We start from the raw sequence: 922746 nt of genomic DNA on the forward strand, positions 1-922746 counted from the left end.
GCGGCCGTCCGGGCCGCCGTGGTGACCGCCTTCCTGCGGGGCAGCCGCGTCGGCTCATCGCCCTCCTCCGGCGCCTCTCCCAGCTGGACGAGCTCCTGGGGGATCAGGACCACGACCGTGGTCCCCCCGTACGGTGAGGACTTGAGCACGACCTGGATCCCGTGGCGCCCGGCCAGGCGGCTGACCACGAACAGTCCCAGGCGCGCGGTGCCGGTGATGCGGAACTCCGGCGGGTCCGCGATGCGCTCGTTGGCGGACTCCAGGTCCTCCGGCTTCATGCCGAGCCCGCGGTCCTCGATCTCGACCACGTAGCCGTTGGCCACCAGCTGCCCGCGGACCTCGACGGTGGTGTAGGGCGGGGAGAAGGAGGCCGCGTTCTCGATCAGCTCGGCCAGCAGGTGGATGACGTCACCCACGGCGCGGCCCAGCAGCACGACGTCGCCCATCGGCATGAGCGTCACCCGGGTGTAGTCCTCCACCTCGGCCAGCGCGCCGCGTACGACGTCGACCATCGGCACTGAGCGGCGCCAGACACGGGCCGGGGAGGAGCCGGACAGCACGATGAGGTTCTCGGCGTTGCGCCGCATCCGGATGGCCAGGTGGTCGAGCCGGAAGAGCTCCTTCAGCTCCTCGGGGTCGGTCTCGCGCCGCTCCATCACGTCGAGCACGGTCAGCTGCCGGTGCACCAGGCCCTGGGTCCTGCGGGCCAGGCTGAGCAGGATGTCGCGGATGCTGCGCCGCAGCTCGGCCTGCTCGGCGGCGACGCTGACCGCTGTGCGCTGCACGGTGTTGAACGCCTGGCCGACCTGCCCGATCTCGTCCTCACCGAAGTCCAGCGACGGGGCCTCACGCGCCAGGTCCACCTCCTCGCCGTGCCCGATCCGCTCCACCAGGCGGGGCAGCCGCTCGTCGGACAGCTCGTGCGCGGCGTCACGCAGCTTCTTCAGCTGCGCCAGCAGTTGCCTCGTGGTGGTGACGGACAGGACGATGGAGGCCACGACGGCGACCAGGCCGAGTCCGCCCGCCAGGAGCAGCCGGAGCAGGACCCCGACGGCGCCGGGAATGGCCCTGGCCACCAGCCGGTCGCCGCCGTCGGCGATGACCTTCTCCAGGCCCGCGCGGGCCGGTTCGGCCGCGGCCCGCCACTCGGCGCCGGTCACGGGCGGCGGCAGGCCCGTGTCGACCTGCTGGATGAGCCGCTGTTCCAGCGCGCGCAGCTGCGTGACGGACTTGGACTTGAGCCACGCGTCGTATTCGGCCTTGTCCTCGGCGGGGAGCTGGCGGACGGCCTGTTCCAGGTTGAAACGGGAGATGCCGGCGATCTGCACGAAGTCGGTGTGTTCGGTGGCGGTGAAGGCGCCTCTGGCCAGGGCCCCGGCGACGAGCGAGTCCTCGCGGGCCAGGTACTCGCTCGACCGGCTCACCAGCAGGACCGTGCGGGCATCCTTGGCGATCTCCTTGTCGTCGAGCGAGGCCACACCGTCGAACATGCGGTAGAGGGCGTCGATGATGTCGTTGTAGGAGCCGGCCGCCGCGCGGCGATCCGGCCGCCCGCCGTCGATCGCCTTCCTGACGTTCTCCAGGTCGGCCAGGCTGCGGTACGCCTCGCCCAGACGCTGGGTCAGCAAGGCGTCGGCGGCCAGTTCGACGGTGGAACTGGTGGCGGACTCGATGAACTCGGCGCGAGCGGCCGTGGTCTTCGAGCGCTGCTCGCGTACGGCCCGGTCGGGCATCCGTGTGCCGGAGCCGAGGGCGACCAACGTGAGGCGTCGCTCGCGTTGCAGCTCGGCCAGCAACCGTTCGGCCGGCTGCACCGCTCCGCTGTCGACCGTGGTGGCACCGACCAGGTTCACACCTTCGCGCAGCGTCACCCAGGCGGCGAATCCCCACAGTGCGACCAGCGACACCAGTAGGGCAGTCACTTTTGTCCGCACGCTAGAGCTACGGAAGCGCATATGAAGCCATCCTGCAGGAATTATTGCGTAAAGCCCGGAGTCAGAGCATTGTTGAGCTTCTTGAATGCCCGAGCACGCGGCATACCTTAGCAACGCCGCAAAGCGTACTCAAGCCAGCGCAATCAGTGAAAATGCTGATATGCCCTTATTGTCCTATCAAATTCACTTTGCTGCCCAGATGGAGTGCGGCCAGGACGGCGGCCCTTACCACGGCAATAGGACTGTAAAGGTCCTTGTCATGCCACAGAGGCGGATAGTCTGGCCTGTTGTTCGCGTGGAGCAGGTAGGCGTGCCCTCGAGAAGCGGCTTGCTCGTAGCCGATGTTCCTGGCCGAACCGGGAAGCAGGAGCGCCTGGACGGCGTAGGCGGTCTCCTCGATCGTGCTTTCCCAGCGGCCCCATGAGCCGTCGCTCCGCTGGGTGGCCAGGAGCCAGTCACGCGCCCTGGCCACCGGCCGGGCCCGATCTCGCCCGCCGTACTCGCTCAGGGCCAGTACACAGCTCAGCGTCGCGTAATAAGGGGAGGCGTGCCAGCGGTCGTCCCAGCTCCCGTCGGGCTGCTGACGCTCGGCCAGTAGCGCGCCCAGGCGTGCCATGACCGGCCGATAGGAGACCGCCCGCTCGGGCCGGGCCGTCGTGTACGCCCCGAACGCGTCGAGCACGTGCGCGTTGACGCTGATGGAGAAGCCGTCCTCGCCCGGCCAGGTGCAGAAATGCGCTCCCGTGTCGAACGCCATCAGGATCTCCGGGTCGTACGGCATGCCGAGCCGGGCCAGCGCGTGCAGCGCAACCGACGTCGTGTCGGCGTCGGCCGGCAGCCCCGGACCGGCGGGCGTGCCCGAGGGGCCCATCGCCGCCCTGAGGTCGGCCACCATCTCCGGCGGCACCTCGACCGGGACGCCCGCCCTGGCCAGATAGCTCAGCACCCAGCCGCGCTCGAAGACCGTGATGGGCAGCCCCACCGGGACCGGGCCACCGTAGCGGGTCGCCACGGCCTCCAGGTGGGATCGGGCCTGGGTGGCGTCCAGAAGCGCGCCACCCGGCCGGTCGGGGGCGTGCCGCAGGACGCTGCCGAGCCAGGCGGCGGTGGCGGCGGGCGAGGCGCCGATCGTGCCGATCGCCGTCGGACGCACCGCGCGGGCGCCGCCCGCGTCAGGACCGGCCACCTCCAGTGCGTGCAGCAGCTTCTGCGGCAACTCCGCGCCCGACGCGACCGCCTGCCTGATGCGCTCGACGCGCGAGTAGTCCATCCCCGACGGCAACGGCAGGGGTTCGCCGGGGTGATGGGCGTTGATGAGAGTGATCAGGAACGGGACGATCAGCTCCACGGCCGGCATGTCCGGCACCTCGACGGCGTGCGACAGCCAGCCGCGCAGCACGTCGAGCCCCTTGCGCGCGGCCTGGCCGAGGCGTTCCTCGCTCGGCGGGGTCTCGCGTCGTGAACCGTTGTCCGGGCGTTCGGCCTGTGCGCTGAACAGCGCCTCCGTGGCGCTCAGCGTGGGAACGAGGCCGTAGCCGTCGGGTGCCCCCCACGAGCCGTCGGCCCGCTGCGTGGCCAGCAGATAGTCGATCCGCTCCCGGTGGCCGGTGAGCCAGGGGGCCAGCGTGACCAGGCGTCCTGTCTCGTAGATCGACGCGGAGACCTGCCCCCACGGTCTGGCCATCAGCGTGGCGACCAGCTCGTCGGCTTCGCGGGCATAGTTCACAGCTCACCCCAGTAATCGGACATGCCGTAGAAGCCGGTATTGAAGGTCAGCTGTCGCTCCAGGTAGTACGCGGCGCGCGGGCCGGTCGCTCGCAGTGGCCGGATCAGTTCGGCGGCCCGGGCGGCGATCCCGGCCATGCGTTCGCTCACGTCGGCAGGTCTGATGCCCAGCGTGAGCGCGTTCGCGTCGCCCCAGCGGGCCTCCCTGCCGGCCGTCGCCAGGTCGTTGAGCAGCCGTAGGTAGCGCTGTACCTCTTCGCCGGCCCGGCTGGCCGGTTCGAGCGGTTCGCCGGTGGAGATCCAGTGCGACAGGTTGACGAAGGACGAGCCGGTGCCGGCCGCGTTGTCCAGGTACTCCTCCAGGCCGGGCCGGGCTCCGGTGGCGCGCCAGTCCCACTCCTTGGCCATCGCGGTCAGCATCCGCGCGAGCTGGTCGTGCCAGGCGGCGTCGGCCGGTTCGTCTCGGTGGCCCTCGCGGGATCCGCTGGCCGGTTCGTCTCGGTGGCCGTCGCGGGATCCGCCGGCCGGTTCGTTCTGGCGGCCGTCGCCGGATCCGTTGGCGGGTTCATCGCGGAAACCGTCACGGGATCCGTCGCGTCGCCGACCGGCTTCGTCGGGATCGTCTGGGAAGCCGTACCGGAGGCCGTCGCGGAGGTCGGCGAGGAAGCGGGTGATCGGGCTCAGGGGCGTGGCGCCGCCGGCCACGTCCAGGCAGTCGCCGACCAGGGCGGTGACCTCCGCGCGTGATTCGGCGATGTGGTCGATGCGCAGGTCGACGGCGAACACCCACAGCGCCGCCCGGCTGACCGCCCGGAGCTCGGCGGTGCCGGCCCAGGGCGAGCCGAAGGCACTGACGAGCCCGAGGGAGTGGAAGAAGCCCGCGTCGAACGGCCGGGCCGGGAAGAGCTCGCCGTACCGCCGGGCATGACGGGACAGGTCGCGGGCGCACTCCACGGCCAGCGCGCACGTTCTGCCCAGCTCGGCGCCAGTCGGTGGGTCAGCCGGAGGGTCGGTCGCGGAGCCCGTTCGGAAGCCGGCGCCCGTCTGGACGCCCGTGGGGGAGTGTGTCATCGGCGGCCGACCGGCACGAGCGTCATCGACAGGCCGGTGGCCGGCCGCAGCGTGGAGGCCGGCCGGGGGGTGACCGGTCCGCTGTCGTCCAGCACCGGCCGGTATTTGCTGAGAACCCCCGCCACCAGCAGCAGCGCTTCCATCATGAACAGGTGCGGCCCCAGGCAGACGTGCGGCCCGGCGGCGAAGGGGAAGTAGGCGTAGCGGTGCCGCCTGCCCCCGCCATGAGCCTGATCAGCGGGCGCGAACCGTTCGGGCAGGAAGTCGAGCGGCCGCTCCCACCAGTCCGCCAGCCGATGGGTCAGGAACGGGCTGAGCACGACGGTGCTTCCCGCCTCGATCCTGATTCCGTCGATGACGTCGTCCGCGCGGGCCGTACGCGGCAGGATCCAGCCCGGCGGGTAGAGCCGCAGCAACTCCTCCAGGAACATCCGCAGGTACGTGAGCCGCGGCAGGTGGTCCGTGGTGACCGGCCCGGCGCCGACGACCCGCTCGACCTCCTCGTACACCTTCGCCGCCACCTCCGGATGGGCGTCGAGCACCGGCCACACCCAGGTCAGCGCGGTTGCGGAGGTCTCGGTGGCGGCCCCGTGGATGGCCACCAGGTCGTCGCGGATCCGCCGGTCGCCGTCGGCGCCCACGTCGCCGTGGCGGGCCCGGCACAACGCCGAGACGACGTCGCCGTCCTCCTGCGCCTGCGTCCGCGCGTGGCGGATCGTCGGATACACGACGTCGTCGATGGTCCTGATGGCCCGCTTGAACGCCCGGTCACCGGGCAGCGGGAATCCCTGGGGCACGAACGGCAGCAGCAGCCGAATGGACCTGGAGGTGACGCCGGTGTCATAGGCGGGCGCCAGCCGGTCGACGTCCGCCGCGGGGAGCTTGGCGCCGAGCAGCAGTCGCACGATGGTCGGGTGGACGATGGCCGACACGCTCTCGGCGATGTCGAACGGCCGCCCGGGGACCATGACGGTCTCGATCAGCTCGGTCATGATCCCGGCCATCCGCCCGGCCAGCGCGTCGACGTACTTGGCGGTGAACAGGGGCTGCAGGATCGCCCTGCTGTCGGCCCAGGTGGGGCCGTCGGACAGGATGCCGTTGCCGATGAGCGGGGCGAGCGGGTCCCAGAACATGCCTTCGCGCAGGTAGTTGGACTGGTTGCGGCGCAGTACATGCTGGACGTGGTCGGGGTGGGTCACCAGGTAAGGGCGGAACGGGCCCATGTTCAGCCGGACGAGCTCGCCACGGGCCCGGTCGCTCGCCTCCTCGAAGGCGCGGACGGGGGTGCGCGCGTGCCTGGCCAATGAGCGGAGGAAGGGCACGGTCCTGGCTGCCCGGCCTGGGGCGCTGGCTGACACGTGCTCCTCCATCGCCCCGTCCCACATGACGGACATTCCTGACAAAAGTAAGTTGTCGCGTGGAGTATCACATGATCGTCAGGGAAGATTCAAGATCGTAGTCAGGTAGGAGCTCCCGGTGAGTTGTGGCCGGTTCCCGTGGTCAGGGACGGGAGGCTTCGTCCAGAAGGCGTAGTTCGTCGCCGGTCAGCGTGAGCGCGGCCGCCGTGAGGAGCGGCTGAAGCTGCCTGACATCGCGGGCGCTGGAGATCGGCGCGGTGATCGTGGGCTGGGCGGCGAGCCAGGCCAGCGCCACCGCCGCCGGCTCGACGTCGTGCTCGGCGGCCACCTTGGTCAGGGCCTCGATCGTCCGCCGCCCGTGCTCCGTCTCCAGGTATTTGGCCGCCTGTCCCGCGCGCGGGCTGTCGACCGTGACCCCCGGGGCGTACTTGCCGGTCAGGAAGCCGCGGGCCAGCGAGGAGTAGGGAGTGCTGGACAGCCCCTCCGCGGCCACGACGTCGCGCAGCCCGCCCTCGTAGTCGCGCTCCATCAAGCTGTACTGCTGCTGCAGCGCGACATACCTCGGCAGACCCTCGTCGTCGGCCACCCGCAGCGCCTCCGCCAGCCGCTCGGCGCCGTAGTTGGAGGCGCCGATGTGACGGATCTTGCCCTCCGTGATCAGCTGCCCGAACGTGGCCAGCGTGTCGGCCAGCGGGGTGTCCTTGTCGTCGACATGCGCCCAGTAGAGGTCGATCCGGTCGGTACGCAGCCGACGCAGTGAGTCCTCGACGGCCGTACGGATGGTCGCGGGCGCCAGGCCCTTCACGCCCTCCAGCATGCCGACCTTGGTGGCCACCACGATCGAGTCGCGGTTGCCGCGCTCCGCCATCCACTCACCGATGATCGTCTCGGAGGTGGACTCGCCGGTGGCCCAGTAGGGGTAGACGTCGGCCGTGTCGATGAAGTTGCCGCCGCCCTCGATGTACGCGTCGAGCACCTCGAAGGACGCCGCCCGGTCGGCGGTCCAGCCGAAGACGTTGGTGCCCAGGCATATCGGGAACACGGACAGGTCCGTGGTGGCGATTGATCTCATTTCGTGAACCTCATCTGGCTATTATCCGCGCATCGAAATGGGAGGTTTCGATGGCACCCCGGTTACGCGGCTGCCTGGTCGTCGGCGGCCTTCTCACGCTGGGGGCGGTGGCCGTACTGCTCCCTCGTGGTGGCGAGCCCGCCCCCCGGCCGGCTCCGTCGAGCGGCGCGCGGGCGGCCGAGGCGGTCGAAGTCGTCGAGGAGAAGCGGCTCGACGAGCGCAGGATGGAGCTGACGATCAGGTCGCCGGCGCTGGCCGCCACCACGAAGGTCCGGCTGCTGCTGCCCTCGGGATGGGAGTCGCGGCGCGACTGGCCGGTGCTCTGGCTGCTGCACGGCGGCCTCGACGACTACGCCTCGTGGACCGCCAAGACCGACGTCGACGCGCTCACCCGGAACTCCGGGCTGATGGTCGTCATGCCCGACGGCGGCAAGTGCGGCAGTTACTCCGACTGGTGGAACGGCGGCCGCGGCCTCCTTCAGCGGAGCCGTGCACATCCTCGAACCCGGCGTGCCGCAGGCCGTCATGGCGGGCACCACGATCGGCTGCTTCGGCACCGACTGGAAGCGCCTCTGGGGGGATCCGGCCGCGCAGCGCTCCGTCTGGCGCGCCCACAACCCCTACGACCAGGCCGGGAAGCTCAAGGGGGTCGAGCTGTACGTGGCCGCGGGCGCGGGCGACCTGGTCGAGGACCTCGCCAACCGGGCCGCACGGGCGTTCGCGGGGCGGCTGGAGCGGCTGGGTGTGCCCGTACGGACGCACTTCTATCGCGGCGGGCACAACTACGACTCCTGGCAGCGGGAGCTGTACCGGGCCTACCCGATGCTCAGCCGGGCCATCGGCGCCCAGTGAGGATGTCGTCGACTTCCGTGCCCTTACCAGGGGCTACAGGGTGACGCTAGGGTGCGGCTGTGGAGGTCGGTGACGCGCGGACGCGCATTCTGGACGCGGCGGAGGAGCTGTTCGCCGGTGGCGGTTACGAGGCCACACCGACCGCGGTCATCGCCAGGCTGGCCGCGGTGCCCAAGGGGCTGATCTTCCATTACTTCCCGCGCAAGATCGACGTCCTGGTGGCGCTCATCGACGAGCGCACGCTGGTCGAGGAGGGGCACGAGGTCGACGCGGTGCCCGGCGACCCGGCGGGCACGCTGTCGCGGCTGGCCCGCAGGCTGCCGCTGCGCGCCTCGCCGGCGATGCGCCGCATCCTGTTCCGCGAGGCCGACACGCACGGCTCGGTCAAGGAGCGGCTCGGCCGGCTCAACGGCGAGCTGATCAGCCGGGCCAGGTTCGCGCTGGAGCTGGCGCTGCCGGGCGCCCGGGGCGACGCGGCCCGGCTGGAGGTGGCGGCGGCCACATTCGCGGCCGTACTCCTCTACCAGGAGAACCTCTGCCAGCTAACCGGCCACCAGATCGACCCCGACGCGGTCGCGGAACTCATCGCCCACTCGCTCGTCTGACAGCTCGTCGAGGGCCGTCTTCAGGTGGGAGAGCAGCCCCCACACGTCGTCCATCCGCTCGGGGCAGGCCACCACGCCGAAGTCGAGCATGCCGTCGTAGGAGAAGCAGGTGATGTTCACGCCGCCGCTCATGTCGGTCAGCACCGACAGCGGGTAGTACGACAGGACCCGTCCCCCGCACAGGTACAACGGGAACTGCGGACCGGGCACGTTGCTGATGATCAGGTTGATCGGCGGGAACGTCACCGAGGCCAGCCGGAAGATCGCCGGAGTCGCCAGGCTGGTGATGGGCGCGGGCAGCAGCGAGCACAGCTCGTTCACCCAGGCGGGGGGCGCCAGGGCGAAGCGCCGTTTGGCCGCGCTCATGGTGGCGCCGACGGCTCGCAGGCGTCGCACCGGGTCGGCGACGTTCGTGGGCATCGGGGCGATCATGGCGGAGATCTGGTTGCCCACCGTCTCCCCGGCGCCGGCCGTACGGACCGCGACGGGGACCGCGACGACCAGCGGCTCGTCGGGCAGCGCGTTCCGCTCCTCCAGCCACGACCGCAGCGCCGACGTGCACAGGGCCATGACGATGTCGTTGACGCTCATCCCGTTGGCCTTGGCCACGCTCTTGACGTCCTTGAGCGAGACCGACCCGAACGACAGATGGCGCAGCCCGCTGATCGGCCCGTTGAACGGTGTGCGCGGGACGGTCAGGCCGGGCAGCTCGGGGCGCCGCGTGTCGTCGCCGGCGACGAACCTGGCCGCCCTGGCGATCAGCCGCGAGCCGGGAAGGGCGGAGGCCAGGGGGATCGCGTCGAGGTCACCGGCGGCCTTGACCGCCGAACGCATGGCGCGCATGGGGTGGGTCGCGGTCTTTACGGCGGCGGCGGCCAGCATGCCCACCAGACCGGGCGCCTGCCCTTCGGGGACCAGGTCCAGCGCCTTACCCGGCGTCTGGTCCGTCTTATGTGGTGTTTGGTCCGTCTGGCCCGCCTGGTGCGGTGTCCGGCCTGACCGGCAGCCGGGCGGCAGCGGGTCGCGGGCGTCGGGGGAGAGGTCGAGCAGGGTGGCGAGCGTCTCCGCGCCGGAGACGCCGTCGATGGCCGCGTGGTGCACCTTGGTGTAGACGGCGGCCAAGCCGTCGGCCAGCCCGTTGATCAGGTGCATCTCCCACAACGGATGGGCCCGGTCGAGCCGCCGGGCGTGGATCGCCGCCACCGTCTCGGCCAGCTGCCGCTCGCCGCCGGGCGCGCTCAGGGTCGTCTCGAACAGGTGGTTGCCGATGTCGAACTCGGTGTCGGGCACCCAGTAGGGCCGGTCCAGCCCGAACGGCACCTCCGCCAGCCGCAGGCTCAGCGCCGGCGACAGGTGCAGCCGCTCCAGCAGCAGGGCCGCGAGGTTGTCGCGGGTGACACGGCCCTCGGCGGGGTCGAGGATCGCCAGGCCCGCCACGTTGGCGGCGGTGGTCGCGGATTCGACGTTGAGGAACTGGGCGTCGAGTGCGGTGAGCTGGCGCATCTGCTCTCCCTTTCTCACGGAATCTGGCCACCATCACATGCGAGGATTGCCGCGACGTTTCCGCGAGAGTCTTCCAGATGAATTCGGATGCGCTGTCCCATCATTTAGTAAATGCGCAGCTCACCCCCGATCGGTGACAATTCCCTATCCGTGGACAACGGAAACAGGGTGCCGCACGACAGCGTCGAAGTGATATCCGAACGGGTGGTGCGGCGTCGTGAGCGGCTGCGTCTCGCCCGCCTCGTCGGTCGCCCTCGCCATCAGCTCGTACGGCCCCGGCCGCCGGGGCGTCCAGCCGATGTGCCACGGCAACCAGGCGCTGACCAGGTGGGGGCCGTGGTGCGCGGCCCGCTGCCAGCTCAGTCCGCCGTCGACGCTGACCTCGACCCGGATGATCCGCCCCCGCCCCGACCACGACCTGCCGCGCAGGATGTACGGCCGGCCGACCGTCAGGCGCGCATTCCACGCCAGCTCGAAAGCGCTCTTCACCGGCTGGGTGGTCACGTCGCGGTAAAAGACGGTGTTCCACGGGGAAGTGAGCTCCCGGGTCGCCACCTCGATATCACCCAGCCATTTGATCGACGCTATTCCCACCCAGCCCGGCACCACCAGGCGTACCGGAAATCCGTGGTCGGGCGGGAGCGGCCGGCCGTTCATCTCGTACGCGACGAGCACGTCGGCCATGGCCTTGTCGACCGGGAGCGGCCGGCGTACGTGCCCGTGGTCCTCGAACGGCGCGTCGAGACCGCTCGGCAGCAGGTCCACGGCATCGGGCCGCAGTCCCGCGTGCCGGAGCAGGTAGCTGAGCGGCACCCCGCGCCATCGCGCCACCCCGATGGCGCCCAGCCCCCACTGCGCGCCCGGGGCCGGGTTGTGCTGCTGCGCCGCGTAGAGTCGCCGGCCGTTCCCGGCACACTCGATCGCGACGTCGATGGTGCGTGACGGCATGGCGCGAAGCTGGTCGTAGTCGTACTCGCCCGGACATCGCAGCCCGGGCCCGTGGAGCCGCAGCCGCCAGGTCGTGGGGTCGATGCTGGGCGTGTACGTATGATTTCGCACGAAAAATCGGTCTATTGGGGTGTGGTATCCCTGCCCGGCCATGGCTTCCCACCGCATCTCGGCGCTGCCGTCGTGCACGGTGAACAGGTGGGCCGGCAGCGGTTTGACGATCGTCGCCAGAGCTTGCTCCATGGGCGCTACCTCCACAGCATGTATTTCCTACAGGGAAACCATTTAATCGCCGTGGCGGAGTCAGTGCCAGGCCGCATGGCCGCCGGTAGCTCGGCCCGGCCGGTGGCCGTGTGGGAGGGGTCAGGCGTCGTGTTGGGCGGTGGCCGTGTGGGAGGGGTCAGGTGTCGTGTTGGGCGGTGGCCGTGTGGGAGGGGTCAGGTGTCGCGCTGGGTGGTGGCCATGCGGGAGGCGACGAGCGCGGCGGCCAGCGCCACTGCTGCGGCCAGGGCGAGGCTGACGCGCAGCCCGTACTCGAAGCCGGCCGGAGCGGAGATCAGGGCGCCGAAGACGGCCACGGCCAGGGCTCCGCCGATCTGGCGGCTGGTGTTGAACACGCCGCCGGCGGTGCCGGTCCGGTGGGCGGGCACGTGCTCCAGCAGCAGGGCGGTGGTCGGGGGCATCACCAGCGGACCCGCCAGCCCGACCGGGATCAGCAGCAGCGCCGTCACCCACACCGGCACCGACCCCGGCACCAGGGCCAGCGCCACGGACCCGGCCGCGATCAACGCCAGCCCCGCCATGATCGGCACGCGCGGGCCGGTGCGCTCCGCGATCCGCGCGGCGAACGGGGTCAGGCAGGCGCTGAGCAGCATCATCGGCAGGAACGCGATCCCGGCGGCGAGCGCGGACAGGCCGTGCTGCTGCTGGAAGTACAGGCTGAACAGGAACGGCAGCCCATAGAAGCCGACCATGAACGCGAACCCGATCCCGGTGGCGATCACCACCGTCGCGGAGCGGAACAACTCCAGCGGCACCATCGGATGGGCCACCTTGGCCTGCGCGGTCACGAACGCGGCCAACGCCACCACCGCCACGCCGAGCGCCACGAGCACCCGAGGCGCGGTGAACCCGGCCGCCCCGGCCTCGATCGCCCCGTAGGTCAGCCCGCCCATGGCCAGGATCCCGGTGACCTGCCCGATCCAGTCGAACGGTGCCGGACGGGTCGGAGAATGCGGGGCGCGGGCCAGGAGCAGCAGCGTGAGTACGCCGACCGGCAGATTGATCCAGAAGATCATCCGCCAGGAGACCAGGCTCAGCAAGCCGCCCAGCACGGGCCCCGCCGCCGCCGCGACGGCGCCGCCCATCGCCCACACCCCCACCGCGCGGGCCCGGCGGGCCGGGTCGGGGAAGGCGTGGCGGACCAGCGCCATCGAGGTCGGCATGGTGACCGCCGCGCCGATGCCCTGCGCCACGCGCGCGGCCACCAGCGCCGGCAGCGAGGGAGCCAGCCCGCAGGCCATCGAGGCGATCACGAACAGCACCAGTCCGCCCGCGAACGCGCGCCGGGCACCGATCCGATCCGACAGGGCGCCGGCCGACAGCAGCAGAGCGGCGAACATCAGGGTGTAGCCGTCCACGACCCACTGCAATCCGATGATGCCGCCACCGAGCGCGTCACGGATCGAGGGCAGCGCGACGTTCACGATCGTCGCGTCCAGAGTGATCACGAAGAACCCCAGGACGGCGGCGGCCAGCGTCGCCACCGAATGCCGCTCCGTGGCGTGCGCGCCCACGGTTGGCGACCGGCCTGGAGAGGCGTGCGCTTGCGCGCCAACGCTTGGCGACCGGCGCGGGGAGGCGTGTGCTTGCGCGTCCGTGGTCGGCGACCGGCGCGGTGAAGCGAAGAAAGGCATGACTGTACGTGGTCCTCAATGGAAGGGGGTGGATGCCGGGCTCTGTGGCCCGACCGCTCATCCACACAACCACGTACCCCTTCTGACCTGGGAGTCCTAGCTGTAAGGGGTACGGGTGGGGACCCCTTGACACGACGGCGGCCTACGCTGGAGAGGTGCCAGCCGACACTGTTCGCGAGGACATCCGCAACTTCCTCACCAGCCGTCGCGCCCGCCTCACCCCGGCGGAAACCGGGCTGCCCGACATCGGCGGACGGCGCCGCGTCAGCGGCCTGCGGCGATCCGAGGTGGCCCAACTCGCCGCCATCAGCGTCGAGTACTACACCCGCCTGGAGCGCGGCAACGTCCACGGTGTCTCGGCCGACATCCTCGACAGTCTCGCGGCCGCCCTCCGCCTCGATGAAGTCGAACGCGCCCACCTGGCCGCCCTCGTCCGCGCCGCCAACGCTCCCCAACGCGCCGCCAACGCCCTCCACCGCGCCGCCAACTCTCCCCACCGCGCCACCGACCGCGACGGCGGAGCCTCACATGTCCGCCCCAGCCTCCAGCAGCTTCTCGACGCCATGACCGGCGCCGCAGCCTTCGTCCGCAACGCCCACCTCGACGTCCTCGCCACCAACCGGCTCGCCCGCGCCCTGTACCGCGAGGCCCTGGGCGCCGGAGAGCAGCCGCCGCTGGACGCCGGAGAGCAGCCGCCGAACCTGGCCCGCTTCGTCTTCCGGGACCCCCGCGCCCGTCGCTTCTACCGCGATTGGGCGGGCATCGCCCACGACGCCGTCGGCAGCCTGCGCGTCGAAGCCGCCCGCGCCCCCACCAACGCCGACCTCGCCGACCTCATCGACGAACTCACCACTCACAGCGCGGAATTCGCCAGCCGCTGGGACGCCCATGACGTCGAGTACTACCGCAGCGGACGACAGCGCTTCCACCACCCCGATGTCGGCGACCTCGACCTCGACTACGACGCCCTGGCAATCCCCGCCGACCCCGGCCTGACCATCGTCACCTACACCCTCGCCCCCAACGCCCCCCACGCCGCCGCCTTCGCCCGGCTCCAGGGATCCGTTGAATCGGGCTGAAGTGGGTTGGTGGGTCTTTGCCCGGTTCCGGGGATCCGTTGGGTCGGGTTGAAGCGGGTTGGTGGGTCTTTACCTGGCTCCAGGAACCCGCCGAACCGGGCTGAAGCGGATTGGCGAAGACGCATGGTGGTGTCCGAGAGCGAATAAGCGGACACGGGAGACAAGGAAGGTGAACCGGGCCGGGTTCGGCGCTGGGCAGGGGGCGGCGTCGAACCTGACACCGTCGATCAGCTCTTGTCGCTCATCTCATGTTGCCCGACTCTTGTCGTGCAGCTCTTGTCGTGCAGCTCTTGTCGCGCAGCTCATGTTGCCCGGCTCTTTTCGCCTTTCACAGCGCGGTGCCAGTCTCCTTGGCCAGCCTCTGCAGGAGGCGGTCCTGGAACGCCTCGTCGTGGACGGCGTGGTGCGGCTGCAGCCGACGACGGTGGTACCAGTAGCCGCCGGTGGTCAGAGCCTGCGGTTCGTCGCTGGAGGCGAGCCATTCCTGGGTCTGGTGGCCGAGCTCGAGATCGTCCGGTGCGCTCGGTCCGCCCATCCTCGTCGGCACCCAGCCCGGATCCACGGCGTTGCTCAGCACCCCGGGACGCAGGCGAGCTACGGCGGCCGCGAGCGTGGTGACGAACAGCTTGCTGTCGGAGTACGAGCCGGTGCTCTGGCCTCGCCAGTCGACTTCGGTGAGCGACGGGCGCCCGTCGAAATGCGAGCTGCTGCTCAGGTACACCAGGCGGCGCGGCCCACGCACCAGGGCCGTGAGCAGATACGGTGCGATGATGTTGACCGGCATGACCGCCGGTCCACTCCACACGCCGGCGTTGTGGATGACCGCGTCGAGCGGCTCCGCCTCGTTCAGCTCCGCTGCGATGCGCCGTACGGCATCACGCTCGGTGAAGTCGCCCACCACTAGGTGTGCCCCACGGTCGACCAGCGCATCGAGGCCCGCCGCACGCTCCCGGTTGCGGGCGTGCACCACCACGTCGTGTCCCGCGGACAACAACGCATCCGCCGCGGCACGCCCAAGACCGTCCGCGGAACCGGTCACCAGGATCCGGCTCAAGAGTTCACCACCTGCTTTCGTCTTGGCGCTCAACCTGAGAAGACCTGCTTCGCGGTCGTGATCGCCGTCATGGCCTTCGGCCAGCCGGCGTAGAAGGCGAGGTGGGTGATCGCCTCGATGAGCTCGGTCTCGGTGACGCCGTTCTCCTTGGCGCGCCCGAGGTGGAAGCGGAGCTGATCGGCGTCGCCGCCGGCGACGAGGGCGGCGACAGTGATCAGGCTGCGGTCGCGGGCGGCCAGCTCCGTACGATTCCAGACGTCCTCGAACAGGACGTCGTCCGTGAGCTCGGCGAGCTTCGGCGCGAAATCACCGATCATGCGGCGTCCACCGCCGATTTGTCGGGGTTGCTCGGTCATCGAAGATCCTTTCGCTGGGCGTCCTTCGGCCCTGTGGCGCGGCGGCCGCTGCGGAACCGAGACCGGAATCCCGGAACCCGGACCGGGACCGGGACCGGAATCCCGGAACCCGGACCGGGACCGGGACCGGGACCCCGGAACCCGAACCGGGACCGGGACCGGGACCGGGACCCCGGAACCCGAACCGGGACCGGGACCGGGACCGGGACCCCGGAACCCGAACCGGGACCGGGACCGGGACCGGGACCGGGACCCCGGAACCCGAACCGGGACCGCGACCGGGACCGGGACCCCGGGACCGGAACCAGAGTCCGGACCGGAACCCGGACCCAGATCCCGGACCGGGACCCCGGAACCCAGAGCCCGGAACCGAGACCCGGACCCAGATCCTGGACCGGGACCCCGGAACCCAGAGCCCGGAACCAGAGTCCGGAACCCGGACCCAGAGCCAGGGACCGAGACCCGGAACCGGAACCGGGGTCGGGTCGGGATCGCTGGTGTACATCGGTGCTGCTGCGGCCGGAGTGGGAAGAAAGACGGGTTTACCTGGTCAGTGGCGGCGGGCGTGGTTGTATTGCTCGTCGGTGACCGGCTCGTTCCAGGTGGTTTCGGTGCTGCCGTCGCCCGCGCCTTCCCACATGGCGAGGTGCTCCATGAAGCGGTCGGGGGTGGCGCCGTGCCAGTGCTCCTCGTTCGGGGGGCAGCGCACGGTCTGGCCGGGATGGGCTTCGAAGACGGTGCCGTCGCGAGTGCCGATCAGCGCGACGCCGGACACGACGTGCAGGGTTTGGCCCAGTACGTGGGAGTGCCAGTGGGTACGGGCGCCCGGGGAGAAACGGACCATGTTGGCACGCATCCGGGAGGGCTCCTGGCCCGCGTAGATCACGTCGAACCAGACGTCGCCGGTGAACCAGTCCGCAGGAGCCTTGGTGGTGGCCTGCTGTTTGACGAATTCCATGGTGTCTCTCTCAGACGTACGAGGTTATGAGATATGTCAGGTGTGGGCGGGGCCGGTGCCCAGCTCGCGGGCGACGTCGACCTGCGCGAGGAGTTCCTTGCCCTTGGTCTCGAAGGCTGCCGGACTACCTTGCGGTCATCCGTTTCGCCCACCCCAGGCGGCCTGTACGCAGGGTTGTGGCCCCCTCCTGCCTCCGCCCCAGATGCCGACAGACGAGATCCACACCATCCAGGTAACCGGCTTTACGCCCAGGCAAACAGGTTCTGTCGAAGGGCGTATCGGCAGTACACCTCTCCCGCCTGGCGCCGGTGCCCGCAGGTCGGCCGCCAGGCGAACGTGGCCGCCTGGGGTCGGCGGGCCGGGCGCCTGCCGAGGTCAACGGAGTGGCGGCAAGTTTTGGGCATGGCATGGGGCCTCGACATCTCGACCTTCACGGGTGGACTCCTAGCGTGGATTTCAGGTACGGAGCAAGGGGGCCGCGATGTTCATCCAGGTCATTCAGGGACAGGCCGGGGACGTCGGCGAGATGCGGGCGGCGTTGGACCGATGGCACGCCGAGCTCGCGCCAGGGGTGGACGGCTGGCTCGGCACGACCGCCGGCGTGACGGACGACGGCATGTTCGTGAACACGGCGCGTTTCGAGTCGCGGGAGGCGGCGCGGCGCAACAGCGAGCGGCCCGAGCAGGGTCAGTGGTGGGCCGAGACCCAGAAACTCTTCAGCGGCGAGGTCACCTTCCACGACTGCTCCGAGGTGTACACGTACATGAAGGGCGGGTCAGATGCGGCGGGATTCGTCCAGGTGATGCAGGGACGGATCCGGGACCCGCGGCGGATGCGGGAGATCACCGCCCAGAGCGAGCGGGGCCTGGCCGCGTTCCGGCCCGACCTCATCGGCGGGTTCGCCGCGCTGCACGGGGACGGCGGATACACCGAGGTCGCGTACTTCACCTCTGAGCAGGCGGCCAGGGAAGGCGAGGGCAAGGAGCTCCCGGTCGAGATGCGGGAGCTCTTCGAGCAGTGGAAGGACCTGTTCGAGGGCGAGCCCATCTACTTCGATCTGCGCGACCCGTGGCTGTATTCGCCGTTGCTGATCCTATAGTCAGGTATCAGCAGTCCGGGCGTTTCCGCCCGGAAGGTCCGTAACGATGTCACCAGTGCGTTGGGGCTTGGTGTCTTGTTGACGGTCTCTCGTTTCCTTCCGCTGCTGCGGGATCGCGCCACCTGCCCGCCCACCCGCGGCCTCACGGTGGCGGGTGGTGGTGCGGGTCTTCTGGTCGGCTCCACGAGGGTTCGGCGCTGGCGCGCCCTGGTCTCCGGCCACTCCGGTACCAGTGGTGCAGTCCGCCGCGAGGGCGGCGAGGTTGCGGGCCGCGTTCTCGTCCCGGTCGAGGACGACAAGGCGACGCCCAGACGCGGACAAGGCGGTTTCCAGGTGCTGGACCCCGAAGCGGGCCAGTCGGTCGCGGTGCTCCACCACGATCACCTCGACCTTCGGGTCGGACAGGACGCGATGCAGCTTGCGCCGACGACCGTTCATCCCGGACCCGATCTCCTTGACGACCTCACCCACCGCGAGGCCAAGGAGGTTCGCGCCCTCAACGACACGGGCCGTCTGCCGGTCGAGGTCCGGCTTCTGCTCGGCCGACGACACCCGGCAGTACGCGACCACCCGGCCCCGCGCCGCGGCAGGCGCGTCGTCAACGAGCCAGGTACCGGACGGAGCCTGGCGGGCGGGGACCGGCATCGTGCCGTTCTTCACTCACCGCCAGGCGGTCTGGTAGCTGACGCCCTGTTGACGCGCCCACTCTGAAAGCTTCGCGCTCTGAGTATATATGACTACAGAAAGCTACGGACGATTATGCTTCACGGAGCAGATGCCAACCCCCTCAGACCGCCTGAGATTCCCGCAGGCGGGGCTGATGGGCTCTTGCGCGGTCCCCTCCGGGTCCGCCCGTTCATGGCCGCTCTCGCGGTCTGCTCTTCGGGTCTGCTCTCACGGTTCGCCGTTCAGGGCTGCTCTCCGGGTCCGCCGTTCGGGGACGCTGATGGGCGGGGTTGAGCTCAGGGTGAATGATCGGGTGCTCGGTTGGGGACGAGGGAGTCGAAGGCCTCGCCGGTGTTGAGGTGCTGGATGAGGGACTCCAAGCCCTGCCGGTCTCCGTTGGCTCGGAGCCAGCGGTCTACTTGGCAGGCGGCCTTGGCATACGTGTTCGTATCCTTGCTGGCCGTACTCAGCCACTCGTCCAAGGAGACCGGCAGCGGCGCCGTCGGTAAGACCAGACAGCGGTCGCCGGTTGTTCGCGGGGCGAGGTAGCGGGGGTCGTCGGAGACGACTACGGCGAGGCCCTCGTCGAACCATTGCGGGACCTCCGCCCCGGAGGTGAGGCGGGTGTGGAGCTCGACGTGGGACATCTCGTGTGAAGCGATCACCGCGTCGAGGCCGCGGGGTGACAGCATCACTGAGCGGTTCAGAACGGCGATGCCACGCTCCTTGTGGCCGCCGATGTGCTGGTAGCACTCCTCGGTGGCGCAGATGAGCAGGCTGGGTGAGCTCTTTCTGCCGCCGTAGAAGGTCTCGACTCTCTTCGTGGCGGCGCCGACAGTCTGGCTGACTTGTGATCGTTGCTGCGGCGATAGGTCGCGCTCGATGTAGACGCCGGGGCGGAGCTCCGTCAGGCCGTAGCAGCCGGGGCACGTCGTGGCAGCCAAGGAGGGGTAGGCCACCACCACGCCGGCGACGGTGGCGACGAGCAGCACGGCCAGCGCTGCGAGAGCCCGGGTCCAGATCTTGCGGGCTCTCGATCGCTTGGGCGCCGGTGGCATGATCGCCGTCCTTTCGTGGGGTGGAGGTGGGATTACTTTCGCGTAATCCGTTGGGGGCCACATCCACCTGTGGGTGGTCATTCTCGGGGATGACATGCAGGGCGTTGGTCGTGGCGGCATGTTGGTCGAGGGAATCGTCTTCACGGGTAAGCGGGGTGGGCTCGGGTGTGATGAGTTGTAGGGTGGCGGGCTCTTCGGGGGGAGGGCTCGGGCGGTGGCCGGAGGTCGGGGCGTCGCGATCGGTGGTGGGGCCGATGTGGGACGGCGGTTTATACGTGCCGGGCTCGTCAATGACCTGCGGATCCGTCTGGTGCCCGTGTCTCTGAGGGAAGGGGCCGGATTGTTCGAGATCGGGAGCGAGCAGGTCCGGCCGCACCGGAATCGGGTGCTGGAGTCTCCGTTCGCCACACACCGAGGTTCGAGGTGGCGAAGAATTCGCGTGGCGCGGCGGCTCAGGGGGTGTCTTAAGAGATCACCGCGCCTGAGCCCGTTTCGCGCGGGCGATTGGGCGATGGCTGCGCCCGCTGGCCGAGGAAGGCGAGCGGGCGACGGCCGCTCCTACCGGCCGAGGAAGGCGAGCAGGCGCTCCAGCGGCCAGGTGTTGATGACGTCATCCGTGGTCAGCCAGGCGCGCTGGGCGATCCCGATGCCGAACCGCTGGTTGGCCAGGTGGGGGATGGCGTGTGAATCGCTGTCGATCGAGAACTTCACCCCGTGGTGCTTGGCCAGGCGGACCAGGTCCGCGGGCAGGTCCGAGCGGTCGGGGAAGGAGTCGATCTCCATGGCCGTCCCGGTGCGGCCGGCCGCGCGGAAGACGGCGTCCCAGTCGGCGTCCACCTGCGGGCGCTTGCCGATCTTGCGAGTGGTCGGGTGGCCGATGATGTCCACGTACGGGTTTTCGCAGGCGGCGATGAAGCGGCGGGTCATCTCGTCGCGGGACATGCCGAAGTGCGAGTGGACCGAGGCCACGCACACGTCGAATTCGCGGAGGATCTCGCCGGGCCAGTCGACGGAGCCGTCGGGGGCGATGTTGAGCTCGGTGCCGTGCAGGAGCCGCATGTCGGGATATTTCTGTTGCAGCTCCACGACCTGCTGCCGCTGCTCCAGCGCCTTGTCCAGGGTCATCCGCTGCATGGCCAGGTCGGGGGCGTGGTCGGTGATGGCGTAGTAGAGGTAGCCGCGGGCGTGTCCCGCCGCCACCATGTCGGCCAGCGAGGCGATGCCGTCCGTCAGGTTGGTGTGCGTGTGCAGGTCGCCCTTGAGGTCGGGGAGCTGGACGAGGTCCGGCAGCTCGTGGCGGAGCGCGGCCTTCACCTCGCCGCCGTCCTCGCGCATGGGCGGGGGTACGAACTGCATGCCGAGCGCGGCGTAGATGTCTTCCTCGGTCGCCGAGGCGATCACCGTCTCACCCTCGAACAGTCCGTATTCGGAGAGTTTCCAGCCCTTCTTCACTGCCATCTCCCGGATGGCGACGTTGTGCTCCTTCGAGCCGGTGAAGTATTGCATCGCCGCGCCCCACGACTGGGCGGGCACCACGCGCAGGTCCACTTGAAGGCCCGACGTCGTGCGGATCGACGTCTTCTTGTCGCCCGCCGCGATGATCTCCGCTACATAGGGCTGGGCGCGGAAGTCCTCCATGATGGACTCGGGCGCCACCGCCAGGATGTCGATGTCGCCGATCGTGTCCTTCATCCGCCGTAGTGACCCGGCGTAGGCGATCCGCTCGGCCTTCAGCGAGGCCATCACCTGCTCGGCCAGGGACATGGCCACGCCGATGTGCACCCGGCGACCCGACTGCTCCAGCTGCTCGATGCCCTTGAGGAGGTTGGCGAGGGTCTTGGGGCCGAGCCCCTTGACGCCGTCGAGCCGCCCGGCGGTGATCGCCTCGCCGAGGGCCACGGGCGAGTCGATGCCGTAGTCCTCGAACAGCATGATCGCCGTCTTCGGCCCCAGTGTCGGCACGCGGGTCAGCCGCCGCACCCCCTCGGGCACCCGCCCGCGCAGGTCGTCGAGCTGGCGGAAGCTCCCGCGCTGCAGGAACTCCTCCATCTTCTTGGCGATCGCCTCGCCCACGCCCGGCACACCGCGCACGTCTGCCACCGAGATGTCCTCGGGGAACCCGGCGATCGCCTTGGCGGCCTTCTGGTAGCTCCGCACCCGGAACGCGTCGCCACCGGTCAGCGCGAACAGCTCCGCGTATTCGGAGAGCGCCGCCGCCGCATCATCGTTAGCCCTAGCCATGGAGCCAGCTTAGGGATCCCCTCCGACAAACGGCGAAGGCGATGCGCACGACGGCGGCGCGGGGCTACATGCGCACTTCGCGCGGCCGGTAAGGCTCCGCGAGGGAGGCCAGGTCCTTGTCAGAAAGCGACACGCTCACCGCCGCGAGCGCGTCGTCCACGTGGCCCGGCTTGGTGGCGCCCACGATGGGGGCCGTGACGGTCGGCTGCTGGAGCACCCAGGCCAGGGCGATCTGGGCGGCCGGCAGCTCGTGCTCGCGCGCGACCTCCGCCACCCGGTCAAGGATGAGCCGGTCGTTGTCGGGGTCGTAGAGGGCGTCGATGCGCGCGTCGGAGCCGGCCCTGGTCGTCGACTGGGCCGCGCCCGCGCGGGCCAGCATGCCGCGCGCCAGCGGGCTCCACGGGATCACGCCCACGCCCTGGTCCGCGCAGAGCGGGAGCATCTCCCGCTCCTCCTCCCGGTAGAGCAGGTTGTAGTGGTTCTGCATGGACACGAATCTGGTCCAGCCGTTCTCCCGCGCCACGTGCTGCGCCTTGGCGAACTGCCATGCCCACATCGACGAGGCCCCGATGTAGCGGACCTTGCCCGCCTTGACCACGTCGTGCAGTGCCTCCATGGTCTCCTCGACGGGCGTCTCGTCGTCCCACCGGTGGATCTGGTAGAGGTCCACGTAGTCGGTGCCCAGCCGGCGCAGCGAGGCGTCGATCGCGTCGAAGATGTGCTTGCGCGAAAGGCCCCGGTCGTTGCCTCCCTTGCCCATCGGGAAATAGACCTTGGTGGCCAGTACGTAGTCCTCGCGCCTGGGGAAGATCTTGCGCAGCAGGTTTCCGGTCACGACCTCGCTCTCGCCGGCGCTGTAAACGTCAGCCGTGTCGAAGAAGGTGACCCCACCGTCGGCTGCCCGGCGGACGAGCGGTTCGGCCTGGTCCTCGGGCAGCGCCCACTCCTGCCTGGCCGGATCCCCGAAACTCATCATGCCGAGGCAGATGCGCGAGACCCGCAGGCCGGTGTCACCAAGTCGTCTGTAATCCATAGCCGCAACCCTATGACCACGTAACGCGGCCTAAGTCAGGCGGGTGCGGGCAGAAAGTTCTGCTCGAAGCCGACATTGCGCTTTACAGAACGCGGTACATCGGGTCGATTGGAGAGGGACAACGGACGGTTCGGTGCTCGTGACGCTGCGCGACGGGGGACAAGTGAATGGATTAGGAAGCGAGCCGGCTCCCCGGCTGCGCCTTCTCGGCGACATTCCTTCGTCTCCCCTGGACATGGCCTGGCTGACCCTGATGGCGGGACTCCTCACCGTGACGGTTCCGGTGCAGGGAGGGCTCGCCGGCTCCGGGCTCTCACCGGTGGCCTCGGTGGCCTTGCTCCTCCTGCTGGCCGTCCACGCCCGGTTCGTGCTGGGGACCCTGGCGGGTAAGGCCGGGGGGTGGTGGCTGGTCGGCGTGCAGGCCTGGCTGACGTACGTGCCGCTGGCCCTGTTCGGGGCGGCATGGACGCCGATGTGCGGGCTGCTGGCCGGCGCGCTGCTGGTGGTGGCCGGGCGCATCAGGTCGGCCACGCTGGTGGCGCTGGCCGTGTGCTGCGGGCCGGTCCTGCTCGCGGCCCCCCACGAAGGGCTCGCCGACCGTGGGTGGGCGCTGGCCGCCCCGGTGCTCGGCCTGATGGAGTACGCCCTGGTGAGCCTGGCCGCGCGGGCGCAGTGGCTGGCCTCCGCCAGGACCGACGCCATCCGTACGACCGTGGCGCTCGAACGCCGCCGCTTCAGCAGGGATCTGCACGACCTGGTGGGCCACCGGCTCACCGCCCTGGTCCTGAAGACGCAGCTCATCGATCGGCTGGTGGACGAGGAGAACGAGAAGGCCAAGCTGGAGGTCGGCGAGACCCTCGAACTGCTGCGCACCCTGGCGGGGGACGTACGGGCCGTCGCCCATGGCGGGCGGCGCTCCTCGCTGGAGGTGGAGATGAGCTCGGCCCGCGCCCTGCTGGAGTCGGTGGGAGTGCGGTGCCAGATCCGGGTGGCGTGCCCCGACCTGCCCGGTGACGTCGCCGACGCGCTCACGCACGCCCTGCGCGAAGGCGTGACCAACGTGCTGCGCCACGCGGAGGCGCGGCAATGCGCCATCCAGCTGCTCGAACGCGACGAACTGGTCCGGCTGTCGATCAAGAACGACGGCGTCCACCCGGTACGCAGGGCGGGAGAGTCCGGCCAAGGGCTGATGAACCTGACCGAGCGAATGGCCGACGTGGGCGGCTGGCTGGAGATCACCGCGGTCCGCAGCGGGCAATTCACCTTCTCGGTATATGTGCCCCAGATAAACAAACGTGTGAAATTCACAAATGCCTATGAGGTAAGCACACCTCGGTAATGTCGTGTGTTACTAGACGCCTTGTCCGCGCGTTGCCATTCTCTTATTGACAACGCATGGGAGGTCGCACCGGATGGACCAGTATGAGCTGTACTGCCTCGCGGACGGTCGTTTCTACGACACCCTCGAGCACAGCGCCGCCGAGGACGCCGACTTTCCCATCGCGCACCGGCCGGTCCCCGAAGGATGGCTGCACGAGGCGACGGAGACCTGGTGCTATTACGCGCCGGGCGGAGTGGCGCCCCTGCCCTCCCAGGGCTGGAAGATTCATGTCTCGGCCCGTGTGGACGACGCCGAACGGGCCTTGGCGGCCGTCTGGGACTATTGCCTGCCCCGCGGGATCGCGTTCAAGTTCCTGCGCGGCCTGCCGGTCCTGGTCATGCTCAATTCCAAGGCCGCGTCCAGGGCGTCGAGCGGCAAACTGGTCACCATTTATCCCAGGGACGAGAGCCAGCTCGAACTCGTTCTCAAAGAGCTGCACGAACTCCTGCACGACGTACGCGGCCCGTACATCCTGAGCGACCTGCGCTACGGCGAGGGGCCGCTGTTCGTCCGTTACGGCGGCTTCGCCGAGCGGCACTGCCTGTCCGGGGGCGAGCGGGTGCTGGCCGTCGAGGACGGCGGGGGACGGCTCGTGCCCGACGTGCGGGGCGCGACGTTCTCGGTGCCGCCCTGGACGACGCTGCCCGAGTTCCTTGAGCCTCATCTCGCCGCGCGCAACGCCGTGACCACGACCGGCCTGCCGTACGAGATCGAGAACGTGCTGCACTTCTCCAACGGCGGCGGTGTCTACCTCGCCCGCGACCAGCGAACCGGTGACCGGGTCGTGCTGAAGGAGGCCAGGCCGTACGCCGGGCTCGACAACGCGGGACGGGACGCGGTGGCGCGGCTGACGCACGAGCGCGACATACTGAGCCGCCTGGCCGGGCTGTCCGCGGCGCCGGAGCTGCTCGGCTACTTCACCCTCGGTGAGCATCACTTCCTGGTGCAGGAGTTCGTCGACGGGACCACGCTGCAACGCCGCCTGGTGCACAGATATCCGCTGACCCGCGCGACGTGCACGCCGGACGACCTCGCCGGCTACACCGACTGGGCCCTCGACACCCTGGACCGGGTGGACCGGGCGCTGGCGTCGCTGCACGAGCGCGGCGTGGTCTTCGGTGATCTGCATCCCGACAACATCCTGCTGACCGAGAGCGGCCGGGTCGTGCTCATCGACTACGAGGTGGCCACGCTCGCCGAGGAGGACGGCCGCGCCGCGCTGGCCCACCCCGCGTACGCGGCGCCGCCCGACCGGCGGGGCACCGACGTCGACAGGTACGCGATGGCCTGCCTGCGGCTCGGGCTGTTCGCCCCGCAGTGCACCATCATGCTGCCGTTGCACCGGGCCAAGGTCGCGCACCTCGGCGAGATCGTGGCGGACACCTTCACCCGCGAGATCGCGCCGGCCGTGTCCACGATCGCGGGCGATGACCGCGACGAGGGCGAGATGCGCGCCCTGCCGATGCCCGGCAGCGCCACCTGGCCTGAGCTGCGCGCCGCGATGTGCCGGGCCATCCGGACATCCGCGACACCCGGCCGCGACGACCGGCTTTTCCCCGGCGACGTGGCCCAGTTCCAGCCGGGCGGTGGCCTGAATCTCGCCTACGGCGCCGCCGGCGTCCTGTACGCCCTGGCCGCGACCGGAGCCGGCCGCTTCCCCGAGTATGAGAGCTGGCTGCTCGCGCGGGCCAAGCGCCCGGTGTCCGGCTCCGGCCTCGGCTTCTACGACGGCCTGCACGGCATCGCCTACACCCTCGACCTGCTCGGCCACCGGCAGGACGCGCTCGACGTGGTCGAGATCAGCCTGCGCGAGAAGTGGGACGGCCTGGAATCGGCCCTCTTCTCCGGTCTGTCCGGCATCGGGCTGAACCTCTTCCACCTGGGTGAGCCCGAACTGGAGCGCAGCGCGCTGCGAGCGGTCGACATCTGCGCGGACCGGCTCGGCGGCGCCGACGACGTCCCCGAGCTGAGCGGCGGCACGAATCCGCGGGCCGGGCTCATGTACGGCTCCTGCGGCCCCGCCCTGCTGTTCCTGCACGCCTACGAGCGCACCGGTGACTCGGCGCTGCTCGACCTGGCCGCCGTCGCGCTCCGGCAGGACCTGCGCCGCTGCCGCGCGGCCGAGGACGGCTCACTCCAGGTGAACCAGGGCTGGCGGCTGCTGCCGTACCTGGACGAGGGGTCCGTCGGGATCGGCCTGGTGCTCGCCCGCTACCTGGCGCACCGGGAGGACACGGAGTTCGCCACCGCGCTGCGTGATCTGCGGCTGGTCGCGCGCTCGGGGTTCTTCGTCCAGCCGGGGCTGTTCACCGGACGCGCGGGCATCGTCGCCGCGCTCGGCTGCGGCCTCGACGGTCCTTCTGAGGCTCAGATCAAGGGTCTGCGCTGGCACGCGTTGCCCTACGGCGGAGGCCTGGCCTTCCCCGGTGACCAGCTGCTGCGCCTCTCCATGGATTTCGCGACCGGAACGGCAGGCGTCCTGTTCGCCCTCGGCACAGTGATGGGCGAACAGCCGGGACGCCTGCCCTTCCTCGAGGCCGCCGCCGACCGGCGGCCTGTCTCCAACCAGTCCCAGAAGGAGGTGTAAACCATGGTACTTCTCGACCTGCAGGGTCTCGAGACCCCGGCCGGCAGCGATGTCGCCAGTGGCGGCAGCACTCTGACCGCTCTGACGTGTCAGTCAGGCCACCCGAGCAACCTCAGTGTCGCACTTTGTCACTGACACATTTGCGCCGATCCCCGCGCCGCTTATGGCGGCGCGGGGATTGGTATCTGAGATTTGTCCCTTACGCCATGTGAAGGAGACGGTCGTGCGGGCCGGAGACCGGCTGGTGATGGACGCGGTACGGCGAAGCGGCCCATGGCCCGCCGTCCTCGCGGTCACGGCGATCGGGGGCGCGGCCGCCGAGCTGGCACTGCCCTACGCGGTCGGCCGTACCGTCGACGGCTTCGTCTCCGCCCGGCCCGAGACCGCGTCCTGGCTGGCGGCCTGCGCGGTGATCGTGGCCGGGATCATGCTCTGCGAGAGCGCCGGGGTCTGGGCACGCGGCGCGAGCAGCGCGTACGCGGCCGCCCGGCTGCGCCTGTCGGTGCTGCGTCACGTCCTGGGCGTCGGCCCCGCCGCGACCCGCCGTTTCCCCGAAGGCGAGCTGGTCACCCGCGCCGGCCTGAACACCGAGGAGACCGGCCGCGCGCCCGAGTCCGTGACCGGCGCGCTGGCGCTGCTCGTCCCCACGCTCGGCGCCCTGGTGGCGCTCACGCTCATCGACCCCGTGCTGACCGCGACGCTGGTCGCCGGGATCGCGCTCATCCTGCTCGTCCTGCGGGCCTTCCTCCGGGCCACGACCACGATCGCGGGCGGCTACCAGGAGGTACAGGGCGAGATCGCCGCCCGGCTGGTGGACGCGCTCGGCGGCGCCCGGACGATCGCCGCCGCCGGGACCGCCGACCGCGAGACGCGCCGGGTCCTTCTGCCCATGGACCGGCTGCGGGCCCATGGCATGGCACTGTGGCGGGCGAACGCCTCGGCCGGCGTCCAGGCGGGCCTCGTCGTGCCGCTGGTGGAGGTGGCCGTACTCGCCGTGGGCGGACTCCGGCTGGCCGCCGGCGAGCTCACGATCGGCGAACTGTACGCGGCGGCGCGGTACGCGGTCCTGGGCGCGGCACTGAGCACCGCGCTCGGCCACATCGGCGGCCTGGCCAGGGCACGCGCGGCGGCCGAACGCGTCGCCGAGGTCCTCGGCCTGCCTACCACCCGCTACGGCACCCGCCTCCTCCCGGCCACCCACGCGGAGCCCGCCATCCACGCGGAGCCCGCCACCCACCCGCTGGCCGGCACCTCGGGACCACCTGACGGGCTCGGCAGCGTGGAGTTCCGGGGGGTCACGATGCCCGGTCTGGCCGTGGACGAGCTGGTGATCGCCGGTGGGTCGGCCACGGCCGTGGTGGGGCGTTCGGGATCCGGCAAGTCGCTGCTCGCCGCGCTGGCGGCGCGGCTGGCTGACCCTGCCGGGGGAACGGTGCTGCTCGACGGCGTACCGCTGCCGGAGCTGGACCGCGCCGAGCTGAGACGGGCCATCGGGTACGCCTTCGAACGCCCGGTCCTGGTCGGCGACACCGTCGGCGCGGCCATCGGGCTCGGTGCGGACGACCAAGGGATCGTACCCTCGGCGGCGACGGCGGCGTGCGCCGACGGGTTCATCCGCCGCCTGCCCGGCGGTTACGCGACTCCCATGGCCGACACCCCGCTCTCCGGCGGCGAACGGCAGCGGATCGGCCTGGCCAGGGCGTTCGCGCAAGGAGAGCGCCTCCTGGTGCTCGACGACGCCACCTCCAGCCTCGACACCGTCACCGAACGCCAGGTCGGCAACGCCCTCACCGCCGATCCCCGAGGACGGACCCGGCTCATCGTGGCCCATCGGCTCACCACGGCCTCCCGCGCCGACCGGGTCGTCTGGCTGGAGGACGGCAGGGTGCTGGGCCACGCGCCGCACCACGAACTGTGGGCGGACCCGCGATACCGGGCGGTCTTCCAGGACCCCCACGGGTCCCAGGCACTCGAAGGGTCCGCCGGACGCGGGGGGTCCGACGGACCCGAGGTGCCTGGGCCTGAGAGGCGGTCCGAGAGGCTCGCGGACTCTGAGGGACGACGCGGGGATTCCGAGAGGCTCGCGGGATCTCGGGGAGACGTCTCATGAAGTCGCTGCTCTGGCAGGCGTTGCGGCGGCGGCCGTACGCGCTGGTGCGTCTCTGTCTGTGGTCGGTGCTGGAGGCGGCGCCCGCGTTCCTCATCGGGCACGCCGTCGCCCGCGCGATCGAGGACGGCTTCGCGGTGGGCCGCCCCGCCCTTGGGCTGGTCTGGCTGGCGGCGCTCGGCTGTGCGTGGCTGGTCGCCGCGGTCGCCGCCCGCCAGATCATTCTCGCCGTGGCGGCGGTCGCGGAGCCGTTCCGGGACGACCTGCTCGCTCACGTGGTCGGCGGAGCCATGCGCCGGGCCGCCCGATCAGTGACGGCCCGCCCGGACACCGCCGCCGTCACCCGGGCCGGTCTCCAGGTGGAGCTGGCCAGGGACGCCTTCGCGGCGGTGGTCACCACCGTGCGCGGGTTCGCGTTCACCGTGGTCAGTGTCGTGCTGGGGCTGCTCACGCTGGCTCCGCGGGCGGCGGTGCTGGTGCTGCCGCCGTTCGTCGCCGGGCTGGGGCTGTTCCTGGTGTCCCTGCCGGCTCTGGCGTGGCGGCAGCGGGCGTTCCTGATGGCCGACGAACTGCTCGCCGAGTCGATGACCGGCATGGCCGGCGGGCTGCGCGACATCGTGGCCTGCGGGGCGGAGGACCGCGTGGGCGCGGCGCTGGCCGACCGGGTCGAGGCGCAGGCGTCGGCGGCGCGCGCGCTGGCCCGCGTGACCGCCGCGCGCACGATCGCGCTCGCCGTCGGCGCCTGGCTGCCCGTGGTGCTCCTCCTGACCGGTACGCCCTGGCTGCTCAGCGACGGCCTGGGCGCGGGGGTCGTCGTGGGCGCCCTGGCCTACGTCACCCAGTCGCTGGCCCCCGCCCTGAACGGCCTCGTCCACGGCCTCGGCGTCAGCGGCGTCAGCCTCGTGGCCACCCTCCGCCGCATCACCACCTCCGGCCTCCCAGCGCCGATCCCGCCTGCGGCCCTGGGATCGACCCCCACAGCCGGCTCAGCGCGGTCGTCTGAGGCTCCCACGGCTGGGCCGGGGCGGGCGCCCGCGGGCGGCGTGCGGTTGAGGGGAGTCACGTTCGCGTACGGGCCGCACTCCGAGGCGGTGATCGACGGTCTCGATCTCGACATCCCCGAGGGCGACCACCTGGCGGTCGTCGGCCCGAGCGGCGCCGGCAAGTCCACCCTGGCGGCCCTGGTCAGCGGTCTTCTCCGGCCGGACGCGGGTGACGTCCGGATCGGCGGGGTGCCCGCCGCCGACGTGCCCCCCGCCGCGCGGGTGCTGATCCCCCAGGAGGCGTACGTCTTCCGCGGCTCGCCGCACGAGAACCTCACGTACCTGAGCGACGCGCCACCCCACCAGGTCGAGGCCGCCGTCGCCGCGCTCGGCGCGACCGGCCTGCTGGCGGACATGGAGCCGGAGCTCGACCCCGGCGCCCTGTCCGCCGGGCAGCGTCAGCTGATCGCCCTTGTACGCGCCTACCTGGCCCCGGCCCGTCTGGTCATCCTGGACGAGGCCACCTGCCATCTCGACCCCGTGGCCGAGGCGCGGGTGGAGGTCGCGTTCGCGGAACGGGGTGGCACGCTGATCGTCGTCGCCCACCGCCTCACCTCGGCCACGCGCGCCCGCCGCATCCTGCTCATGGACGCCGGCCAGGCCGTGGTCGGCACGCATGACGAGCTGGTACGCCTCTCACCCACCTACGCCGACCTGGCCGGCCACTGGCAACCGGAGCCCGTGTCATGAAATATCCGGACGCAGAGCGTCTGTCCCTCGTCGAAGAGCTGCACGGCCACCTCGTCACCGACCCCTACCGCCGGCTGGAGGACGCCGCCCATCCGGCCACCGTCGGCTGGCAGGCCGAGCAGGACCGGCTCTGGCGGCACCACGCCGCCGGCCTGCCCCTCCGCGAGCACTTCCAGAAGCGCCTGACCGAGCTCAGCGTCACCGGGATGACCACCCCGCCGGTATGGCGCGGCGACCGGCGCTTCCACCTGTCCCAGTCCGCGGGCCAGGAGCACCCGGTGCTGTACTGCGATGACCGGGCCGTCCTCGATCCCATGGAGCTCGACGCCACCGGTCTCACCACGCTGGACGACTGGCAGCCCGACTGGGAGGGGCGGCTGCTGGCGTACCAGCTGTCGAGGAGCGGGGACGAGCGGGCGGACCTGTACGTCATGGACGTCGCCACCGGCGAGATCGTCGACGGCCCGATCGGCGGCTGCCGCTACTCGCCGGTCGCCTGGCTGCCCGGTGGCAGGGAGTTCTTCTACGTCCGCTTCCACCAGGGCGTACACCTGCACAGGCGAGACGGCGGCGACGTCCAGGTGTTCACGCGGGGCGCGCTCTCGTACGGCCTGCAGATCAGCGCGGACGGTCGCCGGCTGGTGATCTCGGCGGGCACCCCCGCCCGGAACGACCTCTACCTCGCCGACCTGTCCGCGGGCCCGCCCGAGCAGCTCGATCTGAAGGTGATCCAGGAAGGGGTGGCGGCGCGCGCCGCGGCGGCGATGGGGCCGGACGGCCGGCTGTACATCCTCACCGACCAGGACGCGCCCCGGCGCCGCCTTTGCGTCGCCGATCCGGCCACCCCCGCCGCGTGGGAGGAGCTCGTACCCGAGGACCCCGCGGCCGTTCTCGGCACGTTCACGCTGCTCGACGGCGGCCGGCTGCTGATCGCCAGGACCCGCCACGCGGTCGGCGAGCTGGCGGTCCACGACGCCGCCACGGGCGAGCGCACCGGTACCGTCCCGCTGCCCGGCAGCGGCTCCATCGCCTCGCTGACGTCGCGTCCCGGCGGCGGCCACGAGGCGTGGTTCGTCTACACGGACGCGGTCACCCCGGCGGAGGTCTGGCGCCACGACGCCCGTGAGGGAACGACGACCCGCTGGTCACCGGCCGTGAGCGGCGCGGCGGTGGCGGCCTCGCGGGTGGAGAGTCACCAGCTCGAGTACGTCTCCGCCGACGGGACCCGGGTGCGCATGGTGGTCGTGGCGGGCCCGCACCCCGGCGGCCCCCGTCCGACGATTCTGACCGGTTACGGCGGGTTCGGGATGTCGCTCACTCCTGGGTACGCGGCCGACTCCCTGGCCTGGGTCGAGGCCGGCGGCGTACTGGCCGTGGCCAACCTGCGCGGCGGCGGGGAGGAAGGCGAGGCGTGGCACCGCGACGGCATGCTGGACCGCAAGCAGAACGTCTTCCAGGACTTCACCGCCGCCGCCGAGAAGCTGATCGCCGACGGGTGGACGACCCCCGGTCAGCTGGCGGTCTGGGGCGAGTCGAACGGCGGCCTGCTCGTGGGGGCGGCGATGACGCGGCGGCCGGAGCTGTTCGCCGCCGTCGTGTGTTCCGCGGGGCTCCTGGACATGGTGCGGTACGAGCGGTCGGGGCTCGGGGCGGCCTGGACCGGTGAGTACGGCTCCGCGGACCTTCCCGAGCAGCTGGGCTGGCTGCTCGGCTATTCGCCCTACCACCACGTACACCAGGGGATCGACTACCCGGCGACGCTGTTCACGGTCTCCGGCGCCGACTCGCGGGTGGATCCGATGCACGCGCGCAAGATGTGCGCGGCCCTGCAGTGGGCGACGGCGGGAGAGCGGCCGATCCTGCTGCGCCACGAGCGCGACGTCGGCCACGGGGCCAGGGCGGTCAGCAGATCGATCGCTCTGGCCGCCGACGTGCTCGCCTTCGCCGCCGCCCACACCGGGCTCTAGGTCGCCGGTCCCAAGCGGGCGGGGTCAGATCCAGCCGGACTCACGGGCGATGCGGATCGCGTCGATCCGGCTGCGCGCCCCCAGCTTCGCCGTACTCCGGTGGAGGTAATTTCGGACCGTTCCTTCCGCGAGGAACAGCGACGCGGCGATCTCCGACACCGTGGCCCCTTCGGCCGCGGCCCCGATCACGTCCAGCTCCCGCTCCGTCAGCGGCGCGTCCGGCGGGCTCATCGCGGCGATCGCCAGCTCGGAGTCGATGACCCGCTCCCCGGCGGCCACCCTTCGGATGGCGTCCCCGAGCCGGCCGGGCGGCGCGTCCTTGGCCATGAACCCCCGCACGTGCACGTCCAGGGCCCGCTTCAGCAGCCCGGGAGTGCCGACGCCGGTGAGGATGAGCACGCCGCACTCCGGCAGCTTCTCGTGCAGCTCACCGGCGGCCTCCAGCCCGTCCTTGCCGGGCAGCGCGACGTCGAGTACGGCGACGTCGGGCCGGACCGTCTGGGCGACGTGGAGGATGCGATCACCCCGGTCGACCTCCGCGACGATCTCGATATCCTCCTCATAGGCCAGCAATGCCACGATCGCTCCTCGCACCAGATGCATGTCTTCAGCGAGCAAGGTTCGGATCACTGTTGTCCTCACGGTCAGCCAGCAAGCCTGTGAGTCACAAGTCTGACGTATCCGGCATCACCTGCAAAGCGGTCGGCGGCGTACCAAGCGGCCGCTAGGGGCCGTTACAGGGGGAACCGTGGCGTGATCATCGTCACGCCGGGCACGCTGCCGATCGAGGAAAGGGCCTTGCCCGCGTCGGCGAGCCCGATGGTCCGGGTGACGAGCTGGTCGGGGTGCAGGATCCCGGCCCTGATCATCTCCATCATCGGCGCGTAGTCGTGCGCGGCCATGCCGTGGCTGCCGAGCAGCCGCAGCTCGTGCCCGATCACCCGGTCCATCGGCACCGGGGTAGCCGCGCCGGGCAGCAGCCCGACCTGTACGTGCCGGCCGCGGCGGCGCAGGCTCTCGACGGAGGCCACGCAGGTCTGCGGGCTGCCCAGCGCGTCGATCGACAGGTGCGCCCCGCCCCTGGTCAGCTCCCTGACCTGGGCGCCCGCGTCACCGGCCGAGCCGTCGACGAAGTGCGTGGCGCCCGCCTGCTCGGCGAGCTGGAGCGCGTCGGTGTTGATGTCGACGGCCACCACCCGCGCCCCGGCCGCGGTGGCGATCATGATGGCGGACAGGCCGACCCCGCCACAGCCGTGCACGGCCACCCACTCGCCCGGCCGCACGGCCCCCACCTGCGTGATGGCGCGGAAGGCGGTGGCGAATCGGCAGCCGAGCCCGGCGGCCGTCACGTAGGCCATCTCCTCGGGGACCGGGATCAGGTTCACGTCGGCGTGGTCGATCGCCACGTATTCGGCGTAGGAGCCCCAGTGGGTGAAGCCGGGCTGGGTCTGCCGCTCGCACACCTGCTGCTGGCCGGCGGCGCAGGCCGTACAGGATCCGCAGGCGCACACGAACGGGACGGTGATCCTGGCGCCGGGCAGCCAGTCGCGCACCTCGGAGCCGACCGCCTCCACGACGCCCGCCAGCTCGTGCCCCGGCACGTGGGGCAGGACGCGGATGTCGGGGTCGTGGCCCTGCCAGCCGTGCCAGTCGCTGCGGCACAGGCCCGTCGCCTCGACCCTGATCACCGCCCCGTGTGGCGCCGGCGAGGGGTCGGGCAACTCGCGCAGGTCGAGCTCCCCACCGAACAGGTCAAACGCAACGGCTCGCATCTCATGAGCTTAGGGTCAACTGCCGCAGCTTGCGCAAGGCTTGGTGCGAGGGTGAACCTGGTTCGGCCGTGTAGATGACGAGGCGCAGGTCCTCGCGGTCCGGCACGGCCAGGACCTGGCAGGTCACGTCGATGACGCCGAGGTCCGGGAGGGCGAGGCGCTTGGTGTTCTCCCGGCGGACCTCCACCTCGTGCCTGGCCCAGATTTCGGCGAACTCGGGGCTCAACGCGAGCAGCTCCGCGACCAGCGCCTGGATGGCCGGATCGTCCGGGTAGCGACCCGCCGCGACGCGGAGGTCGGCTACGGAGCCGCGGGCGAAGCGGCCTTTCTCCTCGTCCGCGAAGTACCCGCCGATGTCGGAGGAGCGGAACACCCAGCGGATGACGTTGAGGTCGTCGGGGGACCGTGAGTCGAGATCGCCCATGATCACGCCGGCGAGCCGGTTCCAGGCGAGGATGTCGTACTTGGCGTCGACCACATAGGCGGGCACCTCCTCCAGGAAGGAGATGAGGTGCAGGATGGCCTCGGGGACATCGGCCCTGATGCGCGGCGTCTCCAGCGCCTGGCCGGCCAGGTTGAACAGGTGGCCGCGCTCGTCCTGGCTGAGCATGAGCGCCCTGGCCAGGGCGTTGAGCACCTGGCGCGACGGATGGGGCCCGCGGCCCTGCTCCAGCCGGATGTAGTAGTCGATCGACATGCCCGCGAGCTGCGCGACCTCCTGCCTGCGCAGGCCCGGCGTGCGCCGGCGCCCGACCTCGGGCAGTCCCACGTCGTGGGGCGTGACGCGGTCGCGCCTGCTGCGGAGGAACTCGGCGAGTTTGTTGCGGTCCATCCCTCTATCTTCTGGCAGATCGTGGCCTCCTGGGTGGTACCGCCGATCCCAGCCTAAGGAGGTCTCTCACGCTGCGGCCCGATCCGCGCGAGCGTTGAGCCATGACGACAACTGCCCTCATCACAGGTGCCAACAAGGGAATCGGTTTCGAGATCGCGCGGCTGCTCGGCGAGCGCGGCGTCACCGCCATCGTGGGGGCGCGCGACGAGGAGCGCGGCCGGGCCGCCGCCGAGCGGATCGGCCAGCCGTACGTGCGGCTCGACGTGACCGACGCCGACAGCGTGCAGGCCGCCGCCAAGTGGATCGAGCAGGAGTACGGCAAGCTCGACATCCTGGTGAACAACGCGGGGGTCATGGTCTGGGCGGAGGACCCGAGCCCCAGTGCGACCAGCGCCGACGAGCTCAGGCAGGTGTACGAGACCAACGTGTTCGGCGTGGTCACCGTGACCAACGCGATGCTGCCCCTGCTGCGCCGGGCCGAGGCGGCCAGGATCGTGAACATGTCGAGCGAGCTCGGCTCCCTGTCCATGGTGATGGACCAGGACGGCCGCCTCTGGGAGCGCAACTTCCTGACCTACAACTCCTCCAAGAGCGCGCTCAACATGATCACCGTCTCCTACGCCAAGGAGCTCTGGGACACCTCGATCAAGGTGAACGCCGTAACCCCGGGTTACTGCGCCACCGACCTCAACGGGCACTCCGGCCACCGCACCCCCGAGCAGGGCGCGACGATCGCCGTACGGATGGCCACCCTCGACGCCGACGGCCCGACCGGCGCCTTCCTGGACGAAGACGGCCCGCTGACTTGGTGAGGTGTGGAAGGGATATGTCCGGACAGTAAGGAGGCTATGGGACAAGATTTGGACAAAGAGCGGTTTTCCGAAGCGGAGTACACCCGCTTCGGAGAGCGTCTCCACGAGCAGCTCGGCGTGCTGCGCGAGCTGCTCGACAGGCCGGGCTTCGGCGAGGGGCCGACGACCATCGGCGCGGAGCTGGAGTTGTTCCTCATCGACGAGGCGGGCCGCCCGCTGCCGCGCAACGCCGAGGTGCGCGACGCGCTCGGCGACCCCCGCGTGGTCCTGGAGCTCGGCCGTTTCAACCTGGAGGTCAACCTGACTCCGCTGCCGCTGGAGGGGCGGCCGTTCGAGCAGCTGGGCGCGGAGGTGCAGGAGACCCTGACGAGCGTGGACCGGGCGGTCGAGGACGGCGGCGCGGTGCCCATCGGCATCCTGCCCACCTTGAGTGCCGGCGACTTCACCAAGGAGGCGATGAGCGACCAGAACCGTTACCGGGCGATGAGCCGGGGGCTGCGGCGGCTGCGGCTGGAGCCGTTCCTGGTCAAGATCGACGACCTGGAGCTGGCGGTCGAGGACGTCATCCTGGAGAGCGCCAACACCTCGTGGCAGGTGCACATCCGCACCCCGCCGGACCGGTTCGCCCGGTTGTTCAACGCGGCGCAGCTGGCCACCGGGCCGGTGCTGGCGGCCTGCGGCAACTCGCCGTTCTTCCTCGGCAGGCAGCTACGGGAGGAGACCAGGATCGCGTTGATGGAGGAGGCGGCCGACGACCGGGACCTGGAACGGCGCTATCGGAAGGACGGCCGGGTCACGTTCGGGTCTGATTGGGTGCGCGAGGGGGCTTACGAGCTGTTCGAGCGGTACGTACGGGACTACGACCCGGTCCTGCCCGACATGACGGACAACCCCGACCCGCTGGACGTGCCCGAGCTGCGGCTGCACCAGGGCACGATCTGGCACTGGAACCGGCCCGTCTACGACCCGTCCGGCGGCGGCCACCTGCGGATCGAGATGCGTGCCCTGCCCGCGGGGCCGTCCTGCGCGGACATGGCGGCCAACAGCGCGTTCCTCATCGGGCTGACGATGTCGCAGGCGGAGCGGGATCTCACCGAGTACGCGTTCGCCGAGGCGTACCAGAACTTCTACCGGGCCGCCATGCACGGGCTCGACGCCAAGCTGTCCTGGCCCGGCCGGGCCGGCGACTTCGCGGCCGCCGACCTGGTGCTCGAGCTGCTGCCCGAGGCCAGGGAGGGGCTGCTCGCGGCCGGGGTCACGCCGTCGGACGCCGACGGCGCGCTCGACGTCATCAGGCAGCGGACCCGGCTGCGCCGTACCGGAGCGGCGTGGCAGCGCGAAACGCTGGCCGAGTTCGGTGGCGACGCGGAGCGGCTGGTACGGCGCTATCACGAGCTCGCCCTTTCCGGTCAGCCCGTACATACCTGGAGTTAGCCGAACTTTCGCGGCCGCTGATCCGTCGAATACACGAGACATCGACGGAAAAGCGAGGGAAGTATGGCTGCACCGGGGATGGTTCCGATCGACAAGACGCCCTTCACCTTACGCAGGGCGACTGGCACCTTGGCCGAGGGGGCGGCCAAGCTGGCCAGCGGCATCGGCGCCGTCTCCGTGGAGGCGGTGCTGACCCACGCAAACCGGACCGGCGTGCGCAAGGGGGCGACGGGGGCGCTGGGCTCGATGAACCCCAAACCGGTCGACTGGTACGCCTTCGACACCAAGGACGAGGACACGACCGACTGGTACCCGCAGGGCCTGACCTGCGGCGAGGACTCCGGCTCCGCTGGGGTCCCGGTGTTCGTGGCCAGCTGGTACTTCAAGCCGTCGCCGCCCGTCGTCGAACGCGGGATCAGGGTGACCTTCTTCAGCCCGCAGACGCTGAAGTACCAGCACGCGCTGCTCGTCGAGGCCAAGCCCGACGGGTCGTACGGGGCGATCAACATCCACGCGGGCGGCGTGGCCTGGTACGGCGACCTGCTCTACGTGGCCGACACGACCAAGGGGCTGCGCGTCTTCGACCTCAACCACCTGCTCGACCTGCGTACCGCCCAGAACGACCTGGGCGATCCGACGCGCATCGGCCGCCAGGGCGGCAAGTACCACGCGTTCGGCTACCGCTACGTCATCCCGCAGAGCGACTCCTGGCGCCTCGCCACGGCCGGCGCCCTCTTCTCGTTCGCCTCCATCGACCGCAGCACCACCCCGCACGCCCTCGTCTGCGGCGAGTACCACGAGAACGACGCCAACGGCCGCGTGGCCCGCTGGGACCTGGAGCTCAGCGGCGGCGTGCCCAGGGACGCCTACGTCATGGGCCTGCCGAAGATCCAGGGCGCGCTCTCCAGCGGCGGCAAGTGGTACATGAGCCAGGCCGCCGACGGCAACACCAACGGCAAGCTGCACGTCAGCACCGAGGGCACGCTCGTCACCCGCCCCTACCCCATCGGGCCGGAGGACCTGACCGTGCAGGGCGGCAGACTGTGGAGCGTCACCGAGTTCAGGAACAAGCGGGTGATCTTCGCGGTCGGTCTGTGAGGTGCCGTCAATCGCCGAGGTGCTGGTACAGCAGCTCGCGGTAGTGGCGGTCGAAGTCGTCGTAGCGGGTGCGCAGCCGGGGGCCCGGCCAGTCGCTGGGCAGCAGTTCCTCGGGCAGCAGCGGGTCGGCCAGCAGGTGGCGCACCACCGCCGCCGACACCAGGAACCCCTCGGTCAGGCCCTCGGCCCGGTCGAGCGCGCTCTCCAGCCGGCGCGCCTCGCCCGCCCAGCCGTCGAGGTCCCACAGCAGCGGCGTGGGGTCGTCGCGCGGGCGGCCGTCGATCAGCGTGCACTGCGCGGTGACGCTCTCGGGCCAGTGCCGCAGCAGGTTGGCCGGGCGCAGCCAGGTGCCCTCACGGAGCTCGGCCAGGCGTAGCGCGGTCATCGTGTGACGGAAGGCGGCCCGGTCGGCCGGGGCGCGGCGCTCGGCCGTCACGACCGCGATCTCCCAGGTGCCGTCCCACGGTCTGGTGTGCGGGTCGCGGCTCTCGTCCTGCCTGCCCTGACGCTCGATGAGGCGGTCGGACAGCGTGTAGCGGCCGCTGGACTGGACCAGGTCGCCCGCCGCCACCATGCGTGACAGCGCCACCCGCACGGTCCCCTCGGCGATGCCGAACAGCGCGCCGATGCGCACCAGGTGGCGGGCGGCCAGCCTGGGCGGATGGCTGCCGAGCAGCGCGCTCAGCACAGCCGACCTCGCACTGAGATTGTTACGCTCTTCCATCGCGTGTCGAGTATATGTAATGTCCGGGGTATGGGGCGCTATCTCATCGAATCGTTCGACGGCAGCGACCGTTACGCGACCGAGCGCTATCAGGGCGCGACGGGGCGTAACTGGTGGAGCTGCGATCCGACGCTGCAACTGCTCATGCGGCGCCACCTGGGCGACGGCTTCGCCTGGGCCACGCCGTACCTGGACAAGCTGGGCGCGCTGATGGGCGGCACGGTGGCCGAGTGCGCGGAGGAGACCGATCGGCACCCGCCGCGGCTGGAGAAGTACGACAAGTGGGGCAGGGACGTCAGCGAGGTCGTGATGCCGCCCTCCTTCCACACGGCCAGGAACGCCCTCATGGCCAACAACTTCACCTCACCCGCGTTCGCCGACGAGGCCCGGGCGAACGGCGCGAATCCCGCCGCGCTCGCCGCCGCCTGGACGTACCTGCTCGACCAGGCCGACATCGGGATGGGCTGCGCGCTCGGCACGGGCGGGGACATGGTGGTCTCGCTGGCCGAGCGGCACGCGCCTGAGGATGTACGGGACCGGGTGCGGGCGATCTTCGCCAATGGCTTCTATTCCGGCGAGGCCGCTCAGATGTTCACGGAGCGGACCGGCGGCTCCGACCTGGCCGCCCTGGAGGCCACGGCGGTGCCGGACGGCGACTCCTGGCTGTTGTCCGGGTTCAAGTGGTTCGCCTCGAACGCCAACGGTTCCGCCTTCGTCGTGCTCGCCCGGCTTCCCGAGGGTGACGTGGCGCCGTTCCTGGTGCTGTGGGAGCGCCGTGACGGTTCACGCAACGGGGTGCGGATCAGGCGGCTGAAGGACAAGCTCGGCACCCGGTCCGTTGCGTCGGCCGAGGTGGAGCTCGTCGACGCGGAGGCGTTCCTGCTGGCCGGGAGCGGTTCCGGCTCGGGGCTCGGCACGATGATGAAGCTCACCAACGCCTCCCGGCTCGGCGTGGCGATGATGGGTGCCGGCGTGGCCAGGCGCGCTCTGGTCGAGTCGCTCTGCTACGCGCGCTCTCGCGAGGCGTTCGGCCGGCCGCTCATCGAGCAGCCGTTGATGCGCCGCAAGCTGGCCGAGTTGATCGTCGAGGTCGAGGCGGCCCAGGCGCTCGTCTTCGATGGCCTCGTCGGGCCGAGGCTGCGCATCGCGCCCGCTTTGATCAAGCTGCGGGCGGCCCGGCTCGGTGTCACGGCGGCCAGTGACGCGATCGAGGTGCACGGCGGCAACGGCTACATCGAGCAGTGGCCGGTGGCCAGGTTGCTGCGCGACGCCCAGGTCAACCCGATCTGGGAGGGCGGCGACAACATCCTGTGCCTGGATGTGCGGCGGGCGATGCTGCGCGAGAACGCCCACGAGCCCTTCCTCGACCGGCTCGTCTCCGTCGTCGACCAGGCTTCGTCCGTCGATCCGGCTTTGCCCGTCGATCCGGAGACCGCGGCTCTCGTCCGCGGCCGGATCGAGGACCTCCGGAAGGCGATCACCGCCTGGTCCTCCCTGGACCCCGTCGCGGCGGAGGCGCGGCTGTTCGCGCTGGCCACGTACATGGCGGACGTCTACGCGGCGGCGCTGCTGCTGGAGCAGGCGGCCTGGGAGGCGCGGGAGCTGGGCACCGACCGCAAGGCACTGGTGGCCCGGCTCTATGCCGACGCGCACCTCGTCGATCACGGTCCGTTGCGGGGGATCGACCGTCCGGCAGAGGGCTTGGACCGCTTCGACGATCTTCTCGCGGGCGCTCTCACACTCTGATGGGGACAGGGCCTTCGGTGCCCTGTTCCGCCGCTGTTCCAGCCCACGAGGTGAGTACTCGGGCGGATCGCCATGCTGCCCACATCTCGGAGGTTGAAATGCGCGACACTCGGAAGGTCCAAACTGCTGTTCTCGGGTTACCCGGCTCGCACCAGCCGATCATGATGCCGTTCGAGCGGGTCGACGCCGAATTGCTTCGGCGGAAGTACAGCGCGAAGCGGTTCTTCTGCGGAGAGTGGCTGGGCGGCTGCGGTAAGGAGCTGTACACGCGCATCGGTCCGGTGCGGGTGCCGCACTTCGCCCACCACCCGGAGAGCAGTGATGGGCCCGTGAACTGCCGACGGTCTAGCACTGACGAGCAAAGCGCCGACCATCTGTACATCCGGCAGGAGCTCACCGACTGGTTGAGGCGGTGTGGCCACCAAATCAAGGCGGTGCACCTGGAGGGCTCGGTCCCCCGGGAGGGAGGCTCATGCACCGGTATGACGATCGAAACGGCCAAGGGCGGTCTGATCGCCGTTGCGCTCCGCAATGACCTGCGCGAAGACTCGAACGGCAAATGGCCTCAGCGGGATGCCCAACTCCGGCGATCACACAGGAGCGTCGAGTGGCTTTTCGCTCCGTCGGTTCCCATGGTCCGGCACATGACCAAGCGCCAGGGGCATGCGTTCGTTGTCGGCTGTGAAACCGACGGGCTCCGGCGCATCGTCAAAATCGGAACGAAGGTCGGCGGCAAGATCCCGCTGTGGGCGAATCTCCAGGACTGCACGATTGACGAACGCGGGCGCGTCCGGACTCCGCACCTGGCCGAGCTTCCTCGGAACCGAACGACGCAGGCTCCCTACCGGCCATCGACGGCCGAGCCAGCGAACACAAGGGCCGCGTCAATCGAGAAGCCAAAGCAGGGGGCAGCGGTGCCTCATCCCCTTGCCGCGGTCGGATTCGCTGTGCACGAGGAGTCGCTCACCCTCATTCCCCGTTCGGGAAGGACGATGACACATCGCGAGATCGATGCCGATATCGCGTGTACGGACTTCGTTCTACCCACGACATCGGTCCGCGTGATCATCGCGGAAGCGGACTCGGCGCCACTCATCGGTCGCTCTCACATAGTCGCTGGTCCTGCACTCTTGTCCGCAACGTCCCCCATGGGATCCGCCGAGATCGTGTGGAAGCTCCAGGTACAAGACCTTGTCCTCATTCCTGCCGACGACGCGGATCAGGTGGATGAGGAATCGAAGGAACCTGCCCAGACCAATCCGGATGCATGGGCAAGGACGCAGGCCATTCTGGCGACGCTGGAGTACGCAGAGACGCAGCGGGATGCCGATACCTGGGCCGGCCTGTACGAGGAGGTCGAAGCCCTTATGGAGCGGTTGGGCGCGACGGAGCGGAGCGAGGCGGACCAACGGCTCAATCGACAGCGGAACATCGTCCGAGAGGCCGAGATTGAACGGGAGCGCAGCAGCGAGCCGGCCAAGATGCGCTCCGGCAAGCCCCCGAAAGCGATCCCATTGCCAGCGCCCACATCGGCCCGTTCCAGACCGCGAGCGTCCAAGGCGGCCCACGTGGACAGAAACCAGGTGGCCATCCTTTTCGGCATGATCGAGCAAGCGGTCTCGCAGAGAAAGCTCCGAGAAGCCAGGGAGGTGTGCCAGGCGTTGGAGCGATTCCTGGACGGGCTGCCGCCAGCTGAGTATCAAGAGGAGCTCGACCGGCTCACCAAGCGCAAACGACGACTCGGTTTGCGCTAAATCGGGAGAGGCGAGCCAGGGGTTTCCGAAAGGCTGTTAGGGACCTCGATCAACCAGCCTGACCGCGCAGAAGAAGGTCCCACAGATGTACGGCCTGCGCGGTCCGTACCCGCTCCGTTTCGTGAACTACAACGCCGCCGTCGTGAGAAGACTCCAGACGGCGGATGAACATCAGCCCGCCCGCCTCGCAGAGCTCAAACTGAACGTTCCCGCAACAGCAGGTGTGGCGGCGTACGCGCACCCTGGCAGTACGCGAAGTGGGAAGATCCCACTCGATTTGCTTGTGGATAGCACCGAGCGGCGCGAGATGCACCCCGTGAAATTCCAACGGAATCAACATGTCAGCCCTTCATGGTTGCGGCGGCATGGTTGTCCGGGATGGTGACGCACCCCGTGGCCATGCCGCCGCGTCGCACGACGCCGGTCCCTCCCGAACGGCTTCGTGCGAGGTCATCGGATGGAAGGCGCGACGGCGGGGATGCCCCCGGAGCGGTCTACGCCGCCGCGCCGTTCACGGAGTCGGCCGCCCGACCTCGGCGAGCACTCGCTCGACCCGGTCCGCCGCCGCGAGGACGTCATCCACCGGGCTGATCGGCGCGCGCCAGGGGAACCAGTACCAGAGCGCACCGTCGGTATCCGGCGCGGTCAGCACGCTCTCGGTGAGGACAGGCGCGGCTACGTTGATGATGGTGATGCTCAGGGGGCGGCCCTCGACCTTGCGCAGCCGTACCTGGAAGCGGCGCGTCTCCAGCTCCGCCGCGAGGTTCAACAGCGCCTGGTGGGCGGCGTCCTGGTCAACCAGCTCTCGGCTCATGCGGCTGACCGTATGGCGCCGGTCAGGGCTCGAACCCAACCAGCGGTTGGGGGTCGCTCCTAAGCGATGACGCGCGCCCGGACCGCCAGATCCAGCAGTGGGGCCGATGGACGACGTTGCTTCTCGATCATCTCGGTGATGGCCCGCTTGGCGACCGGACTGAACACGATCGTCTCCGTCGAATGCTGCTCCGACAGCCTCAGGCAGGCCAGCGCCTCATCCGGCGCGCGATGGTAGAGCTGGCCACGCGCCAGGTCGATGAGGTGCTGGGCGCGGCGGTTCGACGACGGAATCGTGGAGATCGCCATGGCCTTCGCCCGGTCGATCGCCGCAGCCGAGCGTCCCGTCTCGACCTCGATGGCGACGGCATAGATTCCAACGTTCGCCTCGCCGAACATCGTCAGTGGGTTGTGGTGGACAGGGCCCAGCGTGGACGCTGCCTCGCAGGCGAGATCCCAGTGCCGCCATGCGTTCCCCGTCTGGCGGTTCTTCGCGTGTGCGATCGCGGTGAACAACTGCAACGAACCCCATGCCGACAGCGCCGCCTCGGACTCCGTAGGCTGCAGATAATCGGCAGCGGCCGTGGCAACCTCACCGGCCTCGTCGGCCTGCCCACGCCCGAGCGCCGCCATGGCGGAGGTCCATGCCGAGATCGCGATGAGCACCGGATCGTCTGTCTCCTCCGCGGCCACCATCGCCCGATCGGCGGCGCGGGCCGCTAGCTCGGGCTCGCCCACGCAGTAGAGGAACCGCTGGGCCAGCTGGAACACTTCGGCCAGGATCGCCCACGTAGCGGGCCGCTCGTACGGCTGCGCCGTACGGTGCAGGTTGAGCGCGTCGCGCAGCAGATCGGGGGCGACGACCCCCAGCGCCGTGTACGGCCGAACCGACCGGTGCCACGCCGACCACGCCATGTCCAGCCGGCGGCGCATCCGCCCAGTCTCCACCGCGAGGTCAGCCACGGGCTGGGCCGGGAAGATCGGTGTCGAGAGCACGTGCCGAATGGCCGGCACGGCCTCATGCCTGACCCTGCCGCCGTCGACGAGCCGACACGTGAAGCCGTCCAGGCGCCCTTCGACGATGAGCCCCAGATCGCGGACACCCAGCACCTTGGCGAGACTCACCAGCGTGGACAGCTTGTCGAGCCGCTGCTCGCCGCGCTCTACCTGACGGAGCCATTCTTCGGTTCGCCCGCAGAGCTCGGCACAGGCTCGCAGCCCCAGCCCCCGGCGGAGTCGAAGCGCACGGACTCGCCGACCGATACGCCGGTCCACCTCGCCTTGATCTTCGTTCTGCGTCACCATGGCACGACCTCAGGACCCGGACGTAGGGTTCGCGTGGGACCACAGTAGCTTCCCCGTCGGTTATCGGATAATGACGGTGAGTTATTTCTCCAGGCAGGAGTGCGGCTGAACATGGCGGTTCTCTACGTGATCGCATGCGGCGGCCGCCCTGCGGCCCAACTCCCCGACTTCGTCCAGCACGCCCAAGCCGAGGGCTGGACCGTCTGCGTGATCACAACGCCCTCCGGGGCCAAGTTCACCGACAGCACCCGCCTCGCCGAGCTCACCGGCTTTCCCATCCGCAGCGACTACAAGCGTCCTGACGAGCCTGACGTCCTCCCGCCCGCCGACGCGATCGCGGTGGCCCCCGCCACGTTCAACACGATCAACAAATGGGCCCAGGGCATCAGCGACACCCTGGGGCTCGGCCTCCTCAACGAAGCCCTCGGCCTCGGCCTCCCGCTCATCGCCGTCCCCTGGCCCAACGTCGCCCTCGCCCGCCACCCAGCCTTCGCCAACAGCGTGGCGATGCTTCGCGAGTGGGGGGTAAAGGTGATCCTCGATATGGAGAGCCTTCCGGCCCCCGACTCCGGAGAGCCCGGAGCGGCGACCTTCCCCTGGGAAGAACTGCGCAAAGAGGTTGGGATGTTGCGTCCTGCACATTCGGAGTGAGGGCGCTACGCGCGTCAGGGTGGATCTGGCGTGTGATGGACGACAAGGGTCTGTACCTGTTCGCCCGATCGACGACACCGCTCGGTGACCTCCAACGTGACCAAGGCGCAGTGGCTGGCCCTCTGTCCGCTCCTACCTCAACGCGCGCCCGATCTATAGCCAGCTCGACATCCCCCGCCGCATCGCCCAACCTGGGCAGCCACGACCTCGGGGTCGCGCGCGCGGCAGCCGAGCTGTATCGAGCCAAACGGTTCCCGCTGCTCGTCTTCTCTGGAGCCACCAGTCCCACCACCGCGGCCCGCTTCCCTCGTGGTGAGGCAGTCCATTATCGCGAGTACGCGCTCGAATCCGGCGTACCCGACAAGAGCGTCCTCCTGGAGCCGAACGCGACCAACACCGGGCAGAACATCAGCCTGTCCCGGGAAGTGCTGGCGGACGCCGGAGTCCAGCCCAGTTCGGTCCTGCTGATCTCCAAGCCGTACATGGAGCGTCGGTCCTACGCCACCGCACGAAAGGTTTGGCCCGAGATCGAGGTGGTGTGCGCCGCCGAGTCGCTGGAGCTGGACGACTACGTCAGTTCGATCGGCGACCCGAAATTGGTCATCGACATGCTCGTCGGCGACCTCCAGCGCGTGATCGAGTATCCGAAGCTCGGCTACGCCATCGAGCAGTCCGTCCCAGGAAAGGTCCATGACGCCTACCAGGCTCTTCTCCGCGCCGGATTCGACAGCAGGCTCCTATCGTCTTGACCTCCCGTACGGCGCGGTGTGCGCGATCCACCAGCCCAACCTCTTCCCCCGGCTCTCGACCTTGGCCAGGTTGTTCACTGCGGACTACTGGATCGTCCTGGACGACGTGCAGTTCGCCCGCAGGGATTACCAGCACCGTGCGCGCCTCGCCTCGCTCGACGACTCGGGACAGACACAGTGGCTTTCCATCGCTACGCATCTGCCGCACGGCCGCTCCACTACCATCCGCGGAGCGCGTCTGGCCGATCCCGTCCGTTGCCGACGCCGTGTCGCCCAGCGTCTTGCCGACCACTATCGGCACGGTGCTCACTGGGCGGCGTTCAAGAGGCACCTCGAACCCGTACTCGCCGAGTTCGAGAGAACCGACCGACTGGTCGACGTGACGGAGGTATCCACACGCTTGCTGTTGGACGAGGTGGGGTGGCCGGGGCAAATCCTGCATAGTAGCGATCTGTTCGCGCGGGGTGCGAGGTCGCAGAGACTGGCCGACCTCGCTTGGCTGACCGGTGCGACGACCTATCTCTGCGGTACCGGGGGAATGCGTTATCTGGATCCGGCTGTGTTCCGCGTCCATTCGATCGACGTCCTCTCCTTTCAGACTCCCAGATCGGGCATCTGGGCATCCGCTCGAGAAGTGAGCGCCGTGCATGCTCTGATGCTCGTCGGGCCGTGTGCTATGAGGCGGGAACTGAAGATTCTGCGCGGACGAGTTCTGAGGGAGGATCCGTGACCTGGCTTAAGCGCAGACAAGTTCCTGCTTGCTTCCGGATTCGGCCGACCCGTGCCGCCGGTCCCTCTGCGGGACAAGGTGAAGGGCCGGCCGAGCCTGGTCGGGCGGGTAGTGGCCGTCGCACAACGAAGACATCGTCGTCAGGGCCGAGTCGGCGGGACGTCTCCTGCCCACCCACCCACTGAGGTCCAGGCAGGCCAGGCCGGTCTCGTTGCACCGGTGATTCACATTCCGGACGATGTCCTCGTCGGCCTGCACCAGCTGGGCGATCATCGGTACGCAGTTCCGGCGAACCTATGCGGTCACAGCATTAGTAGAGAGCGCGAATGGGCATCTCAACCGCCAGTGATCGTCCTGGCCCTCGTAGCGGCCGTACTTGCCCCTTTAGTCCGAACCGGACACTCTGGCCGTCAACGCTCTTTACCGATGCCTTGCCAGGCCGGTTCCATTCTCTACGGAGAGCGACTGTCCGCATGAATACCTCACCGCATTCAATCGCATCGAGATCAAGTCTTACTTGAAGCGAAAGATCTTGTTACGTTCACGGCCGGACTGTCCTTCAAGAACGTGGAGGAGAAATGGCGCATCCTTCGACTGGATTAGCGGACGCGATGGTCAAGCGGATAATACTGCTGGCCATCGCGGCCCTACTACTGCCGTTATCGACGTTCACCCTGGCGAGTGCCCCCGCCGCTGCATCTCCCACCCGGAGCGAGACCGTGGCGCTGGCCGTTGAGCGGCAACCGAAGATCCACCGCCCGACACTGGAGAGGCTGAAGCGAGAGGCAGCACGCAAGGGAATCTCCCTGGAGCAGGCCGTAGACGCCTACATCGCAGAGAAGGCGAAGATCGACCCCTCGGCGACCGCGAACCGGCCGGATGGTCCGGTGGATATCCCCGACGTCGCCATCGACGACCTCTCCGCGGCCCACATCGAGGTACTGAAGGGTATGGCGCAGGCCCAAGGTGTCAGCTTCAGCGAAGCCATCGAGCGCCACGGGTCATGGCCAGCGACCAAGCAGAAGGTGTTGCAAATCCAGCAGGCGTTCAAGAGCGAAGTCGCCGGTGGCGAGCGCTCCGAAGACGGTTCAACCGTCTGGCTCGGCTTCAAGGGGCAGATTCCAGCGGAGGCAGTGGAGATGGCGAAAGCCCTGCCTGTACGCGTAGAACTGCAGGGACGTCTGGGCTACACCGAGACCGAATTGAACGAGACGAAGAAACGCATCCATCAGACATTGAAGAGCGACCCCAGCATCGCCAGCGTGGCCAGCTACTATGACGCGAGGACTGGCACCGTACACAGCCTCGTGGTCCCCGCGCCAGCGGCCCAAGCTTCCGTTCAGGGTGACACCGTTAGATCGACGGCGTCTTCCCTGGTGCGCAATCCCGCCATCAAAGTGGCGGTGCAGATCGTGAATGGGCCAATAGCATCCACCTTCGCCGACCCCTACATCCGAGGCGGAGGCAACCTGGGAGACTGCACCTCCAACTTCAACGTGGTAGCGACCTGGGACTACGAAACGCGGCGTCACGCCACGGCCGGACACTGTGCCAACGGCGCATCGACGAAGACGTACTGCAACTATCCGGTCGACGGCGGCAATTGCACCACGATCAGCTTGACGAACGAGTGCTGGATAGCCTGTCAGTACGGTGATGCCTCGCTGTACACGCGCGGAAGCCTCACACTCACCCGCACCTTCTACTACAACGCCACATCCAAGGCGTATGTGGACGCCGAGGATCCCGTCCAGTGGGTCGGCGACGCCATCTGCAAGTGGGGAAAGACCACCGGCAGCTCCTGCGGGACCGTGAAGAGAACCAACTGGGCGAACGACAACTCCGACAATCTATTCGTCACCAACATGCCTGCCGGAACCAAGTGCGCGGGCGGCGACAGCGGCGGTCCAGCCTTCACCGGAGGTCCCGCAACAGGCTCCTTCACCGCCTACGGCATCGTCGTAGGCGAGGGCGTACTAGAGGGGCAATCTGGCTTCTATTGCTCGTTCAGCCATGTCTCCGTATACCGCGACGCCTTCGGCTACCGGATTTGGAACCGAGAATAAGGTCCAAGGCGTAACGTCAAGGATTGGGCCGCGCCCTTCCCGAGCGGCCCATTCCTTCCGCGAAGGGTTGTCTCCGTGCGACGACTACGTGGGATTGTCGCAGTAGTGGGTACGGCGTTGAGCTTGGCCGCGTGCACCTCCGGCACGAACCATGCTCCCACCTCCCAGCCCAGCCCCGTTGCGCCCTGTCCCTCTGACAACATCTGCTACTCCGTCGTCGGCACCGACCCGGCCATCGTGGTGTATGGGGGTAGGGCTTACTCCGACTTGATGCCGGCGACCGCCCGTCTCGAGTGGATAGAAGACGAGTCGTGTCTGGTCCTACAGCGGCTATCCACTCCTGGCAACCCGGACAGGACGCAGATTCCCGTATGGCCGGAGGGCACCAGCCCGCTCCGCGCATCAGACGGCAGACGAGGCATCACCCTTCCCCGTGTTGGCCAGGTCTTGGAGGGCGCTGTGATCGACGTGGCAGGGTCGGATTACCCGATGGGACACAAGCCGCTTAACCCCAAACGTTCCGCCCTCACCCAAATACCCGGGGCTTGCACCGCGCATGACGGGTACTTCGTCATCGACCCCCCGAGATGAATTCCGCAAGGAGGCTCAACCCGCCAAGAGCGAACTGAGCCGGCCCTCCCGGTTGGCGTAGACCTATCGAACCGACTGGACGAAGCCCGGCGCCATGCCGGCCTCCTCATCGCCAGGTTGAAGGGCCTGAGCGTCCTGCCATCAGCGAAAACTATGGTGGCTCTCTCAGGACTCAAATGACCCACGAGCGCGGGAGAGGCACGCTCGCGTAACTCCCGCCCACTGGTCGAGATGTTCGCTAACGCCGGATGTCCGCGCTCCCTCACGGGGCATACCGGGTGAAGGCGATCCTTCGTGAGGTAGGGGGCCAGTCGGTCGCCGGAGATCAGGGCGGCCAGACGGGGGAACTGGGCGGGATCCATGCGTATTTGCTTACACTACGTCACTGTGCGTAGTATAAATTTCGAAAGCCCCGGTGCCCTTGGGACGTGAGTCCTGAAGCCCGGGGCATAGCTCTTTCTCGACCCGAACCGGGCGGTCTGTCTGCCTGCCTGGCTGGGACGCTGGCGTGACCCTCGCTGCCGTACGCTCGCGATGCGCCGACCTCAAGACGCTCGACAACCACGTCGGTGAGGACGGCGTCGGGATGGGCTGCGCGCTCGGCACGGGCGGGGACATGGTGGTCTCGCTGGCCGAGCGGCACGCGCCTGAGGATGTACGGGACCGGGTGCGGGCGATCTTCGCCAATGGCTTCTATTCGGGCGAGGCCGCTCAGATGTTCACGGAGCGGACCGGTGGCTCCGACCTGGCCGCCCTGGAGGCCACGGCGGTGCCGGACGGCGACTCCTGGCTGTTGTCCGGGTTCAAGTGGTTCGCCTCGAACGCCAACGGTTCCGCCTTTTGTGACCGCGCAGGAGCAGGCCCCACAGATGCACGGCCTGCGCGGTCCGCACCCGCTCCGTCTCGTGAACCACGACGTCGTCCTGAGAAGACCGCAGACGGCGAATGAACATCAGCCCGCCCGCCTCGCAGAACTCAAACTGAACGTTCCCGGAACAGCAAGTGTGGTGGCGGGTCCCCGCCACCTTCAGCACGATCAACAAATGGGCCCAGGGCATCAGCGACAACACCCTGGGGCTCGGCCTCCCCAACGAAGCGCTCGGCCTCGGCCTCCCGCTAATCGCTGTCCCCTGGGAAGAACTGCGCAAAGAGTTTGGGATGTTGCGTCCTGCGCATCCGGAGTGACGGCGCTACGCGCGTTGGCGGCCGAGCTCATTTCTCGGTCCCTCGAAGACCTTCGTGGATCGATGGGTGCGACGGTGTCCAGCCCAGTTCCCGCGTGGCTTTGGCGTGCGAGACCCGCATGGAGGTGTCGGCCATCAGGCAGGCGAGGTAAGGGGCGCTCAGTCTCAGCAGCCAGCGGGGCATCGCCTTGGGCCGTGGCGTGTGGTGCGCGGCGGCGACGGTTGCGGCGAACTGCCCCCAGGTGATCGGGGTGTCGTCGACGACGTTGTACGCCTGGCCTGACCGGCCGCGTTCCAGCGCGGCCACGGTGGCGCCGGCGGCGTCGGCGACGTGGATCCAGGACGTGCTTCCGCTGTCGCCTGCCGGGAGGATCGGGAGGTGCTTGCGCATGAGGTCGGCGAAGGTGTCGCTGAAGGCGTGCGGGCCGTAGAACATGCCGTATCGCAAGGCGATTCCGTCGGCCTTCAGGACTTGTTCCTCGGTGGAGCGGCAGCCTTCGACGACCGGATCGCCATAGGTTCCCCGCGGCTGCCCGAAGGGGTCCTCCTCGGTGAGTTCGCGATCACCGTGGTCGAGGTAACCGTATCCGGTGATCAGCGACTGGGTGACGAACCGTCCGGCACCGACCACCTGAGCGGCTTCCAGCAAATGCGTGGTGCCGATGGAGCGCAGCGCGTTGGTGGGGTCATCAGTGCGCAACCGGGGTGATGCGCCGCGCAGTGCGGTCGCCTGGTGCATGACGGCGTCCGCGGATATCCCGTCGACGGCCCTCAGGAGTTGTTCGCGGTTCATGACGTCGGCCACGATCGACTCGCCACCGAGGACCTTCACCCGATCTCGGTTGCCGGGATCGCGGATGATCGCGACTACGTGATGGCCGGCATCGGTCAGGGCGGGAACGAGCTGACGCCCGATCGCTCCGGTGGCTCCGGCCAGGAGGACTCTCACGACTTGCTCCTGCGGATGCGTACAAATATGGCGATCAGGGCGAGGAGGGCGAACAGCGCGAGACTCGGGACATCGCTGCTGTGGCCGCCGATGTGCCGGTCGATGTAGTGCGACAGGGTGTGCAGGCCGGCTGCGACGGCGAACCCCGCCAGCGCGGCGACCAGACCGTCCCGCCAGATCAGGGCGAAGATCAGCGCGGCCCCGATGCCGATCTGAAACGCGCCGGCATCGTGGGTCAGGTGTTCGTTGTACGGGTGGTAGTTGACGAAGGCGATGAACGACTCCGGGGCGAAGAACGCCCACAGGCCGGGGGCCAGCATGCTGGCCGAGCAGGTCAGCGTCAATGCGACGACCCACGGCCGGCGTCTGGCGATCATGTCGTGATCCTCACGTATTACTGGACAGGAACCTGGAGGTCGCGGAACGGGCCGATCTTGACCTTGAGGGTGTCGGCGGTATCAGGCAGGGCGAAGAGGTTCCAGAACTCGCGGGTCTGGCCGGGTGCGAACTTCTCGGTGCTGATGCGGACGCCGGAGACATCGGTGCACGCGCAGTAGTAGTCCATGCCGTTGTCGGTCGGGACTTCCAGGCGGCCGGGCCGGTACTGGCGGCGGGCGGCCATGTCGGTCAGCAGGACGTTGCTCGCGGCCTGGTATTTGTAGGCCTCCCAGTCCTGGGCGTGGTGGAGGTCGTTGAACCAGGTCTCAGCCGATCCCGCATTGGTGATCTTGTAGGTGAGCAGGCCGAGACCGCCGGGCAGCCGGCGCAGGCCCGCGATCTCCATGGTGATGGGCTGGCCGTCCGCCTTGGTGGTGCCGGTCAGGCCGGTCGCGCCGGGAGAGGTGGTGGCCGCCGGTTCCTGGGCGGAGGGCTGGGGTTTGGGGAAGGTGACGGTGACGCGGCGGTTGCGGCGTTTGCCCTCATCGCTGTCGTTGTCGTACAGCGGGCGGCGCGAGCCGTATCCCTTGGCCTGGAAGCGGACCCCGCTCCGGGTCAGCCGCGCCGTCAGGGCGCGTTGTACGGCCTGGGCGCGGCGTAGTGACAGGGGGTCGTTGATGGCGTTGTCGCCGGTGGAGTCGGCGTGGCCCGCCACGGTCACCACAGCGGCGGGGGAGGCGTCAATGAGCTTGGCCGTGCGGGCCATGATCGATTTGGCTTGAGTGGTGAGGGTGGCCTTGTTCACCGCGAACAGTACGTCGGAGGAGAGGTTGACCTGCAGGTCCTTGCCGTCGTCGGCGGTCTCCTCGGATTTGTCGAGGGATTCGGAGGGGAGGATGAGGCGGCGGGTGACCTGGGTGACGGGTTCGGCGTCGGGGTCGGGGAAGTCGCCGGTCGGTGCTTGGTCGCTGATGGGCACGTTGAGCATCGGCGGGGCCACGGGGGTGACGACGGTGGTCGAGGCGGGGTTGCCCGATGGTGCGGGCAGTACCGCGTAAACGGTGATCGACTGGCCAGGTTTGATGAAGTAGCCGAGGCCGTCGCGCTTCTGGTCGGTACAGAGGCAGGGGGAGCCGGCGGGTTTGTACGGCAGGATCCAGGTGCGGGCCTGCGCGTCGAGGACGCCGATGCCGGAGGCCCACTTCATTTCGCCTAAGGGGCGGGTGCGGTCGCCCATGTCGGCGGCCCAGGGCAGGTTCTCTTCTGTGCCGGTGTTGGACAGGCGGATCTGGGCGACGAGGTGCTTGGCCTTGACGCGGTTGAGGCCGACGACCTCGACCTTGAGGTCCGGGGTCTCGGTGCCGCTGGTTTCGGCCAGGGCTGGTTGGATGGCTTGACTGGACGCTGTGGCGGTGGCGGGCGGCGCGCTGGTGGGCGGGGAGCTCGGCGGAGGCGTGCTCGTGGTGGGTGGAGGTGCCGTTTCCTTCGTCGGCAGTACTCCGCACCCGGCCGCTGCCAGCGTGAGTACGGCGCTCAAGGCCAAGATCCGGCTAGGCATGGGCGAGATTGTGTCATGGTCGAAATGGCAGGGCTTGATCATGATCCTCGGCTGTGGTCGATGGAGCCGATCGCGAGCTCGCCGGGCTCGCTCGGCTTCAGGCGTCGGGAATCCAGTTGCCGTGGAAGCCGAGCGGGACCCGCACGGGCAGGTGGACACGGGCCACTGGCGGTCCTGTGAAGTCCTGGGCCGAAAGGATCACCAGGTCGGAGGCGCCCCGCTCGGGATCGGCGACGTAGGCCATCAGGTAGCCGTCGTCCTCCTCGCCGCCACCGGACGGGTTGGCGACGAACGCCGCTTCCCCGACGGCGGCCTCGCGTGCGAAACCGTGCACCTCCGTCATGCCACGCCGCAGGTCGTGCTTGACGAGCGCGTTGGTGAACGCCCCGTCGGGGTGCGGGCCGTCGAGCGTGAACGGTACGCCGTACACCGGGCTGACCGCGGAATAGCCGTAGCGGTGCGGGCGCGAGGCGAACGCGTCGTTCACGCGGGGAAAGTCCTGAGCCCGGTCGTCGATGCGGCGCTGATCCACCCTGCCGCTCACCGGATCGATGGTCCAGCGGTCGAGCGTGGGCGCGATCGCGCCCGGATCGGCGACGTCGACCGGCCCTTCTGACCTGATCAGGTCGACCGTGATCGTGGAGCCGTCATCGTAGGCGTTGAGTACGTGGCTGACATAGAAGGACTCGACCGGCAGCCAGCGAATGTCACCGCCGGTCCGGGGCAGCACGCCGACACGCGCCTGGTGCTCGGGATCCCACTGGAACAGCATCTTCGTCATGCTGAACGTCAGCGGGATGTCGAACACGAGGACGTAGTTCTCCGACAGCGCGAAGTCGTGCAGGAACGGGGTGTCGCCGGACAGCGGGATGTCCGTCACCCGGGTCACCGTGCCGGCGGGGTCGGTGACGATGTACTGCGCGAACGGCCGCCCGATCACATAGGCCAGGGAGTGCAGGTCGCCGGTGCGCGGGTCCACCTTGGAGTGCGCGTTGGCGCTGGAGCCCTCCGGTGTGGCGGCCATCGGGCACGCTCCGATCGTGTCCAGCTCGTAGCCGAGCTCATGAGGCAGCCCGCCGGCCTCGACGAGGGCGAGCGTGCGGCCGGCGTGACCGATCACGTGGACGTTCGGGGACGGAGGCAGGAACGCGGGCGGCTCCTCCCCGCGCCGCAGCCGGTCCAGGGCGTCGGCGACCTCTGTCGAGCGGACCCAGCGATTGCGGTACCACTCGGCGCGGCCGTCCCGGATGCGGACGCCGTGCACCATGCCGGCGCCGAAGGCGTAGAAGTGGGTGGCGGGATCCTCCACGCCCAGCGGGTTGGGCCCCATCCGGAGGTAGCGGCCCTCCAGGTCTGCGGGCAGGCAGCCGGTCACGGGCAGGTCGTAGGTGGTGACCTCCTCCTTGACCGGGGCGAAGTGGCCTTCGAAGTAGCGCCTGCGTCGGTCTTCGGTGGTGTTCTGCACAGTCCTCTTCCTCCACTGGTACGGCGTACGACCGGAACGGTACCCTGTGCATAGGTGGTGACCAGCGGTTCAGCGAGCAGTAATCGATCCTGTGCTAGGACACGACTCCTCGCTTTCGCCGCCTCCACCAGGCGGGTGATGGCGTCCTTCGCAAGGGGACAGCCATAGCCTCTGTACTAGGACAGCGGCCTTCCGGCATGAGGAGACGATCGACCATGGACCGGTCCGGCACCGCGCCGCCGTACCTGCGGATCGTCCGTGAGATCAAGCGGCGCGTGGAGGCCGGCGAGCTGCGGGCCGGCGACCGCGTTCCCTCCACCAGGCAGGTCGCCGAGCAGTGGGGGGTGGCCCGTGCGACCGCCGCCAAGGCGCTGGACACGCTGCGGCAGGAGGGAGTGGTGGTGGCCATCTCCCGCGTCGGCACCGTTGTGGCGGAGCCCGCGCCCGGCTCGTTCCCGCCCCCCAGGGCGCCGAGTGCCCCGAAACGGAAGGAACGGCAACAGCCCGCCCACGACGGCAAGCGGGAGCGGATGGTCCGTACAGCTATCGCCATCGCGGACGCCCAGGGGTTCGACGCGGTGTCCATCCGCGGCGTCGCGACCGCGCTCGGCATCCCCACCATGTCGCTGTACGGGCTCGTGCGCGGCAAGGAGGAGCTGGCCGCGCTCATGGCCGACGCCGCGTTCGGCGAGCTGGAGCTTCCGGCGATGCCCCCGGCGAGCTGGCGGGCGCGGCTGGAACTCGCGGCCCGCCTGCAGTGGCGACTCTACCTGCGGCACCCCTGGCTGCCTCGGCTCGTCTCGCTCACCCACCCGCAGCCCACGCCCAACATGCTCAGATACGGGGACTGGGGGATGGGCGTGGTGCGCGAGCTGGGGATCGATCCGGATACCGGCAGGTTCGTGTGGTGGGCGGTGACCAACTACGTCCGGGGGACGGCCGCGAACCTGGAGCCGCAGGCCGAATCGGAGCGGCACACGGGCTTGTCCGCCGGGGAGTGGTACTCCGCCCACATGCCGAGGTTCCATGCCGGCCTGCCCTCCAGCGGCCTCCCCACGCGCGTGGCGCCCGCGGGTGATCAGTCGGCTTTCGACCTGGCCGGGTTCTTCGAGAACGGCCTGCAGCTCCTGCTGGACGGGGTCGCCGTGCTGATCGGCCGGCAGCGCCTGCCGTAGGAACGCGCTGGGCTACTCGGCGAGCGCGTCAAGCGCAGGTCTTCTCCGGCGGGCTGCAGAAGGTGATCTCGGGGTAGCTCGCTGAAGACTTGTTCAACAGGGGTTGAGGCTTGCCGCGCAGGTGCTTGTCGAAGAAGGCCGTGACGTACCTGCGGGTGATGTCCATGGCGCGGGCGCCGCGTATGTCGGCGCCCACGTCGATGCCGACCTGGTCGACCAGTACGCCCAGGTCGGTGAAGGACAGGTGTACCGCTCCGTCCATCAGCAGCCAGCGCTTCCAGCCGGTCAGTCCCGTCCAGACCTTCTCCCACGAGGCGGCCTCACCCTTGCCCGGCGCGTAGGTCGCGGGCTTGCCCAGGAAGAGGAATGGCCGGGACAGCCCGGACGCGGGGACCGGGCTCTCCACGGTTCCGTCGACGTCGATGCCGGCGCGCAGCCGGGAGTCCTCCAGCAGGGCCGTGACGGCGCTCGCGCCGCCGGCCGACTGACCGGCCATGGCGATCTTCGACGTATCGATCAGGCCGGCGCCTTTCCACTTCGGGTGCTTGCCGGTCAGCTGGTCGAGCACGAAGGACACGTCCGCGGCCCGGCTCTTCTCCAGCTTCACCCACCAGCCAGGCCCCTTGGCGATCTCGCAGGTGACACAGGTGGTGACCCGTCCGTCCGGGAAGGTCGTGGCGACGTTCTCGTAGGTGTGGTCGATGGCCGCCACCACGTACCCCCGGCTCGCCAGTTCCTCGGCGAGACCCGTGAGCTCGCTGCGGGGCTTGCTGTGCCCGGGAGAGAGCACCACGAGGGGCAGGCTGTGCCCGCGCCCGGCGGGACGGGCGTCGGTGAAGGCGTTGGTGCGCGTCTTGCTCAGTGTGTCGGACGGGACGGTGGTGATCTTTCCGTCCTTGAGCAGCAGCTCGGACTCCTTCGCCGTCATGTACTGCGCTCGCTTGCGGCCCGGCGATTTGGCCGGGTACCACAGCGAGACCATGAGCTCGCGGTACTTGACGGTGGGAACCCAGGGGTCGGGGCGCGAGGTGTCCTTCAGGTACAGGGATGTGGTGCCGACCGGCCGGGAGCCGGTCGGCGCGGGCAGGAATGGCGTGACCGTCTGGGACGCCGCGGCCGGCAGGGCCTGGACGAGTCCGGTGGCGGCCAGGACGGTGACGAGCCCGGTGATGATGGCCAGCCGGCCACGGCGCCGGGGTTCGCGCGGCTCGCCAAGGCCGTCGTCCGGCGTGGCCCGGTTCGGGGAGTCGATCATGCGGATGGACTATACCCTGAGGATATATTCGCGGTGCATAAAGGAGCGAATCTGCATGGAGTGCATGGATGTCAGGGCTTTTGGATGTCAGGGCTTTGGCGGATGAAGCCGGTCGGCCGCCGCGCGGTGGGCTAGCCGGCCCGGTCGGCGGCGGTCAGGATGGCGCCCAGCTGCACCGCGACCATCCTCCGCGGCTCGATCGGCGGGCCGGGGGAGTCGGTCTCGGCCTGTTCGTACCATGGGTCGAAGCATTCGGCGAGCAGGTGACGTTGGCGCCGGATGGCCGGTGTGACGTTGCCGGCGGCCAGTTCGGCGTCCAGCATGCGGAGGAACACCCCCACCAGGCGCAGCCGCAGCATGTGCGTTGTCTGACGGTGGGAGTATTCTTCGGCGACCGTGGCCGGCCGATCGAGCTCAGGCAGAGTCTCCTCTTCGAGGTCGGCGATCTTGCGGAAGGTCTCCAGCGTGCTTTCGGTCGAGCCGCGGAACGGCGAGCGCACCGTCAGGTCGCCGGCGACGGCGTGCATGCCCGCCTGCAGCGTCTCGATCAGCTCCCGTCGCGCCGCCGCCGCTTCGGTGGCCACCTCCAGGTAGGTGCGGTTGGTCACGCTCCGGTCGGCCACCCGCTGGTCGGTCCACGAGGGCACTTCGGTGATCAGGTGGAGCGCGCCGAACCTGGCGGCGTAGTCGGCGCTGCTGCCGCCGGCGCCGAAGGCCGCGCCCACCCGCGCCCCGTCCGGCGTCAGGAAGACGGCGGGCGCGATCGGTTCGGCGCCGGGTAGTTCCGGCTCGCCGTGGTGCAGGGGAAGGCCCTGCGTGCCGGGCAGGCCCGCCAGCCGTTCGGCCAGGACGGCGTCACGGCGGTTGAGGTAGAAGAACGCGCCCTGGTACTCGGCGTTGTGCAGGGAGCAGACCAGCGATGGGCGTACCTCGTCCATCAGGCGCATGAGCGCGGCCGTCTCCGGCAGCGGCCGGTCGAAACGGTAGTCACCGCTGACGAGCGGGAAGGTCCACTCGACCTGGTCGGACAGGTCGGGGCGGTAGAAGTGCTCGGCGTAGGCGCGGCGGTCGCCCGGTTTGCCGTACCAGCCCTCGTTCAGCCGGGCACCGTCCGGGTCGGCGCAGGCGACGAGGTGCCAGCGGTGGCCCAGCCGCAGCTCTGGGTCCTGGCACAGCAGCCTGACCAGCGTGAGGACGGTCAGCGCGCCGACCGGCTCGTTGGGGTGCGGCCCGGCGATGACCACCGCGTCCGCCGGCCCCGTGCCGATGGTGAGGGCGTGCAGCGGCTCGCCGAGCCGTGAGGCGCCGATGCGGCGCAGCCGTATCAGGTCGGGATGGGCGGCGGCGAGCTCCTCCAGCTCGGCCCGCAGTGCGTCGACGGTGGGGAACGCCGTGTAGCCGGGAACCCGGCTCGTGTACTCCGCAACATTCATAATGAGATTACGGTAATAATAGGATTATGAGAATGACAAGGGCGGAGGCCAAAGAACGCAACCGGCGGGCCCTGCTGGCGGCCGCGCACCGGATCGTCGCCAGAGACGGTCACCGGGCCAAGCTGGAGGAGATCGCCGAACAGGCCGGGCTGACCACCGGCGCCGTCTATTCGCTGTTCGGCAGCAAGAACGGCCTGCTGATCGCCCTGGTCACCGACTACCTCGGCCCGCGCTACGACGGCGTCGAACAGGCCGTCACCCTCGGCCTTGACCTGGTCGAGGCGGTGGAGGTCTTCGCCCGCCACTACCACCGCCTGTGCGCGGAGCCGGATGCCCTGCGCGACCTGTCGTTCGAGATCAGCCTGCAGGACCTGGCACTACGCGACCCCGAGCTGCGGCCCAAGCTCGCCGCCTCCGTACGGGAGCACGAACAACGCCTGGCCGCCCTGCTGACCGGTAGACCGCACGACGGGGCGGCCCTCACCGCTCAGCAGGCGCGCCGCCTGGCCACGGCGCTGCGCGCCCTGCTGGTCGGCCTCAGCCAAGGCGTCATTCTCGGCCTGACCCCCACGGCCCCGGAACAGTACTTCGCCGACACGGCCCGCGCCCTGGTCGCCGGCGACGTGCTCGGGCCGCCCTGACCTGCTCGACCGCTGGTGAGAATAAAGTCCAGATACGGGTAGTCGTATGCCGCAGGCGATCGGCGCTGGCGTGACCTCCGGTGCCGCCGTACGCTCACGTTCCGGCGACCACCCAGCACGGAGGCAGCCATGACCGTACGCATGGAGCGAGAAGGCCAGGTCACGACCGTAATACTGAGCAGGCCGGAGGTCCGCAACGCGGTCGACCGCAAGACCGCCGACGCGTTGGTGGACGCCTTCAGGGCGTTCGAGGAGTCCGACGCCGCGGTGGCCGTGCTGTGGGGCGAAGGCGGCACGTTCTGCTCGGGCGCCGACCTGAAGACACTCGACAACCACGTCGGTGAGGAGGGCGACGGGCCGATGGGCCCGACCAGGATGCGCCTGTCCAAGCCGGTCGTCGCCGCCGTCGCCGGGCACGCCGTCGCGGGCGGGCTGGAGCTGGCGCTCTGGTGCGACCTGCGGGTGGCCGAGGAGGACGCGGTGTTCGGGGTGTTCTGCCGCCGTTTCGGCGTGCCGCTCATCGACGGCGGCACCGTGCGGCTCCCGCGGCTCATCGGCGCCTCACGGGCCATGGACCTGATCCTCACCGGCCGTCCGGTCGGCGCCCGCGAGGCGTACGAGATGGGCCTGGCCAACCGCGTCGTCCCCACCGGCATGGCCAGGCGCCAGGCGGAGGAGCTGGCCCGCGAGATCGCCGGCTTCCCGCAGACCTGCCTGCGCGGCGACCGGCTGTCGGCGCTGGAGCAGGACGGGCTGCCCGAGCGGGAGGCGATACGGAACGAGCTGCGCCACGGGCTGGTGTCCCTGCCCGACGCTGTCGGCGGCGCGGCCCGCTTCGCCGCGGGCGCGGGCCGCCACGGCACCTTCTAGCGACTGCGCTCGTCGTCCGGCAGCACCGCTGCGAGGGAGTAGTCCATGCGCGGTTCCGCTCGGGCCGCCACCGCAACGTTGGCGATGGTGTTCTCGACCTGCTCGCGGGTGCGGGGCTCAAAACTCATGTGCTCGGCCACCTGTGGGTCGCCATAGATGGCCAGGAGGGCCTCGACGTCAGCAGCGGTGAACTCGCGGAGGCTGAGCCGGAAAGATGTGATCGCTACCGGGTACATGCCTGGTGGCCGCAGGGCTCTACCTGAGGTTTCGGCGGAGCTCGATCAACATGAAATCTGCCGTTGACGAGTCAGGCCTAGGCTGTGACGACCCGACTACGTGCCACCCCCACCGCTCATACATGGCGTGCGCCGGAGCGTCCGGGTGGGATGCCAGCGTCGCGTACGGCTCCGCGCGATCGGCCAGTAACTCGCTCAGCAGCCGCTTACCGACTCCGTTGCCTCGATACTCCTTCCGAAGGATCAGCTCGATGACGGCCAGTTTCGGTACGGCAACCACCCCGTCCGGAACCGGAGTCGTCGCGCTGCCCCACCAGCGGCCCGACTCCATGGTGAAGCCGAAGCAGAACCCGGCGAGACTCAGCCCGTCCTCTGCCGACACCAGCTCAAACCCAGGCCGTTGCGCCTGGGCGATCGTGCGCTCCGTGAACAGGGCCCGGGTGTATGGAGGGTGCGAGTTGTACGGCGGCTCGGAGTAGATCGTCTCGTATGTATCGGCGTATACCTCGCCCAGGACAGCGTCCGCCGCAGCAGCGCCTGTCCTATGGTGGAACTCGATGCTCATGCTCAAATGCCCTCCTCGGGCGGTTTCGGCAGGGCTAGCAGCTCTCGGTACGTCTCTACCGCTGGCCGCGTCCGGGCGTCCAGCCTGTCCGGTACGGTCCTCAACACCAAAGTGGCGCTGAAACGGGTGAACATCGTGTGCTGATCAGCGGGAATCTCGGTGACCGCATCTCGGGCCATGTCGAGGCCCGTACGGACATCACCCTTGGTCACCTGTGCCATCGCTTGATAGAGCTTCACCTGTGCTATCGCGCGGACGTCGGATGGCGGATACGCCTCGAGCGCTTCTCGCTGTGCCTGTGCCGCATCGGCGTCGTTCGTATAGGTGGCAACGAACGAACGTGTGTGTAGCATCCGTGTCACCGGCCACCCGAAGGCAGAACCCGTATCACTGGATACTGCGTCCGGGAGCCGCTCGAAGATTGCCCTCTGCCTGTTCAGTGACTCACGGGCTCCTGCCACATCACCGACCATCGCGCGAACCTGCGCCTGCGCGGTCAGTGCCTCAGCTACTCCCGCGCACGGCAGGCCGCCCGCGACATCGATTGCCTCCTCGGCGCGGCCCAGCAGGATCGTCGCCGGCCGCTTCTCATAGAGGCCGTGCGTGCTCTCCCACCCTCGGCATAGTGCTGCCAGTTGCGGGTCACCGCTCTTCTCCGCTGAGTGCCGGGCCGTGTTCCACCAGTGCCGAGACTCTCGGCTCTGTCCAGCGAGCCCGAGGGCGCGGGCCAGCAGGAACTGCATCTGGGCGTTCACCCGCGCCCATCCTGCCGGGTTGTCTCCTGCGGATCGCGAGACTCTTTGCAGATCCAGTACGTCGAGCGACAGATCGGAGATCACGTCGATCGGCTGCGTTTTCAGAGAGTGAGCATACTCCCAGACGATCTCTTCCCACTCTTCTAGGCGGCTTGATCCCATGTCACGGTCGATCAGGTTTCGCAAATTGCCGAGTTCTTCCACCGGCAGAACCACTGCCACCCCGAGCCTTGCGACGGCTGCGAGGAGTTGGCGACGAACCTTATCCATGTCTTCAGCATGCCCGATGTCCGATTCGTCGGAAACCTCGGCCATTTGGCCAACTGAAACGACCAAATCGCGGAGCGCGATCAGGAACCCCTTGGCGTCGTAGTGCTCATCCAGGCGCTTGGTCGCGTCGGCTGAAGGGAATTTGTCGCCGCGCTCATAGGCGTAGATATTGTTCAGGTCCACAAGGGTCGTTTTTGCGACGTCCGAAACGTTACGCTTTTCTCGCAGAAGCCGCATCCCGAAGCCCAGAAGGTGGGCGGGTGACACGCTCGGGTCCAGGTTCTTCAGGGGTCTCGGCATCTCGACTCCGTTTTGGCCAATTGGTCAGTTTGGAATGACCAATTCCTGAGTCTTCTACAACTCTGTGCGACTCATCATGATGGCACTACCGCATGGCGACTGCGCGTAATCGTGGAACGTTCGGGCCGCCCCCTACTACTTGGACCAGGGACATAATGATTGTCGGTAATGCGTCGATAGCCGGGTACAACACCACCGTCTCCTTTAACGCAGGGAGGCTCACCAGCGGCCGTTTCTACGGGTCGGTCAAGGACGGAGCGAAGAACGGCTACAGCGCTGATCGCGATCGAGGCCGATGTGGAACGCTGGCGGTGATAGCCGAGATAACCGGATAGCCCCGGTTCGATGATCGTGGCGTGGCACTTCCCCACGAACAGCGCATTGGCGTTAGCGCAGGGCGTCATGTGCTGCGGGTGCCACGCCCCGTGCGGTACAGCGCGGCTGCCCACCCTTCGCCGCCATGCCGCACGTCCCGGCGCGGGCCGGGGCCTTAGCGACGTCCCGGCCCGCGCCTCCACGACCACGACGGCGGCCACCAGGCCCACCGCCCCAACCGCATGATCACCAGAAGGGCCTGCCCTCATGTACTGGACCCCACTCGCTACGGGCGGCGCACGCGGCAGAAAGGTGGATGACCTGGAATGGGTGCTCACCCGTCGCACCCGGCTTCGACATCGACCTCCACAACGGCCGACCAGCCGTCATCGGCGGCGGCATGCTGCGTCTAAAGCCCAAGTCATGAGCACCGCAACCATCCCGGTGCACCGCCAGGCTCTACCGCGTACGGTGACGCCGACACCGTGATCTCGTGATGGAAGGCACACATTCATGACGTGGCTCATGCTCGACCACCCCGCCTGGGATCATAACGCGCAGCTCTCTGCGGTTCGCGCTGTACGTACCACCGCAGGCACCTGGTTGGTCACCACCCCCGCCACCCCCTCCGCGGTCCGGCTGGCGGGGTCCGGCACCGCGCCGATCTTCGACGCCTACGACCCCGCCATGCTCCGGGACGCGGCCCTGCCCCAAGGGCTGCGTTCGGCGCTGCACCAGCTCGGACCGGTACGGCGGCTGCGTGAGGCGAGTCTGTGGGACGCCCTGGCCACGGCGATCATCCGGCAGGTGATCCGCGCCCGCCAGGCTCGCGTCATGCACCACGCCTTCCGCCACGCGGTCGGCGACCCGGCTGGCCCTACACGCCTGCTGCCCACGCCTGAGCAGGTGCTGGCCTTGTCCGAGGAGGACTTCACCCGGCTTGGCATGGCCTTCAAACGCCGCCCCCTGCAAGCCGCCGCCACCGCCTACCTTGCCCACCCCGAGTGGGCGCAGCTCGCTCCTGACGTCCTGATCAAAGAGCTGCAGAGCGTGTCGCGGATCGGGCCGTGGACCGCGGCCGCGGCGGTCGCCGACCACACCGGCGACTTCTCCTTCTACCCGCACGCCGATCTGGCCGTCCGCACATGGGCGGTCCTCGCCGATCCGGCCACCGACTGGCCCGCCGATGAGAACCACTTCGGGGCGCGCTGGCGGGACATGGCCGGACCGCACCTGTCCGCCTTGACCGTGCTCATCCTCGCCTGGGGAGACCACCATGCCCACCACCCAGCCACATCTGATCAAGGGAGCCCACAGCACCACTGACCCGCTCGACCTGCTGCTCATCAACGCGCCTCTGCGCGACTACAGCCAGCGCCCCCGCGTCAACGACTACACCCTGCCCGTGCTGGGCATGGCCTACATCGCCACCTACGCCACCAGCCGCGGCTACAACGTCGCCGTCCTGGATGCCGAAGCCGCCGGCCTGCCCATCGCCGACACCATCGACCTGATCAACCAGGCCGCACCGCGCTGGGCCGGATTCAATCTCCTGGCCCCCACCTACGAGATCAGCGCCGCCATCGCCGCGGCCATCGATCCCGCGATCCGCGTCATGGTCGGCGGCCACCACGCCAAGGCCATGCCCACCACCGTCCTGGCCGACCCGCGCCTGGCCCGCTGTGACGCCCTGGTCCTCGGCGAGGCCGAAACGCGCGTCGTCGAACTCCTGGCCGATCATCGCAGCCGCGCCACCCTGCCCGGCGTCATGTGGATCGACCCCGTCCTGGGCACGCCCGTCAGCGGAGGCGCCCCAGGCAGCGGCCACCACCTGGCCCCCGACATCAACGCACTGCCGTTCATCGACCGCGGCTTCCTGGCCCAAGACCCCTACACGGCGGGTGACGGCCGCATCGAGGCGAACATGGTCGGCGCCCGCGGCTGCCCCTACGACTGCTCCTTCTGCGGCGCCGCCGTCTCGGCCAACCCCGACATCACCATCCGCGTCCGCGACCCGCGCAACATCCTTGCCGAAATGCGCCAACTCCACGACAACGCTGGTGTGACGGCGTTCCGGTTCGTCGACGACCTGTTCCTCGGCGCCCACCGCGTCATCGAACAGATGACCAGCGCCTTCCATGCCGACCGGGTGGGCGAATGGGCGTGCTGGGACGCCACCGGCCGCATCAATGTTCTGCACCGTCTGTCCAACACGATGCTCGATCGGCTCGCCGAGTGCGGGCTGCGGGAGGTGGCGCTGGGAGTGGAGTCCGGCAGCCAACGCATCCTCACCTACGTCGACAAACGCATCAGCCCCGCCATGGTGCTGGAGGTGGTGCGGCGCCTGACCGAGCGCGGTATCCGGGTCAAGGGCTACTTCATTCTCGGCTTCCCCACCGAGACCCGGCCCGAGTTGCAGGCCACCGTCGAACTGATCCACCGCCTGTGGGGGCTCACCGCCGCCATGCCGGGAACGTTCCGCGCCTCGGTGTTCCAGTTCCGCCCGTACCCAGGCACGCCCGAGTGGGCGCGGCTCATGGCCACTGGCCGCTACACCGCCGACCAGCTGCTCGACTACGCGCCCGTCGACCTCGGGGGCGACGACGAAGCGATACGTGGCCGCGACGAGTTCAACTTCTCCTCCGGCCTGCAGTTCGGTGAGACGCCCGAGGATGAGATCCATCGGCACCTCGCCGATCTCGCCCGCGAACAGCACGCCCGCAACCACCCGATCGGGGGCCGCTGATGCCCGGCCTGTTCATCACCGTCGACGGGCCCGGCGGCGCCGGCAAGTCGACCCTGCTGCCACTGCTGGGCGCCGCCTTCGAGGCGGCAAGCCACATCGTGCATCTCACCCGTGAGCCGTCTGACGGGCTGCTCGGCCGTACCGCCCGCCAGCGGACCGCCGACTTCCACGGCAACGCCCTCGCCTGCCTGGTGGCTGCCGACCGCTTCCACCACCTGGCCGAGGAGATCGAGCCTGCCCTGGCGCGAGGCCAGATCGTCCTGTGCGACCGGTACGTGCCGTCCTCCTACGTGCTGCAGGTCCTCGACGGCGTCCCCCTGGACTACGTCCGCCACCTCAACGTCCCAGCCCGGCGCCCCGACGTAGCAGTCATCCTCACCGCCGCACCCCACATGCTGGAAGCGCGGCTGCGAGAGCGCGGAGCGCACTCCCGGTTCGAGCACGACGGCTCCAGCGGCCCCGAGGTGCACCTGTACGAGGAACTGCGCGGCGTGTTCGCCGACGACGGCTTTCCGACGTTCGAAGTGGACACCGGGGAGTTTCCACCGCAAGCCGCCGTCCAAGCCATCTCCTGGCACGTTGGTGCGCTACTGTCACGCACCCAAGAGGTGTAGCCGACAGCAAGGGTATGGCCATGAAACAGCGGTACCAGGTGACCGTCGACGTCCACGTCATCCTCGAGCGCGGCAGCGACATTCTGCTGTGCCTGCGTGATGGCACCGGATACCGCGACGGCTGGTTCTGCCTACCCTCCGGCCACCTGGAAGATGGCGAAACCATCATCGACTGCGCCATCCGTGAGGTCCGGGAGGAGGTCGCGGTCACCATCGACCGACGCGACCTCCGGCCGGCCACCGTCGTCCATCACCTGTCCCCCGAAGGGCAGCCCCGGCTCGGCGTGTTCTTCTCCGCCTCCCGCTGGTACGGCGAACCGGTGAACGCCGAACCCGCCAAGTGCGCCGACCTCCTCTGGGCGCCGGTGAAGCAGCTGCCCGACAACACGGTGCCCTACACCACAGCGGGCATCAGCCTCTACCTGGACGGCGTCGGGACCGGTCTGCACGGCTGGCCCGAACTCGCCCCTGCTCACTGAAGCGCCGTCTTGATGACTCCTGATTGAGAGCCTCGACGTCCCATCCGCGCGGTCGCTACCCCAGCACGGGGAAGTTCGCGCGGATCACGCCCTGCGGGTCGCGGGCCCGCTTGAGGTCGCGCAGCCGGGCCAGCGTGCTCGCGGGGAAGGCGGATGCGGCGCTTTCGCCCTGAGTCAGCATCGTGTACGTCTTACGTCCGCTCGTGTGCGGCACGAGCGCCTTCGTCAGGTCGGTGACGCGCTCGGCGGTGTCCGGCGTCGGCCGGCCGAACATGTAGACCGAGTACGGCTCGGCCAGGTGCCCCACGGCGCCGCCACCCTCGGCGGGCCGGGCCAGCGCCCCGCCCAGGTGCCGGACCTGCACGCTGATCAGCGGGTCGATCGGGGTGTCGAGCAGCACGTCCGCCACGCCTTCCAGCCCCGTGAGCAGCTCGAACCGGCCCGATCCCGGGCTGGGGTCCGTGGGCTCGGCGCAGATCGACCCCAGCTCGGCCACTGGCGTCGGCCGCCGGGTGTCGCTGATCAGCCCGCCGATCCGGTCGAAGCGGTGCAACAGGGCGCCGGGGTGCTCGCCGAGGAAGGTGACGTCGACGGCGACGTACCCCACCGGAGCGCCGGGGAACTTCAGCAGGTCGAACCAGAGCGTCAGCTCCTCCGGCGCCTCGGCGGTGGTCTCGGCGAAGGCGTCGAACACCTCCCGAGCCCGCTCGACCGGCCACATCATCCGCCCGCCGAACAGCTCAGGGGCCGGGTTCAGGTCGAACTCCAGCGAGGTGACCAAGGCGAAGTCGCCGCCACCACCCCGCAACCCCCAGAACAGCTCCGGATCCGACTCCGCCGTCACCCTGACGCGGTCCCCGGCGGCGTCGACCGCCTCGAAGGCCCGCACACTGTCGGCCGCGAAGCCGTACTTGCGCCCGAACCAGCTCAAACCACCCCCGAGCGTGTAGCCGGTCACGCTCACCACCGGCGAGCTGCCCGCCAGGCCCGTGAGGCCGAGCGGGCCCGCGGCCGCCAGCACCTCGCCCCACTTCACGCCCGCGCCGACCCGCGCGACACCGTCCTCGACGCTCACGCCGCCCAAGTGCGCGGTCTTGAGCAGGATCGTCCCGTCGGTGTCGCCGGAGGCGCCGTGGCCGCTCGGCTGGGCGGTGACCGCCAGGCCGTTGAGCCGCGCGTAGCTCACCACGGCGGCCACGTCGTCGGCGTCGGCCGCCTCGACCACCGCGCGCACCGGCTGGTCCACCGCCAGGTTCCAGGGCTTGCGGGCCTCGTCGAAGCCCGCGTCGCCGGGGAGCAGAAGGTTGCCGTTCACTTTGATGTCATTCATGGGACCAAGTGTGCGTTTTACCATTTGAGGGGGATTTGGGGTTGACTTGGGGTTTGTGGAAGTCCGTCTGTTCGGCCGGCTTGAGGTCGACTCCGCCGATGGTGTTCGGCTCGATCTCGGCACGCGAAAGCAGCGGGCCGTGCTCGCCGTGCTGGCCCTCTCACCGGGGCGGGTGGTGCCGCTCGACCGGCTGATCGAGGAGCTGTGGGCCGGGGAGGCGCCGGCCAAGGCGACGGCGACCCTCCAGGCGTACGTCTCCCACCTGCGCCGGGTGCTGGAACCCGGCAGGAAGCCGCGCACGCCGCCCCGGCTGCTGCTCACCCGCGAACCCGGCTACCTGCTCGACATCGCGCCGGGACAGGTCGACGCGGGCCGCTTCACCGCGCTGGCCGAGGACGGGCGGCGGGTGCTGCGGGGCGGCAGGTACGCCGAGGCGCTGGAGGTGCTCGACCGGGGGCTCGGGCTGTGGCGGGGTGAGCTGCTGGGGGAGTTCGCCGACCTGGAGTTCGCGCGGCGGGCCGTACACCGGCTGGAGGAGCTGCGGCTGGGAGCGGCCGAGGACCGGTTCGAGGCGCGGCTGGCGCTCGGCGAGGCCGGGCTGCCGGATCTGGAGGCGCTGGTCGAGGCCCATCCCTACCGGGAGCGGGCGTGGGCGCTGCTGGTGCTGGCGCTCTACCGGGCGGGCCGGCAGGCGGACGCGCTCGGGGCGCTGCGCAGGGTACGGTCGCTGCTGGACGGCGAGCTGGGCATCGAGCCGGGGCCGGAGCTGAAGCGGCTGGAGCAGGCGGTGTTCGACCAGTCGCCCGACCTGATGACCCTTACCGCACCCGGCCTCACCGCCCCGACCGCCTTCACCACGCCGACCGCCTTCACCGCCCAGACCGCCTTCACCACTCACACCTCCGCTCGAAGCGGTGCGTCGGCGGACGACTCGGTCAGCGGTCGAGGCACGGCCGGTCAGCGGTTGATCGCGCGGGACGGTCAGCTGCACCTGGTCGAGGAACTGCTGGCCGAGGCCCGCCGGGGAAGGGGCGGCCTGCTGCTGGTGACCGGCGAGGCGGGCATCGGCAAGACGAGCCTGGCGCGCGCCGCCGCCGAGGTGGCCGCCGCGCGCGGCTTCCAGACGGCCTGGGGACGCTGCCTGGACGGCGAGACGGCCCCGCCCTTCTGGCCCTGGACCCAGGCCGGGCTGATCCCCGCGCAACCGCAGGCCGAGCTGTTCGACCTGTACGACGGCGTGGTGTCGCGGCTGCGCGGCGGCCCGCGCCTGCTGGTGCTGGAGGACGTGCACTGGGCCGACGTCTCGTCGCTGCGGCTGCTCGGCCACGTCGCCGGTGAGCTCGCCCGTACGTCCACACTCGTCCTGGTCACGCTCAGGCCCGAGCCGGGCGACCACCCCGAGCAACTGCGCGAGACGCTGGGCGCGCTGGCGCGGGAGAGCCACCGGATGCCGCTGGCCCCGTTCGACGCCGGTGAGGTGCTCGACTACCTGCGCCTGCGCCACGTGGACGCGGATCCGGTGGCCATGCTCGACCGCTCGGGCGGCAACCCGTTCTACCTGACCGAGCTGCTCCTGCTGCCGGAGAGCGAGCGGGACCTGGTCCCGGCAGGTGCCCGCGACGTCATCGACCGGCGGCTCGCCCGGCTGCCCGCCGCCACGCAGGACCTGCTCAGAGCGGCCGCCGTGGCCGGCCGCGAGGTGACCGTCGACCTGCTGGCCGCGCTCACCGAGCGGCCGGTCGAGGAGGTCATGACCCTCGCCGAGCCCGCCCTCGCCATCGGCCTGCTGACCGAGGACGCGCGGCCCGCCGACTACCGGTTCTCGCACGCCCTGGTACGCCAGGCGCTGGACGCGGGCCTCACCCAGCTGGCCAGAGCCCGGCTGCACCTGAGGGCCGGTACGTACCTGGAGACCCTGCCCGGCGCCGACCCCGCCCAGCTCGCCGGCCACTTCGCCGCGGCCGCGAAGCTGGGCGGCGCGGACCGGGCGGCGGCCTACGCCGTCGCTGCGGCCCGGGAGGCGGTGGCCCGGCACGGCTACACCGAGTCGGTCACCTTCTGGGAGCTGGCGGTCGCGCACCTGCCGCCCGGCGACTCGGCCGACCGCTGCCACCTGCTGACCGAGCTCGGCCAGGCCCGGCGTACCGTGGGCGACGCCGACGGCGCCATGCGCGACCTGACGGAGGCGATCGCGGCGGCCAAGCGGCTCGGCGACCGCGACGCGCTCGTGACGGCGGTTTCGGCGTTCGGCGCGCTGTCGGTGTGGAACTGGCGGCCGTACGGCGTGGTGGATGAGCAGATGGTGTCGGTCCTGGAGGACCTGTTGGCGGGACCGCTCGACGACCACGCCAGGGCCACGCTGCTGGGCACGCTCGGCGTCGAGCTCCACTACGGCCCCCGCCGCGCCGAGGGCGAGCTGCTCGCCGCGGACGCCGTGGAGCTGGCCCGCGCGCTGGGCGACCCGGCGCTCCTGGCCAGGACGCTGAACAACTATCTGATCGCCGGGTTCGTCCTGGGGAACAACCCCGCCCGGCTGCGCGCCGCCGACGAGATGCTGGCCATTGCCGGGCTGACCAGGGAGGCCCGGCTGGTGGCCGGCGGCCTGCGGATGTCCTGCCTGCTCCGCGCGGGAGATCTGGCCGAGTGGGAGCGCGAGCTCGCCCGCTGCGAGCGGGTCCTGGAGGAGGTACGCCGACCCGAGCTGGAAGCCATGGTCCGGGTCGCGCAGACGGGCGGACACACCCTGCACGGCCGCTGGGCCGAGGCGGAGGCGCTGGTCGCCGACTTCCCCGACCTCAAGTACGGTGCCAGCCCGTGGGGCGCGGAGGCCCGCCGACTGGCCACGCTCTACACGTGCAGACGCGGCCAGGGCCGGGTGGCCGAGATAGTCGACGACCTCATCGCCGCGAGCGACCTTCCGCAGATGACCCCGATGCGGCCGCTCGCCATCCTCGCCGCCCTCGACGTGGGCAAGGAGGAACTGGCCAGGGCGCTGATCTCACGCTGGGGCACGGAGCTGCGGGACGACTGGTCGGGGGGTTTCCTGTTCCCGATCTGGGGCCTCATCGCCGCCCGGCTCGGCACACCGGACCCGGAGGAGCTGTACGAGCGGCTGCTGCCCGTGGCCGACCAGCTCATCGTCATGGGCATGGGCAGCGGCGCCTGGGGCTCGATCCGCGACGTCCTCGCGGCGCTGGCCGTACGCCTGGGCCGAACCGAGGAGGCGGAGGAGCACCGGCGGGCGGCGATCGACACGCACCGGCGGCTCGGCCTGGCCCATTGGGAGGCGCGGAGCCGAAGCTGATCTGTCGGAGGTGCCACGTATCGTGACCCTCATGCCAGAAATCGAGGTCGCGGGGCGTGAAGTCCGCATCACCAACCCTGACAAGGTGGTGTTCCCCGCCAGCGGACACACCAAGCTCGACCTGATCCGCTACTACCAGGCGGTCGGCGAGGGCGCGCTGCGCGGCGTCCGCGGGCGGCCGATGGTGCTCAAGCGGTTCGTGCACGGGATCGAGGAGGAGGCGTTCTTCCAGAAGCGCGCGCCCGCCAAGCGGCCCGACTGGATCCAGGTGGCCGAGCTCCGCTACCGCTCCGGGCGCAGCGCCGAGGAGGTCGTCGCGACCGAGACGGCCCACATCGTGTGGGCGGTCAACCTCGGGTGCGTCGACCTCAACCCGCACCCTGTGCTGGCCGCCGACCTGGCCCACCCCGACGAGCTGCGCATCGACCTCGATCCGGTGCCGGGCGTGCGATGGGGCGACGTGCTGCGCACGGCGCAGGTCTCCCGCGAGGTGCTGGCCGACCACGGGCTGACCGCCTGGCCGAAGACGTCGGGATCACGGGGCTTTCATGTGTACGCCCGCATCGAGCCGCGCTGGACCTTCGCCGAGGTGCGCCGGGCGGCCGAGGCGGTGGCCCGGGAGGTCGAGCGGCGCGCCCCCGAGGTGGCCACCAGCCGGTGGTGGAAGGAGCAGCGGCACGGCGTGTTCGTCGACTACAACCAGAACGCCTATGACCGTACGGTCGCCTCCGCCTACTCGGTCAGACCGGTCGCCGATGCCCGCGTCTCCACGCCGCTGACCTGGGACGAGGTGCCGGGCTGCCGGCCGGGTGACCACACGATCGACACGGTCCCCAAGAGGTTCGCCGAGCTGGGCGACCCGTGGGCGGACATGGACCTGCACGCCGGCGGCCTGGAGTCGCTGCTGGAGCTGGCCGAGTCACAGGGGCCCGCTCCCGAGCGGGAGGACCTTCCCGTCGTCGAGATCGCCAGGGCGCAGCACAAGGATGAGGCGCTGGCCGGGTTCGAGCGGTGGAAGGCCAGGCACTCCGAGGTGGCCGGCCATCTCCAGCCCGCCGACGTGCTGGTTGACGGCATGCGGGGGCGCAGCAGCGTGTGGTACCGCATCCGGGTCAACCTCCAGCACGTCCCGGAGGCCGAGCGGCCCGCCCAGGAGCCGCTGGAGGTCGATTACGACCCCTGGACCTGAGGCTGGGGGCCCTCGGACTCGCGGTGGGTCGGGCGAGGCCGGTCAGGTGCGGGTCGGGCGCTCGTAGCCGTCGTCGCCGCCGTAGACGTGCGCGTTCGGGTCGAGGTCCGGCTGGGTGGCCGGGCTGGTCGGCGAGGCGGTGTGCTCGATGGCGAAGTCGTCCGACGGCTCGGGCGGTTCGGGGAAGAGGTGGTCGTGCCAGGTGATCCGCCCCAGTGGCGTGGCGTCCGTGGTGTGCCAGCCGGCCCGCTGGGCAGCCCACCTGCCGCCGGGATAGCGCACCGGCAGCAGCAGGCGGCGCAGCCTCTTGGCCTGCAACCAGGGTCTGACCACCGCGTCCATGCCGATCACCTCGGGCCCGCCATATTCGATGACGCCCCGCTCGGGACCGGCGGCGACCAGGTCGGTCAGATACACGGCGACCTCGGAGCGGTCCACGGACTGCCAGGGGAGCGTGCGGTCCACTGGGATCGCGGGGCAGGCAGCGGCCAGCTCCCGGAGCAGCTGGTCGAGGTGCTGGTGGAAGGTGGTGCAGCGCAGGATCGTCCAGCCGATCCCGCTCTCCCTGATCAGCCGCTCGGCTTCGAGCTTGTCCACGAGATACCCGGTCGCGGCCTGGTCGACGCCGACGATCGAGGTGAACACCAAATGCGGCACCCCGGCTTCCTTGGCCGCGTCGAGCAGCACCGTGGTGCCCGCGACGTCGACGGAGCCGGCCCGGTGGGATTTGCGGGCGAAGGTGGCGAGATGGATGATCGCGTCGACGCCCCGCACGGCGCTGTACACGCCTTTGCCCGAGGTCAGGTCACCCCATACCCATTCGACGTCCCGGCCTGAGTGCGCCTCGCGGCTCAACGCCCGCACCGTATGACCCGTCCTGAGGAGTGTGGGCACCACGGCCTTGCCCAGCGTGCCGGTTGCCCCCGTGACCAGAATGTGCATTCCCCGCCCCTACCCGCAGCCTGGGAATTCTCCCGAAATGACAACGAAATTCAGCGCATGCTTGGTCAAAGGGTCTGTCTACTTCGGTCGGGGGCAGGTCGGCGGTAAGGACCGGATCCAGCGGTTCGGCCACTAGCCGACTAGCCGACTAGTCGGCGGCTCGGCGCTTGGCCAGGTGCTCCTCGATCCGCTCGGTGCCCCACCAGCCGGTCGCCAGCACGATCCGGTAGCGGCGGGCGATCGTCTGGCCGCGCGCCAGCTCGAACTCCTGGTGGAAGGCCCATGAGGGGTTGACGGCGGCGAACGGGCCACTGCGCACGAACCAGTGCGACTCCGGCCCCGGATCCGGTACGAAGATCAGCGTGGACGACCGGTCCACCTCGTCGTGCCGCCCCTGGAAGGCCAGCCAGCGGGCCCGCTGCCCCATCATCTCCTCGCCGCCCATCCCGTCGGGGCCGAGCACCTCGCCGCCGGTGAACGAGCGCGGGCCGCGCCAGAACAGGCCGCTGTATCCGGCGAGCGGGCGGCCGTGCGTGGTCGGGCTGCCGAACCGCAGCGGCTCCTCACGCAGGCCGGTGAGGGTCGTGTGCCAGACCAGCTCCCAGGAGCCGTTGGCCGGATCGACCGCCTCGACGGTGAGCTCGCGCCGCTCCTCCACCCAGGGCTCGCCGCGCGAGCTGCGCCAGGTCAGCTGCCCCGACAGGCCGTCTTCGCGTACGTCGAGGCTGTCGTGGCGCATCGTGCCGTTGTTGTCCAGGTCGATGTAGCGCTTCTCCTCGCGGACGAAGGTGCCGCCGCCCCAGAAGTTCTGGCCGGACACGTGCGAGGCGGTCAGCTGCAGGCCCTTGTGCCAGCGGTGGTCGTGCGGCCGGTAGGAGGTCACCACGTCACCGGCCAGCGTACGCATCGGGTGGATGTACGGCTTGGGCGCCTCGAACGGCTGCGGGTCGGGCTCGTGGACGTAGCGCATCAGCTCCACGCCGTGTGCCTCGAAGACGATCGCGCTCATGAGGGGCTCCATCCGGGGGTGTCGCCGTGCAGGCTGCGGTAGAAGGGATCGCCGGGGCCCACCTCGCCCGCGTGTACCGTACCGCCGGTCAGCGCCGCCTTGTACATGGCGGTGATCAGCTCCAGCGACCGGCGTCCGTCCCGCCCGCTGGCCCGGGGCCGCCGGCCCGCGCGCAGGTCCGCCACCAGGGCCCGCAGCTGCTTCAGGTGGGAGGTGGGCTCGTCCTCGGCGGGCGGCCAGTCGATCGGGCCGGCGTGCTCGGCCGGGGTGCAGGTCCAGTCGTCGTTGGCGTAGCCGTACAGGTGGGTCAGCTCCAGCGTGGCGTCGGCGAGGTCGACGCGTATGTGGCTGACCTGCCGCGGCGACAGCACGCTGTTGACCACCGTGGCCAGGGCGCCGGACTCGAAGCGGACCAGCGCGGTCGTGACGTCGTCGGTCTCGACGTCGCGCGCCAGCCTGGCGGCCATGGCGCGTACCTCGCTCCACTCGCCCAGCAGCTCCAGCAGCAGGTCGAGCTGGTGGATGCCGTGGCCCATCGCGGGGCCGCCGCCCTCGGTCTCCCAGCGCCCGCGCCACGGCACCGCGTAGTAGGCGTCGTCGCGGTACCAGGTGGTCTGGCAGTGGGCGACGTACGGCGTGCCGAGCGCGCCCTTCTCGATCAGCCGCCGCAGGTGCTGCGCGCCGGAGCCGAACCGCTGCTGGAACACGATCGCCGCGTACGGGCCGCCCTCCTGCTCGGCCGCGACCATGGCGTCGTACTCGGCCAGCGACAGGCACGGCGGTTTCTCGCACCACACCCACGCGCCCGCCCGCAGCGCGGCGGCCACCTGGGCGGCGTGCAGGGAGGGCGGGCTGCAGACGTCGACCAGGTCGGGGCGTACCTCGGCGAGCATGCCTTCGAGGTCGTCCGAGGCGTACGGCACGCCGAAGCGGTCGGCGAACGCCTGGGCCAGCTCGGCGGTCGCGTCCACGACGGCGACCACCTCGATGTCGTCAGACAGCTCCTGGAAGGCGGGCATGTGCGCGAAGCTCGCGATGGCGCCGCCGCCGACGATGGCGACGCGCAGGGGGGACGGCACGGGCGACCTCCTTGGGAGACCTTTGGAAAGCGCTTACCGGAGCACGTTATGGCCCACGGGCAGTTCTGGGCAAGGGCTACGGCGTGGCGGCGCACGCTCTGGCGATTCCGTTCGCGGCCGTCAGCAGGGGCTCGACCAGCCGGGGGAGCTCGCGGGCGCGCCTGGAGGACAGCACCATGCCGAGCGCGGCGATGGCCCGGCCGTCGACGAGGACCGGGGCCGCGGCCGAGCAGGAGCCGAGTGTCATCTCCTCGTACGTCAGCGCGTACCCCTGGGCGCGTACGGTGGCCAGCTCGCGCGCCAGCCGCCCCGGCTCGGTGATCGTGTGCGGGGTCGGCCGTTCGAGCACGCGGTCCAGGTACGACCGGACGAACCACTCGGGCTCGTAGGCGAGCAGGGCCTTGCCGACGCCCGTCGGATGCATGGGCAGTCGCCCGCCCGTCCTGGACACGATCGGCACGGCCCGCCGCCCGGCCACCTTGTCCACGTACAGCACCTCCAGACCGTCACGGACGGCCAGGTGCACGTTCTCGCCGGTGCTCGCGAACAGCTCCTGCAGCCACGGATGGGCCAGGTCCTGGAGCTTGGCGGGCGCGAGCTGGCCGAGCTCCCACAGCCGCAGCCCGATGCGGAGCCGGCCGTCGGGCGCGCGGCTCAGCGCCTGCCACTCCTCCAGCTCGCCGACCAGCCGGTGCACCGTGCTCAGTGGCACGCCGCTGCGCCTGGCCAGATCGGTCAGCGTGAGCTGCGGGTGCCCGGAGTCGAACGCGCCCAGGATGGCGAGCACCTTGGACGTCACCGTGCGCCCCTGGGATCCGCCTGACATACCGTAAATCCTGCACAATTCTTCCGCTCAGTGGAAGAGGCGGCTCGAACAATCGACCGCCTAAGCAGGATGCTTCCCCCATGCGCACTCAGGTAGGGATCATCGGGGCGGGGCCCGCCGGTCTGCTGCTGTCCCACCTGCTCCACCTGCGCGGCATCTCCTCCGTGGTGCTGGAGAAGCGCGGTCGCGCGTACGTGGAGCGCCGCGTGCGCGCCGGCGTACTGGAGCAGGGGACGGTGGACACGCTGGTCGAGGCGGGCGTCGGCGGGCGGCTGCTGCGCGAGGGCCTGCCACACCGGGGCATCGAGCTCAGGTACGGCGGGCAGGGCCACCGCATCGCCTTCGAGAAGCTGGTGCCCGGCCGGTCCATCACCGTGTACGGCCAGCAGGAGGTGGTCAAGGACCTGATCGCCGCCAGGCTGGAGGCGGGCGGTGACGTACGGTTCGAGATCGAGGACGTGGCCGTGCATTCGCTGGAGGCCGAGCCGTACGTGACGTTCGGCGGCGAGCGGCTCGACTGCGACGTGATCGCCGGTTGCGACGGCTTCCACGGCGTGTCCAGGCCGTCCATCCCGCCGGGCGTTCTGCGGCTGTTCGAGCGGGACTATCCCTTCGCCTGGCTCGGCATCCTGGCCCGGGTGGCGCCCTCGTCCGAGGAGCTCATCTACGCCAGGACCGAACGCGGCTTCGCGTTGCACAGCATGCGCTCGCCCACGGTCAGCCGCTTCTACCTGCAGGTCCCGCCCGACGCCATCGTGGCGGAATGGCCGGACGAGCGGATCTGGGCCGAGCTGAAGGCGCGGCTGGAGACCGTACCCGGCTTCGTCCTGGAGACCGGCGAGATCTTCGAGAAGGGCGTCACGCCGATGCGGGCCTTCGTCGCCGAGCCCATGCAGTACGGCCGCCTCTACCTCGCCGGCGACGCCGCCCACATCGTGCCGCCCACCGGCGCGAAGGGGCTGAACCTCGCCGTGGCCGACGTACGCGTCCTGACCGAGGCGCTGGACCGGTTCTTCTCCACCGGCTCGGCCGACCTGCTCGACGCCTACTCCGAGTCCTGCCTGAAGCGGGTCTGGCGGGCCCAGCACTTCTCCTGGTGGATGACGACCCTGCTGCACACGTTCGACTCCGACGACGACTACGGGCGGCGGCTGCAGCTGTCCTACCTGGACTACGTGACCTCCTCCGAGGCGGCCGCCACGACGCTGGCGGAGAACTACGTGGGGCTTCCATGATCAACTTTGAAGGGCGGCCATGACCCATCCTCCTTACCTGAGCCCCGGCTACCGCAGCACGATCCTGCGCGCGCCCGCGCGGCCACCGGTGGCGTTCAGGAGCGATCCCGACGCGATCGAGCTGACCGGCCCGGTCTTCGGCCACGACGAGGTCGGCGCGCTCGACTCCGACCTGACCAGGCAGCACGACGGGGAGCCGCTCGGCGAGCGCATCTCCGTCACGGGCCGCATCCTGGACTCCGCCGGAAAACCGGTCCGCGGCACGCTGGTGGAGCTCTGGCAGGCCAACGCCGCCGGCCGCTACGCCCACGAACTCGACCAGCACCCCGCCCCCCTCGACCCGAACTTCACCGGTGCCGGCCGCTGCCTCACCGACGAGGACGGCCGGTACCGATTCGTCACGATCAAGCCCGGCGCCTATCCCTGGCGCAACCACCACAACGCGTGGCGGCCGGCGCACCTGCACTTCTCCGTGTTCGGGCGGGCCTTCACCGAGCGGCTCGTCACGCAGATGTACTTCCCCGGCGACCCGCTGATGCCCTTCGACCCGATCCTCCAGTCGATCCCCGACGAACCGGCCAGGCAGCGGCTCGTCTCGGCCTTCTCCATGGAGCTGACGGAACCCGAATGGTCGCTGGGCTACTCCTTCGACATCGTGCTGGGCCGAACCCCGATGGAGTCCGCATGAACCTCACGCCCTCCCAGACCGTGGGGCCGTTCTTCAGCCACGCGCTGCCGTACCCGCACGACTGGGAGCTGGTGCCTCCCGGGCACACGGGGGCGATCATGCTGACCGGCCGCGTCCTGGACGGCGCCGGTGAGCCGGTGCCGGACGCGCTGCTGGAACTCTGGCTGGGGCGCACCGGCGACCGCGGCGCGCTGCTGCGGGGGGACGGGGAGGTGTCCGGCTTCGGGCGTTGCGCTACGGCTCCGGATGGTTCGTTTAGGTTCTGTACGGTACGGCCTGAGGGGGCTTATCTGTCGCTGCAGGTGTTCGCGCGGGGGTTGCTGCGGTCGTTGCTGACCCGCGTCTACCTGGAGGATCTGCCTGATCCACTGCTGGACGGCTTGGAGCCGGAACGGCGGGGGACACTGATCGCGACGGGGTCGGGGGACCGGTACCGGTTCGACGTGCGGCTCCAGGGGGATGGGGAGACGGTGTTCCTTGACTTCTGACGGGACTGCTGGCGGACCCTTTGGCGGTGCCGCTGCCGCTTCTGGCGGGGCCTCCGGCGGGGCTGCTGCGGACAGCGGGCTGCTGGCGCCGGTGCGGGCGGGCACTCGGGTGGAGGCGGTGACCTCGGATGCGGTCTGGCTGCGCGCCATGCTGGACGCCGAGGCGGCGCTGGCCCGTGCGCAGGGGCGCGCTGGGTTTATCCCCGGCGCGGCGGCCGCGCTGATCGACCGGGTGGCCTCGGAGTTCACCGCCGACCTGCCGGACCTGGCTCAGCGCGCCCGGCAAGCCGCCAACCCCGTCGTCCCGCTGGTCGCCGACCTGCGAAAAGCCGTCGGCGCCAGAGGTGTGGCCGAGTTCGTCCACCGGGGGGCCACCAGCCAGGACATCTGTGACACGGCCGCGATGCTGGTCGCCGCGCGTGCCGTCGGCCTGATCGTGGCGGATCTGGACGCGGCCATGGACGTGCTCGCCGGGCTGGCGGAGCGGCATCGCGACACCCTGATGGCGGCTCGCACGCTGGGCCAGCAGGCGGTGCCGACGACGTTCGGGCTGAAGGCCGCGGGCTGGCTGACCGGCCTCCTGCGCGCCCGCGACCGCCTGGCCGCGCTACGCCTGCCCGCCCAGCTCGGCGGCGCGGCCGGCACCCTGGCCGCCCTCATCGAAACCGCCCACACCGCCTCCGCAGAACCTGGTGGTGGCGAGAGGGGGCAGGCGCGGGTGCTTCGGCTGGTCGAGCTGTACGCCGAGGAGCTCGGGCTGGTCGCTCCGCTGGCGCCGTGGCATGCCGAGCGGTCCGTGGTCGGCGAGCTGGGCGCGGCCCTGGCCGGTACGGCGGGCGCGCTCGGCAAGGTGGCGACCGATGTGATCCTCATGGCCCAGACCGAGGTCGGCGAGGTGGCCGAGTCGTCCCGGGGCGACTCCTCGGCCATGCCGCAGAAGCGCAATCCGGCCCTGTCGGTGCTGATCCGGTCGGCGGCGCTTCAGGTGCCCGCGTACGCCCAACTGCTGGGACCGGCGGGGGAGCACGAGCGGGCGGCGGGCGCCTGGCAGGCGGAGTGGTCGCCGCTGCGCGAATGCCTTCGCCTGACCGGCGGCGCCGCGGAGACGGCGGCCGAGTTGGTCGCCGGGCTTCAGGTGTTCCCGGACAGGATGCGGGACAACGCCTGCCTGACCGGCGGGCGCATCGTGTCGGAACGGCTCGCGGTCCACCTCGGCCGCGACGCCCTCGACGAGGCGCTGAGCCGTCCGGGCCCGCTGGAGGGACCGGAGGAACTGCTCGACCCCGAGGGCTACCTGGGTGCCGCGCCGGAACTCGTCGATCGCCTCCTGGCCGACTACCGCGAGCGTCGCGTCCCCTCCGACTACCGCAAGCGCAGCGTGCCGGGTGAACACCGCGAGCGCCGCGTCCCGGACGACTACCGGAAGTGATCGTAGGCATGAAGCTGTATCACCGCGTGGACGGGCCCGCCGGAGCGCCGTTGCTGGTTCTCGGGCCGTCGCTCGGCACCACGCTCGACATCTGGCAGCCGCAGCTGGGCGCGCTCACCCGGTCGTGGCGGGTGCTCCGGTACGACCTGCCGGGCCACGGCGGCTCGGCCCCCGCCGCCTCCGGCCTGACGATCGACGACATGGCGCGGGCCGTACTGGACCTGGTGAACGACGTGGAGGACACGGGGGACGGAGAGTTCGCGGTCGGCGGCATCTCCCTCGGCGGCGCCATCGCCACCACGATCGCCGCGGGACAGCGCGACAGGGTCCGGAGCCTGGTGCTGTGCTGTACGTCGGCGCGGTTCGGGGAGCCGAACCCGTGGCTGGAGCGGGCGGCGCTGGTACGTGCCTCCGGTGTGGCCCAGCTCGGCCCGGCACTGGCGGGCCGCTGGTTCACCGCCGGCTACGACGGCCGCTGGGTGACGGACATGCTGGAAGGCGTGGACGCCGAGTCGTACGCGGCCTGCTGCGAGGCCATCGCCTCCTGCGACCTGACTGGACGCCTGCCCGCCATCACCGCCCCCACCCTGATCGTCGCCGGGGCCGACGACCCGGCCACCCCGCTCGACCAGGCGATCACGCTGGCCCAGGGCATCCCGGGGGCGCTGCTGCGCGTGGTGCCCGGCGCGGCCCACCTGGCGAGTGTGGAGCGGGCCGACACCGTCACGTCCGCGATCGTCGGCCATCTGGGCGGCGACTCCGGTCACGCGGCCGGGATGCGTACCAGGCGTGAGGTGCTCGGCGACGCCCACGTTGACCGGGCGGTCGCCGCCACCACCGGCTTCACCCGCGACTTCCAGCACCTCATCACCCGCTACGCCTGGGACGAGATCTGGAACCGGCCGGGCCTCGACCGCCGTACCCGCAGCTGTGTCACCCTGACCGCGCTGGTCGCCCGCGGCCACCTGGACGAGCTGGCCATGCACGTGCGCGCGGCCCTGCGCAACGGCCTGACCCCCGACGAGATCGGCGAGGTGCTTCTGCAGACGGCGATCTACTGCGGGGTCCCGGCCGCCAACGCCGCCTTCGCCGTCGCCCAGCGCGTCCTGACAGAAGACTGATCCAACGAGCGGACCGGGCATGCGTCAAGGCAAGCCACGCCCGTGCTTGATGTCCTGGCTGCAACGGATTTGCAACGTCGGTTGGCAGCATCTTGAGCGGATTGTTCGGCTCAAGGAAGGGACCGATCTCATGCCCAAACTGACCCCGGAGCAGGCCGACCGGATCGTGGCCGGCTGGCGGAGCGGTACGCAGCTCGTCGAAGGATGGGACAACCCGGCTGGCCCGCTGTTCGCCAGCGGTGAGTACGCGGAAGCGGACATCACCCTCGAATCCATCCTCGCCGCGTCGGGCTGCAACCCGCCTCCCCCTCCGCTCACCGAGGGCGGCTGCGGCACCGCGTGCAGCGCCTCCGCCGGGCGCTTGTGCTGCTGACCTGACATGGGGGAATACACCGTAAGCGACACCGTGCTGGACCGCCTGCTCGAACCTTCACTGGAGCGACTGGCGGCCCGGCTCGGGTCCGTCGCGGGCCTGGCGGAAACGGAGCGCCGGGCCGTACACGCGGGCGCCGCCACGGCGCTGCTGAACACCGTGCGCATGAGGACCAACCGGGTCCTGCTCCTGGAGCTGAACGCGGCCAGGATCACCGGCAGGCTCACGGGCGCCGACCCGGAGGCCAGATGGCGGGATTGGGAGTCCCAGGCGGCCAACCCGGAGTTCTGGGAGTCGCTGGGCGGCCACTACCCGACCCTGCTCCCACGCCTGCGACGGCTGATCGGCCACAGGTGTGCGGCGGCGATGAGCCTGGCCTGCCGCTTCGCCGCCGACCGCCCGCTGCTCACGACCCTGCTCCGGCCGCTCGAGGGGGGCGAGCCGGGGGAGCTGGTGAGCGTCGAGTTCGGCGCGGGCGACAGCCACCGCGGCGGGCAGAGCGTGGCGATCCTGACCTGCGCGGCGGGCAAGGTCGTCTACAAGCCGCGATCCGTCGCCGTGGACCTGGCCGCGGCGCGGCTGCTGAGCCGGTTGCTGGCCGACGAGCCCGCCGACACCCGGATCAGGGTCCCCGACGTGGTGAGCGGCGACGGCTACGGCTGGGCCGAGCACGTCGCCCATAGGTACTGCGCCGACGACGAGGAGACGCGCTGCTTCTACCGCAACCTCGGGCACTGGCTGGCCGTGATGCGGCTGATCGGCGGCACCGACCTGCACGCCGAGAACCTGATCGCCGCAGGACCGATCCCGACCGTCGTGGACTGCGAGACGCTGTTCACGCCCCAGCCGCCGACGCGCGTCTCCGGCTACGGGCTCGCGGCGGATCGGGCGGGGGCGCTGATCGGCGGTTCGGTGCTGGGCACCGGGCTGCTGCCGGGCCGGGGGCTGGCGCTCGGCTGGCGCGGCGTCGACATGTCCGCCATCGGCTCACTGCCCGGCCAGCAGCCGGTCACGGAGCTGCCGGTCATCCTCGGCGTCGGCACCGACGAGGCGCGGATCGGCCTCGCGCCCGTGCGCGTCCCGCTCTCGCTCAACCACCCGAGCCCGGAACCCGTGCTGAGCAAGCACTGGGACCTGGTGGTCGACGGGTTCACCCGGCTGACCAGGCGGCTCAGGAAGCTCGACGAGGGCGGGGAGCTGGCGGGGTGGCTCGGGGAGTTCGCCGACCTGCCGATCCGGGTCGTACTCAGGTCCACCGAGAGCTACGCCGAGTTGCAGCGGATGCTCTGGCACCCGCACTCGTTGCACGACGAGCCCGCTGCCCGGCGGCGCGCGGCGGACCTGCTGGCCAGGCAGGCGGCCAACGCGCCCGGCCGGCCGGACGACCCCGAGGTGATCGAGGCGGAGGTCGAGGAGCTGCTGGACGGCGACGTGCCGTTCTTCGCCACGACGCCGCGTCGCGGCCGGCTCACCGGGCCGCGCGGCACCCAGTGGGGTCCCGCCCAGGACCTGATCGCCGGGACGCTGGGCCGGTGGCGGTCGGCCGACCTCGCCCTGGAGCACCAGGTGATCCAGTCCGCCCTGGTCAGCGCGTACCTGAACGAGGGCGGCGTACCCGACCAGCGGCGCCTGCTCCCTGCCGTCCTGAGCACCGGCGACCTGGACCGCAGGCGGCGGACGCTGGCGGCCGACATCATGCGATCGCTGTCCGACGCCGCCGTACGCGCCGAGGACGGCACCGTCACCTGGATCGCGCCGGTGCTCAACCCGACCGGTTGGGCGGTGCTGCCGCTCGGTCTCGACATGTACGGCGGCGCGGCGGGCATCGCCGTGCTGCTGGCGGGCTACCTGCGTGAGATGGAGGCGGGACGGGCCGACCCGATGCCGGACGTCGGGCAACTGCTGGCCGACGTGCTGCGTACCGTGCGGATGGCGGAGGAGCAGTGGGCCAAGGACCGGGCCGAGATCAAGACGCGACGGCCCGCGCCCGCCGGCGGCTACCTCGGGCTCGCCTCGCGGATCTGGGGCTGGCTGCTGCTGGTACGCCTCGGCGTGATCGAGCCGGCCGAGGCGTTCTCACGGTCGGCCGACCTCGTCCGCGAGCTGCCCGCCGCGCTGGACTCCGACCCGTCACTCGACCTGGTACGCGGCATGGCGGGTGCGGTGGTGCCCCTGCTGCGGCTGCACGAGAGCGCGGGCGACGCCGACGCGGGGGACCTGGCCAGGACGATCGGCCGCAAGCTGGTGTCGGCGGCACAGGTACGCGGCGACACCGCGTGCTGGACGATCGACGGCTTCCCCGACGGCATCGGCGGCCTGGCCCACGGGGCGACCGGCATCGGCTGGGCGCTGTCCCGGCTGGCGGCGGCCACCGGCGACACCGACTGCGCGAGCGTCGCCGAGGCCGCCTTCGCCTACGAGGAGACCCTGTACGTCCCCGAGACCGGCAGCTGGCGCGACCTGCGCGGCCCGGACCAGATCGGGGCCGCGTGGTGCCACGGATCGGTGGGGATCGCGGTCGTGGCGGCCGACCAGCTCATGGAGGGCCGCGGCGACCCGGAGCGGCTGCGCGACCTGCTGCGGCGCGCGGCGCAGGCCAGCCAGGCCGACGGCATCGGCTGGAACCACACCCTGTGCCACGGCGACTTCGGGGCCTGGGAGGTGCTGGACCTCGCCGTCACCGCGGGGCTCGGCGCGGGCGGACTGGACCACCCCCGGCTGGAGGCCCACATACTCGGCAGCGTCGAGGAGCATGGGCCGGTCAGTGGGTTCGCCAGGGACGCGTTCGTTCCGGGGTTGATGCCGGGGCTCGGCGGAGTCGCGTACCAGTTGCTCCGCATGCATCCAGAATGCCCGCTGCCCTCGGTGCTCCTGCCCGACCCCGGCCCGGTCTCCAGCACGGTTTACAGCACAGTGAAGCCGTCTTGAGCGCGTCCGCCGATGCCCATGAGATGGTGTCGCCTTACTGGCAACTCGACGACGCGGGCGACATGGGGTTCTGGCGGATGTGCCGGCGGCTGCCGGCCACCAGCCGGGCGGTGCTCGCGATCGTGGCGCGGGCGGCGCCCCGGCAGGCCGTCACGGTCGTGCTGCTCCAGGTCGTGTCGGGAGCCGCCACGGCCTTCGGCCTGCTGGCCACCACGGGGGCGCTGGAACGGCTGCTCGCCACCGGCCCCACCGTGGAGGTGGTGGCGGCCGCGCTGCCCATGATCCTCCTCGTCGGCGGGGCGTACCTGCTGCGGGGGGCGGTCGAGACGGCCATCGCGGCCGCCTACGCCCGGCTGACGCCCGCGGTGCGCCGGATGGCGGAGGGGGAGCTGTTCGCGGCCGGGCTCCGCGTCGAGCTGGCCGCCTACGACGACGCCGGCTTCTACGACCGGATGCAGCGGGCTCGGGACCGGGGCCTGTTCCACCTCGCGCGGGCCGTGGACAACCTGGTCGACCTCGTCGGCGCGGCCCTGGCGTTCGCCGCCGCGTTCACCGGGCTGGCCGTCCTGCACGCCGCGCTGCTCCCGGTGCTGGTGCTGGGTGTGGTCCCGTCGGCCTGGACGGTGCAGCGCTCGGCCCGGCTGGCGTACGCGCACATGACCCGCACGGTCACCCTGAACCGCCGGGTCCAAATGATCACCGAGCTGGGCACGCAGCGCGAGCCTGCCCCGGAGATCCGCGCCTGCCAGGCCGAGGAGTTTTTGCTGCGGGAGTACGCCGAGGTCGCCGACCCGCTGCGCGACCAGGAGGTACGGGTGAAGGCCGGCCAGGTACGCGTCGGCACCGTCGGCCGGGCGCTCACCGGGCTCATGTCCGCCATCACGTTCACCGTGCTCGGCCTGCTCCTGCAGGCGGGCTGGATCCCGCTGGCGGTGGCCGGCGGCGCGGTGATAGCCGTGCGCACCGCGAACGCCGCGCTCAGCCGGCTGGTCCACTCGGCACACCAGCTGCTGGAGCAGGGCATGTACGTGGCGGACTACCAGGAGTTCGTCGACGACGCCGCCTCCAGGAGCCGCGCGGCGGCCACCCGCACCCGCATGGCGCCGGCCGCGCCGGAGGTGATCACGCTGAGCGGCGTCGAGTTCGGCTACCCGGGCGGGGCCCGCGAGGCGCTGCGCGGCATCGACCTCACCGTCCGCACCGGTCAGACCATCGCCCTCGTCGGCGAGAACGGCTCCGGAAAGACCACACTCGCCAAGATCATCGCGGGCCTGTACGAGCCCACCAACGGGCAGGTGAGCTGGGACGGCGTGGACATCCGCGAGATGGACCCGCACAGCGTCGGCGACCGGATCATGATGGTGCTCCAGGACCCGATCCGATGGCCGCACACCGCCCGCGCCAACGTCCGAGCCGGCCGCCACGACCGCGACGACCCCGGCGACCTGGCGCTGCGCGCCGCCGCCGAGCTGGCGGGCGCCGACACCGTCGTGGCCGGCCTGCCCAACGGCTGGCAGACGCTGCTCTCGAAGTACTTCCGCGGCGGCCAGGAACTGTCGGGCGGTCAGTGGCAGCGGCTGGCCGTCGCCCGCGGCGTCTTCCGCGACGCGCCCGTACTGATCTGGGACGAGCCGACGGCGCCGCTGGACGCCAAGGCCGAGTTCGCCGTGTACGAGTCGCTGCGCCGCCTCGCCACCGGCCGGATCGTCATCCTGATCACGCACCGGCTGGCCAGCGTACGCAACTCCGACCGGATCTACCTCCTGCACGAGGGCGCGCTGGCGGAGCAGGGCACGCACGACGAACTGATCGCCCGATCCGGGCGATACGCGGAGCTGTACGAGTTGCAGGCCCGCATGTACGCCGACGAGCTCCCCCTCAGCGGCTCCGGCCGTTGAGCACCGGCCTGGTGTCGCGGTGGCCGAGCAGGTCGGCGGCGCGGCGGCGGTAGACCAGCTGGGTCGGGACGGGCGTGGCGGCGTACAGGGCCTCCCTCGTCACCTCGTCGGCGAACTCGTACCCGCTGCCCGTCACCACGAGCAGGCCCACCCTCAGCGCGCGCTCACACAGCTCGGCGGCTACCTGCGGCGGCATACCGAGCAACTCGCCGGCCAGCGCGGGCTCGAAGGCGCCCCGGAACACCGAGGCGGCCCGCAGCAGCCGCTCCACCAGCGAGCCGGTCCGGTGAACCCGCTCGAGCACCGCCGCGCCCAGCCCCGCCGCCACCCTGTGCTCACCCGCCGCCAGGCCGCGCAGCAGCTCGACGACATACAGCGGGTGACCACGCGTACGCCGGAAGACCTCGTCCGCCCACCTGCCCTGACCGCTCCGCGCGGCCAGCCGCGCGACCGCCCGCGCGGGCAGCGGCCCCAGCTCCAGCCGGACGGCAGAGCGCCCGAGCGCCTCCAGCGCCGCCGCGCCCTCCCCTGAACGCGCCGTCGCGACGACCAGCAGGCGCGCGCCGGAGACCCGGCGGGCCAGGTAGTGGACGAGCTCGACGGTCGCCGTCCCGGCCAGATGCAGGTCCTCCAGCACCAGCAGGACCGGCTCCCTGGCCGCCAGGGCACGCAGGAACCCGGCCACCGCCTCGTACGACGATCTCCGCCCGGCCTCCCCGACCGCATCGTGGCGGCCCTGCCGCAGCGTCGGCGCGGCCTCCGGGATCAGCCTGGCCAGCGCCTCCGCCCCATCACCCACCATGTCGCGGAGCACGGGTCCGGCGAGACGGGTGGCCGGTGGCGTCAACGCGTCGGTGAACGGCTGGAGGAAGAGCGAACGCTCGCTCTCGTGGCACCGCGCCCGCAGGACGGTCCCGCCGGTGGTCCGCGCGACCCGTGCCGCCTCCTCGGCCAGCCGGGACTTGCCGATGCCCGCCACACCCACGATCAGCAGCGCACCGGTCCGCCCCGTTACGGCCGCCGCCCAGGACCGGGCGATCCCGGCCACCTCCTCCGCCCGCCCCGGAAGAGCGGCCTCCTCCGCCTCCGCCCGCGCCGCCAGCGCGGCGGCGCCCTCGTTCACTGCTCCGGCCTTCACGGCGCCCGTCGGGGGAGCGGCCCCGTCGTGCACGGCGCCGCCCTTCACGGCCCCGGCGTTCATGGCTCCGGCTTTTGTGGCTCCCGTCGGGGGAGCGGCCCCCTCCTTCGCGGCTCCGGCCTTCACGGCGCCGCCCAGGGGAGCGGGCGGCTGCTCGCGCAGGACCGCCAGGTGCATGGCCCGCGTCTCGGCCGCCGGATCCGTGCCCAGCTCGGCCGCCAGGAGGTCGCGCAGCCGTTCGTAGGTCAGTAACGCCCGCGCGGGCTCGCCCGCCTCGGTGTGCGCCCGCATCAGCAGCCGGTGTGCGGCCTCGTCGAACGGGTCCGCGGCCACCGCCGCCTCAGCCGCCCGCCGCGCCCGCCCCGGCTCGGCGATGCGCAACGCCGCTGTCGCCGCCGCGTGGAGCGTCCGCCTGAGCAGCCCGGCCGCCTCACCACGGGCCGGCGCCGCCCAAGGAGCGTCGTTGTCCCCATCCAGTACGGCCCCGCCGTCGAGCAGGTCGATCGCCGCCGTCGCCGCGGCGACGGCCACGGCCGGCTCGTCCTTCGCCAGCCTGCTCTCCGCCTCCGCGGTCAGCGCGGCGGCCTCGTCCAGATCCACGCTCACCGCCGGCGGCGCGCCCAGCCGGTAGCCCCGCCTGCCGCCCGTGACCGCCTCAGCGCCGAGCGTCCTGCGCAGCCTGCTCACCAGCGTGGCGACGTTCTCCACCGGCCGTTTGGGCGGGCAATCGCCCCATAACACCTCCACGACGCGGTCAGTGGGCACGGCGTGGCCGCGCTCCACCGCCAGCAGCTTCAGCAGCGTCCCGGCCCGGCCGCCGACCGTCTCGCGCATACCGTCCTTCTCGACCGCGAACGAGCCCACCAGCCGGATCAGCACCCTGCTCTCGCGGCCGCCTGTCCTGTCGATCATGTTCATCCGCCGCCTCCCCGAGCCCCTCACCTTGAGGCGTGACATCGAGGGACAGGGATGTTCCATGGGGCGGGGGTCGGCTCAGCCGACGCGTATCCCGGTCACTGATGGCGACCAAGCTCTGACCGCGCACCGGCGACGTGCCGTCATGGCGCACCGGCAATGTGCCGTCACCGGGCACCGGCAACGCGCGTGTGGTCACCGCGTACCGGCAACGCGCGTGTGGTCACCGCATACCGGCAACGCGCGTGTGGTCACCGCGTACCGGCAACGCGCGTGTGGTCATCACGCACTGGCGACGCGAGGTGCCGTTACCGCTTACCGGCGGTGCGACGTGCGGTGAGTCTCGCGTGGGCGATCGCGGTGGCGGCTTCGACCGTCGTGACGCGTGCACGATCGGCCCGCTCGAAGACGTCGGCGACGATCTGGCCCACGCGTTCGACTCGCGCGGTCGAGCGGGCGTCGTCGTGCCCGAGGAGCTGTCCTTCCAGGTACACCAGTCCACCGGCGTTGGCGAGGAAGTCCGGTGCGTACAGGATTCCCCTTCGGGCGAGCGCGTCGGCGAGGCCGGGTTCGGCGAGTACGTTGTTCGCGCCCCCGGCGATGACACGGCACCGCAACCGCGGCAGCGTCTCACCCGCCACCACCTCGCCGAGAGCGCAGGGGGCGAACACGTCGCAGGAGGCCGAGAGGATGTCCTGTGGTGACATGGCTCGCGCGCCGTACCGTTCGGCCACGTCGCGGGCACGCCCATCGACGAGGTCGGCGATCAGCACCTCGGCCGACTCCGCGCGCAGGAGCCGCGCGAGGTGGGATCCGACGTTTCCTGCTCCCTGTACGGCCACGGTCGCGCCCGCGAGATCGCCGGAGCCTGCGGAGGCGCGCAGCCCGGCCCGGATCGATGCGAGAACTCCGAGCGCCGTGTAGGGGGAGGGGTCGCCTTTGTCGCAGACGGGTGACGTTTCGCGGCCGATGACCTCGATGTCCGCCTGCACTGTCCCGACGTCGTTCACTGGGATGAACCGGCCGCCCAGCGTGGCGATGAACCTGCCGTGGGCGCGCAGGAGGGCTTCGGACTTGTCGCGTAGCGGATCTCCGATGACGATCCCGGCACCGCCACCAAGGTCGAGCCCGGCGGCCGCGGCTTTGAGCGTCATAGCCCGGGCCAGGCGCAGGCCGTCGGCCATCGCCGCCTCTTCGCTCCTGTACGGGCACATCCGCACCCCACCCAGCGAGGGCCCGAGCGTCGTGTCGTGAATGACGATGATCGAACGCAGCCCGGTGACCGGGTCATTTCCCACCACGACCTGCTCGAAGCGGTCGAACAGCTCGGAACCGGTACGAGATCCCACTGCCGCGAACTTCGCTTCCATGTTTCTCCTGCCTGGATATGGGCGCTCCGCTCTCGAAGAGCACGAAGGCACGGTGGGACCCCGTCGATGGGACGCCATCCGTTCCTGCCGTACGCCGAGACGTCATGCGGGACAGCGTCTTGAATTCCCTGTAGTTCCCTGAAGGAATCAGGCAACTCGGACAGGCGTGGCCTGGCCTGGGCCGCCCCAGTGCTTGGCGAGCATGAGCACGGGGGTGGCTTTGGCGTGGTGGAAGCCGGTCCGGTGGTGAGAATTCCTGGCATGCCCTGTCCGGTACGGCTGGTGCCGTCCCGGCTTGGGTGCATGGCCCGCCGGACGCTGTCCACCGCTGGTGGGCGGTGGGGCGGGCACCGTGCGCCGGTCGGGCACACGGCTGGAGGTCATCGGGTTGTTTCGTGGGTTGGCCGGGGTGCGGGTGGGCCGTTTCGGGGTGGGGCGGTTTTTGGCTCTGTCGCGTGCTGCCGGTCGGGGGTGCAGGTCTGCTCGTGTGCGGCGGGCGCGGCGGGCCGCCCGGGTGGGTTTGCGAGTGCGGCGGGCGCGGGCGACGTTGCCTTCCACGATGGCGTGGATGGTGCGCGCCCCGGTGGAACGGTGGGTGCGGGTAGCGTGTTGGCCGAGCAGGCCGCGTGCGAGGATCCGCTCGGCCGCTGCCCAGTCCCGATCACAGGACAGGCCGCAGGCCGGGCAGTAAGCCCACCTCCAGCCCCGCTCGCCGAGCCGGTCGGGGGCCGGGCAGTGCTGGAGCACCGACGTGCCGTCCCCGCACCGGGGGCAGTATCGGCTCGTGCCGCGGGCCGAGATGGTGACCACGGCGATGGCGCTCTTGGCGGCCAGATGCCGGATCGCTTCGACGATCTGCCCGCGTACCTGCCCCGACAGGCGCGTGTTCGCGCTGCCTCGGCGTCCGCGTGCTTCCAGGGTGGTCAGGTCTTCCAGGTAGATGACCGTCGTCCCGGCGGCCTCGGCCTGGTCGACTGCCCAGCGGGCGGCTGACCAGGCCAGCGCCTTGTTCAGGTTGCGGATGCGGGCGCACAGCCGCTCATGTTCGACCCCGAGGACCTGGCAGGCCGCGTTCAACGCGGCGTAGCGGGTATCGGCGCCAGTCATGCCGGCCAGGAGTCGTTGCTGGTGCTTTATCTTGGCGGCCAGGTGCTCACGCTCGGCCCGCAGCCGGTGCAGCTTGGCCGACACACCGCTCGCATCGTAGAGCAGCGGCTGCGCATCGCCGATCACCCGGCTGCCGGAGATCACCCGCCCATCGGCCACAAGACGTCCCACCACACCGGTCAGCAGCCCGTTGAGGCCCCAGTCGAAGCCGCACCCGACCCGATGCCCGGTCGCGGGTGCGAAGCCGATCGGGATCTGGAACGGCAGATCGACGCGCACCCGGCCCTTGGTCACCCGCAAGGTGGGGGCGCACAACCTTGCCTCCGGCGGCACGGTCGGCGGCAAGACGACAGGCAGCACATGCCAGGCCCAGTCCCTGGTGGACGCGGGCGATTCGACCAGGGGAAGCCGCACCCGCAGCCGGGCGCCGTCATCGCCGGTGCGCTCCAGGGTGAGCAGTTGCCGGTCGGCCGCCGCCAGCACCACCTGCGCCGCAACGTTCGGCGGCTCCTCCAGTTCGGTCAGATCGGCCGGGAACACCTCATGCTCGTCGCGATAGACACGGATCTGCCGGGTCCGGTTCCGGATGTCGGCCGCCGACACCCCGTCCGGCAGCAGCGCGCGCAACGCGTCCCATTCGGCATCGGTGCGCGCACCCGGGTCGTGCGGCCAGGTGGTCACGATCGCCGCCGCCACGCGGCGCCGGTGCAGCGCCAGCCGCAACAGGCGGGCGGCCTGCTCCTGCGCGCACCGCAACACCCGATCACAGACGTACACGCCCGGCTCCGGGCCCACACCCCAGCCCAGCCGCCGAACAGCCATCCAGCCCTTCGACGGCAACACCCGCCCATCCAACCCCACCCCGCCGGCCAGCCCATCCAGATCAGCCGGATTCCACCGGACCGCCACCAAGCAGCCGGCCAGATCCCGCACCAGAGCGGTCAACCAAGCCACCCGCCGCGCCAGCAGCGCCTGAGGGACCACCTCGCCCGTTTTCTCCACCATGGCGGCGTGGGCGGTGCACGGGGCGGTCGCGGTGAGCTTACTCACGCACCACCCCCGTCAGGTGATGGGTTCCCAGGCGGCATCGACGCGTCTGCAGTCCACCCTGCAGTCCACCCTGCGGTCCAACCTGCACCCTGCCCACCCCAGCTCTACGATGTGTGACTGTAACGCTACCAAGGGTTGGCATCTTTGGGTAGAACATGTGAGCGATATGCATCCGCCGGATACCAACACCGGCCCCCTCGCCTCATCGCGCCAATGTCGGCACGCGCGATCAGGCCATACGCCAAAGAAGCACCTACGAGCACCGCGCCACCATCCGCACCGAGATCCGCCGCTCACCCGCTGGCCCACCTCGTCCAGCCCGTGCACGCACCGCCGGGCCCGACAGTGCGGCGAGCCGGAAGATGACGGTCACGGCCCACCCTCGGGCGTCCAAGCGAAGCCCGCCCCCGCCTTCGCCCCTAAGGTTTGGCCGGAAACCCCACACTCGCCGCCGCCTCCGAAGACGAGACCGAATCCGTGCCCCAGACCACGTTCCACCGGCACAACACGGACTACGAGCCCATAGCAGAACCTGAGTTCTCATAGCGAATATGAGGAACGGTTCATACCCTCGACTCCGTACGAGAGCTCAGCGGCGGACGGACCGGGCAGGTCGTTCTCGCCTTCGTCGGCACCCTCGCCGGCACGAGCCTCACCCGGCGGCTACGCGGCTTCCGTCCCGGCCATCCGGGAGCGCGGTTGCGTGTGCGCACGGCGACCAGCGAGGGCGTCAGCGACCTCGTCCGCCGCGGCGAAGCGGTGCTCGGCCTGCGCTACGACGAGGACAACCACCCGGACATCATCTCGACGAAGACGTACGACGAGGAACTCGTGGCTGTAGCCGCCCCCGACCACCCGCTTGTGGCCGGACAACACCCGGATACCGCCCCCGATCACCCGCTTGTGGCCGAGCGACGCCTGGATCGCCACCACCCGCTCACGGCCGGGCACCGGCTGGATCGCCGTCGACTGGCCGAGCACCCCTGGATCACCTTTCCGCCGCGCCCCGGCGAAGCCCGTCGGCCCTACGCCGACGCGCTGGAACGGCTGCTGGGCAGAGACGCGCTCAGCATGACGGAGATCGTGCCGATCGACAGCCTGACGGCCCAGATCAAGATGGTCGAAGCCGGATTCGGCCTGGCCCTCCTGCCGCGCAGCGGAGTCGAGGACGAGGTCAACTCGGGGCGGATCCGCGTCCTGGACATCGCGGAGGCCGCCTTCTCGATCCCGGTCGCGCTCATCCAGCGACGCCACGGCTTTCTGAGCGGCGCCGCCAAAGCCCTCCGGGACCTGCTCCTGGAGGGCGATCAGAGCGACAGCGGCACGGGGTGAATCTCGTCGGCGGGGTGGCCCGACCGCTGGTGAATCCGTTGTACGGCCTCCGCGCTCGGTGCGTCGGACAGGCAGTAGATGACGCCTTCCTCGGGGTCCGCCCACGCCTGCACGAAGGACACTCCCTCGTCGGCCTGTATCGCGAGGTCGGCCTCGTGCGCTTCGCGGAACTGCTCGTCAGTGATACCCACCATGTCGTGGTGGACGTCCATGAACCTCGTCATGGCTTCCTCCTGTAGACATCTGTCGCCGCAGACATGCTGTAGACACCCGGCGCACGTCTTTCTCAGCCTAGATCCGACATAAGTCATCAATCACCCCAACATTCCTCAAATGGCACGTCGGGGAACACCCGCCTTTCCCGGCATATGATCATTCAACGGCCTTATGATCATTTCGACTGTTCCCGATCTCGCGAGGAGTCCACCGTGACCGAAAAGTCGGACTTGTGGGCAAATGGCATCGACACCACCCGGCCCAGCATCGCCAGGGCCTATGACGTCGTGCTCAACGGCAAGGACAACTTCGAGGTCGACCGCGCGTTCGTCGCCGAGATCGTGAAAGTCGTCCCCGAGATCTACGACGTGGCCACGTACAACAGGGAGATCCTCGGCCGGGGCGTGCGCTTTCTCGTCGAGCGCGGCATCACGCAATTCATCGATCTCGGCTCCGGCCTGCCGACGGTGGAGAACACGCATCACGTGGCGCAACGGGCCAACCCGGACGCGCACGTGGTCTATGTCGACAACGACCCGATGGTGCTGGCCCACGGCCGGGCGATCCTGGCCGAGAACGACCGGACCGGGGTGGTCACGTCCGACCTGCGTGAGCCGAAGTCGATCCTGGCCGATGAGACGGTCCAGCGGCTCATCGACCTGGACCAGCCGGTAGGCGTGATGCTGGTCGGCATCCTGCACCACCTGCACGACAGTGAGGACCCGAAGGGCATCGTCGAGGAGTACATGGCGGCGGTCCCGTCCGGCAGCTACGTCTTCATCACCCATTTCTGCTCCGCCACCCAGGACGCGCGTGACGCGGAGAAGAAGTTCCTCGCGCTGCTCGGCACCGGCCGCTTCCGGACTCCCGAGGAGATCACCTCGTTCTTCGACGGGTACGACCTGGTCGAGCCCAGCGTCGTCCCGCTGCCCCTGTGGCGTCCCGAGGACACCGTCCCCGAGGAGCCCAGTGTCGGCCAGCGCCTCATGTACGGCGGCATCGCCAGGAAGCCCTGACCCGCTCGCACTGGTGGAGTCAAGGGTCTCGCCCCGCCGTCCCCCACTCTCCGCCCCCGGCGCCTCGCCGATCGTGAGCGGCGCGCCGACGCGGGGCCGACTTGTCAGCGCGATGGCCATGGTAGGCTCGTGCGAGTTGCAGTTCTGGTACCCAAATGAACTTTGTGTGCGCCTGACGGACGTAGCCCTCAGGCGCATTTTGTTTGCCGGTCATTTCCGGATGGGTCATTTCGGCGACGTGGGGCCCGTGACCTGCGGGTTCCGTCTACTGCGCCTATCCAAAGGAGATCGACATGGCGACTGGCACCGTGAAGTGGTTCAACTCTGAAAAGGGCTTCGGCTTCATCGAGCAGGACGGCGGCGGCGCCGACGTCTTCGCCCACTACTCCAACATCGCTGCCCAGGGCTTCCGTGAGCTGCACGAGGGCCAGAAGGTCAGCTTCGACATCACGCAGGGCCAGAAGGGCCCCCAGGCCGAGAACATCGTTCCCGCCTGACGCTGGTCACGCACGGCGAGCCGGGGTTCGCACCTGAAGAGGTGCGGGCCCCGGCTCGTCGCATTGCGGGCCTGTGTCATGAGCTCGCGCCCCAGCCATCCGTTCTCCCGTGCCCCGCAGAGGGTCTCCATCTCCAGGGACTTCAGTGGCGACGGGCGATCGTCTTTCGCCCCCGGGGGTCCCTCCCTGGGAGTTGAGTCGTGACGGGCGGTCGTTTCCGTGTCTCCACAGGGGGTGTCCCTGTCCAGGACCTCAGCGGCGACGGGTGGCAGTCTTCCATTCCCCAGAGTCCCGCCCAGGGACCTCAGCCGTGACGGGCGGTCGTCCTCCGTGCCCCCGCAAGGGGCCTTCCTGCCCTGGGACCTCAACTGTGACGGGCGGTCGTCCTCCATGCCCCCGCAAGGGGCTCTCCCTGCCCAGGGACCTCAGCCACCACGGTCCGTCACGGAGGTTGAGACGGTCGTGTGACGAACCACCCCGAGAGGCCGCCGCACCAGAGCCGCTCCCGCTGCCCGGTGGCGTGAGACGCGGCGGCGGCGCTGCCCCGTCTGAAAGTCGGCTGTTGGCCACGTCGATGCCGGTCGGTGGACAAGGCGGGGTTCGCGCTACTGTCCGGGCTGAGCATCGATGATCACGGAAGTGTAGTCTGCCCGCCTCGGATCATGATCTACAGGAGGCGACGCGTGCACGCCACTCAATGGTCACGTCAGGAGTTCGTCGAGTTGAAGGTCGATGGCCCGGGCATGGTTGTTGAGGACCTGCACCTCGACCGCTGCTCGTTCGTCATGTGCGACCTGGGGGCGGATGATTCGGCACTCAGGCGGGTCGTCCGCAATGTCACAGTCTCCCGGTGCGTCTTCAACGGATGTGACGTGAAGGGCGTCTACTTCGACGAGGTCACGGTCAGTAACCTCAAGATCCGCGGTTGGGGCAGGCTCTTCGGGTGCGTGCTCCGCCATGTCACGCTCAGCGGCCAGGTCCCCGGGACGCTCAGCGTCTTCCCGCCCGGCGGGTGGTGGGACGCCGAGTGCCGGGCCCGGCTGGATGAGGCGATCGCGGACGCGTACCAGGAAGTCGATTGGGCGCTTGACATCTCCGGCGCCGAGTTCCTCGATGTCGATCTCCGCCATTTGCCTGGCCATCTCGTCAGGCGGGATCCGGAGACGCAGTTCCTGCTGCGGAAGGAGACGCTCGACGGCCTGGACCTGGGGCACTTCGGCCCGCACGCGCGGGGTTTCCTGGCGGCGCTGGCTGACAGCCCGTTCGACTCGATGGTGGCGGTCGCGCCCAAGCGGTCGGCGTGGTACCCGAACATTTTCGAGGATCTGGAGGAGCTGCGGAAGCTGGGCCTTGCCGAGTAGCGGCCCCAGCGCTCTCAAAGGTCAACCATTCCGCCGCCGCTGTCTGCGGGCCCCTTCGGAGTTGTGTTGCGCGATGGTACGGATGTTGACCGAGTGCCCGGAGAGGTGCTGACCGATAAATAGCTTCGCCAGCGCCAGCGCCAGCGCCACCGCCAGCGCCAGCGCCAGCGCCACCGCCAGCGCCAGCGCCAGCGCCACCGCCACCGCCAGCGCCAGCGCCAGCGCCACCGCCACCGCCAGCGCCGGCGCCAGCGCCGTGTCGCGTCCGCGGCGGGGATCGTGGACAGTCGAGGACTTCTACATGGCGGCATACACACTCAGCCATGCGATTGTTTATAAGTTACCGACGAAACCGATTAATCGCCAAAAGTGGCTTATGGGGGAGATTGCCCAAAAATGGGAATTGCTGCCGCTGGGGGGAAATTGTGCATTACGGCAGGCCCTTTATTGTGATAAGGCTAATCGGTGCAGTGTCGCTTTGGTGATGATCCTCTGTCTATGAACGTTCTTGTGACTACAGGGCTGGGCTCGCGTTATCTTGTCACGGCGGATACTTCCGCGGATCAGTGGTTCAAGATCGGCGAGGGATGTCGGCTGATGAAAAGCAAGCGCGTCTGGCAGGCCATGAGAAACTTTGCGGACAAGGCACTGCTCAACCTTCCCGTCACCGCTCTTCTCGGAATGGCGGTCCCCGGATTGGGGGTCGCGGTCTCGATTGTCGAGGATCAGGCCCATACTGCCGTTGTCGTGGCCTTATTGATCTGCGCGATGCTCGCCGGCCTTTCCATCTGGCTGAGGCATACGAGCGATGGCGGCTACAAGGAGGTCGCCGCCCGATTGGCGCGCACACTCTCCGGCGGCGGCCTTCCCGTCATCCTCGCCCTTGGCCGGTTGTGCAGTAAGGACAATCGCGGTGAGGCCGACCCCGCGGCCGATTTTCTCATCCATCAGATCGTCACCGCGGCCAGGCGTACCTGCAGCCATGCCAAGCAGCCGAGCTTGACGAAGGCCGCTTACTATAAGTTCGAGCCTGATGGGTATCTTCATCTTAAGAACGCGCTCTGGGGGTCCGGATCTCCGCGCCGCACATTGGGCGTCGATGGCGATCACGACAAAGATCTCCTGCAATTCGCATTGAACCCGATGCGGGTCAAGCGCGTAGATGATATTAGCCGGGAGGATTGCTTTCTCGATGTCCTGGAGATGGGCACCCCCGGCTACAGGAGCTGTATCGCCAGCTCCGTCGGTGTCAAGGAAGCTGGTCTCCAGGAAGGGCTGCTGGTGGTGGTCTCGCCCGAGGCAAAGGCATTCGAAGATTCGGACGTGGAGGCGCTCAGACTGCTCGGCGGAGCTCTAGCCGCAGGTCTGGCGCATGTTCATGGTCTGTGAGACTTTGATGGCAGCGGCATCGAAGGAGCAACCAATGATCGGAAGGGGCCCAAATGGAAAGTAAACCTACTGCCAGTGACGATGTCATCGAAAGGGCCGAACGGGTCGCGGACGAGAAGCTGGACGCGGACGAGTATTACACGGAGGTCGAACGACGTGCCGTCCTGCTGGTGGAGAAGGAGGTCAAGAGGAGCCGCGCGAAACTCCGGCTTCGCTGGCGCCCGGCCGGAGCTTGATCGAGGTAATGCGAACACGCATGAAGGTCGCCGGATATGACTACGCTGCGCAGGCGGTTGCGGGTCGCACCATTGAGGTCGGCTCGCCTTAGCCCGAGCCGACGACCACACAGACGAGCGAGGGAACCTTCAACGGTGAAGGCTGCCTCGTGTCACGTCACCGCCGTTCGCAGGCGGCGGGCCGCACCTGGATCGCGCGAATCCTTTCGACATCGAGCTTCATGGAGCGATCAAAGGTATAGATACCGTTCTGCTCCTGGAACACATCGGTGAGCTGCGTGTAGCAATAGCCGAACATGTCCGGATTATCGAGCAATGTGCCGACGAGGCCGCCGAACCGTACGTAGAACTCTTCCTCGCCGGTCGGACGAACTCCATACCCCCACGACCCGTCGAGCGCATCAGCTCCCGCGACCCACCAGATGCCGCCGAACTCACTGACGAAATACGGCTGCCCCCGATAGGCGGCGGACATCGGGCCATCCGGGCTGGTGTTCATGAACGGCCGCCCGGAGGCGAGGCCGGCGTGGTTCGCGGCGAAGACCGCCGGATCCTGCTCATAGTCGTGCGAGTCCACGACATCGGTCTCCGCGACGCGGTGCGCGTAACCCGACACGTCCAGGACGGGACGCGTCGGGTCGGCGAGCTTCGTCGCCAGCCACATCGCCCGTGTCACGTCGTCGAGCTGGGTGATCCGGTCCGTCAGTATCTGTGAGGTCTCGTTCAGCGGGCACCAGCCGACGATCGACGGATGGCTCAGGTCGCGGCGCACGGCTTCGAGCCACTGCGTCACCATCGACGCCGTCGGCCGCTGATTCTCCCCGGCCGGTCCGGAAGTGTCGACCCCCCAGTCGCCGAACTCTCCCCAGACCAGATAGCCCAGCCGATCCGCATGGTAGAGGTATCGCTCCTCGAACACCTTCTGGTGCAGCCGGGCCCCGTTGAAACCCGCGGCGATGCCCAGCTCGATGTCGTGGGCGAGCGCGCGGTCGCTCGGGGCCGTCATCAGCGACCGCGGCCAGTACCCCTGGTCGAGTACGAGCCGCTGGAACACCGGTCGGCCGTTGAGCAGTAACCGGTTGCCGTCGATCGAGACCGAGCGCAGCCCCGCGTACGATCTGACCTCGTCGACCACGACCCCGGCCGCGTCGAGGATCTGGACGCCCAGCCCGTACAGGTGCGGATCGGTCGGAGACCACGTCCTGACCGCGCCTTCCGGCAGCCGCAGGGTGAGCCTGGGGGAGAGGTCGAGATCGGCGCGCACCTCCGCCTCGGCCAGGACGGCGCCCGCCGGACCGTTCGTGTCGTGATCGTAGGTCTCGGTGAGCCGGAGCCGGACGCGATGGCCGGGCCGGTTGGCCGGCAGCAGGACGGTGACGTCGAAGCCGGCCGACGCCAGCTGGGGCACGACCCGCACCTCGCGGGCGTGCACGTCGCCGACCGGCTCCAGCCACACCGTCTGCCAGATCCCCGTCGTCCTGGTGTAGAGGCAGCCCGCGTTGGCGTACTCCCTCGACTGCTTGCCGCGCGCCTGCAGACTGTGGCGGCTGTCGCGGGCCCGGACCACGATCACGGCGTCCTCGCCCGGCGCGGCCACGCCGGTGAGATCGGCCGTGAACGGGGTGAAACCACCCCGATGCCGGACGACCTCGTGCCCGTTTACCCAGACGGTCGCGTCATGGTCGACGGCGCCGAAGTGCAGCAGTACGGTGCGACCGGCCCATGCCTCGGGAACGCGGACCGTCCGCCGGTACCAGACCGCCTCCATGAAGTCGACGTTCGCGACACCGGACAGCTCGCTCTCCGGGGCGAAGGGCACGGTGATCCGGCCCGACAGCTCACGTTCGACCAGCCCGCGTTCGAGGCCGGAGTCGCCGGCGTCGATCTCGAACTGCCACTCGCCGTTCAGGTTCAGCCAGTCCGTACGCACCAGGGCGGGCCGAGGGTATTCCGGGCGGGGAATGGGCGAGTGCATCGGCGATCCGGGCCTTTCTGAAGATCGGTTTTCGCCCAGCTCCTACCGCATATTCGGCTGGCCCGCAACCCGTTGACCCTCGAGGTAAACGCCATGTATACCTGGGCCATACCTGATGCATCCTCCAAGCGCCGACGAGGTGGAGATGTCATGGCAGTAATCAGCAGGCGGACCTTTCTCGCAGGCAGTGCCGCCGCGCTGGGTACCACCACCCTGGCGGCCTGCGGCAATCCCACGACCTTGCCCGAATCCATGCAGGTGGTCCGCGCCGGTAACGGTGGCCCGAGCCGGGGCGGCATCCTGTACTTCGGTCTCTCCACGGACCCGGCCAACCTCGACCCGCATCTCAGCACCGGCAGCGCCTCCGACTACCTGCGCCAACTCGCCTACAACGGGCTGGTGCAGTACAACGGCGCCGGAGAGATCGTCGGGGACCTCGCGACCGAGTTCGGCTGGGCCGACGAGCTGACCTACAAGGTCAAGCTCCGCTCAGGAGTCACCTTCCACGACGGCTCCCCGATGACGGCCGAGGACGTGGTCTTCTCCTTCCGCCGCATGATGGACAAGGAGACCGCGGCGGCATCGGGTCCGCTGCTCACACAGGTCACCTCCGTCGAGGCGCCCGACGCCACGACCGTGACCTTCACCCTGAAGCAGCCCGACGTGGCCTTCCCCTTCGCGCTGGCCGCGCCCACCACCAACATCGTCTCCAAGAAGTGGATCGAGGCGGGGGCGAACACCAAGACGCAGGTCATGGGCACCGGCCCGTTCCGGTTCGTGGAGCGCATCCCCGGAGTGAGCACCACCTTCGTCCGGTTCGAGCACTACTTCGAGTCCGGCCTCCCGTACCTCAACGGCATCGTCTTCCAGCCGATGAGCGACGACTACGCCCGCGTGATGGCCCTGCGCACGGCGACCGTGGACATGATCGACTATGTCCCGGCCACCCACGTCGGCGTCATCTCCGAGAACCCCCGGCTGCGCTTCGCCTCGGACAAGACCTTCGGTTTCGGCTTCGTCGGGTTCGTGACCAGCAGGAAGCCCTTCGACGACGTGCGGGTCCGCAAGGCGATCGCCATGTCGATCAACCGGCAGTCGGTCCTGGACACCGCGCTGCTCGGGCACGGCAGGCCGATGGACGGCGCCCTGATGTCGGAGACGTTCGCTCCGTACGCGCGCGGACTCGACGGCACCATCCCGTACGACCCTGAACAGGCCAGGTTCCTGCTGAAACAGGCCGGGCAGGAGGGCCTGACCCTGCCGGTGGTCACCACCAGCTCGTACTCGGTCATCGCCCGGCCCGCCCAGGCGATGCTGCCGGGCCTGCGCGCGGCCGGCCTGAACGTGAACCTCACGCAGCAGGAATGGCTGACCTTCCGGGCCAGCGTGACCGACAAGGTCTTCCCCGTCCACTCCTGGGGGACGGCGCCGAAGTTCGGCGACCCCGCGTCGCTGGGCGACTTCATCGGCAGTACGGGCACCTTCGCCAAGTACCTCGACTTCGCCGACGACAAGATCGACGAGCTGCTCGCCCAGGGACGAAAGACCTCGGAACAGAGCCTGCGCGACGAGATCTACCTCGACATCGAGAAGCGGGCGCTGGAGCTGGTTCCGATGACCTACACCGTCCGCCGCGAGCAGGGCGAGGCTCACTACACCTACGTCAAGGGTTACGAGCACCCGCCGAAGGGCGCCTGGACCGCCACGGCCCTGCGCCGGACCTGGATGGAGAAGACGGCGTGAGGCGATTCCTGGCCAAGCGGTTCGCGCAGGCGATCCTGCAGTTGCTCCTCGTCGGCACCATCGTCTTCTTCCTGGTACGCCTCATCCCGGGCGATCCCGCCAAGGCGGTGCTGGGCGAGGCGGCCACCGAGCAGCAGATCGCCCAGACGCGGCTGGCGATGCACCTCGACGAACCCTTCTTCGGGCAGTTCATCGGCTTCTGGGCGCGGCTGTTCCAGGGCGATCTCGGCACCTCGCTGATCAGCGGGCGCCCGGTGATGCAGGACCTGCCCTCCCGCATCGGCAACTCGCTGGAACTGGTCCTGATCGCGCTGGCCGTCTCCCTGGTGGTCGGCATCGTCCTGGGCCGGATGGCCGCCACCCGCGCCGACAAGCCGGCCGACCACGTGCTGGTCGCCGGGTCCATCTTCGGCATCTCCCTGCCCGTCTTCGTGGTCGGCACCCTGCTGTTGCTGGTGTTCGCCATCCTCATTCCGATCCTGCCGCCGGCGCGCTTCGCCTCACCGTTCGAAGATCCCCTCACGCACCTGCACATCCTCATCCTGCCGGTGGTCACGCTGACGGCGGCCTCGTGCGCCGTGGTCACCCGGATGACCAGGGCGTCCATGCTGGAGACCCTCAACGCCGACTACGTCCGTACGGCCCGCGCCAAAGGGCTGGTGGAGAAACGCGTCATCAACCGGCACGCCCTGCGTACGGCGATGCTGTCCGTGGTCTCCGTGACGACGGTGGAGCTGACGACGCTGATCGGCAGCACGGTCCTGGTGGAGACCATCTTCGGCTGGCCGGGGATGAGCTCCCTGCTCATGAACGCCGTGGGGCAGCGCGACTACCCCGTCATCCAGGCCGTCGTCCTCGCCGCGGCCACCATCGTCATCCTGGTCAACCTGGTCGGAGACCTGGTCGTCAGGGCACTCGACCCCCGGGCGGAGGACAACTGATCATGGCCACTGTGCTGTCAGGCGCACCGGCGATCACGAGCGCCGACAGGAAGACCTTCCTGCGGCGGCTGCTGGCCAACCGCAGGACGTCCGTCGCGGGCGCCTTCCTGCTGCTGGTCGCGCTCGTCGCGGTGTTCGCCCCGTTCCTTGCCCCGTACGATTACCGCGACATCGTCGGCAAGCCGCTGACCTCCGGCGCGGCGCTGGGCATCGACGACTTCGGCCGCGACGTGCTGTCCCGCCTGCTGATCGGGCTGCGGGTCTCCCTCGGGGTGGCGCTGTCGGCGGTCCTGGTGGCGGCGGTCATCGGCGTCGCGCTCGGACTGGTGGCCGGGTACGTCGGCCGCTGGGTCTCGACGATCATCATGCGCGGCATCGACGTCCTGCTGAGCTTCCCCCCGATCGTGCTGGCCATCGCGGTGGTGGCGATCCTGGGGCCGGCCCTGGTGAACGTCGTCCTGGTGATCGGCGTCCTGTACATCCCGAGATTCACCAGGATCGTGTACACCCAGGTGCTGTCCATCAGGAACCTGGAGTACGTCGAAGCCTCAAAGATCATGGGCGCCAAACCGGCCGGCATCCTGGCCGGGACGATCCTGCCGAACGTGGCCGCGCCCATCATCGTCCAGCTCAGCCTGTCGGTCAGCTTCGCCATCCAGATGGAGGCCGGCCTGAGCTTCCTCGGCCTCGGCGCGCAGCCGCCCCTGCCCTCGCTGGGCACGATGGTCGGCTCGGGCCGCGACTTCCTGGAGGTCCAGCCGACGCTGCTGATCTACCCGTCCGTGCTCATCATCCTCGTCGTCCTCGCCCTCAACGTCTTCGGGGACGGCCTGCGTGACCTGCTCGACCCGCGCCGCCGTGGCACCAGCTGAGACGTGGCACCAACCGAAAGGAACCACCACATGACCCTCCCTTCCACCCACAGGCTCGGTGAGCTCTCCTGGACCCAGGTCAAGGAGCTGGCGGAACGGGACCCGATCATCCTGCTGCCGATCGGCGCCGTCGAGCAGCACGGCCCGCACCTGCCCATCCACGAGGACTCCATCGTGGCCGAATGGGTCGCCGACAAGCTGGCGGCGGAGAACGGGTGCTATGTCGCCCCGGCCCTCCACTACGGGCACTCCGGCACCTTCCGCGGCTACGCCGGCAACCTCTCCCTGAGTCAGGCGACCCTGCGCAACGTCACGTACGAGATCATCGAGGCGCTGGTCCAGTCCGGATTCCGGCGCATCATCATCGTGGACAACAACGGCGGCAACGTCGGGCCCGTCACCGGCGCCGCCCTCGACGCGCGCCGCGACCTTGGCGTGCTGATCGGGCACCTGTACCCGTGGCAGCTCGGCTACGCGCTCATGCGCGACGTGTACGAGGACGCCACCACGGCGTACGGACACGGCGCCGAGCCCGAGCACTCCGCGATGCTCGCGATGTTCCCCGAGCAGGTGCGCAGTGAGCTGGCCGCCCCGGGAGGGCTGGCGTCCGGCAGCGGCTGGACGCCGACGAGCTACCTGGAGACGGCGATCCCCGGTCAGACCGTACGCGGGACCGTCTTCTGGGACTTCTCCGAGGTGAGCGAGACCGGATGCACCGGCGACGTGAGCCTCGGCGACGCCAAGATCGGCGAGATCTGGATCGAGCGGGTCATCGGTTTCTGCTCCGCCTACATCCAGGAGTACGACCGCAACACCAAGGCCGAGTAGCCCTGCATGAGCGTTTGGGGAGACACATGACAACCGACACGATCCTCTCGGTCGAGCAGCTCTCGGTGGATTTCCAGATCGCGGGCGAATGGACCGCCGCGGTGAAAGACGTCAGCTTCTCGGTCGCCAAGGGCGAGGTGGTGGCGCTGGTCGGGGAGTCCGGCTCGGGCAAGTCCGTCAGCTCGATGTCGGTGCTCGGGCTGCTGGCGCCGAACGCGCGGCGCCGCGGGAGCATCCGGTTCGGCGACACCGAGCTGATCGGCCTCGGCGAGGAGCCGCTGCGCGCCATCCGGGGCAAGCGGATCGCGATGATCTTTCAGGAGCCGATGACCGCGCTGAACCCCGTCTACACCATCGGCGAGCAGATCATCGAGGCGATCCTGTGCCACGAGCGCCTGCCCGTCGCCGAGGCCCGGTCGCGGACCCTGGAACTGCTGCGCAAGGTCGGCATCCCGGAGCCGGAGTCGCGGATCGACAGCTACCCGCACCAGCTGTCCGGCGGTCAGCGGCAGCGCGCGATGATCGCCATGGCGATCTGCGGCTCGCCGGAGGTCATCATCGCCGACGAGCCGACCACCGCCCTCGACGTCACCGTGCAGGCGGAGATCCTGGAGCTCCTGCGCCGTCTGCAGAAGGACCTCGGCTCGGCGGTCATCGTCATCACCCACGACATGGGAGTGGTCGCCGACCTGGCCGACCGGGTCGTGGTGATGAAGCAGGGCGAGGTCGTGGAGGAGGCACCCGTCGCCCGGCTGTTCGCCGACCCCCGCCACGAGTACACCCGCAAGCTGCTGGCCGCGGTGCCCCGGCGCGGGCAGGCGGAATCGGCCCGCGCCACGGCCGAGCCCGCCGATGGCATGACGCTGCGGGTCACCGATCTCGAGGTCGAGTACCCCGGACGGCTCGGCCGCAAGGGCTTCAAAGCGGTGCACGGCGTCAGCTTCGCCATCGAGAAGGGGAAGGTCCTCGGTCTCGTGGGGGAGTCCGGCTCGGGCAAGTCCACGATCGGCCGGGCGATCGTCGGGCTGGCGCGGGCCTCGGCGGGCGCGATCGAGATCTGCGGGCGCGAGGTGACAGGGCTCAAAGCCGGGCAATTGCGCGACTTCCGCCGGACGTACTCGATGGTCTTCCAGGATCCGGGCTCCTCGCTCGACCCGCGCCGGTCGATCGGCGACTCGATCGCGGCACCGATGATCATCAATCGGTACGCCGGTCGCGCCGCCGTACGCGAGCGGGTGCTGGACCTGCTGGAGCAGGTGGAGCTGCCCAAGAGCTGGGCCGACCGGTTCCCGCACGAGCTGTCGGGCGGTCAGCGGCAGCGCGTCGGGATCGCCCGCGCGCTGGCGCTGGAGCCCGAGTTGCTCATCGCCGACGAGCCCACCTCGGCGCTGGATGTGTCGGTGCAGGCCACCGTGCTGCGGTTGTTCCAGGAGTTGCAGGACCGGCTCGGCTTCTCCTGCCTGTTCATCAGCCACGACCTCGGGGTCGTCGAACTGCTCGCGCACGATGTCGCCGTCCTGCAACACGGGCGGCTGGTCGAGCACGGGCCGGCTCGCGAGGTGCTGAACCAGCCGCGGACCGACTACACCAAGCGGCTCGTCGCGGCGGCGCCGGTGCCCGATCCCGCCGAGCAGGCCGAGCGCCGCGAGCTGTGGCGGGCCATGGCGAAGTGATCGAGCTGTCTATCGGGTGTTCACTTCAGGCGGGAGACCACCGACTCGTCGGGGCGCAGATGGTTGCGCAGCGTACGTTCGGCGGCCTCGAAGTCGTGCTCGGTCAGCGCCGCGAGCAGGGCGCGGTGCTCCGGGCCGATGACCGCCAGCCGGTTGGGCCGCAGCGAGATCGCGCTGACCCCGATCCGCTGGTGGCGCGGCTGGAGGCTGGTGAACAGGTCGGTCAGGACGGTGTTGCCCGTCGCCTTCACAAACGAATAGTGGAAGAAGAAATCCATCTTCGCGTGCTCGGCGATCGCGTCGCGGTCGCCGGCCCGGCACCGCGCCAGCGTCGAGGGCTCCTCCATCAGGTCCAGGTGCGCGGACAGGCCCGTCGGGATGTCGGTCTTCGTCTCGCACAGGATCCGGAAACCGTGGATCTCGAGCACCTGCCGCATCTCGTAGGTCTCGAACAGCTCGCCGGCCGTCACGCTCCGCACCTGGGCGCCTCGCCTGGGCTGCAGGTCGATGTACTTCTCGGCCGCCAGACGGTGGAACGCCTCCCGGACGGGAGTCCGCGACACGCCGGCCTCGTCGCAGACCAGCTTCTCCTCCAGGAAGGAACCCTCAGGAAACCGGCCGCCGAGGATCGCCTCCCTCGTCCACCGGTAAGCACGCTCACCGGCCGTCGTCGCCGGGACCCTGTCCGGTTCCCAATCCATGCCACCCCCCACGTTCATGTGTATACACAGCGTATACCAATTTCCGTTAGGAGTATCCATTGCAGGACCAGCAAGACCGGAGATATGCCGCCTGGCTGTCCGGTCCGAGCTTCGCCGCGGCCGAGATCGTGGCGGACCTGGGTTACGGGGCGGTGGTCCTCGACATCGAACACGGCTCGTTCGATCTGGCCGATCTGGAACGCTATATCCCGTTCCTGCGTGCTCTCGACCTGGAGGTGCTGGCCAAGGTCCTGGGACCGGAGCGGGGCCCGATCCAGCAGGCCCTCGACTTCGGCGCCACCGCCGTCGTCGTGCCCCACATCGAGGGTGTCGCGCACGCGGCCGCCATCTGCGGGTTCGGTAAGTTCCCGCCGCTGGGCGACCGGAGTTTCGCGGGCGGCCGTACGACCCGCTATGGCGGCTTCGACGACGAGTGGACCGCCCGGCAGGACCGCGAGACCCGCGTCTACCCCATGATCGAGGACGCCGGTGCCCTGGAGCAGATCGCCGACATCCTCGCGCTCCCCACGGTCGACGGCGTCTTCGTCGGCCCCAGTGACCTGTCGCTGCGCCGGGAGCGCGGCGCCTACAGCCGGTCGGAAGGCGACTTCGCCGACCTCAAGATCGTGGCGGACGCGGCCCGCGCCGCCGGCAAGCCCTGGGTGCTGCCCGCGTGGTCGGCGCAGGAGAAGGCGTTCGCGCTGGAGAACGGCGCCGACCAACTCGTCCTGACCATGGAGCACGGCGCCATCATGGCCGGTTTCCGGGCCGCTCTCGACCAGACCCGCGAACTCACCCGCAATCGTTAGGAGACACAGCATGCTCGTCACCGTCGGCCAGTTCGGCGCCACCACCGACAAGCCCGCCAACCTCGAAGCGGCCACCGCACTGATCGAGCAGGCGGCGGCCCAGGGCTCCCAGCTCATCGTCCTGCCGGAGAACGCCATGTACTCCAACTCGGACGTCACGGCCGACATCGTCTCGGAGACCGAACCCCTTGACGGCCCCTTCGCGACCACGATCGGCGCGCTGGCGAAGAAGCACGGCATCGCCGTCGTCGCCGGCATGACCGAGGCGCCGACCGGAGGGTCCGGCAAGCCGAGCAACACCGTGATCGCCGTGGACTCCGGTGGCGACCTCGTGGGTGTCTACCGCAAGGTCCACCTCTATGACGCCTTCGGCTACCGCGAGTCCGACCGGGTCCAGGCGCACAAGCCCGAGCCGCTGATCTTCACCCTGGGCGATCTGACCTTCGGCGTCATGACCTGCTACGACCTCCGCTTCCCCGAGATGGCCCGGTTCCTGGTCGACGCCGGGGCCGAGGCGCTCGTCGTACCCGCCGCGTGGGTCGCCGGGCCCGCCAAGGAGGACCACTGGATCACGCTGGCCCGCGCCCGCGCGATCGAGAACACCGCCTACGTCATCGCCTGCGGGCAGACCGGCTCGAACTACACCGGCCACAGCTCCGTCGTGGACCCGATGGGCCAGATAGCGGCCTCGGCGGGCGAGGCTCCGGGAGTGGCGTCCGCGGTCATCGGCGCGGAGCGGGTCAAGACCGTACGCGCCAAGAACCCCAGCCTCACCAACCGCCGCTTCGAGGTCGTCCCCGCCTGAGGACCGGCACCCGAGGACCGGCACTTGAGGGACAGCGCCTGAGGACGCCGCCCGCCGTGACGGACGCCGCCCGCCCTGACGGACGTCTCCCGCCGTGACGGACGGTGTCCGTCACGGCGTCTTCGAGCCGGGCTCGTGCCGGCCGGCGTCCGCCGTGGCGGGTGCCTCGGGGCTGCGCAGCCCCGAGGCGGCGACGGCGATGAGGGCGCAGAGCCCGAGCATGGTCGCCCAAACACCGTGGTACGCGACGGTCGAGCCGAGGCGATCCCCCGACAGCACCAGTACGAGCGCGGAGACGCCGATGACCGCCCCACAGGCGCGCGAGGTGACGGACATGGCGGTGCCGGTGGCCAGCCGGGCGGGCGGAATCTCGGCGACGGCGGCACCGCTGAGCGCGTTGACCAGCACGGCGATGCCCATCCCGGTGGTGACGACCGCGGGCAGGATCACCGTGAGGTACGCCTGATCGCCCCCGGCCGCGACCGCCAGGTAGCCGGTGGCGAGCGAGAGCAGCACCACCCCGCCCAACGCCAGCCTGCGGTGCCCGGTCTTCGCCGCCAGCCGACCGGTGAGCGGCGCGGTGAGGACCTGCACGACCGCGCCCGGAGTGACGGCGAGCCCCGCCTGGGCCTCGGAGTACCCCCAGATCTTGGTCAGGAACAGGATGTTGGCCAGCGGAAGGGCGAACATCACCAGCCCGAGCAGGAACATCGCGAGGTTGGCCCGCTGGGTGCCCCGTGCCCGGAGGATCTTCAGGTCCACGATGGGAGCGGGATGCGAACGCGCCCGCCGGACGAAGACCACGCCGACGAGGACACCGGCGACGAGGGCCAGGATCGTACCCGGGCTGCCCGGCCCCCACGCGTCGCTCTGCACGATGGCCAGCGAAGGCAGGCCGATGGCCGCCACCAGCAGAAGCAGGCCGAGGATGTCCGGCATCCGTGACGGGGCGGACGGCGGCGTCCGCGCCAGTGTCCGCCACGCGCCGAACAGCACGACCAGCCCGACCGGCAGGTGGAGGAAGAACACCGTGCGCCAGTCCCAGACGGCGACCAGAAAGCCGCCGAGCGACGGCCCGGATGCGGTCGCCACCGACTGCGTCGCGCTCCACAGACCGATCGCCGTGCCCCGCCGTTCCGGCGGGTAGTACGGCAGGATCAGCGCGAGCGTCAGCGGAGTGATCACGCCACCGCCCACGCCCTGCACCACTCTGGCCGCGATCAGGATGCCGGCCGAGGGAGCGACCGCGCACAGGGCCGCGCCGACCACGAACACCGTCAGCCCGGCGAGGAACACCCGCCGATAGCCGAACCGGTCGGCCAGGCCGCCCGCCGGCAGCAGCGCCGCCGTGAAGGTGATCGCGTAGCCGTTGAACACCCACGACAGTTCGGGCAGCCCGCTGCTCGGGAAGCTCCGGAGCATGTCGGGGAACGCGATGTTCGCCAGCTGTACGTCGATCGCACCGAGGAAGGCGCTCCCGCACAGCACCGCCAGCGGGAGCACGCGAGATCCGCGCACCTCAGCTCGACGCCGCGCCGAACCGCTCCCGGAGTTCGACCTTTCGGATCTTGCCGGTGAGGGTCCGTGGCATCGCCTCGACGAGTTCGAGGCGCTCGGGCCAGAACCAGCTGTTCACGCCGGCATCCTCCAGGTGGGTTCGCAGGTCCTCCAGCGTGGGCGGCTCACCCGCCGGCGTCACGACGGCGCACACCAGCTCGACCAGCTTCGGGTCCGGGATGCCGATGAGCGCGATGTCGCGGACGGCGGGGTGCCGGCCGAGCAGTGCCTCGATGTCGCTGACCGGCAGCTTGAGACACATGTTCGCGATGATGACGTCCTTGGTCCGGCCGGAGATGCGCACGCCGCCGTAGCCGTCGTCGCGGGCCAGGTCGCCGGTGTCGAACCAGCCGTCCGGCGTGACCGATTTGGCGTAGATCTCGTCGCGCCGGTAGTAGCCGAGGCATTGGGCCGCGCCGCGTACCTGCAACGCGCCGATCTCGCCGGCCGGGACCGGCTGATTCTCCTCGTCGACGATGCGCGCCTCCATGCCGGCCACGACGGTGCCGTCGCTCTCGCCCGCCCGCTCCGGCGGGTCTTCGGGCCGGGTCATGGTGACGCCGCCGTTCTCGGTCATGCCCCACAGCGCGTACACCCGTACTCCGAGGATCTCGCTCACCTGCTCCACCAGGTGCGGCGGGACGGGCGCCGAGCCGGACACGAAGATCCGCAGACTGGGGATCTGCCGCGGGTTGGCCTTCTGCTCCTCGCTGATCTCCCGGGCGAAGGGCGGCGTGCCGTAATACATCGTGACGCCGTGCTCGGCCATGAGGTCGAGGTAGACGCCGGGGTTCCAGAGGTCGGCCGTGACGGCGGTGCCGCCCAGCATCAACGCCTGCAGGTACGTCATCACCAGGCCCACATAGTGCATGGAGGTCTGCGCCGTCATGATGACCAGGCTGTCGTCCAGGCCGTACGCGTCCCCGTAGCCGCGGATGGCGGCATGCAGGGTGTTCTGGCTGTGCAGCGCGCCTTTGGGCTCTCCGGTCGTCCCCGAGGTGAACAGGATGAGGAACGGATCGTCCGGACCCAGCGCGCGCCCGGCCAGCTCCGCTGGATCACCGGGTTCCGGGTCGAGGAGGTGTTCTTCGAACCCGATGGACCCGGGCGGGCCCTCGCCGCCGAGGATGACCACGTGCTCCAGGGTCGGGATCTCGCTCGCGAGCGTCATCGCGGTCTCGGCCGTGGGCAGGTCGCCGAGCTGGTTCACGGTGATGAAGAGGCGTGCCTCGGTCAGCCGGATCATGAAGTCGAGCTCGCGATGCCGGTAGATGGGGAACTGCGGCGCGATACGCGCGCCGACCTTGATACAGGCCAGCGTCAGCGGCAGCATCTCGCGGCGGTTGGGTAACTGGACGGCGATGTAGTCTCCCGGCCGTACGCCCAGCCGGATCAGGCCGTGGGCGATCCGGTCGGTCAGCCGGTCGAGCTCGGCGTAGCTGACGACGTCGGTTTGGCCATCGGCGACGCGCCGACTGATGAGTGCTGGCTTGTCGGGAAATTCCGTCACATGATGGCGAAGGTCATCCAGGAAAGTCGCGCTTCGCCACCAACCGTTGCGCCGATATTCCTCATGTGTGTCCGTCACGCTCGCCCGCCTTCCAGTGATCTGCCCGAAATTCAAAGTACGGCATTTACCGCAATTCATCGCCTACGGTTTATCCTCCGTCCCCCGGAGGGGGTATCCCTCCAAAAGGACCCCAGCCACCACGGACCGACTTCTTCCACTCCCCCGGAGGGGGTATCTCCCAAGGGACCCCAGCCACCATGGACCGTCACAGGAACCGCGACGGTCATGGTCACAAGGCAGGGGTGACGAGGTAGAACAGCGCCGGAAGATGGACCGCCACCCCCTCGTACACCTCCGCGCACACAGCCACCCCAGGCCGGGCGAACGTCCCGGGCGGCGGTTCCGCCACCCGGATGACCGAGTGGCGGGCGTCCAGGAGCCTGGCCGCCACCGAGATGTCGCCGACGAGGGCGGACCCCGGGCTGATCCACCGGTTGCGGCTGATCTTCATGCCGTTGCCCGCCGCCAGGTCGGCCAGCAGGCCGTCGCGGCCGACGAGCCGGTGGTAGTAGTCGTTCGGGTTGATGATCATCGCGTGCGGGGTGGCACCCGACTGCTCGACCTCGTCGCAGGCCGTCAGGACTCCGGTGACGTAGTCGGTGTCGTAGGGGAGCCGGGCGATCTCCGGGTGGTCGAGCAGGGCGTTGGTCAGGGCCAGGTTCTCGGCGGTGGCGAGCCGTACCAGTAATCGGTAGTCGAGGAAGGTGGCCAGCGCGTCCGGGTCGTCGGCCAGCCCGTCGGGGATCTGCACCCACGCCCGGATCGGGTGCACCCCCGCCTCGCCCATGCCGAACCTGAAGGCCGCCTCGCGGCGGACGTCGGAGCCGCGCACCGCCTTCTGCTCTTCCGGTGTGGGCCGGGACTCCGTCCAGAACCGGGCGATGTCGTCGGTGGGGCGGACCTTGAGCAGGTTGCGTACGGTCAGGCGTGGTCTGTCCTTGGTCGGCTCGTGTGCCTCGGTGATGGTGTAGTCGAAGGTCACCTCGGCGCGGCCGGGGTCGGCCGCGAACGCCCGCGCGAACGCCTGGCCCGGAGATTGCTTCACGGTGGTGGGGGCTGGGGCGGTGTCCGTTGACATGGGGCCTCCCGGTCAGAAGTCGTGCTGGATGAGCCGCTGGTAGAAGGGCAGATGGTGGTCGTAGAAGGCCCTCAGGGCGGAGTGGTTGTCGACGGTGTCCGGGTAGGTGTTGCGGCGGTCCTCGAAGCCGGCGCTGCCGATCGCGTCGAGATGCCACCGTCGGGTCCGCCGCCACTCGGGCCGCTCTCCGGAGTCCCAGGTGAGCGCGTGCGCGAGAAACGGCAGACCGGCGTACGCGCAGAAGACCTCGGCCACCTTCGCCGGCTCCGCGACCAGTCGCTCCGTGCGGATGACGAGCGGCCTGCGCCCGGTCGCCGACCAGGCCAGCTCGAACAGCCGGTACAGCCGTTCGTAGCCGATCTCCGCGCGGGTCACCGCCGGTTTGATCGCGTAGTGCGAGCTGATGGTCGGCTTGGGATCGCGGACGATGAAGGTGTGGACGATCCCGGAGAGCTCCTCGGGATGGTCGAAGAGGTAGCCGTAGTCGTAGTCGAGCACCTCCTTGACGAACACCGGCCGCACGCGGGCCAGCTCCCTGAGGCCGATGAGGAGCTCCTTTTCCGATCGGGCCATGGCGTGGCGGTCTGGGAGCGGCACCGCGCCCTCCTCGGTCAGGGCGAGGAACGGCTCGTGCAGCACGGTCACGTCGCCGCGCTCGATCATCATGCGCAGGAACGCCGTCGAGGCCGAGCGGGAGTGCGCCCACATGACGATCAGCGGGTTCACCCGGACCACCAGGCCGGGACGCGGTCCCAGCGGTGCCGGCGGAGCTCCTGGAGCAGCGCGTCGTCGAGCGGCCGGCCGTCGCTGACCGAGAAGTTCGCCCGTACGTGGGCGGGTTTGCGCATGCCCGGGATCACCGTGCTGACCGCCGGGTGGTTGAGGATGAACCGCAGGGCGAGCTCGGGCAGCGAGGTGCCCTCGGGGAGGGCCGCCTTGAGGCGCTCGGCCCGCTCGACGCTCGGCCCGAGGTTCTCCGCGCAGAAGTACGTGCTGCGCCAGTCCTCCTCCGGCCAGGTGCTGTCGGCGCTCAGCGTGCCGGTGAGGGTGCCTTCGTCGAACGGTACGCGGGCGATGATCCCGATGCCGTCGCGCAGCGCGCGGTCGAACAGCTCGTCCTCGGGCGCCTGGTCGAAGATGTTGTAGATCACCTGGATGACGTCGATGAGGCCGGTGTCGAGCGCGGCGAAGCAGTTGGCCGGTTCCCACCGGTTGACGCTGATGCCGACCGCGTCGATGACCCCCTCACGCTTGAGGTCGGTGATCGCCTCCTGCCAGCGTTCGTCGGCCGCCCACCGGTCCTCCCAGGTGTGGAACTGCATCAGGTCGATGCGCGACACCCCGAGGTTGTCCAGGCTGCGATGGGTGTACTCCCTGATGTGGTCGGCGGGGTAGGCGTCGTCGAGGGTGTCGTCCGGTCCCGGCGGCCATTCGCGGTTCTTCGGGGGGATCTTCGTGGCGACGTACAGCTTCCGGTCGGGATGGCGGCGCAGCAGCGCGCCGAGCATCTGCTCGCTGACGCCTCGGCCGTACACCCAGGCCGTGTCGAAGAAGTCGCAGCCCAGCGCCACGGCCTCGTCGAGGCAGCGCGGGGCGACGTCGTAGTCCCACCCGGTGAAGTTGCCAGGGCCGCCGCCGATGCCCCACATGCCGTATCCGACCTCGCTGACCGCCCAGCCGAGGTTCCCCATCTTGCGGTGTCGCATCCTAGCCTCTCTGTCGCGTGGTGATCAGCGGGCGTCCCTTCACCGCGCGGCCGTCCCCGCTCCCGCTCGCCAGCCGGGCGTGGTACGCGGTGATCGAGCCGTCCAGGCCGCCGTCGTCGAGCTGCCGGCGCTGCTCCAGCCGGCGGCATTCGTCCTTGCGGAACAGCGCGGGATTGTCGGTCAGCAGGCCGGCGAAGGCCCGCTTCAACCCGTCCTCGCCCGTGCCCTCCGGAGCGGGCAGGAGGGACGCGAGCGCGGCCAGCTCGCGATCGGCGGTGGCCCGGCCCGCCTCGCGGACCAGCGTCACGAAGTCCCCGCACGGGATCGGCGCGATGACCGCGCCGGCGCGCGGCAGGACGTCGTCGAAGCTGACGCTCTCCGGACGGAAGACGTGCAGCGTACGGCCCCAGGCGCCGTCGTCGCACACCGCCGCCGCCACGCGGGCCGCCACATAGTCGACCGGGGTGTAGTCGGAGCGCGTGGCGACCTCGGGCATGACGCCCAGCCGCAGGAAGGCCGACAGCAGCAGATGGGTGAAGGCCACCGGATTCGGATATCCGTTGTCGGCGGCCGGCATCACCTCGCCGAGCCGCAGAATGGTGACCAGCGCGCCCCGGCGCCGGGCCTCGGCGAGGTAGCGTTCGGCGATCCACTTGGACCGGCCGTATCCGCCGGTGGGCGTCCTGGCGAGGGAAGGTTCGTAGTCCTCCGGCAGGCGGTCGTCGTGCCGGAGGGCCTCGTCCTGGAGCGCCCCGAGCGTCGAGACATAGTGCATCGGCACGGGCCGGTAGGCCATCGCGAGCCGTACGAGCTCGATGGTGCCGCGCACGTTGACCTGACGATGGGCGCGATAGTCGAACAGGAAGTTCACCAGCGCGCCGTTGTGGAGCACCAGGTCACACGTGCGTGCCAGGTGCTCCCAGGTCCGGGCGGTCAGCCCGAGGCCCGGTAACGCCAGGTCGCCCGCGTACCCCTCCAGCCGGTCGGCGAACCGCGGCTCCCACAGCCCCCGCTCCAGGAGCGCCCCGACGACCCGCGCGGTCGCGCCGGTGTCGTCGGCGGCCCGCGCGAGGCAGCGAACCCGCAGGTCCGTACGGGCCAGCAGCTCATGGACCAGGCGGCTGCCGACGAAGCCGGTCGCCCCGGTGACCAGCACGGTCCGCAGCCTGCCCGACCGGTCGGCGGGCCGGATGGGCTCGCCCTCCGGCACCGTCGAGTCGTGGGCCATGAGCACGGACTCGTCCTCGATGGCCACGCCGTCGCGCCGCCGGGCCTCGATCAGGGGCGTCAGCTCGTTCGCGGTCGGGTGGTCGTACAGATCCTTGACGTCGACCCGCACACCGCACTCCGCGGTGATCATGTGCACGACGGACAGGGCCTGGATGGAGTCGCCGCCCGCCTCCGCGAAGTGCGCGTCGCCCGTCAGGCCGGGCCGGCCTAGCGCCGAGCGCAGCGCCCGCAGGACCTGGTCGGCCAGGTTCGTGGTCGGCGCGCTCTCGGCCAGCCGGGCGGTGTCCTCGGCCAGCCTGCCGTCGAGGACCGCCTGGAGCCGCCCCCGGTCGACCTTGCCGTTGTCGTTCAGCGGCATCTCCGGCAGCAGGAAGAAGTAGCGGGGCATGCTGGTCCTGGGCAGGGTGCGGCGCAGGTGCTCACCGAGCGCGGCCTCGGTGAGACCGGTGCCGGAGGCGAACAGCGCCAGCGCCTTCGTCCCGCGCTGCTCGGCCACCAGGACCTCCGCCTGCCGGACCCCCGGGCAACTCTCGGCGGCCACCTCGATCTCGCCCAGCTCGATCCGGACGCCGCGGATCTTGACCTGGAAGTCCTTGCGACCGGAGAAGAACAACCGGCCCTCGTGGTCCAGATGACCGAGATCGCCGGTGAGGTAGAGCCGGGGGCCGGGGATGACCTCCGGGAACGGGTTGGGGACGAACGCCTTGGCGGTGGCCGCCGCATCACCCAAGTACCCCTCGCCGAGGCACTCGCCGCCGATGGCCAGCTCGCCGGTGGTGCCGGGCGGCACCGGCCGCAGGTCGTCGTCGACCACCACGGCATAGCAGTTGTCGATCGGGCGGCCCAGCGGAATCGTGTCCCCGTCCGCCTCGGACACGGGATGGAAGACCATCCCGATGGACGCCTCCGTCGGCCCATAACCGTTGGTCACCCGCAGGCCCGGGAGCAGCGCCATCAGCCGGTGCACCGCGCGCGGGTTGACCGCCTCGCTGCCGACGACGAGCCGCCGCAGCGACGACAGCTTCCGGAGCGCCTGCTCGTCGCTGTCCACGATGGCCACCAGCGCGTTGAAGACGCTGGAGACGAAGTCCGCGGTCGTGATGCCGTACGCGGCGATCAGGTCGATGGTGTGCCGCAGGTTGAGGAACTCCTCCTGTACGGGCAGCACGGTGTGACCGCCCGTGGTCAGCGGCCAGAACAGCTGCCAGAGCGAGGAGTCGGAGGTGTGCCTGCTGTTCTGCAGGACGACGTCCGCGCCCGTCGCGGCGAAGTAGCGCGTCATGAAGCGAAACCGGTTGGTCAGCCCCGCGTGCCGGTTCATCGCGCACTTCGGCGTGCCCGTGGTGCCCGAGGTGAAATAGCCGTAGATCAGATCATCGGGGCCCACGGGCACCGCCGGGCGCCGGGGCGACGGGACGATCCGGTCGACCTCGACGGTGACCGCGCGGTGCCGTAACTCCCGTGGCAGCGCGTCCGCGGTGGCGCACAGGATCGGCCCGCCCGGCAGCACCCCGAAGGTGCCGCGGATCCGGTCCTCCGGCCACGAGGGGTCCAGTGGTACGAACGCCGCGCCCAGCTTCATCAGCGCCAGATAGGTGATGGGCAGTTCCAGGGAGTTGACCAGCAGGACCGCGACCACGTCGCCCTTGCCCACGCCGTGCCCGGTCAGTGTGGCCGCCAGGCCGTTCACCAGCTCGTCCAGTCGCCGATAGGTGAGCATCCGGCCCTCGAACGACACCGCCGGGCGCTCGGGATGGCGGTCGGTCTGCTCCTCGATCAGCGCGGAGATCGGGCGGAACCCCCCGAAGTCGACCGCTCGGCCGGCGAAGCTCTGGGATTCGATCGATAACTGGGAAGGGGCTGCTTGCTGCCCCTGGGACCCTTCCTGGTCGTTGCCGGTCGGCTGTCCGGTCATTTCCACCTCTCCGTTAGGAATGCCGCCTTACTCGTAGGCGTTCCATGCCGTTCCAGATGAGTGCGTTCCGGTGAGAGGTGGTCGTACGCGCCGTCCAGCGGGGTGCGCGTCGCCGCCGCGGCGGCGATCCGGCCGACGGCGGGCGCGGTCTGCACGCCGTAACCGCCGAGCGCGGCCAGCCAGACGAAGCCCGGCGCGTCCGGGGCCTCGCCGACCACGGGCGTGTCGTCCGCCACCACGCTGCGCAGGCCGGCCCACGCGTGCCGGACGCTGCGGATCTCCAACGTGGTGGCCCGCTGTAATCGCTCCACGCCGATCGCGACGTCGAGGTCGTCGGGACGGACGTCACCGGGCGGCATCGGGGTCGCGTCGGCGGGTGAGACGAGCAGGCGTCCCGACTCGGGCTTGAAGTAGAAGGTGTCCGCCACGTCGGTCACCATCGGCCACCGGGCCGAGCTGAGGCTTTGGGGCAGACCGACGCCTTGAGGCAGATCGATGTCTTCGGGCAGGCCCACGTCTTCGGGCAGGTCGGTGAGGAAGGCGGTGCGCCGTAGCGGTCGCAGGCCGATGGACCGGATCCCGGCGAGCCCGGCCACCTCGTCCGCCCACGCCCCGGCCGCGTTGACCACGATCGGCGCGGCGAACTCGCCCGCGTCGGCCGCCGCGTGCCAGAGCCCGTCCCGCCAGGACAGGCTCCGCACCCGCGCCGACGTGATCACCTGGCCGCCGCGCGCCCGAATGCCGCGGAGAAAGCCCTGGTGGAGCGCGTCAACGTCGATGTCCATGGCCCCTGGTTTCAGCATGGCGCGGCTGTACCAGCCGGACCGCACGATCGGGCAGAGCCGGTGTACCTCGTCGTGGTCGATCTCACGGACCGGGGTCGGGGCCGACAGCCCGTCGGCCAGCATCTCGGCGAACTGCTCCTCCGCGCCCACGGGACACAGCGTCAGCACGCCGCGCGGGGCCAGCAGCGGACCGTCCGCGAAACCGGGCGGTGGCGTGGTGAGGAACGACCGGCTCGCCGTGGTGAGCGCTCGTACGGCCGGGTTGCCGAAGTACTCGGAGAAGAGCGCGGCCGACCGTCCGGTCGCGTGGTAGCCGGGAGCGTGCTCCATCTCCAGCAGCGTCACGGTGCCGAACTCGGCGAGGAAGTATCCCGCGCTCGCGCCGGCCACCCCGCCGCCCACGATGAGAAAATTTCTCACGCTCGTAACCGATCATATTTCGGGCCGCACCCGCAATATTTTCTGGGCTTCCTAACTTCTGGTATAGAACCGGCGGGAATATAAGCGTCCTGAAGCGTCTTCGGAAAATGGCAGGTCAGAAAATTAGGACCGATGCTGGGCGGAGAGCTGGCCTGTCCGAAACCGGCTCTGACTTAATGATGATAAACAGGTCAAAAAGGCATCATGTCGCCTTTTTGTATATATGGCCGTCTTTAATGTGATTTAGAGGCGCCCATGATCAGGGGTCATGGACGGAGCCCGAGCAGGCCCACGGCGTTGTCCTTGAGGATCATCGGACGGACCTCGGGCTTGATGTCGAGCTTGGCGAAGTCGGCCAGCCAGCGGTCGGGGGTGATCACCGGGTAGTCGGAGCCGAAGAGCGCCTTCTCCTTGAGCAGCGTGTTCGCGTAGTGGACGAGTTGCGGGGGGAAGTACTTCGGCGACCATCCGGACAGATCGATGTAGACGTACGGCTTGTGCGTGGCCATCGCGAGCGCCTCGTCCTGCCAGGGGAAAGACGGGTGGGCCAGGATGATCCGCAGCTCGGGGAAGTCCACGGCGACGTCGTCGACCAGCATCGGATTGCCGTACTTCAGCCGGATCCCGCCCCCGCCCGGCACTCGCGCGCCGATGCCGGTCTGCCCGGTGTGGAACAGCGCGGGCACCCCGAGCTCCTCGATGACCTCATAGAGGGGGTAGGCCATCGGGTCGTTCGGCGCGAAGCCCTGGATGCTGGGGTGGAACTTGAAGCCGCGCACGCCGTACTCCTCGACGAGTCTGCGCGCCTCACGGGCGCCCGCCCGCCCCTTCCACGGGTCCACGCTGCCGAACGGGATCAGCACGTCGGCGTGCTCGGCGCAGCTCGCCGCCACCTCCTCGTTGGAGATGCGCGGGTGACCTGTGGCGTGCTCGGCGTCCACGGTGAACACGACCGCGGCCATCTTCCGCTCGCGGTAGTAGGCGGCGATCTCGGGGATGCTCGGCCGCGCGTGCCCCTTGAAGTACTCCGCCGACGCGCCGAACAGCTCCGGACTCAGCGAGCCGTGGCCGTCCTTGGACACCTCGGCGTGCGTGTGGACGTCGATCGCGACGAGCTCGTCGACGTTCATGCCGGGCGTCCGGAGGTTCCCGGGTCCTCGTACCGGGAGTCGGTACGACCGGCGACGGCTGATTTCCCTGTGAGATTCACCGCTCGAACGTAAGGCGCTTCCGTGACCATGGTCAAGTTTCTGCCGAACGAATCCAATCAGGAGGGTGTGGGCGTCGGTGCGTCGCAGTGCCGGGGTGAGCGCGTCGAGGACGAACAAGCTGAGGGCCCCGTTCACACCGAAGCCTCCGCGGGCGTGACCGCGGAGGCTTCGGTGGTGCGGGGAGTGGCTCTTGGGTTCTCAGGGAGCGGGGACCTCGCGGACCAGCCCGAGCTGGAAGACGAACGGCTCGGCGCGCTCCGCGGTCTGCGTCTCGAAGTAGACCGGCGCGACCGCCGCGTGAACGGGGGCGGCCTGGAGGGAGGCGGGCACGCACGAGCGTGCCGCGGCGGCATGGGCGGGTATGGCCGTGAGTGCGGGGGCGCCGGTGGCAAGCGGCGCCGCGAGGGCCAGTGATGACGCCGCGAGGGAGGGGATGCGCATCGGCTTCCTTTCGATCAGGAGTGGACCCTCTGCACCGATGCCCATCAGCTAAAACTACCTAACGTAACTGTACGACTACAGGACGCTACCGGTTGGGCATGATCAGCCGGTCGAGTAGGTAGGTGTCCCGGGGACTACCTACGTAGTCGAAATAGGTAGTCGTATGGGGATTTCTCACCTCTCGTCATCGCGAGGTGTGAGGGAGGCTTGTGGCCAAAGTACCCCGCCGAAAGTGAGGATCGAGGCTGCGAGCCATGTACAAGCATCAGCCCTCCAAGTCCACCCCCCCTCGTTCCCGACCGCGAGGCGAAGTCTTTCGTCACCTACTGCTTGGAGCAGGGATGGGGTCTGCGTCGCAAGGGGATGGTGCACATGAGCGACACAGGTTCGCGGCCAGGGTCGAGAACGACTGTTCAGCCGACACGCGGCGGGTCGCCTCATGGAGGCTCCCGCACCAGCTCGGCTCGGTGCCCAAGGCACGCCACCTGACACGTGCGCTGCTGTCCCAATGGGGCTTCGACGGCCAGGGTGAGGTCGCCGAACTGCTGGTCAGCGAGTTGGTCACCAACGCGTTGAAATACGTGAAAGGGACCGTCGATCTCAGCCTCTCCGCTGAGGACGGGTTGCTGCGCTTCGAGGTCGAGGACACGAATCCCGAACTGCCTCAGGTGCGTACGCCCCGCCCGGACGAGGAGAGGGGGCACGGTCTGAACCTGGTCGACACACTGTCGTGTTGCTGGGGAAGCATCCGTACCCATCGGGGAAAGGTCGTCTGGTGCGAACTGCCTGTCGGCGCGCCCCAGTGCTGAAACCCGGGCCCACTCGCCCACGATCCGGAAAGGTTACGAGAGAGAGTCCATGCGCCAGATCCGTGTCCGCAAAAGTCCTATCCGCACCAGAGATGATCGGCCAGATCTGCGGACGCCATCAGGACGGAGGTTGCCATACTGAATAAACGATCATTACGGAACCCCCTGAACAGAGGGACGCCGGAGCCGATCGGGTCACCGCTGAGATCGGTCCCGGCGTCCCGCCTTGCCTCTGAGAACATCTACTCGTCGTCGGCCCGCTCGATCGCGTACGTGATCGTCCGCTTCAGCCCGAGCCGCGCCCCTTGGCGGAAGGCCGCCGCGAACGCCCGCCCGCCCAGTTCCTCGTGGGCGCGGGCCATGCACTGCTCGTGGCCCCGTACGTGGGGAAACAGCCGGGTCGGTGAGGCTCCCATCGCCCGCCACAGCGGATGCGCGGTGCCGAGTATCGTGGCCGCCCGTTCGTATCGGCCCTGCGCGCAGGCCGTCCAGGCCAGCACCTCCAGGCATTGCGTGAGGCCCCACCGGTCGTTGAGCGTGTTCCGCAGCTCGGCCGCCTCCTTCATCAGGGCTTCGGTCCTGCGCCAGTCGCCCTGGTTCCACGCGGCCATGCCCAGGGCGAACAGCGCGTACCCGCGCGACAGCTGGGCGCCCCGGGCGTCCGACAGCGCGAGGAACCAGTCGCCCAGGGTGATGCTGAGCTCCGGGGCCTCGGCCGCGCCGTAGGCGGCGGCGTAGAACCGGTTGATGGCGGCGGCGTCGACGTCCCCACCGGCCAGGTGCCCGGCGCGGGCCTCCTCCAGGAGCGCGAGACCTCGCCGGGGCTCTCCCGCCGAGAAGGCGGCGATGCCCGAGACCTGGGTGGCGAACGCGAGAGCGGACTCGTCACCCAGCCGCCGGGCCAGGACCTGGCATTCCTCAAGCTGCGGCAGGGCCGTCTTCAGGTCGCCCTGATGGAGGGCGAGCAGGCTGTCGACCCACAGGGAGTCGGCCCGGGCGGAGTTCGCCTCCGGTACGAGCCGCAGGCCACGATCCAGCCAGTGCCGGCCCTCGGTGAGAGAGCCGGCGATGATCCAGAAGACCCACAGCGCCGAGGCGATCTCCAACCCCACGGACGCCTCGCCCGCCCGGCCGAAGCACAGGTCGAGCGCGACGCGCAGATTGGGCAGCTCACGCTGCAGGGCCCTGAACCCCTCGGGCTGGTGAGGAGAGAGCCGATCCAACCGGTGCCGCTCGACCTCACCCCGGTAATGCTCGACGTATCGCCGGCCCAGCGCTCTCGCCTCAGCCGGGGACAACTCCTCACGGCCGTACGAGCGGATGCTGTCGAGCATGCGGTAGTACACCCCGGTATCGCGCTCAGTCGCGATGAGCACGGACTTGTCCACCAAGCCGGCGACCAGATCGACGACATCCTCCTTGTCGATCTTCTCGCCCGGACAGATCGCCTCCGCGGCCTCCAGCTCGACGCCGCCGGCGAACATCGACAGCCTGCTCCACAGCCGCTGCTCGGCCGGCGAGCACAGCCCGAAACTCCAGTCCAGGGTGGCGCGCAGTGACCGGTGCCGGGGCAGGGCGGAACGGGCGCCTTCGACCGGCGCCTCGAAGTGCTCGTCCAGCTCACGCAGCAACTGCTCCACAGGCGTCGTGCGCAGCCGCACCGCGGCCAGCTCGATCGCCAGGGGGATCCCCTCCAGGCGCTGTGACAGCCGGGCCACCGTCTCGGCGTTGGCCGCGTCGACCGTGAACCCGGGGTGTGCCCGCGCCGCGCGCTCGGCGAACAGGCGGACCGCGTCGTGGCGGGCGATGTCGCGTACCGCCTCGCCGGGATCCGATGTCGTCAGCGGCGGTACGTACAGCACCTGCTCGCCGTAGACGCCGAGCGCCTGGCGGCTGGTCGCCAGGATCCGCAGCCGCGGGGCGCCGCGCAGCATGCGGTCCACCAGCAGGGCGCACTCCTCCAGCAGGTGCTCGCAGTTGTCCAGCACCAGGAGCATCCGCCGGTCGGCCAGATAGTCCACCAGCGTGGTCATGGAGCAGGGACCCTGTTCGCGCAGCCCCAGCGCGGCGGCCACGGCCGACTCCAGCAGGTCGGCATCCTCGAGAGTGGCCAGCTCGACCAGCTCGGCTCCGTGCGCGAACGCCCCGCGCAGGGCCTCGGCCGCCTGCACGGCCAGCCGGGTCTTGCCGACTCCGCCGGTGCCCGTCAGGGTCAGCAACCGGGTATGGCCCAACATTCGCCGCACCGCGGACATCTCATGCCTGCGCCCGACGATGCCGGGTCCCTCTACCCGCCGACGTTCCGGAGAACCGGTCACCTCCGCGTCCATCCTGCCCTGTGGCGCCGCTGTAATCGCGCCATCACTAACCACCAGGCTATGTCCACAACATTACGCTGTGCACCGGGAAAACGGTCTGGGCATAACCTAGGTAGTTGAGGGCCCGGATCCGGCACGGTGGTGACCTGCTTGGCCGGGCCGACACGAGGGCGCGTCATGGCAACGGGGGAGCCCCGGCGGCAGCGGAGCGGGTGGCTGCCGGCCGAGGTGACGAGTTTCGTGGGACGTCGGCACGAGGTGGCCGAGGTCAAAACGCTGCTGTCCGCGTCCCGGACGGTGACCCTGATCGGCGTGGGCGGGGTGGGCAAGACCCGGCTGGCCCTGCGCGTGGGGCTCGAGGTGCGGCGGGCGTTCCGCGACGGCGTGTGGCTGGTCGAGCTCGCCTCCCTGGAGGATCCGGAACTGCTGGCCCAGGTCGTGGCCGAGGCCCTGGAGATTCGCGACCACACCGTCTGCCCGCCTCTGCAGGTGCTCGTCGGCCACCTGCGCGACAAGCAGACGCTGATGATCCTGGACAACTGCGAGCACCTGGTCAACGAGTGCGCCGTGGTGGCCGACATGCTCCTGCGGGCCGCCCCTGAGCTGCGGATCCTGGCCACCAGCAGGCAGACGCTGGGCATCAGCGGCGAGCAGATGCTGCCTGTGCCGACGCTTCCACTGCCGGACTCCGACCGCCCGGGAATGTCCGCTGAGGCGCTCATGCAGTGTGACGGGGTGCGGCTGTTCACCGAGCGGGCCCGGGCCGTCCTGCCGACGTTCGCCGTCACTGAGGACAACCGGGACCTCGTGCTGCGGATCTGCCGCCGGCTGGACGGGCTGCCGCTCGCGATCGAGCTGGCGGCCGTGCGGCTGCGGGCGCTGTCGCTCCAGCAGCTTCACGACCGGCTGGACGACCGGTTCCGACTACTCACCGCAGGCTCGCGGGCGACGCTGCCGCGCCATCAGACGCTGCGCGCGATGATCGACTGGAGCTACGGCCTCTGTTCGGAGCAGGAACAACTGATGTGGGAGCGCGCGTCGGTGTTCGCCGGCACGCTGGACCTGGAGGCGGCGGAGGCGGTCTGCTCCGGCGACGGCATCAGCCGCGACGAGGTCATCGACCTGGTGATGGGCCTGGTCGACAAGTCCGTCTTCCTCCGGGAGGAGCATGGCCGGGGAGTGAGATACCGGCTCCTCGACACCATCCGCCAGTACGGCCGCGAGCGGCTCACCGCCTCGGGCCAGGAACCCGCGCTGCAACGGCGACACCGCGCCTACTACCGGGCACTGGCGGCGCGGGCCCACGCGCAGTTGTTCGGTCCCTCGCAGGTGGCCTGGTTCGACCGGCTGCAGCTCGAACACGCCAACCTCCGCACCGCCATCGACAGCTTCTACGGCGACCCGGCGGAGGCCGGCGCCGGCCTGGGTATGGCCGCCGACCTGCTCTACCACTGGATCACCAGTTACTACCTCGGCGAGGGCCGGCGCTGGCTGGACCGAGGGCTGGCCCTGGAAACCGAGCCGAGCGAGGTACGCGCCAGGGCGCTGTGGGCCAACAGCTGGCTGGCCATCATCCAGGCCGACATCACCACCGCCGCGGCCATGCTGGAGGAGAGCAGGGTCCTGGGGGAGCGGCTGGGTGATGAGCTGGTCCGCGGGTACGTCGCGCTCTACTCCGGCATGATCGCCATGTACCGCGGCGACACCGAAACGGCCATCGGGCTGTACGAGGAGGCCGTGGCACACCACCGGAACACCGAGAACCCCGTGGGCCTGGCCCTGGCCCTCATCCGGCTGTCCCTCGCGCACTCCTACCTGGGTGACTCCTCGCAGGCCATCGCCCTGGGCGACGACTGCCTGGCCGTGTGCGACGCCTATGGGGAGGGGTGGCACAAGGCGTACACGATGATGGCGCTCGGCGTGGAGGTGTGGCGGCAGGGAGACCTCCGCCGCGCGACCGAACTCGAGAAGGAGAGCCTGGTCTTCAACCGTTCGCTCGACGATCCGCTGGGCGTCGGGGTCAACCTCGAGGTGCTGGCCTGGATCGCCGAGACGGAGCAGCACTACGAGCGGGCCGCCCGGCTGCTGGGCATCCTGGAGACGGTCTGGAGCTCGATCGGCGCGGCATTGTCCGGATTCGGGCACCTGGTCCGCTACCACGACGAATGCGAGAGTCGCACGCGCGCGGCCCTGGGGGACGCGACCTTCGACGCCGAGTTCAAGCGGGGTGCCCGGCTCTCCTACGACGAGGCGCTCGGCTACGCGCTCCAGGAAGAGCCGCCCCAGGGCGAGAAGGCGGCGAAGGCGGAGCCGGCGCGGCTCACCCGCCGCGAGACGGAGATCGCCCAGCTGGTCGCCCAGGGGATGACCAACAAGCAGATCGCCGCCGCGCTGGTGATCGCCCCGCGCACCGCCGAGGGGCATATCGAGCACATCCTGAACAAGCTCGGCTTCAACTCACGCGCCCAGATCGCCGTGTGGGTCGGCGAGCGGGCCCGAGCCGCGGGCGGGGAGCCTCCCGATTCGCATGACTGACCTACGGGGCTATTTCGCGAGGGCGCGCAGGAGCTTGGGTTTGGCGGCCTTCTTCCAGATCGGCGCGAGGGCGCGGTACGCCTCGGCGGCCTCGTGGCGTTCCTCGGCGAGCAGCAGGCCGAGGGTGAAGGTGTCGGCCGCCGACAGGTTCGCCCTGGTGGCGAGCTGGGTGAGCTGTTGCTGGGCGACCAGCGCGTCCTGGCGGCGGCCGAAGGCGTCCTGCAGTCGTTCGCCATGCTTGGCGAGCCTCGCGGCGGGCTTGCCGAGCACGTCGGAGGCGGCTTCGGCGGTGTAGCGGGCGCGTTTGGCCGCCTTACGGGTGGCGTGCAGGGCCTGGTCACGCTCCGCGCCCAGCGGCAGGCGCTCGGCCTTGGCGTATTTGGCCAGGACCTTGCGCCAGCTCCTGGCCACCAGGGCCGCGGGCCGGCGGTTCGCCTTACCGAGGAAGGGCGGGTCGGCGATGAGATCGTCGACGGCGGCCAGGAGGGCGAAGTAACGCGGTGTCCGCAGCGTCTTCTTGAGTGCCCGCCTGGCCTTGTGCTCGCGCGCGGCCAGCACGGCAGGCCATTCCGCCTCCCGGGGGCCGCCGGCGGGCTGGTCGGCGAGGCGGCGGGCGAACCGGCCGGTGAGCACTTCGAGATCGCGCACCGTGCCCAGCTCGGCGGCCAGCCACTTCAGCTCCGCGTCGAGCGGGCCGATCCGGTCGCCGTCCAGCAGCAGCGCGTGGGTGCGCAGGAGGCTGCGGATGCGCCGCAGGGCCACGCGCATGGCGTGCACCGAGTCGTCGTCGTGGTCGGCCAGGCGTACCAGCGGGTCGTTGGCGAGCAACTGCTCGCGTTGGCGCCGCACGTACGCGATCAGGACCGCTCTGGCGCTCCGGCCGTCCTTGCGGTCGCCTTCCGGGGGCAGGTCGGCGCCCAGTACGCGCGCCAGCTTGGAGCCGGACGGAGACGGCGCCAGCCCGGCGTCACGCAGCCTGCTCTCGACGGCGTCGAGTACGCCCATCGGGCCGTCGACCAGCTCGACCTCGATCTCGCGCCACGAGACGGGCGGCCGGTCGGCGTTCTGGCGGCGGCCCTCCACCACGTCGTCGCTGACCTCGGCCAGCACCCGGCCCTCCTGGTCGCGCAGCTTGCGTGTCGTGCGGGTGGTCCGCAGGGTGGCGACCGGGACGAGGTCGCGCCCACGCAGATGGGCGGCGACGAGGTCGGTCAGCCGGGCGGGCACCTGATGCACACCGGCACCCAGCGGCGCGTGCACCTCCCGCTTGGCACCCTTGGCCACCGGCAACTTGAGATGCCACCCGGCGTCCTGGCCGCCCCGGCGGCGGCGCAGGGTGATGCCGTGGGCGGCGAGCGTCAGGGCCGGAGTGTCGACGTAGTCGGCCACCAGCCGCCACGTCTCCGGCTCGTCCACCGTGACCTTGCCGTCCGGGCCGGTGAAGTCCTCGATCGCGATCTCGGCGGGGCCTTTTACATCGTACTTGCGTTCGATCTCCACAACGTTTCCTCAACTCTCCGAAACACCCACTACCCCGGCGAGTCCCACAAAACGTGCAAGAAGCCCCTTCCTCGGGCCTCATCCACGACGGACCGTCTTGTTCCACTCCTCCGGATCTCTCCGCTGGGATCTCCGTCGTGACGGGCCGTCTTCTGCCGTTCGCTCTGAGGGGATCCTTCGCCTTGGGCGTCTGTCGTGACGGACCGTCTTGTTCCGCTCCTCCGGCTCCCTCCACGGGGACCTCTGTGGCGACGGACCGTCTTCTTACGCTGCCGGAGGAGGATCCCCCGATCGGGCCCCGGCCGCGAGGGACCGCCTTCTTCTCTCCCCCGCAGGGGGTCTCTCCAGAAGGACCCCAGCCGCCACGGACCGTCACTGGGACCGAGGCGGTCGCGTGACGTCGCACCAAGGGGTTTGGTGAAAAACCATTTGAACGAGTGAGTACTCGCTCATTAGGATCGTCCGCATGACGAAGAGGCGAAGGGTGCCGGCCATGGCGCCAGAAGAGCGTCGGGCCACACTCATCGCTGCCACGCTGCCCCTGCTGCGCGAGTTCGGCACCGCGGTTAGCACTCGCCAGATCGCCGAGGCCGCCGGCGTGGCCGAGGGGACGATCTTCGGGGTCTTCCCCGACAAGGCCTCGCTGGTGCGGGCGGCGCTGATGAGCGCGTTCGACCCGAAGCCGGCGGTGGCCGCGCTGACCGGCATCGGCACGACGACCGAGCTGCGCGCGCGGCTGCGCGAGGCGGTCACGATGCTGCGGGCCGGAATGAACGCCAACGCCAACCTCATCGCCCGGCCCAAGGAGCTGATGGTCGACGACGTCGAGTTCCGCGAGCGGATGCTGGACAGCCGGCGTCAGATACTGGGCGCGGTCACCGCTCTGCTCGAGCCCGACCGCGACCGGCTGCGCCGCTCTCCCGAGGCCACGGCACAGCTGCTCCTCATGTTGGTCGCGGTGAGCGCGCATCGCGGTTTCGGCCATGGCGGCGAGTTCGGCGACATGGACGACGCGGAGATCGTCTCCGTTCTGCTCGACGGGCTGCTTCTGCGGCCTTCCCCCACTCCTTCGACAGAAAGCACTTCTTGATGCTGCTCCGTCTCTTGCGGGCACAGCTCAGGCCGTACGGGAAAGAGATCACGCTCGTCGTCCTCTTCCAGTTCGTGCAGACGCTGGCCACGCTCTATCTCCCCACCCTCAACGCCGACATCATCGACAACGGCGTCGTCAAGGGTGACACCGGATACATCGCACGCGTCGGGCTGGTGATGCTCGGGGTGACGCTCATCCAGATCATCTGCTCGGTCGTGGCCGTCTACTACGGCGCCCAGACCTCGATGGCCCTGGGCCGGGACTTACGAGCCGCGATCTTCCACCGGGTCCAGGACTTCTCCGCCCAGGAGGTCAACCGGTTCGGCCCGCCGTCCCTGATCACCCGGACCACCAACGATGTGCAGCAGATCCAGCTGCTCGTGCTGATGACGTTCACGATGATGGTGGCGGCGCCGATCATGTGCGTCGGCGGGATCGTGCTGGCGCTGCGCCACGACGTGGCGCTGTCGTCGCTGCTGCTCATCGTGCTGCCCGTGCTGCTCGTCATCGTCGGCGTGATCGTGATGCGCATGCGTCCGCTCTTCCGCACGATGCAGGAGCGCATCGACCGGATCAACCAGGTGCTGCGCGAGCAGATCACCGGCATCCGGGTCATCAGGGCCTTCGTCCGCGACCGGCACGAGCGTGAGCGGTTCGCGGTGGCCAACGACCAGCTGACCGACGTGTCGCTGCGGGTCGGGCGGCTGATGGCGCTGATGTTCCCCACGGTCATGCTGGTGGTGAACGTGTCGAGCGTCGCCGTGGTGTGGTTCGGCGGCCATCGCATCGCCGACGGGAGCATGCAGGTGGGCGCGCTGACCGCGGTCATCTCCTACCTGATGCAGATCCTCATGTCGGTGATGATGGCGATGTTCATGTTCATGATGATCCCTCGGGCCGAGGTCTGCGCCGAGCGCATCGAGGAGGTCCTCGACACCGAGCCGACCGTCCACCCGCCGGCGACCCCCGTCGCCTCGGAGAGCCATCTCGGTGAGCTGGAGCTGCGGTCGGTGGACTTCCGCTATCCGGGCGCCGACGAGCCGGTGCTGTGCGACGTGAGCTTCGCGGCGCGGCCGGGCCGTACCACCGCGATCATCGGAAGTACGGGCAGCGGCAAGACGACGCTGCTCAACCTCATCCCGCGCCTGTTCGACGCGACCGCCGGCGAGGTGCTGGTCGACGGCGTCAGCGTACGAGACCTCGACCCGGCCGTGCTCTCCCGGGCGGTCGGCCTGGTCCCGCAGTCGCCGTACCTCTTCTCCGGCACGATCGCCTCCAACCTGCGCTACGGCAGGCCGGACGCGACCGACGAGGAGCTGTGGCAGGCCCTCGACGTGGCGCAGGCCCGCGAGTTCGTCGAGGCGATGCCCGAGGGCCTGGACGAGCCGATCGCCCAGGGCGGCACGAACGTCTCCGGCGGCCAGCGCCAACGCCTGGCCATCGCCAGGACGCTGGTGCACCGGCCCGAGATCTACCTGTTCGACGACTCCTTCTCCGCCCTGGACTACGCCACCGACGCCCGGCTGCGCGCCGCGCTGGCCGAGGAGATCACCGACGCCACGATCGTCATCGTGGCCCAGCGGGTCAACACGATCCGCGACGCCGACCGCATCCTCGTGCTCGACGACGGCCGCGTGGTCGGCAGCGGCGACCACGCCGAGCTGATGGAGACCTGCCCGACCTATCGGGAGATCGTGCTGTCTCAGCTCACCGAACAGGAGGCCGCGGCATGACCGAACTCATCGACTCGCACAGCACCTTGGTCATGCGACCGAGCGTTGTGCGACCGAGCGTTGTGCGATCAAGCGTTGTGCGATCAAGCGTTATGCGATCAAGCGTTGTGCGATCAAGCGTTATGCGATCAAGGAAGGAGGGTTCATGACCACCCCGACGCCCGCGCGCCGCCCCGCGCCCGCTTTCGGGCCGGGCCGGATGATGTCCGGGCCGGCCGAGAAGGCGCACGACTTCGGCGGTTCGTTCCGCCGCCTGCTGCGGCTGCTGCACCCCGAGCGCGCGATGCTGGCCGTCATCCTGGCTTTAGGCGCGGTCAGCGTGGCGCTGACCGTGACGGGTCCCAAGATCCTCGGCCACGCCACGGACCTGATCTTCTCGGGCATCATCGGCGCCCAGCTGCCCGCCGGGATCACCAAGGAGCAGGCCGTCGCGGGGCTGCGCGCCAGGGGCCAGGGCACATTCGCCGACATGGTGTCGGCGATGAGCGTGGTGCCCGGCCAGGGCATCGACTTCACCGCGCTGGCCCAGGTGCTGAGCTGGGTGCTGGCGCTCTACCTGGTGGCGGCGCTGCTCGGGATCGTGCAGTTCCGGCTGACCACGATCGTCGTGCAGCGGGCGGCGTCCCGGCTGCGTGGGCAGATCGAGGCCAAGCTGGCACGGCTGCCGCTGAGCTACTTCGACGGCCAGCCGCGCGGCGAGATCCTCAGCCGCGCCACCAACGACACCGACAACATCGCGCAGACGCTGCAGCAGACGATGAGCCAGCTCATCTCGTCGGTGCTGACGGTCGTGGGCGTGCTGGTGATGATGTTCTGGATCTCGCCGATCCTGGCGATCATCGCGCTGGTCACGGTGCCGCTGTCGGTCTACGTCACCACGGTCATCGGAAAGCGGTCGCAGCCGCAGTTCATCAAGCAGTGGTCCTCGACGGGCAAGCTCAACGGCCACATCGAGGAGATGTTCGGGGGGCACACGCTGGTCAAGGTGTTCGGCAGGCAGAAGGAGGTCGCCGAGACCTTCGACGAGCACAACCAGGCCCTGTTCAACTCCAGCTTCCGGGCCCAGTTCATCTCCGGGCTCATCCAGCCGGCGATGATGTTCATCGGCAACCTCAACTACGTGCTGGTCGCCGTGGTGGGCGGGTTCAACGTGGCCTCGGGCTCGATCTCGCTGGGCAACGTGCAGGCCTTCATCCAATACTCCAGGCAGTTCAGCCAGCCGCTGACCCAGGTGGCCGGCATGGCGACCCTGGTGCAATCGGGTGTCGCCTCGGCCGAGCGGGTCTTCGAGCTGCTGGATGCTCCGGAGCAGTCCGCGGAGCCCGCCAAGCCCGCGCGGCCCGAGCAGGTCAGGGGCCGTGTGGCGTTCGAGAACGTGTCCTTCCGCTACGATCCGGACCGGCCGCTGATCGAGAACCTGTCGCTCACCGTCGAACCCGGCCAGACCGTGGCCATCGTCGGCCCCACGGGAGCGGGCAAGACGACGCTGGTCAACCTCATCATGCGCTTCTACGAGGTGACCGGCGGCCGTATCACGCTCGACGGCGTCGACATCGCGGAGATGTCCAGGGAAGAGCTGCGCGCCAACATGGGCATGGTGCTGCAGGACACCTGGCTGTTCGGCGGCACGATCGCGGAGAACATCGGCTACGGGGCGGAAGGCGCCACGCGCGAGCGGATCGAGGCCGCCGCGGAGGCCGCCCACGTCGACCGCATCGCGCACACGCTGCCCGACGGCTACGACACGGTGATCGACGAGGAGGGCGCGACGGTCAGCGCCGGCGAGACCCAGCTGATCACGATCGCCCGCGCGTTCCTGTCCGAGCCGGCGATCCTGATCCTGGACGAGGCCACCAGCTCGGTCGACACCCGGACCGAGGTGCTCATCCAGCGGGCGATGAGCTCGCTGCGCGAAGGGCGTACCAGCTTCGTGATCGCCCACCGGCTGTCCACGATCCGCGACGCCAGCCTGATCCTGGTCATGGAGAACGGGCGGATCGTCGAACAGGGCACGCACGAGTCGCTGCTGGCCGCGGACGGCGCCTACGCCCGCCTGTACCTGGCCCAGTTCGGCCGGGCGGTCGCGGAGGTGGACTAGCCGTCGAGGACCGGCGACTCCTGTGTGGTGCTTGGTGATCGATGCCGGGTGCCTGATGATGTTCGGGAGTCGCCGGATCTTGACGGGAGCCACGCATGCGGATCGGTGTCGTCTTTCCTCAGACCGAGCTCGGCGCCGACGTGGGCGCCGTACGGGCCTACGGACAGCGGGTCGAGGAGCTCGGGTTCCGGCATGTGCTGGCCTATGACCACGTCGTAGGCGCCGATCCGGCGGTCCACCAGGGCTGGGGCGGCCCCTACGACGTTCGGACCACCTTCCACGAGCCCATGGTCCTGTTCGGCTACCTCGCCGCGCTGACCTCGCTGGAGCTCGTCACGGGCATCATCATCCTGCCCCAGCGGCAGACCGCCCTGGTGGCCAAGCAGGCCGCGGAGGTCGACCTGCTCACCAGCGGCCGGTTCCGGCTGGGCGTGGGACTGGGCTGGAACCAGGTGGAGTACGAAGCCCTCGGCCAGGACTTCAGCACCCGAGGCAAGCGCATCGACGAGCAGGTCGCGTTGCTGCGCCGGTTGTGGACCGAGCCGTCGCTCACCTTCGAGGGCACCTTCGACCGGGTGACCGGCGCGGGGCTGGCGCCCCTGCCCGTGCAGCGGCCGATCCCCGTCTGGTTCGGCGCGCAGTCGCCTCCGGCGTACCGCCGCGCCGGACGCCTGGCCGACGGGTGGTTCCCGCAGATGTCCCCGGGACCGAAGCTCGACGAGGCCAAGGCCATGGTCGCGGAGGCCGCCACACAGGCGGGCCGCGACCCCGCCACGCTCGGCATGGAAGGCCGGGTCAGCTGGACGGGCGACGCGGAGGAACTACGCGAGGCCGCCCGGCAGTGGCAGGAGTCCGGAGCCACTCATGTCGCCATCAACACCATGCGGGCGGGACTTCGCTCGGTCGACGAGCACCTCGCCGCACTGGAGGCGGCCGCCGACGCGCTCGAGGTCCGGAAGGCCGATTAGCCCGGGTCCGCCCGCTCCCACACTCTCGTGCCTCCTCCCACTATTCAGCGTTGCTACATACCAGTAGTCGGTGCTACTTTGTACCGGTAGTAATCAACGCTAAGTAGTTGCGAGGTGCGGCTATGGCCCCGATGAACGACACCCGATCGAACCGGATGGTTGAGCGGCTGCTGGGCGAGCGCCACTCCCTGCCGCTGTCCATCGTGCTCCACCTCGTCCCCGGAGTTTTGATCGTCGCCGTCTAGCTGCTCGTCACCGGACCGCTCGTCAAAGCCGTCGGCTATCCGCCGTTCCTGGGCTGGGCGCTAGCCATGTGCGTGGCTCTGGCGCCGGTCCAGCTCGGCCTGCTGCTGTGGCTGGGCCGCCGGCGCAACGGCCGATTATCGCTGCGCGGAGTGGTGGGCTACCTGGACAAGCCGATGCCACGCGGGAAGCTGGTCGCCATCGTCGCCGCCTTGATCGCGCAGATGGTGGTGCTGTCGTTCGCGTTGATACCGGTGGACAACTTCATCTACCAGTGGCTGTTCACGTGGGTCCCATTCGAAGGCGCCGGTAGCGTCACCGGATACTTCACCGGGTACTCACGCACCGCCGTCATCGTCTCGCTGGCGTCGTGCATTCCGCTGACCGGACTGGCGTTCCCGGTCATCGAAGAGCTCTACTTCCGCGGCTTCCTGATGCCCCGCCTCTCCTGGCTGGGCAGATGGACACCGTTGGTCAACGCCGCTCTGTTCTCGCTGTACCACTTCTGGGCGCCCTGGGGGGTTCTGTCCAGAGTGGTCTTCATGCTCCCGGGGGTTTGGCTCGTCTGGCGCAAGAAGGATCTGCGGCTGTCGATCGGGATGCACCCCGGCACCACTTTGCTCACGTCGACGGGCGGTGTCATCGCCCTGCTGCTGAACCTCGTACCGTTTTGACCTCCTCCCCGGCCTGAGGGCCGGGGGTTCTCCCGTCGCGTCGCGGTTAAGCGGCGTGCGGGGGTTGACGCTTCGCAGACCGGGTGAGCCTGAGGTCTCCACGTCCTGACACCGCAAGCCCTGCGGCGTTGTTGATGTTGATCGCGGCGTTGGTGTCGGCATGGCCGACCCACCCGCACACGGGATTAACGCAGGCCAACACGGTGCCGTTGCGGCTGGCCGGGTCGCGGTGCCCGCACCGGTGGCAGGTCTGTGAGGTACCCGGCGCGGGAACCTTCACGACCTGCCCGCCCCGCTCAGCGCTCTTGTATGCGAGCAGGGTGACGGTCCGGCCCCACGCCTGGCCGCTGATCGACCGGTTGCGGCCCGCTTTTTGGGCGACGTTCTTGCCAGGGGCCTCGACCGTGCCCTTGGCGGATTTGGCCATGTTGAGGATGGCGGGTTTCTCCACCTTGATCACAGCGAAGGTGTCGGCGAGTTCGGTGGTGGTCTGGTGCTGCCAGTCGACGGCTCCGCGCTTGGCTTTCGCGCGGAGCCGGGCGATCTGGTCGTAGGTGCGCTGTTCGCGTCCCGAGGGGCGGGTCTTCTTGGGCCGGGCCGCGCGCTGACGGGCCGACTTCTTCTCCAGGCGGCGTAGGTGTCCGGCCTCGCGGTCGGTGAGCCAGGGGCCGTGCTCGCGCATGGTCCCATCGGACAGGGCCAACGCGACCGTGATGCCCCGGTCGATCCCGACCTGCCCGCCCTGGTGCGGGGCAGCGGGTTGGACCAGAGTTTCGGTGCGGAACACGATGCTCCACCCGAACGCGTCCTTGACCAGGCGGGCTCTGGTCACCTTCCCCGCGGGGGAGGTCTTTCCGACGCCGGGCAGGTCTTTGGTCCACTGGAACCGGGCCCGGCCCACCATCGGGAGGGTGAGCTGTCCCCACGTGGCCGACAGGCGGACGATCCGCATGTTGCGGACCTGCGGCACGTCGACCGCCAATCGAGGCCGGTTCTTCTTGGACTTGAAGGTGGGCCGCTTGGCAGGGTGGTCGGGGTTGAAGAAGTTCTCCCACGCCTGCCGATTACGTTTTCAGGACGGCCTGGGCGGCCTGGGCGGGCAGGGCCGCCAGGAACGGAAAATCCGTGCGGGCTTGGCGGATCGCCTGATCGGCCTGGGCCAGGGTCGGCTTTCTGCCGGGGAAATGCGTCCAGTAGGCGTGCAGGCAGTTCCCTATGGTGATCGCGGCGGACGCCTGCTCGTCCAGGAGCGCGGACTGGTCGCAGGTCAGCTCCAGGCGGGCTTTATGCCCGCGCTGCCGTTTGACCAACTCCCGCCCGCTCAGGGGTTATGGCCGAATACAGCGACATAAGGACCGGCAGACACTGTGTTTTCCTGCTGCACGCTCACTTGGTTTTCGTGACCAAATTCCGGCACCGGGTGTTCACCGACACCCATCTGACCCGCATGGAAGAGATCATGCGGGACGTGTGCGCGGACTTCGAAACCGGACTGGCCGAGTTCAACGGCGAAGACAACCACGTCCACCTGCTGGTCACCTTCCCGCCCAAGGTCGCCCTGTCCAAGCTGGTCAACTCACTGAAGGGGGTGGCGTCCCGGCGGATGCGCCAAGAGTTCCCCGACCTGGCCGCCCACTACTACCGAGCCAACAAGCTGTGGTCCGGCTCGTACTTCGCGGGGAGCGTGGGGGGCGCTCCGTTGTCGATCGTGCGCCAGTACATCGAGCAGCAAAACCGCCCGGTCTGACCACGACAACGCCGGTCCGCCCGGCGGCGAAACGGCTGTTCCTGCCCCGCTACGCGGGAGAGTCCGCTTCACCCCCGGGCCTGAAGGCCGGAGCACTACGGACAAATCCGGTAGCGCCCGGACCGGGCGAGGGGCGGTCAGGGTGCTCCGCCGGGAGGCGGACGGCCACTCCCCGGACTTCGGCGATCCGCCCATCCGCATGCTCCCGCAGGAGCACTCGTGGATCAGGTCCTCGTTCCACCGGTCGGCCGGCATCGGCCCGGCGTACGGATGGAACGCGATCGTGGATGTCCCAGCGGTTGGCGACTCACCGCGGACGGGTGTCGCCGCGCGGCGTGCGCGCCTACGTCGTCCGGCCCGGCGGCGGCCAGCGTGCGACTCCTTGCGGGCGCCTGAACTCCTAGGCGATCAGCGTCAAGTCCGCGATCGAGTCTCCTGCGTGACCGGCAGCTCTCTTGCGTGACCCGCAACTCTCTTGGGTGACCGGCAACTCTCTTGCGTGACCAGCAACGCGATGTCAGCAGTGGTGCTGACGCCAGCCGTGATCAACCCGGAGTGACAAGAAGCCCCAGACTCTCGGCCATGTGCCGCGAGCTGGGGCTGTAATCCCCGTTTGATCAGGTCGGACCTGATGAAACAGGAGTGTGGTGGACGATACTGGGATTGAACCAGTGACCTCTTCCGTGTCAGGGAAGCGCTCTCCCGCTGAGCTAATCGTCCTTATCGAGTTACTTGAACTCCGAGCGGAAGACGGGATTCGAACCCGCGACCCTCACCTTGGCAAGGTGATGCTCTACCACTGAGCCACTTCCGCGTGTTGCCACACTTAACTTTAGCGGACCCGGGAGGGTCCGCTGTCCAGCTGACCGAGGTGGAGACGGGATTTGAACCCGTGTAGACGGCTTTGCAGGCCGCTGCCTCGCCTCTCGGCCACTCCACCAGGAGATTGAACTCCGAGCGGAAGACGGGATTCGAACCCGCGACCCTCACCTTGGCAAGGTGATGCTCTACCACTGAGCCACTTCCGCGTGTTTCCGGTGATGACCGGCCACGGGAAAACCATATCGCCTTCGGGGAGTGCCCGTGTGCGGTGAGCGGGTGTGGGGGCGAGATTCAGCGGGTCACGTGACGGGTGGAGTTTGGTGGGTTGAGCTCTGGTGGTTATGTGGTGGGAGGAGTTCGGCGAGTCGCATGGGCGGGTGAGGGCCGGTGGGCTACGCGGGCGGGTGGGGTTCGGTGGGTCACGTGGATGGGTGGGGTTCGGTGGGTCACGCGGACGTCCTTGGCCATGACGAACATGACGCGGTGGCCGAACTGGATCTGGTGGTAGCGGTCCTTGCCCGTGACGGTGACGTGGTTGGCCGGGTTGAAGGAGTTCGTCGCGTGGTAGGAGCCGGGCAGCGTGAGGCCGAGCGAGTAGTACTGGCCGGGGTGCATGACGTAGCCGAGCGGGGTTGAGAGCTGGTAGGCGACGGCACCGCGGTAGGCGGACTTTTCGGGGTATGCGCGGCCGTACACCTTGACGTGTTCTCTGCGGGGGGTGACGAGCGGGCCTCGCGCCGGGATCGCGGTGGGGGCGGTGGCGGGGTTGTAGAACCACGCCTTGCTGCCCAGGTACCAGATGGCCGTCCAGTCGCCCTTCCGGGCCGCCACCGCGTACCGCTGGCCGGTCGAGGCGCGGGCGCTGTGGTCGTAGACGCTGTACGTGCTGGGCTTGCCGACGCGTTTGCCGATGTCGTCCACGAGGGGGGCGTCCTCGCGCGGCTCTGTTCGCAGAAAGACCGCTGAGGCGCCGTGCGGGGGGCAGGGCCCGGTGGTTTTTGCTGATTTGGTGGTTTTGGCGGATTTACCCGGCGCGGTGGGCTTGGTGGACTTGGCAGGTTCCGTGGGCTTGGACGACTTGGCTGGTTCGGTGGGGTTAGCAGGCGCTGCGGGCTCGGTGTCCTCGGCGTCCTGGGTGTCCCCGGTGGTCTCGGTGGGGGTGGTGGGCTTGGCGGTGCAGCCGGTGAAATGCGGTTGGTTGGTGCCATACGTGGGGCGGATGATGATCGACGTGCCCTTCTTGGCCTTTCTGAGTGGGCTGCCCATCAGGTCGAAATAGTGTGCCCAGTCCCAGTACGGTCCCGGGTCCTCGTGCATGGACGGGAGCGTTTCGGGGCTCGGGCCCGGGACGTTGTCGTGGCCGAGGATGTGGGCGCGGTCGAGGGGGATGTGGTGTTTGGCGGCCAGATATTTCACCAGTTTGGCTGACGAACGGTACATCGCCTCCGTGTACCAGGTGCCGCCGCTGGCCAGGTAGCCCTCGTGTTCGATGCCGATCGAGCGGGAGTTGATATCCCAGTTGCCCGCATGCCAGGCGATGTCCTTTGTGCGTACATGCTGGGCGACATGTCCGTCGCTGGAGCGGATCGTGTAGTGCCAGCTCACGTATTCCGGGTCGTTCACCATCGACGGGACGCCTGCGTAGGTGCCCTCGGTGTCGTGGATCACGATGTAGTCGATGCGTCTCGGCTCGTTCAGGGTGTCGTGGTTGCCGTAGTCGCCCTTGCCGGTGCGTTTGTAGGCGGCGGGCATCCACTCGCAGGCCAGCGAGGCGGGGCATTCGACGTCCGCCGCGTTTGTGTGTGGGTTTGTCTGCGGGGCCGAGAGTGTTGGATGGCTGGTGTCGGTTCCGGGTTTCGGCGGTTGGTCTTCTGGCGCCGCAGGTTGTGCCTGATGGGCCACAGGTTGTGCCACGTGGGGCTGGGGTTGTGCCACGTCGGTCGTGGCCGGGGTCAGGGCCGGGGCCGGGGCTGGTGTCGAGGTCGGGGCCGGGGTCGGCGTCGGGGTTAGGAATGGGGCTGGGAGCGGGAGTGGGGGCGGGTAGTTGGCGTCGGTGATTTCGGATGACGCCGAGGAGCCTCCAGCTGTCTTCGGTGGGCGGAGGGAGGGGATGGCCGTCAGTCGTACGGACTGGCCGTCGTCGGTGCGGTGGGCGGCGCCCGCGCGGATCACCGCGAACACCTCGTCGGCGAAGGCGCGGGCCGCGTTCGGGTCGTGCGCGCCCGAGTAGCGGGCGACCGCGTCGTACCAGTCGGCGGGGTTCGCGCTGGAGCGTCGCTGGTAGGACGCCAGCAGGGCGGCACCGCCACGGATGTTGGCGGCGGGATCGGCGCGCAGCCGCGCGGGCGCCAGCCCGGTGAGGCGCTCCGCGAGCCGCAGCGTCGCCTCCCGCGCGGCGGACACCCCGTCATGCACGCTTCCAGGTATGCCCGACGCCTCCACAAGGTGCCTGCCTCCAGGCTTGGCCAGCGCGTCCATGAGGTGGCTGTCTCCAGGCGCGCCCGGCGTGTCTACGAGGTGGCTGCTTCCAGGCTCTGCCGGTGCGTCCACGAGGTGGGTGTCTCCAGCTACGGCAGGCGGATTCATGACCTGCCTGCCGCCACTTTTGGCCGGTGTGTCCACGAGGTGCATGGGGCCGTAGCCGCCGGCCACGCTGGGTGCTCCGCTGTTCGCGTTCCATCTGGACTCCAGGTACGACACGCCCAGCAGCACGCTCTCCGGCACCCCGAACTCCCGCGCCGCCGCCGTGAAGTCGCCCTGGCGGCTCACGTCAGCCCGATGCCCCACGCCGCCCATGTCCGGCAGGTCCGGTAGCTCGGGCAGTCCGGGCATGGCGACGGTGGACGCGGTGAGACCGACGACGACCCACAGCAACATGAGGACCCCCACACGGCGAAACAGAACGCGACGGTGAAAACACCGAGCGTAACCATGTCGCCGAAAGAGATGGGTCAGGCGGGGCGGATGACGCGGACGAGGTCTGCGAGGTCGGCGGCGAATTCCGCGTCAAGGTCGGCCGGCGCGTCGAGGTAGGGCATCAGTCGCTGATGGGCAGGGAAGTCGCCCCGGGCCCGGCGTGACCGGACGTCATGACCGGCCGCCGAGAAGCGCCCGTTCGCCTCGGACGTCGCGAAGCCGAGCACGAACGTACTGACCATGCGCTCGATCCGCGGCACCTCGGCGTCGGGCACCCCCGCGTCGATCAGTGCCTGGTAGATCCAGTCCACCACCCGCACCGCGTCGGGCGTGACCGAAGGCCGGGCGAACAGCAGCGGGAAGACGCTGGGATGCTCCCGGGCCAGCCTCCTGGTGGCCCAGGCGAACGCGCTCAGCCGCTGGTCCCACGACTCTCCAGGCAGGCCCTCCGGGAGGGTCGTGAGCAGGCGCCCGACGAGCCCGTCCAGCAACTCATCCTTGTTGCGGAAATATCCGTAAAGGGCCATGGGCGTCAGGCCGATGCGTTCGGCGACCGCTCGCATGGTCAGGGCGTCGAGTCCGCGTTCGTCGGCGATCGCGAGGGCGGCGTCGAGGATCTCCGGTTGCCGCTCGGTCTTGAGTTTCCGCACCGTCTCAGTCTACGGTGTAGAGCAGTCTACAAGGTAGACCGGGAAGGGGTGGGAGGCATGCTCAAGGCGACGGGACTCGTCAAGCGCTTCAATGAGGTGGCCGCGCTGGACGGTTTCTGCCTGGAGGTGGTGCCGGGAGAGGTCGCGGGGCTGGTCGGGCACAACGGCGCCGGCAAGACGACCTTCTTCGAGATCGCCTCGGGTCTCATCACTCCCGAGTCGGGAAATGTGGTGATCGACGGCCAAGTGGGTGTCGCGCCGCAGCAGCTCGCGCTCTACCCGAGCGTCACCGTCCGCGAGACCCTGCGTTTCTTCGGCGGCCTGGCCGGGCTCCGCCGCCAGGCGCTCAAGCAGGCCATCGACCGGATCGCCGAGGAGATGCTGCTGACGAACGAGCTGGACCGGCGGGTGAGCGTCCTGTCCGGCGGTCAGCAGCGCCGCACCCAGGCCGCCACCGCGCTGGTCGCCGACCCCGCCGTCCTGCTGCTCGACGAGCCGACCGTGGGCGCCGACCCCGAGACGCGAGCCGCCCTTCTCGCGGCCGTCCGCCGCCGGGCCGAGAACGGCGCCACGGTCGTGTACGCCACCCACTACCTGCCCGAACTGACCGAGTTGGCCGCCACGATCGCGGTCGCCAAGAGCGGCAGGGTGATCGCCAGAGGCACCGGCGAGGAGTTGCTCAAGGGCCTGCCGGGTGAGGTGCGGGTGGTTCTCGACAACGACGAGGAGCTGGCCGTCACCACGGCCGACCCGACGGCGACGCTCGCCGAGTTGCTGCGTGGCCTGGACCGGCCGGTACGCGGCATCGACATCCGGCAGCCGTCGCTCGATGACCTCTACAAGGAGTTGTCCCATGTCGCGTGATGCGGGGACCGTGATGGTTTCCCGGGTGTTTGGTCACACGACCGTCTTGATCTTTGTGACGGGCCGTCGTGGCTGAGGTCCCCGGGGAGAAGCCCCCCTTCGGGGGGCAGGTGCTTGAGGTCTCGGGGGAGGGATGGCCTTTCGGGGGGATGGTGATTGAGGTTTCGGGGGAGGGAACCCCCCTTCGGGGGAGGGGCGAAAACGGTCCGGGGAGGCGAAGGCGGCCCGTCGTGGCTGGGGTCCATCGGGGGGAAGGGCGAAAACGGTCCGTTGTGGCAGGGGTTTGTCTGGCGATTCCCCCTTCGGGGAGAGGAAAGAACGGAGTCGGCCCATGTCGCGTGACTCGCTCCATCGCATCGCGGTGCTGGTCGGGCACAACGTGCTGCTGCGCAGGCGCGACCCCGCTCACCTGGTCAGCTACCTGGTGATGCCGATGGTGCTCATGCTGGTCTTCAAGTCCATGCTCGGCCGGCCCGCGCAGGTGGTGACCGGGCTGCTGGTGATGTTCTCGGTGCTGTCCATGGCCGATGTGGCGACCGCCGTGCTGACCGAGCGCGTCTGGCACACCTGGGACCGGATCAGGGCGACTCGGGCGCGCATGCCTGAGCTGATCATCGGCAAGACCCTGCCGGTCTTCGCCATTCTGGCCGTCCAGCAGGTCGTTCTGCTGGTCTACGGCGTCTTCGCGGTGGGCATGCGGCCCACGGGGCCGCTCTGGCCGCTCGGGCTGGCCGTCGCCGCGTGGTGCTTCGCCCTCCTCGGTGTGGGTACGGCGCTCGCCGCGGTGGTACGGAGCCATGGCGAGCTCAGCACGCTCTGCAACATCGGCGCCCTGTCGGTCAGCGCGCTGGGCGGGGCGCTGGTGCCGTACGCGCTGATGCCGTCATGGGCGCAGACCATCGCGCCCGCCTCCCCGGGCTACTGGGCGACGACCATGCTGCAGGCCGCCGTGCGCGGTGACGTGGCCGCCACGGTGGGTCCCGCGGCCGTCCTCATCGCCCTCGGTGCGGCGGCCGGAGCCTTCGCCTGCCGCCGTCTCGGTAAGGGATGGGGTCGGTCGGCCGTGCTTTAGCTAATATCCTGCCCGATTTCGGGCAGAATATTAGCGTGTCGCATCCCAGCTGCGTAGTGTCCTCGTCTGTGTCCCTGGCACGGCATCCCTACGAAGACCTCGTCGCCCACCTCGTCAGGACCAGTGGTCTGGGTCCCGGTGAGGCGGCGCGCGTGGTGGCCGACGTGCTGTCGTACTTCTCCGAGCCGGTCGAGGACTTCGTACGGCGGCGTCACGGGGAGCTGAAGTCTCGCGGTCTGACCAACGACGAGATCTTCCCCAGGGTCGCCGCGGAACTGCGCGGGCGCCGGGTGGTGCCGCCGGAGCTGTCGCTCCGGCAACTGCGCAGGATCGTGTACGGATAAAAGCGGACAAAAGCTAAGAAAAGCTCCAAAAGCAGAGGAGAGCGTCGTATGTGCGGAATCGTGGCCTATGTCGGGTCGAAGGATGCGGCGCCCATCCTGCTGGAGGGGCTGCAACGGCTGGAGTACCGAGGCTATGACTCGGCCGGCGTCGTCGTGTCCAACAAGGGGCTCAAGGTACGCAAGGTCAAAGGCCGGGTCGCCGACCTGGCGAAGGTCGTACCCCCCAGGTTCAAGGGCGCCCTCGGCATCGGTCACACGCGGTGGGCCACGCACGGCGTGCCCAGCGACGTCAACGCGCACCCGCACCTGTCGTCCGACGAGCGGATCGCGGTCGTGCACAACGGCATCATCGAGAACGCCGACGAACTGCGCGCCAAGCTGACCGCCGACGGAGCGGAGTTCGTCTCCGAGACCGACACCGAGGTGCTCGCGCACCTGATCGCCCGCACGGTCGAGGAGACCGACACGCTGGAGGAGGCCGTACGCAAGGCGCTCAAGAGCATCGTCGGCACGTACGGCATCGCGGTCGTCGACAGTGAGCGCCCCGGCGAGGTGGTCGTGGCCCGCAACGGCAGCCCGATCGTGCTCGGCATCGGCGAGAAGGAGATGTTCGCCGCCTCCGACGTGGCCGCGCTCGTCCGCTACACCCGCCAGGTCGTGCACCTGGAGGACGGCGAGCTGGCCGTGCTCAAGGCCGACGGGTTCCACACCTTCGCCAGCGACGCGCGCGAGACCGCCAAGGAGCCGCTGACCGTCGACTGGGACGCTGGGCACTACGACACCGGCGGCTACGAGCACTACCTGCTCAAGGAGATCTCCGAGCAGCCCGACACGGTCTCGCGCACCATGAGCGGCCGCCTCGACGAGCGCTTCCACATCGCGCACCTGGGCGGCCTGAACATGGACGCCCGCGAGACCCGCTCCTTCCGCCGGGTGAAGATCATCGGCTGCGGCTCGGCCTACTACTCCGGCCAGATCGGCGCGCAGCTCATCGAGGAGCTGGCCCGTATCCCGGCCGACGCCGAGCCGGCCAGCGAGTTCCGCTACCGCAACCCGGTCGTCGACCCCGACACGCTCTACGTCGCGATCAGCCAGTCGGGCGAGACCTACGACACGCTCGCGGCCGTACAGGAGCTCAAGCGCAAGGGTGGCCGGGTCATCGGCATCGTCAACGCGGTCGGCAGCGCCATCGCCCGCGAGGTCGACGGCGGCGTCTACCTGCACGCCGGGCCCGAGGTCTCGGTCGCCTCGACCAAGGCGTTCACCTCGACGTCGCTGGCGTTCGCGCTGCTCGCGCTGCACTTCGGCCGGGTGCACGACCTCTCGCCCGCCGACGGCCGCCGCGTCTGCGAGGGCCTGCGCAGGCTGCCCGGCCAGATCGAGGAGATCCTGACGCAGGGCGACAAGATCGCCGAGCTGGCGAAGAAGTACGCGAACTACCCGAGCATGATGTTCGTCGGCCGGGTCCGCGGTTATCCCGTGGCCCGCGAAGGCGCGCAGAAGCTCAAGGAGATCTCGTACGTCCACGCCGAGGCCTATCCGGCCAGCGAGCTCAAGCACGGGCCGCTCGCCCTCATCGGCCCGGAGATGCCGACGGTGGCGATCGTCCCCGACGACGAACTGCTCGACAAGAACCTCACCACCCTCGGCGAGATCCGCGCCCGCGGCGGCAAGGTGCTCATGGTGGGCCACCGCGAGCCCGACGCCAAGCTGGCCGACGACGTCATCGTGGTGCCGAAGAACGAGATCGAGCTGGACCCGATCCTGCTCACGATCCCGCTGCAGCTGCTGGCCTACCACGCCGCCGTGGCGCTCGAGCGCGATGTGGATAAGCCACGCAATTTGGCTAAGAGCGTTACAGTCGAGTAACTGCTACGACACGGCGGCCACAATAGGCACATAGCCCGTGATAAGCGGACCGGCAGGACTTAAGATCGAAACTGTGCCCGAGTTTCATGGTCAGACGCCAAATCTCGCACGAATGTACGATTACATGCTCGGCGGCACAGACAACTACGCCGTCGACCGCGAGGCGATCGACCGGCTTGCGGCGCTGATCCCGCAAGCCGTCCTGCTGGCGCGTGCCAACCGGGCCTTCCTCCAGCGCGCGGTCCGCCACCTGGCGGACGCGGGCGTGCGCCAGTTCCTCGATCTGGGCAGCGGGCTGCCGACCCAGGGCAACGTGCACGAGGTGGCGCCGGAGGCGAAAGTCGTCTACGTCGATCGCGACCCGGTCGTCGCCACCCACGCCAGGGCGCTGCTGGAGGAGGCGGGCCGGGCCGTCTTCGTCCAGGCCGATCTGCTCGACCCCGACGAGGTGCTGGCGCAGGCGGCCCGCTTCCTGGACCTGAACGAGCCGGTGGGCGTGCTGCTGGTCTCGATCCTGCACTTCATCCCGGACGCCCGCGACCCGGGCAAGATGGTGACCAGGCTGCGCGAGGCGGTGGCGCCCGGCAGCTACCTGGTGCTCACCCACGCGACCTCGCGGGGACGGTTCGACGAGGGCGCCACGCCGCTCCACCGGCCCACCTCGGCCGGGGCCGGTACCGACCGGACTCCAAGGGAGATTCGGGCGTTCTTCGGGGACTTCGAGCTGGTCGAGCCGGGCCTGGTGCACGCCCCCGACTGGCGTCCCGACCGGCCCAGGCTGGTCAGCGAGCCCTCGCTGCCGTCGTACCTGCTCGTCGGTGTGGGCGAGAAAACTTCATAGTTCTTCCCGACTTTTCGTGATCCCTCATAATGACGACCCAGATGTGTAACAGTGCGTTAAGCGTCAGTGACCTGGGGTAGTTATGGGGTGCGAGGGGGGGACGCCATGCGCCGACGGGGGTTCTTCGCGCTCGGCCTGGCGGTGGCGGCCTGCGCGACAGGATGTGGCACGGAGGGGAGTCTCGGCGGACGCGCCGTCAACGCGGCCGGCCTCTCGGGCCGGTTCGCGATCGTCCCCGGCGCCGGGCGCTGGGCCCGGGTCGCCAAGGCGCTCGTCAAAACCGCCCGCGACGCCGGTTTCCCGGTCTCCGGCACGCCGCCCGTCACCCGGATCACCGTCACCGGGCTGCCCGCGCTGGCCGCGACCGAGCTCAACAACGGGCTGTCGCTGCTCGACACCGCCACGCCGCTGGCCCGGCTCACCGGCCAGATCGAGGTGGTGGTGGTGCCCGCCCACTCCAAGTTCGCCACCTTCGACCAGTTCGGCGCGCAACTGGTCGCCCACCCCGACCGCACGCCGCTGACGGGCGGACCGCAGGGCGAGCCCGACCACCTGCTGTTCGGGCTGATCGCCAAGGGTCTTGGCGCCGACACCCGGCAGGTCGACTACACCGGTTTTCCCGGCAGCGAGGAGGCCGCGGCCGCGCTCCTCGGCGGCAAGGCCGCCGCGGCGACCGGCACGCTCGCGGACTGGCGCCACGCCATCGGCAAGGGCCAGGTCAGGGTGCTGGCCGTCTCCAGCGCGCGCCGGGTGGACGGCGTCGACGCGCCGAGCCTGCTGGAGTGCGGCGTGCGGGTCGACTTCGCCGACTGGTGCGCGGCCGTGGGGCCCGAGGAGATGTCCGACGACGGCAAGGCCGTCGCCATCCGGCTCTGCGACGAGGTCACGGAGTCCGCCGCCTGGCGGGCGGCCTGCCGGGCGGAGGGATGGACCTCGATCCCGCTCAGCGGCGACGACTTCGAACAGTGGCTGGCCTCGGAGATCGGCAGGACCAGGGCCGTGCTCCGCGATCTCGGCATGCTCGATACCGCTGACACAACATGCTGGGGTAGTTGCGCCAAGGGCCACTAGATGTAGGATTCTGCTCGTCGCTGGTTCGCCCCTCGGGGCGGAGCAAAAGGGAACCCGGTGCGATTCCGGGGCTGCCCCGCAGCGGTGAGCGGGAACGACCGCCGTCACGAGCACTGGGCATTTCCGGGAAGCGACGGCCAGTAGGAATTATCGACCATGCCCGCGAGCCCGAAGACCTGCCGGTGACGTTGGGGGAGCCAGCCGGCTCCGCCCATCGAAGTGTCCATGGCCTCGAGGGAGGGCCGGGGGCGTCGGCGGCCATGGAGTCCAGGGCCGCCGTGCTCTCACGCGCCCTCACGGGGATGAGCTCGCGAGGAGAGAGCACGTGACGCAGATCATTGAGGCCGATCACCAGCCGGCCACGGTCGATCGGCAGCCGACCACCGTCGACAGGCGGCTGGCGATCGAGGAGGCCGCCGCACGAGTGATCACCGATCCGGCCAACTCCCGGATCGCCGCCCGGCTCCTGGCCGAGGAGATCGCCGACGAGGCGGCCGGGCACGGCGTGCGGACCTTCTCCGAGTCCATCGCCGCCAGCCACGCCGCCGGGCTGCTCCAGGACTCGCTCGCCGCCTTCGTCGGCGCGCACGCCGCCGAGCTCGACGCGCTCGTCTCCGGCGAGGCGGACGACCGCTTCGAGTATTTCGGCTTGCGTACGGTCTACGACCGCTACCTGCTGCGGCACCCGCAGTCGCGGACGGTGCTCGAACGGCCGCAGCACTTCCTGCTCCGCGTGGCCTGCGGGCTGTCGGAGACGGTCGCCGAGGCCGCCGAGCTGTACGGTCTCATGTCCACGCTGTCGTACCTGCCGAGCTCGCCGACGCTGTTCAACTCCGGTTCGCGCCGCCCGCAGCTGTCGTCGTGCTTCCTGCTCGACTCGCCGCGTGACGAGCTGGAGTCGATCTACGACCGCTACGGGCAGGTGGCCAGGCTGTCGAAGTACGCCGGGGGCATCGGCATCGCTTGGACCCGGGTGCGCTCGCGCGGATCCCTCATCAAGGGCACCAACGGGCACTCCAACGGCATCGTGCCCTGGCTGCGTACGCTCGACTCCTCCGTCGCCGCCGTCAACCAGGGCGGGCGCCGCAAGGGCGCGGCCTGCGTCTACCTGGAGACCTGGCACGCCGACGTCGAGGAGTTCCTGGAACTGCGCGACAACACCGGCGAGGAGGCCCGGCGTACGCACAACCTCAACCTGGCCAACTGGGTGCCGGACGAGTTCATGCGGCGGGTGGAGGCCGACGAGGTCTGGTCGCTGTTCGACCCCAAGGAGGTCCCCGACCTCACCGACCTGTACGGGGAGGCGTTCACCCGCGCCTACCGCGCCTACGAGGCCGACGGCCGCTACACCCGGCAGCTGCCCGCCCGGACCCTCTACGGCCGGATGATGCGCACCCTCGCCCAGACCGGCAACGGCTGGATGACGTTCAAGGACGCCGCCAACCGCACCTCCAACCAGACGGCCCGGCCCGAGAACGTCATCCACCTGTCCAACCTGTGCACCGAGATCCTCGAGGTCACCAGCGACGGCGAGACGGCGGTGTGCAACCTCGGCTCGATCAACCTCGCCGCCCACCTGACCGGCGAGGGCGTCGACTGGGCCCGGCTGCGCACGACCGTCCGTACGGCGGTGCGCTTCCTGGACCGGACCATCGACCTGGGCTTCTACCCGACCGCCGAGGCGGAGGCGGCCAACAAGCGCTGGCGGCCGATCGGGCTCGGCGTGATGGGCCTGGCCGACGTCTTCTTCGCGCTCCGGCTGCCGTTCGACTCGCCCGAGGCGCTGGGGCTGTCGACCCGCGTCGCCGAGGAGATCGCCCTGGCCGCCTACGACACCTCCGCCGACCTGGCCGTCGAGCGCGGCCGGCATCCGTCGTACGAGGAGACCAGGGCGGCCGGCGGCGTCCTGCACCCCGACCACTACGACGCCGCCGCGTCGCCGCGCTGGGCCGAGCTGCACGCGAAGATCGCCACGACCGGGCTGCGCAACTCGCTGATGGTCGCCATCGCCCCGACCGCGACCATCGCCTCCATCGCCGGGTGCTACGAGTGCATCGAGCCGCAGGTGTCCAACGTGTTCAAGCGCGAGACGCTGTCGGGGGAGTTCCTCCAGGTCAACCGCTACCTGGTGGCCGACCTCCAGGCTCGCGGGCTGTGGACGCAGCGGATGCGTGACGACATCAAGCGGGCGGACGGCTCGGTCCAGGACATCGCGGGCATCCCCGATGACCTCAAGACCTTGTACCGCACGGCCTGGGAGCTGCCGCAGAAGGCGCTCATCGACCTGGCCGCGGCCCGTCAGCCGTACATCGACCAGTCGCAGTCGCTCAACCTGTTCATGGCCAGCCCGACGATCGGCAAGCTGTCGTCGATGTACGCCTATGCCTGGAAGCAAGGCCTGAAGACCACCTACTACCTGCGCTCGCGCCCGGCCACCCGGATCGCCCAGACGACGATCGCCCAGAGCACGATCGCGCTCGACGCCGTCGCCTGCTCCCTGGAGAACCCGGAAACCTGCGAAGCCTGCCAGTAGTAGCCCCCTCGAACGGAGACCCCCAAATGCTGCTCGACCCCGGCATGGACCTGACCCTGCGTCCCATGCGTTACCCGGACTTCTATGAGCGCTATCGCGCCGCGATCCGCAACACCTGGACCGTCGAGGAGGTGGACCTGCACTCCGACCTCGCCGACCTGGCCAGGATGACGCCGCAGGAGCGCCACCTGATCAACCGGCTGGTCGCCTTCTTCGCCACCGGCGACTCCATCGTGGCCAACAACCTCGTGCTCAACCTCTATCAGCACGTCAACGCCCCCGAAGCGCGCCTGTACCTCAGCAGGCAGCTGTTCGAGGAGGCCGTGCACGTGCAGTTCTACCTGACGCTGCTCGACACGTACCTGCCTGACCTGGAGGAACGGGTCAAGGCGTTCGCCGCCGTCGAGCACATTCCGTCCATCAGGGACAAGGCGGAGTTCTGCTTCCGGTGGATCGACTCGATCAACGGCCTGCGGCGGCTGGAGAACGCGGACGAGCGGCGGCAGTTCCTGCTCAACCTGATCTGCTTCGCCGCCTGCATCGAAGGGCTCTTCTTCTACGGAGCGTTCGCCTACGTATACTGGTTCCGGTCTCGGGGCCTGCTCGGCGGGCTGGCCACCGGCACCAACTGGGTGTTCCGCGACGAGTCCATGCACATGGAGTTCGCCTTCAGCGTCGTCGACACCGTGCGGGCCGAGGAGCCCGAGCTGTTCGACGACAAGCTGGGGGAGCAGGTCACCCGCATGATCGAGGAGGCCGTCGCCGCCGAGTTGGCCTTCGCCCGCGATCTGTGCGGCGACGGCATGCCCGGCATGAGCGTCGAGCAGATGCGCGACTACCTTCAATATGTCGCCGACCAGCGGCTGGCTCGGCTCGGGCTGCCGCAGAGATACGGCACGGCCAACCCGTTCGGGTTCATGGAGCTGCAGGACGTCCAGGAACTCGCCAACTTCTTCGAACGGCGTGTCTCCGCATACCAAGTGGCTGTTGAGGGCAATGTGACATTTGACGAGACCTTTTAGGACATTGGGGGCATGACGTGCAGTCGCCGACCGACTGGCTCATTCTCGCCATCTCGGTGGCGGGCGCCATTCTCGTGGTGGAGGTGGTCAGGAGGCTGCTGGTCAGGGCGGGCCGCAAGTGGGCGCTCGCCCGGCACCTGGTGGAGCACTGCACCTGGGCGGCGTTCTCGGTAGGGGTCGTGGTGGCGACCAACCTGGTGTTCTCGCCGGGGATGATCGGCGAGAGCGTCCGCCAACGCGAGCTCGGCGGCACGATCGACCGCGTGCTCGGCCTGGTCACCATCGCCTGCGTCACCTGGCTGATCGTCCAGGCCAGCTATGCCCTCACGGACGTCGTCCTGGACCGGCTGGTGCTCGTCCAGGGGGAGCGCAATCGCCGGGCACGGCGGATCATGACCCAGATCGGGCTGGTCCGCCGCGTCGCCGCCGTGACCATCGTCGTGCTGGCGATCGGCACCATGCTCTTCTCCTTCCCGCAGGTCCGTGCCCTGGGCGCCGGGCTGCTCGCCTCGGCGGGCATCGCCGGCGCCATCGTCGGTATCGCCGCCCAGCCGACCATCGGCAACATGCTGGCCGGGCTCCAGCTCGCCTTCAGCGACGCGCTCCGCCTCGACGACGTGGTCGTGGTCAACGACGAGTGGGGCAGGATCGAGGAGCTCACGCTCACCTATGTGGTGGTACGCCTGTGGGACGAGCGGCGTCTGGTCCTGCCCGTGTCCTACTTCACCCAGAATCCGTTCGAGAACTGGACCAGGCACGGCAGCCAGGTCCTCGCCGTGGTGTTCCTGCGCGTCGACTGGTCGATACCGATCCCCAAGCTGCGCGAAGAGCTCTACCGGTTCATCCAGGAGAGCCCGCTGTGGGATCAGAAGGACTGGACGCTCCAGGTCACCGACGTGCTGCCGAACGGGCTGGTCGAGCTGCGGGCGCTGATGAGCGCCGCCGACTCGCCCTCCGCCTGGGACCTCAAGTGCGACGTACGCGAACATCTCGTGACCTACATCAGGGAGAACTTCCCCGAGTCCCTGCCCCGCTTCCGCATCGAGACCCCTGAGACGCGCGCCGGGGTGCCATGGGCCAGCGCCAAGCCGGCCTGACGTTCACCGCCGGTTGGCCAGCAGCACTCCGGCGCCGCCGACCAGCAGGCCCGCGACCGCCAGCGGATGCAGGGACTGCCCGACGAGGAGCCAGGCCATCACCGCGGTGACCGACGGGGTGAGGAAGAACATCGTGCTCACCCGGCTCGCGGGCGCGTTCTTCAGCATGGTGTTGAGCAGCAGGAACGCGCCGATCGAGTTGACCAGCACCAGCCAGCCCACGGCGCCGGAGAAGGCGCCCCAGTCCGTCACCCGAGGCGTCTCGAACACCAGCGAGGCCAGCCCCACCAGCGGCGCGCCGACCAGGAACTGCGTCGCGGTGCCCGTCCGCACGTCCATGTCCGCGGCGAACCGCTTCTGGTAGATCGTGCCCAGGCTCAACCCCAGCAGCCCGACCACGCAGAACGCCACCCCGGCCAGGGAGAAGCTCAACCGGTCCGCCACCGCCAGCCCCACTCCGGCCGCGCCGAGCCCGAAGCCCACCCACTGGCGCGGGCTGATCCGCTCGCCCAGTAGCCGTCCTGCCACCAGCGCGATCACCACCGGGTTGAGACCCTGGACCAATGCCACGACCGCGGCGGGCACATGCAGGCCGATCGCGGAGTAGAACGCGCCGAACTGCACCGCCTGGACCAGGATCCCGGAGACCACCACGTGCGCCAGTCGCCGGCCGCGCGGCCACGGGGCCCGTACGGCCAGCGCGAACGCGCCGAGCGACAGCCCCGCCAGCGCGAACCTGGCGAACGTCAGCAGCAACGGCGGCGCCGACTCCACGCCGATCACCCCCGCGATGAAGGCGCTGCTCCACATCACCACGAACAGGGACGGCATGAGGGCCGGCGCCTTGCTCCTGGCCTCCATAACACTGACCGCCACGGCCCCGCCCTTCATAACCCCTTAGTCCGGTTATGTCACTGTTCCGCGCCCTCGCATAACCTGTCAACCTGGTTACTATGTAGGTGTGACGAGCTTCACCTTCATCAGCGGCAATCTGGGGCTCGACCTGGCGGGCACCCTGCAACACCGCCGGGCCGACCGGCGCGACCTGCTGCGCGAGCCGGCGGACCTGGCGCGGTGGACGGTCGAGGCGGGCATTCTCGACGTGCCGCCGGCGGTCGGGGCCGACGATCTCGTGGCGGGGAAGACGTTGCGGGAGGCCATCTACCGGCTGGCGGTGGGGGACGCCGTTGACCGGCTCGGCGGGGCTATGGCCGCGGACGATCGGCTGCTGGTCAACCGGGTCGCCGCCGGGCCGCCGGCGTCCGTGCTGCTGAACGACGCCGGGCGGGTCGAGAGTTCGGGGGATCTCGCCGCCGCCCTCTCCACGGTCGCCAGGGAGGCGGTCCAGCTGCTCGGCGGGCCGCGGGCTGTACAGATCAAGGAATGCGGGGGAGAGGTGTGCACCCGCCTGTACGTCGACACCTCGCGCGGGTCGTCGCGGCGCTGGTGCGACATGCACGAGTGCGGCAACCGCGCCAAGGCGGCGGGCTTCCGCGCCCGGCAGCGGGCGTGACCCGTGCGGCCGGTCAGTGGCGTCTGAGGGCGCCACGCGGTGACGGTGGCCACTGTGAGCACCGCCCCGAGCCCGGCCCCGCGCAGAACCCCGTCGGTCGTTGCGAGCCCTCCCTACTTTTCGTGCCGCCGGCCCACCATCTCGTTGATCCAGATGGGTGCGAACGGAGACGTGCAGCCTGGGGAAGTGGGGTAGTCCTTGAGTACCGCAAGACGCTCACCGATGTCGATCGCACGGGCGCGGTGCTCGGCGTGCTCGATCCCGATCTGCGCCAGGCAGGCGTTCATCGCCCACTGCAGGCGATCCGGGGCGTCTTTCATCTCTGCCTCGATGATGTCGAGCAGTCCCGCGAGGTCGAGTCCCCCGGGTTGCTTCGCCACGCGTTCGGCGGTCAGCGCCCAGCCGGCGCTCGCGGCCGCCGGGTCCGGATCGTCGGACCAGGCCAGGCGCAGCTCTTCGGCGTGCGGGTTCTTCTTCACCACGTAGTTCACGAGCCAGTCGTGCACCTTGGGTGTGCGCGCCTTGCGCAACATGCCGTCCAGTTCGTCACGCTCGAACGCTTTCGGGCGGCAGATCAGGATCGCCAGCAGTTTCGCTGCGGTGTCATCCGTCTCCCAGAGCCGGCGCGCGAGTTCCTGCTGCGTCTTCAGCCGCTTGGCGAGCGCGCGCAGTTTGCCGAGATTCACACCGTGATCGTCACCGTGCCTCCCGTTCACCTCGCGCGCCTTCGGGTCCTCCAACCCGGCCAGCTCGGCCATCACCTCGCCCAGCGTCGTCTCGGCCACCTCAGCCTCCTGTCGGTCACGTGCGAGATTCAGCCTAGACGCGGAACCTGTCGAACCTGCTGAGATGTCAGGACACGTCTGTGGTTTGTGGTGAGGCTGTGTTCTGAGGGGGTGTGGGCGGCGGGATGGAGACCCATTCCACGGGACAGCAGCAGAACCTGCGACGCTTCCGCTTTCTCGACCTGCGAACCCACGACGGTGAGATCCTGGCCGCGCTGAGTTCCAGCGACTGGACCTGGTACTGAGCAGGCGACCGCACGACTGAAGCCGAGCTCGCGGTCCGGTCCGCTTTTCGGGATCCTGTCTACGGTGAACCATTCGAGGCTCGACGGAGAGTCACTCACGTCACCTCTCGTTCCTGTGGGAAAGGCGGTCACGTGACGCAGCTTGTCGTCGAAGGCCATGACACATCGGTGACCCTCGATCCAGGGCGTTCATACCGGTTAGGCCGTGATCCGGGGTCGGACGTGGTCATCGACGCCGATCACGTCTCGCGTACGCATGCCATGCTGCGCTTCGAGGGCGGTCAGTGGATCCTGGAGGACTCGGGCAGCAGCAACGGCACGTATGTGAGCGGCCACCGCGTCCAGCGGGTCATCGTCGGTCCCGGAACCAGGATCGGCCTCGGGCACCCGTCGGAGGGCGGGCTCGTCAGCTTCCGTACCGTCGCCGAAGACGGAGGCGGCGCGCCCGAGATCCAGCCGACGCCCACGGTCCGCTTCCCGCACAGCGGGCAGTGGCGTGCGCCGGCCGCCGTCAGGAGTCTCGACGGCGCGCGGGTCGTACGCATCGGCCGGGCGCCCGAGAACGATGTGGTGGTCAGCGATCTGCGGGTGTCGCGCCGGCACGCCGAGCTCCGGATCGCCGGCGGCGTCCACGAGATCGTCGACGTGGGGAGCCGTTTCGGAACGTACGTCAACGGCCGGCACGTGCAGCGGGCCCGCGTCTCCCCGGACGATCTCATCGGCATCGGGACCTCGACGTTCCAGCTCGTGGGCGACACGCTCATGGAGTACGCCGACACCGGCGAGGTCTGCCTCCAGGCACACGGACTCACTGTCACCGTCGGGGACGGCAAGGTGCTCCTGGACCATGTGTCGTTTCCGGTCGGCGAGAAGTGCCTGCTGGCGATCATCGGCCCCAGCGGCTCGGGCAAGTCCACCCTGCTGCGCGCGCTCACCGGGCTGCGCCCCGCCGACCAGGGCGTGGTCACGTACGACGGGCGCGATCTCTACCGCGACTACGCCGAGCTGCGCTCACGGATCGGCCTCGTGCCGCAGGACGACATCCTGCACAGCCAGCTCACCGTGCGCCGTGCCCTCATCTACGCCGCGGAGTTACGCTTCCCCGACGACACCAGGCAGCACGAGCGGAAGGCGCGGGTCGACGAGGTCCTCCAGCAGCTCGGGCTGGAAAATCGGAAGAACAACCGCATCTCCTCGCTGTCCGGCGGCCAGCGCAAGCGGGTCAGCGTCGCCCTGGAGTTGCTGACCAAGCCGTCTTTGCTGTTCCTCGACGAGCCGACCTCCGGCCTGGACCCGGGGCTGGACAAGTCGGTGATGCAGATGCTGCGGGGTCTGGCCGACGACGGCCGTACCGTCGCCGTGGTCACCCACAGCGTCGCCAATCTGGACATCTGTGACCGGCTTCTGGTGATGGCGCCGGGCGGGAAGATCGCCTACTTCGGTCCGCCCGAGGAGGCGCTGCCGTTCCTCGGCTTCACCGACTGGGCCGACGTCTTCCTGGCCTTCGACGACGCGACCAAGGACTGGGCCGGCAAGTACGCGCGGTCGTCGCAGCATCAGACGTACATCTCGGCCGACATGATCGAGCCGGTTTCGACGGGACGTCCCGTACAGCGAGAGATCCCGCCGAAACCGCAGAGCTGGCCCGAGCAGCTCAGTACGCTGGTGCGCCGCTACTGCCGCGGCATCGTGGCGGACCGGCTGTTCCTCGGCATCACCATCGCCCTGCCGATCGTGATGGGCCTGCTGGCCCGCGTCGTCCCGACCGGTGACCTGATGGGCCGGCCGAACAGCAACGGCAACGCGGCGAACCTGCTGCTGATCCTGTGCATCGGCGGCTGTCTCACCGGCGCCGCGAACTCGGTGCGCGAACTGGTCAAGGAACGCGCCATCTATCAACGAGAACGGGCGGTCGGGCTGTCCAGATCGGCCTACCTCTGCTCCAAGCTGCTCGTGCTCGGCCTGATCACTGTGACACAGGGCGTCGTGCTGACCTACGTGGCGATGGTGAATGTCGCGACGTACGACAAGGGAGTGTTCACCGCGCCGATGATCGAGCTCTCGCTCGCCGTCGCGCTGTTGTCGTTCACCGCGATGACCGTGGGCCTGCTCATCTCCGCGCTGGCCAAGACCAGCGAGATGACCATGCCGCTGCTCGTGCTCGTCACCCTGATCCAGCTGGTCTTCTGCGGGGCGCTGGTGCACCTGGACGGCAAGCCGGTGATGGAGCAGATCTCCTGGCTCGTACCGGCTCGCTGGGCGCTGGCCGCGCTGGCGGGCACGCTCGACGTGGGGCAGCTCATCCCGCACATCCAGGATCCACCGGACCCCCTGTGGAGCCAGGACTTCGGCACCTGGTTCCTGGACATGAGCGTCCTGGCCATCCTCGCGGTCGTCTGCGCTTTCCTGGTCGCCCGCATGCTGCGCCGCCATGAGCCGGCGGTGATGCGCGGCAAGTGACCCCCGCGCCCGTCAGCGGCGCTTGAGGCGCCACGCGGTGACGGCGGCCACGACGAGCGCCGCGATCCCGACGACGAGCAGGTCCGGCAGTACGTCCTGGGCGGCCGCGGCGAGGTCCTCCAGCCCGGCTTCCCAGGATTCGGGGATCGGCAGGGCCAGCCCGCGGGTGCCGTCGGAGAGCAGGAACAGCACCCCGAGCCCGCCGAAGACCAGCCCCGACAACAGCGAGGTGGTGTGCACCCGCAGCCTTCCCAGCCGCAGTCCGCGGCCGCGCAGCCAGCGCCGGCCGCCGAGGTCGTAGCGCTGCCACAGGCCCGCGAGCAGGAACAACGGGGCCGCCATACCCGCCGCGTAGACGGCCAGCAGCACCGCTCCGCGCAGCCCGTCGCCGGAGGCCGCCGCGACCGTGAGCACCGCCCCCAGCACCGGCCCCGCGCAGAACCCCGCCAGCCCGGACACCGCCCCCAGAACCAGCACGGCTCCGGCCGAATCACCTCGAACATGCCCCTTCAACCGCTCCAGCGGCCCGATCGTCCAGCCCTGACCGGCCACCTGCAGCACGCCCAGCCCGATCAGCGCCCATCCCGCGACCGTGACCAGGAGCTCCTGATGGCCGTAGAACAGGCGGCTGACCTGCGCCGACCCCATCCCCAGCGGCACCAGCACGGCGCACAGCCCCACGTAGAACAGCAGGGTGCGGCCGGCCAATTGGCGGCGGCCAGGGAACGCGTAGGCGAAGAACGCCGGGATCAGCAGCGCCCCACACGGGCTGACCAGCGAGAACAGGCCGCCCAGGAACGCGGCGGCATAGCCGACGCCGCTCATCCGCCGCGGCGGGCCTTCTCGATCGCCTTCTCGAACGCGGCCACCGGCTGGGCGCCGAACAGCACCTCACCGTTGATCAGGAACGCGGGCGTGCCGGGCAGGCCGAGCTCGGTCGCGAAGCCGAGGTCGCCGTCCACGACCCGGCGTACGGACTCGTCACGGCGGTCGGCGTCGAACCTGGCCAGGTCGAGCCCGATCTTGGCGGCCACGGAGCGCAGGTCGGCGTCGGAGAGCCGGGGTCGCTCGCCCGCGTACAGGGAGTCGTGGAACTCCCAGAACCGGCCCTGCCGGGACGCGGCGCGGGCGGCGAGGGCGGCGCGTACGGAGTCGCGTCCCCTGATCGGGTAGTCGCGCCAGAACATCCGCACGATGCCGGTGTCGAGGTAGCGGCTCTTCAGCACGGGCTCTATTCGCTGGGCGAAGCGGCGGCAGTTGGGACATTTGAAGTCGCCGAACTCGACGATCGTGACCGGTGCCTGCGCCGAGCCCTTGGACAGGTTCGGGTCGACGGGTGGCGGGGTCGGCCCTTCCCAGACCTGCACCGAACTCGTCGGGGTGGGCGTGGCGGTCGCTTCGGGCCCGCCGGTGGGAGCCGCCGGAGTGGGTGAACCGCCTGTGCTCGCGCTCGGGCTCGTGCTCGGGTCCGTGCCCGTGCTCGCGTGCGCGCTCGCGTTCGCGGAATCACGCGAGCTCGCGGCCGCCGGGACGGCTCGTCCGGCGGGCTCGCCCTGGTTCGTCAGCGCGGCGACCGCCAGCACGGCCACTACGGCGGCGCCGGTCAGTGCGCCGAGCAGCACCCGGCGGCGCGGGGCCGGGGATTCCTTGGTCACCTTCCGCATCATCCCAGCCCGCCGCCACCCACACCGCTGGTTCCTCCGACAGCTCAAGGTCCCCCACGGCTCAAAGCCTCCTACAGCTCAAGCACCTTCATGTCGAAGATCGGCCGTACCTCCACCTCGTTGAAGGCCGCGTCGGGCACCTTCGCGGCCAGCTCCACCGCCCGCTCCATGCTGTCGCACTCGATCAGGTAGAACCCGGCCAAATGCTCCTTCACCTCGGCGAACGGCCCATCGCTCGTCATCGTCCTGCCCTCGCGTACCGCGACCCGCTTGGCCGTCGACACATCGGCCAGCCCCTCCGAAACGATCAGCTCTCCGGACGCGGCCAGCTCCTCGGTGAAGGACATGTGGCCGCGCCCGAAGTTCATGCGCTGTTCGTCGTTCAGCGTCTCCCAGACCGCCCTGCTCGTCGGGTTGCTGTAGATCAGGATGAGGTACTTCACCGGTGGCCTCCATGTGGTCGCGTCCCGCGTCGGTACCCAATATGTCGAAGCTGTCCGCGCGGCCTCGACATCCCCGGCGGAAAATACGTGGCATCTGTCGCGATCACCCGGCTACCGTGGACAGCGTCCACCACGACAGGAAGGCAGCGCAGTGACCTACGCGAAGTTGCTCGAACTGCTTCCTGAGCTCCTGGGTCCGGATTCCGGGTGATCCCTCGCAAAGAGACGACGCCGCCCGGAAGCCTTCCGAGGCGGCTTTTTTCATCTCACGGACGACGGCCCACGGAACAAAGGGTCGCGGGCATCGGTCTGGCCGACGGGAATGGCGCCCCCCGGCTGGATACAGCCCCAGCCCTGGGCTCGGCCCACGCCAGCCGAGCCCGGGGCTAACAAGCCGCTCTGGCCCAACTGGCAGAGGCGCCGCCTTCAGGAGGCGGAGGTTCAGGGTTCGAATCCCTGGAGCGGCACACAGAAGAGGGTGAACTTTTCGCGGATGGTCGCGCCCTTGCCGTGATCCATGTGCTCGGCGAGGCGATCAGCCACATGCGTGCTCGGCGGACGTCAGCATCGCGTCGATGCCGGGTTCACCCGGACCTCGCGGCCGGGTAGGGGCGGCGAGCCGGCTGACCTGGAGCCCGGCCGCGGTCCACGCCTGGAAGCCGCCGATCACGTCGGTGGCGTTCGCCAGCCCGATCTGCCTGAGGGACGAGGCGGCGAGGCTGGAGGAGTATCCCTCGTCGCACAGGATGATCCAGCGGATGTTCGCCGAGGTGGCCTCTGGGATCCGCGCGTCGCAGCGCGGATCGAGCCGCCACTCCAGATGGTTGCGTTCGATCACGATGGCGCCGGGCACCTCGCCGCCGCTGCGACGCTGGAATTCTGGCCGGGTGTCCACGATGAAGCCTGCGCCACGGCCTGCGGCGGCGCAGGCCTCGGTAGGCGGTAGGCGGTGCAGCCCGGCACGTGCCCGAGCCAGTAGCGTGTCGATGCTCACGAGACTCCAGGGGTGGGATCTGGCGGAGACGGACGGGGATCGAACCCGCCGCTCCGAACTGCTCGGCGCCGTTGCTATTGAAGACCGACAGGGCCACCGGGCGCCCAGACGCCTCCGCTCATGATCTTAGCCCCGCGAGGGCGTGACCCTCGACGCTCATCGGGAGCAGCCCTGGGAGTCCCTCCGACGTGGGGTTCCCGGCGCCCTCAGCGCGGGCGGTCGTCCGTACGTGCCGGAGGCGTCGCCGAGCCGTGATGGGCCTGACAGATCCGCAGGTCGTCGCTGATGCGCCGGGTGACGCCTCGCGCGTCGAGGTGTTCGAGGAGGGAGAGGGCGACACGGCGGCTGGTCGCCAGGGCGAGCCGCACGTCCCTGACGGTGAACGGCGAGGCGAACCGCGCCAGCATGTCGGTGGCCCGGTCCAGCGCATCGGGCAGGAGCACGACGTTCTTCCCGATCGATGTCAGCGTGCCGAAGCGGATCGCCGCCGCCAGGGCCTTGCCAGTGAGGCCGAGCTCGGCGAGCCGCTCGGGTGTCGGGGCGTCGAACGGATGCTCGCCGAGGTGGGCGGTCAGTTCGGCCACCGCCTTGACGACGGGCGCGGGCAAAGTGCCGCCGGCCGACACCACGCGGCCCGACCGGAGCGCCAGGGGCGGCGCGACAAGCGCTTCCGCGAGCCTGCGGTCCGGCAATCCGAGCACCTGCGCGGCGGCCTCCAGCGTGATCCCTGGATCGAGCGGGGGCCGGCGCGCGACGTGGTCGGCGAGGCGGCGCCGCAGGGCCGACCAGTGCTCGGGGTCGGCGAACCAGTCACCGGTCACAGGCTCGCCGATCGGCGGGCAGCCCATCGCGGCCAGCTCGGCCCCTGACAGCACACCATGCCAGCGCAACAGGGCGACGAAGTCGGGCAGGTCGGCCTCGCCGAGCTCGGCGGCCCGCGCGGCGGCGGCCCCCCGGCGCCGCAGCGGAGCCGGGCGCACGTCCAGCACGTGTACTCCGGCGATGATCTCGCGCCGTCCCGGTTCGCGGAGCAAGGCGCGATCGCCTGTCCTGAGCGGCAGGGCCCGGTCGAACGTGAGCCGGGCCGTGCCGGCCCCCAGCGCCCGGACGCGGACAGGCACGGCCGCCGATCCGACATGCAGGGTGGCCGCACCGCGTAGGCCCGAGTCCGGTGCCAGCCGGACGTCGGCGACCTTGGTCCGCAGCCAGGCGTCAGGCGTTACCAGCGCCATGCCGCGGGACAGGGCCGCACGGTCGACGCCGCGGAGGTTCACGGCGACCCGCGCGGTCGCGTGGACCACGTCCGTTTCCTGGTTGAGCGTCTGCAGCCCTCGGACTCTGACCCGGTGGCCGTCGACTTCCAGTTCGTCGCCGGTGCGGAGACTCCCCTGAGTGAGCGTGCCGGTGACGACGGTCCCCGCACCCTTGACGGTGAACACCCGGTCGATCCACAGCCGGACCGCTCCCTCGACGTCCGGGCTGGGAAGCCCGGCGACGAGCTCGGCCAAAGCCCCCTCCAGTTCGGGAAGGCCCGCGCCGGTCAGCCCGCTCACTGTCACGATCTCGGCCCCCGCCAGCCCGGTGCCGTCGAGGCGCTCCCGTGCCTGCCGTACCGCGGGCATCGGGTCGGCCAGGTCGCAGCGGGTGACGACGACGAGGCCGTGCCGCACGCCAAGGGCGTCGAGCGCGGCCAGGTGCTCGGTGGACTGAGCCTGCCAGCCACCGTCGGCAGCGACGACGAACATCACCGCCAGGACCGGCCCTACCCCGGCCAGCATGTTGGTCACGAACCGCTCATGCCCTGGTACATCGACGAACGCGATCCGCTCACCCCCGGGCAGCGTCCTCCAGGCGAACCCGAGGTCGATCGTCATGCCGCGGCGCCGTTCCTCCGCCCAGCGGTCGGGCTCCATCCCTGTCAGTGCCCTGACCAGCGTCGACTTCCCATGGTCGATGTGGCCGGCGGTGGCGATCACATACACGCGCGCTCCACGGCCGTGGCGATGATCTCATCCTGGCCGGGGTCGACCGCGCGCAGGTCGAGGATCAGCCGCCCGCCGGTGACCCGGCCCACCACAGGGGGAGCGCCCGTGCGCAGCCGCACGGCGAGTTTCCCGTCCACGGCGATGCCCGCGCTGGGCAGTTCCACTCCCGGAGCGCCACCACCGCCGACCCTGGCGACGGTCTCGACCACTTCCGCGCGGTCGCCCAGGCGCGCGGCCAGCCGCCGCGCGCGCTCGGCGAGCTCTTCGGCAGGTACGTGCAGCGCGACCTGCACCGGCGGGCGCGGGCCGCACAGCGTGGCCTCCAACGCGGCGAGGGTGAGCTTGTCCACCCGCAGCGCCCGGGCGAGGGGGTGGCGGCGCAGCCGGTCCACCAGCGCCGCGTCGCCCAGCAGGAGACCCGCCTGGGGGCCGCCCAGCAGCTTGTCGCCGCTGGCGGTGACCAACGCGGCTCCCGCGCGCAGGGTGCCGGCGGCGTCCGGCTCGCCGGGCAGCAGCGGCTCCGCTCGCAGGAGTCCCGAGCCGATGTCGGCGACCACCGGCGGGCCTGCCATGGCCAGCTCCGCGACGGACACCTCGGAAGTGAAGCCCTCGATGCGGAAGTTGGAAGGGTGCACCTTGAGGATGAAGCCGGTCTCCGGACCGCAGGCGTCCAGATAGTCCCGCAGGGACGTCCGGTTGGTGGCGCCGACCTCGCGTAACCTGGCGCCGGTCGACTGGAGGAGCTCTGGGATGCGAAAGCCGTCACCGATCTCCACGAGCTCGCCGCGGCTGATGACGATCTCCTTGCCCTGGGCCAGGGCGGTCGCGGTCAGTACGAGCGCCGCCGCGTTGTTGTTGACCACATGGACCGCCGCCGCCTCCGGGACCTCCGCCGCCAGCGCCGCCAGCGCCGTACGGCCCCGTCGCGCCCGCACGCCCTCGGCCAGGTCGAACTCCACGTCGGCGTAGTCGGCGGCGGCTTCGATCGCCGCCAGTGCGGCACGGGACAGCGGCGCCCGGCCCAGGTTGGTGTGCACGATCACGCCGGTGGCGTTGATGACAGAGCCGATGCCGCTGGCCGTTCGCGGCAGTAGGGACAGCGCCGCCTCAACCGCCTCGTCCGGCTTGAGGCCGCCCACGCGAACACGCTGCTGCGCCGTCCGCACCGCGGCCCTTACCAACTCGCGGCCGAGTGCTTCCTGGGCGGCGACGAGCCGCGGGTCGGACAACATGCTGTCGGTTCGCGGCACGCGACTGCGTAGATCCACTGACGGCTTCCCCCGCTGCTCGATGAGCGGAGGCGGACGGGAATCGAACCCGCCGCGCTGAGATCCTCAACGCCACTGGTTTTGAAGACCAGGAGGGCCACCAGGCACCTATACGCCACCAAAGGTGATCATAGTTGCATGACAGAGTTCAGACTGACGCAGTACGGCACCGGCGGCGGCTGCAGCTGCAAGATACCCCCCAACGAGCTGGAGACGCTGGTGGCCGGGCTCGCCCGCACCCGCTCCAGCGGATCTCCGGCCGGGGACTTACTCGTGGGAATCGACCACGGGGACGACGCGGCCGTGGTCCAGGTGCCGGGCGACGCGTACGCCATGGTGGCGACGACCGACTTCTTCCCCCCAGTCGTTGACGACGCCTACGACTTCGGCCGGATCGCCGCCACCAACGCGCTGTCCGATATATATGCCGTTGGTGGCGAGCCGGTCATGGCGCTCAACCTGCTCGGCTGGCCGCGCGGGGTGTTGCCCCTCGAACTGGCTCGCGAGGTGCTGCGCGGCGGCTTCGCCGTCACTCAGGCCGCCGACTGCCATCTCGCAGGAGGTCACAGCATCGATGACCCGCACCCCAAGTACGGCCTCGCCGTCACCGGCCGCGCCCACCCCGACCGCCTGCTGCGCGTGGACGCCGGCGCGCCGGGTGTCCCGCTCACCCTCACGAAGCCGCTCGGCGTGGGCGTGCTGAACACCCGGCACAAGGCCACCGGTGAGGTGTTCGCCGAGGCGATCGTCGTGATGACGACGCTCAACCGTGACGCCGCCCGCGCGGCCGTGGCGTCGGGGGTGCGCTGTGCCACCGACGTCACCGGCTTCGGTCTGCTTGGCCACCTGTACAAGCTCGCCCGAGCGAGCGGGGTTACCGCCGTCATCGACAGCGCCGCGATACCGTACGTCGCGGGCGCCCGTGAGGCCGTCCGTGATGGATACGTCAGCGGCGGCTCCCGCAGGAACCTGGACTGGGTGGCGCCTCACTGCGACTTCGATGACGTTCCAGAAGACGAACGCCTGCTGCTGGCCGATGCACAGACCTCGGGTGGGCTGCTCGTCGCCGGCGAGATCCCGGGCCACCCGATCATCGGCGAGCTCGTCCCCCGCGCTGAGTCGGTGCTGATCGTGAAATAGATCAGTCCCCCTGGGGCGTGGACTTGTGCGGTGCCATCGCCGCCGCCGAGTGAGGTGTGGCGTCGTCAGGACGATGCCGAACGGGCCAGTGGCGTCCCGGCCAGCTGGCCGCGGCCTCGCTGGCCGCCTCGACGGCAGTCGTCCGAGGCATGCACACCGAGACAGGATCAGTCCCAGGTGGGGAGGAAGTGCTCAGGGTAGCGGGCGCCGAAGCCGCCTGTCGGCAGGATCTGGTGGATGCCGCCGCCTTCCGATCGGCTTCGACCAGGCCCGAGCTGGGACCTGGAGACGATAGCCAGGTCCCAGCGCCGACTTGACGAAGTTTCTGATGCCCGCGGGACAGAGTATCGACCCTGCAATTGTTCCGGGTCTTCTGTGTGTCCCTGGAGCGGCACGCGGATGCCCTTCTACCGAGGACGATTCACCGGTAGCCGGCGGCGACGATGTTGGCCTGGACCGCGTTCTCGGTGGCGTCCGACGGATAGCCGGAGGTCATCACGCCCTCGTAGAAGGTGCCGGCCGCGCCGTGGCTGTTGTCGCCGCCGATCCCGAGGATGATGGCCCCCTCCTTCTTCATCGGGTTGTAACCCGCGACATTGGGCCGTGGCCCGTTGTAGAAGGTCGACACGCCGCCCGACTGCGCGTTGCCGCCCCGGATCGACCAGTGGTTCGGCTCGCCCTTGATGATGGCCGTCAGGTAGCGGTGGCTGATGCTCGGGTCGTTGGCGTTGTACTTCTGGTTCACCCCGGAGAACAGGCCGTTCTCGAGGTCGGCCATGATCCAGGGGCCGTTGCCGGCGCCGTAGCCCCAGACCTTGATGTTCCCGAAGTAGATGGCCTCCATGGTGCCGTTGCCGTTGTCGCGGCTGTTGGTCTCGGCGTTGCCGTAGTCGAAGCAGCAGCCGCCGTTGTAGTGCGTGCCGTCGAAGATGGCGTACATCCCCTCGGGCTGATCTCCCTTGGCGATGCCGTTGGTGGTGTTGTTGCGGTATCCGACGCCGGGATCCACGTAGACACCGTACGCTTTGCCGCCGTAGACCGTGGTCGGTGCCTTGGTGGCGTTCGCGAGGTTGTCGTACCCGCCAGGAGCCGGGCCGGGGAATCCGCCTGGGGGCGCCTGGGTGAGGCGGTTGTTACGACCCGACTGGTCGTAAATGATGGTGATGAGGCAGGTCGTGCCGGCGCAGAACGAATCCTGTGCCGCGGCGTTGGCGCCGCCGCCCGCGCTCAGCACTCCGATGTCCCGGGTGGTGTTGTCGGAGGCGCGGCGCACCTGGTAGAGCGGGCCGTTGTAGGAGGCGTACAGGGCACGGGTCGTGCTGTGCGCCGCCACGCACGGCGTGCCGCCCGTGGCGTAGATGTCGCACGGCTGATTCGACGACGGTGGCGGCGTGACCGGGGGAGTGGGGGTGGAGACGTCGCCGGTGCAGGTGACGCCGTTCAGGGCGAAGCTCGACGGCACCGGGTTGGAGCCGTTCCAGCTGCCGTTGAACCCGAAGCCGGTGCTGCCGCCGCTGGGGATGGTGCCGTTGTAGTCCACGTTGGCTACGGTGACCTGTGCGCCGGACTGGGTGTAGGAGCCGTTCCACAGCTGGGTGATGGCCTGCCCGGCGGGGAACGTCCAGGTCAGTTTCCAGCCGTTGATGGGATCACCGAGATTGGTGACGCTGACGTTCGCGCCGAAGCCTCCGGACCACTGGTTGGTCACCGTGTAGGCGACCTGGCATCCCGCCGCGGCCGCTGATGCGACGCGCGCCGCGGCCATACCGACACCGGCTGTCGACAGCGCGACGACGGCGGCAGCCGAGATCGCCACTCGGCGGCGTAAAGAGCTGACCTGTCGCATGGTTGCTTACTTTCCGTGAGATGTGACGTTCTCTGTGCGGGCAGGGCTTTCCGCTCGCGAACACGCCGGCCGATCGTGATCGACCGGCGTCGCTACGGGGCTGTGCAGGTGGCGGTGGGAGTGGCCGCGGTGCCGTTGGCGGTGAAGCCGAAGGTGGTGGACGCGCCAGCGGCGATGGAGCCGTTGTAGGCGGCGTTGCGGACCGTCACGGCGGAGCCGGAGCCGCTCTGCGTGCCGTTCCACAGGCTGCTGATGCTCTGCCCGCCAGGCCACGTCCACGTCACGGTCCAGCCGTCGACCGGTGCGTTGCCCGCCCGGACCGTCACCGTCGACTGGAAGCCGCCCTCCCAGCTGTTGACCGTCTCGACCGTGGCCGAACACGCACCCGGAACGGGGGTCGGCGTGGGAGTCGGCGTCGGTGTCGGCCCGCTCTGGAACTGGGTGAAGAACTTCCACACCTCCGCCGGAACCCAGGTCCTGGAGCCGCTGTCGCCGCCGGCCCCGTCCTGCGGCGCGGCGATGTGACCTTCGTCGAACGCGGCCCATACGACCGGATGCCCGGCCGAGCAACCCGAGTAGGTCGTGACTCTGTGCGTCAGGCTGCCTTGCGCCGGCTCGGGCGGGTTCTGGGCGGTGCAGTCGTTGTTCCTGACGAACCGGTCACGAAGAGATCGTCCGCCGGAGATGTTGAGCACGTTGTCCCTGATGCCGTGGATCCCCATGTAGGCGATGGGCTGGGTGCCGCCGACGCAGCCGCTGAGCTGGCCGCCGGACTGGACCGCGACCGCGCGGAAGACGTTCGCCCGGGAGCACGCGATCGCGTACGACATGGCGCCGCCGTAGCTGAAACCCGTCGCGAACAGCTGCGTGGTGTCGACGCAGAGAGCTCCCTCGACCTGCCTGACCACGTCGTCGACGAAGGTCAGGTCTTCACCGTTGGAATTGCCCCAGCCGTTGTTGAAGCCCTGAGGCGCGACGAAGATCGTGCTGTTGTTCGCCAGGCGCTGCAGGCCGTAGTAGGCCCAGACATCCCGTTGTACGGTCTGGCCCGTGGCGACGTCGGTGGCGGTGCCGCCCAGCCAGTGGAGCCCGAAGATCAGCCGGTAGGGGTGGTTCATGTCGTAGTTGTCGGGGATCTTGAGAATGTAACTGCGATTCTTGCCGCTGGTCTGGATCGAACGCGTACCGCTCGCCAGCCCTGGTGCCTTGCCACATCCCGTGGAGGGCGCCAGGGCGCTGACCGTGTCCGTGGTGGTCGTGCTGAGGCTGGCGCTCAGTGCCGGGCCACCTGCGGCCACCAGAACGGCGAGTACCACGACCGCTAAGGCGGCCACTAAGGGTCTATGTCTTGACATCGTGAAACTCCCTCTGCCGACCCGATATCGGCGTACGTCGATGGGAGGAACGGTCGCGAGGGTGCGGGCGTCGGCGGTCGGTACGCCGCACCACACCTCAGCCCGCTCGCTGGTGTCGAAGTTTGCCGCTGGCGGTGGCGAACGCGGTCGTGCTGGGCTTGCGTTATCGGTAACACAAGCTCTAGAGATTTCCCGGAGCATGTCAAGGACCAGCCGTGCTGGTCGCTGATGGAGCCGCGCGAAAGGACTGCCGCCCATCAAGGCGCAAATGGTGCGGGTGCTGGGATATAGCTCCTTTCGCCGGTCGGGGATGAGTCGCCGTACACCAGCCCGGCGTTGATGAAACGTTCATCACCGCTGTCGGTGGCAGGGCCACCGCGAACGCGCAGTGTCGCGGCAGCCTCTCCATAAGGCGAGAGGACGGCGGTCACGAGGGGAGTGGCGAAACTTTCGGATTAACCTTGACATGTTTCGGATCGGTTTCCACACTGAGTCCCCGAACGGGCTGCCTTCTGCCGAGGTCGGTGGCGGACGGCAGGAGCGCAGCCCGTGACGCGGTCCAGGCGGCAGGCCGCGTGCTGGTTCGCGCGTATTTCTGAACCCTCTCTCGCATCCCCTAGCGGAGGCTCAGACATGAGTGAAAAGCACAAACTCGCATCGGGCGCCCGAGCGCTGCTCGCCGGCGCAATCGGCGTACTCACCGCACTGGCTGTCACCACTCCCGCAGGCGCCGCCGCGGGAACATTGGGCGCGGCGGCGGCGCAAAGCGGGCGCTATTTCGGCGCCGCGGTGGCGGCCGGTCATCTCGGCGAGTCGGCGTATGTGACGACGTGGGACAGAGAGTTCAACGCAGTCACCCCCGAGAACGAGATGAAGTGGGGCCCCATCGAACCCTCCCGCGGCTCGTTCAACTGGGGCCCGGCCGACCAGATCGCCAACCACGCCATGAGCAAAGGCATGAAGATCCGCGGCCACACCCTGGTCTGGCACTCTCAACTGCCCGGGTGGGTGAACGGCAACATGTCGGCCGGCGACCTGCGCTCGGCGATGATCAACCACATCAACCAGGTGATGGGCCACTACAAGGGCAAGATCTACGCCTGGGACGTGGTCAACGAGGCCTTCGCCGACGGTGGCGCGGTCGGGACGCTGCGCAACTCGGTGTTCACCCAGAAGCTCGGCAACGGCTTCATCGAAGAGGCATTCCGCGCCGCACGCGCCGCGGACCCCAACGTCAAGCTCTGCTACAACGACTACAACATCGACGACGCCAACGCCAGCAAGACCCGCGGCGTCTACAACATGGTTCGCGACTTCAAAGCCCGCGGCGTGCCCATCGACTGCGTGGGCCTGCAGTCGCACTTCGGGAACCCGCCCGCCAACTACCGGCAGAACATCGCCCAGTTCGCCGCGCTCGGCGTGGACGTGCAGATCACCGAACTGGACATCGGCGGCTCCGGCTCGGCCCAGGCCGACGCCTACCGCCGTGTCACCCAGGCCTGCATGGCGGTTTCCCGCTGCACCGGCATCACCGTCTGGGGCGTCACCGACAAATACTCATGGCGCAGCGGCGACACACCCCTGCTCTTCGACGGCAACTACAACAAGAAACCCGCCTACAACGCCGTCCTGAACATCCTCAACGGCGGCTCCACCCCGCCTCCCATGGGCGGCGGCACGATCCGTAGCTGACCAACCCTCCGAGAGCCGGTTCGCGGAAACCCGCGCGGACCGGCTCCCTCCGTCATCCCTTGACGGAGGCGGCCGGCACCTACAACGTGAAGGCCCTCGACATCTTTGGGGGTTACCGGTCACATGCCACCGAAGGACACTCCTCCAGGCCGATCCGCGAGCATCTGGGATGTCGCCCGGGTGGCCGGCGTCTCCCAGCAGACCGTCTCCCGCGTCATCAACGACAAGACCCGCGTGAGCGAGTCGACCCGTGCCAAGGTGATGCGGGTCATCGCCGAGCTCGGCTACCGGCCCAACCGGTTCGCCCGTACGCTGGCCGGCGGCCCGGTGAGCTGGGTCACCGTGCTCACCTCGGACACCGCCCTGTTCGGCGCCGCCGCCACGCTGCGCGGCATGGAGGAGGCGGCCAGGGCGGCCGGCTTCTCGATGGGCATCAGCGTGCTGGAACCGGGCGCGAGCAACGACATCGCTCTGCGCCTCAACGGCCCCCAGGAGCCCGTCATGGTGATCGCCTACGACGGCCCCGGCGTGTGCGCGCTACGCGCACTGCCGCCGGACGTGCTGGTGACAGCCGCGGTTGAACGCCCCGACAACGGCTCGGGCGACGACTCATGGCAGGTCTGGTTGGATGACCGCGCCGCGGCGGCGCACGCGACGCGCCACCTGCTGAGCCTGGGGCACAAGACCGTCCACTACATGGCCATCCCCTCCTCCACCAGTGCGCTTTCGCAGCGGACCCGTGGCTGGCAGGACGCGCTGCGGGCGAGCGGACGACCTCTGCCCGAGCCCCTGCAGGCCGGCTGGACTCCCCGTTCCGGATACCTCGCGGTGCGCTCCGTGCTGGCGGACCACTCGGTGACCGCCATCCTGTGCGGCAACGACGACATTGCCCTGGGCGTCATGCGGGCCGCGCGCGAGGCCGGCCGGGATATCCCCGGCGACCTCAGCGTTGTCGGCTTCGACGACAGCCCGGCGTCGGCCTACCTCCACCCCTCGCTCACCACCGTACGGCTCGACTTCGAGGGTCTCGGCCGCGCGTGTTTCGGCCTGCTGCTGCGCAGGCTGCAGCGGGAAGCCGCCCTGTCCCTTCCGACCTGGAACGAGCCGGAGCTGATCGCGCGGGAGAGCAGCGGCCCGCCGCCGGCCTGACGCTCACCTGCGAGCAGGCGGCCGCCCCGCTGCCCCGGAGGCCAGGCTTCAGCTCAAGCGTGGGGGAGGGGCGGTGCTGTCGCGGACGACGAGCTCGGTGGCGAGTTCGATGCGGCTGTGTGACAGCGGCTCGCCATGGGCGAGCTTCAGCACCATCGAGGTGGCCGCGGCGGCCATCTGCCTGAGGGGCTGGCGGATGGTGGTCAGCGGCGGGATGGCCCACCGTACCGAAGGCATGTCGTCGAAGCCGATCACGCTGAGATCGTCCGGAACGCGCAGGCCGAGCTGATGCGCCGCGTGATAGACGCCGATGGCCTGACCGTCGTTCGTGGCGAAGATCGCGGTCGGCCGGTCGGGCAGGCGCAACAGGCGTTGCGCCGCTGCCAGACCGCCCTCGATGAAAAAGTCCCCACGGGCGACCAACCGCTGGTCGACAGGCACACCGGCCATGTCCAGGGCGGTGCGGTAGCCGTCGAGACGGGCCCGGCTGGACAGCGCGGAGTCCGGCCCGGTGATGATGGCGATGCGGCGATGCCCGAGCTCTAAGAGATGCCGGGTGGCCGAAAGCCCGCCGTTCCAGTTGCCCGCACCGATCGACGGGATGTTCTTGCCGGGAGCGTCGGCCGGATCCAGCAGGACCAGCGGGATCTCGCGGCGGGTGAGCTGTTCGTGCTGGGCCTCCGTCAGACCGGAGAACACGGCGATCACTCCGCTCGGACGGCGTCGCAGCACGCCCTCCACCCAGGCGTCTCCAGCGGTGTGGTCGCGGCGGAGGCCCGATATCGCCACCATGAGCTCGTGCTCACGCGCCACCTCCGCCACGCCGTTGGTGATCTCGACGGGATAGTCGCCCTCCAACGCGTGGAAGACCAGCTCCACCACGGCCATCGAGGTGGACCGGCGGCGCTGCCGCCGGTAGCCGTGCTGGCGGATGAGCTTTTCCACGGCGGCGCGGGTTTCGGACGACACCGCGGATCGGCCGTTCACTACCTTGGAGACCGTCGCGGTGGAGACTCCGGCCAGCTCGGCGAGCTGGGCGATGGTGAGGGGAGACGACTCCGTGGTCATGGCCGCAGTCTAGCTACGCAGGGCCGACAGGCGGCTTGCCGCGTCTCGCAAGATCAAGACCTCCGTGCCCTTCAGAGTCGTCTCTCCCGTGTCACGCCATCAGCGCTGCAGTGTCAGCAGACCCGGCCGGTAGGGCAGGAGACCGTAGTCGCCGCCGGAGTTGGGGTTGCGTCCCTGGTAGAGCAATCGCAGATTGCAGGGATCGACGGTCATGGTCTGATCGGCGCTGGTGCGGATCAGTTCGCCGTGGCTGATGTCGTTGGTCCAGGTGGCGCCGCTGTTGGCCTTGCCGGCGAAGGGATTGCCCTCGGTCGCGGCCTGCGGTGTCCACGTACCGCTCAGGCTGGTGGCCGTGAACGAGCGGAAGTAGCGGCCCTGCGAGCCGATCGCCTCGACGAGCATGAGGTATCGGTTCTGGCCCTGGAGCTGGTAGACCTGAACGGCTTCGAACAGGTTGTTCGTGGTGTCGCTCATCACCACCGTCGATGTGGTGCCGAAACTGCCCGGGAAGTTCCCGATGGGCATACTGGCGCGGTAGATCTTGCCGTTGTCCCCGGCGAAGAACAGATACATGTTCGTACTGTCACCGATGAGTGTCTGGTCGATGGGTCCTGTGCTGGAGCCGGAGATGCTGCCGGAGAAGAGCACCTGCTGCGCTGACCAGCCGTTCGGGTTGGTGGGGTCGCTGGAGGTCCGGTAGGAGAAGGCGGTCCCACCCCACTGGTAGGCGAGCACCCAGATGTTCTTCGGGGCGAAGTAGAGAAGCGTCGGCGCGACAGTCGAAGAAGACATCGTGTTCTGGCCTGCCGAGGCCATGTCGGACCAGTTGGTGAAGAGGCCGAAGTTCATCGAACCCCACCTCGTCCCCGTGTCGTGCGTCGTCGCGTAGACGAGATGCCTGCCGTTGTAAGGGGCGACGGTGAAGTCCTTGAGCGAGACCCACCCCGACTTCGGGCTGGCCAGCTGGCCCGTCGATGTCCAGCGGTACGTCGACGGAAGATCGCACGTACCGGGGTTGCCGCCGCCTACTGGGACGAGTTGCCATTGTTGGTTGTTGCCGCCCCAGTCGTCGTATTGGACGATATTGGCGCCGTCGGTGGTGGAGGCGCCCTGTACTTCGAGGGCTTTGTTGCTGTGGCGCGAGATGAGCCTCACGTAGCCGTCCGAGCTGTCGGCGAGTTTCCATTGCTGGTTGGTGCCGTTGCCGTCGGTCCATTGGACGATGGAGCCGCCGTTGGCGGTGGAGAAGTTGTAGACGTCCAGGACTTTGCCGGAGTGGCGGGACTTGAGGCGGTAGTAGCCGCCGCCGGAGTCGATGAACTGCCATTGCTGCTGGTTGCCGTTGTTACGGGTCCACTGGGTGATGCGGCCGCCGTCGGCGGTGGACTGGTTGTAGACGTCCAAGGCCTTGCCGCTGTTGCGGTTGACCAGGACGTACCAGGCGTTGGGGTCGACGGTTGCCGCGTCGGCGGACTGACCGGCGACGAGCAGGCCCGCCAGTAAGGTGGCCACCGTCGTGAGGACGGCCAAGATTCTCATTTTCACGATGTGCTCCGATTTATCCGGCTCGGACGGTTGCACGTATCAGGCGTTGGTGTCGATCGGCCCCGGGTTGGGAGAGCCGCCGTTGAGGAGTCAGGGGGTGGTGAGATCGAAGCGGCGCACGGTCACCGCGCCGCCGAGAGCCTGGGTGGCGTAGTTGAAGATCCCGAAGCGGTAACCCATGAAGAACTGCCAGGCGTTGTTCAAGGTGAAGGCCGGGCCCAGGTTCACGAAGTTGCTGCCGTCGGTGCTGTAGGAGAAGCGGGCCTGCCTGCCCGAACCCGGCCGGACGTCCGCGTTGACCCGCAACCAGAGCCGGCCGCCCGAGATGTTGGCACTCGCCGCCTCGGTACCGGTGCCGGTGGTCTGCCACGAACTGTTCATGGTCAGCCCGTTCGTCATCACGACCCGGTTGACGCCGCTGTCGCGTTTGACACCGATCCAGGCCGACTGGTCGCGCAGCATGGCCAGCCCGGAACGGTCGCCGTTGGCCATCTGCGAGTAGTCGAGCTCGATCGTCGCCGTGGACGACGGGCCCTGGATGCGGTGGGTCAGCGTGTTGCGGGCGTTGTAGAGATCGCCTGTGACGGTCGCGGTCTGCAGACGCAGACCGTTGCCGGTGGAGAAGCGGCTGGTGTCGGGGTTGTGGTTCCACTCCCAGCGGTGGCCCAGGGTGCCCGAGGTGAAGGTGTCGGGACCGATCATGGAGGCCACGGTCCGGCTTGTCGGAATATTCGGCTTCGGGTAGTTGACGCCCCAGCCGCCGTTGACGGTCTGCACGATCGGCCAGTCATCGGTCCAGGTGATCGGCGCGAGCGCCGGGACCCGGCCACCGGGGTAGGCGTCGACGAACGACATGTAGTACCAGGCGCCGTTCTGGGTCTGGACGAGCCCGCCTTGGTGGGGGACGCCGCCGCCGGAGATGGGGCCGGGCATGTTGAGCAGGACCTGCCGCATCTCGTACGGGCCCCACGGCGACGTGGAGCGCAGCACGTACTGGCCGTTGGCCGGGCGGGTCAGCCAGATGTAGTAGTAGCCGTTCCGCTTGTAGAAGCGGGAGCCCTCCAGGGTGCCGATGCCGCTCGGGGTCTGGAACACCTGCTGGGCACGCACCTGGCTGAGCCCGTCGGCCGAGAGCTGGGCGACGCTGATGGTGCCATTGCCGTAGGCGACGTACATGGTGTCATTGGTGTCGACCAGCAGGCCGGCGTCGTAGTAGCAGTTGTTGATCTGCGAGCGCTTGGTCCACGTGCCGTCGACGGCTGAGGCGGTGTAGACGTAGGTCCGGTTGAACTCGACGCAGCCGATCCAGTAGTAGGTGCTGTTGCGGGGCCGGTAGTTCAGGGCCGAGGCCCAGATGCCCTTCACGTACGCCCGGCCGCCGTTGAGGTCGTAGGCGCCCGAGCCGAAGTCGAGCCTCGGGACCGAATGGCCGGCGTACTCCCAGTCGACCAGGTTGTAGGAGCGCAGGATCGGTGCGCCCGGTGAGTAGTGCATCGTCGAGGCCGAGTAGTAGTAGGCGTCGCCGACCCGGATGATGTCGCCGTCGGCGAAGTCCTGCCAGACGACCGGGTTGGTGTAGTTGCCGGCCAGATTCGGGTTGCCGCCGTCGACCAGGACGTACCCCGCGTCGGGGCCGGCCGTCGCCGCTGGCGCCTGGGCCGTGAGGAACACGCCCGCGAGCAGCAGAGACGAGAGCGCCGCGAGCACGCGCCTCACAGGAGCCGCCCAAGGTTGTCGTTCGAGCCGTTGTCGTCGGCGAGCACGACCTGCGCGTCCTGAGAGGTGCCGGCCTGGCCGCCGTCGGCGGGGCGAATGTTCTGGTTGCTGGGGGCAGGCCCGCCACCCCCCTGACCACTGGTGTTCCAGTAGACGACGTAGTTGTGGTTATGGGCGTCGTAGAACGGCTCCAGCCGCACAGATGCCCCGTTGGCGGTGGCGGTGAAGTTCAGTGATGAGGTGCTGGTCCGGGTGATCGATGAGATGGTCAGAGTCGGGGCCGACGACAGGTTGGTGTTGCCGTAGTCGCCCGACAACACGACCGGGCCGTAGGTGACGGCTCGCATGGTGGGGTTGTCGTTGGCGGCCTTCATGACCAGCCGCATGGGCAGCCGTACGGTCACGGTGTCGCCCGACGTCCACGAGCGGGTCAGGTCGGCGTAGGTGCCCGGAGTCGTGGTGACGGCCTGCTGAACCCCGTTGACGCTGATCGTCGCGCCCTGGGTCCAGGCCGGGATGCGGACGCGCATCGTCCACGATCCGCTCACATCGCCGGTGACCTGAAGGGACGTCGTGTCGCTGACCGGGTACGAGGTCGTCTGGGTGACCGCGATGCCGCGTTGGCTCCAGTTGAGCGTGGAAGGCACGAACAGGTTCACGAACAGTGTGGTGCCGTTGTGGAAGTAGATCGAGTCCATCAGCTTGGTGTTGGTCTCGATGCCGGTGCCCTGACAACACCAGAAGGAGTTGTAGTCCGTGCTCCACGTGCCGCCGCCCCAGGCCGGGCCGACGCCCCGGCGCCCGCCCGGGTTGAGCGGGGTGAAATAGGTGACGTGCCCGCGTGCGTCGACCGGGTTCTGCTGCCCGATCAGATGATTGAGCAGGGCGTTCTCGTAGTAGTCGAAGTAGGCGGCCCGGGCCGGCGACAGCAGCCACAGCTCCCGGGTCAGCTTGAGCATGTTGTAGGTGTTGCACGCCTCGCCGGTGTCTCTGGTCAGATGGGCGGCGATCGCGTTCGGGGCGCGGAAGTGCTCGGCCTGGCTGTTGGAGCCGTTCGCGTACGTGTGCGCTCCGACAGTGATGGACCAGGCGTTGGCGGCGATGTCGCGGTAGCGGGTGGTGCCCGTCGCCTTGTACTCGCGGGCCGCCCCGATCCACTTGGGCACCTGGGTGTTGGCGTGCAACCCGTTGAGCTGGTCCTGGTTCGCGGCCAGCGGGTTGAACACGGCCGCGTGGTCGAACCGCTGGGCCGTGGTCAGCCAGCGGGAGTCGCCGGTCATCTGGTACAGGTCCGTGAGCACGGCGTTCATGCCGCCGAACTCGGTGCCGAGCATGGCCTGCGTCTGGCCTGCGCTGAGCCGCGACGTGCGGGTGTCCACCCATCCGGCCAGTGCCAGCAGCACGGACCGGGCCTGGGTGTTGCCGATCAGCCGCCACACGTCCAGCAGCCCCGCCAGGGTCTTGTGGACGCAGTAGTAGGGCACGTTGCCGTTGGTGAGCGTGCGGTTCTCCAGGGCGGTGATGTCGGACTCGGGGAAGCCGGACAGATAGCCGCTGGTGAACCCGGCGGCGCCGTTGTTGGCCTGGCATCTGGCCAGTTCGGCGACCATGCGCTCGGCCTTGTCCCGGCAGGTGGTGTCGCCGAGCACGGCGTAGGCCTGCGCCCACGCCGTCAGGAAATGGCCCTGCATGTGGGACCGGAACGGGAAGCTGGGCGCGTCCCAGCCTCCGTTGGCCGCCGCGCCGTTGGTGGACAGGCGGTGGTTGGTCCGGAAGACGTACAGCAGCCGGTCGACATCGACGAAGCGCAGGTAGCTCAGCGTGCGATTCTGATTGTCCAGCCAGCGGCCGGAGGTCAGCCGGACCTGGCCGAGGTCGAACTCGTAGGCGGAGACGCCGATGTCGGATCTGGCCCAGGGGAGTGCGGCCAGAGCGGGGGACGTGCCGATTACCTGGCCGGCGGCCGAGAGCGCGACGGTCGCGCCTGCGGCTTGAAAGAGCCGGCGACGGCTCAAGGGCATGAGGAGCTCCTTGGATGTCAGCGGTGAAGACGGCGGCCACAGATTTGTTAGCGCTAACATTGAGTCTTGCTCACCAGTGAGTGCGTTGTCGCGGAGTACATCCGACGGTCCGGCCCGCGTCAACGAGGGGCGCCCCTCGCCGACTCGGGCGTTGGCACGGGAACGTCTTCCCGCCTGGAGCTTCGCCTCCGGGGAGATCGAGCCGCATTGCCCGTGCATGTGAAAGTTTCATAGAAGTTACCCGTTGGCAACGGGTAACTTGCGCCGCCTTCGGGGTTAACTTGCCGTCTCCGGCATGGCCACGCCGGCTCATCCTCGGCCCAGCTGAGTTACCAGCGCATCGCGGTGGTCGGCGGGCCCGCATTTCCGCTCTTCGGTGAGGTCCTGCCGTATCACCAGGGGCGATATGCCGGGCATGGCGCTGGACTCAACCGTCAATCATTGTCCTCTTCCGCACAGCTATTTGATCTTAATTAAGTTTCTTCCATATGAACGGTTGACGAGTCGCAGTCATGGACTTACCTTCCTGCATGAGATTTCTATGGGAGCGCTCCCATAGTCCGGCAGAACCGGCGCCGGCCGGGCCAACGGGACCGGAAGTGCGCGGACTCAGCAATAGCCAAGAGGAGGAGACATGGCGCAAGGGCGGAATGAGTCTGTCAGCGGCGAGCGAGGATCGCTGAGCCGGAGAAGCGTCCTGGCGACGATGGGGGCTCTGCCGGTCCTCACCGTCGCGGCCTCGGCGGCCGCGGCCGCGACGGCCGCCGCCGCCGTGATCATCGATCCGTCGGCACGACGGCAGACGATCCGAGGCTTCGGCGGCATGACCCACACGGCCTGGATCGGCGACCTCACGGCTGCCCAGCGGGACACGGCGTTCGGCACCGGCGAGGGCCGGCTGGGATTCTCCGTGCTGAGGATCCCCGTCCCCGAGAACCAGGCGGACTGGAGCCGCGACCTGGCGACGGCGAGGCGCGCGATCGAACTCGGGGCGACCGTCATCGCGTCCCCCTGGAATCCCCCCGCCCGCATGGTCGAGACCTTCGTCCGTGGCAGTCAGACCAACGCGAGACGCCTCAGATACGACATGTACGGCGCCTATGCCCAGCACCTGAACGACTTCACCGCGTTCATGCGGAACAACGGGGTGAACCTGTACGGCATATCAGTGCAGAACGAGCCCGACTACGCGCATGATTGGACGTGGTGGACCCCCACCGAAATGGTGCGGTTCTTACGGGAGAACGCCGGCTCGATCAGCTCCAGGGTCATCGCGCCCGAGTCCTTCCAGTACGTGAAGAACATGTCGGACCCGATCCTCAACGACCCCACGGCGCTCGCCAACGTGGACATCGTCGGGGCGCACCTCTACGGCACCTCGTTCGCGAACTTCCCCTATCCCCTCTTCAAGCAGAAGGGCGCGGGCAAAGAACTCTGGATGACCGAGGTCTACTACCCCAACAGCACCGATTCGGCGGACCTCTGGCCCCAGGCACTCGATGTGGGGGAGCACATCCACCGCGCCATGGTGAACGCCGAGTTCCAGGCGTACATCTGGTGGTATATCCGGCGCAGCTACGGACCCATGCGGGAAGACGGCCAGCTCAGCAAGCGCGGCGCTAACATAGCGCATTTCGCCAGGTTCGTCCGCCCCGGATACGTGCGGATCGAGGCGACGGCGAACCCGGTGTCGAATGTGTACGTCTCGGCGTACCAGGGCGGTGGCTCCACGGTCATCGTCGCCATCAACAAGGGGACCTCCGCGGTGAGCCAGCAGTTCACCCTGGCGAACGGCACCGCGTCCAGAGTCTCGTCCTGGCTGACCGACGCGAGCAGGAACGTCGCACCTCAGGGTACGACCGGCGTGTCGAACGGTTCGTTCACCGTCACGCTTCCCGCTCGAAGTGTGCTGACCTTCGTGACCGCGTGACCCGGGCTGACGCGGTCAGGGACGCGGCGAGGCGGTGGACGGCGGTGATGACGCGGGGCTCAGGCGTCGCCGCGTGGCCGAGGAGCAGCCCGGGGCGTTCGACCGGTTCCTGAGCGTGCGCGGACAAGGGCTGGACGTCCACGCCATACGCCGCGGCCCGGGAGGCCGCCTCTCTGCCATCGATGTCTTCGGGCAGCCAGCCGACGACGTGCAGGCCCGCATGGGCGGGCGTCACCGACAGGACGCCGTCGAGCTCTTGACGCGCCGCCCGGACGAGGGCCGCCCCGCGTTCCGCGTACAGGGCACGCATCCGCCGGACATGCCGGGCGAAGTGCCCGTCTTCGATGAAGTCGGTGAGGGCGGCCTGCTCCAGCGCGGGGACGTGCGCGGCCGCGAAACGTTGCCCGGCCGTGAAGGCGTCCACCAGTGACGCGCCCGGAATGATCGAGGTCTGCGAGGAGAGCGGACTGGCGGCCTGGCTCGTTCGCCGCTGGCGATGGGTTTGCTCACCGGCAAGTTCACCGCCGAGTCGCGGCTGCCCGCCGACGACGTACGGGCCAGCGGGCACTCTTGGGTGAGAACGCGGCGGCCCTTGAGCGTGGCCCGCTGGCCCCGGCACAGATGGGGGAAATCGCCGCATTGCTGGCTCGCTGATCCGGAGAAGCCGATACTCGGCGATCACCCGCGGGTAAAAGGAGCTTCATGAGAAGACATGCTCTCCGACCGGTGGTCCTCGCCCTCGCCCTGACCGCCGTCGGCGGCACCGCCGCCTCTCCCGCCAACGCCGCACCGGCCGCCGAGCCCGCCAAGAAGTCCGCAGCCCTCGGCCGCACCACCCTGGGCGGTGCCGACCCCAGTGTCATCCGGGTCGGCAACCTCTATGTCGCGGCCAAGTCGGTGAACGGCGGCGTCGCCGTACGGACGGCGACCACTCTCGAGGGCATCGCCGCCGCGCCCCCGCGCCAGGTGTGGAAGGACACCGGCAACCTCGGTGAGGTGTGGGCGCCCGAGATCGTGCACCACAACGGCGAATACCACATCTACTTCTCGGCGGGCCGCAGCGCCGCCCACCGGATGTACCACATCAGCTCCGCCACCGCCGACTCCGGCTATTCCGCCGCGACGAAGGTCGCGCTGCCCGGCGACAAGTGGGCCATCGACGGCGCGCCGTTCACCTTCAACGGCCAGCGCTGGTTCGTGTGGTCCGGCTGGGCGGGCGACACCAACGTCGAGCAGAACCTCTACATAGCCCGGATGAGCGGCCCGGCCACGGCCACCGGCGGCCGTTACATCATCTCCCAGCCGCGCGAACCGTGGGAGCGGGTCGTCGGCAACCCGTTCATCAACGAGGCCCCCGAGCCGATCCTCGACCCGAACGGGCAGCTGCACATCGTGTACTCCGCGAACGGCAGTTGGAGCAGCAAGTACTGCCTCGCCGATCTGCGGCTGCGCTCCGGTGGTGACCCGACGAACGTGTGGGACTGGTACAAGAGCAACGGTTGCCTGTTCGGCTCGTACGCGGCGTACATGATGGACGGCTGGACCCCGACGCTGCACGTGGACGGCCCGGGCCACCACACGTTCGTGCTGGAGCGCGGCGACATCGCCACCAGCCCGCCGTCCGGCAACCGGTTCCCGACCATGTACCACGCTGTCGCCAAGGGCACGCCGTACGAGTGGTCCAACCGGTACTGGTACACCGGCACGGCCGTCTGGTGGAGCAAGACCACCTACCGGCGGGCGAACGTGCCCGGCCCCAACACTGACATCGGGTACAGCCTCAAGTTCTTCGAATGACACATGTCCGCCGAATGCCCCCATGCTGACCTGGTCAAATGTGCTCCGGCTGTGGATTGCTGGAGAACATGGAATCAGCAAGCGGAGCAACCCGTTCATGACCACCGGCATGGACCACGATCTTCGTGTCGTGCTGCTCGGCCCGCTCCAGGTATGGCGGGGCACGACCTGGATCGAGCTGAGCTCGAATCGGCTGCGGACCCTGCTGGCCGTCCTGGCCCTGTCCGCGGGTGAAACCGTCTCCATGGAACAGCTGGCCTTCGCGATGTGGACCAGCGATCTGCCGGCCAACCAGCGGCGCACCATACAGACCTACATCGCCCGCCTGCGTCACGAGCTTGGATCAGAGGTCATCCGAACGGTGACGGCGGGCTATCGGCTGGAGGCGGAGTCCGACCAGGTCGATGTCCTGCGGTTCCGCCGGCTGCTGAACAAGGCGGCGCTCTCGCAGGGCACCATGGCGGAGCGGCGAACACTGGGCGAGGCGCTCGCCCTGTGGCGGGGCGAGCCCTTCGACGGACTCGCTTCCCGGACATTGCGCGGACCCCGAGCTTCCCGCCTGCTGGAGCTTCGCCTATCGGCCGTGGAGAGATGGATCGACCTGGGCCTGGCGGAGGGACGCCACGACGAGATGGTCGCGGAGGTTCAGGAGTTGGCGGCCTGTCATCCGCTGCGCGAGTCGCTGTGGGCACGGCTGTTTCTCACGCTGGACCGCTGCGGCAGGCAAGCTGAGGCGCTCACCCTGTACGAGCAGCTCAGATCCCGCCTCATCGAGTGCCTGGGCGCTGATCCCTCCCCGGAATTGCAGGGCATCCACCTGGCCCTTCTGGAAGGAGATACGCGGCAGATCGCGCCGATCGCGCCCCGTCAGTTGCCACCTGCCCTGGCGGAGTTCACCGGCCGTGACGACGCGCTGCAGGACCTGGACCGGCTGCTCGGCGAGGGCACGAGGATCTGTGTCATCACCGGCATGCCCGGCGTGGGCAAGACATCCCTGGCCTTGCGATGGGCGCATCAAGCCGCCGAACAGTTCTACGACGGCCAGCTCTACCTCGACCTGCACGGCTTCGGGCCCTCCGACCTGCCGGTGACCCCCGAGGATGCCCTACTGGTTCTTCTCGAGGCCCTAGGCGTGGCCCGGAACCGAGTCCCCGAGAACCTGGAGGCCAGGGCAGGGCTCTACCGTACGAAAATGGCGGGCAAACGCATGCTGATGATCCTCGACAACGCCCGCGACGCCGAGCAGGTGCGCCGGCTGTTGCCGAGCGGCACCAAGTGCGTGACCCTGATCACCAGCCGCCGAGGGCTGAGCGGCCTCGTCACCACCGAAGGAGCCGCGCAGCTCACCCTTGACGTGCTCGCGCACGATGCGGCCCGAGACCTGCTGACGCGCCGTTTGGGCCGGGAGCGGGTCGAGGCCGACCCGGAAGCGACCGCCGAAATCATCCGGCTGTGCGCGGGACTCCCTCTTGCCCTGGCCATAGCGGCGGGCCGAGCGGCGGAAGCACCCTCCTTCCCGCTCGGCCCCCTTGCCGACAACCTTCGCCGCGTCCGGCACGACATCAGCGCGCTCGCCAGCCGAGACACTGTGACAGACCTGCGTACCGTACTGTCTCGCTCCTACGACATCCTGCCCACGGACGCGGCGCGCCTGTTCCGGCTCCTGGCCCTCCATCCCGGGCCTGACATCACTGCCGCCGCGGTCGCCGGCCTGGCGGCTGTCGACCCATCGAAGGCGGGCGAACTGCTCGACTGCCTGCTCGACGCCCATCTGATAGCGGAGATCGCGCCCGGCAGGTTCGCCCTCCACGACTTGCTCCGCACGTACGCCCAAGAGCTGGCCCACGACGCCGACGCCTCGACCCTTCGGCAGGCGGGACGGCCCACACCCGGACGGATCACCCCTTCCCGGGGTGATCCAGGGTGATCCAGGGATGATCCGGCCGATGTGCTGCTCGCCGCGGATCTTCGGGTGGCGGCGAGCGTCGGCGCGCTCGTTCAGTCCGACGTGATGGTGACGGCCTTCTGGGCGCGTGCCCGGGCGGAGCCGTTGCACTGGGTCGAGGTTCCGGTGAAGATCAGGTCAGTCGAGCAGCCCTCGTCGTCGGTGACGACCACGGTGACCTGGTACGTGCCGGGCGCGGGGAAGCTGTGCGCAGGCCGCGGCCCTCCGTCCTTGAGGACGGTCCCGTCGCCGAAGGTCCAGTCGTAGCGGACGACGTGGCCGTCCCGATCCGATGAGCTCGAGGCGTCGAAGCGGGCCTCGAGCCCGGTCGTCTCACCGACGGACAGCGCCGCTTGAGGGCCTTGGTTCGGCAGCACGGCGATCGACTGGAACGCGGGCCGCTTGCCTCCGGTTTCGACCGGAGGGCCGAGCTCCTCCAGCTCGCCGTCCGCTTTGATGCGGAATGCCGAGACGTCGTTGGAGTCGAGGTTCGACACGTACAGCCACTGGCCGTTCGGCGTGGGCGCCAGCGCCACTGGGCTGTCGCCCGCAGTGACGTCTGCGATGTGGTCAAGGGAGCCGTTTTTGAGGATGGTGTAGGCCAACACCAGCTTGCTTCCGCTTTCAATCAGCCCGCCGTTCGTCACGTACAGGTTGCGACCGTTGGGAGTCACTGCGGCCGCGATCGTGGCGGACTTGATCGGCATGTCGGGCGTGGGGAACGGCGAGTCGGGCACCGACGTCAGACCGCCGTCCGAGCCGACGCTGAAGGCGAACACCTCGTGCGAGGCCGAGCACGGCACGAACAGGAACCTGCCGTCGGGCGTGAGGGCCATCGCGCCGCCCGCCGCGCCGATCGGCGTCGTGCCGAGCCGCGTGAGCGTGCCGTTCCCCTCGACCCTGAATCTGACCAGCACATCCGGTACGGTGTCCGCCACCGGGTCGCCGGTGGTCACGAACAGGAACTCGCCGTCGGGGGTCATGGCTATTCCCCGGGGATTTTCGCCCAGGACCGGGACGGATGTTCCGGGCGTCGTGAGCCTGCCGCCGCTCCCGATACGGAACATTGTCACCACCGCGGCGCTGCGGCTGATGACGTACAACCGCTGCCCGTCAGGGGACACGACCGCGTCGTCGGGGTCCTCAGGGGTGGAGGTGGACGGCTGCAAGGCGGTGAGGCCACCATCGGCGCCGACGTGGTACGTCGTGATGGTGCCGGCGTCGCCGTTGGCGACATAGACCGTGCGCGCATCGGGTGAGATCACGATTCCACGGGGAGCCGCGTCGGTCCCCGTCCGCTCGGCATCCGCCGTCAAGCCGCCGTCCTGCTGGATCGCGAACCTCGTGATGTCGTTGGACAGGATGTTCGTGACGTACACGGAGCGCGGGGTCGGCTCCTCGTGCGAGACGGTGGGCGTCATGGCCAGTGGCAGCCCGATCAGGGCCGACAGCAGGCCTAACTTCGTAAGCACGGCAAGAGTTCCTCTCGGTAAAGGGAAGGAAAATCTATGCCGCCGCACATTCAAATCTGCTTCACCGCTCCTCCGACTTCGGGGGCCGCGGGCGCCTCCCTTACGTTCATCGGTGAACCGGTCAGCGCGTACATGCCCAGCAGCGGAGAGGTCGAGGCGATTCTGAAGCTCCTCGGGTAAGCGCTCGTCGAGTCGAAGCTCAGAGCTCGGACGGGTCGACGGTGGAGCCTCGCCGGAACGCGGCGGCGAACCCGTCCTCTCCCAGCGCGGCTCGCACCTTCGTGGTGATGCGGTCGACGTCGCGGCGTTCGGCGGGCGGAAGAGGTGCCCCCAGCGACTCACGCGCCGCGGCCGCCGCGCCGAGCAGGGTCGCGGCGTTCGTGTGCTCCCCGCCGGCGGCGTACGCGCCGGCCATTCCTTCCATGGCCAGGGCGACCGCACGTGCGTCGCCGGTCTCGTGCGCGACCGCCAGACCGTCACGGTGGAGGGTGAGCGCGGCCGCGGCATCGCCGCGTTGTTCGACGGTGAAGCCCAGCTCGGCGAGGATCAGCGCCGAGCGGAAGGTGGGATCCACCTTCATGTACCGCTCGCTCAGGCCGCGTAACAGCCCCTCGGCGAGCGTGAAGTCGCCCGTACGCCGTGCCACGAGCGCCAATCCCAGCTCGGCGTGCAGTTCTCCGGACACATAGCCATGCGCGACGGCGCAGCGATGAGCGCGCTCGTGCAATTCCCTGGCCCGCGGATGGTCACCGGTGAGCAGTGCGATTCGGCCGAGGCCGATCAGGCGGTCGGCGACGCTGGGCCACAACGCCAGTTCTTCGGCCAGCCGCAGACCGTCACCCTGCAGTTCGGCCGCGCGCCGGTAATCGCCCTTGATTTCCGCCAGGGCGGCCAGCGGATGGATGGTCTGCAGCTGTCCCCATCGGTCGCCGAATTCGCGGAACAATTCCTGGCTCTCGCGACCGAACTCGTCGGCCGCCTTCAGGTTTCCCCGAAGCACGGCATGGCCTGCCCGGATGGCCAGCGCCGCGGCGACTCCCCAGCGATCGTGCAGAGAGCGGAACGCCGCCAACGCCTGTTTCGTCCACGCCTCGCTCTCAGCCAGGTCTCTTCCCGGCGCGTACTGCACGAGGCCCCGCAGCCAGGCGGCGAGCGCCCGCGATGCCGGGTCGTCGATGCTCTCTTCTGGTACGAACGGCGCGTTGTCGCCGACGCCGGTCAGGAACGCGAAGGCGGCATGCCAGATCAGCGCCCTCGTCCGGAGCCCGGCCGGCCCCTCGTCCGCGATCGACAGGGCCTTGTCCAGCGACATCCTCGCCTCGGCGTAGCGGCCGCGCAGCAACCAATACCACGCCTGCGCGTTGACCAGCCGAAGCGCGTACTCGGCCGAGGAGGTGTCGATCGCGTGTTCCAGCGCGGCCCGCAGATTGGCGGTCTCGGCGTCCAGACGTTCCAGCCGGCGCCGCTGTCGATGGTCACGCAGGTGGGGTTCGGCCTGCTCGGCGAACACGGTGTAGTAGCGCAGATGCCGTTGTCTGACGCTGTGCCTTTCCCCGGCCTCGGCCAGACGTTCGAGACTGTAGGCGGCCACCGATTCCAGCATGCGGCAGCGGGTACCCGGGATGACGAGCGACGCGTCCACCAGGCCGGCCAGCGCCTCGAGCACGTCCGCCGAGTCCACCCCGTCCCCGGCGCACACCTCCTCGGCGGCTCGCAGCACGCAGCCGTCGGCGTGGACGGCGAGCCGGCGCAGCACCGTCCGTTCGACCACGGTCAACAGCTCCCAGCTCCAGTCGATCATCATCCGGAGGGTCCGCTGCTGCGGCGGCGCGCACCGGTGACCAGTGCTCAGGAGCTGGAAACGGTCGTCGAGCCGGCGAGCCAGTTCGCCTACGTCCAGGACCCGAAGTCGCGTGGCGGCGAGCTCGAGAGCCAGCGGCAGTCCGTCGAGCCGCCGGCAGATCTCCGCCACTGCCTCGCGAGTGCCGTCATCGACGGCGAACGAGGGGACGGCCGCGGCCGCCCGCTCCACGAAGAGCTCCATGGCACTGTCCTGGTCGAGCGGCGGCACCTGCCACAGCACCTCACCCGCCAGGCCGATCGACCGCCTGCTGGTCGCCAGGATCCGCAGCTCGGGTGCGGCCTTGAGCAGCGACTCCGCGACCTCGGTCACCGGCCCGATCAGGTGCTCGCAACTGTCCAGGACGAGTAAGGCGTGCCTGCCGCGCAGCGCGTCGGCGAGCCGTTGCGCGGCGCGGGCGGGTACGGAGCAGGCGTCGTCCCTGATGCCGAGCGCGACGAGCATGGCCTCGGCCGGTTCCTCGGTGCACGCCGCCAGTTCGACCAGCCAGACACCGTCCTGGAACTCATCGGCCACCCGGCGCATCAGCTCCAGCGCCAGACGGCTCTTGCCGACCCCGCCCGGTCCCGTAAGAGTGACCAGCCGGGCGGTCCGGAGCCGCGACGCGACCTCGGCCAGTGCGCCATCCCGGCCGATCAGTCCTGTGAGCGTGGCGGGAATCTCGGGCCGCTGCCCCCGCACGGCCGCCACCGGGTCCGGCCGCAGGATCTCGTAGTAGGCGGCGGTGAGTTCAGGGGCGGGATCCACGCCGAGCTCATCGGCCAGCCGCCGGCGCAGGTCGTGGTAGGCCATCAGCGCCTCCTGCTGCCGTCCCGCCCGTGCCAGCGCGCGCAGGTAGACCGCATGAAGCCGCTCCCGTAACGGGTGCAGAGCCACGAGGTCGCTCAATTCGCTCGCCAGAAGACCGGTATCACCGGCCGCCTCACCTGCCTCCAGACGGGCCTCGGCCTGGGCCTCCAGAGCGACCAGCCGGAGCTCCTCCAATCGCTGGCGGGGCAGCTGGACGTATTCCGCGTCACGCACCTCATCGAACGCCGAGCCCCGCCACAGTGCCAGCGCGTCGGCGAACAGAGCAGCCCGATCCGCAGTCTCCTTGGCCTCCGTCGCTCGCGCGAGCAACGCGGTGAACCGGACCATGTCGACCGCGTCGGGCCCGGCCCGCAACGCGTACCCCTGTCCGAGCGATTCCACCAGCCGGCCGCTCCCGGGCTCAGCCCGATCCAGGAGCCGCCTCAAGCGGGAGATCTTCGTGTATAACGCGGCAGTGGGGTTGCTGGGCAGCTCATCTCCCCACACGTCCTCGATCAGCCGGTCATTCGGAACCGACCGGCCTTCGCGAACCAGCAACGCGACCAGCAGCGATCGGATCTTCGGCTCACGCAGCTCGACCCGACTGCCATCAGCCGCCCACACTTCCAGCGGACCCAAGATCCCGAAGCGCACAATTCCAGGGTAATGCGCGGATCGCTCGCCCCGGCCCCTGCCGACAGTGGATGTTCCGGTCAGCAGATGGTCAGGGTCGTGCGCCACACCTCGTCCAGGGCCATCTGGATCGCGCCGGTGAGCACGGTGCCCTCGGCCAGCTCCGACAGCTCCACGCTCGGCGGGGCGAGGGTCAGGTCTTCGAGGTGCCGGGCGATCGCGTCCAGCAGGACCGCGCCGGCCCGGGCGATGCCACCACCGATCACGATCACATGCGGGGACAGTACAAGGATCACGGGCGCGATCGCCTCGGCGAAGACGGCGGCGATCCGGTCGACGACCTCGGCGGCGATCGGGTCGCCCCCGGCGGCGGCCGCGAAGACGGCGGCCGCGTCCGTCGCACGGGCGAGCCTGGACTCCGGATGCTCGGCGGCGCGGCGGCGGGCGAGATTGACGATCGCCTCGGCACCGATCGCGCGCTCCAGCGGCCCACGACCGTCCCCGGCCGCGTCGGGAAGGTCCGCGTCGGGACAGTTACCGACAGGACGGATGAAGCCGATCTCACCGGCCTGGCCCGCGCCCCGATGCAGCCGCCCGTCGATGACGACACCGGCCCCGAGTCGCTCGCCCCACTGAACCGCGAGCAGGGTGCCCGCGCCGGTGCGCTGGTGGGCGGCCGCCAGCGCGGCCAGGTTCGCGTCGTTCTCCACCGTGACCGCGCACCTGAAACGAGCCCGCAGGCGGCCGGCGAGGTCGATCTCCGACCAGCCCGGCACACTCGGGACGAACAGCACCCGGCCGGTGGTCTCTTCGACGATGCCGGGCGTGGCCGCGGTGACCGCCGTGATCTGTTCGGCGGCCAGGCCGGCTGTCGCCAGCGCTTCATCCGTCGCCTCGTCGACCGCTTCGAGCAGGTGCCGAGCGCTGCGCCGGCCGACCGTCCGGCGGATCACCGCGAGGCGCTCACCGGCCAGGTCGGCGATCCCCGCCGTCACGGTGTGCGGGCCGACGTCCAGGCCGAGCACGGGTGCCGCCCGGCCGTTCAGGGAGAACCGCGTCGCCGGTCTGCCCACAGTGGCCGGCCGTGGCGCGTGCTGCCGCAGCCAGCCGGCGGCCAGCAGATCCTCCACGGCCTGGGCGACCGTCGGGCGGGTGAGCTCGGTCAACTGGCTGAGTTCGGCCAGGCGTACGGGCTCGGGCGCGCGCCGTCGGACCGCGTCGAGCACCGCGGCCCGGTTCATCCTCCGCAGCACGGGTGTGCCCGCCGGCCGCTCCTCCGTCATCCGCGCCCCTTGCCGTCCGGTTCGTGAATATCCGTCGTGGGATCTTGACCTCTGGTCGCCTGCGGCTGAGTATATTTCGCAAAGACGTTACGAAAAGTCTTTACATAACTCTTTCTATAGTAGGCCCCTTAGTCGCCCCCCTCGGAGGTGGCCGCCCGATGACCCGTTCCGGCGAACCCCACAGCCCCTTACCGCGCCGATGGCGTCGGCACCTGACGGCACTCGCCGTCCTGATCACGATGCTCGCCGCTTCGTTCGTCTCCCCACCCAGCGCGGTGGCCGACTCGCCTCCACAGTCGGCGTCCGCCGTGTTCGGCGGCCCAGCGGCGCAGGCCCTGGAGCGGTTGATCGGGACGTCGCGCGCCAAGCAGGTCACTCTGCGCACGATCGCCAAGGGCACGGGCCGAGACCGGTTCCAGGTGTACGCCGCCGACGGCCGCCTCGTCGTCGCCGGCACGACGCCCGCGGTTCAGCTGACCGGCTTCGGCTACTACCTGCGCCAGGTGGCCCACGCCGACATCGCGATCAACGGCTCCCAGGTCGACCTGCCCGAGCACCTCCCGTTGCCCGCGGCACCCATCGCCAGAGACTCCTCGGTGGATCACCGCTTCGCCCTCAACGACACCAACCAGGGTTATGCGGGCGCGTATCTGAGCTGGCCGGAATGGCAGCGGCGGATCGATGTCCTCGCGCTGCACGGCATCAACGAGGTGCTCGTCTACGAGGGTCAGGAGGCGGTCTACCAGCGTACGTTCATGAAATTCGGCTACACCGACCAGCAGATGCGCGCGTGGATCCCGCAGCCGGGCCACCAGTCCTGGTGGTTGCTGCAGAACATGTGCTGCACCGACAGCCCGATCTCCCAGCGACTCATCGACCAACGGGTCGAACTCGGCCGCAAGATGGCCGACCACCTGCGTTCCCTAGGGATGGTCCCGGTGCTGCCCGGCTACTTCGGCACCGTGCCGACCGACTTCAAGGCCCACAACCCGGGAGCCAACACGGTCCCGCAGGGCACCTGGAACCAGCTCGAACGCCCCCACTGGCTCGACCCGACAAGCTCGCTCTTCACGCGCGTCGCGGCCACGTTCTACCAGGTGCAGACCGAACTGTTCGGTAACAGCACGATGTACAAGATGGACCTGCTGCACGAGGGCGGCACGGCCGGAACGGTCAACGTCGCACAGGCGTCACAAGCGGTACAGCGGGCATTGAACACCGCCCACCCCAAGGCGCTCTGGACGATCCTGGGATGGCAGAGCAACCCGCTGCCCGCGACGCTTCAGGCCATCGACCGGACCAAGATGTTCATCGTCGACGGCATCAGCGAGGAACCCGGCATCACCGACCGGGACAAGGACTTTCTCGGCACCGGGTACGCGTTCGGCACCATCTGGAACTTCGGCGGGCACTTCAACCTCGGTGCCCGGCTGACGCTGTGGAACCAGAAGTTCCACGCCTGGCGCGACAAGCCCGGTACGGCGATGAACGGCATCGCGCTGATGCCGGAGGCCATCGACAACAACCCGGCCGCGGTCGCGTTCTTCGCCGACCTGCCGTGGCAGGACAGCCCGGTCGACATGCGGCAGTGGTTCGCCGACTACGCCACCGCGCGGTACGGCGGCGAGGATCCGCACGCCAAGGCGGCCTGGCAGATCCTCCTCGACACCGTCTACAGCTGGCCCGCCGGCGCCGACTCCCGGCACGTCACCGGCCTGTACGACGACGAGCCCGGCCTGGCGAACACCGGCTACCCGCTGCAGTACGACATCGCCGCCTTCGACAAGGCGCTCGACGAGCTGCTCCAGATCGACAAGAGCCTGCGCGGCTCCGGCGCCTACCGCTACGACCTGGTCGACGTCGCGCGGCAGGTGCTGGCCAACCACAGCCGGCTGCAACTCCCCAAGATCCGCGCCGCCTACCGTGCCAAGGATCTCGACCGCTTCGAGCGCCTCACCGGCCAGTGGATGGACCAGATGCGGCAGATGGACCGGCTGCTCGGCACCGACGAGAACTTCCTGCTCGGGGTGTGGCAGAAGGAAGCCCGCAGACTCGCCGCCACTCCGGCCGAGGCGGCGACCCTCGACTACAACCTCAAGTCGCTGGTCACGCTCTGGTCCGCCGACGCCCGTCTGCAGGACTACGCCCGCAGGGAGATGAACGGTCTGGTCGGGCAGTACTACGCCAAGCGCTGGCAGATGTTCTTCGACGGCCTGAAGACCGCGCTGCGCTCGGGCAAGGATTACCCCGAGAAGATCGACTGGATGGCCGTCGCCAAGGACTGGGCCAAGGCCGGCACCCAGCTCGCCTCCGAGCCACGCGGTGACGCCTACGCCGAGGCGAGCAGGGTGGCCGCGGTGCCCGACGGCGCGGTGACCATCGGGGTCGACCGCAAGGGCGTCAAGCCGGGTGAGACCGTACAGGTCACCGCCGTGTTCACCAACGACAACGCCCTGCGGCCCACCGGCCAGGCGACGCTCAAGCTCGACGCCCCTGATGGATACCAGGTGCGGGAGACCTCTCCGACCAGCGCCGACCACGTCGCCCCGCGCGACAAGCTCACCGTGACGTGGACGGTGACCGTTCCCGCCGACGCGGCCCCGGGCGGCACGCCGGCACTGGACGTCACCGCCTCCTGGCGATCTGACGAGCTCGCCCAGCAGGACCGGGCCTCGACCCGCCTGCTGATCGCCGGAACCGCGCCCGCGTCGTACAAGACGATGAGCAACACCCCGGCCGAGTTCGCCCCCACCAGCGACGGGATCGCGATAGCCGCGAGCGGCGCGGACCTTTGGAAGGAGACCAACGAGCTGGCCACCGCCTACCGCGCGGACGCACTGGCCGATGGGCAGCAGCTCGTCAGCACGGTGCTGCGACAGGACGGCGCGTCGGATTGGACCCGGTCCGGGCTGGTGGTGAGCGATGATCTGGCCTCCTCCGGGTCCACCGGCTACGCCAACATCGCCGTCACTCCCGGTCACGGCTGCGTGTTCAGCTGGGACTCCGACGGCAATGGGCAGCTCGACACGTACACCGAAGTGGGTGGGTTCACCCCGCCCGTACGCGTGCGCGTCGGAAAGTCCGGCGACCGGCTCACCGGCTCGTGCAGCGGCGACGGCAAGAACTGGTCGGTGATCGGGTCGGCCCGCGTCCCGGGCACCGGTGCCACGCTCGACGCCGGCCTGTTCGTCAGCGCGGCCAACCGAGACACCGGCCAGCAGGCGGTCGCCGTGCTGACCGATCCCGCGCCGACCCCGTCGACCGCCCGCGACGGCGCGGGGGACACGCTGCAGAGCCTCCGCAAACCGGTCACGGCGCTGAGCTGGGAGGCGAACCGGGGCCCCGAGTACGTGAACGACGGCAACCGGGCCAACTCGCCGTACTTCGCCAGCCAGATGACCTGGGACACCACCTGGTGGAAGGTCGACCTGGGGACGGTCAACGACATCTCACGCGTCAACGTGCGCAACTATGTCGGAGGCGGGCGCTACTACGAGTACCGGCTGGAAGGCAGCCTCGACGGCGTCACCTGGTACACCCTCGGCGGCCGTCGCGGCCCCAAGGCCGCGACCGACGCCGGAGACACGATGACCACCGAGGCGAAGGCCCGGTACGTCCGGGTGGTCGGCACTCACAACACCGCCAACCTGTCCTTCCACCTCACCGAGGTCAGCGTGTACGGCACGCCGGCGCAGTAGGAGCCGTGAGCGTGGGCGTTTCCCGGCCCTGATCACGAGGGCGGGGACGCCCACGCGAACGGCATCGGACCGGCGCGCTGTCCGGATCCGGCCATGTCTCGATTCGGGCCGGTCGCGTTGGCGGTACTGAGGCGTGCGGTCCACGCCCCGGACGGAGGATGACCCGGCCGAGCTGATGCGGGCCGGTGTGCGTACGCGCATCGGCCCGCATGACCCGTCTGGCCGCCGGTGGCGCCCGCGGATGGACGCCGCTCATGCTGTCCCTGGTGACCTTGGTGATGCCGTCGCTCTGGCCGTACGACGTTCTGCGCGCGCCTCCGTAACTTTCTGTACGCGCCTCCGTAACTTTCTGCGAGGGAATAGGGGGCGGTACCGGGAGCCAGGGGGCGCACGGGGACGCTCCGGAAAGAGGGTGCTCAGTGCCCAGAATGACGTGGCTTCGGGGACCGCTGCTGACCGGCGTGCTGGTGGTGACCAGCCTGGTGACCGCCACACCGGCGCACGCCGACTTCATCAGCGCCAATTCGACGCTCCAGAACGACGGCATCGTACCGATGATCAAGGTGTTCCAGAAGCTGGATCACGGCTGCTGGGGCGAAGGCGCCTCGCCGCCGGACAAGGTCGACCCGGGCCAGAAGGTGAGCTGGCGCGCCGAGTCGTGTGACCTGTCGATCGCCACGGGGACCGAGGGCGAGGTCTGGTATCGCCCGTACGGCTCGCCGGACGACGTCATCTACCGCTTCTACTGGGACGTCCCGACATTCGGCACGAACACCGCTGAGAACACCGGATTGCCCGGTTGCACCCACAGCCAGAGCGGCCCCGGGGACGGCAACAACGTCTACATCGACTTCACCGTGGCCTGCGACGCCTCCACGAGCGATCACATCCCCGACATCTGGAAGCTGCACCCGGTCCTCATGGATCCCGACGGGGACGGGCAGAACAAGCAGGAGATCGACCTCAACGCGATGGGCGCGTCCGTCGGTCAGAAGGACATCTTCGTCCAGTTCGACTGGATGCAGGACAGCACCCACAACGAGCGGTTCAGCGCCGCCGCCTTGCGACAGATCATCTCCACGTACGCCGCCAACGGCTACTTCCTGCACATCGACGCCGGCCCGCAGAGCCCGCTCGACAGCACCACCGCAGCGACCTGGGGCACTCTGAGCAGGGCGAGAGCGGTCCCGTACCAGAACCAGATCGGCACCATGTCGGGCACCACCTACAACTGGACGTCCTTCGACGCGGTCAAGAACGCCGCCTTCCCCGCGACCGGACGTTCGGAGATCTTCCGGTACGCGCTCGCGGCCAACCTGATCGGGCCCGCCGAAGTCCGGGGCGTCACCCGGGGCGGGGACACGGACGTCATCACCAGCCTGAACAGCTTCTCGAACAACACCGACAACGAGGTCACCGTCTTCATGCACGAATTCGGCCACTCCCTCGGCCTCGGTCACGGCGGTGACAGCAAGAACAACTTCAAGCCGAACTACTTCAGCGTGATGAACTACCTCTTCGACTTCGAGGCGATCATCAAGAACGGCGTGAAGACCTGGGACTACTCCCACGGCGGCCAGGACCCGCTGAACGAGGCACTCCCGCCGGGTCTGGAGGAGTCCGCCGGCCTGGGCGTGAAGGGCGACGGGTACGTGAGCTCGCACTTCTGCCCGGCCAAGGTCGTCGCGGGCGTCACAGTCCCGGCCGCCCGCATCCCCGTACCTGACGCGGGCAAAGGCATCGACTGGGACTGCGACGGTGTCGTCGCGGCCGCCGGGACCAGGGTGAGCGCCGACATCAACCTCAGCGACAACGAGCCGGCCGACACCCGCAACACGCTCACCGACCACGACGACTGGACGGCCCTCGACATCACCCGCGGCGACATCGGCCGCTACGACCAGCCCGCCATCGAACCGCCGATCGTGACGGAGGTGGACGACCTGCCACCCGCCAACTCCGATGTGCTGCCCGTCGACACCACGGCCCCGGTCACCACCGCCGTGGCCGTCCCCGAGCCGAACGCGGCGGGCTGGAACAACACCGACGTCACCGTCACCCTCACGCCGACCGACGACATCTCCGGCGTCGCCCGCACCGAGTACAGCGTGGACGATGGCCCCTGGACCGTCTACACCAGCCCGATCGTCCTGTCGACCGACGCCGTCCACACCGTCAAGTACCGCTCCACGGATCGCGCCCTCAACATCGAGGAGGACAAGTCCCTGACGGTCAAGCTCGACAAGACCCCGCCGACCGTCACCTACACCGGCGCCAAGGAGACCTACGGCATCCTCGAAACCGTCGACATCACCTGCACCGCCGCGGACAACCTCTCCGGCGTCGCCACCACCACCTGCCAGGACATCTCCGGCCCCGCGTACGACTTCGACCCGGCGGGCAACACCTTCTCGGCCACCGCCACCGATGTCGCGGGCAACCTCGGCCAGGCGTCTTCGGTCACCTTCAAGCTGGTCGTCACCTATGACGACCTGTGCACGCTGTCCAGGCGCTTCGTCACCAGGCCGGGCGGGGGCCCCGCCATAGCCATGTGCGCCGTCCTCGCCGCCGCCGAGCGCGCCGAGGACCTGGGCAACGCCACGGCCAAGGCCGCGGCCATCAACGCCTATGTCGCGCAGGTGAACGCCGCTGTCATCAGCCGCGCCCTCACCCCGGCCCGAGCCGCCATCCTCAAGAAGCTGGCGGCCGCCCTGTAGCCACGCCCCGGAGTGGGCAGGCTATCGGCTGACGCGGTGGGCCATCGGACGCCCGGTGGCCCACTCGCGTGCGGTCTCGGGCCCCCTACCTTGAGCCGTTCTCCCTGTGAAGCGGCTGGAGCGAGACGGCTGGGCGAATCGATCGCCCGCTAGGGGCTCTTCTGCCCTCGGTCGAATGCCCCTGTGTGGTTCATGATCGTGGTGACGAGGGTGGCTGTCGCGATGAAGGTACCCCCGCTCCATCCAAGGGCTCCGGCCATCGGCAACCCGTTCTCTCTCGCCACGATGAAGGCGATGAGCGCGATCACCAGCGAGAGAAGCATGTCGATGGTTAAGCAGAGCGCGATGCGCAGGGTGATGCTCACTTCTTTCTCATTTCGGTCCGATGGATCGAGATCGGAGAAAGCGTGCGGCGCTCGGTCGACCTCGGCGACGTCAATGCCCGGACAGGTAGGCCGGGAACTGCCCCTTTCGTCTGTTGATCTAGTGGCAGGCTCAGGCTGGCGTCGGGACGGATCGCCGTTCCGGCGGTGCTCGTCCATCGCCGCCCTAGATTATGGCGGTTCGCGAGCTGCCGCGCAGATGCAGATGCATGTGCATATATGGATTTTCCCCTGCGGGATGACAATCCTCCACCGGCGCGGCTTCTCGGGAGAAATTGCCAATGCGTTTAGGTCTCATAGAAGCACATAATCCACAGAACGTTAATATGTGACTACGTAAAGTATCTGCACGTGCAGGCTGGCCGCTGGGCTGGGTCGGCGGCCAGCCCCCGTACGCCACGCCGCAGGCGACGTCGGTGAGATGCTCCGCACGAGTCGTCGTCATGGCGGAAGACTGACTCCGACACTTGCTCGTGGCTTCCGTAGGTGAATTCCTGCCGTCAGGAGCGCGCCGGTGGGTGCTGGTCGTGACGGCCGTGGCATCGGAGTCGCGCTGTTGGCGGCGCTCCCGGGTCTCCCGCCCCAGGCCAATGTGCGGGTGTCGAACACCGGGCGGGCCATGGCCGGTCGCGGTGGCCGCGCCAACAGCGGGGCGTCGGGGAAGGCGCCGCAGGGTCGGATCCAGGTGGACTGGACGGGGGAGGCCGAGGCGTCCAAGAGCGGCGAGGCCAACTCCGGAGTCGAGCTCGACTGACCTGGTGACCGTCACAGCGTCGGGGCCGCTCTCGTGCGGTCAAGCGCGAGGGCGGCCCCATGTCCGGGGGTGCTCGTCGTGGCCGCTACTTCTTGAAGGCGTCCTTGACCTTCTTGCCGGCGTCCTTGACTTTCTCGCCGGCCTGTCTGAGGCCCCCTTCGGCCTGTTCTGTACGCCCTTCGGCCCGCAGGTCCTCGTCGTCGGTGGCCTTTCCCAGGGTCTCCTTCGCCCGGCCCTTGAGCTCCCGCGCCTTGTTGCGGATCTTGTCATCGGCGCCCATGTCCATGCCTTCCTCGTCGGTTCCCGGAAACTCCCACTTTCCGAACAGGCCGACCAGAAACATGGGGACCGGTCAGGCGAGGCCCCGCCCCGGGTTAGTTGACGCAGTCCTGCTTGTGGAGCCCCAGCGCCATCTCGTACACCTTGCCCTTGTTGAGGAGGAAGGAATAGTAAGCATGCGCCTTGCCGGGGATGTCGACGTACGGGTAGCCGCTGGCGGCCGTCTTCAGCTTGGGATAGGCCTTCTTGATCTGCCGGTACGTGGAGCCCAGTCCGATGCCCTCAGGGGTCTTGGCGCCCTTGGGCGCGAAGATGACCGCGACGCCGTGCTTCTTGGAGATGAAGAGGCCGACGGAGTCGCTGCCTACCGGGTGAGCCTTCAGGCTCCAACCGGTGCAGGTGGGGGAGGCACCGGCCCCGTCGGCGGGCGTGATCTTGCCGGTGGCCTTGGCCGTCTTGGTGCTCATCCCCAGCGTGATGCCCCCATATCCGGAAGGGCCGAAGGCGGCGGGCGCGGTCGCGGCGTGCGCCGCTGGTGCGAGGCCGCCCAGGACCAGCCCTGCGGCCACGGTCACGCCCAATGTCGTGCCCAATACGGTACGGGTCATCGTGTGTGTCGTCATGCACGGTTGGATGCCCGAACGGGGAGTGAAGTTCGCACGCGGCGAGACTCTGACAGCTGCTCCGGGGATCTTCGGACGATGCGGGTGAATTAGGCGACACTGGGACCGAAGACAGCACGGTCGACGCCACCACCCCGCTCCACCCCCTTCCGCCAACAAGGGACGACATGCCGACCACGAGATCGTCATCAGGAACGGACAGTCGCCGGCTCAACGGCCCCATTCTCGTCACCGGTGGCAGCGGCCACGTCGGCTCGCACCTGGTCAGCCGGCTGCTGCTCGACGGTCACCGCGTGCGCGCCACGGTCCGCTCGCCCGCCCGCGAAACCAGCCTCCGCGAGGCGGTGGCCGCGGCCGGCGCCGATCCAGGGGATCGGCTCGACGTCTGCCACGCCGATCTGTCCGCCGACGACGGTTGGGCCGCGGCCACGGCGGGCTGCGCCTATGTTCACCACGTCGCATCGCCGCTGCCCGCCCGTCAGCCGAAGCACGACGACGAGCTGATCGTCCCGGCCAGGGACGGAGCGCTGCGCGTGCTGCGGGCCGCCCGCGACGCCGGGGTGGCGCGGGTGGTGATGACCTCGTCCTTCACCGCGGTGGGATACAGCCGTAAGGCGAGCGACGAGTACGACGAGCGCGACTGGACCGACCCCGCCGACGACAACACGGCCTACACCAGGTCGAAGACGATCGCGGAGCGCGCGGCCTGGGACTTCGTGCGGACCGAGGCCGATGACCTCGAACTGGCCGTGATCAACCCCACCGGGATCTTCGGCCCACTGCTCGGCCCGCACCTGTCGATCTCCACCATGCTGGTCAAGACGATGCTCGACGGGGACATGCCGGTCGCGCCCCGCGTCTTCTTCGGCGTGGTGGACGTGCGGGACGTCGTGGACCTGCACGTGCGGGCCATGACCCACCCCGCGGCGGCCGGCCAGCGGTTCCTGGCCAGCAGCGGCGAGATGATCAGCTTCCTGCGGACCGCCCGGATCCTGAGCGACCATCTGGGCGAGCTCGCGGCCAAGGTGCCGAAGCTGGAGCTCCCCGACGAGCAGGTCAGGGCCGCGGCACGGACGAATCCCGAGTTACGGGCGATGGTCGGCCAGTTGGGCCGCATCCCGGTCGTCCACGCGGACAAGGCTCGTGACGTCCTCGGCTGGCAGCCGCGCGCCCCGGAGGCCGCCATCGCCGAGACCGCGGACAGCCTCATCCGCCTCGGCCTGGTGGCGGGCTGATCCCCGGCCACCAGCCGTTCGGCGAGGTTCGGCGACCGATCGAGATCATGAACCCGAGGGCGGGGTGTGCGCAAAATAGCAGAGCGCTCGCTCTGTAATGGTGTATCGTCGTTTCCGGCGCTGTGAGGTGTGCGGCAGCCTTTCGCCAGGCCGATACTCACCCGATCCGATCTTCCGCGGATCTTTGAGGAATTAGTTCTGGGTCGAAAGTCAGGAGTTTTGATGCTGGCCGGTCTCTCCCGGTCTTGCTCCCTGGCTTTGTCGGAAGCTCACTGCGGGTTGATCGGACAAGACGAGAAGTTCGCTCTGGCAGCTTCGCCGCAGCATGCTCCTGTCCCCGGCGGAGGTTATCCGGCCTTTGGGTCGCGGTCGCATCAAAGGCGCCGAGGCCGAGATTTGATTAGCGCCCATTGAGCACTGCTTCATGGGCCAATGGGATATTCACAATCGACGACCCAAGCGCGATCTAGGAGCGTGAGCATGGCGCCGGAATCGATACCACCCAAGGCTCTGGAAGACAACTGGCCGGGGCTGGAGGCGGAACGAGACGGCGTCACCTACAACGAAAAGGCGATCAGGGAAAGTGCCAAAGCGCTGAGAGAGGCGCTGGGGCGCTTCGTCGGCGAAGGCGGCAGCGCCAAGGGGAGCAGCCTGGCCGCCGGCCAGGGCTCCATCGATGATCTGACCAAGTACGCCGCGCTCGAGGAACTGAGGACCCAGCTGCAGAGCGTTGCCCGGTGGGAGGGCGGTCGCACCTTCGCCAAGATGCTGGAGACCTGCCACCAGGAGTTCACCACGATCTATCGAGAGGTCCAGAAGAACTTCGATATCGCGATTGCGCTGCTCGACGCCGGCGCGGGCAAATACAAGGACGTCAGCGACGCGAACACGGACGGAGCCTAGCCACCCATGGTCCAGAAGACCGACAAGAAGACACACTGGCTCAAGCCCTCCCGCGGCGAGGATTGGACAATCGATAACGACGACCGCAGATTTGAGGAGGTCAGGGACTTCATCAAGGGCATCAGCGTCAAGGAGATTCAGGATGCCGGCGCCTCCTACGTCGACGCGTGTTCGGTCGTCGCCAACGCCCAATGGGTGCTCGGGCAGGAAGCCGAGGCTCTCGCCAAGGTCTGGGAAGGCAAGGCCTCCGTAACGGCACAGCGGGCCCTGAGAACTCTTTACCTAGCGCTCGGAGAACTCTCTGACAAACTGCTGGCGATGGGCCGCCCGCTCGAGACCCTGGCCGGAGTGGTACGCCAACACCAGGAGTCCATCGACGGCGAACTTTCGGAGGCGGAGCGCGAAACCTCGAATTTCGGCCTCAGGCGCGATGGTCACGGCGACCTCGTTTTTAACGGAGTCCTGCAGTCGGGCAAGCATGGCGTGGATTTAACCTGGAAGAATCTGGGCAAGCTTGGTGGACTGCAGCTGGAGGCGTTCAGCAAGGACCTCGAGGCGATCTACAGCACCCTTCCCAAGACGGTGGAGATGGAACTGCCCGCCATCGCCTATCCGGTGGCGCCGCATGAGAAGCCCGAAACGGTCGACTACAGATTCGGCGAGAGGCCGTCCGGCGGAGCCTCCGACCGCTCCCCCTTCCATATGAGCCCCACTGACACTGACCGCTCAGGCGGCGGCCCCGCGTTACCCGCCGGTGTGGACTCTTCCGCACCGCATGGCGAGCGCGCCCACTTCCCTGGTGATCCCGAGGACCGGAGCAAGGACCTCGGCCAAGGGCCGGACAGCCCATCGTCCGGCGCCGTCCCGGGCGGCACGAACGCACCCCGTTGGCCCGTCCTCGACGCGAACGGCAACGACGCATCGCCTGGCGACCCCACCCGCGGCTCGAACGATCCCACGAGCGATCGGCCCACCGACCCGCATACCAAGCTGGCAGACTTCCAGCGCCCCATCGACTCGGACAGCGGCCCGATCCAGTCCACCCCCAAGGGCCCGAACCACTCCGCGGCCACGGGCCCCGGCAATCCCGGCACCGGCATGGGCGGCGGATCGGGAGCCCCGGCGCCGATCAACGGTATTCGGGCCACCACCACGAACGGGACGAGCTCCTCCTTCATGCCGATGAGAGGGATGGGCGGTGCGAGCGGCCAGGAGGAGAAGGAACGCGAATCCGCCACCTGGCTCCACGAGGACGACGACGTCTGGGGCGGCGACATGGACGGTGTGGTCGACGACAGAATCGGCTGATCGCCTGCCAAGCGCCACAGCAAGGCCCGTGTCGTGTGTCCTATCGCCATCACCAGCTGAGAACATGCCGCGTATGACGGTCGGCGACGACCGCGTGGGGTTCGCCGTCGTCGCCGTTGCTCCGCGGTTATCGGTAGGCGCTGGCCTGGAGGGTGTAGAGGTCGGCGTACAGGCCGTCCAGGGACATGAGGGTGTCGTGAGTGCCCTGCTCGGTCACCTTGCCGTGCTCCAGGACATAGATGCGGTCGGCGTAGCGGACGCTGGCCAGCCGGTGGGTGATGAGCAGGACGGTGCGGCCGTCGGAGTGGTTACGGATGCGTTCGAACAGGGCGTGCTCGGCGCGGGCGTCGAGGGCGGCGGTCGGCTCGTCGCAGATGAGCAACGCCGCGTCGCGGTGGAAGCCCCGGGCCACCGCGATGCGCTGCCACTGGCCGCCGGACAGCTCGTGGCCGTCCTTGAAGCGCCGGTCGAGCAGCGTGCGATAGCCGTGGGGGAGGTCGCCGATGACCACGTCGGCCCCGGCCACCTCGGCGGCTGAGTGCAGGGCCGCCTCGCCCTTGTCGGTGCCCATGGTGATGTTGTAGCGGGCCGTGAGCGGCCAGCGGGTGTGGTCCTGTGCGATGACCGCGGTGCGCAGCCGGAGATCGTCGGGGTTGATGTCTTTCAGGTCGGTCTCGTCCCAGGAGACGGTGCCGCTGTCGGGTTCGTAGAGGCCGGAGAGGATCTTGGCGAGGGTGGTCTTGCCCGAGCCGTTCTCGCCGACGAAGGCGACGATCTCGCCGCGCTTGATCTCGATGGACACCTCGCGGAGCGCGGGCTCGTCGGCGCCCGGATAGGTGAAGGACACCTTGTCGGCGACGATGCACTGGAAGGACTCGGGCGCCGCGAGCGGGCGGGGGCCGGGCAGGCGGCGTTCGGCGTCGGCGCAGAACTCCAGGAAGTCGGTGAAGTAGAGGCCCTGCTCGTAAAGGCGGTTGGTGGCGTACATGAGGCTGCTCAGGGATTGCTGACCGGATCTGATCGCCAGGACGGCGGTGCCCGCTACGGCGAGCGGGATCGCGGCGAGAGCCAGCAGGATGCCGAGCGCGACGTAGACCACGCCGCTGCCCAGGCCGCCGAAGGCCTCGCCCACGAGCCGGGCCACCGTCTGCCGTCTGGCCAGCAGCAGGAGCACCTCCTGCTCGGCCTTGGCCACCGCGTCGTACATGCGCAGCAGGAAGCCGCGCATCGTGAACGAGCGGACCTCGGCGGCGGCCTCGCGCTCGGCCAGCAGTTCGGCGATGATCCACTTGCGGCGGCGGGCCGGGATGAGGGAGTACATCGTCGTGTAGCGCATCCGCGCGCTGCGGACCGCGGCCCAGGCGTCGGGCACCACCGCCAGCAGGAGCAGTGGCAGCAGCACCGGGTGGAGGACGCCGAGCACCCCGGCCACGGCCGCGAGGCCGACCACGGCCGTCACCACGTCGATGGCCGAGGACACCACCGAGTCGGCCACCGCCACGCCCCGCATGTTGGCGCGTTCGAGGGAGTCGTGGAAGTCGGGGTCGTCGTAGGCGACCAGATCGACGCGGCTGGTCAGGCCGTAGAGCCGCTCCTCGGTGTGCCGGGAGATCTGGGGAGTGAGGCGGGACTCCGCCCAGCCCGCGCCCGCCTGCATGGCGGTGCGCAGGGCGGCGGCGGTGGCGACCAGGGCGAGGCTGGGCAGCGCGGCCATCACGCGGTCGGGGGTGGGACCCTGGCTGAACAGGGCGGCGAGCACGCCGGTCGTGGCCAGCAGCCCGAAGGCGGTGAACACCCCGCCGAGCAGGTTGAGCGCGACGGTGGCCAGGGTGTCGCGCGGGTTGGCTCCCCAGGCCATGCGCAGCGCCTGGCGCACGAGGGAGGGGAGCCGGCGGGCGATGGTCAGGAAGCTGACTTCCGCCATCTTGTCGGTGTGGGCGTGCCAATCGGCGATGGAGATCTCGCCGAGTTCGAGAGGCTCATCAGACATACGCTCAGTGTGCACTCGGGCACCGACAGTTTCATCAGGTCGTCTGCTCCGCGCTCGCCGCGGGTGCTCGGCGCCGTTCCGTACCACCTGTTCGTCCGCTGTCCGGCCGATCCTGTGACGCCTCGGTGAAGACGTAGACATAGGGGTGGTGCGGCCGTACCGAACCGTCGGCGGCGGCCCGCGCCAGGGCGAGCGCGCCGTCGGCGGAGTTGCCTCGCGGCGGTTCGAAGCGAGCCTCGGGAAGTTGCGTACGGACGGTGCTCTGGAAGGGCTCCATCAGCAGGTCCGCGGCGTCGAACAGCCGGCCGCCCCAGGAGAAGACCGGGTCGAGCCCGGACGCGGCGGCCAGCGCGGTCTGGCCGAGCTGCCGGCCGGCCTCGGTCCAGATCCGCCGGGCCACCGGGTCCCCGTCACGGGCCGCCTCGCCGACGGCCGGTGCGAACGAGGCGAAGTGGTGGGCCGCCGACCCCGCCGCGTACACCAGCGTCACCAGCTCCGAGGGGGGTCCGAAGTGAGCCGTCAGGCGCTCCAGAAGCGCGGGCGACCCGCCGGCCCGGCCGTCATGCGCGCGCAGAGCGGCGTGCAGGCCGCGCATCCCGATCCAGGCGCCGCCGCCGTGGTCGCCGAGCAGGTATCCCCACCCGTCGGACTGGTTCCAGACGCCGTCCAGGTCGGTGCCGAGGGTGATGACGCCGGTGCCCGCGGCGACGACGACGCCGGGCCGGAACCCGAGCGCGCCGACGTGCGTGGTCACCATGTCACCGGTGACCACGAGCGCGCCCAGGCCGAACCGCCCGCGCAGGGCGTGCCAGAGCGTGCCCGGATCCGGGACCAGACCGGGCAGGCCGGTCGTGCCGATCGCCATGCCGGCGAACCGGTCGATCTCCCGGCCGCCCACGGCGTTCTGGACGACCCGGATGATCCGCGCCGCGAGCCGATCGAGGTCGACCCTGCCCTGCACGCGCGGCACCGGGGACGTGTCGTCCCCGGACACGATCGACCCGCCCACCTCGATCCGCACCCTGATCCCGCCACCGCCGACGTCCACGCCCGCCAGGTTCAGCTGCCGCCCGTCAGCGCCGACGTCCACGCCCGCCAGATGAGCCTGGCGCCCGTCAGCGCCGAGGTCCACGCTTGCCAGTCCGCCACCGCCGGCGTTCACGCCTCCCAGGCTCATCCGGCGTCCGCCAGCGCGGCGACGGCCGCACGGACGCCCGGATGCCGCTCCAGCGCGGTCCGCGCCCGCTCGGCCGAGCAGCCGGTGAGCAGCCGTACGAGCGCCTCCGGGATGTCGCCGTCCGCCTCGGCCAGGACCGCGCGGCAGCGCGCCTCCTCCTCGCCCGTCGCCTCGACGAGCAGGCTCACCGCGCGCTCGCCGAGCTTGGCGTTGGTGGCCACCAGCCCGACCATGAGGTTGCCGTACGTCCGGCCCGCCTTGATCATGAGAGCCGTCGAGAACGAGTTGAGTATCACCTTCGTCGCCGTACCGGCCTTGAGCCGGGTGGAGCCGGTCAGCGCCTCCGGCCCGGTGGCGGCGACGACGTTGATCTTGGCCAGCTCGCGGAGCGGAGCGTCCGGGTTGCAGGTGACCAGCACCGTGAGGGCGCCGGCGGCGCGGGCCGCGCGCAGCGCGCCGGCCACGTACGGGGTCGACCCGGACGCCGTGATCCCGATCGCCACACTGGCCTCGTCGAGGACGGCGGCGTCGGCGGCGCCCAGCGCCTCGGCGTCCTCCTGGTCGACGGAGGAGTCGGTGACGGCGGCGAGCCCGCCGGCGAAGTGGGCGGTGAACAGGCCGCGCGCCGCCCCGAAGGTCGGCGTGATCTCCGTGGCGTCCAGCACTGCCAGCCGTCCCGAGGCGCCGGCGCCGAAGTAGTGCACGGTTCCGCCCCGGTTCAGCCGGAGATGTGCTTCGTCCACCGCGCGGGCGAGCTGGTCGCCGGCCGCGCCGACGGCCTCGACCGCCCGGGCGTCCTCCTCTCGCAGCAGGCGGAGGACCTCACGGGACTCCAGGGTGTCGATGTCGGCGGTGCGCGGGTTCCGGCGCTCGGTCGGAGGTACCACCTGGGGCATCGTTCTCCTCATCGATCGTGTTCGTAAATTTGGGTAAGTGAGTGGGCCTGGTCCGCGTAGGCGGTGAACAGCCGGCGTGACTCCGTGGCGAGGTCGCCCAGGTCCCGCGGCGGCGCCGCCGGGCCCTCTCGCAGGAAGAGCTCGGCCCGGTCACGGAGCCGCTCTTCCAGGTCAGCGTCGGGTCCGGCGCCGGGCGTGGCGAGCGCGTCGTTGAGGCCACGCGCCCACAGCTCCCAGCGGTCGCGGTAATAACCGCCGACGAGCCCGCTCCAGTGCCGCCCCGCGTAGTCGTCGAGCAGCGGGCTGGAGGAGGTGCCCCAGACCGTGATGATGCGGCGGGCGTTGTCCCGCAGGACGTCGCGTTCGGCCGGGTCGGCCGCCCATGACAGGGCCTTGGACTCCCAGCGCTGGAAGGTGTACTCGGGGCGAGCGGCCAGCATCCGGTCCAGGTCATCGAAGACGCGCAGGAACCGGTCGACATGGGGCCGGCTGGCCGTACCGAGCGCGGCCGACCGCTCCACGGCGTCGAGGTAGTAGCGGTCGGCGACCCTGACCATGAACGCGATGCCCACCTCGACGAGGTCGTGCCCCAGCGGACCGGTCACCAGGTCGTGATCGTGCTCGGCCACCTCGATCATCCGTTCCCAGGCCGAGGCCAGCTCCGCCGGGTCGTACCAGAGGGTGCCGGTGACGTTGGCGCGCGCCTCGGTCATCCCCGCGTAGGAGGGTTTGGCGGTGAGGACGCCGTTGAACTGCGCGGGGTAGATCCGCAGGCCCCGGGTGTCGTAGACGGTGTTCAGGAGGCCGCGCCAGGCGGTACGCAGCGCGGCCGCGCTCCTGTCGTAGCGCTGGGCGACGAAGGCGTCGAGCCAGGCGTCGAGGTCGGTGACCCGGTTCCAGATCTGGTCGGTCACCAGCTCGAAGAAGACGGGATTGTTGCGGGTGGCCTCCATGGACAGGCCAAGGCCCGTGGGCGGGTTCGGCGCCGCCAGGGCGGTGTCGATCGCGGCCGGCACCCCTCGCAGGTCGGCGACCGGATCGGTGCGGCCGCCGAAGTTGAGCAGCGCGCACCAGAGCCAGGGCTTGCCGGAGAACTCCTCGAATCGCTCCCACAGCGGGTCGTACTCCGCCCACAGGTCCGCGACGAGCATCCGGTCGTTCGGGATCGCGTCGAGGAAGGCGGTGACGCGGTCCTCGGTCCAGAAGTCCCGCTGGTAGGAGAAGGGCCAGGCCTGCATGAGCCAGACCGCGTCCGGATCGGCGGCCCGCAGCCCGGCCAGCGTCGCCGTCGCCACGGCCCCGGGGAAGGAGGGGTCGGCGTCGACCGGGATCATCTCGATGAACGGATCGGCCGCGTACAGGTGATCGGTGCCGAAGAGCTTGATCTGGGCGCGGGCGATCTCGGTGCTCAGCCGCTCGTAGAGCGGGTCGGCCGGGTCGAGGACCCAGGTCTCGAACCCCTGCCAGTCGCGGCGCGCGGCCTTCGACGTCGAGGCGATCTGGTGCGGGACGTGTCCGGTGAAGGCCGGGAGGACGGGTGTCATGCCGAAGGCGCGCTCGCGGTCGAGGATGCGCGCCCCGAGCTCGCGATGACCGTCGATCCAGGACGCGGGGAGCGGGCCGGCGAAGCCGTCCATACACCCCATGAACTGGAACGGAAGGTAGCCTGGCCCGCCAAGGAAGCCACGGATGGTGTGATCGTCGAGACCGAGGAGGGAGTAGGCGTCGTGCAGCGCGGCCTCATGGCCGGTGATGGCGAGCGGCATGGTGATGCCGTGCAGCGCCATCCAGTCGATCTCGCGCTCCCAGTCGGCCCAGTCCCAGTACGGCATGGTGTAGCTGAACGTACAGAAGTTGAAGTAGTAGCCGTCCTGGACCCGCGCCGAGCCCTGCCGGGGCGGGCTGTCCGCGAGGGACGTCAGCCGCAACGGCAGCACGGTGTCCCAGCCCACGGACAGCTCGCAGCATTCACGCAGATAGTGATGGAGGGCGACCGAGGCGCTCACGCCGTCCGTCGCGGCGACGGTGAGCGCTCCGTCCCTCGCCTCGTACTCATAACCACGCCCCGCGCCTTCGCGCGTGACGAAGCGGATCGACTCGGCCACCGGCCCGAGAACGCGGTGGGCGAGACCGCTGACGGTGTCCGCCCACGGCGGGGGCTGCTCGTCGTCACCGGATGACATCGCAGGTCACACCCCTCGACGAATTAGTTCCGTACGGTCCATAATTATTATGCTAGCGTACCCGCAAGTCGAGACCAGGGAGAGGTCATGGAGCAGGTGGTCGCCGTTGGCACGCAGTTCATGCGTGAGGTCAACGCGGGTGCCATCCTGCGGCGGCTGCGGACCGAGACCAGCATGAGCGTGTCCGCGCTGGCCAAGGCGGTCGGGCTTTCGCGGCAGGCGGTCACCCGTTCGCTCAACGCGCTGGCCGCGGAGGGGCTCGTCGAGTTCGGCTCCCTCGATCGCGACTCCAGCAGGGCCGGACGGCCCGCGCAGCTCGTCCGCTTCCGGGCGGAGGCGGGCTACGTGCTCGGCCTCTCGATCAGCCCGCAGGAGCTGCGGATCGCGGTCTCAGACCTGGCCGGTACGGTCGCCGCCTCCGACGCGGTGCAACTCTGCGGCGGTTCCCATGGTCAGCAGGTGGTGGAGACACTGCTGCCCGCGGTGGCGCGCACGCTGGAGGCGGCGGGCATCACGACCGGCGACCTCTGGTTCGCCTCGGTGGGCACGCCCGGCATAGTCGACCCGGCGACCGGGACCATCCGGCTCATCCCGAGCATGCCCGGCCTGACTGGCGACCTCCTTCATCGCCGGATGAAGGAGGTCCTCGGCTGCCCGGTCTACCTGGACAACGACGTCAAGCTGGCCACCCAGGGCGAGCGGTGGCGGGATTCGGAACGCCGCGAGGACTCGCTGGTGATGGTTCACTGGGGCGAACGCGTCGGCGCCGGCATCGTGCTCAACGGCGAGCTCTACCGCGGTGCCTCCAACGACGCCGGCGACGTCGGCTTTCTCGACCTGTTCGCGGCCACGCCTCCCGAGCCCCGCCATCCGCACGGCCTCGGCCCGTTCGAGGACTGGGTCGGCGGCGAGGAGATCGTCCGGCTGGCGAAGGCGGCGGCCGAACGTGACGGCGACGCCGCCTTCCGCGCCCGGCTCGACGCGGCGGGGGAGCGGGCGTTCGACGCCGTGCTGGACGCCGTCGTGGACGGCATACCCTCGGCCCTGGACGCGCTCGACGTGGTCGCCCGCCGCTTCGCCAAAGGCGTCGCGGCGATCCGGGCGATCCTCGACCCGCGGCTCGTGGTCATCGGCGGGCCGCTGGCCAGATGCGGCGAGACACTGCTCGCCGCGGTCCGGCGGCACCTGGCCGAGCAGCCCCTGGACCAGCCGGCCCTGGAGGTCTCGACCCTCCAGGACGACGCCGTCGTCCACGGGGCCCTGCGTCACTCGCTGGAGGAGATCGAGCGAACCAGGTTCGACCTGGTGAGAAGCGGCCGCCAGGAGGTCCGTTGAAGAACCGACTCGGAGTTTGGCGACTCGGAGTTTTGGCGACTCAGAGATAGGCGAAAGGTCATGCACATGGCAACACCAGGTCGGTGGCAGGCGCTCGTGGCGCTCGGCACCGCGGCGACACTCACCCTGACGGCCTGCGCGAGCACCGGCGGCAGCGGGGCCCCGGCCGGGGACGCGGCGAAGAAGATCGACGTATCGACGACCATCCCCAACGACCCGGTCACGCTGACCCTGGCCTACAGCAACGATCCCCCCACCCAGACCCTCATCGACGGCTTCAGGAAGAAGCACCCGAACGTCACCATCAAGCCCCAGATGACGCCGTTCAGCGACTACGTCAAGTCCATCAAGCTGTCGATGTCGGGCGACGCGGCGCCGGACATCGCCCAGTACAACCCGGGTGCGATGAACTCCCTGGTCCCGGCCGGCCTCATCCTGGACCTGGGTCCGTGGAACAAGGCGTACGGGTGGACCGGTAAGTTCCCGCCCTCCAGCCTCGAGATCCTCAGCTCCGACAAGGCGGCCAAGCAGTTCGGCACCGGCGGCCTGTACGCGGTGCCGGGCGGGCTGTCCGTGGTCGGCGTCTACTACAACAAGAAGATGGTCAAGGAGGCACCGAAGACGCTGGCCGAGTTCGAGGCCGCGATGCAGAAGGTGAAGGACTCCGGCCAGACCCCGCTGAGCCTCGGCGCGCTCGCGGTCGGCGGCTTCCACCTGTGGAACGCGCTGCTCAACGTCACGGGCGACGTCGACGCCTACCGGGGCTGGGTCTACGGCAAGCCGGGCGCGACGATCAAGACCGACGCCGCGAAGAAGGCCACCGAGACGATGATCGACTGGTCGAAGAAGGGCTTCTTCCCCGCCGGCGCGAGCGCAACGGCGGACCCCGACGCGCTGGCGAACTTCTCCAAGGGCAAGAGCGCGTTCCTGGTGACCGGCAACTGGGGCGCCACCGCCGTGGAGAAGGAGCTGGGCGACGACGCCGGCTTCTTCCTCATGCCCACGCCGTCGGGCGAGCCGGCCAAGGTCGCCTCGGGGGCGAGCGTCGCCTACGCCATCTCGGCCAAGACGAAGTACCCGAACGTCGCCGCGGCGTTCCTCGACTACCTGAGCTCGCCGGAGGCGGCGAAGATCGAGTTCGACGGCGGGTTCATGCCGGTCGACACCAAGACCGAGGTCGGCGCCCAGGGGCTGCGTGGCGAGATCGCGGCCGCCTTCGCGCCGGTGGCGCAGGCCAACGGGATTGTCCCCTTCCCCGACTACGCCTCTCCCGGCATGATCGACAAGCTGACCCCCGGCATCCAGGGGCTCATCAGCGGCAAGATGACCGCGGACGACTTCCTGAGCTCCCTGCAGGAGTCGTGGGACGGACACCATGGCTCGTGATGTGAGCACGTCCATCTCCCCGCCGCGGGCCACCTCGGCCCGCGGCGGGGAGCGGGTGGCCGTCAGCGGGCGGGCCCGCCCGCGCCGGCGCGGCGGACGGGCGCGCGGCTGGCTGTACGTGCTGCCCGCCCTCGCCGCCTACCTGGGGTTCGCCATCTGGCCGGCGCTGAACACGGTGCGCCTGTCGTTGCTGAACTGGGACGGCATCCTGCCCGCGACCTTCGCCGGCCTGGACAACTACATCAAGATATTTCGGGATTCGGCGCTGTATGAGGCCATCCTGCACAGCCTCATCCTGATCGTCTTCTTCTCGTTCATCCCCATCGGTGTCGGGCTGTTCATGACGGCCCTGCTGATGGGCAAGGTGCGCCGGGGGATGACGTTCTTCCGGACCGTGTTCTTCCTGCCCCAGGTGCTGCCGCTGGTGGCCGTCGGCATCACCTGGCGCTGGCTCTACAGCGAGTCCGGCGTCGTCAACCAGGTCCTCGACCTGGTGGGGCTGGGGGCGATCACCCGCGCCTGGCTGGGCGACTACGGCCTGGCGCTGGTCGCGCTCGGGCTCATCGGGAGCTGGGTGATGAGCGGGCTGTGCATGATGCTCTTCCTGGCCGGCGCGCAGAAGATCGACCCGTCCCTGTACGAGGCGGCCACGCTCGACGGCGCGAGCGCCTACCGGCAGTTCCTGCACGTCACCCTGCCGGGGGTGCGCAAGGAGATCACGATCGCCGGCGTCATCACCACGATCGCCGCGCTGGCCAGCTTCGACCTCGTCTTCACCACGACGAACGGCGGCCCGGCGGGGCAGACCAACGTGCCCGGCCTGCTGGTCTACCGACTGGCCTTCAACGAGGGCGACATCGGCGGTGCCAGCGCGCTGGCCGTCGTGCTGACCGTGATCGTGCTCGCCGTCGTCGGTGCCGTCCGATACTTCACCAGGGATGAGAGTTGAGCATGCGCGGCAGTGTCGGTATCGGGATCGGTGTCCGGTACGGAGTGCTCGTCCTGATGGCGGCCATGATCCTGGTGCCGTTCGTCGGCATCATCCTGGCCGCCCTGCATCCCCCGGGATCGCAGCTCAGTGGGCTGAGCATCCCTGACCGGTGGTCGTGGGAGAACTTCGCCCTGGCCTGGGAACGGGGCCATTTCACCGTCCTCATGCGCTCCAGCCTGCTGATCGCGGTCTTCGTGGTGCCGATCGCGGTGGTGTTCGCCACGCTCGCCGGCTATGGGCTGACGGTCCTCAAGGTGTGGGGCAACCGGGCGCTGTCGTTCGGGTTCGTGCTGGGGCTCACGCTGCCGATCGAGGTCATCGTGGTGGCCCTCTACTTCAACCTGCGCGAGGTCGGTCTCACCAACTCCTACGTCGGCATCATCCTGGCCGAGGTGGCGCTGTTCATGCCCTTCGGCGTGTACTGGATGCAGACGCACTTCTCCAACATCCCCGACGAACTCGTCGAGGCGGCCCGCATCGACGGCGCCCGGGACTTCATCGTGCTGGCGCGGGTGCTGCTGCCCATCTCGTGGCCGCAGATCACCACGCTGTCGGTCCTGTACTTCATGTGGTCGTGGAACCAGTTCATGCTGGTCCTGGTCATGATGCAGGACCCGGATCGGCGTACCGCGCCGGGCGGCCTGGGGCTCTTCGTCGGCCAGTACACCACCGACATCCCGCTGCTGGCGGCGGCCTGCCTGATCGTCGTCGCGCCGATCGTCATCATGTACCTCATCTTCCAGCGCAGCTTCGTCAACGGCATCACCCAGGGCGCCATCAAGGGCTGACCAGGATCGCCCTGCCGCCGCCCGTGTTCGAGCACCGGGCGGCTCTTGGCGTTTCCGTACGCGCACGTCCCGGCTCATTTTAAATCAGTCGCTTGACTTAACGTTGTGACCCCGGTTAACTGACCACGAACCGAAGGAGGTTCTCGCGGAGGGCACCTCCACCACCCGTTGAGGCACAGGAGGGACTCTCGATGAAAGTGCGCGTGGACGAGGACAAATGCTGCGGCGCGGGCACGTGCGTGATGCTCGCGCCGGAGGTGTTCGATCAGCGGGAAGAAGACGGGATCGTGATCCTGCTCGACGCCGAACCGGCCGAGCAGCTGCACACCACGGTCCGCGAAGCCGCCAGCATGTGCCCGGCGCTCGCGATCGAGCTGAGCGGGAACGCGTGAGCGCTCCCTCCAGCGTTCTGGTGGTCGGCGCCTCGGCCGCCGGGCTCGCCACCGCGGAGGCGTTGCGGCGCAAGGGCTACCAGGGCGGTCTGACCGTCCTCGGCGCGGAGCCGCACCTGCCCTACGATCGGCCGCCCCTGTCCAAGCAGGTCCTCTCCGGCGCCTGGGACCCCGAACGGGCTCAGCTACGACCGCGGACCGCTCTGGACGGCCTGGACGCCGAGTTCGTCCTCGCCGATCCGGCCGTCGGCCTGGACGTGACCGCACGCACCGTGCACACCGCGGCCGGACGGGCCCTGCGGGCCGACGCCATCGTGGTGGCCACGGGACTGCGCGCCCGGACCCTGCCCGGGCAGGCGGATCTGACCGGCGTCCACGTACTGCGCACTCTGGACGACGCGCTGGCCCTGCGCGCGGATCTGCTGACCGCCTCGCGGCTCGTGGTCGTGGGGGAGGGCGTGCTCGGCGCCGAGATCGCCGCCACCGCGCGCGGTCTGGGCCTCGAGGTCACCATGGCCGGCCCCCTGGCGGCGCCGCTGGCCGGCCAGATCGGGCCCTCGGTCGCGGGACTGCTCGCCGAACTGCACACCGAGCGCGGCGTCCGCCTGCGGCTCGGTGCCGGCGTCGACCGGCTCACCGGCCAGGACGGCAAGGTCACGGGCGTGCGCCTGGTCACCGGCGAAGTGGTGCCGGCCGACGTGGTCGTAGTGGCGATCGGGTCCGACCCGGCGACCGGCTGGCTGGCCGACAGCGGCCTGCGGGTGGACAACGGACTGGTGTGCGACTCGCGCTGCCGCGCGGCCGAGGGCATCTACGCGGTCGGCGACGTGGCCCGCTGGCAGCACGACAGGTTCGGCACCCTGCTGCGGCTGGAGAACCGGACCAACGCCACCGAACAGGCCGGCGCCGTCGCGGCCGGCATCCTCGGCGACGACCAGCCCTACTGCCCGGTGCCCTACTTCTGGACCGACCAGTTCGACACCAAGATCCAGGTCCATGGCGTGCTGCCCGCCGACGCCGAGGTGACCGTGGTGGAAGGCGAGCGTTCGGCCCGCCGGTTCGTCGCGCTCTACCGCAGCGAGGGCAGGGTCACCGGCGTACTCGGCTGGAACATGCCCAAGCAGACCCGCCTGCGCCGGCAAGAGGTCGTCGACGCGCTCCCCGCCTTCGTCTCCACCCTCTGACCTTTCCTTGGAGAACCTGATGACCAGCACGTTGGACACCCCGGACTACCCGATGACGAGGGCGGCCGGCTGCCCGTTCGATCCGCCCCCGGCGCTGCGGGAGAAGCAGAAGGAAGGCCCGCTCACCAAGGTCCGCCTGTGGGACGGCAGCACGCCGTGGCTGGTGACCCGTTACGCCGACCAGCGGGCGCTGCTGGCCGACCCGAGGGTCAGCGCCGACGCCTACCAGCCCGGCTATCCGAGCCCGACCGCCCTCGTCGGCTCGGGATCGCCCATCAGCTTCATCATGATGGACGACCCCGAGCATGCCCGGCTGCGTCGGATGGTAACGGCGCCGTTCACCATCAAGCGGGTGGAGGCGATGCGGCCGGCCGTACAGAAGATCGTGGACGATCTGATCGACGACCTGCTGGCCGGGCCGAAGCCGGTCGACCTCGTGGAGGCGTTCGCGCTGCCGGTCCCGTCCCTGGTGATCTGCGAACTGCTCGGCGTACCGTACGCCGACCACGACTTCTTCCAGGACAACAGCAAGACCATCATCAACCGGGACGCCGACCCCGAGCAGCGGGCGGCCGCCCTCGGCCGGCTGGCCGGCTACCTGGACACGCTGCTGGGCGAGAAGCTCGCCAGCCCCGGCGACGACCTGCTGTCCGGGCTGACCGAGCGGGTCAAGAGCGGGGAGCTGTCCCAGCGGGACGCGGCCGGGATCGGGGTGCTGCTGCTGATCGCCGGGCACGAGACGACCGCGAACATGATCGCGCTGGGCACGCTCGCCCTCCTGGAACACCCCGACCAGCTGGCCCTCCTGCGCGACACGGCGGATCAGAAGCTGGTCACCTCGGCGGTGGAGGAGCTGCTGCGCTACCTGCACATCACGCACAACGGGCGGCGCCGGGCGGTGCTGGCCGACATCGAGATCGCCGGGCAGGTCATCCGCGCCGGCGAGGGGCTGATCATGGCCAACGACATCGGCAACCGCGACCCCGACGCCTTCCCCGACCCCGACCGGCTGGACCTCCAGCGCGACGCCCGCCACCACGTGGCCTTCGGCTTCGGCGTACACCAGTGCCTGGGCCAGCCGCTGGCCCGCATGGAGCTGCAGGTCGTCTACAGCACCCTCTATCGGCGCATCCCCACCCTGCGGCTGGCCACGGACCTGGACCAGATCCCGTTCAAGCACGACGGGTCCGTGTACGGGGTCTACGAACTCCCCGTGACCTGGTGACCTTCCCCCACAACGACGATCAAGAGGATCCCATGAAGGTCATCATCGACCAGGACAAGTGCGTCGCCTCCGGGCAGTGTGTGGTCGCCGCGGCGGAGGTGTTCGACCAGCGCGACGAGGACGGCATCGTGGTGCTGCTCAACCCGGACCCGCCGGCGGACCAGGCCGCCGACGTCAGGCATGCCGCGGTGGTCTGCCCGGCGCTGGCCATCCACATCGAGGACTGACACCCGCACCGGCTACCGCGAGCGGCCGGCCCGAACGCTGGATCGGCCGCCGTGGTGCCTGTGGTTCGCTGTTACGCGCTTGGCGCGCGGCTGGGTAGGAGTGGCTCCCACCAGGGGCGATTGTCGCGATACCAGGCGACGGTCTCCGCCAGGCCGGTGTCGAAATCCTTGCGCGGCCGGTAGCCCAGCTCGGTGCGGGCCTTGGCGCAGTCGACCGAGTAGCGGAGGTCGTGGCCCTTACGGTCTTCTACGTAGGAGACCTGGTCCCAGTCGGCGTCACAGGCTTTGAGGAGCAGGCCGGTGAGCTCCCTGTTGGTGAGCTCCGTGCCGCCGCCGATGTTGTAGATCTCGCCGGGACTGCCTCCGGAACGGACCAGTTCGATGCCCCGCACATGGTCGTCGATGTGCAGCCAGTCGCGGGTGTTGCCCCCGTCGCCGTACAGCGGCACCCGCCGGCCGTCGAGCAGGTTGGTGATGAACAGGGGAATGATCTTCTCTGGGAAGTGATGGTGGCCGTAGTTGTTGGAGCAACGGGTCACCCGTACGTCGAGACCGTGGGTGCGGTGATAGGCCAGGGCGAGCAGGTCGGAGGCCGCCTTCGAGGCGGAGTACGGGGAACTGGGCCGCAGCGCGTCGCTCTCGAGCGAGGAGCCCTCCGTGACCGAGCCGTAGACCTCGTCGGTGGAGACGTGCACGAAAGTCCTGAGCCCACTGCGGACCGCCGCGTCGAGCAGGGTCTGGGTGCCGGTCACATTGGTGCGCACGAACTCGGCGGCGCCCATGATGGACCGGTCGACATGCGACTCGGCCGCGAAGTGGACCACCTGGTCGTGGCGGGCGACGAGCTGGTCGACGAGTCCGGTGTCGCATATGTCGCCCTGGACGAAGGTGAACCTCTCGCTCGTACGGACCTGCTCGAGATTCGCTGGATTGCCGGCGTAGGTGAGCTTGTCGAGAACGGTGATCTCCGCGTCCCCGTCGGCCTCGCCGAGCAGGGTGCGCACGTAGTGGGAGCCGATGAAGCCGGCGCCGCCCGTCACCAGGATCCTCATCGGGTGATCTCCTTGGGTCACGATCTGTCTTTCGCCGTGGAAATCATATCGCCGGTAAACCGGGCGCAACCGTTTAGTGGCCGATATAGGGGGGCGCGGGAGGATGGCTAGGGGGTGAACGAGGGTCGTCTTGGAGTCCATTCCGATGTGCAGCGGTGTGATGCTCGGTGCACGAATATCGACTCCGGCTACCGGTTTTCCCTGACGAAGGGTATTTCGTGAAAGGCATAATTCTGGCCGGCGGGCACGGGACCCGGTTGTATCCTATTACGCTCGCGGTCTCGAAACAGCTCCTGCCGGTGAACGACAAGCCGATGATCTATTATCCCTTGTCCGTGCTCATGCTGGCGAATATCAGAGAGATCCTGGTGATCTCCACCCCGGAGGACCTGCCGAACCTGGCACGCCTGCTGCGGGACGGCTCCCACCTCGGGCTCGACATCAGCTACGCCCGCCAGGACGAGCCCGTCGGCCTGGCCGACGCCTTCATTCTCGGCGCCGACCATATCGGCGACGATTCCGTGGCGCTCGTGCTCGGCGACAACATCTTCCACGGAAATTCGTTCTACGACATCCTCCAGGAGAACACCGCAGACGTTGACGGCTGCGTGTTGTTCGGCCATCCGGTCAGCGATCCCGAGCGCTACGCCATCGCCGAGAGGGACGCGCTCGGCGGGCTCGTCTCCATCGAGGAGAAACCCGCGCACCCGCGTTCCAACTGCGCCGTCGTCGGCCTTTATCTCTACGACAACGACGTCATCGACATCGCCAAGAACGTCCAGCCGTCCGCTCGCGGAGAGCTCGAGATCACCGATGTCAACCGGGTGTATCTCGACCGGGGCAAGGCGAAGTTCGTCGAACTCGGCCGCGGGTTCGCCTGGCTCGACGCGGGCACGCCCGACTCCATCCTGCAGGCCAGCCAGTACGTTCACATGCTCGAAGCCCGGCAGGGCGTACGCATCGCCTGCATCGAGGAGATCGCGCTGCGGATGGGCTACATCGACGCCGAGCAGTGCCACCGCCTCGGCGCGGAGCTCCTGCCCTCCAGCTACGGCAGGTACGTCTGCGCCCTCGCCACCGAGTTCCGCCATGCCCGTCAACCGGCCGGCTCATTCTCCTAAAACCCCTAGAGATCGCCGATGGCCGGCCACTCCCGGCCACGATCACCGGAGGTACCCGACATGACCATCCCCTCCGCCGCCTCACCCCCGCCCGGCCGTGGACCCGTGGAGGTCGCGCTCGAAGGCGGCCCCGCCGATGTCCCGCGAACGCTCCGCGTCATGCACGACGTGGTCTCGGATGGAAAGATAAAGATTCCACGCAATGGCGGGTACGAGCATTTCGAACGGGTCGGCGCATCGCCGGAGTCCGGCGATGCGCCGCTGTTTCGGTGGACCACGCGGACCAAAGTGGCTGAATGAACCGGCCCAAGGCGCACAGCGCCTTACCGCGGTTCGGGGAGCACCGCGCCTTCTACGGGCTCAGGGTGCACAACGCCTCTCACGGATTCGGGGCGCACGGCGCCTTTCCGAGAGGCCGGTCTCACAGCGCTTTTCGCAGGCCCGGTCCGATGTCGGTCGAGCCGGAATTCTCCCGTTCCTCGACGAAGACGGCCACCCCGTCGAGCAGGCGGCGGAGACTGAACCAGAGCCATTCGTCGATGTGGGCTATTTCCTCCTGTCTCTCCAGCAGGCTCGACAGCATGGGGAACTGCCCGGATTCGAGGATCTCCGACAGCATCGGCATCTTGGCGGCGCGCCACTGCCGCGTGGTGACGCCGGTGCGCCGTTCAGCCTCCCATTCGCTGACGCGAAGCAGGGCGGCGCCTTGTACCTGAGCGCTCACGGCGATGGTCACCCAATGCATCATCACCGGATCGAGGCCGAGGCCGTCCAAGGCGCCCATGGCCCGCTCGAGGTCGGCCAGAATGTTCGGCCCGAGCGGAGGTTGCGGGGTGGCGATGACCTGCAGCACCCATGGGTGGCGCGAATAGAGTCTCCATTCGCGCAGCGCGGACAGTTCGAGCCGGGCGCGCCAGTCGTCCGGAACGGGCGTCAAATTCTTGTCTTCGCCGTGTACGCGATCGACCATCAATTCGATCAAGGCGTCCTTGCTCGACACGTATCGGTAGAGAGACATCGTGCCGACGCCCAGGTCCGCCGCCACCCGGCGCATGGACAGCGTCTCCAGGCCTTCGGTGTCGGCGATCTCGATGCCGGTGCCCACGATGCGTTCGAGAGTGAGCCCTTCGCGAGGCTCCCGCGGGATCGGCTCGGGCTTGGTGGGCTTGTCGACTTCCATGACCGGTTCCGCGGGGGGACCTTCGGCGAGTGGTCCTTCGGAACAGGGCAGGGCACGTGCCGCCACACGCGCTCTGTACGCCCGACCCTGGCACGACCGCGAGCAGTATCGCGGACGTCGCCCCCGAGGTGCGGCATACAACGGTCTGCCGCATTGTGCGCAGGTGAGCATCTGGCCTCACAGATTTTGTCACGCGCATATTGATATGTAGTGAAATTATATCACACGAAGTCGTGATGAAACTGATCGGCGCGTGTGATGAAATGCCCCCGGCTGCCACCAAAATTGCGTGATATATACCCGCTGGTGTCTCTTTGTCGGAATTTATTCCTCGATAAGGATCTTGAAGCCGGTCGAAGGCAAGTCTGAGTACGTCGTATGCACGCGTACACGCTATCCGAGGAGTGTGGGATGGAAACGGCTTCGACGACCGCTGGACGACGGGAGTGGGTGGGACTGGCGGTTCTGGTCCTCCCCGTCCTGCTGATCTCCATCACCGTCACGGTCCTCTACTTCGCGCTGCCGTTCCTCAGCGCGGAGCTCAAGCCGAGCGGGCCCGAACTGCTCTGGATCGTCGACATCTATGCCTTCTGGCTGGCGGGCCTGCTGCTCGTCATGGGCACGCTCGGCGACAGGATCGGCCGCCGGCGCCTGCTGCTCCTCGGCGCCGCCGTCTTCGGCGTCACCTCCGCCGTGGCCGCCTACGCGCCCAGCGCCGAGATGCTCATCGTCCTGCGCGCCCTGCAAGGGGCGGCGGCCGCCACGCTCATGCCGTCCACCCTGGCCTTGATCCGCAACATGTTCCACGATCCGCGCCAGCGCCGGCTGGCCGTGGCGATCTGGGCGGCCGGGTTCTCCGGAGGCAGCGTGCTCGGCCCGATCGTGGGCGGGTGGATGCTGGAGAGATTCTGGTGGGGCTCGGTGTTCCTGATCAACGTGCCGATCATGGCCCTGCTGCTGGTGCTCGGTCCTATCCTGCTGCCGGAGTATCGCGATCCGGGGGCGGGCCGGCTCGACGTGTTGAGCACCGTGCTGTCGCTGGTGGCCGTGCTCCCGGTCGTCTACGGGGTGAAGGACATCGCCGAGCAGGGGCTGACCCCGACGGCCGCGCTGGCCATGGTCCTGGGCCTGGCGGCCGGCGCCTCGTTCATCTGGCGGCAGCGCGCGCTGGCCGACCCGATGCTCGACCTGCGCCTGTTCGCGAACCGGGCCTTCGGCATCTCACTGATCACGAGCACGCTCGCGATCTTCGCCCTCATGGGACTGTTCTACTTCATCGCCCAGTACCTGCAACTGGTGCTGGGGCTGCGCCCGTTCGTCGCGGGGATACTGACGCTGCCCGCCGCGGGGATGGCCCTCGTCGGATCGATGCTGGCCGTGGCGGTGGTGCGATGGCTCCGACCCGGATTCGTCATCGGCGGCGGCATGTTCGTCGCCGGTCTGGGGTTCGCGGTGCTCTCGCAGCTCGAAGGCGAGCCGGGTGTGCAGACACTCGTGATCGGACTGGGCCTGCTGGGCCTGGGCCTGGGCGCCGTACAGGCGGTGGCCTCCGACCTGGTGATCGCGGTGGCGCCGCCGGAGCGGGCCGGCTCGGCGTCGGCGGTGCTGGAGGCCGGCACCGAGTTCGGCGCCGCGCTCGGCGTCGCCGTCCTGGGCAGCCTGGGGTTGTTGATCTACCGCTGGACGTTCGAGGTGCCTGTCGACCTTGCCGGTGAGGCCGCCCAGACGGCGCGTGAGACGCTCGGCGGGGCGGTCCAGGTGGCCGCCCAGTTGTCGGGCCCCGGGCAGGAGGCCCTTCTCCAGGCGGCGCGTACGGCCTTCACCGAGGGCATGCGGGTGGCCGCGCTGTCGGGCACGGCCATCCTGGTGGCCACGGCGATCCTGGCCACGATCCAGCTCCGGCGGGTGTCCATCGAGGAGAAGAGCCCCGATCGGGCGATATGAGGATCCGCGATGGGAGGGTCAGCGGAGTTCGACGTAGGAGAACTGTGAGGGCAGGTCTCTCCTGCCACGTACGTTGAGCTTGCGGTAGATCCGGGTCAGATGCTGCTCGACGGTGCTGATCGTGATGTAGATCTTCCGGGAGATCTCCCGGTTGGTGTAGCCCAGCGCGGCGAGTGAGGCGACCCGCTGTTCGGCGTCGCTCAGCAGGCCCATGCTCTCCGGGGTCTCCGCCTCCTGCTCGGCCGGATCGTCCTGCCGCACCGCCCAGCGCAGCGGCTCGGCCTGGCACTCGTCGGCGACCCGGTCGGCCCAATATCCGATCATCCTGGCCTTGTGGAGTTCGCCGATCTCGTTGAAGGCGTGGGTCAGATCGACGAGCGCGTACGCCATCTCCAGCCGGTCTCCCGCGTCCTGGAGCATGTCCACGGCCTCCCTGAGCAGGGCCGGGCGCTTCTTGAGGTCACCGATGGCGGCCAGCAGCCGCAGCGTGGCCCCTCTCGCCCTGAGCGAGTCGCCGCCAGGCAGATCATAGGGTTCCTGGAGGAAGGCTCTCGCCTGGTTCAGCTGGCCCATCTGCAGGTGCGCGGCGGCCGCGCCCTGGCGCCAGGGCACCAGCACGGGAGTGTCGAGGTTCCAGGCCCGCATCAGTCTCCCGCAGCTCAGGAAGTCGCTGAGCGCCGCGTGCGACAGGCCCGTCGCCAGGTGGAAATGGGCCCGTGCCTGGAGATAGTGCAGCCCGAACCGGGTCTGGTAGATCGCGGTGGGTACGGGATGCTTGAGAAGGCGCGCCGCGACGTCGAACTTCCCCATTTCGGTGTTGACCCGGATCAAGGCGGCCAGCGGCAGGGCGATATGAATCCCCAGGCTCCGGCGCGGTAGTACATCCAACGCTATAGAGGCATATTTAACGGCTATCGCTAGATCTCCGTGGCGAATGGCGATGTGCGCCCGGACGCCGGCCAGCACGGCGCGCCAGGTGGGGGAGCGCCGTTGGACGGCTTCTTCGAACAGGACATCACAGAGTGGTGCCGCCCGATCCGCCTGATCGGAGTAGAGCAATGTGAAAAGAGAGGACTCTACGGCTTCAAGGTTCGACTCGTCCAGTGTGGTGGACTGGAGGACGCGTTCGGCGGTATCGATCTTTTGCTCATTCTCCTCCGTTCGCAAGAAGCGTGACAATAGGGCGGCCCCCTGAAGGGGAGATACGCCGGGTGCCCCCGGCTTGGGGGTGCCGGAAGAGGCGTCCGCCACCTCGAGGAGAAGCGAGGGAAAGGCGGTGGACAACCACTGATGAGTGACTTCCAGCCGCATGGGCGTGTCTTTTTCGCCCGATTCGGCGGCCTGGACGTTCAGCCGCCGGAGCACCTCTCCGGCTTCTTCAAGTCGTCCGTGCCACAGGAAGAACCTCAGCAGCATGCGAAGGTCGTCGAAGCCGAGGCCGCCCTCTCGCGCGATCGACATCAGATGGTCGAGATGCTGGGTGGTGGCCGCGGGGTTGATCAGCCACTCCGCCCGCGCGAGCGAGGCCCGCAGGGACGCTCGGCGCGCGTCGTCGTGACAGAAGGCGATCGCCAGCTTGAGGCATTGGATCGCGAACTCGTGCTCGTCGTTGAGCAGCGTCTGATCGGCGGCTTCACGCAGCTCCACCGTGGCCCATGGCTCCGGGCAGTCGGAGGCGTGGATGAGGTGCTCGGCGACCGCGGTGCTCGCCGCTCCCTCCATGTGGAGCAGCCGGGCGGCGCGCCGGTGCATCTCCCTGCGCTCTTCGGCGTCGAGGTCGTCGAGAACGGCGGAGCGGGTCTCAGGATGGCAGAAGCGCTGTCCATCGGTGATTCCGACGGCGGCGAGATGGTTAAGGGTCTGCTGGACGGTCGCCGGCGGAAGTTCGATTAGTTCGGGCAGTAGATTGGGAAAGGCTCCCTCCCCGAGTACGGCGAGGCCGCGAGCGGTGCGCAGCGAGGTCGGGTCGGTGCGATGGAGCAGGGCGCGCACCGATCTGGAGAAGGCATCGCCGATGACCAGCGAATTGGATTCGCCGGACTCGTGTAAATAGTCCTCGACCAACGCCTCGACAAGTAAGGGGTTGCCGCCGCCGGCCGCATGGAAATCAGGACCGAGTTTCTCCGCCGTGTCCTGGTCCATGGATTTGCAGAGCATCTTCGTGACGCCTTCCTGGGAAAGCGTGCCCAATCTCATGTGCTGACAGTGCGGGTGGCGCATGAGGTCCACCTCGATGAGCTGATCCATGCCCTGCGGGTTTTCTGTCGCGGTCACCACGACGAATACGTTCGCATTGTTGAGACGCTGTACGAAATTGAGCAGGAGTTGCCACGACAATGCGTCCGAATATTCGACGTCGTCGACGGTGATGAGCACCGGCGCACTCGTGGAGAGCTCCAGGACTATCGACCACAGCCCCTGGATGGTGTGCAGCCAGTCGGGATTGTGCGCCGAGGTTTCGATGGATTTCGCGCTGAAGGCCGCCTCCTCGATCAGCCGGGCCGCCTCCGAGGCGTGCTCGATCGGCAGTGCCGCGCTGTGAAAGCTCTGGCTGGCCATCCCGAGCGGCAGGTTGCGGTCGGCCCGTGAGCAGGTGGCGCTCAGCCAGGTGACGCCGCCCGCGGCGGCGCGCTGGCTGAAGGTGTAGGCGAGTTCGGTCTTGCCGACTCCTGTGGGTCCGGTGATCACCATGACCCGTCCCTTGCCTTGTAGGCAATCGGTGAGCAGGTTGTCCAGCTCCGTGATTTCGTGGTCACGCTCGATGAGGGTCATCGTGATTCCTGTTCGTCCCCTAACGCGGTATGAGGGATCATGCCCCGTCCCGATCCTTGCACAGACCCTTGAGAATCATTCTCCTACGGCCGCCACGGCCCTTGTCAATACATTTGGACAAGCCTGGGAGTGGCGGTGGATTTCATCACATTGCGTCTCGGCTATTTCATCATTTCGTCACGGTGGGCCTGCGGTTTCGGGTAGGGACGCCGAGGTCGGCTACCCGATGTGGACTATCGAAACCCCTCGATGGCCCTTAGTTGGCGGATGAATCTAGGGGTCTCCTTGTGCGCACGGCGGGTCCGAATGAGTTATTCTCCTGTTCATCACAAAGAGGGCCGGCCGAATGTGGGCGGCCACCGAGGGATTTCACGGCCCGGTGCAGCGTGCGGTGAATGTTCGGTGGATATAAAGTCCACGGCTTTTCTTGATTTACGCCAGCCCGAAAAACGAGCCGAGAAAGGGATTGCTGTGAGTGACGCGGTAAACACCGGTGAAGCCTGGATCCGGCGTTACCACCCTTCGCCCGAGGCGTCGTCCGTACTCGTCTGCCTGCCGCACGCCGGCGGCTCGGCCAGCTTCTATTTCCCGGTCTCGCGGATGACGCCGGCCTCGATGGAGGTCCTGGCGGTCCAGTTCCCCGGCAGGCAGGACAGGCGCGGTGAGCCGTGCGTCGAGAGCATCGGGGAACTGGCCGACCGCGTCGTGGAGACGCTGCGGCCGTGGACCGGTACGCCCGTGGGGCTGTTCGGGCACAGCATGGGCGCGACCGTCGCCTTCGAGGTGGCTCGCAGGCTCGAACGGGAGGGTACGTATCCTCTGGCGCTGTTCGCGTCGGGGAGACCGGCACCGTCAGCGCTGCGCCCCGGCTTCTCCGGGCGGCGCTCGGACGAATGGCTCCTGGGGGAGCTACGAGGTCTGGGCGGCACCGACGCGCAGGTGCTCGGCGACGACGAGTTCGTGCGGGCGATAATGCCGGCGCTCAGAGGCGACTACCGGGCGGTGGACACCTATCGCTACCTGCCCGGGCCGCCGCTGTCCTGTCCCGTCTTCGCTCTCAGAGGCGAGGACGATCCCAAGGTCGACCACGATGAGGCCCGGGCATGGGGCGACCACACCACGGCCGGATTCGAGCTGCGTACGTTCGCCGGTGACCACTTCTATCTCGCGGAGCACGCGGCGGAGGTCATCGCCCTTGTCGTCGACCGGATGAACGCCGCGCTGAACGCGACCCGAGCGGCGCGCTGAAACGCGCCCACCGCACGAGCGACGCGCTGAACCGCGCGCCCTGAGCGGGATGTTGAACCGCGCGGCCCGAGCGGGCGGCGAACGAGGCCCGCGCGGGCCGCAGAGGGCCCGTAAGCCCTGTGGTGCGAGCAGAGCCCTACGAATAGTCGTAGAAGCCGCGTCCGGCCTTCCTGCCCAGCAGACCACCCTCCACCATGCGCAGCAGAACCGGCGGCGGCGAGTAGCTCGGCTCCTTGAACTCGGCGTACAACGCGTCGGCGATGGAGGCCACCGTGTCGAGCCCGATCAGGTCGGCCAGGCTCAGCGGGCCCATCGGATGGGAGCACCCCAGCACCATGCCCCGGTCGACGACCTCCGCGGTGGCGAACCCGGACTCCACCATCCTCATGGCCGCGAGGAGATAGGGGATCAGCAGGGCGTTCACCACGAATCCCGCACGATCCGCAGAGTGAATCACCTGCTTGCCGAGCGTTCCGGTGACGAACGCCTCGGCGCGGGTCTTGGTCTGATCCGTCGTGAGGAGCGACCCGGTCAGCTCCACCAGCGCCAGCGCGGGAACGGGGTTGAAGAAATGGACGCCGATGACCTGGCCGGGCCGGCCGGTCGCGCGCGCGAGCCTGATGATCGGAATGGACGACGTGTTCGACGCCAGGATGGCGTCGGGGGATTCCACGATCTTGTCCAGCGCGCCGAACAGGTCGAGCTTGGTCGACTCCGTCTCGGGGACGGTCTCGAAGACGATCTGCCGATCGCCGAGATCGTTGAGATCCGCGGTGAAGACGACGCGGCCCACCGCCGCGTCCCGCTCCTCCTCGGTGATCGTCCCCTTGCGCAGGCCGCGGTCGAGCGACCTGACCAGGCGCCGCCGGCTGTGGGCCACGGACGCCTCCGTGGAGACCGCCACTCGCACGTCGAGGCCCGCGCGGGCGCACACGTCGGCGAGGCCGGAGCCCATCACCCCGCATCCCACGATGCCGATCCTGTCGAACTGGGCCATCTCGCCTCCCGTGATGCTCTGGTCGTCAAGCTCGGTCGTTGAAGCTCTGGTCGTTGAAGCTCTGGTCGTCAAAGCTCTGGTGGTTCAAGCTCCGGTCGTCCAGCGGAGCAGGCAGGCGCCTACCGACATGCCGCCGCCGAAACCGGCGAGCAGGACGAGGTCGTCCTGTTTGAGGATTCCCGCCCGATTCGCCTCGTCGAGCGCGACGGCCACGGAGGCGCTGCCCAGGTTGCCGTACCTCTCCAGAGTGCGCGGGGTGTGCGAGCCGGTGAGGCCGCAGCGCTCGACCAGCTCCGTCACCAGGCGGCCGTTCGCCTGATGGGGTACGAACGTGTCGATCTCGTCCAGCCCGAACCCGGCGCGGTCCACCAGGCTCTTCATCGCGGGCGGCACGTGCTCCAGCACGAACTCCGTCACCGCGCGGCCGTCCATTCTGAAGTAGTGCTCGCCGTCCGCGACGGTCTGGGGCGAGGCCGGATGCCTGCTGCCGCCCGCCTTGATGCCGATGAGCCGGTGATCGGCACCGTGGCTGGACAGCTCGAAGTCGATGAACCCCGAGCGCTCGGGCACCGCGCCGACGACGGCGACGCCGGACCCGTCGCCGAACAGCACGGAGGTGCGGCGGTCGGTGAAGTCGAGCTGCCTGCTGTACAGGTCGGCACCGATGACCAGGGCGTAGGTGTCCGGGCGGCGCGCGATGAGGCTGTCGGCGATGGCGAGCGCGTACACGAATCCGCTGCAGACGACGTTGATGTCGAAGCAGGCGGCGGCACGCGCGCCCAGCGCGTCCTGCACGAGGTAAGACGTCGGAGGCTGGGGGAAGTCGCCGGTGGAGGTCGCCACGATGATGTAGCCGATACGGCCCACGTCGATGTCGGCGCGCCGCAGCGCGTCCAGGCTGGCCTGTACGGCGAGGTCCGAGGTCGCCTCGTGCGCGGCGGCGTGCCGGCGGAACCCGATCTGCGTCTTGCGCAGGATCCACTCCGCGTCGACGCCCACCCGCGCCGCCAGGTCCTCGTTGGCGACCTCGTCCCCGGGGAGATACGAACCGGTCGCCAGGATCCCGGTAGTGTGTCCGGCCACTGTCAGCTCCGCCTTCTCCTGGAAGCCACGCCTACGCCAGCGCCGCGGGGGCGGCGTCCGCCAGGTCGCGCAGCGGATTGATCCGCTGCTCGCCGATCTCGGCGCGCCGCGCGGGGTCGGTGACGCCCAGTCCGGGCTCGGGCGCCATGCACAGCACGCCGACCTTGCCGATGTGGGCGTTGGTCTGCACCAGCCGGGTGGCCTCCGCGACCTCGTCCAGCGGATAGACCGTCGACAGGGTCGGCGCCACCATCCCGAGGTCGAACAGCCGCACGCACTCCCGCACCTCCTGCAGGTTCGCCGCATGGCTGCCGATGATGCGCTTGAGGTGCATCCAGAGATACCGGTTGTCGTAGTGGTGCTGGAATCCGGTGCTGGAGCCGCAGGTGACGACCGAGCCGCCCCGGCGGGTCACGAACACCGAGGTGGCGAACGTCGCCCTGCCCACGTAGTCCATGACGATGTGCGGGTCCTCGCCGACCGCCGCGCGGATGGCCGCTCCCAGGCGCTTGCCCAGCGCTATCGCCTGTTCGGGCGTGCTGTCGATGTCGTCGGTCATCCCGATGTCGTTGCGGTTGATGATGACGTCGCAGCCGAGACTTCTCAGGATCCGGGCCTTCGAGTCCGAGCCGACGACGCCCACGGGGATGCCGCCGCCGTTCTTCACCATCTGCACGGCGTACGCGCCCAGGCCGCCGGCCGCGCCCCAGATCAGGACGATGTCGCCCTGTTTCATCCGGGCGCCCCGGGCGCTGACCAGCATGCGATAGACCGTGCCCGCGCACAGCGTGACGCAGGCGGCCTCCTCCCAGGTCAGGTGCGCCGGCTTGGGCGCCAGCTGACTGGCCCGCGCCAGGGTGTAGTGCGCCAGCCCGCCGAAGTTGGTCTCGAATCCCCAGACCCGCTGCTCGGCGCCGAGCATGCCGTCGTCGTGCGTCGCCGCTTCCTGGTCGTCGGCCTGGATCGGACTGATGACGACGTGGTCGCCGACGCGCCAGCGACGCACGCCCGCGCCGACCGCGACGATGACCCCGGCTCCGTCGGAACCCAGCACGTGGTACGGCTGGTCGTGCCGCGCCGCGAACCCGCCCGCCCGGCCGAAGCGCTTGAGGAAGCCGAACGTCGGTAGCGGCTCGAAGGTCGCCGACCAGACGGTGTTGTAGTTGATCGAGCTGGCCATCACCGCCACCACGACCTCGTCGGGCGCGAGCTCCGGCATGGGCACCAGGCCGACGCGCAGCGATTTGCGCACGTCCTTGTCCTCCATACCAGCGAACATCTCGGTGTCCTCGACCCGGAGGTAAGAAGCCGGATACTCCTTCGGCAACGCGATCTTCGCCAGGTCGCCGGGCGCGGCTCCGCCCAGCAGGGCCTCGGCCATGGGATCCATGTCACTCCTCTTGATGTGGGGGTAAGCCGGTCACAGCGGGATGTTGCCGTGACGGCCTCGTGTCGCCGAGGCCGCCGCGAGCGCCATGGCGAGCTTGGGCCGGGTCTGCGCGGGGTCGATCACCTCGTCGACGACGCCCAGCGCCACGGCGCGGGCGACACCTCCCGCGACGAGGGTGTGCTCGGCGACGAGCCGCTGCCGCAGCTCCGCGCGCTCATCGTCGTGGGCGGCGGCCAGGCGCTTGCGGTGCAGGATGCCCACCGCCGCCTCCGCGCTCATCACCGCGATCTTCGCCTCCGGCCAGGCGAACACCGCGGACGCGCCGAGCGAGCGGGAGTTCATGGCGATGTACGCCCCGCCGTACGACTGGCGCGTGACCAGCGTGACGCGGGGGACCGCCGCCTCGGCGAAGGCGTGCAGCAGCTTGGCGCCCCGCCTGACCACGCCACCCCATTCCTGGGTGACGCCGGGCAGGTAACCGGGAACGTCGACGAGCACGATCAGCGGAATGCCGAACGCGTTGCACATGCGGACGAACCGCGAGGCCTTCTCGGCGCTCAGCGAGTCGAGGCAGCCGCCCATGCGCAGGGGATTGTTGGCGATCACGCCGACGCTCCCGCCGGTCAGGCGGCCGAGGCCGACGACGACGTTGGGGGCCCAGCGCGGCTGGAGCTCCATGAAGGGGGTGCCCTCGTCGAGGATCTCGCGTACCAGCGGGCGCACGTCATAGGCCCGCCGCGCCCGCTCCGGCAGCAGAGAGCGCAGGTCCTTCCCGGCCGTGGCGAGGTGGGGTTCGACGCGGGCGCGATGGGCCAGCAGCAGGGTCACCTGGCGCGTGGCCTCGTACGCGTCGCTCTCGGAGTCGACCACGATGTGCGCCACGCCCGACTTGCGGCTGTGCGTCTCGGCGCCGCCCAGTGACTCCATGTCGATCTGCTCACCGGTGACGGACCGCACGACGTCGGGGCCGGTCACGAACATCCGGCCGGCCCTGGACATGATCACCACGTCGGTGAGCGCGGGACCGTAGGCGGCGGCTCCGGCGGCCGGGCCGAGGATGACCGAGATCTGCGGCACGCGCCCGGAGGCACGGGTCATCGCGGCGAACATCCGCCCGACACCGTCCATCGACTCCACGCCGTCCGCCAGCCGGGCACCGCCGGAGTGCCACAGGCCGATCACCGGGCAGCCTTCGAGCAGCGCAGCGTCGATGGCCGACACGATCTTGTCGCAGCCCGCGGCGCCGAGCGCGCCGCCCATGTTGGCCGGGTCGGTGCAGAAGGTGATCACCTTGTGGCCCGCGATGCGGCCACTGGCCGCGGACACGCCGCTGGCGTCAGGGTCATGCAGGGGCACTACCGAGTCGGCGTCGAGCAGCCGGGCCAGCCGTACGGCCGGCGCACGCTGATCGAGCGGGAAGTGTTCCTGCGTGATCGGTGTGGCGGTCAACGCCGTCTCCCGTTCTCATGCAGGGTTGAATTTATTGTTTCCCGCATGTTTCCTACCTCCAGCGCCAACGCTGAGGACTTTTCTGATGGATTCCAGCAGACTGCTGAAAATAGGCTTATCTACGCGCTATCTCCACACAACCCTTACCAGTCCCCCTAAGCGCCCTGTAGCGTTGCTGAGCGAGGGCGAACGGCGTCGTCCCGGGGCTGATCCGCGGCGATGTTTCGTGGGCGAAGCCACCACAGCTGCGATCATGTCCGCACGTCAGGCCCGATGCCGATCCGCATACGGGTTGTCCGGCTGACGGCGCAGGCCCTGCGGAGTGGGAACGTTCCGAGAAATAATGACTTTATCTCATATTGCGCCATAGTTGCCGCTAGGGGGGCCGGTAGGGGTTGTTCCGCGCGTCTTCGACAGCCAATCATGGTGCCGTCATTTCGACGTACGGCCAGATTTCCTATGGCTGAAAGGCATGCGCATGGAGATAGCCGAGCTTGGCGTGGAGAAAGCTTTCCTGATCACTCCGGACGTCCACTCCGACCACCGGGGAGTTTTCCTCGAAGTGTTCAGCCAGCCGGCGTTCGAGCGGGCGGTGGGCCATCGGTTGTCGGTCGCGCAGCTCAACTGCTCGCTGTCCCGGCGCGGGACCATCCGCGGCATGCACGCCATCGCGCTGCCGGGTCAGGCCCGTTATGTCAGCTGTGCGCAGGGGGGCATCGTCGACATCGTGCTCGACATCCGCGTCGGCTCGCCCACGTACGGCGAGCACGTCGCGGTCGAGCTGACCGCCGCGAACCGGCACGCCCTGTACCTGGCGGAAGGGCTGGCGCACGGGTTCGCGCCGCTGACCGACGAGGCGACCGTCGTGTACATGTGCTCCAGCACCTGGTCGCCGGGCTCCGAGGTCATCATCAACTCGCTCGACCCGGAACTCGGGCTGCCCTGGCCCACTGAGCCCGAGCCCGTGCGCTCCGACAAGGACGCGGCGGCGCCCTCCCTGCGCGAGGCCGCCGAGCGCGGGCTGCTGCCCACCATGGCCGAGTGCCGGGCGTTGTACGCCGAACTCGACGATCTCACGCTCACGAGGTGACGGCATGATCCCACTGTTCCGGGTGGCGATGTCTCCCGAGGCGCCGGCGATGGCCGCCCAGGTCATCGGCAGCGGCATGATCGGCCAGGGCGCCAAGGTCCAGGAGTTCGAGCGGGCGATCGCCGGGCGGATCGGCCGGGACGAGGTGGTCACGGTCAACAGCGCCACGGCGGGCCTGCACCTCGCCCTGCACATGGTCGCCCGCGAGGATGCCGACGACGGCGGCGAGGTGCTGTCCACGCCGTTGACCATGGAGGCCACCAACTGGGCGATCATGGCCAACCGGCTGCGCGTCAAGTGGGTGGACGTCGACCCGGCCACCCTCAACGTCGATCTGGACGACCTGGCCCGCAAGATCTCGCCGAAGACACGGGCGATCATGATCGTCCACTTCGGCGGCTACCCCCTCGACCTCGACCGGCTCCGCGAGATCCTCGACCAGGCCGAGGCCAGATTCGGCGTCCGCCCGCCGGTGATCGAGGACTGCGCGCACGCGTGGGGCGCGACCTACCGCGGCGCGCCCATCGGCAGCCATGGCAACCTGTGCGTGTTCAGCTTCCAGGCCATCAAGCATCTGACCTGCGGTGACGGGGGCGCTCTCGTCCTGCCGAGCGAGGAGCTGCGCCGGCGCGCCGAGCGGCTGCGCTGGTTCGGCATCGACCGTACGGCCGACCGGCTGCGCAACCCGCCGGACGTCACGGAGTGGGGCTTCAAGTTCCACATGAACGACATCAACGCCTCCATCGGCCTGGCCAATCTGGCGTGGGCGGAGGAGGTGGTGGCCCGGCACCGTGCCAACGCCGCCTTCTACGACAGGGAGCTGGCCGGTGTCCCCGGCGTCGAGCTGACCGAACGGGCCGCCGACCGCCAGTCCTCCTTCTGGATCTACCCGATGAAGGTGGAGGACCGCGAGGGCTTCATGAAGCGCATGGACGAGGCCGGGATCATGGTCAGCAACGTGCACGAGCGCAACGACCTGCACACCGTCATGCGCCCGTACGCGTCGCTGCTGCCCGGCCTTGACCACGTGGCGCCGCGCGTGGTGTGCGTGCCCGTCGGCTGGTGGGTCACCGAGGAGCAGCGCGCGCACATCGCGGACACCGTCAGGCGGGGCTGGTGAGCGCGCCCGCCGCCGTACACAACGCAGGGCGGGCGACGAAGGGCACGGTGCCGTTCGGAGAGCACCGGACCTGGTACCGGATCACCGGCGAGCCGGGCGGCGCGGGCCGTCCGGCCGTCGTTGTCCTGCACGGCGGCCCGGGCAGCACGCACGACTATCTGGTCGGCCTGGCCGTCCTCGCCCAGCACGGCTGGCCCGTCGTGCACTACGACCAGCTCGGCAACGGCGGCTCCACCCATCTGCCCGACAAGGGGGCGGAATTCTGGACACCGCAGCTGTTCCTCGACGAGCTGGACAACCTGCTGTGCCGGCTCGGTGTGCGCGACGACTACGTGCTGGTCGGACAGTCGTGGGGCGGCATGCTGGCCGCCCTGCACGCCTCGGCCGGACCGGAGGGCCTGCGCGGCCTGGTGATCGCCGACGCCCCCGCCTCCTACCGGCTCTGGCTGAGTGAGATGCGGGTGCTGCGCGACCGGCTGCCCGACGGCGTCGACGAGACGCTGCGCCGGCACGAGGCCGCGGGCACGACCGACTCCCAGGAGTACTTCGACGCGATGATGGTCTTCTACAACCGGCACGTCTGCACCCTGGACCCCTGGCCGCGTGAGTTCGTCGCCACGTTCATGGAGATCTACAACGACCCGACGGTCTACTACGCGATGAACGGCCCCAGCGAGTTCCACGTGATCGGCTCGCTGCGCGACTGGGGCGTGGAGGACCGCGTCGCGGACATCCAGGTGCCCACGCTGCTCATCTCCGGGCGGCACGACGAGGCCACCCCCGCCACCGTGCGACCGTACTTCGATCTCATCCCCGACGTGCGGTGGGAGGTCTTCGAGGAGTCCAGCCACACGCCGCACCTGGAGGAGCCCGAACGGTTCACCCAGGTGCTGATCGATTTCCTGAAGGGCCTGGGTGAGTGAAGTGGACATGCGGACCGCGATCGTCTTCCCCGGGATGGGACCCACCCGGTTCACCGACGTCGACGCGTTCATGCTCGGCGACCCCGTCGCGCGGCGGCTGGTCGCGCGCGCCGACGAGGTGCTGGGCTACTCGCTGGCCGACCGCTTCCGCGACTCCGAGGACGACTACTCGGAGGCGGCCCAGGTGGCGTTCCTGGTGAACAGCCTGGCCCTGGCCGAATGGGCCGAGCGGACGCTGGACATCGCCCCGCACGTGTGCGCGGGCCCGAGCTTCGGCGGCAAGGCGGCCGCCGCCTACTCGGGCGCGCTGTCCTTCCCCGACGCCGTGCGCATGACCGCCGAGCTGGCCCGCTGTACGGCGGACTACTTCGCGCACGAGCACCGCGACCTCGTCACCTGCTCCTTCGTCCGCGTTCCCGAGGACAAGCTGAGCGAGCTGGTGGCCGAACTGCGTGAGCAGGGGGAATGGCACGACGTCTCCTGCTACATCGACCACGACTTCTACATGGTCTCGCTGCGGGAGCGGCGGGCGGCGTGGCTGGAAGGCAGGATCCGGGCGCTCGGCGGGCTGCCGCTGTACAGGATGCGGCCGCCCATGCACGCGGCCGTGCTGGAGCCGCTGCGCAAGAGGGCCGAGGAGGAGGTGTTCGGCGCTCTGCGCTTCACCGACCCGCGGCTGCCGGTCGTCGACGATCACGACGGGACGCTGCTGACCGGCGCGGCGGGCGTGCGGGCCATGGTGCTCGACGGCTTCGTCCGGCCGCTGCGCTGGCCCGAGGTGGTGGCCACGCTGCGGCGGCTCAATGTCACGAAGGTCGTCGTCAGTGGCCAGGACGCCATGTTCGGCCGGGTGCCCGTCACCACGCGGAGCTTCACCGTGGTTCCGGTGAACCCGAGGATGGCGGTGCTGCCGCGGCCGTCGGTCCCATCGGCCTGACGAGGCCCCGTGGACCTCGTCAGGCGCCGGTCGATCAGGCGGGCGGCCGGTCGGGCGGCGGTCGGTCAGGTCGCGGGAATCCCGGACAGGACTTTCCAGAGTGTGCCCGGAGTCGCGAACGTCTCCTTCGTCAGCGCCTCGTCCCTGAATCGCACGCCGTACGTCTCCTCGAGTGCGGCCAGCAGCTCGACGATGCCGAGTGAATCGAGGCCGAGACCGGGGAGATCGGCATTTTCGGCGAGCTTGTCATCAGGCGGCAGAAACGGCAGAAGTGGCCGCAGGAGTTCTTCGAATCGGGCATCCCACATGACGGCTGATTTCCTTTCTCCGGTTATCGCTAAAGAGCTCACGGCGCCGACGTTATCCGGCGGCAAGGCGAATGTCCATAATGGGTGGTTCAGATGAGCGCAGATTATTCGCGACCCCTCTACGCGCATTTCCTGCGCGGCCTCGGCATGGCGCCAGAGCGGCCGGCCTTCCGGGCCGGGCCGGACACGGCGAGTTACGCCGAGCTCCATCGGTCGGCTCTGCGCTGGGCCGGCGCGCTGCTGCGGGCCGCGCCCCGCCCGCTCGGTGCCGTAGGGGTTCTGGCCGACAAAGGGGGCACGGCCTACGCCGGCCTGCTCGCCGGCCTGTACGCGGGCGCGGCGGTGGTGCCGCTCCAGCCCGACTTCCCGGCCGCCAGAACCCGCCAGATGATCGAGGCCGCCGGGGTGTCGGCGCTGATCGTCGATGACCGCGGCCAGAAGCGGGCGGCCGAGCTCCGCGCCCAGGGGGTGGACGTGCTCGTCCTCACCCCCGACGCGCTCGGCGGCGGGCGGGCGTTGGCCGCGCCGCGGCCGGTCGACCCCGCCGACACCGCGTACGTGCTGTTCACCTCGGGGTCGACGGGCCGTCCCAAGGGGGTGCCTATCACCCACGGGAACACCGCGCACTACTTCGAGCTGCTGGCCGGACGCTACGACTTCACCCCTGACGACGTGTTCTCGCAGACCTTCGACCTGACCTTCGACTGCGCGATGTTCGACCTGTTCTGCGCCTGGGCGGCCGGCGGGACCGCGGTGGCCGTGCCGCCGCACGCGTACGGCGACCTGCCCCGATACCTGGCCGAGCAGGGGATCACCGTGTGGTTCTCCACCCCCAGCGCGATCTCCCTGGTGCGCAGGACGGGCGGGCTCGGCGCGGGCGCGATGCCAACCCTGCGCTGGAGCTTCTTCGCCGGAGAGGCGCTGAAGAGCGCGGACGCCGCCGACTGGCAGCGGGCCGCGAGCGCCTCCACCGTGGAGAACCTCTACGGGCCGACCGAGCTGACGATCACGATCACCGGCCACCGCTGGTCGGAGGAGACCTCGCCCGGCCGCTGCGTCAACGGCCTGTCCCCGATCGGCACGGTGCATCCCGGCCACGGCCACCTCCTGGTGGACGAGGACGGCCGGACCGTCCGCGACGAGGGGGAGCTGTGGATCACCGGGCCGCAGCTGACTCCGGGATACCTCGATCCGGCCGACGACAAGGGCCGATTCGTCGAGCGGGACGGCCGCACCTGGTACAACACCGGCGACCGCGTCCGGGTCGCCGACAACGGCGAACTCGTCTACCTCGGCAGAGCCGACGCCCAGATCCAGGTGCACGGCTGGCGGGTCGAGCTGGCCGAGATCGACCACGCCGTGCGCGGCGTCGCCGGAGTGGCGGACGCGGTCACCGTGAGTGCCGAGAAGGACGGCACCGCCGTGCCCGTCGTGTTCTACACCGGCATTCGGCTACCCCCTACCGATTTCACCGCCCGGCTCGTCGAGACGCTGCCGGCCGGTCTCATTCCGCGCCACTATCGGTATCTCGACGAGCTGCCGCTGAATCCCAACAGAAAAGTCGACAGAGCGGGCCTGCGGGAGCTGGCGGCGGGCCTGGTGGGTAAACGTGAGCGGGTCGCGGAAGAGGGGAGGGGCGCTTTAGGGGGGCGGTAGGGGTCTATTGGAAATCAGGGTTCGGGATAACTTTTCAGTGATTTGCTTTTTCATTGATCGACATTCCTGGAAATTCCTTTTCCCACCTGGGCGGGAGGACGATATTGGACGGGACGCGGTTTCTTCGATCGGGCCTCATCCACGATCTGCTCGATGAGGCCATGGACGCGAGACCTGAGGGCGACGCGGTCCGCGACGCGCGCGGCGCGTGGAGCTACCAGCGGGTCGGCGAGCTCAGCCACGCCGTCGCCCGCCGGCTGGCGGCCAGTGGCGTGGGCCCGGGGGACCGGGTCATCGTCCAGCTGGCCAACCGGCGGGAGACGGTGCCCATCGTCTACGGCCTCTCGCGGCTCGGTGCCGTCTTCGTGCCGCTGCACCCCGAGATGAAGGCCTTCCACCTCCGCTCCGTCCTTCAGGACGCGGAGCCCACGCTGGTCATCGGTGGCGGTGAGGCCATGCGCGAGGTCGCCACCATGCCGGTGCGCGACATCGACGACTTCTGGCCCGAGGTCGAGGAGCTGGCGGGGCAGCTTGCCGCGCAGGGGCCGACTACGCGTGAGCACTCGGCCGCGCGTGAGCCGGTCAAGGTCCTGCCCTCGGACGTCGCCATCTTGATCTACACCTCGGGCAGCACCGCCGCGCCAAAGGGAGTGATCTGCCCGCACGCGCAGGTCACCTTCGCCGCCTCGGCGATCAACGCGGTGCTCGGCTACGGGCCGGACGACGTGGTCTTCTGCCGGCTGCCCATGTCCTTCGACTACGGCCTCTACCAGATCTTCCTCGCCGCGCTCGGCGGCGCCGAGCTGGTCCTGGCCGAGGACGGATCCGACCTGATGCTGCTCGGCCAGATCAGCGACGCCGGCGCGACCGTCGTACCCGTCGTCCCGTCCCTGGGCGGCATGATCGCGACCCTGGCCCGGCGGGCGACCGGCTCGGTGTCGAAGGTGCGGATGTTCACCAACACCGGGGCCGCGCTGCCGGAGGCGACCATCCGGAGCCTGCGCGCCTGCGCCCCCGGAGCCCGGGTGGTGCGCATGTACGGCATCACCGAGTGCAAACGCGTCACGATCATGGAGCCCGAGCTCGACCGGGACCGGCCCGGCGCGGTCGGCCGCCCGCTGCCCGGCACCCGGGTGGACATCCTCGACGGCGCGGGCCGCCCGCTGCCAGCCGGGGAGACCGGGGAGATCGTGGTCGCCGGTCCCAACGTGATGGCCGGTTACTGGCGCGACCCCGAGCTCACCGCTCGCGCCTACCGCCGCGACCCGGTCACCGGCGAGGTCCGTCTGCACACCGGCGACTACGGCCGGCTCGACAAGGACGGCTACCTGTACTTCGAAGGCCGCAGAGACGACATGTTCAAACGCCGGGGCACCCGGATGAGCACGACCGAGATCGAGGCGGCCGCCATGGACGTCCCCGGTGTCCGCGCGGCCGTGGTGCTGCCCCCGGCCGACGGCCGTGACCTCGTGGTCTTCGTCGAGGCCGATCTGACGCCCAGCAGCGTGCTCAACGCGCTGAAACAGCGGCTCGAACCCGCGAAGGTGCCGGCCGCCTGTCATGTCCTGCCCCGCTTCCCGCTGACGCTCAACGGCAAGAACGAGCGCAAACAGCTGGCCCTGCTGCTCGACGGAGGTCACGCGTGAACTGGTACGCCGAGCTCGCCGCTCGCTACGGCTCCCCGCTGTACGTCTACGACCTGGACCGCGTCGCCACCGCGCAGAAGGACCTGCGTCAGGCCCTGCCCGGCGGGTTCTCGCTGTTCTACTCCTTCAAGGCCAACCCGCACCCGGAGATCGCCCGAGCGCTCCGCGACGGCGGCGCGCTCGCCGAGATCAGCTCGACCGGCGAGCTGAACGCGGCGTTCGCCGCGGGCTTCGACGGCTCCGAGGTGCTCCTGACCGGACCGGGCAAGACCACCGAGGAACTGGAGGTCGCCGTCGACGGCGGCGTCCGCCTGTTCTCCGTCGAGTCGCCCACCGACCTGTGGCATGTCGGGCAGGTCGCCTCCCGCCGTGGCGTGCTCGTGGACTGCCTGCTGCGCGTCAACAGCGCCGAGCCCGGCGCCGCCACCAGCATCCGGATGACCGGTGCGCCCTCCCAGTTCGGCTTCGACGAGGAGACGATCCCCGCGCTGATGCCGGAGCTCCGGGCGGTGCCCGGCACGCGGCTGGCGGGGGCGCACCTGTTCTCCCTGAGCAACTCCAAGGACGAGGAGAGCCTGGTCGCCGAGTTCGACCACACCATCTCGGTGGCCGCGCGCCTGGAGCGGGAGACGGGCCTGCCGATCCGCCTGCTGGACATCGGCGGCGGATTCGCCGCGCCGTACCTCACCGGGGGAGAGCGGCCCGTGTACGGCGGCCTGCGCGCCGGGCTGGAGACCGTCCTCGACGCGAAGTTCGCCGGCTGGCGGGCGGGCACGCCCCAGATCGCCTGCGAGTCCGGCCGCTACCTGGCCGGCGACTGCGGAACGCTGGTCTGCACCGTGGTCAACGTCAAGGAGAGCCGCGGCCGCAGATTCGTCATCCTGGACGCCGGCATCAACACCCTCGGCGGCATGTCCGGCCTGGGCAGGCTCCTGCCGGTCTCGGTGGAGCTCAACGGCGCCACCCACGACGGCGAACGGTCGCCCGCGACCCTGGTCGGCCCGCTCTGCACCCCCGGCGACATCCTCGCCAGGAACGTCTCGCTGCCCCCGCTGGCACCCGGCGACGTCGTGACCATCCCCAACGCGGGCGCCTACGGCATGACCGCGAGCCTCGTGATGTTCCTGGGCCACCCGGCGCCCATCGAGGTCGTCGCGCACGGCCACCAAGTGGTGTCCGTCTCCCGGATCGAATTCAACCGCAAGTACGAGTGACACCCCCCGGATCGACCTCAACCGCAAGTCCATATGACATGAGTGAGCGGAGTGTGTGTCTTGAGCGAGCAGCGTCGCTTCCTCGCCGACCTGGTGCACGACCTGACCGTCGAGGTCCTGCGGACCGTGCTCCCAGACGCCCCCGACGCGGTGGATCCCCAGCGCGGCTTCAGGGAACTGGGACTCGACTCGCTGGCCGCCGTCGAGCTGCACGACCGCCTGGCCCAGGCGGTCGGCGCCGAACTGCCGGTAACGATCGCCTTCGACCACCCCACCCCCGAGGCGGTCGTCGAGTACCTGTTCACCGAGGTGCTCGGGCTGGCTGAAGCGGAGACGGCCGACATCGATCCGATCGCCGCCGGGGCACGGGCGGACGAGCCCCTCGCCATCATCGGCGTCGGCTGCCGCTATCCGGGCGGGATCACCACTCCCGAAGAGCTGTGGCGGCTCGTCGCCGAGAGCGGGGAGACCCTGACCGGGTTCCCCGTCGACCGGGGCTGGGACCTCGACCGGCTGTTCGACGACGACCCGGACGCGCCCAACGCCACCTATGTCCGCTCGGGCCACTTCCTGCACGACGCCGGTGAGTTCGACGCCGACTTCTTCGGCATCAACCCGCGTGAGGCCGTCGCCATGGATCCCCAGCAGCGGCTGGTGCTCGAAGCCTCCTGGGAGGCGTTCGAGCGGGCGGGCATCGACCCGCGCTCGCTGCGCGGCAGCCAGGCCGGCGTGTTCATCGGCGCCGAGCCGCAGGACTACGGCCCCCGGCTGGACAAGGCGCCGGAAGAGGTCGAGGGCTATCTCGTGACGGGCAACGCCCCGAGCGTGGTGTCCGGCCGGATCGCCTACGCCCTCGGTCTCGAAGGGCCCACGCTCACCGTCGACACCGCCTGCTCCGCCTCCCTGGTCGCCCTGCACCTGGCCTGTCAGGCACTGCGCAACGGCGAGACCGACCTGGCGCTGGCCGGTGGCGTGACCGTGATGTCCACTCCCGGCACCTACACCGCGTTCAGCCGGCAGCGGGTGCTCGCCGCGGACGGCCGGTGCAAGGCGTTCGCCGCCTCCGCCGACGGCACCGGCTTCTCCGAGGGCGTCGGCATCCTCGCGATCGAGCGGCTGTCGGACGCGCGCCGCCGGGGCCACCCCGTGCTCGCGGTCATCCGGGGCTCGGCGATCAACCAGGACGGCGCGAGCAGCGGTCTAACCGCGCCGAACGGTCCTTCCCAGGAACGCGTGATCCGGCGGGCGCTGGGCAACGCGGGCCTGTCTCCGGCCGACGTCGACGTGGTCGAGGCGCACGGCACCGGCACCAAGCTGGGCGACCCGATCGAGGCGCACGCCCTGATGGCCACGTACGGCCGCGACCGGGGCGAACGCGGGCCGCTGCGCATCGGCTCCCTCAAGTCGAACATCGGGCACACCCAGGCGGCGGCCGGCGTCGCCGGTGTGATCAAGATGGCCATGGCCATGCGCCACGAGACGCTGCCGCGCACCCTGCACGTGGACGAGCCGTCGCCGTACGTCAACTGGTCCCTCGGCGAGGTCGAACTGCTCACCGAGAGCCGGCCCTGGCCCGCGGGCGATGCCCCGCGGCGAGCCGGCGTCTCCTCCTTCGGCGTCAGCGGTACCAACGCGCACCTGATCCTGGAGGAGCCGCCCGCAGCAGCCACCACGGATGGGGACGGCGGTCCGCCCCCGGCCGTCGTCCCCCTGGTGTTGTCGGGCAAGGCGCCCGAGGCGCTGCGCGCGCAGGCCGCCCGGCTGGCGGCCCATCTGGCGGATCACGAGGACCTTCGCCCGGTCGACGTCGCCCACTCGCTGGTGACCTCGCGCTCGACCTGGCAGCACCGCGCGGTGGTCGCCGCCGGTGACCGAACCGGCCTGCTCGCCGGGCTGACCGCGCTGTCCGAAGGCGAGCCCGCCGCCGAGGCGACCGAGGGCGAGGCCACCGCGGAGCGCCGCGTCGTCTTCATCTTCCCCGGCCAGGGCTCGCAGTGGGCCGGCATGGCGGTGGACCTCCTGGACACCTCGCCGGTCTTCGCCCGGAGCATGGCGGAGTGCGCGGCGGAGATCGAGACCCACGTCGACTGGCGGCTGCACGACGTGCTGCGCGGCGAGCCGGGCGCGCCCTCGCTGGACCGGCTCGAGGTCGTCCAGCCGGTGCTGTTCGCGGTGATGGTGTCGGTGGCCGCCCTGTGGGAGTCGCTGGGCGTGCGGCCCGCCGCCGTCGTCGGCCACTCCCAGGGCGAGGTCGCCGCCGCGTACGTGGCCGGCGGGCTGTCCCTGGCCGACGCCGTACGCGTGATCGTGCTGCGCAGCCGCCTGTTCGCCGAGCGCCTGGTGGGCAAGGGCGCCATCGCGGCCATCGCCGCGGCGGCCGGTGAGGTGGAGGAACGGCTGGCCCGCTGGGACGGGCGGCTGTCCATCGGGGCGAAGAACGGCCCCTCGTCGTGCACCGCGGTGGGCGACGAGCAGGCGCTCGCCGAGCTCGTCGCCGAGTACGAGGCCGACGGCGTCCGCGCCCGCCTCCTGGCCAGCACCGTGGCCTCCCACTGCGACCAGGTCGACCCGCTGCGCGAGGAGCTGACCCGGCTACTCGAAACGGTGTCCCCGACCCCGGGAGAGGTGCCGTTCCACTCCACCGTCACGGGGCGACTCCTGGACACCGGCGAGCTGACCGCCGACTACTGGTTCCACAACGCCCGCCAGCCGATCGAGTTCCAGGCCGTGATCGAGGAACTGCTCGCCGGGGGACACGACGCGTTCCTTGAGATGAGCGCCCATCCGGTGCTCGTGATGAGCGTGCAGGACACGATCGACGAGGCCGGGGCCGACGCGTTCGGCGGCGGCACCCTGCGCCGTGGGGAAGGCGATCTGCGCCGCGCGCTGACCTCGGTCGCGGAGGCGTACGTGCGTGGCGTGGCCGTCGACTGGGACGCCCTCCTCCCCGGCGCGAACCTGGTCGAGCTGCCCACGTACGCCTTCCAGCACCGCCACTACTGGCTGGAGACCCGCACGTCGGCCGGCGACGTCGCCTCGGCGGGGCTGACCGACGCCGGCCACCCGCTGCTGGGCGCGGCCGTGACGCTCGCCGAATCCGGTGGCGCCCTCCTGACCGGTCGCCTCTCGGTCCAGCTGCACCCCTGGCTGGCCGACCACGCGGCCGCGGGCACGCCGCTCCTGCCCGGCACCGCCTTCGTCGAGCTCGCCATCCGGGCGGGCGACCAGGTCGGCTGCGGCCTGCTGGAGGAGCTGACGCTGGAGGCCCCGCTGGTCGTACCCGAGCGCGGCGGGGTGTGGCTGCAGGTGTCCGTCGGAGCGCCCGAGGACGCGGGACGACGCGGTGTCACCGTGCACTCACGGGCGGAGGACGCACCGGCCGACGCGCCGTGGATCCGCCACGCGAGCGGGTACGTCGCCCCCGATGACGCCCCCGAGGTCTTCGACCTGGCCCAGTGGCCGCCGGAGGGAGCGACGCCCGCTGATCTCGACGGCCTCTATGATCGGCTGGCCGACGCCGGCTACGGCTACGGCCCGCTGTTCCAAGGGCTGAAGGCGGCGTGGCTGCGCGGTGACGAGGTGTTCGCCGAGGTCAGGCTGCCCGAGCAGGCGACCCGCGACGCCGAGCTGTACGGCCTGCACCCGGCGCTGCTCGACGCGGCGCTGCACGCGGGGTCGCTGCTGGACCCCGCCGACGACCGCTTGAGCCTGCCCTTCGCCTGGACCGGCGTGTCCCTGCGCGCCACGGGCGCGGCATCCGTGCGGGTCCGGCTGTCGCCGACAGGCCCCGACACCCTGTCGCTGTGGCTGGCCGACGCCTCGGGCGCGCCCGTCGCCACGGTGGGCTCGCTGGTCTCACGGGCGGCCTCGGCGCAGCAGCTCTCCGCCGCCTCGGTGGCCCATGGCGATTCGCTGTTCCGCGTCGAGTGGACGGCGGCGCCCGCCGCCCAGCCGACGCCGGCTCCGGCCGGGGGCGCCGCGGTGCTCGGGCCGGACCCGTACGGCCTGCGCCGGGCGGGCGTCGCGAGTGCCGAGTACGCGGACCTGGCGGCGCTGACCGCGTCGGATCCGCTCCCTGACACCATGTTCGTGAGCTTCCGGTCGGACAGCGTGAGCTTCTCGCCGGACGGCTCCGAACCGTTCGTGAGCGTCGGGACGGACGGCTCCGCACCGGGAGAAGTGGTGGGTGGCGCGCGGTCGGCCACGCACCGGGCGCTGGGGCTCGTACAGGCCTGGCTGGCCGACGATCGGCTGAGCTCGGCGCGGCTCGTCGTGGTGACCCATGGCGCGGTGGCGGCCGGGCCCGACGCGGAGGTACGGGACCTGGCGAGCGCCCCGGTCTGGGGCCTGCTGCGGTCCGCGCAGTCGGAGCACCCCGGCCGGTTCGTGCTCCTGGACCTCGACGACTCCGACGTGCCGGTGCCCGCCGTGCTCGCGGCGCTCTCTGAGCCGCAGCTGGCCGTGCGATCCGGCGAGGTGCTGGTGCCCAGGCTGGCCCGCGCGGCCACCAAGGACACGCTGGCTCTGCCCGTGGGCGTCGCGGAATGGCGCCTGGACGCGGCGGTCAAGGGCAGCCTGGACGGCCTGTCCCTGGTTCCGTGCCCGGAGGCGGCCCGCCCGCTGGGGCCGGACGAGGTACGGGTGTCGGTGCGGGCGGCCGGTCTCAACTTCCGCGACCTGGTCGTCACCCTCGGCATGGTGCCCGAACACGGCGAGCCCATCGGTGGCGAGGTCGCGGGCGTGGTGCTGGAGGCCGGGTCGGCGGTGGCCGATCTGGCGCCCGGTGATCGGGTGCTGGGGCTGCTGGACGGGGCCTTCGGTCCCGTGGGTGTGACTGATCGGCGGTTGCTGGCGCCGATGCCCGCTGGTTGGTCGTTCGCGGAGGCGGCGTCGGTGCCGGTGGCGTTCCTGACGGCCTTCTACGGCCTGGTCGATCTGGCCGACCTTAAAACGGGGGACCGGGTGCTGGTGCACGCGGCCGCCGGTGGGGTCGGCATGGCGGCGGTACAGCTCGCCCGGTCGTTCGGCGCGGAGGTGTTCGGTACGGCGAGCCCCGCCAAGTGGGCGTCGACCACCCTGGACGACGCGCATGTGGCCTCCTCGCGGACGTTGGAGTTCGCGCAGAAGTTCGGCCAGGTCGACGTGGTGCTCAACTCGCTGGCCGGGGAGTTCACCGACGCGTCCCTGGACATGGTGGCCGCGGGCGGCCGGTTCCTGGAGATCGGCAAGACCGACCTGCGCGAACCCGGCCAGGTCGCCGACGCTCACCCCGGCCTGCGTTACCTCCCCTACTCCCTGATGGAGGCCGGTCCCGACCGCCTGGGCGAGCTGCTGGCCGAGGTGATGGCCCTGTTCGAGCGGGGCGCGCTGGAGCTGCCGCCGGTCCGGGTCTGGGACGTGCGGCGGGCCGGCGAGGCGCTGCGGTTCATGTCGCTCGCCCGGCACACCGGCAAGATCGTGCTGTCGATGCCGCCCACGTTCGGCGGCGGCGGGACGGTGCTGGTCACCGGTGGCACGGGCGGCCTGGGCGCGCTGGTGGCGCGCCATCTTGTCTCGGTGCACGGCGTACAGGATCTGCTGCTCGTGAGCAGGTCCGGGATCTCGGCCGCCGGAGCGCCGGAACTGCTGGAAGAGCTGTCCGGGGCGGGCGCGCGGGTGCGCGTCGTGGCCTGCGACGTGGCGGATCGGGCCGCCCTGGCCGAGGTGCTGGCCGGGATACAGACCCCGCTGCGCGGGGTGGTGCACACCGCCGGAGTGCTGGACGACGGCGTGGTGGCCGCGCTGACGCCGGAGCGCGTGGACGCGGTGCTGCGGCCCAAGGTCGACGGGGCGTGGAACCTGCACGAGCTGACAAAGGAACTCGACGTGTCGGCGTTCGTGCTGTTCTCCTCCGCGGCCGGTGTCCTGGGCGATGCCGGGCAGGGCAACTACGCGGCGGCGAACGTGTTCATGGACGCGCTGGCCGCGCACCGGCGTGCGCACGGCCTCGCCGCCGTATCGCTGGCCTGGGGCTTCTGGGAACAGCGGAGCAACATGAGCGCCCATCTGCGGGACGCCGACATAGCGCGGATGGAGCGGTCGGGCGCCCGCGGCCTGTCCTCCGAGGACGGGCTGGCGCTCTTCGACGCCGCTCTGACGGTGGACGAGGCCCTGCTGGCGCCGATCCGCCTCGACCTCGCCGCGATGCGCCGCGACCCCGCCGGGGTCCAGCCGATGCTGCGCGGCCTGGTCCACGCGCCCGCGCATCGGGGCGTCGCGGCGGGCGCCGTACCCGGCGGTGTCGCCTCCGCGCTGGAGCAGCAGCTGGCCGGGCTGCCCGAGAGCGACCGCGACCAGGTGCTGGTCTCTCTGATCCGGGCGCAGGCCGCCACTGTGCTCGGCCATGCCGACGTCGGCTCGGTGGACGCCGGCCGGGCGTTCAAGGAGCTCGGCTTCGACTCGCTGACCGCCATCGAGCTGCGCAACCGGCTCAACGCCGCCACCGGGCTGCGGCTGCCCGCGACGCTGGTCTTCGACTATCCGACGCCCGCCGCGCTCGCCCAGCACATCAAGGGCAGGCTGCTCGGCGCGGCGGCCCCCGTCGCGCCGGTCGCCACCCCCGCCGCCTCGCTCGACGACGATCCGATCGTCATCGTCGGGATGGGCTGCCGCTATCCCGGCGGCGTCGACTCGCCGGAGGCGCTGTGGCGCATGCTCGCCGAAGGCCGGGACGCGATGTCGGAGTTCCCCGCCGACCGCGGCTGGGACCTGGAGCGGCTCTACGACCCCGGCACCGAGAGCGCCGGCAGTAGCTATGTGCGGGTGGGCGGCTTCGTGTACGAGGCCGGGGACTTCGACGCGGCCTTCTTCGGCATCTCGCCGCGTGAGGCCCTGGCCACCGACCCGCAGCAGCGGCTGCTGCTCGAAGCCGCCTGGGAGACCCTCGAACGCGCGGGCATCGACCCCGGCGACCTCAGGGGCAGCTCGACGGGCGTGTTCGTCGGCGCCTCCGCCACCGGCTACGGCACCGGACCCGGACCCCTGCCCGAGGAGGTGGAGGGATACCTGATCACCGGCAACTCCAGCTCGGTGATGTCCGGCCGCGTCGCCTACGCGCTCGGCCTGGAAGGTCCGGCCGTCACCTTGGACACGGCGTGCTCGTCGTCCCTGGTCGCGCTCCATCTGGCCTGCGAGTCGCTGCGCCGCGGCGAGAGCACGCTCGCGCTCGCCGGTGGTGTGACCGTGCTGTCCACGCCGGAGATCTTCGTGGAGTTCAGCAGGCAGCGGGGTCTGGCGCGGGACGGGCGGTGCAAGGCGTTCGCGGAGGCGGCGGATGGCACGGCGTTCGCCGAGGGCGTGGGCCTGCTGCTGCTGGAACGGCTGTCGGACGCGCGTCGCAACGGCCACCAGGTGATGGCGGTCGTGCGCGGGAGCGCGGTCAACCAGGACGGCGCCAGCAACGGGCTCACCGCGCCGAACGGGCCGTCCCAGCAGCGGGTGATCCGCCAGGCGGTGGCCAACGCCGGGCTCGGCCTGGCCGACATCGACGCGGTCGAGGCCCACGGCACCGGCACCACGCTCGGGGACCCGATCGAGGCGCAGGCGCTGCTGGCCACGTACGGACAAGACCGTCCGGAGGATCGGCCGCTGTGGCTGGGCACGGTCAAGTCCAACATCGGGCACACCCAGTGCGCGGCCGGCGTCGCCGGTGTGATCAAGATGGTCCTGGCGATGCGGCACGGCGTACTGCCGAAGACGCTGCACGTCGACGCTCCCTCCTCGCACGTTGACTGGTCGGCGGGCGCGGTGTCGCTGGTGACCGAGGCGACCCCCTGGCAGGACCGCGACGGGCGGCCACGCCGGGCGGGCGTGTCGTCGTTCGGCATCAGCGGGACCAACGCGCACGTGGTGATCGAGGGCGTTCCGGCCGAGGAGCCGGTCCCCGCCGACGTGCCGGTCGCCGACGTACCGGTGCCAGTGGTGGTCTCCGCGCGTGGCGCGGACGCGCTGCGGGCGCAGGCGGAGCGGCTGCGGGACTTCGTGGCGGCCTCCGAGGACGTGGGCCCCGCGCAGCTGGGGTACTCGCTGGTCAGAACGCGGTCGCTGCTGAACCATCGGGCCGTCGTCGTGGCGGCCGATCGGGCGCAGCTGGTGGCGGGTCTGGCGCGGGTCGCCGAAGGGGCCGAGCCGGTCGACGTCGTCAGCGGTCCCGGGGACACGGAGGGCGCCGGGGTGGGCTACATGTTCACCGGCCAGGGGAGCCAGCGGGTGGGGATGGGCCTGGAGTTGACCAGGGCGTTCCCCACGTTCAAGGAGCACCTGGAGGCGGTCGCGGCGGGCTTGGACCGCCACCTGGACGTGCCCCTGACCGAGGTGATGTGGGGCAGGCCGGAGCTCCTGGACCAGACGCAGTACGCCCAGACCGGGCTGTTCGCCGTGGAAGTGGCCCTCTATCGGCTCCTGGAGTCGTGGGGGATGGCGCCGGACTACCTGATGGGCCACTCGGTGGGCGAGCTCGCGGCGGCGCACGTCGCGGGCGTGCTGTCCCTGGAGGACGCGTGCGCGCTCGTGGCGGCGCGGGGCCGGCTGATGCAGAGCCTCCCGCAGGGCGGGGCGATGCTCGCGGTCGCGGCGGGAGAGGGGACGGTCGCCAAGCTGCTGGCCGAGCTCTCCGACGTGGCGGGCCAGGTGGAGGTCGCCTCGGTGAACGGACCGGCCTCGATCGTGGTCTCGGGCGACGAGCCCGCGGTGGAGCGGGTGGCGGCGGAGTGCGGCCGGCGCGGGCTGAGGTGCCGGCGGCTGCGGGTCAGCGACGCGTTCCACTCCCATCGCATGGAGCCGATCCTCGGCGCCTTCGGCGAGGTGGCCGCCGGACTGGAGTACCAGGACGCGGCCATCCCGGTGGTGTCGAACCTGACTGGTGAGCCGGTGTCACGGTTCTCGGCCGAGTACTGGGTGCGGCACGTGCGGGAGCCGGTACGGTTCGCCGACGGCGTCGCCTTCCTGCGCGAGCGGGGCGTACGGACCCTCCTGGAGCTGGGTCCCGACGCGGTGCTGTCGGGGCTGGTCCAGGAAGGCGCCTCGGAGCGGGAAGCCGCGCCGGTGGCGGTGCCGCTGCTGCGGCGAGACCGGGACGAGGCCGGGCAACTGGTCACGGCCGTCGGCCGGGCGTACGCACGCGGCGCGGAGGTGGATTGGGACATCTTCTTCGCCGGAGCCCGGCGAGTGGATCTGCCCACCTACGCCTTCCAGCGCCGGCACTACTGGCTGAAGCTCGCCCACCACGGCGGCGATCCCGCCTCGCTCGGGCTCGAGGCCGCGGCTCACCCGCTGCTGGGTGCCGCGGTCGAGCTGCCCGACACCGGTGGGACGCTGTACACCGGCAGGCTCTCGCTCGCCGCCCACCCCTGGCTGGCCGATCACCGGATCCTCGGCACCGTGCTGGTCCCGGGCACGGCCTTCGTCGAGCTCGCCGTCGCGGCCGGCCACCAGGCCGGGTGCGACCTCGTCGAAGAGCTGACCCTGGAGGCTCCCCTCGTGCTGGGGGAGCGGGACGCCGTCACGATCGAGGTGATCGTCTCCGGAGCGGACGACTCGGGCCGCCGTACGGTGACCGTCTATTCGCGGGCCACCACGGGCGAACGGCCCTGGACCCGGCACGCGACCGGGACGCTCGCCGTCGCGGACCAACGCCCCTCCTTCGACCTGGCCGAATGGCCGCCGCCCGGCGCCACGCCCATCGACGTCGGCGACCTCTACGCGCGGCTGGCCGTCGAGGGCACCGAATACGGGCCCGCCTTCCGAGGGCTGCGCGCGGCCTGGCGGCGCGACGGCGCGGTGTTCGCCGACATTGAGCTGCCCGACGGCGTGGTGGCGGACGCGGGCAGCTTCGGCCTGCATCCCGCGCTGTTTGACGCCGTGCTGCACGCCATCGGGCTGGCGACCGAGGATTCCCGGGACGGCAGGGCGATGGCGCCCGGGGATCCTCGGATCGGCACGATCGCGGTGGCCGGGGATCCGCAGGGCCGCTCGGCGACGGTGGCCGAGCGTTCTGGGGTCGAGCGTCCTGGGGTTGAGCTGCCCTTCAGCTGGACCGACGTCAGCCTGTACGCGACCGGCGCCACCGCCGCCCGCGTCCAGGTGTCCGCAGACGGCTCGGGCGCGCCGCTGCTGACCGTGGCGGACGCGACGGGCGCGCCGCTGGCCGGCGTGGGCTCGCTGGCCATGCGGCCCGTCTCCGGCGCCGGGTTCGGCGCCGGTCGGAGCGGGGCGGGCGCCTCGCCGTACCAGGTGAAGTGGACGCGAGTGGCCGTCGGCGGCTCGCGCGGCGACTGGGCGGTGCTCGGCGCCGACGACGGCGAGCTGCTCACGGGCCTGCGCGCCGCAGGACTCTCCGCGCGCGCCGTCCCGGACCTGGACGCGCTGGCCGCACTGAGCCCGCCGCCGACGGCGGTGCTGGTCTCGGCTGGGTACGAGCCCGCAGGGCTGGTCTCCGCAGGACACGAACCCGAGTCGGTGGGTGTGATCCCCACGGGACGCGAGCCCGCTTCGGCGGATCCCTCGGCGGACGCGCGCGAGCTGACCGGCCGCACGCTCGGCCTGCTGCAGGGCTGGCTGGCCGATGAGCGCTTCGGCGGAGCCAGGCTGGTGCTGGTGACCGGCGACTCGGTGCGGACCGGGGCCGACGACGACACCCCCGATCTGGCCCACGCCCCCGTCTGGGGTCTGGTACGCGCCGCGCAGGCCGAGAACCCCGATCGGTTCCTCCTCGTCGACGTGGACGGCACGGCGGCCTCCTACCGGGCGCTGCCCACCGTACCGACCGGTCAGGAGCCCGAGCTGGCCCTTCGCGACGGCGACGCCCTCGCGCCACGCCTGACCAGGATCGGTGAGGACGGCCTGCTGAAGCCGCCGCCCGGTGCGGGCTCCTGGCATCTGGAGATCACCGAGCCGGGGACGATCGACGCCCTGGCGGCGACCGTCTGCGACGCGGCCCGGCGGCCGTTGGAGGAGTTCGAGGTACGCGTGTCCATGCGGGCCTGCGGGCTCAACTTCCGTGACGTCCTGATGGCCCTCGGCATGTACCCGGGCGAGGCGTCCATCGGCGGCGAAGGCGCCGGCGTGGTCGTCGAGGTCGGCTCCGGCGTCACCCGGTTCGCTCCCGGCGACAGGGTGTTCGGGCTGTTCGAGGGTGGTTTCGGGCCCTATACGGTGACCGATCACCGGATGGTGGTGCACATGCCGGACGGCTGGTCCTTCGTGGACGCGGCCGCCGTGCCGGCCGTGTTCGCGACCGCCTACTACGGGCTGGTCGATCTGGCCGACCTTAAAACGGGTGACCGGGTGCTGGTGCACGCGGCCGCCGGTGGGGTCGGTATGGCGGCGGTGCAACTCGCGCGGTGGCTGGGCGCGGAGGTGTTCGGTACGGCGAGTCCCGGCAAGTGGGCGTCGCTGCCGCTGGATGGGGAGCATGTGGCCTCGTCGCGGACGGTGGAGTTCGCGGAGAAGTTCGGCCAGGTCGACGTGGTGCTCAACTCGCTCGCGGGTGAGTTCACCGATGCCTCGCTGGGCATGCTGGCTCCCGGTGGCCGGTTCGTGGAGATGGGCAAGACCGACATCCGGGACGCGGAGACGATCGCGCCCGGCGTCCGCTACGCGCCCTTCGACCTCTCCGACGCCGGGCCGGACCGGACCCAGGAGATCCTGACCGAGCTGGTGAAGCTGTTCGAGGAAGGCACCTTCGCACCCCTCCCGACCCGCGTCTGGGACGTGCGACGCGCGCCCGAGGCGTTCCGGTATATGGCGCAGGCCCGGCACACCGGCAAGATCGTGCTGACCGTGCCCGCGCCGATCGGCGGCGCCGGCACTGGCACCGGTGCCGGCACCGGCACCGGCACTGTGCTCGTCACCGGCGGCACAGGCGGGCTCGGCGCGCTGGTGGCCCGGCATCTGGTGGCCGCGCACGGCGTACGCGACCTGCTGCTGGTCGGCCGCAGAGGGCTCGACGCCCCGGGCGCCGACCGGCTGCGCACGGAGCTCACCGAGCAGGGGGCCCGCGTCGAGGTCGCGGCGTGCGACGTCGCCGACCGCGACGCACTCGCGGCACTGCTCGCGGGCCGCCCGCTGACCGCGGTCGTGCACACGGCGGGCGTCGTGGCCGACGGCGTCATCGGCTCGCTCACGCCCGCCCAGGTGGACACGGTCTGGCGGCCAAAGGCAGACGCCGCCTGGCATCTTCACCAACTCACGAAAAATCTGGACCTGTCGGCGTTCGTGCTCTTCTCCTCCTCGGCCGGCACGCTCGACGCCGCCGGGCAGGGCAACTACGCGGCGGCCAACGCCTTCCTCGACGCGCTGGCCGCGAACCGCAGGGCGGCCGGCCTGCCGGGGCTCTCGCTGGCCTGGGGCATGTGGGCGCCGGAGGTGGGCGGGATGACCGCCCAGCTCGGCGAGGCCGATCTGCGCCGGCTGCGTCACTCGGGCCTGCTGCCGCTGTCGGCCGAGGCGGGGCTGGCGCTGTTCGAGGAGTCGCTCGCGCTCGACGAGGCCGCGCTGGTGCCGATCCGGCTGGATCTCGCGGCCATGCGGTCGCGGGAGGAAGGGCCGCCGCCGATGCTCCGTGGCCTGGTCACCGCCCCTGTCGGGCGGGCGCCCGCCACGGCCTCGGTCACGGCTCCTTCCGCCACGCCCGTCTCGTTGACGGACCGGCTGACGCCGCTGTCCAGGGCGGCGCGTGACCGCCTGCTGCTGAGCCTGGTACGCACCCACGTCGCCGCCGTGCTCGGCCACGACAGCGAGGACCCGGTCGATCCGGTGCGGGGGTTCAAGGAGCTGGGGTTCGACTCGCTGACCGCGGTCGAGCTGCGCAACCGGCTGAGCGCGGCGGCGGACGTACGCCTGCCCGCCACGCTCGTCTTCGACTACCCGACGCCGGAAGCCGTGGCCGCCTTCATCAAGACCGAGCTGCTCGGCGACGACGAAACGGCCGCCGAACCGCTGGAGGCCGAGCTGGCCGAGCTCGAACAGGCGCTGGACCGGCTCATGCCGGATCCCGACGGGCACGCGCGGATCACCGCCCGGCTCAAGGCGCTCACGGCGAAGTGGGCCGAGGCGCACGGCCGGCCGGAGGACCCGGCGCTCGAATCGGCCAGCGCCGAAGAACTTTTCACCATTCTCGACAAAGAATTCTGATGCCATGTCATGGATGCCGATAAAGAGCCCCATTTTCCGCCCTGAGTACCGTTCATGCCACCGAACCATCCCTGAAGAGGATGGCCCGGATGGCCCTCCAGGCCGATGCGCGGAATATGAATCGGTGATTAACATCCGTTCTATGAGCAGACCTGCGGACAATCCAAGGAGCGAAGAAGACGACATCGTGCGGTTGAATTCCGTACGACAGACGTACACCACCAGGAAGGGCAGCTTCGAGGCGCTGAGCGGCGTCACGATCGGCTGCCGGAAACGGGCGCTCACCGCGGTCATCGGGCCGTCGCGGTCCGGCAAGAGCACGCTGCTGCGCTGCGCGTCGGGGCTGGAGCGGCCGGCGTCAGGGTCGGTGCTCCTCGACGGCGAGGAGCTGACCGACCTCGACGACGCGTCGCTGACCAGGCTGCGGCGTGACCGGCTCGGCTTCGTCTTCCAAGGGTCCAACCTGCTGCCCGCGCTCAACGTGGCGGAGAACATCGCGCTGCCCGGTTACCTGGCCGGCCGGAGCGTCGACACCGTCCTGCTGGACCGGGTGATCGCGCAGATCGGCCTGACCGACCACCTGCACGACCTGCCGCACCGGCTGTCCTTCGCCGAGCAGCAGCGGGTGGCGGTCGCGCGGGCCCTGGTCGGCCGGGCGCCGGTGATCTTCGCCGACGAGCCCACCTGCGCGCAGGACAACGAGGGCGTCGGCCAGGTGCTCGGCCTGCTGCGCGAAGCGGCGCGGGCGGGACAGACAGTGGTGGTGGCCACGCACGACTCGCGGATCGCGGCCTACGCCGACCACGTCTTCTTCATGGCCGGCGGCCGGGTCGTGGAGGAGCTGGAGCTCCCGCCCAGCAAGGCGGCGGCGGAGCGGATGGCCCACCTGGCGATGTGGGACCGGGGAGAGCCGTCCTGATGTGGCGCCTGGCCCTGCGCACTCTGTCCCACCGCAGGGGCGCGTTCTCGGCGGTGCTCGCCACAGTCTTCGCCGCCACCGCCATCGTGGCGGCCTGCGCGGGGCTGATGGCGGCGGGGATCCAGGCCGCCTTCCCGCCCGAGCGGCTGGCCGGCGCCGCGGTGGTGGTCGCGGGCGACCCGTCCTACCGGCTGCCGGACGCCGACCCCCGTGATGACGACGTCGAATGGGCGAGCCTGTCCGAGACCGTACGCCTGAGCCGGTCCCTGCTGGAGACCGTGCGGGCGGTGCCCGGCGTCGCCGACGTCATCGGTGACGTCTCCATTCCCGTCACCATGCTCGGCGGGCACGCGCTCCGGGCGACGGGGCACGAATGGACCTCAGCGGGGCTGCTGCCGTACGAGCTGCGGTCCGGCACCGCGCCCGCGACGGCCGGAGACGTCGTGCTGGACGCGGCGCTCGCCACGCGATCGGGCGGCCACGTGGGCGACCGGATCCAGGTCGTTGCCCGCGGCGCCGTCGCGAGCTTCCGGGTGACCGGTGTGGCCGCCCCGGCGGCGGGACGTACGGCCACGGCGGCCGCGATGTTCTTCACGCCCTACGACGCGCGGTGGCTGTCCGGCCATCCGGACTCGGTGGACGCGATAGCCGTGATCCCCGTGCCCGGGACGGGCGAGCAGGCGCTCGCCGACCGGGTGCGCGCCACCCTGCGCGGCCAGTCCGCGGTGACGCTCACCGGGGACGACCGCGGGCTCGCCGAGTTCGCGCAGGCGCGCGCCGGCCGCGAGAACCTGATCACGATCGCCGGCCTGATCGGCGGCACGACGCTCCTGGTCGGCATGCTCGTCCTGGTCAGCACCATGAAACTCCTGGTCGAGCACCGGGCGCCGGAGCTGACGCTGCTGCAGGCGATGGGCACGCCGCCGCGCCGCGTCCGCCTGATGATGCTCGGCGAGGTCACGACGATCGCGGTGGTCGCCACGGCGGCGGGCACGGTGCTCGGCGGCAACCTCGGCGGTCAGTTGTTCGGGCACCTGGTGCGCGACGGGGTCGTACCGGCGGCCATGCGGTTCGACCCGGGCTGGCTCCCGGCCGCGGTCGCGGCCGTGGTGTGCCTGTGCACCGGGCTGGCGGCCGCCTTCTTCCCGATCTGGCGGGCCGCGCGACCTCGCCCCGCCACGGCGCTCAGCTCGGTGCCGCAGGACCACGGGCTCGACCGGGCACGCGCGGCGCTCGCCCTGATCTGCCTCGGCGTGGTGGGCACGACGATCTGCTCGGCCATGGTGATGATCCGCTCGGCCGCGGTGAGCGTCGCCTGCCTGGCCGCGATCGTGGTGATCCTCGGCGTGGCCGTGGTGGCCTCCAGGATGACCAAGGCGATGAGCGGGCTGGTCGGCCGGGCCGTACGCGCGCGGCCCAGGACGATCGGCCGCCTCGCCCTGCTCAACAGCTGCGCCCGGCCGTTCGGCATGGCCACCGCGATCCTGCCCATCATGCTCGCGACCGGCATCAGCACCGCGAACATCTATCTGCAGATGACGCAGGCCGACCAGGTCCGGCAGGTCCGCCTGGAGGACCTGCGGGCCGACCACGTGATCACCGGCGGCCTCGGTCCCGGCCTGCTCGGCCGCGTCCGGACCGTCCCAGGGGTCATGGCCGCGTCGGAGCTGGCGACCAGCAGCGGGTTCGTCGAGAGCCCGTACGACCCGTCGCAGAGCGAACACGGCTGGCCGCTCCTGGGCCTCACGGCGGACGGCGCGGCGGGGGTCACGGACATCTCCCTCACGGCGGGCACGCTCACCGGGCTGCGTGGCGACTCCGTCGCGCTCACCCGGCAGCACGCCCGCGAGCTCGGCAAGGGGATCGGCGACGCGATCACCCTGCGGCTGGGCGACGGCGCCAAGGTGGACCTGAGGGTGGTCGCGCTGCTCGCGGACCGGCCCGGCGGCGAGATGATCCTCATGCCCGCCACGCTGCTCGCCGCCCACACCACCGCCGGCTCGCCGACCCAGATCCTGGTCCGGGCGGCGCCAGGCGGTGACGCCCGGAAACTGCGCGCCGACCTCGTCGAGGCGACGGGCCGCCTGCCCACGCTGCGGGTCAGCGACGGCATCGGGCCGTCCACGACCGCCGTCGAGCAGGGGCGGACCCGGGCCTGGATCAACTATCTGTTCACCGGAGTGATCATCATCTTCGCCGGCATCTCGGTGATCAGCGCCCAGGCGATGGGAGCCGGCTCGCGGCGCAGGGAGTTCCGTCTGCAGCGCCTGATCGGGTTCACCCGTGGCCAGATCCTGCGCATGGTGGGGATCGAGGCCGTGGTGGTCGCCATGGTCGGCGTCGTGCTCGGCACGACGGCGGTCGCGCCCATCCTGATTCCGTTCGCCATGGCGGTCAACGGCTCACCGATGCCCCCGGGGCCGGCCTGGGTCTATCTGGCCGTGATCTGCTCCGCCACGCTGTCCGCCCTGGTGGCGACGCTGTCCCCCGTCTGGGCGATCATCCGGCCGCGCACAGGGGAGCGTGAGGGGTCCCCTAGGGGTCGGGCGGTCATCCGCGCATAGGTAGCGTCCCATTCGACGCGATAAATAATTTGGAGGAATTGTTCATGCGTGTTCTGTTCACTCAACACGCGGCAAACGCGCACCTCTTTCTCATGGTCCCCATCGCCTGGGCGATGAAAGCCGCGGGCCACGAAGTAATCGTCGCCGGCCAGCCGGACATCGTCGACGCCATTACCCGGACCGGCTTGACCGCTTTATCGGTCGGCGGAAAGTCCGATGTGGCCGAGCGGCTGCTGGAGACACCACTTGACCGGCAGATATACGGCTCCGGATACGACATCGCGGAGGAGCGCCCCGAGGTGCTCACCTACGAGTACGTCCGCGACTGCCTGGACGCCTTCTGCTCCCCGATGGCCCTGGACTTCATCACCGACGAGTCCATGTACGCCGACCTGGTCGCCTTCTGCCGGAGCTGGCAGCCCGACCTGGTGGTCTGGGACTCCATCACCTTCCCGGGCCCCGTGGCCGCCCGGGCCTGCGGCGCGGCGCAGGTACGGACCACCTTCGGCCGCGACCACTGGGCGCGGATGCGCTCGTTGTTCCTCCGGCTGCGCGCGGAGCGGCCGGACGATCCGCGTGAGGACCCCGTGGTCGAGTGGATCACGGCGAAGCTGACCGCGTACGGCTGCGACTTCGACGAGGAGGTGATCCTCGGCCAGGCCACGGTCGACTCCATGCCGGCCTGGCTGCGCTTCCCCGGCGAGGAAGACCACCTGCGCGTCCGTTTCATCCCCTACAACGGCCCCTCGACCATCCCGGCCTGGCTCAGGGAGCCACCGTCCCGGAGGCGCGTCTGCTTCACCCTAGGGGTGTCCGGCAGGGAGGTCTGGGGTGGGCGCGGCAGCGTCGGGGCCGCCGAGCTGTTCGAGGCCGTGGCCGACCTGGACGTCGAGGTGGTCGCGACCCTGAAGGAGAACCAGCTGGACGGCGCGAAGGTCCCGGCGAACGTCCGCATCGTGGACTTCGTCCCGCTCAACTCCCTGCTGCCCGGCTGCTCGGCCATCGTCCACCACGGCGGCACGGGGACCACCTGCACGGCCATCACCCAGGGCGTGCCCCAGCTCATCGTCCCCGCCCAGCTCTACGACGAGACGGGCATGGCCCTTCAGATAGCCCAGCAGGGAGCGGGCCTGGTCATCGAGCCCGACCAGCTCTCGGCGCGGACGCTGCGCGACGGGCTGGTGCGGCTGCTGGACGACGAAGGGTTCCGGCGGAACGCGATCCGGATCCAGCAGGACATGGCGAAGACGCCGACCCCCGCCGACGGCGTACGTGATCTAGAAGAGCTGGTCGCCCGTCACCAGGCGGCTTCCCCGACCCGGAGATGAGCCGTGGACAACGAGACCAGGCTGCTGGAATACCTCAGGCGGGCCACCGCCGACCTGCGGGAGACCCGCCGCCGGCTGCGGCAGGCCGAGGACCGGGACGCCGAGCCCATCGCGATCGTCGGGATGAGCTGCCGCTTTCCCGGCGACGCCGGCACGCCCGAGGAGCTGTGGCGGCTGCTGGTCGCCGGGACCGACGCGATCTCGCCGTTCCCCACCGACCGAGGCTGGGACGTCGACCTCTATGACCCGGATCCGGACAGTCCCGGCAAGAGCCTGACGAGTTCCGGCGGCTTCCTCCACGAAGCGGCGGAGTTCGACCCGCACTTCTTCGGGATCAGCCCGCGCGAGGCCCTGGCGATGGATCCGCAGCAGCGGCTGCTGCTGGAGACCGCGTGGGAGGCGTTCGAGGGCGCGGGCATCGATCCGGCCTCGGCCCGGGGCAGCTCCACGGGCGTCTTCGCCGGGGTCATCTACCACGACTACGGCTCCAGGGTCCGCGCCGTGCCCGCCGACCTCGGCGGCTACATCGGCAACGGAAGCGACGGCAGCATCGCCTCCGGCCGGGTCTCCTACCTGATGGGCCTGGAGGGCCCGGCGATCACCGTGGACACGGCCTGCTCGTCCTCCCTGGTGGCGCTGCACCTCGCGGCCCAGGCCCTGCGCCAGGACGAATGCGCCATGGCGCTGGCCGGCGGCGTCACGGTGATGTCGACCCCGAGCACGTTCGTGGAGTTCAGCAGGCAGCGCGGGCTGTCGCCGGACGGCCGGTGCAAGGCGTTCTCGGCGGCGGCCGACGGGACGGGCTGGGGCGAGGGCGCGGGCATGCTCCTGCTGGAGCGCCTGTCGGACGCCACCCGCAACGGCCACCAGGTGCTGGCCGTGATCCGCGGCAGCGCGATCAACCAGGACGGCGCCAGCAGCGGGCTGACCGTGCCCAACGGTCCGTCCCAGCAGCGGGTGATCGCCAGGGCGCTGGCCGCCGCGGGCCTGACGTCCGCCGAGGTCGACGTGGTCGAGGCGCACGGCACCGGTACGACCCTGGGCGACCCCATCGAGGCGCGCGCCCTGTTCGCCGCCTACGGTCAGGGCCGCCCGGCGGACAGACCCCTCTACCTGGGCTCGATCAAGTCGAACATCGGCCACACCCAGGCCGCCGCCGGCGTGGCCGGGGTGATCAAGATGGTGCTCGCGATGCGGCACGGCACCCTGCCCAAGACTCTGTACGCCGACGAGCCATCGCCGAACGTGGACTGGTCGTCCGGCAGCATCGCCCTGCTCACCGAGAACCTCCCCTGGGACACGGCGGAGGACACCCCGCGCCGCGCGGCCATCTCCTCGTTCGGCGTCAGCGGCACCAACGCGCACGTCATCATCGAGCAACACCCGCACGCCGAGACCCCCCGCGACGAGACAGCCGGCCCCGTGGTGCCCTGGCTGGTCACGGCCAAGAGCGAGCAGGCGCTACGGGCCCAGGCCGGGCGACTGGCCGCCCGCGTCGAGCAGGACCCCGGGCTGTCGCCGGTCGACGTCGGTCACTCCCTGGTCAGCTCGCGCGCCGCCCTCCCGTACCGCGCGGCGGTGATCGGCGACGACCGTGACACCCTCCTGCCGGGCCTGCGCGCCGTCGCGGACGCGGTCCCAGCCCCGAACGTCGTGTACGGCACGGCGACCGCCTCGCCCCGGGCGGCCTTCGTCTTCCCCGGCCAGGCCGTCCTGTCGAAGGACATGATCCTCGGGCTGCTCGACGCCGCGCCGCCGTTCGCCGCCCGCATGGCGGAGTGCGCGGACGCGCTCGAGAAGTTCGTGGACTGGAAGCTGATGGACGTCCTGCGCGGCGAGTCGCCCGCGTGGCCGCTCGACCGGATGGACGTGATCCAGCCCGCGGCATGGGCGGTCATGGTCTCGCTGGCGCACCTGTGGCGCTCCTACGGCGTCGAGCCCGAGGCCGTCGTGGGGCACTCCCAGGGCGAGATCGCCGCCGCCTGCGTGGCGGGAGCGCTGTCCCTCGAAGACGCGGCCAAGGTCGTGGCCCTCCGCAGCCGGGCCATCACCGAGGACCTGTCCGGCCGCGGCGGCATGCTGGCCGTCTCGCTCCCGCCCGCCGAGGCGCTCGACCGGCTCGCCCCCTGGGCGGAGCGCCTGTCGATAGCGGCGGTGAACAGCCCGACCGCGGTCGTGGTCGCCGGCGACTCGGCGGCACTGAACGAACTGCTCGATCTCCTGAAGGCCGAGGACGTCAGAGCCAAGATGATCCCGGTCGACTATCCCTCGCACACGGCCTACGCCGAGCCGCTGCGCGACCGGCTGCTGGCCGACCTGGCTGGGATCGTCCCCTGGACGGCCGAAGTGGCGTTCTGCTCCACGGTGACCGGCGAGCCGCTCGACACCGAGGAACTGGACGCCGCCTACTGGTACACCAACCTGCGCCACCCGGTGCGCTTCGAGCAGGCGGTCCAGAGCCTGGTCCAGCAGGGCTACGGAATGTTCGTCGAGGTCAGCCCGCACCCGACGCTGACCGCCGCGGTCCAGGAGACGGCCGAGGCCGCGGGCGCCACCGTGGTGGCGATCGGCTCGCTGCGCCGCGACGAGGACCCGGCGGCCAGGTTCGTCACCTCGGTCGCGGAGTCCTGCGCGCACGGCGCGCCGGTCGACTGGACGCCGCTGTTCGCCTCGGCCGACGCCCGCAAGGTGGACCTGCCCACGTACGCCTTCCAGCGCGAACGCTACTGGCTGGAGGCCGGCGACTCGGCCGACGTCGAGCACGCGGGCCTGACCGCGGCCGACCACCCCTTCCTCGGCGGGACGCTGTCCCTCGCCGACTCCGACGAAGTCGTCCTCACCGGCCGGCTGTCGCTGCGCTCGCACCCCTGGCTGGCCGGTCACACCGTGTCCGGCACGGTGCTGTTCCCCGGAGCGGCCTTCGCCGAGCTGGCCGTCAGCGCGGGCCGCCAGGTCGGCTGCGCCCTGCTGGAGGAGCTGGTCCTGGAGGCGCCGCTGGCGCTGCCCGCACAGGCCGCCGTCGTGGTGCAGGTACGGATCGACGCGCCGGACGAGACCGGGCGACGGCCGCTGACGCTGCACGCGCGCCCCGAGGACGACATGGACTGGACCCGGCACGCGACCGGCGTCGTTTCGGCCGCCCGTCCAGCCGCGGACTTCGACCTGTCCGCCTGGCCGCCGCCGGGCGCCGAGGCCGTCGACGTGACCGATGTCTACGACCGCCTCGCCGAGCGCGGTCTGGACTACGACGGGCCGTTCCGCGGGCTCCAGGCCGCGTGGCGGCTCGGGGACGAGGTGTTCGCCGAGGTCACTCTGCCGCAGCGGGAGGCTGGGGCGTTCGGCCTGCATCCCGCGCTGCTCGACGCCGCGCTGCACGCGGAGTCGCTGCTGGACGGCGCCGCCGCGGGGGTGAGCCTGCCGTTCACCTGGTCCGGCCTGTCGCTGTACGCCGAAGGCGCGTCCACGTTGCGGGTCCGCCTGACCCCGTCGGGTTCGGACGAGCTCTCGCTGCGGCTGGCGGACCCCTCGGGAGCCCCGGTGGCCGCGGTGGAGTCGCTGCTGTCCCGGCCGCTCGCGTCGTCGGCGCCGGATCCGCGCCGCGAGTCGCTGTTCCGCGTCGGCTGGATCGCCTCGCCGTACACCGGCGATTCGGCGCCGACGCCGGCGCCGTCGCCGAGCCGCTGCGCCGTGGTCGACGCGAGCGGGCTCCCCGCCATGCCAGAAGCGGGCGCGAGCGGGCTGGGTTCTGGGCTCGCCGCCGCCCTGGGCGCCCCCGTCTATCCCGATCTGGCCGCCTTGCCGTCGGCTCCCGAGCTGGTGTTCGTCACCTTCTCGGGCGGCGCAGACGTGCGGGAGGCGATCCATCGGGCCCTGGCCACCGTACGGTCCTGGCTGGCCGACGACCGGTTCGAGGAGTCCACGTTCGTCCTGGTCACCAGGGGAGCGGTCGCCCTGGACAGCGAGGACGTGACCGACCTGGCCGCCGCCGCGGTGCTCGGCCTGATGCGGTCCGCGCAGTCGGAGCACCCCGGCCGGTTCGTGGCGCTGGATCTCGACGACTCCGACGTGCCGGTGCCGGTCGTGCTCGCGGCGCTCTCTGAGCCGCAGCTGGCCGTGCGATCCGGCGAGGTGCTGGTGCCCAGGCTGGCGCGGGCCACGACCGGCGAGGCGCTGCTGCCGCCCTTGGGCGGCGAGCCGTGGCGGCTCGAAGCCACCGGCGCGGGCACACTGGACGGCCTGGCGCTGGTCCCGTGCCCCGAGGCGGCCCGCCCGCTGGGACCGGGCGAGGTACGGCTGTCGATACGGGCGGCCGGGATGAACTTCCGCGATGTCGTCGTGGCGCTGGGCATGGTCCCGGAGCGCGACGTCCCGATCGGCGGCGAGGTCGCCGGTGTGGTGCTGGAGGTGGGCTCGGCGGTGGCCGATCTGGCGCCCGGTGATCGGGTGCTGGGGCTGCTCGATGGCGCGTACGGTCCCGTGGGAGTGACGGATCGGCGGTTGCTGGCTCCCATGCCCGCCGGTTGGTCGTTCGCGGAGGCCGCTTCGGTGCCGGCGGCGTTCCTGACGGCCTTCTACGGCCTGGTGGACGTGGCCGGGGTGCGGGCCGGTGATCGGGTGCTGGTGCACGCGGCCGCCGGTGGGGTCGGCATGGCCGCCGTACAGGTGGCTCGCTGGCTCGGCGCGGAGGTGTTCGGTACGGCGAGTCCTGGCAAGTGGGCATCGCTGCCGCTGGACGAAGCGCATGTCGCCTCGTCGCGGACGCCGGCGTTCGCGGAGAAGTTCGGCCAGGTGGACGTGGTGCTCAACTCGCTGGCCGGGGAGTTCATCGACGCCTCACTGGACATGTTGCCGGTCGGCGGCCGGTTCGTGGAGATGGGCAAGACCGACATCCGGGACGCGGAGACGATCACCCCCGGAGTCCGTTACACCGCCTTCGACCTGATCGACACGGGGCCGGACCGTCTGGGCGAGATGCTGGCCGAGGTCCTGGGCCTGTTCGAGGAGGGCGTGTTCCAGCGGTCTCCCATCCAGGTGTGGGACGTGCGGCGGGCGCGGGAGGCGTTCCGGTTCATGTCGCAGGCCCGGCATGTCGGGAAGGTCGTACTCACGCTGCCGGTCCCGTTCGACCGCGACGGCACCGTGCTGGTGACCGGAGGCACCGGGATGATCGGCGGGCTGGTGGCCCGGCACCTGGTGGCCGAGCACGGCGTACGCGATCTGGTGCTCGTGGGACGCAGAGGCATCGAGGCCCCCGGCGCGGAGGAACTGCGCGCCGACCTCGCGGCCTCGGGGGCGCGGGCCGAGATCGTGGCGTGCGACGTCGCCGACCGTACGGCGCTGGCCGGGCTCCTGGACCGCCTGCGCGCGGAACACCGGCTGTCCGCCGTGGTGCACGCGGCCGGCGCGCTGGACGACGGCATGGTGGAGTCGCTCACGGCCGAGCAGGTCGACGCGGTGGTGGGCGCCAAGGCGGAGGCGGCCTGGCAGCTGCACCAGCTGACCGAGGGTCTGGATCTGTCGGCGTTCGTGCTGTTCTCCTCGGCGGCGGGCGTACTGGGTGAGGCCGGGCAGGGCAACTACGCGGCGGCGAACGCGTTCCTGGACGCGCTGGCCGCCCACCGGCGGGCGCACGGTCTCGCCGCGATGTCGCTGGCCTGGGGCTTCTGGGAGCAACGCAGCGGCATGACCGCGCACCTCGACGACACCGCCATGAGCGGCATGGCACGGTCCGGCTTCGTCCAGATCCCCTCCGCCGACGGGCTGGCGTTGTTCGACGCGGCGCGGACGGTGGACGAGCCCGTGCTGCTGCCGATCCGGCTGGACCTCGCCGCGCTGCGGTCGGGCGCCACCCCGCCGCCGGCGCTGCTTCGCGGCCTGATCCGCGACCAGACCCGCTCCCACGTACGGCGGGCCGCCCAGCCCGGCGTCACGACGCTGAAACACCGGCTCGACGGCCTGCCCGAGGAGGAACGCAAGGCCGAGCTCGTACGGCTCGTCCGCGCCGAGGCGGCCGGCGTGCTCGGGCACCCGAGCCCCGACTCGGTGCTACCCGACCGGGCCTTCAAGGAGCTGGGCTTCGACTCGCTGACCGGCGTCGAGCTGCGCAACCGGCTCAGCGCCGCCACCGGCCTGCGCCTGCCCAGCACCCTCGTCTTCGACCACCCCACGCCGAACGCCCTCGCGGACCGGGTGGGAGAGGCGTTCCGCCCGGCCGCGCAGGACTCCGCCGCCGCCGTACTCGGCGAGGTCGACCGGCTGGAAGCCGCGCTCACCACGGTGACGGCGACCGACGACCGGCCCGCGATCACCGCCCGGCTGCGGTCACTGGTCCGCAAATGGAACGACCTGCAAGGCGAGGCGCCCGAGTCCGAACAGGACGGCTCCGAGCAGTACGAGTCGGCCACGGACGACGAGCTCTTCACAATCCTCGACAACGCGCTTGGCTCCTCGCGACGGAGGTCTGAGTCTGATGGCGAATGACGGCAAGCTCCGCGAATACCTGAGGCTGGCGACCGCCGAACTCCAGTCGGTCCATCGCCGGATGGACGAGATGGAGGCCCGGCGGCACGAGCCCATCGCGATCGTGGCCATGAGCTGCCGCCTGCCCGGCGGAGTCAACGATCCCGAACAGCTCTGGCGCCTGGTCGCCGAAGGCAAGGACGCGATGTCGGAGTTCCCCGCCGACCGCAGCTGGGACCTGGAGCGGCTCTACGACCCCGACCCCGAACGCGCCGGTACGTGCTATGTCCGCACCGGTGGCTTCCTGACGGACGCGGGCGACTTCGACGCGGGCTTCTTCGGGATGAGCCCGCGAGAGGCGCTGGCCACGGATCCGCAGCAGCGGCTCCTGCTGGAGACCTCATGGGAACTGCTCGAACAGGCCGGCCTAGACCCCGCGAAGCTGCGGGGCAGTGAGACGGGCGTCTTCGTCGGCGCCGCCTCCACCGGCTACGGCGTCGGCCCGGCCGGATTCCCCGACGGGGTCGAGGGCCATCTGCTGACCGGCGGCTCCACGGCCGTGATGTCCGGCCGCATCGCGTACGTCCTCGGCCTGGAGGGTCCGGCCGTCACCTTGGACACGGCGTGCTCGTCGTCCCTGGTCGCGCTGCATCTGGCCTGCGAGTCGCTGCGCAGGGGCGAGTGCGCCCTGGCCATCAGCGGCGGCGCCACCATCATCTTCACGCCGGAGATCTTCGTGGAGTTCAGCAGACAGCGGGGTCTGGCGCGGGACGGGCGCTGCAAGGCGTTCGCGGAGGCGGCGGATGGCACGGCCTTTGCCGAGGGTGTGGGCCTGATCTTGCTGGAGCGGCTGTCGGACGCGCGCCGTCACGGTCATCGGGTGCTGGCGGTCGTGCGGGGGAGCGCGGTCAACCAGGACGGTGCGAGCAACGGGCTCACGGCGCCGAACGGACCGTCCCAGCAGCGGGTGATCCGCCAGGCGCTGGTCGACGCCGAGCTGTCTCCCGCCGACGTGGACGCCGTGGAAGCCCACGGCACCGGTACGACCCTGGGCGATCCGATCGAGGCGCAGGCGCTGCTGGCCACATACGGCAAGGACCGTCCGGAGGATCGGCCGCTGTGGCTGGGCACGGTCAAGTCCAACATCGGGCACACCCAGGCCGCCGCCGGCGTCGCCGGTGTGATCAAGATGGTCATGGCGATGCGGCACGGCGTACTGCCCAGAACCCTGCACGTCGACACCCCCTCCTCGCACGTGGACTGGTCGGCCGGGAACGTCCGGCTGCTGACCGAGCCGATCCCCTGGCCCGGCGGCGAGCGCCCGCGCCGGGCGGGCGTGTCGTCGTTCGGCATCAGCGGGACCAACGCCCATGTCGTCCTGGAAGCGGTCGAGGCGTCGCACGAAGAGCCGGCGGCACCGGCGGCTCTGCCGGCCGTGCCGCTGCCGATCTCCGGAAGGAGCGCGGCCGGGTTGCGCGCTCAGGCGGAGCGGCTGAGGTCCTACCTGGAGGAGCGGGAAGATGCTGCTCTGCCGGACGTGGCCTACTCGCTGGCGACGGCGCGGGCGGCTCTGGAGCATCGTGCCGTGGTGACCGCCTCGGACCGCGCCGGGCTGCTGGCGGGTCTGTCGCAGGTGGCCGACGGCGTGGTGAGCGGCGGGAAGCTGGCGTTCCTGTTCACCGGACAGGGGAGCCAGCGCGTGGGGATGGGGCGCGAGCTGGTGGCGGCCTATCCGGTGTTCGCCGAGCACCTGGCGGCGGTGTGCGCGCGGCTGGATCCGCTGCTGGAGCGTCCGCTGACGGAGGTGATGTGGGAGCGGCCGGAACTGCTGGACCAGACGGGGTACACCCAGGCCGCCCTGTTCGCGGTGGAGGTGGCGCTCTATCGGCTGGTCGAGTCGTGGGGCGTCGTACCCGACTTCCTGCTCGGGCACTCGATCGGGGAGGTGGCGGCCGCGCACGCGGCGGGGGTGCTGTCGCTGGATGACGCGTGCGCCCTCGTGGCGGCCCGGGGCCGGTTGATGCAGGCGTTGCCGACCGGCGGGGCGATGGTCGCGGTCCAGGCCGGAGAAGAGGAGACCAGGCGGATCCTCGCGGAGGCCGCAGAAGAGGACGCCGGGCAAGAGGGCGCAGGGCGGGTCCTTGTGGGCGTCTCGGAGGCGGGCGCCGGTGGAGTGGTGATCGCGGCGATCAACGGGCCGGCCTCGGTGGTCCTGTCCGGTGACGAGGAGGCGGTGCTGCGGGTCGCGGGCCGGTTCGCCAAGTCCCGCCGGTTGCCGGTCAGCCACGCCTTCCACTCGCCCCGGATGGAGCCGATGCTGGCCGCCTTCCGTGAGGTGGCCGAGAGCCTGTCGTACGGGAGCGCGTCGGTCCCGGTCGTGTCGAACGTGACCGGCGCGCCGGTGCGGGAGTTCACGGCCGAGTATTGGGTGCGCCATGTCCGCGAAGCGGTACGGTTCGCCGACGGCGTCGCCTTTCTCCATGCCCAGGACGTACGGACCTTCGTCGAGCTGGGCCCCGACGGGGTGCTGTCGGGGATGGGGCAGGAGTGTGTGCCCGAGCCGCAGGACGGGCGCGGCCCGGTGTTCGTACCGGCGCTGCGTCGCGGCCGGGACGAGGCCGAGCAGGTGGTGACGGCGGTCGGGCAGGCGCACGCCGGTGGCGCGACGGTGGACTGGGAACGGTTCTTCGCCGGGACCGGCGCCCGCCGGGTGGATCTGCCCACGTACGCCTTCCAGCACCGGCGCTACTGGCTGAACCCCGCGCAGTCGAGCGGTGACCCCTCGTCCATCGGGCTGGACGCCCCGGACCATCCGCTGCTGGGTGCCGGGGTCGAGCTGCCCGACTCGGGCGGATTCCTGTTCACCGCCCGGCTCTCCCTCGCCTCGCACCCCTGGCTCGCCGATCACGTGGTCGGCGAGGCGGCCGTGTTCCCCGGCACCGGCTTGGTGGAACTCGCCATCAGGGCGGCCGACCAGGTCGGCTGCGGGAAGGTCGAGGAGCTGACCCTGGAGCGGCCGCTGCTCGTGCCGGGACACGGCAGTGTCCGGCTGCAGATCGTGGTGAGCGATCCGGACGACTCGGGCACGCGGACGATCACGATGTACTCACAGACCGACGACGCCCCCTGGGACAGACACGCCACCGGCGCCCTCGCCCCGGCCTCCTCGGGCTCCCCGGCCGCCGCGTTCGAGACGAGTCCGTGGCCGCCGGCCGATGCCCAGCAGGTCGAGGTGGACGGGCTCTACGAGCGGCTCGCCGATCTGGGGCTTCCCTACGGGCCGACCTTCCGTGGGCTGCGGGCTGCCTGGATCCGTGGCGAGGAGGTCTTCGCCGAGATCGAGCTGCCCGAGCACGCGGCGGCGGACGCGGCCCGTTTCGGTCTGCATCCCGCGCTCCTTGACGCCGCGCTGCACGCCTTCGGGTTCAGCCCCGCCTCGGCCGAGCACACCGCGTTGCCGTTCACGTGGGCCGACGTGGAACTGCACGCCGCCGGGGCGTCGAGCCTGCGCGTACGGGTGACCCCGATGGGAGAGGACTCCTTCCGTCTGGAGGCGGCCGACCCGCTCGGTCAGCCGGTGGTGTCGATCGGCTCGCTGGTCCTGCGCCAGATCACCCTCGACACGCTCTCCGGTCCACGGCCCGGCGCGGAACGCTCGCTGTACCGCCTGGACTGGACGCCGATCCCGGCCGAGCCGGTGTCTCTGGCCCGGTGCTGGACCATCGGCGGCGGTGAGATCGCCAGCAACGAGGCATACGACGACCTGGCCGCGCTGCTCCGGGCCATCGACTCGGGAGAGGACCCACCTGAGCTGGTCATCGTGAACCCCGACGTCATGAACTGGGCCGACGCCACCGCGGCCATCGCGACCGACGCCGCTACAGTCGATGCCACGGCCGCAGCGGTCCGCTCGGCGGTTCATCGCGCGCTCGACCTGGTGCGGACCTGGATCGCCGACCCGCGCCTCGCCGAATCGCGGCTTCTCTTCGTGACCAGGAAGGCGGTCGCTCCCGACAGCGGGCGCGACCTCGCGGGCGCAGCGGTGTGGGGCCTGGTCCGGTCCGCGCAGGCTGAGAACCCCGGCCAGTTCGTCCTCCTGGACCTCGACGACCGCAACGACCGCACCTACGACCGCGGCCGCGACGGCCGTGACGACCTCAGCGACCACGCCGCCACCGGCCTGATCGCCGCCGCGGCCCTCAGCGGCGAGCCGCAGCTCGTCCTGCGAGAGGGCACCCTGCTCGCGGCCCGGCTCACCCCCGCGCCCGACCCCGGCCTCACACCGCCGGCCGACGGCGCCACTTGGCGGCTGGACAGCCGGGCCAAGGGCACGCTGGACGGCTTGGCCTTCGTCGACGCGCCCGAGGCCGTCGCGCCCCTGCGGCCCGGAGAGATCAGGATCGCCGTACGCGCGGCCGGCATGAACTTCCGCGACGTCCTCAACGCCCTCAGCATGTACCCGGGCGAGAGCGGCGCGATGGGGCTGGAGGGCGCCGGCGTCGTCGTCGAGGTCGGCTCCGGCGTCACCGGGTTCGCTCCCGGAGACAAAGTGTTCGGGTTGTTCGACGGCGGTGCGTTCGGCCCGCTGATGGTCACGGATCACCGGCAGGTGGCGCCGATGCCCGCCGGTTGGTCGTTCGCGGAGGCGGCGTCGGTGCCGGTGGCGTTCCTGACGGCCTTCTACGGCCTGGTCGATCTGGCCGACCTTAAAACGGGGGACCGGGTGCTGGTGCACGCGGCCGCCGGTGGGGTCGGCATGGCGGCGGTACAGCTCGCCCGGTCGTTCGGCGCGGAGGTGTTCGGTACGGCGAGCCCCGCCAAGTGGGCGTCGACCACCCTGGACGACGCGCATGTGGCCTCCTCGCGGACGTTGGAGTTCGCGCAGAAGTTCGGCCAGGTGGACGTGGTGCTCAACTCGCTGGCCGGGGAGTTCATCGACGCCTCCCTCGGCATGCTGTCCGCGGGTGGCCGGTTCGTGGAGATGGGCAAGACCGACATCCGGGACACGGAGACGATCACCCCCGGCGTCCGCTACACGCCGTTCGACCTCGTCGAGGCCGGCCCCGAGCGGACCGGTCAGATGCTGCGCGAGATTCTGCGCCTGTTCGAGCAGGGTGAGATCCAGCCGCTCCCCATGAGGGCCTGGGACCTCAGGCGCGCCCCCGAGGCGTTCCGGTACATGTCGCAGGCCCGCCATATCGGGAAGGTCGTGCTGACGGTCCCGGCTCCCCTCGATCCCGAGGGGACCGTGCTGGTGACCGGTGGCACCGGCGCGCTCGGCAGGCTCGTCGCCCGTCATCTCGTCGCTCGGCACGGCGTACGCGATCTGCTGCTGACCAGCCGTCGCGGCGCCGCCGTCGAGGGTGCCGAGAAGCTCCGCGCCGAGCTCGCGGAGCTCGGCGCGCGGGTCGAGATCGCGGCCTGCGACGTCGCCGACCGCGACGCGCTCGCGGAGCTGCTCGCGGGCCGTCCGCTCACGGCCGTGGTGCACGCCGCGGGCGTCCTGGACGACGGACCGATCACCGCGCTCTCCCCAGAGCGGATGGACGGCGTGCTGCGGCCCAAGGCGGACGCGGCGCTCAACCTGCACGAGCTGACGCACGACCTCGACCTGTCGGCCTTCGTCATGTTCTCCTCGGCCGCCGGGACGATGGGCAGCGCGGGACAGGGCAACTACGCGGCCGCCAACGCGTTCCTGGACGCGCTGGCCCACCGGCGGCGGGTGCGGGGGCTCCCGGCGACCTCGCTGGCCTGGGGTCCGTGGACCGGCGGCGGAGGCATGCTCGACACCCTCGCCGAGGCGGAGGTCGGTCGGATGGCCCGCGAGGGCATCGTCCCGTTCACGCCGGAGACGGGCCTGGCGCTGTTCGACACCACCCTGCTCCGGCCCGAGGCGGCGCTGGTGCCGATTCGCCTGGACGTCAAGGCGCTGGGCGCGCGCGGCGACTCCCTGCCGCCGCTGCTCAGCGAGCTGGTACGCGCCCGCCCGCGCCGCGCCGCCTCGGCGGACCGCGGCTCCGGCGCCGGTCTGCAGGCCAGACTGGCCGGGCTTCCGGAACCGGAGCGGCGGCGGATCCTGCTCGACCTGGTGCTCGACCAGGTCACCGCCGTCCTCGGGCACGCCTCCGCCGAAGAGGTGGACCCGCACCGGCCGTTCGACGAGCTGGGGTTCGACTCGCTGACCGCGGTCGAGCTGCGCAACCGGCTGAACGCCGCCGTCGATCGGCGGCTGCCGAGCACGCTGGCGTTCGACCACGCCTCGCCGATCGCGCTGGCGGAGTACCTGCTCACGGAGATCGCGCCCGACGACCGGCCCACGGGCGAGCGGGCGCTGGAGGAACTCGACCGGCTGGGACGCCTGCTCGGCGCGCTCACGCCCGACGAGGAGACACGGTCGACGGTCACCGCCCGGCTGCGCGGACTGCTGGCGCAATGGCGCGGCGAACAGGCGGACACCGGCCAGACCGTGGAGTCGGCGAGCGCCGACGAGCTGTTCGCGTTGATCGACAAGGGGCTCTGAAACTTCCGGAAGGTGACGTGACGTGGCGGACGAGCAGAAGCTCCTCGACTACCTCCGGCGGGTGACCGCCGATCTCCAGCAGGCCAGGGAACGGCTCCGCGAGGCCGAGGCCCGCGAACACGAGCCGATCGCGGTGGTCGCCATGAGCTGCCGCTTCCCCGGGGACGTGCGCGACCCCGAGGGGCTCTGGCAGCTAGTGGCGGACGGCCGTGACGGTGTGTCGTTGTTCCCCGACGACCGGGGCTGGCAGCTGTCCACCCTGTACGACCCGGACCTGACCCGTCCGGGCACCACGTACACGCGCGAGGGCGGGTTCCTGCACGACGCCGCCGATTTCGACGCCGGATTCTTCGGCATCTCGCCCCGGGAGGCGCTGGCCGCCGACCCGCAGCAGCGCCTGATGCTGGAGGTGGCGCTGGAGGCGTTCGAGCGAGGCGGCATCGACCCGCGCTCGCTGAAGGGCAGCCAGGTGGGCGTCTTCGTCGGCGCCTTCGCCGACGGGTACGGAGGCAGCCTCGGCGCACCCGCGGAAGGAGCGGAGGGGCACCTGCTGACGGGCAACTCCACCGCGGTGATCTCGGGCCGGATCTCGTACGTGTTCGGGCTCAAGGGCCCCGCGGCCACCATCGACACGGCCTGCTCCTCGTCGCTGGTGGCGCTGCACTGGGCGTGCGAGTCGCTGCGGAGCGGAGAGAGCACGCTCGCGCTGGCCGGTGGCGTCACCGTCATGCCCACCCCCGACATCTTCGTGGAGTTCAGCCGCCAGCGCGGCCTGGCGCCCGACGGGCGGTGCAAGGCCTTCTCCGACGACGCCGACGGCACCGGCTGGGGCGAGGGCGCCGGTCTGCTGCTGCTGGAGCGATTGTCCGACGCGCGCCGCAACGGCCATCCGGTGCTCGCGGTCGTCCGCGGCTCTGCGATCAACCAGGACGGTGCCAGCAACGGCCTGTCCGCCCCGAACGGGGTGTCCCAGCGGCGGGTCATCCGCCGCGCGCTGGCCGACGCCGGAGTCGCAGCGGCCGACGTGGACCTCGTCGAGGCGCATGGCACCGGCACCACGCTGGGCGATCCCATCGAGGCGCAGGCGTTGCTGGCCACCTACGGCGCCGACCGCCCGGCCGACCGGCCGCTCTGGCTGGGGTCGATCAAGTCCAACATCGGCCACACCCAGTCCGCCGCCGGGGTCGCCGGGGTGATCAAGGCGGTGCTGGCCATGCGGGCGGGCCTGCTGCCTAAGACGTTGCACGTGTCCGAGCCCTCGTCCCACGTGGACTGGTCCGCGGGGAACGTCCGGCTGCTGACCGAAGCCGTCGACTGGCCGGACAGCGGCGGGCCCCGGCGCGCGGGGGTGTCCGCGTTCGGCGTCAGCGGCACCAACGCGCACGTGATCCTCGAACAGGCCCCGGCAGACGACCTCGCACCGACCGACCCCGCGTCTCCGGCGGATGCGACGGCGACAACGGATGCGACGGCGACAGCGGGTGCGACGGCGACAGCGGGTGCGACGGCGACAGCGGGTGCGACGGCGACAGCGGGTGCGACGGCGACAGCGGGTGCGACGGCGGCAACGGGCGCGGTCGCGTGGACGGTGTCGGCCAAGAGCGCGGCCGCCCTGCGTGCCCAGCTCGACCGGCTCGGCGCCCACGTGGCGCGCCACCCCGGCCAGTCGGCCGCCGACATCGGCTTCTCCCTGGCCACCACCCGTACGGCCTACCGGCATCGCGCCGTGGCAGTGGGCCGGGACCGTGCGGAACTGCTGGCCGCCGTCCGCGCACTCGCCGCGGGCGAACAGGTCCCCGCCGGAGTCGGCGGGCTGGCCGGAGCGCCGGGCAAGACGGTGTTCGTCTTCCCCGGCCAGGGCTCGCAGTGGACGGGCATGGCCACCGAGCTGCTGGACGAGTCGCCGGTCTTCGCCGAGCATTTCGCCGCCTGTGAGCGCGCGCTCCAGCCGTTCGTGGACTGGTCGCCGGCCCAGGTGCTGCGCGGCGAGCCGGGCACGCCGCCGCTGGAGCGGGTGGACGTGGTCCAGCCGCTGCTCTGGGCGGTCATGGTGGCGCTGGCCGGGCTGTGGCGCTCGTACGGCGTGGGTCCCGACGCGGTGATCGGTCACTCCCAGGGCGAGATCGCCGCCGCCACGGTGGCGGGCGGCCTGTCGCTGGAGGACGGCGCCCGTGTGGTCGCCCTGCGCAGCCAGGCCATCGGCGCCGTGCTCGCGGGCCGCGGCGGCATGGCCTCCGTCGGGCTGCCGGTCGAGGAGCTGACCGAGCGCCTTGCCCGGCGACCGGGTGAGTACTCCCTGGCCGCGGTCAACGGCGCGCGCTCGGCCGTGGTCTCCGGGGCGCCCGGCGCGCTCGGCGACCTGGTCGCGGAGCTCACCGCCGAGGGGATCCGGGCCAAGCTGATACCGGTCGACTACGCCTCACACTCCGCCCAGGTCGACGAGCTGCGCGAACGCCTGCTGCGCGATCTCGCGCCGATCACCCCGAAAACCGGCGACGTGCCGATGATGTCGACGGTGACTGGTGACTGGATCGACACCGCCGGGCTCGACGCCGCGTACTGGCACGCCAATTTGCGGCAGACCGTACGGTTCGACGCGGCCGTCCACGCGCTGGTCGGGCAGGGTCACGCGGTCTTCGTCGAGTCCAGCCCGCACCCGGTGCTCACCATGGGCATCCAGGAGACCCTCGACGCCCTCGGCCGGGACGCCGTGGTCATCGGCACGCTCCGCCGTGAGCAGGGCGGGCAGGTCCGTATGCTCACCTCACTCGCCGACCTGCACGTACGCGGCGTCGGCGTGGACTGGACCGCGCTCTACCCCGGCGCCCGCCGGGTGGACCTGCCGACCTACGCCTTCCAGCGGGAGCGCTACTGGCTGGAGTCCGCGCCCGCGGTCGCCGCGCCCGCCGACCCGCTCGACGGGCGGTTCTGGGAAGCGGTGGACCGGGGGGAGGTGCCGCGGTTCGCCGAGGTGGACCCGGCCGCCCTGGACGAGGTGCTGCCGGCGTTGTCCGCGTGGCGACGCCGGCTGCGGCAGGAGGCGACGCTGGACTCCTGGCGCTACCAGGTCGCCTGGCGGCCGGTACGGGAGGCGGCCGACGCGACGCTGACCGGAGCCTGGATCGTCGCCCTGCCGGACACCGACGGCGTCGACGCCGCCTCGATCGTCAACGGGCTGGCCAAGGCGGGCGCCCAGGTGGTGCCGATCCAGGTGCGGGACCACGACCGGGACGCGCTCGGGCGTACCCTGCGCGACGCGCTCCCCGACGAGCCGGTCACCGGCGTGCTGTCCCTGCTGGCACTCGACGACCGCCCCCACCCGGCCCACCCCGTCCTGTCGCGCGGCTCGGTCATGACCGTCACGCTGGTGCAGGCGCTCGGAGACGCGGAGATCTCCGCGCCGCTGTGGGCGCTCACCTCGGGCGCGGTGGCCGTGGAGCGCGCGGCCGAAGTCCGGTCCCCCACCCAGGCGGTGGCGTGGGGCATCGGCACGGTCCTCGCACTGGACCATCCCGACACCTGGGGCGGACTGATCGACGTGCCCGCCGAACTGGACGAACGTGGCGTCGCCCGCCTCTGCGGCGCACTGTCCGGGCTGGACAGCGAGGATCAGCTGGCGGTACGGGCGGCGGGCGTCTTCGCCCGGCGGATGGAGCGCGCGCCGCTCGGCGAGGCGGCACCCGAGACCCCCTGGCGGCCGCACGGCACCGTGCTCATCACCGGCGGCACCGGCGGCGTCGGCGCCAACCTCGCCCGCCGCCTGGCGGCCCGAGGCGCCGAGCACCTCGCGCTGATCAGCCGCCGCGGCCCGGCCGCCCCCGGCGTCGCCGAGCTGGAGGCCGAGCTGACGGCGCTCGGCGCCAAGGTCACCGTCACCGCCTGCGACGTCGGCGACCGCGACGGGCTGCGCCGCGTGCTCGACTCCCTGCCCGGCGGGCACCCGCTGACCGCGATCGTGCACGCGGCCGGGGTCGTGGGCGACGACGTGCCGCTCGCCGACAGCACGCTCGCGGAGTTCGCGGAGACGGTCGAAGGCAAGATCGCCGGAGGGTTGCTCCTCGACGAGCTGTCGGCCGGCCACCCGGTGGAGCGATTCGTGCTGTTCTCCTCGGGTTCGGCGGTGTGGGGCCAGGCGGGACAGGCCGCGTACGCGGGAGCCAACGCGTTCCTGGACGCGCTGGCCCACACGCGGCGCGCCCGCGGGCTCCCGGCCACTTCGGTCGCCTGGGGCGCCTGGGGCGGCGGCGGCATGGTGGACGAGGAGGTCGGCGCGCGGCTGCGCCGGCTCGGCGTCCGCGTCATGGAGCCCGACGCGGCGGTGAGCGCCCTGGAGCAGGTCCTCGACCACGACGAGTCCCATCGCGTGGTGGCCGACATCGACTGGAGCCGGTTCGCCTCCGTGTTCACCCTCGCCAGGCCGCGGCCGCTGCTCCGCGCGCTGCCCGACGTACAGGCGATCCTGGCCGCCGACGGCGAAGCGGCCGGTCAGGACGCGCACGACCCGTCGCTCGCGGCGGAGCTGGCCGGGCTGCCGGCCGAGCAGCGGGTCGAGCGGCTGCGCGACCTGGTGCGGGCGCACGCCGCGCGGGCGCTGGGTCACTCCGGGGCCGACTCGATCGCCCCCGACCAGAACTTCCTGGAGGCCGGGTTCGACTCACTCACCTCGGTCGAGCTGCGCAACAGCCTCGCCGCGGCCACCGGGCTGCGCATGCCCGCCACCGTGGTCTTCGACCACCCCAGCCCCGCCGCCCTGGCCCGGCACCTGTCGGAGGAGTTCGGCGGTACGCGGACCGGCGATCCGCACGCGGGCGACAGCCTCAGCGCGTTGTTCGGCGAGGCGGCCCGCACCGGCAAGACACATCAGGGCCTGGCCGTGCTGCGGGCCGTGGCCGACCTGCGCCCCTCCTTCGACTCGCCCGACGAGCTCGGTGAGATCCCGCCGCCGCTCAAGCTGGCGACCGGTCCCGCCGAGCCCGCGCTGTTCTGTTTCAGTACGCCCATGGCGCTGGGGGGAGCCGCCCAGTTCGCCCGGCTCGCGGCGAACTTCCAGGGGGTGCGCGACCTGCTCGCCCTGCCCGTCCTTGGCTTCGCCCCCGAGGAGAGTCTCCCCGGTACGGCCGACGCCGCGGTGCGCATGTGGGCGCACAGCGTGCTCAACGCGGCGGGCGGCAAGCCCTTCGCCCTCCTCGGCTACTGCGCCGGCGGGATCTTCGCGCACGCCGCGGCCACCTATCTGGAGGGCATCGGCGTCCACCCGGCCGGGCTGATCCTGCTCGACACCTTCATGCCGGAGGACAAGGTGATCGACGACCTCGGGACGCAGATGGTCGAGGGCATGTTCGACAGGGAAGACGCGTTCGGGCCCTTCACCAACTCCCGCCTGTCGGCGATGGGCCGCTACTACAAGTTGTTCCGCGAATGCGAGCTGGGTGAGGTGGCGGCGCCCATCCTCTTCCTCCATCCGGACACGCCGCTGTCGCAGTCCCCCTCGGGGGACTGGCGCGCCACCTGGCACACCGAGCACACCGAGCGGGAGGTGAAGGGCGACCACTTCACGATGCTGGAGGACCAGGCTCCGTCCATGGCGCACGCCATCGAAACCTGGCTCTCCTGATCGGGCTACGTGGCCGGTAGCTCGCTGTACGGGTTGACTCCGTCGTACTGGATCTCCAGGTGACGCGGGCCGCGCAGGGTGGAGCTCGGGCGGTAGGGCGGCGGGTCGGTGACCAGGCTGGGGTTCACCAGCCGCCGCGCGAGCTCGCGCAGCGCGATCTGGGCTTCCAGCCGCGCCAGCGGAGCGCCGAAGCAGTGGTGGACGCCGCCGCCGAAGCCCAGGTGCTGGATGTAGGGACGGTCGGGGTCGAAATGGTCGGGGTCGCGCAGGTGCGCGGGGTCGCGGCTGCCCGAGGCGAGCGCGAGGATGATGTGGGCGCCCTTGGGGATGGTGACACCCGCGATGGGGATGTCGTCGAGGGCGACCCGGTTGGGCAGGAAGTGCACCGGCGGCTCGTAGCGCAGCAGCTCCTCGATGGTGTGGATGGCCAGGTCCGGCTCCTTGCGCAGCCGTTCGAGCAGCCACGGGTTGCGCAGCATGGTGAGCATGCCGTTGGTGATGAGGTTGACCGTGGTCTCGTGGCCGGCGATCAGCAACAGCGTGCCGGTCGCGATCACCTCGTGCCGCGACATCGTCCCGTCGGGGCCCTCGTCGGTGATCAGCCCGGACAGGAGGTTGTCGCCCGGGTTCTCGCGGTGGGCGTCGATCAGCCCGGCCAGGTACTCGCCCAGCGTGCGCAGCACGGCCTTGCGTCTCTCCATCCGCTCCGCCAGATCCTCCTCACCGGGGCCGAGGACCTCTATGAGCTCGTCCGCCCAGTGGTGGAAGCGGGGTTCGTCCTCCAGCGGCACGCCGAGCAGGCGGCAGATCACCGTGACCGGGAACGGGTAGGCGAAGTCGTCGACGATGTCGGCCTGTTCCCGGTCCCCGAGGCCGTCGATCAACTCCGTCACGATCTGGAGCAGCTCGCCGCGCAGGCTGTCGACCTTGCGCGGCGAATGCGGCGGCCCGAAATGACGCATCGCCAGCCGCCGGAGCCGGTCGTGCTCGGGCGGATCGGTGGAGATGAAGGAGGGCAGCTGCCCCGCGGTGGAGCTGACCCGCGGATCGTGCAGCAGCGCCACGATCTCCTCGTACGTGCTGACGACGTAGCTGCCGTCCTCCTGCCGCGCGACAGGCGTCTTGCGCAGCTCGGCGTACAGCGGATACGGGTCGGCCCGGTTGGAGTACTGGAGAATCTGCTGGTAGCTGCTTGCCGGCTCCACGAAGTGCCTCCCTGGACGCGTGGGTTCGAGATGGTCTTACCGCTGGGGGCGTACGAGCGTGGCGCGGCGTTCGCCCGGATCGTGGCCGGTCACCACCACGGTCGCTCCTTCGGCGGGCTTGATCCGCTCCGGCACCTGGGCCGGAACGGGCCGTGATCCGTCGAGCCGGTCGACCGTGTGGAAGTCAGGGGGGAACGGCGCGGCCTGCTCGATCAGGCGCCGGTAGAAGTCCAGCCACATCCCGTGGTCGAAGGTGACCGCGGCGGTGATCCTGCCCCGGTAGCCGTAGACGGCGACGAACCGCCGCTCGGCCAGCGAGCCCTGCGCGATCATGAGCTCGTCGGCGAAGCTCGGCACGCCGACCGACTTGATGTTGACGCCGAACTGGTTGGACCAGAAGACCGGCAGCGACAGATGCGGCCAGCGATGAGCCTGGTCGCTGATCATGTTGTGGGCCGCGACCTCGGCTTGGGCGACGGCGTTGCCCCAATGCTCCAGCGCGAGGAACTGGTAGTGGAAGACCGGGTGCGGGAAGCGGGCCACGTCACCGGCGACGAACACGTTGTCGGTGACCACGCCGTTGACGTCGAAGGCCCGGCAGCCCGCGTCGGTGGCGATCCCCCACACCCCGCACGCCAGCCCGGACCCTTCCAGCCATTCGATGTTGCGGACCGCGCCGAGCGCGACCACCGCCACGTCGGCCTCCACGGTGCTGCCGTCGGACAGCCGGGCACCGCGCAGCCGCCCGTCCGCGTCCCCTTCCAGGGCCGCCACCGTGACCTCGCAGCGCAGGTCCACACCGGCCGCGCGCTGCATGTCCGCCGCGACCGCGCCGATCACGTTGCCCAGCGCGCCGCGCAGCGGAACGGGCCCGTGTTCGACGAGGGTCACCGGCAGGCCCATCTCACGGCAGACCGACGCCACCTCCGACCCGGTGAATCCGCCCCCGATGACCAGCACCCTCTTGACGCCGGTGGCCACCCGCTCCCGCAGGCGCCTGGCCTCGTCGAGCGTGCGCAGGACGTACACGCCGTCGAGCGCGGCCTCCGGCTCCTTCGGCCACGGCCGGGCCCGCGCGCCGGTGGCGATCAGGACCTTGTCGAAGCCGATCTCCCCGCCGTCGGCGAGCCGTACCTTCTGCGCGGACAGGTCCAGCCCGGTCGCCCGGGTCTCCGGCAGCCAGTTGACCTCGACCTCGCGCAGCTGGGGGAGCAGGGTGCGCTCGGCGGGCACCTTGCCCATCAGGACCTGCTTGGACAGCGGTGGCCGGTCGTACGGCTGGTGCGGCTCGTCCCCGATCAGGGTCAGCGAGCCCGTGAAGCCGTCTCTGCGCAGCACCCCGGCGGCCCGCGCGCCGGCCAGGGAGGCGCCGACGATGACGATGCGGCCCTGGCGCTTGAACGCCTCGCCGTCGCCCGTGGGGGAGGGGCCCAGCTCCGGCCGCATGGTTCTGTGCTGGGTGGTCATCCGGTCGAGGTGAATGGCCTGGACCGGGCAGGCCGCCGCCGCCCGCAGCACATGTTCGCGCTGGTCGTCGTCCGGGCCGGTGTCGTACATGAGCGCTTCCTGGCCGGGCATCGAGAACACGTCCGGCGCCAGGAAGACGCACTGCCCATAGCCCTGGCAGCGCGTGAGATCAACGACAACTCGCACAGTAAACTCCCCGTCGGGCCGGGCGGCCGCCTGCCGCCGAGCCGCCCTCTCCACGACCTACCCGACGCCACGTAGCTGATATGGCGGCAAAAAGTCATTTGTTGGGCAGGTTGGCGGAGATCATCCGGGAGTGGGCGGCGATCAGGAAGCAGCCCACGATCAGTACCCAGACCGGGAAGATGACCTCCGACCAGGCGACGCTGCTGACGACAAGGAGGAGCACCAGCCCGACGACATAGCCGAGCCAGGACAGCCACCGCGGGAAGAGGCCGAGACGCGTCGCGATGGTCGTGGTCGTCAGGGTGAACACCGCGGCCATGCGCGGCGCGTACTCGGTCATCAGGACCAGGGTGAGATGGCGCCCGTAGGGCCAGAAGGCGATGGGCTGGGACGGGTCCCGGATCGTGTCGATCGTGGCCAGAAAGGCGTCCGCCGCCGCGCCGAAGACGAAGAGCATGGCCACGAACAGCAGGCCGGCGCCGAGGAAGACGGTCGTGAAGAACCGGTCCTCCCGCGCCCCGATGGAATCCCGTACGGCGCCCATGAACCACAGGAAGAAGATCCCCCCGAACGGCAGCAGGATCAGCGCCACCCGCAGGGCGTGATGGCCGGCGGTGTCGGCGAGATAGGCGGCCTCGCTGATCGGATGCGCGGGCAGCGCCCTGCGCACCAGGATCATGGTGCCGCCCAGCGGCAGGGCGGCGAGGATCCCCGCGGCTCCCGCGGCGCGCGGCGTCCGCAACGCCTTCGCCGGCGGTCCGCCAATGCCCTGCATGGAGCCCTTCCTCCCACGACACAACGCCTGTATGACGCTAAGTGTCCAGTGGATACGCTCGGTAATCATCGTGCGTGGTACGAAGCGGGCGCGTCGCGATGGTTAGGTGTGTCCTGTGACCCATGATCGTGATTCCGAGATCGCCGATGTGCTCCGTACGATGGCCGAGAAGATCGCGGCCGGAGCGCCCGCGGGATGGCGGCGGGCCGAGCTGCAGGGGTTCGCGACAGGTCCGGACGGGTCCGGCCATCGCGGGCTGCGGGTCGAGCCGGGCGAGGCGGATGACATCGACCTGCACGAGGAGATGTGCGAGATCTACACCTTGGCCGGGGCGAGCGGCGACCACCTCGCCATCGAGCTGGTGGTCGAGGCCAAGGGCCGGTTCGAAGCGGTGGTCAGCGAGTCGCTGGACCGCGTGGATCACGGCGAGCACGGCTTCCTGTACGTGCTCGATCGGGGCGTGCTGCCGCCCGAGCCCGCAGAGTTCCAGCGGGGCCGGCCGGACGCCGCTCCGGCGGGAGATCCGAAGGAGGCCGTCGCGCTGCTCGGCGCGTACTTACGCGAGCGTGACCGGGTCCTGGGCGGTCCTGGCACGGACAAGTACGCCCCGCCCCCCGCGCTCCCCGAAGCGCGCCGCGCCTGGCTGGAGGCCCAGCTCCGGGTCCGGTACGGCGTGACGCTCCCCGAGGACCTGCGCGCCCTTTACGCGCTGGTCGACGGCGACGGCGGTGAGGGCCTCCTGGACCGGCATCCGTGGTTCGGCCTCGAACTGCTGGAGGACCAGAGCCGCCCGGAGAACCGCTGGTGGGCGGCCGGCCGTAGTTGGAGCCACCAGCAGTTCATCACCGGCGTGGGCCCCTCGCTGGCGATGCGGCGGGCGTCGGACCACCCGTGCTGGATCCCGTTCGCCACCAGCACCGGGGGCGACTTCCTGGCGGTGGACCTGGCGCCCGGCCCGGACGGGCGGCCGGGCCAGGTCATCCGCATGGGCACGCACCACGACGAAGGCCCGGTCTATGTCGCCGACTCCGTGACCAGCCTGCTGCGGCGGCACGTCACCGCCTTGCAGGCCGGCGCCTACGCGGTCGAGAACGGCGAGTTGTGGATCGATCTCGGTGACATGAAGGAGCCGAACCGGCACGCCCACGAGCAGACCCGTTCACTGACGGTCGCCGGTCCCGACGCGGCCACCATCCGGGGCTGGGAGCCGCGGATCCAGCGCCTGTCGGTGCTGAACGCCCCCTGGGTCGACTTCGGGCCGGTGCGCGGGGCGCCGGTGCTGTGGCAGGTGAAGGTGGACAACTGCCCGGGCGCGGACCTGACCCCGCTGCGCGACACTCCGGTGGAACTGCTCGACCTGGCCATGGACGGGATCGACCTGGCGCCTCTGGCCGGCCACGCCACGCTGCGGTCGCTGACCCTGCGCACCGAGCGGCCCGTGGACCTGACGCCGCTGCTGTCCTGCCCTCGGTTGTACGCGCTGGACCTGTCCCGCGCCGCCGTCAGCGACTTCGGCGTGCTGAGCGAGCTGAAGGGCCTGCTCTACCTCAACCTGCGCCGGGGGCAGTGGGCGGAGCTGCTGGAGCGGGGCGCTCTCCCGGCGGGGCTGGCGGCGGCCGGGCTCGCCGCCGAGCCGCGCCGGGAGAAGACCTGGTGGTGGTCGGTCGACCGGGCCTACCACGCCCCGGAACCGTCGCTGAAGACGGCGGTCAGATGGGCGGGCGACCTGGCCGGGGAGGCGGTGGACGTACGGGTCTTCACGGGCCGCTTCCCCCGGCGGCGGCGCTGAGACTCGCGCGGGTCAGCCTCGGGTGGAGATCAGCCGCAGGGCGAGGTCGTGCTGCTCCTGTGACGGCGGCCGGGTCCAGGTGATGCCGGGGCGTCGCTCGGTGAGCATCCGCGCCAGGGCGGCGGACATGACGTCCACGGGCTGGGCGTGCGGCATGTGCGGGCGAAGCTCCTGGTAATCGGCGAGCACCCGGCTGTAGTCGTACATCAGTGTGTTGGTGAAGCGGCTCTGCTCGCCGTCGGCGCGCTCGAGCCCCGCGACGAACTCGGGCTCCGGCTCCTCGATCACCGCCTTGTAGACGTCGAGGCGGTTGCGGATCTCGCCGGGCGAGGCGTGGCTGTGCGCTTCGTCGTACATTCTCCGTACATGCGCCGGCACCTCGGTGAGCACCGTGAGCATGCCGTAGCCGGCGTCCTCGTTCCCATAGCCGCCGACGCCCCCGTCGACGCCCTGTGCGTGCGTGGCCATGCCTATCTCGCGGGTGAAGTCGTACTTGTCCAGGCCGTCGACGGGCTCCTCGATCCACTCGTCGTCGATGTAGAGCACACCGTCGATCTCCGCCTCCGCGGCGCGGCCGATCAGGTGCCGTACGGCGCCCGCCGGATCCGCGAGCGCCCCCGGGCCCATCGCGGCGAACTGCTCGGTGAGGAGGAACAGCGAGACCATCATCTGCGGGTTGTAGACGTGCAGCGCCCCCGCCTCCCGGTGCGGGAAGACGGTCCGCTCCTCGTCATAGGCCTCCAGCCCGGCCATGAACGCCCGCTCCTGCTCCTCGGTGAGGACGAGCTCCCAGGCCCACGTACGCTCGACGTGGAACTTGTAGAAGTCCTCACCCCTGAGCGGGTCGCGGAACTTCCACCACAGCGCGACGCCGACGATCAGCGCGACGATCACGCCCAGTGCGATCAACATCTAGATCCCCCACTTCCTGACATTTCCCGTTTCCTGGTGTCAAGCACAGAGCGGGAAGCCTAGCGGTGAGGGTCGGCCGGAGCACCGGAAACGATCAAATGCGGGGCCTAGACCCGGATCACCCGGATGCCGGCGTCCGAGAACCCGGCGGTCAGCTCCGGCGCGGCCGTGGAGTCCGTCACCAGGACGTTGATCCTGCTCAGCGGGCAGACCAGGGCGAACGCCCGGCGGCCCAGCTTCGAACCTTCTGCCACCACGATCACCTGGCGGGCCTTGGTGGCCATCAGCCGGTTGACGGCCGCCTCGCCCTCGCCATGGGCGCTGGCGCCGTGCTTGACGTCGAGCGCGTCGACGCCCAGCACCACCACGTCGAGCGCGACGTCGGCCAGCATGCCCGTCGCCACCGGGCCCACCAGCTCGTACGACTCGGCGCGCGCGGAGCCGCCCGTGGTGACCACGTGCAGATGCGGCCGCACGGCCAGCTCGTGGGCGATGTTCAAGGCGTTGGTCACCACGGTGAACGCCGGGCCGCGGCGGCCGGAGGGCGGGTCGGGGCGGTTGGCCAGCACCCTGGCCACCTCCGTCGTCGTGGTGCCGCCGTTGAGCCCGACCGTCGCCCCCACCGGCACCAGGGCGGCCGCCGCGGCGGCGATGCGCTGGTTGTCCGGCGCGTGCTGGGCCACCTTGTAGCGCTGCGGCAGGTCGTAGGAGACGCTGTGCGCGATGACGCCGCCCCTGGTCCTGGTCAGCAACTGCTGGTCGGCGAGTTCGTCGAAGTCGCGCCTGATCGTGGCCGCGGACACGCCGAGCTTGCGCGCCGTCTCCGACACGTTCAGGCGGCCGGCCTCGGCGACGAGCTCTAACAGCATGTTCCAGCGTTCGTACCGGTTCACCGTCTAATCATGCCCGAAACCCGGCTGAAGCTCTTATCTGTCGGTTTTATGGGAAAATACTCGCCAAATGCTACGGACATCCACAGTCGTGCTCCCCGTGTCCCCGCTGGGTCCGGAGAACCCGCTGCCGCCGCTGCGCACGCTCCCCGATCCGCGTGGCGGGCTGAAGACGGCCGCCGCCGACGCCGAGATGGCGGCCCAGCTGGCTTACGGGCACGCCGAATCGCTCCTGCCGTACACCTTCCAGGACGGCTACGGCCGCGAGCGGGAGGAGCGGGAGCTGAAGACGGCGGTGCTGGAGAACGAGCTGCTGCGCGCGGAGTTCCTGCTGGAGTACGGTGGGCGGCTGCGCTCGCTGGTGCACCTGCCGACCGGGCGCGAGCTCCTGCACAAGCCGCCCCACCTGCAGCTGGCCAACCTCGGGCTGCGCAACGCGTGGTTCGCCGGGGGAGTGGAGTGGAATCTCGGCACCTTCGGGCACACCGCGCTGGCCTGCGCGCCCGTCCACGCCGTCCGGGTGGCGGGGCCCGACGGGGTGCCGGTGCTGCGGATGTACGAGTGGGAACGGATGCGGCGGCTGGTCTACCAGCTCGATGTCCACCTGCCGCCGGGGTCCCCGGTGCTCCTCGTACACGTCCGGATTTATAACCCTTCAGCGGTGGATGCCCCGGTCTACTGGTGGTCGAACGCGGCGGTGCCGCAGACGCCGGGCAGCCGGGTGCTGGCGCCGGCGCGGCAGGCGTACCACTTCTCCTATGACGGGATGCTGCGCCGGGTGCCCGTGCCGCGCTGGCACGAGGCCGACCAGTCCTACCCGGCCCGCAACGAGCAGGCCGCCGACTTCTTCTACGAACTGCTGCGCGGCGAACGCCGCTGGATCGCCGCCCTCGACGCGGACGGTGGCGGGCTCGCGCAGGTCTCCACCGACCTGCTGCGCGGCCGCAAGCACTTCCGCTGGGGCACCGGCGCGGCGGGCCGCAACTGGCAGGACTGGCTGTCCGGCCCCGACCGGCCGTACCTGGAGATCCAGGCGGGCCTGACCCGCACCCAGCTTGAGCACGTACGCCTGCCCGCCCGCTCCGCCCTGTCCTGGACCGAGGCGTACGGCCTGCTCCAGGCCGACCCCACGCGATCCCACGGCCCCTGGCACGAGGCGCTCGGCCACGTGAGCCGGGCCGTGGACCGGCTGATCTCCCGCGACCGGCTCCAGGCGGCGCACGAGCAGGCCGCAGGGCTGGCCGCGGCGGTGCCCATGGAGGTCCTGCACGTCGGCAGCGGCTGGGGCGCGCTGGAGCGCCGGGCCCTGGCCAAGCGGCGCAGCCGGGTGCTCAACCTGCCGGGCACGCCGTTCGCCGACTGGACGATCGGCCGCGACCAGCAGTCGTGGCTCGCCCTGGTGCGCAAAGGCTCGATCCCCACACCCGCCCCCGCCCTGCCGCCGTCCTCCTACACCGTCGGCCCCGAGTGGCGCGCGCTGCTGGAGAAGTCGGTGGAGGAGTCGGGCGGCACCTGGTTCACCCTGCTCCACCTGGGCGTGAACCTCTATCACGACGGCGACCACGACGGCGCCCGGGCCGCATGGGAACGCTCCCTGGCCTGCGCCGAGAACGCGTGGGCCCTGCGCAACCTGGCCGTCCTCGCCCCGTCGCGCGCCGCCGACCTGTACGAGCGGGCGCACGCGCTGTCGCCGCGGCTGCGCCCTCTCACCATCGAGACCCTCGTCGCCCTGCTCGCCGCTGACCGCCCGGACGCGGCCCTGGTCCTGATCGACAAGCTCGGCCCCAAGGACCGCTGGCACGGCCGGATCCGCCTCCTGGAATGCCGCGCGGCCCTGGACGCGGGCGATGTCGGGCGCGCCGGGCGGGTGCTGGAGACGGGACTGGTGGTGGACGACCTGCGGGAGGGGGAGGACACGCTGGACGAGCTGTGGTGGGACTACCACGAACGGCTCAATCCGACGGGGCGGGCGCGGGTGCGGGCGGAGAATCCGCTGCCCTGCCGGTATGACTACAGCGTCAAGCAGTATTAGGGGCGAGTACCCGGCGCACCGCGCCACGCAGCCACTGGTGAGCCCCGTCGGCGGTGTGGCGCGGGTGCCAGGCCATGCCGATCGTCAGTGGTGGCAGCGGCAGCGGGATGTCCAGCAGGCGCAGTCCCAGTGCGTGCGCCGCGTCGCTGAGTGGTGAAGGGGGCTCGCCCGGCAGAGCGGCCGGCACCAGGCAGACCATGTCGCCGACCGCGGCCAGCGCCATCGCCGCCAGATGTCCGGGCAGGACGGCGCTGACCCGCCGGCTGAGCCCTTGCTCGGCCAAGGCCGCGTCCAGCGGGCCGGTGAAGCGTCCCCGGCGGCTGACCGCCACGTGCTCGGCCGCGGCCAGCCTGGCGGGCGTCAGGGTCGCTTCGGTGAGCGGGTGCCCGGCCCTGACGCCGGCCGCCATCCGCAGCGTGACCAGCTCTTCGACCCGGGTCTCCGGGTCGACGTGGTCGATGGCCCCGATCTCCAGATCGGTCCGGCCTTCGCGCAGCGCGGGGCCCGCCTCCCACTCCTCGGCCAGCACCCGCAGCGAGACGCCCGGCGCCTGGCGCCGGGCCAGCCCGAGCAGTCCCGGTGCCAGTGCCGCGCCGACCAGGTCCGAGGCCTGGACGGTGAAGGTGCGCCGCAGCGCGGCGAGGTCGATCCCGCCGCTCGGGGTGAGCAATGCCTCCAGCCGCCGCACCACCGCGGCGGCCTCGTCCCGCAGCGCCTCGGCGCGGGGTGTGGGCACCATCGCCTGTCCTGCCCGCACCAGCAGCGGGTCCTGGAGCACCCGGCGCAGCCGGGCCAGGGTGCGGCTCATCGCCGCGGGGGAGGTGCGCAGCCGCGCGGCGGCACGGGTGACGCTCTGCTCGGTCAGCAGGGCGTCGAGGGCGATGGCGAGGTTGGCGTCGAGGTTCGGGACTGGGCTGCTCACCGGCATGATTCCGTTTCTGGCAATGATTGGTTGCTGAAGTTCCCATTGTGGCAATGGGGGTCGGTTCCGCACGATCAAGGGGCTGTACCGATCCGACACAGACCGCGAGGTTATTCATGATCGTCATTACCGCCCCCACCGGGAACATCGGCCGCCGGCTGCTGTCGCTGCTGGTCGAGGCCGCGCCCGCACGCGGAGAGGAGCTGCGCGTCGTGGTCCGCGACCCTGCCCGGCTGCCCGAGGCCGTGCGCGGACGGGTCGAGGTGGTCACCGGCTCGCACGGCGACGCCGCGACCGTCGAGCGCGCCTTCTCCGGGGCCGACGCCGTCTTCTGGCTGGTGCCGCCGGACGCCTCGGTCACGCCCGACGAGGCGTACAGCGGCTTCACCCGCCCGGCCGCGCGGGCGTTCGCCGCCCACGGCGTCGGCCATGTCGTCGGCGTCTCGGCGCTCGGCCGCGGCACCCCGCAGGCCGCCCGGGCCGGGCTGGTCACCGCCTCCCTGGCCATGGACGACCTGATCGCCGGCTCCGGCGTCGCCTACCGCGCCCTGGCCAGCCCGTCCTTCTTCGAGAACCTGCTTGAGGAGGCCGACTCGATCCGCGAGCACGGCGTCTTCACCGACACCGCCGCCGCGGACCGCCCGGCCCCGCTGGTGGCCGTCGCCGACATCGCCGCGACGGCGGCCGGGCTGCTGCTGGACCGCTCCTGGACCGGCGTCGGCAGTGTTCCCGTGCTCGGCCCGCAGGACCTGTCGCCCGACGATCTGGCCCGCATCATGACCGAGGAGCTGGGCCGTCCGGTCCGCTACCAGCGCCAGTCGCTCGACGAGCTGCGGTCCACCATGCTCGGCTACGGCCTCAACGAGGCGTTCGTCGAGGGCATGGTCGACATGAAGCGCGCCAAGGACCAGGGCCTGGACTCGGGCGTCGACCGCTCGCCGCAGGCGGGCCCGGCCACCGGATTCGCGCACTGGTGCGCGCGGACTCTCAAGCCCGCCGTCCTCGCCACACCGGAGGCGGTCGATGCCGCGAGCACGACGAGCGGCGGCCGGTGAGGGTGGTCAGCGGTCGACGATCTCGTTCTTGCCGATGACCACGATCCCGCCTCTGGTCAGCGCGAAGCGGGTGCGGTCGTGGTCCAGGTCGAAGCCGATCCGCGCCCCGTCGGGGATCACCACGTTCTTGTCGATGATCGCCTTGCGGACGATCGCGCCCCTGCCGACCTTGACGTTCTCCATCAGCACCGAGTCCTCGACCAGCGAGTGCGAGTGCAGCACGACCCTGGGCGACAGGATCGACCGGTTCGCCGTGCCGCCGGACACGATCACGCCGGGTGACACGAGCGAGTCGAGCGCCCGGCCCACCCGGTCGCCGTCGTTGTGCACGAACTTGGCCGGCGGCAGCGGGTCGTGGCCGGTGTGGATCGGCCACTTGTCGTTGTAGAGGTTGAAGATCGGGTGCGCCGAGATGAGGTCCATGTGCGCCTCGTAGTAGGCGTCGAGCGTGCCCACGTCGCGCCAGTAGCCGCGGTCACGCTCGCTCGAACCCGGCACCACGTTGTTCGCGAAGTCGTAGACGTCCGCGCCGCCGGACTTGACGAGCATCGGGATGATGTTCCCGCCCAGGTCGTGCTTGCTCGTGGGGTCGAGGGCGTCCTCCCGCAGCGCGTCGATCATCGCCTGGGTCTTGAACACGTAGTTGCCCATCGAGGCGTACACCTCGTCGGGAGAGTCGGCGAGCCCTACCGCGTCCTTCGGCTTCTCCCGGAAGGCGACGATCCGCCGCCCCTGCGGATCGGTCTCGATGACGCCGAACTGGTCGGCCAGCGACAGCGGCTGCCGGATCGCCGCCACCGTCACGTCCGCGCCGGAGTCCTCGTGCTGCTCGACCATCTGCCGCGGGTCCATACGGTAGATGTGGTCGGCGCCGAACACGATCACGTGCTCGGGCATCTCGTCGTAGATCAGGTTCAGGTTCTGGAACAGCGCGTCGGCCGAGCCGGAGAACCACCGCGGGCCGAGCCGCTGCTGGGCGGGAACCGGGGTCACGTAGTTGCCGAGCATCGCCGTCAGCCGCCACGTACGCGAGATGTGGCGGTCGAGACTGTGATTCTTGTACTGGGTCAGTACGACGATCTGCAGGTATCCGCCGTTGGCGAGGTTGGACAGCACGAAGTCGATGAGCCGATACATTCCGCCGAACGGAACGGCCGGTTTGGCGCGATCCGCCGTGAGCGGCATGAGCCGCTTTCCCTCTCCACCTGCCAGTACGACCGCAAGAACCCTCCTGGACCTCATATCCGTGACGCTACCCTCAAAATGCCGATCTATCGACGAAACGCCCACCGAACGTAGTTCGTGCCTGGGGCTCACGGAAGATGGCGTCCGACCGGCCGCCGCCACGCTGGGCCCGGCGGCCCGAGGGATCGTAAGGTCGTGTCATGCGCGTTGATCTGCTCACCCGGGAGTACCCGCCGGATGTGTACGGCGGTGCCGGGGTGCACATGGAATATCTGGCCAGAGAGCTGCGGCGGCTGGCCGACGTCCGGGTGCGGTGTTTCGGGGCCGCACGCGACGAGCCGGGCGTCTCCGCCTACCCGGTGCCCGCCGGGCTCGCGGACGCCAACGCGGCCCTGCAGGTGCTCGGGGTGGATCTGGAGATGGCCGCCGCGTGCGCGGGCGCCGGGGTGGTCCACTCCCACACCTGGTACGCGAACTTCGCCGGGCACGTCGCCAAGATGCTGCACGGCATCCCGCACGTCGTCACCACCCACAGCCTGGAGCCGCTGCGGCCGTGGAAGGCCGAGCAGCTGGGCGGCGGCTACACCGTCTCCTCCTGGGCGGAGCGGACCGCCCTGGCGAGTGCCGACGCGGTCATCGCGGTCTCGGAGGGGATGCGGCGCGACGTACTCCTCGCCTATCCCGAGATCCCGCACGAGCGGGTGAGCGTCATCCACAACGGCATCGACACCGCCCAATACGCCCCCGACCGGGGCGACGACGTGCTGAAGAAGCACGGCGTCGACCCGGCGCGGCCGTACGTCATCTTCGTCGGGCGCATCACCCGGCAGAAGGGGCTGGTCCACCTCCTGCACGCGGCGCGGAGCTTCGACACCGGCGCGCAGATCGTGCTCTGCGCGGGCGCGCCCGACACGCCGGAGATCGAGGCCGAGGTGACGAGCCTGGTGCGGGAGCTCGGCCGGGAGCGCGACGGGGTGATCTGGATCTCCGAGATGCTGCCCAAGCCGGAGGTGATTCAGCTGCTCACGCACGCGTCGGTGTTCGTGTGCCCGTCGGTGTACGAGCCGATGGGGATCGTGAACCTGGAGGCGATGGCCTGCGAGACGGCCGTGGTGGCGACGGCGACCGGCGGCATTCCCGAGGTGGTGGCCGGCGGGGAGACTGGGCTGCTGGTGCCGATCGACCAGGGGATCGATGGGACGCCGCACGATCCGGAGCGGTTCGCCGCCGATTTCGCCGAGCGGGTCAACGCGCTGCTGGGGGATCCGGCGCGGGCCGCGGCGATGGGGGTGGCCGGGCGGGCCAGGGCCGTCGAGCACTTCTCGTGGGAACGCATCGCGCACCGGACCATGGAGCTCTACACCTCACTTACCTAAGGCGAGCCGGTGCGCCAGAGCATGGCGCGGGTCAGGTCCTTCTCGGGGCTGGAGGAGCCGGCCGCGTAGACCTCGCTCGTGCCGGGGCGCTGGGCCAGGGCGTCGATCGTGCCGTCCACGGTCTGCGACGTCCAGCGGTCGCGGCTGAAGTGCAGCAGCCGCGACCCCGTCGAGTCGAGCACCCACATCCCGTCCCGGCCGTCCGGCTCGGCCTGGGTGAACGTCGGCCCCGGCGCGCCCCACCGGCACCGCCACTCGCCGCCGTCCCAGTGCAGGGCGACCGGGCGGGAGCGCTCCAGCGGCTCGTTGTCCTTGGTGAACTCGCCCGGCACCAGCCAGGACACCCCGCCGACCACCCACACGTCGGCCGGGCCGAGCACCACGACGTCGTTGAGCCGGACGCGCGGGGACTCCGCCTTGTCCGGCGGCCCGAGCGCGGGCAGGTCGACCCGCTGCCACGCCTCGCCGTCCCAGCGGGCGGCCGGTCCCTGGTCGATCAGCGGACCGCTGACCGTCCACACGTCGCCGCCGCGCTTGCCTCCGCCGCTGTTCCCCGAACCGCCGCCGCTCCCGCTGCCGCCGCCCACCGCGCCGGCCGGGGCCGGGAGGTCGTGGTGCTGCCAGGTGGAGCCGGTCCACCACAGCGCCGACGTGCCGCTGACCGCCCATGCGCCGCGCGCCGCGGTGCCGCCCGCGCCGAAGGTGTCGCCGAGCCGGCCGGTGAGCCGCCGCGCCGCCCACGTGTCGTTCTGGAACGCGCCGACCAGCCCGGTTCTGCCGTCCGCCAGGCCGAACACCCACGCGTCGGCGGCCGAGGTCGCGCTGAGCGCGGTCACCTGAACGCTCGGCAGCGGGTACGACGTCCACCCCTTGCCGTCCCATCGCCGCAGGCCCGCGAAGGCCGTCTCCACGGACTCGGCCGTCAGGCGCTGGGTGAGATGGGTGGCCCAGACGGCGCCGTCGCGGCCCACGGCGAGGTCGTGCAGCTTGCCGTACCCCTCGTCGGTGGACACGACGCGCCAGCCGGAGGCGGCCTTCGTGGCGCGGATGTCGTCGGTGGCCGCCGGTGGCTGGGCGCAGGCGGCGGGCTTGGCGGGGAGCGCGGGCCGCCCGCCCCCGGGCACCGGCACCGGCGAGATCGACGTGCTGGGAGCCGAGGTGGTCGGGGTCGCCGTGCCGGGGCGCGTGGTGGTGGCGGCGCCCGTGCCCGGGGCCGTGGTCACCATCGGCGGGGTGGAGGTGCAGGCGGCGACCGCCAGCACCGCCAGGCCCGCCGTACAGGCGCGTGCGACTCGGCTCACCCAGCCCGCCCCCTTCGCGTGACCCACTGCTTTTCGCAGGCCTCCTGCTTTTCGCAGGCCTCCTGCTTTTCGCAGGCCTCCTGCTTTTCGCAGGCATCGTGATTTTCGCAGGATAGGTCAGTCCGGGCCGCCGCGCCCCTTACGGAATCGGTTACGTTCGCGATATGTGATGCAAGATCACGTTATGCACGTGGTGCGCCTTGTTGTCGCCGCGGAAGTCGACTTCGTACGTGTGCGTCCCGACGTGAATGGCGATCGCGCCCGAGGAGAAGAACCCGCCGGCGAACGACTTGTTGCTCACCACGCTCACCGCGGAGATCTTGCTGTAGGGGATGCTGGTGATCGCGATCCGCTTGCCGACGAACGACTTGTCCTGCACGATGACCCGCCGATCGGTCAGCCCGAGGAACCCCGTCCCGGCGCCGATGGCGTCGTACACCGCGATGATCTGCTCGCCCGGCATCAGCCCGCTCTCTATCTGCTTGAGCTGTTCTTTCCTGTCATAGGGGATGTCAGCCATGTCTGGGCAACGAACAGGGCGAGCGGCGGCGTTCCGCGGGCGCCGATTGGGTCTTGTAGCCGGTGGGGTTCTGGATCACCCTGAACGCACAGGAGGCCTGACATGTCGCATCCACTCGGAGTAAGCCGCCCAGATCTCGACGTCACAGACCTTCCGACACCGGAAGAGGTGTTCAAGGTCTCCAGGATCGGCCCGAAAGAGCTGGTCAAGTACGCGATCGGGCCCAGCCTGATCGCCCTCGGCATCTCGATAGGAAGCGGCGAGTGGTTGCTCGGGCCGCTGAACGTGGGGCAGTACGGCTTCGTCGGCGTCGGCTGGGTGATTCTGGTCTCCGCCCTGCTCCAGACCTTCTACAACGTCGAGTGCTCCCGCTACGTCATCGCGACCGGAGAGACCCCGGTGGTCGGCTGGGGCCGGGTGCCGCCGGGCTGGAAGCTGTGGGTCCCGCTGTCCGTACTCGTGGTGATCTTCGCCTTCATCGCGGGCGGGTGGGCCGCCTCGGCCGGCCAGGGCGTCTACGCGCTCGTCCACGGCGTGGTCGCACCCGCGGACGCCGAGGAGCCGCGGCTGTGGGCCATCGCGCTGCTGGTGCTGGTCTTCCTGATCACCGCGCTCGCCAAGCGGATCAGCCGGGCGCTGGAGCTGGCCAACTGGGTGATGGTCGGCGCCATCCTCGTCGCGCTGCTCGCCGTCGACCTGCTCATCGTGCCGTGGAGCCAGTGGTGGGAGGGCATCCGCGGCTTCATCACCCCGGCCGCGCCGCCCGCGGGCATCACCGCGACCCAGCTCGGCGGCCTGGCCGGCTTCACCGCCCTGGCCTCCGGCCTGAACTGGTACGTGATGGGCCACTACCGCGACAAGGGTTACGGCATGGGCTATCGCGCCGGGTTCCTGTCAGGGATGCGGGGCGAGCGGCGTGAGATCCTGGCCAGCGGCGTCACCTTCCCCGACGACGACGTCAACCGGGGGCTGTGGCGCAGGTGGTACCGGCTTTTGCTCACCGACATGTGGGGCGTCTTCTTCGTCGGCGCCATCCTCGGCATGCTGCTGCCGACGCTGCTCATGTCGCAGGCGGTCACCCTGTCGGGCCGGAAGCCGACGCGGGCCGACGTGCCGACGTTCGTGGCCGGGGTGCTCGGCGACGAGTACGGCCGGGCGTTGTTCTACGTGGCGCTGGTGCTGGGGGTGCTGATCCTGTTCTCCACCCAGCTGGGCATCTTCGAGGCCATGGTCCGGGTGACCACGGACGCGGCGCACGCCACCAGCCCCCGGCTGCGCGGGCTGATCGAGGGCGACCCGCGCCGCTTCTACTACCCGTTCATGATCGTGCTGTTAGTGATCATCTCGGTCATCATCCACTTCTCGCTGCCGGTCGGGCTGGTGGAGTGGTCGGCCAACATGTCCAACCTGGGCGCGCTCATCTACCCGTTCCTGCTGATGTACCTGAACAGCAGGCTGCCCCGCCCCGCCCGCCCCCGGCCGTGGCACTACGTGATCCTGGTCCTGAACTTCCTGTTCTTCGGCTTCTTCTTCGTCAACTTCATCGCCGACTTCATCGGCGATCCGCTCGTCACGTTCTAGTTCCAGGGCGGCTACCCCTTCAGGCAGTCGAGGATCCTCGGCTCGTGGTGGATCGGGAAGTTCGTGGAGTTGGCGATGAAGCAGAGCTTGTTGGCCTCGGCGTGCAGCTCCAGGGCCTTGGCGTGCAGGCTCGGCGTGGTGATCATGACCGTGGGGCGCAGGGTGACCTCGGAGAAGCGGCCGCCGCCGGTGCCGGCGTCCACGACCATGGTGCCCTCCGGCTCGTCGAGGTAGGAGGTCACGACGATGCCGTTGACCGAGCACAGGTGGAGATACCACAGCATGTGGCACTGCGACAGCGACGCCACCAGCAGTTCCTCCGGGTTCCAGCGGGCCGGGTCGCCGCGGAAACCGGGGTCGGCCGAGCCGGGCAGGGCGGGTTTGCCCTCGGCCGCCACCTCGTGGTCGCGGTTGTAGGACCGGTAACCGGAGGTGCCCTCACCGAGGTTGCCGGTCCAGGTGACGGTGACGCGGTAGTGGTGTTCGCTGCTCATGGGTCCATCTTCGATCATGCGGGTCCCAGGCGGACCGTCCGCCCCGCCGTATCCGAAGGGCGCGGCGGCGGTGCGCCGCGTCCGGACGGGTGCGGCGGACCGTCCGCCCCGCCGTACGACAGTCCGGCCGGGGCGGGCTCAGCGGTCAGCCGGTGATGGGGTCGAGGACGACGATCGGGATCTTCCGGTCGGTCTTCTGCTGGTAGTTGTCGTAGTCGGGCCAGGTGGCGGCCATCAGCCGCCACAGTTCGGGCCGTTCCTCGTCGGTGGCCGTGCGGGCGCGGGCCTTGAACTTCTCGGCCTTCACCTGCACCCCGACCTCGGGATTGGCCTGAAGGTTCTTGTACCACTCGGGATGGTCGGGATCGCCGCCCTTGGAAGCGACGACGACGCAGACGCCTCCGTGCTTCTGGTAGATGAGCGGCGTCGTGTACGACTTGCCGGACTTACGGCCCTTGGTGGTGAGAAGGAGGGTCGTGGTGTTGTTCCAGTCGTGTCCCTCGGCGCCGTCGGTCTCCTGATAGCGCTGGACGTGTTCCTTGCCATAGAGCATGCCTGCCGCCTACCCCCTGTCGCCGTAACCGCACCGTTACCGGACGGGGTCTGTACGAAATGTTGACACGCCTGACAGACTGCCTTTCTGTAAGCGCTTACACAGCTGCGGGTGGAAGCGCTTACACAAAGAAGGAGCGGCCTGGATGGACGTGACGATCTACGAGGTGGCGCGGCGCGCGGGCGTGTCGATCGCGACCGTGTCGCGCACGCTGCGGGGCACGGGGCCGGTCGCGCCCAAGACGCGCGAGAAGGTGCTGAAGGCGGTCGAGGAGCTCCGCTTCACGCCCAGCCGCCTCGGCGTCAGCCTGGCCGAGGGCCGCCACGCCGCCAACGGCATCGTCTTCCCCAACCTCGCGGGCCCGTACTACACCGAGGTGCTGCTCGGCTACGAGGAGGTGGCCTCCGAGCTGGGCCGGTCGGTGGTGATCCTGTCCACCAAGGGCCGTAGCCGGGTGCACGACCTGGTCAAGGATCTCGCGGGGCGGGTGGACGGGCTGATGGTCTTCGGCCACACGGTTCCGGACGACCTGGTCGCCGAGCTGGTCCGGATGCGGATGCCGCTCGTGTTCGTCTCCCGCGAGCCGCTGGCCGGGGCCGACACGCTGCGCAGCGAGAACACCGCCTCGGCCCGCGCGCTGGCCGAGCACCTGCTGGGACACGGCTACCGGCGCTTCGCCTTCCTCGGCGCGCCGATCGCGACGGGTGACGACGTGGACGAACGCTGGCAGGGGGTCAGGTCCGTCCTCGGCACCGCGATCGAGGCGGTGCCGACGGAGCACTACACCGTCGAGTGCGGCTACCAGGCCGCCCTGGCCCTGCTGCGCGCTCCGGCGCGGCCCGAGGCGATCGTCTGCTCCGACGACGAGGTGGCGCTGGGCGCCCTGCTCGCCGCCGAGGAGCTCGGGCTGGCCGTACCCGACGAGCTGGCCGTGACCGGGTGGGACGACATCATGGCCGCCCGCCACGCCCGCCCGGCGCTGACCACCATCCGCCAGCCGATGCGCGAGCTGGGCGCGCGCGCCGCGCGGGCGCTCGACGAGCTGATCACCGGCGCCCGCGACACCCCGAACCACCTCGTCCTGACCACCGAGCTGGTGCTGCGCGCCAGTTGCGGTCACCACCCCCAGGAGGAACCCAAGTGAACCCCTCGCCCCGGCGCTCCGCCGCCGGTCTGCTCACTCTCGCGATACTGATCACCGGCTGCGGGCGCGGTGCCGGCCAGGCGCCCGAGAAGGCGCAGGACGTCAAGACCGGCGCGGTGGCCGGCGAGATCACCGTCTGGGGGATCGGCGAGGAGGGCAAGGCGCTCGGCGCGTTCGCCAAGGACTTCGAGAGCGCCAACCCGGGCGTCAAGGTGAACGTGACGCCGATGGGCTGGGACGTCGCCCACGACAAGATCACCTCGGCCATCGCGGGCAGCGCCACCCCCGACATCAGCATGATCGGCTCCACCTGGGCGGGTGAGCTGTCCAAGACCGGCGTGCTGGACCCCACACCCGGCAACCTCATCGACAAGGCCGCGTTCTTCCCCGGCGCCTGGCAGACCGTGGACGTGAACGGCACCGCGTACGGGGTTCCGTGGTACGTCGAGACCCGCGTCCTGTACTACCGCACGGACCAGGCTGAGAAGGCGGGCGTCAAGCCGCCGGCCACCTGGGCCGAGCTCAAGACGTTCGCCAAGGCGCTGAAGGAGAAGGGCGGCGCCAAGAAGGGCTTCAACCAGGGCTACAACGAGGGCTCCTGGCAGGAGCTGGTGCCGCTGATCTGGCAGGCCGGCGGCGAGATCGTCAAGGACGGCAAGTACACCTTCGACACCCCCGAGGCGGTGACCGCGCTCAAGCAGTACGCCTCGCTCTTCCAGGAGAAGCTGGCCCCGAACGACACCGCCAAGGGCGCCTTCCCGCAGAACTTCATCAAGGGCGAGGTCGGCGGCTTCTTCTCGGGCCCCTGGATGGTCGGCGTGCTGAACAACGACGGCGGCGCGGACTTCGAGGACAAGTTCGACGTCGCGCCCTATCCGAAGGGCCCGGTCTCGGCGACCAGCTTCGTCGGCGGCTCCGATCTGGTGGTCTTCAAGCAGGCCAAGAACCGCGACGCCTCCTGGAAGTTCATCCAGTGGCTCACCGACCCCAAGGTGCAGGCCAAGTGGTACACCACGGTGAAGGCGCTGCCCAGTGTCCAGTCGGCCTGGCAGGAGCCGGAGCTGGCCTCGGACAAGCAGCTCGCGGTCTTCGGCGAGCAGCTCAAGGACGCCAAGACGCCGCCGCCGTACCCGACCTGGGAGCAGGTGGCGAAGGTGTTCGAGACCGAGCTGGAGAAGCTGGCGCTCGGTAAGCAGACGCCGGAGCAGACGGCCAAGGCCATCCAGGCGCAGGCCGACACGATCGGCACCGGCCTGTAGTGATGGTCCTCCTTCGCAGGGGCGGGCTCGGCTGGGTGTTCGTGCTGCCGTTCGTGCTCATGTTCGTGGTGTTCTACCTCGGGCCGCTGCTGGCCGGGTTGGGCATGAGCTTCACCGACATGCGCAGCACGGACGTCACCGACCCGCTGGCCGTCGACCCGGTCGGCGTCGAGAACTACATCAGGCTGGCCGGCGACGAGGCGATGCGCGAGGCGGCGCTGAACACCGCGATCTTCGTGATCACCGGGCTGCCGCTGACCATCGGGCTCGGCCTGGCCGCCGCCGTGGCGCTGAACTCCGGCATCTCCCGGCTGCCCGCCGCCTTCTTCCGGCTCGGCTACTACCTGCCGCACATCACCAGCATCATCGGCGTCGCGGTCGCGTGGAAGTTCCTGCTGGAGCCGGAGGCGGGACTGGTCAACCGGCTGCTGGGGCTGGTCGGCCTCCAGGGGGCCGCCTGGCTGCAGGACCAGGCCACCGCGCTGCCGTCGATCATCGTGATGACGGCCTGGCGGAGCTTCGGGTTCGACATGGTGGTCTTCCTCGCGGCGCTGCAGGGGATCCCCCGGGAGCTGTACGAGGCGGCGGAGGTGGACGGGGCCGGGCGGTGGAAGCGGTTCAGGTCGGTCACGCTGCCGCAGCTGCGGCCGGTGATCCTGTTCTGCACCGTCTACAGCTCGACCGGGTTCCTGCAGTTCCTGGAGGAGCCGCTGATCATGACCGGCGGCGGGCCGCTGAACTCCACGCTGTCGGCGTCGCTGGCCATCTTCAAGCAGTTCGGCGTGGGCAACTACGGCTACGCGGGGGCCGCCGCGACCGTGCTGTTCACGGTGATCATCGCGCTGGCCGTACTCCAGCTCAGGATCGGGAGGGCGCGGTGAGGCGGACCCGCAGGCAGAACCTGATCACCTATCTCGGCCTGAGCGTCGGGCTGCTGCTGGTCGTCGGACCGTTCCTGTGGGCGGGGCTCAGCTCGTTCAAGCCGGAGCCGGAGATCCGGCGCGACCCGCCGACGTTCTGGCCCGAGACGTTCACGCTGGACAACTACTCCGAGCTCCTGCAGCGGGTGCACATCGGGCAGGCGTTCGCCAACAGTGTGTTCGTCGCGCTGGTCATCGTCGCCGGCAACCTGCTCTTCTCCTCGATGGTCGGCTACGGGTTCGCCAAGATGCGCTTCCGTGGCAGGGACGCCGTCTTCGGGCTGGTGCTGGTGCAGATGGCGGTGCCGGCGATCGTGCTGATGATCCCGCAGTTCGTGCTGATCGCCAGGCTCGGCATGGTCAACACCTTCCTCGGCATCATCCTGCCGGGTCTGATCACGCCGCTGGGCGTGTTCATGATGCGGCAGTTCATCGCGGAGCTGCCCGACGAGCTCATCCACGCGGCGCGGGTGGACGGGGCGGGGGAGTTCCGGATCTTCTTCAGGATCGTGCTGCCGCTCTGCAAGCCCGCGATGGCCACGCTGGGCCTGATCACCTTTCTCGGATCATGGAACAACTTCCTCTGGCCGGCCGTGGTGGCGCAGTCGGAGGACGTCTACACGCTGCCCGTGGCCCTGAACATCCTCAACAGCCACGAGAGCAGCCACTACAACCTGCTCATCGCCGGGGCGATGATCGTGGTCGCGCCGATCCTCGTCCTGTTCGTCTTCCTGCAGCGCTTCTTCATCCAGGGCATCGCCACGTCCGGCCTCAAGTAGAGGAGCACCCCCATGCGCAAGACAGCCGTGATCGCCGGCCTGCTGGTGCTGGCCGCCGCTGTGCCCAGCCCGGCCAGCGCTTCATCGGGAAATAGCACGTTATTTCAGTACGCAAAGGACACGTGGCGGTCGATGGCAGCCATGGTCGACCCCGCCACCGGCATCCCGTCGGACAAGGTCACCGGCGACCTGAAGACCCGGGCCAAGGTCACCTCGCCCACCAACATCGGCACCTACCTGTGGAGCACGCTCGTCGCCCGCGACCTGCGCCTCATCGCCCCCGGCGAGGCCACGGCCCGCGTCGGCAAGGTGCTCGACGCGCTGGAGCGGATGGACCGCGACACCCCGACCGGCCAGTACTACAACTGGTACGACCCGGCGACCCTCCAGCTCGTCCACACCTGGCCCGACAACGGCGACCCGGTGCGGCTGTTCGCCTCCAGCGTGGACAACAGCTGGCTGGCCACGGCCCTGATGATGGTCCGCAACGCCGTGCCCCGCCACTCCGCGCGGGCCACGAAGCTGGTCACCTCCATGAACTTCGCCTCCTACTACGACCCGGCCGCCCGCCCCGACGCGGGCACCGGGCTGATCCGCGGCGGCTTCTGGCCGGAGAAGCCCGAGGGCTGCTCGGTGGAGAGCGACTACGCGGGCACCGGCACCAAGGTCTGGTCCACCTGCCACCACTACGGCGCGCCCGCCGAAACGCGAATCGCCCAGTACGTGGGCATCGCGCTCGGCCAGATCCCGCGCGAGAGCTACTTCGGCCCCTACCGGACCTTCCCCGACAACGGCTGCGACTTCGGCTGGCAGGACCAGAAGCCGGTCGGGGCGTGGAAGACGTACCTGGGCGTCAACGTCTGGGAGGGCACGTACGGCTACCGCGGCATGCGGTTCGTCCCGAACTGGGGCGGCTCGATGTTCGAGGCGCTGATGCCGGACCTGGTCGTGCCCGAGGCGAAGTGGGCGCCCCGGAGCTGGGGCCGCAACCACCCGGTGTTCGTGAAGGCGCAGATCGAGCACGGCCTGCGCGAGGCGAAGTACGGCTACTGGGGCTTCTCGCCGTCCAACGACCCGCGCGGCGGCTACCGCGAGTACGGCGTGGACGCGCTCGGCATGGACACCCCCGGTTACACCTCCGACGAGGAGCGCACCAGCACCGATCCCGGGTACGAGGGCTGCCGCCCGGCCCAGCCGGAACCTGCCGCCTACGGCGAGGGAGTCGTCACTCCGCACGCCAGTTTCCTGGCTCTGCCGTACGCGCGGGCCCAGGCGATGGATAACCTGGCCAAGATCCGCAAGAACTTCGACGCCTACGGGCCCGGCGGTTTCTACGACTCCGTCGCGGTCCGCTCGGGCGCCGTGTCGAAGTGGTACCTCGCGCTCGACCAGGGCATGGTCATGGCCGCCCTGGGCAACGTGCTCACCGGCGGCGACCTGCACCGTTACTTCGGTGGCGCGGGCGTCGAGGCGAAACTCCGGCCGGTGATGGAAATCGAGGAGTGGGCCGTTCAGGGGGTCCCTCCCACCAACTGAACCCTCCAACAGATCGGGGAATCCCAGATGAGTACGGCTGATGCCGCGCACCGTGACTGGCGAGAACGCATCCACCAGGCGTCGGGCCAGGCGGTTCCGGCCGCCGAGCTGAGCCTTCCGGCGCCGGCCGGGCTGCGGGCCGCCCCCGGCGTGGGCCATGTGACGCTGACGTGGGAGCCCGTGCCGGAGGCGATCGGCTACCTGGTGCACAGGGACGGCGTCGCGGTGTCGCAGCCCGACGTGGACGTGGCCGCCGTGCCCGCCTGCCGCTATGTCGACACGGGGCACGGCGCGGCGTCGTACACGGTCGCGGCCGTCGCCTCCATGGAGACCGTCGGGCCCGTCTCGGCGGCGGTCCCGGCGGCTCCGCTGGCGGGCGGTCCGGCGGCGGTCAGCGTGCGGGTCGACGCCGCCGCCGTGGCGCGCGACCTGCCCCGGCCGTGGCGGTACATGATCGGCTCCGAGCACCTGTCGTACCTGCTGAGCAAGGACGAGACGGGCGGCCGGCCCATCGGCGCGGAGCTCACCGAGGCGCTGCGCGTCGTGCGCGAGGAGTTCGGGGTCGAGACCGTCCGCGCCCACGCCATCTTCGGCGACGACCTCGGGGTCTACAAGGAGGTCGACGGCCAGGCGGTCTACGACTTCGGCAAGGTCGACGAGGTCTACGACACGATCATGGCGCTCGGCCTGCGGCCGATCGTCGAACTCGGCTACATGCCGCGTGACCTGGCCGCCGACCCGTCCAAAACGGTGTTCGGCTATGAGGCGATCATCTCCCCGCCCAAGGACTTCGAGGCGTGGAGCGACCTGGTCAGAGCACTGGTCGAGCATCTGGTCGACAGGTACGGGATCCAGGAGCTCATCGAGAACTGGGCCTTCGAGGTGTGGAACGAGGCCAACCTCGCCGTCTTCTGGACGGGCACGCCCGAGGAGTACTTCCTGCTCTACGACGTCAGCGCCGCCGCCGTGAAGAACGTGCACCCGTCGCTGCGGGTCGGCGGGCCCGCCTCGGCGGCCAACGGCTGGGTGGAGGAACTGCTGGCGCACGTCGCCGAATCGGGCGCGGAGCTCGACTTCATCTCCACCCACACCTACGGCAACGCCCCGCTCGACTGGCGCCCGGCCCTGGCCAGGTACGGCATGCCGGACACCCCCGTCTGGTGGACCGAGTGGGGCCCCACCCCGACCCACTTCCACGGCATCGGGGACGGGCCGTTCGGGGCCACGTTCCTGCTGCACGGCATGAAGTCGGCGGCCGGCCGGCTGGCCGCAGTGTCGCACTGGGTGGCCTCGGACCACTTCGAGGAGCTGGGGCGGCCGCCACGGCTCTTCCACGGCGGCTTCGGCCTGCTGACGGTCGGCAACCTGCGCAAGCCCCGCTTCCACGCGCTCACGCTGGCCACCCGCCTGGGCGATGAGGAACTGGCGACCGTGGTCGAAGGTGACGCCGGCGGGGTCGAGGTCTGGGCGGCGCGGCACGCGGACGGGCGCGTCGGGGTGCTGGCCTGGAACGGCACGCTCAACCAGGCGCAGGCCGACGGGGCCCCGGAGCTGTCGCGCGCGGTCTCCTTGACGGTCGCGGGCCTCGACGGGGACTACACGCTCACCCACCACCGCATCGACGAGTGGCACTCCAACATCGGGGCGGTCTGGCGGGCGATGGGCGATGGCGACTGGCCCCAAGAACACCAGTGGGACAAGCTGCGCTCGGACAACACCCTGGACGAGCTGACCCCGGCGGCCCTGGTCACGGCGGAGGGCGGTGTGGTGATGGTGGACTTCAACCTGCCGATGCCGGGCGTGTCGTTCGTCGAACTGACCCCGCGCTGACGCACCTGACGCCTGCACACCTTGACGCCCGCACGCCCTGACGCCTGTACGTCTGGCGCCCGCACGTCCGGCGTGCGTACCTCTGGCCCCTGTGCCGCTGTCGTCGGACGGGGTCAGAGGTAGGGGCGGGTGACCGTGACCAGGTCGGCGGCGGCGTCGCGAGTGCCGACGTAGACGGCCGTCTCGGGGGTGCGCTCCCGCACGTCACGGTCGCGGATCGCGAACACGGCGGGCGCCGCCCCCACGTCGCCGTAGCGGGAGGTGACGGCGGCGTCGATCGCCCGGCGCGCGTCGGCCACCACGTCACGCGAGGTGTGCCCGGTCCCGGAGGCGGCCAGGTAGCCGAGCAGCGCCGCGAACCTGGGCTCACCCTCGGCCGCGGGCCGCTGCCGGGGCAGCACCGGGCGGTCGAGCCAGAACACCTTGCCCGAAAGGAACGCGGCGTAGCTCACGTCGTCATGGTCCAGCGTCCGCGCCGTCTCTGCCAGCAACTCCCCGAACTCGGCCAGGTCCGCCTGCGGCGGCAGGTCCGTGGTGACGAACAGGGGCACGATCAGCGAGTCCAGCATGTGGGTATCCCTCCGTGAGGAGCCTCATCGTAGGGTGTGCCACCGACAATCCCGCGTGACACCACAGCCGTGTCGCCGGAAGAAGACAGCGCCGGCGCCGGAACATCGCGCCCGAAGACCGCCCCGGCACTTACTCGCCCAGGTTCGCGGCCAGCAGGTCGAGCAGCGGCTGCCGCCGTACGCACCGCTCCAGCGCGAAGGAGTCGGCCAGCTCCACCACCTCGTCGTCGGACAACCCCCTGAACAGTTCGGCGTACTCGGGCAGCATCGCCTGCGCGATGAGGATGTGCCGGATCAGGTCGTCGGCCTGGTAACGCGCCCCCCACGGATAGGGAGCCCAGCCGGGCGCCTCGGTGTCGAGCAGCGTGTGCAGCGGCGCCAGGACGTCGGCCGACTCCTCCATGGTGGAGCCCCACCGGTCCGCGCCGAGCCGCCGCTTCTTGGCGATGAACGCCCCGAACCTGTCGAGGTACGGTCCCTCCGCGTGGACCAGCCCCTGCAGCCCCACGTCCTTGTACGTCCACAGCGACCAACCGGCCCCGTGCTCGTCGTAGATGTCGAGCTGGTCGCGCAGGATCCGGTAGCGCTGCTCGTCGATCTCGGGGTGACCGGTGTAGACGGGCCCGAACTCACCCACCCACAGCGGTGTCCCCGTCGCGCGCTGGAACCGGGACCGCTTCTGGAAGGTCCGCTCCAGCTCGCCCCGGTCGCACCACTCACCGCGGGTGTAGCCGGGGTACGGCCCGCCGTGCGCGAACCCGGCCAGGGCGTAGTCGTGGCAGACGAAGACCGTGTTCCCGTACACCTCGCGGAAGATCGAGAAGTCCGTGGCGTAGGTGTTGCCGTCGAGGAACAGCACGTGCCCCGGATCGGCGGCGCGCACCGCCTTGACCAGCCGGTCGTAGAACGGCCCGATCACCTTGCCGCTCGGATCGCCGGGCTCGTTGGCCGGGTTGTACCCGGCCACCCAGGGGTGCTCGCGGTAGCGGTCGGCGATGGCCTCCCACAGGTGGATGGCCCGGTCCTGGAAGTGGCGATGGTTCCAGAACGCGGCGACGTGGGTGGGATTGTCGGAGTGCCAGTGCTGGTTCTGGGCGCCGGGCAGGGCGTGCAGGCCGATGACGCTGTACACGCCGTACGAGCCGAGCAGGTCGACCACGCGGTCGAGGTGGCGGAAGCCGTGCTCGATGACCTCGAGGGGCCGCTGGTCGGACTCCAGATGGCGGTAGTTGACCGGGATACGCACGCAGTTCACCCCCAGCCCGGCCAGCAGCGCCGCGTCCTGTTCGGTGAAGAACGAGGTCAGCAGCCGCTCGAAGAACAGCTCCGCCCGATCCTCGCCCAGCACCCCTTGTACGGCCTCGCGCATCGCCGTCTCGTTGGCGGGGTAGCCGGTGATGAAGTTCTCCATGTTCAGCCAGCCTCCGAGCCCCACCCCGCGTAGCCGTACCGGAGTGGAGTCGGCGGTGACGAGCCGGCTTCCGGAAACCTGCAGCATGTTCACCCTTTCGTGGCACCAGCGGTAAGGCCACCGATCAGGTGGCGTTCGGCGATGGCGTAGAACCCGAGCGCGGGCACCATGGCCAGGACGAGGTAGGCGAGGATCCGGGCGGTGTCGGTGCTGTACTGGCCCTGGAACTGCTGGATGCCCAGCGGCAGCGTCCATCCGGACTCGTCGCTGAAGACGACCAGCGGCAGCATGAAGTTGTTCCAGCTCCCGACGATCGCCAGGACGGAGACGGTGGCCAGCGCGGGCCGGGCCATCGGCAGCAGGATGCGCCAGAAGAAGCCGAAGGCCGAGCAGCCGTCGATGGTGGCCGCCTCCTCGATCTCGCCGGGGATGCTCCTGAAGAAGCCGCGCAGGATGAGGATCGTCAGCGGCAGCCCGAAGGCGGCCTGCGTGAGGATCACGCCGAGCGGGCTGTCGAGCAGGCCGAACGTACGCAGCAGCACGAAGATCGGCAGGATCGCCACCGCGAACGGGAACATCAGCCCCATCGTGAACAGCGTGAACAGCACCTCCCTGCCCCGGAAGGCGAACCTGGCGAAGACGAAGGCGGCCAGCGCCGACAGCGCGACGACGAGCACGGTCGAGGCCAGCGCGATGAAGGTGCTGTTCCACAGCTGTCGCCAGAACGAGCCCTCGGTGAGCACGTCGGTGTAGTTGGACGGGACCCACGGGTCGGGCAGGCCGAACGGGTTGACCGAAAGCTGGGCGGTGCTCTTGAAACCGCCGAGCAGCGCGTAGATCACCGGGATGAGGATGAACGCGCCGACGATCCACGCGATCACGTGCAGGGGCAGCGTCTGGCGTCTCATCGGCGGTCTCCCATCCTGGTGGTGGCGCCCTCGAGGTCGCGGCGCATCACGAAGCGCTGGTAGGCGAGGGCGAAGACGAGGCTGAGGGCGAACATCACCACGCTGATCGCGCTGGCGTAGCCGACCTGGGACCGCTTGAACCCGAACTCCAGCATCGTGACGGCCATCGTCTCCGAGGAGTGCGAGGGCCCGCCCTGGGTGAGGATCCAGACCAGGTCGAACAGCTGGATCGTGTAGATGACCGACAGGAACACGCTGATCCTGATCGTCGGCCCCAGCAGCGGCAGCGTGACGTGCCAGAACACCCGCCACGGAGTGCCGCCGTCGATCTGGGCGGCCTCGATCAGCTCGTCGGGGATGTTCTGCCGCCCGGCCAGATAGATCATCATGTGGAAGCCGAAGTACTTCCACGTCATGACCAGGAAGAGCGACAGCATCACGGTGTCGGGGTCGGCGAGCCAGTCGGAGTTCAGCCCGACCAGGCCCAGGATCCGGTTGGCCACCCCCGCGTCCGGCGACAGGATCAGGGAGAACAGCACACCGGTGATCACTTCGGAGAGCACGTACGGCGCGAAGAACACCAGCCTGTACAGTGTCCGCCCGCGGATGCGCTGGTTGAGCAGCATGGCGATGCCCAGCGAGATGGGCAGCTGTATCACGACGGACAGGACGACGAGGACCACCAGGTGCCAGACGTCGTCCCGGAAGACCTCCGTGCCGAACAACCGGGTGAAGTTGTCCAGCCCGATGAAGTTCGTCGGCAGCCCGCCGAAGCCGTTCCACTTGAAGGCGCTGGCGTAGAAGGCGATGAGGATCGGCGCCACGACGAGCAGCAGGAACAGCACCAGCGCGGGCAGCACGAACAGCGCGATCGTCACCCAGCCGCGCCGCCGCCCCCGTGAGGGGGAGGCGGGGGCCGGGAGCGCGGGCGCCTCGGGCCCCCGGGTCAGCGTCGTCATTCGCTCTTGGCCACTTCCGTGATGGCGTCGACGACCTGCTGGGGTGTCTTGGTTCCCGCGATGAGCTGCGCGACGCTGTCGTTGACCTCCTGGCCGACCGCGGGCGGGTACGCCTGGTCGAGGAAGAGCTGGAAGCCGGTGGCGGAGGCCAGCGACTGGGCCACCACCTTCAGGTTGGCGTCCTTGACCGCGCTCTCCTCGCCCTTCAGCACGGGAAGCACCCCGCCGGACTCGACGGCCTTGGCGTGATTGCCCTTCTCGGTCATGAACTTCACGAACTCCACCGCCTCCGCGGGCGCGTCGGCGCCCACCGCGATGCCACCGCCGCCGCCGAACGCCTCGGTGATCGCGCCCTTGCCGCCGTCGACCGTGGGGAAGGGGAAGAAGCCCAGGTTGTCGCCGAGCCCCTTGCCCGACGACGCCTGGACGCTCGGCGCCCACTGGCCCATCAGCTCCATCGCGGCCTTGCCGTTGGACATGGTCGCGGCCTGGCCGTCAGGAGTGCCGTAGCCGGCCCCGAGGAAGCCCTTCTGGAACGGCTGCAGGTCGACCAGCGCCTTGAGCTGCTGTCCGGCGGCGACGAAGTCGGGCTTGGTGAAGTCGTGGTCCACCCCGGCCTGCTGCAGAGCGGGCAGCCCGCCGATGCGCATGGCCAGGTAGGCCCAGTAGTAGTGGCCGGGCCACTTCTCCTTGCCGGCCAGCGCGATCGGGGTGGTCCCCGCCGCCTTCAGCTTCTTGACGGCCTCCAGGAGCTGTGTCCACGTGGCGGGCGGCGCCGTGATGCCCGCCTTGGCGAAGAGCTGCTTGTTGTACCAGAAGCCGACCATCCCGATGTCGGTCGGCAGCGCGTACGTCTTGCCGTCGAACTGGTAGGCCGCCAGCGACGCCTTGGTGAAGCCGTCCACGACGGGAGCGACATCGGAGCTGATGTCCTTGACCAGGCCCGCGTCGATCTGTTGCTTCAGGACGCCGCCGCCCCACGTGGCGAACAGGTCGGGCGCCTTGCCCGACTGCGTGAGCGTGGTGATCTTGGCCTTGTAGGCGTCGTTCTCCAGGACGGTGAGCTTCACGGTGACGTTGGGATGCGCGGCCTCGAACTCCTTGGCCCGGGTCGCCCAGATCGTCTTCATCGGCTCGGAGGTTGACAAGTGCCACCACTCGAGCGTCACTTTCGCGGCCGAGGCCGGCTTGCCACTCTGCGCGGGCTCCGCGGTCCCGCCACCGCCGCAGCCGGCGAGGAGTAAGGCCGTGGCGACCAGTACGAGACTGCGCCTCATAGGGGTTCCCTTCTCCGCTGCTGAAAGTTTCGTAAATTCCCCCGATAATTTCGTTTCCCGGAGCATAAGTAGCCTGTCTGTAATGCGTCAATAGCCATCGTGGAGGTGATCCCGACTCAGGACCGAAAGTTTCGGTTAGACTCCGGCTCATGCCAGCGAAGAGGCGGGTGACGATCGCCCTGATAGCCGAGGAGGCCGGGGTCTCGATCCCCACGGTGTCCAAGGTCATCAACGGCCGTCCCGAAGTGGCGCCGGAGACTCGCCACCGCGTCGAACGGCTCCTGCACGAGCACGGCTACCAGCGGCGCACCAGCCAGGACGACACGCCCTCGGGCCTGGTGGACCTGGTGTTCGCCGAGATCGAGTCGCCGTGGGCGATGGAGATCGTCCGCGGCGCCGAGTCCGCGGCCCGCGACGCGGGGGCGAGCGTCGTCATGTCGGTCCTGCACACCCACGCGGGTCCCGGCAGAGACTGGCTGGACCGGCTGGCCTCGCGGCGGACCGACGGCGTGGTCGTCGTGGCCTCCAAACTCTCGACCGGGGTCCAGGCGCAGCTGAGCGCCCGTTCACTGCCGTTCGTGGTGGTCGACCCGGAGGGCGAGCCGGCGCCGGGCGTGGTCTCGGTGGGCGCCACCAACTGGCACGGTGGCCTGGCGGCCACCCGCCACCTGCTGGAGCTGGGCCACCGCAGGGTCGGCATGATCAGCGGGCCGGGCGACATGCTCTGCAGCCAGGCGCGCATCGACGGCTACCGGGCGGCGCTGGAGACCGCGGGCGTCGAGGTGGACCCCACGCTGATCCGCAGAGGCACCTTCCTGGTCGAGTCCGGCCACGACCAGGGTCATGCCCTGCTCTCCCTGCCCGACCCGCCGACGGCGATCTTCGCGGGCAGTGACCTCATGGCCTTCGGCGTCTTCGAGGCGGCCCGCCAGCGCGGCCTGCGCGTACCCGAAGATCTGAGCGTCGTCGGCTTCGACGACCTGCCCCTGTCGAAGTCGGCCTGGCCTCCGCTCACCACGGTCCGCCAGCCACTGCAGGAGATGGCCGCCCTGGCGACGCGCACGGTCCTGGCGATGAAGCGCGGGGAGGCCCCCGAGAGCCGCCGGGTGGAGCTGGCCACGGACCTCATCGTCCGCGAGAGCACGGCGGCACTGGTCAAGCACGAGGCTTGAGAGCCCAGGCCGCCGCGGTTCGTTCGTCCGTGGCGGCCTGGACAGCGTTGTCAGGTCGCGAGCTGGCTTCCGTAGGCCCGCGCGACGAGCTCGGCCACCGCGCTGTGCGCGCCGAGCGGCTCGGCGTGACCGGCGCGGACCGCCGTGGCGGCCTGCTCGACCACCTCCGCCGGCGCCTCGTGGCCGATCAGGCAGGGAGCGATGGCCAGGCGCGTGGCGCCGGCGGCCCGCAGCCGTTCGGCCGCCACCGGCACGCCCGGATCGCTGTCGAGGGAGGCGGCGACCACGGGGAGCGTGAGGCGCGAGGCGAGCAGCACCGCGGTCGCCTGGACGGCGTGCACGGCCCGCTCGCCGCCGACCGTGCCGAGGATGATGGCGTCGACGGGGCTGGAGACGTTCAGCAGCCGGACCCGGTCGGCCCTGGCCAGCCCGCGCTCGGCCAGCCTGATGTGCAGCGCCTCGGCCAGCAGCGGGTGCGGGCCGAGCGCCTCGGTCACGACCGCGTTCGACCCGGCCGCCGCGACGGCCTTGCCGATCTCGGCCAGGACGATCGGATCGTCCCAGGTCAGCAGCGGCACCACGATCGACTCGCGCCCCGAGGGGAGCGAATCGGCGAGATCGGTAACGCTGGTGAGGCGTACCTCGATCTGAGGGTTGTCGACGCGTACCACGGCCGCGATCTCCTCTGCCACGCCCGTGGTGCTGCCCGGCACCGCGAGGACGAGGACAGGGGCGTCCGGCGGCAGGGACGTGGGCACGGGACGGCGGTGTCGACCGCCGCCCGGCCGGGGGGAACGTTCACGTACAGGCAGGCTCACAGGCGCGCAGTTTATGCCTATAAAGGGACCCGTGTTCTGCGAAATGGCAGCGATTCAATCACAACGCTGGCTGTGTGACCGAGATCACATCGTGATAGCCACAAAGCTTGACTTATCTGGATAAAACGGCAGGCTCAACAGCAACTAGAAACGCGTTCTAAAGCGACAGTCACGCACCGTCCCCCTAAGGACCGGGTAATGAAGCCGTTCTATGTCCGCGAGTTGAGCGTGTACCCAGTCGGCCGCCGGCGGGTCTGGCTCCTGGCGATAGCCGTGCTGGCGAGCCTGGTGGCCAATTTCGAGACGACGATCGCCACGATCCTGCCGTTGCTGCTGGACGACCTGAAGATGTCCCTGACGGTCTACGGGCAGATCGCCGCCGTCTCGGTGCTGGTGGGAGGGTTGTCGGCCGGGTTCGGCGGCATCCTGTCCGACCGGTGGGGCCGGGTCACGATCCTCGTGCCCACGCTGACCGTCACCGCGGCCTGCAACTTCCTGCTGGCCACCGTGGACTCGGTCGGCGAGCTGTTCGCGGTGCGCTGCCTGATGCTGTTCATCGAGGGCGCGGGCATCACGATCACCGCCTCGCTCGTCCGCGACTTCTCGCCGCGCCTGGGCCGCGCCCAGGCGTTCGCGTTCTGGACCTGGGGGCCGGTCGGCGCCTCCTTCCTCGCCTCGTTCATCGCCGGCTTCACGCTGCCGATGTTCGGCAACGCCTGGCAGTCGCAGGCGATCATCATGGGCGTCGTCTCGCTGATCCTGTGCGGGGTCATCATCTGGCAGATCGCCGAGCCGTCGGCGGCCCTGCGGGCCCAGATCATGCGGCAGGAAGAGGCGGTGGCCTCCGAGGAGAAGATCGACCCGGGCAAGGTGAAGGAGTTGTTCCGGCATCCGCACCTCTGGGCCCACGTGCTCGGCAACACCGGCTGGCAGGTGCTCTACTGGACCTTCGCGATCTTCGGCCAGACGATCCTGGCCGACTCGTTCCGGATGGAGACCGCCGAGGCCAACCGCGTCGTCGCCCTGGGCATCCTGCTCAACGCGCTGGCCGTCATCGTGATCGGCCGGATCTCCGACCGGTTGGAGCTGCGCAAGCCGTTCACGGCCGTGGGCATCGTGCTGACGGTCGCGACGCTCGCCTACTTCATCAGCCTCATCGGCACGGGCGCCACGGTCGGCACGGTCACCCTGGTCTACGCGATCCTGTTCCTGGTCCTGGGCGTCGCCTACGTCCCCTGGATGGCGAACTTCTCCGAGGACGCCGAAGACGTCGACTCCCGGCTCCAGGGCGCGGCACTGGGCCTCTGGGGCATGGTGGTCCGGGTCATGATCGTGGCCCTGCTGGTGATCTCACCGATGGTGGTGAAGGCCGGCGGCGGGTGGGGATCCTGGCTGTGGGTGGCGCTGGCCGGCCAGGTGGTCTTCCTGCTCTCGATCGCCGCCTTCAAGGGCTCCTGGCGCCGCCCCCGCGCCGGCGAGTCACCGAAGGTCACGGCCTGACACCACCAGCCACAGGTACGGCACCGGCAACGCGAACAGCCAGAACCGGTGCGCCTCGTCCCAATGGCCGAACCCGCACGTCGGCGGCCACAGCCTGACCTCCGGCGGCAGCAGGATCGTGCCCAGCACCAGAACGAGCTGCACGACCACGGCGGCCATGGCGGCCTGCCGTCCGGCGGCGTACCGGACGGCGGTCGCCGCGGCCGCCAGCCCGATCCCCAGGCAGACACCGACCTCGATCAGCATGTCCCCGACGGGGAACAGGGTCTCCTCGGGCAGCCTCGACAGCACGTAGGCGAAGGCGCCCAGCCAGACGGCGACGGCGACGCCGCCGGCGAGCAGGCACCGCTGAGCTTGCCGTAACCGGTGCGGCACCGGCTCCGGACCGCCGGACATGGCGTCGACCAGCGCGAAGGCGGCGGCGGAGCCGAGGAGCGTGCCGGCGATCCGCAGCAGAATGAGCCCCATGGCGCTGCCGAGCGGCTGCCCGAAGTCGGCCAGCGTGACCAGCCCCGCGGTGAAGAGGGTGACCACCACCAGCGGGGACCAGTCGATGGCGCGGACCAGCGGCCGCAGGAGCAGGAGCGGCACAGCGAGCCGCGCCGTCTTCGGCACGATTGTCGGCGAGGTCGTCGGCGGGCTTGTCAGCGTGGTTGCCGGTGAGGTCGTCGCCGGGCTTGTCGGCGCGGTGCCAGGCGCGGGCGTGGGCGCGGTTCTTTGCGCGGTCATCGGCATGGGGTCCCTTGCGGCTTGGTGATCGGGTAGCGCTGGGGCAGTCCGAGCAGGGCGAGCGCCTGCTCGACGGTGGTGGCGGGGCGCATGAGCGTGTCCCAGTTGGTCCAGACGCGTTCCCGGGCATCGGGGGACTGAAGCAGGAGCTTGGCGTATCCGACCTCGCTGTCCCCGTAGCCGACGCCGGAGCGCATGGCCGTGCGCCCGTCCATGTTCAGGCTTTCCTGAGGGAGCACGATCGCCGAGGCTTGCCCCATCAGCCAGAGGGCGACGACCATGCGGGCCTGGCCACGCGCGTCGCACGCGGTGTTGAAGTCGCCGACGATGTCGAGCGCGACGCCCTGCGCCAGCAGCTTGCGCTGGTCGTACGCGCCCCACGCCATGGGCGCTATGGCGACGCGGTCTTCCACCGTGTACCACCAGGTCGAGGTGTACTGCTTCACCGGGGGAACGCGATCGCGCGCGCCCGGCGGCACGGCGCGGACCATGGGCGCGATCACTCCGGCCCACAGCGGGATCCACGACGCGTAGTCCGACAGAGCGCAGTAGCGCACTCCCTCACGCCGCTCGCACCGGTAGGCGCCCCGGCCGAAGTACTGCTCCCGCACGCGCGCGTCGACGTCGTCAATGGTCAGCGTCCTTCCGGTCGGGAAGAGGGCCACGGGCCGTACCGCCGCCGCGGTGGCCCCCGCAGGCACCGCGACGGCCAGCGCGACCACGGCCGCGACGAGCGCGACCGGCCGGCGCCCGTGCCGCAGCAGCGCGACCAGGCCCGCCAGCGCGGCCAGGGCCAGGACGTAGACCAGGTGGGGGCCGGTAGGCCGGTCGGGCCAGTCCATCCAGTGCGTCTGCATCACCGGCAGCCACCAGGTGCCGGGGTTGGTGTTGAAGAAGATCAGCAACCCCAGCCCGGCCACGACCACCGGCCCCGCGATCAGCCAGGGGACCCATCGGCCCACGGTCACGCCGAGGGTGGCGGCCAGCGCGCCGACGCCGAGCGCGGTCAGCGGCTCGAACACGTCCAGCCGCCCGCCGGCGGGCCCGCTCAGCGCCCGTACCAGCAGGTAGCCGCCGACGACCAGCGCCTGTCCCACCACGGCGACCACGACGGCCGCGAAGAGCACCGCCCTGGTACGCACCTCGGCCCGCCCCGGCAGACCCGCGAGAAGCTCCGGCATCCGATGCCGTCCGTCGCGCGACACGGCCAGGCTCGCCACCACGAGCAGCGCCCCCGCCAGGCAGGCGGCGATCCCGGTGGCGTGGACCGGATCGACAGTGAGGTCCGGCTGCTGGTCCCAGCTGAGGTGCAGCTGCACGGCCAGCACCAGCGCGGCCATGCCCCACACCAGCGGGTGGCTGGCCATCCTGCGCAGCTCGACCCGGAACAGCTGCCCGGTCATGTGGCGACTCCCGTCAGCGGATCGCTGTCCGGTCATCTGGCCGCTCCGGTCGGCGGATGGCTGGTCGATCGTGTCGCCGATTCGGTCAGTGGTCGGTCGCTCGGTCATGCCGCCTCCTCGATCAGCAGCAGATAGCCGTCCTCCACACCTGGATCGGTGGGTTCGGCCCCGGGCGGGCGGTCGCCGAGCGTGCGGTAGCGGCCGTCGGCGGTGCGCCAGAACAGCCGCGACTCCGTCGGCGGCCGGTCCGACAACCACACCTGCCCGGCCGCGGTGGCGGCCAGCCCGCCCGGGGTTCCGTCGAAGACGACGCGGCCGCGGGCCATGGTGACCACGCGCTCGCAGAGCGCCGCGACGTCCTCCGTCTGGTGGGTGGAAAGGAGCACTGTACGGCTCTCGCCGAGCCGGGAGACGAGCGCCCTGAACAGCATCCGCTGCTCCGGGTCCAGGCCCACGGTCGGCTCGTCCAGGATCAGCAGTTCCGGCTCGCCCAGCAAAGCCTGGGCCAGGGCCAGCCGCTGACGCATGCCGCCGGACAGTTTGCGGACCTTCGTCCTGGCCTGGTCGGTGAGGTCGACCTCGGCCAGCACCCGCCGTACCTCGCTGTGGCGGTGCCGCCTGTCGGTCAGCTCCTTGAGTATCGCCACGTAGTCGACCAGGTCGAACGCGGTGAAGTGCGGGTAGTGGCCGGGGTCCTGCGGCAGGTAGCCGAGCCTGCGCCGCAGCGCGGTGCGCTGGCTCGCCTGCGCGGGGTCCAGGCCGAACGCGTCGACGTGGCCGCCGTCGTAGGAGAGCGTGGTGGCCAGGCAGCGAAGCAGCGTGGTCTTGCCCGCGCCGTTCGGCCCGAGCAGCCCGGTCACGCCGGGCCCGACGGACAAGGTCAGCCCGTCGAGCACGTGCTTGCGGCCGTACTTCTTGGTCAGGTCACGGATATGGAGCATCAGGCGGTCACCTTGGAGTAGAGACGTAGGGACATCAGCAGGGCCGCGCAGCCGTACCCGATCTGCGCGGCGAGCCCGAAGGGGGCGAGCAGGTCACCGGTGGCGCCGCCGACGGCGGCCACCCCCAGGAGCCAGAGGCCGCCCGTCGTGAGCGCGGACACCGGCACCGGCAGCCGCGACGACAGCAGGAGGCAGCAGGACGTCATAGCGAGCGACGGCAGCAGCCACGCGGCGCTCAGCCATGCGGGGGCGGGCAGCAGTGGCGACGCCACGGCGGCCAGCACCACGGCCACGGCCAGCGTGCCGGTGGCCCTGATCAGCAGCAGGCGCGCCCCCGACAGCGGGGTCGCGGCCAGCGACTCGTGCACCGGATCCACCCGAGGCCCGTAGGCGAGGGCGATCCCGGCCAGCGGCAGTATCGGCGCGACGGCCAGGAACAGCGGCAGGAACGTGTCCGACTTCCTGGCCGCGAGCACCGCGAACGTCAGCGCCGCGACCACCGCGGCGACCCACGCCCCGTTCATCGTCGGCGTGGCGGTCAGCAGCCTGGCCACGTGCTGGGGAACGCCGCACAACCCCAGCAGCCGCTCCATCGGCGACGGGCGCGGGCTGAGCACCTCGGCCTCCAGCCGCTGCCAGGAGTCGCGCAGCCAGTCCTCCTCGTACGGCACCGCCGCCCGGCAGTCCGGGCAGCCGCCGAGGTGCGCGTCCACCGACATGGCCTGGGCGGGATCGAGCCCGCCTGACCGGTAGGCGTCCATGAGATCGTCGGTGATGTGCCAGCTCATGCGAGTTCCTCCCTGAGCCGAGCCCGCGCGCGCATCGCCCGGGTCTTGATGGTTCCTTCCGGGACGCCGAGCAGCCGGGAGGCATCCTTGACGGTCAGCCCGTCGAGAACGGTCGCCTGGATGACCGCGCGCAGCTCCGGCGAGAGGCGGTTGAGGGCGGCGCCGAGGTCCCCGTGCTCGAGGCCGAGGAGCGCGACGTCCTCGGCCGACGCGATGGCGTGCTCTTCGACGGCCCGCTCGTCGAGGGCTCGGCCGTCGACCGGCTCACCGCCGAACCGGTGCGGGCCGAACCGGTGGGAGCCGCGGCCGCGCAGGGCCGAGACGAGGCGGCGTAACGCGATCGTCCACAGCCAGCCTGCGGCGTTGCCCCCGTCGAAGCGGGCCGCCGCCTTCCACACCGCGAGGAAGGTGTCCTGCAAGGCGTCGTCGACCACGTCGGGGTCGGCGCAGCGGCGGGCCAGCCGGGTTCTGAGCCAGGGGGCGTGCCGGCGGTGGAGCAGGCGCAGCGCCGTGACGCTCTCCGCGGCGATCGCGGCGATCAACTCGGCGTCCGTGCTTTCGGAGCCGACGTCCGGGGGCTCGCGCCGGCTGAGGTGGAACCGTTTCACACCTCAGCTATCGCACATGAGCGCCCGGACGGTTCTCAACGGGCCGAGATCACCTCAACTCGCCGGAATCACTCAGCAGGCCGGAATCACTCAGCAGGCCGGAATCACTCAACGGGGCAAGATCACCTCAACGGGGCGAGATCACCCCAGCGGGCGGGATCACCTCAACGGGCGGGATCACCCCAGCGGGCCGGGATCCCTCAGCGGGTCGGCGTCACGATGGACTGCGGGTTCCCCGGGGCGTAGACGGTGATGCCCTGGGGGAGTGACTTGAGCTTGTCGATCTCGGCGCAGGCCGGGCACTTGTCGTAGCCCTCCTGCCGGGCCTGGTTCGCGGCCGACTCGGCCTTGGCCTGGGCCACCCGGGCCTGGGCCTCGGAGACGGCGGCGTTGGCGGCCAGCGATCTGTCCACTGCCTGCTGCACCTCGGCCGGCAGCGTCACCTTGGCCAGGGTGAACCGCAGGCCGGTGAAGAACTCGCCGCCCAGCGCCTGGGGCAGGTCCTGGGCCAGGGTGGCGTTGATGGCGTTCTGGACCCTGGTGATGTTCGTGTTGCTGCTCTGGGCCTTGGTGTCGGCGCCCTGGTCCTTGAGCGCCGTGTTCACCAACAGGGAGCACGAGGGGACGAGTTCGGCGCAGCGCATGTTGCCCAGCTGTCCGCGTAGCGCGTTGTCCACCACGGGGCGGACGGCCTGGCCGAAGAACGCCGACCAGCCGTCGTCGCCGTCCCAGGCGGCCAGCGACTCGTCGTTCTGCGCGCGGTACGTGCGCGTGCCGTACTTGTCGTCGAATCTCTTCAGCGCGTCGTGGTCGAGGTTGAGCGTGAAGTACAGGGTGCCCTCGATGCCCAGGTTCACGCCGTCGCTGCTCGGCACCGTCACCACGTCCACGCCGAGCGTGGTGGCGCGCTTGGCGTCGGCGGTGATCGTGTAGAAGCGCTGCTGCGCGGGATAGGGGTGGACGGAGGACCACATGCCCGTCCAGGTCAGGCCGGAGCCCGGGTCGATGACCTGGCGTACCTGGTTGTCGTCGAACCAGCCGCCGTCGCGGACGACGGCGACCTCGCCGCCTTCGGTGCTCTCCAGACCGCCGATCGCCCCGATGACGGTGGGGATGGCGAGCAGCGCGGCGAGGACCAGGATGATCGACAGAGTGATGCGCACGGAGACCTCCCGCGCGGGCGGCGGTGGCAGCCACCGCCCGCGCATTTCGCGGCAGGACTTGCGGAGGGTACGGCCGATCACGTGGACGGTGTCCGGCCGAGGATGGGACGCTCAGGTCCCGTCATGAGACGTCGCTGAAGCCGGCGGGCTCAGGCTCGTTGCGGGATGTCGCCGGGGTCGGCGGCGGGGTCGGCGGTGATGTCCAGGTCGCGGGTCTCCGGCGCGATGGCCAGGCCGACGGCCGTGACGGCCAGCGCGGCCACCACGTAGAGGGAGACCGCCGTCGTGGTGCCGTACGCGGCGAACAGCTTCAGCGCGATGATCGGAGCCAGCGCGCCCCCGACGATCCCGGCGACCTGGTATCCCATGGACGCGCCGCTGTAGCGCAGCCTGGTGCTGAACAGCTCGGCGATGAAGGCGGCCTGCGGGCCGTACATCGCCGCGTGGGTGATGAGCGCGACGATCGCGGCCAGGGCGATCAGCGGGAACGACTTGGTGTCGAGCAGCGGGAAGAAGACGAACACCCAGACCGCGGCGCCGATGACGCCCGCGAAGTAGACGGGCCGCCTGCCGACCCGGTCCGACAGCGCGCCGAACAGCGGGATCAGCGCCAGTTGCAGCGCCGACCCGATCAGCACCGCGTTCAGCCCCACCGAGCGCTCCAGCTTCAGCGGGCCGGTGATGTAGACCAGGATGTAGGCGGTGAAGGTGTAGAAGGCCACGTCCACGCCGATGCGCGCGGTGAAGGCCGACAGCAACGCGCGCGGGTGCGTACGCAGCACCTCCAGCAGCGGCATCTTCGCCTTGGCGCCCTGCTGGGCCAGCTGCGCGAACAGCGGCGACTCCGTGACCTTCAGCCGGACCCAGAGCCCGACGAGCACCAGCACGCCCGACAGCAGGAACGGCACCCGCCAGCCCCACGACAGGAACGCCGCGTCCGACAGCGTGAAGGACAGGATCGCCAGCGTCCCGGTGGCCAGCACGTATCCGGCGGGCACGCCCACCTGCGGCCAGCTGGCGTTGAAGCCGCGACGGCGGTCGTCGCCGTGCTCCAGCGACATGATGACCGCGCCGCCCCACTCGCCGCCCAGGCCCAGCCCCTGTATGAACCTGAGTGTGGCCAGCAGGACCGGCGCGAGCGCGCCGACGCTGTCGTAGCCGGGCAGCACGCCGATGAGGAACGTCGAGACGCCCATCACCAGCAGCGTCACGACCAGCACGGTCTTGCGGCCCGCGCGGTCGCCGAAGTGGCCGAACACGATCCCGCCCAGCGGCCGGGCCACGAACGCGACCGCGTTGGTCGTCAGGGCCAGCAGGGTCGCGTTGAGCGGGTCGAAGGTGGGAAAGAACAGCTTGCCGAAGACCAGCGTCGCCGCGGTGGTGTAGAGGAAGAAGTCGTACCACTCCAAAGAGGTGCCGATCAGGCTGGCGAGGATCACCCGCCGGGTCTGCCGCGTGGAGCCTGTCATCATCGCTCCTTCGATCAGGGGGTTCTTATCAACATAAGGATCGTTGAACAATTCGACAAGAGGTTTGTTGGATGATTCCCTGTTGACTGTGGATGACGCGGCGGACAGCCCCCTTGCGGATCTCGAACATGACCGGTCCAGGCTGGGCCGCAGCAGCACGGCCGAGCGGGTGGCCGACATCCTGCGCGACCGTGTCACCGAGGGCTTCTTCGAGCCAGGTCAGCGCCTGTCCGAGGAGGCCATCGCGGACGCGCTCGGCGTGTCGCGCAACACGCTGCGCGAGGCGTTCCGGCTGCTCGGCCACGAGGGGCTGCTGGACCACCGGCTCAACAGGGGCGTGTTCGTCCGGATCCTGTCGGCCGAGGACGTCGCGGACCTCTACCGCGTACGCCGGGTGATCGAGGGCGCGGCCGTCCGGCGCCGCCCGAGCGGCCAGGAGCTGGCCGTGATCAGGGAGGCCGTGGCCGACGCCGAGCGGGCCGCCGCCGACGACGACTGGCGCGGCGTGGGCACCGCCAACATCCGCTTCCACCAGGCGCTGGTGACGCTCAACCAGAGCCCCCGGCTCGACGAGGCCATGCGCCAGCTCCTGGCCGAGCTGCGGCTGGTCTTCCACGTCATGAAGAACCCGCGCGCCTTCCACGAGCCGTTCGTCACCCGCAACCGCAAGCTCCTCGAGCTCCTCGAAGCCGACCGGCCGGACGAGGCCGCCGCCTTCCTCGACGCCTACCTCGACGACGCCGAGCAACTGCTCGTGCGCGCCTACGAGCCCAACCGGTGAAAGCGCCGAGCGCGCCCAACCGGTAGCGTTCGGGCATGGCCAGGACGTTCACCCTCGACGAGGCGCGCTCGCTCATGCCCTCGATCATCGACGAAGCCGGCGTGCTGATCGCCGCCCGCGCCGACCTGGCCGAGATCGCCTTCGACCGCGAGAGCGCCGGCGGGTCCGCGCTGGGCGGCATCCCCGAGATGAAGGCGATCGAGGCGCGCATCGAGGAGATCCTGAGCACCTGGACCGGGCAGGGCATCGAGGTGAAGGGGATCGCGCCGGTCCTCATCGACTTTCCCGCCGTGCTCGACGGGGTGTCCGTACGCCTGTGCTGGATCGAGGGCGAGACCGAGCTGACCTGGTATCACCGCACGGACCTGGGCTTCCCGGGCCGCCGCCCGCTGCGCTGACCACCTGTCCTGGCGGGCACATGAATGTGTCTCACCTGTGATCAACCCGTTTCACTCCGCCGCTATCTAACCGGACGAGTGAAGGGAACACCACCATGAGGCACACCTCAGCGGCCGCCGCGCTCCTCGCGTCGGCGGTCATCGGCGGGCTGGGGATCACTCCCCCCGCCGCGCACGCCCAAGCAGGCCCTTCCCAGGTCCGGGCGGCCTGGATCAAGACCTGCACCGACAAGAAGACCGAGACCACCTACCCCTGCGGCCACTGGCAGCTGATCACGCGTGACGGCGGGAAGCTCACCGTCAAGGACGCCGCCGCCGCCGAGATCGACGGCAAGGGCAGGAAGCTCGACGACGCCGGCGTGTTCGCCATCAGCGGCGACGGCCGCGTGATCGCCTACGAGCGGGCCGGCGACCACCGCATCGTCGTACGGCAGGTGGCGGGCGGACCGGTCAAGGTGCTGGCCGCGTCCCTGGTGCCCAAGCGGTACGGGACGAGCCCGCTCAGCCTGTACCTGTCGCCCCAGGGGGACAAGCTGCTGGTCGACTCCACCGACGACAAGGAGCGCGTCCCCGCCAAGGTGGTCACGATCGCCACCGGCAAGATCGTCGAACTGCCCGCCAAGGACTCGATGAGCGGCTTCAGCGGCGATGGGGGCGAGGTGCTGGCCCAGCGCTTCAGGCGCGACAACACCTCCACGCTGATCGCGTACCGGGCCGACGGCACCTCGATCAAGCGCACGCCGTCGCAGGTCGTGGCGAACTCCGCCATGACCGCACTGGCCGCGGACGGCAAGACCGTCGCGGTGATCATCTCGGGGGACGAGGAAGCCAAGAAGGCCCCTCGGCTGCGGATCTACGACCTGGAGACCGGGGACCTCTCCGCGGGCGTGGATCTGGCGCTGAAGCCGGCACAGACGCCGTACCTCGCCCAGTGGACCGCGGACGGGCGGCTCATGGTGCACGTGCAGACAGGCGACGAAGGCTCGACGGCGGTGGTACGGGAGTTCACCGTCGACACGCAGACCGGCGCCGCCACGCAGACGGACAAGTACTCGATCAGCAAGACCAGGTACGCCTTCAGAGTGGCAGGGGAGTGACACCATGAAGATCAGGATCGCCGTGGCGATCGCGGCAGGGCTGGCCGCCCTGGTGACCGCGCCTCAGGCCGCCCAGGCCATGCCGCACGACCACCACGACGGCATCCGCTACGCCTCGGTCAAGGGCTGCACGGTCAAGGGCGAGCAGCGGCCGTGCGGGGGGTGGCGGCTGGTGATGCACAGCGGGGAGAAGGGCTCCCTGCCCGACGCCGAGACCATCGCCCGCGAGGCGAACGGCAAGTCGTCGCACACCCAGGTCGCGCCCATCGCCGTCAGCGGCAATGGTCAGCGCGTCGCGTACTTCGACAAGTCCGGGCGGCTGGCCGTACGGACCATGGGGGGCGGGGTGAAGGTCTTCGCCAAGGACGCGCTGCCGCGCGTGGCCCAGTACGACGTGACGTTCCAGCTCTCCGACGACGGCGGCCGGCTCGCGGCCGTGTTCGGCACCAACAAGGCGGTGAAGACGCGGATCTTCGACACGGGCACCGGCGCCCTGCTCGGCTCGACGCCCGGCGCGCAGACGCTGCTCGGCTTCAGCGCCGACGGCGGCGAGCTGCTGACCGAGGTCTCCGCCGACGAGTCGGTCACGGACCTGATCGCCTACAGCGAGTCCGGCGAGCAGCTGTACCGGGCCACGCCGCCGCAGATCGTCGCCTCGAACGCCCCGTCGGCCCTCGCGGCCGACGGCCGGACGACCGCGAACGTCGTCATGGGCGGCGCCAAGTCCCAGCTCGTCCTGTACGACATGCAGAGCGACCAGGTCATCGCCAAGCGGAAGGTCAAGCTGCCGGCCGGCGAGCTCAACATGATCGACTGGACCGGCGACCGGCAGGTGACGCTGCACCTCGTGCAGTACCCCGACGGCAAGGCGAACAAGATGACGATCGTCCAGATCGACACCGAAACCGGGGCCGTCAAGGTCCGGGACCACTACTCGCTCCTGAAGGACAGCTACGTCTTCGCGGCCTGCGGCGGCTGAGCTCTCCTCAGGTTAGACGCGGCACGGCGGGGCTGGGGGAGCCCTGCCGTTTCCGTGTCCGCAGGGCTGGGGGAGCCCCGCCGTTTCGGTGTTCGCGGGCATACGCTGCTGGCGTGGCGGTTCACTCGACCAAAGCGATGGCGGCCCGGGCCGTGGATCTGTGCGTCGCGCTGCTGCACGAGGAGCCGTCGGCGGAGTCGGTCGCGCGGGTGCTGCGCGACCACGGCGAAACCGGCGACCTGGACCTGGGCGAGGCAGACCTGGCGGCGATGCGGGCCGCGGCGGAGCGGCTGGTCGCCGTCTTCGCCGCGGCCGGTCCCGATCTGGCGGCCGCCCGGCTGAACGATCTTCTGGCGACGGCCGCGCGGGCGCCCCGCCTGACGAACCACGGGGACACGACTCCGTGGCACCTGCACGTGGACGGCGACGACTACGCGCCGTGGGGGGAGTGGTTCCTGGCCTCCTCGGCCCTGGCGCTGGCCGTCCTGCTGGCCGATCACCAGCGCATGCCGGGCGGGCTGTGCGCCTCGGCCACCTGCCGCCGGCCGTACCTGGACCTGGGGGGCGGCAGCCCGCGGCGCTACTGCAGCACGCGGTGCGCCACCCGCGAACGCGTCGCCGCCCATCGCGGCCGCACCTGATCGTCTCAGCGGCAACCGGTCCGGCAGTAAACGGCCCGGCAGTAAACGGCCCGGCAGCAAATGGCACAAACGGGCAGTGAGGTAACAGGCGTGACGGGCGGGGATACCCGATACTGGACCCGTGGGGATCGGCGGCCTGCGTGGCCGCCCCGGTCTGTACGGGCTGCGTGCCGTACAGACCGGGCGGGTGGGACGACGAGCCGCGCGCCCGGCCGTCACAGGCCGGGCGCAGCCGGTCTGCGCACCTAATCGAATGAATGTTTGAACGATCGCCTACACTTGATGCCATGACGGCTGTTTTCCAAGCTTCTCTGCTCGGAGCCGACGAGCTCGTCGGCTCGGCGATCCGCCGGACGCCTCTGGAGCGCGGGGCGTGGATCGACTTCGGGCCCGGCTGGCTGGCGGAGGCCGACGCGCTGTTCTCCCGGCTGTGCGAGGTGGTGCCGTGGCGGGCCGAACGGCGCCGGATGTACGACAAAGTCGTCGACGTGCCGCGGCTGCTCGCTTTCTACGACGAGGACGAGCCACTGCCCGACCCGGCGCTCGACGACGCCCTGCGCGCGCTCAACGAGCGCTACGCCGAGGAGCTCGGGGAGCCGTTCCGCACGGCCGGGCTCTGCTTCTACCGCGACGGCCGCGACAGCGTGGCCTGGCACGGCGACACCCTGGGCAGGGGCGGCAGCGAGGACACCATGGTCGCGATCATCTCGGTCGGCGCCCCGCGCCCGCTGCTGCTGCGCCCCCGGGGCGGCGGCGCGTCGATCCGGCACGATCTGGGGCACGGCGACCTCATCGTGATGGGCGGCAGCTGCCAGCGCACGTGGGAGCACGCCATCCCCAAGACCACCCGCCCCACCGGGCCGCGCATCAGCATCCAGTTCAGGCCGCGCGGCGTGCGCTGAGGACGAAGCCCCGTGACGAGGCGCGCGTCCGCTGAGTACGAGCCCCGTGACGTGGCGAACCGGTTAGCCGGCGCCGCCTGAAACTTTCATCCGCCTGCCGCCCATCGGAGCGATAGGCGGCGCTAATCGCTGCCCGAATCTCCCTCGGCTATTGACGCGCCCCGCGCGCAAATTTACGTTCGCGGGTACTTACCCGGTTCAGTTCGGGGCGACAGACGGTCGAACCTCCGCCGACGGCGGCGGGGTAAGGAGAGCGAGATGCGCGAAGGGGCGCGGATCCTGATTCCGCTCCTGGCGACGGCCCTGGCCGCCGCCGCATGTACCGGCGGCGGCGCCACGCCGACCGCTCCGAACTCCCAGCCGGCGAGCGCGCCCGCCGCGAACCCCGGCAATCCAGGCTCGCTGCCCCGCAACCAGACTCTCTACACGACGGGCACCCAGTGGGGGCCACCGGCCAACTTCAACCCGATCCGCGAATGGGACTCCGCGGTCGGCACCAAAGGGCTGGTCTACGAGACGCTGTTCCACTACGACCCCAACGCCGCCAAGCTGACCCCGTGGCTGGCCGAGAGCGGCGGCTGGACGAGCGACACGGTGTACGAGGCGAAGATCCGCACCGGCATCACGTGGGCGGACGGCCAGCCGATGACCGCCAAGGACGTCGTGTTCTCCTACGAGCTGGGCAAGATGAAGACGGTCCCGTTCCACAACGTCTGGGACTGGCTCAAGAGCGTCGAGGCGCCCGACGCCCAGACGGTCCGCTTCACCTTCGCCAAGGCCAACTACCAGGAGTGGGACTACAACCTCTACAACCGCGTCGTCGTGCCCGAGCACATCTGGCGCGGCCGTTCGGAAGAAGACGTGCTCAACGGGGTCAACGACGATCCGGTCGGCACCGGGGCGTACAAGTTCCAGAGCCACGACCAGGACCGGGTGGTCCTGGTCAAGCGGGACGACTGGTGGGGCAGGACGGCGCTCAAGATGGATCCCAAGCCGAAGTACATCGTCGACGTCGCCACCCCCAGCAACGAGGTCGCCTTGGGCATGCTGCTCCAGAAGGGCATGGACCTCAGCAACAACTTCCTGCCCGGCGTGGCCAACCTGGTCAAAGGCAACTTCGGCATCACCTCCTTCTACGACCAGCCGCCGTACATGCTGTCGGCCAACACCGCCTGGCTGGTGCCCAACACCACGAAGAAGCCGATGGACGACCCCGCCTTCCGCAAGGCGCTGGCCGCCTCCGTCGACACCAAGAAGATCGTCGAGGGCGTCTACGGCAACCTGGTCAAGGCGGCCGGCCCGACGGGGCTGCTGCCGCAGTGGGACCAGTACGTCGACCAGGGCGCGGTGAGCCAGGGCGGCTTCTCCTTCGACCTGGCCAAGGCCAAGAAGACGCTGGCCGACGCCGGATACAAGGACCGCGACGGTGACGGCCTGGTCGAGGGCAAGGACGGCGGCAAGATCGACCTGACCATCATCGTGCCCTCCGGCTGGACCGACTGGATGGAGGCGGCCCGGGTCATCGCCGGCAGCGCCAAGGCGGCCGGCATCAACGTCGAGCCCGACTTCCCCGACTACAACGCGCTGGTCGCCAAGCGCGGCAAGGGCGACTTCGACCTGCTGCTCAACAACGAGCGCGGCCTGTCCAACAGCCCGTGGACGTACTACGACTACATGTTCCAGCTGCCCATCCAGAAGACGCAGAACACCGTCAACTTCGGCCGCTATGAGAACAAGGCGGCCTGGGCCCTGGTGCAGCGACTGGACCAGGTCAAGACCGACGACGTGGCGGAAATGAAGTCGCTGACCGGGCAGCTGCAGAAGATCCATCTGGCCGAGCTGCCGATCATCCCCCTCTGGTACAACGGCCTGTGGGCCCAGTCCAGCGTGAGCGTGTGGAAGAACTGGCCGTCCGCGGCGCAGGGCGCGCCCAAGACGGCGCCCGCCATGTGGCGCAACTGGCTCGAACTCGGCGGTTTCGAGACGCTCACCCAGCTCCAGCCCGCCGCCTCCTGACCCTCGCGCCCTCTCCTCCCGCGCTCCTGCGGGGAGGGGGCCTACTGGGAGACCTCACGTGCGCCAATACTTCGGCCGGAAACTCCTGATCTACGGGCTGACCTTCGTCGTCGCCGTCACCGTCAACTGGATGATCCCGCGCTTCATGCCCGGCGACCCCGTGTCCAGCATGGTCGCCAGGGCCAACCTGACGCAGCCCGAGGCCGTCGAGACGATGCGGGCCTACTACACCGATCTGTTCGGCTTCGACCAGCCGCTGTGGCGGCAGTACCTCAACTTCTGGGCGGCGCTGCTGCACGGCGACTTCGGCATCAGCATCTGGGTGTTCCCGACCCCGGTCAGGACCGTGATCCTGAACGCGGTGCCGTACACCCTCGGGCTGATGATCCCCGCCATCCTGCTGAGCTGGGTGGTCGGGAACCGGTTCGGCGCGTTCGCGGCGCGGCGCAAGCTGCTCGACAACACGCTCCTGCCGATCGGGTACGTGCTGACGGCCACGCCGTACATGTGGCTGGCGGTGATCCTGGCCTGGGCGCTGGGCGTCATCGCCGGGCTGTTCCCGGTGGCCGGGGGCTACAGCTTCTCGCTCCAGCCCAGCTGGTCGGCGACGTTCCTGCTGGACCTGCTGCACCACTGGGCGCTGCCGTTCCTGTCGCTGTTCCTCGTCGCGCTCGGCGGCTGGGCGATCGGCATGCGAAATATGATCATTTATGAGCTTGAATCGGACTACGCGAACTATCTGGCCGCGCTCGGCGCGCCCGCCCGGCTGATCCGGCGCTACGCCTTCAGGAACGCCGTGCTCCCGCAGGTCACCGGGCTGGCGCTGCAGCTGGGCGTGCTGGTGGCCGGGGCGCTGGTGACCGAGATCGTCTTCTCCTATCCGGGGCTGGGCAGCCTGATACTCAAGGCGATCCAGAACCAGGACTTCTTCCTGCTGCAGGGCGCCTTCATGTTCATCGTGATCGGCGTGCTGGTGGCCAACTTCGTCATCGACATCGTCTACGTCGTGATCGATCCCAGGACCAGAGCGGGAATGGCGGGTGCCCAGGCATGACGACCCTCTCGGAACCGTCCGAGTCGTACGACGCGCCGCCAGTGCGCGTCGTACGGCGGGAGGCGCTGTACTTCGCCGTACGCAACGGCAAGCTGATGGCCGGGAGCGGCCTGGTGCTGCTCCTGCTGCTCCTCGGCCTGTTCGGCCCGGTGCTCCTGGCCACGGGGGAGCCCAACGAGTACGTGGCCGGGCCGATGCTGCCGCCCTCATCGGAGCACTGGTTCGGCACCACGACGTTCGGCCAGGACGTCTTCACCCAGTTCGTCCACGGCCTGCGCACCACCTTCGCCGCCGGGGCGCTCGGCGGCGGCATCGCCGCGGTCATCGCGATGGTGATCGGCTTCACCGCCGGCTACCGGGGCGGGATCGTGGACGAGATCCTCACCATGGTGACCAACGTCGTGCTGGTCATCCCGGCGCTGGCCGTGCTGCTCATCATCAACGCCTACCTCGGCATCCGCAGCGTCGGCGTCCAGGCGCTGTTCATCGGGCTGACGTCGTGGCCGTGGGCGGCGCGGGCGATCAGGGCGCAGACGTTCTCGCTGCGTACCCGCGACTTCGTGGACCTGGCCAGGCTGAGCGGTGTGAGCGGCAGGAGGATCATCGCGAGGGAGATCGCGCCCAACATGAGCTCCTACCTGTTCATGACGTTCATCCTGCTGTTCGGCGGCGCGATCCTCATCGCCTCCTCGCTCGACTTCATCGGCCTCGGCCCGACGCAGGGCATCTCGCTCGGGCTCATGCTGCAGAACGCCACCCAGTGGAGCGCGCTCCAGCTGGGCCTGTGGTGGTGGTTCGTCCCGCCGGGCGCGGCCATCACGGCGATCGTGGGCGCCCTGTACGTCGCCAACGTCGGCCTCGACGAGGTCTTCAACCCGAAGCTGAGGGCCACATGAGCCTGCGCGTTGAGGACCTGAGGGTGTACTACCGCACCCTCGAAGGCGAGGTGAAGGCACTCGACGGGGTCTCGTTCGCGATGGGCGACGGCGAGATCCTCGGCCTGACGGGCGAGTCGGGGTGCGGCAAGACCACCCTGGGCAAGAGCCTGATCCGCATGGACGGCCGGATGCGCCACGCCGGCGGCACGGTCGAGCTCGACGGCCGCGAGCTGCCCATCTCCGATGACCGGCGGATGAACGACTTCCGCTTCCACGAGGTCTCGCTCATCCCGCAGTACTCGATGAGCGCGCTGAACCCCACTCGCAAGATCGGCAAGATGGTGACCGAACTGCTCAGGTCACGCGGCGCCACCCTCGACCCCAAGGAGCTGAACAGCCGCCTCGACCTCGTCGGCCTGCCGCGCGAGGTGCTCGGCCGCTATCCCATCGAGCTGTCCGGCGGCATGAAGCAGCGCATGGTGATGGTCATCTCGACGCTGCTCGACCCGTCGCTGCTCATCGCCGACGAGGTCACCTCCGCTCTGGACGTCTCCACGCAGAAGGCGGTCGCCAGGGCCCTGCTCGGCTTCCGCGACGGCGGCTACGTCAAGAGCATGATCTTCATCACCCACGACCTCGCGCTCACCGCCCGCCTCGCCGACACGATCATGGTGATGTACGCCGGCAAACTGGCCGAGAAGGCACCCGCCGAGCAGGTCATCAAGGCGGCGCGCCACCCGTACACCCGGCTGCTGATCAACTCGCTGCCCGAGGTCGGCGTCCGGCACGACGACCGGCGGCTGACCGGCATCGCCGGCGGCCCGCCGTCGCTGCTCGACCCGCCGAAGGGCTGCCGCTTCCGCGACCGGTGCCCGCTGGCCGGCGAGGAGTGCCTGGCGGAGCCGCCCGCCGTGGAGATCGAGCCGGACCACTTCGTCGCGTGCTGGAAGGCCTGATGCTGAGACTCGACAACGTCACCAAGGTCTACAAGGTAGGGACGTTCGGCGGAAAGACCGTCACGGCCGTCGACAGGGTGAGCTTCGACGTCCGGCCGGGCGAGGTCGTCTCCCTGATCGGGGAGAGCGGCAGCGGCAAGAGCACCATCGGCCGGATGATCCTCGGCCTGACCCCGGTCACCAGCGGCTCGATCACCGTCGACGGCGTCCCGGTCAAGCCCGGCAAGGACTACTACCGGGGCGTCCAGGGCGTCTTCCAGGACCCGTTCAGCTGCTACAACCCGGTGTTCAAGGCCGACCGCGTGTTCCGCATGATCAAGGAGACGTACTACCCGTCGGTCCCCGAGCCCGAGTGGGCCGAGCGGGTGCGCGCGGCTGTCCAGGACGTGCGGCTCAACCCCGGCGAGGTGCTCGGCAAGTACCCCCACCAGCTCAGCGGCGGCCAGCTCCAGCGACTGCTGATCGCCAGAGCGCTGCTGCTCGACCTCAAGCTGCTGATCGCCGACGAGATCACCAGCATGCTCGACGCCTCGACCCGCATCGACGTGCTGAACCTGCTGGCCGACCTCAAGACCCGCGGCCTGGCCGTCCTGTACGTCACCCACGACCTGTCGCTGGGCAACTACCTGGCCGAGCGCACCGTGGTGCTGCGGCGCGGCACGGTCGTCGAGATGGGCCCGACCGGCGCGGTCTTCGGCGATCCCCTGCACCCCTACACGCGCGAGCTCATCGCCGCGGTGCCCAGGCTGCACGCCCCCTGGGAGGACGCCCCGCCCACCGGCACCTGCCGCTACCACGAGACAGGCGGGGCGGCCGATCAGGAGCACTTCGTGGCCTGCGCGTGCGGGGAGCTCGCGTGACTACTTCTCCGGCCGCAGCACCGAATACAACAGCTGGTCGTGCCAGCTCCCGCCGCGCCACTGGGCCCGGCGGATCACGCCTTCACGTTCGAACCCGGCGTTGGCCAGCGCGCCCTGCTCGGCGAGGTTGGTGACATCGGTGATGGCCTCGATCCGTTCGGCCCGGGTGTGGTCGAACAGGTACGTCACCAGCTCGCGGTGCGCCCGGCTGCCGACGCCCTTGCCGCGGTGGCGCGGGAAGATCACGATGGACAGCGACCAGCACCAGGAGGTGTGCCGCGGACCCCAGATCCGCTGGAACCAGTGCATCCACCCGGCAACCTCGCCACGGGCATCAATGGTGAAATAGCCGCCCTCGGGGCTCAGCAGCCCGCTCGCCGCGAACTCCTCGCGCATCATGTGCAGGGTGCGATGGCCGAACCACTGCTGCTCGCCGGTCCCCTTCGGGCTGCTCAGATTCTCCTCGAACACATCCAGGTCCGCCGCACGGACCGGGCGCAGGCTCACGTTCACTCGGATTCCCTTCCTCAGCTGCACAGAGCCGTACAGGATAGGGCAGCGCGCCGCCGAGTGATCACGGAGGGTGGCCTCAGGACAGCAGCGAGCGCTAGAAAGTCCTGGATCTCCGCAGTGCGGGAGGCCGCCCGTCGGGATCGACCGCCAGGCGGTAGAGCGGCGTGGCGAGCAACCCGCGCACCCGGGGCAGCTCGGGGTAGGAATGCGGCCGCAGCCGCCCCGGCGGCCGCGGCCCCTTCCGGCCGCCCGCGTGCCAGGCTTCGAGCCGCGCCGCCGCGTCGGCGAAGGCGTCGAACGCGGCCACGGGATCGCACAGCTCGTCGCGAGCCGCGCCGTCCTCCGGTAGATCCAGATGCTCGCCCATCAGCGCCAGGCGCAGCTCGCGGGCGAACCGCCGGGCGCCGTGCGGCTCGCGCGGATCCTCCCGCTCATCGAGTACGGCACAGCTCAGCTCCGAGTCGTAGCTCCAGGAGCGCAGGTTGACGTTGTCGGAGCCGACCGAGGCCCACACGTCGTCGACCACGCAGACCTTGGCGTGCACGTAGACGGGGGTGCCCTCATGGTTCTCCAGGTCGTACAGGGCGACCCGGTCGCCGCCCGCCCGCAGCAGCCGGTTCAGCGCGTGGACCCGGCCGATCAGGCTCGCGGGCCCGGCCAGCCACCCGTCCTGGTCGGGATGGCGGGGCACCACGATGACCATCCGCAGACCGGGCTCGCGTTCCAGCGCCTCGGCGAACGGCTCGATCACATCCGTGGACCACAGATACTGATCTTCCAGGTAGACCAGCGAACGGGCCCGGCCGAGCACCTTCTGGTAGGCGTGCGCCACGCTCCGCTCGCCCTCCGGCGCGAACGGGTAGCCGCTACGCCTGGCGGGATAGGTGCGCAGGATCTGTACGGTGTGCGTGCCCGCAGGGGGCGGCGGCGGCCCCGGCTCGGGCAGCGGAGGAACATCGTCCATCCTGGCGAAATGGTCGCGCAGCCGCCTGATCGGATCCCTGGTCTCCGGCGCCGGGTCCTCCCACCGCTCGCAGAACACCTTCTCCACCTCCGCCACCGCCGGGCCGTGGATGGCGACCTGGACGTCGTGCCACGGGGGCCGCCGGCCGTACTCGCCGGGCATCGGGCACGCCTGCGGATCACCGAGGTGGTCGGCGTCGTCCCGGCGGCTGTGACACAGGTCGATGCCGCCGAGGAAGGCCACGTCGGCGACCGGATCGCCGTCATGACGCAGGATGACGAACTTCTGGTGGTGCGAGCCGCCCGGCTTGGTCCGCGTGTCGAGGACGGCCTGCCCGCCCGCGGCCTCGATCGCCTCGCCCAGGTGCCGGTTCTCGGCCGAGCTGAAGCGTAACCGGTCCAGGTGCGAACGCCATATGAGCCCCCTGACCAGCGCACCTTTGTGCGCGGCGGCGGCCATCGCGTCACCCACGGAGGGCCCGTTCTCGGTGAGCCGCTCGTCGGGATCGCCGCGCCAGTCGGCGAACAGGAGTAAGTCGTCCTCGCGCAGCGCCTCGACGCAGGCCTTCAGCTCGGCGAAGTAGGTCGCGCCGTGGATCAGCGGGCGTACGTCGTTACCCGTCGACCAGGCGTCGAGCCTGGACGCCGGGTTTCCTCTTTCCTGGTCCGTGAGGAACCAGTCCTGGATCCGCATCCGCTCCCGGCTACCCGGGCGGAGGGCCTCCATGCGTGGCCCCGGCGGTTTCGAACAGCAGGTGCTCCCCACCGGGACGGCAGACGAGCTGCAGCCCGACCGGCAGGCCGCGCACCGTTCCGGCCGGGACACTCAGCGCCGGAAAACCGACCACGTTCCACATGCTCGTCAGGGCGAGCAGCGCGGCTCGCACGGCGACGGACCCGCCGTCCAGCTCGGTCGCCCGCTGACCGAGCGCGACGGGCTCGCCGTCCGGCTCGACCGTGCGCTGGCCGAGCAACGGCGCGGTGAGCGGTACGGTCGGCAGCGCGAGCACGTCATGCCGCTCGAACAGCGCGCCGACGCTCTCGGTGAGCCGTGGGCGGGCCCGCATGGCCCGCACATACCGCCAGCCCGGCATCTCGGCGGCGCCGCGCACGCGTTCGAGCAGTTCGGGGTCGAACAGCTCGGGCGCCTCGGCCAGCCGGTCGGCGTGTACGGCCGCCGCCTCGCTGCTCTGGATGGCGATGTAGGTCTCGCGTAGCTCGTCCACGTCCTTGGCAGGGAACGCGACCTCCTCCAGCGGTCCGGTGCCCGTTTCCACGGCCCGGCGTACCGTACGGGCCACCTGGGGGTCGCAGGCGAACAGCCCGGTGGGATCGAGCCAGGCGACCCGCGCCGGACGGCCGTCGTCCTTTGGGGCTCCGGCAGGGACGAGGGACCGGTAGGCGATCAGGCAGTCCTCCTCGTGGCCCGCGAGAAGGCCGACGGTGTCGAAGCTCTGCGCCAGAGGGAAGACGCCGTCGACCGGGATCGCCCCGTACGCGGGCTTGAAACCGGCGACCCCGCATAAGGCCGCCGGAATGCGGACCGAGCCACCGGTGTCGGTGCCGAGGGCCAGCGGGACCATACCCGCCGCCACGGCGACCGCGCTGCCGCCGCTGGAGCCGCCCGACATGCGCGCGGGTTCCCACGGATTGCGCGACGGGCCGGCGGCGGAACGATCGCCCGTGGGGCCGTACGCGAACTCGTGGGTGTTGGTCTTGCCGATGACGACGGCCCCGGCCTGGCGCAGGCGGGTCACGCAGGCGGCGTCGGCGACCGCGACGTGACCGGCGAAGTGCCGCGAGCCCATGGTCGCGGGCAGCCCGGCGACCATGATGAGGTCCTTCACGCCGACCGGCACACCGTGCAGCGGCCCCCGGTTGACGCCCCCGGCCAGCTCCTCGTCCGCGCGCCGCGCCGCGGCCCGCGCACCGGCGGCGTCCACGGTGATGAACGCGTTGAGCAGCGGGTCGGCCTCGGCGATGGCGTCGAGCGCCAACTGGACCAGCGCCGTGGAGGTGGTCCGGCCGTCGCGCAGGTCCCGTGCGAGGCCAGCGATCGTACGCCCGGTGAAGGGGCCAGAGGGTGTCGGCATAGGACCTCACCGTAGAGGTATTCCGCTCGTCATCCTGGTCGTGGTGGGCGCCTGCGCGGTGACCATCTTCGCCTCCAGTACGGAGAGCGGAGGGCCCGCGCAGGTTTCCACACCTTCTCGATGACACCGACGTGGGATCCCCAAGGGGACTCAACTTGAACCCTGTTCTCGCCAGGTACGTCCGCGAACACGCAGGTCAAGGTTAGAACGGGATTGGCACCCACGGCCAGGGCCACGCGGCCCGGCTACGCCGGTCACTCCTTGTTCGTGCACGTGGTGCCCTGGCTCGGTGACAGGGACCGGCCACGCTTGACGCTCCCACTCCTGCCCGGCACCATGACCGAGAACGGTTCGCCAAGTTTCTCGCAACGGAGGCATCATGCGCGCTCAGTTCCTCGGCAAGGACCCGGAGTCTCAGGAGGGGCAGTCCCCGACCCTCTTCGCCACCGACCGCACCGACCGGGTGACGTACATCGCCCAAGGCTGGAAGGTCACCGACCCCCAGGCGCTCGCGGATGTCGGGGACGTGCCCGACCACGAGACCCTGATCGAGATCCCGGAGGACGTGCTCAAGATGTACGCCCGCCGCTACCTGGAGCAGGAGGGTCAGCACTGAGCCGCATGATCGAACCCGGCCCTGAGTTCGGCCGGCTCTTCCGTAGCTTCGAGCACACCGCCTTCCGGCTGGAGACGCGCGACCTCTACAAGTCCGCCAACGAGGCCACAGCGCTCGAACAGTTCGCGGCCGGTGAGCCTGTGGACATGGGCTGGTTCCAGAGCTGGCTGTCCATGATCGAGGAGGCCACCGCGGAAGGGCGGCTGTTCACCCGCGTCCGTGTGGTCACCATGCCGCTCACGACCTACAGCCGCTTCGGCATCCACTGCTCGGGCTACACCAACAAGGTCGGTGAGGTCACTCGATACCTCGCGCGTCACGACGCGGCTGGCCTGCCGGACTATGACTACTGGTTGTTCGATTCGCGCAAGCTGGTGCGGATGCACTTCGACAGCGATGAGAACTTCCTGGGCGGCGAACTGATCGAGGACCCCGCCGAGATCGTGCAGCACAACTACTGGCGAGATGCGGCCTGGCACCGCGCCGTACGACGGGACGACTTTGCCACCGAAGCGAACGACCGGCATCACCAGCGTTCACGAAGCACGTGATGCGCTCGGCAAGCGACTCCGCGAGCTCCGCACCGCCGCAGGACTGAGCGGGCGGGCACTCGCGGAGTCGTTGTCGTGGCCGCCCTCGAAGGTCAGCAAGCTGGAGAACGGCAAGCAGACGCCGACCGACGACGACATCCGGGACTGGACGCGAGCGACCAACAGCGAGGGCGAGATGGAAGGGTTGCTCGCCTCCCTGCATACGCTTGAGGTGCAGCACGCCGAGTGGCAACGCCAGCTGCGTGTCGGCTTGAAACCGCACCAACAAGAGGTCGCGGACATCAATGCCAAGACGCGGCTATTCCGGGCGTTCGAGTCCACCTTCATCCCCGGCTTGCTCCAGACTGCCGAGTACGCCCGTTACCGCTTCGCGCAGAGCATCACGGTCTTCAAGGTTCGCAACGACATTGACGAAGCGGTCGCCGCGCGGGTGCAGCGCCAAGGCATCCTGTACAGGGCCGACAAGCGCTTCCACTTCGTGCTGACCGAAGCGGCCCTGCGCTACCGGCTGTGCCCACCCGAGATCATGCTCGGGCAGCTTGACCGCCTCGTCTCGCTGTCAGCCCTGCCCAACGTGAAGCTCGGCATCATCGGGTTCGAGACGGCTTACGTTGTCGCACCTGCTCACGGCTTCTGGTTGCTGGACAACGACCGCGTGATGGTCGAGACCTTCTCGGCCGAGCTGAACCTTGCCCAGCCGCAGGAAATCGCGCTGTACGGCGGCATCTTCGAGAGCCTGGCCGGAGTCGCCAGCTATGGCCGCAGTGCGCGGGCGATCATCAACCGAGTTATTGACGATCTTGCTACTGAACCCTCGGAAGATGGCGACTGATTTCCGGGCCATTCACTCGTCTGAGGCGTTTCGAGAAATGCCAAGAAACTTTCTATTCACTGCGGCTTTTCCTTCCTACTCTGCCGGTAGGGACGCCGAACAGCGTCCATCCGTAAGGGACTTGGGAGTAGTCAGTGGCGACCCGCGTTGCCCTGCTGAGCAGGGATCAGATCGACAAGCTTCCCGACCGTGCCCGCGAGGTCGTGGAGTACCGCAAGAGCGGTCTTAGCCTGAACCACATTCAGGGGTGTCCGCTGGACTGCGCGTACTGCATCCGGCACACCTACGGCCTGTGGGACCAGCGTGTACCGCGGGCGCTCATGTCCGACGCCCAGGCCGTTGAGGAGCTGGTGACTCATCGATACTTCCAGCCGCACGTGACCCCGGTGCAGGTGTTCAACCGGGCGACCGACCCGTTCCTCCCGGTCGTCAGGCCGCACACCCTCGCCGTGCTGGAAGACCTGGACGAGCGCGAGCTGACCAACCACGTCCTGGTCATCACCAGGCACCAGATGAAGCCCGAGGACATCGAGCGGCTGAACCAGCTCAAGCACATCAAGCTGACGCTGCTGTTCACCTACAGCGGCATCGACAACAAGGACGTGGAACCGTACCCGTCATCCGTGGCGGCTGACTCCCTGAAGCTCATGAGCAGGCCGGCACGGCGCCGGTATCGCACAGTTCTCTACTGGCGTCCGCTGGTGCCGGGCCTCAACGACTCACCCGAGCACCTGGAGGCGGCCTACCGGCTGGCTCAGCACGCCGACGCTACGGTGTTCACCGGTCTGTTCTACCGCGACGAGATCGCGGACTACTACAAGGCCAACGGCCTGCCAGAGCCGTACGAGGACACCGCCCGCCGCAAGATCGTGCCCGAGACGCTGGAACAGCGGGTACTGGCCAGGTTCGACGCCGCGACGCCGTTGTTCCGCAAGACCAGTTGCGCGGTTGCCTACGCGCATGGCCTGCCGGACTACAACGGGCACATCGGCATCCCGGAGCTGTGCGACATCTGCCCGCTGAGTCAGCTCGAACTCTGCCGGAACGCGCACACGCAACCGTCACCCGAGCGGTTGCGAGAGGTCGCGGAGCGCCTGCCCGAGGCGCGTGGTCTTGTGGTCGTGGACATCACCGAGCGGGCGGCCGTGGTGTCCGGCCTGGAGACCGAGCAGCCGCGCTACTACCTGCAACACGCCCTCGGCTTCCAGGTTCACGACGTGCGCCACCCGCACCGTGAACGTCGGCACGGCCGTGCCGACATCGGCTGGAAGGGCGAGAAGCAAGATGACTGACTGGACGAGCCTGAGCTTCGTGGTCGTGGATGTCGAGGGCAACGGCCAGCAGCCGCCCGACCTGGTGGAGCTGGCCGCCGTGCCCGTGGTCGGCGGGGTCATCGGGGAGCCGCTGAGCTGGCTGGTGAAGCCGGACGCGCCCATCAAGCATTTCGCCACCCGCATCCACGGCCTGACCAACAAGGACGTGGCCGACTGCCCGTCCTTCGAGGACATCTCCGGCAACGTGCTCGCCGCCCTGGACACTGACGCCCTCGTGGCGCACAACGCGCACGTTGACCTCGGCGTGCTGAGCCGCAAGCTCACCGGCTGGGAGTCGCCCGAGGTGTTCGACACGCTGAAGTTGGCGCGGCGGTTGGTGCCGGGCCTCGGCAGCTACCGGCTCGGCAACTTGGTCGAGGCGTACAGCCTGGCCGAAGGACTGCCCGACGACCTCAGCCCGCACCGCGCGACGTATGACGCGCTGGTCGCCGCGCGCCTGTTCGTATTGCTCGCCACCAAGGCCGCGAGCCTGGAAGACCTGCGTGGCCAACCTCCCAAGGAGGCCGGTGAAGATGCTCTCTTCTAGCGGCAGGCGCATCGGCTTCGGCTCGATGCAGCTCACCGGCCCTGGTCACTGGGCCGCGCCCGACGACCCGGAACAGGCCATGCAGGTGCTCCGCGATGCAGTCGACGCGGGCGTGACGCACATCGACGCCGCCGACGCCTACGGCCCGTTCACCGCCGAGAAGTACATTCGCAAGGCGTTGCATCCGTACCCGGACGGCTTGGTCATCGCCACCAAGGGCGGTCTCACTCGCCAAGGTCCCAACCGGTGGGCATCGTGTGGCGGCCGGAGTACCTGCATCAGTGCGTTGAGATGAGTCTCCGGCGGCTCCAGGTCGAACGGATCGACCTGTTCTACCTGCACCGCATCGACCCCGCCGTTCCGCTGGAAGACCAGCTCGGTGTGCTGCGGGACATGCAGTACGCGGGGAGGATCGGCCGTATCGGACTGTCCAAGGTGACCCTCGAACAGCTCCGTACGGCCAGCGAGCTAGTTGACGTCGCGGCCGTGCAGAACAAGTACAACATCACCGACCGGGCATCAGAAGACGTGCTCCGGCACTGCGAGATGACTGGCATCTCCTTCGTGCCGTACGCGCCTCTCGCAGCCGGAGCGCTTACCACGTCCGATGCTCTGGGCCAGATCGCTCAGGACTACGGCGCGACAGCCGCCCAGCTCGCGCTTGCCTGGCTCCTGCATCGGTCCCTGGCCATCACGCCGATCCCCGGCACCAGCAGCGCTCGTCTTCACGAGAATCTGGCGGCCGAACAGGTCACCCTCACCCGCGAAGACATGGCCATCATCGAGTCGGCGGCAACCACGGGGGAGCAAGCCGAGAGGGGGCGAGGATGAGCCTCAGGCCCTTCTCCGACCACCAGCGCGGGTTGTTCGTCAGCGTTGACGGGCCGAGCGGTGCCGGGAAGTCCACGATCGTCCAGCACCTCGCGCAACTCTTGGTGGCTGCTGGCGAAGAGGTTCACGTCACCGCCGAACCTAGCAGTGGCCCCATCGGCGCACTGTGCCGTGAGCTGACCGAGACGACCACTGGTCACGCCCTCGCCTGCTTGTACGCGGCCGACCGCTATCACCATCTTGAGGCGGAAGTCCGGCCCAACACCGAGGCCGGCCGCGTCGTGCTCAGCGACAGGTACATCCCGTCAGGTCTGGTGATGCAGCGGTTCGACGGCGTTGATCCTGCCTTCCTCTGGCACCTCAACGCCGAAGCTGACCGGCCCGACCTCGCCGTCATCCTGGAAGCCGACCCTGAGGTCATCTCGGAACGGCTCCAGGAACGCGGGCCGCACAATCGCTTCCAGATCAGCCCCGGCAGCAGCCACGCCGAGACGCACTTCTATCGGCAGGCCACCGAGCGGTTGATTCAGGCGGGCTTCGACGTGCTGAGGGTGGACGTGAACAAGCGGCCTCCCGAGCAGTCCGCGGCGCTGATCCGCGACCGGCTGTTGACCTTCTTCGCTTCGGCTGCTGGATGAGCGGGCATGGTCGAGACGATCACGGAAAACGACATCGGTAGCGAGGTCGAAGCGCTCCACCGGCTCGCCACCGTGGTCATGAACGAGCACACCAACGACAACGGCCTGTGCGCCGTGTGCGGTTGTGCTTTCTCCTGCGCGCGAGCAGTGCTCGCAGAGCACAACCTCGCGCTGCTGTAACGCCTTTCAAGCTGGCAGGACCGGCGATGCCTGGACGCCTGGTGAGGTACGAGCCCATCGCCGGTCCTGCCCTCCACGGTACTCGGAGACAGACCATGAAGCCCTTGATCTACGGCTATTTGCGCGCACCTGACGAGACACCCGACGACGAGCTTGACCGCTTGGTTTCGGAGCTTCAGCGCTACGCCGAGACTGAAGGCTTCTGCTACGCCACGACGTTCTTTGAGTACCAGGAAGGCTCGCGCTCAGCGTTCGAGGAGCTGGTTGCCGAACTCAAGCGCGCCGAAGCACGGCATGTCGTCGTACCGTCTATGGATCACCTGTCAGGCCACCGGCTCCTGTGCGGACAGATGATCGCGCGCCTGGCGGCGGACGCCAGCGCCCATGTCCTGACACCAGGCAGCGCGTAGTGGATCGGCGCGACTTAAGGCGGTAGCCGTTACGGGCTTCGCCCGCCTCCTCGCCCCTGAGCTATCAGAGGCGAAGACCGACGAACCGAAGATCGAAATCCGTTCCCGGCCCGGCAGGGGTCGGAGACGACCCACTGGCGCACAACGCGCCAACCTGGAACTGGTGCGGCTCACGGACGCCATACGGCACCCGCACGGCCCACTTCCCGCCGATACGACGAACCCCGGACCCAACCGGGACCCGGGTTCAAACGTGACCGCTTTGGTGTGGCCGACGGGACTTGAACCCGTTTTCACCAAATTCACAATTTGGTCCCTCGTCCGCTTCGGGATCGGCCACAGTGCCTTCGGCCGGATTCGAACCGGCGACCTCCTGCTCCGCAAGCAGGCGCGCTCTCCACTGCGCCACGAAGGCCCGGTAGCGGGTGTGGGGATCGAACCCACCTGGGGCGGCTTATGAAACCGCCGGGCACACCAGCACCCTCACCCGCCATCGGGAACTAAAAAACCGCCCAGACCGTGTGGTCCTGGGCGGCGGCTCGCTGACGGTGACGTCAGTGACGAAGACCCCAGGGCATACGGCCATGGCGGACCATATGACCGTGGCGCATCGCGTTGCTGCTGAGGTTCTTCATGTCGAGAAGCATGCCGGACGGATCATCGCCGGGCAACGCATTTATTCACTGAGCCGGTGCGTCGGCCCACGCCCGGCAACGGCCCGCAGGCGCGGCGCCCGCTCGATGGACCTCAGACGCGCAGCAGGCGCAGGCAGAGCCGCTTGAGGGTCTCGCGCAACTCGTCGTCGCCCAGGTGGGTGAGGCGGCGGATCGCCGGACCCAGGTCGTTGGCCATGAAGTACGCCGCCTGCTCGTCCACTGTCGGCTGGTCGCCGAACAGCAGGTGGAGGCCGCGTTCGGCCTGATCGTCGAGGGTGCGCCTGATCCGGTCGTGGCGGCGCAGGCCCGGATCGGTGTGGCTCAGCGGCGCGATCGCGCGGTTGGCGATGACCTGGTCGACGAACCCGTCGACCAGATACTCCATCCGGGCCCGCTTGCCGCGGATCGTCTCGGCCGTGTCCAGCATCGCGTCGAACGCGGCGATGCTGACGTCGAGGAGCGCTTCCAGGATCTCGATCTTGGTGCGGAAGTAGTAGTAGACGTTGGCCTTCGTCACGCCCATCGAGTCCGCGATCAGCTGCAACGACGTCGCGTCGAATCCGTGCTCGACGAACAGCCGCCGGGCGGTGTCGAGGATCGCCCGCCTGGTCTTCTCCGCCTGCTCGGCTCGGGTCGGCGACATGCGGCGATGGTAGCCCACCGGTTGACGGCCGCGCCGCGCCGTGTTGTTATTTCATTAGCCGATCGGCTAATGAAATGGATGATGGGAGGGGAGCCGTGACAGAGACCGTTCTGGTGACGGGCGGGACCGGATTCGTCGCCGGCTGGTGCGTCGCCGAGCTGCTGCGGCGCGGCTATGACGTGCGCGTCACCGTACGCAGCCAGGAGAGGAAGGCCACCGTCTCCGACGCGGGCGGCCGGGTGGGCGTCTTCGTCGCCGACCTGATGTCGGATGCCGGATGGGACGCGGCGGTGGCGGGATGCGACTACGTGCTGCACGTGGCCTCGCCGCTGGGCGGAGGCGACTCCACGGATCCGGACGAGTTGATCGTGCCCGCACGTGACGGCGCGCTCCGGGTCCTGAAGGCCGCCACCAATGCGTGGTGATGACCTCCTCGTGCGCCGCCGCCACCCCGCCGCGCGACCGCGAGGGCGGCGTCTTCGACGAAACCGTCTGGACCGATGTCGAAGGCGCGCGGCTCAACGCCTACCGGAAGTCCAAGGTGGTCTCCGAGCGTGCCGCCTGGCGGTTCATGGCGGACTACGACGGGCCCACCACGTTGACGACGGTATTGCCGGGCGCGGTGTTCGGCCCGGTGCTGTCGGCGGACAACCTGGGGTCCGTGCAGGTGATCGGGCGTCTCGTGGAGGGGCGCATGCCCGGCGTTCCGCGTCTGGGGTTCAACATCGTGGATGTCCGTGATCTGGCTGATCTGCACCTGCGCGCGATGACCTCGGCGCAGGCGGCCGGACAGCGGTTCATCGCGATCGGTGAGTTCATGTGGCTGTACGACGTCGCGAAGGAGCTTCGCGCGAAGCTCGGCCCGGCGGCCGGCAAGGTGCCCACCCGAGTGCTGCCGGACTTCCTCTTCCGGTTGATCTCGCTTTTCGACCCCGGGGTACGGGCGGTGCTGCCGAACCTGGGGCGGAAATACCTCCACACCTCGGAAAAGGCTCAGCGCCTGCTGGCGTGGCGCCCACGACCTGCCGCCACGACCGTCGTCGACTGCGCCCAGAGCCTGCTGGCCGCACATTGACCTGCCCGCACGGCAGCGCCTATCTCTCCGGCGGGGTCGGCTGCAGGTACACCGCCGACGCGATCGAGACCCGTCGCCTGATCCGCTCTTCGGTCTCCGCCAGCGCCTTCGCGGCCCCGTCCACGTCGCCCGACGGATGCATCGTCACCCGGGCGGCCACCAGCAGGTCCTCCGGCCCCAGGTGCAGGGTCCGCACCTGGGTGAACGCCTGGATGGACGGGTCGTCGTCCAGGACGTTCTCGATGGCGTCCTGAACGGCGGGCGTGGCCGCCTCGCCGATGATCATGCTCTTGGTCTCCCTGGCCAGGGTCACCGCCACCGCGACCAGCAGCAGCCCGATGGCGATCGAGCCGAGGCCGTCGAAGGCGGAGTTGCCGGTGAGCACCGTCAGCCCGACGCCGACGAGCGCGAACACCAGCCCGGCCAGCGCCGCCGTGTCCTCCAGCAGCACCACCGGCAGCTCGGGCGCCTTCGCGTCGCGGATGAACCCGGCCCACGACCGGCCATCACGCACCCGGTTGGAATTGCGTACGGCGGTACGCAGCGAGAGCGACTCCATGATGATCGCCGCCACCAGAACCCCGACCGCCCACGGCCAGCTCTCCAGCGGATGCGGATGGGCGATCTTCTCGTACCCCTCGTACAGGGCGAACAGCCCGCCCCCGAAGAACAGCACGAGCGACACCAGGAAGCCGTAGAAGTAACGCTCGCGCCCATAGCCGAAAGGGTGGTCGGCGCTCGGCTCCCGCTTGGCCCGCCGCCGGCCGAGCATGAGCAAGCCCTGGTTGCCCGTGTCGGCGATGGAATGGATGCCCTCGGCGAGCATCGCCGAGGAGCCGGTGAAGAAGAAGGCCACGAACTTGGTGGCCGCGACTCCCACATTGGCGGCGAGCGCCGCGAGAGTCGCCTGATGTGATCCGTCGCCGCTCATGCGGCCCTCTCTACCCAGGTGGCGGCAATCTTGACATCCCGCGCTCCACGACCCTGCGGCCGCTGGCGGACAATATGGACGAACCTCCCCCGTACACCAGCGACAGGAGTGCGTGCCGATGCCGGAAGCGCCGCCGCAGGTCGTGATCATCGGAGGCGGCCTCGGCGGCCTGTGCGCGGCCCATGGGCTGCGCGCCACCGGGATCGAGGTGGCGCTCTATGAGCGCGACCCCTCGCTGGACCGCCGTCCACAGGGCTACCGCATCCACCTGGACTCCCGTGGGGCGGGCGCGCTGCACGAGTGCCTGCCGCCCCGCCTGTACGAGCTGTTCGTCGCCACGGCCGGGCTGCCCAGCAGCCGGGTCACGATCGTGGACGAGCGGCTGCGGGAGCTGCACGCCGTCCAGTTCGACGGTGTGTCGGCGGGGGAGGACCCCAAGACGTTCAACGCCGCGGTCGACCGGATGACGCTGCGCCAGGTCCTCCTGGCGGGGCTGGACGACGTGGTCCGCTTCGGCGCCGAGTTCACCCACTACGAACACGAGGGCGAACGGGTACGCGCCTGGTTCGCCGACGGCACCAGCGCGGTCGGCGACCTGCTGGTGGGTGCCGACGGCGTCGGCTCCCGGGTGCGCGGCCAGTACCTGCCGCACCTGGAGATCAGGGACCTGGGCACCAGGTGCGTCTACGGCAGGACGCGGCTGGACGATCGCGTGGCCGAGCTGCTACCGCCCCGGCTGGCCGACGGTTTCATGTCGGTGCGGTCGAGACGCGCCGGCATGGCGCTCGGCCTGGTACGACTGCGCGAGGATCCGGCCGAGGCGGCCGCGAGGCTCTGGCCCGGCCTGAGCCTGAGCTGGGCGGGTGACTATGTGATGTGGGCGCTGGCCGTACCCTCGGCCGGGTTGCCCGGCACCGACGCTGAACTGTCGGCGGCGGGTGGCCCCCGCCTGCACGAGCTGGTGCGGGGGCGGATCACCGCCTGGCATCCAGACCTGGTGGCGCTCGTCGCGGCCGCCGAGGTGGACCAGACCTTCTACGTTCCCATCAGGAGCTCCACGCCCATCGAAGCCTGGGAGCCGACGAACGTCACGCTCCTGGGCGACGCCGTCCACGCGATGAGCCCGGCCCAGGGCTCGGGGGCCAACTGCGCGCTGCTGGACGCCGCGCTGCTGTGCCGAGAGTTGTCTCGCGCGGTGACCGCGGGCGAGCCGCTGACCGGCGCGATCGGCGACTACGAGCGGCGGATGATCGAGTACGGCTTCGCCGCGGTCCGTGCCTCGGAGGCGGCGGCCGCGGGGTCCGGCGGCGGCCTGCTGAGCAGGATGTTCGGCTGGCTCGGGCGATTGTCGCGCTGAAAGGCGAATGTCGCGCTGAAAAGGGAGCGGACGCCACGAACAAGGGGCGAAGTGTCGGTCATATCCGTTACGGTCGCTTGGCATGATCATCAGTGGCAGCACGATCGTGCTGGCCGGGCGGTTCAGCCGGGTTTCGAAGGACGAGGCCAAGCACGGTCTGGAGCTGTTGGGCGCGAAGGTGACCGCGTCGGTCTCGGCGAAGACGGACATGGTCTTCGCCGGGGAGAAGTCGGGCGCCAAGGCGGGTCCGGCGGCGGTGCGCGGCGTTCCGATCTACGACGAGGACGCGCTGCTGGCCGTGCTGGACGGCCGGGAGCCCGGCACCCGGCCGCCGTCCCCGTCGTTCACCGGCGTACCGGACGAGCGGATGGGACCGGGCGAGGCCCTAGACATCCTCAAGAACGCCGACTGGTCCGCGTTCTCTCCGGAGCGCGACACCGTACCGCTGCGGGACGCCCTCCACGCCCTGGAACGCGCCCACGGCGTGACCGACGCGCATCGCCTCGCGACCGCCCGCCTCCGCGACGCGGGTGCCGCGCTGCGCCACTCCGACGTGCACCACGGCCAGTTGACCGGCCACGCACTGAGCCCGGACGGCCGCCACCTCGCGGTCGGTGGCTGGATCGGCGAAGACTACGACCGAGGCGGGGTCCTGCAGATCTTCGAGGTCGCCACCGGCCGCTGCGTCCACGCGATCGACGGCATCGCAGGCGGCATCGGCTTCGAGAACTACAGCCGCAGCCTCCAATGGTCGGCGGACGGCAGGCGGATCGCGCTGGAGTACAACACCAACGCGACCGGCGTGTGGGACCCGTTCGGCACCGCCCGGGAGCCGATCGCCGACGCCTTCTTCCTCGGCTCCGGCAGGCCGTTGGGCATGGCCTTCGCCCCCGAGGGCAGGCGCGCGTTCGTCTACGGAGGCGAGTCGGACTTCCTGCGCAACGTCATCGTGGCGATGCACGAGGGCTCGGTCGCCGGGCCGCCGGACGCCCACCCGGAGGGAACGGAGCCGATCGAGTTCAGCGCACCGTCGCGCGAAACCTGGAGCGACGAGCCCGAGTTCATCCTCGGCAGGGCGTTCTGGTCGCGCGACGGGTCCCGGGTCTACGGAGAGGCGGGGGACGCGTACGCGGCGATCTCACTCGACGTGGAGAAGCGGCAGGTCTCCTGGACTCTGGACCTGGAAGAGGATCAGGACGCGCCGCCGCCCGAGTGGAGCCTGGACGAACGGCTCCTGGCCTACCAGCGCGGCGGAAAGCTCGTCATCGCCGACGCGCTGACGGGCGAGACGACGGCGGAGCTCGCCGGCTATCCGGGCGCCGACGTCCTGTGCTGGGGGCCGGGTGGCCGGTTGGCGGTGGTGGACCCGGCGGGTGGGACCGTCGGGATCATCGAAGGGACGACCGGCGAGCACCGGTACGACCTGGACGTCCAGGCGGCCACCTCCAACCCGCGCGGCTGGGACGCCCGGTCGTGGGCCTGGTCGCCGGACGGCGAGCGGGCCGCCTGCGTCACCGCCGAGGGGCGGATCGAGATCTGGTCGCTCGGTGAATCCCCCGAACGGCTGCGTGTCCTGGACGGCGTCCGGCTCGGCCAGTGGGAGCACGGCTTCGGCCTGGAATGGCCCGCCGACGACATGCTGATCGCGATCGGCGCGCACGCGGTGCGGTTCCTGCGCCCCGAGACCGGCGAGATCATGGCCGACCACCCCTTCCACCACGCCCCGGCCGCCCGTCGCCCGCTCTTCCTGGCCGGTCGTGACCTCGGCGACCGGCTCCGGCTCGACCCGACGTTCGCGCTGGACGAGGACACCTGGGCGGTGGCGTTCGAGGACGGCACGGTCATCGCGCCTCCCGGCCGGGACGACGATCTCGACGGCCGGCTCTGCTGGAGCGTCGCCCGCCGCTTCGCCTGGCCGTTCCGCTGGGGCGAGCGGAACGTCTTCTCCGACCCGGCCCGCGCGGGATTGGGGGCGGTCTCGCCGGAGACCGAGCGGCTGCTGACGCCGTTTCGGGGGCGTGGCAGTACGGCGAAGGCGACGGGGACATGGCCGCCGCCCGACACCGCCACCGTCACCGATCTGATCACGGTGGTCATGGGCACGCTCGTCGACCTGACCGATGAGGAGTCGTACGTCCAGGGGGAGTGGATCGTCGACACGTACCAGCAGGTCGCGATGATCCACGCCCGGCGGGGCGAGGCCGCCGAAGCCCGTGACCTGGCCCTCGCGATGCCGGAGCACCGGCGACGTCACGGACACCTCGCGCGGATCGCGCTCGCGCTCGGCGCGGCCGGTTTCGCCGCCGAAGCCGCCGCCGTCTTCCCCTACGCCGCCTTTCCCTACGCCCACGACGAGCTCGCGGATGCGAGGGACGCGGCGGACCTGGCGGCGATCGCCGGGGCCTGCGCGGTCCTGGGGCGGCAGGAGCGCTCCGAGCTGTGGTTCGCCGCCGCGCGGGAGGCCGCCGACGCCGACCGCTCGAACTGGGACGTTCGTCTGCCGCTGGTCTGGGCGCTCACCGAGTGCGGCCGGGAGCAGGAGGCCCGTGTCGTGCTGGACGAGGGCGCCGGCACGCCGGGGGGCCGGTACCACGGTGTGCCCTGGCTGGTCTGCCTGCTCAGGCGAGGCGAGACCGAGCTGGTACGCGAGCTGATCGGGGAGCGCAGCGAGCCGGAGGACCCGAACAAGCGGCACGAATATGGCGTGCGCTGGTTCGACGATTGGAGGGCGGCCCGCGCGCTCATGGTCAACGGGCAGCCGGATCTGCTCCGGCTATGGGGCGACATCAACCGGTGTTGGGTATCGGACCATCTGCCGATGGCCGAACGGATCGCGGCCGAGGGCAGGCCCGCCGGCCCGACCGACGACCAGTTGACCGATCTCGCCGCCGAGCACGCAGGGCTCGCGAAACTCCCCAAGGCGGCGAAACGCCGCGAGTCCGCACATGTGGCCCGGCAGGCTGCGGAGTACGGCCACATCAGCGCCGCGCTCGACCTGCTGCCCGGGACAGGCGAGGCCGACAACTATGGGCTGGACAGCAACACGCGTACCTGGGTTGCCTTCAGCGCTCTGCGAACCATCGCGATCGGCGTGGACGTGGACGTGTGGTGACCGGGCGCACCGGCGGGCGCCCGCCCTCGGCCGATCGTGCGGCCGGGAGACGTCACAGCTTGCGGACGTTGAGGGCGCGGAACTGGAAGCTGTCCTGCTGCCCTTCCTCGATGTCGAACTCCACGACATCGCCCTGTTGGAGCTCCCGGAAGCCATCGCCGACGACCTCGCTGAAGTGCGCGAAAGCGTCACCACGCCCGGCGGGGAGGTCGGCGGAGGAGATCGCCCCCCAGCCTTTCTCGGCCTTCCAGAACTTCACCGTGCCACGAGCCATGGTCCCAGTGTGGCAGCGGAAGGACGGCCCGCCTACCAGGTATCACGTCATGAAGCCGCATCAGGGGCTCACCGGCGTATCTGTGGTGGCCGCCCGCCGCAGGAGGCGTTCCAGGCTGTTGAGGGCCTGATCGGTGTCGGTGCCGGCGCGCCGGGAGATCGCGATGTCGACCATCGGCAGCAGCGGCAACCCCTGCTGCTCTGCTGGGCGCACAGCCCCCGCCGGGACATTGCCCACGAGTAGCGCGCCGACGCCGATTCCGGCGGCGATGGCCGCCTGTACGGCATGCACGCTGGTGCTCTGGAAGGCGATCCGCCATCGGCGCCCGTGCCGGCTGAGCGCGTCCAGGACGGGCTGGCGCCATTGGCAGGGAAGCGAGAACAGCACCAGCGGCAGCGGGTCGGCGAGCAGATCGAAGACCGGCGCGCAGGCCCAGGTCAGCGGGACCTGACGCTGCCAGCGCACGGACGCTTCGGGCATGACCGACGGACCCCCGAACGCCAGGTCAAGGCGGCCCCGGTCGGCGAGCTTACGCAGGGGCGCCGCCGAGCCGACGATCACCTCGAGGTCGACACGCGGATGGAGTACGGCGAAGTCGGCCAGGGCCGCGGGAAAGGTGGTGATCGCCAGATCCTCGAGCAGCCCGATCGTGCGCCTGCCCGACGGTGTTGAGTGAGGCCCGGCGATCGAGGAGCGGGCCTCGTCGTGCAGGGCCAGCATGCGTTCGGCGTAGGCGAGGAGCGTCTCACCCGCGGGCGTGAGCCGGGCACCCTGCGGATCCCTGATGAGGATGCGCTCGCCGGCGGTCTGCTCCAGGCGCTGGATCCGCTGGCTCACGGCGGGCTGACTCACCCGCAGCGCCGCCGCGGCTCGCGTGATGCTCCCGGCACGTACGGTCGCCGCGAACGAGCGCAGATCAGCCATGTGGAAGTCCTTCTCCATAAGCCTTCATTATGTCTCCCACATCGATATCGCCATTCTCAATAAAGGGAGCCGCTCCTAGGCTGGTCGCATGGCTACCGGCTACTACCACGTGGACGTCTTCTCCGATCGCCCCTTCACCGGCAACAGCCTCGCCGTCTTCGTCGACCCTCCGCCGCTCGGCGAGAGCCAGATGGCGAGGCTGACGCAGGAGCTCCGGCACTTCGAGACGATCTTCGTTCGGACCACCGATGCGCCGGATGTCGTCCACGCGCGGGTCTTCGACCTGATGGGGGAGCTCGACTTCGCCGGGCATCCGGTGCTGGGCGCGGCGGCCGTACTCCACGAACGCGCAGGGGTCGCGTACGGAGAGGAGCGGCACTGGAGTTTCACGCTTGGTGCCAGGCACGTCGACGTCACCACGCGCGGCGACACCGCCGGCCAGGTCTCGGCCCTGCTGGATCAGGGACGCCCCGAACTCCTACCGCCGACAGTCCCTCGGGATCCGGTCGCCGCGGCGCTGGGCCTCACCGCCGCCGACCTCGACGACACCTTGCCGCCGGAGGTCGTCTCCACGGGCCTGCGCTATCTCGTCGTACCGGTGCGCGACGCTGACGTGCTCGCCCGAGCCCGCATCACGCACCCGGACTTCGAGGGCTTCCTCGGCGGGTACGGCGCGCAGTACGTCTACGTCCTCGACGCCCGCGCCATCGAGGGCCGGCACTGGAACAACGACGGCGTGCTCGAAGACGTCGCGACCGGCAGCGCGGCCGGCTGCGTGGCCGCCTACCTGATGCGGCACGGCCGGGCCCGCGATGGCCAGGAACTGTCGCTGGCGCAGGGCCGCTTCACCGGCCGGCCCAGCAGGATCGCCATCACCGCCTACGGCAGGCCCGACGCCGTGGAACGGGTCACCGTCGGGGGAGGAGTGTCGATGGTCGCCACCGGCACCCTGCGCGCGCTCCCCGAGACGTCGTGAACAGCAGGCGTTTCACTCCCTGGTGGACTGGAGGGCACGCTTTCGGTCAGGGCTTGATCGGGTAGCCGGCCTGGAAGGCGAGTCTGCTGTCGGCGTCGTTCGCGACCCGGGTGATGAGCTCGTCCAGGTCCATGAACACCTGCCACGCCGGCCGCCCGCTCGCGGCGGCGAGCCGGTCGACGATGAGCTGCTCGAGGTCCACCACTCGTTTCGCCTTCCAGATCTTGTCGGCGAGGCTGACGAGATGGTCCTCGAGGTTCGCATCGGATGCGGTCCATGAGGCGTGGGTACGGGCGAAGCGAGCAAGTCGTTCTTCGACACCGTGGGCACGGAGAAGCTCGTAGCCATCGGGCTCGTGGACCGAGCCCGGTCCGGACAGCTCTTCGAGATGCAGGATCTTGCCGATGTCGTGTGACGCGGCACCGAACAGGACGGCTTCCCGGTCGATTCGCACCGTGGCGTGCTGCGCGTCGAGCCAATCGACAATCTCGCAGGCCACGTCGTGAACCGCTCGCAAATGCGCCGCGAGGCGCGGCGGAGCGTCCAGAGATTCCAGAAGAGCGGCGACCCGGGAAGGGAGAGGGCGAAGAGGCGGGTCGCTGGGATCGGTGAGCGCGTGGATCAGGGATGCCAGCACGAACGGCATGTTACGTGCCTGCCCCCCACACCCCGCCCGGACGACCGCGTCGCGTCCGCCTTTCGGTTCGCCACTGAGCTGGCCGCCTTCACCTGAGGTGCGGGCCGCGATCGAGTGATGACCACCCACTGGGGGCAACAGAAAGCCCCAGACTCTCGGCATCCGCCGTGAGCTGGGGCTATGACAGGTCAGACCTGATCTGTGGTGGACGATACTGGGATTGAACCAGTGACCCCTTCCGTGTCAGGGAAGTGCTCTCCCGCTGAGCTAATCGTCCTTGGAGGTGGAGACGGGATTTGAACCCGTGTGGACGGCTTTGCAGGCCGCTGCCTCGCCTCTCGGCCACTCCACCGAGTCGCCCATCCGAGCGGAAGACGGGATTCGAACCCGCGACCCTCACCTTGGCAAGGTGATGCTCTACCACTGAGCCACTTCCGCGTTGCCCCATAACTCTAGCGGGTTTTCCGACCGGATGCTCACTTGCGGAGCTGGCGGGCCACGCTCCGTTCCGTCGCGGGCAGGCTGAGGAAGATCTCCAGGATGCGGGTGAGGCGGTGCACCTCGATGCGGTGGAAGGCCGGGCCGTCGCTCCTGGCCAGGAGCAGGGTGAGGGCCAGCGGCGGGAGCGGGGCGTGGATGACGTGCAGGCCGTCGTCGAGCGTGAGGGCCATCGGGCGAGACGGTACGTCCTTCGGCAGCGTCACCTGCTGCGGCGCGCGCCAGCTGGCGTAGATGACGCCGCGCTCGGCGGCGGTGGCGGCCCAGTCGGCGCTGAACAGCACTGGCAGTGAGTCGACGAGGGTGGTCAGCGCCCTGTCGCCCGCCGTGGTGATGTATTTGAGGATCTCCAGCTCCGGGTAGGTGCCCGGGGCCTCTCGGGTGGTCCAGATGCCTTCGACCGCCACGTCGGCGACGCTCTGCAGGCTCTTGAGCAGGGTCTGCTTGGGGGTGCCGTCGGGGCAGAAGACCGTGATGTCGTCGACGGCGCGGCCGGCGCCCCTGTCGAGAACGGTGAACTGGGTGATGTCGGCGCCGACCGTGCCGAGGACCCGGGTGATCTGTGCCAGCGAACCCGGCCGGTCGGGCAATGCGATGCGTACTCGCAGAAGCATCCGTCCCCTCCCCACTAGATGCCACTTGACAGCCTATCCGCGAATACCCGTCGCGGCCTGACCTGCGCTACAACTGACTGAGTGAAGATTGGACCGATAGGGGTGTGGCCGCCGGTCGTGCTGGCGCCGATGGCGGGCATCACCAACGCGGCGTTCAGGGTGCTCTGCCGCGAGCAGGGCGCCGGGTTGTTCGTGTGCGAGATGATCACCACGCGGGCGCTGGTGGAGCGCAACCCCAAGACGTTCAGGATGATCAGGTTCGCGGAGTCGGAGCGGCCCAGGAGCATCCAGCTGTACGGCGTCGACCCCGACACCGTGGGGCGCGCGGCCAAGATGATCGCCGAAGAGGACCTGGCCGACCACATCGACCTGAACTTCGGCTGCCCCGTGCCCAAGGTCACCCGGCGCGGCGGCGGCTCCGCGCTGCCGTACAAGAGGAATCTGCTGCGGCGGATCCTGCGCGAGGCGGTGGCGAACGCCGGCCCGCTGCCCGTCACGATGAAGATGCGCAAGGGCATCGACGACGATCACCTCACCTACCTCGACGCCGGCCGGATCGCCGTCGAGGAGGGGGTCGCGGCGATCGCCCTGCACGCGCGTACGGCCAAGCAGCACTACGGCGGGGTGGCCGACTGGGACGCGATCGCCAGGCTGAAGGAGGCCGTGCCGGAGGTTCCGGTGCTGGGCAACGGCGACATCTGGTGCGCTGATGACGCGCTGCGCATGGTGGCGGAGACCGGCTGCGACGGGGTGGTCGTCGGGCGCGGGTGCCTGGGGCGGCCGTGGCTGTTCAGGGATCTGGAGAACGCGTTCAACGGCGGTCCGGAGCGGGTACGGCCGAGCCTCGGCGAGGTGGCCGGGATGATGGCCAGGCACGCCGAGGGGCTCACCGAGTGCTTCGACATCGAGCGTTACGCGATCGCCGACTTCCGCAAGCATGTCGGCTGGTATCTGAAGGGGTTCACGGTCGGCGGCGAGCTGCGGCGCGAGCTGGCCACCGCCGAGACGCTCGACGGGCTGCGTGAGGGGCTGGCCAAGCTGGAGCACGACCAGCCGTGGCCGCCCAACACCGACACCCCGCGCGGGAAGTCGGGCGAGCGCGGCAAGGTGCTGCTGCCGGACGGCTGGCTGGACGACCCATGGGATTGTGTCGTGCCTTCGGACGCTGAATCGGATATATCCGGCGGCTGAGCTGCATATCTAGTGCGGGCCGGCCGCCTCCGTGCCGCAGGGGCCGCCGCCCGTGGCGGGCTGGAGCTGGACCGGGTCGCCCGACATCGTGAGCGTCGGGTAGTAGGCGGAGATGCGTTCGGCCGAGCGGCCCGCGTAATGGCAGATGAAGCTGCGCCTGAACCGGTCGGCCGTGCTGTTCGGCTCGGAGCCGTGGACCAGGCTGCCGTTGAAGAACAGCACGTCGCCCGGATCCATGTCCACCGGCACCCGCTCCAGGCCCGGCGGCGGCGGGACGTACTCCTTGGTGAAGGAGATGTCGTTGTCGGCCTCCTCAGGACAGAACAGGTCCATCAGGTGCGTGCCGGGCACCACCTCCAGGCCGCCGTTGGCCCGGTCGACGCGGTCCAGCGCGACCCAGGCGGCCACACACGTGCCCGGCTCGACCCGCAAGTAGAAGTTGTCCTGATGCAGCGCCTGCCCGCGTGCGCCGGGCGGCTTGAAGTAGAACATGCTCTGGGCTGCTATCGGCTCCTCCCCGAGCAGGTCGCGGAGCACGGCGGCGATCCGGGCGTCGAGGAGGTACCGTAGCGCGACGTCGTTCACCTGGTGAGGGTGCATGACGCGCGGGTAGTCGCGCAGGATGTCGTACGGTTGGCCGGGGTCCTGCGGCTTGGGGGAGAAGTGACCCGGGATCGGGCCCCGGGCGTGCAGCGCCATGAACTCCTCCCGCAGCTCTGCCACCTCGTCCGCGGCCAGAAGACCGGGCACCAGGACGAACCCTCGATCATGGAAATCTGTCAGCCTCATACCTTCACGCTAAGGAGCCGGACCGGTGAACGGTATGCCTGTGACCGCTGAGGAGATGTCTGTTCCTGCTGCGGAGCTGACGATCGTGGGTCACTTCGACAACCGGCCCGGCTACGCCACGCGGCGCGTCAGCGGCTCACCGAGCTGGCTGCTCATGTGGACCCAGGACGGGGCGGGACTGGTCGAGCAGGCGGGAGTTTCGTTCACGGCCGGGCCGGGGGATCTGGTGGTGCTCGGGGCCGACGCCGCGCAGCACTACCGGGTCGCGCCGGGGGCGGAACGGTGGCGCTTCTGGTGGGCGCACTTCCAGCCGCGCCCGGCCTGGCTGGGCTGGCTCGCCGAGCACGCCCGGGCCCCGGGCTGCCACCTGGTCGAAGGCGTGCCCGAGCCGACCCGCGCCCAGATCGACGAGGCATTCGGCCGCGCCGCCAGAAACGCCCGCTGGCTCCCGCCCGCCGCCCGGTCCCTGGGTGAGCACGGGCCGACTGCCCGCCCCGCGTCCGCCGGCCGTCCCGCACAGGCGCCCGGTGACCGCCCCGCCCTCGCGTCCGCTGACCGTCCCGCGCCCATTGCTCGCCCCCCGCGCGAGTACGCGCCCGCCGTCGCCGTCTCCGGGCCCGCCCGGGAGCTGGTGCTGAACGCGGTCGAGGAGGTGATCGTGCTGGCCACTGCCTCCGCGCGGCCGGTCGGCGACGCCCGGCGTGCCGAGGAGCCCGGTGACGCGCGGGTCCACCGGGCGCTGGCCCTCATCGCCGCCGAACCGGGCGCGCCCCATTCGGTCGCCTCCCTGGCCAGGGCCGTCGCCCTGTCGCCTTCCCGGTTCGCGCACCTGTTCACGACCGAGACGGGCCACCCGCCCATGCGGGCCGTACGGAGCGCGCGGATCCGGCACGCGGCCCGGCTGCTGGAGGTGACGGACATGGACGTCGGCCAGGTCGCGGCGGCGTCGGGCTTCGTCAGCCCGTTCCACTTCAGCCGGGCCTTCAGCCACGAGTACGGCATGCCGCCCCGCGACTTCCGCTCCCGTCTCCGCCGGACGACTACCCAGTGATCAGCGCAGCGGCGTCAGCGGGGCGTCGGAGGTGAACAGTTCGCTGTCCAGGTGGTCGGCGGCGTAGTCGATGGCGCCCGTCACCACGCATTCGTCCCCCAGCGTCGACGCGCGTACCTCCGGCATCCGCATGCAGGCCCGCTCCAGCCGCTCCCGCAGCGGCGCCAGCAGGACGTCGGCCGAGCGGGAGAAGCCGCCGCCCAGCACCACCATCTGCGGGTCCAGCACCAGCACCATGGCCGCCGTCCCCACCGCGAGGTCGTCCACGTAGCGGTCGACCGCGGCCAGGGCGACGGGGTGGCCGTCGCGGGCCGCCGCCAGCGTGTAGCCCGCCGCGTCCTCGGGCGCGGTGCCCTCGGGCACGACCTCGCAGCCGTTGAGGTGGTCGGGGGCGTCGTACCAGCGGGCCTCCGGCAGCATGACGATCTCGCCGGCGGCGGCGCCGAAGCCCCGGTGCACCTTGCCGTCGATGATGAGGCCGGTGCCCATGCGCCGTCCGACGTGCAGGAACACCACGTCCCGAGCGCCCTGCGCGGCGCCCCTGCGGGCTTCGGCGAGTGCGGCCAGGCGGCTGTCGTTCTCGATCAGCACCTGGCACGGGAACATCTCGCGCAGCTTGGCCGCCAGGTCGAGGCCCGTCCAGGCGGGGATCGCGGCCGAGAACGCGATGCGGCCCTCCGGCGTGAGCACGCCCGTGGTGCCGACGGCCACCGTCCACAGGTCCGCGGCCGACCTGCCGCTGAGCGCCAGGCAGCCGGAGACCGCGCGGTCTATGGCGGCCAGGCGCTCCTCAAGGGGCGCGTCCGGCAGGACGGGCTGCCGGGTCTCGGCCAGGATCTCGCCGTCGAGGTCGGACAGCGCGGCCCGTACGTTGTGCCCGCCTATGTCCACGCCGACCAGGCAGCCGCTGTCGGCGCGGAACCGGTAACGGCGGGCCGGGCGGCCCATCGTGCCCGGCGAAGGCGGCACCTCCTCCACCCAGCCCAGCTCCATGAGCTCGTCGGCGACCTCCTTCATGGAGGGCCGCGACAGCCCCGTCCGCTCGGCCAGCGCCGAGAGGGTGAGCGGTCCGGCGCCGCGCAGCGCCCGTATCGCGGTCAGCGAGTTGAGCTGCCTGAGCCGGGACAGGTCGCCGCCGCGCAGGTCCGCCATCGCCGCCCCTAACGTAGGTTTCCTCTGTAACTCGTCATTATGCCAGCGTTCGCTTCTGCTTAAGCACCGCCACTTATGCGCAGAATCGGGCATTGACCCTTCCGAACCCCTGGTGCTACTAATGAAGCGCTCCTTCGTAAGTAGATCAACAGGAATTGAGGGTCTGATGTCGTTCGCAGACGTGGGCGAGGTCGTCCATCAGCCAGGGCAGGCCCGGGTCTTCGAGCACGGGTGGCAGTCGTGGAGCCCGACCGGCGCCTACCGCCTCGGCGAGACTCCGCCCAGACCCGCGGACGACAACATCCAGATCCTCTGCTACCGCCCGGAGACGCCAGTGCCCGCCGGGGTGTTTCAGGGTGAGGGGCTGCTCGCGATCGACCCCGGCGGCGGCGCGCCGCTGGAGCTGTGGTCCGCGCCGAGCCCCGTGGAGGTGCCCTCCATCCGGGCGCGCGAGGAGGGCGGGCGGCTGATCGTGAGCGCGAACGGGCCCGTACGCCACCTGACAGGCGTGTCGCTGGAAACCTGGGCAGCGGGCATGGCCGAGGGGTACGCGCCCCGGACATTCCCGGCTGTGCCTCCTATGTGGTGCACCTGGTACGGCTACTGGGGCAAGGTCACCGAGCAAGACGTCCTGGACAACCTCCGCCTGTCGGAGCGGCACGGGCTGGGCGCCGACATGTTCCTCGTCGACGACGGGTACGAGGCCGAGATCGGCGACTGGCTGGACCCGCGCCCCGGCTTCGGCTCGCTGCGAAAAGTGGCGGAAACCCTGGGGGAGGCGGGCAGGCGTACGGGCGTCTGGACCGCCCCCTTCCTGGTCGGCCACAACAGCCGGATCTTCCGCGAGCATCCCGACTGGCTGGTCGGCGGCGCCCACGCGGGCCGCATGTGGGACCAGGACCTGGCGGTGCTCGACGTGACCCACCCGGATGCCGCCGCCCACCTGGTCGAGGTGTTCAGGACCTTCGCCGCGTACGGCATCACCCACTTCAAGCTCGACTTCATCTACGCCGGGGCGCTGGCGGGCGGCAGGCACGAGGACCTCGACCCGATCGCCGCCTACCGGCGCGGGCTGGAGCTGATCCGCGAGGGCGCCGGCCCGGACGCCACCCTGCACGGCTGCGGCGCGCCCATGCTGCCCAGCCTCGGCCTGGTCGACATCATGCGGGTCAGCCCGGACATCGCGCCCACGCTGCACCCGAAGTCGGGCGACATCAGCCAGCCGTCCCAGCTGGGCGCCCGGCTGACCGGCGCGGCCCGCGAGTTCCTGCACGCCCGCTGGTGGGTGAACGACCCCGACTGCATCATCCTGCGCCCCGAGGTGGAGGCCAGGCAGGAGTGGGCGGCCCACATCGAGGCGACCGGCGGCCTGCGCGGCTCCAGCGACCCGATCGCGGCGCTCGACGACTGGGGCCTGGAGACGACCCGGCGCCTGATGATCCCCACCACGACGGAGCCGTCGTGAGGAGGAGGCGCGACTGGCACGCCTACCTGTTCATCGGCCCGAGCCTGCTGGGCGTGCTCGCCTTCCTACTGCTGCCGATGGTCATCGTCTTCGTGCTGAGCTTCTTCCACTGGGAGCTCCTGTCGCCCCCGACCTTCGCCGGACTGGACAACTACCGCCGCCTGGCCGGGGACGGAGACTCCTGGCACTCCCTCGGGATCACCGTCGTCTACGTGCTGCTCTGCATCCCCCTGCAGACGGTCCTGGCGCTGGTGCTGGCCCTGCTGCTCAACCAGCGGATCAAGGGCGTCAAGGTGTTCCGTTCGCTGTTCGTGGTGCCGTGGATGGCCACCCCGATCGTCATGGGCCTGGTCTGGAACTGGATCTTCGACCCGCGTGACGGCGCGATCAACAGCGCCCTGGCCCTGATCGGCGTTACCGGCCCCGACTGGCTGTCGGACGCCACCTGGGCCCTGCCCGCCATCGCGCTGGTCAACGTCTGGCAGTACTCCGGCTACAACATGCTGTTCTTCCTGGCCGGGCTGCAGGGCATCCCGAGGGAGCTCTACGACGCGGCCGCCACCGATGGCGCCACCCCGCGCCAGCGGTTCTGGCGGGTGACGCTGCCGCTGCTCAACCCCACGATGTTCTTCGTCATGGTGACGAACCTGATCGGCGCGTTCCAGGTCTTCGACACCGTCTTCGTGATGACCAACGGCGGGCCCAGCCAGAGCACCGAGGTCATCAACTTCAAGATCTTCGACACCGCGTTCAGGGAGTTCGACTTCGGCTACGCCTCGACGCTGTCGATGCTGCTCTTCGCGGTCATCCTGGCCGTGACGCTGGTGCAGGTCAGGTTCTTCGGCAAGCGCACCACCTACGACATGAGCTGAAGGACGACATGACCAAGCGCATCCTGCTCTACGCCACGCTCAGCCTGGGCGCCTTCGTCGCCGTCTTCCCCTATCTGCTCGTGGTGCTGACCGCCTTCAAGACCCAGGGCCAGCTCAACTCGACCGAGCCGTGGGTGCCCGGCCTGCCGCCCACCACCGCCAACCTGACCAAGCTCCTCGGGGGTGAGTTCCCGCGCTACCTGCTCAACACGGTGGTGATGACCGCGCTGCTCACGCTGGGGCAGCTGGTGTTCACCACGTTCGCCGCCTACGCGTTCGCGCGGCTGCGCTTTCGCGGGCGCGAGGTGCTCTTCTGGCTGTACGTGGCCACGATGATGGTGCCCAGCGCCGTCACGATGATCCCGCTGTTCCTGATCATGCGGGAGCTCGGCCTGGTCAACACGTGGTACGGCCTGCTCGCGCCGTACATTCTGGGCACGCCGTACGGGATCTTCCTGATGCGGCAGTTCTTCCGCGGTCTGCCCGCCGGGCTCGAAGAGGCGGCGCGGATCGACGGGGCGGGCCCGCTGAAGATCCTCACCCGCATCCTGCTGCCGCTCTGCCGCCCGGCGATCGGCACGCTGACGATCATCACGGTGATCTCGTCGTGGAACAGCTTCCTCTGGCCGCTGATCATCACCAGCGGTGACGACACCAAGGTCATGACGGTCGCCCTCGCCACTCTCAACGTCGGCATCGGCGTGGACTACAACCTGATCATGGCCGGCGGTCTGATCGCGCTGGTGCCGATGATCGCGATCTTCATCTTCTTCCAGAAGTACATCGTCCGGTCGGTGGTCCTCACCGGCCTGAAGTGAGAGTCGGTGACCCCCACCGACCTCAAGTAAGAGAGGTCATATGCGATCCCCCCGCATACGCGAGCTCCGCCATGCCGTGACACTGCTGGCCGCCGCCACACTCACCCTGACCGCCTGCGGCTCAGGCGGTGGCGGTGACACGGGCGGAGACGGCAAGGTCACCTTGACCTACCGGCTCTGGGACGACCAGCAGAAGGTCGGCTACGACAAGGTCATGGCGGCCTTCGAGAAGGCCAACCCCAACATCGACGTCAAGATCGAGCTGCTGCCCTACGACGCGTACTGGACCAAGCTCACCGCCGACGCGGTGGCCGGCACGGCGCCGGACGTGTTCTGGATGACGCCGTCGCAGTTCCCCGAGTTCGTCACCAAGGGCGTCCTGGCCGACATGTCGTCCCTCAAGCTCGATGCCACGAAATTTCATCCAACGGTGGTCGGGACGTTTACCTACCAGGACAAGCTGTATGGGGTGCCCAAGGACTGGGGCATCGTCGGCCTGCTCTACAACAAGGATCTGTTCAAGAAGGCCGGTGTCGAGATGCCGGCCAGCCTCACCTGGAAGCCCGACGGCTCCGGCACGTTCCTGGAGATCGCCCGCAAGCTGACCGTGGACGAGGCCGGCAAGCACCCCGAGGACCCCGGCTTCGACCCGGCCAAGGTCAAGACCTACGGCTTCGCGTCCTGGAACCACTACCAGACCCAGTGGATGAACTGGGTCAACTCCAACGGCGGCAAGCTGCTCGACAAACCGTTCGGCAAGTACACCTTCAACGACGACGCCTCCGTGCAGGCCCTGCGGTTCGGCGTCGACCTGGTGAACAAGTACCACGTCTCGCCGCCCGCGACCCAGACGAACCCGCCGACCGGCAAGGTCACCGACATGTTCAAGGCGGGCGAGGTGGCGATGTTCCCCGCCAACAACGCGCTGCTGCCCTACGTCGCGCCGGAGGCGAAGTTCGAGATGGGCGTCGCGCTCATGCCCGAGGGACCGGCCGGCCGCGCGGTCAACCTCAACGGCCTGTCGGAGGCCGTGTACGCCAAGAGCAAGCACCCCCAGGAGGCCATGAAGCTGGCCGCCTACCTCGGCAGCGAGGAGCCGCAGAAACTGATGGCCGCCGACGGCTACATCCTCCCCGCGCTCAACGGCCTCACCCAGGGCTACGTCGACTACTGGCAGAAGAAGAAGATCGACGTCTCCCCGTTCGTTGAGGAGTCGAAGGGCACCACGTTCCCGCTGCCCGTCACCACCGGGTTCACCGGCTTCGAGACCAAGCTCAACCAGATCTTCAACGAGATGTACCTCGGCAAGCTCGACCCCAAGCAGGCCGCCGACCAGGCCGTCACGGAAGGGAACGCGACCGTCAAATGATCAGCCGGCGCTCACTCCTCGCTGGGGGCGCCGGACTGGGACTGACCGCCGCACTGGGTGCCTCACCCGTGCGCGCGGCGGCCCGCCGTGCCCCGATCTCCGACCCCTTCCAGCTCGGCGTCGCCTCCGGCGAGCCGGCCCCCGACGGCGTGGTCCTGTGGACGCGCCTCGCCATGGACCCCGTCGCCCTCGACGGGCTCGGCGGCATGCCGTCGCGGCCCGTACCGGTCGAATGGCAGCTCGCCAAGGACGAGAACTTCCGCCACGTCGTACGGCGCGGCGCCGACCTCGCCCGGCCCGAGGCGGCCCACAGCGTCCACGTCGAGCTCGACGGCCTCAACCCCGGCACCGAGTACTTCTACCGCTTCAAGGCGGCAGGCGAGATCTCCCAGGTCGGCCGCACCCTGACCAGCCCCGCCCGCGGCACGCGCAGCCGGGCGCTCAACCTGTCGTTCACCTCCTGCGCCGACTACCAGACCGGCTGGTTCACCCCGTACCGGAGGATGGCCGAGGACCAGCCCGACCTGATCGCCTTCCTCGGCGACTACATCTACGAGTACGGCGACTACAAGTACCCGGTGCGCGACCAGGCCGGGGGAGAGTGCTTCGACCTGGCCGGATACCGGCTCAGGCACGCCCAGCACAAGGCCGACCCGGAGTCTCAGCTGGCCCACGCCATCGCGCCCTGGGTGGTGGTGTGGGACGACCACGACATCGAGAACGCCTGGGCCGGTGACGTGCCCGAGCAGCCCGACCCGCCTTTCCTCGCCCGCCGGGCGGCCGCCTTCCAGGCGTACTACGAGAACATGCCGCTGCGCCGCGCCCAGAAGCCGGACGGGGCGGCGCTCAAGCTGTATCGGAGCATCCGCTGGGGTGCGATCGCCAACCTGCACCTGTTAGACACTCGCCAATATCGCGACATCTACCCCTGCACCGGCAAGAGCGGCACCGTCGGCGCCGACTGCCTGGAGCGCTTCGCCCCCAACCGCACCATTCTCGGCGCCGCCCAGGAATCCTGGCTCGACGGCGAGCTGCGCGGCTCGAAGGCCACCTGGGACCTGCTCGGCCAGCAGGTCTTCTTCATGGAGATGGACTGGACCAACGGCGAGGGCAAGGGCTACTCCAACGAGGGCTGGGACGGCTACGTCGCCTCCCGCAACCGCCTGGCCGCCGCCATCGACGACTACAAGCGCAACGGCGTCGTGCTCACCGGCGACGTGCACTCCCACTGGGCGGGCGAGATCAAGCGCGACTACCAGGACCCCGCCTCCAAGTCGGTCGCCGTCGAGCTCGTCACCACCTCGGTCACCAGCGCCGGCAACGGCCTGGACGAGTACCCGAACACGCAGGTCCTGCTCAACGAGAACCCGCACGTCAAGTTCTTCAACGGCCGCCGCGGCTACGTGCGGGCCAAGCTCACCGAGCGGGAGATGAAGGTCGACTTCCGCTCGCTGTCCCGCGTCACCGAGCCCTACGCCCCCGCCTACACCTCCGGCTCCTTCGTCATCGAGCCCGGCGACCCGGCGCTCCACCCAGCCTGACGGGACCCCCATGCGCACAACCACGGCCGCCCTCGCGGCGGCCCTCATCGCCCTGCCCTTCGTCCCGTTACCGGGCAACGCCGACGCCGCCCCGCAAGGGCCGCCGATGGGCTGGAGCAGCCGTACGCTCGGCTGCTCGGTCTCTGAGGCGTCCGTACGGCAGGCGGCCGACGCCCTGGCCGCGCTCGCCCCGGCCGGCTACCGCTACGTCATCCTGGACGACTGCTGGCTGGCCGCCCAGCGTACGGGCGGCGCCCTGGCCCCCGACGCCACTCGCTTCCCCTCCGGTGTCAAAGCGCTGGCCGACTACCTGCACGGCAAGGGGCTCAAGCTCGGCCTGAGCCTGTCGGCGGGCACCAAGGCGTGCTCCGGCGGCGGCGCCGGCTCCTACAAGAGTGAGGCCGCCGACGCCGAGCAGGTCAAGGGCTGGGGCGCCGACTACGTCAAGTACGACTGGTGCAACGTCCCCGCCGCCGACTTCCCCGGCCAGAACGTCCAGCAGATCGCCCAGACCCTCTACCCGCGCATGCGCCAGGCGCTCGGCGACGCGATCGAGTTCGCCATGAACAACGAGGACGGCAGCACCGTGCCGTGGCTGTGGGGCAAGGAGGCGAAGGCCACCACCTGGCGGACCAACGTCTACAACAAGCCCCTGCCCGACAGCTACGCGACCATGGTCGACGTCTGGGAGACCAACCAGCTCAGGGTCCAGTACGCGGGCCCGGGCAGCTGGGCGGACCCCGACCTGCTCCAGGCGGGCCGGGGCGGCATGACCGACGCCGAGTACCGCACCCAGGTCGGCCTCTGGGCCGTCGGCGCCGCCCCGCTCATCCTCCAGGCCGACCCGGCCAAGGCGCCGCCGGCGATCGTCGCCAACCCCAAGGTGATCGCCGTTGACCAGGACGCGCTGGGCGTGCCGGGCCGGTTGGTGACCTCCGACGGCTGGTACCACGTGCTGTCCAAGCCCCTGGCGAACGGGGATCAGGCGATCCTGCTGTTCAACGAGAGCGACCGGGCGGTGACGATCTCCACCAGGCTCAAGCCCGCCCGCTACCGCGTCGAGGAGCTGTGGACCGGCGCGGTCACGACCACGGAGGGCGGCCTGGCTGCCCAGGTGCCCGCCCACGGGTCGGTGCTCTACCGGGTGAGCCAGAGCCGGGAGAAAGCCCCGCCCGCTGTGCTGGTGGAGGTGGACCCGGGGCTCCTGGGCGACGATCACCCGTCCGTGCTGGAGCCGGGCAAGGAGCGGGAGGTCGTCACCAGGGTCACCAACACCGGGGCTACGGACCGGCTGCGCGACGTCGAGGTGGCGCTGGCCGTACCTGAGGGGTGGCGGGCCAGGGCGCGCACGGCCACCAGGACCGCGCGGCTGGACGGCGGCGAGAGCTTCACCGTGAAGTGGGCGGTCACGGCGCCCGCCGGAGCCGAGCTCAAGGACTATGAGATCACGGCCACCGCCGCCAAGGCCGCGGCCACCGCCGTCGTCAAGGTCGCGCGGGCGCCCGGCTCCGGCCGGACGTACCTGAGCGACCTGCCCTGGACCCGCGTCGCCAACTACTTCGGCCCGGTCGAGAAGGACACCAGCAACGGCGAGAAGGCCGCCGGAGACGGCAAGCCGATCACCATCGAAGGGGTCACGTACGCCAAGGGGCTCGGTACTCACGCGCCCGCCGACATCGAGTTCTACACCGCCGGTCGCTGCTCGACGGTCGAGTTCCAGGCCGGGATCGACGACGAGGTGGGCCAGGGGGGCTCGGCCGACCTCGAAGTCTGGGCCGACGGCGGCCGGGTCGCCCACTCGGGCATCGTCACCGGCGCGCAACCCGCCAGGAAGGTCACCGCGTCCGTGAAGGGCGCCACCTACGTCCGGCTGGTCGCGACCAACGGCGGCGACAACGCGACGTCGGACCACGCCGACTTCGCCGACGCCTCCATCACCTGCCAGTAGAAAGAGAGCTCATGATCGTTCCCAAGCCCGTCCGGTACGAGATCCGGCAGGGGCGGTTCGTCCTCGATCGGGACACCTCGGTGACGGCGTCGCCGCCGCTGGGCGAGGTCGCCTCCTGGTTGCGGGGCGAGCTGAGCCCGGTCGTCGGCGGGGAGCTGCTGCCGGGGCCGGGCTCGGGAACGATCACGCTCGGGCTCCGCGACGATCTGCCGCCCGAGGCGTACCGGCTGAGTGTGGCGGGCGACGGCGTGGTGATCGAGGGCGGCGGCCCGGCGGGGGTGTTCTACGGCGCGCAGAGCCTGCGGCAGCTGCTCCCGCCCGCCGCGTTCAGGAAGGCGTCGGCGGGCGGGCCGCTGGTGCTGCCGGCCGTCCTGATCGAGGACGAGCCGAGGTTCGGGTGGCGCGGCTGCATCCTGGACGTCGCCCGGCATTTCATGGTCAAGCAGGATGTGCTGCGCTTCATCGACCTGATGGCCATGCACAAGCTCAACGTGCTGCACCTGCACCTCACCGACGACCAGGGCTGGCGCGTCGAGATCAAGCGCTACCCCCGGCTGACCGAGGTCGGCGCCTGGCGCAAGGAGAGCCAGACCGGCTGGAACGGCGCTATGGACGGCCGCCCGCACGGCGGCTACTACACCCAGGACGACATCCGGGAGATCGTGGCCTACGCGGCGCTCCGGCACGTCACCGTCGTGCCGGAGATCGACCTGCCGGGCCACACCCAGGCCGCCATCGCCGCCTACCCCGAGCTGGGCAACCTCGACACCCCGCTGGAGGTGCGCACCACCTGGGGCGTCGGGGTGAACGTGCTGAACGTCGAGGAGAGCACGATCGCCTTCTTCCAGAACGTCTTCGACGAGGTGCTGGAGCTGTTCCCCAGCCCGTACGTGTGCGTCGGCGGCGACGAGTGCCGCAAGGACCAGTGGCGCGACAGCCCCGCCGCGCGGCGCCGCATCCGCGAGCTCGGGCTGCGGGACGAGGAGGAGTTGCAGAGCTGGTTCATCCGCCGCTTCGACGACTACCTGGCCGAGCGCGGCCGCCGGCTGGTGGGCTGGGACGAGATCCTGGAAGGCGGTCTCGCGCCGGGCGCCGTGGTGGCCTCCTGGCGTGGCGACCTGGGGGCGGTGTCGGCGGCCCGCGCCGGGCACGACGTGATCACCTGCCCCAACACCTCCGTCTACTTCGACTACCGGCAGGGGCCGGGGGAGGACGAGCCGGTGCCGTTCGGGACCGTGCTGACGCTGGAGGAGGTGTATGCCTTCGACCCGATTCCGGAGGAGTTGCGCGACGATTCGGCCGGGGCGCGGGTCCTTGGGTCGCAGTGCGGCCTGTGGAGCGAGCTGATCGACTCCAACCGGCACATGGACTACATGGCCTACCCGAGGGTGGCGGCCTTCGCGGAGACGGTGTGGAGCCCGCCCGCCCGGGACCTGGCCGACTTCCGCGTACGGCTGGCGGCCCATCTGCCACGGTTGGCCGCGATCGGGGTGGAGTACCGGCCGGAGTCGGGGCCGCTGCCCTGGCAGACCCGGCCCGGCGTCCCCGGTCGCCCGGAGGACCGCGCGCGGTGGCAGGCCAAGATCGACGCCTGGACCAGCAACCTGCGCCGCTAGAGCAGTTAGAGCTCCACCGGTCCGCCGCTGCGCCAGTAGACGTTGTCGCGTCTCGACAGCAGGTCCTCGTCCACCAGATAGCGGCGCAGCGCCGCGTAGTCGTCGTGGAAGGCCCGCAGCACCACGTTCACGTCCTTCTCCGAATAGCGCACACCCGGCTCGAACACCCGTGAGATGTAACGCAGCACCACGAGCTTCTTGTCGCGTTTCGTGGGCATGCTCGTCAGCCGCCCGTCCACCAGGAACGTCCGGAGCAGCCGCTCCTCGGCGCCGACCTCGTCAGAGGGCTCGGCGGCCCGTGCCCGGAGCAGCTCGCGGAACTTCTCCGGCGCCGCTCGCCATGCGCCGTCCTCGCCCCGCACGGCCAGCCCACCGGAGGCCAGCCGGGCGAGGACCTTCGGCGACAGCCCGTCGGTGACACCGAGCACCAGAGAGGCGAACGTCCGGAGCGTGTCGTCCTGGGCGAGCAGACCGAGCACGCGCCTGTTCTCTTCATCGCTCATTCGGATATTTTGTCCCATGATCGCCCGGTAAACGCCTGCGGTGGGACTTCCAGCAAATGTCCCGATCTTGAGACATTGTCATGACCTTATGACGAACTTATCTGTCGGAGACTGAAGGAACGCGCGTGTGCCGGAGCGCCCTTGCCAGTCCGCTCCGGCACACGGCTTTATCACAATCTGTTTATCTCACAGTCTGTTGAGACCCTGTACGTGCACCACCGCGCGGCCCTCCTCGTCGGAGGCGGCCAGGTCGATCTGCGCGTCGATGCCCCAGTCACCGTCACCCGCCGGGTCCTTGACGGTCTGGCGCACCTTCCACAGCCCGCTCTCCTCCTCGATGCGCAGCAGCGCGGGACCCCGCGCGTCGGCGTCGGTGAAGATCTCCTCGTGCTCGGCGTAGTAGGCGTCGAGCGCCGCGCCCCAGTCGACGTCGGGCGCCAGCTCCGCCAGCTCGTCCTCCTTCTCGATGGCGCAGAGCTCGACCAGGCGGAACATCGCGTTGCGCACCAGCACCCGGAACGCCCGCGTGTTGGCGGTGACCGGCCGGACCTTGGCCTCCAGCTGCTCCTGGCGCTCCAGCGCCTCCTCCGGGTTGGCCAGCTGCTCCCACTCGTCGATCAGCGACGAGTCGACCTGCCTGACCAGCTCGCCCAGCCACTCGATCAGGTCGATCAGGTCCTCGGTCTTGAGGTGCTCGGGGACCGTGCGCGACAGCGTCCGGTAGGCGTCGGCCAGGTAGCGCAGCACCGTGCCCTCCGACCTGGCCAGTTCGTAGAACTGGATGTAGTCGGCGAACGTCATCGCCCGCTCGTACATGTCGCGCACCACGCTCTTCGGGCTGACCGTGTAGTCGCCCACCCACGGATGCCCGCGCCGGTAGGTCTCATAGGCCCCGAGCAGCAGATCGTCCAGCGGCATCGGGTACATGACCTCGGCCAGCTGCTCCATCCGCTCCTCGTACTCGATGCCGTCGGCCTTCATCTGCGCGACCGCCTCGCCCCTGGCCTTCTTCAGCTGGGCCGACAGGATCTGGCGCGGGTCGTCGAGGATGGACTCCACGATCGACACCATGTCGAGGGCGTAGCTCGGCGACTCGTGGCCGAGCAGGTCGAAGGCGGCCAGCGCGAAGGTGGACAGCGCCTGGTTGAGCGCGAAGTCCTCCTGCAGCTCGATCGTCAGCCGGGCCCGCCGGCCCTGCTCGTCGGGCTCGCTGAGCTGCTCCACGATGCCGCCCGCGAGCAGCGAGCGGTAGATGGCGATCGACTGGCTGATGTGCCGCCGCTGCCACTTACGGTCCTCGTGGTTGTCGGTGAGCAGGTGCTTCATCGCCTGGAAGCAGTCGCCGGGCCGGTTGATGACCGCGAGCAGCATGGCGTTGGTGACCTTGAACCGGGAGTTGAGCGGCTCCGGCTCGGCGGTCTGCAGCTTCTCGAAGGTCTCCTCGCTCCAGCCGACGAACCCCTCCGGCGGCTTCTTGCGGGCGTAACCGCGCCGCCGCTTCGGGTCGTCGCCGATCTTCGCCAGCGCCTTGGCGTTCTCGATGTCGTGCTCGGGCGCCTGGCAGGCGACGTAGCCGATGGTGTCGAAGCCGGCCCGCCCGGCCCGGCCGGCGATCTGGTGGAACTCGCGGGCGCGCAGCCGGCGCACCTTGTTGCCGTCGTACTTGGACAGCGCGGTGAACAGCACGGTCCGGATCGGCACGTTGACGCCGACGCCAAGGGTGTCGGTGCCGCAGATGACCTTCAGCAGACCGGCCTGAGCCAGCCGCTCCACCAGCCGCCGGTATTTGGGCAGCATCCCGGCGTGGTGGACACCGATGCCGTGGCGTACGAGGCGGGACAGGGCCCGGCCGAACCGGGTGGTGAAGCGGAAGCCGCCGATCAGCGTCGCGATGGCCTCCTTCTCGGCCTTCGTCGACATGTTGATCGACATCAGCGACTGCGCCCGCTCCATGGCGGCGGCCTGGGTGAAGTGCACGACGTAGACCGGCGCCTGCCCGGTGCTGAGCATCTCCTCCAGCGTCTCGTGCAGGGGCGTCATCCGATAGGAGTAGATCAGCGGCACCGGCCGCTCGGTGTGCTTGACGACCGAGGTGGGCCGGCCGGTGCGCCGGGTCAGGTCGCGCTCGAACATCGAGACATCGCCGAGGGTGGCCGACATCAGGACGAACTGGACGTTCGGCAGCTCCAGCAGCGGCACCTGCCACGCCCAGCCCCGGTCGGGCTCGGCGTAGAAGTGGAACTCGTCCATGACGACCTGGCCGATGTCGGCCGCCGCGCCGTCGCGCAGCGCGACGTTGGCCAGGATCTCGGCCGTGCAGCAGATGATCGGGGCGCCCGGGTTGACGCTGGCGTCGCCGGTCATCATGCCGACGTTCTCGGTGCCGAAAATGGAGACCAGGTCGAAGAACTTCTCCGACACCAGCGCCTTGATGGGCGCGGTGTAGAAGGTGCGTACGTCCCTGGTCAGCGCGGCGAAGTGGGCGCCCGCCGCGACCAGGCTCTTGCCGGAGCCCGTCGGGGTGGACAGGATCACGTTGCTCCCGGAGACGACCTCGATGAGCGCCTCCTCCTGGGCGGGATAGAGCGTGAGCCCCCGTTCGGAGTTCCAGGAGACGAACGCGTCGAAAATGGCGTCCGGGTCGGCGTCGATCTCTTCTGGCAGGCGGTCAACGAGAAGGCTCACACCCTCTATCCTGCCGAAGTTTGCCGAATGCTCGAACCCGAGCCGGCGAGATGGCGCCCGATCCCCGTGACTCAGGGGAGTTCGAGCTGGTAGAGGATGGTGTCGATCCATCGCCCGTGCTTGAAACCGACCGACTTCAGCCGGCCCGCCTCCGCGAATCCGAACGCCGCGTGCAGCTTCAGCGAGGCCACGTCACCGCCGTCGGCGATCACCGCGATCATCTGCCGGGCGCCGGTCTCGCCGGCGCGGGCGATGAGCTCGCCGAGCAGCAGCCGTCCCAGCCCGCGCCCGGTCGCTCCCGGCGAGAGGTAGATCGTGTCCTCCACGGTGTGCCGGTAGGCGGGCTTGGGACGGTAACGCCCGCAATAGGCGAAGCCCAGCACCCTGCCGTCCTTCTCCTTGACGTCCTCCTCCTTGACGTCCTCCTCCTTGGCCACCAGGAACGGCAGGCCCGCCTCGGCGATGGCCGCCGCCTTCAACCGCCACGCCTCGATGTCGAGGGGCGTCTCGTCGAAGGTCGCCACCGACTCCGTCACATAGTGTGCGTAGATCTCGGCGACGGCGGGCAGGTCGGTCTCTGACACAGGCTGGATGAGCGTCATAGGACTGCATTCTTAGACGATTCGCGTGACCATCATGTTTCCGTATTCTCACGCGCGCGTCACACACGGGCCTTCGGGCCGGTGAGCAGCAGGCCGCCCAGGATCGCCAGGGCCGCCAGGAACGGCGTGTTGCCGGGCGCGAACCCCGCCACGGTCAGCGCCAGCAGCCCGCCGCCGACCAGCCCCGCCGACGTGAGCGCGCCGCGCCAGGTGGCCTTCCCGTACGGCAGCGCGGGCGGCTCCTCGAACCGGGAGAAGCCCTTCAGCAGCGGCCACATCACCAGGCAGAGCATCCCGAACCAGATCGGCCACCCGGCGAACCACGCCAGACCGCCCGGCGCCGGCGTGTCGATGCCGAGACCGACGACGACCACGCCGGTGACCGCGAACAGCGCCGGCATGTGCCACAGATAGGCGGTCATGATGCGCGGCCCGGCCCAGGCGAGCAGCTTCTCGGTCCGCAGCCGCAGGATCCACGGCCGCAGCAGCGTGGCCAGCCCGATCTGGCCGATCGAGACGGCCAGCATGGCCAGCGTGGGCGGGGCCATGTTCGACACCTCGGCGCCGGGCAGGCCGATCATGCTGCCCGGGTACGGGCCGAACGCCACGAGCAGCGCCGCGGCCCCGAAGCCGCCGATCGCCATCAGGCCGGGGCGGGTCAGCCGTCCCTCGGCGTACCGGAAACCGAGCTGGTGCACCGCCAGCCAGACGAAGACGATGTTGAGGTAGCCCAGCGCGTCGACCCCCGTCGAGAACCGCAGCACGTCCGTCAGCACCGCCCCGGCCGCCAGCACTGCGGGGACGCGCAGGCCGTACCTTTCGTGCAGGCTCATCATGTACGGCGTGGCCGTGACCGCGATCAGATAGACGGCCAGGAACCACAGGAGCTGCCCGGTCAGCTGCGCGCCCACCTGCAGCGGCTGCGCGGGCACGCCCAGCGTGAGCAGCAACTGGGGGAGCGGGATCCAGACCGCGGCCAGCGGCAGGAGCGGCCAGGCCAGCCGGCGCAGCCGGGTGGCCAGCCACTGCGGCGCGCCGTGCGCCGCCCGGCCGAAGCTGATCGCGTTGGCGGCGCCGCCCGCGAAGAACACCAGCGGCATCACCTGGCTGATCCAGGTCACCACCCAGACGCCCGGAGTCGCCAGGGCGTTGCCGGTGGTCAGGCGGGTGCCGTCGAAGGCGAGCACCGGGATCGTCCAGTGCTGCAGCACCACGAGCGCCATGCCGAACACCCGCAGCAGGTCGATGAACGGGTCCCTGACCGTCGCCCGCGCCGCCGGGGCGGGGCGGACCGGTGCGGCGGCCTCGGGCAGGGCCGCCGGATGGTCGAGCAACGCGGTCATGGGGGCCTCGTTTCGTGGTGGACGTTCATCGCGAACCTTGAGGCCTCAAGACTTCCGTCGCGGGCGGCCCGGCACAGTGCCGTGAGCCGCCCTCTTGCCGGAAGATCGCACCACCATGGAAGGTAGGGCAGGCCCTACCGCCATATACCTGCGCACAGGGTCGATCCGGGCGTGGCACAGTCATACCGTGAACGCCATGCGCTCCCTCATGAGACGTGTCCTCCTGGACACGCGCTACACGCTGGTCGGCTTCCCCACGGCCGTCATCGCCTTCGTGCTGCTGGTCGTGGGCATGGCCGCCGGTGTGGGCACGGCGGTCGTCTGGATCGGCGTGCCCCTTCTCGCGGGGACGCTCATGATCGCCCGGGGGTTCGCGGACGCGGAGCGCGGCTGGCTCTCCGACGTGCTCAAGCGCCCTCCGGTGCGCCCCCGCTACAAGCCCGCGCCGGCGGGCGCGGGCCGGTTCCGCCGGATGGTGAACCCGATGACCAGCGGGCAGTCATGGCTCGACCTGCTGCACGGGATCATCAACTTTCCCCTCGCCATCGTGTCGTTCGTGCTGACCGTGGTCTTCTGGGCGGTGCCGATCGTCGGGCTGAGCTACCCCCTGTGGGGCGTCATCACCTCGCGCATCCCCGGCAACGAAGAGCTGCCCCAGCTGCTCGGGTTCGAGCAGAACTACTGGGTCAACTCGGCCTTCTACGTCGTGCTCGGCCTGCTCGGCCTGCTCATCCTGCCGTTCATGGTGCGCGCCGCCGCGCTGCTGCGCGCCGGGGTCGGCCGGGCGTTGCTGACCGGGGTCGCCGAGCTGCAGGAGCGCATCGACGACCTGGCCGAGGGCCGGGCCGCGGCGGTCTCCGCCGAGGCCAACGCGCTGCGCAAGCTGGAGCGCGACATCCACGACGGCCCGCAGCAGCGGCTGGTCTCGCTGGCCATGGAGCTGTCCAGGGCGCAGCGGCAGATGCAGCGGGACCCCGAGGCCGCGCAGGCCACGATCAGCTCGGCCATCACCGCCACCCGCGAGACGCTCGACGAGCTGCGCGCCCTGTCACGCGGCATCGCGCCGCCCATCCTGTCCGACCGCGGCCTCGCCCCGGCCCTGGCCGCCTTAGCCGGGCGCTGCACCATCCCGGTCGACCTCGACGTGCAGACCGTCCGCCGCTACCAGGCCTCCGTCGAGAACGCCATCTACTACGTCGTCGCCGAGACACTCACGAACGTCGCCAAGCACAGCCGCGCCACCGTCTGCACGATCCAGCTCGTCCACATCGGTGACATTCTCATGCTCACCATCGGGGATGATGGGGTCGGCGGCGCGCACGTCGCCAAGGGACATGGTCTCGCCGGTCTGGCCGACCGGCTCCGCGCGGTCGACGGGGAGCTGGCCGTGCAATCACCGGACGGCGGGCCGACGGTGATCGTGGCGGAGGTTCCGTGCGGGTAGTCGTGGCCGATGACGCGGTTCTGATCAGGGAGGGCCTGGTCAGGTTGTTGGAGGAGTTCGGTTGCGAGGTGGTCGCGACGGCGGGTGACGGCGACGGCCTCGTCAAGGCGGTGGCCGAGCACCGGCCGGACGTGTCCGTGGTCGACGTGCGGATGCCGCCGTCGTTCACCGACGAGGGGCTCAGGGCCGCCGTGGAGGCGCGCCGCCGGGTTCCGGGGGCGCCGGTGCTGATCCTCTCGCAGTACGTCGAGGTCTCCTACGCCGACGACCTGCTGGCCGATGCCCGGGGCGCGGTGGGCTACCTGCTGAAGGACCGGGTCGTGGACGTGGACGAGTTCATGGAGGGCCTGCGGCGGGTCGCCGCCGGCGGGACCGTGTTCGATCCTCAGGTGGTGTCCCAATTGATGGTGCGCAGGCGCAGGGACGACCCGTTGGCGCAGCTGACGCCGCGGGAGCGGGAAGTGCTCGGGCTGATGGCCGAAGGCAAGTCCAATCCGGCCATCGGCCGGCAGCTGGTCATCAGCGACGGGGCCGTGGAGAAGCACATCAGGAGCATTTTCAGCAAGCTCGGGCTTTACGCCGACGACAGCGATCAGCATCGGCGCGTGCTGGCCGTCCTCGCCTATCTGCGGTCCTGACACACGCGGTACGTCGAGGCGGGTCCTGACAGGCTGTACGTCCAGGCGGGCGCTGACGTACCCGGTACGTCCAGGGCGCCGGCCGGTCCGCGCGGCGTTCCGCGCGGACCTGGCCGCCCGGTCGTCAGCCGAGCGCGTCGACCAGCTTCTTGCGCTGCTGGGCGCCCAGGCCGCCGAGGCGGCGCTTCTCGTCGACGCCGGCCTCCTCCATGAGCGCGGTGGCCTTGGCCGGGCCGACGCCCTTGACGGCGCGCAGGGCCTGCGACACCTTGATCTTCTTGGCGATGTCGTCGTCGCGCTCCAGCAGCTGCGCGAAGGTCAGCTCACCGGCCTTGACCTTGCCCAGCAGGGCGGTGCGGGCCGCGCGTGCCTCGGCGGCCTTCTCCAGAGCCGCCTTGCGCTGCTCGGGGGTGAGAGTCGGAAGTGCCATCTCGGTTCTCCTAGGGGAGTTTGGGGTCGGGGATTCCTGTAACCCGTAGTGCAGTGGCTAATCATGGCGGATACCAGCGGTTCGTGTTGCGAAAAGCGCCCGCTCAGCGTGTGCGCCACGCCGAAACGGCCGTCTCGGCGCCCGCCACCTCCCGCGCGAGCGTGCCTCCGCTGACGCCCATGCCGCCGACCACGAGGTTCTCCTCACCGTAGCCCGCCCACCGGGCGACATCGCCTTCGCGGCCCGCGAAACAGTCTCTGACCAGGTCATAGAGGTCTCCGGCGGGATTTCGCCGGGTCGGCGGAGCCGCAGGTCGGCGTGCGGTGCCGCCTCTCCCGGGATGCCTTCTCGGCAAGATCACAGCTCGGCTGGGTGGTTTCCGCCCTTGCGCGTGGTATCCGTCACATTCGGCGTTCGGGCGTGTCGCGCGGGGCTCGAACGGTTCGGCAACGCTCCGGCGGAGCCGGGTTGTTGCAGGTCAGGGGGCATGCGCGCGTACCATGTCGGAATGGAGGTGCTCTTCGGGGGAAGGGGCAGGATGCTGAATCAAGGCATCCCCGCGCTTCACGGGGCCGTGCTCTTTTCGCCGGTGCCCTGTTCGCCGGCGCTCGATCAGCCGGTCTCTATCACGTGCTGCCGCGCCAGGATTCGACGCCGGAGACGGTGAGGAACATGTCGAACACCGACTCCATGGCGCCGACCAGCGGACCCTGCCAGCCCAGGGCCGAGGGGGCGATCACGGGCGGCCGTTCGTGGCGGATCGTCATCAGGCCGCGGCCGAACGACTCCATGAGGGTGGGCAGGGCCCGGTCGTACAGGTCGACGCCCAGGCCGGACAGGGTCACGACCGCCGGATCGTGCGCGTTCACCAGTGCCGCCAGTCCCCGGCCCAGCGCCTGCGCGTTCGTCCTGACCGCGCGCAACGCCGCCCCGCCGTCGCCCGTGTGGTCGTGCGGGCTCGGAACCTGGCCGCCGCCCGTACCACCACTGGTGCCGCCGCCTCTGGTGCGGCCGTCCGCGGCCTCGTCCGTCACGTCGCCCGCTTCGGCGCCTGCGTCGGCGGTGGCGAGGATGCGGCGGGCGTCGTCGCGGCCCTGGCCGCCGCCGTACGCCAGGCCCATGTGGCGCAGGAGCGCGTTCGCCCCCACTTCCAGCCCCCAGCAGCCGTGCGCGCCGCACATGCAGGGCGCGTCGCCGCCCGTGAGCGGCATGTGCCCGAACTCCGCGCCCATCCCGCCGGCCCCTTCCAGCGGGCGCCCATCCACCACGAGCACGCCGCCGAGGTCGAAGTCCACGTGGATGTGCAGCCCCACCCCGATCCCGCGCAAACGTCCCCGCCGCGCCTCCGCCAAGGCCGCGAAGGCCGTGTCGTTGCCCACCCGCGGCCCACCACCCGGCACCGCGGCGCCGAGACCGAGCAGCGCGGGTACATCCACCGAGCGCCAGCGCAGGTGTGCCACGTCCACCAGACCGCCGTCGCGCACCGGCCCGGCCACCGCGACGCCCACCCCGACCACCCGGGACCCGAGGCGTCCGAGCTGCGCGCGCAGCACCTCACCGAGCGGCCCCAGGGCCCCCTCGGGCGTGCCGTCGTGGCGCCGTACGTCCAGGACGGAGACGCGTCCGCCCAGCTCGCAGGCGGCGACCTCCCACGAGTCCTCCCGAAGGTCCACGGCCAGCGCCAGCGGCCCCTCGGGATGCGGGCCCGGCACCTGCGTGGGGCGCCCTCTGCCGTGCGCCGCGGACGGCTCCTCGTGCAGCAGCCGGTCGTCGGCCAGGCCGCTGACCAGCACCGAGGCGGTGCCTCGGGCCAGCGCCAGGTCCTGGGTCAGACGGGAGCGGGTGCGCGTCGCGCCGCAGTCGTGCACGGCCCGCAGCAGCCGCACCCGGTTGTACGCGCGCAGACCGGCGCTGGTCGTTGCCCCATTCATCACCATTGTCGAAGCCTCATCCGGGTTATTATGCTCTAGCCGTGAACAAAAGTGACGCCAAGCGCGCCCGTATCGCAGTCTTCTCCTTCTTCTTTCTCAGTGGGTTCGTGATGGGCCTGTGGGCGGCGGGGTTGCCGTCGCTCAACGACCGCCTGGATCTCGGACCGGCCCGGCTCGGCAGCGTCCTGCTGCTGGTCTCGGGTGGCGCGCTGGTGTCGATGCTGGTGGCGGGGCCGCTGGTGGACAAGTGGTCGAGCAGGGTCGTCTGCTGGGTCGGCGGCCCGCTGTCGGCGGCCGTCCTGCTCGGCCCCGCCTTGGCCCCCTCCTACCCGGCGCTGGCCGTTCTCGCCGTGGTGCTCGGCATCGGCCTGGGGGTGGCCGAGGTGGCCATGAACTCCCACTCGGTCGAGGTCGAACGTGTCTACGGCCGGCCGATCATCTCGGCCTTCCACGGCACGTGGAGTCTGGGCGGCGCCGTCGGTGGCGCGCTGACCGCCGGGGCGCTGAAGCTCGGCGTGGACCCGCAGGCGCTGCTGGTCGGGGCGGCGATCGTGGTGCCGATCCTGTACGTTCCGGCGGCGCGGATGCTGCTGCCGGACCCGCCCCAGCACGTCACCCGCGACGAGAGCGTGGCCGAGAGCAGCCCGCTTCGCTGGGGGCTGGTGGCCCTGCTGGGCCTGGCCGCGTTCGCCGGGCACCTGAGCGAGGGCGCCGCCATCGACTGGGCCGCCCTGCACGCCCGCTGGGTGCTGCACACCGATCCGGCCGCCGCGCCGATCGCCTACACGATCTTCGCGGTGGCCATGACGACGGTCCGGCTGCTGGGCGACCCGATCCGGGCCCGCCTCGGCTCCGTGCGCACGATCCAGCTCGCCGGCGTGCTCGCCACCTGCGGGTACGCGCTCGTCCTCGTCGCCCCGCTCACCGCCGACGCGCTCCAGGTGGTGTGCGCGTGGTCCGGCTGGGCGCTCGTCGGCGTCGGGCTGGCCACCGTCGTACCGGTGATCTTCAGCGCGGTGGGCGCGGCGGGCAACCGGGTCGGCCGCGCGCTGGCGCTGGTGACGGCCTTCGGCTACAGCGGGCTGCTGGTGGGGCCCGCGCTGCTCGGCTATCTCGCGGAGTCCTGGACGTTGCGGTTCGCGCTGATCGTCCCGGCGTTGCTGGCCGCCGCGGTCGCCCTCTCGGGCGCCCCGGCCATCCGCGCCCTGAGCCGCGTCCCCGTCCCGGTCCCGGCCGACTCGCGCTGACCTGATCCGGTACGAGCTTCCCTATCCGGTACGAGCTTCCCGGGACCAGGCCCCACCCCCAGCCGGAGCCCCCGCCCCCGTCCCGGTCTCACCCCGCTACGAGCGCCGCCTGGCTCCGCCCGGAGCCAGGCGGCGTTCCGTGACCTCGTGTTATGTGATCGTGACTTGACCCCATACGTAACGTGCATGTTTCATGTCCCACACGCCGTAAACGTTTACAGAAATTTACGGATTCGTTCCATGCGCATGGAGGGACAGCCTTGGCCGACGGACCCACGATCACCACGATCGCCGAGCGCGCGGGCGTCTCCATCGCCTCGGTCTCGCGGGTGCTGAACGGCCTGCCGACCAGGCAGGAGACCGTGCGCAAGGTGATGGCCGCCGCCGACGAGCTCGGCTACGTGCGCAACGCCGTGGCCAGGTCGCTCAAGTCGCGCCGCACGCACCAGGTCGCCTTCGCCATGGCCGACATCGGCAACCCGGCCTACCTGGCCATGCTGCGCGAGATCCAGCCCGTGCTCAAGGCGGCGGGCTACCGGCTGGTCCTGCACTCGACCGACGCCGTCGCCGCCGACGAGATCGACGTGCTGCACAGCCTCGGCGAGCGCTACGTCGACGGGCTGATCATGAGCCCGCTGCGCGTCACCGAGGCGCACCTGCGGATGCTCGCCGCCGCCCGGGCGCCCGTCGTGATCATCGGCTCGGTGCCCGACGGGACGCCGGTCGACAACGTACGCGCGGACTCGCGCACCGGCGTCAGGCTCGCCATCGACCACCTGCACATGCTCGGCCGCCGCCGGATCGGCATGGTCAACGGCCCGCTCGACACCGTGCCGGGAGCCGCCCGCGGCGCCGCGTACCGGGAGGCGCTGGCGGCGGTCGGCCTGCCGTACGAGGAGAAGCTGGTGGAGATCGGCGACTTCTACCGCGAGGAGGGCCGCCGCGCGGTGGCGACGCTGCTGCGGCGGGCGCCCGACATCGACGCGCTGATGTGCGCCAACGACCTGATCGCGCTGGGCGCGCTCGACGTGCTGCGCGCGGCGGGCAAGCAGGTGCCGCAGGACGTCGCGGTGGTCGGCATGGACGACACCGACCTGGCCGCCGCCTCCTGGCCGTCGCTCACCAGCGTCTCGCTGGGCTCGGCCGAACGTGGTAAGGCCGCCGCCGAGCTGCTGCTCGACCGGCTGCAGAACGGCGATCGCGAGCCCCGCCTGGTCACCGTCCTGCCCCGCCTGGCGGTTCGCGCGTCCACCGCAGGCGAGGCGTCCGAGGGAGGAAGGTCTTCATGACGGCGACCGCGACCAGGCCCCCGCAGACGCGGCGCAGGCGACCCAGCGGCCTCTCGCGGCAGACCCGCGAGATGTGGGTGCTGATGCTGCCCGCGCTGGTGCCGGTCCTGCTGTTCAGCGTGGGCCCGCTGCTCTACGGCATCGGCCTGGCCTTCACCGACGCGGAGTCCGGCCGCAACCACGTCACCAGCTTCGTCGGCCTGGAGAACTTCGGCACGCTGCTGGCCGACGAGGACTTCTGGGCGTCGATCAGGATCGGCCTGGTCTGGGCCGTGTCGGTGACCGTGCTGCAGTTCCTGGCCTCCCTCGGGCTGGCGCTGCTGCTCAACCAGAAGCTGTGGTTCAGGGGACTGGCCCGGGTGCTGGCCGTGGTGCCGTGGGCGATGCCGCCCGTGGTCATCGGCCTGATGTGGCGGCTGGTCTACCACCCCGACGCCGGGATCGTGAACACCACGTTCGGCACCGACATCAACTGGCTCGCCGACTTCTCCTGGGCCCTGCCCGCCATCATCGTCATGGGCGTCTGGAGCGGCATGCCGCAGACCACGGTCGTCCTCCTGGCCGGTCTGCAGGGCATCCCCAAAGAGCTCTACGAGGCCGGCGAGGTCGACGGGGCGGCCACCTGGCGGAAGTTCTGGAGCATCACGCTGCCGCAGCTGCGGCCCGTGATCGTCACCATCACCTCGCTCGACTTCGTGTGGAACGTCAACCAGTTCACCCTCGTCTACGTGCTGACGCAGGGCGGGCCTGGCGGGCGGACCAGGCTGCCGATGCTGTTCGCCTACGAGGAGGCGTTCCGCTACGGCTTCTTCGGCTACGCGGCGACCATGGGCGTCACCATCGTGATCGTCGTGCTGGTCCTGCTCGGCTTCTATCTCTGGCGGCAGATGCGGGAGGCGTCATGAAGAGGATCCCGCAGTACGCGGCACTGCTGGCCTACATGGTCTTTCTGGCGTTCCCGCTGGTGTGGCTGCTGTCCACGGCGCTCAAGACGCCGCAGGAGATGGCCAACCTGCACCCGACGTGGATCCCGGACCGGCCGACGCTGGCCAACTTCAGCGACGCCTTCGGTGAGCAGGACCTGGTGGGAGCGGGGCTGCGCAGCCTGATCGTGGCCCTGTCCAGCTCCGTGCTGACGGTCGCCGTCTCGCTGCCCGCCTCCTACGCGCTGGCCCGCTACAAGGGCGTGCTCAAGCGGGTGGCGCTCGGGTGGGTGCTGGTCAGCCAGGTCTTCCCGTTCATCCTGATCATCATCCCGCTGTTCATGGTGCTCAAGCAGCTCGACCTGGTGAACACGCTGTTCGGCCTGGTGGTCGTGCACGTGACGTTCACGCTGCCGTTCGCGCTGTGGATGCTCCAGGGGTACGTGCGCTCCGTACCTCGCGAGCTGGAGGAGGCCGCGGCCATGGACGGCGCGACCCGCCTGCGCTCGATCGTCAGCATCGTCGCGCCGCTGCTCGCGCCGGGCGTGGTGGCGACGCTGCTGTTCTCGTTCATCTCCTCGTGGAACGAGTTCCTGTTCGCGCTCGTGGTCCTCAAGGACCCCGATGTGATGACGCTGCCGCTGACGCTGGTGAGGTTCACCGGCCCTGAGGGAGTGTCGAGGCTCGGCCCGCTGGCCGCGGCGTCGCTCATGGCGACGATCCCGAGCCTGATCTTTTTCGCAATCATCCAGCGACGGCTGAGGTCCGGCCTGATGGCCGGCGCTGTGAAGGGCTAGGAGGCTCTTATGCGTATCAAATCCGCGTTGGCGGCGGCGGCGATCGTCGCGCTGGCCGCCGGGTGCGGTGGGGGCGGTGGCGACGCCGGCTCCGGCGAGTCCGCCAAGCCCGGGGAGCCGGTCAAGCTCAACTTCCTCAGCCTCGCCTGGCAGAAGGAGTCGGTCGCGGCCAACAAGCAGCTCGTCAACGAGTGGAACAAGGCCAACCCGACCATCCAGGTCACCTACGTCCAGGGCAGCTGGGACAACGTCAACGACCAGCTCGTCACCTCCTTCGAGGGCGGCGACCCGCCGGACGTCATCCACGACGACTCCCCGGCCCTGTCGGGCTTCGCCTCCAAGGGCTACCTGCTCAACATCAAGGACAAGGTGCCCGCCGACCTCAAGAGCGACATCCCGCAGCCCGCCTGGGACACCGTCACCTTCGACGACGGCAAGGGCAACCAGGGCGTGTACGGCGTGCCGTTCCTGCAGGAGTCGCAGGTCATCATCGCCAACAAGAAGCTGCTCGACGGCGCCGGCGTGCGCATCCCCACCCCCGACAACCCGTGGACGTGGGACGAGTTCGCCGAGATCAGCAAGAAGCTCACCAAGAGCGGCTCCTTCGGCGTGGCCTGGCCCATGAAGTCGCCGGTCAACAAGACGCTGAACCTGGCGCTCAACTTCGGCGGCACCTTCTTCCAGACCACCGACGGCAAGACGACCGTCAAGGTGGGCCCGGAGGAGAAGCAGGTCCTCCAGCGCATCCACGACCAGCTCTACAAGGACAAGTCCGCCGACACCTCTGCGCTCGGCATGGGCACCGCCGACCCGCTGCCCGGCTTCTTCGCCGGCAAGTACGCGATGCTGCCGGTCGGCGTCTACCTGCGCCAGCAGGTCGTCGAGCAGGCCCCCAAGGGCTTCGACTGGGTCACCCTCCCGCCGCTGAAGGGCACCAGCAGCGACCAGGGCGCGGTCTCGCAGACCCTCTCCGTCGCCGCCGACAGCAAGCACGCGGAGGAGTCGCTGAAGTTCATCTCCTTCTTCCTCAACGGCACCAACCAGGCCAAGCTCGCCAAGGGCGACTGGCTGCTGCCCACCTCCGCCAAGGCCGCCGCCGACCCGGCGATGACCACCAAGGAGAACGGCTGGGACGTGGCCACGGCCTCCGCCAAGAACCTCGTCGTGGCGCCGTTCCTCAAGGTCAACGGGTTCGACGAGTGGAAGAGCAAGGTCGCGACGCCGGTCCTGCAGCAGTACTTCGCCAACAAGATCTCGATCGACGACGCGGCGGCGAAGCTGGTGGCGGACGGCAACAAGGTGCTGGAGCGGTACCAGCGGTGACTTATCGGGACAGGGCCCGGGGGTGTCTGCTCGGCCTGGCGGCCGGTGACGCCCTCGGGGCGCCCGCGGAGAACCTCACACCGGCGGAGATCCGCCGGCGGTGGGGCCGGCTCACCGAGATCGAGGGCGGGGGCACGGACGACACCGAGTACGCGATCTTCGCCTCCTCGCTGCTGGTACGCCACGGGCACGCGCTGACCTCGGCCGATGTGGCCCACGCCTACCGTACGGAGATCATTCCCCGGGTGACCGGGCCGATGCGCGGCGCCGGGTTCTCCGAGCTCGGCACCGTCGAGGCGCTCAGGCGCGGGCTGGAGCCGCCGCTGACCGGGCTCGTCCATCAGCACGGCTGGTCGGACGGGCTGGCGATGCGGGCGGCGCCGTACGGCGTGTTCTGCCCCGGAGATCCGGCGGAGGCCGCCCGGCTCGTCGAGGAGGACGGGCGGGTCAGCCAGTCGGGTGAAGGCGTGCTGGGCGGCCGGGCCGTCGCCGGGGCGGTGGCCGCCGCGATGACCGGGGCGGCGCCGCAGGAGGTGGTGGCCGCCGCGCTGTCGGTGATCCCCGCGGACTCGTGGACGGCCCGCGACATCGTCCGGGCGCGCGACGTGATCGTCGCGAGCGACGCCGTCTTCGCGCGGGACTTGGCCTTCGGGCGGGACTCGGACGGGCGGGACTCGGCCTTTGGGCGGGACACGGACGCTTTGGGTGGCGACGAGCTGTCGGTCGTCGAAGCGCTTCACCAAGCCGTGGTGGTCCAGCACTACCCCTGGACCGACGTGGCGCCCGAAGCCGTGGCGCTCGCCCTCGCCGCCTACCTGGCGGGCGGCGGCGATGTCGAGGCGACCATCACCTTCGGGGTGAGTCTCGGCCGCGACGCCGACACCATCGGCGCCATCGCCGGTGCCATCGCGGGTGCCGGGCAGGGGCGGGACGGCGTACCGGAACGCTGGGCGAGCAGGATAGGTCCCGTGACGGGCAAATGCCTGCCCGTCGTGGCCGGCAGGCACGTGCTGGACGTCGCCGACGAACTGGCGGAAGGACTGTAGGAACTCATGTCGGGGGACAGGATCGCGGGAGCCTTCGTCGGGCTCGCCGTGGGAGACGCCGTGGGCTGGCCCGCCACCAGGCACCGGTCGGCGCTGCACGCGCCATGGAGCAGGCGGCTGCTGCGCGAGCTCGACACGTTCGCGGAGGAGCACCGGGTGACCACGTTGCCGGTGCCGTTCGCGCTGAACCAGCCCGTGGCGCCGCTGGCCGTCGGCCCGTCCGACGACGCCGAATGGCTGGCCTGGACGGTGCGTACCATCGACCGGCCGCGCGCCGAGGCGTTCGGCGAGCTGGTGGGCCGCGAGGACATCCGGGCGCGCATCTCGGTGGCCACCGCGCTCGGCAACCTGGCCAAGGGCGTCGAGCCCCCGGCCAGCGGCCACGACAATCCACACCATTTCGACGACGCCGCCGCCGTCAGGGCCGTCGCCTTCGGCGCGCTCGGCCGTGACCCGGCCGAGGACGCCCAGGTGACCAACGCCGGTGACGGGCTGCTCGGAGCCCTGGCCATGGCGGCCGCGGTGGCCGAGGCGGTGGCGACGGGCTCGGCCACCGCGGCGGCCGGGGCGGCGCTGGCCGTACTGCCGCCTGACAGCGCTATCGGGCACAACGCCCGGCTGGCGCTGGAGGTGGCGCGGAAGGCGGGCGACGCGTTCGCCGCCGTACCCGCGCTCGACGCCGCGCTGCTCGACCACGTCTACAGCTACGGCGTGGGCGCCGCGCAGACGGTGCCCGTGGCGCTGGCGCTGGCCGAGGTGGCGGGCGGCGCCCTGAGCGCGGCCGTACCCGCCGCCGCGTGCCTGGCCACGCTGGCCGACTCGGCGCCCGCGCTCACCGGGGCGCTCACCGGAGCGTGCGGCGGGCTCGACGCGATCCCGGAGGGGTGGACCGCGTCGGCGCGCACACTGGCAGGCTGCTGTCTGCCGGAACTGGCAGGAAAAGATCTCATCGAACTCTTGGAGGAACTCGCATGACGCCGCTTGAGGACAGGGCGACCGGCTGCGTGGCGGGGGCGGCGGTCGGTGACGCGCTGGGCGGCGCCACCGAGGGCTGGACTCCCGAACAGATCACCACCAGGTACGGCGGGCACGTGGAGGGCATCGTGCCCCCGTACAACGAGGATTGGCGCAACGCCCGGCCCATCGCCCCCTATCACAAAGGCGACGGCCACATCACTGACGACACCCTCATGACGCACGCGCTCATCCGCGTCTATGAGAAGGTCGCCGGTCACCTCGGGGCGTACTCGATGGCCGAGCACTTCGTACCCGAGCTCATGGGCGAGCGGCGGTGGATCCCCGAGCTGGAGGCCGAGGCGCTGCCGCTCCAGCGGATCTTCCTGGCCGAGAAGTGGATCGTCGCCCGGCTGCACTACGGCCACGTGGACCCGCGCGAGGCCGGTGTCGGCAACATCGTCAACTGCGGCGCGGCCATGTACGTGGCGCCGGTCGGCATCGTCAACGCCGCCGACCCCGACGCCGCCTACGCCGAGGCCATCGACCTGACCGGCGCCCACCAGTCGAGCTACGGCCGGGAGGCGGCCGGCGTCATGGCGGCGGCCGTCGCCGAGGCCATGCGGCCCGGCGCGACCTTCGACTCCGTGGTGGCCACCTGCCTGCGGCTGGCCAAGGACGGCACCAGAGCCGCCATCGAGGCGGTCTGCGAGGCGGCCTCCGGGCTCGGTCACTGGGACGGGTCGTTCGAGACGCTGCGGGCGGCCATGCGGCCGTTCGACACGGTCGCCGACACCTACCGCGACCAGGGCCTCGGCGCGCGGCGGCCGAGCCGGGTGCACAGCATCGAGGAGCTGCCGCTGGCGCTGGGCTTCCTCGTGGTGGCCAAGGGCGACTACCGCGACACCGTGCTCGGCGGCGTCAACTACGGCCGCGACGCCGACTCGATCGCGTCCATGGGCGGTGCCATCGCCGGCGCCCTGGGCGGGCTCGGCTCGATCCCGGCCGAATGGGTCTCGCAGGTGGCCGAGGCGAGCCGTACCGACCTGGAGGCGCCCGGCCGGGCGATAGCCGAGGTCGCCCGCCGGGTGCACGCCGACGACGCGGCCCGCCGCCGCGCCGTCGAATCCGCCTTCGCCGCCCTCGACAGCCAATGATCCGCCTGACCTGGGTGCAGCCTGAGGACCTGGTGGGCCATGAGCTGCGGCAGGCCGCCGAGGACGGTAGGGACGTGCGTGACATCGCCGAGCGGTGGCACGCGGCGGGCGGCCATGACGCCCCGCCGCGCGCCGGGGCCTCCGAGCCCGGCGCGCTCAGGCTGCGGCCGCTCGCCGAGGACCTGCTGGACGAGCTGGCCGCCATCCCGTCGCCGCTCGACTCCGACGAGCCGTCCGACCTGCCCGCCATCATCGCCGCCTGCCCGAACTGGCCCGTGCCCACTGCTCCTCGGGAGGGGGAGCGGGTCTCGCAGGTGGATCCGGCCCGTGTGCTGGGGGCCTGGCAGGGCAGGGCGGCCGGTTGCGTGCTCGGCAAGCCGGTCGAGAAGATCCCCCGCGCGGGCATCAGGGAGATCGCCGAGGCCACCGGCAACTGGCCCATCACCGGCTGGTTCACCGCCAAGGGCCTGCCCGTCGACATCGCTGAACGCTGGCCGTGGAACCGGCGCAGCGCCGTCAACTCGCTGGCCGAGAACATCGACGGCGTCCCCGAGGACGACGACCTGAACTACCCGCTGCTCGCCCTGTCCGTCCTGGAACGGCACGGCCGCGGCTTCACCACCGACGACGTGGCCAAGCTGTGGCTCGACGAGCTGCCCGCCGGCCGAACCTTCACGGCCGAACGCGTCGCCTACCGCAACCTGCTGGCCGGGGTCGAGGTGCCGGAGACGGCGACGTACCGCAACCCGTTCCGCGAGTGGATCGGCGCGCTGATCAGGACCGACGTGTACGGGTGGGTCAATCCCGGCGATCCGGCCACCGCGGCCGAGTACGCCTGGCGCGACGCCCGCCTCACCCACACCGCGAACGGGATCTACGGCGCCATGTTCGCCGCCGCCATGTGCGCGAGCTCCCTGGTCGCCTCCTCCGCCGCCGAGGTGGTCGAGGCCGGGCTGTCCGTCGTCCCGCCGCGATCACGGCTTTACCAGGCGGTACGGCAGGCGGCCGAGGACGCCGCGCAGGAGAGTGACTTCGAGCGGGTCGTCGACCGGTTGCACGAGCGGCACGGCACCCTGCACTGGGTGCACACGATCAACAACGCCGCCCTGGTCGCCGCCACGCTGATCCACGGCCGGGGCGACTTCACCGCCACCATCGCCGGAGCGGTCGCCGGCGGCTGGGACACCGACTCGGCGGGCGCCACTGCCGGGTCCGTCGCGGGCGCGCTGAACGGCGGGGTTCCGGTGCGGTGGAGGATGCGCGACACCCTGGCAAGTAGCCTGACCGGCTTCGATGGGGTGGGGCTGGGCGATTTGGCGCGCCGTACACAGGAGATGATGAGGGCATGATCTCGGTCTTCGGCAGCGCGAACATGGATCTCGTCGCCTACGTGTCCCAGGCCCCCAAGCGGGGCGAGACGGTCACCGGGCGCGGATTCCGTACCATCCCCGGCGGCAAGGGCGCCAACCAGGCCATCGCGGCGGCCCGCGCGGGCGCCGTGGTCGCGTTCCTGGGTGCGGTGGGCGACGACGGCTTCGGCTCCGAGATGCGCGCCACCCTGGCCGCGGCCGGCGTGGAGGTCGCCCAGCTGCGGCAGGTGCCCGGTCCGAGCGGCATCGCGCACATCGTGGTCGACGACGAAGGCGGCAACTCGATCATCGTGGTGCCCGGCGCCAACGGCACCGTCACCGGGCCCACCGAGGACGACGTCGCGGTGATCGCCGGTTCCCGGGCGCTGCTGCTCCAGCTGGAGCTGCCCATGGACGCGGTGGTCGCCGCCGCCCAGGCCGGGCAGGTGTCGGACGTACCGGTGATCCTCACCCCCGCGCCCGCCCAGCCGCTGCCGGACGCGCTGCTCGACGCCGTCACGCTGATCGTGCCGAACGAACACGAGGCCGCCGACATCACCGGCGCCGACTCCGCCGAGGCGGCGTTGGAGGCGCTGCTCGCGCGGGTTCCGGAGGCCGTCATCACGCTGGGTTCCGAGGGGGCGCTGTACGGCTCGCGATCGGGCGAGCGGCTGCGCGTACCCGCCCTGAAGGTGAAGGCGGTGGACACCACGGCGGCGGGCGACACCTTCGTCGGCGCGCTCGCGGTCGCCCGCGCCGAGGGCCTTCCCGCCGCCCCCGCCCTCCGCTTCGCCTCGGTGGCGGCGGCGCTGTCGGTGCAGCGCGAGGGCGCGAGCACGTCGATGCCCACCCGCGCGGAGATCGACGACTCGCTCGCCTGATGCCGGAAGCGGTCCTGGCGGCCGTTTCGCGGTCATTGTCTTGGTGGTGGCGGGGCCAGTATTTGGGCCATTATCCAGAGCACGACGAAGGCTAGCGTCTGCAAGGACCAAGCCACCCAGAGCCACGGTTCTGTCTGTACGTTCTGAACGGGGAAGTGGAACAGAACTGACACGAGCTCGACGAAAATGACAAGGGAGAGGCCCAGCGCGTCCAGTCCTAAGGTGAGGTACATGATGCCGCCTACCAGGGCTATGACCGCGACGATGACAGCGGCGATCCATGGGTTGGGGGCAACCCACAGGAACGGTTCACCCCAGAAGTCGGCAGGCAGTTGTGGGATAGCCGACCGAATCAGCCAAAGGGTGACGGCCGCGTACGGCAGGGACACAAGCGCGGGGAAGCCGAACTCCTCGACTAAGACATCCCATAGGAAGCCGAAGCTCATCCCTACGTCCTACCCGTGGGTCCGGGAGTGGACGCTGCTGGTCGCCTCTAGGGTGTGATGCCCCCTGCGCTGCTCGGTAACACTGCGCCGGTCAGCGTGACTGCGCGGCCGGTGCTCGGCGAACAGGCACAGGCGACGTGATCAGGTGGCCTTGCCGCGGGCGATGTAGAGGTTCATGCCGACGAAGTCGAGGGTGACGTTGTACGGCTTGAAGAAGCAATGGGCGAAGTGCCCCGTCGAGTCGATGCCCGTTCCGAAGGGCCAGGGCACGTTGACCTGCGCGCCCGGGTTCGTCTCGCAGTAGACGTTCTTGGCGACGGCGTTCCCGAGGCGGATCTCCTTCGGGTAACAGGGGTAGGTGACGGCCGGGTGGCTGTGGGCGAACGTCTCGAGCGGGCGGTCGTGGTCGGTGCGAATCCCAAGCCGCTCGGCCGTTGCCCCGGGCATGCCCGCGGTCGTCTCGCCGATTCCGCCGATGGTCACGCCCACCACCCGCGGGCCGGAGCCGGTGGCGCCGGTGATGCTGCCCACGCTGAGGACGTCGTGGTCACGGACCAGCCACAGCGGCAGAGGCTCGGCGCCCGCTCGTTCGGCGGCGGCGCGTGCCTTGCCGGCCGTCTCGGGGGTCCGGGCGCGGACGATCAGCTCCCGGCCCGCATAGTCGAAGGTCGTCAGCAGGTGGTAGAAGACCCACGTACCGATCAGGCCGTCGTCGTCAGTGTCGACGTCTCCGCCCGACTCCCGCTCCGACCAGCCGACGGGGACGTTGCGCAGTTCGAGGTCGCCCAGCTTGAAGGAGTCCAGCACCCCGTAGTGCACCCAGATGGAGATGCCTTCGAAATCGGTCTTCTCGCTGACGACGGGGGTCAGCCCGGCCTCCTTGGCCACCGAGGCGCGCACGTTCAGGTTCGGGGCGCCGGTGTAGAACACGAAGCGCTTCAGCGGCCCGCCGTTGAGCGAGACCTCCACCAGCGGTGAGGGGTCCGTCTGCTCGATCCGCATCCGCCCGATGCCGCCGTGGACCTGGTACGGCTCGCCTTCGACCGCCGCGAACCACTTGGCGTAGCCGTCCTCGCCGGCCGCCTGCCAGCACGGCACGGAGAGCGCGAACTTGTCCTGCCGGATGTAGCAGTCGCCCAGGTAGGAGTTGGTCTCCTTGTCGTCCGGCGCCAGCTTGAGCGCCATCTTGAGGTATTTCTCGGCCTCGGGGAACCGGTTGGACAGCAGCCCGACAAGGCCGCGCTGGCGGGCCGCGCGCAGGTTCACGGGATCCTGCTTCAGGATCTCCTCGTACGCCCGGCCGGCCTGCTCGAACTTCCCGGACTTGAACAGCGCGTCGGCGTCCCCGATGTCGGCCAACGCCGTGCCCGTCCCACCGAGCAGCGGCGTGGCCGCGGCGGCACCGGCCAGCACGGCGGCGCCCCGGAACAGCGAACGCCGGTCCCATTTCCCGTCATCAGCCATGTCAACGTCTCCTCGTGATCGGCTTCGTCGGTCAACGCGTCCACTGTCAGGCCGCCGCGTCCCCGCCGCGTCCGCGCCGTGTCATGGTCGCGTCACGAATTCGGGCTGAGGCCGTCGACCATCAAGCCGATGGTGAAGTCGAAGCGGTCATGGGGCGATGCCGCCGGCTGCGAATTCCGACTATCGCGCGGGATGGCGCTGCCACTCGGCGGGCAGCGGGCGCCACTCGGCAAGTGGCAGGTGGCTGAGGTCCCAGGGTGGCATACATCCGATCTCCCGCCCACATAAATCCAGCTCGTCCTCAGTCGTGCAGGGCTGCGCTTGACTCACATCCGATGTTTCCCCTACGTTACCGGGCAAATCGATGTTGCGAAAGATTTCGCAACTCACTCCCTTCGCTTGAGGTATGGAGTGCCGCATGCCCTCCCCCCGCCGTTCGCTCGCCGCCCTCGCGCTCACCGGCCTCATCGCCGCCACGTCGGCCTGCGGATCCTCCGCCGCCGCCGGCGACGAGTCGCTGGAGGTCTGGAACCGGGCCTCGCCCGCGTCCGCCGAGGTGACCAAGAAGGTGCTGGCCGCGTTCACCGCCAAGACCGGGATCAAGACCAAGTACGTGCCGGTCCTCGACAACTGGGACGGCAAGGTGCAGGAGGCCGTCGCCGCGCGCAACCTGCCCGACATCATCATCAACGACTCGGGCATGCTCGGCACGAACGTCAGCCAGGGGCTGATCGGCCCGGTGGACCGCGCCCAGATCGCGGGCCAGGGCGAGCTGCACGAACGCGCGTGGGAGCAGGCCAAGGGGTACGACGGCAAGTACTACGCGGTGCCGTACACCGTGCAGACCGTCGCCACGCTCATCAGGAAGGACTGGCGGGAGAAGGTCGGCGCCGAGGTGCCGAAGACGTGGGCGGATCTGGTCGCCCTGGCCAAGGCCTTCCAGGAGAAGGACCCGGACGGCAACGGCAAGGCCGACACGTACGGGATGGTCGTCCCGGCCTCCACCGAGCGCGGGTACGCGTCCTGGTGGGCCTCCACCTACATCTGGCAGGGCGGCGGGGACTTCCTGACCGAGTCGGGCGGCAAGTTCACGCCCGCCATCGACCAGCCGAAGTCCGTCGAGGCCGTCAAGTGGCTGCGGAACCTCTTCTGCAAGGACAAGCTGGTCATCCCCGGGGCGCTCACCCTGATCACCAAGGACGCCCACCCGTTCTTCGAGACCGGCAAGGCCGGCATCTACCTGACCGGGCCGTACCTGTTCGGCCGGTTCGACAAGAGTCTGGGCAAGGACAAGTACGAGGCGATCCCCTCGCCGGCCGGTCCCGCCGGGACGGCCTCGATGGCCGAGGGCGAGAACATCTACCTGATGGCCGGCTCCAAGCTGGGGGACCAGCAGAAGAAGCTGGCCGAGTACCTCATCTCCGCCGAGGCGCAGAAGATCGGCATGGCGGGCAACTCCGACGGCGCGATCGTCAAGCTGCCGGTGAACAAGAGCGTGGACGTGCTCGCCGAACGCAAGGACGACCGCTGGGCGACCATCAAGGAGGTCTACGAGAAGGACGGCAAGTACTTCCCGAACGTGCCGAACTGGCTGCCGTTCCGTCAGCGCTCGGCCGAGACGCTCAACAAGATCTTCGCTGACTGCGGCACCGACGTGCAGGCGTCGCTGACCGAGCTGGCCGGGGCCTTCAAGACCGAGCTGGCCGCGCAGAAGGTCGGCTGATGACGCTCACCACGGAGCGCGCGGTCGTCGCCCCGGCGAAGCGTACGGGGCCGGCGCGAAGGCGGAGCAACGTCCTGGTGCCGTGGCTCTTCCTGGCACCGGCGCTGATCCTCTTCCTCTATTTCAAGTACATCCCGATGGCCGAGGGTATGTGGCTGAGCCTGTTCAAGGTGCAGCCGTTCCTGGGCAACGAGTGGCTGGGGCTGGAGAACTACCGCCGGGTCTTCGCTGAGGAGGCCTTCCGCGACGCCACCTCGCACACCCTGCTCTACGCGGCCGGCCAGACCGTGGGCTCGATCCTGGTCGGGTTCCTGCTCGCGCTGCTGCTGGAGGGCAAGGCCAAGACGCTGTGGTTCGTCCGTACGGCGGCCTTCCTGCCGGTGGTCACGGCGACCGCGGTGGTGGCGGAGGTGTGGCGGCTGCTGTACTTCCCCGGCGCGGAGGGCATGCTCAACACCCTGCTCGGCTGGTTCGGCAGCGACACGCAGAAGTTCCTCGACGACCCGAACGGCGCGCTGGGCTGGGTGATCCTCGTCGGGATCTGGAAGGGCGCGCCGTACGACATGATGATCATCATCGCCGGGCTGGCGGGGATCGACCGGCAGCTCTACCAGGCGGCCGCCATCGACGGCGCGGGCCTGTTCCAGCGGATCAGGTACGTCACGATCCCCGCGCTCCGGCCGGTCGTGACGATCCTCATCATCCTGGCCAGCGTCCGCAGCCTGCGCGTGTTCACCGAGATCTACGTGCTCACCGGCGGCGGCCCAGCGGGCGCCACCGACGTGATCATGACCCGGATCTTCGCCACCGGCTTCCGGACCGGGGACATGGGCTTCGCCACCGCCGCCTCGGTGGTGCTGTTCCTGGCGACGCTGCTGCTCACGGCCGCGGTCACGCTCTACCGCAGGCGGAAGGAGCTCAATGTTTGAGACCACGCTCGGCTGGGCCTGGGGCCGCAAGCACCCGGTGGCGTCCGTGGCCCGGATCCTGATCTACGCCCTTGTGCTCGTCGTCTTCTGCGGGCCGCTGTTGGCGATCTTCACCGGGGCGTTCGACCGGAGCAGCGACCCCAGCCGGATGTCGTTGTTCCCGTCGAATCCGACGCTGGTGAACTTTCAGGTGGCGGCCGATCAGGGCCTGTGGCGGTTCTTCCTGAACTCGCTGGTCATCACCGGCGGCGGACTGCTGCTGCAGGTGACGGTGAGCGTTTTCGCCGGGTACGCGCTGGCCAGAAAGAAGTTTCGCGGGCAGGCGTTCGTACTGGTGGCCATCCTGGCCACGATGATGATCTCCGACGAGGTCATCGCGATCCCGCTGGCGCTGGTGCTGAACGATCTGCCGCTGCTGGGCGTCTCGCTCAGAGGCTCGCTGCTGGGCATGATCGTGCCGCTGGGCGGGTGGGGATTCTCCATCTTCGTGATCAGCGAGTTCATGAAGGAGATCCCGGGCGAGCTGGAGGAGGCCGCGCGCGTCGACGGCGCCGGTGAGCTCCGGATCTTTCTGCAGGTCATCCTGCCGCTGTGCCGTCCGGCGCTGGGCGTGATCACGATCTTCGGCTTCACCATGGTGTGGGACCAGTACCTGCTGCCGCTGATCGTGGCCGAGACGCCCGACAACTACCCGATCGGGGTGGGGCTGTCGATGTTGCGGACCAACCCGGAGATCGGCCCCGGCCCGCTGCTCGCCGGCGCGCTCGTGGCCATGCTGCCCAGCCTGGTCGTCTACCTGGCCTTCCAACGTACGTTCCTGTCCGGCCTGGTGGCCGGCGCGGTGAAGGGATAGCTCATGACCTACGATCTCAGCCGGCGCGCGCTGCTGGCGGCCGGCGGCGTGCTCGCGGCGACCGGCATCACGGGGATGACGGGGATGCCGTCCGCCCACGCCGACTCGTGGCGCTCGACGCTCGCGTACCGCAAGCACGGCAGGCTCGTCTACACCGAGGACGCCGACCGCAACCGCGTCCCGGACTTCAGCCACGCCGGCTACCACAACGGCGAGCGCCCGCCGCCGCGCCTGCGGGTGGTCAAGACGATCAGGCCGGTCGAGGGCGACAACACCGCCCACATCCAGGCCGCGCTGGACGAGATCGCGGCGCTGCCCGAGCACCGGCGCGGGGCGCTGCTGCTCCTGCCGGGCCGCTACCCGGTGTCCGGGACGATCTACGTACGCTCCAGCAGGACCGTGCTGCGCGGCTCCGGGGACGGCGAGGACCCGGCGGAGAACACGGTCATCATGGCCACCGCCGCGGGTCCGGCGGACCGCACGGTGATCGTGGCGGGCGGCGAGGGACCGGTGAACTGGTCGGCCTGGCGGGGTGAGGTGCCGGGCACGCGTACCGACATCGTGTCCGACTTCGTCCAGGTGGGCGCGCGTACGTTCGAGGTCGCCGACGCCCGCGCGCTGCGGCCCGGCGACAACGTCATCGTCTTCCACCCCTGCTCGGAAGGATGGCTGAAGGCCATCGACTACGGCGGGCACGACACCGGGCGGCCGTGGTACGTGGATGAGGAGCCCATCCTCTACAACCGCTACATCACCGACGTCACCGGCAACCGGGTGACCATCGACGCCCCGGTCTTGAACCACCTGAACCGGTCGCTGTCGCAGTCGTACCTCTACAAGACCGACCGGGCAGGCGTGGTCACCGAGGTCGGCGTCGAGCGGCTGCGGGTGGACGTCGAGTTCGCCGGCGACCCCTTCGCGGAGAAGTCGGCGGTGCAGAACGCCATCCGGATCTTCCGGGCCGAGGACGCCTGGATCCGCGACTGCACGGCGCTGCGGTTCTGGCAGGTCGGCATGGAGGCGTGGGAGGCCACCCGCGTCACGGTCGACAACTGCCGGGCGCTGGAGCCGACCGGCTCGACCTCGGCGGGCGGGAACCGCTACAACTTCTGTGCTCACCCGTTCGCGCAGCTCGTCCTCTTCAAGGACTGCCACGCCACGAAGGCCAGGCACTCCTTCATCTGCAACGGCGCCGCCTCGAACTCGGGGATCGTCTTCCTGCGCGGGACCTCCGAGGAGACCTACAACACCAGCGAGGGCCATCGGCGCTGGAACACCGGCCTGCTCTACGACGGCCATCGTGAGGTGAACCCGCACCGCACACTGACGCTCGGCCTGTACAACCGGGGCTGGTGGGGGACCTCGCACGGCTGGTCGGCGGCCCATTCCGTGGCGTGGGGGTGTGACATGTCGGGCACCCAGATCGTCGTGCAGAAGCCGCCCACCGCGCAGAACTACGTCGTCGGCGCCAGGAACGCCGTGGTGAACGCCGACGGCCCGTTCGCGCAGCCGATCGGCCACGTCGAGGGCGTCGGCGAGTCGGCCCTGCAGATCCCGTCGCTGTACACGGCGCAGCTCCACGAACGAGGTTTCCGCGAGGTCTAGAACCGCGCCCGGATCTCCTTCGGGCTGTTGGAACGGAGCTCGGTGGGCAGGTGGAGGTGATGAATGAAGACCTGCCTGATGCGGTGAACCGGGACGGTGGCGAGAGCGACGTGGTGGCGGAGCGGTCAGGGGCCGACACCCCGAAGGCGCCCCGCCCCGTACCCGCCGATTGGCCCGACACTGACACGAACCCCGCGATCCCCACCCCCGAGATCACCGCCCCCGAGACTGAGGCCGAGGCCACAGTTGACGCCGAAAGGCGTGCCGAAACCGGCGAGGAGGCGGGCGACGGCGGCGAAAAGGAGGTGCGGCCCGAAGCGGGTCCCACCGGCTGACGGTAGCCGGGGCCCGCACATCCTTCAGCGCACCGGGCGAGGCAGGCGGATGGTGAGGATCCGGCTGGTGACGCCGCTGTCCACCAGTCGCCCGTCCGCCCCGAACTCGCCCAGCCCGAAGTCGTTGTCATTGGCGACCACGAGCGTCCGCGGGTCGAGCAGGGCGATGCCCTCGACCTTGCCGGGCAGGGTGGGGGCGGCCTCGGACAGGTCGGCGACGAGCGACTTGGCCGGAACCTTGACATCCCCCAGGTCGGCCAGCGCCTCCAGTGACGGCGCGGTGGCCGGGTCGTCGTACCGTCCGCCCAGCAGGTTCGTGGCCTTGGCCAGGTCGATCTGGTAGATCCGGGCGACGTTGTCGGTCCGCTCGTCCACCAGCAGCCGGCGACCGCCCACGTACGCCAGGCCGGAGACCTTCATTTCGCTCTGGTCGCCGTTCACCTTGGGGTCGAAGGTCGTGACGTCCTCGAAGCGGTAGGCGTACTCTCCGGTCACCCGCGCCGCGCGGATGCTGAACGTGAGGATCCGGCCGACGCGGGAGGATTTGCCGGTCTTCTTGTCCGGATTGGCCAGCGGGCTCTGCACCGCGAGGTACAAGGTGTCGCCGTCGATCGCCAGCCCTTCGAACCCGCGGTTCTGCTGGCGGGAGGCGAGGATGGCGGGCAGCGTCTCCTTGACCGGGTAGTCGGCGCCGGTGAGGTTGAGCCCCTTGGGGACGTACCGGGCCAGCACCCGCCCCCGCTCGGAGACGTGCAGCAGCGACGGCCCGTACTCGTCGACCAGCCAGAAGTCGCCGCGCGGGGTCCGCACCAGGTCCTCGGTGTCCACCCCGCTCGGGTTGTACGGCAGCGCGGTCTGGCCGTCCCAGGTGTAGGGCACCTCGTCGTGGCCCGCCTGGTTGCTGAGCCCGGTGATCGGCTTGCCGGAGGTGCCGACCAGGGGGACGTACTTCTTGATCTCGACGCCGAACCGGGTGGCCACCCGCACGATCGCGGGGGCGAACTCCGGGATGGGGAACGTGCGCCGCTTGTCCGCGCCCACCTGCCCGTTGGGGCCGCGGTCGGTGACCATCCAGTAGTCCCCGCGCCGCTCGGCCGGGAACAGTCCGCTGCCGACCCCGCCCAGCTTGACCTCGCGATCATCGGCGATGGACCGCTGCAGGTCCTTGAGGGGTACGGGCGGGATGCTCACGTCCTTGACCACCACGGGCCGGGGCGCGGCCTCGGCCGAGGAGGGAGCGACGGTCGTGGTGACGACGAGCGCCAGACCCACGAGTACGGGACGGAACATGGCACGGCCTTTCACACCGGCGAATACGAGCGTCCTGACCCTAATGACGTCAAACGTCCAATTGTTGAAGCGCCGATGAACAGGCCCACCCGAAGTAGGCTCATTCCGTCCGCAGTGCTTCGGCGATGGTCAGCGTGGCGGCCGAGCGCGCGGGCAGGAACGCGCCCAGCATGGCGATCGCCACCCCCGCCACCACCAACGCGGCCAGCGCCGTGCCCCGCCAGACATCGAGGAGGAACCCGGGCGCGGTGAGCCCCACGGCGTCGAGCATGGCCAGCACGATGACTCGGTGCGAGAACACGCCGACGGGGATCGCGAGCAGGCCGCCGACGGCGCCCAGGGCCGCCATGGACGTCACCATCATGAGCGTCACCTGGCGCGGCGTCATGCCGATCGACTTCAGCATGGCGAGGTCGCGGCGGCGCTCGCGGGTGTTGAGCACCACGGTGTTGAACACGCCCAGTGTCGCCACCGTGCCCAGCAGCAGGGTGAAGATCGAGGCCGCGCTGATGACGGCCACGCTGTCCGCGTCCACCCGCGACTTCGTGATCGGGTACAGGCCCGGCTCGGCCGCCTTCACCGCGGCGTTGAACCGCTCGACGTCGCCGCCCGGGGCGAGCCGGACCTCGTACTGGGTGGGTTTGCCGTTCGGGTCGAGCGCGGTCAGCGTGGGCCAGCTCGCGATGACCAGGTCGTTCGCGGCGTCCATGACCTCGCCCACGATCGTGGCCTGAGTACGTACGCCGGAGAGCTCAAGTGTGAGCCGGTCGCCGACCCGGAGCCCGAACCGCTGGAGGAACGCCGAAGGGGCGGCGACCTCGTTCGGCCCGGCGATGTAGCGCCCCGCCACGACCACGTCGCCCCTGGTCGTGGCGTCGCCACGGAGGAACTGGGCCTTGATCCGGTTCGTCCGGCCCGGCAGCTGGACGTCGATCCAGGCGTCGGCGGTCACATACCGTACGCCGGGCTGGGCGCGCAGCAGCGCCTCGATGCCGGCGTCGTCCAGCTTGGGCCTGGTCTGGTCGGGGCGTCCGACGTGGACAACGGTGTGGACATGGCCGACGCGCTGGGCCGTGTCCCCGTAGGCGGCCATCGTCTGGAACAGGCCGGTGGCCAGCGTCACCGTCGCCACACCGAGCACGATCGCGGCCAGCGTCATCGCCGACCGGCCCGGGCGGGCGAACGGCAGCCCCAGGCCCAGGCTGACCGAGCGGGGCAGCCGCGTGCCCGACAGCACCCGCTGGATCGCCTGCCCGCGTCCCGGCCGAGGCGCGCCGCCCGCGCGGATCGTCTGGGCGGCGGACAGCTGGTACGCCCGCGAAGCGGGGATGAGCGCGGCCAGCACCACCACGGCCGGTACGCCGATCAGCGTCGCCCCGTACACCCAGAGGCCGACACTCAGGCCGATGGTCGACCCGAGGCCCGCGAACACCCGGTCGAGCAGCGGCTGTGAGACCAGCGCACCGAGCACGGTCCCGATCAGGCAACCGGCGAACCCCGGCAGCAGCACCATGGTCAGATACACGGCCACGACCTGAGCGGGCGTGAACCCCAGCGACTTGAGCACCCCGATGTGCCGCTGCCCGGCGACCACCGCGCCGCTGATGACGTTCCCCACGATGAGGATCGCCACCAGCAGCCCCAGGAGGCCGAAACCCATCAGGAACGGCAGGTAGGCGGAGGCCACGCGCGAGACGTCCTGCTTGACCGCCAGGTACGACCGCAGGTCGAGCACCCCGGACGACGGCAGCCCTGAGGTGGCCACGCGCAGGTCGCCCTCTGTCTCGGCCCGGGTGAACCGGTAGAGCATCTGGCTTGTGGTGGGGTTCATGGCCCGCATCTGCGCGGGCGTGACCCAGGCTTCGGACGTCCGGCTGACGCTGGAGGCGAGGCCGACAATGGTGAAGTTCGTCCCCTCTTGGGTTTGCACGGTGGTGCCGACCAGATCGCTGAAGAACGGCTCGACCGGGCGATTCACCACGATCTCTCCGGGTTTGACGGCCCAGCGGCCGGTCCAGAGGTCGACCCGGTCCACGGGGCCTCGGGGATCGGCCCGCCCCACCAGGGTGAGAGGGCCGGGCGGCAGGCTCTGCCGGGTGTCGGCGACGGTGAGCACCGTCTGGCCGAACGGACCGGCTGCGGCCTCGACCCCGGGGCTCTGCGCGGACCGGACGAGCCGGTCGTCGGGGACCACGGCCCGGTCGAACGTGGCCACGACGTGCGCGCCGCGCTGCTCGGCGAACGTCCGGTCGAAGGGACCCGACGAGGCGTCGAGCAGGCCGAGCGCGACCACGATCGCCACGGTGGAGCACATGACGACCACGGCCAGGATCCCGCTCTGCGTGCGGCGCCGCCGTACCGCCGCCAGAGCGAGGTGCCAGACCACACTCATGCGGTCCCCTCCAGGCTGCGCTCGCCGGTCACCCTGCCGTCGGCGAGTTCGACCACCCGTCCCACGCACCGCTCGGCCAGCCGCTCGTCGTGGGTGACCAGCAGCAGCGTCTGGCCGATCTGGTGGAGGTCGAGCAGCAGGTCCATCACCTGCTCTCCGGAGTGGCTGTCCAGCGCCCCGGTCGGCTCGTCGGCCAGCAGCACGGCCGGGCGGTTCATGAGGGCGCGGGCGACGGCGACGCGCTGCCGTTCGCCGCCGCTCAGCACGGTGGGGTACATGGTGGCGCGGTCGGCGAGGCCGAGTTCGTCCAGCAGCTGGAGCGCGCGCCGGCGGGCATGGGTGGCGGGCGTGCCGGTCAGCTGGGCGGCCAGCGCCACGTTGTCGAGCGCGGACAGGTCGTCGAGCAGGTTGAAGAACTGGAAGATCATGCCGATCCTGCGCCGCCTGAACAGCGCCAGCCCCGTCTCGTCCAGCTCTGACAGCTCCTCGCCGTGGACGGTGACCGTTCCGGAAGTGGGCCGGTCCAGCCCGGCGATCATGTTGAGCAGCGTCGACTTCCCGCACCCCGACGGCCCCATCACCGCGACCGCCTCGCCGGCCCGGATCTCCAGCGAGACGCCGTCGAGCGCCGCCGTCTCGCCGTAGTGCCTGCGTACTTCGTCAAGTCGTACGACGATCTCGCCTCCGGTTGCCATGAGGGGAGGCTACAAACGGCGCGGGAGGCCGGGCATCCTTCCCCGGATGTAGTCCGGCCGCGATGTCATCCCGTGGATGTAGTGCGGATCTTCGCGCTGTTTGCCAGGGTGGAACGGTGGGTGAAGTCTGGACGTACGGGATGTTCGTCGCCCTGCTGGGAGCCGTGCTGTGGCTGAGTGTCCTGCTGGCGCGGTCCCGTCGGCGGCACCGTGCGGCGATCGAGGAGCGCGGCGGCCTTCTGGAGCGGGAGAGCGGCCGGGCCGCCAGGGTGGCGGTCGACGCCGAGCGGGCCAGGATCGCCAGGGAGCTGCACGACATCGTCAGCCACAACGTGAGCCTCATGGTCGTCCAGGCCAGTGCCGCGCGCGAGGTGCTGACCAGCGAGCCGGAGGAGTGCGCGGCGGCGCTCGAAGCGGTCGAGAACGCCGGTCGTTCCGCCATGTCGGAGCTGCGGCACATGCTGGGCCTGCTCGCGCCGTCGCCGGACGGCTCGGACGACGCCGCGGATCTGACGCCGTCGCCCAGCCTGAGCGGCCTGAACACGCTGGTCGACCGCTTCGCCTTCGCCGGCCTGCCGGTGGAGGCGCGAATCCTGGGCGAGCCCCGGCCGCTGCCGCCGGGCATCGACGCGACGCTCTACCGGATCATCCAGGAGGCGCTGACCAACGCGCTCAAGCATGCCGAGGCGGACACGAAGGCCGAGGTGACGGTCCGTTACGCCGACAATCACGTACGCGTGGAGGTGCTCAACACCGGCCCCAGCGTGCTCACCACCGACCAGCCCGTTCAGCCTGGTAAGCGTGCTCAGCCCGACCACGCGCACGCGAGGAAGCGCGATGACGGAGCCGGGCGCGGTCTGCTGGGGTTGCGTGAACGTGTCGCCGTATATGGCGGGGACCTGGACGCCCGGCGCCGCCTCGGCGGCGGTTACCGCGTCCGCGCCCGCGTCCCGCTGAACTCCTTGCCCGATGGCGACCGGTTCCGCCCGCTCCCGGCAGGCGCGGACAGCTGATGACCTCGCCTCGCGTGCTGATCGTCGACGACCAGGCACTCATACGCTCAGGCTTCCGGCTGATCCTCAGCACCCGCGGCATCGACGTGGTGGGGGAGGCGGCCGACGGCGTGGAAGCGGTGACGGCCGCGCGAGAGCTGCGGCCGGATGTCGTGCTCATGGACATCCGCATGCCGGCCATGGACGGGCTGGCGGCGGCCAGACAGGTCCTGGCACAGGATCCGGCCTGCAGGGTGCTCATGCTGACCACGTTCGACCTCGACCGCTACGTGTACGCCGCGCTGGCCCTGGGGGCGAGTGGTTTCCTGCTGAAGGACGTCACACCCGAGCACCTGGCCAACGCCGTGCGGCTGGTCGGCACCGGTGACGCCCTGCTCGCGCCGTCGATCACCCGGCGGCTCGTCGAGCGCTTCGCCCGCCCCGACCGCGCCGCTTCACCGGGCGTGCACGCCGACCTGGCCGGCCTGACCGCGCGCGAGGTCGAGGTGCTGACGCTGGTGGGGCGCGGGCTGTCCAACGCCGAGCTGGCCGGGGCGCTGACGTTGAGCGAGGCCACGGTGAAGACCCATGTCGCCCGCATCTTCACCAAGCTCGGCCTGCGCGACCGTGCCCAGGCCGTGGTCATCGCGTACGAGACCGGGCTCGTCAGCGCGGGCGAGGGCATCTAGCCCGCTCAGCTCCGGCTGGAGCTGAGCTACATAGACGGACAAAAGTCAAGGTTAGCCACGAAGATCGTCAAATGCTATACAGGGGGAGATCGTCGGAAGCGCCGGACGGAGAGGAAGTTTCGTTGAACAATCTGCTTGCTCTGGAACCCCGTGAAGCAGGAACGAACGTGCTGGAGCCGACCGTCGGCTTCCTGAAGACCGTCAGGGCGCAGGCGGGCGACAGCACCTGGCCGGGCGACAGCACCTGGCCGAGTGACAGCACCTGGCCGTAGGCGGCTGACGGCACCTGGCCCGCTGTCGGGGCCGTGCTGAATTTCCTGGAGAAAGAGGTCCGGCATGCTCTTCTGGCGTGATGGCATCAATGTCTGAGGTGTCAGCGAGGGACTCCGAGGCCATTGAGAGAATCGTCGACGAGCATGTCCGGACCGGCCATCGCATCAGCCTTGGTCCGACGTGGTTGACGGTTTATCCCGATGGTGTTCAGCTGTTCGAACATGGCTGGAAACTGCATGTCTCCTCTCGTTCGGCAACCTATTTGGAGCTGGTCGAGAAGCTTGTCCCCCTGCTCCTGGCCGAGGGCTGCGTGTTCAAGCTCGCACGCTCGCACCAGGTCCTCGACCGGCTGAACAACGGATACAGTGCCCCGGCGAGCGTCGGGAAGGCGTTCACGATCTACCCGGACCAGCGGCGTGTCCGTGAGCTGGGCCTGGAGCTGGCCGAACTCCTGCGTGGCCATCTGGGGCCGCGAGTGCTCAGCGATCGGCGGGTGGATCAGGACTCTCCGGTGTATTACCGATATGGCCCGTTCAAGAAGGTCGACGAGGGGGGACGGTTCGCCGCTCGGATCGACGGGCCCGGCGGGGAAGAGTTCGAGGGGCGCGCCGGCCTGCGCTACGAGCAGCCGGACTGGGCCGTCGATCCGTTCACCGGCCTGCGCCCGGGTGAAGAGCTGGGGGAGCCGGCGGTTCTCGGCCACCACTACCGGGTTGTCGCGGGAATCTTCGAATCCGCGCGTGGCAACGTCTATCGGGCTGTCGATCAGCGTGATGGGACGAGCGTCGTCATCAAGCAGGCTCGTGCTCTGGTGGCCGAGACCGCGGCCTCGGGCGACATCCGCATGCGGCTGCGCAACGAACGCCGTGTCCTGCAGGCACTCGAGGATTGCCCTGGTGTCCCGCGATTTCTGGATCACTTCCGGCATGGCCAGGACGAGTTCCTGGTGATGTCCGACGCCGGCCCGGTCGATCTCGCTGAGGACATCGCCCAGAACGGTCCGTATCCGATCGACGCGCATCCTGGCGCCGGAGAACGGCGTTGCCTCGAAACGCTCGGCAGGCGACTCGCCCAGATCCTCGTCGATCTTCATGCGCGCGGCGTCGTCATGCGCGACCTCGCGCCGAAGAACGTGGTGATCGACGGTGACCGGGTCAGCGTCGTCGACTTCGGTGTGGCCTGCTACGACGGCCTGCATCTGCCTGGAGGGACGTATGGCTACGCGCCGGCGCGGCAGCGGCGCGACGAGCCGCCACAAGACACCGACGACCTGCACGCCCTCGCCATGACGCTGTTGTTCGCGACGTGGCACATGCGGCCGGACACGCTGGGGGACGACTCCTCCGATCTGCCCCGCGAGCACGCGCTCCAGGCCATCCGGTCCGCCTGTGGTGAGGAGCCGACCGGAATGATGGGCATCATCGCGGACCTGCTCGGCGACGAGCACGCCGCCCGAGCCGCACTGCGGCGGCTCGCGGCGGGGGAGATCTCGATCCGGCGCGAGCCGCGCGACCGCCGAGGTGCCGAAGACCGCCAGGAGGATCGTTTCGGTCCTCGCATCGGTGACGCGATCGGGGACATGCTGCGCGATGCCTACCGGGCATCTCTGACCTCGGACGCCGCCCCGGTCCTCCAGATCGTGGAACACGACGACGGCCTGGTGAAGTCCCTTCCCGTCGCGCCCTGGATCGCGCCGATCGAGCAGTGGCCGGACGAGGAACGCCAAGCATTGGATCTGCTCAAAGGCAAGGTCCTGGATATCGGCGCCGGCGGAGGACGAGCCGCGCGCGCGTTGCTCGACCGAGGCCACGCCGTCACCGCGCTCGACACCTCCCCGGGGGCGCTCGAGGTGTGCGGGCAGCAAGGGATACGGTCAGTCGTTCTCGGCACGGTTGACGAACACGCCGCGACCGGGGCGCGTTACGACAGCTTCCTGCTCCTGGGTGCCAACCTGGGCCTGCTGGAAAGCCGCGAGCGGGCACCGCGGTTCCTGCGGGCTCTGGCCGCGATGGCCGCACCCGGTGCCGTGATCGTCGGGCGAGGCAGCAACACGACCGATTCCGACGACCCGCTGCGCCTGCCCTACAACGAACGGAACCTGCGGGCAGGCCGCATCGCCGGACAGCGCACCATGCGGATCCGCTATCGCGACGTGGCGACACCCTGGTTCGATTACCTGTGCCTGGCACCACGCGAGCTCGCCGAGCTCGCCTCCGGCACCGGCTGGGAACTTACCGACACCACATATGACATGAACTCGACGGTCGACTACCTCGCCATCCTCCGCCGAGAGAGCTGACCGCCTTCCCGTACAGCGCTCGCCGGGTCAGACGGCGTTGCGATACAGCAACGCCAGCGTCTGTTCCAGCTCCGTCTGCAGGATGCGGCTCGCTGCCTCCCCGTCTTCCAGCCGGATGGCGTCCACCAGCGCGGCATGCGCGTCGTCGCCGGGATTGGGCTCGGTCTCCCGCAGGCCGAGCAGCTCCACCACGTCCACCAGCCGGCCCCGCAGCGCCGGGGCGAACTCGGCGAACAGGTCGTCGAGCACCGGGTTGCGCGCCGCCGCCACGACCGCCGCGTGCAGGGCGATGTCCGCGTCCACGAACCCCGCGTCGTCGCTCCCGGCCGCCGCCCGTCGCGCCTGCAGGGCCGCCTCCAGTGCGGCGAGGTCCTCGTCGGTACGGCGGGTCGCGGCCAGGCGGGCGGCCTGGGTCTCGACCATCATCCGCACCTCGTAAACGTCGGTGATCGCGGCCCGGCGCAGGCGGGTGGGCCAGTCGGCGGCCGGTTCGGTGGCGATGACGAACACGCCGCTGCCCTGGCGGGCCTGCACCAGCCCGGCGCCCGCCAGCGCGCGCAGCGCCTCGCGGACGGTGGAGCGGCCCACACCGAGGGTCTTGGCCAGGGCGTTCTCGCCGGGGAGCCGGGTGCCGACCGGCCAGTGGCCGCCGGTGATCTGCTCGCGCAGGTGCTCGGTGGCCTGTTCGACCAGCGGGCTGGGACGGAGGGTGCCGAGCGGCATCGCGGATGAACCTCTCAGGTTGTCTGAGGACCTGTGTTGTGGTTAGTGTACCCGGCATGACGTCACGTGGTCTCCTTCTCGGCCGCCGCGGCGGGGCCTGAATCGACCGGCACCCCGCCGCGGTGGCTCCGCAGTGCCGGTCGAACCCCCTGAGAACGACCGGAAGGAAACCCCGTGCACGACTGGAACCGGCAACGCCCCAGCGCCATGCCGTACCACCGCTACCAGCCCGCCCACCGGCGCGTCGAGGTGCCGCTGACCGAGCGCGGCTGGCCCGCGCGGCGCATCGAACAGGCGCCGCTCTGGGTGCCCGTGGACCTGCGCGACGGCAACCAGGCGCTGGCCGAGCCGATGGACCCGGCGCGCAAGCGGCGGATGTTCGAGCTGCTGGTGGCCATGGGCTTCAAGGAGATCGAGGTCGGCTACCCGTCGGCCAGCCAGACGGACTTCGACTTCGTCCGCGACCTGGCCGTGAAGGGGGCGGTGCCGGAGGACGTGACGATCGTCGTGTTCACGGCCGCCAGGCGCGACCTGATCGAGCGGACCTTCGCCTCCGTCGAGGGGCTGCCGCGCGTCGTCGTCCACCTCTACACGGCGACCGCTCCCGTCTGGCGCGACGTGGTGCTCGGCCACGACAGGCAGGCGTTGCGCGCCCTCATCAAGGACGCGGCCGGGCACGTCGCCCGCCTGGCCGACGCCCGTCCCGGGCCGCCGATCAGGTACGAGTTCTCGCCCGAGGTGTTCAACCTCACCGAGCCCGACTACGTGCTGGAGGTGTGCGACGACCTGACGGCCCTGTGGGAGGCGAGCCCGGACCGCCCGGTCATCCACAACCTGCCCGCCACGGTCGAGACCGCCACCCCGAACGTCTACGCCGACCAGATCGAGTACATGCACCGCCATCTGGCCCGCCGCGACTCGGTGATCCTCTCGGTGCACCCGCACAACGACCGCGGCACCGGCGTCGCCTGCGCGGAGCTGGCGCTGCTGGCCGGGGCGCAGCGGGTCGAGGGCTGCCTGTTCGGCAACGGCGAGCGCACCGGCAACGTCGACCTGGTCACGCTCGCGCTCAACCTGCACTCGCAGGGCGTGGACCCGATGCTGGACCTGTCCGACATCGACGCCATCCGCCGTACGGTCGAGCACTGCAACCGGCTGCCCGTCCCCGACCGCCACCCGTACGCCGGAGACCTGGTCTACACCGCCTTCTCCGGCACCCACCAGGACGCCATCGGCAAGGGCCTGGCCCACCACGCCAAACGGGCCGCCGAGCTGGGCGTGCCCGTGGAGCAGGCGCCCTGGGAGGTGCCGTACCTGCCGATCGATCCCGCCGACGTGGGCCGCGACTACCAGGCCGTGATCCGCGTCAACAGCCAGTCGGGCAAGGGCGGCATCGCCTACCTGCTCAGCACCCACCAGGGCCTCGACCTGCCGCGACGGCTGCAGATCGACTTCTCGGCGGTCGTCCAGCGGGCCACGGACGGCAGCGGGGCGGAGATGACGGCCGAGGAGCTGTGGCGGCTCTTCCAGGCCGCCTACCTGGAACCGGCGGACGACGGGCCGTACGCGCTCGCCGACTGGAGCACCGCCGAGACCGGGCCGGGAGTTCACGAGTTCACCGGCACCCGGCGTGATGGCGGCGGCGAGCTGCGGGGAACCGGCAACGGCCCGCTGTCGGCGCTGGCCGGGGCGCTGGGCGGGGTCGACATCCTCCACTACGCGCAGCACGCCACCGGGCCGGGCCAGGACAGCCAGTCCGTCGCGTACGTGGAGGCGCGGGTGGGGGAGACGGTCCGGTGGGGAGCGGGCCGCGACACTTCGGTGCTGACCGCCTCCGTCCGCGCCCTGGTCGCCGCCGTCAATCGAGCGGTCGTCAACCGAGCGGCCTCAGTCGCCTAGGCCACGCGGCGCGGCTTGGGGACCAGGTTCAGGGTCGGGGAGAACCGTCCGTCGCACCCCGGCACCGCGGTCACGTGCGCGGAGACCTCGGTCTCGCTCTGGACCCTGATGCTCGCGATGTAGAACGGCGTGAGCAATGTCTGCGGCCGCCTGCGACCGAGGCTCAGGTAGCCGAAACGGAACCACTGCGGCGTCAGCCGGGTGTCCTCCATACCGGCGAAGGAGTCGGCCACCCGGGCGGCGACCTCCCGCGCCGCCTGGATCGGCGTCCGTACCCCGGGCTCCGCGACCGTCGCGCCGCCCCCGTCACCGGCGAAGCGGCGGGTCGACACGCTCAGCGACGTCACGCCGCCGCTCGCGCCCAGCTCCACGGTGGACGACGCCCGGCCGTACACCGGAAGATCACGTACGTAATGCCGGAACGAGCCGAGCGCCCGGCACAGGCTGGGCTCGGCCCAGCGCTCCCCGGTGGCCGTCTTGACCCGCCAGAGGCGCTCGAACGCCAACTCGTCCTCAGCCGGTACGAGGGACGGCAGCCCGATCCGATCCCCGGCGGCGCGCAGCATGCCGGTCAGCTCCGCGTCACCGGGATCGTTCTCGAAGAGGTCCTCGGACGGCGGCAGGTCGAGATGGACGGTCATCGAGCCCGACGCGTGGAACCCCACGGCCCGCAACCGGCCCGGCATCCACACCGTGGTCCGATCCTGGTGGGTCACCGTCTCCAGGGAGATGCCGTCGCGCGGGCCGGCGACGGCCAGGACGAGCTCCTCCAGGCGGCGCTGGACCGCGCTCGGCTCGGGCACGGCGAGCCCCAGCACCCTGACCGTGGCGGGCACCTCCCCGGCCATCGAGGCCAGCTCTTCGGCGAGATCGTCGGCGTATGGGAAAGCGGGCATGAAGGCTCCTCGACTCCGGCCGTTCTGATCAGCCCAGGACCTGCGGGGCTGAGGTCACCGCGGCAGAACCTCAATGATCAGTACGCCGGAGCACGAGCCGCGTCAGGACGGAACCTAGGGATGTCCCTAGTCCGGGAGCGAGCCCGTCAGGAGGACAGGTGGCGGGCGCAGTCGTCGCGGTAGCGCTGCACCAGGTCGCGGATCCGCTCCGGGTCGGCGAGGACGGCGCGTGACACCGACGGCACGACCGCCTGCCGTACCGGACCGAACAGCCGGGCCAGGTCGGCCGGAGCGGCGCCCTGCGCGCCCAGGCCCGGCGCCAGGATGGGGCCGTTGAGTTGCTCCAGTGGGTGCTCCAGCGACGGGAGGGTGGCGCCGATCACGACGCCGACCGGGCCCAGCGGGGCGCGGCCCGCGTTCGCCGCCGCGGCGCCCGCGAAGATCTCGCCCGCGACCGCCGTCTGCAGCGCCACGGCCTCCGGGTTGGAGGTGCGCGCCAGGACGAAGACGCCGGCGTCGTTGGCGATGGCCGACGTGATCGCGCCCTCCAGCGAACCGAACCCGAGGTAGGGGCTGAGCGTCACGGCGTCGACCGCGAGCGGGCTGCCCCGGTCGAGGTAGGCCTCGGCGTAGGCGGCCATCGTGCTGCCGATGTCGCCCCGCTTGACGTCGAGGATCACCACCGTGCCCGCCTCACGCAGGTCGGCGATGACGCTCTCCAGCACGGCGATGCCCCGGCTGCCCCAGCGCTCGTAGAACGCGGACTGCGGCTTGACCACCGCCGCCACGTCGCCGATCGCGTCGACCACCGTACGGCTGAACCGCTCCAGCCCGGCCGGGGAGTCGTCGAGCCCCCACGCGTCGAGCAGCGCCGGGCTGGGGTCGATGCCTACGCAGAGTGGGCCGTACTTGTCGAGCCTGGACCGCAACCGTGTCCCGAACGACTCATTCACCACTGGACTCCCCTCGCGACGTACGCAGACTAACGGCGCTGGTCTGATGCGGGAAAGGTTTTCGACCATGGCGGTATGGGCCGCCTCTTCTCGCCTCCAGTCTTCCAGAGTTCGCCTCCGGGGTAGATCAGCTGACATGTACGAGATCGCCCACCGCACGCTGACGCTGCGCACCGAGCCGCTACGCGAGGTCGTCGTCACGATCGGGCTGCCGATCGAGGAGCCGACGGGGGAGTGGTCGTGCCCTTACCGGATCGACGGGCTCGCCGGGTGGGAGCACGATCGCAAGGTCACCGGCGTCGACTCGCTCCAGGCGCTCGAACTCGCCATGACCATGGTGCGGGCCGCGCTCGCCGGCTCGCACGAGGCCAAGGAAGGGTTGCTGAGCTGGGACGAGGAGCCCCCCGACGGACGCGAGCACACGGTGTACGTCCGGTGGGAGAAGGAACACGACGTCGCCTATATCGCGATGAAGCACGAAATAGTGCCAGGAGAGGCGGTACGGCAGACCCTGTCGGAGGATGTCGTGCTCGACTACGCGGAGTCGGGAGAGCTGCTCGGCGTGGAACTCCTCAACGCGACCACGACGATGCCGTCAGAGATGCGCCTCTGAGTGGTCAGGCGGCATGGGTGGAGCCGCGTATGACGAGTTCGGTGGCGAGCTCGACGTGGCGGGAATCGATTTTCTCGCCCGCTGCCAGGCGCAGCGCGGTGCGCAGGGCGACGGCGCCCATCTCGCGCAGCGGCTGGCGTACGGTGGTCAGCTGCGGCGAGGTCATCGTCGCGATCTCGGTGTCGTCGAAGCCGACGACGCTGAGGTCTTCGGGGATCCGCAGGCCACGTGCCCTGGCGGCCTGGATGGCGCCGAGGGCGCTCTCGTCGCCGGCGGCGAAGATGGCGGTCGGCGCGGGACGCAGGTCGAGCACGGCGGCTCCTTCTCGCACCCCGTGGGGATAGCAGAAGCCCGCAGTACGGACATATTCGGGAGGTACGGGCACGCCCGCGGCTTCCATGGCGGCGCGGAAGCCGTGCATGCGTGCCTGGTTCACGGCCGCGGTCGCGGGTCCGCCGAGGTAGGCGATGCGGCGGTGCCCGAGGGCGAGCAGATGCTGTGTGGCGGACAGGCCGCCGGCGAAGTTGGTGCAGCCGACGCTGGTCACGGGGGCGTCCGGCAGGTTCAGGGGGTCGATGACGACCACGGGTAAGCGTACGCGCGACAGGGCGGCGAGCTGGGCCTTGGTCGGCCCGTTGACAAGAGTGATCATCGCCCGCCGCCCGGCGGCGACCAGGTCGCGAGCCCAGGAGGTGCCGCCGCCGGCCATGCCCTTCGTGCCGCTGACGACGACCGCCACGCCCGACTCGGCGCCGGCGTCGATGGTGCCCTTGATGATCTCGGTGGAGTAGGCGCACATCTCGTCCACCCACATCTCGACCGTGGCCGACCCATCGGCCCGGTCCCTGGGCGACGAGCGCGGGACGTAGCCGTGTTCCACCAGCAGGGACTGCACCAGCGTACGAGTGTCAGGTGCCACCTCGCGGCGGCCGTTGAGCACCTTGGACACGGTGGCCACGGACACGCCGGCCGAAGCGGCGACGGTGGCCAGCGTGGTACGCCTGGGGCTGCTCGGCATGAATTCCTCCCTAACGCCGACATATACCCCAAGGGGTCGCTCAGCCGCAGCGGATTTAATGGTGAGGTGATCGCACCCCGTATCGTGGCAACAGACCTTGACGGAACCCTCCTCGACTCCACCGGCTCAGTGTCCCCGCGCACCCGCCGCGCTCTGGGACGCGCCCGCGACGCCGGCGCCGACATCGTCTTCGTCACCGCCCGGCCACCACGCGGCGTGGACCCGATCGCCGCGATGGCGGACGTCACCGGCACCGCGGTCTGCAGCAACGGCGCCATCGTCTACGACCTGGACACCCGCGAGATCACCAGCACGTACGCACTCGACCTGGCCGCCGCGAGGAAGCTGATGGAGACGCTCCGCGAGGCTCTGCCCGGGGTCGCCTTCGCGGTGGAGACAGGCCGACAGGTCCTGGTCGAGCCCGCCTACACCAGGCGCGTCCTCCCGGACCTGCCCTACACCCGCGAGGTCGCGGACGCCTGCGAGGAGGGAGAGCCGGTCGTCAAGCTGCTGGCCTGGTCGGCGGCGCACGCGGTCGACGAGATGTTCACCGCCGCCGTCGCGGCCGTCGAGGGCCAGGCCGAGGTGACGCACTCGGGCGGCAGCGGGCTGCTGGAGATCAGCGCTCCCGGGGTGACGAAGGCCGGCACGCTGGCCCGGCTGTGCGAGGAGCGGGGGGTGGACGCGGCCGAGGTGGTGGCGTTCGGCGACATGCCCAACGACCTCGCGGTCCTCGCCTTCGCCGGGGCGGGGTACGCGATGGCCAACGCCCACCACACGGTGATGGCGGCTGTCGAGCGGCGCACCTTGTCCAACGACGACCACGGGGTGGCCGCGGTCCTGGAACGCCTGTACGCCTGAGGGCGCTCAACTCGCTTACCTTGCCTTGGCTACCGGCCCGCGAAGGAGTTCACTAGAGGCATCCTTGGGCGGCCGGTGGGGGGTCGATCTTGGCGCTGCATCCTGGGGATCCCCGGCAGCTGGGTAAGTATTGGCTGGCCGGGCGTCTCGGTGCCGGTGGGCAAGGCGTTGTCTATGAGGCGTATGACGAGACCAATCGCCGGGTCGCCATCAAAGCGCTGCGCGTCGAATGGTTAGAACAAGGCGACATGCGGCTGCGGTTCATCAACGAGGTCGTCGCGGCGCAGCGGGTGTCGCCGTTCTGCACGGCTCGGATCATCGAAGCCGACCTCGATGGCTCCCAGCCGTACATCGTCAGCGAGTACGTCGACGGCCCGAGCCTGCAGCGGGCCGTCGACCTGGGAGGGCCATACTCCGCCGAACACCTGTACCGGCTGGGCGTGGGGATCGCGACCGCGCTGACCGCCATCCACGAGGCGAGAGTCGTGCACCGCGATCTCAAGCCGGCCAACGTGATGCTCGGGCCGGACGGTCCACGGGTCATCGACTTCGGCATCGCGCGTACCGACGACAAGACGCTCACCACCGAGGGACGGTTCGCCGCGGGCAGCCCGCCTTACATGGCGCCGGAACGCCTTGACGGGCGGCGCGGCGGGTTCGCTGTGGACGTGTGGGCGTGGGGCGCCGTGATGATGTTCGCGGCCACCGGACGCGCCCCTTATCCCGGTGACGACTTCGGTGTGGTGCGGTACCACATCCAGACCACCAGGCCGGCGTTCGAGGTACTGACGGAGCCGCTGCGTTCGCTCGTCACAGCCGCGATGGCGCTCGATCCGGCGGCCCGCCCGGACGTCCGGGCGCTGCTGCTCGGCCTGATCGGCGGCCGGGGCGACACCGCGCGCCTGCTGCGGGATGGCAGCCAGGCCGCGGAGTCCATCCGTCCGCCCGCCTCGCTGACCGGCCCCTCGCTGGGCGATCAGGCCGAGCGGGTCTATGCCGGGCTCGGCCCGGAGGACCAGGCCATCGTGCCGCCGATCCTGCTGCGTATGGTGCTGCCCGATGAGGGCGCCGAGGGCGCGGTCAGGCAGGCACGGCTCGACGACCTCCTCGACGGTGAGATCGACCGGACGGCTGTGGAGCGGGTCCTGCGGGCCTTCGAGGACGAAGCGTTGCTGGTGCGCCAGAACGACTCGGTGGGCCTGGTCAGCGCCGCGCTGCTGCGCGCCTGGCCGCGATTACGGGCGTGGGTCGCGGCGGATCCGGACGGGCTGCGCGTGCACAGCCTGCTGAACGAGACCGCCCGTCTCTGGCACGTCAACCAGCGCAGGCCCGACGACCTGTACCAGGGCACCAACCTGGCCACGGCCCGGCAATGGGAGCGGACGAGCCGGGGCCAGATCAAGCTCAATCTGCTCGAAGCCACTTTCCTGCGCGAGTCCGTGGCCCGCTCCCGCGTCAAGGTCCGGCGGCGCAGGAGCGTCCTGGGAGCCGTCGCCGTCCTGGCGGCGCTGACGGTGATGGCGGTGTCCTTGGCGTTCTGGCTGAACATCAGGGGTGAGCGGCAACGTGACGCCGCGACGGCGGAGCGTGCCGCCGAACGGGCCGAGGCACTGCGCGCGGACGATCCCCTGTCGGCCAGGCTCCTGAGCGTCGCGGCCTGGCAGACCTCGCCGGTGACGAAGGCGAAAGCGGCGCTGCACAACTCGCTGGCCCATCGTGAGGTGCGGGTGGTCCGCGCGCCGCAGGCCGGCCGGGACGCCATGTACGACCTCAGCGATGACGGCCGGACAGAGGTGGTCGCCGATCGTGGCACGGCGACGCTGCGAGAGGTGGCCACGGGCCGCTCCATCAGGCAGGTGGCCGGGATCTCCACGCCGGCCAGGGCCATCGCGCTGAGCTCTGACGGCCGCAGGCTCGCGGTCGCCGGTCAGCGGTCGGTCGAGCTGTGGGACGCCGAGCGGGGCGTCAAGATCGGCGACTTCGGTACCGCCACGCAGTACGTGGCCTTCAACGCCAACCGGCTCCTGCTGGCCACCATAACCGTGGACGGCCAGGGACAGGTGTGGGATCTCACCACCCTGCGCAGGCTGCCCCTCCGCGCGTCCCAGGTCAGCCGCTTGGTGATCTCCGACGACGGGGGCCTCATGGCCGCCGTGACGATCAACGGCAGGTATGGGCTCTGGAACTGGCAGGGACGCGTGTCCGAGCCCCGGGGCGATGACCTCGCCTTCGCCCCCCAAGGCCGGACGCTGGCCGTACGCACCGGCGACGAGACCCGCGTCAGAGATCTCTCCCGGAATCGGTGGCAGGGCTTGGCCATGCCGAGCGGACGGACCGAGAGCATGCGCTTCAGCCCCGACAGCCGTTACCTGGCGACCTACGACGGGAGGAATGTCTCCCTGTGGCTTCCCGGCAGGAGCACCCCGATGCTCAGGTATCCCGTGCCGCACCTGACGCGGGGCCTGAGGTTCGGCCCGGAGAACCGCACCCTCAGCTATCTCCTGCCGGGAGGGGCTGTGGCCACGCTGGACATCGCCGACCTCACGATGCCCGCGCCTTTGGTCACCGGAGCGGAGGCGGCGGTGTTCTCGCCGGATGCCCGGTTGCTGGCGGTGCAGCGGCGGTCGGATGTCGAGTTGTGGGAGGTGGCGAGTCGCGAGCGCGTCCTCCGGCTCCGCAAGGTCGTCACGGAGCCGGCCGCGATGGCCTTCAGCCGCGACGGCGGGAGGCTGGCCGTGGGTTCGTCGTCCGACCCGGCCCTGGTGACCCTGTGGGAGGTGCCGTCGGGACGGCGGACGGCGCGGCTGAAGATCACCAAAGCCGACGAGGTCGAAGGGCTGGTGTTCAGCCCCGATGGGCGCACGCTGGTGGTCGCGTCGCGGGCGTCCGAGGTAGGAGCGCTGAAGGCCCAGGTATGGGACCTGACGACGAACAAGCGCGTGGGCGGGCTCGGCCGCGCGGGCGGCAGCGGCATGGCGTTCAGCCCTGACGGCAGGGCGCTCGCGATCAACGGCCCGGACGGCGCCGTGGTCGACATGGCCGTACGGAACGCCGCGCCCCGGCCGTTCGGCGCGAGCTCCTCCAGCGTGCGCGCCATCACCTACAGCGCGGACGGCGCGATCCTCGCCACCGGGTTCGCCGTCGTGGGCCTCGACTTGTGGGACGCCCGGAGCCTGGCCAAGCTTGGGCACCTCCCGCTCGCGGACGAGAAGGACGAGCAGGTCGACGTCGTCGATTTCGCGCGCGACGGCAAGACCGTGGCCGCCGCGGGCGCCGGCGGCAAGGTGTGGTTGTGGGACGTCGCCGAGCGTTCGCCGCTCGGCGAGCCGCTCACCTTGCACGACGGCTTCGTCCTCGCGCTCACCTTCTCCCCTGATGGGAGCCGCCTGCTCAGCTTCGGCACGGACGGGACACTTCGCGAGCATCCCATCGCTCCCGAACGCTTGATATCAGCCGTCTGCGCCAAGACGAAAGGCGGCACTTTGTCCAAAGCCGATTGGGAGAGCTCATTCCCCGGCCGAACATACCGGAACGTCTGCTGACCCACCCCCTTCGAGGAGGCATCATGCGAGGCGCATTCGCCAGCGAGACCATCGAGATCGCCCCGGATCCCGTCGTCATCGGCGCCTATCCGGTCACCGTCACCTTCGACCTCGCCATGGACGCGCCGGACGTTCAGGGCCGCCTGATCGCGCCCAGCGGGAGGCGCTGGAGCGTGGATTTCGCCGGTCAGCCGCCGCCCTGCAACTGGCGGGCGCAGCACACCTTCTCGCCGGAGGACGAGATCGGCGAGTGGCGCATCGAAGCGTCGGCGTGGATGTCGGTGGAGACGCGGTTCTTCGTCGAGAAGGCAGGGACGAAGCCCCGAACCCGTTTCCCGGAGTTCGACGTCCAGCCGCGCGAGGCCGTCGTAGGCGACCCGCTGGCGGTCACCGGCCGGCTGGAGTCTTCCGCGGACGGTGACACGTGGAGTCCGGTGCCGGGGCGGCCCGTTCGCATCACGTTCAGGCAGCGCGACACCTGCGGGTTCGTGCGCGTCACCGAGGTGCGGACCGACGATCGCGGCGCCTTTCGGACGCGCGTGGACGCCGAGGCGAGCGGCGAATACCGAGCAGAGTTCGGCGGCCCGGGCGACGACTACATCGGGTCCCACAGCGAGCTCGTGCTCTTCATGGCCACGACCAACACGGAAATCCTCAATTACCGCATCTCCCCGGTGATCAGGCGCGGAAAGAAGAAATTAAAACACACGGGCCAGCTCCACAAGATAGACACCGACGTCTATCCCGAGAACGAAACGATCAGCACGAGTATGGACGGCGAAACTTACGCAGACGCCACCGACGATAGGGGTAGATTCTTTATTTATACGAAAAGAAAGAAAGCTAAATGGACCGTCAGCTTCGGCGGTAACGCCAGACAGGGACTCAAGCCGTGCAACGAGAACGCATCTTCGTGACCGGGTTGTTACGCGTCATGTGTATCACTGCGGCATAGCCCGGCTCTTTCTCTCCATACGGGAAAGAGACGGAGGCCAACGGATGCTGACCATCGACTACCAGAGCGAACCGTACGTCCCGGGGGAGGGCCGCGTGCTGCCATCGCGCGACCTGGTCTTCCCCCAGGTGCTGCTGGACCGCTACGGAGCCAAGGTCCTGGATCCGGCGACGGTGGTGGTCGACGCCTGGCGGGCACTGCGGACGCTGCGCCGCGCGCTGCGCGACTTCCCCGACACGCCGCAGCAGCCGGGGCCGGCGGGGCGGCCCAAGCAGACGGAGCAGGCAGGGCGGACGGAGCAGACGGAGCAGGCAGGGCGGACGGAGCAGGTAGGGCAAGCGGGTCTGGCGGGTCTCGCGGGACAGGCGGGGCAGGCGGACGTCAAGGAGCTCCTGTCCGGGATCGCGCTCGACCATCTGCTCGCCGGGTCGGCGTTCGTCGGCGTCGGCGTCGGCGCGGCCCTGGACATCGGCGGCGAACCCGCCACGAGCGGGCACGGGATGCCCGGCGGCGCCTACGCCACGCCCACGGCCGGCTACGCCAGAACCCCGGTGAATGTCGCGGGCGGCCCACCGGCCCGCAGACCCGCCGAGCACATCGGCGGCCGCCGCCCGGTGATGGTCATCCCCGACACCGGGCTGCCGAAGCAGCGGCACGCCTGGTTCCGGCCGGTGACGGATCCCGACACGTTCCTGTCCGTCAGCGACGCGGCGCAGCAGCGGTTCGTCGTTCGCGGCGCCCGTACTGGGAGCCACGATCATGCAGATGATGATCCAGGACTACGAGGACGTCGGCCTGGCGAACACCGACCAGCAGGTGGCTCTCAAACGCGCGCACGCCGTGGTCGCCAGACTCAGGAACGGCGACGTCCCAACGATCGCTTCGGTGTGATGGCCGCCGACCTAAGACCGGAACGTGGTCGCCCCGACCCAAGGCCGGAACCCGGTCCCGCCGACCTGCGCCCGGAGCTCGGCCCAGCCGATCACGCCGATCGGCGTGATCGGCTGGCCGGCCTGCTCCAGGAGGCCAGAGACGCCCTGAACCTGATCGCCGCCGACCTCACCCCGCTGCGGTGGCAGGTGGTTAGGCGTCAGGGCCTCGACCAGGAGGCCGCCGAGGACGTCATCCAGACGACCTGGCTGAGAGTATGAACTGTCGCTGGCATTCGCCATGCGAGCCGGTGGCTACCGTGAGAACTGTTGTTGGATTTCTCCCCACTCGATCAGTTGCGACGGATGGTAATCATGAGGTAATTTTCTGTCACAGCCGGGTGCCTGACTGAGCGCTCGGCCCCCGCCCCCGTTGGTGTCCGCATCAACGGGAAAGCGTCCGGCGGGGCGGTGGCCCAAGAGGCGCACTTCCTCCAGGAGTGCGCAGTCAGGCCCCGACAACGCGGTTCTCCAACCACGGTCCGCCCGGCTTGCCGGACGGACGCGGCTTCGGCTTCCACCGGATCACTACCCGGCCTCGGTCGGCTGCGATGAGGCTACGCCGATGTCCGCTTTACCTAGGTAAACACAGAGAACCGAAGACGCTGCTGCGCCACCTGAAGTCCATCACCGCTCCCCGGGCCCTGATCGAATGGCTCGTCACGACCGCGACCCGCGAATCGTGGCGGGTCCAGGCGACGCAGCGCGACGCCCAGCCGGTGAGCCCCGGCGCGTTCGACGACGTACCGGACTCCGACACACTCCCGGAGGACCTCGTCCTGCGGAACGAGCGGCACCAGGCGCTCTGGAACGCCATGGCGCGGCTGTCGGAGTCCTGCCGTGATCTGCTGCGGCTCGTCGCGTTCGCCCGCCGCCCGAACTACGACGCCGTGGCCGTCACGCTGGGCATGCCGAAGGGCAGCATCGGCCCCACGCGTGGCCGCTGCCTGGCCAAGCTGCGCCGCCTGCTGGCCGAGGACCGTGGCTGGAGCGTGTCATGATCCCTCCCGATGACCTGGACCCCACAGACGAATCCATTCTCGACGAGATCAGGAAGATGCTCTCGGTGCTCGACCCCGTGCCCGACACGCTGGTCGAACGGGTCCAGTTCGCCCTGGACCTGGAGACGGCCGACGCCGAGGTGCTGCGGCTGAGTGAGCAGGTCGGGCTGCGGGCGGGCGTCCGCGGCGGTGAGGAGAGCCGGACGATCACCTTCGAGGGCGACGACCTCACGATCATGATCAGCGTCAGTGTCCAGACCCAGCGCCTGGTACGGCTGGACGGCTGGCTCGCCCCGCCCGGCGACCACGTGGTCGAGCTGCGTACCTCCGAGGGACCGCTCCTGGTCAGGGCCGACGACCAGGGCAGGTTCGTCATGGACGAGGTGATCCGGGGGCTGGCCCAGCTCGTCGTACGGCCGGCGGTGGACGTTCCGGGGGTGGGCGCGATACTGGCGGTGACCCCCTCCATAGTCCTGTGAAGCCCGCACGTCCTGTGAAGCCCGCGAGTGAGGTCGCCGCCGAGGGCTCGGAGAAGATCCACGACCGGGCGGCCCGGTAGCACGAGCTGGCCGTCTCCGCGACCGACGACGGCCACCCGGGCCTCGCCGCGCGGCGGCTGCGGCAGGGCCTGGCGCTGCTGCGCTGGGAGACCGGCGAGCCCCCTGAGAGCGCGGATCCGGAGCGGGCGGCGCTGCTCGCCCGCCTCCTGACCAGCCTCGCCCACGCCGAGGCCGAGCAGGGCCACTCCGCCCGCGGCACGGAGCTGCTCGACGAGGCGCGACGCTGGGCGCCGCCCGCCGAGCAGGCGATCGTGCACGGCCAGCGGGGGTTGATGTACCTGCGCACCGGTCGTACCGCCGAGGCGCTCGAACAGCTCGACCTCGCCGTGCCGCGGCTCGTCCGCGGTGTGGAGCTGGCCAGGGTGCTGCTGAACCGGTCGGTCATCCACCTCATGACCGGCAAGGTCCGCCTGGCCCGCGCGGACGCGCGCCGCAGCGCCGAGCTCGCCAGGTCGTACGGCCACGAGGTCATCGAGGCCAAGGCGCTGCACAACGACGGCTACTGCGACCTGCTCCTCGGGGACATCCCGACGGCGCTGACGGTGTTCGGCGAGGTCGAACGCGCCTATCGCCGCGTCAACCCGGGATTCCTGCCCGTACTCGCATTGGACCAGGCCAGGGCACTGCTGGCGGCCGGTCTCGCCGACGAGGCCGGCCGTACCCTCGACGGGGCGCTCGACGGATTCCGCAAGCAGCGGCTGATGCAGGACTACGCCGAGGCCGAGCTGGCCCGCGCGCAGGCGGCACTGCACGCCGGGCGCTTCACGGAGGCGCGCACGTGGGCGCGGCACGCGGAGGACCGCTTCCGCCGCAGACGCAGCCCGGCCTGGGCACTGCGGGCAGAGCTGATGCGCCTGCGCGCGGAGTTCGCCGACCCGCCCCGGCCGGGACCGAGCGGCGCACTCGACCAGGCCGCCGGCTCCGGGGCGCGCGGTGCGCTCGGGCGCAAGGCCGGGGAGTCAGGGGCGGTCGCTCGCAAGGCCTGGGAGTTGGCGGCGCGGTGTGCGGAGCTCGGCCTGCGGGACGAGAGCGAGATGGCGACCTTGCTGGCGGTCCGGGCGCTGGTCGCCGCCGGGAACCTCACCGAGGCGGACTCTCTCGCGAACCGCGCCGCACCTTCAGCCGTACCTCCGGCGGTTTCAGCCGCACCTCCGGCGGTGCGACGCGGGGCCGACTCCCGCGCCGCACCGCCGGCCAAGCGACTCAGCTCGCGGGCCGCGCCACTGGAGGTACGGCTGATGCGGCGGCTGGCCGATGCCGAGCTGGCCAGTGCGCGGGGGCTGCGCGGCCAGGCGCTGCGGCGGGTCCGCTCGGGGCTGGCGCTGGTCCACGAGCACCGCGGCCGGCTGGGCAGCCTGGACATGCAGACGGGCGTCACCGCGCTGGGGTCCGACCTGGCGGCCGCGGGCCTGGTGGCGGCGTTGGCGAACGGTTCGGCCCGGCTGGTGTTCGAGTGGTCGGAGCGCTGCCGGGCGCAGGCGTTCCGCTTCCCGCCGATCCGCCCCCAGCACGACGAACAGACGGCCGAGGCACTGGCCGAGCTGCGGCACCTCGCCCAGCGGCTGCACGCGGGCGAGGCGGCGGCCCGGCGCGACCCGGAGATCCGCAGACGCTGCCTGGAGCTGGAACGCCTCATCAGAGAACGCGGCTGGCAACTGCCTGGGGCACGCGCGAGCCTGGCCCCGGCCTCGACGGCCGTGGTCGAGGCCGAACTGGCCGCCGCCGGTCTCGCGCTGGTGAGCCTGCTGAACGTCCGGGGCAGGCTGCTGGCCCTCGTCCTGGGCGCCGGGAGGTGCCGCATCCTGGAGCTCGGGGCGTACGAGCCGCTCGCCGAGGCCGTACGGCGGCTGACCGGCGACCTCAACGCCCGCGCCGGGCGCAACCTCCGGCCGGCCCTGGCGGCGGTGATCGAGGCGTCGCTACGGCGGCAACTCGCCACCATCGCCGACGGCCTGCTCGCGCCTCTGCTGCCGTCGCTCGCCGGGGCGCGCGGGATCGTCGTCGTCCCGACCATGGACCTGTCGGCGATCCCGTGGGGAGCGCTGCCCGGCCTTGCCGGCAAACCCGTGGTCGCGGCCCCTTCCGCGCAGGTCTGGGCCACCGCCCAGCGGGCCCGCCTGGTCGGCGTCGCCGACGGCGAGCCACCGCTCCTGGTCGCGGGCCCCAACCTCACGGCCGTGGAGCCCGAGATCGAGCGCCTCGCCGCCCTGTACCCGAAGGCGCGCCGGCTCACCGGCTCCGCGGCCACCGTCGCGGCCACCCTGGAGGCACTGGACGGCGCCTCCATCGCCCACCTGGCCGCCCACGGGCACCACGAGCGGGAGAACGTCCTGTTCTCCCGCCTCGTCCTGAGCGACGGACCGCTCATGGCGCACGACGTCCAGCGCCTGCGTACGGCGCCGCGGCACGTCGTCCTGTCCGCCTGCGACATCGGCCGGCTGGTGGTACGGCCCGGCGACGAACTGCTCGGGTTCACCGCGGCCCTGCTCTACATGGGCACGCCGACCGTCGTCTCCAGCGTGGCCAAGGTGCCCGACGAGACGGCCATCGAGGTCATGGCGGCCTACCACCGGCACCTCGCGCTGAGCTTGTCACCGGCCGCCGCCTTGGCCGCCGCGTCGGCCTCGGCACCGCTCTCCACGTTCGTGTGCTTCGGCGCGGGTTGAGCTTGTTCTTCATCCACCAGACCGTTACGAGGCGGACCGCGTCGTATGCGCGCGATGGTCTGCAGGACAGGCCGATGGCTTGCTTGCGCACTCTCCTGCCGCCGCGCGGCATCGCTGAATTGGTGAGGGAACGCGACGGGCGGCAGCTTCTTGATCCGCGGCTGCCTGGTATGCGGCCCAACCCTGGGTGCGCATCGGGTTCTGCAAGGATCGGGAGATCGTTTGTTTGGTGAACGAGAGAAGCCGGGTGAGATGCGGCCGGCTCCGCGAACGGAAAGGCAGGAAGGGGCGATGGCCTCAGATGTGGTGTCTGGATTCGGAGATCCAGGACGCAGCGGTGTCTACCGAACCGGCGGGGTGACCAGACGGCCTTCTGTGGCGTGGCGCGCTGACACCGGGGCCGCGGTCCTAGCCGCGCCGGTTCTCGTTGATGACATGCTCTACGTCGTCGATGTTCGAGGTGTCGTGCATGCTTTTGACGCGGCGGACGGCACCTCACAGTGGCGGTCCGACGGTATCGATGAGCAGTGGGATTATCTCGCCCCGGTGTTCACCGCGGCGCCTGCGGTCTGGGGCGATCTGCTGTTCCTTCCGGATCGCGACTTTGAAGGCTGCGTCTTTGTGCACGATCGGTCGACCGGGGAGTTGCTACGTCGCCTTGAGGGTCGTGCCGGGTGCTGCACGATTGTTGGCGACATCCTGCTACTCGCCGACCTGAATGATGGCGTCCGGGCGCTGGATCTGCCGGGGCTCACGCTGCGCTGGCACAGCAAAGTCTGGACCGGTCTACTCGAGGCGGAGCCGGCCATTTCAGAATCCGGAGTGGCGTTCGCGGCGTTGGGCTTTGAAGGGCATCACACGCACAGCGGTGTGGTGGCCTTCGAGGTGTCCTCTGGAACCGAAGTCTTCCGGGTTGGTGACGACCACGGCGGACGGTGCCCGGTAGAGACCGAAGGTCTTTCTCCAGAGGAGGACGACTTCGACGATGAGGGCCCGAGCGATTGGGTGTTGTTCGGCCAAACACACCCTGTGGTGGCCGAATGCCTGGTCTGGATGTCGGTCCGGCGAGAACACGATGACGACGGCTTCCATCCTAGGCCGTATACCAGCGTCGAAGTGGTTGGCATGGACCCGGCGACGGGTCAACGACGGTGGTTGTTCCAGCTCGACCCTGGCCTGTGGTCGGAGGCATATGGGGCGATCGCAGTTGCCGACGGTTTTGTCTTCTTCACCGCGCTGCAGGGCGGTGATCCCGAAGTCCAGGTACAACCGGCTGGTGACGTCATGTTGTATGCCGTGGACATCGCGACTGCCCGACCGGCATGGACCGCTCGTCTACCCGGACCTCCTGTGGGGTCGCCTGTGCTTTCCGGTGGGCTGCTCTACGTCGCGATGCGAAGCGGCACGACAGCCACCTATCGTGTGGATACCGGCGAGCTCGCCTGGGCGCTGGACATCGACGAGAAGATCGTCGGCAGTCAATACGAGCTCGGCGCGGAGTACTTCGGGGCGGACTATGAGGAGGAAGGCCTTGCTGTCCTGCCCTCCGACGGAACGGTCTATGTGCGCACTCGTGCAGGTGTCTCCGCGCTGCGGTAAGGCGCCACCAGCCGACCACGACATAGCATGACCGGATGGGTATTTCCCGACTCTCCACAAATGCGCGGCAGCGGCGCAGTTCCGAGATGCGCGCATTTCTCCGGTCGCGGCGGGCCCGGGTGACGCCCGCTGACGTGGGTATGCCGGCAGGCGAGGGCCGCCGTACGCCCGGGCTGCGGCGGGAGGAAGTGGCGGTGCTCGCCGGCGTAGGAGTGTCCTGGTACACCTGGCTCGAGCAGGGACGCGACATCAACGTCTCCGCCGACGTCCTCGACGCCATCGCCAGGGTGTTGCGCCTGGAGCCCGCCGAGCGCGAGCACCTGTACCTCCTCGCCGGCCTCAATCCGCCGCAGGCGGCGCCGTCCGGAGGCCGGGTCCCCGATGCCGTGCGGCGGCTGCTGGAGGGCTGGCTGCCGCGACCCGCGTACGTCATCGACCGGCACTGGAACGTCCTCGCGGTCAACCGCGCGGCGGAGATCGTGTTCCAGTGCAACGAGTACGACCACAACTGCCTGATCAGCTTCTTCACCAACGCCCGCTACCGTGCGGCAGTCGTGGGCTGGCACGACGCGGCGCGAGCGATGATCGGCCTGTTCCGGGCGGACGCCGCCCGCTACCCGGACGATCCCGAATTCGGCCGCCTGGCCGCGGATATGTGCGTCGCGAGCCCCGCATTCGCCGAGATCTGGGCGGAACTCCCTGTGGGCGGCCCCACTCACGGCACCAAGGCCCTGGAGATTCCCGGCCTGGGAACGCTGACCTTCGAAGCCACCATCCTGCCGCTGCCCGAACTGCCCGGCCACCGCCTGTCGCTGCACACACCCGCGCCCGGGACGGGAACGGAGGCCCTGCTGGAGCGCTTGGTGGTGGTGTCAGACCCAGGTTCAGCCAGCACTGCCGCGTAAGCTCGCACCGCTCGAGGATCGTCGGCATGAAGCGATTCACGGACAAAACAGTTTTGATCACGGGCGGCACCAGCGGCATCGGCTTCGCGACCGCGCGCAGACTCCTCGACGAGGGCGCGTACGTCGTCATCACCGGCCGCGACCAGGCCCGCCTCGACACCGCGGCAGAACGCCTGGGCTCCGAGCGGGTCCTGCCCGTCCGCGCGGACGTCAGCGTTGACGCCGACCTCGATCTCCTCGTGCGGCGCGTTGAGACCTGGCGCCGTGCCCTCGACGCGGTCTTCGCCAATGCCGGAATCGCGGACTTCAGGCCAGAGTTCACCCCGAAGGACTTCGACCACACCGTCGGAATCAACTTCAAGGGAGTGTTCTTCACGATCCAAAAGGCGTTGCCGCTGATGGGCGACGGAGGCGCCATCGTCATCAACGCCTCCTGGACCCTGCACCGCGGTCTCCCTGCGGCCTCGATCTACGCCGCCAGCAAGGCTGCCGTGCACAATCTCGCCCGCACGCTCGGCACCGACCTCGCGCCGCGTGGCATCCGCGTCAACTCCGTCAGCCCCGGCTACATCGAGACCGAGATGTACCGGTCCGCCATCGACCCCGACGCGGAGACCCGCATCACGGCGGAGGTGCCGCTCGGCTCGCTCGGTCACCCGGACGATGTCGCCGCTGCCGTCGCCTTCCTGGTCTCGGACGACGCGTCGTACATCACCGGTCAGGACCTCGTCATCGACGGCGGCCTCGTGGGAGCGGCGCCCCTTGGGCTGCGTCTTTGACAGCCATACAACAGTCGTAGCAGGCCCACCGCTACGCCGCCTCGGTCAGGGTGGTGAAGTCGATCTCGGGCAGGTCGGGGTCGAACTCGTCGGGACGCGGATGTAGGCGGAGAAGCTGTCGAACCATGCCATGGTCAGCTCGATCGAGTCGCGGTGAGTACGGCGATGTCACGGTCGAAGCAGACGACGATGTGGCCTTCCGGGGTGGCGGCGATGGCGGTGACTGAGTCGGGGAACTCGATGTCAGGACTGATCCTGTCAAAGGTAGCGAGGCTCCATACCGCGACCATCCTGTAATTGGCGGCAATGGCGATGGGATGGCCGTCGATCGTGGTGGCGGCGAGTGCGACCACGGTTCCCATGGAGAATTGGCCGATCTGCTGAGCGGTGGCGACGTCCCACACCTTCGTCGACAGGTCGCGCCAGTCGTCGTTCGTGGTGATGGCGATGGGCCGACCGTCCACGAGGGTGGCGGCCACGAGACGTACCGGTTTGCCGCTGCCACCGGTGGTCTGGAGTCCGGTGTCGCGGTTTGTGGTGAGGTCACGGACCCGGAAGCCGCCGCCCCACCGTCCGAGGAGGGCGACGGGGCGGTCATCGAGCGTGGTGGTGGTGAGGTCTTGTACCCATCGATGGTCGCTCTTGCGGGGGTTTCCGGTCTCCTCGCCGGTGCGGAGATCCCATACCCGGATGGTCTTGTCGTCGCCGGCGGTGATGGCCCTGGGCGGATCGTCCGTGTTGTCGGCCGCGACCGCGGTTATCGGGCCGCGGTGGGTGGTCAACGGTGCTCCGGCCGCTTTCCCCAGTTCGAGGTCCCAGAGGCGGACAGTGCTGTCCTTGCCCCCGGTGATTGCCACCGCGCGACCGTCCACGTGGGTCGCGGCCACGGCGGTGACGGCGCCGGTGTGGTCCGTGAGTGGCCGGCACACCTGATCGCCGGTGTCCAGATCCCATACTCGTACGGTCTCGTCCTCGCTGCCGGTGACCGCCACCAGCCGACCGGCCACTGAAGTGGTGGCCACCGCCGTGATCGCGGCCTCGTGGCGAACCGGCTTACCGGCCGGATCGCCGACGACCAGATCGGACACCCGAACCGACCCGCCGTCGCAACTCGACACCACTACCTGCCGACCGTCCACCACTGCCGTCGCCACCGCGTGCGCCGTGCGGGGATGCTGAGGGAACAGCTCACCGACCAACTCGGCCGTTTCCAGGTCCCACACCTGGAGGGTCGGCTGATTGCGGTCGCAGGTGATCGCCACCAGTCGGCCGTCTACGACCGTGGTCGTCACGGCCTCTAAAGCCACGGATCGGGGAAGGTCACCGACCGGCAGTCCGGTGGCCAGGTCCGACACGCGTGTAGCCGACTGCCACCCACCAGAGACGACCACCAGATGGCCGGGGGTCAGCTCCGCGACCGCGACCGCGCTCACGTATCCACTGTGGCCGGTGAACGGGCTACCCACCGGACCACCGGTTTCCAGGTCCCATACCCGGACCGTTCGGTCGCCGCCCGTGACAGCCACCCAGCGGCCGTCCAGCACCGTGGTCGCCACCGTGTACACCGGACCGGTGTGGCCGCGGAGCGGTGCCATCACCTCCTGCCGCGTTTCCAGGTCCCACACTCGTACTGTCATGTCGTAGCAACCGGTGACCACAACCTGGCGGCCATGGCGTTCCGCGATCGCGAGGGCCTCCACGTTGTCAGCCTGAAGGTGAAGCGGCTCGCCCACCGGTCTACCGGACGCGAGTTCCCACACCCGTATGGTGTCGTCGTCACCACCGCTGAGCACAACGGGGCGACCGTCCAGAACGGACATCGCCAGCGCCCGCACCGAGCTCGTGTGACCAGTCCATGGGGCGCCGACCTGCTCGCCGGTCGACAGATCCCACATCCGTACCGTGCAGTCGCCACCCCCGGTGACCGCTACGGTACGGCCGTCGAGGACCGTGGTCGTCACGGACGCCACCCAACTGCTGTGGCCGTCGGTGGTGCCCAACGGCGGGCATGACATCACGCCCTTCGGCAGCAGGCTGGTCCAAGTCTGCCGCACCTGCCAGGCAGCAGGGCGAGCAATCGGGGTCTCAGAGCGGGACGGCGACGACATCTCACGCATAATAGCGGTGGCGCCGGGTCGGGTTTCTAAGAAACCGCGGGGCGGTGGGCAGCGCCGGAGGCTTTCGCGGGCCGATCAGTCGCTGATCACTTGCGGTAGACGGCCTCCTTGTCGCCAGGAGCCGGGTACGCCATGATGAGCAGTCGCTGGCCGCCCTGACCTTCACCCTTCCAGGGGAACCAGGCGTAGTGCACACGGATCCGGTAGTGGCCCGCGCGACCGTTGAGCGACAGATCGGGCAGCTCGGTGCCGCTCACATCGTCCGAGAGCACGATCTCTCCCGTGGAACTGCGGTAGCCGACCTCGACGACCGTGTCCCAGCCCTTGGTCTCCACGGGTGGGCGGCGCGGGTAGGTCTCGACGGTGACGCAGAGGTCGAAGTCGGGGCTCGTGATGACGGTCAGAGTGCCGGGTTCGGAGGAGACCAGCCCGTTGCCGGGGTCCAGGTCCGGGTCCCCGTCCTCGTTCTCGTACGTCTGCAGGACGCCGTAGTCGGTCATCTGGGGCTCCTTTATCCGGGTCGCCGTGACCGGCTTGATGCGCGGACGGTGGCGTGGCGTCGCGTCGCACATGCGCTGGGCCTCCGCCCGCATCTCCGCGATCTCCTGGTCCTGCTCGGCGCGCGCGGCCTTGACGACGGCGGCGGCGCTGGGGCAGATGCCGGCGAGACTGTACGTCAGGGTGTTGCGATCGATCTTCCAGCGAGCCAGCTCGCGGGGGTCGTTACGCGTGTGGAGGTCGCACAGCCGGCGTCCGTAGGCGAGCACGACCTGATCGGGTGTGGTGTCGGCGAACCGCGCCAGGCCGGTGCCCTGACCGCGGAGGGCGCAGACGAACCGCTGCTCGGCGGTCAGCTCGGGGGCCGGCTCCGGTCGTTCCTGTTCCCAGTACGGGGGCGGATGGCACTCCTCGGTCGTGGTGGCGGGTCCGCGAGCCTGGTCCGCCGCGGGGAGAAGGCAGAGCGCCACAGCCGAGGCGATGCCCGCCACGAGCACATGGCGTCGGCCGCGGTGGGCGGACGGGACGGCGTACAGGAATGTCAGGATGAGGGCGGACGTGATTAGCGCGAGGCCGTACCACAGCGGGGAGATGCCGGTGGAGACCAGCGCGCCGTCCTTGACGAACAGACTGTCGGGATAGAGCGGCACTTCCCCGACGAGGGGACCCTGGGCCGTCTCGGCGAACGCGCTCACGGCGGCGACGACGGCCAGGGCGTACAGCGACAACGTCGTGGCCCGCACGAGGCGCCGGGTGCGGCGCCCGACGGCGGCCAAGATGAGCAGCGACGGGAGGCCGACGCCTACGAGGAGGTCGAGTGCGTACCAGGTGATGATGAGCTCGGAGCTGCTGTTCTCCTGCACGATGTTCCACAGCGCGTTCGTCGGCCCGAGCCAGAACGGCATTCCGTGCGCGAGATTGACGGCCGCCGGGATCAGCGGGAGCACGATCGCCACTACGGGGAGCGGCCATCGTCTGGCGGGGGCTCGTACGGACCGCGGCCGGGGCGCCGGGGGCATGAGACTGCCCAGGTCATGCGCGGATCGGGCCCACCAGACCAGCCCCAAGACGGACAGCGCGCCGAGGAGCTCGTAGACCAGCTGATCCCAGGGCACCTCGCTCGGATAGCTGAACGTCAGCAGCGAGCTGGGCCGGAGGAGCGACACGACCACCGCGACCACGCCGATCCGCACGGTCGTCCGGCTCCAGCGCGGATCCCGCGCCTGCGCCACCAGCACCGATATCGCCCATGCCGGCCAGATGAGTTCCCCGACCTCCAACAGACCGGCCATCCAGGCGGGCGAGCCAACGCCCAGGCCCGATATGGCGGCGGTGGCCAGGCCGTACACCGCGTGGAGCATCCCCGTCATGAGGATGATGAGCCGCAACCATCGAGGAGTGGTGCCCCGCGGCACGCGGAAGAACAGCCACGCCGTGACCAGCTGGATCAGCCCGGAGATCAGCGTCAGCCACCAGACGTACGGGATGGGGAGCAGCAGGAGCAGGTCGTATCCGACACTGACATAGAGCACGGCCCGGAGCAGGCGGACGTCCTCGCTGTGTCGCGCGGGCTCGCCGCGCTCGCGACCCCGCAGCACCTGCCAGTACGCCCAGGCCTGCACCGCCGCGATCAGGACCAGCAGGACCACGAGCCACCACCACGGCCGGAGGTCGTCGGCCGCGAAGCCACTTCGGTCCGCGACGACCACCCAGAGGGGGGTGATGTCGCCGGTGACCCAGACGACGACGGCGAGGACGACCACGGCGGCCAGGTAGACCATGGCGAAGGCGGCCGCGATCCGGCCGAAACGGTGGCGGCGCATGAGGGTACTCCTGGGGGGCGAAGGCGCCCAACCCTAACGAGCTGCCGCCAAGTTGATCAAGAGTCGGTTGGGTAACGAGCTCCGGGGCGGCTGCTCTGCTCGCTGCCCCGTTCACGGCGGCAGGGCCCGGACGTTGGTGAAGGGGCGGGCCTCGCCGTGTACGCCTCCTGGCGTACAGAGGATGACGACGGGCGTCGGATGCCATGCTGTCGTGACGGCAAGATCCTTGAGACCTCACGAGGTCAAAGGAGAAGCGAGTGGTAACTCAGGCCGCCAAGGGGAGCGGATATCTGACCGCGTTCAAGATCATTGTCGTACTGAACGCGCTGGCGGTGCTCTTCCAGGCTGTGACGGCCGGTCAGTTGCTCAGCGGGGCGTCGGCGGGGTCGCACGGTATGGGGGCGTTGGCCGTACATGTGCTGGGGCTGGTGCAGCTCGTCGCGGCCGTGCTGGTGTGGCGGCCGGGGCGTGGGGCGGGATGGCCCGCATTGGTCGGGCTGGCGATTCTGCTGCTCGGGTTCGTGCAGTCGGCGGTGGGCGGGGCGGGTGTGCTGAGCGTGCACGTGCCGCTCGGGATGGCGGTCTTCGGGCTGAGCGTGTGGCTGCTGGTCTGGGCTTGGCGCCGCTGACGGGGAAGTCGTCGCCTGGATACTGGTGCCTGGCTGCCGTCGCCTGGATCGCCGGTCACAGGTCATCGCCGGTTATAGGTCGTCGCCGTGTCTGGCCAGGTGGTCGGCCTTGCGGATGGGCTCAGGCAGGCGGTGGTACGGCGAGAGCCGCAGGACCTCGGCGCAGGCCGTGTCGAGGGTGATGCGGTGGCCCTGCGACACGTACACCGGCTTGACGTTCCGCTGCGTACGCAGGGCGCGGCCCACGGTCGAGCCGTCCAGCTCGATCGGCGTCCATGCGCCCCGAGCGGGGTCCGGGGCGTCGTGGGTGCCGACGAAGTGGGTCTTGCCCACGCCGATCGCGGGCAGTCCGGTGAGCACGCCCAGGTGGCAGGCCAGGCCGAACCCGCGCGGGTGCGCCAGGCCGTACCCGTCGCAGACCAGCAGGTCAGGGGTCACGGTGAGCCGCTCGAGCGCCTCCACCAGCGCGGGCAACTCGCGAAAGGCGAAGAGCCCCGGCACGTACGGAAACCGCGCCTTGCCCCGAACCACGACTCGCTCGACCACCACGAGATCGCCCGCGACATCCCCTGCGATGCCCTCTGCGATGGCGCCGTCTGTGGTGCGACGTGTGATGGCTTGTGCGCTGCCGTCCGAGGTGCGGCCTGCGGCGGCTTGTGTGCGGCCGTTCGTGACATCACCCGCCACGCCCTGTGTGGGATCCTCCGTGGCGGCAGTTGTGGAGAGCACCACTACGGCGGCGGCTACGTCGTCCTCGCCGTGGTAGTGCACATCAAGTCCTGCCACCAACGTGAACGAGGTCGGGCCGGTCAGCTCGACGTGAAGCCGGAGACGCTCCTGGATCGCCTCTGCCTCCGCGGTACTCGTCGGCCACGGGTGAAGCTGGTTTACACGCACATGGTCCAACCTATGCCCCGTCGGCTTCCGGATGTCGTGACGAGGCTAAGCAGCGACAGGTTCTGTAGTGTCGGGAGTCGTGAGGGATGTCCTGGTGGTCGTCGGCCCAGGGCTGGTCGCCGACGCCCCGTTGCTCAGTGAGACCGCCGAACGCGAGTTCGCCGCCCTCGGTGTCTCTGGCGCGCTCGTGCATGCTCGTGACGCGGCTGAAGTCGTGGCGTGTACGGCGGCCGGCGACGGTGAGTTCTCCGCAGCGGCCGTCGTGGTGGTTCCGGGGCCGGTGGATGAGGTGCGACGGCTCATGGGGCAGCGCCTCGGGCCTCTCGTATGGCTGGATCTCGCCCGGGTGGACGGGGCTGAGGTGGGGGAGGGGGCTGCGCACATTCACGGGCGTGGTGTCGAGGGGTTGATCTGGGCGATTCGGCATGCCGTACACCGTCTGCGGCATCCGCGGACGCGGATTCCGTACGGGACGCATCGCGATCAGTGGGGTGAGCTGTACCTTCCCGAGCGGTTACTGCCCAGGTCCGCCGCCCGCCAGGCCGAGGGGGATGGGCCGGCTGCCGTGGTGCTCCTTCATGGCGGGAACTGGCGGTCGAACTGGGCCGCCGATCTCATGGACGCGCTCTGCCCGGACCTCGTCGGCCGGGGGCTCGCCGTGTGGAATCTCGAATACCGCCGTCCCGACCTGCATGGATGGCAGGCGACCACTGCGGATGTGGCCGCTGGACTGGCCGCGCTGGCGACCGTGGACGCGCCGGTCGACCTCGACCGGGTCGCTGTCGTCGGTCACTCCGCAGGGGCGCAGTTGGCCTTCCGCGCGGTGGCCGACGGGGCGCGGGTTGCGCTGGTCGTGTCGCTGGCGGGGATGCTCGACCTCGTCGAGGCCGACAGGCGCTGGCTCGGCTCGGGCGCGGTCGCCGCCGCCCTCGGCACAGCCACCGGCTCCGACCTCCACGTCGGCACGCGCTCTGGCGTCAGTGTTGGTACGGGTTCCGGTGGTGGTGGTGAGGTCCGTGGCCTGGGTGAGGTGGAGCGGTTGTGCGGCGGGGCGAGTCCGCTGCTCAGGCTGCCGTTGCGGGTCCGCCAGCTGATCGTCCAAGGGTCCGGGGACGAGCTGGACCTGGTGGACTTCGCGCGCCGTTACGCCAGGGCTGCCCGGGAGGCTGGAGATGACGTGACGTATCTGGAAATGTCCGGCGACCACTTCGCGGTGATCGACCCGCATGCCCCGATCTGGCGCACCACCGCCCTCGCCATCACGGATGCCCTCCGATAACCCGAACCTCACTCGACTCGCCAATCCTCCTCGCGCGGTGGATAGGTGAACGTCTGGGTATCGGCCCAGCCCTGCGCGACGATGCGGTAGTCGTGCGCGGTCTCACTGGCGGCGTGGTCAGGGCCGATGTCGACCGTGTCGGCGATCGACCAGGCTCCGTTGATCTTCTGTTCGATGACGTAGAGGAACTCGTTGAAGCCCAAGGAGGAGGACACGAACGTGTTGACGATGGTGAGAGAGCGGCGACCCGCAGTCAGGGTGCGCGGGATTTCGACGATCTGCTCTCGCCATTTGTAGGTGCTGTCGCCGGGCAGCTGCCGCCACGCCCCGGCCGGATCCCCGTTGACGGTGATGGTGGCGTATTGCCGGGCGACGCCCGCGTCCAGGCGGCGGATCAGCCGCACTCCGCTGTTGGCGGGATCGACGGTCGCGGTGAACCGGCTCGACCCGCCGGAGCTGAACGCGCGGCCGTCATCGCTGACGATGCTGCCGGGACCCAAGGAGCCGCCGACGGGGCTGCGGACAGGGCTGCCGACACTGTCGGATGCGATGTCTTGTGACGCTCCCCGCTGATCGAAGATGACGCTCAGGGCGCCCGCGGTCGCCAGCGCGGCCAACGCGGCCGACACGGCGGCTTGGCGCCAGCTTCGGCGGGGGACAGGGACCGGCCCCGCCTCGCCCGGCCCGGCTGTCCAGCGGGCCGGCATCGCGCCACTGGGGTTGCGACCCGGTTCCGTCGCGCCAGGCATCGCGCCACCGGGGTAGCGACCTGGTTCCGTCGCGCCAGGCATCGCGCCACCGGGGTAGCGATCCGGCGCCGTCCCGGCGGGCAGCCGGGCGACTCGTACCCGCTCCCATGCCCTTTCCCACTCCGGGAGCTGATGCTCGGGCACCCGGCACGCCCGCAGGAAGGCCACCATCAACGCCTTCTTGGGGAAGCGCCGGCCGGCCAGCATGTCCGCACAGGTCGCCCGTGGCAGCCGGGTCCCACCCGCCTTGTCCGCCCGCAGCTGCAGCTCCCGCAGTGACGTATCGGCCCGCGCGAACTGCTCGGCCAGCGACCTCACCAGACCCTCGTGACAGGTCACCGACTCCACCCCGGATCGGGATGCCTGCCTGACGATCCGGGACTCCTCGTCACCTTCGCTCATCGCCTCGAACTCCTGCCCTCCCCGCCCGGCCGGTCGGCCTTCGGCTCCTCTCTGTCGCAAAGTGTACGAGCGATTACCCGGCGTGTCCGAGGGATGGCGGCAGCGGTGACCTGCTGTCCGGGCCTGGCCATCGGGTGGCTCGAGTCCGTCCGAGTCCGTCCGAGCCCCTGTTGGACACCTGGGCCGGGCGGCTTCGCTGGCTCTCGACGCGGCGAACCCGCCGCACCTGACGGAGCAGAAAGGCAGACCACCACCATGATGATCCGCAATGTCACGGCCAGCGCCCTCCTGACCGCGGCCCTGTTCGGTGCCCTCCCGGGGGCCGCCGCCACCCCGGCCCTGGCGGCGGCCGCGGAGTGCGGGGTCCGGGGCGACGGCAAGCTCTACTGCGGAAACACCCCGAATGTCACCCTGTCGTACGACGCCTCCTTCCAGACCGCGGAGACCGGCGTACTGACGAGCAGTTTCAGCTGGTTCCAGTGCTGGGTCGAGGGCGGCCCGCATGCCGGCGGCAACAACATCTGGTACCTCGCCGCGGGCGACAAGGCGATATCGCCCTACCGCGGCTGGGGCTTCCTGCCCGCCGTCCATGTGGCCACCGCCCATGACCCGGCGCCGGGCCTGCGCGAGTGCACCTTGGCCGACTACGACCTCATCGGCCCGTGACGCCACCAAGGTCCGGATCCGCCAAGAGAACGACACCGAAGGAGACATGCACATGAACAAGCGTCAGGTCATCGCCACGACCGTCGCCACCACGGCATTCGCGCTGTTCGGACTGGCCTCGCCCGCCGCCTCCGCGGAAGCCTGCGGGGTCGACCCGCACGACGGCAGGCTGCACTGCACCAACGACGAGGGCGGACTCCCCGTGTTCCACGAGCCCCGGCCCGTCGACGCCGTGGACTTCCTCGACACCACGCAGAGCTGGTTCACCTGCTGGACACAGGGAGAGCTCCATCCAGGGGGCAACACCACCTGGTACGGAACCGTCGGCGACAGGTTCGGTGCCTTCGGGTACGTGCCGGCCTCCGTGGTGCACACACCGAGCGCCTTCGACGCCGACCCCGGCAAGTACGGTCTGCGCAGGTGCTGAACCCGCTCCACCTGAACGGGTAAGCGCCACACCACCACGGCGACGTAATCGCTGCCGTGGTGGTGCGCGGGTGGGCCTGGTGCGTACGACGGGAAGAGACCGACACTGTGGACATGCAGTCGTACTCCAGCGCCACCGCGCCGACCCCCCTCCTGGGCGAGACGATCGGCGAGAACCTCGAACGGACCGTCGCGGCCTTCGGCGACCGGGAGGCCCTGGTCGACGTCCCCACCGGACGTCGATGGACCTACGCCGAGCTCGACGCCGACGTGAACCGTCTCGCGCTCGCCCTGCTGGCCAAGGGCATCGCGAAGGGCGACCGCGTGGGCATCTGGGCGCCCAACCGCGCGGAGTGGGTGCTCGTGCAGTACGCCACGGCGAAGATCGGCGCGATCCTGGTCAACGTCAACCCGGCCTACCGGAGCCACGAGCTGGAGTACGTTGTCAAGCAGTCGGGCATGCGGCTGCTGATCAGCGCCCAGACGCACAAGACCAGCGACTATCGCGCGATGGTCGAGGAGATCGGCTTCGCGAACGCCATCTATCTGGACGATCCGGGCTGGGACGCGCTCTTGGCCGAGACCGTCACGGAGGACCGGCTGCGGGCCCGCATGTCGGAGTTGTCGTGCGACGACCCGATCAACATCCAGTACACCTCCGGCACCACCGGCTTCCCCAAAGGCGCGACCCTGTCGCACCACAACATCCTCAACAACGGCTATTTCGTCGGGGAGCTGATCCACTACACCGAGGCCGACCGGGTCTGCCTGCCGGTGCCGTTCTACCACTGCTTCGGCATGGTCATGGGCAACCTCGGCGCCACCTCGCACGGCGCCTGCGTGGTGATCCCCGCGCCGAGCTTCGAGCCAGAGGCGACGCTGCGGGCCGTACAGGACGAGAGGTGCACGTCGCTGTACGGCGTGCCGACCATGTTCATCGCCGAGCTGGGGGTGGCGAAGGGGTACGACCTGAGCACGCTCCGGACCGGCATCATGGCCGGGTCGCCCTGTCCGGTCGAGGTGATGAAGCGCGTCGTCAGCGAGATGAACATGCGCGAGGTCGCCATCTGCTACGGCATGACCGAGACGTCCCCGGTGTCCACGATGACCAGGTCCGACGACGACCTGGCCCGCAGGACCGAGACCGTCGGCCGGGTGCTGCCGCACGTCGAGGTGAAGATCGTGCACCCGGAGACCAGGCTGACTGTGGCGCGCGGCGAGCCCGGTGAGCTGTGTACGCGCGGGTATTCGGTCATGCTCGGATACTGGGACGAGCCGGACAAGACCGCCGAGGCCATCGACGCCGCCCGCTGGATGCACACCGGCGACCTGGCCACCATGGACGACGACGGCTACGTCAACGTGGTCGGGCGGATCAAGGACATGGTCATCCGCGGCGGGGAGAACGTCTATCCGCGCGAGGTCGAGGAGTTCCTGTACCGGCATCCGGACGTCGCGGACGTACAGGTGATCGGGGTGCCCGACGAGAAGTACGGCGAGGAGCTGATGGCCTGGGTCATCATGCGGGCGGGCGCCGAGCCGCTGACGGCCGGGGCGGTCAGGGAGTTCTGCGCGGGGCGGCTGTCGCACTTCAAGATCCCGAGGTACGTCCACGTCGCGGACGCCTTCCCGATGACCGTCACCGGGAAGATCCGCAAGGTGGAGATGCGCAGGCGGTCGGTCGACCTGCTCGGGCTGGGCGACGGCGAAACGGCGCCCTGAAGACGCCAGGCATACCCGTCGCGTCTGCGCAAACGGGCACGGCCTAGCATGGTCGAGTGATCGTCGGTGATGTGCTCGGCCTGCTCGGGGTAGGTGTAGCCGCCGGCGTGGTCAGTACGGTGGTGAGCCTGGCGTCGATCATCTCCTACCCGGCACTGCTCGCGTTCGGCCTGCCACCGCTGACCGCGAACGTCACGAACACCGTCGCGCTGATGTTCACCAGTGTGGGCGCGGCGGTCGGGTCGCGGCCGGAGCTGGTGGGACAGGGCGGCCGGGTGCTGCGACTGGGCTGGGTGACCGCGCTCGGTGGGGCGACGGGCGCGTTGCTGCTGCTGGTGACCCCGGCGCGGACGTTCGAGCTGATCGCCCCGTGGTTGATCGCGGGGGCCTCGCTGCTGCTGGTGCGGCGGCCGACCGTCAGGCCGGGCGGCGAGCACGGGGTGTTGCTGCGGGTGGCACTGTTCGGCGTGTCGATCTACATGGGGTACTTCGGGGCGGCGGGCGGGATCCTGATGCTCGCGGTGCTGGCGGGCTTTCTCGACCTGTCACCGGCCCGGCTGAACGCGGCGAAGAACGTCCTGTCCGGGCTGGCGAACGCCGTGGCCGGGCTGGGGTTCGCGTTGTTCGGGCCGGTGGACTGGGGGGCGGCGGTGCCGCTGGCCGCCGGGTTCCTGCTGGGCGGGTGGCTCGGGCCGAAGATCGTCCGCCGGATGCCTGGCCAGAGCCTGCGGTATGTGGCCGCGGCGTGCGGGGTGGCGGTCGCGATCAAACTCGGCTACGACTCGTACGTAGGCTGACGATCGCGAGTACGCGGCATCCTGTCGGCCCAGCAGAAACCAAGGCACTGTCAGACACGCAGAACGGTGACCTGGCGGTCGGACGGGGTGGTCGCCTGCTCGAAGCCGCCGCGTTCCTTCCAGGGTGACGCTTCGGGGCGGCGGTCGAAGATGACCAGGACGCCGGTGGGCAAGGTCAGCCGGTCGAGGTAGCGGTCGAGCTGGGCCAGACCCTCAGGCTGCGGGTCGTCTGCGCTGGGTCGCCATACCGCCATTTTGAAGATGATCTCGTGGGCGAGAGCGTTGACCAGCCAGGGTTGTCCCTGGGTCAGTTCAAAGGCCCGGTCCAGCGCGTCCTTGGTGAATTCCTGGCCGGTCGCCTGGGTGTGGCGGGGGTGGGCTGTCAAGTCGGAGATACGGCTAGTTGTGGTACCCGGTGGGGAGGTCTGGTATGCCGAGGGCGGCTAGGAGCTGGAAGAGCACGTCCTCGGCGAAGACGCCTTTGGCGTCCAGGGCGGTGGTTACGGCGGCGGGGTCGGGCGTGAGGCCGGCTTCTGTGGCCCATGCGAGGGCTGATGGTGCGGCTGCGGAGCCGGGCGGCCCCGCAGCCGTGTAGAGGTGGTCGAGGGCCGCTTGGCGGCGTCGCTGGTACGCGGCGGGGTTCTCGGCATGTTGCTCGCCGTTCTCGTCCCAGGACTGGGCTGGTCCGTCGGCGGGCAGGGAGCGCCAAGTGATGCCGTCGGCCATGAGCCAGCCGCCCCAGTGGCCGGCCACGGGGCTGCGGCCGAGGAGCTGGGCGCCCTCGCTGTGCTTGATGACGGCTGCCAGGACCGGGTGTCCTGCCTGCTGCATCAGCCCTGTGAGCAGGCCGTCCCAGGCGTGGGGAAGGGTCGGCGAGTCCCAGCCGGCGGGGCCGCGGTCGACCTGCACGGCACGCCATCGGTCTGGTCCCTGCCAGTGCCAGCTGACGTTGGCCGCCGATTGCCGCAGTGCCGGGAGCCCAGTCAGCGGCTGGTTCGCACGCGCCACGATGTAGGTGCCCCAAAAGCCCATGTGTCCCCTCCGGGTCTGCCCGGCATGCGCGCCTGGTGAGTCAGCGCTGAAGGACTCACATTCGTGGTCGAGGTCCACGACCGTCGCCTGACAGCGACCATACCATTACGCTAAGTTGACATGGCGGGCGTGTTGCGGATCGGCGGACGGACACTGGCTGCCCGGCTCCAGGCAGCGCGGCGCTGTTCCTAGGCAACTCGGGCTCATCTTCGTGGCGGCGGGTGCCGGAGCCGCGTATGAGGCGGCACGTCTCCGCTTCGACCTAGCTTCAGCCGCTTCGGAAGGCAGGTTAGATGGCGGTGTTGACCTGAATGGCGGTTACAGCAGGGGAGAAAGGCTGTCGAGTTCAGCGGCGAGAATGCGCGCAATGTCTCTTGCCCGGCGGAACGAGTGGCCGGCCCCCGGAATGACCATCAAACGCGTTATGTCAGGATGCCGGGCGGAGAGTGCGCGGACCTGATTGAGGGGAGTGACGGGGTCCGCATCTCCATGGATCAAGAGCAGCGGGCGCGTGGAGACGAAATCGTCGAGATGGCCTGCCAGGAGTGCCGCGTGATGTGCCTGGAATTTGGGCGCGCTCTGGCCCCAGGCATTCGGGTCGATGATCGCGGATCTGGCTATTCCGGCTTGGAACACCTCTGTCGAGGACAGCGCGGACAGCACCGTGAGTCCACCCGCGCTGGCGCCCCAGATGGCGATCCGGTCGCGGTCGGCCAGCCCTGCCGCCGCCAGGTGAAGTCCGGCATCGGCGCAGTCCGTGGCATCGATCCTGCCCCAGCGATGGCGCAGTTGAAGCCGGTATGCGCGTCCGTATCCGGTACTTCCGCGATAGTCGATGTCCGCGACAGCGAACCCATGGCTGGTGAAGTACTGGGCGTGGAGGTCCAGCCGTAGCGGCCAATTCGAGGTGGGCCCCGGGTGCGCTCGGACGAGGAGAGGCGAGGGCTGATTGGTCGCGGTCGCTGGAGGATGGTAGAGCCCGTGTGCCACAGCCCCGTCCCGGGTGGGGAACGTGAAACGCTGCGGTTGGGAGAACGAGCGGCGCCCCTCTGACCACCCCGCCGACGCGAGCGTACTGATCGAGGTTTCCTCCGCACTTACTCTGGAGATCTCCGGAAGCCTGTTGGGGCTGGAGGCGATCAGGATGACATCCTTCCCGGTCACGCCCATGTAGGGCTTCATCGAGGTGTACGGCATCGCGACCCGGTTCATGACCCCGCTTCGCGACCACGTGGCGAGGTAGTGCTCGGGTCCTTGCTGGACTATGGCTATGATCCCGTTCTCTTGTACGGCGTACGTTCGATAGCCGAACTCCCATGGGGCGGCGGCGAGCTCGAATTCTCCGCTGACTACGGGAACGCACTCACCGTCTCGCCACGCGTACAGGTTCCACCAGCCTGATCGGTCAGACACGAAGTAAAGAACCCCGTCAGGTCCCCACTGCGGCTGGCAGACCGATTCGTTCTCGCCCCCCGCGATGAGCCGCCGGTTCACGAGCGTTCCATCGGGCTGCACCTCGGCGAGCCACAGCCAGGAGCCGTCCCAGGGCATCAGCGGGATGTCCCACGACACCCATGCCAAGAGCAGGCCGTCCGGGCTCGGCGTGGGGGACATGTAGAAGTCACGCCCAGAGGCGATGACCCGAGGTTCGGCTGAGCCGTCGATCGGCAAGGAGATGAGCTCGTTGTGGACGGCGTCGGGTTCGTGCCGTTCGCGGACGCATACCAGCCTCCCAACCTTTCGAATCAGCCGCAGGTCCGCATAGCGCAGCGCGTGAGGCGTTTCGGGGACGGGCGTCACCGGGAGAGGAGTCCGACCCTCCTGACAGTGGTAGATCCGCTGGTCGGCAGCGTTGCAGAACCACATCCCACCGCAGTCGGCGACGTACGCGCCCCCTCCGTACTCGTGCACGTAGGACGCGGCATACCAGCCTTTCGGCAGCACATCCCGCCGACCGGCCCTTGGAGACCACCTGACCAGGACGTCGCCCTCCGGCCTGCCCTCGATCCAGTAGACGGTGTCGCCCACCGACTGCAGCGCGTCGAAGGACACGGCAGCATGCGCGACGAGATCCGCCGTAATCCGGCTCACCCTTTCCACGATCGGACGAACTCATCCAGATCACGAACCGCAGTCGCGTGGCCGTCAGCCGCCATCCGATCCCGGAACTGCTTCACTCGCCCGACGCCGGAGACCGAGCCGCGCTGTATGAGCACGCTGGCCGCCTCCCGCGCGATCCGGACGGCTTCCTCCGTCTCTCCCCGGCGCGCCAGGGCTTCTGCCAGATCCACGCTGATCTCGGCCCGTCGGCGCACGCAAGCAGGTGGCACTCCATCGAGGGCCTCCTCGAAAGCCTGTACCGCTCCGAGCGGGTCCCCGAGCGTCAACAGGCAGGCGCCCTGGTACCCCAGCAGGCGCTGGCGATCGAAGAGGTACATCCACTCGTCGCGGGCCTCACCGGCGAGGTCCATGGCGTCGTGCGCGTGCCCCAGCTCCACGCGCGCCTCCTTGCCGTTGCCCGCACGAGCCAGGGTCGTGGCATGTACGGAGTGGAACCATGACATCGTCACCGCGCTCACCGTGCGGCATGCCATGTCCAGTGCCGTCGCCGCGTGCCGGATCGCGTCATCGGTGCGTCCGGCGGCGTCCGCGGTGAGGGCCTGATATGCGACCACGTACGCACGCAGGCCGAGGTTGTGAGCTTCGGCCAGCGCGTGTGCCGCCGTCGCATAGCGATGCGTCATCTTGTAGTGGTCACCCAGGTCGTACCAGATCCAGGCGGAGAAGCCGGCCGCTTCTCCGGCAGCGGAGGCGACGCGTCGGCGGAGAGAGTCGGTACAGGGCGAGCCGAGGAGAGAGAGCAGCACACCGAGATGCCCGTCGACCGAGGCCAGCATCTGCGCGGAGGTCAGTTCGTGGTAGAGGTGGCGCTGGTGTGCGGTGATGGCCTCGACGTCGTCGACCACGGCAGAGGTGATCGTCGAGACTTTATTGCTACAAGCTAGAAGCCGTCCCCAGTCCGCCAGGAGGTCTGAGCCTGCGCATCCGGCCCGGCGGGCTGCCTCGTTGCTGTGCCGTACGTGAGCCTGCTCTCTGATGACGCCCGGCAGCATGCCGCAGAGGAGACCACCGGCTCCCAAGGCCGAGTCGCACGAGTTGATCACGGATTCAGAGGGAGTGACATCGCCTCGTTCCACCGCACCCAGATGCTGCCAGGAGTAGCCGGTCATCTCGGAGAGCCACATCAGCGTGAGGCGGCGCGCCTTCCTCAGCTCACGCAGCTTGGCACCGAGCGCGGAGAGGAGGGACGCCCCCGGGTCGAGTGCCTTCCCCGGGCGTCCGCGACTCTGCTCTCTATGTGTAGTCACCTGTGTACCTCCCGCTGTCTTTGCTGCTCGTTGCCAGCAAATCAGGCGTTGCGATCTGCTGTCAGCACGTTGAACAGGCCCGATTCCCGGAATTGTCGCCGTGGCCACCGATGTCGTCGATTCGATCGATCCGTTGATGGCTACGCGGCGCCTGTGTGGACGAAAGCGAGAGTGAACATGGCGGAGACGGCTGTGGCGGAGCACTCAAGCTCTGTTGGGCAGAGCATGGTCTGGCGGCTTCGCGACGACGCTCGGGCGGTGGGTGATGCCCGTGACCTCGTCCGGCGCGCGCTCCTGCTGATAGGCCTGCAGCGGGATCTCGTGGAGGACGCCGTTCTGATGGTCAGCGAGTTGGTCACCAACGCGGTTTTGTACGGTGACGCGCCGTACGAGCTGGTGGTGCGGGTCGATTCGGTCGAAGTGGTCTGCATGGTGGTCGATGCCGGAGCCGTCCGCCCGATGCTGCGGAGTGCGGATACTCAAGCCGAGAACGGCCGGGGGCTGCTGATCGTGGCGGAGCTGTCGGCCGGGCTGTATGGCTGCATCCCGCAGGGGTTCGCCACGTGCCCTGGACTGGCGGGCAAGGCGGCCTGGTTCGCGCTGCCTCGTACGGAGGGTCGGCGATGAGCGGGGTGCAGGACCCGCTGGAGGTGTATCACGGCCTCCACGTGGCCCGTCTCCGGAGGGGTCACGAGCGGCTCGCGTGGATGAGCCCGGACGCTCGGTGCGGGTGGGTTCGGGTGCGCCGGCACACGTGTAGTCATTGCGTGCCCCTGGTACGAGTTCTGCGTCGCGGGCGGGCTGGCGTTCGTCCGGCGTTCCGCCGATGGCGTGATCCACGAGACGGCGTGGACGATGGCGGCCGAGGCGGAGCGGGTCTGGGGGGCGCTGCTCAGAGGTGCAGCCCGGTGAGTTCGTCTGTGCCTGGGGTGGTGCCGGTCTTGCGAGCGGGGCAGGGTCGTCGAAACCCGCTTGCGCGGGACATCCGGCTCAGCCTTGAAGGCGTCTCATTGACGGGGCACGTGCTTCGCTAGTGCCCGCCGGCATGCCGTTGACAGCCGAGCTAGCGCTTCGACGAGGTTATGTACACACCACGGAAATATATTGTGATCTAGATTCATACAGTGAGTAGGGTGGGTGGGACTCGAACCCACGACCCACGGATTATGAGTAGGTTCCCTGGGTGCCATTCAGTGCTGCGGAGTGCTGTTTTCTAGCGCTGTGGCCGAAATTCTCCCCGCCGTCGTGTCGGGAAGCGGTGATGGATGCCGCGCCGTATCGCGTACACGCGAGTAACCACCGAGCAACTATGCGTTCTTGGCGATCATCGTTATGCGCCATTTGCCCCCTATCTCAGCACGGTCGTGTAGGGCCAGGATTTCGTGGCGAGGCCCCAGCCCACAGCAAATTGAACGCGTACGAGCAGCCACCGAGCAGTCATTGGCCCGGGCGATGTTCGTCTGCTCGCCAGGATGACTTGTAGTTGCGTCGCAAGCGATGTAGAGCCGGCTTGACATGCATGGATGGAGTTTTCGGCAGGCGCAGTAGCGGTCGGCGTCGTGGCCGCGTTCGCCGAGTTCCTGTGGGTACGGCGACGCGTGCCCCGGTTCTTCTGGGGCGCCGTCGTGCTCCTGGCGACCGCGGGCGCCGCCAGCGTTGCCGATCGCGGGCAACGTGGGCGAGGCCGTGCTGATCGCCTCCATCGCCGTCGTGGTGAGTGACGCTAATGAGGTCAGGAGCGGACCAGGATGAGCGCGTCCGCAGAGGGGTCCGTGGCGCGGCGTTCGAGCGCCGTGATCCCGACCGCGATCTCCCAGAAGCTCCTGGCCACCGACTTCAGCGCCGGCTTGTGCATGATCCCGGCGGCCACCGCCAGCGCGCCCAGCCGCACGCAGCGGACGAATTCGACGTCGAACGCCCCCGGCCCGGCCAGCCCCTCCTCGGCGACGGCCCGCAGCGACGCGGCCACGTCGTAGGCCATGCGCGCCTCCGTGCCCGCCCCCTCCAGGTTCACCCGGTCCCCGCCCAGGCCGGTCAGCCGGGACAGCTCCGCCACGCCGTCCCGTACGGCGGCCAGCAGGGCCTGCGGAGGCAGCGGAGGGGCCCCGAACTTGAGCAGGTACGTCCGTACGAGCTGGAAGAGCCTGAGTGGCCGGCCCCGGTCGGGCTGCAGGATCGAGGCGGACGCGGAGGCCCGGATCTCCAGGACGGGGGCCTGCTTGTTGGTGGCGATCCAGCGGCACAGGAAGATCGCCATACCGCCGATCAGGCAGGCGCGCCGCGCTTCGGCCAGATCGACGTCGGGGACGTCGGCCAGTCGGCGGTCGCGGGTGAGGCCGTGTACGAGGCTCTGGACCTGGTCGATGTCGGACTTGAGAAGGTCGGTGCGGTCGTAGACGAACCGCAGGACCCGGTCATGGTACGACCCGGAGTCGTCCAGGTCGGTCTTGACCAGCTCGCGCTCGCGCGCCCGCCGCGGATTCCCGGCGAACTCGGCGAGCTGGAACAGGTTGCCGAACTGCTCCTGGTAGGGAACGTTGCTGTTCAGGGCCTTGCACATGTAGACCCGGTAGAGGAGGCAGGCGAGCAGCGCGGTGTCGCGTACCTTGGCGTCTTTGAGGTCCTCCTGCACCCGGTCGGCCACTTCCTGCGGCGTGGCGGTGAACGGGTGCCGGAGCGGGTCGGCCGCGTGCAGGTCCGGCGGCCCGCCGGGCTCGGCCACCCAGACGGGGCGCGCGGCCGGGTCGGCGATGACGGCGAAGGCTGGGTCGGCGGCCAGGTCGCGGGTGGGGAGCCGGTAGGCGGGCCCGCCGGGGAACAGGTCGTTGACCACGGAGAGGAAGTATTCGACGTCCTCGGGCCAGGTCAGCGAGGGAAGGCCGAACCGGCGGTGAAGGTCGGGGGTGACGGGGCGGGAGCACACTGCCACCTGGTCACTGACGCGGACCACGTCGCGTAGGTGACGGGTGACCACGACCGCCGACAGGAGCCGGTCCCGCTCGGGGTCGCCGTCCTGCGGGGTGTCGAGGAGCCCTTCCAGCTCGGCGCGGACCCGCGGGGCGATCGGGCGGCCTTCGTCCATGCAGTCGAAGGCCAGCGCCAAAGCGGGCACGGTACGAGACAGCAGGCAGGCCCGCACGATGGCGGTGGGGTCGGCGCGCGCCGCGTACAGCAGGATCGTCTCGCGCCACCACGGGTCGTTTACGGCGGCGGGTAGCCCGGGCTGCAGGTCGGGGTGGTCGTGGATGTGCGCGGCGGCCAGATACTCCTGGAAGGTCTGGTGGGAGAAGGAGTAGGCGCCGGCCTCGCGTTCGAGCAGCAGGCCGCTGTTCTCCAGGTCGGTGAGCAGGGTGGCGGAGGGCGGCGGGCCGTCCGGGGCTAGGCGGGCGAGTGACGCCTCGATCAGGGAAGTGACCTCGGCGCGGGGCAGGTCGCGGGTGCCGCGCTCCATCATGGTGTAGGCCAGCTCGCGCAGGATCTGCTCCTTGGGCTCGCCGTCCAGCGAGGTCCCGGGGCGTCTGACGTCGTGCCGCCAGAGCACGACGCGGCAGATCTCGGCGTACAGCTCGGCGCGGGTGCCGGGCAGGTCGCCGCGGATGCGGTGCACGTTGACGATCATGGTGAGGAGCAGCGGGTTGGCGGCCAGGTCGTAGAGGTGCGTGTTGTGCCGCAGCTCCGCCAGCAGGTCCTCGGGGCCGCCCTTGGAGGGGCCGGGGGCCCGGTCGGCCGCGCGGTACCAGGCGTGTACGAACATGGAGATCTGCTGGGTGGTGAAACGCCGGACGAGCAGCACGGTCGCGCTGTCGAGCGGGTATTCGCGGTAGCCGTAGGGTCGGCTGGTGATCACGAAGTCGTTCTGGGCGTACTGGGCGATCTGGCGCTCCACCCAGTCCACCACCAGGCGGCGGTGTTCCTCGCGGGTCACCTCGTCCAGGCCGTCCAGCATGACGACGCACCGGCCGCGCTCCAGCCTGCCGTCGAACCAGCCGGCCGGCTCCTGCTCGCGCAGGCGTCCCAGCCGCGCGGCGATGATCTCGGGCAGGCCGACGTCCGGCCGCTCGACGATGGCCGCGGCGTGGTCGCGCAGGTAGAGCAGGACGGGCAGGGCCCGGTCGTGCGAGCACAGGCGCAGGGTGGTGTGCCGCAGCAGCGTGGTCTTGCCCGTGCCGGGCGCGCCGATCAACGCCAGCACGGCGGGGTGGCCCTGCTGCAGGAAGTCCCCGAGCGAGCGGCGCTTGTGGGAGATCGCCGGCAGGTCGGCGACCAGCGCGCCGCCGGCGGTCTCGCGGGGCGGGCGGGATTCGAGGCTCACGTCGACGTAGATTTGCTCCAGCTCCGGGGCGTCGCCCCGGGTGATCAGGCCCTTCTGGTCGACGAACCTGACCGTCTCACGCACCTGTCGGCGGTAGTCGCGTTCGAACCGCGACGAGGTACGCCGCAGCAACTCGTCCGTATGGTCGGCCGCGGTCTTCACCCACCGGTCCTGCAGGTCGCCGAAGACCTTCCCGGCGAACCCGCCCGCGAGCAGCACCAGCTCGTACCCGGCGGCGAGCAGCACCGCCGCGGTGACGTTCTGCCGCACCCACTCCCACAGGGCGACGCCCAGCGCCGCCGGCGGCGCAACGGCCAGCCCCAGCAGCAGCGCGCGGCCCAGCCTGGAGCCCACCCCGGAGGCGGGGGTCGTCATACGGCCTCCCGTTGTGATGCGTCTTTCCCGCATTATGGGCGGCGCGGGCGCTCCACCATCCACCGTTCGGTGGATTCTCCGGTACGCCTCAACCACCCTCAATCATGGCCGCAGGGTCGATTGGTCGGCATGGCGATGACGACATCAGGCCCGCGCCCGCTGGTTCCACCAACGCGCCTACCTGGCCACGCATATGCCCTGCTCAGCTAGCGAAATACGGCTGCCATATGGCGCAAACCTAGGCGGTGTGACGTTCGCCCTTACCGACGATCGAGTATTGAAGCTGAGACTGGGACCGCTTGGTGGCCAGGCAACGCTGAGTCAACATGCTCCGCGAAGTCGCAGTCAAGCGGGATCAAAGATCACTTTCTACTGACGATCGGGCAGTGAAGACATCTTCTGAAGCATGCCGCAGCTCGATGTACTCGCGGGCACCGCGCTCACGGAAGACCGCGAGCGCGCCGGTCAGGGCGGCCTGGGCGGCCTCGAAATCTCCCCGCGCACGGTGGAGCATCGACAGATCATGTTCGGTACGGGCTCGCCACAGCGGGTTGGGTCGAGCATGAACAAGACTGATCCGAAGCCCACGCATCGAGCCGTGCTGCCGCGTTTCATTGTGAAGGAGCCGATGGGGCTGGGGCAGATCGTCAAGCGAGTCACCACCGCAGTGGGGATCAAGCCGTGCCACCCGTGCGAGGTACGAGCCGAATGCACCGACCGCATGCTCATCTACGACGAACGACACCTGCGATCAGTCCTAAACGAGTACACCAAGCACTACAACGCGCACCGTCCGCACCAGTCCCGCCGGCAACGCCCACCCGATCAAGACGAGGGAATTGTCGTGCCGATGGAGGGGCGGATTCAGCGCCGAAAGGTGCTCGGCGGGGCGATCAACGAGTACCGCCGAGCGGCCTAGCTGATCCGACGAAACACCAGATCAGGCCACATGTAGGAGTTTTGAAGCGGTACAGGCCGGCGAGAACCGAGAAACCCCAGGTCGAACGCGGTATTCGAGAGTAGGGCGGGTGGGACTTGAACCCACGACCCACGGATTATGAGTCCGTAGGTGAGCTGATCGGTCAGGGAGCGCGAGGCCCGTACGTGAGCTGACGCGCCTCTGCGGTGTCGGTGGCCTGATGTGTCCTAGGGAGGCGAGCCCGCCGTCGTCAGCGGGAAATCCTCGACCAATCGCCAGACCGTGCCGTCGTTCTCGTACCCGATCGAAGCTGTTGGTGCGGCGGCCGACTGTCAAGCCGGGCGGTGAGCATGGGGTGTTGCTGCGGGTGGCGCTGTTCGGCGTGTCGATCTACGTCGGGTAATTCGGGGCGGCGGGCGGGATCCTGATGCTTGCGGTGCTGGCGGGCTTTCTCGATCAGTCGCCTGCCCGGCTGAACGCGGCGAAGAACGTGCTGTCCGGGCTGGCGAACGCGGCGCAGACGGCAGCGCTTTCGCCAGCAGGGCTTACGAGTCGCCGCGATAGCGTCAGGTCACCCCCGGCGGTCCGCGTACCGGCTCTCACTGTGAGCCGGTCGGGAGCGGTATGACCCCAGCTGATCGCTCCTGCTGGGCACAAAGCGAGTTGTCCTCATCGATGGGTGCCGGCCATCGAACGCCACTCTGGGCGGCCCTGGCCTTGTCAGCAGTAGGCGACCGCCGGCCCGAGGAAGGAGTAGTTGTGGTAGGGGGTGTACTCCGAGCGCTGCCCGGGGAATACGCAGGGGCCGTACTCGGGCCAGGAGCCGGTCGGGGGGTTGATGACGTAGATGCTCACGCGGTATTGGCCGTAGCCGCCGGCGCAGTGAACCCAGACGGTCTTGCCGTCCCGGCCGGTGGTGCAGTCGGTGGGTGCGGCGTGAGCGGGGGTGGCGATGCCGACGAGGGCGGCGGTGAGGAGGGCTGTGGCGGCCAGCGCCGCAGGCTTTCTCGTGCGCATTCGCTGTCCTCCAGCAGGTGGGCAGTGCACTTTAGGAAAGCTTCTTAAAGAAAGATGCCTGGCCTTCCCCGCGTCGTCAAGACCGCGAACGGGCCCAATGGGCGAAACGCTAGCGTGCCGTCAAAAGTGGATCTTCTTGTGGTAATTCGTATTAGCATCTTGACGCAGCATTCCGCTGGGAGCGAGCGTGTGAATCCGCACCAAGACTCAGCGTGAAGGAGCCGAAGTGGACCACTTAACGCGACGGCGGACCGTGTTGCTGGGCGCGGCGGCGGGGGTGGCCGCGGGCCTGGGTCTCGGACCGGCTGCGAACGCGGCGGCGGGCCCGGCCGGGATGCCGACCTACCGGTACCTGCGCGACGCGCTGGCCCTGCCGCTCAGCCACAACCCGACGGGGGAGTTCATCTTCCCCTGCATCAGAGGGGTGTACGACAAGCTCAGCGATCCCCGAGCGCGCTACTACCTCTACTACGCCCCTCACGAGAATCCGGGCGGCATCTGCGTGGCCTTCGCCAACTCCCTGGCAGGCCCTTTCGACGACTACTCGGGCAACCCGCTCATCGACAACCGCCTGCCGACCACCACGGTCTCACACGTGTCCTCACCTCACGTGACCTGGGACGCCGCGACCCGGCAGTTCTTCTGCTACTTCCACGGCGAGAACTTCACCACGCGCGTGGCCCGCTCCACCGACGGCGTGACCTTCACCAACGAGACCCCGATCCTGAGCACCCGCCTGGTGCCCGGCACCTCCGAGACCTCCTACGCGCGGGTCTTCGAGCATCAGCTGCCCGGCCGGAACAACAAGTACGTGATGATCTTCATGGGGCTGCGCAACGGCCGTCGCATCTTCTACGGCTGGTCGCCCAACGGCTGGGACGGCTGGCAGTTCAGCGCGACCCCGCTGGTGAACCCCGAGCCCGACGGCTTGACCGACATCTCCGGCGCCACCCTCGTCAAGCGCAACGGAACCACCTACGTGGCCTATCACGGCAACGACGGCAGGATGCGGATCACCGAGGTCGGCAACGCCTTCGACAGAGAGACGCACCTCGGCGTCTTCCACTCCCCGATCCCTTCGGACAACGGCAGGGTGGCGGCGCCGTCGTTCGGCACCCAGGACGGTGTGGAGTACATGTTCTACGAGGCGGGACCACGACTGAACGCACGCATCTGCATCGCCCGGGCGGTCTGACCTGGCGGCCACACGTGCCGCTCGCCCGCTCCAGCAGGATGAACCCGCCACGCACCCTGCTGAACTCCGCAACGCCGGTGAAGGTCGCCTGGTCGAACCGCGCGGGCTCCCGGGGTCATCCCGCCGTTCGTACGGGCCGTCCACCGGCGGGCCAGGTCGTCCTGATCACCAGCTCGGCCACCAGCAGGTTGATCATCCATGACAGCCATGCGCCCCACACGTACGCGTCCTCGAACGGGGCCCCGGACATGCGCAGCACGATGAGCCAGAGCCGGAAGGTGACCGCGGCGAAGATGAGCGCGTACGACCTGGTGATCCAGATCCGGTGCCGGTCCACCTGGCGACGCCGGATGGCGACGAAGGCGGCCACGGCTGTCAGCAGCATGAGCACCGCCAGCGTGCCGAACCCCAGAGCGGCCACCGGCCCGGTGTAGCTGGTCGGGGCCAGCAGCAGCCCGCCGATCCCGGCCGCCAGCGCGCCCGTGAGATAGACGCGGCCGGTGAAGCGGTGCACGGCGGGGAAACGCCGTCTCAGCCGGCTCACGAACTGCGCCGGCCCCAGCGCCAGTGCCACCACCCCGCCGGCCACATGGAGGAAGAGGGAGGCTTGGCGGGCGAGGTACACCGCCTTCTGCGGCTCCAGGAAGACGTTCGGATCGAGCGTGAGATACGGGGAGGTCAGGAGGACGACGGCGGCGGCCAGGACGGTCATCGCCGCCCAACCGGCGCGGCGGGCCGGCGACCCGGCGGGGGCATTGAGGGATTCCTTCATGGCCGCTGACGCTACGGACGGGCCGCCCGCGCAGCGTCCCCCCGCCGGGGTGAGCACCCGTACCCCCGAGGGGGTACGCGACCCGGACACGTACCCGTGCTCAGGAACGGCCCTCGCCCATGTGACCGCTCTGGTAAGCGATGACGACCGCCTGCGCGCGATCACGGGCGCCGATCTTGGCGAGGATGCGCTTCACGTGGGTCTTGGCCGTCGACTCGGCGATCGCGAGCAGGTCTGCGATCTCCTCGTTGGAGTAGCCCTCCGCGATGAGGCGCAGCACCTGCCGTTCGCGCTCGGTGAGCTGGGCGAGCCGTGACCAGTGGGGCGCCGGCGCGGCGGGCGCGTCCGGCGATCTCGCCACGAACCGGCCGATGAGGTCACGGGTGACCGCGGGGTCCAGCAGCGCGTCGCCTGCGGCCAGGGTGCGCACGGCGTCGATAAGCCGCTCGGGCGAGGCGCGTTTGAGCAGGAAGCCGCTGGCACCCGCGCGCAGCGCGCCCCATACGTACTCGTCGTACTGGAACGTGGTGAGCACGAGCACACGGGCCGGCAGCCCCGCCGCGACGATGCGCCGGGTCGCCTCGATGCCGTCCAGGCCAGGCATCCGCACGTCCATCACGACGACGTCCGGCGCGAGGGACCGGCACAGGGCCACGGCCCGCAGACCGTCGGCGGCCTCGCCGACCACCTCGATCCCGTCGGCGGTGGCGAGCACGACCGCCACCCCCGCCCGGAGCAGCGCGTCGTCGTCGGCGAGCAGCACACGGACGGTCATGTCACCGGTTCTTCCTGTTCGGCGGAGGGGCCGTCACCGGACGACGGGCCGCCTCCCTCGGGTGAAGCGGCGGCGCCCGCGGGTGAAAGAGCGGAGCTCGTGGGCAACGGGAGCACGGCGCGCAGCCGGAAGCCGCCCGCGCCGGACGGGCCGTGCCACAGGGTGCCGCCGAACAGGGCGACCCGCTCGCCGATGCCGAGCAGGCCGCGTCCTGGCTGGTAGCCGGGAGGCGACCCGCGTCCGTCGTCACGCACGTCGATGTCGAGCGAACCGCCGTCGTGGCGGACGGTGACGGTCGCGGAGGTCGCGTCGCCGTGCTTGAGCGCGTTCGTGAGGGCCTCCTGGACGATCCGGTACGCCGAGAGGTCCAGGCTATGGGGCAGTTCCGGCGGTGTGGGGTCGATCTGGACCCGGACCTCGATCCCGGCCTCCGTCATGCGACCGGCCAGCTCGGGCAGGCCCGCGAGCCCGGGCTGGCCGGTCTCGCCGTCGTCTCCCGGGCTGTCGCGACGCAGCACGCCGAGGACGCGGTCGAGTTCGGCGAGTGCGGCGCGGCCGGTCTGCTCGAGGCCGAGGAGGAGTTCGCGGGCCTTGGCGGGGTCGCGGTCGAGCACCCTCCGCCCCGCCCCGGCCTGCACCAGCATGAGGCTGACCGTGTGCCCGACCAGGTCGTGCAGTTCGCGGGCGATGCGCGCCCGCTCCTCGGTGACGGCCTGGCGCCGCATCAGCCGCCGGGCGGCGAGTTGCTCCTCGCGCCGCCGCGCCGTGCCGTACCCGACCAGCCAGGTCAGCAGCCATACGAACACCACACCGCCGATGGACGCGGGCCTGGGCGTGGGCCGGACGGCCACGAAGTAGGCGGCTATGTAGATGATCGTGAGGACCAGCCCCCAGCGAGCCCGCCGCCGCGTCGCGTGCAGCCCGACGGAGTACACGCCGATCTGGTTCGCGTACGGCGCGAGCACGCTGGGGGCGGCGACGACGACGCCGGCGACGAGGGCCGTCGCGCCGAGGACGAAGGCAGGGAGGGGTGTGCGGCGCCGCAGAGCCAGGCCGGCCGCGATGCCGAGCCCGCAGGCCAGGGCGGCCGGAAGGCTCGCGCTCGGCAGGGGGGCCACCACGAGCCGTTCGGCCAGGTACAGGGCCAGGAAGAGCGCGCCCAGAGCGCTGTCGGCGATCAGTGCCGTGGTGCCGCGCGGGGCGGCCGTGCGTAATCGGTTCCAGACATCCGCGACCATGACGCCGGACGCTACCGCACCGCGAGGGCCCCGTCGGGCCGCCGCACTTTGAGGGGATTGACACTCCGCTCGGTCACATGTCGGCGATGAGTTTGTCCACTCGCTCGTCGACGCTGCGGAACGGGTCCTTGCACAGCACGGTCCGCTGCGCCTGGTCGTTCAGCTTCAGGTGCACCCAGTCCACGGTGAAGTCGCGCCGCTTCTCCTGCGCCTTGCGGATGAACTCGCCGCGCAGTCGCGCCCGGGTGGTCTGCGGCGGCACCGACTTCGCCTCGAAGATCTTGATGTCGGAGGTCACCCGCTCCACCGCGCCGCGCCGCTGCAGCAGGTAGAACAGCCCGCGCTTGCGGTGCACGTCATGGTAGGCCAGGTCGAGCTGGGCCACCCGGGGCGAGGACAGCGGCAGGTCGTACTTCTTCCGGTACCGCTCGATCAGCTGGTACTTGGTGACCCAGTCGATCTCCCGGGACACCAGGTCCAAGTCGCCGGTGTCCACCGCCCGCAGGGTGCGCTCCCACAGCTCCAGCACCTTCCGCGCGATCGCGTCGCCGCCATGCCGGTCCACGAAGTCCTTGGCCTTGCCCAGGTACTCCTGCTGGATCTCCAGCGACGACGCCTCCCGCCCGTTGGCCAGCCGGACCCGCCGCCGCCCGGTCATGTCATGCGAGACCTCGCGGATCGCCCGGATCGGGTTCTCCAGGCTCATGTCGCGCATCACGATCCCGGCCTCGACCATGCGCAGCACCAGGTCGGTCGCGCCGACCTTGAGCAGCATCGTGGTCTCGCTCATGTTGGAGTCGCCGACGATCACGTGCAGGCGGCGGAACCGCTCGGCGTCGCCGTGCGGCTCGTCCCGGGTGTTGATGATCGGCCGGGACCGGGTGGTCGCCGACGACACGCCCTCCCAGATGTGCTCGGCGCGCTGCGACACGCAGTAGACCGCCCCCCGCGGGGTCTGCAGCACCTTGCCCGCGCCGCAGATGATCTGCCGGGTGACCAGGAACGGGATCAGCACATCGGCCAGTTTCCCGAACTCGCCGTGCCGGCCCACACAGTAGTTCTCATGGCAGCCGTAAGAGTTGCCGGCCGAGTCGGTGTTGTTCTTGAACAGGTAGATGTCGCCGGCGATGCCCTCCTCGCGGAGCCGCTTCTCGGCGTCGACGAGCAGCCCCTCCAGGATCCGCTCGCCTGCCTTGTCGTGGGTGACCAGCTCGACCACGTTGTCGCACTCGGGGGTGGCGTACTCGGGATGGCTGCCCACGTCCAGATAGAGCCGGGCGCCGTTGGGCAGGAACACGTTGCTCGACCGGCCCCAGGACACGACCCGCCGGAACAGGTAGCGCGCCACCTCGTCCGGGGACAGCCTGCGCTGACCCCGAAAGGTGCACGTGACGCCGTACTCGTTCTCCAGACCGAAGATGCGTCGATCCATTGCCTCACACTATTCTCCCCGCCCGGCGCGACGGGGGAGATCGTCTTTCGCCCGACCCGGCCGGGGATTGATGTGTGGGTACCCGGAAAGCCGACGACACATGCGCCACGAGGCTCGGGTCTTCTCGTGCAGGTTCCTCGGAGGCGTTTGTGCGGCAGGAGTACAAGAGAGCGCGTCACCTCCACGCCTGCGCGGATGGATATTCGGAACCCGGAGCGCTATCGGTCTCGCGCCCCGAGGCTGGCCTGATCGGCGGCGGTACGGCCCGCCGCCCAGCCCTCCCGGTCCCAGGACGTGCGGACCGCATGCGAGACCAGGTTCGGGAACATACGCTCGACCGCCTGCTCCACCTCCTGTTCGCGGGCCGCCAGCACCCGCACCAGGTCGGTGCCCCGGCTGGCGCTCTCCTGTGATACCGCGGCCGCCGTGGCCTCGGCGAGCCGCTCCCCGATCCTGGAGGCGAACGCCGACAGGAACGACTGGCGGAATGTCTTATTCCTCGATCGGCCGGCACCGTGCTTTCTGGTGCCCGAGTTCACCAGCGCGGTCTGCGCCTGCACCAGCAGCGAGGTGAACAGCATCTCCACCCAGGACAGGTCCGCCCAGAACCCCAGCACGGTGGCGAACCCCAGCTCCTTCGACCAGATCACCCGGCACCTGTTGGCCTCGGCGATGAGAACGAGCAGCACGGCCTTGGGCTGCTCGTACGGCGCGTCGATGCCGACCCGGATGCCGGCCGGGGCCTCACCTCCGCCTGGTCGCGCGTCCAGCATCGCCGTGTCGATGCTGTACTTCGCCATCAAGCTCTGCGCCGCCGACATGAACGTCTCAGCCTCCGCCTCGTACGACGTCGACTCCGCCTGGGCAAGCAGCGCCCGCACCCGTGCGAGCGTCTTCTCGCTGACCGCGTGCGAGCGCGCCTGGACCGTACGGCGAGCGGCCCCGGGCGGCGGGCTCAACGACTCCAGCCGGGGCAGCCCGGTCAGCAACCCCAGCAGTTCCAGCACACCGGAGACGGTCACCAGACGGCCGGCCCCGTCGCGCGCCTGTCGCGCCGCCAGGTAGCCGCCCTTCCACCACACCGCGGCCTGCAGGCCGGCGAGTTGGTCGCGCCAGCGCTCATCCACCGTGGCCGGTTCATAGGCCCGCATCTCCCAGGCGATGAGGTCGGCCGCCGCCCGGCCGTGCCAGTCGGTCAGCCGCCTGGCCGCGATCCTGACCACGTCGGCGGGCTGCCAGCCGTACCGCCACAACCCCGAGATCGCCCGGGTCACGGCCTCCACCAGCACGCGATCGGCGTCGTCCCGGTCGGCCAGGAAGGCGGCGGCGGAGTCGAAGGCCGCCTGATCCTCGCCGGCAAGCGCCTCCATCGCCGCACCGATCAGCTCATTGGCCTTACTCACACATGCCGTCCACCTTGAAGAAAGTCCGCCAGAACTCTACCGTGACGGAGCCCCATCCCCTGCTCACCGGCGCGGCGGAAAACGGCGAGGTCCGGACCGACCTTGCGGGGCTCAAGAACTCGAATCACTTTCAGCGCAGAACCCTTGTCCGGTTGAGCGGGAGGAGGTGAAGGCGCCGAGCGACCAGCCCGGATCAGATTCGTACCACCGGGTCCCGAGGGCTGGGAACCCCCGCTCGGATGGCAACTGAATCCGTCCTGGCCCAAGGCGCCGGACATTCGGAGCTTCTGGGTAGCCGAGTAACGCGTCGACTGGCGAATCATGGATTCGAGCCTGTCATGAAGCGCCTGCTGCGGCACACCGCGCAGTCGGCGGGCCTGATGTGAGCACGTTCGCGGGATCAAGGGTTTCGGTGGTCGGAGCGACGCTTTCCCGGGCGGTCGTGTCGGGGTTTCCGCCCTGAATCGGGGTCGCGTGAGACTGCCGGTCTCCCCTGACGCCCCATCTCGGAGATCACGTGGAGGGGCAGAGCGGTTCTGAACTCGGCGCGGCGGCCCAGCGGTGGCAGCCAAGGCAGCAGGCCTCAAGCACCAGCAGAAGACCTTCATCAAGACGGCCCGGAACTCCTGTAGCTCCGGCAAGCCGCCACTCAGTTGGTCAATGGGAACGGCGACGGGGTGCCAGGACCACGGTGACCTTGGCGGTGGCTCCGGCGCCGGGTTTGACGTAGCGCATGGCGGTGCGGGGTTCTTGTGCCGGGTTGTTCCCCGATCTCCTTCAACGAGCCGTTTGGGGCTCGGGTTATCGCCACTGGCCGTTCTGATGCGGGTGGTCCACCAGCGAGGCTCGGCGACGCCGAGCTAACTATATGCAGTGAATTGAATACAGAGAGTGATAGTTCTGAGAAGTCGACACTTCCGAGACCTGAGAAGGGGAACCCTCGTGATCAAACTTTCGCTGGCCGGTCTGACCACCCTGGCCGTCGCCGTGGCGACGGTCGGGGTGGCTCTCGTCAACCCATCGCTTGCCGCGGCCCAAACGCCGGAGCAGCAGTGGTTCATGGAGTTCGACGGCGTGCCGCATGGAAAGATCTGGACCCGGAGCGGTGGGCGCAGCCAGTGTCTGACCGCGGTCCTGAACACCTCCACCATCGCCACCGCCCCGTGCGGCGACAGCACCCCGGGGCAGTACTGGTTCATGGAGTTCGACGGCGTGCCGCATGGAAAGATCTGGACCCGGAGCGGTGGGCGCAGCCAGTGTCTGACCGCGGTCCCGAACACCTCCACCGTCACCACCGCCCCGTGCGGCGACAGCACCCCGGGGCAGTACTGGTTCATGGAGTTCGACGGCGTGCCCCATGAAAAGATCTGGACCCGGAGCAGTGGGCGCAGCCAGTGTCTGACCGCGGACCCGAACACCTCCGCCGTCACCACCGCCGACTGCGGATGACCTCTCGACCCTCCGTCGCCCAGCGCAGACCCGCAAAGATCCTTGAGGGCTTCGCTCGGTCACGATCGGTGAGGGGCCAGGCGGTCAGCGCGAGGGTTGCCTGACCGGCTTCCCTCGCGTGCCGGGCTTGGTGGCGGGTCTGCTCGACCTGGGCGTCATAGGTCCACTGGTAGGGCGAGCGTTCCGGTTGTGCCGGATCACGAAGTCGGTGATCTTATCGTCGAGGTCTTCGCGGGAAGCGAAGTCCCCGCGGCGCAGTAGACCCCGGATCCGTTGTCCATGATCAGGTGAATGTCGATGTCCGGGTCGATGGCCTGGTCCGGCATCGTCAGGAAGCCGCAGAAGGTCTCGGAGTTGTTGCGGGTGATCCACTTGGTGAGGGCTCGCCCGCCTATTGCGTGGGTTCCCGGCCGGTGACTACCTGCCCACCCACGATGGCGACACCTCGGCGTCGGCGAGAATGCCGAGAGTCGCGGTCTTGCGCGGGCGCGCCTCCCCGGACCAGCACATCAGCGTATGCGACATCGCCGAGCCACTCGGTCTGCCCATCGCCACGGATCTGGCCGAGACCGAGGCCATCGGCGATGAGTCCCTTTCGCCGCAAGGGTTGACGGCACTGGAACAGTGTTTTCTGCGTCAGCTCAACGATCAGAGCGGGCCGCAGGCGGCCAGGTAAGCGTTCGATGATTAGGTTTCAGCTCGTACCTCACGCGTCAGGAGGTGACGTTTGCCGATCCTTCTCGGGATCCGGCTCCGTGAAGAGTCCTGCTGCCATGGTCGGATTCAGGGCGCCATCACCCGCTGGGATCACCTCGGCATCTGTGGATTGCGGACCCTCGACAGCGGAAGCCTCATCCTCGACCTCCTCCGCGAGCATCGGCAGGACGTATTCCTGGCCAAGCCCCGCCAGATGCAGCGGCAGGGGTAGAGCGAGGGCCTGCGGGTAGTCCGGCGGCTGACGCAGTTGATGCACGGCGAGCGCCAGCGATTCCGGATCGTCACCGTCGTCCTGATGGCATCCGAGAACGGCGATCTCCACCAGCCCGGGATTCCAGCCTGGGATGTTGGTGTCGATTCTGGTATCGCCCTCGTGCTTGCCGCCGCGGCGAGGGGCCAGCTTGTCAGCCGTGATGGCCGAGGTCTGGAACTGGACGGGCTTAGGCGTGGTGCTGTAGAAGACGCGGCTCGTCCCGTCGCACTGCGGCACCCACAGGTGGGACGGCAGTCCGTTCGCCTCGTCCTTCGGGTTGACGCCCCACCACTGTGGGGTCTCCCGGCCCTGCACGGTTCGCACGCGGACGAGCCGCAGGTCCGGGTGCAGCCGGCGAGCCGGCGCGTGGCCGTCGCGGATGCGGTCTGGTTCCACGCGGCCGTCCTGCAGCCACGTCCAGTGAGAGCGGGCGTTCTGCCCGTGGGCGAGGAGCAGCGTGGGAGCGCCGCGCAGGGAGCGCAGCATCTTCTGCAGCCACTCCTCCGTGTCGCGCCGCTGCTTGTCCATGGCGCGGTAATAGCTGCCCGGCTCTCCGTTCTCGGTGCCGGGCACGGCGACCTCCGCGAGCCGCGTCAGCTTCAGCAGCAACGCAGGGTACGGGATCCACGCATTCGCCTCAGGGTTCCACCCCTGGACACTGGCGATGCCGCTGCCCGATCTTTGCGGAGTCACCAGCACAGCGATCGGGACGTACGCTGCCCACCGATTGCGTACCGTGCGATTCTTCCTGACGAGCCAGATCGCGGCGTACCGCAGGCCGACGGGCAGTTTCTCACCAAGGCCATGCTCGGGGTGCACACGGATGCCGAGCTGTCGCAGACCGTCGTCCCAGGCCATGGAGACGCGGTGATCGACGGTCTTCACCGAGTCGTATCGCCCGGCCTTCTTGGGCACCGTCACGAACTGGGTGACCGCGCCGGCGTCCGCGAAGCCGAGTCTGAGAGCGAACTTGGGGTCGTGGTCGCCGGTCTCGAAGTCGGCCCTGCGGTCGAGTTCCACCAGCGCCAGCGTGGGCGCCGTGCCCGTGATGTCGTCGGCGAGCCAGGAGCGGGCGCTGGTACGCCGGTCACGGACGGCCGCGCCGATCGCCGAGGAGGTACGGGGCTTCCCCTTCGGCGGGAGGGCGAGCCCTTCTCCGAGGCCGGCCGTCAGCTTGACGCAGCGCAGCCGCACGGTGAGCTCGGCGGATCGCCACTCGAGGGTCACCGGGTCGCCGGGGCGTGCGGCCTCGTACTGCGCTTCGGTCAAGACGCCGCCCTCGCCTTTCAAGCCGAGGCGTTCGACGAGTCCCGCGACCGCTGCCTCGCGTAGCTCACGGGTTTGCCAGAGAAGTCGTGCCTCCAGTGTGAGAAGAGCTCCCGGGTCGGCTTCTGGAGTGAGCCAGGACATCGCGAAGGCTGCGCCTACCCGCCGTTCCTCCGCCCTGCGGGCGTCCTCTTCAGGCTTGTCCCCCTTCTTCACGCCGGTGGGAGGAGCGTTCAGCGGCTTGGCGGACCTCACGCGCCGCGTGCGGACCAATGCGGGGGTCGCCCGCATCTCGGGCGGAAGGGCTTGCGCAGCCCACTCGGTGAGCTCGGAACGCTGGTGCGACATGAGGCCCGCCTTGATCTGGTGGCCACCCATGGCCGTGCTGTACACGATGCCCGCGCGCAGCCCCTGGTCAAGCCACTCCTCCGGATGGGAAAGGATGTCGTCCGCGCCGGGGAAGGGTTCGGCCAGCGAGATCCCGCGCAGGATGCCGGTCGGCCCGCCGTTCACCCAGCCGGTGATCCACTCTCCTCGCTCCTTGTCCCAGCGGCGTTCCACCTTGGCCAGCGCGTAGCGCTCACCGAGCGGGGCGCCCGGCAGATACGGCACCCGCGGTCGCAACAGCACCGTCGTTCTGCGACGGTACGGCAGGTGGACCCTGCCGGTCGCCGAGCTGACTCGTGTCGCCCAGCGACGGATGCCGAAGTGCAGGTGAAAACGGGGGAGAGGGTCGAACGGAACGGTGTGCAGGGTGATGTTGAGAATGACCGAATACCACCAGGTACGTGTGCCGGAGGGTGACGGAAGCGGTTGAGAGACCAGTTCGGCGCCCTGGTCGCGAGGACCGCGCGGTACGGCGCGGAAATGGAGCCGGCCGGCCGCGTGCTCGTACGGGCCGAGGGCCAGGACACGTCTTGCCAGCCAGTCGGTGCTGAGCGGGAATTGGTGCGCGAGGGGTGCGGCCGTGCCGCCGATCGGGGTCGTGGGGCAGCGGAGCAGCTCGGCTTCGACTGGTTCCCAGACGGGCGGGGACGCCGACAGCTCGGCGCGGACATCCTTGAGGAAGGCACGGTGTTCCGGCTCCGGCCGCAGGTCTGCCAGCCAGCGGTCCAGCAGCGCGCGAAAGACAGGGGCAGGCAGCGGGTCCGCGACCTCCTCGGGCACGTACAGCCAGTGCTCGGACGGACGGGGCAACACCAGGAGGTCGGGAGCGAAGGCCTGGATCACCTGCTCGAAGCGGTAGGTGGGCACCGTGCGGTAGAGCTCGGTTCCTTCGGGACGGCCCAGGTTGCACAGCGCGAGGATCGCCTCGCGCCAGTTCTCGGGGAAGCGTAGCGCGCGGTAGCGGCCCACCATGGTGGCGTCCGGCGAGACGGGTTGCGAGGAGGAGGCGCGGATGGAGTCGTAATTGACGGGCACGGTGTCCTCAGCGGTGGTGTTCGAGGTTGGACAGGGCGTTGTACAGCGGCTGGTAGAGCAGCCGGGCGAGGGCCGGGTCCGCCGGGTCCGGGAATGCCGCAGAGTCGGCTCCGGCGTCGAAGTATGGGGTGAGGATGGAACGGAGGGCTGAGAGGAGGCCGTCCTCCAGGGGGACGGGGCCCGTGGCGCCGGGGGACAGTGCGCCGGCCGTCTTCGGGGCGAAACTGGCGTCGACGAAGACGACCCGGGCAGGCACCCCGCCCCGTACGAGCCGGCCGATGACCTGCCACATGGTGACCAGCTGATCCCAGGCGAAAGCCCGCTTCTCCCAGGGCGACAGCCGTGAGTAGACGTAGCGCCGGGACAGCAGGCGACGCCATTCCTGCCGCGCCTCGTGACGGAAGTCGAGCCCGGCCCGGTCGAGCCCCGCGGCCTTGGCGACGAGCTCGCCGAACGTGGCCGGACCCGTGCGGTTGTCGGGCCGCCTCTGGTCACGGACGAAACGGCAGACCCAGTCGTTCACGGCGAAGATCGCCAGCGCCAGGTCGTCAGGACGGGGATGCGGCCGGGCCAGGAACAGGGCGGTGCCGAAGGCCGCGTTGCGATCGGTGTTGAGGATGTTGTGCCCGCGCTCGACCGCCAGCAAGGGCGCCACCAGCAGTTCGGCATCGTAGTCCTCGGCGAACATGGCGAGGTCGCCCCGCCGCAACGTGGTGGCGTGTTCCGCGACCGCCGGATCCGTGCCGCGTACGGACTGATCGAGATCGGCGTCGTCGGCGGCCAGGACCCGTACTCTGCCTCGCCAGCGGTCCAGCCCGTGCAGAGTGTCGGCGACGGCGTTCGCCTCCTTGTAGCTGCCGACGAGCAGGATCGCCCGGCGCCGGTTGTCGTCTCCGACGAGGGCCAGCTCCTCCTCCAGCGGGCTCGCTCCGCCACCTCGTCCGGGGCTACCCAGGCGCATGGCGAGGGCCCGGGCGGCCGCCGGCCGGACCCTGGGGTCGGTGCCGGACAGGCTCATGGGCGTTCCGTCGGCGTCATAGAGGAAGCGCGTAGCGAACCGCGACTTTCCCACCGCGTCGAGCGAGCGTTCCGACGGCATGAGCACGGCGGCCACCGGCGCCAGGACGTGGGCGCGGGTCGACGCTCCGGCCCAGCTGGTGCCGGACATGAGCACCACGTGCGGGCCCGGGCGTCCCTGACCCGGGTCCGCGCCCAGCTCGTGGAGGGAGAGAAGCAGTTCCCGGCCCACGCCCGCGCACCGGAAGAAGCGCAGGGTGCCGCTGTGGTTGCCGTCCTCGTCGCGCTCCCGCTCGTCCGGGAGGTACTGGAAACCGAGGACGTTGCCCATCGGGGCCTCTGGGATCAGCGGCGCGTAGTCGAGCGGCGGTCGCCTCGCCAGTTCGTTGCCGGTGGAGTCCAGCCGGAGGGCGGCCTCGACCTGGGGCCAGAGGAACGTCAGGCGCTCCAGCCGCTGGTGAAGAGCCGACAGCACGAGCAGGAACTCCAGCCGCCGGCAGGTCAGGTCGCGCCAGGCGTCGTCCCGCGCGGAGGCAGGTGTGCCCTGGATCAGCTTGTTCAGCAGAGCCTTGACGCGGGCGCGGGTACGGGCCGTGTTGAGGGTGTGCAGGAGGTCGCGCGTGGTGTCGATCAGGTCGTCGGTGCTCGTGTCGTACGGGCCGGAGTCGCCCAGCGGATCGTCGCGGAAGGCATCCAGGAGCTCCGTGAGCTGTGAACGGAGAGAGCCCAGGAAGAGATGGCTCTCGTCGGCATCTGGAGAATCGTCGTCGTAGGGCTCGTACATCTGCCGCTCGTCATGCACACCATCGGGGCCCGGGTGCTGCTCGCCGAACCAGTCCCCGAGTAGCTTCTCCTGCAGGGTCCACGGGCTGAAGTACTCGATGTCCGCCCACTCACGCAGCTCCTCACCGGAGATGAGCAGCCGGTAGAGCCGGTCGGTGGCGGCGGTGACGACGGTCAGCGCCGAGTTCCACCGCTCGATGTCCTGGTCCGTGAGGGGCAGTCGGCCGCGCCGCGAGAGCTCCTCGATCTTGTGTGTGTGCAATTGGTCGAGCCAGGAGTCGGGATCCGGGCGGACGAGTGTCGCCGAGGGGGCGAAGATCTCATCCAGCTTCATCTGGACCGAGTCGGCCTCGTCGACGATGACGATGTCGCTGAGCAGGCACGTCGATCCTTGTTCAGCAGGATGTTGAAACGCGTGCACACGGCGATTTCGCCCGGCCGCACTCCCTGCCCGAGCCAATCCCGGACCCGGTCCACGACCGCCGCGACCTCGGCCTGCTCGCCCGGGAAAGCGGCCGTGCGAGGGCGCTTGCCGTGCAGCAGGGACCGGTAGCCGGACAGGCTCTCGTTGCCCTGTCCGCCCAGGTCCTCAACGAGCGACCCGTCAAGCAGGCCGGTCGACCAGGTCAGGATCTCCGCCGTGCTGCGGTAGTTGATGCGCAGCCGGCCGCTCCGCCCGGCCACGGAGATGCCGAGTGAGCTGAGTGACACCTTGGAGTCGTAGATCCGCTGGTGCGGGTCGCCCGTGATGAAGAGATCGTCCGGGCCGTCGAGGACGGCAGCGCGCAGTACCCGCCACTGCGCCGGATGCAGGTCCTGCGCTTCGTCCACGATGACGTGGTCGTAGCCGTAGCGCCTCAGGTTGGAGCCGCCGAGCAGCAGGGTCGCCTCCGCGCAGAGCTGCAGGTGGGTGCTGACACCGCCGCTGCGGAGTTCCGCCGTGAACGCCTCCACCGCATCCCAGACCTGCTCCCGCTGCCGCGGCCCGATCGCCGTGCCCCGGCCACGCCGGGGCGCCTGGAGATACTCGGTCCGCGAATTGATCCGCTGCGCGAGGACGACATGCCGGTACTCCTGGTGCAGGAACTGCTCGGTCCACGGAAGGTCCAGCCGCCGGATGACATGCCGCCAGGCCTGCCGCTCGTCGGCGTCCCCGATCATCTTCGGCGTGCGGCCGGCCAGTGCCCGCACTACGCGGTAGGCGAAGGCGTTCACCGTGGTGACGTCCACCCTCGCGAGCTGCTTCTCGTCGTCGAGAAGCAGCTCGAGATTCTCCCGCAGCGCCGCCGCGAGCGCGGTGGTGTACGTCGTGAGCAGGATCCGACTGCCGGGCGAGCGGCCGAGCAGGTGCTTGACCCGGTGCAGCGCGACCACCGTCTTGCCCGTTCCCGGACCGCCCGTCACCTGCGCCGGCCCGTTGTAGGAGGGGCGGTACGCGACGCGTCGCTGCGACGGATGCAGGAAGACCCGCCACGCGGCGAACGTCTTGCTGAGCACGTCGGTCAGCTCGTCCGCGCTGCTGACCAGGGTGATGCGGGTCGTGGTGTTGATGATCGCCCGCTCAAGGCTCTGGTCCGCGTCGGCAGAGGTACCGGCGGGGCGGCGCTCGGCCACGACCTGCTGGTAGACCTCCTGGGGCGAGAACCCCTCCGCGAGATACCGCAGCACCTCGAACTGGTCCTCGGGCAGGAGCGAGGCGAACGCGTTCAGCTGAGGCTGGTCGATGATGGTCCGGACGGCGCGCAGCATCTGGTCGTCGATGCCGAGATCACGCAGCACGGTGTCGGAGTGCTTCGCGAACAGCAGTACTGGTGCCTCGGCTGCCGCCTGTTCAAGGGCCGGGGTGAGCTGCTCGATGGCTACGACGTTGCGCACCTCCAGGGCGTGCGGGGCGGAGTTGACGGTGTAGAGCCGCTTGGCCGCCCACCCGTAGGCCTCGTCGTGCGGCACGACGTTCAGCAGCAGGAACGTGTCAGTGCCGTCGTCGGGCGCCAGGACCACGCCGCGCCAGAACTCGGTGACGCGGATGGTACGCATCCTCGGGTCCCGCGCGTTCACCACCGACTCCAGGTGCAGGCCCTTGTCGGCGTACAGCGCGGCGATGGCGAGCTGCTGGAACCGTTTCATGGCCTTACGCACGCCCGCCTTGACCGGCTTCTCCAGAGCGTCGAAGCTCTCCCAGAAACTGTTGGCGAAGGCGAGCCGCGGCACGCGGAACCTCCCGGGGTGAGTAGTGAGGCCAGGGTACGGCCGAGCCGTTCGGCGGAGCCAGCGATCCCGGACGATTGCGACCAAGGAAGGGCTGCGCGCTAGGAGGCATGCTCCTATCACACTAGGAAGATGCTTCCTAGTGCGGTAAGCTCCTCGTCATGTCCGAGATCCTTCCCCCACACATGCGGCAGCTCGCCGAGGTGGCAACAATCGTGGCGGCCGCAGGCGCCACGGCTGACTGGCTGTACCACCTCAAAGGCGACATGTGCGCGCTATGTGTGATCAAGGATGGCGTCATCTCGGTCCCCGTCATGATTCCTGCCAACCCGGATCGCGACCCGGAGCTCTTTCGCGAAGCCGTCAAGCGGCTGGAGGCGGTCGTAGAGAGGATGAGTCGATGAGCAAGACGATTACGTATGTCGTCACCTATGAAAACCGGCGGTGGGTGTCGCGCTGCCCTACCGGTGAGGTCGAAGGAGTCGGTGTGGCAAGCTCCTTGTCCCAACTGGAGCGCGACTTGGCGGAGATTCACGCCTGGGCATGGCCCGAGGAGACTCCCGCCGTGGAGTTCGTCTTCGATCTCCCTGAGGAGGTGGCGGGAGTGGTGGCGGAATACAGTCGCGAGAAGGAACTGGCCGAAGCGCATGCCAAGCGCGCTGCGGAACTAGCGGTCAAGGCCGCGAGGGTGCTGACGAGCCACTGGTCGGAGCCGGATACGGCACGTGTCATGGGTTTGTCCAAGCAGCGTGTCCACCAATTGAAGGTGAGCGCCTGACGGCTGCCAGGGGGCTTATGGGTCGCCTAAGCCATGAGGGTGGACATTGCGTTGGCTGAGGCTGAATAGTGGATCGACGTCGGTCAGGAGTCCCAGTGGATCTCGGCAGGTTCCCTCTCGCGGAGTTCGAGCAGCACCTCGTCAACGTTGCGGCCGGTCAGGGATATGAATCAACCCATCTATTGAAGTACGTCGGCGAATTGAGTCATCCAGCAAGCCATGTGACGATCTATTTAGACCGTATGCGGGCCATTCGTCAGGTAATCGAAGTCATGATTCACCCGGAAACTGCTACGGCGGTGCTCGGGGCGATCGAGGCCGTTCACGGTTTGAATATCAAATCGGAATTGTGTCACAATTCCAACCTACGTCGATTTCCGAAAAGACTCAACAAGGGCGCGAGGGAGATTTCCTTCGCTCGTTCGGTCGAGTGCGCAGATGTCACTGCCTTTGACCGCCTGTTACAAACGCTTGCGGCAAGCTGATCCAAGCCGTAGGGAGGGTGGCACAGGCCGTCGCGCAAATATCGAGTGTGGGGCGGACCGACAAGAGATCAGTCCTCCCAACTCGCCGACACCGCCGAGTTGGTCGATCCTCTCGCGTGACAGCCAAGGCCACGTAGCTAAGGGCTTGCCGATCAATAACCCGTAGCATCTGCCGTTTTCGTCCGATGGTCTGGTATGGCCGTATCGGTGGAGACTGTGGGGATGCTGGAGGCGAAGTTCGAGGCGATTCTGCCCCATCTGGATGAGCGGCAGCGCCGGCTGTTACTGGGCGCGGAGGCCCGGGCGCTGGGCCACGGAGGGATCCGAGCGTCGCCCGGGCTGCTGGAGTCCGGGAGGCGACGGTGTCGCCGGGGGTGACCGAGCTGGAGGCCGGTGACGAGCCGTTGGGACGGGTGCGTCGTCCAGGTGGGGGCCTTAGGCGGTTGATCGAGCTCGATTCCGGACTGCGGCCGGCGTTGCTGGCGCTGGTCGAGCCGGACGAGCGTGGGGACCCGATGTCACCGCTGCGATGGACGACGAAGTCGACCCGCAAGCTGGCGGCCGAGCTGACCCGGCAGGGGCACAAGGTCTCCGCTGACACGGTCGCCGGCATTCTGCGGCAGGAGGGATTCAGTCTTCAGGGCAACGCCAAGACGATCGAGGGCAAGCAGCACCAGGACCGCGACGGCCAGTTCCGTTACATCAACGAGCAGGTCAAGCGGTATCAGGAAGCCGAAGATCCGGTCGTGTCTGTCGACACTAAGAAGAAGGAGTTGGTCGGGCCGCGACGCTCGCCGTCTCGGGCGCGGCGGGCAGGTCCCCAGCAGGCCTCTCCGCCATCTCGTACGAGGGGCGGGGCGAACAGGTTCGCTCGTGCAGAGTGATGCGGGAATTGGATCGTCCGGCGATAAAACTGTCGTGAGTGCGTCCTGAGGTTAAGTGTCCGGGAGTAGGGCGCTTTTCTTGTCGCCGCGCCCGCCGGTACCGCGTCTCTGTCCGGCGCGCACGCTCACGCCCTCACGGCCGGGTCGGTCGGCTTGTTCAGGAAGTACTACTTCGAGGCTGCGCTTGTCCGCTTCAGAAATCATCAAGAATCCATCAACTTCCGCTCCACACCCGCCTGACAAGGTGCACGTGAAAGAGCCGAGTTCCGGAAACAGAAGAAAGGTACGACCCCCCGTGCGAAGAAGAAGAGCGATCTGGAGGGTGGCCGCGGCGTTCAGCCTGGTCGTGGTCGCCGGCCTGGTCACCGTTCCCGATACGGCGCTGGCCGCCCCCGCCGTCCGGCTGGCCGCGCCCACCCCGCTGCGACCGGCGGATGTTCCCGGTTCCGTCGAGTATCTGACCAAGACCTACGGCATCAGCGTCGGTGAGGCGATACGCCGTCTGGAGCTGCAGCAGACCGCGGGGGCTCTGCAGAAGGTTCTCGCCCGCGACTATGCCGAGACCTATGCGGGGTCCTGGATCGACCAGGACAACGGCGGTGTGCTTGCGGTCGCGAGCACCGCCCCTGACGCGCTCGCTCCCGCGTTGAGCGCGGTCCCTGACCATGGTCACATCCGCATCGTGGCCGCACAGCACTCCCTTAAAGACCTTCAGGCGAAGGCCGCCGACATCAGTGCCCGTCTGGGACTCAAGCCCGAGCAGGCACCGGTGATCAACGAGCAGAAGAACCGCGTGGAGCTGTATCACCAGGCCGCCGCCGCGGCACGCAGTTCGGCCGGCCGGCTGGCCGCGGTCGCTGACCTGGACGTCGCCGTGGTTGATACGCCGCCCATGACGAATGCGGCTTGCAACATCTCGTATTGCAGCGCTCCGATGCGCGGTGGCGTAAGACTGGAAATGTACGACCAGAACTACCGACGCCTCTACAAGACGTGCACCAACGGCTTCAATGTGAAGGGTACGAACGGCTGGGTGTACACGCTTACGGCGGGGCACTGTTTCGAAAATGACGAATACTACTCCTTCCACACGGGCCATCCCGTTGGGCACTGGGACGGTAACACGTATTTCAATGGGTATCCGGTGGATGCGGCCATCACGCCGTACGTCACGAGAGGAGGAATGGAGTACTCGAAGTACTGGTCGCAGCAGCCGAGGAACATGGTGATCTCGAAAAATACCACCCAGTTCAAGATCACGGGCCTTTGGCAATATGAACAGATCCAGCTTGGCTGGGTCGCGTGTTCGACCGGCGCGGTGTCGAACAGCACCGCCTGCGGCAAGGTCATCGCCAAGGACGGCGGGTTGTGGATGGACATCTGCCGCAGGCAGGGCGACAGCGGTGGACCGCTGTTCAGCGAGAACGACCACACGGCGTACGGAATTCTCTCTCAAATCAACAATGCGGACACCGAGATCTGCGACAAGAACTCTATATCGACCTATTCGCCGGTCTCGAAGATTCTCGGCTACATGAGCTACGGTTCCCTGACATACAGCCTGCACACCGAGAGCTGATTCATCGGCTGCGATTGCCTTGCCGGATGCGTGATCCGGCGGCCTGAGGGCCTCCAGCGAGCTCATCGCTGGGGCCCTTTGCGGGAAGAGGTTCGTCGCCATCCGGAATATCCATAGATTTATTTGATGAGGTCGCAGTGAACCAGCCTATGGCTGACGTGCGTGACATGTTCATGGTGCACACGATGATGCGCCGGGAGTTCACACTCCTGCCTCAGCTCGTCCGGGACGTGGCTTCGGGGGACACCGAACGTTCTGCGGTCGTCGCGAGACATGCCGAGCGCCTTTCTCTCGCCCTGCATCTGCACCATGAGGGAGAGGACATCATTCTCTGGCCGCTCCTCATGGAGCGCGGCGGTGCGGAGGCGTCGGCCATCGTGCCGGAGATGGAGGAGCAGCACCACGGTATCGAGGCGGGCCTCGATGAGGTGAGCGCGCTGCTGCCGGTGTGGAAGCACACGGCCCGCAACGGCGAGAGCCTCGCCGTGGCCTTCGACGTGCTGTGCGACCGGCTGCTGGAGCACATGGCCCTGGAAGAGGAGGAGGTCCTTCCTCTCGCGGAAAAGCTCGTCACCGCCGCCGAATGGGCCCAGCTCGGTGAGCACAGCCTGTCGAACAGCCCCAAAACGGACCTGCCACTCGTCCTCGGCATGGCCATGTACGAGGGCGATCCCGACGTGGTCAAGGAAGTACTCTCTCACGCACCGCTGGTGGCCAGGCTGATCATGCCGCTGATCGCCCCGCGCCTGTACGCTCGGCATGCCAAGCGCCTCTACGGCACCGCCACCCCGCCTCGCTCCGGCCGGCAGTGAAGCAGCCGCGGGCGCTCCTCGTCAGCCGACAGCCGGTGGGTGGTCCAAGGTGGCCAGGAACTCTTCCGCATGCCGCGCGAACAGGTGGGTATCACGTTCGATGGACACCGTACGGGATCTGTCGGCGGCCGCCCTGACCTCGGCGACGGGTTTCCCGCTCGCGTGCAGCAGCCGGGCCCGCAGCAGCAGGAGCAAGCCCTCCGCGAAGCCCTCGTTGTAGCGGTCGAGGCAGGCCTCGGCCTGGTCGAGGGCCGCGGCGGCCTGGTCGAGCGCTCCGGCGACCAGCCACATCTCACAGAGATAGCCGATGAAGATCGTGACACTCGCGCGCTGTGGATTGAGGAGGTTGGTCGCGATGAGCCGCTCGGCCTCCGCCGCCGCGCCGGCCGGATCCCGGCCGGTCTTGGCGAGCGCCCAGTACCGGACCATCCGTTGGTAGGTGCCGAGGAACACGAAGGAGAAGTGAGGATCCGCGGCTATCCCACGTTCCGCCGCGCGCAGGGCTCGGACCGGGTCGCCGATGAACGCCTCCGTCCTCGACGTGTGGGCGGCCCACACAGCGACCGTGAAGGGGGAATCGCCTGCGGCCTCCAGCATGTCGAGCAACGATCGCGCCCCGTCGACGTCCCCGTGCAGCGCGGTCGTCTCAGCGAGCTTTCCGATCATCAGCAGTTTCAGGTCGTACCAGACGGGGTCCTGCTCGCGCGGGCCGCCGCGGGTCATCAGGATGCGGCCCGCCTCGCTCAGGCAGCGGAACGCCTCCTCGTTATCTCCCTCGGTGAATTGCTGCAGTCCCCACGTCTGCAGGCCGTAAGCGCGCACGAGCGGATCGGAGGACGTCTCGCCCTGCTCCAGCATCCGTCGCGCCAGCGGCCTGCTGTGATCGCGCTCGAGGCCTTGGGCATGCGCCGCCCAGCGGGAGTAGAGGAAGACGGTGGCGTCGAGTTCCCGCCCAAGCCCCCTGGCCAGGTGCTCCGCTCGTTCCAGCAGATCGACCGCCGAGGTGCCGTACATCGTGAGCATTCCCCTGATCGCGATCAGCTGGGACAGGGCGGACAACTCCAGCTCGGCCAGGCTCGCCGCCCGCGCGACCTGCACGGCCGTCCGCAACTGCCGCTCGGCGGCCTCGAACGCCAACTTGGTCGCGGCCCGGCGGCCCGCGCGCACCAGCGCCGTCACGGTCCGGTGCGGATCGGCGAGCGGGCCGGCCGACCACAGATGGTGGGCGACTCGCTCGGCGGCACGGTCGCCAAGCGCGTCGGTGCGCTCGAGCGCGTCGGCGACGTGTAGGTGCAGCCGGGATGTGCGCGACTGCGGGGTCGTCCTGGCGACTGCTTCGCGGACCAGGTCGTGCGAGAAGCGCAGGGAGAACGGGTTCCCGGGCGCGGGTTCGAGCAGGCCGAGCGCTTCCCCAGGCCCCAGACGGTCAAGAGAGACCTGGACGTCGAGGCCGGCGGCATTGGCCAGCAGGCGGAGGTCGATGTCGCGGCCGATGAGCGCGGCGACCTGCAGCAGCCCCCGGGCGCCGTCGTCGAGGTCGGCCAGCCGGTCGCGCACCACGTCAAGGACGGTGGACGGCACTCCGGCCCGAGCCGATGCCTGGCTCTCGCCGAGCATGCCGCCGGTGCTGAGGAGCAGTGACAGTTCGCGGACGAAGAACGGGTTGCCCGCGGTTCGGGCGTGGATGTCGCGGGCGGTGTCCGGGCTGGGCGCCTGGCCTGTCTCCTCGTGGACGAGTTCGGCCACCTCGGCCTGGCTGAGCGGGCCCAGGCGGATACGGCGCTGGCCGGAGACCCTGCTGACCGCGGCGAGCATCCGCGACAACTCCGTACCTGGCACGGGCGCACGGTCACGCAGCGCGCCGATGACCGTCGCGCCGGTCGGCAACCGTGCCGCCAGGTGGCTGAACAACTGCAGCGAGGTGACGTCGGCCCATTGCAGGTCGTCGATGACGAGCAGGACCGGCCGCAGCGCGGAGACCTCGCCGATCGCGGCCGCGACCTGTTCGAACAGCCGGAACTGGGCCCTGCCGTCCGGCAGGGGCCGTGGCGCGACGGCTTCGTCGCCCGGGTCGAGCAGGCGGCCGAATTCGGTGGTCAGCCAGTTCTGCCGTGCTGTGACGGGCAGCGCGTCAAGCACCGTGCCGGCAGCCTGCACCCAGGGCCACATCGAGGGCGTGCCGTCGCCCTCCAGACAGCGGCCCCACACGACGAGCGCACCGCGCCGTTCCGCTTCGGCGGCGTTCTCTTCCAGCAGGCGGGTCTTGCCCACCCCGGGCTCACCCTCGATGATGATGAGCCCTTTGCCGCCGGCCAGTGCCGTCTCGGTCGCCTGCCGCAGCACGGTGAGCTCCGCGCCGCGGCCGACCAGACCCACAGCGGGCGGCTTGCCGGGTGTTCGCCCCCAAGGGGCGGGTGGTTGCCCGTCGGTCATCCGCACCGGCGGGGCCGGGGCGTTGTTCAGTACGCGCTGGTGCGCGGCCCGCAGTGCGGGGCCGGGATCGATGCCGAGTTCCTCGGTCAGGCGGGCTCGGACCGTCTGATACACCGACAGGGCCTGTGCCTGCTGCCCGGCGGCGCCCAGGGTGGTGATCAGGCTCGCCAGTACGGGCTCGTGCAACGGCGACATCGTGGCGGCCAGCTGCAACGGCGGTAGTACGCGCTCAGGCCGACCGAGCGAGAGGGCGAGTTCGGCAGCCGCCGCGCACGTGGACAGGAACTCGCTGTCCAGCCCCGCGAAGATCGGCATCGCGGCCGGTCCGTAGGCCAGGCCCTCGCCCGTGGAGCCCTGCCATAATTCCAGCCCCTTCACATAGCAGTCCAGCGCCGCCTCACGCTGCTGCCGCGCGACGGCTTGTCCGGCGGCTTGGACGGACTGCCGGAAGACGGCCAGATCCAAGATGCCGTTCCTGGCCACGAACATGTAGCCGCTACCGCGGCGCCGCAGGTAGGAGCCGCTGCCGCGCACCGGCAGCGGGGGCTCCAGCAGGCGCCGCAGTGTGCCGACGTACTTGTGGATGACGTTGACCGCGCTGGCGGGGGCGTCGTCGTCCCAGATCAGATCGACCAGCTCGGCCGTGCTGATCAGCCGCCCTTCCCGGGCCAGCAGCAGCGCGAGCAAGAAGGCCTGCTGCCGCGGACCCGCATCGAGCTCCTCATCGCCCCGCCACAGCCGCAACGGACCTAGAATCTGCAGCCGTAGGCCGTTGCCGGCCACCGATGCGACCTCGCCACTCCCTGAATGAACTGGCACAGTCACGCCGACCGACCTCCTGGGCTGCTGAAACGGATCGTCACTGTGCGGGCCAGGTCGCACTACCCGCCCTGAGTGAGAGAGTGTACGACTTCGTTGGCGAACGCCTGCCCGGTCGCCTGGGTGCGCTTCGCTAACTGCCCTGGACACGAGCGCGATTCGGGCGGGCAAAGGGCGAACGCCGTCAGGAAAGACCTGCCAGCAACTCGGACACGCGGATCGTCGCGCCGTGGTCTGGGCCATAGAGTCTGGTGAGGTCATTCCGCAAGTCCGTGAGTGTGACGCGAGCCTTGTCCACATCGCCGACGCCGACTTCCAGCTCGCCTATCTGGCGCCGCAACTCCAAGAGCCGCGCGTCGTCCTCGGGGAAACGGCTCATCTCATCCGCCAGCAGCTCGCGCATGATGTGGAGCGCGAGCCCGGGATCGCCCGCGTGGACGTGACAGGTCGCTTCCTGCAGCCTGCATTGGGAAATGTGCTCGTGGTCAGGCTCCGGCTGCAGGAGCAGGTCGTCCGCGAGCTGCCGGAACTCGCGTGCGGCCTGCCGATGGTCCTGGCTTGCGAACAGGACATCCGCGAGCTGTCCGCGCAGGCCGATCACGTCCGGGTCGGTCGCGCCGAAGTTGCGGCTTGCCGGGACGGCGACCTCGGCGAGTATGCCTGCCGCATCGCCATAGCGCGACTCTCTGACCAGTGACATCGCCTCTCTGCGAGCGCGCCCGATGTCGCTGCGGCTGAAGTCGTCATCCGCCGGGGCGTTTCTCATGACGGGAACTCCTGATCGGGCCCCGTCAGTGAGAGTGCGGCTGATCGCGTGCGCGTACATCCGGACAGGGCTTGAGCCGGGAGCTGTCATGTCGCCGAGCGGTCCCGTCCCCGCGAGGTACGGCATGAGCCGATCGTGCACCTCGGCCGCCGTCGTAGGGCGGTCTTCCGGCTGCTTTTCCAGCATGGCCAGAATCAGCTCGTCCAGCTCCCGTGGCACATCCGGTCGGAGCTGCCCGACTGCTACGGGAGGCGCGTTGATGTGCTGTTCCATCACGCTGTATTCGGACGGTCCGGTGAACAGGTGCCGACCGGTGAGGAGTTCGTGCAGCACGGCGCCCAGAGAGTAGATGTCGCTCCTCTCCGTGGGTTTACCGGCGCTGACCTGCTCGGGGGACATGTAGGCGGCGGTGCCGAGCTGCTGACCGGTCCTGGTCAGCTTGGTCAGCTTGGGATCGTCCATCAGGGCCAGGCCGAAGTCCACCACCTGGATGGAACCGTCCCGGCGCAGCATGAGGTTGGGCGGCGTCAGATCGCGATGTAGAATGCCGAGCTCGTGTGCCGCCGCCAGCACGGCGGCGGTCTGGGCGCCAATGGACGCGACCCATCCCAACGGAAGGGGCCCGTGCTCGGCGACGACGTCGTCGACTCCCGTGCCCTCGACGAACTGCATCACCATGAGCAGGCGGCTACCCAGGGCCGGGTCCGGGACTCGAACCCACGACCCACGAATTATGTGTAGTCAGCTCCCGAACTGTGCCGATCCAACGACGCGGAGCAGGTCGAGCTTGCTGGCGGAGTCAGTTCCCGGACGGGTGCTGTACACCATTACTCGGAGGTCCGAGTCCAATGTCGTGAGCACGTCGCAGTCCAGCGTGACGAGGCCGACCGCGGGGCTGTCGATCGTCTTGGGCTGTGATCTGCGCGGGGTAAGAGCGAACGTGTCGTACTGCTCAACGAAATCGGAACTGCTCTCGCGGAGGTCTCGGACCAGCTCGGCGAGGGTGCGGTCGTTCGGGTACACGGCGGTGGCACGCCGAAGGTCGGCAGTGAGCTGTCGTCCGAACTGCTGGTGTTCCTCCTTGGTGTGGACCACGTGGTTCGGCAGGTCTCGGAAGTGGCGCCAGACCAAGTTCCGTTCTCGGGCCGGTAGCCGCTCGCTCAGTTCGAACAAGCAGACCCACAGCGCGTTTGCCACGACCAGGTCCCAGCTGGCGGTGAACACGGCCACCGGTGTGTGGGCGAGACTGTCCATGATTCGTGCGACACCCGGCCCGACGTGCTGCGGGACGCATCCGGACGCCGGCGTCTGTGTGCCGGCCGCGCGCCAGAGCAGGTCATGTTCCGCGGCGGACAACCTCAGTGCCCTGGCCAACGCCCCCAGTACCTGCGGTGAGGGGTGTCGCGCGCGTCCCTGCTCGAGCCGGACGAGGTAGTCGACCGAGATCCCAGCCAGTGCTGCCAGCTCCTCTCGGCGCAGCCCGGGCGTCCGCCGAAGCCCAACGTCGGGTATCCCGACCTCGGCCGGTGTCACCCGCTCGCGCCAGGAGCGCAACGCACGGGACAGTTCGAGACTCATGCCCTCACTGTCCCACCCGCAGCATGATCACCGGATGGTACTGGTAGTACCTGGAACGACCCAGGTCGTTGCACGGACGCTGGTGGCATGTCGAACCCAGTCGCAGTAATCACCGGGGCAAGCGGAGGCATCGGCGAGCAGATCGCGGTCGGTCTCGCTGATGCGGGCGCCACGGTCATCATGGTCGCGCGCAGCCTGGAGCGCCTGAGCTGGGCGTCGGAGCGGGTCGCACACTCCGTCCCCGGGGCGAGCATCGAGATCGACCCGGTCGATTTTGCCGACCTGGCCGAGGTGCGCGCGTTGGCCCAGCGACTGATCCCGCGCCAACCGAGTGTGGTGGTCAGCAACGCCGCGGTGATCGCACCGCTGGACGACCGCACGCCTGCTGGCCTGCACCGAACCCTTGCGGTGAACCACCTGGCGCCGTATCTCCTGCTGCGCCTGCTCGCAGCGAACCTGCCAGCAGCTGCGCGGCGATTCATCGTCGTGGGCGCATCGCCGCGCGCGCTCGCGCGGGTGCCGGTCGACCTGGATGACCTGAATACCGAGACTCGACGGGGACTCGGCTGGCCGCCCAGCTTCCGGCCGTTCGTAGCCTATGCCCGGACCAAGAACATGAACACGATGTTCGTCTATGCGATGGCCCAGCGCCTCGCCGGCACCGCCACGACCATCAACGGAGCCCACCCGGGCATCATCAAGGGAACCGGCCTTGGCCGGCACGATCGGGGCGCGCTGAAGCTCTTCGGCTCGACGCTGAACCTGTTCACGCCCGCCAGCGAGGCTGGCGCCCAGACCCCGCTCTGGCTTGCGACGGACCCCGCGGTCGAGGGCGTCACCGGCTCGTTCTTCGTGGATCGCACGGCTACCAGCACCGCTTCGCACACGACCGATCCTGTCCGCATCGAAGCCTTGTGGCGCGAGAGCGCACGCCTTGTCGGCATGCCCGTTGGCGGCGACAGGGACGAAGCGCCAGATGCCGACCATCAAGGCTAGCCTCGCAAAGGCCAACGCCCAGTCGAAGCACGCGTGAGCGACCTTCGGCGGCGGGCCCGGACGCGACTACTCGCCGTGCCTGACGCTGCCCCTGGCCGAAGCTTCGGCTGCCCTGACCTGACCACCTTCTGCCGGCTCGACGAGCTCGGCCTCGAAGTCATCGGGCAGCGGCTCGAACCGGATCGCGCGGTGCTGGCGTGTCGGGTGGTCGAGCCCGACCAGTGGTGCCGGCGCTGCGGATGCGAAGGGACGCCGCGTGACACCGTGACCCGGCGGTTGGCGCACGAGCCGTTGGGCTGGCGCCCCACGACCCTGGAGGTCGTCGTGCGCCGCTATCGGTGCACCGGCTGCGGGCACGTGTGGCGCCAGGACACCATCACGGCGGCTGAGCCGAGGGCGAAGCTGTCGCGCCGGGGTCTGCGGTGGGCCCTGGAAGGCATCATCGTCCAGCACCTCACTGTCGCCCGTGTCGCCGAGGGCCTCGGAGTGGCATGGAACACCGCCAACGATGCTGCCCTGGCGGAGGGCAAGCGCGTGCTGATCGATGATCCCGGCAGGTTCGACGGCGTCACGGTGATCGGGGTGGACGAACATGTGTGGCGCCACACCCGCCGCGGCGACAAGTACGTGACCGTGATCACCGACCTGACGCCCATCCGCGACGGCATCGGAGCCTCAACGTGACGGCCCGACGTGGCCTCCGTTCCTCAAGGCCCAGGCGTCCGGAACCTAGGCCTGCGACTTCTGCAGCGTCGAGACGGTCATGCCTGCGCGGCTGTACTGCTTCGCCGTGGTCGAGCACGCCACCTGGCGGATCCAGGAGGACTGTCGGCGGTCGACTCCCCACGAGACGCTCTTGCCACCCCTTTAACATCGTAGAGCCATAAGGTACGCGTGCTGCGCCACTTCGCGACACGGCGAGCGTTTCGACACGGCGTTGCTTTCTCTCGGTAATCGAGGTGCTGCGCAGGCATCTGCCGGTGTCACGCACGGTCGAAGGCGTCGAGGGTGCTGTGGCACGAGCTTCGCTTCTGGCAATCGGTGGGCTGGCCGTGCGTTAACTCATGGAATGAGTGACCAGCGGACCGAAAGTCCGCTTGACTTCGAGACGAAGGCGAGGGGAACCGTGTGTCACAGGCCGACAGTTGACCACGCTGCTGCTGCTTGGCGGAGTAGGCCATGGAGGTTGTTCTGGCTCGACATTCTCATGGTCTTCCCCGGGCCTGCCGTGACGTTGACCGTCTAAATGATCTACCAGATTACACGACCTGCGCCGATGGGCAGCCGCAGAGCAACCAACCATGATCAAAATCGAGATCAGAGGCTGGCGAGAACCGAGAGACCCCAGGTCGGGCGTGGCATTGAAGAGTAGGGCGGGTGGGACTTGAACCCACGACCCACGGTTTATGAGTCAGTTCCCTTAGTATCATTCCTTGTCTCGGAGTGCCGTTTTGTGTACCTGTAACTGGATTTGTCTCCACAGTCGTGCCAGGAAGTGCCGGCGGATGTTGCATCGTATTACCTACACGCGAGCAACCACCGAGCAACCATGCGCTCTTGACCATCAGTATTGTGTATGCAATTTGTCCCAATCTCGGCGCTTCTGCGTAGGGCGGGACGAGCTCGCGCTTCATGGCAGATCGAACGCGTCCGAGCAACCATCGAGCAACCGTCCGCGAGTGATTGCACCCGTTGCTCGCAGCTCAGCAACCTGTGAGGCTCAAATACTTCAGTCGCCGCGTCCGAGCTGTGGCTTGGCTGGACGTGCTGGTCTCCAGCTTCCGGGTTTAAGTGTTGCTCAAGCATATCTGAGCAACCGCTCAGACGACAACGCTCAAGATGGGCAAGCCTGCCAAAGACTGCAGGTTAGTGTAGGGATCGAATATTCGATCCCTACACTAACGGAAGGTTATGCGAAATCGCGCCTGATCGGCCGGGCGAAGGATGACGCGGTCGTCGGATTTGTGATCCGCGAGACCGGCGCGACGGAATGCGTCGAGGAAATCGCGGAATTCTAGCCGGGTGATGCTTCGGCGGGTTTCGGCGGAGAGTGACTCGTAGAGCTGGTCGGTTGTCAGTTCTCCCTTCAGCACGGCGGGATTGACGACCAGTTCGGCCAGGACATAGTCCTGACTATCAGTCAGCCGGGTCCTGCTCACGTCGAAAAGGAGAGGGATGACCGCGGTGAGGACGGCGGCCGGAAGTCCTGCCGTACCGAGCATCACCAGGATTCCGCCGAGGAGGGCGGTAGCCACGACTGTCTGCGCGAGCCCCTTGCCGAGGTTGACCTCCCAGCCGCCGGGCCGGAATTCCAGCTGTTCCTGCCCGCTAGAGCCGGTCGCTGTGGTCTGAACAGCTTTGAGGAAAGCTTCCCGGCCTCGCCGCGAAGAGTAGTTGTCGTCAGGGAACAGTTCGCTCCAGAGTTGTTCCAGCGCGGCGCTGGATACACGTCCCTTGTCTGGGACATCGACAGGTAGGTGCTGAACGAGGAACGCTTCCAAATCATTCAAGCTTGCCCTCCGGGCTCTTCCCAGTGGTAGGCGGACATGTCGAAGGAGTGTTCCTCGGCCAGCAGGTGGCTCATGGTCAATTGCACAGTCTCCAGGCTCCCCTCCAGCAGGGAAAGATCCTCGACGGCGGCGGGAAAGGTCTGCTCCAGGTATTGTTCAAGGATTTGAGCCGTCACGCCAGTGCACGGTAGGAGCAGCGGGAGGTTGGTGTCGCCGACTATGCAAGCGAAGACCGCGCACGGTTTGCTGTCAACGTCCCTGACCGTTCCCCGGACGTATGCCAGTGGTTCTCCGTCTTGCCGCCACAGGTCGAATTGGGCGAAGGGAGAAAGATCCAGCAGGCCGGTCAATTGCGTCCTCCGCAAGGCCCCTGACCAGCGATCACGCCAGGCGATGTCGCCCAATGACGACAGAGCGACGTTCACGAATACTCGAGGCGACCCTTTCCACGCGGAAACGATGGCCTTCAATTGCCCCGGATCTTCGAGTACCGTGAGGTCGACCGGCTCGTCATCACTTGCCGCGCTACGTACGGTCACCACCGTAGCGCAACCAAGATTCTGTAGGTAGGCGCGGTCAGGTGCGCTGAACTCAAATTGCTGGAGCAGTCGAAAAGCTGGCCTCGCGGTAGCGAAGACATGTGCGTCGCGGCCGCGTACCGAAACGAGGACGATGTGTCGGTCACGTGGCAGGCCGGCCAGTTGATGCAGCACCGCCGGCCGGGGGTGAGATGTGACGACCAAGCGTTCCCTTCGCCACATCTCGAAGGACTCGTCCTGTGCCGTCGCCGAATCCTCGGACGCGATCAACCGCCCACGGGCATGCGGCGCGACCTGCTCAACGGCTGCGATCAGCTCAGCGGTGAAGTCACGATGTCCGTCGTAGGAAAGGACCTCTGCGCCGTGTCGGCCAAGGAGCGTCGTCACTTCTTCGTGAAGAAGATGGGCGATGGTCATCCAGGTCGCCTGATATTCACTCGAGTAGGTGGATTTCCGTAGAGCCGGATCGTCCTCGCCTGCTCTCAGTGACCGCCATGCGGGCATGTCGCCGACAGCGTCACAGCATCGGGACCACGCGGCGGACCAGAATGCCGCGTCAGCATGCCTGTGCAGTAGGTCGAAGCGGACATCTGGTCGGTCGAGCGGCGGCACGGTTTCGGCGACGTCGACGGTGAGACCTCGCCGCAGCAGGTGGTCGACGGCTCGTGACTGCATACATGCCCGAACGGCCGCCTCGATCATCATCTCCTTGGAGCGGAAATGATCGGGTAGACCTACGAGGTCGCTGGCGTCCCGGTACCAGTCGATGTAGGACGGATAGCCTTTGAGCAGGGCAAGATCTCCCCCGCCGACCAGCCAGATGCTCTGGTACGTTGCGAAGGCCTCATGCACGGTCCGGCACATGTCGACCAACCGGGTGAGCGCGAGACGCCGATCAGGATCGTCGAGCCCGAGCACCGCGTAGGCGGCTAGAGATGTACCGAAGGACGTGCAGTCGTTCAAGGCGGCGTGGAGCGCCTCATGGACCGTCACAAGCTGAGCCTGGTTTGAGGTGACGTCCCCGCCGCCCAGCGTCACGGCCCATGCGTCGTAGTTGTTGTAGGACCCGGCGCCGTTCCCCGCGGCCCCGTGGAGCAGGCCGGTGACCAGGTGATCCTCTGGAGGGTTCATGGTCACGCCCCTTCATGTGCTGGTGGCGATGGCGGGTCACCTCGTCCCGTCACAGATATGACGCCGCAGTGACGTCGTTGGATGGGGTCGATACTCAACTGTCACCAGAGGTGCGGCTGGCGACAGCCGCTTGGGGATCCACCAGGTAGGAAGCGGTCGGCCGATCAACGAGCCGCCCCGCCCGCTGATCAGGCCGATCCCGGCGCCTACAGAGGTTGAAAGACTGAGGTGTCACCGCGCGGTTGCCTGTGCGAGTCGGCGTTGGGGAGTATGCCGGTGAGATGCGTTATTCGGATGGTGGTGGTCTGACCCCGGCGGCGCGAGCCAAGCATGAACAGGTCCGCTTGGAAGCTGCCGGGTTGTTTGCCGCGGGCATGTCGCCGCCGCAGGTGGCCAGGAAACTCCGAGGTCTCCCGTAAGTCGGCCTATGTCTGGCACAAGGTCTGGCGTACCGCGGGAGCCGAAGCGCTGGAGTCGAGAGGACCCGGTGGGCAGCGCTGCCGGCTGAGTGAGGCGCAGGTGCAGCGGCTGGAGGCGGCGTTGGACGCCGGTCCTGCCGTTTGGGGGTGGACCGAGGATCAGCGCTGGACCCTGGCCCGGGTCACGGTGCTGATCGGCCGGTTGTTCCAGATCACCTACACCCCGCGCGGAGTGTCCTATCTGCTGCACCGGCTGGGCTGGAGCCCGCAGGCGCCCCAGCGCAAGGCTGCCGAGCGCGACGAACAAGCCATCGCCACCTGGGTGAAGGGCACCTGGCCGCTGGCGGGACCACGGCGCGGGATCAGGACGCGTGGATCTGCTTCGCCGACGAAGCAGGCCAGTCGCTGAGGCCGCCCAAGGCCCGTACCTGGTCCCGCCGCGGACACACCCCGATCGTCACCGTCTCGGGCAAGGGCTCCGGTCGCGTCAACCTGGCCGGTCTGCTCTGTGTGAAGCCGGGCCGGCGGACCCGGCTGATCTTCCGCATGAGGATCTACCGGCGGCGCAAGCACGAACGTCAAGGGTTCGGCGAGAGCGACTATGCCCGCATAGTGGACGCTGCTCATCAGCAGCTCGGCGGGCCGGTCGTGCTGATCTGGGACAACGCCGGCATCCACGTGTATGCCCTGATGCGCAGCCTGATCGAGGCCCGCCCGTGGCTGACGGTGTTCTGCCTGCCGGCCGGCCTACGCGCCCGAACTCAACCCGGTGGAGATGGTGTGGTCGCACCTCAAGCGCGCCCTGGGCAACCTGGCCCCCTGCACTCTCGATGACCTGGCCAAGGTCATTCGTAGCCGGCTCAAACGGATGCAGTACCGCCCCGACCTCCTGAACGCCTTCCTGGCCCACACCGGCCTGGTCATGAACCCGCGATCGCCATGAAACCCCAGACTTTCAACCTCTGTACTGCAGCATGCCGGAGCTCTTCGTTTTTCGTGTCCCGCTCGAAACACGGAGCCTTTTTCATCCTCCCGGCGACGGATCGCTGGTCACAGCGTGATCGCAAGGTACGTGTTCGTGAATCGCCCCGGGTTTGATGGACACCATCGGCATTCCGGTGTTCCGCGTGCCGGCCGGGCTGTCAACAGGCGACTTCATGCTCTACTACTGGCCTCAGTGGCAGATTCGCTGGTCAGGGTCGTCAGGCAGAAGTAGCTCCAATTCCTCAGGGCGCAGCGGCGCTCCGACGGTGCCGCAGATCCTCCCGATCATGTCGTCGGGACTGGTCGTCCACAGAAAGGCTGTGGGGTGGGTGCTGGAAGTCGCGAGCGTTCGGCCGTCGGGGCTGAAGGCGGCGAAGAAGGCGGACTGGTTGTGCCCGACGAGCTGGGCGTGGAGCTGGTAGCCGGCCCCATCGGGCGCCCACAACCATACGCTGCCGTCAGCATTGGCGATCGCGAGCAGGTGATCGGGAGCAGGACCGAACGCGACTTTGGTGATCGCGCCGCCGGCGTTTCTCAGCTGTGTCGCTTTCACCACGGGGTTCGCGGGATCGGACATCGACCAGAAGCGGACGACGCCGTCGACGCCAGCGCTCGCCAGGATCTTGCCCGTCTGGTCGAACGCCAGTCCCAGCACAGGCCCGGTGTGTCCGCGCAGCGGATTCCTGATGGGCACCGGGTGTGTGGGCTCACGGACGTCCCAGACCTCGATGACCGAACCGCCTCCGCCGGCCGCTAGCGTGCGGCCGTCGGGACTGGCGGCCACGTCGAAGACCGCGCCGTTGCCCTGGGTTAGCGGGCCACCGATCGGGTGCGGGGAACGCGGGTTCGAGATGTCCCAGAGCCGGACGGTGGTGTCATTGCTGGCCGAGGCGAGGACACGGCCGCCGCCGAGGAACGCCACGGCGTCCACGTCGAGCTTGTGACCGGTGAGCGGGGGACCGGCCAGGACGGGATGGTGCGGGTCCGCGACGTTCCACAGCTGGATCTCGCCGTTGTTGCACGGTACGGCGAGCAGCCGTCCATCAGGACTGAACATCATCCGGTTGATGCCGGACCGCTGGCCCGCCTTGGCTGTCAACACAGGTGGGCCGTACGGAACGGGATGTGCCGGATCGGCCACGTTCCACAGCCAGAGCCGGCCATCCGACTCGCCCTCCGCCAGTGTGTCGCCGCCGGGACTGAAGACCGCCGAGCCGATCTGCCCGCTCGGGCCGAGGAGCATTCTGCCCGGCAGGTGCCAGAGCCGGAGCAGTCCATCGTTGCCCGACGTCGCGAGTTCGCCAGAGGAGAGGAAGATCGCCGCCTGTACGGGCCCCGGGTGGGACAACGTGACGATCTCGGTCGGGGTGCCGATCCTCCACATGCGCACCGTGTTGTCGTTGCCGCCCGAGACGAGCTGGGTGCCGTCCGGGCTGAAGCCGAGGGCGTAGATGGCGTTGGCGTGTCCAGTTAGCGGCAGTCCCATCTGCTTGGCCCTCGCGGGATCGGCGACGTTCCACAACCTGACCGTGTTGTCCTTGGCTCCGCTCGCCAAGGTCCGGCCATCGGGGCTGAAAGCCAGTGCCTCGACGGCCCCCTCATGGCCGGCGAGCACCCGCACCGACATGGGCGCCGTCCCCGCGGTCAGGTCGATCAGCCGGATGTCCGGGCGGTTGGTGCCGGCGACGGCGAGCGTGCGTCCATCAGGGCTGAACGCGAGTTTGGCGATCGGCGCGGAGACCGCCAGCGCCGCGACGCGCGCGGGCGTGGGCTTGCGCAGGGCTCGGACGTTCCAGAAGTGCACGGATGTGTCCGCCGCCCCGCCGGTGGCCAGCATCCGACCGTCCGGGCTGAACGCCAGAGAGAAGATCTGCCCGCCTTTGGGCGGTGCGACGTGAGCCAGTAGCTTCGGAGCGGCACGGTTCGACACGTCCCACAGGTCGATGCGGCCGTCGTAGGCGCCAAGGGCCAGGACGTCGCCCGTCCGGTTGAAATCGATCGCGAAGACCGGGTGGCCGGCGGCCGCCTGGAAGCTCGAAAGCCGCTCGGGCCGCTGTGGGGCGGAGACGTTCCACAGGCTGATGAATCCGTCCGCGCCCGCGGACGCCACCGTTCTGCGGTCCCGAGCCAACGCCATCGCGAAAGCCCCGTGCGTCAGCCCGACGTGATCGGTCGCACGGGTGACCATCGGCAAGGACGCCGTGCTCAGCAGTGCTCCGCGCGCCTGGACGGTGGGCGCGATACGGTACGCGGCCACGGCGAGTTGCGCGGAGACCGCCGGATCCACCGACCGCTGCCCGATGGCCTCGCTGGCGGCCGCCCGTGATTGGGCGTCGGCACGCGCTGCCTGAGCCTGCACGGCATTGACCCGTGCGGCGATCCCGAATCCGAGGCTGAGCAGCGTCAGCGTAACGAGCATCGCAGTCAGCCCCTGCCGGATCCGGGTTCGGCGGGCGCGAGCCGACCTTGAGGCCGACAGGAAGTCACGGCTGAGCGGTGTGAGGTCAGCCGGCGTACGGCCTGATTCTTGGATCACCTCGTCGACCCGGTCGAGGCGGGCGTTCCCCAGCAGGAACTCCCGATCCGCTGACGTGGGCTTGGCACTCTCCTCGGCGGCTGATATGGGCTTATCGCCCTTTGTGGCCGCCGACCACTTGGCGGCCTCCTCCTCGATGTCGCGCCGGAGTTCCAGCCATACACGGTCCTGGGCGATCCAGCCACGCAGCCGGGGCCAGCTTGGGATGATGGCCTCGTGCGCGAACGCGACATCGTCGTCGTCCACGGTCAGCAGCCGCTTCTCCAGGAACACTTCGACGATCTTGGCGACTCGGTCCGGAGGCGCCAGTTCGGCGAGGTCGGTTCGGCTCAGTGACCGACCGGTCTGGACGACCGCGTCGCCCATGCGGACGCTGCGGACCAGCGCTACGAACACGCGGGGCGCCGCCTCGCGCTCGGGTTCCTGCAGCAGATGGTAGGCAGTCTCAGCGAGCTGGGACAGCGCGCCTGGCACTCCACCCGATGCGCGGTAGCCCGCGAGAGTCATAACGGGCCAGGTGTATACGGTGCCGTCCTTGGCGATCGCACGTCCGATCTCTCTGTTCTCCCACGTGGCTTGCAGCGCGGAGGAGAGATGGGGGAGCACGCTGCGCGCGCGTACCGGTGATGGGCCGACCATCGTGTGCTCGTCCACGTCATGGAGCAGTTGGTCGACGAGCCCGTTCTCCAGTGTCATGCCTGAGCGCTGCGCGGGCTCCTCGATCACTTCGATCAGCTCGTCGTGGCTCATCGGGTCGAGCAGGTAGAGCCTCTCGTCCGTCGCGATGTCGCGCTCGCCGTACTCCTGGTATGCGCCGAGGAAGTCCGAACGGACGGCCGCGACGACGAGGGCGATCGGCCCCTTTCCCTCCCGGGGCGCGGCAGCCGCCCGCAGCGCGAGGAAGAAGGCTCTGAGGTCGATCTCGTCGACCTGCCCGGACAGTGCCTTCTCGAACTGGTCGATGACCAGCACCACCCGGCATGAATCCTCTCCCTCGAACACGGGTGGATGACCTGCCAAGAGATCGGCGAACGTGGCCGGCGCCGCCCGCAGCCGTTCGCGCATGAGGCCGGGGTCGGCGTCCGACGGGTGTTGCGACCACTGACTGATCCACCGGGCGAGCGCCTCCAACGGATCCGCGTCGAGTGTAAGCACGACCCGCGGCCAGCGGGCGGATCCCGGTATTCCGAGTTCACCCCTGCCGATCGCGTACAGGACTCCAGCCTGCAAAAGGGAGGACTTGCCGACTCCGGAAGGCCCAGCGACCAGTTGCAGGTGGCCGTCGCGTGCCCGTCGCGCCAATATCCCGAGGAGCTTCTTGACGGCCGTCTTCCTGCCGTAGAACAGATCATGATCATCGATGCCGTATGGGTCGAGGTTCTTGTAGGGAGACACCCCCGGGGGCAGGTCGGGCTGCTCTCGCGGCTCAGGATAGGTAGGCTCCGTCGGGCCGTAGGCCAGGTTCGGTGCGAGAATCAGCTTGTTGGTCTTGTCTTGCACATGGCGCCGTGGTTGAGGTGCGCCCCGCCGGCGCAGCCGGCGGTCGAGCTCCTCGTACACCACGTCCAGGTCCAGCCAGGGCCCGTGCCCGGACACCCCTGCGGTGAGGATCTCCATCAGGACCTGGGAGAACGTCGGATACGGCGCGTCGTCCAGACACCAGGACTGCTCATGACCGGCCGAGGAGAGCAGCACGTAGGCCCCGGTGACGGTGCTCTGCGCGAAGCCGCCCTGAGCCGCGGAGGTGAACTGCGGAGCGGCCGTTCCCGCGTAGCAGCAGTCGAGAATGATGATGGTCGCGCGGCCACCACCCCACGAGCCGTCCCTGACCGCCCTTCTGACCTGCTCGTACGGCAAGCTGTCGGCGAAGCGCGGGTTGTAGCTCCGAGTGTTCCCGGTAGCCAGATGAAGATCGCTGTTCTCGTCGAGAAGTCCGTGCCCCGCGTAGTAGACCAGAAGCAGGCTGTCAGCTTGCCGCGAGAGGGCCGAGATCGTCTCGACCACCTCACCGGGACTATTGGTGTCCGGGATGACGAAGAGGTGTTCGCGGGCCAGACCGGCCACTTCGACCAGGCATTCACCGAATGCCACGGCCGCGTCCCTCGCCTTGGGAACCCCAGGGAGAAGCGATCCGTCGGGGAAGGCCCCCACCCCGATGAGGACGGCCCGGACGCCGTCACCTTCCAGAATCGTCATGCCGGCTCGCCTGGATCCCCGCCGTGCGCGGGCTCGGCTTCCTCGAGGGACGGGGAAGGCTCCGCAGCCTCCACCCTGGCCGCCACTCGGTCGATCAGCTCGGACAGCTCAGCGGCCGACAACTTGGACAGTTGCTGGGCGTCGAATTCGATGACGCGCTCTGCTGACTTGATGGTCATCTTTAACCGGAGGCTCGAGCGGCGTGAGAGCGCGCGGATGATCTCTCGGATCGCGATGGTGACCGCGCCCCCGCCGGCGGCCGCCACCGTGATCAGTTCCGGGATGGGGCCGAGGCGCTCGTCCCGTTCCTGCCAGCGCACCTCGATTTCTCCGTCGATCTGACCTGTCTTGCGCAGCGCCTCGGCGAACGCGGGCAATTGGACGCGGTCCGCGTTCCGTTCAGCGCGAAGGTGTATGTCCACGAGGATTTCCTGTGCTGTTCGCGAATGTCGCTGAGCGCCTGACTGCCCGCCAGAGCAGTGGGAAGACAGCCGGGCGATGGATCTTTCAGGTCCGGTCTGCTCGGACGCCGGTGCAGTTGTCCGGCCCGGAGACTTCACGGCAGAGCTTCCACCAGATGGTTGGCTGCCTGCCGGGGTTCACCCGAGCTCGGAACTGCAGGCCAACGGACTGGTCCGGGCGCAGGCTGAACCTTGATCCCTTGTTGACATCGCTGATCCAGTTCCACTGGATGTAGCAGAAGTGACCATCCTGCGAAATGTCGGCAAAGCCGAACTGGTTGGGCGCGCTGAACCAGTCCGCGGCGCAGCGAGCCTTGCCGCTCGTGTTTACCCACAAAGTGGGCGAGTCGGCGTAGGACGTGTCGGCGACCGCCACTGCACCGAAGAGAGTGAGCGTGGTGAGCAAAGGGGCCAGAATGGCCTTACGCATGAGCACTTGATCTTCCTTCCTTTCCTGATCCTTGTGCCTGCTCATAAGGATCGGCCGGTCAGCCCAGACGCAGACAGGGTTTCCCCGTTGCCACTCACTCGTTGGCAACGGGGAAACCCGGCCTCAGTTCGCGATCGGAGGGATCTCGATGAGGACGGAGCCGTTGTAGGTGGCGACGGCCAACGCACCCGTCCGGATGAGCAGCAGATCGTGGATGGAGGCGCCCACGTCGATGGAGACGATCGGTCGATCATCGCCCCTGTCATGCCAGATGTTGACAATGCCGTCCTCGGATCCTGAGATCACGCGATCGGTGCTGGACCACAAGCAGGTGACGGCCCGGGTGTGCGCCGCTCTCGCCGTAAGGCCGGTTGTGCTCTCGAAGCTCAGCCGTCCGGAGTGGCAGCCGGCCATCAAACCCTCGGAGGTCAGGGTCACGCTGCTCAGCCGCTCCTCCGCCAGCTGCGACGGAGGGCGCAGAGCGGTCAGATCCGGCAGGCGCCAGATTCCCGCGCGGCCCGTCCGGTCTCCTACCAGCAGGACGGGCCCGTCCTGATCGACGTGCGCCGTGACGGCGGTGGTGATGGTGCTGGTCACCTCCCGCAATGTCCGCTCCATGCGCAGGCGCGGGCGGCTGTCCAGGCCATCCCTGAGCGAGACCACGCCCTCGTCGCTGACAGTGATCAAGTTGAGCGAGCCGTCGAGCTCCATGAACCGGGCCGAGGTGGTCCAGGTGGGGTTCGTGTTCGAAGACCAGGTCGGTGGCTCGGCATCCCTGCCCACGCCGACGGTCGCGTCGGTCGTGCAGATCGCGTACCAGAGCGTGTCGCCGACAACATGCAGGGTGGTCGTCGTCGGTGACTCGCCCGGGGGAAGCGGGTGAGGGCCGGAAAAGAGTTCGCCGGTCATCGCGTCAAGGACGGCGAACTGCGCCTGGTCGTTGATCGCGATCGCCATGAGGCGTGACCCGAACTCGGCGAGGCGCATGGGGGACCAGCGCTCCTCGACGAGGTCGGCACCGGTTCGCAGCGCGGCCAGGAAGGCGAGATTCCACAGGTGAACGGAGTTGTCCTCGCCAGCCCCCAGCGCCGCGGGATGGCTGTCGATGTCCGCGGCGATCAGATCCCACAAGGGGTCGGTCGGTCCGCTCAGCGTCGGTCCCCACACCCCCTTACCGGTCGCGTCGGCGATGCGGACGTCGCTCTCCTCCCGCGCCACGAGAACCAGGTTCCCGCTCCCGAGCCGTGTCACGGCCAGCGCGCTGACGGGTCCGTCCCCCGGCACCTCGATCGTCCTCGTCAACGGCCCGGAGCGAGGCCAGAACCTGAGGGTGCCGTCGTCGTGCCCGGTGACGGCGCACTCGCCGAGGTCGGCGTCGGGCATCGCCGCGAGCGCCGTGGCTCGCGGCGATCCATCCGAGCGCTGCGTCACCTGGTTCGCGCCGATGTCCCACTCCCACAGGACGCCGAGCCCGGTGATCAGAAGCATGACCCCCGGAGCGACAGGGGCGAACGCGTGGATCTCCGCGCCGTCGACGGTCCCGGTGCGGAACGGCACCAGATCGAGCTCCGTACGCCAGGCCTGCAGCCGTCCGTCCTCGCGACCGGCCGCGACGAGCCACGATTTTTCGTACGGCACCGCGATCAACGCGGATACCGCGGCCCCGGTCTCGGTAGCCGCCCCCTCCTGGTTACCGCTGGGCAGGTCGATGATGCGCAGGCGACCGTCCTCCGTCCCCACGACCACGTACGGCATCATGTCGGCCCGCGCGATCGCTAGCCCGCGGACGGCGCAGTCGAAGTGAACGGTCCTGCGGACGTCCGCGATCGGCTCGTCCGCCTCCGTGACGTCGGCCGCGGCCTCGGGCAGTCTGGAGATGGCAAGCGTGGCGTCGTCACTGCCGCTGATGACGAGCAGCTCGCCGAACGCGCGGGCGACGACCACCCGGTTCACGGCACCGTCATGGACGTGGACGATCTGGTGCCCGATGATGGGCCGCCACTGGGCCGAGAGAGGCCACCAGGGGACCGCGGGCGGCCTAACCGGCCACCAGTCTCGCAGCAGAGCCGCATTACCCAGCCGTGTCGCGCCAAGAGCCAGGTAAGCGGCCCGCAGGGCGTTCGAGATCTCCGGGCCCTGGTGCTGGACGACCGACTCGTAGGCGTGCGCCGCCTCCACGTCGACCGTGGCGATGTCGGGCAGCGAACGGACCACGACGTCGCGGCCGGCGAACACCAGGAAGCTCGCGTCTCGCGTCAGCCGGGACATGAGCGTCGTTCCGGCCGTGTGCGCCAGGAGGTGCCTGCGCACGTAAGGTTCGGCGTCGGGCCATGACAAGCCGTCAGCACCGGCCGGAACCGACGCGAGCAGCGTCCTCGCCAACGCTTCGCGTGCCTGTTCGCCCGGCCGTGGCGCATCGGGGAAGTCCGCTGGAAGGCCGGCCATGTAGTCGTTCAGGGCCTCGTGGAACAGGCGGTAGAGGGGGATGTCCTCACCGTTCTGGCGGGCGTGCGTGATGAGCGATTCCAATGGGCCGTCGAAGATGTCGGACACGTCGTTGACCGTGTATCGACCGGGCGTTCCGGCGAGTGTCCCGGCGAGCGGCACCCATACGGTGGTCGGCATGCCGAGGCCCTTGCCCATGGCCAGCGGACGCAACAGGTTCTCGGCCCAGCGGCGGTCGAGAGGCAGCGCGTCGAGATAGCCCTCCATCGCCTCCGCGACCGTTTCGGGGAAGTTGTGGTCCGGAGGGGGAAGCGCACCGCGCTCGACGATGGTCATGGAGGTCAGTCGCGCGATCAAGAAGGAATGTTTGGCGTCCCTGCCGATCGCCACGGCAACCCGTCGCGCCCGCCGGGGGGATTCGGACAGTTCCAATCCCGTGATGCCGGACGCGGTCAGGATGCGGAAGACGTACTCCTCCACCGCGGCCGGGTCGGTGTAGTCCTCGTCGAGATCGACCACCTCAACCTCCCTGCGCAGCCGCTTGGCCAGGTGGCGACGGATCCCCAGCAGGAGCCGGACGGAGGACAGGGAGGGCTTACGAATGATCGGCTGCACGAGTTCGATGATCAGATCCCTCGGATCGTCGGCCTCCTCCAGCGCGTCGATCACGATGCCGAGCGGGCCGGGAGAGGCGGCGACCGCCCTCTCCAGGTCTTCCGCCTTGGTGCAGCGGACCCCCAGTTGCTGGGAGATGGCGGACCACACCTTCGCTAGATCGAGACCCTTGGCGTGGACGGACGCGTGGATCACCCGGCCGGGATGGGGCGTGTACCTGTCCCCGTCGTACAGTTCCTCACCTACCAAGGGGTCGCCGCCGAGCGCGAACCAGGCGAGGACCGCGGACTTCCCGGATCCGGGGTCACCGGTTACGACGCATACCCGTCGCGTCTCGTCCTTGGTGAACCATCCGGCGATGTGGTCGATGGCCGCCTTTCTGCCGGTGAACAGGCACGCGACCCGATCGGGCAGCTGGATCTGCACGCTGGAGAGCCAGCGCCTGCGCGTCTCATCCATCCGCGCGATCCCTTGCGGTGACCGGCACACGCTCAGGACCTGCTCGGCAGCGGTGGACCAGGTACGTGCCCGGGCCATGGCGTGCCGGACGGAGGCCGCGCGCGCGAACGCGGCGGGACGATCGCTCAGGACGGACGCGATGGCCTTCGCCCAGCGGTCCACATCGTCTTCGTCGCCGGACACGGGAATAACCATGCGCTGCGCTTCCTTGGCGGGCAGGACCTCTCCGAGGAGCTCGCCGAGGCCACTTCTGCCGCTGACGAGTACGGGTGTGCCCGCGACGATGGCCTCGGCTCCCGCCAGCCCGAAGCCTTCCGCCTTGGACGGCATGAGCACCAGGGACGCGCGCCGGAAGTCCTCCTCCAGGTCCTGGGGCACGTCCGAATACGATCGCGGGGTCACCCGCGGCAGCTTCCTGCCCGCCCACTGGAGGAACCGCTCGCGAAGCGCCGTGTGCTGCCGGAGGGGGGCGCCGCGCAGCAGAACCTCGATGTCGGACTCGTCCACCCCGTAGGCGTCGATGGCTCGCACGAGTGCCTTGGCCGCGATGTCGATGCCCTTGAGCAGGCTGTCCTCGAGCCTGCCGAGAATGAGGATCTGCTTCGGGCCGCCCGGCGGGGGTGTTCGCTCACTGGTGTCGTCGAGGTCGAAGCCGGGGTCCAGGCGCAGAGCGCTAGGTCCGTCGACCTGCACGGACAGGTCGCGTTGAAGCTGCTTAAACAGGTGCGGACCGACGGCCGCGACCGCGGTCGCCCCGCGCATGATCGCCCACTCGACCTTGACGCGTCCCTCCGCGCGTTCGCCGATGTCGTGGTCCTCGTCCGCCTTCGCCCACTCCGTCTCATCCGGAACGGTGTGCACCACGTGCAGGCGTGCCGCGCGCTCGTAGTGATCCGCGGCATGAACCTGGGCGGCCGGTCCCGTGATCCGCCCGTGGCCGATGATCAGGTCGGGTTCGTCTCCGCCGGGCAGGTCAAATCGGCGCGTCAAAGGGGCTCGTTCCGCCCCGCCGGGCGTTTCGGGCGCCTGGATCAAGGTCACGCCCGCCGCTGCGGCCTCGGCGATCTGCTCGTGCGTGGCGGACATGACGGCGCAGTAGACCCGGGCGCCTGCCCGGGCGAGTGCCCGGCACAGGTTCCGGTTGAAGGTTGTCACACCGCCGTGGACCGATGACCATTCGGTGTCCAGGGCGAGGACGCTGAGCTGAGACGAGTCCTTGAGCGGGCCGGCAGCGATGGCGGGCCTCCTTCCGGTGTCGAGAGGGGCCGCCTGCTAGGAGCAGATGTCGCATCTGTCCCGATCAGACCAGTCGGCCCGATTGAGGGACTCCGGCAGCAACGGGGCCTGACCGAAATCCACGCGCAGGGCCATCCTGAAGGACCAGAGAGCCTCTGCGAACGGGTGGTATTCACGGTGGTATTCGGGCGAATTCAGTCGCGCGCCTCCCCGGATCGCGTTGCGAATCGCTATGAGGTGCAGGAAGGCGGTCTCGCCGGTCTGGACAAGGGAGGTGGATCCGGAAACGAGCAGGAGTTCCCTGGCTTTATGGAGGCCGGCCTTCTGTATGGCGCTTGTCGCCGCCCGCTCGCGATCCGGAGCCCGGGACGGTGTTTTGGCCACATCGCGCAATGCGATATGTGCCGAATCCAGGGTGCAGAGGAAGGACACGGCGTACGTCATCTTGATTTGCTCGGCATCGAAGGCGGGTGCCGCTGCATTCTCGGAAGAGCCTTCACCTGCTGAGACGCTTCTACGAGATATTTTCGTAAAATAAGAGCGATGATCCATCCTCTGGATCATCGCGCTCAGCTCGCCATTCATTCCCAGCGCCTCGTCGTACTGGGCGGCGAGTGCGCTGTTGCATCGGGCTCGGCCGGTTTCCACTTTGCTCAGGTAGCCCTTGGAATAGTGTAGGACTTCGGCTAGCTGAGCGAGGGACATTTTCCTCGCTTGGCGCTCATGGCGTAACAAATCCCCCGCGGTGCGAGAGTTGGTCGAAGGTTCGGCTCCTCTGTGGGGGCTCTGATCCACCACCATGCGTATATGTGTACGCCTGTCCCACCCGCTGTGTCCAGGCTAACTAGCTGATCGGTAATCTCTATCCACCTGCGATCATTTGTCAGAATTGACCACTGGAATTGTTAGACCAATTGATGAGGCGCCGGGCAACGAGCCGTCACCGAATAGGATTCGGCTGCGAGGGCGCGGGTGCGCAGGGCGGATACCGCGGCCGACGCTGCGGCGGGGAAGCGGATGCCGGTGAACAGCCGGCGCAGCCGGAGGCGGCGGCGGAACCTGGATCGCAGGGCGTCCCCGTCGTAGCGGCGCAAGACGTGCGGGTCGCCGGTGCGCAGGTATTCAGTGGCGACCGCCGCGGCCAGTTCGGACAGGCGTAAGCACGGGTCAAGGCCGCTGGCCGTAAGAGGTGACACGGCACCCGCGGCGTCGCCGACGAGCAGCCCGGCGGGGCACGCCACGCGGCGCAGCGCGCCGCCGACCGGGATCGGACCGCACCGCCACCCGACCGAGCCGGCCGGTTCCGGGTGGCCGGGGGCGTCGGCGATGAACTCCTTCAGTAGGTGGCGGACGCCGGTGCGCATCGCGTGCGGGTGTCCGGCGACGCCGACGTGCGCGTCAAGGCCGTCGTCGATGACTCAGGCCAGATAGCCGGGGGCGATCCGGGTGTCCAGCACGCAGTGGATGGCCGCGGCTTTGGTCGTGAGTCTATGGTCCTGCCTGAACATGATTCTTGATTGCACTGAATGTGACCACCTGGCTGAGATACCTATCTGGACGTTCCTCTTGTCTGGGTCTGGCGTTGCGAGATTGCCGTCAATCCGGCGCAGGGCGTCCGGTTGCCGTCGCCGGTGCGGACGCATCCGGTGGTGTGGACGGCTCGTCGGGAGGCGGCCTGGCGGCGTGGGGGAGAGCGGCCGGCGGTGGCGGTGTGGACGGTCGAGCAGTTGGCCACGTTCCTGCGCTTCGCGCGTGTGGATCCGTTGTTCGTGCTGTGGTGGCTGGTGGCCTTGCGCGGGCTGCGGCGCGGAGAGGTCGCCGGGCTTCGCTGGGTGGACGTCGATCTGGAGCGGCGCGAGCTCACCATCGCCCATCAGTTGGTGCACACCGATGAGGGGCTGGTGTTGTGCGAGCCGAAGAGCGCGGCCAGCCGGCGGACGTTGGCACTCGATCCGGAGACCGTGCGGCTGCTGCGCCGGCGCGAGCGTGCGCAGCGTCGGCTGCCGGGGGAGCGGTGGTCACCGACCAGCCCGATCTTCATTGCGGGGAGCGGGGAGCGGGGCGCCGGTGCAGCCGAGCTATCTCACCCACCGCTTCCACAAGCTGGTGGCCGCGAGCGGGTTGCCGCCGGTGCGGTTGCACGACCTGCGCCATGGAGCTGCGACGTTGGCTCTGGTGTCGGGCACGGAGTTGAAGGTGGTGCAGGGCACGCTGGGGCATGCCAGCATCGTGCTGACCGCCGACACCTACGTCTCGGTGCTCCCGCAGCTGTATCACGACAGCGCCCGGGCGACGGCGCGGCTGGTGCTGAAGGCGGTGCGGGCGACCAACCGGAAGATCGGCAAGGCCCGGGAGAGGCGTGACTCACGCGTGGCTCACCGTGACTCACGATCAGATGACGCGACTACGGGCCAGGGTAAAGCCGCTGGTGGGCGTGGTAGGGCGGGTGGGACTTGAACCCACGACCCACGGATTATGAGCGTGAGCTGACGCGCCTGTGCGGTGTCGGTGGCCTGATGTGTGCCTAGGTAGGCGAGCCTGCCGCGGTCAACGGGAAATCCTCGACCACCTGCCAGGCCCCGCCGTCGTACGCTACCAACTGCACCGCCGCCACCCGCGCCGTGACCGGCAGCTCTTGCTCGATCGTCGTCCCCGCCTCGTCGAAGGTGGAGCCGTCGCTGTCGTAGCCGACCGAGAGATGCGGCATGGCCGTCTCGTACTTACCCCCGTATGGCCGGGCCTCGGGCCAGCGCCCGGTCACCGCGTGTGTGAGCCGGACGAACGGCTCGCCGGGCGCCGGCTCCAGATACAACAACCCAGGTAGCCGCCCACACCTGGCGAACACCACCTCGAAAGGCGCATACCCGGCGAAGAGCTCTGCCAGCGCCGCCCGGTCGACGGCGCCGAGCGGCAGGAACGGATACATCACCGTCACGTGCGCCGGTACCCCGTACGCCGCCGACGGGTCGAGCGCGGTCCGCCACCGGCCCACGACCGGCTCGGCCTCCGGGATCGGCACCACCAGCGCCGTGAGTCCGGCCGGATAACGGTCCATCCCCTGAGCGCGACTCATACAAACTTGGCGAAGCGGGTGGCCACCTCGCGCCAGATCGGCGTCGAGACCGGCTCGTCGGCCATCGCCCGCGCATAGACCTCGCCCGGGTCGAAGCCGTCGACCCGCCACTCGCGGATGCGTGCCGGCAGCACCTCCGGGTGGAACTGCACCCCCCACGCCTGCTCCCCGACCCGGAACGCCTGGTACGGGCAGGCCGTGGTCTGTGCCAGCCAGACCGCTTCCGGTGGCAGGGCGGTGATCGCGTCGACGTGGTGCTCGATGGCGGGCACCACCTCGGGCAAGCTGTGGAAGAGCGTGTCGTCTGCGGCCTCGGGCCGCAGCGTCACGGGGAGGCTGCCGTTCTCCGGAGCGCCCGCGTCCGGGGTCACCTCGCCGCCCGCGACCTCGGCCAGCATCTGACCGCCCAGACAGATGCCGAAGAACGGTACGCCCTCGTCCAGCGCCTGCGCGACCAGGCTCCTGGCCGTGGCCAGCCACGGCGCACGGTAGTCGTCGCTCGGCAGGAAGCCGCCGCCCAGCATGATCATGGCATCGTGTGACAGCCTGGCAGGGAGCGGGGCGCCGTCATAGGCGGGTACAACGTCCAGCCGCAGCCCTGCCTCCTCCAGCCAGCCGCCGAGGCGGCCGGGGCCGCCGCTCCTGCTGTTCTGCACGATCAGCACGTCACGCATCGACACCCTCCAGCGTCGCGATCTCGGTCATCCGGTACGTCACGCGTCGACGCCCACCGGCATTGCCATCTCGGTCATTCGGCATTTTCCGGGCGGCCAGTCCGGCTCGCCCCGCGCTGACGCCTTCCTGCACGTCACGTGTCGATTCCGGTCGTCCACGTGCTCACATCAGGCCCGCCGACTGCGCGGTGTGCCGCAGCAGGAGTGCGGTCGTCACCGGGCCCACGCCGCCCGGCACCGGTGTCAGCGCCCCGGCCCGGTCCGCGACCGCGGTGGGGTCCACGTCGCCGGCCAGCCCGCCGTCCTCGGTCGGGTTGGTGCCGACGTCGATGACGACCGCGCCGGGCGCTACGTGCTCCGCACCGATCAGCCCGGCCCGGCCCACGGCCGCGACCAGCACCTCGGCCGTGGACGTGACAGACGGCAGGTCGCGGGTGCGCGAGTGGCAGACGGTCACCGTCGCGTTCCGGTCGAGCAGCAGGTGCGCCAGGGGCTTGCCGACCACGGTCGAACGGCCGACGACCACGGCCCGGCGGCCCGCCAGCTCGACTCCGTAGTGGTCGAGGAGGGCCAGCACGGCGGCCGCGGTGGCCGGGGCGAACGCGGGCAGCCCGGCGGCCAGCCGGCCCAGGGACAGCGGGTTGGCGCCGTCCACGTCCTTGGCCGGGTCGATGGCGGCGGCCAGCTCCTGCGCCGACGCGCCCCGGGGGAGCGGGGTCTGCAGGATGACGCCGTGCACGTCCGGGTCGGCGCTGAGCCGTTCGAGCGTCTCGCGGATCTCGGTGGACGTGGTTTCGGGGCCGAGGTCGGCGAGGTCGAAGGCGATGCCCACGCCCGCGGCGGCCTTGGCGATCGAGCGTACGTACCAGAGGCTCGCCTCGTCGGCGGTCGCGACCACGACGGCCAGCTTCGGCTGCGGCCCGGCCGCCACCCGCGCCGCCGTCTCCGCCCTGATGGCGGCGGCCAGTTCCTTACCCGTCAGAGTCTGCGTCTTCACCCATAGATCCTCTCGTACGGCTCGTTGACCCGGTCACGTGGCGGTGAGGCCCTCGCGGACCCTGGCCGTCACCCACTCCGCCCTGGCCACCGTCGCGTCCACATCGGCCAGCCGGGCCCGCAGCCCATGCAGGGCCTTCTCGTCCTTGATGCCGCCCAAATTGACCTCGACGTTCACCCGCGCGGTCGTCAGCGCGGCGCGGGCCGCCTCGGCCGCCGCCGCCACGTCAGTGACCACGTTGGGGTTGCCGATCGGCAGCAGCTGTTCGCAGAGGTCGACCAGTCGCGTGGCCGTCTCGACGACCCTGGCGGGCGGCTCGGCGGCGCCGACGAGGGCCGTGGCGATGGCCGCGCTGCGCTCCGGGCCCTTCGGCAGCCGGTATGCGTCCGTCACGGCGGTGAAGGCCGCCGCGTCCTCCTCCAGCAGGCGCAGCGCCCGCGCGCGCATCGTGTCGGTCTCGGCGATCAGCGCGACGATGGTCTCGGCGTGCTCGGTGTATTTCTCCCCGGTGGTGTAGCGGGCGACCATGCCGAGCAGCGCGGCGGCCTGCGCCGCGTGCAGGGCCGCCGTGGCGCCCCCTCCCGGCGCGGGCACGTGTGCGGCGAGCTGGGCGAGGAAGTCGATGATCCTGGAGTCGCGCATGGCGGCATTCTGCCAGGCCACGACCCCGCGCCGCTCACTCGCGGTGGATCGGCCGCGTCGCGTCCTCCGGTCCCCGGTAGGGCGGGATCACGCCGTACGCGGGCCCGGCGGGAAGGGGCTGCGGCGTCGACCGCCAGCGCGACGGGAAGGCCGAGCCCACCAGCAGCAGTACGCCGAGCATCAGCAGTATCCCGGAGTAGGCCAGGGTCAGGAATCCGCTCCAGATGGCCTCGGAGAAGATCCGCTCGGGCATCAGGTGGAGGCCGCTGACGTCCAGAATCGGCAGGAGCCCGAACACGGTGAACTCCAGCCCGCCCACCAGCGAGGCGACGGGTGACAGCCGCGAGGCGAGCAGCGGCGCGAGCAGGATTCCCGAGACGACGATCACGCCGAGCCCGGCCCAGGAGATGACGAACTGCTGGAAGCTGCGGCTGAACTCACCGATGCCGTAGGACAGCAGGATGGCGATCAGCGAAGGGAGGAGTAGTCCAGCGACCACCCCGAGCACATGACGGGCACCATTTGACATGATCAACCCCGTTTGTCGGTTTGCGCCACAACCTACCGCGTGGACTCCCTGACGACGAGATCCGGTTGGAACATGATCTGCTGGTGCGCGTGTGTCCCCGGGTTGTCGCACTCGTCGAGCAGCAGTTCGGTGGCCACCCGGCCGAGCTGGTACGTGGGCTGCCGGACCGAGGTCAGCGACACCGTGGAGGCCGAGGCGAAGTCGATGTCGTCATAGCCGATCAGCGACACGTCCTGAGGCACCCGTACGCCCGCCTGGAGCAGGCCGCGCAGCATGCCGAGCGCGAGCAGGTCGTTGGCGCAGAACAGCGCGTCCGGAAGCGTCCCCTCGGCGAGCAGGGTCTCGGCCGCCTGCTGGCCCGCCTTCGCCGTCATCGCGGGCATCGAGACCTCCAGCAGCTCGCGCGGCTCGCGGCCGGCCGCCGCCATCGCCTGCTCGGCGCCGCGCTTGCGGTCCTGGCACTGGCGGATCACGGGGGGCCCGGTGACGTAGCCGAGGCTGCCCGCGCCGCCTTCCAGCAGGTGGGCGACGGCCATCGAGCCGCCGGTCACGTCGTTCACGGCGACCGCGCACTGGTCGGAGCGCTCGGCCGGATGGTCGACGAGCACCACGCAGATGCCGCGTCCCCGCAACTGGTCGAGCCGGCCCGGGTCCTCGTCCGACGGCGTGATGAGCACCCCGCGCACCCGCTGCTCGGCGAACACCAGCAGGTTGCGCTCCTCCTTCATCCGGCTGCCCGAGGAGTTGCCGAGGATGACGGCGTAGCCGCGCTCGCTCGCCACGTCCTCCACCCCGGCGGCCACGTCGGTGAAGAACGGGTTGCCGATGTCGATCACGGACAGGCCGACCGTGCGGCTGTGACCGGCCCGCAGCGTCGAGGCGGAGCCGTGCCTGACGAAGCCGAGCTCCCTGATGGTCGACTCGACCCGGATCCGGGTGGAGTCGGCCACCTTCTCCGGACGGTTGAGCACGTTGGACACCGTGCCGGGCGACACGCCCGCCCGGGCCGCGACATCCTTGATGCTCACTGTGGTCACGACCCCTCCTCCAACCGTCTCATGAGAGCAAGCTCGGTCATGGGTGCCCCCGTGGCTCGTAGGTGCGCAGGCTCTCGCTTCGTCGTACCAGAGCCCGCATGTCGGCCAGGTCGCCGACCAGGTCGCGCGCCCGCGCCTGGACCAGCGCGTTCCCCAGGGCGGCCGCCTCGACGGGCCCCGCGACGACCGGCAGGCCGGTGGCGTCGGCGGTGAGCTGGCACAGCAACGCGTTGCGCGATCCGCCGCCCACCAGGTGGACGACCTCGACCGGCCGCCCGCTCAACCGGACGGCGTCGGCGACGGCCCGCTGGTAGGCGAGAGCGAGGCTCTGCAGGATGCATCGTACGGCCTGCGCCCGATCCTGCGGCGCCGCCTGCCCGGTACGCGCGCAGTAGTCCGCGATCCGGGCGGGCATGTCGCCCGGCGGCAGGAAGGACGGATCGTCCGGATCGATGACGGCCTCGGTCCTGGCCTCGGCGGCGGCGGCGAGCAACGGCTCCAGCGCGGGGTCGCCCCACACGCGCAGGCACTCCTGCAGGATCCACAGGCCCATGACGTTGCGCAGGTAGCGGGTGGTGCCGTCGATGCCGGCCTCGTTGGTGAAGTTCGCCAGGCGGCTCTCCTCCGTGAGCACCGGGCCGGGCAGCTCCACGCCGACCAGCGACCAGGTGCCGCAGGAGATGTAGGCGAAGCGGTCACCGGTGGCGGGCACGCCGACCACGGCCGAGGCGGTGTCGTGCGAGCCCACCCGGGCCAGGGAGGTGGTGTAGCCGATCTCGGCGGCCACGTCGGGCCGCAGCTTCGCGACGCCGCCATCCGAAATTTCGGGAAATATCCGTCTGGGGAGGCCGAGGCGGTCGATCAGGTCCCAGGCCCAGTCCCGCCTGGTGACGTCGTACAGGCCGGTCGTCGAGGCGTTGGTGCGCTCGGCGCCGCGTTCGCCGGTCAGCCAGTAGCCCAGGAGGTCGGGGATCAGCAGCATCGTCTCGGCCCGGTCCAGCCGGTCGCAGGCCAGCTGGTTGATCGTGTTGAACCGGAGGAACTGCAACCCGGTCACCTCGTACGGGTCGACCCGCTCGGTCACCTTCTCGGTGCGCCCGTCGCGGTAGTGCACCGGGTTGCCGATCAGCGCTCCGTCACGGTCGAGCAGGCCGTAGTCGATGGCCCACGCGTCGATGCCGACCGACTCGGCGGGCCCGGCCCGGCGCAGCCCGTCGAGCACCCCCTGGTAGAGGGAGAGGATGTCCCAGTGCAGCGTCCCGGCCACGCGTACGGGCCGGTTGACGAAACGGTGTTCCTCTACGAGCCGCACGCTGTCGGCCGAGACGTCGGCACTCATGACCCGCCCGCTGGAGGCGCCAAGGTCCACTGCAGTGAATCGCACCCCCCGATTAAAACGTAACAATCACAAAGACGCCAGAAGACGCGTGAAGGCATTGACGCCTGCTGGTCCAGCGCCTAGATTCCGGGTTCGTCGCGATTAAAACGTTTGTTGTCCGGAGGATGCATGAGCGGTGCCCCCACCCTCGCGCTCGCGAACGTCAGCAAGTCGTTCGGAGCCGTCAGAGCGCTGCGCGACGTCTCACTCGAACTGTTCGCCGGCGAAGCGCACGCGCTCGCGGGCGAGAACGGCGCGGGCAAGTCCACCCTGGTCAAGACGCTCGCCGGCGTCCACCGGCCCGACACCGGCCAGGTCCTGCTGAACGGCGAGCCGGTCGTCTTCGCCGGACCGGCCGACGCCCAGCAGGCCGGCGTGGCGGTCATCTACCAGGAGCCCACGCTCTTCCCCGACCTGTCCGTGGCCGAGAACATCTTCATGGGCCGCCAGCCCCGCCGCACCCTGGGCCGCATCGACCGCAAGGAGATGCACGGCCAGGCGCGGCGGCTGTTCGAGCGGCTCGGTGTCGCGCTCGATCCCGAGCAGCCCTCGCGCGGCCTGTCCATCGCCGACCAGCAGCTCGTCGAGATCGCCAAGGCCCTGTCCCGCGAGGCCCGCGTCCTGGTGATGGACGAGCCGACGGCCGCGCTGTCCGGCAACGAGGTGGCTCGGCTGTTCTCGGTGGTCGAGGCGCTGCGCGAGCACGGCTGCGCGATCCTGTTCATCTCGCACCGGCTGGACGAGATCTTCTCGCTCTGCCAGCGGGTCACGACGCTGCGCGACGGCGCGTGGATCGCCAGCGAGCCGGTCGCCGGTCTCACCCACGACGACCTGGTACGGCGCATGGTGGGCCGCGAACTCGGCACGCTTTACCCCAAGGAGGAGGCCGCCCTCGGCGAGGTCGCCCTCCAGGTGGACCGGCTGACCCGCGAAGGCGTCTTCACCGACGTCTCCTTCCAGGTACGGCGGGGCGAGATCGTCGCGCTCGCCGGACTGGTGGGCGCCGGGCGCAGCGAGGTGGCCAGGGCGGTGTTCGGGGTGGACCGCTGGGACGCGGGCTCCGTCTCGGTGGACGGCCGGCCGCTGCCCGCCGGGAGTCCCACGGCGGCGATGGGCGCGGGCCTGGCCCTGGTGCCGGAGGACCGCCGCCAGCAGGGGCTGGTCATGGAGCTGTCGATCGAGCGCAACATCGGCCTGACCGGGCTGGGCTCGCTGCGCAGGGGAGTGACGATCTCCCGTACGGCCGAGCGCGACCGGGCCAAGGACTGGGCGGTGCGGCTGCAACTGAAGTTCGCCCGGCTGAGCGACGGAGTGGGCGTGCTGTCCGGCGGCAACCAGCAGAAGGTCGTGCTGGCCAAGTGGCTGGCCACGAAGCCGTCCGTACTGATCGTGGACGAGCCCACCCGCGGCATCGACGTCGGCACCAAGGCGGAGGTGCACCGGCTGCTGTCGGAGCTGGCCGGGCAGGGCATCGCGGTGCTCATGATCTCCTCCGACCTGCCGGAGGTGCTGGGCATGGCCGACCGCGTGCTGGTCATGCACGAGGGGCGGCTGACCGCCGAACTCTCGCGCGCCGACGCGACCGAGGAGAGCGTGATGAACGCCGCCACCGGGAGGGCCGCGTGACGACCGCCACCGCGCCACCCGAGCAGACGACGCCCGCGCGCAGCGCCCGTGGCCTCGTCGACCTGGTGTTCCGCGCCCGCGAGCTGAGCCTGGTCATCGCGCTGGCCGCGCTCGTCGCCGTCACGGCCGGCGTCAACGGCAACTTCCTGTCCGGGCAGGGCATCGAGGACATCCTCCTCAACACCGCCACCCTCGCGCTGCTGGCCGTCGGCCAGTCCATGGTGGTGATCACCCGCAACCTCGACCTGTCCGTCGGCTCGGTGGTGGGACTGGTCGCCTTCGTGACCGGCGACCAGCTGGCCGGCGGCATGGGCATCGTGCCCGCCGTCCTGCTCGGGGTGGCGATCGGCGCCGCCTGCGGGCTGATCAACGGCCTGCTGGTCAGCTTCTGCCGGGTCCCCGCCCTAGTGGTGACGCTCGGCACCCTCTACGTGATCCAGGGGATCGACCACTACATCGCGCACGGGCGGCAGATCAACGCGGTCAACCTGCCGCCGGGGCTGCTGTCGCTGGGCAACGGCTCGGTGCTCGGGGTGCCGTACCTGCCGCTCATCACGCTGGTGATCATGCTGGTGATCGGTTACTACCTGCGGTCGTACCCGAGCGGCCGGGAGTTCTACGCGATCGGCTCCAGCCCGGAGGCCGCCCGCCTCGCCGGCGTGCCCGTCAGGCGGCGGATCCTGCTCGCCTATCTGATCAGCGGCTGCCTCGCGGGGCTGGCGGGGGTGCTCTGGCTGGCCAGGTTCGGCACGGTCATCGCCGACTCCGCGCACGGCTGGGAGCTGCTTGTGGTCAGCGCGGTCGTGGTCGGCGGCGTCGCGATCACCGGCGGCGTCGGCAGCGTGTACGGCGCGGCGCTCGGCGCGCTCCTGCTCACCACGATCGGCAGCGCGCTGGTCGTGCTCCGGGTCAACCCGTTCTGGCAGCAGGCCATCACCGGCGCGCTGCTCCTGCTGGCGATCAGCGTCGACCGGGTGCTCGCCCTCAGACTGGCCCGCCTGCTCAGGAACAGGAGCCGTCATGGCTAAGGTCTTGCGCTGGGACGTGCTGGTCGGCGCGCTGCTGATCGCGGTGTTCGCCGCCGGCTCGCTCACCTCGCCCGGCTTCGCGACCGTCGACAACCTGTCGTTCGCGCTCGGGGACCTGGGCGAGATCGCGCTCATCGCGCTGGCCATGACCATGCTGGTGGTGGCCGCCGAGGTGGACCTGTCGGTCGCGTCCGTGCTCGGGCTCTCCAGCGCGCTGGTCGGCTCGCTGTGGGACGGCGGCATGGCCATCGAGGCGATCATCCCGATCGCCGTACTGACCGGAGCCGTGTGCGGGCTGGTCAACGGCCTGCTGGTGACCCGGCTCGGGCTGCCGTCGCTGGCCGTCACGATCGGCACGCTCGCCCTCTACCGCGGCCTCGCCTACGTCGTACTCGGTGACCGGGCGGTCGCCCAGTTCCCGCCGAACTACACCGCGCTCGCCGTCGACGACGTGCCCGGGACACCCATTCCCTATCCGATCGCGGTGTTCGTCCTGCTGGCCGCCATCGTGGGCGTGGTCCTGCACGCCACCGGCTTCGGCCGGGCGCTGTACGCGATCGGCGCGCAGGAGCAGGCCGCGTTCTTCGCCGGGATCCGGGTCAAGCGCATCAAGCTGCTGCTGTTCGTCATCTCCGGCACCGTCGCCGCCTTCGCCGGCGTCGTCTTCACGCTCAGGTACGGCTCCGCCCGCGCCGACAACGGCGTGGGCATCGAACTCGCCGTCATCGCCGCCGTCCTCCTGGGCGGCGTCGACTTCGACGGCGGCAAGGGCACGCTCGGCGGCGTCATCGCCGGTGTGCTGCTCATCGGGTTGCTGCGCAATCTGCTCATGCTCGGCGACGTCTCGACCGAGATCCAGTCGATCGTCACTGGACTGCTCCTCATCGTCTCGGTGCTCACCCCCCGTCTCGTCTCGCTCGTCAGGCCAGCTCTGAAAGGATCCCCATGACCCCGATGCGCCTGACCGCTGTGACCGCGCTGCTTGCTCTTGGCGTGGCGGCTTGCAGCGGTACGACCAAGTCGACCGTGACTTCGGCGCCCGCGCCGGCGCCCGCCTCCTCTTCCGCCCCCGCCAAGGCCGACCCGAACGCCCCGATCAAGCAGGGACTGAAGATCGCCTTCCTGCCCAAAGCGATCAACAACCCCTACGAGACGATCGTCGACAACGCCGGCATCGAGGCGGCCAAGGAGTATCAGGGCGAGGCCAAGGAGGTCGGCCCGTCCGACGCCTCCGCCTCCTCGCAGATCTCCTACATCAACACGCTCACCCAGCAGGGCCATGACGCGATCCTCATCGCCGCCAACGACGCCAACGCCGTCTGCGGGCCGCTCCAGCAGGCCCGCGCCAAGGGCATCAAGATCGTCGCGTACGACTCGGACGCCGCCCCTGAGTGCCGTGACCTGTTCATCAACCAGGCCAGCTCGGAGGAGGTCGGCCGCAGCCAGGTCAAGCTGCTCGCCGGGATGATCGGCAACAAGGGCGACATCGCCATCCTGTCGGCCACCGCGAACGCCACGAACCAGAACACCTGGATCAAGTTCATGAAGGACGAGCTCGGCAAGCCCGAGTACAAGGACATGAAGCTGGTCAAGGTGGCCTACGGCGACGATGACGACCAGAAGTCGTTCACCCAGACGCAGGGCCTGCTGCAGGCGTACCCGAACCTGAAGGGGATCATCTCCCCGACCACGGTCGGCATCTCGGCCGCGGCCCGCTACATCTCCGGCTCCAAGTACAAGGGCAAGGTCGTGCTCACGGGGCTCGGGACGCCGAACCAGATGCGGCAGTTCGTCAAGGACAAGACCGTGGAGAAGTTCGCGCTGTGGAACCCGAAGGACCTCGGTTACCTGGCCTCCTATGCCGCCGCCGCGCTGGTGTCGGGGCAGATCACCGGGGCCGAGGGGGAGACGTTCAAGGCGGGCAAGCTGGGCGAGCGGACGATCGGCAAGCAGGGCGAGGTCATCCTGGGCCCGCCGTTCACGTTCGAGGCGGCGAACATCGACCAGTTCGACTACTGACGGTTTTGATTCCCAGTTGGCCCGGCGCCGTTGCAGGCGCCGGGCCCCCCGGCGCCGCGAGGGTCCGTGCGGGGTGGATATGAGAGGAGGTTGGTTATGGAGCGGGTGTGTTTTGTGCTGAAGGTCCGGCCCGAGCGGCTCGACGAGTACACCGAGCGGCACCAGGCCGTCTGGCCGGAGATGCTCGAAGCGCTGACGAAGGCCGGGTGGCGTAACTACTCGTTGTTCCTGAGCGACGACGGACTGCTGGTGGGCTACCTGGAGACCGACGACTTCAAGGCGGCTCAGCAGGCGATGGCCGAGACCGGTGTCAACGCGCGCTGGCAGGCGGAGATGGCTCCCTTCTTCGAGGCCGGACGGCCCGACGAGGGGCTGCTCACGCTGGCCGAAGTTTTCCATCTGGCTTGAAATCGGGGAAAAAGAGATGATCAAGGATCAGCTGCGGCAGCAGCGCATCGAGACGCCGTCCTGGGCGTACGGCAACTCCGGCACGAGGTTCAAGGTGTTCGCCCAGCAGGGCGTGCCGCGCGACCCGTACGAGAAGCTGGCCGATGCCGCCCAGGTGCACCGCTACACCGGCGTCGCGCCGACCGTGGCGCTGCACATCCCGTGGGACAAGGTCGACGACTACGCCGACCTGGCGCGGCACGCGACCGAGCAGGGGGTGACCATCGGGGCCATCAACTCCAACGTGTTCCAGGACAACGACTACATGCTCGGCAGCGTCACCCACCCCGACCCGGCGGTGCGGCGCAAGGCGCTCCAGCACCTGCTCGACTGCGTCGACATCATGGACGCCACCGGGTCCGACACGCTCAAGCTGTGGTTCTCCGACGGCACCAACTACCCGGGCCAGGACGACATCAGGGCCCGTCAGGACCGGCTCGCCGAAGCGCTCGCCGCGGTCTACGAGCGGCTCGGCGAGGAGCAGCGCTTCCTGCTGGAGTACAAGCTGTTCGAGCCCGCCTTCTACATGACCGACCTGCCCGACTGGGGCACCGCCTACGCGCACTGCCTCAAGCTCGGCGACAAGGCGCAGGTCGTGGTCGACACCGGGCACCACGCGCCCGGCACCAACATCGAGTTCATCGTGGCGTTCCTGCTGCGTGAGGGCAAGCTCGGCGGCTTCGACTTCAACTCGCGCTTCTACGCCGACGACGACCTGATGGTCGGCGCGGCGGACCCGTTCCAGCTGTTCCGCATCATGTTCGAGGTCATCGGCGGCGGTGGCTACACCCACGAGACCGCCTTCATGCTCGACCAGTGCCACAACATCGAGCCCAAGATCCCCGGCCAGATCCGCTCGGTGATGAACGTCCAGGAGGCCACCGCCAAGGCGCTGCTCGTCGACCGCGACGCGCTGGCCGCCGCCCAGCGGGAAGGCGACGTGCTGGGCGCCAACGCCGTGCTCATGGACGCCTACAACACCGATGTCCGCCCGCTGCTCGGTGAGCTGCGGGAGGAGATGGGGCTCGCGCCCGACCCGATGGCCGCCTACGCCAAGTCCGGATACTTCGAGAAGATCGCCGCCGACCGTGTCGGCGGTAACCAGGCAGGCTGGGGGGCCTGATGTCGAACGCCATGAACGAACTGCTCGAAAGAGCGCACACGCTCGGCTCCGATCCGCGCAACACCAACTTCGCCGGCGGCAACGCCTCCGCCAAGGGCACCGCGAACGACCCGGTCACCGGCCAGGACGTGGAGCTGCTCTGGGTGAAGGGCTCCGGCGGCGACCTGGGCACGCTCACCGCCGGCGGCCTGGCCGTCCTGCGCCTGGACCGGTTCAGGGCGCTGACCGGCGTCTACCCGGGCGAGGAGCGCGAGGACGAGATGGTGGCGGCCTTCGATTTCTGCCTGCACGGCAAGGGCGGCGCGGCGCCGTCGATCGACACCGCCATGCACGCCCTGGTCGACTCCGCCCACGTCGACCACCTCCACCCCGACTCCGGCATCGCGATCGCCACCGCCGCCGACGGCCCCGAGCTGACCGCGCGCGTCTTCGGCGACCGGGTCGTCTGGGTGCCGTGGCGGCGGCCCGGCTTCCAGCTCGGCCTCGACATCTCCGCGATCAAGGCCGCCAACCCGCAGGCCATCGGCTGCATCCTGGGCGGCCACGGCATCACCGCCTGGGGCGAGACGAGCGCCGAGTGCCAGGCGAACTCCCTGGAGATCATCCGTACCGCCGAGCAGTACATCGCCGACCACGGCCGCCCGGACCCGTTCGGCGCCGTCGTCCACGAACCCCTGCCGGAGGAGGCCAGGCACCGGCGCGCGGCCGAGCTCTTCCCCGCCATCCGCGGCCTGGCCAGCACCGACGCCCGCCAGGTCGGCCACTACACCGACTCGCCCGAGGTGCTCGACTTCCTGGCCCGCGCCGAGCACCCCAGGCTCGCCGCGCTCGGCACCTCCTGCCCCGACCACTTCCTGCGCACCAAGGTCGCCCCGCTCGTCGTGGACCTGCCGCCGGACGCGCCGCTCGCGGACGTCCTGACCCGGCTGGGCGAGCTGCACACCCAGTACCGCGCGGAGTACGCCGCCTACTACCAGCGCCACGCGGCCCCCGACTCGCCCCCGATGCGCGGCGCCGACCCGGCGATCGTGCTGGTGCCCGGGGTCGGCATGTTCAGCTTCGGCAAGGACAAGCAGACCGCCCGGGTCGCCGGGGAGTTCTACGTCAACGCGATCAACGTGATGCGCGGCGCCGAGGCGCTGTCCAGCTACCGGCCGATCGAGGAGTCGGAGAAGTTCCGCATCGAGTACTGGGAGCTGGAGGAGGCCAAGCTGCGCCGCCTGCCCGCGCCCAAGCGGCTGGCCGGGCGCGTCGCGTTCGTGACCGGCGGCGGCTCCGGCATCGGCGCCGCCACCGCCAGGCGGCTGGCGGCCGAGGGCGCGTGCGTGGTGGTCGCCGACCGCGACCTGGGTGCCGCGGACAAGGTGGCCGCCGAACTCGGCGGCGCCGCCTACCGGCCGCAGGACGTCGCCATCGCGGTGGGCGTGGACGTGACGTCCGAGGAGCAGATCGCCGAGGCGGTACGCCAGGCGGTCCTCGCCTTCGGCGGCGTCGACCTGGTGGTCAACAACGCGGGCCTGTCCCTGTCGCGCTCGCTGCTGGAGACCACGCTCGACGACTGGAACCTGCAGCACGACGTGATGGCCCGCGGCTCGTTCCTGGTCTCCAGGGAGGCCGCGCGGGTCCTGCTGAGCCAGGCCATGGGCGGCGACATCGTCTACATCTCCTCCAAGAACGCCGTCTTCGCCGGGCCGAACAACGTCGCCTACGGCGCGGCCAAGGCCGACCAGGCCCACCAGGTACGCCTTCTCGCGGCCGAGCTGGGCCCGCACGGCGTCCGGGTCAACGGCGTCAACCCCGACGGCGTCGTACGCGGCTCGGGGATCTTCGCCTCCGGCTGGGGCGCCAACCGGGCGGCCGTCTACGGGGTGGAGGAGGAGCGGCTGGGCGAGTTCTACGCGCAGCGCACGCTGCTCAAGCAGGAGGTGCTGCCGGAGCACGTGGCGGCGGCGGTGTTCGCGCTCACGGGCGGGGAACTGTCGCTGACGACCGGGCTGCACATCCCGGTCGACGCGGGAGTGGCCGCCGCCTTCCTGCGCTGACGCTCGTACGCCGGGAAATGCGCCCCCTCTGCTCTGGGGGCGCGTTCCCCGCCGAAACCCCGACCTGTCACGACCGAAAGACCGGAAGAGGAGACCAGGAAGACATGACGCTCGAACGGATCCCCGCGCGGCCCACCAAGGTCGGGCTCGTGGCGGGCGGGCTCGGCGCGTACTGGCCGCAGTTCCCCGACCTGCTGCCCCAACTGGAGCGCTCGTCCGCGCGAGTCTCCGAGCGCATGGGCACGCTCGGCTGCGAAGTGGTCGACGTCGGCTTCATCTCCGACGCCCAGCAGGGCGCGGCCGCGGCCGAACGGCTGCGGGAGGCGGGCTGCGACCTGATCGTCGGCTTCCTCACCACCTACATGACCGCCACCATGCTGCTGCCGATCGCCCAGCGCAGCGGCGCGCCGGTGCTGCTGATCAACCTGCAGCCGTCGGAGTCGATGGACCACGAGACATTCGACACCGGGCAGTGGCTGGCCTACTGCGGCGCCTGCCCGCTGCCGGAGATGGCCAACACGTTCACCAGGGCCGGGATCCCGTTCCGTTCGGTGTCCGGCTACCTGGAGGACGAGCGGGCCTGGGCGCGGATCGAGCGGTGGGTGAAGGCGGCGGGTGTACGGGCCACGCTGCGCGACGGGCGGCACGGGCTGATGGGCCACCTCTACCCGGGCATGCTCGACGTCGCCACCGACCTCACGCTGGTGCCGGTCAACCTGGGCGGGCACGTGGAGGTGCTGGAGTTCGACGACCTGCGGGTACGCGTCGAGAAGGTCACCGACACCCAGGTCAAGGAGCGGATGGAGCTGGCGCGGGAGGTGTTCGAGCTGGCCGACACGGTCGTGCCCGAGGACTTCGAGTGGGCGGCCCGCGTCTCGGCCGGGCTGGACCAGCTGGTGGCCGACTTCGAGCTGGACAGCCTCGCCTACTACCACCGCGGGCTGGACGGCGAGATCCACGAACGGCTCGGTGCGGGCATGATCCTCGGCTCGTCACTGCTCACCGCGCGGGGCGTCCCGGCAGCGGGAGAGTACGAGCTGCGGACCTCGCTGGCCATGCTGATCATGGATCGGTTGGGCGGCGGCGGCTCGTTCACCGAGCTGCAGGCGCTCGACTTCCTGCGCGGTCATGTCGAGATGGGCCACGACGGACCCGCCCACCTGGCGATCAGCTCGCGCAAGCCGCTGCTGCGCGGTCTGGGCGTCTTCCACGGCAAGCGCGGGTGGGGCGTGTCGGTCGAGTTCGACGTCGCGCACGGGCCGGTGACGGCGTTCGGGCTGCTCCAGCGGCGTGACGGCCGGTTCGGCTTCGCGGTGTCGGAGGGTGAGACCGTGGACGGGCCGCACCTCAAGATCGGCAACACCACGTCGCGGGTCGACTTCGGCCGCGATCCGGGGGAGTGGACGGACGACTGGAGCGCCACCGGCATCTCCCACCACTGGTCCCTCGGCATCGGCCACCGCGCCGCCGAGCTGCGCGCCCTGGCCGACCTCATGGGCGTGGAAGTAGTCGAAGTCTGACATTTCGCATTATTTCCTCAGAAATAGCTGTGAACCGGCTCTTTGGGCCTTTGCCGGGCTAGAGGGCCGGGGCATCGTGGGCCGCATGAGATCAGCGATCCTCACGACCGCGCTCTGCGCCCTGCTCGCCACCTTGCCCGGCACGCCCGCGCAGGCAGTCATGCGGCCCGGCACGTCGGCGGCCACGCGGCCTGACACGTTGGCGCAGGTGGCCACGCTGCCCGGTACGATCGCGCTCCCCAACGGCTTCCGGCCGGAGGGGATAGCGATCGGCGGCCGGCCCGTGGCCTACCTCGGCTCCTTGGCGAACGGCGACATCTACCGCGCCGACCTGCGCACCGGCCAGGGCGCCGTCGTCAGCAAGGGCCCCGGCACCCCTTCGGTCGGGCTCAAACTCGACTCGCGTAACCGCCTTTTCGTCTCCGGTGGCACAGCCGGGAACGCCCGGGTGATCGACGTCCGCACCGGAGCGGTGCTCAAGTCGTACCCGCTGGCCACCGGGGCGTCGTTCGTCAACGACGTCGTGCTCACGCGGGACGCGGCCTGGTTCACCGACTCCACCAACCCCGTCCTGTACAAGCTGCCGCTCGGCCGGCACGGCACGCTGCCCGACCAGGCGGTATCGGTGCCGCTCACGGGCGCCATCCAGTACACGACCGGCAACAACGCCAACGGCATAGCCCCGACCCCTGACCGCAAGAGTCTGCTCATCGTCCAGTCCAACGTCGGCAAGCTCTTCAAGGCCGACCCCGCCACGGGCGTCACCACGGAGGTGAACCTGGGCGGCGAGTCCCTGGTCAACGGCGACGGCCTGCTGCTGAACGGCCGGACACTGTACGTGGTGCAGAACCGCCTCAACACGGTCACCGTCATCCGCCTGACCGCCGACGGCTCGTCCGGCCAGGTCGTGAACCGGCTGACGGACCCGCGCTTCGACGTCCCCAGCACCGTGGCGTCGTTCGGCAACCGCCTCTACCTGCCCAACGCCCGCTTCACCACGACTCCCGCCCCCGACACGACGTACACGGTGAACGCGATCACGGCCCCACGCGACCACTGATGTGACCGGACCCGCTCCGCGCAGGGTCGGCCGGTCACCATCCCCAGCCGCAGAGGCTGGCCGTGCACGGCTACGGGCGCACGGCCAGGCCCCCGGCTAGCGGACGGTGACGCGGTCGCCCGGCGGCGCCGTCACTGGCGAGTGGGCGACCAGGTAGGAGGCGAGCGCCCCGGTGTCGTCGGGACCGCTCGTGTACGTGGTCGTCCCCTCCCAACGTGGCCAGCCGTCGAAGCCGGCGATGAGGCTCCAGCCGCCCGCGACCTTGATCTCCTGCGCGGCGGTCACCGGAACCCCGTCGAGCGTCATCGACAGGACCTTCCCACCGCCGAGGGTGTAGCGCAGCCCGGCCGACGGGGTCAGCACCGTACCTGCCGGGTTGGGTGTGGCCAGCAGCTTCTTGAGCTGGCCGCCGGTCATCGTCTGCACGTTGATGGCCAGCCCGGCGGGTTGCGCGTTCCACAACTGCTCGAAGCTGATCGGTCCGGCAGGCAGGTCCGCTTTGACGGTGTACCTGTTGACGAGCGCGACCTGCGCGCCGGACCGGGCCCGCACGGACGCGAGCTGCGCGTCGGCCGCCAGTTCGGCCAGCGGGCCGCCGCTCGTCGTGCGGGTGATGTCCTCGGCGGCGACGCCGAACGTCTCACCGTCTGGCGGAGTGCCGCACTTGAAGTAGTAGAGGGCGTTGGACCGCAGACCGTCGGGCTGGTCGATCTCGATCTGGACCGCGTAGTCACGGGAGTCCGGCGCCCATTCCCACGTGATGGTCTCCAGCACGGCCTGGTAGACGAGGCCGTGTTCGGCGGGCACGACGAGCGTCTTCCACTCCTGGGCGCCGACGAGGCGGTACTCGATCGTCTGCGCGCCCGCGGGCAGCCCCTCGAAGTAGCCGTGGACGTCGAAGGTGACCGGGCACTTCGACGCGGTAGTGCGCTCGAAGGAGATGTCCAGCTTGCTCACCACGTTCGTCGTGGCGGCCTGTGCCCCCGTGGCGAGGACGTCGAGAGTCAGGGCCACGACGGCCACCAGCCCCCCGAGACGACGTCCTGCCGAAGTCCATAAACCCACAGGAATTCCCTTCTTCTGACCTTCGTATAGCGGACAAGCGACATGTGCTGCGGGCTTGATCGTCCACGCCTTCGCAGGGTCACGACGGCCGGGCACCGTCACGCGAAGGGGTTGTCGGTTGTAGATGTCGAAGCCGCGATGAGAGTCGAGCACATTTTCCCTATCAGATGCGCCTCAGGCTCAATTATGGATGCGATCAGCCGCTAAGTCGAACACTATATCGATATCATTCTCGCGCGCCAGCCCCCAAGTGGCGATGTCCTCGATCGGTGATCGCAGCCGAAGTTCGGCCGTACTGGGACATGCTGGAGTTATGACTGGTGATCAGATAGCCGCCGCTGTCCGTGCGTTGATCAATCGATACGACCCCGAAGGGCTGCTGGGCATGGGGGCGCCTGAGGACGAATACGACCCCGAGGTGGGTGATCTCACCGCTCTCGTGCGTGGCAGAGAGAAGATCACCGCTGATGCTGTCAGCTCCATGTGGAACCGATGGTTCGATGATGTCCCCAATTGGTGCACCCGGCGGCCTGAGCAGGTTCGTGAGGTCGCGGCCGCGCTGGAGAGACTTCGTGGTCAACGACAGCGCTCGCATCTTCCCGCTCAGTGAGGCGGCTGAAGCTTCTGACTCGATCCACATGTTTCGTGTAAAGATATTGGTCAATGTCCTCTACGTCCTGGTCGAGAAGATCGATATGCTTCGGCAGACTCGCCGGTCAACCAGCGCTTAGCGCGCTCTGTCGGTGTTTGCGCTTCTTTGAGAAGAATGATCTAGGAGATGGAGGCCGTTCATGACGGAGCACGGCGCAAACGGACCTAGCGGCATCGACGTCACCAGGCCGAGCGTCGCCCGGATGTACGACTACTACCTGGGGGGCAAGGACAACTTCGAGATCGACCGGGAAGCCGTCGGCCGAGTCGAGAAGGCCATGCCGGAGATCCGCCAACTGGCCCTGGAGAACCGGGCGTTCCTGCGTCGCGCCGTACGCCACATGGCGAGGCAGGGCATTCGGCAGTTCATCGACATCGGTTCCGGCCTGCCCACGGTCGGCAACACGCACGAGATCGCCCAGGAGATCATCCCCGACGCCCGCGTCGTCTACGTCGACAACGACCCCGTCGTGCTGCAACACGGCCGCGCCCTGCTCGCGACCGACGACAACACCACCGTGGCCGCCGCCGATATGCGGCGCCCCACCGAAGTCCTCGAACACCCGCAGACCGTCAAGATCATCGACTTCAACGAGCCGGTCGGCGTCCTGATGATCGCCATGGTGCACTTCCTGACCATGGACGAGCGGGGCGCGGTCATGGGCCAACTGCGCGACGCCCTGCCGTCCGGCAGCCACCTCACGATGACCCACGTCACCCGCGACGACCACTCGGCGGACGCGGTGGCCGCGATCGAGGCTGCTTACGCGGCCACGCCGACGCCGATCTACTTCCGCGAGCACGCGGAGGTCGCCCGCTTCTTCGAGGGATTCGAGCTGGTGCCTCCCGGTCTGGTCACCATCGACACCTGGCACCCCGATCCGGACGACCTGGCCCCCGAGGCCACGCGATGGCTGTACGGGGGCGTCGGCCGCAAGCCGTGACCCGTGATCGCGGCATACCGGCGGCGCGCTACGTGTGAACCTTCTTCCGCGCGGGATTATCTGTCCGGACTTCCAGGCTTACATGAGCGTTCATGGCTCGGTTAGTGTGGGCGGGTGTGATCATGAGGTGTTCTCTCCCCGTTCGTGGCTCGCCGCCGCGCTCATCGGCGCCGTGCTCAGCACGGCCATCGCCGTCCCGGCCGGCGCGACCTCCTCTCCCGCCAAGGTCACCGATCCCGTACGCCACGTCGATCCGCTGATCGGATCGGCCAACGGCGGCAACACCTACCCCGGCGCCGTCCTGCCGTTCGGGATGATCTCGTGGAGCCCGACCAACACGGCGGGCGACCAGACCAACGCCGCAGGCGCCAACGGCTACTCCTACAACACCCCCCGCGTGAGAGGCTTCGCGCTCACCCACGTCAACGGCGCGGGGTGCCATCCGGGGGCCGCCGGTGACATCCCGATCATGCCGTTCGCCGGCCCGATCACGTCGTCACCGACCGCGGACACGACAGACGCGATTTACGCGAGCACCTTCAGCCACGCCAACGAGAGCGCACGGCCCGGCCGGTACACGGTCACGCTGGACTCCGGCGTCAAGACCGACCTCGCGGTCACCACCCGCGCGGGCATGGGCGAGTTCACCTTCCCCAAAGGCTCACCCGCCAGCCTGCTGTTCCGGGTGTCCAACTCACTCAACGGCAGCGAGAACGCCGAGATCACGATCGACCCCGCCACCCGTACGGTCACCGGCTCGGTGCTGACCGGCGCCTTCTGCGGCCGCCGGGCCAACGGCGGCGTCAACAACCGCAAGAGCTACTACCGGCTGCACTTCGCGGCCTCCTTCGACCGCGCCTTCTCCGGTACCGGCACCTGGGTGAACGGCGATCTGCGCCCCGGCACCACGACGGCCGCCGGCGGCGAGGGCTACGCCACCGGCGCCGACCGCGCCGGCCGCGGCTCCGGCGGGTACGTCACCTTCGCCGACACCGACGTCCGCATGAAGGTCGGCATCTCCTACACCAGTCTCGCGGCGGCCAAGCGGAACCTGACCCAGGAGATCTCGGCACGGGACGACGTCACGTCCGTGGCCGCCAGAGCCACCCGCGTCTGGAACGAGCGGCTGCGCTCCATCGAGGTGTCCGGCGGCTCGGCGGATCTGCTGACCACCTTCTACACGGCGATGTACCACTCCTACCTGCAGCCCAACGTCACCAGCGATGTCGTGGGCACCTACGTCGGCAGCGACCAGAAGGTCCACACACTCGACAACGGACAGCGTGCCCAGTACGGCAACTTCTCCGGCTGGGACCAGTACCGCGCGCACACCCAACTCCTGGCGCTGCTCGAACCGAAGGTCGCCGGCGACTACGCCCAATCCCTGTACAACCTGGCGCGGCAGAACGGCGGCGTCTGGGACCGCTGGGTACACATCAACGGCCCCACCCACGTGATGACCGGCGACCCGTCGGCCCCCGCGCTCGCCGGCTTCTACGCGCTCGGCGTACGCGACTTCGACGCGCGCGCGGCCTTCGACTCCCTATTCCAGCAGGCCACCGTGCCGCATCCGTCCGGCCTGTCCGACAAGGGCTGCCCCGGACAATGCGAGGGTCAGCGCCCCAACCTCGCCGAATACCTGCGGCTCGGCTACGCCCCCCAGGACACCTGCCACTGCTGGGGCGGCGCGGCGGAGACGCTCGAGGACGCGACCGCCGACTTCGCGCTCGCGGACTGGGCACGACGGCTCGGCCGCGACCGCGAACACGACCTGCTGATGCCCCGGGCCGGCTGGTGGCGCAACACGTTCAACCCGTCGGCCGGCCAGGAGGGCGGCTACCAGCAGGCACGCAAGTCCGACGGCACCTGGCTGTGGCCGTTCTCGGCCACCTCCGACGCCGGATTCGCCCAGGGCACCAGCGCCACCTACACCTGGATGGTCCAGCACGACATCGCCGGCCTGGCCGCCGCGATGGGCGGCAAGGAGCAGGCGGCCAAGCGGCTCGACACGTTCTTCCACCGCGCCGACGGCACATGGGCCACCGGCGGCGACGGCTTCCGCTACGACCCGACCAACGAGCCCGGCATCCACGTACCTTGGCTCTACAACGCGCTGGCCCAGCCGTGGAAGACCCAGCAGACAGTACGCGCGATGGCCTCCCTCGTGTACAAGACCGGCCCCGGCGGCCTGCCCGGCAACGACGACCTGGGCACCATGTCGGCCTGGTACGTCTTCGCCGCACTCGGCATGTACCCCCAGACGCCGAGCCGGGCCGAGATGCTGCTGTCCAGCCCCATGTTCCCCAAGGCGTGGATCAAGCGCGGCAACGGCACGACGATCACGGTCAGCGCTCCGCAGGCCGCCCCCGAGGCCGTCTACGTCCAGGACGTGAAGGTCAACGGCAAGACCCACACCCGCTCCTGGCTGCCCGAGTCCCTGTTGAACAAGGGCGGCGACATCGTGGTGAACGTCGGCGCCACCCCCAACACCTCGTGGGCGACCCAGTCCGGTGACCTCCCCATCGACCACGTCCCCACCGCCGGCACCCCCATCCCGAACCTGCCCGCCGCGTGTCAGCCGTCCGGCTCCTCCTGCGCGCAGAAACTCCAGTACGACGTGGACGGCGTGGCCACCACGGACGCCAAGTCCCAGGGCAACCTGGACGGCAAGGGCTGGAGCTTCCCCGCCGAGCAGCTGCCCGAGCCGGGCCTGCGCACCGTGTCGGGCGGCCCCTACCTGATTCCGGAGACCAAGGGCACGGCAGGCAACTTCCACAGCCTGCGCGGCCAGCGCACCTACCTCACGCCAGGCCGCTACCAGGCCCTCGACCTGCTGGTCACGGCCGTGAACGGCGACCGGCGGACCGAGCTCACGATCACCTACGCGGACGGCACGACCTCCACGGCCCCGCTCAAGGTGACGGACTGGGCCGGCGCCGCACCCCACTTCGGCGAGGAGGCGGCACTGACGGCCGACACCCGCTACAACGTCAACAACACCGCCGACGGCCGCAAGGTGACCATCTGGCGGGTGTCGGCAGCCGCCGACGCGACCCGCGAGGCGGTCTCGTTCACCAGCCCCGCGGCGCCGAACATCAAGATCTTCGCACTCACGACCCGCACGTGACCGAGTCGGCGTGGGGTGCCCGCCGCGCCGGGCAGGCACCCCACGTTGCTTCTTCGAGGGGCTAACGGCGGTCGAGGCCGTCGAGCATGAGAGGGAGGAAGCGCTTCGGGATGACATCCGGGTGGCAGGCGAACACGTTGAGCAGTTCCATGAGGTCGTCGGTGCCGACATCCGGCCGCAGCGCGCCGTCCGCCTGCGCCAGCCGTACCAGCTCGTCGAGCCGACGCACCAGTGCCTGCCTCGCCTGCGGCGCGGTGGTCCCGGCCAGCGCGGCCGCGATGGCGCCGCGGCCCTTCTCCACGCTGTAGCCGACGAAGGCGCGAATGGCCGACCACGCGTCAGGCTCGGCCGCCACGGCGCGGTCGAGGGCGTCCATGAGCTCGTGAACATACTGCTCCGCCAGGGCGGCGAGCAGCACGCCGCGGTCGGGGAAGCGGCGGTAGAGCGTGCCCACGCCGACCCCGGCCCGGCGGGCGATCAGCTCCATCGGCGCGTCCGCGCCGCGCTCGGCCACGGCGTCGCGGGCCGCCTCCAGGATCCGGTCCCGGTTGCGGCGGGCATCGGCGCGCATTGGACTCCCATTGAAGTGGACGACAGGCTTCCGCTTAGTATACAACCGGAAGCTGAGATTCCACTTAGGAGGTTGCGATGATCGTGATGACGGGTGCGACGGGCACGATCGGGCGCGCGCTGGTCGAGGAACTCGGCGGTGCGGTGCGAGCCGTGGTACGGCGCGCGGAACAGGGCGAGGAGCTGGGCTGCGACTACGTGGTCGGCGACCTGGAGCGGCCGGAGAGCATCCCGCTCGGGCCGGGCGACAGGCTCTTTCTCAACAGTGCGCTGTGGCCGGGCTTCGTGGCAGCGCACAAGGCGGTCATCGATCACGCGGCGGCTGCGGGTGTGGCGCAGGTGGTGACCGTGTCCGTGTACGGCGTGACGTCGAGCAGCCTGCTCGGGTTCGGCATGCACGGGCAGGTCGACGAGCATCTGAAGGCGTCGGGGGTGCCGTGGTCGATCCTGGCGCCCGTCGGCTTCATGCAGAATCTCGCGGGCGACGTCGACGAGGAGGGGCGGATCTTCGGCTCGTACGGCGGGGGCAGGGTCGGCTACATCGACGCGCGGGACATCGCGGCGGTGGCGGCGGCGTTGCTCACGCGTCCCGTCGGCGCCGACGCCACGTACGAGCTCACCGGGCCGGTGGCGCCTACGCACGATGAGATCGCCGCCGAGCTCACCCGAGCACTCGGCCGGACCGTACGTTACGTGGACCAGCCGGTCGAGGACGCCGCCGCTCGCCTGGAGAAGCGCGGCATGCCCGCCCAAGCGGCCCGTGACCTGGCCGAACTCATGGCCCAGATCGGGGATGGGCGCTGGGCGGGCACGACCACGACCGTGGCCGACATCCTGGGCCGCGAACCGCGATCGCTACGGGAGTTCCTCGGGTAGACGTGCGCGCCAGGTGATCAGAATTGGACGTTGGTCATCGTGTACCACGTCGGAGCGAAGGCCAGCAGGGCCAGCACGCCGAGGACCGCCAACGACTTGAGTACGCGTGAGGTGGTGATGGTCGCGGGCGCGACGGGCCGCAGTTTCCCCCGTCCGACCGCGATGAACGCCGAAACGCCGCCCAGCAAGAGATTCGCGGGCACCAACGCGTATTCGCCGCGCGTGATGTGAAAACCAGCCGCGAGGATCATCGTCAGGGTCAGGCCGGCGGCGGCGAGCGGCGTCAGCTTCGGCTTGACGCCCGTCATCGCCGGCAGGATCAGGCCGACGCCGCCCAGCACCTCGCAGACCCCGATGAAGACGATCAGGGGCTGCGGCACGGCGGCGTACCACGCCACGGCCCGGGGCGCCGCCGCATACAGAGCTCCGTCGTACAACAGCACTTTGCCGAAACCGCTGCCGGCGAAGAAGAAGCCGAACAACGCTTGGAGTGACCAGAGCGCGCCGTTGAGCGTGAACCTCGTTCCGCGCCCCTTGGGCTGCTGCTCGATGTCCTTGACGCGGTCGCTTACGTGCTGGCCCATGTCCGGTCACTACCTTTCGTGTTGGTACGTGGTGACGAGACTCATCCGACCACCGCGGCGAGGTCGCGCGCGGCGTCCGTGGGACATGGTGGGACACGCGAGACGCGGTTCAGCTGCGAAAACAAGAATTTGTGCCGTGACCGCGGGCTGGGACGACCCCCGTGGCGCGGATATCGAGCGGGCGGCACATGGTTGTCACCGCGACGTGATGTCACGTTCCGTGTCGTATGTCTAGAGTTCTACATATGACGGATGATCCGCGGATGACCCTGCAGACGATGCTCGTGCTGGAAGAGATGCTGTCCGACCCGACCAAGCGCCGCTACGGGCTGGAACTGTGCGAGAAGACCGCTCAGCCCAGCGGCACCATCTACCCGATCCTGGCCAGGCTGGAACGCGAATTCGGCTGGATTGAGCGCCACAAGGAGTCCGCGGCCGAGCACCTGGCCCAGGGCCGCCGCGCCCGCTACTACTACACGCTGACCGAGAAGGGCGCACTCCGGGCTCGTGCCGCCCTCGAGCGAGCCCAGCGGTCCCGCGGACTCGCCGTGAACCTCCGGCCGGCGACGTCATGACCGGCCTACTGGAGTCGCTGCTGGCTCGGCTGCCCGCCGAATCGACGGCTGTGGAGCGTGGCCGGATCCAGCGTGCTTACGAGTTCGCCGCCCGGTGCCATACGGGCCAGGTGCGCAAGAGCGGCGACCCGTACATCACCCACCCCGTCGCCGTGGCGGAGATCGCCATCGACGCCGGCCTGGACTGTGCCACTGTCTGCGCCGCCCTGCTCCACGATGTCATCGAGGACACCGGATGTGACGCCGCACAGCTCCGTGCGGAGTTCGGCGACGAGATCGCCACGCTGGTCCAGAGCGTGACCGAACTCGACCACAGGCCCGACGAGGCGGCCATCGACGCCGCGGACAGCCGCGTCCTCGCACTGAAGGTGCTCGACCGGCTGCACAACATGCGCACCATCCAGCACCTCGACCAGGAGAAACAGCGGCAGAAGAGCGAGCAGACGCTTGACATCATGGCACCGCTCGCCGGGCACCTCGGCCTGCGTGCCGTCGCGGACGAACTCGAATCGATCGCCCGCGGCCGCCTGACCCACCTGCTCGGGGACACCGGCGCGACGTACCAGGTGCTCGTCCTCGGCTCGCTACTTCTCCCGGCGGCGGTGAGAGCGAGCTATGTGGACGAATGGCTCGGCGAGCTCGACGTACTGCGGGACCGGCGGGCCCGCACCCGCTTCGCGCTCAGGCTGGCCCTCAGCATGCCCGCTCTGGCCCTGACCCTGCGCCGCCCCAAATGGCACACGTCAGCTGGCCATCTGCTGTCCGTTCTCCGCTGGATCTTACGGACAGACCTGCGCACCTGGACCCCACTGACCGTGCTGCTCGGCTGGATGATCGTGGAAACCGCACGGAACAGCCTCAGCTTCGCCGTGATCATCCTGATCACGGTGCCCCCCGCCCTCCACGCCGGCGTCACCCGCCTACGCACGAAGCTCGGTCTTGATCAACCGGACGAGCCCACCTAAGGGTGGTGTAACAGTCAGCGCTCGCACATCGTGGCGACGAAGGCGTCGATCAGGTGCTGCCGCTTGGCGGGTACGCCCGTGACGTAGACGGTGGCGGCGCGCCCGGCCCGGTCCCGGCCGCTGAACACCGCGGTCCCCAGCATGTCGCCGGCGGCGAAGTAGACGTAGCCGCAGCTCGACTTCATGCGGGTCACCCCGTAGCCGTAGCGGGCGCCTTCGGGCCAGCCTTCCTGCTCGACCGGTACCGTCCTGGCCATCATCTCGCTCAGCGGGGCCTTGCTCCAGAACCGGTTGAGGTCTTCCGGGGTGGAGACCAGACCGCCGCTGGGCCCGAACTCGTACGTGGGCAGCTGGTCGGTCAGATCCACCTCGCCGTTCTGCGGGCGGCTCGGGTGCACTCCGTAGGTGTGGGCGTGCGGGCCGCGGATGTCGTAGTCGCCCCTGGCCGGCCAGTACGTGTCCCGCATCCCGTACGGCGTGAGGATCAGCTCCCGGCTGGCCTGGCGGAAGTCCTTGCCCGTCACCTCGGTCACGATCATGCCGAGGACCAGGTAATTGGTGTTGGCGTAGGCGAACGAGCCACGCGGCGTGGGCTTGAGCGCCAGCGCCACCCGCAGGAAGTCCGGGAACGGCTCCTTCCACTCGATCGCGTTGAGGAACTCCGGCAGGCCGCTGGTCTGCTGCAGCAGCATCCGGACGCTGATCTTCCGCCCATCGATGGCCGCGCCGTCACCCCTGCCGCGCAGCACACCGGGCAGATAACGCTCCACCGGCGCGGCCAGGTCGATCTTCTTCTGATCGACCAGCCGCAGCACGGTGGCGGCGATGATCGGCTTGCTCCCGCTGGCGATCCTGAACCGGCCACGGGGGCCGATCTTCGGCTTCCCGGTGCCCCGCTCCGCGGTGCCGGAGCGCCGGGTCACGCTCGCGCCGCCCGGGCTCCGCGCCTGGCTCATCGCGCCCGCCATGCCGTCCTCGGTGGTGAGCAGGTCAAGGCGGGACTGTGGCGAGGGAGTCGCGGCGATGGCGGGGGCGACAGGGGCGAGGACCAGAAAACCGGCGACAGCGGCGGCGAGCAATTTCGTCATGCCCCAAATGTCGCGGAAAGATCATCCAGGATCAGTCACGCCTGCCCGCCTGTCGGGGTGAGGTCCTCCCTACCATCGAGGTGATCGCCAAGCGGCGGCCAGTCGAGATCACCTTCTTCGCCCGACGCCGCTCTGCCCGCGTCTACCGTCTGCGGGGCGGGTCAGCCGAGCTTGAGCAGCAGTTCGGTGAGCTCGGCCGGCATGGTGATCATGCAGTCGTGGCCCGTCTCCAGTTCCCACACCTGCGCCGGGCTGCCGTTGGGCTGTATCGCTGGGACGGGCCGCCGTTTGACGCCCTCCGGTACGCCGCCGCCGACGCAGTGAATGTGCGTCCGCGCGATCGTGCGTACGGCCGGGTTGTCCAACCGGACCGGTTGCCGGAAGCAGAGCACCGGCTGATCCGACAACATCGTCCGCAGCCACGCCACCTCCGCCGGGTCGGTGACCCCGAACAGGCCCAGGGGCGGCGGCGACTCGGGCATCGGCGGGATCCGCCAGCCGACCCCGGACTCCGCGGCGCGGTCGATGAGGGTCTGGGTCATGGGATGCACATCCATCGCGCTCTCGCCGTCCGCCGGGACCATCGCGTCGAGATAGACCAGGTGGGCGATCCGATCCGGGACCTGGTTGGCGGCGGAGGAGATGACCAGCCCGGCGTAGCTGTGGCCCACCAGGATCACGTCGGTAAGGTCCTCCTCGGTGATCAGCCCGACGATGTCGTCGACGTGCGTGTCCAGCCCTACCTCGGGGGCGAGCAGATTCGCCTTGTCGCCGAAACCGGTCAGCGACGGCGCGAGCACCCGATGCCCGGCCGATGCCAGCAACGGGACCACCCGCTCCCAGCATTGCCCGCTGTGCCAGGCCCCGTGTACCAGCAAATATGTTGACATGGTGTAGCTCCTTGCTCATAGAAGGGGCCACCGGCCGATTCGCCAGTGTTCATCCCGGAAGTGAGATTTCCGCCCACTCACTGACGGAGCCAGAGCCCCCGCGATCCTGGGGGTGACAGGACCAGGCACGCACGGAGGCGCGCGAACTACCGTGGGGACATGAGCGACGAAATCCACCTTCTTGGCGATTACGTACGCGCCCGCCGGGAGCTCGTCACTCCTGAACAGGCCGGCATCCCCTCAGTGGGCGTACGGCGTGTGCCGGGCCTGCGCCGGGAGGAGGTCGCGATGCTCGCCGGCATCAGCGCCGACTACTACCTGCGCCTGGAGCAGGGCCGCGACCGCAACCCCTCCACGCAGGTCCTCGAGTCGCTCGCCCGCGTGCTGCTGCTCGACGACGACGCGACGGCCTACCTCCTACGCCTCGGGGCGGGCAAACCCCGGCGTCGGCGGCGGCCCCGGAAGCAGACCGTCCCTCCGGGCGTCGCCAAGCTCGTCGTCACGCTCGCGCTCCCCGCGTACGTGGAGGGCCGCTACTTCGATGTCCTCGCCGCCAATACGCTGGCGACCGCTCTGTCGCCGCGACTCGTGGTGGGGGGCAATCGCCTGCGGGATGTGTTCCTCGACCCCGCCGAGCAGGCCCTCTACCCGGACTGGGCGGACGCCGCGCAGGGCATGGTCGCCGGCTTCCGCGAGTCCGTCGGCACCGACACGGACGACCCCCGATTCATCGAACTCGTCGGCGAACTCTCCCTCGCCAGCCCCCGCTTCAGCAGGCTCTGGGCCCGCCACGACGTGAACACGTGCGAAGGCACACCCAAGCGGATCGACCACCCCCAGCTCGGTGACCTGTGGCTGAATCGGGAGAGACTGGCCGTCAGCGGCGCGACAGGCCAGACCCTCGTCGTCCTCCACCCGGACCCCGGCACCGACAGCGCCGACAAGCTGGCACTCCTCGCGTCCGTCATACGGACATGACCCCGTGCGACTGCGGGCTATGGCGCCCCGAGCAACTGGTCCATCGAGTACAACTGCTGACGGAGGGGCGTCCATCAGCGCAGGGTTGGATGGGACCGACGCCAAAAAGGGCGAGCATAGCCGGTGACCTGGGCTGATCTCTCATTTCAGGGACACCGCGCTTTCCTGAGCTATAACGTCCGTGTTATGGGGAGAGGCGAGCGCAAGGCATGGACCGATAAGCGCGCCGAAATCATGAGCCGTGCGGGCGCCGGGGCCGCTTACGAAGCCGCTCGGATCCGCTTCGAGCTGCGCGAGGCCGTCTCAGGTGAGGCCGTCGAGGTGCCACCAGGAGCCTGAGGGCCAGGTGCGGTCGCTCCAGGCGCGGCGCTCGAGTGGGCGGGGATCGGGTTCGACCCGGCTCTGGCCGGTGTCGAAGATCATGGTCTGGCGGTGTTCGGTGTCGTAGGGTGCCCAGCCGGGCGCGTCACCCCGGGCGAAGTGTCCCCAGGTGTCGTGCAGTTCTGCCGACAGCGCCCGGTCGGCGGGGTCGGTGAGTGGGGTGGACTGCCAGATCATCGGCCCGTCCGCGCTATGCCCGCCGCGCAGCAGCCTGCCCAGGGGAGTCGTGGCGGGTACCCCGGGAAAGGGGCCGTCGTAGCGGGATCGCCACACCGGGGCGTGTCGCGCCTGCGCCTCGGCCAGCCGGGTTGTGGGGATGCCGTACCGCTCGTCACTCAGGACGGCCAGGCCGAGTGCGGTGTCGTCGAGTTCGGGGCGGCTCTCGCGGTACGCGGCCAGCATCGTGTCCGCCTCGGCCGCGCCGAACAGCTCGGCCAGCACTCGCGGCGTCTGCTCGGCGGTACTGCCGTCCAGCATTTGGAAGGTGCCGCCCTCGTTCCCGCAGGTCTGGGCGAGCAGCGGGATGCCGGCGGCGGCACCCGCGGCGATGGCGTCGATGGGTCTGCCGGACAGCACGGTCCCGTCGATGGCCGGCCGCCAGACCCAGAGCGCCTTCGCGCCGGTGGCGATGGCGTCCTGTGCCGCGAGCATCTCGGTGGCGGGCACCTCGCGCACTCGGTCGGCGCTCACGCCGAGCTCCCGCAGGAAGCGTACGGCCACGGCCTTGGCCTGCGCCGGGGTGGCGACGTGGTCGGCGCCGCCGCTGCTGGACGCGGCCCGGTGGATCAGCCCTCGGGTGAGCGGGGTGGCCAGCAGGTTGGCCACGCTCTTGGCGCCGGCGGACAGACCGTACAGGGTGACCCGCTTTGGATCTCCGCCGAATGCCGCGATGTTCTCCCGCACCCAGCGCAATGCCTGAATCTGGTCGAGCAGTCCTGAGACGCCTGAGGAGTCGCCGATGTCGAGGAAGCCCAGGCTGCCCAGTCGGTAGTTGAAGCTGACCACGACGAGATCATGGGTGCGGGCGAAAAGGCTGCCGTCGGCGTACATGTCGGTGCCGCTGCCGGTGAGATAGCCACCTCCGTGCACCCAGACCAGCACCGGCCTCAACCGGCCGCCCGGGGGAGGTGCCGCCACGTTCACGTACAGGCAGTCCTCGTCCATGGCGGGCGTCGGTAGGCCGGGCAGGACGGACTGCATGGCCGTGTTTCCCGGCGCGGTGGCTTCCCGCACTCCCCGCCAGGGCGCCGGGGGTTGCGGCGGACGCAATCGGAGCTCGCCTACGGGGGAGCGGCATAGGGGATCCCCTGCCAGGCGAGCACGTCGCCGAGATCGACGCCACGGACCGTACCAGTACGAGTCTCAACAAGGGTCACGGCGACCTTCATAGCAGCCCGCGATGGACCAATGTTGACGCAACCGAATGGTTGCCATAGTGTTGTGGCAACCGAATGGTTGCAACAGATGGAGGTGTGTCATGGGTTTTCCCGATCGCATCGAGCGCAGCATCAGCGTCGCCCACCCGCCCGCGAAGGTGTGGGAGGCGATCACGACGGCTGAGGGACTGGGCACGTGGTTCGGTCACAAGGCGACCGTCGACCTGCGTGTCGGCGGCCTCGCCCAGCTGACCTTCGAGGGCGGCCACAACGCCTACCTGCGCATCGAGCGCCTTGAGCCGCCGCACGTGCTCGGCTACACCTGGGGTATATACGGCCTGCCGGCCGACGATCCGCGCCGTACCTACGTCGAGTTCACCCTTGAGCCGGAGGCCGAAGGGACCCGGCTCACCGTGGTCGAAACCGGCTTCGCGCAACTGCCCGACGACCTCTACTCCGGCGCGTACGGCGGGAACGTCAAGGGATGGCAGAGCGAGCTGGACGAGCTCGTCGAATACCTCGATGCCCGAGCGTGAGCCGGAGGCCGTCGCGGAAGAGGTCTTCGCCGCCCTGGCCGATCCCAGCCGGCGGAGCATCCTGGCCGCGCTCGCGTCCCGCGGGCCGGCCACGGCGACGGACCTGGCGGCCGGCCTGCCGATCACCCGGCAGGCGATCGCCAAACACCTCGGCCTGCTCGCCGAGGCCGGGCTGGTCGTCGCTGAGCCCGGCGAGCGGCGTCGCGTCCGCTACCGGCTCCAGTCGGCCCCCATCCAGGTCGCGCAGCAGTTTCTCGCCGCGCTGGCCCGTGACTGGGACTCCAGTCTCGACGCTCTCAGGCGGCATCTGGGTACGTGAGGGGCAGGGGAGTCGTGACCTAATACGACAAGGAGAAGACAATGATCGATCACAAGACCGGAACGCGTGAAGAGTGGCTCGCGGCCCGAATGGAGCTGCTCGAGGCCGAGAAGGCCCTGACGCGGCAAGGCGACCAAGTGGCGCGGCAGCGGCAGGAGCTGCCCTGGGTCCGCGTCGACAAGGAGTATCGGTTCGAGGCCGAGGCGGGCACCGCGTCCCTCGCCGACCTCTTCGAGGGACGCTCGCAGCTGATCATCTACCACTTCATGTTCGGCCCTGACTACCAGGCGGGATGTCCGTCCTGCTCGGCGATAGCGGACGGCTTCAACGGCTCCGTCGTCCACCTCGCCAACCACGACGTCACGCTCTGCGCGGTGTCGCAGGCCCCGCTCGCCAAGCTGCGGGCGTACAAGCGGCGGATGGGCTGGAGCTTCCCCTGGGCCTCATCGTTCGGAAGCGACTTCAACTACGACTTCCGGGTGACGCACACCAAGGAGGAGTGGCAGTCGGGAGCCGTCGAGTACAACTTCCGCTCGATGGACGTCCGGCCGCCGGAGTCGGGCGAGGAGAATCCCGTCCTCCTCGAGTTCGCGTCGAGCGTGGGCACGGACTGGCCGACGTACCGGCAGCAAGGGCCCGGCATGAGCGCGTTCGCGCTCGATGACGGCGTCGTGTATCACACCTACTCGACGTACGAGCGTGGGGTGGACGGCCTCTGGGGCATGTTCCAGTGGCTCGATCGCGCGCCACTCGGCCGCAACGAGACCGGCTTCTGGTGGCGCCGCCACGACGAGTACGACAGCCAGTGATCACCCTCAGGCTTTGGCCGCGCGCCGCCATCCCGTCGCGGCCATGATCAGCAGGAGCGCCGCAAGAGTCGACCAATAGGCCATGTACAGCAGGGCCGACGGTGGGTTGGTGAGCGCGGATGCCAAGCCCGGCAGGACGTAGATCGCCGCCGCCAGCGCCCAGCGCGGGCTGCGCGCGACGGTGGTGGCCCACACCCCTGCCAAGAGCAGGACGCCTTCCGTACCCGCCCTGGCCAGCTGCCAGGTCTCGCCGTACTCCCCGAAACCGGGTGCGTAGGTGAGGACGAAGGCGGCCGCCGGGATCGCCAGCCACCACCACGGCCGCGTGCGCAGGTCGCGCGACCTCCTGCTGACCGCGAGGACCACGGCCCCGGCCGCCAGCAGGCCGTAGGGCGTCAACGAGACGCAGTTATGGTAGGCCGGGCCCAAGAACGGCGCCCATCCCGTCGCCTCGGTCCCCAGCAGCATGGCCCGGCCGGTCGAGAGCGCGATGACCAAGGCCAAAGGCAGTGCTGCCAGCGCCCAGCCGCGCAGGAGCGCGACCACCAGCGCCGCCGAAGTGGCCAGCCACCAGGGGGAGGCGTGGTCGGCGATGTTGTACGACAGATTCGCCAGGGCCAGCGTCAAGAGGCCGAGATGTACGCCGTCGGCCCACCACGGTGCGGGTCTCCCGGCGGACTTACGGGCCCTGGCGGCGAAGCCCGCCGTGACGAGGGCGGCCGTCTCCCGCGGCGAGGGGACGCGGCGCGGCGAGTCGTTCATCAACGTGCCGAGGATCTCGGCGCCGTATTCGGCACGGTGGCCGGACGGGAAGGCCCGCAGGAACAGCCGGTACCAGCTTTCGGTGAACGCCTCGCTCATGCCTGTGCCGTCCCCAACGCCGGGGCGATCCGTCCGGTGACGACTCGGGCGGCCTGCTCCATCCGCGTCGCCTCCTTGATGACAGCCGCGCGTCCGTCCTCGGTCAGCCGGTAGTAGCGGCGGGGGCGGCCCTGGACGGTATCCTCGCGGTCCACGGCGATCAGCCCGTCGCCGGCCAACCGGTCCAGCGCGCCGTAAAGGGTGCCGACGGCGAGCCGCACCCGCCCACCGGACTGCTCCTCGGCCCGCTTGATGATCCCGTAGCCGTGCGAGGGCCCATCGAGTAACGCGGCCAGTACGAAGTACGTGGGCTCGCTCATCACTGGCGATCTTTTAACCATACGGGCGACGATATATCGGGCGGCGAAGTATGTGAAGCTTCGAAACCACCCAGACGGTGCCCGTGCGCGTAACGGCGCCCGGCCCTGTGCGGGTTCAGCGGGCGTATTCCTGGAGGTCCTGAGCCCCGTGCGGCGGGTGGCGGTGGGTGCGGCTGTGCCGTACAAGAAAAGGAGGGTTTGCTCTTTTGAAGTGGATCAGCCCTTGTCGCTGCCCTCGTTGGCGCCGCGGACGAACCTGCGCTGGAATATCACGAAGATCACCGCCACCGGGATCGTCGCCAGCAGCGCCGCCCCCAGCTTGAGCGGGTACTGCGTGCCGCCCCCCAGCGACCCGCTGACCAGATCGGCCAGCCCTCGGGGCAGCGTGAACAGCGCCGGGCTCTGGACGGCCACCAGCGTGTGCGGGAATTCGTTCCACGCGCTCTGGAACGAGATGATCGTCAGCGTGATCAGTGCCGGCCGGGCCATCGGCAGCACTACCGACCAGAACGTACGGAACGCGCCCGCCCCGTCGATCCGGGCCGCCTCCTCCACCCCTGCCGGGATCGAGTCGAAGAACTGCTTCATGATGAACACCCCCGCCGCGTCCACGATGACCGGCAGGATCAACGCCAGATAGCTGTCATACATCCCCAACTGATTGAGGACCAGAAATTTCGGGATGAAGAGGACGACGCCCGGCACGGCCATCACCGCGATGACCGCCCCGAACAGCGCCGACCGCCCGCGGAAGCGCAGCCTGGACAGCGCGTACCCGGCCAGCGAGTCGAGGAACACCCGCCCGGCCGTCAGCACGATCGTCACCAGCAGCGAGTTGCCCAGCCACACCGGCATGTCGGTCCCGCTGAACACCCGCTCGAACCCTGCCAGCGTCCCCGGATTGGGGATGGGCGAGAGCGGTGAGGCGGCCGCGTCCGGCTCGGTCTTGAACGAGTTCGCGATCTGGATGACGAACGGGTAGATGAACACCAGGGCGAAGAAGATCAGGATCGCGTAGCCGGTGAAGGTGCTCGCCAGCCTGCGCACCCCGCCTCCCGCCGCCCTGTCCCGCGTCGGGTGCGTCACGAGACCCTCCTCTCCCGCGTCACGCGCCGCTGGAACAGCGTCAGCAGCACGATGATGAGGAACAGCACGAACGAGATCGCCGTCCCCGCCCCATAGTCGAAGTCCCGGAACGCCGTCCGGTACGACAGGAACGCCGGGGTCAGCGTGGTCTTGGCCGGCGCGCCCTGGCTCATGACGTAGATCTGGTCGAACACCTGCCAGCTCCCGATCGTCCCGAGCGTCAGCACCAGGAACATCGTCGGCCTGAGCATCGGCAGCGTCACGTACCGGAAGCGCTGCCACCGTCCCGCGCCGTCGAGCACGGCCGCCTCCTCCAGCGTCACCGGGATGTCCTGCAGCGCCGCCAGGAACATCAGCATGAACGTGCCCGACGTCGTCCACACGACCAGCGCGATGATCGCGCACATCGCCACGCTCGGCCCCGACAGCCACTCCCACCACGACAGCCCGAACGGCCCGGCCCCGGCGAGCGCCGCCGGGGGCGTGTCCATGCCGAGCAGCAGGTGGATGACCCCTCTGGCGTCGGAGAACCACTGCGGCCCCTGGATACCGAAGAAGCCGAGCAACTGCGTGAGCGCCCCGGAGTTGCTGAAGATGAACAGGAACACCACGCTGATCGCCACCGAGCTGGTGACCGACGGGAAGTAGAACGCGCTCCTGAAGAACGACTTGCCCTTGAGCAGCCGGCTGTTCACGATCAGCGCCAGGCCCAGCGCCAGCGCCGTCTGCAGCGGTACGACGATCGCCACGTAGTAGGCGTTGTTCCGGACGCTGATCATGAAGTTCTCGCGGGCCAGGTCGTCGCGGGTGAACAGCCGGCCGTAGTTCTCCAGCCCGACGAACGGCACGCCGCTCTTGAACGGGCTGCCCTGGCCGTTCCACGAGGTGAGGCTGACCCACATCGCCATGAGGATCGGCAGCAGCAGGAACACCCCGAGGATGACCACGACCGGCGCGACGAACAGCCACCCCGTCACGTCGTCCCTGGCCCGGCTGCGGCGCATCATTCGCCCAGCGCGGACTGCGTGTTCTTCTGCAGCCTGGCCAGCAGCGCCTTCGGGTCCTGCGAGGTGAGCTGCTGGATCCCGGCGTCGAAGTCGGACAGGACGCTGTCCATCTTGGCGGCGTTCACCGGGCCCTGGGCGTAGGCGGCGGCGTCCACGAACGCCGTGTCCGCGGGAAACTCCTTGACGTAGGCGTCCTTGGCCGACTGCCGCGACGGCATGACCCCGAACGCCTTGGCGAACGCGAGCTGCTGGTCGGCCTTGGTCATCGCCTCGACGAAGGCGATCGCGGCCGTCTTGTTCGCGCTCTTGGCCGCGATGCCCCAGCAGTTCGTGAACGACAGCGTGCCCTGCTTGGCCCCGGTGGGCAGCGGGTGGGCCGTGTACTGGATGTCGGGGTAGTCGGCCTTCAGCGCGCCCTTGATCCAGTTGCCCTCGATCGTCATCGCGGCCTTGCCCTTGCCGAACGCCTCACCGGCCCACGACGCGCCCAGCTGCTTGGGGTACTGGGCCAGCTTGTCCTTGAGCAGGGTCTTGACGTACTCCAGGGCCTTGAGGTTCTCGGGGCTGTCGCCGGTGGCCTGCTTGCCGTCGGCGCTGGTGATCCAGCCGCCCGCCTGCACCATGAACGCGCCGATCCGGTCGCGGGAGTCACCGATCGCCAGCGGGGTGATGCCCTTGGCCTTGAGCTTGCCGGCCGTCTCGGTGAGCTGTTCCCACGTGGTCGGGACGTCGGACGCCGCCAGGCCCGCCTTCTTCCACAGGCCGTCGTTGACGATCAGCGCCAGCGTGGAGAAGTCCTTAGGCGCGCAGTAGAACTTGCCGTCCCGGGTGAAGGTGGTGCGCAGGCTCGGGTAGAAGTCGTCCGGGTTCGAGATCTTGTCCCCGTACGGCTCCAGCGCGCCGACACTGGCGTAGTCGGCGAACCGGGAGGCGTCCACGTAGAAGACGTCGGGCGGGGTGCCGCCCGCGAACGCCTGGCCGAGCTGCTGGTGGATGTCCTGCGCCGGGGTGACCGTGGCCTGGTTGCCGCTCGCCTTCGCCCACGCGTCCGCGGCCTGCTTGACCGCCGTCGTCTCCGGGTCGCCGGAGGAGGCGATGAGGATCCGCAGCGAGGCGGGGCCGCTGCTCTGCGGCGCGGCCGACGGCTTGTCCTCGAAGCCGCTGCCGCACGCGGTCGCGGCCAGCGCCAGTACGGCGAGCGCCGCCAGGGGGAGGTGTTTCATCGCGTTTCCTTTCACGCTGTACGCCGGATGACCAGGGAGGGTTGAAGCAGTACGTGATCCGGCTTGTCCGGGCTGTCGTCTTCGAGGAGCCGGGTCAGCACGCGGACACAGCGCACGGCGGCGTCCGACAGCGGCTGGCTCAGGCTGGTCAGGCCGATCGCGGCCGCCACGGGCGTGTCGTCGAACCCGATCACGGGCACCGGACCGGCCTGCATGGCGCCCAGGGCGACGGAGTCGCTCACGCACACCAGGGCGGTGGCGCCGGCCGCGATCAGCTCCCGCGCCGCGGCCTCACCTTCGGCCGCCGACCCATCGGTCCGCCACTCCAATCCACCCGCCTCGCCGTCTTCGGCGTTCTTCGCGCGCGGCGTCAGGCTCGCGGCTTCGAGTGTCCGAACCCAGCCGCTCCTGCGGTCGTCGCCGACGCCGGAGCCCTCGGGCCAGCCGATGAACCCGATCCGCCGGTGACCCGCGTCGAGCAGGTGCCGGGTGGCGGCGGCCGTACCGGCCGCGCCGTCCACGTCCACCCACGGATGGCCGCCGCCCTCCGGCATGCCCCACGGCCGCCCGAACGTGACGAACGCCAGCTCCCGCTCGGCCAGCCAAGAGGTGCGCACATCGCCGTAATGGGTGCCGGTCAGGACGAAGGCATCCGGTTCGTACGCCCCGAGCAGGTCGTCGAACGTGGCGATCTCCGACTGGTCGTCGTCGGCCGAGTAGAGGATCACCCGATACCCCGCCTTGGCCGCAGACTCGGTCAGCCCGTGCAGGAACCGGTCGAACACGTTCATGCCATCCTGGGTCTGCTCGATCCGGACGGCCAGGAGCCGCGACCGGCCGGTCCGCATGCGGCGCGCGGCCTGGTTCACCCGGTAGCCGAGCTCCTCGACCGCCTGCCGCACGCGCTCACGCGTCTCCTCGCGGACGAGGTCGGGGGAGTTCAGGACGTTCGAGACGGTCTGCCGGGAGACGTTGGCACGCCGCGCGACGTCGGCGATCGTCACCTTTTCGGGCATCATGTCGCTTTCTAATGGTTTGAACGTTCAAACGGCGGTATGGCAGGATTGGATCGTTCAAGTAAACGGAGTGTTACGAACTATCTCCCTAAGACGATTCGCCTGTCAAGATTCGGGGGCCGCTCGTGCTCGACCAAGCCACGCACCGCCTGCAACCGCTGCTGCACGACCTCGTCAGCACCGTCCTGGCACCGACGACCGCGCTGAGCGGGACCGACGGGCAGATCAGGGCGTCCGGGGTGCAGGGCCTCTTCCACGCGGACGCGAGGGCGTTGTCGCAGGTGAAGCTGGCCGTGGACGGCAGGGAACCGGAGGCGCTGGGGCACGCCGTGCAGGCCGCCGGCCGTACCAGGTTCGTGTCGCTGGTCCGCTGGCTGGGCGACCCGATCGCGGACCCCACTGTCCGAGTTGACCGTACGCGCGAGGTCGCGCCCGGACGGATGGCGGAGCTCATCGAGATCGCCTCCACCGCCACCCGCCCGGTGACGGCCACCGTCACCCTCGACCTGAGCTGCGACTTCGCCCCGATCGAGCTGGTGAAGTCCGGCGGCAGCGCCCCTCCGGCCACTGTCACGCCCGGCTCGTCCGCTGATGGCGCATGGCTGGAGTGGCGCTCCGGCGTCATCCGCGTACGGGCGACCGCCGAGAACGCCACGGCCGAGCTCGTGGGGTACCCCGTACGGGCGATCGGCGAGAATGTGGCGGCCGAGCCGGAGACCGCAGGGCGGTTTCGGTGGGAGGTCGCGCTGGCGCCCGGCGAGCGCGTCACGCTGCGGTGGGCCGTCGTGATCGACGACCCCGAGGCGGCGGTGACCGCGCCGGCCAAGCCGCTGGAGTGGAGCGTCCCGCAGGTGACGGCCGACGACGCCCGCCTCGTACGGCTGGCGGACCGCTCGCTCGAAGACCTGCGCTCCCTCCGGCTGGCCGAGACCGGTGAGCCGGGGGACACGTTCCTCGGAGCGGGGGTGCCGTGGTTCCTGACACTGTTCGGGCGGGACAGCCTCTGGGCCGCCAGGATGCTCCTGCCTCTGGGCACCGACCTGGCGGCGAGCACTCTGCGCGTACTGGCCAGACGACAGGGCACCCACGTCGACCCGGCCACCGGTGAGGCGCCCGGCAAGATCATGCACGAGCTGCGCCGCCACGAGCACAGCGGCGGCGACCTGCGACTGCCCGCCGCCTACTACGGCACCATCGACGCCACCCCCCTCTGGATCAGCCTGCTGCACGACGCCTGGCGCTGGGGCATGCCCACCGACCAGATCGAGCCCCTGCTCCCCGCCCTGGAGGCGGCCCTCGGCTGGCTCGGCGACCACGCGGACCCGGACGGGGACGGCTTCCTGGAGTACATCGACTCCACCGGCCACGGCCTGGCCAACCAGGGGTGGAAGGACTCGGGCGACGCGGTCCGCTTCCGCGACGGCCACCAGGCGGAACCGCCCATCGCGCTGGCCGAGGTCCAGGGGTACGCCTGCGCCGCCGCCCACCAGGGGGCCGCCCTGCTCACGGCGTTCGGGCGGGAGGGGGCTGAGCGGTGGCTGGACTACGCGGGCACGATGACCGACCGCTTCCGCGCCCGCTTCTGGGTCACCCACCCCGCGCCTCCTACCGACCGGGGGAGTGATCATCTCGCGCCTGCCGCTGACCGGGGGAATGGTCATCCCGCGCCGGCCACGGGCTGGGAGAGCGGCTATCCCGCGCTGGCCCTCGACCGCGACAAGCGGCCGGTCGACTCGCTGACCAGCAACATCGGCCACCTCCTCGGCACGGGACTGCTGTCACCGGGGGAGGAGGCGAGGGTGGCGGAGCTGCTCGGCACCCCGGCGATGTCCGGCGCCTTCGGGCTGCGGACGATGTCGGCGGACGACGGCGCGTTCAGCCCGCTGTCCTACCACTGCGGGTCCGTCTGGTCGCACGACACCGCCATCGTCATCGCCGGGCTCGCCAGGATGGGTCATGGGCGGCTGGCGGCGGAGCTGGCGCGGGGCCTGCTGACGGCGGCGGAGGGCTTCGACTACCGCCTGCCCGAGCTGCACGCGGGCGACGACCGGGACACGGTCGGCCGCACGGTGGCCTACCCGGCCGCCTGCCGTCCCCAGGCGTGGTCGGCCGCCGCCGCCGTGACGCTGCTGCATGCGGCTGTGGGCCTGTATCCGGACGTACCGGGCGGCAAGGTCCTGGTGCTCCCGCTGGCGGGAGCCCCGCTCGGCGCGGTCACGGTGCGCGGCCTGCGGGTGGCGGGCGCCGACGTCACCGTGTCGATCGACCGGTCGGGCGGAGTCCAGGTGACGGGCCTGCCACCCGGCCTGTCGGTCGAGGTGACCGACCCCGGCCTGTCGGCCGAGATGGCGAACGGGCCACACGCTTTGGGCTGACGGGCTCTCCGATCGGCTCGTGTACGTGGGGCTGATGGGCCTGCCGGTCGGTTCGTGTACGTGGGGCTGACGGGCCTGCCGGTCGGTTCGGGTGCGCCGCGACCCGTCGAGGCCGACCCGGCCGAGTACCCGGAGTTGAGGGGCCCCGGGTGGTCGCCGGTCAGCCGGCCGAGCAGACCGAGAGTTCCGTGAGGTGGGCGTCCGGTGGGGCGGTGAGGGCGGTCAGGACCAGCGAGGCGATCGTGGACGGGCGCAGGCATCGGTCGGGGTCGTACGGCGAGCCGAAGCCGGCCCGGACCTTGCGCAGCAGCTCGGTGGCCGTGCCGCCCGGGTAGATCGTGGTGACCCGGATGCCGTGCGGGCCTTCCTCGTCCCGTACGGCGTCGGCCAGCTCGCGCAGCGCCGCCTTGCTGGCCGCGTAGGCGGGCCAGCCGTCAGGGCTCAGGCCCGGCGCGGCGTTGATGAGGACCACCCGGCCGCGGCTTCCGCGCAGGGCGGGCAGGAGGAGGCGCAGCAGCTCGGCGGCCGAGGCGACGTTGACGTTGAACGTGTCACGCCACAGCTCCACCGTGCTGTCCGCGGTCGCCGTGACCTCGGCGATGCCCGCGCAGTGTACGAACCCGTCCAACTCCCCGATGGGCGGCAGGGCGGCGGCCAGCGTCTCCGGCCGGGCCAGGTCCGCGACGACGGCGATGACACTGCCGGGCGCGCGACCGGCGGGCGTGACGTCGGTGTGCGTGACGGTGATGGGCCTGACGTCGGCGGGCGTGACATCGGTGGGTGTGACCGTGGGGCCGGCCGCGGTGGGGGCGTTACCGGCAGCGGCGACGGCGGCGGACGGGACGGCCGGGGTCATCATCTCCGGCCATGGGAGGTTCGCCGCGACCGGGGTGATCTCGCCCAGCCCCGCGATCCCATCCGGGGCATCAGGCCCGGCGATCCGGTTCGTGCCGTCACGCCCGGGAGTCGGGTCCGCGCCGCCAGGTTCGGCGCTCCAGTCTGTGCCGCCTGGGTCGGCGGTCCGGTCTGTGCTGCCAGGCATGGGGGTCTGGTTCGCGCCGCCAGGCTCCGTGGTCCGGTCTGCGCTGCCTGGGCCAGCGCTCCGGCCCGCGCTGCCAGGTCCGGTGACCTCGTCCATGGCAGCGGGCCCGGCCGGTCGGTCCACGGTGGCGAGTTCGCCGGACGTGGCGAGTTCGCCCGATGCGGCGAGCCCGCCTGAGGCGGTGAGTTCGCTCAGGCGGGCCGGGTCGCGGACCAGGGCCAGGATCCGGTAGCCCGCGTCCAGCAGCGTCGTGGCGATGGCCGAGCCGATGCCGCCCGTCGCCCCTGTCAATAAGATCGTTCCAGCACGGGTCATGATCAGAGCGTGGCAGAGGCGCGGGCCGTACGTCTATCAGCTCTTGATCGTGTAGCTGTCGCCGTACACCTTCCAGGTCAGCGGCGGGTCCAGGTCGAGGTTGCCGTTCTTGAGGAAGACCCGCTGCTCGGTGTCGACGCGGGTGGTGTCCTCGTGCGCCTCCTCGGCCTTCATCGCGGCCTTGCGGGCGTCCAGGAACGCGTTGAGGTACGTCGTCTCGTTGCCGCCCTGCGCGGGGGTCTTGGCCTTGGACATCGCGGTCTTCCTGATGCCGCCGAAGCTGAGCTTGTCGGTGCCGGGGCCGTGCATGACGATCGCGTCGTAGTAGATGAACTGGCCCAGCGCCCGCAGCCCGTCCGTCTTGGCCTGGCTGACCGACGGGTTGAAGTAGACGCGGTCGCGCTCGTCGTTCTGTGCCGTCTGGAAGACGGTGTCCTTGGCGGCGGTCTTCCAGTCCTTGGTGAAGTTCGGGTCGAGGCCCGCGTGCGAGTCGCTGCCGTTGACCTTGCGGAGCGCGGGCAGGTACTTGGCCAGGACGTTGCCCGGCTTGCGGTTGGTGTAGAGCTCGACGAGCGCCAGCATGTCGCTGGTGCCGGAGCAGAAGCCGATGATCCCGGCCGTGTAGCCGCGGCCGTCGTCGATGTCCTCGATGTAGCCGTACTGGGACTTCCAGTCGAGCGTGGAGTTCTCGGCACTGGACACCAGCTGCATGGCGATGTCCTTCTTGTGCGGATCGGTGAGGTCGACCGCGGCCTGGCTGGTGCCCGTGAGCGCGAGAGTGGTGGCTAAGGTGACCAGTGAGACGAGAGTGGTTCGGAGCAACGTGATCTCCTGCTCTTCGTTAGGAAAGCTTCCTAACGAACCATACTCACAGGAGTCAGCATTCGGGGCTTTTGTTGTGAAATTGGGCCCCTTATCGGCGTAGTGCGGCGAGTTGCTGCTCGAAAGGCACGACATCCGGCTCCAGCTCCGGCTGGCGGCCCGCCCCTCGGCGCGGCCCGCTGCCGGCCGCGTCGCCGAGCGCGGTCCCAGCGGGTGCCGGCGTACGGCTGCGCAGCAGGTCGGCCAGTTCGGTCGCGGCGCGGTCGATCCGCTCCGCCAGGCCGTCCGCGAAGTCGTCACCCCCGCCGCCCCAGTCCTCCGCCGCCGCGTAGACGGCGGTCGGCGCCACCATGGCCCTCAGGTACGCGAACAGCGGCCGCAGCGCGTGCTCCAATGCCAGCGAGTGACGTGGCGTGCCGCCGGTCGCCGCGATGAGCGTCGGCTTGCCCGCCAGCGAGGCGGGGTCGATGACGTCGAAGAACGACTTGAACAGGCCGCTGTAGGAGGCGCTGAAGACGGGCGTGACCGCGATCAGGCCGTCGGCCTCCGTCACCGCCTCGATCGCCGCGCTCAGCCGGGCGCCGGGGAAGCCGGTGACGAAGTTGTTCGCGATGTCGACGGCGAGATCACGCAACTCGATCACCCGCACCTCGGTCGCGCGCTCATCGCCCAGCCCCGCCGCCTCATCGCCGAGCCGCCCGACGCTCGCCTCAGTCGCGTCGGTCACCTCAGTCGGCCGGTCGGTGGGCCGCTGCACGCTCGCCTCGGTCACCTCAGCCGGCCGGTCGGTGAGTCGCCGCACGGTCGCCTCCGTCAGGCGGTCGGCGAGCAGGCGGGTGGACGACGGCTGGGTCAGACCCGCCGTGACGACGACGAGCTTCATGAACACTCCTCCGAACTCCATGTGAAGCGGTCAGGCGGTCAGACGGTCGCGGGTGGTGTGAACGGGCCCATCGGGCACGTCGGCCGGCCGGTTCGCCGCGAACTCCCGGCGCAGCACCGGCACGACCTCCTCCCCGAGGATGTCCAGCTGCTCCAGGACCGTCTTCAGCGGCAGCCCCGCGTGGTCCATCAGGAACAACTGCCGCTGGTAGTCGCCGAACGACTCCCGGAACGTCAGCGTCCGGTCGATGACCTGCTGCGGGCTACCCACCGTGAGCGGTGTCTCCTCGGTGAACTCCTCCAGCGACGGGCCGTGCCCGTACACGGGGGCGTTGTCGAAGTACGGACGGAACTCGCGCACCGCGTCCTGCGAGTTCTTCCGCATGAACACCTGCCCGCCGAGCCCCACGATGGCCTGCTCGGGCGTGCCGTGCCCGTAATGGGCGTACCGCTGGCGGTAGAGGGTGATCAGCCGGATGAAGTGCTCCTTCGGCCAGAAGATGTTGTTGGCGAAGAATCCGTCACCGTAGTAGGCGGCCTGCTCGGCGATCTCCGGGCTGCGGATCGAGCCGTGCCACACGAAGGGCGGCACTCCGTTCAGCGGCCGGGGTGTGGCCGTGAATCCCTGCAGCGGTGTGCGGAAACGGCCCTCCCAGTCGACGACGTCCTCGCGCCAGAGCTGGTGGAGCAGCGCGTAGTTCTCGACGGCCAGCGGGATGCCCTGCCGGATGTCCTGCCCGAACCACGGGTAGACGGGCCCGGTGTTGCCCCGGCCCAGCATCAGGTCGACCCGGCCGTCGGCCAGGTGCTGCAACATCGCGAAGTCCTCGGCGATCTTGACCGGGTCGTTGGTCGTGATCAGCGTCGTGGCCGTGGACAGCGTGAGCCGCTCGGTCTTGGCCGCGATGTAGCCCAGCATGGTGGTGGGGGAGGACGGCACGAACGGCGGGTTGTGATGCTCGCCGGTCGCGAACACGTCCAGCCCCACCTCCTCGGCCTTGAGCGCGATGGCCACCATCGCCTTGATGCGCTCCTGCTCCGTCGGCGTCCTGCCGGTGGTGGGGTCCGTGGTCACGTCGCCCACACTGAAGATCCCGAACTGCATACCGTTCATCACCTCTTACTATTGAAAGTTCAACGACCACCCAAGCAGCGGACGGTCCGAGGTTATTCCGCGCGGGTCAGCCTTGGAGGGCGTTGATCTCCAGCGGTCCGAGGATCCGCTTCGGCGCACCCTGGGCCGCGACAGTGATCATGGCCCGGCCGATCCGCTCGGTGGTGGTCACCGCGGTGGGGAAGAGCAGCCGCAGCATCGGGTAGAAGGGCGCCGTCACCACGTACGCCAGCCGATACCAGGTCGTCCGCGAGGTGACGCCGTGCATGGGCTGGATGTAGCCGGGCCGGAACATGTACGCCTCGAACGGCAGGGCCAGCAGCGCGTTCTCGGTCTGGCCCTTGACCCGGGCCCACATCGCCCGCCCGTGCGCGTCGGTGCCCACCCCGGACACGTAGACGAACGTCGAGCCGGGGTTGAGCCTGGCCAGCGTTTCGCCGGTCGCCAGCGTGAAGTCGTAGGTGACACGCCGGTAGTCCTTCTCGCTCATGCCCGCCGAGGAGACGCCGAGGCAGAAGAAGCACGCGTCGTAGCCGGACAGCTCGGCCTCGATCGGCGTCAGGTCGAGCAGATCCGGGTGCGCGAGCTCGCGCAGCTTGTCATGGGTGCGCCCAGTGGGGGTGCGGCCGACCGTGAGCACGGTCGTCACCCGGTCGTCGGCCAGGCATTCCCGGAGTGCGCCCTGCCCGACCATGCCAGTAGCGCCGAAGATGATGACTTTCATGCCAACTCAAATGCTATCGCCCGATCACAAGCAGTCAGATGGCGGTCAAGCGGCGGTCAAGCGTTGTGCCCATCCCGTGACCTGGTATTTCCGCTATTAACCTGGCTCGTGGCGGCGGAGCTGGCTAGCGTGGCAGGATTGTCTGCGCGTCAGACTGCCACAGTTTCCGACCTAGGAGCGTATATGCCGAATGCTCGGAATATTGACGACCTGACCGAAATTCCAGGTTGGGAGACTCGTCAGTCCGGGCCGACAGCGCTGCGGATATTGGTGGGCAGGCAACTACGCCGGCTGCGCGAGTCGCGGGAGATCACGCGTGAGGCCGCGGGATACGCCATCCGGGGTTCGCATTCCAAAATCAGCCGCCTGGAATGCGGGCGGACCAGTTTCAAGCTGCGCGACGTGGCCGACCTGCTCACCCTCTACGAAGTGGTCGAGGAGGCCGAGCGCGAGGCCGTGCTCTCGCTGGCCAAGCAGGCCAACGCGCCCGGCTGGTGGCACGAATACCGCGAGGTGGTGCCCGACTGGTTCGAGGACTACCTCGGGCTGGAGCAGGACGCGGCGATGATCCGTACGTACGAGGTCCAGTACATCCCTGGCCTGCTCCAGACCGAGGACTACGCCCGCGCGGTGATCACCTGCGGCCACCAGGGCTGCCCGCCCGAGGCGATCGAGCGCCGGCTCGCGCTCCGGGCGCGCCGCAGGCGGATCCTCACGGGGCCCATGGCGCCCAAGCTCTGGGTGGTGCTGGACGAGGCGGCCCTGCGCCGACGGGTCGGCGACGGCCCCACGATGCGCGGGCAACTCGAGCACCTCAAGGAGATGGCGAAGCTGCCGCACGTCACCATCCAGGTGCTTCCGTTCAGCTACTGCGGCCACATCGGCGGGGTCGGCCCCATCACCATGCTGCGCTTCGCCCAGGCCGAGCTCGACGACGTGGTCTACCTCGAACAGATCGCCAGCGCGCAATATCTCACCAGGGAATCCGACGTGCACCCGTACCAGCACCTGATGGACGAGCTGGGCATCCACGCGCAGCCGTCGGCCGCGACCCCGGCGATCATCAACAAGATCATCGCGGAGATCGACGAGGAGATCGACGCCACCCCGTAGGGCTACGGTTTGCGGGCCACGGCGCAGAAGGCGTCCACCTCGTCGGGCACGCCGAACACCGAGGACTCCACCCGCCACCGGGAGACGGAGACGACGCCCGGATCCACCAGCTCCAGGCCGTCGAAGAACCGGGCGATCTCGTCCGGGGTGCGCAGGCGGTAGGAGTAGGGCTGCTCCTCGTCGTGGAGCCGTCCCGCCTCCGCGGCCGCGTCGGGCTTGATGGTGTTCGTACCGTCTTCGAACACCAGGTAGCTGCCCGATGGCAGAGCGTCGAGCAGTTGCCGCGTGAGTGCGTGCGCGTGGTCGTCGTCGAAGATCGTGCCCATCACGCCGAGGAGCATGAGGGCGGTCGGCCGGCTGAAGTCCAGTGTCTTGGCCGCGAACTCCAGGATGGCGGCCGGCTCGCGTACGTCGGCCTCGATGTAGTCGCAGGCGCCCCGCGGGTCGCTGGCCAGGAGCGCCTGGGCGTGCACCAGCACCAGGGGATCGTTGTCGACATAGACGATGCGGCAGGACGGGTCCACCCGCTGGGCGACCTCATGGGTGTTGTCGACCGTCGGCAGCCCGGTGCCGATGTCCAGGAATTGCCGGATGCCGGCGTCCTGCGCCAGATAGCGGACGGCGCGGCCCAGGAACGCGCGGGCGTGGCGGGCGATATCCTCCATTCCCGGATAGATCTGCTGGAGTTGCTCCGCGTGTTCGCGATCTACCGGGTAGTTGTCCTTTCCGCCCAGCCAATAGTTCCACACCCGGGCCTGATGCGGCTGGCTGGCGTCGATCTTGGAGGGGAGTGCGGGATCGTAGTCAAAGGATTCATCCGCCACGACATCGTCTCCTCTTTTGTCGCTTATATATCTCTAAGCTGAGTGTCCTGGCGTCTCGTCGCGCTGTCACGTCTTAAAGCGGGATCTCCTAACCTTCCAGATAAAAAATGCCGCTTAAGACGGATGTCTGGTTGGCGCTTTCTGCCCAGAACCGTGCGCAGATGAACTGATCTTGACTGATTCCCGGGGGTCGGCGCAACTTTCACACGCCGCGCGGGGGCACCCGATCAGGTGCCGCCGGGCCCGCGGGCCAGGCGGCGCGACCCGTACTCCAGAGAAGCGACGCTCAATTCTGGCGGATCAGCGAGGCGAGGATGTCGATGCCGATCGGGATCGCCTCCTCCACCACGTCGAAGTCCGCGCTGTGGTGCGGCCCGGGGCTGGCGCCGCCGATCATCAGGTACGCGCCCCTGCCGTTGCGCCGCTGCACGTGTCGGATGAGCAGGTTCGCGTCGTCGCTCCCGGCGAACGCCTGGGTCCTGATCACCTCCGCCACCTCGGGCAGCGCGTCGGCCACCTCGACGATGCGGTCGATCACCTCGTCGTCGGGGGACACGGTCGAGGACTGGCCCATCACGGCGAGCGCCACCTCGACGCCCTGCGTGCGGGCGGCTCCCTCCACGATGGCCCGGATCCGGTCCACCAACTCGTCGACGACCTCGTCATCCGTGGCGCGCGCCTCGCAGGTCAGCACCGCCGCGGACGGCACGATGTTCACTCCGTCACCGGCGACGAGCGTGCCGACGTTGAGCCGGGTGTCCGCGGAGCTGAAGCGCGGGATCGCCATGATCCCCAGTGCGGCCATGGCCGCGGTGAGCAGCGCGTTGCGGCCCGTTTCCGGCGAACCGGCGGCGTGGGAGGCCCGGCCGGTGAAGTCGATCTTCAGCTTGCGGGTGGCCATGCCGCCGGTGAAGCTGCCCACGACCGAGCCCAGGGCCAGCTCGCCCGCCATGTGCACGGCGAGCATGGTGTCGATCGGGTCCGCGACCCCGGCGTCGATCATCGTCTGCGCGCCCCGTACGCCCTCTTCCGCGGGCTGGAACAGGATCCGCAGGGAGCCCGCGAAGTCGCGGTCGGCGAGGCGGTGCAGCAGGCCCACGCCCATGGCGACGTTCGCGTCATGGCCGCACGCGTGCATCGCGCCGTTGGTCGCGGCGAAGCCGTTCGCGACCGGGAAGTGAGCGGGATCGTCAGATTCGCGCATCGGCAGCGCGTCAATGTCGATGCGCAGGCCCCATCGCGGGCCCGGCCGGTCGCCGACCAGATCGACGACCATCGCGGTGCCGTTCTCCCGGAAGTACCTGGCGCTTTCGGCGGGAACGCCGGACGCGACCGCGCGAGCCTCCCACTCGTCGAGCGTTTGCGGTGACGGGTAGTTCACGACGGCGGAGAGGTCGTGGGCGTCCTTCCCGGTCAGGACACGCACCGGCAGGCCGTCGATGGCCTGTCTGATCCGGGCCGCTGTGCCGATCTCCACGAACGCGGGTTCCGGATTGCGGTGCACTTCTCGCCGAAGTGCCCTGAGCTGCTCGAAGTCCACAAGACCCCTTCTCACCACGATGATCGGCGGCCGGGCGGCCGCCTCGCTCAGGCTAGGGAAGGCGCCGCGGCGCGGGGTCGATCGCGCGCGATCCTGCACGAAACACCAAATTTCCGAGCATGGCACGCACGAAGTCGTGTCGAGCTAGTCCTCGAATACCGGCTGACCGCCGACCGGCACGTAACGCAGGCGCCGGCTGTCGAGGTCGAGGATGTAGCCGGTGCGCTTGGCGATCCTTGGCACGATCCATCGGTCCTTGATCGGCGCCTTCGGGAACAGCGCGGCCAGCTTGCCCTCGATCTCGTCCAGCTCCTGGAGATCGCGCAACCAGAGGAAGACCGCCAGATTGGTGGCACCGGTCACCGACGCGCACATCCGTACATTTTCCAGCGTCCGGAGCATGGAGACGAGGCGTTCCATCTCGGTCTGCTGGACGTCGAGCCACAGCACCGCCGCGGCCGACCAGCCCATGAGGGTGTGCGCGAAGTCGACGCGCCATCTGACCCAGTCCGCCGCGAGCAGCGCGTCGATGTCCCGGGAGATCACCGAGATCGAGCGGCCCAGCTCTCGCTGCATGTCGGCGGCCGTCCGGCGTACGTCCGTGCTGAGCGCGTTGATCACCTCGCGGTGGACGGGTTTGCGGTGTTCGGGGGGTTCGGACGGCCGGAGCAGGCGCAACGCCTCGACCTGCTGGTCGGACAGCGCGTTGAGCCGCCAGCCCGATCCTTCGAGGAAGATCCGCCGCAGATAGTGCGTCTGGGTGCCGACGATGCCGGGGATCACGGCGATGTGCTCGTCGATGTAGCGGTCCATGGACAGCAGGGTGTGCGTCGAGACCATGACGTAGAGATCGCGGGGACCCGAGGTGCAGTGCACGCTGAAAATGGGACCCTGCCGGCCGAGTTCGGCGATCACGTCGACGCGCCGGCCGGGGGCGCACCGGATCTCGACCAGAGCCGAGATCTCTCGCCCATGCGACCGCTGCCCGTCGGCCTCGAAGCAACTCGTCCACACCTGCCGCTCGTGGGTGAGCGCCGACCAGCGACGGGAAATCGTCGAAGGATCAACCCTAAGAATCCTCCCTAGTTGCGCCCAAGTGACCCGAGGGTGGATCTGGAGCGCGTTGATGATCTGAAAGTCCAGCCCGTCCACCATCCGTCCATCATGCAGGAAAGGCCAGGTCTTCCCCGCAATCGGGCACCTCCGCAGATGTCACCGCAAGATCAAGTAAGCGTCGGGTGCCGGTAACGTGTGGGAAACCTGCGGTAGGCAGCCTTTCCGGAAGGATCGTGCATCCGACCCGCCTTATCCCGCAATTCCGTGCAAAGTGGGTCACGAAAACCCGCCACGTAGCACGCAGAACCTAAGCTCACGCCATTCCTTTCGCGGTTGGACCTGGAGGATTGGTGTATCGCAAATCGATTCTTGCGCTGTCGGTGACGGCCGCTGTCGCGCTGGGCGCGGTCGGCTGTGGTGCCGGTGGGGGAACCACCGACACCATCAACATGTCGCTGAACACCGATCCGGCGACCTTCGACCCGGCGCTCGCCAAGGGCGGCGACGACTTCACCGTGGCGCGACTGCTGTTCGACACCGTGGTGCGCAAGGACGCGGGCAACACCCTCGCGGGCGGGGTCGCGTCCTCGTGGACCGCCGAGGACGCCGCGCACTACACGCTCACCATCCGCAGCGGACTGAACTGCTCGGACGGTACGCCGATCACCCCGACCGTGGTGGCGGCCTCACTGACGCGGTTCGCGGCCAAGGAGACGGGCTCCTCGGGCCGTACGCTGGCCCTGGGCGGCGCCACCGCGACCTTCACCCCCGATGACAAGGCGGGCACGGTGAAAGCCGAGCTGTCGGCTCCGTGGTCCGACTTCCTCACCGGGCTGACCCTGCCGCAGGCCGGGATCGTGTGCCCGGCGGGCCTGAAGGACACCAAGGGACTCGCGGCGGGCAAGGTCGCCGGCGCGTTCTCCGGCCCCTACTCCCTGACCGCCTCGCAGCCCGCGGTGTCCTACCAGCTGTCGCTGCGCGAGGGCTACGCCGCCTGGCCGAAGTTCGCCAAGCCCCTGACGGGCGAGGCCGCCAAGCAGGTGACCCTCACGCCGATCACCGACTACGCGACGATCGCCACCCAACTGCTGGCCGGCAGCCTGGACGTGGGGACGGTCAGCGACGAGAACGTGGCCCGCTTCGACGGCAACAAGGGGTTCACCTCGTCGGTCGCCTCGAACACCACGACGTACCTGCTGTTCAACGAGCGTCCGGGAACGGTGTTCGCGGACAAGCCGGAGCTGCGCACCGCGGTGGCCCAGGCCATCGACGCCAAGGCCTTCAGCGACATCATCAGCGGCAAGCGCGGCAGCACGATCCTGTCGGTCGGCTCGGCCAAGCTGGCCTGCGTCAACACCGACAAGTCGCTGCTGGTCGCCCAGGATGCCGCCGCCGCAAGCAAGAAACTGACCGGGGTCCGCTTCCGCATTGTCGGCACTACCCTGCTGCAGAGCGGCAACGACTACATCGCCGAGGCGCTGCGCAACGCCGGCGCCACCGTGACCGTCGACTCCCTCGACAACGCCAACTGGGCCACGCTGACCACGGCCGGCGGCAAGGACTGGGACATCAACGTCCAGGGCGACAACAACCAGCTGGGCGTCCTCACCTCCTCCCTGCTGCGGGTGATGGGCCCGGCCACCGAGGACGGCGGCCGCAACAAGACGGGCGAGCCCAACAAGGAGGGGTACGGCTTCGTCACCAAGGCGATGAGCGAGATCGACCGCAACGCGCAGTGCTCGGCCCTCCAGTCCGCGCAGAAGTCGTTCCTGGAGCGGGTCGACGCGATCCCGCTGGCGACCCTGCCCGCCACCACGGTCGCGGCCGCCGGGTTCGACATCCGGACCTTCGACGACTACCTCGACCCCGCCACGCTCCGCATCGTCAAATAGCTCCCATAGCCGGAAGGCGCGTCAGTCATGGCCTCTCTCGATTCCACGCGTGCTCTGGGAGTCCCCCCACCGGACCCCCTGACCGGAGCGCGGCAGCGTCCGGCGCGGATCTCCTCCGCCTGGCTCCGGTTCGCCGTGCGGCGGCTCGCCAGCCTGGTGGTGATCTTCGTCGCGCTGCTGGTCGTGTCGTTCCTGATCGTCCAGCTCATCCCCGGTGACCCGGCGGTCGGCATCGCCGGCGCCAACGCCGACCTCGCCGACATCCAGCGCATCAGGGGAGAGCTGGGACTCGATCGCCCGATCTGGGAGCGATTCCTCGACCACGTGGGCGGCGTCTTCTCCGGGGACCTCGGTACGTCCTTCATGTACCGCCAGCCGGTGTCGGCGCTCATCGTGAACCGCCTGCCCTTCACCGCGACCATCGCGGTGACCGGCATCGTCCTGGTCCTGGTGATCTCGGTCCCGCTGGGCATGGTCATCGGGGTGCTCACGCGCGGCGGCCGGCGCAAGTGGCTGGACGTGGCCTTCGGCATGGTCACCGGTTTCCTGGACTCGATTCCCGGCTACATCATGGCCTCGTTCCTGGTCGTGACGTTCGCGCTCGGCATCGGGCTGGTGCCGCTGTTCCCGCCGGCCTACACACCCCGCTTCGGGGCCGCGTCGTTCGTGCTCCCGGTCGTGGCCATCGCGATCGGCCCGATCTGCACCATCTCCCGTGTCGTCCGGCGCGAGATGGCGGTCGTGCTGGAGACCGACTACATGCGGACGGCCCGGGGCTGGCGGCTGCCCGCCCTGCGGCGCCACGTCCGCTGGGCGCTGCCGAACCTGCTCACCACCACGCTCACCCTGAGCGGGCTGATCCTGACCGGCATGGTCGGCGGCGCGATCATCATCGAATCGGTGTTCGCGCTGCCGGGCCTCGGCAGCGGCATCATCAAGGCCATCCTCGACCGCGACTATCCGGTCATCCAAGGCATGGTCCTCGTCATCGGCATGATCACCGCGATCATCAACCTCCTCGTAGACGTCCTGCTCGGACTGATCGACCCACGCACCCTCGGGGGGTCACATGTCTCCGCGTAGCCGTTCGCGCCGCTGGAATCCCGGGCTCGTGCTAGGCCTGGGCGTGCTGGGCTGCGTCGTGCTGATCGCCGTACTGGCCCCGATCCTGTTCGCCGGCCAGGCGAACGCGCTGGGCCCGCGGTTCGCCGCGCCTTCGTCCGATCACCCGCTCGGCACCGACGCGGCCGGCCACGACGTCCTGCTGCGCAGCCTGGTCGCCACCCGCCTCACCCTGCTGATGACGGTCGGCGCGACCGCCATAGCGGTCGTCCTCGGTGTCGTCCTGGGTACGGGCGTCTGGCTCGTACCGCCCCGGGTCAGGGAGATCTGCCTGCGGGTGATCGACGCGATGGTGGCCTTCCCCGGGCTCCTGCTCGCGCTCGTCGTGGCGGCCGTGCTCGGCGCGGGCGGCTCCTCCGCGGTGATCGCCATCGGCCTGTCCGGTATCCCCTACTTCGCCCGCCTGACCGCGAACCTCGCCGCCAAGGTCTCCCAGCAGGAGTACGTCTCGACCGCCCGCCTCCTGGGCGTGAGCCACGGCCGGATCGCGATCCGTCACATGCTGCCCAACATGGCCGAGCCGCTGCTCGTGCTGTCGGCCTCGACGTTCGCGGCCACGCTCACGGCCATCTCCGCGCTGTCGTTCGTGGGCCTCGGCGTCCAGTCGCCCTCCTACGACTGGGGCAAGCTGCTGAACGAGGCCCTGCCGTCGCTCCTGGCGGGCCGGCCCTTCCAGATGGCGGGCTCGGCGGCCCTCGTCATCCTGACCGGGCTGGGCGCGGTCCTGATCGGCGACGGACTCGCGGCGGCGGCGAACCCCCGGGGGCGCACGGCGCCGAGCCGGAGCGCGGCACCTCCCATCACCCGGGACGAGGCGGCGCCGGAGAGCGACCACCTCGCCGACGTCCGCGACCTGTGGATCCACTCGGGCGGCCAACCGCTGGTCAAGGGCATCTCCTTCGGCATCAGGCGCGGTGAGATCGTCGGCATCGTGGGCGAGAGCGGCTCGGGCAAGACCCTCACCGCGATGTCGCTCGCGCAGCTGCTGCCGGACGGCCTGACCTCGACGGCCGCCCGCATGGCCATCGGCGATCTGGACCTGCGCCGGCCCGTCGCGCCGGCGCTGATGGCGGAGGCGGTCAGCCTGATCTACCAGGACCCGGGCTCGACCTTCAATCCCGCGCTCCGCATGGGCGGTCAGCTCACCGAGGTGCTGCGTACCCACAAGGGCCTCGGCGCGCAGGCGGCCAGGCAGCGCGTGCTCGACGCGCTCAAGGTCGTCCAGATGACCAGGCCAGAACACCGCATGAAGCAGCACCCGCACGAGCTGTCCGGCGGCATGCGGCAGCGGGCGATGATCGCGACCGCGCTGGCCGTCGAGCCGCGCCTGATCATCGCCGACGAGCCGACGACGGCCCTGGACGTGACCGTCCAGGCCGAGATCCTGCGCGAGCTCAAGCGGGTCAACGGCGAGTTCGGCGCCTCGATCGTGTTCATCTCGCACGACATCGGGGTGGTACGCGCGCTGTGCGACCGCGTCCTCGTGATGTACCACGGGGAGATCGTGGAGGAGATCGCCGCGGCCGACCTCGCCGTGGAGACCGTCCGCCACCCGTACACGAAGAAACTCCTGGAAGCCGCACCCGACATCGACGGCCCCGCGGCCGGCCGGCCCGGCGACCCGGAGCACGCGAAGGAGCACTCGCATGGATGAGGCGATCGCCGTCGAGGTGCGCGACCTCGAGGTGGGCTACGGCTGGGGCGGCAACGCGACGCGCATCCTGCACGGCATGACGATGGACGTCGCCCGAGGCCGTACGGTCGGCATCGTCGGAGAGTCAGGATCGGGCAAGTCGACGCTGGCCAAGGCGCTGGTCGGGCTCGTCCGGCCGTCGGCGGGCAGCGTCAAGGTCGGCGGCGTGCACGTGTCCTCCGCACGCGGCGCGGACCGCCGGGCGATGCGGCGCAAGGTCCAGATGATCCCGCAGGACCCCTACTCCTCACTCGATCCCCGCCGTACGATCGGCGAGGCGCTCGCCGAGGCCGTGGATCCGCGCCGGGCGAGGGTGAAGACGCACCGGGACGAGATCGTCCACTGGCTGGAGACCGTCAGGATGCCGGCCGACACCATCGACCGCTATCCCCACGAGTGCTCCGGAGGGCAGCGGCAACGGGTCGCCATCGCCCGCGGCCTGATGATCCGGCCCGAGGTGGTGATCGCCGACGAGATCACCTCGGCGCTCGACGTCTCGGTCCAGGCGGAGATCCTCAACCTCCTCGCGAGCCTGCGCCGCGAACTCGATCTGACCATGGTGTTCATCTCGCACAACCTTGCCGTCATCCGGCACGTGAGCGACGAGGTCGTGGTGCTCTACCACGGCGACATCGTCGAGCAGGCCCCGGCGGCGGATCTGTATCAGCGCCCGCGGCACGAGTACACCCGCGCCCTGCTCGACTCGGTGCCGGGCGCGCCAGGCTTCGACATCCGGCCCAGGCCACGGAAGGACGCCTCTTGAGGCTGCAGCGAGAACTTCGGCTCATCAACGTCAGGATCATCGACGGCACCGGAGGCCCGCCCATCGAGGACGGCGTGCTGGAGGTGACCCCGGACGGCGTCATCGGTTTCGTCGGCAGGGCGGCCGAGGCCCCCGACGGCCGCGACGCGGACCTGCGCGATCTGCGGGGCCGCACGCTCCTGCCCGGATTCATCGACTGTCACGTGCATCTGGGATTCGCCCTGGCGAACGGGCCCTATCACCGCCTCCAGAACGACCCGGCGCTGATCCACCTCGAGTCCGCCGCGCGGATCCGGGAGACGCTCGAGGCGGGCATCACCAGCGCGCGCGATCTCGGCGGGCTGTCCATGGGCTTTCGCGAGGCGATCGAGCGCGGGCTGATCGCCGGACCCCGGCTCAAGCTGGCGGTGAGCCCGATCAGTCACACCGCTGGCCACGGGGACTTCCATCTGCCCGGCGGAGAGGTCTCCTACACCGTGCCCGAGCTGATCGAGCTGGCCGACACCGTGGAGGAGGTCCGCCGGGCGACGCGCCGGGTACTCCGCCAGGGGGCCGACCTCGTCAAGATCTGCACCAGCGGTGGCATGGGCAGCAGGCACGACCACCCCGACGACGAGGGCCTGCGCCTGGACGAGGTACGGGCGATCGTCGACGAGCTCGACCGGCACGGCGGCAAGCCGATCGCCGCCCACGCGCAGGGCCGCGTGGGGATCCTGACCGCCCTGCGGGGCGGGGTGACCAGCGTCGAGCACGGGTACGGCATCGACGACGAAGGACTCGATCTCCTGGAGGAGCGCGGCGCCTTCCTCGTCCCGACCCTGTCGACCGTGTTCGCGATCGACAAGGAGAAGATGCAGCCCTACCACTACGCCAAGAAGGTGAAGTGGTCCGAGATCACCAAGAAGAACATCGGCCACGCCATCGCGCGCAAGGCCAAGATCGCCCTGGGCACCGACGCCGGAGTCTGCCCGCACGCGCGGAACCTGCGCGAGCTCGGCTACCTCGTCGAGCTCGGCATGTCCCCGATGGACGCCCTCGTCGCCGGCACCCGGACCGGGGCCGAGGCGCTCGGCATCTCCGACGAGGTGGGCACGCTGGAGACGGGCAAGCTCGCCGACCTCGTGGTCACCGACGCCGATCCGCTGCGCGACATCCACGCGCTGGCCGATCCCGCGCGCATCGAGATCGTGATGCAGGCGGGTGTCGTCATGAAGGACCTCGGAAAGGCCGACGGACTGTCGAGCTGAGCGCCGGGCGGGATCAGGGGGCGGATGGGTCGTCCAACGGCAAGGGGCGCGCTTTGAGCCCGGCGAGCATCTCATCACGGAAGAACCTCAGATGCTGCCGCCAGATCTCTCCCGCCTGCTCGGCGTCGCCGTTCTCGATGTACTGGATCACCAGCCGCGCCTCGTCCATGTGGCCCTTGCGGGTGTGGTCGGGGACCAGCGCCTGGGAGCGGAGCGCCACCCAGCGCGGCGATTCGGTGAAGCGCAGCGCCTCTTCCAGGGCCCGCTCCAGGATCGGGTTGCGCGCGGCGCGGGCGATGGCCCGGTGGACCGGCAGGTCGCTCTCGTAGTGGCCGGTCGTGCGGAACTCCGCTTCGAGCTCCCGGCCGATGGCCTTCAGGTGCTCGATGTCCTCGGGGTAGCGCTTGGCCGCGGCGAGTTCGGCGAGCTGTGGTTCCACGGCGAGCCGGGCTTCGAAGACCTGGGTCGGCAGCACCTCGACGCCCCAGTTCTCCACATGCGCCGCCGAGGCGACGACGACGTTCCCGCGTCCCTGATAGGACTGGATGATGCCGGCGAGCTCGAGGGCGGCGAGCGCCTCGCGGAGCGTGGGGCGGCTGACCCCCAGCCGCTGGGCGAGGTCGCGCTCCGAGGGCAGGCGGTCATATCGCTCGATCGGCTGGTCCCTGATGGCCGTGACGATCCGGTCGGCGACCTGCGCGGCCGCACTGCGTACCACGACCGGTGCGAACAGATCGTCAGGGTGTTCGTCGTTCATCTCACATCCATCGTGAAGGGGAAAGTACGTTCGGCAGGCGATGCGCCCAACGGCTATGCCAGGGTGACGGTGTGACCGGCGGCGGCGAGAGTCGCGAACGCGGCATCCGCCTGTCCGGACCTGACCAGAACGTAGTCCGTGTCGTAGGTCGAGACCACGAAGATCGGGATATTGGCCGCGGCGAGCGGTCCGGCGATCGAGGCGAGGATGCCCGTCAGGGAGAAGTCCAGCGGACCCGCCACGACCATGCAGGTCCAGCCGGGCTCGACACTGGCGCCCGCCGATGGGGCGAGGGCTTCGGGACAGACGAGGGACAGCTCGTCGGCCGTCCTGGTGAGGCTGTAGAGCGAGCCGGCTCCGGCGACCGGGACGGTGTGCTCGGTCGCGGGGTCCATGCGGCACACCGCGTACGCCTCGGCGAGCACCCGCAAGCTCACGCGCGGCGGGGTCTCAGTCATGAGCGGGAGCCTGCTCGGCCATGGCGCGCACCACCGGTGTCATCGCGTCGAGGGCTTGCGCCACGTAGTCGCGGCCGAATCCGACGTTCATCCGGAGATAACCTTCGCTCCCGAAATACACCCCCGGGCAGACCAGCGTGGAGGCGTCGATACGTAGACGATGCCCGGCCTCGACGGAGTCAAGCGCGGTGGCGACGCGGACGAACGCCAGGGGAGTGGCCATCGGTCGGTGCGCCGTGACGAGCCCGCCGAGTGACCGCTTCCAGTCCTCGAACAGGGCCCATCCCTCGCGCATCGCCGCTCGGTTGCGGCCGAGGATGCGGGCCGCGGTGTCCTCGCGCAGCGCGAGGGCGGCCAGGACGTTGTCCATGCGCCCGGTCGCGATGGCCGCGTACTCGTGGCGCCGCCACAGCTGCCGGATGACCTCGGGCGGACCGGCCGCCCAGCCGATGCGCAGGCCCGACAGGCCGTACGACTTGGACATGCTGTTGACCCCGATGACCCGGTCGTAGCGGCCGACGAAGGTACGGGCGGGGGCGGCCGGGTCGTGCTCGCTGCCGTGATACACCTCGTCGGCGACCAGCCAGGCGCCGCAGCGCTCGGCGATCTCCACGATGGTGGTCATCTCGTCCTCGTCGAGGATGTAGCCGACCGGGTTGTTGGGGTTGCAGACGTAGATGACCGAGGTGCCGGGGACCGCCAGGTCGCTCAGAGCCGTCAGATCCGGCCGCCAGCCGCGCTCGGGGTCGAGGCGGAAGGCGCGTACGTCACAGCCCCGGTTCCTGGCCAGACCCCAGACCTGCTGGTAGCCCGGCTCCATGACGATGACCCGGGACCCGGGAGGGCAGAAGGCATCGACGATGGCGGCGTTGGCCTCGGAGGCGCCGACGGTGACCAGGACGTCGTCGGCCGTCAGGCCGCTCCCGGGATAGCCGGCCGCGATGAGCTCGCGCAGCTCCCGCTCGCCGTTGACCTCGGGGTAGTACAGCTCGGTGGCCAGCAGCGCCTCGAGGTCGGCGTCCGGGCCGAGGAGTTCGGCGAGGGAGACCGGGTCGATGGTGCTGTCAGAGAGGTTGAAGCGGACGGACTGCTCGTAGTCGGACTGCCAGTTCTCCAGCTCGAAGCGCTGGTACGGCGGCGCGGTGTTCACCATGCGTATGCCTCCGGTGCGGGGCCGCCTCCGGGGAAGACGGCGTCGAGTGCGGCCAGTTCTGACGGGGACAGGGCGAGTTCGGCCGCGGCCAGCCCGTCGCGCAGGTGGGCCAGGGTGCGGGCGCCGACGACGGGGGCGGTCACTCCGGCCTGGTGGCACAGCCACGCCTGGGCGACGGTGGCGGGCGGGTGGCCGAGTTCGCCGCACAGCGCCTCGTAGGCGGCGATCCGATCGCCCTGCCGGTCGAGCTGGGTGGTGGCCCGCGAGCTGGCGCTGCGGGCGGCGGTGCGGGTCTTGGCGAGGATCCCGCCGAGCAGCCCGGAGTTGAGCGGGCTGTACGGGAGCACGCCGATGCCGTAGGCGCGGCAGGCGGGCAGGACCTCCAGCTCCGCCGTGCGCTCCATGAGGTTGTAGATGCTCTCCTCTGCCACCAGGCCGAACAGCCCGCGGGCGTGCGCGGCCTCCTGGCCTTGAACGATCTGCCAGGCGGCGAAGTTGCTGGTGCCCGCGTACTGGATCTTGCCCGCCTGCCGCAGGTCGGTGAGGGCCTCCCAGATCTCCGGCCAGCCCGTGGCGCGGTCGACGTGGTGCAGCAGGAAGACGTCGAGGTGGTCGGTGTTCAACCGGCGCAGCGACGCCTCGCAGGCTTGCCGGATATGCCGGGCAGACAGGTACATGTCATTCGGGCCCGGTCCCATGCGCCCGTACGCCTTGGAGATCAGCACGATCTGGTCGCGCCGGCCCGGGCGGTCCGCCAGCCAGCGGCCGATGATCTGCTCGGTGAGCCCCTTGGCGGGATCGTGGTCGGCGATGGTGCGGTTGGCGTCGGCGCCGTAGACGTCGGCGGTGTCGAAGAGATTGACTCCCGCCTCGACGGCGGCGTCCATGATGACGCGGGCGTCGTCCTCGGTGGTCTCGGGGCCGAAGTTCATGGTGCCGAGGGCGATGGGGCTGACACGCAGCCCTGAGCGGCCGAGCGGGCGGTGGTCCACGGTCAGCTCTCCTTTCCGGCGAAGCGATCCGGTGAGAACCGGTCAAGAGGGACCTCGCACGCCCCGTCGAGGGCGAGGTCGACGGTGATGTCCCCGATCCCGGCGGCGTGCTTGAAGCCGTGCCCGGACATCCCCCCGGCCAGGACCAGGGCGGGCGCGCCGGAGGGAACGCCGATGACGAAGTCGCCGTCGGGAGTCTTGGAGTTCATGCAGGCGGCGGCGGCGACGGCACGGGGGGAGAGGCCGGGGAAGGCGGTCCGGCAGAACTCCTCGGCCGGCCGCAGGTCGCTCTCGCTCACCGGGTGGTCGTTGTCGCGGGCGTGGTCGAGCCACGCCTTGGGCGCGGTGGGACCCGCGCCCACCTTCACCCCCCTGCCGTCGACGTCCGGGATGCCCCAGCCGTCGACCGTCCCGCTCTCCCGGATGAAGACCGGGAACACCTCGGGCCGGTACGCCTCGCGGTCCCGCCCGGTGAACCAGGACAGCAGCGAGCGTTGCACGCGCAGGGGAAGGGCCAAACCGGGCAGCAGGTCGGTGAACCAGGCCCCGGTGGCCACGATCGCGCGGCGGGTGTGAAAGGTGTCGCCGGCGGTCTCCACCCGTACGCCGCCCTCGTCATGGCGCAGCGCCGTCACCGGGGTCTGGAAGCACAGCTGGGCGCCGCCCGCCTCGGCGCGGCGCAAGGCGGCGGTTATGGCCGCCTCGGGGTCGAGGACGCCGGCTCCGGGCTCCAGCACGGCCACATCACCGGCGATCGTGGCGTGCTGGGGGTAGCGGGCGGCCAGTTCGTCCGGCTCCAGCAGCAGGTGTTCGATGTCGGCCTCTTCCGCGCAGCGCAGCGCGTCGTCGATCAGCGCGCCGTCGCGGGGGCCGATGCACAGCCCGCCGGAGCGGCGCAGCAACGTCGTCCCGGACTCCGCTTCCAGCCGCTGCCAGAGGGTGTGCGCGCGCTCGACGAGCGGGATGTACTCGCGGCCTTCGAAGAGGGTCTTACGGAAGATACGCGAACCGCCATGCGAGGAACCTCGGTCGTGGGCGATGCCGTACTGCTCTATGCCGATCACCGAGGCGCCCCGGGCGGCCGCGCGCCAGGCGGCCATGGAGCCCATGGCGCCCAGCCCGAGCACTGCAATGTCGTAGGTGTTGCCGATGGTCATGAGAGGAGACTCCTGGTGACGCTAGAGCACTTTGGACAGGAACGCCTTGGTCCTGTCGTGCACGGGATTGCCGATGACCTGCGCGGGCGCCCCGGATTCCACGACAACGCCGTCGTCCATGAAGACCAGGGTGTCGCCCACCTCGCGGGCGAAGCCGATCTCGTGCGTGACGATGATCATGGTCAGTCCTTCGCCCGCCAGGTCACGCATGACGTCGAGGACCTCGCCGACCAGTTCGGGGTCCAGGGCCGAGGTGGGCTCGTCGAACAGCATGAGTTTGGGGCGCATGGACAAGGCACGGGCGATGGCGACCCGCTGCTGCTGGCCACCCGACAGCCTGCGCGGGTAGGCGTCGAGCTTGTCGCCGAGGCCGACCCGGCGCAGCAGTTCCACGGCCCGGGCACGGGCGCTCTCCCGCGACTCCCGCCGCACCATGACGGGGCCGGCCATCACGTTCTCCACGGCGGTGTAGTGGGAGAACAGGTTGAAGTCCTGGAACACCATGCCGATCTCGGCCCGCTGGCGGCTGAGCGCTTGGGCGGACAGCTCGTGCAGCCGGTCTCCCGACTGGCGGTAGCCGATCAGTTCCCCGTCGACCCAGATCCGGCCGGACTGGATGCGCTCCAGGTGGTTGACGCACCGCAGGAAGGTGCTCTTCCCGGAGCCTGACGGGCCGATGACGCACATGACCTCACCGCGACGGACTTCCAGGTCGATGCCCTTGAGCACATGGTTACGGCCGTAGCTCTTGCGTACGCGCTCGGCCCGCAGCAGCGGCTCCTCACCGGCGGTCGTCATGTCAGTCCCTCCTGGCGGAGCCGCGAGCGGCGCAGGCGCCGGTCCGGGCGGTCGGCGTCGGGCGAGAAGTGCCGCTCGACGAAACCCTGCGCGATGGTGAGCAGGGAGGTCACGAGCAGGTACCACAGACTGGCCACGATCAGCAGCGGGATGGTCTGGAAGGTGCGCGAGTAGACGATCTGCGCGCTGTAGAGCAGGTCCGGGATGGCCAGCACGCTGACCAGGGAACTGGTCTTGAGCATGGAGATCGTCTGGTTGCCCGTCGGCGGGATGATGACGCGCATCGCCTGGGGGAGGACGATCTTCCGGGTGGTCTGCAGCCCGGTCATGCCCAGGGCGCTGGCCGCCTGGACCTGGCCCGGTGGCACGGACAGGATTCCGGCCCGGACGATCTCCGCCATGTACGCCGCCTCGTTGAGGGCCAGCCCCAGGATGGCCGCCGTCATCGGGGTGATGATCTGGTTGGCGTCGAGGGAGAGCAGATCCGGGCCGCCGAACGGAAGGCCCACGCCGATCCTCGGGTACAGAGCGCTGATGTTGAACCAGAAGACCAGCTGGACCAGGAGCGGAGTACCGCGGAAGAACCAGATGTAACCGCCGGCGGTGCCGGACAGCAACCGGTTCCTCGACCCCTTCATCACGGCGAGGACGATGCCCATCAGGACGCCGATCACCATGGACACGCAGGTCAGTTGGAGGGTCAGCAGCAGGCCGGAGACGATGGTGCCGTCCGTCAGCCAGCGCGCCACCACGTCCCACTGGTAACGGGGGTTGGTGAAGGCGGAGGAGACGAAGGAGACGATCAGGACCGCGGTCAGCCCCGCCGCCAGCCAGCGGAAGGGGTGCCGTTGCGGGACCGCCTTGATGGTGAGCTCGGGGTGATCTGATGGGTACGCCATGGCCTAGGCGCAGCCCTTCGTCACCGGCTGGAAGTAGTACGTGTGGCCGGCCTTGATCTCGTCGGGGTCGGTGAAGATCTTGGACTCGATCACCGTCCCGTCGGGTCCCACACCCCAGGGAGCCGAGACCTTCTCATAGTCTCCGCTCAGCGTGGCTCCCTCGACGGCGACACCCGTGCCCCACGCCTTGGCGACCTCGGCATAACCGCCGGACTTGATCAGGGAGTTGACACTCGCCTGGAGCGCCTTGAGCAAGGGGGTGTTGCCCTTGGGCACGGCCATGCCGGCGATGCTGTGGCTGGTCTGGTACGTACTGATCACACACATCGCATTGCCGGAGTGCGCGGCGGCGTACTCGACCTGAGGCTTGTCCCCGACCGCGATGTCGGCCCGACCGGACTGCAGGGTGAGCACCACGACGTTCTGGTCGGGGATCTGCAGGATCGTGATGGGCTTCTTGCCGTTCTTGGTGCAGGTGGCGCTGGCCTCGGTGACCGCCTCGACCTGGCTGACCCCCTTCTGGACCGCCACCCGGTACCCGCAGAGCTGGTCGAAGGCGTTGACCTCGATGCCAGAACCCTTCTTGATGAGGAAGCCGCCGCCGGAAAGGTAGTAGGAGACGAAGTCCATCGCGTCCAGCCGCTCGTGTTCGATGCTGAAGCCCGCCATGCCGACGTCGTACTTGCCCGCCTGGAGTCCCGGGATGATCGAGTCGAAGGAGATGTTCTCCCAGCGCGCCTTCAGGCCCATGGTCTCGGCGATCGCGTTCCCGAGATCGATGTCGAAGCCGGTGAGGGTCTTGTTGTCGTCCTTGAAGAACTCCAGCGGCGCGTAGGGGGCGTTGGTCGCGAAGATCAGCGTGCCGCTGGACTTGTACTTCTCGGGGACGAGCGCCTGGACTTCGGGCACCGCCGCGACCTTCGGCAGGGCGGCCGGAGATTCGGCGGCAGAGGCGGTGCCGCCCGGTGAGTTGCCGGCGGGGCTGCCGCACGCGGTCAGGGCCAGCAGTCCGGCGGCGGTGAGGAATGTCAGGGAACGGCGCCTTCGCGCGGGGCTGTGGAACATGGTGGTTACTCCTTGGGGGGTGAGGGACTACGACAGAGAGGCTCCTGCGCCGTCGGCTGGACTGTTCGCGTCGCGCACCGGCGCTCGTGCGCATGTCACGGTCGGTGTCCCCGCTGTCGCGTACGGCGGGGATCAGGGCTTCAGGGGAGTCGGAAATCGAAGGGGGCGTCGCGGTCACAGGTCAACCGGCCGCCCTCGACGCGCAGGAGAGCCGCCTGGGCGACGGAGGACTGGGCGGACGTCGGAACCTGGTCGCCGAAGCTGTCATGGCCCGACTGGGTGTAGTAGACGAGGTAGGCGGTCGAGTCGTCGACCGGGATCACATCCGGGGACCGGACCGGCCCGCCGTCGCCCGTACGGGTGCCGGAGGTCGCGACGAACGCCCCGCTCTCCTCCCAGGCCAGCGCGTCATCCGAACGGTATGAGGTCAGACCGGCCCGCGACTCCGCGACCAGCCACCAGAAGCCGCCGAGCCGGAACACCACGGGGCTCTCGTGCCACTGCGGCAGCACGGTCACCGGGGCGGACCACGACGTGGGCGCCGGCAGGTGGCCGGTCACCGCGCGCAGGGCCCCGCCCGCGGCCTCGTCCTTGAACCACAGGGTCCACGACCCGTCGGGGGTGAGTGCCACGCAGGGGTCCACGGCGTGATCCGTGCCGAGCTCCAGCCGCCCATGATGCCGCCAGTGCCACAGGTCGGTGCTGCTCAGATGGTGGATCCGGCGCGGCCACAGGCTGGGGCGGCCGTGGGTGTCCCATGCCGGATCGTCGGGCACGCCCCGGATGAAGGTGGTGAACAGGTGATACGTGCCGTCGTCCAAGGTGACGATCGCCGGTCCCCAAAAGGTGTTGTGCCCGGGCTCGATGGGCAGGTCGAGGGTTCCCCGGTACAACCAGCTCTTGCCATGGTCGTCGGAGGACGCGAGCCCGAGCGGCGTCCCATGGCACCTGGCGATGGACGGGCGGCCCGACAGACGGACGTTGGCGCGGCGGTGGGCGAAGACGCACCACCACGTGGACGTGGCGGAGTCGCGCACCAGGACCGGGTCGGTGACCCCGTCGAAGAGCGGGTCGGTGATGAGCGGCGCAGCCGCGGTGGTGGTGGTCACTGGTCGCTTGCCTCTCTGTGCGCGTACGCGTCTCGCGCGGCCGCCTCGTAGCCGTTGGTGGTCGCGGAGGTCACGGCGGGGGCGAGCGAGCCGTGGAGGTTGCGCGCGACGGTCGTCTCGTTCCAGGACAGACCGGCGACGCAGCGGTCGGCGAAGATCCGGGTGGCGGCGCTGAGCGCGGGTAACCCGGTGAGCAGGTTCAGGGTGACCACGGGGGCCATCGCCGAGACCTCCAGTTCCCCCGCGCTGACGGCCAGATGAGCCGTCGTCGCCGCGCCGGCCAGCTGGAAGGCGGTCTGCATCGCCAGTTCGGGGATGACCGGATTGATCTTGCCCGGCATGATCGAACTTCCCGCCTGGACACCGGGCAGGGTCACCTCGCCGATGCCGCCATCCGGCCCGGAGGCCAGGAGCCGCAGATCGGTGGCGACCCGGGCGACGGCCCGGCCGGCCCGGCTCATCGCCTCCGTCACGGCCGCCAGCGGCTCCAGCGACGCCAGTCCGTAGTACGGGTCCTCGGCGCGGCGCACCGGCAACCCCAGTGCCGCGGCCAGGTTCCGTACGGCCAGGTCCGCGAAGCCGTCCGCGGCGCCGAGCCCCGTGCCCACCGCCGTCGCGCCCAGCGGGACCGACAGGAGCCGCTCCGCGGTCAGGACGAGGTGGTCCGCCGCCTGGCCGACGCCGTACGCCTGGGATCGGTGCACCGCGCTCACCGGGAGCGGCACCGCGTCCTGCAGGCAGGTACGGCCCAGGTGCTGAAGCCCGGCGTACTCCTCGGCCTTGGCGAGCAGCGCCTCCCGCAGCCGTTGCAGAGCTGCCATCGCGCCCATGGCGGCCGGGTACACCGCGATCCCGATGGCGGTCGGCATGACGTCGTTGGTGGACTGCCCGCGGTTCACATGGTCGTTGGGATGGATGTCGGCGGCCTCGCGCGTCGCCTCCCGCAGCAGCTGGGTCGCGCGCCGCGCCAGTACCTCGTTGACGTTCATATGCGTCGAGGTGCCGCCCCCGCCTTGCAGGATGGGGAGCACGAAGTGCCGGTCGTGCCGCCCGGCCAGGACCTCCGCCCCGGCGGCGGCGATCGCGTCCGCGACGTCCTGATCCACCACGCCCAGCTCGGCGTTGGCGCGCGCCGCCGCGATCTTGACCTGAACCACCGCGTGGACCAGCTCGGGGTGATCGCACAGCCGGGGTCCGGGTATCGCGAAGTTCTCCGCCGCGCGGGCGGTGTGCGCCCCGTACAGAGCGTCCGCTGGAACCAGCACTTCTCCCAGCGAGTCCCGCATGGGTATGGCTGCCGTCACGTATCCCCCTGATAGGAGCAGTTGCCAGGTGGCCAGACCAATTTCGTGGCTGAAGGCTGTCACTGGCCAGGCCACCTGTCAAGAGGTCGGAGTGCCGTGAGGGGTGGCGCAGCCCGGATCCGTCGTTCACGATGAGGGCTCGGGTCACCATGACAGGAAGGGTCAAATCTGATGCGTTTACCTGTTCACCTGGCGCTGGGCGCCCTGGTCGCCGCCGCTCTGCTGGCGGTCCAGCCCGTGGCCTCGGCCCAGGCGGCGGTGAGGTTCTACGCCGACTCCGGCGACTCATGCCTTCACGGGATCACCGCGGGGACGCTGGACTGGCCGAGCGTCAAGGTCGACGGGTACCTGTCCGATGACGCCGCCCTCTCACCCTGCGCGCGGGACGGCATGTACTCCAGCGCCGTCTTCAACGCCTACAACGGCACCACCCTCGTCGACTCGGAGACCTACAAGGCGGACGACGCCCAGGTCCCGCTCTCCTTCTCGCTGTCGGGGGCCGCCGCCATCGATCGCGTGGTCGTACAGGTGTGCCGGTTCAGCGGCTCGCCGATCGGGGTCAGCTACTGCGGCAAGGCCGCGGAGTACAAGATGCCCTGAGCCTCTGGACGAGCGCGTGGCTTCCGCTCCCGTCTAGACCGTCATGAAGGGCCTCTGGAAGGCTGGCGGACTATCCCGCTGAGCACGTCGTCCAAGGTGACCACGCCGAGCACCTGCCCCTTGTCGCCGGTCACGGCGGCGAGCTGGGCGCGGCGCTGACGCATGGTCGCCAGGACGTCCGCGAGCGTCGCCGTGCCGGCGATCAGCGGCAGGGCGCGGATCGGCAGCGGCTGACGGGTTCCGTGCCCGTTGAGCGCGTCCAGGACGTGCAGATAGCCCCGCAGCTCGGCGGGGCTGTCACCGTGCACGGGGAAGCGGGAGTGCCCGTGGCGGCCCGAGTATTCCTGCAGCCCGAGGCTGTCGATCGTCGCGGGGACGCTCACCACCTCGCCGATGGGCACCATGACCGTGCCGACCGGACGGGCGTGCAGCGCGAGCGTGGCGATCATCCGGTCCCGCTCGTCCTGCCGCAGCAGTTTGTGCCGGCGGGACTCCTCGATCAGCACCGGCAGCTCCGCCGAGGTGTAGACGGTGTGGATCTCGTCGGCCGGCGGGATCCGCAGCAACCGCAGCGCCGCGCCCGCCATGGCCTGGATCAACGTGAGCACCGGGCCGATCGCCCGGGCCAGCACGAACAACGGGGGCACCAGCCACAGCGCCGCCGTGTCCGGGCCGGACAGCGCCAGGTTCTTCGGCACCATCTCCCCGATGATCACGTGCGCGGACACCACCAGGAGCAGCGCCAGCGCGAAGGCGACCGGATGCACCATCTCCTCGGGCAGCCCCAGGGCCGCGAACAGCGGCTCCACGGCCCGAGACACCACCGGTTCGCCGAACGCGCCGAGCATCAGCGAGGCCAGCGTCACGCCCAGCTGCGCCGCGGCGAGCATCTTGGGCACCGTGTTCATGGCGGCGAGCACCGCCTGCGCCCGGCGCGAACCCGCCCGCGCCTGCGGCTCGACCTGGGTGTGGCGCGCCGAGATGAGGGCGAACTCGGCGCCCACGAAGAACCCGTTGACCGCCAGGAGCAGCACCAGGGCCAAGCCGTCGCCGATGGTCACGGATGCTCCCGCCTCGGCGCGGTGAGGGTGACCTGCTCGATCCGCCGGCTACGCATGGCCTCCACCCGGAGCGTCCACCCGCCCACCTCCACCTCGTCGCCCGGATCGGGGATGCGGCCGAGCCGGGCCAGCACCAGCCCCGCGAGCGTCTCGTAGGGCCCCTCGGGCATACGGAAGCCGGTACGTTCCTCGACCTCGTCCGCCGTCAGCACGGCCGGCACGCTCACCGAGGCGCCCGGCGCGAGCAGCGCGGCCTTGGGCTCGGCCGACTCCTCCTCCGGCAGGTCGTACTCGTCGGCGATGTCGCCGATCAGCTCCTCCACCAGGTCCTCCGCGGTGACGACGCCCGCGAAGCCGCCGTACTCGTCGATCACCACGGCCATCTCGACGCCCGTCGAGCTGAGCCGTTCCTGAACCACCTCCAGGCTCACCGACTCGGGCACCTGGACCGCCGGCCGGACGATCGCGGCCACCGGCGTCCGCTCCCGCTCCTCCTCCGGCACCGCGCACGCGCGCGGCACGCTCGCCACACCGAGGATGTCGTCCAGTTCCGTACCGCATACGGGGATGCGCAGATGCCGGGTGCGGCGGGCCAGCCTGAGGAACTCGGCGACGCTGGTGGATCCGGCTATGGTCACGCAGTCCGTACGAGGGGTCATCGCCTCCGCCGCGATCTTGCCGCCGAAGCGCAGGGCCCGCTGGAGCATGGCGGCGGTGCTCGGCTGGAGCGCCCCCGCCTCCGCCGACAGCCGTACGAGCAGGCTCAGCTCCTCGGGAGAGCGGGCCGAGGCGAGCTCCTCCTGCGGCTCGGCCCCCAGCCAGCGGACGATGCCGTTGGCCACCGCGTTGCACAGCTTGATCAGCGGCCCGAACGCGGCGGAGAACACCCGCTGCGGCGGCGTCGCCACCCTGGCCACGGCCATCGGCCTCGACAGGGCGGCGTTCTTGGGAACCAGCTCGCCCAGGACCATCTGCGCCACCGTGGAGATGCCGATCGCCAGGGCGACGGCGACGCCGGGAGCGGCGGGGACGCCGCCCAGCAGCGGCTCCAGCAGGCCGGCGATGGCGGGCTCGGACACGACGCCGAGCAGCAGCGACGTGACGGTGATGCCCAGCTGCGCCCCGGACAGGTGGAACGACAGCCGCCGCACCGCGGCCTCGATCCCCTGCGCGCCCCGGTCTCCGGACTCGGCCAGCTGGTGGACCCGTACGCGCTCGACCGTCACCAGGGAGAACTCCGCCGCGACGAAGATCCCGTTGGCCACGATCAAGGCCACCGCCCCGAGCAGGAAGACCACATTCAGGATCACGGGCGAAAGCTAGCACCGGCGGACCGGCGGAAGCCAACGCGGCGCGACCACCGGCACCGGCGTAAGCCGGCGAGTGGGAAGCTTGGGGCGTGCGTGTGATGCTGCTGGGTCCGTTCGAGACGCGGGCTGACGACGGCCGTCCGATCGAGATCCCGGGCACGAAGTTGCGCGTGTTGCTGGCCAGGCTGGCGCTGGAGGCGGGCCGGGTCGTGCCGGCCGAGGTTCTCGTCGCGGCCATCTGGGGCGATGAGCCGCCGGCGGGCAGCGCCAACGCCCTGCAGGCCCTGGTCTCCCGCACCCGCCGGTTGGTCGGCGCCGCGACGATCGAGTCGCAGCCGCCCGGCTACCGGCTGGCGATCGAGCCCGCCGAGGTCGACGTCACACGCTTCGAGAGTCTGGCGAGCGCCGGCCACCTCGCGGCGCTGCGAGCGGCCGAAAGACTGTGGCGCGGGCCCGCGTTCGCGGAGTTCGCCGACCTGCCGTTCGCCGCCCACGAGGCAGTACGCCTGGCCGAGCTGCGCCTGTCGGCCGCCGAACAACGCCTGGAGCTCGAACTCGCCGAAGGCACCGACGTCCTCGCCGAGCTGCGCCCGCTGGCCGCCGCCCACCCTCTGCGCGAGCGCCTGCAGGGCCTGCTGATGCGCGCGCTCTACGCGGCCGGACGGCAGGCAGACGCGCTGGACGCCTACGAGCGGACCCGGCGCACGCTGGCCGACGAGCTGGGTGTCGACCCGTCCGCGGAGCTGGCCGAGGTCCACCTGAGCCTCCTCCGGCACGACCCTCGGCATCAGCCCCCGCGCCGGACCCGGCGTACCAATCTGCGCGCTCAGGTGACCAGCTTCGTCGGCCGGGAGGAGGAGCTGGCGCAGCTGGCCAAGGCGCTGGAAGCCGCCCGCCTGGTCACCGTCGTCGGGCCGGGCGGCGCGGGTAAGACCCGGCTGGCCACCGAGGTCGCCCAGCGCTCCGCCGAGCTCGCCCCCGACGGCGTCTGGCTGGTCGAGCTGGCGGCGGTGACGGAGCCGCTCGACGTCGCCCACGCGGTGCTCACGGCGATCGGCGCCAGAGACTCCGGCTGGTTCGAGCCCGCGCCCGCCGACGGCACCCCGGCTCGCGATGCCCCGGCTCGTGATGTCATGGACCGGCTGACCGAGGCGCTGGACCGGCTGTCGGAGGAGCTGGACGGCCGGCGGGTGCTGCTCGTCCTGGACAACTGCGAGCACGTCGTGTCCGCCGTCGCGCACCTGGCCGACCGGCTGCTCGGCGCCTGTCCCGACCTGCGCGTCCTGGCGACGAGCCGGGAGTCGATGGCCATCGCGGGGGAGAGTCTCTACCCCATCCCGCCCCTGGAGTGGCCGGCGGCCGCGGTGCGCGATCCGCAGTCCTATCCGGCCGTGCGGCTCTTCGTCGAGCGCGCGGCCTTGGTCCGCCCCGGCTTCGTGCTGAACGAGGACAACACCCATACGGTCGTCGAGATCTGCGGACGGCTCGACGGGATGCCACTGGCCATCGAGCTGGCCGCCGCGCGGATGCGCGCGTTGAGCGTCGAGCAGATCGCCGCCAAGCTCGACGACCGGTTCCGCCTGCTCAGCAGCGGCAGCCGTACGGCGCTGCCCCGGCATCAGACCCTGCAGGCGGTCGTGGACTGGAGCTGGGACCTGCTGTCCGCCCGCGAACGCGAACTCGCGATGCTCCTGGCCGCCTTCCCCGGCGGCGCCACGCTGGACGCGCTCGAAGCGGTGAGTGGACATGCCGCCGACACGCCCCAAGGGGTCAGCGGACCGCATGCCGCTGACGGCCGGCTCGAAGGGGTCGGTGGGCCGGATGCCGCCGACGTGCTGGACGTCCTCACTGCCCTGGTGGACAAGTCCCTGGTCGAGCCGTCCGGTGAGCGCTACCGCATGCAGGAGACCGTCCGGTCGTACGGGATGGCGCGGCTGACCGAAACCGGGCAGGACCGGGCCGTCCGTGACCGGCACGCCCGCCACTTCCTCCGGCTCGCCGAGACCGCCGACCCCGAGCTGCGCAAGGCCGACCAGCTCCACTGGCTGGCGCGGCTGCGGGCCGAGGACGACAACCTCCTGGCCGCGATGAGGCTCGCGGCCGAAGCCGGGGACGCGGAGCTGGGCGTACGGCTCCTCGCGGCCGTCTGGTGGTTCTGGTACCTGGAGGGCAGGTCCCTCGAAGGCATGCGCTGGGCGCGCGGCGTCCTCGACCTGCCCGGCGAGGTGCCCGAGGCCCAGCGCCCGGTGCGGCTGGTGCTGGAGGCGTTCGCCCACCACGGGCTCGGCGCGGCCGAGGCGGCCCGGCAGGCGATGAACACCGGCCTGGAGCTGCGCGACCGGCTGGGCGACGGGGTGTCCGGGTGGGTTCTGCTGCTCTTCGCGCCCATCTGGCTGGGCGACCCCGCGGGCGCCGCGCGTTCGGCCGATCGGCTGCTGCCGCGCCTCACCGGCTGGGAGCGCGCGACGACGCTGATGACGCAGTCGATCGTGGCGGAGTACGAGGGCGAGGTCGCTCACGCCTTTACCCTCCTGGACGAGGGCCGCCGAGAACTGGAGGCCCTCGGCGAACGCTGGGCCTTGTCCTCGGCGTTACGCGTACTCGCCGAGCACCACGCCCGCCACGGCGACCTGAGCGCCTCGATCGACGCGCGGCTGGAGGCGCTCCGCCTGGCCGGCGAGCTCGGCATCCTGGAGGATCAGGCGGCCATCCTGGCCGGCCTCGCGATCACCCGAGCGCGGCTGGGCGAGCTCGACCAGGCACAGAGCGACATGCTCGCGGCCTGGGACTTCGCCGAGCAGCTGCGCAAGCAGGAAGGCGTCGAGTACATCCGGCTGGCGCGGGCCGAGGTCCTGCTCAGAAGCGGCGATCGGGCGGCTGCCCGGCGCGAGCTCGATGCCGTGGAGGCCATGGCTCTCCGCTCTCCGGTTCGGGCGTCGGCCGGCTGCTACCGGGCCATGGCCGCCCTGCTCGAGGGCGACGCCGACGGCGCCCGGCCGCTCCTCGACACCGCCATCGAGCTGGCCGCCGACGCGGTGGACATGCCGACCCTGGCCGGCGCGGCACACCTGCGCGCCGCGCTCGCCCTGGCCGACGCCGACCCCACACGCGCCGCCCACCTGCTCGGCCTGGCCACCGCGCTACGGGGGATGACGGACCTGAGCGGCTTCGACAACCTGCTGCGGCCTGCTGAACGCGCCCGCGCCTTGCTCGGCGAGGCGGCCTTCACCACGGCCTACGACCGCGGCGCCGCACTCACACGCGACGCCGCGATCCAGGCCGTACGCGGCCACTAGCGCGGTGTCCACGACCGCCTCGATCCCTGTGACGGTCTGTGGTGGTTGGGGTCCTTCGGGAGGGATGTCACAAGTGCGCTTGTCCCTGGGGAGCCAGGTGGATCAGGGTGATGCCGTACGTGATGAGCCAGACCACCCACATCAGCCAGCCGGCCAGACCGAGCAGGCCGAGCGGCCCGGCGTGGTCGATGACCAAGGGGGTGAGCGTGGCCGAGGCGAACAGCAGCGCGCCCGACAGCAATCCCCACGTGCCATGCCAGGACCGGATGAGACCGGCGCGCAGGCCGCCCACCGACAGCCCGAGGAGCGCGAGAGACAGGAAGGTGCCGTTGAGGGTGAACAGCGCGTCGTGCAACCCCCAGAGCGCCGAGCTCGCGGTGCTGTCCTTGGCGAGTGCCAGGCGGGTCGCGACGATCCCGGCGAAGGTGGCGTTCTGCAAGGCCAGGCCGGCGAAGCCGACCAGCGACCACGCCTCGCCCCGCTCCTGCTCGGAGCGCCGCAGCGCGGAGACCGCCCCCGCGCCGAACACCGTGGCCAGCACCCAGGCGGCGGGTACGATCGCGGACGCGATGCCCAGGACACCGCCCTTCGTGCTGAAGAACGCGTTGACCTCGCTGAGCGGGGCGCCCGTGAGCGGCAGGCCGGCGGGCACCGCGATCACGTTGCTGAGGACGATCAGGCCGGCGAAGCCGATGGCGGCGAGGCCGCTGATCCGGGAGAAGCCCATCGCGGTTGATTGACTTGGCATATATTCATTATAAGTAGCGGAAAGTATGGAGGATCAAGTGAGTGCAGAGCCGGGGCCGCGCCGCTACGACTCGTTGCGCCGGGCGACGCAGGCGCGGGAGACGCGGGCCGAGATCGCCGGGGCCGCCCGCCGGCTCTTCGTCTCCCGAGGGTGGGCGGCGACGACCGTCCGCGACGTAGCGCGCGAGGCGGGGGTCTCCGTGCCGACGGTCTACGCGGCGTACGGGAACAAGGCGGGGCTGACCCAGGCCCTCGCGGACGCCGCCGACCTGTCGGCCGACGTCGCCCAGGAGCTCGCGGAGCTGGAAGCCGCGGCGGCGGATCCCCGACGGCAGCTGGCGGCGATGGCTGCTTACGACCGGCGGCTGTTCGAGCGCGCGGGCGACGTCATCACGCTGGTGCGCGAGGCCGGTCGCACCGAGCCCGAGCTGGCGGCGGCCTACCGCGACGCCCGCCGGCGGGGCGACGAGACCCGGGTCCAGGTGTTCTCCTCCTGGCCGGCCGGTGTGCTGCGGGACGGGCTGGACGTACGGTCGGCCGTCGACATCTACGCGGCCCTGTGCACCATCGACGTCTACACCACGCTCACCACCGAACGCGGCTGGTCGCCCGATCGAGTTCAGCAGTGGTGGGGCGAAGCCCTGGCCCGCGAACTCCTGGCCTGAGCGCCGGCCCGCCAACTCCTGGCCTGAAGCCCTGGCTCGCGGAAGTCAGGAAAAACTTCCGGCCGGATGTAGAGCCGGATGTAGAGAACGGCCGCGCGGCTCCGACTCCACCACGAAAGCGAAGAACGCCGAGTGAAGGAGCGGGACATGCGCAAGGTCATCTACTGGGTGCACACGTCGATCGACGGCCACATCGACGGGCCGAAGGGCGAGTTCGACTGGCCCGAGATGGGCGAGGAGCTGTCGGCGTACTCCGACGCACTGACCGACAGATCCGACACCTTCCTGTACGGGCGCGGCGTGTGGGAGGGGATGGCGAGCTTCTGGCCGAACGCCGAGTCGATGTCGGACCACCCGCACGTCCTCAGCTTCGCGCCCATCTGGCGGGACACCCCGAAGATCGTCTTCTCGACCACGCTGAAGGAGACCGACTGGGCCACCAGGGTCATCGGCGAGAACCTCGCCGCGGAGGTCGCCGAGCTCAAGCGGCAGCCCGGCAAGGACCTGCTGCTGACCGGTGGCTCCCGCCTGGCCGCCGCCCTGACCGACCACGGCCTGATCGACGAGTACCACGTCGCGGTGCATCCCGTCGTGCTGGGCGGCGGCAAGCCGCTGTTCGTGCCCCGCGAGGACCGGATCAACCTGCGGCTCGCCGACTCGCGCACCTGCGACTCCCGCGTGGTGGTGATGCGTTACGACCGCGCCGAGGGCTAGCTTGCGGCGTGGCCTACGAGGGAGACTCGCGACGCGCTCTCAAGCCACCAGACCGGTGAGCACTCCGTCGACGAGAACCTCGGCGACCTGCTCGGCGCTGAGCTCGCCCGTGGGGGAGAACCATTCCGTGGCCGAGTTGAGCATGCCGATGATGGCGAGCACCGTCACCCGCGAGCTCTTGACCGCCCGGAACTCGCCCGCCTCGATGCCCTCGTCGATGATCTGTGAGAAGAGGGCGTCGTAGCGGCGGCGGAGCTTGACGACGCGGCGCTTGCCGGTGGGGGCGAGGTAGGTCCATTGATGGAAGGCGACGCGGGTCTGCTGCAGGGACTCGGCCAGAACACGCAGGTGCTCGTTGATCGCGCCGCGCAGGCGCTCCGGCGCGGTCTGGTCCGACTCCACCACCGGCTCGATGGCGTCCAGGTAGCGCTGGATGCCGTTCTCCACGATGCTCTGGAGCAGGTCCTCTTTCTTCCTGATGTGCACGTAGAGACTGCCCGGCAGGAGCCCGACCGCGTCACTGATGTCCCGCATGCCCACGACCGGGTAGGTCTTCTCGCTGAAGAGCTTGATCGCCGCTTCTTCGATGCGTTCCGGGGATACGCGTCCGCTCTTGGCGCGCCCTTCCTTCCGCGTTGCCAACCGTCCTCCCACGTTCGGTTAACAACTGATTGTACGGTGGGTCGCGCCGCTGATCAGCCGCCGTTGAACCGAGCCTCCCTTCGCCAGAGGAACGCGTCGACGCCCTCGGCCAGATCGGGTCCGTTGTGCAGCGCGGAGACCGCCCAATAGCTGTTGCTCATCGAGGTGGCGAGGTCGACCTGCCAGGTCGAGCGCAGGGCGTGCTTGGTGGCTTCCAGAGCCCGCCACGATTTGGCCGCGATGCGGGCCGCCAGTTCGACGGCGGCGGGGATCAGCTCCTCCGGCTCGACGACCCGGTTGACCAGGCCGATCTCCAGTGCTCGTCGCGCGTCGATGACCTCGCCGGTCAGGGCCAGTTCGGCGGCCACACCGGAGCCGACGAGCCGGGGAAGGAACCACGACCCGCCGTTCCCGGGAGGCAGACCCAGGTTGATGTACGTTTCGCCAAGTTTGGCCGCTGCCGAACAGATGCGTATGTCGCAGGCGAGCGCGAAGTCCAGGCCGCCCGCGGTGGCACCTCCGTTGATCGCGGCGATGGCCGGCAATCTGGACGAGACGAGTTTCTGGGTCACCGGGAACAGCACGCGCGCGTTGTAGGGCTCCTGGGTGACCGGGAAGACCTCGTCGAGGTAGGCGCGCATGGCCTTGAGGTCGGCCCCCGCGGAGAACTGACGCCCCGCTCCGGTGATCACGAGACAGCGGACGGAGAGGTCACGCTCCAGGTCGGTGAGGGCGGCGAGCAGGTCCGCCGCCATCTCCGGCACGACCCCGTTGCCGCGCTCGGGCCGGTTCAGGGTCAGCAGGACGACCCCGTCGGCCGCTCGCTCGTAGTACAGCGTCTCCAGCTCGGTGGCCGCCATGACTCATCCGGCCTTCACGAGGATGCTCGCGACGCACGCCGCGTACGCGCCCGCGAGCCAGCCGCCCGCGTTGACGGCCATGCCGGCCCGGGCGCCCTCGACCTGCCGGCGTCCCGCGCGTCCGGTGAGCTGGTCGTAGATCTCCACGAGCTGCGCGCAGCCGGTGGCGCCGATCGGATGGCCCCGGCTCATCAGCCCGCCGCTCACGTTGACCGGCAGCCGGCCACCGAGCGCGGTGGCGCCCGAACGCACCAGCAGGTGCCCCTCGCCGGGCGCGCACAGCCCGATCTCGGCGTACTGGAGGATCTCGGCGGGCGCGGCCGCGTCGTGCAGTTCGAGCACGTCGATGTCGTCGATCCCCAGGCCCGCGTCCTCGAACGCGGCGGCCGCGGCCACCGCGACCGGCTGGGACCCCTGGCCGCGCCCGGCGGCCAGGCGGGTCGCCCGAATCTCGCACCCGGTGCTGCCCGAGCGGCGGGCGTAGTCCTCCGAGCACAGCACCAGCGCCGCCGCGCCATCGGTGGTGGGCGAGCACATGGGCAGCGTCAGCGGGTCGACGACCGTCCGGCCGTGCAGGACCTCCTCGATCGTCTGCGGCGTCCGGTACTGGGCGAGCGGGTTGAGGACGGCGTGTGCGCGGTTCTTCACCGCGACGGCCGCGAAGTCCTCGATCCGGGCGCCGTGCTCGGCGAGGTAGCGCTTGGCCTCCTCGGCGTAGACGTTCACGAACACCGAGTTCGAGGCGGGCTTGTCCGGCTCGAGGCGGGGGAACGCCGAGACATCGGTGGCGCCGCGCAACGCCTCGAATGTTCGGGACTTGTCCGTGTGCGAGAGCTTCTCGACGCCGATGACGATCGCGAGGTCACACCGTCCCGCCAGCACCGCCTCGTACGCCAGGTTGACGGCCGAACTGCTCGACGCGCACGCGTTCTCCACGTTCACCAGCGGCACGCCGGCCAGACCGGTGGACTGCAACGCGACCTGGCCACGGATCATCTCCTGGCCGGACACCAGGCCGGCCGCGGCGTTGGCCAGGAACACCCGCCGCACCTCCGACGCCGTCACACCGGCGTCCTTGAGCGCCAGCTCAGTGACGGCCTCGACCATCATCCGCTCGCTGCGCCGTACGTCCCGCCCGAAAGGGATCATGCCGACGCCGGTGATCAATACCTTGTTACTCATGACACCACCGCGAACCACGGGACGGGCCGCCGCGCGATCTCGTCCTTCGACGCCGGCTGGAACCGCACCCGCGCGTCGCACTGGTACGCGCTCCAGGTGCCGTCCTGGCCGGGCCACAATCGGCCCAGCACCTGCACGCCCTCGGCGAGCTTGACCACCCCGAGCGCGTACGGCGTCTGCGACTCGAACCCGGTCGGCGCCCCGAAGCGGGTCACCGAGAAGCTGTGCAGCACCCCTGTGCCCGACGCCCGAACCCAGCCGAGATCGGCCTCGTAACAGAAGGGGCAACGGTGGCGCGGGTACATGTTGTCGCGGCCGCACGTGTCGCAATGCTGGATGAGCAGCTCACCGCGGCCCAGCGCGTCGTAGTAGGGACGGGTGAGCGGCTCCATGCCCGGCTCGCTTCCTGCCTCACTCATCGTGTCACCCCTTCCAGCAGGAGCACCTGACTGTCCATATAGGTCCCTCCGGAGCCGCCGCAGACCGCGCGTCTCGCGCCGGCGATCTGCCGGTCCGGTCCGGCCCTGCCCAGCAGCTGGCGAACCGCCTCCGCCAGCAAGGCCGTGCCGCCGCCGACACCGGTGTGGCCCGCGGAGAGCAGACCGCCGTTGGTGTTGACGGGCAGCCGGCCGCCGGGGGAGTAGCCGCCCGCGGCGAACGTCCGTGCCGCCTCGCCCGGCTTGGCCAGTCCGAGGCCCTCCAGCGCGATGGTGAGCACGGCGGGATAGGAGTCGTACACCTCGGCGAGGTCGGCGTCGTCCGGCCCCCAGCCCGCCTGCTCGTAGGCCTCGGCCGCGGCCTGCGGCCAGCCGAGCACGGCGAGGTCGCGCTCCTGGCCGATGCTGTAGTGGGACACGCGGCCGCCGGATCCTGCGATGCGCACCCATCGCTCGTACGAGCGCCGCGCCCGGGCCGCGCTGGTCAGCACGAAGCCGACCGCGCCGTCGGCGAGCATCGGGCACTCCAGCGCGTGCAACGGGTCGGAGACCATCTTGGAGGCGAGGACCTGCTCGACAGTCAGCGGCTTGTCCTTGTACATCGCGTTCGGGTTGAGCCGGGCCCACTCGCGCAGCGCGACGCACACCGCCGCCATCTGGGCGGGGGTGGAGCCGCTCGCGGCCAGGTAACGGTTGGTGATGAGCGCGCCGACCGCGTTGAACGAGAGTCCGGACGGCTTCTCCCATTCGCGGGGGATGCCGTTCGCGGTCAGCATGTCGATCATCTCCGTGACCGGCGCCGAGCCCCACTTCTCGGCCTGCAGGACCAGGACGTTGCGGGCGTACCCGCTCGCGATCAGCCCGGCGGCGGTGCGCATCGTGTTGTCGCTCGTTGACCCGCCCGAGTGGATCATGTAGCTCGCCTTGGCGCGGCCGTTCAGCCCGAGCTCCTCGACCACGCGGGAGAACACCAGATCGGCCTGGTCGGCGGCGGAATGCAGGCAGGGGATGAGCAGGATGGTGTCGATATCGGACATCGGCACGCCCGCGTCCCCCACCGCCGCCACGGCGACGTCGACCAGCGAACCCATGAAGGGCCGGTTCGGGTAGCGGCCTGAGGGCAGTTCGCCGACGCCGATGAACGCGGCCTCGTCACCGTCACTCACCAGGGTCTCCTTGCTCACTACGACGGGGTTCCGCGCCGTGGGGTTCGGCGCTGTGGGGTTCGGCGCGGTGGGCGAGCAGCACCATGCGAAAGCGCATGACCTCCTCGTCCTTCTGGTTCAGGACGGTGTAGTCGAGTCGCAGCTCGCCGTACTTGGGTCTGCCGGCGTCGGCCCCGGTGACCTCGACCCGCACGCGGATGGTGTCGCCGGGGAACACCGGCGCGAGCGCCCGCATGTTCTGGCATTCCAGGAAGGCCACGATCGCCTCGCCGAGGAAACCCGACAGGGCCACCTGGCCCACGGCCAGGCTGAACGTGAGCGGGCCATGGGCGATCCGGCCGCCGAAGCGGGTGCCGCGGCCGTAGTCCTCGTCGACGTGCAGGGGGTAGTGATCCCCGGTGAGGCCGGCGAAAGCGGATATATCCGAGATGTCGACCGTCCGGCCTGGGGAGACCACCATGTCGCCGAGGGAGAAGTCCTCGAAGTGGCGTCGGAGCCGATTGAAGGTGGCGGTCACAGGCTCAGCGCCGCCAATGCCTCGTGCGCCAGCCCGTACCCGAGCTGGTCGTGGATCAGCCGCTTGATCTCCCGGGTCAGCACCGCGCGGGTGAAGCGGCGGGCCAGGTCCGGCTTCGCGGCGATGCCGGCGGCGAGGTCACGGGCCCGCGTGAGCACCTGGCCGGCCGGGACGACCTCGCTCACCACGCCGTAGTCCAGGGCTTGCCCGGCGTCCAGCTCCTGGCCGGTCAGCAGGAAGTAGCGACCCCGGGCCGGGCCGAGCACGTGGGTCCAGACGAGGTGCGCGCCGTCGCCGGGCACGATGCCGGACGGGAAGTGCGGGCCGTCCTTGAACGTGACCGTGTCGGCCGCGACGATGATGTCGGACAGGATCGGGATCTCCGGGTGTATCAGCGCCGGCCCGTTGATCGCGGCCACCACCGGCACCTCGATGTTCATCAGGTTCGTGAGCAGCCGTTGGCCCTCGAACATGATGTGCGCCCAGTCGGCGGCGGTGGCGAGGTTGAAGCTGGAGAAGTCGATCTCCGCGCAGAAGGCGTCGCCCGCGCCGGTCAGCAGCACGACCTTGTTCTCCGGGTCGCAGGCGATGTCGGTGAAGGCGTACGCGAGCTCGTCGTGCGCCTGGCTGGTCCACACGAGACTGTCGCCGTTGGTGTGGACGGTCACTTGGAGGATGCCGTCCTCGCGCTCGAGGCGGACGTTCTCATATTTCTTGGAGTAGTCGTCGAACGACGGATTGATCCTGGCCACGGTGGCACCTTCCGCCAAAAACAAACAGTTGTTTCAGGGTACGGTAACAGCAAGGACGGCGTTCGCCAACACCTCGGGGACGAACGGCGTGAACCGCCGGACGCGCAGGCGCCACCCCTCCGGCGTCGGCACGAACTCGTCGTCGTAGCGGCCGAAAGTCGCCAGCCGCAGATCCGTGCCGCCCACGACGAGAGCGAGCGCGTACGCCTGCCCTGTCGCGCCGTTCTCGGTCGCCTCGACGAGGACGTTGCTGACGACGTGCCGCATTCCGGGCGCACGCTCGGCCGCCGCTCGAACGAGCGCGGCGAGGCCGTCCCTTCCGACGACGGGGGCGGCGCCTTCGCGGACGAAGACGCCGTCCTCGATGAACAGCGCGGCGACCTCGTCGGCCCGGCCCTCGTCGAAGGCGTGGGAGTAACGCGCGTAGAGGTCGGTGATCTCCTGGCGTTGCCCGGTGGTGAGCCGGGGAGTCGCCGGGGTCATGTCCGCACCCCATCGGCGGTGAGCCGGGGGGTCGCCGGGGTCATGTCCGCACCCCATCGGTGGTGAGCCTGGGCGTCTTCGATGTCATGCGCGTACCTCACGAGGGGCCGGACGGGTGGCGCGGAGGGCGAGGCGTCCGCGGAGGAAGTCGCGTGGCGCGTTGGCGGCGAAGACCCCGGTCAGCTGGTCGCCGTCGGTGTAGTGAACGACGAACCGCCCGCTGTCGAAGTCGCCGGACACGACCGTCGCCGTCGCCGTCGGGGGAGCGGCGCCGACGAACTGGAGCCGCAGGTCCGCCTGGTCGGACCAGAAGAACCCGTCATCGCCGGGATCGGAGGGCGGCACGCCGAGGAGTGCTTCGGCGACCCTGGCCGCGCTGTCGGACGCGGCGGTCCAGTGACCTATCGGCCGGCACTGTCCCGCCGTGTGCCGGCAGACGATGTCGCCTGCCCCGAAGACGTCCGCCACCGAGGTGCGCCCGGCCTCGTCGCACACCAGGCCGTGGTGGGTCTCGAGCCCGGCGGCGGCCAGCCAGGCGGTGTCGCGGACGACCCCGACGCCGACGACCACGACGTCCGCCTCGACGACGGTGCCGTCGCCGAGCCACAGGAGCTGCGCGTCGGGCCGCTCCTCGCTCTTGCCGACGGTGGTTCCGCAGCGGAACTCCAGGCCGCGCCCGGAGTGCCAGCGTCGTAGCCACGCCGCCGGCTCGGCGCCGATGATCGGCGCCATCGGCTGCGCCGCGGCTTCGACGACGGTGACGCGGCAACCCCGCAGCCGCGCCGCGCAGGCCACTTCCAGGCCGATGAACCCGGCGCCGATCACGGCCACCCGCGCGTCGCCGGTGAGCGCGCCGGCCAGCCGCCGGGAGTCGGCGGCGGTCCGCAGGTAGTGCACCCTGCCGGACTCCGGCAGGTCCGGGAGCCGGCGCGGCCGGGCGCCGGTGGCGACGACCAGCTGCTCGTAGCCGATCTCGCCGCCATCGGCGAACGTCAGCGTCCGAGCGCGCAGGTCCGCGCCGGCCACCGCGCGGCCGAGGAGGAGCTCGATGTCCCGCCGGGCGTACTCGTCCTGGCCGGCGAGGCGAATGCCGGCGGCGCCGCGCGTGCCGAGCAGGTATTCCTTCGACAGCGGTGGCCGGTCATAGGGTTCGTCGGACTCCTCGGACACGAGGCTGAGCGCGCCTTGGTGGCCGAGGTCACGCAGGGCCTGCGCGGTCCGGACGCCGGCGAGACCGCCGCCGACGATGACGACGTGGGGGCCGCTCACAGCCGTGCCGCCGTGGTGGCGGCCGGAGCGGCGCCGAGTTCGAGCATCGCGCGTTCCGCGAGCTGGAACTTCTGCACCCGTCCGGTGACCGTGGTCGGCACCTGGTCCGCGTCGGTGAACAGGACCGAGGCCGGCACCTTGAAGCGAGCCAGCCGCTGCTTGCAGTAGGCGATGAGCTCCTCCGGATCGGGTGGTTCCGCGGTCGCCGCCACGATCCACGCACACCCCACTTCGCCCATGCGTTCGTGGGGGATGCCCACTACGTGCGCGGCGAGCACGGCGGGGTGCTCGGCCAGCACCGCCTCGACCTCGCCGGGGATGACGAGCTCGCCGCCACACCGGTAGGACTCCTTGCGACGCCCGGTGAGCACCAGGTAGCCCTGCTCGTCGAACCGGCCGAGGTCACCGGTCCGCAACCAGCCGTCGGCGGTGAACGACGCCGCGGTCTCCTCTGGCATGTCGTAGTAGCCCTTGGTCACCACCGGTCCGCGCGCCACCAGCTCACCGATCTCACCGCGGGGCAGTTCGGCGCCGGTGTCCGGGTCGATGACGCGGTACACGCCGAGCGCGCCGCCGAGGTCCGGCTCGCCGGCCACGCCCGCCGGCTTCACGCACCCGTTGGTCGTCCGCAGCCGGTCGATCGGGTCGCCGGGCCGCGTGCACAAGGTGGAGGCGGTCGTCTCGGTCTGCCCGTAGGCCGTGAACAGCTCGGCGACGTCCAGCACGTCCACCATCTCCTGCCACATCGCCGGGTGGTGGGCCGCGCCCGAGGAGAACATCGTGGTGAGCGAGGTCAGATCGTAGTCGCCGGACCGCGCCTTCTCCAGCACGACCGCGGTCATCGCGGGTACGCAGATCAGCTCGTCGATCTGCTGGGCCGACACGTCCCGGAGCATCCGGTCGGCGTCGAACACCGCATGGGGGCAGAGCGCGCCGCCGACGAACAACGCGGCGACGGTCGCCTCGACGTAGCCGAAGACGTGGTAGATCGGCAGGGCGAACAGGATGCGCCGGCCGTCCTGGAAAGCGCGGGTGTACGCGCTGGCGTAGGCGGTCCGCAGGACGGAATCGTGCTGCAGCAGCACACCCTTGGCCTTCCCGGTCGTGCCGGAGGTGTACAGCAGGTCCGAGGCGGCGAACGGGTCGGCGGCCGCGGTCCGCCGCGACACCGTCTCCTCCGGGATGGACGCGCCCAGGGCGATGAGGTCCGCCAGCGTCCTGCCGCGGGCCGGCGGCCCGTTCGTGCCCATGACGAAGACCGCGCGCAGCCGGGGCAGGACCGCGCTCGCGCCACCGCGTTCCCAGCCGGGCGCGATGCGATCGAGCGCGCCGAGATAGTCGAGGTCCCGGAACCGGTCCATCGTGATCAGCACCGTGGCGTCCGACTGACCCAGGACGTAGCGCAGCTCCTCATGGCGCAACAGGAAGTTGATGGACACCGACACCGCCCCGACCCTGGCCACCGCGTACTTCAGGGCGACGGCCTCCGGGAAGTTGGCCATGTCGACGGCCACGTGATCACCGGGTTCCACCCCTGCCGCGATCAGCCCGGCCGCCAGCCGGATCGTCCAGTCCCGCAGGCCGGCGTAGGTGTAGACGCGATCACCGAGGATCGCGGGCCGGTCGGGGAACGCGGCCGCGGTCACGTCGAGCTGCTGGGCGGTCGTGCGCGGAACCCACACCGGGTGCCGGGCCTCAAGCGCCGCGCGTCGTGCGGCGGGGGAAACACCGCCGGGGGGAACGCTTCCGGGGGGAACGCTGCTGGGGGAAACGCTTCCGGGGGAAACACTTCCGGGGAAAACACTTCCGGGGAAAACACTGCTCATCCCTGTCGCGCCGTCCTTTCCATAACCGTCGGTGCAACGAGTCGGCCGATCTCGGCCTCGGAGAGCCCGGCTTCGGCGAGGACTTCCTCGGTATGCGCGCCCAGCGCCGGGGGCTGGCTCATCGCGCATCGGGCGTGCTCGTCGATGGGCAACCGGATCTGCTTGAGTCCGGCTATCCGTCCGTCGAGGGCGTCCTGGACGATGCCGCGCTCGACGGTCACGGGGTGGGCCAGCGCGGCGGCGAGGTCGTTGACCGGCCCCACCGGCACCCCTGCGGCCGCGATCCGCTCCAGCCAATGCTCCGAACTCGCCGTACGGAGCCGGCCTTCGACGATCTCGCTCAGTGCGGACCGGTTCACGACCCGATCCGCCACCGAGCCGAACCGGTCGTCGGCCACGAGGTGGTCGAGGTCGAGCGCGGCGCACAGCCGCCCGAACAGGCGGTCGGTCGCGGCCGCCACCATGATGGACCCGTCGGCCGTGCGAAACGCCTCGTACGGGGCGGTGCTCGGCGCGGCGGAGCCCAGCCTGCCGGGGAACACGCCGCTGCCCAGGTAGCCCATGATCTGGTGGGACAGGAGGAAGAACCCGCTGTCCACCAAGCTCGCGCGCAGGTGCTCGGCCCGACCGCCGGCGCGCCGGGCGAGCGCGGCCTGGATCGAGATGGTGGCCCAGAGCCCGGTGGAGACGTCCACGATCGACGGCGCCGCTCTGGCCGGGTCCCCGTCCTGCTCGCCCGTCATCGCCATGATGCCGGTGAACGCCTGGACGAGGGCGTCGTAGCCGGGCCGGTCGTGGCCGAGCGGCCGCTCGCCGAAGGCGCTCACCGAACAGTGCACCACGCTCGGGCTCACCCGGCGGAAGTCCTCGAAGCCGAGCCCCAGCCGGTCCGCCACGCCCGGGCGGAAGGATTCCACGACGACGTCGACGCCGCGGGCCACGCGCAACAGCGCATCCCGGCCCCGCGGTGTCCGGATGTCCAGCTCGACGCTGCGCTTGTTGCGGTTCATGGTGAGGAAGACCGTGCTTTCGCCGGCCCATCGTGGCGGCAGGTCCCTGGTGGCCTCGCCGGTGCCCGGCCGTTCGATCTTGACCACGTCGGCGCCGAGATCGCCGAGAACCATGCACGCCAGCGGGCCGGCGATGTTCTCGCTGAGGTCCAAGACTCGAAGGTTGCGGTAAGTGCGCTCCAGGCTCACAGTGCGGCTCCGGGACAGTGTGGTGACCGTCAGTGCTCGCGCCTCACCATAGACGATGCCGGCTTCAAAACAAACAATTGTTTTCAAGCGAGTCCGGAGCTAGCGTGGAAGACCATGCCCCGCGCGGCGCGGGCGTGACCATGCGAGACGACAGGCGAAGGGGCCGAGAATGGATTTCCGGTTCACCGATGAGCAGCAACTGTGGAGCGACACGCTGCACACCTTCATGGAGCGCGAGGTCGGCCGGGAGTACATCCGCAAACACGACGAATCCCGCGAGTTCCCGGACGAGGCTTACCAGAAGATCGCCGACCGCGGCTGGCTCGGCCTGCTGATCCCCGAGCAGTACGGCGGCCTGGACGCCGACCCGGTGATGTACGCGATCTTCTGCGAGGCGATCGCGAAGTACAGTCTCGACTTCGCCGCGGCGGTGATGACCTCGATGTTCACCGCGACGAACATCGCGAGCCACGGCACCGAGGAACAGCGCGAGACCTACCTGCCGGGGTTCCTGCAGGGCCGGACCAAGTTCAGCATCTCCATCACCGAGCCGGGCTCCGGGTCGGACGCCGCGAGCCTGCAGACGAAGGCGGTCCTGGACGGCGACGAGTGGCTGCTCAACGGCAACAAGGTGTTCTGCTCCGGGGCGCACCTCCCGAACACGGTCATCACCGTGCTGGCCAGGACCGGCCCGGACAAGCACCAGGGCTTGAGTCTCATCCTGGTGCCGAACACGGCGCCGGGCGTGGACATCAGGAAGCTGAACACGATCGTCCGCCGCAGCCTCGGCACCACCGAGATCTTCCTGACCGACGTCCGCGTGCCGAGCGGGAACATCATCGGCGAGCCCGGCACCGGGTGGGCCTACATCGGTGAGCACCTCGAGTACGAGAGGCTGAGCCTGGCGGCGTCCTACGTCGGCAACGCGCGCACCGCGCTGGACGACACGATCCACTACACCAAGGGCCGGACCCAGTTCGGCCGGTCGCTGTCGTCCTTCCAGGTGCTCAAGCACCGGATGGCGGAGAACGAGTGCGAGGTCGAGGCGGCGCGGCTGCTGGTCTACAACGCGGCGACCAAGATGGCCCGGGGCGAGCGCGCGCTCAAAGAGGTGTCGATGGCGAAGGTGTTCGCCGCCGACACCGCGTTCAAGACCTCCTTCAACGGCATGCAGGCCCTGGGCGGATACGCGCAGTTGCCCGAATACGACATGGAGCGCTACTTCCGCGAGGCCAAGCACGCCATGGTCGGCGGCGGCGCCAGCGAGATCCAGCGCAGCATCATCGCCAAGGAGATGGGCCTGTAGCGGGGCGGGACCCCTGGAGGTGGCCCCGGCGCGGTGCGGCGGGGCCTTCCTGGCCTCGGCTATGCGACGAATGTGATGGAGTCGGTCGGGCAGTCGTAAGCCGCCCGCCGCAACCCGTCCAGCTCGCCCGGTTCGACGGTGTCGCGCCTGAGCACGACGAGCCCCTCCCCGTCGACGTCGAAGACCGACGCCAGCGCGAGCACGCAGTTGCCGTACCCCTGACAGGCCGAGCGGTCGATCTTGATCGAGGTCATCGTGGCGCTCCTTCTCCGAGCCGCTTGGCGATCTCCTCGTGGAAGGCGGTCAGCCTGCTCTCTGCCGTGTTGAACATGTTCCGCGTGAAGCCCAGCGAGCCGATCACGCCGGCGAAGTCATTGATGACCTTGGAGTCCTCCTCGAGCACCTCGAGGAACTGGTCCCAGTCCCGCTGGTTGTGGCGCTCCCACTTCTCCGCCGCCATGCCGTTCGGCGGCGGGCCGACCACCTCGTACGCGCTGAGCAACGTCTCGCCGACCGAGATCGGCCACGCGCTCCACATCTGCAGGTGCGTCGGGAAGCAACTGAAGATCGTGTTGGGGAAGGCCAGGTAGTGGCACAGATGCGACGTGCGATGGTCGCCGTTGTGGACCGCCTTGTCGGTGAACCCGCGGATCGGCAGGGTCATCCACGTGTGCGGCGGCGTGATCTTGAGCACGGCGTCCCGCCACATCACGAGCCCGGCGAGGGTGTCCTTGTGGGTGAAGGGGACGTGCCAGGTCTCGTTGAAGGCGTCGACGACGATCTTCCAGTTGGCTTTGAGCGCCACCGACTTGCGGAATCTGGTGGTGAACCCCTCCAGCCCGTACCCGGCGAGCTCGTCGCCGATCCTCCCGAGGTACTCGCGCAGCGGCGGCACGTCATCGGAGAAGCAGAGCCAGATCCACCCGCCCCACTCCTCGCCGCGGACCGCGGGCGCCCGCAGGCCGGCCAGCTCGGCCGCGTCGAAACTGTCACGCAGCGGCACGCTGCCGAGCGTGCCGTCCAGCCCGTACACGAAGCCGTGCCACGGACAGGTGAAGCGTGCGTTGCCGCAGTTGCCCGAGCCGTCCACCAGCCGGGCGCCGCGGTGCTGGCACACGTTGTGCCAGGCGCTGACCGTGCCGTCAGGGAGCCTCGTGATCACGACCGACTGCCCGATCTGGTCCCAGACGACGTAGTCGCGCGGGTGGGCCACGTCCGACGACGGGTGCACGGGGAACCAGGCGTGGTGGAAGATCTCGGTGATCTCGCGCTGGTACCGGTCGGGGTCGGTGTAGACGGACTTGTCCAGCAGGCTCGGCGGCAACGGATACTGCTGTTCAGCCGGAGTCAGTTCGGTGTCCGGTCTCGCCTGAGTCACAGGTGCCCACTCCTCACGTCCGGGCGCGGTTATCGCAATCCATAACAAACAATCATTTGTTTTAAACTATCTCCGGCTCGGCGCGGGTGTCAATGCGCCGGGATCAGTGATCGGCCGGGGCCGACGTCGGCGCGGCGGAGAGCCGGTCGGAGAGCTGGTCGGAGGGCTGGTCGGAGAGCTCGGCGCGGAGCCGCCGCTTGAGCACCTTGCCGTAGGCGTTGCGAGGCAGCTCGTCCACCCACACGACCCGCTTGGGAACCCGGTAACCGGCGAGCGTCGCGCGGCAGCCCGCGATGATCTCCTCCTCCCCGCGCGGGGCGCCGTCGGCGACGAGCACGGCGGTCACCGCCTCACCCCAGATGCGGTGCGGCAGCCCGACGACGGCCGCCTCGCGCACGCCGGGCAGGGTGAGCAGGACCTCCTCGACCTCCCGCGCGTAGACGTTGGAGCCACCGGTGACGATCATGTCCTTCTTGCGGTCCACCAGGAAGAGGTAGCCGTCCTCGTCGAGATAGCCGACGTCCCCGGTGTGCAGCCAGCCGTCGCGCAGGGCCGCGCTCGTGGCCTCGGGCCGGTTCCAGTAGCCCGCCATCGTCTGCGGGGCCCGGGCCAGGACCTCTCCGGGCTCGCCGGCGGGCAAGGGCGCGCCGTCGTCGCCGGTCACGCGGAGCTCGACACCGGGCAGGACCCTGCCCGCCGAGCGCGCCAGCGGCAGGTCGGGGTCGGCGAGCGCGCGGCGATGGTCCTCCTGGTCGAGCACCGTGACGAACATGGGTGACTCCATCTGCGCGAACGACTGGACGACGCGCCCGCCGAACGCCGCGGTCGCCTCGCGCAACGTCTCGGGGTCGATGGGGGAACCGGCGTAGTACAGGCGGCGGAAGGAGGGTGGCGCGGTGAAACCGGCGGGCGTGGCGTCCAGCAGCATTCTGATCATCGACGGGACGACGAACATCCCGGTGACGCCGTGGCCGTCGATCAGGGCGGCGGTACGGGCGGCGTCGAAGGAGCGGCACAGCAGGTTGTGGCCGCCGGTCATCAGCGTCGGCAGGAACAGGAAGCCCGCGCCGTGCGTCAGCGGGGCCACGTGCAGCGTCACCTCTCCGTCGGTGAACCCGAGGACGTCGATGGCCGTGCCGGCGACGCTGCGCCACGAGGCGTGCGTGAGCATGACGGCCTTGGGCGAGCCGGTCGTGCCGGAGGTGTACATGAGGCTGGCGACCTCGCTGTCCTCGCCGGGCTCGGGCCCGGGAAGGGGGGCCGCGCCTGCTGTGAGATCGTCCGTCGAGGCGTCGGCGAGCAGGACGGTGAGGCCGTGGACCCTCCCGTCGCGGGGGAGCCGCGCACCGAACTCGGACGTGGTGACGAGCACCCGTGAGCCGGAGTCGGTCAGCATGTGCAGATAGTCCTCCTGGGTGAGCCGGACATTGAGCGGGACGACTATCAGCCCGGCCGCGAGCGCGCCCAGGAAGACGTCGACGTACGCCTGGCTGTTGTGCAGGAGGATGGCCACGCGGTCGCCGCGCCGCAGGCCGAGCGCGCGCAGCGCGCCCCCGGTGGCCGCCGCTCGGGTCGCCACGGCCGCGTAGCTGAAAGTCTCGTCGGCGTGCGCCGCGTCCAGATCGGTCACGCACGCCCGGTCCGCGAAGAGCTCGGCTCCGGCCCAGAGGATCTGCGCCGCGGTGGTCGCTCTCGCATGCTTCATTGGCGCTCACTCCCGTCCCATATTGACACCCGCGAAGTGACTATACAAACATTTGTTTGTGCACGAGATGGCGGAGCAGGAGTCCGACGGGTACGCGACGATCTTCCGGGAGGCGACGCGCCTGTTCGGCGAACGGGGATACACCGGCACCTCCATGCGTGACATCGCCAGGGCCGTGGGGATGCTCCCGGGCAGCCTGTACGCGCACATCGTCAGCAAGGAGTCGTTGCTGTTCGCCATCATCGAGGGCGGCGTCGACCACTTCAACCAGGTGCTGGAAGAGGTGCGCGCGACCAGCGACGATCCCCGGGTTCTGCTGCGGGAGGCGATCAAGGCGCACGTCCGGGTCGTCGCGGAGAACCCCGAGCGGACGCTGATCGTGTTTCACCAGTGGCGCTTCCTGGGCGAGGAGAACCGGGCGCGGCTGCTGGACAAGCGCGCCCGGTACGAGCGGTTCTTCACCGAGACGCTGCGGGCCGGTGCGCGGGCCGGTGTGTTCGACCCCGGCCTCGATGAGCGGATGGTCGTGTTCGCGCTGCTCGGCGCCCTCAACTGGACACCGGAGTGGTTCTCACCCGACGGTCCCGCGACGGCGGACGAAATCGGCGAGAAGCTCGCGGACGCGCTACTGAACGGGCCGTTGATCCGGGCCGACCCACAGGAGGATGGATGATCGACGACGGTGTCGTGGTGGACTCGGTGGTACATCCGTACAACCTGGCACCCGCCAACCAGGACCCGCTCGGCCGCGAGCAGTTGGAGGCGGTGTACGCCGCGCACCTGCTCGCCACCGGCGAGGAACACCGGGAGTTCCAGCTCAGCCGTGAGGAGTTCTTCTCGGACTTCCCGTACGAAGCCATCGCGGACGCCCTGTTCGTGGAGAGCCCGGGCGACCTGGCGGTCATCCACGCGCTGCCGAACCTCGGCTTCGCGAAGGGGCACGTGACCGACCCGGAGCGGGCCGCGGCCTACCGCGACCGCCACCCGAACCGGTTCCGGCTGTACGCCACCGTGGACACGCCGGTGACGGACGCGGCGATCGCCCAGTTGGAGCGGCAGGTTCGCGAGTTCGGCGTGGACGGGCTGAAGCTCTACCCCGCCTTCTTCTACGGCGGCAGGGGAGAGGGCTGGCGGATCGACGGGCCCGACTTCGCCACGCCGCTGCTGGAGGCGGCGCGCGACCTCGGCGTCCGCAACGTGGCCGTGCACAAGGCGCTCTGGCTGCCCCCGGCGCCTCGCGACGCGTTCGACGTGGACGACCTCGCGGCCGCGCCGGCCCGCTTTCCCGAGCTCACCTTCCAGATCGTGCATGCCGGCGCCGCGTTCCTGGACAAGACGGCGGCGCTGCTGGCCCGCCACCGCAACCTGTACGCGACGCTGGAGTCGGTGTTCGCCTACGCGGTGGTCCGGCCGGACGCCTTCGCCAAGATCATGGCCACGCTCATCGGCGCGGCCGGTGCCGACCAGTTGCTGTACGCGAGCGGTGCCAACCTCAGCCATCCCGCGCCGCTGCTCGCCGCGTTCGACGGATACGAGTTCCCCGAGCACGTGCTGGCCGAGTACGGCATCCGGCAACTGACCGCCGCCGACCGCAGGAAGATCCTCGGGGGCAACGCGCTGCGGATGCTGGGACTCGACGAGGGCGAGGCGCGTGAGCGGACGGCGGCCGACGAGTTCGCCGCGCGGCGGGCGGCGGCCGAACCTGAGCCGTGGAGCCGGCTCCGCGTCCCCCACGCGCCGCTCGGGAGCGGGCGGTGAGCGCCACGGCGATGCCGTCGGAGGAGACGATCCGCGTCCAGCTGAGCAAGATCCCCGAGCCGTGCGGGGTGCTGATGGGCGCGCCGCTGGACATCTGCCAGATGGGCCTGGTGGACAAGGTCGAGTGCGCGGACGGCCGCGTCCGGGTCGAGCTCGTGCTGACGGACGCGTCGTGCGTGCATTTCACCGGCATGCGCCGCTACATCGTCGACCTCCTGAGCGAGCTGCCCGGGGTCGAGACCGTCGAGGTCGCGGTATCGACGACCATTCTCTGGACCCCTGACCGGCGCCGCCGGCCGACGCTCTAAACAAACAACTGATTGTTGTTAAGGAGGGGTGTGCCGTCGCGGGGCGTCGGCGGCGCTGTGCCGAATCCTGGTGCGAGCCGCCACCCTGTCGGCGTGCCACAGCAAAAGGGCAGGTCAACGTCACTTCTCACATCAACGCTAGGTAGCGGTTCGGGCGCGCTGGGCAGTGAATCGCCCGGCTGCTCTTGACAGCGCATCGGGCGTAGACAAACATTTGTTTTTGAGTGTGACGCCCACCACACCCCCGGTCAGCCGGTGCCGCCGGCGGGGCGATCGAGGCGTCGAGCACCCGGCATCTTCATGTCGAAACCCACGGAGGCCTCCTCGTGACCGCGACTCAACCACACTCGACCCGAGACCACTTCAACGACTTCGATCTCGACTCCCGGGAGTTCAACGACGACTTCGTCGAGGTCATCGACGACATGGTGCGGCGCTGCCCGGTCGCGCGGAGCAACGTCGGGCACGGCTACTACGTCGTCAACAGGCAGGAGGACGTCCGCACGGTCGGCCAGAACTGGGAGACGTTCAGCAGCGCCGACGGCTTCCAGCCGAACCGTCCCGAGGGAATGGCGTTCATGTATCCCGAGGAGTCCGACCCGCCTTACCACAACCGGTGGCGCAGCGCCCTCAACGGCTACTTCAGCCCGCGCGCCGTGCGGTCCTACGAAGACTCCGTCCGTGAGCACGCCAACGACCTGATCGACGCGTTCGTCGAGCGCGGGGAGTGCGACTTCGTCGCGGACTTCGCCGCCACCCTGCCCGGCCGGGTCTTCTTCTCCAGCTACATGGGGGTGCCGCTCGACGACCTGCCGCCTCTCATCAAGGCGATCGACGACGCGCTGTTCGGCCCGATCGAAGGCCGCGCACAGGGCTGGGGCACGGCGCTGGGCTACATCAACGCCTATCTGGAGCGTCGCCTGAAGGAGGAACCGCGGGGCGACTTCGTCGACGCCGTGCTGAAAGGGGTGGAGCTCGACAGCGGTGAGCCGTGCCCATGGGAGCACAAGGTCAGCGTCGTCACCGACCTCCTGGCCGGCGGCCTGGGGACGACCACCTACCTGCTCGCCGGCATGACCTACCACCTCGCGACACACCCTGAGGACCGCGCCCGCCTGGTCGCGGATCCGGCCCTGCACGACAAGGCGATCGAGGAATTCGTCCGCGTCTACGCGCCGGTCGTGGCCCTCGCCCGAACCGTCAAGCAGGACGTCGAGGTCGGCGGCCACACCTTCAAGAAGGGCGACTGGGTGATGCTGAACTACGCCGCCGCCTGCCGGGATCCCCGCGTCTACGACAATCCGAAGGACGTCGACATCGACCGCGACCTTCCGGTGAACGCCGCGTTCGGGTTCGGCCCCCACCGCTGCATCGGGTCCCACCTCGCCCGGCTCGAGGGCAAGGTCGTCATGCAGGAGCTGCTGCGCCGCGTTCCGGACTTCTCGCTGGCGCCGGGCGCCGAGATCGTCTACACCACCGGTCTCACCCGCTCGATGAACAACCTCCCGCTGGTGTTCGCTCCCGGCCACCGGGAGAAGACAGCCTGATGAAGTACACCGTTGACGGGTCGCTCTGCTCCGGGCACGGCCGCTGCTACATGCTCGCGCCGGAGGTCTACGAGTCCGACGACGACGGAATCAACATCCACCTCGACGAGCCCGCCGAGGTTCCCGCCGGCCGGGAGGCCGCGGCCAGGACCGGAGCGCACGGATGCCCCGAACGGGCGATCACCCTGCACGCGTGATCGCCGGGCGGCATCCCATCCCACACCACCACTGACAGGAAGGGGCCGCCTCGAACGAGGAGGCCCGTGATCCGGCAAGGAAGGACATCATCATGGGCAAGCTCGACGGCAAGGTGGCCATCGTCACCGGCGCCGCGCAGGGTATGGGCGAGGCGCACGCGCGGCGGTTCGTCGCCGAGGGCGCGAAGGTCGTGCTGACCGACGTCAACGAGGAGCGCGGGCAGCTGATCGCCAAGGAGCTGGGCGACAACGCGCTGTTCATCCGGCACGACGTGACCTCCCCGGCCGAGTGGCAGCAGGTGCTGCGGCAGGCCGAAGGCGCTTTCGGCACGGTGACGATCCTGGTGAACAACGCCGGGATCATCGGCCCCATCGCCGCGACCGCCGAGCTGGACGAGGCCGAATACCTCAAGGTGTGCGCGGTCAACCAGCACTCCCAGTACTACGGCATGAGGACCGTCATACCGTCGATGCGACGGGCCGGCGGCGGCTCGATCGTCAACATCTCCTCGATCGCCGGCCTGGTCTCCATCGTCGGCACACCGAACCTGGCATACGTGGGCAGCAAGTTCGCCTCCCGGGGCATGACCAAACACGTCGCCGTCGAGTACGGGCCCGACAACATCCGCGTCAACTCGGTGCATCCCGGCTACATCAAGACGCCCATGATGGCCGCCGCCACCGACGAGAACGGCGGCGGCATCGCCGAGCAGGTCCCGCTGCGGCGCATGGCCGATCCGGATGAGGTCTCCAGCCTGGTGCTGTTCCTCGCCTCCGACGACTCGTCGTACATCAGCGGCCAGGAGCACGTCATCGACGGAGCGCTGACCGCGCAGTAACCGAAAAGCCACGCACGCGAGGTCATCCCAGACAACAGTCGACCGAGGGGAAGGAGAATGTCGTGAGCGCCGCCGATGTCGCCCCGCCCGCCACCGGGAGGGGCCCAGGGGTAACCGGCTCAACGGAAGCCGACCGTCGCAGTATGAGCCGCAACTCGCAGCTCCTCATCGCATGGTGTGGACCGTCCATCGTCGTTCTGTTCCTGATCGGAAGCGTCTGGCTCGCCAGGTACTTCCCGCCCGCGATCCACCCGAGTGATTCCGCTCAGCAGGTCGCGCGGTATTACCAGGAGCACGCCACCGCTATTCGCGTCGGCCTCGTCTTCACCTGTCTGGCATACGCGCTGATGGGTGTCTGGGGGGTGTGCATGGCCGTTCAGACGCGTCGAAAGGAGGGGCTCTTCCCAGCGTTGACGTACGTTCAGCTGACCTGCATGGCCACGGGTACCGCGCAGATCGTCGTGAACTGCGGCCTGTGGGCGACCGCCGCCTTCCGCGCGGGCGAAGTGTCACCGGAGATCACGCAGGCGTTCAACGACGCGGGGTTCATCATCCTGCTCGGCACCTGGATGCCCTTCACGGTCTGGGCCATCGCGCTCGGACTGAACATCCTGCTGGACAAGAGCGACGCTCCGGTGTTCCCCCGGTGGACCGGCTACTTCAGCATCTGGGCCGGGGTGTGCTTCATTCCGGGCGGCACGGTCTGGTTCTTCAAGGAGGGGCCGTTCGGCTGGACCGGCGTCGTGTGCCTGTGGGTGCCGTTCGTCGTCTTCGGTATCTGGGTGCTGTACTTCAGTTACCTGTCGATGCAGAACGTCAAGCGGGGCTTCGTCCACGAACAAGAGCTGGCCGCCAGTTCATGATGATGGCCGGTTCATGATGATGAATGCCTGGGCGGCGGATCCGTTCGCCGCCAAACTTCCGGGGGCGCCCGGTGGGCGCCTTCGGAAGCCCGGCCGTGTACCGGGTGAAATTGGCATATGGGTCTTCATCTTCGGAGACTTGCTTATCTTCGCCCTGTTCTTTGGTGTATTCGTCTACGAGCGGTCGCGGAGCGCCGAGCTCTTCGAGCAGGCTCGCGAGAGCATGAGCCTGACCTTCGGCGCGGCGAACACCCTCCTCCTGCTGACCGGGTCGATGTTCGTCGTGCGGGGCGTGACCTCGCTGCGCCATGGGGCCTCTCGAAGCGGCTCGCGAATGATCCTCGTGACGCTGCTCTGTGGTGCCGCCTTCGTCGTCGACAAGTGCTTGGAGTACTCAAGCGCCATCGAAGCCGGGCACACGCCATCAGCGAACAGCTTCTACATGTACTACTTCGTTTTCACCGGGATCCATCTCCTGCATCTGCTGATCGGGATGGTCGCCTTGGTGATGATGTACCGGATTTCTGGCAAGCCAGTCCTGGAGGACGGGGATCTGCGCAACCTTGAGGCCGGAGCCTGCTACTGGCACCTCATCGACCTGCTGTGGATCGTCCTGTTCGCCCTGCTCTACCTGATGAGGTGACAGGTGAAGCGCACCATGGTCGTCTGGCTCGTCCTCATGGCCGCGACCGTGGTCTCGTGGTACCTCGGAGACGGTCACGGGACCCGGCGGCTCGCCACCGTGGTGGTGCTCGCCGTGGCGTTCGTCAAGGTCTACCTCGTCGGACGGTACTTCATGGAACTGCGGGAAGCCCCCAGAGTGCTCCGCCTGCTGTTCGGCGCTTGGACCCTGGTGGTGTGCGCGGTTCTCGTGGCCATCTTCATCGTCACCGACCATTGACGCCGTACGCGCTAGGGGATGCGGCGGGCCGCGGCGGCCGTCCAGGTGCGCAGGTAGGACTCGGCGCCCGCGGCCATGTCCCGCACGATGTCCGGGCCGGCGATGATCCGCATGTCCTCGATCCAGTCGGGCACCAGGCCGTAGTTGGCGACGCCGTCGGTGTTGACGTCCCAGACCCGGTCGCCGGTACGCAGCCGGTTCAGGGACACGCTCCCGTCGAAGGACATGAAGGGGTACGTCACCGGGTTCGCGGCGTTGCCGGTACGGGGCGCGGGCAGTCGGCCCAGGCCGTTGGCGTCCAGGCCGTAGCCGTAGCCGTAGCCGGGGATCTGGTGCGCCTGCCTGAGCGGCTGGGTACGGCGCCACTCGGCGACGAAGTCCCGCGCGACGGGCCCGTACTGCGTGATCATCCCGCCAAGGGCGTAGATCCGGTCGAAGTAGCTCGGGTCGGCCCAGCTGTGGGAGGAGATCATGCCTGGGTAGCCGGCCGCCTCGAGGATGGCGAGCGTACTGCCGGCGGCCTTCGCACTCATGTGGCGCCACTCCAACAAGGCCCAAACATGAGCTCATCTCATCAAGTCGGTAGATGTGCTATGTCCGGTCTTCGGCGGGTTGGGCGTAGCTTGCTGTTGTTGGGCATAATCAAGGAGCTATTCGACGCGTGGAGGAGACGCCGCATGAGTGACGAGGCCCGGTGGATCGCAGGAATCGACTCCAGCACACCGAACCTCGCCCGGATGCACGATTACTTCGTCGGAGGCAAGGACAACTTCGCCGTCGACCGGGAGGCGGCCGAGGCGGTGTTAGCCGCCGCGCCGGAGGTCCGGGTCATGGCGCAGGAGCACCAGGCGTTCCAGGGCCGGGTGATCCCGTTTCTCGTGGAGCAGGGCATCACCCAGTTCATCAACCTGGGCTCGGGGCTCCCCAGCGAACCCAACACCCACGAACTGGCCCGATCCCTGACCCCCGACGCCCGCGTGGCCTACGTGGACAACGACCCGGTGGTGCTCGCGCACGCCCGCGCGATCCTGGCCCGAGGCGCCGGGACCAGCGTCGTCAAGGGCGACATCCTGCATCCCGCCGAGCTGCTGGCCGACCCCGACCTGCGGGCGGTCATCGACCTCGACCAGCCGGTCGCGGTGCTGCTGTTCGGCGTCCTGCAGTACATCCCGGACGGCCACGAGCCCTTCCGGCGCGTGGCCGAGCTACGTGACGCGTTGCCGGCCGGCAGCTACATCGTCGTCACGCACGTCGTCTTCGACTCCCGCCCGGAGGTGGCGGAGCCGATCGTCGCCCTCTACCGCAGGATGCTGGGCCACGCCGAAGGCGGCGCCCGTACGCGCGAGACGGTGCTGCCCTTCTTCGACGGGCTCGAACTGGTCGAACCCGGGCTGGTGTACGTCCGTGAGTGGCGGCCCGACAGCCCTTTCCAGTCCGAGAGACCGGAGAAGGCGTGGGTGATGGTCGGCGTCGGCCGCAAGGCCGGGCCCCCGCCAGAGGACACCCACCTCTAGCGACGGCCCCGTGCCGTATGCCGTGCCGACGTCCGGCGCACTACCGGCCGATGACGTCGATTCGGTAGTCATCACCGCCCCGCGCCCGGAACGTCACCGTGTCTCCGTCCACCCTGTACGCGACCGGACGACCGTGCCCCGCCGTGACCCGCACCCCGCTCCGGAACGCGTCGTTACGGAGCTTGACCTCGCCGCCCTGGTCGGAGTTCAGACGGGCCTCCGACAGCCGCCCGGACGCCCAGCTCATGCCCACCGTGTGGGCGCCGCGGGCGCGCAGGCCCGTCACCCGGCCGTCCGCCCACGCGGCGGGCAGCGCCGGGAGCAGGTCGATCGCTCCCAGGTGGCTCTGCAGCAGCATCTCCGTCATGCCGGAGGTCGCGCCGAAGTTCCCGTCGATCTGGAACGGCGGGTGGGTGTCCCACAGGTTGGCCAGCGTGCTGGTCTGGAGCTGGTCGCGCAGCAGCTTGTGCGCGCGGTCGCCGTCCAGCAGCCGCGCCCAGAAGTTGATCTTCCACGCCTTGCTCCACCCGGTGCCCACGTCGGTGCGGGCGTTGAGTGAGACCTTGGCCGCCGCCGCGAGCTCCGGCGTCGTACGCGGGGAGATCTGCCGCCCCGGATGCACCGCGAACAGGTGGGAGACGTGCCGGTGGGTCTCCGCCGGGTCGTCGATGTCCTCCTTCCACTCCTGGAGCTGCCCCCACCGGCCGACCCGCAGACCGGGATCCAGCTTGGCCAGCACGTCGGCGGCCGCGGCCGCCTGCTGCCGGTCGCCCACCAGCCCCGCGGCCTCACGCAGGTCGGTGAACAGCTGGAAGAGGATCTGCTGCGACATCGACGCCCCCGCCGTGGCCGGGCCGAGCTCGGGGGAGCGGCTGGGGATGGCGACGAGCCTGCCGTCCCTGGGGTCGGGCCGCAGGAAGTCGCGCCAGAACCGCGCGGTCTCCTTCATGATCGGGTACGCGGTCCGCTTCAGGAAGCGCTCGTCCAGCGTGAAGCGGTAGTGGTCGTAGAGCTGCTCGGACAGCCAGGCCCCCGATTCGGGGAAGAAGTAGGCGGGATGGTCCCAGGCGCCGGTCTGGCCGAAGATGTTCGAGGCGTGGTGGGCGACCCAGCCACGCGCCCCGTACATCTGCTCGGCGGTGACCCGGCCGGGTTCGCGCAGCCCGTTCACGTACTCGTGCAGTGGCTGGGCCAGCTCGGCGAGGTTGGTCATCTCGGCGGGCCAGTAGTTCATCTGCAAGTTGATGTTGAGGTGGTAGTCCGACTGCCACGGCGGGGCCTCCAGGAGGTTCCACACGCCCTGGAGGTTGGCGGGCAGCGAACCGGGGCGGGAGGAGGCGATGAGCAGGTAGCGCCCGTACTGGTAGAAGAGCTGTTCCAGCGCCCGGTCGGCGGCCGGGGCCGCGCCGTTGCCGTACTGGGCGAGCAGCTCGTCGGTGGGGATGGCGGGCAGGCTTCCCCCAAGATCCAGCCGTACCCGGTCGAACAGCGCGGCGTGGTCGGCCCGGTGCGCGGCCAGCAGCCTGGCGTACCCCTGGCGCGCGGCGGCGTCGACCCGCGCCGTGAGCTTGGCGTGCGGGTCCTCGCCCTTGTAGGTGGGGTAGTCGGCGGCGTAGTCGGTGCCGGTGCCGAGGATGAGCACCACCGAGTCCGCGCCGGTCACGGTGACGGTGCCGTCGGGGTTGTCGGTCCGGCTCCCGCCCTGGTTGAGCACCCGCAGCTGGGCCTCGTACGCCATCCCGTTGCTGGTCAGCGCCCCCTTGACGGTCAGCCGGCCACGCTCGGCCGTGGCGCTCACCGAGCGGTTGGCCGGCACGGCGATGCCGGCGGTGAAGGTCACGCCGCCCGGCCGGTCGGTGGCGAGCCGGGCCACGATCACGCCCGCGGGCGCGGACGCGAAGTACTCGCGGGTGTGGTGGACGTCGCCGGCCGTGAACGACACGCCCGCCACCCCGCGCGCCAGGTCGAGCCGCCTGCGGTAGTCGCCGGTCTGCTCGGGCAGGCCGGGGAAGGCCAGGCGCAGGTCGCCGAAGCTCTGGTACGCGCCGAACCGGCGGTGCCGCGGCGTGTCCGACGTCAGCCCGAGCGCGGCCAGCACGTCGTTGGGCGAGATGCCGCCCTCCTTCCAGATCCGCTCCCTGATGGCCTCCAGCGCGCCGGGCCGCGGGGCGTCCCAATTGCCGAAGTTGTAGTCGGCCACGCCGGGGCCGCCGGTCCACAGGGTCTTGTCGTTGAACTGCAGCCGCTCCGCCCCAACCCCGCCGAACACGGTCGCGCCCATGGCCCCGTTGCCGATCGGCAGCGACCGCGTCTCCCAGCCCTCGTTCGTGTCGGGGGCGGGCTCGTCGTACCAGAGCGTGTACGGCTCCGCGGCGGGCTCACGAGCCTGCGCCTGCACGGCCGGGACCACGGTCAGCGCCGCGCCGAGAACCAGGACGATAGGCCCTGCCAGAAACCGTCTACTCATCAACATGCACCTATACATCGGAGGTGTGGGTGGAGCGCTGATCGGAGGTCTAGCGGTCGCAGGTCGTGATCCGGGGATGCCAGCGGCAGGCGACGGCGGCGTAGCCGCCCTCGTCCGGCACCGGCACCGACAGCCGGCCGCGGGGCCCGTCGACCACGTGGCTCTCGCGCACCAGGCCGGTCGGGCCGTCACGGACGACCTCGACCAGCCATCGGCCGCGCAGCATGCTCATCGGCACGTCGAGCGTGCGCGCCGCGCCCGAGATCCCGGCCCCCACGAACCAGCGGTCGCCGCTGCGCCTGGCCAGCACCACGTGGTCGGCCGGTCGGCCGGACAGCAGCCGCGTCTCGTCCCAGGCGGTGGGCACCTGCTCGAGGAAGCGTTCGGCCTCCGGCCTGGCCTGGTAGGACTCGACGGTGCCCGCCAGATCCTGCAGGCCGGACTCGTACGTCACCGCCAGGCCCAGTTCGTGCGCGTCGGAGGTGGGCCGGCCCGCCCGGTGGAAGGCCATGGGCGTGTAGTCCATCGAGCCGACGACGTTCCTGGTGAAGGGCAGGGTGGTGATGTGGGCGGTGGTGAGCGTGCGCTTCTCGCCGCCGTGCACGCCCTCCATCGTCATGACGTGCGGCCAGGTGCGGTGGATGCCCTTGGGGATGGTCGAGCCGTGGAAGTTGACCAGGAGGTGGTTCGCCGCGGTCGCCGGGAGGATCTCGTCGTACCAGCGCAGCCGCTCCTGCGACTCGGAGTCCATGAAGTCGATCTTGACGCCGCGCACGCCCCAGCGGCTCAGGGTGGGCAGCCACAGGGCGCGTTCCTCCGGCGTGTCCAGGTCGCGGAAGTGGATCCAGACGACGATCCCCACGCCCTTGGCCCGCCCGTACTCCACAAGCCGCGGCATCCAGCTGGTGGTCGGCCAGTTCGGGTCGGTGACGTCCCATTGGTCCTTCAGGAAGTACCACCCGGCGTCCACCGCCACGTACGGCCAGCCGCGCGCCGAGGCGTAGTCGACGAACGCCTGCTGCTTCTCCAGGCTCTGCCCCGCCTCCCTGCCGCCCGCCAGCCACGTCCACAGCACCTGGCCCGGCGCGATCCAGGAGGTGTCGCGGACCCGGGAGTCGGGCGCGAGGTCGTCCACCAGCGTGGACTCGGTGACCGTGGCCAGGTCCCCGGCGATCAGCACCCGCCATGGGGTCTCACTGGCCTGCACTTTCTCATCCCAGAGCCGCAGGCTGTAGGTGCCGGTGCCCGCCTCGTGCGCCAGGCGCGGCCCGGAGTAGCCGCCGTCGAGGCCGGACTCGGTGATCAGGAGGTAGTCGCCACCGGTCTCGAACAGCGCGGGCACCATGTAGTCGGCCGCGGGCGCGGTGAGGGCGGTGTACTGGACGAACGGGTTCTCGTAGTCGCGCCGGTGCTGGGCCAGCCAGGCGGTGGCGTTCTGGGGCAGCGTGTACGCGGACGTCTCACGCAGGACGGGACCGTGGTCGGCCGGCAGCCGGTACCTGTAGGCGACGCCGTCCCGCGCGGCCCTGACGACCAGGTCGAGCCGGGCGCCGGCGGCGTTGGCGAAGGTGAACGTCACCTCGCGCATGAGCGCCGACCGCTTGAGCCGCTTGCCCACCGTGGTGGTGTAGTGCTCGGTCACCAGACGGTCGCGGCGATGCAGGAGGCGCAGTCCCTGGGACAGGTCGGCCTGTTCGGTGACGATGCCGACCGGGCTCGGCTCCAGGATCCGGGCGCCGCGGCGCGTCGCGGCGAAGGTGAGGGTGCCCGCCTGGGGGTCGAGAGAGAGCTCCGCCGCCGGTCCGCCGGGTAAGGCGGAGATCGTCCAGCTTGTGGCTGAGGCGGCAGAGGCAGGCAGGGTGGGCAGGAGGAAGAGGCACAGGAGGAGGGCGGCGCACAGACGTATCGGTGTGGCGGTCGGCATGACAGCTCCTGAGGGCCACATACATCGGATGTGTTCCCGGATGGTAACCCGTGCGGGTTCGTTTGACCAGGGCCAAGATCGGACCTGTCTCCCGCGTGTCAGATCCCAGGCTTCAGCCGGGATGCCAATCTCTTATATGCGGATAAGCCGACCAAAAAACACCGAGATAAAATCGCCTGCCGCTCCCGCGTAAGAAATGTCCATTTTAATATCATATATAGACGGGGATGAAAATATGTCCGTGGAGTGAGCCGAGGCGAGCCTATCCTCACGATGGCGCTATTCATCGGCGACTAGGTAAATGCAATTAGCCGACACGGTCGCGCCGGCCCATTGGCGGGGGGAGTGGAATGGCTCTGGGTGATCGCTTAACCGACGCATTAGACGGGGAACCACTGACCGATCTGGTTCTCAGGTGGGCCGTGGAGCGGCCGGACACGCCGGCGTACACCTTCGTCGACTACGGCAGCCACCGTGATGGCCGCAAAACCACGTTGACCTGGGCCGAGACACACGCGCGAGCGTCCTCGACGGCCGCCCGGCTACGCCGGTCCGCCGCGCCCGGTGATCGCGTGGCACTGCTGCTCCCGCAGGGCCTGGCGTATCTGACGACGATGCTCGGATCCATGTACGCCCGGACCATCGCGGTGCCGCTGTTCTCCCCGGACCTGCCCGGCCGTTCCGCCCGCCTGGTCCAGGCCTACCGGGACGCCGATCCGGCGATCGTCGTCACCACCTCCGCCGTCCTGCCGTCGGTCCGGGCCTTCCTCGACGAGCACGATCTGCGACCACGTGACCTCGTCGCCGCCGACACCATCGGGCCCGCCCCATGGGAGCCGGAGCGGATCGGTCCCGGCGAGCTCGCCTATCTGCAGTACACCTCGGGATCGACGCGGGAGCCCGCCGGGGTCGAGATCAGCCACCACAACCTCGCCGTCAACGCGCGGCAACTGTGGACGCGTTTCGGCGTCGACCGGGGGAGGCCGGTGGCGATCGTGAGCTGGCTGCCGCTCTTCCACGACATGGGGCTCGTGGCCACGTTCGCGGCGCCGATCGTGCACGGCATCCGGGTGGACTTCACCGACCCGGCCTCCTACATCAGGCACCCGGACCGGTGGCTGCGGATGATCTCCGATCATCCTGACGAGGAGGTGCTGACCGCCGCCCCCAACTTCGCCTACGAGTACTGCCTCACGCGGACGAAGGACCCGGCCGCCTTCGACCTACGGGGCCTGCGCTGGTGCCTCAACGGGGCCGAACCGGTCAGGCAGGGCACGCTGGAACGCTTCGCCGCCGCCTTCGCCGCCTCCGGCCTGCGACCCGGTGCCCTTTCGCCGTGCTACGGACTCGCGGAGGCGACCGTGTTCGTCACCGCGGCGTGCGAGGACGCCCCGCCGAGCATCCTCCCCGCCGATCCGATGGGCCTGCGCGAAGGAGCGGTCCGCCCCTGCCCCTCCGACGCGGACCGCGCCGTCGGGATGATCTCGTGCGGCAGCCCCGCGGGCCAGTACGTCGTCATCGTCGACCCCGAGAGCTGCGCGGAACTACCCGATGACCGGATCGGCGAGATCTGGCTGCACGGCCCCAACGTGGCGCGCGGCTACTGGCGCAAACCCGAGCGCAGCCAGGAGACCTTCGGCGGCCGTCTCACCGACCCCGCCGGCGGCCTCCCCTCGGGCCCCTGGCTGCGCACCGGTGATCTCGGCGTCATCCACGAAGGCGACCTGTACGTGGCCGGCCGGATCAAAGATCTGATCATCATCGACGGCCGCAACCACTTCCCCCAGGACGTCGAGGCGACGGTGCAGGAGGCGCATCCGGCCGTGCGCTCCGACCACGTCGCCGCGTTCGCGATCGACGGAGAGGACACCGAGCACCTCGTCGTCGTGGCCGAGCACTCCCGCGCCTTCCGGAGCGGCGAACTGGATCACGAAGAGGTACGCAAGGTCGTACGCCGCGCCGTCGGCACCTACCACGACGTATGGGTGCACGACTTCGTGCTCGTCCGGCCGGGAGGCGTGCCGCGAACCTCCAGCGGCAAGATCGCCCGCACCGCCTGCAGACGGCTCTACCTCGCTTCACAGCTGCCCACCGTCCACGACTGACCCACATATAGGGGGCATTTTTATGGGCCATCCGGCATACGCGGCCGCTCGCACATTCGTCCGAGGGCCTGGACCGGCTGACCTGATCGGCAAACCCACAACAGTCATTGATCCGCGGCGAGGCCCGCCTTTCCTCGGGATCGGAGATGAACGATGCCAACCGCATACCCCGATAGACCGGACGAGTCCTCTATCCGGGAATTCCTGATCGGCCGGGTGGCCGATCGCTGCGCTGTCGCGAAAAAGGAAGTGGACCCCGACCGCCCGCTGGCCGACATCGGATTCGGCTCACGCGAGGCGGTGTCCGTCATCGGCGAGCTGGAAGACTGGCTCGGCTGCTCGTTGCCGCCCCTCCTGTTGTATGAGTATCCGACCATCACCCACCTGGCCCGCATGCTGGTGGGGCTCCGGCAGGAGCGGCCCGCCCCGGCCCCTCGCTCCTCAGCAGACCGAGCCGCGGAGCCGATCGCCGTGGTGGGCCTCGGCTGCCGGTTCCCCGGCGGGATAGAGGGCCCGGAAGCGTACTGGCGATTCCTGGTCGAGGGCGGCGACGCCATCGGCGAGGTACCGCCGAACCGGTGGACGGGTGAGCCCGCCCGGCCGGGCGGCTTTCTGAACGACGTCGCCGGATTCGACTCGCGGTTCTTCGGCATCACGCCTAGCGAGGCCGACGCCATGGACCCCCAGCAGCGCCTCCTGCTCGAGGTGACCTGTGAGGCCCTGGACCACGCGGGCATCTCGCCCAGGTCGCTGCGCGGCAGCCGTACGGGGGTGTTCGTGGGCGTCTCCTCCCCGGACTACGCGCTGCTGACGACCGCGGAAACGGCCACGCCGTCGATCTGGACGGCGACGGGGGCGGCGTTGAGCATCGCCGCCAACCGGCTGTCGTACGTGCTGGACCTGCACGGACCTTCGCTGAGCGTCGACACCGCGTGCTCCTCCTCGCTGGTGGCCGTTCATCTGGCCGTACAAGCCCTGCGCGCGGGCCAGAGCGACCTGGCGCTGGCCGCCGGCGTCAACGTCCTGCTCTCCCCGGCGATCACCAAGACCTTCGACCTGGCGGGCGCCACCGCTCCCGACGGGCGCTGCAAGGCCTTCGACGCCTCGGCGGACGGCATGGTCCGCGCCGAAGGGTGCGGCCTGGTGATCCTCAAACGACTCGCGGACGCCGACCGCGACGGAGACCGGGTGCTGGCCGTCATCCAGAACACCGCCGTGAACTCCGACGGCCGCTCTAACGGCCTGGCCGCCCCGAGCCCGGAGGCGCAGAAGACGCTGCTGCGCGAGGCGTACGCCGGGCTGGCTTCGCCCGACTACGTCGAGGCCCACGGCACCGGGACCCTGCTCGGCGACCCGATCGAAGCGCACGCCCTCGGCGCGGTGCTGGGCCACGATCGCGCCAAGCCCCTGCTGATCGGCTCGGTCAAGACCAACCTCGGGCATCTGGAACCGGCCGCGGGGGTGGCCGGGCTGATCAAGACCGTGCTCGCGCTGTGGCACCGGACCATCCCGGCGAGCCTGCACTATCACCTGCCGAATCCGCACATCGACTTCGACCGCCTGCACCTGAAGGTCGTCACCGAGCCGACACCCTGGCCGTCGGCCACGCCCCGGGCAGGCGTGTCGGCCTTCGGCTTCGGCGGCACGAACGCCCACGTCGTGCTGGCGGCGGCCCCCGAGCAGCTCGTGCCGGCGGCGGCACCCGAGAAGCCCCAGCCAGCCGCCAACTCCCGCCCGGTGCACACGCTCCTGCTCTCCGACGTCTCCGCCGAGCGCGTCACCGAGTACGCGGGTCGGCTCAGCGGCGTGGTGGATCCGGCGAAGGGCGCGAGCCACGCCATGGATCCGGCGGACGTCGCCTACACCCTCGCCCGCCGCTACGGCAGAGGCCGTTTCGGGGCCGCCGTCGTGGGCCGCGACCGCGCCGCGCTCGGCGCCGCACTCGACGCACTGGCTCACGGGCGCCCAGACCCCGGTGTGCTCACCGGTGTGGACACCGGCATGTCCGCGCCGGTCTGGGTCTTCTCGGGGTACGGCGCGCAGCGGCCGGGCATGGCGCGCGCGCTCCTGGCCGACGAGCGCGCGTTCGCCGACGCCATCGACCTGCTGGAACCGCTGATCCAGGCCGAGGCCGGATTCTCGGTACGCGAGGCGCTGGTTCTTCCCGACAGGCGGCTGGACCCCGCAGAGACGATGACGGTGCTGTTCGCGGTGCAGGTCGGGCTGGCCAGGCTCTGGCAGGCGTACGGCGTGCGGCCCGCCGCCGTGATCGGGCATTCGATGGGCGAGGCCTCGGCGGCCGTGGTGGCCGGGGCGCTGTCCCTGTCCGACGGGGTCACGGTCATCTGCCGTCGGGCCCGCCTGCTCGCCGGGCTCGCGGGCGGGGGCGCCATGGCCGTCCTCGGCGCCTCGGCCGAGGAGTGCGCCGAGCTGAGCGCGGACTGCCCTGACGTGCACATCGCCGTGCGTACGGCGCCGCGCCAGACGGTGGTGACGGGCGACTCCGGCCAGATCGCCACGGTGGTGGGTCGCGCGGAGCGGCGCGGCCTCCTGGCTCGCTCGGTACGCGCGGAAGGAGCGGGCCACTCACCCCAGGTCGAGCCCCTGCTGACGCCCTTCAGGGAGCAGCTGAGGGAGCTCCGGCCGGGGAAGCTTCGAGTCCCGTTCTACTCCACCGTCCTGGACAACCCGCGCCGGATCCCGGCCTTCGACGCCGGCTACTGGGCGGCGAACATGCGCGAACCCGTCCGCCTCGTCGACGCCGTCCAGGCCGCCGTCGAGGACGGCCACCGCGCGTTCATCGAGATCTCGGCGCACCCGCTGCTGACCCACGCGCTGAGCGAGACCGTACGGGACTCGCTCGTACTGCCCACCCTGCGAGATGCCCCGGCGCGCGACGCCAAGACCGGCGATGCGGTCACCCGCCGCGCTCAGCCCGCCGAGACCGACGACACCGTCACCTTCCACGCCCAGCTCGCCGCGCTCCGGCTCAGCGGATCGCTGACCATCCGGCCCGCCCGAGGCCGGGTCATCGACGTACCGGGCCCGGCCTGGCGGCACGAGCACCACTGGACGCCCGCCCGCCGGACGCCCGCCCGATCGTCGGCTCACCCGCTGCTCGGTGTCCATGTCGAACTCCCCGGCGGCCGGCACGCCTGGAGCGCGAACGTGGGGGAGGACCCGCTGCCGTGGCTCCCGCTGCACGGCGTGCGCGTCCTGCCCACGGCCGCGTACGCGGAGATCGCCCTCGCCGCCGGAACCGCGGCACTCGGCACGGACGACCTGATCGTGTGCGGCCTGCGCGTCGACCGGCTGCTGCCCCTGGACGAACGCGCGACGATCACCACCACGCTGACGATCACGTCACAGGCGACCGGCGCGCCCAGCGCGAAGGTGCGGGTGCGGGCCCGTACCCCCGCCGGGCACTGGACGCTCCTCGCCACCGCCTACGCCGCCACGACCACCGCCAGACGGACCGTTCCCCGTGCCATGGACGGCCGGGCCGCGGTGCCCGCCGCCGAGCAGGCGGACCACCGCTTCGGTCTGCATCCCGCCGCTCTCGACCGATGCCTGGCCGCCTTCGGGCCGGAGTGGACCGCCATGGGCATCGGCGCGCTGCGCGTGCTCGGGCCGACCCTGGCGGGCGGCAGTTGCGAGTTCGCCACGCCTCGGCGGCGAAAGGACGGCACGGCGGTCACCGCGCTGCGGCTCGTGGACGACGCGGGCCGAGTCCTGCTGACGGCCGACGACGTCCTCCTGCGCCGGCTCCCGGCGATCTCCGTACCCGTGCCGTTGTCCGCCAAGCTGATCGAGGCCGCGTGGAGCACGACGCCACCGCACCCGTCGGTCGGCCCGGCGGCCGAATCGGCGAGCTGGCTGGTGCTCACCGATCCCGGAGACGCCTTCACCGAGGCGATCACCGGGCTGCTGACCCACGCGGGACACCGGATCACCGCGCAGCACGGCATCCCCCGGGACCACGCGTGGCTAGATTTCCAGGATCTGCGTGCGCCCGACAACGCGCTGCTCGTCGTACCGGACTGGCTCGCCGACGAGTACCTGGTGCTCACCCTGTCCGCTCTGGTCCGCGCGCTGCCGCCCGGCGTGCGGCTGTGGCTCATCACCCGGCACGCCATCGCCGTCCGGCCGGGCGAGGCCGGAGAACCGGGGCAGGCGTTCCTGCGGGCTCTGGTGAGAGTGCTCCAGTTCGAGCACCCCGCTCTGCGCGCCACGCTCATCGACGTGGCCGACCCCATGGCGGCGGCCACCGAGCTGCTGACCGGCACCGCCGACACCGAGGTCGCCTGGCGCGACGGGGTCCGCTACGCGGCCCGGCTGCGGCACGCCTGCCTCGCCGCGGAGCCGCCACGTCTCCTCGTACGGCCGGACGGCGCTTACGCGATCAGCGGCGGGTACGGGGGCCTCGGCCTGGTCACCGCCCAGCGCCTGGTCGAGCGGGGCGCCCGGCGCCTGGTGCTCTCCGGCCGAGCCGGGCCCGGGCCCGCGGCCAGGAAGGTCATCGACCGGCTGCGCAGGGCCGGTGCGGAGATCGAGATCGTGCTCGGTGACATCGCCGAGCCCGGCGTGGCCGAGCGGATGGTCGACGCCGCCGGGCCACTGCGCGGAGTGGCGCACGTCGCGGGCACGCTGGACGACCGGCTCTTCACCGAGATCGGACCCGAGGATCTGCGCCGGGTGTGGACACCCAAGGTGACCGGCGCTCTGCGGCTGCACGAGGTCACCAAGGATCTCGACCTCGACTGGTGGGTGGTTTACTCCTCAGCCGCCGCGCTGCTCGGCTCACCGGGGCAGGCGGCCTACGCGGCGGCCAACGCGCGCGTCGACGCGCTCGTCGACTGGCGCCGGGCGCACGGCCTGCCGGCCACCACGATCAACTGGGGGACCTGGGCCGAGGTGGGTGGCGCCGCCGACCTGCGCGTGGACGTGCTGGACCCGCTCACCCCCGAAGAAGGCGCGGACGCCCTGGAGGCGGTGCTCGTCCACGACCAGGGGTCTGTGGGCGTGCTCCGTTTCAACGCGCGCCGGGCACTGGCCGCCTACCCCGAGATCCGCGAGCGGCCTTACTTCTCGGAACTCGTCGAGGAGGCCGCCGGCGACAGCGCGGGCGCCGACGACTGGCCGGGACCGGAGGGCATGCGCACGCTCGATCCCGGCACCGCCGCCAGGCTCGTCCGCGAGCGGGTGAGCGCCAGGGTCGCGGCCGTGCTCGGGTTCACGCCCGATCCGGCCCGGCCGCTGACCGAGCTCGGGCTCGACTCCCTCGTGGCCATCCGGATCAAGAGCGCGCTGGAGCACGACTTCGGAGTCCGCGTCCAGACCGCGAGCCTGCTCCAGGGCGCCAGCCTCACGACGCTGCAGGCCGAGCTCTGGCGCGGCCTCGACCTGTCCGAACCGCCCGCTCTCGCTCCCGCTTCTGTGCGGGCGGGCGGCGCCGTCGTGCGACCGCTCACGCGACGACCGTCGGGGCGTGGTGTCCGGCCGTTCTTCTGCGCGCACCCGGCGGGCGGCACGTCCAGTGTGTACCGGCCGCTGGCCGCGCTGCTCGGCGACGACCAGGTCATCTACGGGCTGGAACGCTTCGAGGACGGCCCCGAGCTGGAGGATCGCGCCGAGCGCTATATCGGCGTGATCCGCGCCGCCCAGCCGGAAGGGCCCTACCGGCTGGGCGGCTGGTCGTTCGGCGGGGTGCTGGCGTACGAGATCGCCCGGCGGCTCGGCCGGGGCGAGGTCGAGCTGGTCGCGATGATCGACGCCGGCCTGCCCAAACGGGTGGAGAACGTGCGCGAGACCGCGGCCCGGCGATACGCCGACTTCGGGAAATATCTCACCGCGACGTACGGCGTCACGGTCGCGCTGCCGTACGAGGAACTGGTCGTCCTGGAGGAGGAGCAGCAGCTCGCGCTGGTCATCGAGCGCACCGGGCCGCTGATGGCGCGGCTGCCGACGGCCGTGGCGGTGCACCAGTTCACCTCACACGAGGACACCCGATGCCTGGAACGGTACGTCCCCGGCCCCTACGACGGACGAGTCGTGCTCTACCGCTCGACCGAGCCGACCCCGTGGACCGTCCACGACGCCCGGTACGACCTGGACGAGGCCAACGGCTTCGCGGACCTGTGCCCACGGCTGGAGATCGTCCCGATCCCTGGAACCCACCACCTCAACCTCCTGGACCCGCCCGGTGTAGACGTGATCGCCGGCCACCTGAAGGGCCTGCTCTCCGGCGGACGCGGGTCGCCGGGTCCTCGATCCCGCATGCACCGCCAGGCGATCAACGTCATCGGCGAGGCGAGCGATGTCTGACCTGATCCAGGCGGTCCGCGCCGGGGCGAGCCGCGCCGAACTGCTGGAATGCGACCTGCCGAGCCGCTTCCGGGCGGCGTACACCCTCAAGGCCGAGATCGGCATCTTCCACGGAACCACCGACAAGGATGTCCGCCGCTCCATCCATGTGGGCGAGGTGGAGATGCCGGAACTGGCCCCGGACGAGGTCGTGGTGGCGGTGATGGCCTCGGCGGTCAACTTCAACAGCGTCTGGACGGCGATCTTCGAACCCGTCCCGACCTTCACCTTCCTGGGCCGGCGAACCGGTGACGCCCGATGGTGGCCACGGCACGATCTGGACCATCACATCATCGGCTCCGACGCCTCAGGAGTAGTGGTACGCACCGGGGAAGCGGTGTGGAACTGCTCGGTCGGTGACCGGGTGGTCATCCATCCCGGAGTCGTCGATCCGGGGGACCCGTACTCCCAGGAAGACGGCGTTATGGCGACACCGCTCGCCTGGGGGTACGAGACCAACTTCGGCGGCATGGCCGAGTTCACCGTCGTCAAGGCGAACCAGATCATCCCCAAGCCGGCCTGCCTGACCTGGGAGGAGGCCGCGGCCAACACCCTGTGCGCCGGGACGGCGTACCGGATGCTGGTCGGCCGGCACGGAGCCCGGATGAAGCAGGGGGACGTCGTCCTCATCTGGGGTGCCACGGGTGGGCTCGGCAGTTACGCGATCCAGTTCGTCCGCAACGGCGGCGGAGTCCCGGTGTGCGTCGTCGGCTGCTCGGACAAGGCCGAGATCATCCACGCCATGGGCGGCGAGCACGTCATCGACCGCAGCAGCCTGGGGCTCGGCGATACCGGGCTGCGCGAGCCGGCCTCGTGGCGGGTGCTGGGCCGCCGCATCCGGCAACTGACCGGCGAAGACCCCCATATCGTCTTCGAGTATCTCGGTCAGGAGACGTTCGCGGCCTCCGTGGGCGTGGCCCGGCGCGGTGGCTCCGTCGTGACCTGCGGATCGAGCACGGGTTACCGGCACCAGTACGACAACCGGTATCTGTGGATGCGGATCAAGCGGATCATCGGCAGCCACGGCGCGAACTATCACGAAGCCAACGAGGTCAACCGGCTGATCGGCCTGGGGATGGTCACGCCGACGCTGTCGATGACCTACCCGCTCGACCAGGCGGCCGAAGCCGTCCGGCTGGTACAGCGCGGCCACCACATCGGCAAGGTCGGGATCCGATGCCTGGCTCCCTCGGACGGGCTGGGCGTGACCGACATGGAGCTGCGCGAACGCATCGGCGAAGACAGGCTCGGCCTCTTCCGCCGCGCTGTGGTGCCGCGGTGAACGAGGCCAGGACATTTGGCGCCGAGCGGCGGCGATGGATGGGGCTGGGCGTGCTCCTGATCGCGGCCTTCATGGACCTGCTCAACGGCAGCATCATCAACGTGGCGGTGCCGACCATCCGCGATGACCTGGACGCGTCCTATGCCGACATCCAGTGGATCATCGCCGGATACACCCTGGCCTGCGCGGTCACCCTCATCACCGGTGGCCGGCTGGGCGACATCTTCGGCCGCAAGCGGATGTTCCTCGTCGGGACCGCCGGCTTCACCACGGCCTCGGCGCTGTGCGCGCTGGCGCAGACCCCCGCGATGCTCGTCGGCGCCCGGGTTCTGCAGGGCCTGATGGCCGCGATCATGCTGCCCCAGGTGCTGGCGATCATCCATCTCGGCTTCAGGCGGCGGGAGCTGGGCACGGTCGTGACGCTGTACGCCGCCATCGGCGGGCTGGCGATGGTGGGCGGGCCGATCATCGGTGGGCTCCTGCTGGACCTCAACCCGTTCGGCCTGGCGTGGCGGGGCATCTTCCTGCTGAACCTGCCCGTAGGCGCGGCGGCGCTGCTCCTGGCCGCGGTTCTCCTGGAGGAGTCCAGAGCGCCGCACGCCTTGCGGCTGGATCTCATCGGGGTGCTCCTCGTGACCACCGCCCTGTTCCTGCTGGTCTATCCCCTCGCCCCCGGCCGCGAGCTGGGGTGGCCGGCCTGGAGCCTCGTGTCGCTGGTCTCCTTCGTGGCGTTCGTCGTCCATGAGCGTCGCAAGACCCGTGGGGACGGCTCGCCGCTCATCGAACTCGGCCTGTTCGCCGCCCGCGGCTACACCGCGGGTCTCCTCCTGCAGCTGCTCCTCCTATGCGTCATATCCGGATTTTTCTTCACATGGACCCTGTACCTGCAGCTCGGCCTCGGCTGGTCGCCACTGCACACCGGGTTGACCACGATCCCGTTCACCCTCGGCGCCACGATCGCCGGCGGCATGTCCATGCGCCTGTATCCGAGGTTCGGCCGGCGGTCCCTCATGGCGGGGGTGGCCATGATGATCGCCGGGGTGCTCGTCTATGGCTGGCAGGCGGGAGGTCATGGCACGCAGATCACCTCGTCGGAGATGATCGCGCCGCTCCTTCTCCTGGGTGTCGGCCTGGGACAGGTGATCGTGCCGCTGACCGCGCTCACCCTCGCCGACGTACCACCGCAGGAGGCCGGCGGCGCGTCCGGGATTATCAACGCGGTCTCCCAGCTCGGTACGGTGCTGGGGATCGCGCTCATCGGCGTGGTGTTCTTCACCGCTGTCGGCCACCAGGCGGCCAGGGGCCTGGAGCGGGCCGTCCCGCGCGTCCAGCAGCAGTTGTCCATGGCCGCAGGACTGCCGGAGCCCGCCAGGGACAGGATCCTCGCCGATTTCCGCGCCTGTGTGATCGGCCAGAACTCCGGACGCGACCGCCCCGGCCTGTCGGTGCCCTGTGGCCGGGGCGCGCATGGACCCGGCACGCTTGACGACACGCTGGCCGGTGCCGCTGACGCGGTGCGCCGTGAGGCGTTCGCCCAGTCCTTCCGGAACTCACTGTGGTACGTCCTGGGCGCCCTGGTCGCCGTCTTGAGCCTGCTGTTCGCGCTGCCCGGGCGGGCGATCCCGCCCGAGCCTCGTCCCGCACCAGCTCGATCGCGACGCTCGGCATGAGGCGCTCGGGCGACACAGGGCGGCTTACGGGGCTCCGCGCCGGGCTTCATCAGGGGCGGGGTGGTCCGAGCGCCCGCCGTCGCCCAGGAGGGCCTGGACCCTCACAGCTCCGCGACAGGTCGAGCCCCGATCGAGCGCATCATCAGCGGCCACGCGCTGTGCATCTCCGGCTGCCACGTGGACCAGTTGTGCCAGCCGTTCTGGTAGATGTGCGTAGTGGCGGGGATGCCCAGCTTCTTGAGCCGGTCGACGAAGGAGACGGCCGTCGACCCGCAGATCACCTCCTGAGGGTGCACCAAGTCGTCGCCGAGAGCCGGGTGGTCATTCGGACCCGGCAAGCCGGTCAGGCCGCTGGCGATGTAGAGCCCGGTGCCCCGCAGCCGGGAGGCGAGCACGTAGGGGTCGTTGGCTTCCCAGTTCTTGCGATTGGTCAGCGGATCGCCCCAGATGCGCAGCGCGTCGTAGCGCTCACTCGCCTGGAGGAGGGCGAAGGCAGGCACTCCGAGCTGCGTGAGGTGGAGCACGCCGCTGAAGGAGGTGGCATAGGCGAACATGCCCGGATGGCGGGCCGCGTACTTCACCGCCCCATAACCGGCCGAGGAAATGCCCATGGTCGCGCGGTGGATACCGGCCCGATAGTTCCGCTCCATGAGCTGCAGCAGTTCGCTGGTGTGGAAGGTCTCCCACTTCGGGGTGCCGCCCTTGCCGTAGTTCCACCAGTCGGTGAACCAGCCGGCCCATCCGGTGTCGGGCATGACCACCATGACGTCGTAGGCGGCGGCCACCTGCTCGATATCGGTGCTGCGGGTCCAAGAGACGTAGGTGTCACGACCCCCGTGAAAGGCGTAGACGACGGGCCATGTCTGGGCTGCGGATCGCGACCATCCTTTTGGCAGGAGAATGCGTACCGGGACCGACTCACCCAATGCGGGGGACGACACTGTCACATCCAAGGTGGTCGCATCGATCCACTGCTCTGCGACTATCTTGGCGCCGTCGTCGGCGGCGATCGGTGCGGCGACTGGTACGGCGAGTGGTGCGGTGTTTGGTGCGGTTGCCGCGACCGGTAGTGCCGCGACTGGTGCATTGGCCGGTGCGGTGGCGGCGTTCGCGGTGCTCGGCAGCAACCCCCCCAAAACGACCATCTGTCCGACGACACTGAGGAATCCGCGCGCGAACCTTGCGGACATCGTCTACTCCCATCAGCCGATTACCGACCAGGCGGCGCCGCGCGGAATGAATTCCGGACGGTCGGCGAAAGGTCGTAGGAGGCAAAGACCAAGGATCAGCAAAGGACTGTACAACGACCTTGGTGTGCCCGAGACCTGTTGGCCGGAAAGCACCGCCACGACATTTAGCCTTATGTGGAATAGACATGGGAGAATCACGCACTTTGCCACGGCGGCGGACTCCAGGCTGTCGGAGTGATGGCCACAGCGATATGCGGGATAACGCCCGTTCTCGCCCCCAGCGGCTATGCGCCAACCTGTAGGCGGCGGCCACTCGCTGAACGACTCGGCATCGGGACGCCAGTATCCGTGCCGGTCTTGCCGCGCGGGGTCTCGGTCCTCGGCTTGGCAGCCGTCTCAGACCTCTTCCGGCCTGGCTGGCGCCGACGCCGCTGCACGACGCAGTGCGCCGCAATCGTTTGAACGGTACATCGGCACTGACGGTCGCCCCTTATAGTCGCCCATTGGATATCTCACGACGGAAGACAGATTCATCCCGACGGAGAAGGCGCGATGAAGAACATCAACGGGGCGGCGCGCTGATAGGACCGCCGATCTGGGTCGAGCGGCCTGGTCTGGCCTGGCCTGATCTGGTCTTACGGTGCGGCTCGGCGAGCAATCTCGCCGAGCCGCACCGCCTGTGCGTATCGGCATAGGCGAAAAAAACCGTTAAGACGGTCGGCTGAACGATCCGAAAATGTCCCATTGTATGGTCGCAAAACGGAGGGTTTACCTACAGCGGACATTGGATGGGCTGCCTCTCAGCATGGTGCCGATCGGACGTGCGTGGTGGTTAGGCGAGGTGGCAGCTCACCGAGGTGAGGCGGGGGATGAGGATTCTGACCTGTGCTTCGGCCGCGCCGACGGTGGGGGCGGTCACGGTCATCGTGATCGGCGGAAAGCCGAGAACTGTGACAGCGCACTCGAATGTCGCCGCGTGTGCCGGGAGAGCGAGCAGGGTGGTGCCGACAATAGCGGCACCTCCCAGAACGCCGGCCGCTTTGGCCATAACTCGTTTGACGGGCATTGCTCCTCCTTGCTTACCGGTAAAATGCCATGACTGGCTTCGTGTGGAAAGTACGTCTGCGGTACACAAATGTCAATACCGCAAAACGGTGACGTCGGGCAATGTGGAGTTCTCAATGGGCATAAATTCTCTTATAAACTCATATGAATAGATCCGCCCTCGCGCTCAATATGCGGGGCGGATCTACCATTTTCCGTCCGTGGTTCGTTCCAGGAGACAGGCCTGTTCTTTTTTCAGATCGCCGGTGGTGACGACGAGGCGACCGGCTGGTGCGAGCATGCGTCAGCCCCCTGGATCCGTGACTCCAGGGGGCCTGGCTCGGTCGCCGCCTCGGTCGGTTTCTCGGGCGCGGCCGGATGCTGATCTGAGGCGCTAGCCTGCGCCGCAGCAGATTGGTCGACCTGGTGGCCTGAGGCAAACCCGAAGCCCACGAAGCGCCGCGATGCCGTCGACCAGCATCGCGGTGCGCTCGTGATCGCCAGTAAGTGCAGTTGGGTAAGTGATGGATCAGCGATTCCCGGTCGGTCAGGGGGTCGTTCCGTCGCCCCAGGAGAAGCCGAACCTGTTCGGCGTGCTCTCCAGCAGCCACTGCTGCGTGGGGCCGAAGGCGCAGCTCTGCGTAACCAGCTGGGTGCCGCTGACCGTGCTGCCGTTGACCGCAATCCATCAGCGGCATCGAGGCGCCGTCGGCCGTGCCACCGTTGACTGGGCCAATGCATCTGGCGGGTGTCACGCTGGCATTGCTGCGGATCGTCGTGAAGGGGAAGTCGGCGGCGCCGACCGGTCGGCCACGGGCTCTTCCTGGACCTCCAGGTCCTTGGCACGGCCCTCGGTATCGGGCTCAGAATCAGTCGTCTCGGTGGCAGCCGTAGCGGTCATCAGCACTCCTTCGTATCGATGGGTATTGACAAGGGGCTCTGGCCGACCCGAAGCGTGGGTGTGCGGAAGGAGGGCCAGAGCCCTACCCCAGCCCCTGGGAAGGGATTACCTGGGGGACCTACGCCCCGGAGGAGGGAGAACCAGCGGATGACACCTCAACCGGGGCTGACTGTGCGCGAGACCCCCGGCCGGAGGGCCGAACCGGGGGAGGCGGCCTTCTCCTGACGGGGTTGGCCAGGGGCCTCGTTTCCTGGGGGTCCAGGCGTGTTACCCCCGGCCGTGCCCCCTCCGACCACGAACCGGGGGTAGCTCATGCGACCTCGTTCAGGGCCTTTACCTGCGCCTCATCCATGGTCCCTCCGGCCCAGATCCAAGGGCCGAGCCTGTTGCCGGCTGCTACCGGGTTGAGCCCGTCGAATCTTCCGTCCTTTGCGGCCTTCTGGAACACCTCGTACGCCAGCGTGGAGGTGAAGACGTGCTGGACGGCCTTGCTCACCGCCTGGTCGTGTATCTCGATGGTGATCTGGTCGCCCTCACGCATCGGCTTGAACAGGCCCTGTCCAACTTCGTGCTTCCAGTCACACCAGTACTTGGCGCTCATCAGGGCCAATCGCTCGGGGCAGGTCAGGTCGCAGAGTTGGACCTGTGTGGTCCTGCCGACCCGGCGAACGGCCAGGGTGGAATCGAGGGAAGCGGGTGTGCTGGGCTCTGTCATGATCGTCCATCCTGTGCGTTGTGACCGGGCATGAGGGCGGGTATGCCCTCGGGCTGCTCGGCCGGTACCTGGTAAGGCTCGGCCTGCGCGGAGGGGACAGATACGTAGTAGAGGCAGCCGTCCTTGCTCGCGGAGACCGTGGCCACCACGCCTTCCGCCCCGCAGATCTCCAGCAAGGTCAGGGACTCGGGTATCCCCGGATACCCAAAACCCAGCCGAAGACGGATGATCTGAAGTGCGTAGTGGGGGATCTCCCGATCGCGGAGCACAGCGGCAGCGGCCCCCAAGAGGTCCGGCGCGGTGTCTTCTACGGTGGGAAGGTGCACGTCCTCGATCGGGCGGGCTCCCTCTCCGGCTGTCTGTCCCGGCGGCATGGCAACGACGGTAGGAGTCCGGTCAGGGCCCGGGCTAGGAGATTTCCCGAGATTGCAGCAAGCTCCGTGCGGCGTTTATCTCCGCTCGTGCGGCCTCGCCGTAGACGGCTTGGGCCTGCAACAGCTTGAAGATCCGCAGGTAGATCTCTATATCGCTGGGACGCTTGGTGCGGTAGCCCCCGGTCCAGTGCTCACTGCGAACCAGCGACTCGTCATACATGTAGAACCCTTCTCCCGGCCAGATGGTTCGGAGTCGGCCGAGAGGGATGATGCCTAGAGCCACATTCGCGAAACTGGCCGCACGCTCGACGTAGTCGAGCTGATCCAGCATCACCGCGACGCTGCCACGCTGGGCGTAGAGCGCCCCCGCCTCGACGACCAACGAGAACATGCACTTGCCGGACTCAAGGATGCGCAGGCGGTTCAGCCGTCCCTCGACGGCCTGGTCTATGTCGTCGCTCAGCCCGTGGAATCGGGACACGTCTTCGATGACGGCTCGCGTGTATCCCGGCCTCTGGAGGAAGCCAGGAACGGTCTGAGGCTCGTAGGCGCGTATCAGCTTGGTCTGCTCATAGAGCGGCTTGATTCGGTCGCTCTGCTGCTTGAGCCCGGCACGCATCGATTGCCGGTACTCTTCCCACATCTCATCGATCTGCCGGTGTGCGGCTATCAGCTCAGGGACTTGGTCCTCTGTATCACACGCACGGCACCAAGCCCGTATGTCGTCTTCCGTGGGATTCTGCCGCCCCAGTTCGATCCGAGAAATCTTGGAGTCGCGCATCCCGGATCGAGCTGAGAGCTGACGGCCGTTGAGATTGGCGTCCAGGCGCAGGCCGCGAAGCCTCTGCCCAAACGCCTTACGGGCGGCTTGTACCTGGTCTTGTTCGGACAACGGCGGGACGCTGTCAGGCGGGCCGGTAGTCGCGATGCGGGACGGCCAGGTCCCACAGCGCCGAGAATCCGTCAGCGCAGTGCTTGACGATGGCAGGGTCTCGGTAGAGCTGGATCTCCGCGCGCATGTCCGTTCCGTCGAAGACGTTGAACACGACCATCTCGCCGTCGAGTAGCCAGAAGTCGTTCCCCGGCAGGCTCAATGTTGAGGTCAGCCGTCGCGGCACCCAACGCAGATCTTCCCCAGCCTCGACCTTGAGGCCATTTGTCGCCTCGAAGCACCACTGTTGGTAGGCCGAGAGAGGTTCCGACACCACGCACAGACGACGGTACGTCTTTCCCTCTGCAACCCCAGCCCTGACCCGGTCGCACCACGGCTTGAGGACGCGGGGGACTTCCTCCCAGTCACCTGCCTGCCAGTTGGCGAACAGCTCAGCGTCTATGCCGTAGTTGTCCCGCATCTCGACGTGAAGTGCTTCCCGGCTGATGCTGTTGACCAGATCAGCCCGTTCCTTGGGGGAGATCAACTCCATAGTGCTCCCTTACGTACTTCCGGACGAATGCGTTCACGGTGCGCTCGGAGAGTTCCCCGAACGTCTCATCTTCCCCGAGCCCGACAAGCTGTGTCCCTACCTGGGGCCCGCGCTTCTTGACCTGGATGACCCACGAGTCTCGATCCGTTCGGTAGAACGTCTCGCACTCGTTGTCCTGGTTGGAGTCGGGATCTTTGCAGTAGAAGCTAACGGAGAGATCGTCTCCATCACCGTAGGATTGCACGAGATTTCGCCCCTCCTGGTCTACGCCGTGAGCCTCCCAAGAGTCACGCGATGGATGCGCAGAGTCAAGATGCCGGTGCTAACGATCTGACCTGGGCATCTAGCGCCCCCGGAAGGGTTGGCACGAAGTCAGCACTGGTGCTGACAAGTACGGCGATAAGCCACAACCAACAAAAAGCCCCAGACTCGCGATTGTGGTCGTGAGCTGGGGCTTTATCCTCTATTTGACCAAGTCGAACCGGGTCTGCTTCGGAGCATGGTGGACGATACTGGGATTGAACCAGTGACCCCTTCCGTGTCAGGGAAGTGCTCTCCCGCTGAGCTAATCGTCCTGGGAGGTGGAGACGGGATTTGAACCCGTGTAGACGGCTTTGCAGGCCGCTGCCTCGCCTCTCGGCCACTCCACCGAGCCCGAAGCTCCGAGCGGAAGACGGGATTCGAACCCGCGACCCTCACCTTGGCAAGGTGATGCTCTACCACTGAGCCACTTCCGCGTTGTCTCCGCTGGTGTGCGGCGACGAGAGAACTCTAGCGAATCCTGGCCGAGTCCCCAAACCGGAGGGTTCCCACCTGTTCGGCGTACCAGGTGATCCCGGACACGTGCTCGGCGATCTCCCGCAGGGTCCAGTTGGGGGAGCGCGGCAGATCCCAGGCGTCCGGGGCGGCGGTGTAGCGGTTCACGTAGGACTGGCCCAGGCGGGTCCAGCGGGAGCGGGCCTCCGTCAGGTCCAGCTCCGTGAAGCGGGCCCAGTCGGCCTCCAGCGTCACCATCCGGCCGTGCCAGTGGTCGTCCTGCGGGGTGGCGCCGGCCAGGAGCGCCTCGACTTCGGCGAGGTGGTCGATGAGGTGGTCCTGGATGCGGCGTACGGCTTTCGCCGGGGTCCACAGGTTGGCCCCATCGGTCACGATGGGGGTGCCGTCCCAGGCGAGCCAGGTCTCGGCGATGGTGAGGCACCGGTCGACGGCTTCGGCGACGAGGAGCGCGGGATTGGTGGCGTTGTTCGTCATGGGGTCGATCGTGGTCGTGGAATGGTTGGGGCGGCGTCTAAGCGTGGTTGCGTCTGGAGGTCGCCACGAGCAGGCACAGGGGACCCGGGCCGTGGGGCTCGGGTCGGCCGATGGTGTGGCCGCCGTTGACGGTGATGCGTTCTCCCGTAACGAACGCCGCCGCCTCCGAGGCCAGGAAGGACACCGCGCCCGCCACGTCGTCAGGCGTGCCCATCCGGCCGAGCGGGACACGCGCCCGGTACGTCGCCAGCTCCTCGGCGCCGATCTCGGCGTGCCGTTCGACGGGGATGAAGCCGGGCGCGACGAGGTTCACCGTGACGCCGTACGGTCCCAGCTCGCGGGCCCATGCCCGGGTGAGCTCGTGCTGGGCGGCCTTTGCGGCGATGTAGGCGGACATGCCGGGGAGAGCGCGGTCCACGATGTCCGAGCCGATCTGGATCACGCGGCCCCCGCCATGTGCCTTCATGCCCGGCAGGGCCGCCTGGATGAGGAGCGTGGGGCTCTTGACGAAGAAGTGGAGCTGGTCCAGGTGCGTCTGCCAGGTGAGATCCTCGAACGCGACCTTCGGCTGGGGGCCGGTCGCGTTGAGGACCAATATCTCCACGGGGCCCAGCCGGTCGGTGACCTGGGCGACCAGTTCGGCCGTCGCGGCCTCGTCGGTGATGTCCCCCGCGAACGCCTCGGCGGATCCACCGGCGGCGCGGATGTCGGCGGCCACCTGGTGCGCGTTCTCGTGCTCGGAGTGATAGTTGACGGCCACGGTGTGGCCGTCGGCGCCTAACCTGCGGGCGATCACGGCGCCCAGGCCACGGGACGCTCCGGTGACGAGCGCGACACCGACCCCTGTCGCCGAGGCGCCGGTCTCTGTCACCGAGGTGCCGGCTCCTGCTGCCGAGGTGCTGGCCTCTGCTGCCGAGGCGCCGGTTTCTGCTGTCGACGGGGTTGACGGGACTGCCACTGGAACCCCCTGGCTAGGCTCACCCGCAGCCTAACCGGGCGCCGGGCGCGGCGAAGAGGCGATGCTTCGACGGCCGGCGAAATGTCTGTGGGTTAGCGTCAAGTATGGCCGCCGAATACATCGCCCATGACTCCGACATCGCGCCCGTCGCGGCGCTCATAGCCGATCCCACCAGGGCGGCCATCCTCACCGCGCTGCTGGGCGGTCGCGCGCTGGCCGCCGGGGAGCTGGCCAGGCTCTCCGGCGTGAGCGCCGCCACCGCGAGCGCGCACCTGTCCCGCCTGCTCGACGGGCGGCTCGTCGACGTCGTACGGCAGGGCCGCCACCGCTACTACCGCCTGGCCGGCCACGAGGTCGCCGAGGTGCTGGAGGTGCTCGCCAGGGTGAGCACCCGGCCGCCCATCCGGTCCCTGCGCCAGTCGCGTCAGGCCAGGCAGCTGGAGGAGGCGCGTACGTGCTACGACCACTTGGCTGGGCGGGCCGGTGTGGCGCTGTTCGACCAGCTGGTCCAGGGCGGTTTCCTGGTGAACCAGGAGGTCACGGGCAAGGGGGAGCGGCTGCTGGCGGGGCTCGGGGTGGACGTGACGGGGGTACGGAAGGCCAGGCGGCGGTTCGCCCCGGAATGCCTGGACTGGACCGAGCGCCGGGCCCACCTCGGCGGAGCTCTCGGCGCGGCGGTGACCGGGGCGCTGTTCGAGCGCGGCTGGTACCGGCAGGGCCCCGTTCCCCGGGCGGTGGTGTTGACGGATGAGGGCAGAGAAGGGCTGGCCGCCCTGTTCTCAGGTGACGAGGCCAGGGTAGGGCGGGCCGCTGCTTTGTCCGGTAAGGAGCTAACATCACATACGCCGGTTACCTAAGCGGGAGAGTCACATCATGCGCGACAACGGAGTCGTGGACGTCGGTCCAGAGCCCCTCACCTTCGACGAGGTCATCCGGGTGGCCCGTCACGGCGCCGCCGTACGGCTCACCGACGACGCCATCGCCGCCATCTCCGCGGCCCGGCAGCTGGTCGACGAGCTGGCCGAGAGCCCGGTTCCCGCCTATGGGATCTCGACCGGGTTCGGGGCCCTGGCCACGCGGCACATCGACCCGGCTCTGCGCGCCCAGCTCCAGCGCTCGCTGGTCCGCAGCCACGCCGCGGGCAACGGTCCGGAGGTGGAGACCGAGGTGGTGCGCGCGCTCATGCTGCTGCGGCTGCACACGCTGGCCACCGGTCACACCGGCATCCGGCCGACCACCGCCAAGACGCTCGCCGCGCTCATCAGCGCGGGCATCACGCCGGTCGTGCACGAGTACGGCAGCCTCGGCTGCTCGGGCGATCTGGCGCCGTTGGCGCACGTGGCGCTCACGCTGATGGGCGAGGGCGTCGTACGGGATGAGTCCGGAAATATCACCGCAGCGGAAGAGGCGCTCAAGCAGGCGGGCATCGAGCCCGTCGAGCTGGCCGCCAAGGAGGGCCTCGCGCTCATCAACGGCACGGACGGCATGCTCGGCATGCTCATCCTGGCCATCGACGACCTGACCATGCTCGTCAGGACCGCAGACGTGAGCGCCGCGATGAGCGTCGAGGGGTTGCTGGGCACCGACCGCGTCTTCGCGCCCGAACTGCAGGCGCTGCGGCCGCAGCCCGGCCAGGCCCTCTCCGCCGCCAATATGACGAAAATTCTGGATCAATCGGGCATCATGGCGAGCCATCGCGACCCGACCGCCTGCACCCGCGTCCAGGACGCCTACTCCCTGCGCTGCGCCCCCCAGGTGGCCGGCGCCGCCCGCGACACGATCGCTCACGCCGCGAACGTCGCCACCTGGGAGCTGGCCAGCGCCGTGGACAACCCCGCTGTCCTCTCTGACGGCCGCGTCGAGTCCAACGGCAACTTCCACGGCGCCCCCGTCGCCTACGTACTGGACTTCCTGGCCATCGTCGCCGCCGACCTGGCCTCGATGTCCGAACGCCGCACCGACCGCTTCCTGGACGTGGCGCGCAACCACGGCCTGCCGGCGTTCCTGGCCGACGACCCCGGCGTGGACTCCGGCCACATGATCGCCCAGTACACCCAGGCGGCCATCGTCTCCGAGCTCAAGCGGCTCGCCGCGCCCGCCAGTGTGGACTCGATCCCCAGCTCCGCCATGCAGGAGGACCACGTCTCGATGGGCTGGTCGGCGGCCCGCAAACTGCGCAAGTCGGTCGACGGCCTCACCCGGGTGCTGGCCGTCGAGGTGCTCACCGCCGCCCGCGCCCTCGACCTGCGCGCCCCGCTGGAGCCGGCGCCCGCCACCGGCGCGGTGGTCAGGGCGCTGCGCGAGACCGTCCCGGGGCCCGGCCCCGACCGCTTCCTGGCGCCGGAGATCGAGTACGCCGTCCGCCTGGTCGCCGACGGCGGCGTGGTCGCCGCCGCCGAGTCCGTCACGGGCCGCCTGGCGTAATTTTTCGCCATATTTCGGACGGGCCAGCGGCCAGGGCCGGACGACTGGCCGCCAGCCAGCCGCCAGACGTCCAATGCCTGCGGTCTCGACCGCTGGACGGCCCGGCAGGACCCGGCGGACGGTCCGGCAGGACCCGGCGGACGGTCCGGCAGGACCCGGCGGACGGTCCGGCAGGACCCGGCGGACGGTCCGGCACCGGCGGGACCCGCGCTACGGCAGCGCGACGATCGCGTCCATCTCCAGCAGCAGCCCCGGCATGAACAGCTTCGACACCTCCACCGTCGTGCTCGCGGGCGGCGTCCCTGGGAAGTACTTGCGCCGCACCTGCCCGTACGCCACCCGATCGTCCATGTTCGTCAGGTACGTCCGGAGGAACGCCACGTCCTCGAACCCCGCCCCCTGATCGGCGAGAATCCGCCCCAGACACTGGAACACGTGCTCGGCCTGAGCCGCCATGTCCCCCTCCCCGACGAGCTGCCCGTTCGAGTCGAAGGCCGCCTGCCCCGAGACGTACAGCATGTCGCCCACCCGTACGGCATGGGAGTAGAAGCCGTTCGTGGCCGGCACGGTCGCGGGGTTGATCGGCACGGCCCGGTGCGCGGGCCGCCCGCCGACGTGCGCGGCGATGGCCGTCACGTCGTGGTCGCCGAGCCCGGCCGCCTCGGCCTCCTGAAGGCGTGCGCGGGCCGCGGCGGCCAGAGTGGCATCCGGCCAGGCGGCCAATGTCAGGTCCTTGGCCGCCAGGCCGAGCGCGTAGCGGGTCTCGGGGGCGGGCGTGCGCAGGCGTTCGGCCAGGACGCCCAGCGGGGTGCCCGACAGCACCTCGGCCAGGGCGTCGCGGTCCACCCCGTGCGCCTCTCCGTACGCGTACGTCTCCGCCAGCAGCACCTGCGCAGGCACCAGGGCGCTCATGACGGCGAGCTTCATCGCTGCCCCCGCCCCCACCGGCCCGCACTCGCGCACCGTGCCGAACACCGCCAGCACGTCGCGCACCCCCGTAAGATCGCCGCCCGCCAGCACGGTCAGCGTGCCGTCGGCCGCGGGGCCGACGCTGCCCAGGACGGGCGCGTCCACCAGCTTGACGGAGTCGGGCAGCAGCGCGCGCAGCTCCCGCACCGCCTCCGGCCCGATCGTGGACATCTCCACCACCGTCGCGCCGGCCCGCAGCCCCGGCAGCGCGGCCGTCAGCACCTCGCGCACGGCGGCCGGGTCCCGCAGCATCGTGAGGACCAGATCCGCCCCGTCGACCGCCTCGGCGACCGGGACACCGGTCCCGCGCCGCCATGTCGTCACCTGATGCCCGGCCTCGCTGAGCCGCCGGGCCATGGGGACGCCCATGCGTCCCTGTCCGAGAAATGCAATCACGTTCCCCAGTTAACTGACATGCGAGGCATTCCACCACCGACTAGATTGCATGTCAGCCATGACAGACACGAATGCCTTCGACACCGTCGCGCTCCGCCTCTTCGACGAGGTGGCCAAGAGCGGCTCGTTCACCGCCGCCGCCGAGCTGCTCGGATACACCCAGTCGGCCGTCTCGCGGCGGATCGCCGCCCTTGAGCGGGCGGCCGGTGGGCCGCTGTTCGAGCGGCTGGCCAGGGGCGTACGCCTGACACCGGCGGGAGTGGCGCTGCACCGGCACGCCGTCGCCGTGCTCGACCGGCTCGACCGCGCGTGCGAGGAGCTGACCGCGATCCACGGCGGCAGCGGCGGCACGCTGCGGGTGGGCGCGTTCGCCACGGCCAACGTCGATCTCGTGCCCGTGACGCTCAAGCGGTTCGCCGAGCGCCGGCCGGAGGTCGGGCTGCGGCTGGTCGAAGGGCTGACGACGCGGCTGATGGAACGGCTGCAGGCGGGCGCGCTGGACGTCGCGGTGATCAGCGACTATCCCGCCGGGCTGCCCGCCGACGGCGGCCGGATCGTGCCGCTGCGCGAGGACCGGCTGCTGGTGGCGCTGCCGCGGGCGCACCGGCTGGCCGCCGAGCCCGACGTGGACCTGCGCGACCTGGCCGACGAGACGTGGATCGAGGCGGCGCCGCGCGGACAGCCGACGCTGCTCGTCACCGCCTGCGCCGCCGCCGGGTTCACACCGCGCAGCGGGCTGCGGGTGGCCGAATGGACGGGCAAGTTCGGCTGCGTCGCCGCCGGGCTCGGGGTGACGCTGGTGCCGGAGCTCGCGGCGCGGGCCGTACCCGCCGATCTGGTGTTGCGGCCCCTGAGGGGGTTGGTCCCGGCGCGCAAGGTGTACGCGGCCCTGCCCGAAGTGCCGCTGCCGTCCGCGCGGGAGTTCGTCCGATTGCTGGGAGAATGGCAGGTGTGTACGACGGCTTCGCCCACGTAGGCGACCTCCTCGCCACCGGCCTGCGCGACCTGACGACCGACCTGGCCGCGCTCGACGGCGACGGCTGGTGGGCGGTGGTGGTCGACTACGAGGGCAAGGTGACGTGCGCTCGCTTCGACCACGTACGCCAGGCGCCCCTGCCCATCCCCAGGACCCCCTGGCACGGCCCTTCGCCCGATCAGTGGCACAGCTCCCTCGACCAGACCGCCTACGAGCGCGGGGTCCAGGCCATCCGCGATTACATCGAGCGGGGCGAGGTCTACCAGGCCAACCTCTGCCGGGTCCTGACCGCGCCGCTGCCCCACGACGCCGACCCGCTGGCCCTGGCCGCCCGCCTGGCCACCGGCAACCCGGCCCCCTACGCGGCCGTCGTCCAGGTGCCAGGACTGAGCGTGGTGTCGGCCTCGCCCGAGCTGTATTTGTCGCGCGAAGGGGACCTGATCGAGTCAAGACCGATCAAGGGCACCGGCGCCACAGCGGACGACCTGCTGGAGAAGGACTACGCTGAGAATGTCATGATCGTCGACCTGGTCCGCAACGACCTCGGCCGGATCGCCGCCGTCGGCTCCGTCGAGGTGCCGTCGCTCTGCGCCGTCGAGGAGCATCCCGGGCTGGTCCACCTCGTGTCGACCGTACGCGCCAGGCTGGCGCCCGAAGCCGGCTGGCCGGAGCTGTTCGCGGCGACCTTCCCGCCCGGCTCGGTCACCGGCGCGCCCAAGTCGTCCGCGTTGCGCATCATCAATGAGCTCGAACCGGAGCCGCGCGGGCCGTACTGTGGGGCCGTGGGCTGGGTCGACGCCGACCGTCGACGGGCGGCGCTGGCTGTGGGCATCCGTACGTTCTGGATCGAAGCAGGCGAGATCCGCTTCGGCACGGGCGCGGGCATAACCTGGGGCAGCGATCCCCGGCGTGAATGGCTCGAGACCGAGCTGAAGGCGTCCAGGCTCATCGCACTGGCATCCTCAGGAGGAAATAGATGACCATCCCTGTCTGGGTCAACGGGGAACTGATCGACCCCGCGCAGGCGACCGTCTCGGTGTTCGACCATGGGCTGATGGTCGGCGACGGAGTCTTCGAGACCATCAAGATCGTGCACGGCGAGGCGTTCGCGCTCACCAGGCACCTCGACCGGCTCGCGCTGTCGGCACAGCGCATGGACCTGCCCGAGCCCGACCTCGGGGCCATCGAGGACGGCGTCGGCAAGTGCCTGGCCGCCGCCCCCGACTGGCCGCTCGGCCGCATCCGCATCACCTACACCAGCGGCCCGGGTCCCCTCGGCTCCGACCGCGGCGACCAGGGCACCACCTCGATCGTGATCGTCGACGAGCAGAAGCCCTTCCCCGGCACCGCCAACGTCACCGTCGTCCCCTGGCCGCGCAACGAGAACGGCGCCCTGGCCGGCGTCAAGAGCACCTCCTACGGCGACAACGCCAAGGCCCTGGCCCACGCCAAGGCGCGCGGCGGCGGCGAGGCCATCTTCGGCAACCTCGCCGGCAACCTGTGCGAGGGCACCGGCTCCAACATCTTCATCGTCCGCGACGGGCGGCTGCTCACCCCGACCCTCGAGTCCGGCTGCCTGGCCGGCGTCACCAGGGCGCTGGTGCTCCAATGGTGCGGCGGCGAGGAGGCCGACGTACCTCTGTCCGCCCTCTACACCGCCGAGGAGGCGTTCCTGACCTCCACCACCCGCGACATCCAGCCGATCAGGCTCGTCGACGAGACCGAGCTGCCGGTGGCCCCGGGGCCGATCACCGCGAAGGCGATGCGGATCTTCGCCGAGCACGCCGCCGCCGACCTCAACCCCTGAGCAGATGGCCGTCGATACACCCCGGCCGGGCGACCCGCTGCGGCTCGGCGGCTATCTGATCGTGGGCCGGCTCGGGCAGGGCGGGCAGGGCGTGGTCTACTTGGCCGAGAAGCCGGGTGGCGAGCGAGTGGCGATCAAGGTGATGGCGGGCGGCATGGCGGGCGGCGTCGATCGCACGGCGCAGCGGGAGCTCGCCGCCGCCAGGCAGGTCGCCGAGTTCTGCACGGCCCGGGTGATCACCGCCGACCTCGACCACGACCCGCCCTACGTCGTGAGCGAGTACATCGACGGCCCCTCTCTGGAGGAGGTCGCGCCCCTGCGCGGCACGCCCCTCACCCGCCTGGCCATCGGCACGGTCACCGCGCTGACCGCCATCCACCGGGCGGGCGTGGTGCACCGCGACTTCAAGCCGGGCAACGTGCTGATGGCCCAGGACGGGCCGCGGGTCATCGACTTCGGCATCGCCCGGCTCGCCGGGCTCACCGCGACCAGGAGCGGGCTGGCCGGGACACCGCGCTACATGGCGCCCGAGCAGTTCGGCGACGGGCCCGTCGGGGCGCCGGCCGACGTGTTCGCCTGGGGCTCCACGATGGCGTACGCGGCCACCGGGCAGGCGCCGTTCGGCGGGGACACGATCGCCGCGGTCGCCTACCGGATCCTTCAAGGTGAGCCCGACCTGGGCGATCTGGCCGAGCCGCTGCGCGGGATCGTGGCCCGCTGCCTGGCCAAGGACCCCGCGGCCCGTCCCACGGCGCGCGGCGTCCTGCTGGAGCTGCTCGGCGAGGACCGGCGCTCGGAAGAGGCCGACGTGCTCGAACAGGGCGCGCTGGCGGCGGCCGACACCTTGGTGGCCGGGCCGCCGCCGGCCATCGGCCCGGTGCGGGCGCTGATGGCGCGCAGGAAGATGCTCGCCGGGGCGGGCCTGGCGGCGACGGCGCTGCTGGTCAGCGGGGTGCTGCTCTGGGAGCGGGCGGCCGGCCGCACACCCATCGCGCAGACCCCGGCCGCCGCCACCGGCACACCGTCGGCTTCCACCGGCATGGCTGAGTCCATGGTCCCCCCGCCGCCGGCCAGGCGCGCGGAGCTGGTCGCGGCGGTGGAGGCGGCGACCATCGTGACGCCGCTGGCCGACTTCACCTACTCGGGCGGTCTGAGCGAGAGCGCGTACGCCGGCGAGGCCCGGGGCCGGCTCGTGTTCGGCGCGAGCGATGGCACCACCACGGACTTCGACATGCGGGTCGAGTCGGTCGGCGACAGCCGGCAGGTGGTCGTCATGGACAGCTCCGACACGCCGGCGGTCTACCTGGACGGCAAGCCGGTGAAAGGCAAGGAGGCGTCGGCGTCGCTCTACTTCGCCGAGATGCTCCCCGTGACCGCGGGGATCGGCGCCCTGCTCGACGTGATCAGCCTGACGCCGCGGATCAGCGCGGAGGGGCGGTCCTACTCCGGCTCCCTGGTGACCAGCAAGGGCCCGCGGGCCCTGCAGGACAAGATCTCGGAGATCACCGGCGGGTGGACCGTCGACGACCTCGCCGACACCCAGCTCACCTGGAAGCTCAAGCTGGACCCGCGCGACAGGCCGGTCTTCTTCGACCTGTCCTGGCGCGCGCTCAACGCCAACATCCGGCTGGCCTCCTCCTTCGCCACCACCTACAGCAACTGGCGGGCGGGGACCATCACGGCACCTCAGTAGGACTTCTGGGTCTGGACGTTGAAGTCGTCCATCTTGACCTGCTTGGCCGGGTCGGTCAGCGGATCCTTGATCTCGATGACGTCCAGGCCGCCCCGGATGTCACTGGAGTAGATGTAGCCGTTGTAGTAGTAGGCCGACCAGGACCCCGCGACCCCGTCGAACGCGGGCGGATCGAAGTAGCCGATCTCCTTGGCGTTGGCGGAGTCGGTGAAGTCCCAGATCGACACGCCGCCCTGATACCAGGACTGGACCATGATGTCCTTGCCCGGCACCGGGAGGAGCGAGCCGTTGTGGGCGACGCAGTTCTCGTCCTGCTCCTGCTCACGAGGGATCTTGAAGTAGCCGCGCCGCTCCAGCTGCCCGTTCGTGAGGTCGTAGATCGCGTCCGCGCCCTTGGTCCGCGGCGTGTCCCGGTCGCAGGTCGGCGCGGAGCCGCCGCCCAGCTCGTCGCTGAACACCACCTTGGTCGCGTCGTTGTTGAACGTCGCCGAATGCCAGAGCTGGAAGTTCTCCTCGTCGCGGATCCGCTGGAGCAGCTTCGGGTTGACCGGGTCGGAGATGTCGAGCAGCACGCCGTCACCGAAGCAGGCGGCCGCGGCCAGTTTCTTCTCCGGGTACGCCGTGATGTCGTGGCACCCGGCGCCCGTCTCCTCGCGGTCCGGGAAGAAGTTCGGCCTTGCCACGATCTTGGCGGCCTTGGGGTCCTTGGTGGGGATCTCCACAACCTGGAGGAGCTCGTGCGGCGGCGGGCACGTCTTGGACTCCGGCTCGGGGCCGGGTGACGACACGTACACGTACAGCGTCTCCCCGTCGGGGATCATCGTGTGCGTGTGCGAGCCACAGTCGGTCGCGACGGCCGAGACGTACTTCGGGTTCTTCTTGTCGCTGACGTCGAAGATCCGCAGTCCTTCCCAGGCCTGGCTCTTCGTCGTGGAGGCGCAGCTCTCGTCGCTGCGCGGCTCGTCGATCGACAGGATCAGCAGGTCGCCGTAGATCGAGACGTCGTTCTGCTGCGCCGGGCAGGCCACCTGGCTGACGGTCTTGGGCTTGGTCGGGTCGCTGATGTCGTAGATCGAGAACCCGCCGAAGTTGCCCACGTACGCGTAGTCGCCCTGGAAGGCCAGGTCGGTGTTCCAGTCCATGGCGCCGTCGAGCGGAGCCGTACGGGGCACGTGGGCGACCCGCTTGACGTTCGGGCTCGTCTTCGCGTCACCGGTCGGCTGGGCGGTGGTGAGGGGCTCGCCCCCGTCTCCGGAGGGATCCTCCCCTCGCGGACCGGCGCTGCACGCGGCCATCAGCAGGAGTGCCGCGCACGCCGCCGCCACCCGTACCTTTCCGAAGATCACGCACTTCCCTCTCGTTCCTGGGTCACTATGGAAGCTATGTCAGAAAGGTCCCGATCGCGTGCGCTCATTCCCGCAGTCTTGGCGGCACTCGTGCTGCCCGTGCTGTCGGCGTGCGCCCAGGAGGCGGAGCAGCCGTCCGCGATCGGCACCGACGCCCCGGTGATCGTCCCACAGGGCCCGGGCAGCCCCGCCCGCACGGCCACGCCCGGCGAACGCCTCGGCCAGCCGCCGCCCGCCCCGGCCGCCGCCGACGTGCGTTTCGCCGAAGGCATGATCCCGCACCACCGGCAGGCGCTGGAGATGACCGGCCTGGTCAAGGACCGTACGACGACACCGGCCGTACGCCGCTTCGCCGAGCAGATCGCCAGCGCGCAGCGCCCCGAGATCACCGTCATGTCCTCCTGGCTCGCCTCTCTCGGCCGCCCGGTCCCCGACGACCACTCTCATGGCCCCGAGGGCTACGGCATGGCCACCCTGGAGGAGATGAACGCCCTGCGGGCCGCACGCGCGGCCGCCTTCGACCGCCTGTTCCTGCAACTCATGGTCAGACACCACGGGGGCGCCCTGAAGATGGCCGGTGAAGAGCTCTCCGCCGGCACGGACCAGCCGATGAGGCGCATGGCGAGAGACGTCTACTCGGGCCAGAGCATCGAGATTACGAGAATGAAAGCGGCTCTGACCGAGATCACCCAATAATCCCAGCAAACCATCAGGAACCCGACATACCGTTTATGGTCATGTCGGCAATGGCACGGACCTCGGGCGCGCGGCGGCTCGGGTTCACCGGGGCCTCGGCCTAATGATCAGACCCCGGCCCGTTCCCCGGGCGGCCCCGCGCGATTCATGAGACCCCGCCCACGCGGACGGGGTCGCAAATCATGAGACCGGACCCACGCGGACGGGGGTCAAATCATGAGACCCCGGCCCAATCCCCGGACCGGGGTCAAGAATGCGCACGTTACGGCGCCCAGCCACCTCCACCGGAGGAGCGTGCCCCTGGACAGACCCCAGCCCTGTGCGGCGGGTGGGGCCCACCGTGCTCTGCCGTAAAAGATCAAAAAAGCGGTCAGCTCGGCCAGAGCATGTTGGTGAGCTCGGCGTCGAGGTCCATGAAGTCGGTCTCGCGACCGGCGGGCACCTTCTCGTAGGTGCGGTGGAGGAACTCGGTCAGCGGCGCCAGCGGCACCTCGAACAGTGCCTGGCCGAACGGCGAGGTCAAACTGATGTGCAGGGTGCGTTCGCCGTCGGCGCGTGCGGGCCATACCTGCACGTCGCCGTCGCCGACGCGTCTCACGATGCCAACTGTCAGCAACTCACGGGCAAAGATCCACTCGACCGGTTCGTCGTTCCCTACGTGGAAGGCCATGCGGATGGCGTACGGGTCGTCGGCCGTGTAACTCAGTCCGGCGAGCAGGGGGACGGTAGTACGGTCGGGGACCACAAGCCGAAGGCCAAGCTCGGCGGAGACGGTGGTGCTGTTCATCGTCAGCCAAACCTTTTCGTCGAAGGTCCCCTCTTCGGGGCTATCACTGCTCTGACGGACTTCGTCCTGAGCTATCACGCGGAACGAAGAAACCTGTAGGAAAGATTCCGCTCCTAGGCCCTTCTGTAACGCACATCACAGCTGGACATTTAGGCATCTACCTGGCTAAACGGCATCAATCGGGTCGTATTTACAAGGGTTTTGCGTGTTCGTGGAGCCTGTTCCGGGGAGCCCACCAAGAACGTTCCTTGAGAAAGGATCACGATCGGCACCTACCGGAACACGACGATGGTATGCCAACGAGCCGTCACGCCGGTGGGCAACCGCACCCTTTCCCCGAATCCCCCTCCGAGCCTCCCGCCGCTTCGCCACCTGGTCCCGGAGTGCGGTATGGTTTTCCCGTCGGCGCCACAAGGGGCCGCAGGGCGGGCGATTAGCTCAGCGGGAGAGCGCTTCGTTCACACCGAAGAGGTCACTGGTTCGATCCCAGTATCGCCCACCACGCTCGTCGCAGGTCAGAGGCTCGTTACTCGTCAAGAGGAGCGGGCCTCTTCTCATGTGCGCCTCGCCGGTGAGCCCGATGCAGGGCCGCACGGTCGGCGATCATGAGTGACCGGATGTGGCCACCGGCCCGGTGAGCCCGAGACGCTCCCTGCGAGCCGAGACCCCCGTGTGAGCCGAGACCCCATGTGATGTCGAGGCGCTCTGTGAGCCGAGACGCCCCGCCCACGCCCAAGATGGACAGGCCCAAGATGGACAGGCCCAAGATGGACAGGGCGTCTTCGCGGCGCGCTGCTACTTGGCGGCGTCGACGAGGTTGACGATGGCCACCGCGGCGCGGAAGTGCTTGTTGCGGCCGAGATCGCCGATCGTCTTGATGTTGAACGCCTTGGCCAGCGACTCGGCGTCGGCGTCGCTCACCCCGGCCAGCGCGCTCACCGGGGCGGCGGGCAGCTTCTCCAGGTCGTACTTCTCGAATGCCTTGTCGAGCAGCTTGTCGAGATTGGCGTTGATCGTCATGGCGCACCTCCGTGTGGTGATCGGACAGCGGGTCACCGCATCTCCCATGGGGAGGTTTTCAGCCTTGTCGTGATCCGCCCTGGAACGACCCGGCCACCTTTCCTGGTCATGAGAGTGGCTTGCCGAATCTCTGGAACCGGTGCCGGACGACCTCCGGTCATACGGTCAAGGCTTGGCGGACATCGGGTTCGGCTCGCGCGCCGGCAAATCGTTTGAGGCGGGACGGCGCGGACGTGAATGATGGGATCATGGAGTTTCGCGAGGCCGACGGCCGTGTTCCAGCCCGCCGGGAAGCCCTGGTGGAGCTGCACGGCTCGCTGGATCGTCGATACCGGCCCGAGGACGTGGCCGACCTGGTGCTGCTGGCCCTGGACGGGAGCGTGTCGCGCCGCGAGCGGGTGCTGTTGAAGCGGGCGGCCAAGCACTCGGCCCGTCGACAGGGCTGGTTCTCCTCGATGTCCTCCGACTACGCCCGGCCGGTCGGCGGCGCCCGGCAGGTCGCCGCCGCCACCCGGCTGTTCGACCGGACCGTGGAGGTCGACCCGGGACGATCCGGAGTCGTTGCTGGAGTTCGCCGCGACCATGGGACGCGACATCCGCTGGACGCCCCAGCACACCGACTTCCTGGCAGACCGGCTCAACCGCGCCGCGCGCGAGACGGCGGGCATGGAGCTGTCCAAACGTCAGTACAACCGTCGTTTCCGGATGCTGCGCCGGATCACCGCCAAGACCGCCACGCTCGGCATCGAGCAGGACAAGCGTCGCCTGCTCATGGTGGGCGTCACCGGGTTCGGCGCCGACATCCCGCTGGAGCGCTTCCTGGCCGACGCCGACGCGGCGTGCTTCGTGGCCTACTTCACCGCCCGGCGTAAGCTGCGCCGGGAGTTCAGCCTGTCGGGGCGGGAGAACCCGTTCGACGAGATCGCCGCGATGCTGCTGGAGCGGTGCACGGCCGGCAGCGACTGGTGGCTGATCGCTCAGGTCCGCACCTCGCCGGACGTGCTGGAACGCCTGAGCGAGCAGGAGCGAGGCAGGCTGCTGGGCCAGTGGTCGGCGGTCATGCGCCACAGCGCCGACCTGCTGCGCGAGCGGTGGAGTCCGCGCACAGACCGGACAACGATGATCGTACGGCGGGGCGATGACTCCAGCACGTGGAACAACCTCGCCACCGCCTACAACGCGGCCCGTTCCGGCTGGCTGGCGTGTCTGGCCTCGCTCGGCGCGCTCGACCTGCTGGAGGCGGCTTGCCCGGGCAAGGCGATGCGGCTGATGGCCGGCGACCTGGTCGCCTGGCACAGCGGTGACGTCGACCCCAACACCGCGGTTTGGGCGGCGTTACCGCTGCCGTGGGAGGTGCTGGACGGAAGCGCGGGCTGCACGCGGACCGAGGTCGAGGCGGCGTGCCGTACGGCAGGGCTGGATCCGGAGAGATCCGGCTGGACGGCGCCCGCGCCCAGGAGCGGCGTGGCCGTCTTCCGGCTGACGCCCGAGCTGGTGCACGGGGTGAGCATCGCCGACCCGGTCTGGGCCGCGCTGCTGCGCCGGGCGGGGGTGTTCAGCGGCAAGCACCTCAAGCCGGAACTGGCCGACGATGTCGCGCACGGGCTGACCGCCAGGGTGGTGGTCAGCGACCTGCCGATCAAGGACGCGCCATGATGCGAGCCCGGTCGGCAGGGCCGCCATTAATCCGTGGCGTCCGCGGAGATGATCGAGCAGACTGGGACACGGCCCGCCGTAGTTCAGTGGTAGAACGCCTGGCTCTTTCTCCAGGTGGGCGCCGGTTCGAGCCCGGTCGGCGGCGCCGTGCACGATGGCATGGCCTTGCTGTAGCTCAGTGGTAGAGCGCCCGGCTCGGGACCGGGTGGACGCCGGTTCGAGCCCGGTCGGCGAGGCCTCCATCGACCTGGCCCGTGAGGAAACGGGCAGAGCCCGCGTCGACGGAATTCCCTGACCTCATCGAGGTCAGGCGATGTACTCTGATCCGGATTTGGGGCGGGCCGTGGCATTTGCGCAGCTCGGCGTTTTCGATTCCTCGGGGGATGCCATGGAGAATGACGGGTTGCCTGCTGTCTTGCGGAGTCTTCTCGAGGCGGTGGAGGGCCGCCCGGACGACGTGCCTCTCCGCGTTCATGTCGCGGGCATGCTCGTCGACCAGGGGGATTCGGCGGCCGCCCTGGCGCACTGCTCCGCCGCTCTGGAACGTGATCCCGGCAACGCCGAGGCACTCGCCGTCCTTTCCCGCGCGACGGATCGCCTGCGCGGCGTGTCGGCCCCAGCGGAGCCCGCGAAAGCGGCGAAGGCCGAATCGGGAAAGGCCGAGTTCGACTGGGACGCCGCGGAGGGCGAGGTGGCGGGCATCGTGCAGCCCGCCCTGATCGAGGATCCCGGGGTCGGTCCGGATGGCGAGGCCGAGCGTCCTGACATGACCTTGTCGGACGTCGGTGGGCTGGAAGAGGTGAAACGGCGCCTGGAGGCGGCGTTCCTCGTCCCCATGCGCAATCCGGAAATGCGTCGCCTCTATGGCCGTAGCCTTCCTGGCGGCCTCCTGCTGTACGGACCTCCGGGATGCGGCAAGACCTTTCTCGCTCGCGCCATCGCCGGGGAGCTGGGGGCTCGCTTCTACGCGGTCTCGCTCTCCGACATCCTGGACATGTGGGTCGGCTCCAGCGAACGCAACCTGCATGAGATGTTCGAGATCGCGCGCCGCAACGCGCCCTGCGTGCTGTTCTTCGATGAGATCGACGCGCTCGGCCAGAAGCGCGTGCACCTGAGGACGAGCACCGCGATGCGCGGGATGGTCAATCAGCTGCTGACCGAGATGGACTCGGTGAAGAGCGTCAACGACGGCGTCTTCATCTTGGGCGCGACCAACCATCCGTGGGACGTGGACACCGCGTTGTTGCGGCCGGGACGATTCGACCGCCTGCTGCTGGTGGCCCCGCCCGACGATGCCGCGCGCGAGGCCATCCTTCGGTATCACCTGCGTGACCGGCCTCTCGAAGGCATCGAGATCGCCACGCTGGTCCGGCGCAGCGGGCATTTCTCCGGCGCCGATCTGGCCCACCTCTGTGACACCGCGGCCGAGCACGCCATGCTGGACTCGGTCCGTACGAAGGAGGTACGGCCGATCCGGATGATCGACTTCGATCAGGCGTTCGCCGAGGTGAAATCGTCGATCGGACCGTGGCTGCAGGACGCTCGCAACGTGGTGATGTTCGCCGACTCCGCCGGCAAGTTCGACGATCTCCTCGCCTACCTCAGGCAGCGGGGCATGGCGTGAACGAGGGTCAGAAGGCGCTTCTGACCGCACGCAACCTCGTACAGCTGGGGAGATGGCGAGACGCGGCGAAGGCTTTGCGCCCCGCGCTGACCTCGGAGGACACGGCGTACGAAGCTCTCTGCCTGCGCGCGGTCTGCCTGCTCAACGCCCGCTCCGAACTGAACGAGTTCTGGAGTTCAGAAGCCCACGACGCCGTGAAGGCCGCGCTGCGCCTCGACCCACACGAAGCGTGGGCGCATGGCCTGATGGCCTCCATGCTTCTGGACCGTTACCGGAACGCCGCCGCTCTCCGGGAGGCGACGGAGGCGGCACGACTGGATCCGACGGGCTTATGGACACTCCGTGTGCTGGCGCAGTGCCAGCTGGCGGTCTTCAGAATCGACGACGCGCGGCTCACGGCCGAGGCGGCGGTCGAAGCCGACCCGCAGGAGCCGATCGCCTACCTGACGGTCGCCGACGTGGCGCGCGCTCGAAACGACTGGGCCGAGGCCGAACGCGCGTACCGGGAAGGGCTCCGGCTCGACCCGAACGACGAGAGCCTTGCCCTGGGCCTGGCCGACCTGCTGTTCCTGCTTCGCCGTCCGCTCGAGTCGGCGGCGGTCTATCTCGCGGCCGCACGGATCAATGCGAGGAGCGCCGCGCTCCCCAAGGCGCTCAGCGAGATCTGGTGGTATCTGAGGAGCACCCAAGACAGCTGGCAGCGGAACCCCCGGTCGATGTCCGCTCCGGCGACCGGCGGCATCACCGAACTGGTCCGACTCGCGTGCTCCCCGCCGATCGACGCGGCCGTGCGCGAGCTCCTCGCTGTGACGTCCAGGTCTCGTATCGCGGTGGAAAAGCTGCTCGAACGGGCCCTCGACGTGTTCGGCTCGGTCGCCAGGCGCCTTGACGCGCATCTGTACGAAGGCCAGCTGTCCGGCGAGCTGAAGAAATTCGATTACCCGATGCCGGAGCCGGTCCCGCCTGCCCAGGATCCGGACTGGAGCGTCCTGGACATGGAGGGCGATCCCATCCCTGACGATGTCTCTCGTTTCCGCCTGGCGGTCTCCACGTTGGAGTATGACGCCGAACTCACGGCCGAATACGGCGGCCAGTTCGACGCGGCGGCCGATGGGAGCGCCGGTCTGCGGGTGCGAGATGGTGATGATGCCGACTTCCACGAGATCATGGTGGAGATCCACGCGGAGACGACCGGGCTCGCGACCGCCTATCGTGCCTGCGCCGACGCGCTGTCGGGCTTCGCCCGCAGCGTGGAACTGGCCAAGTCACAGGCATCCGGTGCAAGGCTCTGGGCGGAGAGCGCGCGCAGGGCGCATGATCAGGCCGTCCAGAACTTCCGTTCCCTGGTTCGGGCGCCGGCTCCGCCGGGTGGTGACTGGCGCGCCTTGGACGAGTTCATGGCCGAAGAGCTCATCCGAGATCTGTCCGATCCGCACAGGAAGGAACGATCCCTCGAGATCGCCCGAGAGGCACGCGAGTGGGAAGAAGAACGCCAGGAGGCCAAACGTTCGGCCCTGAAGGCGCTCAGCATCCGCGCCGAGGCCGAAACCCGCTGCGTTGAGGCGATCCGCTCCGTGGTGCCGCCTGGTGTCGCACACCTTGCGGCAGTCGATGAGCGAGACGCCGTTCCAGTTCTACCGCCGGTGGTGGAGAGTCTGCCTGATGCCTCGGAGATCGAGCGATTGCTCGCGGGCTTGGACGGAACGTCCTGAGCTCCTTGCGAGCTCTCGTGCCCGATGATCAGGTGTGGCGCGGCGCGTTGATCGGTAGCGTGGGAACCAGTTGGGTCAGGGCAGGTTGAGCGGCGTGGTGACGACAAGGTCCCAGTCGTGCCAGCCCCCGACGTCCATCCAGGCGATCATGGGTCGGCCCTGGCCGTTCAACGCCATGGCCAGGCCGTCATCACCGCCGCGCCGGATCGTCGTGACCGGAGTACGTGTGCAGCGTGTTCCCGCGCAGGCGGCGATGACGATCCGATCGCGGTCGAGGTCCTGGTAGGCCACCAGCGCCCGTCCGTTCCGGTCCAGCACCATGGCCGGCGCCGTGTTGCGACCGGGCTCGGCCAGCGTGACGGTGTCGGCCTTTGAGCACTCGCGGGTGTGGCAGTCGAGCAGCTTGATCGCGCCGTCGCTCACGTCCAGGTGGGCGATCAGCGGCTGTCCGTCGGTCCGGACCGCCATGGCGGTGTCGGATCGGTGGGCGTGGCCGGAGTAATCGGGCGAACCTTCCCGGACGGGCTGTCCCATGCGTGTCCGGGCGCAGGCGGGATCATCGCAGGAGATGACGAAGATCGAGCCGGTGCCGCGGTCGAAGCGCACCACAACGGGGTGGTCGTCGGACCCCACGCCCGCGATGAGGCCGGGCGTGTCGTTCGCAAATCTGTCGATGGGAAGCTTGGCGATCTCCTTGGTGCGTGGATGGGCGCAGGCCGGATCATCGCAGGTGGTGATCGAGAGTGTTTCCTTGTCGATGTCGCGCGCGCTGAAGGGACGGTCGTGGAGCTGGGCGACCAGCAGGCCGCCGTCGGGCCGTGCCGCCAGGGCGACCGTCCTGTGCTGGACGGACGACGTCACCTCCGTGATGGGCCTGCCACCAGGGGCTGGGATGCAGGTCGTCGCGTCGCATATCAACAGCCGGAGCCAGGCATGCCATTTGTCGTAGTCCGGGATCAGCCCATCCTCGTCCGCGCCCTCCTGCGTCCACGTCGACACGACGAGACGGCCGTCCGCCAGCCGGGCGCCCGCCGCTGTGAACCGGCCGACGACGCCGACCGGTTCGGCCCAGGTGAACTGGGTTCGCGTGCAGCTGCTGTCCATGCAGGTCAGCAACTTCGCCTCGGCGGAGCCGTCCAGGAGCATGACCATGCGCCCGCCCAACCCCGCATACAGGGCTCGCAGATCCGAAGCATCAAGCTCCGGCTTCGGACGCCCATCCTCCTCGGACACCTCGGAGTCCGGGCCGCGTGACCAGTTCTCCGTGACGGCCGTCTCTGAGACCTCCGGCCAGCCGAGCGGGTTGATCAGCACCGCGGCGCCGTACAGCAGGCCGGGCAGGAGCAGCGCCGCGAGCACCGGCATGCGCCTGGCCGGGCGTGGCGTGCTCGCCGGCAGACCGTCGACGATCTCCTTGAACTCGGTGATCGTCCCCTTGATGACCAGGCGGTGCAGGAACAGGCGGGCGATCACGGTCGCCTGGAACGGCACGGTGATCAGCGCCAGTACGGAGCCGGCCACGGCCGGCACTATGGGCAGCCCGGACACCGCCCAGTTCACCGCCTTCGCGGCCAGCGCGGGTAAGAGCACGACGCCGAAGGCCAGCGTGAGTGGTGTCACCCAGGAGGCGCCGGCCGTCAGTCGGTAGGCGCGAGCGAGCGCGCCCCTCGCGGACCGGCCCTCCAGGACCATGGGCGCCACAGCCAGCAGGCACGGCATCGCGGCCAGGGCCAGGACCGCCATTACGGCGTAAGCGGTGACCTGCGCCCCGGTCCACATGAGAATGCCGAGCCCGGCCGCCAGAGCCGCCGTGAACGCCACCACGCCGACCAGGACGAGCACCGCCGTCGCAGGCCAGCGCCGGGCCGCGGCCCGCATCGCGTCGGAGGTCGAGACGTCCTTGCCGACCAGTCGCCCGGTGGCGAGCATCACCGTCGCGGGCAGCGCCACCGCCTGTCCGGCCACCAAGACGACCAGCACCGCCGCCGACCACACCAGCAAGGACGTATCAGGCGCGCCGATCAACTCGAAGTCGCCGTTGACCACCGCCGCCGACCCGTCCGCGAGGAAAATCAGCGCCGACGCCGCAAGCAGGCCGATCGGCAGGAACACCGCCGCGGCGGGCACCGCGAGCCGGATCAGGTGCCGCACCGCGGTGGCATAGGCCAGCCAGACCACGCCGCCCCGCCGTAACTCGTCCCGGGCGTGCCGGCGGCGCTCGTCCGCACCACCGCCCTCGGGGCGCTCACCGGTCAACCGGCTCGTTGCCTGTTCCGCCGCCGCAGGTGAAACCGAGGCTCTGTGAGGAGTCGTGTCGCTCCCACCCCCGTGACCCGAAGATCCAGGATGTACGAGCAGGATCAGCGTCTGCACCCAGACGCGGGCCCGCGCCGGCCTGGCCCGCAGCTTGGCGAACAGTTGGTCAGGCCCGGACATGGAGGCCTCCAGCGACAGGGGGTGGCCGTGAGCCTAGATTCCGCGCCGTCCGTGAAGGATGCCGAAGACCTCTTCGGCATCGGATCGAACCCGCCGCTGGATGCGTTCCGTACTTCAATCGCGCGCGCGCTTTTCGGTCTGCTGCTCAGTGCGGAGAGCAGGGAAGAATGAAGCGACCCTGATACACAGGGCGGCAGGTCAGGCCGCACCTCGCAGCCGGGCGGGGCGTGGCGCGCGTTGGGTTTCCAGTTCCAGGTGCTTGCGCAACTCGTCCAAGGTGGCTCCACACCGGACATTGGACAGCCCACTGTGTGCGGGGACTGTGGCGATGCGGACCGCGTACCAGCCCCCGCCGGCCGCGTCTGAGATGTCCCAGCCGGGGAACGCGCTGATCAATTCACGCAAGCTCACACCCACGGATACGCACCGGCGACCGCCTCGGACAACGGGTGCGTGGCGCGAAGGTCCGCATAGCGGAGCGCCACGCGGCGGCCGGCGCGCGTCGGGTCCGCTGACGGGTGCCATGCGTAGACGGGTCTCGAGTGCTCTCCGTTCCAGCCGACGCGCCACCAAAAGCGGAGCCCGTCCGACCAGACCACCAGGTCAACCCATACCGATACCAGCGCCAGGCCGTACCCGTCGTGCACATCGGCGGCGATGCCCTCTTGCGCGAGTGCCTGCCGTAGTTGGTCGGCCGCGACGATCGGCGAAACGCCGGCGAGTTGCGGTCGCGGTGCGCGAGTCGCCATGATGCATTCCTTTGTCCGCAGGTTTCGAAGATGCCTCCACGCTATGAAGGAAAGTAGGGGTTGGGCAGCCTATTCGAGTCGTGGAATAAATCGTGAGTTGGAATAACCGCTAATTCCCGTGCTGGAATTCCTCGGCCCATTGGGTGAGTAGCACGCCGGCTTCGACTCCGAATCGCGCATAACTCGCGAAGAGAGAGAACAGCTCTCGGTGGTAGGCGATATCCCGAGGGTCCCGCATGATTATCGCGCCGGAGAACACCTCCGCGGTGGCCAGCCGATTGTCGTAGACCGTGAACGTGCTCAGCGGCCCCGTCGGCAGGTGCGGTTGAGCCACAGGGATGACGCCCAATCGGATGTTGGGAAGAGCCGCCAGCGACGCCAGACGGCCGAGTTGGACCGCCATGACATCCGTCGGGCACAGGGGCCAGCGCACGGCCGCCTCGGTGAGGACGAAGGTGAAGGTCTTGCTCCGGTCGTACAGGGCAGCCTGCCGCTCCAGGCGCTTGGCGATCACCTGGGTGAGGTCTCCGGGGTTGCCGACCAGACTGGCTCGCGCGTACTCAGGTGTGTGGAGGAGGCCAGTGATCATGGTCGGCAGGAAGTAGCGCAGCTCGGCCGAGTCCGCTTCGATGGCGGCCAGCTCGCGTTGACGATGATGTAGGCCGCGCCGAAGGGTAGAGCGCCAGTCTTGGAACTGCGTGTTCGCCAGCCGCGTGAGAGAGGTGATCTCCTCGATCATGTCAGGTGAAGCGTCCAGGGCGCACAGGATGCGCTCGACGTCGACTGTGGAGGGCAGGACCTTGCCCGTCTCGATCTTGGAGATCTTGCTCTGGCTGATGCCGCTTCGAGCGGCCAGCCGATCTCCGGTCAGGCCCGAGGCCCTCCGCAGTTCGCGCAGCGCGGTGGCCAGATCGTCGCGCCGCTGGCCCAGTTCACTCGGCTCGAACACCGCTCCTCAGCCCAGCCTGATATTCATGGAAAGGCACCGAGTGGCCCATGGCTATATCCCGGTATCCGATGAAACGAGCGATGTCTGGACGATCCAATAGTTCGCGTCCCACCTGGACGCCGTCCAGGTCGTACTCCATGAGAACCACATGCTGTTCGTCGAACATCCAGAAATCGAAATTCGGTATTCCTGGATTGGGAGTGTCCGTGAGGTCCGCAATCCTGATGTCTTCGCCGACTCGTGATGTGTGGCTGTACACCGCGAATTCATAGCGCAGGTAATCGGAGAGCGGTCGGGTGAGAGCGTGCACTCTGCCTATCGTGCGTCCTGAAGCCCTGAAGTCACGCACCCGGGTCAGCCACGCGTCGTCGTCCGGGATGTCCAGCCGTCCCGTGGTCAGGAAGGAGGTGAACTCTTCCTGCTCGCCCGGCATGGAGTAGACCGCGCGAGTCTCCAGGCGCCAGGCCGAGGTCTGGAAGCCGTCAAAGAACTCGCGCCAGGCGTCACCCTCCAAGCGCACGTGCAGCCTCCAGAAGGACCTTGGCCGGAATGCTCACGACCGACTCTCCCTCGGGTGTCTCCCGATCGACGGTGTAGCCCTGAACGGCCACCATGCCGCTGTTGGGCATCGTGAAGACGGTCGGGCAGTCATCCCGCCCGCAGTCGCCGCCCGCGATCTTGACCAAATCATAGTAACCCTCTGTAGTTGGTTGCTCACCCTGAAGTTAAGCCGAGGATTTCTCGCGGTCAATGCGATCCGGAATATTCGTGAATTGGAATATCAGGGCGTGCTGCCACCTGGTGCCGTACGCCTTGCGGCAGTCGATGAGCGAGACGCCGTCACCCGTCCTGATAATCAGGTATTGCGCGGCACGTTGATCGGTAGCGTGGGAACCAGTTCGTCGGACCCGGAGAGGACACGGGTCGAAGGGCGTCGGTCATCTCTTCGAACCAGATCACACCGGTGCTCGTCTCCACATCCGCGTCGTCTCCCGGCCCGATGAACTGGTCAGGTCTGGTGCCGGTACGGGTCGAAGCCCGTCGGTTATCCACTTCCAATGGGGTTGTCGCGGGTTCGAATCCCGTCAGGGTATGAACCGCTGCCCATATTCGCTATGAAAACCTGAACATCCGCCATGATCTGTCAAGGTTTCCTCTAGGTCGGCGGCGGCGCCGGCCGGGCCGAGCATGATCGGCCCGCAGGGCGCGTCATGAGTCGGTGGGGTTCTCGCCGCATCGGTTGGCTGCGGTGTCGCTGGGTCTGCAGGCTTGCCATGCGATGGGCTGCGGCTGGTTCTGGCCTGGCGGGCAGGCAGATCGGGGCGTTGTCGTTCACTTGTTCTACCCGCCAGGGTCAACCGATGGTAATCTTTCAGTTGCTGATCGTGATGTTGCGTTCCGGGGGGCGGACATGCATGCATACCGGCTCTCCTGCGATTGGGCCGCGCCGACCGTGTGGTGCGGCCGTTGCCACGACCGCTGCCCGGCCGGCACCCTCGCCCGGCCGTGGTCGCCGAGTGTCGGGCGGTGCTCAGAGGGCGGCCGATCCGGGCGCGGTGCGTCACCGTCCGCCCACCCGGCCTTCCGCCTGCCCGGAGACTGGGGCGGTGCATGAGTGAACTGACCGCTACTGCCTCGTGCACCGCTCATACGGCGGTGGTGGAGGTGGCCGGCGAGGTCGTTCCTCAGCCGCTTGTGGCGCGGCGGGTGGCCTGGCTGGCCGGCCTGACTCGCGACCTGACCGCCCGCGTGGTGGCCGCCCGGTGGAATCCGGTTGATCTGGACGCTTTGGCGTCGGGGGTGGGGCTGGACGGGCGGGCGTTGCCGTCGAAGGGCTGGATGGCCGTTCGCAGGCTCGGCTGGGCCGTGGGCCCGCCCTCGGGCGTACATGTGTGCGATCGGGTGCTGCGGTGCGCGCAGGAGCAGGCCGCCCGCCTGTTCCGGCTGGCGCTGCACCGGCGCCGGCTGGTGGCGGCGATCGTGGCGACCTGGCCGCAGGATACGGGTGCGCGCACCGGCGCCGAATGGGACGCGCTGCGCGCGCTGCTGCCGGACGGGGTGACGGCGGCGGACATCCGGAACCGGACCCGGCAGGTTCGCGCCTATCTCGACGAGCATGGCGTGTTCCCGGCCGATCTGACCGAGGTGGAGGAGCCTCCGAACGTTGCGGCCCAGACTGTGCTGGCGGCGGCCGACCGGCAACTGCTCACCCTGCAGCGCACCAACGGCCGCGGCGCCCACCTGCGGGTGCGGCTCCCGCTGGTCGAATCCCCGGCCAGCAGCAGGGACTGGGCGTGGCATGTGCTGCCCGTCGGCTTGCCGCCGACCGTGCCGCCGGAAGCGACGTTGTGCGCCCCCACCGTGCGGGTGGCCAAGGGTCGGGTGCGCGTCGATCTGCCGTTCAAGATCCCGATCGACTTCGCGCCCGCCACGGGTCATGCGGTCGGGTGCGGCTTCGACTGGGGCCTCAACACTGTGCTGGCCGGCGTGGCGGGGCGTCTGGCCGGTGGGCGGGTGGTCAGTGATGGGCGGCCGTTCGCCTTCGACGCGAGCGGTGTGTCGGCGAAGCTGCACCGGTTGCGGGCGGAGCGTGAGCACCTGGCCGCCAAACATCGGCACCTGGACAGGCTCCTGGACGGCATCACGCCCGCTGATTGCCGCTACGCCGCGTTGCGTACGGCCTGGCAGGTGCTCGGGGTTGAGCATGAGCGGTTGTGTGCCCGCATCCGCAACCTGAACAAGGCGCTGGCCTGGTCGGCGGCGCGCTGGGCGGTCGACCAGGCCGCCGCCGCGGGGGCGACGGTCATCTATGTGGAGGATCTGGCGACTCTGGAGGCGCGCGGGCGCCGGGGGAGCGTGAACGCGCGCCTGTCGGGGCAGGTACGCGGGCGGATCGTCGAGGCGATCCGGCACCTGGCCGCCAAGCACGCCATCGCGGTGGTGACCGTCCCGGCGCGCGGGACCTCCCGCTACTGCCCCCGCTGCGGAGCGGGCGCGTCGGTGCTCACGCATGGCCCGGCCCCGGATCGGCTCGGCGAGCGGGGCTGGAGGTGGGCGTACTGCCCGGCCTGCGGCCTGTCGTGTGACCGGGACTGGGCAGCGGCCGAGCGGATCCTCGCCCGCGGCCTACTCGGCCAAAACGCCACCCGCACCCACCGCTCCACCGGTGCGCGCACCATCGCCACCGTCGTGGAGGGGAACGTGGCCCGCGCCCGCCGGAGACGTAGGCCCACCCGCGCGGCCCGGCGCGCGCGCCGCACCCGAGCAGACCTGCACCCCCGCCCGGCAGCACGCGACCGGTCCAAGAACCGCCCCACCCCGAAACGCCCCACCCGCACCCCAGCCAACCCACGAGACAACTCGATGACTTTCAGCCGTGTGCCTGACCGGCGCACGGTGCCCGCCCCACCGCCTGCCAGCGGTGGACAGCGTCCGGCGGGCCATGCACCCAAGCCGGGACGGCACCAGCCGTACCGGACAGGGCATGTCAGGAATTCCCACCATCGGACCGGCTTCCACCACGCCAAAGCCACCCCCGTGCTCACATTCACCGAGCACCGGGGCAGCCCAATGCAGGCTACGCCCGTCCGAGTTGCCTGAATCCTTCAGGGAACTACAGGGAATTCAAGACGCTTCGGTCTGTGTAGCTCAGCCGGTAGAGCACCGAACGCCGGTGGGCATCCCCACATCCGTGCCGGTTCCAGACCTGACGAGCAAGGGGAGCGGGTCGAAGATCGTCGGTTATCGGGCACAGAAGGTCGCAGGTTCGAATCCTGCACTCCCGGTTGGTCGGGAGGTGGCGCGGTCCGGATAGCGCGTCTGTCTAATTCGGCGGTCATCACCACATCCGCTCCCCTTTCGCATATCCACATCCGCTCATGCGGGTCGAACTTGGAGGACGCCATGGCGCGTGATCCCCTTGCCGCTGTCTCGACGGTCGCCACGCCGCAGTCTCAGCCCATCCCAGGCCAGACGCAGGTGAAGAACGCTGGGGGCGGCTACGTCTGGTGCGTGTATGCGCTGACAAATCCGCTGACCGGCGCTGTCTTCTATGTCGGCAAGACCATCCGACTGCGGGTCCGGATCCGGGAACACCTGAACGACCGGACTGACAGCAAGAAGGCCCAGCGGATTCGGGCGCTGCGACTGGCCGGGCTCGCACCAGCCGTGTCGATTCTCGAAGAGGGTACTGGTGACTGGTGCGAAGCTGAGCGGCGATGGCCTGAAAGCGCGGATCAGAATCGCCGCTCAGGCTCGCGGTCGGAGCGGTCGGAGCGGTCGGAGCGGTCGGCGGGCGAGGTGGGTTCGGCCGGCTCGCTTCTGGGCGGCGGGCGGCGCGGGGCGGTGGGATCCGCCGGGAGGCGGACGGTGAAGACCGCTCCCGCGCCCAGCCGCCCGTCCGCCGTGATCGTGCCGCCGTGCCCGTCCACCACCTCTCGTACGAGGGCCAGCCCCAGCCCGAAGCCCTGGCCGACGAACCGGGTGAACACCCGCTCGGAGTCGGCCGGATCCAGGCCCACCCCGTCGTCCCGCACCGTGAGCTCCACCACCTCCGGGCCGCCGACGACCGTCATCCAGATGTGGCCGCCCGCACTCGTGTGCCCGAGCGCGTTGTCCAGCAGGGCGGAGATCACCCGGCGGAGCGCCGACTGCGCCCCGCGCACGGTGTGGGCGTCGAGGCCCTGGCGGTGTACCTCGATCGCCACGCCGTGCGCGGCGGCGCGGGCCGCCTCGGCGACGGCCAGTTCCTCGGCCAGCGCCGCCAGGTCGACGGGGACGAACGGCCGGCGCAGCTGCCTGAACTGGGCCGACACCAGCAGGTCCTCGACCACCTCGCCCAGCTGGCGGCTGCCGGTGACCAGCTGGTCGGCCTCGTCGATGACCAGGATCGGGTCGGTGCCGCGCCGCAGCTGGCGGGCCACGAGCTGGGCGCGGGTGTGCAGGCGGGTCAGCGGGGTGCGCAGCTCGTGGCTGACGTCGGCGGCGAACCTGCGCTGGCGGGCCAGGGCCTCGCCCAGCGGCGCGATGGCCCGGCGGGCGAGGACCTGGCCGATCAGCAGCGCGGCCAGCAGCCCGGCGAGCTCGGCGGCGGCGATGGTGCGCAGCAGGCGTTGCCGTTCGGCGGCCTGGTAGCGAAGGTCGATCACCGCCTGGGTCGCCACGTCACCGTGCCGCTCGGTGCGTACGAGATAGTTCTGCCCGGCCAGCTCGGCCTGGGTGACCTGCGGTTCGTCGCCGGCGGCGGCCAGGTACAGCGCGGTGCGCAGGGGGAGCGCCGCCGGTGCGCCGGGAGAGGCTTGTACGGTGCCGTCGCGCAGTTCGAACAGCCAGATGCAGGGGGGAGGGTGGGTGACGGAGCCGTGCTGGGTCGCGGCGGCCAGGTCACGCCGTGCGGAGGCGCTCTGGTCGCTCACGGTGACGCAGTAGACCATCACCCCGAAGAGCGCGAGCACCACTGAGATCGCGCCCGCCACCTGCACGGTGACGCGGCGGCGGGCCCGGGTCAGCAGACGTCGCTCCGGATCGGCCAGGATGTCCCGGCGGCGACCCCGGATCGGCAGGCGTCGCTCCGGATCGGCGGCCGGTTGCTCCCTCACAGCTCACCCAGGCGGTAGCCCACGCCTCGTACGGTGCTGACGATGCCCGCCCCCAGCTTGCCGCGCAGGTAGTAGACGTAGGTGTCCACGATCGCCTCGGTGCGGGCGCCGTCGAAGACCCGCTGGCGCAGCGAGGCGCGCGTGTGCACCTGCCGCGGCCGGATCGCCAGCGCGTGCAGCAGCCGGGCCTCCTGGCCGGACAGGGTCACCTGCTCGCCGCTCGGCAGCCGTACGGTGTGGGCCTCCGGATCCAGCCAGCCCGCGCCGACGGGCAGCAGCCCGGCCTGGTCCAGGTTCCTGCGGTGCAGCGCCCGTACCCTGGCCAGCAGCTCGTCGATCTCGAACGGCTTGACCAGGTAGTCCTCGGCGCCCGCGTCGAGCCCGGTGACCCGGTCGGCGACCGTGCCGAAGGCGGAGAGGAGGAGCACCGGCACGGTGACGGCCTGCCTGCGCAGCCGCCGCAGCAGGTCGATGCCGTCGACCACCGGCAGGCCCCGGTCGACGATCATGGCGTCGTAGGCGCGGCTCAGGCCCAGGTGCAGGCCACGCTGCCCCTCCAGGGCCAGGTCGACCGTGTATCCCTCGTCGGTGAACAGCTCCACCAACATGCCCCCGAGCTCGCGGTCATCCTCCACGAGCAGCAGCCGACGAGAGGGGGAGCCAGCTGTATTCGATCTCCCAGCCACGGATCAACCGTTGCATCACCGCCGCAGAATTACCAGGGTCCCGACAAGTGTTGACATTTCAGGAAATGGTGGGGCGGGCGCCCGCTGAAGCCCGCCACCAGGATCAGGGCGAACGCCGGCAGCATGGCGCCCCCCGGCGATGCCGTTGAGATGGGTGTTCGGTGGCCATCGTTGACATAACATGCCTCAGCTCGCAATCAGGATGATCGTGACAATTGACACAGGCGGTTGGGTGGCCGGTCGGTTGGGATGATCAGCGGGTGATCGGCTGGGCAGGATGGTCAGTGGGCGACCGGCTGGCCGTCGTCCGCGAAGTGGCGCTCGCACAGCCGCTGCCTGCGCGCGTCCCAGACCATGTACGTGCCGAGGACCAGTTGGACCAGGCTGCGCCAGACGTCCTCCCAGCGGTCCCTGAACCGCACGAACAGCAGCAGCGGCCGGTGGGCGGCACTCCTGCGGGCGTAGCGCGGGGTGAGCAGGCACGGTCCCCGGTTGGGCAGGGACCGGGTGTGGGAGGCGGTGGAGTCCAGGGCGTACAGGCGCAGGATCTCCTCCGCCGCGACCCGCATGGCGATCGGCGCCAGCCGCCAGGCCGGGCACGGCCGGTTCGCGGCGACGCCGAACGGGATGTGGTTGAGCTCACGAACCGCCGACCGGTGGGGGCGGGGGTGGGCCTGCTCGAAACGGTCGGGGTGGGAGCGGGCCGGGTCGAAGTGGTCAGGGCGGACGCGAGCCGGGTCGGACCGGTCGGGGTCGAAGCGGCTGGGGTCGAAGTGGTCGGGGTCGGTGAAGCCCGCGCGGTGGAACTCCGGGTAGTTGAAGCACAGCACCGAGCCCGCCGGGATCACCGTGCGCTCGTCCAGCGGGATGTCGCCGGTCGTGACGCGGTGGGCGATGCCGAAGAGCGGATAGAGCCGCAGCGTCTCCGCGATCACCTGGTCCAGGTGACGCGGGCCGCCCGTCAACGCCCTGGCCTGTACGTCCGGGTGCTGGGCGAAGACCATCAGCAGGTGGGCCATGGCCTCCGACAGCTGGACGACTGCGGTGTTGAAGAAGGCCCCTTGCAGGTAGAGCGCCTGCTCCCTGGCCGACAACCCCTCGGGGAGCGGATGGCGCACCAGGGGCAGGCGGTCCATGAGATACCGGGTCAGCCGGTCGCGCCGGTCCATGTGCCGCAGCCCGCAGCACTTGAGCGAGGTGACGACGTCGTTCGCGTTGCCGGCGATCAGGTCGCGGGCCGTGCGCGGGCATGGCCTGCCGAAGACCAGCTCGTACGAGAACTCCGCCCAGAGCGGCATCATCAGGTCGCGCAGCCGGACCAGCCCGCCCGCCTCTCGCAGCGTCCGGGCGACGCAGCGGCGGGTCAGCTCCTCCGCTTCCGTACGCGAGATGGACAGGAAGCCGCGCGTGGCCCGGGCGACGGAGTCATACCGTTCGCCCGCCTCCAGGTGCTCCTGGTGGATCTCGGGGCCGGGCGCCAGCCAGTACCAGAACAGGTCCGACAGGGCGGCGCCCTTGCTCCGGCCACCGGCCGCCGGATGGGAGTAGACCTCCTTGAACCGCTCGATCCCCACGAGATCGCCGGGCACCGGGATGCCCTCGTCTCCGTTGACCCGGTTGAAGACCCGTACACGCAGCGCCACGACCCGCCCCGGCAGCCACCACGGCAGGCTCAGGACCGCGACGACGGCGAGCGCCGCGGCCACCGCGGACACCACCCCAGTCACCTCGGTGGGCACGGCCAAAGCCCCGATCGCCACGGTTAACACCCCGGTCACCACGGCCTTCGCACCATCCCCGGTTCGAGCTCGTCGATCGACGCGCAGCCGCACAAGGTGAGCGCCCGCTCGACCTCCGTACGCAACAGGCTGAGCACTCGCCCCGCGCCCCGCTCCCCGTCCGCCGCCAGCCCCCAGATCACCGGTCGCCCCACCGCGACCGCGCTGGCGCCCAGCGCCAGCGCCTTCAGCACGTCGGTGCCGCGCCGCACACCCCCGTCCAGCAGCACCGGGACGGTTCCGCCCACAGCGGCCACGATCTCCGGCAGCAGGTCCACGGCGGCCGGGACCGTGTCGAGCTGCCGGCCGCCGTGGTTGGAGACCACCAGCGCCGAGACGCCGTGGTCGAGCGCCAGGCGTACGTCGGCGGGATGGGCGACGCCCTTGAGCGCGATCGGCAGCGCGGTCATCTCCCTGAGCCGGTCGAGGTGGGCCCAGGAGATCTCCGGCGACATGACGATCGGCCGCACCCGGGCGCCGTCGCGCAGGTTCTCGCAGCACAGGCCCTCGGGCAGGTCGTTGAAGCCGTTGCGCCGGTCCCGGGGCCGCGCTCCCAAGGTGGGGGAGTCCACCGTGACGACCAGCGCCGTGCAGCCGGCCGCCTCGGCGCGCCGGACGACGGTCTCGGTGAAGGCCAGGTCCGGCTGGATGTAGAGCTGGAACCAGAGCTTGGCCCCCGGCGCCGCCGCGGCCACGTCCTCGACGGCGACCGTGGACGCCATGGAGACGATCATGATCGTCTCGGCGGTGGCGGCGGCCCGCGCCGTGGCCCGCTCGCCCTCGGGGTCGGCCAGCCGGTGGAACGCGGTCGGCGCCACCAGCACGGGCATGGCCGCGCGGCTGCCCAGCAGGGTGACGCCGAGCTGGAGCTTCCCGGCGCCGCGCAGCACCCGCGGCACCAGCGCCAGCCGGTCGAAGGCCGCCTCGTTGGCCCGCAGCGTGACCTCGTCACCGGTCCCACCGGCGAAGTAGTCGTAGTGCGCGGGCTCGAGACGCGCGCGGGCCGCCGCCTCGAACTCGCCGAGCGTGTCCATCTCGCCGGCCTCGAACCCGCCCAGCGTGTCCATCACGCGGGCACCGAGGCGGCCTGGCGGGCGAAGAAGGCCCGCAGCGGCGCGACGTGCACCTCCGGGGAGGTCCAGTCGTTCTCCAGGTTCTCGGTGATGTGGTGGACGGCGGCCGGCGCGCCGGGGCGGTGATGCCGCACCACCGGGTGCAGGTAGTGGCCATCGTGGGCGCGGGCGGAGTCGCTCTGCCGGATCCGGCCGACGGCGATGTCGAAGGGGTCGACCTTGTCGTGTTCCGGCCCGTACTCCAGGGTGATCGCGAAGTGGCCGGCGTCGCCGATCGGCGGGCCCTCCAGGTCGACCGGCAGCTCCTCCAGGTAGCGGGCCCCGCCCCGGTTGTCGGGGACGATGACGTCGGCCAGCAGCCCGAACTGCTGCCACAGCGCCGAGGAGCGGTTGACCCGGTCGAGCACCGCCGCCGCCATGGCCTCCGGCTCTGCCGCGAGCTCGCGGCCGGGCCACGGGACGCCGTGGTACCTGTGCTCCAGGACGCGGTGCAGCGAGCGCGTGCCGTACCTGAAGCCGTGGATGAACCCACTGGTGCCGCGCTTGAAGTCGCGGGACTGCGTCAGCGTCCCGGCGAAGTAGAGGCCGGGCACACTGACGGACTCGTAGGCGGGGGTGAGGGCCGGGAACCGGTCCTGGATCATCAGCTCCGGACGGCACCCGTCGTCGAAGATCGAGGCGTCGAACCGGAAGCCGGTGCAGACGATCACCCGGTCGTACGGGATGTCCTTGGTGACCTCGTCGGCGCGGGCGAAGCTCACCGTCACCAGGTACGAGCCGTCGGCCTGCTGCTCGACCCGCTTGACCGAGCCGTCCAGCACCGCGTTCTGGGACTTGAGCTGGTAGGTGTCGAGGAAGTTGTTGTTGACCGCGCGCAGGTGGCCGACGAAGTGGGTGCGCCACGCCATCCGTACGGAGTTCGGGCCCGCGACGTGGATCACCGCGGCGGTCTCGACCAGGTTGTCCGCCGTCTCGAAGGCCGAGTTGCCCTTGCCGATGACGAGCACCCGCTGGTTCACGTAATCAGATGGGTCGGTGGCGGCCGCGCTGTAGAGCTCGGCGGTCTCGATGCCCGGTATCTCTGGGATGTTGGGCCGGGTGACCCCGGCCGCCACGATCAGGCGCTTCGCCTCGTACGTCCGGCCGCGCTCGTCGGTCACCCGGAAGGGGCCCATGGCGGGCGCGCGGGTGATCTGGACGGCGCGGGCGTCATGGACGATCCGCAGGCCGCACGCGGCGGCGTAGTCGGCGAGGTAGCGGACCATGTCGTCGGCGGCGGGGAAGTAGCGGTCGCTGTAGCGGGTGAACAGCAGGTCCGGGTCGTCCGACAGCAGGGAGTTCCAGTCCATCCGGAGGTTGAGCTCCGGGTCGGAGGTTCCGTTGTACCTCTTGTTGATCGAGATGAGCGTGCGATGGCGCGGGAAGGTGCGGAAGAACATGCCCGGCGTGGGACCGGCTTCCAGGATCAGGTACGACCGGCCCGCCTTTTCGAGGAAATATCCGAGTTGCAGCCCCGCCGGGCCGGCGCCGATCACCAGGTAGTCGAGGGCGTTGTCCGGCACGTAGGCCTCCGTCACAGCGATGTCATTCATGGAACGGACCGTCAGGGAAAGTGTTGGCGGGCAATTCTCAGAGAATGCTCAGAGCATCCGCCCGCCGGGCCGGTTCAGCAGGGCACGCTTGTCCGGTTTGCCGCTGGCGGCGACCGGGACGGCCGACACCACCGTGATCGTCCGGGGCACGCTGTCGTCGCCGAGCTCGGCGCGTACCAGGGCGGTCAGCGCGTCGCGGTCCGGGGTCCGCCCGGCGGCGGGCACCACGAACGCGTGTACGGCCTCGCCGGTCAGCTCGTCCGGCGCCCCGGCCACGTACGCTTCGTCCACGTCGGGATGAGCGGCCAGCAGCCGCTCGATCGGACCCGCGTACACCACCATCGCGTTGACCATGATCACATCCCGGGTCCGGCCGACCAGGTACAGGAAGCCGTCCTCGTCCACGTAGCCCAGGTCGCGGGTGCGCAGCCGGCCGTCCCGCAGCGTGTCGCGGCTCTCCTGCGGCTGTCCCCAGTAGCCGGACATCAGGTACGGGCTGCGTACGTGGATCTCGCCGGTCTCTCCCGCGGCCACCTCCCGGTCCGCCTCGTCCCGGACGCTGATCTCCACCCCCGGATGCGGGCGGCCCACCGAGGACACGTTGCCCCGGGCGATGTCGGCGGGCGTGAGCATCGCGATGTTGCCCGCCTCGGTCTGGCCGTAGCCCTGGTAGACGACCGGGCCGAGCCGTTCCACCGCCGCCGCCAGCCGGGACGGGCTGAGCGGGGAGCCGGAGACCATCAGCGCGCGCAGGCTGCCGACGTCGACCGGGTCGTCCTTGAGCAGCCGGAGCATCTGGTACAGCCGGGGCACGGTGATGATGGAGCCGGTGATCCGATGGCGCTCGATCGCGTACGGGAAGACCGGCCGCCCGTCGTCCTCCGGGATCACCGCCGTCCCGCCGCCCAGCAGACACGGTGCCAGGAACTCCATGACGACCATGCTGGCCAGGGTGCCGAACAGCAGGTAACGCCCGAACGATTCGGCGAGCGCCGCCGCGACCGGGCCCCACACGCGGGGCTGCCACGCCCAGTGCTCGCTCAGCGCGCGGTAGGTGATCGCGCAGCCCTTGGGCCGCCCCGTGCTGCCGCTGGTGAAGGTCAGGGCGGCCACATCGTCCGGGCGCGCCGTGACGGCGAGGGGGCGGCCGTCGTCGGCGCGCGCCGGCAACTCCGCCAAGGACAGGACGGGAAGCGGCGCCTCGGGCACCGCGCCGGCCTGGTCGACCAGCACGGGTGCCGCGCTGGACCGGTTGGCCAGCACGGGAAGCGGCCCTTCGGGTGCCGCGCTCGACCCGTCGACCAGCAGGACGTCGACTCCCATCCCGAGCACGTGGGCGAGTTGCGCGGCCGGGTAGCCGGGCCGGACGCCCACGACGCGGCAGCCCAGCGCGTGCGCGGCCATGTGCGCGGCGAACGCCTCCGGCGAGACGGCGGTGCGGATGGCGACGCCCCGGCCGGGCCCGAGCCCGGCATCGGCCAGCGCGCCGGCCAGCCGCCGGATCATCTCCAGCAGCTCACCCCGTGAGACGGTCCGGGACCCGTGCTCGAACGCCACGCCGCCGGGCGAGTCCCGCAGCGCGTCGAGAAGGGGATGCGGGAACAGCGGATGCGTTAACAGCATGGTCGGCTCCTCACCATTGCGGCGGTCGGCTGCGACATGTATCTGGTCATATAACCCAGTTGTCACGTTAGGGATCGCGGATCAGAGGCCGATCAGAGGCGGGAAGGAGCGCGAGGTGAAGGTGATCGGCGCGGGCTTCGGCAGAACGGGGACGAGGTCGCTGAAGGCAGCGCTGGAACGGCTGGGGTACGGCCCCTGTTACCACATGTCCACGGTCATAGCCGAGCCGTACCGGGTCCGCCAGTGGCTCGACGTCGGGGAGGGCCGCGCCCGCGACTGGGACGAGGTGTTCACCGGCTTCCAGTCGGCGGTGGACTGGCCCGCCGCCTCCTACTGGCGGGAGCTGGCCGAGCATTATCCCGACGCGAAGGTCATCCTCACCGTCCGCGACCCACGGCGCTGGTACGAGAGCGTCAGCGAGACCATCTTCGCCAGCGCCCTGGCCGAACGCCGCTCGATGCCGATCCGCCGCCGCGTCATCCGGTGGCTGGTGGCGCGCCGGGCGCCGGACTTCGCCCTCTACCCGCGCATGGCCAGGGCGACCGTCATGGACCGGGTCTTCGACGGCCGCATCGACGATCCCGCGTACGTCATGAAGGTCTTCGAACGGCACCTCGCCGAGGTCCAGGCGGCGATCCCGGCCGCACGGCTGCTGGTCTTCGACGTCCGGGAGGGATGGGAGCCGCTGTGCGCCTTCCTCGGGACGCCCGTCCCGGACGAGCCCTTCCTCCAGGCCAACGAACGGGAGGCGTTCCGGCGCAAGCGGACCGGCAGGCAGCTGCGCCTGATCCTGCGCGGGCGCTGACGGTCCCGGCAGGCAACCGCGCCCGATTCTGCGCGGGCGCTGACAGTCCCGGGCAGACAGCCGCGCCCGGCCCTGCGCGGGCGCTGACGCTCCCGGCACCGGGCAGAATGAGAGGCGTGCCGCGACGTGACTCGAAATCCGCCTCAGCCCCGTGCCCGTGCGGGCTGCCGGCGACCTACCGGGAGTGCTGCGGGCGACTGCATCGCGGCCTCGCCGCCGCGCCCACGGCCGAGGCGCTCATGCGGTCCCGGTTCAGCGCCTTCAGCGTCGGCGACGCCGGATATCTGCTGCGCACCTGGCACCCGGCGGCCCGCCCGGCCCGGCTCGACCTCGACCGGGGGACACGCTGGACCCGGCTGGAGATCCTGGAGACCACCGGGGGCAGCGTCGTCTCCACCGAGGGCACCGTCCGCTTCCGGGCCCACTACACCGACAACGGCGAGCCGGGCCGCATGGAAGAGCACAGCCGCTTCGTCCGGCACGAGGGCGCCTGGACCTATGCCGGGGCCGACTGAGGGAGAGCGTTGACCAACGACCTGTTGTCCTGGCTGCGCGCCACGATCGAGGACGACAACGCGACGGCCGAGGCGGCGACTCCCGGCCCGTGGTCCTACGACCCCACCAGGGAGTGGTACGACGGCGACGACTTCGTCACCATGACCAACGGGCAGGAGTTCGTCGGCTTCGGCGACCCGTCGGCCTTCCGGGGCGCGGTCTGCATCACCGGCGACGCCGGTCACGCGCCGTCCATGAGGGACGCCGTGCACATCGCCCGCCACGACCCCCGAGACGTGACGGCCCGCTGCGCCGCCGAGCTGCGCCTGATCGCCGCGCACGGACACGGAGCCGGAGCCGAGGCCGGGGACGGGTGCGCGGACGGACGCGCGGACGGAGACGGACACACAGCAGGCGGAGACGGACACACAGACGACGGTCCCTGCGACACGCTGCGGCTCCTCGCCTACGGCTACCGCCATCGTCCCGGCTGGCAGCCCGAGTGGGCGCCACGCTGAGTTCGGCATCCGGCGTTCGGTGAGCGCGGCAGCGGGTACTGGCCGCCCACTACCAGGAGGGGTTCATGGGATTACGGGCGAGGCTCAACAGCCGGTTCGGGCGGAAGGGACGGCGGCTGCGGGCCACGGCCCGGCAGACCTTCGACTGGAAGGACCTGCGGCCGGGCCAGCAGGAGGCGATGGAACACCTGCTCGACGGGCGCGACGTGCTGCTGGTCATGCCGACCGGCGCCGGCAAGTCGGCGGTCTACCAGGTGCCCGCGCAGCTGCGCGATGGTCCCACCGTGGTCGTCTCGCCGCTCATCGCGCTGCAGCGCGACCAGGTGCTGGGCTTGGAGAAGGCCGACGCGGGCGGGGCCGTGGCGGTCAACTCCACCTCATCGGTCAAGGCGGGGCTGGAGAAGGTCACGGCGGGGGAGGCGGAGTTCGTGTTCCTGTCGCCCGAGCAGCTGGCCAAGCCCGACGTCGTCGCCCAGCTGGCCAAGGCCAGGCCGTCGCTCATCGCGGTCGACGAGGCGCACTGCGTCTCGTCATGGGGGCATGACTTCCGCCCCGACTACCTGCGGCTGGGCAAGGTGATCGCGCGCCTGGGGCATCCGCCGGTGGTGGCGATGACCGCCACGGCGGCGCCGAACGTCCGGGAGGAGATCGTCCGCTCCCTCGGGTTGAAGGACCCGGTGCAGATCGTCCGCGGGTTCGACCGGCCCAACATCCGGCTGGAGGTGCGCCGGTTCGTCGGCGACGACGACAAGAGCCGGGCCCTGGCCGAGCACGCCGCCTCCCTCGACGGGCTCGGCCTGGTCTATGTCGCCACCCGGCGCGAGGCCGAGGAGTACGCCGCGCTGCTGACCGGGATGGGCCGCCACGCGGAGCCGTACCACGCCGGGATGCGGGCGGCCGAGCGGACGCGTGTGCACTCGCTCTTCACGGCGGGCGAGGTGGACACGGTGGTGGCCACGTCGGCGTTCGGGATGGGGATCGACCGGCCCGATGTCCGGTACGTGCTGCACGCGTCCCCGCCCGAGTCGCCCGACGCCTACTACCAGGAGATCGGCCGGGCGGGCCGGGACGGAAAGCCCGCCTCGGCGGTGTTGTTCTACCGCTCGGAGGATCTCGGCCTGCGCCGCTTCTTCGCCGGCGGCCGGGCGGACGCGGAGGCGTTGCTGCGGGTGGCGACCCTGGTGAAGGAGCACGGCGGCACCGTGCCCGTCACCGAGCTGCGGGCCCTGCTGGAGGTGGGCGCCTCGCAGCTGACGAGCCTGGTCAACCTGCTGGAGCAGGCCGAGGCGGTGACCGTCACCGACTCCGGCGACCTGCGCTACGCGCCGGGCGGTCCGCCGCCGGAGAAGGCCGCCGCGCGAGCGGTGGAACTCGACGAGATCCGGCACCGCGTCGACGACTCGCGCATCGACATGATGCGCGGCTACGCGGAGACGACCGGGTGCCGCCGCCGCTTCCTGCTGGAGTACTTCGGCGAGCCGTACGACACGGCCTGCCGGACCTGCGACACCTGCCAGGACGGCCTTGAGCCCATCGCGACCGGCGACGGGCCGTTCCCGCTGCACGCGAAGGTCGAGCACAACGCCTGGGGCCCGGGTACGGTCATGCGCCGCGAGCCGGACCGGATCACGGTCCTGTTCGACTCGGTGGGCTACAAGACGCTGTCCCTGTCCGCGGTGGAGGGCGTCCTGCGCCTGTCATAGCAGGCCTGTTCCGAGCGGCCGGCAGCCCGGCGGGTCAGGATTCCTCGCCGAGCTTGGCGAGCAGGGTCTGGGCCTGGGCGGCGAAGTCCTCATCGCCTGATTCCACCGCTCGCCGCAGGTGCTTTCTGGCCAGGTCCAGGTCGCCGTCGCCGTGCCGGATCTCGCCGAGCCGGTAGGCGGCCTCGCCCACCAGGTCCGGCTGCCGCGTATCGGTGGCCAGGGTGAGCTCGTAGTAGCGCACCGCGGAGCTTCGATCGCCCAGCCAGTACGCCAGCTCGCCCAGGTGGGCGGCCGCCAGGGGCGCCTGCTTCTCCTCGCCCGAGTCGATCACCTGCTGATACCAGCGCAACGCCTCCGGCCAGTCTCGCTCCCGCTTGGCCAGCGCCCCCAGGTACATCTTGGCGATCACCGTCGCGGTGCCGTCGGCCTCGCCCGTGCTCCCGACGACGCGCAGGTACAGCTCGCGGGCCCGGCCCGCGTCCTCGTCCTGATAGGTGTGGCCGAGCATGACCAGGGCGCGGCGGCTGAGCCTGCTGTCCGATTCGGCGACGCGGCCCAGGACCGTGCGGGCCTCCTCGATCTCACCCGCGTCCACCAGCGCCTGCCCGAGCGTGAACAGGGACGTGGGCTCGCCGCTCTCCGCGGCGGCGCGCAACGTGCGCAGCGCCGCCTCGCTGTCGCCCTGCTCGCTCTGCATCATGCCCAGCATGCTCGCCAGCAGGGCCTGCGCGCCCGTGTCCAGGCCGGTTTCGGCGGAGTCGTCCGTCATGCGCTGGGTGACGTCCGCCAGGCCCGCGGCGTCTCCCGCCACGCGCAGCAACGGGACCAGCCGCCCGCCGGCGACCAGTCGTACGTGGGCGTCGGGGTGGTCGATCAGCCGCTCGTACCTGGCCCGCGCCTCGGCGGGCTCGCCCGCGGCGGCGTACAGGTCGGCCAGCTGGATCTCCAGGTCGGGGTCGGGATCGGGCAGGAAACCCACGGCGCTCTCGATGTACAGCACCGCGCCCGCGCGGTCGCCCGCTTCGGCCAGCTCGGTGGCGCGCCGGCCGGCCACCTTGAGCGCCTCCTGCGCCTCGCCCGCCTGGGCGGCCAGCGCCAGCGCGCGTACCGCCACCTGGTGGTCGCCTTCGGTGAAGGCCCGGTTGGCGACCACGATCACATTGTCGGCGGCCATCTCGACCAGCTCCGACAGCAGGTCGGGGTCGTCCGGGCCCACCTCGATGGCGGCCACCCGGCCGAGCGCCTCGGCCGCGGCCGCCAGGTCGCCGTCCTCGAACGCCCACTTGCCGAGCAGGTTGCCCGCCTGCGCGCGTACATCCGTGTCCCCGGCCTCGGCCGCGCGCCCGAGCTCGGCACGCGCCTCCTCGCCCTCGCCACGCTCGCGCAGCGTGCGGGCCAGGTCGAGGCGGACGCGCGGGCCGAGCTCCTCGCTCTGCATGCCGATGGCCTGCCGGTACAGCCGTACGGCGGCGTCGGTGTCGCCCCGGTGCCGGCGCGAGTCGCCCCACATCCAGTAACCGGCGGCCACCGTCTCCGTGTCGCCGCTGGTCACCGCGCGCTGGGCGGTCGCGGCGACGCCGTCGAAGTCCTTCACCTGCAACTGTGCCAGCATCAGGCTGCGCAGCGGGATCAGCGCGGCCGGGTGATCGACCTCCGAGCCCTTCCGGTAGGCGGTGATGGCGGCGTCCATGTCATCGTCGTGATAGCAGGAGATGTCGCCGAGGTCGTCGTAGGCGGTGGCCACCTCTTCCGGATCGCCGTACTCGAGGACCAGCTCCAGCATCGCGCGCGCCTGCGCGGGGTCGTCCGCCACGCTCTCGCGGGCGGCGCGGATGACCTGCCGACCGGCGGCGCCGGCGGTGGGGGTGCCGGACCGGTCGCGCATCAGCCGGAGCAGGGAGTCGAGCGTGCTGGGGCCTGCCTGGTCGCCGTGCGACTCCAGGATCGCGAACAGCTCGGCCCGCCTGCGCCCGTCTTCCTCGTCCTCCTCGTCCTCCTCCGCGCTGCGCGGCAGCCCGGCCGCTGGGGTGGTCTCGGCCTGCGGGGGCTGAGGCTCGCGGACCTCGGGGTCTGCTGAGGAGCCCCGTTCGGTGAGGAGCTCGGCGAGCTCCAGCAGCAGGTGCGGGTCGCCGTCCGGGAGGAAGGCGGCGGCGCCCTGGTGATACGTACGGACGGCGTCCAGATCGCCTCGCTCGGCGGCGGCCGACGCGTACTCCTTGGCCAGCTCTACGGCGTCGTCGAAGGCCCCGCCCGCGGCCGCCAGATGCAGCGCGCGGACGGCCACGGTGTGGTCGCCCGCCTCGTCGGCCTGGTAGGCGACGGCGGCCAGGTTGTTCAGGGCCATCGCGTGGTGCTCCTGGTCGAGCTCTTCCGGAGCCGGATGGCGTAGACCGGCGGCCGCGGCGGCGCCGAACGCCTCGGCGGCACCCGCCAGCCGTCCGTCCTCGGCCAGCCAGGCGCCCAGGTGGACGCCGGCGAGCAGCACTTGGCCGATGTTGTCGCAGGTCAGCACCGTCTCCAGCTCGCGGTGCGCGGCTGCCGTGTCGCCGAGTTGGTGGAGTGCCCGGCCGAGTTCGACGCGGATGTAGGGGACGGTGTCCGGGTCCGCGCCGTCGATCGTGTCGCGGTAGCCCGCCACCGCCCCGGCGAGGTCGCCGCGAGCCTTGGCCACGTCGCTCAGCGTCCAGGTGCCGAGCGTGACGGTCTCGGGGTCGCCACTGGCGACCGCGCGCCGCGCGGCGCCCTCCAGGGCTTCGACGTCCCCTTGCAGCGCGAGTACGCCGAGCAGCCGGCGCAGGCAGGACAGCGCGGCGGGATGATCGACCGCCGCGCCCAGCGCGAGCACCTCGGCGGCGGCGTCGGTGTCTCCGGCCAGGTCATAGACATGGCCGAAGTTGTCGCAGGCGATGGCCACCTGCTCGGGCGTACCGAACTCCACCACCAGCTCATACAGCTCGCGCGCCCCGTTCGCGCCGGCGCGCAGCTTGTCCAGTGCGACGCCGAGGACGAGATCGGCGGTTTTCTCCGCGTGCCGGGCTTCACCGTTCGCCGCGCGCTCCAGCAGGGGGCGGATCGCCGTGAGCTCGCCTTCGGACAGGACGATGTGCAGCTCGGCGACCACGGGGGAGCCGTACGCCTGGGTGAACAGCTCCAGCGCGCCCGCCCGGTCGTCGTCGTGCAGCCGCAGCAGGGCCCGTTCGTGCGGGCTCGCGGTGCCCAGGCGCTCCTTGGCGGTGATCCGGATGTACGGGTCGTCCGCGGTGGCGGCCCGCTCGTACGCCACGCGCGCACCCTCGGCGTCTCCGGCCCCGCCACGACGGTCCAGCACCCGGGCCAGCATGACGCTCGCCATAGCGGCGACCTCGCTGTCAGGCCCGGAGCTGTCAGGCCCGGTGCCGAGCACGGATTCCGTCTCGGTGCCGAGCGCGGAGTTCGTCGCGGTGCCTGGCGCGGTGCCGGGCTCGCCGTCGATCGCCTGCCGGTACTCGGCGACGGCCGCGTCGAGCTCGCCGGCCTCTTCGAGCGCGGCGCCGATCGCCAGGTGCGCGTGCGGCCCGTCGCCGGTCACCATCACCTGAAGATCCCGGGCCTCGGTCACCTGGCACGCGGCCACGAGTACCCGGGTCAGGACGTCCACGACCTGGACGTAGTCGTCGTCGTCCGGGTCCAGGGCGTCGAGTGCCCGCCGGTAGGCCGTGGCGGCGCCGTTCAGGTCGCCGAGCGCGGCCAGCGCCTCGCCGAGGTTCTTCGCGCCCAGCAGGGCATGGTGCTCGTCGTCCCCGTCGGCCGCGACGGCCCACGCCTCGGCGGCGCCCGCGTGGTCGCCCGCGTCGTTGCGCAACGCGCCGAGGAACAGCGCGGCCTCCTGGACGCGCTCCGGGTGGCCGCACGCGACCGCCAGGGACAGCGCGGCGTCGGCGGACGCCGCGTCCCCGGCGCGTTGCCAGGCGTGCGCGGCCTCCAGCGCGAGCCAGGTGTTCATGAACGAGCGGGCGGCGTCATCCTGCTCCCCCAGGGCGGCCAGTACGGCCGAGGCGCCCGCGAAGTCGTGGCCGAGCAGCCCGCGCGCGAACACGCCGTCCTGGGCGAGCTCCGGATCGTCCTCGCCGACCTGGTCGAACGCGCGGCGCGCGGCGTCGAGGTCGTCCATGCGCACCCGGGTGAACCCGAGCAGCCAGGCGCTGCGCGCCGCCCGCAGCCGGTCGCCGCGGGCCACGATCCGCTCGTGCACGGCCGCCACGCCGGGCAGGTCGCGCCGGGTCTCCAGGATGTGCAGTATCCGTGCCTCGGCCTCGGCGCCCAGGCCCGGATGCTCGCGGACGGCCGTGTAGGCGGCCAGAGCCTCGTCGGCCTCGTCTTGTCCTTTGAGGTCCTGTCGTTCGAGCGCCGTGCCGAGCGCCTGGGCCACCCAGGGCGCGAGGGCCGGATGGCCGTGCTCGTGAGCGCGGCGCAGCAGGTCGACCACCGCTTCGCCCTCGTCGCCGTCACGGATGAGGAAGGAGATGACGGCGGCGTGCGAGAGCGCCAGCGGGTCTCCAGCGTCGGCGGCTTCGTCCAGGAGTTCGACCCCCTGCGAACGCGGCACCCCGAGCGACACGTACACCTGCGCGAGCGTGCTCTTGGCCAGTGCCGACACGGCCGGGTCCGAGTGTCCGGCGCACTCCTGATAGGCCGCGATCCCGGCCTCGCGGCCGAGCCGCTGATAGCCCACCGTGGCGTTGAGCACCGGATGCGGCACGCCACCCGCGGCGATGAGGTGCAGGTTCACGGCGGCGGCGAAGCCGTTGGCGTAGTCGTCGACGTCGGCCATGTGCTCGAGGAGTTCGTGCGCCTGCTCCAGATCGCCCTCGCCGTACTCCAGGGTGGCCAGCATGGCGCAGGCGCGCGCGGACTGGCCAGGGATCTCGGCGTCGATCACCCGGCGTAGCAGCGTGCGGGCCTGGGCGAGGTCGTCCGCGCGGATCAGCTCCAGCGCGGCGTCGCAGTCGTCAACGGCCTGCTCCAGCTCCTCGTCCGGGCCGCGTACGGCGTTCTCGGCGTACGTGAGCGTCATCTGCGCCTGGAAGGCCACGTCGGAGTCGTCGAGCTCGGCGGCCTGCCGCAGCAGCGCGACGATCTCCGCCCGCCGCGGGTCGTCCCCGGGCAGCCCGTGCAGCAGCATGCCGAGGCAGGCCACGGCGCCCTGATGGAACTCCGAGTCGCTCCCGAGCACCACCCGCCAGCAGCCGACGGCCTCGTCCACCTCGCCGGCCTCGGAGTAGACCTGGCCCAGGCAGGCCCGCGCCTCCAGGGCGAACCGCGGGTGGCCCGACTCGACCACCCGCCACAGGATGGCCCGGGCGCCCTCCTCGTCGCCGAGTTCGCGGGTGAACTTCGACTCCTGGATGAGCGCGTCGAGCCGGATCTCCGGCCGGTGATCCTCGGCCGCGCGCCGGTAGGCGTCCCGCGCCTCGACGTGCTCGCCCAGGTCGAACAGGACCGCCCCGAGCAGCTTCTCGGCCAGGCCGCGCTCGGCCGGGTCGCCGACGGCGATCGCGTGCTCCATGACGCGGCGGCAGTCCTCGAACTCCGCCCGGTCCGCGTAGATCGAGTACAGCCGGAAGGCCGCCTGGGAACAGAGCTCGGGCAGCCCGTGGGCGAGCATCTTGTTCAGCCCGGTCAGGATGATCTCGTCGTTGGCGCCGTCGTCGTCTTCTTCGAGGTCGAGCAGCCCGACGATCGCCTCGAACGCCTCCCATGCCTGGCGTTCGCGCTCGCCGCCGTCCTCCGGCCACCGCGCGTCCTCCATGCCCTCCGTGAGCTCGGCGACCCCGGGGTGGTCGCTGCGCCTGGCCCGCGTCAGCGCCTCGGCGGCGCCGTCGAGGTCGCCCAGCTTGCCCAGGACGCGTACGAGGGCGACGTCGGCCATCACCGCGAGATCGGCGTCGGCGCCCGCGGCGGCGATCCGCAGCGGGCGGTAGGCCAGCGCCCACTGCTCGTCGTCGACCAGCATGAGAGCGAGGGAGATCGCGGAACGCTGCGCGAACATCGGATGCCCCGAGGCGATCACCGAACGGTGCGCCGCCCGCGCGCCGTCAAGGTCGCCGCTGTCCTGAAGGACGCGGCCGAGCAGTTGCGAAGCCTCGGGGATCACGGTGGTGTCACCGGAGACCACGACCTCGCGCAGCACCGCCGTCGCGCCGTCCAGGTCCCCCTGCCGCCACATCCCGATCGCCGTCTCAAGCCGCTCGGGCCACGAAGACATGCCTTTACCCCTAAAGCCGGAACCCGTGGAAAGCGATCATTATCGGCGAATGACACGATCGGGCGCCGGATTTTCCGGGTTTTCGGGGTGATCAGCCGTTTTTTGTGATCAGCGGCGCATCCAGTCCTCCAGGCCGCTCGCCGACAGGGGGAGCTCGGCCGAGAGCACCTCCATGCCCTCCGCCGTCACCAGCAGGTCGTCCTCGATGCGCGCGCCGATCCCGCGCAGCTCGGGCGGCACGGTCAGGTCGTGGGCGTGGAAGTACAGGCCGGGCTCCACGGTGAACACCATGCCCGGCTCGATGAGCGCCCCCTGATACGCCTCGGGCGCGGCCTTGGCGCAGTCGTGCACGTCCAGGCCGAGGTGGTGGCCGATGCCGCAGATCAGGTACCGGCGGTGGTGCTGGCCGCGCTCCGACAGCGCCTCGTCCACCGAGACGGGCAGCATCCCCCAGTCGTCCAGCCCGCGCGCGATGACCTCCATCGCGGCGTGGTGGAAGTCGGTGAACCGGCGGCCGGGCGCCACCTGCGCCAGCGCCGCCCGGTGCGCCCGCTCCACCAGGTCGTGCACCTGGCGCTGGGCGGGGGAGAAGGCGCCGGAGGCGGGGAAGGTGCGGGTGACGTCCGCGGTGTAGTGGCTGCGTACCTCCACGCCCATGTCGAGCAGCAGCAGCTCGTCCGGCAGCACCGGGCCGTCGCAGCGCACCCAGTGCAGGGTCGGGGCGTGCGGGCCGCTGCCCACGATCGAGGCGTAGCCGGGGCCGTTGCCGTACGCCCTGGCGTACCGGTCGAAGGTGCCCTGCAGCCAGCGCTCACCCGGCCCGGCCACGGCGGTGGGGATCTCGGCGAGTACGGCGGCGAACCCCTCGACCGTCCGGTCCACGGCCTCCCGCAGCTGGCCGATCTCCCAGTCGTCCTTGATCATGCGTAGCTCGGCCAGCACCCGGGCGATCTCGTCGTCGGTGGAGACCGTGCCGTCGAAGTCGGTCAGCGGCCTGACCGGCACGCCCAGCGCCGCCGACCACTCGGCCAGTCCGGGGGCGGCGCCCACCCACAGCTCACCGTGGGCGGCGTCGGCGAAGAAGCCCGGCTCGCCGGGATAGGCGGGGACGGGCAGGTACACGACCGCGTCGCCGTCCCTGATCACCGCCACGGCGTCCTCGGCCACGCAGCCGGTCAGCCAGTAGAAGTCGCTGCCGGGACGGAAGTCGTAGGAGGTGTCGTTGCTGCGTACCGGCGCCTGGCCCGCCGCCACCACGACGGTCCGGCCGGGGAGCGCGGCGCCGAGCCGGGCCCGGTGGGCGGCGGCGGCCTCGGCGGCGCCGGGGACCACGGTCGGGGTGCGGTCGGGGATGTCCCAGCCCTTGCCGATGTAGTCAGTGAACGCGGGAATGTCCAGCAGTTTCGGGGGCCTGCCGTCAGTCACCTGTGATGCCTCCTCCGATGTCACGCACCAGTGCGGTCAGCCGGGCGAAGACACGCTCCTCGCCCAGGCCGTCGTGCTCGTACTCGTTGGTGACCCACGCCTGGGCGTTGCCGATTCGAGCGGCGGTGTCCAGTTGCAGGCCGGAATCTACGTACATGTCGTCGTAATACACGGCGGCGGCCAGCGGAACCTCGTTGGCGGCCAGGCGTACCGGGTCATAGAGCGGCGGCCAGTCCGCCCGCTCGGCCAGCAGCTCCACGGCCGCGCGGAACGGGCGCAACGCCCGGATCTCCGCGAACATCCAGGGGTACATCATCTCCCCGGTGAACAGCAGCGGCCGGGCCGACTCGGCGAAGGCCGGATGGCGGGCCCGCTCTTGCTCGGCGGCCCAGCCGGTCGCTCCGGGGCCGGAGCCGTAGATGCTCTCCTGGAGCGCGGCGAACAGCGGGTTGTCGCTGTAGGAGGAGCGGGCCAGCACCTGGTGCAGGAAGGTGTCCGTCACGTGCTCGCCGTCGAGTGCCTCGTCGAGCAGCCAGTGCATGCGCTCGTAGCCCGGCTTCATGCCGAAGTCGATGCCGAGCGACTGCAGTCGCCGTACCGTGAGCACGTCGCCGTCGGGCAGCCGGACGTCCTGCGCGGCCAGCCGGTCGGCCAGGCGGCCCACGGTCTCCACGTGGTGCGGGTAGCGGCGGTAGAACTCGGCGTTCTTGGCCGCGACGCGGGGATAGGTGCGCCGGTAGACCTCCGCCGCGTCCGGGTTCAGGCCGGGCAGCCCTCCGGTGACGTAGCAGGCGCGCAGCCCTTGCGGAGCCCGCGACAGGTACGTCAGCGTGAGGAACCCGCCGTAGCTCTGGCCCAGCGTCTCCCAGCGACGGCCGCCGAAGACGGTCATCCGCAGGTGCTCGGCGTCGGCGACGATCGAGTCGGCGCGGAAGTGGGCGAGGTGGTCGGCGGCCTCTGGCGCGCTACCGAACGCGCTCATGACCCGCCCGTCGATCCGCGAGCTGCGACCGGTGCCGCGCTGGTCGAGCAGGATCACCCGGTGCGTCTTGAGCGCCTGGCCGAGCCAGCCGTTCACGCCGATCGGGCGCGGGCCCTTGCCGCCAGGACCGCCCTGCAGGTAGAGCAGGCACGGCAGGTCCTCGGCCGCCCGCACCGGATCGGCCAGCTCCCGGGCGAACACCGTGATCGTGGCCCCATCGGGCGCGGACCAGTCGAGCGGCACCTCCACCACGTGGTCGCGCACGCGCATCCCGGGAATCGTGTACGTGCTCAACGAGGGCTCCCTTCACGGCGCCTGCGGTCCCATTCGGGGTTGATGCGGGGGATGGCGGCCAGGAGCGTACGGGTGTACGGGTCCTGGGGGTCGCCGAAGACGCTCTCGACCGGGCCCTGCTCGACGATCTTCCCCTTGCTCATGACCGCCACCCGATGGGCGATCTGCCGGACGACGGCCAGGTCGTGGGCGATGAAGATGTAGCTGAAGCCGCTCTCGGCCTGCAGCCGCCGCAGCAGCTCGATGACCTGGGCCTGCACGGAGACGTCCAGGGCGGACACCGCCTCGTCGCAGATGACCAGCTTGGGGTGCACGGCCAGCGCGCGGGCGATGCCGATCCGCTGGGCCTGGCCGCCGGAGAACTGCGCGGGGTAGCGCTGGGAGTGGTCCGGGTCGAGCCCGACCCGCTCCATCAGCTCCCTGGCGTGCGCCCGCTTCCCGCCCGTCGGGGGGATCCCCTGGTACACCAGGGGCGCCATCAGGATGCGCTCGACCGTGTGGCGGGGGTTGAGCGAGGAGAACGGGTCCTGGAAGACGACCTGCACGTTGGCGCGGTAGCGGGCCAGCGCGGCCCCCTTGGCGACGGTGATGTCCTCGCCCTCGAACTCCAGGGTGCCCGCGCTCGGCTCGATCAGCTTGGCCACCATGCGGGCGGTCGTCGACTTGCCGCTGCCCGACTCGCCCACCACGGCCAGCGTCTCGCCCGGCCGTACGTCGAAGCTGACGCCGTCGACGGCGACGAACTCGGCCTTGCCGCCCAGCGGCCCGCGGGTGACGAACCGCTTGGTCAGCTCGTTCGCCCTCAGCAGGGGCTCGCTCATGACATCACCTCGTCGATGGGGGAGTCGTCGATACGCGGCACGCTGTCCAGCAGCATGCGGGTGTAGTCGTGCCGCGGATCGGAGAAGACCTGCTCGGCGGTGTCGTACTCGACCTGCTCGCCCCGGCACATCACCAGGACGCGCGTGGCGATCGAGCTGATCACCGCGAGGTCGTGCGTGATGAACACCATCCCGGTGCCGCTCTCCCGCCGCAGGTCGGCGAGCAGGCGCAGGATCTGCGCCTGGACGGTCACGTCGAGCGCGGTGGTCGGCTCGTCGGCGATGAGCAGGGCGGGGGAGCAGACCAGCGCCATCGCGATCATGACGCGCTGCCGCTGCCCGCCGGAGAACTGGTGCGGGTAGTAGTCCACCCGCCGCTCCGGGTCGGGCAGGCCCACCTGCTCCAGCGCCTCGATCGCGACCTTGCGCGCCGCCTTGCGCGAGCGGCCCCGGTGGGCCCGGTAGACCTCCTCGATCTGCAGGCCCACGGTGTAGTACGGGTTCAGCGACGACAGCGGGTCCTGGAAGACCATCGAGATCCGGTCCCCCCGGATCCGGCGCATGTCCTTGTCGCTGCGGCCGAGCAGCTCGGTGCCGTCCAGCCGGATGCTGCCCCGGGTCACCGCCCCTCGGGGCAGCAGCCCCATGATCGCGAGGCTGGTCATCGACTTGCCCGAGCCGGACTCGCCGACGATGCCGACGGTCTCGTCGCTCCCGACGGTGAAGCAGACGTCCTTGACGACGTCCACCGGCCCCCGGGTGGTGGGGAAGGTGACGGTGAGGTCCTCCACGACAAGCAGGTCACTCATTTCGCGGTGATCCTCACTCTCGGGTCCAGCGTGGTGTAGACGAGATCGACCACCAGGTTGCCCACCACCACGAAGAACGCGGCGAGCAGCGTCACCGCCATGATCACCGGCTGGTCGTTCTTGGCGATCGAGTCGGCGGCCATCTTGCCCACCCCGTTGAGGCCGAAGACCGTCTCGGTGATGAGCGCGCCGCCCAGCAGGGCCGCGAAGTCCATGCCGAAGATGGTGGCGATCGGGGTCAGCGCGGGCCGCAGCGCGTGCCGCCGCATGGTGAGCATGGGCGGCAGGCCCTTGGCCCGCGCCGTGCGCATGAAGTTCTCCGCCAGCGTGTCGATCACGTTGGCCCTGGTCAGCCGCGCGTAGAGGCAGGCGTAGCCGGTGGCCAGCACGACCCAGGGCATCAGGTACGACTGGAACCACAGCAGCGGCCCGTCGGAGAAGGAGACCGCCGAGGGGAAGGGCAGGACCTGCAGCCACACCACCAGCACGTACTGCAGCGCCAGCGCCAGCACGTAGTTGGGGATGCTCGACCCGCCGAGGGCCAGCCCCATCGCGGTACGGTCCCACCAGGTGCCCTCCTTCACCGCGCTGACCAGCCCGGCCAGGATGCCGATCAGCAGCCAGAGCACCGCGGCGCCGATCGCGACGGTCGCGCTGACCGGCAGCCGGTCCACGACCATCTCCCAGACCGACTGATTGGTCTGGAAGCTGTAGCCCAGGCACGGGGCCGCGCAGTGGATCAGGTTGGCCCCGGAGCCGTAGTCCCGGCCGACGAAGATGGCCGCCAGGAACGTCCAGAACTGGGTGAAGAACGGCTTGTCAAGCCCGAGCACCCCGCGGATCTGGTCGATCCGCTCGGGCGTGCACGTCTTCCCGCAGATCATCAGCGCCGGATCCGGCGACAGCGTGAAGAAGATGATGAAGGTGAACAGGCAGACCAGGAACAGGATCACCACGATGCCGGCGAACCGCCCGGCGACATAACGCGCCATCAGGAGGCCTCCCCGGCGTCGAAGGCGGCACGCAGGCGGTCCCCGAGCACGGTCAGGGACAGCACGGTGCAGAACAGGAAGGCGCCGGGCACCGCGAAGTACATCGGGTCCACGGCGTACCAGCCCACGGAGCTGGAGATCATCTGCCCCCAGGACGGTGTCGGCGGGGCCACGCCGACGCCCAGGAACGACAGCCCCGCCTCGGTGCCGACGTAGCCGGGCACGGCCAGCGTGGTCATCACGATCAGCGAGCTGCGCAGGTTCGGCAGGATCTCCCTGAACACCAGGACGCCCGTCGAGGCGCCCGACACCCGGGCTGCCTCGACGAACTCCCTGTTCACCAGCGTCAGCGTCTGGCCGCGCACCACGCGGGCGAGGTAGGGCCAGCCGAAGACGCTGATCACCACCACCAGCAGCACCGACCGGTTGCCCGTCGGCAGCGAGGACAGGATCGCGATCATGAAGATGAGGGCGGGGAAGGCCATCAGGAAGTCCATGATCCGGGAGATCGCCTGATCGACCCAGCCCTGGTAGAAGCCGGCCAGCATGCCGAGCACCACCCCGAGCAGGGTGGTCAGCACGGTGGCCGCGGCCGCGATCAGCAGTGAGACGCGCGCGCCGTACGCGATGCGGGCCAGGATGTCGCGGCCGTTCTGCGGCTCCACACCGAGCAGGTGGTCGGCGCTGATCCCGCCCAGCGAGCCGCGCGGCAGCCCGCCGAGGTCGGTGTCGATGGCGGCGCTGTCGAAGTCGTTCGGCCCGTGGCCGGTGATCGCGGAGATCAGCGGCGCGCAGATCGCCATCAGCAGGATCAGCGCGAGGAAGGCCGTGCTGAGCACGGCCGCCCAGTCGTGCAGCAGCGCGCCGGCGACCCGCCGGGCCGAGGTGGCGGGCGCCACGGGGGCGCCCGCCGGTCGGAGGGTGGTGGTGGTCATCGGTTACTTGCCCGGCTTGGCCAGCCCGACGGAAACCAGGTCGATGCCCCCGGAGAAGGCGGCGGACTGGTACGCGCCGGCGATGTTGGCGCCAGAGACGATGACGTACTTCTCATAGGCCAGCGGCACGATCGGCGCCAGCTTCATGATCTCCTTGTCCAGCTCGCCGTAGGCGGCGTTCGCGGCCGTGACGTCGGGCATCGCGGCGATCTCGTCGATGCGCTTGTTGATCGCCTTGTCGTTGATCTGGGCGATGTTCTGGTTGCCCTTGGCGGTGATGTTGCGGCCGTCGAACAGCGGCGGCAGGAACGTCGCGCCGGACGCCCAGTCGGGGCACCAGCCGGTGACGGCGGCGTCGTGCTGCTGCGCGGGTGTGCCGATCACCTCGTAGAACGTCGAGGTGTCGATGTTGTTGATCTTGACGTCGATCTTCACCGCCTTGAGCGCCTCCTGGATGGCCACGGCGACCGCCGCCATCTTCGGGTCCGGCCGGGTGTCGAGGGTGAGGCTGAAGCCGTTGGCCAGGCCCGCCTCGGCGAGCAGCTTGCGGGCCGCCTCGGGGTCGGTGGGATAGGGGTCGTAGTCGACCCGGCCGACGACCGTCGGCGGCTGGATGGAGGTGCCCTTGGCCGCCAGGCTCGAACCGCCCATCCCGGCCACCACGGTGTCCTTGTTGATGGCGTAGTTGATCGCCTGGCGCACCCGCACGTCGTCGAGCGGCTTCTTGGTGGTGTTCAGGCCCATGTAGGTGGTGCAGCCGTTGAGCCCGCTCAGCGAGCGCGCCTTGAGCTGCGGAGTCTGCACCCGGGCCACGGTCGCCGCCTGGATCGTGCTCCCGACGGCGTCGGCGTCGGTGCCCTGTCCGGCCAGCATGCGCTCGTCGATGGTGGCCGCGTCCAGCCCGAACGTCCACTCCCAGGCGTCCGGCTTGGCCGACCTGACGGTGTCGGTCTCGGCCTTCCACTGCGGGTTGCGCACCAGCTTGAGCGAGGAGCCGCGGTTGTAACTGGCCACCTTGTACGGCCCCGACGCGATCGGCTTGGTGTCGAACGCGGCCGCGGCGCCGGTGCCCTTGGGGAAGGGGATGAAGTTGGCCATGGCCAGGGCACTGGGGAAGTCGGCGAAGGGCTTCTTGAGGTGGAAGACGATGGTCTTGGCGTCAGGGGTCTCGATCGTGTCGAGATCGCCGGAGACGTACGGGCCCTTGTAGTCCTTGGGCGCGTCGAGGAGCAGCTTGGCGTACGGGGAGCCGATCCCGGCCTCGGGGTCGAAGCCGCGCGTGACGCCGAACTTCACCGCCTCGCTGTTGATCGGCGTGCCGTCCTCGAAGAACAGGTTGTCCTTGAGGGTGAAGGTCCAGGTCTTGGCGCCGTCGGACGGCTTGCCCGTGTCGGTGGCGAGGTCGGGCACGATCTTCGTGCTCTCGGCGCCGGGGCCCGCGCCGAAGGTGGTCAGGTTCCGGTAGATGAGCCGGTAGAAGTTGTTGACGCCGCCGTCCCAGCCGCGGACGGGATCCAGGTGGGAGAAGTCCGCCTTTAGCAGGAAGTGCACGGTGCCACCGGTGGCGGGCTTCGCGGACGAGCCGGACGCGCCGGATCCGGTGGAGGTGGAGGGGGCGGCGCCGCCGCCCCCGCAGGCCGCGAGCGCCAGCATGGCACTCACCGCGACGCCCGAAAGCGCAGCCGATCTCCTCATGTCGCCTTCTTTCTGAATCAATCCATTGGGTGGGGGTCACGCATGGCGAACCCACACCCGCATGGCCTCGGGGCTACGGTTGCCCCACATGAAGTACGGGACGAAGGTCGGGGTGACCGTCGTCTCCGGGAACGCCCGCTCCTGCGGCAGCTCGGGGTAGAGCTCCGCGGACGGCGGCGGTGCCGTGGCCGCCTCCACCTGGAGGACGACCGCGCCTTCCGACCTGGCGATGTTGGCGTTAACAATGCGTGGTAGGACCAGGTCGTCGACGTCTACAGGGCAGTCCTGCTGTTCGACGCAGTACACCAGCGGGCCGCGCGCCAGGCTGGCCGCGCCCCGGGTGGCGTCGAGGTGGGGGTGCGAGCCGTGCGCCCTGACCGGCATCGGCAGGTTCAGGCGTACCTCGTCGCCCGCGCGCCAGATCCGCTCGACGCTCAGCCACCCGTCCCGCGCGGTGGCGTCGGCCGCCGCGCCGTTGACGGTGACCGTCACGTTCTTGGCCCAGCCCGGCACGCGCAGCATGATCGTGTACGGTCCGTCGGGCGCCCGGTCCAGGACCAGGCGCACGTCGCCGTCCCACGGGTAGTCGCTGTCCATCGTCAGCCCGAGCGCCTCGGTGTCGATCCTGGCCGCGGCGTAGGCGGCGATCAGCAGCGCGCCGTCGCGTTCGGCGGCCATGTGGTCGCCGAGCTGGGTCATCCAGCGCACGATGTTCGGCGGGCAGCAGGGGCAGGTGAACCACGGCCGGCGCAGCGGGTCGCCGCCGTCCTCCGCGCCGCTGCGCTGCTCGTGGTCGGGGCGGCGCTGGAGCGGGTTGTCATAGAAGAAGGCGGTGCCCTCGGCCGACAGCCCCACGGCGTAGGCGTTGTACTGGATCCGCTCGAACGCGTCGAGGTACTTGGCGCCGCCGGTGGCCAGGAACATCCGCCACGCCCACTGCATGGTGCCGATGGCCGCGCAGGTCTCGCTGTAGGCGCGTTCGGACGGCAGTTCGTACCGGTCGCCGATGGCCTCGTCGGAGTGGCGGCTGCCCAGTCCGCCGGTGACGTAGAGCTTGGTGGCCACCATGTCGTCCCACAGCCGCTCCAGCGCCTCCAGCAGGGAGCGGTCCCCCGTCTCGAGGTACACGTCGGCCGCGCCGGCTGCCAGGTAGGCCATGCGCACGGCGTGGCCGGTCACCGAGGGCAGGTCGCGGAAGGGCAGGTGGTCCTGGAAGTACTCGGCGGTGAAGATGCTGTGCTTCAGGTGCCCGTGGCCGCGCCGGTCGACGAACAGCCGGGCCTGGGTGAGATAGGCGCGCTCGCCCGTCTCCCTGAACAGCTCGACCAGCGCCATCTCCACTTCCGGATGACCGCAGACGGCCTCCTCGCGGCCCTCGCCGTAGCGGTCCACGACCAGGTCGGCGAACTTGACCGCCACCGCGAGCAGTCGCCTGTCGCCCAGGTGCCGGGCGGCGGCGACGGCGGCCTGGATGAGGTGGCCCAGGTTGTACAGCTCGTGCCCCCAGGCCAGGTCCTCCCACGGCTTCTTGGTGGCGGCCGGGTCCTGGAAGAAGGAGTTGAGGTAGCCGTCGTCCGCCTGGACCCGCTCCAGCAGCCCGACGACCTCCTCGTAGAACTCCCGTACGGGCTCGGCCGCGGTGCCCGTGGCCAGCTCGTACGCCAGCCCTTCGAGCGTCTTGTACAGGTCGGTGTCGAGGAACGGGTAGCGGCCCCGGTACGGGGGCGGGTCGTCCACCAGCAGGCGGCCGAGGTTGTCCACGTTCCCGGCGGCGCGCAGCCGCTCGATGGCGTGGGGGACCGTGGCCGTGCTGTTCCTGAGCTGCCAGGCATGCAGCAGGCCGCCCACGATGTGGACGGTGACCGGCCTGACGTGCTCGGACACCAGCTCTTCATCAGTAATGTGTGGCATTGCACTGAACGATAGGTGTCTGGCGGGTGGACTGCCAAGGGTTACGGCGAGGAATTCATTCGCCGTAACCAGACCGTAAACCGGAAAAGGGTTTGTCCGCGTTGCTTACCGCAGGCGTACGCAGTCGGGGTCGAGCCCCTCGACACCGCCCACACCCAGCAGTTGCAGGGTGCGGACCAGCTCGGCGCGCAGCATGGCCAGCACCCGGTCCACGCCGGGTTCACCGCCCGCCATCAGCCCGTACAGGTAGGCCCGGCCGACGAAGCAGGCCCGCGCGCCCAGCGCCACCGCGATGGCGATGTCCGCGCCGCTGCGTACCCCGCCGTCCAGGAACACCTCCGTGCGGTCGCCGACCGCGGCCACCACCTCGGGCAGCAGCTCCAGCGGGGTGGGGGCGCGGTCCAGCTGACGTCCGCCGTGGTTGGAGACGACCAGCCCGTCCACTCCCACGGCCGCCAGATCCTTGGCGTCGTCCACCCGCTGCACGCCCTTGACCAGCAGCCGGCCCGGCCAGACCGACCGGATCCACTCCAGGTCCCGCAGCGTCACCGTCGGATCGAACATCAGGTTCGTGATCCCCGCCAGGTCGTCCGGCGCGCCGTCGACCGTGGCGAAGCGCAGCGGCTCGCTGGTGATGAAGTCGAACCACCAGGCCGGCCGGCTCAGCGCCTGCAGGACGCCGCGCCAGCGCAGGGCGGGCGGCATCGTCATGCCGTGCCGCACGTCACGCAGCCGCGCCCCCGCCACCGGCACGTCCACGGTGACGACCAGCACGTCCATGCCCGCTTCACGGGCCCGGTCGAGCGTCTCCTGGCTGCGCGCGCGGTCGCGCACGACATAGAGCTGGAACCAGTTCCAGCCGTCCGGCGCCGCCGCCACCACCTCCTCGGGCGTCGTGGTCCCCATCGTGGACAGCGTGTACGGCACCTCCGCCCGCGCCGCCGCCCTGGCCACGGCCCGCTCGCCCTCGCGGTGCATCATCCGGGTGAACCCGGTGGGCGCGAGCACGACCGGCATCGAGATCCGCTTGCCGAGCACCTCCACCGCCGTGGGCGCCTCGGAGACGTCCCGCAGCACCCGCGGCCGCAGCTCGGCCCGCGCGAAGGCCGCCACCGACCTGGCCAGCGACCGCTCCGCCTCGGCCGCGCCGTCGACGTAGTCGAACACCACCCGTGGCGCGCGCCGCCAGGCCAGCCGCCGCATGTCCGCCAGATCGGCCACCGCCGCCAGCCGGCGCTCCCGCGACGGGAAGGGCCGCGGCCGGGGCGGGAGTACGGCACGCAGTTCCTGCCAACGGGGCAGGCGCCGGGGATCCCTTGCCGTCGGCTCCATGCCAAGAACGCTATCAAGCCGGTAAATTCCGGTATACAGCCCGCACACACGCGGCCCCGACGAGTGCGCACCCCGGGGTTGCGCCCGCCCGGCACCGCGCTCGTGAGTCGCCGGTTGGGGTGATCTACGGTGGTCTCCATGCGCGAGGATTGGCTCACCTTGGTGGCGGACTCTCCGGCGGCCAGGGCCACCGGAGCGGAGCTGGTCGCCCGCTGGGCCGAGCCGCACCGCCGCTACCACACACTCGCCCATCTCGCCGCCGTGCTCGCCGCCATCGACCGGCTCGCCGACGCCGCCGCCGACCGCGTCGCGGTACGGCTGGCCGCCTGGTTCCACGACGCCGTCTACGACGGGCGGCCGGGCTGGGACGAGGAGCGCAGCGCCCAGCTGGCCCAGTCGCGGCTGCCCCGCTGCGGCGTGCCCGCCGACCGGGTCGCCGAGGTGGCCAGGCTGGTACGGCTGACGGCCGCGCACGACACGCTGGCCGAGGGCGACCGCGACGGCGCCGTCCTGTGCGACGCGGACCTGGCGGTCCTGGGCGGTCCGGACTACGAGCCCTACACGGCGCACATCCGCCAGGAGTACGCGCACGTGCCCGACGAGCTCTTCCGCCAGGGGCGGGCCGCGGTGCTGCGCAGGCTCCTGGCCGTACCCCGGCTCTATCGCACCGACGAGGCGTACGAGCTGTGGGAGGAGCGCGCACGGGCCAACATGAGCGCCGAGCTAGTGGCGCTTGCGGCGGCGCAGGCCGCCGGCGATGAGGCGGCGCAGTAGCTCGCGCGAGCTGACCGCCTCCGCGCCCAGCTCCACGGCACGGGCGTGCACGGTCTCGGGCACGTCGTAGTGGTCCCGGTCGAAGGCCCGCTCCGGCACGCCGAGCCGGAGCGCGAAGGCGTGCAGCTCCTCCAGGGAGCTGTCGCTGACCAGGTGCGACCACATGAGGCCGCGCGGGCCCGGCCAGGCGGGGGGATCGATGAGGACCGTCACGACGTAAAGGGTAGGACCCTTCCGCGTACGGCCAGTTCGGCGAGGTCCTTCACCACCACGTCCGCGCCCTGCGCGCTCAGCTCGGTGGTCTCGCCGTGCCGGTCGACCGCGACGACGAGCCCGAAGCCACCCTTGCGGCCCGCCTCGATCCCCGGCAGGGTGGCCTCCACCAGGGCCGCCTTGGGCGCGGGCAGCGCCAGGCGGCGCACCGCCTCCAGGAACAGCGCGGGGTCCGGCTTGCCCGGCAGGTTCATCAGGGCCGCGTCGTTGCCGTCGACCAGCACGTCGAACAGGTGCAGCACACCCGCCGAGCCGACCAGCCGGCGGCCGTGCAGGCTGGCGGAGACGGCCGCCGTGCGCGCGCCCCGCTGGCGCAGCTCGTGCAGCAGCGCCACGGTCGAGGGGAAGGCGGCCACTCCATACTTGTCCACCTGCGACATGAACAGCCGGTCCTTGGCCAGGCCCAGGCCGTGCACGGTGGGCGCCCCCGCCTCGTCGTCGGCGGCGCCCTCCGGCAGCGTGATGCCGCGCGAGGCGAGGAAGGTACGGACGCCGTCCAGACGCGGACGGCCGTCGACGTGCCGCAGGTAGTCGTCGCGGATGTCGAAAGGCGCCGAGCGGCCGCGCAGGAACGCGTCGAAGACGTGCTTCCAGGCGGCCGCGTGCCCCCGAGCGGTGTCGGTGACCACGCCGTCGGTGTCGAACACGACGGCGCTGATCGCGGTCAGGTCGATGACGGGCTCGTTCACTCTGTGAACGTAACCGCTCTACCACGCTACGGGTAGCTTCTCCACGCCATAGACGATGGCGAGCTTTCTGAACGGCACCTCACCGGCCACCCGGAGCCCCGGGAAACGCCGCAGCAGCGCGGGGAAGGCGATCCGCATCTCCATCTGGGCCAGGGGCGCCCCGACGCAGCGGTGGATGCCGTGGCCGAAGGCCAGGTGCGAGCCCGTCGTCGGGCGCTCCGGCCGGACCTCCTCGATCCCCTCGCCGAGGTGGGGGTCGCGGTTGGCCGCCGTGAGCGAGCAGAGCACCATCTCGCCCTTCTTGATCGAGTGGCCGAACAGCTCCAGGTCCTCGCGGGCGAAGCGGGGGAAGGCCACCTGCACCACGGTCATGTAGCGCAGCAGCTCCTCGACCATCTGCTCGGCGTAGCGGTTGTCCTCGCGCACCCGGGCGGCCTGCTCGGGGTTCTCCAGCAGCCAGAGCGTGCCCAGCGCGAGCATGCTCGTGCTGGTGTCGTGGCCGCCGGTGAGCAGGCCGTCGGCCATGCTGGCCAGCGTCCGGTCGTCGAGGTCGTCGCCGTGCTCGCGCAGCAGCTCGCCGAGCAGGCCCTCGCCGGGGTTCAGCCGTTCGCGGGCGACCAGGTCCGTCAGGTACGCCATCGCGTCGTTGATCGCCTGAAGGGAGGCCTCGGGCCCGGCGGTGAGGTCGAAGCGGTTCGTGCTGATCTTCAGGAATTCGGACCGTTCCTCGTACGGCACACCCAGCAGCTCGCACACGACCAGAGAGGGGATCGGCAGCGCGAACGCCTCCACCAGATCGGCGGCCGACCCGTTGGCCGCCATCCGGTCCAGGCACTCCTCGACCAGGGCCTCGATGCGCGGCACCAGCCGGCGCAGGCGGTGCACGGTGAATTCCGGCGTCAGGTACTTGCGCAGTCTGGTGTGCTCAGGCGGATCGCGGAAGCCGAGGCCCCCCGGATCCTCCTGGTTGGTGCCCAGACCGATCACGTTGCCGAAGTCGTTGCTGAACCGCTCATGGTCGGCGAGCACGCTGCGCACGTCGTCGTAGCGGGTGACCAGGTAGACCGTCTGGTCTCCCGGGATCGACATCGGGAACACCGGCTGCTCGGTGCGGATGCGGCCGAGCTCGGCCACCGGGTCGAAGCCCTCGCGCATGAACTGGACGAGCGGGAACTCTGAGTCTGCCATCGAAATCCGTCCTGCTGGGATACATCACACTTTGTTGGGATAAATCCCTACATAGATGGTCCCATCCGCAGGACGCGATCTGGCCAGGCTCAGCCGAGCGCCGGCATGCTCGTGACCTCGTCCGGAGATGGGATCGACCGGTCGCGCGCCCGCACCGGAGGCTCGGGCAACAGGGCCTCCGCCATCAGTGACGGCGGCGCCGGTTTGGGCCGGCGTGGCTCGCGCACCCCGCCTTCTCCTCCGCCCGGTTCGTCGAACGGGAAATCCTCGTCGTCGGGGCCGTGCGGCTCGCCCGGACCGAACCCGGGCAGCCAGCTCGGAGCCCCACTGGGGAGAGCACGGCGTCTGCGCGATCGCTTGCTCACGAAGCCTCCTAGGCCGACCGGCTCCATTCTGCGTCACGACCTTCATGAACGCGAGGTCTCCTGTGCCGGGGGATGATTGTGGTAAACGTGGGCAAAGCGGGGCGGCAGAGGCCGTTTGGCGTACAGGTACGCCACATTCTGCGATGATCTCGCTATAAGCGGAGTTTGAGCCTCACGGATAGTGACTGATGCCCACCACATTCGAGGAAATAGCTGCCTACGTCGCCGACAAGCCGTTCGCCACCGCGGTCATAGCGCTGCTGGGCCTGGCCGGGCTGGTGCTCGCCTACCTGATACTCAGGGTCGCCTGGCGGGCCCTCTCCTTCGTCGTCGCGCGCTATATCGCCCCACGTCCCATCGAGGACGTCCTGACCGTCGTGGCCGCCTCCATCGCCACCGGTGTCTCCGCCCAGGGCATGTGGCGCTTCTCCGGTGACGTGCTCGGCCTCGACGGGCCGCTGCGGCTGCTGCTGTTCGCCTTCATCGAGGTCGCGATCATCACCTCGGCCGTACGGGCACGCCGCAACATGCGCGAGAACTTCTCCGCCGGCATCGACGGCATCGCCGTGTGGGCGCTGACCTGCCTGACCGCCGTACTGTCCAGCATGGACGCGCGCAGCGCGCCCGAAGCCCTCTTCCGGCTCGCCGCGCCGCTGGTCGCCGCCTGGCTGTGGGAGCGCGGCATGGCCATCGAGCGGCACCGCATCAGGGGCACCGGCCGCATCAACTGGCGCCTCACCCCCGAACGGTTTCTGGTCAGGGTGGGCCTGGCCGAGGTGAGCGACCGGACCGCGAGCGAGGTCGACGCACACCGCAGGCTCACCCGCGTCGCGCTGGCCGCCAAGCGGGCCAAGTCGCTGCGCGAGGGCGGCGCGTCCGAGCGCAAGGTGCGCGGCGCGCTGGCCAAGCTCGACAAGGCCATGGACCAGGCCGTCGAGCACACCGGGCTGGCCGTCGACCAGGGCCGCCAGGAGGCGCTGCTCGCCCAGATCGCCGCTCTGTACAACACCTCCGCCCTCATCGACGCCGACCCCCGCGTGCCCTGGGAGCCGGAGGCCGACCACCACCCCGTGCCGGCCCGCCCCGCCCTACCGCCCGCGCTGGTCGAGCTCGTCCAGGACGACGACGAGGACATCCAGGTGTTCGACACCACGCCGCAGGTCGTCGACACCGCCCAGCGGGCCGCGCTGATGCGCTCCGCCCGCGACTACTGGGACAGGCAGATCGCCAAGGGCATCGTGCCGCGCACGATCGACATCGCGCAGGAGATCGGCCTCTCACTGCCCGCCGCCCGCCAGTATCGTGCCCTGTGGAAGCTGGAGCCCGAGGCGCACGCGCTCATCGAGGCTCTGTACCAACAGCATGGCATCGTGGACACCGGCGCCTTCCCGGCCATCGCCGACGACGGGCGGATGCTGACCACCAAGTCCTGAGCCCGGGGGGCCGGTTGAGGGAGCGCACGCTCGAACGGGTCAGAAAGCTCCTGGCCAAGGCCGAACGTACCGACAACGAGCATGAGCGGGCCACGTTCATGGCGGCGGCGGCGTCGCTCATGGCCAAGTACGGCATCGACTCCCTCGATCCGGCCGATACCCGTCAGGCGCCGGGTGACCGGATCGTCACCCTGCCCAACCCGTGGGCGCGGGAGAAGGCGCGGCTCGTCAGCCTGGTCGCGCAGGCCCTGCGCTGCCGGCCGCTGCTCATCGGGCGCGGCGACGGCGGGCAGCGGGTGCACGTCTTCGGCTTCGCCGCCGACCTCGAACGGGCCGACGTACTGGCCACCTCGCTGCTGTTGCAGATGGCCACGGGACTGGCCCGGGTACGCCCGCCCGACACCGCGATCCGCGCCTACCGGCGATCGTGGCTGCTCGGGTTCACCGACGAGGTGTACCGGCTGCTGCGCGAGGCCGAGACACGGGCCGAGGAGCGGGCCCCCGCCGCGAGCACCGCGCTCGTACTGGCCGACCGGCGGGCGGAGGTGGAGCGGGTGGTGGCGGCGCACTACCCGCGCATCCGGCTCAGCGTGCCGCGCACCAGCGGGACCGGCTACCGGGCCGGCGTCGAGGCGGGCCGCCGCGCCGACCTGGGCCGCACCCGCGTGGACACCCAGCCCGGCCGCGAACTGACCTGACCTCAGCCCAGGGTGGCCGAGACCAGGGAGCGGGCCTCCTTCTGGACCTCGGCCAGGTGCTCGGGCCCCTGGAAGGACTCGGCGTAGATCTTGTACACGTCCTCGGTCCCCGACGGCCGGGCCGCGAACCAGGCGCTCTCGGTCGACACCTTCACCCCGCCCAGCGCCGCCCCATTGCCGGGTGCCGCCGTCAGCACCGAGGTGATGGGCTCGCCGGCCAGCGACGTCGCCGTGACCTGGTCGGCCGACAGCTTGCCCAGCACCGCCTTCTCCTCCCGCGTCGCGGGCGCGTCCACCCGGGCGTACGCCGGCTCGCCGTACCGGGAGGTGAGCTCCTTGTAGTGCTCGCTCGGCGAGCGCCCCGTGACCGCGAGGATCTCCGACGCCAGCAGCGCCATGATCACGCCGTCCTTGTCCGTCGTCCACACCGACCCGTCGCGGCGCAGGAACGAGGCCCCCGCGCTCTCCTCGCCGCCGAACCCGAGCGAGCCGTCCAGCAGCCCCGGCACGAACCACTTGAAGCCCACAGGCACCTCGTAGAGCCGCCGCCCGAGCGAGCCCGCCACGCGGTCGATGACGCTGCTGCTGACCATCGTCTTACCGATCCCGGCGCCCGCGGGCCAGCCCTCGCGGTGGGCGTAGAGGTAGGAGATCGCCACGGCCAGGTAGTGGTTGGGGTTCATCAGCCCGCCGTCGGGCGTGACGATGCCGTGCCGGTCGGCGTCGGCGTCGTTGCCGGTGGAGATCTGGTAGTCGCCGCTGTCGGCGATGAGCGAGGCCATGGCGTACGGCGACGAGCAGTCCATCCGGATCTTGCCGTCCCAGTCGAGCGTCATGAACCGCCAGGTCGGGTCCACCAGCGGGTTGACCACGGTCAGGTCCAGCCGGTGCCGCTCGGCGATCTCCCCCCAGTAGGCGACGCTGGCTCCACCGAGGGGGTCCGCGCCGATGCGTACCCCCGCCGACCTGATCGCGTCGAGGTCGAGCACCGAGGGCAGGTCGCCGACATAGGCGCCGACGAAGTCGTAGCGCCCGGTCGTGTCCGCCCGCAGAGCCTTCGTGTACGGAACGCGGAGGATGTTCTTCATCCCCCCGGCCAGCAGGCGGTTGGCCCGGTCCTGGATCCAGGTCGTGGCGTCGGTGTCGGCCGGGCCGCCGTGCGGCGGGTTGTACTTGAAGCCGCCGTCGGGCGGCGGGTTGTGCGACGGCGTGATCACCACCCCGTCCGCCAGCCCCGTGGACCGGCCGCGGTTGTAGGTGAGGATCGCGTGCGAGACGGCGGGCGTCGGCGTGTAGCCGTCGCGGCTGTCGATGAGGACCCGCACCCCGTTGGCCGCGAACACCTCCAGCGCCGACACCCGAGCGGGCTCCGAGAGCGCGTGGCTGTCGACGCCGAGGAACAGCGGCCCGTCCGTGCCCTGGGCGTGGCGGTACTCGCAGATCGCCTGGCTGGTGGCGAGGATGTGATCCTCGTTGAACGCCGTGTTCAGCGACGAGCCACGATGCCCGGAGGTGCCGAACGCCACCCGCTGCGCCACCTCGTCGGGATTGGGGTGGAGGGCGTAATAGGCGGTGACCAGCTTGGCCACGTCGACCAGGTCGGCGGGCTGGGCGGGCTGTCCGGCGCGTTCGTGGGTCATGAGGCCACTTTACGAGTGGCCGCTCAGAGAGGGTCGGCTAGACTCGCGTCAGTCACTAGAATGGAGTTCTGTTGCCATGCGTATCGGACTGCTCCTGAACGAATCTCAGGATCCGGACCCGCTGGGCGGGCTCCGCGACAAGCTCGCCAAGGCCGCCGACGAGGGCTTCGCCTCCGCGTGGCTCTCGCACATCTTCGGCCTCGACGCCCTCACCACGCTGGCAGTGGCGGGCAGCCAGGTGCCCGGCATCGAGCTCGGCACCGCCGTGGTGCCGACCTTCCCGCGTCACCCCCTCGCGCTCGCCCAGCAGGCCATGACGGTCAACGCGGCGGTACGCGGGCGGCTGTCGCTCGGCATCGGCCTGTCGCACCAGGTGGTCATCGAGAACATGTTCGGCTACAGCTTCGAGCGGCCGGGCCGGCACATGAAGGAATACCTGGAGATCCTGATGCCGGCCACGCGCGGCGAGCAGGTGGACTACGACGGCGAGACCCTCAAGGCCCACGCCCGGCTCACCACGCCGGGAGCGGGACTGCGCGTGCTGATCGCGGCTCTGGGCCCGCGCATGCTCAAGCTGGCCGGCACCGTCGCCGACGGCACCGTGCTCTGGATGACCGGCCCCAAGACGGTCGCCGAGCACGTCGCGCCCACCATCACCGCCGCCGCGAGCGAAGCCGGGCGGCCCGCGCCACGCGTGGTCTGCTCGCTGCCGATCAGCGTCACCGACGACGTCGAGGCCACCAGGGCCCGCGCCAACGAGATCTTCGCCATCTACGGCCAGCTGCCCTCCTACCGGGCCATGCTCGACCGGGAGGGCGCGGCCGCTCCCGGTGACGTGGCGATCGTCGGCGACGAGGACAGCGTGCGCGCCCAGCTCGACGGGCTGGCCAAGGCCGGGGTGACGGAGTTCGTGGCCTCCGAGTTCGCCCATCGGGAACGCACCAGGGCATTCCTCAAGACACTTCTCTGACCGGCCCTGAACGGCCCTGACCGGCTCTGATCAGCCTGACCGGCGCGTCGGTGGGGTGACCGGGAGGCATCCGAATAAACTCCCGCAAGGTGAAGCGCTTGCTGCATGGCATAGACGTGTCCAACTGGCAAGGTTCCGTCGACTGGACCGGCCACGCGGGAGCCGGGGTGGCCTTCGCCTTCGCCAAGGCCACCGAGGGCGGTGACTACACCGACGCGTACTTCGCCCGCAACTGGCAGGGCATGCGGGAGAGCTGGATCGTCTGCGGTGCCTACCACTTCGCCCGCCCGAAGGGCGACCCCGGCGAGCAGGCCCGCCACTTCCTGAACGCGGTCGGGGCGGCGGGCGGCTTTCGCCGCGGCGACCTCGTCGCGCTCGACCTGGAGAGCAACGACGGTGCCCGGCCCGAGCAGGTCGCCCAGTACGCCCGCCGCTGGTGCCGCTACGTCGAGCGGCACGGCGGCGTGCGCCCGTTCGTCTACACCTTCCCGTGGTTCGCCCGCGGAGGTCACTGCGCGGGGCTCGGTGACTATCCGCTGTGGATCGCCAACCCGGAGAAGCCCTGCGGCGAGCCGCTGGTGCCCGGTCCATGGGGAGAGTGGACGATTCACCAATACGCCAACAGCCCGCTGGATCGGAACGTCTTCCGCGGGAGCCGGGAAGACCTGACAAGGCTGGGGTTTCACCCGCGATAGCATCGGTGCTTACCACCAACAGTGCTATCCAAGGGAGTCACCGTGTCAGCCGAGCTACGCATCACCCTCGCCGGAGCCGAGCGTGTGGTCGCGGCCGGCACGACGGCCGGTGACGCGCTGGAGGCCGACGGCCGCACCGTCATCGCCGCCAGGGTCAACGGCGAGGCCCGCGACCTGGCCCACCAGGTCGCCGATGGCGACGTCGTCGAGCCGATCGAGGTCTCCAGCGACGAGGGCCGGGCCATCGTCCGCCACTCCACCGCCCACGTCATGGCGCAGGCGGTGCAGGAGCTGTTCCCCGGGGCCAAGCTGGGCATCGGGCCGCCCGTCGAAAACGGCTTCTACTACGACTTCGACGTCGAGCAGGCGTTCCACCCCGACGATCTCAAGCGCGTCGAGAAGCGCATGCGCGAGATCGTCAAGCAGGGGCAGCTGTTCTCCCGCCGGGCCGTCTCCGACGACGAGGCCCGCGAGGAGCTGGCCGGGGAGCCGTACAAACTCGAGCTCATCGGCCTCAAGGGCGGCTCGCTCGAGGAGGAGAGCGTCGAGGTCGGCGCGGGTCAGCTGACCATCTACGACAACCTCGACCCCAAGACCGGCGAGCTGTGCTGGAAGGACCTCTGCCGCGGCCCGCACGTGCCGTCCACCAGGTCCATCCCGGCCTTCAAGCTCATGCGCTCCGGTGGCGCCTACTGGCGGGGCAGCGAGAAGAACCCGCAGTTGCAGCGCATCTACGGCACCGCGTGGGAGTCGCGCGACAAGCAGGACGACTACCTCAAGATGCTGGAGGAGGCCGAGAAGCGCGACCACCGCAAGCTGGGCGCCGAGCTCGACCTGTTCTCCTTCCCCGACGAGCTGGGCTCCGGCCTGGCGGTCTTCCACCCCAAGGGCGGCGTGATCCGCCGGGTGATGGAGGACTACTCGCGGCGCAAGCACGAGGAGGCGGGCTACGAGTTCGTCAACACGCCGCACATCACCAAGGAGAAGCTGTACCAGGTCTCGGGCCACCTCGACTGGTACCGCGACGGGATGTTCCCGCCCATGGAGCTCGAGGGCGCGCGCTACTACCTCAAGCCGATGAACTGCCCGATGCACAACCTGATCTTCCGGGCGCGCGGGCGGTCCTACCGCGAGCTGCCGCTGCGGCTGTTCGAGTTCGGCACCGTCTACCGCTACGAGAAGTCAGGCGTCGTCCACGGCCTGACCCGGGTGCGCGGCCTGACCCAGGACGACGCCCACATCTACTGCACCCGCGAGGAGATGCGCGACGAGCTGGCCTCGCTGCTGCGCTTCGTCCTCGACCTGCTGCGTGACTACGGGCTCGACGACTTCTACCTGGAGCTGTCCACCAAGGATCCGGAGAAGTTCGTCGGCTCCGACGACGCGTGGGAGGAGGCGACCGAGACGCTGCGCGAGGTCGCCGAGTCCGAACACCTGGAGCTCGTGCTCGACCCGGGCGGCGCGGCCTTCTACGGGCCGAAGATCTCCGTGCAGGTACGCGACGCCATCGGCCGCACCTGGCAGATGTCGACGATCCAGCTCGACTTCAACCTGCCCGAGCTGTTCGAGCTCGAATACCAGGCGGCCGACGGCACCCGCAAGCAGCCCGTCATGATCCACCGGGCGCTGTTCGGGTCGATCGAGCGCTTCTTCGGCGTGATGGTCGAGCACTACGCGGGCGCCTTCCCTCCGTGGCTGGCCCCCGTGCAGGTCGTCGGCATCCCGATCGCCGACGCGCACATCCCCTACCTCCAGGACGTGGCCAAGAAGCTGCGCGAGCGCGGCATCAGGATCGAGGTCGACACGGCCGACGACCGGATGCAGAAGAAGATCCGCAACGCCCAGAAGTCGAAGGTCCCGTTCATGCTGCTGGCCGGTGACGACGACATCGCCAACGGGGCGGTCTCGTTCCGCTACCGCAGTGGCGAGCAGAAGAACGGCGTGCCCGTGGAGGAGGCGATCGCCGAGATCGTCAACGCTGTGGAGCGTCGCATCCAGGTCTGACTTTTCAGCATTTGAAGGGGTACGGCGGAATTCCGCCGTACCCCTTCGTGCGTTCTGCGACCTGATGCTTTTCGGCGACGCCGTCGGCCGCCACTTCAGGCGCTAAACCCGTTTTGCAGGTGCTAAACCCGTTTTGTTCAGGCGCTAAACCCGTTTTGTCGTTCTGTTTGGCGCCATGTAGCGTTATTGGGTGCTATTTTGTGCTATTTGGCTAGGGGCTGGCCCTGCTTGTCGTTGAACTTCCCGACGAGGATCATGATGAAGTCGATCAGCACCCAGACGCCCAGCCCACCGAGGGTGATGAGCTGGAGGATGCCGGTGCCGATCTTGCCGACGTAGAAGCGGTGGACGCCGAGCGCGCCCAGGAAGAAGCAGAGCAAGACGGCGACAATCCATGACTTGGGCATGAAAAGGTCCTTTTCGATGGGGGAGTTGGGCCGAGGGCCGGGCATATCAAGCCTGGTCGATTACCCTCCACGGGGATGCTCACCGCGGAGGACGTAATGCTAGCAACAGAAACCACCAGTCACCAACTTTTGACGATTTGTTAGACGACGCACCCCAAATCCGAAATATCCTCCATCGCGAAAATATCCCCCAAAGGTCGAAAGCGGGCAGCACCGCAACACGGCCACCTTCATGCCCGGCTGCCACGTCGGCACCGTCACCACACCAAGCGCCGGCGGCCGCACCCGCATCGAGCCGACGACTGCGTCGGTCATGTCGGAGGCGGCGTGGGCGACCCCCGCCTCACTTGCGGGCTCCTGGACCAGTTGGGCTGCCTCACCCAAGATCTCCTCAATGGTCGTCCGCGTGACCACCAGCCGCGGCGACTAATCCCGCTCGGCCTTACCGCGACTCCAGCCCGGCGATCTGCTCCGGGATCTCCTCGATCCGCTGCCCGGCCACAGTCTCCCGCCGCGCCAACTCCGCCGGCAACGAACCCACCGTCACCACCGCCTCACACGCCTGCGCCCACGGTGGAAAAATGGCACCTCGATCAAACAGTCACGACCATAAAAGCCCAGCTCGGACACTCACTGAGGACGAGCTGCACCCGTCGTCGATGCCTTCCACGCCTTCGGGCATCCGGATGTCGGTGATCACGGCGTCCGGCGGCCGGAGCGGGCAGGGGCGTGGCGGGGAATTGTCGGCTGTGCGCGAGTCCCGGCCGGCACGCTCTGAGCGTCGTGCCGGCCGGGTATGCGTCGCTCTCGGCCGGTGGCTACCCTCTGGCCCGGCGGCGACGGAGCACCAGTGTGCCGCCGAGGCCGGCCAGCCCGAGGGCGGCCAGCAGCCCGCCGGCGAGCAGGGGCCCGTCGTCGCCGGAGTAGGTCGTTTCGGACGCTACCGGCACGGCGGCGAACTCGGGTGCGGAAGCGTCGGGCTGCGTGACGTCCAGCGCGACGGGGAGGCCGTCCGTCCCCGTGCTACCCGGCAGTGCCGGGGTGCTGTCGAGCTTCCGCCCGCCGCCGACCAGCGACTCCCGGCTCATGTCCGGAGCCCTGCCCTGCTTGTCCTGCGCCAGGGGGGAGATCTTTTCGCATGCCGACGGATAGCGGTCGCAGTAGCTGGTGGCAGTACCGACGGTGCGCGCGGCCAGCATCGCGTGGCCGGCGGCCCGGGTGAGTGTGTCAGCGGCGGCGTTGAAGATTTCGTTGAGCTGGCGTGAGTCGGCCGGGTTGTTGACCCGCAACGGCGTGCCGGTGCCGGTCGACATGCCGAAGATCGTGTCGCCGTCCCCCAGGGTGTGAATCGGGCGGATCGCGCGGGCCAGCCCATCATGGGAGTTGCCGGCCATTCGTGCCGCAGCGGCCTTCTCCAGCGGCGCGTTCGTGGCCACCACCGCGATCGTGGTGTTCATCGGCACAGCGTCCGCCGCGGCGGCCGGGCGACATTCCTTGGCCTTCGGCGTCTTCAGGCCCCGGAACTCGTTGTTCAACTCGTACCGGGCGGCGTACAGCGAGCAGTCTCTCGGGTCCACCGGCGATCCGGCCGAGTTCACCACCACGATGGCCCCGACCATCACCCCGTTGCTGAGCACGACGCTGGCGCTGCCGACGCCGCCCTTCAGCCCGCCGGCGCGGGCGCCGGTGCCCCCGCCCACGACGCCCTGCCGGACCGGACCCTGGTAGGCGGCCTTGACGGCCTGGTAACCCCACTCGGGCGTTGTGCGGGCCTTGAAATCCCCGCCCCTTCCGAGGTCGAAGATGTCCGCGGCGGGGACGATCGGCGCGACTCCGGAGCCGATCGGGATGCCCTCTCCGCGCTCCTCGAGCCAGCGGATTATGCCGTCGGTGGCGGCCAGGCCGTACATGCTGCTGCCGCCGAGCATCACCGCGTTCACGCCGGGGTTGGAGTTCAGCGGGTCGAGCACGTCCGTCTGCTTGGTGGCCGGCGCGCCGCCGCGTTGGTCGACGCCGGTCACGGCCATTTTCGGGGCGTAGATCACGGTGGTGCCGGTGAGGTAGGGGGCCTGGGTGGACTGGACCTGGCCGACCTGGATGCCCGGCACGTCGGTGATCGCGTTGAACTGGCCGGGAAGGCCGGGGGTGTCGGCCGCCGAGGCGGATGCGGGCGCGCCGGAGGTGGTGGCGGTTAACGCCAGCGATCCGGCGAGCAGTGCGACGAGGCGTGACTTCATGGATCCCTCATTCCAGTGTGGTGCTGGGATACGGGCACCGCCGCGCACAGGGCTCATCCCGCGGGAGACATGTGGTGTGGCATGTTGACCAGTTCCTGCGCGGTGGTGGGAGAGTAGAGCGCGCTACGTGCACTGAGATTACTGGTCAGACCATTCCACGTAAAGATCACCTATGGGGTGAAAGTCCTTTTTGGGGCGGAGCGAGACCACGTCGGCCATCACATCGCCCGACGACACTGCCGGGCTCGGAAATGGGATCCAGGCCGTGACCTCGGTCAGGCGCTTGTACCGCATCAAACGCGGTTGCGACGGTTCTGACCCGAAAATAAAGATCAGCGGGCAAGCGGCAGCGGACCCCGGCCGTCGTGCCCGGTCAGGGTCGGTGTAGGGGCAGGGGGTGTCAGGCGGCTTCTGGTTCGACTGTCACCTTCCCGTCCCGCACGAGGATGGTCTGGCCGGTGAGCGCCTGTAGGTGCCGGGCCAGGTCGCGGACCTCGGCGACCTTACCCAGCCACACGCAGTCCAGCTTGTCGTCTTGGCTCGGCCCGGCAGGCTCTTCACATCCCGCGGATTGACCAGCCACACTTCGAACTCTCCGGCCTCCAGCAGGTAGTGGACGCCCTCCAGTACGACGAGGTCGCCTCCATCACCACCCGGGCGACTCCGTGCTCACGCAACCACTCGATCATCAACCGCAGGTGCGCGGTCGTGCTCTCATACGAGCGGACTTCCGGCAACCGCCGTCCGGCCCGCGACAGGTGCGGAATCCGCACACACGCCTCCAGCATGCTCTTGCCCGGGTCCAGTGCCGCGATCCGTTCCACGTGCGGAATCCGCACACACGCGCCTCCAGCATGCTCTTGCCCAGGTCCAGCGCCGCGATCCGTTCCACGTGCGGCTCGACCTCGTCGGCTTCTTCCACGCCGGCTTCTCCTCCGGCTCAAGGGGGACGGGGACGAGGACGGGGTAAGAATCGGACCCTCGGGCTCATGGCACCAATGCGCAGCCCCAAGACACGGCTCTCAGCGATCAAACTGACCTACGGACTCACCTGCGCCAAAGAGCAATCGACGTCGGCGGGTAACCAGTCCCGATTTTCCCGCATGCGCCGCCCCATGAAACTGACCTGTGGTTTGACGAGGGCCTTCCCCGCAGACATGATCGCGCTTTGTGGCTGTTCGCTTGCTCCATCTGGTCACGCTCCGGGTGTTCGGCTGGCTGACGTCACCGGGCGCGCCGAGCGCGTGCCGGACGGGTTGCTCGCCACACCCACACGGATCCGGGACGCTGTCACGGCGTTCATCGGCATCGGTGCCGACGAGGTGATGCTCTGCTGCTGGGCCACCGACCCGGACCAGGCCAACCGCCTGGCCGACGCCCCGTCCTGACGCAGCTCCTCTCGTACCTGCGGCACCTTGACGCTGTGCTTCAGAGCGGCGCTCTGACGTCGGCCCTGGACCGACGCCCAGACGTCACGCTCTGGGGCGGTGTCGCGCTCTGGGCCGACGTACGGTGCCGGGGTCCGAGGCGATGCCTTGAGCTGTGCTTTGGATCGGTGTTCTGTCGTCGTGTCCGGGGGGTTGGCGGTTGGGTTTGGGGTCGGTTGGAAGGGGTCGGTTTCCGGAGTCTCTCTGGGGGGTTGGCGGTTGGGTTTGGGGTCGGTTTCCGGAGCCTCTCTGGGGGGTTGGCGGTTGGGTTTGGGGTCGGTTAGAAGGGGTCCGTTTCCGGAGTCTCTCCGGTGGGTTTGGGCTCGCCGGGGAGGCGGACGTCGTCGACCGTGACGTTCACCTCGGTGACGCGCAGACCGAGCATGCGGCTGACGCTGCGGGCGACATTGGTCTTGACGGCGGCGGCGACGTCCATCACCACGTGGCCGTACTCGACCACGATCGTCAGGTTCACCGCCACCTGGCGATCCTGGATCTGGGCGCTCACGCCCTGGTTGCCGCGCTGGGAGCCGATGCGGTCGCGGACCGACTCAAAGGCACGGGCGAGGTCGCCGCCCATGTCCGCGACGCCTGACACCTCCATTGTCGCGAGATAGGCCACCTTCTCCATCACCTCGTCGGCGACCTTGATCTGGCCCTTCACCACGGCCGCGGTGGCCGTCGGCCGGTCCCCAGAGAACGCCGGCGCTGCCGCCTCTCCGTACGGCGCGGTGCCGGATCCGGCAGCGGGAGTCGCGGCGGATCCGAGTCCGGTGGGTCCAAGCCCTGTTGGTCCAGGGTCGGCGGATCCGAGCCCGGCGGGTCCAGGGCCGCCAGGTTCAGGGCTGGCAGGTCCAGGGCTGGTGTGGCGAAGTTCGGCGGTGCCTGGTCCGGAGGGGCCAAGTTCGGAGACGCCAAGGTCAGGGAAACCAGGGTCAGGGAAACCAGGGCTGTCCGGGCTGGGCTCTGGGGTGGCGGGGGCGATGCCGCGGACTCCGGCGCGGCTGGAGTCGGCGCCGCTTCTGCGGGATCCGCCACCACCGCCACTGCCGATGCTTCGGGCGCTGACCACGCTGGAGTCGGCGCCGGTGCCACGGATCCCGGCGTCACCAGAGATGGAGCCGAGGGAGCGGACTCCAATGTCGCCGGAGTCCGAGCCGGAGCTGGATCCCAAGCCGGAGCCGGAGCGGGAGCTTGGGTTGGAATCCGAGATGGAGCTGGGCTCCAAGCCGGAACCGGAGCTGGAGCCCACGCCGGTACTCCAGCCGGAGCCGGAGTCCGCGTCGACGCTGGAGCTGGGGCCGATGGAGCGGAGGGGGCCGCCGCCGTATGGTTCGGGGCCTCGTTCTGTGGTGCCGGTGTCGGTATCGCCATATCCCATGGCGAGATATGCCGGGGGTTCGTATCCCGTGCTGTTCGTCCCCGTGGTGCCCGGGTTGGTGGTGTCGTCGCCTAATGCGTCGGTCATCGCGGCCTCCTCTGGACGGTCTTGAGGATTGTCCCGGAAGCCTGTGCCGTTTGTCCCAAGACCTGGGGCCCTATGCTGCTAGATATGCACGATCAGGCAGGGGCCGGAGCACCAGACAACTTCCAGCGGCTGTGGACCCCGCATCGGATGGCCTACATCAAGGGCGAGGGTAAGCCGACCGGGACGGGTGCCGACGACGGGTGTCCGTTCGACGCCATCCCCAAGATGAGCGACGAGGATGGGCTGATCGTGGCCAGGGGGGAGGTCGTGTACGCGGTGCTCAACCTCTACCCCTACAACTCCGGCCACCTCATGATCGTGCCTTATCGTCACGTACCCGACTATGACCTGCTTGATGGCGCCGAGCTGGTGGAGCTGGCGGAGTTCACGCAGCGGGCGGTGCGCGCGCTGCGCAAGGCGAGCGGGGCCCAGGGGTTCAACGTCGGCATGAACCTCGGTCAGGTGGCCGGGGCGGGCATCGCCGCCCACCTGCACCAGCATGTGGTGCCGAGGTGGGGCGGCGACACCAACTTCATGCCGGTCGTCGCGCAGACCAAGGTGTTGCCGCAGCTACTTCGTGACACGCGCGAGCTGCTCGCCGACGCTTGGGACTGACGGCCGCGGCAGCGCGGAGATGCCTGCCGACAGCAGCAGCGGGATGGCCAGGGCCAGGGCCATCGACAGTACGGCCGCGCCGGAGTCGTTGACCAGCATCCCGAGGACACCGCTCACGAGCGTGCCGATCAGCCCGGCGCGCAGCGCGGGGGAGTAGGTGAAGGCGGCGGGCACCACTCCGGCGGAGGCCTGCTCGGGACGCAGGATCGCGTAGACGAGGAACGCGGTGGCAGCGATCACGATCGGCATCAGGTTGGGGCTGAGCAGCGTGGCGAGCATGGCGCTGAGCTTGCGCAGGATGACCTCGAGGGCCTCGCCGCTGAGCACCTGTCCGACGAAGCGGCCCAGGTGGGTCTGCTTGTCGGGCGGCTGCAGGTAGTTGATGACCGCGAACGTCATCACGATCACCGCCCCCGCCACGCAGAACGCGCCCAGCTTCACGATCGACACCCGCTTGCCCGCTATGAGCAGGGCGGTCACCGCGATGCCCGGGACGAACGCGATCACGCCGCCGAAGTCGCTGCCCATGCCCGAGCCGCCGAGCACCATCGCGAACGCCCCCAGCACCGCCACCGCCGCCACGCCCACCTTGCCGGGGAAGTAGTGGGCGATGGTCGTGGTCGCCAGCAGGGTGCCGGTGGCCAGCAGCGCGAACGGGATGTTGCCCAGGCCGTAGTAACGGGCGCCCACCTCGGCGCTGTAGCCCATGATGCTGTTGAGCTGCAGGGTCGTGCCGGTCAGCAGGTCGCCGGCGAGCGTGAGCGCGGTGATGCCCGCCACGACCGTGAGCGGGCCGAGCGGGCTGCGCCGCCACGGCCCCGCGCAGGCGAGGAGCGTGATGACCGCCGTACAGCCGAGGGCGCCGCCGATCAGGCCCGGCAGGGTGGACCACGGCAGCAGGTTGACCAGGTAGCTGGAGACGGGCAGCGAGGCCAGGGCGACCGCCGCCAGGCGTACCCAGGGCAGGCCCTTGCGGCGGCGCAGCAGCAGGAACGCGATCAGGTAGAACAGGACCTGCAGCACGGCGACGACCGTGAAGTAGATGCCCTTCACTGAACGGATCGTCTGCGCGGTGGCGTCGGCGCGGCGCAGCCGGTCGATCGTCGCGCTCTGCGCGCTCACCTGGAGCGGCACGCCCACGACCGTGTCGGGCACCGGCACGCCGACCGTGGTCAGCGCGGTGGCCGTCAGGTCGGGCAGGATCGAGATGTCGTCGCGGTGCGTGGAGGCGGCGCCGAGCAGGCGGCCCTGCGCGCCGGGCTGGCGCAGCATCGCCACCCGCAGGTGCGGCACGGAGCCGTGGTCGGACAGGCCGGCCAGGATGACGGTGGCGTCGGCGGGCAGGGCCGACAGCAGCGCGCCCGCCTTCGCGTCGGCCTGCCGCAGCGCGGCCCGGCGCTCAGGGGCGCCGAGCTGGTCGGGCACGCGGGGCAGCTTGCCGGAGGCCAGGTAGGGGCGGATGAGGTCGTCGACCTCGGCCGCGACCATCCGGCACTGCGTCAGGTCGGCGGCCTTGACCTGATCGGGGGAGGCGAGGTAGCGGGACACCGCGCCGCTCCGGTCGGCCAGGGCCAGTGCGGCGCCGGGGCCGACCGCGACCGAGCACTGGCCCGCGGCCTTCAGCGCCTCGCCGAGCGTGCCCGCGTTGCGCTGGCCGGCCACGTCGATGAGGTAGCGGTAGTCGGGGATGACGGCGCCCTGGCCGCTCGCCTCCGGCGCCGGCGGCGCGCCGCAGCTGTAGCCGGAGGCCGACCTGGTGCCCGCCGACACGGTGAGCCACCCGTCGTAGGGGCAGGTCAGGCTGCCCACAGTGCGTACGGACAACGATCCGATCGCACTGGCACCCGCGAGCCGCCACAGATTGGGCGTGTCGTTCGGGGTGATGTCGTTCCAGTGAAGCCCGGGCACACCGATGAGCGCGACCCGCCCACCACCGTCCTCGGCCTGCCCCGCCTGGGCGAACCCCCCGACGAACAGGAGAACCGCCATCACGACCAGCACGCGCCTCACGGGAATGTCCCCCTACGATCTACGGCTACCGTCCGCAGCATCGTCTCACCTCGCCGTGGGTGGCGAGACCGTTCAACTCCAGGGTCCCAGGTCAGCCCCAGGGCCGTCAGGTCGGCTCCAGCCTCTCAGGCCGGGGCCACCGTCACCTTGGCGGGCTTGCTCTCGTTCTGCAGGCGGTCGAGGGAGGTCACCAGGTAGGTGCCCGGCGCGCCGGCGGTGAAGGTGGGTGTGGTGACCACGGCCACCAGGTTGCGGGCGTCCACGGCCTGGCAGTCCTGGCCCGACTTCGGGACCTCGTAGACCGCGTACGAGCGGGCGCCCTGGCTCGCGTTCCACGAGATGACCTGGCCGGCCGCCTTGACCGCCGCGGGTTTGGCCGGGGCCTCGCCGCCGCGGTCCTTGATGAGCGGCAGCAGCGCCGGGCGGCTGTAGTGCTCCTTGGCCAGGCGGTCGACGGCGCCCAGCGGGTTGCTGAGCAGCTGCGCGGCGCTGAAGTAGACGTCGCCGCCGATCTGCCGGTAGTCGCGGTTGAGCGTCAGGTGGGCGGACAGCTCGCCCGGCTTGGTCCACGCCTTGTCGTCCTTGGTGCCCACCCGGTAGAGGGCCTGGCCGATATAGAGGTCGACGTCGGTGCCCTTGACCTCGTTGGCCCACCAGGGCGCCAGGGCCCGGTAGTCGGCCGCCTTGAAGCCGCGCGACCAGTAGAGCTGCGGCATCACGTAGTCGATCGTGCCCGCCTTGATCCAGTGCCGCGCATCCGCATAAATCGAGTCATAGGCCGACATGCCGGAGGTCTTGGAGCCCGTCGGATCCTCCGCCTTGTTCCGCCAGATGCCGAACGGGCTGACGCCGAACTTGACATACTTCTTGGTCGCGTGCACGGCCTCGTCGACCTGGGCGATCAGCTTGTCGACGTTGTCCCGCCGCCAGTCGGCGAGGTTCTTGCCCTTGCCATACTTTGTAAAGGCGGCCGCGTCGTTGAACGTGCCGCCCTCGCCCGGATACGGGTAGAAGTAGTCGTCGAAGTGCACCCCGTCGATGTCGTAGCGCCGGGTCACGTCGGTGACGACCTTGGTGACGTGCTCGCGGACCGCCGGCAGACCGGGGTTGTAGTAGAGGCGCCCGTCGTACTTGACGGTCCAGCCCGGGTGCTGCCGGGCCGGGTGGTCGGCGGGGAGTGCGGCCACGTCACCGTCGTAGGAGGCGCGGTAGGGGTTGAACCAGGCGTGGAACTCCAGGCCGCGCTTGTGCGCCTCGGCGATGAGAAACGGCAGCGGGTCCCAGCCCGGGTCCTTTCCGGCGGTGCCGGTCAGATATTGCGTCCACGGCTCGATCGAGGACTTGTAGAGCGCGTCGGAGGCCGGCCGCACTTGCACGAACACCGCGTTGAAGCGGCGTTTGACCGCCGCGTCCAGGATCTTGAGATATTCGGCCTGCTGCTTGGCGACGGACAGGCCGGTGCGCGAGGGCCAGTCGATGTTCTTGACCGTGGCGATCCAGAGGCCGCGCAGCTGGCGCTTGGGGTAGCGGACGTCGGCGGCGCAGGCGGCCCCGTCCCGCGTGACGGCCGTCTTCTTCGCGGAGGTCACCGCGGGCGTCTGCTTGGCTCCCGGTCCGAAGAGGTAGGCGGCGCCGACGGTGACGGTGGCGAGGGCGGCAGCGGCGATGAGAGGGCGTCCGGTTCGCATGATGTTCCAGTCTGGCATTGGCTCCGACGTGCGCAGGCCGGAAAAAAGAAATCGTTTCGTGATGTTCGAGTGGCCAGAGTAATGGATGTGCCGGGAGGGACGGCGCCCCTCCCGGCCTGATCCCGTACGTCAGTCCGTGACGGCGACCTTCTCCGCCACGTGCGTCGGCAGCGGCTCGTAGCGCAGGAACGCCCGCTGGAAGCTCCCGGTGCCGTGCGACATGGACCGCAGGTCGATCGCGTAGCGGGTGATCTCCAGCTCGGGCACCTCGGCCTTGACCAGGGTGCGCCCGGTGCCCACCGGCTCCGTGCCGAGGACCCGGCCGCGCCGCGACGACAGGTCCGACATCACCGAGCCCACGTAGTCGTCGGCCACCAGCACCGACAGCTCGTCGACCGGCTCCAGCAGCAGCGTCGGCACCTTGGACGCGGCCTCCTTGAGCGCCAGCTGCCCGGCGATCTGGAAGGCCATGTCGGAGGAGTCGACCGAGTGCGCCTTGCCGTCGTACAGCGTGACGCGCACGTCCACCATCGGGTAGCCGGCGACGACGCCCCGCTCCATCTGCGCGCGTACGCCCTTCTCGACCGACGGGATGAACTGCCGGGGCACCACACCGCCGACGATCTTGTCCACGAACTCGAAACCCCCGCCGGACGGCAGGGGCTCCACCTCGAGATGGCAGATCGCGAACTGGCCATGACCGCCCGTCTGCTTGACGTTGCGGCCCATCGCCTGGCACTTGCCGCCGAACGTCTCGCGCAGCGGCACCCGCAGGTCGATGCGCTCGACCTCGACGCCGTGCCGCTTGGACAGCCGGTCGAGGAGCACGTCGGTGTGGGCCTCGCCCATGCACCAGAGCACGAGCTGCCTGGTCTCGGCGTTGTTCTCCAGCCGGAGCGTCGGGTCCTCGGCCACCAGGCGGCCCAGCGCCTGCGACAGCTTGTCCTCGTCGGCCTTGGACTTGGCCTGGATGGCGACCGGGAGCAGCGGCTCCGGCGTCTCCCACGCCGTCATGAGCAGGGGCTTGTCCACCTCCGACAGCGTGTCGCCGGTCTCGGCCCGGGAGAGCTTGGCCACCGCGATGATGTCGCCCGCCACCCCCTTCGGCGCGCCGCGCTGCTGCTTGCCCAGCGGGCAGGTGAGGGTCCCGATGCGCTCGTCCACGTCGTGGTCCTCGTGCCCGCGCTCGGCCAGGCCGTGCCCTGACACGTGCACGGTCATGTCGGGACGCAGGGAGCCGGAGAAGACGCGTACCAGGCTGATGCGGCCCACGTACGGGTCGCTGGTGGTCTTGACGACCTCGGCGACCAGCGGGCCGTCGGGGTCGCAGGTGATGCCCTGGACGGGCTTGCCGTCGAGGGAGGTGATCTCCGGCATCGGGTGTTCGAGCGGGGAGGGGAAGCCCTGCGTCATGAGTTCGAGCACCTCTTGGGCGCCCACGCCGATGCCGCTGCACAGCACGGGGAAGAAGCTGCCCCGGGCGACGGCCTTCTCGAGGTCCTCGATGAGGACCTTGGTGTCGATCGGCTCGCCCTCCAGGTAGCGCTCCATGAGCGACTCGTCTTCGCTCTCCTGGATGATGCCTTCGATCAGGACGCCGCGGTGCTCCTCGATCTGCGACTCGTACTCGGCGCCCGGGTCCTTCTCGGTGCGCGTGCCTGTGGCGTAGTTGTAGAACTTCTGCGACAGCAGGCCGATCAGGCCGTTCACGTGCCCGTTGGTGATCACCGGCAGGTAGAGGGGGGCCACGCCGTCGCCGAAGACGTCCTGGCAGGTGGCGAGGACCTCGTCGAAGTCGGCCCGCTGGTGGTCGATCTTGGTGATCACGACGGCTCTGGGCATGCCGACCTGGCTGCACTCCTCCCACAGCATCTGGGTCAGCCCGTCGATGCCCTCCGAGGCCGACACGACGAACAGGGCGGCGTCGGCCGCGCGCAGTCCGGCGCGCAGGTCGCCCACGAAGTCGGCGTAACCGGGGGTGTCCAGAAGATTGATCTTGATGCTGTTGTGCACCAGCGGCGCCAGCGACAGGTTCACCGAGCGCTGCTGACGTACCTCCACCTCGTCGAAGTCGCTGACCGTGTTGCCGTCCTCCACCCGGCCGGCCCGCTGAACGGTGCCCGTCGCGGCCAGCAGCTGCTCCACGAGGGTCGTCTTACCCGCCCCTGAATGGCCGACCAGCACGACATTGCGTATCGCATCCGCTCTGTCGGCCGTTGGTGCCCTGCCCGCGGCTCCCATGGCATGACCAGGGTTCTTTTCTGCCACATTCGCCTCCCGCGTCGTCGGTTGACGTGCCAACGCCGCGCCCGAGCGAGGGGACAGAAACCGCATGGACGCGGTGTGTTCACCAAATACCCCTGTGGCGGATATCACAAGGGGGGTGGGGCAAAGAAAGTCGTCGGCTCGTAAATGGCCTACGATCGGACCGCGATGCTGAAACTCCTGCGCCCGGCCATGACCCGGATACTCACCCCGCTGGGCCGGGCTCTGGCCGCCCGCGGGATCGGGCCGAACGTCGTCACGGCGATCGGCACGATCGGCACCGTCGTCTGCGCGCTGCTCTTCTTCCCGCTGGGCCTGCTGTCCTGGGGCGCCCTGCTGATCACGGTGTTCGTGCTGTTCGACCTGCTCGACGGCCTGGTGGCCCGGCTCGGCGGCAAGGGCGGCAGCACCTGGGGGGCCTTCCTCGACTCGACCCTCGACAGGGTGGCCGACGCGGCCATATTTTCCGGGCTGATTCTTTACTTCATCTCGAAGGACGACGCGCTGATGGCCGCGGTGACGCTGGCCTGCCTGGTCGCCGGGACGCTGGTGTCCTACGCCAAGGCCAGGGCGGAGGGCCTCGGGCTCACCTGTGACGTGGGGCTGGCCGAGCGGCCGGAGCGGCTGGTCGTCGCGCTGGTGGCCACCTTCTTCGCCGGGCTCGGCGTCCCGTACGTCCTGCCCGCGGGGATGTGGCTGCTGGCGCTGGCCAGCGCGGTCACGGTGGTGCAGCGGGTGGTCCACGTCCACTCACAGACGCGGCAGACGAGGGAGCGATGAGCCAGAAGATCTCGGTCACCGATCGGGTCGTCGCCGCGGGGTTCGCGGCCGGCTGGAAGCTCGTCCCGCTGCTGCCCCAGCGCGCGACCGCGGGGGCGTTCCGGCTGCTGGCCGACCGGGTGTGGCGCAAGCGTGGCACGTCGGTGCGCCGCCTGGAGTCCAACCTGGCCAGGGTGACCGGGCTCGATCCCGGTAGCGGTGAGCTGCGCGAGCTGAGCCGGGCGGGCATGCGCTCCTACTTCCGCTACTTCCACGAGGTGTTCCGGCTGCCGTCGATGCGCCGCGAGGACATCGTCCGCCGCACGCACGTGACCGGCGCCGAGCACATCCACGACACGGTGGCCGCCGGGCGCGGGGTGGTGCTGGCGTTGCCGCACATGGGCAACTGGGACCAGGCCGGCGCGTGGCTGGTGGGGGTGGGCCACCCGTTCGCGACCGTCGCGGAGCGGCTCAAGCCCGAGTCGCTGTTCCGCCGCTATGTCGCCTTCCGCGAGGGGCTGGGCATGGAGGTGCTGCCGCTGACGGGCGGTGACGGCCACAACTTCGGGACACTGGCCACGCGCGTACGCAGGGGCGGCGTCGTCTGCCTGCCCGCCGAGCGCGACCTGACCAAGAGCGGCATCGAGGTGCGCTTCTTCGGCTCGGCCACCAAGGTGCCCGCGGGCCCGCCGCTGCTGGCCGTCCAGACGGGCGCGGCGCTGCTGCCCGCCACCGTCTACTTCCACGGCGACGACTGGGGGATCGACATCCACGAGGAGATCCCCGTGCCCGAGGAGGGCACCAGGCAGGAGAAGGTCGCCATCGTGGCGCAGCGGCTGACGGACGTCTTCGAGAAGGGCATCGCCGAGCACCCGGAGGACTGGCACATGCTGCAGCGGCTCTGGCTGGAGGACCTGGCGAGATGAAGGTGGGCATCGTCTGTCCCTATTCGTGGGACATGCCCGGCGGGGTCAAACAGCACATCGACGACCTGGCCCAGGCGCTCATCGCACAGGATCACGAGGTCTCGGTCATCGCGCCGGCCGCCGACGACGAGGAGCTGCCTCCTTACGTGACGGGCGCGGGCCGGGCCATCCCGGTGCCCTACAACGGGTCGGTGGCCAGGATGTCGTTCGGCTTCATCTCGGCGGCCCGGGTGCGGCGCTGGGTGCGCGACGGCCACTTCGACGTGCTGCACATCCACGAGCCGCTGGTGCCGAGCCTGGGCGTGCTGGCCTGCTGGGCGGCCAAGGGGCCGATCGTGGCCACCTTCCACGCCTCCTGGACGCGCTCACGGGCCATCGCGGTGGCCGAACCGCTGCTGCGCAGTGCGCTGGAGAAGCTCAGCGGGCGCATCGCGGTCTCCGACGCGGCCCGTAAGAGCCTGGTCGAGCAGTTCGGCGGCGACACCGTGCTGATCCCCAACGGGGTGACCGTCAGCCGCTACGCCCACGCCGAACCGCTCGACGGCTGGGGGCCCGACGGCGCCACGCTCGGCTTCCTCGGCCGGATGGACGAGGAGCGCAAGGGCCTGCCGATCCTGCTGGACGCCTTCAAGCCGCTGGCGGCCGAACGCCCGGAGCTCAAGCTGCTCATCGCCGGGCCGGGCGACGCCAAGGACGTCTACGACCGGGTGCCCAAGGACCTGCACGACCGGGTCACCGTGCTCGGCATGGTCAGCGAGGCCGACAAGATCCGCGCCTACCACTCGGTCGACGTGTTCTGCGCGCCCAACACCCGGGGCGAGAGCTTCGGCATCGTGCTGGCCGAGGCCATGGCCTCCGGCGCGACCGTGCTGGCCAGCGACATCCCGGCCTTCCGCAAGGTGCTGGGCGAGGGTCAGGCGGGCGCGCTGTTCGCCAACGGCGACCCGGCCTCGCTGGCCCGCGAGGCGGCGGCGCTGCTCGACGCCCCGGAGCGCCGCGCGAAGCTGGCCGAGGAGGCGCTGGTCGCGGTCGGCAAGTACGACTGGTCGACGGTCGCCCGTGACGTCGTCCGGGTCTACGAGACGGTGACGGCCAGCGGCGCCGGCGGCGTGGAGGAAGACCTGTGACCTCGGTCAGCGGCGTGGAGGAAGATCTGTGACCCCGACCATGATCGTGCTGATCGCGGGCATCGTCGTGGTGCTCACGGCCGTCTACATCTCCTGGCGGGCGGGCCGCCTCGACCGGCTGCACATCCGGCTGGAGCTGGCCCGCGAGGCGCTTGACGCCGCGCTCATGCGGCGCCGGGCCGTGGTGCTGGAGCTGGCCGGCTCCCGGCTGCTCGATCCGGCGACCTCGCTGGTGCTGGCCGCGGCGGCGCACGAGGCCAGGATGGTCGGGCCGGACGATCGCGAGCACGCCGAGAGCGACCTGTCGGGCGCGCTGCGCGCCGTGGTCGACCAGGAGCGCTTCACCGAGAAGCTGTCGGAGTCGCCGGGCGGCCAGGCGCTGCTCGAAGAGCTCGGCGCGGCCGTGGCCAAGGTCGTCTATTCGCGCCGTTTCTACAACAGCGCCGTGGGTGTCACGCGTACGGCCCAGCGGCGCTGGCTCGCCAGAGTCCTTCGTCTAGCCGGACATACCGAATACCCCCAATTCTTCGAAATAGATGACAATCCGCCGGCGACTATGGCAACTGAATGACCCGATTTGGAGAGCGCCGGTAGGCTTCTTCCGTTTCTTGGCCCATGCGGAGGAGTACACAGGTGCGGCTACCTCGGATGATTACCGTGACGCTGGCCGGAGCGGCGGTTCTGCTGCCCGTCGCGGCCTGCTCGTCGAACGAGCCCGCGGCGGGCAAGGCCCCGCAGGCGACCACGGCGTCCCCGACCGAGGAGCCCGCGGCCGAGCCCGGCAAGACCCACCCGTTCACCGGGCTGCCGATGGAGGGCGCCGCCAAGCCGGTGCTCGCCGTGAAGATTGAGAACACCGCCGCCGGCAAGCCCCAGCTCGGGCTCAAGAGCGCGGACATCGTCTACATCGAGCAGGTCGAGGCCGGTCTGACCCGTCTGATGGCGGTCTTCTCCTCCAAGCTGCCGGCCAAGGTGGGGCCCGTACGTAGTGCCCGCATCTCCGACCTGCACATCGTGCCGCAGTTCGGCAAGCCCGCCTTCGCCTACTCGGGCGTGCAGTCGCTGATGCTGCCGTTCATGGCCAAGGCGTCCCTGTACGACGTCGGCGACACCAAGAACCCGGGCGCCTTCTTCCGCCAGCCGGGCCGCTTCGCCCCTTACAACCTGTTCGCCAACACCAAGAAGCTGCTGTCGCGGGCCCCGGGCGCCGACAAGGCCAAGGACATCGGCTTCACCTTCGGCGACGCCCCTGCCGACGGCGGCGTGGACAAGAAGACCTACAGCGTCAAGTGGCCCGGCGCGCGCTTCACCTTCGGCTGGTCCGAGGACGACAAGAAGTGGATGATCTGGCAGGACGGCAAGAAGGACATGGCGGCGGAGGGCGGCCAGCTCGGCGCGCCCACGATCGTCGTCCAGTACACCAAGACCGAGCGCTCCCAGTTCCACGACAAGAACCAGAGCTACACGCCCCTGGTGCGCAGCGTCGGCCGGGGCACGGCGGTGGTGCTGCGCGACGGCAAGGCGTACAAGGCCAAGTGGGAGCGGAAGTCGGAGGAGAGCGGCACGACGTTCACCACGGAGAGTGGTGAGCCGATGAACTTCGCGCCCGGCCAGGTCTGGGTCGCGCTCGCCAGCCGCAAGCCCGTCATCCCCTAGAAATGCGCACCTAGATGTACAAGAGGGCTGATAAATCCTGACATGGTGGCGTGTCAGGAGAGAGGCCTTCAGGACCTACCATGGGTTTGATAACTTACCGTTCGCTTTTGTGAGGAAGACCGTCGTGTCCAGCACGCCCGAAAACACCCCCGTCACCGGCACCGCGCGCGTCAAGCGTGGCATGGCCGAGATGCTCAAGGGCGGCGTCATCATGGACGTCGTCACCCCCGAGCAGGCGAAGATCGCCGAAGACGCCGGCGCCGTCGCCGTGATGGCCCTGGAGCGCGTGCCCGCCGACATCCGCGCGCAGGGCGGCGTGTCCCGGATGAGCGATCCCGACATGATCGACGGCATCATCGCTGCCGTGTCGATCCCGGTCATGGCCAAGGCCCGCATCGGCCACTTCACCGAGGCCCGCGTGCTGCAGGCCCTGGGCGTCGACTATGTCGACGAGTCCGAGGTGCTGACCCCGGCCGACTACGCCAACCACATCGACAAGTGGCAGTTCACCGTGCCCTTCGTGTGCGGCGCGACGAACCTGGGCGAGGCCCTGCGCCGCATCACCGAGGGCGCGGCCATGATCCGCTCCAAGGGTGAGGCCGGCACCGGCGACGTCTCCAACGCGGTCACCCACATGCGGACGATCCGCGGTGAGCTCAAGCGGCTCAGCTCGCTGCCCGAGGACGAGCTCTACGTCGCGGCCAAGGAGCTGCAGGCGCCGTACGAGCTGGTCGCCGAGGTGGCCCGCACCGGCAAGCTGCCCGTCGTGCTGTTCACCGCGGGCGGCATCGCCACCCCGGCCGACGCGGCGATGATGATGCAGCTCGGCGCCGAGGGCGTGTTCGTCGGCTCCGGCATCTTCAAGTCCGGCGACCCGGCCAAGCGCGCCGCCGCCATCGTCAAGGCCACCACGTTCTACGACGACCCCGACGTGATCGCCAAGGTCTCGCGCGGGCTGGGCGAGGCGATGGTCGGCATCAACGTCGACGACATCCCCCAGCCGCACCGCCTCGCCGAGCGCGGTTGGTGACATCGGCCGCTGTGCGGCGTGTCGCCGCAGGTCACGCATGACTCGGGATGAAATGATCTAGTACGCCGGGCACACCGCCACGACGACGGAAATTTCCGAAGAAGGCGATATCCGTGAAGGATGTCGCCTTTTTCGTGTTAGGTGGTGTTCACCCGGGCGTCACGATTCTGAGTCAGGCTACGGGACGCCCCCTCCCCATTGATCGTCCCAGGAGCGCCCCGTGTCCAAGCTCAACCGCCGGCACTTCCTCGTCGCCGGGTTAACCGCGGGTGCCGCCGCGGCTCTCCCGGCCACCGCCGCCCACGCCGACCCCACCCCTGACCCCGCCGCCGAGACCGCCCAAAGCCTGGCCTCGCGGGGCCTGACCACCGACCCGTTCACGCTCGGCGTCGCGAGCGGCGACCCCGACCACGAGGGCTTCGTGCTGTGGACCCGGCTGGCCCAGCAGCCGCTGGCCGAGGACGGTTTCGGCGGCATGCCGCAGCGGCCGTTCCCCGTGCTGTGGCAGATCTACTCAGACGAGCGCTGCCGCCGCGTGGTCCGCGGCGGCGTCACCGCGGCCGCCCCGGAATGGGGCCACAGCGTGCACGTCGAGGTCGACAGTCTCGGCTCCGACCGTGAGTACTGGTACCGCTTCCGCGTCGGCCCCTACGTCTCGCCCGTCGGACGGGCCAGGACCGCCCCGCACCCGCTGTCGTACGGCGGCGCCCTGTCGATGGCCTTCGTCTCCTGCGCCCAGTACGAGCACGGCTACTTCACCTCCTACCGGAGGCTGGCCGAGGAGCACCCGGACCTGATCCTGCACCTGGGCGACTACCAGTACGAATACACCAAGAACACCTACAACATCCCCGGCGGCAACGTACGCGACCACGAGGGCCCCGAGACGGTCACGCTGGCCAACTACCGCCAGCGCCACGCCCAGTACAAGGCCGACCCCGACCTTCAGGCCGCCCACGCCGCCGCCCCCTGGCTCGTCGTCTTCGACGACCACGAGGTGGACAACAACTGGGCCGACGAGATCCCCGAGCACGCCGAGGACCAGCCGACCTTCCTGCAGCGCCGAGAGGCCGCCTTCCGGGCCTACTACGAGAACATGCCGCTGCGCCGCACCTCCATCCCGCGCGGCATCGACATGCAGCTCTACCGGCGCGTGCGCTGGGGCCGGATGGCCAATTTCCACATGCTCGACACCCGCCAGTACCGCGACGACCAGGGCTGCGGCGACGGCTACAAGGACTGCCCGGCCGCGGTGGACCCGGCGCGGTCGATCACCGGCGCGGCGCAGGAGGAGTGGCTGGTCGACGGCTTCCACAAGTCGCGGGCGCAGTGGGACATCATCGGCCAGCAGGTGTTCTTCGCCCAGCGCGACAACAACGCCGGCCCGGCCAAGGTCACCAGCATGGACGCCTGGGACGGGTACGTCGCCTCGCGCCAGCGGATCACGCAGGGCTGGGTCGACGCCAAGGTCCGCAACCCCGTCGTGCTGACCGGTGACGTGCACGCGCACTGGGCCAGCGACCTGAAGCTGAACTACGACGACCCGACCGGCCCGAGCGTGGGCTCCGAACTGGTGGCCAGCTCGATCTCCACCGGCGGCGACGGCGCCGACTCCGACCCGGCCACGCACCCGTTCCTGGCCATCAACCCGCACCTGAAGTTCTACAACAACCAGCGCGGCTACGTGCTGACGAAGATCGAGCGTGACGCGCTCACGGCGGACTTCAAGGTGGTGCCCCACCTGCGGGAGCCCGGCGCGGAGGCGTACACGAGGGCCACGTTCGTGGTCGAGGACCGCGTCCCCGGGGTGCAGCAGACCTACCTGCGCCCGCTCGACCCGTCCGTGCTCGCGCGGCGCGTCACGGTGGACGAGACCGTCCGCCTGGAGACCGAACGCCCGTAATTTCCGGCGAGGCGGCGTCCGAGAGGGCGCCGCCTTTTTCGCGCCTGGAATATTAGCCAGGCTAAGTTAGTTAGGCTAAGTATTATGAGGGACGATCCCACCGAGCTGGCCGAACAGGTCTCCGCGGTGCTCCGCCACCTGGTGCTGCTGCTCAGGCGCACGGTGGCGGGCCAGCCGGTCACCAGCCAGCAGTACGCCGTCCTCGGCTCCCTGGAGCCCGGCCCGCGCCGGATGACGGAGCTGGCCGAGGAGCACGCCGTACAACTGCCCACCATGTCCGTGCAGATCAACCGCCTGGAAGAGGCGGGGCTGGTGGCCAGAGGCGCCGACCCGGCCGACGCCCGCGTCAGGACGGTCGAGCTCACCGACGAGGGCCGCGTCCGGCTGCGGGCCGTACGCCAGGCCAGGATCGCCCACCTCAGCCGGGAACTGGCGGCGCTCAGCGATGACGAGCGAGCCGCCCTGGCGGTCGCCTTGCCCACGTTGGCGAAGCTCGGCCGCACATGAGAGGAGCACTATGCAGTCCGGTGGCGGAATCCTTCGTCAGCCGATGTCCGTCTGGGCCACCGCCTTCGCCGCGGTGGTCGCCTTCATGGGCATCGGTCTCGTCGACCCCATCCTGCCGTCCATCGCCCAAGGCCTGAAGGCCACACCCAGCCAGGTGTCACTGCTGTTCACCAGCTATTTCCTGGTGACCGCCGTCGCCATGCTGCTGACCGGCTGGGTCTCCAGCCGCATCGGCGGCAAGCGCACCCTGCTGGCCGGGCTCTCGCTGGTCATCGTCTTCGCCGCGCTCGCGGGCACCTCCACCAGCGTCGCCGAGCTCGTCGGCTTCCGCGCCGGCTGGGGCCTGGGCAACGCGCTGTTCGTGGCCACCGCGCTCGCCGTCATCGTCGGCGCGGCCAGCGGCGGCGGCGCCGCGGCCATCATCCTGTACGAGGCCGCGCTCGGCCTGGGCATCTCCGCCGGCCCGCTGGCCGGCGCGCTGCTCGGCGACTGGAACTGGCGAGCCCCCTTCTTCGGCACCGCCACGCTGATGGCCGCCGGTTTCGTGCTGATCGCCACGCTGCTGGAGGCGACGCCCAAACCCGCCGTCAGGACCAAGCTGAGCGCGCCCCTGCGGGCCCTGGCGCATGGGGGCCTGTCCACCACGGCCTTCACCGCGCTGTTCTACAACTTCGCCTTCTTCACGATCCTCGCCTTCACCCCGTTCATCCTGCACATGACCGCCTACGGCATCGGCGCGGTGTTCTTCGGCTGGGGCGTGTGCGTGGCGCTCGCCTCGGTGTTCGCCGCGCCCCCGCTGCAGCGCCGGATCGGCTCGGTGAACGTCCTGCACCTGGCGCTGGCCGTGCTGGCCGTCCTCCAGGTCGGCATCGCCGTGTCGGGGCACGCCGGGATCATCGTCTGCACGATCCTGTCCGGCATCCCGATCGGTCTGAACAACACCGTCTTCACCGAGTCGGCCATGGAGGTCTCCGACGCGCCCCGGCCCGTCGCCTCCGCCGGTTACAACTTCGTCCGCTGGATGGGCGGCGCGCTGGCCCCCTTCATCGCCACCAAGCTGGGCGAGGAGCTCGGCGCCCCGGTCCCGTACGCGCTCGGCGCCCTGTGCTGCCTTATCGGCATGGCCATCCTGTACGCCCGGCGCCACCACCTGAGCGCCCTGTCCCGCGTGGACGTCGTGGCCCAGGAGGCCGCCGCGGCGGCGTGATCGCCCACCCCTAGGAAGATCCCAGGCCGTCCTGGTGTTGAATTGTCCGAAACCCGTAAGCCGGACGGAAGGATCACCGTGCCCACGATCGGTGTACTCGCTCTCCAGGGGAGCGTACGCGAGCATGTGCGCATGCTCCAGGAGGCCGGCGCGTCGGCCATCGCCGTACGCCGACCCGCCGAGCTGGACACGGTCGACGGCCTGGTCATCCCCGGCGGCGAGTCGACCACGATGTGGAAGCTCGCCGACACCTTCGACCTGCTCGAACCCCTGCGGATGCGGATCAAGGACGGCATGCCCGCCTACGGCTCCTGCGCCGGCATGATCATGCTGGCCGACCGGATCGAGGACGGAGCCGAGGGACAGCAGACCATCGGCGGCATCGACATGGTCGTCAGGCGCAACGCCTTCGGCCGCCAGATCGACTCCTTCGAGTCCGATCTGGACTTCGCCGGCGAGCGGGTGCACGCCATCTTCATCCGCGCCCCATGGGTCGAATCGGTCGGCACGGACGTCGAAGTGCTGGGCATCGCCGAGCCTGGGGATAGGATCGTCGCGGTCCGCCAAGGACCGCTGCTCGCGACCTCGTTCCACCCTGAGCTGACGGGTGACACGCGCGTGCACCGTTACTTCGTAGACATGCTGAGGGAGCTCTAGGTAATGTCCGGCCACTCCAAATGGGCGACGACGAAGCACAAGAAGGCCGCGCTCGACGCCAAGCGCGGCAAGCTGTTCGCGAAGCTCATCAAGAACATCGAGGTGGCGGCCAGGACCGGCGGCCCCGATCCGGACGCCAACCCGACGCTCTTCGACGCCATCTTCAAGGCCAAGAAGAACTCGGTGCCCAACGACAACATCGAACGGGCCCGTAAGCGCGGCGGCGGCCTGGAGGCGGGCGGCGCCGACTGGCAGACCATCATGTACGAGGGCTACGCGCCCGGCGGCGTCGCGGTGCTCATCGAGTGCCTCACCGACAACCGCAACCGCGCGGCCTCCGAGGTGCGCGTCGCGCTCACCCGCAACGGCGGCTCGCTGGCCGACCCCGGCTCGGTGTCCTACATGTTCAACCGCAAGGGCGTCGTGCTCGTCCCCAAACAGGGGCTCGACGAGGACGACGTGCTGACGGCGGTGCTCGAGGTGGGCGCCGAGGAGGTCAACGACCTGGGCGACTCCTTCGAGGTCGTCTCCGAGGCCGGCGACCTGGTGCCGGTGCGCAAGGCGCTCCAGGAGGCGGGCATCGACTACGACTCCGCCGAGTCGAGCTTCCTGCCCACCATGAGCGTGCCGCTCGACGAGGACGGCGCCAAGAAGGTCTTCCGCCTCATCGACGCGCTCGAGGACAGCGACGACGTGCAGAACGTCTTCGCCAACTTCGACGTCTCCGACGAGGTCATGGAGAAGCTGGAAGCGTGATGGCGCACGCCTGATCTGAGTCCGCTGTAGGGTCGGGCGTCGTGACCTCCCCCCGTACCTCTACCGACATCTCGCCCGCCTTCGCGTCTCCGGCTCTCGGCTGGCTGCTCCTGCTGCCGGCCCTGCTGGGCACGTTGATCACCTTGCTCCTGCCCACCGTCCAGACGATCCTGCTCAGCCTCCAGTCGGCCGGGCTCACCGGCCCGAGCGTCTTCGTGGGACTGGCCAACTACGGCCAGGTGCTGGGTCAAGGGGCGTTCTGGAAGGCGCTGGTCTTCACGCTGTCCATAACGGTCATCCCGCTGCTGGTGGCCGTCGTGGTGGGACCGCTGCTCGCGCTGGCGCTCGACTGGTCGGGCGCCTGGCCGAGGCGGGCCGGGCGGATCGTGCTGTCCCTCGCCCTGGTGGCCTTCTCACCGGTGGCCGTGGCGGTCTCCTGGATGCGCGGGCTGATGCCCGACGCGTCCGGCCTGGCCACGATGGCCGAGGGCCTGCGCGACCCCGCCACGGCTCCGGGAACGCTCCAGCTCATCCTGGCCGCCGCCACCTTCGGCGTGGTCTGCGCGCTGGCGACGATGGCGTTCCTGCCCGCGCTGCGCGGTGGCACGGTCTCACCGGCCATGCTGGCCGTGGGCGGGCTCGTCGCCCTGGCGATGGTCGCCGCCGGGCTGCAGACGTTCGCGATCGGGCTGACCATGACGCACGGCGGCCCCAACGGGTCCACGCAGACGCTGAGCCTCGTCCAGTACACCTACACCTTCATGGTGGGCAGGATCGGGCTGGGCGCCACGGTGGCTACCGTCATGGGGCTGGTCCTGGGCCTCCTGGGGATCGGCGCGGTCTGCGTGGCGGCGGCGAGCGGCATGCGCATCACGATCGAGCCCCGCGGGGCGACCCCGGATCAGGCCGTCGTACGCGCCGGCTCCGGAGCCAAGGTGATCGTCGGCGTGGTGGCGCTGGTGCTCGTCACCGCCGTCGGGCTCGCCTTGACCTGGCCGTGGCTGTCGGCGCTGCTGGCGCCCGCCCAGCCGGGATCCGCGGCCCCGTCCGGGTGGCGCACGGTCCTCAACACCTGGGCGCCCGCCCTGATCGGCGCGCTGGTGTCGGTGGGCGTCGCCTACCTCGGGGCCCTCGGCATCGGCGGGCTGCGGCCGCTGGGCCGCAGGAGCGAGTGGCTGCTGCTGGTGTTCGCCCCCTGGCTGTTCGTCGGGATGGGCCCGCTGAGCCTGGCCGGCTGGCGCACCATCCGCGGCATGAGCCTGATCGACTCCTTCATCGCCCTCGTCCAGCCGGTGCTGGTCAGCGTGCCCGCCCTGCTGATCCTGACGCTGCTGTGCAAGGGGCTGGCCGCGCGTGCCGGCAAGGACTTCCTGAGCGGCGTGGTCCTGCCCTCACTCCCCATGGCCGGCATCCTCGTCCTGGCCGTCACGCTCGTGAACGGCCAGGACCTCCTGTGGCCCCTGCTGGTCGCCCAGGACCCCGGCCTGGCCACCGCGCCGGTCGAGCTGCTCACCCGGACGAGCGGCTACACCTCGGCCCCGCCCGACGTCGGCCTGGCCACGCCGCTGGCCGTGGTCGCGGTCGCCCTGATCGGGATCGTCGCCGCGCAGCTGCTCTACCTCGACCGGCTCGCCATCACCGTGGGCCGTTCGCGGGCGGATGCCTCACCTGCGTAAATTGTGGGACCGTGGACATCCGTGATGTGACCTCCGACGACCTCGACGCCGTTCTCGACCTCCGCCAGCGCGCCTTCGGCCTGATCCCGGCCGCCGAGCGGGAGCCCTGGCGCCAGGCGGCGCTGCCGGCGCTGGCCGAAGGCCGCCTGCTGGGCATGTTCGACGGGCCCAGGCTGGTCGCGTCCTCGCGGCTGCGCCCGTTCACCCAGTGGTGGCACGGCAAGCCGCAGCCGCTGGCCGGGGTCGCGGCCGTCACCGTCAGCCCGGAGGATCGCGGCAAGGGCGTCGGCGGCCGGCTCACGCAGGCCACCGTGGAGCGGGCCGTGGCGTTCGGCGATGCCGTGTCCGCGCTCTATCCGGCCACCACGCCGCTCTACCGCTCGGCCGGCTACGAACACGCGGGAGCCCAGCACCGCGTCACGCTCCCGGCCGAGGCGCTGCGGACGATCCCGCCGAGCGGCCGGGTCGAGCTGCGCAGGATGGGTCCCGGCGACGCGGCCGAGGTGGTCTCGGTGCTGCGGCGGGCATACGGCGCCGCGCGCGCCTCCGGCCCCATCTCCTGGGACGAGCGCACCTGGGCGCTGCGGCTCGGCCAGGAGGACGATTTCCTCTATCTGGCGCCGGACGGCTACGTCGTCTACCGCTGGGCCGGCCCGGACATCGAGGTCGACAACCTCGTCGCCGAGTCCGAGGAGACCGCCAGGGCGCTGTGGTCGCTGGTGGGCAGCGCGTCGTCGATGGCCGAGCACGTCACCGCCAACGTCGCGCCCGACGACCCGGTGCTGTGGCTGCTGCGTGAGCGGTCCACGGAGCGCATCAAGCAGGTGCGGTGGATGTTCCGCGTCCTCGACGTGGCGGCCGCCGTGGAGCGCAGGGGATACCCGGCCGCCGTCGCGGGCGAGGTGGTCGTCGAGGTGACCGACCGGCTGCGGGCGGGCAACACGGGGCGCTGGCGGCTGGAGTTCTCCGGCGGCTGCGGGGCCGCCACGCCGCTCGGGGACTCGGGGGAGGCCGGGGCGGTGCTGTCGATCAACGGCCTGTCCGCCCTGTACGCGGGGATCCCGGCGGCCACGCTGCGGCGCGGCGGCCTCATGTCCGGGCACGAGCGCTACGACGAGCTGCTGGACACCGTCTTCGCCGCCAAGCCGTACATGCTGGACTACTTCTGACCGCCCCGGCCACGTCCGCCCATGCTCGCGGGCGTTTCCCGATGCGCGGGCACGTCAGCCGAGGTAGAGTCTCGTGCCGAACAGATGTTCGGCGGCGCGGGGAGGCAGGCCGGTGCGGGTGATGGGCGTCGATCCGGGGCTGACCCGGTGCGGCCTTGGCGCGGTCGAGGGGCGGCCGGGCGCGCCGCTGTCCTTGGTGGCCGTCGGCGTGGTGCGCACCGGCGCCGACGAGGAGCTGGGCACCCGGCTGGTCGGCATCGAGGCCGGCATCGAGCAGTGGCTCGACGACGTGCGCCCCGACGCGGTGGCGGTCGAGCGGGTGTTCAGCCAGCACAACGTCCGCACGGTCATGGGCACCGCCCAGGCGGCGGGCATCGCGGTCCTGTGCGCGGCCAGGCGCGGCCTGCCCGTCGCGCTCCACACCCCGTCCGAGGTCAAGGCCGCCATCACCGGCAGCGGCACCGCCGACAAGAAGCAGATCGGCGCCATGGTGACCCGCCTCCTGCGGCTCAGCGAGATGCCCAGGCCCGCCGACGCCGCCGACGCGCTCGCCCTGGCCATCTGCCACGTGTGGCGCGGCGGCGCCCAGCACAAGCTGGCCGAGGCCGTGGCAAGGGCCCAGAGCCGCACGGCCCGGGGCCGTACGACAGGGAAGGACGTGGCGCTGTGATCGCGTCCGTGGCCGGGCAGGTGACGGCGATCACCCCCTACGGCGCGGTGATCGAGGTCGGCGGGGTCGGCATCCTCACCCACTGCACACCCGCCACCCTCGCCGCGCTCAGAGTGGGCGAGGAGGCGCGGCTGGCCACGTCGCTGGTGGTGCGGGAGGAGTCGCTCACCCTCTACGGCTTCGCCACCGCCGACGAGCGCACCGTCTTCGAGCTGCTCCAGACGGCCAGCGGCGTCGGCCCCAAGGTGGCGCTGGCCATGCTCGCCGTCCACACGCCCAACGCGCTGCGCGTCGCCGTGGCCTCGGCCGACCTCAAGGCGCTCACCAAGGTGCCGGGCATCGGCCCCAAAGGCGCCCAGCGCATCGTGCTGGAGCTCAAGGACCGGCTCGGCACGCCCGACGAGGCGCTCGACGCGGCCCTCAACGGCGACCGGCGGGCGGCGGCCTGGCGCGACCAGGTCCACTCGGGCCTGGTCGGGCTGGGCTACTCCGGCAAGGACGCCGACGAGGCCATCGCCGCGGTCGAGCCGGAGGCGGGCGACGATCCGCAGATCGCCGTCCTGCTCAAGGCCGCCCTGCGAACGCTGAGCAGCGCGCGATGAGCGGTGCGGTGATGAGCGGGGAGGTCCAGGCGTGAGCCTTGAACGTGATCTCGTCTCGCCCGACGCCGAGGGCGACGAGCTGCAGATCGAGGCGGCACTGCGGCCCAAGCGGCTGAGCGAGTTCATCGGCCAGGCGCGGGTGCGGGAGCAGCTGTCGCTGGTGCTGGAGAGCGCCATGCGGCGCAATCGGCCGCCGGATCATGTGCTGATGAGTGGTTCGCCGGGTCTGGGCAAGACGACACTGGCTATGATCATCGCAGCCGAGTTGAGCGCTCCGCTCCGCATCACCTCAGGGCCGGCCCTGGAGCGGGCCGGTGACCTCGCGGCCATCCTGTCGACGCTGGCCGAGGGCGAGGTGCTGTTCATCGACGAGATCCACCGAATGGCCCGCCCCGCGGAGGAGATGCTCTACCTCGCGATGGAGGACTTCCGGGTCGACATCATCGTCGGCAAGGGCCCCGGCGCCACCGCGATCCCGCTCGACATCGCGCCGTTCACCCTGGTCGGCGCCACCACCAGGGCCGGTCTGCTGCCCGCGCCGCTGCGCGACCGGTTCGGCTTCACCGCGCACATGGACTTCTACGAGGTCGAGGAGCTGGAGCGGGTCCTTTACCGCTCGGCCAGGCTGCTCGAGGTGACGCTGCCGGGCGAGGGGGCGCACGAGATCGCCAGGCGCTCGCGCGGCACGCCCCGCATCGCCAACCGCCTGCTGCGCCGGGTCCGCGACTTCGCCGACGTGCGCACGGAAGGCGTCATCGACCGCGACATCGCCTCCGCGGCCCTCAACCTGTACGAAGTCGACCCCGAAGGGCTCGACCGGCTCGACCGCGCGGTGCTCGGGGTGCTGCTGCGCAAGTTCGGCGGCGGCCCCGTCGGCCTGTCGACGCTCGCGGTGGCCGTCGGCGAGGAGCCGGAGACGGTCGAAGTGGTGGCCGAACCCTTCCTCGTACGCCAAGGACTGCTGGCCAGGACCCCGCGCGGCCGGGTCGCCACCGCCGCGGCGTGGCACCACCTCGGGATGACTCCGCCACCCGACGCATTCGGAGCGACACTTTTCGACTGATCACAGAACGGTTGCAACCGTTTCAATATGGGAACTTCCCCGCGCGCCGAAACGCTGCTTCGTTGCCGCGTTTCGCAACAAGCGCCTACACTCCGTGGCTTGGCTGGCTGTGTAGGCTGACGGGCTGAGCGGCGCGGCCCCGAGGCTACGCACGGAATTTCCGGCGCGAGGCCGGTGTCAACTTCTTGTACGACAATGGAAGGTCGCCCCTTATGAACATGGGACAACTCGGAAGCATCCTGCCGCTGATCCTTCTGGTGGTGGTGTTCTACTTCTTGCTGATCCGTCCCCAGCGCAAGCGCCAGCAAGAAGCGACCGCCATGCAGAACTCATTGGCTCCGGGTGCCCGTGTCATGACCACCACCGGCCTGTTCGGAACGGTGGTCGCGGTGGACAATGAGGACGTGATTCTCGAGGTCGCCCCCGGGATCGAGACCCGATGGGTGAAGGCCGCCATCGGGCGTGTCGTCACTCCCGGAGACGCTCCGGCCGACGAGCCTCTCGCCGACGAGCCCGTCGCGGACGACACGGCCGGCCACGAGGTAGTCAAGGGCGACGACGACAAGGACGACACTCCCCGTGAGGAGACCGAGACGACCGTGGAGCGCAACGGCGGCAAGGACTCCAGCACCAAGCAGTCCTGACTAGGCTCTGCCTCAAACCCCTATCTGAAAGACTGACGACCAGTGGCCCGACCGACCAGCCGCCACAGCCGACCGGGGCGAACGCTCCTGGTGCTGCTGGCGCTCATCATCGCCCTCGGTGGGACGATGTTCCTGCAGAAGGCGTTCACGCCCAAGCTGGCACTCGACCTCGCCGGCGGCACGACGGTGACTCTGTCTCCCCAGACCCTGAACGGCGCCTCTCCGCCTGAGGAGATCCTGGACCGCGCGGTGAACATCATCCGCGACCGGGTCAACGGCACCGGCCTGTCCGACGCGGAGGTCGCCAAGTCAGGCGACAACATCATCATCTCCGTTCCGGGCGCGGGTCAGGAGGAGGTCATCAAGCTGGTCGGCACCACGGCGGAGCTCCGCTTCCGCCAGGTGCTCGCCATGGCGGCCACGCAGGCTCCGCAGGAGCTCGCCACCGAGGCCCCCAAGCCGGGCACCTCGCCGTCCGCCGCCCCGTCCAGCACGGCGACCTCCAAGCCGTCGGCCAAGCCGTCCTCGTCGGCGAAGGCCCCCCAGCCCAGCGCGTCGCCCACCGGCAAGGCCCTGTCCTCGGCGCTCGTCGCGCCGACGGCCACCCCGTCGGCCAGTGCACCGGCGACCGAGGCGCCCAAGGCCCAGGAGACGCCGAAGGCTCAGGAGACCAAGAAGGGCCAGAAGGACGCCAAGACCACCCCGGCGCCCACCCCGACGTCGAGCGGCCAGCCGCCCGCCCAGGACCCCAATGCGGGGATCAACACCCAGGGCATCGACCCGGCCGTGCTCGCGCAGTTCAACAAGCTCGACTGCAGCGACCCGAAGAACCGCGGCAAGGGCGTTCAGGACGACCCGAAAAAGCAGTTCGCCGCGTGTGAGTCCGACGGCAGCCTCAAGTACGTCCTCGACGTGGCCAAGGTCGTCGGCACCGACATCGCCTCGGCCAACGCCGGCGTCCAGCAGGGCAGCACGCAGTGGCTCGTCCAGCTCGACTTCAAGAGCAGCGGCGCGAGTGAGTGGAGCAAGCTCACCTCGACCGCGTACAACTCGCAGGACCCGCGCAACAAGGTCGCCGTCGTGCTCGACGGCGTCGTGATCACCGCGCCCAACATCATCGGCCCGATCCCGGGCGGTCGCGCCGAGATCACCGGCGGCTTCACCCAGAAGACCGCCACCGACCTGGCCGACCAGCTGAAGTACGGCGCGCTGCCGCTGAAGTTCAACCCCAGCTCGATCGACACCGTGTCCTCGACGCTCGGCCAGGACCAGCTCATGGGCGGCCTGATCTCCGGCGCCTTCGGCCTGGCCCTCGTGGTGCTCTACTCGCTGTTCTACTACCGCGGCCTGGGCATCGTCGCCGTCCTCAGCCTCGGGGTCGCCACGGTCATCACCTACACGGCGGTGGTCGTGCTCGGCCACAACGCCGGGTTCCGGCTGTCGCTGCCGCACATCATCGGCCTGGTGGTCTCGATCGGCATCACCGCCGACTCCTTCATCGTCTACTTCGAACGCATTCGAGATGAGATGAAGGAAGGGCGGCGGACGCTTCGCGCGGCCGTCGAGGTGGCCTGGGTGCGTGCGCGGCGCACCATCTTGATCGCCGACGCCGTCATGTTCATCGCCGCGATCGTGCTCTATCTGCTGGCCGTGGGCGGTGTGGCCGGGTTCGCGTTCGCGATGGGCCTGACCACGCTGATCGACATCGTGGTGGTGTTCCTGTTCACCAAGCCGCTCATCGCGGTGCTGGCCAAGCTCAAGTTCTTCGCCAAGGGTCACCCGCTGTCCGGCCTCGACTCCGAGCGTATGGGCCAGGACCTTGGCTCCACCGGCCGTACGACCACCCCGCAGGAGGCCTGAGATGGGACTGGGGCGTCGCCTCTACCGCGGCGAGATCGACGTTGACTTCGTCGGCCGCTGGAAGCTCTGGTACAGCCTTTCCGGCTTCCTGCTGATCGTCTCCCTCGCCGGGCTGCTCATCAACGGGCTCAACCTGGGCGTGGAGTTCAAGGGCGGGTCGGTCTTCTCCTTCAAGGCGCAGACCGCCACCATCCAGCAGGTCCGCTCCTCCTTCCTCGACGAGGGCGTGCACCAGCCGATCGTGCAGACGGCCGGCGACCGCTGGCGGGTCACCACCGAGGCCCTTGACACGGCGGCGGTGACCAAGGTCCAGAACGGCATCGCGAAGGACTTCAGCGTCCCGGTCAAGGATGTCGACATCCAGTCGATCGGCGCGTCCTGGGGCGGTGAGGTCTCCAATAAGGCGTGGATCGGCCTGGGCGTCTTCATGCTGGCGATCATTCTCTACCTGTCCATGGCGTTCGAGCCGAAGATGGCGCTGGCCGCCATCGTCGCGCTCATCCACGACCTCGTCATCACGGCGGGCGTCTACGCCTGGTCGGGCTTCGAGGTGACGCCCGCGACGCTGCTCGGCTTCCTGACCATCCTCGGTTATTCGCTCTACGACGCGGTCGTGGTGTTCGACATGATCAAGGAAGTCACGGCCAAGCTGGGCACCACGTCGAAGCAGACCTACTCGATGGCGGCCAACAACGCCCTCAACCACACGCTGATCCGATCTCTGAACACCTCGCTGGTCGCGATCCTGCCGGTGGCGGCGATCCTGTTCATCGGCACCACGCTGCTCGGCGCGGGCACGCTGAAGGACCTGTCGCTGGCACTGTTCGTCGGCATGATCGTCGGCACCTACTCCTCGCTGTGCGTGGCCACGCCGCTGCTGGTGACGCTGAAGGAGCGGGAGCCGAAATACCAGGCCATCGCCAGGCGGCTCGCCTCCACCGGCACCAAGGGTGGCAAGGGCGCCAAGAGCGCGGCGACGGCCAAGGGCTAGCCGGCTCGGCCCACACGGGCCCGCACACGCACGAACGACGCCTCCGCCCAGATGGGTGGGGGCGTCGGCTTGTAGAAGCCCTGAGGGCCCTCACAGGGCCGGACATAACCGGGTGAATGCCACTTACCACCCCCCGGCGGGCGCCGGTGGTCCGCCGGATGGGCCATCATGGAGGCCGTCAGTCGTGGGAGAGGACCGCCAGGCGGTCAACCGAAGGAGTGCCGTCATGAGCGACCTGAGCTCGTTGATCTGTGACCGGATCAGGGACGTTCCCGACTATCCCCAGGCGGGGGTCATGTTCAAGGACATCACCCCGCTGCTGGCCGACCCGGTGGCGTTCACGGCCGTGGTCGACGAACTGGCCGGCGCGTTCGACGTGGACAAGATCGTCGGGATCGAGGCGCGGGGCTTCATTCTGGCCGCTCCGGTGGCCTACCGGGCGGGGGCCGGATTCGTGCCCATCAGAAAAAAGGGCAAACTCCCCTCCGAAACCCTGGAGGAGTCCTACGATCTCGAGTACGGATCCGCGACCATCGAGGTGCACCGCGACGCCTTCGCCGAAGGCGACCGGGTGCTCATCGTCGATGACGTGCTCGCCACCGGCGGCACGGCGGAGGCCACCGTACAACTGGTGCGCAGGGCCGGTGCCGAGGTCGTCGGCGTCGCCGTACTGATGGAGCTGGCCTTTCTCAAGGGACGCGAGCGTCTCGCGGGAGTGGATTTGCGCTCCCTTGTGATCGTCTGAGCCCGCCCCGAGAGAGGCCAGGTTTCTCACCTGGATACACTGGGGGGCCTGGACTCGATGGTAAGGAGTCTGTGTGCCCCGTGATGTGGTCGTGCCCGACGTAACCGACGCTGGGAGTGCCGAGACGGCGCCCGGTGTCCCGGCGGTGCGTCGACGGCGATTTGGGGGTGGGGCCATGAATCCGGTGCTGGAGCCGCTGTTCAGGACGGTTCGCGCCACCCACCCCAAGGCCGACCTGCGCCTGATCGAGCACGCCTACGACGTCGCCGCCTACCATCACCGCGACCAGAAGCGGAAGAGCGGCGACCCGTACATCACCCACCCGCTGGCCGTGGCCACCATCCTGGCCGAGCTGGGCACCGACGACGAGACGCTGTGCGCGGCCCTGCTGCACGACACCGTCGAGGACACCGCCTACGGCCTCGACGAGCTGCGCGGCGACTTCGGCGAGACGATCGCGTCGCTGGTCGACGGGGTCACCAAGCTCGACAAGGTCAAGTTCGGCGACGCCGCGCAGGCCGAGACCGTGCGCAAGATGGTCGTGGCGATGTCGCGCGACATCCGGGTGCTGATCATCAAGCTGGCCGACCGGCTGCACAACATGCGCACGATGCGTTACCTGCCCGAGCACAAGCGCCACCAGAAGTCCCGCGAGACCCTGGAGATCTTCGCCCCGCTGGCCCACCGCCTGGGCATGAACACCATCAAGTGGGAGCTCGAGGACCTCGCCTTCGCCATGCTCTACCCCAAGCGCTACGACGAGATCGCGCGCATGGTGTCGGAGCGGGCCCCGCGCAGGGACCTGTTCCTGCAGGAGGTCATCGAGAAGGTCTCCGGCGACCTGCGCGACGCCAAGATCCGCGCGCTGGTCAAGGGCCGGCCCAAGCACTACTACTCGGTCTACCAGAAGATGATCGCCAGGGACGTCGCCTTCGACGACATCTACGACCTGGTGGGCATCAGAGTCCTCGTCGACAGCGTGCGCGACTGCTATGCGGCCCTCGGGACGATCCACGCGCGCTGGAACCCGGTCCCCGGCCGGTTCAAGGACTACATCGCGATGCCCAAGTTCAACATGTACCAATCGCTGCACACCACGGTGATCGGTCCCGAGGGCAAGCCCGTCGAGCTGCAGATCCGCACGCACGCCATGCACCACAGGGCCGAATACGGCGTGGCCGCCCACTGGAAGTACAAAGAGGAGGTCGGCGCCCCGGGCCCGGCCGGCAAGGTCAAGCCGGGCAGCGACATGGCCTGGCTGCGTCAGCTCCTCGACTGGCAGAAGGAGACCTCCGACCCGGGCGAGTTCCTGGAGTCGCTCCGCTTCGACCTGTCGGTCTCCGAGGTCTACGTCTTCACTCCGCGCGGCCAGGTGGTGGCGCTGCCGGAGGGGGCGACCCCGGTCGACTTCGCCTACGCGGTCCACACCGAGGTCGGTCACCGCTGCATCGGCGCCCGCGTGAACGGCCGCCTGGTGCCGCTGGAGTCGCGGCTGGGCAACGGCGACACGGTCGAGATCTTCACCTCGAAGTCGCCCGACGCCGGTCCGTCACGCGACTGGCTCAAGTTCGTCAAGTCCGGCCGCGCCCGCAACAAGATCCGCCAGTGGTTCTCCAAGGAGCGCCGCGAGACCGCGATCGAGGCGGGCAAGGAGGCCATCGGCCGCGCCATGCGCAAGCAGGGGCTGCCGCTGCAACGCCTGATGTCCGGCGAGTCGCTGCTGGCCCTGGCCCGCGACCTGCGCTATCCCGACGTGTCCGCGCTCTACGCGGCCGTGGGGGAGGGACACGTCGCCGCGCAGACGGTCGTGCAGAAGCTCGTGGCCTCCATAGGCGGCGTCGACAGCGCCGAGGAGGACATCGCCGAGACCTCGCTCCCGACGCGCCTGCGCGGCCGTCCCCGGGGCGGCGGCGCGGGCGTGGTCGTCGCGGGCGACTCCGATGTCTGGGTACGCCTGTCGAAGTGCTGCACCCCGGTGCCCGGCGACGAGATCGTCGGCTTCGTCACCCGGGGGCACGGCGTGTCGGTGCACCGCGCCGACTGCACCAACATCATGCAGCTCAAGTCGCAGCCCGACCGTCTGGTGGAGGTGAGCTGGTCGCCGGGCGACGACTCGGTCTTCCTGGTGGCCATCCAGGTCGAGGCCCTCGACCGGCCCCGCCTGCTGTCCGACGTCACCCGGACCCTGTCCGACCAGCACGTCAACATCCTCAGCGCCTCGGTGACCACGTCGCGAGACCGGGTGGCGGTCAGCAAGTTCACCTTCGAGATGGGCGATCCCAAGCATCTCGGTCATGTGCTGAAGGCCGTTCGCAACATTCAGGGCGTTTTCGACGTCTACCGGGTCAGCGGCGCGAGCACGTAGCCAGACCAGGAGATCAGGCGCCGGGCCGGCGGCCCAGGTGTGTGGACAGATCGGGCAGGTTGACCACGATCGCGTCCTGCGTGCTGCGGGCGATGACGACCACGGCCTCCTGCTCCGGATCGGGGTTCTCCTCGCGGTGCGGGACGTAGGGCGGGACGAAGATGTAGTCACCGGGCTTCGTCTCCAGCCGCGTCTCGCGTGCGTCCTGGGGGTTGAGGAACACGAACGACGGTGTGCCGCTGACGACGTAGATGGCCGTCTCCGACTCCCCGTGGTGGTGATCGGCCGAGCGGGTCGACGGGGCTACGTGGGTCTGGCCCATCCACAGCTTGCCGGACCCGGCCGTGCGCCCGCTGACGGCGGCCAGGCGATGCATGCCGGAGCTCTGGGCGGTCTCGGACGTCAGATCGCCTGAGGCGATGTGGCGCAGCCGCTGGTGGAACGGGTCCCCATCGGCCCGGTAACCCTCCCACAGGCGCCCTCCGGCCCGCTCCAGCACGCTTCCTGCCGTGGCGGCCAGGCGTACCGGATCGTCGTGGGCGGACAGCAGCTCGTCGGCGAGCGCGGCGTCGTAGGCGCGCAGCTCGCGCAGCAGCCACTTGCCCGAGCCGTGCCAGCGGCCCGCTGACGTCAGCGCCAGCCGGGCCGACTCCTGGACGACCTGCCAGCGGATGAACGCCAGCTCGCCCGGGTCCGTCGCGCCCGCCAGGTCGTCGAGCAGGTCCGACAGGACATAGCGGGCCCAGTCCAGCGTCCGGGGCGCGGCGGGGCCGGGACCGGCGGAGAGGCGTTCGCGCATGACCGCCTGGACCTCGGCGGCGCGGCCCACCCGGTCGGTGAGCACCACGCCGTCGGCGCACAGGCGCGGCAGGGTCGGCCGTTGGCGGGCCAGATCGCGGTCGGCCCAGGCGGTCAGGCTCAGCTCGTTGTGCACCAGCAGCTCGACCGGCCAGTCATGCCACCGCAGCGACTCGCGGTAGGACACGGCCAGGTCGTCCAGCACGACGACCACGTCGAGATCGGACCGGCTCGTCCGGTCGCCGGTCAGTACGCCGCCACCCAGGAAGGCGTAGAGCGCGTCCGGGAACAGCTCGGCGACCAGGGCGCGCGCGGCGGGCACAGGTTCCATGCCCAACACCCTAGAACTCCCCGAGCCGGCCGGGCACCCCGAACACCGGGCATCCCCCGACGCCGGACAGCCCCAACGCGGGACATGCCGGGCGCCGAGTACGCAGGCGACCCCCTTCGCCTGCGGATCGGCCCTCAGCGGATCTTCGCGAACCTCAGCTGAACTCGGCCAGCGTCCGCTCGGCCTCCTCCAGCCACGAGCGGCGGGCCGTGATGGCCTCCTCGGCCTCCTTCACGTCCTTGGCGCGTCCGGCCGCCTGAGCCTTGGCCAGGCGCTTCTCCAGCTGCTCGATCGAGGTGCGCAGCTGGTCGACCGTGCTCTGGGCGCGGGCCCTGGCCTCGGGGTTGGACCGCTTCCACTCGGCGTCCTCGGCCTTGCGCACGGCGTCGTCCACCTTGCGCAGGCCGCCTTCGAGGCGGTCGCGCTGCTCGCGCGGCACCGGACCGGCCGCCTCCCAGCGCTCCAGGATGTGGCGGAGCGCCGCCCTGGCCGTGCGGACGTCGGTGACCGGAAGGATCTTCTCGGCCTCCGTCAGCAGCACCTCCTTGAGCTCGGCGTTGGCCGCCAGGGACGCGTCGCGCTCGGCGAAGACCGCCGAGCGGGCCTGGAAGAACAGGTCCTGGGCGCCCTTGAACCGCGCCCACAGCTCGTCCTCGGCCTCCCGCGACGCCCGGCCCGCGCTCTTCCAGCGCTGCATCAGGTCGCGATAGACGGCCGCCGTCGTACCCCAGTCGGTCGAGTCGGCGATCGCCTCCGCCTCGGCGACGATGCGCTCCTTCTCCGCGCGTACGCCCTCGCGCTGCTCGTCGAGCCCCGCGAAGTACTGCTTGCGCCGCTTGGCGAAGGCGGTGCGGGCGGCCGACAGCCGCTTCCACAGCGCGGCCTCGGTCACGCGGTCGATGCGGTCGGCCGCCTTCCACTCCTCGACCAGCTGGCGCAGCCGCTCACCACCCGACTTCCAGTGGGTGGTCTCGTCGGCGATGCGCTCGGCCTCGTCGACGATGCGTTCCTTGACCGTCCTGGCCTCGGCGCGCGCGTGCTCGCGCGCGACCTTGACCTCCTCGCGCCGCTGCGCGACCGCCTCCGTCAGGCCGTCGAGACGGGCCGTCAGCGCGGCGAGGTCGCCGATGGCGTGCGCGTCGGCGACCGCTTCGCGGAGCTTGACGATGCTGGCCTCGGCCTGCGCCGGGGCCAGGTCGGTGCCTTTCAGCCGCTGCTCCAGCAGCGTGACCTGGCCGGCCAGCTCGTCGTACTTGCGATGGAAGTAGGCCAGTGCCTCGTCCGGTTCACCGGCCTGCCAGGACCCGACGGCTCGCTCTCCCTCAGCCGTACGCACGTAGACGGTGCCGTCGTCGTCTACCCGGCCCCACGGGTCGGTGCTCACCGTGTCCTCCCGCACTATCCATCAGACCCTTCGGGACTACTGTCCCTAGTTTGTATTACGTCAGCTCTTGCCAGAGATTGTCACGCTTTTGAATTCGACGGTTTCCTTAGGTGCCCCAGTGCCATCCTGCCCGGGAGTGAGGACGCCCGCTTTGTTTACCTTGTCGAGGATGTCGAGACCCTTGGTGATCGTACCCACCGGGGTGTAATCCGGGGGAAGTTGCCCGAGGTCGCCGAAGATCAGGAAGAACTGGCTCCCGGTGGTCCCCGGCGCCTGCGTCTTGGCCATCGCCATCACGCCGCGCTTGTAGCTGGCGCCCTGGAGGTTCTCCTCGGCCATGACGTAGCCGGGGCCGCCCGCGCCGTCCGACTCGCCCTTGCCGTCGGCCTTGGCCTGCGGGTCTCCGCACTGCAGCATCGGGAACTGGGCGCTGCCGAGCCGGTGGCACTTGCTGCCGTCGTAGAACTTCTTCTCCGCCAGGTAGGCCAGCGAGTTGACCGTGCACGGCGCCTTGGCGTTGTCGAGCGTCACCTCGATGTCGCCCAGGTTGGTGTTGAGCGTCATCGTCTTGGTCGCCGGCTTGAGTTTCACCTTCTTCGGCGGCAGCCCGACGTCCTTGACCACGCCTCCGCCCTTCTCGGCGACGTAGTCGCACGTGCTGGTCTTGGCGTCGAACGGCTTGGGCCCGGCGGCGGCCGAAGCCGAGGCCGTGGGCGCCGCCGTGTCCTGGGCGGAGGTCGAAGGCTGAGCCGTCGTGGCGGCGTCGGTCTTCGAGTCATCGCCGCCGCCCAGCAACGCGACCGCCGCCACGATGCCCCCCACCACGACGACCACGCCTACCGTGGAGCCGATGATCGCCGTGCGCTTGGCGCGCTGCTCGCGTTCGAGACGGCGTGCCAGCTGCCGCTCGTGGTGCTCGCGTGCCAGCTGCTTCTGCCGGTCCTTCCCCGTGGCCACCGCTTTGCCTCCCATAGTCAATCAACTGAGGTGGGCGAATCGTATCGGCCAACGGGTAATGATTCGCAGCCCGGCGACCCGCACCGGTACCCTTCGGTTACATTCCCATTGGCTTTTTTGACGAGATCAGCTGAGGCAGATGCTCATCGCAGGCTTCCCCGCAGGGGCCTTCCAGACCAATTGTTACGTTGTCGCGCCCGCGGCGGGCGAGGAGTGCGTGATCGTCGATCCAGGTCAGGACGCGGTCGACGGGGTCGACGAGCTGCTGAGAGAGCACCGGCTCAAGCCGGTGGCGGTGCTGCTCACCCACGGACACCTCGACCACGTCTGGTCGGTGGCCCCGGTCTGCGGCGCGCGCGACGTGCCCGCCTGGATCCATCCCGACGATCGCCACCTGCTGAGCGATCCGGCCGCGGGCTGGTCGCCGTCGAGCTCGGCGATGTTCGGTGGCATCACGCTGAGCGAGCCCGACGACGTGCGGGAGCTGTCCGACGGCGCCGTGCTGCCGCTGGCCGGGCTGGAGCTCGTGGTCGACCACACCCCCGGCCATACCAGGGGGTCGGTGAGCTTCCGGCTGCCCGATGACGACATCCTGTTCTCGGGTGACCTGCTGTTCGCCGGCTCCATCGGCCGCACCGACCTGCCGGGCGGCGACTACCCGACGATCCTGCGCAGCCTGGCCGGCAAGTGCCTGCCGCTGCCTGACGATACGGTCGTCCTGCCGGGCCACGGACCACAGACCACGATCGGCCACGAGCGCGCCACCAATCCATATCTGAAGGAAGCCGCGCCGCACGCCGGTCCCACACGAGGCATCTAACAGGGATCTCATGAGTTTCCAAGCGCCAAAGGGCACCTTCGACTGGCTGCCGCCCCGCTCCGAGCAGGTCCTCGCCGTGCGCGAGGCCCTCGTCGCGCCCGTGCGGCTGGCCGGCTACGGCTACATCGAGACGCCGGTGTTCGAGGACACCCAGCTGTTCGCCAGGGGCGTGGGTGAGTCGACCGACATCGTGTCCAAGGAGATGTACACCTTTCCCGACAAGGCGGGCCGCTCCCTGACGCTGCGGCCCGAGGGCACGGCGTCGGTCGTACGCGCCGTCCTGCAGCACGGCCTGCACAACGGCCAGCTCCCGGTCAAGCTGTGGTACTCCGGCAGTCAGTTCCGCTACGAACGCTCCCAGAAGGGCCGTTACCGGCACTTCTGGCAGGTCGGCGCCGAGGCGCTCGGCTCCGAGGATCCCGCGCTCGACGCCGAGATCATCGTGCTGGGCGCCCAGGGCTTCGCCGCGCTCGGCCTGACGGGCGTCCGGCTGCTGATCAACTCGCTGGGCGACAAGACCTGTCGGCCCGCCTACCGGGCCGCGCTGCAGGAGTTCCTGCGCGGGCTCGACCTCGACGCCGACACCAGGGCCCGGATCGAGATCAACCCGTTGCGGGTGCTCGACGACAAGCGGCCCGAGGTGCAGGCGCAGCTGACCGGCGCGCCCCTGGTCGTCGACCACCTGTGCGCCGCGTGCAAGTCCTACCACGAGGAGGTCCGCGGGCTGCTGAGCGCCGCCGGCGTGGCCTACGAGGACGATCCGCGGCTGGTGCGCGGGCTCGACTACTACACGCGCACCACGTTCGAGTTCGTGCACGACGGGCTCGGCTCGCAGTCCGCGGTCGGCGGCGGCGGACGTTACGACGGGCTGAGCGAGATGCTCGGCGGGCCGCCCCTGCCCAGTGTCGGCTGGGCGCTGGGCGTCGATCGCACGTTCCTCGCCATGGAGGCCGAGGGGTTGATCGGCGAGAGCGCACCGGGACGCGTCCAGGTGTACGGTGTCCCGCTGGGTGACGAAGCCCGCCGCCGGATGTTCCTGCTCGTGACCGAGCTGCGCCAGGCGGGCGTCAGCGCCGACCTGGCTTACGGCGGTAAGGGGCTCAAGGGCGCGATGAAGGGCGCCGACCGCTCGGGTGCCCGGTTCGCGCTGATCCTGGGCGAGCGTGACCTGGCCGCGCAGGCCGTACAACTGAAGGACCTGACCACCGCTGAGCAGACCGAGGTGCCGCTGGCCCAGGTCGTCGATGTCTTGAAGGGGAAAGTGCAGTGATGCGCACGCATACCGCCGGGTCGCTCCGAGAGGAGCACGCCGGGCAGCAGGTGACGCTGGCAGGATGGGTGGCCAGGCGCCGTGATCACGGCGGTGTGGTCTTCATCGACCTGCGCGATGCCTCCGGCTCGGCGCAGGTGGTCTTCCGCGAGGAGGACCACGCCCACGACCTGCGCGCCGAATACTGCGTGCGGGTGGTCGGCCAGGTCCGGGTCAGGCCGGAGGGCAATGAGAACCCCGAGCTGCCCACCGGCGCGATCGAGGTCGTCGCCGAGCGGGTCGAGGTGCTCAGCGAGTCCGCCCCGCTGCCCTTCCCGATCGAGGGCAGCGCGGGCGTCTCCGAGGAGGCCCGCCTCAAATACCGCTATCTCGACATTCGCCGCCCGCAGGTGGCCAATGCCCTGCGGGTCCGCTCGAAGGCCACCTACCTGGCCAACGAGGTCATGCACGAGCTCGGCTTCGTCTACGTCGAGACGCCGACGCTGACCAGGTCCACGCCCGAGGGCGCGCGCGACTTCCTGGTGCCGGTCCGGCTCCAGCCGGGCAACTGGTACGCGCTGCCGCAGTCGCCGCAGCTGTTCAAGCAGCTGCTCCAGGTGGGCGGGCTCGAGCGCTACTACCAGCTCGCCAAGTGCTACCGCGACGAGGACCTGCGGGCCGACCGGCAGCCGGAGTTCACCCAGATCGACGTCGAGATGTCGTTCGTCGACCAGGAAGACGTCATCGCGGTCGGCGAGAAGCTCATCGGCCGCGTGTGGCGGGAGACGGTCGGCTACGAGATCCCGACGCCGCTGCCCCGCATGACCTACGCCGACGCGATGGCCCGCTACGGCTCCGACAAGCCCGACCTGCGCTTCGGCCAGGAGCTCGTCGAGATGACCGACTACTTCGCCGGCACCTCCTTCCGCGTGTTCCAGGCCGACTACGTGGGCGCGGTCGTCATGCCGGGCGGCGGCTCGCAGACCCGCAAGGAGCTCGACGGCTGGCAGGACTGGGCGCGCTCGCGCGGCGCCAAGGGCCTGGCGTACGTGCTCGTCCAGGAGGATGGCACGCTCGGCGGTCCCGTGGCGAAGAACCTCTCAGAAGAGGAAATTTCCGGACTCGCGGCGAAGGTCGGCGCCCAGCCGGGCGACGCGGTCTTCTTCGCGGCCGGCGCGCGCAACGCGGCGCGCGACCTGCTCGGCGCGGCCCGGCTGGAGATCGGCCGCCGCTGCGGCCTCATCGACGAGTCGCTGTGGTCGTTCCTGTGGGTCGTCGACGCGCCCATGTTCGAGGAGGACGGCGAGGGCGGCTGGACGGCCGTGCACCACCCGTTCACCGGCCCCAAGCCCGAATGGGCGGACAACTTCCAGGACCACCCGGGCGAGGCCCTGGCCTACGCCTACGACATGGTCTGCAACGGCATGGAGATCGGCGGCGGCTCCATCCGTATCCACCGGGCGGAGATGCAGCAGCGGGTCTTCGACGTGCTGGGCATCTCCAAGGAGGAGGCCGAGAACAAGTTCGGCTTCCTGCTGGAGGCGTTCAAGTACGGCCCGCCCCCGCACGGAGGCATCGCCTACGGCTGGGACCGGATCTGCATGCTGCTGTCCGGCGGTGAGTCGATCCGCGACGTGATCGCCTTCCCGAAGACCGCCTCGGGCTTCGACCCGCTCACCGGCGCGCCCACACCCATCACGGTGGACCAGCGCAAGGAGGCGGGCGTCGACGCCAAGCCCAAGAACGAAGGCTGACCTGGCCCAAGTGCGACGGCTGACCTGCGAAAGGGCGCCCCGCCTCGCCAGTTCAGGGACACTGTCGGCGAAGTAGACCGAACAGAAACGGCCCCGTGATCACAGAAGCGATCACGGGGCCTTTCCCATGCCAGGAGCTGTCGAGCCCGCGCGGTCCGCTGCTCTAGTCGGGAGGGGAGGGCTTGGCGTTGCTCCAGCCCGAGTCCAAGACCGCCTGGTAGGCCAGCGTCCTGCCGGGAACCTGCCACTTCTGGCTGTTGTGGCCTGGTTCGAGCTGGACGTTACGGCTGCCCAGGACGTTGCCGGTCCGCTGGTCGAAGAGCACCTCCCGCTGGATCTTCCCATGGTCATCGACGGTGTCGATCGGGGCCGCGAGGCCGACCGCCGACCGGCCGAGCGGATCCGTGACGGCGCCTAGCTGCCGCACGCCCGGATAATCGGTGATCAGGCGCATGAGACCGGCTCGCACCTTGGGCGGCACGGGCGTGTCCGCGAGAGCGAAGAAGACCCGGGTGAGCACCCCTGTAGGGTCGTTGCAGCGCCTCGGCGCTCCAGACCCGCCCGCTATGAATTTGACCGAGCCTTCGCACAGCAGCTTGCGCAGCTCTTCGGGGTCGGTCGGCAGCTCTTGGAGCTCCTGATAGGTGAACTGGCCGACGCCGCTGATGAGGAATGCGCCGCCGCCCTGGTCGTTCGGATGGTCCTCCTGCCAGGCACCCGACTTCGTCCTGACGGTCCTGCTCACGCCCGACGGGCGCACCGTCCAGCTCGAAGGGGAACCCGCCGCGCGCCAGGCATCGGCGTCGGCGCGGGTCTGGGGCTTACCCGCGAAGGAGCGGCCGTAGAAGGACTGGCCGTCGCCGCGGGTTCTTCCCGTCCACCTGAAGTACTCGCTGCGCTTTTCCACGACGTACCCACCGGTCCTGCCGAGCGCGAGCGCCGCGAAGGCGAAGCGCTGGTGGGTGTACCAGTAGCGACCCTGCTGTTGCAGCTCCGCCTGAGAGGCGGCGGCCAGCATCATGTCGCGAGGCGACAGAGCATGAGGCATGGGCTGCACACCCGTCCGCGGTCGTGCGGGATCGTCGTGGGCGAGCGTCATACCCGCTGCCACGGCCGCGGCCGTGGCAGCGGCTACCAAGCCGAGCGGCATGCGCCACGTACGGCGAGAGCGCGGCCGTGCGGTGTCGTCCTGGCTGAGCATCCGGCGACGGGCGGCCGCCGCGGCCTCCGCGGAAGGCGGGGCCGGATCGTCGTACACCCCACGTACGAGACGCAGCTCCTTCATCGATGTGTCCCCTCCTCGTCGAACAGCGGATTCGTTCCGCCCAGCGCCTTGCGTAGCTTCTTGCGAGCCCGGTTGAGCCGCGAGGAGACCGTGCCGAAGGGCACGTCCAGAGCCTGCGCCACCTCGTCGTAGCTCAGCCCCGAGAGCGCCACCAGGAGCAGCACGTCACGCTGGTCCGCGGGCAGGGCGGCGATGGCCCTGGCCAGCGTGCCTTTGACGGCCTGCGCGCTCACCTTCGCCGTCACCTCGTCCTCGTGACCTCGGGCCGGGTTCGCCTCCGGACGCAGCCGGTCCACGGCACGAAGGAGGCGCACCTCGTCGCGGCGGTGCCGGCTGATGAGGTTGGTCGCGATGCCGTAGAGCCAGGGGCGGGCGCTGCGGCGGCTCATGTCGTAGCGGCGACGCTGCCGGAAGGCGAGGGCGAACGTCTCAGCGCAGACGTCGTCGGCGGTGTGCGGGCCGAGCCGACGGGAGACGTATCGGTGGATCTCCGCGTAGTGCGCGTCGAAGACGGCGCCGAAATGCTCGGGTTCGTCCCAGGACCGTTCGATCACCTCGGCGTCGTCCTGTGACGGTGGGGCGTCGCCCGGGGGATCGGCCAAATAGGGCTCATTCATTCACAGGCCTTGAGGTCGGCGGGACGTCGGTCACCGGTTGTTGTCCGCAGGCCGTTTTCGCCTTCCCCTGAATTTCGGCACACCGCCTGGGGAGCGGTCTCAGCGAGGCCATAGGCGCGCAGCGCATGGGCCGGGGATACCTGGGCCGCGAGATCGGAGTCTTCCCATGTCTCTGCGGCCCCGCTCCTACTGTGAGGTGCCTGAGGGAACCGTTCGGGTAGCGCGAGCGGCGTTCCCGGGCGCAGGCCCGGCCAACCGAATCCGCGACACCCTCGGGTGATCTACGAGGACGAGCGGTTCGAGGCCCTGTTCTCGTCGAGAGGGCAGCCCGCGCTGTCTCCAGAAGGCCTGGCGATGGTATTGGTGCTGCAGTGCAGCGAGGGCTTGCCTGACCGGCAGGCCGCTGAGGCAGTACGCATGGCTGCGCCTGGTCCCCATGGTGCAGAGGCTACGGCCACAAGGCCCATCTCCCGGAACCTGTGAGCGTGATGCCCCCACCTGATCACGAACGTGGAGACCACCCCCGCTCCGGGAAACGACTGGTCGGCCCGATGATGCGCGCCGCCGGCCGACAGAGCCGCACGAAGGGCGGCTACCCCGCGTCGGCGTTCACCATCAATTGGGACAACCGCCGGGTGACCTGTCCCAGCGGCAAGACCAGCATTCGATGGACGATCGAGCCTGACCGAGATCCGGGTCGAGTTCTCCCAGCGCGACCGCGGCGGCTGCCCCGTCAAAGCCGCGTGCGCCTGAGGCCGGCATCGGCGGCTGACGTCACGGCCTCAGGCCCGGCTTGACGCATGGCCGACCGGCAAACCCCTGGCGGCGACCCGGGTCTCCCACTTCGCAGCTCTCGCCCCCGCCGCGTAACGACCACCACGCGGCCAATTCGCCAACAGTGTCCCGGTTCAGGAGCGGCGGGGTGCCCTTTCGTGCCCGGCTAGCGGAGCGTGACCTTCTCGATGATGATCGGGTTCTTCGGGGCGGTCGAGCCGCCGTCGCCGACGATGTCCTGGCTGTTGACGATGACGCCGTCCTTGGCCACCTTCTCGATGATCTCCAGGCCCGAGCGGACCATGCCGAGCACCGAGTACTGGCCCTCGATCTGCGAGTTCTCGTCCGCCAGTGAGATGGCGAACTGGCTGCTGTTCTGCCCGGCCGCGTCCAGCGGCTGGGTGAGGAACACCACGCCGCGGGTGTACGGAATCGCGCCGACGGCCTCGTCCTGGTAGACGTAGCCCGCCGTGCCCTGGCCGTCCGTCGGGTTCTTGCCGTCGGCCTTGGCCTTGGGGTCGCCGCACTGCAGCAGGAACAGCCCCGCCGTCTCTGGCGTCACCAGGCGGTGGCACTTGGTGTTGTTGTAGAAGTTCTTCTTGGCCAGGAAGTCCATCGAGTTGACCGAGCACGGGGTCGCGGCCGGGTCGACGTCGATGACGATCTTGCCGTGGTTGGTGAAGACGGTCATCGTCTTCAGCTTCATGTTCGGGCGGCTGCCGGGCATGCCCACGTACTTCATCGGTACGCCCGAAGTGTCCCGCTTGTAGGTGCAGGACACCTTGCCGGTCTTCTTCGGCAGCGAGGACAGCGACGGGGTCGGCGAGGGCGCGGCGCTGGGCGGGGTGGAAGCCGACGGAGTGCTCTCGGCCGAGACCTTCTTGCCCTCGTCGTCCTTGTTGACCAGCGTGGTCGCGGCGAAGATGCCGCCCGCCACCACGACGACGGCCAAGCCCGCGCCGATGAAGACGTTCCGCTTCCCCTTGGTGCTCTCCGCCGCCGCGCGCTGCTCCTGCCGCTCCTTGTGCTCCCGAGCCAACTGGCTCTGGCGGTCGTCCTCGCCGCTCACCGGTATGTCCTCCACTTTTGCCAACACATGACCAAACAACTCCGGGAATGCTACCGGCCCTGCGATGTGCCGGACGTAAGAGGAGGAAACCACTCGTAGTGACGGGATGGACCGCGAACCATATCGTGTCGCCATTCGTAGTTGAAATGAGAACTAGGAGTGCAGACATGTTCGACGAGATCTTCGGCTTGCCCGCCCATCCGCTGATCATCCACTTCGCCGTGGTGCTGACCCCGCTCCTCGCGGTCGCCTCCGTGGCGTACACGGTCCTGCACCGCTGGCGGCCACTGCTGGCCTGGGCGGTGGTCCTGCTCTCCCTGGGGGCGCCCGTGGCCGTCTTCGCGGCCAAGGAGAGCGGCGAGAGCCTCAAGGCGTCCCGCTTCGCCTCGGTCGACGGCACCCTGGGCCAGCGGATCGAGACCCATGAGAGCTTCGCCAACCCGTTGCTCCTGTCGGCGGCCGGGCTCGGGGTCGCCGCGTTGCTGCTCGTCTACGCCACGAGCCCGAGCCGCGGCTCGCTCGGCGACAGGTTCGGCCGCCCGGTCACCCTCGTGCTGTCCGGCGTGACGGTGCTGCTGGCCGTGGTGGTCGGCTACTTCGTCTTCCAGGCCGGTGACTCGGGCGCGAGAGCCGTCTGGGGCGCGTAGCCCGCTCACCGATGGTGGGAGAGTCGTCTGGGATGCCCGGCCGGCTCCCGATGGCGGGAGAGTCCTCTGGATGCCCTGGCCCGCTCCCTGGCCGTGGACCGAAGCCCGGTTGCCTGATGGTGGACCGCTGGACGCGGTCCACCCCGTAAACTCGCGTTGTGGAGAGTCTGTTCGATTCGGCGGCTGAGGAGGCCACACCGCAGCCCCTCGCGGTCCGGATGCGGCCGCGCACGCTCGACGAGGTGATCGGCCAGCGTCACCTGCTCGGCGCGGGCACCCCGCTGCGCAGGCTCGTCGAGAGCGAGGCGCCGATGTCGCTCTTCCTGTGGGGGCCGCCCGGCACCGGCAAGACGACACTCGCCTACGTCGTCTCCAACGTCACCAAGCGGCGCTTCGTCGAGGTCTCCGCCGTCTCGGCCGGGGTCAAGGACGTACGCGCCGCCATCGATGTCGCCAAGCGCGAGCTGGGCATGAGCGGCCGGCAGACCGTGCTCTTCGTCGACGAGGTCCACCGCTTCAACAAGGCCCAGCAGGACGCCCTGCTGCCCGCCGTCGAGAACCGCTGGGTCACCTTCATCGGCGCAACCACCGAAAACCCCTTCTTCTCGGTCATCTCGCCCCTGCTGTCGCGCTCGTTGCTGCTCACGCTCGAGTCCCTGACCGACGACGACGTCCGCGCGGTCCTGGAGCGGGCGGTGGCCGACGAACGCGGTCTCGGCGGCCGCGCCACCGTCGCCCCCGAGGCCGTCGACCATCTCGTACGCCTGGCCGGCGGCGACGCCCGCCGCTCCCTGACCTACCTCGAAGCCGCCGCGCTGCTGTCCGACGACATCACGGTCGAGGTCGTGGAGAAGGCCGTCGACAAGGCGGCCGTACGCTATGACCGGCAGGGCGACCAGCACTACGACGTCATCAGCGCCTTCATCAAGTCGATGCGCGGCTCCGACGCCGACGCCGCGCTCCACTACCTGGCCCGCATGATCGAGGCGGGCGAGGACCCGCGCTTCATCGCCCGCCGCATCGTCATCTTCGCCTCGGAGGACGTCGGCCTGGCCGACCCGACCTGCCTGCAGACCGCGGTCGCCGCGGCCCAGGCGGTGCAGCTCATCGGCCTGCCGGAGGGCCAGATCAACCTGGCCCACGCGGTCCTGCACTGCGCGCTGGCGCCCAAGTCCAACGCCGTCGTGAAGGCCATCGGAGCGGCAATCGGCGACGTACGCCGCGGCCTGATCGGCCAGGTGCCCGGCCACCTGCGCGACGCCCACTATCCGGGCGCCGCCAAGCTGGGCCACGGCGACGGCTACAAATACCCGCACGACTTCGACCACGGGCTGGTCCGCCAGGACTACGCGCCCGAGCAGGTGCGCGAGAAGCGCTACTACGAGCCCACCAAGCACGGTGGGGAGGGCGTGCTGGCCGAGCGGTGGGCTCGGATACGTGACTTCCTGCGGGGCTCCTGACGGCCGCTTGGCGAGCTTCTGGGCGGGGCCATTGACGGGCTCTTGGCGGACTCCTGAGCGGGGTCCTCGACGGGTCTCTTGGCCTGGCCTCTCGGCGGCCCAGGAGACGGGTTCCTGGCGGGCTCTTGACGGTCGTTGACGAATTCATGGCTGGCTCTTGACGGACTTCTGGCTGTCCGGCACGGGCCGGGTTCGGCTGGTCGGCCTCGGGGTCGGTGCCGCTCGCGGGCCGGACCATTCGAGCGGGCGAAACGGGGGCCTCCGACGTGGCGGCCTGATGGAGCCGGGCGTCGCCAGTAATCTGGGCCGTCGAACGCGATAGGGTTCTTGCCGTTCCGGCCCAGCGTACGAGGGAGATGAGCGGATGCTTACCGCTGGAGAGGTCGCCGGGCTGATCGCCGCCACGGGCTGGATCGTCTTGGTCTGCGTGCTCGTCATGGTGCTGGTCAAGCTCACCCGGCTGATCACCGCGACCAGCAGAGCGGTGGCCGACCTGAGTGCCCGCATGGCACCGCTGCTCGACGACGTGAGCCTGACGGTCAACGAGACCAACCGGCAGCTGGTGGCCGTCGAGGCCATCGCCAAGGACGTCAAGCAGGTGAGCTCCCACGCCGCCAAGCTCAGCGCCGTCACCCAGACCGTCTTCACCGGACCGCTGATCAAGGTCTCCTCCATCGGCTACGGTGTGCGCAGGGCCATCGAGGTCCGCAGGCCGCGCAAGGCGGGCCGACGGCGATGATCAGACGGCTGTTCTACCTGTCGCTCGGCGCGCTGCTGACCCTCTGGGTGATGCGCAGGCTACAGGCGCTCCACCCCAACCATGTGGCCCGCAGGACCGTCGGCGGCGCCGCGAGCATGCTCGGACGGGTGAGAGACTTTACTTCTGACGCGCTCGGCGAGGCCGCGGAGCGCGAAATCGAGTTGCGGGCCCGTTTCGGGCTCGACAACCCTGAAAGCAACGACTAACGCAAAGGATGGCCACCATGGAGTCGGCAGAGATCGCGCGCCGCTTCCTACGCTTCTTCGAGGAGCGTGGGCACAAGGTAGTGCCCTCGGCCAGCCTGATCGCTGAGGACCCGACGCTTCTCCTGGTCAACGCGGGTATGGTGCCCTTCAAGCCGTACTTCCTGGGGCAGCGCAAGCCTCCGGCGGACCGGCTGGCCACCGCGCAGAAATGCGTGCGCACCCCCGACATCGACGAGGTCGGCAAGACCACCCGGCACGCGACGTTCTTCCAGATGCTGGGCAACTTCTCCATCGGCGACTACTTCAAGGCCGAAGTGATCCCGTTCGCCTGGGAGCTGCTGACCAAGCCGGAGGCCGAGGGCGGCTTCGGTTTCCCGCCCGACCGCCTGTGGGCGACCGTCTACCTCGACGACGACGAGGCGCTCGACATCTGGCACAACAAGGTCGGGCTGCCCCTTGAGCGCATCCAGCGCCGCGGCCTCGAAGACAACTACTGGCACATGGGCGTGCCGGGCCCCGGCGGCCCCTGCTCGGAGATCTACTACGACCGCGGCCCCGAATACGGCCGCGAGGGCGGTCCCATCGCCGACGAGAACCGCTACCTCGAAGTCTGGAACCTCGTCTTCATGCAGGACCAGCTCGGCGAGGTCCGCAGCAAGGTCGACTTCGACATCGCCGGCGAGCTGCCCGCCAAGAACATCGACACCGGCATGGGCCTGGAGCGCATGGCGGCGATCCTGCAGGGCGTCGACAACATCTACGAGATCGACACCACCTACAAGATCCTCGACAAGGCGGCCGAGCTCACCAAGACCCGTTACGGCCGTGACCACCGCTCCGACGTCAGCCTGCGAGTGATCGCCGACCACGTCCGCACCGGCACCATGCTGGTCGCCGACGGCGTCATGCCCGGCAACGAGGGCCGCGGCTACGTGCTGCGCCGCATCCTGCGCCGCTCGGTCCGCAACCTGCGCCTGCTCGGCTCCGGCGACGAGCGCTACATGCACGCGCTGACCGAGGTCGCGATCGAGGTCATGGGCGAGCAATACCCGCAGCTGAAGGCGGACGCGCCGCAGATCCACGGGGTCATCGACGCCGAGGAGGCGTCCTTCCTCGGCACGCTGCGCACTGGCACCGCCATGTTCGACGTCACGGTGGAGGAGACCAAGCGCAAGTCCGGCTCCATGCTCTCCGGCGAGCAGGCGTTCCAGCTGCACGACACCTACGGCTTCCCGATCGACCTCACGCTCGAAATGGCGTCCGAGCACGGGCTTCAGGTCGACGAAGAGGGCTTCCGCCGCCTGATGAAGGAGCAGCGCGACCGCGCCAAGGCCGATGCGGCGGCGAAGAAGACCGGCAACGCCGACATCTCCGTCTTCGGGCAGCTGCTGGAGAAGGCGGGCCGGGTCGAGTTCCTAGGCTATGACCAGACCGAGGCCGACACGAGCATCGTCGGCATCCTGGTCGACGGCGGCGCGGTCCCCGCGGCGGGCGCCGGCACCGACGTGGAGATCGTGCTCTCCCGCACCCCCTTCTACGCCGAGGGCGGCGGCCAGCTCGCCGACCAGGGCGTGATTCGCACCGGCGGCGCCGAGGTGGAGATCCGTGACGTGCAGACGCCGCTCGCGGGTCTCGTCGTGCACCGCGGCCGGATCCGCAAGGGCGAGCTCAAGGTCGGCGACGAGGCCCAGGCGGAGATCGACATCGAGCGGCGCCGCGCGATCTCGCGCAGCCACAGCGCCACCCACCTCGTCCACCGCGGCTTCAAGAACGCGCTGGGCGAGACGGCGGCGCAGGCCGGCTCGGAAAACTCGCCTGGCCGCTTCCGCTTCGACTTCACCGCGGCGGGCGCGGTGCCGCCGAGCGTGCTGCGCGACGTCGAGGACGAGGTCAACGCGGTCCTCGTCAACGACCTCAAGGTCAACGCCTTCTACACCTCCCAGACGGAGGCCAGGGCGATGGGCGCGCTGGCGATGTTCGGCGAGAAGTACGGCGACGAGGTCCGCGTCGTGGAGATCGGCGACTACTCGCGCGAGCTCTGCGGCGGCACCCACGTGCACAGCTCCGGCCAGCTCGGCCTGGTCAAGGTGCTCGGCGAGCAGTCGGTCGGCGCCGGTGTGCGCCGCGTCGAGGCGCTCGTCGGCATCGACGCCTTCCGCTTCCTGGCGCGCGAGAGCGTGCTGGTCGCCCAGCTCACCGAGCAGCTCAAGGCGCGCCGCGAGGAGTTGCCCGAGCGCGTCGAGGGCATCGTCACCCGCCTGCGCACCGCCGAGAAGGAGCTGGAGCGGCTTCGGTCCGCACAGGTGCTCCAGGTGGCGGGCGAGCTGGCGGCGCAGGCCCGTGACCTGGACGGAGTCTTCGTGGTGACGCACCGCGCGCCTGACGGCACCGGGGCCGATGACCTGCGTAAGCTCGCGCTTGATGTGCGTGGCAGATTCCCGGCCGACCGACCGGCGGTCATCGTGATCGCGGGTGTCCCCTCCGACCGGCCCGTGGTCGTTGCCGCGGTCAACGAGGCGGGACGTGAGCGTCAGCTCAAGGCCGGGCGACTGGTCGGCGTCGCCGCCAAGGCGCTTGGGGGTGGCGGTGGCGGCAAGGACGATGTCGCGCAAGGCGGCGGCACACGACCGGAGGCGGTCGGCGACGCGCTGCGACTGGTCGAGCAGGCCATCGCGGAGCAGCTCGGCTGACATGCGGTTCGGTTCACGGATCGGCGTGGACGTCGGGTCCGTACGCATCGGTGTGGCCCGCAGTGACCCCTCGGGCCTGCTGGCCACCCCGGTGGAGACCGTCAGGCGAGGTCAGGGCGACCTCGACCGCATCGCCGCGATCGCCGACGAACATTCGGCGATCGAGGTCGTGGTCGGGCTGCCCACCTCGCTGTCGGGCCGCGAAGGGCAGGCCGCCGCGCTGGCCCGCGAATTCGCCACAGCGCTGGCCCGGCGACTGGCGCCCATGCCCGTCCGCCTCTTCGACGAACGGCTGACCACGGTCGCGGCGCAGCAGGGGCTACGGGCCAGCGGCGTACGCGCCAAGAAGCAGCGCGCGGTCGTGGACCAGGCGGCGGCGGTCGTGCTGCTGCAGGACGCGCTCGACGTCGAGAGAGCCACGGACAGACCACCCGGCAGGCCCGTCGATCCGCCCTCCGGGGTGGACGGCGGACCCGCCTCATGACCGGGCGTCTCACCAGGGGCGGCAGGGTACGGGCGGGGGTGGCCGCATGAGCGGGCCACCTCCGGACGAGGATGACGACCTGATCCCGTTCGTCCCGGAACCCTTCTTCCCGTCCTCGGACACAGCACCGTCTTCGGACGCCGAGGTGCCCTCGGATGCGGAAACGCCTTCGGATGCCGAAGCGCCTTCGGGCTCCGAAACGCCTTCGGGCACCAAGGTGCCCTCGGACGCCGAAACGCGTCCGGACTCCGTGACACCCTCAGACACCGATCTGTCCTCAGACACCGATCTGTCCTCGGGAACCGGCGTGTCCTCGCGCTCCGACGGTCCCTTGGGACCGGACGCGTCAGAGGCTCTGGACGTGCCGGTGACGGGGGAGTACGCGGCGGACGGACGAGAGTGTCGCGCGGACGACCTGGGCGCGACCACCCCAGCGGACGGCGGGTGGCTTCCCGGCGGTGCGCCGTCCGACGGCGGCTTGCCCGTCGGCGGGTGGCTTGCCGGTGGTGCTCCGTCCGACGATGGCGCGCCTTTCTATGGCGGGCGGCTCTCGGATGGTGGCACGTCCCACAGTGGCGCGTCTTCGGATAGCCGCACCTCCGATGGTGGCGGCTCCGGCACGGATCCGGGCGAATCGCCGGGCGTCGGTGACCTCGCACCCGGGGCGGCCCGGGTCGGTGGCGGTGGCGTGTCCGAGGCCGGGACCGGAACCGGGGCCGGGACCGGAGGCGGGACCGGAGGTGGGGCCGGGACCGAAGCCGTGGGCGGAGCTGGGCCCGAAAGAAGAGCTGGAGCCGGCGGCGGGGACGTTCGTGGGGTTCGGCGGCGGGAGAAGCGGTCGGCCGTGCGTACCGTGGCGCTGCTCGGCGTGGTGGTGGGGGCGTCGATCGCCGCGCTCAGCGTAGGCGTGTACGTGGCGCTCAAGCCGTACCTGACCCCCGACGACTTCGAGGGCACCGGCGGCGGGCCCGTGACCGTGCGGATCCCGCCCGGTGCCAACGCGAGTGACGTCGGCGCGGTGCTGGCCGAGGCCGGGGTGGTGGCCAGCGCGCGGTCGTTCGTGAACGCGGCCGAGGACCGCGCCGTGGCGGGACGCCTGCGGCCGGGGCACTATCGGCTGCGCAAGGGCATGGCCGCGGGCGCCGCGCTCGACCTGCTGCTCGCGCCCGCCTCGAGGATGGTCAGGCGGGTCACCGTGCCCGAGGGCATGCGGGCGTCCGAGACGCTCGTCCGGCTGGCCGCGCAGTCCGGGCTGGCTCTCAAGGAGTTGCGGGCGGTTGACACGGCTCTTGTCGGGCTGCCCAAGTACGCCAAGGGACTCGAAGGGTTCCTGTTCCCGGCCACGTACGAGGTCGAGCCCGCTGACAAGGCCGTCGACCTGCTGACCGCGATGGTGGAGCGGTTCGGCGCGGCGGCGAAGCAGGTGGAGCTGGTGAAGAAGGCCCCGCACGTGCATCTGAGCCCGCTGGAGGCCGTCACGGTCGCCAGCATGATCCAGGCCGAGGGCGGCAGGGACGAGGACTATCCCAAGATCGCCAGAGTGATCTACAACAGGCTCAAGCGAGACATGCGTCTCCAGATCGACAGCACCGTCCTGTACGCCCTGGGCAAGCGGACCCTGAAGGTCACCGAGAGCGACACCAAGGTCCAATCGCCGTACAACACTTACCGGCACACCGGACTGCCGCCAGGGCCCATCGCCAATCCCGGAGAGAAGGCGCTGATCGCGGCCCTGCATCCGGCGAGCGGTGATTGGCGCTGGTTTGTGACGACGGATCCGGCGCATAGAATCACCAAATTCACCGACAAAGAGAGCGAGTTCGTGAGATACCGGGAAGAGTTGCACCGAAACCTCGGGACGAAATGATGCTTGCCGGGACCCCCCTCTTCCCGCGAGGGATCTTCGAAATCCCCGAGCGGAGCCCCCGAGAGGGGGCCCGCGCGCTCTTCTTGTCCTCTAGCATGGCTACCCAGAGTGATATTCGCCGGTCGTGGGTGCACGGTCGGCGAACCCCCCGCTCGGTGACCCCCAGCGGTTCGGCAGTGCCACTTGACGCCGGGCCGTACGTACCGGGAGATTGGCCTGCGCACCTATGAACGATCTCGACATGGATTTCCTGCTCGGCGCCGAGGACGACGAAGGCTCCTCCCGGCGCCGCGGCCGAGCCAACGGTAAAGGCGGCAGCCGCAGGCGTCGCAGGCGCCGTAACCGGGGCGGCTTCATCGCGCCCCTCCTGGCCTTCATCGTCCTGGCGGGCATCCTTGGTGGCGGCGGCTACTTCGGCTACCAGTGGCTCAGCGGCGCCCTGGTGCCCGACGACTTCACCGGCCAGGGCAAGGGTGACGTGACCATCGAGATCAAGGACGGTCAGACCGCCTCCGACGTGGCGGTGGAGCTGGAGCGGCAGGGGGTCGTCGCCAGCGCCAGGGCGTTCACCAACGCGATCGCCAACGCCAACAAGAGCGGGGCGCTCCAGCCGGGCCAATACACCCTGCGCAAGGGGATGTCCGCCGCCAACGCGGTGACGATGCTCGGCTCGGCCAACAAGCTGATCGTCAGGATCCCGTTCGAGGAGGGGCTGCGCCTGTCCGACGTCCTCGCCCGGCTCGCCGACAAGACCGACAAGCCGCTGAAGGACTTCGTCGCCGCCGCCAAGGACACCAGCGACATGGAGCTGCCGTCCTACGCGAAGGGCAGGCTTGAGGGCTACGCCTTCCCCGCCACGTACGAGTTCCAGCCGAAGTCCACGCCGGCTGACATGCTGTCGCAGATGGTCGAACGGTTCAACCAGGCGGCGGAGAAGGCCGACCTCGTGGGCGGAGCCAAGGCCCTGCGGCGCACGCCCGCCGAGATCATCACGATCGCCAGCATCATCCAGGCCGAGGCCGGCCGGCACGAGGACATGCCGAAGATCGCCCGTGTCATCTACAACCGGCTCGACCATGAGCCGGAGATGCAGCTGAAGATGGACAGCACGGTGATGTACGCGACGAACAAGAAGGGCACGTCCGCGACGCACGCGCAGCTGCAGAGCAACTCCAAGTACAACACCTACAAATACTTGGGTCTCCCGCCCGGCCCCATCTCCAACCCGGGCGACGCCGCGATCGAGGCGGCTCTCAACCCGGCCAGGGGTCCCTGGCTCTACTTCGTCGCCACGGACCCCAAGAGCCACATCACCAAGTTCGCCGTCACGGACGCGGAATTCCAGGTATTGCTCAACGAATACCGCCGAAACGGTGGCTGACGCCGCAGGGTGAGCGGCGGAAGCCGGCCACGCCACCGGTCTCACCGTCTCGTAACGGCGCCCGGCCATGTGCGGGCTCAGCGGCCGTCTCCCTGGAGGCCCTGAGCCCCGTATGGCGACTGGGGTCGGCCGGGCATGCCGTACAGACAGGGAAAAGGCGGCCGTACGGGCGGCATAGCGTATGAACGATATGCCGTACGGGCCGCATGCCGCTTCCGTACGTCATGCCGTACGAGCGCGGGCATGCCGTACAAAAGCGGCTGCACAGAAGACAAGCCACGAAAACAGCAGGCAGTAAGGCATGGAGAGGAGAACCGCGTGCGGGCAGGGGTGCTGGGGTCGCCGATCGCGCATTCGCTGTCGCCCTACCTGCATCGGGCGGCCTATCAGGCGATGGGGCTCGACGGGTGGAGCTACGAGGTCCGCGAGTGTGACGAGGCCCGGCTGCCCGGGCTGCTGGGGGAGCTCAGGCCGCGTCGCGGTGAGGTGCCGGGGGACGAGGGGGCCTGGGCGGGGTTGTCGCTGACCATGCCGCTCAAGCGGGCCGTGCTGCCGCTGCTCGACAGCGTCTCCGACCTGGCCGTCGAGGTGGGCGGGGCCAATACCGTGGTGTTCCGCGACGGCGCGAGCCATGGGGACAACACCGACGTCTACGGCATCGAGCGGGCGCTGGCCGAGGCGGGGGTGCCGGCGCCGAGGTCGGCGACCGTGCTGGGCGGGGGCGCCACCGCCGCATCGACACTGGCGGCGCTGCGCAACCTGGGGCTGCACTCGGCGACCCTGCTGGTACGCGATCCCGCCAGGGCGGGGGACACGGCCGGGGTGGCCGAGCGGCTCGGGATGGCGCTGGCGATCGAGACGTTCGACAAGCTCGATGTCTCGACGCGGGTGGATCTGGTGGTGTCCACGCTGCCGAGCGGGGCGGCCGACGCCTTCGCGGCGCGGCTGGCGCGGGTTCCCGCGCTCTTCGACGTGGTCTACTCGCCCTGGCCGACCAGCGCGGCGGCGGCGGTCCAGGCCGGGGGCGGCACCGTGGTCGGCGGGTTCGGGATGCTGCTGCACCAGGCGGTGCGGCAGGTGGAGCTGATGACGGGCCGGACGGATGTGCCGGTGGAGGCCATGCGCGCGGCCGGCGAGGCGGAGATCCTCAGACGGTCGGCCAGCCGTACGGGCTGATCAACCGAGCGGCCAGGATCAACCAGGCGGTCACATGCCCTCCTGCTGGCTAATTTTCTGGACAGAATTTACCGCTCAAACCTCTGGCCAGCGGGGATGATTCGAAGAAGTCTCGTGGTTGTGGTAACGTAGCTCACTGATCGGTCCGGCATGCCTTGCTGGACGCGCAAGCGGAGGTCTCCCTCCCACCTGAGTCGCCGAGAGGCGGCCGGGTCCAGGATCACGCCGGACTTACTCCGGGGAGCTTACGGCCACGATGCCAAAGAGCTCAGTGGCCCCGCATGCGCGACGTGCGGGGCTTTTCGCGTTTGGCGCGGAGTTCCTCGGCACCGAGCACGTACGGGATCGCAAACCTAGGAGGCCCCATCAGCACTGAGCCCCGCATCAACGAGCGTATCCGAGTTCCCGAGGTTCGCCTCGTGGGCCCGAACGGCGAGCAGGTAGGCATCGTCTCCATTCACGATGCCCTCAAGCTCGCTCAGGAGGCCGACCTAGACCTCGTCGAGGTCGCGGCCACGGCTCGACCGCCCGTGTGCAAGCTCATGGACTACGGCAAATTCAAGTACGAGTCCGCGATGAAGGCGCGCGAGGCGCGCAAGAATCAGGCGCACACGATCATCAAGGAGATCAAGCTCCGGCCGAAGATCGACCCGCACGACTACGAGACCAAGAAGGGTCACGTGGTGCGGTTCCTCAAGGCGGGAGACAAGGTCAAAGTCACGATCATGTTCCGTGGTCGCGAGCAGTCCCGGCCGGAGCTCGGCTTCCGGCTGCTGCAGCGGCTCGCGGACGACGTCCAGGAGCTGGGATTCGTCGAGTCCCACGCCAAGCAGGACGGTCGTAACATGATCATGGTGATCGGTCCGCACAAGAAGAAGGCCGAGGCCAAGGCCGAAAAGGCCGCAGCCAAGGCACAGCGTGGCGGCGAGGAGCCTTCCGAGCTGGGGTCTTCCGAGCAGGAAGCTCCCATACAGGAAGCGTGACCCGCGGTTGGGGTTAGCCTTAACAGCACACCCCGACAGCCACCCCGCCAGACGAAGACGCCGCGACCGGGTCGGCCAGCACCGGCCCGGCCACCGGCACGGACGAATTGAGGAGAGACGGCGAATGCCGAAGATGAAGACGCACAGCGGTGCGAAGAAGCGGTTCCGGCTCACCGGCACCGGCAAGGTCGTGCGCCGCCGGGCCAATCGCGCGCACTACAACGAGTGGAAGTCGTCCACGCTGACGCGCCGTCTCAAGAACGAAGTCGTCCTGTCCGACGCTGACTCCAAGAAGATCAAGAAGCTGCTCGCCAAGTAGCGCGACCCCCGGGGAGATAGAACATGGCACGCGTGAAGCGGGCGCTCAACGCCAAGAAGAAGCGCAAGGTCGTCCTCGAGCGGGCTTCCGGTTACCGTGGCCAGCGGTCACGTCTGTACCGCAAGGCCAAGGAGCAGATGCTCCACTCGATGACGTACGCCTATCGGGACCGCAAGGACCGTAAGGGTGCGTTCCGTCGTCTGTGGATCCAGCGGATCAACGCCGCTGCCCGCCAGAACGGCATGACGTACAACCGCCTGATCCAGGGTCTGCGGCTGGCCAACATCGAGGTCGACCGTAAGATCCTCGCCGACCTCGCGGTCAACGACAGCCAGACCTTCGCCACGCTCGTCGAGGCCGCCAAGAAGGCGCTGCCGGCGAACGTGAACGCCCCGGCCGCGAGCTGAGGCGCTTGACAAAGGAGCCCGGCGAGGCTCTAGCCGAGGGCCCACCTGATGGTGGGCCCTTTGCTGTATGTACAGGCGCCACGACCGCAACCGCTCTGCGCACAGGCGCCACGACCGGGCACGTAGCCGGTGCGACCGGCCGTACAGATCATCAGGGGAGAGCATGGCCGGATCCGAGCTGACCAACGTGAAGTCGCCGCGCGTGAAGGCCGCCAGACGGCTCGCCAAGCGCGCCTTCAGGGAGCAGGACCGCAAGTTCCTGGCCGAGGGGCCCCAGGCCGTACGCGAGGCGCTCAAGCTCGAAGGGGTGACGCTGGAGCTGTTCGCCACCGCCGAAGCCGAGCTTCGCCACCCCGAGCTGATCACCGACGCGACGCTCAAGGGCATCCCGATCCACCGGGCCAGCGGCGAGGTCATGGCCGAGCTCTCCCAGACCGTCACCCCGCAGGGACTGCTGGCCGTCTGCCGGCTGGTGCACGTACCGCTCGACGGCGCCCTGTCCGGCGACCCGCGCCTGGTCGCGGTCCTGGCGCACGTGCGCGACCCCGGCAACGCGGGCACCGTCATGCGCGCCGCCGACGCCGCGGGCGCCGATTCCGTGATCTTCACCGACGCCTCCGTCGACCCGTACAACGGCAAGTGTGTACGCGCCAGCGCGGGCAGCCTGTTCCACCTGCCCGTCACCATCGGTACTCCGGTGGCGGGGGCCGTGCGTCAACTCAGAGAGCGCGGACTTCGCGTGCTGGCGGCCGACGGCGCGGGCAAGCACACGCTCGACGACGTCGACCTGTCGGGCCCCACCGCGTGGATCTTCGGAAACGAGGCATGGGGTCTGCCCGAGGAGGTTCTCGCCGAAGCCGACGATGTGGTCAGAGTGCCCATCTACGGACAGGCCGAAAGCCTCAACCTGGCCACCGCGGCCGCGGTATGCCTTTACTCCTCCGCCAGGGCTCAGCGAGTGCCCTAGGCGGCTGGAAACCCGCTATTGTCGGCCTTGTAGGCGGAGGAGGCGAGTTCGTGCACGGCGCAGACACCGATGGTCGAGTGGTCGCCTCCGCGTGCACGATAGCCATCGACGATCTTCCAGACGGCCTCATCGTGACCGACAGATTCGGTTGCGTGCTGGCCGTCAACCGGGCCGCCGCGCGGCTCACCGGCGTCACCGTCGAGCGGGCGGTCGGCAGGGACATGAACGAGGTCTTCCCCTTCCGCGACCACGACGGCCGCGAGTGGTGGAAGGCCCTCGACCCCGAGGGCGGCCTGCGCACCCGCAGCAGGGTGCCCGAGCGCCCCATCCACCTGCCCGGCGGGCAGGAGCTCTACGTCGCGGCCAGGCTGTCGCGCGAGCCCGAGCGGTGCGGCGACGTCGACCGGGTGACGATCACCTTGCGTGACGGCGGCGCCCGCGCCCGGCTGGAGCGCAGCCGCGCCGACCTGGTCTCCACGGTCGCCCACGAGCTGCGCTCGCCGCTGACCAGCGTCAAGGGCTTCACCGCGACCCTGCTGGCCAAGTGGACCCGCTTCACCGACGAGCAGAAGCGCGTCATGCTCGAGACCGTCAACAACGACGCCGACCGCGTGACCAGGCTGATCACGGAGCTGCTCGACGTCTCCCGCATCGAGTCGGGCAGGCTGGAGCTGCACCGCCAGGTCGTCGACGTGCCGGCCAGAGCGCGGCGCATCATCGCGGGCCGCGTCGCGGCGGGGGAGGCCGAGGACCGCTTCCGCCTCGTCGTCGGCGACCATCTCCCCGAAATGTGGCTGGACCAGGACAAGGTCGACCAGATCCTCGGTAATCTGATGGAAAACGCGGTGCGCCACGGACGCGGCACCGTCACCATAGACATCGAGTCCGTCGGATGGGGAGTTGCCGTGTCGGTGCGCGACGAGGGCGAGGGCATCGCGCCCGAGCTGGCTCCGCGCGTCTTCCGGCAGTTCTGGCGCGGCAACAGCCGCCGGCGCGGCGGCACCGGGCTCGGCCTGTTCATCGTGAAGGGCCTGGTCGAGGCGCACGGCGGCACGATCACCGTGCAGCGCGCGCCCGAGGGTGGGGCGGAGTTCCGATTTACCGTGCCCACCGGCACCCCTGACTTCGCCACTGTGTAGCCCCTGCGCGGCAGGCGGGCGCGAGTCGGGCCCGGTGGGCGGATCCCACTAGACTCTGTCAAGCTCAAGCCCTGGATACGGAGCTCACTCTTGTCTGACTACGACCCCGTCGAGGTGACACCGTTGCATGCCGACGAGGTGTCCCGCATGGAGGCCGACGCCCTGGCGGCGATCAAGACGGCCGGCGACCTCGACGCACTCAAGCAGGCGCGGCTGGCCCACGCGGGCGACCGCTCGCCCATCGCGCTGGCCAACCGCGAGATCGGCGCTCTGCCGCCCGCGGCCCGCGCCGAGGCCGGCAAGCGCGTCGGCGGCGCCCGCAAAGCGATCAACGAGGCGCTCGCCGCCCGGCAGGCCGAGCTGGAGGCCGAGCGCGACGCCCGGGTGCTCGTCGAGGAGGCCGTCGACGTCACCCTGCCGTGGGACCGGCAGCCGCGCGGCGCCCGCCACCCGCTGACCACCATGCAGGAGCGCATCGCCGACACCTTCGTCGCGATGGGCTACGAGGTGGCCGAGGGCCCCGAGCTCGAAGGCGAGTGGTTCAACTTCGACGCCCTCAACATCGCCAAGGACCACCCGGCCCGCTCCGACCACGACACCTTCTTCGTGGAATCGACCGAGTCGGGCATGGTCCTGCGCACCCAGACCTCGCCGGTGCAGATCCGCGCGCTGCTGCAGCGGGGCGCGCCGTGCTACGTCATCTCGCCGGGCAAGGTGTTCCGCACCGACGAGCTCGACGCCACCCACACCCCCGTCTTCCACCAGGTCGAGGGCCTGGCGATCGACGAGGGGCTGACGATGGCCCACCTCAAGGGCACGCTCGACCGGTTCGCCGAGGTCATGTTCGGCGAGGGCATCACCACCCGGTTCCGGCCCAACTACTTCCCGTTCACCGAGCCGTCGGCCGAGATGGACCTCAAGTGCTTCGTCTGCCGCGGCGCCTCGGCGATCCCCGGCAACCCGCCGTGCCGCACCTGCAAGTCCGAGGGCTGGATCGAGTGGGGCGGCTGCGGAATGGTCAACCCGCGCGTGCTGATCGCCTGCGGCGTCGACCCGGCGATCTACTCGGGATTCGCGTTCGGCATGGGCATCGAACGCACGCTGATGTTCCGCCACAACGCTGAGGACATGCGCGACATGGTCGAGGGAGACGTGCGCTTCACGCTTCCGTTCGGATTGGAGATCTGATGAAGGTCCCGCTCTCCTGGCTGCGGGAGCACGCCGATCTCCCGGCGGTCACCGCACAAGAGGTGGCCGACAAGCTCACCGCGGCCGGGCTCAAGCTCGAGTCGATCACCTCCCACGGCCACGACGTGAAGAACGTCGTGGTCGGCGAGGTGCTCGAGATCGAGGAGCTGACCGGTTTCAAGAAGCCGATCAGGCACTGCAAGGTCGAGGTCGGGGAGGCGATGCCGCGCGAGATCGTCTGCGGCGCCACCAACTTCGCCGTCGGCGACCGCGTGCCGGTCGTGCTGCCGGGCGGCGTGCTGCCCGGCGGCTTCGAGGTCGGCGCGCGCAAGACCTACGGGCGGCTGTCCGAGGGCATGATCTGCTCCGAGCGCGAGCTCGGTCTCGGCGACGACCACGGCGGCATCATGGTCCTGCCCGCCGGCACCCCGATCGGCGCCGACGTGGTCGAGCTGCTCGGGCTCCGCGACGACGTGATCGAGCTGGAGATCACCCCCGACATCGGCTACGCGCTGTCGGTCAGGGGCGTGGCACGCGAGGCCGCGACCGCCTTCGAGGTGCCCTTCCACGACCCCGCCGACGTCGAGCTGCCTGCCGCCGACGAGCAGGCGTGGCCCGCCTCGATCGGCGACCCGACCGCCTGCGACAGGTTCGTGCTGCGCGAGGTCACCGGCTTCGACCCCGCCGCACAGAGCCCGCTCTGGATGCGCGTACGCCTGACGCGGGCCGGCATGCGGCCGGTGTCGCTGGCCGTCGACATCACCAACTACCTGATGCTGGAGCTCGGCCAGCCGCTGCACGCCTTCGACCGGGCCAAGCTCACCGGCGAGATCGTCGTACGCCGGGCCGGGCAGGGCGAGCGCCTCGAAACGCTCGACCACGTCACCCGCGAGCTCGACCCCGACGACATCCTGATCACCGACCAGTCGGGCCCGATCTCGATGGCGGGCACGATGGGCGGGCTGGAGACCGAGATCTCCGGTGAGTCGACCGACATCGTCATCGAGGCCGCGCACTTCTCGGCGACCGGCATCTCCCGGGAGTCCCGCAGGCACAACCTCGTGTCCGAGGCGTCCAAGCGGTTCGAGCGCGGCGTCGACCGCGAGCTGCCGCTCGTCGCCTCGTGGCGGGCGGTGAGCCTGCTGGCCGAGCTGGGCGGCGCCACCGTGCGGCCGGGTCTGACGCACGCCGAGGTCGACGTCGAGCCGGCGCGCATCGCCATTCCGGCGAGCCACCCGGGCGACGTGGCCGGCGTGCCCTACTCCAAGGAGACCGTCGTACGCCGCCTGGAGCAGGTCGGCTGCGTCGTGACCGACGGCGACGACCCGGCCGTGCGCAGGGGCGGCGTCGACCCGACCGGAGTCGTGACCGGCGGCGAGCTGGCGGCCAAGCTGGCCGTCACCGGCGACGACATGCTCACGGTCACCCCGCCGTCCTGGCGGCCCGACCTCACCGACCCCAACGACCTGGCCGAAGAGGTCATCCGCCTCGAAGGCTACGAGCGCCTGCCCTCCGTGCTGCCCAAGGCTCCGGCCGGCGCCGGGCTGACCGAGGGGCAGCGGCTGCGCAGGCGGGTCGGCCGGACACTGGCCACCGCCGGTTACGTCGAGGTGCTCGCCTACCCCTTCATCAGCGAGGGCGACTTCGACGCGCTGCAGCTGCCCGCCGACGACGCGCGCCGCCGCGCTCTGCGGCTGGCCAACCCGCTGGCCGAGGACGAGCCGCTGCTGCGCACGACGCTGCTGCCCGGGCTGCTCAAGACCCTGGTACGCAACGCCGGTCGGGGCTTCTCCGACGTGGCGCTGTTCGAGTCGGGGTCGGTCTACCGGCCGCGCGAGGGAGCGCCGGACACCGCGCCGGTGCTGGGTGTCGAGCGCGGGCCCAGCGACGACGAGCTGGCCTCGATCGCCACCGCTCTGCCCGACCAGCCGCACCGGGTCGCGGTCGTGCTGGCCGGCGAGTTCGAGCGGTCCGGCTGGTGGGGCCAGGGCCGTCAGGAGTGCTGGGCCGATGCCGTACAAGCGGCCCGGCTGGTGGCGGCCGAGGCGGGAGTCGAGCTGTCGGTCATCGCCGACCAGCACGAACCATGGCACCCGGGCAGGTGCGCCGCCCTCTATGTCGGCGACACGCTCGTCGGCCACGCAGGCGAGCTGCACCCGCGCGTCGCCGAGGCCTACGGGCTGCCGCCGCGCACCTCGGCGATGGAGCTGGAGCTGTCCAAGCTGGACTCGGCCATGCCGGGTCCGGTCGACGCGCCGGCCGTCTCGTCCTACCCGGTCGCGACCCAGGACGTGGCGCTGATCGTGCCCGACTTCACGCCGGTCGCCGACGTGGAGGCGGCGCTGCGTGACGGGGCGGGCGAGCTGCTGGAGTCGATCCGGCTGTTCGACGTCTACGCGGGGGAGCAGGTGGGGGAGGGCAACAAGTCGCTCGCCTACACCCTGCGCTTCCGCGCGGCCGACCGGACGCTGACGGTGGAGGAGACTACGGCGGCTCGTGACGCCGCCGTGGCCATGGCCGCCGACCGCGTCGGCGCCCAGCTCCGCGGCGCCTGACCGTCCAGTCGCCACGAGGTCCGGTACGGTCCGCCGTACCGGACCTCACGCATGAGCCCGGCGTGCCGGGCCCTATGGGCCTCACGCGTGAGCCCGGCGTGCTGGGCCCTATGGGCCTCGCGCATGAGTCCGGTGTACGCGACCCCCGCGCAGGAGCCCGGCGTATCGGGCCGCACGCATGAAAGGCCGGAGATGATGAGGCATCTGCTGGTGTTCGCCGAGCGCGACGACGCCGAGGAGGTGGCGGAGGCGCTGGGCGAGCGGTTCCCCGCGCTGGGGACACCCCAGGTCGTGCGGGAGACTCTCGCCGGAGAGGACGACGCCGAGGACGCGCAGTGGCTGGTCGTCCTGGAAGGGCTCGACGAGGGCGGCCTGCCGGAGGTCGACGCCCTCGTGGAGGACCACGACGGCTGGCGCGAGCCGGGCTGACCACAGCGTGCCTCAGGCGGTGAAGCGCGCCGGCCACAGACAGCGGCTTAAGGCGGTGAGGCTGGGCTGGCCACAGCCACGGCTTCAGGCGGGCAGCCGTGCCTAGGCGGTGAGGCGGCTTTCCCGCCGCGCCTTCTCGGTCAGGGCGTGCTCGTCGGTGCGTGAGTCGTACCCGCGGAACTTCGGCAGCACCGCCGCCAGCCCGGCCACCGCCGCGACGCACAGCACGCCGCCCGCGCCCAGGGAGAACCGGGCGCCGCCCCACTGCGCCATCAGCCCGGCTCGGGCGTTGCCGAGCATCGGGCCACTGGCGTAGGACAGCAGCTCGATGCCGGCCAGTCTGCCCCGCAGCTCGTCGGGGATCGTCTGGTTCCACATCGTCATGCGGAAGATGCCGCTGATCATGTCGGCCGCCCCGGCCAGCGCGAGGCAGAGGAAGATCGCCCAGACGTTCGGGATCACCGCCGCCAGTGCCATCGCGGCACCCCAGAGCGTCGCGGCGATGATCACGCCCATGCCGTGGCGGTGTACGCGCGCCGTCCACCCGCCGGTGAGCGAGGCCACGAGCGAGCCCACCGCACCCGCCGAATAGAGCAGCCCGAGCGCCTGAGGCGCGCCGAGCTGGTCGGCCAGGAACGGGAACAGCGCCGTCGACATCGCGAACAGCATGGCGGCGATGTCGACCAGATAGGTGCCGACCAGGTCGCTCCGCCCGGCCGCGTAGCGCAGGCCCTCCACCAGCGAGCTCAGCGACGCGGGCGCGGCGTCCTCGGCGGGCGGCACAGCCTTCATCCGCCAGAGCAGGAGCAGGGACAGGACGAAGCTCACCGTGTCGAGGCCGTAGGCGACGGCCGTGCCGAACGCCGTCACCAGCAGCCCGCCGAGCGCCGGGGCGATGATCGCGCCCAGGGTCCAGCGCAGGTTGGCCAGCACCGCGGCCGCGGCGAGCTGGTCGTGCCGGACCACCTGCGGGATCAGCGCCTCCAGGCTGGGCCGTTGCAGGCACCCGATGCCCATCGCCAGTGCGCCGATCACGTAGAGCACCCAGACCTGCGGGTGGGGGAGCAGCGAGTTGACCATGAGCAGCCCCGAGGTCACCATCAGCCCCAGCTCGCTGAGCAGGATGACCTTGCGCCGGTCGAGCGCGTCGGCGATGGCGCCGCCCCACAGCCCGCACACCACCATCGGCACGAACTCGGCCAGGCTCACCAGACCGACCGCCACGTAGGAGCCGGTGAGCTCCTTCATCTGGTACGGCACCGCGACCATGGTGATGAACGTGCCGAACATCGTGATGACACCGGATGCCATGAGCAGCCGATAGTCACGCGAGTCGCGCAGCGGGCCCAGGTCGGGTGCCAGCCCGCGGAGCAGGCGTTTCAGTTGATCGGCCACGAGATCTGATTCTGCGTTGTGGCCCTTGGCATGGGCAAACGGTTTATGGCGCGGCTCTTGGCACGAGCGGCTCCGGCACAAGGCTGGGCCCCCGGAGTGTCTCCAGGGGCCCAGCGAAGCGGTGTTCAGGCGGCAGGAACCTTGTCCAGGAAGCCCAGGACCCTGGCGATCCGGCCGTCGGCGGCCAGCTGCACCACGTCGAACCCGACCACCACCGGCTCCTCACCCGCCGGGCCCAGGTGCCAGGTGAACCGGGCGATGTCGTGGTGGGCGTCGTACACCTCACCGGGGCTGAACACGAAGCCCGGGAACATGCCCTGCGCGCCCTCGATCAGCGCGGCGAGCCCGGCGTGCCCCGAGACCTCGGCCAGCGGGTCGGTGTAGGTGGCGTCCTCGGTCCAGACCTCGGCCACGGCCTTGGCGCGGGCGTCGGCGTCGGTCTCGTTCCAGGCGGCGATGTAGCGGTCGACCAGTTCGTTGCTCATGGTTGTCTAACCTTTCAGGCGATCTTTCAGGTGATAGTGAGTGGGTCAGTGGAGCCGGCGGAGGCCCATGATCTGCAGCTCGGCGAAGACGCCGACCACGAGCGCCTGGCCGATCGCCCACACCGCGCCGGGCGTGGTGAACTCCGTCGCCCCGGTGACCACGGCGGCCACGCTGGCCAGGGTCCAGGCGGCGTTGAGCGCGATCACGGCCTTGGTCGCCGCCGGGCTGATCGTCCGGCGGCCGGCCAGCAGACCGACCGCGGCGCCGTACGCGAGAAGGAAGACGCCGATCGCCCTGAGCAGGCCCGCGTCCGGGCCGAGCAGGTCGCTCGCGGGACCGGCGGCGGCGAGGTAGACGAGCCCGTTGACACCGGTGACGACGGCGTCGGAGGCCAGCGCGAGGCGCAGGAATCTGGCCCGGTCGGTCACAGTGAGGGCGGTCATTTCGGCGCTCCCTTCGAGCGGTTCGTTCGGACATGAGAACCATGTCAGCGGGGGTGGGAGCGCCGCGATTACGCCAGAGGTAATGCGCGCGCTTATCTTCGGCTCCACCTGGGGCGCGGCCCTCAAAAGACGGTCCGGAGGGAGATCTTTTAGCGGTGCGCACTCCGAGCCGCCCGCGTGCCCGGCATAGTGGTCAGCCCGGCGCGAGACGGTGTTCTCCCAGGTCGGGGCGATGGGGGGTCGCAGTGGGTCTGTGGGGAAAAATCCGGAAGACGGGGCGGATGGCCGAGCCACCGCTGGAACGCGGGAAAGATTGCGAAACGTCCGAGCTGTCGGGATCGGTGCAGATCCGCCACGTGGACGCGGGCTCATGCAACGGCTGCGAGGTGGAGATCGCCTCGGTGTTCGGGCCGGTCTACGACGCGGAGCGCTACGGCGCCCGGCTGGTCGCCTCGCCGAGGCACGCCGACGCGTTGCTGGTCACCGGGCCGGTCACGCGCAACATGGAGATGGCGCTGCGCCGCACCTACGAGGCCGTGCCGGAGCCGCGCATGGTGATCGCGCTGGGCGACTGCGCGCGTGACTGCGGGGTGTTCGCGGGCGCGTACGGCGTCGTGGGCGCGGTGGGCGACGTGGTGCCGGTCGACGTCGAGGTGACCGGGTGCCCGCCGCCGCCCGAGGCGATCATCGAGGCGCTGCGCGGGATGACCGGGCGATGATCCTCTACGCGTGCGCCCTGGGCCTCTGCCTGGCCGCCGCCCTCCTCGCCCTGCCGCGCCCACGCGCGACCACCGTCACGGCGGAAGCGGTCACCGCGCTGGCCGGAGTGGTGGCGGCCGTGGCGGGGGTGCGGGCGACGCTCGGCCACGGTTGGTCGGCCTGGCTGCCCGACCTGCTGCCGCTGGGCGGCCTGCGCCTGACGCTCGACCCGCTCGGCGGCCTGTTCACCGCCATCACGGGCGCGGTGACGGTGTGCGCGGCGATCCACGGCATCGGCTCCGGAGCGGCCAGGGCGACGCGGGTGGTCATGCCGCTGTTCGTGGCGGCGCTGCTGCTGGTGCCGGCGGCCGGCGGCGTGAGCACGTTCCTGTTCGGCTGGGAGCTGATGGCGATGACCTCGCTCCTGCTCGTGGCGGCCGAGCACCGCGACCGGCCGTCGGTCAGGAAGGCCGCGCTCTGGTACGGCGTCATGACCCATCTCGGCCTGGTGACGATCATGTGCGGGCTCTGCTACCTGGCGGCCGGAGCCACGGGCGATGGCTTCGACCAGCTGCGCGCCGCCGAGCTGTCGCCCGTCGCCAAGGACGTGATCTTCCTGACCACCCTGACCGGGTTCGCGGCCAAGGCCGGGATCGTGCCGCTGCACGTGTGGTTGCCCAGGGCCTACCCGGCCGCGCCCGGTCACGTGTCGCCACTGATGAGCGGCGCCATGGTCAACATGGGCGTCTACGGCGTGGTCAGGGTCGGCCTCGACCTGCTGCGCGGCGGCCCCGTCTGGTGGTGGTGGATCGTCCTGGCGCTCGGCGCCCTCTCGGCGCTGTACGGAGTGCTCCACGCGGCCATGGCCACCGACCTGAAGCGGCTGCTCGGCTACTCCTCCACCGAGAACATGGGCCTGGTGCTCATCGGCGTCGGCGCGGCCGGCTTCTTCGCGGCCGACGGCGCCGGCCCGCTGGCCGCCCTCGCCCTCACCGCGGCCCTGCTGCACGTCGTCAACCACGCCGCGTTCAAGACGCTGCTGTTCCAGGCGGCCGGCTCGGTCCATCGGGCGACGGGCACCAGGGATCTCGACGCGCTCGGCGGCCTGCGCACTCGCATGCCGTACACCACGGCCCTGTTCGCCGTCGGTGCCCTGTGCGCGTCGGCGCTGCCGCCCGGCAACGGCTTCGTCAGCGAATGGCTGCTGCTGCAGAGCCTCATCCACGCGCTGCCCGCCTCGGGGGTGGCGGGCGCGGTCACGATGCCGCTGGCCGTGGGCGCCATCGCGCTGACAGCGGGGCTGGCCGTGGCCACGTTCGTGAAGGCGTTCGGCGTCGGGTTCCTGGCCAGGCCGCGCAGCCCGGCCGCCGAACAGGCGGCGGAGAGCCCGCGTACGGCGATCTGCGGGACGGCGCTGGCGGCGGCGGCCTGCCTGCTACTCGCGCTCGACCCCGCGCTGGTCCTGCCCGCGCTCACCGAGGCCGTCACGCGGGTGATCCCCGCGGGCCGGCCGGTCACCGGGGAGATGACGCTCCGGCTGAGCGCGATCACCGGCTCGATCTCGCCGGTCCTCATCGCGCTGGCGCTGGCCGGGGCCGTGACGGCCGTGCTGTCGCTGGTCCGCGTCGTGGCCGCTCGGCGCCCACGACGGTCGGCCCGCCTGTGGGACTGCGGCGCGGGACCGGTCTCGGCCCGCATGGAGTACACCGCCACCTCCTTCGCCGAACCCCTGCAACGGGTCTTCGTCGACGCCCTGCAACCGGAGAGCGCCATCGACGTGACGGCCGTCAAGGAGTCGGCCTACCTCGTCCAGCGGGTACGGTTCCGGGCCAGGGTGCCCGACCGGGTCGAACGGCGGCTGTACGAGCCGGTGCTGGCCGCCGCCGTCAGGCTCGGCGCGCGGGCGCGGCGGCTGGCCGACGGCAGCGTCCACCGCTACCTGTCCTACGGCTTCTACGCGCTGACCGGCGTGCTGATCGTGCTGGCGGTGATCTCGTGATCGCCATGGTGCTGCAGGTGCTCGTGGTGGCCGCCGGAGCGCCGCTGCTGGCCGGCCTGATGCGCCAGGTCAGGGCCCGCCTGGAGGGTCGCGCGGGCGCCGGGGTGCGCCAGCCGTGGCGCGACCTGCGCAAGCTGGCCCGCAAGGAGCCCATCGCCCCGCGCGGCACCGGCTACCTGTTCAGGGCGGCGCCGCCGCTGCTGGCCGGGACGACGCTGGTGGTCGCGGCGGCGGTGCCGCTGGTCACCGCCGCCTCGCCGCTCGACGGCGTCGCCGACCTGTTCGCGGTCGCCGCGCTGCTCGCGCTCGGCTCGGTGGCACTGGCGCTGGGCGGCCTCGACACGGGCACCGCGTTCGGCGGGATGGGCGCCAGCCGGGAGATGACCGTGCTCGCCCTGGTCGAGCCGACGATCCTGCTGGCCGTCTTCGCGCTGTCGATCCGCGTGGGCACCACCGACCTCGGCGCGATCGTCACCGAGACCGCGAGCAGCCCGCTGTCGGTCATCTCCCCGGTGAGCCTGCTGGCCGCCGTCGCGCTCGCGGTGGTCACGATCGCCGAGTCTGGCCGGATCCCGGTGGACAACCCGTCGACCCACCTGGAGCTGACGATGATCCACGAGGCGATGATCCTGGAGTACGCCGGCCCCGACCTGGCGCTCATCGAGTGGGCCTCGGCGATGCGGCTCACGGTCATGCTCGGGCTGTTCGCCGCGCTGTTCGCGCCGGTCGGCATCGCCACCGCGGGCGCCGGGCCGATCATGCTGCTGGTCGCCGTGGTGGCGTTCGCCCTGAAGGTGGCGCTGCTGGGCGGTCTGCTGGCGGCCGGTGAGGTGTTCATGGCCAAGCTGCGCCTGTTCCGCATCCCCGAGCTGCTGGCCGGCTCGTTCCTGATGGCCCTGCTGGCGGTCGCCGCCTCCTTCTTCCTGGCGTGAGTGAGATGACTGATCCCGTGTACGTGCAGGCGCTCGACCTGGCCTGCGGCGCCTTCCTGCTGACGGGGGTGCTGGTCCTGTGGCGGCGCGACCTGGCCGCGATCATCTGGCTGTTCGGGCTGCAGGGGGTGGCGCTGGGCGCCCTGATCGCGGTCAGGGGGCTGCACGAGGCCGACGTCGAGCTGACCGTGCTCGGGCTCGGGGTGGGGCTGCTGCGCGCGGTGCTCCTGCCCTACCTCATGCGGCGCGCGCTGGCGGCCGGCGAGGAGGGGCGCGAGGCCCGGCCGCACGTCAGCGTCGCCGCGTCGCTGCTGGTCACGGCCGTCCTGACGATGCTCGCGTACGCGGTCTCCCAGCCCCTCGTACGCTTGGCGCCCACGCCCGCCACCCAGGCCGTGCCGATCGCGCTGACCGTGCTGCTGGTGGGCTTCTTCGTGCTGGTCACCAGGAGACGGGCGCTGTCGCAGGTGGTCGGGTTCCTGCTGATGGACAACGCCATCACCGCCGCCGCCTTCCTCACCACCACCGGGGTGCCGCTGGTGGTGGAGCTGGGCGTCTCCCTCGACGTGCTGCTGGCCGTACTGGCGCTGCAGGTTCTGACCACCCGGATGCGGGCCGCGTTCGGCGGCACCGACCTCGACGAGCTACGGGAGCTGCACGACTGATGGTGATCGTCCCGGTGGCGCTGCCGCTCGCGGCCGCGTGCCTGTATGCCCTGTTCGGCTGGAATCGCGGGACGGAGTGGCTTGGCGCCCTGTCCGCGGGCGGGCTGCTCGCCGCCGCCGTCCTGCTCGCGCGGGCCGAGGAGGGGAGCGGGCTGTGGGGGCTGCTGCGGGTGGACGCGCTCAGCGCGTACATGCTGATCGTGATCGGCGTCGTGGCGTTGCTGGCGATGCTGGCCAGCCCCGGATACCTGCGGGCCGAGGCGGCCGCCGGCCGTACGGGGCCGCGGGCCGCCCGTAGCTACGGGATCTTCACCCAGTGCTTCGTCGCGGCGATGGCGACGGCCGTGCTGGCCGCGAGCCTCGGGATGCTCTGGGTGGCGGTCGAGGCGACCACGATCCTGACCGCGTTCCTGGTCGGGCAGCGCCGCACCAGGAAGGCGACCGAGGCGGCCTGGAAGTATGTGGTGATCTGCTCGGTCGGCATCGCGCTCGCGCTGCTCGGCCTGGTGATGGTGCACTACGCGGCCGTACACGCCGGGCTGTCCTCGCGCGAGGGGCTCGACTGGGTGTCGCTCGCCGAGCACGCCGGGCGGCTGGACCCGGGGGTGACGCGGATCGCGGTGGTCCTGCTCGTGCTCGGCTTCGGCGCCAAGGCGGGGCTCGCGCCGCTGCACGCCTGGCTGCCCGACGCCCACAGCCAGGCGCCCGCGCCGGTCTCGGCGCTGATGTCCGGGGTGCTGCTGTCGGTGGCGTTCTACGCGATCCTGCGGGTCAAGGTGGTCTCCGACGTGGCGCTCGGGGCGGGGTTCTGCCGGATGCTGCTGATCGTGGTGGCGCTGGCGTCGCTGGCCGTGGCGGCGGCGCTGCTCATCGGGCAGCGCGACTTCAAGCGGATGCTGGCCTATTCGAGCATCGAGCACATGGGGCTGATCGCGCTCGGCGCGGCCATCGGCAACGGGCTGGCGCTGGGGGCGGTGTTGCTGCACATCCTCGGGCACGGGCTGGGCAAGTCGGTGCTGTTCATCGGCTCGGGACGGATCCAGCAGGCGGCCGGGAGCAGCAGTGTCGACGCGGTGCGCGGGCTCGGCGGGCGGGCGCCTGGGCTGGCCGCGGCCTTCGGGCTCGGGCTGCTGGCGCTGCTGGGGTTGCCGCCGTTCAGCCTGTTCGCCAGTGAGCTGGGGATCGTGCGGGCGGGGTTCGCGGCCGGGCTCGGGTGGGCGGTGGCGCCCGCGCTGGTGCTCATGCTGGTGATCGTCGCCGGGGTGGGCAGAGCGGCGGGCCGCATGCTGCTCGGCGCCGCGCCACCGGGCTTGGATGACGGGTATGGCGGGCGGTTGCGCGGCACGGGTGTGGCGCTGGTCGCCGGGCTGGTGGCGTGCGCGGTGCTCGGAGTGACGCTGGGGCCGCTCCGGCCGCTCCTGGAGTCCGCCGTGACCATCGCGACCGCCGGACCGCCGCTGAGCGCCATGGGAGGTGCGCGATGACGGCTACGCTCCCGCTGGTCGCCGAGATCGGGCCCGGCGAGCTCGCCGGGTGCGCCGCCGAGCTGCTGGCTCTGGGACACCGCGTCGCGCTCGTGGCCGCGCACGCCGAGGACGACGGTTTCCGGCTGGTCTACCTGTTCACCGCCGCCCGTCCGGCGAGGCGGGCCGAGCTCCACGTACGCCTGACCGAACCCGCCGTACCCAGCCTGGCCACCTTCTCCTTCCCGGCCGGGCGCTTCGAGCGGGAGATCCGCGACCTGTACGGCATCACCCCCGAAGACCACCCGCTGCCCAGTCGCCTGGTCCGCCACCACCACTGGCCCAGAGGCTGGTACCCGATGCTCCCCGACGCGGGCCCGCCCCCGTCGTTCGGCGACCCCGAGGGCCCGTACCCGTTCGGCGACGTCGAGGGCGACGGCGTCTACGAGATCCCGGTCGGCCCCGTGCACGCGGGCTGCATCGAGCCGGGCCACTTCCGCTTCTCGGTGGTCGGCGAGACGATACTCAAGCTCAAGGCCCGCCTGTGGTTCGTGCACAAGGGCCTTGAGCAGCTCTTCGAGGGCCGCCGGCCGGAAGACGGTCTGGCCCTGGCCGAGCGGGTCAGCGGCGACACCTCGGTCGGCCACGCCCTGGCCTACTGCCTGGCCGTCGAGGAGGCCACCGGCACCGCCGTCGACCCCGACTCGCAGCGCGCCAGAGCCGTGCTGCTGGAGCTCGAACGCCTCTACAACCACGTCACCGACCTGGGCGCGCTCTGCAACGACGTCGCCCACAGCGTGCTGCAGGCCCACTGCGGCACCGTCCGCGAGCAGCTGCTGCGCGTCAACGCCGAGGTCACCGGCCACCGCCTGCTGCGCGGCGCGATCCGGCTCGGCGGCGCCGAGCCGCTGGCCCTGCCCGACACCGCCAGGCTCGCGGCGCTCGGCGCCGAGGTGGCCGAGATCGTCGCTCTCGCGCTCGGCCACGGCGTGGTGTCGGACCGGTTCACCGGCACCGCCGTGCTCACCGAGCGGGCCGCCGCGGACCTGGGCACGCTCGGCTACGTGGCCAGGGCCAGCGGGCTGGACGTCGACGCCCGTCGCGACCATCCGTTCATCGACCTGGGGCCGTTCCCGGTGGCGATCCGGGCCGGGGGAGACGTGCTGGCCCGCTTCCAGGTCAGGGCCGACGAGATCGCCGCCTCGATCGGGCTGATCGACCGGCTGGCGCACACCTCGGCCGACTGGAGCCTGCCGGACGGGCGGCGCGGCTCGGGCGTGGGCATCGTCGAAGGCTGGCGGGGCACGATCGTCCATCGCGTCGAGCTGGGCGCGGACGGCCGGCTGGCCAGAGTGAAGATCGCCGATCCGTCGTTCTTCAACTGGCCCGCCCTGCCGGTCGCGCTGGGCGGGGCGATCGTGCCCGACTTCCCGCTGGTCAACAAGAGCTTCAACCTGTCCTACGCGGGAAACGATCTCTAGCCGCCCAGCACCTCACGGCCTCTGGCGCCCGGCACCTCGCGCCTTCTAGCCGCCCAGCACCTCGCGGCGCAGGTGGGTCTTGAGGATCTTGCCGCCCGGGTTGCGCGGCAGCTCCGCGTCCCTGAACCAGATGTGCGCGGGGATCTTGAACTTGGCGATGCGCTCCGCCAGGAAGGACTGGAGCTCCTCGGCGGTGGTCGAGGTGCCCGGCTTGAGCCGGACCACCGCGCCCACCTCCTCGCCCAGCTCGTCGTGCGGGACGCCGATCACCGCGGCGTCGTCCACCGCCGGGTGCTCGAACAGGGCCGCCTCCACCTCGGCGGAGTAGACGTTCTCGCCGGCCCTGATGACCATGTCCTTGGCCCGGTCCACGATGTAGACGAAGCCGTCCTCGTCGATCCTGGCCAGGTCACCGGTGTGCAGCCAGCCGTCGACGAAGGTCTGCGCGGTCGCCTCCGGCTTGTTCCAGTAGCCCATGATGACGTTCGCGCCGCGTACGCACAGCTCGCCCACCTCGCCGGGCGGCAGCTCCTCGCCCAGCGGGCCGGCCACCCGGAGGTCCACCACGGCCGTGGGCAGGCCGATGCTGTCGGGCCTGGCCAGGTAGTCGGGGCCGCCGTTGCCGACGGCCAGGCCGGTCGTCTCCGTCATGCCGTAGCCGTTGGAGGCGGCGCGGTCGGGCAGGTTCTCGCCGATGCGCTCCAGCAGCTTCGGCGGCGCCGGCGCCCCGCCGTAGCCGAGGGTGGTCAGCGACGACAGGTCGTACTTGACGAAGTCGGGATGCGACATCAGCTGCCACGCGTTGGTCGGCACGCCGATCATCGCGGTGATCCGCTCCCGCTCGATGAGCCGCAACGCCTGCCCGGGGTCCCACTTGTACATCAGGACCAGCCCGCCACCCGCGAACATGGAGGTGGTCAGCCCGGAGAAGCAGCCGGTGACGTGGAACAGCGGCACGGTCAGCAGCGTCACCCGGCGCGCGCCCGTCGCCGCGCCGACGTCCTTGCCCGAAAGCGCGACCGCCCGCATCAGCCCGTAGGCGAGGGTCATCGGCGCCTGGCCCAGGTTGCGCTGGCTGCCCAGCGCTCCCTTGGGCTGCCCGGTCGTGCCGGAAGTGTAGAAGATCGTGGCCGGATCCTCGGGGGAGAGCTGGACGTCCGGCAGCGTCACATCCCCGGTGACCTCGCCCAGCACGTCGCCGAACGAGCGCGCGCCCTCGGGCACCTCGCCTCGGGCCACGATCATCGGCACGCCCGTGTCCGCGAGCCGGACGGCCCGCTCACCGTCCACGATCAGCACCTTGGCCTGGCAGTCGCGCACGCCGTACGCCAGCTCCGACTCGGTCCACCAGGCGTTGAGCGGCACGGCGATCGCCCCGGCGGCGAGGGCGGCGGAGAAGGCCACCACCCACTCCGGGTAGTTGCGCATGGCCACCACCACCCGATCGCCCTTGGCCACGCCGTAGTCGGCCACCAGGCGGTTGGCCAGCGTCGCCGCGCGCCGGAAGTGCTCCTCGAAGGTGATGTGCTCGTCCTCGTAGACGAGGAACTCCTTCTCGCCGTGGTACCTGCTCATCTCCAGCAGGGCGCGGAAGTGGGCCGGAGCGTGTTTCCAGGTCCGCACTCCCGTATCGCCGATCTCCTCCATCTCGAAAAGCTGGCCAGGACCGGTGAGCTGGGCTTGGACCTGGGCATGAGAAAGAGTCATGCGAAGTACTCCCGCGGTGGACGGCTCTATCGGATAAATCACAGTACCGACCGGTAGGTACGTCGCGCTAGAGCGCGAAATCCGGCTGAAACGGGGGGTTAACCGTCTCGCTATGTGAGCGCAATGGCGCGCCCAGCTTGCGTGTTCATGTCCTGGAGTGCATCATCGTCATAGTAAGGACATGAGTTTAGGTGCATGATTATGCAGGGGGTTGGGAATGAGAGCGGCGATCGCGGGAGCCAGCGGCTACGCGGGCGGTGAGCTTCTGCGCCTGCTGCTCGGGCATCCGGAGCTCGAGATCGGCACGCTCACCGCGGCCGCCAGCGCGGGCAGCGCGCTCGGCGCCCACCAGCCACACCTTCCGCAACTGGCCGACCGGATCATCGAGGACACCACCCCCGAAACGCTGGCCGGGCACGACGTGGTCTTCCTGGCCCTGCCGCACGGCCACTCCGCCGCCGTCGCCGCCCAGCTCCCCGAGAGCACGGTCGTCGTCGACTGCGGAGCCGACCACCGGCTCGCCGACCCGGCCGCCTGGCAGGAGTTCTACGGCGGCGAGCACGCCGGCACCTGGCCCTACGGCCTGCCCGAGCTGCCCGGCCAGCGCGAGGTGCTCAAGAACGCCAAGCGCATCGCGGTGCCCGGCTGCTACCCGACCTCCGTCATCCTCGCCCTGCTGCCCGCCTTCGCCGCCGGCCTGGCCGAGCCCGACGTGGTCGTCGTCGCGGCCAGCGGCACCAGCGGCGCGGGCAAGGCACTCAAGCCCAGCCTGCTCGGCAGCGAGGTCATGGGCTCGGTCAGCGCCTACGGCGTGGGCGGCGTCCACCGGCACACCCCGGAGATGGAGCAGGCGCTCGGCGCCGTCGCGGGCACGCCGGTCCGGGTGTCGTTCACCCCGACGCTGGCCCCGATGAGCCGCGGCATCCTGGCCACCTGCACCGCCCCCGCCGCGCCCGGGCTGACCAAGGCCGCCGTGCGCGAGGCGTACGAGAACGCGCTGGCCAAGGAGCCGTTCGTCAACCTGCTGCCCGAGGGCACCTGGCCCGCCACCGCGATGACCTACGGCGCCAACACCGCCGCCCTGCAGGTGACGCTCGACGAGCGCGCGGGCCGCGTGGTCGCCGTCATCGCCATCGACAACCTCACCAAGGGCACGGCCGGAGGCGCGATCCAGAGCGTCAACCTCGCACTCGGCCTGCCGGAAGAGCTCGGCCTCCCCCTGACAGGAGTTGCTCCGTGAGAGAGCGCAGCGTACCAACCGACACAGCAGTCCAGCGGCCGGCAGAGGAGAACGCATGAGCGTGACCGCTCCCCTCGGTTTCAGAGCCGCGGGCGTCGCAGCGGGCATCAAGTCCGGCGACGCCCGTGACCTGGCCCTGGTGATCAACGACGGGCCCAACCAGGCCGCGGCCGGTGTCTTCACCGCCAACCGCGTCAAGGCGGCCCCGGTCCTGTGGTCGCAGCAGGTCCTGCGTGGCGGCCGGGTCCGTGCGGTCGTCCTCAACTCGGGCGGCGCCAACGCCTGCACCGGCCCCGAGGGCTTCCAGGACACGCACGCCACCGCCGAGAAGGCGGCCGAGGTGCTCCAGGACTCGGCGGGCGAGATCGCGGTCTGCTCCACCGGCCTGATCGGTGAGCGGCTGCCCATGGACGCGCTGCTGGCCGGGGTGGAGCGCGCCGCCGCGCAGCTGTCGCGCGATGGCGGGCTGGCCGCGGCCGACGCCATCCGCACCACCGACACCGTCTCCAAGATCTCCTTCAAGCGCGCCGACGGCTACATGGTCGGGGGCATGGCCAAGGGCGCGGGCATGCTCGCCCCGGCCCTGGCCACCATGCTCTGCGTGATCACCACCGACGCCGACCTGACCGCGGAAGAGCTCGACACCGTGCTCCGCGAGGCCACCTCCAAGACCTTCGACCGTCTCGACGCCGACGGCTGCATGTCCACCAACGACACCGTCCTGCTGCTGGCCAGCGGTGCCGCCGGGGTCAAGCCGGACCTGGCGGAGTTCGGGCAGAAGGTCACCGAGGTCTGCGCCGACCTGGCCAGGCAGCTGCTGGTCGACGCCGAAGGCGCGTCCAAGGCCATCGCCATCGAGGTGGTCGGCGCGGCGTCGGAGGACGACGCGGTCAAGGTGGGCCGCACCGTCTCCCGCTCGAACCTGCTCAAGTGCGCCATCCACGGCGAGGACCCCAACTGGGGCCGCGTGCTGGCCGCCGTCGGCACCACCGACGCCGTCTTCGAGCCCGACCGGCTGAACGTGGCCATCAACGGCATCTGGATCTGCCGCGGCGGCGCCGTCGGCGACGACCGGACCAAGGTGGACATGCGCCCGCGCGACGTGACGATCACCATCGACCTGTCGGCGGGCACCTATTCGGCCACCGTCCACACCACCGACCTGACCGCGGACTACGTCCACGAGAACTCGGCGTACTCCTCATGAGGAGCATCACCGCCCACACCAAGGCGGACACCCTCATCGAGGCCCTGCCCTGGCTGGCCCGCTTCCACGGCGCGACCATCGTCATCAAGTACGGCGGCAACGCGATGGTCGATGAATCGCTCATGGAGGGCTTCGCCGAGGACATCGGCTTCCTGCACTACGCCGGTCTGCGGCCGGTCGTGGTGCACGGCGGGGGCCCGCAGATCAGCAAGCACCTCGACGCGCTCGGCATCGAGTCGACGTTCACGGCCGGGCTGCGGGTCACCACGCCCGAGGCCATGCAGGTGGTCAGGATGGTCCTGGTCGGCCAGGTCAACCGCGACGTCGTCGGCCTGATCAACAGGCACGGCCCGCTCGCGGTCGGCATGTCGGGCGAGGACGCCCACCTGTTCACCGCCGAGCGCAAGCACGCGCTCGTCGACGGCGAGCACGTCGACATCGGCCAGGTGGGCGAGATCGTCAAGGTCGACCCGGGCGCCGTCCAGGCCATGATCGACAACGGCCGCGTCCCCGTCGTCTCCAGCGTCGCCCGCGGCGAGGACGGCGAGATCTACAACGTCAACGCCGACACCGCCGCCGCCGCGCTGGCCGTCTCCCTCCAGGCGCAGAAGCTCATCGTCCTGACCGACGTCGAGGGCCTGTACGCCAGTTGGCCCGACGACACCGACGTGATCGACAAGCTCGACGGCGCCGAGCTGGCGGCCATGCTGCCCTCACTGTCCAGCGGCATGAAGCCGAAGATGGAGGCCTGCCTGACGGCGGTGAAGGGCGGCGTCCCCCAAGCGCACATTCTCGACGGCCGGGTCTCCCACTCGCTGCTGCTGGAGATCTTCACCGACCAAGGAATCGGAACCATGGTGATGCCCTGATGAACCTTCGCGACAGGTTCGAACAAGCCTTCATGCCCAACTACGGCGTCCCGCCGATCGCCCTGGCACGAGGCGAGGGCACCCGCGTGTGGGACGTCGACGGCAGGGAATACCTCGACTTCGTCGGCGGCATCGCCGTCAGCTCGCTCGGCCACGCCCACCCGGCCCTGGTCGAGGCGGTCTCCAAGCAGGTCGCGACGCTCGCGCACACCAGCAACCTCTACCTGCACGAGCCGGAGGTGCTGCTCGCCGAGCGGCTCCTCGGCCTGCTGAACGCCCCCGGCCGCGTCTTCTTCGCCAACTCCGGCACCGAGGCCAACGAGGCCGCCTACAAGCTGGCGATCAAGTACGGCAGGCGCGACGGCCGCACCTACTTCGTCGCCGCCGAGAACGGCTTCCACGGCCGCACGATCGGCGCCCTCTCACTGACGGGCAAGAAGTCGATCCGCGACCAGTTCGGCCCGTTCCCGGTAGAGGTCCAGTTCGTCCCGTACGGCGACGCCACCGCCCTCAAGGAGGCCGTGACCGGCGACTGCATCGCGGTCTTCCTGGAGCCCACTCAGGGCGAGGCAGGCGTGGTCCCGCCGCCCGACGGCTACTTCGCGGCGGCCCGCGAGATCTGCGACTCGACCGGCGCGCTGCTGGTCGCCGACGAGATCCAGTCCGCGATCGGCCGCACCGGGCATTGGTTCGCCCACCAGGCCGACGGCGTCACCCCCGACATCCTGACCCTGGCCAAGGGCCTGGGCGGCGGCCTGCCGATCGGGGCGTGCGTCGGCTTCGGCGACTCGGGCCGGCTGTTCGACAAGGGCGACCACGGCTCCACGTTCGGCGGCAATCCGGTCTCCTGCGCGGCGGCGCTGGCCGTGCTCGACAACCTCGATCTCGACCACGTGCGCACCACCGGAGCCCGGCTGCGGGCCGGGCTCGAAGCGGTCGCTCACCCGCTGCTGAAAGGCGTGCGCGGACGCGGGCTGTGGCTGGCCGCCGTGCTGGCCGAGCCGGTCTCCGGCAAGGTGCAGCAGGCGGCGGCCGAGGCGGGCTTCCTGGTCAACGCGCTGCAGCCGGACGCCGTACGGATCGCGCCGCCGCTGGTCGTGACGGCCGAGCAGGTCGACGCGCTCGTGGCCGCGTTCCCCGGGATCCTCGCCGAGGCGGCGAAATGACGGCGGCTGTCCGGCACTTCTTGAGGGATGACGACCTGTCGCCCGCCGAGCAGGCCGACGTTCTCGACCTGGCCGCCGCGATGAAGAAGGACCGCTACGGCTACCGCCCCTTCGAAGGGCCGCAGACCGTCGCCGTCCTTTTCGACAAGCCCTCGACCAGGACCCGGGTCTCCTTCGCCGTAGGCATCGGCGAGCTGGGCGGGCTCCCGCTGGTCATCGACGGCGGCAGCTCCCAGATGGGCCGGGGCGAGCCGATCGAGGACACCGCGAGGGTGCTCGAACGGCAGGTCGCCGCGATCGTCTGGCGCACCGGCGCCCAGGCGGGCCTGGTGGGCATGGCCGAGGGCACCGCCGTGCCGGTGGTCAACGCGCTGACCGACGAGTTCCACCCCTGCCAGATCCTCGCCGACCTGCTGACCGTCCGCGAACGGTTCGGCAGAACGGCCGGGCTGACCCTGACCTACCTGGGCGACGGCGCCAACAACATGGCCCACTCCTACCTGCTTGGCGGCGCCACGGCCGGGATGCACGTACGGATCGGCGCCCCCGTCGGCTACCAGCCGGACGCCGTCATCCTCGACCAGGCCGCCGCCATCGCCGCGACGACCGGCGGCTCGGTGATCTCGCTGACCGACCCGGCCGCCGCGATCCAGGGCTCGCACGTCGTCGCCACCGACACCTGGGTGTCGATGGGCCAGGACGGCAAGGACGAGCGGGTCCGCGCGCTCATGCCGTACCAGGTCAACTCCGAGCTCATGGAGCACGCCGCGCACGACGCGATCGTGCTGCACTGCCTGCCCGCCTACCGCGGCTACGAGATCACCTCCGAAGTGATCGACGGCCCGCGCAGCGCCGTGTGGGACCAGGCCGAGAACCGCCTGCACGCGCAGAAGGCGCTGCTCCACTGGCTGGTGAGCACCACATGACCATCCCGATGACCAAGGTCGCGCGGCAGGCGAAGATCACCGACCTGCTGCAGCGGCAGGCCGTCCGCTCCCAGCCCGAGCTGGCCAAGCTGCTGGCCGAGAGCGGCGTGGAGGTCACCCAGGCCACGCTCTCGCGCGACCTGGACGAACTCGGCGCGCTCAAGCTGCGCGCCGAGGACGGCTCGCTGGTCTACGCGCTGCCCGGCGAGGGCGGCGGCCGCATCCGGGTGGCCAGGCTGGGCACCGGCGAGTCCCCGGCCGCCCGGCTGCACCGGATCGCCGAGGAGCTGCTGGTCTCCGCCGAGGCGTCGGCCAATCTGGTCATCGTCAGGACGCCGCCCGGCGCCGCCCAGTTCATGGCCTCGGCCATTGACCACGCCGACTGGGAGTCCATCCTCGGCACGGTGGCGGGCGACGACACGATCCTCGTGATCAGCCGCGATCCCCAGGGCGGGAGCGTCGTGGCCGAGGCCCTGCTGAGGGTCGCCGCCCGGCGTACTTAGCCCATTTACCAAGATTTTGGAGGTACCGATGACTCAGAGAGTGGTACTCGCCTTCTCCGGAGGTCTGGACACCTCCGTCGCGATCCCGTTCCTGGCCGAGAAGATGGACGCCGAGGTGATCGCCGTCGCCGTGGACCTGGGACAGGGTGGCGAGGACATGGAGGTGATCCAGAAGCGGGCCATGGACTGCGGCGCGGTCGAATCCGTCGTCGTGGACGCCAAGGAGGAGTTCGCGGCCGACTTCTGCGTGCCCGCGCTGCAGGCCAACGCCCTCTACATGGACCGCTACCCGCTCCTGTCGTCGCTGTCGCGCCCGCTCATCGTCAAGCACCTGGTGAGCGCGGCCAAGCAGTTCGGCGGCACGATCGTCTCCCACGGCTGCACCGGCAAGGGCAACGACCAGGTACGGTTCGAGGCCGGCCTGGCCGCGCTCGCGCCCGACCTGCGGGTGGTCGCCCCGGCCCGCGACTTCGCCTGGACCCGCGACAAGGCGATCGAGTACGCCGAGCAGCGGGGCCTGCCGATCGAGACCTCCAAGAAGAACCCGTTCTCCATCGACCAGAACCTGTGGGGCAGGGCGGTCGAGACCGGCTTCCTCGAGGACATCTGGAACGGCCCCACCGAGGACGTCTACGCCTACACCGCCGATCCGGCCGTCGCCCGTGACGCCGACGAGGTGGTCATCACCTTCGAGCAGGGCGTCCCGGTCAAGCTCGACGGGCGTTCGCTCACGCCGTACCAGGTGATCGACGAGCTGAACACCCGCGCGGGCGCGCAGGGCGTCGGCCGGATCGACATGGTCGAGGACCGGCTCGTCGGCATCAAGTCGCGCGAGGTGTACGAGGCGCCCGGCGCCATCGCGCTCATCACCGCGCACATGGAGCTGGAGAACGTCACCGTCGAACGGGACCTGGCCCGCTTCAAGCGCGGCGTCGACCAGCGCTGGAGCGAGCTCGTCTACGACGGCCTGTGGTTCTCGCCGCTCAAGGACGCCCTCGACGCGCTCATCGCCGAGGCCCAGAAGCACGTGACCGGCGACATCCGGATGACTCTGCACGGCGGGAAGGCCACCGTCAGCGGCCGCCGCTCCGAGCAGTCGCTGTACGACTTCTCGCTGGCCACCTACGACACCGGCGACACTTTCGACCAGTCGCTCGCCAAGGGCTTCGTCCAGCTGTTCAGTCTGCCCTCCAAGATCGCCGCCGCGCGCGACGCGAAGAAAGGATGATGTGCACTATGGTCGCGGGGGACGAGAAGGAGATGACGGTGAGTGATGGCAAGCCGATGCGGCTGTGGGGCGGGCGATTCGAAGGGGGTCCCGCCGACGCGCTGACCCGGCTGTCGGTGAGCGTGCACTTCGACTGGCGGCTGGTGCCGTACGACCTGGCGGCGTCCAGGGCGCACGCCCGGGTGCTGCACAAGGCGGGGTTGCTGAGCGACGACGAGCTCGAACGCATGATCGGCGCGCTCGACGATCTGGAGCGGGCCTGCAAGGCGGGCGAGTTCCGGCCGACGGTCGCCGACGAGGACGTGCACACCGCGCTCGAACGCGGCCTGCTGGAGCGGCTCGGCTCGCTCGGCGGCAAGCTGCGCGCCGGCCGGAGCCGCAACGACCAGATCGCCACCGATCTGCGCCTCTATCTGCGCGACCACGCCCGCACGATCGTCTCCCGGCTGGTCGAGCTGGAGACGGCGCTGATGGCCCAGGCCGAGCAGCACGCCGACACGGCCGCGCCCGGCATGACCCACCTGCAGCACGCGCAGCCGGTCTCCTTCGGACACCAGCTGCTCGCGCACGTGCACGCCTTCGCCCGCGACATCGACCGGCTCACCGACTGGGACCGCCGCGCGGGCGTCTCGCCGCTCGGCGCCGGCGCGCTGGCCGGCTCGTCGCTGCCGCTGGACCCGCAGGCCGTGGCCGCCGAGCTGGGCTTCTCCGCCGCCGCGCCCAACTCCATGGACGCGGTGGCCGACCGTGACTTCGCGGCGGAGTTCCTGTTCGACGCGTCCCTGATCGGCGTGCACCTGTCGCGGCTGGGCGAGGAGATCGTGCTCTGGGCCTCGCAGGAGTTCCGCTGGATCGAGATGGACGACGCCTACTCCACCGGCTCGTCGATCATGCCGCAGAAGAAGAACCCCGACGTCGCCGAGCTCGCCCGCGGCAAGTCCGGGCGGCTCATCGGCAACCTCATGGCGATGCTCACGACCCTCAAGGGCCTGCCGCTCACCTACAACCGTGACCTGCAGGAGGACAAGGAGCCGGTGTTCGACTCGGTCGACACGCTGCTGCTCGTCCTGCCCGCGATGGCCGGCCTGGTCGCCACCATGCGGGTCAACACCGCGCGCCTGGAGGAGTCGGCTCCCGACGGCTTCGCGCTGGCCACCGACCTCGCCGAGCTGCTCGTACGCCGCGGCGTGCCGTTCCGCGACGCGCACGAGGCGGTCGGCCACCTGGTGGTGTGGTGCCAGGTCAACGACAAGGACCTGGGCGACCTGACCGACGACGAGCTGGGCAAGGTCTCGCCGCACCTCACGCCCGACGTCCGCGACGTGCTCAACGTGCCCGGCGCCCTCGCCGCCCGCAAGTCCCACGGCGGCACCGCGCCCGACCGGGTCCGCGACCAGCTCGCCGCGCTGCGCGAGACGGTCGACGCCCAGGCGGCGTGGGCCGCGGGGGCCTAGCGCCCGGCATGGACTCCGGGACCCTGGATTCGGCGCCCCTGCCGCGCGGCTTCTTCGACCGGCCGTCGCACGAGGTCGCGCCCGACCTGCTCGGGCGCGTGCTCGTGCACGGCCCGGTCGCGGTCCGGCTCACCGAGGTCGAGGCGTACGGCGGCCCCGGCGAGGATCCGGCGGCCCACACCTACCGTGGACGGACCGCCAGGAACGCGGTCATGTTCGGGCCGCCTGGGCATCTGTACGTGTACTTCACCTACGGCATGCACTTCTGCGCGAACCTGGTGTGCCTGCCCGAGGACCACGGGTCGGCGGTACTGCTGCGGGCCGGTGAGGTGGTGGCGCGGGCCGACCTGGCCCGCTCGCGCCGCTCCGGAGACGGGGACGGCCCGCCCTCCTCCCGGCGCGAGTCGATCGCGGACCGCGACGGCCCACCTGCCTCCCGGCGCAGGCCGATAGCGGACCGCGACCTGGCCCGCGGCCCCGCCCGGCTGGCGGTCGCGCTCGGGCTGGCGCGCGAGCACAACGGGCTCGACGCCGTCTGGGAGGGCTCGGCCGCCGGGCTGCCGCGTTTCTCCGAGACAGGCGGCGCTCAGCCCGAACACGCGGCCTGGCTCACCGGGCTCCCCAAGGGGACTGTGGCCGTGCTCGGCGGACGGCCCGCAGAGGCGGACACGATCAGGTCAGGGCCGCGCACCGGGATCTCGACCGCCAAGGACACCCCGTGGCGGTTCTGGATCGACGGTGACCCGACCGTCTCACCCTTCCGGCCTCACACGCCACGCCGCCGCAGCACCGCGGCCACCTCGGTCGGGGAGGCACCCAGCTCGTGAGCGCTGAAGATGTGCAGATGGTCGCCGGTGTCGATCTCGAGCATCTCGCTGCGCAGACCGTACCTCCTGCGTACGTCCACCTGGATGTCCTCGATCGCCTCCCACGGGACGTGCCGGCGCCCGGCGAAGCCGTGCACCACGGTGACGCCGCTCTCGTCGGCCGCCAGCCGTACGGGGACCAGGACGTCACGCAGCCCCATGGCCCCCACCAGCAGGGCGGCCGGCACGGCCAGCACCACCCCGCGCACATCACCCTGGACATACCAGAACAGGGCGAGACCGGCACACGCCACAGCCCCTAGGATCTTGAAAACGGCCAGCTCGCGACGGACCTTCCACATGGCGACCGAGAGTATCCAAGTGGCGGACATCCGGCGCGATCGGGCACTCTGTAACCACTCGACGTCTCCTGGAAAGCCAGCACCGTGACCGACATTCTCGATGAGCTCGAATGGCGCGACGTCCTCGCGCAGACCACCGACATCGACGCCCTGCGCGCGGCGCTGTCGAAAGGTCCGATCACGGTCTATGCGGGCTTCGACCCGACCGCGCCGTCCCTGCACATGGGCAACCTGGCCACGCTGCTGATCCTGACCCGCTTCCAGCGGGCGGGCCACAAGCCGATCGGCCTGGTCGGCGGCGCCACCGGCCTGATCGGCGACCCCAGCGGCCGCAGCACCGAACGCGTACTCAACACCACCGAGGTCGTGGAGGAATGGGTCTCCCGGATCCGGGTGCAGGTGGAGAAGTTCCTGACCTTCGACGACAGCCCCACCTCGGCCGCGCTGGTCAGCAACCTGGACTGGACCGCCGAGATGTCGGCCATCGGCTTCCTGCGCGACATCGGCAAGCACTTCCCCGTCAACCGGATGCTCGCCCGCGAGTCGGTGGCGGCCCGGCTCGGCGGTGAGGGCCTCAGCTACACCGAGTTCAGCTACCAGATCCTGCAGGCCAACGACTACCTGGAGCTCTACCGGCGCAACGGCTGCACGCTCCAGGTCGGCGGCAGCGACCAGTGGGGCAACATCACGGCCGGCGTCGACCTGGTCAGGCGCGTCGAGGGCGGCCACGTGCACGCCCTGACCGGCAAGCTGATCACCAAGGCCGACGGCACCAAGTTCGGCAAGACCGCGGGCGGGTCGGTCTGGCTCGACGGCGCGCTGACCTCGCCCTACGCCTTCTACCAGTACTTCCTCAACGCCGACGACCGCGACGTGGTGCGCTTCCTGAAGGTGTTCACCTTCCGCGAGCGCGAGGAGATCGAGGCGCTGGAGAAGGCGGTGGCCGACCGCCCGTTCGCCCGCGAGGCGCAGCGGACGCTGGCCGAGGACCTGACCACGCTCGTCCACGGCGCCGACGAACTCGCGGCCGTCGTGGCGGCGTCCAAGGCGCTGTTCGGTCAGGGGTCGCTCGAAGAGCTGCCGGGCTCGACGCTGGCCGCGGCGCTGGCCGAGGTGCCGAAGGCGACGGTTCCGGCTCTCGGGGCGCCGTTCGTGGACCTGCTGGCGGACAGCGGGCTGGTGGAGTCGAAGTCGGCGGCCAGGCGGGCGGTGAAGGAGGGCGGCGCGTACCTCAACAACGTCAAGATCACCGACGAGTCGTACGTGCCTGAGGCCTCGGACCTGCTCCACGGGCGGTTCATGGTGCTCCGGCGCGGCAAGAAGGCGGTCGGCGGCGTCGAGGTCGGCTGACCTGAGTTGTGCGGGCCCTTCCCAGATTGTGCGGGGAGGGCCCGGTCTATCTGCGGGTCTATTTGTGGGTCTATTTGTGGGTCTATTTGCGGGCGAACAGGGCGACGGTGAGGCCGGGCGTCTCCGCCGAGTGCCAGGCCCCGCTCTGCTCGTAGCCCGCCTCCCGTACGGCCTTCACCCGCGGCAGCTTCTGCCCGGCGGACTTGACCCCCCGCCACACGACCCAGACCCGCTCCCGATCGGCCAGCGCGGCGGCGACGTCATCGCGCTCGGGAAAGCCGAACCCCTCCGCCTCCGGAGCGGCCCCCAGCCGCAGCACGTCGTCCGGCATCGACCCGTCACGGTAGTAGTCGAACCCCGCCCGCACCGAGCTCTGCCCGAACACGATCGCGTCCCCCGGCCGCGCGTCCACCTTCCGCACGGCCCATGGAAAGTCCTCGAAGCGCCCGTTGGCCTCCCGTACCTCCACCTGCTGCGGTACGCCCACCGCAACCGCGACCACCACCAGCCCGCAGCAGGCCACCACCCCTCCCCGCGGAACACTCGCCACCGCGATCCCCGCCAGCAACGCCAGGGCGGGCGCGGCGACGAACAGGTACCGATCCACATAGACCGGCGTCACCAGATGCGACACGGCCAGCAGCAGGACGGGCGGCAGCACCAGCCAGCCCAGCAGCGTCCCGGCCCACGCCCTGTTGCGGAGCAGCACCACACCGGCCAGCGCCACCACGAACAGCACCACCCCCACCTCGGTGCTCCCCGCCGCCATCTTCGGGAACTTCAGCAGCACCTCCGGCCCGCGCTGCGGGATCCAGCTGATCGCGTGCCGCTCGCCGTACCCGACCAGACCGAGAACGAGTGCGGGCAGGCAGCCGACGGCGAGCGCGGGCGCCCACCTCAGGAGCACGGTGCGGCGGGGGAGCAGCGCTACGGCGGCGACCAATTGAGCGGGCAGCACGAGCACCGCGAACAGGTGCGTGCAGCACACCAACGCCACCGCCACCGCATAGACCACCCAGGGTGCGCGCTCGGTGTGCTCCTGGGCTCGCCTGGTTTCTTCCTGGGCTCGCGTGGCGCGGTGAAGGGCCCAGAACGAGAAGACCACCGCGGCGGCCGCGGGCGCGTACGAGCGGGCGAAGGCGCCGTAATACGACACCGACGGCAGTGCCGCGAACAGCAGGCCGGCCGTCACCCCCGCCCACGTACTGTGCAGCCGCCGCCCCAGGTCCACCAGGAACCACGCGGCGACCCCGATGGCCAGCGCCGATGGCAGCCGCAGCCACAGCTCCGCGGTCCCGGCCTTCGCCCAGAGCTGCATGAACAGGTAGTACGGCAGGAAATGACCATCGATGTGCCGCGCCAGCTCCCACAACCCCGGCAGCGACCGGGACGCGGCGCTGATCGTGGCCAGCTCGTCACCGTTCAGAGAGGCGGAGCCCGAGCCGCTGAACGCCGCGACTCCGGCGATTCCGGCCACCCACCACGGGCTTGACCTGCGCGAACGTACGACTGGCCGGGCTGGAGGGGCGAGGGTGGAGGCGGTGGTCACCGGGGCAGAATACGCGCATAGGCTCAGATTTATGCCTGAAGTGATCGTGTTTGATCTTTACGGAGTTATCGCCCGCGTCCAGACGGCTGACGCCAAGCAGGGCCTCGTCGACCTCGCCGGAGTGCCGGGGGAGAGCTTCTGGGAGGCGTACTGGGGGTGCCGGCCCGACTATGACGCCGGTCAGGACGCCGTGGCTTACTGGGCGGCGGTCGCCGGACGGCTGGGCACGCGGTTCGCCGACGTGGACGCGCTGATGGCGGCCGACCTGGAGAGCTGGTGCCACGTGGACGACGAGATGGTCGCCGTGGTGCACGAACTGGCCGATCAGGGACGGACACTGGGGCTGCTGTCGAACATCGTCCCGGACCTGGTGCCGCTGTGGGAGTCGCGGCACGGTGACTGGCTGGGCCGGTTCACGTCGCTGACGTACTCGTGCCGGATCGGGGTGGCGAAGCCGGACCGGCGCGCGTACGAGATCTGCGCGCAGCGGTTGGGGGTGGAGCCGGGGGAGGCGCTGTTCTTCGACGACAACGAGGTCAATGTGGTCGCGGCTCGGGAGGCGGGGATGGCGGCGGAGCTGTTCGTCTCGGCGGCGCAGGTACGCGCGCTCACGCTTTCCGGTGGGTCTTGACCGTCCGCGCCTTTGGGTGGGTCTCGATCCGTCGGTGCTGAGCGTGATTATTCGTGATGACGTCCCGCAGAGCGGTGTAGTTTTTCGCCGCTCAGTCCTGTGCGCCCACGGAGAGATCGTTGATCCACCGCTGGGAGGGACACCGCCTGATTCCTTCGAGCAGCGTCGTTCGCGCGGTAACAGGCGTGGCGAAAAGGCGTGGCGCCGGTCTGCGGGACGCCGAGCTTGCCTCTCGCGTGGGCCTTGGCCAGGCCATCACCCACCCTGGTCGGTGGCGGGTGAGCCTGACCAGCACCGCTCACCCGCAGCGGTCTCGCCCACCCGCGGGTCTCGACCACCTGTAGCCGTCGTGCACCCCCGCAGATCTCGACCGCCCGTAGCCGTCGTGTGCTCGCGCAGGTCTCGTCGCTCACTCACAGCGGTCTTGTGCTCCCGCCGCGGTCTCGCGCTCACCGGTATCGCGCTCCCCGGTCCGCTCGGGCGGCGGCTCGGGCCATAGCGGCCGCCCCGCGCTTCACGGGCTGGTCGCTGATCGTCTGACTGGTTGGGTGGTACGTGTCGTCACTGGCTGGTCGTACGTGTCGGCCGGGCGACGATGACCACCCGCCGCTCCGCATCGCCCACCGGCCGGTCGTACTGCAGGCCGTAGCGGGTGGCGAGCACGTCGAAGAAGTCGCCCGACGGGTCGGGGTCGATCCGCTCCACCACGGCCCGGATCTCCAGGTACCAGTACGGCTTGTCGGGGTCGTTGATGGAGACCGCCAGGTTCCCATTTGCCGCGACATTTCGGTATTTCTGGCGGTTCGTGGTAGTCGTGAAGCGCAGGAACTCGCCGTCCCACACCGTCCAGACCGGGTTCACATGCGGCTTCTCGTCTGACGCGATGGTGGCCAGATGCGCGAACAGCGGCCTGGTCAACAGGTCCAGATGGCTCTCAGGAATCACGTGACGCCTCCTCACTCGGGTGTACGGCTATGCACATTATCAAAGCTTTGATAGTCGTCAATGCTAGATTGCTTGTAGCATCTCGTGCCATGGGGATGCCCGCGGAGGAGCGCCTCGGCCTCGACATCAAGCGAACCGAGCAGGAACTGATCGCCGCCAAGCAAGCCGCGGTCAGGCCCGCGGGGCTGACGGTGCCGCAGTACGCGACGCTCTACGTATTGGCGGCCAACCCCGGCATCTCGGCCGCCGCTCTCGCCCGAGCCTGCTTGGTGACCCCGCAGGCGATGACCGTGGTGCTGAAGAACCTCGAGGCACGCGGGATGGTCGAACGTACGCCACACCCGTGGCACGGCAATGTCCTGGAGACCCGACTCACGGACGCCGGCCGCATCGCACTGGAGGAGGCGGACGAGCGGGCGGTGCGGATAGAGCGGGCGATAGCGGACGAACTCACCGCAGAAGAGCGTGACACTCTGCGATCCCTCCTCCAACGCTGCGGAACGGCGATCGGCCGGGCATTCTCGCAACTGTGAAGGGAGCGAACTGTTGCTGGCGTTCGCTATGCGAGTCTGTGGTTTCCGGTAGAACTGTTGTTTGATCGCTTGGTTGCGACGGAGGGTGATCGTGCGGTAATTTTCTGTTACAGCCGGGTGCTTGACTGGCGCTCGGTCCCCGTCCCTGTTGGTGTCCGTATCAACGGGATAGCGTCCGGCGGGGCGGTGGCCCAAGAGGCGCGCTCCCTCCAGGAGTGCGCAGTCAGGCCGTGACAACGCGGTTCTCAAACTACGGTCCGCCCGGCTTGCCGGACGGACGCGGCTTCGGCTTCCACCGGATCACTGCCCGGCCTCGGTCGGGTGCGACGAGACTACGCCGATGTCCGCTTTACCTAGGTAAACACAGGGAACTGAAGACGCTTGCCCTCGGCCCCCACGCCGGGGGTTCCGGAAGCGATGACGTCCCACGGAGCGGTATGGATTCTCGGCCACTCGACCCCTGATCATCCTTGGTAGAGGCCATGTAACGAGATCGTGGATCACCACTCAGTGGGACGTCATCACTGCGGTGCCACGTTCACCAGTTCGGTCCGCGCTCCTGTTCGGCTCGCCGTCCATCCGGTTCGGGATCCGTCTGGCCGTCCGGCCGCAGTCCGGTTCGGATCCGTTCCTGGAGGAGAAGCAGCGGGACAGCAAGAGCGACCTGGCGCTGATGGATGTCTACGTGTTCACCCCGGTCATGCACGAGGTCTGTGCCGCGATCCGTCCGGATGACGGCCCGCGGAGCGGCGTCGTTTTTCACCCGCCCAGCCCTGTTCTCCCATGATAGGAAAACACATGGCGAAATCGTTGATCCACCCCTGGGTGGGACGCCACCCCCGTTAGGCTCGCCCGCTGCCCCCGGTCTGCGCTCTCCGCCCTCCCAGGTTCGCCCTCTGCTCCGGTCCGAGTCTGAGATCTGCCTGGTCCGCGTTCGGTTAGGTCCGCCGTCGGTCCGGACCGTGCACGGGGCCCAGGGTCGCCCGTACCGCTCATCTTGCTCACCCGCATGTCGACAGTGGCTTCCGAGCCTCGCCATGCCCCGCCATTTCCCTCCCGGAAACTAGCGCTGTCCCGCCATGTCCCTAGTTTCCGCAGCTTGGACACCTCGAGTCTCCGACCTGCTCGGCGTTTGCGCAGATCAGAGCCAGCCTTGTTGGAGGTCCCGTGTAGCCCTAGAGAGCAGGCGTGAACGCCGATTTGACGTAGGGCGAACGGCGACCTAATCTTCTCTTCGCCCCGGGAGTGAGCCGGACGCCGATCAGGCGGACGGGCCCCCAAGGCGAACCCCTTGAGAACGAGCCACTCGGCCAGGCGCTTCCATGCGCTCGCTGGCACGAGTCGTCTTGGGTGCGCTCAGATCGCCGGAAAATCGGTTGATTCGACAAGTCCAGGATGGCACGGTAAGTTGCGAGGGTTGCCCTGGAGACAGGGTGCACAATCTTAGACAGTTTGCACAGCTTCAAGCAAGTCTCCGATTTGACGCGAAGCCGACAAGCTCGATAAGCTTAAGACACAACGAAATGAACGCCTCTCGCAGGTTGGGGAGTACGCGTCCGTTTCTTGAGAACTCAACAGTGTGTTAAAAGCCAGTGCATGATGCACAACCCCGTCATGTCTGCGCCTCTGGGTGTAGATGATGATGGATTCCTTTTATATGGTTGGGATTTCTTTCCCTTCAGACATTGTTTGGAGAGTTTGATCCTGGCTCAGGACGAACGCTGGCGGCGTGCTTAACACATGCAAGTCGAGCGGAAAGGCCCTTCGGGGTACTCGAGCGGCGAACGGGTGAGTAACACGTGAGTAACCTGCCCCTGACTCTGGGATAAGCCCGGGAAACTGGGTCTAATACCGGATACGACCGCCTCCGGCATCGGATGGTGGTGGAAAGTTTTTTCGGTTGGGGATGGGCTCGCGGCCTATCAGCTTGTTGGTGGGGTAGTGGCCTACCAAGGCGACGACGGGTAGCCGGCCTGAGAGGGCGACCGGCCACACTGGGACTGAGACACGGCCCAGACTCCTACGGGAGGCAGCAGTGGGGAATATTGCGCAATGGGCGGAAGCCTGACGCAGCGACGCCGCGTGGGGGATGACGGCCTTCGGGTTGTAAACCTCTTTCAGCAGGGACGAAGTTGACGTGTACCTGCAGAAGAAGCGCCGGCTAACTACGTGCCAGCAGCCGCGGTAATACGTAGGGCGCAAGCGTTGTCCGGAATTATTGGGCGTAAAGAGCTCGTAGGTGGCTGGTCGCGTCTGCCGTGAAAGCCCGCAGCTTAACTGCGGGTCTGCGGTGGATACGGGCCGGCTAGAGGTAGGTAGGGGCAAGTGGAATTCCTGGTGTAGCGGTGAAATGCGCAGATATCAGGAGGAACACCGGTGGCGAAGGCGGCTTGCTGGGCCTTACCTGACGCTGAGGAGCGAAAGCGTGGGGAGCGAACAGGATTAGATACCCTGGTAGTCCACGCTGTAAACGTTGGGCGCTAGGTGTGGGGATCTTCCACGATCTCCGTGCCGGAGCTAACGCATTAAGCGCCCCGCCTGGGGAGTACGGCCGCAAGGCTAAAACTCAAAGGAATTGACGGGGGCCCGCACAAGCGGCGGAGCATGTTGCTTAATTCGACGCAACGCGAAGAACCTTACCAAGGTTTGACATCACCCGGAAACGTGCAGAGATGTGCGCCTCTTCGGACTGGGTGACAGGTGGTGCATGGCTGTCGTCAGCTCGTGTCGTGAGATGTTGGGTTAAGTCCCGCAACGAGCGCAACCCTTGTTCCATGTTGCCAGCACGCTCCTTCGGGGGTGGTGGGGACTCATGGGAGACTGCCGGGGTCAACTCGGAGGAAGGTGGGGATGACGTCAAGTCATCATGCCCCTTATGTCTTGGGCTGCAAACATGCTACAATGGCCGGTACAGAGGGCTGCTAAACCGTGAGGTGGAGCGAATCCCTAAAAGCCGGTCTCAGTTCGGATTGGGGTCTGCAACTCGACCCCATGAAGTCGGAGTCGCTAGTAATCGCAGATCAGCAACGCTGCGGTGAATACGTTCCCGGGCCTTGTACACACCGCCCGTCACGTCACGAAAGTCGGCAACACCCGAAGCCCGTGGCCCAACCAGCTTGCTGGGGGGAGCGGTCGAAGGTGGGGCTGGCGATTGGGACGAAGTCGTAACAAGGTAGCCGTACCGGAAGGTGCGGCTGGATCACCTCCTTTCTAAGGAGCACCGATCGGATGACGGAAGTCATCGATCTACGCTGTGCCTGCGAGCGAACGTCTCGCACACGGCAAGCTCATTAGTGGAGCACTGGCTACTCAACCGGTTCCGGTCTTCCGGGCCGTTGGTACCGCCGCTGGAGACAGCGGAGTGGGAAGACGCGTCCTGAGACGATCTGAACTGGTTGGACACACTGTTGGGTCCTGAGGAAACGGACCTGGGACTGCGACCGCATCCCACCACCCACGCCAGGGTCACCCGCAAGGGCCTGACCTCCTGGCGCCGGGTCGGCGGGGTGGGACGTCGGCGGAAGTCGGCGCCCTTGAGCGGTGGGCAGTCCCGTGGTTTGTGGATACCTCATGCAGGGCCGCCTTCTGTCACATCGCATCGATCCTTCTCCCTCCAGGGGGAGCGGGGTGGTTGGTCTGGTGGCGGGTGGGGTTGGTTGCTGTTTGTTGTTTGAGATTTGCATAGTGGACGCGAGCATCTTTGTGGCCAAGTTTTTTAGGGCACACGGTGGATGCCTTGGCATCAGGAGCCGATGAAGGACGTGGGAGGCTGCGTTAAGCCTCGGGGAGTCGCCAACCAGACGTTGATCCGGGGATGTCCGAATGGGGAAACCTAGCACCAGTCATGTGGTGTTGCCTCCGCCTGAATGTATAGGGCGGTTGGTGGTAACGCGGGGAAGTGAAACATCTCAGTACCCGTAGGAAGAGAAAACAAGAGTGATTCCGTGAGTAGTGGTGAGCGAAAGCGGATGAGGCTAAACCGGGCGTGTGTGATAGCCGGCAGGCGTTGCATGTCCGGGGTCGTGGGACCCTCTTAAGGGAGCTGCCGCTTTCTTGGACAGTGATAAATCGATGGGTTAGTCGAAGCCTCTGGGAAGGGGCGCCGTAGACCGTGAGAGCCGGGTAGGCGAAAATCTGTCGACTGTTTGAGGGGATCCCAAGTAGCACGGGGCCCGAGAAATCCTGTGTGAATCTGCCAGGACCACCTGGTAAGCCTAAATACTCCCTGGTGACCGATAGTGCACGAGTACCGTGAGGGAAAGGTGAAAAGTGCCCCGGTGAGGGGTCGTGAAATAGTACCTGAAACCGTGTGCCTACAAGCCGTAGGAGCTTACATCAGCTTGCTGGTGTGTGATGTGACTGCGTGCCTTTTGAAGAATGAGCCTGCGAGTTATGGTGTGTGGCGAGGTTAACCCGTGTGGGGGAGCCGTAGCGAAAGCGAGTCTGAAGAGGGCGTTTGAGTCGCATGCTGTAGACCCGAAGCGGAGTGATCTACGCATGGGCAGGTTGAAGCTCAGGTAAGACTGGGTGGAGGACCGAACCCACCAGGGTTGAAAACCTGGGGGATGATCTGTGTGTAGGGGTGAAAGGCCAATCAAACTCCGTGATAGCTGGTTCTCCCCGAAATGCATTTAGGTGCAGCGTCGCGTGTTTCTTGCCGGAGGTAGAGCACTGGATGGCTGATGGGCCCGACAAGGTTACTGACGTCAGCCAAACTCCGAATGCCGGTAAGTGAGAGCGTGGCAGTGAGACTGCGGGCGATAAGGTTCGTAGTCGAGAGGGAAACAGCCCAGATCACCGACTAAGGCCCCTAAGCGTGTGCTAAGTGGGAAAGGATGTGGAGTCGCAGAGACAACCAGGAGGTTGGCTTAGAAGCAGCCACCCTTGAAAGAGTGCGTAATAGCTCACTGGTCAAGTGATTCCGCGCCGACAATGTAGCGGGGCTCAAGTACACCGCCGAAGTCGTGGCATTGACTCCCATGTGGGGTTGATGGGTAGGGGAGCGTCGTGCAGCCGGTGAAGCAGCGGAGTGATCCAGTTGTGGAGGCTGTGCGAGTGAGAATGCAGGCATGAGTAGCGAATCGAGGGTGAGAAACCCTCGCGCCGGATGACCAAGGGTTCCTGGGGCAGGCTAATCCGCCCAGGGTAAGTCGGGACCTAAGGCGAGGCCGACAGGCGTAGTCGATGGACAACGGGTTGATATTCCCGTACCCGCTTCAATGCGCCCATATCGAACCTCGTGATGCTAAGAGTCCTTAAGTCCTCTGATGTCCTTCGGGACTAGGGGTGAGGCTGAACGCTCGATCCGATCGGGTAGTAGGTAAGCGATGGGGTGACGCAGGAAGGTAGTCCAGCCCAGGCGATGGTTGTCCTGGGGTAAGCATGTAGGGAGTGAGGTAGGCAAATCCGCCTCGCATGAATCCTGAGATGTGATGCCGAGCCGATTGTGGTGAAGTGGATGATCCTATGCTGCCGAGAAAAGCCTCTAGTGAGTGTTGTGGCGGCCCGTACCCTAAACCGACTCAGGTGGTCAGGTAGAGAATACTAAGGCGATCGGGTGAACTGCGGTTAAGGAACTCGGCAAATTGCCCCCGTAACTTCGGGAGAAGGGGGACCTCTGCTGGTGATCAGGCTAGCTCTGTGAGCTGGTGGGGGTCGCAGTGGCCAGGGGGAAGCGACTGTTTACTAAAAACACAGGTCCGTGCGAAGTCGTAAGACGATGTATACGGACTGACGCCTGCCCGGTGCCGGAACGTTAAGGGGACTGCTTAGCCGATCTTCGGGTTGGCGAAGGTGAGAACTTAAGCGCCGGTAAACGGCGGTGGTAACTATAACCATCCTAAGGTAGCGAAATTCCTTGTCGGGTAAGTTCCGACCTGCACGAATGGCGTAACGACTTCCCCGCTGTCTCAACCGCAGACCCGGCGAAATTGCACTACGAGTAAAGATGCTCGTTACGCGCAGCAGGACGGAAAGACCCCGGGACCTTCACTACAGCTTGACATTGGCGTTTGGAGCGTCTTGTGTAGGATAGGTGGGAGACTGGGAAGCTCGGACGCTAGTTCGGGTGGAGTCATTGGTGAAATACCACTCTGGTCGTTTTGAACGTCTAACTCTGGTCCGTGATCCGGATCGGGGACAGTGTCTGGTGGGTAGTTTAACTGGGGCGGTTGCCTCCTAAAGGGTAACGGAGGCGCCCAAAGGTTCCCTCAGCCTGGTTGGCAATCAGGTGTTGAGTGTAAGTGCACAAGGGAGCTTGACTGTGAGACTGACGGGTCGAGCAGGAGCGAAAGCTGGGACTAGTGATCCGGCATCGGCGTGTGGAAGCGGTGTCGCTCAACGGCTAAAAGGTACCCCGGGGATAACAGGCTGATCTTCCCCAAGAGTCCATATCGACGGGATGGTTTGGCACCTCGATGTCGGCTCGTCGCATCCTGGGGCTGGAGTAGGTCCCAAGGGTTGGGCTGTTCGCCCATTAAAGCGGTACGCGAGCTGGGTTTAGAACGTCGCGAGACAGTTCGGTCCCTATCCGCTGCGCGCGCAGGAGACTTGAAAGGGGCTGTCCCTAGTACGAGAGGACCGGGACGGACGAACCTCTGGTGTGCCAGTTGTACCGCCAGGTGCACGGCTGGTTGGCTACGTTCGGAAGGGATAACCGCTGAAAGCATCTAAGCGGGAAGCTCGCCTTGAGATGAGGTCTCCCACCATGAGAGTGGGTAAGGCTCCCGGTAGACGACCGGGTTGATAGGCCGGAGGTGGAAGCACGGTAACGTGTGGAGCTGACCGGTACTAATAGGCCGAGGACTTGACCACAAAGTATAATGCTGTGGTGTGTGCTGCGCTCTGTTACTCTTCGCCGGGTCCAGAGCAGCGCCACACCGCAGATCTTCTTGCTCGCGTCCACTATGCAATTCTGAGACAGCAAACACGTGTGTGTTTGACAGTTTCATAGGGTTACGGCGGTTATGGCGGGAAGGAAACACCCGGTTACATTCCGAACCCGGAAGTTAAGCTTCCCAGCGCCGATGGTACTGCACTCGGGAGGGTGTGGGAGAGTAGGTCACCGCCGGACAATCTTTGGTTACGGGAAAGGGCTCCACGTTTGTGGGGCCCTTTTTCGCGTTTCAGGGGGGCTTGCGCCTTGTGCGTGAGCCCTTCCTGCGTTTCAGGGGGCTTACGCGTTGTGCCTTGTGGGGCCCTTTTTCGCGTTGTGGGGCCTCGCGCGTTGTGCGTGGGGTCCTTTCTGCGTCGCGGGCTCCGGTGCAAGCGATAGCGGACGATGCCCTGCGGGACGCGGCCTGTTCACGATCAGGAGATGTACAAGTTTCGGATTGCGGTCCTGAACCGGTGTGGTCGATTCAGACTGAGCCGACCGCACCGCCGAGCAGTCGCAGGCGCCGGATCGTACAATCAACGGCTTATCCGCGAAGAACGAAGGCGCCCCAGCCCATCTACCGCCTGCCGTACTCGAGATAAGAATCACCTCCCTGGTCCAAGAATTGCCGCAAGGCCGGCACGTCGGGGTCGTCCGGATTTTCGCGTAGCCATTCGCTCAGCGTCCACCATTGAGCGCCGATGTACCTGTCCCAGGTGTCGTGGTTCGCCAAGCCCATTTCCACCAGCTCATAGCCGGCGTCTTCGATGAGCTTGGCCGTACCGGACAGCGAAGCGAAGGAATCTTTCGGCACTTGGAGCGATGCACAGGCTACGGGCGATGGGAGTGATCCAGTAGCAGTCGCCGACCGGGGCGAGTCCGCCGGGGCGGAGTAGGCGGCGTATGAGCGTGAGAGTGCCGGCGAGGCCGCCGCCGATCCACGTGGCGCCCATGCACGAGACGATGTCGTACGGGTGCGGCTCGTCCTCATAGGTTCCGGCGTCCGCCTCGATGAAGCGTACGTGGTCGGCCACATCGAGCTCGTCCGCGCGATCTCTGGCGGCCGCGAGAAAGACCTTGCTGATGTTCGAGCCCACCCCGTACGAGCCGTAACGGGCGGCCCATTGAGTGAGCATTTCCCCCTTCCCGCAGGCGAGATCCAGATGGCGCGCCAGGTGTGATGCGGCAGATTTCGCCGAGGAGCGCTTTTCGTCAGTGATGAGGTTCAGAGGCCCCTCTGTGACTCGGCGATCTCATGGAAGCGGAGTGACATGTCAAGCAGTTTCCCGAAGTGGTCAATCCCCGCGACCGAATATGCGGGCCGGGCCAGGCTCGGTGACATGCTGCGGCTTGCTAGGCTGGAGGTACCGGGCCATCCCACCGCGGGTGGCCTTCGTCGCGTAAGGCCCGAAAATCGGGCGGCGACCTGCCACGGCGGACCGTCATGTGACGCACGGGTCTGCTGAGTGAGCCAACGAAATGGACCAGAAGTGAACAGTGATAACGGATCGGACGGCGGACAGCGCGAACGGGGCGACGGCGGAGACAAGCGTCCCCAGGGCGGCGACAGGAGCGGCGGGTATGGCTCCCGCGGGCGCGATCAGCGCGACTCCAGAGGCGACCGTCCGTTCCGTTCCGACGACAGGCCGCGCTCCGGCGACCGAGGGCCACGACGCGACGGCGGCGACCGAGGGGCGTCGCGGGATCGCGGATACGGCGAGCGTTCCGGATACCAGGGACGCGACGACCGGGGCACCGGGCGCGACGGCGGGGGATATCGCGGCCCGCGTCGTGAGGGTGCGTCCGGCGATGACCGGGGACCTCGTCGCGAAGGCGGGTTCGGCAGTGACCGCGGCCCCCGCCGCGAAGGTGGTTACGGTGGTCCGCGCCGTGAAGGCGGGTTCAGCGGCGACCGCCGTGAAGGTGGTTACGGTGGCGGTCCGCGCCGTGAGGGCGGGTTCGGCGGTGACCGCCGTGAGGGTGGTTACCGCGGTGGCGACCGGGGTCCGCGTCGCGAAGGTGGCTTCCGTGATGACCGGGGCGGGCGCGGTGGCGATGACCGACGTCCCTTCCGCGACCGTGACGACCGGGGCCCGCGTCGTGACGTCGGCTCCGGCGATGACCGTGGCCCCCGTCGTGAGGGTGGTTACGCTGGTCCGCGCCGTGAAGGCGGTTACGGCGGTCCGCGCCGCGAAGGCGGGTTCAGCGGCGACCGCCGTGAAGGTGGTCACCGCGGTGGCGACCGGGGTCCGCGCCGCGAAGGTGGATACGGTGGCCCGCGCCGTGAGGGCGGCTTCCGGGACCGTGATGATCACCGGTCGGGTGGGTTCCGTGATGATCGGGGTCCGCGTTCTGAGGGTGGCGACGATCGTCGTTCCTTCCGGGACCGTGATGACCGCGGCCCCCGCCGCGAGGGTGGTTACGGCGGTCCGCGTCGTGAGGGCGGTTACAGCGGCCCCCGTCGCGAGGGCGGTTATAGCGGCCCCCGTCGCGAGGGCGGCTTCCGCGACCGTGACGGCGGCGGGGATCGTCGTGGTTTCCGTGACCGTGACGACCAGCGCCCGGGTGGGTTCCGCGGCGACCGGGGCCCGCGTCCCGAGGGCGGCGGTGACCGAGGTCCCCGCCGTGAGGGCGGCTTTGACCGGGGTTCGCGTGGCGGCGACGACCGCCGTCCGTTCCGGGACCGCGACGACCGTGGCCCCCGCCGCGAGGGTGGTTACGGCGGTTCGCCCCGTGAAGGTGGGTTCCGCGACGACCGCGGTTCGCGTCCTGGGGGTGGCGACGATCGTCGTTCGTACCGGGATCGTGACGAGCGTGGCCCTCGTCGCGAGGGCGGTTACGGCGGTCCGCGCCGTGAGGGTGGTTACGGTGGCCCGCGCCGCGAGGGCGGCTTCCGTGACGATCGGGGTCCCCGGCGCGAGGGCGGCTACCGCGACCGTGACGATCATCGGCCGGGTGGGTTCCGTGAGCGCTCTGAGGGTGGCGACGATCGTCGTTCCTTCCGGGACCGCGACGAGCGTGGACCTCGTCGCGAGGGCGGTTACGGCGGTCCGCGCCGTGAGGGCGGCTTCCGTGACGATCGGGGTCCCCGTGAGGGTGGTTACCGCGACGACCGAGGCCCGCGTGGCGATGACCGTTCCCGCCCGTTCTCGCGCGATTCTCGTGACGACCGGGCGCCCAGCGGCACCCGCGCCAGGTTCGGCCGTTCCGAGGACGACGCTCCGAAGCGCGAGCCGTTGCCCGAGGTCGCGCCTGACATCACCGCCGAAGAGCTCGACAAGGAAGTACGCGACGAGTTGCGCTCCCTCCCCGGCGACCTCGCCGAGCTGGTGGGCAGGCACATGGTCGCCGCCGAGCGTGCGCTGGAGGAGGACGACCCCGACCAGGCTCACGAGCACACCAAGGTGGCTCGCAGGTTCGCGGCCCGCATCGGTGTCGTACGTGAGGCGGCGGGAATCGTCGCCTACCGGGCTGGGCACTTCTCCGAAGCTCTCAGCGACCTGCGCGCGGCGAGGCGGATGACCGGTTCGGACGCCTACCTCGCGGTCATGGCCGACTGCGAACGCGGCCTCGGCCGTCCGGAACGCGCCCTCGACCTGGTCCGCTCGCCCGAAGCCGAACGCCTCGACAGGGCGGGACGCATCGAGCTGTCCATCGTGGAGTCGGGCGCCCGCCGCGACCTGGGCCAGAACGACGCCGCCGTCATCACCCTGCAACGCCTGCCCGAGCTGCGCGACCCGCAGGCGAAGCCCTGGTCGGCTCGTCTCGCGTTCGCGTACGCCGACGCCCTGGCCGACGCGGGTCATCAGGAGGCCGCGACCGACTGGTTCGCCAAGGCGATGGCCTTCGACGAGGACGGCGAGACGGATGCCGCCGAGCGGTACGCCGAGCTGACGGGTGCCGTCATCGAGGACGTCGAAGAGGACTTCGACGACGAGGATTTCGATGACGAGGATTTCGATGACGAGGACCTCGATGACTACGAGGACGACTCCGACGACGCGGGTACGGCCGGCCAGGCCGACGCCATGATCGAGGTGGACGAGGACGTCGACGAGGACGCGGCCCTCGCTGAGGCAGACGACCTTCTCGACGACTCCGAGCCCACCGACGACCAGTCTGCGGAAGCCGAACCGGTGGACCAGGGGGACAAGCTGGTCGGCCGACAGGATGCCGATGATGAACAGGACGGCGCCGCGGACCGGCAGGGCGCCATCCGTGAGCAGGGCGGCTCTGCCGACCGGGAGGACGCCGACGACGAGCAGGACGGGGCTGCCGGCAAGGCGGAATCAGCTCCTGAGCAGGCGGGATCCCCTTCCGGGCCGGAGGCGGCCGAGTCCGGCGACCTCGAGGATAGTTCGGCGAGCGCCGCAAAGGACGTCTCGAAGGTCGCCTCGAAGGACGTCCTGAAGGGCACCTCAAAGGACGCCTCGCAGGGCACGTCGCGGGACGCCGAGCCTGACGAGCTGCTGGACGACTCCGGCTCGGCAGAGCCGAGCGCCCCGGCGTCCAAGACCCCTGCGGTTGAGACTCCGATGGCGCTGGGCATCACTCCGGCGTTCATCGAGCCCGACTTCGGTGACATCCTGGACCAGCCCGACGAACCAGCCGAGGACGCTGCCAAGCGCGACTCCGAGCGCGAAGACTGACGTCCTGCTCCGCCGTACACCTTCCACGGTGTACGGCGGAGTTCTGGTACGGCGTTTCGTACCAGAGGTCAGGGTGAGACGCGGTCGAGCCAGTGGTAGATGCCCGCGACATTTGACGGAGCGCCACTCAGGAGCTCGAACTGCTCCGCTGTCTCATCGTCCGCCTTGAGCGCTTGGTACCGTTCCATGGTCCGGTCCCTCACCATGGCGACGGCATGGTCGAGGTCGAGGCCCTCCGTGTGTACCTGGCGGGTGAGATCGACCCAGACGCGAAGTTCCTCCGCGGAGCGTTCGAGCGTCTCCTGTACGGCGCCGACCGGTCCGTAGTGGCTGAACAGCAGCCGCTGTGGGCCGAGTGCCTTGAACAGTGAGATCGAGTTGAGCGCCGTCTCCAGGTCGAAGTCCGGAGGCGGGGTGGCCGGGCGCAGGTCCCCGGTCTGAGGCAGGTACACGCCGGCGGCGTCACCTACGTACAGATCGCCAGTGGCGGAATCGATGAGACCCACATGGTGCTTGGCGTGGCCGGGGGAGTAGTGGCTGTTCAGCGTCCTTCCGTTGCCCAGGTCGATGGATCCGGTGTCGCCGAGTGCGACGATGCGGTCGGCCTCGGTGGGCGATAGTTCACCAAATAGCGTGTCAAGGCGGTCACCCCACACCATCCTCGCGCTGGCCATCAACCTGGACGGATCGGCCAGGTGCCTGGCTCCCTTCTCATGCACCACGATCTGGGCGGACGGGAAGTACCTCGCCATGTCCCCGGCGCCGCCGGCATGATCTAGATGGATGTGCGTGACCACGACCGTGGCAAGGTCCTCCGGGCCCACGCCGAGCGAGGCGAGTGCGTCACGGACCACGGGCGCCGAGGTCGAGGTGCCGGTCTCGACCAGGCATGGGCGGTCACCCAGGATCAGATATCCAGCCGTGATGCCCGAATAGCCGGCCATCTTCGTATCGATCTCATAGACGTCGCCGCCCAGGTCGGTGATGTTGTCCACAGTCACTCCTGATCCGCTGCCGTTATCCCCAGAATGGCGTTCGAGCCGATCCGGCGTACCCCTCATCGTAAAGAGTGATCTCACCAGAACCCCGATGGGAGGACGACAGTGGACCGCAACGAGGTCGTACTGGTGGGAAGGCTGTCCGCGACGCCAGAGGAAAAACCCCTGCCGAGCGGTGACATCCTCACGAAATGGCGCCTGATCGTGCGCCGCCCGGAAAACAGACGCGGCCAAACGATGACGGACAGCGTGCCATGCGCGACCTTCGATCCCGAGGCGGCCGCCTTCGTACGCAACCTCAGACCCCGCGACACCATGGAGATCAAGGGCGCTTTCCGCTGCCACGTCTACGGCCCGACAGCCGCCAAGATCTGGCGCTACGAAGTCGAGGTCACGATGGCGAAGGCAGCCCCACCTGACTCGGCTGACCAGCCGAGGCCGTCACGACCGCGCCGAAAGCCTTTCCCACTCGCACAGAGCCGACGGCTCGGCACCGACCCGGAACCGCCGGACGCACAGGAGTGCCGTCGAGGCTCGGCCTCTCCGCCAACCCCAAAGCCATCCGGAAACGCGATGACCCAGGACAAGCACGACAACCTCCCGTCCATCCCCTCGCCACGCCCAGCCCCGGACCTGGCCCCGACCGGCTAGCTCGCTATTCGGGGGTGGCGCCTCGTGGAAGTGTCCGGCGATCGCTTTGCCGATCGCCGGATAATCGACAGCGGGGGTCCGGGGGTCCGGGGGTCCGGGGGTCCGGGGGTCCGGGGGTCCGGGGGTCAGCGACAGGGGAGCGTGCCGAGCCGCACCGTTCCTACAGGTAGTCGCACTGCTCGCCACCCGTGCGCCGATGACATCCCGCAGGCAGGTGTAGTTGCCTCAGCCACTCGGCCCTATTCATCCCCTCTAGAAGCCATACAGCGAGATCGTAGATCCACCACTCAGCGGGACGTCACCCCGGCCCCTTGTCAACGGCCAAGTGCGTGTGGGCCAGCCCCAATGGCTACCGGAGACACCCCTCGACCGCATTGTCAGGTTCGCTGGAGCGCCCCTGCCACGTTGCCGGGACTGTTCAGCGACGGCTGGAAGTCATGCTGGGCGTGGTCCATTATCGCTGCGGCCTGCGGCCTGCGGCCTGCGGCCTGCGGCCTGCGGCCTGCGGGATAGCTCCTGTCGGCTGAGTGACGGTCGATGCATTGACACTCCCCGTTGCCGCGCGGATAACTCGCGGTCCCCCGGAATGATGGGATTTCTGATGATCTTCGCGATGGCATCGAGCGGGCAATGCCCTGGGTGGATCAACGATCTTGTCGTACGTTTCCTACGTGGGCCAACAGGGCTGAGCGGGTGAGAACCTACACCGCTCTCCGAGACGTCATCGCGGCAACCGCCTTCGCTCGCGACGACGCCATCGATCTTCAAGCTGGGGACGAAATTCCACCACGTGATGGGACGTCATCTTGCGGCGGATAACCACCATTGCTGGTCCAGGAAGTGACGTCCCGTCGAACGGTGTATCGCCTCGGCCTCATGCGCTCAGGCTCACCAGATCATTGATCCACCGCTTAGCGGGACACAAGCGCCCAAGGCCGGTGCAGGTAGATCGTGACGAGGTACAACTCAGGAGGTCGGTATCGCTATTGATCGTCTACCGCAGTGGCCGGAAACGTTCACCGGCTTGCGATATGTAACCGGCGATGGTCTTCGCGCACACCAGCGACTCGGTACGCGTGGTGTCCACTTCCAGGTCATAGACCATGCCGTCGTGTACCGCCTCCGCCTGGGCCACGGCCATGCCCAGGATGCGGTCTCCCCGCGCCTGCTCGCGCTCGGCGGCGACCGCGCTGTCACACCTGACGCCGACCCACAGGACGTCGAGCCCGCCAAGAACTCTCTGCCACTGCTGCTGGGAGTCCCCTCCTCCGAGAAGGACATCATCGATGATGACCCGGGCTCCGGCACGGGCCATCGTGGCGATCCCCTCCCGCCACGCCGCCTGCAGTCGCAGGAACTCCGGCCCGACGGTCACGCCGCCGTCGGAGGCGATCTTGAGTCCCGTGTCCGATGTCATCATGGATTCGGGCATCGCCTCGATCATCGAGTCGACACCCCCGATGGCAAGCCAGGGCTGCGGCAGCACGCCCTGCAGGTTCCGGACGATCGAGGACTTGCCGGCGCTGGATCCGCCATTGAGCACGATCACCTGCGTTGTCACGGCGTACACAGTAGGGGCGCCGCCTCAAGGAAGTGAAACGATTTTCGGCCGACACTGCCCTGCCGCTGCGACCCGGTGAACGTTTCCGGCCACTGCGCCAGCCGGGCCGTTGCGTCGCCGATCAGCAGCGGTACACGAGAACGGAGCAGTTGAACGGTGGCTGCTCTGGGTCGCTACGCCATTCTCGTACGTACAGCCTGCGCTCAGAGGGGCTCTTTACAGATGCTGAGTGGTGTCCCATCCAGTGGTGGATCAACGATCTCGCTCTGCGGTTCCTACGTGGGCGAACAGGGCTGAGCGGGGGAGAAACTACACCGCTCTGCGGGACTTCGTCGTGGTATGCGGTGATTGAGCCGTCCAGGCCGCAGTCGTCGAGCTGCCAGCGCCGCTCCAGCCGGCGGCAATCGTCCTTGCGGAACAGTGCGGGATTGTCGGTCGGCAAGCTGGCCGAAGGCCCGCTTCAGCCCGTCCTCGCCCGTGCCCTCCGGAGCGGGCAGGAGGGATGCGAGCGCGGCCAGCTCGCGATCGGCGGTGGCCCGACTCACCTCAGCCGGTGGCGAAGGTACGGAGAACGAGGCCCGTAATGGGCTTAGGGCCGAAGGAGGTTGATTTGCGAGGCACGCGCTCGCCCCCCGCCGCGATGGCCAGCACGTCGTCGACGGCCAGCGGCTTCAGAATCACGGCGGTGCCGGCCGTGTCGAGAGCCAGCTGCAGGGCGGCCTTGGGGTCATGATGCACGATCCGTACGGCCTGTTGATCGTCCTGCATGCCCCACACCTTGGGCAGGACGAACTCACTGAGGATGGAGATGTTCAGCGAGTTCCACCGATCGGAGCGGTCCGCAGGCATGGCACGGGCGAGCTGGACCGGATCAGGGTTGGTGAGCAGGTGGCAGCCACCTTCGCCTGCGAGCAGAAATGCGGGCTCCCCTGCGGCCTGGAGCGCGGCCAGGCCCTGGTCGAGGGTGGCATGATCGTGGACACGCCACGACCCCTTGGCCTTGGCCGCCGCCTCGGTCAGGGGCAGGCCGGGGATGACGCGGTGAATGGCCTTGAGATCGGGCGGGTACGCGGTCGAGTCGACGAGCAACGCCAGCCCGAAGTCCCATGGACCAAAGGTGGAGTGTCCCTGCTCGCCGCCACGCGCAGGCTGCCCCGTCGGCTGCTGGGCTCCGGACGCTGATGCGGTGGCGGGTCCTGGCATCTGGCTTGGTTCGGTGCTGGTTGCTGGGCCGGGGCTTGGTTCGGTTTGGCTTGCGGGGCCCTGAGGTGGTTCCGCGATGGTTACTGGATCCGGAGCCGGTGTCGGGTTGGTCGCCGGACCCTGAGGAGGTGTGGCCTCGGGCGTTGAATGCTGAACGGGTGTGGCAGGGGGCGCTGACGGGTGGGCCGATGCGACGGAAGGCTGAGCGCCGTCGGGTGGCGCGGGTGCTGGCTCTGGTTGTGCGTTGAGGTGCGGTTGTGTGTTCAGCGGCGAGGTGAGCGGAGGCTGTGTGGTGATGGATGCCGGTGTTGTGGGAGCGGGCCATGAGGTGGAGGTGGGGACCTGGCTGGCACGGGCCGTGTGCTCCTGTCGTTGGAGAACCCGGTATGTCGCGTACCTGTGGTGGCCGTCGGCGATGAGGGCTTGGCGGTTTCGGAGGTCGGCGTTGACGGCGTCGATCTCGGCCGGATCCGTGATCGCCCAGAGGCGGTGGCGGAGACCGTCCTGCGTATCAGCCGTCACCAGAGGCGGGCGTGTCGACGCCACGTGATCCACCAAAAGGGTTGCCGTGCCTTGGCCGCCGTCGTAGAGGAGGAAAATGGGTTCGAGGTTGGCCTGGGTGGTGCTCATGAGGGCGAGCCGGTCGGCGACGGGTCCGGGGAAGATGTCCTCGTGGGGGAGGATGATGCGTCGAGCCGGGTCCACCAGGGCCACGTCGCCGATGAGGCCGCGCTGTAGGACGCCCGGTCCGTGCTGTTCGTACACATATAGGGCTGGTTGCTCGTCGGCGACCAGCACCTTCGCATCCAGCCAGGCGAGGAGGGTGTCGCGGGCTTCGCAATAGCGCTCGTTCGCTGAGCGTTCGGGTATGTCGGCAGATGGCTGGACCGCTGCATCCCCATGCGCCTCACCCTGAGGCTCATCGCTGGGTCGAACGTCGTCGAGTGGCTTGCCACTGTCAGCGGGCCGCTCGTCGTGGGAACGTGCGTACTGTTCGTGATGTTCGTGATGTTCGGAACGAGGCTGCTCGTCCCCCAGTTCGGAACGAGGTTGCTCGCGTCCGGGCTGCTGGTCTTTGGGGTGCTTGCCCGCGGGCTGCTCGTCCTCGGGCTGTTCGCCCCTGAGGTGCTCGGCCGATGGGTGCTCGTGACCGGGCTGCTGGTCTTTGAGGTGCTTGCCCGCGGGCTGCTCGTCCACGGATTGTTCGTTCCTGAGGTGTTCGTCACTGAGCTGCTCGCTCTCGGGCTGCTCGTCATCAGGCCGTCGGCCGCCGGGGTGGTCGTCGGGGAGCTGTTCGGCGGTTTCTTCCGACGGGGTGTCGTATTGGCTGACTGCTGGCTTGGCACGCGTTCCGGCGGGGTGGTGACCGATCGGGGCCGGAGATGTGTCGTCGGCGTGATCGCTGGCTGCGATTCCGGCGTCGTGCTTGTGGGTGCTGATGGAGTCGTGGGGTTGGGGGATGGTGACGGCAGCGTCGGGTGCGCTCTGATCGTCAGGTGCGCTCGGATGGGTGCTCAGCGCGGGGCTCACCGCTGTGGCAGCGGGTTGTTCGTCGGCTGTCGTCGCAGCGGGGGCGGCGTGGTGGGAGGCGGCGCTGGGCGTCGTGCTGTGGTGGGAGGTGGCGCTGGGCGGCTTGCTGTGGCCGGGGGCGGCGCTGGAGGTCGTGTTGTGGTGGGGGGCAGCGCTGGGGGGTGTGCTGTGTTGGGGGGAGTCGGGAGCGGGTGGGTGTCCTTCGGGGGACTGGGGTGGGGATGAGCAGGGAAGGATGAGGCGGACGACGTTGTTGGGATGGGAATCCAGGAGGGCCCGTACATCACCCTCAGCGATCAGGTCGTACGGCGGGGAGGTCACCTTGGCGGGATCGTCGACCGTGAAGCGGACGCCGCGGAAGGGGCGTAGGAGCAGTCCATCAGGCACCGGCAGTTCAGGATTCCCCATACCGGGCATGCTCCCATAAGTGTCCGGGTCTTCCGAAAGTCGCCCCCAAGCTCCCAACGCTCCCGATTCCGCGGCGAATTCAACGGAACCCTGTCGGCCGATGAAGGAGGCCTCACGCATGGTCCAAGGTAGAAACGTGCACGATGAATCCCCTGGGGCTCCGGGGGGTGGCGTTTACGTCTGGTATCAGCGCGGGGTGAAGCTTTTGAAAGAGGGCAGTCCGGCAGCTGCTGCCGCCCTGCTGGAGCGTGCCGCTGCTGCGGAGCCCGATTCGCGCAGCATCAGGGAGGCTCTTGCGCGAGCGCAGTTCAATTCACGGCAGTACGCGGAGGCTGCGGCGAGCTTCCGCCAGATCGTCGACGCCAATCCGACTGAGGATTACGCCTATTTCGGGCTTGGGTTATCGCTGTGGCGAACGGGCGACATTGAAGGGGCCCAGGAACCCCTTGCGATCGCTGTGGCCATGCGGCCGGATGAGCGTCACTACGTGTCCGCGCTGAAGAGCGTCCGCGCCACTCTGCGGGCTCGGCGTGAGATGTAGACGACTATCCAGATAGGCGGCTGGCCGCAGCCGCAGCCGCAGCGGTGGCGATCGGCGCTCGTACCGGCTGCGCCCTGGGGCGGGCGACAAGCCGCACGACGGGCTTGCGGTTCGGGTCGCTTCGGTGCTCGACGACGGTGTTGTCCTGCTGTGGGCCGCCGATTCGGAGCCGCCGTCTCCGATCACCGGCAGCCGCTCACGGGAGCCGCGCCCTACGACCGTCCATCGCTGAGCGATTGGCAGCACTTCGCGTACGCGCTCCGTATCAACGGCGAGTTGCGCTTCGCATCACGGCGAGTTGCGCTCCGTATCAACGGCGAGTTGGAGGAAGTCGTGCGGCGCTATCGAGAGGCGCTGGCCGTCGCGGCGAGCCATCTGCGGAGGCAAGCCCGCCGCTCGTGACGCGCCCGCTTGTGTCGCGCCCCGCTCGTGTCGCGCGCCCTGGTCGTGTCGCGTCCGCTCAGGTCGTGTCCGCTCATGTCGCGTCCGGAACGTGGTCATGCTGGAGATCCGTGCCGGGCTTGGCGAGAGTCTCCATATGCTCGGTCGGCTGGCCGAGGCCGAGGAGGCTGAGCGCCGTGAGGCGTTCGATGGCTGCGGGCTCTCCTTCAGGCCCGACCATCCGGATGCGCTCGTCCAGCGTGGACGGCCGGCGGATCTGCTCTCTGTCCAGGGTGAGTTCGGCGAATGCCGGGCCTTGCTGAACGGCCACGACGGGTCAGATCCGGACGAACGCCGGAGCGTCTGATCCGCCCTGCACCCGGGTGCCGCGTGTTGATCGTGCGGGTGGTCAGTCCTTGGTGAGGACGATCGCCAGGCCGGAGAGTACGTCGTTGATCTTGTTGGCGTCGAAGCTGGCGGGGTTGAATTGGTCGGCTGAATCGAGGCCGAGCCATTCCAGGCGTTCCTGGTGTTCGTCGTGGGTGGGATCGGCGAGGATTTCGAGGAGATATTCGTAGCCCCAGACACCCCCGGAGTCCTCAGGCGGTCCCGCGCGGCGTCCGGTCAGGCAGCGTGGATAGGCCGTGCCGGGTTCGGCGTCGGTGATGGCTTCGACCAGGATGTCGTGTTCCCAGTCGTCGCCGAAGTCGTAGGTGTAGCGGAGTCGGTCATTGGCCCGGGGGGCGACCTGGTCGAGTCGGGTGGAGGCCGCGCTGCGGATCTCCAGCTCGCGGTCGGTGTCGCCGAAGCGGCCGGTTGCGGTGTCGAAGACCCACATGTGGTAGTTCTGCCAGCCGAAGGACGCCTGGATGACGTCGTGCAGGTGCCGCAGCGTACTGTCCGAGGCGACCTCCAACCGGCGCCAGACCGGTGGTCGGGAACCGCGCAAGGTGACCTTGATCGTGTGAACCGTCTGCTTCGCGCTGGGGGTGTTCGTCACAGCGATTATTCTGCCGCGCGGCTGGGTTCGGCGTGGGTAGTGGGCTTAACTAGGCTGCTTGTGGACGGCTCTGAAATGGCATATTTGGGGTATTTAGCTCGTTCGGTCGCATGGGGCGCCGACATTGGTGTCGGTGCGTAGATCAAATCCATGCGGAAAGTGGACCTGACATTACGGGCGGGCTTCTTTCAGGTGGCCGATTCGTGGCATCCAGCTATCTGCCCGAATGCCCGGCCTTCGCACCATATGCAACCTCTGCCCCATGCGCCTCGTGGGCACCGTTCGCCGCGTGCGTGGCCATCTGTGCCCTGCACCCGCGTGCGTCGCGGGGGTGCCGGGCAGATCGGCGGGTTCTGGGAGGTTGAAGGGGGAATCTGTGGACAGGGGCAGCCCTTCTCCAGATGAGTACGAAGGCGACGCTAAAGTCTCACGCGGCGTGACAAGTCAACGGGAAGAGGCGCAGTGCTGATCGACGGCTATGACACCCTGCTGCTCGACCTCGACGGGGTCGTCTATCTGGGCGCCCACGCGGTTCCCCATGCGGTCGAGTCGCTGGAGGAGGCGCGGGGCAGGGACACGCGGCTGGCGTACGTCACCAACAACGCCTCACGCACCCCCGCCGCCATCGCCGAGCACCTGCGCGAGCTCGGCCTTTCCGCCAGGGCCGAAGACGTCGTGACCTCGGCCCAGGCCGCGGCCCGGCTGGTGGCCGAGCGGGTGCCGGCCGGTTCCCCCGTGCTCGTGGTGGGCGGTTCCGGACTGCGACTCGCCGTACGGGATCAAGGACTGAGGCCCGTCACCACGGCGGCGGACGCGCCGGTCGCGGTGGTGCAGGGCATGGCGCTCGGCCTCGCGTACGGGCTGCTGGCGGAAGGCGCGCTGGCGGTACGGCAGGGCGCGTTGTTCGTGGCCGCCAACAGGGACAGCACGCTGCCCACGCGGCGGGGTGAGCTGCCCGGCAACGGGGCGATGGCGCGGGTGATCGCCACCGCGACCGGGGTGGAGCCGGTGTTCGCGGGCAAGCCGGATCCACCGCTGCATCGGGAGTCGATGATCCGTACGGAGGCGAAGCGGCCGCTCGTGGTGGGCGACCGTCTCGACACGGACATCGAGGGCGCCGTCAACGCGGGCGTCGACGGACTGCTGGTGCTCACCGGGGTCGCCACGCCGCTCGACGTGCTCACAGCCTCTCCTCAGCAGCGGCCGACGTACGTGGCCGAGGATCTGTCCGCGCTGCTGCGGCCCTATCCGGAGGTACGGCAGGGGGTCTGCGGGGGATGGCGGGCCCAGTGGGTCGACGGAGTGCTCACGCTGGAGGGTGACGGCAGCCGCATCGACGGGTTGAGGGCCGCCTGTGACGCGGCCTGGACGTATGCGGGCGAAAGCCCGGCCGAGGAGGACGCGGTCAAACCGGTGCTGGATCGGATCGGCTGAGCCGGACGCGCCGCCCTCCTGACTGTGCGGCCATCCCAGCCGGCCGGTAGCGAGTGGAGCGTCAAGCGGTTGGAGCGTCAAGCGATTGGAGGGTCAAGCGATTGGAGGGTCAGAGGAGGCGGCGTAGGCGGAGCAGGTCGCCGAAGCTGGCGTCGATCCGCACCCGGCCGCCGAGCAGCGCGCGCGCCAGATCGAGCTCCCCGTCCACAAGGGCGATCAGGTCGTCGCTGACGATCGTCAGCTTCACGTCGGCCGACCTGCCGTTCGAGGGCGGCTCTTCACTGAACGGGTCCAGCCCGTCAGGATGCAGCCGCCCATAGAAGATCAAGTCGAGGTCGGAGACCCGGCAGCTCACCGTACGCTCGACCACGTGCTTGGCCCGGTCCTCCTCGCCGATCTCGTCGAACTGGTCGACGAGCTTGGCCAGTGCCGCCCGGCACTCCTCGACGCTTGCCATGTCGGGATCCTTTCTTCCATTTCAGGACGGTAGCGTTCCACATCAGTGGCACCCCCGTGTGACCCTTCAACGTGTGACACACCTGCCAAGGTGCCGGGTGCTCGCATGAGGCGTTACGGTCGTTGTCATGAGTGAGGTACCGGAGGAGACCGGCGACGAGCGAGTCGACGCGGTCCTCGCCGGTCTCGGTGACCTGGCCGGGCGGCCGGTGGGTGAGCACGTCGCGGTGTTCGACGAGGCGTTCTCCGGGCTCGAGGCCGCGCTGGGGGCCGTGGACGGCCAGGTGGATGGGCAAGTGAACGGCCAGGTGGACGGCCGGACGGGCGACCGGTGAGCCGACGCATCCGGCTGGACAGCGAGCTGGTGCGGCGCGGCCTGGCCAGGTCGCGTGAGCAGGCCGGCCAGCTCATCGAAGCCGGCCGGGTCACGGTCGGCGGACGGCGGGCGGGCAAGGCGGCGACCCAGGTCGACACCGCCTCGGCCATCGTCGTGGCCGAGTCCGCCGACGGTCCCGACTACGTCTCGCGCGGCGCGCACAAGCTGCTCGGCGCGATCGAGGCGTTCGGCGCGCTGGAGATCCGGGGCCGCCGCTGCCTCGACGCGGGCGCGTCCACGGGCGGGTTCACCGACGTGCTGCTGCGGCACGGCGCCGAACGCGTGCTGGCCGTCGACGTCGGTTACGGCCAGCTCGCCTGGTCGTTGCGGACCGACGAGCGGGTGACCGTGATGGAGCGCGTCAACGTACGTGATCTCACCCCGGATCTGGTCGGTGAGCCCCCTTCGCTGATCGTAGGCGATCTGTCGTTCATCTCGCTGCGGCTGGTGCTGCCCGCGCTGGCCTCGGTGGCCGCCGCTCGGGCCGACTTCGTGCTGCTGGTCAAGCCGCAGTTCGAGGTGGGCAAGGACCTGGTGGGCGCCGGTGGCGTGGTGCGAGACCCGGTGTTGCGGGCGGGCGCGGTGCGACAGGCCGCGGCCAAGGCGCGCGAGCTCGGCCTGGTGGTGCGCGGCGTGACCGCGAGCCCGCTGCCAGGTCCGTCGGGAAATGTGGAGTATCTGCTCTGGCTGGGCAAGGGGGAGGGCGAGCCGCCGGTCGCCGACCTCGAGGCCGAGATCGAGCGGGCCGTCGCGGAAGGGCCACAATGAACCGTACTGTGCTGGTCACCGTGCACACAGGGCGGGAGGCCGCGGTCGACAGCGCCCGCCTGGTCATCGACCGCCTGGTCACGGCCGGGATCCGGGTCAGGGTGCTCGATGTGGAGGCCGACGACATCGGCTGCCGCGGCGCCGAAGTGGTGCCCTGCGACCCCGGTGCCGCCAAGGACGCGGAGATGCTGATCGTGCTCGGCGGCGACGGCTCGCTGCTGCGCTCGGCCGACCTGGCCAGGCCCACCGGCACCCCGCTGCTCGGCGTCAACCTCGGGCACGTCGGCTTCCTGGCCGAGGCCGAGGTCGCCGACCTGAAGTCGGCGGTCGACAGTGTGGTCGCGGGCCGCTACGACGTCGAGGAACGCATGACGATCGACATTCTGGCCAGGCAGAACGGCCAGGTGCTCGCCGACACGTGGGCGCTCAACGAGGCCAGCGTGGAGAAGGGCGAGCGCATGCTGGAGGTGGTCGCCGAGATCGACGGGCGGCCGTTGTCCCGCTGGGGCTGCGACGGCGTGATCTGCGCGACCCCGACCGGCTCGACCGCCTACGCCTTCTCCGCCGGGGGTCCCGTCGTGTGGCCGGAGGTCGAGGCGCTGCTGATGGTGCCGATCAGCGCGCACGCGCTGTTCGCCAGGCCGATGGTGATCTCGCCGCGGTCCACGCTCGCCGTCGAGATCCTGCCCGACACACCCGGCGGCGTCCTCTGGTGCGACGGGCGGCGCCGTTTCGACCTGCCGTCCGGCAGCCGGGTGGAGGTACGCCGCGGCTCCCAGCCGGTACGTCTGGCCAGGCTGCACGGGGTGGAGAGCACCGGCGCCCCCTTCACCGACAGGTTGGTCGCCAAGTTCGAACTACCGGTCCAGGGCTGGCGCGGAAGGGTGCGTCCCTGACTCAATTACAGGTGCAGCGCGTACAGTTAGATCGCACAAGCGTTCGGAGCGACGGGAGTGGGCAGTGCGACCAAGGGTCGAGGAGGTCCGCATCCAGGGGCTCGGCGTCATCGACGAGGCCGTTCTGGAGCTTTCGCCAGGCTTCAACGTGGTCACCGGCGAAACCGGTGCCGGCAAGACGATGGTCGTCACCGGGCTCGGGTTGCTGTTCGGCGGCCGGGCCGACCCTTCCCGCATCCGGCCGGGCACCGACAAGGCCACCATCGAGGGCACGCTGGTCATCGAAGCCGACGGCCGCGTCTCCCAGCAGGTCGAGGACATCGGCGGTGAGATCGAGGACGGCGAGCTCATCATCTCCCGCACCGTCTCGGCCGAGGGCCGGTCGCGAGCCTGGCTCGGCGGCCGGACGGTGCCGGTCGGCACGCTGACCTACCTGGCCGACGACCTGGTCGCCGTCCACGGGCAGATGGACCAGCAGCGCCTCCTGCAGCCGGCCAAGCAGCGGGCCGCCCTCGACCGCTACGCCGGTGACGACCTGGTCAAGCCGCTGCGCGCCTACTCCCAGGCGTACAAACGGCACAAGCAGGTGGGAGCGCTGCTCGACGAGCTCACCACCAGGGCGCGTGAGCGCGCTCAGGAGGCCGACCGGCTGCGGTTCGGCCTGGAGGAGATCGAGAAGGTCGAGCCGAAGGCCGGCGAGGACGTCGAGCTGCGCGGCGAGGAGGAGCGGCTCTCGCACGCCGACGCGCTGCGCGGTGCCGCGACGAGCGCGCACACGGCGCTGCTCGGCGACCCGATGGAGGCCGCGAGCGGCGCGCGCGACGTGATCTCCCTGCTGGGCGAGGCCCGCTCGGCGGTCGAGGCGGTGCGCGACTACGACACGCAGCTCGCCGGGGTGGCCGACCGGCTGGCCGAGGCCGGCTACCTCATCTCCGACGTCGCCACCGACCTGGCCGCGTACGCCGAGTCGATCGAGGCCGACCCCGCGCGGCTCGCCGCCGTGCAGGACCGCCGGGCCCTGCTGTCCGGACTGGTCCGGAAATATGCCGAAGACAGCGCCGGTGTCCTGCAGTGGGCTCAGGAGGCGTCCGCCCGGCTGGTCGAGCTGGAGGGCGATGACGAGCGCATCGACGAGCTGACCCGCGAGCACGACGAGCTGACCGCCCGGCTCACCGAGTTGGCCGCCGAGCTGACCCGGGTGCGCGAGGGCGCCGCCGAGCGGTTCGGCCAGGCCGTCACCGACGAGCTGACCGCGCTGGCCATGCCGCACGCCAGGGTCATCGTCCAGCTCACCCAGGTCGCCGACTTCGGCCCCGAAGGCGTCGACGAGGTCGAGCTGCGCATGGCCGCCCACCCCGCCGCGCCGCCGCTCCCGCTCAACAAGGGCGCGTCCGGCGGCGAGCTGAGTCGCGTCATGCTGGCGATCGAGGTGGTGTTCGCGGGCGCCGATCCGGTGCCGACGTTCGTGTTCGACGAGGTCGACGCGGGGGTGGGCGGCAAGGCCGCGGTCGAGATCGGGCGCCGCCTGGCCAGGCTGGCACGGACCGCCCAGGTCATCGTCGTCACCCACCTGCCGCAGGTGGCCGCGTTCGCCGACCAGCATCTGGTGGTCGAGAAGGCCAGTGACGGCAGTGTCGTACGCAGCGGAGTCCTCACCCTCAACCACGAAGGCCGGGTACGCGAGCTCTCCCGCATGCTGGCGGGGTTGGAAGACTCCGAGCTGGGCAGAGCACACGCCGAAGAACTCCTCGGGCTGGCGGCCGCCGATCGGTGATCCTGAGTGACATAGCGGACACGCCGCGCAATGCGTGGCCTCTGCGCTGCTTCACTCTGGCAGGATGGTCTTGATGAAGGTTCCGGGGAGCAGGATGCCGGGCCTCCGCGCTAGGAAGGTCACAGACCTTCCCGGTGTCACGGCAGTGGCGAGAGTCGATCGGCGGACTAAGAGGCTGACCAAGCGCCTCCAGCCCGGTGAAATAGCGATTATCGACCACGTCGACGTGGACCGGGTCAGCGGGGAGGCGCTTGTCGCGTGCGGAGTGTCGGCCGTGGTCAACGTCGCCGCCGGCATCAGCGGACGCTATCCCAATCTCGGCCCGCAGATCATCATCGAGTCAGGGGTGCCGTTCGTCGACAACGCCACCCAGGATCTGTTCGAGCGGGTCAAGGACGGCGACGTCGTCCGGATCCACGACGGGGTCGTCTACCTCGACGGTGACGTGGTCGGCAAGGGCGAGGAGCAGACCCCCGACGCGGTCGAGGCCGCCATGGCCGAGGCCCGCGCCGGTCTCGCGGTGCAGATCGAGGCGTTCGCCGTCAACACGATGGAGTACGTCCGGGGCGAGGGCAAGCTGCTCATCGACGGAGTCGGCGTGCCGGACATCCGCACCCCCATGGAGGGCCGGCATGTCCTCATCGTGGTGCGCGGCTATCACTACAAGGAAGACATCGCCACCCTGCGCCCCTACATCAGGGAATATCGCCCGGTGCTCGTCGGAGTCGACGGCGGTGCCGACGCGCTGCTGGAGGCCGGCTACCTGCCCGACGTGATCGTCGGCGACTTCGACTCGGTCTCCAACAAGGCGCTGAGCTGCGGTGCCGAGCTCGTCGTGCACGCCTACCGCGACGGCAGGGCGCCCGGCCTGGAGCGCGTCCACCAGCTCGGCCGCGAAGCGGTGATCTTCCCCTCCACCGGCACCAGCGAGGACATCGCGATGCTGCTGGCCGACGACAAGGGCGCCGAGCTGATCGTGGCGGTCGGCACCCACGGCACGCTGGAGGAGTTCCTCGACAAGGGTCGTTCGGGGATGGCCAGCACCTTCCTCACCCGGCTGCGGGTCGGCAGCAAGCTCATCGACGCCAAGGGAGTGAGTAGGCTCTATCGAAGCCGCATCTCGACGTCCCAGCTGCTGCTGCTCGTGATCACCGCGTTGATCACGATGGGCGTCGCGCTCTTCCTGTCGCCGATCGGCCAGACCTGGCTGAACGGCATGCAAGATTTCTGGAACGCCTTCATCTTCTGGTTGGTCGGACTCTTCTCGTGATCGATTTCCGCTATCACCTCGTGTCCATCGTCGCGATCTTTCTCGCGCTGGCGGTCGGCATCGTCATGGGCACCACGCTGCTCCAGTCGCCCGCCATCGAGTCGGCGCTGCGGACGAGCAACCAGATGACCCAGGACAACACCCAGCTCAGAGCCCAGCTCGACGCGCTGCGCGGCAGGGAGGCGGGCAACGACTCCTTCGTCACCGCGCTCACCGCGCAACGCGTCGCGGGCGAGCTGACCGGCCAGCACGTCGTGCTCATTGAGACGCCGAGCTCCAGCACCGCCTACCGCGAGGCCGAGCAGCAGGTGCTCGCCCAGGCAGGCGCCCTGGTCACGGGGCGTGTCCTGCTGGACGAGAAGTTCGCCGATCCCAAGCAGAGCGGTGTGATCGACGGCCTGGCCAACAGCCTCAAACCTGAGGGCATGACCTTCCCCGCGGCGGCCACTCCCTACGCGAAGGTCGGTGCCGTGCTCGCCGCCACCGTCCTGACCACCGACCAGGCCCAGGCCAGCACCGCGAACCCGGCCACCGGGGCCGTCCTCGGGGGCTTCGAGGAGGGCGGGTTCCTCAGCATCGAGGGTGACCCCAACAAGCGGGCCACGCTCGCCGTGATGTTCGCGCCGGAGAAGCCGTACGAAGGCGACAACGCCGAAGCCCAGGCCGACGCCCTCGTCAAGCTCGCGGGCGGTCTCGACGCCGGTGGCAAGGGCACCGTGGTGACGGCCACGGCCCCCACCGCCGCCGCCTCCGGAGGCGTGATCAGCGCGCTGCGTGACGACAGCGAGGTCGCCAAGCGCGTCTCGACCGTCGACACGCCCGACATGCCCGCGGGCCGAATCGTGATCGTCGACGCGCTCCGCGAGCAGCTGAGCGGCCGCGCCGGCCACTACGGCGTCGGCACGGGAGCCCCTACATTCCAGCCCGCGGCACCGACCGCGACCCCGTCCCCCACCCAGTCAGGGAGCTGACATGGCTCGTGGCCTCCTCTACGCCCTCGCCGGCGCCGCGATCGGCGCCGTCGCGGCCCGCGCCGCCTACACCGCCTTCACCCGTCTGGCGCCCCGCGCCGACGAGAAGGAGCCGGGCCGCTGGACCCGCACCAACCACCGCGGCGAGCCGATCACGCTGCTGGAGGGCCCCGCGTTCGTGGCCGGCGCCGGCGCGGCGGCCGCGCTCGCGCCGGGTCTTCCGCCCCGCGTACGCCTGGCGGCACTGCTGGCCGGGGTCGGCAGCGGAGCGCTCGGCGCCTACGACGACCTTTACGGCACGACCAAGTCCAAGGGCTTCAAGGGGCACCTGACCGCGCTGGGCCGCGGCGAGGTGACCAGCGGGGCGGTCAAGATCCTCGGCATCGGGGCCACCGGGCTGGGCGCGGCGGCGCTCGTCTCGCGCGGGCCGGTCGACACGCTGGTCAACGGCGCGGCCATCGCGGGCACCGCCAACCTGGCCAACCTCTTCGACCTGCGACCCGGCCGGGCGATCAAGGTGGGCCTGCTCACGGGCGGGCCGCTGCTGGCGGCCTCGCTCTTCCGCGACGCGCCGCTGACCGCCGCGCTGACCGCCGTGCCCCTGGGCGCCGCCGCCGCGCTGCTCCCCGACGACCTCGGCGAGCGGGCGATGCTCGGCGACGCCGGGGCCAACGCGCTTGGCGCGCTGCTCGGGCTGGCCGCGGTGACCAAACTGGGGCGTCCGGGGCGGTTCGTGCTGCTCGGTACGGTGGCGGCGTTGACGGCGGCCTCGGAGAAGGTCAGCTTCACCAAGGTCATCGCCGGCAATCCGGTGCTCAACCGGCTGGACATGCTCGGCCGGCGTCCCGTCGAAACGGCGTGAGTCGCCGTCTTGTCGATGTGGTGCGAGTCGGCGTCCTGTGGCGTGGTGTGAGCCACGTGGTGCGAGGTCGGTGTCCTGTGGCGTGGTGTGAGTCGGTGTCCTGTTAGGTGATGGGGTGCCCTGCGCGATTGTCGGTGTGGCCTGCCAGGATGTTCGCGTGATCGGGTTCGGGGCGGGGCGGCTGTGGTGAGGGAGCGGCTCGTCCGCGGCGTCGCCGGTGGGGCGTTGCTCATCGGGGCGATCACCGTGCTGGCCCGGGTCGCCGGGTTCGCCAAGCAATACGCGTTCGCCCAGACGGTCGGCACCAACTGCCTGGCGACGGCCTACGCCACGGCCAACGGGATCCCCAACATCGTTTTCGAGGTCGTCGTCGGCGGCGCGCTCGCCGGGATGGTGGTCCCGGTGCTCGCGGGAGCCGGGCCGGGGCACGATTCGGGCGGCGGCTCGGACCGGGAGCGGATCGGGCGGATCAGTTCGGCGTTGCTGAGCTGGGTGCTCGTGGTGCTGGTGCCGCTCGGCGTGCTGACCGCGGTGCTCGCCGGGCCGATCCTCGGGCTGTTCTTCGGTAACGCGGTGCCCGGTTGTGACCTGAGCGAGGTGACCGCGGTCGCCACCCGCATGCTGGTCGTCTTCGCCCCCCAGGTCCCGCTGTACGGCGTCGCGGTCGTCCTCTACGGCGTGCTCCAGTCCCACCATCGCTTCGCCGGGCCCGCCGTCGCCCCGCTGGTGTCCAGTCTCGTGGTCATCGTCGCCTACCTGCTGTTCGTGCCGCTCAGCGGGGGAAGCAGCGCTCTTGCCCGGGAGTTGGGGCCCGCCGAGCTCGCGCTGTCCGTGGGCACCAGCCTCGGGGTGCTGGCCCTGGTGCTGACCGTGATCGGCCCGGTCGCCGGGCTCGGGTTGCGGTGGCGGCCCACGCTGCGCTTCCCCGACGGCGTGGCCGTCCAGGTGCGCAGGCTCGCGCTGGCCGGGGTGACCGCGCTGATCGCCCAGCAGGCCGCCATGGCCATGGTGGTCGTGCTGTCCAACCGGGAGGTCGGCAACGGGGCCATCGTGGTCTACAACTACGCCTGGGCGATCTACCTGGTGCCGTACGCGGTGCTGGCCGTACCGATCGCCACCAGCGCCTTTCCGAGGCTGTCCGCGCAGGCGGGCAGCGGCGACACGGCGGGGTTCGCGGCGCTCGCGGCGCGGACCACGCGGGCGGTGGTCCTGGTGTCGGGGCTGGCCGCCGGGGTGCTCGCCGCGGTGGCCGAGCCCGGGGCGGTGGTGTTCCTCGGCTTCAAGAGCGATGTGCCCGCGCCGGATTTCGCCCGCGCGATCGCGCTGTTCGCGCCAGGGCTCGTCGGCTACGGGCTCATCGCACAGCTGAGTCGCGTCCTGTACGCGGCCGGGCGCGGGCGGGCCGTGGCGACGGGCACCGTGCTGGGATGGGGCGTCGTGATGGTGGCGCAGACCGTGTTCGCGCTGACGTTTCCCGGTGACTGGAAGCTCGGCGGGCTGGCGCTCGGCATGACCACCGGGATGACGGTGGGGGGCGCGCTGCTGCTCGTCTCGGTGGTGCGGGCGCGGGGGCGCGTCGCGGTGGCCGGGCTGGGCCGGGCCGCGCTGGCCTCGGTCGCCGGTGGTGGCGCGGGCTACCTCGCCGGGGCGGCGGTCGTGGGGGCGCTGGGGGCGCGGGGCATCTGGCCCAATGTCGGGGCGACCGTGCTGGCGGCGCTCGCGGCGGCCCTCGCCGGTGGCGTGGTGGTGGCGCTGGTGGACCGGCCGACGGCTCGGGCGGTGGCCGGTTCGTTCAGGCGTGGATCTGGGAAGTGAGGAGCGGCTGTGCGGGTGGCGTTCGTGCTGGGCACCACGTCCGGGGGGACGGGACGGCATGTCCGGATGCTGGTCGAAGGGCTCATCCGGCGTGGCCATCGCGCGGTGGTCGTGGGGCCGGGGAGCGTCGAGGAGCAGTTCTCGTTCGGTGCGGCCGGGGCCCGGTTCGTGGAGGCGCCGATGTCGGATCGGCCGCATCCGGTCAATGACCTGCGTGCCGTGCTCGCCATCCGGCGGGTGACCAAGGACGCCGACGTGGTGCACGCCCACGGCCTGCGGGCCGGGGCACTGGCCGGGCTGGGGCTGTGGGGCCGCTTGGCGAGCCGAACTCCGCTGGTGGTGACGCTGCACAACGCGCTCACCGCCGGAGGGCTGATCGGGGTCGTCTACGGCGGGCTCGAACGGGTCGTGGCCAGGAGGGCCGACCAGGTGCTGGTCGTCTCACCCGACCTCGGGGAGCGGATGAGGGGATTGGGGGCGCGGGAGGTGGGGCCGGCCGTGGTGCCCGCGCCCGTGCCGCGGGCCGCCCGGCGTTCGCCGCAGGAGGTCAGGGCCGAGTTGGGAGCCGGGCGGCGGCCGATCGTGCTGACGGTCGCCAGGCTGGCCCAGCAGAAGGGCTTGGAGACCCTCCTCGACGCCGCTCGCGGGCCCTGGGCGGGCGAGGGTGAGACACCGCTGTTCGCGGTGGCGGGGGATGGGCCATTGCTTGGAGAGTTGCGGCGCAGGATCGACGCCGAGGCGCTGCCCGTGATGCTTCTGGGCAACCGGGATGACGTGCCCGACCTGCTCGCCGCCGCGACCGTCGTGGTGTGGGCGAGCAGGTGGGAGGGCCAGCCGTTGAGCGTGAGCGAGGCCCTCATGGTGGGGCGGCCGGTCATCGCGACGGCGGTGGGCGGGGTGCCCGATCTGCTGGCCGGGGCGGGGATCCTGGTGCCGTACGGGGATGTGGCGGCGCTGCGGGCGGCCGTACAGGATGTGGTCGGAGACGGTGCCGAGGCGGCGCGGCTGGCCGCGGCGGCGGCGCGGCGGGGGGCGGAGCTTCCCGATGCCGACGAAGCGGTGGAAAGTGTGCTGAACGTCTACGGACGGTCAAGACAGCACGAATGATTAGGCGAGACTTACGCGTTCTCATATACTGCGTGCGTTGGGGAGGGGAGTATCCCTTCGCGGCAGCCTCGTCATCACGGTGTAGTCCCGCTCCACGGGGCCCCCGGGGCTGCCGGTCCGCGTGCTTGGCGGGCGGGAGAGACCTCCGGCGCTCTTTTTTTGCATGCCGGAGGTAGACCACGTGATCGTACCTGTTTGGGCCTGGATCGCCGTCATAGGCGGCCTGCTGGTCGTTCTCGCCATCGACCTCTGGATCGTCGACCGCGGTGAGGCCCGTGAGTTCTCGATGCGGCAGGCCGGATACTGGGTCACCTTCTATGTTCTGCTCGCCGTGGTGTTCGGCGGTCTGCTGTGGGCCACGCTCGGCGGCGCCAAGGCGGGGGAGTTCTTCGCCGGTTACATCACCGAATACAGCCTGAGCGTCGACAACCTGTTCATCTTCTTCATCATCATGAGCAGGTTCGCGGTGCCCAAGGCGTACCAGCACAAGGTGCTGCTCGTCGGGATCCTGCTCGCGCTGGTCATGCGCGGCATCTTCATCGCGCTGGGCGCGGCGGCGCTGGAGCGGTTCAGCTGGTTGTTCTACGTCTTCGGTGCCTTCCTGGTCTACACCGCGATCAACCTGGTCCGGCAGCACCTCAAGGGCGACGAAGAGGAGTTCAACGAGAACATCCTGCTCAGGTGGGTGCGCAAGGCCTTCCCCACCACCGAGGGCTACGTCGGGTCGAAGGTCACCGTCAAGATCGACGGGCGTCGGATGGTCACCCCGATGCTCATCGTGATGGTCGCCATCGGCAGCACCGACCTGCTGTTCGCGCTCGACTCGATTCCCGCCATTTTCGGACTCACCAAGGACCCGTTCATCGTCTTCGCGGCCAACGCGTTCGCGCTGATGGGACTACGTCAGCTCTACTTCCTGCTGGGGGGCCTGCTTCAGCGGCTGGTCTACATCAGCTATGGACTTGCGTTCATATTGGGCTTCATCGGGGTTAAGCTCATATTGGAGGCACTGCATGCCAGCGAGGTCTCCTGGGCGCCCGAAATCCCCATCTGGGTCTCGCTCACGGTCATCGGCGCCACCATGGTCATCACCACCGCGGCCAGCCTGATCAAGGCCCGTGTCGATGTGCGCAAGGGCGAGGAAGCCAGCAGGGCTAGCTAAATGGCTTTCGAGGCGCTTTGCTTGAGAAGTTGCGCCGTGTAATAGTTGCTGACTCTGTAACATCACGGCAAAGCGCCCAGTCCAGTCACCATCGAAGGTTGTACGTGTCAGACGATTCTGCCAAGACGGGCCGCGCGCGGCTCGCGCGCGGGGTGTCCCCGTGGCTCTTCCCCACCGTCGCCGCCGCGGCCACCACCGCGCTGCTGACGCGCCGGGACCGTCGATGGGCGCTGGCGGCCGTGCCGCTGGGCGCCCTCACCGGTGCCATGCTCTGGTTCTTCCGTGACCCGGACCGCACGCCGGGCGAGGGGCGGATCCTGTCACCGGCCGACGGCGTCGTGCAGAGCATCGACCCGCAGGCCGATGGGCGCACCCGCGTCGCGATCTTCATGAGTCCGCTGAACGTCCATGTGAACAGGGCCCCCCTTGCGGGAAATGTCACCTCCGTGCAGCATGTGGCGGGTGGGTTCCTGCCGGCTTTCAACAAGGACAGCGACCAGAACGAACGCGTGGTGTGGCATTTCGCGACGGCGCTCGGCGACGTCGAGATGGTGCAGATCGCAGGCGCGGTGGCGCGCAGGATCGTGCCATACGTGACCGTCGGCGCCAAGGTCTCGCAGACCGAGCGGATCGGGCTCATCAGGTTCGGTTCGCGGGTCGACATCTACCTTCCCGAAGGGATCTCGTCCGCGGTGTCCGTGGGCGAGAAGACGGTTGCGGGGGTGACCAGAATTGACCGCGGCTGACGCCGGCAGCTGGCAGGCCGACGACGAAGAACCTCGAGGACCCGTCGGCAAGGCGTTCCGCCTGTCCGCGGCGGACTCGCTCTCGCTGGGCAACGCCATCTGCGGGTTTCTCGCGGTGTGCGTCCTGGCCTCATCGGCGATCCAGTCGCTCAAGGCCGGGGGCGACTTCACGCCCGCGCCGAGCTACTTCGCGACCGCCGTGGTGCTGCTGCTCATCGGCGCCACCTGTGACCTGTTCGACGGCCTGGTCGCGCGGCGCTTCCGCGCCTCCGCCATGGGCGCCGAGCTCGACAACCTCGCCGACGTGATCAGCTTCGGGTTCGCGCCCGCGTTCATGGTCGTGATCTGGGGTGGTTTCACGGACAAAGTGCCGTTCGCCGCTGTGGTGGCCGCCGCCGCGGCGGTGCTGGTCGCCGGTGTGGTCCGGCTGGCGCGGTTCGCCTGCGTCAAGACCAAGAGCGGCGACTTCATGGGCCTGCCCATTCCCATGGGCGCCATGACCGTCATCTCGATCGTGATGCTGTTCCAGCCGAGCCTTTACTCGTTGCTCGCGGTGCTGGGCGTGGCCTGGCTGATGGTGAGCCGGATCGAATACCCCAAGCCCAAGGGGCAGCTCGCCGCGGTGGTGCTCGGGTGGATCATGATCAATGTGGCCTTCCTGACCTTCTGGGTGGCCTGGCCCGAGGGTGGCGACCTGCCCATCAAGATCGGTGCCACCATGCAGATCGCGCTCGTGGCGGCGATCCCGCTGCGGGTGCTGTTCTACAAGCGTGAGCAGCGCAGGGAAGCCGAGCGTATCGGCAGCTGAGCGGATACGTCCGCCGTCATCCGGGTGGTGATGGAGCCATGTCGGCCACGCCGCGCGAGCACACGCGTACGTACTTTCTCGCGAAGCTGGCCAGGGAGCTGGAGCTGCACGGCCTGACCACTACCCTGCTGCCCTACCCGCCCGCGCTGCGGGTCAGCGATCCCGACACCGCGATGCTCGTCGAGACCGTCGACTGCGTGCCGCTGCCGGAAGGGTGGTTCTACCGCTGGTCGTGGGGCGAGGTCGTGGGCCTCGCCGACGACCCCGCGCTGGCGGCCCAGCGGATCGCCAGGGTCCTGGCGAACCGCTGACCGCCGACCTCGACACCTCGGCCCGCCGCGCCCCCGGCTCGGTGGGCCGACCTGTCAGCGCCGGTAACTCGGCGGTGGTCGGCCTGCCGGCGCGTACGGCGGTCGGCTGGCCTGTCGGCGCCTACGGCGGCTGGTGTTACCAGCCTCTGGCCTTCCATTCCGGCAGGGACGGGCGCTCGGCGCCGAGTGTGGTGTCCTTGCCGTGGCCCGGGTACACCCATGTGTCGTCGGGCAGCCGGTCGAAGATCCGCTCGGCGACATCGCTGAAGAGCTGGGCGAAGCGCTCCGGGTCCTTCTGCGTATTGCCCACCCCGCCCGGGAAGAGCGAGTCGCCGGTGAACAGGTGCCGCCCCTCGTCGCCGCCGTCGTACAGCAGGGCGATCGAACCCGGCGTGTGACCGCGCAAGTGGATCACCTCGAGGTCGGTCACGCCGACCGTGATCCTGTCGCCGTGCTCGACCGTGCGGTCCACCGGGATCGGCAGGCCGGGCGCGTCGAGCGGGTGCGCGATCACCTGGGCGCCTGTCACCTTGGTCACCTGCTCCAGCGCCTGCCAGTGGTCGCCGTGCTGGTGGGTCGTGACGATCGCGCTGATCGGCTGGTCGGTGATGAGCGCCAGCAGCCGGTCGGCCTCCGCGGCGGCGTCGATCAGCACGCCGTCGCCGGTCTGGGCGCAGCGCAGCAGGTAGGCGTTGTTGTCGAACGGCCCCACTGCCAGCTTGCAGATCGACAGCTTCGGGAGCTCGCGTACGTCGGCGGGACCGCCGACCTGGACGTCACCTGTGTAGGTCATGGGTAGTCCTTCGGGGGCGTCGCGGGCAGATCAGCGGGGGCGGTCATCGTCATCCAGGGCGGCGCCACAGGAACCGGCGTGGACAGCCGCCCCTCCGTCACCACCCTAACGCCCGTGCCGTCGGATCTCCCGATGAGCCATGCCAGAACGTCGGCCGCGTCGCCCTCGACCGCCGGCCCGGGGCCCAGGTCGCGCCACGTCCGCCCACCGCGCAGGGTGATCTCGCTGACGGTGCTTCGCGCGTGGGGCCAGCACCGCAGGCAGTCGTGGAGCTCCCGGTCGACGAACGTCTCGGGCCAGTCCGCCGGGCCGTAGCCCGCGCCGAGGTCCACGTGGTGCACTTCGACCTCGCGCAGCCGCCGTACGAGGAGGTACCAGGCGGGGTGCGGCGGCGGGCGCATGGCCGAGACGGTCGCCCGCCACGCCGCCTCCGGGAGGTCCTGGATCTCGGCGGCCAGCCGGGCGTCGGCGGCTGTCAGCTCGGCGACGTGCTCGGCGGGGGTACGGCCCGCGCCCGCCTCGATGCCCGCCTCCCGCGCCGCGGCGGTCGGGTACTGCGGCGTCTCGACGCCGGTCCTGGCCCAGGTCAGCAGGTTGATGTGGCTGTCGGCGTTCCCCGCCACGTGGGCGAGCACGTGGCCCCTGGACCAGCCCGGAAGGAGCGAGGGCGCGGCGACGTCGTCCTCGGTAAGGGACGCCGCGGTGGCCAGGAAACGGGCGGTCGACGCGGCCAGTTCGGCCTGGAGCGTCAGCAGAACAGTCATGCCGGATATTTCATCATCCGGGGGGTTCTGGGGGCTGCTGGGGGCATAAAACGGCTGGTCACGCGGTTGACAGCTAAAGGCCACCTGCAGGGGTGGGAGTAGGCCGTAACCTGGTAGCGACGGATTTTCGGGGTTCGACGAGCGGGCCGCCGAAATTGTCGGAGCCCCCGTCTACCATCCCCCGTGGACCTATCCGCCTTTCGACATCCGGGATCGCCGTGGCAGACCGCCTGATCGTGCGTGGTGCACGAGAACACAACCTCAAAGACGTCTCGCTGGACCTGCCGCGAGACTCTCTGATCGTCTTCACCGGCCTGTCCGGCTCGGGCAAGTCGAGCCTGGCCTTCGACACGATCTTCGCTGAGGGCCAGCGGCGCTATGTCGAGTCGTTGTCGGCCTACGCGCGCCAGTTCCTCGGCCAGATGGACAAGCCCGACGTGGACTTCATCGAGGGCCTGTCGCCCGCGGTGTCGATCGACCAGAAGGCCACCAGCAAGAACCCCCGCTCGACCGTCGGCACGATCACCGAGGTCTACGACTACCTGAGGCTGCTGTGGGCGCGCATCGGCAAGCCCCACTGCCCGGTGTGCGCGCGGCCGATCGCCAGGCAGATGCCGCAGCAGATCGTCGACCGCGTGATGGACCTGGAGGAGGGCACCCGCTTCCAGGTGCTGGCCCCGGTCGTCAGGGGCCGTAAGGGCGAATACGCCGAGCTGTTCCGGGAGCTGCAGACCAAGGGCTTCGCCCGGGCGCGGGTCGATGGCGTGATCATCCGGCTGGAGGAGCCGCCCACGCTGAAGAAGCAGGAGAAGCACGACATCGAGGTCATCGTCGACCGGCTGTCGGTGAAGGAGTCGTCGCGCCGACGGCTCACCGACTCGGTCGAGACCGCGTTGCAGCTGTCCGGCGGCACGATCACGCTCGAGTTCGTCGACCTGCCCGAAGGCGATCCCAACCGCGAGCGCTTCTACTCCGAGCATCTCTACTGCCCCTACGACGACCTGTCGTTCGAGGAGCTGGAGCCCCGCTCGTTCTCCTTCAACTCGCCCTTCGGCGCCTGCCCGGAGTGCACGGGTCTCGGCACCAAGATGGAGGTCGACCCCGACCTGGTCGTACCCGATCCGGAGTCCACGCTCCGAGACGGCGCGCTCCACCCCTGGTCGGGCGGCCACACCAGCGAATACTTCGTCAGGCTCGTCGAGGCGCTCGGCCACACGATGGGCTTCACCCTCGACACGCCGTGGGAGAAGCTGCCCAAGGCCGCGCAGAAGTCCCTGCTGTTCGGCCACGACGAGCAGGTGCACGTCCGCTACAGCAACCGCTACGGCAGGCAGCGCTCCTACTACACGACCTACGAGGGCGTCATCCCGTGGGTCCAGCGCCGGCACGTCGAAGCGGAGAGCGACTCGACCCGCGAGCGGTTCGAGGGCTACATGCGCGAGATCCCCTGCCCGGCCTGCAAGGGCGCCAGGCTCAAGCCGGTCACGCTGGCCGTCACCGTCGCGGACAAGTCGATCGCCGACGTGTCGTCCATGTCGATCGGCGAGTGCGCGGAGTTCCTGTCCGAGCTCAAGCTGTCCGACCGCGACATGCAGATCGCCGAGCGGGTGGTCAAGGAGATCAACGCCCGCATGGGCTTCCTGCTCGACGTCGGCCTCGACTACCTGACCATGGACCGCGCGGCCGCCACCCTGGCGGGCGGCGAGGCTCAGCGCATCCGGCTGGCCACCCAGATCGGCTCCGGCCTGGTCGGCGTCCTGTACGTCCTGGACGAGCCGTCGATCGGCCTGCACCAGCGCGACAACATGCGGCTGCTCGACACGCTGATCAGGCTGCGCGACATGGGCAACACGCTGATCGTCGTCGAGCACGACGAGGACACGATCGCGGCCGCCGACTGGGTGGTCGACATCGGTCCGGGCGCGGGCGAGCACGGCGGCCAGGTCGTCGTGTCGGGCACCGTCCAGGAGCTGCTGGCCAGCGAAGAGTCGATGACCGGCCAATACCTGTCCGGGCGCAGGAGCATCCCGATCCCCGCCAAGCGTCGCAAGCGCGACAGGAAGCGGCAGATCACGGTCAAGGGCGCACGCGAGCACAACCTCAAGGGCGTTGACATCGAGTTCCCGCTCGGCCTGTTCACCGCGGTCACCGGCGTGTCGGGGTCCGGCAAGTCGACCCTGGTCAACGACATCCTCTACAACGCGCTGGCCAAGGAGCTCAACGGGGCGCGCACCGTGCCCGGGCGGCACTCCCGGATCAACGGCATCGACCAGGTCGACAAGGTCGTCCACGTCGACCAGTCGCCGATCGGGCGCACCCCGCGCTCCAACCCGGCCACCTACACCGGCGTGTTCGACCACGTACGCAAGCTGTTCGCGGCCACCACCGAGGCCAAGGTGCGCGGCTACCAGCCAGGACGCTTCAGCTTCAACGTCAAGGGCGGCCGCTGCGAGGCGTGCGCCGGCGACGGCACCATCAAGATCGAGATGAACTTCCTGCCCGACGTGTACGTCCCGTGCGAGATCTGCCACGGCGCCCGCTACAACCGGGAGACGCTGGAGGTCCACTACAAGGGCAAGACGATCTCCGAGGTGCTCGACATGCCGATCGAGGAGGCGCTCGGCTTCTTCGACGCGATTCCGGCGATCAAGCGTCACCTGCAGACGCTCAACGACGTCGGCCTCGGCTACGTACGGCTCGGGCAGCCCGCCACCACCCTGTCCGGCGGCGAGGCTCAGCGCGTCAAGCTGGCCTCCGAGCTGCAGCGGCGGCAGACCGGGCGGACGATCTACGTGCTCGACGAGCCGACCACCGGGCTGCACTTCGAGGACATCCGGCGGCTGCTCGGAGTGCTCGGACGGCTGGTCGACGGCGGCAACACGGTGATCGTCATCGAGCACAACCTCGACGTCATCAAGACGGCCGACTGGGTGATCGACATGGGGCCCGAGGGTGGCTCGCGGGGCGGCACGCTGGTCGCCACGGGGACGCCTGAGGAGATCGCGCTGGTGGACGAGAGCCACACGGGGCGCTTCCTGCGCAAGATCCTCTCGCTCTGAGGTTCCTTCTCTCCAGGGGTCTTTCTGTACGGCGGGTGGCCGCCGTACAGAAGGACCGGGGCGGCCGCGTCCATCGGTGCGGTCCTGATGATGGCCGGGGCCTGGGGCCGTCGTGCGGGCCTGAGGGGGCGCGGGTCCCTAGGGGGCGCCATGGGTCCGGCAGCAATACGTCACAGCGACCCCTCGCAGGGACGAGTCCCTGAGGGGTGACATGGGGTCCGGCAGCAATGCGTCACAGTCGCCCCTCGCAGGGGCGGGTCCCTGAGGGGCCGTCATGGGGTCCGGCAGCAAAGCAAGGGCGGTCACAGCCCTCGCAGGTGTGGGTCCTTGAGAGGGCCGAAGGTCCTTGAGGGTGGCGTGGGTCCTTGAGGGAGCGCGAGTTCCTGAGTGGCGCGGGTTCATGAGGGGAGCGTCATGGGGTGCCGGGCCGGGCGTTGAACGGCCGATGTCAGCGGCCCTGCGGGCCTGCGGGGTCTACGTCGGGTGAGGCGCGGTGGCTTGGGATTCCCGGCCTCGCGGCGATGACCCGGACGGGGGACCGAGGGGTGGCGGCAATAAAGTTGACCCGACGATAGCGGCCTGGCCTGCAGGGGGTCAGTGGCCACGGGGAAGGGCTGACACCATGGGGATTACGGAGCTGGGCAGCGCCATGCCCGAAATCGGGCGTCGCGAGGCGCTGGGCGCGGCCGGACTGGCGGCGTGCGGTCTCGCGGTCGCGGGGTGTGGCGGCGGCGCCAGCGCGGAGCCGGCCGGGATCAAGGGGCAGGTGCTCGCCAAGACCGCGGACGTGCCCGTGGGGGGCGGTGTCCTGGTGGAGAAGTACAAGATCGTGGTCACTCAGCCGGCGAAGGGCGTCTTCAAGGCGTTCAGCGCGGTCTGCACGCACAAGGGCTGCGCCGTCGGCTCGCCCGAGGAGAACGTGATCACGTGCGGGTGCCACGGCAGCGAGTTCGCCGCAGACAGCGGCAAGGCGCTCAAGGGCCCGGCGACCGCGCCGCTCGTGGCCTATCAGGTCAAGGTCGTGGGTGACGGCGTCGTGGTGGCCTGAACAGGTAATTCTGCGTGGTTCCCGGGATTGGCGTACGGCACGCTGAACCGGCGCGAGGGCGCTGGCCGTACCTGAAGTGAGAACTAGACCTGGGAGGACGCAATATGACCGAAACGACGCGCCGGGCGGTGGTGCTCGGGGCCGGAGGCGCCGGGCTCGCAGTGGTGATGACCGCTTGCGCGAGCTACGGCTCGCCGACGACCCAAGCGAGTGAGGCACCCGCGGCCGACGAGCCGTCGTCCGAGGCCCCGAAGAAGAAGAAAGCCGCCGCCGGCGGCAAGGCGCTAGCCGAGACCGGCGACATCCCCAGCGGGGGCGGGAAGGTCTTCGAGGGCGAGAAGGTGGTCGTCACCCAGCCGACGGAGGGGGAGTTCAAGGCGTTCACGGCGATCTGCACCCATCAGGGGTGCACAGTCGACGAGGTCGCGGACGGCACCATCAACTGCCCGTGCCACGGGAGCAAGTTCAAGATCTCGGACGGTTCCGTCGCAGGTGGCCCGGCTTCCGAGCCGCTCAAGGAGAAGAAAATCAAGGTCAGCGACGGTAAGATCACGCTTGCCTAGCGGGTCCTCATGAATTTCTCACCTGTGTGCGGTTGGGTGAGCTCATGGGAGATGACTTTCAGAGTCGCAGAGCGATGATCGCCGGTGTGGGCGTGGGTGGCCTGACACTGGCGCTGACCGCGTGCGGCAGTAACGACGCCGCGAGCGGCGCGCAGACCTCGACCGCCGACACGCAGTCGAGTGCTCCGGCGGCCGCGGGTGGCGCATTGGCGAAGACCTCCGACATCCCGGTGGGCGGAGGGACGGTCTTCAAGGAGCAGAAAGTGGTGGTGGTGCAGCCCAAGTCGGGCGAGTTCAAGGCGTTCAGTGCGATCTGCACCCACCAGGGCTGTACGGTCGGCGGCGTCGCGAACGGGATGATCGACTGCCCGTGCCACGGCAGCAAGTTCAAGATCGACGACGGATCCGTCACCGCCGGACCGGCCAAGAAGCCGCTTCCTGAGCAGCAGATCAAGGTCGAGGGAGACCAGATCACGCTCGCCTAGGCGCACGCCCGCCGTACCAGGACGACTGGTACGGCGGGCCGCCTTGTCGGTGGGGCCCGTTAGTCTTTGAACGTGGCGAGATCAGTGCGCAGTCCCCTGAGTTTCCGCCCCCAGTCGGGGTCCATTCCCGACTCTCCGGGGGTCTACCGGTTCAGGGACGCGCATGGCCGGGTGATCTACGTCGGCAAGGCCAAGAGCCTGCGGCAGCGGCTCAACTCCTACTTCGCCGACTTCTCCGCGCTGCATCCGCGCACCCAGACCATGCTCACCACCGCCGCCGACGTCGACTGGACGGTGGTCGGCACCGAGGTCGAGGCGCTGCAGCTCGAATACTCCTGGATCAAGGAGTTCGACCCCCGCTTCAACGTCAAATACCGCGACGACAAGTCCTACCCCTACCTCGCCGTCACCATGGGCGAGGACTTCCCGCGCGTGCAGGTGATGCGGGGCGCCAAGCGCAAGGGCACCCGCTACTTCGGCCCCTACTCCCATGCCTGGGCCATCCGCGAGACCGTCGATCTGCTGCTTCGCGTCTTTCCCGTCCGCACGTGCAGCGCGGGCGTGTTCAAGCGGGCCGGGCAGATCGGCCGGCCGTGCCTGCTGGGCTACATCGACAAGTGCTCGGCGCCGTGCGTGGGCCGGGTCACCCCGGATGAGCACCTGGCCCTGGCCGAAGACTTCTGCGACTTCATGGCGGGCAACACCGGCCGCTTCATCAAGCGGCTGGAGCGGGACATGCGCGAGGCCGCCGCGGCGCAGGAATACGAGCGGGCCGCCAGGCTCCGCGACGACATCCAGGCCCTGCAGCGCGCGCTGGAGAAGCAGGCCGTCGTCCTCGGCGAGGGCACCGACGCCGACGTGATCGCGCTGGCCGAGGACCCGCTCGAAGCCGCCGTCCAGGTCTTCTACGTGCGCGGCGGCCGCATCCGCGGTCAGCGCGGCTGGGTGGTCGACAAGGTCGAGGAGAGCTCGCCGGGCGAGTTGGTGGAGCAGTTCCTGCTGCAGATGTACGGCGAGGCGGGCGCCGAGTCGATGCCCCGCGAGGTCCTCGTGCCCGTGCTGCCGCCCGACCACGAGGCGATCACCGAGCTGCTGTCGGAGCAGCGCCGCGCCCGGGTCGAGGTCCGGGTGCCGCAGCGCGGCGACAAGAAGTCGCTGATGGAGACCGTCGAGCGCAACGCCAAGGAATCGCTCGCCCAGCACAAGATCCGCCGAGCCGGCGACCTGACCACCCGCAGCAAGGCGCTGCAGGAGATCGCCGACGCGCTCGACCTCGACCAGGTGCCGCTGCGCGTCGAGTGCTACGACGTCTCCCACCTGCAGGGTGAGAACGTCGTGGCGTCGATGGTGGTGTTCGAGGACGGCCTGGCCCGCAAGAGCGAATACCGCCGCTTCGCCGTCAAGACCAAGGAAGGCGACGTCGCCTCCATCTACGAGGTCATCCAGCGGCGGTTCCGGCGCTACCTGGAGGAGCGCTCGAACACCGGGGAGCTGGCGGCCGACGACGATGCCGACGGGCCCAACGGGCCCATCGACCCGGAGACCGGAAAGCCGCGCAAGTTCGCCTACCCGCCCAATCTGGTCGTGGTCGACGGCGCCGGCCCCCAGGCGGCCGCCGCCCAGCGGGCGCTCGACGAGCTCGGCATCGATGACGTCGCCGTGTGCGGCCTGGCCAAGCGACTCGAAGAGGTGTGGCTGCCCGGCGACGACCAGCCGGTGATCATGCCGCGCTCCAGCGAGGGACTCTACCTGCTGCAACGCGTGCGGGACGAGGCACACAGGTTCGCCATCACCTACCATCGTGCTAAGAGGTCCAAGACCGTGAAGGAGAGCGCGCTCGACACCGTGCCCGGCCTCGGACCGGCGCGTCGGCAGGCGCTGCTCAAACACTTCGGCTCCGTGAAGAAGCTGCGCGAGGCCACCGCCGCCGAAATGTGCGAGGTCCCCGGCATCGGCCCGGCCATCGCCGAGGTGATCGCGTCGACGCTGAAGGGGGAGGGACAGTGAGCCCGCCGAACGGAGTGAGGCAATGAACACCGAGCCGGCGTTCGTCATCGTCACCGGCATGTCAGGCGCGGGTCGCAGCACCGCGGCCAAGGCGTTGGAAGACCTGGGCTGGTTCGTCATCGACAACCTGCCGCCGGGGCTGCTGTTCGCCATGGCGGAGGAGGCGGGCAAGGTCAAGCTGGCCGCCGACAAGGTGGCCGCCGTCGTCGACGTGCGCAGCCTGGCCTTCACCAGCGACCTCAACGCCGCCATCGAAGAGCTTGAGGGCCGCGGCGTGCGGGTGCGCGTGGTCTTCCTGGAAGCCAGCGACGAAGGGCTGGTGCGCAGATTCGAGAACGTACGCAGGCCCCACCCGCTCCAGGGCGAGGGCCGGCTCGTCGACGGCATCGCGCGCGAGCGCGGCATCCTGCGCGAGGTGCGGGCCAACGCCGACCTGGTGATCGACACCTCCTCGCTCAACGTGCACGAGCTACGCAACAAGATCGTCAACTTCTTCGGCGGCGAGGACCGGCCGGGGCTGCGACTCAACGTGGTCTCGTTCGGCTTCAAGTACGGCCTGCCGGTCGACGCCGACCTCGTGGTCGACTGCCGCTTCCTGCCCAACCCGCACTGGGTGCCGGATCTGCGGCCGATGAGCGGGCTCGACGCGCCGGTGCGCGACTACGTGCTCGGCCAGCCGGGCGCCAAGGAGTTCCTCGACGCGTACGAGGAGGTTCTGCAGGTGATCGCCGCCGGTTACGCGCGCGAGGGCAAGAGCTACGCCACGCTGGCGGTGGGCTGCACGGGTGGCAAGCACCGCAGCGTGGCGATGGCCGAGCAGGTCGCCGGCCGGCTGCGTGACCGCGGCATGGAAGTCCAGGTCAGCCACCGGGATGTGGGGCGGGAGTGACCGATGAGGGCCAAGACCAGGGTGAGGCGGCCGTAGCCGAAGCGGCGCTGGGTGAGGCGATCGTGGCTGAGGCGGCGCTGGGTGACGCGGGCGTGGCTGAGGCGGTCGTGGGCGGCTCGGCGCCGGGTGACGCGGCTGTGATCGGCGCGGCGTTGGGTGGGGCGGGCGTCGCCGGCCCGGCGCCAGGTGACGCCGTCGTAGCCGGGGCGCCGCCGGATGACCGGCCGCGGGTGGTGGCGCTGGGCGGGGGGCATGGGCTCTACGCCTCGCTGTCGGCGCTGCGCGGCGTGGTGGGCGATCTGACCGCGGTGGTGACGGTCGCCGACGACGGTGGCTCCAGCGGGCGGCTCAGGCGTGAGCTCGGCGTGCTTCCTCCCGGCGACCTGCGCATGGCGCTGGCCGCGCTCTGCGGCGACGACGAGTGGGGGAGCACCTGGAGCGAGGTCGTCCAGCACCGCTTCCGCAGTGAGGGCGACCTGCACGGCCACGCCGTCGGCAACCTGCTCATCGTGGCGCTGTGGGAGCTGCTCGGCGATCCCGTGGCGGGTCTCGACTGGGTGGGCCGGCTGCTCGGCGCCCACGGCAGGGTGCTGCCGATGGCGTCGGTGCCGCTCGACATCGTGGCCGAGGTGGAGCTCGACGGCGTCACCTCGACCGTACGCGGGCAGGTGGCCTGCGCGCTGACCCCCGGCCGGGTGCAGGCCATCTCGCTGGTGCCGGAGGACCCGCCCGCGCGGCCCGAGGCCGTACGCGCCGTGCTGGAGGCCGACTGGCTGGTGTTCGGGCCCGGCTCGTGGTTCACCAGCGTGTTACCGCATCTCAAGGTGCCCGAGCTGGCTCGGGCGCTGCACGAGTCGAAGGCCCAGCGGCTGGTGACGCTCAACCTGGCGCCGCAGCCCGGCGAGACCGACGACTTCTCACCCCAGCAGCACCTGGAGGTGCTCCGGCAGCACGCGCCCGGCCTGCGCGTCGACGTGGTGCTCGCCGACACCGGCGTGGTCGACGACCGCGACGCTCTGGAGAAGGCCGCCGCCGCGCTCGGCGGGCGGCTCGTCATGGCCGACGTCGCGGCCGCCGACGGCTCCCCCCGGCATGACTCACGACGTCTTGCCTCCGTCCTGGACGAGATTTTCCTCCAGAAGCGTTGATCCTGGTCGGCGCGGCGCAAAGGTGCGAGACACTGCTGAGAGCCGGTCTGAATGGGGGAGGACTAACGCTTATGGCGATGACGGGTGTGGTGAAGGACGAGCTGAGCCGCCTGCCAGTGCTGAAGCCTTGCTGCCGGAAGGCGGAGGTGTCGACGCTGTTGCGGTTCGCCAGCGGGCTGCACCTGGTGGGCGGGCGCATCGTGATCGAGGCGGAGCTCGACACCAACGCCACCGCGCGGCGGCTGATCAAGGACATCGGGGAGGTGTTCGGTCACAAGGCCGAAGTGCTCGTGCTGGCACCCGCCGGGCTGCGCAAGGGCTCGCGCTATGTCGTGCGCGTCTACCGCGACGGTGAGGCGCTGGCCCGGCAGACGGGTCTCATCGACAACCACGGGCGCCCGGTCCGCGGCCTGCCTCGTCAGGTGGTGGCGGGGGCCGCCTGCGACGCCGAGGCCGCGTGGCGCGGGGCGTTCCTGGCGCACGGTTCGCTGACCGAGCCGGGGCGCTCCATGTCGCTGGAGGTCACCTGCCCGGGGCCCGAGGCGGCGCTGGCGCTGGTGGGCTCGGCGCGGCGGCTCAAGATCCACGCCAAGGCGCGGGAGGTGCGGGGCGTCGACCGGGTCGTGGTGCGCGACGGCGACGCCATCAGCGCGCTGCTGACGCGGCTCGGCGCGCACGACAGCGTGCTGGCCTGGGAAGAGCGCCGGATGCGCCGCGAGGTGCGGGCCACGGCCAACCGGCTCGCCAACTTCGACGACGCCAACCTGCGCCGCTCGGCGCGGGCCGCGGTGGCGGCGGGGGCGCGGGTGCAGCGGGCGCTGGAGATCCTGGGCGAGGAGGCGCCCGACCACTTGGTGATCGCGGGGCGGCTGCGGGTGGAGCACAAGCAGGCGTCTCTGGAGGAGCTGGGGCAGATCGCGGATCCGCCGCTGACGAAGGACGCGATCGCTGGACGGATCCGGCGGTTGCTGGCGATGGCCGACAAACGTGCCACCGACCTGGGCATCCCCAACACCGAGGCGAACCTCACCGTGGACATGCTCGCCCAGTGAGCGTTCTCTGAGCGGCCTCTGTACGGCGCGGTGACCCCGTGAAGAGGTTCTGTGTGCGGTGCGGTGGCCCGGTGGCTCGCGTGTCGGCTGAGAGCGCGGTTGGGCGGCTCTGAGGTTCTGGCGGCCCGGGTGGCTCCGTGTCGGGAGGGTCTCTGAGAGCGCAGGTAGGAGCGCTCTGAGGTTCTGTCCGTGCGGGGTATCGCTTGCGTTGCTCTGCCGTGCGTGTCCTGCCGTCAAGGCGGTTCATGCTTTACGGCACGGCACGGTGGGCGCCGATCGCCGTCGTGGGCTGGGCCCTGTCCAGGGGAACGCTCCTCCGGTGGGGGGACTTCCCGCCGTGACGTGCGCATGCTTGGCCGTCTCCGTGGATCGGGCCGGTGAGCCGTTTCAGGCCCGGCCCGAGTCTTTCGGGGTGAACAGGTCGCCTGTGGGGCGTGAGGGGTTGGTGGGGCTTTGGAGGGGCTCGAAGGGGGCCCGGTACTCCGGTTCGGCCGGGGCCGGGTCCTCCGGTGGGGTGAGGGAGGCTCGGCGGGCTCGGACACGGCCAACTCGTACGCGTACGAGGAAGTAGGCCGTCAGGGCCGCCACCACCAGCGGGAGCCAGGGCTCCCACGAGTCCTTCAGCGAGGGCCAGAGGCCGGTCAGCTCGGCCGGGAAGTTGGTGATGAGGCGGTCGAGGCTCAGGTCGGGCCGGCCGCCGGTGGTCGTCGCGCGGGCGGTGGTCCATCCCAGGGCCACCGCCGCCGCCGAGCAGAGGGCCGACCACCACGGCAGAAGCCGGCTGCCCGGCCTGAACAGGCATACCAGGAGAGACAGGAGCAGGCCCGAGGCGAAGGCGATCGTGGTCATCGCCCAGAGGCCGTCGCCGGCGGTCAGGAAGGCAGCCGGGATGAAGCGGTCTCCATACAGGAGTACCGCCGCTTGCGCGACGGCGCAGACAAGCGTGGCAACGAAACCCACGATCAGGCCAGACAGCAGGCCGGACCTAGGTTGTGACATCTCAGCCCCCAGAGAATGCCGGAACTTACTCCGATGAGTCGGGCACTTTACTCGAAGCTCACAAATTACGCCGCCTGATCGCGGATTCACGGTAGGGGGAGTCGAGTGGTCTAAACCAATTTGGTTCCGATAGGGTTTGGCATTGAGGTTTTTAGCTCGCCATCACGTACGAGGAGATCGGTTCCCGTGAGCATCCGCGTAGGCGTCAACGGCTTCGGCCGCATCGGTCGCAACTTCTGGCGTGCGGTGGCCGCCAGCGGCAAGGACATCGAGATCGTTGCGGTCAATGACCTGACCGACAACGCGACGCTCGCCCACCTGCTGAAGTACGACAGCATCCTCGGCCGCCTGCCGTACGAGGTGAAGGCATCCGGCGACGAGATCATCGTCGACGGCAAGGCGATCAAGGTCTTCGAGGAGCGCGACCCGGCCAAGCTGCCGTGGGCCGATCTCGGCGTCGATGTGGTGCTGGAGTCGACCGGCCTGTTCACCGACGCGGCCAAGGCCAAGGTGCACGCCGACAACGGCGCCAAGAAGGTCATCATCTCCGCCCCGGCGAAGAACGAGGACGTCACGATCGTGGTGGGTGTCAACGACAACACCTATGACGCCGCCAAGCACACGATCATCTCCAACGCCTCCTGCACCACCAACTGCCTGGCTCCGCTGGCGAAGGTCCTCAACGACGCCTTCGGCATCGAGAAGGGCCTGATGACCACGATCCACGCCTACACGCAGGACCAGAACCTGCAGGACGGCCCGCACAAGGACCTGCGCCGCGCCCGCGCCGCCGCCGTCAACGTGGTGCCCACCTCGACCGGCGCCGCCAAGGCCATCGGCCTGGTGCTGCCCGAGCTCAAGGGCAAGCTCGACGGGTTCGCGATGCGCGTGCCGATCCCCACGGGCTCGGCCACCGACCTGACCGTCGAGGTCGGCCGCGACGTGACCGTCGAAGAGGTCAACGCCGCGTACAAGGCCGCCGCCGAGGGACCGCTCAAGGGCGTGCTCAGCTACACCGAGGACGAGATCGTCTCCAGCGACATCGTCACCGACCCGCACTCCTGCATCTTCGACGCCGGCCTGACCAAGGTCATCGGCAACCAGGTCAAGGTCGTCGGCTGGTACGACAACGAGTGGGGCTTCTCCAACCGCCTCGTCGACCTCATCCAGCTGGTGGGCGCGGACCTCTGATGCGTACGCTCGACGATCTCGACGTGAAGGGTCGGCGCGTGCTCGTGCGCGCCGACCTCAACGTCCCACTCGACGGTGAGACGATCACCGACGACGGCCGCATCCGCGCGTCGGTGCCGACGATCAAGGCGCTGACCGGCGCGGGCGCGAAGGTCATCGTCTGCGCTCACCTGGGCCGCCCCAAGGGGCGCCCCAATCCCGCCCTCTCGCTGAAGCCGGTCGCCGAGCGCCTCGCCGAGCTGCTCGGCGAGGACGTGGCCTTCGCCGCCGACGTGGTCGGTGACAGCGCCCAGGGCGTCGCCGACGCGCTCGAGGAGGGCCGGGTCGCCCTGCTGGAGAACCTCCGGTTCGAGGCGGGCGAGGAGTCCAAGGACGAGGCCGAGCGGGGCGCGTTCGCCGAGAAGCTGGCGGGGCTCGCCGAGCTCTATGTCGGCGACGGTTTTGGCGCGGTCCATCGCAAGCACGCCAGCGTCTACGACGTGCCCCGGCTGCTGCCGCACGCGGCGGGCAAGCTCATCGTGGCCGAGCTGGAGGTGCTCAGGAGGCTCACCGAGGACACCGAGCGCCCCTACGTGGTGGTGCTGGGCGGCGCCAAGGTCTCCGACAAGCTCGGCGTCATCGCCAACCTGCTGGCCAAGGTCGACCGGCTGCTGATCGGCGGCGGCATGGCCTACACCTTCCTCAAGGCCCAGGGCTACGAGGTCGGCAAGTCGCTGCTCCAGGAAGACCAGCTCGACCAGGTGCGCGGCTTCCTCAACGAGGCCGCCGAGCGCGGCGTCGACCTCGTGCTGCCCGTCGACGTGCTGGCCGCGACCGGCTTCGCCGAGGACGCGCCGCACGACGTGGTCGAGGCCACGGCGATCCCGGCCGACCGCGAGGGGCTCGACATCGGTCCCAGGACCCGTGAGCTGTTCGCGGCCAAGCTGGCCGATGCCAAGACCATCTTCTGGAACGGCCCCATGGGCGTCTTCGAGTTCGACGCCTTCTCCGGCGGCACCCGGGCCGTGGCCGAGGCGCTGATCGGGGCCGACGCCCTGACGGTGGTCGGCGGCGGCGACTCGGCGGCCGCCGTACGCAAGTTCGGTCTGCCCGAAGACGGCTTCTCGCACATTTCCACCGGTGGTGGCGCGAGCCTGGAATATCTCGAGGGCAAGACCCTGCCCGGACTCGCCGCCCTGGAGGACTGACCGTGAGAAAGCCGCTTTTCGCCGGCAACTGGAAGATGAACCTCAACCACCTTGAGGGCATCGCACTGGTCCAGAAGCTCGCCTTCGCGTTCACCGACAAGGACTTCGACAAGGCGGAGATAGCCGTCCTGCCGCCGTTCACCGACCTGCGCAGCGTCCAGACGCTCGTCGACGGCGACAAGCTGCGCATCGTCTACGGCGCCCAGGACCTGTCCCAGCACGAGGCGGGCGCCTACACCGGCGAGATCTCGGGCGCGATGCTGGCCAAGCTGGGCTGCACGTTCGTCCTGGCCGGCCACTCGGAGCGGCGGCAGTATCACGGTGAGGACGACGACCTGGTCAACGCCAAGGTGCACGCCGCGTTCCGCCACTCGCTCACGCCGATCCTGTGCGTCGGCGAGGGCCTGCCCGTGCGTCAGGCGGGCGAGCAAGTTTCACATTGCCTGGCCCAGCTTGACGGCGGACTGCGCAAAGTCTCCGCTGAGCAGGCACAATCGATGGTAGTGGCCTACGAGCCGGTGTGGGCGATCGGCACCGGCGAGGTGGCCACTCCTGAGGACGCCCAGGAGGTCTGTGCGGCGCTGCGAGGCAGACTCGCTGAGCTGTACGACCCCGAAGTGGCCTCCGCGGTACGTATCCTTTACGGAGGGTCAGTCAAGTCAGGCAACATCGCTGGGATCATGGCTCAACCCGATATCGACGGCGCGCTCGTGGGCGGTGCCAGCATCGATGCCGGGGAGTTCGTTAAGATCTGCCGTTTCTCCGATATGTCTGGCTAACTGAGTCGTTCTGGGGGTGCGATTTGACAACAGGCCGTACCCTCTAGAAGCAAGTTTGAATCGTCACGCGTGACAGAGCATTGAAGGACTAGGCATACCGTGGAAATCGGAATCTCCATCGCCCTCATCCTGGCGAGCTGTCTCATGATCCTGCTCGTCCTGCTCCACAAGGGCAAGGGTGGTGGCCTGTCTGACATGTTCGGCGGCGGTTTCTCGTCGAACTTCGGTGGTTCCTCGGTGGTGGAGCGTAACCTCGACCGGTTGACCGTGATCACGGGCACCGTCTGGTTCGTCTGCATCATCGCTCTGGGTCTGCTTCTGCGGCCCTGAGTCAGATTGACGCGTGACAGTGATTCTCCCCCCGTGTGTCACGGGGCGATCGAGCGAGGAGTTCATCCGTGGGTAGTGGCAACGCGATCCGTGGCAGCCGTGTCGGCGCCGGCCCGATGGGGGAGGCCGAGCGCGGCGAGGCAGCTCCGAGAGTGCGGGTCTCGTTCTGGTGCGCCAACATGCATGAGACGCGTCCCAGCTTCGCCAGCGATGCGGCAGTGCCCGAAATGTGGGACTGCCCGCGCTGCGGCCTCCCGGCCGGCCAGGACGAGCAGGCCCCGCCTGCCCCGCCCCGGAACGAGCCGTACAAGACGCACCTGGCTTATGTGAAGGAGCGCAGGAGCGACAAGGACGGCAAGGCGATCCTCGAGGAGGCGCTGGAGCGTCTGCGCAACAACAAGTCCCCCTGGTAGGACCTGTTATCTCTGAAGGACCCCGGCACACTGTGCCGGGGTCCTTCGCTGTTCGGGGTGTGGGCCGTCCCTGGGACTGACCGGGTTTCGCTGGATGGGGTTCGGCGGTGCTGTGTGCCACACGTGGCCAACTGTGGGGTGGGATTCAGACTTGGGCACCGGGGCCCGTGGGGTTCGCGGGATGCGGGGCCCTGTGGGGCATGGCGGGGTGCCCCGGACCACGGGGTGGTCAGAGATCTGGCTGGTGCCGTAGGGCTGAGACGCGGTCGCGGACCTGGGCCAGGCGGCGTTCGATCTCCGGGAGGAAACGCGGGTCGAGCGAGTCCCGGTCCGCGCTCAGGCGGTGGGCGGCCTCGTCCGTGACCTGTTCCACCAGCCGCAGCACGTCGGCCCGGCCGCTGAGGTAGCCCTCGCGCACCGCCGCCGCGTGTTCGGCGGCCAGTTCGTGATCCACCCCACTGGTGTCCAGGTCCAGCAGGTCGCGCACCGCCGAGGCGCCGATCGTGAACGCCAACGGCCACACCAGTCCCGCCAGGTCGGCCCAGTGCAGCGGTACGGGCAGCAGCCACACGCAGACGCACAGGATCGACGCCACCGAGGCCACGGCCGCGATCCGGCGTCCCAGCCCCAGGTCGCGCCAGTACATGACCGTCAGCGGGACGGCGAAGAGCATCGCGTGCAGGAACGGCATCCGGGTGAGCCCGCCGGCGGCCATCGTCCGCATGAGGGACGTGGAGACCAGCGCGTCCACCGCGCCGAAGCAGAGTCCCGCGGCCAGGACCCGCGCGTGCGCCGCCGTGCCACGGGCCAGGACGCGCCGGTGCGCCCACAAGGCGACCAGCAGCCCGGTCACCGTGAGGGCCGCGCAGGCCGGGAGCGGCACGCCGTCCATGTCGCGCCACGAATGGCTGAGCGAGCCGACGGCGCCGAGGGCGATGGCGATCGGTCCCGCGTCGAACGGCGGAGTGTGCGGGCGGGCGTCCTCCGGCAGGACCACTTTCCTGGAGCCGATCCGCAGTTCCTGGCGTCGCCCCAGCGGCCGTGGCTCGTGCGCGGTGACGGTGAGCGAGCCCGTGGGCGCCAGCCGTACCAGGGCGTCGTGCAGGGCGGCCGTCTGGGCGGGGGAGAGCAGCAGCGAGCCGCTCCCGTCCGTGGGACGGAACTCCACGTCGCGGGAGAGGTCCGGGCTGGCCAGGTTGTGGCGCTGCTCCCAGCGCAGCAACGCGACCGCCAGGTACTCGGCATGATCGGCCGTCTCCTCCGCCAGCCGCTGCCGCCAGGCTGATAGAGGCGACGCCACCTGGCGGCCCGGCCCCGCCAGCAGCGGCCAGGTACGGGTCAGCAGGTCCACCACGGTGTCGGCGCCCATGGCCACGCTGTGCCGACCGGCCAGCTCGGCGCGGCTCCTGGCGGCCTGGCGCTCCGCCGCGGCCACGCGCAGCCGCTGTCGCAGCCGCCCGCGCAGGTACCGGCCGATGAACACACCGCCCGCCACGCCGCCGGCCGGCCAGAGGAAGGGCGCGGGACTGTACGACCAGCCCGCCACGGCCAGCGCCACGTTGGCCACCGCGCCCGACGTGAGCGGTACGGCCAGCGCCGTCCAGCCGTGCGCCAAGGCCAGCTCGTAGGCCAGGGGCGCGGCCAGCAGGGCGGGGGCGTCGATCGGTTCGCCGGCCAGCGCGGACCAGACGGCCACGTCGGCGACGTCGAGCGCCAGCCGTACCGGGACGGGGATGCCGTGGTGTCTGAGGGCGCGGAAGACCAGCACGTCGTACAGGCACGAGGCGAGCAGGGTGAGCAGCGCCACGGGTGGCGTGAGGGCCTGCCAGAGGGTCACGCAGATCGTCACCCGCGCGGCCATCCGCAGGTTGAGGAAGAGGCGGACAGCGGTGAACGAGGTGGACCGCGTGGCACCCCTGAGCGGTTCACCCATCCGGTGGCGGTGGCCGGGAGGGGCAAGGTGGTTGCCCTGGTGGCGGAAGTGGCGGCGGCGGGGGTGTTTTCACCCTTGTCGCCCAAGTCAGGAAGCGGGCGATCTGTGGCAGTGACGGCAGTGACTGGGCGCGGTCCGGAGCCCGGCCGTCGGAGGTCGTCGGCGCGAGCCGGGCCTGCCGGTTGAACCGCTCCCGTAATCGGATCCAGGCCCGCGACCGGGGACTGGCCCGCTCGCCCAGCCGTTCCGGCAGGTGCTCCGCCAGCGCGTGCGCCACGGCCGCGTTGACCCGGCTGACGGGGGAGACGCCGAGCCTGATCTCCTCTTCGGGGTCGGCGGGGCCGGGCACGCCCCCGGACGGTTCGAGTACGGCGGCGCGCAGGCGGGCCGCGTCGCCGAGCTGGCTGCGATGGTAGAAATAGTCGGCCCTGGCCTCCCGCATGCGCCGCCGGACCGCGCCGTCGAGGAAATGGCCGGTGAGCACGATGACCGTGGTCTGCCGACGGCTCCGGACGCGGCGGACGGCCTCCACGACCGCCACGCCGGGGAAGTGGTCGTCGGGGCTGCGCTCGTCGGCGGCGTCCACCAGCACGACGTCGACGCCCTCGTACGACCAGCCGGCCGCCGCCCGGTGATCGAGTCCCGCGATCACCTCCACACCCGGTGTCCCGGACAGGATGGCGACGATGCCGGTGCGGCTGATGTCGTCGTCGTCCACGACGACCACGCGCTTGCCGTGTGTCCCCGTCACACGGCCATTACACTCCGGACCTGATGGCTAGTGCCAGATCCTGATGATCAGCGCGCCCGCGTTGTCGCCGAGGCAGCGGTTCTGATCGTTGATCCTCATGAACAGCCGGCCACCGGAGTTGGCCCGCCAGCTCCGGTGCGCGCCCAGGTCTCGCGAGCCGCCGTTGACCCGGGACAGGAGCCTGCCGTACGGGGAGCCGTCGCGGATCTTGCAGCCCTGGTAGATGTGCGAGTCGGTGTCCCAGTCGTACCCGTCGGCGCCCACCCACGGGAAGGAGTTGTCGTCGACCGTCCAGCTGCCGCCCACCTGCGCGACCCGGACGCGGTCGCCCGCGTACACGTAGATCCCGGTGTCCTGCCAGCCGCGCCTGGACGTGATCACCACGTCCCTGCCGCTCTGGGTCGTCGCCTGTGCGACGCCGGGAATGGTCACCGTCATCGCGCAGGCGAGCGCCGCTACGGCCCACGTTCGCCGCATCACCATGTCAGCGTCTTCGGTTCCCTGTGTTTGCCTAAGCAAAACGGACATCGGCGTAGCCTCCTCGCATGCCGACCGAGGCCGGGCAGTGATCCGGTGGAAGCCGAAGCCGCGTCCGTCCGGCAAGCCGGGCGGACCGTGGTTGGAGAACCGCGTTGTCGGGGCCTGACTGCGCACTCCTGGAAGAAGTGCGCCTTTTGGGCCACCGCCCCGCCGGACGCTATCCCGTTGATGCGGACACCAACGGGGACGGGGACCGAGCGCCAGTCAAGCACCCGGCTGTGACAGAAAATTACCTCGCGATTACCATCCGTCGCAACCGATCGGGTCGGAGAAATCCAACACCAGTTCCCACGGTAACCACCGGCTCGCATAGCGAATGCCGTCGACAGTTCATAGCCTCCACTTGTGTCGGAGGCGACCGTACGCGGGAAGGGTGCGCGTTCCGTAGCGCCGGATCGCGCACCTACCTCCCGTCGTGGACGGCGACGCCGTCCACGAACGTCATGCGCGCCCTGGTCGTCCAGATGTCGCGCTCCGGCAGCGTGAACGGGTCGCGGTCCAGGACGACGAGGTCCGCCGGGCGGCCCGGCTCGATCACCCCGGCGGGGGAGCGGTTGACCCAGGCCGAGCCGGCCGTGTACGCCGTCAGCGCGGTCGCCAGGTCGAGGCGCTGGCCGGGCAGGAACGGCGTCTGTGCCGTGGGGTAGCCGGCGTGCACCGAGCCGCCCGGTTCCGTGCGGTTGACGGCCACGTGCATGCCCTGCAGCGGGTCGGCGCTCGACACCGGCCAGTCGCTGCCCGCGCAGAACCTGGTCCCGTGGGAGAGCAGGTCGGCGAAGGGGTACTGCCACGAGGAGCGGGGCTCGCCCAGGAACGGCAGGGTCAGCTCGTCCATCTGCGCGTGGTGGGTAGCCCAGAGCGGCTGCAGGTTGGCCGTCACGCCGAGGGCGGCGAAGCGGGGCACGTCCGAGGGCTCGATGATCTGCAGGTGTGCGATGTGGTGCCGGTTGGCGGGCGAGGTGCCCTCGAAACTGTCCAGCGCCTCGCGTACGGCCCGCTCGCCGATCGCGTGGACGTGCGCCTGGAAGCCGAGGCGGTCCAGCTCGGCCACGTACGTCCTGAGCTTGGCCGGGTCGACGTAGGACAGCCCTGTGCCGCCGCAGAGGCAGTAGGGCTCCAGCGTCGCGGCGGTGAAGTTCTCGGTGATGCCGTCCTGCATGATCTTCACCGAGGTCGCGCGGAACCGGTCCAGCCCCTCCGCCGACGCGCGCCGCGCGGTCAGATCGTCGATCTGGTCGAGGCCGCGGGTACGGTCCCACCACAGCGCGCCCACCACGCGGGCCCGCAGCCTGCCGGAGCCGGCCGCCGACAGGTAGGTGGGAAGCTGGTCCACCGAGCCCGCGTAGGAGCCGACGATGGCGTCCTGCCAGCCGGTGATGCCGAGCGAGAACAGGTATCGCTCCGCCTCCGCCAGCGCCCGGTCCAGGTCGAGAGGGGAGGGGCGGGGGGTGAGAAGGCCGACGAGGTCCATCGCGCCCTCGTGCAGGACGCCGCTGGGGGTGCCGTCGGCGTCGCGTTCGATGCGGCCGTCGGCGGGGTCTGGGGTGCCGGCGGTGACGCCGGCCAGCTCCAGGGCGCGGGCGTTGACCCAGGCGGCATGATGGTCGCGCTGGATGAGGTAGACGGGCCGGTCGGCGAAGGCGAGCTGGTCGCGGTGCGGCAGCCCACCCGGGAAGGCCGACATGTCCCACCCGCCGCCATCAATCCACTCTTTTTCAGGATTTTTCGCCGCATAGTCGGCGATCTTCGCCAGATAGGCATCGAGTCCGTAAATTTCGGATAGATCGCACTTGGCGCGCTCAAGGCCCGCCTGCACCGGATGCATGTGGGCATCGATGAACCCGGGCACCAGCAGACCCCCGTCCAGGTCCACGGTCTCGTGCCCCGGCGCCAGTCGTACCAGGTCCCGCTCGTCGCCCACGGCGGCGATCACGCCGTCGCGGACCAGCACGGCCTCGGCGAAGCCGGTCTTCGCGGTGAAGACCCGTCCCCCTCGAAAGAGCGTGTTCATGGTGCTCCCCAATCTCAACGTGATTCAGTGGCCGGTGATCAGATCGGCCATACGAGCCAGCACGGACGTGCCCGGCATCGACCGCTCCCGGTGGTCCGCCACCCGGTACAACCGGTACATCGCGTGCACCCCCAGCCAGCGCAGCGGCTCCGGCTCCCAGGCCCGCACCCGGCGGCCCACCCACGGCAGCTCCGTCAGCGCCGTACGCTCGCCCAGGACGAGGTCCCGCATCGTCCGGCCGGCCAGGTTGGCCGTCGTCACCCCGTGCCCGGTGTAGCCGCCCGCCCAGCCCAGGCCCGTGGCCGGGTCCAGGTGCACGGTCGAGCACCAGTCGCGCGGCACCCCCAGGACTCCCGACCACGCGTGCGCCACCGAGGAGGACGCCGCGGCGGGGAAGAAGTCGATCAGCAGCCGCCAGAGCGCCTCGACCGTCTGCTCGTGCGTGTGCCCTCTGGCGTCCACCCGCGAGCCGTACAGGTACGGCCGGCCACGCCCGCCGAAGGCGATGCGGTCGTCGGCGGTCCGTTGCGCGTACATGTAGTAATGGGCCATGTCCCCGAGCAGCTCGGACCCCGCCCAGCCGACCGTCTCCCAGAACGAGGCGGGCAGCGGCTCGGTGACGATCAGCGAGCTGTTCATCGGCAGCCACTGGCGCCGCAGCCCCTTCAGCCGCGAGGTGAACCCTTCGGTCGCGCGGAGCACGTGGCGCGCCCGGACCGTCCCGAACGGCGTCACGGCCAGCCCCGGGGCGATCTCCGTGACGGGTGTCCGCTCGTAGACGGTCACTCCGAGCTCTCGTACGGCCCGCGCCAGCCCTCGTACCAGCTTGGCGGGCTGCACCCGCGCGCAGTGCGGACTCCAGGAGGCGGCCACGGCCCCCGCCACCCGGAGCCGTTCGGCGGGATCGACCAGCCGCAGGTCCGCCTCCTCGATGCCCCAGGCGCGGGCGGCCGACACCGAGGCCCGCAGCCGGGCCGCCTGAGAGGGGGTGCGGGCCACGTTGACCACGCCGCCCTTGACGACGTCGGCGTCGATGCCCTCCTTCTCGCAGACCTGGATCACCTCGTCGATCGAGGCGTACATCTCGCGCTGCAGCCGTCGCGCCCCCTCCACCCCGTGCGTCCTGGCGTAGCGCTGATGCGAGCCGGCCAGGTCGCCGGTCAGCCAGCCGCCGTTGCGCCCCGAGGCCCCGAACCCGGCGAAGTCCTTCTCCAGCACCACGACGTTCAGTGACGGCTGGGCCTGCTTGAGGTAGTACGCGGTCCACAGCCCCGTGTAGCCCGCGCCGACGATCGCCACGTCCGTCTGGAGGTCGCCGTCGAGGCGCGGACCAGGGGCGGGTACGCCGGAGGAGCGGTACCAGAAGGAGACGTCGCCGTTCACGAATCCGGACGACAGGGAGACATGCGCGTTCATGGCCCGTATCCTCCTATACGCCGCATCTCGCTATGAAACTCGCATTCGAAACACGGCGTTAGCGGCCAGGTAACACCTCCCCGGCATCCTCTTCCTATGGGATTCTTGCGCATTCGCACGACGGTGGACGAGCGTCCGGGACGACTGGCCTCCCTGGCCGCGGCCCTGGCGGACAGGGGCGGCAACATCCTCGGCCTGAGCGTCCAGTCGGACGCGGACGGCACCGTCGACGAGTTCGTCGCCGACATCCCCGCCGCGCCCGAGGCCGTGCGTGCCGCCCTGGAGGCGGCCGGTGGCCGCCGCGTCCAGGTGGTCCCGGCGACGGCGCACGAGCTGACCGACGAGCCCACCCGCGCGCTGCTGCTGGCCTCCCGGCTGCGGTCGATGCCGTGGCGGCTGCCGGAGTTCCTGGCCGAGTTGCTGCGCGCCGACGATGCCAGGTGGATCTATGGTGAAGCGGTGAGTGATCTTCCCGACCCGACCCTGCTCGTGGTGCCCGTCGCACCCAGGCGCGCCGTCCGGCTGCGCCGCGCAGAGCTGCCCTTCACCCTGACCGAGGCGGCCCGCGCCGCCTCCTTCGTCCGGCTCGCGCAACCGCCGGTCGAGCAGGGCGCCGCCGAGCCCACGGTCAAGCTGGCCGACGGCGAGGAGGTCACGGTCCGGCCGCTCACCTCGATCTACCGCGAGGCAGTCCGCGACCTGCACGACCGGTGCTCGCCCGAGGCGCGCCGGTTCCGTTACTTCACCTCGATGCCCGAGCTGCCGCCGCGGATGTTCGACCGGCTCTGCGACCGCAGCCGCGGCCGCTCGATCGTCGCCGGGCACGACGGGCAGGTGGTGGCCATGGCGAGCCTGATGTTCACCCCCGACCCCGGCATCGCCGAGATGGCTTTCCTGGTCGAGGACCGCTGGCAGGGGCGCGGTCTGGGCACGGCGCTGGCCAGGACCCTGGTGCATGAGGCGCGCGATCTCGGCTACGCCGAGGTCAGGGCCACGATGCTGTCCGACAACGTACGGATGCGGCGGCTCCTGCTGTCGCTGGGCGCCACGCTCGGCTACACCGAGGACCCGGGCGTGATCGAGGCCAGGCTGCCGGTCGGCGCGATGGCGTCAGCCTGACGCGCTCTCGCCCCGCCCTTCGTCTCGCTCGTCCTCGTCCGGCCCGGAGTCCCCGTCTGACGGGTTCGCCCCCGAGTCCTGGTCTGCCGGTTTCGCGTCGGACGTCGCCTGGTCCGGCTGCCGGATGCCCAGGTGGCGCTCGATGCGTTCGAGGCTCTCCTGGATCTGCGTGAGCCGCTCGCCGAGCACCGTACCGCCGGCGAAGAACATCTCGGCCGGCCGGTCCCTCGTCGCCTGCCCGAGCCGGATGAGCACGCGGTGCCGCAGCTCGCCCAGCTCCACGCCGGCGTCCACGATCGCCTGGGCGGCCAGCCCCTCGCCCTCCCTGATCACCCCGAGCAGGATGTGCTCGGTGCCGATGTAGTTGTGGCGCAACTGCAGCGCCTCGCGCAGCGAGAGCTCCAGGACCTTCTTGGCGCGCGGGGTGAACGGGATGTGCCCGCTCGGCGCCTCGTCGCCCTGGCCCGCTTCGCGCGTGACGAAGGCGCGCACGCTCCCCAGCTCGATGCCGAAGCTGTCGAGTGTCAGGCCCGCCACGCCCTCGCCCTCGTGGATGAGGCCGAGCAGGATGTGCTCCGTGCCGATGTGGGCGTGGTTCAGCGTCCGCGCCTCCTCCTGGGCGAGGACGACGACCCGGCGGGCACGGTCAGTGAAGCGCTCGAACACCGATGGCCTCCGTTCGAGTGGCGTGTCTCCACTATGCGCTACAAACCAGCGGATGTGGGGTAATTGACAGGTGTGGATCTTGACGAGGTGGCCGGGCGCCTGTATGGGCTCCCGCCGTCCGAGTTCACCGCCGCGCGCGACGCCGAGGCCCGTGCCGCCAAGGACGCGGGCGAGGTACGGCTGGCCCGCGACATCGCCGGGCTGCGCAAACCCACGGTCTCCGCGGCGGCCGTGAACCGGCTGGCCCGCGAGCATCCGGACGACCTCGGCGAGCTGCTGACGCTCGGACGGGAGCTGCGCGAGGCGTGGGAGCGGCACGACGCCGAGGCGCTGGCGGAGCTGACCCGGCGGCGCGGCGAGCTGGCTGGACGGCTGTCCCGGCTGGTCAGGCGGGAGGCCGGGCTGTCGGCCGCCGCCGCGGCCGAGGCCGAGCAGACGCTCGACGCCGCCGTCGTGGACGCGGGCGCCGCCGAGGAGGTACGGCGCGGCCGCCTGGCCAAGCCGCTCAGCTACAGCGGCTTCGCCCCAGCTCCAGCCTCAGCCTCGGCGCCGCGCGGCAAGCCCGCCAAGAAGCCGACTGACTCGACAGCATCGGCCGACTCGGCCTCGGAGGCGAAGGGCGCGGGGGCGAAGGGCGCGGCGGCCAGGAGCGCGGCGGCCAAGAGTGCGGAGGCGAAGCGCGCGGAGGCCGAGAAGCGAGAAGAGGCGGAGGCGAAGAGGCGGGCGGAGGCCGAGGCCAGGAAGGCCGCCGAACGGCAGCGGGCCCTGGACGCCCACCGGGAGTGGGTCACCGCCCTGGAGCAGGCCGTACAGGAGCATGACGAGCGCGCCGAGCGGGTCGCCGAGCTGGAGCGGAAGCTGGCCAAGGCCCGCAAGCGGCTCGCCGAGAGCACGCAGCGGCTGGAGGTCGCCAAGCGGGAGGAGCGGCACGCTCGGCATCGCATAGGTTAAGGTGTACGAAACGGTTTCGTACACCTGGAGTGGCGATGAGAACCTGGACCCCCGCCGACATGCCCGACCTGAGCGGCAAGACGGCCATCGTGACCGGCGCCAACAGCGGCATCGGCCTGCCCACCGCGCTCGAACTCGCCAGGCACGGCGCCCGCGTCGTCGTCGCCACCCGCTCGGCGGCGAAAGGCGGCGCGGCCGTCGAGGAGATCCGCCGGGCCGTCCCCGGCGCCCAGGTCGAGCACGGCACGCTGGACCTGGCCGATCTCGCCTCGGTCGGGAGCTTCGCGGCCGGCGTCGATCGGGTGGACCTGCTGGTCAACAACGCGGGCGTCGGCATGATCCCGCGCCAGCTGACCCATGACGGCTTCGAGATGCAGTTCGGCACCAACCACCTGGGTCACTTCGCGCTCACCGGACTGCTGCTGCCCCTGCTGCTGGCCCGGCCCGGCGCGCGGGTGGTCAACGTCTCCAGCGACGCCCACAAGATGGGCAGGCTGGACCTCGACGACCTGGGCCTGGAGCGCGGTTACAAGAAGATGAGCTCCTACGGCCGCTCCAAGCTGGCCAACCTGCTCTTCACCCTGGAGCTCCAACGACGCGCCCAGCGGGCCCAGGTGGACCTCGTCAGTGTCGCCACCCACCCAGGTGCCACGGCCACCAACTTCTTCAGCGTGGGGCCGCTACAGCCCCTCGTGGGGCTGTTCCTGAAGAGCGCGGCGGCCGGTGCGGTGTCCTCCCTCTACGCGGCCACCTCGCCGGAGATCCACGGCGGGGAGTTCGTCGGTCCCAAGACCCAGCTGCTCACGCCGTCGGAGGCGGCCCGTTCCGAGCGGCTGGCCGCCGACCTGTGGGAGGTGTCCACGCGGCTGACCGGCGTACGATTCGAGGAGATCGCCTACAGCTGAGGGACGTGCACGTGCCACCACTCGACCCCGAGCGGGAGCGGGCCATCCTCGACGCGACGCTCGCGCTGCTGTCGGAGATGGGCTATGACCGTATGTCGGTCGACCAGATCGCCAAGCGGGCCAAGGCCAGCAAGGCGACCATCTACCGCCGGTGGGCGGGCAAGCCGGAGCTGGTGGTCGACGTCATCTGCCGCCGGTTCGACATGGACACGCCGGCCGCCGAGGACACCGGCTCGCTGCGCGGCGACCTCGCCTCGGTGCTCGGCGGCCTGTGCGGCGCGGTCGAGCGCAAGCACGGGCTCATCATGGGGCTGTCCTCGACGCTGGTATCGCACCAGGAGCTGGCCAGGACGCTGCGCGAGCACATGCCGGCCAAGGACCTCGGCGGGGTCGAGGCGCTGCTGGAGCGGGCCAGGAAGCGCGGCGACCTGCCGGGGCCCGTGGATCCCGGCCGTCTGTTCGGGGTGGCGGAGGCGCTGGTCTGGCACCGCATGATCTTCCTCGGGCCGCTGTTCGACGAGGCCTTCGTCGCGGAATCGGTGGACGAGGTCCTGCTGCCGCTGGTCCGCGCCTGGGCACAGTAAATCTGACATTCTTGTGTGAAATTTCGCCTCAAAGCATGGCTTGGGGCGAAATGTCGGGCCTAGGGTCGTCGCCATGACGACCCCCATTGACGCCTTCATCGACGCGCTCCCCAAGGTGGAGCTGCATGTGCACCTGGTCGGCTCCGCCTCCGTGCCCACCGTGCTGGAGCTGGCCCGCCGCCACCCCGGTGGCCCGGTCCCCACCACGGAGGAGGAGCTGCGCGCTTTCTACGCCTTCCGCGACTTCCCCCACTTCGCGCAGGTGTACCAGGCCGTCAACGCGCTGGTCCGGGAGCCGGAGGACATCGCCGCCCTCGTGCTCGGCCTGGCCCGCGACCTGGCCTCCCAGGGCGCCCGTTACGCCGAGCTGCAGGTCACCCCGTACGCCCACAGCATCGTCGGGATGCCCATGCGCGAGGTAACCGAGGCGCTGGACCTGGCCGCCCGCCGGTCGGAGAGCGACCACGGGGTGGAGATGGCCTACATCTTCGACATCCCCGGCCAGTTCGGCGAGGAGGCGGCCAAGATCACGCTCGCACATGCCTTGGAAGAACCTCCCGCCGCATTGGTAGGTTTTGGGCTAGGCGGGATCGAGCAGAGCCGGACACCGTACCGTGACGCCTACCGCGACGCGTTCGCGGCGGCGCGGGCGGCGGGGCTGCACAGCGTGCCGCACGGCGGCGAGATGACCGGTCCCGAGACCATGTGGGAGGTCATCGAGGGGCTGGGCGCCGAGCGCATCGGGCACGGCATCTCCTGCCTGGAGGACCCGCGCCTGGTGGCTCACCTGCGCGAGACGCAGCTGCCGCTGGACGTCTGCCCGACCTCCAACCTCCGTACGGGACAGGTGGCCCGCATCGAGGAGCACCCGCTGCCCAGGCTGCTGGAGGAGGGGCTGTTCGTCACGCTGAACAGTGACGACCCGCCCATGTTCGCCACCACCCTGGCCGGTGAGTATCGCGTCGCCGCGCACGTCTTCGGCCTCGGCGAGCCGGAGCTGGCCCGGCTCGCCCGCAACGGCGTGCAGGCGTCCTTCCTGGCGCCGGAGCGCAAGCAGGCCCTGCTGGCCGAGATCGACTCGCTGACCAACTGAGGGCGCCAGACGCGTACGGGGGGCTCAGGGAGAGGCGATGCGGCCCAACCCCGGCGGGAGCTTGGCGGCGGCGGTCCGGTCGAGCAGGAACAGCGTCCGCACCCGGCCCCTGGCCCCGGCCGCGGGCACCTGCACGGGCCCGGAGTCGGACAGCGCCAGGCGTACGGCGCCCGACTTCTCCTCGCCCGCCGCCACCACCCACACCTCGCGCGAGGCCTGAATGGTCGGCAGCGTCAGGGAGATGCGCGTGGGCGGCGGTTTGGGAGCGCCGTGCACGGCCACGACCGGCCGCGTGTCGTACAGGGCGGGCATCCCGGGGAACAGCGACGCCACGTGCGCGTCGGGCCCGATGCCGAGCAGCATCACGTCGAAGCCGGGCACCGGGCCGTGGTCCTCGGGCCGGGCCGCCTTGCGCAGCTCGGCCGCGTAGGCCTCGGCCGACTCCTCGGCCGACATCCCCGAGTCGGGCCCGGCCATGACGTGCACCCGGTCGGGATCGAGGTCGACGTGGTCGAGCAGGGCCTTGCGGGCGCCCGTCTCGTTGCGCTCGGGGTCGCCGGTCGGCAGGAAGCGCTCGTCGCCCCACCAGATGTCGAGGTGGTGCCAGTCGACCGCGTCGCGCGCCGGCGTGGCGGCGATCGCGGCCAGCGTCGCGTGGCCGACCGTGCCGCCGGTCAGGACCAGCGACGCCGACCCCTTGGCCGACTGCACGTCGACCAGCCGGGTGATGATCCGCGCCGCCACGGCCTTGGCGAGGACGTCGCCGTCACGATGGACGACCACATTGGGAACGCTCACGTACTCACTCTTTCACGAAAGAAACCCACCGGCCGTGCGCGCCCCTCATAAGACAGGGACCCGCCACGACCGGTGGGAGGAGGCGTCAGGACTTGTACGAGCGGGCCAGCCGCTTGACCGCCGCCCCGTAGATCTCGTCGGAGTCGAGCCGCCGCAGCTCCTCGGCCAGCAGCTCGGCGGTCTGCCGACGGGCCAGGGCCACGTTGCGGTCCGGCTGGCCGGGCCGCGACAGCGTGGCCAGCCGGGCGTCGCTCCTGAACACCGCCAGCACGCCGTCGGCCGTCGTGAGCCGGACGGCGGTCAGGCCGGGCCCGTCGGACTCGGCCACCTTGACCGGCGCGCCGAGACGCTCGGACAGCCACGCGGCCAGCAGCGGCGCGCTGGGGTTGCCCGCGGCCGCCTCCACGGTGCCCTTGCGCACCTTGCCCGTGGGCTGGTCGAAGGCCGCCGCCAGCAGGCTGCGCCACGGCGTCAGCCGGGCCCAGGACAGGTCCGTGTCACCAGGCGCGTAACCCCTGGCCCTGGTCACCAGCGACTCGACCCCGCCGTCGCGCGAGCCCCTGGCGTCGGAGATGCGGCGCTGGGCGAGCATCCCGACCGGGTCCTTGGACATCACCTCGGGCGCCAGCCCCGGCCACCAGGCCACGACCGGCGTGTCGGGCAGCAGCAGCGGGCTGACCACCGAGTCGGCGTGCTCGGTCAGCTCGCCGTAGAGCCGCAGCACGACCACCTCGCCCGGCGTGGACTCGCCGATGCGCAGCTCCGCGTCGAGCCGGTTGGCCTCGTCGGGCTCGCGGCTGATCACCACGATGATGCGCGAGGGGTGCTCGCGCGCCGCCTCGCTGGCCGCGCGCAGCGAGTCGTACTGGTCGCGCTCCTCGCAGACCACGATCAGCGTCAGCACCATCCCGATCGCGGGCGCGCCCATCTGGTGGCGCAGCTGCGTCAGCTGCGAGGAGATCTTCCCCGCCGTCGTGTCGGTGAGCATGAAGGTGGTCATCAGAGTCTCCTCCATACGCGGCCCTCGCCCATCATCGCGTCGGCCGACGGCGGCCCCCACGAACCGGACGGGTAGCCCTCGGGCTGGCCCTGGGTGGTCCAGAACTCCTCGATCGGGTCGAGGATCTTCCACGACAGCTCGACCTCCCGCTGGTGCGGGAAGAGCGGCGGATCGCCGATCATCACGTCGAGCAGCAGCCGCTCGTACGCCTCGGGGGACGACTCCAGGAACGACTCCCCATAGGCGAAGTCCATCGAGACGTCACGCACCTCCATGGCCGTGCCCGGCACCTTGGAGCCGAACCGCACGGTGATGCCCTCGTCCGGCTGCACCCTGATGACCAGCGCGTTCTGGCCGAGGATCTCGGTGTCGTCCTTGCTGAAGGGCAGGTGCGGCGCCCGCTGGAACACCACGGCCACCTCGGTGACCCGGCGGCCGAGGCGCTTGCCGGTGCGCAGGTAGAACGGCACGCCCGCCCAGCGCCGGTTGGCGATCTCCAGCTTGATGGCCGCGTAGGTCTCGGTCGTGGAGTCGGCGGAGATGCCGTCCTCCTGCAGGTAGCCGACGACCTTCTCGCCGCCCTGCCAGCCCGCGTCGTACTGGCCGCGCGCGGTGTTGAGCCCCAGGTCGGAAGGAAGGCGCACGGCCTTGAGCACCTTCTCCTTCTCCCGCCGCAGCGCGGAGGCGTCGAAGGACGTCGGGTCCTCCATCGCCACCAGGGCGAGCAGCTGGAGCAGGTGGTTCTGGATCACGTCGCGGGCCGCGCCGATGCCGTCGTAGTAGCCGGCCCGGCCGCCGATGCCGATGTCCTCGGCCATGGTGATCTGCACGTGGTCGACGAAGCTACGGTTCCAGATGGGCTCGTAGAGGTTGTTGGCGAACCTCAGGGCCAGGATGTTCTGGACGGTCTCCTTGCCCAGGTAGTGGTCGATCCTGAAGATCGAGCTCTCCGGGAAGGCCGAGGTGGTGATCTCGTTCAGCTCGTGCGCCGACTTCAGGTCGTGCCCGAACGGCTTCTCGATCACCACGCGCCGCCAGGAGCCAGGAGGCGCCTGGGACACGCCGGTCCGCTTGAGCTGCTCCACCACGACGGGGAAGAACTTCGGCGGCACGGAGAGATAGAACGCATAGTTGCCGCCGGTGCCCCGGGTCTCGTCGATCTCCTTCAAGGCCATCGCCAGCGCGTCGAACGCGCCGTCGTCGGAGAACTCGCCCGGCACGAAGTGGATGCCCTCGCGCAGCTGCTTCCAGACCTCCTCACGGAAGGGCGTCCTGGCGTGCGCCTTGACGGCGTCATGCGTCACCTGGGCGAAATCCTGGTCCTTCCAGTCACGCCTGGCGAACCCGACCAGCGAGAAACCGGGCGGCAGCAGCCCTCGGTTGCCCAGGTCGTAGATCGCCGGCAGCAACTTGCGCTTGGCCAGGTCACCCGTCACGCCGAACAACACCAGCACACACGGTCCGGCCACCCGGGGCAGCCGCTTGTCGCGCGGATCGCGCAGCGGGTTGGCGGCCGCCACTTCCAAGGTGGTGGAGGTGGCCGCGGCCGAGGTGGCTACCGTCGCCGCGATCGTCTCCTCAAAGTCGAGCGCCTCCTCCGAGGGTGTTTCCGGGTCTTTCATCTCAAGCCTCCTGTGCGGCTGCGAGCAGGTGCGCGACTCCGGCCGCGCGATCGGTCAGGTGCAGGCGTACGGCCGGCCGGCCGCGCCGCAGCAGGGCCCCGAGGTCGCCGAGGGCCTGCGCGAGCTCCAGCCCGCCCAGTGTGTACGGCCTGCCGGGCACCGGCACGTCGTCGGCCACGGCACCGGTGATCTGCAGGAACACCCCGTTCTGCGGGCCGCCCTTGTGATATTGGCCGGTGGAGTGCAGGAACCGCGGCCCCCACCCGAAGGTGACCGGCCGGTCGGTGCGCAGGGCCAGCAGCGCCCGCAGCGTGGCCGGGTCGGCCGCCATCCACGCGTCGGTCATCTGCTCGAAGTCCGCGCCGTCCGGCACGAACACATCGAAGGCCGACAGCCGGTCCAGATACGCCATCACGGCCAGGTAGCCGTCGTCGGGCACCGCTTCGAGCAGCTCGGTCAGCACACCGGGCAGATCCCTGGCCTTGGTGGCGCCGTACACCTCCACGGGCCCGTCGACGAAGGCCGGCTCGCCGTGCGGCAGCGCCTCCATGTCGAGCAGCGCGGCCGTGTTGTCCTTGGACTCGGCGACGTTCGGCTGGTCGAACGGGTCGATCCCCAGCAGCAGCCCGGCCACGGCCGTGGCGTACTCCCAGATGAGGAACTGCGCGCCGAGCGGCCCGTCGACGCGCACGTCGCCGTCGTCGGAGTCGATCGCGACGACCAGCTCGTCACGGGCGCCGTTGGGCTCGGCGCCGGCGACCGGCAGGATGCCCAGGCCGTTCTTGCCCGTGGACTCGGCGACGAGCTGCTCGATCCAGTCCGACAGCCCGCTGATCACCGACAGCCGGTCGTCGACGATCAGCTTGTCGCGTCCGGCCAGCGCCGCCCCGCCGAGCGCCACGCCCAGGTCGAGCCCGGGGTTGCCGGCGTCGAGCGAGAGCAGCGGCAGCACCTCGTCGGCGTCGTCGAGCAGCCGTTCGACGTCGGCCCCGGCCAGCGCGCTGGGCACCAGGCCGAAGGCCGACAGCGCCGAGTAGCGGCCGCCCACGTCGGGCACGGCCGGGACCAGGCGGTAGCCGGCGTCCACGGCCGCCTGCTCCAGCGGCGAGCCCGGGTCGGTGACGACCACGATGCGGTCGGCCGGGTCGATGCCCGCCTGCCGGAAGAGCTCCTCGTAGACGCGCAGGTGACTGTCGGTCTCGACCGTCGAGCCGCTCTTGCTGGCCACGACCACGATCGTGGCCTCCAGCGGCTCGGCCAGCGCCCGGCGCACCTGACCCGGGTCGGTGGTGTCCAGGACGGTCAGCGGCACGTCGGCGCTCGCGCAGATCACCTCGGCCGCCAGCGACGAGCCGCCCATCCCGGCCAGCACCACGTTGGTCAGGCGCTCGGCACGCGCCCGCTCGGCCAGCTTGCCGAGCTCGGGCAGCAGCTCGCGCGAGGTGCGGGGCAGGGTCAGCCAGCCCAGCCGGACGGCCGCCCCCGCCTCCGCCTCGCTGCCCCACAGCGTGGGATCGCCGGCGGCGAGCCGCGCGGGCACGCCGTCGGCGACGAGCCGCCCCGCGGCGGAGGAGGCGGCGCCCGCCACCCCCTCCTCGCGGTACGAGACGGTCATCAGCGGGCCAGGTTCTTGCTGACGCTCTCGAGGAGTTCGTTCCAGGACGCCTCGAACTTCTCGACGCCCTCGTCCTCCAGCACGTTGACGACGTCGTCGTAGTCGACGCCGGCCTCCTTGAGCGCCGCCATGGTGTTCCACGCGTCCTCGTAGAAGGGGCGCACGGTGTCACCGGTGATGTTGGCGCCGGCGGCGGTCGCGTCGACCGTCTTCTCCGGCATCGTGTTGACGGTGCCGGGGGCGACGAGCTGGTCGACGTACAGCGTGGGCGAGTAGTCGGGGTTCTTGACCCCGGTCGAGGCCCACAGCGGGCGCTGCGGGCGGGCACCGGCGGCGCGCAGCCGCTGCCAGCGCTCGGAGTTCATCACTTCCTCGAACGCCGCGTAGGCCAGGCGCGCGTTGGCCACGCCGGCCTTGCCCTTGAGCTCCGGCCGGCCGAGCTGGTCGAGCCGCTTGTCGATCTCGGTGTCGACCCGGCTGACGAAGAACGACGCCACCGACTCGATCGTGCCCAGGTTGAGGCCCTTGGCCTGCGCGGCCTCCAGGCCGGCCAGCCAGGCGTCCATGACCGCGCGGTAGCGCTCCAGCGAGAAGATCAGCGTGACGTTGACGCTGATGCCCTCGGAGAGCGCCTGCGTGATCGCGGGCAGTCCCTCGACGGTCGCCGGGATCTTGATGAACAGGTTGGGCCGGTCGACCAGCCACCACAGCGCCCGCGCCTCGGCCACGGTCTTCTCGCTCTCGCGGGCCAGCCGCGGGTCCACCTCCAGGGACACGCGGCCGTCGACGCCGGCGGTGGCGTCGTAGACCGGGCGCAGCACGTCGGCGGCCCAGCGGATGTCGTAGGCGGTGATGGCGCGTACGGCCTCGCCGAGGTCGACCCCGCGCACGGCCAGGTCGTGCAGCTGGGTGTCGTAGGCGTCGCCCTTGCTGAGCGCGCCGGCGAAGATGGTCGGGTTGGAGGTGACGCCGACCACGTTCTTCTCGCGGATCAGCTGCTCCAGGTTGCCCGTGCGCAGGCGCTCACGGCTGATGTCGTCCAGCCAGATGGACACGCCCTGGGCGGACAGCTTCTTGAGGTTCTCGCTCATTTCGTTCAGTTTCCCGTCGTCTCGCCTTTGTCGTGGCCCAGCTTGGCGAGGCTCGCCTTGGCCGCGGCGGCCACGCGCTCCGCCGTCAGCCCGAATTGCTCGTACAGCGTCTTATACGGCGCCGACGCGCCGAAGTGTTCAAGGCTGACGACCTCGCCCCTCTCGCCGACGAACTCGCGCCAGCCCAGAGCGATGCCCGCCTCGACCGCGACCCGGGCCTTGATCGCTGACGGCAGAACACTCTGCCGATACGCAATGTCCTGCCCTTGGAACCACTCCACACACGGCATCGACACGACCCGCGTCGGGATGCCTTCGGCTTCGAGGAGTTCGCGGCCGTTGACGGCCAGCTCCAGCTCGCTGCCCGTGGCGATGAGGATCACCTGGGGCTGCCCGCCGGACGCCTCGTGCAGGACGTAGCCGCCCTTGGCCACACCCTCGGCGCTGGTGCCCTCGAAGATCGGCAGGTTCTGCCGGGTCAGGGCGAGCGCGGCGGGCCGGTCGTCGTGCTCGAGCACGGCCTGCCAGGCGTACGCCGTCTCGTTGGCGTCGCCGGGGCGTACCACGTCGAGGCCGGGGATCGCGCGCAGCGCCCACAGGTGCTCGACCGGCTGGTGGGTCGGGCCGTCCTCGCCCAGTCCGATGGAGTCGTGCGTCCACACGTACGTGACCGGCAGCTTCATCAGCGCCGCCAGGCGTACGGAGGGGCGCATGTAGTCGGAGAAGACCAGGAACGTGCCGCCGTAGGGCCGGGTGCCGCCGTGCAGGGCGATGCCGTTGAGAATCGCGCCCATGCCGTGCTCGCGGATGCCGAAGTGCAGCGTGCGGCCGTAGCGGTTACCGGGGAACTCCTTGGTCTGGTATTCCTCCGGGATGAAGGACGGCTCGCCCTTCATCGTGGTGTTGTTGGACTCGGCCAGGTCGGCCGAGCCGCCCCACAGCTCGGGCAGCACCGGCGCGAGCGCGTTGAGCACCTCGCCGGAGGCCTTGCGGGTGGCCATCGAGCCGCCCTTGTCGAAGGCGGGCAGCGCCTCGGTCCACCCGGCGGGCAGCTCGTGGCGGGAGATGCGGTCCAGCTCGGCGGCCCGCTCGGGGTTGGCCTCGCGCCAGGCGTCGTAGCCCTTCTGCCAGGCGGCGTGCGCCTCGTGGCCCCTACGGGCCACCTCGCGCGCGTGCTCCAGCACCTCGGCGGGCACGTCGAAGCTCTTGTCGGGGTCCATGCCGAGGACCCGCTTGGTGGCGGCGACCTCGTCGGCGCCGAGGGCGGAGCCGTGGATCTTGCCGGTGTTCTGCTTGTTCGGGGCGGGCCAGCCGATGATCGTGCGCAGCCGGATGAACGTCGGCCGGTCGGTCTCGGCGCGGGCCGCCTCCAGCGCCGCGTGCAGCGCCTGGATGTCCTCCACGTAGTCACCGGACTCGGTCCAGTCGACGCTGAGCGTGTGCCAGCCGTAGGCCTCGTAGCGCTTGACCACATCCTCGGACTTCGCGATCAGCGTGTCGTCCTCGATGGAGATGTGGTTGTCGTCATAGATGACGGTGAGGTTGCCCAGCTTCTGGTGGCCGGCGATCGAGCTGACCTCGTGGCTGATGCCCTCCTCGATGTCGCCGTCGCTGACCATGCACCAGATGTGGTGGTCGAAGGGCGAGGCGCCCGGCTCGGCGTCGGGGTCGAACAGGCCGCGCTCACGACGGGCCGCCAGCGCCATGCCGACGGCGTTGCCCAGGCCCTGGCCGAGCGGGCCCGTGGTGGTCTCCACACCGACCGTGTGCCCGTGCTCCGGGTGACCGGGGGTCAGGCTGTCCCACTGGCGCAACCCCTTCAGGTCGTCCAGGTCGAGTCCGTATCCGGACAGGAACAGCTGGATGTACAGGGTCAGGCTGGAGTGCCCGCACGACAGGACGAAGCGGTCACGCCCCAGCCACGTGGGATCCGTGGGGTCGTGGCGCATCGCGTGCTGGAACAGCAGGTACGCGGCGGGAGCCAGGCTCATGGCGGTGCCCGGGTGACCCGAACCCGCCTTTTCGACTGCGTCCATGGCCAAGGCTCGAACGACGTCGACCGCTTGCTTGTCTAGGTCGGTCCATTCGAGGTCTGGCACGAGTTCGGTGCTCAAGTGCTCGGTCTCCGGAATCTAGTTGTCATTGGTGGTACCGGTTGGCATATCCCGCCACACCGGACCCTAACTGAGTGGAGTCGGCGAAAGATTCCCCTTCCACCCCCGTGCTTGTCCCCCCATTGGCCGGACCGGACGACCCTGCTACTACAGTTTGGTTGTTCTCGTTGTCGTCACAGGGACGCCGTGGCGTCCGTCCATGAGATTCCGCTCCAATCAGAGGTTACGCGTTGACTCCGCACGTGCTGGAAGCGCCTTGACGGTGCTGACGAACAGGCAGACGACGGCCCCCGCTCCCGCGGCCGAGCCGCCGAGGACGATCGGCATGCTCGTCAAGGCCTACATCGCTCTGACCAAGCCGCGGATCATCGAGCTCCTGCTGATCACGACTCTCCCCGTGATGTTCCTCGCGGCGGGCGGGCTGCCGCCGCTGTGGACGTCGATATCGGTCATGGTGTTCGGCACCCTGTCCGCGGGCAGCGCCAACGCGCTCAACTGCTACGTGGACCGCGACATCGACCAGAAGATGCGCCGCACCCGGCGGCGTCCGCTGGCCAGGCACCAGGTCTCGCCGACCGGCGCGCTCGTCTTCGGCATCGTGCTCGGCGTGCTGTCCTTGGTCGGCCTCTGGTTGACCACCAACTGGCTGGCGGCGGTGCTGTCCACCGGAGCCATCCTGTTCTACGTGATCGTCTACTCGATGATCCTCAAGCGGCGCACCGCCCAGAACATCGTCTGGGGCGGCATCGCGGGCTGCATGCCGGTGCTGATCGGCTGGGCGGGCATCACCGGGCGGCTCGACTGGGCGCCGCTGGCGCTGTTCGGGGTGGTGTTCTTCTGGACGCCGCCGCACACCTGGACGCTGGCCATGCGCTACAAGGAGGACTACGCGGCGGCCAAGGTGCCGATGCTGCCCGTGGTGGCCACCGAGCGCCGGGTGATCCTGGAGTCGATCGCCTACACCTGGGCCACCGTGCTCTGCTCGCTGGCCCTGTGGCCGGTGGCGCACACCACGCTGTTCTACCCGATCGTGGCCGCCGTCCTGGGCGCCATGTGCCTGTGGGAGGTCCATCGCCTCCTGGCCCGCCTCAACTCCGGCAAGACCGGTGTCGATCTGCGCCCGATGCGCTTCTTCCACTGGTCCAACGCCTATCTGGCGCTGCTGTTCCTCGCCGTCGCCATCGATCCGCTGCTGAGCTGAGCCCACCGCCCGTTGCGGTGGGCTTCGTCCTGTCGTTATCATGAATACATGAACAGCTCTTCAGGTGTTGTGGCTTCGCTCGACGACCTGTTCAGTTGCTGCTAGACCTCAGCCGCGAGCACCTGAGGGAGGAGCGCTGATGGGTCACGGTCACGGGCACGGCCACTCGGCCGACGCCGACAAGCGCTACCTGGTGGGCGCGCTCGCGCTGATCGTCGGCTACATGGCGATCGAGGTGGTCGCCGGGCTGATCGCCAACTCGATCGCGCTGATCTCCGACGCCGCCCACATGCTCACCGACGCCAGCGCGATCGCGCTGGCCCTGGTCGCGATGCGCTTCGCCGCCCGGCCCGCCCGTGGCGCCTACACCTTCGGCTGGAAGCGCGCCGAGATCCTCTCCGCCCAGCTCAACGGGCTCACCCTGCTGCTGCTCGTGGCGTACTTCTGTTACGAGAGCGTGCGCAGGCTGCTGGAGCCGCCCGAGGTCTCCGGGCCCATCGTGGTCGCCACGGCCGTGGCCGGCATCGTGGTCAACGCGCTGGCCGCCTGGCTGCTGTCCAGGGCCGACCGGCGCAGCCTCAACGTCGAGGGCGCCTTCCAGCACGTGCTCAACGACATGTACGCCTTCATCGCCACCGCGATCTCCGGCGTGGTGGTGTGGCTGACCGGGTTCCGGCAGGCCGACGCGATAGCCGCGCTCGTGGTCGCCGCGCTCATGCTCAAGGCCGGCTGGGGGCTGCTGCGCGATTCGACCAGGGTGCTGCTCCAGGCCGCGCCGAGCGACCTCGACCCCGACGAGATCGGCCAGGTGCTGGCCGGCGACCCTGACGTGGTCGAGGTGCACGACCTGCACGTCTGGACGGTGACCAGCGGCTACCCGACGCTGTCGGCGCACGTGATCGTGGCCCGCGGGTCCGACTGCCACCAGGTCCGCACCCGCCTGGCTGACCTGCTGCACGATCGCTTCGAGATCGGCCACACCACGCTGCAGGTGGACCACGGCCTGAAGGACCGGGCGGAGCATTGTGAGGACCCGCACGGACCGCGCCACCTGGGCAGGACAGCGCCTTTTTGATCCGTTACAGTCACGGTATGGCGTCCCGTGATCCACGCTGGGTGTTGAAGGACCGCCCGTCGTTCGCGTTGATCATCGGGCTGATCGTGACCGGCCTGTGCGCGCTCGTCTCCTTCGCCTTCGACGTGCTCAACGGCGCGCCCGTGCAGTTCTTCATCTCGCTGATCCTGGCGCTGGCGCCGGTGCCGCTGCTGCTGGCCGCCGTGCTGGCGCTGGACCGCATGGAACCGGAGCCGCGCAGCAACCTCATCTTCGCCTTCGCCTGGGGGGCGGGCGTGGCGGTGCTGGTCGCGGGCGTGATCAACTCGCTCAACCTGCACTACATCATCGACGCGGCCAACCTCAGCGCGGCCAGCGCGCGCAACGTCGCCGCCACCTTCGGCGCCCCGGTGGTCGAGGAGACGATGAAGGGGCTGGTGCTGCTCGGGCTGCTCAGATTCCGCCGGGCCGAGCTCGACGGGCCGACCGACGGCATCATCTACGCCAGCATGGTCGGCCTCGGCTTCGCGATGAGCGAGAACGTCAGCTACTACATCGCCGCGCTCAACTCCGACCAGGGCGGCATCGGGCTGGCCGTCACGGTGGTGCTGCGCGGCGTGCTGTCGCCGTTCGCGCACCCGCTGTTCACCTCGATGATCGGCGTCGCGGTCGCCTACGCCGCCCAGCGCCAGGGGTCGGACCGGGTCTTCTCCATCCTGGCCGGCTGGGTCGGCGCGATGCTCCTGCACGGCCTTTGGAACGGTCTGAGCTCCTACGGCGGCTTTCCCGGCCTGGTCATCGCCTACCTGGTGCTGCTGGTCGTGCTCGTGGTGCTGATCGCCCTGGTGATCAGGGACCGGCGGCGCATCGTCGCCCTGATCCAGCGCTACCTGCCGCCGTACGAGCCGACCAAGCTGGTCAACCAGGCTGACATCCACATGCTGTCCGCGCTGTCAAGGCGCCGGCAGGCCAGGCAGTGGGCCAAGGTCCACGGCGGCAGGCGCGGGCTGCGCGCGATGAGCGACTACCAGCTCGCGGCGACCGAGCTGGGCCTGCTGCACGAGCGGGCGGCCCGGCGGATGATCGACGAGCAGACCTTCCACGAGGAGCAGCGGGCGCTGCTCGAATGCATGAGCACGGCCAGGGCGAGCTTCCCGGTGCCGCCCGCCCACTTCGGGGCCGGGGCGCGGGGCACCCCGCCACCGGGCTACGCGCCCGGCTGAGCCAGGATCGCGCGCAGCGAGGTCTCCCGGGGGCCGGGATAGACCGGGTCGGAGTGCAGCAGAAGCGCGTCGGCGAACGCCTTGCCGGTGGCGAACACCTCACGGGCGGCCGAGGCGTAGGTGGTCACGGCCCACTGCTTGACGGAGTCGTCGCCCACGCCGAAGGTCGTCAGGCCCGCCGTACGGCAGAGCGTGACCGCTCTCGGCAGGTGGAAGACCTGCGTGACCACGGTCAGCCGCTCGGCGCCGAAGACCTTACGGGCCCGCACGCACGAGTCCCAGGTGTCGAACCCGGCGTAGTCGAGCACCATCACCGCGTCCGGCACCCCCTTGGCCCGCAGGTAGTCGCGCATGGCCGTCGGCTCGTCGTACTCCTTGCGGCTGTTGTCGCCCGACAGCAGCAGCGCCTTGACCTTGCCCGCTCGATAGAGCTCGGCCGCGATGTCGAGCCGCCGGGCCAGAAAGGAGGAGGGGCGGCCGCTGAACAGGCCCGCGCCCAGCACGAGCGCCACCTGCGAGGTGGGCACCCGCGCCAGCCAGCCGGCGGTGCCGGCCACCTCGCGGTGGTCCGAGCTGTCGAGCCACGCCCAGGTCATCGGCGCCAGGACGAGCACGCTGAGGAGTACCAGTCCTTGGTACAGGCGTCGCAGGGTCTTCCGAGCGGGACGGGCCAAGGCCACTCAGGGACCTCACAAGGTAGGGGAGGTAGTCCCTCATACCTTGGCATAGCGGGTCAAAGCGTGGCTGGAGTTTCGGTGGGGGAGGGGCTCAGCGGCGTCAGATCGGGGCCGGTGTTTCGGTGGGGGAGGGGCTCAGACTCTGGCCGGTGTCTCGGCGGGAGAGGCGACGGCGGGGGTCGTCAGCGGGTCGCGGGTGCGCAGGGAGGTGACCACCCTGAGCGTGGCGATCCAGACCAGGGTCGAGCCGAGCACGTGCAGGCCCACCAGCAGGGCGGGCACCGCCAGGAAGTACTGGATGTAGCCGATCACGCCCTGGGCCAGTTCCACCACGAGCAGCGCCAGCGCCGCCCGGCGGGCCGCTCTGGGCGAGTCGGTCACGTGCAGGGCGAACAGCAGCGCGAACGACAGCCCCAGCACGATGTAGACGATGTCGGAGTGCAGGCGCACCACGCTCTCGATGTCGAGGTCGAAGCGGGAGGCCACCGCGTCGCCGGAATGCGGCCCCGTGCCGGTCACCAGCACCCCGGCCAGGAGCAGCACCGCCACCGCCGCGACCAGCACGAACCCGAGGCGCCGGATGTCGCGGTGCGTCACCCGGCGGGCGGGCCCGTCGCCTTCGCAGGCCCGCGCGTAGAGCGCCCAGCAGGCGGCGATCAACGCGATGGAGACCAGGAAGTGCACGCTGACCGTGAACGGGTTGAGCAGGGTCCTGACCACCAGCCCACCCCACAGCGCCTGGAAGACGATGCCCGCGGGCTGCAGCAGGGCCAGCCACAGCAGCTGGCGCCGCCGCGGGGCCAGCCGCATCGCCGACACCACGCAGGCGAACCCCACCGCCAGCACCAGGAACGTCAGCAGCCGGTTGCCGAACTCGACGGCCATGGTGGCGGGGGAGATCTCGGGATGCGCGACGGGCACGAAGCTGTCGGGCGTGCACCTCGGCCAGGTCGGGCAGCCGAGCCCGGAGCCGGTGAGCCGCACGGCCGCGCCCGTCACGGTGATGCCCGCGTTGACCACCACGGACGCCAGTGCCCAGCCCCGCATGGACTCGGCGGTCGGCGCCCAGAAGGAGAACAGGCGCCGCACCAGGGCGTTTGGGTGGTTCGTGGGTAGTTTCACGTCGGCGAGCTTCACGTCAACGATGGTAAGGGGCTGGTCGTCCGGTCCTTGACCCGGGAACGTGCTTCTCAAGCGGCATGGGTATGTGACATATTACAGATGGGAGGTGAGGATGTCGGATGTGATCGTCATCGGCGCCGGAGTGGTGGGCGCCGCGTGCGCCTATTACGCCGCACGGGCCGGGCTGGACGTGACCGTGGTGGACCGCGGCCCCGTCGCGGGCGGCACCACGGGCGCGGGCGAGGGCAACGTGCTGGTCTCGGACAAGGAGCCGGGCCCGGAGCTGGACCTCGCGCTGCTGTCCAACCGCCTGTGGGGCGAGCTGGCCGCGCTGGGCGGGTTCGAGTACGAGCCCAAGGGCGGCCTGGTCGTCGCCGAGACCGACGAGGTCCAGCGGCAGCTGGTCGGGCTGGCGGGCAAGCAGGGCGTCGAGTACGCCGTCGTGCCCGCCTCCGGCCTGCGCGACTACGAGCCGCACCTGGCCGAGGGGCTCGCGGGCGGCGTCCACTACCCGCAGGACGCCCAGGTGCAGCCCATGCTGGCCGCTGCGCAGTTGCTCAGGCACGGCGCGGAGAGCTATGGCCACGGCACGCTCCACCTGCGCACCGGCGTCACCGTGACCGGGTTCACCCGGTCTGGGGACCGGGTGACGGGCGTACGTACCGACCAGGGCGACATCCTCGGCGGCGCGGTGATCAACGCGGCCGGCACGTGGGGCGGTGAGATCGCCGGGCTCGCGGGCGTGGCGCTGCCGGTCCTGCCCAGGCGCGGGTTCATCCTCGTCACCGAGCCGCTGCGCGAGCCGCTGATCCGGCACAAGGTCTACACCGCCGCCTACGTCACCAACGTGGCCAGCGACTCCGCCGACCTGGAGACCTCGGCCGTCGTCGAGGGCACCCCGGCGGGGACCGTGCTCATCGGGGCGAGCCGGGAGCGGGTGGGTTTCGACCGCACGACCTCGCCCCGGGTGCTGGCCCGGCTGGCGGCCCAGGCCGTCGCCCTGTTCCCGGCGTTGCGGGAGGTGCGGGTGATCCGGTCGTACTGCGGGTTCCGGCCGTACTGTCCGGACCATCTGCCGGTGATCGGGCCGGATCCGCGCGCGCCCGGGCTGTATCACGCGTGCGGGCACGAAGGGGCCGGGATCGGGCTCGCGCCCGCGACCGGGCTCCTGCTGTCCCAGCTGCTGACCGGCGCCCAGCCCGAACTCGACCTGTCCCCCTTCCGCCCGGACCGCTTCGCGACCGAGGAGTCCGCGTGACCTTCCAGATCACGATCGACGGCCGGGCCGTGCCGGTCGAGCCGGGGCAGACGATCGGCGCGGCCCTGCACGCCGCCGGAGTCCGCGCCTGGCGGACCACCCGCTTCGGCGGGCGGCCGCGCGGCCTGTTCTGCGGCATCGGCGTCTGCTTCGACTGCCTGATCACGGTGAACGGCCGCCCACCAGAACGCGCCTGCCTGCTGGAGGCCCGGCCCGGAGACGAGGTGACGACCGCATGAGCCCCACCGACGACCGTGTGGGCGCGCCCGACGACCGCAGCCCCGACAACGGTGTTCGCGACGATGGTATTCGTGGCGACCGGTTTTCCGGCGACTACACGTGCGACCTCGCCGTTATCGGTGGTGGGCCCGCCGGAGTGGCGGGAGCCCTGACGGCGGCGCTGCGCGGCCTGAGCGTGGTCCTCGTCGACTCGGGTGCCCGCCTCGGCGGCCAGTACTTCCGTCACCAGGCCGGAGCGGCGCGCGGCGGCACACCGGGTCTGGAGCGGTTCCTGAGGCAGGCCCGCGCGCTCGGCGAGCGGGCCGAGGTCCTGCTCGGGCACCAGGTGTGGACCGTGACGCGGGACGGCGACCGGCTGACCGTCCACTGCCGGACCCCGGACGGCCGCGCGGTCGCGATCCGCTGCCGCGACCTCCTGATCGCCACCGGCGCCCACGACCGGCCGCTGCCGTTCCCCGGCTGGGACCTGCCCGGCGTCCTGACGGCGGGCGGCGCCCAGGCGCTGCTCAAGGGCAATGGCGTCGTCGCGGGCGGCCGGGTGGTCGTCGCCGGCACCGGGCCGTTCCTGCTGCCCGTGGCCACCGGCCTGGCGGGGGCGGGAGCCAAGGTGCTGGGCGTGTTCGAGGCCAACGGCGGCCTGGGCCTGGCCCGGCATCCGCTGCTGGCCGCGGGCAAGGCCGGGGAGGCGGCGGGCTACGGGCTGGCCATGGCCCGGCACCGCGTGCCGTACCGGACACACCAGGCGGTGATCGCCGCCCACGGCGAGCGCGAGCTGGAGGCGGTCACCGTCGCGCGGCTCGACGCCGACTGGAACGTGCTCGCCACCCGCGAGCTGGCCTGCGACACGCTGGCCGTCGGCTACGGCTTCGTCCCCCAGATCGAGCTCGGCGTCGAGCTCGGCTGTGAGACCCGCCAGGACGCGGACGGCATGCCGGTGATCGCGGTGGACGAGCGCCAGCGCACCACGGCGGACGGCGTCTGGGCGGCGGGCGAGCCGGTCGGCGTGGGCGGGCGGTACCTGGCCGAGCTGGAGGGCCGCATCGCCGGCTTGGCCGTGGCCGGTGAGCCGGTGCCCGGCGTGCTGGCCAGACGGCGGCGGCGGATGCGCGCGTTCGGCGAGGCGCTGCATCACGCGTATCCGGTCAAACCGGGCTGGCAGGGCTGGCTGCGCGACGACACGCTGGTGTGCCGGTGCGAGGAGGTGCCGGTCGCCCGTGTACGCGCGGCGCTGGAGCTCGGCGCCACCGACGCGCGCTCGGTCAAGCTGCTGGCCAGGCCCGGCATGGGCTGGTGCCAGGGCCGCGTCTGCGGCTACGCGGTCGCCTGCCTGGCCGGGGAGTCGCCCCGGCCCCCTCGCCGCCCCATCGCGCAACCCATCTCTCTCGGCGAACTCGCCGAGCTCAAGCTCGACACACCCTGATTTGGAGGACTCTTTAATGACAAATCGCATTAAATCCTGGCACGGTGTCATGGTGGCCACGGCTCTCCCTCTGCGTGAGGACCTGTCCGTCGACTTCGACGGCTATGCGGAGCACTGCCGCTGGCTGGTCGAGAACGGCTGCGACGGGGTGGTCCCCAACGGGTCGCTGGGCGAGTACCAGACGCTCACCGCCGAGGAGCGGGCCAAGGTCATCGAGACGGCCGTCGAGGCGGTCGGCGGGGCGAACGTGATGGCGGGCGCCGGCGCGTACGGCGCGGCGGAGTCGCGGCTGTGGGCCGAGCGTGCCGCCGCGGCCGGCTGCGGCTCGGTGCTGCTGCTGCCGCCCAACGCCTACCGGGCCGACGAGCGCTCCGTGATCGCGCACTACCGCGAGGTGGCCAAGGCCGGAGTGCCGATCGTGGCCTACAACAACCCGTACGACACCAAGGTAGACCTGACGCCCGCGCTGCTGGCCACCCTGTACGGCGAGGGCCTGATCGTGGCCGTGAAGGAGTTCAGCGGCGACCCGCGCCGCTCCTACGAGCTCGGCGAGCTGGCCCCCGGCCTCGACGTGCTGATCGGGTCCGACGACGTGCTGCTGGAACTGGCCGTCGCCGGGGCCGTCGGCTGGGTCGCCGGCTACCCCAACGCGCTGCCCGCCTCCAGCGTCGCCCTCTACCGGGCCGCGCTGGCCGGTGACCTCGAGACCGCGCTGCCCCTGTACCGTACGCTCCACCCGCTGCTTCGCTGGGACTCCAAGACGGAGTTCGTACAGGCCATCAAGCTGTCGATGGACATCGCGGGCCGTCACGGCGGGCCCTGCCGCCTGCCGCGCGTGCCGCTGACCGAGACGCAGGAGGCGGCCGTACGCGGCGCGACGGAGAAGGCACTCGCGGAGGGCATGCGATGAGGACGAAGCGGGTCTTCCACGCGGTCGACTCGCACACGGAGGGCATGCCCACCCGCGTGATCACCGGCGGCGTGGGCGTGATCCCCGGCGCGAGCATGGCCGAGCGGCGCGTCTACTTCCGCGACCACCTCGACCACATCCGCAGGCTGCTGATGAACGAGCCGCGCGGCCACGCCGCCATGAGCGGCGCCATCCTGCAGCCGCCCACCCGGCCCGACGCCGACTGGGGCGTGCTGTTCATCGAGGTGTCCGGGCTGCTGCCGATGTGCGGCCACGGCACCATCGGGGTGGCGACCGTGCTGGTGGAGACCGGCATGGTGGAGGTCGTCGAGCCGGTCACCACCGTGCGCCTGGAGGTGCCCGCCGGGCTCGTCGAGGTGGACGTGGCCGTCAAGGACGGCATGGCCATGTCGGTGACGCTGCGCAACGTGCCCGCCTACAGCGACCGGCTCGACGCCGTCGTCACGGTGCCCGGCTTCGGCGACATCCGCTACGACCTGGCGTACGGCGGCAACTTCTACGCGATCGTCGACCTCGACGACTACGGCCTGCCCTTCGACCGCAAGGCCAAGAACGAGATCCTGGCCGCCGGGCTGGCCACGATGGCGGCGATCGACGCGGCCGACGAGCCCGTGCACCCGGAGGACGACCGCATCCGGGGCTGCCACCATGTCTACTTCGCCGCGCCGGGCTCGGACGCGCACCATTCGCGGCACGCGATGGCCATCTACCCGGGCTGGTTCGACCGCTCGCCGTGCGGCACCGGCACCAGCGCCCGGATGGCCCAGCTGCACGCCCGTGGCCAGCTGGCCGTGAGCGAGGGGCCGGGCAGCGGCGAGTTCGTCAACGAATCGTTCATCGGCACCCGTTTCATCGGCCGTCTGCTGGGGGAGACCACGGTCGGCGGGCGGCCCGCGGTCGTGCCGGCCATCACTGGGCGCGCCTGGGTCACCGGCACCGCCCAGTACTTCCTCGACCCGCGCGACCCGTTCCCCGAGGGATTCGAGCTGTGAGCGTCACCACCGTCGACTACCACACCGCCGGCGAGCCGTTCAGGATCGTCACCGGTGGCGCCCCGGACATCCCGGGCGCCACCGTCCTCGAACGCCGGGCCGCCGCACCTGACGGCCCGGCCGAGCGGGTACGCCGGCTGCTCTGCCACGAGCCGCGCGGCCACGCCGACATGTACGGCTGCTTCCTGGTCCCGCCCGACGACCGCGGCGCCCACTTCGGCGCGCTGTTCTGGCACAAGGACGGCTACTCCACCGCCTGCGGCCACGGCACGATCGCGCTCGGCGTGCACGCCGTCCGCGAGGGCCTGGTCGAGGCGGACCCCGGCGGCGAGACGGACGTGGTCGTCGACGTGCCCTCGGGCCGCGTCACCGCCCGCGTCCGCGGCTCACGGGATCGCGTCGAGTCGGTGACCTTCGTCAACGTCCCGTCGTACGCCATCGCGCGCGCCCTCCCCGTCGCCGGTGTCGAGGTCGACCTGGCGTACGGCGGAGCCATCTACGCCACCCTGCCCGCCTCGGCCGTCGGCCTGTCCGTCGAGGCCGGGAGCCTGACGGAGTTCGTCGGCCACGGCCGCCGGATCAAGGCCGCCCTGGCGGGCCACCCGGCCACGCGGCATCCGTCGGACGACCGGCTGTCCGGCGTCTACGGGGTGATCTTCTACGAGGACGAACCGGGGGAAGGATTGCGCCAGCGCAACGTGACCGTGTTCGCCGACGGCGAGGTGGACCGCTCGCCGTGCGGGTCCGGCACGGCCGCCCGGCTCGCCCTGCTGTACGACGACGGCCACCAGGGTCCGCTGATCCACACCGGCATCGCGGGCGGCACGTTCGTCGCCACCGTGGGGAAGGTGACCGACCAGGGCGTGGTCGCCGAGATCGAGGGCATGGCCTACCGCACCGGGCGGCACACCTTCGAGCTCGATCCGGAAGACCCCCTCGGCACCGGGTTCGTGCTGCGGTGAACGCGCTGCCCTACCTCGACGCCGCCACCATCGAGCGGCTGGTGCCCGTGGCGCGGGCCGTACGCATCCTGGAAGAGGCTCTGCGGGACGGGCTCGATCCGGAGGAGACGCCGCTGCGGCCGATCGTCGAACTGCCCGCCGGGCAGCTCCTGCTGATGCCCGCCGCCGCCGGACGGTACGCGGGCGTGAAGGCCGTCACCATCGCGCCCGGCAACGCCGAGCGCGGGCTGCCCCGCATCCAGGGGACGTACCTGCTGCTCGACGGCGACACCCTGAGCCCGCTGGCCGCCATGGACGGCATCACGCTCACCTCGCTGCGCACCCCGGCGGTCTCGGCGCTCGCCGTCAAGCACCTGGCCGGGCCGGACGCGCGTAACCTGGTGGTGTTCGGCACGGGCCCGCAGGCGTGGGGGCACATCCTCGCGCTGGGCGCGGTCCGGCCGGTCGAACGGGTCACGGTCGTCGGCCGCGACCCCGAACGCGCCGAGAGCCTGGCCGCCCGCTGCCGCGACCACGGTCTGTCGGCCCGCGCGGTGCACGGCAAGGATCCGGACCTGAGCGCCGTGGCGGAGGCGGACCTGATCGCCTGCTGCACCACGGCCAGGGAGCCGCTCTTTCCCGGCGAGCTGGTCCGCGACGACGCCACGGTGGTCGCGGTCGGATCGCACGAACCGGAGGCCCGTGAGCTGGACGGAGACCTCGTCGCCCGCGCCACGGTCGTCGTCGAGGCCAGGTCGGCGGCACTGGCCGAAGCGGGGGATGTGGTCATCCCGGTGCGCCAAGGTACGATCACCACCGGTCATCTCGCCGGGAACCTCGCCGACCTGATCGCCGGCCGGGTTCCTGCGGGCACCGGTCCCCGCGTGTTCAAGAGCACCGGGATGGCGTGGGAGGACCTGGTGGTCGCCGCGGCCGCGTACGAGGCGTGGGTTTAGCGGGGCGCCCCAGCGGGGGTGATCAGCGGGCGTGTACTGAGCGAAGGGATGGCCGGATGGCTGCCGAGGACCGGCTCGACCTGCCGATGGTGGGCGAGCGGCAGAGCTTGCGCGAGCAGGTCGCGCACGCGCTCCGCGCCGCGTTGATCACGGGTGAGATGCGCCCGGGGGTGGTCTACTCCGCGCCGGTGCTGGCCGCGCAGTTCGGCGTCTCCGCGACGCCGGTCCGTGAGGCCATGCTCGACCTGGCCAAGGAGGGCCTGGTCGAGGCGGTGCGCAACAAGGGCTTCCGGGTCACCGAGCTGTCCGACCGCGATCTCGACGAGCTGACCGAGATCCGGCAGCTCATCGAGGTGCCCACCGTGACCCGCCTGGCCGACAGCTCGCGCGCGGCCGACTTCGAGCGGCTGCGGCCGGTCGCCGAGGAGATCGTCGCCGCCGCCGAGCGGGGTGACCTGCTCGCGTACGTGGACGCCGACCTGCGCTTCCACGTGGAGCTGCTGACGCTGTCGGGCAACGCCCACCTGGTCGAGGTGGTCAAGGACCTGCGCAACCGGGCCCGGCTCTACGGCCTGTCGCAGCTGTCGGAGCGCGGCACGCTGTCGGACTCGGCCCGCGAGCACGTCGCGTTGCTCGACGCGCTCAAGGCCGGTGACACCGAGGCGGCCCGCCACATCATGTCCGAGCACATCCAGCACGTCCGCGGCATCTGGGCCGACCCGCACTGATCACTTGTCCGGGCCGGCCCGGACAAGTGATCACGTCCGGGAGGCTACTTCTTCTTCGTCGCGCGGGTCGTGCCCAGGCTCGCGGCCACGATGCAGATGATCGCCGCCCACTGCTGCGCGTGCAGCATCTCGCTCAGCACCAGCACGCCGACCAGCGCGGCCGCCGCGGGCTCCAGGCTCATCAGGATGCCGAACACGTGCTTCGGCATCCGCCGCAGCGCCTGCAGCTCCAGCGAGTACGGGATCACCGACGACAGCAGCCCCACCCCCAGCCCGATCAGCAGCAGATGCGGCTGGAGCAGGTCGCCACCGCCCGACGCGATGCCCACCGGCGCGACCACCACGGCCGACACGATCATCGCGACCGACAGCCCGGTGGTGCCGGGGAAGCGCCGCCCCACCGAGGCCGACAGCAGGATGTAGGCCCCCCAGAACACTCCCGCCCCCAGCGCGAACCCGATTCCGGCCCAGCTCACCGACGCCGACTGGCCCCAGGGTGCGAGCAGCGCCACGCCCGCCGCCGCCAGGCCGATCCACACCAGGTCGAGCCGCCGCCTGGAGGCGGCCACCGCCACGCCCAGCGGCCCGAGGAACTCGATCGCCACCGCGATCCCCAAGGGCAGCCGCGCTATCGCCTCGTAGAACGAGAGGTTCATCAGTGCCAGCGTCACGCCGAAGGTGAGCCCGACTCCCAGGTCACGCCACGACATCCCCTTCAGCTTGGGCCTGGCCACCGCGCCCATGATCAACGCGCCCGCGGCGATGCGCAGGAACACCACCGCGCTCGGCGGCAGCGCCGCGAACAGCTCCTTGGCGAAGCCCGCCCCCAGCTGCACGGAGAAGATCGCCAGCAGTACCAGCCCGGAAGGCGGGATCGAGTCGGCGGCGCTGCGCAGCACACTGCCGGGTCTGGGCAGGCCCGATCCCCGGTCGAAGGGATCATCAAGGGCGAAGGCGCTCACAGCACTCCTCAGTAGGCACGACGGGCTCAGTAGCGGGACGGCGGGTAGAACGGTACCGAGCTGGGCCGACATTCCCCCACTAGGGTGGTATTAATACGCACTTAACCGTTGAAGCCGACAATTGACCATGGAGTTATGACCGCACCCCCGGCCTCCCTCGTCCGTCCCCCGCTCGTGCTGTCCGTGGCCATTTTCGTCAGCAGCTTCGACCGGTTCGCCGTGAACCCCATGCTCGTCCTGATCGCCGCCGACCTCGGCGTCCCGCTGTCGGCGGCGGTCGCGGTCGCCAGCGGCTACTACCTGGCCTACGGCCTGACGCAGCCGCTGTGGGGCGTGCTCTCCGACCGGTTCGGCCGGGTGCGGGTGATGCGGGCGGCGATGTTCGGCGCCGCGCTGGCCGGGGTGGCCTCCGCCCTGATGCCGGTGCTGGGCGCGCTGGTGGTGTCGAGGATCGTGGCCGGCGCCTGCTTCGGCGCGGTGATCCCGACCTCGCTCACGTACGTCGGTGACACGGTCGCGCCCGTCGTACGGCAGCGCGCCCTGTCGGACCTGATGGGCGCGGGAGCCCTGGGCATCGCCATGGCCACCGGTCTCGGCGGCGTGCTCGCCGACCTGGTCGACTGGCACGTGGCGTTCACCGTTCCCGCGGCCTGCGCGCTGGCCTGCGCGCTCGCGCTGCGCTCCCTGCCCGAGCCGCCCCGGGCCGAGATCGGCGGGCTGGGCAGGCACGTGGGCGCGGTGCTGCGCGAGCCGTGGGCGCTGCTGGTGTTCGGGCTGGCCTTCGTGGAGGGCGCGGTGCTGCTCGGCACGATGTCCTTCCTCGCCACGGCCCTGGAGCACGACGGGGTCAGGGCGGCGGTCGCCGGTCTGGCCACCGCCACCTACGGCGTGGGCCTGTGGCTGTTCAGCAGACTGGTCAAACGCCTGTCGCGGACGTGGTCCCCGCCCGTGCTCATCGCCGTCGGTGGAGCGCACCTCTGCGCCGGGTACGCGCTCGTGGCCGTCCACGTCAGCCTGGCGACCGTCGGCGCCACCGCGCTGCTGCTGGGCGTCGGGTGGTCGTTCATGCACTCCTCGCTGCAGACCTGGATCACCACTGTCGCGCCCAACGCCAGGGGGACCAGCGTGGCCTTCTTCGCCGCGGCGCTGTTCGTCGGCAGCGCGGTGTCGTCGTGGGCGGGCGGCCCGGCGGCTCAGGACGGCAGGTACGCGCTGCTGTTCGGGGTCTCGGCGGCCTTGGCGGTGCCGCTCACCGTGGTCGCCGTCATCGGCCGCCACCGCTACAGCGTCACCGGCCGCGCCTGACACCCCGTACAGCCGCGCTCAACACCGGCCCGCTCAGCTTGGGACCTTGTAAGCCTGGCCCAGCTCAGGCCCCCGCTCACTCCCAGCGGAACGTGCGCGCGGCGATGCCGAGCGACAGCACCGCCCAGGAGGCCAGCACCGCCAGCGCCGTCAGCGGCACGGCCGCGCCCCCGGCGAGCACGGAACGCAGCCCGCCGGTCAGCGCCGAGATCGGCAGCACCTCCAGGGCCGGCCGCATCCCGGCGGGGAACTTCGCCAGCGGGAAGATCACCCCGCCCGCCCCGAGCAGCACCAGGTAGACGAGGTTGGCCGCGGCCAGCGTCGCCTCGGCCCGCAGCACGCCCGCCATGAGCAGCCCCAGCCCGCTGAACGCCGCCGTCCCCAGCAGCACGAGCAGCAGCGCCCCCACCGGCGAGCCCTGGGGCCGCCAGCCGAGCGCCAGCGCGACCGCCACGATCACCACGACCTGGACGCCCTCGACCGCGAGCACCGCCACCGTCTTGGCCAGCAGCAGCCCGGCCCGCGACAGGGGAGTCGCGCCGAGCCGCTTCAGCACGCCGTAGCGGCGCTCGAAGCCCGTCGCGATCGCCTGCCCGGTGAACGCCGTCGACATGATCGCCAGCGCGAGCACGCCCGGCGCGAGGAAGTCGATGCGCCTGCCCCCGCCGACGTCGATCAGCGGAGCCAGTGAGAACCCGACGAGCAGCAGCACCGGGATGATCAGCGTCAGCAGCAGCTGCTCGCCGTTGCGCAGCGTCGCGCGCGTCTCGGCCGCCGCCTGCGCCAGCACCATGCGGGCGAACGGCGCCGCCGCCGGGGCGGGGGTGAAGTCGAGCGTGGTCATCGCAGCTCCCTGCCGGTCAGCTCCAGGAAGACGTCTTCGAGCGTGCGGCGCTCGATGCTCAGGTCGTCGGCCATGACGCCCTCGGCGGCGCACCAGGTCGTCACGGTCGCCAGCAGCTCCGGGCCCACCTGGCCCTCGATGATGTAGTGGCCGGCGGGCGACTCCTTGGCCGCGCTGCCCCCCGGCAACGCGTGGAGCAACTCGTCCAGCGAGAGTCCCGGCCGGGCCCGGAAGCGCAGCTGCCGCTCGGCCCCGGTCAGCGACGCCGGGCTGCCCTCGGCCACCACCCGGCCCCGATCGATGATCACCACGTGGTCGGCCAGCCGTTCGGCCTCGTCCATGTGGTGGGTGGTGAGCACCACGGAGACCCCCGCGGCCCGCAGCTCGCCCACCAGGTCCCAGCAGGCGTGCCTGGCCTGCGGGTCGAGCCCGGCCGTCGGCTCGTCGAGGAAGACCAGCTCCGGCCGGCCGATCACCGCCGCGGCCAGGGAGAGCCGTTGCTGCTGGCCCCCCGACAGGCGGCGGTAAGGGGTGCGGGCGTGGTCGGCCAGGCCGAGGCGTACCAGAAGGGCGCCGGCGTCGAGCGGGCGGGCGTAGAAGCGCGAGACCAGGCGCAGCCACTCACCGCAGCGCACCGCGGGCGGCACGCCGCCCGCCTGGAGCATCACGCCCACCCGGGGCCGCAGCGCGGGCTGGTCGGGCGGCAGGCCCAGGACGCGTACGGTGCCGGAGTCGGCCTCGCGGAACCCCTCGCAGATCTCGACCGTGGAGGTCTTGCCGGCGCCGTTGGGCCCGAGCACGGCGGTGACCGCGCCCCGCTCGGCGCGCAGCGTCAGGCCGTCGATCGCCGTGGCGCCGCCGTAACGCTTGACCAGGTCGATGAGCTCGACGGCTGGGGATTCCATGGCCACGAGTTTAGGGACTGTCCGCGGCGGTCCGGCTGGCAACCCTGCCCGGCCCGCACGCGACTGATCACCGGGCCGATCGCGTGGTCGATCGCGTGGCCGGATATGGACAGCTGTTGACCCGGCCGTTTCCCGGAAAGTCCCCACCGGGAGTGAAAGTCTGAGAGTGACGTCCACATCACAGGAGGTTTCCATGTCACAGCGTAGTGGCTATGAGCCCGGTGTTCCGTGCTGGGTGGATCTGTCGAGCACCGACGTCGAGGCGTCCGTCCGCTTCTACGACGACGTCTTCGGCTGGCAGGCGGAGATGATCGACGACCCGGCGGCCGGGGGCTACGGCCAGTTCACCTACGACGGCGAGAAGGTCGCCGGAGTGGGCCCCGTCATGGGGGAAGGCATGCCCTCGACCTGGAACACCTATATCGCCATCGACGACGCAGCCGCCACCGCCGACCGGGTCAAGAACGCGGGCGGGACCGTCGTCGTGGAGCCCCTGCAGGTGTTCGAGGAAGGCACCATGGCCGTCTTCCAGGCCCCCGACGGGTCGTTCGTGTCGGCCTGGCAGGCCGGCCGCCACAACGGCGCCGAGCTGGTCAACGAGCCGGTCTCCTTCTGCTGGAACGAGCTCGTCAGCCGCGACGTCGCGAGCGCGGAGCGGTTCTACCCGGCCGTCTTCGGCTGGACCCCGCACCACCAGGAGATGGACGGCGTCAAGTACACCGAGTGGCATCTCGGGGAGGCGAGCATCGCCGGCATGATCGAGCTGTCGCCGAACTATCCGCCGGAGACACCGTCCCACTGGATGACGTACTTCGCCGTCGACGACCTCGACGCCACCGTCGCCGCGGCCGAGCGCGCGGGCGCCACGATCCTGGTCGGGGCCATGGACGCGCCTCCCGGGCGCTTCGCCATGCTCACCGACCCGCAGGGCGCGGCACTGTCCGTGATCCAACTCCACGAAATCAGCTAAACATCCCATAACCGGGAATTCGGTAGACCGGAGTTTGGTTTCATCCCTCGGCCCTCGTGGGCCACACGCCTGCGAGGGAGAGGGGTTCACGCATGTCCGTGGCAGAAGCCACGCCACTCACGTCACCTGTCGTCAAGGACAACCGCCGCGGACTGCTGTTAATCATTCTCGGAGCGCTCTCGGCCATCGGCCCGCTCTCGATCGACATGTACCTGCCCGCGCTGCCCGCCATCACCGGTGAGCTGGTCAGCACGCCCGCCCAGGTACAGCTGACATTGACCGCCTGCCTCATCGGCGTCTCCATCGGCCAGGTGGTCGCCGGGCCGGTGAGCGACGTACGCGGCCGCCGGCTGCCGCTGATCGTGGGCGTGGCCGGCTACACCCTCGCCTCGCTGCTGTGCGCCTTCGCCCCCTCGGTCCCCGTGCTCATCGTCTTCCGCCTGCTGCAGGGCATTCTCGGCGGCGCGGCCCTGGTCATCGTCCGGGCCGTCGTCCGCGACCTGTACGACGGCGCCGCCATCGCGCGCATCTTCGCCACCCTCATGCTCGTCAGCGGCCTCGCGCCGATCCTGGCCCCGATCGCGGGCGCGCAGCTGCTCGCCTTCACCTCCTGGCGCGGGGTGTTCGTCGCGCTGAGCCTGGCGGGCATCGTGCTGCTCATGGCCGTGCTCGGCGGGGTGCGTGAGACGCTGCCCGCCTACGAGCGGGAGAGCGGCGGGCTCGGCCACACCGTGCGCACCTTCTGGCAGTTGCTGCGCGACCGCTCGTTCATGGGCGGCGCGCTGACCGCCGGGCTGGCCTTCGCCGCCATGTTCGGCTACATCTCCGGCTCACCATTCGTGCTGCAGGAGGTCTACCACGCCACACCGCAGCAGTATTCGCTCATCTTCGGGCTCAACGCGCTCGGCCTGACCCTCATGGCGCAGGTCGGCGGGCGGCTCTCGGGACGGGTGCCACCGGCCCGGCTGGTGGCCATCGGCCTGTGCGTGGGCCTGACCGGCGCGGCGCTGCTGCTGGCCGCGGCCACGATCGGCATGGGGCTGGCGGGCATCGTCGCCGGGCTGTTCGTCATCATGTGCGGCCAGGGCCTGGTGCTTCCGGGCACCGGCGCGCTGGCCCTGGCCAGCCAGCCGCAGCAGATCGCGGGCAGCGCCTCCGCCCTGCTCGGCGTGCTCCAGTTCGCGCTGGGCGCCCTGGCCGCGCCGCTGGTCGGGCTGGTGGGATCGGGTACGGCGGTGCCGATGGCCTCGGTGATGCTGGGGCTCATCGCCTGCTCGGCCGTGTCGTTCCTGGTCATCGGCAGAGTTAGGTAAGCCTACCCTGCGTGAGAAATTCCATTCCCCGTCTTTCTGGATCCATTTGTGAACCGGGAAGGAATTACGGCACACTGATGTTGTGAAAAACGTGCCCACGTCGATCGAGTCACATGGACACGAGCGCGGCACCCGCGCCCGTGTGGCTCGGCTGATCCTTGAGCACGGTCCCGTCGCGGCTGCCGCGCTGGGCGAGCGGCTCGGGCTCACGCCCGCCGCCGTCCGCCGTCACCTCGACGCGTTGCTGGCCGACGGGATGATCGAGCCTCGCACCGTGCGTCCGCGCGGGCAGCGCGGGAGAGGGCGGCCGGCCAAGCTGTTCGCCATCACCGACGCGGGGCGCAGTGCTTTCGAGCACGCCTACGACGACCTGGCCGGTAGCGCGCTGCGTTTCCTGGCCGAGCGCGTGGGCGAGGAAGCCGTGACCGACTTCGCCCGTTCGCAGGTGTCCAGCCTGCTGCGGCGCCTGGAGCCGGTCATGCGGACGGTGCCGGCCGACCAGCGCGTACAAGTGCTGGCGCAGGCGCTGTCGGCGGATGGATACGCCGCCTCGGCCACCAAGGCCAATCTGGGCGGCGACCAGCTCTGCCAGCACCACTGCCCGGTGGCGCACGTGGCCGCGGAGTTCCCGCAGCTGTGTGAGGCCGAGACCGAGGCGTTCGCGCAGCTGCTCGGCACCCCCGTGCAGCGCCTGGCCACGATCGCGCACGGCGACGGGGTCTGCACCACACATGTGAGCCCGCACGCGCTGGGTCTTGCGACGAGCAGGGCCACCCATAGCGACAAAAGCAAGGAGACCGGAAGGTGACTGTCACCGACCGCCCGGAGCTGGAAGGCCTCGGGAATTACAAGTTCGGCTGGTCCGACTCGGATGCCGCAGGGGCGGTGGCCAAGCGTGGCCTGTCCGAGGAGGTCGTCCGCAACATCTCCGCGCTCAAGAACGAGCCGGAGTGGATGCTCGACCTTCGCCTGAAGGGCCTCCGCCTGTTCGGCAAGAAGCCCCTGCCCACCTGGGGCTCCGACCTCACGGGCATCGACTTCGACAACATCAAATACTTCGTGCGCTCGACCGAGAAGCAGGCCGCTTCCTGGGACGAGCTGCCCGACGACATCAAGAACACCTACGACAAGCTCGGCATCCCCGAGGCGGAGAAGCAGCGCCTCATCGCCGGTGTCGCCGCCCAGTACGAATCCGAGGTCGTCTATCACAAGATCCGTGAGGACCTCGAGGAGAAGGGCGTCATCTTCGTCGACACCGACACGGGCCTGAGGGAGCACGAGGAGCTCTTCAAGGAATACTTCGGCTCGGTCATCCCGGTGGGCGACAACAAGTTCGCCGCCCTCAACAGCTCCGTGTGGTCCGGTGGCTCGTTCATCTACGTGCCGCCGAACGTCGAGGTCGAGATCCCGCTGCAGGCCTACTTCCGGATCAACACCGAGAACATGGGCCAGTTCGAGCGGACCCTGATCATCGTCGACGAGGGCAGCTACGTCCACTACGTCGAGGGCTGCACCGCGCCGATCTACTCCTCCGACTCGCTGCACTCCGCGGTCGTCGAGATCGTCGTGAAGAAGAACGCCCGTTGCCGTTACACGACCATCCAGAACTGGTCCAACAACGTCTACAACCTGGTCACCAAGCGCGCCGTCGCCTACGAGGGCGCGACCATGGAGTGGATCGACGGCAACATCGGCTCCAAGGTCACCATGAAGTACCCGGCCGTCTACCTGATGGGCGAGCACGCCAAGGGCGAGACGCTGAGCGTCGCCTTCGCGGGCGAGGGCCAGCACCAGGACGCCGGGTCCAAGATGGTGCACCTGGCTCCGCACACGAGCTCCACCGTGATCTCCAAGTCGGTGGCGCGCGGCGGCGGCCGTACCTCCTACCGCGGTCTGGTGCAGATCGAAGAGGGCGCCCACGGCAGCGCCAGCACGGTCAAGTGCGACGCGCTCCTGGTCGACCAGATCAGCCGCTCCGACACCTACCCCTACGTCGACGTCCGCGAGGACGACGTCTCGATGGGACACGAGGCCACGGTCTCCAAGGTGAGCGAGGACCAGCTGTTCTACCTCATGAGCCGCGGTCTCAACGAGGACGAGGCGATGGCGATGATCGTGCGCGGCTTCGTCGAGCCGATCGCCCGCGAGCTCCCCATGGAGTACGCCCTCGAGCTCAACCGCCTCATCGAGCTGCAGATGGAAGGAGCCGTCGGCTGATGGGCCTGACCGAGAAGCCCTTGTCGACCCTGCACGAGAAGGCGTCCTACGACCTGGACGACTTCGAGGTCCCCACAGGGCGCGAAGAGGCGTGGCGCTTCACGCCGCTGTCCCGCCTGAAGGGCCTGCACAGCGGCAAGGCGGAGATCACCGGACGGGTGCTCACCCAGGCCTACACCCCGGCGGGCGTCACCGCCGAGTGGGTCGGGCGTGAGGACGCGCGCATCGGCAAGGCGTACGTGCCGGCCGACCGCGTCAGCGCGCAGGCCTACAACGCCTTCGAGAAGGCGCTGGTCGTGACCGTGCCCAAGGAGTCGGTGCCCGCCGAGCACATCCGTATCGAGGTGCGCGGCGGCGGCAACGACGGGGCCACCTACGGCCACATCGTGGTCGTGGTCGAGCCGCTGGCCGAGGCCGTGGTCGTCATCGAGCACCAGGGCAGCGCGGTCTACGCCGACAACATCGAGTTCGTCGTCGGCGACGGCGCCACGCTCAAGGTCGTCAGCCTGCAGGACTGGGACGACGACTCCGTACATGTCTCCCACCACCACGCCCAGCTCGCCAAGGACGCCACGTTCAGGGGCTTCGCGGTGACCCTGGGCGGCGACCTGGTGCGCCTGTCGCCGAGCGTGTCCTACACCGGGCCCGGCGGCGACGCCGACCTGTCCGGCGTCTACTTCGTCGACGCGGGCCAGCACCTGGAGCACCGCCTCCTGGTCGACCACTCGCAGCCCCACTGCAAGAGCAACGTCGACTACCGCGGCGCCCTGCAGGGTGAGGACGCGCACGCCGTGTGGATCGGCGACGTGATCATCAGGGTCGAGGCCGAGGGCACCGACACCTACGAGCTCAACCGCAACCTGATCCTCACCGACGGCGCCCGCGCCGACTCGGTGCCCAACCTGGAGATCCTCACCGGCGAGGTGGCCGGCGCCGGCCACGCCAGCGCCTCCGGGCGCCTCGACGACGAGCACATCTTCTACCTGCAGGCCCGCGGCATCCCCTTCGACGAGGCCCGTCGCCTGGTCATCCGGGGCTTCCTCGGCCAGCTCATCGAGAAGATCCAGGTGGCGGAGATCCGTGACCGCGTCATGAACGCGGTGGAGGCGGAGCTCGCGCGATGAGTTTCGAGAAGGTGTGCAAGGTCGAGGACATCCCCGACGGGGGCGTACTCGGCCTGGAGGTCGGGGAGACCCCGGTCGCGCTCGTCCGCAAGGGCGGCGAGGTGTTCGCCCTGCACGACGTCTGCTCCCACGCCGAGGTGAAGCTCAGCGAGGGTGAGGTCTACGACGGCACGCTCGAGTGCTGGCTGCACGGCTCGTGCTTCGACATCCGCTCGGGCAAGCCCACCGGCCCGCCCGCCATCCGACCCGTGAACGTCTACACAGTCCAGATCGACGGCGACGACGTCCTCGTCTCGCTCTCGAAGGAGTCATAAACACATGTCCACCCTTGAGATCCGTGACCTGAAGGTCGCCGTCGAGGACAAGGAAATCCTGCGCGGCGTCAACCTCACCGTGCAGTCGGGCAAGACCCACGCCATCATGGGCCCGAACGGCTCCGGCAAGTCCACCCTCGCCTACGCCATCGCCGGTCACCCGAAATACACCATCACCGGCGGCGAGGTGCTGCTCGACGGCGTCGACCTGCTGGAGCTGACCGTCGACGAGCGGGCCCGCGCCGGCCTGTTCCTCGCCATGCAGTACCCGGTCGAGGTCCCGGGCGTGTCGGTCTCCAACTTCCTGCGCTCCGCGGTCACCGCGATCCGCGGCGAGGCGCCCAAGCTGCGCCAGTTCGCCAAGGACCTCAAGAGCGGCATGGACGCGCTGTCCATCGACGCCGCGTTCGCCCAGCGCAACCTCAACGAGGGCTTCTCCGGCGGTGAGAAGAAGCGCCACGAGATCCTCCAGCTGGAGCTGCTCCAGCCGAAGATCGCGGTGCTCGACGAGACCGACTCCGGCCTCGACGTCGACGCGCTGCGCGTGGTGTCGGAGGGCATCAACCGCTTCCGCGCCTCGGGCGACACGGGCATCCTGCTGATCACGCACTACACCCGAATCCTGCGGTACGTGAAGCCCGACTTCGTCCACGTCTTCGCCGGCGGCAAGATCGTGGAGGAGGGCGGGCCGGAGCTGGCCGACAAGCTCGAGGCCGAAGGCTACGAGCAGTACACGAAGGCGCTTGCATGACTTCCACCAGCTTGGACGTGGAGAGGATCAGGAAGGACTTCCCGGTTCTCTCCCGCGAGCTGCCCGGCGGGCGTCCGCTCGTCTACCTCGACTCGGGCAACTCCTCACAGAAGCCCACGGCGGTCGTCGAGACCGTCCGCGAGCACCTGGCGATGCACTACAGCAACGTCGGGCGGGCCATGCACGCGCTCGGCGCGGAGTCGACCGAGGCCTACGAGAACGCGCGCGACAAGGTGGCCGAGTTCATCGGCGCCCCGTCGCGCGACGAGGTGATCTTCACCAAGAACGCCTCCGAGGCGCTCAACCTGGTCGCCTACTCCTTCGGCAACCCGGGCAACACCGACCCCCGCTTCACCCTCGGCCCCGGCGACGAGGTGGTGATCTCCGAGATGGAGCACCACTCCAACATCGTGCCGTGGCAGTTCCTGGTGCAGCGCACGGGGGCGACCCTGAAGTGGTTCGGCGTCACGGACGACGGCCGCCTCGATATTTCGGATATTTCAGGACTGATCACCGAGCGCACGAAGATCGTGTCGATCGCGCACCAGTCCAACGTGCTCGGCACCGTCAACCCGGTCGCCGACGTGCTCCGGCGGGCCCGTGAGGTGGGCGCGCTGGTGATGCTCGACGCCTCCCAGTCGGTCCCGCACCACGCCGTGGACATGGCCGCGCTGGGTGTCGACTTCGTGGCCTTCACCGGCCACAAGATGGTCGGCCCCTCGGGCATCGGCGTCCTGTGGGGCCGGGCCGAGCTGCTCGACGCCATGCCCCCGTTCATGGGCGGCGGCGAGATGATCGAGGCCGTCTGGATGGACCACTCGACGTACGCGCCGGTTCCGCACAAGTTCGAGGCGGGCACGCCGCCGATCGTCGAGGCCATCGGCCTCGGCGCGGCCGTCGACTACCTGACCGGTGTCGGCATGGAGGCCATCGAGGCGCACGAGCGCGGCCTGACGGCCTACGCCCTCGACGCGCTGCGCCAGGTGCCCACGCTGCGCCTGATCGGGCCCGACTCGCTCGACCAGCGGGGCGCCACCCTGTCGTTCACGCTCGAGGGCATCCACCCGCACGACGTCGGGCAACTGCTCGACGACGAGTTCGGCATCGCGGTGCGGGTCGGCCACCACTGCGCGCGACCGCTGCACCTGCGCTTCGGAATACCGGCGACCACCAGGGCGTCGTTCTATCTGTACAACACCACGGACGAGATCGACGCCTTGGTCCGCGGCCTCCATCACGTTCAGAAGGTGTTCGCATAGCCATGATCGGCGAGTCGATGTACCAGGAACTTATCCTGGAACACTACAAGCACCCGCAGGGGCGGGGACTGCGTGATCCCTACGACGCCGAGGTTCACCACGTGAACCCCACGTGCGGCGACGAGATCACGCTCCGGGTCAGGCTGGGCGAGGCCGGCAAGATCGAGGACGTCTCCTACGATGGGCAGGGCTGTTCGATCAGCCAGGCCGCCGCCTCTGTGCTGCACGAGCTGACCACCGGCTCGACGGTCGAGGAGACGCTGTCCGTGGTCGACGAGTTCACCCGGCTCATGCAAGGCCGGGGCAAGGTGGAGGCCGACGAGGACGTGCTCGGCGACGCGGTGGCGTTCGCGGGCGTGGCCAAGTTCCCCGCGCGCGTGAAGTGCGCGCTGTTGTCGTGGATGGCCTACAAGGACGCTGTAGTGAGGAGTGCTGCGCGATGAGCAAGCCGGTGGAGACACCGACCGGGTTCGACGGTGAGGCCACCGTCGACGAGGTCATGGAGGCGCTCAAGGACGTCGTCGACCCCGAGCTCGGCATCAACGTCGTCGACCTGGGCCTGATCTACGGGCTCAATCTCGACCCCGCCGAGGGTGGCCAGCCCGTGGCCACCATCGACATGACGCTGACCAGCGCGGCCTGCCCGCTGACCGATGTCATCGAGGATCAAGCGCATTCCGCGCTCGAGGGCATGGTCTCCGATGTTAAGATCAATTGGGTCTGGCTCCCGCCGTGGGGACCGGACAAGATCACTGACGAAGGGCGCGAGCAGCTTCGTATGCTAGGCTTCAACGTCTGATCGTTGCTGTACGGCTGGCATCTCGGTGTCAGCCGCTTCAGCCTGCCAAAGTCCGAAATTCGGACAACTCGGGGAATACATGGTGTCTTCCTCGTGTTGGCAACACGTGCACCTAGCGCACCAATGTGCGTTTCAACGCCGCCTGCGGCCGGCAAATGGGTGCGCGTAGACGGCCTGTCCTCCGGGCCAGTCCCCACCCAGCAGGTGCCTGTCACCTGCGCCTCGCAATGAACTACGGCACCGCCGTACGTCCCGGCTCGTCCTTTTCGCAGAAGTGACGCGCCACTTCGACTGAAAGGCACGAAGTTCGTGACCATGCTTGACGCTGTCCTGCCCGAGCTCAACGAGAGCACCCCCGAGCCGGGTCCGTCCGGGTTCGAGCTGCTCGGCCTGCCGAAGCCGCTCGTCTCCGGGCTGGCCAAGCAGGGCATCGACAGCCCGTTCCCGATCCAGAGCGCGACCATCCCCGACGTCCTGACCGGCGCCAACGTGCTCGGCCGCGGCCAGACCGGCTCCGGCAAGACCCTCGCCTTCGGGCTGCCCCTCATGGCCCGCATCTCCGGTGTCCGGCCCACGCCGGGCCGCCCCCGCGCGATGATCCTCGTCCCCACCCGTGAGCTCGCGCTCCAGGTGCACGACGCCCTCGAGCCGCTCGGCCGGGGCCTCGGCCTGCGCATGAAGGTCGTCGTCGGCGGCATGTCGATGGGCAAGCAGATCGAGGCGCTGCGCCGCGGCGTCGACGTCGTCATCGCCACCCCCGGCCGCCTGGGCGACCTCATCCGCCAGGGTGAGTGCTCGCTGGGCGACGTCGAGGTCAGCGTCCTCGACGAGGCCGACCACATGTGCGACCTGGGCTTCTTCCCCGTCGTCACCGAGCTGCTCGCGCAGACTCCGGCCGACGGGCAGCGGCTGCTGTTCTCGGCCACGCTCGACGGCGACGTCGACAAGCTGGTGCGGCGCTTCCTCAAGGACCCGATCACGCACTCCGTGGCCCCCGCGACCTCCCCGGTCGAGCTCATGGAGCACCACGTGGTGCAGGTCTCGCGTGACGACAAGTTCGACGTCACGGCGGAGATCGCCAACCGCGAGGGCCGTACGATCATCTTCGTCCGCACCCAGCACGGCGTCGACCGGCTCTGCAAGCAACTGGCCCGCGTCGGCATCAAGTCGGGCGGCCTGCACGGCGGCAAGCGCCAGAACCAGCGCACCCGCATCCTGGCCGAGTTCCGTGAGGGCTCCGTCAACGTGCTCGTCTGCACCGACGTCGCGGCGCGCGGCATCCACGTCGACAACATCAGCCTTGTGCTGCACGTCGACCCGCCGCAGGACCACAAGAGCTACCTGCACCGCGGCGGCCGCACCGCCCGCGCCGGCGAGAAGGGCACCGTGGTCACCCTGGTGCTGCCGAGCGAGCGCCGTTCGACCGACCAGCTCACCCGCCGGGCCGGGATCCACCCGTTCCGCCTCAAGGCCGAGCCGGGCCACCCCCGTCTGGCCGAGGTGACGGGCGCCCGCGTCCCGAGCGGCGAGCCCATCCCCGTCTGGGAGCCCGACGTCCGCAAGCCGCTGCGTCCCCGCCGCGAAGGCGGCCACGGTGGCTCCGAGCGTCGCGGGCGCCGTCCGCGCCGCGAGTTCGACGGCGAGCGCCGTCCGCGCCGCCACGAGGATGGGCAGCGCCCCTTCGCCTCGGGCGACGACCGGCGCCCCCGTCGTCACGACGGCGATGACCGCTACCCGCGCCGGCACGCCGAGGGCGGCTCGCAGGAGCCCCGCACCTTCGGCGAGGACCGGGGCGGCGACCGCGGCCAGGGCGGCGGCTACCGTGGCGGTGACCGTGGCCCGCGTGGCGGCGGCTACCGCGACGACCGCCCGGCCCGCTCGGACGGCCCGCGCGGCGGCTACCGCTCCGACGACCGTCAGAGCGGAGCGCGCTCGGACGACCGCCAGGGTGGCGGCTACCGTTCCAACGACCGTCAGGGCGGCTACCGCTCCGATGACCGTCAGGGTGGTTACCGCTCGGACGACCGTCAGGGTGGCTTCCGTTCCGACGACCGCGGCCCGCGTGGCGGCGGCTACCGCTCGGACGACCGCGGCTCCCGCGCCGCCGGTGGCGACCGTGGCCGCCCGTTCTCGGCCGACCGCGACCGTTCCGCCCGCACCGACGACCGTCCGCGCGACGGCTACCGCTCTGGCGGGGCCCGCTCGGACGAGCGTGGCGGCTACCGCTCCGACGACCGTGGCAACGGCGGCTTCCGCAGCGGCACCGGCCGCCGCTTCGACCGCTGACCCTGGCGGTTTCCGTAGCGGCACCGGCTGTTGCTTCGACCGGTGACCCTGGCGGTTTCCGGCCACTGCTTCGATCGGTGACCCAGACGGGTCACCGGTGAGCGCCGGTGGCCGACGCTGACCAACGCACGGCGCTGCCCGCCGTACCCCTTCAACGGGGGTACGGCGGGCAGCGCCGTTTTGCGCTCAGGAGTCGGGTACGTGTTCCCGGCGGGGCCGCAGCGCGTGCATCGCGGCTCCGGGATCGTCGGCGAAGAAGCGGATCACGCGGGCCTCGGCGCGTCGGCCGAGGGGGCGGACGGCGATGATCGGTTCGGTCAGTTCGAGGATCAGGTTGGTCTGGGAGGCCACCGCCACGACCAGCCGGTCGCCCGCCACCTCCACCTTGATCGTGCCGTTCTCGTTGAAGTTGCGGACCTGGCGTACCTGGGCGATCCGCTCGCGCGGGACGCGCAAATCGAAGAACGCGCCGTAACGGATGCGTACCTCCTCGGCGGAGACGACGTGGGGCCGGGTGACGCAGGCCGCGATGACCGCGAGCACCACCAGGACCGTATAGGCGTCCACCACGAGGAACACGGTGCGCAGGCCGACCGGCGCGCCGAACGCCCGCAGCAAGATCTCCGCGACGATCAACTCCATGACCATCGCGAACAGGAAGATCATCATCGTGGAGGTCTGCGCGCGGGAGTAGGAGAGGGCGGTGGCGCCCTGCGGCACGCCGTGGCGGCGCCGCGCGACCCACAGGGCGAGGCTGACCATGCCCTTCGCGTCGAACCCCACGATCCGCCGCACCTGATCGGGGACCAGCCGCCCATAGGCCGCCCGCAACGCCGTCCGCCGGTCCGCGCCGCCCCGGCGCTCGGCGCCGAACAGCCGGTACAGGGTCACCGCCTCCAGCACGAGCACGGCGACGACGGCCGCCTCGGCCGCCGCGACCAGCGGGCCGGGCAGCGACACGCCGGACACGAGCAGGACCGCGAGCAGCAGCTCCATGGGCACCATGGCGAACAGCACGGCGCGCGCGACCCGCACCATCACGCTCGCTCCTTCAGCATGACCATGACCAGCCGGAACACCTCGGCCTGGGCGGCGGGCATCTCGCCGTACATCGTCGTCAGCCACTGCCCGCCATCTGCGTCCTCGGGGGTGGCCGGGCGCATGTGATCGGGCGCCGAGTCCAGGTTCGCGAGCATCGCCGTCACCATCTCGTCGGGAAAGTGCGCGGCGAGGTCGGCGGCGAGCGTGGTGACGCGGGGGTCGCCGGGGTCGGCGTCGGCGAGCTCGTCCAGCCGCGCGTAGAGGGCGTGTCCCCGAGCGAGCGCCTCGGGCTCGGTGAGCGGGCGGAACAGATCGATGAACTCGGCCCGGTCGGCGGGGTCGGCCACAGTGTCCATCAGAGCCAGCAGCTCCCGGTCCATTTCGGCGAACTTCGAGCCCTCGACGGACAGATCGCGCAGGACCGTCGCCATTTCCGGCGACACCGTCGAGTCGGGATGCAGGTCCGTCTCCGCCAGGAGCGCGGCCAGCCGGTTCCGCCTGAGACCGATCGTCTCCTGCTGCCGGGCCAGGTCGGCGTCCAGCTCCAGGAGCACTTCCCGCAGCTCCCGGCCCCGGTCGTCGGCCAGGACGTCGCGGATCTCGTCCAGGGACATGCCCAGCTCGGCCAGCCTGCGTACGCGGGTGAGGGCCACGGCGTCTCGCAACCGGTACTCCCGGTAGCCGTTGGCCAGCCGTTCTGGCTCGGGGAGAAGGTTCAGGTGGTGGTAGTGGCGCACGGTCCGGGTGGACACCCCGGCCAGTGCGGCAAGCTCGCCGATCCTCATGGGGCCTATTGGACACGTTGACGCTACGGCAAGGTCAAATCGCACGGTCCGTTGTGGCTGGGGTTCTTTGAGGGGAATGCCCCCTTCGGTGGAGAAGGCGGTCCGTTGTGACTGGTGTCCCTTGGGAGGGATGCCCCTTTGGGGATGTCTAGCGGGGGCGGAGCAGTGGTACCAGGGCGAGGCCGGCTACCGCGGCGGCCGTGATGACCACCGGCGGTGAGAGCAACTGGGCGGCCGAGCCTGCCACGGCGAAGCCGATGCCCTGCCAGAACATCAGCCCCGCCGTCTGGATGCTCAATGCCCTGCCCACCACCTCCTCCGGGGCCGTGTCCATGAGGAGCTGGTCCAGTCCCAGGTGGTGCGCCAGGCCCATGCCCGACAGCACGAGCAGCCCGACCGCGAACGGCAGTCCGGGGCGCAGGCCGAAGGCGAGTTGCGGCAGGAACATCAGCAGCGCCAGCGGCACGACCAGCCGCAGCCGTCCGGCGGGCGAGGGGATCCACAGGCACAGGAGCTCACCCAGGACCGTGCCGACCGGCAGGGCCGACATCAGGAGCCCCAGCCCTACCGTCCCGAACCCGGCAAGGTGGGCGTACGGCGCCGCCAGTGCCTCGGGTGTCACCCCGATGGCGGGCACGGCCCAGCCGAACACCAGGACGCGGCGCAGCCGTACCAGCCGGAAGACCCGCCCGAGCCCCGCCAGCGAGTCGCGTACGAGCGAGAGCGACCGGGCCGAGGCGGCGGCGGGACGGGCCTCGACCCCTATGGCGAGCAGCGCCGCCGACACCAGGAAGGCGCCCGTGTTGAGCAGGAGGGCGGCGCGCGGGGTCAGTGCGATGAGCAGCAGCCCGCCGAGCGCGAACCCGCCCACCTGCGCGGCCTGCGCCACCAGCCGGAACAGGCTGCGGCCCGCGATGTAGACCTCGCCGTCGAGCACGCGCGGCAGCACCGCGGCCCGCGCGCCCGCGAAGACCGGGGCCACCAGGCCCATCCCGAACGCCAGCACCAGCACGACGCCTACGGGTAAGCCGGGCAGTGCCATGGCCGCGGCCAGCGCGGCCGTCGTCAGGTTGCAGCCCACCAGCAGGCGCCGGATCGCCACCCGATCGGCCAGTGCTGACAGCAGCACCCCGCCGAACAGGTAGGGGACGAACGCCACGGTGAACACCAGCGCGGCCAGGAAGGGTGAGCCGGTCTGGCGGTAGACCAGCACGGTGAGGGCGAACTGGGTCACGATCGTGCCCAGCATGCAGACGACATGCGACAGGAAGATCGCCCGGAACTCGGGCACGGCCAGCGCGTCCCGGTATCGGGCGCGGGTGGGCGCCGGCTGGTTCATCGAGTTCCCCCCAGGTGAAGTGTCGGTCGCCGTGGCCTGCCCCGGCCACGGCGACCGTCGGTCAGTAGGCGTATCGCATGCCTGGTCACCTCCCCAGGTCGACGGGCAGAGTCCGTACGCCGCGCAGGGTGCCGCTGTCCCACATCACCGGCTCGGCGCTCGGCCTGACGGCCGGGTAACCGCGGGCGAGCTCGGTGAACAGCGCCCTGGTCTGCATCGCGGCGATACCGGCTCCCAAACAGGCGTGCAGGCCGCGGCCGAAGCCGAGGTGGGGATTGGGGGAGCGGTCCAGCCGAAGGGTGTCGGGGTCGGGGAAGGCGGCGGGGTCGCGGTTGGCGGCGCCGATGATCAGCGTCACGCCCTCTCCCTTGCGGACCTTCCGGCCGCCGACTTCGGTGTCGGTCAGGCAGCCGCGGGCGAGCACCTGGACCTGGCTGGTATAGCGAATCAACTCTTCAACGGCTAAATCGGGATTTTTGGAGAATTCGCGGAGGCTGTCGGGATTTTCGGTCAGGGCCAGGAGGGAGAGCGTCAGCAATCGGGCCGAGGATTCGAAGCCGGCGTGGAAGGTGGAGCGGAGCGAATTCAGCACCAGTTGGCGGTCGACGCTGGCGCCGGGTAGCTTTTTACTGATATATGCGAACATGCCGTCCGGGTGATGCTCGACCATCCAACGTTCCATTAACGCGTCGAGTTCGGCCCGCGCGGCCAGGCCCGCCGGTATCACCTCGGGGCGCAGACCGCCGTCCATGGTGTCGATGACGGGCGGGGAAACGGAGTTGAGCCAGTCGAGGTCCGGGGGATCCACGCCCAGCACCTCACAGATCGTCTCCACGGTCAGCGGGATGGCCAGCCGGTGGACGAAGTCGAACTCGGTGCCCGCCAGCGCCGCCAGGTGCCGCCGTACCCGCTGCTCGGTGCGTCCGGCCAGCGCCGCGTGGTCCTGGGCCCGGTAGGCGGCGGTGAGCAGCCGCCGTACGGGCGGGTGGTCGGGCGGATCGACGGTCTGCAACATGACCAGCTCGGCGGGCGTCCGCTCGCCGAGCCGCCGCCAGTCGGAGGTGAAACGGTCCAGCCCTTTGAGTACGGCGGCGCAGTCGGCATACCGGGTGAGCACCCAGGTGCCGAGTTCGCCGTACCAGAAGAACGGCTCGGTTTCTCGCCAGGCGGCATAGACGGGTGCTGGATTCCGGAGTATTTCCGGTTTTAGTAGGACACGGAGCGAATGCGGAAAGGGACTTTCCGTCGACACTAAGTCTCCATAAATCGCGAATAATTGCCCCAAACAATTGATTTAGCCGGTGTGACGATAGATGACCAAGATCTGATAGTCAACAGCTCTATAGCCGCGGCGGCGTCTCGCGTGGCGGACGGGGGTCCGTTGACCCACGCGCGCAGACTAGGCTTGTCACGCATGCCAGCCGACCGACGAGAGAGATCATGAAGACCTTCGAAGAGCTGTTCGCCGAGCTGTCAGAGAAGGCACGCACCCGACCCGAGGGTTCGGGCACCGTGGCCGCCCTCGACGCCGGCGTCCATGCCATCGGCAAGAAGGTCGTCGAGGAGGCCGCCGAGAGCTGGATGGCCGCCGAGCACGAGTCGAGTGACCGAGCCGCCGAGGAGATCTCCCAGCTGCTCTACCACGTTCAGGTGCTCATGCTCGCCAAGGGCATCGGGCTGGACGAGGTGTACAAGCATCTCTAGGGCGCCCGCGCCCGTCAGCCCGTACACCTAACAGCCCGCGAGACACCAAGGACACCACGGACATGTTGCGTCTGGCCGTACCCAACAAGGGCGCGCTCAGTGAGGCCGCCCAGACCATGCTCAAGGAGGCCGGTTACCGGTCCCGCAAGGACAGCAAGGAGCTCGTCGTCGTCGACGAGGACAACGGTTGCGAGCTGTTCTTCCTGCGCCCGCGCGACATCGCGGTCTACGTCGGCGAGGGCACGCTCGACGCCGGCATCACCGGCCGGGACATGCGGATCGACTCCGGTGCACCCGTCGAGGAGATCATGCCGCTGGGCTTCGGCGGCTCCACCTTCCGGCTGGCCGCCAGGGCCGGTGCCATGACGTCGGTCAAGGACCTCGACGGCCTGCGCATCGCCACCTCCTACGCCGGGCTGCTCGGCAAATACCTGTCGGAGTCCGGCGTCGACGCCCGCGTCATCAAGCTCGACGGCGCGGTCGAGACCGCCATCAGGCTGGGCGTGGCCGACGCGGTCGCCGACGTCGTGGAGACCGGCACCACGCTGCGCAACGTCGGCCTGGAGGTGTTCGGCGAGCCGATCATGCGCTCCGAGGCCGTGCTGATCAGGCAGCAGGGCAACGGCGCGGACACCGGCATCGAGCAGCTCGTCCGCCGCCTGCAGGGCGTCGTGCACGCCCGCGACTTCGTGATGATGGACTACGACATCCGCGCCGAGCGGATCGAGGAGGCCATCGCGCTCACGCCCGGCATGGAGGGGCCCACGGTCTCGCCGCTGCACCGCGAGGGCTGGGTCGCCGTCCGGGTGATGGTCCGGCGGCGCGGGCACCAGCAGGTGATGGACCAGCTCTGGGAGATCGGGGCAAGGGCCATCCTGGCCACCGACATCTACGCCTGCCGCCTCTGAGATCTGTCCGCTAGGTGATGTCCCGTCCGGGAATCAGCTAGCTGTGGGTGACGAAACGCTTGCTCGTAGTTATGTCCCGTTCTGTGATGCCGCCGCCCTGCAGGCCTGGGCGGCGTTGCAGCGCGGTAACCGGCGCTGGGCGGCGGGCGCGTCCCGCCGCCCTCGCCAGGACCCCGCCCGCAGGAGGCAGGTGGCGGCGGGGCAGTCTCCCTACGCGGTGGTGCTGTCGTGCATCGACTCGCGGGTGCCGCCCGAGGTTGTCTTCGACGCCGGGCTGGGCGATCTGCTCGTCGTCCGTACGGCGGCGCACACCGTCGACCGGCTCGTCACCGCGGCGGTCCAGTACGGCCCGCAGGACTTACGCGCCAGCCTCGTCGTCGTCCTGGGACACCAGCGCTGCGGCGCCGTCACCGCGGCGGCCAGGGCGCTGCGCGAGCGGGAGACGCTGCCCGGGGAACTGCCCAGCATCGTCGCCGCCCTCGAACCGGTTTATGCCTGCTCCAGCGGCGAGGTGGATGACATGGTCCACGCGCACATCGTACGGACGGTGTCGGTGCTGAGAGCCGACGCCCTGTTATCCGGCAAGGCCACCGTGGTCGGCGCCTACTACAGCCTCGACACCGGGCTGGTGCGGCGCGTCGCCTGACAAATGTCACCGTCAACCCCGGAAGTAACGCACTAACCAGGCAAGATCCACCGCCCTAGCGTTGATGCCATGAACGCCATCGTGTTCGACCACGTCAGCAAGGACTACGGGGACGTCCTTGCCGTCGATGATGTGTCCCTGGAGATAGAGCCCGGCAAGACCGTGGCCCTGCTCGGCCCCAACGGCGCGGGCAAGTCGACCTCCATCAACATGCTGCTCGGCCTGCTGCGGCCCTCCAGGGGGACGGTCAGCGTGTACGGCCGCACCCCCCGCCAGGCGGTCGCGGCCGGCCAGATGGGCGCCATGCTGCAGAGCGGCCAGCTCATCCCCGAGCTGACGGTCCAGGAGCTCATCGACCTGGTCCGCAACCTGTACCCTCACCCGCTGGACCTGGCGGAGATCCTCAAGCTGGCCGACCTCACCGATCTGGTGAAGCGGCGCACGAACAAGCTGTCGGGCGGCCAGTCCCAGCGCGTCAGGTTCGCCCTGGCCATCGCGGGCGCGCCCAAGACGCTGCTGCTGGACGAGCCGACCGCGGCCATGGACGTGGAGTCCCGGCTGCGGTTCTGGGAGAGCATGCGCGCGTACGCGGCGGGCGGCCGGACCGTGCTGTTCGCCACGCACTACCTGGAGGAGGCCGACGAGCACTCCGACCGGGTGATCGTCATCGCCAGGGGCAAGGTGGTCGCCGACGGCACCGCCGCGCAGATCAAGGCGGGCGTCGGCGGGCAGGTCATCCGCTTCACCCTCGGCGAGCAGCCCGCGGCCGGGCTCGACCTGCTGCCCGGAGTGACGGCGGTCGAGATCGCCGCGGGCACGGCCACGCTGCGCACCTCCGACGCCGACGCGACCCTCGCCGGCCTCTACCGGGGCACCACGCTCGACGTGCGCGGCCTCCACCTCGCCGGCGCCGACCTAGAGGACGCCTTCCTCGCCCTCACCAGGGAGTCCTGATGCTCTACTACGCCAAGACCGAGGCGCTGCGGATGCTGCGCAACCGCCGGTACATCATCTTCGTGGTGCTGTTCCCCGTCGTGTTCTACCTGATCAACGCCAACATCTACGGCACCCAGACAGACGCGGCCGGCGTGCGGATGAGCACCTACCTGCTGGTGTCGATGGCCTCCTACGGCGCGCTCGCCTCGTCCATGATGAGCTCGGCCGTGCCCTGGGCGCAGGAGCGGCAGTCCGGCTGGCTGCGTCAGCTGCAGATCACCCCGCTGCCGAGCTGGGCGATCATCGCCACCAAGCTCGGCGCCGCGATGGTCCTCGTGCTGCCGTCCCTGCTGCTGGTCAGCGTGGCGGCCGTGCTGCAGCAGGGCGTGTCGATGCCCGCCGGCCAGTGGGTGGCGCTGCTGCTGTCGCTGTGGGTAGGGGCGATCCCGTTCATCGCGCTCGGGTTGTTCATCGGCTCCCTGCTGAGCGCCGACGCCGCCCAGCCCGCCGCGATGATCTGTATGTTCGCCCTGTCGCTGCTCGGCGGCCTCTGGTTTCCCATCGACGCCATCGGCGGCACGATACGGACCATCGCCGGCTTCATGCCGTCCTACCACTACGCCAGCCTCGGCTGGAACGTGATCGCCGGCCACGGCGTGCCCATGTCCGACGCGCTGATCGTGGTGGCGTGGGGGATCGTGCTCGGCGGCGCGGCCGCCTACGCCTACCGGCGGGCTACTGTTCGGGCATGAGCTGGACCGACAGGTTTACCTTCGGCGGGACGGGCGAGACCTCGTCCCGCTACCGGCGGCTGTTCGGGATCTGCTTCGGCATGGTCTACCTGTTCTTCCCGGTGGCGGAGATCCTGAGCGGGGAGTTCACCGGGGCCAAGGCCGTCTGGGCGTGGGTGTCGCTGATCGCGTTCGTGATCTCGTACCTGGCGACCGTCGCGAGCCCGCGCAGCATGAAGGAGTGGTCGCGGTCGACGTACCCGCTGCTCGCCTTCACCACGGCGCAGGTGGTGGTCGGCGCGTTCGTCTTCGGCGGCGGCTGGTTGGCCCTGCCCATCTACTCCACGGTGATCTACGCCATGATCCTGCCGGCCCGGCGGGCGGTCTTCGGCATCGCCGGAATGCTGGCCGTCGTCATCGGCGGTGGGCTGCTGCACCATTCCGACAGCGAGACCCTCCTCATCCTGGGACTGGAGGTGGTCACGCTGGGCGCGCTGTTCATCGGCGTACGCAACACCCGGCTGCTGGCCGTGCGGCTGCGTGAAGCGCAGGGCGAGGTGGCCCGGCTCGCCGCGGCGGACGAGCGGCTGCGCATCGCCCGCGACCTGCACGACCTGCTCGGCCACAGCCTGTCGCTGATCGTGCTCAAGAGCGAGCTGGCCGGGCGGCTGGCCGAGGACTCCCCGAAGGTGCTCCAGGAGATCCAGGACATCGAGACCGTCGCCAGGAAGGCACTGACGGAGGTACGCGAGGCCGTCACCGGTTACCGGCAGCGCAGCCTGCCGGAAGAGCTCGACAACGCCAGGGCCGTGCTGCGGGCGGCGGGCGTGGAGCCGCTGGTGCGGGTCTCGGGCACGCCGCTGCCCGGCCTGCTCGACGGCCTGTTCGGCTGGGCGGTACGCGAGGGCACCACCAATGTCGTACGGCACGCGCGGGCCAGTAACTGCCGGATCGAGGTGACGTACGACGGCGAACACGCCATCCTGGAGATCATGGACGACGGGCGGGGCGAGCAGCCGTTCCGGCTCGGCAGTGGTTTGGAAGGGCTGACCGAGCGGGTGCGCGAAGCGGGCGGGAACGTCGAGGCAGGGCCGGGGGCCAAGGCGGGCTTCCGGCTGCGGGTGCTGGTCCCCGTGGGAGCGGCGGCGTGATCCGCGTGATCCTGGCCGAGGACCAGGCCATGGTGCGCGGCGCCCTGGCCTCGCTGCTCGGCCTGGAGCCCGACATCGAGGTCGTCGGCGAGGCGGCCGACGGCGAGGCGGCCGTGGCCGTCGCGGTCCAGCAACTGCCTGACATCGCGCTGCTCGACATCGAGATGCCCGTCATGGACGGCCTCAGCGCTAGTGCCAAGATCACCTCGCAGGTGCCCGGCTGCCGGGTGATGATCCTGACCACGTTCGGCCGTCCCGGTTACCTGCGGACCGCCATGGAAGCGGGAGCGGTGGCCTTCCTGGTCAAGGACAGCCCGGCCCGGGAGCTGGCGGCGGCGATCAGGCGCGTACACGCGGGGGAGCGCGTCATCGACCCGGGCCTGGCGGCGGCGGCGCTCAGCGCGGGGCCCAATCCGCTGTCGGCGCGCGAGCGGGACGTGCTGGCCGCGGCGGTCGACGGCTCGACCATCGGCGACATAGCCCGGCACCTGCACCTGTCGGAAGGCACGGTACGCAACTACCTGTCGTCGGCCATCCAGAAGACGCATGCCCGCAACCGCATCGAGGCGGTCCAGCGCGCCAAGTCACAAGGGTGGCTCTGAGGTTCTGGTAACGCGGCGCCAGGAAAGCGGCGCTAGTAGCGCAGCTCGGCCAGGACCGCGTAGTGGTCGGAGGCGGGCTCGGGCTCGTCGCCCACCACCTCGCAGCGCACCGGATGGCCCGCCCCGCCCGCGCGCGGCCAGGCGCTCAGCACGTAGTCGATGCGGCGAGGCGGGTACAGGCCCGGCCGGGCCCACGGGTTGGCGTTGCTCCAGGTATGCCCGTGACCACCGGGACCGGCCACCTCCCAGGCGTCGTAGAACACCACGCCGGGCGTGCCGGGCGCGCTCTTGCCGGTCAGCATCCTCATCTCGTCGCTGTCCGGCGGCGCGTTGAAGTCGCCGCACACCAGTGCCGGATGCCGCCGGGAAGCGGTCGCGGCCACGTACGCCGTCAACTCGCGTACCTGCGCCTGGCGTACCTCCGACTCGTCGAGCCGGACGGAGCCGATGATCACGCTGAAGACCTGGAGTGGCCCGCGCGGGCCCGCCAGCTCGCAGAACAGCACGTTGCCCGCCATCGCTTCAGCCGGCTTCCCCGTGCTCGCCGTCGCGCCGCCCGGAAGAGTGTGCTCCTCCCGGCGGATGATCGGCCAGCGCGACAGCACCGCGCAGGGCAGCGGGCCCGAGGAGTGCGCCTCGTGGTAGCCGAGGCCCGTCGCCTGGCCCGCCCACTCCTGCAGGGTGATCACGTCGGGGTCGAGCTCGCCGACGAGCTTGCCGATTCCCGCGGACCGTTCGGCGTGCGGGCCGTACTCTCCCCAGACGTTCCAGGTCAGTACGCGCATGGTGGTCTCGATCAGCGGTCCGTACGGCTGGGTCCAGTCCATGTCACCACTTTTATCCTGTATTGATCATCCTGCCCAGGCCACGTGCCGGATGAGGTCCGACACCCGCACGATGCCCAGGCAGCGGTTCAGCTCGTCGGTCACCACCAGGTCGTCGTAGACGCGGCCGGAGTCCTGGCCCGCCGCCCGCATGGCCGCCACGGCGGGGGTGGTCTTCGGCACCGTGCGCGGCGGGTCGGCCAGGCGCTGGGCGGGCTTCGCGCCGTGCAGCGCGTGCCCGTAACGGGCCGCGAACGACAGCAGGAACCGGCTGCGGTCCAGACTCCCTTTGGGCCGCTGGTACTCGTCCACCAGGATCACACTGGTGATCGACGGCTCCTGCCCGAACGCCGCCACCACCTCCTCCGCCTTGGCCCCGGCCGGCAGCGTCACGGCGGGCAGCAGGAACTCCTGCACGCGCGGCCCGAGCTGTACCGTGGCCGACGGCTCCTCAGTGGGCGGGAGCGGCACCCGTACCTTCCCATCGGGTCCAGGGCTCAGCAGCGGCCCGCAGGCCAGCCGCACCTCCCAGCCGCGCACCGCGGTCAGCTGCGTCTCGCGCTCGACCCCCGAGACCAGCGCGTGCGCGCCGAGGCCGCGGGCCAGCGCCACGACCGCCCGCGCCACCGCCGCCGGCCGGTGGTCGCCGGGCAGCCCTCCAATGGGCTCCGGGGCCAGGGCCAGCAGGTACGGGGAGGCGTCGGCGATGACGTCGAGGGGCACGCTCTCCGCGCCCACGTCGGCGAAGCCCAGCAGGTAGCCGAGGTTGCGCAGCCCGTTGAGCGTCACGTTCAGCACCGGGCGGTCGGCGGGCCCGCACGGGCCGGTGAGCAGCACGATGGCCTCGCGCGGGTGCCTGCCCGACCGTCGCAGCGCCTCGTGCAGGGGAGCCAGCGCCCCCGCGCCTCCCAGGACGATCCGCATGGGCAACTCCAGTACGACCGGTAGCGGGTCGGGGCGGAGGTAGCCCGCCGCGTCTATGACCGCCGGGCGCGCGATGACGGCTCCCGTGTCGAGGTCCACCACGGGGCTGGTGAGCAGGGAAGACACGTAGCGATGATGGGCTTGTGTCAGGTTCGGCAGAAGTGACTCGAAACGAAATTCACCGATATTTCGTTCAGAGTTCCCGGCCCTCGGGGAGGGGCAGGCGCGGACCCTGGCCGGCTGGCTTTTCGGGCACGCGGGCGGCCCTATTTTCGGCGCGCGGTCTGGTTGGCCGCTCTTCCGGTCACGCGGGCTCCGGTTGGCCGGCCTCTTGGCGCGCGGGCTCCGGTCCACGGTCGGCTAACCTTCCCCCCATGAGCGCGCGACCGGCCAAGGGCGGGGGACGGTGGGTGTCCGTCGTGCCCGAGCGCGTGCACCCGTGGATCGATGGCTTCGCCGACCGGCACGGTCCGTTCGAGGCCACCGGCGACGAGCTGGTCGTGCGCCTGGTGGCCGCCGACGGGGCGCTGGCGGAGCTGCACGTGCCCTTCCCGCCCCTGCCGCTCGGGCCACCGTACGTGACCAGGCTCGTCACCCACGCGCGGGCCGAGCGGCGCGTGGGGGTGATCCTGGTACGGATGGGCGGTTACGCGACCGGCGTGTTCCACGGGTCGCGGCTGGTAGTGTCCAAGGTCGGGTCCCGTCTGGTCCAGGGGCGTACCGCGGCGGGCGGGTGGTCGCAGCAGCGCTTCGCCAGACGGCGCCGGAACCAGGCGGACCAGGCATTCGAGGCGGCGGCCGAGACCGTGGCGCGCGTCCTGTCGCCGTGCCTGGGCGAGCTGGACGCGGTCGTGCTCGGCGGCGATCGACGGGCCGTTGACGCGCTGCGCGCCGACCGGCGCCTGGCCGGCCTGCTGGCGCTGGAGACGGAGCCGTTCCTCGTCGTCCCCGACCCGAGGCTGGCCGTACTCATGGACACGCCCGCGCTGTTCCGCGCGGTACGCATCCGCGTGGTGGACCCACCCGCTACGGGCGGAAGCAATAAGACCTGAGGGCACGCCCGTCGGGGGAGCACTAATCATGAGTGTATGCTCGCCGGAAGATCGGTGTCTTGAGTCGATTCAAAAAGATCATGAGTAAGGCTATGATAAGCCGCGTTCAACAATGGAGCGGCCTCGTGAGGATCAATGTCGACCACGAACATCAAGGAGGTCGCGCAGCGGGCACGCGTCTCCGTGGGCACGGTGAGCAACGTGCTCAACCGCCCCGAGATCGTCTCCCCCGCCACGCGTAAGCGCGTCTTCGACGCGATCCGCGAGCTGGGTTTCGTCCGCAACGAGGTGGCCCGCCACCTGCGGGTCGGCCGCAGCCGCACGGTCGGCCTGATCGTGCTCGACGTGGCCAACCCGTTCTTCGCCGACGTCGCACAGGGCGCCGACGCCCTGGCGGACGAGCACGACACCATGGTGGTGCTGTGCAACAGCGCCGCCGACCCGGCCCGCGAGCTGCGCCATCTCGACCAGCTCGAACAGCAGCGGGTGATGGGCATACTGATCACGCCGGTCGACGCGAGCAGTCCGAGGCTGGCCGAGCTCGCTGCCAGGGGCACGCCCGTGGTGCTCGTCGACAGCGCGGCCACCGGGCTCCAGTGCTCGGTGGCGGTCGACGATCGGCTCGGCGGCCACATCGCCGGCGTACACCTGATCGAGCGGGGCCATCGCAAGATCCTGTTCGTCGGCGGGCCGAAGTCGATCAAGCAGGTGGGAGACCGGCATTTAGGGATCACCAGCGCCGTCTCCGAGGCACGAGATACCGAGCCGGGCGGGGGAGTCGAGCCCGGCGGCGGGCCGGGTGGCGGGGTCGAGCTGGTCGCCTGGTTCATGCCCGCGCTGAGCGTGGCCCACGGGCGGATCGCGGGCGAGCGCGTGGCGGCGCTGCCCGCCGAGGAGCGGCCGACGGCCGCCTTCTGCGCCAACGACCTGCTCGCCCTGGGGTTCCTGCAGGCCATGGCCGCGCACGGGCTGCGGGTGCCGCATGACATGGCGATCGTCGGCTACGACGACATCGACTTCGCCGCGGCGGCGACCGTGCCCCTGTCGTCGGTCGGCCAGCCGCGCGAGCTGCTCGGGCGTACGGCCATAGACCTGCTGCTGGAGGAGGTGGCGGAGCCCGAGCTGCACCGGCACCGGCAGGTCATCTTCCAGCCGGACCTGGTGGTGCGGCAGTCCAGCGACCTGCACAGGAGCCCACCGTGACGGACACCGCGACCTGCACAGGAGCCCACCGTGACGGACACCGCGACCTGCACAGGAGCCCACCGTGACGGACACCGCGACCTGCACAGGAGCCCACCTTGACGGAGATCTACCGCAACCCGCTCGCCGGCCCCGACGACCTGGCGGGATTCCGGCTGGAAGGAGACGGGGCGACGACGTTCCCGATGGGGCGGATGCGGCTGGAGAGCCTCAGACCGCCCGCTGACGGGCAGGCGGCCAACGTGGTGCTGTGGTGCCCCGAGGACCTGCCCGCCGACGTACGGATCGAATGGGACTTCTGGCCGGTCAGGGAGCCGGGGCTGTGCATCATGTTCTTCCATGCCCGCGGCCGGGGTGGTGAGGATCTGTTCGATCCGGGCCTCGCGCCGCGTAACGGGCCGTACGAGCAGTATCACCACGGCGACATCGATGCCTACCACGTGTCCTATTTCCGACGGATGTGGGCTTCGGAGCGCGCTCTGCACACCTGCAATCTGCGCAAGAGCCACGGGTTTCACCTGGTCGCACAGGGTGCCGACCCGCTGCCCGCGGCGCTGGACGCCGACGGGCCGTACGCCGTGCGCCTGGATGTCCTGGCCGGCGAGATCACCTTCTCGATCAACGATGTGGTCTCGTTCCGCTGGACGGACGACGGGAGCACTGGTGGTCCCGCGCTGCGTGGCGGCAAGATCGGATTCCGGCAGATGGCCCCGATGATCGGGGAGTATGCGAATCTGCGGGTTTCACGTCATTGACATTGAGTCGATTCAACACTAATTTCGCACCAACCGCCGTTCACCCGTACGAAACGGACTAGGAACGGCGGCGCAACACTCCACCCCCGTGTCCGCGCACACGCCACGAGAAGGTGGTGCCGGATGAACCATCCCGCCACGTCGATCAGAATTCAAGCTGCCTGCTCAGAGCTCATCTGGGCGGCCCGGCTGAACCTCCTCTGGATCGTGTTCACCCTCCTGGGTGGCGTGATCCTCGGGCTCGGGCCCGCCACCGTCGCCGCCTACACGCTGGCCCGGCGGCACAGCCAGGGTGAATCGTTTCAGGCCTGGCCGGAATTCTGGACCGTCTACCGGCGGGAGTTCGTCCGCGCCTCGCTGCTGATCCTGCCGGTGGCGGTGCTCGGCACCATCCTCGTGGGCAACTACCTGTACTTCTCCGCTCTCGGGCCCGGCTCGGCAGCGTTGCGGATCGCGACCTTGGTGGCGATGGTGGCGCTGGCCGGGGTGGGGACCTATCTCGGGCCGCTCTACGCGCACTATGAGCTACCGCTGTGGGCCTACCTGCCCAAAGCGTCGCTGTTAGCGCTCACTCGGCCGGCCTCGTCAGTGGTGCTGCTGTTCGCGCTCGCAACCATCGTCTTCGTGACCTCGGCGGCGCCCGTTCTCACCGCGGTGATCAGCATCGGTGCGTGGATCTATCTCAACACGTGGCTCTGCCTGCGTTTCTTCGAGGAGAACGAGGCGCGCCTGCATTCGAAAGGGAACTCATGAGCGCATCTCGTCGCCGGCTGATCGCCGGTGCACTAACGCTGACGGCGGCGCTACTCGCGTCCGCGTGCTCCAGCGGCGGTGGGGGCAGTGAGGCCGACAGCGGCACGGTGACCATGATGGTCCCGCTGTTCGGCACGGCCCCCGACCCCAAGGGCGAGATGCAGCAGGCGGTCGAAAAGCTCGTCGGCAAGAAGCTCCAGATCACCTGGGTGCCCAACGCCGACTACAACGACAAGACCAACGTCACGCTGGCCTCGGACAAGATGCCGCAGATCATGGTCATCCAGGGCGACAAGACCTCGTCGTTCGTCCGCGCCGCCCAGGCTGGGGCGTTCTGGGACCTGACCGACAAGCTGGACAAGTACCCGAACCTGAAGAACCGGGACGCGCAGACGGTCCGGAACTCCTCCACCAACGGCAAGATCTACGGCATCTACCGGATCCGCCCCCTGCTCCGCTCGGCCGTCGTGATCAACAAGCAGTGGATGGAGAAGCTCGGGCTGAAGACGCCTGAGACCGTCGACGACCTCTACGACATCGCCAAGGCGTTCACGGAGAAGGACCCCGACGGCAACGGCAAGAAGGACACCTACGGTCTGATCATCCCGAAGTGGCCGTCCCCGCAGTACGCCAGCTCCAGCCCCTATGACGTGATCGAGACCTGGTTCGGCGCCCCGAACGGCTGGGGTGAGCGCGGCGGCAAGCTCGTCCCCGGCTTCGACACCCCCGAGTTCATCGAGGCGAACAAGTTCGTCAAGAAGATGGTCGACGAGGGCCTGGTCAACCCCGACTACGCCACCCTCGACTCGGCCAAGTGGAACGACCCGTTCATCCAGGGCAAGGGCGGCATCATCATCGATGTCAACGTCCGCGGCACCAACCTGCTCGACCTGTTCAAGGAGCAGGACCCCAAGGACTTCGACAAGGTCGTCACGGTCGGCAACCTCAAGCGCTCGGACGGCAAGAAGTTCTCCTCCCCGTTCACCGGCTACAACGGCGTCATCGCCATTCCGCGGCAGAGCGTGCAGACCGAGCAGCAGCTCGACGAGGTGCTGACGGTCCTGAACAAGATGGCCTCCAAGGAGGGCGGGATCCTGCTGAGCAACGGGCTCGAGGGCCGCAACTTCAAGGTCCAGGACGGTAGCGCCGCCCGCATCAACCAGGACGACCCCAAGATCAAGCAGATCCAGCAGGACGTGGACAAGGCGTTCATCCAGCTCGGCACCACCGCCAGCGTCGGCCTCGGCGCCTACCCGGACCTCTACCCGGACAAGCCGCACCAGGACCAGGTCACGCTGCGCACCAAGCTGGCCGAGGAGGACCTGAAGACCGCCGTGCACAACCCGGCGCTCCCGGTCATGGCGCCCACCACCATCGCCAAGGGCCAGACCCTCGACCCGATCATCACCGACGCCCGGATCAAGTTCATCTCCGGCGCGATCGACGAGGCGGGGCTGAAGGCGGAGATCAAGCGCTGGTACGACAACGGCGGCACGCAGATCGCCGCGGAGACCAACGACCTGGTCTCCAAGCTCGGCAACTGATCTCGCCCAAGGGGCCCGGGACACTCCCGGGCCCCTTCTGTGAAAGGAGGTGGCTGTGGCCACCGACCTGGCGCCGCCTCCCGTGAAGGCGGCCACCAAGCCCGGGCGTCCCCGCGAGAGGCTGACCTTCCGGACCGCCATGCTGCGTTACCGCTGGCTGTACCTGATGCTGCTGCCCGGTCTCGCGTACTTCGTCGTCTTCAAGTACCTGCCGATGTACGGCGTGACCATCGCCTTCCAGGACTTCCTGCCGTTCCTCGGCTACTCCGGCAGCCCGTGGGTCGGCTTCAAGCACTTCGAGGAGCTGTTCAACGGGCCGGACTTCGGCCGCCTGATGTTCAACACGCTCATCCTGGCGCTGCTGACGGCGGTCTTCGTCTTCCCGGCGCCGATCATCGTCGCGCTCATGCTGAACGAGCTGCGGCACAGCGTGCTCAAGCGGTCGATCCAGTCGCTGGTCTACATTCCGCACTTCCTGTCCTGGACGATCGTCGCCTCACTGACGTACCTGCTGTTCTCCGTGGACTTCGGGGTGATCGCCACCTTCTTCCACGAGCTGCTCGGCGGCAAGAAGGTCGACTATGTGGCCCAGCCCGACTGGTTCCGGCCGATCATCGTCTTCCAGCTGCTGTGGAAGCAGACCGGCTGGGGCACGATCATCTACCTGGCCGCGCTGGCGGGCGTGAACACCGACCTGTACGAGGCGGCCCGCATGGACGGCGCCGGGCGCTTCCGGCAGTTCTGGCACATCACGCTGCCCGCGATCCGGCCCACGATCGTGGTGATGGCCGTCCTGACCTCGGGTCACCTGCTCGACACCGGTTTCGAGCAGATCTGGCTGATGACCGGCGCGCTGAACCGCTCGTCGGCGGACGTGTTCGACACCTTCGTCTACTACATGGGCATCACCCAGGGCGCCTTCAGCTACTCCACGGCCGTCGGCCTGTTCAAGGGACTGGTGGGCGTCCTCCTGATCTTCGGCTCCAACTGGCTGGCCAAGCGCCTCGGCCAGCGTGGCCTGTTCTAAGGAGCGCTTGAATGCCCAACCAGTCGCCCACACACCAGCACACGCTCAGCAGCCGCGTGTTCGATGTGCTCAACATCGCCGTGCTGCTGTTCCTGGCGCTGATCACGATCCTGCCGCTGCTGTACGTGCTGGCCGGATCGTTCGCCTCGGAGGCGGAGATCGCCTCGCGGCCGTTCTTCCTGTGGCCGGAGAAGTTCGTCACCACCACCTACGAGTACATCTTCGACTCGGGCACGTTCGTCCGGGCGCTGCTCACCACGATCTGCGTGACGGCGGTGGGCACGGTGGTGCAGGTGCTGCTGACGTTCACGATGGCCTACCCGCTGGCCAAGCGGTACCTGCCGGGACGGACACTGGTCCTGAACCTGGTCATCTTCACGCTGGTCTTCACCGGCGGCATGATCCCCACCTACCTGGTGGTGCGGGACCTGGGGCTGCTCGACAGCTACTGGGCGCTGATCCTGCCGCTGGCGATCAACCCGTTCTATCTGATCATCGTGAAGAGCTTCTTCCAGGAGCTGCCGCAGGCGCTGGAAGAGGCGGCGCGCATCGACGGCTGCAACGAGATGGGCGTCTTCTTCAAGATCGTGCTGCCCCTGTCGAAGCCGATCATCGCGACGTTCTCGCTGTTCTACGCGGTGGGCATCTGGAACGACTACATGTCGCCGCTGCTGTACATCGACGACTCCAAGAAGTGGACGCTGCAGGTGCTCGTCAGGCAGCTGACCAGCCCTGACGCCCAGAACGCGATGGCCATGCTGGAGTCCGTGTTCTTCCCCACCCAGGGACTGAAGTTCGCGGTGGTCGTCATCGCGACGCTGCCGATCCTGTTCTTCTACCCGTTCCTGCAGAAGCACTTCAGCAAGGGCGTGCTGCTCGGGTCGGTCAAGGAGTGACCCGAGCCGTGCTGCTGGCCGGTGACTCGACGGTCGCCTCCTGCCCGGCGTTCGAGGCGCCGATGTCGGGCTGGGGGGCGCAACTCGGCGCCCATGTCGGCGGCCCGGTGCGCAACTTCGCCAAGGGTGGCGCCACCACGGCCAGCCATCGGGCGGAGGGGTTGTGGGCGGCGCTCCTGCGGGAGGCCGCCCACGGCGACGTCGTGGTGCTCCAGTTCGGGCACAACGATCAGAAGGAACCCGACCTGCCGTACCGCGACAACCTGCGCGTCTTCGCCGAGGAGGCGCGCGGGGTTGGCACGCTGCCGGTGCTGTGCACGCCGGTGCAGCGGCGCAGGTTCGACGGCGATCGGCTGGTGCCGACGCACGGCGACTATCCCGGCCAGGTACGTGAGCTGGCGGCGGCCGAGGGTCTGCCGCTGATCGACCTGACCGCCGCGACCACTGAGCTGTACGAACGGCTCGGCCCCGAGGGCTCCAAGGCCCTGTTCACCCATTTCGCGCCCGGCGAGCACCCGCTCTATCCCGACGGGGTCGCCGACGACACCCACTTCTGCTTTCGCGGCGCCGACGAGGTGGCGGCGATCGTCGCCGGGCGACTCAAGGAGATCTGTTGACCACGCTGAACTGGCTCGACCGGCCCAAGGAACAGGGCGTGACCTGGGGGGTCCCGTGGGCGCGCGGCACGGTGGAGCGCGACTCCCCGTTCGCGCTCACCGATCCCGAGGGCCGCGCGGTGCCGGTGCAGAGCTGGGTGACCGCCACCTGGCCGGACGGGTCGGTCAAGTGGTCGGCACACGCGATCGGGCCACAGGCCCAGCCCGCCGCGTCGTACGAACTCGCGGCGGGACAGCCGAGCGCCGATCAGGACGATGCGGCGGGACAGCCGAGCGCCGACCAGGACGATGCGGCGGATCAACCGGGCACTGTGCCGGAGCAGCCCGTCACCGTCGTCCGTGCGGGCGGCGTGCTGCGGGTCGGCACCGGCCCCGTCACCTGGACGATCGAGGAGGCGGGCGGCACGCTGGCCCGCTCCGTCTCCCACGGCTCCCGCGAGATCGCCAGGGACATCCGCCTGGTCAGCCTCCACCAGGACGGCCCCACCCCGGACGAGGGCGGCACCGTCACCCGCGAGCAGGCCACGGGCATCGTCCGTGAGGTCACCGTCGAGCAGGACGGACCCGTCCGGGCCGTCATCCGCCTGACGGGCGACCACGGCGGCCGGCTGCCGTTCACCGTCCGCCTGTACTTCTACGCGGGCGCCGAGGACGTGCGCGTCATGCACACCTTCGTCTGGGACGGCGACCCGGAACGCGACTTCCTGGCCGGGCTCGGCCTGCGCGCCGACGTGGTCATGCGCGACGAGCTCCACGACCGCCACGTACGGCTGGCCGGGCAGGACGGCTTCCTCACCGAGGCGGTACGCGGCCTGACCGGGCTGCGCCGCGACCCCGGCGAAGCCGTACGGCGGGCCCAGGTCGAGGGCAGGCCGTGCGGTCCGATCGGCAACCCCGAGGTGGCCGATCGCCTGCGCCTCATCCCCGCGTGGAACGACTACACCCTCGACCAGAGCTCGGCCGACGGCTTCACCCTGCGCAAACGCACCGCCGACGGCCACGCCTGGGTGACCGTTCCGTCGGGCACCCGCTCGGCCGGGTACGGCTACGTCGGCGGCGTGAGCGGCGGCCTCGGCTTCGGGCTGCGCGACTTCTGGCGGCTGCACCCGGCCCGGCTCGACGTCAGAGGCGCCGCCACGGACCTGGCCACCGCGACCGTCTGGCTCTGGTCGCCCTCCGCGCCCGCCATGGACCTGCGCTTCTACCACGACGGCATGGGCCAGGACACCTTCGCCGAGCAGCTGGAGGGCCTGGAGATCACCTACGAGGACTACGAGCCGGGCTTCGGCCACGCCCAGGGCATCGCGCGTACCCACGAGCTCACGCTGCGCGTCCACGACGCCACGCCGTCGTCGCAGGCCCTGGCCGGGCACGCGGACGCGATGAACGAGCCCGCGCTGCTGGCCGCCGCCCCGGAACGCGTCCGCGAGGCGGGGGTGTTCGGCGACTGGGCGCTGCCCGACCGCGCCACGCCCGCCCACGCCGCGATCGAGGACCGGCTGGACCTGCTGTTCGACTTCTATCGGCGCGAGCGGGAGCAGCGCAGGTGGTACGGCTTCTGGGACTACGGCGACGTCATGCACACCTATGACGCCGACCGGCACACCTGGCGCTACGACGTCGGCGGCTACGCCTGGGACAACTCCGAGCTGTCGCCCGACCTGTGGCTCTGGTACCAGTATCTGCGTACGGGACGGGCCGACGTCTTCCGCTTCGCCGAGGCCATGACCCGCCACACCGGCGAGGTCGACGTCTATCACCTCGGCCGCTGGAAGGGCCTGGGCACCAGGCACAACGTGCAGCACTGGGGATGCAGCGCCAAGCAGCTGCGCATCTCCAACGCCGCCTACCGGCGCTTCTTCTACTACCTGACCGCCGACGAGCGCACCGGCGACCTGCTCGACGAGCTGGCCAGGCCCGAGGAGACGTTCCTCGTGATCGACCCCACGCGCAAGGTGCGCGAGGACGTCTACACCCCCGATCCGTCCGCCCTGGCGGTCGGGCTCGGCACCGACTGGGGCGCGCTCGCGGCGGCCTGGCTCACCCGGTGGGAGCGGTACGGCGACGAGCACGCCAAGGACAGGCTGCTGGGCACGATGGCCGGCATCGGGGCGCTGCCGCGCGGGTTCCTGACCGGCGAGGCCCGCCTCGACCTGGCCACGGGCCGCTTCGACACCTCGCGGGACCAGATCTCCGTCTCCCACCTGTCGTCGGTGTTCGGGCTGCCCGAGATGTGCTCCGAGCTCATCGCGCTCGATCTGGACGTCCCCGGGTTCGAGCGGGCGTGGCTGGACTACTGCCGGCTCTACCTGGCCTCCGCCGAGCGGCAGGCCGCCGAGGTGGGCCGGCCGCTGAGCGGCATCTCGCTGGTGCAGGCGCACAGCCGCCTGGCCGCGTACGGCGCGGCCCGCTCGGGCGACGCCGACCTGGCGGACCTGGCCTGGCGCAAGTTCTTCCTCGACGAGGGCGACCAGCTCAACCGCAACCCCCTGCAGCGCGAGCCGGACTGGCGCCTGACCCGGGTCGAGGGGCCGCACGTCCTGGCGTACGTGCTGGAGGCGCCGTTCGTCTCCACCAACGACGCCGCCCAGTACGGCCTGGCCGCGATCCAGAACCTCGCGCTGATCGGAGACCACTTGCCGGCCGATTGAGCACGATTAAGCAGAGGTGGGGCTCCCGGCGAGGGCCCTACACTGATCTGTATGCACACTCCCGATTGACCGGCGTCCCCCCACGCCCACCTCTTCTTACCCCTAGCTCGGGAGTGTTCCGTCAATCATGATCATCGCCAGTGACATCGAGCTGCGCGCGGGCGCGCGGCTACTCATAGAGAACGCCTCGTTCCGGGTCAATCCCGGCGACAAGATCGGGCTCGTCGGCCGCAACGGCGCGGGCAAGACCACGCTGACCAAGGTGCTGGCCGGCGAGGGCATGCCCGCCGCCGGCAGCGTCACCACCAGCGGCGCCGTCGGCTACCTGCCGCAGGACCCGCGCACCGGTGACCTGCAGGTGCTCGCCCGCGACCGCATCCTGTCGGCCAGAGGGCTCGACGAGGTGCTGCGCAAGCTGCGCGAGGCCGAGCTCGGCATGTCCTCCGCCGACGTGCGCACCCGCGACAAGGCCGTCAAGCAGTACGGCCGGCTCGAGGACCAGATGCACGTGCTCGGCGGCTACGCGGCCGAGTCCGAGGCCGCCTCCATCGCCTCCAGTCTGGGCCTGCCCGACCGGGTCCTCGGGCAGCCACTGGAAACGCTTTCCGGCGGCCAGCGAAGGCGCGTGGAATTGGCACGCATTCTTTTCAGCGGAGCGGAAACTCTCCTTCTCGACGAGCCGACAAACCACCTAGATGCGGACTCAATCGGGTGGCTTCGTGATTTTTTGCGATCGCATCAGGGCGGCTTGGTGATCATCAGTCACGACGTGGGCCTTCTTGAAGCGACGGTCAACAAGGTGCTGCACCTCGACGCCAACCGCAGTGTGATCGACCACTACAACGTCGGCTGGAAGGCCTATCTGGCGCAGCGCGAGACCGACGAGAAGCGCAGGAAGCGCGAGCGGGCCAACGCCGAGAAGCAGGCGGGCGCGCTGCTGTCGCAGGCCGACAAGATGCGGGCCAAGGCCACCAAGGCCAAGGCCGCTCAGGACATGATGCGCCGCGCGCACCGGCTGCTGGCCGGCACGGAGGAGGAGCGCCAGAGCGACAAGGTCGCCAAGCTGCGCTTTCCCGAGCCCCTGCCCTGCGGGCGCACCCCGCTCACGGGCGAGGGCCTGTCCAAGTCTTACGGCTCGCTGGAGGTCTTCACCGACGTCGACGTGGCCATCGACCGAGGTCATCGGGTCGTGATCCTCGGCCTCAACGGCGCGGGCAAGACCACCCTGCTGAGGCTGCTGGGCGGGGTCGAAAAGCCCGACAGCGGCGAGATCAGGCCCGGCCATGGCCTCAAGATCGGCTATTACGCCCAGGAGCACGAGACCCTCGACGCCGAGCGCACCCTGCTGGAGAACATGCGCTCGGCCGGCGACAAGTTCACCGACACCGAGTTGCGCAAGGTGCTCGGCTCCTTCCTGTTCTCCGGCGACGACTCCGACAAGCCGGCGGGCGTGCTGTCCGGCGGCGAGAAGACCCGGCTGGCGCTGGCCATGCTGGTGCTGTCTAGTGCGAACGTACTTCTGCTCGATGAGCCCACGAACAACCTAGATCCGGTCAGCCGCGAGCAAGTTCTGAACGCTCTGAGGTCATATTCAGGAGCGATCGTGCTCGTTACCCATGACGAGGGTGCCGTTGACGCCTTGTCACCGGATAGGGTGATCTTGCTACCAGACGGAACTGAAGACGCGTGGAGCGAGGAATTTTCCGATCTTGTGGCACTTGCCTGATCTTAATTTGGGTGGGTAGGGATCTTTTCCCCTGGAGTAGGTAGCCGATCCCGCTGAAATGACTGATCATGGCGGAGTAACGCTGCGGAAGTCCGGCACTACAGGAGGTACTCGTGGCCGAGACACTGAAGAAGGGCACCCGGGTAACCGGGGCCGATCGTGAAAAACTGGCCGGCGATCTCAAGAAGCGCTACGCCGCGGGCGAGAGCATCCGCGCCCTGGCCGCTTCGACCGGTCGGTCTTACGGGTTCATCCACCGCATCCTGAGCGAGTCCGGTGTGACTCTGCGCGGGCGCGGCGGGGCGACCCGAGGCAAGTCCAAGCGCTGACGGCCGCCTCGGAACGTGCGACCGCAGCCGCTCGTCCCAAGTCAGCCGCCGTCGCGCCCGAGTCCCAGAATGACATTCTGTAGGCTCGGGCGCGACGGCTAAGGCAATGAGGGAGCGGGCGATGGCGGAAGCGCAGGCGCCACAGCGTGGGGGGTACACGGAGGAAGTCTCTGCCGAAAGGCTGGCGGAGATCGGACTTCGCTTCGAGGTGGACGGTGAGATCGCGACGATCGCGCTGGACCGGCCCAGTAAGCGAAACGCACAGACGTTCGCGACCTGGGCGGCACTGGCTGACATCGGGGGCAACCTGCCTGAGCAGGTGCGCATCGTCGTCGTGAAAGGCGAGGGACCGTCCTTCTCAGCAGGCATCGACCTGCGAATGTTCACGCCTGAGGGAGTGCCCGGACAGGGCTCGTTCAGCTCGGCGGCACAACTCGACACTACAGCGTTCGAGCAGCAGATCAGGAAGGCCCAACAAGGGTTCCTGTGGTTCCGCCGACCGGAGATCGTCTCCATAGCGGCCGTGCAGGGGCACGCGATCGGCGCGGGGTTCCAGCTCGCGCTCGCCTGTGACCTGCGCATCGTGGCCGACGACGTCAAATTCTGCATGAAGGAGCCCGCACTGGGGCTGGTGCCCGATCTGACCGGCACCAAGCCACTGGTCGAGCTGGTGGGGCTGGCCAAGGCGATCGACATCTGCCTGACCGCGAGGACGATCGGGGCGGAGGAGGCCATGAGGATCGGCCTCGCCGAACGCGTGGTCGCGGCGGATGACCTGGCGCGAGCCGTACAAGACAAGATCGCGGAGCTGCTGTCGACCAACCGGGACGCGGCGGCGGCGACCAAGCGACTCCTCCAGGGGGCGCGGGCGCGCACCCTGGAGGAGCAGAGCGTGGCGGAAGGTGTCGAGCAGGCACGCCGCCTCAAGGCGCTCTTCGGCGGAGCCTGAGCGGCGCGCTGACTCGGGAGCCGCCGGAGTGCCGCGTCGGGCCGGCCCGGCGGCGCCCGCGTTTCGCGCTGAGCTGACCCGGGAATCCCACGGGGCTCCCGGGTGCTGAGCCGGGGGAGGAGGACCCCCGAATGGCGATGATGGGAGGGGGCTTCGGCCCCCAGGTATGGGCGTCCCTGCGGCGCGACGGCTCCGTGACCAAGCAGCGGCTCACCCCGGGCACGGTCCGGCGCATCGCGCGCTACGCCAAGCCCTATACCGGGCAGATAACCGCGTTCCTGCTGCTGGTGATGGCGGGCGCGGTGATCGTGATCGCCAACCCGCTGCTGATGAAGGCGATCATCGACGACGGCATCCTGCCCAGGCGAAGCGGCGTCGTGGTCGGCCTGGCCCTGGCCATCGCCGCGCTCGCGCTGGTCGACGCGGCTCTCACGCTCGTGCAGCGCTGGTTCTCCGCGCGCATCGGCGAAGGACTGATCTACGACCTGCGCACCGAGGTGTTCGACCACGTGCAGCGCATGCCGGTGGCGTTCTTCATGCGCGCGCAGACCGGCGCGCTGGTCAGCCGGCTCAACAGCGACGTGATCGGCGCCCAGCGCGCCGTGACCAGCACGTTGTCCTCGGTCGTCAGCAACGTGATCAGCCTGGTCCTGGTGCTGGGTGCGATGCTGGCGTTGTCGTGGCAGGTGACGGCCGTCGCGCTGGTGCTGCTGCCGATCTTCATCGTGCCCGCCAAGTGGGTCGGGCGGCGCATGTCCGCCCTGACCCGCGAGCAGATGCAGCTCGACGCCGAGATGAGCTCGGTCACGACCGAGCGGTTCAACGTGGCGGGCGCGATGGTGGCCAAGCTCTACGGCCGCCCCGAGGACGACACCGCCGTCTACAGCGCCCGCGCCGCCAGGGTGCGCGACGTGGGCGTGACGGTCGGCATGTACGGCACCGTGTTCCGGGTCGCGCTCGGCCTGGTCGCGGCGCTGGCCACCGCGCTGGTGTACGGCATCGGCGGCGTGCTGGCCGTCGGCGGCGCCTTCGAGCTGGGCACCCTGGTGGCCCTGGCCGCCCTGCTGATGCGGCTGTACGGGCCGCTCACCTCGCTGTCGAACGTGCAGGTGGACGTGATGACCGCGCTCGTCAGCTTCGACCGGGTCTTCGAGATCCTCGACCTCAAGCCCATGGTGTCGGAGCAGCCCGGCGCGCGGCCGCTGCCGGACGGGCCGGTGACGATCGAGTTCGACGACGTCGAGTTCCGCTACCCGGCGGCCGAGGAGGTGTCGCTGGCCTCCCTGGAGTCGGTGGCCAGGCAGGACACGGGCCCGTCCCAGCAGGTGCTGCGCGGCGTGTCGTTCACGGCCGGGCCCGGCCGGCTCATCGCCCTGGTCGGTCCGTCGGGGGCGGGCAAGACCACGATCACCTCGCTGGTCTCGCGGCTCTACGACGTCAACGAGGGCGCGGTGCGGATCAACGGGCTCGACGTACGCGAGGCCACGCTCGCCTCGCTGCGCGACACCGTGGGCGTGGTCATGCAGGACGCTCATCTCTTCCATGACACGATCGGGGCCAACCTCCGTTACGCCAGGCCAGGGGCGAGCGATGAGGAGATCTGGGAGGCTCTCAGGGCCGCGCAGATAGGTGACCTCATCGAGGCGCTCCCCGACGGGCTGGACACGGTCGTGGGCGACCGCGGCTACCGGCTGTCCGGCGGCGAGAAGCAGCGGCTGGCGCTGGCCAGGCTGCTGCTGAAGGCGCCGCGCGTGGTGGTGCTCGACGAGGCCACCGCGCACCTCGACTCGGAGTCGGAGGCGGCCGTGCAGCAGGCGCTGAAGACCGCGCTGGCCGGTCGCACCTCGCTGGTGATCGCGCACCGGCTCTCGACGATCAGGGAGGCCGACGAGATCCTCGTCGTGCAGGACGGCCGCATCGCCGAGCGGGGCCGCCACGAGGAGTTGCTGGCGCGCGGCGGGCTCTACGCCGAGCTCTACCGCACCCAGTTCAGCGCTTCAGATAGCCCAGTCGCGTGAGCTCCTGCCTGGCGACCTTCTCCACCAGGGTGAGGTCGCCGGGCCGCAGGCGGGTGCGCCAGGAGCCGACCTCGGAGACCCGCGGGGCGTACAAGCCGATCTTGGAGACGCGCGTCTCCAGGAACTCGGTGAGCGCCGCCACCGGCTCCGCGGGCCGCTGCACGAGATCCTCGTAGCGCAGCGTGAGGAGCTGGTCAGGCGGCAGCTCCTTGCGCAGCGTGGCGCTGAGCCGTACGGCGCTGCGCCAGCGCAGGGCGCTCTTGCCCGCGGCGGGCATGCCCTTCCAGCGGTCGCGGTGCTCATCGCGGTTGACGCCGAGGAACGGATTGGGGAACTCGGTCTCCTCCGACAGCATCACCGGCTTGAACCAGGCCAGGCAGTCCGGGTCGCCGAGCATGTCGGCGACCACGTCGCGGCCGTCGCGGATGAGCTGCACGAACCGGGCGTCGGGGAAGGCCCGCAGCAGCACGGGCGCGCTGTAGAGCAGGTCGGGACTGCCGTCGCCGAACCTGGTCACCTCGCTCGTGGCCACGCACGGGCCCATGCTCATCACGCCGCCCGCCTCCCTGCACGCCTCGGCGCACTGGCCGCACGAGCGGGGCAGCACCTGCCACGACTCGGCCAGCGCGTCGCGCAGCACGCGCACGGCACCTGACGTCTGGCCGATCGACGGCTTGCGGGCGAAGGCGTACACCACATGGGCGACGGACGTGCGGCCGATCGTGACGTGGAAGCCAGGAGACCGTTTCAGGGCGCGGGCGAGCAGGTCCGCGCCGGAGTGCGGAGCACCGAGCAGGAAGACCGGCCTGCGGACCTTGATGCCGTTGACCACGAGGATGTGGGGCGGAAGTCGCATACGAGAGGTAAGTGTGACACCGTTTGGCGAGTGAAAAAGCCAACGTCGGCGTCGCCGCCCGTCCGGGAGTTGATCAATGCGGCAGGGTGACACCGTCGCCGTCGTCTCGCCCTCGGGGCCACCGAACGCCATCCTGCTCAGGCGGGGGGTCGAGCGCCTGGAGGGGCTCGGGCTGAAGGTCGTGGTCGGCGAGCACGTTCTCGGCAGCCAGGACCTTCCGTATCTCGCCGGAACCGACGCGGCCCGCGCCGCCGATCTTCAGGCCGCCTGGTGTGACCCGGCCGTCTCCGTGGTGTTCTGCGCCAGGGGCGGCTACGGCGCGGCCAGGCTGCTCGGCCTGCTCGACTGGGGCCTCATGCGCGCGGCGGGACCCAAGACGCTGATCGGGTCGAGTGACATCACGGCGCTGCACCACGCGTTCGCGGCGGAGCTGGGCGTGCCCACGCTGCACGGCCCGATGCCGGCCTGCGACGTGATCGCCAACGAGAAGCGGGCCGAGCCGCGTACCTGGGAGCACCTGCGGGCCGCCCTGGACCGCCAGGCGCCGCCCGTAGTCGGCGACCAGGTGCTGGCTCCCGGCCGGGCCGAGGGCATACTGGCGGGCGGTAACCTGTCGCTGCTCGCCTCCATGTGCGGCACCCGCTACCACCCGTCGTTCGCCGGGAAGATCGCGCTGCTGGAGGACATCGGCGAGGAGCCCTACCGCATCGACCGGATGCTCACCCAGCTCTTGCAGGCGGGTGCCTTCGACGGCGTGCGCGGGATCGCCCTCGGTTCGTGGGTGGACTGCGGAGATCCCTATCCCGTGCTTAAAGACCGGCTGCTGCCGCTCGGAGTGCCGGTCCTGGCGGGGTTGCCGGTGGGTCACGGCACACCACAGATGAGTGTGTGGCTTGGGGCTCTTGGGGCTATCGATACCGAATCGTGCTCGCTGGCTGGTCTGTTCCGCGACGAGGAGCAGGCAAGGTAGGAATACACGCATACCGACAAAACGGACAGAGGGGGACACGGCGCGTGAACTTGTTCAGGCGTGACCGGGAGCCCTCGCGACGCTCGATCGAGGACACCGATCTCGACTCCCTGCTCGGGCTCGTCGCCGATTCCCTCGGCTTCACCTGCGTCTTCGCCGCCGACGGCGCCTCGCTGACGTTGAGTGGCGGCAGGGAGATCCTGGTCAGGCTCACCGGGCTGCGCCGCGAGGCGGGCCGCAGGCCCAGGGACGACTGGCCGATGCTCGTCTCCGAGCACCTCGCCAACGCGGTCGCGGCGGCCGACGAACGGCTCGACGTGTGCGACCTCGACCAGGTCAAGCCGCTGCTGCGGACCCGCGTCGAGGCGGTCGACGAGGTCGCCGACCTGACCAGGGTCGTCGGCCGCCACCTCAACGGCGACCTGGTCGAGCTGCTCACGGTGGGCTCCAGGCCGGTACGCCCCGAGGAGGCCGGCTGCTGGCCCGTCCCGTCGGGCAGGGCGCTGGAGCTGGCCGTCACGAACGTCGGGCGGGACGAGCGGCTGGAGATCGAGTCCATCGAGCTGTCGGGCACGCCGGTATGGCGCCTGACCAGCCGCACCCCGGCCGCCGCCACCCATCTGCGCTGGCTCGGCGACTATCTGCCGTTGCCCGCCGACGGGGTGCTGGTGGTGCTGCCGGACCCGTACACACTGATCGTGCACCCGGTCGACGGGATCGGCGTGGTACGGGCCCTGGAGCGGCTGCGCGTGCACGCCGTACGCACCGACGGGCTCAGCCCGCAGGTCTACTGGTGGCACGAGGGGCGGCTGACCCTCATCAGGGCCGACATCGTCCTTCAGGACGGCCTGGCCCGCCTCGTGGTGGCGCCGCCGCCGGAGTTCGCCAAGGTGCTGGCCCGGCTCGCCGCCTAGCCCAGCCGGGAGAGCGCGCGGGCGGCGTGCACCAGGGGGACGTGACTGAACGCCTGGGGGAAATTTCCCACCATACGGTCGTATCGCGGGTCGTACTCTTCGGCGAGCAGCCCCACGTCGTTGCGCAGCGCGAGCAGCCGCTCGAACAGCTGCGTCGCCTCCTCCTTGCGTCCCTGCATGGCCATCACCTCGACCAGCCAGAAGCTGCACGCCAGGAACGCGCCCTCGCCGCCGGTCAGGCCGTCGACCTCGTTGTCCTCGGCCACCGGGTAGCGCAGCACGAAACCGTCGGACATCAGCTCCTTCTCGATGGCCGCCACCGTGCCGACCACGCGTGGGTCGTCGGCCGGCAGGAAGCCCACCATGGGCATGAGCAGCAGCGAGGCGTCAAGGGCCGTCGAGCCGTAGTACTGGGTGAAGGTGTTGCGCGCGGGGTCGTAGGCCCGGTCGCAGATCTCGGCGTGCACGACGTCGCGCAGCTCCCGCCACCGGTCGACGGGGCCGGTCCTGCCGAACTTCTCCACGTACTTCACGGCACGGTCGAGCGCCACCCAGCACATCATCTTGGAGTGGGTGAAGTGCCTGCGCGGGCCGCGTACCTCCCACAGCCCCTCGTCCGGCTCGTCCCAGTGCTCGGCCACGTAGTCGAGCAGCTGGCGCTGGATCGCCCAGGCGCGGTCGTCGGCGGCCACGCCGGAGGTCCTGGAGAAGAACAGGCAGCTCATCACCTCGCCGTAGACGTCCAGCTGAAGCTGATTGACGGCGTCGTTGCCGATCCTGACCGGGCGGGAGCCCTCGTAGCCGTCGAGCCATGCGAGCTGCGTCTCCGGCAGCCGGCGCTCGCCCGCGACGCCGTACATGATCTGCAGGTCCTGCGGGCGGCCCGCGATGGCGCGCAGCAGCCACGCCCGCCAGGCGGCGGCCTCGTCCAGGTAGCCGGAGTTGATCAGGGCGTCGAGCGTCATCGTCGCGTCGCGCAGCCAGCAGTAGCGGTAGTCCCAGTTGCGGATCCCGCCCAGGTCTTCGGGGATGGAGGTGGTGGGCGCGGCCACGATGCCACCGGTGGGCTCGTAGGTGAGGCCCTTGAGGGTGATCAGCGAGCGGACGACGGCCTCGCGGTAGGGGCCTTCATAGGTGCATTTGGCCACCCACTCCTTCCACAGCGCCTCGGTCTCGTTGAGCTGGGTCTCGGCGTGGATCTGCGACGGCATCGGCTGATGCGACGGGTGCCAGGTGAACACGAACGGCAGCCGTTCGCCCTCCTTGATGGTGAAGGTGGCGCGGTGCGCGTAGTCGCCGCCCTTGAGCGGGACGGGGGAGTGCAGCCAGATGGAGTCGGGGCCGCCGACCGCCTGCAGGTGGCCGTTGGTACGGCGGACCCACGGCACGATCCTGCCGTAGTCGAAGCGGACCCTGAGCTGCGTGGACATCTCGACCGTGCCCGAGACGCCCTCGACGATGCGGACCACGTCGGGGTTGCGGTCACGTGGCGGCATGAAGTCGATGACGCGGACCGTGCCCGTCGGGGTGTCCCACTCGCTCTCCAGGATGAGCGTGTCGGGGCGGTAGCGCCGCCGCGTGGCGGGCCGCCTGCCGGTGGGGCCGAGCCACCAGTGGCCGTTGCGCTCACTGCCGAGCATGGCCGCGAAACAGGAGGGGGAGTCGAATCTGGGCAGGCAGAGCCAGTCGATGGAGCCGTCTCTGCCGACCAGGGCCGCCGACTGCATGTCCCCGATGAGCGCATAGTCCTCGATCCGCATGTATCGACGCTACCGGCGGAAGGGCGATCTCGCGGCCGCTCCGCGCACGTCGCGTCGTGAGCGGGCACGGCCACGAGATCACGTCATGGGGAAGTAGCGGGTGAGCAGCTGGGTCAGCGGGCCGATGGCCAGCGCGAAGATCAGGGTCCCGACGCCGACCGTACCGCCGAGCAGCCAGCCCACGGCCAGCACCATGATCTCGATGAGGAAGCGGGCGAGCCGGAGCGACATGCCCAGCCGGGTCAGGCCGGTCATGATGCCGTCCCGCGGTCCCGCGCCCATCCCCGCGCCGATGTACAGGACAGTGGCCAGGGCGATCGACAGCACGCCGAGCACCAGGTAGAGCCAGCTCGCCGCCCAGTGCGTGGCGGTGGGCAGCACCGAGAAGGCGGCGTCGGCGAACAGGCCGACGAACAGGACGTTGCTGATCGTGCCGAGGCCGGGCTTCTCCTTCAGCGGGATCCACAGCAGCATCACCAGCACGCCGACCGCGAGGATGATCGTCCCGACCGACAGGCCCGTCCGCAGGGCCAGGCCCTGGTGCAGGGTGTTCCACGGGGCGTTGCCCAGCCCGGACACGAGCTGGAAGGCGATGCCCAGCCCGTACAGCGCCAGACCGCCGTAAAGACGCAGGAGGCGGACGGGGAGGGTGTTCGGGCGTGGAACGGTCGCTTCACTCATAGTGGTCCCAGAGTGGCAGGGACCTGGCTTGCCAAAACAGGGCCAATCGCGGAAAGTGGCCTTTATGCGGCATTTGTCGGCGACTCAGGTGGCCAGGCTGGTGGACGTCCCGGCGGGCGCCCGGCCCTATTACCGCGCGCTCGCCGACTCCGTGCGCGCGCTCATCATGGACGGGCAGCTGCCGGTGCGGGTGCGCATGCCCGCCGAACGCGACCTGGCCAAGACCCTGGCCGTCAGCCGCACCACTGTAACGGCCGCCTACGACCTGCTGCGCGAGCGGGGCTACCTGGACAGCAGGCAGGGCTCGGGGAGCTGGACCGCGCTGCCGGACCCGGCCATGTCGGCGGACAACCCGTGGCTGTCCGTCGACGGCGACGGGCTGATCCCGCTGCACTGCGCCGCCCCGCCCGCGCCGTCGGCGCTGGCCGAGGCCATGACCGAGGCTGTGGCGGACCTGCCCAGGTACGGCATGGGCCACGGCTACGACCCGATGGGCCTGCCCGCGCTCAGGGAGCGGATCGCCGCGCACTACACCGGCCGCGGACTGGCCACCAGGCCGGAGCAGATCCTCGTCACCACCGGCTCCCAGCACGCGATCCAGCTCGTACTGGGCCTGCTGGTCGGTGCGGGCGACCCGGTGCTCGTCGAGTCGCCCACCTACCCGCACGCCATGGACGTGGCCCGCCAGCGCGGCGCCAGGATCGTGCCCGTCGGCATCTCGCACGAGGGCTGGCAGGCCGACCTGGTCTCCTGCGCCATGCGCCAGTCGGCGGCCCGGCTGGCCTATCTGATGCCCGACTTCCAGAACCCGACCGGCGCGCTCATGGACGACGCCACCAGGGCCGCCATCGCCGGGGCCGCCAGGCGTACCGACACCGTGCTCGTGGTCGACGAGACCTGGTCGGAGCTGGCCCTGGACGAGGTGCCTCGCACGGCGCCCATGGCCGCCTTCGACACCGACAGCCGGATGATCAGCATCGGCTCGGCCTCCAAGCTGTGGTGGGGCGGGCTGCGCATCGGCTGGGTGCGCACCACGGCCGCGCTCGCCCGCCGCCTGGCCGTCCACCGCGGGGCCGTGGACATCGCCAGCCCGGTGCTGGAGCAACTCGTGGTGGCGCGGCTGTTCGACCGGATCGAGCAGACCAAGGCCGAGCGCCGCCGCACCCTGCGGGCCTCCCGCGACGCGCTCGTCGCCGGGCTCCGCGAGCGGCTGCCCGGGTGGAGCTTCACCGTGCCGAAAGGCGGCGGCACGTTGTGGGTACGGCTGGACGGGGGCTCCTCGGTCGCCCTCGCCGACGCTGCCGCCCATCATGGGGTACGGCTCGCGCCGGGGCCCTGGTTCGGGCTGGAGGGCACGCTGGAGGGCTACCTGCGCCTGCCGTACACGCACTCGCCCCAGGTGCTCGCCGAGGCCGTCAGCCGGATCGCGGCGGCCCACGAGCGCGGAGCCGCCGGGACCAGGCCGCGGCTGCCCGACTCGCTCATGCCGATGGTCTGAGTCTCATTCCGGGGGTTTGACACCCCTGGCCAGCGGGGCGCGCCAGTTGTAGCGCATCGCGGCGATGCGCAGGCCGAAGGCCAGCACGGCGGCGGCCAGCGTGGCGGGCCAGCCGTGCAGATCGTGCGTGTAGAGCGCGGCCATCACCGCCGAGCCGAGCGTCGCGGGCACCGCGTAGAGCTGGCGGTCGTACAGCAGTGTCGGGATCTCCCCGGCCAGCACGTCGCGCAGCATGCCGCCGCCGATCGCGGTCGTGACGCCGAGCAGGGCCGCGTGCAGGGGGCCGAGCCCGTAGTCGAGCGCCTTCTCCGTGCCCACCGCGCAGAACAGCCCGAGGCCCGCCGCGTCGAGCACCAGGATGGCGGGCATCACTTTGGCCACGTGCGGATGCCAGAAGAACACGATGACCGTGGCCGCGAGCGGCACGAGCACGTAGCCGGAGCTCTGGAAGGCGGTGGGCCGGACGTTGAGGATCAGGTCGCGCACGACGCCGCCGCCCAGCGCGGTCATCTCGGCGATCACCGCCATGCCCACCACGTCGAGCCGTTTGCGTACGCCCATCAGCGCGCCCGACAGGGCGAAGACGAAGATGCCTACGAGATCGAGAATTTCCGACACGAGAGAGATTTCTACCGGAGCGGCTTGGTGTGGTGCTCCGCCATCAGTACCCGCAACCGCCGGGTGAACACCAGCAGCACCGCTCCCGCCACGACCGCTGTCGAGGCCAGGAGCAGGTAGTAGGCGGGTTCCGACAGCACGTTGCCGAGCCGCCCGGTCTGCCCGCCGACCGCGTCGCCCACCGACACCGCGATGAACCAGATGCCGAGCATCTGGCCCTTGAACGCCCGCGGCGCCAGCTTGCTGGTGACCGAGAGCCCGACCGGGCTCAGCGACAGCTCGCCGAACACCTGGATCAGATAGACCAGCATCAGCCACCAGACCGAGATCTTGCCCGTCTCGGCCAGCTTGGCGGCCAGCGCCATGACCACGAAGCTGAGGCCCGCCATGAACAGCGCGAACGCGAACTTCTGCGGCGTGCTCACCCGGGTCCCGAGCTTCGTCCACAACGCCGCGAACACCGGCACCAGGAGCAGGATGAACAGCGAGTTGAACGACTGCGTCGTCGCCGCCTCGATGGGAATGCCGAACGGCGACAGGACGGTGTTGTGCTGGGCGAAGAACAGCAGCTTGCTCGGCGCCAGGTCGAAGATCATCCAGAAGATCGCGGCCGCCACGAAGAGCCAGATGTAGGCCTTCATCCGCAGCCGTTCGTCCTCGGTCAGGTCGTGGCTGCCGAGCATGATGTAGCCGAAGTAGAGCACCGGCACCGCCAGCACCACGATCGTCACCACGACCGTGAGCCTGGACAGCGTGAACGTCCCCGTCGCCACCCAGATCGCCATGGCCACCACGGTCACGGCCACCGCGAACGAGACGAGCCTGACGGCCCGCGCCCGTTCGGACGGCGTCAGCGGCAGCCCCGGCTCGTCGCCCACGCCCCTGAGGCTCTTCCTGCCCACCGTGTACTGCAGCAGGCCGAGCGCCATGCCGACCGCCGCCGCGCCGAAGCCCAGATGCCAGCGGCCACCCTTGGCCAGCTCGCCCACCACGATCGGCGCGAGGAAGGCGCCGATGTTGATGCCCAGGTAGAACAGCGAGAACCCGGCGTCCCTGCGCCCGTCGTCCTCGTCGCGGTAGAGCCGGCCGACCATGACCGAGATGTTCGGCTTGAGCAGGCCGGTGCCCGCGATGATCAGTAGGAGTCCGAGCCAGACGAAGAACGACCCGCCGACCGGGAGAGCCATGCTGATGTGGCCGCACATGATGATGAAGCCGCCCAGGAAGACCGATCTGCGCGGGCCCAGCATTCGGTCGGCGATCCAGCCGCCGGGCAGCGCCACCAGGTAGATCAGCGCGCCGTAGACGCCGACGACCGCCTGCGCGGTCTGCTCGGTCATGCCGAGGCCGTGCTGGGCGGGCGAGGCCGCCATGAAGGTGGCCAGGATGGCGCGCAGGCCGTACCAGCTGAACCGCTCCCACATCTCGGTGCCGAACAGCGTCGCCAGGCCCCACGGATGCCCGAAGAACGTCCTTTCGCCCTTGGCCATGCGACCTCCCGCCTTTGTGCGCGATCCATCACTCTACGTGACGACGATGCCGAGGTCTTGCCGCTACTCCGGCGGTGTGGTGCGATGCATCCCAGCTGAGCAAGTGATTACTGACTGGAGGCGGGTGCCATGGCAGATGTCCTCGAAGTCCGGGCGGAGATCGACCGGTTAATCGCCGGCCGTACCGTATGCGGGCAGCTCAGCGAGCTGGCCGAGCGCTACCCCGACGCGCCCGCCTACTCCGACCCCGTCGACGGCGGCTGGAACACGCTGAGTTACGGCCAGGCCAGGCAGCGGGTGCTCGAGATAGCGGCCGGATACGCCGCGCTCGGCCTCGAACCCGGCGAATCCGTCGCGCTGATGATGGTCAACAGAAGCGAGCACGTGCTCGCCGACCTCGGCGCGGTGCACGCGGGCGGCGTCGGCTGCACCGTCTACTCGACCTTCGCCCCCGACCAGATCGCCTTCGTCGCCGCCGACGTGAGCGCCCGGATCGCGGTGCTGGGCGGGCCCGCCGAGCTGGCCCGCTGGCAGCCGGTGCTCGACCGGCTGACGGGACTCCGCAAGATCATCTTGCTGGAGGGCGCGCCCGACGACGACGACCGGTTCCTGTCCTGGACGGACTTCCTGGAGCTGGGCCGCTCCGCGCTGGCCGCGCGCCCGGAAGAGGTCGAGGCCCGCTGGCGCGCCGTGACGGCGGACGACATGGTCACCGTGCTCTACACCTCCGGCACCACCGGCCGGCCCAAGGGCGTCCCCCTCACCCACGCGAACGTCTTCTACGAGGTCGAGTCGACCGACCGCATCACCTCGCTGCCCCTCCAGGGCACGCAGATCTCCTACCTCACCTACGCGCACATCGCAGAGCGGGTGCTCAGCCTCTACCTGCCTCTGGTGAAGGTCTCCCACGTGCACTTCTGCACCGACCTGGCCAACCTCGGAGCCACGCTCGGGCAGGTCAAGCCGATGATGTTCTTCGGCGTGCCACGCGTGTGGGAGAAGATGATGGCCCGCCTGCTGGCGGTCCTCGCCACCCAGACGGACGAGCAGCAGGACGCCGTACGACGGGCCATGGCCGCCGGCGTCGCCTACGTCGAGGCGGGCCAGTACGGCGGCACGCTCACCCCCGAGATCACCGCCGCCTACGAGCAGGCCGACTCCTCACTGCTGTCCGTCATCCGCGGCATGATCGGCTTCGACCGCGCCGAGTGGACCGCCACGGGCGCCGCGCCGCTCCCCGCCGAGGTGCAGCGCTTCTACGCAGGTCTCGGGCTCAAGGTCATCGATGTGTACGGCATGACGGAGACGACCGGCGCCTTCACCGGCAACAGCCCCTCCTGCTACCGCCTGGGCACCGTCGGCCGGGCGGAGCCGGGCGTCGAGGTCCGCCTCGCCGAGGACGGCGAGATACTCACCCGAAGCCCCCTCAACACCCGCGGCTACCACAACCGTCCCGAGGACACCGCCCAGCTGATCGACGACGACGGCTGGCTGCACACCGGCGACATCGGCACGGTCGACGACGACGGCTTCTACCGGGTCGTCGACCGCAAGAAGGAGCTGATCATCACCGCCGGCGGCGAGAACATCTCCCCGGCCGAGATCGAGAACCACCTCAAGGAGCACCCCCTCATCGGCCAGGCCCTCGCCTACGGCGACAACCGGTCCTACCCGGTGGCCGTGCTGACGCTCGACGCCGAGGTGGCACCCGGCTGGGCCCAGGCGCGCGGCATCACGTTCGGCTCGCTCGCCGAACTGGCCGAGCACTCCGCCGTGCTCATGGAGGTGGAGGCCGCCGTCGTGGTGGCCAACGCCAAGCTGGCCAGGGTGCAGCAGGTCAAGCGGTGGGCGCTGCTCGGCACCGAGTGGACGGCCGAGACCGAGGAGCTGACGCCCAGCCTGAAGCTCAAGAGGCGGGTCATCCACGCCAAGTACGCCGATGTCATCGAGGGCCTGTATTCCGGCTGATCCTTTGCCGTTCGGGGCGTGCGTCGTGGTCCTGGTCATTACCGGATGCTTCCTAGCGTCTCGATCATGACCAGAAGTCTTCTTCTCGTCTCGCTCGCGGCGGGGGCCCTGGCGGTGCCCATACCGGCGTCCTCCGCAGCGACCGAGCTCGCCATTCGTGAGATCAACATCAGGCCCGCAAGCCCCGTCGTCGGAGCCGGGAACACCGTCCGCCTGGTGATCGACGTGGTCGCCAAGGGGGCTACCGGGAAGGACGGGGTGACCATCAAGGTGGAGCCCGGGTCCACGCCCGGCGCCACCGGCCAGACGCCCATCACCGGCGGATCACCCGTCGGCGCCGTACCGCCGGCCACGGGTACGCCTCCCGCCACGGGCACCGGGGTGCTCGCGCCCGGTCGCCGAAGCGCCCTGCGCGTCACCGCTCCGGGCGGCAAGCCCGCTCCGGGCGGAGAGGCCGTCGTGGATCCCGCCCAGGCCGTGGACAGCGGGGCGCGGCCGGTCGGGGAGGGGTGGCCGTCGTGGTTCGGCCCGGACATCTGGGCGTCGGCCAGGCGGCCGCAGCCGCGGCCCATCACCGTGGAGCCCGCGCTGCCGTTCATGCCGGAGTGGCGGACGGTGCCGGTCGGGATGCGGATGCTGGACGGCTGGCAGACCTGGCGGTTCCTGCCCGACAAGGTCCTCACCCGCTTCTACCCGTCGGGCACCTGGACGATCACCGCCACCGCGACGGGCGAGGACGGGCAGAGCGTGACGCGGAACCAGACGTTCCAGCTCAAGCGGGAGACCAAGATGTCGTCCGTACGAGCGGAGAAGGTTGGCGGCGCCGACTCCGTACGGCTGCGCGGCTCCCTGACCAGGGTGGACCCGCGCGGCTACGAGGACTATGCGCCGTTCGCCGACCAGCAGGTGGAGATCCTGTGGCGCGCGGAGGCCGAGGACACCTGGGAGCGGGTGGCGATCGCGACCACCGGCGAGACGGGCGACTTCGGCAGGACGGTTCGGGGACGCTCCGGCGGCTACTGGCGAGCCCGCTACCTGGGAACCGACCACTACGCCCCAAAGGTCTCGAAAATCCACGAAAGCGGGATAAACACCTAAAAACGGTGTCATAAAGCCCGTCGGGTGAATTGTCGTTGCAAGATTGTGATCGGGGCTTTCGCAACTTTTCCTTTCCCAAACGCGTCAATGGCGTTGACGTGCCCTGTCCTTGGGGCGCGTTCTCCACACGGGGAAGGAAGTTCATTCATGATGCGACGTCTCGCCGCCGGACTGGCTGCGGCTGCTCTTGGCGCCACGGTCCTGGCGACCGCCGCCACTCCGGCGCTGGCGGAGCCCGAGCCCGACGGTGGCCACACCGCCCTGCAGTTCGACGCCAACCCCGAGCCGGCCTGGCGCGGCAAGCCCCTCAACCTCGAGGGCAGGCTGTCGGTGCAGTGCGAAGAGGACTACATCAGCGGCTTCGTGTCCGTCCACAACGCCGACTACTGCAAGGAGTCGGAGTCGTGGCACCGCCTCGGCTGGAAGCGGATCTCGATCCTCTTCAAGGCCGACGGCAGCGGCCGGTGGGAGTACGTGGAGTCGGTCCGGACCAGCCGTGACGGCTACTTCTCCACCCGCGTCCCGGCCTACACCTCGGGCACCTGGAAGGCGGTCTTCGAGGGCTCCGAGTGGCTCGACGGCTCGCAGGCCACCGACTGGGTGAAGGTCGTCGGCCGCCGCCACTGACAAGCGGCTCGAGAAATGCCCGGTCCCCGTCACGGGGGCCGGGCATTTCCGGTCTTGGGCTTTATGGCTCCTCCCGGTAGAGCACCAGATGCTCGTGGTAAAGGACGCCGTCGCGGATATCACCCGTCGCGGTGAATCCGGTGTCGTCCACATAGTCCAGATGGGCACCCGTCACGGTGTAGCGGCCGGTATAGGCGCTGAGCCGGTCGCCGCGGGCCTCGTCGTAGCGCCCGTCCGGCAGAAGCTCCTGCCGGATGTGGCCGTCGGCCGTCACCCACATGCCGACCACGTTCACCTCGGCCATCGGATCCCCCCTCGTCGGTTCTCTGTCGCGTCGTCAGTCTCCCGCCCGCCCCTGTCCGGTGACAGGCAGCGCTGTTCCTAGGTGCGCGCCACCCAGGCGGGCGCGCGGCCCAACCGGTGATGGCGTAGAGTCCCGCGGATGATCGAAGAGCCGTTGGCAGGCGGTGGGGTCAACGAGGTCGTCCGGGTCGGGAACACCGTCCGGCGGCCGACCGGTCCCTGGACGCCGGCCGTACACCGTCTGCTGGATCACCTCGCCATGGCCGGGTTCGACCGGGCGCCCCGCGCGTACGGGCTGGACGAGGCCGGCCGGGAGATCCTCGACTTCGTCCCGGGCGACGTGGCGCACTACCCGGTGCCCGCCTACGCCTGGAGCGACGCCGCGCTGGAGGCGCTGGCCGTACTCATGCGGGCCTATCACGACGCCACCACCGAATTCGCGGCACCGGACGCCGAGTGGTACTTCCCGGCGCGCGAGCCGGCCGAGGTCGTCTGCCACGGCGACATCGCGCCCTACAACTGCGTCTACCGCGACGGCCTGCCGGTGGCGCTCATCGACTTCGACACCGCCCATCCCGGGCCGCGCCTGTGGGACGTCGCCTACGCCGCCTACCGGTTCGTCCCGCTGTCGGCCGTCGGCAACGGCGAGGCCGTGACGCCGGTGGCCGAGCAGGCCAGGCGGCTCCGGCTGCTCGCCGACGCCTATGGCCTTTCCGGCGAGGAGCGTACGGCGCTGCCCGAGGTGGCCGCCGAACGGCTGCGGGCGATGGTGGATCACATGCGGCGGCAGGCGGCGGCCGGGAACCAGGCGTTCGCCGCCCACCTGGCCGACGGGCACGCCGACCTCTACCTGACGGACATCGAACACATCACCCGCCACGCCACCGAGTTCCGGAACGCCCAGTGAGGAATCACCTGATCGCGAACCGCGTTGTCGTCCGGTGAGTTGTCGGGTTTGGGAGCGGCCGGAAGACCGGCATAGGCTGGGCTCTGGCGACGGATTGGAGGTGACGCCATGTTGCGAGACTCGTTCGGACGGGTGGCGACGGATCTGCGGGTGTCCCTCACGGACAAGTGCAACCTGCGCTGCACCTACTGCATGCCGCCCGAAGGGCTCGACTGGCTGCCCAACGCCCAGCTCCTCACGGCCGACGAGATCGTCAGGCTGGTCACGATCGGCGTCGAGCGGCTGGGGATCACCGAGGTCCGCTACACCGGCGGCGAGCCGCTGCTGCGCCGCGAGCTGCCCGACATCGTCGGCCGCACCGTGGCGCTCGATCCCAGGCCGCAGGTGTCGCTGACGACCAACGGCATCGGCCTGGCCCGGCTGGCCGGGGTGCTCGTCGAAGCGGGCCTCGACCGGGTGAACGTCTCGCTCGACACTCTCGACCGCGACACCTTCAAGCGGCTCGCGCACCGCGACAGGTTCGACGACGTCATCGCCGGGCTCAGTGCCGCCCACGAGATGGGCCTGCGCCCCGTCAAGGTCAACACGGTCCTGATGCGCGACATCAACGACCACGAGGCCGTGCCGCTGCTGCGCTACTGCCTCGAACGGGGTTACGAACTGCGCTTCATCGAGCAGATGCCGCTCGACGCCCAGCACGGCTGGAGCCGCGACAACATGGTGACCGCCGACGAGATCCTCGCGATGCTGTCGGCCTCGTTCGACCTCACGGCCGACGATCTCGAGGATCGCGGCAGCGCCCCCGCCGAGCGCTTCCTGGTGGACGGCGGCCCCGCCCGGGTGGGCGTGATCGGGTCGGTGACGCGCCCGTTCTGCGGCGCCTGCGACCGCGTACGGCTGACCGCCGACGGGCAGATCCGCAACTGCCTGTTCGCCACCGAGGAGTCCGACCTGAAGACGCCTCTGCGGGCCGGCGCCTCCGACGAGGAGCTCGCCGCTCGCTGGATCGCCGCCGTCTCGCGCAAGCGCGCCGGGCACGGCATCGACGACCCGTCCTTCCTCCAGCCGTCCCGCCCGATGTCGGCGATCGGGGGCTAGCCCTCTTCAGCCGTACGTGGGGCGGCGCTGCCCCCGCCCGGGCCGGGAGCCGGGGTGGGCGGGTTGACCGGGGCCGGGTTGCGTACCGTGGGGGCGTGACGATCGGCGGAGAGTACGACGCGGTCATCCTGGCCGGGGGGCAGGCGCGGCGGCTGGGCGGTCTGGACAAGCCCGGTCTGAGTGTCGGGGCGCGGGCGATGATCGAGGGCGTCGTCCTGGCGGTCTCCGGAGCCCGCAGGGTGATCGTGGTCGGCCCCGAACGCCCGCTGCCAGGGGTGTTCTTCGCGCGGGAGGATCCGCCGGGCGGCGGGCCGGTTCCGGCTTTGCGGGCCGGGCTGCGTGAGGCCACGGCGCCACAGGTGGTGCTGCTCGCCGGAGATCTCCCGTACCTCAGGGCCGGACACGTCGCCGAGCTGCTCCACGCCTCGGACACGGGTGGTGGCGGGGTGGTAACGGTGGACGACGGCGGGCGGGAGCAGTGGCTGCTGAGCCTTTGGCCTGCCGAAACACTGCGTCGAGCACTGGACGGCTACACCGGGCGCTCACTGAAAGGGCTGCTCGGCCCGCTCATCCACGCGCGCGTCGCGCTGTCCGGCCGGCCATGGTTCGACTGCGACACAATGGACGATCTAGAGGAGGCTCGCATGAACGTGCTGAACGAGTGGACCGCCCTGGCCTGCCAGGAGCTGGGCATCGACCCGGCCCGCGTCGACCGGGACCTGATCCTGGACCTGACCAAGGAGGTGGCGCACGGCGTCGCCAGGCCCGCCGCGCCGCTGACCGCCTATCTGCTGGGGCTCGCCGAGGGCGCCGGCACCGCGCCCGAGGACGCCGTCGCCCGGATTACCGCGCTCGCCAAGAACTGGGGCGCGGCCACGACCGAGACGCTGACCGAGAGTTGACACCCCAACGAACTGTTGGTGTCAAGCCATGCTCAAAGTTGCGAATTTTGAGCGAATAATGAGCGCCAGAGAGCGTAAACGATTTTGGGAAAGCGGCCCTACCCAACAGGGTCCCGGGGCATTGGACTGATCGTCCGAGTGAGAGTTTCCCCAGGAAAAGGGCGACGCCGGGTGGTTACGGGGGCAAACCACCCGGCGTCGCTTCATCGGCGTTCCGACGGGGGCCCGGAACGCCGGCACCAGCACTCCGACGGGGGACCGGAGCGCTTGCCTAAAGCGTACACCTACAACCCATGGGATGCGTCAAGACTTAGTCACGACCCGATCTCGCGTCGATGCCTTGGTATCTCGCTTTGGTTAGCTTCTGGTGTGTGAAAGGTAGGGGGAGGGGCATCCCTGCCCCTCTCATTGGCCCCGATTACGGCTATGTATGGCAAAAAGACGGCCGCGGCGATGAACAGCAGCCGGTACGGCCAGGGCACCGGGACGACCACGGCAAGGATCAGGCACAGCGTGCGGATCCCCATCTTGATGAGGTAGCTGATCTCCCGCCGGTGGATGTCCGAGCTCAGCGACGGTTTCGCGTCGGTGACCTGGTGGACGTCCTGCTTCTTGCGCCACCCCTTCATGACATCAACGGTAGACCCCGCGTGCGCCGCCCGCGACAGCGACCAGGGGCGGCGGCAGCGGTCATGCGATCATGGCCTTCGACTAAGGAGTGTGGAGATGACGGATCGTACGTACCGGGTGACCGAGATCGTCGGCACGTCGGGGGAGAGCATCGACCAGGCCATCCGCAACGGGATCAGACGCGCGTCGGAGACGCTGCGGCACCTCGACTGGTTCGAGGTGACGGAGGTACGCGGGCACATCGACGCGGGCGAGGTGGCGCACTTCCAGGTCGGCATGAAGGTGGGCTTCCGCCTGGAGGACGCCTGACGGCCCCGAGCACCGCTGAAACGGCCATGAGCGCGCCCAGGTGAGTCCTGGACGCGCTCATGAGCCAGTGCTACGGGAAAGGGTCAGCTCGCCTGGCTGACCGTGGACATGTTGAAGTCCGGCACCCTGATGGCGGGCATCACCGTACGGCTGAAGTAGTCGCCCCACTCGCGCGGCAGCGTCTGCTCGCTGGCACCCACCTCCGAGACCCGCCCCAGCAGGTCGACCGGGCTCTCGTTGAAGCGGAAGTTGTTCACCTCGCCCACGACCTCGCCGTGCTCGACCAGATAGACCCCGTCACGGGTGAGCCCGGTCACCAGCAGCGTCTGCGGATCGACCTCGCGGATGTACCACAGGCACGTGAGCAGCAGGCCGCGCTCGGTGTCGGCGATCATCTCCGTCAGCGAGCGCCCGTCGCCGGGGGCCCGCACGATCAGGTTGTCGATCGAGGGCGTGACCGGCAGCCCGCTGAGCTCGGCCGAGTACTGCGTCTGCCGCAGCGCCGTGAGCTGCCCCTCCCGCACCCAGTCGGTCGCCGACAGCGGCAGGCCGTTGTCGAAGATCGAGCTCTCGCGGCTGGAGGCGTGGGCGACCACGAACGGCGCGCACTCGATGCCCGGGGCGGCCGGATCGCTGAGGAGCGTCACCGGCAGCGTGGCCAACCGCTCGCCGACCCGGGTGCCGCCACCCGGCTTGGCGAACACCGAGCGGCCGTCCAGCGCGTCCCTGGCGCCCGCGGACCAGTACGCGTAGACCATCAGGTCGGCCACCGCGCTCGGCGGCAGCAGGGTCTCGTAGCGCCCCGCGGGCAGGTCCACCCGGGTCTTGGCCCACTCCAGCCGCTGGGCCAGCGACGCGTCGAGCGCCGCCACGTCCACGTCGGAGAAGTCGCGGGTGCCCACGCCCGACCAGGCCGAGCGCTTCAGGTCGGCCGACTTGGCGTTGAGCTCCAGCCGCCCGGACGGCTGGTCGTGGCGCAGCCGCAGCCCGCTGGAAGTGCCGAGGAAGGTCGAGGTCAGCGAGTGCTCCGCGAAGCCGTACAGCCTCCTGCCGCCCGCCTCCGCGGCGGCGAACGCGTCGCCGAGCGCGGGCGCGAACCGCTCGAACACCCCGATGTCGGTCGGGGTCACCGGCTCGGCCCACGAGGCGCTCGCCGGCAGGCCCTCGACCAGCGGCCGCGCGTCCTCGGCAGGCTGCGCCTCGCGCGCCGCCCGGTCGGCCGCGGCCACCACGTCGGCGAGCTGATCCGGTCGTACGGCGGCACGGGAGACCACGCCCACGCCCTGGCCGGCGATCGAGATCACGGTCAGCCGGGCGGAGCGGGCCACGCCGTTGGTCGTGAGCGTGTTGCCCGCGAACCGCAGGTTGGCCGTGGACCCCTCGTCCACGAGCACGACGCAGCCATCGGTGGTGGACAACTCCAGAGCCTTCTCCACCATGTCCTGCGGAGAGATCTGAACGGGCAGACCGGTATGGCCCGCCCCGGATCGCTGCTCGCTCACTACTTTCCACCCTCCTGCACGGTGTTGAGGATCCGTACGCCCCTGAACAGGCCGGACGGGCAGCCGTGGCTGACCGGCGCGACCTGGCCCGGCTGGCCCTTGCCGCAGTTGAAGGCGCCGCCCAGCACGTACGTCTGCGGCCCGCCGACGGCCTCCATCGACTGCCAGAAGTCCGTCGTGGTCGCCTGGTAGGCGAAGTCGCGCACCTGCCCGGCCAGCCGGCCGTGCGAGATCCGGTAAGCCCGCTGCCCGGTGAACTGGAAGTTGTAGCGCTGCATGTCGATCGACCAGCTCTTGTCGCCGACGATGTAGAGGCCCCGCTCGACCCGCGAGATGAGCTCCTCGGTCGACGGCCCGTCAGGCGCGGCGGCCAGCGAGACGTTGGCCATCCGCTGGATCGGCATGTGCCCCGGCGAGTCGGCGAACGCGCACCCGTTGGACCGCCCGAACCCCTTCATCAGCGCCATCCGCCGGTCGAGCTGGTAGCCGACCAGGATGCCGTCTCTGACGATGTCGAAGCTCTGGCCCTGCACGCCCTCGTCGTCGAAGCCGATCGTGGCCAGGCCGTGCGTGACGGTCCTGTCGCCGGTCACGTTCATCACCGGGGAGCCGTAGACGAGCTCGTTGAGCTGGTCGAAGGTGGCGAAGCTGGTGCCCGCGTAGGCGGCCTCGTAGCCGAGCGCCCGGTCGAGCTCGGTGGCGTGCCCGATCGACTCGTGGATGGTCAGCCACAGATTGGACGGGTCGATCACCAGGTCGTGGTCGCCCGCCTCCACCGAGGGCGCGGCCAGCTTCTCCGCCAGCAGCCCGGGCAGCTGGGCCAGCTCGTCGGCCCAGTCCCAGCCGGTGCCCGTCAGGTATTCGTAGCCGCGGCCGACCGGAGGCGCGATCGTCGACATGTCGTCGAATCCGCCGTTGGCCGCCTTCATCGCGTTGAGCTTGGGATGCACGCGTACGCGCTGCTGCGTGGTGACCGTGCCCGCCGTGTCGGCGTAGAACTTCTGCTCCTTGACCTGCAGCAGCCGGGCCGAGACGTGGTCGGCGCCCTTGAGCAGCCCGGCCGACCAGTCGGCCAGCAGCGCCACCTTCTCCGCCGACGGCACCTCGAACGGGTCGACGTCGTAGGCGGAGACCCACACCACCTCGGAGTGGACCGGCTCGGGGGCCAGCTCGATGGGCTCCCGGTTGATCGGGGCGCTCACCTCGGCCACCCGGATGGCCTGCTCGGCCACCTTCGCGGCCGCCTCGGGCGTGAGATGGATGCCCGCGGCGAAGCCCCACGTGCCGCCCTTGACGACGCGGACCGCGTAGCCGAGGTCGTCGGCGTCCATGGCTCCTTCGAGCCGGGCGTCGTAGAGGCTGAGCGACTCGGCTCTCACGCGTTCCAACCGGAAGTCGGCATGCTCGGCACCCAGGTCACGAGCGCGTTGCAGGGCGGCGTCCGCCAGCTGCCGCATCGGCAGCTCCAGGAAATCGGAATCGATCTGGCGCATGTCCACGATCCTAACCCTGCGATCTTGTATCCCCCGGACAAGTGGATACCCGCCGGTAGGAGATAGCGTCAGGTGTCATGGCACGCTCTGTACTCGTCACCGGAGGCAATCGCGGCATCGGCCTCGCGATCGCCCGTGAACTAGCCGCGGCCGGCGACGCCGTCGCGGTCACCTATCGATCGGGAGAGCCGCCGGAGGGGCTGTTCGGCGTCAAGTGCGACGTGACCAGCATGTCCGACGTCGAAGCCGCCTTCGACAAGGTCGAGGCCGAGCAGGGCCCGGTCGAGGTGCTGGTCGCAAACGCCGGCGTCACCAAGGACACGCTGCTGGCGATGATGAAGGAGGAGACCTTCACCGACGTCATCGACGCCAACCTGACCGGCGCCTACCGCGTGGCCAAGCGGGCCATCAGGCCCATGATGAAGCTCAAGCGCGGCCGGGTCATCCTCGTCTCCTCCGTCGTCGCCCTGTCCGGCTCGGCGGGCCAGACCAACTACGCCGCCTCCAAGGCGGGCCTCATCGGCTTCGGCCGGTCCATGGCGCGCGAGTACGGCTCGCGCGGCATCACCGTCAACGTGGTCTCGCCCGGCTTCGTCGCCACCGACATGACGGCCGACCTCGACGTCGAGGCCATCACCAAGAACATCCCGCTCGGTCGCCAGGCGTCGCCGAGCGAGGTCGCGCGCGTCGTCCGCTTCCTGGCCAGTGACGACGCCTCTTACATCACCGGGGCCGTGATCCCGGTCGACGGCGGACTCGGAATGGGGCACTGACGTGGGAATTCTCCAAGGCAAGCGGATCCTCGTGACCGGCGTGCTCACCGACGCGTCGATCGCGTTCTCGGTGGCCAAGCTGGCCCAGGAGGAGGGCGCCACCGTGGTGCTCACCGGGTTCGGCCGGTTGAGCCTGGTCGAGCGCATCGCCAAGCGGCTGCCCGAGACGCCGCCGGTGATCGAGCTCGACGTCCAGAACACCGAGCACCTCGACACGCTGGCCGACCGGGTCGGCGAGCACGTCGACGGCCTCGACGGCGTCGTCCACTCCATCGGCTTCGCCCCGCAGAGCGCCCTGGGCGGCAACTTCCTCAACACCACCTGGGAAGACGTCGCCACGGCCCTGCACATCTCGACCTACTCCTACAAGTCGCTGGCCGTGGCCTGCCTGCCGCTGATGAAGGAGGGCGGCGCCGTCGTCGGCCTCGACTTCGACGCGAGCAAGGCGTGGCCGGTCTACGACTGGATGGGCGTCGCCAAGGCGGGCCTGGAGTCGTGCAACCGCTATCTCGCCCGCGACCTGGCCAAGCAGAACATCCGCGTCAACCTCGTCGCCGCCGGGCCGCTGCGCACGATGGCGGCCAAGTCGATCCCGGGCTTCAAGGAGTTCGAGGACAGCTGGCCGGAGCGCGCCCCGCTGGGCTGGGACCTGTCCGACACCGTTCCCGCCGCCAAGGCGTGCGTGGCGCTGATGTCCGACTGGTTCCCCGCCACCACGGGCGAGATCGTCCACGTCGACGGCGGGGCTCACGCGATCGGCGCGTGACCTGTCCTGACAGGCTGAACGGGGGCGACGCCGCATAGGCGTCGCCCGAATTCGGTGACCGATCGCCGGGGCCTGGTAACCGGATGCCATCGATTACCGGTTCTCCCGCTGATTCGGCGTGGTCTTGCGGCGATGCTGGTGTGATGGGGCGCTGGCTCAAGAACCCGGCAAGGCTGAAGACGCTCAGCCGGCTGAAGAACCCGTGGGTGCTGGTCGCGGTGGCCAGCATCGGTGCCGCGGTACCGTCCGTGGTGGTGCCGGGGGAGTGGCCTTGGTGGGGCCGGGCGCTGATCGCGACCGTGGCGGCCGCGTTGTCCGGCGCCAGCGGAGCGTACTTCGGTATGGCGTTGACCCGAGCCGAGAACGCCGCCGCGGCCATCGAGGCGCTGCACTTGGCTCTGGACCCGCTGATCCACCACCCGCAGGGCCTGGCCGGCGGAGAGCGCAGCGTGTTCGAGCTGCTGCTGCCGCAGTCGTGCCCTACCCCGTTCCGGGGGCGGCGCGGCGAGCGGGACTGGTTGTGGGCCTGGTGCCAGGAGGAGGCGGTGCTGGGCCTGCTGGTGGTGGACGGGCCGGGCGGGTGCGGCAAGACCCGGCTGGCGTTACGAGCCGCCCAGGAGGTCGTCGCGGACGGGTGGGTGGCCGGCTGGCTGCGCGAGGGCAAGGCCGCCGACCTGGTCGACGCGGCCGCGGCGGTGGCCGGCTCGCGGGTACTGGTCCTGGTCGACAACGCCGACACCCGAACCGACCTGGCGAGCCTGCTGGGCGCACTGGCGCGCTACGAGGGGCGGGCCCGGCTGCGGGTGATGTTGATCACCCGGCACGGCGTCGAACTCGGCCAGGCACTACAGGCTCACCTCCCCGAACAACACGCCCTGCTGGTGAAGAGCGCCCCGGTGATGTCGCTGCTCCCGCTGGGGGAGACCTCCGACCTGATCCGCTGGTACGGCGAGGCCGTCCGCGCGTTCGCGACCGCGCGGGCGACGCCGGCGCCCCCGGTCTCGGACACGATCGCGCCGGTCCGGGAAGGCCAGACCATGGTCGAGGTACTGGCCCAGGCGATGGTGACGGTGTTACGCCCAGCCGCGCCGACCGGCTCACCCGCGCCCCTGGACGAGGTCGCCGGCGTACTGTTCGAGCACGAGGCACGCTGGTGGCGCGGCACCGCCGCACTGGAGCGGTGGGCGGTCGGCCCGGTCACCGACGTGCTGCTGGCCCGGATCATCGCCGCCCTGGCCCTGTTCGCCCCCGCCGACGAGCCGGAGGCCATCGGAGTGCTGAGGCGCGTCCCGGAATTGGCCGACGCCCCCGCCGAGCGGGTCACCAACCTGGTCCGCTGGGCACACTCCCTCTACCCGTCCGCCGCGGGGGCGGGAGTGCCGATCGGCCCGAACCTGCTGGCCGACTGGTTCATCACCACCAGCCTGACCCGTACGGAGGGCGACCGCCAGTTCGCCCGCCACCTGCTGAACGACCCGACCGAGGAGCAGGCCGCCCGGATCCTGACCCTGCTGGCCCGCGCCGGCGAACATCACCCACCCGCCCGGCTGCTGTTCGAGCAGCTGCTGGGCGGCGACCCGGTGCGGCTGGCCCGCCACGCCATCTACGCGGCCCTCACCACCGCCACGAACCGTCGCGAGCTGGACCACACCACCGCCACCGCTCTTGCCGCCGCCGACCTCGACCCCGACACCACCACCCGGCTTCTGCGGCTCACCCCCGCCTACGCCTTGCCCCGCTGCGCCCTCACGCTGACCCGCCGCCGCCTGCACGGCGTCCGCGCCACCGGCACCCCACCTGAACTCGCCGACGCCCTGACCGACCTCGCGGCCGCGCTGGAGCGGGTGGGTGAGCACAGGGAGCAGGTGCTGGTGGCACGGGAAGCGGCCGGCCTGCGGCGCGGGCTGGCGGACGGCACCCCCGCCCACCGATTCGACCTCGCCGAGGCTCTGGGCAACCTGTCGGTCGCGCTGAACGGGGCGGGTGAGCCTCGCGAGCAGTTGCTGGCGGCGCGGGAAGCGGTTGATCTGTGCCGTGGGCTGGCGGACGGCGACCCGGCCTATCAGCGCGCCCTCAGCCGAGCGTTGGGCAACCTGTCGGTCGCGCTGGACCACGCGGGTGAGCATCGCGAGCAGCTGCAGGTGGCGCGGGAAGAGGTCGACCTGCGGCGCGGGCTGGCGGACGACAACCTCACCCACCGACCCGCTCTCGGCCGATCACTGGTCAGGCTCGCGGTCGCGCTGCACTGGGCGGGTGAGCATCGCGAGCAGGCGCTGGTGGCGCGGGAGGCGGTCGGCCTGTGCCATGAGCTGGCGGACGGCGACCCCGCCCTCCGGCCCACCCTTGCCGACGCCCTGACCCATCTCGCGGCCGCGCTGAACAAGGTAGGTGAGCCTCGCGAGCAGCTGCTGGTGGCGCGGGAGGCGGTCGGCCTGTGCCGTGAGCTGGCGGACGACAACCCCGCCCACCGATTCGACCTCGCCGAGGCCCTGATCGAATGCACGACCGCGCTGAACAAGGTGGGTGAGCACCACGAGCAGCTGCAGGTGGCTCGGGAAGCGGTCGGCCTGTACCGTGAGCTGGCGGACAACAACCCCGGTTCTCGGCCAGCCCTCCGCCGAGCCCTGGGCCACCTGTCGGTCGCGTTGTACCGGGTGGGTGAGCACCACGAGCAGCTGCAGGTGGCACGAGAAGAGGTCGGCCTGTGCCGTGAGCTGACGGACGGCAACGCCGCTCACCGGTCCGGCCTCGCCGATGCCCTGGCCAACCTGTCGTTCGCGCTGCACCAGGTGGGTGAGCACCACGAGCAGCTGCAGGTGGCACGGGAAGAGGTCGGCCTGTGCCGTGAGCTGACAGACAGCAACCCCGCCCACCGCCGTGTCCTTGGCCAAGCCCTGGGCAACCTGTCGGCCGCGCTGGACCGGGTCGGCGAGCACGGTGAGCAGGTGCGGGTAGTACAGGAAGCGGTCGACCTGTACCGGGAGCTCGCCGCCCACGACCCAGAGCTGTTCCACCAGGCATACATCGACAACCGCGCCACCCTACGGCGACTACGGCCTCATCAAGACGACCAAGACGACATCACCTTCGACCTGTGAACAGCCGCGCGGCTTATCGAAGGTTGGCCACGAACTTCCCGAGCCGGGTGAGTCCTTCGCGAAGATCGTCCGCCGGCGCCGCGTACGAGAGCCGGACGTGGGTCTCCGCCGTGTGCACGCCGAAGTCTCTGCCCGGAGTGAGGGCGACGTGCGCCTCCCCCAGCGCGCGCTCGCAGAACTCCCAGGAGGTGAGCCCGGTGTGGCCGACGTCGAAGTACACGTAGAACGCGCCGTCGGGCGGGACGGGTACCGGCAGCCCGATCCGCGCCAGCCCGTCGAGGACGAGCGCGCGCCGCTCGGCGAACTCGACGCGGCGCGCCTCACAGACCGCCAGGGACTCGGGCGTGAAGCAGGCCAGAGCGGCGTGCTGGGCGGGCGCGGAGGCGCAGAGGAAGTAGTTCTGGGCCAGGCGTTCCATCGCCGGCACGAGGATCTCCGGGACGACGCACCAGCCGAGTCGCCAGCCGGTCATGCCGAAGTACTTCGAGAAGCTGTTGATGACGATGGCGCCGGGATCGAACGACAGCACGCTTCGCGGCGGCCGGCCCCGCTCGTCGTGGTCGCTCAGGTTGAGGTAGATCTCGTCGACCAGGCGCCACGCGTCACGCTCGCGGGCGAGTTCGCAGATCGCGGCCAGTTCGCCGACCGGAACCGAGGTGCCCGTCGGGTTCGACGGGGTGGCGATCATGATCCCTCGGGTCCGGTCCGTCCAGTTCTCCTTCACCGATGCCGCGTCCAGCTGGAAGCGGGTCTCGGCGGTGGCGGGGACGAGCGTGACACGGGCGCCGAAGCTTTCGACGATCTGCCGGTTGCAGGGGTACGACGGGTCCGCGATCAGCACCTCGTCGCCCGTGTCGACGAGTGCCGCCGTGGCCAGCACCAAGGCGGCCGAGGCTCCCGCGGTCACGACGACGCGGGAAGGGTCGACGTCGACGCCGTGCTCGTTCCGGTAGAACCGGGCGATCGCCTGCCTCAGCTCGGGCAGTCCGAGTGCCGCCGTGTAGGGCATCGGCCTGCCGTCCATGGCCTCGCGCATGGCGTCGAGCACGGCGGGGGGTGCGCCGAAGTCCGGTTCGCCGATGCTGAGCTTGATGACGTGATGCCCCTGGGACTCCAGCGCCGCGGCGTGCTTGCCGAACTCCATCGCGAAGAACGGCGCGACGGCCTGTGCGCGTCGCGAGATTCTCACCCCACGATCTACAGCGCCCGTCACGCGGTTTCGCCCCTTACTGCACTCAGAGTCATGAAAGAGGAGCTTATGCGCAGTTTGCCGGGCCGACCGGCTCACAGGGGCAGGGGCCGGTTCTCCACGACGCTCTTCATGACGAGGGTGGAGCTGAGGCGCTGGACGCCGGGGAGGGTGGCCAGCCGGTCGTCGTAGAGCCGCTGGAAGGCGGGCAGGTCGTGGGTGATGACCCGCAGCAGATAGTCGGGGTCGCCGAAGAGCCGTTGCGCCTGGAGGACGTGCGGGACGGCGGCGACGGCCGCTTCGAAGGCGTCGACGGTGTCGCGGTCCGCGGCGCGCATGGTGACGAAGACGAGTGCCTCGAACGTCAGGCCCAGGGCGTGGGCGTCGAGATGGGCCCGGTAGCCGCTGATCGCTCCGGAGTGCTCCAGGGCGCGCAGGCGGCGGTGGCAGGGAGAGACGCTGAGGCGGACGCGTTCGGCGAGTTCGGTGATGGTGAGCCGGCCGTCTTGCTGGAGTTCGGCAAGGATTTTCCGGTCTACGTCGTCCATGAGGTGGATTCTCCCTCAAAGCGCCACTTCTGAGGGAAACTTTGGAAGCACCTTTCGGCTATACGGGCATAAACTTCCCCGTCGAATCCACCTTGAGGGTTACGCGAGTGTGAAGGAGAAGGCTGATGCCCGTCGGAACCATCGCCGCGTTCTGGGCGGTGTCGTTGGCCTTCGTGGTGACGCCAGGGGCGGACTGGGCCTACGCGATCGCGGCGGGATTGCGGCATCGTACGGTGCTGCCGGCGGTGGGCGGCCTGCTGATCGGGCATCTGGCGGCCACCGCGGTGGTGGCGGCCGGAGTGGCCGCCCTGGTGGCCCGCTCGCCGCTGGTGATGACTGTGCTGACGGTGGCGGGCGCGGCCTATCTGGTGTGGCTGGGGATCGGCATGCTCGCTCGCCCTTCGGCCCCGCAGGCCGGTGCGGAGGGCGCCTCTGGCGTGGAGCAGGCCGGTGGGGAGCGGGCCGTTGGAGAGCGGGCCGGTGGAGAGCGGGCCGGTGGGGAGCGGGCCGTTGGAGAGCGGGCCGGTGGGGAGCGGGCCGCCGGCGTGGAGCGGGTCGCGGGCTCGTGGGTGCGTCAGGTGATGAAGGGCGCGGGGATCAGCGGGCTCAACCCGAAGGTGTTCCTGCTGTTCCTGGCGCTGCTGCCGCAGTTCGCCGACCGGGACGCGCCGTGGCCGGTCGCGGCGCAGATCGTGGTGCTGGGGCTGGTTCACGTGGCCAGCTGCGCCGTGGTCTATACGGGGGTGGGCGCGGGAGCGCGGCTGGTGCTGCGGGCGCGACCCGCGGCGGCGCGGGCGGTGACCCGGTTCTCCGGCGCCGCGATGGTCGGGATCGGTGTGCTGCTGCTCGTCGAGCAGCTGGCCGGTTGACCGCGTACTCCATCAGGAAGTCGCGAGAGATCGCCAGAGGCGGTGGAATGTCCGGGACCGTCAGTGAGCGCGATACAAGGAGACACATGGAAGACGAGTCGCCGGTGGAACAGGCGGCCCCCGAGGTCGAGGCCCGCGTCCGGGCCAGCTTCGAACTCCAGGGACTGATGCGCCACCTCGGTGCCCGACTGTCGCGGATCAGTCCGGGACACGTTCAGATCGTTCTCCCCAGCAGACCGGAGATCACCCAGCAGCACGGGTACATCCACGCGGGGGCCACCAGCGCCATCGCCGACAGCGCGGGCGGCTACGCGGCGCTCACTCTCTTCCCGGAGACGGCGGACGTGCTGACAGTGGAGTACAAGATCAACCTTCTCGCGCCCGCCACGGGTGATCACCTCGAGGCCGAAGGGACGGTCGTCAAGGCGGGGCGGACGCTCACGGTGTGCCGGCTCGAGGTCTTCGGCGTCACCGGCGCCCAGCGGGAGCTCATCGCGACCGGCCAGCAGACGCTGATCTGCCTGCGCTGAGGATCCACCCAGTGACCGCCTGCGGCCCCTGATGATCCGTGGCAGGGCGCTCCACGGACGAGGCAAGCTGTCCGCGGCGGACCTGTTGAGCGGGGCGTTAAGCCATGCAGTGGTGGCGGACCTGTTGTGCGGGGCGCTATGCCAGGCGGTGGCGGCGGCCGTTGTTCGCTCTGGCCGGCTCGAAGGGGATCGAGTCCGGCTGCTCCGTGCGCTGGCGGCGCTGCTGGACGATGCGGGTCGCCAGGATCGCCGAGGTCAGCAGGGCGATCGTCAAGGAGGTGCCCAGGACGTCCGAGGCGGGCTTCGACGGGCGGATGATCGGCTGGTCGCGCAGGGGAGCCGTGAGGTCCTGGACGAAGGGGTTGGGCCACAGGAGGTCGATGCGGGGCTCATCCGTGTCGGCCGTCTGGATCTTGATCGGGTCCGCGGTCGTGTCCGGCTCGTGGGAATCGGTCTCTGGCGGTGTCGGGCCGTCCGTCGGGAGGGTCGTCGTCGAGTCCTTCTTCTCCCGCTTGTTCGGCTTCGCCGTCGGAGTGGGCTTGGCGGAGTCGTCGGGGGACGGGGTCTCCAGGACGTGTTCGGGGTCTTTGTTGCGCTGCTGGGCGTCCTGATGCTCGCAGGCCACCACCGGGAGGCAGACCTCGCTGAGGGTGTTGGGCAGCAGTTCCTGGTCCGAGGGAGTCGGCTGGGGCTGCCCCGCCCTGGTGGGGATCGTCGTCGGGACCGCGTCGCCCACCGTGCCGAGGAGGTCGTCGGCGGTGCCGCCGACCTTCTTCGTCACGGGTTTGAGCGTGTCGCCCGTGAGGGTGTCGACCGTGCCGGTGACCGCCTCCACGACGTCGCACAGGCCGTTCGTCACCCCGGACAGCAGCCCGTCGCCGCGTTTGCAGTCGGCCGCCTCGGCCAGTGCGGGCGAGGAGACGACCGGGATCGCGGCCAGCGCCAGCGCGAGAGCTCCAGCTGAGATCGCGGTCCTGCTGCCCATCCGTCCCCTCCTGCGTCGCTTACGGGGGAAATCTTTATGGACATCGGCGGTGTGTCGCAGGCGTTTTCCGGCTAAAGTTGCGATTCGGTATCGACGCGTGACACGCGAGCATGACTCTCGTTCGCCCTCAGTCGAGCGACGACACGTCATCCAGGGCCTCACGTATCTCTCGCGGCAACACCACGTCCTCGGCGGTCAGTGCGCCGGCGAGCTGAGCGTGCGTACGGGCACCGACGATAGCGGAGGCCACGCCCGGTTGGTCGCGAACCCATGAGAGTGCCACCGCCAACGGCGAGACCCCGAGCCCGTCGGCCGCGGTCATCACGGATTCGACCACACGACGGCTGCGTTCGTCGAGATACGGGCGGACAAAATCGGCGAAATGCGGCGTAGCGGCCCGCGAATCGGCCGGGATGCCCGTTCGGTACTTCCCCGTCAGAACCCCCCTGCCGAGCGGCGACCAGGCCATCACGCCCGCGCCCACGTGCTCGGCCGCGGGCAGCAGCTCGCGCTCCGGCTCGCGGGCCAGCAGGGAGTATTCGGCCTGGGCGGAGGTGATCGGGATGCGGCCCGGGATCGCCCGCTGCATGACCGCGGCGGCGGCCAGCTGCCAGCCGGCGTAGTCGCAGACGCCCGCGTAGACGGCCCGGCCCGAGGAGACGATCGCGTCGAGCGCCGCCATCGTCTCCTCCAGCGGCACCTCGGCGTCGTAGGTGTGCAGCTGCCAGAGGTCGATGTAGTCGAGGCCCAGGCGGTTGAGCGAGTCGTCGACCGCGGCGATCAGATGGCGCCTGGAAGCGTCACGCGGCCGGCGGCCCGACGGCGTCACCACCGCCTTGGTCGAGATCACCAGCTCCGAGCGTGGCACCGAGTCGCGCAGCAGCCGCCCGAGCAGCCGCTCGGCGTCGCCGCCCGTGTAGACGTCGGCCGTGTCGACCAGGGTGCCGCCCGCGCTCATGAAGGTGCGCAGCTGCGCCGCCGCGTCGTCGGCGCTGGTGTCACGCCCCCAGGTCATCGTGCCGAGCCCCAGGCGGGACACCGACAGGCCGCTCCGGCCGACATAGCGCTGCTCCATGATCCCGCCAGGTTACCGCCCGGGTGCGTCAAACGCCGTGATCCACGCCTGCGACACTTGGTCGGTGACCACCCTCCTTCTCGCCCGCCACGGGCTCACCGCACTCACCGGGCCGGTGCTGGCCGGCCGCACTCCTGGAGTGCACCTGAGCGAGGCGGGCCGGGCGCAGGCCGCGGCGCTGGCCGGGCGCATCGCGGGCGTCCGGCTCGACGCCATCGTCTCCAGCCCGCTCGAACGCTGCCAGGAGACGGCCCAGGCCGTCGCCGAAGGGCGCGGCATGGCCGTACAGACCGATGAGCGGTTCGTGGAGTGCGGCTACGGAGCGTGGACCGGGCGGCCGCTCAAGGAACTGGCGAAGGAGCCGTTGTGGCAGGTGGTGCAGGCGCACCCCAGTGCGGTGACATTTCCGGAAGGGGAGGCCTTGACGGAAATGCAACACAGGGCCGTGGCCGCCGTGCGGGAGTGGAATCTACGCCTGGGGGAGAAGGGAGTCTACCTGGCGTGCAGTCACGGAGACGTGATCAAGGCCATCGTCGCCGACGCGCTGGGACTCCACCTGGATCACTTTCAGCGGATAACTGCAGATCCCGGAGCTCTCACCGTCATTCGCTATGCCCCCTTGCGCCCCTTTGTTCTCAGGCTTAACGATATGGGGGAATTGCAGCTTCCCGAGGATTCGGAGGAGAAAGACGGGGGAGAAAAACTCTCCGGGAGCGATGCCGCCGTCGGCGGTGGACCCGGAACCACGTAAGGTCAGGCTATGCCGGTCTTCGACTACGACCCACCAGAGAGGTTCGTGGCCGGTGCCTTGGGGCAACCGGGCGCGCGAGCCTTCTTTCTGCAGGCCAGAGCCGAGGGCAGACTGACCACGGTAGCGCTGGAGAAGCTGCAGGTGGCGGCGCTCGCGGGCAGGCTGGACGAGCTGCTCGACGAGGTGCTGCGCCGCAGCGGGGGCACCGCGCACGTGCCCGCCATGGCGCCCGCCGACCTGACGGACGACAAGCCCCTAGAGGTGCCTGTCACGGAGGACTTCAGGGTCGGCACCATGGCACTGGCCTGGGATCCCGATACTTCACAGGTGGTGATCGAAGCGCAGGAGATCATCGACGAGGAAGCCGTCGAAGCACCCGAGCCCGCCATGTTGCGGGTGCGGATCAGTGCCGGGGTCGCCCGTGCGTTCACTCAGCGGGCGCTCCAGCTTGTCGCTGCGGGCCGACCGGCCTGTCCCCTTTGCGGGCAGCCACTCGACCCCGAGGGACACGTCTGCGTCCGCCTCAACGGCTATCGCGGGGGTGAGGCGACATCATGAGCGCTCCGGAGAGCGAACCGGCTACCAGGCCGCCGTCGCACCCGTCGCCCATGGAGGACGAGGGGGCGCTCGAGCTGCTCCGCGACGGCCGCCTGGAAGTGGCGGGCCGCCTCGTCGAGGCGACCAACATGACGCTCTACTGCTCGATCACGCTCGGCGAGCGCACCGCCGCCTGCGTCTACAAGCCCGTACGCGGCGAGCGCCCGCTCTGGGACTTCCCCGACGGCACGCTGGCCGCCCGCGAGGTCGCGGCCTTCGAGGTCTCCCAGGCGACCGGCTGGCAGATCGTGCCGCCGACCGTCCTGCGGGAGGGCCCGTTCGGTCCGGGCATGTGCCAGCTGTGGATCGACACCGAGCGTGAGGTCGACCTCATGCGCCTCGTACGCAGCCGCAACCCGGTGGTGCGCCGGATGGCGGTGTTCGACGCGGTGGTCAACAACGCCGACCGCAAGGGCGGCCACCTGTTGCCGCTGCCCACCGGCCACGTCTACGGGGTCGACCACGGCGTCTGCTTCTCCGCCGAGGACAAACTCCGTACCGTGCTCTGGCAGTGGCGGGGCAAGCCGCTGGCCCGCGACGCCGTGACCACGCTGACCAAGCTGGAGCGCGACATCGAGTCGGGTCAGCTCGGCCGCCGGCTGCGCGAGCTGCTCACGCTCGCCGAGGTCGAGGCGACCTGGAACCGGATCAGGAAGCTGCTCGAAACCGGCCTGCACCCCTACCCCTCCCGCGACTGGCCGGCCATCCCGTGGCCGCCCATGTAGACCGACACGATGTAGACCGGCACGTCAACCAGCCATCTCCGTAGACCGACACGTCAACCGGCCATCCCCTGGTCGCCCATGGAAAACCGTTTACTACGCTTTGCCCTATGTGCACGGTGATCGTGAAGACGGGTCAGCCGCTGACGCTGATGGGCGTGCGAGACGAGTTCGCCGACCGGCCCTGGGAGGGGCCGGGAGAGCACTGGCCCGAACACCCCGGCGTGGTGGGCGGGCGCGACCTCAAGGCGGGCGGCACCTGGCTGGCCGTCGACCCCGCCCGGCGCCGCGCCGCCGCCCTCCTCAACGGGCACGGCCGGCCCGCGACCGAGGCCACCAAGATCTCCCGCGGCGACCTGCCGCTCCTCGCCGTCACGGCCAATGACCTGCCCGATGTCGACCTGACCTGCTACGACCCCTTTCACCTGCTGCTCGCCGACCTGACGCGGGTGCGGCTGTTCAGCTGGGACGGGGAACGGCTCAGCGCCTCCGCGGTCCCCGACGGCACCAGCATGGTCGTCAACACCGGTCTCAACCCGGAAGACGAACGGGTGGCCGCCTTCCGGCCGCGCTTCGAGAGCGCCGCCGACTGGCGCGAGCTCATCGCCGCCGCCCCCTCCTCCGACCCGGCGGCCCTGATCATCCGGCACGAGCTGCCCGACGGCCGCGTCTTCGCCTCGCTGTCGGTGACCCTGGTCACACTGGCGGCGGAGGGCGTGACATACGAGTTCACGGACCTGACCGCTGATTCTGGACGGATAGGCTCAAAGGCATGAGATCGTGGTCTGCCCCCGCCATTCCCGCGCTTCCCGGTGAGAGCGTCCCACTGCGGCTCTACGACACGGCGGCCGGGCAGGTCCGGCAGAGCGATCCGGGTCCGACCGCCCGCATGTACGTCTGCGGCATCACCCCCTACGACGCCACCCACCTGGGCCACGCCAACACCTACCTGGCCTTCGACATGGTCGGCAGGGTGTGGCGTGACGCGGACCACGAGGTCCACTACACCCAGAACGCCACCGACGTCGACGACCCGCTCCTGGAGCGGGCCGAGCAGACCGGGGTCAGCTGGCAGGACCTGGCCGAGCGGGAGATCGAGCTGTTCCGCACCGACATGGAGGCACTGCGCATCGTGCCGCCGCGCGAGTACGTCGGTGTGACCGAGGTCGTCGGCCGGGTGGCCGAGCTCATCGCCAAGCTGACGGCCAAAGGTGTCACGTACGACCTCGACGGCGACGTCTACTTCAGCGTGGCGGACGCGCCCAAGTTCGGGCAGGTGTCCGGCTACAGCGAGGAGCTCATGGTCGAGCTGTTCGGCGAGCGCGGCGGCGACCCCGACCGGCCCGGCAAGCGCCACCCGCTCGACTGGCTGCTGTGGCGGGCCGAGCGGCCCGGCGAGCCGTCATGGGAGACGACGCTCGGCCGCGGCCGGCCCGGCTGGCACATCGAGTGCACCGCGATCGCCCTCGACAACCTGGGCGCCGGCTACGACGTCGCGGGCGGCGGCAGCGACCTGATCTTCCCCCACCACGAGTGCGGCGCCTCCGAGGGGCACGCGGCCACCGGGGAGTGGCCGTTCGCCAAGTTCTACACGCACGCCGGGATGGTGGCGCTCGACGGCGAGAAGATGTCGAAGTCCAAGGGCAACCTGGTCTTCGTCTCCAAGCTGCGGGGCCGGCACGACCCGATGGCGATCCGGCTCGTGCTGCTCGCCCACCACTACCGCGAAGACTGGGAGTACGTCCCGGCCCAGCTCGCCGCGGCCGAGGCCCGCCTCGCCAAGTGGCGCTCGGCGGCCGGGCTCGCCACCGCGCCCGAGGCGGGCCGGTTGCTGGCCGAGGTGCGCGAACGGCTCGCCGACGACCTCGACACCCCGGGCGCGCTGGCCGCCGTCGACGCCTGGGTCGAGCGGGCCCTGTCCGAGGGCGGCTCGGACCCGGCGGCGGCGGCCCTGGTCCGCGACCTGACCGACGCCCTGCTGGGCGTCGCACTCTAGACGGACGACGCGGCGAGGCGGCCTACCTTGCCGTCGATCACCTGCGTGTAAACGGCCTCGGTCTGCTGCGCGACGCGGGCCCAGCCGTACCTCTCCTGGGCGCGCCGGGCTCCGGCCGCGCCCAGTGCCCGGCGCCGGTCCTCGTCGGCGAGCACGTCGCGCAGGGCCCTGGCCAGCGCGCGCGGGCGGCGGGGCGGCACCAGCACGCCGCAGCCCGCGACCGTGTCGAGGTGGCCGCCGACCGCGGAGGCGACGACCGGCACGCCGCAGGCCATCGCCTCGACCGCCACCATGCCGAACGGCTCGTACCAGGGCACGCAGACCACCACGTCCGCCGAGCGCATGAGCGCCGGGACCCGCTCGCGGGGGACGCTGCCGATCACGTGCACCCGGTCCCCGACACCGCACCCGGCCGCCAGTTCGCGCAGCCGCGCCGCCTGCTCGCCGTCCCGTTGCCCGCCGGCGATCACCAGGTCGGCCCCGGGGAGCCCGCGCATGGCCTGGATCACGGTGTCGACGCCCTTGCGCGGCACCTGACGGCCGATGCTGAGCACCATCGGGCGCATGGCGCCCACGGCCACGCGCGGCGCGACCGGGCCCCGGGGGCAGAACTCGGTCAGGTCGACGCCGCACGGCACGACCGCGACGCGCCGCTCGGGCACGCCCATCGACAGCAGCTCGCTCACCTCGTCGCCGCAGGTGGCCAGCACCCTGTCGGCGCGGGCGCCGATCTCGCGCTCCGTCGCGAGGCGGTGCGCCGGGCTGGTGTCCGCGGGGCCCTGCCAGCGCCGCTTGACCGTGCCCAGCGCGTGGAACGTCTGTACCACCGGTACGTCCTCCGTGGCCTGCAGGGCCGCCTGGCCGCTCATCCAGAAGTGCGCGTGCGCGACGTCGGGCCGGCGCACGGACCAGCGGTCGGCGAGACGGTCGGTGAACTCCGGCATGTACAGCGGGAGCTCGTCCTTCGGGATCGGAACCGCGGGCCCGGCCGTGACGTACTCGACCGTGACGCCGGGCGCCAGGGGCACCGAGTCCGGCTGGGCCGGATCGGAGCGGCGGGTGTGGACGACGACCGTGTGCCCGCGCTCTCCCAGCGCGACGGCCAGCGCGGCGACGTAGACGTTCTGGCCGCCGGAGTCGACGCTGCCGATCGTGGCCAGGGGGTCCGCGTGTTCAGAGATCAGATCGACATTCACTGGTCAGCTCCCTCACTGCCTTGACCACCACTGCCTTGACCACCTGCTCGCTTGTCACCTGCTCGCTTGTCACCTTTGACAGACCTGAGTCCCCTGGTGTCCCGGCCGGGGCCCGCTGGACACCGAGGGCACTCCGTAGGGGCCCACCGGGCGGACAGGACGAGCGGGGTGAACAGGCTCACGGCAGGCGTACCGACCGCGGCTGCCGGGTGCGCGGGGCCGGGTGTTTCCCGCCACGAGCACGCCGGCCCGCTCGATGAGGGCTGCCAGCTGTGAAAGCGTCGTTCTTCCGCCG

Annotated in this window: 769 protein-coding genes, 19 tRNA genes, 3 rRNA genes, 14 pseudogenes and 1 riboswitch (1 of these 806 running past the window's edge); of the genes and pseudogenes, 451 read left to right on the forward strand and 354 right to left on the reverse strand. The window is 69.9% G+C overall.

Annotated elements, in window-relative coordinates:
• The 5 genes from ACQP2T_RS20930 to ACQP2T_RS20950 form a co-directional block, all read right to left on the reverse strand.
• Positions 1-1922, reverse strand: partial view of a nitrate- and nitrite sensing domain-containing protein gene (locus ACQP2T_RS20930; RefSeq protein WP_433517788.1) — the 5' portion only. It extends 445 nt beyond the left edge of the window; the window shows 1922 of its 2367 coding nt (coding positions 1-1922); it begins with the start codon at positions 1920-1922; the stop codon falls past the left edge of the window.
• A gap of 178 nt (positions 1923-2100) precedes the next feature.
• The gene (locus ACQP2T_RS20935) at positions 2101-3660 is read right to left on the reverse strand and encodes a prenyltransferase/squalene oxidase repeat-containing protein (RefSeq protein ID WP_433517789.1); all 1560 of its coding nucleotides are present in this window, start codon (positions 3658-3660) and stop codon (positions 2101-2103) included.
• Positions 3657-4730, reverse strand: coding sequence for a terpene synthase family protein (locus ACQP2T_RS20940; RefSeq protein WP_433517790.1), 1074 nt, complete (start codon positions 4728-4730; stop codon positions 3657-3659). The genes ACQP2T_RS20935 and ACQP2T_RS20940 overlap by 4 nt, the downstream gene beginning before the upstream one ends.
• The gene (locus ACQP2T_RS20945) at positions 4727-6088 is read right to left on the reverse strand and encodes a cytochrome P450 (RefSeq protein ID WP_433517791.1); all 1362 of its coding nucleotides are present in this window, start codon (positions 6086-6088) and stop codon (positions 4727-4729) included. Before ACQP2T_RS20945 ends, ACQP2T_RS20940 begins: the two co-directional genes overlap by 4 nt.
• A gap of 142 nt (positions 6089-6230) precedes the next feature.
• Positions 6231-7160, reverse strand: coding sequence for an aldo/keto reductase (locus ACQP2T_RS20950; protein WP_433517792.1), 930 nt, complete (start codon positions 7158-7160; stop codon positions 6231-6233).
• A 224-nt stretch (positions 7161-7384) separates the two neighbouring features.
• Here ACQP2T_RS20950 and ACQP2T_RS20955 point away from each other — a divergent pair.
• The 3 genes and pseudogenes from ACQP2T_RS20955 to ACQP2T_RS20965 all read left to right on the forward strand — a co-directional run.
• A pseudogene (locus ACQP2T_RS20955) lies at positions 7385-7568 on the forward strand (alpha/beta hydrolase); the annotation flags it as partial.
• 81 nt (positions 7569-7649) lie between these two features.
• The gene (locus ACQP2T_RS20960; RefSeq protein WP_433517793.1) at positions 7650-8012 is read left to right on the forward strand and encodes a hypothetical protein; all 363 of its coding nucleotides are present in this window, start codon (positions 7650-7652) and stop codon (positions 8010-8012) included.
• 59 nt (positions 8013-8071) lie between these two features.
• Positions 8072-8617 carry a TetR/AcrR family transcriptional regulator gene (locus ACQP2T_RS20965; protein WP_357951183.1) on the forward strand — a complete coding sequence of 182 codons (546 nt, stop codon included), beginning with the start codon at positions 8072-8074 and terminating at the stop codon, positions 8615-8617.
• Here the strand turns inward: ACQP2T_RS20965 and ACQP2T_RS20970 are convergent.
• From ACQP2T_RS20970 to ACQP2T_RS20980, 3 genes are all read right to left on the reverse strand, one after another.
• A complete protein-coding gene (locus ACQP2T_RS20970; RefSeq protein WP_433517794.1) occupies positions 8555-10120 on the reverse strand; it encodes a WS/DGAT/MGAT family O-acyltransferase in 1566 nt (521 codons plus the stop codon). The genes ACQP2T_RS20965 and ACQP2T_RS20970 overlap by 63 nt on opposite strands.
• Positions 10121-10264: 144 nt before the next feature.
• Entirely contained in the window at positions 10265-11311 is a 1047-nt protein-coding gene (locus ACQP2T_RS20975; RefSeq protein WP_433517795.1) for a sulfite oxidase, read from the reverse strand.
• 194 nt (positions 11312-11505) lie between these two features.
• The gene (locus ACQP2T_RS20980; protein ID WP_433517796.1) at positions 11506-12834 is read right to left on the reverse strand and encodes an MFS transporter; all 1329 of its coding nucleotides are present in this window, start codon (positions 12832-12834) and stop codon (positions 11506-11508) included.
• Between the two features lie 305 nt (positions 12835-13139).
• Between ACQP2T_RS20980 and ACQP2T_RS20985 the strand changes: the two genes are divergently transcribed.
• Complete coding sequence (locus ACQP2T_RS20985) at positions 13140-14063, forward strand: helix-turn-helix transcriptional regulator (protein ID WP_433517797.1); 924 nt, start codon at positions 13140-13142, stop codon at positions 14061-14063.
• 328 nt (positions 14064-14391) lie between these two features.
• Here the strand turns inward: ACQP2T_RS20985 and ACQP2T_RS20990 are convergent, their stop codons facing one another.
• The 3 genes from ACQP2T_RS20990 to ACQP2T_RS21000 all read right to left on the reverse strand — a co-directional run bounded on the left by ACQP2T_RS20990 (position 14392) and on the right by ACQP2T_RS21000 (position 16431).
• Positions 14392-15117, reverse strand: coding sequence for an SDR family NAD(P)-dependent oxidoreductase (locus ACQP2T_RS20990; RefSeq protein ID WP_433517798.1), 726 nt, complete (start codon positions 15115-15117; stop codon positions 14392-14394).
• A 29-nt stretch (positions 15118-15146) separates the two neighbouring features.
• A complete protein-coding gene (locus ACQP2T_RS20995) occupies positions 15147-15473 on the reverse strand; it encodes a carboxymuconolactone decarboxylase family protein (protein ID WP_357951193.1) in 327 nt (108 codons plus the stop codon).
• Between the two features lie 550 nt (positions 15474-16023).
• Positions 16024-16431, reverse strand: coding sequence for a (R)-mandelonitrile lyase (locus ACQP2T_RS21000; protein WP_433517799.1), 408 nt, complete (start codon positions 16429-16431; stop codon positions 16024-16026).
• Positions 16432-16912: 481 nt separating this feature from the next.
• On the opposite strand from ACQP2T_RS21000, the gene ACQP2T_RS21005 reads away from it, so the two are divergent.
• On the forward strand, positions 16913-17530 hold the full coding sequence (locus tag ACQP2T_RS21005) for a hypothetical protein (RefSeq protein WP_433517800.1): 618 nt from the start codon (positions 16913-16915) through the stop codon (positions 17528-17530).
• Here the strand turns inward: ACQP2T_RS21005 and ACQP2T_RS21010 are convergent, their stop codons facing one another.
• The 4 genes from ACQP2T_RS21010 to ACQP2T_RS21025 form a co-directional block, all read right to left on the reverse strand.
• Positions 17531-18175 carry an IS607 family transposase gene (locus ACQP2T_RS21010; RefSeq protein ID WP_433517801.1) on the reverse strand — a complete coding sequence of 215 codons (645 nt, stop codon included), beginning with the start codon at positions 18173-18175 and terminating at the stop codon, positions 17531-17533.
• 317 nt (positions 18176-18492) lie between these two features.
• Positions 18493-19254 (reverse strand): hypothetical protein, encoded by a 762-nt coding sequence (locus ACQP2T_RS21015; protein ID WP_433517802.1) that lies wholly within the window; start codon positions 19252-19254, stop codon positions 18493-18495.
• A 558-nt stretch (positions 19255-19812) separates the two neighbouring features.
• Positions 19813-21495 (reverse strand): DNA polymerase/3'-5' exonuclease PolX, encoded by a 1683-nt coding sequence (gene polX, locus ACQP2T_RS21020; protein WP_433517803.1) that lies wholly within the window; start codon positions 21493-21495, stop codon positions 19813-19815.
• A gap of 64 nt (positions 21496-21559) precedes the next feature.
• Positions 21560-22528: an aldo/keto reductase gene (locus ACQP2T_RS21025; RefSeq protein WP_433517804.1), complete on the reverse strand. Its 969-nt coding sequence runs from the start codon at positions 22526-22528 to the stop codon at positions 21560-21562.
• A 163-nt stretch (positions 22529-22691) separates the two neighbouring features.
• On the opposite strand from ACQP2T_RS21025, the gene ACQP2T_RS21030 reads away from it, so the two are divergent.
• From ACQP2T_RS21030 to ACQP2T_RS21055, 6 genes are all read left to right on the forward strand, one after another.
• Complete coding sequence (locus ACQP2T_RS21030) at positions 22692-23867, forward strand: sensor histidine kinase (protein WP_433517805.1); 1176 nt, start codon at positions 22692-22694, stop codon at positions 23865-23867.
• A gap of 73 nt (positions 23868-23940) precedes the next feature.
• Positions 23941-26496 (forward strand): class III lanthionine synthetase LanKC, encoded by a 2556-nt coding sequence (lanKC, locus tag ACQP2T_RS21035; protein ID WP_433517806.1) that lies wholly within the window; start codon positions 23941-23943, stop codon positions 26494-26496.
• A 3-nt stretch (positions 26497-26499) separates the two neighbouring features.
• Entirely contained in the window at positions 26500-26631 is a 132-nt protein-coding gene (locus tag ACQP2T_RS21040) for a SapB/AmfS family lanthipeptide (RefSeq protein WP_357642972.1), read from the forward strand.
• 88 nt (positions 26632-26719) lie between these two features.
• Positions 26720-28606 (forward strand): ABC transporter ATP-binding protein, encoded by a 1887-nt coding sequence (locus tag ACQP2T_RS21045; RefSeq protein ID WP_433517807.1) that lies wholly within the window; start codon positions 26720-26722, stop codon positions 28604-28606.
• Entirely contained in the window at positions 28603-30336 is a 1734-nt protein-coding gene (locus ACQP2T_RS21050; protein WP_433517808.1) for an ATP-binding cassette domain-containing protein, read from the forward strand. The genes ACQP2T_RS21045 and ACQP2T_RS21050 overlap by 4 nt, the downstream gene beginning before the upstream one ends.
• A complete protein-coding gene (locus tag ACQP2T_RS21055) occupies positions 30333-32303 on the forward strand; it encodes a prolyl oligopeptidase family serine peptidase (RefSeq protein ID WP_433517809.1) in 1971 nt (656 codons plus the stop codon). Before ACQP2T_RS21050 ends, ACQP2T_RS21055 begins: the two co-directional genes overlap by 4 nt.
• Positions 32304-32327: 24 nt before the next feature.
• Here the strand turns inward: ACQP2T_RS21055 and ACQP2T_RS21060 are convergent, their stop codons facing one another.
• From ACQP2T_RS21060 to ACQP2T_RS21070, 3 genes are all read right to left on the reverse strand, one after another.
• Positions 32328-32933: a response regulator transcription factor gene (locus ACQP2T_RS21060; protein WP_433517810.1), complete on the reverse strand. Its 606-nt coding sequence runs from the start codon at positions 32931-32933 to the stop codon at positions 32328-32330.
• Between the two features lie 104 nt (positions 32934-33037).
• Entirely contained in the window at positions 33038-34075 is a 1038-nt protein-coding gene (locus ACQP2T_RS21065) for a zinc-dependent alcohol dehydrogenase family protein (RefSeq protein ID WP_433517811.1), read from the reverse strand.
• A gap of 1 nt (position 34076) precedes the next feature.
• A complete protein-coding gene (locus ACQP2T_RS21070) occupies positions 34077-34907 on the reverse strand; it encodes a helix-turn-helix transcriptional regulator (RefSeq protein WP_433517812.1) in 831 nt (276 codons plus the stop codon).
• 101 nt (positions 34908-35008) lie between these two features.
• Here ACQP2T_RS21070 and ACQP2T_RS21075 point away from each other — a divergent pair, with 101 nt between their 5' ends.
• From ACQP2T_RS21075 to ACQP2T_RS21085, 3 genes are all read left to right on the forward strand, one after another.
• The gene (locus ACQP2T_RS21075; protein WP_433517813.1) at positions 35009-35719 is read left to right on the forward strand and encodes an SDR family oxidoreductase; all 711 of its coding nucleotides are present in this window, start codon (positions 35009-35011) and stop codon (positions 35717-35719) included.
• A gap of 36 nt (positions 35720-35755) precedes the next feature.
• Entirely contained in the window at positions 35756-37153 is a 1398-nt protein-coding gene (locus tag ACQP2T_RS21080; RefSeq protein ID WP_433517814.1) for a glutamate--cysteine ligase, read from the forward strand.
• A 63-nt stretch (positions 37154-37216) separates the two neighbouring features.
• Positions 37217-38251, forward strand: a complete 1035-nt coding sequence (locus tag ACQP2T_RS21085; RefSeq protein WP_433517815.1) for a hypothetical protein — start codon at positions 37217-37219, stop codon at positions 38249-38251.
• A 7-nt stretch (positions 38252-38258) separates the two neighbouring features.
• Here ACQP2T_RS21085 and ACQP2T_RS21090 read toward each other — a convergent pair whose 3' ends face one another.
• Positions 38259-38975, reverse strand: a complete 717-nt coding sequence (locus ACQP2T_RS21090; protein ID WP_433517816.1) for a PaaX family transcriptional regulator C-terminal domain-containing protein — start codon at positions 38973-38975, stop codon at positions 38259-38261.
• A 30-nt stretch (positions 38976-39005) separates the two neighbouring features.
• Between ACQP2T_RS21090 and ACQP2T_RS21095 the strand changes: the two genes are divergently transcribed.
• Both ACQP2T_RS21095 and ACQP2T_RS21100 read left to right on the forward strand, forming a co-directional pair.
• Positions 39006-40721 carry an acyl-CoA dehydrogenase family protein gene (locus ACQP2T_RS21095; RefSeq protein WP_433517817.1) on the forward strand — a complete coding sequence of 572 codons (1716 nt, stop codon included), beginning with the start codon at positions 39006-39008 and terminating at the stop codon, positions 40719-40721.
• Positions 40722-40882: 161 nt separating this feature from the next.
• Positions 40883-42475 carry a competence protein CoiA family protein gene (locus ACQP2T_RS21100; protein WP_433517818.1) on the forward strand — a complete coding sequence of 531 codons (1593 nt, stop codon included), beginning with the start codon at positions 40883-40885 and terminating at the stop codon, positions 42473-42475.
• A 49-nt stretch (positions 42476-42524) separates the two neighbouring features.
• Here ACQP2T_RS21100 and ACQP2T_RS21105 read toward each other — a convergent pair whose 3' ends face one another.
• The 3 genes from ACQP2T_RS21105 to ACQP2T_RS21115 form a co-directional block, all read right to left on the reverse strand.
• The gene (locus tag ACQP2T_RS21105; protein ID WP_433517819.1) at positions 42525-42815 is read right to left on the reverse strand and encodes a hypothetical protein; all 291 of its coding nucleotides are present in this window, start codon (positions 42813-42815) and stop codon (positions 42525-42527) included.
• A 171-nt stretch (positions 42816-42986) separates the two neighbouring features.
• A complete protein-coding gene (locus tag ACQP2T_RS21110; RefSeq protein WP_433517820.1) occupies positions 42987-43289 on the reverse strand; it encodes a hypothetical protein in 303 nt (100 codons plus the stop codon).
• Between the two features lie 59 nt (positions 43290-43348).
• Complete coding sequence (locus tag ACQP2T_RS21115; protein WP_433517821.1) at positions 43349-44593, reverse strand: helix-turn-helix domain-containing protein; 1245 nt, start codon at positions 44591-44593, stop codon at positions 43349-43351.
• A 111-nt stretch (positions 44594-44704) separates the two neighbouring features.
• On the opposite strand from ACQP2T_RS21115, the gene ACQP2T_RS21120 reads away from it, so the two are divergent.
• The 5 genes from ACQP2T_RS21120 (at position 44705) to ACQP2T_RS21140 (ending at position 50329) form a co-directional block, all read left to right on the forward strand.
• On the forward strand, positions 44705-45244 hold the full coding sequence (locus ACQP2T_RS21120; protein WP_433517822.1) for a flavoprotein: 540 nt from the start codon (positions 44705-44707) through the stop codon (positions 45242-45244).
• A 110-nt stretch (positions 45245-45354) separates the two neighbouring features.
• Complete coding sequence (locus ACQP2T_RS21125) at positions 45355-45993, forward strand: YdcF family protein (RefSeq protein ID WP_433517823.1); 639 nt, start codon at positions 45355-45357, stop codon at positions 45991-45993.
• The gene (locus ACQP2T_RS21130; protein ID WP_433517824.1) at positions 45935-46723 is read left to right on the forward strand and encodes a WbqC family protein; all 789 of its coding nucleotides are present in this window, start codon (positions 45935-45937) and stop codon (positions 46721-46723) included. The genes ACQP2T_RS21125 and ACQP2T_RS21130 overlap by 59 nt, the downstream gene beginning before the upstream one ends.
• 578 nt (positions 46724-47301) lie before the next feature.
• Positions 47302-48789 carry a hypothetical protein gene (locus ACQP2T_RS21135; protein ID WP_433517825.1) on the forward strand — a complete coding sequence of 496 codons (1488 nt, stop codon included), beginning with the start codon at positions 47302-47304 and terminating at the stop codon, positions 48787-48789.
• 1099 nt (positions 48790-49888) lie between these two features.
• A complete protein-coding gene (locus tag ACQP2T_RS21140) occupies positions 49889-50329 on the forward strand; it encodes a hypothetical protein (RefSeq protein ID WP_433517826.1) in 441 nt (146 codons plus the stop codon).
• A 263-nt stretch (positions 50330-50592) separates the two neighbouring features.
• Here ACQP2T_RS21140 and ACQP2T_RS21145 read toward each other — a convergent pair whose 3' ends face one another.
• The 4 genes from ACQP2T_RS21145 to ACQP2T_RS21160 form a co-directional block, all read right to left on the reverse strand.
• A complete protein-coding gene (locus tag ACQP2T_RS21145) occupies positions 50593-51513 on the reverse strand; it encodes an NAD-dependent epimerase/dehydratase family protein (protein WP_433517827.1) in 921 nt (306 codons plus the stop codon).
• Positions 51510-51890: a hypothetical protein gene (locus ACQP2T_RS21150; RefSeq protein ID WP_433517828.1), complete on the reverse strand. Its 381-nt coding sequence runs from the start codon at positions 51888-51890 to the stop codon at positions 51510-51512. The genes ACQP2T_RS21145 and ACQP2T_RS21150 overlap by 4 nt, the downstream gene beginning before the upstream one ends.
• Positions 51891-51907: 17 nt before the next feature.
• Complete coding sequence (locus ACQP2T_RS21155) at positions 51908-53449, reverse strand: OmpA family protein (RefSeq protein ID WP_433517829.1); 1542 nt, start codon at positions 53447-53449, stop codon at positions 51908-51910.
• 97 nt (positions 53450-53546) lie between these two features.
• Complete coding sequence (locus ACQP2T_RS21160; protein ID WP_433517830.1) at positions 53547-54914, reverse strand: carotenoid oxygenase family protein; 1368 nt, start codon at positions 54912-54914, stop codon at positions 53547-53549.
• A 197-nt stretch (positions 54915-55111) separates the two neighbouring features.
• Between ACQP2T_RS21160 and ACQP2T_RS21165 the strand changes: the two genes are divergently transcribed.
• Entirely contained in the window at positions 55112-56089 is a 978-nt protein-coding gene (locus ACQP2T_RS21165; RefSeq protein WP_433517831.1) for a GntR family transcriptional regulator, read from the forward strand.
• A 28-nt stretch (positions 56090-56117) separates the two neighbouring features.
• Here the strand turns inward: ACQP2T_RS21165 and ACQP2T_RS21170 are convergent, their stop codons facing one another.
• Both ACQP2T_RS21170 and ACQP2T_RS21175 read right to left on the reverse strand, forming a co-directional pair.
• Positions 56118-57344, reverse strand: a complete 1227-nt coding sequence (locus ACQP2T_RS21170) for an alpha/beta hydrolase family protein (protein ID WP_433517832.1) — start codon at positions 57342-57344, stop codon at positions 56118-56120.
• A gap of 131 nt (positions 57345-57475) precedes the next feature.
• Positions 57476-58777 (reverse strand): M14 family zinc carboxypeptidase, encoded by a 1302-nt coding sequence (locus ACQP2T_RS21175; protein WP_433517833.1) that lies wholly within the window; start codon positions 58775-58777, stop codon positions 57476-57478.
• 32 nt (positions 58778-58809) lie between these two features.
• Between ACQP2T_RS21175 and ACQP2T_RS21180 the strand changes: the two genes are divergently transcribed.
• A complete protein-coding gene (locus tag ACQP2T_RS21180) occupies positions 58810-59418 on the forward strand; it encodes a TetR/AcrR family transcriptional regulator (protein ID WP_433517834.1) in 609 nt (202 codons plus the stop codon).
• A 129-nt stretch (positions 59419-59547) separates the two neighbouring features.
• Positions 59548-60288, forward strand: a complete 741-nt coding sequence (locus ACQP2T_RS21185) for a crotonase/enoyl-CoA hydratase family protein (protein ID WP_433517835.1) — start codon at positions 59548-59550, stop codon at positions 60286-60288.
• Here the strand turns inward: ACQP2T_RS21185 and ACQP2T_RS21190 are convergent.
• From ACQP2T_RS21190 to ACQP2T_RS21200, 3 genes are read right to left on the reverse strand one after another with little or no spacing between them, the layout of a single operon-like run.
• Complete coding sequence (locus tag ACQP2T_RS21190) at positions 60285-60524, reverse strand: GNAT family N-acetyltransferase (protein ID WP_433517836.1); 240 nt, start codon at positions 60522-60524, stop codon at positions 60285-60287. The two genes, ACQP2T_RS21185 and ACQP2T_RS21190, sit on opposite strands and share 4 nt — an antisense overlap.
• A gap of 19 nt (positions 60525-60543) precedes the next feature.
• A complete protein-coding gene (locus ACQP2T_RS21195; RefSeq protein ID WP_433517837.1) occupies positions 60544-61089 on the reverse strand; it encodes an N-acetyltransferase family protein in 546 nt (181 codons plus the stop codon).
• A 2-nt stretch (positions 61090-61091) separates the two neighbouring features.
• A complete protein-coding gene (locus ACQP2T_RS21200) occupies positions 61092-62414 on the reverse strand; it encodes a hypothetical protein (protein WP_433517838.1) in 1323 nt (440 codons plus the stop codon).
• An 828-nt stretch (positions 62415-63242) separates the two neighbouring features.
• On the opposite strand from ACQP2T_RS21200, the gene ACQP2T_RS21205 reads away from it, so the two are divergent.
• From ACQP2T_RS21205 to ACQP2T_RS21220, 4 genes are read left to right on the forward strand one after another with little or no spacing between them, the layout of a single operon-like run.
• A complete protein-coding gene (locus ACQP2T_RS21205) occupies positions 63243-64055 on the forward strand; it encodes a hypothetical protein (RefSeq protein WP_433517839.1) in 813 nt (270 codons plus the stop codon).
• Positions 64006-65475, forward strand: coding sequence for a B12-binding domain-containing radical SAM protein (locus ACQP2T_RS21210; RefSeq protein ID WP_433517840.1), 1470 nt, complete (start codon positions 64006-64008; stop codon positions 65473-65475). The genes ACQP2T_RS21205 and ACQP2T_RS21210 overlap by 50 nt, the downstream gene beginning before the upstream one ends.
• Positions 65475-66089 (forward strand): dTMP kinase, encoded by a 615-nt coding sequence (gene tmk / locus ACQP2T_RS21215; protein WP_433517841.1) that lies wholly within the window; start codon positions 65475-65477, stop codon positions 66087-66089. The genes ACQP2T_RS21210 and tmk (ACQP2T_RS21215) overlap by 1 nt, the downstream gene beginning before the upstream one ends.
• Positions 66090-66109: 20 nt before the next feature.
• On the forward strand, positions 66110-66568 hold the full coding sequence (locus ACQP2T_RS21220) for an NUDIX hydrolase (protein ID WP_433517842.1): 459 nt from the start codon (positions 66110-66112) through the stop codon (positions 66566-66568).
• Between the two features lie 55 nt (positions 66569-66623).
• Here ACQP2T_RS21220 and ACQP2T_RS21225 read toward each other — a convergent pair whose 3' ends face one another.
• Positions 66624-67898 (reverse strand): FAD-binding oxidoreductase, encoded by a 1275-nt coding sequence (locus tag ACQP2T_RS21225; protein ID WP_433517843.1) that lies wholly within the window; start codon positions 67896-67898, stop codon positions 66624-66626.
• Positions 67899-67953: 55 nt separating this feature from the next.
• Here ACQP2T_RS21225 and ACQP2T_RS21230 point away from each other — a divergent pair, with 55 nt between their 5' ends.
• A complete protein-coding gene (locus tag ACQP2T_RS21230; protein ID WP_433517844.1) occupies positions 67954-71202 on the forward strand; it encodes a BTAD domain-containing putative transcriptional regulator in 3249 nt (1082 codons plus the stop codon).
• Between the two features lie 31 nt (positions 71203-71233).
• On the forward strand, positions 71234-72391 hold the full coding sequence (gene ligD / locus ACQP2T_RS21235) for a non-homologous end-joining DNA ligase (RefSeq protein WP_433517845.1): 1158 nt from the start codon (positions 71234-71236) through the stop codon (positions 72389-72391).
• 42 nt (positions 72392-72433) lie between these two features.
• On the opposite strand, the gene ACQP2T_RS21240 is transcribed toward ligD, so the two are convergent.
• From ACQP2T_RS21240 to ACQP2T_RS21255, 4 genes are all read right to left on the reverse strand, one after another.
• Positions 72434-73333 (reverse strand): SDR family oxidoreductase, encoded by a 900-nt coding sequence (locus ACQP2T_RS21240; protein ID WP_433517846.1) that lies wholly within the window; start codon positions 73331-73333, stop codon positions 72434-72436.
• Between the two features lie 148 nt (positions 73334-73481).
• A complete protein-coding gene (locus ACQP2T_RS21245) occupies positions 73482-74342 on the reverse strand; it encodes a PmoA family protein (RefSeq protein ID WP_358553413.1) in 861 nt (286 codons plus the stop codon).
• Positions 74339-75421: a Gfo/Idh/MocA family protein gene (locus ACQP2T_RS21250; RefSeq protein ID WP_433517847.1), complete on the reverse strand. Its 1083-nt coding sequence runs from the start codon at positions 75419-75421 to the stop codon at positions 74339-74341. Before ACQP2T_RS21250 ends, ACQP2T_RS21245 begins: the two co-directional genes overlap by 4 nt.
• Before the next feature lie 76 nt (positions 75422-75497).
• Positions 75498-76247, reverse strand: coding sequence for an IclR family transcriptional regulator (locus ACQP2T_RS21255; protein WP_225289773.1), 750 nt, complete (start codon positions 76245-76247; stop codon positions 75498-75500).
• A gap of 80 nt (positions 76248-76327) precedes the next feature.
• On the opposite strand from ACQP2T_RS21255, the gene ACQP2T_RS21260 reads away from it, so the two are divergent.
• The 8 genes from ACQP2T_RS21260 to ACQP2T_RS21295 all read left to right on the forward strand — a co-directional run bounded on the left by ACQP2T_RS21260 (position 76328) and on the right by ACQP2T_RS21295 (position 86407).
• The gene (locus ACQP2T_RS21260) at positions 76328-77482 is read left to right on the forward strand and encodes a 4-hydroxybenzoate 3-monooxygenase (protein ID WP_433517848.1); all 1155 of its coding nucleotides are present in this window, start codon (positions 76328-76330) and stop codon (positions 77480-77482) included.
• A 19-nt stretch (positions 77483-77501) separates the two neighbouring features.
• Positions 77502-78170, forward strand: a complete 669-nt coding sequence (pcaH, locus tag ACQP2T_RS21265; protein ID WP_433517849.1) for a protocatechuate 3,4-dioxygenase subunit beta — start codon at positions 77502-77504, stop codon at positions 78168-78170.
• Positions 78167-78658 carry a protocatechuate 3,4-dioxygenase subunit alpha gene (locus tag ACQP2T_RS21270; RefSeq protein ID WP_433517850.1) on the forward strand — a complete coding sequence of 164 codons (492 nt, stop codon included), beginning with the start codon at positions 78167-78169 and terminating at the stop codon, positions 78656-78658. The genes pcaH and ACQP2T_RS21270 overlap by 4 nt, the downstream gene beginning before the upstream one ends.
• A gap of 118 nt (positions 78659-78776) precedes the next feature.
• A complete protein-coding gene (locus tag ACQP2T_RS21275; protein WP_433517851.1) occupies positions 78777-80087 on the forward strand; it encodes a lyase family protein in 1311 nt (436 codons plus the stop codon).
• Between the two features lie 8 nt (positions 80088-80095).
• Positions 80096-81208 (forward strand): 4-carboxymuconolactone decarboxylase, encoded by a 1113-nt coding sequence (gene pcaC / locus ACQP2T_RS21280; protein WP_433517852.1) that lies wholly within the window; start codon positions 80096-80098, stop codon positions 81206-81208.
• Between the two features lie 130 nt (positions 81209-81338).
• On the forward strand, positions 81339-81581 hold the full coding sequence (locus ACQP2T_RS21285; protein ID WP_357951270.1) for a DUF6229 family protein: 243 nt from the start codon (positions 81339-81341) through the stop codon (positions 81579-81581).
• A 6-nt stretch (positions 81582-81587) separates the two neighbouring features.
• Positions 81588-84509 (forward strand): type 2 lanthipeptide synthetase LanM family protein, encoded by a 2922-nt coding sequence (locus tag ACQP2T_RS21290; RefSeq protein ID WP_433517853.1) that lies wholly within the window; start codon positions 81588-81590, stop codon positions 84507-84509.
• Positions 84506-86407 (forward strand): ABC transporter ATP-binding protein, encoded by a 1902-nt coding sequence (locus ACQP2T_RS21295; protein ID WP_433517854.1) that lies wholly within the window; start codon positions 84506-84508, stop codon positions 86405-86407. Before ACQP2T_RS21290 ends, ACQP2T_RS21295 begins: the two co-directional genes overlap by 4 nt.
• On the opposite strand, the gene ACQP2T_RS21300 is transcribed toward ACQP2T_RS21295, so the two are convergent.
• The 3 genes from ACQP2T_RS21300 to ACQP2T_RS21310 form a co-directional block, all read right to left on the reverse strand.
• A complete protein-coding gene (locus ACQP2T_RS21300; RefSeq protein WP_433517855.1) occupies positions 86388-88463 on the reverse strand; it encodes an AAA family ATPase in 2076 nt (691 codons plus the stop codon). The two genes, ACQP2T_RS21295 and ACQP2T_RS21300, sit on opposite strands and share 20 nt — an antisense overlap.
• A gap of 305 nt (positions 88464-88768) precedes the next feature.
• On the reverse strand, positions 88769-89830 hold the full coding sequence (locus ACQP2T_RS21305; RefSeq protein ID WP_433517856.1) for a Glu/Leu/Phe/Val dehydrogenase dimerization domain-containing protein: 1062 nt from the start codon (positions 89828-89830) through the stop codon (positions 88769-88771).
• 147 nt (positions 89831-89977) lie between these two features.
• Positions 89978-91987, reverse strand: coding sequence for a zinc ribbon domain-containing protein (locus tag ACQP2T_RS21310; RefSeq protein ID WP_433517857.1), 2010 nt, complete (start codon positions 91985-91987; stop codon positions 89978-89980).
• A 654-nt stretch (positions 91988-92641) separates the two neighbouring features.
• On the opposite strand from ACQP2T_RS21310, the pseudogene ACQP2T_RS21315 reads away from it, so the two are divergent.
• Positions 92642-93319 (forward strand): annotated as a pseudogene (locus tag ACQP2T_RS21315) (substrate-binding domain-containing protein); the annotation flags it as partial.
• On the opposite strand, the gene ACQP2T_RS21320 reads toward ACQP2T_RS21315, so the two are convergent.
• Positions 93295-93543, reverse strand: coding sequence for an SCO4226 family nickel-binding protein (locus tag ACQP2T_RS21320; RefSeq protein ID WP_358553387.1), 249 nt, complete (start codon positions 93541-93543; stop codon positions 93295-93297). The pseudogene ACQP2T_RS21315 and the gene ACQP2T_RS21320 overlap by 25 nt on opposite strands.
• A gap of 204 nt (positions 93544-93747) precedes the next feature.
• Here ACQP2T_RS21320 and ACQP2T_RS21325 point away from each other — a divergent pair, with 204 nt between their 5' ends.
• The 3 genes from ACQP2T_RS21325 (at position 93748) to ACQP2T_RS21335 (ending at position 96409) form a co-directional block, all read left to right on the forward strand.
• The gene (locus ACQP2T_RS21325; RefSeq protein WP_433517858.1) at positions 93748-94551 is read left to right on the forward strand and encodes an SAM-dependent methyltransferase; all 804 of its coding nucleotides are present in this window, start codon (positions 93748-93750) and stop codon (positions 94549-94551) included.
• A 293-nt stretch (positions 94552-94844) separates the two neighbouring features.
• Positions 94845-95048 (forward strand): cold-shock protein, encoded by a 204-nt coding sequence (locus tag ACQP2T_RS21330; protein ID WP_433517859.1) that lies wholly within the window; start codon positions 94845-94847, stop codon positions 95046-95048.
• 683 nt (positions 95049-95731) lie between these two features.
• Positions 95732-96409, forward strand: coding sequence for a hypothetical protein (locus ACQP2T_RS21335; RefSeq protein ID WP_433517860.1), 678 nt, complete (start codon positions 95732-95734; stop codon positions 96407-96409).
• 21 nt (positions 96410-96430) lie between these two features.
• Here ACQP2T_RS21335 and ACQP2T_RS21340 read toward each other — a convergent pair whose 3' ends face one another.
• Positions 96431-96637: a hypothetical protein gene (locus tag ACQP2T_RS21340; protein WP_433517861.1), complete on the reverse strand. Its 207-nt coding sequence runs from the start codon at positions 96635-96637 to the stop codon at positions 96431-96433.
• A gap of 270 nt (positions 96638-96907) precedes the next feature.
• On the opposite strand from ACQP2T_RS21340, the gene ACQP2T_RS21345 reads away from it, so the two are divergent.
• Both ACQP2T_RS21345 and ACQP2T_RS21350 read left to right on the forward strand, forming a co-directional pair.
• A complete protein-coding gene (locus ACQP2T_RS21345) occupies positions 96908-97798 on the forward strand; it encodes a hypothetical protein (protein WP_433517862.1) in 891 nt (296 codons plus the stop codon).
• Between the two features lie 53 nt (positions 97799-97851).
• Positions 97852-98034 carry a hypothetical protein gene (locus ACQP2T_RS21350; RefSeq protein ID WP_433517863.1) on the forward strand — a complete coding sequence of 61 codons (183 nt, stop codon included), beginning with the start codon at positions 97852-97854 and terminating at the stop codon, positions 98032-98034.
• A gap of 157 nt (positions 98035-98191) precedes the next feature.
• Here ACQP2T_RS21350 and ACQP2T_RS21355 read toward each other — a convergent pair whose 3' ends face one another.
• Positions 98192-100009 (reverse strand): glycoside hydrolase family 2 protein, encoded by a 1818-nt coding sequence (locus ACQP2T_RS21355; protein WP_433517864.1) that lies wholly within the window; start codon positions 100007-100009, stop codon positions 98192-98194.
• A gap of 150 nt (positions 100010-100159) precedes the next feature.
• Between ACQP2T_RS21355 and ACQP2T_RS21360 the strand changes: the two genes are divergently transcribed.
• Genes ACQP2T_RS21360 through ACQP2T_RS21380 form a run of 5 tightly spaced genes read left to right on the forward strand, consistent with a single transcriptional unit; the run spans position 100160 to position 106066 of the window.
• Positions 100160-101752: an ABC transporter substrate-binding protein gene (locus ACQP2T_RS21360; protein WP_433517865.1), complete on the forward strand. Its 1593-nt coding sequence runs from the start codon at positions 100160-100162 to the stop codon at positions 101750-101752.
• Entirely contained in the window at positions 101749-102693 is a 945-nt protein-coding gene (locus ACQP2T_RS21365) for an ABC transporter permease (protein ID WP_433517866.1), read from the forward strand. The genes ACQP2T_RS21360 and ACQP2T_RS21365 overlap by 4 nt, the downstream gene beginning before the upstream one ends.
• 2 nt (positions 102694-102695) lie before the next feature.
• Positions 102696-103565, forward strand: a complete 870-nt coding sequence (locus ACQP2T_RS21370; protein WP_357951287.1) for an ABC transporter permease — start codon at positions 102696-102698, stop codon at positions 103563-103565.
• Between the two features lie 30 nt (positions 103566-103595).
• The gene (locus ACQP2T_RS21375; protein ID WP_433517867.1) at positions 103596-104393 is read left to right on the forward strand and encodes a creatininase family protein; all 798 of its coding nucleotides are present in this window, start codon (positions 103596-103598) and stop codon (positions 104391-104393) included.
• A 26-nt stretch (positions 104394-104419) separates the two neighbouring features.
• The gene (locus tag ACQP2T_RS21380; RefSeq protein WP_433517868.1) at positions 104420-106066 is read left to right on the forward strand and encodes an ABC transporter ATP-binding protein; all 1647 of its coding nucleotides are present in this window, start codon (positions 104420-104422) and stop codon (positions 106064-106066) included.
• Positions 106067-106086: 20 nt separating this feature from the next.
• On the opposite strand, the gene ACQP2T_RS21385 is transcribed toward ACQP2T_RS21380, so the two are convergent.
• Positions 106087-106785, reverse strand: coding sequence for a GntR family transcriptional regulator (locus tag ACQP2T_RS21385; protein WP_433517869.1), 699 nt, complete (start codon positions 106783-106785; stop codon positions 106087-106089).
• Positions 106786-106826: 41 nt separating this feature from the next.
• On the opposite strand from ACQP2T_RS21385, the gene ACQP2T_RS21390 reads away from it, so the two are divergent.
• Entirely contained in the window at positions 106827-107576 is a 750-nt protein-coding gene (locus ACQP2T_RS21390) for an HpcH/HpaI aldolase family protein (RefSeq protein WP_433517870.1), read from the forward strand.
• Between the two features lie 10 nt (positions 107577-107586).
• On the forward strand, positions 107587-108381 hold the full coding sequence (locus ACQP2T_RS21395) for a carbon-nitrogen hydrolase family protein (RefSeq protein WP_433517871.1): 795 nt from the start codon (positions 107587-107589) through the stop codon (positions 108379-108381).
• Between the two features lie 111 nt (positions 108382-108492).
• Here ACQP2T_RS21395 and ACQP2T_RS21400 read toward each other — a convergent pair whose 3' ends face one another.
• The 9 genes from ACQP2T_RS21400 to ACQP2T_RS21440 form a co-directional block, all read right to left on the reverse strand.
• The gene (locus tag ACQP2T_RS21400; RefSeq protein ID WP_433517872.1) at positions 108493-109899 is read right to left on the reverse strand and encodes a DHA2 family efflux MFS transporter permease subunit; all 1407 of its coding nucleotides are present in this window, start codon (positions 109897-109899) and stop codon (positions 108493-108495) included.
• A 1-nt stretch (position 109900) separates the two neighbouring features.
• A complete protein-coding gene (locus tag ACQP2T_RS21405) occupies positions 109901-111448 on the reverse strand; it encodes an AMP-binding protein (RefSeq protein WP_433517873.1) in 1548 nt (515 codons plus the stop codon).
• 289 nt (positions 111449-111737) lie between these two features.
• The gene (locus ACQP2T_RS21410; protein WP_433517874.1) at positions 111738-112586 is read right to left on the reverse strand and encodes a family 3 encapsulin nanocompartment shell protein; all 849 of its coding nucleotides are present in this window, start codon (positions 112584-112586) and stop codon (positions 111738-111740) included.
• Positions 112587-112598: 12 nt separating this feature from the next.
• Positions 112599-113312 carry a hypothetical protein gene (locus tag ACQP2T_RS21415; RefSeq protein WP_433517875.1) on the reverse strand — a complete coding sequence of 238 codons (714 nt, stop codon included), beginning with the start codon at positions 113310-113312 and terminating at the stop codon, positions 112599-112601.
• Positions 113309-114292 (reverse strand): aldo/keto reductase, encoded by a 984-nt coding sequence (locus ACQP2T_RS21420; RefSeq protein WP_433517876.1) that lies wholly within the window; start codon positions 114290-114292, stop codon positions 113309-113311. The genes ACQP2T_RS21415 and ACQP2T_RS21420 overlap by 4 nt, the downstream gene beginning before the upstream one ends.
• Before the next feature lies 1 nt (position 114293).
• Entirely contained in the window at positions 114294-117437 is a 3144-nt protein-coding gene (locus ACQP2T_RS21425) for a non-ribosomal peptide synthetase (RefSeq protein WP_433517877.1), read from the reverse strand.
• Positions 117434-118642: an NAD(P)/FAD-dependent oxidoreductase gene (locus ACQP2T_RS21430; protein WP_433517878.1), complete on the reverse strand. Its 1209-nt coding sequence runs from the start codon at positions 118640-118642 to the stop codon at positions 117434-117436. Before ACQP2T_RS21430 ends, ACQP2T_RS21425 begins: the two co-directional genes overlap by 4 nt.
• 266 nt (positions 118643-118908) lie before the next feature.
• Positions 118909-119772, reverse strand: a complete 864-nt coding sequence (locus ACQP2T_RS21435; RefSeq protein ID WP_433517879.1) for an amidohydrolase family protein — start codon at positions 119770-119772, stop codon at positions 118909-118911.
• Positions 119773-120051: 279 nt separating this feature from the next.
• The gene (locus ACQP2T_RS21440) at positions 120052-120294 is read right to left on the reverse strand and encodes a hypothetical protein (protein ID WP_433517880.1); all 243 of its coding nucleotides are present in this window, start codon (positions 120292-120294) and stop codon (positions 120052-120054) included.
• 207 nt (positions 120295-120501) lie between these two features.
• Here ACQP2T_RS21440 and ACQP2T_RS21445 point away from each other — a divergent pair, with 207 nt between their 5' ends.
• Positions 120502-120783 (forward strand): DUF5999 family protein, encoded by a 282-nt coding sequence (locus ACQP2T_RS21445; protein ID WP_433517881.1) that lies wholly within the window; start codon positions 120502-120504, stop codon positions 120781-120783.
• Complete coding sequence (locus ACQP2T_RS21450) at positions 120762-121103, forward strand: ATP-binding protein (protein ID WP_433517882.1); 342 nt, start codon at positions 120762-120764, stop codon at positions 121101-121103. The genes ACQP2T_RS21445 and ACQP2T_RS21450 overlap by 22 nt, the downstream gene beginning before the upstream one ends.
• Positions 121104-121345: 242 nt before the next feature.
• Here the strand turns inward: ACQP2T_RS21450 and ACQP2T_RS21455 are convergent, their stop codons facing one another.
• On the reverse strand, positions 121346-123340 hold the full coding sequence (locus ACQP2T_RS21455; RefSeq protein ID WP_433519805.1) for an ATP-binding protein: 1995 nt from the start codon (positions 123338-123340) through the stop codon (positions 121346-121348).
• Between the two features lie 258 nt (positions 123341-123598).
• Here ACQP2T_RS21455 and ACQP2T_RS21460 point away from each other — a divergent pair, with 258 nt between their 5' ends.
• A complete protein-coding gene (locus ACQP2T_RS21460) occupies positions 123599-125956 on the forward strand; it encodes an ATP-binding protein (RefSeq protein ID WP_433517883.1) in 2358 nt (785 codons plus the stop codon).
• A 9-nt stretch (positions 125957-125965) separates the two neighbouring features.
• Here ACQP2T_RS21460 and ACQP2T_RS21465 read toward each other — a convergent pair whose 3' ends face one another.
• Positions 125966-127456 (reverse strand): CHAD domain-containing protein, encoded by a 1491-nt coding sequence (locus tag ACQP2T_RS21465; protein WP_433517884.1) that lies wholly within the window; start codon positions 127454-127456, stop codon positions 125966-125968.
• A 466-nt stretch (positions 127457-127922) separates the two neighbouring features.
• Here ACQP2T_RS21465 and ACQP2T_RS21470 point away from each other — a divergent pair, with 466 nt between their 5' ends.
• The 5 genes from ACQP2T_RS21470 (at position 127923) to ACQP2T_RS21490 (ending at position 134265) form a co-directional block, all read left to right on the forward strand.
• On the forward strand, positions 127923-128546 hold the full coding sequence (locus ACQP2T_RS21470) for a TetR/AcrR family transcriptional regulator (RefSeq protein WP_433517885.1): 624 nt from the start codon (positions 127923-127925) through the stop codon (positions 128544-128546).
• Entirely contained in the window at positions 128546-130282 is a 1737-nt protein-coding gene (locus tag ACQP2T_RS21475; protein ID WP_433517886.1) for an ABC transporter ATP-binding protein, read from the forward strand. The genes ACQP2T_RS21470 and ACQP2T_RS21475 overlap by 1 nt, the downstream gene beginning before the upstream one ends.
• 145 nt (positions 130283-130427) lie before the next feature.
• On the forward strand, positions 130428-132380 hold the full coding sequence (locus ACQP2T_RS21480; protein ID WP_433517887.1) for an ABC transporter ATP-binding protein: 1953 nt from the start codon (positions 130428-130430) through the stop codon (positions 132378-132380).
• Positions 132381-132475: 95 nt separating this feature from the next.
• Positions 132476-133348, forward strand: coding sequence for an LLM class F420-dependent oxidoreductase (locus ACQP2T_RS21485; RefSeq protein WP_433517888.1), 873 nt, complete (start codon positions 132476-132478; stop codon positions 133346-133348).
• 311 nt (positions 133349-133659) lie between these two features.
• On the forward strand, positions 133660-134265 hold the full coding sequence (locus ACQP2T_RS21490) for a lysostaphin resistance A-like protein (protein WP_433517889.1): 606 nt from the start codon (positions 133660-133662) through the stop codon (positions 134263-134265).
• 46 nt (positions 134266-134311) lie between these two features.
• Here ACQP2T_RS21490 and ACQP2T_RS21495 read toward each other — a convergent pair.
• Together ACQP2T_RS21495 and ACQP2T_RS21500 are read right to left on the reverse strand one after the other, a co-directional pair.
• Positions 134312-135277, reverse strand: a pseudogene (locus tag ACQP2T_RS21495) (RNA-guided endonuclease InsQ/TnpB family protein); the annotation flags it as partial.
• Between the two features lie 52 nt (positions 135278-135329).
• Positions 135330-135575: a hypothetical protein gene (locus tag ACQP2T_RS21500; protein ID WP_433517890.1), complete on the reverse strand. Its 246-nt coding sequence runs from the start codon at positions 135573-135575 to the stop codon at positions 135330-135332.
• A gap of 20 nt (positions 135576-135595) precedes the next feature.
• Between ACQP2T_RS21500 and tnpA the strand changes: the two genes are divergently transcribed.
• The gene (gene tnpA / locus ACQP2T_RS21505) at positions 135596-136012 is read left to right on the forward strand and encodes an IS200/IS605 family transposase (protein ID WP_433517891.1); all 417 of its coding nucleotides are present in this window, start codon (positions 135596-135598) and stop codon (positions 136010-136012) included.
• 645 nt (positions 136013-136657) lie between these two features.
• On the opposite strand, the gene ACQP2T_RS21510 is transcribed toward tnpA, so the two are convergent.
• The 6 genes from ACQP2T_RS21510 to ACQP2T_RS21535 all read right to left on the reverse strand — a co-directional run bounded on the left by ACQP2T_RS21510 (position 136658) and on the right by ACQP2T_RS21535 (position 140400).
• Positions 136658-136732: transfer RNA gene (locus ACQP2T_RS21510), tRNA-Val, on the reverse strand.
• A 22-nt stretch (positions 136733-136754) separates the two neighbouring features.
• Positions 136755-136826: transfer RNA gene (locus tag ACQP2T_RS21515), tRNA-Gly, on the reverse strand.
• A 55-nt stretch (positions 136827-136881) separates the two neighbouring features.
• Positions 136882-136952, reverse strand: a tRNA-Cys gene (locus ACQP2T_RS21520).
• A 16-nt stretch (positions 136953-136968) separates the two neighbouring features.
• Positions 136969-137040 (reverse strand) — tRNA-Gly (locus ACQP2T_RS21525).
• Between the two features lie 133 nt (positions 137041-137173).
• On the reverse strand, positions 137174-139711 hold the full coding sequence (locus ACQP2T_RS21530; RefSeq protein WP_433517892.1) for an N-acetylmuramoyl-L-alanine amidase: 2538 nt from the start codon (positions 139709-139711) through the stop codon (positions 137174-137176).
• 74 nt (positions 139712-139785) lie between these two features.
• On the reverse strand, positions 139786-140400 hold the full coding sequence (locus ACQP2T_RS21535) for a TetR/AcrR family transcriptional regulator (protein WP_433517893.1): 615 nt from the start codon (positions 140398-140400) through the stop codon (positions 139786-139788).
• A gap of 57 nt (positions 140401-140457) precedes the next feature.
• Here ACQP2T_RS21535 and ACQP2T_RS21540 point away from each other — a divergent pair, with 57 nt between their 5' ends.
• From ACQP2T_RS21540 to ACQP2T_RS21580, 9 genes are all read left to right on the forward strand, one after another.
• Complete coding sequence (locus tag ACQP2T_RS21540; RefSeq protein ID WP_433517894.1) at positions 140458-141264, forward strand: ABC transporter ATP-binding protein; 807 nt, start codon at positions 140458-140460, stop codon at positions 141262-141264.
• A 331-nt stretch (positions 141265-141595) separates the two neighbouring features.
• On the forward strand, positions 141596-142336 hold the full coding sequence (locus tag ACQP2T_RS21545) for an ABC transporter permease (protein ID WP_433517895.1): 741 nt from the start codon (positions 141596-141598) through the stop codon (positions 142334-142336).
• Between the two features lie 68 nt (positions 142337-142404).
• Positions 142405-142680: a hypothetical protein gene (locus tag ACQP2T_RS21550; protein WP_433517896.1), complete on the forward strand. Its 276-nt coding sequence runs from the start codon at positions 142405-142407 to the stop codon at positions 142678-142680.
• Positions 142681-142728: 48 nt separating this feature from the next.
• Complete coding sequence (glmS, locus tag ACQP2T_RS21555; protein WP_433517897.1) at positions 142729-144549, forward strand: glutamine--fructose-6-phosphate transaminase (isomerizing); 1821 nt, start codon at positions 142729-142731, stop codon at positions 144547-144549.
• Positions 144550-144661: 112 nt separating this feature from the next.
• Entirely contained in the window at positions 144662-145390 is a 729-nt protein-coding gene (locus ACQP2T_RS21560) for an SAM-dependent methyltransferase (protein WP_433517898.1), read from the forward strand.
• 105 nt (positions 145391-145495) lie between these two features.
• The gene (locus tag ACQP2T_RS21565) at positions 145496-146461 is read left to right on the forward strand and encodes a tripartite tricarboxylate transporter substrate-binding protein (RefSeq protein WP_433517899.1); all 966 of its coding nucleotides are present in this window, start codon (positions 145496-145498) and stop codon (positions 146459-146461) included.
• A gap of 4 nt (positions 146462-146465) precedes the next feature.
• Positions 146466-146659: riboswitch (cobalamin riboswitch) on the forward strand.
• A gap of 127 nt (positions 146660-146786) precedes the next feature.
• Entirely contained in the window at positions 146787-148994 is a 2208-nt protein-coding gene (locus tag ACQP2T_RS21570) for a ribonucleoside-diphosphate reductase subunit alpha (RefSeq protein ID WP_433517900.1), read from the forward strand.
• Positions 148995-149020: 26 nt separating this feature from the next.
• Entirely contained in the window at positions 149021-150016 is a 996-nt protein-coding gene (locus ACQP2T_RS21575) for a ribonucleotide-diphosphate reductase subunit beta (RefSeq protein ID WP_433517901.1), read from the forward strand.
• A gap of 17 nt (positions 150017-150033) precedes the next feature.
• Positions 150034-151113 carry a mechanosensitive ion channel family protein gene (locus ACQP2T_RS21580; RefSeq protein WP_433517902.1) on the forward strand — a complete coding sequence of 360 codons (1080 nt, stop codon included), beginning with the start codon at positions 150034-150036 and terminating at the stop codon, positions 151111-151113.
• Positions 151114-151116: 3 nt separating this feature from the next.
• On the opposite strand, the gene ACQP2T_RS21585 is transcribed toward ACQP2T_RS21580, so the two are convergent.
• Positions 151117-151989 (reverse strand): DMT family transporter, encoded by an 873-nt coding sequence (locus ACQP2T_RS21585; RefSeq protein WP_433517903.1) that lies wholly within the window; start codon positions 151987-151989, stop codon positions 151117-151119.
• A gap of 85 nt (positions 151990-152074) precedes the next feature.
• On the opposite strand from ACQP2T_RS21585, the gene ACQP2T_RS21590 reads away from it, so the two are divergent.
• Entirely contained in the window at positions 152075-152626 is a 552-nt protein-coding gene (locus ACQP2T_RS21590; RefSeq protein ID WP_433517904.1) for a CGNR zinc finger domain-containing protein, read from the forward strand.
• A gap of 113 nt (positions 152627-152739) precedes the next feature.
• On the opposite strand, the gene ACQP2T_RS21595 is transcribed toward ACQP2T_RS21590, so the two are convergent.
• On the reverse strand, positions 152740-153411 hold the full coding sequence (locus ACQP2T_RS21595; protein WP_433517905.1) for a DNA alkylation repair protein: 672 nt from the start codon (positions 153409-153411) through the stop codon (positions 152740-152742).
• Between the two features lie 377 nt (positions 153412-153788).
• On the opposite strand from ACQP2T_RS21595, the gene ACQP2T_RS21600 reads away from it, so the two are divergent.
• On the forward strand, positions 153789-156116 hold the full coding sequence (locus ACQP2T_RS21600; RefSeq protein WP_433517906.1) for an FHA domain-containing protein: 2328 nt from the start codon (positions 153789-153791) through the stop codon (positions 156114-156116).
• 12 nt (positions 156117-156128) lie between these two features.
• Here the strand turns inward: ACQP2T_RS21600 and ACQP2T_RS21605 are convergent, their stop codons facing one another.
• The 3 genes from ACQP2T_RS21605 to ACQP2T_RS21615 form a co-directional block, all read right to left on the reverse strand.
• Positions 156129-156941: a cytochrome c biogenesis CcdA family protein gene (locus tag ACQP2T_RS21605; RefSeq protein WP_433517907.1), complete on the reverse strand. Its 813-nt coding sequence runs from the start codon at positions 156939-156941 to the stop codon at positions 156129-156131.
• Positions 156938-157771 carry a thioredoxin domain-containing protein gene (locus tag ACQP2T_RS21610; RefSeq protein ID WP_433517908.1) on the reverse strand — a complete coding sequence of 278 codons (834 nt, stop codon included), beginning with the start codon at positions 157769-157771 and terminating at the stop codon, positions 156938-156940. The genes ACQP2T_RS21605 and ACQP2T_RS21610 overlap by 4 nt, the downstream gene beginning before the upstream one ends.
• A gap of 80 nt (positions 157772-157851) precedes the next feature.
• Positions 157852-158223, reverse strand: a complete 372-nt coding sequence (locus ACQP2T_RS21615) for a YciI family protein (RefSeq protein WP_363997830.1) — start codon at positions 158221-158223, stop codon at positions 157852-157854.
• Positions 158224-158616: 393 nt separating this feature from the next.
• Between ACQP2T_RS21615 and ACQP2T_RS21620 the strand changes: the two genes are divergently transcribed.
• Positions 158617-158690 (forward strand) — tRNA-Leu (locus ACQP2T_RS21620).
• Between the two features lie 68 nt (positions 158691-158758).
• Here the strand turns inward: ACQP2T_RS21620 and ACQP2T_RS21625 are convergent.
• From ACQP2T_RS21625 to ACQP2T_RS21645, 5 genes are all read right to left on the reverse strand, one after another.
• The gene (locus ACQP2T_RS21625) at positions 158759-159217 is read right to left on the reverse strand and encodes a rhodanese-like domain-containing protein (protein ID WP_433517909.1); all 459 of its coding nucleotides are present in this window, start codon (positions 159215-159217) and stop codon (positions 158759-158761) included.
• A gap of 20 nt (positions 159218-159237) precedes the next feature.
• Positions 159238-159333: transfer RNA gene (locus tag ACQP2T_RS21630), tRNA-Sec, on the reverse strand.
• Between the two features lie 90 nt (positions 159334-159423).
• The gene (gene selB / locus ACQP2T_RS21635) at positions 159424-161199 is read right to left on the reverse strand and encodes a selenocysteine-specific translation elongation factor (RefSeq protein ID WP_433517910.1); all 1776 of its coding nucleotides are present in this window, start codon (positions 161197-161199) and stop codon (positions 159424-159426) included.
• Entirely contained in the window at positions 161190-162470 is a 1281-nt protein-coding gene (selA, locus tag ACQP2T_RS21640; protein ID WP_433517911.1) for an L-seryl-tRNA(Sec) selenium transferase, read from the reverse strand. Before selA ends, selB begins: the two co-directional genes overlap by 10 nt.
• A gap of 26 nt (positions 162471-162496) precedes the next feature.
• Positions 162497-162590 (reverse strand) — tRNA-Sec (locus ACQP2T_RS21645).
• An 18-nt stretch (positions 162591-162608) separates the two neighbouring features.
• On the opposite strand from ACQP2T_RS21645, the gene selD reads away from it, so the two are divergent.
• Complete coding sequence (selD, locus tag ACQP2T_RS21650) at positions 162609-163610, forward strand: selenide, water dikinase SelD (RefSeq protein ID WP_433517912.1); 1002 nt, start codon at positions 162609-162611, stop codon at positions 163608-163610.
• A gap of 421 nt (positions 163611-164031) precedes the next feature.
• Here selD and ACQP2T_RS21655 read toward each other — a convergent pair whose 3' ends face one another.
• Together ACQP2T_RS21655 and ACQP2T_RS21660 are read right to left on the reverse strand one after the other, a co-directional pair.
• Positions 164032-165426: an arabinofuranosidase catalytic domain-containing protein gene (locus ACQP2T_RS21655; RefSeq protein WP_433517913.1), complete on the reverse strand. Its 1395-nt coding sequence runs from the start codon at positions 165424-165426 to the stop codon at positions 164032-164034.
• Between the two features lie 122 nt (positions 165427-165548).
• Positions 165549-166790 carry a cellulose binding domain-containing protein gene (locus tag ACQP2T_RS21660; protein ID WP_433517914.1) on the reverse strand — a complete coding sequence of 414 codons (1242 nt, stop codon included), beginning with the start codon at positions 166788-166790 and terminating at the stop codon, positions 165549-165551.
• Positions 166791-167444: 654 nt separating this feature from the next.
• On the opposite strand from ACQP2T_RS21660, the gene ACQP2T_RS21665 reads away from it, so the two are divergent.
• Both ACQP2T_RS21665 and ACQP2T_RS21670 read left to right on the forward strand, forming a co-directional pair.
• On the forward strand, positions 167445-168503 hold the full coding sequence (locus tag ACQP2T_RS21665; protein WP_433517915.1) for an endo-1,4-beta-xylanase: 1059 nt from the start codon (positions 167445-167447) through the stop codon (positions 168501-168503).
• Positions 168504-168626: 123 nt separating this feature from the next.
• Positions 168627-169652: a LacI family DNA-binding transcriptional regulator gene (locus ACQP2T_RS21670; protein ID WP_433517916.1), complete on the forward strand. Its 1026-nt coding sequence runs from the start codon at positions 168627-168629 to the stop codon at positions 169650-169652.
• A gap of 48 nt (positions 169653-169700) precedes the next feature.
• On the opposite strand, the gene ACQP2T_RS21675 is transcribed toward ACQP2T_RS21670, so the two are convergent.
• From ACQP2T_RS21675 to ACQP2T_RS21690, 4 genes are all read right to left on the reverse strand, one after another.
• Positions 169701-170720 (reverse strand): LacI family DNA-binding transcriptional regulator, encoded by a 1020-nt coding sequence (locus ACQP2T_RS21675; protein ID WP_433517917.1) that lies wholly within the window; start codon positions 170718-170720, stop codon positions 169701-169703.
• A 99-nt stretch (positions 170721-170819) separates the two neighbouring features.
• Positions 170820-172265: a non-reducing end alpha-L-arabinofuranosidase family hydrolase gene (locus tag ACQP2T_RS21680; protein WP_433517918.1), complete on the reverse strand. Its 1446-nt coding sequence runs from the start codon at positions 172263-172265 to the stop codon at positions 170820-170822.
• A gap of 90 nt (positions 172266-172355) precedes the next feature.
• Positions 172356-173981: a glycoside hydrolase family 43 protein gene (locus tag ACQP2T_RS21685; RefSeq protein WP_433517919.1), complete on the reverse strand. Its 1626-nt coding sequence runs from the start codon at positions 173979-173981 to the stop codon at positions 172356-172358.
• Positions 173978-176002: a beta-L-arabinofuranosidase domain-containing protein gene (locus tag ACQP2T_RS21690; RefSeq protein ID WP_433517920.1), complete on the reverse strand. Its 2025-nt coding sequence runs from the start codon at positions 176000-176002 to the stop codon at positions 173978-173980. The genes ACQP2T_RS21685 and ACQP2T_RS21690 overlap by 4 nt, the downstream gene beginning before the upstream one ends.
• A 706-nt stretch (positions 176003-176708) precedes the next feature.
• On the opposite strand from ACQP2T_RS21690, the gene ACQP2T_RS21695 reads away from it, so the two are divergent.
• On the forward strand, positions 176709-177932 hold the full coding sequence (locus tag ACQP2T_RS21695) for a glycoside hydrolase family 30 beta sandwich domain-containing protein (protein ID WP_433517921.1): 1224 nt from the start codon (positions 176709-176711) through the stop codon (positions 177930-177932).
• Here ACQP2T_RS21695 and ACQP2T_RS21700 read toward each other — a convergent pair.
• On the reverse strand, positions 177889-178500 hold the full coding sequence (locus tag ACQP2T_RS21700) for a hypothetical protein (RefSeq protein WP_433517922.1): 612 nt from the start codon (positions 178498-178500) through the stop codon (positions 177889-177891). The genes ACQP2T_RS21695 and ACQP2T_RS21700 overlap by 44 nt on opposite strands.
• A gap of 134 nt (positions 178501-178634) precedes the next feature.
• Between ACQP2T_RS21700 and ACQP2T_RS21705 the strand changes: the two genes are divergently transcribed.
• A complete protein-coding gene (locus ACQP2T_RS21705; protein WP_433517923.1) occupies positions 178635-179729 on the forward strand; it encodes a glycoside hydrolase family 43 protein in 1095 nt (364 codons plus the stop codon).
• A gap of 97 nt (positions 179730-179826) precedes the next feature.
• On the forward strand, positions 179827-181656 hold the full coding sequence (locus tag ACQP2T_RS21710) for a BTAD domain-containing putative transcriptional regulator (protein WP_433517924.1): 1830 nt from the start codon (positions 179827-179829) through the stop codon (positions 181654-181656).
• A 71-nt stretch (positions 181657-181727) separates the two neighbouring features.
• Here the strand turns inward: ACQP2T_RS21710 and ACQP2T_RS21715 are convergent, their stop codons facing one another.
• From ACQP2T_RS21715 to ACQP2T_RS21725, 3 genes are all read right to left on the reverse strand, one after another.
• A complete protein-coding gene (locus ACQP2T_RS21715) occupies positions 181728-183146 on the reverse strand; it encodes a beta-propeller fold lactonase family protein (RefSeq protein ID WP_433517925.1) in 1419 nt (472 codons plus the stop codon).
• 199 nt (positions 183147-183345) lie between these two features.
• Positions 183346-186450, reverse strand: coding sequence for a BTAD domain-containing putative transcriptional regulator (locus ACQP2T_RS21720; RefSeq protein WP_433517926.1), 3105 nt, complete (start codon positions 186448-186450; stop codon positions 183346-183348).
• Positions 186451-186509: 59 nt separating this feature from the next.
• Positions 186510-187712: an ROK family protein gene (locus ACQP2T_RS21725; RefSeq protein ID WP_433517927.1), complete on the reverse strand. Its 1203-nt coding sequence runs from the start codon at positions 187710-187712 to the stop codon at positions 186510-186512.
• Positions 187713-187870: 158 nt separating this feature from the next.
• Here ACQP2T_RS21725 and ACQP2T_RS21730 point away from each other — a divergent pair, with 158 nt between their 5' ends.
• Both ACQP2T_RS21730 and ACQP2T_RS21735 read left to right on the forward strand, forming a co-directional pair.
• Complete coding sequence (locus ACQP2T_RS21730; protein ID WP_433517928.1) at positions 187871-191410, forward strand: alpha-N-acetylglucosaminidase TIM-barrel domain-containing protein; 3540 nt, start codon at positions 187871-187873, stop codon at positions 191408-191410.
• A 428-nt stretch (positions 191411-191838) separates the two neighbouring features.
• Complete coding sequence (locus tag ACQP2T_RS21735; RefSeq protein WP_433517929.1) at positions 191839-194127, forward strand: OmpL47-type beta-barrel domain-containing protein; 2289 nt, start codon at positions 191839-191841, stop codon at positions 194125-194127.
• A gap of 149 nt (positions 194128-194276) precedes the next feature.
• On the opposite strand, the gene ACQP2T_RS21740 is transcribed toward ACQP2T_RS21735, so the two are convergent.
• Positions 194277-194492: a hypothetical protein gene (locus ACQP2T_RS21740; protein ID WP_433517930.1), complete on the reverse strand. Its 216-nt coding sequence runs from the start codon at positions 194490-194492 to the stop codon at positions 194277-194279.
• A 532-nt stretch (positions 194493-195024) separates the two neighbouring features.
• On the opposite strand from ACQP2T_RS21740, the gene ACQP2T_RS21745 reads away from it, so the two are divergent.
• Positions 195025-195264: a hypothetical protein gene (locus tag ACQP2T_RS21745; RefSeq protein ID WP_433517931.1), complete on the forward strand. Its 240-nt coding sequence runs from the start codon at positions 195025-195027 to the stop codon at positions 195262-195264.
• Between the two features lie 85 nt (positions 195265-195349).
• Here the strand turns inward: ACQP2T_RS21745 and ACQP2T_RS21750 are convergent, their stop codons facing one another.
• The gene (locus ACQP2T_RS21750) at positions 195350-195607 is read right to left on the reverse strand and encodes a CsbD family protein (RefSeq protein WP_433517932.1); all 258 of its coding nucleotides are present in this window, start codon (positions 195605-195607) and stop codon (positions 195350-195352) included.
• A 31-nt stretch (positions 195608-195638) separates the two neighbouring features.
• A complete protein-coding gene (locus tag ACQP2T_RS21755; protein WP_433517933.1) occupies positions 195639-196166 on the reverse strand; it encodes a hypothetical protein in 528 nt (175 codons plus the stop codon).
• 167 nt (positions 196167-196333) lie between these two features.
• Between ACQP2T_RS21755 and ACQP2T_RS21760 the strand changes: the two genes are divergently transcribed.
• From ACQP2T_RS21760 to ACQP2T_RS21770, 3 genes are all read left to right on the forward strand, one after another.
• On the forward strand, positions 196334-197401 hold the full coding sequence (locus ACQP2T_RS21760; RefSeq protein ID WP_433517934.1) for an NAD-dependent epimerase/dehydratase family protein: 1068 nt from the start codon (positions 196334-196336) through the stop codon (positions 197399-197401).
• Between the two features lie 480 nt (positions 197402-197881).
• Positions 197882-198304: a hypothetical protein gene (locus ACQP2T_RS21765; RefSeq protein WP_433517935.1), complete on the forward strand. Its 423-nt coding sequence runs from the start codon at positions 197882-197884 to the stop codon at positions 198302-198304.
• Between the two features lie 6 nt (positions 198305-198310).
• Positions 198311-199612, forward strand: coding sequence for a hypothetical protein (locus ACQP2T_RS21770; protein WP_433517936.1), 1302 nt, complete (start codon positions 198311-198313; stop codon positions 199610-199612).
• A 127-nt stretch (positions 199613-199739) separates the two neighbouring features.
• Here the strand turns inward: ACQP2T_RS21770 and ACQP2T_RS21775 are convergent, their stop codons facing one another.
• From ACQP2T_RS21775 to ACQP2T_RS21790, 4 genes are read right to left on the reverse strand one after another with little or no spacing between them, the layout of a single operon-like run.
• A complete protein-coding gene (locus ACQP2T_RS21775; protein ID WP_433517937.1) occupies positions 199740-201602 on the reverse strand; it encodes an ABC transporter ATP-binding protein in 1863 nt (620 codons plus the stop codon).
• A 34-nt stretch (positions 201603-201636) separates the two neighbouring features.
• The gene (locus ACQP2T_RS21780; protein WP_433517938.1) at positions 201637-202764 is read right to left on the reverse strand and encodes an N-acetylglucosamine kinase; all 1128 of its coding nucleotides are present in this window, start codon (positions 202762-202764) and stop codon (positions 201637-201639) included.
• 11 nt (positions 202765-202775) lie between these two features.
• Positions 202776-203675, reverse strand: a complete 900-nt coding sequence (locus ACQP2T_RS21785; protein ID WP_433517939.1) for an N-acetylmuramic acid 6-phosphate etherase — start codon at positions 203673-203675, stop codon at positions 202776-202778.
• 8 nt (positions 203676-203683) lie between these two features.
• Positions 203684-205858: an alpha-N-acetylglucosaminidase TIM-barrel domain-containing protein gene (locus ACQP2T_RS21790; RefSeq protein WP_433517940.1), complete on the reverse strand. Its 2175-nt coding sequence runs from the start codon at positions 205856-205858 to the stop codon at positions 203684-203686.
• Positions 205859-205945: 87 nt separating this feature from the next.
• Here ACQP2T_RS21790 and ACQP2T_RS21795 point away from each other — a divergent pair, with 87 nt between their 5' ends.
• From ACQP2T_RS21795 to ACQP2T_RS21830, 8 genes are all read left to right on the forward strand, one after another.
• Positions 205946-207193 (forward strand): ROK family protein, encoded by a 1248-nt coding sequence (locus tag ACQP2T_RS21795; RefSeq protein WP_433517941.1) that lies wholly within the window; start codon positions 205946-205948, stop codon positions 207191-207193.
• Between the two features lie 66 nt (positions 207194-207259).
• Entirely contained in the window at positions 207260-208579 is a 1320-nt protein-coding gene (locus ACQP2T_RS21800; protein WP_433517942.1) for an ABC transporter substrate-binding protein, read from the forward strand.
• The gene (locus ACQP2T_RS21805; protein WP_433517943.1) at positions 208569-209528 is read left to right on the forward strand and encodes a carbohydrate ABC transporter permease; all 960 of its coding nucleotides are present in this window, start codon (positions 208569-208571) and stop codon (positions 209526-209528) included. The genes ACQP2T_RS21800 and ACQP2T_RS21805 overlap by 11 nt, the downstream gene beginning before the upstream one ends.
• Positions 209529-209530: 2 nt before the next feature.
• Positions 209531-210358: a carbohydrate ABC transporter permease gene (locus tag ACQP2T_RS21810; RefSeq protein ID WP_433517944.1), complete on the forward strand. Its 828-nt coding sequence runs from the start codon at positions 209531-209533 to the stop codon at positions 210356-210358.
• 191 nt (positions 210359-210549) lie between these two features.
• Entirely contained in the window at positions 210550-210750 is a 201-nt protein-coding gene (locus tag ACQP2T_RS21815) for a ferredoxin (RefSeq protein ID WP_433517945.1), read from the forward strand.
• Positions 210747-211934: an NAD(P)/FAD-dependent oxidoreductase gene (locus tag ACQP2T_RS21820; RefSeq protein ID WP_433517946.1), complete on the forward strand. Its 1188-nt coding sequence runs from the start codon at positions 210747-210749 to the stop codon at positions 211932-211934. Before ACQP2T_RS21815 ends, ACQP2T_RS21820 begins: the two co-directional genes overlap by 4 nt.
• A gap of 19 nt (positions 211935-211953) precedes the next feature.
• Complete coding sequence (locus ACQP2T_RS21825) at positions 211954-213159, forward strand: cytochrome P450 (protein ID WP_433517947.1); 1206 nt, start codon at positions 211954-211956, stop codon at positions 213157-213159.
• A 32-nt stretch (positions 213160-213191) separates the two neighbouring features.
• Entirely contained in the window at positions 213192-213386 is a 195-nt protein-coding gene (locus tag ACQP2T_RS21830; protein WP_433517948.1) for a ferredoxin, read from the forward strand.
• Positions 213387-213457: 71 nt separating this feature from the next.
• Here ACQP2T_RS21830 and rfbB read toward each other — a convergent pair whose 3' ends face one another.
• A complete protein-coding gene (gene rfbB, locus ACQP2T_RS21835) occupies positions 213458-214438 on the reverse strand; it encodes a dTDP-glucose 4,6-dehydratase (RefSeq protein WP_433517949.1) in 981 nt (326 codons plus the stop codon).
• A gap of 218 nt (positions 214439-214656) precedes the next feature.
• Here rfbB and rfbA point away from each other — a divergent pair, with 218 nt between their 5' ends.
• Both rfbA and ACQP2T_RS21845 read left to right on the forward strand, forming a co-directional pair.
• Complete coding sequence (gene rfbA / locus ACQP2T_RS21840; protein WP_358549851.1) at positions 214657-215559, forward strand: glucose-1-phosphate thymidylyltransferase RfbA; 903 nt, start codon at positions 214657-214659, stop codon at positions 215557-215559.
• 60 nt (positions 215560-215619) lie between these two features.
• Entirely contained in the window at positions 215620-215859 is a 240-nt protein-coding gene (locus ACQP2T_RS21845; protein ID WP_433517950.1) for a DUF5988 family protein, read from the forward strand.
• 121 nt (positions 215860-215980) lie between these two features.
• Here the strand turns inward: ACQP2T_RS21845 and ACQP2T_RS21850 are convergent, their stop codons facing one another.
• Entirely contained in the window at positions 215981-216739 is a 759-nt protein-coding gene (locus ACQP2T_RS21850) for a TetR/AcrR family transcriptional regulator (protein WP_433517951.1), read from the reverse strand.
• 411 nt (positions 216740-217150) lie between these two features.
• Here ACQP2T_RS21850 and ACQP2T_RS21855 point away from each other — a divergent pair, with 411 nt between their 5' ends.
• Positions 217151-218683, forward strand: coding sequence for an MFS transporter (locus ACQP2T_RS21855; protein WP_433517952.1), 1533 nt, complete (start codon positions 217151-217153; stop codon positions 218681-218683).
• Between the two features lie 18 nt (positions 218684-218701).
• On the opposite strand, the gene ACQP2T_RS21860 is transcribed toward ACQP2T_RS21855, so the two are convergent.
• Entirely contained in the window at positions 218702-221455 is a 2754-nt protein-coding gene (locus ACQP2T_RS21860) for a helix-turn-helix transcriptional regulator (protein WP_433517953.1), read from the reverse strand.
• 471 nt (positions 221456-221926) lie between these two features.
• Here ACQP2T_RS21860 and ACQP2T_RS21865 point away from each other — a divergent pair, with 471 nt between their 5' ends.
• On the forward strand, positions 221927-222703 hold the full coding sequence (locus ACQP2T_RS21865; protein WP_433517954.1) for a thioesterase II family protein: 777 nt from the start codon (positions 221927-221929) through the stop codon (positions 222701-222703).
• Between the two features lie 136 nt (positions 222704-222839).
• Here ACQP2T_RS21865 and ACQP2T_RS21870 read toward each other — a convergent pair whose 3' ends face one another.
• The 4 genes from ACQP2T_RS21870 to ACQP2T_RS21885 all read right to left on the reverse strand — a co-directional run bounded on the left by ACQP2T_RS21870 (position 222840) and on the right by ACQP2T_RS21885 (position 227622).
• A complete protein-coding gene (locus ACQP2T_RS21870; protein WP_433517955.1) occupies positions 222840-223700 on the reverse strand; it encodes a 3-hydroxybutyryl-CoA dehydrogenase in 861 nt (286 codons plus the stop codon).
• An 84-nt stretch (positions 223701-223784) separates the two neighbouring features.
• A complete protein-coding gene (locus ACQP2T_RS21875) occupies positions 223785-224783 on the reverse strand; it encodes a 3-oxoacyl-ACP synthase III family protein (RefSeq protein WP_433517956.1) in 999 nt (332 codons plus the stop codon).
• A 31-nt stretch (positions 224784-224814) separates the two neighbouring features.
• Positions 224815-226173, reverse strand: coding sequence for a crotonyl-CoA carboxylase/reductase (ccrA, locus tag ACQP2T_RS21880; RefSeq protein ID WP_433517957.1), 1359 nt, complete (start codon positions 226171-226173; stop codon positions 224815-224817).
• 30 nt (positions 226174-226203) lie between these two features.
• Positions 226204-227622 carry an acyl-CoA carboxylase subunit beta gene (locus tag ACQP2T_RS21885; RefSeq protein WP_433517958.1) on the reverse strand — a complete coding sequence of 473 codons (1419 nt, stop codon included), beginning with the start codon at positions 227620-227622 and terminating at the stop codon, positions 226204-226206.
• A 499-nt stretch (positions 227623-228121) separates the two neighbouring features.
• Between ACQP2T_RS21885 and ACQP2T_RS21890 the strand changes: the two genes are divergently transcribed.
• Genes ACQP2T_RS21890 through ACQP2T_RS21905 form a run of 4 tightly spaced genes read left to right on the forward strand, consistent with a single transcriptional unit; the run spans position 228122 to position 231692 of the window.
• A complete protein-coding gene (locus ACQP2T_RS21890) occupies positions 228122-228712 on the forward strand; it encodes a dTDP-4-dehydrorhamnose 3,5-epimerase family protein (protein ID WP_433517959.1) in 591 nt (196 codons plus the stop codon).
• A gap of 4 nt (positions 228713-228716) precedes the next feature.
• Positions 228717-229832: a DegT/DnrJ/EryC1/StrS family aminotransferase gene (locus tag ACQP2T_RS21895; protein ID WP_433517960.1), complete on the forward strand. Its 1116-nt coding sequence runs from the start codon at positions 228717-228719 to the stop codon at positions 229830-229832.
• The gene (locus ACQP2T_RS21900; RefSeq protein WP_433517961.1) at positions 229829-230755 is read left to right on the forward strand and encodes a proline iminopeptidase-family hydrolase; all 927 of its coding nucleotides are present in this window, start codon (positions 229829-229831) and stop codon (positions 230753-230755) included. The genes ACQP2T_RS21895 and ACQP2T_RS21900 overlap by 4 nt, the downstream gene beginning before the upstream one ends.
• Entirely contained in the window at positions 230748-231692 is a 945-nt protein-coding gene (locus ACQP2T_RS21905) for an ACP S-malonyltransferase (protein WP_433517962.1), read from the forward strand. The genes ACQP2T_RS21900 and ACQP2T_RS21905 overlap by 8 nt, the downstream gene beginning before the upstream one ends.
• Before the next feature lie 65 nt (positions 231693-231757).
• Here the strand turns inward: ACQP2T_RS21905 and ACQP2T_RS21910 are convergent, their stop codons facing one another.
• Positions 231758-232042 (reverse strand): phosphopantetheine-binding protein, encoded by a 285-nt coding sequence (locus ACQP2T_RS21910; protein ID WP_433517963.1) that lies wholly within the window; start codon positions 232040-232042, stop codon positions 231758-231760.
• A gap of 51 nt (positions 232043-232093) precedes the next feature.
• On the opposite strand from ACQP2T_RS21910, the gene ACQP2T_RS21915 reads away from it, so the two are divergent.
• The 10 genes from ACQP2T_RS21915 (at position 232094) to ACQP2T_RS21960 (ending at position 273090) form a co-directional block, all read left to right on the forward strand.
• Positions 232094-233656, forward strand: a complete 1563-nt coding sequence (locus tag ACQP2T_RS21915) for an AMP-binding protein (RefSeq protein ID WP_433517964.1) — start codon at positions 232094-232096, stop codon at positions 233654-233656.
• 161 nt (positions 233657-233817) lie between these two features.
• On the forward strand, positions 233818-235302 hold the full coding sequence (locus ACQP2T_RS21920; RefSeq protein WP_433517965.1) for an AMP-binding protein: 1485 nt from the start codon (positions 233818-233820) through the stop codon (positions 235300-235302).
• On the forward strand, positions 235299-236516 hold the full coding sequence (locus ACQP2T_RS21925; protein WP_357951456.1) for a type III PLP-dependent enzyme: 1218 nt from the start codon (positions 235299-235301) through the stop codon (positions 236514-236516). Before ACQP2T_RS21920 ends, ACQP2T_RS21925 begins: the two co-directional genes overlap by 4 nt.
• 60 nt (positions 236517-236576) lie before the next feature.
• Positions 236577-249686 carry an SDR family NAD(P)-dependent oxidoreductase gene (locus ACQP2T_RS21930; RefSeq protein WP_433517966.1) on the forward strand — a complete coding sequence of 4370 codons (13110 nt, stop codon included), beginning with the start codon at positions 236577-236579 and terminating at the stop codon, positions 249684-249686.
• Positions 249687-249828: 142 nt separating this feature from the next.
• The gene (locus ACQP2T_RS21935) at positions 249829-250605 is read left to right on the forward strand and encodes an ABC transporter ATP-binding protein (RefSeq protein WP_433517967.1); all 777 of its coding nucleotides are present in this window, start codon (positions 249829-249831) and stop codon (positions 250603-250605) included.
• Entirely contained in the window at positions 250605-253169 is a 2565-nt protein-coding gene (locus tag ACQP2T_RS21940) for an FtsX-like permease family protein (RefSeq protein WP_433517968.1), read from the forward strand. The genes ACQP2T_RS21935 and ACQP2T_RS21940 overlap by 1 nt, the downstream gene beginning before the upstream one ends.
• Positions 253170-253213: 44 nt before the next feature.
• The gene (locus tag ACQP2T_RS21945) at positions 253214-254497 is read left to right on the forward strand and encodes an activator-dependent family glycosyltransferase (protein ID WP_433517969.1); all 1284 of its coding nucleotides are present in this window, start codon (positions 253214-253216) and stop codon (positions 254495-254497) included.
• Between the two features lie 3 nt (positions 254498-254500).
• The gene (locus ACQP2T_RS21950; protein ID WP_433517970.1) at positions 254501-260977 is read left to right on the forward strand and encodes an SDR family NAD(P)-dependent oxidoreductase; all 6477 of its coding nucleotides are present in this window, start codon (positions 254501-254503) and stop codon (positions 260975-260977) included.
• A complete protein-coding gene (locus ACQP2T_RS21955) occupies positions 260967-267476 on the forward strand; it encodes an SDR family NAD(P)-dependent oxidoreductase (protein ID WP_433517971.1) in 6510 nt (2169 codons plus the stop codon). The genes ACQP2T_RS21950 and ACQP2T_RS21955 overlap by 11 nt, the downstream gene beginning before the upstream one ends.
• A gap of 22 nt (positions 267477-267498) precedes the next feature.
• The gene (locus ACQP2T_RS21960) at positions 267499-273090 is read left to right on the forward strand and encodes a type I polyketide synthase (RefSeq protein WP_433517972.1); all 5592 of its coding nucleotides are present in this window, start codon (positions 267499-267501) and stop codon (positions 273088-273090) included.
• A gap of 5 nt (positions 273091-273095) precedes the next feature.
• On the opposite strand, the gene ACQP2T_RS21965 is transcribed toward ACQP2T_RS21960, so the two are convergent.
• The 3 genes from ACQP2T_RS21965 to ACQP2T_RS21975 form a co-directional block, all read right to left on the reverse strand.
• Complete coding sequence (locus ACQP2T_RS21965; protein WP_433517973.1) at positions 273096-274295, reverse strand: cytochrome P450; 1200 nt, start codon at positions 274293-274295, stop codon at positions 273096-273098.
• A gap of 36 nt (positions 274296-274331) precedes the next feature.
• Positions 274332-275948, reverse strand: coding sequence for an FAD-dependent oxidoreductase (locus ACQP2T_RS21970; protein ID WP_433517974.1), 1617 nt, complete (start codon positions 275946-275948; stop codon positions 274332-274334).
• 94 nt (positions 275949-276042) lie between these two features.
• Positions 276043-276723 carry a hypothetical protein gene (locus ACQP2T_RS21975; RefSeq protein ID WP_433517975.1) on the reverse strand — a complete coding sequence of 227 codons (681 nt, stop codon included), beginning with the start codon at positions 276721-276723 and terminating at the stop codon, positions 276043-276045.
• Between the two features lie 115 nt (positions 276724-276838).
• Here ACQP2T_RS21975 and ACQP2T_RS21980 point away from each other — a divergent pair, with 115 nt between their 5' ends.
• Positions 276839-278512: an SMI1/KNR4 family protein gene (locus ACQP2T_RS21980; RefSeq protein ID WP_433517976.1), complete on the forward strand. Its 1674-nt coding sequence runs from the start codon at positions 276839-276841 to the stop codon at positions 278510-278512.
• A 12-nt stretch (positions 278513-278524) separates the two neighbouring features.
• Here ACQP2T_RS21980 and ACQP2T_RS21985 read toward each other — a convergent pair whose 3' ends face one another.
• Positions 278525-279424, reverse strand: a complete 900-nt coding sequence (locus ACQP2T_RS21985; protein WP_433517977.1) for a hypothetical protein — start codon at positions 279422-279424, stop codon at positions 278525-278527.
• 107 nt (positions 279425-279531) lie between these two features.
• Entirely contained in the window at positions 279532-280317 is a 786-nt protein-coding gene (locus ACQP2T_RS21990; protein ID WP_433517978.1) for a DeoR/GlpR family DNA-binding transcription regulator, read from the reverse strand.
• 67 nt (positions 280318-280384) lie between these two features.
• Between ACQP2T_RS21990 and ACQP2T_RS21995 the strand changes: the two genes are divergently transcribed.
• On the forward strand, positions 280385-282346 hold the full coding sequence (locus ACQP2T_RS21995; protein ID WP_433517979.1) for a DUF5107 domain-containing protein: 1962 nt from the start codon (positions 280385-280387) through the stop codon (positions 282344-282346).
• Here the strand turns inward: ACQP2T_RS21995 and ACQP2T_RS22000 are convergent.
• Positions 282333-283268: a LysR family transcriptional regulator gene (locus ACQP2T_RS22000; RefSeq protein WP_433517980.1), complete on the reverse strand. Its 936-nt coding sequence runs from the start codon at positions 283266-283268 to the stop codon at positions 282333-282335. The two genes, ACQP2T_RS21995 and ACQP2T_RS22000, sit on opposite strands and share 14 nt — an antisense overlap.
• A gap of 116 nt (positions 283269-283384) precedes the next feature.
• On the opposite strand from ACQP2T_RS22000, the gene ACQP2T_RS22005 reads away from it, so the two are divergent.
• Positions 283385-284323, forward strand: coding sequence for an NAD(P)H-binding protein (locus ACQP2T_RS22005; protein WP_433517981.1), 939 nt, complete (start codon positions 283385-283387; stop codon positions 284321-284323).
• 6 nt (positions 284324-284329) lie between these two features.
• Here ACQP2T_RS22005 and ACQP2T_RS22010 read toward each other — a convergent pair whose 3' ends face one another.
• Complete coding sequence (locus ACQP2T_RS22010) at positions 284330-285508, reverse strand: glucose-1-phosphate adenylyltransferase (protein WP_433517982.1); 1179 nt, start codon at positions 285506-285508, stop codon at positions 284330-284332.
• 200 nt (positions 285509-285708) lie between these two features.
• On the opposite strand from ACQP2T_RS22010, the gene glgA reads away from it, so the two are divergent.
• Positions 285709-286884, forward strand: coding sequence for a glycogen synthase (gene glgA, locus ACQP2T_RS22015; RefSeq protein ID WP_433517983.1), 1176 nt, complete (start codon positions 285709-285711; stop codon positions 286882-286884).
• Here the strand turns inward: glgA and ACQP2T_RS22020 are convergent.
• Positions 286881-288185 carry a hypothetical protein gene (locus ACQP2T_RS22020; RefSeq protein WP_433517984.1) on the reverse strand — a complete coding sequence of 435 codons (1305 nt, stop codon included), beginning with the start codon at positions 288183-288185 and terminating at the stop codon, positions 286881-286883. The two genes, glgA and ACQP2T_RS22020, sit on opposite strands and share 4 nt — an antisense overlap.
• 151 nt (positions 288186-288336) lie before the next feature.
• On the reverse strand, positions 288337-288705 hold the full coding sequence (locus ACQP2T_RS22025; RefSeq protein ID WP_225301025.1) for a PH domain-containing protein: 369 nt from the start codon (positions 288703-288705) through the stop codon (positions 288337-288339).
• Positions 288706-288807: 102 nt separating this feature from the next.
• Between ACQP2T_RS22025 and ACQP2T_RS22030 the strand changes: the two genes are divergently transcribed.
• Positions 288808-290286, forward strand: a complete 1479-nt coding sequence (locus tag ACQP2T_RS22030; RefSeq protein ID WP_433517985.1) for an Nramp family divalent metal transporter — start codon at positions 288808-288810, stop codon at positions 290284-290286.
• Between the two features lie 11 nt (positions 290287-290297).
• Here ACQP2T_RS22030 and ACQP2T_RS22035 read toward each other — a convergent pair whose 3' ends face one another.
• Entirely contained in the window at positions 290298-290780 is a 483-nt protein-coding gene (locus ACQP2T_RS22035; RefSeq protein ID WP_433517986.1) for an OsmC family protein, read from the reverse strand.
• Between the two features lie 145 nt (positions 290781-290925).
• Complete coding sequence (locus ACQP2T_RS22040) at positions 290926-291333, reverse strand: nitroreductase family deazaflavin-dependent oxidoreductase (RefSeq protein WP_433517987.1); 408 nt, start codon at positions 291331-291333, stop codon at positions 290926-290928.
• A gap of 145 nt (positions 291334-291478) precedes the next feature.
• Here ACQP2T_RS22040 and ACQP2T_RS22045 point away from each other — a divergent pair, with 145 nt between their 5' ends.
• The 6 genes from ACQP2T_RS22045 to ACQP2T_RS22070 are packed head-to-tail and all read left to right on the forward strand — an operon-like array spanning position 291479 to position 298801.
• Complete coding sequence (locus tag ACQP2T_RS22045) at positions 291479-292477, forward strand: LacI family DNA-binding transcriptional regulator (protein ID WP_433517988.1); 999 nt, start codon at positions 291479-291481, stop codon at positions 292475-292477.
• On the forward strand, positions 292474-293736 hold the full coding sequence (locus ACQP2T_RS22050; RefSeq protein ID WP_433517989.1) for a sugar ABC transporter substrate-binding protein: 1263 nt from the start codon (positions 292474-292476) through the stop codon (positions 293734-293736). The genes ACQP2T_RS22045 and ACQP2T_RS22050 overlap by 4 nt, the downstream gene beginning before the upstream one ends.
• Before the next feature lie 2 nt (positions 293737-293738).
• On the forward strand, positions 293739-294617 hold the full coding sequence (locus tag ACQP2T_RS22055; protein ID WP_433517990.1) for a carbohydrate ABC transporter permease: 879 nt from the start codon (positions 293739-293741) through the stop codon (positions 294615-294617).
• Positions 294614-295435, forward strand: coding sequence for a carbohydrate ABC transporter permease (locus ACQP2T_RS22060; RefSeq protein ID WP_433517991.1), 822 nt, complete (start codon positions 294614-294616; stop codon positions 295433-295435). The genes ACQP2T_RS22055 and ACQP2T_RS22060 overlap by 4 nt, the downstream gene beginning before the upstream one ends.
• Before the next feature lie 12 nt (positions 295436-295447).
• Entirely contained in the window at positions 295448-296971 is a 1524-nt protein-coding gene (locus ACQP2T_RS22065; RefSeq protein ID WP_433517992.1) for a glucoamylase family protein, read from the forward strand.
• A gap of 27 nt (positions 296972-296998) precedes the next feature.
• On the forward strand, positions 296999-298801 hold the full coding sequence (locus tag ACQP2T_RS22070; RefSeq protein ID WP_433517993.1) for a GH39 family glycosyl hydrolase: 1803 nt from the start codon (positions 296999-297001) through the stop codon (positions 298799-298801).
• A gap of 113 nt (positions 298802-298914) precedes the next feature.
• Here the strand turns inward: ACQP2T_RS22070 and ACQP2T_RS22075 are convergent, their stop codons facing one another.
• The 5 genes from ACQP2T_RS22075 to ACQP2T_RS22095 all read right to left on the reverse strand — a co-directional run bounded on the left by ACQP2T_RS22075 (position 298915) and on the right by ACQP2T_RS22095 (position 303925).
• Positions 298915-299370 (reverse strand): hypothetical protein, encoded by a 456-nt coding sequence (locus tag ACQP2T_RS22075; RefSeq protein WP_433517994.1) that lies wholly within the window; start codon positions 299368-299370, stop codon positions 298915-298917.
• A gap of 130 nt (positions 299371-299500) precedes the next feature.
• Positions 299501-300868 (reverse strand): glycoside hydrolase family 5 protein, encoded by a 1368-nt coding sequence (locus ACQP2T_RS22080; protein ID WP_433517995.1) that lies wholly within the window; start codon positions 300866-300868, stop codon positions 299501-299503.
• Positions 300869-300870: 2 nt separating this feature from the next.
• On the reverse strand, positions 300871-301689 hold the full coding sequence (locus tag ACQP2T_RS22085) for a carbohydrate ABC transporter permease (RefSeq protein WP_433517996.1): 819 nt from the start codon (positions 301687-301689) through the stop codon (positions 300871-300873).
• The gene (locus tag ACQP2T_RS22090) at positions 301686-302648 is read right to left on the reverse strand and encodes a carbohydrate ABC transporter permease (RefSeq protein ID WP_433517997.1); all 963 of its coding nucleotides are present in this window, start codon (positions 302646-302648) and stop codon (positions 301686-301688) included. Before ACQP2T_RS22090 ends, ACQP2T_RS22085 begins: the two co-directional genes overlap by 4 nt.
• Positions 302645-303925, reverse strand: a complete 1281-nt coding sequence (locus ACQP2T_RS22095) for an extracellular solute-binding protein (protein WP_433517998.1) — start codon at positions 303923-303925, stop codon at positions 302645-302647. Before ACQP2T_RS22095 ends, ACQP2T_RS22090 begins: the two co-directional genes overlap by 4 nt.
• A gap of 149 nt (positions 303926-304074) precedes the next feature.
• Between ACQP2T_RS22095 and ACQP2T_RS22100 the strand changes: the two genes are divergently transcribed.
• Complete coding sequence (locus ACQP2T_RS22100) at positions 304075-305097, forward strand: LacI family DNA-binding transcriptional regulator (RefSeq protein ID WP_433517999.1); 1023 nt, start codon at positions 304075-304077, stop codon at positions 305095-305097.
• A 50-nt stretch (positions 305098-305147) separates the two neighbouring features.
• On the opposite strand, the gene ACQP2T_RS22105 is transcribed toward ACQP2T_RS22100, so the two are convergent.
• Positions 305148-305855, reverse strand: a complete 708-nt coding sequence (locus tag ACQP2T_RS22105) for a sirohydrochlorin chelatase (RefSeq protein WP_433518000.1) — start codon at positions 305853-305855, stop codon at positions 305148-305150.
• Positions 305856-306113: 258 nt separating this feature from the next.
• Here ACQP2T_RS22105 and ACQP2T_RS22110 point away from each other — a divergent pair, with 258 nt between their 5' ends.
• Complete coding sequence (locus ACQP2T_RS22110; RefSeq protein ID WP_433518001.1) at positions 306114-307415, forward strand: MFS transporter; 1302 nt, start codon at positions 306114-306116, stop codon at positions 307413-307415.
• On the opposite strand, the gene ACQP2T_RS22115 is transcribed toward ACQP2T_RS22110, so the two are convergent.
• From ACQP2T_RS22115 to ACQP2T_RS22145, 7 genes are all read right to left on the reverse strand, one after another.
• Complete coding sequence (locus tag ACQP2T_RS22115) at positions 307395-308144, reverse strand: hypothetical protein (RefSeq protein ID WP_433518002.1); 750 nt, start codon at positions 308142-308144, stop codon at positions 307395-307397. The genes ACQP2T_RS22110 and ACQP2T_RS22115 overlap by 21 nt on opposite strands.
• Positions 308141-309655: a hypothetical protein gene (locus ACQP2T_RS22120; protein WP_433518003.1), complete on the reverse strand. Its 1515-nt coding sequence runs from the start codon at positions 309653-309655 to the stop codon at positions 308141-308143. The genes ACQP2T_RS22115 and ACQP2T_RS22120 overlap by 4 nt, the downstream gene beginning before the upstream one ends.
• Positions 309652-310488 carry an ATP-binding cassette domain-containing protein gene (locus tag ACQP2T_RS22125; RefSeq protein ID WP_433518004.1) on the reverse strand — a complete coding sequence of 279 codons (837 nt, stop codon included), beginning with the start codon at positions 310486-310488 and terminating at the stop codon, positions 309652-309654. The genes ACQP2T_RS22120 and ACQP2T_RS22125 overlap by 4 nt, the downstream gene beginning before the upstream one ends.
• On the reverse strand, positions 310488-311276 hold the full coding sequence (locus ACQP2T_RS22130; protein WP_433518005.1) for a zf-HC2 domain-containing protein: 789 nt from the start codon (positions 311274-311276) through the stop codon (positions 310488-310490). Before ACQP2T_RS22130 ends, ACQP2T_RS22125 begins: the two co-directional genes overlap by 1 nt.
• The gene (locus tag ACQP2T_RS22135) at positions 311273-311884 is read right to left on the reverse strand and encodes an RNA polymerase sigma factor (protein ID WP_433518006.1); all 612 of its coding nucleotides are present in this window, start codon (positions 311882-311884) and stop codon (positions 311273-311275) included. The genes ACQP2T_RS22130 and ACQP2T_RS22135 overlap by 4 nt, the downstream gene beginning before the upstream one ends.
• Positions 311885-312084: 200 nt before the next feature.
• Positions 312085-313047 (reverse strand): SPFH domain-containing protein, encoded by a 963-nt coding sequence (locus ACQP2T_RS22140; RefSeq protein WP_433518007.1) that lies wholly within the window; start codon positions 313045-313047, stop codon positions 312085-312087.
• A gap of 149 nt (positions 313048-313196) precedes the next feature.
• A complete protein-coding gene (locus ACQP2T_RS22145) occupies positions 313197-314519 on the reverse strand; it encodes an MFS transporter (protein WP_433518008.1) in 1323 nt (440 codons plus the stop codon).
• An 85-nt stretch (positions 314520-314604) separates the two neighbouring features.
• Between ACQP2T_RS22145 and ACQP2T_RS22150 the strand changes: the two genes are divergently transcribed.
• The 11 genes from ACQP2T_RS22150 (at position 314605) to ACQP2T_RS22200 (ending at position 325078) form a co-directional block, all read left to right on the forward strand.
• Positions 314605-315297 (forward strand): GntR family transcriptional regulator, encoded by a 693-nt coding sequence (locus ACQP2T_RS22150; protein ID WP_308016272.1) that lies wholly within the window; start codon positions 314605-314607, stop codon positions 315295-315297.
• 35 nt (positions 315298-315332) lie between these two features.
• Entirely contained in the window at positions 315333-315695 is a 363-nt protein-coding gene (locus ACQP2T_RS22155; protein WP_433518009.1) for a DUF2203 domain-containing protein, read from the forward strand.
• Between the two features lie 95 nt (positions 315696-315790).
• A complete protein-coding gene (locus ACQP2T_RS22160; protein WP_433518010.1) occupies positions 315791-316792 on the forward strand; it encodes a hypothetical protein in 1002 nt (333 codons plus the stop codon).
• Between the two features lie 4 nt (positions 316793-316796).
• On the forward strand, positions 316797-317771 hold the full coding sequence (locus ACQP2T_RS22165; protein ID WP_433518011.1) for a hypothetical protein: 975 nt from the start codon (positions 316797-316799) through the stop codon (positions 317769-317771).
• A gap of 113 nt (positions 317772-317884) precedes the next feature.
• Positions 317885-318412: a CGNR zinc finger domain-containing protein gene (locus ACQP2T_RS22170; protein ID WP_433518012.1), complete on the forward strand. Its 528-nt coding sequence runs from the start codon at positions 317885-317887 to the stop codon at positions 318410-318412.
• 287 nt (positions 318413-318699) lie between these two features.
• A complete protein-coding gene (locus ACQP2T_RS22175; protein WP_433518013.1) occupies positions 318700-319314 on the forward strand; it encodes an alpha-ketoglutarate-dependent dioxygenase AlkB in 615 nt (204 codons plus the stop codon).
• 258 nt (positions 319315-319572) lie between these two features.
• Positions 319573-321330 carry an ABC transporter substrate-binding protein gene (locus ACQP2T_RS22180; protein ID WP_433518014.1) on the forward strand — a complete coding sequence of 586 codons (1758 nt, stop codon included), beginning with the start codon at positions 319573-319575 and terminating at the stop codon, positions 321328-321330.
• Between the two features lie 58 nt (positions 321331-321388).
• Positions 321389-322384 (forward strand): ABC transporter permease, encoded by a 996-nt coding sequence (locus ACQP2T_RS22185; RefSeq protein WP_433518015.1) that lies wholly within the window; start codon positions 321389-321391, stop codon positions 322382-322384.
• Complete coding sequence (locus ACQP2T_RS22190; protein WP_433518016.1) at positions 322381-323280, forward strand: ABC transporter permease; 900 nt, start codon at positions 322381-322383, stop codon at positions 323278-323280. The genes ACQP2T_RS22185 and ACQP2T_RS22190 overlap by 4 nt, the downstream gene beginning before the upstream one ends.
• Positions 323277-324218, forward strand: coding sequence for an ABC transporter ATP-binding protein (locus ACQP2T_RS22195; RefSeq protein WP_433518017.1), 942 nt, complete (start codon positions 323277-323279; stop codon positions 324216-324218). Before ACQP2T_RS22190 ends, ACQP2T_RS22195 begins: the two co-directional genes overlap by 4 nt.
• Positions 324218-325078 carry an ABC transporter ATP-binding protein gene (locus ACQP2T_RS22200; RefSeq protein ID WP_433518018.1) on the forward strand — a complete coding sequence of 287 codons (861 nt, stop codon included), beginning with the start codon at positions 324218-324220 and terminating at the stop codon, positions 325076-325078. The genes ACQP2T_RS22195 and ACQP2T_RS22200 overlap by 1 nt, the downstream gene beginning before the upstream one ends.
• Here ACQP2T_RS22200 and ACQP2T_RS22205 read toward each other — a convergent pair whose 3' ends face one another.
• The 3 genes from ACQP2T_RS22205 to ACQP2T_RS22215 all read right to left on the reverse strand — a co-directional run bounded on the left by ACQP2T_RS22205 (position 325079) and on the right by ACQP2T_RS22215 (position 328647).
• Positions 325079-325591: a GNAT family N-acetyltransferase gene (locus ACQP2T_RS22205; RefSeq protein WP_433518019.1), complete on the reverse strand. Its 513-nt coding sequence runs from the start codon at positions 325589-325591 to the stop codon at positions 325079-325081. It lies immediately after the preceding gene.
• A gap of 94 nt (positions 325592-325685) precedes the next feature.
• Positions 325686-327281: a phospholipase D family protein gene (locus ACQP2T_RS22210; RefSeq protein ID WP_433518020.1), complete on the reverse strand. Its 1596-nt coding sequence runs from the start codon at positions 327279-327281 to the stop codon at positions 325686-325688.
• Complete coding sequence (locus ACQP2T_RS22215; RefSeq protein WP_433518021.1) at positions 327259-328647, reverse strand: amidase; 1389 nt, start codon at positions 328645-328647, stop codon at positions 327259-327261. Before ACQP2T_RS22215 ends, ACQP2T_RS22210 begins: the two co-directional genes overlap by 23 nt.
• A gap of 379 nt (positions 328648-329026) precedes the next feature.
• Between ACQP2T_RS22215 and ACQP2T_RS22220 the strand changes: the two genes are divergently transcribed.
• The 9 genes and pseudogenes from ACQP2T_RS22220 (at position 329027) to ACQP2T_RS22260 (ending at position 334565) form a co-directional block, all read left to right on the forward strand.
• Positions 329027-329263 (forward strand): hypothetical protein, encoded by a 237-nt coding sequence (locus ACQP2T_RS22220; protein ID WP_256103823.1) that lies wholly within the window; start codon positions 329027-329029, stop codon positions 329261-329263.
• Positions 329264-329268: 5 nt separating this feature from the next.
• Positions 329269-329814, forward strand: coding sequence for a DUF6879 family protein (locus tag ACQP2T_RS22225; protein ID WP_433518022.1), 546 nt, complete (start codon positions 329269-329271; stop codon positions 329812-329814).
• Positions 329729-330646 (forward strand): helix-turn-helix domain-containing protein, encoded by a 918-nt coding sequence (locus ACQP2T_RS22230; RefSeq protein WP_433518023.1) that lies wholly within the window; start codon positions 329729-329731, stop codon positions 330644-330646. Before ACQP2T_RS22225 ends, ACQP2T_RS22230 begins: the two co-directional genes overlap by 86 nt.
• A 134-nt stretch (positions 330647-330780) precedes the next feature.
• A complete protein-coding gene (locus ACQP2T_RS22235) occupies positions 330781-331938 on the forward strand; it encodes a hypothetical protein (protein WP_433518024.1) in 1158 nt (385 codons plus the stop codon).
• A complete protein-coding gene (locus ACQP2T_RS22240; RefSeq protein WP_433518025.1) occupies positions 331931-332506 on the forward strand; it encodes a 3'-5' exonuclease in 576 nt (191 codons plus the stop codon). Before ACQP2T_RS22235 ends, ACQP2T_RS22240 begins: the two co-directional genes overlap by 8 nt.
• 25 nt (positions 332507-332531) lie before the next feature.
• A pseudogene (locus ACQP2T_RS22245) lies at positions 332532-333337 on the forward strand (aldo/keto reductase).
• Positions 333334-333975: a dTMP kinase gene (tmk, locus tag ACQP2T_RS22250; protein ID WP_433518026.1), complete on the forward strand. Its 642-nt coding sequence runs from the start codon at positions 333334-333336 to the stop codon at positions 333973-333975. The pseudogene ACQP2T_RS22245 and the gene tmk (ACQP2T_RS22250) overlap by 4 nt, the downstream one beginning before the upstream one ends.
• A gap of 6 nt (positions 333976-333981) precedes the next feature.
• Positions 333982-334155 carry a hypothetical protein gene (locus tag ACQP2T_RS22255; protein WP_433518027.1) on the forward strand — a complete coding sequence of 58 codons (174 nt, stop codon included), beginning with the start codon at positions 333982-333984 and terminating at the stop codon, positions 334153-334155.
• A 95-nt stretch (positions 334156-334250) separates the two neighbouring features.
• The gene (locus ACQP2T_RS22260; protein ID WP_433518028.1) at positions 334251-334565 is read left to right on the forward strand and encodes a recombinase family protein; all 315 of its coding nucleotides are present in this window, start codon (positions 334251-334253) and stop codon (positions 334563-334565) included.
• A gap of 263 nt (positions 334566-334828) precedes the next feature.
• Here ACQP2T_RS22260 and ACQP2T_RS22265 read toward each other — a convergent pair.
• The 4 genes from ACQP2T_RS22265 to ACQP2T_RS22280 form a co-directional block, all read right to left on the reverse strand.
• A tRNA-His gene (locus ACQP2T_RS22265) sits at positions 334829-334905 on the reverse strand.
• Between the two features lie 2 nt (positions 334906-334907).
• A tRNA-Arg gene (locus ACQP2T_RS22270) sits at positions 334908-334980 on the reverse strand.
• 4 nt (positions 334981-334984) lie between these two features.
• Positions 334985-335057 (reverse strand) — tRNA-Met (locus ACQP2T_RS22275).
• A 255-nt stretch (positions 335058-335312) separates the two neighbouring features.
• Entirely contained in the window at positions 335313-335864 is a 552-nt protein-coding gene (locus tag ACQP2T_RS22280; RefSeq protein WP_433518029.1) for a TetR/AcrR family transcriptional regulator, read from the reverse strand.
• 95 nt (positions 335865-335959) lie between these two features.
• On the opposite strand from ACQP2T_RS22280, the gene ACQP2T_RS22285 reads away from it, so the two are divergent.
• Both ACQP2T_RS22285 and ACQP2T_RS22290 read left to right on the forward strand, forming a co-directional pair.
• The gene (locus ACQP2T_RS22285) at positions 335960-336289 is read left to right on the forward strand and encodes an NAD-dependent epimerase/dehydratase family protein (protein WP_433518030.1); all 330 of its coding nucleotides are present in this window, start codon (positions 335960-335962) and stop codon (positions 336287-336289) included.
• Positions 336286-336939 carry a hypothetical protein gene (locus ACQP2T_RS22290; protein ID WP_433518031.1) on the forward strand — a complete coding sequence of 218 codons (654 nt, stop codon included), beginning with the start codon at positions 336286-336288 and terminating at the stop codon, positions 336937-336939. Before ACQP2T_RS22285 ends, ACQP2T_RS22290 begins: the two co-directional genes overlap by 4 nt.
• 19 nt (positions 336940-336958) lie before the next feature.
• On the opposite strand, the gene ACQP2T_RS22295 is transcribed toward ACQP2T_RS22290, so the two are convergent.
• Positions 336959-337870: a cation diffusion facilitator family transporter gene (locus ACQP2T_RS22295; protein WP_433518032.1), complete on the reverse strand. Its 912-nt coding sequence runs from the start codon at positions 337868-337870 to the stop codon at positions 336959-336961.
• A gap of 118 nt (positions 337871-337988) precedes the next feature.
• Between ACQP2T_RS22295 and ACQP2T_RS22300 the strand changes: the two genes are divergently transcribed.
• Together ACQP2T_RS22300 and ACQP2T_RS22305 are read left to right on the forward strand one after the other, a co-directional pair.
• Positions 337989-339227, forward strand: coding sequence for an FAD-dependent oxidoreductase (locus ACQP2T_RS22300; protein ID WP_433518033.1), 1239 nt, complete (start codon positions 337989-337991; stop codon positions 339225-339227).
• Between the two features lie 82 nt (positions 339228-339309).
• On the forward strand, positions 339310-342339 hold the full coding sequence (locus tag ACQP2T_RS22305) for a BRCT domain-containing protein (RefSeq protein ID WP_433518034.1): 3030 nt from the start codon (positions 339310-339312) through the stop codon (positions 342337-342339).
• 52 nt (positions 342340-342391) lie between these two features.
• Here the strand turns inward: ACQP2T_RS22305 and ACQP2T_RS22310 are convergent, their stop codons facing one another.
• Positions 342392-342613, reverse strand: a complete 222-nt coding sequence (locus ACQP2T_RS22310; protein ID WP_433518035.1) for a cold-shock protein — start codon at positions 342611-342613, stop codon at positions 342392-342394.
• A 60-nt stretch (positions 342614-342673) separates the two neighbouring features.
• Positions 342674-343537, reverse strand: coding sequence for a LysR substrate-binding domain-containing protein (locus tag ACQP2T_RS22315; protein ID WP_433518036.1), 864 nt, complete (start codon positions 343535-343537; stop codon positions 342674-342676).
• A gap of 88 nt (positions 343538-343625) precedes the next feature.
• On the opposite strand from ACQP2T_RS22315, the gene ACQP2T_RS22320 reads away from it, so the two are divergent.
• Complete coding sequence (locus ACQP2T_RS22320) at positions 343626-344513, forward strand: PhzF family phenazine biosynthesis protein (RefSeq protein ID WP_433518037.1); 888 nt, start codon at positions 343626-343628, stop codon at positions 344511-344513.
• Between the two features lie 46 nt (positions 344514-344559).
• Here ACQP2T_RS22320 and ACQP2T_RS22325 read toward each other — a convergent pair whose 3' ends face one another.
• The 5 genes from ACQP2T_RS22325 to ACQP2T_RS22345 form a co-directional block, all read right to left on the reverse strand.
• On the reverse strand, positions 344560-345159 hold the full coding sequence (locus ACQP2T_RS22325; protein ID WP_433518038.1) for an HD domain-containing protein: 600 nt from the start codon (positions 345157-345159) through the stop codon (positions 344560-344562).
• A 193-nt stretch (positions 345160-345352) separates the two neighbouring features.
• Positions 345353-345427, reverse strand: a tRNA-Val gene (locus ACQP2T_RS22330).
• Position 345428: 1 nt separating this feature from the next.
• Positions 345429-345502 (reverse strand) — tRNA-Cys (locus ACQP2T_RS22335).
• A 14-nt stretch (positions 345503-345516) separates the two neighbouring features.
• A tRNA-Gly gene (locus tag ACQP2T_RS22340) sits at positions 345517-345588 on the reverse strand.
• 38 nt (positions 345589-345626) lie between these two features.
• Positions 345627-346262, reverse strand: a complete 636-nt coding sequence (locus ACQP2T_RS22345; RefSeq protein ID WP_357959398.1) for an ACT domain-containing protein — start codon at positions 346260-346262, stop codon at positions 345627-345629.
• Between the two features lie 81 nt (positions 346263-346343).
• On the opposite strand from ACQP2T_RS22345, the gene dusB reads away from it, so the two are divergent.
• Positions 346344-347453 (forward strand): tRNA dihydrouridine synthase DusB, encoded by a 1110-nt coding sequence (gene dusB / locus ACQP2T_RS22350; RefSeq protein ID WP_433518039.1) that lies wholly within the window; start codon positions 346344-346346, stop codon positions 347451-347453.
• Positions 347454-347462: 9 nt separating this feature from the next.
• Here dusB and ACQP2T_RS22355 read toward each other — a convergent pair whose 3' ends face one another.
• The gene (locus tag ACQP2T_RS22355; protein ID WP_433518040.1) at positions 347463-348242 is read right to left on the reverse strand and encodes a phytanoyl-CoA dioxygenase family protein; all 780 of its coding nucleotides are present in this window, start codon (positions 348240-348242) and stop codon (positions 347463-347465) included.
• 34 nt (positions 348243-348276) lie between these two features.
• Between ACQP2T_RS22355 and ACQP2T_RS22360 the strand changes: the two genes are divergently transcribed.
• A complete protein-coding gene (locus tag ACQP2T_RS22360; protein WP_433519806.1) occupies positions 348277-349293 on the forward strand; it encodes a helix-turn-helix domain-containing protein in 1017 nt (338 codons plus the stop codon).
• On the opposite strand, the gene ACQP2T_RS22365 is transcribed toward ACQP2T_RS22360, so the two are convergent.
• Entirely contained in the window at positions 349294-350445 is a 1152-nt protein-coding gene (locus tag ACQP2T_RS22365; RefSeq protein ID WP_433518041.1) for an ROK family protein, read from the reverse strand.
• A 166-nt stretch (positions 350446-350611) separates the two neighbouring features.
• On the opposite strand from ACQP2T_RS22365, the gene ACQP2T_RS22370 reads away from it, so the two are divergent.
• Genes ACQP2T_RS22370 through ACQP2T_RS22400 form a run of 7 tightly spaced genes read left to right on the forward strand, consistent with a single transcriptional unit; the run spans position 350612 to position 360074 of the window.
• Entirely contained in the window at positions 350612-351910 is a 1299-nt protein-coding gene (locus ACQP2T_RS22370) for a glycoside hydrolase family 36 protein (RefSeq protein ID WP_433518042.1), read from the forward strand.
• Positions 351907-352782 (forward strand): carbohydrate ABC transporter permease, encoded by an 876-nt coding sequence (locus tag ACQP2T_RS22375; protein WP_433518043.1) that lies wholly within the window; start codon positions 351907-351909, stop codon positions 352780-352782. Before ACQP2T_RS22370 ends, ACQP2T_RS22375 begins: the two co-directional genes overlap by 4 nt.
• Positions 352783-352790: 8 nt before the next feature.
• Positions 352791-353600, forward strand: coding sequence for a carbohydrate ABC transporter permease (locus tag ACQP2T_RS22380; protein ID WP_433518044.1), 810 nt, complete (start codon positions 352791-352793; stop codon positions 353598-353600).
• Between the two features lie 40 nt (positions 353601-353640).
• Positions 353641-354969, forward strand: a complete 1329-nt coding sequence (locus ACQP2T_RS22385; RefSeq protein ID WP_433518045.1) for an ABC transporter substrate-binding protein — start codon at positions 353641-353643, stop codon at positions 354967-354969.
• Complete coding sequence (locus ACQP2T_RS22390; RefSeq protein WP_433518046.1) at positions 354966-356510, forward strand: alkaline phosphatase D family protein; 1545 nt, start codon at positions 354966-354968, stop codon at positions 356508-356510. Before ACQP2T_RS22385 ends, ACQP2T_RS22390 begins: the two co-directional genes overlap by 4 nt.
• A 10-nt stretch (positions 356511-356520) precedes the next feature.
• A complete protein-coding gene (locus tag ACQP2T_RS22395) occupies positions 356521-358458 on the forward strand; it encodes an NPCBM/NEW2 domain-containing protein (protein WP_433518047.1) in 1938 nt (645 codons plus the stop codon).
• 11 nt (positions 358459-358469) lie between these two features.
• Positions 358470-360074, forward strand: coding sequence for a beta-N-acetylhexosaminidase (locus ACQP2T_RS22400; RefSeq protein ID WP_433518048.1), 1605 nt, complete (start codon positions 358470-358472; stop codon positions 360072-360074).
• 5 nt (positions 360075-360079) lie between these two features.
• On the opposite strand, the gene ACQP2T_RS22405 is transcribed toward ACQP2T_RS22400, so the two are convergent.
• The 4 genes from ACQP2T_RS22405 to ACQP2T_RS22420 form a co-directional block, all read right to left on the reverse strand.
• Complete coding sequence (locus ACQP2T_RS22405) at positions 360080-360577, reverse strand: DUF2087 domain-containing protein (protein ID WP_433518049.1); 498 nt, start codon at positions 360575-360577, stop codon at positions 360080-360082.
• A gap of 186 nt (positions 360578-360763) precedes the next feature.
• The gene (locus ACQP2T_RS22410; protein WP_433519807.1) at positions 360764-363271 is read right to left on the reverse strand and encodes a DEAD/DEAH box helicase; all 2508 of its coding nucleotides are present in this window, start codon (positions 363269-363271) and stop codon (positions 360764-360766) included.
• Positions 363272-363333: 62 nt separating this feature from the next.
• Positions 363334-363864 (reverse strand): N-acetyltransferase family protein, encoded by a 531-nt coding sequence (locus ACQP2T_RS22415; RefSeq protein WP_433518050.1) that lies wholly within the window; start codon positions 363862-363864, stop codon positions 363334-363336.
• A gap of 59 nt (positions 363865-363923) precedes the next feature.
• Complete coding sequence (locus ACQP2T_RS22420) at positions 363924-365207, reverse strand: acyltransferase family protein (RefSeq protein ID WP_433518051.1); 1284 nt, start codon at positions 365205-365207, stop codon at positions 363924-363926.
• A 208-nt stretch (positions 365208-365415) separates the two neighbouring features.
• On the opposite strand from ACQP2T_RS22420, the gene ACQP2T_RS22425 reads away from it, so the two are divergent.
• Together ACQP2T_RS22425 and ACQP2T_RS22430 are read left to right on the forward strand one after the other, a co-directional pair.
• On the forward strand, positions 365416-366651 hold the full coding sequence (locus ACQP2T_RS22425; protein ID WP_433518052.1) for a sensor histidine kinase: 1236 nt from the start codon (positions 365416-365418) through the stop codon (positions 366649-366651).
• Positions 366642-367289, forward strand: a complete 648-nt coding sequence (locus ACQP2T_RS22430) for a response regulator transcription factor (protein ID WP_357959441.1) — start codon at positions 366642-366644, stop codon at positions 367287-367289. Before ACQP2T_RS22425 ends, ACQP2T_RS22430 begins: the two co-directional genes overlap by 10 nt.
• A 124-nt stretch (positions 367290-367413) precedes the next feature.
• Here the strand turns inward: ACQP2T_RS22430 and mihF are convergent, their stop codons facing one another.
• From mihF to ACQP2T_RS22445, 3 genes are all read right to left on the reverse strand, one after another.
• Positions 367414-367719, reverse strand: a complete 306-nt coding sequence (mihF, locus tag ACQP2T_RS22435; protein ID WP_225301079.1) for an integration host factor, actinobacterial type — start codon at positions 367717-367719, stop codon at positions 367414-367416.
• Between the two features lie 103 nt (positions 367720-367822).
• Entirely contained in the window at positions 367823-368074 is a 252-nt protein-coding gene (locus ACQP2T_RS22440; protein WP_433518053.1) for a hypothetical protein, read from the reverse strand.
• Positions 368075-368345: 271 nt separating this feature from the next.
• On the reverse strand, positions 368346-369650 hold the full coding sequence (locus ACQP2T_RS22445) for an ROK family protein (protein ID WP_433518054.1): 1305 nt from the start codon (positions 369648-369650) through the stop codon (positions 368346-368348).
• A 41-nt stretch (positions 369651-369691) separates the two neighbouring features.
• Between ACQP2T_RS22445 and ACQP2T_RS22450 the strand changes: the two genes are divergently transcribed.
• From ACQP2T_RS22450 to rbsK, 10 genes are all read left to right on the forward strand, one after another.
• Positions 369692-370897: an MFS transporter gene (locus ACQP2T_RS22450; RefSeq protein WP_433518055.1), complete on the forward strand. Its 1206-nt coding sequence runs from the start codon at positions 369692-369694 to the stop codon at positions 370895-370897.
• A gap of 260 nt (positions 370898-371157) precedes the next feature.
• Positions 371158-372186 carry a LacI family DNA-binding transcriptional regulator gene (locus ACQP2T_RS22455; RefSeq protein ID WP_433518056.1) on the forward strand — a complete coding sequence of 343 codons (1029 nt, stop codon included), beginning with the start codon at positions 371158-371160 and terminating at the stop codon, positions 372184-372186.
• A complete protein-coding gene (locus ACQP2T_RS22460; protein ID WP_433518057.1) occupies positions 372183-373091 on the forward strand; it encodes a carbohydrate ABC transporter permease in 909 nt (302 codons plus the stop codon). Before ACQP2T_RS22455 ends, ACQP2T_RS22460 begins: the two co-directional genes overlap by 4 nt.
• A complete protein-coding gene (locus ACQP2T_RS22465; RefSeq protein WP_433518058.1) occupies positions 373088-373906 on the forward strand; it encodes a carbohydrate ABC transporter permease in 819 nt (272 codons plus the stop codon). Before ACQP2T_RS22460 ends, ACQP2T_RS22465 begins: the two co-directional genes overlap by 4 nt.
• Positions 373907-373915: 9 nt before the next feature.
• Positions 373916-375229, forward strand: a complete 1314-nt coding sequence (locus tag ACQP2T_RS22470; RefSeq protein ID WP_433518059.1) for an ABC transporter substrate-binding protein — start codon at positions 373916-373918, stop codon at positions 375227-375229.
• Positions 375226-376275 (forward strand): ADP-ribosylglycohydrolase family protein, encoded by a 1050-nt coding sequence (locus tag ACQP2T_RS22475; protein WP_433518060.1) that lies wholly within the window; start codon positions 375226-375228, stop codon positions 376273-376275. Before ACQP2T_RS22470 ends, ACQP2T_RS22475 begins: the two co-directional genes overlap by 4 nt.
• Before the next feature lie 6 nt (positions 376276-376281).
• Positions 376282-377250 (forward strand): ADP-ribosylglycohydrolase family protein, encoded by a 969-nt coding sequence (locus ACQP2T_RS22480; protein ID WP_433518061.1) that lies wholly within the window; start codon positions 376282-376284, stop codon positions 377248-377250.
• Positions 377247-378386 (forward strand): ADP-ribosylglycohydrolase family protein, encoded by a 1140-nt coding sequence (locus ACQP2T_RS22485; protein ID WP_433518062.1) that lies wholly within the window; start codon positions 377247-377249, stop codon positions 378384-378386. The genes ACQP2T_RS22480 and ACQP2T_RS22485 overlap by 4 nt, the downstream gene beginning before the upstream one ends.
• The gene (locus ACQP2T_RS22490; protein WP_433518063.1) at positions 378383-379735 is read left to right on the forward strand and encodes an ADP-ribosylglycohydrolase family protein; all 1353 of its coding nucleotides are present in this window, start codon (positions 378383-378385) and stop codon (positions 379733-379735) included. Before ACQP2T_RS22485 ends, ACQP2T_RS22490 begins: the two co-directional genes overlap by 4 nt.
• Positions 379732-380616: a ribokinase gene (gene rbsK, locus ACQP2T_RS22495; protein ID WP_433518064.1), complete on the forward strand. Its 885-nt coding sequence runs from the start codon at positions 379732-379734 to the stop codon at positions 380614-380616. The genes ACQP2T_RS22490 and rbsK overlap by 4 nt, the downstream gene beginning before the upstream one ends.
• A 32-nt stretch (positions 380617-380648) precedes the next feature.
• On the opposite strand, the gene ACQP2T_RS22500 is transcribed toward rbsK, so the two are convergent.
• Together ACQP2T_RS22500 and ACQP2T_RS22505 are read right to left on the reverse strand one after the other, a co-directional pair.
• A complete protein-coding gene (locus ACQP2T_RS22500; protein ID WP_433518065.1) occupies positions 380649-381062 on the reverse strand; it encodes a hypothetical protein in 414 nt (137 codons plus the stop codon).
• 141 nt (positions 381063-381203) lie between these two features.
• A complete protein-coding gene (locus ACQP2T_RS22505; RefSeq protein WP_433518066.1) occupies positions 381204-382526 on the reverse strand; it encodes an aspartyl protease family protein in 1323 nt (440 codons plus the stop codon).
• 418 nt (positions 382527-382944) lie between these two features.
• On the opposite strand from ACQP2T_RS22505, the gene ACQP2T_RS22510 reads away from it, so the two are divergent.
• Genes ACQP2T_RS22510 through ACQP2T_RS22530 form a run of 5 tightly spaced genes read left to right on the forward strand, consistent with a single transcriptional unit; the run spans position 382945 to position 387971 of the window.
• Positions 382945-384249 carry an ABC transporter substrate-binding protein gene (locus ACQP2T_RS22510; RefSeq protein ID WP_433518067.1) on the forward strand — a complete coding sequence of 435 codons (1305 nt, stop codon included), beginning with the start codon at positions 382945-382947 and terminating at the stop codon, positions 384247-384249.
• A complete protein-coding gene (locus tag ACQP2T_RS22515) occupies positions 384249-385178 on the forward strand; it encodes a carbohydrate ABC transporter permease (protein ID WP_433518068.1) in 930 nt (309 codons plus the stop codon). The genes ACQP2T_RS22510 and ACQP2T_RS22515 overlap by 1 nt, the downstream gene beginning before the upstream one ends.
• Positions 385171-386031: a carbohydrate ABC transporter permease gene (locus ACQP2T_RS22520; RefSeq protein ID WP_433518069.1), complete on the forward strand. Its 861-nt coding sequence runs from the start codon at positions 385171-385173 to the stop codon at positions 386029-386031. The genes ACQP2T_RS22515 and ACQP2T_RS22520 overlap by 8 nt, the downstream gene beginning before the upstream one ends.
• A gap of 3 nt (positions 386032-386034) precedes the next feature.
• A complete protein-coding gene (locus tag ACQP2T_RS22525; protein ID WP_433518070.1) occupies positions 386035-387636 on the forward strand; it encodes a hypothetical protein in 1602 nt (533 codons plus the stop codon).
• A gap of 59 nt (positions 387637-387695) precedes the next feature.
• A complete protein-coding gene (locus ACQP2T_RS22530; protein WP_433518071.1) occupies positions 387696-387971 on the forward strand; it encodes a hypothetical protein in 276 nt (91 codons plus the stop codon).
• A 24-nt stretch (positions 387972-387995) separates the two neighbouring features.
• Here the strand turns inward: ACQP2T_RS22530 and ACQP2T_RS22535 are convergent, their stop codons facing one another.
• The 3 genes from ACQP2T_RS22535 to ACQP2T_RS22545 all read right to left on the reverse strand — a co-directional run bounded on the left by ACQP2T_RS22535 (position 387996) and on the right by ACQP2T_RS22545 (position 392348).
• Positions 387996-389261, reverse strand: a complete 1266-nt coding sequence (locus ACQP2T_RS22535; protein ID WP_433518072.1) for an esterase-like activity of phytase family protein — start codon at positions 389259-389261, stop codon at positions 387996-387998.
• A gap of 100 nt (positions 389262-389361) precedes the next feature.
• Positions 389362-391653 (reverse strand): FtsX-like permease family protein, encoded by a 2292-nt coding sequence (locus ACQP2T_RS22540; RefSeq protein ID WP_433518073.1) that lies wholly within the window; start codon positions 391651-391653, stop codon positions 389362-389364.
• Positions 391650-392348, reverse strand: a complete 699-nt coding sequence (locus ACQP2T_RS22545) for an ABC transporter ATP-binding protein (protein ID WP_433518074.1) — start codon at positions 392346-392348, stop codon at positions 391650-391652. The genes ACQP2T_RS22540 and ACQP2T_RS22545 overlap by 4 nt, the downstream gene beginning before the upstream one ends.
• A 116-nt stretch (positions 392349-392464) precedes the next feature.
• Between ACQP2T_RS22545 and ACQP2T_RS22550 the strand changes: the two genes are divergently transcribed.
• The 4 genes from ACQP2T_RS22550 (at position 392465) to ACQP2T_RS22565 (ending at position 396601) form a co-directional block, all read left to right on the forward strand.
• The gene (locus ACQP2T_RS22550; protein WP_433518075.1) at positions 392465-393361 is read left to right on the forward strand and encodes a sensor histidine kinase; all 897 of its coding nucleotides are present in this window, start codon (positions 392465-392467) and stop codon (positions 393359-393361) included.
• Positions 393361-394029, forward strand: a complete 669-nt coding sequence (locus tag ACQP2T_RS22555; protein ID WP_433518076.1) for a response regulator — start codon at positions 393361-393363, stop codon at positions 394027-394029. The genes ACQP2T_RS22550 and ACQP2T_RS22555 overlap by 1 nt, the downstream gene beginning before the upstream one ends.
• Positions 394030-394151: 122 nt before the next feature.
• Positions 394152-394301, forward strand: coding sequence for a hypothetical protein (locus ACQP2T_RS22560; protein ID WP_433518077.1), 150 nt, complete (start codon positions 394152-394154; stop codon positions 394299-394301).
• A gap of 98 nt (positions 394302-394399) precedes the next feature.
• Positions 394400-396601: a protein kinase domain-containing protein gene (locus ACQP2T_RS22565; RefSeq protein ID WP_433518078.1), complete on the forward strand. Its 2202-nt coding sequence runs from the start codon at positions 394400-394402 to the stop codon at positions 396599-396601.
• A 27-nt stretch (positions 396602-396628) separates the two neighbouring features.
• Here ACQP2T_RS22565 and ACQP2T_RS22570 read toward each other — a convergent pair whose 3' ends face one another.
• Complete coding sequence (locus tag ACQP2T_RS22570; RefSeq protein ID WP_433518079.1) at positions 396629-397324, reverse strand: FadR/GntR family transcriptional regulator; 696 nt, start codon at positions 397322-397324, stop codon at positions 396629-396631.
• A gap of 207 nt (positions 397325-397531) precedes the next feature.
• Between ACQP2T_RS22570 and leuA the strand changes: the two genes are divergently transcribed.
• Positions 397532-399223, forward strand: a complete 1692-nt coding sequence (gene leuA, locus ACQP2T_RS22575) for a 2-isopropylmalate synthase (RefSeq protein ID WP_433519808.1) — start codon at positions 397532-397534, stop codon at positions 399221-399223.
• Here the strand turns inward: leuA and ACQP2T_RS22580 are convergent.
• Positions 399220-400119 carry a hypothetical protein gene (locus tag ACQP2T_RS22580; protein WP_433518080.1) on the reverse strand — a complete coding sequence of 300 codons (900 nt, stop codon included), beginning with the start codon at positions 400117-400119 and terminating at the stop codon, positions 399220-399222. The two genes, leuA and ACQP2T_RS22580, sit on opposite strands and share 4 nt — an antisense overlap.
• Before the next feature lie 146 nt (positions 400120-400265).
• The gene (gene pyrF, locus ACQP2T_RS22585) at positions 400266-401072 is read right to left on the reverse strand and encodes an orotidine-5'-phosphate decarboxylase (protein WP_433518081.1); all 807 of its coding nucleotides are present in this window, start codon (positions 401070-401072) and stop codon (positions 400266-400268) included.
• Positions 401073-401208: 136 nt separating this feature from the next.
• On the opposite strand from pyrF, the gene ACQP2T_RS22590 reads away from it, so the two are divergent.
• Positions 401209-401685 (forward strand): DUF2283 domain-containing protein, encoded by a 477-nt coding sequence (locus tag ACQP2T_RS22590; RefSeq protein ID WP_433518082.1) that lies wholly within the window; start codon positions 401209-401211, stop codon positions 401683-401685.
• 4 nt (positions 401686-401689) lie between these two features.
• Here ACQP2T_RS22590 and ACQP2T_RS22595 read toward each other — a convergent pair whose 3' ends face one another.
• Positions 401690-402703 carry a LacI family DNA-binding transcriptional regulator gene (locus ACQP2T_RS22595; RefSeq protein ID WP_433518083.1) on the reverse strand — a complete coding sequence of 338 codons (1014 nt, stop codon included), beginning with the start codon at positions 402701-402703 and terminating at the stop codon, positions 401690-401692.
• A gap of 66 nt (positions 402704-402769) precedes the next feature.
• Here ACQP2T_RS22595 and ACQP2T_RS22600 point away from each other — a divergent pair, with 66 nt between their 5' ends.
• The 11 genes and pseudogenes from ACQP2T_RS22600 to ACQP2T_RS22650 all read left to right on the forward strand — a co-directional run bounded on the left by ACQP2T_RS22600 (position 402770) and on the right by ACQP2T_RS22650 (position 416500).
• A complete protein-coding gene (locus ACQP2T_RS22600) occupies positions 402770-403564 on the forward strand; it encodes an HAD-IIB family hydrolase (protein ID WP_433518084.1) in 795 nt (264 codons plus the stop codon).
• 89 nt (positions 403565-403653) lie between these two features.
• Positions 403654-407106 (forward strand): WD40 repeat domain-containing serine/threonine protein kinase, encoded by a 3453-nt coding sequence (locus ACQP2T_RS22605; protein ID WP_433518085.1) that lies wholly within the window; start codon positions 403654-403656, stop codon positions 407104-407106.
• 23 nt (positions 407107-407129) lie between these two features.
• A complete protein-coding gene (locus tag ACQP2T_RS22610) occupies positions 407130-408023 on the forward strand; it encodes a hypothetical protein (protein ID WP_433518086.1) in 894 nt (297 codons plus the stop codon).
• Positions 408024-408105: 82 nt separating this feature from the next.
• Positions 408106-409212: a hypothetical protein gene (locus ACQP2T_RS22615; protein ID WP_433518087.1), complete on the forward strand. Its 1107-nt coding sequence runs from the start codon at positions 408106-408108 to the stop codon at positions 409210-409212.
• Between the two features lie 329 nt (positions 409213-409541).
• Positions 409542-409991 carry an RNA polymerase sigma factor gene (locus ACQP2T_RS22620; RefSeq protein ID WP_433518088.1) on the forward strand — a complete coding sequence of 150 codons (450 nt, stop codon included), beginning with the start codon at positions 409542-409544 and terminating at the stop codon, positions 409989-409991.
• The gene (locus ACQP2T_RS22625) at positions 409988-410470 is read left to right on the forward strand and encodes a hypothetical protein (protein WP_433518089.1); all 483 of its coding nucleotides are present in this window, start codon (positions 409988-409990) and stop codon (positions 410468-410470) included. The genes ACQP2T_RS22620 and ACQP2T_RS22625 overlap by 4 nt, the downstream gene beginning before the upstream one ends.
• A gap of 332 nt (positions 410471-410802) precedes the next feature.
• Positions 410803-413217, forward strand: coding sequence for a CHAT domain-containing protein (locus ACQP2T_RS22630; protein WP_433518090.1), 2415 nt, complete (start codon positions 410803-410805; stop codon positions 413215-413217).
• 291 nt (positions 413218-413508) lie between these two features.
• Positions 413509-413652, forward strand: a pseudogene (locus ACQP2T_RS22635) (hypothetical protein); the annotation flags it as partial.
• Positions 413653-414816: a PQQ-binding-like beta-propeller repeat protein gene (locus ACQP2T_RS22640; protein ID WP_433519809.1), complete on the forward strand. Its 1164-nt coding sequence runs from the start codon at positions 413653-413655 to the stop codon at positions 414814-414816.
• A gap of 86 nt (positions 414817-414902) precedes the next feature.
• Positions 414903-415721, forward strand: a complete 819-nt coding sequence (locus ACQP2T_RS22645) for a helix-turn-helix transcriptional regulator (protein ID WP_433518091.1) — start codon at positions 414903-414905, stop codon at positions 415719-415721.
• 26 nt (positions 415722-415747) lie between these two features.
• The gene (locus ACQP2T_RS22650) at positions 415748-416500 is read left to right on the forward strand and encodes an SDR family NAD(P)-dependent oxidoreductase (RefSeq protein WP_433518092.1); all 753 of its coding nucleotides are present in this window, start codon (positions 415748-415750) and stop codon (positions 416498-416500) included.
• Between the two features lie 134 nt (positions 416501-416634).
• On the opposite strand, the gene ACQP2T_RS22655 is transcribed toward ACQP2T_RS22650, so the two are convergent.
• The gene (locus ACQP2T_RS22655) at positions 416635-418461 is read right to left on the reverse strand and encodes a WD40 repeat domain-containing protein (RefSeq protein ID WP_433518093.1); all 1827 of its coding nucleotides are present in this window, start codon (positions 418459-418461) and stop codon (positions 416635-416637) included.
• Positions 418462-418703: 242 nt separating this feature from the next.
• Positions 418704-420938: a hypothetical protein gene (locus tag ACQP2T_RS22660; RefSeq protein ID WP_433518094.1), complete on the reverse strand. Its 2235-nt coding sequence runs from the start codon at positions 420936-420938 to the stop codon at positions 418704-418706.
• A gap of 257 nt (positions 420939-421195) precedes the next feature.
• On the opposite strand from ACQP2T_RS22660, the gene ACQP2T_RS22665 reads away from it, so the two are divergent.
• Positions 421196-421567, forward strand: coding sequence for a hypothetical protein (locus tag ACQP2T_RS22665; protein ID WP_433518095.1), 372 nt, complete (start codon positions 421196-421198; stop codon positions 421565-421567).
• 72 nt (positions 421568-421639) lie between these two features.
• Here ACQP2T_RS22665 and ACQP2T_RS22670 read toward each other — a convergent pair whose 3' ends face one another.
• Entirely contained in the window at positions 421640-422464 is an 825-nt protein-coding gene (locus tag ACQP2T_RS22670; RefSeq protein ID WP_433518096.1) for an endonuclease V, read from the reverse strand.
• Positions 422465-422543: 79 nt separating this feature from the next.
• On the opposite strand from ACQP2T_RS22670, the gene ACQP2T_RS22675 reads away from it, so the two are divergent.
• Positions 422544-423743 (forward strand): alpha/beta hydrolase, encoded by a 1200-nt coding sequence (locus ACQP2T_RS22675; RefSeq protein ID WP_433518097.1) that lies wholly within the window; start codon positions 422544-422546, stop codon positions 423741-423743.
• Positions 423744-423751: 8 nt separating this feature from the next.
• Here the strand turns inward: ACQP2T_RS22675 and ACQP2T_RS22680 are convergent, their stop codons facing one another.
• On the reverse strand, positions 423752-424894 hold the full coding sequence (locus ACQP2T_RS22680) for a hypothetical protein (protein WP_433518098.1): 1143 nt from the start codon (positions 424892-424894) through the stop codon (positions 423752-423754).
• 255 nt (positions 424895-425149) lie between these two features.
• Here ACQP2T_RS22680 and ACQP2T_RS22685 point away from each other — a divergent pair, with 255 nt between their 5' ends.
• From ACQP2T_RS22685 to ACQP2T_RS22700, 4 genes are all read left to right on the forward strand, one after another.
• Positions 425150-425560, forward strand: coding sequence for a hypothetical protein (locus ACQP2T_RS22685; RefSeq protein WP_433518099.1), 411 nt, complete (start codon positions 425150-425152; stop codon positions 425558-425560).
• A gap of 52 nt (positions 425561-425612) precedes the next feature.
• The gene (locus ACQP2T_RS22690) at positions 425613-425987 is read left to right on the forward strand and encodes a hypothetical protein (RefSeq protein WP_433518100.1); all 375 of its coding nucleotides are present in this window, start codon (positions 425613-425615) and stop codon (positions 425985-425987) included.
• Positions 425988-426100: 113 nt separating this feature from the next.
• Positions 426101-427708, forward strand: a complete 1608-nt coding sequence (locus tag ACQP2T_RS22695) for an AMP-binding protein (protein ID WP_433518101.1) — start codon at positions 426101-426103, stop codon at positions 427706-427708.
• A gap of 56 nt (positions 427709-427764) precedes the next feature.
• Positions 427765-428505 (forward strand): sulfite exporter TauE/SafE family protein, encoded by a 741-nt coding sequence (locus tag ACQP2T_RS22700; RefSeq protein WP_433518102.1) that lies wholly within the window; start codon positions 427765-427767, stop codon positions 428503-428505.
• Positions 428506-428555: 50 nt separating this feature from the next.
• On the opposite strand, the gene ACQP2T_RS22705 is transcribed toward ACQP2T_RS22700, so the two are convergent.
• The 5 genes and pseudogenes from ACQP2T_RS22705 to ACQP2T_RS22725 form a co-directional block, all read right to left on the reverse strand.
• Positions 428556-428891 carry a hypothetical protein gene (locus ACQP2T_RS22705; RefSeq protein WP_433518103.1) on the reverse strand — a complete coding sequence of 112 codons (336 nt, stop codon included), beginning with the start codon at positions 428889-428891 and terminating at the stop codon, positions 428556-428558.
• 13 nt (positions 428892-428904) lie between these two features.
• Positions 428905-429537, reverse strand: coding sequence for a hypothetical protein (locus ACQP2T_RS22710; RefSeq protein WP_433518104.1), 633 nt, complete (start codon positions 429535-429537; stop codon positions 428905-428907).
• Between the two features lie 318 nt (positions 429538-429855).
• On the reverse strand, positions 429856-431628 hold the full coding sequence (locus tag ACQP2T_RS22715) for a prolyl oligopeptidase family serine peptidase (RefSeq protein WP_433518105.1): 1773 nt from the start codon (positions 431626-431628) through the stop codon (positions 429856-429858).
• Positions 431625-432650: a tetratricopeptide repeat protein gene (locus ACQP2T_RS22720; protein ID WP_433520031.1), complete on the reverse strand. Its 1026-nt coding sequence runs from the start codon at positions 432648-432650 to the stop codon at positions 431625-431627. Before ACQP2T_RS22720 ends, ACQP2T_RS22715 begins: the two co-directional genes overlap by 4 nt.
• Positions 432651-432722: 72 nt before the next feature.
• A pseudogene (locus ACQP2T_RS22725) lies at positions 432723-432782 on the reverse strand (hypothetical protein); the annotation flags it as partial.
• A 381-nt stretch (positions 432783-433163) separates the two neighbouring features.
• Between ACQP2T_RS22725 and ACQP2T_RS22730 the strand changes: the two are divergent.
• On the forward strand, positions 433164-433532 hold the full coding sequence (locus ACQP2T_RS22730) for an ATP-binding protein (protein ID WP_433518106.1): 369 nt from the start codon (positions 433164-433166) through the stop codon (positions 433530-433532).
• A 1105-nt stretch (positions 433533-434637) separates the two neighbouring features.
• Here the strand turns inward: ACQP2T_RS22730 and ACQP2T_RS22735 are convergent.
• Entirely contained in the window at positions 434638-437592 is a 2955-nt protein-coding gene (locus ACQP2T_RS22735; protein ID WP_433518107.1) for an NACHT domain-containing protein, read from the reverse strand.
• Between the two features lie 406 nt (positions 437593-437998).
• Between ACQP2T_RS22735 and ACQP2T_RS22740 the strand changes: the two genes are divergently transcribed.
• Entirely contained in the window at positions 437999-438511 is a 513-nt protein-coding gene (locus ACQP2T_RS22740) for an integrase core domain-containing protein (protein WP_433518108.1), read from the forward strand.
• 720 nt (positions 438512-439231) lie between these two features.
• On the opposite strand, the gene ACQP2T_RS22745 is transcribed toward ACQP2T_RS22740, so the two are convergent.
• Positions 439232-439528, reverse strand: coding sequence for a hypothetical protein (locus tag ACQP2T_RS22745; protein WP_433518109.1), 297 nt, complete (start codon positions 439526-439528; stop codon positions 439232-439234).
• Between the two features lie 226 nt (positions 439529-439754).
• Between ACQP2T_RS22745 and ACQP2T_RS22750 the strand changes: the two genes are divergently transcribed.
• Complete coding sequence (locus ACQP2T_RS22750) at positions 439755-440723, forward strand: hypothetical protein (RefSeq protein ID WP_433518110.1); 969 nt, start codon at positions 439755-439757, stop codon at positions 440721-440723.
• A gap of 115 nt (positions 440724-440838) precedes the next feature.
• Here the strand turns inward: ACQP2T_RS22750 and ACQP2T_RS22755 are convergent, their stop codons facing one another.
• From ACQP2T_RS22755 to ACQP2T_RS22775, 5 genes are all read right to left on the reverse strand, one after another.
• The gene (locus ACQP2T_RS22755; protein ID WP_433518111.1) at positions 440839-441495 is read right to left on the reverse strand and encodes a DUF2306 domain-containing protein; all 657 of its coding nucleotides are present in this window, start codon (positions 441493-441495) and stop codon (positions 440839-440841) included.
• Positions 441496-441595: 100 nt separating this feature from the next.
• Positions 441596-442270 (reverse strand): response regulator transcription factor, encoded by a 675-nt coding sequence (locus tag ACQP2T_RS22760; RefSeq protein ID WP_355382691.1) that lies wholly within the window; start codon positions 442268-442270, stop codon positions 441596-441598.
• Positions 442267-443508 (reverse strand): sensor histidine kinase, encoded by a 1242-nt coding sequence (locus ACQP2T_RS22765; protein ID WP_433518112.1) that lies wholly within the window; start codon positions 443506-443508, stop codon positions 442267-442269. The genes ACQP2T_RS22760 and ACQP2T_RS22765 overlap by 4 nt, the downstream gene beginning before the upstream one ends.
• Before the next feature lie 73 nt (positions 443509-443581).
• Positions 443582-444940 (reverse strand): Pup--protein ligase, encoded by a 1359-nt coding sequence (gene pafA, locus ACQP2T_RS22770; RefSeq protein WP_433518113.1) that lies wholly within the window; start codon positions 444938-444940, stop codon positions 443582-443584.
• Between the two features lie 218 nt (positions 444941-445158).
• Positions 445159-446343, reverse strand: a complete 1185-nt coding sequence (locus ACQP2T_RS22775) for a DUF2786 domain-containing protein (RefSeq protein WP_433518114.1) — start codon at positions 446341-446343, stop codon at positions 445159-445161.
• A 942-nt stretch (positions 446344-447285) separates the two neighbouring features.
• Here ACQP2T_RS22775 and ACQP2T_RS22780 point away from each other — a divergent pair.
• Positions 447286-447792, forward strand: a complete 507-nt coding sequence (locus ACQP2T_RS22780; RefSeq protein WP_433518115.1) for a ricin-type beta-trefoil lectin domain protein — start codon at positions 447286-447288, stop codon at positions 447790-447792.
• Positions 447793-448270: 478 nt separating this feature from the next.
• Complete coding sequence (locus ACQP2T_RS22785) at positions 448271-448468, forward strand: hypothetical protein (protein WP_433518116.1); 198 nt, start codon at positions 448271-448273, stop codon at positions 448466-448468.
• 30 nt (positions 448469-448498) lie between these two features.
• On the opposite strand, the gene ACQP2T_RS22790 is transcribed toward ACQP2T_RS22785, so the two are convergent.
• The 3 genes from ACQP2T_RS22790 to ACQP2T_RS22800 are packed head-to-tail and all read right to left on the reverse strand — an operon-like array spanning position 448499 to position 455461.
• Positions 448499-451450, reverse strand: a complete 2952-nt coding sequence (locus tag ACQP2T_RS22790; RefSeq protein ID WP_433518117.1) for a pPIWI_RE module domain-containing protein — start codon at positions 451448-451450, stop codon at positions 448499-448501.
• Between the two features lie 7 nt (positions 451451-451457).
• Positions 451458-453671 carry a hypothetical protein gene (locus ACQP2T_RS22795; protein WP_433518118.1) on the reverse strand — a complete coding sequence of 738 codons (2214 nt, stop codon included), beginning with the start codon at positions 453669-453671 and terminating at the stop codon, positions 451458-451460.
• Positions 453581-455461, reverse strand: coding sequence for a UvrD-helicase domain-containing protein (locus ACQP2T_RS22800; protein ID WP_433518119.1), 1881 nt, complete (start codon positions 455459-455461; stop codon positions 453581-453583). Before ACQP2T_RS22800 ends, ACQP2T_RS22795 begins: the two co-directional genes overlap by 91 nt.
• A gap of 158 nt (positions 455462-455619) precedes the next feature.
• Between ACQP2T_RS22800 and ACQP2T_RS22805 the strand changes: the two genes are divergently transcribed.
• From ACQP2T_RS22805 to ACQP2T_RS22830, 6 genes and pseudogenes are all read left to right on the forward strand, one after another.
• Positions 455620-455862 carry a hypothetical protein gene (locus ACQP2T_RS22805; protein ID WP_433518120.1) on the forward strand — a complete coding sequence of 81 codons (243 nt, stop codon included), beginning with the start codon at positions 455620-455622 and terminating at the stop codon, positions 455860-455862.
• On the forward strand, positions 455859-456236 hold the full coding sequence (locus ACQP2T_RS22810; RefSeq protein WP_357824346.1) for a hypothetical protein: 378 nt from the start codon (positions 455859-455861) through the stop codon (positions 456234-456236). Before ACQP2T_RS22805 ends, ACQP2T_RS22810 begins: the two co-directional genes overlap by 4 nt.
• 95 nt (positions 456237-456331) lie before the next feature.
• Complete coding sequence (locus ACQP2T_RS22815; protein WP_433518121.1) at positions 456332-456721, forward strand: hypothetical protein; 390 nt, start codon at positions 456332-456334, stop codon at positions 456719-456721.
• 195 nt (positions 456722-456916) lie between these two features.
• A pseudogene (locus ACQP2T_RS22820) lies at positions 456917-457533 on the forward strand (ISAzo13 family transposase); the annotation flags it as partial.
• 394 nt (positions 457534-457927) lie between these two features.
• Positions 457928-459184 carry a hypothetical protein gene (locus ACQP2T_RS22825; protein WP_433518122.1) on the forward strand — a complete coding sequence of 419 codons (1257 nt, stop codon included), beginning with the start codon at positions 457928-457930 and terminating at the stop codon, positions 459182-459184.
• Between the two features lie 149 nt (positions 459185-459333).
• On the forward strand, positions 459334-459996 hold the full coding sequence (locus tag ACQP2T_RS22830; RefSeq protein WP_433518123.1) for a hemerythrin domain-containing protein: 663 nt from the start codon (positions 459334-459336) through the stop codon (positions 459994-459996).
• A gap of 21 nt (positions 459997-460017) precedes the next feature.
• Here the strand turns inward: ACQP2T_RS22830 and ACQP2T_RS22835 are convergent, their stop codons facing one another.
• The 3 genes from ACQP2T_RS22835 to ACQP2T_RS22845 all read right to left on the reverse strand — a co-directional run bounded on the left by ACQP2T_RS22835 (position 460018) and on the right by ACQP2T_RS22845 (position 465592).
• Positions 460018-463212 carry an ATP-binding protein gene (locus ACQP2T_RS22835; protein ID WP_433518124.1) on the reverse strand — a complete coding sequence of 1065 codons (3195 nt, stop codon included), beginning with the start codon at positions 463210-463212 and terminating at the stop codon, positions 460018-460020.
• A 220-nt stretch (positions 463213-463432) separates the two neighbouring features.
• On the reverse strand, positions 463433-464692 hold the full coding sequence (locus ACQP2T_RS22840) for a protein kinase domain-containing protein (RefSeq protein ID WP_433518125.1): 1260 nt from the start codon (positions 464690-464692) through the stop codon (positions 463433-463435).
• Positions 464693-464755: 63 nt separating this feature from the next.
• Positions 464756-465592 carry a helix-turn-helix domain-containing protein gene (locus ACQP2T_RS22845; protein WP_433518126.1) on the reverse strand — a complete coding sequence of 279 codons (837 nt, stop codon included), beginning with the start codon at positions 465590-465592 and terminating at the stop codon, positions 464756-464758.
• Positions 465593-465679: 87 nt separating this feature from the next.
• Between ACQP2T_RS22845 and ACQP2T_RS22850 the strand changes: the two genes are divergently transcribed.
• Positions 465680-466588, forward strand: a complete 909-nt coding sequence (locus ACQP2T_RS22850; RefSeq protein WP_433518127.1) for an SDR family NAD(P)-dependent oxidoreductase — start codon at positions 465680-465682, stop codon at positions 466586-466588.
• Between the two features lie 75 nt (positions 466589-466663).
• Positions 466664-467260, forward strand: a pseudogene (locus ACQP2T_RS22855) (ISL3 family transposase); the annotation flags it as partial.
• 1226 nt (positions 467261-468486) lie between these two features.
• On the opposite strand, the gene ACQP2T_RS22860 reads toward ACQP2T_RS22855, so the two are convergent.
• Positions 468487-469098 (reverse strand): hypothetical protein, encoded by a 612-nt coding sequence (locus tag ACQP2T_RS22860; RefSeq protein ID WP_433518128.1) that lies wholly within the window; start codon positions 469096-469098, stop codon positions 468487-468489.
• Complete coding sequence (locus ACQP2T_RS22865) at positions 469095-470768, reverse strand: hypothetical protein (protein WP_433518129.1); 1674 nt, start codon at positions 470766-470768, stop codon at positions 469095-469097. The genes ACQP2T_RS22860 and ACQP2T_RS22865 overlap by 4 nt, the downstream gene beginning before the upstream one ends.
• 519 nt (positions 470769-471287) lie before the next feature.
• On the opposite strand from ACQP2T_RS22865, the gene ACQP2T_RS22870 reads away from it, so the two are divergent.
• The 3 genes from ACQP2T_RS22870 to ACQP2T_RS22880 are packed head-to-tail and all read left to right on the forward strand — an operon-like array spanning position 471288 to position 472130.
• A complete protein-coding gene (locus ACQP2T_RS22870; RefSeq protein WP_433518130.1) occupies positions 471288-471596 on the forward strand; it encodes a helix-turn-helix domain-containing protein in 309 nt (102 codons plus the stop codon).
• Positions 471593-472021, forward strand: a complete 429-nt coding sequence (locus ACQP2T_RS22875) for a hypothetical protein (protein WP_433519810.1) — start codon at positions 471593-471595, stop codon at positions 472019-472021. The genes ACQP2T_RS22870 and ACQP2T_RS22875 overlap by 4 nt, the downstream gene beginning before the upstream one ends.
• Positions 471957-472130: a hypothetical protein gene (locus tag ACQP2T_RS22880; RefSeq protein WP_433520032.1), complete on the forward strand. Its 174-nt coding sequence runs from the start codon at positions 471957-471959 to the stop codon at positions 472128-472130. Before ACQP2T_RS22875 ends, ACQP2T_RS22880 begins: the two co-directional genes overlap by 65 nt.
• 231 nt (positions 472131-472361) lie before the next feature.
• On the opposite strand, the gene ACQP2T_RS22885 is transcribed toward ACQP2T_RS22880, so the two are convergent.
• The 7 genes from ACQP2T_RS22885 to ACQP2T_RS22915 all read right to left on the reverse strand — a co-directional run bounded on the left by ACQP2T_RS22885 (position 472362) and on the right by ACQP2T_RS22915 (position 484590).
• Entirely contained in the window at positions 472362-476903 is a 4542-nt protein-coding gene (locus ACQP2T_RS22885; protein ID WP_433518131.1) for a caspase, EACC1-associated type, read from the reverse strand.
• A complete protein-coding gene (locus ACQP2T_RS22890) occupies positions 476900-477280 on the reverse strand; it encodes an effector-associated constant component EACC1 (RefSeq protein WP_433518132.1) in 381 nt (126 codons plus the stop codon). Before ACQP2T_RS22890 ends, ACQP2T_RS22885 begins: the two co-directional genes overlap by 4 nt.
• Before the next feature lie 130 nt (positions 477281-477410).
• On the reverse strand, positions 477411-477800 hold the full coding sequence (locus ACQP2T_RS22895) for a hypothetical protein (RefSeq protein WP_433518133.1): 390 nt from the start codon (positions 477798-477800) through the stop codon (positions 477411-477413).
• A gap of 117 nt (positions 477801-477917) precedes the next feature.
• Positions 477918-482468: a glycosyltransferase gene (locus ACQP2T_RS22900; RefSeq protein WP_433518134.1), complete on the reverse strand. Its 4551-nt coding sequence runs from the start codon at positions 482466-482468 to the stop codon at positions 477918-477920.
• A 117-nt stretch (positions 482469-482585) separates the two neighbouring features.
• The gene (locus tag ACQP2T_RS22905; RefSeq protein ID WP_433518135.1) at positions 482586-483350 is read right to left on the reverse strand and encodes a helix-turn-helix domain-containing protein; all 765 of its coding nucleotides are present in this window, start codon (positions 483348-483350) and stop codon (positions 482586-482588) included.
• Between the two features lie 104 nt (positions 483351-483454).
• Complete coding sequence (locus tag ACQP2T_RS22910) at positions 483455-483913, reverse strand: NAD(P)/FAD-dependent oxidoreductase (RefSeq protein ID WP_433518136.1); 459 nt, start codon at positions 483911-483913, stop codon at positions 483455-483457.
• 509 nt (positions 483914-484422) lie between these two features.
• Positions 484423-484590 (reverse strand): hypothetical protein, encoded by a 168-nt coding sequence (locus ACQP2T_RS22915; RefSeq protein WP_433518137.1) that lies wholly within the window; start codon positions 484588-484590, stop codon positions 484423-484425.
• 26 nt (positions 484591-484616) lie between these two features.
• Between ACQP2T_RS22915 and ACQP2T_RS22920 the strand changes: the two genes are divergently transcribed.
• Positions 484617-485006, forward strand: a complete 390-nt coding sequence (locus ACQP2T_RS22920) for a tyrosine-type recombinase/integrase (protein ID WP_433518138.1) — start codon at positions 484617-484619, stop codon at positions 485004-485006.
• Between the two features lie 67 nt (positions 485007-485073).
• Here the strand turns inward: ACQP2T_RS22920 and ACQP2T_RS22925 are convergent, their stop codons facing one another.
• The 7 genes from ACQP2T_RS22925 to ACQP2T_RS22955 form a co-directional block, all read right to left on the reverse strand.
• Positions 485074-485622, reverse strand: coding sequence for a 2'-5' RNA ligase family protein (locus ACQP2T_RS22925; RefSeq protein ID WP_433518139.1), 549 nt, complete (start codon positions 485620-485622; stop codon positions 485074-485076).
• The gene (locus tag ACQP2T_RS22930) at positions 485619-486296 is read right to left on the reverse strand and encodes a type 1 glutamine amidotransferase (RefSeq protein ID WP_433518140.1); all 678 of its coding nucleotides are present in this window, start codon (positions 486294-486296) and stop codon (positions 485619-485621) included. Before ACQP2T_RS22930 ends, ACQP2T_RS22925 begins: the two co-directional genes overlap by 4 nt.
• 163 nt (positions 486297-486459) lie before the next feature.
• Entirely contained in the window at positions 486460-487293 is an 834-nt protein-coding gene (locus tag ACQP2T_RS22935) for a bifunctional 5,10-methylenetetrahydrofolate dehydrogenase/5,10-methenyltetrahydrofolate cyclohydrolase (protein WP_433518141.1), read from the reverse strand.
• Positions 487294-487326: 33 nt separating this feature from the next.
• Positions 487327-487935 (reverse strand): cyclodeaminase/cyclohydrolase family protein, encoded by a 609-nt coding sequence (locus ACQP2T_RS22940; protein ID WP_433518142.1) that lies wholly within the window; start codon positions 487933-487935, stop codon positions 487327-487329.
• A 34-nt stretch (positions 487936-487969) separates the two neighbouring features.
• On the reverse strand, positions 487970-488464 hold the full coding sequence (locus tag ACQP2T_RS22945; protein WP_433518143.1) for a hypothetical protein: 495 nt from the start codon (positions 488462-488464) through the stop codon (positions 487970-487972).
• Between the two features lie 32 nt (positions 488465-488496).
• A complete protein-coding gene (locus ACQP2T_RS22950) occupies positions 488497-489501 on the reverse strand; it encodes a LacI family DNA-binding transcriptional regulator (RefSeq protein WP_357955821.1) in 1005 nt (334 codons plus the stop codon).
• A 37-nt stretch (positions 489502-489538) separates the two neighbouring features.
• The gene (locus ACQP2T_RS22955) at positions 489539-490840 is read right to left on the reverse strand and encodes a rhamnulokinase (RefSeq protein WP_433519811.1); all 1302 of its coding nucleotides are present in this window, start codon (positions 490838-490840) and stop codon (positions 489539-489541) included.
• A 168-nt stretch (positions 490841-491008) separates the two neighbouring features.
• On the opposite strand from ACQP2T_RS22955, the gene ACQP2T_RS22960 reads away from it, so the two are divergent.
• The 9 genes from ACQP2T_RS22960 (at position 491009) to ACQP2T_RS23000 (ending at position 501744) form a co-directional block, all read left to right on the forward strand.
• Positions 491009-492505, forward strand: coding sequence for a sugar ABC transporter ATP-binding protein (locus ACQP2T_RS22960; protein WP_433518144.1), 1497 nt, complete (start codon positions 491009-491011; stop codon positions 492503-492505).
• Positions 492502-493533, forward strand: a complete 1032-nt coding sequence (locus ACQP2T_RS22965) for an ABC transporter permease (RefSeq protein ID WP_433518145.1) — start codon at positions 492502-492504, stop codon at positions 493531-493533. Before ACQP2T_RS22960 ends, ACQP2T_RS22965 begins: the two co-directional genes overlap by 4 nt.
• Complete coding sequence (locus tag ACQP2T_RS22970) at positions 493526-494482, forward strand: ABC transporter permease (RefSeq protein ID WP_433518146.1); 957 nt, start codon at positions 493526-493528, stop codon at positions 494480-494482. Before ACQP2T_RS22965 ends, ACQP2T_RS22970 begins: the two co-directional genes overlap by 8 nt.
• Positions 494479-495552, forward strand: coding sequence for a rhamnose ABC transporter substrate-binding protein (rhaS, locus tag ACQP2T_RS22975; RefSeq protein WP_433518147.1), 1074 nt, complete (start codon positions 494479-494481; stop codon positions 495550-495552). The genes ACQP2T_RS22970 and rhaS overlap by 4 nt, the downstream gene beginning before the upstream one ends.
• Before the next feature lie 96 nt (positions 495553-495648).
• Positions 495649-495960 carry an L-rhamnose mutarotase gene (locus ACQP2T_RS22980; protein WP_358546187.1) on the forward strand — a complete coding sequence of 104 codons (312 nt, stop codon included), beginning with the start codon at positions 495649-495651 and terminating at the stop codon, positions 495958-495960.
• Positions 495961-495976: 16 nt separating this feature from the next.
• A complete protein-coding gene (gene rhaI / locus ACQP2T_RS22985) occupies positions 495977-497122 on the forward strand; it encodes an L-rhamnose isomerase (RefSeq protein WP_433518148.1) in 1146 nt (381 codons plus the stop codon).
• On the forward strand, positions 497122-499164 hold the full coding sequence (locus ACQP2T_RS22990; protein ID WP_433518149.1) for a bifunctional aldolase/short-chain dehydrogenase: 2043 nt from the start codon (positions 497122-497124) through the stop codon (positions 499162-499164). The genes rhaI and ACQP2T_RS22990 overlap by 1 nt, the downstream gene beginning before the upstream one ends.
• A 104-nt stretch (positions 499165-499268) precedes the next feature.
• Positions 499269-500684, forward strand: a complete 1416-nt coding sequence (locus tag ACQP2T_RS22995; protein ID WP_433518150.1) for an arabinose isomerase — start codon at positions 499269-499271, stop codon at positions 500682-500684.
• An 85-nt stretch (positions 500685-500769) separates the two neighbouring features.
• Positions 500770-501744: a superoxide dismutase gene (locus tag ACQP2T_RS23000; RefSeq protein WP_433518151.1), complete on the forward strand. Its 975-nt coding sequence runs from the start codon at positions 500770-500772 to the stop codon at positions 501742-501744.
• Positions 501745-501840: 96 nt separating this feature from the next.
• Here the strand turns inward: ACQP2T_RS23000 and ACQP2T_RS23005 are convergent, their stop codons facing one another.
• Positions 501841-502758: a 5'-nucleotidase C-terminal domain-containing protein gene (locus ACQP2T_RS23005; protein ID WP_433518152.1), complete on the reverse strand. Its 918-nt coding sequence runs from the start codon at positions 502756-502758 to the stop codon at positions 501841-501843.
• A gap of 842 nt (positions 502759-503600) precedes the next feature.
• On the opposite strand from ACQP2T_RS23005, the gene ACQP2T_RS23010 reads away from it, so the two are divergent.
• Both ACQP2T_RS23010 and ACQP2T_RS23015 read left to right on the forward strand, forming a co-directional pair.
• Positions 503601-504404, forward strand: coding sequence for an SAM-dependent methyltransferase (locus tag ACQP2T_RS23010; RefSeq protein WP_433518153.1), 804 nt, complete (start codon positions 503601-503603; stop codon positions 504402-504404).
• Positions 504405-504531: 127 nt separating this feature from the next.
• Positions 504532-507531, forward strand: coding sequence for a GH92 family glycosyl hydrolase (locus tag ACQP2T_RS23015; protein ID WP_433518154.1), 3000 nt, complete (start codon positions 504532-504534; stop codon positions 507529-507531).
• Positions 507532-507592: 61 nt separating this feature from the next.
• Here the strand turns inward: ACQP2T_RS23015 and ACQP2T_RS23020 are convergent, their stop codons facing one another.
• Positions 507593-508102 carry a TetR/AcrR family transcriptional regulator gene (locus ACQP2T_RS23020; RefSeq protein WP_433518155.1) on the reverse strand — a complete coding sequence of 170 codons (510 nt, stop codon included), beginning with the start codon at positions 508100-508102 and terminating at the stop codon, positions 507593-507595.
• A gap of 77 nt (positions 508103-508179) precedes the next feature.
• On the opposite strand from ACQP2T_RS23020, the gene ACQP2T_RS23025 reads away from it, so the two are divergent.
• Positions 508180-508977 carry an NAD(P)H-binding protein gene (locus ACQP2T_RS23025; protein ID WP_433518156.1) on the forward strand — a complete coding sequence of 266 codons (798 nt, stop codon included), beginning with the start codon at positions 508180-508182 and terminating at the stop codon, positions 508975-508977.
• A 17-nt stretch (positions 508978-508994) separates the two neighbouring features.
• Here the strand turns inward: ACQP2T_RS23025 and ACQP2T_RS23030 are convergent, their stop codons facing one another.
• Positions 508995-509561: a DoxX family protein gene (locus tag ACQP2T_RS23030; RefSeq protein ID WP_433518157.1), complete on the reverse strand. Its 567-nt coding sequence runs from the start codon at positions 509559-509561 to the stop codon at positions 508995-508997.
• Between the two features lie 245 nt (positions 509562-509806).
• Here ACQP2T_RS23030 and ACQP2T_RS23035 point away from each other — a divergent pair, with 245 nt between their 5' ends.
• Positions 509807-510136, forward strand: coding sequence for a PadR family transcriptional regulator (locus tag ACQP2T_RS23035; RefSeq protein WP_433518158.1), 330 nt, complete (start codon positions 509807-509809; stop codon positions 510134-510136).
• Entirely contained in the window at positions 510133-511101 is a 969-nt protein-coding gene (locus ACQP2T_RS23040; protein ID WP_433518159.1) for an HD domain-containing protein, read from the forward strand. The genes ACQP2T_RS23035 and ACQP2T_RS23040 overlap by 4 nt, the downstream gene beginning before the upstream one ends.
• Before the next feature lie 14 nt (positions 511102-511115).
• Here the strand turns inward: ACQP2T_RS23040 and ACQP2T_RS23045 are convergent, their stop codons facing one another.
• Together ACQP2T_RS23045 and ACQP2T_RS23050 are read right to left on the reverse strand one after the other, a co-directional pair.
• Positions 511116-512189 carry a serine hydrolase domain-containing protein gene (locus ACQP2T_RS23045; protein WP_433518160.1) on the reverse strand — a complete coding sequence of 358 codons (1074 nt, stop codon included), beginning with the start codon at positions 512187-512189 and terminating at the stop codon, positions 511116-511118.
• 161 nt (positions 512190-512350) lie between these two features.
• Positions 512351-513079 carry an alpha/beta hydrolase gene (locus ACQP2T_RS23050; protein WP_433518161.1) on the reverse strand — a complete coding sequence of 243 codons (729 nt, stop codon included), beginning with the start codon at positions 513077-513079 and terminating at the stop codon, positions 512351-512353.
• Between the two features lie 159 nt (positions 513080-513238).
• Here ACQP2T_RS23050 and ACQP2T_RS23055 point away from each other — a divergent pair, with 159 nt between their 5' ends.
• Complete coding sequence (locus ACQP2T_RS23055) at positions 513239-514057, forward strand: helix-turn-helix domain-containing protein (RefSeq protein ID WP_433518162.1); 819 nt, start codon at positions 513239-513241, stop codon at positions 514055-514057.
• A gap of 303 nt (positions 514058-514360) precedes the next feature.
• Here the strand turns inward: ACQP2T_RS23055 and ACQP2T_RS23060 are convergent, their stop codons facing one another.
• Positions 514361-515671: a carboxylesterase/lipase family protein gene (locus tag ACQP2T_RS23060; RefSeq protein WP_433518163.1), complete on the reverse strand. Its 1311-nt coding sequence runs from the start codon at positions 515669-515671 to the stop codon at positions 514361-514363.
• Between the two features lie 244 nt (positions 515672-515915).
• Between ACQP2T_RS23060 and ACQP2T_RS23065 the strand changes: the two genes are divergently transcribed.
• From ACQP2T_RS23065 to ACQP2T_RS23075, 3 genes are read left to right on the forward strand one after another with little or no spacing between them, the layout of a single operon-like run.
• Complete coding sequence (locus ACQP2T_RS23065; protein WP_433518164.1) at positions 515916-516350, forward strand: SRPBCC domain-containing protein; 435 nt, start codon at positions 515916-515918, stop codon at positions 516348-516350.
• Complete coding sequence (locus ACQP2T_RS23070) at positions 516337-516669, forward strand: ArsR/SmtB family transcription factor (protein WP_433518165.1); 333 nt, start codon at positions 516337-516339, stop codon at positions 516667-516669. The genes ACQP2T_RS23065 and ACQP2T_RS23070 overlap by 14 nt, the downstream gene beginning before the upstream one ends.
• 41 nt (positions 516670-516710) lie before the next feature.
• On the forward strand, positions 516711-517478 hold the full coding sequence (locus tag ACQP2T_RS23075) for a DUF899 domain-containing protein (protein WP_433518166.1): 768 nt from the start codon (positions 516711-516713) through the stop codon (positions 517476-517478).
• Positions 517479-517484: 6 nt separating this feature from the next.
• Here the strand turns inward: ACQP2T_RS23075 and ACQP2T_RS23080 are convergent, their stop codons facing one another.
• The 6 genes from ACQP2T_RS23080 to ACQP2T_RS23105 form a co-directional block, all read right to left on the reverse strand.
• Complete coding sequence (locus ACQP2T_RS23080) at positions 517485-518339, reverse strand: hypothetical protein (protein ID WP_433518167.1); 855 nt, start codon at positions 518337-518339, stop codon at positions 517485-517487.
• Complete coding sequence (locus tag ACQP2T_RS23085) at positions 518336-518659, reverse strand: PadR family transcriptional regulator (RefSeq protein ID WP_433518168.1); 324 nt, start codon at positions 518657-518659, stop codon at positions 518336-518338. The genes ACQP2T_RS23080 and ACQP2T_RS23085 overlap by 4 nt, the downstream gene beginning before the upstream one ends.
• A gap of 216 nt (positions 518660-518875) precedes the next feature.
• Positions 518876-519745: a carbohydrate ABC transporter permease gene (locus ACQP2T_RS23090; protein ID WP_433518169.1), complete on the reverse strand. Its 870-nt coding sequence runs from the start codon at positions 519743-519745 to the stop codon at positions 518876-518878.
• The gene (locus ACQP2T_RS23095; protein WP_433518170.1) at positions 519742-520752 is read right to left on the reverse strand and encodes a carbohydrate ABC transporter permease; all 1011 of its coding nucleotides are present in this window, start codon (positions 520750-520752) and stop codon (positions 519742-519744) included. Before ACQP2T_RS23095 ends, ACQP2T_RS23090 begins: the two co-directional genes overlap by 4 nt.
• Entirely contained in the window at positions 520749-521975 is a 1227-nt protein-coding gene (locus tag ACQP2T_RS23100) for a sugar ABC transporter substrate-binding protein (RefSeq protein ID WP_433518171.1), read from the reverse strand. Before ACQP2T_RS23100 ends, ACQP2T_RS23095 begins: the two co-directional genes overlap by 4 nt.
• Positions 521976-521986: 11 nt before the next feature.
• A complete protein-coding gene (locus tag ACQP2T_RS23105) occupies positions 521987-522994 on the reverse strand; it encodes a LacI family DNA-binding transcriptional regulator (RefSeq protein ID WP_433518172.1) in 1008 nt (335 codons plus the stop codon).
• Positions 522995-523116: 122 nt separating this feature from the next.
• On the opposite strand from ACQP2T_RS23105, the gene ACQP2T_RS23110 reads away from it, so the two are divergent.
• The gene (locus ACQP2T_RS23110; protein ID WP_433518173.1) at positions 523117-525366 is read left to right on the forward strand and encodes an amylo-alpha-1,6-glucosidase; all 2250 of its coding nucleotides are present in this window, start codon (positions 523117-523119) and stop codon (positions 525364-525366) included.
• Between the two features lie 160 nt (positions 525367-525526).
• Here ACQP2T_RS23110 and ACQP2T_RS23115 read toward each other — a convergent pair whose 3' ends face one another.
• From ACQP2T_RS23115 to ACQP2T_RS23135, 5 genes are all read right to left on the reverse strand, one after another.
• Positions 525527-526723, reverse strand: coding sequence for an SDR family NAD(P)-dependent oxidoreductase (locus ACQP2T_RS23115; protein ID WP_433518174.1), 1197 nt, complete (start codon positions 526721-526723; stop codon positions 525527-525529).
• Positions 526724-526759: 36 nt separating this feature from the next.
• A complete protein-coding gene (locus ACQP2T_RS23120; RefSeq protein ID WP_433518175.1) occupies positions 526760-527545 on the reverse strand; it encodes a chitosanase in 786 nt (261 codons plus the stop codon).
• Between the two features lie 91 nt (positions 527546-527636).
• Entirely contained in the window at positions 527637-528428 is a 792-nt protein-coding gene (locus ACQP2T_RS23125; RefSeq protein WP_433518176.1) for a CE1759 family FMN reductase, read from the reverse strand.
• Between the two features lie 30 nt (positions 528429-528458).
• Positions 528459-529532 (reverse strand): LLM class flavin-dependent oxidoreductase, encoded by a 1074-nt coding sequence (locus ACQP2T_RS23130; RefSeq protein ID WP_433519812.1) that lies wholly within the window; start codon positions 529530-529532, stop codon positions 528459-528461.
• Between the two features lie 76 nt (positions 529533-529608).
• Positions 529609-530265, reverse strand: a complete 657-nt coding sequence (locus ACQP2T_RS23135) for an epimerase (RefSeq protein ID WP_433518177.1) — start codon at positions 530263-530265, stop codon at positions 529609-529611.
• A 183-nt stretch (positions 530266-530448) separates the two neighbouring features.
• On the opposite strand from ACQP2T_RS23135, the gene ACQP2T_RS23140 reads away from it, so the two are divergent.
• A complete protein-coding gene (locus ACQP2T_RS23140; protein WP_433518178.1) occupies positions 530449-531378 on the forward strand; it encodes a helix-turn-helix domain-containing protein in 930 nt (309 codons plus the stop codon).
• Positions 531379-531380: 2 nt separating this feature from the next.
• Here ACQP2T_RS23140 and ACQP2T_RS23145 read toward each other — a convergent pair whose 3' ends face one another.
• The 4 genes and pseudogenes from ACQP2T_RS23145 to ACQP2T_RS23160 form a co-directional block, all read right to left on the reverse strand.
• Complete coding sequence (locus ACQP2T_RS23145) at positions 531381-532202, reverse strand: SAM-dependent methyltransferase (protein ID WP_433518179.1); 822 nt, start codon at positions 532200-532202, stop codon at positions 531381-531383.
• A 286-nt stretch (positions 532203-532488) separates the two neighbouring features.
• A complete protein-coding gene (locus ACQP2T_RS23150; protein WP_433518180.1) occupies positions 532489-533742 on the reverse strand; it encodes an amidohydrolase in 1254 nt (417 codons plus the stop codon).
• A 144-nt stretch (positions 533743-533886) separates the two neighbouring features.
• Positions 533887-534756 carry an Lrp/AsnC family transcriptional regulator gene (locus ACQP2T_RS23155; RefSeq protein WP_433519813.1) on the reverse strand — a complete coding sequence of 290 codons (870 nt, stop codon included), beginning with the start codon at positions 534754-534756 and terminating at the stop codon, positions 533887-533889.
• 72 nt (positions 534757-534828) lie between these two features.
• Positions 534829-534897 (reverse strand): annotated as a pseudogene (locus tag ACQP2T_RS23160) (hypothetical protein); the annotation flags it as partial.
• Between the two features lie 251 nt (positions 534898-535148).
• Between ACQP2T_RS23160 and ACQP2T_RS23165 the strand changes: the two are divergent.
• From ACQP2T_RS23165 to ACQP2T_RS23185, 5 genes are read left to right on the forward strand one after another with little or no spacing between them, the layout of a single operon-like run.
• The gene (locus ACQP2T_RS23165; RefSeq protein ID WP_433518181.1) at positions 535149-536690 is read left to right on the forward strand and encodes an ABC transporter substrate-binding protein; all 1542 of its coding nucleotides are present in this window, start codon (positions 535149-535151) and stop codon (positions 536688-536690) included.
• Positions 536691-536717: 27 nt separating this feature from the next.
• Entirely contained in the window at positions 536718-537773 is a 1056-nt protein-coding gene (locus tag ACQP2T_RS23170; protein WP_433518182.1) for an ABC transporter permease, read from the forward strand.
• A complete protein-coding gene (locus tag ACQP2T_RS23175; protein WP_433518183.1) occupies positions 537760-539466 on the forward strand; it encodes a dipeptide/oligopeptide/nickel ABC transporter permease/ATP-binding protein in 1707 nt (568 codons plus the stop codon). The genes ACQP2T_RS23170 and ACQP2T_RS23175 overlap by 14 nt, the downstream gene beginning before the upstream one ends.
• Entirely contained in the window at positions 539459-540268 is an 810-nt protein-coding gene (locus tag ACQP2T_RS23180) for an ATP-binding cassette domain-containing protein (RefSeq protein ID WP_433518184.1), read from the forward strand. Before ACQP2T_RS23175 ends, ACQP2T_RS23180 begins: the two co-directional genes overlap by 8 nt.
• A complete protein-coding gene (locus ACQP2T_RS23185; RefSeq protein ID WP_433518185.1) occupies positions 540265-541515 on the forward strand; it encodes an amidohydrolase family protein in 1251 nt (416 codons plus the stop codon). Before ACQP2T_RS23180 ends, ACQP2T_RS23185 begins: the two co-directional genes overlap by 4 nt.
• Before the next feature lie 13 nt (positions 541516-541528).
• On the opposite strand, the gene ACQP2T_RS23190 is transcribed toward ACQP2T_RS23185, so the two are convergent.
• The 10 genes from ACQP2T_RS23190 to ACQP2T_RS23235 all read right to left on the reverse strand — a co-directional run bounded on the left by ACQP2T_RS23190 (position 541529) and on the right by ACQP2T_RS23235 (position 551207).
• Positions 541529-542272 carry a FadR/GntR family transcriptional regulator gene (locus ACQP2T_RS23190; RefSeq protein WP_433518186.1) on the reverse strand — a complete coding sequence of 248 codons (744 nt, stop codon included), beginning with the start codon at positions 542270-542272 and terminating at the stop codon, positions 541529-541531.
• A gap of 53 nt (positions 542273-542325) precedes the next feature.
• A complete protein-coding gene (locus ACQP2T_RS23195; RefSeq protein ID WP_433518187.1) occupies positions 542326-542730 on the reverse strand; it encodes an ACT domain-containing protein in 405 nt (134 codons plus the stop codon).
• Positions 542723-543883 (reverse strand): aminotransferase class I/II-fold pyridoxal phosphate-dependent enzyme, encoded by a 1161-nt coding sequence (locus ACQP2T_RS23200; protein ID WP_433518188.1) that lies wholly within the window; start codon positions 543881-543883, stop codon positions 542723-542725. The genes ACQP2T_RS23195 and ACQP2T_RS23200 overlap by 8 nt, the downstream gene beginning before the upstream one ends.
• Entirely contained in the window at positions 543877-544875 is a 999-nt protein-coding gene (locus ACQP2T_RS23205) for an aldo/keto reductase (RefSeq protein ID WP_433518189.1), read from the reverse strand. Before ACQP2T_RS23205 ends, ACQP2T_RS23200 begins: the two co-directional genes overlap by 7 nt.
• 2 nt (positions 544876-544877) lie before the next feature.
• Positions 544878-546032 (reverse strand): N-methyl-L-tryptophan oxidase, encoded by a 1155-nt coding sequence (solA, locus tag ACQP2T_RS23210; protein WP_433518190.1) that lies wholly within the window; start codon positions 546030-546032, stop codon positions 544878-544880.
• Between the two features lie 21 nt (positions 546033-546053).
• A complete protein-coding gene (locus tag ACQP2T_RS23215) occupies positions 546054-546830 on the reverse strand; it encodes an amino acid ABC transporter ATP-binding protein (RefSeq protein WP_433518191.1) in 777 nt (258 codons plus the stop codon).
• The gene (locus tag ACQP2T_RS23220; protein ID WP_433518192.1) at positions 546827-547729 is read right to left on the reverse strand and encodes an amino acid ABC transporter permease; all 903 of its coding nucleotides are present in this window, start codon (positions 547727-547729) and stop codon (positions 546827-546829) included. Before ACQP2T_RS23220 ends, ACQP2T_RS23215 begins: the two co-directional genes overlap by 4 nt.
• A 3-nt stretch (positions 547730-547732) precedes the next feature.
• Positions 547733-548794, reverse strand: a complete 1062-nt coding sequence (locus ACQP2T_RS23225; protein ID WP_433518193.1) for an ABC transporter substrate-binding protein — start codon at positions 548792-548794, stop codon at positions 547733-547735.
• A 140-nt stretch (positions 548795-548934) separates the two neighbouring features.
• Positions 548935-549903 (reverse strand): hypothetical protein, encoded by a 969-nt coding sequence (locus ACQP2T_RS23230; RefSeq protein WP_433518194.1) that lies wholly within the window; start codon positions 549901-549903, stop codon positions 548935-548937.
• Positions 549900-551207: a lyase family protein gene (locus ACQP2T_RS23235; protein WP_433518195.1), complete on the reverse strand. Its 1308-nt coding sequence runs from the start codon at positions 551205-551207 to the stop codon at positions 549900-549902. The genes ACQP2T_RS23230 and ACQP2T_RS23235 overlap by 4 nt, the downstream gene beginning before the upstream one ends.
• A gap of 171 nt (positions 551208-551378) precedes the next feature.
• Here ACQP2T_RS23235 and ACQP2T_RS23240 point away from each other — a divergent pair, with 171 nt between their 5' ends.
• Complete coding sequence (locus ACQP2T_RS23240) at positions 551379-551807, forward strand: hypothetical protein (RefSeq protein WP_433518196.1); 429 nt, start codon at positions 551379-551381, stop codon at positions 551805-551807.
• Positions 551808-551848: 41 nt separating this feature from the next.
• Here the strand turns inward: ACQP2T_RS23240 and ACQP2T_RS23245 are convergent, their stop codons facing one another.
• Positions 551849-552868 (reverse strand): hemolysin family protein, encoded by a 1020-nt coding sequence (locus ACQP2T_RS23245; RefSeq protein WP_433518197.1) that lies wholly within the window; start codon positions 552866-552868, stop codon positions 551849-551851.
• Positions 552865-554178, reverse strand: a complete 1314-nt coding sequence (locus ACQP2T_RS23250) for a hemolysin family protein (protein WP_433518198.1) — start codon at positions 554176-554178, stop codon at positions 552865-552867. Before ACQP2T_RS23250 ends, ACQP2T_RS23245 begins: the two co-directional genes overlap by 4 nt.
• Positions 554179-554276: 98 nt before the next feature.
• On the opposite strand from ACQP2T_RS23250, the gene ACQP2T_RS23255 reads away from it, so the two are divergent.
• Positions 554277-557474 (forward strand): BTAD domain-containing putative transcriptional regulator, encoded by a 3198-nt coding sequence (locus ACQP2T_RS23255; protein WP_433519814.1) that lies wholly within the window; start codon positions 554277-554279, stop codon positions 557472-557474.
• Between the two features lie 67 nt (positions 557475-557541).
• Here the strand turns inward: ACQP2T_RS23255 and ACQP2T_RS23260 are convergent, their stop codons facing one another.
• Positions 557542-558222, reverse strand: coding sequence for a hypothetical protein (locus ACQP2T_RS23260; protein ID WP_433518199.1), 681 nt, complete (start codon positions 558220-558222; stop codon positions 557542-557544).
• Between the two features lie 37 nt (positions 558223-558259).
• On the opposite strand from ACQP2T_RS23260, the gene ACQP2T_RS23265 reads away from it, so the two are divergent.
• Both ACQP2T_RS23265 and ACQP2T_RS23270 read left to right on the forward strand, forming a co-directional pair.
• On the forward strand, positions 558260-558886 hold the full coding sequence (locus ACQP2T_RS23265) for a TetR/AcrR family transcriptional regulator (RefSeq protein WP_433518200.1): 627 nt from the start codon (positions 558260-558262) through the stop codon (positions 558884-558886).
• A 147-nt stretch (positions 558887-559033) separates the two neighbouring features.
• Positions 559034-559600, forward strand: a complete 567-nt coding sequence (locus tag ACQP2T_RS23270; protein WP_433518201.1) for a dihydrofolate reductase family protein — start codon at positions 559034-559036, stop codon at positions 559598-559600.
• A 39-nt stretch (positions 559601-559639) separates the two neighbouring features.
• Here the strand turns inward: ACQP2T_RS23270 and ACQP2T_RS23275 are convergent, their stop codons facing one another.
• The 11 genes from ACQP2T_RS23275 to ACQP2T_RS23325 form a co-directional block, all read right to left on the reverse strand.
• Complete coding sequence (locus ACQP2T_RS23275; protein ID WP_433518202.1) at positions 559640-560242, reverse strand: TetR/AcrR family transcriptional regulator; 603 nt, start codon at positions 560240-560242, stop codon at positions 559640-559642.
• Between the two features lie 53 nt (positions 560243-560295).
• Positions 560296-561102, reverse strand: coding sequence for an enoyl-CoA hydratase/isomerase family protein (locus tag ACQP2T_RS23280; protein WP_433518203.1), 807 nt, complete (start codon positions 561100-561102; stop codon positions 560296-560298).
• A gap of 3 nt (positions 561103-561105) precedes the next feature.
• Positions 561106-562284: a thiolase family protein gene (locus ACQP2T_RS23285; RefSeq protein ID WP_433518204.1), complete on the reverse strand. Its 1179-nt coding sequence runs from the start codon at positions 562282-562284 to the stop codon at positions 561106-561108.
• Entirely contained in the window at positions 562281-562703 is a 423-nt protein-coding gene (locus ACQP2T_RS23290) for a Zn-ribbon domain-containing OB-fold protein (protein ID WP_433518205.1), read from the reverse strand. The genes ACQP2T_RS23285 and ACQP2T_RS23290 overlap by 4 nt, the downstream gene beginning before the upstream one ends.
• Positions 562700-563887, reverse strand: coding sequence for a thiolase family protein (locus ACQP2T_RS23295; protein ID WP_433518206.1), 1188 nt, complete (start codon positions 563885-563887; stop codon positions 562700-562702). The genes ACQP2T_RS23290 and ACQP2T_RS23295 overlap by 4 nt, the downstream gene beginning before the upstream one ends.
• Positions 563880-564404, reverse strand: a complete 525-nt coding sequence (locus ACQP2T_RS23300; RefSeq protein WP_433518207.1) for a MaoC/PaaZ C-terminal domain-containing protein — start codon at positions 564402-564404, stop codon at positions 563880-563882. Before ACQP2T_RS23300 ends, ACQP2T_RS23295 begins: the two co-directional genes overlap by 8 nt.
• Positions 564401-565156: an enoyl-CoA hydratase/isomerase family protein gene (locus ACQP2T_RS23305; RefSeq protein WP_433518208.1), complete on the reverse strand. Its 756-nt coding sequence runs from the start codon at positions 565154-565156 to the stop codon at positions 564401-564403. Before ACQP2T_RS23305 ends, ACQP2T_RS23300 begins: the two co-directional genes overlap by 4 nt.
• A gap of 33 nt (positions 565157-565189) precedes the next feature.
• Positions 565190-565639, reverse strand: coding sequence for a nuclear transport factor 2 family protein (locus tag ACQP2T_RS23310; protein ID WP_433518209.1), 450 nt, complete (start codon positions 565637-565639; stop codon positions 565190-565192).
• Positions 565640-565723: 84 nt separating this feature from the next.
• On the reverse strand, positions 565724-566908 hold the full coding sequence (locus tag ACQP2T_RS23315; protein ID WP_433518210.1) for an NAD(P)/FAD-dependent oxidoreductase: 1185 nt from the start codon (positions 566906-566908) through the stop codon (positions 565724-565726).
• Entirely contained in the window at positions 566905-568590 is a 1686-nt protein-coding gene (locus tag ACQP2T_RS23320) for an AMP-binding protein (RefSeq protein WP_433518211.1), read from the reverse strand. Before ACQP2T_RS23320 ends, ACQP2T_RS23315 begins: the two co-directional genes overlap by 4 nt.
• Positions 568591-568730: 140 nt before the next feature.
• Entirely contained in the window at positions 568731-569897 is a 1167-nt protein-coding gene (locus ACQP2T_RS23325; protein WP_433518212.1) for a CaiB/BaiF CoA transferase family protein, read from the reverse strand.
• Between the two features lie 205 nt (positions 569898-570102).
• Between ACQP2T_RS23325 and ACQP2T_RS23330 the strand changes: the two genes are divergently transcribed.
• On the forward strand, positions 570103-571239 hold the full coding sequence (locus ACQP2T_RS23330) for an acyl-CoA dehydrogenase family protein (RefSeq protein WP_433518213.1): 1137 nt from the start codon (positions 570103-570105) through the stop codon (positions 571237-571239).
• A gap of 59 nt (positions 571240-571298) precedes the next feature.
• Here ACQP2T_RS23330 and ACQP2T_RS23335 read toward each other — a convergent pair whose 3' ends face one another.
• The 3 genes from ACQP2T_RS23335 to ACQP2T_RS23345 form a co-directional block, all read right to left on the reverse strand.
• Positions 571299-571493, reverse strand: a complete 195-nt coding sequence (locus tag ACQP2T_RS23335; RefSeq protein WP_433518214.1) for a ferredoxin — start codon at positions 571491-571493, stop codon at positions 571299-571301.
• Positions 571490-572617, reverse strand: coding sequence for an aromatic ring-hydroxylating oxygenase subunit alpha (locus ACQP2T_RS23340; RefSeq protein ID WP_433518215.1), 1128 nt, complete (start codon positions 572615-572617; stop codon positions 571490-571492). Before ACQP2T_RS23340 ends, ACQP2T_RS23335 begins: the two co-directional genes overlap by 4 nt.
• A gap of 103 nt (positions 572618-572720) precedes the next feature.
• Positions 572721-574322 carry a class I adenylate-forming enzyme family protein gene (locus ACQP2T_RS23345; protein ID WP_433518216.1) on the reverse strand — a complete coding sequence of 534 codons (1602 nt, stop codon included), beginning with the start codon at positions 574320-574322 and terminating at the stop codon, positions 572721-572723.
• Between the two features lie 67 nt (positions 574323-574389).
• On the opposite strand from ACQP2T_RS23345, the gene ACQP2T_RS23350 reads away from it, so the two are divergent.
• The 9 genes from ACQP2T_RS23350 to ACQP2T_RS23390 all read left to right on the forward strand — a co-directional run bounded on the left by ACQP2T_RS23350 (position 574390) and on the right by ACQP2T_RS23390 (position 580735).
• Positions 574390-574995 carry a TetR/AcrR family transcriptional regulator gene (locus ACQP2T_RS23350; RefSeq protein ID WP_433519815.1) on the forward strand — a complete coding sequence of 202 codons (606 nt, stop codon included), beginning with the start codon at positions 574390-574392 and terminating at the stop codon, positions 574993-574995.
• Positions 574992-576080 carry an amidohydrolase family protein gene (locus tag ACQP2T_RS23355; RefSeq protein WP_433518217.1) on the forward strand — a complete coding sequence of 363 codons (1089 nt, stop codon included), beginning with the start codon at positions 574992-574994 and terminating at the stop codon, positions 576078-576080. Before ACQP2T_RS23350 ends, ACQP2T_RS23355 begins: the two co-directional genes overlap by 4 nt.
• A complete protein-coding gene (locus tag ACQP2T_RS23360) occupies positions 576077-576388 on the forward strand; it encodes an iron-sulfur cluster assembly protein (protein WP_433518218.1) in 312 nt (103 codons plus the stop codon). Before ACQP2T_RS23355 ends, ACQP2T_RS23360 begins: the two co-directional genes overlap by 4 nt.
• Before the next feature lie 326 nt (positions 576389-576714).
• Positions 576715-577935 carry a cytochrome P450 gene (locus tag ACQP2T_RS23365; protein WP_433518219.1) on the forward strand — a complete coding sequence of 407 codons (1221 nt, stop codon included), beginning with the start codon at positions 576715-576717 and terminating at the stop codon, positions 577933-577935.
• Complete coding sequence (locus ACQP2T_RS23370) at positions 577935-578132, forward strand: ferredoxin (RefSeq protein WP_433518220.1); 198 nt, start codon at positions 577935-577937, stop codon at positions 578130-578132. Before ACQP2T_RS23365 ends, ACQP2T_RS23370 begins: the two co-directional genes overlap by 1 nt.
• A gap of 92 nt (positions 578133-578224) precedes the next feature.
• The gene (locus tag ACQP2T_RS23375) at positions 578225-578971 is read left to right on the forward strand and encodes a glucose 1-dehydrogenase (protein ID WP_433518221.1); all 747 of its coding nucleotides are present in this window, start codon (positions 578225-578227) and stop codon (positions 578969-578971) included.
• Between the two features lie 143 nt (positions 578972-579114).
• Positions 579115-579834 carry a hypothetical protein gene (locus ACQP2T_RS23380; RefSeq protein ID WP_433518222.1) on the forward strand — a complete coding sequence of 240 codons (720 nt, stop codon included), beginning with the start codon at positions 579115-579117 and terminating at the stop codon, positions 579832-579834.
• 13 nt (positions 579835-579847) lie between these two features.
• Entirely contained in the window at positions 579848-580477 is a 630-nt protein-coding gene (locus tag ACQP2T_RS23385) for a cytochrome c oxidase subunit 3 (protein WP_433518223.1), read from the forward strand.
• 3 nt (positions 580478-580480) lie between these two features.
• Positions 580481-580735 (forward strand): cytochrome C oxidase subunit IV family protein, encoded by a 255-nt coding sequence (locus tag ACQP2T_RS23390; RefSeq protein ID WP_433518224.1) that lies wholly within the window; start codon positions 580481-580483, stop codon positions 580733-580735.
• A gap of 11 nt (positions 580736-580746) precedes the next feature.
• On the opposite strand, the gene ACQP2T_RS23395 is transcribed toward ACQP2T_RS23390, so the two are convergent.
• Positions 580747-581268, reverse strand: a complete 522-nt coding sequence (locus tag ACQP2T_RS23395) for a hypothetical protein (RefSeq protein ID WP_433518225.1) — start codon at positions 581266-581268, stop codon at positions 580747-580749.
• Positions 581269-581412: 144 nt separating this feature from the next.
• Between ACQP2T_RS23395 and ACQP2T_RS23400 the strand changes: the two genes are divergently transcribed.
• The gene (locus ACQP2T_RS23400; protein WP_433518226.1) at positions 581413-582249 is read left to right on the forward strand and encodes an SAM-dependent methyltransferase; all 837 of its coding nucleotides are present in this window, start codon (positions 581413-581415) and stop codon (positions 582247-582249) included.
• A gap of 40 nt (positions 582250-582289) precedes the next feature.
• On the opposite strand, the gene ACQP2T_RS23405 is transcribed toward ACQP2T_RS23400, so the two are convergent.
• Positions 582290-584716, reverse strand: coding sequence for a glycosyl hydrolase family 95 catalytic domain-containing protein (locus tag ACQP2T_RS23405; RefSeq protein ID WP_433518227.1), 2427 nt, complete (start codon positions 584714-584716; stop codon positions 582290-582292).
• Between the two features lie 49 nt (positions 584717-584765).
• A complete protein-coding gene (locus ACQP2T_RS23410; protein ID WP_433518228.1) occupies positions 584766-586640 on the reverse strand; it encodes a glycoside hydrolase family 97 catalytic domain-containing protein in 1875 nt (624 codons plus the stop codon).
• A 422-nt stretch (positions 586641-587062) separates the two neighbouring features.
• On the opposite strand from ACQP2T_RS23410, the gene ACQP2T_RS23415 reads away from it, so the two are divergent.
• From ACQP2T_RS23415 to ACQP2T_RS23430, 4 genes are all read left to right on the forward strand, one after another.
• A complete protein-coding gene (locus ACQP2T_RS23415) occupies positions 587063-588745 on the forward strand; it encodes a fatty acyl-AMP ligase (RefSeq protein ID WP_433518229.1) in 1683 nt (560 codons plus the stop codon).
• Between the two features lie 153 nt (positions 588746-588898).
• On the forward strand, positions 588899-595069 hold the full coding sequence (locus ACQP2T_RS23420) for an SDR family NAD(P)-dependent oxidoreductase (RefSeq protein WP_433518230.1): 6171 nt from the start codon (positions 588899-588901) through the stop codon (positions 595067-595069).
• Positions 595062-596390 carry a crotonyl-CoA carboxylase/reductase gene (ccrA, locus tag ACQP2T_RS23425; protein WP_433518231.1) on the forward strand — a complete coding sequence of 443 codons (1329 nt, stop codon included), beginning with the start codon at positions 595062-595064 and terminating at the stop codon, positions 596388-596390. The genes ACQP2T_RS23420 and ccrA (ACQP2T_RS23425) overlap by 8 nt, the downstream gene beginning before the upstream one ends.
• Positions 596387-598060, forward strand: coding sequence for an MFS transporter (locus ACQP2T_RS23430; RefSeq protein ID WP_433518232.1), 1674 nt, complete (start codon positions 596387-596389; stop codon positions 598058-598060). The genes ccrA (ACQP2T_RS23425) and ACQP2T_RS23430 overlap by 4 nt, the downstream gene beginning before the upstream one ends.
• A 101-nt stretch (positions 598061-598161) precedes the next feature.
• Here ACQP2T_RS23430 and ACQP2T_RS23435 read toward each other — a convergent pair whose 3' ends face one another.
• The 11 genes from ACQP2T_RS23435 to ACQP2T_RS23485 form a co-directional block, all read right to left on the reverse strand.
• Positions 598162-599250: an alpha/beta hydrolase gene (locus ACQP2T_RS23435; protein ID WP_433518233.1), complete on the reverse strand. Its 1089-nt coding sequence runs from the start codon at positions 599248-599250 to the stop codon at positions 598162-598164.
• 832 nt (positions 599251-600082) lie between these two features.
• On the reverse strand, positions 600083-600316 hold the full coding sequence (locus ACQP2T_RS23440) for a hypothetical protein (RefSeq protein ID WP_433518234.1): 234 nt from the start codon (positions 600314-600316) through the stop codon (positions 600083-600085).
• Between the two features lie 1189 nt (positions 600317-601505).
• On the reverse strand, positions 601506-601910 hold the full coding sequence (locus tag ACQP2T_RS23445; protein WP_433518235.1) for a hypothetical protein: 405 nt from the start codon (positions 601908-601910) through the stop codon (positions 601506-601508).
• Positions 601907-602284: a hypothetical protein gene (locus tag ACQP2T_RS23450; protein WP_433518236.1), complete on the reverse strand. Its 378-nt coding sequence runs from the start codon at positions 602282-602284 to the stop codon at positions 601907-601909. Before ACQP2T_RS23450 ends, ACQP2T_RS23445 begins: the two co-directional genes overlap by 4 nt.
• A 34-nt stretch (positions 602285-602318) precedes the next feature.
• A complete protein-coding gene (locus ACQP2T_RS23455) occupies positions 602319-603176 on the reverse strand; it encodes a helix-turn-helix domain-containing protein (RefSeq protein ID WP_433518237.1) in 858 nt (285 codons plus the stop codon).
• A gap of 13 nt (positions 603177-603189) precedes the next feature.
• Positions 603190-603708: a DUF6879 family protein gene (locus ACQP2T_RS23460; protein ID WP_433518238.1), complete on the reverse strand. Its 519-nt coding sequence runs from the start codon at positions 603706-603708 to the stop codon at positions 603190-603192.
• Positions 603709-604208: 500 nt separating this feature from the next.
• A tRNA-Val gene (locus ACQP2T_RS23465) sits at positions 604209-604283 on the reverse strand.
• Between the two features lie 4 nt (positions 604284-604287).
• A tRNA-Cys gene (locus tag ACQP2T_RS23470) sits at positions 604288-604358 on the reverse strand.
• Between the two features lie 15 nt (positions 604359-604373).
• Positions 604374-604445 (reverse strand) — tRNA-Gly (locus tag ACQP2T_RS23475).
• A gap of 34 nt (positions 604446-604479) precedes the next feature.
• Entirely contained in the window at positions 604480-604959 is a 480-nt protein-coding gene (locus tag ACQP2T_RS23480) for a hypothetical protein (protein WP_433518239.1), read from the reverse strand.
• A 37-nt stretch (positions 604960-604996) separates the two neighbouring features.
• Entirely contained in the window at positions 604997-605830 is an 834-nt protein-coding gene (locus ACQP2T_RS23485) for an SDR family NAD(P)-dependent oxidoreductase (protein ID WP_433518240.1), read from the reverse strand.
• 191 nt (positions 605831-606021) lie between these two features.
• Between ACQP2T_RS23485 and ACQP2T_RS23490 the strand changes: the two genes are divergently transcribed.
• On the forward strand, positions 606022-606774 hold the full coding sequence (locus ACQP2T_RS23490) for an ArsR/SmtB family transcription factor (protein ID WP_433518241.1): 753 nt from the start codon (positions 606022-606024) through the stop codon (positions 606772-606774).
• Between the two features lie 16 nt (positions 606775-606790).
• Positions 606791-608341, forward strand: a complete 1551-nt coding sequence (gene hutH / locus ACQP2T_RS23495) for a histidine ammonia-lyase (protein WP_433518242.1) — start codon at positions 606791-606793, stop codon at positions 608339-608341.
• Between the two features lie 210 nt (positions 608342-608551).
• On the opposite strand, the gene ACQP2T_RS23500 is transcribed toward hutH, so the two are convergent.
• Positions 608552-609706 (reverse strand): Rid family hydrolase, encoded by a 1155-nt coding sequence (locus ACQP2T_RS23500; protein WP_433518243.1) that lies wholly within the window; start codon positions 609704-609706, stop codon positions 608552-608554.
• Positions 609707-609764: 58 nt separating this feature from the next.
• On the opposite strand from ACQP2T_RS23500, the gene ACQP2T_RS23505 reads away from it, so the two are divergent.
• Genes ACQP2T_RS23505 through ACQP2T_RS23520 form a run of 4 tightly spaced genes read left to right on the forward strand, consistent with a single transcriptional unit; the run spans position 609765 to position 614182 of the window.
• Complete coding sequence (locus ACQP2T_RS23505; protein ID WP_433518244.1) at positions 609765-610682, forward strand: LysR family transcriptional regulator; 918 nt, start codon at positions 609765-609767, stop codon at positions 610680-610682.
• Complete coding sequence (locus ACQP2T_RS23510; protein ID WP_433518245.1) at positions 610649-611662, forward strand: chorismate-binding protein; 1014 nt, start codon at positions 610649-610651, stop codon at positions 611660-611662. Before ACQP2T_RS23505 ends, ACQP2T_RS23510 begins: the two co-directional genes overlap by 34 nt.
• Entirely contained in the window at positions 611659-612489 is an 831-nt protein-coding gene (locus tag ACQP2T_RS23515) for an aminotransferase class IV (protein WP_364003440.1), read from the forward strand. Before ACQP2T_RS23510 ends, ACQP2T_RS23515 begins: the two co-directional genes overlap by 4 nt.
• 4 nt (positions 612490-612493) lie before the next feature.
• Positions 612494-614182: a serine/threonine-protein kinase gene (locus tag ACQP2T_RS23520; RefSeq protein WP_433518246.1), complete on the forward strand. Its 1689-nt coding sequence runs from the start codon at positions 612494-612496 to the stop codon at positions 614180-614182.
• On the opposite strand, the gene ACQP2T_RS23525 is transcribed toward ACQP2T_RS23520, so the two are convergent.
• Complete coding sequence (locus ACQP2T_RS23525) at positions 614176-615528, reverse strand: LVIVD repeat-containing protein (protein WP_433518247.1); 1353 nt, start codon at positions 615526-615528, stop codon at positions 614176-614178. The two genes, ACQP2T_RS23520 and ACQP2T_RS23525, sit on opposite strands and share 7 nt — an antisense overlap.
• Positions 615529-615606: 78 nt before the next feature.
• Between ACQP2T_RS23525 and ACQP2T_RS23530 the strand changes: the two genes are divergently transcribed.
• Positions 615607-616224 (forward strand): DUF305 domain-containing protein, encoded by a 618-nt coding sequence (locus ACQP2T_RS23530; protein ID WP_433518248.1) that lies wholly within the window; start codon positions 615607-615609, stop codon positions 616222-616224.
• 370 nt (positions 616225-616594) lie between these two features.
• Here the strand turns inward: ACQP2T_RS23530 and ACQP2T_RS23535 are convergent, their stop codons facing one another.
• Positions 616595-617011, reverse strand: a complete 417-nt coding sequence (locus tag ACQP2T_RS23535; RefSeq protein ID WP_020547189.1) for an SsgA family sporulation/cell division regulator — start codon at positions 617009-617011, stop codon at positions 616595-616597.
• 427 nt (positions 617012-617438) lie between these two features.
• Between ACQP2T_RS23535 and ACQP2T_RS23540 the strand changes: the two genes are divergently transcribed.
• Positions 617439-617513, forward strand: a tRNA-Val gene (locus ACQP2T_RS23540).
• Positions 617514-617806: 293 nt separating this feature from the next.
• Here the strand turns inward: ACQP2T_RS23540 and ACQP2T_RS23545 are convergent.
• A complete protein-coding gene (locus ACQP2T_RS23545; protein ID WP_433518249.1) occupies positions 617807-618031 on the reverse strand; it encodes a hypothetical protein in 225 nt (74 codons plus the stop codon).
• Between the two features lie 561 nt (positions 618032-618592).
• On the opposite strand from ACQP2T_RS23545, the gene ACQP2T_RS23550 reads away from it, so the two are divergent.
• The 5 genes from ACQP2T_RS23550 to ACQP2T_RS23570 all read left to right on the forward strand — a co-directional run bounded on the left by ACQP2T_RS23550 (position 618593) and on the right by ACQP2T_RS23570 (position 623023).
• Positions 618593-619687, forward strand: a complete 1095-nt coding sequence (locus tag ACQP2T_RS23550; protein WP_433518250.1) for a hypothetical protein — start codon at positions 618593-618595, stop codon at positions 619685-619687.
• Between the two features lie 71 nt (positions 619688-619758).
• Positions 619759-619832, forward strand: a tRNA-OTHER gene (locus tag ACQP2T_RS23555).
• 16 nt (positions 619833-619848) lie between these two features.
• A tRNA-Pro gene (locus ACQP2T_RS23560) sits at positions 619849-619929 on the forward strand.
• A 173-nt stretch (positions 619930-620102) separates the two neighbouring features.
• Positions 620103-621311 (forward strand): ATP-binding protein, encoded by a 1209-nt coding sequence (locus ACQP2T_RS23565; RefSeq protein ID WP_433518251.1) that lies wholly within the window; start codon positions 620103-620105, stop codon positions 621309-621311.
• Positions 621308-623023: a tetratricopeptide repeat protein gene (locus ACQP2T_RS23570; protein ID WP_433518252.1), complete on the forward strand. Its 1716-nt coding sequence runs from the start codon at positions 621308-621310 to the stop codon at positions 623021-623023. Before ACQP2T_RS23565 ends, ACQP2T_RS23570 begins: the two co-directional genes overlap by 4 nt.
• A gap of 75 nt (positions 623024-623098) precedes the next feature.
• Here the strand turns inward: ACQP2T_RS23570 and ACQP2T_RS23575 are convergent, their stop codons facing one another.
• Positions 623099-625459, reverse strand: a complete 2361-nt coding sequence (locus ACQP2T_RS23575) for a hypothetical protein (protein ID WP_433518253.1) — start codon at positions 625457-625459, stop codon at positions 623099-623101.
• A 27-nt stretch (positions 625460-625486) separates the two neighbouring features.
• Here ACQP2T_RS23575 and ACQP2T_RS23580 point away from each other — a divergent pair, with 27 nt between their 5' ends.
• Entirely contained in the window at positions 625487-625630 is a 144-nt protein-coding gene (locus ACQP2T_RS23580; protein ID WP_433518254.1) for a hypothetical protein, read from the forward strand.
• 27 nt (positions 625631-625657) lie between these two features.
• On the opposite strand, the gene ACQP2T_RS23585 is transcribed toward ACQP2T_RS23580, so the two are convergent.
• The 5 genes from ACQP2T_RS23585 to ACQP2T_RS23605 form a co-directional block, all read right to left on the reverse strand.
• Complete coding sequence (locus ACQP2T_RS23585) at positions 625658-625864, reverse strand: hypothetical protein (RefSeq protein WP_433518255.1); 207 nt, start codon at positions 625862-625864, stop codon at positions 625658-625660.
• A 2-nt stretch (positions 625865-625866) separates the two neighbouring features.
• Entirely contained in the window at positions 625867-626208 is a 342-nt protein-coding gene (locus tag ACQP2T_RS23590) for a hypothetical protein (RefSeq protein WP_433518256.1), read from the reverse strand.
• Positions 626209-626317: 109 nt separating this feature from the next.
• The gene (locus ACQP2T_RS23595; protein WP_433518257.1) at positions 626318-627157 is read right to left on the reverse strand and encodes a helix-turn-helix domain-containing protein; all 840 of its coding nucleotides are present in this window, start codon (positions 627155-627157) and stop codon (positions 626318-626320) included.
• The gene (locus ACQP2T_RS23600; protein WP_433518258.1) at positions 627141-627677 is read right to left on the reverse strand and encodes a DUF6879 family protein; all 537 of its coding nucleotides are present in this window, start codon (positions 627675-627677) and stop codon (positions 627141-627143) included. The genes ACQP2T_RS23595 and ACQP2T_RS23600 overlap by 17 nt, the downstream gene beginning before the upstream one ends.
• The gene (locus ACQP2T_RS23605) at positions 627661-627843 is read right to left on the reverse strand and encodes a hypothetical protein (RefSeq protein WP_433518259.1); all 183 of its coding nucleotides are present in this window, start codon (positions 627841-627843) and stop codon (positions 627661-627663) included. Before ACQP2T_RS23605 ends, ACQP2T_RS23600 begins: the two co-directional genes overlap by 17 nt.
• 925 nt (positions 627844-628768) lie before the next feature.
• Between ACQP2T_RS23605 and ACQP2T_RS23610 the strand changes: the two genes are divergently transcribed.
• A complete protein-coding gene (locus ACQP2T_RS23610; protein ID WP_433518260.1) occupies positions 628769-630757 on the forward strand; it encodes a zinc ribbon domain-containing protein in 1989 nt (662 codons plus the stop codon).
• Between the two features lie 303 nt (positions 630758-631060).
• Positions 631061-631228: pseudogene (locus ACQP2T_RS23615) on the forward strand (hypothetical protein); the annotation flags it as partial.
• 164 nt (positions 631229-631392) lie between these two features.
• Here the strand turns inward: ACQP2T_RS23615 and ACQP2T_RS23620 are convergent.
• The 6 genes from ACQP2T_RS23620 to ACQP2T_RS23645 all read right to left on the reverse strand — a co-directional run bounded on the left by ACQP2T_RS23620 (position 631393) and on the right by ACQP2T_RS23645 (position 639506).
• Positions 631393-632754 (reverse strand): sensor histidine kinase, encoded by a 1362-nt coding sequence (locus ACQP2T_RS23620; RefSeq protein WP_433518261.1) that lies wholly within the window; start codon positions 632752-632754, stop codon positions 631393-631395.
• Positions 632751-633389 carry a response regulator transcription factor gene (locus tag ACQP2T_RS23625; protein WP_433518262.1) on the reverse strand — a complete coding sequence of 213 codons (639 nt, stop codon included), beginning with the start codon at positions 633387-633389 and terminating at the stop codon, positions 632751-632753. The genes ACQP2T_RS23620 and ACQP2T_RS23625 overlap by 4 nt, the downstream gene beginning before the upstream one ends.
• 332 nt (positions 633390-633721) lie before the next feature.
• On the reverse strand, positions 633722-635218 hold the full coding sequence (locus ACQP2T_RS23630) for a cytochrome P450 (RefSeq protein ID WP_433518263.1): 1497 nt from the start codon (positions 635216-635218) through the stop codon (positions 633722-633724).
• Complete coding sequence (locus ACQP2T_RS23635; RefSeq protein ID WP_433519816.1) at positions 635215-636285, reverse strand: alpha-hydroxy acid oxidase; 1071 nt, start codon at positions 636283-636285, stop codon at positions 635215-635217. Before ACQP2T_RS23635 ends, ACQP2T_RS23630 begins: the two co-directional genes overlap by 4 nt.
• On the reverse strand, positions 636285-637883 hold the full coding sequence (locus ACQP2T_RS23640; RefSeq protein ID WP_433518264.1) for an NAD(P)-binding domain-containing protein: 1599 nt from the start codon (positions 637881-637883) through the stop codon (positions 636285-636287). Before ACQP2T_RS23640 ends, ACQP2T_RS23635 begins: the two co-directional genes overlap by 1 nt.
• Positions 637884-637931: 48 nt before the next feature.
• Complete coding sequence (locus tag ACQP2T_RS23645) at positions 637932-639506, reverse strand: class I adenylate-forming enzyme family protein (RefSeq protein WP_433518265.1); 1575 nt, start codon at positions 639504-639506, stop codon at positions 637932-637934.
• A gap of 115 nt (positions 639507-639621) precedes the next feature.
• On the opposite strand from ACQP2T_RS23645, the gene ACQP2T_RS23650 reads away from it, so the two are divergent.
• From ACQP2T_RS23650 to ACQP2T_RS23665, 4 genes are all read left to right on the forward strand, one after another.
• Positions 639622-640311, forward strand: coding sequence for a sulfotransferase family protein (locus ACQP2T_RS23650; RefSeq protein ID WP_433518266.1), 690 nt, complete (start codon positions 639622-639624; stop codon positions 640309-640311).
• Between the two features lie 107 nt (positions 640312-640418).
• Complete coding sequence (locus ACQP2T_RS23655; protein WP_433518267.1) at positions 640419-640826, forward strand: YchJ family protein; 408 nt, start codon at positions 640419-640421, stop codon at positions 640824-640826.
• A gap of 9 nt (positions 640827-640835) precedes the next feature.
• Positions 640836-641324, forward strand: coding sequence for a DUF6221 family protein (locus ACQP2T_RS23660; RefSeq protein ID WP_433518268.1), 489 nt, complete (start codon positions 640836-640838; stop codon positions 641322-641324).
• Between the two features lie 65 nt (positions 641325-641389).
• Positions 641390-643027: a RecQ family ATP-dependent DNA helicase gene (locus ACQP2T_RS23665; protein WP_433518269.1), complete on the forward strand. Its 1638-nt coding sequence runs from the start codon at positions 641390-641392 to the stop codon at positions 643025-643027.
• Positions 643028-643061: 34 nt separating this feature from the next.
• Here the strand turns inward: ACQP2T_RS23665 and ACQP2T_RS23670 are convergent, their stop codons facing one another.
• The 10 genes from ACQP2T_RS23670 to ACQP2T_RS23715 form a co-directional block, all read right to left on the reverse strand.
• Positions 643062-649271 (reverse strand): tetratricopeptide repeat protein, encoded by a 6210-nt coding sequence (locus ACQP2T_RS23670; RefSeq protein ID WP_433518270.1) that lies wholly within the window; start codon positions 649269-649271, stop codon positions 643062-643064.
• A 108-nt stretch (positions 649272-649379) separates the two neighbouring features.
• Complete coding sequence (locus ACQP2T_RS23675; protein WP_433518271.1) at positions 649380-650696, reverse strand: aminopeptidase P family protein; 1317 nt, start codon at positions 650694-650696, stop codon at positions 649380-649382.
• On the reverse strand, positions 650689-651972 hold the full coding sequence (locus ACQP2T_RS23680; protein WP_433518272.1) for an alpha/beta fold hydrolase: 1284 nt from the start codon (positions 651970-651972) through the stop codon (positions 650689-650691). Before ACQP2T_RS23680 ends, ACQP2T_RS23675 begins: the two co-directional genes overlap by 8 nt.
• Entirely contained in the window at positions 651969-652793 is an 825-nt protein-coding gene (locus ACQP2T_RS23685; protein ID WP_433518273.1) for an ABC transporter ATP-binding protein, read from the reverse strand. The genes ACQP2T_RS23680 and ACQP2T_RS23685 overlap by 4 nt, the downstream gene beginning before the upstream one ends.
• On the reverse strand, positions 652790-653602 hold the full coding sequence (locus ACQP2T_RS23690; RefSeq protein ID WP_433518274.1) for an ABC transporter ATP-binding protein: 813 nt from the start codon (positions 653600-653602) through the stop codon (positions 652790-652792). Before ACQP2T_RS23690 ends, ACQP2T_RS23685 begins: the two co-directional genes overlap by 4 nt.
• Positions 653599-654594, reverse strand: a complete 996-nt coding sequence (locus ACQP2T_RS23695; protein WP_433518275.1) for an ABC transporter permease — start codon at positions 654592-654594, stop codon at positions 653599-653601. Before ACQP2T_RS23695 ends, ACQP2T_RS23690 begins: the two co-directional genes overlap by 4 nt.
• On the reverse strand, positions 654594-655529 hold the full coding sequence (locus ACQP2T_RS23700) for an ABC transporter permease (protein WP_433518276.1): 936 nt from the start codon (positions 655527-655529) through the stop codon (positions 654594-654596). Before ACQP2T_RS23700 ends, ACQP2T_RS23695 begins: the two co-directional genes overlap by 1 nt.
• Before the next feature lie 3 nt (positions 655530-655532).
• Positions 655533-657224: an ABC transporter substrate-binding protein gene (locus tag ACQP2T_RS23705; protein WP_433518277.1), complete on the reverse strand. Its 1692-nt coding sequence runs from the start codon at positions 657222-657224 to the stop codon at positions 655533-655535.
• A gap of 36 nt (positions 657225-657260) precedes the next feature.
• Positions 657261-659135 (reverse strand): glycoside hydrolase family 127 protein, encoded by a 1875-nt coding sequence (locus tag ACQP2T_RS23710; protein ID WP_433518278.1) that lies wholly within the window; start codon positions 659133-659135, stop codon positions 657261-657263.
• A 105-nt stretch (positions 659136-659240) separates the two neighbouring features.
• Complete coding sequence (locus ACQP2T_RS23715) at positions 659241-660467, reverse strand: alpha-hydroxy acid oxidase (RefSeq protein ID WP_433518279.1); 1227 nt, start codon at positions 660465-660467, stop codon at positions 659241-659243.
• A 138-nt stretch (positions 660468-660605) separates the two neighbouring features.
• Here ACQP2T_RS23715 and ACQP2T_RS23720 point away from each other — a divergent pair, with 138 nt between their 5' ends.
• Positions 660606-661241: an HD domain-containing protein gene (locus ACQP2T_RS23720; RefSeq protein WP_433518280.1), complete on the forward strand. Its 636-nt coding sequence runs from the start codon at positions 660606-660608 to the stop codon at positions 661239-661241.
• Here the strand turns inward: ACQP2T_RS23720 and ACQP2T_RS23725 are convergent.
• The 4 genes from ACQP2T_RS23725 to ACQP2T_RS23740 form a co-directional block, all read right to left on the reverse strand.
• Complete coding sequence (locus tag ACQP2T_RS23725) at positions 661191-661454, reverse strand: DUF4031 domain-containing protein (RefSeq protein ID WP_357955629.1); 264 nt, start codon at positions 661452-661454, stop codon at positions 661191-661193. The two genes, ACQP2T_RS23720 and ACQP2T_RS23725, sit on opposite strands and share 51 nt — an antisense overlap.
• Complete coding sequence (locus ACQP2T_RS23730) at positions 661451-662203, reverse strand: HAD family hydrolase (protein WP_433518281.1); 753 nt, start codon at positions 662201-662203, stop codon at positions 661451-661453. The genes ACQP2T_RS23725 and ACQP2T_RS23730 overlap by 4 nt, the downstream gene beginning before the upstream one ends.
• A gap of 18 nt (positions 662204-662221) precedes the next feature.
• On the reverse strand, positions 662222-663391 hold the full coding sequence (locus ACQP2T_RS23735) for a cytochrome P450 (RefSeq protein ID WP_433518282.1): 1170 nt from the start codon (positions 663389-663391) through the stop codon (positions 662222-662224).
• An 89-nt stretch (positions 663392-663480) separates the two neighbouring features.
• Positions 663481-663756 (reverse strand): hypothetical protein, encoded by a 276-nt coding sequence (locus ACQP2T_RS23740; protein ID WP_357955621.1) that lies wholly within the window; start codon positions 663754-663756, stop codon positions 663481-663483.
• Positions 663757-663944: 188 nt separating this feature from the next.
• On the opposite strand from ACQP2T_RS23740, the gene ACQP2T_RS23745 reads away from it, so the two are divergent.
• Positions 663945-665189, forward strand: a complete 1245-nt coding sequence (locus ACQP2T_RS23745) for a hypothetical protein (RefSeq protein WP_433518283.1) — start codon at positions 663945-663947, stop codon at positions 665187-665189.
• Positions 665190-665203: 14 nt separating this feature from the next.
• The gene (locus tag ACQP2T_RS23750; RefSeq protein ID WP_364003558.1) at positions 665204-665887 is read left to right on the forward strand and encodes a DUF2786 domain-containing protein; all 684 of its coding nucleotides are present in this window, start codon (positions 665204-665206) and stop codon (positions 665885-665887) included.
• Positions 665888-665889: 2 nt separating this feature from the next.
• On the opposite strand, the gene pgm is transcribed toward ACQP2T_RS23750, so the two are convergent.
• Positions 665890-667527: a phosphoglucomutase (alpha-D-glucose-1,6-bisphosphate-dependent) gene (pgm, locus tag ACQP2T_RS23755; RefSeq protein ID WP_433518284.1), complete on the reverse strand. Its 1638-nt coding sequence runs from the start codon at positions 667525-667527 to the stop codon at positions 665890-665892.
• Positions 667528-667603: 76 nt separating this feature from the next.
• On the opposite strand from pgm, the gene ACQP2T_RS23760 reads away from it, so the two are divergent.
• From ACQP2T_RS23760 to thrS, 3 genes are all read left to right on the forward strand, one after another.
• Positions 667604-668497, forward strand: a complete 894-nt coding sequence (locus ACQP2T_RS23760; RefSeq protein ID WP_433518285.1) for an LLM class F420-dependent oxidoreductase — start codon at positions 667604-667606, stop codon at positions 668495-668497.
• 98 nt (positions 668498-668595) lie between these two features.
• Positions 668596-669192, forward strand: a complete 597-nt coding sequence (locus ACQP2T_RS23765; RefSeq protein WP_433518286.1) for a glycoside hydrolase family 25 protein — start codon at positions 668596-668598, stop codon at positions 669190-669192.
• A gap of 42 nt (positions 669193-669234) precedes the next feature.
• Positions 669235-671196 (forward strand): threonine--tRNA ligase, encoded by a 1962-nt coding sequence (gene thrS / locus ACQP2T_RS23770; RefSeq protein ID WP_433518287.1) that lies wholly within the window; start codon positions 669235-669237, stop codon positions 671194-671196.
• A gap of 203 nt (positions 671197-671399) precedes the next feature.
• Here thrS and ACQP2T_RS23775 read toward each other — a convergent pair whose 3' ends face one another.
• The 3 genes from ACQP2T_RS23775 to ACQP2T_RS23785 all read right to left on the reverse strand — a co-directional run bounded on the left by ACQP2T_RS23775 (position 671400) and on the right by ACQP2T_RS23785 (position 674679).
• Positions 671400-671603, reverse strand: a complete 204-nt coding sequence (locus tag ACQP2T_RS23775) for a TM2 domain-containing protein (protein WP_433518288.1) — start codon at positions 671601-671603, stop codon at positions 671400-671402.
• A gap of 818 nt (positions 671604-672421) precedes the next feature.
• Positions 672422-673840, reverse strand: coding sequence for a P1 family peptidase (locus ACQP2T_RS23780; protein ID WP_433518289.1), 1419 nt, complete (start codon positions 673838-673840; stop codon positions 672422-672424).
• A gap of 557 nt (positions 673841-674397) precedes the next feature.
• On the reverse strand, positions 674398-674679 hold the full coding sequence (locus ACQP2T_RS23785) for a hypothetical protein (RefSeq protein ID WP_433518290.1): 282 nt from the start codon (positions 674677-674679) through the stop codon (positions 674398-674400).
• 150 nt (positions 674680-674829) lie between these two features.
• Between ACQP2T_RS23785 and ACQP2T_RS23790 the strand changes: the two genes are divergently transcribed.
• Positions 674830-675228 (forward strand): hypothetical protein, encoded by a 399-nt coding sequence (locus ACQP2T_RS23790; protein WP_433518291.1) that lies wholly within the window; start codon positions 674830-674832, stop codon positions 675226-675228.
• Between the two features lie 319 nt (positions 675229-675547).
• Here ACQP2T_RS23790 and ACQP2T_RS23795 read toward each other — a convergent pair whose 3' ends face one another.
• On the reverse strand, positions 675548-676735 hold the full coding sequence (locus tag ACQP2T_RS23795; RefSeq protein ID WP_433518292.1) for an Asp23/Gls24 family envelope stress response protein: 1188 nt from the start codon (positions 676733-676735) through the stop codon (positions 675548-675550).
• 84 nt (positions 676736-676819) lie between these two features.
• Between ACQP2T_RS23795 and ACQP2T_RS23800 the strand changes: the two genes are divergently transcribed.
• Positions 676820-677350, forward strand: coding sequence for an HIT family protein (locus tag ACQP2T_RS23800; RefSeq protein ID WP_433518293.1), 531 nt, complete (start codon positions 676820-676822; stop codon positions 677348-677350).
• Here the strand turns inward: ACQP2T_RS23800 and ACQP2T_RS23805 are convergent.
• The 3 genes from ACQP2T_RS23805 to ACQP2T_RS23815 all read right to left on the reverse strand — a co-directional run bounded on the left by ACQP2T_RS23805 (position 677306) and on the right by ACQP2T_RS23815 (position 683316).
• Positions 677306-679360: a hypothetical protein gene (locus ACQP2T_RS23805; RefSeq protein WP_433518294.1), complete on the reverse strand. Its 2055-nt coding sequence runs from the start codon at positions 679358-679360 to the stop codon at positions 677306-677308. The two genes, ACQP2T_RS23800 and ACQP2T_RS23805, sit on opposite strands and share 45 nt — an antisense overlap.
• A 125-nt stretch (positions 679361-679485) precedes the next feature.
• Positions 679486-681048 carry a glycoside hydrolase family 10 protein gene (locus tag ACQP2T_RS23810; protein WP_433518295.1) on the reverse strand — a complete coding sequence of 521 codons (1563 nt, stop codon included), beginning with the start codon at positions 681046-681048 and terminating at the stop codon, positions 679486-679488.
• 129 nt (positions 681049-681177) lie between these two features.
• Positions 681178-683316, reverse strand: coding sequence for an elongation factor G-like protein EF-G2 (locus ACQP2T_RS23815; RefSeq protein ID WP_433518296.1), 2139 nt, complete (start codon positions 683314-683316; stop codon positions 681178-681180).
• A 165-nt stretch (positions 683317-683481) separates the two neighbouring features.
• Between ACQP2T_RS23815 and pgsA the strand changes: the two genes are divergently transcribed.
• From pgsA to ACQP2T_RS23920, 21 genes are all read left to right on the forward strand, one after another.
• Positions 683482-684093: a phosphatidylinositol phosphate synthase gene (pgsA, locus tag ACQP2T_RS23820; protein ID WP_433518297.1), complete on the forward strand. Its 612-nt coding sequence runs from the start codon at positions 683482-683484 to the stop codon at positions 684091-684093.
• Entirely contained in the window at positions 684090-684998 is a 909-nt protein-coding gene (locus tag ACQP2T_RS23825) for a phosphatidylinositol mannoside acyltransferase (RefSeq protein WP_433518298.1), read from the forward strand. Before pgsA ends, ACQP2T_RS23825 begins: the two co-directional genes overlap by 4 nt.
• On the forward strand, positions 684995-686125 hold the full coding sequence (locus ACQP2T_RS23830; RefSeq protein ID WP_433518299.1) for a glycosyltransferase family 4 protein: 1131 nt from the start codon (positions 684995-684997) through the stop codon (positions 686123-686125). Before ACQP2T_RS23825 ends, ACQP2T_RS23830 begins: the two co-directional genes overlap by 4 nt.
• Positions 686126-686153: 28 nt before the next feature.
• Positions 686154-686696 (forward strand): hypothetical protein, encoded by a 543-nt coding sequence (locus ACQP2T_RS23835; protein WP_433518300.1) that lies wholly within the window; start codon positions 686154-686156, stop codon positions 686694-686696.
• A gap of 77 nt (positions 686697-686773) precedes the next feature.
• A complete protein-coding gene (locus tag ACQP2T_RS23840; protein WP_433518301.1) occupies positions 686774-687781 on the forward strand; it encodes a DUF3048 domain-containing protein in 1008 nt (335 codons plus the stop codon).
• 109 nt (positions 687782-687890) lie between these two features.
• Positions 687891-688811, forward strand: coding sequence for a pyridoxal 5'-phosphate synthase lyase subunit PdxS (gene pdxS, locus ACQP2T_RS23845; protein WP_357654753.1), 921 nt, complete (start codon positions 687891-687893; stop codon positions 688809-688811).
• Positions 688812-689031: 220 nt separating this feature from the next.
• Positions 689032-690714: an alkaline phosphatase D family protein gene (locus tag ACQP2T_RS23850; protein ID WP_433518302.1), complete on the forward strand. Its 1683-nt coding sequence runs from the start codon at positions 689032-689034 to the stop codon at positions 690712-690714.
• Between the two features lie 84 nt (positions 690715-690798).
• A complete protein-coding gene (locus ACQP2T_RS23855; RefSeq protein WP_358545928.1) occupies positions 690799-691221 on the forward strand; it encodes a MarR family winged helix-turn-helix transcriptional regulator in 423 nt (140 codons plus the stop codon).
• A 43-nt stretch (positions 691222-691264) separates the two neighbouring features.
• Complete coding sequence (locus ACQP2T_RS23860; RefSeq protein WP_433518303.1) at positions 691265-692428, forward strand: MFS transporter; 1164 nt, start codon at positions 691265-691267, stop codon at positions 692426-692428.
• Positions 692429-692560: 132 nt separating this feature from the next.
• Positions 692561-693085, forward strand: coding sequence for a pyridoxal 5'-phosphate synthase glutaminase subunit PdxT (gene pdxT / locus ACQP2T_RS23865; RefSeq protein ID WP_433519817.1), 525 nt, complete (start codon positions 692561-692563; stop codon positions 693083-693085).
• Positions 693086-693088: 3 nt separating this feature from the next.
• Positions 693089-693841, forward strand: coding sequence for a YebC/PmpR family DNA-binding transcriptional regulator (locus ACQP2T_RS23870; protein ID WP_357955574.1), 753 nt, complete (start codon positions 693089-693091; stop codon positions 693839-693841).
• Between the two features lie 41 nt (positions 693842-693882).
• Positions 693883-695517 carry a carbohydrate ABC transporter permease gene (locus tag ACQP2T_RS23875; protein WP_433518304.1) on the forward strand — a complete coding sequence of 545 codons (1635 nt, stop codon included), beginning with the start codon at positions 693883-693885 and terminating at the stop codon, positions 695515-695517.
• An 11-nt stretch (positions 695518-695528) separates the two neighbouring features.
• Positions 695529-696686: a GNAT family N-acetyltransferase gene (locus ACQP2T_RS23880; protein ID WP_433518305.1), complete on the forward strand. Its 1158-nt coding sequence runs from the start codon at positions 695529-695531 to the stop codon at positions 696684-696686.
• Between the two features lie 112 nt (positions 696687-696798).
• Complete coding sequence (gene ruvC / locus ACQP2T_RS23885) at positions 696799-697356, forward strand: crossover junction endodeoxyribonuclease RuvC (RefSeq protein WP_433519818.1); 558 nt, start codon at positions 696799-696801, stop codon at positions 697354-697356.
• Complete coding sequence (gene ruvA / locus ACQP2T_RS23890; RefSeq protein WP_433518306.1) at positions 697353-697958, forward strand: Holliday junction branch migration protein RuvA; 606 nt, start codon at positions 697353-697355, stop codon at positions 697956-697958. The genes ruvC and ruvA overlap by 4 nt, the downstream gene beginning before the upstream one ends.
• Positions 697959-697989: 31 nt before the next feature.
• Positions 697990-699021, forward strand: a complete 1032-nt coding sequence (ruvB, locus tag ACQP2T_RS23895) for a Holliday junction branch migration DNA helicase RuvB (protein ID WP_357955567.1) — start codon at positions 697990-697992, stop codon at positions 699019-699021.
• Positions 699022-699239: 218 nt separating this feature from the next.
• Positions 699240-699665 carry a preprotein translocase subunit YajC gene (gene yajC / locus ACQP2T_RS23900; RefSeq protein WP_433518307.1) on the forward strand — a complete coding sequence of 142 codons (426 nt, stop codon included), beginning with the start codon at positions 699240-699242 and terminating at the stop codon, positions 699663-699665.
• A 42-nt stretch (positions 699666-699707) separates the two neighbouring features.
• Complete coding sequence (gene secD, locus ACQP2T_RS23905) at positions 699708-701525, forward strand: protein translocase subunit SecD (protein WP_433518308.1); 1818 nt, start codon at positions 699708-699710, stop codon at positions 701523-701525.
• A 1-nt stretch (position 701526) separates the two neighbouring features.
• Entirely contained in the window at positions 701527-702516 is a 990-nt protein-coding gene (gene secF, locus ACQP2T_RS23910) for a protein translocase subunit SecF (RefSeq protein WP_433518309.1), read from the forward strand.
• A gap of 226 nt (positions 702517-702742) precedes the next feature.
• Positions 702743-703261 (forward strand): adenine phosphoribosyltransferase, encoded by a 519-nt coding sequence (locus ACQP2T_RS23915; RefSeq protein ID WP_357955560.1) that lies wholly within the window; start codon positions 702743-702745, stop codon positions 703259-703261.
• Between the two features lie 175 nt (positions 703262-703436).
• Positions 703437-705626, forward strand: a complete 2190-nt coding sequence (locus tag ACQP2T_RS23920; RefSeq protein WP_357955558.1) for a RelA/SpoT family protein — start codon at positions 703437-703439, stop codon at positions 705624-705626.
• Positions 705627-705639: 13 nt separating this feature from the next.
• On the opposite strand, the gene ACQP2T_RS23925 is transcribed toward ACQP2T_RS23920, so the two are convergent.
• The 3 genes from ACQP2T_RS23925 to ACQP2T_RS23935 all read right to left on the reverse strand — a co-directional run bounded on the left by ACQP2T_RS23925 (position 705640) and on the right by ACQP2T_RS23935 (position 709096).
• Entirely contained in the window at positions 705640-706755 is a 1116-nt protein-coding gene (locus ACQP2T_RS23925) for a cupin domain-containing protein (protein ID WP_433518310.1), read from the reverse strand.
• A gap of 154 nt (positions 706756-706909) precedes the next feature.
• Positions 706910-708139, reverse strand: coding sequence for a DUF349 domain-containing protein (locus ACQP2T_RS23930; RefSeq protein WP_433518311.1), 1230 nt, complete (start codon positions 708137-708139; stop codon positions 706910-706912).
• A 60-nt stretch (positions 708140-708199) separates the two neighbouring features.
• Entirely contained in the window at positions 708200-709096 is an 897-nt protein-coding gene (locus tag ACQP2T_RS23935; RefSeq protein WP_433518312.1) for a peptidylprolyl isomerase, read from the reverse strand.
• A 139-nt stretch (positions 709097-709235) separates the two neighbouring features.
• Here ACQP2T_RS23935 and ACQP2T_RS23940 point away from each other — a divergent pair, with 139 nt between their 5' ends.
• Genes ACQP2T_RS23940 through aspS form a run of 3 tightly spaced genes read left to right on the forward strand, consistent with a single transcriptional unit; the run spans position 709236 to position 712919 of the window.
• Positions 709236-709916: an MBL fold metallo-hydrolase gene (locus ACQP2T_RS23940; RefSeq protein WP_433518313.1), complete on the forward strand. Its 681-nt coding sequence runs from the start codon at positions 709236-709238 to the stop codon at positions 709914-709916.
• Between the two features lie 10 nt (positions 709917-709926).
• Positions 709927-711186, forward strand: a complete 1260-nt coding sequence (gene hisS / locus ACQP2T_RS23945; RefSeq protein WP_433518314.1) for a histidine--tRNA ligase — start codon at positions 709927-709929, stop codon at positions 711184-711186.
• A complete protein-coding gene (gene aspS, locus ACQP2T_RS23950) occupies positions 711183-712919 on the forward strand; it encodes an aspartate--tRNA ligase (RefSeq protein ID WP_433518315.1) in 1737 nt (578 codons plus the stop codon). The genes hisS and aspS overlap by 4 nt, the downstream gene beginning before the upstream one ends.
• 163 nt (positions 712920-713082) lie before the next feature.
• On the opposite strand, the gene ACQP2T_RS23955 is transcribed toward aspS, so the two are convergent.
• Positions 713083-714204 (reverse strand): CU044_5270 family protein, encoded by a 1122-nt coding sequence (locus tag ACQP2T_RS23955; RefSeq protein ID WP_433518316.1) that lies wholly within the window; start codon positions 714202-714204, stop codon positions 713083-713085.
• Positions 714201-714806: an RNA polymerase sigma factor gene (locus tag ACQP2T_RS23960; RefSeq protein WP_433518317.1), complete on the reverse strand. Its 606-nt coding sequence runs from the start codon at positions 714804-714806 to the stop codon at positions 714201-714203. Before ACQP2T_RS23960 ends, ACQP2T_RS23955 begins: the two co-directional genes overlap by 4 nt.
• A 181-nt stretch (positions 714807-714987) precedes the next feature.
• On the opposite strand from ACQP2T_RS23960, the pseudogene ACQP2T_RS23965 reads away from it, so the two are divergent.
• Positions 714988-715238 (forward strand): annotated as a pseudogene (locus ACQP2T_RS23965) (IS5/IS1182 family transposase); the annotation flags it as partial.
• Positions 715239-715761: 523 nt separating this feature from the next.
• Here the strand turns inward: ACQP2T_RS23965 and ACQP2T_RS23970 are convergent.
• Positions 715762-716664, reverse strand: coding sequence for a peptidylprolyl isomerase (locus ACQP2T_RS23970; protein WP_433518318.1), 903 nt, complete (start codon positions 716662-716664; stop codon positions 715762-715764).
• A 167-nt stretch (positions 716665-716831) separates the two neighbouring features.
• Here ACQP2T_RS23970 and ACQP2T_RS23975 point away from each other — a divergent pair, with 167 nt between their 5' ends.
• The 17 genes from ACQP2T_RS23975 (at position 716832) to ACQP2T_RS24055 (ending at position 735322) form a co-directional block, all read left to right on the forward strand.
• Positions 716832-717311, forward strand: coding sequence for a hypothetical protein (locus ACQP2T_RS23975; RefSeq protein WP_433518319.1), 480 nt, complete (start codon positions 716832-716834; stop codon positions 717309-717311).
• 158 nt (positions 717312-717469) lie between these two features.
• Entirely contained in the window at positions 717470-718771 is a 1302-nt protein-coding gene (locus ACQP2T_RS23980) for a replication-associated recombination protein A (RefSeq protein ID WP_433518320.1), read from the forward strand.
• 364 nt (positions 718772-719135) lie between these two features.
• Positions 719136-719510: a DUF948 domain-containing protein gene (locus tag ACQP2T_RS23985; protein WP_433518321.1), complete on the forward strand. Its 375-nt coding sequence runs from the start codon at positions 719136-719138 to the stop codon at positions 719508-719510.
• Positions 719507-719737: a hypothetical protein gene (locus tag ACQP2T_RS23990; protein WP_225298225.1), complete on the forward strand. Its 231-nt coding sequence runs from the start codon at positions 719507-719509 to the stop codon at positions 719735-719737. The genes ACQP2T_RS23985 and ACQP2T_RS23990 overlap by 4 nt, the downstream gene beginning before the upstream one ends.
• 17 nt (positions 719738-719754) lie before the next feature.
• On the forward strand, positions 719755-722427 hold the full coding sequence (gene alaS, locus ACQP2T_RS23995) for an alanine--tRNA ligase (RefSeq protein ID WP_433518322.1): 2673 nt from the start codon (positions 719755-719757) through the stop codon (positions 722425-722427).
• A 1-nt stretch (position 722428) separates the two neighbouring features.
• Complete coding sequence (ruvX, locus tag ACQP2T_RS24000; protein ID WP_433518323.1) at positions 722429-722911, forward strand: Holliday junction resolvase RuvX; 483 nt, start codon at positions 722429-722431, stop codon at positions 722909-722911.
• An 844-nt stretch (positions 722912-723755) separates the two neighbouring features.
• Positions 723756-724778 (forward strand): endolytic transglycosylase MltG, encoded by a 1023-nt coding sequence (gene mltG / locus ACQP2T_RS24005; RefSeq protein ID WP_433518324.1) that lies wholly within the window; start codon positions 723756-723758, stop codon positions 724776-724778.
• A gap of 226 nt (positions 724779-725004) precedes the next feature.
• Positions 725005-726159: an endolytic transglycosylase MltG gene (gene mltG, locus ACQP2T_RS24010; RefSeq protein ID WP_433518325.1), complete on the forward strand. Its 1155-nt coding sequence runs from the start codon at positions 725005-725007 to the stop codon at positions 726157-726159.
• Positions 726160-726477: 318 nt separating this feature from the next.
• Positions 726478-727335 carry a shikimate dehydrogenase gene (locus ACQP2T_RS24015; RefSeq protein WP_433518326.1) on the forward strand — a complete coding sequence of 286 codons (858 nt, stop codon included), beginning with the start codon at positions 726478-726480 and terminating at the stop codon, positions 727333-727335.
• A 281-nt stretch (positions 727336-727616) separates the two neighbouring features.
• Entirely contained in the window at positions 727617-728318 is a 702-nt protein-coding gene (infC, locus tag ACQP2T_RS24020; RefSeq protein WP_433518327.1) for a translation initiation factor IF-3, read from the forward strand.
• A gap of 124 nt (positions 728319-728442) precedes the next feature.
• On the forward strand, positions 728443-728637 hold the full coding sequence (gene rpmI, locus ACQP2T_RS24025; RefSeq protein WP_225298242.1) for a 50S ribosomal protein L35: 195 nt from the start codon (positions 728443-728445) through the stop codon (positions 728635-728637).
• A gap of 23 nt (positions 728638-728660) precedes the next feature.
• Complete coding sequence (gene rplT / locus ACQP2T_RS24030; RefSeq protein WP_219538506.1) at positions 728661-729044, forward strand: 50S ribosomal protein L20; 384 nt, start codon at positions 728661-728663, stop codon at positions 729042-729044.
• 163 nt (positions 729045-729207) lie between these two features.
• Positions 729208-730011 carry a TrmH family RNA methyltransferase gene (locus ACQP2T_RS24035; RefSeq protein ID WP_433518328.1) on the forward strand — a complete coding sequence of 268 codons (804 nt, stop codon included), beginning with the start codon at positions 729208-729210 and terminating at the stop codon, positions 730009-730011.
• Between the two features lie 50 nt (positions 730012-730061).
• Positions 730062-731150: a sensor histidine kinase gene (locus tag ACQP2T_RS24040; protein ID WP_357955524.1), complete on the forward strand. Its 1089-nt coding sequence runs from the start codon at positions 730062-730064 to the stop codon at positions 731148-731150.
• A 147-nt stretch (positions 731151-731297) separates the two neighbouring features.
• Positions 731298-732338, forward strand: a complete 1041-nt coding sequence (gene pheS, locus ACQP2T_RS24045; RefSeq protein ID WP_433519819.1) for a phenylalanine--tRNA ligase subunit alpha — start codon at positions 731298-731300, stop codon at positions 732336-732338.
• Positions 732338-734893 carry a phenylalanine--tRNA ligase subunit beta gene (locus ACQP2T_RS24050; protein ID WP_433518329.1) on the forward strand — a complete coding sequence of 852 codons (2556 nt, stop codon included), beginning with the start codon at positions 732338-732340 and terminating at the stop codon, positions 734891-734893. The genes pheS and ACQP2T_RS24050 overlap by 1 nt, the downstream gene beginning before the upstream one ends.
• A gap of 192 nt (positions 734894-735085) precedes the next feature.
• Positions 735086-735322, forward strand: coding sequence for a hypothetical protein (locus ACQP2T_RS24055; protein WP_433518330.1), 237 nt, complete (start codon positions 735086-735088; stop codon positions 735320-735322).
• A gap of 102 nt (positions 735323-735424) precedes the next feature.
• Here ACQP2T_RS24055 and ACQP2T_RS24060 read toward each other — a convergent pair whose 3' ends face one another.
• The 3 genes from ACQP2T_RS24060 to ACQP2T_RS24070 all read right to left on the reverse strand — a co-directional run bounded on the left by ACQP2T_RS24060 (position 735425) and on the right by ACQP2T_RS24070 (position 737646).
• The gene (locus tag ACQP2T_RS24060) at positions 735425-736717 is read right to left on the reverse strand and encodes an MFS transporter (RefSeq protein ID WP_433518331.1); all 1293 of its coding nucleotides are present in this window, start codon (positions 736715-736717) and stop codon (positions 735425-735427) included.
• A 125-nt stretch (positions 736718-736842) separates the two neighbouring features.
• Positions 736843-737202 (reverse strand): nuclear transport factor 2 family protein, encoded by a 360-nt coding sequence (locus ACQP2T_RS24065; protein WP_358187146.1) that lies wholly within the window; start codon positions 737200-737202, stop codon positions 736843-736845.
• Between the two features lie 45 nt (positions 737203-737247).
• On the reverse strand, positions 737248-737646 hold the full coding sequence (locus tag ACQP2T_RS24070; RefSeq protein WP_433518332.1) for a hypothetical protein: 399 nt from the start codon (positions 737644-737646) through the stop codon (positions 737248-737250).
• A gap of 341 nt (positions 737647-737987) precedes the next feature.
• Between ACQP2T_RS24070 and ACQP2T_RS24075 the strand changes: the two genes are divergently transcribed.
• The 6 genes from ACQP2T_RS24075 to ACQP2T_RS24100 are packed head-to-tail and all read left to right on the forward strand — an operon-like array spanning position 737988 to position 744885.
• On the forward strand, positions 737988-738365 hold the full coding sequence (locus tag ACQP2T_RS24075; RefSeq protein ID WP_357654685.1) for an NADH-quinone oxidoreductase subunit B family protein: 378 nt from the start codon (positions 737988-737990) through the stop codon (positions 738363-738365).
• Complete coding sequence (locus tag ACQP2T_RS24080) at positions 738362-740344, forward strand: proton-conducting transporter transmembrane domain-containing protein (protein ID WP_433518333.1); 1983 nt, start codon at positions 738362-738364, stop codon at positions 740342-740344. Before ACQP2T_RS24075 ends, ACQP2T_RS24080 begins: the two co-directional genes overlap by 4 nt.
• 5 nt (positions 740345-740349) lie before the next feature.
• Positions 740350-741276 carry a respiratory chain complex I subunit 1 family protein gene (locus ACQP2T_RS24085; RefSeq protein ID WP_433519820.1) on the forward strand — a complete coding sequence of 309 codons (927 nt, stop codon included), beginning with the start codon at positions 740350-740352 and terminating at the stop codon, positions 741274-741276.
• Positions 741277-741281: 5 nt separating this feature from the next.
• Complete coding sequence (locus ACQP2T_RS24090) at positions 741282-741941, forward strand: hypothetical protein (protein WP_357654682.1); 660 nt, start codon at positions 741282-741284, stop codon at positions 741939-741941.
• A complete protein-coding gene (locus ACQP2T_RS24095) occupies positions 741941-743425 on the forward strand; it encodes a proton-conducting transporter transmembrane domain-containing protein (protein ID WP_433518334.1) in 1485 nt (494 codons plus the stop codon). The genes ACQP2T_RS24090 and ACQP2T_RS24095 overlap by 1 nt, the downstream gene beginning before the upstream one ends.
• Entirely contained in the window at positions 743422-744885 is a 1464-nt protein-coding gene (locus ACQP2T_RS24100; protein WP_433518335.1) for an NADH-quinone oxidoreductase subunit C, read from the forward strand. The genes ACQP2T_RS24095 and ACQP2T_RS24100 overlap by 4 nt, the downstream gene beginning before the upstream one ends.
• 45 nt (positions 744886-744930) lie before the next feature.
• On the opposite strand, the gene ACQP2T_RS24105 is transcribed toward ACQP2T_RS24100, so the two are convergent.
• A complete protein-coding gene (locus ACQP2T_RS24105) occupies positions 744931-746592 on the reverse strand; it encodes a class I adenylate-forming enzyme family protein (RefSeq protein WP_433518336.1) in 1662 nt (553 codons plus the stop codon).
• 211 nt (positions 746593-746803) lie between these two features.
• Here ACQP2T_RS24105 and argC point away from each other — a divergent pair, with 211 nt between their 5' ends.
• Genes argC through ACQP2T_RS24150 form a run of 9 tightly spaced genes read left to right on the forward strand, consistent with a single transcriptional unit; the run spans position 746804 to position 756012 of the window.
• Complete coding sequence (gene argC / locus ACQP2T_RS24110; RefSeq protein WP_433518337.1) at positions 746804-747832, forward strand: N-acetyl-gamma-glutamyl-phosphate reductase; 1029 nt, start codon at positions 746804-746806, stop codon at positions 747830-747832.
• A gap of 55 nt (positions 747833-747887) precedes the next feature.
• Entirely contained in the window at positions 747888-749039 is a 1152-nt protein-coding gene (gene argJ / locus ACQP2T_RS24115) for a bifunctional glutamate N-acetyltransferase/amino-acid acetyltransferase ArgJ (protein ID WP_433518338.1), read from the forward strand.
• Positions 749036-749908 (forward strand): acetylglutamate kinase, encoded by an 873-nt coding sequence (argB, locus tag ACQP2T_RS24120; RefSeq protein WP_433518339.1) that lies wholly within the window; start codon positions 749036-749038, stop codon positions 749906-749908. Before argJ ends, argB begins: the two co-directional genes overlap by 4 nt.
• The gene (locus ACQP2T_RS24125) at positions 749908-751074 is read left to right on the forward strand and encodes an acetylornithine transaminase (protein WP_433518340.1); all 1167 of its coding nucleotides are present in this window, start codon (positions 749908-749910) and stop codon (positions 751072-751074) included. Before argB ends, ACQP2T_RS24125 begins: the two co-directional genes overlap by 1 nt.
• Positions 751071-752000, forward strand: a complete 930-nt coding sequence (argF, locus tag ACQP2T_RS24130; RefSeq protein WP_433518341.1) for an ornithine carbamoyltransferase — start codon at positions 751071-751073, stop codon at positions 751998-752000. The genes ACQP2T_RS24125 and argF overlap by 4 nt, the downstream gene beginning before the upstream one ends.
• Positions 751997-752503, forward strand: coding sequence for an arginine repressor (locus ACQP2T_RS24135; RefSeq protein ID WP_357955491.1), 507 nt, complete (start codon positions 751997-751999; stop codon positions 752501-752503). Before argF ends, ACQP2T_RS24135 begins: the two co-directional genes overlap by 4 nt.
• Positions 752504-752531: 28 nt before the next feature.
• On the forward strand, positions 752532-753731 hold the full coding sequence (locus ACQP2T_RS24140; protein WP_433518342.1) for an argininosuccinate synthase: 1200 nt from the start codon (positions 752532-752534) through the stop codon (positions 753729-753731).
• 32 nt (positions 753732-753763) lie between these two features.
• Positions 753764-755185: an argininosuccinate lyase gene (argH, locus tag ACQP2T_RS24145; protein ID WP_433519821.1), complete on the forward strand. Its 1422-nt coding sequence runs from the start codon at positions 753764-753766 to the stop codon at positions 755183-755185.
• Between the two features lie 8 nt (positions 755186-755193).
• Positions 755194-756012, forward strand: a complete 819-nt coding sequence (locus ACQP2T_RS24150) for a DNA-3-methyladenine glycosylase (RefSeq protein ID WP_433518343.1) — start codon at positions 755194-755196, stop codon at positions 756010-756012.
• Here the strand turns inward: ACQP2T_RS24150 and ACQP2T_RS24155 are convergent.
• A complete protein-coding gene (locus tag ACQP2T_RS24155; protein ID WP_433518344.1) occupies positions 755952-756353 on the reverse strand; it encodes a PH domain-containing protein in 402 nt (133 codons plus the stop codon). The two genes, ACQP2T_RS24150 and ACQP2T_RS24155, sit on opposite strands and share 61 nt — an antisense overlap.
• Before the next feature lie 84 nt (positions 756354-756437).
• Between ACQP2T_RS24155 and tyrS the strand changes: the two genes are divergently transcribed.
• On the forward strand, positions 756438-757703 hold the full coding sequence (gene tyrS / locus ACQP2T_RS24160) for a tyrosine--tRNA ligase (protein WP_358187090.1): 1266 nt from the start codon (positions 756438-756440) through the stop codon (positions 757701-757703).
• An 82-nt stretch (positions 757704-757785) separates the two neighbouring features.
• Here the strand turns inward: tyrS and ACQP2T_RS24165 are convergent, their stop codons facing one another.
• Positions 757786-759252, reverse strand: coding sequence for a glycosyltransferase family 39 protein (locus tag ACQP2T_RS24165; RefSeq protein ID WP_433518345.1), 1467 nt, complete (start codon positions 759250-759252; stop codon positions 757786-757788).
• A 31-nt stretch (positions 759253-759283) separates the two neighbouring features.
• On the opposite strand from ACQP2T_RS24165, the gene ACQP2T_RS24170 reads away from it, so the two are divergent.
• The gene (locus ACQP2T_RS24170; RefSeq protein WP_433518346.1) at positions 759284-759883 is read left to right on the forward strand and encodes an HAD family hydrolase; all 600 of its coding nucleotides are present in this window, start codon (positions 759284-759286) and stop codon (positions 759881-759883) included.
• Positions 759884-760444: 561 nt separating this feature from the next.
• Here ACQP2T_RS24170 and ACQP2T_RS24175 read toward each other — a convergent pair.
• Complete coding sequence (locus ACQP2T_RS24175; protein ID WP_433518347.1) at positions 760445-760828, reverse strand: PPOX class F420-dependent oxidoreductase; 384 nt, start codon at positions 760826-760828, stop codon at positions 760445-760447.
• 89 nt (positions 760829-760917) lie between these two features.
• Between ACQP2T_RS24175 and ACQP2T_RS24180 the strand changes: the two genes are divergently transcribed.
• The 5 genes from ACQP2T_RS24180 (at position 760918) to rrf (ending at position 768433) form a co-directional block, all read left to right on the forward strand.
• Entirely contained in the window at positions 760918-761361 is a 444-nt protein-coding gene (locus ACQP2T_RS24180; RefSeq protein WP_433518348.1) for a MarR family winged helix-turn-helix transcriptional regulator, read from the forward strand.
• Positions 761362-761890: 529 nt separating this feature from the next.
• Positions 761891-762148: a hypothetical protein gene (locus tag ACQP2T_RS24185; RefSeq protein WP_433518349.1), complete on the forward strand. Its 258-nt coding sequence runs from the start codon at positions 761891-761893 to the stop codon at positions 762146-762148.
• Positions 762149-763047: 899 nt separating this feature from the next.
• Positions 763048-764571: ribosomal RNA gene (locus ACQP2T_RS24190) — 16S ribosomal RNA — on the forward strand.
• Between the two features lie 494 nt (positions 764572-765065).
• Positions 765066-768174, forward strand: a 23S ribosomal RNA gene (locus tag ACQP2T_RS24195).
• 142 nt (positions 768175-768316) lie between these two features.
• A 5S ribosomal RNA gene (rrf, locus tag ACQP2T_RS24200) occupies positions 768317-768433 on the forward strand.
• The 16S, 23S and 5S rRNA genes sit together here, the layout of an rRNA operon.
• Positions 768434-768984: 551 nt before the next feature.
• Here the strand turns inward: rrf and ACQP2T_RS24205 are convergent.
• Both ACQP2T_RS24205 and ACQP2T_RS24210 read right to left on the reverse strand, forming a co-directional pair.
• The gene (locus ACQP2T_RS24205) at positions 768985-769371 is read right to left on the reverse strand and encodes an SAM-dependent methyltransferase (protein WP_433518350.1); all 387 of its coding nucleotides are present in this window, start codon (positions 769369-769371) and stop codon (positions 768985-768987) included.
• A gap of 306 nt (positions 769372-769677) precedes the next feature.
• Positions 769678-771627, reverse strand: coding sequence for a hypothetical protein (locus tag ACQP2T_RS24210; protein ID WP_433518351.1), 1950 nt, complete (start codon positions 771625-771627; stop codon positions 769678-769680).
• Here ACQP2T_RS24210 and ACQP2T_RS24215 point away from each other — a divergent pair.
• The gene (locus tag ACQP2T_RS24215; RefSeq protein ID WP_433518352.1) at positions 771532-772884 is read left to right on the forward strand and encodes a hypothetical protein; all 1353 of its coding nucleotides are present in this window, start codon (positions 771532-771534) and stop codon (positions 772882-772884) included. The two genes, ACQP2T_RS24210 and ACQP2T_RS24215, sit on opposite strands and share 96 nt — an antisense overlap.
• Before the next feature lie 68 nt (positions 772885-772952).
• Here the strand turns inward: ACQP2T_RS24215 and ACQP2T_RS24220 are convergent, their stop codons facing one another.
• Positions 772953-773879, reverse strand: coding sequence for an MBL fold metallo-hydrolase (locus ACQP2T_RS24220; protein ID WP_433518353.1), 927 nt, complete (start codon positions 773877-773879; stop codon positions 772953-772955).
• Positions 773880-773987: 108 nt separating this feature from the next.
• Here ACQP2T_RS24220 and ACQP2T_RS24225 point away from each other — a divergent pair, with 108 nt between their 5' ends.
• Complete coding sequence (locus ACQP2T_RS24225; protein WP_433518354.1) at positions 773988-774533, forward strand: single-stranded DNA-binding protein; 546 nt, start codon at positions 773988-773990, stop codon at positions 774531-774533.
• A gap of 994 nt (positions 774534-775527) precedes the next feature.
• On the opposite strand, the gene cpt is transcribed toward ACQP2T_RS24225, so the two are convergent.
• The 3 genes and pseudogenes from cpt to ACQP2T_RS24240 form a co-directional block, all read right to left on the reverse strand.
• Positions 775528-776094 (reverse strand): chloramphenicol phosphotransferase CPT, encoded by a 567-nt coding sequence (gene cpt, locus ACQP2T_RS24230; RefSeq protein ID WP_433518355.1) that lies wholly within the window; start codon positions 776092-776094, stop codon positions 775528-775530.
• 546 nt (positions 776095-776640) lie between these two features.
• Entirely contained in the window at positions 776641-777297 is a 657-nt protein-coding gene (locus ACQP2T_RS24235) for a hypothetical protein (RefSeq protein WP_433520033.1), read from the reverse strand.
• Between the two features lie 420 nt (positions 777298-777717).
• Positions 777718-778167: pseudogene (locus ACQP2T_RS24240) on the reverse strand (DUF1015 domain-containing protein); the annotation flags it as partial.
• Between the two features lie 30 nt (positions 778168-778197).
• Between ACQP2T_RS24240 and ACQP2T_RS24245 the strand changes: the two are divergent.
• Positions 778198-779052 carry a hypothetical protein gene (locus ACQP2T_RS24245; protein ID WP_433520034.1) on the forward strand — a complete coding sequence of 285 codons (855 nt, stop codon included), beginning with the start codon at positions 778198-778200 and terminating at the stop codon, positions 779050-779052.
• Positions 779053-779094: 42 nt separating this feature from the next.
• Here the strand turns inward: ACQP2T_RS24245 and ACQP2T_RS24250 are convergent.
• Positions 779095-779355, reverse strand: a pseudogene (locus ACQP2T_RS24250) (hypothetical protein); the annotation flags it as partial.
• On the opposite strand from ACQP2T_RS24250, the gene ACQP2T_RS24255 reads away from it, so the two are divergent.
• The 3 genes from ACQP2T_RS24255 to ACQP2T_RS24265 all read left to right on the forward strand — a co-directional run bounded on the left by ACQP2T_RS24255 (position 779354) and on the right by ACQP2T_RS24265 (position 780524).
• On the forward strand, positions 779354-779776 hold the full coding sequence (locus tag ACQP2T_RS24255) for a tetratricopeptide repeat protein (protein ID WP_433518356.1): 423 nt from the start codon (positions 779354-779356) through the stop codon (positions 779774-779776). The pseudogene ACQP2T_RS24250 and the gene ACQP2T_RS24255 sit on opposite strands and share 2 nt — an antisense overlap.
• A gap of 150 nt (positions 779777-779926) precedes the next feature.
• Positions 779927-780178 (forward strand): hypothetical protein, encoded by a 252-nt coding sequence (locus ACQP2T_RS24260; RefSeq protein WP_433518357.1) that lies wholly within the window; start codon positions 779927-779929, stop codon positions 780176-780178.
• Positions 780179-780269: 91 nt separating this feature from the next.
• Positions 780270-780524 carry a hypothetical protein gene (locus ACQP2T_RS24265; RefSeq protein ID WP_433518358.1) on the forward strand — a complete coding sequence of 85 codons (255 nt, stop codon included), beginning with the start codon at positions 780270-780272 and terminating at the stop codon, positions 780522-780524.
• 42 nt (positions 780525-780566) lie between these two features.
• Here ACQP2T_RS24265 and ACQP2T_RS24270 read toward each other — a convergent pair whose 3' ends face one another.
• Positions 780567-781157 (reverse strand): plasmid pRiA4b ORF-3 family protein, encoded by a 591-nt coding sequence (locus ACQP2T_RS24270; protein ID WP_357958329.1) that lies wholly within the window; start codon positions 781155-781157, stop codon positions 780567-780569.
• A gap of 462 nt (positions 781158-781619) precedes the next feature.
• Here ACQP2T_RS24270 and ACQP2T_RS24275 point away from each other — a divergent pair, with 462 nt between their 5' ends.
• Complete coding sequence (locus tag ACQP2T_RS24275) at positions 781620-782591, forward strand: HAD-IIA family hydrolase (protein WP_433518359.1); 972 nt, start codon at positions 781620-781622, stop codon at positions 782589-782591.
• Positions 782592-782700: 109 nt separating this feature from the next.
• Here ACQP2T_RS24275 and ACQP2T_RS24280 read toward each other — a convergent pair whose 3' ends face one another.
• Complete coding sequence (locus ACQP2T_RS24280) at positions 782701-783048, reverse strand: SCP2 sterol-binding domain-containing protein (RefSeq protein WP_357958333.1); 348 nt, start codon at positions 783046-783048, stop codon at positions 782701-782703.
• A gap of 127 nt (positions 783049-783175) precedes the next feature.
• Between ACQP2T_RS24280 and ACQP2T_RS24285 the strand changes: the two genes are divergently transcribed.
• From ACQP2T_RS24285 to ACQP2T_RS24345, 13 genes are all read left to right on the forward strand, one after another.
• Complete coding sequence (locus ACQP2T_RS24285) at positions 783176-783382, forward strand: hypothetical protein (protein ID WP_357958335.1); 207 nt, start codon at positions 783176-783178, stop codon at positions 783380-783382.
• A complete protein-coding gene (locus ACQP2T_RS24290) occupies positions 783379-784191 on the forward strand; it encodes a TlyA family RNA methyltransferase (RefSeq protein WP_357958337.1) in 813 nt (270 codons plus the stop codon). Before ACQP2T_RS24285 ends, ACQP2T_RS24290 begins: the two co-directional genes overlap by 4 nt.
• On the forward strand, positions 784188-785087 hold the full coding sequence (locus ACQP2T_RS24295) for an NAD kinase (RefSeq protein WP_358540401.1): 900 nt from the start codon (positions 784188-784190) through the stop codon (positions 785085-785087). The genes ACQP2T_RS24290 and ACQP2T_RS24295 overlap by 4 nt, the downstream gene beginning before the upstream one ends.
• A gap of 64 nt (positions 785088-785151) precedes the next feature.
• A complete protein-coding gene (gene recN / locus ACQP2T_RS24300) occupies positions 785152-786861 on the forward strand; it encodes a DNA repair protein RecN (RefSeq protein WP_433518360.1) in 1710 nt (569 codons plus the stop codon).
• 73 nt (positions 786862-786934) lie between these two features.
• A complete protein-coding gene (steA, locus tag ACQP2T_RS24305) occupies positions 786935-788131 on the forward strand; it encodes a putative cytokinetic ring protein SteA (protein WP_357958343.1) in 1197 nt (398 codons plus the stop codon).
• Entirely contained in the window at positions 788128-789102 is a 975-nt protein-coding gene (locus tag ACQP2T_RS24310; RefSeq protein ID WP_433518361.1) for a copper transporter, read from the forward strand. Before steA ends, ACQP2T_RS24310 begins: the two co-directional genes overlap by 4 nt.
• Position 789103: 1 nt before the next feature.
• Entirely contained in the window at positions 789104-789964 is an 861-nt protein-coding gene (locus ACQP2T_RS24315) for a hypothetical protein (RefSeq protein ID WP_433518362.1), read from the forward strand.
• Between the two features lie 186 nt (positions 789965-790150).
• Positions 790151-791779, forward strand: coding sequence for a murein biosynthesis integral membrane protein MurJ (gene murJ / locus ACQP2T_RS24320; RefSeq protein WP_433518363.1), 1629 nt, complete (start codon positions 790151-790153; stop codon positions 791777-791779).
• A gap of 9 nt (positions 791780-791788) precedes the next feature.
• Positions 791789-792886 carry a glycosyltransferase family 4 protein gene (locus ACQP2T_RS24325; protein ID WP_433518364.1) on the forward strand — a complete coding sequence of 366 codons (1098 nt, stop codon included), beginning with the start codon at positions 791789-791791 and terminating at the stop codon, positions 792884-792886.
• 181 nt (positions 792887-793067) lie between these two features.
• The gene (locus ACQP2T_RS24330; RefSeq protein WP_433518365.1) at positions 793068-794048 is read left to right on the forward strand and encodes a TerC family protein; all 981 of its coding nucleotides are present in this window, start codon (positions 793068-793070) and stop codon (positions 794046-794048) included.
• 104 nt (positions 794049-794152) lie between these two features.
• A complete protein-coding gene (locus ACQP2T_RS24335) occupies positions 794153-794794 on the forward strand; it encodes a phosphatidylserine decarboxylase (protein ID WP_433518366.1) in 642 nt (213 codons plus the stop codon).
• Entirely contained in the window at positions 794781-795602 is an 822-nt protein-coding gene (gene pssA, locus ACQP2T_RS24340; RefSeq protein ID WP_357958358.1) for a CDP-diacylglycerol--serine O-phosphatidyltransferase, read from the forward strand. Before ACQP2T_RS24335 ends, pssA begins: the two co-directional genes overlap by 14 nt.
• Before the next feature lie 38 nt (positions 795603-795640).
• A complete protein-coding gene (locus ACQP2T_RS24345; RefSeq protein WP_357958360.1) occupies positions 795641-795913 on the forward strand; it encodes a hypothetical protein in 273 nt (90 codons plus the stop codon).
• 136 nt (positions 795914-796049) lie between these two features.
• On the opposite strand, the gene ACQP2T_RS24350 is transcribed toward ACQP2T_RS24345, so the two are convergent.
• Positions 796050-796706 (reverse strand): MBL fold metallo-hydrolase, encoded by a 657-nt coding sequence (locus tag ACQP2T_RS24350; protein WP_433518367.1) that lies wholly within the window; start codon positions 796704-796706, stop codon positions 796050-796052.
• On the reverse strand, positions 796703-797470 hold the full coding sequence (locus ACQP2T_RS24355; protein ID WP_433518368.1) for a maleylpyruvate isomerase family mycothiol-dependent enzyme: 768 nt from the start codon (positions 797468-797470) through the stop codon (positions 796703-796705). The genes ACQP2T_RS24350 and ACQP2T_RS24355 overlap by 4 nt, the downstream gene beginning before the upstream one ends.
• 218 nt (positions 797471-797688) lie before the next feature.
• On the opposite strand from ACQP2T_RS24355, the gene uvrA reads away from it, so the two are divergent.
• The 8 genes from uvrA to whiA all read left to right on the forward strand — a co-directional run bounded on the left by uvrA (position 797689) and on the right by whiA (position 807721).
• Positions 797689-800529 carry an excinuclease ABC subunit UvrA gene (gene uvrA, locus ACQP2T_RS24360; RefSeq protein WP_433518369.1) on the forward strand — a complete coding sequence of 947 codons (2841 nt, stop codon included), beginning with the start codon at positions 797689-797691 and terminating at the stop codon, positions 800527-800529.
• A gap of 622 nt (positions 800530-801151) precedes the next feature.
• Positions 801152-801577, forward strand: a complete 426-nt coding sequence (locus ACQP2T_RS24365) for a Rieske (2Fe-2S) protein (protein ID WP_358540424.1) — start codon at positions 801152-801154, stop codon at positions 801575-801577.
• 104 nt (positions 801578-801681) lie between these two features.
• Positions 801682-802140 (forward strand): Rieske (2Fe-2S) protein, encoded by a 459-nt coding sequence (locus tag ACQP2T_RS24370; protein ID WP_433518370.1) that lies wholly within the window; start codon positions 801682-801684, stop codon positions 802138-802140.
• A 44-nt stretch (positions 802141-802184) separates the two neighbouring features.
• Positions 802185-802625 carry a Rieske (2Fe-2S) protein gene (locus tag ACQP2T_RS24375; protein WP_433518371.1) on the forward strand — a complete coding sequence of 147 codons (441 nt, stop codon included), beginning with the start codon at positions 802185-802187 and terminating at the stop codon, positions 802623-802625.
• A gap of 72 nt (positions 802626-802697) precedes the next feature.
• Complete coding sequence (gene uvrC / locus ACQP2T_RS24380; RefSeq protein WP_433518372.1) at positions 802698-804632, forward strand: excinuclease ABC subunit UvrC; 1935 nt, start codon at positions 802698-802700, stop codon at positions 804630-804632.
• Positions 804633-804654: 22 nt separating this feature from the next.
• Positions 804655-805521: an RNase adapter RapZ gene (gene rapZ / locus ACQP2T_RS24385; protein WP_357958376.1), complete on the forward strand. Its 867-nt coding sequence runs from the start codon at positions 804655-804657 to the stop codon at positions 805519-805521.
• Positions 805522-805751: 230 nt separating this feature from the next.
• Positions 805752-806669: a gluconeogenesis factor YvcK family protein gene (locus ACQP2T_RS24390; protein ID WP_433519822.1), complete on the forward strand. Its 918-nt coding sequence runs from the start codon at positions 805752-805754 to the stop codon at positions 806667-806669.
• A gap of 71 nt (positions 806670-806740) precedes the next feature.
• Positions 806741-807721, forward strand: a complete 981-nt coding sequence (gene whiA / locus ACQP2T_RS24395; protein WP_357656688.1) for a DNA-binding protein WhiA — start codon at positions 806741-806743, stop codon at positions 807719-807721.
• A 387-nt stretch (positions 807722-808108) separates the two neighbouring features.
• Here the strand turns inward: whiA and ACQP2T_RS24400 are convergent, their stop codons facing one another.
• Positions 808109-808720, reverse strand: a complete 612-nt coding sequence (locus ACQP2T_RS24400; RefSeq protein ID WP_433518373.1) for a hypothetical protein — start codon at positions 808718-808720, stop codon at positions 808109-808111.
• A gap of 186 nt (positions 808721-808906) precedes the next feature.
• Here ACQP2T_RS24400 and gap point away from each other — a divergent pair, with 186 nt between their 5' ends.
• The 5 genes from gap to ACQP2T_RS24425 all read left to right on the forward strand — a co-directional run bounded on the left by gap (position 808907) and on the right by ACQP2T_RS24425 (position 812620).
• Positions 808907-809911: a type I glyceraldehyde-3-phosphate dehydrogenase gene (gene gap / locus ACQP2T_RS24405; protein ID WP_433518374.1), complete on the forward strand. Its 1005-nt coding sequence runs from the start codon at positions 808907-808909 to the stop codon at positions 809909-809911.
• Positions 809911-811098: a phosphoglycerate kinase gene (locus ACQP2T_RS24410; protein ID WP_433518375.1), complete on the forward strand. Its 1188-nt coding sequence runs from the start codon at positions 809911-809913 to the stop codon at positions 811096-811098. The genes gap and ACQP2T_RS24410 overlap by 1 nt, the downstream gene beginning before the upstream one ends.
• Positions 811095-811877 carry a triose-phosphate isomerase gene (gene tpiA, locus ACQP2T_RS24415; protein WP_433519823.1) on the forward strand — a complete coding sequence of 261 codons (783 nt, stop codon included), beginning with the start codon at positions 811095-811097 and terminating at the stop codon, positions 811875-811877. The genes ACQP2T_RS24410 and tpiA overlap by 4 nt, the downstream gene beginning before the upstream one ends.
• Before the next feature lie 99 nt (positions 811878-811976).
• On the forward strand, positions 811977-812207 hold the full coding sequence (gene secG, locus ACQP2T_RS24420; RefSeq protein ID WP_214636246.1) for a preprotein translocase subunit SecG: 231 nt from the start codon (positions 811977-811979) through the stop codon (positions 812205-812207).
• 68 nt (positions 812208-812275) lie between these two features.
• Positions 812276-812620 carry an RNA polymerase-binding protein RbpA gene (locus ACQP2T_RS24425; protein ID WP_214636247.1) on the forward strand — a complete coding sequence of 115 codons (345 nt, stop codon included), beginning with the start codon at positions 812276-812278 and terminating at the stop codon, positions 812618-812620.
• 229 nt (positions 812621-812849) lie between these two features.
• Here ACQP2T_RS24425 and ACQP2T_RS24430 read toward each other — a convergent pair whose 3' ends face one another.
• From ACQP2T_RS24430 to ACQP2T_RS24450, 5 genes are all read right to left on the reverse strand, one after another.
• A complete protein-coding gene (locus ACQP2T_RS24430) occupies positions 812850-814553 on the reverse strand; it encodes a hypothetical protein (RefSeq protein WP_433518376.1) in 1704 nt (567 codons plus the stop codon).
• Positions 814546-815304, reverse strand: coding sequence for a hypothetical protein (locus ACQP2T_RS24435; protein ID WP_433518377.1), 759 nt, complete (start codon positions 815302-815304; stop codon positions 814546-814548). Before ACQP2T_RS24435 ends, ACQP2T_RS24430 begins: the two co-directional genes overlap by 8 nt.
• Before the next feature lie 27 nt (positions 815305-815331).
• Positions 815332-815787, reverse strand: coding sequence for a hypothetical protein (locus ACQP2T_RS24440; protein ID WP_433518378.1), 456 nt, complete (start codon positions 815785-815787; stop codon positions 815332-815334).
• A gap of 460 nt (positions 815788-816247) precedes the next feature.
• A complete protein-coding gene (locus ACQP2T_RS24445) occupies positions 816248-817855 on the reverse strand; it encodes an amidohydrolase (protein ID WP_433518379.1) in 1608 nt (535 codons plus the stop codon).
• 24 nt (positions 817856-817879) lie between these two features.
• Positions 817880-819271 carry an NAD(P)/FAD-dependent oxidoreductase gene (locus ACQP2T_RS24450; protein WP_433518380.1) on the reverse strand — a complete coding sequence of 464 codons (1392 nt, stop codon included), beginning with the start codon at positions 819269-819271 and terminating at the stop codon, positions 817880-817882.
• A gap of 96 nt (positions 819272-819367) precedes the next feature.
• Between ACQP2T_RS24450 and ACQP2T_RS24455 the strand changes: the two genes are divergently transcribed.
• Complete coding sequence (locus ACQP2T_RS24455; protein ID WP_433518381.1) at positions 819368-820390, forward strand: N-acetyltransferase family protein; 1023 nt, start codon at positions 819368-819370, stop codon at positions 820388-820390.
• Positions 820391-820639: 249 nt separating this feature from the next.
• Here the strand turns inward: ACQP2T_RS24455 and ACQP2T_RS24460 are convergent.
• A pseudogene (locus ACQP2T_RS24460) lies at positions 820640-821056 on the reverse strand (Clp protease N-terminal domain-containing protein); the annotation flags it as partial.
• Positions 821057-821128: 72 nt separating this feature from the next.
• On the opposite strand from ACQP2T_RS24460, the gene ACQP2T_RS24465 reads away from it, so the two are divergent.
• The 4 genes from ACQP2T_RS24465 to add all read left to right on the forward strand — a co-directional run bounded on the left by ACQP2T_RS24465 (position 821129) and on the right by add (position 824589).
• Positions 821129-822007, forward strand: coding sequence for a hypothetical protein (locus tag ACQP2T_RS24465; protein WP_433518382.1), 879 nt, complete (start codon positions 821129-821131; stop codon positions 822005-822007).
• Between the two features lie 35 nt (positions 822008-822042).
• Positions 822043-822912 (forward strand): oxidoreductase, encoded by an 870-nt coding sequence (locus ACQP2T_RS24470; RefSeq protein WP_433518383.1) that lies wholly within the window; start codon positions 822043-822045, stop codon positions 822910-822912.
• An 11-nt stretch (positions 822913-822923) separates the two neighbouring features.
• Positions 822924-823496 (forward strand): TetR/AcrR family transcriptional regulator, encoded by a 573-nt coding sequence (locus ACQP2T_RS24475; RefSeq protein WP_433518384.1) that lies wholly within the window; start codon positions 822924-822926, stop codon positions 823494-823496.
• Positions 823497-823569: 73 nt separating this feature from the next.
• The gene (gene add, locus ACQP2T_RS24480; RefSeq protein WP_433518385.1) at positions 823570-824589 is read left to right on the forward strand and encodes an adenosine deaminase; all 1020 of its coding nucleotides are present in this window, start codon (positions 823570-823572) and stop codon (positions 824587-824589) included.
• A 24-nt stretch (positions 824590-824613) separates the two neighbouring features.
• Here the strand turns inward: add and pgl are convergent, their stop codons facing one another.
• The 6 genes from pgl to tkt all read right to left on the reverse strand — a co-directional run bounded on the left by pgl (position 824614) and on the right by tkt (position 832751).
• Entirely contained in the window at positions 824614-825387 is a 774-nt protein-coding gene (gene pgl, locus ACQP2T_RS24485; RefSeq protein WP_357656666.1) for a 6-phosphogluconolactonase, read from the reverse strand.
• Between the two features lie 85 nt (positions 825388-825472).
• Complete coding sequence (locus ACQP2T_RS24490; protein WP_433518386.1) at positions 825473-826387, reverse strand: glucose-6-phosphate dehydrogenase assembly protein OpcA; 915 nt, start codon at positions 826385-826387, stop codon at positions 825473-825475.
• Positions 826387-828009 carry a glucose-6-phosphate dehydrogenase gene (gene zwf / locus ACQP2T_RS24495; RefSeq protein ID WP_433518387.1) on the reverse strand — a complete coding sequence of 541 codons (1623 nt, stop codon included), beginning with the start codon at positions 828007-828009 and terminating at the stop codon, positions 826387-826389. Before zwf ends, ACQP2T_RS24490 begins: the two co-directional genes overlap by 1 nt.
• Before the next feature lies 1 nt (position 828010).
• Positions 828011-829624 (reverse strand): glucose-6-phosphate isomerase, encoded by a 1614-nt coding sequence (locus ACQP2T_RS24500; RefSeq protein ID WP_433518388.1) that lies wholly within the window; start codon positions 829622-829624, stop codon positions 828011-828013.
• Positions 829624-830715: a transaldolase gene (gene tal, locus ACQP2T_RS24505; RefSeq protein ID WP_433518389.1), complete on the reverse strand. Its 1092-nt coding sequence runs from the start codon at positions 830713-830715 to the stop codon at positions 829624-829626. Before tal ends, ACQP2T_RS24500 begins: the two co-directional genes overlap by 1 nt.
• A gap of 5 nt (positions 830716-830720) precedes the next feature.
• The gene (gene tkt, locus ACQP2T_RS24510) at positions 830721-832751 is read right to left on the reverse strand and encodes a transketolase (protein WP_433518390.1); all 2031 of its coding nucleotides are present in this window, start codon (positions 832749-832751) and stop codon (positions 830721-830723) included.
• 334 nt (positions 832752-833085) lie between these two features.
• Here tkt and ACQP2T_RS24515 point away from each other — a divergent pair, with 334 nt between their 5' ends.
• The 3 genes from ACQP2T_RS24515 to ACQP2T_RS24525 all read left to right on the forward strand — a co-directional run bounded on the left by ACQP2T_RS24515 (position 833086) and on the right by ACQP2T_RS24525 (position 836307).
• The gene (locus ACQP2T_RS24515) at positions 833086-834030 is read left to right on the forward strand and encodes a heme o synthase (RefSeq protein ID WP_433518391.1); all 945 of its coding nucleotides are present in this window, start codon (positions 833086-833088) and stop codon (positions 834028-834030) included.
• 139 nt (positions 834031-834169) lie between these two features.
• Positions 834170-835105: a cation diffusion facilitator family transporter gene (locus tag ACQP2T_RS24520; protein ID WP_433518392.1), complete on the forward strand. Its 936-nt coding sequence runs from the start codon at positions 834170-834172 to the stop codon at positions 835103-835105.
• A 17-nt stretch (positions 835106-835122) separates the two neighbouring features.
• On the forward strand, positions 835123-836307 hold the full coding sequence (locus ACQP2T_RS24525; protein ID WP_433518393.1) for a PrsW family intramembrane metalloprotease: 1185 nt from the start codon (positions 835123-835125) through the stop codon (positions 836305-836307).
• On the opposite strand, the gene ACQP2T_RS24530 is transcribed toward ACQP2T_RS24525, so the two are convergent.
• Together ACQP2T_RS24530 and ACQP2T_RS24535 are read right to left on the reverse strand one after the other, a co-directional pair.
• Complete coding sequence (locus ACQP2T_RS24530; RefSeq protein WP_433518394.1) at positions 836292-836987, reverse strand: SanA/YdcF family protein; 696 nt, start codon at positions 836985-836987, stop codon at positions 836292-836294. The two genes, ACQP2T_RS24525 and ACQP2T_RS24530, sit on opposite strands and share 16 nt — an antisense overlap.
• 132 nt (positions 836988-837119) lie before the next feature.
• On the reverse strand, positions 837120-838121 hold the full coding sequence (locus ACQP2T_RS24535) for a COX15/CtaA family protein (protein WP_433518395.1): 1002 nt from the start codon (positions 838119-838121) through the stop codon (positions 837120-837122).
• Between the two features lie 97 nt (positions 838122-838218).
• On the opposite strand from ACQP2T_RS24535, the gene ACQP2T_RS24540 reads away from it, so the two are divergent.
• Genes ACQP2T_RS24540 through ACQP2T_RS24575 form a run of 8 tightly spaced genes read left to right on the forward strand, consistent with a single transcriptional unit; the run spans position 838219 to position 845572 of the window.
• Positions 838219-839364, forward strand: a complete 1146-nt coding sequence (locus ACQP2T_RS24540; protein WP_433518396.1) for an NAD(P)/FAD-dependent oxidoreductase — start codon at positions 838219-838221, stop codon at positions 839362-839364.
• Positions 839361-839603: a (2Fe-2S)-binding protein gene (locus tag ACQP2T_RS24545; protein ID WP_225291383.1), complete on the forward strand. Its 243-nt coding sequence runs from the start codon at positions 839361-839363 to the stop codon at positions 839601-839603. Before ACQP2T_RS24540 ends, ACQP2T_RS24545 begins: the two co-directional genes overlap by 4 nt.
• The gene (locus tag ACQP2T_RS24550) at positions 839600-841024 is read left to right on the forward strand and encodes an NAD(P)/FAD-dependent oxidoreductase (RefSeq protein ID WP_433518397.1); all 1425 of its coding nucleotides are present in this window, start codon (positions 839600-839602) and stop codon (positions 841022-841024) included. The genes ACQP2T_RS24545 and ACQP2T_RS24550 overlap by 4 nt, the downstream gene beginning before the upstream one ends.
• Positions 841025-841040: 16 nt before the next feature.
• Complete coding sequence (locus tag ACQP2T_RS24555) at positions 841041-841934, forward strand: dihydrodipicolinate synthase family protein (RefSeq protein ID WP_433518398.1); 894 nt, start codon at positions 841041-841043, stop codon at positions 841932-841934.
• Positions 841931-842947: a proline racemase family protein gene (locus ACQP2T_RS24560; protein WP_358540512.1), complete on the forward strand. Its 1017-nt coding sequence runs from the start codon at positions 841931-841933 to the stop codon at positions 842945-842947. The genes ACQP2T_RS24555 and ACQP2T_RS24560 overlap by 4 nt, the downstream gene beginning before the upstream one ends.
• Positions 842944-843909 (forward strand): proline racemase family protein, encoded by a 966-nt coding sequence (locus ACQP2T_RS24565; protein WP_433518399.1) that lies wholly within the window; start codon positions 842944-842946, stop codon positions 843907-843909. The genes ACQP2T_RS24560 and ACQP2T_RS24565 overlap by 4 nt, the downstream gene beginning before the upstream one ends.
• Complete coding sequence (locus tag ACQP2T_RS24570; RefSeq protein ID WP_433518400.1) at positions 843906-844844, forward strand: ornithine cyclodeaminase family protein; 939 nt, start codon at positions 843906-843908, stop codon at positions 844842-844844. The genes ACQP2T_RS24565 and ACQP2T_RS24570 overlap by 4 nt, the downstream gene beginning before the upstream one ends.
• A gap of 56 nt (positions 844845-844900) precedes the next feature.
• Complete coding sequence (locus ACQP2T_RS24575; protein WP_225291377.1) at positions 844901-845572, forward strand: GntR family transcriptional regulator; 672 nt, start codon at positions 844901-844903, stop codon at positions 845570-845572.
• Between the two features lie 44 nt (positions 845573-845616).
• On the opposite strand, the gene ACQP2T_RS24580 is transcribed toward ACQP2T_RS24575, so the two are convergent.
• Entirely contained in the window at positions 845617-846534 is a 918-nt protein-coding gene (locus ACQP2T_RS24580) for an EamA family transporter (protein ID WP_433518401.1), read from the reverse strand.
• 135 nt (positions 846535-846669) lie between these two features.
• Between ACQP2T_RS24580 and ACQP2T_RS24585 the strand changes: the two genes are divergently transcribed.
• Positions 846670-847839 (forward strand): MFS transporter, encoded by a 1170-nt coding sequence (locus ACQP2T_RS24585; protein ID WP_433518402.1) that lies wholly within the window; start codon positions 846670-846672, stop codon positions 847837-847839.
• A 76-nt stretch (positions 847840-847915) separates the two neighbouring features.
• Here the strand turns inward: ACQP2T_RS24585 and ACQP2T_RS24590 are convergent, their stop codons facing one another.
• Together ACQP2T_RS24590 and ACQP2T_RS24595 are read right to left on the reverse strand one after the other, a co-directional pair.
• Positions 847916-848683, reverse strand: coding sequence for an ABC transporter permease (locus ACQP2T_RS24590; RefSeq protein ID WP_433518403.1), 768 nt, complete (start codon positions 848681-848683; stop codon positions 847916-847918).
• On the reverse strand, positions 848680-849588 hold the full coding sequence (locus tag ACQP2T_RS24595) for an ABC transporter ATP-binding protein (protein ID WP_433518404.1): 909 nt from the start codon (positions 849586-849588) through the stop codon (positions 848680-848682). The genes ACQP2T_RS24590 and ACQP2T_RS24595 overlap by 4 nt, the downstream gene beginning before the upstream one ends.
• 193 nt (positions 849589-849781) lie before the next feature.
• Here ACQP2T_RS24595 and ACQP2T_RS24600 point away from each other — a divergent pair, with 193 nt between their 5' ends.
• From ACQP2T_RS24600 to ACQP2T_RS24650, 11 genes are all read left to right on the forward strand, one after another.
• A complete protein-coding gene (locus ACQP2T_RS24600; RefSeq protein WP_433518405.1) occupies positions 849782-850558 on the forward strand; it encodes a VOC family protein in 777 nt (258 codons plus the stop codon).
• A gap of 92 nt (positions 850559-850650) precedes the next feature.
• On the forward strand, positions 850651-851871 hold the full coding sequence (locus tag ACQP2T_RS24605) for a multidrug effflux MFS transporter (protein ID WP_433518406.1): 1221 nt from the start codon (positions 850651-850653) through the stop codon (positions 851869-851871).
• 91 nt (positions 851872-851962) lie between these two features.
• Positions 851963-852679, forward strand: a complete 717-nt coding sequence (locus ACQP2T_RS24610) for a helix-turn-helix transcriptional regulator (protein ID WP_433519824.1) — start codon at positions 851963-851965, stop codon at positions 852677-852679.
• Between the two features lie 77 nt (positions 852680-852756).
• The gene (gene sufB / locus ACQP2T_RS24615; RefSeq protein ID WP_433519825.1) at positions 852757-854088 is read left to right on the forward strand and encodes a Fe-S cluster assembly protein SufB; all 1332 of its coding nucleotides are present in this window, start codon (positions 852757-852759) and stop codon (positions 854086-854088) included.
• Positions 854088-855212, forward strand: coding sequence for a Fe-S cluster assembly protein SufD (gene sufD / locus ACQP2T_RS24620; RefSeq protein WP_433518407.1), 1125 nt, complete (start codon positions 854088-854090; stop codon positions 855210-855212). The genes sufB and sufD overlap by 1 nt, the downstream gene beginning before the upstream one ends.
• Positions 855209-855526, forward strand: a complete 318-nt coding sequence (locus ACQP2T_RS24625) for a non-heme iron oxygenase ferredoxin subunit (RefSeq protein ID WP_225291368.1) — start codon at positions 855209-855211, stop codon at positions 855524-855526. The genes sufD and ACQP2T_RS24625 overlap by 4 nt, the downstream gene beginning before the upstream one ends.
• 4 nt (positions 855527-855530) lie before the next feature.
• Positions 855531-856277 (forward strand): Fe-S cluster assembly ATPase SufC, encoded by a 747-nt coding sequence (gene sufC / locus ACQP2T_RS24630; RefSeq protein ID WP_433518408.1) that lies wholly within the window; start codon positions 855531-855533, stop codon positions 856275-856277.
• Positions 856274-857536, forward strand: coding sequence for a cysteine desulfurase (locus tag ACQP2T_RS24635; protein WP_433518409.1), 1263 nt, complete (start codon positions 856274-856276; stop codon positions 857534-857536). Before sufC ends, ACQP2T_RS24635 begins: the two co-directional genes overlap by 4 nt.
• Positions 857537-857538: 2 nt before the next feature.
• The gene (sufU, locus tag ACQP2T_RS24640; protein WP_433518410.1) at positions 857539-857979 is read left to right on the forward strand and encodes a Fe-S cluster assembly sulfur transfer protein SufU; all 441 of its coding nucleotides are present in this window, start codon (positions 857539-857541) and stop codon (positions 857977-857979) included.
• Positions 857976-858335 carry a metal-sulfur cluster assembly factor gene (locus tag ACQP2T_RS24645; protein WP_357656615.1) on the forward strand — a complete coding sequence of 120 codons (360 nt, stop codon included), beginning with the start codon at positions 857976-857978 and terminating at the stop codon, positions 858333-858335. The genes sufU and ACQP2T_RS24645 overlap by 4 nt, the downstream gene beginning before the upstream one ends.
• A gap of 315 nt (positions 858336-858650) precedes the next feature.
• Entirely contained in the window at positions 858651-860621 is a 1971-nt protein-coding gene (locus ACQP2T_RS24650) for a DEAD/DEAH box helicase (protein ID WP_433518411.1), read from the forward strand.
• A gap of 186 nt (positions 860622-860807) precedes the next feature.
• On the opposite strand, the gene ACQP2T_RS24655 is transcribed toward ACQP2T_RS24650, so the two are convergent.
• The 4 genes from ACQP2T_RS24655 to ACQP2T_RS24670 form a co-directional block, all read right to left on the reverse strand.
• Entirely contained in the window at positions 860808-861659 is an 852-nt protein-coding gene (locus ACQP2T_RS24655) for a hypothetical protein (RefSeq protein ID WP_433519826.1), read from the reverse strand.
• Positions 861659-862447, reverse strand: a complete 789-nt coding sequence (locus tag ACQP2T_RS24660; protein ID WP_433518412.1) for a MerR family transcriptional regulator — start codon at positions 862445-862447, stop codon at positions 861659-861661. The genes ACQP2T_RS24655 and ACQP2T_RS24660 overlap by 1 nt, the downstream gene beginning before the upstream one ends.
• Positions 862448-862595: 148 nt before the next feature.
• Positions 862596-863786 carry an MFS transporter gene (locus ACQP2T_RS24665; RefSeq protein ID WP_433518413.1) on the reverse strand — a complete coding sequence of 397 codons (1191 nt, stop codon included), beginning with the start codon at positions 863784-863786 and terminating at the stop codon, positions 862596-862598.
• Positions 863787-863871: 85 nt separating this feature from the next.
• Positions 863872-865038 (reverse strand): cytochrome P450, encoded by a 1167-nt coding sequence (locus ACQP2T_RS24670; RefSeq protein WP_433518414.1) that lies wholly within the window; start codon positions 865036-865038, stop codon positions 863872-863874.
• A gap of 188 nt (positions 865039-865226) precedes the next feature.
• Between ACQP2T_RS24670 and ACQP2T_RS24675 the strand changes: the two genes are divergently transcribed.
• The 7 genes from ACQP2T_RS24675 to ACQP2T_RS24705 all read left to right on the forward strand — a co-directional run bounded on the left by ACQP2T_RS24675 (position 865227) and on the right by ACQP2T_RS24705 (position 870464).
• Positions 865227-865490, forward strand: a complete 264-nt coding sequence (locus ACQP2T_RS24675; RefSeq protein ID WP_357958461.1) for a phosphoribosyl-ATP diphosphatase — start codon at positions 865227-865229, stop codon at positions 865488-865490.
• A 62-nt stretch (positions 865491-865552) separates the two neighbouring features.
• Positions 865553-866398, forward strand: coding sequence for an ATP phosphoribosyltransferase (gene hisG, locus ACQP2T_RS24680; RefSeq protein ID WP_433518415.1), 846 nt, complete (start codon positions 865553-865555; stop codon positions 866396-866398).
• A gap of 43 nt (positions 866399-866441) precedes the next feature.
• Positions 866442-867044, forward strand: a complete 603-nt coding sequence (locus ACQP2T_RS24685; protein ID WP_433518416.1) for a carbonic anhydrase — start codon at positions 866442-866444, stop codon at positions 867042-867044.
• Between the two features lie 69 nt (positions 867045-867113).
• Positions 867114-867998, forward strand: coding sequence for an ABC transporter ATP-binding protein (locus ACQP2T_RS24690; protein ID WP_433518417.1), 885 nt, complete (start codon positions 867114-867116; stop codon positions 867996-867998).
• Entirely contained in the window at positions 867998-868732 is a 735-nt protein-coding gene (locus ACQP2T_RS24695) for an ABC transporter permease (RefSeq protein WP_433518418.1), read from the forward strand. Before ACQP2T_RS24690 ends, ACQP2T_RS24695 begins: the two co-directional genes overlap by 1 nt.
• The gene (locus ACQP2T_RS24700) at positions 868729-869862 is read left to right on the forward strand and encodes a sensor histidine kinase (RefSeq protein ID WP_433518419.1); all 1134 of its coding nucleotides are present in this window, start codon (positions 868729-868731) and stop codon (positions 869860-869862) included. The genes ACQP2T_RS24695 and ACQP2T_RS24700 overlap by 4 nt, the downstream gene beginning before the upstream one ends.
• On the forward strand, positions 869859-870464 hold the full coding sequence (locus tag ACQP2T_RS24705; protein ID WP_433518420.1) for a response regulator transcription factor: 606 nt from the start codon (positions 869859-869861) through the stop codon (positions 870462-870464). Before ACQP2T_RS24700 ends, ACQP2T_RS24705 begins: the two co-directional genes overlap by 4 nt.
• A 32-nt stretch (positions 870465-870496) precedes the next feature.
• Here the strand turns inward: ACQP2T_RS24705 and ACQP2T_RS24710 are convergent, their stop codons facing one another.
• Positions 870497-871291: an endonuclease/exonuclease/phosphatase family protein gene (locus ACQP2T_RS24710; protein ID WP_433518421.1), complete on the reverse strand. Its 795-nt coding sequence runs from the start codon at positions 871289-871291 to the stop codon at positions 870497-870499.
• A gap of 24 nt (positions 871292-871315) precedes the next feature.
• The gene (locus tag ACQP2T_RS24715) at positions 871316-872338 is read right to left on the reverse strand and encodes an EAL domain-containing protein (protein ID WP_433518422.1); all 1023 of its coding nucleotides are present in this window, start codon (positions 872336-872338) and stop codon (positions 871316-871318) included.
• Positions 872339-872586: 248 nt separating this feature from the next.
• Here ACQP2T_RS24715 and ACQP2T_RS24720 point away from each other — a divergent pair, with 248 nt between their 5' ends.
• The 13 genes from ACQP2T_RS24720 to ACQP2T_RS24780 all read left to right on the forward strand — a co-directional run bounded on the left by ACQP2T_RS24720 (position 872587) and on the right by ACQP2T_RS24780 (position 887732).
• Complete coding sequence (locus tag ACQP2T_RS24720) at positions 872587-873264, forward strand: acVLRF1 family peptidyl-tRNA hydrolase (RefSeq protein ID WP_433518423.1); 678 nt, start codon at positions 872587-872589, stop codon at positions 873262-873264.
• Between the two features lie 135 nt (positions 873265-873399).
• Positions 873400-874467, forward strand: coding sequence for a LacI family DNA-binding transcriptional regulator (locus ACQP2T_RS24725; protein WP_433518424.1), 1068 nt, complete (start codon positions 873400-873402; stop codon positions 874465-874467).
• Between the two features lie 98 nt (positions 874468-874565).
• Positions 874566-875222, forward strand: a complete 657-nt coding sequence (locus tag ACQP2T_RS24730; RefSeq protein ID WP_433518425.1) for a DUF1961 family protein — start codon at positions 874566-874568, stop codon at positions 875220-875222.
• A 123-nt stretch (positions 875223-875345) separates the two neighbouring features.
• Positions 875346-875975 (forward strand): YesL family protein, encoded by a 630-nt coding sequence (locus ACQP2T_RS24735; protein ID WP_433518426.1) that lies wholly within the window; start codon positions 875346-875348, stop codon positions 875973-875975.
• Positions 875972-877519 carry an extracellular solute-binding protein gene (locus ACQP2T_RS24740; RefSeq protein ID WP_433518427.1) on the forward strand — a complete coding sequence of 516 codons (1548 nt, stop codon included), beginning with the start codon at positions 875972-875974 and terminating at the stop codon, positions 877517-877519. Before ACQP2T_RS24735 ends, ACQP2T_RS24740 begins: the two co-directional genes overlap by 4 nt.
• Before the next feature lie 55 nt (positions 877520-877574).
• A complete protein-coding gene (locus ACQP2T_RS24745; RefSeq protein ID WP_225291348.1) occupies positions 877575-878546 on the forward strand; it encodes an ABC transporter permease in 972 nt (323 codons plus the stop codon).
• A gap of 11 nt (positions 878547-878557) precedes the next feature.
• Positions 878558-879442 (forward strand): carbohydrate ABC transporter permease, encoded by an 885-nt coding sequence (locus ACQP2T_RS24750; protein ID WP_225291347.1) that lies wholly within the window; start codon positions 878558-878560, stop codon positions 879440-879442.
• A gap of 8 nt (positions 879443-879450) precedes the next feature.
• Positions 879451-880059, forward strand: a complete 609-nt coding sequence (locus tag ACQP2T_RS24755; protein ID WP_433518428.1) for a rhamnogalacturonan acetylesterase — start codon at positions 879451-879453, stop codon at positions 880057-880059.
• A complete protein-coding gene (locus ACQP2T_RS24760) occupies positions 880056-882710 on the forward strand; it encodes a Tat pathway signal sequence domain protein (RefSeq protein WP_433518429.1) in 2655 nt (884 codons plus the stop codon). Before ACQP2T_RS24755 ends, ACQP2T_RS24760 begins: the two co-directional genes overlap by 4 nt.
• Positions 882711-882837: 127 nt before the next feature.
• Positions 882838-884436, forward strand: coding sequence for an ABC-F family ATP-binding cassette domain-containing protein (locus tag ACQP2T_RS24765; protein ID WP_433518430.1), 1599 nt, complete (start codon positions 882838-882840; stop codon positions 884434-884436).
• 113 nt (positions 884437-884549) lie between these two features.
• Entirely contained in the window at positions 884550-884765 is a 216-nt protein-coding gene (locus ACQP2T_RS24770) for a helix-turn-helix domain-containing protein (protein WP_020547488.1), read from the forward strand.
• Between the two features lie 121 nt (positions 884766-884886).
• Positions 884887-885714, forward strand: a complete 828-nt coding sequence (locus ACQP2T_RS24775; RefSeq protein ID WP_433518431.1) for an enoyl-CoA hydratase/isomerase family protein — start codon at positions 884887-884889, stop codon at positions 885712-885714.
• A 131-nt stretch (positions 885715-885845) separates the two neighbouring features.
• Positions 885846-887732 carry an ABC transporter ATP-binding protein gene (locus tag ACQP2T_RS24780; protein WP_433518432.1) on the forward strand — a complete coding sequence of 629 codons (1887 nt, stop codon included), beginning with the start codon at positions 885846-885848 and terminating at the stop codon, positions 887730-887732.
• On the opposite strand, the gene ACQP2T_RS24785 is transcribed toward ACQP2T_RS24780, so the two are convergent.
• The gene (locus ACQP2T_RS24785; protein WP_433518433.1) at positions 887704-888588 is read right to left on the reverse strand and encodes a sulfotransferase family protein; all 885 of its coding nucleotides are present in this window, start codon (positions 888586-888588) and stop codon (positions 887704-887706) included. The genes ACQP2T_RS24780 and ACQP2T_RS24785 overlap by 29 nt on opposite strands.
• Before the next feature lie 76 nt (positions 888589-888664).
• On the opposite strand from ACQP2T_RS24785, the gene ACQP2T_RS24790 reads away from it, so the two are divergent.
• Positions 888665-889558, forward strand: coding sequence for a S66 peptidase family protein (locus tag ACQP2T_RS24790; RefSeq protein ID WP_433518434.1), 894 nt, complete (start codon positions 888665-888667; stop codon positions 889556-889558).
• A gap of 44 nt (positions 889559-889602) precedes the next feature.
• Entirely contained in the window at positions 889603-890472 is an 870-nt protein-coding gene (locus ACQP2T_RS24795; RefSeq protein ID WP_357958521.1) for a hypothetical protein, read from the forward strand.
• On the opposite strand, the gene ACQP2T_RS24800 is transcribed toward ACQP2T_RS24795, so the two are convergent.
• Both ACQP2T_RS24800 and ACQP2T_RS24805 read right to left on the reverse strand, forming a co-directional pair.
• Entirely contained in the window at positions 890469-892232 is a 1764-nt protein-coding gene (locus ACQP2T_RS24800) for a glycoside hydrolase family 15 protein (protein WP_433518435.1), read from the reverse strand. The genes ACQP2T_RS24795 and ACQP2T_RS24800 overlap by 4 nt on opposite strands.
• Positions 892233-892310: 78 nt before the next feature.
• The gene (locus tag ACQP2T_RS24805; protein ID WP_433518436.1) at positions 892311-892913 is read right to left on the reverse strand and encodes a YczE/YyaS/YitT family protein; all 603 of its coding nucleotides are present in this window, start codon (positions 892911-892913) and stop codon (positions 892311-892313) included.
• Between the two features lie 64 nt (positions 892914-892977).
• Here ACQP2T_RS24805 and ACQP2T_RS24810 point away from each other — a divergent pair, with 64 nt between their 5' ends.
• Positions 892978-894411 carry a PLP-dependent aminotransferase family protein gene (locus ACQP2T_RS24810; RefSeq protein WP_433518437.1) on the forward strand — a complete coding sequence of 478 codons (1434 nt, stop codon included), beginning with the start codon at positions 892978-892980 and terminating at the stop codon, positions 894409-894411.
• A gap of 3 nt (positions 894412-894414) precedes the next feature.
• On the opposite strand, the gene ACQP2T_RS24815 is transcribed toward ACQP2T_RS24810, so the two are convergent.
• A complete protein-coding gene (locus tag ACQP2T_RS24815) occupies positions 894415-895029 on the reverse strand; it encodes a trimeric intracellular cation channel family protein (RefSeq protein ID WP_357958530.1) in 615 nt (204 codons plus the stop codon).
• Between the two features lie 11 nt (positions 895030-895040).
• Entirely contained in the window at positions 895041-896519 is a 1479-nt protein-coding gene (locus tag ACQP2T_RS24820; protein WP_433518438.1) for a peptide MFS transporter, read from the reverse strand.
• Positions 896520-896648: 129 nt separating this feature from the next.
• Between ACQP2T_RS24820 and ACQP2T_RS24825 the strand changes: the two genes are divergently transcribed.
• The 3 genes from ACQP2T_RS24825 to ACQP2T_RS24835 all read left to right on the forward strand — a co-directional run bounded on the left by ACQP2T_RS24825 (position 896649) and on the right by ACQP2T_RS24835 (position 900212).
• On the forward strand, positions 896649-898487 hold the full coding sequence (locus tag ACQP2T_RS24825) for an AMP-dependent synthetase/ligase (protein ID WP_433518439.1): 1839 nt from the start codon (positions 896649-896651) through the stop codon (positions 898485-898487).
• A 66-nt stretch (positions 898488-898553) separates the two neighbouring features.
• Positions 898554-899585, forward strand: coding sequence for a hypothetical protein (locus tag ACQP2T_RS24830; protein ID WP_433518440.1), 1032 nt, complete (start codon positions 898554-898556; stop codon positions 899583-899585).
• Positions 899586-899732: 147 nt separating this feature from the next.
• The gene (locus ACQP2T_RS24835) at positions 899733-900212 is read left to right on the forward strand and encodes a hypothetical protein (RefSeq protein ID WP_433518441.1); all 480 of its coding nucleotides are present in this window, start codon (positions 899733-899735) and stop codon (positions 900210-900212) included.
• A gap of 61 nt (positions 900213-900273) precedes the next feature.
• Here the strand turns inward: ACQP2T_RS24835 and ACQP2T_RS24840 are convergent, their stop codons facing one another.
• Entirely contained in the window at positions 900274-900516 is a 243-nt protein-coding gene (locus ACQP2T_RS24840) for an Atu4866 domain-containing protein (RefSeq protein WP_433518442.1), read from the reverse strand.
• A gap of 138 nt (positions 900517-900654) precedes the next feature.
• Between ACQP2T_RS24840 and ACQP2T_RS24845 the strand changes: the two genes are divergently transcribed.
• The 3 genes from ACQP2T_RS24845 (at position 900655) to ACQP2T_RS24855 (ending at position 903422) form a co-directional block, all read left to right on the forward strand.
• Positions 900655-901422 carry a phosphotransferase gene (locus ACQP2T_RS24845; RefSeq protein ID WP_433518443.1) on the forward strand — a complete coding sequence of 256 codons (768 nt, stop codon included), beginning with the start codon at positions 900655-900657 and terminating at the stop codon, positions 901420-901422.
• A gap of 108 nt (positions 901423-901530) precedes the next feature.
• Complete coding sequence (gene moaA / locus ACQP2T_RS24850; RefSeq protein WP_433518444.1) at positions 901531-902520, forward strand: GTP 3',8-cyclase MoaA; 990 nt, start codon at positions 901531-901533, stop codon at positions 902518-902520.
• A gap of 95 nt (positions 902521-902615) precedes the next feature.
• Positions 902616-903422, forward strand: coding sequence for an NTP transferase domain-containing protein (locus ACQP2T_RS24855; RefSeq protein ID WP_433518445.1), 807 nt, complete (start codon positions 902616-902618; stop codon positions 903420-903422).
• Positions 903423-903736: 314 nt separating this feature from the next.
• Here ACQP2T_RS24855 and ACQP2T_RS24860 read toward each other — a convergent pair whose 3' ends face one another.
• Positions 903737-904051, reverse strand: a complete 315-nt coding sequence (locus ACQP2T_RS24860) for a DUF3099 domain-containing protein (protein WP_433518446.1) — start codon at positions 904049-904051, stop codon at positions 903737-903739.
• A gap of 97 nt (positions 904052-904148) precedes the next feature.
• Here ACQP2T_RS24860 and ACQP2T_RS24865 point away from each other — a divergent pair, with 97 nt between their 5' ends.
• The gene (locus ACQP2T_RS24865; protein WP_225291326.1) at positions 904149-904361 is read left to right on the forward strand and encodes a dodecin; all 213 of its coding nucleotides are present in this window, start codon (positions 904149-904151) and stop codon (positions 904359-904361) included.
• Between the two features lie 83 nt (positions 904362-904444).
• Here ACQP2T_RS24865 and ACQP2T_RS24870 read toward each other — a convergent pair whose 3' ends face one another.
• Both ACQP2T_RS24870 and ACQP2T_RS24875 read right to left on the reverse strand, forming a co-directional pair.
• Entirely contained in the window at positions 904445-905800 is a 1356-nt protein-coding gene (locus ACQP2T_RS24870) for a metallopeptidase TldD-related protein (RefSeq protein WP_433519827.1), read from the reverse strand.
• 62 nt (positions 905801-905862) lie between these two features.
• Positions 905863-907356 carry a TldD/PmbA family protein gene (locus ACQP2T_RS24875; protein WP_357958557.1) on the reverse strand — a complete coding sequence of 498 codons (1494 nt, stop codon included), beginning with the start codon at positions 907354-907356 and terminating at the stop codon, positions 905863-905865.
• Positions 907357-907433: 77 nt separating this feature from the next.
• Between ACQP2T_RS24875 and fabG the strand changes: the two genes are divergently transcribed.
• From fabG to ACQP2T_RS24890, 3 genes are all read left to right on the forward strand, one after another.
• Entirely contained in the window at positions 907434-908129 is a 696-nt protein-coding gene (fabG, locus tag ACQP2T_RS24880; protein WP_357958560.1) for a 3-oxoacyl-ACP reductase FabG, read from the forward strand.
• 1 nt (position 908130) lies between these two features.
• Entirely contained in the window at positions 908131-908895 is a 765-nt protein-coding gene (fabI, locus tag ACQP2T_RS24885; RefSeq protein ID WP_358445481.1) for an enoyl-ACP reductase FabI, read from the forward strand.
• 143 nt (positions 908896-909038) lie between these two features.
• Positions 909039-911993: a hypothetical protein gene (locus ACQP2T_RS24890; protein ID WP_433518447.1), complete on the forward strand. Its 2955-nt coding sequence runs from the start codon at positions 909039-909041 to the stop codon at positions 911991-911993.
• A gap of 13 nt (positions 911994-912006) precedes the next feature.
• On the opposite strand, the gene ACQP2T_RS24895 is transcribed toward ACQP2T_RS24890, so the two are convergent.
• Positions 912007-913182 carry a pyridoxal phosphate-dependent aminotransferase gene (locus tag ACQP2T_RS24895; RefSeq protein WP_433518448.1) on the reverse strand — a complete coding sequence of 392 codons (1176 nt, stop codon included), beginning with the start codon at positions 913180-913182 and terminating at the stop codon, positions 912007-912009.
• Positions 913183-913277: 95 nt separating this feature from the next.
• Positions 913278-913730 carry an Lrp/AsnC family transcriptional regulator gene (locus tag ACQP2T_RS24900; RefSeq protein ID WP_433518449.1) on the reverse strand — a complete coding sequence of 151 codons (453 nt, stop codon included), beginning with the start codon at positions 913728-913730 and terminating at the stop codon, positions 913278-913280.
• 125 nt (positions 913731-913855) lie between these two features.
• Between ACQP2T_RS24900 and ACQP2T_RS24905 the strand changes: the two genes are divergently transcribed.
• Both ACQP2T_RS24905 and ACQP2T_RS24910 read left to right on the forward strand, forming a co-directional pair.
• Entirely contained in the window at positions 913856-914599 is a 744-nt protein-coding gene (locus ACQP2T_RS24905) for a LysE family translocator (RefSeq protein WP_433518450.1), read from the forward strand.
• An 86-nt stretch (positions 914600-914685) separates the two neighbouring features.
• Positions 914686-915129 (forward strand): PaaI family thioesterase, encoded by a 444-nt coding sequence (locus ACQP2T_RS24910; protein ID WP_433518451.1) that lies wholly within the window; start codon positions 914686-914688, stop codon positions 915127-915129.
• Positions 915130-915265: 136 nt separating this feature from the next.
• Here the strand turns inward: ACQP2T_RS24910 and ACQP2T_RS24915 are convergent, their stop codons facing one another.
• Both ACQP2T_RS24915 and ACQP2T_RS24920 read right to left on the reverse strand, forming a co-directional pair.
• Positions 915266-916114, reverse strand: coding sequence for a hypothetical protein (locus tag ACQP2T_RS24915; RefSeq protein ID WP_433518452.1), 849 nt, complete (start codon positions 916112-916114; stop codon positions 915266-915268).
• A 127-nt stretch (positions 916115-916241) separates the two neighbouring features.
• Complete coding sequence (locus tag ACQP2T_RS24920; protein ID WP_358204678.1) at positions 916242-917189, reverse strand: aldo/keto reductase; 948 nt, start codon at positions 917187-917189, stop codon at positions 916242-916244.
• A gap of 64 nt (positions 917190-917253) precedes the next feature.
• Here ACQP2T_RS24920 and ACQP2T_RS24925 point away from each other — a divergent pair, with 64 nt between their 5' ends.
• The 5 genes from ACQP2T_RS24925 to mshC all read left to right on the forward strand — a co-directional run bounded on the left by ACQP2T_RS24925 (position 917254) and on the right by mshC (position 921255).
• A complete protein-coding gene (locus ACQP2T_RS24925; RefSeq protein ID WP_433518453.1) occupies positions 917254-917940 on the forward strand; it encodes an MSMEG_4193 family putative phosphomutase in 687 nt (228 codons plus the stop codon).
• A 9-nt stretch (positions 917941-917949) separates the two neighbouring features.
• Positions 917950-918498 carry a DUF3090 domain-containing protein gene (locus ACQP2T_RS24930; RefSeq protein WP_219528509.1) on the forward strand — a complete coding sequence of 183 codons (549 nt, stop codon included), beginning with the start codon at positions 917950-917952 and terminating at the stop codon, positions 918496-918498.
• Positions 918495-919262, forward strand: a complete 768-nt coding sequence (locus tag ACQP2T_RS24935) for an SCO1664 family protein (RefSeq protein WP_433518454.1) — start codon at positions 918495-918497, stop codon at positions 919260-919262. Before ACQP2T_RS24930 ends, ACQP2T_RS24935 begins: the two co-directional genes overlap by 4 nt.
• A gap of 107 nt (positions 919263-919369) precedes the next feature.
• On the forward strand, positions 919370-920035 hold the full coding sequence (locus tag ACQP2T_RS24940) for an NRDE family protein (protein WP_433518455.1): 666 nt from the start codon (positions 919370-919372) through the stop codon (positions 920033-920035).
• Positions 920032-921255 carry a cysteine--1-D-myo-inosityl 2-amino-2-deoxy-alpha-D-glucopyranoside ligase gene (mshC, locus tag ACQP2T_RS24945; protein ID WP_433518456.1) on the forward strand — a complete coding sequence of 408 codons (1224 nt, stop codon included), beginning with the start codon at positions 920032-920034 and terminating at the stop codon, positions 921253-921255. The genes ACQP2T_RS24940 and mshC overlap by 4 nt, the downstream gene beginning before the upstream one ends.
• On the opposite strand, the gene ACQP2T_RS24950 is transcribed toward mshC, so the two are convergent.
• Positions 921252-922451: a glycosyltransferase gene (locus ACQP2T_RS24950; RefSeq protein WP_433518457.1), complete on the reverse strand. Its 1200-nt coding sequence runs from the start codon at positions 922449-922451 to the stop codon at positions 921252-921254. The genes mshC and ACQP2T_RS24950 overlap by 4 nt on opposite strands.
• Positions 922452-922746: the final 295 nt, after the last annotated feature.

Source organism: Nonomuraea sp. CA-143628 (genome assembly GCF_050942315.1).
Taxonomy (GTDB): domain Bacteria; phylum Actinomycetota; class Actinomycetes; order Streptosporangiales; family Streptosporangiaceae; genus Nonomuraea.

Excerpts from the sequence above, each read along its gene's own strand:
- ACQP2T_RS20940 (WP_433517790.1), bottom strand. The coding sequence starts at position 4,730 with ATGACACACTCCCCCACGGGCGTCCAGACGGGCGCCGGCTTCCGAACG.
- ACQP2T_RS20950 (WP_433517792.1), bottom strand. The coding sequence starts at position 7,160 with ATGAGATCAATCGCCACCACGGACCTGTCCGTGTTCCCGATATGCCTG.
- ACQP2T_RS20970 (WP_433517794.1), bottom strand. The coding sequence starts at position 10,120 with ATGCGCCAGCTCACCGCACTCGACGCCCAGTTCCTCAACGTCGAATCC.
- ACQP2T_RS20975 (WP_433517795.1), bottom strand. The coding sequence starts at position 11,311 with ATGGAGCAAGCTCTGGCGACGATCGTCAAACCGCTGCCGGCCCACCTG.
- ACQP2T_RS20995 (WP_357951193.1), bottom strand. The coding sequence starts at position 15,473 with ATGACCGAGCAACCCCGACAAATCGGCGGTGGACGCCGCATGATCGGT.
- ACQP2T_RS21000 (WP_433517799.1), bottom strand. The coding sequence starts at position 16,431 with ATGGAATTCGTCAAACAGCAGGCCACCACCAAGGCTCCTGCGGACTGG.
- ACQP2T_RS21005 (WP_433517800.1), top strand. The coding sequence starts at position 16,913 with ATGTTCATCCAGGTCATTCAGGGACAGGCCGGGGACGTCGGCGAGATG.
- ACQP2T_RS21010 (WP_433517801.1), bottom strand. The coding sequence starts at position 18,175 with ATGCCGGTCCCCGCCCGCCAGGCTCCGTCCGGTACCTGGCTCGTTGAC.
- ACQP2T_RS21015 (WP_433517802.1), bottom strand. The coding sequence starts at position 19,254 with ATGCCACCGGCGCCCAAGCGATCGAGAGCCCGCAAGATCTGGACCCGG.
- polX (WP_433517803.1), bottom strand. The coding sequence starts at position 21,495 with ATGGCTAGGGCTAACGATGATGCGGCGGCGGCGCTCTCCGAATACGCG.
- ACQP2T_RS21025 (WP_433517804.1), bottom strand. The coding sequence starts at position 22,528 with ATGGATTACAGACGACTTGGTGACACCGGCCTGCGGGTCTCGCGCATC.
- lanKC (WP_433517806.1), top strand. The coding sequence starts at position 23,941 with ATGGACCAGTATGAGCTGTACTGCCTCGCGGACGGTCGTTTCTACGAC.
- ACQP2T_RS21040 (WP_357642972.1), top strand. The coding sequence starts at position 26,500 with ATGGTACTTCTCGACCTGCAGGGTCTCGAGACCCCGGCCGGCAGCGAT.
- ACQP2T_RS21050 (WP_433517808.1), top strand. The coding sequence starts at position 28,603 with ATGAAGTCGCTGCTCTGGCAGGCGTTGCGGCGGCGGCCGTACGCGCTG.
- ACQP2T_RS21055 (WP_433517809.1), top strand. The coding sequence starts at position 30,333 with ATGAAATATCCGGACGCAGAGCGTCTGTCCCTCGTCGAAGAGCTGCAC.
- ACQP2T_RS21065 (WP_433517811.1), bottom strand. The coding sequence starts at position 34,075 with ATGCGAGCCGTTGCGTTTGACCTGTTCGGTGGGGAGCTCGACCTGCGC.
- ACQP2T_RS21070 (WP_433517812.1), bottom strand. The coding sequence starts at position 34,907 with ATGGACCGCAACAAACTCGCCGAGTTCCTCCGCAGCAGGCGCGACCGC.
- ACQP2T_RS21075 (WP_433517813.1), top strand. The coding sequence starts at position 35,009 with ATGACGACAACTGCCCTCATCACAGGTGCCAACAAGGGAATCGGTTTC.
- ACQP2T_RS21080 (WP_433517814.1), top strand. The coding sequence starts at position 35,756 with ATGGGACAAGATTTGGACAAAGAGCGGTTTTCCGAAGCGGAGTACACC.
- ACQP2T_RS21085 (WP_433517815.1), top strand. The coding sequence starts at position 37,217 with ATGGCTGCACCGGGGATGGTTCCGATCGACAAGACGCCCTTCACCTTA.
- ACQP2T_RS21090 (WP_433517816.1), bottom strand. The coding sequence starts at position 38,975 with ATGGAAGAGCGTAACAATCTCAGTGCGAGGTCGGCTGTGCTGAGCGCG.
- ACQP2T_RS21095 (WP_433517817.1), top strand. The coding sequence starts at position 39,006 with ATGGGGCGCTATCTCATCGAATCGTTCGACGGCAGCGACCGTTACGCG.
- ACQP2T_RS21100 (WP_433517818.1), top strand. The coding sequence starts at position 40,883 with ATGATGCCGTTCGAGCGGGTCGACGCCGAATTGCTTCGGCGGAAGTAC.
- ACQP2T_RS21105 (WP_433517819.1), bottom strand. The coding sequence starts at position 42,815 with ATGTTGATTCCGTTGGAATTTCACGGGGTGCATCTCGCGCCGCTCGGT.
- ACQP2T_RS21110 (WP_433517820.1), bottom strand. The coding sequence starts at position 43,289 with ATGAGCCGAGAGCTGGTTGACCAGGACGCCGCCCACCAGGCGCTGTTG.
- ACQP2T_RS21115 (WP_433517821.1), bottom strand. The coding sequence starts at position 44,593 with ATGGTGACGCAGAACGAAGATCAAGGCGAGGTGGACCGGCGTATCGGT.
- ACQP2T_RS21120 (WP_433517822.1), top strand. The coding sequence starts at position 44,705 with ATGGCGGTTCTCTACGTGATCGCATGCGGCGGCCGCCCTGCGGCCCAA.
- ACQP2T_RS21130 (WP_433517824.1), top strand. The coding sequence starts at position 45,935 with ATGACGCCTACCAGGCTCTTCTCCGCGCCGGATTCGACAGCAGGCTCC.
- ACQP2T_RS21135 (WP_433517825.1), top strand. The coding sequence starts at position 47,302 with ATGGCGCATCCTTCGACTGGATTAGCGGACGCGATGGTCAAGCGGATA.
- ACQP2T_RS21150 (WP_433517828.1), bottom strand. The coding sequence starts at position 51,890 with ATGATCGCCAGACGCCGGCCGTGGGTCGTCGCATTGACGCTGACCTGC.
- ACQP2T_RS21155 (WP_433517829.1), bottom strand. The coding sequence starts at position 53,449 with ATGCCTAGCCGGATCTTGGCCTTGAGCGCCGTACTCACGCTGGCAGCG.
- ACQP2T_RS21165 (WP_433517831.1), top strand. The coding sequence starts at position 55,112 with ATGAGGAGACGATCGACCATGGACCGGTCCGGCACCGCGCCGCCGTAC.
- ACQP2T_RS21170 (WP_433517832.1), bottom strand. The coding sequence starts at position 57,344 with ATGATCGACTCCCCGAACCGGGCCACGCCGGACGACGGCCTTGGCGAG.
- ACQP2T_RS21175 (WP_433517833.1), bottom strand. The coding sequence starts at position 58,777 with ATGAATGTTGCGGAGTACACGAGCCGGGTTCCCGGCTACACGGCGTTC.
- ACQP2T_RS21180 (WP_433517834.1), top strand. The coding sequence starts at position 58,810 with ATGACAAGGGCGGAGGCCAAAGAACGCAACCGGCGGGCCCTGCTGGCG.
- ACQP2T_RS21185 (WP_433517835.1), top strand. The coding sequence starts at position 59,548 with ATGACCGTACGCATGGAGCGAGAAGGCCAGGTCACGACCGTAATACTG.
- ACQP2T_RS21190 (WP_433517836.1), bottom strand. The coding sequence starts at position 60,524 with ATGTACCCGGTAGCGATCACATCTTTCCGGCTCAGCCTCCGCGAGTTC.
- ACQP2T_RS21195 (WP_433517837.1), bottom strand. The coding sequence starts at position 61,089 with ATGAGCATCGAGTTCCACCATAGGACAGGCGCTGCTGCGGCGGACGCT.
- ACQP2T_RS21200 (WP_433517838.1), bottom strand. The coding sequence starts at position 62,414 with ATGCCGAGACCCCTGAAGAACCTGGACCCGAGCGTGTCACCCGCCCAC.
- ACQP2T_RS21205 (WP_433517839.1), top strand. The coding sequence starts at position 63,243 with ATGACGTGGCTCATGCTCGACCACCCCGCCTGGGATCATAACGCGCAG.
- ACQP2T_RS21210 (WP_433517840.1), top strand. The coding sequence starts at position 64,006 with ATGCCCACCACCCAGCCACATCTGATCAAGGGAGCCCACAGCACCACT.
- tmk (WP_433517841.1), top strand. The coding sequence starts at position 65,475 with ATGCCCGGCCTGTTCATCACCGTCGACGGGCCCGGCGGCGCCGGCAAG.
- ACQP2T_RS21220 (WP_433517842.1), top strand. The coding sequence starts at position 66,110 with ATGAAACAGCGGTACCAGGTGACCGTCGACGTCCACGTCATCCTCGAG.
- ACQP2T_RS21225 (WP_433517843.1), bottom strand. The coding sequence starts at position 67,898 with ATGAATGACATCAAAGTGAACGGCAACCTTCTGCTCCCCGGCGACGCG.
- ligD (WP_433517845.1), top strand. The coding sequence starts at position 71,234 with ATGCCAGAAATCGAGGTCGCGGGGCGTGAAGTCCGCATCACCAACCCT.
- ACQP2T_RS21240 (WP_433517846.1), bottom strand. The coding sequence starts at position 73,333 with ATGCACATTCTGGTCACGGGGGCAACCGGCACGCTGGGCAAGGCCGTG.
- ACQP2T_RS21245 (WP_358553413.1), bottom strand. The coding sequence starts at position 74,342 with ATGAGCGCGATCGTCTTCGAGGCACACGGCGTGGAGCTGATGCGCTAC.
- ACQP2T_RS21255 (WP_225289773.1), bottom strand. The coding sequence starts at position 76,247 with ATGTCAGGCGGATCCCAGGGGCGCACGGTGACGTCCAAGGTGCTCGCC.
- ACQP2T_RS21260 (WP_433517848.1), top strand. The coding sequence starts at position 76,328 with ATGCGCACTCAGGTAGGGATCATCGGGGCGGGGCCCGCCGGTCTGCTG.
- pcaH (WP_433517849.1), top strand. The coding sequence starts at position 77,502 with ATGACCCATCCTCCTTACCTGAGCCCCGGCTACCGCAGCACGATCCTG.
- ACQP2T_RS21270 (WP_433517850.1), top strand. The coding sequence starts at position 78,167 with ATGAACCTCACGCCCTCCCAGACCGTGGGGCCGTTCTTCAGCCACGCG.
- pcaC (WP_433517852.1), top strand. The coding sequence starts at position 80,096 with ATGAAGCTGTATCACCGCGTGGACGGGCCCGCCGGAGCGCCGTTGCTG.
- ACQP2T_RS21285 (WP_357951270.1), top strand. The coding sequence starts at position 81,339 with ATGCCCAAACTGACCCCGGAGCAGGCCGACCGGATCGTGGCCGGCTGG.
- ACQP2T_RS21290 (WP_433517853.1), top strand. The coding sequence starts at position 81,588 with ATGGGGGAATACACCGTAAGCGACACCGTGCTGGACCGCCTGCTCGAA.
- ACQP2T_RS21300 (WP_433517855.1), bottom strand. The coding sequence starts at position 88,463 with ATGAACATGATCGACAGGACAGGCGGCCGCGAGAGCAGGGTGCTGATC.
- ACQP2T_RS21305 (WP_433517856.1), bottom strand. The coding sequence starts at position 89,830 with ATGGAAGCGAAGTTCGCGGCAGTGGGATCTCGTACCGGTTCCGAGCTG.
- ACQP2T_RS21320 (WP_358553387.1), bottom strand. The coding sequence starts at position 93,543 with ATGACGAGGTTCATGGACGTCCACCACGACATGGTGGGTATCACTGAC.
- ACQP2T_RS21330 (WP_433517859.1), top strand. The coding sequence starts at position 94,845 with ATGGCGACTGGCACCGTGAAGTGGTTCAACTCTGAAAAGGGCTTCGGC.
- ACQP2T_RS21345 (WP_433517862.1), top strand. The coding sequence starts at position 96,908 with ATGAACGTTCTTGTGACTACAGGGCTGGGCTCGCGTTATCTTGTCACG.
- ACQP2T_RS21350 (WP_433517863.1), top strand. The coding sequence starts at position 97,852 with ATGGAAAGTAAACCTACTGCCAGTGACGATGTCATCGAAAGGGCCGAA.
- ACQP2T_RS21355 (WP_433517864.1), bottom strand. The coding sequence starts at position 100,009 with ATGCACTCGCCCATTCCCCGCCCGGAATACCCTCGGCCCGCCCTGGTG.
- ACQP2T_RS21360 (WP_433517865.1), top strand. The coding sequence starts at position 100,160 with ATGGCAGTAATCAGCAGGCGGACCTTTCTCGCAGGCAGTGCCGCCGCG.
- ACQP2T_RS21370 (WP_357951287.1), top strand. The coding sequence starts at position 102,696 with ATGGCCACTGTGCTGTCAGGCGCACCGGCGATCACGAGCGCCGACAGG.
- ACQP2T_RS21375 (WP_433517867.1), top strand. The coding sequence starts at position 103,596 with ATGACCCTCCCTTCCACCCACAGGCTCGGTGAGCTCTCCTGGACCCAG.
- ACQP2T_RS21380 (WP_433517868.1), top strand. The coding sequence starts at position 104,420 with ATGACAACCGACACGATCCTCTCGGTCGAGCAGCTCTCGGTGGATTTC.
- ACQP2T_RS21385 (WP_433517869.1), bottom strand. The coding sequence starts at position 106,785 with ATGAACGTGGGGGGTGGCATGGATTGGGAACCGGACAGGGTCCCGGCG.
- ACQP2T_RS21395 (WP_433517871.1), top strand. The coding sequence starts at position 107,587 with ATGCTCGTCACCGTCGGCCAGTTCGGCGCCACCACCGACAAGCCCGCC.
- ACQP2T_RS21410 (WP_433517874.1), bottom strand. The coding sequence starts at position 112,586 with ATGTCAACGGACACCGCCCCAGCCCCCACCACCGTGAAGCAATCTCCG.
- ACQP2T_RS21420 (WP_433517876.1), bottom strand. The coding sequence starts at position 114,292 with ATGCGACACCGCAAGATGGGGAACCTCGGCTGGGCGGTCAGCGAGGTC.
- ACQP2T_RS21425 (WP_433517877.1), bottom strand. The coding sequence starts at position 117,437 with ATGACCGGACAGCCGACCGGCAACGACCAGGAAGGGTCCCAGGGGCAG.
- ACQP2T_RS21435 (WP_433517879.1), bottom strand. The coding sequence starts at position 119,772 with ATGAACGTCGACGAGCTCGTCGCGATCGACGTCCACACGCACGCCGAG.
- ACQP2T_RS21440 (WP_433517880.1), bottom strand. The coding sequence starts at position 120,294 with ATGCGCATCCCCTCCCTCGCGGCGTCATCACTGGCCCTCGCGGCGCCG.
- ACQP2T_RS21455 (WP_433519805.1), bottom strand. The coding sequence starts at position 123,340 with ATGTTGGGCCATACCCGGTTGCTGACCCTGACGGGCACCGGCGGAGTC.
- ACQP2T_RS21460 (WP_433517883.1), top strand. The coding sequence starts at position 123,599 with ATGGCAACGGGGGAGCCCCGGCGGCAGCGGAGCGGGTGGCTGCCGGCC.
- ACQP2T_RS21470 (WP_433517885.1), top strand. The coding sequence starts at position 127,923 with ATGACGAAGAGGCGAAGGGTGCCGGCCATGGCGCCAGAAGAGCGTCGG.
- ACQP2T_RS21475 (WP_433517886.1), top strand. The coding sequence starts at position 128,546 with ATGCTGCTCCGTCTCTTGCGGGCACAGCTCAGGCCGTACGGGAAAGAG.
- ACQP2T_RS21480 (WP_433517887.1), top strand. The coding sequence starts at position 130,428 with ATGACCACCCCGACGCCCGCGCGCCGCCCCGCGCCCGCTTTCGGGCCG.
- ACQP2T_RS21485 (WP_433517888.1), top strand. The coding sequence starts at position 132,476 with ATGCGGATCGGTGTCGTCTTTCCTCAGACCGAGCTCGGCGCCGACGTG.
- ACQP2T_RS21490 (WP_433517889.1), top strand. The coding sequence starts at position 133,660 with ATGTGCGTGGCTCTGGCGCCGGTCCAGCTCGGCCTGCTGCTGTGGCTG.
- tnpA (WP_433517891.1), top strand. The coding sequence starts at position 135,596 with ATGGCCGAATACAGCGACATAAGGACCGGCAGACACTGTGTTTTCCTG.
- ACQP2T_RS21530 (WP_433517892.1), bottom strand. The coding sequence starts at position 139,711 with ATGTTGCTGTGGGTCGTCGTCGGTCTCACCGCGTCCACCGTCGCCATG.
- ACQP2T_RS21540 (WP_433517894.1), top strand. The coding sequence starts at position 140,458 with ATGCTCAAGGCGACGGGACTCGTCAAGCGCTTCAATGAGGTGGCCGCG.
- ACQP2T_RS21545 (WP_433517895.1), top strand. The coding sequence starts at position 141,596 with ATGTCGCGTGACTCGCTCCATCGCATCGCGGTGCTGGTCGGGCACAAC.
- glmS (WP_433517897.1), top strand. The coding sequence starts at position 142,729 with ATGTGCGGAATCGTGGCCTATGTCGGGTCGAAGGATGCGGCGCCCATC.
- ACQP2T_RS21560 (WP_433517898.1), top strand. The coding sequence starts at position 144,662 with ATGTACGATTACATGCTCGGCGGCACAGACAACTACGCCGTCGACCGC.
- ACQP2T_RS21565 (WP_433517899.1), top strand. The coding sequence starts at position 145,496 with ATGCGCCGACGGGGGTTCTTCGCGCTCGGCCTGGCGGTGGCGGCCTGC.
- ACQP2T_RS21575 (WP_433517901.1), top strand. The coding sequence starts at position 149,021 with ATGCTGCTCGACCCCGGCATGGACCTGACCCTGCGTCCCATGCGTTAC.
- ACQP2T_RS21605 (WP_433517907.1), bottom strand. The coding sequence starts at position 156,941 with ATGAGCGGCGTCGGCTATGCCGCCGCGTTCCTGGGCGGCCTGTTCTCG.
- selD (WP_433517912.1), top strand. The coding sequence starts at position 162,609 with ATGACAGAGTTCAGACTGACGCAGTACGGCACCGGCGGCGGCTGCAGC.
- ACQP2T_RS21665 (WP_433517915.1), top strand. The coding sequence starts at position 167,445 with ATGAGTGAAAAGCACAAACTCGCATCGGGCGCCCGAGCGCTGCTCGCC.
- ACQP2T_RS21670 (WP_433517916.1), top strand. The coding sequence starts at position 168,627 with ATGCCACCGAAGGACACTCCTCCAGGCCGATCCGCGAGCATCTGGGAT.
- ACQP2T_RS21675 (WP_433517917.1), bottom strand. The coding sequence starts at position 170,720 with ATGACCACGGAGTCGTCTCCCCTCACCATCGCCCAGCTCGCCGAGCTG.
- ACQP2T_RS21690 (WP_433517920.1), bottom strand. The coding sequence starts at position 176,002 with ATGCCCTTGAGCCGTCGCCGGCTCTTTCAAGCCGCAGGCGCGACCGTC.
- ACQP2T_RS21695 (WP_433517921.1), top strand. The coding sequence starts at position 176,709 with ATGGGGGCTCTGCCGGTCCTCACCGTCGCGGCCTCGGCGGCCGCGGCC.
- ACQP2T_RS21705 (WP_433517923.1), top strand. The coding sequence starts at position 178,635 with ATGAGAAGACATGCTCTCCGACCGGTGGTCCTCGCCCTCGCCCTGACC.
- ACQP2T_RS21710 (WP_433517924.1), top strand. The coding sequence starts at position 179,827 with ATGACCACCGGCATGGACCACGATCTTCGTGTCGTGCTGCTCGGCCCG.
- ACQP2T_RS21725 (WP_433517927.1), bottom strand. The coding sequence starts at position 187,712 with ATGACGGAGGAGCGGCCGGCGGGCACACCCGTGCTGCGGAGGATGAAC.
- ACQP2T_RS21730 (WP_433517928.1), top strand. The coding sequence starts at position 187,871 with ATGACCCGTTCCGGCGAACCCCACAGCCCCTTACCGCGCCGATGGCGT.
- ACQP2T_RS21735 (WP_433517929.1), top strand. The coding sequence starts at position 191,839 with ATGACGTGGCTTCGGGGACCGCTGCTGACCGGCGTGCTGGTGGTGACC.
- ACQP2T_RS21750 (WP_433517932.1), bottom strand. The coding sequence starts at position 195,607 with ATGTTTCTGGTCGGCCTGTTCGGAAAGTGGGAGTTTCCGGGAACCGAC.
- ACQP2T_RS21755 (WP_433517933.1), bottom strand. The coding sequence starts at position 196,166 with ATGACGACACACACGATGACCCGTACCGTATTGGGCACGACATTGGGC.
- ACQP2T_RS21760 (WP_433517934.1), top strand. The coding sequence starts at position 196,334 with ATGCCGACCACGAGATCGTCATCAGGAACGGACAGTCGCCGGCTCAAC.
- ACQP2T_RS21765 (WP_433517935.1), top strand. The coding sequence starts at position 197,882 with ATGGCGCCGGAATCGATACCACCCAAGGCTCTGGAAGACAACTGGCCG.
- ACQP2T_RS21770 (WP_433517936.1), top strand. The coding sequence starts at position 198,311 with ATGGTCCAGAAGACCGACAAGAAGACACACTGGCTCAAGCCCTCCCGC.
- ACQP2T_RS21775 (WP_433517937.1), bottom strand. The coding sequence starts at position 201,602 with ATGTCTGATGAGCCTCTCGAACTCGGCGAGATCTCCATCGCCGATTGG.
- ACQP2T_RS21785 (WP_433517939.1), bottom strand. The coding sequence starts at position 203,675 with ATGCCCCAGGTGGTACCTCCGACCGAGCGCCGGAACCCGCGCACCGCC.
- ACQP2T_RS21790 (WP_433517940.1), bottom strand. The coding sequence starts at position 205,858 with ATGTCATCCGGTGACGACGAGCAGCCCCCGCCGTGGGCGGACACCGTC.
- ACQP2T_RS21795 (WP_433517941.1), top strand. The coding sequence starts at position 205,946 with ATGGAGCAGGTGGTCGCCGTTGGCACGCAGTTCATGCGTGAGGTCAAC.
- ACQP2T_RS21800 (WP_433517942.1), top strand. The coding sequence starts at position 207,260 with ATGGCAACACCAGGTCGGTGGCAGGCGCTCGTGGCGCTCGGCACCGCG.
- ACQP2T_RS21805 (WP_433517943.1), top strand. The coding sequence starts at position 208,569 with ATGGCTCGTGATGTGAGCACGTCCATCTCCCCGCCGCGGGCCACCTCG.
- ACQP2T_RS21810 (WP_433517944.1), top strand. The coding sequence starts at position 209,531 with ATGCGCGGCAGTGTCGGTATCGGGATCGGTGTCCGGTACGGAGTGCTC.
- ACQP2T_RS21815 (WP_433517945.1), top strand. The coding sequence starts at position 210,550 with ATGAAAGTGCGCGTGGACGAGGACAAATGCTGCGGCGCGGGCACGTGC.
- ACQP2T_RS21825 (WP_433517947.1), top strand. The coding sequence starts at position 211,954 with ATGACCAGCACGTTGGACACCCCGGACTACCCGATGACGAGGGCGGCC.
- ACQP2T_RS21830 (WP_433517948.1), top strand. The coding sequence starts at position 213,192 with ATGAAGGTCATCATCGACCAGGACAAGTGCGTCGCCTCCGGGCAGTGT.
- rfbB (WP_433517949.1), bottom strand. The coding sequence starts at position 214,438 with ATGAGGATCCTGGTGACGGGCGGCGCCGGCTTCATCGGCTCCCACTAC.
- ACQP2T_RS21845 (WP_433517950.1), top strand. The coding sequence starts at position 215,620 with ATGACCATCCCCTCCGCCGCCTCACCCCCGCCCGGCCGTGGACCCGTG.
- ACQP2T_RS21850 (WP_433517951.1), bottom strand. The coding sequence starts at position 216,739 with ATGGAAGTCGACAAGCCCACCAAGCCCGAGCCGATCCCGCGGGAGCCT.
- ACQP2T_RS21855 (WP_433517952.1), top strand. The coding sequence starts at position 217,151 with ATGGAAACGGCTTCGACGACCGCTGGACGACGGGAGTGGGTGGGACTG.
- ACQP2T_RS21860 (WP_433517953.1), bottom strand. The coding sequence starts at position 221,455 with ATGACCCTCATCGAGCGTGACCACGAAATCACGGAGCTGGACAACCTG.
- ACQP2T_RS21870 (WP_433517955.1), bottom strand. The coding sequence starts at position 223,700 with ATGGCCCAGTTCGACAGGATCGGCATCGTGGGATGCGGGGTGATGGGC.
- ccrA (WP_433517957.1), bottom strand. The coding sequence starts at position 226,173 with ATGGATCCCATGGCCGAGGCCCTGCTGGGCGGAGCCGCGCCCGGCGAC.
- ACQP2T_RS21895 (WP_433517960.1), top strand. The coding sequence starts at position 228,717 with ATGATCCCACTGTTCCGGGTGGCGATGTCTCCCGAGGCGCCGGCGATG.
- ACQP2T_RS21915 (WP_433517964.1), top strand. The coding sequence starts at position 232,094 with ATGAGCGCAGATTATTCGCGACCCCTCTACGCGCATTTCCTGCGCGGC.
- ACQP2T_RS21920 (WP_433517965.1), top strand. The coding sequence starts at position 233,818 with ATGGACGCGAGACCTGAGGGCGACGCGGTCCGCGACGCGCGCGGCGCG.
- ACQP2T_RS21935 (WP_433517967.1), top strand. The coding sequence starts at position 249,829 with ATGAGCAGACCTGCGGACAATCCAAGGAGCGAAGAAGACGACATCGTG.
- ACQP2T_RS21940 (WP_433517968.1), top strand. The coding sequence starts at position 250,605 with ATGTGGCGCCTGGCCCTGCGCACTCTGTCCCACCGCAGGGGCGCGTTC.
- ACQP2T_RS21945 (WP_433517969.1), top strand. The coding sequence starts at position 253,214 with ATGCGTGTTCTGTTCACTCAACACGCGGCAAACGCGCACCTCTTTCTC.
- ACQP2T_RS21955 (WP_433517971.1), top strand. The coding sequence starts at position 260,967 with ATGGCGAATGACGGCAAGCTCCGCGAATACCTGAGGCTGGCGACCGCC.
- ACQP2T_RS21975 (WP_433517975.1), bottom strand. The coding sequence starts at position 276,723 with ATGCAGGGCATTGGCGGACCGCCGGCGAAGGCGTTGCGGACGCCGCGC.
- ACQP2T_RS21985 (WP_433517977.1), bottom strand. The coding sequence starts at position 279,424 with ATGTTGATCGCACTGGGCGTGATCGTCGCGCTGATCGTCGGCGTCGCG.
- ACQP2T_RS21995 (WP_433517979.1), top strand. The coding sequence starts at position 280,385 with ATGCTACGGACATCCACAGTCGTGCTCCCCGTGTCCCCGCTGGGTCCG.
- ACQP2T_RS22005 (WP_433517981.1), top strand. The coding sequence starts at position 283,385 with ATGATCGTCATTACCGCCCCCACCGGGAACATCGGCCGCCGGCTGCTG.
- ACQP2T_RS22010 (WP_433517982.1), bottom strand. The coding sequence starts at position 285,508 with ATGCCGCTCACGGCGGATCGCGCCAAACCGGCCGTTCCGTTCGGCGGA.
- glgA (WP_433517983.1), top strand. The coding sequence starts at position 285,709 with ATGCGCGTTGATCTGCTCACCCGGGAGTACCCGCCGGATGTGTACGGC.
- ACQP2T_RS22025 (WP_225301025.1), bottom strand. The coding sequence starts at position 288,705 with ATGGCTGACATCCCCTATGACAGGAAAGAACAGCTCAAGCAGATAGAG.
- ACQP2T_RS22030 (WP_433517985.1), top strand. The coding sequence starts at position 288,808 with ATGTCGCATCCACTCGGAGTAAGCCGCCCAGATCTCGACGTCACAGAC.
- ACQP2T_RS22035 (WP_433517986.1), bottom strand. The coding sequence starts at position 290,780 with ATGAGCAGCGAACACCACTACCGCGTCACCGTCACCTGGACCGGCAAC.
- ACQP2T_RS22040 (WP_433517987.1), bottom strand. The coding sequence starts at position 291,333 with ATGCTCTATGGCAAGGAACACGTCCAGCGCTATCAGGAGACCGACGGC.
- ACQP2T_RS22045 (WP_433517988.1), top strand. The coding sequence starts at position 291,479 with ATGGACGTGACGATCTACGAGGTGGCGCGGCGCGCGGGCGTGTCGATC.
- ACQP2T_RS22055 (WP_433517990.1), top strand. The coding sequence starts at position 293,739 with ATGGTCCTCCTTCGCAGGGGCGGGCTCGGCTGGGTGTTCGTGCTGCCG.
- ACQP2T_RS22065 (WP_433517992.1), top strand. The coding sequence starts at position 295,448 with ATGCGCAAGACAGCCGTGATCGCCGGCCTGCTGGTGCTGGCCGCCGCT.
- ACQP2T_RS22070 (WP_433517993.1), top strand. The coding sequence starts at position 296,999 with ATGAGTACGGCTGATGCCGCGCACCGTGACTGGCGAGAACGCATCCAC.
- ACQP2T_RS22075 (WP_433517994.1), bottom strand. The coding sequence starts at position 299,370 with ATGCTGGACTCGCTGATCGTGCCCCTGTTCGTCACCACGGACCTGCCG.
- ACQP2T_RS22080 (WP_433517995.1), bottom strand. The coding sequence starts at position 300,868 with ATGCTGCAGGTTTCCGGAAGCCGGCTCGTCACCGCCGACTCCACTCCG.
- ACQP2T_RS22085 (WP_433517996.1), bottom strand. The coding sequence starts at position 301,689 with ATGAGACGCCAGACGCTGCCCCTGCACGTGATCGCGTGGATCGTCGGC.
- ACQP2T_RS22090 (WP_433517997.1), bottom strand. The coding sequence starts at position 302,648 with ATGACGACGCTGACCCGGGGGCCCGAGGCGCCCGCGCTCCCGGCCCCC.
- ACQP2T_RS22095 (WP_433517998.1), bottom strand. The coding sequence starts at position 303,925 with ATGAGGCGCAGTCTCGTACTGGTCGCCACGGCCTTACTCCTCGCCGGC.
- ACQP2T_RS22100 (WP_433517999.1), top strand. The coding sequence starts at position 304,075 with ATGCCAGCGAAGAGGCGGGTGACGATCGCCCTGATAGCCGAGGAGGCC.
- ACQP2T_RS22110 (WP_433518001.1), top strand. The coding sequence starts at position 306,114 with ATGAAGCCGTTCTATGTCCGCGAGTTGAGCGTGTACCCAGTCGGCCGC.
- ACQP2T_RS22115 (WP_433518002.1), bottom strand. The coding sequence starts at position 308,144 with ATGACCGCGCAAAGAACCGCGCCCACGCCCGCGCCTGGCACCGCGCCG.
- ACQP2T_RS22120 (WP_433518003.1), bottom strand. The coding sequence starts at position 309,655 with ATGACCGAGCGACCGACCACTGACCGAATCGGCGACACGATCGACCAG.
- ACQP2T_RS22125 (WP_433518004.1), bottom strand. The coding sequence starts at position 310,488 with ATGCTCCATATCCGTGACCTGACCAAGAAGTACGGCCGCAAGCACGTG.
- ACQP2T_RS22130 (WP_433518005.1), bottom strand. The coding sequence starts at position 311,276 with ATGAGCTGGCACATCACCGACGATCTCATGGACGCCTACCGGTCAGGC.
- ACQP2T_RS22145 (WP_433518008.1), bottom strand. The coding sequence starts at position 314,519 with ATGATGACAGGCTCCACGCGGCAGACCCGGCGGGTGATCCTCGCCAGC.
- ACQP2T_RS22155 (WP_433518009.1), top strand. The coding sequence starts at position 315,333 with ATGGCCAGGACGTTCACCCTCGACGAGGCGCGCTCGCTCATGCCCTCG.
- ACQP2T_RS22160 (WP_433518010.1), top strand. The coding sequence starts at position 315,791 with ATGAGGCACACCTCAGCGGCCGCCGCGCTCCTCGCGTCGGCGGTCATC.
- ACQP2T_RS22165 (WP_433518011.1), top strand. The coding sequence starts at position 316,797 with ATGAAGATCAGGATCGCCGTGGCGATCGCGGCAGGGCTGGCCGCCCTG.
- ACQP2T_RS22175 (WP_433518013.1), top strand. The coding sequence starts at position 318,700 with ATGACGGCTGTTTTCCAAGCTTCTCTGCTCGGAGCCGACGAGCTCGTC.
- ACQP2T_RS22180 (WP_433518014.1), top strand. The coding sequence starts at position 319,573 with ATGCGCGAAGGGGCGCGGATCCTGATTCCGCTCCTGGCGACGGCCCTG.
- ACQP2T_RS22190 (WP_433518016.1), top strand. The coding sequence starts at position 322,381 with ATGACGACCCTCTCGGAACCGTCCGAGTCGTACGACGCGCCGCCAGTG.
- ACQP2T_RS22195 (WP_433518017.1), top strand. The coding sequence starts at position 323,277 with ATGAGCCTGCGCGTTGAGGACCTGAGGGTGTACTACCGCACCCTCGAA.
- ACQP2T_RS22200 (WP_433518018.1), top strand. The coding sequence starts at position 324,218 with ATGCTGAGACTCGACAACGTCACCAAGGTCTACAAGGTAGGGACGTTC.
- ACQP2T_RS22210 (WP_433518020.1), bottom strand. The coding sequence starts at position 327,281 with ATGGAGGCCCTCCGCCCGGGTAGCCGGGAGCGGATGCGGATCCAGGAC.
- ACQP2T_RS22215 (WP_433518021.1), bottom strand. The coding sequence starts at position 328,647 with ATGCCGACACCCTCTGGCCCCTTCACCGGGCGTACGATCGCTGGCCTC.
- ACQP2T_RS22220 (WP_256103823.1), top strand. The coding sequence starts at position 329,027 with ATGCGCGCTCAGTTCCTCGGCAAGGACCCGGAGTCTCAGGAGGGGCAG.
- ACQP2T_RS22225 (WP_433518022.1), top strand. The coding sequence starts at position 329,269 with ATGATCGAACCCGGCCCTGAGTTCGGCCGGCTCTTCCGTAGCTTCGAG.
- ACQP2T_RS22230 (WP_433518023.1), top strand. The coding sequence starts at position 329,729 with ATGCGGCCTGGCACCGCGCCGTACGACGGGACGACTTTGCCACCGAAG.
- ACQP2T_RS22240 (WP_433518025.1), top strand. The coding sequence starts at position 331,931 with ATGACTGACTGGACGAGCCTGAGCTTCGTGGTCGTGGATGTCGAGGGC.
- tmk (WP_433518026.1), top strand. The coding sequence starts at position 333,334 with ATGAGCCTCAGGCCCTTCTCCGACCACCAGCGCGGGTTGTTCGTCAGC.
- ACQP2T_RS22255 (WP_433518027.1), top strand. The coding sequence starts at position 333,982 with ATGGTCGAGACGATCACGGAAAACGACATCGGTAGCGAGGTCGAAGCG.
- ACQP2T_RS22260 (WP_433518028.1), top strand. The coding sequence starts at position 334,251 with ATGAAGCCCTTGATCTACGGCTATTTGCGCGCACCTGACGAGACACCC.
- ACQP2T_RS22280 (WP_433518029.1), bottom strand. The coding sequence starts at position 335,864 with ATGTCGCCGACCCGAGCCGAGCAGGCGGAGAAGACCAGGCGGGCGATC.
- ACQP2T_RS22295 (WP_433518032.1), bottom strand. The coding sequence starts at position 337,870 with ATGAGCGGCGACGGATCACATCAGGCGACTCTCGCGGCGCTCGCCGCC.
- ACQP2T_RS22300 (WP_433518033.1), top strand. The coding sequence starts at position 337,989 with ATGCCGGAAGCGCCGCCGCAGGTCGTGATCATCGGAGGCGGCCTCGGC.
- ACQP2T_RS22305 (WP_433518034.1), top strand. The coding sequence starts at position 339,310 with ATGATCATCAGTGGCAGCACGATCGTGCTGGCCGGGCGGTTCAGCCGG.
- ACQP2T_RS22310 (WP_433518035.1), bottom strand. The coding sequence starts at position 342,613 with ATGGCTCGTGGCACGGTGAAGTTCTGGAAGGCCGAGAAAGGCTGGGGG.
- ACQP2T_RS22315 (WP_433518036.1), bottom strand. The coding sequence starts at position 343,537 with ATGGCTGATCTGCGCTCGTTCGCGGCGACCGTACGTGCCGGGAGCATC.
- ACQP2T_RS22320 (WP_433518037.1), top strand. The coding sequence starts at position 343,626 with ATGGCTACCGGCTACTACCACGTGGACGTCTTCTCCGATCGCCCCTTC.
- ACQP2T_RS22325 (WP_433518038.1), bottom strand. The coding sequence starts at position 345,159 with ATGCCGTTCGTGCTGGCATCCCTGATCCACGCGCTCACCGATCCCAGC.
- ACQP2T_RS22345 (WP_357959398.1), bottom strand. The coding sequence starts at position 346,262 with ATGCTTCTGCGAGTACGCATCGCATTGCCCGACCGGCCGGGTTCGCTG.
- ACQP2T_RS22355 (WP_433518040.1), bottom strand. The coding sequence starts at position 348,242 with ATGAGGCTGACAGATTTCCATGATCGAGGGTTCGTCCTGGTGCCCGGT.
- ACQP2T_RS22360 (WP_433519806.1), top strand. The coding sequence starts at position 348,277 with ATGCCTGTGACCGCTGAGGAGATGTCTGTTCCTGCTGCGGAGCTGACG.
- ACQP2T_RS22365 (WP_433518041.1), bottom strand. The coding sequence starts at position 350,445 with ATGGCGGACCTGCGCGGCGGCGACCTGTCCCGGCTCAGGCAGCTCAAC.
- ACQP2T_RS22370 (WP_433518042.1), top strand. The coding sequence starts at position 350,612 with ATGTCGTTCGCAGACGTGGGCGAGGTCGTCCATCAGCCAGGGCAGGCC.
- ACQP2T_RS22380 (WP_433518044.1), top strand. The coding sequence starts at position 352,791 with ATGACCAAGCGCATCCTGCTCTACGCCACGCTCAGCCTGGGCGCCTTC.
- ACQP2T_RS22385 (WP_433518045.1), top strand. The coding sequence starts at position 353,641 with ATGCGATCCCCCCGCATACGCGAGCTCCGCCATGCCGTGACACTGCTG.
- ACQP2T_RS22390 (WP_433518046.1), top strand. The coding sequence starts at position 354,966 with ATGATCAGCCGGCGCTCACTCCTCGCTGGGGGCGCCGGACTGGGACTG.
- ACQP2T_RS22395 (WP_433518047.1), top strand. The coding sequence starts at position 356,521 with ATGCGCACAACCACGGCCGCCCTCGCGGCGGCCCTCATCGCCCTGCCC.
- ACQP2T_RS22400 (WP_433518048.1), top strand. The coding sequence starts at position 358,470 with ATGATCGTTCCCAAGCCCGTCCGGTACGAGATCCGGCAGGGGCGGTTC.
- ACQP2T_RS22405 (WP_433518049.1), bottom strand. The coding sequence starts at position 360,577 with ATGAGCGATGAAGAGAACAGGCGCGTGCTCGGTCTGCTCGCCCAGGAC.
- ACQP2T_RS22415 (WP_433518050.1), bottom strand. The coding sequence starts at position 363,864 with ATGACGCTCATCCAGCCTGTGTCAGAGACCGACCTGCCCGCCGTCGCC.
- ACQP2T_RS22420 (WP_433518051.1), bottom strand. The coding sequence starts at position 365,207 with ATGACCGCGTTGCTCGACCATCCGGCGGCCCTGCCCGAGGCCGCCGCA.
- ACQP2T_RS22425 (WP_433518052.1), top strand. The coding sequence starts at position 365,416 with ATGAGACGTGTCCTCCTGGACACGCGCTACACGCTGGTCGGCTTCCCC.
- mihF (WP_225301079.1), bottom strand. The coding sequence starts at position 367,719 with ATGGCACTTCCGACTCTCACCCCCGAGCAGCGCAAGGCGGCTCTGGAG.
- ACQP2T_RS22445 (WP_433518054.1), bottom strand. The coding sequence starts at position 369,650 with ATGAATGGGGCAACGACCAGCGCCGGTCTGCGCGCGTACAACCGGGTG.
- ACQP2T_RS22460 (WP_433518057.1), top strand. The coding sequence starts at position 372,183 with ATGACGGCGACCGCGACCAGGCCCCCGCAGACGCGGCGCAGGCGACCC.
- ACQP2T_RS22465 (WP_433518058.1), top strand. The coding sequence starts at position 373,088 with ATGAAGAGGATCCCGCAGTACGCGGCACTGCTGGCCTACATGGTCTTT.
- ACQP2T_RS22470 (WP_433518059.1), top strand. The coding sequence starts at position 373,916 with ATGCGTATCAAATCCGCGTTGGCGGCGGCGGCGATCGTCGCGCTGGCC.
- ACQP2T_RS22480 (WP_433518061.1), top strand. The coding sequence starts at position 376,282 with ATGTCGGGGGACAGGATCGCGGGAGCCTTCGTCGGGCTCGCCGTGGGA.
- ACQP2T_RS22485 (WP_433518062.1), top strand. The coding sequence starts at position 377,247 with ATGACGCCGCTTGAGGACAGGGCGACCGGCTGCGTGGCGGGGGCGGCG.
- ACQP2T_RS22490 (WP_433518063.1), top strand. The coding sequence starts at position 378,383 with ATGATCCGCCTGACCTGGGTGCAGCCTGAGGACCTGGTGGGCCATGAG.
- rbsK (WP_433518064.1), top strand. The coding sequence starts at position 379,732 with ATGATCTCGGTCTTCGGCAGCGCGAACATGGATCTCGTCGCCTACGTG.
- ACQP2T_RS22500 (WP_433518065.1), bottom strand. The coding sequence starts at position 381,062 with ATGAGCTTCGGCTTCCTATGGGATGTCTTAGTCGAGGAGTTCGGCTTC.
- ACQP2T_RS22505 (WP_433518066.1), bottom strand. The coding sequence starts at position 382,526 with ATGGCTGATGACGGGAAATGGGACCGGCGTTCGCTGTTCCGGGGCGCC.
- ACQP2T_RS22510 (WP_433518067.1), top strand. The coding sequence starts at position 382,945 with ATGCCCTCCCCCCGCCGTTCGCTCGCCGCCCTCGCGCTCACCGGCCTC.
- ACQP2T_RS22515 (WP_433518068.1), top strand. The coding sequence starts at position 384,249 with ATGACGCTCACCACGGAGCGCGCGGTCGTCGCCCCGGCGAAGCGTACG.
- ACQP2T_RS22520 (WP_433518069.1), top strand. The coding sequence starts at position 385,171 with ATGTTTGAGACCACGCTCGGCTGGGCCTGGGGCCGCAAGCACCCGGTG.
- ACQP2T_RS22525 (WP_433518070.1), top strand. The coding sequence starts at position 386,035 with ATGACCTACGATCTCAGCCGGCGCGCGCTGCTGGCGGCCGGCGGCGTG.
- ACQP2T_RS22530 (WP_433518071.1), top strand. The coding sequence starts at position 387,696 with ATGAATGAAGACCTGCCTGATGCGGTGAACCGGGACGGTGGCGAGAGC.
- ACQP2T_RS22535 (WP_433518072.1), bottom strand. The coding sequence starts at position 389,261 with ATGTTCCGTCCCGTACTCGTGGGTCTGGCGCTCGTCGTCACCACGACC.
- ACQP2T_RS22540 (WP_433518073.1), bottom strand. The coding sequence starts at position 391,653 with ATGAGTGTGGTCTGGCACCTCGCTCTGGCGGCGGTACGGCGGCGCCGC.
- ACQP2T_RS22545 (WP_433518074.1), bottom strand. The coding sequence starts at position 392,348 with ATGGCAACCGGAGGCGAGATCGTCGTACGACTTGACGAAGTACGCAGG.
- ACQP2T_RS22555 (WP_433518076.1), top strand. The coding sequence starts at position 393,361 with ATGACCTCGCCTCGCGTGCTGATCGTCGACGACCAGGCACTCATACGC.
- ACQP2T_RS22570 (WP_433518079.1), bottom strand. The coding sequence starts at position 397,324 with ATGCCGCTCGGCACCCTCCGTCCCAGCCCGCTGGTCGAACAGGCCACC.
- leuA (WP_433519808.1), top strand. The coding sequence starts at position 397,532 with ATGCCGTACCACCGCTACCAGCCCGCCCACCGGCGCGTCGAGGTGCCG.
- ACQP2T_RS22580 (WP_433518080.1), bottom strand. The coding sequence starts at position 400,119 with ATGCCCGCTTTCCCATACGCCGACGATCTCGCCGAAGAGCTGGCCTCG.
- ACQP2T_RS22590 (WP_433518082.1), top strand. The coding sequence starts at position 401,209 with ATGTACGAGATCGCCCACCGCACGCTGACGCTGCGCACCGAGCCGCTA.
- ACQP2T_RS22595 (WP_433518083.1), bottom strand. The coding sequence starts at position 402,703 with ATGCCGAGCAGCCCCAGGCGTACCACGCTGGCCACCGTCGCCGCTTCG.
- ACQP2T_RS22610 (WP_433518086.1), top strand. The coding sequence starts at position 407,130 with ATGCGAGGCGCATTCGCCAGCGAGACCATCGAGATCGCCCCGGATCCC.
- ACQP2T_RS22615 (WP_433518087.1), top strand. The coding sequence starts at position 408,106 with ATGCTGACCATCGACTACCAGAGCGAACCGTACGTCCCGGGGGAGGGC.
- ACQP2T_RS22620 (WP_433518088.1), top strand. The coding sequence starts at position 409,542 with ATGAGGCTACGCCGATGTCCGCTTTACCTAGGTAAACACAGAGAACCG.
- ACQP2T_RS22625 (WP_433518089.1), top strand. The coding sequence starts at position 409,988 with ATGATCCCTCCCGATGACCTGGACCCCACAGACGAATCCATTCTCGAC.
- ACQP2T_RS22640 (WP_433519809.1), top strand. The coding sequence starts at position 413,653 with ATGCTCTACGTCGTCGATGTTCGAGGTGTCGTGCATGCTTTTGACGCG.
- ACQP2T_RS22645 (WP_433518091.1), top strand. The coding sequence starts at position 414,903 with ATGCGCGCATTTCTCCGGTCGCGGCGGGCCCGGGTGACGCCCGCTGAC.
- ACQP2T_RS22650 (WP_433518092.1), top strand. The coding sequence starts at position 415,748 with ATGAAGCGATTCACGGACAAAACAGTTTTGATCACGGGCGGCACCAGC.
- ACQP2T_RS22660 (WP_433518094.1), bottom strand. The coding sequence starts at position 420,938 with ATGCGCCGCCACCGTTTCGGCCGGATCGCGGCCGCCTTCGCCATGGTC.
- ACQP2T_RS22680 (WP_433518098.1), bottom strand. The coding sequence starts at position 424,894 with ATGAGCGAAGGTGACGAGGAGTCCCGGATCGTCAGGCAGGCATCCCGA.
- ACQP2T_RS22685 (WP_433518099.1), top strand. The coding sequence starts at position 425,150 with ATGATGATCCGCAATGTCACGGCCAGCGCCCTCCTGACCGCGGCCCTG.
- ACQP2T_RS22690 (WP_433518100.1), top strand. The coding sequence starts at position 425,613 with ATGAACAAGCGTCAGGTCATCGCCACGACCGTCGCCACCACGGCATTC.
- ACQP2T_RS22695 (WP_433518101.1), top strand. The coding sequence starts at position 426,101 with ATGCAGTCGTACTCCAGCGCCACCGCGCCGACCCCCCTCCTGGGCGAG.
- ACQP2T_RS22710 (WP_433518104.1), bottom strand. The coding sequence starts at position 429,537 with ATGGGCTTTTGGGGCACCTACATCGTGGCGCGTGCGAACCAGCCGCTG.
- ACQP2T_RS22720 (WP_433520031.1), bottom strand. The coding sequence starts at position 432,650 with ATGCTGCCGGGCGTCATCAGAGAGCAGGCTCACGTACGGCACAGCAAC.
- ACQP2T_RS22735 (WP_433518107.1), bottom strand. The coding sequence starts at position 437,592 with ATGACGACCCCCGCCTCCGGGGTGGGCTCCAGGCTGGGCCGCGCGCTG.
- ACQP2T_RS22740 (WP_433518108.1), top strand. The coding sequence starts at position 437,999 with ATGCCGCAGCTCGATGTACTCGCGGGCACCGCGCTCACGGAAGACCGC.
- ACQP2T_RS22745 (WP_433518109.1), bottom strand. The coding sequence starts at position 439,528 with ATGCGCACGAGAAAGCCTGCGGCGCTGGCCGCCACAGCCCTCCTCACC.
- ACQP2T_RS22755 (WP_433518111.1), bottom strand. The coding sequence starts at position 441,495 with ATGAAGGAATCCCTCAATGCCCCCGCCGGGTCGCCGGCCCGCCGCGCC.
- ACQP2T_RS22760 (WP_355382691.1), bottom strand. The coding sequence starts at position 442,270 with ATGACCGTCCGTGTGCTGCTCGCCGACGACGACGCGCTGCTCCGGGCG.
- ACQP2T_RS22765 (WP_433518112.1), bottom strand. The coding sequence starts at position 443,508 with ATGGTCGCGGATGTCTGGAACCGATTACGCACGGCCGCCCCGCGCGGC.
- pafA (WP_433518113.1), bottom strand. The coding sequence starts at position 444,940 with ATGGATCGACGCATCTTCGGTCTGGAGAACGAGTACGGCGTCACGTGC.
- ACQP2T_RS22805 (WP_433518120.1), top strand. The coding sequence starts at position 455,620 with ATGTCCGAGATCCTTCCCCCACACATGCGGCAGCTCGCCGAGGTGGCA.
- ACQP2T_RS22810 (WP_357824346.1), top strand. The coding sequence starts at position 455,859 with ATGAGCAAGACGATTACGTATGTCGTCACCTATGAAAACCGGCGGTGG.
- ACQP2T_RS22830 (WP_433518123.1), top strand. The coding sequence starts at position 459,334 with ATGGCTGACGTGCGTGACATGTTCATGGTGCACACGATGATGCGCCGG.
- ACQP2T_RS22840 (WP_433518125.1), bottom strand. The coding sequence starts at position 464,692 with ATGGTGATGCAGTTCGTCGAGGGCACGGGAGTCGACGACGTCGTCGCC.
- ACQP2T_RS22845 (WP_433518126.1), bottom strand. The coding sequence starts at position 465,592 with ATGAGTCTCGAACTGTCCCGTGCGTTGCGCTCCTGGCGCGAGCGGGTG.
- ACQP2T_RS22850 (WP_433518127.1), top strand. The coding sequence starts at position 465,680 with ATGTCGAACCCAGTCGCAGTAATCACCGGGGCAAGCGGAGGCATCGGC.
- ACQP2T_RS22865 (WP_433518129.1), bottom strand. The coding sequence starts at position 470,768 with ATGAACCCTCCAGAGGATCACCTGGTCACCGGCCTGCTCCACGGGGCC.
- ACQP2T_RS22885 (WP_433518131.1), bottom strand. The coding sequence starts at position 476,903 with ATGACGATTCTGGAAGGTGACGGCGTCCGGGCCGTCCTCATCGGGGTG.
- ACQP2T_RS22905 (WP_433518135.1), bottom strand. The coding sequence starts at position 483,350 with ATGGTGGTGGATCAGAGCCCCCACAGAGGAGCCGAACCTTCGACCAAC.
- ACQP2T_RS22910 (WP_433518136.1), bottom strand. The coding sequence starts at position 483,913 with ATGCGCACCGGCGTCCGCCACCTACTGAAGGAGTTCATCGCCGACGCC.
- ACQP2T_RS22915 (WP_433518137.1), bottom strand. The coding sequence starts at position 484,590 with ATGAAGATCGGGCTGGTCGGTGACCACCGCTCCCCCGGCAGCCGACGC.
- ACQP2T_RS22925 (WP_433518139.1), bottom strand. The coding sequence starts at position 485,622 with ATGAGTCGCGCTCAGGGGATGGACCGTTATCCGGCCGGACTCACGGCG.
- ACQP2T_RS22930 (WP_433518140.1), bottom strand. The coding sequence starts at position 486,296 with ATGCGTGACGTGCTGATCGTGCAGAACAGCAGGAGCGGCGGCCCCGGC.
- ACQP2T_RS22940 (WP_433518142.1), bottom strand. The coding sequence starts at position 487,935 with ATGCGCGACTCCAGGATCATCGACTTCCTCGCCCAGCTCGCCGCACAC.
- ACQP2T_RS22945 (WP_433518143.1), bottom strand. The coding sequence starts at position 488,464 with ATGTCAAATGGTGCCCGTCATGTGCTCGGGGTGGTCGCTGGACTACTC.
- ACQP2T_RS22955 (WP_433519811.1), bottom strand. The coding sequence starts at position 490,840 with ATGAGTGCCGACGTCTCGGCCGACAGCGTGCGGCTCGTAGAGGAACAC.
- ACQP2T_RS22960 (WP_433518144.1), top strand. The coding sequence starts at position 491,009 with ATGAGCGGTGCCCCCACCCTCGCGCTCGCGAACGTCAGCAAGTCGTTC.
- ACQP2T_RS22970 (WP_433518146.1), top strand. The coding sequence starts at position 493,526 with ATGGCTAAGGTCTTGCGCTGGGACGTGCTGGTCGGCGCGCTGCTGATC.
- rhaS (WP_433518147.1), top strand. The coding sequence starts at position 494,479 with ATGACCCCGATGCGCCTGACCGCTGTGACCGCGCTGCTTGCTCTTGGC.
- ACQP2T_RS22980 (WP_358546187.1), top strand. The coding sequence starts at position 495,649 with ATGGAGCGGGTGTGTTTTGTGCTGAAGGTCCGGCCCGAGCGGCTCGAC.
- rhaI (WP_433518148.1), top strand. The coding sequence starts at position 495,977 with ATGATCAAGGATCAGCTGCGGCAGCAGCGCATCGAGACGCCGTCCTGG.
- ACQP2T_RS22990 (WP_433518149.1), top strand. The coding sequence starts at position 497,122 with ATGTCGAACGCCATGAACGAACTGCTCGAAAGAGCGCACACGCTCGGC.
- ACQP2T_RS22995 (WP_433518150.1), top strand. The coding sequence starts at position 499,269 with ATGACGCTCGAACGGATCCCCGCGCGGCCCACCAAGGTCGGGCTCGTG.
- ACQP2T_RS23000 (WP_433518151.1), top strand. The coding sequence starts at position 500,770 with ATGAGATCAGCGATCCTCACGACCGCGCTCTGCGCCCTGCTCGCCACC.
- ACQP2T_RS23010 (WP_433518153.1), top strand. The coding sequence starts at position 503,601 with ATGACGGAGCACGGCGCAAACGGACCTAGCGGCATCGACGTCACCAGG.
- ACQP2T_RS23020 (WP_433518155.1), bottom strand. The coding sequence starts at position 508,102 with ATGCGCGCCGATGCCCGCCGCAACCGGGACCGGATCCTGGAGGCGGCC.
- ACQP2T_RS23025 (WP_433518156.1), top strand. The coding sequence starts at position 508,180 with ATGATCGTGATGACGGGTGCGACGGGCACGATCGGGCGCGCGCTGGTC.
- ACQP2T_RS23030 (WP_433518157.1), bottom strand. The coding sequence starts at position 509,561 with ATGGGCCAGCACGTAAGCGACCGCGTCAAGGACATCGAGCAGCAGCCC.
- ACQP2T_RS23035 (WP_433518158.1), top strand. The coding sequence starts at position 509,807 with ATGACGGATGATCCGCGGATGACCCTGCAGACGATGCTCGTGCTGGAA.
- ACQP2T_RS23040 (WP_433518159.1), top strand. The coding sequence starts at position 510,133 with ATGACCGGCCTACTGGAGTCGCTGCTGGCTCGGCTGCCCGCCGAATCG.
- ACQP2T_RS23045 (WP_433518160.1), bottom strand. The coding sequence starts at position 512,189 with ATGACGAAATTGCTCGCCGCCGCTGTCGCCGGTTTTCTGGTCCTCGCC.
- ACQP2T_RS23050 (WP_433518161.1), bottom strand. The coding sequence starts at position 513,079 with ATGTCAACATATTTGCTGGTACACGGGGCCTGGCACAGCGGGCAATGC.
- ACQP2T_RS23055 (WP_433518162.1), top strand. The coding sequence starts at position 513,239 with ATGAGCGACGAAATCCACCTTCTTGGCGATTACGTACGCGCCCGCCGG.
- ACQP2T_RS23065 (WP_433518164.1), top strand. The coding sequence starts at position 515,916 with ATGGGTTTTCCCGATCGCATCGAGCGCAGCATCAGCGTCGCCCACCCG.
- ACQP2T_RS23070 (WP_433518165.1), top strand. The coding sequence starts at position 516,337 with ATGCCCGAGCGTGAGCCGGAGGCCGTCGCGGAAGAGGTCTTCGCCGCC.
- ACQP2T_RS23075 (WP_433518166.1), top strand. The coding sequence starts at position 516,711 with ATGATCGATCACAAGACCGGAACGCGTGAAGAGTGGCTCGCGGCCCGA.
- ACQP2T_RS23080 (WP_433518167.1), bottom strand. The coding sequence starts at position 518,339 with ATGAGCGAGGCGTTCACCGAAAGCTGGTACCGGCTGTTCCTGCGGGCC.
- ACQP2T_RS23085 (WP_433518168.1), bottom strand. The coding sequence starts at position 518,659 with ATGAGCGAGCCCACGTACTTCGTACTGGCCGCGTTACTCGATGGGCCC.
- ACQP2T_RS23095 (WP_433518170.1), bottom strand. The coding sequence starts at position 520,752 with ATGATGCGCCGCAGCCGGGCCAGGGACGACGTGACGGGGTGGCTGTTC.
- ACQP2T_RS23100 (WP_433518171.1), bottom strand. The coding sequence starts at position 521,975 with ATGAAACACCTCCCCCTGGCGGCGCTCGCCGTACTGGCGCTGGCCGCG.
- ACQP2T_RS23105 (WP_433518172.1), bottom strand. The coding sequence starts at position 522,994 with ATGATGCCCGAAAAGGTGACGATCGCCGACGTCGCGCGGCGTGCCAAC.
- ACQP2T_RS23115 (WP_433518174.1), bottom strand. The coding sequence starts at position 526,723 with ATGACCCGTGCTGGAACGATCTTATTGACAGGGGCGACGGGCGGCATC.
- ACQP2T_RS23125 (WP_433518176.1), bottom strand. The coding sequence starts at position 528,428 with ATGAAGCTCGTCGTCGTCACGGCGGGTCTGACCCAGCCGTCGTCCACC.
- ACQP2T_RS23130 (WP_433519812.1), bottom strand. The coding sequence starts at position 529,532 with ATGCAGTTCGGGATCTTCAGTGTGGGCGACGTGACCACGGACCCCACC.
- ACQP2T_RS23135 (WP_433518177.1), bottom strand. The coding sequence starts at position 530,265 with ATGAAAGTCATCATCTTCGGCGCTACTGGCATGGTCGGGCAGGGCGCA.
- ACQP2T_RS23140 (WP_433518178.1), top strand. The coding sequence starts at position 530,449 with ATGCCGAATGCTCGGAATATTGACGACCTGACCGAAATTCCAGGTTGG.
- ACQP2T_RS23170 (WP_433518182.1), top strand. The coding sequence starts at position 536,718 with ATGGCCTCTCTCGATTCCACGCGTGCTCTGGGAGTCCCCCCACCGGAC.
- ACQP2T_RS23175 (WP_433518183.1), top strand. The coding sequence starts at position 537,760 with ATGTCTCCGCGTAGCCGTTCGCGCCGCTGGAATCCCGGGCTCGTGCTA.
- ACQP2T_RS23180 (WP_433518184.1), top strand. The coding sequence starts at position 539,459 with ATGGATGAGGCGATCGCCGTCGAGGTGCGCGACCTCGAGGTGGGCTAC.
- ACQP2T_RS23190 (WP_433518186.1), bottom strand. The coding sequence starts at position 542,272 with ATGAACGACGAACACCCTGACGATCTGTTCGCACCGGTCGTGGTACGC.
- ACQP2T_RS23195 (WP_433518187.1), bottom strand. The coding sequence starts at position 542,730 with ATGACTGAGACCCCGCCGCGCGTGAGCTTGCGGGTGCTCGCCGAGGCG.
- ACQP2T_RS23200 (WP_433518188.1), bottom strand. The coding sequence starts at position 543,883 with ATGGTGAACACCGCGCCGCCGTACCAGCGCTTCGAGCTGGAGAACTGG.
- solA (WP_433518190.1), bottom strand. The coding sequence starts at position 546,032 with ATGACCATCGGCAACACCTACGACATTGCAGTGCTCGGGCTGGGCGCC.
- ACQP2T_RS23215 (WP_433518191.1), bottom strand. The coding sequence starts at position 546,830 with ATGACGACCGCCGGTGAGGAGCCGCTGCTGCGGGCCGAGCGCGTACGC.
- ACQP2T_RS23220 (WP_433518192.1), bottom strand. The coding sequence starts at position 547,729 with ATGGCGTACCCATCAGATCACCCCGAGCTCACCATCAAGGCGGTCCCG.
- ACQP2T_RS23225 (WP_433518193.1), bottom strand. The coding sequence starts at position 548,794 with ATGTTCCACAGCCCCGCGCGAAGGCGCCGTTCCCTGACATTCCTCACC.
- ACQP2T_RS23240 (WP_433518196.1), top strand. The coding sequence starts at position 551,379 with ATGCGTTTACCTGTTCACCTGGCGCTGGGCGCCCTGGTCGCCGCCGCT.
- ACQP2T_RS23255 (WP_433519814.1), top strand. The coding sequence starts at position 554,277 with ATGCTGCTGGGTCCGTTCGAGACGCGGGCTGACGACGGCCGTCCGATC.
- ACQP2T_RS23260 (WP_433518199.1), bottom strand. The coding sequence starts at position 558,222 with ATGCCAAGTCAATCAACCGCGATGGGCTTCTCCCGGATCAGCGGCCTC.
- ACQP2T_RS23270 (WP_433518201.1), top strand. The coding sequence starts at position 559,034 with ATGCGCAAGGTCATCTACTGGGTGCACACGTCGATCGACGGCCACATC.
- ACQP2T_RS23280 (WP_433518203.1), bottom strand. The coding sequence starts at position 561,102 with ATGGCGGCCACCGAGCTGGAGACGCTGTACTACGAGCGAGCGGCCGAC.
- ACQP2T_RS23285 (WP_433518204.1), bottom strand. The coding sequence starts at position 562,284 with ATGAGTAACAAGGTATTGATCACCGGCGTCGGCATGATCCCTTTCGGG.
- ACQP2T_RS23290 (WP_433518205.1), bottom strand. The coding sequence starts at position 562,703 with ATGAGTGAGGCAGGAAGCGAGCCGGGCATGGAGCCGCTCACCCGTCCC.
- ACQP2T_RS23310 (WP_433518209.1), bottom strand. The coding sequence starts at position 565,639 with ATGACCCCGGCGACTCCCCGGCTCACCACCGGGCAACGCCAGGAGATC.
- ACQP2T_RS23330 (WP_433518213.1), top strand. The coding sequence starts at position 570,103 with ATGGATTTCCGGTTCACCGATGAGCAGCAACTGTGGAGCGACACGCTG.
- ACQP2T_RS23335 (WP_433518214.1), bottom strand. The coding sequence starts at position 571,493 with ATGACCTCGATCAAGATCGACCGCTCGGCCTGTCAGGGGTACGGCAAC.
- ACQP2T_RS23345 (WP_433518216.1), bottom strand. The coding sequence starts at position 574,322 with ATGAAGCATGCGAGAGCGACCACCGCGGCGCAGATCCTCTGGGCCGGA.
- ACQP2T_RS23350 (WP_433519815.1), top strand. The coding sequence starts at position 574,390 with ATGGCGGAGCAGGAGTCCGACGGGTACGCGACGATCTTCCGGGAGGCG.
- ACQP2T_RS23355 (WP_433518217.1), top strand. The coding sequence starts at position 574,992 with ATGATCGACGACGGTGTCGTGGTGGACTCGGTGGTACATCCGTACAAC.
- ACQP2T_RS23370 (WP_433518220.1), top strand. The coding sequence starts at position 577,935 with ATGAAGTACACCGTTGACGGGTCGCTCTGCTCCGGGCACGGCCGCTGC.
- ACQP2T_RS23375 (WP_433518221.1), top strand. The coding sequence starts at position 578,225 with ATGGGCAAGCTCGACGGCAAGGTGGCCATCGTCACCGGCGCCGCGCAG.
- ACQP2T_RS23380 (WP_433518222.1), top strand. The coding sequence starts at position 579,115 with ATGAGCCGCAACTCGCAGCTCCTCATCGCATGGTGTGGACCGTCCATC.
- ACQP2T_RS23385 (WP_433518223.1), top strand. The coding sequence starts at position 579,848 with ATGATGATGAATGCCTGGGCGGCGGATCCGTTCGCCGCCAAACTTCCG.
- ACQP2T_RS23395 (WP_433518225.1), bottom strand. The coding sequence starts at position 581,268 with ATGAGTGCGAAGGCCGCCGGCAGTACGCTCGCCATCCTCGAGGCGGCC.
- ACQP2T_RS23400 (WP_433518226.1), top strand. The coding sequence starts at position 581,413 with ATGAGTGACGAGGCCCGGTGGATCGCAGGAATCGACTCCAGCACACCG.
- ACQP2T_RS23405 (WP_433518227.1), bottom strand. The coding sequence starts at position 584,716 with ATGAGTAGACGGTTTCTGGCAGGGCCTATCGTCCTGGTTCTCGGCGCG.
- ACQP2T_RS23410 (WP_433518228.1), bottom strand. The coding sequence starts at position 586,640 with ATGCCGACCGCCACACCGATACGTCTGTGCGCCGCCCTCCTCCTGTGC.
- ACQP2T_RS23420 (WP_433518230.1), top strand. The coding sequence starts at position 588,899 with ATGCCAACCGCATACCCCGATAGACCGGACGAGTCCTCTATCCGGGAA.
- ccrA (WP_433518231.1), top strand. The coding sequence starts at position 595,062 with ATGTCTGACCTGATCCAGGCGGTCCGCGCCGGGGCGAGCCGCGCCGAA.
- ACQP2T_RS23435 (WP_433518233.1), bottom strand. The coding sequence starts at position 599,250 with ATGTCCGCAAGGTTCGCGCGCGGATTCCTCAGTGTCGTCGGACAGATG.
- ACQP2T_RS23440 (WP_433518234.1), bottom strand. The coding sequence starts at position 600,316 with ATGCCCGTCAAACGAGTTATGGCCAAAGCGGCCGGCGTTCTGGGAGGT.
- ACQP2T_RS23445 (WP_433518235.1), bottom strand. The coding sequence starts at position 601,910 with ATGACAGAGCCCAGCACACCCGCTTCCCTCGATTCCACCCTGGCCGTT.
- ACQP2T_RS23450 (WP_433518236.1), bottom strand. The coding sequence starts at position 602,284 with ATGCCGCCGGGACAGACAGCCGGAGAGGGAGCCCGCCCGATCGAGGAC.
- ACQP2T_RS23460 (WP_433518238.1), bottom strand. The coding sequence starts at position 603,708 with ATGGAGTTGATCTCCCCCAAGGAACGGGCTGATCTGGTCAACAGCATC.
- ACQP2T_RS23480 (WP_433518239.1), bottom strand. The coding sequence starts at position 604,959 with ATGACGAACAACGCCACCAATCCCGCGCTCCTCGTCGCCGAAGCCGTC.
- ACQP2T_RS23490 (WP_433518241.1), top strand. The coding sequence starts at position 606,022 with ATGGCCGCCGAATACATCGCCCATGACTCCGACATCGCGCCCGTCGCG.
- hutH (WP_433518242.1), top strand. The coding sequence starts at position 606,791 with ATGCGCGACAACGGAGTCGTGGACGTCGGTCCAGAGCCCCTCACCTTC.
- ACQP2T_RS23505 (WP_433518244.1), top strand. The coding sequence starts at position 609,765 with ATGACAGACACGAATGCCTTCGACACCGTCGCGCTCCGCCTCTTCGAC.
- ACQP2T_RS23510 (WP_433518245.1), top strand. The coding sequence starts at position 610,649 with ATGGCAGGTGTGTACGACGGCTTCGCCCACGTAGGCGACCTCCTCGCC.
- ACQP2T_RS23515 (WP_364003440.1), top strand. The coding sequence starts at position 611,659 with ATGACCATCCCTGTCTGGGTCAACGGGGAACTGATCGACCCCGCGCAG.
- ACQP2T_RS23520 (WP_433518246.1), top strand. The coding sequence starts at position 612,494 with ATGGCCGTCGATACACCCCGGCCGGGCGACCCGCTGCGGCTCGGCGGC.
- ACQP2T_RS23535 (WP_020547189.1), bottom strand. The coding sequence starts at position 617,011 with ATGAACAGCACCACCGTCTCCGCCGAGCTTGGCCTTCGGCTTGTGGTC.
- ACQP2T_RS23545 (WP_433518249.1), bottom strand. The coding sequence starts at position 618,031 with ATGACGATCAACGCCAATCTCGACAAGCTGCTCGACAAGGCATTCGAG.
- ACQP2T_RS23575 (WP_433518253.1), bottom strand. The coding sequence starts at position 625,459 with ATGTCCGGGCCTGACCAACTGTTCGCCAAGCTGCGGGCCAGGCCGGCG.
- ACQP2T_RS23590 (WP_433518256.1), bottom strand. The coding sequence starts at position 626,208 with ATGGCGACTCGCGCACCGCGACCGCAACTCGCCGGCGTTTCGCCGATC.
- ACQP2T_RS23610 (WP_433518260.1), top strand. The coding sequence starts at position 628,769 with ATGAGTGAACTGACCGCTACTGCCTCGTGCACCGCTCATACGGCGGTG.
- ACQP2T_RS23635 (WP_433519816.1), bottom strand. The coding sequence starts at position 636,285 with ATGGACACGCTGGGCGGGTTCGAGGCCGGCGAGATGGACACGCTCGGC.
- ACQP2T_RS23640 (WP_433518264.1), bottom strand. The coding sequence starts at position 637,883 with ATGAATGACATCGCTGTGACGGAGGCCTACGTGCCGGACAACGCCCTC.
- ACQP2T_RS23645 (WP_433518265.1), bottom strand. The coding sequence starts at position 639,506 with ATGCTGTTAACGCATCCGCTGTTCCCGCATCCCCTTCTCGACGCGCTG.
- ACQP2T_RS23655 (WP_433518267.1), top strand. The coding sequence starts at position 640,419 with ATGAGAGGCGTGCCGCGACGTGACTCGAAATCCGCCTCAGCCCCGTGC.
- ACQP2T_RS23665 (WP_433518269.1), top strand. The coding sequence starts at position 641,390 with ATGGGATTACGGGCGAGGCTCAACAGCCGGTTCGGGCGGAAGGGACGG.
- ACQP2T_RS23670 (WP_433518270.1), bottom strand. The coding sequence starts at position 649,271 with ATGTCTTCGTGGCCCGAGCGGCTTGAGACGGCGATCGGGATGTGGCGG.
- ACQP2T_RS23685 (WP_433518273.1), bottom strand. The coding sequence starts at position 652,793 with ATGAGCGAGCCCCTGCTGAGGGCGAACGAGCTGACCAAGCGGTTCGTC.
- ACQP2T_RS23690 (WP_433518274.1), bottom strand. The coding sequence starts at position 653,602 with ATGAGTGACCTGCTTGTCGTGGAGGACCTCACCGTCACCTTCCCCACC.
- ACQP2T_RS23695 (WP_433518275.1), bottom strand. The coding sequence starts at position 654,594 with ATGGCGCGTTATGTCGCCGGGCGGTTCGCCGGCATCGTGGTGATCCTG.
- ACQP2T_RS23700 (WP_433518276.1), bottom strand. The coding sequence starts at position 655,529 with ATGACCACCACCACCCTCCGACCGGCGGGCGCCCCCGTGGCGCCCGCC.
- ACQP2T_RS23705 (WP_433518277.1), bottom strand. The coding sequence starts at position 657,224 with ATGAGGAGATCGGCTGCGCTTTCGGGCGTCGCGGTGAGTGCCATGCTG.
- ACQP2T_RS23710 (WP_433518278.1), bottom strand. The coding sequence starts at position 659,135 with ATGCCACACATTACTGATGAAGAGCTGGTGTCCGAGCACGTCAGGCCG.
- ACQP2T_RS23715 (WP_433518279.1), bottom strand. The coding sequence starts at position 660,467 with ATGGAGCCGACGGCAAGGGATCCCCGGCGCCTGCCCCGTTGGCAGGAA.
- ACQP2T_RS23720 (WP_433518280.1), top strand. The coding sequence starts at position 660,606 with ATGCGCGAGGATTGGCTCACCTTGGTGGCGGACTCTCCGGCGGCCAGG.
- ACQP2T_RS23735 (WP_433518282.1), bottom strand. The coding sequence starts at position 663,391 with ATGGCAGACTCAGAGTTCCCGCTCGTCCAGTTCATGCGCGAGGGCTTC.
- ACQP2T_RS23745 (WP_433518283.1), top strand. The coding sequence starts at position 663,945 with ATGCCCACCACATTCGAGGAAATAGCTGCCTACGTCGCCGACAAGCCG.
- pgm (WP_433518284.1), bottom strand. The coding sequence starts at position 667,527 with ATGACCCACGAACGCGCCGGACAGCCCGCCCAGCCCGCCGACCTGGTC.
- ACQP2T_RS23760 (WP_433518285.1), top strand. The coding sequence starts at position 667,604 with ATGCGTATCGGACTGCTCCTGAACGAATCTCAGGATCCGGACCCGCTG.
- ACQP2T_RS23775 (WP_433518288.1), bottom strand. The coding sequence starts at position 671,603 with ATGCCCAAGTCATGGATTGTCGCCGTCTTGCTCTGCTTCTTCCTGGGC.
- ACQP2T_RS23780 (WP_433518289.1), bottom strand. The coding sequence starts at position 673,840 with ATGAAGTCACGCCTCGTCGCACTGCTCGCCGGATCGCTGGCGTTAACC.
- ACQP2T_RS23790 (WP_433518291.1), top strand. The coding sequence starts at position 674,830 with ATGGCACCAATGCGCAGCCCCAAGACACGGCTCTCAGCGATCAAACTG.
- ACQP2T_RS23795 (WP_433518292.1), bottom strand. The coding sequence starts at position 676,735 with ATGACCGACGCATTAGGCGACGACACCACCAACCCGGGCACCACGGGG.
- ACQP2T_RS23800 (WP_433518293.1), top strand. The coding sequence starts at position 676,820 with ATGCACGATCAGGCAGGGGCCGGAGCACCAGACAACTTCCAGCGGCTG.
- ACQP2T_RS23810 (WP_433518295.1), bottom strand. The coding sequence starts at position 681,048 with ATGCGAACCGGACGCCCTCTCATCGCCGCTGCCGCCCTCGCCACCGTC.
- pgsA (WP_433518297.1), top strand. The coding sequence starts at position 683,482 with ATGCTGAAACTCCTGCGCCCGGCCATGACCCGGATACTCACCCCGCTG.
- ACQP2T_RS23825 (WP_433518298.1), top strand. The coding sequence starts at position 684,090 with ATGAGCCAGAAGATCTCGGTCACCGATCGGGTCGTCGCCGCGGGGTTC.
- ACQP2T_RS23830 (WP_433518299.1), top strand. The coding sequence starts at position 684,995 with ATGAAGGTGGGCATCGTCTGTCCCTATTCGTGGGACATGCCCGGCGGG.
- ACQP2T_RS23840 (WP_433518301.1), top strand. The coding sequence starts at position 686,774 with ATGATTACCGTGACGCTGGCCGGAGCGGCGGTTCTGCTGCCCGTCGCG.
- ACQP2T_RS23855 (WP_358545928.1), top strand. The coding sequence starts at position 690,799 with ATGAGGGACGATCCCACCGAGCTGGCCGAACAGGTCTCCGCGGTGCTC.
- ACQP2T_RS23860 (WP_433518303.1), top strand. The coding sequence starts at position 691,265 with ATGTCCGTCTGGGCCACCGCCTTCGCCGCGGTGGTCGCCTTCATGGGC.
- pdxT (WP_433519817.1), top strand. The coding sequence starts at position 692,561 with ATGCTCCAGGAGGCCGGCGCGTCGGCCATCGCCGTACGCCGACCCGCC.
- ACQP2T_RS23870 (WP_357955574.1), top strand. The coding sequence starts at position 693,089 with ATGTCCGGCCACTCCAAATGGGCGACGACGAAGCACAAGAAGGCCGCG.
- yajC (WP_433518307.1), top strand. The coding sequence starts at position 699,240 with ATGGGACAACTCGGAAGCATCCTGCCGCTGATCCTTCTGGTGGTGGTG.
- secF (WP_433518309.1), top strand. The coding sequence starts at position 701,527 with ATGGGACTGGGGCGTCGCCTCTACCGCGGCGAGATCGACGTTGACTTC.
- ACQP2T_RS23915 (WP_357955560.1), top strand. The coding sequence starts at position 702,743 with ATGAGCGACCTGAGCTCGTTGATCTGTGACCGGATCAGGGACGTTCCC.
- ACQP2T_RS23920 (WP_357955558.1), top strand. The coding sequence starts at position 703,437 with ATGAATCCGGTGCTGGAGCCGCTGTTCAGGACGGTTCGCGCCACCCAC.
- ACQP2T_RS23925 (WP_433518310.1), bottom strand. The coding sequence starts at position 706,755 with ATGGAACCTGTGCCCGCCGCGCGCGCCCTGGTCGCCGAGCTGTTCCCG.
- ACQP2T_RS23940 (WP_433518313.1), top strand. The coding sequence starts at position 709,236 with ATGCTCATCGCAGGCTTCCCCGCAGGGGCCTTCCAGACCAATTGTTAC.
- hisS (WP_433518314.1), top strand. The coding sequence starts at position 709,927 with ATGAGTTTCCAAGCGCCAAAGGGCACCTTCGACTGGCTGCCGCCCCGC.
- ACQP2T_RS23955 (WP_433518316.1), bottom strand. The coding sequence starts at position 714,204 with ATGAAGGAGCTGCGTCTCGTACGTGGGGTGTACGACGATCCGGCCCCG.
- ACQP2T_RS23975 (WP_433518319.1), top strand. The coding sequence starts at position 716,832 with ATGTTCGACGAGATCTTCGGCTTGCCCGCCCATCCGCTGATCATCCAC.
- ACQP2T_RS23985 (WP_433518321.1), top strand. The coding sequence starts at position 719,136 with ATGCTTACCGCTGGAGAGGTCGCCGGGCTGATCGCCGCCACGGGCTGG.
- ACQP2T_RS23990 (WP_225298225.1), top strand. The coding sequence starts at position 719,507 with ATGATCAGACGGCTGTTCTACCTGTCGCTCGGCGCGCTGCTGACCCTC.
- alaS (WP_433518322.1), top strand. The coding sequence starts at position 719,755 with ATGGAGTCGGCAGAGATCGCGCGCCGCTTCCTACGCTTCTTCGAGGAG.
- ruvX (WP_433518323.1), top strand. The coding sequence starts at position 722,429 with ATGCGGTTCGGTTCACGGATCGGCGTGGACGTCGGGTCCGTACGCATC.
- mltG (WP_433518325.1), top strand. The coding sequence starts at position 725,005 with ATGAACGATCTCGACATGGATTTCCTGCTCGGCGCCGAGGACGACGAA.
- infC (WP_433518327.1), top strand. The coding sequence starts at position 727,617 with ATGCGCGACGTGCGGGGCTTTTCGCGTTTGGCGCGGAGTTCCTCGGCA.
- rpmI (WP_225298242.1), top strand. The coding sequence starts at position 728,443 with ATGCCGAAGATGAAGACGCACAGCGGTGCGAAGAAGCGGTTCCGGCTC.
- rplT (WP_219538506.1), top strand. The coding sequence starts at position 728,661 with ATGGCACGCGTGAAGCGGGCGCTCAACGCCAAGAAGAAGCGCAAGGTC.
- ACQP2T_RS24035 (WP_433518328.1), top strand. The coding sequence starts at position 729,208 with ATGGCCGGATCCGAGCTGACCAACGTGAAGTCGCCGCGCGTGAAGGCC.
- pheS (WP_433519819.1), top strand. The coding sequence starts at position 731,298 with ATGGAGGCCGACGCCCTGGCGGCGATCAAGACGGCCGGCGACCTCGAC.
- ACQP2T_RS24050 (WP_433518329.1), top strand. The coding sequence starts at position 732,338 with ATGAAGGTCCCGCTCTCCTGGCTGCGGGAGCACGCCGATCTCCCGGCG.
- ACQP2T_RS24055 (WP_433518330.1), top strand. The coding sequence starts at position 735,086 with ATGATGAGGCATCTGCTGGTGTTCGCCGAGCGCGACGACGCCGAGGAG.
- ACQP2T_RS24065 (WP_358187146.1), bottom strand. The coding sequence starts at position 737,202 with ATGAGCAACGAACTGGTCGACCGCTACATCGCCGCCTGGAACGAGACC.
- ACQP2T_RS24070 (WP_433518332.1), bottom strand. The coding sequence starts at position 737,646 with ATGACCGCCCTCACTGTGACCGACCGGGCCAGATTCCTGCGCCTCGCG.
- ACQP2T_RS24080 (WP_433518333.1), top strand. The coding sequence starts at position 738,362 with ATGATCCTCTACGCGTGCGCCCTGGGCCTCTGCCTGGCCGCCGCCCTC.
- ACQP2T_RS24085 (WP_433519820.1), top strand. The coding sequence starts at position 740,350 with ATGGTGCTGCAGGTGCTCGTGGTGGCCGCCGGAGCGCCGCTGCTGGCC.
- ACQP2T_RS24090 (WP_357654682.1), top strand. The coding sequence starts at position 741,282 with ATGACTGATCCCGTGTACGTGCAGGCGCTCGACCTGGCCTGCGGCGCC.
- ACQP2T_RS24095 (WP_433518334.1), top strand. The coding sequence starts at position 741,941 with ATGGTGATCGTCCCGGTGGCGCTGCCGCTCGCGGCCGCGTGCCTGTAT.
- ACQP2T_RS24100 (WP_433518335.1), top strand. The coding sequence starts at position 743,422 with ATGACGGCTACGCTCCCGCTGGTCGCCGAGATCGGGCCCGGCGAGCTC.
- ACQP2T_RS24105 (WP_433518336.1), bottom strand. The coding sequence starts at position 746,592 with ATGACTCTTTCTCATGCCCAGGTCCAAGCCCAGCTCACCGGTCCTGGC.
- argJ (WP_433518338.1), top strand. The coding sequence starts at position 747,888 with ATGAGCGTGACCGCTCCCCTCGGTTTCAGAGCCGCGGGCGTCGCAGCG.
- argB (WP_433518339.1), top strand. The coding sequence starts at position 749,036 with ATGAGGAGCATCACCGCCCACACCAAGGCGGACACCCTCATCGAGGCC.
- ACQP2T_RS24125 (WP_433518340.1), top strand. The coding sequence starts at position 749,908 with ATGAACCTTCGCGACAGGTTCGAACAAGCCTTCATGCCCAACTACGGC.
- argF (WP_433518341.1), top strand. The coding sequence starts at position 751,071 with ATGACGGCGGCTGTCCGGCACTTCTTGAGGGATGACGACCTGTCGCCC.
- ACQP2T_RS24135 (WP_357955491.1), top strand. The coding sequence starts at position 751,997 with ATGACCATCCCGATGACCAAGGTCGCGCGGCAGGCGAAGATCACCGAC.
- ACQP2T_RS24140 (WP_433518342.1), top strand. The coding sequence starts at position 752,532 with ATGACTCAGAGAGTGGTACTCGCCTTCTCCGGAGGTCTGGACACCTCC.
- argH (WP_433519821.1), top strand. The coding sequence starts at position 753,764 with ATGACGGTGAGTGATGGCAAGCCGATGCGGCTGTGGGGCGGGCGATTC.
- ACQP2T_RS24150 (WP_433518343.1), top strand. The coding sequence starts at position 755,194 with ATGGACTCCGGGACCCTGGATTCGGCGCCCCTGCCGCGCGGCTTCTTC.
- ACQP2T_RS24155 (WP_433518344.1), bottom strand. The coding sequence starts at position 756,353 with ATGTGGAAGGTCCGTCGCGAGCTGGCCGTTTTCAAGATCCTAGGGGCT.
- ACQP2T_RS24170 (WP_433518346.1), top strand. The coding sequence starts at position 759,284 with ATGCCTGAAGTGATCGTGTTTGATCTTTACGGAGTTATCGCCCGCGTC.
- ACQP2T_RS24180 (WP_433518348.1), top strand. The coding sequence starts at position 760,918 with ATGGGGATGCCCGCGGAGGAGCGCCTCGGCCTCGACATCAAGCGAACC.
- ACQP2T_RS24205 (WP_433518350.1), bottom strand. The coding sequence starts at position 769,371 with ATGCTCACTCAATGGGCCGCCCGTTACGGCTCGTACGGGGTGGGCTCG.
- ACQP2T_RS24235 (WP_433520033.1), bottom strand. The coding sequence starts at position 777,297 with ATGCCAGGACCCGCCACCGCATCAGCGTCCGGAGCCCAGCAGCCGACG.
- ACQP2T_RS24245 (WP_433520034.1), top strand. The coding sequence starts at position 778,198 with ATGCGCCTCACCCTGAGGCTCATCGCTGGGTCGAACGTCGTCGAGTGG.
- ACQP2T_RS24255 (WP_433518356.1), top strand. The coding sequence starts at position 779,354 with ATGGTCCAAGGTAGAAACGTGCACGATGAATCCCCTGGGGCTCCGGGG.
- ACQP2T_RS24280 (WP_357958333.1), bottom strand. The coding sequence starts at position 783,048 with ATGGCAAGCGTCGAGGAGTGCCGGGCGGCACTGGCCAAGCTCGTCGAC.
- ACQP2T_RS24285 (WP_357958335.1), top strand. The coding sequence starts at position 783,176 with ATGAGTGAGGTACCGGAGGAGACCGGCGACGAGCGAGTCGACGCGGTC.
- ACQP2T_RS24295 (WP_358540401.1), top strand. The coding sequence starts at position 784,188 with ATGAACCGTACTGTGCTGGTCACCGTGCACACAGGGCGGGAGGCCGCG.
- steA (WP_357958343.1), top strand. The coding sequence starts at position 786,935 with ATGAAGGTTCCGGGGAGCAGGATGCCGGGCCTCCGCGCTAGGAAGGTC.
- ACQP2T_RS24315 (WP_433518362.1), top strand. The coding sequence starts at position 789,104 with ATGGCTCGTGGCCTCCTCTACGCCCTCGCCGGCGCCGCGATCGGCGCC.
- ACQP2T_RS24345 (WP_357958360.1), top strand. The coding sequence starts at position 795,641 with ATGTCGGCCACGCCGCGCGAGCACACGCGTACGTACTTTCTCGCGAAG.
- ACQP2T_RS24350 (WP_433518367.1), bottom strand. The coding sequence starts at position 796,706 with ATGACCTACACAGGTGACGTCCAGGTCGGCGGTCCCGCCGACGTACGC.
- ACQP2T_RS24355 (WP_433518368.1), bottom strand. The coding sequence starts at position 797,470 with ATGACTGTTCTGCTGACGCTCCAGGCCGAACTGGCCGCGTCGACCGCC.
- ACQP2T_RS24365 (WP_358540424.1), top strand. The coding sequence starts at position 801,152 with ATGGGGATTACGGAGCTGGGCAGCGCCATGCCCGAAATCGGGCGTCGC.
- ACQP2T_RS24370 (WP_433518370.1), top strand. The coding sequence starts at position 801,682 with ATGACCGAAACGACGCGCCGGGCGGTGGTGCTCGGGGCCGGAGGCGCC.
- ACQP2T_RS24375 (WP_433518371.1), top strand. The coding sequence starts at position 802,185 with ATGGGAGATGACTTTCAGAGTCGCAGAGCGATGATCGCCGGTGTGGGC.
- rapZ (WP_357958376.1), top strand. The coding sequence starts at position 804,655 with ATGAACACCGAGCCGGCGTTCGTCATCGTCACCGGCATGTCAGGCGCG.
- whiA (WP_357656688.1), top strand. The coding sequence starts at position 806,741 with ATGGCGATGACGGGTGTGGTGAAGGACGAGCTGAGCCGCCTGCCAGTG.
- ACQP2T_RS24400 (WP_433518373.1), bottom strand. The coding sequence starts at position 808,720 with ATGTCACAACCTAGGTCCGGCCTGCTGTCTGGCCTGATCGTGGGTTTC.
- ACQP2T_RS24410 (WP_433518375.1), top strand. The coding sequence starts at position 809,911 with ATGCGTACGCTCGACGATCTCGACGTGAAGGGTCGGCGCGTGCTCGTG.
- ACQP2T_RS24430 (WP_433518376.1), bottom strand. The coding sequence starts at position 814,553 with ATGGGTGAACCGCTCAGGGGTGCCACGCGGTCCACCTCGTTCACCGCT.
- ACQP2T_RS24440 (WP_433518378.1), bottom strand. The coding sequence starts at position 815,787 with ATGGTGATGCGGCGAACGTGGGCCGTAGCGGCGCTCGCCTGCGCGATG.
- ACQP2T_RS24445 (WP_433518379.1), bottom strand. The coding sequence starts at position 817,855 with ATGAACACGCTCTTTCGAGGGGGACGGGTCTTCACCGCGAAGACCGGC.
- ACQP2T_RS24450 (WP_433518380.1), bottom strand. The coding sequence starts at position 819,271 with ATGAACGCGCATGTCTCCCTGTCGTCCGGATTCGTGAACGGCGACGTC.
- ACQP2T_RS24455 (WP_433518381.1), top strand. The coding sequence starts at position 819,368 with ATGGGATTCTTGCGCATTCGCACGACGGTGGACGAGCGTCCGGGACGA.
- ACQP2T_RS24470 (WP_433518383.1), top strand. The coding sequence starts at position 822,043 with ATGAGAACCTGGACCCCCGCCGACATGCCCGACCTGAGCGGCAAGACG.
- add (WP_433518385.1), top strand. The coding sequence starts at position 823,570 with ATGACGACCCCCATTGACGCCTTCATCGACGCGCTCCCCAAGGTGGAG.
- ACQP2T_RS24490 (WP_433518386.1), bottom strand. The coding sequence starts at position 826,387 with ATGACCACCTTCATGCTCACCGACACGACGGCGGGGAAGATCTCCTCG.
- zwf (WP_433518387.1), bottom strand. The coding sequence starts at position 828,009 with ATGAAAGACCCGGAAACACCCTCGGAGGAGGCGCTCGACTTTGAGGAG.
- ACQP2T_RS24500 (WP_433518388.1), bottom strand. The coding sequence starts at position 829,624 with ATGACCGTCTCGTACCGCGAGGAGGGGGTGGCGGGCGCCGCCTCCTCC.
- tal (WP_433518389.1), bottom strand. The coding sequence starts at position 830,715 with ATGAGCGAGAACCTCAAGAAGCTGTCCGCCCAGGGCGTGTCCATCTGG.
- tkt (WP_433518390.1), bottom strand. The coding sequence starts at position 832,751 with ATGGACGCAGTCGAAAAGGCGGGTTCGGGTCACCCGGGCACCGCCATG.
- ACQP2T_RS24520 (WP_433518392.1), top strand. The coding sequence starts at position 834,170 with ATGGGTCACGGTCACGGGCACGGCCACTCGGCCGACGCCGACAAGCGC.
- ACQP2T_RS24525 (WP_433518393.1), top strand. The coding sequence starts at position 835,123 with ATGGCGTCCCGTGATCCACGCTGGGTGTTGAAGGACCGCCCGTCGTTC.
- ACQP2T_RS24540 (WP_433518396.1), top strand. The coding sequence starts at position 838,219 with ATGTCGGATGTGATCGTCATCGGCGCCGGAGTGGTGGGCGCCGCGTGC.
- ACQP2T_RS24550 (WP_433518397.1), top strand. The coding sequence starts at position 839,600 with ATGAGCCCCACCGACGACCGTGTGGGCGCGCCCGACGACCGCAGCCCC.
- ACQP2T_RS24555 (WP_433518398.1), top strand. The coding sequence starts at position 841,041 with ATGACAAATCGCATTAAATCCTGGCACGGTGTCATGGTGGCCACGGCT.
- ACQP2T_RS24560 (WP_358540512.1), top strand. The coding sequence starts at position 841,931 with ATGAGGACGAAGCGGGTCTTCCACGCGGTCGACTCGCACACGGAGGGC.
- ACQP2T_RS24575 (WP_225291377.1), top strand. The coding sequence starts at position 844,901 with ATGGCTGCCGAGGACCGGCTCGACCTGCCGATGGTGGGCGAGCGGCAG.
- ACQP2T_RS24585 (WP_433518402.1), top strand. The coding sequence starts at position 846,670 with ATGACCGCACCCCCGGCCTCCCTCGTCCGTCCCCCGCTCGTGCTGTCC.
- ACQP2T_RS24590 (WP_433518403.1), bottom strand. The coding sequence starts at position 848,683 with ATGACCACGCTCGACTTCACCCCCGCCCCGGCGGCGGCGCCGTTCGCC.
- ACQP2T_RS24595 (WP_433518404.1), bottom strand. The coding sequence starts at position 849,588 with ATGGAATCCCCAGCCGTCGAGCTCATCGACCTGGTCAAGCGTTACGGC.
- ACQP2T_RS24600 (WP_433518405.1), top strand. The coding sequence starts at position 849,782 with ATGTCACAGCGTAGTGGCTATGAGCCCGGTGTTCCGTGCTGGGTGGAT.
- ACQP2T_RS24605 (WP_433518406.1), top strand. The coding sequence starts at position 850,651 with ATGTCCGTGGCAGAAGCCACGCCACTCACGTCACCTGTCGTCAAGGAC.
- sufD (WP_433518407.1), top strand. The coding sequence starts at position 854,088 with ATGGGCCTGACCGAGAAGCCCTTGTCGACCCTGCACGAGAAGGCGTCC.
- ACQP2T_RS24625 (WP_225291368.1), top strand. The coding sequence starts at position 855,209 with ATGAGTTTCGAGAAGGTGTGCAAGGTCGAGGACATCCCCGACGGGGGC.
- sufC (WP_433518408.1), top strand. The coding sequence starts at position 855,531 with ATGTCCACCCTTGAGATCCGTGACCTGAAGGTCGCCGTCGAGGACAAG.
- ACQP2T_RS24635 (WP_433518409.1), top strand. The coding sequence starts at position 856,274 with ATGACTTCCACCAGCTTGGACGTGGAGAGGATCAGGAAGGACTTCCCG.
- sufU (WP_433518410.1), top strand. The coding sequence starts at position 857,539 with ATGATCGGCGAGTCGATGTACCAGGAACTTATCCTGGAACACTACAAG.
- ACQP2T_RS24645 (WP_357656615.1), top strand. The coding sequence starts at position 857,976 with ATGAGCAAGCCGGTGGAGACACCGACCGGGTTCGACGGTGAGGCCACC.
- ACQP2T_RS24650 (WP_433518411.1), top strand. The coding sequence starts at position 858,651 with ATGCTTGACGCTGTCCTGCCCGAGCTCAACGAGAGCACCCCCGAGCCG.
- ACQP2T_RS24655 (WP_433519826.1), bottom strand. The coding sequence starts at position 861,659 with ATGGTGCGGGTCGCGCGCGCCGTGCTGTTCGCCATGGTGCCCATGGAG.
- ACQP2T_RS24660 (WP_433518412.1), bottom strand. The coding sequence starts at position 862,447 with ATGAGGATCGGCGAGCTTGCCGCACTGGCCGGGGTGTCCACCCGGACC.
- ACQP2T_RS24665 (WP_433518413.1), bottom strand. The coding sequence starts at position 863,786 with ATGAACCAGCCGGCGCCCACCCGCGCCCGATACCGGGACGCGCTGGCC.
- ACQP2T_RS24675 (WP_357958461.1), top strand. The coding sequence starts at position 865,227 with ATGAAGACCTTCGAAGAGCTGTTCGCCGAGCTGTCAGAGAAGGCACGC.
- hisG (WP_433518415.1), top strand. The coding sequence starts at position 865,553 with ATGTTGCGTCTGGCCGTACCCAACAAGGGCGCGCTCAGTGAGGCCGCC.
- ACQP2T_RS24690 (WP_433518417.1), top strand. The coding sequence starts at position 867,114 with ATGAACGCCATCGTGTTCGACCACGTCAGCAAGGACTACGGGGACGTC.
- ACQP2T_RS24695 (WP_433518418.1), top strand. The coding sequence starts at position 867,998 with ATGCTCTACTACGCCAAGACCGAGGCGCTGCGGATGCTGCGCAACCGC.
- ACQP2T_RS24700 (WP_433518419.1), top strand. The coding sequence starts at position 868,729 with ATGAGCTGGACCGACAGGTTTACCTTCGGCGGGACGGGCGAGACCTCG.
- ACQP2T_RS24710 (WP_433518421.1), bottom strand. The coding sequence starts at position 871,291 with ATGGACTGGACCCAGCCGTACGGACCGCTGATCGAGACCACCATGCGC.
- ACQP2T_RS24720 (WP_433518423.1), top strand. The coding sequence starts at position 872,587 with ATGAGCGCGCGACCGGCCAAGGGCGGGGGACGGTGGGTGTCCGTCGTG.
- ACQP2T_RS24725 (WP_433518424.1), top strand. The coding sequence starts at position 873,400 with ATGTCGACCACGAACATCAAGGAGGTCGCGCAGCGGGCACGCGTCTCC.
- ACQP2T_RS24735 (WP_433518426.1), top strand. The coding sequence starts at position 875,346 with ATGAACCATCCCGCCACGTCGATCAGAATTCAAGCTGCCTGCTCAGAG.
- ACQP2T_RS24740 (WP_433518427.1), top strand. The coding sequence starts at position 875,972 with ATGAGCGCATCTCGTCGCCGGCTGATCGCCGGTGCACTAACGCTGACG.
- ACQP2T_RS24750 (WP_225291347.1), top strand. The coding sequence starts at position 878,558 with ATGCCCAACCAGTCGCCCACACACCAGCACACGCTCAGCAGCCGCGTG.
- ACQP2T_RS24765 (WP_433518430.1), top strand. The coding sequence starts at position 882,838 with ATGATCATCGCCAGTGACATCGAGCTGCGCGCGGGCGCGCGGCTACTC.
- ACQP2T_RS24775 (WP_433518431.1), top strand. The coding sequence starts at position 884,887 with ATGGCGGAAGCGCAGGCGCCACAGCGTGGGGGGTACACGGAGGAAGTC.
- ACQP2T_RS24780 (WP_433518432.1), top strand. The coding sequence starts at position 885,846 with ATGGCGATGATGGGAGGGGGCTTCGGCCCCCAGGTATGGGCGTCCCTG.
- ACQP2T_RS24785 (WP_433518433.1), bottom strand. The coding sequence starts at position 888,588 with ATGCGACTTCCGCCCCACATCCTCGTGGTCAACGGCATCAAGGTCCGC.
- ACQP2T_RS24790 (WP_433518434.1), top strand. The coding sequence starts at position 888,665 with ATGCGGCAGGGTGACACCGTCGCCGTCGTCTCGCCCTCGGGGCCACCG.
- ACQP2T_RS24800 (WP_433518435.1), bottom strand. The coding sequence starts at position 892,232 with ATGCGGATCGAGGACTATGCGCTCATCGGGGACATGCAGTCGGCGGCC.
- ACQP2T_RS24805 (WP_433518436.1), bottom strand. The coding sequence starts at position 892,913 with ATGAGTGAAGCGACCGTTCCACGCCCGAACACCCTCCCCGTCCGCCTC.
- ACQP2T_RS24810 (WP_433518437.1), top strand. The coding sequence starts at position 892,978 with ATGCGGCATTTGTCGGCGACTCAGGTGGCCAGGCTGGTGGACGTCCCG.
- ACQP2T_RS24820 (WP_433518438.1), bottom strand. The coding sequence starts at position 896,519 with ATGGCCAAGGGCGAAAGGACGTTCTTCGGGCATCCGTGGGGCCTGGCG.
- ACQP2T_RS24825 (WP_433518439.1), top strand. The coding sequence starts at position 896,649 with ATGGCAGATGTCCTCGAAGTCCGGGCGGAGATCGACCGGTTAATCGCC.
- ACQP2T_RS24830 (WP_433518440.1), top strand. The coding sequence starts at position 898,554 with ATGACCAGAAGTCTTCTTCTCGTCTCGCTCGCGGCGGGGGCCCTGGCG.
- ACQP2T_RS24835 (WP_433518441.1), top strand. The coding sequence starts at position 899,733 with ATGATGCGACGTCTCGCCGCCGGACTGGCTGCGGCTGCTCTTGGCGCC.
- ACQP2T_RS24840 (WP_433518442.1), bottom strand. The coding sequence starts at position 900,516 with ATGGCCGAGGTGAACGTGGTCGGCATGTGGGTGACGGCCGACGGCCAC.
- ACQP2T_RS24845 (WP_433518443.1), top strand. The coding sequence starts at position 900,655 with ATGATCGAAGAGCCGTTGGCAGGCGGTGGGGTCAACGAGGTCGTCCGG.
- moaA (WP_433518444.1), top strand. The coding sequence starts at position 901,531 with ATGTTGCGAGACTCGTTCGGACGGGTGGCGACGGATCTGCGGGTGTCC.
- ACQP2T_RS24860 (WP_433518446.1), bottom strand. The coding sequence starts at position 904,051 with ATGAAGGGGTGGCGCAAGAAGCAGGACGTCCACCAGGTCACCGACGCG.
- ACQP2T_RS24865 (WP_225291326.1), top strand. The coding sequence starts at position 904,149 with ATGACGGATCGTACGTACCGGGTGACCGAGATCGTCGGCACGTCGGGG.
- ACQP2T_RS24870 (WP_433519827.1), bottom strand. The coding sequence starts at position 905,800 with ATGGTGGAGAAGGCTCTGGAGTTGTCCACCACCGATGGCTGCGTCGTG.
- ACQP2T_RS24875 (WP_357958557.1), bottom strand. The coding sequence starts at position 907,356 with ATGCGCCAGATCGATTCCGATTTCCTGGAGCTGCCGATGCGGCAGCTG.
- fabG (WP_357958560.1), top strand. The coding sequence starts at position 907,434 with ATGGCACGCTCTGTACTCGTCACCGGAGGCAATCGCGGCATCGGCCTC.
- ACQP2T_RS24890 (WP_433518447.1), top strand. The coding sequence starts at position 909,039 with ATGGGGCGCTGGCTCAAGAACCCGGCAAGGCTGAAGACGCTCAGCCGG.
- ACQP2T_RS24900 (WP_433518449.1), bottom strand. The coding sequence starts at position 913,730 with ATGGACGACGTAGACCGGAAAATCCTTGCCGAACTCCAGCAAGACGGC.
- ACQP2T_RS24905 (WP_433518450.1), top strand. The coding sequence starts at position 913,856 with ATGCCCGTCGGAACCATCGCCGCGTTCTGGGCGGTGTCGTTGGCCTTC.
- ACQP2T_RS24910 (WP_433518451.1), top strand. The coding sequence starts at position 914,686 with ATGGAAGACGAGTCGCCGGTGGAACAGGCGGCCCCCGAGGTCGAGGCC.
- ACQP2T_RS24915 (WP_433518452.1), bottom strand. The coding sequence starts at position 916,114 with ATGGGCAGCAGGACCGCGATCTCAGCTGGAGCTCTCGCGCTGGCGCTG.
- ACQP2T_RS24920 (WP_358204678.1), bottom strand. The coding sequence starts at position 917,189 with ATGGAGCAGCGCTATGTCGGCCGGAGCGGCCTGTCGGTGTCCCGCCTG.
- ACQP2T_RS24930 (WP_219528509.1), top strand. The coding sequence starts at position 917,950 with ATGCCGGTCTTCGACTACGACCCACCAGAGAGGTTCGTGGCCGGTGCC.
- ACQP2T_RS24935 (WP_433518454.1), top strand. The coding sequence starts at position 918,495 with ATGAGCGCTCCGGAGAGCGAACCGGCTACCAGGCCGCCGTCGCACCCG.
- ACQP2T_RS24940 (WP_433518455.1), top strand. The coding sequence starts at position 919,370 with ATGTGCACGGTGATCGTGAAGACGGGTCAGCCGCTGACGCTGATGGGC.
- mshC (WP_433518456.1), top strand. The coding sequence starts at position 920,032 with ATGAGATCGTGGTCTGCCCCCGCCATTCCCGCGCTTCCCGGTGAGAGC.